The sequence below is a fragment of the Paraflavitalea sp. genome, from assembly GCF_059502485.1.
Genome location: NZ_JCACET010000008.1, coordinates 1153431 through 2076176, shown reverse-complemented (window position 1 = coordinate 2076176; position 922746 = coordinate 1153431). Strand labels below are relative to the sequence as shown.

The 922746-nt window shown below is 46.7% G+C and carries 685 protein-coding genes, 5 tRNA genes, 1 pseudogene and 2 riboswitches (2 of these 693 running past the window's edge); of the genes and pseudogenes, 289 read left to right on the top strand and 402 right to left on the bottom strand.

The window, feature by feature from the left end; all coding sequences use genetic code 11:
• Nucleotides 1–165 carry the end of a LacI family DNA-binding transcriptional regulator gene (locus tag AC5JBY_RS10995; protein WP_495904633.1) on the top strand. It extends 873 nt beyond the left edge of the window, so 165 of the gene's 1038 nt are visible here — the last part of the coding sequence; the start codon falls outside the window, past its left edge; its stop codon occupies nt 163–165.
• A 27-nt stretch (nt 166–192) separates the two neighbouring features.
• Here AC5JBY_RS10995 and AC5JBY_RS10990 read toward each other — a convergent pair whose 3' ends face one another.
• The 3 genes from AC5JBY_RS10990 to AC5JBY_RS10980 form a co-directional block, all read right to left on the bottom strand.
• Nucleotides 193–939, bottom strand: a complete 747-nt coding sequence (locus AC5JBY_RS10990) for a LytR/AlgR family response regulator transcription factor (protein ID WP_495904632.1) — start codon at nt 937–939, stop codon at nt 193–195.
• Complete coding sequence (locus AC5JBY_RS10985) at nt 936–2924, bottom strand: tetratricopeptide repeat-containing sensor histidine kinase (RefSeq protein ID WP_495904631.1); 1989 nt, start codon at nt 2922–2924, stop codon at nt 936–938. The genes AC5JBY_RS10990 and AC5JBY_RS10985 overlap by 4 nt, the downstream gene beginning before the upstream one ends.
• A 140-nt stretch (nt 2925–3064) precedes the next feature.
• Nucleotides 3065–3256, bottom strand: coding sequence for a hypothetical protein (locus AC5JBY_RS10980; protein WP_495904630.1), 192 nt, complete (start codon nt 3254–3256; stop codon nt 3065–3067).
• A 504-nt stretch (nt 3257–3760) separates the two neighbouring features.
• On the opposite strand from AC5JBY_RS10980, the gene AC5JBY_RS10975 reads away from it, so the two are divergent.
• The 3 genes from AC5JBY_RS10975 (at nt 3761) to AC5JBY_RS10965 (ending at nt 6800) form a co-directional block, all read left to right on the top strand.
• On the top strand, nt 3761–4177 hold the full coding sequence (locus tag AC5JBY_RS10975) for a hypothetical protein (protein ID WP_495904629.1): 417 nt from the start codon (nt 3761–3763) through the stop codon (nt 4175–4177).
• 1 nt (nt 4178) lies between these two features.
• A complete protein-coding gene (locus AC5JBY_RS10970; protein WP_495904628.1) occupies nt 4179–4508 on the top strand; it encodes a hypothetical protein in 330 nt (109 codons plus the stop codon).
• Nucleotides 4509–4571: 63 nt separating this feature from the next.
• The gene (locus AC5JBY_RS10965) at nt 4572–6800 is read left to right on the top strand and encodes a hypothetical protein (protein WP_495904627.1); all 2229 of its coding nucleotides are present in this window, start codon (nt 4572–4574) and stop codon (nt 6798–6800) included.
• Nucleotides 6801–6825: 25 nt separating this feature from the next.
• Here the strand turns inward: AC5JBY_RS10965 and AC5JBY_RS10960 are convergent, their stop codons facing one another.
• The 8 genes from AC5JBY_RS10960 to AC5JBY_RS10925 form a co-directional block, all read right to left on the bottom strand.
• The gene (locus tag AC5JBY_RS10960; protein WP_495904626.1) at nt 6826–7857 is read right to left on the bottom strand and encodes a DUF4407 domain-containing protein; all 1032 of its coding nucleotides are present in this window, start codon (nt 7855–7857) and stop codon (nt 6826–6828) included.
• A gap of 27 nt (nt 7858–7884) precedes the next feature.
• On the bottom strand, nt 7885–9444 hold the full coding sequence (locus tag AC5JBY_RS10955; protein ID WP_495904625.1) for a protein kinase domain-containing protein: 1560 nt from the start codon (nt 9442–9444) through the stop codon (nt 7885–7887).
• Nucleotides 9419–10315, bottom strand: a complete 897-nt coding sequence (locus AC5JBY_RS10950) for a PP2C family serine/threonine-protein phosphatase (RefSeq protein ID WP_495904624.1) — start codon at nt 10313–10315, stop codon at nt 9419–9421. The genes AC5JBY_RS10955 and AC5JBY_RS10950 overlap by 26 nt, the downstream gene beginning before the upstream one ends.
• Before the next feature lie 7 nt (nt 10316–10322).
• Nucleotides 10323–11009, bottom strand: a complete 687-nt coding sequence (locus AC5JBY_RS10945; protein ID WP_495904623.1) for a vWA domain-containing protein — start codon at nt 11007–11009, stop codon at nt 10323–10325.
• 168 nt (nt 11010–11177) lie between these two features.
• On the bottom strand, nt 11178–12341 hold the full coding sequence (uxuA, locus tag AC5JBY_RS10940) for a mannonate dehydratase (RefSeq protein ID WP_495904622.1): 1164 nt from the start codon (nt 12339–12341) through the stop codon (nt 11178–11180).
• Nucleotides 12342–12431: 90 nt separating this feature from the next.
• A complete protein-coding gene (locus AC5JBY_RS10935; RefSeq protein WP_495904621.1) occupies nt 12432–14501 on the bottom strand; it encodes an alpha-glucuronidase in 2070 nt (689 codons plus the stop codon).
• A gap of 148 nt (nt 14502–14649) precedes the next feature.
• Complete coding sequence (locus tag AC5JBY_RS10930; protein ID WP_495904620.1) at nt 14650–16632, bottom strand: RagB/SusD family nutrient uptake outer membrane protein; 1983 nt, start codon at nt 16630–16632, stop codon at nt 14650–14652.
• 11 nt (nt 16633–16643) lie between these two features.
• Entirely contained in the window at nt 16644–19751 is a 3108-nt protein-coding gene (locus tag AC5JBY_RS10925) for a SusC/RagA family TonB-linked outer membrane protein (protein ID WP_495904619.1), read from the bottom strand.
• A 416-nt stretch (nt 19752–20167) separates the two neighbouring features.
• On the opposite strand from AC5JBY_RS10925, the gene AC5JBY_RS10920 reads away from it, so the two are divergent.
• The 6 genes from AC5JBY_RS10920 (at nt 20168) to AC5JBY_RS10895 (ending at nt 30760) form a co-directional block, all read left to right on the top strand.
• Complete coding sequence (locus AC5JBY_RS10920) at nt 20168–21202, top strand: LacI family DNA-binding transcriptional regulator (RefSeq protein ID WP_495904618.1); 1035 nt, start codon at nt 20168–20170, stop codon at nt 21200–21202.
• Between the two features lie 60 nt (nt 21203–21262).
• Entirely contained in the window at nt 21263–22012 is a 750-nt protein-coding gene (locus AC5JBY_RS10915) for an SDR family NAD(P)-dependent oxidoreductase (protein WP_495904617.1), read from the top strand.
• A 108-nt stretch (nt 22013–22120) separates the two neighbouring features.
• Nucleotides 22121–24691, top strand: a complete 2571-nt coding sequence (locus tag AC5JBY_RS10910; protein ID WP_495904616.1) for a glycosyl hydrolase 115 family protein — start codon at nt 22121–22123, stop codon at nt 24689–24691.
• A gap of 4 nt (nt 24692–24695) precedes the next feature.
• A complete protein-coding gene (locus AC5JBY_RS10905; RefSeq protein ID WP_495904615.1) occupies nt 24696–26630 on the top strand; it encodes a sialate O-acetylesterase in 1935 nt (644 codons plus the stop codon).
• Between the two features lie 102 nt (nt 26631–26732).
• A complete protein-coding gene (locus tag AC5JBY_RS10900; protein ID WP_495904614.1) occupies nt 26733–28100 on the top strand; it encodes an alpha/beta hydrolase family protein in 1368 nt (455 codons plus the stop codon).
• Nucleotides 28101–28141: 41 nt separating this feature from the next.
• A complete protein-coding gene (locus tag AC5JBY_RS10895; protein ID WP_495904613.1) occupies nt 28142–30760 on the top strand; it encodes a glycoside hydrolase family 3 C-terminal domain-containing protein in 2619 nt (872 codons plus the stop codon).
• Between the two features lie 622 nt (nt 30761–31382).
• Here AC5JBY_RS10895 and AC5JBY_RS10890 read toward each other — a convergent pair.
• The 11 genes from AC5JBY_RS10890 to AC5JBY_RS10840 all read right to left on the bottom strand — a co-directional run bounded on the left by AC5JBY_RS10890 (nt 31383) and on the right by AC5JBY_RS10840 (nt 50160).
• On the bottom strand, nt 31383–33308 hold the full coding sequence (locus AC5JBY_RS10890; protein WP_495904612.1) for a glycoside hydrolase family 97 protein: 1926 nt from the start codon (nt 33306–33308) through the stop codon (nt 31383–31385).
• 236 nt (nt 33309–33544) lie between these two features.
• The gene (locus tag AC5JBY_RS10885) at nt 33545–34165 is read right to left on the bottom strand and encodes a class I SAM-dependent methyltransferase (protein WP_495904611.1); all 621 of its coding nucleotides are present in this window, start codon (nt 34163–34165) and stop codon (nt 33545–33547) included.
• Nucleotides 34166–34374: 209 nt separating this feature from the next.
• Nucleotides 34375–37569, bottom strand: coding sequence for an efflux RND transporter permease subunit (locus tag AC5JBY_RS10880; RefSeq protein ID WP_495904610.1), 3195 nt, complete (start codon nt 37567–37569; stop codon nt 34375–34377).
• 51 nt (nt 37570–37620) lie between these two features.
• Complete coding sequence (locus AC5JBY_RS10875; protein WP_495904609.1) at nt 37621–38778, bottom strand: efflux RND transporter periplasmic adaptor subunit; 1158 nt, start codon at nt 38776–38778, stop codon at nt 37621–37623.
• A gap of 18 nt (nt 38779–38796) precedes the next feature.
• A complete protein-coding gene (locus AC5JBY_RS10870; RefSeq protein WP_495904608.1) occupies nt 38797–40152 on the bottom strand; it encodes a TolC family protein in 1356 nt (451 codons plus the stop codon).
• Between the two features lie 347 nt (nt 40153–40499).
• Nucleotides 40500–42161, bottom strand: a complete 1662-nt coding sequence (locus tag AC5JBY_RS10865; RefSeq protein WP_495904607.1) for a sensor histidine kinase — start codon at nt 42159–42161, stop codon at nt 40500–40502.
• Nucleotides 42162–42294: 133 nt separating this feature from the next.
• Nucleotides 42295–43278: an aldo/keto reductase gene (locus AC5JBY_RS10860; RefSeq protein WP_495904606.1), complete on the bottom strand. Its 984-nt coding sequence runs from the start codon at nt 43276–43278 to the stop codon at nt 42295–42297.
• A gap of 21 nt (nt 43279–43299) precedes the next feature.
• A complete protein-coding gene (locus AC5JBY_RS10855; RefSeq protein WP_495904605.1) occupies nt 43300–44424 on the bottom strand; it encodes an efflux RND transporter periplasmic adaptor subunit in 1125 nt (374 codons plus the stop codon).
• Nucleotides 44425–44440: 16 nt separating this feature from the next.
• Nucleotides 44441–47668 carry an efflux RND transporter permease subunit gene (locus AC5JBY_RS10850; RefSeq protein ID WP_495904604.1) on the bottom strand — a complete coding sequence of 1076 codons (3228 nt, stop codon included), beginning with the start codon at nt 47666–47668 and terminating at the stop codon, nt 44441–44443.
• Between the two features lie 17 nt (nt 47669–47685).
• Nucleotides 47686–49089, bottom strand: coding sequence for a TolC family protein (locus AC5JBY_RS10845; protein WP_495904603.1), 1404 nt, complete (start codon nt 49087–49089; stop codon nt 47686–47688).
• A 138-nt stretch (nt 49090–49227) separates the two neighbouring features.
• Entirely contained in the window at nt 49228–50160 is a 933-nt protein-coding gene (locus AC5JBY_RS10840; RefSeq protein WP_495904602.1) for a helix-turn-helix domain-containing protein, read from the bottom strand.
• A 267-nt stretch (nt 50161–50427) separates the two neighbouring features.
• Between AC5JBY_RS10840 and AC5JBY_RS10835 the strand changes: the two genes are divergently transcribed.
• Complete coding sequence (locus tag AC5JBY_RS10835; protein WP_495904601.1) at nt 50428–50988, top strand: helix-turn-helix domain-containing protein; 561 nt, start codon at nt 50428–50430, stop codon at nt 50986–50988.
• A gap of 159 nt (nt 50989–51147) precedes the next feature.
• The gene (locus tag AC5JBY_RS10830) at nt 51148–52536 is read left to right on the top strand and encodes a hypothetical protein (protein ID WP_495904600.1); all 1389 of its coding nucleotides are present in this window, start codon (nt 51148–51150) and stop codon (nt 52534–52536) included.
• Between the two features lie 102 nt (nt 52537–52638).
• On the opposite strand, the gene AC5JBY_RS10825 is transcribed toward AC5JBY_RS10830, so the two are convergent.
• The 18 genes from AC5JBY_RS10825 to AC5JBY_RS10740 all read right to left on the bottom strand — a co-directional run bounded on the left by AC5JBY_RS10825 (nt 52639) and on the right by AC5JBY_RS10740 (nt 81238).
• Nucleotides 52639–54072, bottom strand: coding sequence for a hypothetical protein (locus AC5JBY_RS10825; protein WP_495904599.1), 1434 nt, complete (start codon nt 54070–54072; stop codon nt 52639–52641).
• Between the two features lie 83 nt (nt 54073–54155).
• Nucleotides 54156–59381 carry a T9SS type A sorting domain-containing protein gene (locus AC5JBY_RS10820; RefSeq protein WP_495904598.1) on the bottom strand — a complete coding sequence of 1742 codons (5226 nt, stop codon included), beginning with the start codon at nt 59379–59381 and terminating at the stop codon, nt 54156–54158.
• A gap of 108 nt (nt 59382–59489) precedes the next feature.
• Nucleotides 59490–62027 carry a DUF8693 domain-containing protein gene (locus tag AC5JBY_RS10815; protein WP_495904597.1) on the bottom strand — a complete coding sequence of 846 codons (2538 nt, stop codon included), beginning with the start codon at nt 62025–62027 and terminating at the stop codon, nt 59490–59492.
• Between the two features lie 347 nt (nt 62028–62374).
• Nucleotides 62375–64246, bottom strand: coding sequence for an STN and carboxypeptidase regulatory-like domain-containing protein (locus AC5JBY_RS10810; RefSeq protein WP_495904596.1), 1872 nt, complete (start codon nt 64244–64246; stop codon nt 62375–62377).
• 21 nt (nt 64247–64267) lie between these two features.
• Nucleotides 64268–65257, bottom strand: coding sequence for a FecR domain-containing protein (locus tag AC5JBY_RS10805; protein ID WP_495904595.1), 990 nt, complete (start codon nt 65255–65257; stop codon nt 64268–64270).
• 11 nt (nt 65258–65268) lie between these two features.
• Entirely contained in the window at nt 65269–65841 is a 573-nt protein-coding gene (locus tag AC5JBY_RS10800) for an RNA polymerase sigma-70 factor (RefSeq protein WP_495904594.1), read from the bottom strand.
• A gap of 121 nt (nt 65842–65962) precedes the next feature.
• Nucleotides 65963–66520 (bottom strand): RteC domain-containing protein, encoded by a 558-nt coding sequence (locus AC5JBY_RS10795; protein ID WP_495904593.1) that lies wholly within the window; start codon nt 66518–66520, stop codon nt 65963–65965.
• 413 nt (nt 66521–66933) lie between these two features.
• Nucleotides 66934–67079, bottom strand: a riboswitch (SAM riboswitch).
• A 159-nt stretch (nt 67080–67238) separates the two neighbouring features.
• A complete protein-coding gene (locus AC5JBY_RS10790; protein WP_495904592.1) occupies nt 67239–68378 on the bottom strand; it encodes a helix-turn-helix domain-containing protein in 1140 nt (379 codons plus the stop codon).
• Nucleotides 68379–68496: 118 nt separating this feature from the next.
• Nucleotides 68497–69024 (bottom strand): LytR/AlgR family response regulator transcription factor, encoded by a 528-nt coding sequence (locus tag AC5JBY_RS10785; protein ID WP_495904591.1) that lies wholly within the window; start codon nt 69022–69024, stop codon nt 68497–68499.
• A gap of 324 nt (nt 69025–69348) precedes the next feature.
• Nucleotides 69349–70863, bottom strand: a complete 1515-nt coding sequence (locus AC5JBY_RS10780; RefSeq protein WP_495904590.1) for a RagB/SusD family nutrient uptake outer membrane protein — start codon at nt 70861–70863, stop codon at nt 69349–69351.
• Between the two features lie 22 nt (nt 70864–70885).
• Entirely contained in the window at nt 70886–74002 is a 3117-nt protein-coding gene (locus AC5JBY_RS10775) for a SusC/RagA family TonB-linked outer membrane protein (protein WP_495904589.1), read from the bottom strand.
• Between the two features lie 531 nt (nt 74003–74533).
• Nucleotides 74534–75247, bottom strand: a complete 714-nt coding sequence (locus AC5JBY_RS10770) for a hypothetical protein (protein ID WP_495904588.1) — start codon at nt 75245–75247, stop codon at nt 74534–74536.
• Between the two features lie 193 nt (nt 75248–75440).
• Nucleotides 75441–77507, bottom strand: a complete 2067-nt coding sequence (locus AC5JBY_RS10765) for an alpha-ketoacid dehydrogenase subunit alpha/beta (RefSeq protein ID WP_495904587.1) — start codon at nt 77505–77507, stop codon at nt 75441–75443.
• A gap of 203 nt (nt 77508–77710) precedes the next feature.
• A complete protein-coding gene (locus tag AC5JBY_RS10760) occupies nt 77711–78322 on the bottom strand; it encodes a fumarylacetoacetate hydrolase family protein (protein WP_495904586.1) in 612 nt (203 codons plus the stop codon).
• A 146-nt stretch (nt 78323–78468) separates the two neighbouring features.
• Nucleotides 78469–79047 carry an aminoacyl-tRNA hydrolase gene (gene pth, locus AC5JBY_RS10755; RefSeq protein ID WP_495904585.1) on the bottom strand — a complete coding sequence of 193 codons (579 nt, stop codon included), beginning with the start codon at nt 79045–79047 and terminating at the stop codon, nt 78469–78471.
• Between the two features lie 126 nt (nt 79048–79173).
• A complete protein-coding gene (locus tag AC5JBY_RS10750) occupies nt 79174–79821 on the bottom strand; it encodes a 50S ribosomal protein L25 (protein ID WP_495904584.1) in 648 nt (215 codons plus the stop codon).
• 52 nt (nt 79822–79873) lie between these two features.
• Entirely contained in the window at nt 79874–80824 is a 951-nt protein-coding gene (locus tag AC5JBY_RS10745; protein WP_495904583.1) for a ribose-phosphate pyrophosphokinase, read from the bottom strand.
• 195 nt (nt 80825–81019) lie between these two features.
• Nucleotides 81020–81238, bottom strand: coding sequence for a hypothetical protein (locus AC5JBY_RS10740; RefSeq protein WP_495904582.1), 219 nt, complete (start codon nt 81236–81238; stop codon nt 81020–81022).
• Nucleotides 81239–81362: 124 nt separating this feature from the next.
• Here AC5JBY_RS10740 and radC point away from each other — a divergent pair, with 124 nt between their 5' ends.
• Nucleotides 81363–82055: a RadC family protein gene (gene radC, locus AC5JBY_RS10735; RefSeq protein WP_495904581.1), complete on the top strand. Its 693-nt coding sequence runs from the start codon at nt 81363–81365 to the stop codon at nt 82053–82055.
• A gap of 2 nt (nt 82056–82057) precedes the next feature.
• On the opposite strand, the gene AC5JBY_RS10730 is transcribed toward radC, so the two are convergent.
• From AC5JBY_RS10730 to AC5JBY_RS10680, 11 genes are all read right to left on the bottom strand, one after another.
• A complete protein-coding gene (locus AC5JBY_RS10730; RefSeq protein ID WP_495904580.1) occupies nt 82058–82372 on the bottom strand; it encodes a DUF3467 domain-containing protein in 315 nt (104 codons plus the stop codon).
• Between the two features lie 112 nt (nt 82373–82484).
• Entirely contained in the window at nt 82485–83924 is a 1440-nt protein-coding gene (locus AC5JBY_RS10725; RefSeq protein WP_495904579.1) for a SusD/RagB family nutrient-binding outer membrane lipoprotein, read from the bottom strand.
• Between the two features lie 32 nt (nt 83925–83956).
• Nucleotides 83957–87175 carry a SusC/RagA family TonB-linked outer membrane protein gene (locus AC5JBY_RS10720; protein WP_495904578.1) on the bottom strand — a complete coding sequence of 1073 codons (3219 nt, stop codon included), beginning with the start codon at nt 87173–87175 and terminating at the stop codon, nt 83957–83959.
• Between the two features lie 269 nt (nt 87176–87444).
• Nucleotides 87445–88437 (bottom strand): DUF1735 domain-containing protein, encoded by a 993-nt coding sequence (locus tag AC5JBY_RS10715; protein ID WP_495904577.1) that lies wholly within the window; start codon nt 88435–88437, stop codon nt 87445–87447.
• Nucleotides 88438–88465: 28 nt separating this feature from the next.
• A complete protein-coding gene (locus tag AC5JBY_RS10710; protein WP_495904576.1) occupies nt 88466–89914 on the bottom strand; it encodes a SusD/RagB family nutrient-binding outer membrane lipoprotein in 1449 nt (482 codons plus the stop codon).
• 27 nt (nt 89915–89941) lie between these two features.
• On the bottom strand, nt 89942–93178 hold the full coding sequence (locus tag AC5JBY_RS10705; protein WP_495904575.1) for a SusC/RagA family TonB-linked outer membrane protein: 3237 nt from the start codon (nt 93176–93178) through the stop codon (nt 89942–89944).
• Between the two features lie 328 nt (nt 93179–93506).
• Nucleotides 93507–94991, bottom strand: coding sequence for a SusD/RagB family nutrient-binding outer membrane lipoprotein (locus AC5JBY_RS10700; protein ID WP_495904574.1), 1485 nt, complete (start codon nt 94989–94991; stop codon nt 93507–93509).
• Nucleotides 94992–95009: 18 nt separating this feature from the next.
• A complete protein-coding gene (locus AC5JBY_RS10695) occupies nt 95010–98150 on the bottom strand; it encodes a SusC/RagA family TonB-linked outer membrane protein (RefSeq protein WP_495904573.1) in 3141 nt (1046 codons plus the stop codon).
• Nucleotides 98151–98641: 491 nt separating this feature from the next.
• The gene (locus AC5JBY_RS10690; protein WP_495904572.1) at nt 98642–99415 is read right to left on the bottom strand and encodes a hypothetical protein; all 774 of its coding nucleotides are present in this window, start codon (nt 99413–99415) and stop codon (nt 98642–98644) included.
• 323 nt (nt 99416–99738) lie between these two features.
• Nucleotides 99739–101793 carry a ComEA family DNA-binding protein gene (locus tag AC5JBY_RS10685; RefSeq protein ID WP_495904571.1) on the bottom strand — a complete coding sequence of 685 codons (2055 nt, stop codon included), beginning with the start codon at nt 101791–101793 and terminating at the stop codon, nt 99739–99741.
• Nucleotides 101790–102641 carry a hypothetical protein gene (locus AC5JBY_RS10680; protein ID WP_495904570.1) on the bottom strand — a complete coding sequence of 284 codons (852 nt, stop codon included), beginning with the start codon at nt 102639–102641 and terminating at the stop codon, nt 101790–101792. Before AC5JBY_RS10680 ends, AC5JBY_RS10685 begins: the two co-directional genes overlap by 4 nt.
• A gap of 65 nt (nt 102642–102706) precedes the next feature.
• On the opposite strand from AC5JBY_RS10680, the gene AC5JBY_RS10675 reads away from it, so the two are divergent.
• Nucleotides 102707–103582 carry a bifunctional 5,10-methylenetetrahydrofolate dehydrogenase/5,10-methenyltetrahydrofolate cyclohydrolase gene (locus AC5JBY_RS10675; protein ID WP_495904569.1) on the top strand — a complete coding sequence of 292 codons (876 nt, stop codon included), beginning with the start codon at nt 102707–102709 and terminating at the stop codon, nt 103580–103582.
• Between the two features lie 101 nt (nt 103583–103683).
• On the opposite strand, the gene AC5JBY_RS10670 is transcribed toward AC5JBY_RS10675, so the two are convergent.
• Nucleotides 103684–109905, bottom strand: a complete 6222-nt coding sequence (locus AC5JBY_RS10670) for a T9SS type A sorting domain-containing protein (protein WP_495904568.1) — start codon at nt 109903–109905, stop codon at nt 103684–103686.
• A gap of 299 nt (nt 109906–110204) precedes the next feature.
• Between AC5JBY_RS10670 and AC5JBY_RS10665 the strand changes: the two genes are divergently transcribed.
• The 9 genes from AC5JBY_RS10665 (at nt 110205) to AC5JBY_RS10625 (ending at nt 121831) form a co-directional block, all read left to right on the top strand.
• The gene (locus AC5JBY_RS10665) at nt 110205–110828 is read left to right on the top strand and encodes a 7-carboxy-7-deazaguanine synthase QueE (RefSeq protein ID WP_495904567.1); all 624 of its coding nucleotides are present in this window, start codon (nt 110205–110207) and stop codon (nt 110826–110828) included.
• Nucleotides 110829–110949: 121 nt separating this feature from the next.
• Nucleotides 110950–112869 (top strand): OmpA family protein, encoded by a 1920-nt coding sequence (locus tag AC5JBY_RS10660; protein WP_495904566.1) that lies wholly within the window; start codon nt 110950–110952, stop codon nt 112867–112869.
• Nucleotides 112870–112949: 80 nt separating this feature from the next.
• Nucleotides 112950–114050, top strand: coding sequence for a DNA-processing protein DprA (gene dprA / locus AC5JBY_RS10655; RefSeq protein WP_495904565.1), 1101 nt, complete (start codon nt 112950–112952; stop codon nt 114048–114050).
• Nucleotides 114051–114118: 68 nt separating this feature from the next.
• On the top strand, nt 114119–115615 hold the full coding sequence (gene guaB, locus AC5JBY_RS10650; RefSeq protein WP_495904564.1) for an IMP dehydrogenase: 1497 nt from the start codon (nt 114119–114121) through the stop codon (nt 115613–115615).
• Between the two features lie 112 nt (nt 115616–115727).
• Nucleotides 115728–116891 (top strand): Lnb N-terminal periplasmic domain-containing protein, encoded by a 1164-nt coding sequence (locus AC5JBY_RS10645; RefSeq protein ID WP_495904563.1) that lies wholly within the window; start codon nt 115728–115730, stop codon nt 116889–116891.
• Nucleotides 116892–116896: 5 nt separating this feature from the next.
• The gene (locus tag AC5JBY_RS10640; RefSeq protein WP_495904562.1) at nt 116897–117703 is read left to right on the top strand and encodes an alpha/beta fold hydrolase; all 807 of its coding nucleotides are present in this window, start codon (nt 116897–116899) and stop codon (nt 117701–117703) included.
• 38 nt (nt 117704–117741) lie between these two features.
• Nucleotides 117742–120414, top strand: coding sequence for a PKD domain-containing protein (locus AC5JBY_RS10635; RefSeq protein ID WP_495904561.1), 2673 nt, complete (start codon nt 117742–117744; stop codon nt 120412–120414).
• A 26-nt stretch (nt 120415–120440) separates the two neighbouring features.
• A complete protein-coding gene (locus AC5JBY_RS10630; RefSeq protein ID WP_495904560.1) occupies nt 120441–121196 on the top strand; it encodes an SDR family NAD(P)-dependent oxidoreductase in 756 nt (251 codons plus the stop codon).
• 125 nt (nt 121197–121321) lie between these two features.
• The gene (locus AC5JBY_RS10625) at nt 121322–121831 is read left to right on the top strand and encodes a hypothetical protein (RefSeq protein WP_495904559.1); all 510 of its coding nucleotides are present in this window, start codon (nt 121322–121324) and stop codon (nt 121829–121831) included.
• A gap of 129 nt (nt 121832–121960) precedes the next feature.
• Here AC5JBY_RS10625 and AC5JBY_RS10620 read toward each other — a convergent pair whose 3' ends face one another.
• The 3 genes from AC5JBY_RS10620 to ruvA form a co-directional block, all read right to left on the bottom strand.
• A complete protein-coding gene (locus tag AC5JBY_RS10620; protein WP_495904558.1) occupies nt 121961–122548 on the bottom strand; it encodes a porin family protein in 588 nt (195 codons plus the stop codon).
• A gap of 149 nt (nt 122549–122697) precedes the next feature.
• Entirely contained in the window at nt 122698–129822 is a 7125-nt protein-coding gene (gene sov / locus AC5JBY_RS10615) for a T9SS outer membrane translocon Sov/SprA (protein ID WP_495904557.1), read from the bottom strand.
• Nucleotides 129823–129921: 99 nt separating this feature from the next.
• A complete protein-coding gene (gene ruvA / locus AC5JBY_RS10610; protein ID WP_495904556.1) occupies nt 129922–130506 on the bottom strand; it encodes a Holliday junction branch migration protein RuvA in 585 nt (194 codons plus the stop codon).
• 214 nt (nt 130507–130720) lie between these two features.
• Here ruvA and AC5JBY_RS10605 point away from each other — a divergent pair, with 214 nt between their 5' ends.
• The 3 genes from AC5JBY_RS10605 (at nt 130721) to AC5JBY_RS10595 (ending at nt 133482) form a co-directional block, all read left to right on the top strand.
• The gene (locus AC5JBY_RS10605; RefSeq protein WP_495904555.1) at nt 130721–131713 is read left to right on the top strand and encodes a beta-ketoacyl-ACP synthase III; all 993 of its coding nucleotides are present in this window, start codon (nt 130721–130723) and stop codon (nt 131711–131713) included.
• A gap of 70 nt (nt 131714–131783) precedes the next feature.
• Nucleotides 131784–133010: a trans-sulfuration enzyme family protein gene (locus AC5JBY_RS10600; protein ID WP_495904554.1), complete on the top strand. Its 1227-nt coding sequence runs from the start codon at nt 131784–131786 to the stop codon at nt 133008–133010.
• Between the two features lie 4 nt (nt 133011–133014).
• Nucleotides 133015–133482: a GNAT family N-acetyltransferase gene (locus AC5JBY_RS10595; RefSeq protein WP_495904553.1), complete on the top strand. Its 468-nt coding sequence runs from the start codon at nt 133015–133017 to the stop codon at nt 133480–133482.
• A 56-nt stretch (nt 133483–133538) separates the two neighbouring features.
• Here AC5JBY_RS10595 and AC5JBY_RS10590 read toward each other — a convergent pair whose 3' ends face one another.
• From AC5JBY_RS10590 to AC5JBY_RS10570, 5 genes are all read right to left on the bottom strand, one after another.
• Complete coding sequence (locus AC5JBY_RS10590; protein WP_495904552.1) at nt 133539–133964, bottom strand: hypothetical protein; 426 nt, start codon at nt 133962–133964, stop codon at nt 133539–133541.
• A 98-nt stretch (nt 133965–134062) separates the two neighbouring features.
• Nucleotides 134063–134953 (bottom strand): ACP S-malonyltransferase, encoded by an 891-nt coding sequence (gene fabD, locus AC5JBY_RS10585; protein WP_495904551.1) that lies wholly within the window; start codon nt 134951–134953, stop codon nt 134063–134065.
• A gap of 182 nt (nt 134954–135135) precedes the next feature.
• On the bottom strand, nt 135136–135732 hold the full coding sequence (gene folE, locus AC5JBY_RS10580; protein WP_495904550.1) for a GTP cyclohydrolase I FolE: 597 nt from the start codon (nt 135730–135732) through the stop codon (nt 135136–135138).
• 11 nt (nt 135733–135743) lie between these two features.
• Entirely contained in the window at nt 135744–136157 is a 414-nt protein-coding gene (locus AC5JBY_RS10575; RefSeq protein ID WP_495904549.1) for a 6-pyruvoyl trahydropterin synthase family protein, read from the bottom strand.
• A gap of 123 nt (nt 136158–136280) precedes the next feature.
• Nucleotides 136281–136691 carry a 6-pyruvoyl trahydropterin synthase family protein gene (locus tag AC5JBY_RS10570; protein WP_495904548.1) on the bottom strand — a complete coding sequence of 137 codons (411 nt, stop codon included), beginning with the start codon at nt 136689–136691 and terminating at the stop codon, nt 136281–136283.
• Between AC5JBY_RS10570 and mqnB the strand changes: the two genes are divergently transcribed.
• The gene (gene mqnB, locus AC5JBY_RS10565; RefSeq protein ID WP_495904547.1) at nt 136650–137408 is read left to right on the top strand and encodes a futalosine hydrolase; all 759 of its coding nucleotides are present in this window, start codon (nt 136650–136652) and stop codon (nt 137406–137408) included. The two genes, AC5JBY_RS10570 and mqnB, sit on opposite strands and share 42 nt — an antisense overlap.
• A gap of 43 nt (nt 137409–137451) precedes the next feature.
• On the top strand, nt 137452–138285 hold the full coding sequence (locus AC5JBY_RS10560) for a 1,4-dihydroxy-6-naphtoate synthase (protein ID WP_495904546.1): 834 nt from the start codon (nt 137452–137454) through the stop codon (nt 138283–138285).
• 481 nt (nt 138286–138766) lie between these two features.
• Here the strand turns inward: AC5JBY_RS10560 and AC5JBY_RS10555 are convergent, their stop codons facing one another.
• The 3 genes from AC5JBY_RS10555 to AC5JBY_RS10545 form a co-directional block, all read right to left on the bottom strand.
• Complete coding sequence (locus AC5JBY_RS10555) at nt 138767–140071, bottom strand: cryptochrome/photolyase family protein (RefSeq protein ID WP_495904545.1); 1305 nt, start codon at nt 140069–140071, stop codon at nt 138767–138769.
• 137 nt (nt 140072–140208) lie between these two features.
• Nucleotides 140209–141048 (bottom strand): aminotransferase class IV, encoded by an 840-nt coding sequence (locus AC5JBY_RS10550; protein WP_495904544.1) that lies wholly within the window; start codon nt 141046–141048, stop codon nt 140209–140211.
• Nucleotides 141049–141098: 50 nt separating this feature from the next.
• Entirely contained in the window at nt 141099–141767 is a 669-nt protein-coding gene (locus tag AC5JBY_RS10545; protein WP_495904543.1) for a response regulator, read from the bottom strand.
• A 742-nt stretch (nt 141768–142509) separates the two neighbouring features.
• Between AC5JBY_RS10545 and AC5JBY_RS10540 the strand changes: the two genes are divergently transcribed.
• Nucleotides 142510–143337: a KilA-N domain-containing protein gene (locus AC5JBY_RS10540; protein WP_495904542.1), complete on the top strand. Its 828-nt coding sequence runs from the start codon at nt 142510–142512 to the stop codon at nt 143335–143337.
• Between the two features lie 3 nt (nt 143338–143340).
• On the opposite strand, the gene AC5JBY_RS10535 is transcribed toward AC5JBY_RS10540, so the two are convergent.
• Both AC5JBY_RS10535 and AC5JBY_RS10530 read right to left on the bottom strand, forming a co-directional pair.
• A complete protein-coding gene (locus AC5JBY_RS10535) occupies nt 143341–144363 on the bottom strand; it encodes a hypothetical protein (RefSeq protein WP_495904541.1) in 1023 nt (340 codons plus the stop codon).
• 173 nt (nt 144364–144536) lie between these two features.
• On the bottom strand, nt 144537–145826 hold the full coding sequence (locus AC5JBY_RS10530; protein ID WP_495904540.1) for a T9SS type A sorting domain-containing protein: 1290 nt from the start codon (nt 145824–145826) through the stop codon (nt 144537–144539).
• A 234-nt stretch (nt 145827–146060) separates the two neighbouring features.
• Here AC5JBY_RS10530 and AC5JBY_RS10525 point away from each other — a divergent pair, with 234 nt between their 5' ends.
• The 7 genes from AC5JBY_RS10525 to AC5JBY_RS10495 all read left to right on the top strand — a co-directional run bounded on the left by AC5JBY_RS10525 (nt 146061) and on the right by AC5JBY_RS10495 (nt 151527).
• A complete protein-coding gene (locus AC5JBY_RS10525) occupies nt 146061–146573 on the top strand; it encodes a hypothetical protein (RefSeq protein ID WP_495904539.1) in 513 nt (170 codons plus the stop codon).
• Between the two features lie 12 nt (nt 146574–146585).
• Nucleotides 146586–147089, top strand: coding sequence for a hypothetical protein (locus tag AC5JBY_RS10520; RefSeq protein WP_495904538.1), 504 nt, complete (start codon nt 146586–146588; stop codon nt 147087–147089).
• 65 nt (nt 147090–147154) lie between these two features.
• Nucleotides 147155–148000 (top strand): prolyl oligopeptidase family serine peptidase, encoded by an 846-nt coding sequence (locus tag AC5JBY_RS10515; protein WP_495904537.1) that lies wholly within the window; start codon nt 147155–147157, stop codon nt 147998–148000.
• Between the two features lie 41 nt (nt 148001–148041).
• Complete coding sequence (locus AC5JBY_RS10510; RefSeq protein WP_495904536.1) at nt 148042–149319, top strand: replication-associated recombination protein A; 1278 nt, start codon at nt 148042–148044, stop codon at nt 149317–149319.
• A 140-nt stretch (nt 149320–149459) separates the two neighbouring features.
• Nucleotides 149460–149930, top strand: coding sequence for a GNAT family N-acetyltransferase (locus tag AC5JBY_RS10505; RefSeq protein WP_495904535.1), 471 nt, complete (start codon nt 149460–149462; stop codon nt 149928–149930).
• A 151-nt stretch (nt 149931–150081) separates the two neighbouring features.
• Nucleotides 150082–151029: a hypothetical protein gene (locus AC5JBY_RS10500; protein ID WP_495904534.1), complete on the top strand. Its 948-nt coding sequence runs from the start codon at nt 150082–150084 to the stop codon at nt 151027–151029.
• 84 nt (nt 151030–151113) lie between these two features.
• Nucleotides 151114–151527 (top strand): T9SS type A sorting domain-containing protein, encoded by a 414-nt coding sequence (locus AC5JBY_RS10495; RefSeq protein ID WP_495904533.1) that lies wholly within the window; start codon nt 151114–151116, stop codon nt 151525–151527.
• A gap of 315 nt (nt 151528–151842) precedes the next feature.
• Here the strand turns inward: AC5JBY_RS10495 and AC5JBY_RS10490 are convergent, their stop codons facing one another.
• Together AC5JBY_RS10490 and uvrA (AC5JBY_RS10485) are read right to left on the bottom strand one after the other, a co-directional pair.
• The gene (locus AC5JBY_RS10490; protein WP_495904532.1) at nt 151843–152364 is read right to left on the bottom strand and encodes a 5' nucleotidase, NT5C type; all 522 of its coding nucleotides are present in this window, start codon (nt 152362–152364) and stop codon (nt 151843–151845) included.
• Nucleotides 152365–155259, bottom strand: coding sequence for an excinuclease ABC subunit UvrA (gene uvrA / locus AC5JBY_RS10485; protein ID WP_495904531.1), 2895 nt, complete (start codon nt 155257–155259; stop codon nt 152365–152367). It abuts the gene before it with no gap.
• Between the two features lie 166 nt (nt 155260–155425).
• On the opposite strand from uvrA (AC5JBY_RS10485), the gene AC5JBY_RS10480 reads away from it, so the two are divergent.
• From AC5JBY_RS10480 to AC5JBY_RS10465, 4 genes are all read left to right on the top strand, one after another.
• A complete protein-coding gene (locus AC5JBY_RS10480) occupies nt 155426–156103 on the top strand; it encodes a YiaD family glycine zipper/OmpA-like lipoprotein (RefSeq protein ID WP_495904530.1) in 678 nt (225 codons plus the stop codon).
• A 74-nt stretch (nt 156104–156177) separates the two neighbouring features.
• A complete protein-coding gene (locus AC5JBY_RS10475; RefSeq protein WP_495904529.1) occupies nt 156178–156843 on the top strand; it encodes a porin family protein in 666 nt (221 codons plus the stop codon).
• 213 nt (nt 156844–157056) lie between these two features.
• Nucleotides 157057–157168: riboswitch (SAM riboswitch) on the top strand.
• A gap of 217 nt (nt 157169–157385) precedes the next feature.
• Nucleotides 157386–158567: a cystathionine gamma-synthase gene (locus AC5JBY_RS10470; protein ID WP_495904528.1), complete on the top strand. Its 1182-nt coding sequence runs from the start codon at nt 157386–157388 to the stop codon at nt 158565–158567.
• Between the two features lie 121 nt (nt 158568–158688).
• Nucleotides 158689–159945: a homoserine dehydrogenase gene (locus tag AC5JBY_RS10465; RefSeq protein WP_495904527.1), complete on the top strand. Its 1257-nt coding sequence runs from the start codon at nt 158689–158691 to the stop codon at nt 159943–159945.
• A gap of 198 nt (nt 159946–160143) precedes the next feature.
• Here the strand turns inward: AC5JBY_RS10465 and AC5JBY_RS10460 are convergent, their stop codons facing one another.
• The 4 genes from AC5JBY_RS10460 to thrA all read right to left on the bottom strand — a co-directional run bounded on the left by AC5JBY_RS10460 (nt 160144) and on the right by thrA (nt 166217).
• The gene (locus AC5JBY_RS10460) at nt 160144–161127 is read right to left on the bottom strand and encodes a DUF2167 domain-containing protein (protein WP_495904526.1); all 984 of its coding nucleotides are present in this window, start codon (nt 161125–161127) and stop codon (nt 160144–160146) included.
• A 122-nt stretch (nt 161128–161249) separates the two neighbouring features.
• Nucleotides 161250–162551 carry a threonine synthase gene (gene thrC / locus AC5JBY_RS10455; RefSeq protein ID WP_495904525.1) on the bottom strand — a complete coding sequence of 434 codons (1302 nt, stop codon included), beginning with the start codon at nt 162549–162551 and terminating at the stop codon, nt 161250–161252.
• A gap of 200 nt (nt 162552–162751) precedes the next feature.
• Complete coding sequence (locus tag AC5JBY_RS10450) at nt 162752–163684, bottom strand: homoserine kinase (RefSeq protein WP_495904524.1); 933 nt, start codon at nt 163682–163684, stop codon at nt 162752–162754.
• Nucleotides 163685–163772: 88 nt separating this feature from the next.
• Nucleotides 163773–166217 (bottom strand): bifunctional aspartate kinase/homoserine dehydrogenase I, encoded by a 2445-nt coding sequence (gene thrA / locus AC5JBY_RS10445; protein WP_495904523.1) that lies wholly within the window; start codon nt 166215–166217, stop codon nt 163773–163775.
• A 453-nt stretch (nt 166218–166670) separates the two neighbouring features.
• Between thrA and AC5JBY_RS10440 the strand changes: the two genes are divergently transcribed.
• A complete protein-coding gene (locus AC5JBY_RS10440; RefSeq protein ID WP_495904522.1) occupies nt 166671–169247 on the top strand; it encodes a phosphoenolpyruvate carboxylase in 2577 nt (858 codons plus the stop codon).
• A 200-nt stretch (nt 169248–169447) separates the two neighbouring features.
• On the opposite strand, the gene AC5JBY_RS10435 is transcribed toward AC5JBY_RS10440, so the two are convergent.
• The 5 genes from AC5JBY_RS10435 to AC5JBY_RS10415 all read right to left on the bottom strand — a co-directional run bounded on the left by AC5JBY_RS10435 (nt 169448) and on the right by AC5JBY_RS10415 (nt 180005).
• Nucleotides 169448–170527, bottom strand: a complete 1080-nt coding sequence (locus AC5JBY_RS10435; protein ID WP_495904521.1) for an outer membrane beta-barrel protein — start codon at nt 170525–170527, stop codon at nt 169448–169450.
• An 84-nt stretch (nt 170528–170611) separates the two neighbouring features.
• Nucleotides 170612–172015, bottom strand: a complete 1404-nt coding sequence (locus AC5JBY_RS10430) for an ammonium transporter (protein ID WP_495904520.1) — start codon at nt 172013–172015, stop codon at nt 170612–170614.
• Between the two features lie 415 nt (nt 172016–172430).
• Complete coding sequence (locus AC5JBY_RS10425; RefSeq protein WP_495904519.1) at nt 172431–173936, bottom strand: glutamate synthase subunit beta; 1506 nt, start codon at nt 173934–173936, stop codon at nt 172431–172433.
• A gap of 58 nt (nt 173937–173994) precedes the next feature.
• Nucleotides 173995–178521, bottom strand: a complete 4527-nt coding sequence (gltB, locus tag AC5JBY_RS10420) for a glutamate synthase large subunit (RefSeq protein ID WP_495904518.1) — start codon at nt 178519–178521, stop codon at nt 173995–173997.
• 656 nt (nt 178522–179177) lie between these two features.
• The gene (locus AC5JBY_RS10415; protein ID WP_495904517.1) at nt 179178–180005 is read right to left on the bottom strand and encodes a hypothetical protein; all 828 of its coding nucleotides are present in this window, start codon (nt 180003–180005) and stop codon (nt 179178–179180) included.
• A gap of 247 nt (nt 180006–180252) precedes the next feature.
• On the opposite strand from AC5JBY_RS10415, the gene AC5JBY_RS10410 reads away from it, so the two are divergent.
• From AC5JBY_RS10410 to AC5JBY_RS10400, 3 genes are all read left to right on the top strand, one after another.
• Complete coding sequence (locus AC5JBY_RS10410) at nt 180253–181698, top strand: circularly permuted type 2 ATP-grasp protein (RefSeq protein ID WP_495904516.1); 1446 nt, start codon at nt 180253–180255, stop codon at nt 181696–181698.
• 90 nt (nt 181699–181788) lie between these two features.
• Nucleotides 181789–182724 carry an alpha-E domain-containing protein gene (locus tag AC5JBY_RS10405; protein WP_495904515.1) on the top strand — a complete coding sequence of 312 codons (936 nt, stop codon included), beginning with the start codon at nt 181789–181791 and terminating at the stop codon, nt 182722–182724.
• A gap of 62 nt (nt 182725–182786) precedes the next feature.
• A complete protein-coding gene (locus AC5JBY_RS10400; protein WP_495904514.1) occupies nt 182787–183755 on the top strand; it encodes a transglutaminase family protein in 969 nt (322 codons plus the stop codon).
• A gap of 83 nt (nt 183756–183838) precedes the next feature.
• Here the strand turns inward: AC5JBY_RS10400 and ilvA are convergent, their stop codons facing one another.
• From ilvA to AC5JBY_RS10360, 8 genes are all read right to left on the bottom strand, one after another.
• A complete protein-coding gene (gene ilvA / locus AC5JBY_RS10395) occupies nt 183839–185095 on the bottom strand; it encodes a threonine ammonia-lyase (RefSeq protein ID WP_495904513.1) in 1257 nt (418 codons plus the stop codon).
• A 112-nt stretch (nt 185096–185207) separates the two neighbouring features.
• Nucleotides 185208–186290: a ketol-acid reductoisomerase gene (ilvC, locus tag AC5JBY_RS10390; RefSeq protein WP_495904512.1), complete on the bottom strand. Its 1083-nt coding sequence runs from the start codon at nt 186288–186290 to the stop codon at nt 185208–185210.
• Between the two features lie 184 nt (nt 186291–186474).
• Nucleotides 186475–187065 (bottom strand): acetolactate synthase small subunit, encoded by a 591-nt coding sequence (gene ilvN / locus AC5JBY_RS10385; protein WP_495904511.1) that lies wholly within the window; start codon nt 187063–187065, stop codon nt 186475–186477.
• Between the two features lie 81 nt (nt 187066–187146).
• On the bottom strand, nt 187147–188889 hold the full coding sequence (gene ilvB, locus AC5JBY_RS10380) for a biosynthetic-type acetolactate synthase large subunit (RefSeq protein ID WP_495904510.1): 1743 nt from the start codon (nt 188887–188889) through the stop codon (nt 187147–187149).
• A 94-nt stretch (nt 188890–188983) separates the two neighbouring features.
• Nucleotides 188984–190666: a dihydroxy-acid dehydratase gene (gene ilvD, locus AC5JBY_RS10375; RefSeq protein WP_495904509.1), complete on the bottom strand. Its 1683-nt coding sequence runs from the start codon at nt 190664–190666 to the stop codon at nt 188984–188986.
• A gap of 46 nt (nt 190667–190712) precedes the next feature.
• Nucleotides 190713–191648, bottom strand: a complete 936-nt coding sequence (gene ilvE / locus AC5JBY_RS10370) for a branched-chain-amino-acid transaminase (protein ID WP_495904508.1) — start codon at nt 191646–191648, stop codon at nt 190713–190715.
• Nucleotides 191649–191976: 328 nt separating this feature from the next.
• On the bottom strand, nt 191977–193092 hold the full coding sequence (gene leuB, locus AC5JBY_RS10365) for a 3-isopropylmalate dehydrogenase (protein ID WP_495904507.1): 1116 nt from the start codon (nt 193090–193092) through the stop codon (nt 191977–191979).
• 233 nt (nt 193093–193325) lie between these two features.
• Nucleotides 193326–194495, bottom strand: coding sequence for a 2-isopropylmalate synthase (locus tag AC5JBY_RS10360; RefSeq protein WP_495904506.1), 1170 nt, complete (start codon nt 194493–194495; stop codon nt 193326–193328).
• 212 nt (nt 194496–194707) lie between these two features.
• Here AC5JBY_RS10360 and AC5JBY_RS10355 point away from each other — a divergent pair, with 212 nt between their 5' ends.
• Complete coding sequence (locus AC5JBY_RS10355) at nt 194708–196279, top strand: hypothetical protein (protein WP_495904505.1); 1572 nt, start codon at nt 194708–194710, stop codon at nt 196277–196279.
• Between the two features lie 280 nt (nt 196280–196559).
• Here AC5JBY_RS10355 and moeB read toward each other — a convergent pair whose 3' ends face one another.
• From moeB to AC5JBY_RS10335, 4 genes are all read right to left on the bottom strand, one after another.
• Nucleotides 196560–197723 (bottom strand): molybdopterin-synthase adenylyltransferase MoeB, encoded by a 1164-nt coding sequence (gene moeB / locus AC5JBY_RS10350; RefSeq protein WP_495904504.1) that lies wholly within the window; start codon nt 197721–197723, stop codon nt 196560–196562.
• 95 nt (nt 197724–197818) lie between these two features.
• The gene (locus tag AC5JBY_RS10345) at nt 197819–198097 is read right to left on the bottom strand and encodes a MoaD/ThiS family protein (RefSeq protein WP_495904503.1); all 279 of its coding nucleotides are present in this window, start codon (nt 198095–198097) and stop codon (nt 197819–197821) included.
• Between the two features lie 119 nt (nt 198098–198216).
• Nucleotides 198217–198651: a M67 family metallopeptidase gene (locus AC5JBY_RS10340; protein WP_495904502.1), complete on the bottom strand. Its 435-nt coding sequence runs from the start codon at nt 198649–198651 to the stop codon at nt 198217–198219.
• Nucleotide 198652: 1 nt separating this feature from the next.
• Entirely contained in the window at nt 198653–199591 is a 939-nt protein-coding gene (locus AC5JBY_RS10335; protein WP_495904501.1) for a PLP-dependent cysteine synthase family protein, read from the bottom strand.
• A gap of 339 nt (nt 199592–199930) precedes the next feature.
• Between AC5JBY_RS10335 and AC5JBY_RS10330 the strand changes: the two genes are divergently transcribed.
• A complete protein-coding gene (locus AC5JBY_RS10330; RefSeq protein WP_495904500.1) occupies nt 199931–200854 on the top strand; it encodes a DNA-3-methyladenine glycosylase family protein in 924 nt (307 codons plus the stop codon).
• A gap of 67 nt (nt 200855–200921) precedes the next feature.
• Here the strand turns inward: AC5JBY_RS10330 and AC5JBY_RS10325 are convergent, their stop codons facing one another.
• From AC5JBY_RS10325 to AC5JBY_RS10310, 4 genes are all read right to left on the bottom strand, one after another.
• Entirely contained in the window at nt 200922–202349 is a 1428-nt protein-coding gene (locus tag AC5JBY_RS10325; protein WP_495904499.1) for an OmpA family protein, read from the bottom strand.
• 48 nt (nt 202350–202397) lie between these two features.
• Nucleotides 202398–203366: a type IX secretion system membrane protein PorP/SprF gene (locus AC5JBY_RS10320; RefSeq protein ID WP_495904498.1), complete on the bottom strand. Its 969-nt coding sequence runs from the start codon at nt 203364–203366 to the stop codon at nt 202398–202400.
• A 24-nt stretch (nt 203367–203390) separates the two neighbouring features.
• Complete coding sequence (locus AC5JBY_RS10315; protein WP_495904497.1) at nt 203391–208190, bottom strand: Ig-like domain-containing protein; 4800 nt, start codon at nt 208188–208190, stop codon at nt 203391–203393.
• 1054 nt (nt 208191–209244) lie between these two features.
• The gene (locus tag AC5JBY_RS10310) at nt 209245–209376 is read right to left on the bottom strand and encodes a hypothetical protein (RefSeq protein WP_495904496.1); all 132 of its coding nucleotides are present in this window, start codon (nt 209374–209376) and stop codon (nt 209245–209247) included.
• A 26-nt stretch (nt 209377–209402) separates the two neighbouring features.
• Between AC5JBY_RS10310 and AC5JBY_RS10305 the strand changes: the two genes are divergently transcribed.
• Nucleotides 209403–209813: a hypothetical protein gene (locus tag AC5JBY_RS10305; RefSeq protein ID WP_495904495.1), complete on the top strand. Its 411-nt coding sequence runs from the start codon at nt 209403–209405 to the stop codon at nt 209811–209813.
• Between the two features lie 371 nt (nt 209814–210184).
• Here the strand turns inward: AC5JBY_RS10305 and AC5JBY_RS10300 are convergent, their stop codons facing one another.
• The 12 genes from AC5JBY_RS10300 to AC5JBY_RS10245 form a co-directional block, all read right to left on the bottom strand.
• Nucleotides 210185–210955, bottom strand: coding sequence for a DUF475 domain-containing protein (locus tag AC5JBY_RS10300; RefSeq protein ID WP_495904494.1), 771 nt, complete (start codon nt 210953–210955; stop codon nt 210185–210187).
• 14 nt (nt 210956–210969) lie between these two features.
• Nucleotides 210970–212466 (bottom strand): helix-hairpin-helix domain-containing protein, encoded by a 1497-nt coding sequence (locus AC5JBY_RS10295; protein WP_495904493.1) that lies wholly within the window; start codon nt 212464–212466, stop codon nt 210970–210972.
• Between the two features lie 2 nt (nt 212467–212468).
• Nucleotides 212469–213662 carry a PP2C family serine/threonine-protein phosphatase gene (locus AC5JBY_RS10290; protein ID WP_495904492.1) on the bottom strand — a complete coding sequence of 398 codons (1194 nt, stop codon included), beginning with the start codon at nt 213660–213662 and terminating at the stop codon, nt 212469–212471.
• A gap of 28 nt (nt 213663–213690) precedes the next feature.
• Entirely contained in the window at nt 213691–214743 is a 1053-nt protein-coding gene (locus tag AC5JBY_RS10285; protein WP_495904491.1) for a TerY-C metal binding domain-containing protein, read from the bottom strand.
• Nucleotides 214744–214768: 25 nt separating this feature from the next.
• Complete coding sequence (locus tag AC5JBY_RS10280) at nt 214769–215032, bottom strand: hypothetical protein (RefSeq protein WP_495904490.1); 264 nt, start codon at nt 215030–215032, stop codon at nt 214769–214771.
• A gap of 21 nt (nt 215033–215053) precedes the next feature.
• Complete coding sequence (locus AC5JBY_RS10275) at nt 215054–215689, bottom strand: vWA domain-containing protein (protein ID WP_495904489.1); 636 nt, start codon at nt 215687–215689, stop codon at nt 215054–215056.
• Nucleotides 215690–215825: 136 nt separating this feature from the next.
• Complete coding sequence (locus AC5JBY_RS10270; protein WP_495904488.1) at nt 215826–216380, bottom strand: TerD family protein; 555 nt, start codon at nt 216378–216380, stop codon at nt 215826–215828.
• Nucleotides 216320–217207, bottom strand: coding sequence for a phosphoribosyltransferase family protein (locus AC5JBY_RS10265; protein WP_495904487.1), 888 nt, complete (start codon nt 217205–217207; stop codon nt 216320–216322). Before AC5JBY_RS10265 ends, AC5JBY_RS10270 begins: the two co-directional genes overlap by 61 nt.
• On the bottom strand, nt 217182–217895 hold the full coding sequence (locus AC5JBY_RS10260) for an HAD family hydrolase (protein ID WP_495904486.1): 714 nt from the start codon (nt 217893–217895) through the stop codon (nt 217182–217184). The genes AC5JBY_RS10265 and AC5JBY_RS10260 overlap by 26 nt, the downstream gene beginning before the upstream one ends.
• Before the next feature lies 1 nt (nt 217896).
• Nucleotides 217897–218535, bottom strand: coding sequence for a vWA domain-containing protein (locus AC5JBY_RS10255; protein WP_495904485.1), 639 nt, complete (start codon nt 218533–218535; stop codon nt 217897–217899).
• Nucleotides 218536–218553: 18 nt separating this feature from the next.
• Nucleotides 218554–219195: a TerD family protein gene (locus AC5JBY_RS10250; protein WP_495904484.1), complete on the bottom strand. Its 642-nt coding sequence runs from the start codon at nt 219193–219195 to the stop codon at nt 218554–218556.
• A 97-nt stretch (nt 219196–219292) separates the two neighbouring features.
• The gene (locus tag AC5JBY_RS10245; RefSeq protein WP_495904483.1) at nt 219293–219868 is read right to left on the bottom strand and encodes a TerD family protein; all 576 of its coding nucleotides are present in this window, start codon (nt 219866–219868) and stop codon (nt 219293–219295) included.
• Between the two features lie 785 nt (nt 219869–220653).
• On the opposite strand from AC5JBY_RS10245, the gene AC5JBY_RS10240 reads away from it, so the two are divergent.
• On the top strand, nt 220654–221064 hold the full coding sequence (locus AC5JBY_RS10240; RefSeq protein ID WP_495904482.1) for a hypothetical protein: 411 nt from the start codon (nt 220654–220656) through the stop codon (nt 221062–221064).
• Between the two features lie 70 nt (nt 221065–221134).
• Here AC5JBY_RS10240 and AC5JBY_RS10235 read toward each other — a convergent pair whose 3' ends face one another.
• Together AC5JBY_RS10235 and AC5JBY_RS10230 are read right to left on the bottom strand one after the other, a co-directional pair.
• Nucleotides 221135–221980: a hypothetical protein gene (locus AC5JBY_RS10235; protein WP_495904481.1), complete on the bottom strand. Its 846-nt coding sequence runs from the start codon at nt 221978–221980 to the stop codon at nt 221135–221137.
• 435 nt (nt 221981–222415) lie between these two features.
• Nucleotides 222416–223174 (bottom strand): superoxide dismutase, encoded by a 759-nt coding sequence (locus AC5JBY_RS10230; protein ID WP_495904480.1) that lies wholly within the window; start codon nt 223172–223174, stop codon nt 222416–222418.
• Between the two features lie 711 nt (nt 223175–223885).
• Between AC5JBY_RS10230 and AC5JBY_RS10225 the strand changes: the two genes are divergently transcribed.
• The 6 genes from AC5JBY_RS10225 (at nt 223886) to AC5JBY_RS10200 (ending at nt 235460) form a co-directional block, all read left to right on the top strand.
• Complete coding sequence (locus tag AC5JBY_RS10225; RefSeq protein WP_495904479.1) at nt 223886–224614, top strand: RNA polymerase sigma factor; 729 nt, start codon at nt 223886–223888, stop codon at nt 224612–224614.
• 127 nt (nt 224615–224741) lie between these two features.
• Nucleotides 224742–225959 carry a FecR domain-containing protein gene (locus AC5JBY_RS10220; RefSeq protein WP_495904478.1) on the top strand — a complete coding sequence of 406 codons (1218 nt, stop codon included), beginning with the start codon at nt 224742–224744 and terminating at the stop codon, nt 225957–225959.
• A gap of 654 nt (nt 225960–226613) precedes the next feature.
• Nucleotides 226614–230234 (top strand): SusC/RagA family TonB-linked outer membrane protein, encoded by a 3621-nt coding sequence (locus AC5JBY_RS10215; RefSeq protein ID WP_495904477.1) that lies wholly within the window; start codon nt 226614–226616, stop codon nt 230232–230234.
• 26 nt (nt 230235–230260) lie between these two features.
• Nucleotides 230261–231679, top strand: a complete 1419-nt coding sequence (locus AC5JBY_RS10210) for a RagB/SusD family nutrient uptake outer membrane protein (protein WP_495904476.1) — start codon at nt 230261–230263, stop codon at nt 231677–231679.
• 52 nt (nt 231680–231731) lie between these two features.
• Nucleotides 231732–233081, top strand: coding sequence for a TlpA family protein disulfide reductase (locus AC5JBY_RS10205; RefSeq protein WP_495904475.1), 1350 nt, complete (start codon nt 231732–231734; stop codon nt 233079–233081).
• Nucleotides 233082–233219: 138 nt separating this feature from the next.
• The gene (locus AC5JBY_RS10200; RefSeq protein WP_495904474.1) at nt 233220–235460 is read left to right on the top strand and encodes a zinc-dependent metalloprotease; all 2241 of its coding nucleotides are present in this window, start codon (nt 233220–233222) and stop codon (nt 235458–235460) included.
• Here AC5JBY_RS10200 and AC5JBY_RS10195 read toward each other — a convergent pair.
• The 13 genes from AC5JBY_RS10195 to AC5JBY_RS10135 form a co-directional block, all read right to left on the bottom strand.
• On the bottom strand, nt 235457–235828 hold the full coding sequence (locus AC5JBY_RS10195; protein WP_495904473.1) for a hypothetical protein: 372 nt from the start codon (nt 235826–235828) through the stop codon (nt 235457–235459). The two genes, AC5JBY_RS10200 and AC5JBY_RS10195, sit on opposite strands and share 4 nt — an antisense overlap.
• 42 nt (nt 235829–235870) lie before the next feature.
• Nucleotides 235871–236251 carry a hypothetical protein gene (locus AC5JBY_RS10190; protein ID WP_495904472.1) on the bottom strand — a complete coding sequence of 127 codons (381 nt, stop codon included), beginning with the start codon at nt 236249–236251 and terminating at the stop codon, nt 235871–235873.
• Between the two features lie 71 nt (nt 236252–236322).
• Nucleotides 236323–236703, bottom strand: coding sequence for a hypothetical protein (locus AC5JBY_RS10185; protein ID WP_495904471.1), 381 nt, complete (start codon nt 236701–236703; stop codon nt 236323–236325).
• Between the two features lie 108 nt (nt 236704–236811).
• Nucleotides 236812–237885 carry a hypothetical protein gene (locus tag AC5JBY_RS10180; protein ID WP_495904470.1) on the bottom strand — a complete coding sequence of 358 codons (1074 nt, stop codon included), beginning with the start codon at nt 237883–237885 and terminating at the stop codon, nt 236812–236814.
• A 22-nt stretch (nt 237886–237907) separates the two neighbouring features.
• Nucleotides 237908–238378: a MauE/DoxX family redox-associated membrane protein gene (locus tag AC5JBY_RS10175; protein WP_495904469.1), complete on the bottom strand. Its 471-nt coding sequence runs from the start codon at nt 238376–238378 to the stop codon at nt 237908–237910.
• Between the two features lie 297 nt (nt 238379–238675).
• Nucleotides 238676–239656 carry a helix-turn-helix domain-containing protein gene (locus AC5JBY_RS10170; protein ID WP_495904468.1) on the bottom strand — a complete coding sequence of 327 codons (981 nt, stop codon included), beginning with the start codon at nt 239654–239656 and terminating at the stop codon, nt 238676–238678.
• Between the two features lie 445 nt (nt 239657–240101).
• Nucleotides 240102–241217 (bottom strand): redoxin domain-containing protein, encoded by a 1116-nt coding sequence (locus tag AC5JBY_RS10165; RefSeq protein ID WP_495904467.1) that lies wholly within the window; start codon nt 241215–241217, stop codon nt 240102–240104.
• A 35-nt stretch (nt 241218–241252) separates the two neighbouring features.
• Entirely contained in the window at nt 241253–242674 is a 1422-nt protein-coding gene (locus tag AC5JBY_RS10160; RefSeq protein ID WP_495904466.1) for a PKD-like family lipoprotein, read from the bottom strand.
• A 20-nt stretch (nt 242675–242694) separates the two neighbouring features.
• Nucleotides 242695–243501 (bottom strand): DUF4843 domain-containing protein, encoded by an 807-nt coding sequence (locus AC5JBY_RS10155; protein ID WP_495904465.1) that lies wholly within the window; start codon nt 243499–243501, stop codon nt 242695–242697.
• A gap of 15 nt (nt 243502–243516) precedes the next feature.
• Complete coding sequence (locus AC5JBY_RS10150; protein WP_495904464.1) at nt 243517–244980, bottom strand: RagB/SusD family nutrient uptake outer membrane protein; 1464 nt, start codon at nt 244978–244980, stop codon at nt 243517–243519.
• Nucleotides 244981–244991: 11 nt separating this feature from the next.
• Nucleotides 244992–248342 (bottom strand): SusC/RagA family TonB-linked outer membrane protein, encoded by a 3351-nt coding sequence (locus tag AC5JBY_RS10145; RefSeq protein WP_495904463.1) that lies wholly within the window; start codon nt 248340–248342, stop codon nt 244992–244994.
• A gap of 269 nt (nt 248343–248611) precedes the next feature.
• A complete protein-coding gene (locus AC5JBY_RS10140; protein ID WP_495904462.1) occupies nt 248612–249808 on the bottom strand; it encodes a FecR family protein in 1197 nt (398 codons plus the stop codon).
• An 84-nt stretch (nt 249809–249892) separates the two neighbouring features.
• Nucleotides 249893–250495 carry an RNA polymerase sigma-70 factor gene (locus AC5JBY_RS10135; protein ID WP_495904461.1) on the bottom strand — a complete coding sequence of 201 codons (603 nt, stop codon included), beginning with the start codon at nt 250493–250495 and terminating at the stop codon, nt 249893–249895.
• A 183-nt stretch (nt 250496–250678) separates the two neighbouring features.
• On the opposite strand from AC5JBY_RS10135, the gene AC5JBY_RS10130 reads away from it, so the two are divergent.
• From AC5JBY_RS10130 to AC5JBY_RS10115, 4 genes are all read left to right on the top strand, one after another.
• Nucleotides 250679–250767, top strand: a tRNA-Ser gene (locus tag AC5JBY_RS10130).
• 58 nt (nt 250768–250825) lie between these two features.
• Nucleotides 250826–250899, top strand: a tRNA-Pro gene (locus AC5JBY_RS10125).
• Between the two features lie 89 nt (nt 250900–250988).
• Nucleotides 250989–251516 (top strand): hypothetical protein, encoded by a 528-nt coding sequence (locus tag AC5JBY_RS10120; protein ID WP_495904460.1) that lies wholly within the window; start codon nt 250989–250991, stop codon nt 251514–251516.
• Between the two features lies 1 nt (nt 251517).
• Nucleotides 251518–251694, top strand: coding sequence for a hypothetical protein (locus tag AC5JBY_RS10115; protein WP_495904459.1), 177 nt, complete (start codon nt 251518–251520; stop codon nt 251692–251694).
• A gap of 58 nt (nt 251695–251752) precedes the next feature.
• On the opposite strand, the gene AC5JBY_RS10110 is transcribed toward AC5JBY_RS10115, so the two are convergent.
• Genes AC5JBY_RS10110 through AC5JBY_RS10090 form a run of 5 tightly spaced genes read right to left on the bottom strand, consistent with a single transcriptional unit; the run spans nt 251753 to nt 262584 of the window.
• The gene (locus AC5JBY_RS10110) at nt 251753–254887 is read right to left on the bottom strand and encodes a glycosyl hydrolase (protein WP_495904458.1); all 3135 of its coding nucleotides are present in this window, start codon (nt 254885–254887) and stop codon (nt 251753–251755) included.
• A 25-nt stretch (nt 254888–254912) separates the two neighbouring features.
• Nucleotides 254913–256355, bottom strand: coding sequence for an arabinose isomerase (locus tag AC5JBY_RS10105; protein WP_495904457.1), 1443 nt, complete (start codon nt 256353–256355; stop codon nt 254913–254915).
• Between the two features lie 57 nt (nt 256356–256412).
• A complete protein-coding gene (locus tag AC5JBY_RS10100; RefSeq protein WP_495904456.1) occupies nt 256413–257924 on the bottom strand; it encodes a family 43 glycosylhydrolase in 1512 nt (503 codons plus the stop codon).
• Nucleotides 257925–257966: 42 nt separating this feature from the next.
• The gene (locus AC5JBY_RS10095; RefSeq protein WP_495904455.1) at nt 257967–259466 is read right to left on the bottom strand and encodes a RagB/SusD family nutrient uptake outer membrane protein; all 1500 of its coding nucleotides are present in this window, start codon (nt 259464–259466) and stop codon (nt 257967–257969) included.
• Nucleotides 259467–259476: 10 nt separating this feature from the next.
• Nucleotides 259477–262584, bottom strand: coding sequence for a SusC/RagA family TonB-linked outer membrane protein (locus AC5JBY_RS10090; RefSeq protein ID WP_495904454.1), 3108 nt, complete (start codon nt 262582–262584; stop codon nt 259477–259479).
• 197 nt (nt 262585–262781) lie between these two features.
• Between AC5JBY_RS10090 and AC5JBY_RS10085 the strand changes: the two genes are divergently transcribed.
• The 3 genes from AC5JBY_RS10085 (at nt 262782) to AC5JBY_RS10075 (ending at nt 266088) form a co-directional block, all read left to right on the top strand.
• Complete coding sequence (locus AC5JBY_RS10085) at nt 262782–263705, top strand: AraC family transcriptional regulator (protein WP_495904453.1); 924 nt, start codon at nt 262782–262784, stop codon at nt 263703–263705.
• Nucleotides 263706–264786: 1081 nt separating this feature from the next.
• A complete protein-coding gene (locus tag AC5JBY_RS10080) occupies nt 264787–265611 on the top strand; it encodes an AraC family transcriptional regulator (protein WP_495904452.1) in 825 nt (274 codons plus the stop codon).
• A gap of 63 nt (nt 265612–265674) precedes the next feature.
• Nucleotides 265675–266088 carry a VOC family protein gene (locus AC5JBY_RS10075; protein ID WP_495904451.1) on the top strand — a complete coding sequence of 138 codons (414 nt, stop codon included), beginning with the start codon at nt 265675–265677 and terminating at the stop codon, nt 266086–266088.
• Here the strand turns inward: AC5JBY_RS10075 and AC5JBY_RS10070 are convergent.
• Entirely contained in the window at nt 266057–266599 is a 543-nt protein-coding gene (locus AC5JBY_RS10070; protein WP_495904450.1) for a DUF4269 domain-containing protein, read from the bottom strand. The two genes, AC5JBY_RS10075 and AC5JBY_RS10070, sit on opposite strands and share 32 nt — an antisense overlap.
• Before the next feature lie 175 nt (nt 266600–266774).
• Here AC5JBY_RS10070 and AC5JBY_RS10065 point away from each other — a divergent pair, with 175 nt between their 5' ends.
• The 4 genes from AC5JBY_RS10065 to AC5JBY_RS10050 all read left to right on the top strand — a co-directional run bounded on the left by AC5JBY_RS10065 (nt 266775) and on the right by AC5JBY_RS10050 (nt 269858).
• Nucleotides 266775–267515, top strand: a complete 741-nt coding sequence (locus AC5JBY_RS10065) for an SDR family oxidoreductase (RefSeq protein WP_495904449.1) — start codon at nt 266775–266777, stop codon at nt 267513–267515.
• Between the two features lie 127 nt (nt 267516–267642).
• Nucleotides 267643–268560, top strand: coding sequence for a helix-turn-helix domain-containing protein (locus tag AC5JBY_RS10060; protein ID WP_495904448.1), 918 nt, complete (start codon nt 267643–267645; stop codon nt 268558–268560).
• Between the two features lie 116 nt (nt 268561–268676).
• Entirely contained in the window at nt 268677–269429 is a 753-nt protein-coding gene (locus tag AC5JBY_RS10055; RefSeq protein ID WP_495904447.1) for an SDR family oxidoreductase, read from the top strand.
• Nucleotides 269430–269432: 3 nt separating this feature from the next.
• Nucleotides 269433–269858 (top strand): hypothetical protein, encoded by a 426-nt coding sequence (locus AC5JBY_RS10050; RefSeq protein WP_495904446.1) that lies wholly within the window; start codon nt 269433–269435, stop codon nt 269856–269858.
• A 145-nt stretch (nt 269859–270003) separates the two neighbouring features.
• Here the strand turns inward: AC5JBY_RS10050 and AC5JBY_RS10045 are convergent, their stop codons facing one another.
• The 4 genes from AC5JBY_RS10045 to AC5JBY_RS10030 form a co-directional block, all read right to left on the bottom strand.
• Nucleotides 270004–270414: a VOC family protein gene (locus AC5JBY_RS10045; protein ID WP_495904445.1), complete on the bottom strand. Its 411-nt coding sequence runs from the start codon at nt 270412–270414 to the stop codon at nt 270004–270006.
• Between the two features lie 89 nt (nt 270415–270503).
• Complete coding sequence (locus AC5JBY_RS10040) at nt 270504–271082, bottom strand: Crp/Fnr family transcriptional regulator (RefSeq protein ID WP_495904444.1); 579 nt, start codon at nt 271080–271082, stop codon at nt 270504–270506.
• Nucleotides 271079–271645: a hypothetical protein gene (locus AC5JBY_RS10035; RefSeq protein WP_495904443.1), complete on the bottom strand. Its 567-nt coding sequence runs from the start codon at nt 271643–271645 to the stop codon at nt 271079–271081. Before AC5JBY_RS10035 ends, AC5JBY_RS10040 begins: the two co-directional genes overlap by 4 nt.
• 38 nt (nt 271646–271683) lie before the next feature.
• Complete coding sequence (locus tag AC5JBY_RS10030; RefSeq protein WP_495904442.1) at nt 271684–272610, bottom strand: alpha/beta fold hydrolase; 927 nt, start codon at nt 272608–272610, stop codon at nt 271684–271686.
• Nucleotides 272611–272744: 134 nt separating this feature from the next.
• Here AC5JBY_RS10030 and AC5JBY_RS10025 point away from each other — a divergent pair, with 134 nt between their 5' ends.
• Nucleotides 272745–272945, top strand: coding sequence for a hypothetical protein (locus AC5JBY_RS10025; RefSeq protein WP_495904441.1), 201 nt, complete (start codon nt 272745–272747; stop codon nt 272943–272945).
• A gap of 20 nt (nt 272946–272965) precedes the next feature.
• On the opposite strand, the gene AC5JBY_RS10020 is transcribed toward AC5JBY_RS10025, so the two are convergent.
• From AC5JBY_RS10020 to dnaA, 8 genes are all read right to left on the bottom strand, one after another.
• On the bottom strand, nt 272966–273886 hold the full coding sequence (locus AC5JBY_RS10020; protein WP_495904440.1) for a helix-turn-helix domain-containing protein: 921 nt from the start codon (nt 273884–273886) through the stop codon (nt 272966–272968).
• A gap of 56 nt (nt 273887–273942) precedes the next feature.
• Nucleotides 273943–274770: an SDR family oxidoreductase gene (locus AC5JBY_RS10015; RefSeq protein ID WP_495904439.1), complete on the bottom strand. Its 828-nt coding sequence runs from the start codon at nt 274768–274770 to the stop codon at nt 273943–273945.
• A 98-nt stretch (nt 274771–274868) separates the two neighbouring features.
• A complete protein-coding gene (locus AC5JBY_RS10010) occupies nt 274869–276806 on the bottom strand; it encodes an FG-GAP repeat domain-containing protein (protein ID WP_495904438.1) in 1938 nt (645 codons plus the stop codon).
• A 1-nt stretch (nt 276807) separates the two neighbouring features.
• On the bottom strand, nt 276808–277710 hold the full coding sequence (locus AC5JBY_RS10005) for a sugar phosphate isomerase/epimerase family protein (RefSeq protein WP_495904437.1): 903 nt from the start codon (nt 277708–277710) through the stop codon (nt 276808–276810).
• A 72-nt stretch (nt 277711–277782) separates the two neighbouring features.
• Nucleotides 277783–280071 carry an outer membrane protein assembly factor BamB family protein gene (locus AC5JBY_RS10000; protein ID WP_495904436.1) on the bottom strand — a complete coding sequence of 763 codons (2289 nt, stop codon included), beginning with the start codon at nt 280069–280071 and terminating at the stop codon, nt 277783–277785.
• Between the two features lie 157 nt (nt 280072–280228).
• Nucleotides 280229–280756: a methylated-DNA--[protein]-cysteine S-methyltransferase gene (locus tag AC5JBY_RS09995; RefSeq protein ID WP_495904435.1), complete on the bottom strand. Its 528-nt coding sequence runs from the start codon at nt 280754–280756 to the stop codon at nt 280229–280231.
• 74 nt (nt 280757–280830) lie between these two features.
• Nucleotides 280831–281448, bottom strand: a complete 618-nt coding sequence (locus AC5JBY_RS09990; protein ID WP_495904434.1) for a hypothetical protein — start codon at nt 281446–281448, stop codon at nt 280831–280833.
• 59 nt (nt 281449–281507) lie between these two features.
• Nucleotides 281508–282941 carry a chromosomal replication initiator protein DnaA gene (gene dnaA, locus AC5JBY_RS09985; RefSeq protein ID WP_495904433.1) on the bottom strand — a complete coding sequence of 478 codons (1434 nt, stop codon included), beginning with the start codon at nt 282939–282941 and terminating at the stop codon, nt 281508–281510.
• A gap of 925 nt (nt 282942–283866) precedes the next feature.
• On the opposite strand from dnaA, the pseudogene AC5JBY_RS09980 reads away from it, so the two are divergent.
• From AC5JBY_RS09980 to AC5JBY_RS09955, 6 genes and pseudogenes are all read left to right on the top strand, one after another.
• Nucleotides 283867–284616, top strand: a pseudogene (locus AC5JBY_RS09980) (NAD(P)/FAD-dependent oxidoreductase); the annotation flags it as partial.
• Between the two features lie 78 nt (nt 284617–284694).
• The gene (locus AC5JBY_RS09975) at nt 284695–285462 is read left to right on the top strand and encodes an NAD(P)/FAD-dependent oxidoreductase (protein WP_495905588.1); all 768 of its coding nucleotides are present in this window, start codon (nt 284695–284697) and stop codon (nt 285460–285462) included.
• A gap of 98 nt (nt 285463–285560) precedes the next feature.
• Nucleotides 285561–286493 carry an ABC transporter ATP-binding protein gene (locus AC5JBY_RS09970; RefSeq protein ID WP_495904432.1) on the top strand — a complete coding sequence of 311 codons (933 nt, stop codon included), beginning with the start codon at nt 285561–285563 and terminating at the stop codon, nt 286491–286493.
• Nucleotides 286494–286502: 9 nt separating this feature from the next.
• The gene (locus AC5JBY_RS09965; RefSeq protein WP_495904431.1) at nt 286503–287813 is read left to right on the top strand and encodes an ABC transporter permease; all 1311 of its coding nucleotides are present in this window, start codon (nt 286503–286505) and stop codon (nt 287811–287813) included.
• Nucleotides 287814–287942: 129 nt separating this feature from the next.
• Nucleotides 287943–289292, top strand: a complete 1350-nt coding sequence (locus AC5JBY_RS09960; RefSeq protein WP_495904430.1) for a M20/M25/M40 family metallo-hydrolase — start codon at nt 287943–287945, stop codon at nt 289290–289292.
• Nucleotides 289293–289478: 186 nt separating this feature from the next.
• Complete coding sequence (locus tag AC5JBY_RS09955) at nt 289479–290390, top strand: hypothetical protein (RefSeq protein ID WP_495904429.1); 912 nt, start codon at nt 289479–289481, stop codon at nt 290388–290390.
• 312 nt (nt 290391–290702) lie between these two features.
• Here AC5JBY_RS09955 and AC5JBY_RS09950 read toward each other — a convergent pair whose 3' ends face one another.
• Together AC5JBY_RS09950 and AC5JBY_RS09945 are read right to left on the bottom strand one after the other, a co-directional pair.
• The gene (locus tag AC5JBY_RS09950; RefSeq protein ID WP_495904428.1) at nt 290703–291113 is read right to left on the bottom strand and encodes a carboxypeptidase-like regulatory domain-containing protein; all 411 of its coding nucleotides are present in this window, start codon (nt 291111–291113) and stop codon (nt 290703–290705) included.
• Nucleotides 291114–291286: 173 nt separating this feature from the next.
• Nucleotides 291287–292285 carry a sugar phosphate nucleotidyltransferase gene (locus AC5JBY_RS09945; RefSeq protein ID WP_495904427.1) on the bottom strand — a complete coding sequence of 333 codons (999 nt, stop codon included), beginning with the start codon at nt 292283–292285 and terminating at the stop codon, nt 291287–291289.
• Nucleotides 292286–292454: 169 nt separating this feature from the next.
• Here AC5JBY_RS09945 and glyA point away from each other — a divergent pair, with 169 nt between their 5' ends.
• Both glyA and AC5JBY_RS09935 read left to right on the top strand, forming a co-directional pair.
• Complete coding sequence (glyA, locus tag AC5JBY_RS09940; RefSeq protein ID WP_495904426.1) at nt 292455–293732, top strand: serine hydroxymethyltransferase; 1278 nt, start codon at nt 292455–292457, stop codon at nt 293730–293732.
• A 165-nt stretch (nt 293733–293897) separates the two neighbouring features.
• Nucleotides 293898–294089, top strand: a complete 192-nt coding sequence (locus AC5JBY_RS09935; protein WP_495904425.1) for a PLD nuclease N-terminal domain-containing protein — start codon at nt 293898–293900, stop codon at nt 294087–294089.
• 8 nt (nt 294090–294097) lie between these two features.
• Here the strand turns inward: AC5JBY_RS09935 and AC5JBY_RS09930 are convergent, their stop codons facing one another.
• Together AC5JBY_RS09930 and AC5JBY_RS09925 are read right to left on the bottom strand one after the other, a co-directional pair.
• Entirely contained in the window at nt 294098–294808 is a 711-nt protein-coding gene (locus AC5JBY_RS09930) for a LytR/AlgR family response regulator transcription factor (RefSeq protein ID WP_495904424.1), read from the bottom strand.
• Nucleotides 294780–295829 (bottom strand): sensor histidine kinase, encoded by a 1050-nt coding sequence (locus AC5JBY_RS09925; protein ID WP_495904423.1) that lies wholly within the window; start codon nt 295827–295829, stop codon nt 294780–294782. The genes AC5JBY_RS09930 and AC5JBY_RS09925 overlap by 29 nt, the downstream gene beginning before the upstream one ends.
• A gap of 228 nt (nt 295830–296057) precedes the next feature.
• Between AC5JBY_RS09925 and AC5JBY_RS09920 the strand changes: the two genes are divergently transcribed.
• Entirely contained in the window at nt 296058–296600 is a 543-nt protein-coding gene (locus tag AC5JBY_RS09920) for a hypothetical protein (RefSeq protein WP_495904422.1), read from the top strand.
• 133 nt (nt 296601–296733) lie between these two features.
• Nucleotides 296734–297159, top strand: coding sequence for a DUF4293 domain-containing protein (locus AC5JBY_RS09915; RefSeq protein ID WP_495904421.1), 426 nt, complete (start codon nt 296734–296736; stop codon nt 297157–297159).
• On the opposite strand, the gene AC5JBY_RS09910 is transcribed toward AC5JBY_RS09915, so the two are convergent.
• Both AC5JBY_RS09910 and uvrA (AC5JBY_RS09905) read right to left on the bottom strand, forming a co-directional pair.
• Nucleotides 297160–297726 carry a hypothetical protein gene (locus AC5JBY_RS09910; RefSeq protein WP_495904420.1) on the bottom strand — a complete coding sequence of 189 codons (567 nt, stop codon included), beginning with the start codon at nt 297724–297726 and terminating at the stop codon, nt 297160–297162.
• 46 nt (nt 297727–297772) lie between these two features.
• Nucleotides 297773–300574, bottom strand: coding sequence for an excinuclease ABC subunit UvrA (uvrA, locus tag AC5JBY_RS09905; RefSeq protein WP_495904419.1), 2802 nt, complete (start codon nt 300572–300574; stop codon nt 297773–297775).
• A 342-nt stretch (nt 300575–300916) separates the two neighbouring features.
• On the opposite strand from uvrA (AC5JBY_RS09905), the gene AC5JBY_RS09900 reads away from it, so the two are divergent.
• Nucleotides 300917–301498, top strand: coding sequence for an RNA polymerase sigma factor (locus AC5JBY_RS09900; RefSeq protein WP_119053595.1), 582 nt, complete (start codon nt 300917–300919; stop codon nt 301496–301498).
• A 450-nt stretch (nt 301499–301948) separates the two neighbouring features.
• On the opposite strand, the gene AC5JBY_RS09895 is transcribed toward AC5JBY_RS09900, so the two are convergent.
• From AC5JBY_RS09895 to AC5JBY_RS09875, 5 genes are all read right to left on the bottom strand, one after another.
• Complete coding sequence (locus AC5JBY_RS09895; RefSeq protein ID WP_495904418.1) at nt 301949–303970, bottom strand: protein-disulfide reductase DsbD family protein; 2022 nt, start codon at nt 303968–303970, stop codon at nt 301949–301951.
• Nucleotides 303971–304067: 97 nt separating this feature from the next.
• Nucleotides 304068–304523, bottom strand: coding sequence for a protein-disulfide reductase DsbD domain-containing protein (locus AC5JBY_RS09890; RefSeq protein WP_495904417.1), 456 nt, complete (start codon nt 304521–304523; stop codon nt 304068–304070).
• A gap of 65 nt (nt 304524–304588) precedes the next feature.
• Nucleotides 304589–305299, bottom strand: a complete 711-nt coding sequence (purQ, locus tag AC5JBY_RS09885) for a phosphoribosylformylglycinamidine synthase subunit PurQ (protein ID WP_495904416.1) — start codon at nt 305297–305299, stop codon at nt 304589–304591.
• Nucleotides 305300–305437: 138 nt separating this feature from the next.
• Nucleotides 305438–306418 (bottom strand): DUF6427 family protein, encoded by a 981-nt coding sequence (locus tag AC5JBY_RS09880; RefSeq protein ID WP_495904415.1) that lies wholly within the window; start codon nt 306416–306418, stop codon nt 305438–305440.
• Between the two features lie 20 nt (nt 306419–306438).
• Nucleotides 306439–307959 (bottom strand): hypothetical protein, encoded by a 1521-nt coding sequence (locus AC5JBY_RS09875; protein ID WP_495904414.1) that lies wholly within the window; start codon nt 307957–307959, stop codon nt 306439–306441.
• A gap of 328 nt (nt 307960–308287) precedes the next feature.
• Here AC5JBY_RS09875 and AC5JBY_RS09870 point away from each other — a divergent pair, with 328 nt between their 5' ends.
• From AC5JBY_RS09870 to AC5JBY_RS09860, 3 genes are all read left to right on the top strand, one after another.
• Nucleotides 308288–310273 carry a KUP/HAK/KT family potassium transporter gene (locus tag AC5JBY_RS09870; protein ID WP_495904413.1) on the top strand — a complete coding sequence of 662 codons (1986 nt, stop codon included), beginning with the start codon at nt 308288–308290 and terminating at the stop codon, nt 310271–310273.
• Nucleotides 310274–310304: 31 nt separating this feature from the next.
• On the top strand, nt 310305–311093 hold the full coding sequence (locus AC5JBY_RS09865) for an alpha/beta hydrolase (protein WP_495904412.1): 789 nt from the start codon (nt 310305–310307) through the stop codon (nt 311091–311093).
• Between the two features lie 64 nt (nt 311094–311157).
• Entirely contained in the window at nt 311158–311961 is an 804-nt protein-coding gene (locus AC5JBY_RS09860) for an alpha/beta hydrolase (RefSeq protein ID WP_495904411.1), read from the top strand.
• 78 nt (nt 311962–312039) lie between these two features.
• On the opposite strand, the gene AC5JBY_RS09855 is transcribed toward AC5JBY_RS09860, so the two are convergent.
• The 4 genes from AC5JBY_RS09855 to AC5JBY_RS09840 all read right to left on the bottom strand — a co-directional run bounded on the left by AC5JBY_RS09855 (nt 312040) and on the right by AC5JBY_RS09840 (nt 315441).
• Nucleotides 312040–312975 (bottom strand): hydrogen peroxide-inducible genes activator, encoded by a 936-nt coding sequence (locus tag AC5JBY_RS09855; protein ID WP_495904410.1) that lies wholly within the window; start codon nt 312973–312975, stop codon nt 312040–312042.
• 220 nt (nt 312976–313195) lie between these two features.
• Nucleotides 313196–314104 (bottom strand): S66 peptidase family protein, encoded by a 909-nt coding sequence (locus AC5JBY_RS09850; RefSeq protein WP_495904409.1) that lies wholly within the window; start codon nt 314102–314104, stop codon nt 313196–313198.
• Nucleotides 314105–314200: 96 nt separating this feature from the next.
• A complete protein-coding gene (locus tag AC5JBY_RS09845) occupies nt 314201–314395 on the bottom strand; it encodes a hypothetical protein (RefSeq protein WP_495904408.1) in 195 nt (64 codons plus the stop codon).
• A 17-nt stretch (nt 314396–314412) separates the two neighbouring features.
• Nucleotides 314413–315441 carry a S66 peptidase family protein gene (locus tag AC5JBY_RS09840; RefSeq protein WP_495904407.1) on the bottom strand — a complete coding sequence of 343 codons (1029 nt, stop codon included), beginning with the start codon at nt 315439–315441 and terminating at the stop codon, nt 314413–314415.
• Nucleotides 315442–315648: 207 nt separating this feature from the next.
• Here AC5JBY_RS09840 and AC5JBY_RS09835 point away from each other — a divergent pair, with 207 nt between their 5' ends.
• The 9 genes from AC5JBY_RS09835 (at nt 315649) to AC5JBY_RS09795 (ending at nt 327548) form a co-directional block, all read left to right on the top strand.
• A complete protein-coding gene (locus AC5JBY_RS09835; protein WP_495904406.1) occupies nt 315649–316512 on the top strand; it encodes a hypothetical protein in 864 nt (287 codons plus the stop codon).
• A gap of 163 nt (nt 316513–316675) precedes the next feature.
• Complete coding sequence (locus AC5JBY_RS09830) at nt 316676–317233, top strand: RNA polymerase sigma factor (protein WP_495904405.1); 558 nt, start codon at nt 316676–316678, stop codon at nt 317231–317233.
• Nucleotides 317223–319121: a hypothetical protein gene (locus AC5JBY_RS09825; RefSeq protein ID WP_495904404.1), complete on the top strand. Its 1899-nt coding sequence runs from the start codon at nt 317223–317225 to the stop codon at nt 319119–319121. Before AC5JBY_RS09830 ends, AC5JBY_RS09825 begins: the two co-directional genes overlap by 11 nt.
• Before the next feature lie 156 nt (nt 319122–319277).
• Nucleotides 319278–321440: a methionine--tRNA ligase gene (gene metG / locus AC5JBY_RS09820; protein ID WP_495904403.1), complete on the top strand. Its 2163-nt coding sequence runs from the start codon at nt 319278–319280 to the stop codon at nt 321438–321440.
• Nucleotides 321441–321560: 120 nt separating this feature from the next.
• Nucleotides 321561–322436, top strand: coding sequence for an NAD(P)-dependent oxidoreductase (locus tag AC5JBY_RS09815; protein ID WP_495904402.1), 876 nt, complete (start codon nt 321561–321563; stop codon nt 322434–322436).
• A 94-nt stretch (nt 322437–322530) separates the two neighbouring features.
• A complete protein-coding gene (locus AC5JBY_RS09810; RefSeq protein WP_495904401.1) occupies nt 322531–324936 on the top strand; it encodes a 3-hydroxyacyl-CoA dehydrogenase/enoyl-CoA hydratase family protein in 2406 nt (801 codons plus the stop codon).
• A 204-nt stretch (nt 324937–325140) separates the two neighbouring features.
• Nucleotides 325141–325809 (top strand): peptidase M10, encoded by a 669-nt coding sequence (locus tag AC5JBY_RS09805; RefSeq protein WP_495904400.1) that lies wholly within the window; start codon nt 325141–325143, stop codon nt 325807–325809.
• Between the two features lie 36 nt (nt 325810–325845).
• Nucleotides 325846–326742, top strand: a complete 897-nt coding sequence (locus tag AC5JBY_RS09800; protein WP_495904399.1) for an ABC transporter ATP-binding protein — start codon at nt 325846–325848, stop codon at nt 326740–326742.
• Nucleotides 326743–326744: 2 nt separating this feature from the next.
• The gene (locus AC5JBY_RS09795; RefSeq protein WP_495904398.1) at nt 326745–327548 is read left to right on the top strand and encodes an ABC transporter permease; all 804 of its coding nucleotides are present in this window, start codon (nt 326745–326747) and stop codon (nt 327546–327548) included.
• A gap of 3 nt (nt 327549–327551) precedes the next feature.
• Here AC5JBY_RS09795 and AC5JBY_RS09790 read toward each other — a convergent pair whose 3' ends face one another.
• The gene (locus AC5JBY_RS09790) at nt 327552–328481 is read right to left on the bottom strand and encodes a TIGR01777 family oxidoreductase (protein WP_495904397.1); all 930 of its coding nucleotides are present in this window, start codon (nt 328479–328481) and stop codon (nt 327552–327554) included.
• Nucleotides 328482–328629: 148 nt separating this feature from the next.
• Between AC5JBY_RS09790 and lpxD (AC5JBY_RS09785) the strand changes: the two genes are divergently transcribed.
• A complete protein-coding gene (lpxD, locus tag AC5JBY_RS09785; RefSeq protein WP_495904396.1) occupies nt 328630–329655 on the top strand; it encodes a UDP-3-O-(3-hydroxymyristoyl)glucosamine N-acyltransferase in 1026 nt (341 codons plus the stop codon).
• A 118-nt stretch (nt 329656–329773) separates the two neighbouring features.
• On the opposite strand, the gene ftsZ is transcribed toward lpxD (AC5JBY_RS09785), so the two are convergent.
• From ftsZ to mraZ, 13 genes are all read right to left on the bottom strand, one after another.
• A complete protein-coding gene (gene ftsZ, locus AC5JBY_RS09780; RefSeq protein WP_495904395.1) occupies nt 329774–331675 on the bottom strand; it encodes a cell division protein FtsZ in 1902 nt (633 codons plus the stop codon).
• 161 nt (nt 331676–331836) lie between these two features.
• On the bottom strand, nt 331837–333216 hold the full coding sequence (gene ftsA / locus AC5JBY_RS09775) for a cell division protein FtsA (protein WP_495904394.1): 1380 nt from the start codon (nt 333214–333216) through the stop codon (nt 331837–331839).
• A gap of 70 nt (nt 333217–333286) precedes the next feature.
• Nucleotides 333287–334426 carry a cell division protein FtsQ/DivIB gene (locus AC5JBY_RS09770; protein WP_495904393.1) on the bottom strand — a complete coding sequence of 380 codons (1140 nt, stop codon included), beginning with the start codon at nt 334424–334426 and terminating at the stop codon, nt 333287–333289.
• Nucleotides 334423–335841 carry a UDP-N-acetylmuramate--L-alanine ligase gene (gene murC / locus AC5JBY_RS09765; RefSeq protein WP_495904392.1) on the bottom strand — a complete coding sequence of 473 codons (1419 nt, stop codon included), beginning with the start codon at nt 335839–335841 and terminating at the stop codon, nt 334423–334425. Before murC ends, AC5JBY_RS09770 begins: the two co-directional genes overlap by 4 nt.
• A 4-nt stretch (nt 335842–335845) precedes the next feature.
• A complete protein-coding gene (murG, locus tag AC5JBY_RS09760) occupies nt 335846–336949 on the bottom strand; it encodes an undecaprenyldiphospho-muramoylpentapeptide beta-N-acetylglucosaminyltransferase (RefSeq protein WP_495904391.1) in 1104 nt (367 codons plus the stop codon).
• Entirely contained in the window at nt 336946–338217 is a 1272-nt protein-coding gene (locus tag AC5JBY_RS09755; protein ID WP_495904390.1) for an FtsW/RodA/SpoVE family cell cycle protein, read from the bottom strand. Before AC5JBY_RS09755 ends, murG begins: the two co-directional genes overlap by 4 nt.
• Before the next feature lie 73 nt (nt 338218–338290).
• Nucleotides 338291–339631, bottom strand: a complete 1341-nt coding sequence (gene murD, locus AC5JBY_RS09750; RefSeq protein ID WP_495904389.1) for a UDP-N-acetylmuramoyl-L-alanine--D-glutamate ligase — start codon at nt 339629–339631, stop codon at nt 338291–338293.
• Nucleotides 339632–339786: 155 nt separating this feature from the next.
• The gene (gene mraY, locus AC5JBY_RS09745; protein ID WP_495904388.1) at nt 339787–341064 is read right to left on the bottom strand and encodes a phospho-N-acetylmuramoyl-pentapeptide-transferase; all 1278 of its coding nucleotides are present in this window, start codon (nt 341062–341064) and stop codon (nt 339787–339789) included.
• A 175-nt stretch (nt 341065–341239) separates the two neighbouring features.
• Entirely contained in the window at nt 341240–342706 is a 1467-nt protein-coding gene (locus AC5JBY_RS09740; protein ID WP_495904387.1) for a UDP-N-acetylmuramoyl-L-alanyl-D-glutamate--2,6-diaminopimelate ligase, read from the bottom strand.
• Nucleotides 342707–342747: 41 nt separating this feature from the next.
• On the bottom strand, nt 342748–344886 hold the full coding sequence (locus tag AC5JBY_RS09735; RefSeq protein WP_495904386.1) for a penicillin-binding protein: 2139 nt from the start codon (nt 344884–344886) through the stop codon (nt 342748–342750).
• Nucleotides 344887–344918: 32 nt separating this feature from the next.
• Complete coding sequence (locus tag AC5JBY_RS09730; protein ID WP_495904385.1) at nt 344919–345287, bottom strand: FtsL-like putative cell division protein; 369 nt, start codon at nt 345285–345287, stop codon at nt 344919–344921.
• 208 nt (nt 345288–345495) lie between these two features.
• Nucleotides 345496–346446, bottom strand: a complete 951-nt coding sequence (rsmH, locus tag AC5JBY_RS09725; RefSeq protein WP_495904384.1) for a 16S rRNA (cytosine(1402)-N(4))-methyltransferase RsmH — start codon at nt 346444–346446, stop codon at nt 345496–345498.
• Nucleotides 346447–346450: 4 nt separating this feature from the next.
• Nucleotides 346451–346921, bottom strand: a complete 471-nt coding sequence (gene mraZ / locus AC5JBY_RS09720) for a division/cell wall cluster transcriptional repressor MraZ (protein WP_495904383.1) — start codon at nt 346919–346921, stop codon at nt 346451–346453.
• A gap of 616 nt (nt 346922–347537) precedes the next feature.
• On the opposite strand from mraZ, the gene AC5JBY_RS09715 reads away from it, so the two are divergent.
• Complete coding sequence (locus AC5JBY_RS09715) at nt 347538–348764, top strand: S-adenosylmethionine:tRNA ribosyltransferase-isomerase (protein ID WP_495904382.1); 1227 nt, start codon at nt 347538–347540, stop codon at nt 348762–348764.
• On the opposite strand, the gene AC5JBY_RS09710 is transcribed toward AC5JBY_RS09715, so the two are convergent.
• Nucleotides 348730–350145 (bottom strand): sensor histidine kinase, encoded by a 1416-nt coding sequence (locus tag AC5JBY_RS09710; protein ID WP_495904381.1) that lies wholly within the window; start codon nt 350143–350145, stop codon nt 348730–348732. The two genes, AC5JBY_RS09715 and AC5JBY_RS09710, sit on opposite strands and share 35 nt — an antisense overlap.
• Before the next feature lie 329 nt (nt 350146–350474).
• On the opposite strand from AC5JBY_RS09710, the gene AC5JBY_RS09705 reads away from it, so the two are divergent.
• A complete protein-coding gene (locus AC5JBY_RS09705; RefSeq protein ID WP_495904380.1) occupies nt 350475–351026 on the top strand; it encodes a YqgE/AlgH family protein in 552 nt (183 codons plus the stop codon).
• 138 nt (nt 351027–351164) lie between these two features.
• Here the strand turns inward: AC5JBY_RS09705 and AC5JBY_RS09700 are convergent, their stop codons facing one another.
• The 3 genes from AC5JBY_RS09700 to AC5JBY_RS09690 form a co-directional block, all read right to left on the bottom strand.
• Nucleotides 351165–351785, bottom strand: a complete 621-nt coding sequence (locus AC5JBY_RS09700) for an outer membrane beta-barrel protein (protein ID WP_495904379.1) — start codon at nt 351783–351785, stop codon at nt 351165–351167.
• A gap of 26 nt (nt 351786–351811) precedes the next feature.
• Complete coding sequence (locus AC5JBY_RS09695; protein ID WP_495904378.1) at nt 351812–352447, bottom strand: DUF4136 domain-containing protein; 636 nt, start codon at nt 352445–352447, stop codon at nt 351812–351814.
• Between the two features lie 171 nt (nt 352448–352618).
• A complete protein-coding gene (locus AC5JBY_RS09690; RefSeq protein WP_495904377.1) occupies nt 352619–353755 on the bottom strand; it encodes an MFS transporter in 1137 nt (378 codons plus the stop codon).
• 266 nt (nt 353756–354021) lie between these two features.
• Between AC5JBY_RS09690 and AC5JBY_RS09685 the strand changes: the two genes are divergently transcribed.
• Complete coding sequence (locus AC5JBY_RS09685) at nt 354022–355935, top strand: PKD domain-containing protein (protein WP_495904376.1); 1914 nt, start codon at nt 354022–354024, stop codon at nt 355933–355935.
• Nucleotides 355936–356066: 131 nt separating this feature from the next.
• Here the strand turns inward: AC5JBY_RS09685 and AC5JBY_RS09680 are convergent, their stop codons facing one another.
• The 4 genes from AC5JBY_RS09680 to AC5JBY_RS09665 are packed head-to-tail and all read right to left on the bottom strand — an operon-like array spanning nt 356067 to nt 359764.
• Complete coding sequence (locus tag AC5JBY_RS09680; RefSeq protein ID WP_495904375.1) at nt 356067–356660, bottom strand: HAD family hydrolase; 594 nt, start codon at nt 356658–356660, stop codon at nt 356067–356069.
• Nucleotides 356657–357388, bottom strand: coding sequence for an SDR family oxidoreductase (locus AC5JBY_RS09675; protein WP_495904374.1), 732 nt, complete (start codon nt 357386–357388; stop codon nt 356657–356659). The genes AC5JBY_RS09680 and AC5JBY_RS09675 overlap by 4 nt, the downstream gene beginning before the upstream one ends.
• A 60-nt stretch (nt 357389–357448) precedes the next feature.
• On the bottom strand, nt 357449–358846 hold the full coding sequence (locus AC5JBY_RS09670) for an FAD-binding protein (RefSeq protein ID WP_495904373.1): 1398 nt from the start codon (nt 358844–358846) through the stop codon (nt 357449–357451).
• Nucleotides 358847–358861: 15 nt separating this feature from the next.
• Nucleotides 358862–359764, bottom strand: coding sequence for a decaprenyl-phosphate phosphoribosyltransferase (locus AC5JBY_RS09665; protein ID WP_495904372.1), 903 nt, complete (start codon nt 359762–359764; stop codon nt 358862–358864).
• 299 nt (nt 359765–360063) lie between these two features.
• On the opposite strand from AC5JBY_RS09665, the gene AC5JBY_RS09660 reads away from it, so the two are divergent.
• Entirely contained in the window at nt 360064–361683 is a 1620-nt protein-coding gene (locus AC5JBY_RS09660; RefSeq protein WP_495904371.1) for a hypothetical protein, read from the top strand.
• Here AC5JBY_RS09660 and AC5JBY_RS09655 read toward each other — a convergent pair whose 3' ends face one another.
• Complete coding sequence (locus tag AC5JBY_RS09655) at nt 361684–362541, bottom strand: ROK family protein (protein WP_495904370.1); 858 nt, start codon at nt 362539–362541, stop codon at nt 361684–361686.
• 5 nt (nt 362542–362546) lie between these two features.
• Nucleotides 362547–365417, bottom strand: coding sequence for a glycoside hydrolase family 38 C-terminal domain-containing protein (locus AC5JBY_RS09650; RefSeq protein WP_495904369.1), 2871 nt, complete (start codon nt 365415–365417; stop codon nt 362547–362549).
• A 496-nt stretch (nt 365418–365913) separates the two neighbouring features.
• Here AC5JBY_RS09650 and recG point away from each other — a divergent pair, with 496 nt between their 5' ends.
• From recG to AC5JBY_RS09625, 5 genes are all read left to right on the top strand, one after another.
• Nucleotides 365914–368046, top strand: coding sequence for an ATP-dependent DNA helicase RecG (recG, locus tag AC5JBY_RS09645; RefSeq protein WP_495904368.1), 2133 nt, complete (start codon nt 365914–365916; stop codon nt 368044–368046).
• Nucleotides 368047–368238: 192 nt separating this feature from the next.
• Nucleotides 368239–371910 carry a DUF7948 domain-containing protein gene (locus AC5JBY_RS09640; RefSeq protein WP_495904367.1) on the top strand — a complete coding sequence of 1224 codons (3672 nt, stop codon included), beginning with the start codon at nt 368239–368241 and terminating at the stop codon, nt 371908–371910.
• A gap of 105 nt (nt 371911–372015) precedes the next feature.
• Entirely contained in the window at nt 372016–373068 is a 1053-nt protein-coding gene (locus tag AC5JBY_RS09635) for a PorP/SprF family type IX secretion system membrane protein (RefSeq protein ID WP_495904366.1), read from the top strand.
• Between the two features lie 63 nt (nt 373069–373131).
• Nucleotides 373132–376782 carry a DUF7948 domain-containing protein gene (locus AC5JBY_RS09630; RefSeq protein WP_495904365.1) on the top strand — a complete coding sequence of 1217 codons (3651 nt, stop codon included), beginning with the start codon at nt 373132–373134 and terminating at the stop codon, nt 376780–376782.
• Nucleotides 376783–376849: 67 nt separating this feature from the next.
• Complete coding sequence (locus tag AC5JBY_RS09625) at nt 376850–378214, top strand: amidohydrolase family protein (RefSeq protein WP_495904364.1); 1365 nt, start codon at nt 376850–376852, stop codon at nt 378212–378214.
• Nucleotide 378215: 1 nt separating this feature from the next.
• Here AC5JBY_RS09625 and AC5JBY_RS09620 read toward each other — a convergent pair whose 3' ends face one another.
• On the bottom strand, nt 378216–379112 hold the full coding sequence (locus AC5JBY_RS09620; protein ID WP_495904363.1) for an aldo/keto reductase: 897 nt from the start codon (nt 379110–379112) through the stop codon (nt 378216–378218).
• A gap of 125 nt (nt 379113–379237) precedes the next feature.
• Between AC5JBY_RS09620 and AC5JBY_RS09615 the strand changes: the two genes are divergently transcribed.
• The 3 genes from AC5JBY_RS09615 to AC5JBY_RS09605 all read left to right on the top strand — a co-directional run bounded on the left by AC5JBY_RS09615 (nt 379238) and on the right by AC5JBY_RS09605 (nt 380902).
• Complete coding sequence (locus tag AC5JBY_RS09615) at nt 379238–379417, top strand: hypothetical protein (RefSeq protein WP_495904362.1); 180 nt, start codon at nt 379238–379240, stop codon at nt 379415–379417.
• Nucleotides 379418–379583: 166 nt separating this feature from the next.
• The gene (locus tag AC5JBY_RS09610; protein ID WP_495904361.1) at nt 379584–380042 is read left to right on the top strand and encodes a VOC family protein; all 459 of its coding nucleotides are present in this window, start codon (nt 379584–379586) and stop codon (nt 380040–380042) included.
• A gap of 182 nt (nt 380043–380224) precedes the next feature.
• A complete protein-coding gene (locus AC5JBY_RS09605; protein WP_495904360.1) occupies nt 380225–380902 on the top strand; it encodes an NUMOD4 domain-containing protein in 678 nt (225 codons plus the stop codon).
• A 3-nt stretch (nt 380903–380905) separates the two neighbouring features.
• On the opposite strand, the gene AC5JBY_RS09600 is transcribed toward AC5JBY_RS09605, so the two are convergent.
• The 4 genes from AC5JBY_RS09600 to AC5JBY_RS09585 all read right to left on the bottom strand — a co-directional run bounded on the left by AC5JBY_RS09600 (nt 380906) and on the right by AC5JBY_RS09585 (nt 387728).
• Nucleotides 380906–381964, bottom strand: a complete 1059-nt coding sequence (locus tag AC5JBY_RS09600; RefSeq protein WP_495904359.1) for a phytase — start codon at nt 381962–381964, stop codon at nt 380906–380908.
• Between the two features lie 23 nt (nt 381965–381987).
• Nucleotides 381988–383022 (bottom strand): hypothetical protein, encoded by a 1035-nt coding sequence (locus tag AC5JBY_RS09595; RefSeq protein WP_495904358.1) that lies wholly within the window; start codon nt 383020–383022, stop codon nt 381988–381990.
• 42 nt (nt 383023–383064) lie between these two features.
• Complete coding sequence (locus AC5JBY_RS09590) at nt 383065–385773, bottom strand: TonB-dependent receptor (protein WP_495904357.1); 2709 nt, start codon at nt 385771–385773, stop codon at nt 383065–383067.
• 293 nt (nt 385774–386066) lie between these two features.
• A complete protein-coding gene (locus AC5JBY_RS09585) occupies nt 386067–387728 on the bottom strand; it encodes a tetratricopeptide repeat protein (RefSeq protein WP_495904356.1) in 1662 nt (553 codons plus the stop codon).
• Between the two features lie 146 nt (nt 387729–387874).
• Here AC5JBY_RS09585 and AC5JBY_RS09580 point away from each other — a divergent pair, with 146 nt between their 5' ends.
• Nucleotides 387875–388582 (top strand): hypothetical protein, encoded by a 708-nt coding sequence (locus tag AC5JBY_RS09580; protein ID WP_495904355.1) that lies wholly within the window; start codon nt 387875–387877, stop codon nt 388580–388582.
• 149 nt (nt 388583–388731) lie between these two features.
• Here AC5JBY_RS09580 and AC5JBY_RS09575 read toward each other — a convergent pair whose 3' ends face one another.
• Nucleotides 388732–389253 carry a class I SAM-dependent methyltransferase gene (locus AC5JBY_RS09575; protein ID WP_495904354.1) on the bottom strand — a complete coding sequence of 174 codons (522 nt, stop codon included), beginning with the start codon at nt 389251–389253 and terminating at the stop codon, nt 388732–388734.
• A gap of 281 nt (nt 389254–389534) precedes the next feature.
• On the opposite strand from AC5JBY_RS09575, the gene AC5JBY_RS09570 reads away from it, so the two are divergent.
• Together AC5JBY_RS09570 and AC5JBY_RS09565 are read left to right on the top strand one after the other, a co-directional pair.
• On the top strand, nt 389535–392723 hold the full coding sequence (locus AC5JBY_RS09570) for a TonB-dependent receptor (RefSeq protein ID WP_495904353.1): 3189 nt from the start codon (nt 389535–389537) through the stop codon (nt 392721–392723).
• A 115-nt stretch (nt 392724–392838) separates the two neighbouring features.
• Nucleotides 392839–393459, top strand: coding sequence for a Crp/Fnr family transcriptional regulator (locus AC5JBY_RS09565; RefSeq protein WP_495904352.1), 621 nt, complete (start codon nt 392839–392841; stop codon nt 393457–393459).
• 3 nt (nt 393460–393462) lie between these two features.
• Here AC5JBY_RS09565 and AC5JBY_RS09560 read toward each other — a convergent pair whose 3' ends face one another.
• The gene (locus AC5JBY_RS09560) at nt 393463–394920 is read right to left on the bottom strand and encodes an MFS transporter (protein ID WP_495904351.1); all 1458 of its coding nucleotides are present in this window, start codon (nt 394918–394920) and stop codon (nt 393463–393465) included.
• Between the two features lie 301 nt (nt 394921–395221).
• On the opposite strand from AC5JBY_RS09560, the gene AC5JBY_RS09555 reads away from it, so the two are divergent.
• From AC5JBY_RS09555 to AC5JBY_RS09525, 7 genes are all read left to right on the top strand, one after another.
• Complete coding sequence (locus tag AC5JBY_RS09555; RefSeq protein WP_495904350.1) at nt 395222–395815, top strand: RNA polymerase sigma factor; 594 nt, start codon at nt 395222–395224, stop codon at nt 395813–395815.
• Between the two features lie 136 nt (nt 395816–395951).
• A complete protein-coding gene (locus AC5JBY_RS09550; RefSeq protein WP_495904349.1) occupies nt 395952–397010 on the top strand; it encodes a FecR family protein in 1059 nt (352 codons plus the stop codon).
• Nucleotides 397011–397246: 236 nt separating this feature from the next.
• On the top strand, nt 397247–400753 hold the full coding sequence (locus AC5JBY_RS09545; RefSeq protein ID WP_495904348.1) for a TonB-dependent receptor: 3507 nt from the start codon (nt 397247–397249) through the stop codon (nt 400751–400753).
• A gap of 12 nt (nt 400754–400765) precedes the next feature.
• Complete coding sequence (locus tag AC5JBY_RS09540) at nt 400766–402661, top strand: RagB/SusD family nutrient uptake outer membrane protein (RefSeq protein WP_495904347.1); 1896 nt, start codon at nt 400766–400768, stop codon at nt 402659–402661.
• 190 nt (nt 402662–402851) lie between these two features.
• Nucleotides 402852–406247 carry a VCBS repeat-containing protein gene (locus AC5JBY_RS09535; RefSeq protein ID WP_495904346.1) on the top strand — a complete coding sequence of 1132 codons (3396 nt, stop codon included), beginning with the start codon at nt 402852–402854 and terminating at the stop codon, nt 406245–406247.
• Nucleotide 406248: 1 nt separating this feature from the next.
• Nucleotides 406249–407568 (top strand): vanadium-dependent haloperoxidase, encoded by a 1320-nt coding sequence (locus AC5JBY_RS09530; RefSeq protein ID WP_495904345.1) that lies wholly within the window; start codon nt 406249–406251, stop codon nt 407566–407568.
• Between the two features lie 88 nt (nt 407569–407656).
• Nucleotides 407657–409840 (top strand): hypothetical protein, encoded by a 2184-nt coding sequence (locus AC5JBY_RS09525; protein WP_495904344.1) that lies wholly within the window; start codon nt 407657–407659, stop codon nt 409838–409840.
• A gap of 122 nt (nt 409841–409962) precedes the next feature.
• On the opposite strand, the gene AC5JBY_RS09520 is transcribed toward AC5JBY_RS09525, so the two are convergent.
• From AC5JBY_RS09520 to AC5JBY_RS09495, 6 genes are all read right to left on the bottom strand, one after another.
• Nucleotides 409963–414048 (bottom strand): carbohydrate-binding protein, encoded by a 4086-nt coding sequence (locus tag AC5JBY_RS09520; protein ID WP_495904343.1) that lies wholly within the window; start codon nt 414046–414048, stop codon nt 409963–409965.
• Nucleotides 414049–414062: 14 nt separating this feature from the next.
• Nucleotides 414063–416039 (bottom strand): FAD-dependent oxidoreductase, encoded by a 1977-nt coding sequence (locus AC5JBY_RS09515; protein ID WP_495904342.1) that lies wholly within the window; start codon nt 416037–416039, stop codon nt 414063–414065.
• An 18-nt stretch (nt 416040–416057) separates the two neighbouring features.
• Entirely contained in the window at nt 416058–417512 is a 1455-nt protein-coding gene (locus AC5JBY_RS09510) for a RagB/SusD family nutrient uptake outer membrane protein (RefSeq protein ID WP_495904341.1), read from the bottom strand.
• A gap of 32 nt (nt 417513–417544) precedes the next feature.
• Nucleotides 417545–420850, bottom strand: a complete 3306-nt coding sequence (locus AC5JBY_RS09505) for a TonB-dependent receptor (RefSeq protein ID WP_495904340.1) — start codon at nt 420848–420850, stop codon at nt 417545–417547.
• Nucleotides 420851–421019: 169 nt separating this feature from the next.
• A complete protein-coding gene (locus tag AC5JBY_RS09500) occupies nt 421020–422042 on the bottom strand; it encodes a FecR family protein (protein ID WP_495904339.1) in 1023 nt (340 codons plus the stop codon).
• Nucleotides 422043–422177: 135 nt separating this feature from the next.
• Nucleotides 422178–422759 (bottom strand): RNA polymerase sigma factor, encoded by a 582-nt coding sequence (locus AC5JBY_RS09495; RefSeq protein WP_495904338.1) that lies wholly within the window; start codon nt 422757–422759, stop codon nt 422178–422180.
• 761 nt (nt 422760–423520) lie between these two features.
• Here AC5JBY_RS09495 and AC5JBY_RS09490 point away from each other — a divergent pair.
• From AC5JBY_RS09490 to AC5JBY_RS09480, 3 genes are all read left to right on the top strand, one after another.
• Nucleotides 423521–423597: transfer RNA gene (locus AC5JBY_RS09490), tRNA-Ala, on the top strand.
• Nucleotides 423598–423815: 218 nt separating this feature from the next.
• Nucleotides 423816–424697 (top strand): hypothetical protein, encoded by an 882-nt coding sequence (locus AC5JBY_RS09485; protein ID WP_495904337.1) that lies wholly within the window; start codon nt 423816–423818, stop codon nt 424695–424697.
• 20 nt (nt 424698–424717) lie between these two features.
• Nucleotides 424718–425320, top strand: a complete 603-nt coding sequence (locus tag AC5JBY_RS09480; RefSeq protein WP_495904336.1) for an RICIN domain-containing protein — start codon at nt 424718–424720, stop codon at nt 425318–425320.
• A gap of 29 nt (nt 425321–425349) precedes the next feature.
• On the opposite strand, the gene AC5JBY_RS09475 is transcribed toward AC5JBY_RS09480, so the two are convergent.
• Complete coding sequence (locus tag AC5JBY_RS09475) at nt 425350–425979, bottom strand: hypothetical protein (protein WP_495904335.1); 630 nt, start codon at nt 425977–425979, stop codon at nt 425350–425352.
• 165 nt (nt 425980–426144) lie between these two features.
• On the opposite strand from AC5JBY_RS09475, the gene AC5JBY_RS09470 reads away from it, so the two are divergent.
• The 3 genes from AC5JBY_RS09470 to AC5JBY_RS09460 all read left to right on the top strand — a co-directional run bounded on the left by AC5JBY_RS09470 (nt 426145) and on the right by AC5JBY_RS09460 (nt 430663).
• Entirely contained in the window at nt 426145–426906 is a 762-nt protein-coding gene (locus tag AC5JBY_RS09470) for an oxygenase MpaB family protein (RefSeq protein ID WP_495904334.1), read from the top strand.
• A gap of 145 nt (nt 426907–427051) precedes the next feature.
• Nucleotides 427052–428059, top strand: coding sequence for a bestrophin family protein (locus AC5JBY_RS09465; RefSeq protein ID WP_495904333.1), 1008 nt, complete (start codon nt 427052–427054; stop codon nt 428057–428059).
• A 216-nt stretch (nt 428060–428275) separates the two neighbouring features.
• Nucleotides 428276–430663 (top strand): TonB-dependent siderophore receptor, encoded by a 2388-nt coding sequence (locus AC5JBY_RS09460; RefSeq protein WP_495904332.1) that lies wholly within the window; start codon nt 428276–428278, stop codon nt 430661–430663.
• A gap of 88 nt (nt 430664–430751) precedes the next feature.
• Here the strand turns inward: AC5JBY_RS09460 and AC5JBY_RS09455 are convergent, their stop codons facing one another.
• A complete protein-coding gene (locus AC5JBY_RS09455; protein WP_495904331.1) occupies nt 430752–431474 on the bottom strand; it encodes a LytR/AlgR family response regulator transcription factor in 723 nt (240 codons plus the stop codon).
• Nucleotides 431471–432517: a sensor histidine kinase gene (locus AC5JBY_RS09450; RefSeq protein ID WP_495904330.1), complete on the bottom strand. Its 1047-nt coding sequence runs from the start codon at nt 432515–432517 to the stop codon at nt 431471–431473. Before AC5JBY_RS09450 ends, AC5JBY_RS09455 begins: the two co-directional genes overlap by 4 nt.
• A gap of 106 nt (nt 432518–432623) precedes the next feature.
• Here AC5JBY_RS09450 and AC5JBY_RS09445 point away from each other — a divergent pair, with 106 nt between their 5' ends.
• Entirely contained in the window at nt 432624–433535 is a 912-nt protein-coding gene (locus AC5JBY_RS09445; RefSeq protein ID WP_495904329.1) for a transglutaminase domain-containing protein, read from the top strand.
• 217 nt (nt 433536–433752) lie between these two features.
• On the opposite strand, the gene AC5JBY_RS09440 is transcribed toward AC5JBY_RS09445, so the two are convergent.
• Both AC5JBY_RS09440 and AC5JBY_RS09435 read right to left on the bottom strand, forming a co-directional pair.
• Nucleotides 433753–434610: an SDR family oxidoreductase gene (locus AC5JBY_RS09440; protein ID WP_495904328.1), complete on the bottom strand. Its 858-nt coding sequence runs from the start codon at nt 434608–434610 to the stop codon at nt 433753–433755.
• A 125-nt stretch (nt 434611–434735) separates the two neighbouring features.
• Nucleotides 434736–435314, bottom strand: coding sequence for a Crp/Fnr family transcriptional regulator (locus AC5JBY_RS09435; RefSeq protein ID WP_495904327.1), 579 nt, complete (start codon nt 435312–435314; stop codon nt 434736–434738).
• Between the two features lie 147 nt (nt 435315–435461).
• On the opposite strand from AC5JBY_RS09435, the gene AC5JBY_RS09430 reads away from it, so the two are divergent.
• Together AC5JBY_RS09430 and AC5JBY_RS09425 are read left to right on the top strand one after the other, a co-directional pair.
• Complete coding sequence (locus AC5JBY_RS09430) at nt 435462–437414, top strand: pyrroloquinoline quinone-dependent dehydrogenase (RefSeq protein ID WP_495904326.1); 1953 nt, start codon at nt 435462–435464, stop codon at nt 437412–437414.
• Nucleotides 437415–437503: 89 nt separating this feature from the next.
• Nucleotides 437504–438592 carry an adenylate/guanylate cyclase domain-containing protein gene (locus AC5JBY_RS09425; RefSeq protein ID WP_495904325.1) on the top strand — a complete coding sequence of 363 codons (1089 nt, stop codon included), beginning with the start codon at nt 437504–437506 and terminating at the stop codon, nt 438590–438592.
• A 71-nt stretch (nt 438593–438663) separates the two neighbouring features.
• Here AC5JBY_RS09425 and AC5JBY_RS09420 read toward each other — a convergent pair whose 3' ends face one another.
• Complete coding sequence (locus AC5JBY_RS09420; protein WP_495904324.1) at nt 438664–439647, bottom strand: GlxA family transcriptional regulator; 984 nt, start codon at nt 439645–439647, stop codon at nt 438664–438666.
• Nucleotides 439648–440086: 439 nt separating this feature from the next.
• Between AC5JBY_RS09420 and AC5JBY_RS09415 the strand changes: the two genes are divergently transcribed.
• The 6 genes from AC5JBY_RS09415 (at nt 440087) to AC5JBY_RS09390 (ending at nt 451644) form a co-directional block, all read left to right on the top strand.
• Nucleotides 440087–440761 (top strand): dihydrofolate reductase family protein, encoded by a 675-nt coding sequence (locus tag AC5JBY_RS09415; RefSeq protein ID WP_495904323.1) that lies wholly within the window; start codon nt 440087–440089, stop codon nt 440759–440761.
• 33 nt (nt 440762–440794) lie between these two features.
• Nucleotides 440795–442597, top strand: coding sequence for an exodeoxyribonuclease V subunit alpha (gene recD, locus AC5JBY_RS09410; protein ID WP_495904322.1), 1803 nt, complete (start codon nt 440795–440797; stop codon nt 442595–442597).
• Nucleotides 442598–442618: 21 nt separating this feature from the next.
• Nucleotides 442619–445792 carry an exodeoxyribonuclease V subunit gamma gene (gene recC / locus AC5JBY_RS09405; protein ID WP_495904321.1) on the top strand — a complete coding sequence of 1058 codons (3174 nt, stop codon included), beginning with the start codon at nt 442619–442621 and terminating at the stop codon, nt 445790–445792.
• A gap of 12 nt (nt 445793–445804) precedes the next feature.
• The gene (recB, locus tag AC5JBY_RS09400) at nt 445805–449215 is read left to right on the top strand and encodes an exodeoxyribonuclease V subunit beta (protein WP_495904320.1); all 3411 of its coding nucleotides are present in this window, start codon (nt 445805–445807) and stop codon (nt 449213–449215) included.
• Nucleotides 449216–449304: 89 nt separating this feature from the next.
• On the top strand, nt 449305–451026 hold the full coding sequence (locus AC5JBY_RS09395) for a tetratricopeptide repeat protein (protein WP_495904319.1): 1722 nt from the start codon (nt 449305–449307) through the stop codon (nt 451024–451026).
• 93 nt (nt 451027–451119) lie between these two features.
• Nucleotides 451120–451644, top strand: a complete 525-nt coding sequence (locus tag AC5JBY_RS09390; RefSeq protein ID WP_495904318.1) for a LytR/AlgR family response regulator transcription factor — start codon at nt 451120–451122, stop codon at nt 451642–451644.
• Between the two features lie 167 nt (nt 451645–451811).
• Here the strand turns inward: AC5JBY_RS09390 and AC5JBY_RS09385 are convergent, their stop codons facing one another.
• The gene (locus AC5JBY_RS09385; protein WP_495904317.1) at nt 451812–453137 is read right to left on the bottom strand and encodes a citrate (Si)-synthase, eukaryotic; all 1326 of its coding nucleotides are present in this window, start codon (nt 453135–453137) and stop codon (nt 451812–451814) included.
• A gap of 226 nt (nt 453138–453363) precedes the next feature.
• Nucleotides 453364–454464 (bottom strand): LptF/LptG family permease, encoded by a 1101-nt coding sequence (locus AC5JBY_RS09380; protein WP_495904316.1) that lies wholly within the window; start codon nt 454462–454464, stop codon nt 453364–453366.
• 155 nt (nt 454465–454619) lie between these two features.
• Between AC5JBY_RS09380 and AC5JBY_RS09375 the strand changes: the two genes are divergently transcribed.
• Nucleotides 454620–455378 carry a carboxylesterase family protein gene (locus AC5JBY_RS09375; RefSeq protein WP_495904315.1) on the top strand — a complete coding sequence of 253 codons (759 nt, stop codon included), beginning with the start codon at nt 454620–454622 and terminating at the stop codon, nt 455376–455378.
• Nucleotides 455379–455420: 42 nt separating this feature from the next.
• Here AC5JBY_RS09375 and tgt read toward each other — a convergent pair whose 3' ends face one another.
• Nucleotides 455421–456560, bottom strand: coding sequence for a tRNA guanosine(34) transglycosylase Tgt (gene tgt / locus AC5JBY_RS09370; protein ID WP_495904314.1), 1140 nt, complete (start codon nt 456558–456560; stop codon nt 455421–455423).
• A gap of 312 nt (nt 456561–456872) precedes the next feature.
• Here tgt and AC5JBY_RS09365 point away from each other — a divergent pair, with 312 nt between their 5' ends.
• The 3 genes from AC5JBY_RS09365 (at nt 456873) to AC5JBY_RS09355 (ending at nt 459424) form a co-directional block, all read left to right on the top strand.
• The gene (locus AC5JBY_RS09365) at nt 456873–458003 is read left to right on the top strand and encodes a glycosyltransferase (protein ID WP_495904313.1); all 1131 of its coding nucleotides are present in this window, start codon (nt 456873–456875) and stop codon (nt 458001–458003) included.
• On the top strand, nt 457973–458623 hold the full coding sequence (rsmG, locus tag AC5JBY_RS09360) for a 16S rRNA (guanine(527)-N(7))-methyltransferase RsmG (protein ID WP_495904312.1): 651 nt from the start codon (nt 457973–457975) through the stop codon (nt 458621–458623). The genes AC5JBY_RS09365 and rsmG overlap by 31 nt, the downstream gene beginning before the upstream one ends.
• A gap of 150 nt (nt 458624–458773) precedes the next feature.
• A complete protein-coding gene (locus AC5JBY_RS09355; protein ID WP_495904311.1) occupies nt 458774–459424 on the top strand; it encodes a response regulator in 651 nt (216 codons plus the stop codon).
• A gap of 361 nt (nt 459425–459785) precedes the next feature.
• Here AC5JBY_RS09355 and AC5JBY_RS09350 read toward each other — a convergent pair whose 3' ends face one another.
• The 7 genes from AC5JBY_RS09350 to AC5JBY_RS09320 all read right to left on the bottom strand — a co-directional run bounded on the left by AC5JBY_RS09350 (nt 459786) and on the right by AC5JBY_RS09320 (nt 466163).
• The gene (locus tag AC5JBY_RS09350; protein WP_495904310.1) at nt 459786–460214 is read right to left on the bottom strand and encodes a DUF1801 domain-containing protein; all 429 of its coding nucleotides are present in this window, start codon (nt 460212–460214) and stop codon (nt 459786–459788) included.
• Nucleotides 460215–460323: 109 nt separating this feature from the next.
• Nucleotides 460324–462339, bottom strand: a complete 2016-nt coding sequence (locus tag AC5JBY_RS09345) for a M1 family metallopeptidase (protein ID WP_495904309.1) — start codon at nt 462337–462339, stop codon at nt 460324–460326.
• Between the two features lie 222 nt (nt 462340–462561).
• On the bottom strand, nt 462562–463011 hold the full coding sequence (locus AC5JBY_RS09340) for a PepSY-like domain-containing protein (RefSeq protein WP_495904308.1): 450 nt from the start codon (nt 463009–463011) through the stop codon (nt 462562–462564).
• Nucleotides 463012–463149: 138 nt separating this feature from the next.
• Complete coding sequence (gene rsmI / locus AC5JBY_RS09335) at nt 463150–463857, bottom strand: 16S rRNA (cytidine(1402)-2'-O)-methyltransferase (protein WP_495904307.1); 708 nt, start codon at nt 463855–463857, stop codon at nt 463150–463152.
• 3 nt (nt 463858–463860) lie between these two features.
• A complete protein-coding gene (purS, locus tag AC5JBY_RS09330) occupies nt 463861–464106 on the bottom strand; it encodes a phosphoribosylformylglycinamidine synthase subunit PurS (RefSeq protein ID WP_495904306.1) in 246 nt (81 codons plus the stop codon).
• Nucleotides 464103–464867 (bottom strand): CDP-alcohol phosphatidyltransferase family protein, encoded by a 765-nt coding sequence (locus AC5JBY_RS09325; RefSeq protein WP_495904305.1) that lies wholly within the window; start codon nt 464865–464867, stop codon nt 464103–464105. The genes purS and AC5JBY_RS09325 overlap by 4 nt, the downstream gene beginning before the upstream one ends.
• A 3-nt stretch (nt 464868–464870) precedes the next feature.
• Entirely contained in the window at nt 464871–466163 is a 1293-nt protein-coding gene (locus tag AC5JBY_RS09320) for an aminopeptidase P N-terminal domain-containing protein (RefSeq protein ID WP_495904304.1), read from the bottom strand.
• 356 nt (nt 466164–466519) lie between these two features.
• Here AC5JBY_RS09320 and pckA point away from each other — a divergent pair, with 356 nt between their 5' ends.
• A complete protein-coding gene (gene pckA / locus AC5JBY_RS09315) occupies nt 466520–468124 on the top strand; it encodes a phosphoenolpyruvate carboxykinase (ATP) (protein WP_495904303.1) in 1605 nt (534 codons plus the stop codon).
• Between the two features lie 177 nt (nt 468125–468301).
• Nucleotides 468302–468838, top strand: a complete 537-nt coding sequence (locus AC5JBY_RS09310) for a DUF922 domain-containing protein (protein WP_495904302.1) — start codon at nt 468302–468304, stop codon at nt 468836–468838.
• A 1-nt stretch (nt 468839) separates the two neighbouring features.
• Here AC5JBY_RS09310 and AC5JBY_RS09305 read toward each other — a convergent pair whose 3' ends face one another.
• The 3 genes from AC5JBY_RS09305 to trpS all read right to left on the bottom strand — a co-directional run bounded on the left by AC5JBY_RS09305 (nt 468840) and on the right by trpS (nt 471097).
• Complete coding sequence (locus tag AC5JBY_RS09305) at nt 468840–469271, bottom strand: energy transducer TonB (RefSeq protein ID WP_495904301.1); 432 nt, start codon at nt 469269–469271, stop codon at nt 468840–468842.
• A gap of 65 nt (nt 469272–469336) precedes the next feature.
• Nucleotides 469337–469972 carry a deoxynucleoside kinase gene (locus tag AC5JBY_RS09300; protein ID WP_495904300.1) on the bottom strand — a complete coding sequence of 212 codons (636 nt, stop codon included), beginning with the start codon at nt 469970–469972 and terminating at the stop codon, nt 469337–469339.
• Nucleotides 469973–470086: 114 nt separating this feature from the next.
• Nucleotides 470087–471097, bottom strand: a complete 1011-nt coding sequence (gene trpS / locus AC5JBY_RS09295; RefSeq protein ID WP_495904299.1) for a tryptophan--tRNA ligase — start codon at nt 471095–471097, stop codon at nt 470087–470089.
• A 58-nt stretch (nt 471098–471155) separates the two neighbouring features.
• Here trpS and gatC point away from each other — a divergent pair, with 58 nt between their 5' ends.
• The 3 genes from gatC to AC5JBY_RS09280 are packed head-to-tail and all read left to right on the top strand — an operon-like array spanning nt 471156 to nt 472763.
• A complete protein-coding gene (gene gatC, locus AC5JBY_RS09290; RefSeq protein WP_495904298.1) occupies nt 471156–471455 on the top strand; it encodes an Asp-tRNA(Asn)/Glu-tRNA(Gln) amidotransferase subunit GatC in 300 nt (99 codons plus the stop codon).
• Nucleotides 471456–471488: 33 nt separating this feature from the next.
• Nucleotides 471489–472193: an ABC transporter ATP-binding protein gene (locus AC5JBY_RS09285; RefSeq protein ID WP_495904297.1), complete on the top strand. Its 705-nt coding sequence runs from the start codon at nt 471489–471491 to the stop codon at nt 472191–472193.
• 9 nt (nt 472194–472202) lie between these two features.
• Nucleotides 472203–472763 (top strand): cob(I)yrinic acid a,c-diamide adenosyltransferase, encoded by a 561-nt coding sequence (locus AC5JBY_RS09280; protein WP_495904296.1) that lies wholly within the window; start codon nt 472203–472205, stop codon nt 472761–472763.
• Here AC5JBY_RS09280 and AC5JBY_RS09275 read toward each other — a convergent pair.
• Nucleotides 472760–473410: an ABC transporter ATP-binding protein gene (locus AC5JBY_RS09275; protein WP_495904295.1), complete on the bottom strand. Its 651-nt coding sequence runs from the start codon at nt 473408–473410 to the stop codon at nt 472760–472762. The genes AC5JBY_RS09280 and AC5JBY_RS09275 overlap by 4 nt on opposite strands.
• Nucleotides 473411–473699: 289 nt before the next feature.
• On the opposite strand from AC5JBY_RS09275, the gene AC5JBY_RS09270 reads away from it, so the two are divergent.
• Complete coding sequence (locus AC5JBY_RS09270) at nt 473700–473921, top strand: DUF2795 domain-containing protein (RefSeq protein WP_014221625.1); 222 nt, start codon at nt 473700–473702, stop codon at nt 473919–473921.
• A gap of 102 nt (nt 473922–474023) precedes the next feature.
• Here AC5JBY_RS09270 and AC5JBY_RS09265 read toward each other — a convergent pair whose 3' ends face one another.
• The 6 genes from AC5JBY_RS09265 to AC5JBY_RS09240 all read right to left on the bottom strand — a co-directional run bounded on the left by AC5JBY_RS09265 (nt 474024) and on the right by AC5JBY_RS09240 (nt 480537).
• Complete coding sequence (locus tag AC5JBY_RS09265; protein WP_495904294.1) at nt 474024–474836, bottom strand: enoyl-ACP reductase FabI; 813 nt, start codon at nt 474834–474836, stop codon at nt 474024–474026.
• Nucleotides 474837–474922: 86 nt separating this feature from the next.
• Nucleotides 474923–475135 (bottom strand): hypothetical protein, encoded by a 213-nt coding sequence (locus tag AC5JBY_RS09260; RefSeq protein ID WP_495904293.1) that lies wholly within the window; start codon nt 475133–475135, stop codon nt 474923–474925.
• 241 nt (nt 475136–475376) lie between these two features.
• Nucleotides 475377–477035: a DNA repair protein RecN gene (gene recN, locus AC5JBY_RS09255; protein ID WP_495904292.1), complete on the bottom strand. Its 1659-nt coding sequence runs from the start codon at nt 477033–477035 to the stop codon at nt 475377–475379.
• 61 nt (nt 477036–477096) lie between these two features.
• Nucleotides 477097–478584, bottom strand: coding sequence for a tetratricopeptide repeat protein (locus AC5JBY_RS09250; protein WP_495904291.1), 1488 nt, complete (start codon nt 478582–478584; stop codon nt 477097–477099).
• A 75-nt stretch (nt 478585–478659) separates the two neighbouring features.
• A complete protein-coding gene (locus tag AC5JBY_RS09245; RefSeq protein WP_495904290.1) occupies nt 478660–479415 on the bottom strand; it encodes a zinc ribbon domain-containing protein in 756 nt (251 codons plus the stop codon).
• 24 nt (nt 479416–479439) lie between these two features.
• Nucleotides 479440–480537: a Nif3-like dinuclear metal center hexameric protein gene (locus AC5JBY_RS09240; protein ID WP_495904289.1), complete on the bottom strand. Its 1098-nt coding sequence runs from the start codon at nt 480535–480537 to the stop codon at nt 479440–479442.
• Between the two features lie 500 nt (nt 480538–481037).
• Between AC5JBY_RS09240 and AC5JBY_RS09235 the strand changes: the two genes are divergently transcribed.
• From AC5JBY_RS09235 to AC5JBY_RS09225, 3 genes are all read left to right on the top strand, one after another.
• Nucleotides 481038–482198: an HlyD family secretion protein gene (locus AC5JBY_RS09235; RefSeq protein WP_495904288.1), complete on the top strand. Its 1161-nt coding sequence runs from the start codon at nt 481038–481040 to the stop codon at nt 482196–482198.
• Nucleotides 482199–482236: 38 nt separating this feature from the next.
• Nucleotides 482237–484399 carry a peptidase domain-containing ABC transporter gene (locus AC5JBY_RS09230; RefSeq protein ID WP_495904287.1) on the top strand — a complete coding sequence of 721 codons (2163 nt, stop codon included), beginning with the start codon at nt 482237–482239 and terminating at the stop codon, nt 484397–484399.
• Between the two features lie 73 nt (nt 484400–484472).
• Nucleotides 484473–484799, top strand: coding sequence for a helix-turn-helix domain-containing protein (locus AC5JBY_RS09225; RefSeq protein WP_495904286.1), 327 nt, complete (start codon nt 484473–484475; stop codon nt 484797–484799).
• Nucleotides 484800–485180: 381 nt separating this feature from the next.
• Here the strand turns inward: AC5JBY_RS09225 and AC5JBY_RS09220 are convergent, their stop codons facing one another.
• Both AC5JBY_RS09220 and AC5JBY_RS09215 read right to left on the bottom strand, forming a co-directional pair.
• Nucleotides 485181–485462 (bottom strand): hypothetical protein, encoded by a 282-nt coding sequence (locus AC5JBY_RS09220; RefSeq protein WP_495904285.1) that lies wholly within the window; start codon nt 485460–485462, stop codon nt 485181–485183.
• Nucleotides 485463–485649: 187 nt separating this feature from the next.
• Complete coding sequence (locus AC5JBY_RS09215) at nt 485650–485817, bottom strand: bacteriocin (RefSeq protein WP_495904284.1); 168 nt, start codon at nt 485815–485817, stop codon at nt 485650–485652.
• A 164-nt stretch (nt 485818–485981) separates the two neighbouring features.
• Between AC5JBY_RS09215 and AC5JBY_RS09210 the strand changes: the two genes are divergently transcribed.
• Nucleotides 485982–486566, top strand: a complete 585-nt coding sequence (locus AC5JBY_RS09210) for a hypothetical protein (protein ID WP_495904283.1) — start codon at nt 485982–485984, stop codon at nt 486564–486566.
• A 60-nt stretch (nt 486567–486626) separates the two neighbouring features.
• Here the strand turns inward: AC5JBY_RS09210 and AC5JBY_RS09205 are convergent, their stop codons facing one another.
• Complete coding sequence (locus AC5JBY_RS09205) at nt 486627–489053, bottom strand: hypothetical protein (RefSeq protein WP_495904282.1); 2427 nt, start codon at nt 489051–489053, stop codon at nt 486627–486629.
• Nucleotides 489054–489221: 168 nt separating this feature from the next.
• Between AC5JBY_RS09205 and AC5JBY_RS09200 the strand changes: the two genes are divergently transcribed.
• The 7 genes from AC5JBY_RS09200 (at nt 489222) to AC5JBY_RS09170 (ending at nt 502899) form a co-directional block, all read left to right on the top strand.
• A complete protein-coding gene (locus AC5JBY_RS09200; protein WP_495904281.1) occupies nt 489222–490730 on the top strand; it encodes a carboxypeptidase M32 in 1509 nt (502 codons plus the stop codon).
• Nucleotides 490731–490780: 50 nt separating this feature from the next.
• Nucleotides 490781–491203 (top strand): hypothetical protein, encoded by a 423-nt coding sequence (locus AC5JBY_RS09195; RefSeq protein WP_495904280.1) that lies wholly within the window; start codon nt 490781–490783, stop codon nt 491201–491203.
• Nucleotides 491204–491497: 294 nt separating this feature from the next.
• Nucleotides 491498–496309: a PKD domain-containing protein gene (locus tag AC5JBY_RS09190; RefSeq protein ID WP_495904279.1), complete on the top strand. Its 4812-nt coding sequence runs from the start codon at nt 491498–491500 to the stop codon at nt 496307–496309.
• Nucleotides 496310–496379: 70 nt separating this feature from the next.
• A complete protein-coding gene (locus AC5JBY_RS09185) occupies nt 496380–500738 on the top strand; it encodes a PKD domain-containing protein (protein WP_495904278.1) in 4359 nt (1452 codons plus the stop codon).
• 39 nt (nt 500739–500777) lie between these two features.
• Nucleotides 500778–501818 carry a PorP/SprF family type IX secretion system membrane protein gene (locus AC5JBY_RS09180; RefSeq protein WP_495904277.1) on the top strand — a complete coding sequence of 347 codons (1041 nt, stop codon included), beginning with the start codon at nt 500778–500780 and terminating at the stop codon, nt 501816–501818.
• A gap of 120 nt (nt 501819–501938) precedes the next feature.
• Nucleotides 501939–502412, top strand: coding sequence for a redoxin domain-containing protein (locus AC5JBY_RS09175; protein WP_495904276.1), 474 nt, complete (start codon nt 501939–501941; stop codon nt 502410–502412).
• A gap of 142 nt (nt 502413–502554) precedes the next feature.
• On the top strand, nt 502555–502899 hold the full coding sequence (locus AC5JBY_RS09170; RefSeq protein WP_495904275.1) for a T9SS type A sorting domain-containing protein: 345 nt from the start codon (nt 502555–502557) through the stop codon (nt 502897–502899).
• Here AC5JBY_RS09170 and AC5JBY_RS09165 read toward each other — a convergent pair whose 3' ends face one another.
• Nucleotides 502900–504072, bottom strand: coding sequence for a class I SAM-dependent rRNA methyltransferase (locus AC5JBY_RS09165; protein ID WP_495904274.1), 1173 nt, complete (start codon nt 504070–504072; stop codon nt 502900–502902).
• Between the two features lie 258 nt (nt 504073–504330).
• Between AC5JBY_RS09165 and AC5JBY_RS09160 the strand changes: the two genes are divergently transcribed.
• Both AC5JBY_RS09160 and dnaJ read left to right on the top strand, forming a co-directional pair.
• Entirely contained in the window at nt 504331–504888 is a 558-nt protein-coding gene (locus AC5JBY_RS09160) for a nucleotide exchange factor GrpE (protein WP_495904273.1), read from the top strand.
• Between the two features lie 14 nt (nt 504889–504902).
• A complete protein-coding gene (dnaJ, locus tag AC5JBY_RS09155; RefSeq protein WP_495904272.1) occupies nt 504903–506060 on the top strand; it encodes a molecular chaperone DnaJ in 1158 nt (385 codons plus the stop codon).
• 65 nt (nt 506061–506125) lie between these two features.
• On the opposite strand, the gene AC5JBY_RS09150 is transcribed toward dnaJ, so the two are convergent.
• The 6 genes from AC5JBY_RS09150 to AC5JBY_RS09125 form a co-directional block, all read right to left on the bottom strand.
• Nucleotides 506126–507883 carry a vWA domain-containing protein gene (locus tag AC5JBY_RS09150; protein ID WP_495904271.1) on the bottom strand — a complete coding sequence of 586 codons (1758 nt, stop codon included), beginning with the start codon at nt 507881–507883 and terminating at the stop codon, nt 506126–506128.
• Between the two features lie 63 nt (nt 507884–507946).
• Nucleotides 507947–508483 carry a hypoxanthine phosphoribosyltransferase gene (hpt, locus tag AC5JBY_RS09145; protein ID WP_495904270.1) on the bottom strand — a complete coding sequence of 179 codons (537 nt, stop codon included), beginning with the start codon at nt 508481–508483 and terminating at the stop codon, nt 507947–507949.
• 3 nt (nt 508484–508486) lie between these two features.
• Entirely contained in the window at nt 508487–509722 is a 1236-nt protein-coding gene (locus AC5JBY_RS09140; RefSeq protein WP_495904269.1) for a glucosaminidase domain-containing protein, read from the bottom strand.
• A 5-nt stretch (nt 509723–509727) separates the two neighbouring features.
• The gene (locus AC5JBY_RS09135; RefSeq protein ID WP_495904268.1) at nt 509728–510366 is read right to left on the bottom strand and encodes an O-methyltransferase; all 639 of its coding nucleotides are present in this window, start codon (nt 510364–510366) and stop codon (nt 509728–509730) included.
• A 21-nt stretch (nt 510367–510387) separates the two neighbouring features.
• The gene (locus tag AC5JBY_RS09130; protein WP_495904267.1) at nt 510388–511086 is read right to left on the bottom strand and encodes an LOG family protein; all 699 of its coding nucleotides are present in this window, start codon (nt 511084–511086) and stop codon (nt 510388–510390) included.
• Between the two features lie 241 nt (nt 511087–511327).
• On the bottom strand, nt 511328–512785 hold the full coding sequence (locus AC5JBY_RS09125; RefSeq protein WP_495904266.1) for a sodium:solute symporter: 1458 nt from the start codon (nt 512783–512785) through the stop codon (nt 511328–511330).
• Nucleotides 512786–512967: 182 nt separating this feature from the next.
• Between AC5JBY_RS09125 and AC5JBY_RS09120 the strand changes: the two genes are divergently transcribed.
• Nucleotides 512968–513507 (top strand): LOG family protein, encoded by a 540-nt coding sequence (locus AC5JBY_RS09120; protein WP_495904265.1) that lies wholly within the window; start codon nt 512968–512970, stop codon nt 513505–513507.
• Here AC5JBY_RS09120 and AC5JBY_RS09115 read toward each other — a convergent pair whose 3' ends face one another.
• The 12 genes from AC5JBY_RS09115 to AC5JBY_RS09060 form a co-directional block, all read right to left on the bottom strand.
• Complete coding sequence (locus tag AC5JBY_RS09115; protein WP_495904264.1) at nt 513508–514077, bottom strand: hypothetical protein; 570 nt, start codon at nt 514075–514077, stop codon at nt 513508–513510.
• A gap of 81 nt (nt 514078–514158) precedes the next feature.
• Entirely contained in the window at nt 514159–514956 is a 798-nt protein-coding gene (locus tag AC5JBY_RS09110) for an FkbM family methyltransferase (RefSeq protein ID WP_495904263.1), read from the bottom strand.
• A gap of 212 nt (nt 514957–515168) precedes the next feature.
• Nucleotides 515169–516584: an FAD-binding oxidoreductase gene (locus AC5JBY_RS09105; RefSeq protein ID WP_495904262.1), complete on the bottom strand. Its 1416-nt coding sequence runs from the start codon at nt 516582–516584 to the stop codon at nt 515169–515171.
• Nucleotides 516585–516754: 170 nt separating this feature from the next.
• Nucleotides 516755–517261 carry a hypothetical protein gene (locus AC5JBY_RS09100; RefSeq protein WP_495904261.1) on the bottom strand — a complete coding sequence of 169 codons (507 nt, stop codon included), beginning with the start codon at nt 517259–517261 and terminating at the stop codon, nt 516755–516757.
• 1105 nt (nt 517262–518366) lie between these two features.
• Nucleotides 518367–518915 carry an RNA polymerase sigma factor gene (locus AC5JBY_RS09095; RefSeq protein ID WP_495904260.1) on the bottom strand — a complete coding sequence of 183 codons (549 nt, stop codon included), beginning with the start codon at nt 518913–518915 and terminating at the stop codon, nt 518367–518369.
• Between the two features lie 159 nt (nt 518916–519074).
• Nucleotides 519075–520676: a hypothetical protein gene (locus AC5JBY_RS09090; protein ID WP_495904259.1), complete on the bottom strand. Its 1602-nt coding sequence runs from the start codon at nt 520674–520676 to the stop codon at nt 519075–519077.
• A gap of 88 nt (nt 520677–520764) precedes the next feature.
• Nucleotides 520765–521961, bottom strand: coding sequence for an acyltransferase family protein (locus AC5JBY_RS09085; RefSeq protein WP_495904258.1), 1197 nt, complete (start codon nt 521959–521961; stop codon nt 520765–520767).
• 49 nt (nt 521962–522010) lie between these two features.
• Nucleotides 522011–522739 (bottom strand): TolC family protein, encoded by a 729-nt coding sequence (locus AC5JBY_RS09080; RefSeq protein WP_495904257.1) that lies wholly within the window; start codon nt 522737–522739, stop codon nt 522011–522013.
• Between the two features lie 16 nt (nt 522740–522755).
• On the bottom strand, nt 522756–524258 hold the full coding sequence (locus AC5JBY_RS09075; protein ID WP_495904256.1) for an O-antigen ligase family protein: 1503 nt from the start codon (nt 524256–524258) through the stop codon (nt 522756–522758).
• A 124-nt stretch (nt 524259–524382) separates the two neighbouring features.
• Nucleotides 524383–525531, bottom strand: coding sequence for an acyltransferase family protein (locus AC5JBY_RS09070; protein WP_495904255.1), 1149 nt, complete (start codon nt 525529–525531; stop codon nt 524383–524385).
• 28 nt (nt 525532–525559) lie between these two features.
• A complete protein-coding gene (locus AC5JBY_RS09065; RefSeq protein WP_495904254.1) occupies nt 525560–527788 on the bottom strand; it encodes an exopolysaccharide transport family protein in 2229 nt (742 codons plus the stop codon).
• A 218-nt stretch (nt 527789–528006) separates the two neighbouring features.
• Nucleotides 528007–535179, bottom strand: a complete 7173-nt coding sequence (locus AC5JBY_RS09060) for a fibronectin type III domain-containing protein (protein WP_495904253.1) — start codon at nt 535177–535179, stop codon at nt 528007–528009.
• A gap of 499 nt (nt 535180–535678) precedes the next feature.
• Here AC5JBY_RS09060 and AC5JBY_RS09055 point away from each other — a divergent pair, with 499 nt between their 5' ends.
• The 7 genes from AC5JBY_RS09055 (at nt 535679) to AC5JBY_RS09025 (ending at nt 550972) form a co-directional block, all read left to right on the top strand.
• Nucleotides 535679–536875 carry a glycosyltransferase family 2 protein gene (locus AC5JBY_RS09055; protein WP_495904252.1) on the top strand — a complete coding sequence of 399 codons (1197 nt, stop codon included), beginning with the start codon at nt 535679–535681 and terminating at the stop codon, nt 536873–536875.
• Nucleotides 536876–537305: 430 nt separating this feature from the next.
• Nucleotides 537306–537710 carry a response regulator gene (locus tag AC5JBY_RS09050; protein ID WP_495904251.1) on the top strand — a complete coding sequence of 135 codons (405 nt, stop codon included), beginning with the start codon at nt 537306–537308 and terminating at the stop codon, nt 537708–537710.
• Between the two features lie 46 nt (nt 537711–537756).
• Entirely contained in the window at nt 537757–538932 is a 1176-nt protein-coding gene (locus tag AC5JBY_RS09045; RefSeq protein WP_495904250.1) for a sugar transferase, read from the top strand.
• 145 nt (nt 538933–539077) lie between these two features.
• Nucleotides 539078–539983, top strand: a complete 906-nt coding sequence (locus tag AC5JBY_RS09040) for a glycosyltransferase family 2 protein (RefSeq protein WP_495904249.1) — start codon at nt 539078–539080, stop codon at nt 539981–539983.
• Between the two features lie 96 nt (nt 539984–540079).
• Nucleotides 540080–541279, top strand: coding sequence for a glycosyltransferase family 2 protein (locus tag AC5JBY_RS09035; RefSeq protein ID WP_495904248.1), 1200 nt, complete (start codon nt 540080–540082; stop codon nt 541277–541279).
• Between the two features lie 531 nt (nt 541280–541810).
• The gene (locus tag AC5JBY_RS09030; protein ID WP_495904247.1) at nt 541811–547234 is read left to right on the top strand and encodes a PKD domain-containing protein; all 5424 of its coding nucleotides are present in this window, start codon (nt 541811–541813) and stop codon (nt 547232–547234) included.
• 534 nt (nt 547235–547768) lie between these two features.
• Nucleotides 547769–550972 carry a PKD domain-containing protein gene (locus AC5JBY_RS09025; RefSeq protein WP_495904246.1) on the top strand — a complete coding sequence of 1068 codons (3204 nt, stop codon included), beginning with the start codon at nt 547769–547771 and terminating at the stop codon, nt 550970–550972.
• Between the two features lie 72 nt (nt 550973–551044).
• Here AC5JBY_RS09025 and AC5JBY_RS09020 read toward each other — a convergent pair whose 3' ends face one another.
• The 3 genes from AC5JBY_RS09020 to atpD form a co-directional block, all read right to left on the bottom strand.
• Entirely contained in the window at nt 551045–552415 is a 1371-nt protein-coding gene (locus AC5JBY_RS09020) for a Fic family protein (protein ID WP_495904245.1), read from the bottom strand.
• Nucleotides 552416–553216: 801 nt separating this feature from the next.
• Nucleotides 553217–553477, bottom strand: a complete 261-nt coding sequence (gene atpC, locus AC5JBY_RS09015; protein ID WP_495904244.1) for an ATP synthase F1 subunit epsilon — start codon at nt 553475–553477, stop codon at nt 553217–553219.
• A gap of 14 nt (nt 553478–553491) precedes the next feature.
• Nucleotides 553492–554991 carry a F0F1 ATP synthase subunit beta gene (gene atpD / locus AC5JBY_RS09010; protein ID WP_495904243.1) on the bottom strand — a complete coding sequence of 500 codons (1500 nt, stop codon included), beginning with the start codon at nt 554989–554991 and terminating at the stop codon, nt 553492–553494.
• A gap of 310 nt (nt 554992–555301) precedes the next feature.
• On the opposite strand from atpD, the gene AC5JBY_RS09005 reads away from it, so the two are divergent.
• The 3 genes from AC5JBY_RS09005 to AC5JBY_RS08995 all read left to right on the top strand — a co-directional run bounded on the left by AC5JBY_RS09005 (nt 555302) and on the right by AC5JBY_RS08995 (nt 562243).
• The gene (locus tag AC5JBY_RS09005) at nt 555302–558565 is read left to right on the top strand and encodes a DUF2135 domain-containing protein (RefSeq protein ID WP_495904242.1); all 3264 of its coding nucleotides are present in this window, start codon (nt 555302–555304) and stop codon (nt 558563–558565) included.
• A gap of 162 nt (nt 558566–558727) precedes the next feature.
• A complete protein-coding gene (locus tag AC5JBY_RS09000; protein ID WP_495904241.1) occupies nt 558728–560647 on the top strand; it encodes a S9 family peptidase in 1920 nt (639 codons plus the stop codon).
• A gap of 174 nt (nt 560648–560821) precedes the next feature.
• The gene (locus AC5JBY_RS08995; protein ID WP_495904240.1) at nt 560822–562243 is read left to right on the top strand and encodes an AAA family ATPase; all 1422 of its coding nucleotides are present in this window, start codon (nt 560822–560824) and stop codon (nt 562241–562243) included.
• A gap of 200 nt (nt 562244–562443) precedes the next feature.
• On the opposite strand, the gene AC5JBY_RS08990 is transcribed toward AC5JBY_RS08995, so the two are convergent.
• The 4 genes from AC5JBY_RS08990 to AC5JBY_RS08975 all read right to left on the bottom strand — a co-directional run bounded on the left by AC5JBY_RS08990 (nt 562444) and on the right by AC5JBY_RS08975 (nt 568664).
• Nucleotides 562444–565515, bottom strand: coding sequence for an efflux RND transporter permease subunit (locus AC5JBY_RS08990; protein ID WP_495904239.1), 3072 nt, complete (start codon nt 565513–565515; stop codon nt 562444–562446).
• Nucleotides 565516–565540: 25 nt separating this feature from the next.
• Nucleotides 565541–566605, bottom strand: a complete 1065-nt coding sequence (locus AC5JBY_RS08985) for an efflux RND transporter periplasmic adaptor subunit (protein WP_495904238.1) — start codon at nt 566603–566605, stop codon at nt 565541–565543.
• 11 nt (nt 566606–566616) lie between these two features.
• Nucleotides 566617–567972, bottom strand: a complete 1356-nt coding sequence (locus AC5JBY_RS08980; RefSeq protein ID WP_495904237.1) for a TolC family protein — start codon at nt 567970–567972, stop codon at nt 566617–566619.
• A gap of 62 nt (nt 567973–568034) precedes the next feature.
• Nucleotides 568035–568664, bottom strand: a complete 630-nt coding sequence (locus AC5JBY_RS08975; RefSeq protein WP_495904236.1) for a TetR/AcrR family transcriptional regulator — start codon at nt 568662–568664, stop codon at nt 568035–568037.
• Nucleotides 568665–568787: 123 nt separating this feature from the next.
• On the opposite strand from AC5JBY_RS08975, the gene AC5JBY_RS08970 reads away from it, so the two are divergent.
• Nucleotides 568788–570680 (top strand): DNA polymerase III subunit gamma/tau, encoded by a 1893-nt coding sequence (locus AC5JBY_RS08970; protein ID WP_495904235.1) that lies wholly within the window; start codon nt 568788–568790, stop codon nt 570678–570680.
• Nucleotides 570681–570858: 178 nt separating this feature from the next.
• Complete coding sequence (locus tag AC5JBY_RS08965) at nt 570859–572529, top strand: pyruvate dehydrogenase complex dihydrolipoamide acetyltransferase (protein WP_495904234.1); 1671 nt, start codon at nt 570859–570861, stop codon at nt 572527–572529.
• A gap of 112 nt (nt 572530–572641) precedes the next feature.
• On the opposite strand, the gene AC5JBY_RS08960 is transcribed toward AC5JBY_RS08965, so the two are convergent.
• Nucleotides 572642–574492: an outer membrane protein assembly factor BamB family protein gene (locus AC5JBY_RS08960; protein ID WP_495904233.1), complete on the bottom strand. Its 1851-nt coding sequence runs from the start codon at nt 574490–574492 to the stop codon at nt 572642–572644.
• 181 nt (nt 574493–574673) lie between these two features.
• Here AC5JBY_RS08960 and yihA point away from each other — a divergent pair, with 181 nt between their 5' ends.
• Nucleotides 574674–575327 carry a ribosome biogenesis GTP-binding protein YihA/YsxC gene (gene yihA, locus AC5JBY_RS08955; protein ID WP_495904232.1) on the top strand — a complete coding sequence of 218 codons (654 nt, stop codon included), beginning with the start codon at nt 574674–574676 and terminating at the stop codon, nt 575325–575327.
• 69 nt (nt 575328–575396) lie between these two features.
• On the opposite strand, the gene AC5JBY_RS08950 is transcribed toward yihA, so the two are convergent.
• On the bottom strand, nt 575397–575870 hold the full coding sequence (locus AC5JBY_RS08950; protein ID WP_495904231.1) for a ribonuclease H-like YkuK family protein: 474 nt from the start codon (nt 575868–575870) through the stop codon (nt 575397–575399).
• 623 nt (nt 575871–576493) lie between these two features.
• On the opposite strand from AC5JBY_RS08950, the gene AC5JBY_RS08945 reads away from it, so the two are divergent.
• Nucleotides 576494–578878 (top strand): ABC transporter permease, encoded by a 2385-nt coding sequence (locus tag AC5JBY_RS08945; protein WP_495904230.1) that lies wholly within the window; start codon nt 576494–576496, stop codon nt 578876–578878.
• Between the two features lie 8 nt (nt 578879–578886).
• Here the strand turns inward: AC5JBY_RS08945 and AC5JBY_RS08940 are convergent, their stop codons facing one another.
• From AC5JBY_RS08940 to AC5JBY_RS08885, 12 genes are all read right to left on the bottom strand, one after another.
• Nucleotides 578887–579255 (bottom strand): CoA-binding protein, encoded by a 369-nt coding sequence (locus AC5JBY_RS08940; RefSeq protein WP_495904229.1) that lies wholly within the window; start codon nt 579253–579255, stop codon nt 578887–578889.
• Nucleotides 579256–579304: 49 nt separating this feature from the next.
• On the bottom strand, nt 579305–580408 hold the full coding sequence (locus AC5JBY_RS08935; RefSeq protein WP_495904228.1) for an epimerase: 1104 nt from the start codon (nt 580406–580408) through the stop codon (nt 579305–579307).
• A gap of 68 nt (nt 580409–580476) precedes the next feature.
• Nucleotides 580477–580869, bottom strand: coding sequence for a hypothetical protein (locus tag AC5JBY_RS08930; RefSeq protein ID WP_495904227.1), 393 nt, complete (start codon nt 580867–580869; stop codon nt 580477–580479).
• An 8-nt stretch (nt 580870–580877) separates the two neighbouring features.
• Nucleotides 580878–581384, bottom strand: a complete 507-nt coding sequence (locus AC5JBY_RS08925) for a GbsR/MarR family transcriptional regulator (RefSeq protein ID WP_495904226.1) — start codon at nt 581382–581384, stop codon at nt 580878–580880.
• Between the two features lie 73 nt (nt 581385–581457).
• On the bottom strand, nt 581458–582159 hold the full coding sequence (locus AC5JBY_RS08920) for an energy transducer TonB (RefSeq protein WP_495904225.1): 702 nt from the start codon (nt 582157–582159) through the stop codon (nt 581458–581460).
• A gap of 102 nt (nt 582160–582261) precedes the next feature.
• On the bottom strand, nt 582262–583002 hold the full coding sequence (locus AC5JBY_RS08915) for an energy transducer TonB (protein WP_495904224.1): 741 nt from the start codon (nt 583000–583002) through the stop codon (nt 582262–582264).
• Nucleotides 583003–583024: 22 nt separating this feature from the next.
• Nucleotides 583025–583771, bottom strand: coding sequence for a TonB family protein (locus tag AC5JBY_RS08910; protein WP_495904223.1), 747 nt, complete (start codon nt 583769–583771; stop codon nt 583025–583027).
• A 71-nt stretch (nt 583772–583842) separates the two neighbouring features.
• Nucleotides 583843–585288, bottom strand: a complete 1446-nt coding sequence (locus tag AC5JBY_RS08905) for a hypothetical protein (protein WP_495904222.1) — start codon at nt 585286–585288, stop codon at nt 583843–583845.
• A 4-nt stretch (nt 585289–585292) separates the two neighbouring features.
• Nucleotides 585293–586432: an NAD(P)/FAD-dependent oxidoreductase gene (locus AC5JBY_RS08900; protein ID WP_495904221.1), complete on the bottom strand. Its 1140-nt coding sequence runs from the start codon at nt 586430–586432 to the stop codon at nt 585293–585295.
• A gap of 28 nt (nt 586433–586460) precedes the next feature.
• A complete protein-coding gene (locus AC5JBY_RS08895; RefSeq protein WP_495904220.1) occupies nt 586461–587153 on the bottom strand; it encodes a methyltransferase domain-containing protein in 693 nt (230 codons plus the stop codon).
• 2 nt (nt 587154–587155) lie between these two features.
• Nucleotides 587156–588253 carry a type III polyketide synthase gene (locus tag AC5JBY_RS08890; protein WP_495904219.1) on the bottom strand — a complete coding sequence of 366 codons (1098 nt, stop codon included), beginning with the start codon at nt 588251–588253 and terminating at the stop codon, nt 587156–587158.
• The gene (locus AC5JBY_RS08885; protein WP_495904218.1) at nt 588246–589109 is read right to left on the bottom strand and encodes a UbiA family prenyltransferase; all 864 of its coding nucleotides are present in this window, start codon (nt 589107–589109) and stop codon (nt 588246–588248) included. Before AC5JBY_RS08885 ends, AC5JBY_RS08890 begins: the two co-directional genes overlap by 8 nt.
• A 94-nt stretch (nt 589110–589203) precedes the next feature.
• Between AC5JBY_RS08885 and ubiE the strand changes: the two genes are divergently transcribed.
• From ubiE to AC5JBY_RS08860, 5 genes are all read left to right on the top strand, one after another.
• Entirely contained in the window at nt 589204–589956 is a 753-nt protein-coding gene (gene ubiE / locus AC5JBY_RS08880; RefSeq protein ID WP_495904217.1) for a bifunctional demethylmenaquinone methyltransferase/2-methoxy-6-polyprenyl-1,4-benzoquinol methylase UbiE, read from the top strand.
• Nucleotides 589953–590666, top strand: coding sequence for a type IX secretion/gliding motility protein PorT/SprT (gene porT, locus AC5JBY_RS08875; RefSeq protein ID WP_495904216.1), 714 nt, complete (start codon nt 589953–589955; stop codon nt 590664–590666). Before ubiE ends, porT begins: the two co-directional genes overlap by 4 nt.
• A gap of 149 nt (nt 590667–590815) precedes the next feature.
• On the top strand, nt 590816–592471 hold the full coding sequence (locus AC5JBY_RS08870; RefSeq protein ID WP_495904215.1) for a c-type cytochrome: 1656 nt from the start codon (nt 590816–590818) through the stop codon (nt 592469–592471).
• Between the two features lie 256 nt (nt 592472–592727).
• On the top strand, nt 592728–594527 hold the full coding sequence (locus AC5JBY_RS08865; protein ID WP_495904214.1) for a tetratricopeptide repeat-containing sensor histidine kinase: 1800 nt from the start codon (nt 592728–592730) through the stop codon (nt 594525–594527).
• Between the two features lie 30 nt (nt 594528–594557).
• On the top strand, nt 594558–595349 hold the full coding sequence (locus tag AC5JBY_RS08860; protein ID WP_495904213.1) for a LytR/AlgR family response regulator transcription factor: 792 nt from the start codon (nt 594558–594560) through the stop codon (nt 595347–595349).
• Between the two features lie 217 nt (nt 595350–595566).
• Here the strand turns inward: AC5JBY_RS08860 and AC5JBY_RS08855 are convergent, their stop codons facing one another.
• A complete protein-coding gene (locus tag AC5JBY_RS08855) occupies nt 595567–597255 on the bottom strand; it encodes a hypothetical protein (RefSeq protein WP_495904212.1) in 1689 nt (562 codons plus the stop codon).
• A 113-nt stretch (nt 597256–597368) separates the two neighbouring features.
• Here AC5JBY_RS08855 and AC5JBY_RS08850 point away from each other — a divergent pair, with 113 nt between their 5' ends.
• The 4 genes from AC5JBY_RS08850 to AC5JBY_RS08835 all read left to right on the top strand — a co-directional run bounded on the left by AC5JBY_RS08850 (nt 597369) and on the right by AC5JBY_RS08835 (nt 603423).
• The gene (locus tag AC5JBY_RS08850; protein ID WP_495904211.1) at nt 597369–598751 is read left to right on the top strand and encodes a dihydroorotase; all 1383 of its coding nucleotides are present in this window, start codon (nt 597369–597371) and stop codon (nt 598749–598751) included.
• A gap of 24 nt (nt 598752–598775) precedes the next feature.
• The gene (locus AC5JBY_RS08845) at nt 598776–600089 is read left to right on the top strand and encodes a MutS-related protein (protein ID WP_495904210.1); all 1314 of its coding nucleotides are present in this window, start codon (nt 598776–598778) and stop codon (nt 600087–600089) included.
• A gap of 99 nt (nt 600090–600188) precedes the next feature.
• On the top strand, nt 600189–601781 hold the full coding sequence (locus tag AC5JBY_RS08840; protein ID WP_495904209.1) for a M1 family metallopeptidase: 1593 nt from the start codon (nt 600189–600191) through the stop codon (nt 601779–601781).
• A 100-nt stretch (nt 601782–601881) separates the two neighbouring features.
• Complete coding sequence (locus AC5JBY_RS08835; RefSeq protein WP_495904208.1) at nt 601882–603423, top strand: YifB family Mg chelatase-like AAA ATPase; 1542 nt, start codon at nt 601882–601884, stop codon at nt 603421–603423.
• Nucleotides 603424–603466: 43 nt separating this feature from the next.
• Here AC5JBY_RS08835 and AC5JBY_RS08830 read toward each other — a convergent pair whose 3' ends face one another.
• Complete coding sequence (locus tag AC5JBY_RS08830; protein WP_495904207.1) at nt 603467–604231, bottom strand: sugar transferase; 765 nt, start codon at nt 604229–604231, stop codon at nt 603467–603469.
• A gap of 378 nt (nt 604232–604609) precedes the next feature.
• Between AC5JBY_RS08830 and AC5JBY_RS08825 the strand changes: the two genes are divergently transcribed.
• The 10 genes from AC5JBY_RS08825 to AC5JBY_RS08780 all read left to right on the top strand — a co-directional run bounded on the left by AC5JBY_RS08825 (nt 604610) and on the right by AC5JBY_RS08780 (nt 615559).
• Nucleotides 604610–605512, top strand: a complete 903-nt coding sequence (locus AC5JBY_RS08825) for a hypothetical protein (protein WP_495904206.1) — start codon at nt 604610–604612, stop codon at nt 605510–605512.
• Nucleotides 605513–605606: 94 nt separating this feature from the next.
• Complete coding sequence (locus tag AC5JBY_RS08820) at nt 605607–606782, top strand: glycosyltransferase family 9 protein (RefSeq protein WP_495904205.1); 1176 nt, start codon at nt 605607–605609, stop codon at nt 606780–606782.
• 2 nt (nt 606783–606784) lie between these two features.
• Nucleotides 606785–607855, top strand: coding sequence for a hypothetical protein (locus tag AC5JBY_RS08815; RefSeq protein WP_495904204.1), 1071 nt, complete (start codon nt 606785–606787; stop codon nt 607853–607855).
• 33 nt (nt 607856–607888) lie between these two features.
• Nucleotides 607889–608785 (top strand): FkbM family methyltransferase, encoded by an 897-nt coding sequence (locus tag AC5JBY_RS08810; protein WP_495904203.1) that lies wholly within the window; start codon nt 607889–607891, stop codon nt 608783–608785.
• A gap of 24 nt (nt 608786–608809) precedes the next feature.
• Nucleotides 608810–610132 (top strand): lipopolysaccharide biosynthesis protein, encoded by a 1323-nt coding sequence (locus AC5JBY_RS08805; protein WP_495904202.1) that lies wholly within the window; start codon nt 608810–608812, stop codon nt 610130–610132.
• 19 nt (nt 610133–610151) lie between these two features.
• Nucleotides 610152–610850 carry an acyltransferase gene (locus AC5JBY_RS08800; RefSeq protein WP_495904201.1) on the top strand — a complete coding sequence of 233 codons (699 nt, stop codon included), beginning with the start codon at nt 610152–610154 and terminating at the stop codon, nt 610848–610850.
• A 25-nt stretch (nt 610851–610875) separates the two neighbouring features.
• The gene (locus AC5JBY_RS08795; protein ID WP_495904200.1) at nt 610876–612096 is read left to right on the top strand and encodes a hypothetical protein; all 1221 of its coding nucleotides are present in this window, start codon (nt 610876–610878) and stop codon (nt 612094–612096) included.
• Nucleotides 612097–612099: 3 nt separating this feature from the next.
• Nucleotides 612100–613173 carry a glycosyltransferase family 4 protein gene (locus AC5JBY_RS08790; protein WP_495904199.1) on the top strand — a complete coding sequence of 358 codons (1074 nt, stop codon included), beginning with the start codon at nt 612100–612102 and terminating at the stop codon, nt 613171–613173.
• Nucleotides 613174–613185: 12 nt separating this feature from the next.
• Nucleotides 613186–614286, top strand: coding sequence for a DUF1972 domain-containing protein (locus tag AC5JBY_RS08785; protein ID WP_495904198.1), 1101 nt, complete (start codon nt 613186–613188; stop codon nt 614284–614286).
• The gene (locus tag AC5JBY_RS08780) at nt 614261–615559 is read left to right on the top strand and encodes an O-antigen ligase family protein (protein WP_495904197.1); all 1299 of its coding nucleotides are present in this window, start codon (nt 614261–614263) and stop codon (nt 615557–615559) included. Before AC5JBY_RS08785 ends, AC5JBY_RS08780 begins: the two co-directional genes overlap by 26 nt.
• Here AC5JBY_RS08780 and AC5JBY_RS08775 read toward each other — a convergent pair.
• Nucleotides 615540–616340 carry a glycosyltransferase family 2 protein gene (locus AC5JBY_RS08775; RefSeq protein WP_495904196.1) on the bottom strand — a complete coding sequence of 267 codons (801 nt, stop codon included), beginning with the start codon at nt 616338–616340 and terminating at the stop codon, nt 615540–615542. The genes AC5JBY_RS08780 and AC5JBY_RS08775 overlap by 20 nt on opposite strands.
• 332 nt (nt 616341–616672) lie before the next feature.
• Here AC5JBY_RS08775 and AC5JBY_RS08770 point away from each other — a divergent pair, with 332 nt between their 5' ends.
• From AC5JBY_RS08770 to AC5JBY_RS08760, 3 genes are all read left to right on the top strand, one after another.
• On the top strand, nt 616673–617443 hold the full coding sequence (locus tag AC5JBY_RS08770; protein ID WP_495904195.1) for a class I SAM-dependent methyltransferase: 771 nt from the start codon (nt 616673–616675) through the stop codon (nt 617441–617443).
• Between the two features lie 144 nt (nt 617444–617587).
• On the top strand, nt 617588–619378 hold the full coding sequence (locus tag AC5JBY_RS08765) for an ABC transporter ATP-binding protein (protein WP_495904194.1): 1791 nt from the start codon (nt 617588–617590) through the stop codon (nt 619376–619378).
• 106 nt (nt 619379–619484) lie between these two features.
• Nucleotides 619485–619829, top strand: coding sequence for a DUF983 domain-containing protein (locus AC5JBY_RS08760; RefSeq protein ID WP_495904193.1), 345 nt, complete (start codon nt 619485–619487; stop codon nt 619827–619829).
• A gap of 30 nt (nt 619830–619859) precedes the next feature.
• Here the strand turns inward: AC5JBY_RS08760 and AC5JBY_RS08755 are convergent, their stop codons facing one another.
• Complete coding sequence (locus AC5JBY_RS08755; RefSeq protein ID WP_495904192.1) at nt 619860–620315, bottom strand: DUF2721 domain-containing protein; 456 nt, start codon at nt 620313–620315, stop codon at nt 619860–619862.
• A 58-nt stretch (nt 620316–620373) separates the two neighbouring features.
• On the opposite strand from AC5JBY_RS08755, the gene AC5JBY_RS08750 reads away from it, so the two are divergent.
• The gene (locus tag AC5JBY_RS08750; protein ID WP_495904191.1) at nt 620374–621708 is read left to right on the top strand and encodes a hypothetical protein; all 1335 of its coding nucleotides are present in this window, start codon (nt 620374–620376) and stop codon (nt 621706–621708) included.
• A gap of 104 nt (nt 621709–621812) precedes the next feature.
• Here the strand turns inward: AC5JBY_RS08750 and AC5JBY_RS08745 are convergent, their stop codons facing one another.
• The 7 genes from AC5JBY_RS08745 to AC5JBY_RS08715 form a co-directional block, all read right to left on the bottom strand.
• Nucleotides 621813–624248 (bottom strand): TonB-dependent receptor, encoded by a 2436-nt coding sequence (locus AC5JBY_RS08745; RefSeq protein WP_495904190.1) that lies wholly within the window; start codon nt 624246–624248, stop codon nt 621813–621815.
• 91 nt (nt 624249–624339) lie between these two features.
• Nucleotides 624340–624681 carry a hypothetical protein gene (locus AC5JBY_RS08740; RefSeq protein ID WP_495904189.1) on the bottom strand — a complete coding sequence of 114 codons (342 nt, stop codon included), beginning with the start codon at nt 624679–624681 and terminating at the stop codon, nt 624340–624342.
• 122 nt (nt 624682–624803) lie between these two features.
• Nucleotides 624804–626639, bottom strand: coding sequence for a tetratricopeptide repeat-containing sensor histidine kinase (locus tag AC5JBY_RS08735; protein WP_495904188.1), 1836 nt, complete (start codon nt 626637–626639; stop codon nt 624804–624806).
• 72 nt (nt 626640–626711) lie between these two features.
• Nucleotides 626712–627356, bottom strand: a complete 645-nt coding sequence (locus AC5JBY_RS08730) for a response regulator (RefSeq protein WP_495904187.1) — start codon at nt 627354–627356, stop codon at nt 626712–626714.
• Between the two features lie 177 nt (nt 627357–627533).
• Nucleotides 627534–629126 (bottom strand): DUF1501 domain-containing protein, encoded by a 1593-nt coding sequence (locus AC5JBY_RS08725; protein ID WP_495904186.1) that lies wholly within the window; start codon nt 629124–629126, stop codon nt 627534–627536.
• 20 nt (nt 629127–629146) lie between these two features.
• Nucleotides 629147–630823 carry a DUF1800 domain-containing protein gene (locus AC5JBY_RS08720; protein ID WP_495904185.1) on the bottom strand — a complete coding sequence of 559 codons (1677 nt, stop codon included), beginning with the start codon at nt 630821–630823 and terminating at the stop codon, nt 629147–629149.
• A gap of 271 nt (nt 630824–631094) precedes the next feature.
• Complete coding sequence (locus tag AC5JBY_RS08715) at nt 631095–632273, bottom strand: thiolase family protein (protein ID WP_495904184.1); 1179 nt, start codon at nt 632271–632273, stop codon at nt 631095–631097.
• A 107-nt stretch (nt 632274–632380) separates the two neighbouring features.
• Here AC5JBY_RS08715 and AC5JBY_RS08710 point away from each other — a divergent pair, with 107 nt between their 5' ends.
• Together AC5JBY_RS08710 and AC5JBY_RS08705 are read left to right on the top strand one after the other, a co-directional pair.
• On the top strand, nt 632381–633451 hold the full coding sequence (locus AC5JBY_RS08710; protein WP_495904183.1) for a quinone-dependent dihydroorotate dehydrogenase: 1071 nt from the start codon (nt 632381–632383) through the stop codon (nt 633449–633451).
• A 59-nt stretch (nt 633452–633510) separates the two neighbouring features.
• Nucleotides 633511–634320, top strand: a complete 810-nt coding sequence (locus AC5JBY_RS08705; protein WP_495904182.1) for a TerC family protein — start codon at nt 633511–633513, stop codon at nt 634318–634320.
• Between the two features lie 33 nt (nt 634321–634353).
• Here AC5JBY_RS08705 and AC5JBY_RS08700 read toward each other — a convergent pair whose 3' ends face one another.
• The 6 genes from AC5JBY_RS08700 to AC5JBY_RS08675 are packed head-to-tail and all read right to left on the bottom strand — an operon-like array spanning nt 634354 to nt 644079.
• Nucleotides 634354–636147, bottom strand: coding sequence for a hypothetical protein (locus tag AC5JBY_RS08700; RefSeq protein ID WP_495904181.1), 1794 nt, complete (start codon nt 636145–636147; stop codon nt 634354–634356).
• A gap of 12 nt (nt 636148–636159) precedes the next feature.
• Nucleotides 636160–637635, bottom strand: a complete 1476-nt coding sequence (locus tag AC5JBY_RS08695) for a hypothetical protein (protein ID WP_495904180.1) — start codon at nt 637633–637635, stop codon at nt 636160–636162.
• Between the two features lie 18 nt (nt 637636–637653).
• Complete coding sequence (locus AC5JBY_RS08690; protein ID WP_495904179.1) at nt 637654–639480, bottom strand: hypothetical protein; 1827 nt, start codon at nt 639478–639480, stop codon at nt 637654–637656.
• A 9-nt stretch (nt 639481–639489) separates the two neighbouring features.
• Nucleotides 639490–641082: a hypothetical protein gene (locus AC5JBY_RS08685; RefSeq protein ID WP_495904178.1), complete on the bottom strand. Its 1593-nt coding sequence runs from the start codon at nt 641080–641082 to the stop codon at nt 639490–639492.
• A 22-nt stretch (nt 641083–641104) separates the two neighbouring features.
• Nucleotides 641105–642817 carry a lipase family protein gene (locus AC5JBY_RS08680; RefSeq protein WP_495904177.1) on the bottom strand — a complete coding sequence of 571 codons (1713 nt, stop codon included), beginning with the start codon at nt 642815–642817 and terminating at the stop codon, nt 641105–641107.
• A gap of 32 nt (nt 642818–642849) precedes the next feature.
• On the bottom strand, nt 642850–644079 hold the full coding sequence (locus tag AC5JBY_RS08675) for a hypothetical protein (RefSeq protein ID WP_495904176.1): 1230 nt from the start codon (nt 644077–644079) through the stop codon (nt 642850–642852).
• Nucleotides 644080–644211: 132 nt separating this feature from the next.
• Between AC5JBY_RS08675 and AC5JBY_RS08670 the strand changes: the two genes are divergently transcribed.
• Both AC5JBY_RS08670 and AC5JBY_RS08665 read left to right on the top strand, forming a co-directional pair.
• Nucleotides 644212–646227, top strand: coding sequence for a tetratricopeptide repeat-containing sensor histidine kinase (locus AC5JBY_RS08670; protein ID WP_495904175.1), 2016 nt, complete (start codon nt 644212–644214; stop codon nt 646225–646227).
• A gap of 9 nt (nt 646228–646236) precedes the next feature.
• Nucleotides 646237–646872: a response regulator gene (locus tag AC5JBY_RS08665; protein WP_495904174.1), complete on the top strand. Its 636-nt coding sequence runs from the start codon at nt 646237–646239 to the stop codon at nt 646870–646872.
• Here AC5JBY_RS08665 and AC5JBY_RS08660 read toward each other — a convergent pair whose 3' ends face one another.
• Both AC5JBY_RS08660 and dnaB read right to left on the bottom strand, forming a co-directional pair.
• A complete protein-coding gene (locus AC5JBY_RS08660) occupies nt 646873–647589 on the bottom strand; it encodes an RsmE family RNA methyltransferase (protein ID WP_495904173.1) in 717 nt (238 codons plus the stop codon).
• Between the two features lie 84 nt (nt 647590–647673).
• A complete protein-coding gene (gene dnaB, locus AC5JBY_RS08655) occupies nt 647674–649254 on the bottom strand; it encodes a replicative DNA helicase (protein WP_495904172.1) in 1581 nt (526 codons plus the stop codon).
• A gap of 608 nt (nt 649255–649862) precedes the next feature.
• Here dnaB and AC5JBY_RS08650 point away from each other — a divergent pair.
• From AC5JBY_RS08650 to AC5JBY_RS08635, 4 genes are all read left to right on the top strand, one after another.
• The gene (locus tag AC5JBY_RS08650) at nt 649863–650108 is read left to right on the top strand and encodes a hypothetical protein (RefSeq protein ID WP_495904171.1); all 246 of its coding nucleotides are present in this window, start codon (nt 649863–649865) and stop codon (nt 650106–650108) included.
• Between the two features lie 305 nt (nt 650109–650413).
• Nucleotides 650414–651427, top strand: coding sequence for an IPT/TIG domain-containing protein (locus tag AC5JBY_RS08645; protein ID WP_495904170.1), 1014 nt, complete (start codon nt 650414–650416; stop codon nt 651425–651427).
• 126 nt (nt 651428–651553) lie between these two features.
• Nucleotides 651554–653983 carry a phenylalanine--tRNA ligase subunit beta gene (pheT, locus tag AC5JBY_RS08640; protein ID WP_495904169.1) on the top strand — a complete coding sequence of 810 codons (2430 nt, stop codon included), beginning with the start codon at nt 651554–651556 and terminating at the stop codon, nt 653981–653983.
• A 66-nt stretch (nt 653984–654049) separates the two neighbouring features.
• Complete coding sequence (locus AC5JBY_RS08635; RefSeq protein WP_495904168.1) at nt 654050–654337, top strand: hypothetical protein; 288 nt, start codon at nt 654050–654052, stop codon at nt 654335–654337.
• Between the two features lie 7 nt (nt 654338–654344).
• On the opposite strand, the gene AC5JBY_RS08630 is transcribed toward AC5JBY_RS08635, so the two are convergent.
• Nucleotides 654345–654599, bottom strand: a complete 255-nt coding sequence (locus AC5JBY_RS08630) for a hypothetical protein (protein WP_275825072.1) — start codon at nt 654597–654599, stop codon at nt 654345–654347.
• A 152-nt stretch (nt 654600–654751) separates the two neighbouring features.
• Between AC5JBY_RS08630 and AC5JBY_RS08625 the strand changes: the two genes are divergently transcribed.
• Nucleotides 654752–655042: a cell division protein ZapA gene (locus tag AC5JBY_RS08625; RefSeq protein ID WP_495904167.1), complete on the top strand. Its 291-nt coding sequence runs from the start codon at nt 654752–654754 to the stop codon at nt 655040–655042.
• A 2-nt stretch (nt 655043–655044) separates the two neighbouring features.
• Here the strand turns inward: AC5JBY_RS08625 and AC5JBY_RS08620 are convergent, their stop codons facing one another.
• Nucleotides 655045–655902: a DUF6263 family protein gene (locus tag AC5JBY_RS08620; protein ID WP_495904166.1), complete on the bottom strand. Its 858-nt coding sequence runs from the start codon at nt 655900–655902 to the stop codon at nt 655045–655047.
• A gap of 9 nt (nt 655903–655911) precedes the next feature.
• Nucleotides 655912–657051, bottom strand: coding sequence for a redoxin domain-containing protein (locus AC5JBY_RS08615; protein WP_495904165.1), 1140 nt, complete (start codon nt 657049–657051; stop codon nt 655912–655914).
• A 274-nt stretch (nt 657052–657325) separates the two neighbouring features.
• On the opposite strand from AC5JBY_RS08615, the gene rny reads away from it, so the two are divergent.
• The 5 genes from rny (at nt 657326) to AC5JBY_RS08590 (ending at nt 662572) form a co-directional block, all read left to right on the top strand.
• Nucleotides 657326–658891: a ribonuclease Y gene (gene rny / locus AC5JBY_RS08610; RefSeq protein ID WP_495904164.1), complete on the top strand. Its 1566-nt coding sequence runs from the start codon at nt 657326–657328 to the stop codon at nt 658889–658891.
• Nucleotides 658892–659006: 115 nt separating this feature from the next.
• The gene (gene rplS / locus AC5JBY_RS08605) at nt 659007–659375 is read left to right on the top strand and encodes a 50S ribosomal protein L19 (RefSeq protein WP_495904163.1); all 369 of its coding nucleotides are present in this window, start codon (nt 659007–659009) and stop codon (nt 659373–659375) included.
• A 198-nt stretch (nt 659376–659573) separates the two neighbouring features.
• Nucleotides 659574–659804 (top strand): Sec-independent protein translocase subunit TatA/TatB, encoded by a 231-nt coding sequence (locus AC5JBY_RS08600; RefSeq protein WP_495904162.1) that lies wholly within the window; start codon nt 659574–659576, stop codon nt 659802–659804.
• A 63-nt stretch (nt 659805–659867) separates the two neighbouring features.
• Nucleotides 659868–661319, top strand: a complete 1452-nt coding sequence (gene gatA / locus AC5JBY_RS08595) for an Asp-tRNA(Asn)/Glu-tRNA(Gln) amidotransferase subunit GatA (RefSeq protein ID WP_495904161.1) — start codon at nt 659868–659870, stop codon at nt 661317–661319.
• 152 nt (nt 661320–661471) lie between these two features.
• The gene (locus AC5JBY_RS08590; RefSeq protein ID WP_495904160.1) at nt 661472–662572 is read left to right on the top strand and encodes a lytic transglycosylase domain-containing protein; all 1101 of its coding nucleotides are present in this window, start codon (nt 661472–661474) and stop codon (nt 662570–662572) included.
• 108 nt (nt 662573–662680) lie between these two features.
• On the opposite strand, the gene AC5JBY_RS08585 is transcribed toward AC5JBY_RS08590, so the two are convergent.
• The 6 genes from AC5JBY_RS08585 to AC5JBY_RS08560 form a co-directional block, all read right to left on the bottom strand.
• Complete coding sequence (locus AC5JBY_RS08585) at nt 662681–663919, bottom strand: anthranilate synthase component I family protein (protein WP_495904159.1); 1239 nt, start codon at nt 663917–663919, stop codon at nt 662681–662683.
• Between the two features lie 87 nt (nt 663920–664006).
• Nucleotides 664007–664480: a hypothetical protein gene (locus tag AC5JBY_RS08580; RefSeq protein ID WP_495904158.1), complete on the bottom strand. Its 474-nt coding sequence runs from the start codon at nt 664478–664480 to the stop codon at nt 664007–664009.
• A 220-nt stretch (nt 664481–664700) separates the two neighbouring features.
• A complete protein-coding gene (locus AC5JBY_RS08575; protein WP_495904157.1) occupies nt 664701–665963 on the bottom strand; it encodes an adenylosuccinate synthase in 1263 nt (420 codons plus the stop codon).
• A gap of 198 nt (nt 665964–666161) precedes the next feature.
• Nucleotides 666162–667466 carry a RagB/SusD family nutrient uptake outer membrane protein gene (locus tag AC5JBY_RS08570; protein ID WP_495904156.1) on the bottom strand — a complete coding sequence of 435 codons (1305 nt, stop codon included), beginning with the start codon at nt 667464–667466 and terminating at the stop codon, nt 666162–666164.
• 18 nt (nt 667467–667484) lie between these two features.
• The gene (locus AC5JBY_RS08565; RefSeq protein ID WP_495904155.1) at nt 667485–670433 is read right to left on the bottom strand and encodes a SusC/RagA family TonB-linked outer membrane protein; all 2949 of its coding nucleotides are present in this window, start codon (nt 670431–670433) and stop codon (nt 667485–667487) included.
• 362 nt (nt 670434–670795) lie between these two features.
• Complete coding sequence (locus AC5JBY_RS08560) at nt 670796–673024, bottom strand: RelA/SpoT family protein (RefSeq protein WP_495904154.1); 2229 nt, start codon at nt 673022–673024, stop codon at nt 670796–670798.
• A gap of 167 nt (nt 673025–673191) precedes the next feature.
• Here AC5JBY_RS08560 and AC5JBY_RS08555 point away from each other — a divergent pair.
• The 4 genes from AC5JBY_RS08555 to AC5JBY_RS08540 all read left to right on the top strand — a co-directional run bounded on the left by AC5JBY_RS08555 (nt 673192) and on the right by AC5JBY_RS08540 (nt 675919).
• A tRNA-Leu gene (locus AC5JBY_RS08555) sits at nt 673192–673273 on the top strand.
• Nucleotides 673274–673552: 279 nt separating this feature from the next.
• Nucleotides 673553–674050, top strand: a complete 498-nt coding sequence (locus AC5JBY_RS08550) for a hypothetical protein (RefSeq protein ID WP_495904153.1) — start codon at nt 673553–673555, stop codon at nt 674048–674050.
• Between the two features lie 70 nt (nt 674051–674120).
• A complete protein-coding gene (locus tag AC5JBY_RS08545; protein ID WP_495904152.1) occupies nt 674121–675203 on the top strand; it encodes a sensor histidine kinase in 1083 nt (360 codons plus the stop codon).
• Nucleotides 675200–675919, top strand: a complete 720-nt coding sequence (locus AC5JBY_RS08540; RefSeq protein ID WP_495904151.1) for a LytR/AlgR family response regulator transcription factor — start codon at nt 675200–675202, stop codon at nt 675917–675919. Before AC5JBY_RS08545 ends, AC5JBY_RS08540 begins: the two co-directional genes overlap by 4 nt.
• A 421-nt stretch (nt 675920–676340) precedes the next feature.
• Here the strand turns inward: AC5JBY_RS08540 and AC5JBY_RS08535 are convergent, their stop codons facing one another.
• Nucleotides 676341–676550, bottom strand: a complete 210-nt coding sequence (locus tag AC5JBY_RS08535; protein ID WP_495904150.1) for a hypothetical protein — start codon at nt 676548–676550, stop codon at nt 676341–676343.
• A gap of 119 nt (nt 676551–676669) precedes the next feature.
• Between AC5JBY_RS08535 and AC5JBY_RS08530 the strand changes: the two genes are divergently transcribed.
• From AC5JBY_RS08530 to AC5JBY_RS08495, 8 genes are all read left to right on the top strand, one after another.
• On the top strand, nt 676670–677404 hold the full coding sequence (locus tag AC5JBY_RS08530) for a helix-turn-helix domain-containing protein (protein WP_495904149.1): 735 nt from the start codon (nt 676670–676672) through the stop codon (nt 677402–677404).
• A gap of 70 nt (nt 677405–677474) precedes the next feature.
• Nucleotides 677475–678290 carry a universal stress protein gene (locus AC5JBY_RS08525; protein WP_495904148.1) on the top strand — a complete coding sequence of 272 codons (816 nt, stop codon included), beginning with the start codon at nt 677475–677477 and terminating at the stop codon, nt 678288–678290.
• 194 nt (nt 678291–678484) lie between these two features.
• Nucleotides 678485–679864 (top strand): trigger factor, encoded by a 1380-nt coding sequence (tig, locus tag AC5JBY_RS08520; protein ID WP_495904147.1) that lies wholly within the window; start codon nt 678485–678487, stop codon nt 679862–679864.
• Nucleotides 679865–680041: 177 nt separating this feature from the next.
• The gene (locus tag AC5JBY_RS08515) at nt 680042–680290 is read left to right on the top strand and encodes a hypothetical protein (RefSeq protein WP_495904146.1); all 249 of its coding nucleotides are present in this window, start codon (nt 680042–680044) and stop codon (nt 680288–680290) included.
• A gap of 344 nt (nt 680291–680634) precedes the next feature.
• The gene (locus AC5JBY_RS08510; RefSeq protein ID WP_495904145.1) at nt 680635–681330 is read left to right on the top strand and encodes a ClpP family protease; all 696 of its coding nucleotides are present in this window, start codon (nt 680635–680637) and stop codon (nt 681328–681330) included.
• 18 nt (nt 681331–681348) lie between these two features.
• Entirely contained in the window at nt 681349–681981 is a 633-nt protein-coding gene (locus tag AC5JBY_RS08505; RefSeq protein ID WP_495904144.1) for a ClpP family protease, read from the top strand.
• A gap of 125 nt (nt 681982–682106) precedes the next feature.
• Nucleotides 682107–683345, top strand: coding sequence for an ATP-dependent Clp protease ATP-binding subunit ClpX (gene clpX, locus AC5JBY_RS08500; protein ID WP_495904143.1), 1239 nt, complete (start codon nt 682107–682109; stop codon nt 683343–683345).
• 85 nt (nt 683346–683430) lie between these two features.
• Nucleotides 683431–683604, top strand: a complete 174-nt coding sequence (locus AC5JBY_RS08495) for a hypothetical protein (protein ID WP_495904142.1) — start codon at nt 683431–683433, stop codon at nt 683602–683604.
• Nucleotides 683605–683617: 13 nt separating this feature from the next.
• Here AC5JBY_RS08495 and AC5JBY_RS08490 read toward each other — a convergent pair whose 3' ends face one another.
• From AC5JBY_RS08490 to porX, 6 genes are all read right to left on the bottom strand, one after another.
• A complete protein-coding gene (locus AC5JBY_RS08490) occupies nt 683618–684070 on the bottom strand; it encodes a c-type cytochrome (protein WP_495904141.1) in 453 nt (150 codons plus the stop codon).
• Between the two features lie 119 nt (nt 684071–684189).
• Nucleotides 684190–685332 (bottom strand): acyl-CoA dehydrogenase, encoded by a 1143-nt coding sequence (locus AC5JBY_RS08485; protein ID WP_495904140.1) that lies wholly within the window; start codon nt 685330–685332, stop codon nt 684190–684192.
• 108 nt (nt 685333–685440) lie between these two features.
• Nucleotides 685441–686388: a ComEA family DNA-binding protein gene (locus AC5JBY_RS08480; protein WP_495904139.1), complete on the bottom strand. Its 948-nt coding sequence runs from the start codon at nt 686386–686388 to the stop codon at nt 685441–685443.
• A 61-nt stretch (nt 686389–686449) separates the two neighbouring features.
• The gene (locus AC5JBY_RS08475; RefSeq protein ID WP_495904138.1) at nt 686450–687226 is read right to left on the bottom strand and encodes an MBL fold metallo-hydrolase; all 777 of its coding nucleotides are present in this window, start codon (nt 687224–687226) and stop codon (nt 686450–686452) included.
• Between the two features lie 18 nt (nt 687227–687244).
• The gene (locus tag AC5JBY_RS08470; protein ID WP_495904137.1) at nt 687245–687520 is read right to left on the bottom strand and encodes a hypothetical protein; all 276 of its coding nucleotides are present in this window, start codon (nt 687518–687520) and stop codon (nt 687245–687247) included.
• A gap of 207 nt (nt 687521–687727) precedes the next feature.
• Nucleotides 687728–689284, bottom strand: coding sequence for a T9SS response regulator signal transducer PorX (porX, locus tag AC5JBY_RS08465; RefSeq protein WP_495904136.1), 1557 nt, complete (start codon nt 689282–689284; stop codon nt 687728–687730).
• Nucleotides 689285–689395: 111 nt separating this feature from the next.
• Between porX and AC5JBY_RS08460 the strand changes: the two genes are divergently transcribed.
• From AC5JBY_RS08460 to AC5JBY_RS08440, 5 genes are all read left to right on the top strand, one after another.
• Nucleotides 689396–690613, top strand: a complete 1218-nt coding sequence (locus AC5JBY_RS08460) for an HD domain-containing protein (RefSeq protein ID WP_495904135.1) — start codon at nt 689396–689398, stop codon at nt 690611–690613.
• A gap of 25 nt (nt 690614–690638) precedes the next feature.
• Nucleotides 690639–691691 carry a UDP-3-O-(3-hydroxymyristoyl)glucosamine N-acyltransferase gene (gene lpxD, locus AC5JBY_RS08455; protein WP_495904134.1) on the top strand — a complete coding sequence of 351 codons (1053 nt, stop codon included), beginning with the start codon at nt 690639–690641 and terminating at the stop codon, nt 691689–691691.
• Nucleotides 691692–691975: 284 nt separating this feature from the next.
• Complete coding sequence (locus AC5JBY_RS08450; protein WP_495904133.1) at nt 691976–693382, top strand: bifunctional UDP-3-O-[3-hydroxymyristoyl] N-acetylglucosamine deacetylase/3-hydroxyacyl-ACP dehydratase; 1407 nt, start codon at nt 691976–691978, stop codon at nt 693380–693382.
• Between the two features lie 222 nt (nt 693383–693604).
• Nucleotides 693605–694411: an acyl-ACP--UDP-N-acetylglucosamine O-acyltransferase gene (lpxA, locus tag AC5JBY_RS08445; protein ID WP_495904132.1), complete on the top strand. Its 807-nt coding sequence runs from the start codon at nt 693605–693607 to the stop codon at nt 694409–694411.
• The gene (locus AC5JBY_RS08440; RefSeq protein ID WP_495904131.1) at nt 694392–695054 is read left to right on the top strand and encodes an ABC transporter ATP-binding protein; all 663 of its coding nucleotides are present in this window, start codon (nt 694392–694394) and stop codon (nt 695052–695054) included. Before lpxA ends, AC5JBY_RS08440 begins: the two co-directional genes overlap by 20 nt.
• Nucleotides 695055–695057: 3 nt before the next feature.
• Here the strand turns inward: AC5JBY_RS08440 and AC5JBY_RS08435 are convergent, their stop codons facing one another.
• From AC5JBY_RS08435 to tsaE, 3 genes are all read right to left on the bottom strand, one after another.
• Entirely contained in the window at nt 695058–696284 is a 1227-nt protein-coding gene (locus tag AC5JBY_RS08435) for a hypothetical protein (protein ID WP_495904130.1), read from the bottom strand.
• A gap of 75 nt (nt 696285–696359) precedes the next feature.
• The gene (locus tag AC5JBY_RS08430; protein ID WP_495904129.1) at nt 696360–697574 is read right to left on the bottom strand and encodes an alanine dehydrogenase; all 1215 of its coding nucleotides are present in this window, start codon (nt 697572–697574) and stop codon (nt 696360–696362) included.
• Between the two features lie 59 nt (nt 697575–697633).
• A complete protein-coding gene (tsaE, locus tag AC5JBY_RS08425; RefSeq protein ID WP_495904128.1) occupies nt 697634–698194 on the bottom strand; it encodes a tRNA (adenosine(37)-N6)-threonylcarbamoyltransferase complex ATPase subunit type 1 TsaE in 561 nt (186 codons plus the stop codon).
• Nucleotides 698195–698302: 108 nt separating this feature from the next.
• On the opposite strand from tsaE, the gene AC5JBY_RS08420 reads away from it, so the two are divergent.
• From AC5JBY_RS08420 to AC5JBY_RS08410, 3 genes are all read left to right on the top strand, one after another.
• Nucleotides 698303–700432, top strand: coding sequence for a heavy metal translocating P-type ATPase (locus AC5JBY_RS08420; protein ID WP_495904127.1), 2130 nt, complete (start codon nt 698303–698305; stop codon nt 700430–700432).
• A gap of 117 nt (nt 700433–700549) precedes the next feature.
• Entirely contained in the window at nt 700550–700906 is a 357-nt protein-coding gene (locus AC5JBY_RS08415) for a four helix bundle protein (protein ID WP_495904126.1), read from the top strand.
• 42 nt (nt 700907–700948) lie between these two features.
• Nucleotides 700949–702853: a RecQ family ATP-dependent DNA helicase gene (locus AC5JBY_RS08410; protein ID WP_495904125.1), complete on the top strand. Its 1905-nt coding sequence runs from the start codon at nt 700949–700951 to the stop codon at nt 702851–702853.
• Here the strand turns inward: AC5JBY_RS08410 and AC5JBY_RS08405 are convergent, their stop codons facing one another.
• Nucleotides 702854–704440, bottom strand: coding sequence for a helicase HerA-like domain-containing protein (locus AC5JBY_RS08405; protein WP_495904124.1), 1587 nt, complete (start codon nt 704438–704440; stop codon nt 702854–702856).
• An 80-nt stretch (nt 704441–704520) separates the two neighbouring features.
• A complete protein-coding gene (locus AC5JBY_RS08400; protein ID WP_495904123.1) occupies nt 704521–704892 on the bottom strand; it encodes a co-chaperone GroES in 372 nt (123 codons plus the stop codon).
• A 134-nt stretch (nt 704893–705026) separates the two neighbouring features.
• On the opposite strand from AC5JBY_RS08400, the gene AC5JBY_RS08395 reads away from it, so the two are divergent.
• A complete protein-coding gene (locus AC5JBY_RS08395) occupies nt 705027–705728 on the top strand; it encodes a response regulator transcription factor (RefSeq protein WP_495904122.1) in 702 nt (233 codons plus the stop codon).
• 88 nt (nt 705729–705816) lie between these two features.
• Here the strand turns inward: AC5JBY_RS08395 and AC5JBY_RS08390 are convergent, their stop codons facing one another.
• Entirely contained in the window at nt 705817–706752 is a 936-nt protein-coding gene (locus AC5JBY_RS08390; RefSeq protein ID WP_495904121.1) for a hypothetical protein, read from the bottom strand.
• Between the two features lie 92 nt (nt 706753–706844).
• Nucleotides 706845–707873, bottom strand: a complete 1029-nt coding sequence (gene ruvB / locus AC5JBY_RS08385) for a Holliday junction branch migration DNA helicase RuvB (RefSeq protein ID WP_495904120.1) — start codon at nt 707871–707873, stop codon at nt 706845–706847.
• 420 nt (nt 707874–708293) lie between these two features.
• Here ruvB and AC5JBY_RS08380 point away from each other — a divergent pair, with 420 nt between their 5' ends.
• The 3 genes from AC5JBY_RS08380 (at nt 708294) to AC5JBY_RS08370 (ending at nt 709986) form a co-directional block, all read left to right on the top strand.
• Complete coding sequence (locus AC5JBY_RS08380) at nt 708294–708722, top strand: MarR family winged helix-turn-helix transcriptional regulator (RefSeq protein WP_495904119.1); 429 nt, start codon at nt 708294–708296, stop codon at nt 708720–708722.
• A gap of 71 nt (nt 708723–708793) precedes the next feature.
• Complete coding sequence (locus AC5JBY_RS08375; RefSeq protein ID WP_495904118.1) at nt 708794–709684, top strand: NAD(P)H-binding protein; 891 nt, start codon at nt 708794–708796, stop codon at nt 709682–709684.
• 17 nt (nt 709685–709701) lie between these two features.
• Nucleotides 709702–709986 carry a hypothetical protein gene (locus AC5JBY_RS08370; RefSeq protein WP_495904117.1) on the top strand — a complete coding sequence of 95 codons (285 nt, stop codon included), beginning with the start codon at nt 709702–709704 and terminating at the stop codon, nt 709984–709986.
• 122 nt (nt 709987–710108) lie between these two features.
• On the opposite strand, the gene AC5JBY_RS08365 is transcribed toward AC5JBY_RS08370, so the two are convergent.
• Nucleotides 710109–710819: a peptidoglycan DD-metalloendopeptidase family protein gene (locus AC5JBY_RS08365; RefSeq protein ID WP_495904116.1), complete on the bottom strand. Its 711-nt coding sequence runs from the start codon at nt 710817–710819 to the stop codon at nt 710109–710111.
• 125 nt (nt 710820–710944) lie between these two features.
• Between AC5JBY_RS08365 and AC5JBY_RS08360 the strand changes: the two genes are divergently transcribed.
• The gene (locus AC5JBY_RS08360; protein WP_495904115.1) at nt 710945–714199 is read left to right on the top strand and encodes a S41 family peptidase; all 3255 of its coding nucleotides are present in this window, start codon (nt 710945–710947) and stop codon (nt 714197–714199) included.
• A 163-nt stretch (nt 714200–714362) separates the two neighbouring features.
• Here the strand turns inward: AC5JBY_RS08360 and AC5JBY_RS08355 are convergent, their stop codons facing one another.
• On the bottom strand, nt 714363–715571 hold the full coding sequence (locus tag AC5JBY_RS08355) for a redoxin domain-containing protein (protein WP_495904114.1): 1209 nt from the start codon (nt 715569–715571) through the stop codon (nt 714363–714365).
• 70 nt (nt 715572–715641) lie between these two features.
• Entirely contained in the window at nt 715642–716115 is a 474-nt protein-coding gene (locus AC5JBY_RS08350; protein ID WP_495904113.1) for a hypothetical protein, read from the bottom strand.
• A gap of 143 nt (nt 716116–716258) precedes the next feature.
• Between AC5JBY_RS08350 and AC5JBY_RS08345 the strand changes: the two genes are divergently transcribed.
• Nucleotides 716259–717314, top strand: coding sequence for a hypothetical protein (locus AC5JBY_RS08345; RefSeq protein WP_495904112.1), 1056 nt, complete (start codon nt 716259–716261; stop codon nt 717312–717314).
• A gap of 105 nt (nt 717315–717419) precedes the next feature.
• Here the strand turns inward: AC5JBY_RS08345 and AC5JBY_RS08340 are convergent, their stop codons facing one another.
• On the bottom strand, nt 717420–720326 hold the full coding sequence (locus AC5JBY_RS08340; RefSeq protein ID WP_495904111.1) for a leucine--tRNA ligase: 2907 nt from the start codon (nt 720324–720326) through the stop codon (nt 717420–717422).
• 244 nt (nt 720327–720570) lie between these two features.
• Between AC5JBY_RS08340 and AC5JBY_RS08335 the strand changes: the two genes are divergently transcribed.
• The 5 genes from AC5JBY_RS08335 (at nt 720571) to AC5JBY_RS08315 (ending at nt 724890) form a co-directional block, all read left to right on the top strand.
• Nucleotides 720571–721446 (top strand): cell division protein FtsX, encoded by an 876-nt coding sequence (locus AC5JBY_RS08335; RefSeq protein ID WP_495904110.1) that lies wholly within the window; start codon nt 720571–720573, stop codon nt 721444–721446.
• Nucleotides 721447–721504: 58 nt separating this feature from the next.
• On the top strand, nt 721505–721759 hold the full coding sequence (locus AC5JBY_RS08330) for a DUF3098 domain-containing protein (RefSeq protein ID WP_495904109.1): 255 nt from the start codon (nt 721505–721507) through the stop codon (nt 721757–721759).
• A gap of 101 nt (nt 721760–721860) precedes the next feature.
• Entirely contained in the window at nt 721861–722694 is an 834-nt protein-coding gene (locus AC5JBY_RS08325; protein WP_495904108.1) for an undecaprenyl-diphosphate phosphatase, read from the top strand.
• Between the two features lie 52 nt (nt 722695–722746).
• Nucleotides 722747–724051 (top strand): MFS transporter, encoded by a 1305-nt coding sequence (locus tag AC5JBY_RS08320; protein WP_495904107.1) that lies wholly within the window; start codon nt 722747–722749, stop codon nt 724049–724051.
• Nucleotides 724051–724890 (top strand): MBL fold metallo-hydrolase, encoded by an 840-nt coding sequence (locus AC5JBY_RS08315; protein ID WP_495904106.1) that lies wholly within the window; start codon nt 724051–724053, stop codon nt 724888–724890. The genes AC5JBY_RS08320 and AC5JBY_RS08315 overlap by 1 nt, the downstream gene beginning before the upstream one ends.
• 66 nt (nt 724891–724956) lie before the next feature.
• On the opposite strand, the gene AC5JBY_RS08310 is transcribed toward AC5JBY_RS08315, so the two are convergent.
• On the bottom strand, nt 724957–725823 hold the full coding sequence (locus AC5JBY_RS08310) for a DUF3108 domain-containing protein (protein WP_495904105.1): 867 nt from the start codon (nt 725821–725823) through the stop codon (nt 724957–724959).
• Between the two features lie 55 nt (nt 725824–725878).
• Entirely contained in the window at nt 725879–726835 is a 957-nt protein-coding gene (locus AC5JBY_RS08305; RefSeq protein WP_495904104.1) for a lysylphosphatidylglycerol synthase domain-containing protein, read from the bottom strand.
• A gap of 68 nt (nt 726836–726903) precedes the next feature.
• Between AC5JBY_RS08305 and ruvC the strand changes: the two genes are divergently transcribed.
• Complete coding sequence (ruvC, locus tag AC5JBY_RS08300; protein ID WP_495904103.1) at nt 726904–727482, top strand: crossover junction endodeoxyribonuclease RuvC; 579 nt, start codon at nt 726904–726906, stop codon at nt 727480–727482.
• 39 nt (nt 727483–727521) lie between these two features.
• Here the strand turns inward: ruvC and AC5JBY_RS08295 are convergent, their stop codons facing one another.
• The 4 genes from AC5JBY_RS08295 to AC5JBY_RS08280 all read right to left on the bottom strand — a co-directional run bounded on the left by AC5JBY_RS08295 (nt 727522) and on the right by AC5JBY_RS08280 (nt 732511).
• Nucleotides 727522–727980 (bottom strand): HIT family protein, encoded by a 459-nt coding sequence (locus tag AC5JBY_RS08295; RefSeq protein ID WP_495904102.1) that lies wholly within the window; start codon nt 727978–727980, stop codon nt 727522–727524.
• Nucleotides 727981–728045: 65 nt separating this feature from the next.
• The gene (gene greA, locus AC5JBY_RS08290; RefSeq protein WP_495904101.1) at nt 728046–728519 is read right to left on the bottom strand and encodes a transcription elongation factor GreA; all 474 of its coding nucleotides are present in this window, start codon (nt 728517–728519) and stop codon (nt 728046–728048) included.
• 257 nt (nt 728520–728776) lie between these two features.
• A complete protein-coding gene (locus tag AC5JBY_RS08285) occupies nt 728777–729700 on the bottom strand; it encodes an NAD(P)-dependent oxidoreductase (RefSeq protein WP_495904100.1) in 924 nt (307 codons plus the stop codon).
• Between the two features lie 15 nt (nt 729701–729715).
• Complete coding sequence (locus AC5JBY_RS08280) at nt 729716–732511, bottom strand: alpha/beta hydrolase family protein (protein ID WP_495904099.1); 2796 nt, start codon at nt 732509–732511, stop codon at nt 729716–729718.
• A 238-nt stretch (nt 732512–732749) separates the two neighbouring features.
• On the opposite strand from AC5JBY_RS08280, the gene AC5JBY_RS08275 reads away from it, so the two are divergent.
• Nucleotides 732750–733226, top strand: a complete 477-nt coding sequence (locus AC5JBY_RS08275; protein ID WP_495904098.1) for a hypothetical protein — start codon at nt 732750–732752, stop codon at nt 733224–733226.
• Nucleotides 733227–733354: 128 nt separating this feature from the next.
• On the opposite strand, the gene AC5JBY_RS08270 is transcribed toward AC5JBY_RS08275, so the two are convergent.
• The 4 genes from AC5JBY_RS08270 to proA form a co-directional block, all read right to left on the bottom strand.
• Nucleotides 733355–735496 (bottom strand): DUF2231 domain-containing protein, encoded by a 2142-nt coding sequence (locus AC5JBY_RS08270; RefSeq protein ID WP_495904097.1) that lies wholly within the window; start codon nt 735494–735496, stop codon nt 733355–733357.
• On the bottom strand, nt 735493–736938 hold the full coding sequence (locus AC5JBY_RS08265) for a DUF1501 domain-containing protein (protein WP_495904096.1): 1446 nt from the start codon (nt 736936–736938) through the stop codon (nt 735493–735495). Before AC5JBY_RS08265 ends, AC5JBY_RS08270 begins: the two co-directional genes overlap by 4 nt.
• A gap of 59 nt (nt 736939–736997) precedes the next feature.
• A complete protein-coding gene (locus AC5JBY_RS08260) occupies nt 736998–739337 on the bottom strand; it encodes a PSD1 and planctomycete cytochrome C domain-containing protein (protein ID WP_495904095.1) in 2340 nt (779 codons plus the stop codon).
• A 180-nt stretch (nt 739338–739517) separates the two neighbouring features.
• On the bottom strand, nt 739518–744344 hold the full coding sequence (proA, locus tag AC5JBY_RS08255; protein WP_495905587.1) for an anti-phage protein ProA: 4827 nt from the start codon (nt 744342–744344) through the stop codon (nt 739518–739520).
• A gap of 388 nt (nt 744345–744732) precedes the next feature.
• Here proA and AC5JBY_RS08250 point away from each other — a divergent pair, with 388 nt between their 5' ends.
• The 3 genes from AC5JBY_RS08250 (at nt 744733) to AC5JBY_RS08240 (ending at nt 746839) form a co-directional block, all read left to right on the top strand.
• Entirely contained in the window at nt 744733–745362 is a 630-nt protein-coding gene (locus AC5JBY_RS08250; protein WP_495904094.1) for a hypothetical protein, read from the top strand.
• Between the two features lie 86 nt (nt 745363–745448).
• The gene (locus AC5JBY_RS08245; protein WP_495904093.1) at nt 745449–746051 is read left to right on the top strand and encodes a DUF5034 domain-containing protein; all 603 of its coding nucleotides are present in this window, start codon (nt 745449–745451) and stop codon (nt 746049–746051) included.
• The gene (locus tag AC5JBY_RS08240; protein WP_495904092.1) at nt 746051–746839 is read left to right on the top strand and encodes a hypothetical protein; all 789 of its coding nucleotides are present in this window, start codon (nt 746051–746053) and stop codon (nt 746837–746839) included. Before AC5JBY_RS08245 ends, AC5JBY_RS08240 begins: the two co-directional genes overlap by 1 nt.
• Nucleotides 746840–746941: 102 nt before the next feature.
• Here AC5JBY_RS08240 and AC5JBY_RS08235 read toward each other — a convergent pair whose 3' ends face one another.
• A complete protein-coding gene (locus AC5JBY_RS08235; protein ID WP_495904091.1) occupies nt 746942–749329 on the bottom strand; it encodes an ABC transporter permease in 2388 nt (795 codons plus the stop codon).
• 224 nt (nt 749330–749553) lie between these two features.
• Here AC5JBY_RS08235 and AC5JBY_RS08230 point away from each other — a divergent pair, with 224 nt between their 5' ends.
• Nucleotides 749554–750972 carry a hypothetical protein gene (locus tag AC5JBY_RS08230; protein ID WP_495904090.1) on the top strand — a complete coding sequence of 473 codons (1419 nt, stop codon included), beginning with the start codon at nt 749554–749556 and terminating at the stop codon, nt 750970–750972.
• Between the two features lie 51 nt (nt 750973–751023).
• Here the strand turns inward: AC5JBY_RS08230 and AC5JBY_RS08225 are convergent, their stop codons facing one another.
• The 4 genes from AC5JBY_RS08225 to AC5JBY_RS08210 form a co-directional block, all read right to left on the bottom strand.
• Entirely contained in the window at nt 751024–753696 is a 2673-nt protein-coding gene (locus tag AC5JBY_RS08225) for a glycoside hydrolase family 2 TIM barrel-domain containing protein (RefSeq protein ID WP_495904089.1), read from the bottom strand.
• 29 nt (nt 753697–753725) lie between these two features.
• The gene (locus AC5JBY_RS08220) at nt 753726–755459 is read right to left on the bottom strand and encodes a cellulase family glycosylhydrolase (RefSeq protein ID WP_495904088.1); all 1734 of its coding nucleotides are present in this window, start codon (nt 755457–755459) and stop codon (nt 753726–753728) included.
• Nucleotides 755460–755652: 193 nt separating this feature from the next.
• Nucleotides 755653–757050: a glycoside hydrolase family 30 protein gene (locus AC5JBY_RS08215; protein ID WP_495904087.1), complete on the bottom strand. Its 1398-nt coding sequence runs from the start codon at nt 757048–757050 to the stop codon at nt 755653–755655.
• 24 nt (nt 757051–757074) lie between these two features.
• Nucleotides 757075–758493: a glycoside hydrolase family 30 protein gene (locus AC5JBY_RS08210; protein ID WP_495904086.1), complete on the bottom strand. Its 1419-nt coding sequence runs from the start codon at nt 758491–758493 to the stop codon at nt 757075–757077.
• Between the two features lie 319 nt (nt 758494–758812).
• Here AC5JBY_RS08210 and AC5JBY_RS08205 point away from each other — a divergent pair, with 319 nt between their 5' ends.
• Nucleotides 758813–759586 carry a ThuA domain-containing protein gene (locus AC5JBY_RS08205; protein WP_495904085.1) on the top strand — a complete coding sequence of 258 codons (774 nt, stop codon included), beginning with the start codon at nt 758813–758815 and terminating at the stop codon, nt 759584–759586.
• A 41-nt stretch (nt 759587–759627) separates the two neighbouring features.
• Entirely contained in the window at nt 759628–760737 is a 1110-nt protein-coding gene (locus AC5JBY_RS08200) for a glycoside hydrolase family 18 protein (protein ID WP_495904084.1), read from the top strand.
• Between the two features lie 300 nt (nt 760738–761037).
• On the opposite strand, the gene AC5JBY_RS08195 is transcribed toward AC5JBY_RS08200, so the two are convergent.
• The 7 genes from AC5JBY_RS08195 to AC5JBY_RS08165 form a co-directional block, all read right to left on the bottom strand.
• Nucleotides 761038–763950 carry a triple tyrosine motif-containing protein gene (locus AC5JBY_RS08195; RefSeq protein ID WP_495904083.1) on the bottom strand — a complete coding sequence of 971 codons (2913 nt, stop codon included), beginning with the start codon at nt 763948–763950 and terminating at the stop codon, nt 761038–761040.
• Between the two features lie 44 nt (nt 763951–763994).
• Complete coding sequence (locus AC5JBY_RS08190) at nt 763995–764612, bottom strand: alpha/beta hydrolase (RefSeq protein ID WP_495904082.1); 618 nt, start codon at nt 764610–764612, stop codon at nt 763995–763997.
• A gap of 7 nt (nt 764613–764619) precedes the next feature.
• The gene (locus AC5JBY_RS08185) at nt 764620–765573 is read right to left on the bottom strand and encodes a VOC family protein (protein WP_495904081.1); all 954 of its coding nucleotides are present in this window, start codon (nt 765571–765573) and stop codon (nt 764620–764622) included.
• Nucleotides 765574–765636: 63 nt separating this feature from the next.
• Nucleotides 765637–766572: a ring-cleaving dioxygenase gene (locus AC5JBY_RS08180; RefSeq protein ID WP_495904080.1), complete on the bottom strand. Its 936-nt coding sequence runs from the start codon at nt 766570–766572 to the stop codon at nt 765637–765639.
• A gap of 30 nt (nt 766573–766602) precedes the next feature.
• Nucleotides 766603–767136 (bottom strand): YceI family protein, encoded by a 534-nt coding sequence (locus tag AC5JBY_RS08175; RefSeq protein WP_495904079.1) that lies wholly within the window; start codon nt 767134–767136, stop codon nt 766603–766605.
• 280 nt (nt 767137–767416) lie between these two features.
• Entirely contained in the window at nt 767417–767959 is a 543-nt protein-coding gene (locus AC5JBY_RS08170) for a YceI family protein (RefSeq protein WP_495904078.1), read from the bottom strand.
• 239 nt (nt 767960–768198) lie between these two features.
• Nucleotides 768199–769053: a pirin family protein gene (locus tag AC5JBY_RS08165; protein WP_495904077.1), complete on the bottom strand. Its 855-nt coding sequence runs from the start codon at nt 769051–769053 to the stop codon at nt 768199–768201.
• Nucleotides 769054–769361: 308 nt separating this feature from the next.
• On the opposite strand from AC5JBY_RS08165, the gene AC5JBY_RS08160 reads away from it, so the two are divergent.
• A complete protein-coding gene (locus AC5JBY_RS08160) occupies nt 769362–770141 on the top strand; it encodes an alpha/beta hydrolase (protein WP_495904076.1) in 780 nt (259 codons plus the stop codon).
• A gap of 117 nt (nt 770142–770258) precedes the next feature.
• Here AC5JBY_RS08160 and AC5JBY_RS08155 read toward each other — a convergent pair whose 3' ends face one another.
• Complete coding sequence (locus tag AC5JBY_RS08155) at nt 770259–771176, bottom strand: helix-turn-helix domain-containing protein (protein ID WP_495904075.1); 918 nt, start codon at nt 771174–771176, stop codon at nt 770259–770261.
• Between the two features lie 277 nt (nt 771177–771453).
• Entirely contained in the window at nt 771454–772602 is a 1149-nt protein-coding gene (locus AC5JBY_RS08150) for an acetyltransferase domain-containing protein (protein ID WP_495904074.1), read from the bottom strand.
• A 147-nt stretch (nt 772603–772749) separates the two neighbouring features.
• Between AC5JBY_RS08150 and AC5JBY_RS08145 the strand changes: the two genes are divergently transcribed.
• Both AC5JBY_RS08145 and AC5JBY_RS08140 read left to right on the top strand, forming a co-directional pair.
• The gene (locus tag AC5JBY_RS08145) at nt 772750–773775 is read left to right on the top strand and encodes a sensor histidine kinase (RefSeq protein ID WP_495904073.1); all 1026 of its coding nucleotides are present in this window, start codon (nt 772750–772752) and stop codon (nt 773773–773775) included.
• Between the two features lie 4 nt (nt 773776–773779).
• Entirely contained in the window at nt 773780–774550 is a 771-nt protein-coding gene (locus tag AC5JBY_RS08140) for a LytR/AlgR family response regulator transcription factor (RefSeq protein WP_495904072.1), read from the top strand.
• Here the strand turns inward: AC5JBY_RS08140 and AC5JBY_RS08135 are convergent, their stop codons facing one another.
• From AC5JBY_RS08135 to AC5JBY_RS08115, 5 genes are all read right to left on the bottom strand, one after another.
• On the bottom strand, nt 774551–776527 hold the full coding sequence (locus tag AC5JBY_RS08135) for a sigma 54-interacting transcriptional regulator (protein WP_495904071.1): 1977 nt from the start codon (nt 776525–776527) through the stop codon (nt 774551–774553).
• Nucleotides 776528–776538: 11 nt separating this feature from the next.
• Entirely contained in the window at nt 776539–778500 is a 1962-nt protein-coding gene (locus AC5JBY_RS08130; protein ID WP_495904070.1) for a tetratricopeptide repeat-containing sensor histidine kinase, read from the bottom strand.
• 23 nt (nt 778501–778523) lie between these two features.
• Nucleotides 778524–782147, bottom strand: coding sequence for a BamA/TamA family outer membrane protein (locus tag AC5JBY_RS08125; RefSeq protein ID WP_495904069.1), 3624 nt, complete (start codon nt 782145–782147; stop codon nt 778524–778526).
• A 122-nt stretch (nt 782148–782269) separates the two neighbouring features.
• Nucleotides 782270–784318 (bottom strand): polyphosphate kinase 1, encoded by a 2049-nt coding sequence (gene ppk1 / locus AC5JBY_RS08120; protein ID WP_495904068.1) that lies wholly within the window; start codon nt 784316–784318, stop codon nt 782270–782272.
• A gap of 170 nt (nt 784319–784488) precedes the next feature.
• The gene (locus AC5JBY_RS08115; RefSeq protein ID WP_495904067.1) at nt 784489–785358 is read right to left on the bottom strand and encodes a helix-turn-helix transcriptional regulator; all 870 of its coding nucleotides are present in this window, start codon (nt 785356–785358) and stop codon (nt 784489–784491) included.
• Nucleotides 785359–785497: 139 nt separating this feature from the next.
• Between AC5JBY_RS08115 and AC5JBY_RS08110 the strand changes: the two genes are divergently transcribed.
• A complete protein-coding gene (locus tag AC5JBY_RS08110; RefSeq protein WP_495904066.1) occupies nt 785498–786292 on the top strand; it encodes a HipA family kinase in 795 nt (264 codons plus the stop codon).
• Nucleotides 786270–786653 (top strand): DUF3037 domain-containing protein, encoded by a 384-nt coding sequence (locus AC5JBY_RS08105; RefSeq protein ID WP_495904065.1) that lies wholly within the window; start codon nt 786270–786272, stop codon nt 786651–786653. Before AC5JBY_RS08110 ends, AC5JBY_RS08105 begins: the two co-directional genes overlap by 23 nt.
• Before the next feature lie 414 nt (nt 786654–787067).
• On the opposite strand, the gene AC5JBY_RS08100 is transcribed toward AC5JBY_RS08105, so the two are convergent.
• From AC5JBY_RS08100 to AC5JBY_RS08080, 5 genes are all read right to left on the bottom strand, one after another.
• Nucleotides 787068–787949: an FHA domain-containing protein gene (locus AC5JBY_RS08100; RefSeq protein ID WP_495904064.1), complete on the bottom strand. Its 882-nt coding sequence runs from the start codon at nt 787947–787949 to the stop codon at nt 787068–787070.
• 45 nt (nt 787950–787994) lie between these two features.
• Nucleotides 787995–792068, bottom strand: a complete 4074-nt coding sequence (locus AC5JBY_RS08095) for an FtsW/RodA/SpoVE family cell cycle protein (protein ID WP_495904063.1) — start codon at nt 792066–792068, stop codon at nt 787995–787997.
• Between the two features lie 15 nt (nt 792069–792083).
• On the bottom strand, nt 792084–793847 hold the full coding sequence (locus tag AC5JBY_RS08090; RefSeq protein WP_495904062.1) for a serine/threonine protein kinase: 1764 nt from the start codon (nt 793845–793847) through the stop codon (nt 792084–792086).
• Nucleotides 793848–793849: 2 nt separating this feature from the next.
• A complete protein-coding gene (locus AC5JBY_RS08085; protein ID WP_495904061.1) occupies nt 793850–795313 on the bottom strand; it encodes a PP2C family protein-serine/threonine phosphatase in 1464 nt (487 codons plus the stop codon).
• 86 nt (nt 795314–795399) lie between these two features.
• Nucleotides 795400–796365, bottom strand: coding sequence for an FHA domain-containing protein (locus AC5JBY_RS08080; RefSeq protein ID WP_495904060.1), 966 nt, complete (start codon nt 796363–796365; stop codon nt 795400–795402).
• Nucleotides 796366–796863: 498 nt separating this feature from the next.
• Between AC5JBY_RS08080 and AC5JBY_RS08075 the strand changes: the two genes are divergently transcribed.
• Nucleotides 796864–797583: a DUF92 domain-containing protein gene (locus tag AC5JBY_RS08075; protein ID WP_495904059.1), complete on the top strand. Its 720-nt coding sequence runs from the start codon at nt 796864–796866 to the stop codon at nt 797581–797583.
• Between the two features lie 3 nt (nt 797584–797586).
• Here AC5JBY_RS08075 and AC5JBY_RS08070 read toward each other — a convergent pair whose 3' ends face one another.
• A complete protein-coding gene (locus AC5JBY_RS08070) occupies nt 797587–798264 on the bottom strand; it encodes an START domain-containing protein (protein ID WP_495904058.1) in 678 nt (225 codons plus the stop codon).
• Nucleotides 798265–798384: 120 nt separating this feature from the next.
• Between AC5JBY_RS08070 and AC5JBY_RS08065 the strand changes: the two genes are divergently transcribed.
• From AC5JBY_RS08065 to AC5JBY_RS08055, 3 genes are all read left to right on the top strand, one after another.
• Entirely contained in the window at nt 798385–799587 is a 1203-nt protein-coding gene (locus AC5JBY_RS08065) for a multiheme c-type cytochrome (protein WP_495904057.1), read from the top strand.
• Between the two features lie 78 nt (nt 799588–799665).
• A complete protein-coding gene (locus AC5JBY_RS08060; protein ID WP_495904056.1) occupies nt 799666–800571 on the top strand; it encodes a class I SAM-dependent methyltransferase in 906 nt (301 codons plus the stop codon).
• A gap of 47 nt (nt 800572–800618) precedes the next feature.
• On the top strand, nt 800619–801764 hold the full coding sequence (locus AC5JBY_RS08055) for an FAD-dependent oxidoreductase (RefSeq protein WP_495904055.1): 1146 nt from the start codon (nt 800619–800621) through the stop codon (nt 801762–801764).
• Here the strand turns inward: AC5JBY_RS08055 and AC5JBY_RS08050 are convergent.
• The 3 genes from AC5JBY_RS08050 to AC5JBY_RS08040 all read right to left on the bottom strand — a co-directional run bounded on the left by AC5JBY_RS08050 (nt 801718) and on the right by AC5JBY_RS08040 (nt 805215).
• Nucleotides 801718–802479 (bottom strand): carbon-nitrogen hydrolase family protein, encoded by a 762-nt coding sequence (locus tag AC5JBY_RS08050; protein WP_495904054.1) that lies wholly within the window; start codon nt 802477–802479, stop codon nt 801718–801720. The genes AC5JBY_RS08055 and AC5JBY_RS08050 overlap by 47 nt on opposite strands.
• A 71-nt stretch (nt 802480–802550) precedes the next feature.
• Nucleotides 802551–803891, bottom strand: a complete 1341-nt coding sequence (locus AC5JBY_RS08045) for a GntP family permease (RefSeq protein ID WP_495904053.1) — start codon at nt 803889–803891, stop codon at nt 802551–802553.
• Between the two features lie 10 nt (nt 803892–803901).
• Entirely contained in the window at nt 803902–805215 is a 1314-nt protein-coding gene (locus tag AC5JBY_RS08040; protein ID WP_495904052.1) for a glycerate kinase type-2 family protein, read from the bottom strand.
• A 165-nt stretch (nt 805216–805380) separates the two neighbouring features.
• Here AC5JBY_RS08040 and AC5JBY_RS08035 point away from each other — a divergent pair, with 165 nt between their 5' ends.
• Both AC5JBY_RS08035 and AC5JBY_RS08030 read left to right on the top strand, forming a co-directional pair.
• Nucleotides 805381–806736, top strand: a complete 1356-nt coding sequence (locus AC5JBY_RS08035) for a vanadium-dependent haloperoxidase (RefSeq protein ID WP_495904051.1) — start codon at nt 805381–805383, stop codon at nt 806734–806736.
• Between the two features lie 138 nt (nt 806737–806874).
• Nucleotides 806875–807738, top strand: coding sequence for a helix-turn-helix domain-containing protein (locus AC5JBY_RS08030; protein WP_495904050.1), 864 nt, complete (start codon nt 806875–806877; stop codon nt 807736–807738).
• 7 nt (nt 807739–807745) lie between these two features.
• Here AC5JBY_RS08030 and AC5JBY_RS08025 read toward each other — a convergent pair whose 3' ends face one another.
• The 6 genes from AC5JBY_RS08025 to AC5JBY_RS08000 all read right to left on the bottom strand — a co-directional run bounded on the left by AC5JBY_RS08025 (nt 807746) and on the right by AC5JBY_RS08000 (nt 812500).
• Nucleotides 807746–808591, bottom strand: coding sequence for a class I SAM-dependent methyltransferase (locus tag AC5JBY_RS08025; RefSeq protein ID WP_495904049.1), 846 nt, complete (start codon nt 808589–808591; stop codon nt 807746–807748).
• A 417-nt stretch (nt 808592–809008) separates the two neighbouring features.
• On the bottom strand, nt 809009–809287 hold the full coding sequence (locus tag AC5JBY_RS08020; RefSeq protein WP_495904048.1) for a GIY-YIG nuclease family protein: 279 nt from the start codon (nt 809285–809287) through the stop codon (nt 809009–809011).
• 17 nt (nt 809288–809304) lie between these two features.
• A tRNA-Ser gene (locus AC5JBY_RS08015) sits at nt 809305–809391 on the bottom strand.
• A 316-nt stretch (nt 809392–809707) separates the two neighbouring features.
• Nucleotides 809708–810472 carry a TatD family hydrolase gene (locus AC5JBY_RS08010; RefSeq protein ID WP_495904047.1) on the bottom strand — a complete coding sequence of 255 codons (765 nt, stop codon included), beginning with the start codon at nt 810470–810472 and terminating at the stop codon, nt 809708–809710.
• A gap of 410 nt (nt 810473–810882) precedes the next feature.
• The gene (locus tag AC5JBY_RS08005) at nt 810883–811527 is read right to left on the bottom strand and encodes a polysaccharide deacetylase family protein (RefSeq protein WP_495904046.1); all 645 of its coding nucleotides are present in this window, start codon (nt 811525–811527) and stop codon (nt 810883–810885) included.
• Nucleotides 811528–811549: 22 nt separating this feature from the next.
• The gene (locus AC5JBY_RS08000) at nt 811550–812500 is read right to left on the bottom strand and encodes an ARPP-1 family domain-containing protein (protein ID WP_495904045.1); all 951 of its coding nucleotides are present in this window, start codon (nt 812498–812500) and stop codon (nt 811550–811552) included.
• Nucleotides 812501–812590: 90 nt separating this feature from the next.
• Between AC5JBY_RS08000 and gltX the strand changes: the two genes are divergently transcribed.
• Together gltX and AC5JBY_RS07990 are read left to right on the top strand one after the other, a co-directional pair.
• Nucleotides 812591–814117, top strand: coding sequence for a glutamate--tRNA ligase (gltX, locus tag AC5JBY_RS07995; RefSeq protein ID WP_495904044.1), 1527 nt, complete (start codon nt 812591–812593; stop codon nt 814115–814117).
• Between the two features lie 83 nt (nt 814118–814200).
• On the top strand, nt 814201–814620 hold the full coding sequence (locus tag AC5JBY_RS07990) for a cobalamin B12-binding domain-containing protein (protein ID WP_495904043.1): 420 nt from the start codon (nt 814201–814203) through the stop codon (nt 814618–814620).
• 36 nt (nt 814621–814656) lie between these two features.
• On the opposite strand, the gene AC5JBY_RS07985 is transcribed toward AC5JBY_RS07990, so the two are convergent.
• Nucleotides 814657–814968, bottom strand: a complete 312-nt coding sequence (locus AC5JBY_RS07985; protein ID WP_495904042.1) for a hypothetical protein — start codon at nt 814966–814968, stop codon at nt 814657–814659.
• 34 nt (nt 814969–815002) lie between these two features.
• A complete protein-coding gene (locus tag AC5JBY_RS07980; RefSeq protein ID WP_495904041.1) occupies nt 815003–815779 on the bottom strand; it encodes a hypothetical protein in 777 nt (258 codons plus the stop codon).
• A 354-nt stretch (nt 815780–816133) separates the two neighbouring features.
• Between AC5JBY_RS07980 and AC5JBY_RS07975 the strand changes: the two genes are divergently transcribed.
• Together AC5JBY_RS07975 and AC5JBY_RS07970 are read left to right on the top strand one after the other, a co-directional pair.
• Entirely contained in the window at nt 816134–816628 is a 495-nt protein-coding gene (locus AC5JBY_RS07975) for a hypothetical protein (RefSeq protein ID WP_495904040.1), read from the top strand.
• 18 nt (nt 816629–816646) lie between these two features.
• On the top strand, nt 816647–817420 hold the full coding sequence (locus tag AC5JBY_RS07970; RefSeq protein WP_495904039.1) for an enoyl-CoA hydratase/isomerase family protein: 774 nt from the start codon (nt 816647–816649) through the stop codon (nt 817418–817420).
• Nucleotides 817421–817476: 56 nt separating this feature from the next.
• On the opposite strand, the gene AC5JBY_RS07965 is transcribed toward AC5JBY_RS07970, so the two are convergent.
• From AC5JBY_RS07965 to AC5JBY_RS07950, 4 genes are all read right to left on the bottom strand, one after another.
• Nucleotides 817477–818883, bottom strand: a complete 1407-nt coding sequence (locus AC5JBY_RS07965) for a c-type cytochrome domain-containing protein (RefSeq protein ID WP_495904038.1) — start codon at nt 818881–818883, stop codon at nt 817477–817479.
• Nucleotides 818884–818901: 18 nt separating this feature from the next.
• Entirely contained in the window at nt 818902–819834 is a 933-nt protein-coding gene (locus AC5JBY_RS07960) for a sugar phosphate isomerase/epimerase family protein (RefSeq protein WP_495904037.1), read from the bottom strand.
• Between the two features lie 99 nt (nt 819835–819933).
• Nucleotides 819934–821445: a DUF1501 domain-containing protein gene (locus AC5JBY_RS07955; protein WP_495904036.1), complete on the bottom strand. Its 1512-nt coding sequence runs from the start codon at nt 821443–821445 to the stop codon at nt 819934–819936.
• A 2-nt stretch (nt 821446–821447) separates the two neighbouring features.
• Entirely contained in the window at nt 821448–824177 is a 2730-nt protein-coding gene (locus AC5JBY_RS07950; protein ID WP_495904035.1) for a DUF1553 domain-containing protein, read from the bottom strand.
• A 121-nt stretch (nt 824178–824298) separates the two neighbouring features.
• Here AC5JBY_RS07950 and AC5JBY_RS07945 point away from each other — a divergent pair, with 121 nt between their 5' ends.
• The gene (locus AC5JBY_RS07945) at nt 824299–825312 is read left to right on the top strand and encodes a LacI family DNA-binding transcriptional regulator (RefSeq protein WP_495904034.1); all 1014 of its coding nucleotides are present in this window, start codon (nt 824299–824301) and stop codon (nt 825310–825312) included.
• A 39-nt stretch (nt 825313–825351) separates the two neighbouring features.
• Nucleotides 825352–826749 carry a class II fumarate hydratase gene (gene fumC, locus AC5JBY_RS07940; RefSeq protein WP_495904033.1) on the top strand — a complete coding sequence of 466 codons (1398 nt, stop codon included), beginning with the start codon at nt 825352–825354 and terminating at the stop codon, nt 826747–826749.
• Between the two features lie 88 nt (nt 826750–826837).
• Here the strand turns inward: fumC and AC5JBY_RS07935 are convergent, their stop codons facing one another.
• Both AC5JBY_RS07935 and AC5JBY_RS07930 read right to left on the bottom strand, forming a co-directional pair.
• The gene (locus AC5JBY_RS07935) at nt 826838–829261 is read right to left on the bottom strand and encodes a TonB-dependent siderophore receptor (protein WP_495904032.1); all 2424 of its coding nucleotides are present in this window, start codon (nt 829259–829261) and stop codon (nt 826838–826840) included.
• A 242-nt stretch (nt 829262–829503) separates the two neighbouring features.
• Complete coding sequence (locus AC5JBY_RS07930; protein ID WP_495904031.1) at nt 829504–831261, bottom strand: PQQ-dependent sugar dehydrogenase; 1758 nt, start codon at nt 831259–831261, stop codon at nt 829504–829506.
• 183 nt (nt 831262–831444) lie between these two features.
• Here AC5JBY_RS07930 and AC5JBY_RS07925 point away from each other — a divergent pair, with 183 nt between their 5' ends.
• Together AC5JBY_RS07925 and AC5JBY_RS07920 are read left to right on the top strand one after the other, a co-directional pair.
• Nucleotides 831445–833736 (top strand): T9SS type A sorting domain-containing protein, encoded by a 2292-nt coding sequence (locus AC5JBY_RS07925; protein ID WP_495904030.1) that lies wholly within the window; start codon nt 831445–831447, stop codon nt 833734–833736.
• A gap of 24 nt (nt 833737–833760) precedes the next feature.
• A complete protein-coding gene (locus AC5JBY_RS07920) occupies nt 833761–836067 on the top strand; it encodes a T9SS type A sorting domain-containing protein (protein ID WP_495904029.1) in 2307 nt (768 codons plus the stop codon).
• A gap of 96 nt (nt 836068–836163) precedes the next feature.
• On the opposite strand, the gene AC5JBY_RS07915 is transcribed toward AC5JBY_RS07920, so the two are convergent.
• From AC5JBY_RS07915 to gldF, 6 genes are all read right to left on the bottom strand, one after another.
• Nucleotides 836164–837672: a hypothetical protein gene (locus AC5JBY_RS07915; RefSeq protein WP_495904028.1), complete on the bottom strand. Its 1509-nt coding sequence runs from the start codon at nt 837670–837672 to the stop codon at nt 836164–836166.
• Nucleotides 837673–837728: 56 nt separating this feature from the next.
• On the bottom strand, nt 837729–838406 hold the full coding sequence (locus tag AC5JBY_RS07910; protein ID WP_495904027.1) for a lipoprotein signal peptidase: 678 nt from the start codon (nt 838404–838406) through the stop codon (nt 837729–837731).
• 70 nt (nt 838407–838476) lie between these two features.
• Nucleotides 838477–840975: a bifunctional UDP-N-acetylmuramoyl-tripeptide:D-alanyl-D-alanine ligase/alanine racemase gene (locus tag AC5JBY_RS07905; protein WP_495904026.1), complete on the bottom strand. Its 2499-nt coding sequence runs from the start codon at nt 840973–840975 to the stop codon at nt 838477–838479.
• 9 nt (nt 840976–840984) lie between these two features.
• A complete protein-coding gene (locus AC5JBY_RS07900; protein ID WP_495904025.1) occupies nt 840985–841944 on the bottom strand; it encodes a TerC/Alx family metal homeostasis membrane protein in 960 nt (319 codons plus the stop codon).
• A 43-nt stretch (nt 841945–841987) separates the two neighbouring features.
• Nucleotides 841988–843700, bottom strand: coding sequence for a gliding motility-associated ABC transporter substrate-binding protein GldG (gldG, locus tag AC5JBY_RS07895; protein WP_495904024.1), 1713 nt, complete (start codon nt 843698–843700; stop codon nt 841988–841990).
• A gap of 48 nt (nt 843701–843748) precedes the next feature.
• Nucleotides 843749–844471, bottom strand: coding sequence for a gliding motility-associated ABC transporter permease subunit GldF (gene gldF / locus AC5JBY_RS07890; protein WP_495904023.1), 723 nt, complete (start codon nt 844469–844471; stop codon nt 843749–843751).
• Nucleotides 844472–845094: 623 nt separating this feature from the next.
• On the opposite strand from gldF, the gene AC5JBY_RS07885 reads away from it, so the two are divergent.
• Together AC5JBY_RS07885 and AC5JBY_RS07880 are read left to right on the top strand one after the other, a co-directional pair.
• Nucleotides 845095–845454, top strand: coding sequence for a BlaI/MecI/CopY family transcriptional regulator (locus tag AC5JBY_RS07885; RefSeq protein WP_495904022.1), 360 nt, complete (start codon nt 845095–845097; stop codon nt 845452–845454).
• Between the two features lie 11 nt (nt 845455–845465).
• On the top strand, nt 845466–847013 hold the full coding sequence (locus AC5JBY_RS07880) for a c-type cytochrome (protein ID WP_495904021.1): 1548 nt from the start codon (nt 845466–845468) through the stop codon (nt 847011–847013).
• Between the two features lie 14 nt (nt 847014–847027).
• On the opposite strand, the gene AC5JBY_RS07875 is transcribed toward AC5JBY_RS07880, so the two are convergent.
• On the bottom strand, nt 847028–848191 hold the full coding sequence (locus AC5JBY_RS07875; protein ID WP_495904020.1) for an IscS subfamily cysteine desulfurase: 1164 nt from the start codon (nt 848189–848191) through the stop codon (nt 847028–847030).
• Nucleotides 848192–848261: 70 nt separating this feature from the next.
• On the opposite strand from AC5JBY_RS07875, the gene mce reads away from it, so the two are divergent.
• Nucleotides 848262–848663 carry a methylmalonyl-CoA epimerase gene (mce, locus tag AC5JBY_RS07870; RefSeq protein WP_495904019.1) on the top strand — a complete coding sequence of 134 codons (402 nt, stop codon included), beginning with the start codon at nt 848262–848264 and terminating at the stop codon, nt 848661–848663.
• 1 nt (nt 848664) lies between these two features.
• On the opposite strand, the gene AC5JBY_RS07865 is transcribed toward mce, so the two are convergent.
• The 3 genes from AC5JBY_RS07865 to arfB are packed head-to-tail and all read right to left on the bottom strand — an operon-like array spanning nt 848665 to nt 850950.
• Nucleotides 848665–849708, bottom strand: a complete 1044-nt coding sequence (locus AC5JBY_RS07865; RefSeq protein WP_495904018.1) for a cytochrome-c peroxidase — start codon at nt 849706–849708, stop codon at nt 848665–848667.
• A 2-nt stretch (nt 849709–849710) separates the two neighbouring features.
• Entirely contained in the window at nt 849711–850490 is a 780-nt protein-coding gene (locus AC5JBY_RS07860) for an MbnP family protein (protein WP_495904017.1), read from the bottom strand.
• A gap of 46 nt (nt 850491–850536) precedes the next feature.
• Nucleotides 850537–850950, bottom strand: a complete 414-nt coding sequence (gene arfB / locus AC5JBY_RS07855) for an alternative ribosome rescue aminoacyl-tRNA hydrolase ArfB (RefSeq protein WP_495904016.1) — start codon at nt 850948–850950, stop codon at nt 850537–850539.
• A 60-nt stretch (nt 850951–851010) separates the two neighbouring features.
• Here arfB and dtd point away from each other — a divergent pair, with 60 nt between their 5' ends.
• The 3 genes from dtd to AC5JBY_RS07840 are packed head-to-tail and all read left to right on the top strand — an operon-like array spanning nt 851011 to nt 852800.
• Entirely contained in the window at nt 851011–851463 is a 453-nt protein-coding gene (gene dtd / locus AC5JBY_RS07850; RefSeq protein WP_495904015.1) for a D-aminoacyl-tRNA deacylase, read from the top strand.
• An 11-nt stretch (nt 851464–851474) separates the two neighbouring features.
• Nucleotides 851475–851807 (top strand): nucleotide pyrophosphohydrolase, encoded by a 333-nt coding sequence (locus AC5JBY_RS07845; protein ID WP_495904014.1) that lies wholly within the window; start codon nt 851475–851477, stop codon nt 851805–851807.
• Between the two features lie 12 nt (nt 851808–851819).
• Nucleotides 851820–852800, top strand: coding sequence for a hypothetical protein (locus AC5JBY_RS07840; protein ID WP_495904013.1), 981 nt, complete (start codon nt 851820–851822; stop codon nt 852798–852800).
• Here AC5JBY_RS07840 and AC5JBY_RS07835 read toward each other — a convergent pair.
• The gene (locus tag AC5JBY_RS07835; protein WP_495904012.1) at nt 852797–853129 is read right to left on the bottom strand and encodes a hypothetical protein; all 333 of its coding nucleotides are present in this window, start codon (nt 853127–853129) and stop codon (nt 852797–852799) included. The genes AC5JBY_RS07840 and AC5JBY_RS07835 overlap by 4 nt on opposite strands.
• A 198-nt stretch (nt 853130–853327) precedes the next feature.
• Between AC5JBY_RS07835 and AC5JBY_RS07830 the strand changes: the two genes are divergently transcribed.
• Both AC5JBY_RS07830 and AC5JBY_RS07825 read left to right on the top strand, forming a co-directional pair.
• A complete protein-coding gene (locus tag AC5JBY_RS07830; RefSeq protein ID WP_495904011.1) occupies nt 853328–854767 on the top strand; it encodes a glycine--tRNA ligase in 1440 nt (479 codons plus the stop codon).
• Between the two features lie 274 nt (nt 854768–855041).
• Complete coding sequence (locus AC5JBY_RS07825; protein WP_495904010.1) at nt 855042–855362, top strand: hypothetical protein; 321 nt, start codon at nt 855042–855044, stop codon at nt 855360–855362.
• Nucleotides 855363–855366: 4 nt separating this feature from the next.
• On the opposite strand, the gene AC5JBY_RS07820 is transcribed toward AC5JBY_RS07825, so the two are convergent.
• Nucleotides 855367–856125, bottom strand: a complete 759-nt coding sequence (locus AC5JBY_RS07820; RefSeq protein WP_495904009.1) for a ferredoxin--NADP reductase — start codon at nt 856123–856125, stop codon at nt 855367–855369.
• 442 nt (nt 856126–856567) lie between these two features.
• On the opposite strand from AC5JBY_RS07820, the gene mfd reads away from it, so the two are divergent.
• Entirely contained in the window at nt 856568–860059 is a 3492-nt protein-coding gene (gene mfd / locus AC5JBY_RS07815; RefSeq protein WP_495904008.1) for a transcription-repair coupling factor, read from the top strand.
• Here the strand turns inward: mfd and AC5JBY_RS07810 are convergent, their stop codons facing one another.
• The 11 genes from AC5JBY_RS07810 to AC5JBY_RS07760 all read right to left on the bottom strand — a co-directional run bounded on the left by AC5JBY_RS07810 (nt 860060) and on the right by AC5JBY_RS07760 (nt 871842).
• The gene (locus AC5JBY_RS07810) at nt 860060–860998 is read right to left on the bottom strand and encodes a tetratricopeptide repeat protein (RefSeq protein ID WP_495904007.1); all 939 of its coding nucleotides are present in this window, start codon (nt 860996–860998) and stop codon (nt 860060–860062) included. It abuts the gene before it with no gap.
• A gap of 533 nt (nt 860999–861531) precedes the next feature.
• Nucleotides 861532–862194: a T9SS type A sorting domain-containing protein gene (locus AC5JBY_RS07805; protein ID WP_495904006.1), complete on the bottom strand. Its 663-nt coding sequence runs from the start codon at nt 862192–862194 to the stop codon at nt 861532–861534.
• Between the two features lie 371 nt (nt 862195–862565).
• Nucleotides 862566–864143: a F0F1 ATP synthase subunit alpha gene (gene atpA, locus AC5JBY_RS07800; protein WP_495904005.1), complete on the bottom strand. Its 1578-nt coding sequence runs from the start codon at nt 864141–864143 to the stop codon at nt 862566–862568.
• 35 nt (nt 864144–864178) lie between these two features.
• Entirely contained in the window at nt 864179–864742 is a 564-nt protein-coding gene (gene atpH, locus AC5JBY_RS07795) for an ATP synthase F1 subunit delta (protein WP_495904004.1), read from the bottom strand.
• An 81-nt stretch (nt 864743–864823) separates the two neighbouring features.
• Nucleotides 864824–865318, bottom strand: coding sequence for a F0F1 ATP synthase subunit B (atpF, locus tag AC5JBY_RS07790; protein WP_495904003.1), 495 nt, complete (start codon nt 865316–865318; stop codon nt 864824–864826).
• A gap of 94 nt (nt 865319–865412) precedes the next feature.
• Complete coding sequence (gene atpE / locus AC5JBY_RS07785; protein WP_495904002.1) at nt 865413–865664, bottom strand: ATP synthase F0 subunit C; 252 nt, start codon at nt 865662–865664, stop codon at nt 865413–865415.
• Between the two features lie 39 nt (nt 865665–865703).
• Entirely contained in the window at nt 865704–866795 is a 1092-nt protein-coding gene (gene atpB, locus AC5JBY_RS07780; RefSeq protein ID WP_495904001.1) for a F0F1 ATP synthase subunit A, read from the bottom strand.
• Between the two features lie 101 nt (nt 866796–866896).
• Complete coding sequence (locus AC5JBY_RS07775) at nt 866897–867382, bottom strand: hypothetical protein (protein ID WP_495904000.1); 486 nt, start codon at nt 867380–867382, stop codon at nt 866897–866899.
• 14 nt (nt 867383–867396) lie between these two features.
• Complete coding sequence (locus AC5JBY_RS07770) at nt 867397–867600, bottom strand: hypothetical protein (protein ID WP_495903999.1); 204 nt, start codon at nt 867598–867600, stop codon at nt 867397–867399.
• A gap of 58 nt (nt 867601–867658) precedes the next feature.
• Nucleotides 867659–869485, bottom strand: coding sequence for an ABC transporter ATP-binding protein (locus tag AC5JBY_RS07765; RefSeq protein WP_495903998.1), 1827 nt, complete (start codon nt 869483–869485; stop codon nt 867659–867661).
• Nucleotides 869486–869619: 134 nt separating this feature from the next.
• Entirely contained in the window at nt 869620–871842 is a 2223-nt protein-coding gene (locus AC5JBY_RS07760; protein WP_495903997.1) for a hypothetical protein, read from the bottom strand.
• 167 nt (nt 871843–872009) lie between these two features.
• Between AC5JBY_RS07760 and AC5JBY_RS07755 the strand changes: the two genes are divergently transcribed.
• Together AC5JBY_RS07755 and AC5JBY_RS07750 are read left to right on the top strand one after the other, a co-directional pair.
• Nucleotides 872010–872696: a response regulator gene (locus tag AC5JBY_RS07755; RefSeq protein WP_495903996.1), complete on the top strand. Its 687-nt coding sequence runs from the start codon at nt 872010–872012 to the stop codon at nt 872694–872696.
• Between the two features lie 51 nt (nt 872697–872747).
• Entirely contained in the window at nt 872748–873803 is a 1056-nt protein-coding gene (locus AC5JBY_RS07750) for a sensor histidine kinase (protein WP_495903995.1), read from the top strand.
• Here the strand turns inward: AC5JBY_RS07750 and AC5JBY_RS07745 are convergent.
• From AC5JBY_RS07745 to AC5JBY_RS07695, 11 genes are all read right to left on the bottom strand, one after another.
• Complete coding sequence (locus AC5JBY_RS07745; RefSeq protein WP_495903994.1) at nt 873800–874600, bottom strand: mechanosensitive ion channel family protein; 801 nt, start codon at nt 874598–874600, stop codon at nt 873800–873802. The two genes, AC5JBY_RS07750 and AC5JBY_RS07745, sit on opposite strands and share 4 nt — an antisense overlap.
• 18 nt (nt 874601–874618) lie before the next feature.
• Entirely contained in the window at nt 874619–876178 is a 1560-nt protein-coding gene (locus AC5JBY_RS07740) for an ArnT family glycosyltransferase (protein ID WP_495903993.1), read from the bottom strand.
• Nucleotides 876179–876189: 11 nt separating this feature from the next.
• Nucleotides 876190–876864: a phosphatase PAP2 family protein gene (locus AC5JBY_RS07735; RefSeq protein WP_495903992.1), complete on the bottom strand. Its 675-nt coding sequence runs from the start codon at nt 876862–876864 to the stop codon at nt 876190–876192.
• A gap of 118 nt (nt 876865–876982) precedes the next feature.
• Nucleotides 876983–878107: a TIGR03364 family FAD-dependent oxidoreductase gene (locus tag AC5JBY_RS07730; protein WP_495903991.1), complete on the bottom strand. Its 1125-nt coding sequence runs from the start codon at nt 878105–878107 to the stop codon at nt 876983–876985.
• Complete coding sequence (locus tag AC5JBY_RS07725; RefSeq protein ID WP_495903990.1) at nt 878104–879390, bottom strand: DUF5690 family protein; 1287 nt, start codon at nt 879388–879390, stop codon at nt 878104–878106. Before AC5JBY_RS07725 ends, AC5JBY_RS07730 begins: the two co-directional genes overlap by 4 nt.
• A 4-nt stretch (nt 879391–879394) precedes the next feature.
• Nucleotides 879395–880078, bottom strand: a complete 684-nt coding sequence (locus AC5JBY_RS07720) for an HAD-IA family hydrolase (RefSeq protein ID WP_495903989.1) — start codon at nt 880076–880078, stop codon at nt 879395–879397.
• Between the two features lie 18 nt (nt 880079–880096).
• A complete protein-coding gene (locus tag AC5JBY_RS07715) occupies nt 880097–880666 on the bottom strand; it encodes an HD domain-containing protein (RefSeq protein ID WP_495903988.1) in 570 nt (189 codons plus the stop codon).
• Nucleotides 880667–880676: 10 nt separating this feature from the next.
• Nucleotides 880677–881750, bottom strand: coding sequence for a hypothetical protein (locus AC5JBY_RS07710; protein ID WP_495903987.1), 1074 nt, complete (start codon nt 881748–881750; stop codon nt 880677–880679).
• 236 nt (nt 881751–881986) lie between these two features.
• Nucleotides 881987–883516 (bottom strand): SusD/RagB family nutrient-binding outer membrane lipoprotein, encoded by a 1530-nt coding sequence (locus tag AC5JBY_RS07705; RefSeq protein WP_495903986.1) that lies wholly within the window; start codon nt 883514–883516, stop codon nt 881987–881989.
• Between the two features lie 49 nt (nt 883517–883565).
• Nucleotides 883566–886847, bottom strand: a complete 3282-nt coding sequence (locus tag AC5JBY_RS07700; RefSeq protein ID WP_495903985.1) for a SusC/RagA family TonB-linked outer membrane protein — start codon at nt 886845–886847, stop codon at nt 883566–883568.
• A gap of 179 nt (nt 886848–887026) precedes the next feature.
• Entirely contained in the window at nt 887027–887596 is a 570-nt protein-coding gene (locus AC5JBY_RS07695; RefSeq protein WP_495903984.1) for a helix-turn-helix domain-containing protein, read from the bottom strand.
• Between the two features lie 197 nt (nt 887597–887793).
• On the opposite strand from AC5JBY_RS07695, the gene AC5JBY_RS07690 reads away from it, so the two are divergent.
• Together AC5JBY_RS07690 and AC5JBY_RS07685 are read left to right on the top strand one after the other, a co-directional pair.
• On the top strand, nt 887794–888627 hold the full coding sequence (locus AC5JBY_RS07690; RefSeq protein WP_495903983.1) for a UDP-2,3-diacylglucosamine diphosphatase: 834 nt from the start codon (nt 887794–887796) through the stop codon (nt 888625–888627).
• 26 nt (nt 888628–888653) lie between these two features.
• Entirely contained in the window at nt 888654–889688 is a 1035-nt protein-coding gene (locus AC5JBY_RS07685) for a glycosyltransferase family protein (RefSeq protein WP_495903982.1), read from the top strand.
• Between the two features lie 90 nt (nt 889689–889778).
• Here the strand turns inward: AC5JBY_RS07685 and AC5JBY_RS07680 are convergent, their stop codons facing one another.
• Together AC5JBY_RS07680 and AC5JBY_RS07675 are read right to left on the bottom strand one after the other, a co-directional pair.
• On the bottom strand, nt 889779–889955 hold the full coding sequence (locus tag AC5JBY_RS07680) for a hypothetical protein (RefSeq protein ID WP_495903981.1): 177 nt from the start codon (nt 889953–889955) through the stop codon (nt 889779–889781).
• 600 nt (nt 889956–890555) lie between these two features.
• A complete protein-coding gene (locus AC5JBY_RS07675; RefSeq protein ID WP_495903980.1) occupies nt 890556–891254 on the bottom strand; it encodes a hypothetical protein in 699 nt (232 codons plus the stop codon).
• Between the two features lie 581 nt (nt 891255–891835).
• Here AC5JBY_RS07675 and AC5JBY_RS07670 point away from each other — a divergent pair.
• Nucleotides 891836–893056 carry a hypothetical protein gene (locus AC5JBY_RS07670; protein WP_495903979.1) on the top strand — a complete coding sequence of 407 codons (1221 nt, stop codon included), beginning with the start codon at nt 891836–891838 and terminating at the stop codon, nt 893054–893056.
• A 221-nt stretch (nt 893057–893277) separates the two neighbouring features.
• On the opposite strand, the gene AC5JBY_RS07665 is transcribed toward AC5JBY_RS07670, so the two are convergent.
• From AC5JBY_RS07665 to AC5JBY_RS07655, 3 genes are all read right to left on the bottom strand, one after another.
• On the bottom strand, nt 893278–894741 hold the full coding sequence (locus AC5JBY_RS07665) for a beta-helix domain-containing protein (RefSeq protein WP_495903978.1): 1464 nt from the start codon (nt 894739–894741) through the stop codon (nt 893278–893280).
• Nucleotides 894742–894766: 25 nt separating this feature from the next.
• Nucleotides 894767–897568, bottom strand: coding sequence for a TonB-dependent receptor (locus tag AC5JBY_RS07660; RefSeq protein WP_495903977.1), 2802 nt, complete (start codon nt 897566–897568; stop codon nt 894767–894769).
• A gap of 219 nt (nt 897569–897787) precedes the next feature.
• Nucleotides 897788–899098, bottom strand: coding sequence for a porin (locus AC5JBY_RS07655; protein ID WP_495903976.1), 1311 nt, complete (start codon nt 899096–899098; stop codon nt 897788–897790).
• Between the two features lie 127 nt (nt 899099–899225).
• On the opposite strand from AC5JBY_RS07655, the gene AC5JBY_RS07650 reads away from it, so the two are divergent.
• From AC5JBY_RS07650 to AC5JBY_RS07625, 6 genes are all read left to right on the top strand, one after another.
• Nucleotides 899226–899873, top strand: a complete 648-nt coding sequence (locus AC5JBY_RS07650; protein ID WP_495903975.1) for a DUF47 domain-containing protein — start codon at nt 899226–899228, stop codon at nt 899871–899873.
• A gap of 9 nt (nt 899874–899882) precedes the next feature.
• Nucleotides 899883–900899, top strand: coding sequence for an inorganic phosphate transporter (locus AC5JBY_RS07645; protein WP_495903974.1), 1017 nt, complete (start codon nt 899883–899885; stop codon nt 900897–900899).
• 145 nt (nt 900900–901044) lie between these two features.
• Nucleotides 901045–901905 carry a glucose-1-phosphate thymidylyltransferase RfbA gene (gene rfbA / locus AC5JBY_RS07640; RefSeq protein ID WP_495903973.1) on the top strand — a complete coding sequence of 287 codons (861 nt, stop codon included), beginning with the start codon at nt 901045–901047 and terminating at the stop codon, nt 901903–901905.
• A gap of 86 nt (nt 901906–901991) precedes the next feature.
• Nucleotides 901992–903047, top strand: coding sequence for a UDP-glucose 4-epimerase GalE (gene galE / locus AC5JBY_RS07635; RefSeq protein ID WP_495903972.1), 1056 nt, complete (start codon nt 901992–901994; stop codon nt 903045–903047).
• Nucleotides 903048–903086: 39 nt separating this feature from the next.
• Nucleotides 903087–904040, top strand: a complete 954-nt coding sequence (locus AC5JBY_RS07630; RefSeq protein ID WP_495903971.1) for a transketolase family protein — start codon at nt 903087–903089, stop codon at nt 904038–904040.
• A gap of 109 nt (nt 904041–904149) precedes the next feature.
• Nucleotides 904150–904986 carry an alpha/beta fold hydrolase gene (locus tag AC5JBY_RS07625; protein WP_495903970.1) on the top strand — a complete coding sequence of 279 codons (837 nt, stop codon included), beginning with the start codon at nt 904150–904152 and terminating at the stop codon, nt 904984–904986.
• On the opposite strand, the gene AC5JBY_RS07620 is transcribed toward AC5JBY_RS07625, so the two are convergent.
• A complete protein-coding gene (locus tag AC5JBY_RS07620) occupies nt 904983–905984 on the bottom strand; it encodes a tryptophan 2,3-dioxygenase family protein (RefSeq protein ID WP_495903969.1) in 1002 nt (333 codons plus the stop codon). The genes AC5JBY_RS07625 and AC5JBY_RS07620 overlap by 4 nt on opposite strands.
• A 19-nt stretch (nt 905985–906003) precedes the next feature.
• Nucleotides 906004–907284, bottom strand: coding sequence for a phosphoribosylamine--glycine ligase (gene purD, locus AC5JBY_RS07615; protein WP_495903968.1), 1281 nt, complete (start codon nt 907282–907284; stop codon nt 906004–906006).
• A gap of 123 nt (nt 907285–907407) precedes the next feature.
• Between purD and AC5JBY_RS07610 the strand changes: the two genes are divergently transcribed.
• Entirely contained in the window at nt 907408–908961 is a 1554-nt protein-coding gene (locus AC5JBY_RS07610) for a peptide MFS transporter (RefSeq protein WP_495903967.1), read from the top strand.
• 61 nt (nt 908962–909022) lie between these two features.
• Nucleotides 909023–911068, top strand: a complete 2046-nt coding sequence (locus tag AC5JBY_RS07605) for an OPT family oligopeptide transporter (RefSeq protein WP_495903966.1) — start codon at nt 909023–909025, stop codon at nt 911066–911068.
• A gap of 70 nt (nt 911069–911138) precedes the next feature.
• Here the strand turns inward: AC5JBY_RS07605 and apaG are convergent, their stop codons facing one another.
• Nucleotides 911139–911525 (bottom strand): Co2+/Mg2+ efflux facilitator ApaG/CorD, encoded by a 387-nt coding sequence (gene apaG / locus AC5JBY_RS07600; protein WP_495903965.1) that lies wholly within the window; start codon nt 911523–911525, stop codon nt 911139–911141.
• Nucleotides 911526–911682: 157 nt separating this feature from the next.
• Here apaG and AC5JBY_RS07595 point away from each other — a divergent pair, with 157 nt between their 5' ends.
• Both AC5JBY_RS07595 and AC5JBY_RS07590 read left to right on the top strand, forming a co-directional pair.
• On the top strand, nt 911683–913134 hold the full coding sequence (locus AC5JBY_RS07595; protein WP_495903964.1) for an NADP-dependent isocitrate dehydrogenase: 1452 nt from the start codon (nt 911683–911685) through the stop codon (nt 913132–913134).
• A gap of 114 nt (nt 913135–913248) precedes the next feature.
• The gene (locus AC5JBY_RS07590; protein WP_495903963.1) at nt 913249–913689 is read left to right on the top strand and encodes a (4Fe-4S)-binding protein; all 441 of its coding nucleotides are present in this window, start codon (nt 913249–913251) and stop codon (nt 913687–913689) included.
• On the opposite strand, the gene AC5JBY_RS07585 is transcribed toward AC5JBY_RS07590, so the two are convergent.
• The 3 genes from AC5JBY_RS07585 to AC5JBY_RS07575 all read right to left on the bottom strand — a co-directional run bounded on the left by AC5JBY_RS07585 (nt 913690) and on the right by AC5JBY_RS07575 (nt 915407).
• Complete coding sequence (locus tag AC5JBY_RS07585) at nt 913690–914034, bottom strand: translation initiation factor (RefSeq protein ID WP_495903962.1); 345 nt, start codon at nt 914032–914034, stop codon at nt 913690–913692.
• A 49-nt stretch (nt 914035–914083) separates the two neighbouring features.
• The gene (gene nadC, locus AC5JBY_RS07580) at nt 914084–914938 is read right to left on the bottom strand and encodes a carboxylating nicotinate-nucleotide diphosphorylase (protein ID WP_495903961.1); all 855 of its coding nucleotides are present in this window, start codon (nt 914936–914938) and stop codon (nt 914084–914086) included.
• Nucleotides 914939–915011: 73 nt separating this feature from the next.
• Nucleotides 915012–915407: a DUF4783 domain-containing protein gene (locus AC5JBY_RS07575; protein ID WP_495903960.1), complete on the bottom strand. Its 396-nt coding sequence runs from the start codon at nt 915405–915407 to the stop codon at nt 915012–915014.
• Nucleotides 915408–915542: 135 nt separating this feature from the next.
• Between AC5JBY_RS07575 and gpmI the strand changes: the two genes are divergently transcribed.
• The 5 genes from gpmI to uvrC all read left to right on the top strand — a co-directional run bounded on the left by gpmI (nt 915543) and on the right by uvrC (nt 922164).
• Complete coding sequence (gene gpmI / locus AC5JBY_RS07570) at nt 915543–917069, top strand: 2,3-bisphosphoglycerate-independent phosphoglycerate mutase (RefSeq protein WP_495903959.1); 1527 nt, start codon at nt 915543–915545, stop codon at nt 917067–917069.
• A 347-nt stretch (nt 917070–917416) separates the two neighbouring features.
• Nucleotides 917417–917998, top strand: a complete 582-nt coding sequence (locus AC5JBY_RS07565; RefSeq protein ID WP_495903958.1) for an RNA polymerase sigma factor — start codon at nt 917417–917419, stop codon at nt 917996–917998.
• Nucleotides 917999–918079: 81 nt separating this feature from the next.
• The gene (locus AC5JBY_RS07560; RefSeq protein WP_495903957.1) at nt 918080–919570 is read left to right on the top strand and encodes a hypothetical protein; all 1491 of its coding nucleotides are present in this window, start codon (nt 918080–918082) and stop codon (nt 919568–919570) included.
• Between the two features lie 78 nt (nt 919571–919648).
• Nucleotides 919649–920260 carry a hypothetical protein gene (locus tag AC5JBY_RS07555; RefSeq protein ID WP_495903956.1) on the top strand — a complete coding sequence of 204 codons (612 nt, stop codon included), beginning with the start codon at nt 919649–919651 and terminating at the stop codon, nt 920258–920260.
• Between the two features lie 77 nt (nt 920261–920337).
• A complete protein-coding gene (gene uvrC, locus AC5JBY_RS07550; protein WP_495903955.1) occupies nt 920338–922164 on the top strand; it encodes an excinuclease ABC subunit UvrC in 1827 nt (608 codons plus the stop codon).
• A gap of 153 nt (nt 922165–922317) precedes the next feature.
• On the opposite strand, the gene AC5JBY_RS07545 is transcribed toward uvrC, so the two are convergent.
• Nucleotides 922318–922746 carry the 3' portion of a hypothetical protein gene (locus AC5JBY_RS07545; protein WP_495903954.1) on the bottom strand. 3 nt of this gene lie beyond the right edge of the window, so only the last 429 of its 432 coding nucleotides appear in the window; its start codon lies beyond the right edge, outside the window — the gene reads right to left on this strand; the stop codon is at nt 922318–922320.

Here is a 922746-nt window from a genome sequence, read left to right as displayed (position 1 = left end):
CCTAACCTTACTACTGTGGATTATTCAGGAGACACTATGGGCAATGCCGCTGTTACCAATCTCATCAACCACCTCAAAGGGATCAGTAATCTTTATAGCACCAACTCTATTACGCTTCGTGCTGATCTTATTATCAGAGCGTCTTCATTGAAGAAGAAAGGATAAAATAGTGGTTATAGAACCTTTAAAAATTTATATTAACCTGAATTTCTTAAGGAAGTCATCTTTATAGCTATCGCCTATCGGTAGTTCCTCTTCAACAATAAAAACACAGTTACCGACGAAACTTGTAATTTTTTCGGTATTAATGATATAAGATTTATGAATACGTTCAAGCTGTTGAAATGGAATCTTTTTTTCAAGCTTGGCAAGATTTTGACTTAAAAGAAAAGTCTTACCTGAGGTGTGGATTTCCGAATAGCTTCCTTTTGCCTTAATGTATAAAATATCGGCTGGTAAGATTCTTATATATCTATCTCCATCACGTGCATAGATACGATCATTTATCGTAAAGACAGGTTTACCATCGTCCGATAGTTCACTGGCATCACTGCTATTATCGGCTGTTTCTTCAGCAGCCTTCTTCAGAGCAATCCGAAAGGCAATGTCTACTTCTGCCGCATTAAATGGTTTAATAAGGTAGGCAGCTGCATTGGCTGTTATTGCCTCAGACTTACCCTGGGGGGAAATATTCGACAGAAAAATTACCGGAATAAGTTTATGATCACGGATCTTTTGTGCCGTTTGAATACCATTCAGTTTCCCTTTTAATTTGACGTCCATCAATATAATATCGACCTCTACAGTTGGAACAAATCGAATGGCGTCTTCACCGGCCCTGAATTTGCCGACCACTTCATAGCCAGCATCTCGTAGCGCATACTCCATTTCATCTGCCAGCAGCACTTCGTCTTCAACAATCACTACTTTTATTTTCATGTTGGGATTTTTATGGTGAAAACGGCTCCTTGTTCGTAACTATACTGTACTTCTCCTTCCAGTTCCTCCCTGACAAGTTTGTACAGTAGATTCATTCCATAGGATTCTTCCTGCCGGGGATTGGCTTCTCTTTGGATCCCCGGTCCATTATCCTTCACTTTTAGCTCTATATAACCTGGATGCTGCTTCAAAAGCACCTCGAGAAAGGGATCGGGATGCTGGCCCAATCCATGCTTTATGGAATTCGTAACCAACTCATTTATTATTAATCCCATGTAAAGCGTTTTATCTGCACCCAACTGCACATCGCCAATAGAAATGCGACATTTACTCTTTGAGTAATTGGATGTAAAAAGAAGATCATCAATGAGTCCTTCAAAGTAAATTTTAGCCGATAGGTTATTATTAGGCTCCCTTGACAGGCGATCATGAAGATGGCGTATGGTTTTGATGCGGCTTTCGTTCTGTTTCAGGATTGACTTCAATTCTTCATTACTGGTCATACGGGATTGACCGCTAAATATAGCCATCAGGATGTTGAGATTATTTTTGACCCGGTGGAAGATCTCTTCATTCTTCAAGGCAAGAAGCTCATTGTATTTTTTCCGTTGTACGCTTACCCGGCGGGCCATCAGCACTAAGATAAACATCATAAAAGCACCTATACCCATACCCCAGTTAACAGCATGTTGAAACTTTAATCGCTGCCGCTGGTTCTCTGCATGCAGGTTGAGTACTTCAATTTCTTTTTCAAGGGGACGCAAATAAGCTACTTCTTCTTCCAGGTTATTGGTACGATACTTAACTTCTGCTTCGGAAAATGCTTTCAGTTTTAATTCACTGAGCAACGAATCCTTAAGTCCCAAATAGAGCTGATAATATCTTGTTGCTTCTTTAAACTTCTCATTGGCGGTTAGTAAATAAGCATACATTCCGTAGTACTTAACAAGCAGTTTAGCAGCTTTAATATCTTTAGCAATAGCCAATCCTTCCATCACCAGGCTCTCTGCTTCACTATTTTTCTTCTGTAAAAGAGAAACCCGGGCAAGGTTATGTGTTGTATGTGCAATACCATACTGGTCTTTCAGTTCTCTTTTTAACTTCAGGGATTCAAAAAAAAGTGCTTTGCAGGTATCTATCTTCCCACGATCCAGAAATATCTCACCAATATTGTTAAGCAGGGCAGAACGCAGCCTGTTATTACCATGCCGAATGGCAATTTCCAATGCTTGCCGGAATAAACTCAAAGCAGAGTCTGTACCAATTACACTTTTTACCGTATTAGCGAGGTTGTTGAGTGACTGGGCTACAGCTACCTCATCGTTCAAGCTCTTTCTGAGTTCCAACCCTTTGTTATGGTAGTGCAATGAAAGAGAGTCATAGCCTGACTCATTATACATGTTGCCAAGAATATTATAGATAGATGCTACTTCTGGTGTATCATTCTGCTTTTCAAATAATTCTGCGGACTCAAAAAGTGAAGCCGCAGCCTTTTCCACATCCCCTTTCATCTGATAAACCAAGCCAATGTTTTTGATAAACTGTGGTATTCCTTCATTGCCTGTAGAACGATAAATTGACAGCGCCTTGTGGTAATAAAAGAGGCAACTGTCCAGCTGTGACAAATAATGTTTAGCGAATCCAACATTGTTATAGGCTTTGGCAATCCGGGTGGAGTCTTTGTAAGCCAACTCCAATACGAGGACCGTTCGGTAGTAATTCTCGGCTTGTTGATAGTCTTCACGGCCAGCAAAACACAGCGCTATTCTGCTTAGTGCATTCATCAATAGAAGTGTGTCTTTTTGCTGAACGGCAATCGACTCAGCGCGTTTAAATGCATTTATCGCGGCTGTGTAGTCTTTTTTCTGATAAAAGGATTTACCCTGATCGTACCAATTTTGCTGCTCAGTCAGTATCGTTTTGGTTTGGCCTTTTCCGGGTAGTCCATAAACTAAAAGTAATAGAAACAAAATACCCTTACCCATAGCTGAAGTTGAAGATCTTTGTACAATGTAGTAAAATAAAATAACTTTCGATAAGTCGCCAATAAAATAGGGCGGGATTCTTCCCGCCCTATACGACTCTTGATCATGATCATTGTCTCCAGAAAAATGAGCTAAAACTTCTATGGCTTTCCCTTACCATCATCCGGTGGTGTGGGAGAAGGATCTCCCTGATTTTCACCTCCACCACTGCCACCACTTCCCCCGCTACCAGTACCACCACCGCTACCTGTGCCACCTTCATCGTCAAATGCTGCAACGGGGGTTTCCTGGGGAAACAATTTTCTTAATAAGTCGCTAAGTGAATCTTGCATATCCTTAGCCATTTTACTATTGAAGGATATATTTATATGCAGGTCCCTTCTCTTCCTGCTAATTTTAGCACGAAACATAATTTTAAAATTTAAGTTGTTAATGATTCTCTGATAGCGGTACCAGCTATCACAAGCCGGGTAAAAGAAGATGATCTATTCTTACTGTTCTCCCTGAAGCAGGAAATACATTTACCTGGAAAACTTTTAAAACTCAGGCATTAAGCCTTATGGCCATTTTTCTCCAAGCGCCTGTATTGTGCGCACTTCCTGCATTCGAAGACCAGTATTTCAAAGACCACTCTATCTTTTCCGTTTGTCTGAATCAAAATTCAGAATATTAGCGACGATTGCTTTGAGTTGGTGTTCATTGTATTTACATAGTTATTCCGGAATAATTCCAGAGTATTTCGTGAAGCCTGTTGACCTGTTCAAAAAGGAATTAGACATGTTGGTAAAACAGGTTTTGGCATATGTAGGAATGGCTTTTCTTTTATCTGAAAAAATATGCAATACCCACCTGAAGTACTTCTACGTCTCTTTGATGACGCTGCAAAAAAAGCCAACTTAAGCTATGAGCACTCAGATTCAGAGACACTCGCTTTAGAGATCAATGAACAAGACCCTTCGCATGATATTCAATTTAAAGGGAGGTATCTTTACGATACTTATAGGGCGATCAAAATAGCCATCGGACAGCAGTTATCTTCTGTGGAGTTCAGCCCTCCTCACATTAATCGAATAGCCCAATATATTGGGCTAAGGGATTATCATGCATACAAAAAGAGTATCAAAGAAGAAAAAAAAGGCGAATCCTCGAAGTCTGAAAACAACGAAATCCCCCAAAATGACAACAAGAGTATTGGACCTAAAAATGTCACCAATATTGGACGTGATTTCAATGGCACTTTAAATAATCATTGATATGAGTACATCAAATACCAGCATCCAGATCGGAAAGAACATTATTGGTATTGGCCGGGACTTTAAGGGTAATATTATCAATAATAACCCGCAAGAGCTTTTCCCCAAGATCAATGTCAGTGGCTTCAAAAAAAGTTATTTGCCCCCGACCATAGCTTCCCAAATGATCCAGCATGTAAGAACGAACAGGCTGATTGTTGTAGGGGGTGATTATGGTTTTGACAAGGGTAGCTTACTCCGCTACCTTGCCGAAGAACTGACGGTTGTTTCCAAGCTGGATGTTTTCGATTGGATAGGTGTTACCGAACGTCAAAGCCTGTTTTCTGCCTAGGGCAGCTGCCAGCCGGGAGTATTCATTTTACAGAAGTTGCAGCCTCACCATATTAATTATGATTTGCAGGAATTGGAAAAGATCGCGCAGCAGCAGAAGCTTTACTTTTTGATCAGCACAGATACGCCGCAAAAAGCCTGGCAACTTACACCGTCCTTGCAACAGCAATACTGGATAAATCTCGATGACAAGAATATCAATTATGATCCGGCACTGATCGTGCAGGAATTGGTCAACGCCATCAATAAAGAGATCGGGAACATATCATTCAGTAATGGCCTGAGGTCCGTCACTACCAGCTCGGACCTCCCGGGTGGAAGCATATCGCAATTGGCAAAGAATTTCTCCACACCCGAACAGGTGCATTTTTTTGTGCGGCAGCTATCGACCCAAAAGGGTACTGTTGATCTCACGATCATTCAGGACTGCCTCAAGCACTCTCTTAATAAGCAGGATACGCTGCTGCACAAATGGTTTCATGCGCTCAACCCACTAGAGCAATATATTGGCCTTAGCATGGTTTTGTTCAGTGACCTATTCGATGACCAATATTTTGGCGTAGCAAAGATCCTGGCAGAATCTGCCTGGCAATACAGCCACGACGGCTTAAAGGCGCTGGATTATAAAGACATTGAAAAGTTGTTCAACTTTTTCAAGTACGACACGGTGAACCGCGAACAACGTTATATCCGAAACAAATATCCCAACCAGCGTATCGAGTTGATACAAAGTTCCTGGTATAGTCATCGCAGACATATCAAAATGGCTGTGGAAGTGGGTGTTAGTTTGGCGATAGAAGCCTCCAAGAACAGTCACCGCAACTCGGAACTATATGGTAGCAGGCAAAAGAGAAATACTTTGAGGATGATGGTCAGCAATCTGTTAAGTGACCTGGGTAGGGTATCGAGAAGCCTGATCGAGGAACCACTGCTGATACTCGCTTCGCAGGATGCACTGGAATTGCAGAACATAGCAGCCGGAGCGATTGCCAACTGGCGTGAAATACCCGGCGGCGACAAACAGTTATTTGAAGTACTGAACGATTGGCAAAAGAGTTCGCAATTTACCCTGGCTATGAGCGAACTGATCAAAGGACGGGAAAATGCAGCTACGCCGGTTGCTTATATGCGGTCTGCCATCATTTTAACCATTGGTAAAGCAGCTAATTACGACACTCCCAATCATTTATCGAAAGAGTTGATCGAGTTGTTGTTTTCATTCTTACATGACACGCACCGGCTGGTCAGAAGCAGGTTTATTCAAATCATCCCGGATATCATACGTCACCATGCTTTACAATTCAGTGGATCCATGCAGGTAAACGGAGAGAAAATTGTTCCATTGGAACGCCTGTTAAAAGACAATGACCTGATCTACCCGGTAGCCATCGGCCTGGCATTGGCTTTCCTCGATGATGAGCATAGGATAAGCAAGGTCATTAGTTCCTGTATAAAGTATTGTGAGGGCAACGCTTCCGCCAGCAACCCAAGAGAGCTGAATGACCGGGACAAATTGCAGGCAGCGATGATACTGGCTATTGGGAAAATTATAGAACTGGAAGATGAGCACGAACTGATCAGCGGGAAAACAGCTTATCAACTATTGTATTCCATCAGGGAAAAAGAAAACAATCATGTACTGAAGAACCTGTTGCTGCTGAACATCATAGACCAGATAGGCATCAGTAATAATAAGCGGGACCTGATCGACATCCTATTGCCGAAGCTATCGGCCGATGAGCGTGATCAGCTTGTTTACGGATTCGGCCAATGGTACCTTGAACAACGAAAAGAGCTGGAAGGAGGGGAGAGATCCATCAAGATCAACAATGTAGATTACGATATCTGGATCCACAAAACACGTCCTTTTGTTGAGATAGAAAAACTGATGTTCGACTGGCTTAAGGATGACAATGTACAACTGCAACAATTGGCTACGCTAACGTTTATAGAATTTTCATATGTACTTGAACATGAGGAAGAAAAAGCGCGCCAGCAGGTTATCGACAACGAAAACAGGGCAGCTATTGTCACTCAATCCAATGGAAAACCAGAGCCGTTTAAGTCTGCCCTGGTCAAGAGTCGTTTTTCTTTGATCAACGGTGTTCATAAAACGCTTATCAACACGACTATTTCAAAAGAAGCGGCCAAGATCGTAAATGCTGCTCATCCGGTCATCTCAAGCATGGATGGGCTTAACAAAGAGGATTACAAAAGACTGGTCCTTGAAAAATGGAAAAAGATGCAGGGCAACATCAAAGAAGCCGCTGAATCTTTAGCAAAGTTAAAATAAGCAACCTGGTTGAGGAATCTTACCGCTAAACCTCCATCTGCGCCTGGATTGAATCAATGGCATCAGGTTTTATAAAAGCGCCTGGGTTATTTACTATGTAGTCCAGACGCTGATTGGTTTTAATAGTAATAATCCCCTTATTCAATTCTGTTTGTGCCGCCACCAAATCATCGTAATCTGTATTTTCCTTGAAAAGTTTCATGAGCGCAGGGAATAACTCAATGAAAATGATCAAAATCGCCAAACCCAACGACATATACTTCGTGGCTTTGGCTTCTTCGGCTTTATGTACATCGCCAGGCGTATCGTTTTTCTTAAGCCGTTGGAGCGCGATATAGCGAGATAGCAGATCTTTTGATTTCATAGGAATATCCTGCTTGTAAAGCGCTGTAGCATCTTGCAACAGCTTGGGTTTATTGTTCATAAATTGATCAAGGTCGCTTCTTGCTTTATCCCTAGCTATTTTCTCTTCCTCCCAATGTTGTTTGGCATTTTCATACACGGGACCGGGACCCGCTTGTTGTGTTCTTCCTTCTATCGCTCTTCCGGCAAGCTCCTGATCCATAATTTCTGCCCAATACTGCACCTGCTGTTCATGATGATTGAAGCTATTTTTCAGTTCCTTCTCTGTATCATTCAACCGCTGTGTTTCTTTTTCTCTTTTTTCCACGTTAGGCGCATTCTTTTTGCCCAGTTCATCGGCCAGTTGTTCATTGATCCTTCCTTCCAGGACTTTCAGTTCCAATGGTACAGACAATACGATGCCGATAATAATGGCCAATGGGATACGGACAAGGATAGCCTTTTTATCTTTGGCGGCTACAATTTCCCGATCAAAGGCCATAATGATGAGACCATAAAGCAGCCCGCCCAATGCAAACCTGACGTCATTGGTACCCCAGGCCATCTTTAGGGCATAAGCTCCAGATGCAAATGCCATGATCCCAGTAAAAAATACGAATATGCCAAAGGCAGCCTGGGTGTTTTTGGCTTTGGCACTGCAGCCCTTTATTAACCTCGGGTCTGTTTTGGAGAGATAATAAAAAAACTTGTTCATAACCAGTGATTGTTTTGTGTGGAGAGTTTACTTTTTCTTGTTCCATGGCCGGTTTTCTGTATCCAATTTGAAATCCCGGCCGATAGATTTATGTTGTATGCTTTTCAAGGTTGGTGCGGTATTAAGTTTAGGAATGATCACAACGCTAACCGTTTTTGATGATACGATCCCTAATGGACTGACAGCTGTGACGGTAAAAACGGTATCTTTTTCGATCGTTAGCTGCATGTTTCCGGTTTTGGCTACTTTGCCAATGCCTTGATCTATTTGCACTTCTTCTGCATGCTCCGTATGCCATTTCAACTTGACGATCCTCTTTTCCGAACTGGCAGGTAACCGCTGGCAATCGAGTTGTATAACAGGCGCGCGGCGATCGACTTTTATAAGCAGCTGCGCTTTCACGGATTTAGAGCCGCTGACGGCTTCTAATGTATAGGTAGTGTCATAGTCTGGCGTTACGTCCATCCAAGAAAGACCCGTCACTGTCTTACCATCCAACAACAGTTTATCGGCGCCATCAACCTGCCAGGAGATGCGAACGGGGTTCCTGTTTTCGCGCACCGACACACTTGACTTGAACCAGTGTATCTTCGCCGGCCTGTTCAAGATATCAATGATCGCCGCAGACCATTCCTGCATGGAGGGTCTCTTAGCAGGATCGGTATATCCGTCTTCGAAGCACTTCAGGAATAAAGTCTGGATCTCGAGAGGGAGGGTAGTAAACGCCATATGAGGCTGCGGTATTTTGAAGCATTCACTTTTCCTCCTTCCATTGGGGAATAAGCCTTCCCTGATAAAATCGCTGGTAGCATGAAACTTCGCATGTGAAGCCGTGAAAGGATGTATGCCTAACAGCAATTGATACGCTAATACAGCATAACTAAACCTGTCCCAGGATTCGTCCTTTGGCGACTTGGTTATGGCCGCATGGTTTTTCTGCCACTCCGGCGGAACATACTCTTCCGTAAACACTTCCGCTGGAAAAAGCAGCTGGTTATTGCGGGATATCTGTATGCTATCCATGTCGATAATCGACATCCAGCCGTTGGAATTGATCAGGATGTTATCAGGCTTCAGATCTACCAATACATAGTTCTTTGCATCGTGCACGGCCTGAATGGTCCGGGCAATGTTATAACAAAGGTTGAGGCGGGTCTTCATTGCCTTGGGCTGTGTGCGCTTGAACTTATCCCACTGGGGTAAGTTCTTTATTAACCGGCTCAGGTCCGGCTTACAAAGAAAAGTCAGTTTTACCGGTCTTTCCTTTGATTGCGGATCTCCTGCTACGGGCATAATAAAACCGACAAAATGCCCATCCCGGTATAGCATTTCCCGCGGCCACACCAATGTATTCTGAATGGTTTGCGAACTCCCTTTTACCGGAGAGTTTTTGATCATAAAGTCTATGCGCGCCTCGAGCTTTTTGGCCCTCGCGAGCTTTTCAGGACTTTCATGGTAAAAGATCTTTGCTATCAGATTCGATTGTCCGCCAATGATGTGGTGCACACCACCCTGCCCGCCCGAACTGAATGCCTCCTCCTCAACCTGTATTGTTTTTCCATTATTCGTAGTCAGCTTGATCGCCATAAGCAGTTGATATTTTGGGTTGATTTTCTTCTCCAACGAATACGCCGAGGATCATGGTCTTGTCATCTGTTTCCTTACGTAGCACGTCGTTGCCATTCTGCAGGAAGGCAGCCCATTTCTCTTCCACTTCCTGATTGCTCAATTCACTGATATACATGGAACGCAATGCTTTTACGTTATGATCAAAGAAATCCTGGTCCGGGCTATTGGGATCATAGTAGCGCTCCTCATCCGGGTATTTGTCATAGCATTTCCAGCAAGCCAGTTCACAGCCATCTGACATGAGTGTAAACGCGCTGACGGAATCATTGATCACTTTTGCTTCAACAACCTGATCCCAAGCATCCTGCAACCACTCGGTGGTAAGAAAAACCGTTTGCCCTACCTGTTCTCCCTTGAAGGGCATCATCAGGCTTTTCCATTCTCCTTCATGATTTGCATAGCCTGCGCGGCCATCTCCTATATGCGCCACCAGTATTCGATGTGGTGAAAAGACCAACAGGATCAGGGTACAACTCAAGGATTTAAAATCTACTGCCTCTTCCTGTGCAAACTGCCTGAGATCTTCCTGCAACTCCTTGAACAGTGTGGTTACCCCGGCTGACCAATCCTTTTCATCTACAACCTGTTCCAGATCGAGCCAAGGATTCTCATCTAACAATCCTTTCACTTTCTCTGTGGCTCTTTGAACTACGAAGCCAGATCCGAGGTGTGAATATTCACAAGATCCGGCGCCATCACTTACTACAGCAATGCCACTCGTATCTCCATACAGTTCTATATGATGTGCATCCTGACAGGGCGTTTTATTTTCGATATGCGCTTTACCTGTGAGGGAAGTGCCTACAACTTTCCAACTAATCGGTTGCATAGGCTGGTTAGTCTATTTTGATTTGAAAAGGGTTTGTTTCTTCCGATTTAGGGCTGATGTCGACACTTTCGCCCGGGCGGGATGAAGCAATAGAGGACATGCTGGCACTTAACCATTGGAAGAATTTAATAAAATCCAGCCCTTTTAGTTTCATCGGCTTGAATTGTGGATGGGATATGTTCTCCAGCATTTTCATGTCCGCTCCCTCCACGCCAAAGGCCCAGAAGTTGAATTTTTTATTATCCACGCCTAAACGGATCTCAGCGGAGAGACCGTTTACGTCCTGTCCACCATCAGGATTGCCGTCTGTCATCAGCACGACATAGGGGCGGTAGTAGGTTTGGCCGGTATCTTTATACCATTTTTTCCTCGACTCTACTAACCGTATGCCTTCCCGTACACCGTCTACCAGACGGGTACTACCGTTAATGAGCAGCTGAGGCATGTTAAAGTGTTCCAATAAAGAAAAAGATTGTACTTCGTTTATCTCGCTTCCAAAGGTTACGATAGATATCTCCAACCTGCTGGTGGCCGTTTCGTCGTTAAGAATCTCTTTTTGGAATTCCTTGAGGCCTTCATTCAGTTGCTTAATAGGTTCCCCGCTCATCGAACCGGATACATCCAGTACCAATACGCAAGGACATTTTTGTTCGTGATTTACCGGGGCAGTGCCTGCAAAATCATTGTGCGCCATAGATTGATAATTTAGTTTACAGGCAAAGAAATCTATGGCTACCGGGATAGAAAAACCTGATTTATGAAACAGCTCCTACGCTTTACGAACCAACGGATTCGTATTAACAAAGTTTAAGGCACAGGAATAAAAGTGCAGTAAGTAGAAGGGAAAATTGATAATTGCCTATCAGTCAATCATTGACCTAGAAATACCTATTTGCAATCCGCGCAGCTCGGCCAGTCCTTTCAGGCGACCGATGGCTGAATAACCGGGATAGGTCGTCTTATGCAGGTCATCCAACATCTGGTGTCCATGATCGGGCCTGACGGGCAAAGAAACATTGCGTTGCCTCATCAGTGTTATTAGTTCCCGTACGATGGTATACATGTCGGCATCACCGCCCAGGTGGTCGGCTTCAAAGAAGTTGCCGCTGGCATCGCGTTTGGTATTGCGCAAGTGAAGGAAGTGAATATGTTGTCCCAACCTTTTAATGATGCCTACGAGGTCATTATCGGCTCTTACGCCCAGTGAGCCCGTGCAATAACACAGCCCGTTGGCCGGAGAAGGCACAGCTTGAATAATGTCGGTAATGTCTTGCTCTGAGCTTACCACACGTGGCAGGCCCAGCACAGCATATGGCGGATCATCTGGGTGGATGGCCATACTGAGGCCCAGCCTTTCTGCCACCGGTACTACCTCGCGCAGGAAATAAATGAGATTCTCTTTTAGTTTGGCAGTGCTGATCCCTTTGTAAGAATCCAATGCTGCCAATACTTCCTCCGGCGTAAAACGACCCATGCTGCCTGGCAGACCAAGGAGGGAATTATTAAATACTTGCTCTTTTTCTTCATCACTGTGTGCTCCCATCCAATCAATGGCTGCAGCGATCTCAGGCAGTTCATAATCTTTTTCGGCACCCGGTCTTTTCAACATGTACAGGTCGAACGCTACAAAGGCCAGCCGCTCGAAATAAAGGGCTTTAGCACCATTGGGGAGCGTGTAGCTGATGTTGGTGCGCAACCAATCCAGCACCGGCATAAAGTTGTACGTGATCACTTTGATGCCACAGGCTGCCAAGTTTTCAAGACTTATCTTATAGTTTTCAATGTGCTGCAGGTAATTGCCCCTGCCCTTCTTGATGTCGTCACTTACCGGCAGGCTCTCTACTACCGTCCAGGTCATGCCTTCTGCTTCGATCATCGATTGACGGAGTTGTATTTCTTCTACCGTCCACACATCGCCTACGGGAATATGGTGCAGTGCTGTAACTACACCTGCACATCCTGATTGACGAATATCTCTTAAGCTAACTATATCATGCGGCCCAAACCACCGCATTGTCTCGTGCATTAACATAAGCTTGTGTTCTTTTTACTAACTAAAGGTGAGCCGCTCCGCCGTGCTGCCGAAGCCGCGCAGCAGAGCGACCCACCTTTAGCTTTATGGTATTCTTTTAATAAATTCATTGGCCCTGATCTCGTCGAGGTTATTCAACGGCCGTTCAAGGTCATAAGGTATGGGCATGCGGCTGAATTGTTGAAAATACAGCAGGCAGGCATCTTTCCATAATACAGCATCACTGCTTTGTGTTCGCAACTTACGTTGTATTGCTTTAAAGCGGAAGCTGTCTACGTAAGGTTGCGCCCTGTCCCATATCTTTTGAAACTCACGCACCTGGCGAATGCCTTTATCGTAATGTACACAGATCTCATCCCACAAAGTACGGCCGCTTTTCATTTTATAATCCCACGGCAAATGGTGGAACCAGAGTAAGAACATATCCGGACAGGTTGCCGGATCATTCAACTGAGAGGCCAACGGTTCACGATACTGGCTAACAGCATCGCTTCCTTTCTTAGTACGGTCGAAGCCCACGCCATTCGTGCTGGCCTGGTGGTAGTAAGGCGGTGTCCAGTCGGGTCGCATTTTTTCGGGCGCCCACCAGGGACCGGGACCATAGTGACCATTGGCCGACATGATGTGGTGAAAGCCAAGTGGCGTCATGTAGTTTACTACTGCTTCCCTGCTCTCCAGCATCATTCTTTTTACAGGCACCAGGAAGTTCTCTCGCCAGTCGGTTGAGTATAATGATGAGCCTGTATTGGAAGATGCGATGGGATGAAAGGTCAGCCTGATCCATTCATCTGCGATCTGATCGCTTTTGAGGTTATTGTTCCAGGCAAGGCGTCCGAATGCATACCAGTTGGCCTGGGCAAAATCGTGGCCACACCAATTAGTATCCAAACCCACATTGGATACCCCTGCTATAGCGGTAAGTTTTTGGGGATAGATACTGCCATCTGTACAACGCGCCACCGTGCTGCCGGCTCCTTCCTGGTAAGTATCGCTCTTAAGACATTCTTCCCACATCGTTGATAGAAAAGCGAGGTGCATAGAATGTCCGAGGTATTCCTGCGTTACCTGCATTTCGGCCATCACCGGTGTTTTCTTCATGGCGCCAAACAATGGGCTGAAGGGTTCACGTGGCTGAAAATCTATCGGCCCATTCTTTACCTGTATGATCACATTGTCTCTGAATTGTCCATCCAGAGGTACAAATTCATTGTAGGCTTGTTTTGCGCGGTCTTTATCATTAGGGCTGTATACAAAGGCGCGCCACATTACGATGCCGCCGTACGGTTTCAGTGCATCGGCCAGCATGTTGGCACCATCAGCGTGGGTGCGGCCAAAATCCTGTGGGCCGGGTTGTCCTTCACTGTTGGCTTTTACGAGGAAGCCACCGAAATCCGGTATCAGTGCGTATACTTCTTTCACTTTATCCTTCCACCATTTTACCACCGCAGGGTCCAACGGATCGGAAGTGCTGATGCCACCAATTACTTTGGGAGAAGAGAAGTTAACTGATAAATATGTTTTGATGCCATAAGGCCGTAATACGGCTGCAACGGCTTTTGCGCGGTTGAGGTAATCAGGTGTCAATATGGATGGGGAAGCATTCACGTTGTTGATCGATGTGCCATTGATGCCAATGGATGCATTGGCGCGGGCATATTCCTGCCAACGTGTTTTATCTTTCTCCGTCACGGTAAACGGATCATCCTTACGCCAGAAAATGGACATACCAGCATAACCACGCTCCACAGTTCCATTCAGGTTGTCCCAATGGTTCAATATCCTGATGTCGTAAGAAGGATTGCAAATTTCATCCTGCACAGCTTCGCCAGTTTGCTGACGACGTAACAGTTCATACACGCCATACAAGATACCAAGATCCGTATTGGCTTCTACTGCGTTTGGTGTAAGGCGGAAGCCATCTGCTTTAAGCTTGTTGTTTTTTGTGATCGTGAGGGTAACGGTGGCGTTTGCCTTTCCCTGCCATCCCTGTTGCAGTTCCTGCTTTGCGATCGTGAGCGCCGGTGTGGTTTTCGCAGAAACGATGTTGACTGGTACAGCTGCTTTCTCGTTGCGCAACCAGAGTTCATGTCCATCCTGCGCTTTCATCGTGAAAATGCTGCCAATCAGTAACAGGCTAAGGAAGATTGTTTTCATATGAGATGCTTGTTTATTCGTTGAACGTACCCTTCGACAGGCTCAGGGTGACAGACTCGACAGGGGTGACACCCAAGGATGATGTTAAATATAAAAAAGATTGGTTGCCCGGCGGGCAGCCAATCTTTTTTATTGGAGTTGCTATGATCTATTGATAGCCGGGGTTTTGATATGCCACTTTCTCTTCGGCTGTCATATCCATGCCATCCAACTGGCTTTGTGGAACGGGCCTCAGATAGTATTTAGGCTCGATGGTACGTGTTACAGTTTGTGGAGTATGGTTGCCATACGCTGCGCCACCGATCTGGTAAGAACCAGCCAGCTCAGCCCACTTTTGGGTACGCACCAGATCAAACCAACGATGTCCTTCACCGAAGTATTCGCGGGAACGTTCGGCCAGGATATAGTTAATATCGATCGTAGCAGGGGTGGCTGCCGTCATGGCCGCACTGTTGTCTGCTACAAATGCTGCATTGTTCTTGTTGGAGAAACGCCATTTGCCTGCACGGGCGCGGATCACATTGATGAGATCACGGGCGGTTTTACCAGTAACGGTAGTAGCGCCTTTCACGGCTGCTTCAGCAGCTATGAAATACAGTTCTGAGAATTTGCCAATCTTGAATGGACGGGTGCTGGTAGCATTGGGTTGACCCAATCCTGTACCGTTATCGGTACGGTATACACCCATCTTCCATAAGCCGGGGAATACAATTCTGCTGATACCGTTGGGAGAGATCACGAAATCGGATCTTCCGGGAATTGTGCCGGCGCCTATGCTATTGCTGGATAGTTTTCCGGGAAAATTAGCTCCGGTGGGATAAGTAATGGCGCCAGCCAGTGTTTCATCTTCCAGGAAAGTTAGGATAGGCTGGCCGGGTGTCACCGGCAGGTCATTCGCATTGTATAATGTCGCGTTGGTAGTTCCTCCTTTGGGCCAGTTGCCTCTGTACACTGTGCTGAAGGTGCCATCATAACGAGAATCCAATGTTTTATCGGCAAATGTGTTCTTAATAGCGCCAATTGTTGGAGACATACGAATGTAAGGACGTCCTAAAGGTTGCGCAGCTTCGCGCTGAACAGAACTTACAGCAGCACCTGTGCCATCGGCATTTGGCGCACTTCTAACCACTGTGTAGTTGAAGGTGACCATCCAAACAGCAGAGTTCCTTCCATTACCGCTTTCGCTATCAAAGCAGGCTATACAAGCGCCGTTGTAAAACTCACTTTCCTGCGTGTGGTCGGCATACAGGATCATTTCCTTGTTGCGGTCGTTACCGCCCAGGTGCAGATCATAGAACGTGCTTTCCAGGCCAAAAGGACCAGGATTGTCGATGCCCTGTGCTGCGATGTCGTATGCTTTTTGGAAATACCATTGTGCATCATGGTTATCTGGATCGGTTCTTCCTGTTGCCGGATAGGTAGGAATATTGCCTGGATTTTGCAACCACCAGCCGTATGTGAGGTACGCTTTCGCAAGGTAAAGACGTGCTGCTGTTTTAGTAACACCGCCGGTTACCCTTGGCACATCCGGCAGATCAGTAATAGCCTGCACCAGATCGGGGAAGATGGCTTTGGTGTATACCTGTGGCACTGTATTACGTATTGATTTGCGGGAAGGTGTTGTATTGAACTTCAGCTCACCTGCACCCAGATCGAGGGGCACGCCGCCAAATGTTTGCACCAGCAGAAAATAATCGAAGGCCCTGAAGAACCGCGCCTCAGCTACCAGCGCATTCGAGATGGAGCCTACCGCTGCTGCATTCTCAATAATGCCGCTGGCGGTATTGATGTTGGAAAACGCTGTTCCCCATAAAGCATCCGAGCGGCTGCTGAGGGGTGTTATCTGTCCTACACCACTCAGGTCCATATCCCTAAAGTTGGCATCAGCGCCCTGGCCGTAGGTATATTCGTCGGTACCCGTTTCCAGGGTGTTGTAATAATAGGGCTGACCATATAAAAAGCGCAGGTGGGCATACTGTGATGTGATACCGCCCAACACACCTTTTTCGGTTTTAAAAAACCCTGGTTCGTAAAAACTACGGGGTTGCTCTTCCAGCACTTTGCTACACCTTGTAAACAGCAGCATTGTGCATACTGATACTATTAGTGATTTTATAAGCAGATGTTTCATATACTAATGTTTTAAAAAGTCAGGTTAACGCCAACAATGTAGTTACGGGTTGCAGGAGTGTTGTATCCTACAGTGAGGATACGCCTCAGGTTTGCATTGAGGTTCACTGATGCATTCTCATTACCGAATGAGTTCGTCTCAGGGTCCATGCCTGATTCTTTATGGAATGGCGAGAACAGCACAAATGGATTTTGAGCGGTAACATACATGCGCAGTTTAGCACCGGATTTCTTGAGCAGGCTGTGGCTGAAATCGTATCCCAATGTGATGGTACGTACCTTCAGGAAGGAACCGTCGAAGTAGCTGAGGGTGCTGCCATATTTGGGGTTATCGCTGCTTACAATACCACCGGGTTTAGGATACTTTGCATTGGTATTGCTTTCTGTCCAGTAATCCACATTGATGTTGTTGCGGCGTCCGCTCAACAGGTTCAGGTAACCGTTAGAACCATGAATGGTGCTGAACAGGATACCACCACTTCTGAAGAAGCCAACGACACCCAGGTCAAATCCTTTGTAGGATACACGGGTATTGAAACCGCCTTGGAAATCGGGGTCTACATCCATGATCTGCCTGTCGGCCTGACCGATTGCGCGTTCTGGTGTACCATCGGGTTTGAAGCCACCGGTATATTTCACCTTGATCATACCGATGTTGCCGCCTGGCTCCAGGGTACTCAGGTATTGATCATCTTTTTGCCACAAACCTATACGCTCGAAATCGTAGATTGAATTGATGTTATGGCCTACAAACCACCAGTTGCCTTCATCACGTGTTTGACCGGAAGCGAGCGATGTGAGTTTATTCTTGTTTACATAGAAGTTAACACCCAGGTCCCAGGTCCAACCGTTGTGGTTGTCGAGGATGGTACCGTTCAATGCCAGCTCGAAACCTTTGTTCTCTGTCGATCCGATGTTGGCAGTATAGCCAGTCACACCAGAGGTGGGTGGCAGACCAAGGCCCAACAGGATGTCTTCGGTTTTTGTGATATAATATTCGATGGTACCTGACAAACGATTTTTGAGTATTGCGAAATCAAGACCAACGTTCCAGGTCTTGGAGAATTCCCATCCAAGATCCTGGTTGGGGAGCTGCGATACATAGAAGCCTGTGGAATAACTGCTGGGGCCGAAGTTGTAAGGTCTTGTATCCAAACGTCCCAATGTGGCATATGGTGCGATGGCCTGGTTAGAGGTTTCTCCATAGCCGGCACGCAGTTTCAGGTTGTTGATCAAAGAAACGTTCCGCATAAATGATTCGTTGGAAATATTCCAGCCTACGGACACGGCAGGATAGGTATGCCATTTGTGTCCTGGCGCCAGACGGGAAGAGCCATCGGAACGCACGGTGGCAGAGATCATGTAGCGGTTATCGTAAGAATACATTACACGTCCCATTGCTGACAGGAGGCCCCACAACTGATAGTCCTGGTTGGCAGGGTCGATCGTCAATTGACCGGCAGCCTGACCGAGGTTGTAGTATTGAAGGGCATCGGCAGGCACATCGCGCGCCGCCATGTTGGACCTGTTGTATTTGCTTTGTTCTACTGAATACAAGGCTACTGCATTGATGGTATGTTTATCACCAAAAGTGCGGTCGTAGCTAAGGATGTTTTCCAATGTATAGTGAACGGTATTTCTGTTGTCTATAGAAGCAGAAGAGGCAGTATTGGGGTTGAGCGCATCGCCCACACCAGCACCGGTATAAGCACCATTATTTGTTTGAATGTAATCAAGACCAAGGTTCACACGGTATTTCAATCCATCAACCCAGGGGGCTTTCACTTCCGCATAGATAGCGTTGTAGGTAGCAAAGCCACGTGTTTCGTTCACCCACTGGTCGTTGTCTGTTAATTTTTCCACCACATCTCTGGTATATACATATTGGTTGTCGGCCGCCATGCGTATACCTCTTTTCAATGAACCATCTGCATTGAAGGGCGTGGAGATCGGCGTCATACTTAATGTATTGTATAAGCCTACCTGGTTGCCCTGGCTTTGGTTGAAGTTGGAGTTGGAGGTAAAGCCAACACGGAAGTACTTACCTACCTGTTGATCGATCGAACCTCTCAGCGAATAGCGTTTGTATTGCTGTGTGGGTATCACACCCTGGTTGAGGTAATATCCTCCGCCAAAGTTGTAACTGCCCGACTCGGTGCCGCCAGACAGGCTAATGTTTTGATCTGTAACGATGCCGGTGCGATAAAACAGGTCCTGCCAGTCGGTGTTGAGGCTATCTGCTTCATCCTGACCGTTAGGATATTGATTGGCTGCTTTGCGGAGTGCTACAAACTGGGGTCCGTTCATCATCGGGTATTTCGCGAACACTTTCAGCGCGCCTACATAGCCACTGTAATTGATGCGTGGCTTCCTGTTCTTGTTGCCTTTTTCTGTTGTAACCAATATTACACCGTTGGCGCCGCGTGAACCGTAGATAGCGGTTGCCGAGGCATCTTTCAGTACGTCGAGGCTTTTGATGTCATTGGGGTTGATATCGGCCAGTGACCCGATAAAGGGAATACCATCTAATACGATCAGCGGGTTGTTGTCGGCGCTCAGTGAGCGTGTACCGCGGATACGTATTTGCATGGTAGCACCCGGGCGGGTGGAGGTTTGTGCAATGTCCACACCAGCCAGACGTCCCTGCAGCGCCTGAGAGATGTTTGGAGAAGGCACATCGCGTAATTTTTCACCGCCAATAGAAGCTACGGAACCCGTTACCGCTTCTTTGCGTTGTGTACCATAACCTACCACAATTACCTGATCAAGATCGCCGGCAACTGCGGATAGTTCTATATTAATTGTATTGTTATCTCCCACCTTCACTTCTTTGGTAGCGTAGTTGACGCTCGACACCACCAGCGTGGTGCCTTTTGCCGCTGTGATGGTATAGGTACCATCATCAGCCGTGTTGGTACCATTCGCTGTTCCTTTCACCACTACAGAAGCATTAGCCACCGGCTCTCCTGAACCGGTAGTTACTTTACCTTTCACGGTATTTTGAGCAAAAGCAGCTGTTCCTGCGAAACAGGTTAACAGCACCAGCAAGAACCTGGCAGTTATTTTTTCCTGCATCAGCCTTAGCAGGACAAACCTTTCTCGGTTTTGAGTTTTTTTCATATCCATCGTTTTGGTTGACAGTTTTAAATGTGATTGTTAGCAACGCGGGTCATTTGCAGACAGACCGCAGGTGTGGGCGGGGAAGTCCCATGACGGGAGAGTACGACATAAATGCAAGGAAAAACGGAGGCGCGTGAGAGACGAATAGTCTTTTCCATACGGCAATTTTTAAGTAGCGTTCCAATCGTTTAGGCAGACAATGGGTTTATCTGCGGAAACGAATATAGGCAAAAAACACAAAATAGCAACCGATTGCATTTTTTTATTGAAATTTCTTGCCTTATCGCATATGACCAGGACAAGATGAAGCTGCTGATTGCTGCTGCATATATAATATATACAGGGTTTCTGGCCCTGTAAAAACAATTTGGGGCTGTTTGATATTTTTTTGCGATCTTCAGCAACCGATTGCAAACATGAAACAGAAGAAAGAGGTTACGATCCACGATATTGCCAAAAAACTTGCACTCTCCTCTGCTACGGTAAGCAGGGCTTTGCAGGATAATCCCGCCATCACCAAGAAGACCCGGACAAGGGTTCAGGAAGCGGCCCGCCTGCTGGGTTACCGCCATAATATCTTCGCCAGCAGTTTGCGGAAACAACAGACGAATACAATAGGTGTGATCGTTCATGAGTTGAAGAGTAATTTCATCACTTCGGTACTGGCCGGCATTGAAAGGATCACTTCCGATGCAGGTTATGATCTTATTATTGCGCATTCTTCCGAGAGTTATAAAAAGGAAGCTGCCAACGCAGCCAACCTGTTCCATAAGAGAGTAGACGGCCTTATTGCCTCCCTCGCCTTCGACACCATTGGGCTCGATCACTATGCACAGTTCCAGGACAGGGGCATACCGGTGATCTTCTTCGACCGGGTGGAAGAGCGTTCGGAAAGCACCAAGGTGATCATCGATAATTATCAATGTGGTTACCAGGCTACCAAACATCTGATAGAACAGGGTTGCAAGCGGATCATCATGGTGACCGGCAGCCTGGAGCGCAACGTTTATGCACAGCGCTTCAAGGGTTATAAAGCAGCGCTGGCTGAGCGTGGTTTACCTTTTGACGACCAGTACCTGCTGCTCAAAGACCTGAGTGAAAGATGTGGGGTGGAAGCGGCCCAACAGATATTACAGATGGAACCACGTCCAGACGGGGCTTTCATTACGAATGATTTCTCCGCAGCGGTGTGTATGCAACATTTGAAGGAGCAGGGTGTTCGTATTCCTGAGGATATTGCTGTGGTAGGCTTCAACAATGACACCATCGGCAGGATCGTGGAGCCTTCTCTCACCACCATCGATTACCGGGGGCAGGATATGGGTGAGATCGCCGCCAGGAGCCTTGTAAATCACTTGCAAGGCATTTCCAATATCAGCCATACCAATACTATCGTGATGCGTTCGGACCTGATCATCCGTAAGTCATCATTGAGAAATCGCACAACCTGAGATATTTTTGCAAAGCCAAACAGTTAAGTATTTAAGCATAAGATCATAAACCAACAAACAATGACAGCAATTCGCCGAAAAACAGCTATAGTGACCGGAGGCGGCTCTGGCCTTGGATTTGCCATTGCCTCGACGTTTGTGCAACACGGCATCCAAACCATCATTGCAGGCAGGAATAAGGAAAAATTAGCGGCTGCTCAACAACAATTGGGTGAGCTATGTCATGCGATAGCCTGTGACGTATCTGACCTTGCTTCCGTACCGGGTTTTGTGCAACAGATAATTGCCCAATTTGGCCAGATCGATATTCTCGTGAATAATGCCGGCATCAATATGAAGAAGGAATTCACCGAGGTAACGGATGAAGAGTTCCAACAGGTGCTCCTCACTAACGTGACTTCGGTATTTGCGCTCAGCCGTGAAGTGGTAAAGCATATGTTGCCCAAACAATCGGGCAGCATCATCAACATCAGCTCGATGGCTGCGCAGTATGGTCTTCCGAAAGTAATTGCTTATTCGGCCAGTAAAACAGCTATCGATGGCATGACGCGGGCCATGGCTGTGGAGCTTTCACCCAAAGGTATTCGTGTGAATGCCATTGCACCTGGTTTCATCTATTCGGAAATGACGGCGAAGGCATTGGATAGTGACCCTGAAAGGAAGGCTAAGGTGTTTGGCCGTACGCCTATGGGCATCATGGGTCAGCCTACTGATATTGGCGAGGCTGCTTATTTCCTGGCGAGTGATGCTGCGCAGTTCATTACGGGAGTTGTGTTGCCGGTGGACGGAGGGAACAGCATTGGTTTTTGATCTATGAAGCAAGCCAGAGGCTTGCCAATAACGTCACCAGCGAGACGCTGGCGACTGAAGAAGCGACCCACCTTTTTGTTATAACTTGTATTTGCCTATATGAATCGTATGAAACAAAAAACCGGTATGGTGGTATTGTTTTCATTGCTCGCCCTGTGCAGCTTTGCACAGACCGTAAGCAATACCGCTACACAAGGCTCTTTTCCTATTGTTGATAAATCAACCTCTACCGCTATTTATGTAGACCCTGCTGATCATGCTGTAGTACAAAAAGCCGCTGCACTGTTACAGGAAGATATTGAAAGGGTAACTGGTAAAAAGCCGGCTTTACTGACTGCATTACCTGCTTCTGCCGGTCGCCTCATTATCGTTGGTTCACTGGACCGGCCAGGCGTCATTGGTCGACTTGCCACTGCTAAAAAACTCAACACAACCTCGCTAAAGAATAAATGGGAAGCTTTTCAATGGCAAACGCTCCAGGCCCCTCTGCCTGGTATTGGCAAAGCGCTGGTGATTGCCGGCAGCGACCGCCGGGGCACCGCTTTTGGTATTCTTCAATTGTCCAAACAGCTGGGCGTGTCTCCCTGGTATTGGTGGGCCGATGTACCAGTGCAACAAAAGGAGGAACTTTACCTTACGCAAACAAGTCTCGCTGTACAAGCTCCTGCGGTAAAATATCGTGGCATCTTCATCAATGATGAGGCGCCTGCGTTGTCGGGCTGGAGCAAGGAAAAGTTTGGCGGCTTTAATCATCGCTTCTATGAAAAAGTATTTGAGCTCATGCTTCGGCTAAGGTCGAATTATATCTGGCCGGCCATGTGGGGCAATGCTTTTTATGATGATGATTCGCTGAATATAAAGATGGCTGATCAATATGCTATCGTGATCGGCACTTCGCATCATGAACCGCTGATGCGGGCGCATGATGAGTGGCGCCGCTATGGCAAAAACGGCAAATGGAATTACGACAGTAATGCCGTGAACCTACAAAACTTCTGGCGTGGCGGCATGCAGCGCGCCACCAATGAGAAGATCGTGAGTGTAGGTATGCGTGGTGATGGCGATGAACCTATGAGCCGGGAAACCGCCACTGCGCTGCTGGAAAGGATCGTGAAAGACCAGCGACAGATCATATCTGAAGTAACCGGTAAACCTGCCGCTGCTACGCCGCAGTTGTGGGCATTGTACAAAGAAGTGCAGGACTATTATGATAAAGGCATGCGTGTGCCTGATGATGTAACGTTGCTACTGTGTGATGATAACTGGGGGAATATCCGCAAGTTGCCGAAAGCAGATGAAAAGCCAAGAAAGGGTGGCTATGGTATCTATTACCATTTTGATTATGTGGGCGGTCCCCGCAACTACAAATGGCTGAATACAAATCCGCTTCCGCGCATCTGGGAACAGATGCACCTGGCCTGGGAATACAAAGCGCGTGAAATATGGATCGTGAATGTGGGTGATATCAAACCCATGGAGCTGCCCATCTCCTTCTTCTTAGACTATGCCTGGAACCCGGAAAAGATCGGTCCGGATGCATTGCAGGCATACACAGAAAACTGGGCCGCCGGCCAGTTTGGTAAAGAACATGCGGTTGCTATTGCAGACATTCTTGCCAAATATGCAAAGTATAACAGCCGGCGTAAGCCAGAGTTACTGGATGCCAATACGTATAGTCTTGCTACTTATGAATGGAGAAATGTAGTTGATGATTATAATGAATTGCTGGAAAAGGCCGTAGCTATTGGAAATGCACTGCCGGCCGCTGCTCAGGATGCATATTTCCAACTGGTACTGCATCCGGTGAAAGCCTGCGCCAATCTGTATGAAATGTATTACAATGTTGCGCTGAATAAAGCAGCCAATGCAAACGGCTTGCGCGGCGCCAATGTATATGCAGATAAGGTGAAGCAACTGTATGCCAACGACTCTATCATCACTGCGCAATACCATAGCCTCAATAATGGCAAGTGGAATCATATGATGAGTCAAACGCATATTGGGTATACGAACTGGCAACAACCAGCCCGTCAATCTATGCCCGAAGTTAAGTATATGACTGGCGACAATGCTTCACAATTACCCGTCGATGGCATGAAGGATGTAGCAAACGCTTTGATACCCGAAGGTGTAACAGGTAATGTATTCTATCAACAAGAACAATCAGGTGTTTCCATAGGAGCCGATCACTATACAAGGGTGATCAATGCACCTGGCATCAAATGGCAGGTACTGCCTGATCATGGACGTACGGGTAACGCCATCACTCCTTTCCCTGTTACAGCGAAACAGCAAACACCGGGCGGCAATGCTCCGCGTCTGGAGTATGATTTTTATACTTACAAAGATGGTGAGCTTTCTCTCAATGCTTACTTCTCTCCTACCCTGAACTTTCACAATACAGCTGACGGTCTGCAATATGCCGTTTCTATAGATGATGAAGCTCCTCAGATCATCAGCATCAACAAGGAGGACAAGAACTCCATCAGTGGCGTCTGGAACAAGTGGGTTTCGGAAAATATCATTATCAAAACTACCAAGCATCGCATCAGCGGAAAGGGTAAGCACACGGTAAAATTCTGGATGGTAAACCCGGGTGTAGTGTTGCAAAAGCTGGTGGTTGACCTTGGCGATACGCAAAAGAGTTATCTCGGACCTAATGAAACTTTAAGCAAATAAGCGCATGAAACGAATTATTGCCATTGGATGTACTGCATTGATATGTTTGTTTCAACAAGTTAATGCCGAAGTAAAACTGCCACGGCTTGTACGTGACAGCATGGTATTGCAGCGGGATGCGAAGATCAGGATATGGGGTTGGGCTGCGCCCGGTGAAAAACTCAGCATCAAATTCAACAGCAAGCAATACAAAGCCACTGCGGGCAAGGATGGCAAGTGGGCCGTCTTCCTCGCTCCTATGAAAGCTGGTGGCCCTTACCAGATGAACATCGATGCGAGCAATCATATTGTACTGAAAGATATTCTCGTTGGTGATGTATGGATCTGCTCCGGCCAATCGAACATGGTGCATCAAATGATCCTGCACCGGGAGCGGTACGAAAAGGATATTGCTACTGCCGACTATCCTGCTATCAGGCATTTCTGGATACCTACGATGACGGACATGCAGGGGCCGCATGATGACCTGCCAACGGGTTATTGGAAAGCAGCCAACCCGCAGGATGTGTTACAATTCTCTGCCGTAGCTTACTTTTTTGCGCGCAAAATATATGAGCAATACAAAGTACCTATTGGGTTGATCAATGCCAGCGTGGGTGGTACGCCTTCGCAGGCATGGACCAGTGAAGAGGGCTTACAGGAATTCCCTGCAATTGTCAGCACTATCACACGTAATAAAGACACTGCCTGGTTCAACGACAACAACCGGAAAGCGATTGCCAACCAGCCGCCGCGCTCACAGGGAATGGATAAAGGCCTTGCTGCCAACAATCCCTGGTATGCCGTGAATTACAAGCCTGTGAACTGGCGCCCTATCAATATTCCTGGTTATTGGGAAGATCAGGGTATTCGTGATCTCGATGGTGTGGTGTGGTATCGCAAAGAAATTGAAGTACCTGCGGCTATGGCCAATCAGCCTGCGAAGATTGCCTTAGGCAGGATCATCGATGCCGACGTGCTGTACGTGAATGGAAAGCAGGTGGGCAATACTACTTATCAATATCCGCAACGCAGGTACCAATTGCCAGCCGGCACTTTGCAAGCAGGTAAAAATGTATTGGTGATACGTGTGACCAATAATTCCGGCAAGGGTGGTTTTGTTCCCGACAAACCTTATTACCTCGCCGCCGAGAAAGACACTATCGACCTCAAAGGCACCTGGTTGTATAAAGTGGGAGAAGTGTATGCTCCTGTAAGGCCCGGTGGTGGCGGTGTTATTTCAGCACAGAATAGTCCTACGGCACTGTACAATGCCATGCTGGCTCCAACAACTAATTATACTATTAAAGGTTTCTTGTGGTACCAGGGTGAAGCCAACACTTTCAACGCCAAGGAATATGCTTCACTGATGCCTGCCTTGATCAAAGACTGGAGAAACAAATGGCAACAGGGTGAGCTTCCTTTCCTATTTGTGCAACTGCCCGGCTTTATGGATGTGCAATACCTGCCATCGGAAAGTCAGTGGGCTGCTACGCGCGAAGCGCAATTGAAAACGCTTGCTGTAGCTAACACCGGGATGGCTGTAGCTATCGACCTTGGTGAATGGAATGATATTCACCCCGATAATAAAAAGGATGTGGGTGAGCGCCTGGCTTTATGGGCACGCCACCTATCGTATGGTGACAGCAGTTCGGTTTTCTCGGGGCCGCTTTACCAGTCGCAGCAAGTCGATGGCAACAAGATCATCATCAATTTCACCAATACCGGCAGTGGGTTGATCACGAAGGATGGTGAAGCGCCCGGCGAGTTTGCTATTGCAGGGGCTGACAAGAAGTTTGTGTGGGCCAAGGCTACCATCAGTGGCAACCAGGTAGTAGTATGGAATGATGGAGTGACTAATCCTGTTTACGTACGTTATGCGTGGGCTGATAACCCTGATAATCCGAACCTGTATAACAAAGAGGGTTTGCCTGCTTCGCCGTTTAGGACGGACAACTGACAACGTATTCGCCCAAGAGGTGACACCTTTTGAAAAGGTATCACCTCTTGGGCCGTCGAAGGGTGACAGTTCTACTTAATATAGTTTTCAAAAATAACAACCATGAAACGACTTGCCCTTACTCCTTTTTTGGTGTTGCTGTTAGCAGCTGGCGCCGATGCGCAACCGCGCAGGCTTTCCCGCGCTGATAGTTTACGCATCGACAGCATCAATAAGTTGACGCAACAGGATTACAAACAAATGTTGCAACAGCTGAACATCACTTCTACGAGGCCAGGCCCATCGGGCAATCCGCAAGCGCCCAATGCTGCCAACTCCGATGAATCGAAAGCTTCTCCTTATACTACCCTACCCGATCCACTGTTACTGAACAACGGACAAAAAGTAACCGACGCTAAAACCTGGTGGAATAAGCGTCGGCCTGAGCTGGTGGAATTATTCGATAGAGAGGTCTATGGCCGCGCACCTAAGAAAACACCCAAGGTAACCTGGGAAGTGGTTTCTACTACGCAAGAGATGAATGGCAACATTCCCGTGACCGTAAAAAAATTGGTGGGGCATGTAGATAACTCATCGTATCCTTCTATTAAAGTAGATATACAACTGACACTTGGCACACCTGCCAATGCCAAAGGTCCCGTGCCGGTGATCATGGAGTTTGGTTTTGTGTTTCCTCCCGGCTTCAATCCTCCACGTGATACTTCGCGTAATGCGCCGCCTTCCTGGCAGCAACAATTGCTGGCTAAGGGTTGGGGTTATGCAGTCATTGTTCCTACCAGCTTTCAGGCTGACAATGGTGCCGGCTTAACGCAAGGCATCATTGGCCTCGTGAATAAAGGGCAACCACGCAAGCCTGATGACTGGGGCACGCTGAAAGCCTGGGCATGGGGCGCCAGCCGTGCATTGGATTATTTCGAAACCGATAAAGCGATTGATGCGAAGCGTGTAGGCATTGAAGGGTTATCGAGGTATGGCAAGGCAGCGCTGGTAGCGATGGCTTATGAGCCAAGGTTTGCTATTGGCTTTATCGGTTCGTCTGGTGCAGGTGGCGCTAAGATATTACGCCGTGTATTTGGGGAGCAGGTGGAGAATCTTGCTGCTTCAGGAGAGTATCATTGGTTTGCCGGCAACTTTATCAAGTATGCAGGTCCGCTTACGCCCAATGATCTACCAGTGGATGCGCATGAATTGGTTGCGCTGTGTGCACCGCGTCCTGTGTTCATCAGTTCTGGTTCGCTCTCTGTAGAGGGCACCTGGATCGATGCAAAAGGGATGTTCGTGGCTGGTGTTCATGCTGGTCCCGTTTATACTTTGCTTGGAAAAAAAGACCTTGGCAGTACTGAGATGCCTCAGCAGGAAACAGGATTGCTCAATGGTGAAATTGCTTACCGGCAACATGCGGGCGGGCACACTACCGGTCCAAACTGGTCTTTTTTTATCGAATATGCCAGCCGGTATTTGCAACCTTAATTTAGCTTACATTTCCTACTCAATTTTCAACTTTTTATAGCATGCGCAGGAACCATTTCATAAAGGGTAGCGCTCTTGCATTGGGATTGCTTGCTACTACCTTCGGCTTCGGTCAAACACAATACACGTTTCAAAATCCCTCTCTCCCTATGGAAGAAAGGGTAAATGATCTCGTATCACGGCTTACACTGGAAGAGAAAGTATCACAAATGCTGAATTCCACTCCGGCCATTCCGCGGTTGAATATTCCGGCTTATGACTGGTGGAATGAAGTGCTGCATGGTGTGGCCAGAACGCCTTACCGCTCCACCGTGTTTCCACAAGCCATTGCCATGGCTGCCACTTTCGATACGAACTCACTGAAACTAATGGCCGATTATTCGGCGCTTGAAGGAAGGGCTATCTATAATAAAGCGATCCAGGATGGCAGGGCAGGTCAGCGTTATGTGGGCCTTACGTATTGGACTCCCAACATCAATATCTTCCGCGACCCACGCTGGGGCCGCGGTCAGGAAACATATGGTGAAGATCCTTTCCTTACAGCTATGCTGGGCAGGGCCTTCGTGCGCGGGCTGCAGGGAGATGATCCCAAGTATCTAAAGGCAGCTGCCTGCGCCAAGCACTATGCTGTGCACAGCGGTCCCGAACCTTCGCGCCACGTGTTCAATGTGAGTCCTGATGGTTATGATCTCTGGAACACTTACCTGCCTGCTTTTAAAGAACTGGTGGATGCACAAGTGGCTGGTGTGATGTGTGCTTATAATGCTTTCAAAGGACAACCTTGTTGCGGCAGTGATCAACTCATGGTGGATATCCTGCGTAATCAATGGAAGTTTACCGGTTATGTTACTTCCGACTGCTGGGCAATAGACGATTTTTTTAAGAATCATAAAACGCATCCTGATGCAGCCAGCGCTGCCGCCGATGCCGTATTGCACGGCACGGATATAGACTGTGGCACGGATGCTTACAAAGCGTTGGTGGTTGCCGTAAAGCAAGGTAAGATCACTGAAAAGCAAATCGATGTTTCGCTGAAGCGTTTATTCACTATTCGTTTTCGCCTTGGGTTATTTGATCCCGTTTCTATGGTGAAGTGGGCACAAACGCCTGCCACCGTATTGGAAAGCCCTGCTCACAAGGCGCATGCGCTGAAGATGGCGTGTCAATCTATCGTGTTGCTGAAGAATGAAAAGAATACTTTGCCGCTGAGCAAAGGCATTAAGAGAATTGCTGTAGTAGGCCCCAATGCCGACAACGCCATTGCTGTGCTCGGTAACTACAACGGTATTCCTTCCAACATCGTTACTGCTTTACAAGGGATCAAAAACAAGCTGGGCAGTAGCGCAGAAGTGATCTATGAAAAAGGTGTGAATTTTACCAATGATACTTTGCTTCAATACATGGAGATCGGTAATCAGTATTCCTGGAATGGACAAACTGGTTTCCAGGCTGAGTATTTCAACAACCGTGATCTGAAGGGTGAGCCTATTTTTAAACGGGTGGAAGCTGCTGTCGATAATATCTGGCAGGAAGGTCAGCTGATCGTTGACACGCTGAAGGGTTATAATTTTTCTATCCGGTATTCCACTGATTTTAAACCTACCACCACCGGCGATATTACTTTTGAACTGGATGCCGATGATGGCTATCGCTTTTTGGTGGATGGAAAAGAAATGATCAATGCGTGGACAAGGAATCGCTGGGGCGCACGTACGTATAAATTGAAAGCAGAGCAAGGAAAAACATATAGGCTGGTGGTAGAATATTACCAGGGTGAAGGGAAGGCGAACGTAAAGCTGAGGGCTGGCAAGTTTGTAAAGTCAGATATGCAGGCATTGGCAAGTCGTTTGAAGAATGTGGATGCCATTGTATTTGTAGGTGGTATCTCTCCTCAACTGGAAGGTGAAGAAATGCGTGTGGATTATCCTGGCTTTAATGGTGGTGACAGAACTACTATTGCGTTGCCCACTGTTCAAACGGAATTGCTGAAGGCATTAAAAGCGACCGGTAAGCCGGTGGTGTTTGTGATGATGACAGGCAGTGCTATTGCTATTCCCTGGGAAGCCGCCAATGTTCCTGCTATTGTGAATGCCTGGTATGCCGGTCAGGATGCCGGGACGGCTATTGCCGACGTATTATTTGGCGACTATAATCCTGCCGGAAGACTACCGGTTACTTTTTATAAGAGTGATAGCGACCTGCCGGGTTTTGAGGATTACTCCATGCAAGGCCGCACTTACCGCTACTTCAAAGGTCAACCGTTGTATGGTTTCGGGTATGGGTTGAGCTATACCAGTTTTCGGTATAGTGGTCTACAAATTGGGGCAGCCGATGGGGCTGACAAGTCTGTAGCCGTAAGCGTGCAAGTGACCAACACAGGTAAGACTGACGGTGAGGAGGTGGTTCAACTGTACATTTCCGGCCAGGGCAATAGTGGTCGCGGACCTATTTCCAGCCTCAAGGGCTTCCAGCGGGTATTTATTAAGAAGGGTGAAACGCAGACAGTGCGGTTCCGGCTTACCCCGGGCGATCTGGTTACCCTCAATGAGTATGGCCAGCCGCTACCTGCAGCCGGCAAAATGGTGGTTTCCGTTGGCGGCGCACAACCTGATGCTCAACGTCTTAAAAGTCAACAAGCAGTACAGGCGAGCCTGCCTTAATAGTTCTATAAAAGACTACTACAGCCTCTTATTCCGGCAAGCGCCGTGGGTAAGAGGCTGTTTTTTGTTAACTGCCGAATACCGGAGGAAGTGAAGGAAGATGAATGTGGAAGGTGTTTGGGATAGGACTGACCCGGGTTTGGTATAGGATTGCTATAGGAGTGGGTCTCGATAAAGTCCCGACAAGGTCTCGATAATGTCTCGACAAGGTCTGGATAAGGTCCGGATAAGGGTGTCAGCCGAGTGGGGCCGACCAATGGCAGGAGTTGGCAGGAAGAAAAGCCCTTATTTGCATAACTGTTAGATTTTCAATCCTTTTTCAGTCTGGCCGCCTTGAGCGGCCTGACCGGAGGTCTTAATTGAATTTACGAAATCCCCGGGCTGGGTCCATCATTGCCGGGGAGAGATTTTTCTGCAACAGGGGATCAAATTTAATAGAGTCCAAAAATGGACCCCGACAGCTCTCGGGGGAAAACCTGGAAGAAAGACAAGTTTTTTGACCAGAGTGAGGCGCTCTGGCCGGGCGGGACAAACTCTTCGAGGGTGAGCCGCCCTTGGAGGGCGACCCACCCTTTGAAAGTCCTTCGACAACGCTTCGACAAGCTCAGCGTGACATTATCTTCTATTCCAGTACAATTACGAATCCGCCGTTGGGCTGCAGGTCGATGGTCGTTTTTTTGCCGCCGGCTATTGGTAGATTTTGTTGCTCGAAAGAGAGGGGTTCTTTGCCATCGGTGATCATCGTGGCTTTTTTGGTGCGGAAGGATGACAGGTCTACCTGAACTGTTTTGGCCACTGCTTCACCATTCAGTCCGGCGATGTACCACTTCTTACCTGCCTGGCGGGCTACCACATAGAGCTTGCCGGGGAAGCCATCAATAAAACGTACATCATCCCAATGGTTGGGCAGGTTGCGCAGGAAATCTTTTACGTAATCCGGCACATGGGTCATGCCTTCGGGTGTTTCAGCAAAGTGTTGTATGCCCGACAGGAAAGCCACCGACAGACCCAGCTCGAAAGCGCTGGTCGTCTTTCTTTGGATGCGCGGAATTTTATATAGGCTCATGGGCGTAAAGTCCATGGGGTCGAAAGCGTTGCGGGTAAAGGGCAGCATTGTGCAATGGTTCGGTGCCGCATCCGCATCAGACTGGTTGAAGGAGATCATCTCAAATCCTTTCACGCCTTCTGCGCTCATCAGGTGTGGATAGGTGCGAGCCCAACCTCTCGGCAAAGTAGCGCCGTGAAAGTTTACGAGTAGTTTGTATTTGGCAGCATCGTGCAAGATATCGAGGTAGTATTGCATCATGGAGCGGCCATCGCCATTGAAGAAATCGATCTTAACGCCTTTGATGCCCATGCCCTGCAAGCGGCTGAATACTTGCTCCCGCTGTTCACGGGTAAGCAAGGCGCTCTTGGGATGGTATTTCGTTGTGTTCCAGTCGCCGGAAGAGTTGAACCAGAGGATCAGTCCTACTTTTTTAGTAGCGGCATAGTCGGCCAGCTCTTTCATCTTGTCATAACCGATGCGTGTATCCCAATCTACATCTACGAGGCAATACTGCCATTTCATATCGGCGGCATAGTCGATAAAACGCTTCTGCACATCGTATACAATGGAGTTGTCTTTCAACAAAGCCCAGCTCCAGGAGGCTTTGCCTGGTTTAATAAAGGATGGATCTATTTTGATGGCGGGCCTTGCGAGGTCGGTACCTAATGTAGATTCAGCCACGGTTTTCAAGCTACCCATGGTGATGATGCGCCAAGGTGAATACCCAGGCAAGGCAAATTCAGGTAAATAACCTTTGCCGGTAAACACTTCGCGCTGATCGGGGAAACCTAATTTGTATTCTCCATCCGGAGCGGTGGATTGTAATCTGCTGGCACACCACGTGCTGTCTATTGCTGCTTCGGTGAGCAATATCCAGGTATCCTGTTTTTTGAAGAGGGCAGGATATACCCAACCAGCGCCTGTAGGTGAAGGGGTGGCCGGTGAAATGCCTTGCATATAGTGTTCTTCATAGCAGGGGAATACATGTTCCCAACCTTTCTGTGCTTCCTGCATAGGTTGCAGCCAGGCCAGTACATCATTGCCAAAGTGCCAGGAGGTATGTTCCTCGAGGACTATTTTGCGATTGGAAGCGGCGTTGGGCAAGTGATAACGAAAGGCTACGCCATCGTTTGACACCTGGAAAATGATGTTCAGCTTTCTGCCAGCTTCATTCGTCAAATGCAAAATTCTTCTGTTGGCCCTGTATTGTATGTTGCTTTTCTTGGCATTGAGGATCGTGTAATCGTCTTTCACGTTTTCAACAGCCGAGATGCTTTTGAATACCAATCCCTGTGAAAATTGTTCATCCGTCAGCTCGAGGCCCAGCTTCGAAGTTTGCAGAACTTCTTTGTTCTGGTATTTTACGCTGTACCAGGCACGGCCATCCGTGACTCCTGTAGTAACAACAATCTTTTTATCGGGGCTTATTATTTGTTGGGTCTTTTGCGCGCTGGCAAACAGGGACAGCAAAGCAGGTAGTAACCAAAGCATTTTTTTCATAATAGCGATAGCATTGAGGTAGGAAGATAGGTATTTATTGTCATTTGTACACTAAAAAACAGAGAGGCACACCTTTCGAATAATGCATTGGGCTAAAGCCCAAGGTTGGTTGGCGTTTATGATCCCGGCCCTGAAGGGCCGGGCAATTTGCGTTTACTTCGAGCCACCTTGCCGGCCTGAGGCCTCAGACAAGACCTTACTGGTTCTGCTAAACACACAACTACAGTACGAGCCTGTCAGGGTTTAGTGCATTTAATTAAAAAGAAGGGATAGTTCTCGGTTATTTCTGTGATCTCATATAGCCCTGCGTTGCCAAACTCTGCCCGGATCGATTCTTTGTCGTAAAAGAACATTTTTACGCCGCCGAACATTTCATATCGGTCCTTGCTTATCAAGGTGCCTTTTCCGTATGTATGTGCTTCTTTCGAGATCACGGTAAATACCATGTAGCCATTTGCTGACAGCTGATTGTAGCAATCACGGATCAGTTTCTCTCTTTCGCTGCTGCTTAGTAAATGGATGAGTGCATAGCAAAAGATGCCATCGTACTGCTGATCATCGAATGGCATATCTGTTACGGAACCATGGTGAATGATCATGTCTGTGCCGTAATGCTTTTTTGCCATTTCAATAGCAGTCTTTGATATTTCGATCCCTGTTACAGTGATGCCATTGTCCCTGAAAATTTGGGCATTGCGGCCATAGCCTATTCCTGGGATGAGGATAGTCTTCACTCCTTTTGCGATGAAAAGGTCTTTTGTTATTATGGCAGACTGCGCTGGTTCAAAGCCCCACATTTCCTGCTTGTCTGTAAAGGCTGCTTCCCAAAATTCCGGCTGCTCGTTTTCATGCTGCATATGTTAATGAAGTTACATATTTTATTCGCTCACGATGATACCTTTTGGCGAAGGCGTCGCAAGCGGATTTCTCACTTCGCTATCGCTTCGTTCGAAATGACAGAAGAGGGAATGGTATAAAAGCAAAAACAGGAAAGGAGTAAATCCTTCCCTGTTTTTTTGTTGAATCCTACTGAGGGGATGAGTTTAGACCTGACAGGTCTTTATTTTTAGCTTTCGCTGGTAGTGATGTTCTTGTCGATTTGGTCTTGTTGTTTTTGGCTTTCCTGCAGCTTTCTCAATTTGCGGCCGTAGGACATTTTCGTGATCAGTACAAACAATACCGGTACTACGAAGATAGCCAGCGTGGTAGCTGCGATCATGCCACCAAATACCGTCCAGCCAATGGTTTGACGGGAAACGGCTGCGGCACCTTCTGCAAAGGCCAGCGGCAGTACACCCAATATGAAGGCCAGTGAGGTCATCACGATCGGACGTAAACGCAGCTGGACTGCCTGTAAGGTAGCGTGTACCACATCGACTCCTTTATCTACCCGCTCTTTGGCAAACTCCACGATCAGGATCGCGTTCTTGGCTGCCAGACCGATCAGGGTTACCATCCCGATCTGTGCATAGATGTTGTTGCTGAGGTTGGGCAGCAGCAGGAGTGTAAGGATAGAACCAAACAACCCGATAGGCACCGCAAATAATACCGAGAATGGTACTGACCAGCTTTCGTACAGGGCTGCGAGGAAGAGGAACACGAACACAATGGAGATGGCAAACACCGTAGTAGTACTATCTCCTGCTTTGATCTCCTCGCGGCTCATGCCTGAGAACTCGTAGCTATAACCTGCGGGCAATACCTGTGCAGCTACTTCGCGGAGAGCCTGAATGGCTTGTCCACTACTGAAGCCCGGCTTCGGCGATCCATTGATCTCAATTGCCCGGTAGATATTATAGTGTGATATTACCGCGGGGTTTTCCACCAGCTTGGTAGTAACCAATGAGCTCAATGGGATCATGCTACCCTGTGAATTGCGCACGTAGAAATTACGGAAATCATCCAATGAAGAACGGAAGCTGCTGTCTGCCATGGCCATTACGCGGAAGTTCCGTCCATAGATATTGAAGTCGTTCACGTAGCTACTACCCAACAGGGTGGACATGGTGGCATATACATCATTGATCTGCACACCCAGCTTCTTCGCCTGCTCCCTGTTCACATTCACCTGGTAGCTTGGTGTTTTGGTAGAGAAGAAGGTATAGGCCAGTCCGATCTCGGGACGCTGGTAAAGTGCGCCAAGAAATTTCTGGGCTACTTTTTCAAACTCCTGCACGTTGTCGGTGCTGGTGGTTTGCTGGAGCTCGAATGTGAAACCTGCTGTTTGCCCCAGACCCGGAATGGCCGGCGGCGCAATGGCCAGGATACGTGCTTCCTTGATATCGCGTGTACGTTTTTGTATTTCTGCAATTACCGCCTGCACATGGTTTTCCTCTCCTTTCCGTTGGTCCCAGGGTTTCAGGCTCACGAACATCGTACCTGAGTTGGACTTGAACGAGAAGTTGATGATGTTCAAACCAGCAAGACCACCTACTACATTCACCTGTGGCATGGATTGCACGCGCTCCATTACATCTTTGAGCATGGCCACGCTGCGGGTAGTTGAAGTACCTTCCGGCATTTCGTAAGTAACGAATAAACGGCCTTCATCTTCTAATGGAATAAAGCCAGTGGGTTTAGACTTGAACATGAAGAACAGGCCCACGAAGAGGCATATCATCATTATGATCACATAGGGTGCTCCCTTGATCCACTTGCTCACGCCTCTTGTATAGGAATTTGTAAGTCGTCCAAATACCCTGTTGAACCAATCGAAGAATTTCTCCAGTATATTCTTGCGGGCACCTTCTTCTTTGGAAGGTTTCAACATGATGGAGCACAGGGCCGGCGTTAGTGACAGGGCCACGAACGCCGATATAATGACCGAGACGGCAATGGTGATGGCGAACTGTTGGTAGAGACGCCCTACGATACCGGGGATGAAGCCCACCGGTACAAACACCGCTGCGAGGATCAACGCGATCGCGATTACCGGACCGGAGATATCACCCATCGCTTTTTGGGTGGCTTCTTTCGGTGATAGCTTCTCATGGTCAATATAATGTTGTACTGCTTCTACCACCACAATGGCGTCATCCACCACGATACCGATGGCCAGTACGAAGGCAAACAGGGTCAGTGTGTTGATCGTAAATCCAAATGGTATGAAGAAGATGAACGTACCAATCAGTGATACAGGAATCGCCAGTACGGGGATCAAGGTAGCGCGCCAGTTCTGCAGAAACAGGAACACTACCAATACCACGAGTATCAGTGCTTCTACCAGTGTGTGCAGTACTTCCTCGATGGATACTTTTACTACTGTCACTGTTTCAAGCGGAACTGCAATGTCTACATCTTTGGGGAATGCTTTTTTCAGCTCACCCAAAGCTGTCTGTAAACCATTCCAGGTGTCGAGGGCATTGGCGCCAGGGGCCTGATAGATCAGGATGAAGGCGGCAGGCTTTGCTTTCACCAATGCATTTACACCATAGTCGAATTTACCCAACTCCACGCGGGCCACATCACGGAGGTAAACGATGTTACCATCTGCCGGGCGCGTGCGCACGATAATATTTTCAAACTGGTCTTTGGTATTGAGGCGGCTGTTGGTGAGCACGCTGTACTCAAATGCCTGTGCATTGGGCTGGAGGTTACCACCGATGGTACCGGCCGCTACCTGCAGGTTCTGTTCTGACAGTGATGCCAGTACTTCTGCTGTGGTGAGGTTCAGGGCTGCCAGCTTTTGCGGGTCGAGCCAGATACGCATACCAAAGTCATCTGCACGGGTCACGATATCACCTACGCCTTTCACACGCAGCAAGGCATCTTTGATATAGATGTTGGAATAGTTACCCAGGAAGGTGGCGTCTTTTGTTCCGTTTGGCGAATAAAGCGCCAGGGCCACCATGATGCTGGGGTTACGTTTACGTACTGTCAAGCCTAACCTTTTTACCGCATCGGGCAAGGTAGGTTCGGCCACACTCACCCGGTTTTGTACATCGAGCGTGGCGATATTGATATCAGTACCGATTTCAAAGTTTACGGTCACACTGCTCTGACCACTACCGGTACTGTTGCTGGTCATGTAGGTCATGCCGGGTGTACCATTGATCTGTGTTTCGATGGCCGTGGTAGTGGTTTGCTCCACCGTTTGTGCATCGGCACCTGTGAAGTTGCCCGCTACCGAAACGGTAGGCGGTGTAATGTCCGGGTATTGCGCAATAGGCAGGCTACTCAGTGATATAAGGCCTACCAGCACGATCACGATCGATATAACGATGGCCGTTACCGGGCGTTTTATAAAAGTATCTGCTATCATTAGTTATCTTCTTTAAAGTCCTCTGTTCAAATAATAACGTGCAATCATCTCTTACTTTTTAGCGGGCGCTGCACCTGGTGCACCGGGTTGTTGCGGGGGTGCATCTGTGATCTTTGCCCCTTCGCGCAGGTTCTGTACGCCTTGCACCACGATCGTTTCACCGGCTTTAACACCTTCTTTCACGATCACATTGGCACCGATCTGTGTGCCCAGGGCTACCGGACGTTGGGTAACGGTGCTGCTATCGGTAACAGCATAAACGAAGAAAGTACCCAGCTGTTCCACCACTGCTTTGTAAGGAATCATTACTGCAGCAGTAGATGCAGTGTTCTTCACGCGTACGTTGGTCGTCATACCAGCTCTCAACATGTTCTTAGGATTGGGGAACACCAATCTTGTTTTGATGTTGCCGGTTTGCACATCCACCGCACGGTCGATGAGGCTGATGGAACCCGGCACAGGGTATACATCATTACCAAAGGCAATGGTGAAGACCGAATCTTTCGGCTTAGTACCCTGTTGTTGCAACTGGGTAAACCTGTAGAGTTCCTGCTGGTTGATCGCAAAGTCAACTGCCATCGGATTGTCGGAAGAAACTGTATTCATGATCGTTTGTCCTGCGTAGATAGGGCCACCTACTTTTACCTGTGATATTCCAATGGTACCATCAAACGGGGCATAGATGGTGGAGTATTTCACATTGGTTTGTACAGCGCGGATGTTGGCTTTTGCCGCCTCTACCTGCTTTTTTGCCGCTTCGAGGGTTGCATCGGCATTGTCTACCTGCTGTTTGGCAATGGCGTCCTGTTTATCCAGCTCGTGGTAGCGGTCGGCATCTTTTTGCGCACGCACCAGGTTGGCTTCCTGTACAGCCAGGTTGGCCTGTGCCTGTTGGTAGTTGGCTTCATATGCCTGCTGATCGATCGTGTACAGGCGCTGGCCTTTTTTAACGCGGGCGCCATCCTGGAAGTAGATGCCCGTGATGTATCCGTTTACCTGTGCACGCAGCTCCACCTGGTTGAGGGCGGTAACGGTGCCGGGGTATTCATCATAATAAACCGCATCGGTAGTAGTTACTTTGGTTGTAGTTACAGGAATTGCCGGGGCAGGTCCCTGTGCGGCAGGTGCTTGCTGTTTTTTATCGCCACAGGAAACGATGGCCAGCATGCAACCCACAGTTGTGAAATATCCTATCCTTTTGAACAACATATACTGAGATGTTTGATATTAATAATTGATTTGTCCCAATGCTTTTTGTACATCTATTTTTCCGGCTAACACCATGTACAGGGCATTGTAGTAATTGATCCGTGCTGTGCGCAGGTCCGACTCGGCTGTAATGACTTCGAGGTATGTTTTTACGCCCGAACGGTATTGCAGGTTGATCACATCGTATACTTCCTGTGCCAGTTCCATATTTTCTTTCAATGCGAGGTAGCTTGCCAGACTGCTTTTGTAACCAGCCAGTGCCTGTGCATATTCTGAATTGATACTATTCTTCAGGCCGGTCTCCTGCCAATCTATCGACTTCAATTGCCATTCGGCATTCTGTATATTGTACTTCCTTTTTCCTCCCTGGAAAATGGGCACGGAAACGGTAAGGCCGGCAAAGGAATAAGGATAGTCCTTGTTGTATACTTTGGAAAATTCATCGTTCTGAAAGTTCAGGATATAGGATCCGTTGGCAGCCACAGTAGGCAGGTAACTCCATTTGTTGTACTTCACGTTGGCTTGCTGCAACCTGCGTTGTGTTTGCAAGGTCTGAAACTCGATACGGGTGCTAAAGTTCACCGTTTGCAATGTATCCAGCGCTACTTCTTTTTCCATCTGCAGACTATCGTACACAATGTTGAGCGGCTGGCTGGCGGGGTATCCCATCAAGGCTTTCAGCAGCTCTATTTTTGCGCGCAGCAACTCTTCGTTGCTTTTGAGCTGGGCCCTGGTATTGTTGAGGGCAATGGATGCTCTTTTGTAATCTGTTTTATCGGTTACGCCGGCATTGTACTGGGCCTGTGCATCTTTGAGGCTGCGCTCCAGACGGGTGATGTCCTGCCGGGTCACCTTGATCTGTTGTTCTGTAGCCAGCACATCATAGAACCCTTTGGATACGTTTACTGCCACATCGATCTTCGTGCTGCTGGTGTTCTGCCGGGCCAGCTGACGCACATCGCGCGCAGTGCGGCTCGCCAACAGTACATCGCGGTTGAAGATGTTTTGCGTGGCCGTAAACTGTACTGCGGAGGTGTTTCTTAAACCCACATTACGTACTTCGCCTGCCACCACAAATGTGTTTAGCTGGAAAATGTGGTTGAAATTGTACCCAAAGTTTACCTGTGGATACCAATCGGCCAGTTTTGATTTAATAGTGGTCTCTGTAATCTCCTGGTCAATCAGCGACTGCTGTATCAACGGTTGTCGTTTTACAGCATACTGAATAACATTCTCGATGGTAGCCTGCTGCAACACGCTGTCGGTGGTTGATGATTGCTGTGCAGGCAACAACAAGGGCATGGCTATGGCCAATAGGCATGCCAGGAGGATCTTCTTCTTTACAGAAAGCCTTTCTTTATTTAGGTTGCTCATAATACACTTTTAAATACTACTGTACCGGAATATGCAATTGTTAGCATAGGTAACCATGCTGCTTTCTTGCAAAAGCAGGGATGACATGGGGGCGTCAATCCTGGGATAATACCTGCCTGAGAGTTGCAGGGTCTTGTCCTGAGATGGCGCAAAATTATTAAAGTGTCCCGGAACAATGGAATTAATTTTTACCCTTTCAGCTTTAATCTGTTATACGACAATATTTTACCGACGGCTGAACCAACCGTCGTGATTGTTTGTATCAGGTCTTTTTTTCAGGGCAAGCAAAATTCCGGTGTACAGGAACACCAGACAATGGCCACATTCAGGGATATGGCGGTAAGTGTTTAGAGGTTGATGGCCTGTCGGGCGCCATTGAGGTGTGTGTCTTCGGTATGGGCCGGGTGCTCTGCGATGGTAAAGTAGAAAGTGCTGCCTTTACCGGCTGCCGATTCTACCCATATCTCTCCACCATGCAGTTCAACGATCTTCTTGCAATGGGCGAGGCCAATACCCGATCCTTCATAATCGGAGCGGTTGTGCAGGCGCTGGAAGATGATGAAGATCCTGTCCTGGTGGCTGGGGTCGATGCCAATGCCATTATCACGAACAGCGAATTTCCAGTAGCCGTTCTCCTTCTCTGCGTGAATATCAATGGCCGGTGGCATACCGGGCTTTCTGAACTTAATGGAATTACTGATCAGGTTTTGGAAGAGTAGTTTCAATTCGGTGGGAAAGGCATTGACTACCGGTAGTCCACCTGATACCACCACAGCGCCGCTTTCATGGATGACTGTTTGCAGGTCGGTGAGCACTTCGTTCAGCATCGCGTTGCAATCTACCGGCACAAACTGCTTCTCCCGCCCTATCCGGGAATAATCGAGCAGGTCTTTGATCAGCGTCTTCATGCGGTCGGATGACTGTGCGATGTAATCGAGGTACCTGTCGGCATGAACGTCTAACATTCCTCTGTATTGTTTGCGCAATGCTTCCACGAATCCAGTAGTGGTCCTTAAGGGTTCCTGCAGATCATGGGAAGCTACGTAGGCAAATTGTTCCAGCTCTTTATTCTTGCGTTCCAGTTCGCCCGTACGTTGCAATACTTTCCTTTCGAGGGTGACGTTGGTTTCCTGGATCACATCTGTCATTCGCTCCAGTTCGGCAGCCATCTTATTGAAGTCATTAGCTAATATGCCGATCTCGTCTTTGGAGAATGCTTTTGCGCGACTGCTTAGATCGCCCTGGGCCACTGATTGTGCAGAGTGTAATATTTCATTCAATCCTTTCTGGATACTGCGGCTTACAACGATGGCAAGTATCAACCCGGTCAATTCTACTGTAAGGGCAATGATGAACAGTATCTGTAATATCAGGCTTTCCAACCAGCGGGAACCTTCGCCCATGGTAAAGGAGAACTTGTCTTCGAAGGGTGTGATCTTTTCATTGAGTGGATCGATCTCTTCGAGAATAGCGTTGATCCGTTCGGCAGATACGTTGGCCGAGTTGATCTCGGTGTGTAGCTTTTCGCCAATGACGTAAAAGCCTGGCACCAGCCTGTCGGCATTCGACCAGGCTTCAATGGCCCGGCTGATATAATCGTTTGTGGCAAATCTTCTAAACAGTTTTATCATGCCGTCCACATCGTCTTCGTGGTTACGGCCTTCTATCAACCCCTGCCGGGTTATAGCTAAATCCGGTTCGGGCTTGCTCAGTTCTACCAGCGCTTTGTGGTCGCCCATCGGCACTTTCATGAAATCTTTAAACTTCTGGTAATCGGCCTCATTCCTGCTACGTCCATACTTCAGTAATTGGTACATAGCGTCTTTCTGGGCTTTAGACCAAAGTCCTTCTCCATTTACGTAGGCTCTTACTGAGGAAAGTGTGTTGATGGAAAAAGTGAGTGCCGCCAGCTCTATAGCAATCAGCAGGGCCATAATGCCCACTGTGAAGTACAGTTTCTTAGCGATCGAGACGTCTCTGAACCACCGGGTAATGGAGATTCCTTTCATGTTGTGTGATTTAGCGAGAGCCCTGGTCTTTTACAGGCATGGATTCAACGTAAGAAAAGTACGAAGAATTGCGCTAAATCACACATTTTGGAAGAGGAAAACACGCAAGTGGTAAATGACGAGTGGCCGCCGCTTAGTTATTTACCAGCTTCATCGCTCCTTCTCTGTAACGATCTCCGGCGGTGGGATACTTTTGCAACAAGGCTTCGATCTCCTGTACGTCCGCAGGTGTCAATTTCACGCTTATTGTGCCCACGTTTTCTTCGAGGTATTTCCGCCGCTTGGTTCCGGGAATGGGAATTATATCATCCCCCTGTGCCAGCACCCATCCTAAGGCCAGTTGTGCAGGTGTCATATTTTTGGTGTTGGCCAGTTCGGCAAAGGCAGCCACCATCCGCTGATTGCTGTCCCAATTCTCTTCATCGAAGCGGGGCAATGTTCTGCGAAAGTCGTCGGCCGGCAGTTGATCTCTACTTTGTACTGTAGCAGTAATCAGTCCCCTGGCCAATGGGCTATAGGGCACCAATGAAATGCTCAGTTCCCTGAGCAGGGGCAATATCTCTGCTTCTACGCCACGCGTCAATAATGAATATTCACTTTGCAGGGCAGCGATGGGATGTACTGCATAGGCTTTCCTGATGGATGCTGCCGATGCTTCGGACAGTCCGAGGTAGCGCACTTTCCCTTCTTTCACCAGTTGAGCCATGGCTCCTACCATTTCTTCCACCGGCACATTGGGATCGATGCGGTGGGCATAGTATAAGTCGATGGTATCAATTTTCAAACGTTTCAAACTACCTTCTACCGACTGCTTAAGGTGGGTTACAGAGCCGTCGAAGTAAGTGGTACCATCTTCACGCCAGCGGAACCCGAACTTGGTAGCAATGAAAATCTTATCGCGGTTGGGCACCAATACTTTGGAGACCAGTTCTTCATTCTTTCCCTTTGCATACATGTCTGCAGTGTCCCAGAAGTTGATACCGAGGTCGAGCGCACGATGCAATGTGGCAATGGATTCTGTTTCATCAAACTCTCCATAGCCATGGTTCATGCCCATGCAACCTAATCCGATGGCCGACAATTGCTCTCCCGTCTTTCCAAGTGTTCTGTATTGCATACGTTTCGATTTAGATAGTATTTAAAATGCTGCTACAGCCTTTACATTCTTAACGTCTGATCCGTCCCTGACCTCTTCGCTTGCTTTCTTCACCAGTTGATCGCCGGGTTGCAGGGTACCGCCATACACTTCTATTTTACCACCTGACTCGCGGCCTTTTTTCACATCCACCCACTCTGCTTTGTTGTTGGCGATACGTATTACAAATGTGCGCTCCGTGGAATTGACCAGTGCTGATTTGGGAACAATCAGGGTGCTGTCCTTCGCAGGGAAAGGAATGTTTACTTCCGCGATCATGCCGGGCAGTAATCGCTTGTTGTTATTGTCTACATCGATCTCGATACGTTCTGAACGCAGCCTTGCATCCAATGCTCCGGACAAACGGTTGATCTGTCCTTTGAAGGTTTGGTTGGGCATCGCCTTCACCGTGAATGATACGGCGGTTTTGCTATCCAGGTATCCGGTGTATGCTTCCGGCACCGACACCACCAGCCTCAGCTTCCGTTGCTCCTGCAACGTAAACATGGGAAACTCCGATCCTTTACCGGAAGGGCCGACGTAAGCGCCGGGGTTGGCATTACGTGCACTGATGACACCATTGAAGGGTGCTCTTATTTCGAGATAGCCTTGGGTAATCATCACTTCTTTGTGTGCTGCTTTGGCTGCTTCCCATTGTGCCAGGTCGGAGTTCTTACGTGCAGCAGCCTGGTCCAAATCGTTCTGTGAAATGGTTCCGGGTGTTTTGCTGGTCTCGTATAAGCGGTCGTATTGGGACTTGCTGGCTGTATAGATCGCTTCCTGCGATTTCAATCTCGATTCAGCAGCTGCCAGGCGAGAATTGAGTTCGGGTGCTTCGAGGGAAACAAGCAGTTGTCCCGCCTTTACTTCCGATCCCACATCTACATATAGTTTGCGCACAAAGCTGTTCTCTTTTGCATAGAGGTCTACCTGCTGCCAGGCGATCAGTTCTGCCGGTGTTTGAAAGGCAGTAGATAATTTATCTTTCTGCAGGGGGAACACATCAAGGGCGGCCGGCGCTGCCGCCACCGCACTCTCTGCTTTTTTCTCTCCGTGTGAAGAGTTGCAGGCTGTGTAGCCGATGCTTAGGGTAACCAATGTGAGGGATACAATATGTTTAGGTGTCATAATTCGATGTTTATAGTTATTCTTCGCCTACATAAAACTTGCTCTCTTTGTCTTCCGGATCGAGTGATACGGAAGCGGTAGATGTTTTGCCCTGTACCCAGGCAAATACGAGGGGCAGCAGCAACAGGGTAGCAAATGTAGAAGCTACCAGTCCACCGATCACCGCTCTCGCCAGCGGAGAAACCTGGTCGCCTGCTTCTCCCAATCCTGCCGCCATCGGCACCATGCCTACCACCATCGCCACGCTCGTCATGAGGATGGGTCGCAAACGGAGTGCCGCTGCTTCGCGGGCGCTTTGCAAGGCATTGCCATTGTGCTTGCGCAACTGCTCCGCATTGGTGATCAACAGCACTGCATTCGCAATGGATACGCCCACCGACATGATGATACCCATGTATGATTGCAGGTTGAGCGTAGAGCCTGTAGCCAGTAGCATCAGCAATGCTCCCAGCAACACTGCCGGAACCGTAGTCAAAACTACCAAGGATACTTTGAATGACTGGAAATTAGCTGCCAGCATCAGGAAGATCACCACGATAGCCACGATCAACCCCGATTGGAGACTGTCCAGCGTTTCCGTCAATACCGTTCCCAATCCAATCGGTTCAATGGTGAGGCCGCGGGGCAATTCACCCAGTGAGGCGATGGCAGCTTTCACATCATCAGTAGCTGTTCCGAGGTCCGTATTCACCAGGTTGGCTGTAACCGATATGATGGGCATGGCACCCAGGTTATCGTTTTCGCCATAAGTAGTATCTGCTTCAATCGTAGCTACATCGCTCAACACCGGTCGCGGCATGTTTCTCAATACCGGTATTTCGCCGATGCTGTGCACGCTGGCCATTTTAACTTCCGGCACCTGCACCTGTACGGCATAGCTCAAGCCAGCCTTTTCATCCAGCCACACGTTCTTTTCGGTATAGCGAGAAGAGGAGGTAGAAGCAACCAGCGAGCGTGAGATATCAGATATATCAACTCCCAGCTGTGCTGCCTTCACCCTGTCTATGTTGATATTGAGCGATGGATATTTGAGTGGCTGTGCAATCTGAATATCACGCAGGTAGCTGATCTGCGCCAGCTTGTCCATTATCTTGTAGGCATACTCTTCATTCAGTTTTTTATTACGGCCTGCGATGCGTACTTCCACCGGGGTTGGTGATCCCTGACTCAATATTTTATCAGTAAGTTCGATGGGCTCGAAAGACAATTTAACATCCGGCAGAGCCTTCGTTATTTCTTTCCGGAGGTTTTCTTTCAACTCATCCATATTCACTTTATATCCTTCATGCAGACTCACCTGCAGCACGGCTTCATGTGGACCACCGGTAAACAGGTAGATGGGACTGGTGGAAAACTGTCCGGGGTGTTGACCAATGAAAGCAGAAGTGATCCCTATATTTTCTTTCCCCACCATCTGCTCGAGGATGTTCAATACTTTGATTGTTTTTTCTTCCGTACGTTCTATCCGCATACCCTGCGGGGCCCTGATACGCAACTGGAATTGTTCGCCATTTACTCTTGGCAATACATCGCGTCCAATACTGGACAGCAACAGCACCACTGATGCGATGGCTGCTATTAATGTAAGTGCTGCTATCGGCTTCCGGAATTTTAACAGGCGATCGAGGAATCGCATGTAACGGGCACGGAATTTTTCAAAGCGTGTGAGCTTGCCATTGTTGTCCGTATCTGTTCTTTCTGCCATAGCCGCTTTCAACTCCCAGTCGTCATGATGCCCGGCTGGCATTACGGGCGGATGCTTTCCCTTGTGTGATTTCATGATCCAGTTGGCCATGATGGGGACAAATGTTTGTGAAAGGAGATAAGACACGATCATGGAGAATCCGATCGCTAAAGACAGTGGCAGGAACAATGATCCCGGAATGCCCTGCATGGTAAAGGCCGGCGCAAACACCGCAAGGATACAGAATAGGATGAGTAATTTGGGAAACGCTATTTCTTTACAGGCATCCCAAATGGCTTTGGCCTTGGGCTTGCCCATGTCAAGGTGCTGGTGAATGTTTTCTATCGTTACCGTCGATTCATCGACGAGGATACCAATGGCCAGTGACAGACCGCTCAACGTCATAATGTTGATGGTTTGTCCAAACAGTTGCAGGAACAATACGCCTGCGATAATAGAGGTGGGGATCGTAAGGATCACGATCAATGCGCCGCGGGCATCTCCGAGGAACATCAGTACCATCAATCCAGTAAGAATGGCGCCAATGGCTCCTTCACTCAGCAGGCTTTTTACCGCATTGATCACATATACCGACTGATCAAATTCATACGACAGCTTCACATCTTCAGGAAGCTGTGCCTGGAATTTGGGCAGGGCAGCTTTCAATTTCTGCACGACTTCCCAGGTGGAAGCGTCGGCCGATTTGGCGATACTTAAATACACGGAACGTTTGCTGTTTACCAGGGCATAACCCATCGTAATATCGGCGCCGTCCTCTACAGTAGCTACATCCCGCAGGTAGAGGTTTTGCACACCACCTTTGTACAATGGCATGTTCTCAAAGTCCTTTACTGTTTTGATAATTGTGTTGGCAGGTGTGATATAGTTGTAATCACCAATGCGCACGTTACCTCCGGGCGATATCTGGTTATTGACACGCAAGGCTTCCACCAACTGATCGGGTGTAAGCTGGTGTGAGCGCAACAATTCAGGATCGGCTTTGATAACAATGGTACGTATGTTACCGCCGAAGGGTGGCGAGCTCACAATACCTGGTATGGCCGTGAAGGCAGATCGCACGTACACGTTGGCCATATCCATCAATTCATTGTTGGTGCGGGTAGGACTGCTCAATACCAGCTGACCCACCGGCAACGTGGAGGCATCGAAACGTATAATGAATGGTGGCTGCGATCCAGCCGGGAAGATGGCCTGCGCCCGGTTACAGAAAGCGCTCAACTCCGCAGCGGCCTGCGCCATATTGGTGCTGGGGTAAAAGGTAACTTTCATCAGTGTAAGCCCCTGAGTGTTCTTCGTCTCAATCGTTTTGATACCGTTCACAAACAACAGGAGGTTTACATATTGCTTTCCAAAGAAAGCTTCCATTTGTGAGGGGGAGTAACCACCAAAGGGATGCGATATATAAATTACCGGCAGGTTCATCTGCGGGAAGATGTCTATCTTGATGGTACGCACAGCGGCAATGCCAAAAAATAATAACCCGGCCACCAGTACCAATATGGAGATAGGTTTTCGAAGTGCTGTTCTGATCAGTCCCATAACTACGATTCGTTCAGTTAAAATTCATTAAAGAATAAAGCGAAATCACCCGTGGCGGCAGCTTTCAGCAAGAGAGCCTGCCATACATTATTATAGGTAATGGCGCGATCGGTCTCTGCGCGATTCACTGCATAGAGGGCCTGTGTAACATCCACCATGTTGGTAAGGCCATTGTTGTATAATACCGATTTCTGTAAAAAGGCATCGGATGCAGCTTTTACCTGTACCGGCACTTCTTTGTAACTGTCCAGTGCATTTTTGATCTTGTTATCTGCCAGTACTATCTGTGCTTTCAACCGCTGATCGGTAAGATCATATTCATCTTTCAAAGCTTGCGAAATAAATTTCTGTGATGCTACCTGGTGTTGTATTCTCAAAGGCGTGGTAAGGTTCCACACCATGCCTACTCCCAACAGGTAGTTGGCGCGCACGGGGTTGATGCCTTTTCCGTAGCTGTGTGAGTATTTATCAAATCCCTGAATGCCATAATCCCACTCAAAACCGGAGGCTCTGCCCTGGAATGCGCCAAACAACGTGAAGGTGGGATAATTAAAGGTCTTGAAATATTTCGCCTGTTCATTGCTGAGGTCGATACGACGCTGGAAGAAAGTAAGCAAGGGGTGTTGCGGGTGGCTGGCAGCCGAATCATAGAAAGCGGCTGGTATACGTGCAACAAACTGCGTGTCCAGTTTAAACTCCTGTGCCGGCACTCCCATCAATATAGCCAGTTGATTGGCTTGCTCCTGTTCATAATCTCTGGCGCGTATCAACACTATTTTTGCGTTGGCCACTTCAGCATTGGCCAGTGATGAATCCACGCCAGCATTCAGGCCATTCTTTACCCGCGTAGTTACAATGCCTTGCAAGGTCGCAGCTCTGTCGAAGTTGTTTTGCCAGGACTGGGTGAGCCGCTGCGCAGCCAGCAGGTTCATATAAGCGGCTGATACGCGTATTTCGTGCTGGAACTGTTCCTGCTGAAGATCGCTCTCATCGCGTGCTACTACTGCCTGCGCTGTTTTGATCTTTTCTTTGGCGCGGCCAAAGGCAAAGAAGTCCCAGTTTACATTTGTGAGGTACAATGCGCCGAAAGCTGAGTGCCAGTTCTGTTCGGCCATGGGCTGTCCGGAAGAGGAGGCAGAACTAATTCCGCGCAACGCGTACAACGGACCTGTTTGTCCATTCACTGTTCCATAATCATGTTGAAAGGAAACACTGAGGTCGGGCAGGTACTCCCGCGTGCTTTGTTTCACGGTAGCTTTGGAGGCATTGACGTAATTGGCTTTTGCTTTAATGGCGCTATAATTCTGCAGGGCTGTTTGTACAGCCTCTTTGAGGGTGAGTACCTGTTGCGCTTCCGCTGCGTGGAAACAACAAATGAATCCCATCAGCCCTATCAGGCTAACCAGTTGATTTCTTGACATGCTTGTGAATTACAATCTGAGTGTGATACCAGAGAATGGCAGGCGATCGCTTGTAAGGTTTTACTTTCTTTGAGTATGTAAAGGTACCTTTAGCAATCATCCCAGCCGTTATACATTTCAAACAAATAATTATAAAAATCAAACAACCGCAGCACGGAAGGTCCGGGGTGTCTGGAGTGTTTGTTTTTTAAAGAAGTTATTAAAGTAGGCAGGGTATTCAAAACCCAGGCTGTACCCGATCTCCGACACATTCCAGTTCGTGTGTAATAGCAATGCTTTCGCTTCTTTCACAATACGATCGGCAATATGCTCTGTCGTTGTTTTGCCGGTGATCTCCTTCACCACCCTATTGAGGTGATTGGCATGAACAGATAAGTGCAGTGCATAGTCTCCGGCTGTCTTCAGTCGCAACACATGTTCGGGTGAATCGATCGGGAACTGTCTCTCCAATAACTCTATGAATAAGGCTACTATTCTTGATGATGCATTGGTATGCTGAAAATAGCTATCAGCAGGTTTCGACTTCAATGCTTCATGGATAATAAGGTTTACATAATTGCGCAGCAGGTCGTACTTATGAATATATTCCGAGGCAATCTCCGCCTGCATTTTAGCAAATATATCGCAGAGAAAATCAACCTGTTGTGGTGTCACAAAATAAATAGGATCGCCGCCTATTTTAAACAGGGGCGATTCCATGATGCTTTCATTGCGCTGGGTGCGGTCGGCAAACTCATGATCAAAAAGGCAAAAGTACCCTTCCTGCTGTGATGAGCTGGCTTCCCAGGCGTAAGGTATTGTAGGATTGGAAAACAGCAGGGCAGGTTTATCTATTTTAATTCCTTTGTCGGCATAATACAACATGCCCTCTCCGATGATGAGGGATATTTTGTAGAAGTCGCGCCGGTTGTAAGGTGAATATGTTTTACAGTAGAAATCACTACGCTTGTACACGTTCAGGTGTCCCCCGTCCTGCCGCTGGTCTCTTTTATCGTAAATCACCCGTCCGGCTTCGGCTGCAGGGGTGCCGATACGTTTGTAAAAATCACTGATGGATTCCGCCTTGCCCATATATCGAAATTATGAAATTCAAACAATGACGTTATTAAAATGTTTTTAAAATTAGACGGATTGGCGGCCCGGTAAGATGGACGGGCATTCCTTTTCGACGGGTTTGGCAAAAAATGGGTTACAGGTTTCAGGTTACGGGTTTCAAGGGCTCATACAGGAAAGACATCATTACTATTAATCAGCCAGTTGCAAGGAAGCCCCTGTAACTTGCATCTTGAAACTTGTAACTCTTTATTCACCATTCACAACTTATTACATTTGTGTTCTATGGAGTTCTACATCAAAAATATGGTCTGCAACCGCTGTATCATGGTGGTAAAGCAGGTATTTGAAAAGGAAGGCCTGCACCCGCTGCATGTGAAGCTGGGTGAAGTGGAACTGGACAAAGTGCCTGACAGTAAACTATTGGGCAATATCAGGACCAACCTGGAGGCGCTTGGTTTTGAGGTACTGGACGACCAGAAGAGCAAGACCATCGAACAGATACGTACTACTATTATTAAACTCATTCATGCGGGTGAATTGGACGACAACCATAAGTTCTCCGTACTACTGTCCGAGGCTCTGAACAAAGATTACTCTTACCTCAGCAAGTTGTTCTCGGAAGTAGAAGGTGTGACCATCGAGAAGTATGTCATCCTTCAAAGAATAGAACGTGTAAAAGAACTGCTGGCTTATGGTGAACTCAGCCTCAGTGAGATCACGTTTCAACTTGGGTACAGCAGCGTGGCCCACCTCTCGGCGCAATTCAAAAAGGTAACCGGATTCACGCCTTCCGAGTTCAGGAAGCTGAAGGATCATAACCGCAAGCCGCTGGACAACGTTTAAGACTTCGACAGGCTCAGTCTGACAGTTAAGCTGTGCAATTAGACTTTCTTTAACAGACTTCGCTGAATTATATAAACAATACCCGGAATGGTATAACAGCTACCCCCTACCCTGGTAATAGTTTTGTGTCATCATTAGTCACCGCTTAAAACAAGCTATATGCACAAATCATTACCAGCGCTGCTCATCGCTACTCTTGCTTTCACAGCTACTTATGCGCAGCATGAACATCATCAGCAGGACACTTTGAAGCCTGCGCAAAAGCCTGCTTCCTCTAATGAACATGCAGGACATGTGATGCCTGACAAGCATGCAGGTCACGACAGTACCATGCCCATGGGCGCGCCCATGAGTCATGCGTTTTCTTTGAACGCGCCTATGAACCGTAATGGTTCGGGTACCGGCTGGCTGCCCGATGCTTCGCCTATGTATGGTATCATGTTGCATTCAAAGAAATGGATGTACATGATCCATGGAAGTGTATTTCTCCGCTACAACAGGCAGGACATCGGAAACAAAGGAGTGAGAGGTGGCGAGAAATGGGATGCCCCCAACTGGTTTATGGCGATGGGGCAACGCAGGGTTGGTGAAAGAGGATTGTTTCGCTTCAGCGCGATGATGTCGCTCGATGCCCCCATTGCAGGTGGTTCTGGTTATCCTCTGTTGTTTCAATCGGGAGAATCCTGGAAAGGTAAACCATTGGTTGATCGTCAACACCCGCATGACCTGTTCTCTGAATTATCAGTTGGTTACACGCATGCTATTTCAAAGAAGGTAGATGTGTTTGGTTACTTTGGTTATCCCGGTGAGCCGGCGCTGGGCTCTGTAGCTTTCATGCACCGCCCTTCAGCACTGCCCAATCCCGATGCACCACTCAGTCACCACTGGAATGATGGCACGCATATCACTTTCGGTGTAGCTACGTTGGGGGTTCGGTTGGATAAGTTCAAGTTAGAGGCTTCATCTTTTACTGGTCGTGAGCCTGATGAAGATCGCTACAATTTTGACAAGATGCGTTTCGATTCCTGGAGTGGACGTGTATCTTATAACCCTACTGCCAATTGGGCTTTCCAGGTGTCGCATGGTTTTGTAAAGAGTCCCGAAGCACTGCATGGAGAAGAAGATGTAAATCGTACTACTGCTTCTGCTGTGTATAGTTTACCAATGAAAAATGATCAATCACTCAATGTTACTGCCTTGTGGGGCATGAATAAAACAGCTGGTCATGATGGCGAGCATGCGGCCTTGCTGGAAGGCTCGTGGACTGTAAAGAAATGGGCTTTCTATAGCCGGTATGAGTTTGTACAGAAATCGACTGAAGAGCTTGACCTCGATGAACATGAATATGGCCATGATGCCATCTATGGTGTACATGCACTTACTGCCGGTTTGAACTACAATGTATTGAAACTTGGCCCTGCAAGGCTGGCCGTAGGTGGCCACCTCTCTATCTACAATGCCGATCAAAAGCTGGATAAACTGTATGGGAAGAATCCTGTTAGCGGTCAGTTGTACATCAGGTTGTATCCGAATTTGATGAGGATGTAAGGGCGAGGCTTCGACAGGCTCAGCCTGACAAGAAGTGCAGCCTGACAAAAAAGATCCCCGGCGTAGGCCGGGGATGCGCTAATCAGAGACGCTTACCACCTTTTAGTTAAAGCGTACGGCAGCAAGGGCTTGGCGACCTTGTCTCTTTGGTTGATCAGTAACGGTTATACGGCGCTGACATTCACTAAGATCTTGTTTTACGGTTATTGTGTCGGTCGTTACACAACCATTCAACAGGTTGGTAACTGTCAATGTATAATTACCGGGCACGCTCACAAACTCTTCGGGAGAGGAGGATGAAAAGTCTTCGGGACCTGTCCACGTGAAATCTACATCGGGTGTAGAAGAACTTCCTGTTAAAGTAACCAGGGTTTCGGTGCAGGTAAGTATACCTGAAGCGACAGCCGCCACATCCGCAGGAGCTACTTTGTTTTCTGTCACAGTAAGTGTTATTGTACGAAAGCAACCATTAGCCGGGTTGGTGACCTTCAAAGTATATAAACCTCCTACTGCTACTGACGCACTGGCTGTAGAAGCCGTGAACCCTCCCGGTCCTGTCCAGCTATAACTGACACCTGGCGTAGAGGAATTACCATTGATATTTACTGAAGAAATAAAACAGGTGAGCTGGTCGTTGACGAAAGCAGTAAGACCCGTAGGGAATGATTTGTTTTCCGGCACCGTAACGACATCTGTTGCTGTTGCACCACCGGGGCCAGTAACTGTCAATGTATAGTCACCCGCCACACTTACATTGGCTTGTTGATCACCGGAAGTGAAGCCTTCCGGGCCTGTCCAGCTATAGCTAACGCCGGTACCAGAAGAGCTGCCGGAAATCTGTACCGTATTATTAATACAGGAAAGCGTACCGCTCACAGTAGCCAATGCATCCACCGCAGCCGGGTTGACGCCCGTAACGATCACGTTATCGAAAAAATAAAACTCATCGGTAGCAGTTGCCCTTGCTCTTACAATTACCTGCAGCGTCGTTCCGCTCAGGGAATCCTTTGTAATGGTGCCGTAGAGATTGCTGTTGTTATTGATAGCGCCGCGCTTTTGCCAGATCAACTGTTCAGCACCGCCATCAATTTTATACAGTACGCTGATGTAGTCATAATGTTCGCTGTTGTCATCATCCAGTGAGCCGTTTCCCGTAATGCCGCTGCGTACATCGATGCTTATCTGCACGTCGGTTTTACCGGCAATATCGATGATGCCCGATCTCCAGGTGCCTGTACCGTTTACGGTAATATTGTTTACCCGAAATTCATTACCATAGGTAGCAAATCGTTGTGAAGCCTGCCCCGGGCCGGTATACTGTGTAGTCCAGGGTATAGTACCTGAACCTGCAACGGCGCCATTGAGCAGTGTAAAATTTTCAACCCAGAGGTTTACAGGATTTGTTTTAATAACCACCGGTCGCAGCTTTGCGCCTACTTCCGGTTTAGGGGACTCTGCGAGAGCGTGGTCAAGACTACCTATCAACAGGGATAATGTCAACAGGTATTTGCAGTTGTTAAGTAATGGTTTATTCATGTTCCATTGGATTTAGGCAAGTAAAAAAGCCGGGCAATCGGCATGAATGCTTCATGCCCGGCAGTTGACCCTTTACAAAAAACTTATTTCTTAATCGCTATCAGCTTAATTGTATAGACTTTTTCATTGATCCTCACTACACAGTAATACATGCCCGGTGGCAGCACAGTGGCATCATATGGCAGTTTGTACAACTGACCTGCCTGTGCTTTACCATTGAACAATACTTTATTGCATGTACCTACCGCGCTATAAATCCCTACGTTGACCTGGGCATTTTGTGGCGTTTTGAATTCCACGTTGAGCCTGTTGGTAAACGGATTGGGGTAAGCCCTGTATTCAACCTGTGTCGCCGTACTCATTTTACCCGCAGCTGTTTCAGATTGCGTGGCTGCTGATCTTGCTGCAGTGCCTGCCCGCTGACAACCTGTAAGGTCCTGCAAGACCGTTGTGGTATCGATGGACGAACAGCCATTGTTCAGGTCGAGTACCGTGAGTATGTAATCGCCCGGCGTGTATACAAATTCAACCGGCGAGTTCGATGCAAATCCTTCAGGGCCTGTCCAGCTATAATCGACATCCGCCGTGGTAGATGAACCTTGTATCTCCACTTCGAATATGTCGCAGGTAAGCGGTCCGGTATTGGACACACTGATATCCGGTTTTGTAATGTTCTGCATTACGTTGGCCACCGCATTACCAAAGCAACCATTGGCTGGGTTGGTAACCTTCAACTGGTAAGGACCAGCCACTGATACTGGTGCTATCCGTGTGTTGGCTGTAAATCCGCCCGGACCAGTCCAGCTATAGGTTACGCCCGGTGTTCCGGAGTTACCTGTGATGTTAACTGTTTCCCTAAAGCAGGTCAACAAGTCGGCACTGAAGGCTGTTACACCTGCAGGCGGTGTCTTATCGCTGGTCACTGTTATATTGGCGGTTGTTGTACAACCATTGGCTGGATCAGTGACTGTGAGCACATAAGCACCTGCTGTATTTACAGCAGGATTGGCAATATTCGATGTAAAGGAAGGCCCGGTCCAGCTATAGGTTACGCCAGGCGTAGCAGAATTACCGGTAAGGGTTACATTTTCGAATGTACAGGTTATCTGTGCATTGGCAGGAACAGGTGTGATACTCACACTGGCCGGTGCTGCCATATTCCGCACAATCGTACGTTTCACACTGGCAGTACATCCGCTGGCAGTGCCTGTAGCTGTCATAGTATATTCTCCTTCTACCGTAGCATTGATGACAGAAGTGGTGGCGTGGAAGCCTCCGGGACCTGTCCAGCTGTAATTGACGTTGCCTGAAGCGGCGTTACCGGTAAGTGTTACCTGACTATTCGTACAGGTAATGGCATCAGCATTTGATGGTGCTGTGATCGTAAGACCGGAAGGTGTCGTTCTTCCTTCAACCATAGTGGCTGTTGTGGAAGTAGTACAACCATTCACCGTATCTGTTACCAGCAGGAAATAGTTACCCGCCGCAGTAGCCGTTACGGTAGGGCCAGTGGCAGTAAGACCGCCAGGTCCTGTCCAGCTATACTTTACAGTTGTAGCAGTAGAACCTGCTGTTATTACAATACTTGGATTGGTACAGCTAAGCAATGCAGTAATCGGGTTTGTGGATGCTCCCGGGAATGTTCTGTTCACATGAACAACATAGGAAGCTGTATCTCTACAACCGCTTACCGGATGTTGGGCCACTACTGTGTATTCGCCCGGATTGAATATCGTGATGCCAGGACCATTGGCAATATAACCATTGGGGCCTGTCCAGGTATATTGTGTACCTGCGGTTGAAGAGCTGGCAAAAATAATTACATGGTTTACATTACAAGTCAGGGTATCTGTACTGGTTGAACGTGTAATTGTGAGGTTAGCTGGTGGCAGGTACTCGCGCACTACGTTAACAGTGGCTGTACCTGTACAACTTCCACTGGCCACCGTAAGGGTATACGCACCAGGTTCTGTTACATTGGCATTTTGTGTAGATGCCGTGAATCCGCCTGGGCCTGTCCAGCTATACGTTACGCCCGGAGCAGTTGAACTACCCAACAAGGTAACGGAAGTAGTGGTACAGGTCAATGTATCACTTACTGTGGCGCTGGCATTGAGGCCACTGCCTGATTCGCCGGTCACCAGCATGTTATCGAAGTAGTAGAACTCATCATTACCGGTGGCTCTTGCACGCACAACGATGCGGAGGTTGTTTCCGCTCAATGCGCTGATGCTAACCGGCGTCAGTGTTGAACTATGACTGTTCACAGCCGCTTTCTTCTCATAGAACAGTACCTCAGCTCCATTATTGAGCTTATAGTATAAACGAATGTAGTCTGCATATTCACCCGTTTCATTCATCACAGCGCTTCCAGTGATAGAACTTCTCACGCCGGCAGAGATGGTGACATTGGTTTTGCCTGCAATGTTGATGCTGCCGGATGTCCATACCGCTTCTCCTGTAGTACCGGTATTGCTAACGCGGAACTGATTGCCGTTGGTAGCGGCAACAGCACCCGACGGCGCTTGCACCGACCATGGCGTTGCATCTGTATCAACGTTGATGCCATTTACCGGGAATGCTTCCTGCCAGATGTTACCGGCCACCAGGCTTGTGCTTACCAATGCTGTATCTGTGGCCGTACAATTGGTTGAAGGATCAGTTACTGTCAATTGGTAAATGCCCGCCACTGAAACTGATGGGCTTTGCAGTGTGGACGCAAATCCACCCGGACCTGACCAATTATAATTCAGGCCGGCGGTTGCCGAAGTACCTGTCAGGGTTACTGCGGGGTTACTACAATTAATAGTACCGTTCGCTGCAGCTATTACCGACAGCGTGTTTTGATCGGAACCGGACACTGTTACATTATCAAAATGATAGAACTCATCATTGCCAGTGGCCCTGGCGCGCACAATGATGCGCAAGCTGCTGCCACTCAATGAGCCTACCGATAAATTCGTCAATGTGGTACTATGGCTATTGATCACGCCACGTCTTTCACTAAACTGCACAATAGCACCGTTATCCAATTGATAATAGAAACGTATGTAATCTGCAAATTCACCGGTCTCGTTCATGACCGCACTGCCAGTAATAGAACTTCTTACACCGGCTGTAATGCTCACGTTTGCTTTACCGGCAATATTAATATTGCCGGATGTCCACACGGCCTCATTAGTGGTACCAACATTGCTAAATCTGAGCTGATTGCTATTTACAGCAGCCGTAGCTCCGGATGGTATCTGCACTGTCCAGGCAGTAGTTCCATTGTCTGAAGTAGTGCCGTTGGAAAGGGTGAAATCTTCTACCCACAAATTACCAGCAACGCCATAAGCAGGTGTTACCTGCACCGACTGCGTGGATGTACATCCATTGGCCGGGTTGGTAGCTGTAACCGTATAGGTGCCCGCAGCAGTAACTGAAGGGTTTCTCACTGTACTGGCAAAGCTGTTGGGACCAGTCCAGCTATAAGTGGCCGTAGTCAATGCCGAGTTGGCATTGATAACAATACTACTAAAGCAGGCAAGGCTGCCGCCGCTGGCTGTAACACCAGGCGCAGTTTTGTTTTCCGTAACTGTTACAGGCAAAGTAGCCGAACAGCCATCGGTGAAATTGGCTGTTACAATGTATTGACCTCCCACACTTACCGAAGGATTTTGTGCAGAAGACGTAAAACTGTTTGGCCCTGTCCACGACCAGGAAGAAACTGCACTGGTGGCAGTGGCCTGCAACTGGGCATTGGACGTACAGGTTGCTACTCCATTTACTGAAACAGCCAGCGGTGCCGTGCCCGTATTGTATCCGGTGAGTTTTACATTATCGAGATAGTATCGCTCGGTACTGTTGGAATTTCTCAACCGCACAATGATCTGCAGGCTGGAACCATTCAATACCGACGAAGTCACTGTATCATAAGCAGTACCGGTGGTGGTACCTTTCAATCCATTGATATCACTGAAGAGCAAAGTTTCTGCTCCGCCATTCAGCTTATAGTAAACCCTGATGTAATCATCGTCTTCAAATGCATCGCTCGATCCAGCCGTGCCGCTGCGCAGGTTCAATGAAAACACCACATTGCTTTTGGAGGAAATATTGATAACATCCGATTTCCATACGCCTTCATTGGCAGCATTAAAGGAAGCCATCAGCTCATTATTCTGCACAGAGAATGTTCCGGCTGCTGTATTTTCCAGCGTCCAGGCTGTTGTACCTGCATCTGAAGTAGTACCGTTGGCAAATGTAAAGTCTTCGAGCCAGAATGTGCCGGGGGCAACACTGCCACCAGCCGTTACCTGCACCTGACGTGATGCAGTGCAACCATTCGCCGGATTGGTAACGACGACCGTGTATGTTCCTGCCGTGGTGACCACCGGATTTTGCTGGGTGCTGGAGAAGCCTGGACCTGTCCACGCATATTGCGCATTGGCTACCGGTGAGGTAGCGTTGATCGTAACGCTGCTGGCGCATCCAAGTGAAGCGCCTGTAGCCGTAACATCGGGTTGCGTTTTATTTGAGGTAATGGTAATGCTGGCTGAGCCTGAACCCGTGCTACTGGTGGCTACTACATTGTAAGTACCTGCCACTGTAATCACCGGATTCTGAGAGGTAGAAGTAAAACTACTGGGGCCTGTCCAGCTATATGTAACGCCTGAAGCAGATGAACTGGCGCTCAGTGTCAATGAAGCATTGGCACAGGTAAGCACGCCATTATTACCTGCTGAGACCGATACCGGTATACCGCCTGCACAAGGACCATGCTCTTTAAACACCCGATAATCTTCGATATAATACTTGGAGGTTTGTGAGCCTCCGTTGTTGTAGTTGTAAATCCTGACAACAAATTGTACGTTGTTGCCATTGAGTAAAGGGGAGACAAAATCAATGGTGCCGAAATTGCCCGTACGCTGATCGAGCAATATTTCAGCACCTCCGTTGATCTTATAATAGACTTTCACATACTCTGAACTATTCATATCTCCTTCCGAAGTGATCTTGGTGGCGATCTGGAAATCGGTATAGCCTGCCACTGAAAATACTTTGGAATACCACACGCCCTCTCCTCCCAGTTCCTGTGCATGAAATCGATTGGACTTCACCCAGAATATTGCTCCGGAAGCTACGTTGGCTGAGTTGATGAACCAGCCGGTAGTACCGTTGTTGACGGTAGTACCATCAGACAAGCCCGAGAAATTGGCTGCCACGATGGGACAATCCGGCGAAAATGCCGACAATCGATTACCAAATAAACAAAACAGGAGCAGTAAGGGTATAACTCGCTTATACCATTTGAGGAGAGGTACTTTCATACGGTGTTATTTTAGGTGGTAAGGAATACCAGGAGCAATGATGCTCCTGGTATTCTTATTGGGTCATAGTGCTATTTTGCTGGCAACAGATGTGTGTTCCTCCCTGACTTATTGTTTTATCAGGTGCAGGGATTGATTAATAGTGCTGAAGTCTGTAACACGAACGTAGTAGAGGCCTTTGGCCAAATGGCCAACCGGCAGCACCAGGTTGTGCCCGCCTTTGTCCAGCTGCGCGGCTTTGTGGTATTGCACGCGACCCATCAAATCGATGATGGTAATGGACAGGCGGTTTTTGGAGGTAAGATTAATGTAGAGATTGGCCTGTTCCTTACTGGTAACTGATGGCCTCAACGCTATATGGAGATTGGTTAACGGGTTATTTGGCTGTACCGGCCTGCCCGTGATGGGCAGTATCGAAGAATGGCTGGCCACACTGAATTGTGTAAGTACACTAAATGCATTGGCGCCTCTCGTATATGGACCGGAACCGCTGGCAGCCGCTGTGCTGCTGGCCTGCACGATATTGGATCCATCTGAACGTATCACTTCTGTTATCGTACGATCGAACTGCGACAGTTCTTCAGGACCGGCCCACCTCAGCTCCAAAGCAATATTGCTTCCACCAGGTGTAGCTTCCGACACCTGCCAGGTTCGATCGATGCTTGATTGGAAAGCAACGCCGGGAATGACCTGATCGTTTACTGCAATGGTGAAATGATCAGCAGTCCCTGTGTTGGTAAGCAGCAACGGATTGTAAGCTGCCGGTGTAGCACCTACAGGATATAACACGCTTCCGTCGGCACCATCTACCTGCTCGATGCGTAAGCCTCCAAGACCTGTATTACCTGTTCCACTATTGCCATTACCGGTAACGATCCAACTCGTGACTGCACCGTTGAAGGTTGCACCACTTATCGGATTGCTGCCGGTTTTCATGGTGAGGATGTTATTGTCTGTTACCAGTTTGGCTGTGCCACCCAGTACCAGGTTATGACTGATGTCGATATTGCTTGTCATGTACTTGTTACCACTACCATTGATCTCCAGCGAGCCATGGGCAGCAGGTAGTATTGGTTGATCACCAGCAGCTGTGTATGCCACTGTGCCTTCTATATTAAAAGGACCACTCATGGAGGTTGTACCGCCACTGATGGTAAGTTTGGCATTGTTTTCAATATGCAGCGCACGGGAGTAACCTATATTACCACTGATGGTAGGCATACGCGGCGCCCAGTTGGGGATCAACACATCGGTAGTGCTGGTAGGTATACCTCCACACCAGTTGGTGGCCGTATGCCAGTCGGTATTGGTGGTTCCTCTCCAGGTGCCATCGGCCAGTACCCGCAGGATCGCTTCGTTGGAATAGATTGTTCCACAGGTGCCTGTTATAGATAAACGGAAGCGGTGTCCATTCATAGACAGGAGGACATTGCTGGTAAAACTCAACAGGCTGGTCGTACTGGTGGTGGCTGTAGACGAACCAAACGGTAACCAGTTCACTCCATTGGAGCCATTGTCCGTTTCCCATTGATAGGTCACCGGCTGGCTACCACCTGACATCGTAACCCTGAATGCATTATTGATCATTGTATTGGCGCACGCAAACGTATCACGCGGATGTGTATTGATCGCAAGCGAATTGTATACGTTTAATGTAACGAGTGATGAATTAGTAGCGCATCCAAACGCATCGGTAGCTGTTACTATGAATCTATGATTGTTCATAGTTGTTGTGGTACCCGTAACTGTTAAACTATTGGTAGATGTACCGCTATAGGTAGCATTATCGGTCAAAGTCGTTGACGGGCTGGGAGACTGTCGCGTCCACTGATAGGTAAGTGCAAGCGGACTGGACACCACCGAGGTAAAGGTAGCGTTGCTGCCTGTACAGACAGCAAGGGGCGTTGTAGGCTGTGTACTGAACACTGGTTGAAATACATGCAACGTATCGAGCCCACTGGTAGCCTGGCAATTGGTAACTGTATTGGTAGCGACATAACGATACAGGTTTCTATCGAAAGAAAGACCAGGAGTAGTGATGGTCAACATACTTGTTGTCGCACCGCCATAGGGAGCTCCATCAACAATGTTGCTCCAGTTGCTTCCGTGATCGGTACTCACCTGCCACTGATAGTCAAGCCCTGAAAAGAACTGTGCAGATATACTACCTCCACCGTTGGCACAGATGGATACCGACGTGTTGCCGGTTTTGACCGTCGGCGCCGCCGTTGCACTTACTGTCAGCAAGGCCGCATTGGACGGAGTAGTACCTGAGTTATCTGTTACCTCGCAACGATACTGATAGTTGTTCATAGCGGGGGTGGCCACGAGTACTGATAAGCTGGCTGTATTTACGTTGGAATAAGTACTTCCACTGGCTACCGGATTCCAGGCTCCCCCACCATTCGTACTTACATACCATTGGTAGGTTAACGTGCCTGTACCATTGGCTACCACTGAAAAGGTGGCAGTACCGTTTGCACAAGCGGTGCGCGGCAAAGGATGTTGTGAAAAAGAGACTACAGGCGTAGCAGCAGCACCAAGTGCCGTAGTCAATAATATGGAAATGAGAAGAACCGTGTGGGTGATTGTCTGTGGCGTGCGGTTATAGCACACCTGTTGAATGGAATGGGTAAAGTTTTTCATACGATCCGGGATAATTTTATTGGATAGTAACCGTGATACTGATTACACAGGAGATTGACTAATGAGGATAGGACTTGAACAATTGACTTAACACAAACCTAAATAAAGTTACTGCTTGCTTCAAGCGAATCCAGATATATATAATATCTCCATCCACACAAAGCACACAATGTGTGGTATATGTCTTTTTAGACAGTTATCATTTTCGCATATGTGTAAATGGGGTGTCAGCAAGCTAAAATGCTTTACTGCAAATCATTACAGCGAAATTGTAAGGGTTACTATTTACGTAACACTGTGAGTAATTATTCGACCCTGAATGAACATTGTTAGCGTATGAATGCCTGTTAGAAGATATCTAATCCAACGGTGAAGCCTGACCAAACTTCGAAGTCATCATCCTTCATGGAACGTATATTGCTTTTGTAGCCGTCGAATTTGGTTTTCTGCTCTGAGTAATAAACAGACATCGATGGTCCGGCATATAGGGAGAAGTGCTTGCTTAGCTTATAATGTAAATGTACTTCGGCCCGGTTGAGGGAATTGTAATACTCCCAGGAACCAAGGTAAACCTGCTGTGTAGTGATCTCTGCATTTACTCTCCACTTATTATTTATGTAATATTCTTTTCCCAGACCATATCCGAATGTGTATGCTTTCTTGTCTTTGGTAGGCTCTACGCCAGCCATCAGGATACTATATAATTTTGAATTGCCCGTTTTGAAGGCTGCGTTAAAAGGGAATACTTCGTTGCCATAGAAGGCCAGTTTATGGTAGCCTTTAAAAATGATATTGATCAGGCCAATGCTGTAGCCATCGGAGGTATCGGCAATGTTGATCAATCCAATCTGCACGCCCTTGAGTTTTTTAGTATAGTTAATAATCCCCGCGATCTGCGCTCCGTTCGTTTCCTGGAAGTTTACGTTGAGTATACCTGCAATCTGCGCTCCGTTAAGATCGCGGCGGTTTACGTTGAGTATACCGGCTATCTGCGCGCCTTTGGTGTTGCTGTTGCCGAAGTTGCCTATGCCAGCGGCCTGCAATCCATTCATGCTACCTCCCACATGGTTATAGATACCACTCACCTGGGCACCAATAAACTGACGGTTCACAAAGTTGGAGATACCCGCTGCCTGAAATCCGGTCACACTATCAACCACTGTATTATGTATACCTGCCAGTTGCACGCCGTCTACCTGTCCTCCCACTATGTTGACCAGGCCAGCCGCCTGTACCCATCGCACATCTTTGTTGTCTATGTTGAACCAGCCAGCCAGCTCAACGCCATTAACCCCACCAGAATAACCGCCCCATACGTTCAACGACACGTTATTGATGACCTGGCTGTTGAGGCGTCCGTTGGTACTTAAGCCAGGTAATAATGAAAGCTGATAGGGTCGCGCCGTAAGGAACTTCTGCAAGTTAATGGCCTGCACTTTTTGCCAGGTCGTCAGCAACCATTTACCTACAGCTGTTTTTCCTACCATGGCAGAGTCGGCTTTTTGATAGGTATATATCCAGTGTGTGCTGTCTGCTTTGCGCACGGCTATAACTATGGAATCGGGCGCATTGAATGTATAGGGTGTGATCGTAATCGTCTTATCGGAATTTTGGACCGGTATAATGGCGATGGAAACGCGCTGGTTGTATTTAGGTTCTATTACAATGGTCGTGTCCTCATACAATGATTTACTTACTGTGAGTGCTGCTTTGCTGTAGCGGCTTTTCAGCTTTAGCCTGAAAAACCCCTGCCCATCGGAAATGGCAGAGGCTAATTGATTCTTCTCGTAAATACTGGCATTGCTGACTGTTTCGCCCGTCTGATCATCCAATATATAGCCGGTTACATAATATACCTTCTCCTCACTGGCCGTTCGTTCCGTGACCATCGAGATCCTGATAGGCGTTCTGCGCAGGATAATGTAGTTGCCGCTTTCCTTGAACTCATACCCTTCAGGAAATAAAGCTTCCATTACCTGCTTTACCGTTTTATTGTAAACATTCAACGTAACCAGACTATCCCTTTTAATGATATTACTGTTGTAAGAGAAGTAGAAGTTGCCCTTGTTGCTCAATATCTCCAACACCTGGTCCAGTTGCTGGCGGTTTACCTGAAAGCTCACTGTTCTGTTCAGAACATTTTGTGCCAACGCTCCTGAAGAAATCAATAAAATAACTGCCAGTAAGGTGGCCCTTACCAATCCTGCTTCGTGTTTCATAGCTAATGTCTGTGAGTATATCTATTTCAATATGATTCGGGAATTATTGGGGGTAACGGTAAGCTCAAGTGTTTGAGCAACAAGTTCCAGTACTTTATCAAGCGATTCGTTATTATAGGTAGCGGTGAGGGGTAGATTCCGCTTCTCTTTCGATTCGATAACGATATGAGCATCGTATGCTTCATTGAGCACTTCTACCAGTTTCCATAAAGGTGTATTGTCACATACAAATACTTTATCGCGGTAGTAGCTGTAGAGTTGATCGGTTACTCCTTCTTTGGTCAGTGAATCAGCGCTACCGCCTGTCACTACTTTTTGCTTAGGCGTCAATGCAATTGTTTGCCGGCCATTGCTCACCTGTACTGATCCCGTCTCTACGATCACTTCTGTTTTACCATTGATCGTTTTAATATTGAAAGAAGTTCCTGTAACAGTCACGGTAAGGCCATTCACATGCACTACAAATGGTTTGTTCTTGTTGTGTGCTACTTTGAAGAATGCTTCACCATCCAGCTCAACTGCTCTTTCTTTTTTATTGTAAGCTTTTTCGTAGCTAATCGATGAGTGCTTATTGAGGGTGATCACGGAACCATCGGGCAGCGTATCTGCCACACTGGTATTCGTAGTAGCCAGTATGATGGCTTTAGCATCCTTGTCTTTCACAGACAGGAAATAGATCATGGCCAGGATACCCGCTGTAGCCACCAGCGTTGCAGCCACGCGCCAGGCACTTATGCGTTGGCCCATGGAACGCACCCTGCCTGTTTCACTGGTATTGCCTGTCTTCACCCTGTTCTGGAAACGCTGCCAGGCATCTTCTTCGCTGACAGTACTTTGTGCGGCCAGTTCCCGGCTGCTGTCCCAGATCAGTTTGAAGTGATCGAAGTACCGCTGGTTGCCGGGCGTTTCCGCTATCCAGGCTTCCACCTGCCTGTCCTCCCCGGGTGTTGTTTCCCGGAGCAGGTATTTCACCAGCAGGTCATCACTCATATGGTATATATGGTCTCTCAAACTTTTCTGGTTTACAGGTTTAATAGGGATAGGATCACAAAGGGTAAAAAGTCTATCAGTTTCAGGCGCATCAGCTTTAAGGCTTTGCCCATCTGGTTCTCTACTGTTTTGATGGAAAGGCCGAGGCGGTCGGCTATTTCCTGGTACTTCAGTTCCTCAAACCGGCTCATCTGAAAGATGGTACGGCATTGCTCCGGCAGCTCTTGCAGGGCTGTCCGCAGGCGACCTTCCAGTTCGCCCAGCAATATTTTCTTTTCTGCATTATCTGTTTGTTCATTCATGCGCGCTGTAGCATAGGACTGGTAGGCGGTTTTCACCTTCTGGTGCTTGATGTAATTCAGGCTTTCATGGTATACAGCGCGATAGAGGTAGGCAGTGAGGGAAGTTTGGATGGAGAGATGGGATTTACGTTCCCATATTTTATAAAATACGTTTTGTACCATTTCTTCGGCCATCACATCATCTTTCACAATGGTACAGGCATAGGCGTGCAGGCTCTTAAAGTGTGATTTAAAAACATCCTCAAAAACAGTGGCGCCGCTTTCAGTTCGTGACTGAATGCTGCCCGTATCATTAACTCCCATTCGAACGGTTTGATATCTGCCTCCAAATATAGCTGCTGCTTCTGTCAATTGCGCTTTATTATATGACAACCGGCAGGTGGTTTACCCCTACGGCGACCTATAAATATTCAAAGTGCAGACATTAATGACTGATCTGCTGCATCTGGAGATTCACGTATTCCAAGTAGCGTTCGCGGGCAATAATGGAGGCAACAAGATGATCATGGGAGGTAGTTGCCTCAGGTGCAATGTCATATGCTTTTGCAGTAAGTGTTATGGTAGGATCGTTGTTGGCGCGCACGAAATAGATGGTATCCATTTCGGTCATGCCCGTTTTGTAGTACTTATAGAAGGACTCATGTTCTGAGAAGAATCGTGTAGCCAGGTGTAGTTCGTTTTGCCAGAACTTGTAAATGTCATGTTGATCGTCGTCATCAGGAATGAACAGGGCTGCTTTGTAGACGAGGGCATAGTACTCTATGAGGCCGGTAAATTGGGGTTTGACTGTTTTAAAGAACCATGCTTCTTCTGATTCGCTGGTAAACTTGTAGTTGTGGAGGATGGTTTGCAGTTTTTTCCAGTTCATCTCACAGGTCCTGAAGGCGCATTCGATCTGTTCTTTTTCAATGGGATGTTGCTGTTTGCAATACTCCATTTCAAGCAACATCTGCTCATACAGGCGTTTGCATTGCTCTCTCATAGAATGTCCGGGTTTAAGGGTATAACGAGGGGTTTAAAAAAAAGCAGGGAAAGTAAAAACAATCCCTGGTTAACCAAAAGGTCACATGAGAAAATCTACTATTTGAAACAAAGTTTACTGTCAGTTCTTTATGTTCTTCTCCCCCGGTTTGCCCGTGTCCCATCCCGGTGCGACCGGGATAAGGACAAAGCGGACATTGACATATAAGAAGAAACAAAACCCACTTGGAAATTCCTGCGATTGTTGTTTACTCATGAAGGAGCACTTCAGTAGGATACAAGCCAATCGAGGAAGTCTTTTACTGGTTACTGAACACAGGTGGAGGCAAAAAAAAGCTCACCTGCTGATAAGCCAGGTGAGCCATGAAAATATTTTACAATTGCGGATAGCAATGTTTTTCAAAGCTGTACACAGACTTATCTACCTCCGCTTTTTCGAGCGGAGCAGGAATTGGCACCTTCATCTCCGCATCATGCACAATTTCTGTACAGCATGAAACAAAAGAAGGGTTGCCAAGGCGTCATCGGGCCCGTTTTCCCTCAGCCTTTCTTGATAAGCAACACATAAAAGAACGAGGCAAATATATACAATCCATCCGTGTATTCAGAAAGTAGTAGTCAATTATTTTGCTAACGGGTGTGGAAAAGCCAAATTATGCGAAAATCTACGCCACAAAATTGTCATAATTGCCATATGTCAAATGCGTAGCTCTTACATGTTACGTGTGTGGAAGACCGGCATCGAGGTTATCAGCGCTCTGCGACTGCATTTTGAACTGCGAAGGGGTGAGTCCTGTAAACTTCTTGAAGGCTTTATTGAATGACACTTTGTTGTTGAAACCAGTATCGAGGGCAATTGATTCGATCTTGCTGTCATCACCGGAAGCCAGCAGGCGTTGTGCTTCTTCTATCCGTAGTTTATTGACGAAATCGGGGAAACTAATACCCATGCGTTCATTGAGCACTTGTGATAAGTGATGAACAGAAGTGCTAAGCTTGTCTGCCACCTCTTTCTGCTTCAGATCACGCTGCAGGTAAAACTTTTCTGTTTCTACCAGTTGCTGTAATTGTCTACTGATTTGCTTGGCAGTTTCTTCATCAAGGCTGGAGAACTTATACTTTTCGGCAGGTTCGACCGGCATGGCCATAAACACGGGCGCCACCTGGTGGGCGTATTGAACATTGAGGTAGGCAATGGTATAAATGCCGATGGTGGTAAGTAGCTTCACCAATACCGATACATACAGGGATACCACAAAGGGAATAAAATAGTAAAGAGCAAAGCCAGCTATTTGCACCACCGAGTAAGCAGCAAAGAACAGGAGAAGGTACCGTAGATACCGTTTCGTTTTCTGGCTTCGCTGGCCAACGGTTCCCATAGAAGCGTACAAGCGGTATTTATAATAACACAACACTGTGATGGCCACCATATAGCCAAGTCCCAGCCATCCAATGTTGCTATAGGTTTCGCCTGTTCGTCTGTCGGCGATATAATATAAACCGATCAGCACCACAAAAAATGCAGCAGGTATCCAATAGAACCAAAATCCCGGAGGGCGTGGCGGCAACCCAAAGCAGGCGCGCAGGTACATCAACAGGCAATTGGCGCCTACCGTACCTAATAGCCAGCCTGCTACTACGCCGGGATATAAAGGATGAAAATAAATGGCCTTAGTATAGGTAGCGATATAATAGAACAGGCTCAATGAAAACATTATCACCAACCACGCCAGCAGATTGTTCTGAATGCGATTGCTCTTGTGCCGCCACAAAACAATCGACAGTATTACGCCCTGCGCGCCTGCCATCAGGAAAAGCAATTTGAGAAAGTCTGGCAAAATAAACATCGAGTCGGTCATACCCCTGATTCTAATACTACCTTGTAATATTTTACCCGGCAATATTAGAAAGAATGACCTGAATGTGCTGTTGCTACAAAGTTATTTTTAACCGGTCCTGTAAAAGGTACCCGGGCTGCTATTCACCCAGCCAGGTTTTAAAACTATTCACCCGCTCCCGGCTGATCACGATGCTTTCTGTGGCGCCCGGTTCTATTTCCACTTTCAGCTTGCCATTGAACCACACCAATATTTTGGTGATGGCCGCATGGCTCACCATGTATTTCCTGCTTGCGCGGAAAAACAAAGCTGGCGAAATCATCTCCTCGATCTCCGTAATGGTAAAGGATAACATATACTCCTTATTATCATGGGTCCGGGCAAAGCAGAGCTTGTCTTTTGAATAGAAGTACCGGATATCGCTCACTGGCACGGGGATGAACTGGTGTCCTCTTCTTACGAGGAAACGGTTGCGATATTCCGGCTCTTGCTTCTTTTCTGTTCCCAGCAATTGCAACAGCTCCTGCAATTGAGTGGTCAGGTTCATGGAGGTTAAAGAGGGTTCTTTACGGGAAGCAAAGGCTTGTGTAGTTGATCCTTCAGTATGCCGGAATGACATTTTCCGCATGGCTTGCTCACTTGCTCTTGTTGTTATCACGTTGCTCATGGCTTGATTTTTTGACCCTTCAAAGTTCTTTCATCGCGCCATCAATCGCTTTTTTGCCCGCGTAAAAGGTGTAAACCATTATAATCATTCACGCGAAAGATGCCTTTCGGGCCGGCATTTCTTCAATACGTCCGAAATTCTAATGGTAATTGGGTAGTACCCGAGAGTGACAAAATGGCTCTGATATCCACCTAAAAAAAGAGCAGGTGGTAGAAACCACCTGCGAGTCACATGAGAAAAATTCTGTTACCGCAACTTTGTAGACACTCCGGGAATAAGTTGCGATAGCCAAACCAAACTCTGCTAACATTCCCGGAGAAGTAGTTACCCGTTCTGGTCGGTGCCCGGGTTTAATGTCTTATTAGAATCGAATTCTTTTTGGGGAATCTTCAGGATAAATCGATTGTCATTGGCCGGGATGTTGAACCGGTAGGCAGCCGGGTGGTTACCGGTTCTGATGAGTGGCAACTGCCGGCGCTTGGCATCGAGATAGTCAAAGCCCAGCTCTCCATAAAACTCTTTCCTTCTCTCCAGGAGTATCTCGGTGACCAATGTCGCTCCTGTATTCCCTGAAGCCGCTGCCGCAGGGTCACGGTTCTTTTGGACAGTCAGTAATATAGTGCCGGCATCGGCTTCCGCCAGCTCGGCTTTTGCTTCTGCTTCGATCAGGTACATTTCTGCCACCCGCATCATGGGCAAGGCTTCGTTGAACCAGGTTTCTTTCAAAGGCACGACATCGCCATTGATCAGTTGTATTTCATCGGCCGAAGGGCTGCCAAACTTGTTGGTAGAAAACCTTTGTGCACTGGTAGGGTTACTACTGGTGAGGTAGAATGTGTTGCGCACATCTGTATTGGAAAAAGCAGCTACCAATGTGGAGTTCACAAACAGGTTATCATATCCATTCCCTGTCTTTTCAAAAAATGAGCTGGGGGTACCATAGTACAGTGATTGTCCGCCAATGTCGGAAGCCTGCGGAAAACCCCAGATCACTTCTGATGATGCAAGATCACCAAAGCCATTGCTGTAGGAAGGAGCATCGAGCGTATACCCTACCCTTGCTTTCTGCGCAGCATTCTTCGCATCGGCCCAGCGTCTTTGCTCCAGGTATATCCGGGCAGCCATGCCCCAGGCTACATTGATATTGACATCGCTCTTAAGCAGTCTGCCGGTGCCCAGATTCAAGGTAGCAAATTCTATATCTGCATTAATCTGGTCATACACCTGCTTGATCGTACCGCGTGGCTTTCCTTCATTCTCAATACTCGTAGGTTCTGTGTATAAAGGTACGCCCGGTGCATTGGGATCCCTGGCAATGGTGTGCTGGAACTCACGGATGATCTCGAAATACAACCAGGCACGCAAAGCCCTTGCTTCTGCTTCCAGTACTTTTTTATCTGCTGCCGAAATGCTGGTACTCAGGGTCACTCCTTCTATAAGCGTGTTAACCTGGTTCACATGTTCGTAAAAAAATCCCCACGTGAAAATGGTGCGGCGATAAGCCGGTTCACGGTTCTCGTGACGGTAATCGAATTGATAATTTCCACCAGGATTCACTATATCAGTTCCTTTGTTGATGCGAGCCAGGTTAACGGAATTATATCCCCATGTATCAGTAAGCCCGCCCGCTGTATTGTCAAGGTTGGACCACTGCCTGCGCATGTTGCGGTAAATACCAGTGAAATAGGAACGTACGCCATTGACTGATTTAAAAACGTCGACATCAGAGACAGCATCGGTAGGTTTGGGATCGGTAATGAAATCTTTTTTACAACCCACACCGGCTATACTTACGATCGCCAGTAGTATAAAGAGTTGTTGTATATTATATCGTTTCATGATCATTGTGTTTAAGCGTTCTTTAGAAATTAAGTTCCAATCCTGCTGAAATGATCTTGAATACAGATGATTGCGGCCGCGATGTTCCGTCTACATCTGTTTCGGGATCGGCACCTTTCTTTAGTCTGCTCCAGGTACCGATGTTGTCGGCCTGTACATAGAACCGTGCATTCTTTATGACCTTACGGTTCTTGTCGGGATTGAAGGTGAAGCCAAGTGTGATGTTGCGCAGGCGTACATAGTCGCCATCATATAGGAATCGGGTTGAACGCTGGTTGATATCGGTGTTGTTTACATCGAGACGAGGTACATTGGTGATATCTCCTGCTTTTTGCCACCGGTTGAGAACATCTGTATGCAGCTGATCTCCAAAGCTGGCGGTGAAGCCATGCATTAAACCTCCATATTCGGCATCATATGTCTTTCCACCAAAAGCGAAGTTGAGCAACACGCTAAGGTCAAAATGTTTGTAGTTAAAAGTGTTGGTCCAGCCGCCTGTTACCTTGGGTAAAGCGCTTCCTACATAATACCGCGTCGCATCTGCATAGGTATTGACGGTTATTTTTTTACCGGTGGGGTTACCAGAACCATCCTTTTCGTCGGCATACCATAGCGGGTCTCCTGTTGCGGGGTCTACACCAGCCCATTCAGGCATAAAGAAGTCGAAGAATGACCTGCCCACCTCACGCTGGTAAGCACCGGCCAGCAATTTTTCCTGTGGCAGCTTGGTAATCTTGTTCTTTACAAAGGAAGCATTGATGATAGAGTTCCACTCGAAGTTCTTCTTGCTGATGGCGCGCGCATTGATGCTGAACTCTACACCTGAGTTGATAACCGTGCCTATATTATCATCCACTGATGGGATGCCACCGGAAAATACCAGTGGTCTGTTGAACAGCAGGTCGATGGACTCCTTCCTGAAATAATCCACGCTACCCGTGATCCTGTTCTTCCAGATGGCGAAATCTACTCCAATGTCCAGGTTTCCTTGTTTTTCCCAGCGGATAGCAGGATTGCCCAACTGGTCGAGATAGATACCGGGGTTGTTCAGGTTGTCATAACCACCGCTGAACGTGCTGAGGTAAGGGAAATAACTGGTCAACCGGTTGTTGCCCACTTCTCCATAAGATGCACGGAACTTCAGGAAGTTGACGAAGGTTACCTGCTTCATGAATTCTTCGTCACTCAGCAACCAGGACACACCTATCGCCGGGAAGAAGCCCCATTGGTTGCCTTCTGCAAAACGGGATGATCCATCCCAACGTACGGTCACTTCTGCAAAATACTTTCCTTTGTAATCATACTTCAGACGACCGAGATAACTGTTGATGGTTTCAGTGGTAGTACCGCTGGATAATGCTTCTGTAGTGGCAGCAACTCCCAATTCTGTAAGGCCGGAGAATGGGAAAGCCACCTTCTGGCCAGAGAGTGTTTTAAACTCATATTTATACGCTTCAGTGCTGGCCATCACATCGATGTTGTGATCGCCAAAAGCGTGTGTATAGTTCAGCATGTTGTTCCAGGTCCAGGATGTAGTGATATCATTCTGGCGCTGCGAGCGGCCACCTACGTTCTGGCCGTTACCGAAGTCGGGGGTTTCATAGCTCAACGTTTCGAAGAAGTATTTATCGATACCAAAGCTGCTCCTGAACTTAAATCCTTTGGCCAGCTTGATATCTGCATACGTATTCAGGTTGGTGAGGTAGCGTTTGCGTGATTCTGTGTTCACCAAAGTGGTAGCTACCAGGTTGGAAGGCTGCAGCGAATTTCTGTTTACATTCACTGTCCTTGTAGCATCCGGGTTGCCGAAATCATAGATCGGGTTGCCGTCTGCATCCAGCAATTCTTCGCCATTCTCTCCGCGCTTGTACACAGGATAGATGGACGACATGGTTCGAATGTATTGTATGGTGTTCTCGAAGTTGGTGCCTGCCTGATCAGGATAATTCTGACTGGAGAATACAAAGGAAGTACGTGCGCCTAACTCCAGCCAGTCATTCAGGTTGCTGGTATAGTTGAAACGTGCGTTGATACGATCGAACTTGGAAGTCTTTACATATCCTTCCTGTGAAAGATAGCCGGTTGAAAAGAAGTAGCGCGACTGATCGCCTCCACCGGAAACGGAAAGGTTCACATCACGGCGCAGGGCATTGGTGCGGGTGAGCTCTTTGGTCCAGTCGGTATTCCACAACAGGTTGGTGCCGGGTACCAGCTTCCCATCTGTACCTACCGGCTTGGTAATGCCAAATGGATTGTACTTGATCTCCGATACAAGATCATCGGTAGCTACCTGTGTAGGATTGGCTATACCTGCATCGATATTCAGGTTGCGCAACGCTTCCCAGCCCAGCTCAAACATTTGCTGTGAGTTTACAAAGCTGTACTCAGGCAGTGCGCGGGAGGCTAATCCAAATGTAGAACTGAGTGTGATAGAAGGTGCTGCTCCTTTCTTACCGCGTTTTGTATTGATGAGGATAACGCCTGCGGCTGCGCGGCTGCCATACAGGGCGGTGGCTGTACCATCTTTTAGTACCGAGAAGTTTTCAATGTCGTTGGGGTTGATCATGTTCAGGTTGCCATCGAAGGGAATACCGTCCAATACCAATAATGGTTCGGCACTGGCATTCAGCGAGGCGATACCGCGAATGCGTATCTGCGGATTGTCACCGGGCTGACCGGAATTGTTGACAACCATCACACCAGCGGCGGTTCCCTGTAAGGCCTGGCCTACAGATGTTACCTGTTGTCTTTTAATAGCGCGTTCGTCTACTACAGCTACCGAGCCGGTAACTTCTCTTTTTCGTTGGGTGCCGTAGGCCACCACCACTACTTCATCAAGTTTTTTCTCTTCTGTGGTGAGGCTTACATTCATAGTGTTGCTTCTGCCAATAGATACTTCCTGTACTGCATACCCAACATACGTGAAGACCAATGTCCGGGCTGTACCGGGCACGCTAAGCGAAAAGTCGCCATTGTCATTTGTTTGGGTGCCTGTGGAAGATCCTTTGATCGTAATTGAAACGCCCGAGAGGGCCATATCATTTTTGTCAGTGACTTTGCCGGTTACCGTTCTGGTTTGTGCCCACGCACTGCCAGTTATTAGTAACAACCATATGGCAATAAGAAAAGATTGTCTCATACAGTTAGCTTTTGTTTCAAAGCTATCCTGTTGAAGGCAAGAGCTGAAGAGCTATTACATACTCTACTAACGGGCTTGATAAGATGATAACGATCAATGTAAACCGCTGATGTATAAAACTGCCTGCCTGTTGATGATGATGCGAATGATGAATGGTAATTATTGAATACTTGTTGTCACAATATCTATTATAAATAAAGCAGCAGACAATTATAGTGCCTGCGTTTACTCGACAACTTGATGTGCTGACATTATCATGAACATAAATATAAGCTGGTTAATTACTTAGACAGTGACACTATTATCTTAATTATCTTGTATACATTTTTTGTACTATATAAATGGAAAATAGTGTTGACTACCGGTAAAGCAGCCTTCAAAGTGCATCCTATTCTTGCAACAGATACAAAAAAAGAGCGGGTGGTAGAAACCACCCGCGAGTCACATGAGAAAAATTCTATTACCGCAACTGTTTTGTAGTGATCCAGGGATGAGTTGCGATAGGCATATACCGAAATCCCCGGAGTTCGTTTACGTGTCGGCCTTTTGACGGACGACTTTCGAATGATGTAATGGTTGTTTGTGCAAAATATCCAGCAACATTTCAAACAGGTCTGCATCACGGTAATTGTACCGGAACTCTGTTTCTTTTACATGGAGGTACAAGGTGTTGCCATTAAGCCCCCTGAATTTTACCAACCGGGCTTTCAGCATTCCCCAGAACAGATCGATCTCATCAATGTGTGAACGGCCTTTGGCTGTTCCGTTCATGCCACCATTGAGGCGCAACAAACGTACATTGTTGAAGTCTGCAATTCCATTGTAAACATGTAAATGGTGCTTCTGTAAAAGCGCATCATCAGCTTCGACTCTTCCCTTAACCCAGTCGTACAACCAACTGGAGTCAACGCAGGACATCTTGTCTGTGTAAATACGCTCATCCCTTTTAAAAAGGCCGTAGAAGGCTTTTTTTCCTGCATGTCCATTTGTTTCCACAGCATGGTCGAGACCATTTTCCATGGGAAGGAATGCAATGTTACCGTTCTGGTAACGGAGGGGATTTTTCTCTTCGCAAAACCTGGCTATGTGTGTGCGAATGAGCTTAAAATAGGCATTCACCGTGATCCGGCTTATTCCGGAGATGTTAGCTATTTGCGTAGCGGTGAGGTCTTCGCAAAATAGTTTCAATAGCTCCCGCACTTTCCGCTCGGAAAGGTGGGCGCCTTTAAGGTATTTGTTTTTCATGGCGCTAGCTGGGTGTTAAGTACGATACTCTACGTAAATAAGACAATTTTTATTATAACCAGTTTGTTAAAATATTACAAGCGGTATATGGTGGGGATGTATGCATTAATTGGCTCATTTACTTATCATGAATAACCAACTGAATGGGTAGAATAAGGTTTTGATAAGAGCAGCAAAATAGGACTAAAACGTGCTAAAACAACAGCAGCCTGCTTATGGCAGCTTTTACTTTTTCAGGATTAGGCAGTGCAGCTTGTTCGAGCTGCTGGTTCATAGGTATGGCCGGGATATATATTGTACCCAATATTTCTACAGGTGCATCAAGGCTGCGAAAGCAGTGGCGGGATATACGCCCAGCCAGTGCTTCAGCGAATGAGTTGTATTGTTGTTCTTCCGTCAACACAAGGCATTTGCCGTGTTTTTCAACGGTGCTGTACACGAGCTCTTCATCCAATGGGTATAAAGTACGCAAATCAACGATCTCCACTTGTCCGGGAAAATGTGTTGCTGCAGCCTTTGCCCAATACACGCCCATTCCATAAGTAATGACGCAACAGGATTCTCCTTGTTTCACGGATCGATCGTCTGCGTACAACACGACATTCCCTTTTCCCAAAGGCAATACGTAATCACGGGAGGGCTCGGTTGTTTTGGCGTCATCGGTGCCAGGCACTTTGCTCCAGTAAAGTCCTTTGTGCTCCAGCATTACCACCGGATTGGGGTCCAGGAAGGCTGCCTTCATTAGCCCTTTCATATCGGCTGCGCTGGAAGGATAGGCTACTTTGAGGCCTTTTATGGACAATAGTGTAGTCTCTACACTACCGCTATGATAAGGACCACCACCACCATAAGCACCGATCGGTACCCGGATAACGGTTTGCACCGGATATTTTCCGCAACTTAAGTAGCAGGATTTGGATATCTCTGTTACCAGTTGATTAAATCCCGGGTATATATAGTCAGCAAACTGTACTTCGACAATGGGTTTGAGCCCCACGGCGCTCATACCCACAGTAGAACCTATGATGTAAGCTTCCTGGATGGCGGTATTGAATACGCGGTGGTCGCCAAACTGCTCGGCCAGGGTAGCCGCCTCCCGGAATACGCCACCGAGGCGCCGGCCTACGTCCTGCCCGTATAAGATAGCTTCGGGATGGTCTTCCATGATCTCGCGAATAGCGAACAGGGCCGCATCTACCATTACGATCTTGTTGGAAGTCGTTCCGCTCCTGTTGCCCTTTTCCGCGGTAACCGGCGTGGGCACAAACACAAAATCTCCTACGGTAGCTGTATCTGGCTCCGGAGCCTGCGCCGCCTGCTGAAACTGTTCGGCCACGGCAGCAGCAGCCTCCTGTTCTATTTGAAGGAGTTGTGCTTCTGTTATACCTTTTTCTTTAAGGTGTTGCCTGAGTTTGGGAACCGGATCGTTGGCGAGGTGCTTTTCCCAATCTTCCGCCGTGCGGTAAAACTCTTTGCGCACGCCGCTGGTATGATGCCCCAGCAGTGGCACTTTTGCCTGTACGAGGTAGGGGGTACGATGCTGCCGTACATATTGCACCACACGGCGCATGGTATCATAGCTCTCTTCGAAATTACTGCCATCGATACGCACTCTTTCCATGCCGGGGAATCCCGCTGCATAATCATAAGCGTCCATCATACGGGCTTCTTCGGCGCTCACACTGATACCCCAGCTGTTGTCCTGAACCAGGTAAATGACAGGCAGTTTTTTCAATATCGCAAACTGGAAAGCCTCGCTCACCTCCCCTTCTGTTACGCTGGCATCGCCCAACGAACAGATGACCGCCGGCAGTTCTCCGCTAGGTCCTTTTTTCAGATTCGGCGACTGGGTGGCTTCCAGGTATTGTATTCCCTGTGCGATACCTGTGGTCGGGATCACCTGCATGCCTGTGGCGCTGCTCTGGTGAATGATACCCGGTTTATCGGCCCCGCGGTAATTGGGGTGTGAATAATACTCTCGCCCCCCTGTAAAGGGGTCGCCAGCTTTGGCCAGCAGCTGCAACATCAGTTGATAAGGGGTAAAACCCAAGCCAAGCAAAATGCTTTCATCACGGTAGTAAGGACTTACAAAGTCGCAGGGTAATAATTGAAAAGCGGCGGCCAGCTGGATGGCCTCATGACCACGGGAAGTGGAATGCACATATTTACAAACTGTCCGGTTGGCCTCGTAGGTCTGCGCCATTTGGCCGGCAGTACACATCAATCGATAAGCCTTCAGCAAGATATCTGGATGGATCATAACAAGCAACTGTATTATAAATAGCCAATAAACTGCGCAAAAATATAAAAGTTGAACAACTGTTAGTAAGTATTTCAGGGACTTACCCAGACTCTTTGGGTCTCACTCATTAAAAAATGTGTTGCTTTTTGCTGTGACAGCTGGCTATACACGAAAAAAGCCGTCCCAAAAATGGAACGGCTTTCTGTATGAAGTATGTTACTTTATTTAATCTCTACGCTCAGCAGGCTATCATCTTCGATAAACCCTTCCAGTTCGTCGCCTACTACACACTCGCCTACGCCGGCAGGTGTTCCGGTGAACACGAGGTCTCCGATATTTACAGAGAAGTAGTTGGATATATAAGCCACTACCTTATCGAAGTTGTTGATCATCAGGTTAGAATTACCCTGTTGCACCAATTCTTTGTTTTTATATAAACAGAAATTGATGTCTTTTTTATTCTTCACGTTTTGCAGGGGAATCCATTTACCGATCACAGCTGAGTTATCCCAGGCTTTGGCTTTTTCCCAGGGAAGGCCTTTTTCTTTCAGTTCATTTTGGATATCACGCGCTGTGAAGTCGATGCCGACAGTTACGGCATCATAGTATTTACTGGCAAAGCGGTCTTGTATGTATTTACCATTTTTGGAAATACGCAACACCAATTCGCATTCGTAATGCAATTCGTTTGTAAACTCGGGATAATAAAATGGCGTATGTGCCTGTAGTAAAGCACTCTTGGGTTTCATAAAAATGACAGGTTCGTCAGGAACCTCGTTACCCAATTCTTTTGCGTGAGCCACATAATTACGGCCTACACAGAAAATTTTCATACTCAACAAAGGGTTTAACTGAGATAATTGTTTTCAAGTTTCATAGCCTGGAAAGGCAGGGGGTACAGGTTCACAGGAATATTAGATGCTGAAATATAATACCCGGATGGATACTATTGGCGAAAATAAAGATTGAAATTAACAAATCATAGTGGAAACTCCAATTTATTCGCCTCATTCATAGTCCTTTCGATACCAATAGTGACGAAGCTTTCAATGATTCCGACACATTTCTCCACCTTTTGTTGAACTATTGGTAATTCTATATTATCCCATCGTCCCAAAACAAAATCCACTTGTCTTCCTTTGGGAAAATTATTCCCAATTCCGAAACGTAAGCGTGGATATTTGTCTGTCAAGAGGGTCTCGCGAATACTTGTGAGACCATTATGACCAGCATCACTACCCGAAGGACGTAGACGTATCTTAGATAAAGTCAATGCCAGGTCATCAAGCACTACCAGTACATTCTCCAACTGGATCTTCTCTTTATCCATCCAATATTTCACTGCTTTACCACTAAGGTTCATATAGGTGGTCGGCTTGACAATTATCAATTGTTTGCCTTTCCACTTCACCTCAGCTATCTCTGCCAGCCTATCTACTCTAAAAAAGGTGCCATGTTTCCTGGCCAACGCATCGGCAACATCGAACCCGATATTATGACGGGTACCGGCGTAATCAGGTCCTATATTTCCCAGACCAACGATCAGGAACTTTGACATGGAAAAAGTAGTTAAAAAAAGGTGTACGACCTATACTCACAAAGTAGTATTCATACAATATCGGAAGGATAAAAAAAGCCCGGAAGGGATACCGGGCTTTGCTAATATAGATAATAAATCTAATTATTATTTCTTTGCAGCCGGTTTCGCAGCAGCAGCGGCGGCAGGTTTTGCAGCGGCAGCAGCAGCTGGTTTAGCAGCAGCAGGTGCAGCAGCTTCTTCCTGTTTCAGCTGACGTGTCATCACGATAGAAGCGATAGGAATACGAGGTGAGTTGAGGATCTCGTAGTTGTCCGCTACCACATCTTCTACACGGATGTTTGCGTTCAGCTCCAGGTTAGTAAGGTCTACTTCGATATTCTCCTTCAGGAACTTAGGAAGGGTCTTGATCTTCAGGGACTTGATCTTGGTGATCAGCTTACCACCAGCTTTTACACCGGCAGCAGAACCTGTGAACTTCAGCGGAATAGTAGCAACAACAGGTCTGTCTTCTACCAGTTCCAGGAAGTCGATGTGTGCCAAGGCATCAGTAACAGTGTCAAACTGAAGATCTTTCAGGATGCACTGGTAGCTTTTACCATCCACCTTAATGTCCGCCAATAAGAATTCTGGCGTATACACGAGCGATTTAAAAGCCAACACAGGAGCAGCAAAGTTGATCTCCTGTGAACCGCCGTAGATTACACCGGGTACCAGACCCTGAGAGCGGAGTTGGCGGGCGGCTTGTTTCCCGGTTCCGGTCCTCAGTTGGCCTTCGATTGTAATTGATTTCATTGTATTTGTATTAAAATTTTCTCTTGCTTAAACTTGTTCGATACTTAACAGCTTACAAACTTCTTCGCTGGCTGTGTATGAACAATCCTGTGATACTCCTGTTCTCGTAAGCATTGCGGATAGCTACTGCAAACAGCTCTGCTACACTTAACACTTTGAGCTTCGAGATCTTTTGTTTTAGTGGTATTGTATCACAAACCACCAGCTCTTCCAACACACTGTTCTCTATATTCGAATAGGCGTTGCCGCTTAATACCGGATGTGTACACAAGGCTCTTACGCTACGGGCTCCTTTGTCTTTCAACAACCCTGCTGATTTGGCGAGGGTGCCTCCTGTATCACAAATGTCATCGATCAGTACAACATCCCGGTCGGTAACATCCCCTATCACCACCATGCTCGCAATTTCGTTGGCCCGTTTACGGTGCTTATCGCAGATCACCATTTCGGCATTGAAATAACTGGCAATCTCCCGTATCCTATTGGCACTTCCCACGTCGGGGGCCGCAAAGGTAAGGTTTTCCAGTTGAAGTTGTTGTATGTAAGGAATAAATATGGCCGAGCTATCCAGGTGATCCACAGGGATGTCGAAGTACCCTTGTATCTGGGGTGCGTGTAAGTCCATGGTAATCACCCTGTCGGCGCCTGCTGCCACCAGCATATTGGCGATCATTTTGGAGCCGATAGCTACCCGGGGCTTGTCCTTCCGGTCCTGCCGAGCGTATCCATAATAAGGAATAACCGCTACCACTTTATAGGCAGAAGCACGGCGGGCCGCGTCGATCATCAGCAGCAGCTCCAGCAGGTTTTCGGCTGGCGCAAAGGTGCTTTGGATCAAGAAGACCATGTCTCCACGGATACTTTCCTGAAAAACAGGTTGTATTTCCCCGTCACTAAATTTTGAAATTGTAATTTTTCCTAATGTAATCCCGTATTTTCGGGCGATTTTTTCGGCCAGGTATTGTGATCCTGTACCGGAGAAGACCTTGACATTCGTTTGCATACCGCTTAAATGTGCGGCGAAGATATAACGAAGAACAGGGATTTAAGAACCCATAAAGAGGAAATATTTTCCCCGCCAATATGCTCAAAACCATATTCTGATGTAGCCAGACAAAATGTCGTCGGCCACATCAGAATATAGCGGTGAACAAGCCGGGGATACCAGGCCTGTCAGTCAAATTATAGGCGCCAGGAATTATTTGGTCACTGTCAACAAAACCTGCTTTCCTTTGGCCGGGGCCATTTTTTCGGTAGGTGCATCATTCTTACGCACGATCGAGGTTTTGGGATTGAAGACGTGGAAGATGGCCGAGCATATAAATATGGAGAAGAAAAGAGCCACGAAATACATGCCGACACAGAACAAGAACGGCTGATAGCCGCCGATTGCTAAAAAGGTTGTTTTCCGTTTCATGGGGATTCTGGATTAAAAGGTCTGTAAAGGATTGGATTTTCTTTAACAATAACGACAAACTGGTAATGCTTATTACACGTTGCCGGTACTATTCAACGCGAAAATTAACAGTTACCATTAATACATGCAAGCGAAAAATTACCCTATCAAAGACTGGGCAAAAGATGACCGGCCCCGTGAAAAACTACTTAGCAAAAACACGATGCACCTGAGCAATTCAGAACTGCTGGCCATTCTCCTGCACCACGGCGTCAAGGGAAAGTCGGCTATAGAGCTTGGCCAGGATATCATGAATTATGGAGGCAATAACCTGAACAGTCTTTTCAAGCTGACTATCAACGATTTGAAGTCAATCAAGGGAGTCGGTGATGCCAAAGCTGCTACTATCATGGCGGCCCTGGAGCTGGGGCGACGACGCAATGCAACGGAGTCGTTCGATAAGTCGATCGTAAACAATAGCCGGGAAGTGGCCGCTTATCTACGCACTTTACTGCGCGATCAGCCGGCCGAAGTTTTTGCCGTGCTGTACCTGAGCCAGTCCAACCGGATCAGGCACTTTCATATACTTAGTGAAGGTGGCATTACTGGCACCGTTGCCGATCCCCGGCTGATCGTCAAAAAGGCACTGGAGGTAAATGCGCTAAACCTTATTCTTTGCCATAACCATCCATCGGGCAATTTACAGCCCAGCCAGGCCGACCAGCTGCTCACGCATAAGATCAAAGATGCAGCCCGCCTATTCGACATAAGCGTGCTGGACCACATCATCGTAAGCGAGGAAGGGTACTACAGCTTTGCTGATGAAGGAAATTTGTGAGATTAAGCCTGTGCGGTAGGGCCACCGAAATTCATCGGCAGTTGCACTTCTTCCAGGTCCTGTATTTTACCATTGAGGGATTCGAAACGGGTCACGTTTTCTGTGAGCGCCTTCATGAAACGCTTGGCGTGCTGAGGTGTAAGGATAATGCGTGATTTCACTTTGCTCTTAGGTGTACCAGGCATTACGTTCACAAAATCTATTACAAACTCCGCGTGTGAATGTGTAATGATAGCGAGGTTGGCATACATACCTTCGGCTATTTCTTCACTGATCTCTATATTAAGCTGGTTCGGTTGCTGATTTCCATTATCCATTACCAATGTATTAGGCTGTAAAAGTAGGATAGTTTATTGGAAATCGACAACGGACAAAACAAATGCCCGGATGATGTCAACCGGGCATTTGTAGTATAACTTCTTATAGATATTAATCTTTATCCCACCATATTTTGCCATAGTTATCATCCGTTCCACCCAGCCGTTGTACGGCATCTTTGTAATTCACGCCATTGATAGAGCTTTCCTGTGTAGGATAACCCTGGCGGGTAGGTATACCGCGGGGATCGATGGCATCCACAGCAGCAACGAGCGTTGGGAAACCAGTTCTTCTCCAATCGGCCCATGATTCATAACCATTGAGGTACAGGTGAACCCATTTTTCTGTCATGATGGATTTGTAACCGTTAGCGGTTGTATAGGTTACGCCAGCCTGCCCCTTGTACGTATCGAAAGCAGCCTGGTTAAACACACCATAGAATCTCCAGGAAGCTTCGATGGCATTGTAGTAATGAGTTTCTGCCACTGCATCACCACCGGTAAGGTAACCTACCTTAGCACCTTCGGCCATGGCAAACAATACCTGCGCATAAGAGTAAATGGTAGCAGGTGATCCCTGAGCTCTGAAATAATCGCCAATGCGGCTATAAACAGCAGGAATGTTAATCGCCACGTTCTTGCCATAAGGCAATCCTACTATCGCACCTGCGGCTAACGATTCCGCATATACTTTTAACCGTGGATCGCTCTTAGGCGCCATGTAATCTGTCATCGTAGTGCTGATAGCAAAGTCATTACGGTTACTGACAGAATAGTTGTTGTACCAGGGATTATAGTTGTTAGGATCGCCGGCAATATATTTATACTTGATGTCTTCACCATTGGCGATAACTCCATCAGTAAGAGCCGCTTCAAATTCTGTTTTGCCTTTGGCGAAATCAATCTTGGTGAGGCGTAGCGCCATCATCAGGCGCGTGGTAGCTGCAAACTTTTTCCACATAGCCATATTGCCATTGAGCAGGATATCTCCTACTACCCCTTTCTCAGCTGGTTTGATCAACGCTGCTGCATCCTTCAACTCTTTGAACAGCGCTGTGTAAATATCCTGTTGCTTATCATAAGCAGGTGCGAAAGAGCCGGCGCCTTTCAGGGCCTCAGAAAAAGGAATATCACCCCATCGATCGGTCAACCACCAGAAGAAATATGCTTTCAGGATACGTGCTACTGCCAGTTGGTTGTCAGTGGCTCCGTTGATGTTTGGTGCAGCGAAAGTTCCCTTGGTGGCTTCGTCTGTATTGTATTCAACGATCTTTTGCAGATCGAAAAGAGGTCCGGTATAAAATGAAGCAAAATCGAAGTTACGTGCATTATAGAGTGAACCACCGGGATATGGCCCTTCGGACAAGTATTGTACGTAGAAGTTGCCGGTATTGTTACCAAAAGCAGTACCCGGAAGGTTTTGCAGCACGTTGGTCAACAATCCCCTTGTTGATGGTTGAGACAATACGGTGGGGGAAACGTTTGTGTCTTTGAACTTGTTGCAACCAGCCAATGCAGCTACTGTAACAAGTAATACAAATATTCTTTTCATACACTTTTCAATTAGTTGTTAGTAATCAGAGATTAGAAGCCTACACGCAGGTTTACACCAATCTGGCGGGTTTGGGAAAGCTGTCCACCTTCTCTCCAGAATACTTCCAGCTCAGAAGGATCGATACCGAATTCTTTAGCGTTGGCCCATATCAGCCAGGCGTTGCTCAGGATAACACCGAAATTGGCATTCTTAACAACTTTGAGGTGTTCGAGTACTTTTTTAGGTATGGAATAACCCAACCTTACTTCACGCAGTTTTACATAAGAAGCATCCAACACATAGAAATCTCCGGCTCCGCGAGACATCGCTGTGTAGAAGTAACCTCTTGCGCTGATGTACCGGTTATTGGGCTTTCCGTCGGCAAATACACCCGGGATGCGGATACCACCATTTCCGGTGTTACCGCCTGCCAGAGTGTAAGCGCCTGGAAAATCTCTCCAGTCATATCCTTTATCGTTCTTACCAACTGTTTCTTCCGACATACCGGTGCCGGTATTGAAGTTCCTTGTTTCAGAATAGAATAATCCGCCTTTCTGGAAATCTATCGAGAATGTAAGATCGAAGTTTTGGTAACGCAGAGCATTGAACATACCACCTGTCCATTTAGGCAATACCTGGCCGAGGTCCTGGTTGATCAGGTAATCAGGTTGTCCGGTGGAAAGGATGATAGGGTTACCCGAACCATCTGTTTTCCATTTACGGCCTACCATCATACCCCACTCTGCACCTACGCGGTGTTCGAGGCGGGTATCGTAACGGGCTGTACCATATACGTAAGTTTTACTTTCCTGGTAAAGTTGTTCCACTTTGTTGCTGGCCTTCGCCCAGTTGAGGCTCACTTCCCAGGAGAAGTCCTTGGTAGATACGGGTGAACCGGTGATGGACACTTCGATACCCTTGCTCACGATGCTACCCGCATTAACCTGTGCGGTAGAGAAACCGCTGGCAGTAGACACATCGAGGTTGATGATCTGATTGGTATTGTTGTTCCTGTAATAACCAACGTCAAGACCTAAGCGGTTATTGAGGAATTTAAGTTCGGCGCCCACTTCCCATGATTTGGTCAATGCTGGCTTTACATTACCAGAGCGGTACTGGTTGCCGATTGACATGGAAGGATTGCTTCCATACAAAGAGCCATTATTGATAGCCAATAATACCTGGTTGAATCCGAGGTCAGATCCTACCTGTGCCCAGGAAGCCCTAACCTTACCAAATGACAGTACATTGGTAATAGAAGAGTTCTTCATTATTTCTGTAAACACGAAGCTGGTGCTCACAGAAGGATAGAGATAGCTGTTGTTTACTTCCGGCAATGCAGAAGACCAGTCATTACGTAAAGTCGCATCCAGGAACAGGAAACCCTGATAACCGAGAGAAGCTTTTCCATAAACGCTGTTCACTCGTTTTTTTCTGTAATCGCGGGTCACTGTAGGACGGGCGATAGAAGCGCTGATATCGAAATAATTGGGGGCAGACAAACCACCTTCAGTAGACATATTCAGCTGGCTGAAATATTCGTTACGAACGTTGCCACCCACAAAGCCATCCAATGTAAAGTCATTGAAACGGAAGCGATAGTTCAGGTTCGTTTCGTAGTTCATTTCACGGAAGATACGCTGGTCGGTTTTGTAGTAGTCGAGCTGCAAACCACCTGTAGCCATACGCTGATCATTTTCCTGGTTGTTGTAGCTCATGCGCACGTATGATTGCAGGTTGAAATGACTACCGAGTTTTACGTTTAAGCCTACGTTACCTACCAGCCTGTTGATCAAACCGGTAGCAAAATTCTCGTTTACAACAAACCAGGGGTTATCCCAGTATTGTGGTTTACCATAAACAGCGAGATCAGAACTACCGTTAGGATCACCAATATTCCAGGAGTTGAGGCTTCCATCGGGTTGGCGATACTGTTTCATTTTATCCATATCCAACTGGCGCTGGAACCACTGGTTGAAGTTTTGGGTAATGTTCAAGCCTGTGAGATCGTACCCTTCAGCCGGTTTACCTTTTGTTCTTGAAGTGGTATAGATGATATCGGTTGAAATAGTAAGGGCTTTACCGATATCGAAGGCGCCGTTTACACCGAGCTGATGCTGGTCTCTTTTTGCATTGGGAAGCACCAGTGAACGGTTTTGGTTGCCATAGGTGAATTTGAAATTATAGTTATCTGCTCCGCTGGTAAAAGCTACCGAGTTGTTGTAATTAAATCCTGTGCGGAAGAAATCTTTAACGTTGTTGGGCTGAGGCGTTAACGCTGACAGTTTTCCGAATTCATCTCCGGGATACCAGCTATAATAAGGACGATACATACGTCCATCCATTTTAGGTCCCCAGCTTTCATCGGCGCCATACTCGATGATGGTTTGTCCATTGAAAGCAGCCCAGGAGGCGGGGTGTCTTGAAGCATTATATTTGAACAGATAGTTACCGGCAGCATCGTACGTAGTTCCGGGTGTAGCAGCATTGGAAGTATAACCACCTGCGTATTCATTCTGATAAGGAGGCAGCAGAGAAATAGTTTCTGCTGTTACGCCAAGGTTCACATCTACCCCACTTGTTTTTCTGCGCGAGCCTTTTTTAGAAGTGATCAGTACTACCCCATTGGCAGCACGCTGACCATAAATTGCTGTGGCCGATGGTCCCTTCAATACGGACACATTCTCTACGTTATCCATGATGATGCTTTCCTGGTCGGTGATGGTACCATCCAATACAAAGATGGGAGCAACAGGACCGAGGCCCGTAACACCGCGGATCAAAACGCTGGCATTATCGAAGGTAGAGCTGGGTGAACCCACTAACGTTACACCTGCTACTTTACCTGCCAGTGCAGAACTAAGGTCAACAGATTTAGCTACTGTAAGGTTCTCACCCTTTACTTCCTGCACGGAATAGCCAAGGGCTTTCTTTTCTTTCCTTACACCAAAGGCAGCTACTACTACTTCTTCGAGCACACCTGTCTTTTCTACTTTAATGGCCAGTACATTTCCTCCACCTACAGTGTACTCCAACGACTTTACGCCAACAGCACTAACAACCAATACATCGCCTGCGGCTGCATTGATCTTGAAGTTGCCGTTCTCGTCGGAAGTAACACCTACTTTGGAAGATTTGACTACGATCGATGCGAATGGAATGGGAGCTCCTGAAGCATCTGTGACCTGGCCGGAGAGGGCCTTCGTTTGCGACAATACGGGTATGGTGAAACATACCAGCACTGCGAGCAGTGATAGAATTTTTCTCATGTGACTTGTTAGTTTATAGTTTGAACAATTTAAAAGTAGGGAAATTTTGTTCCTTTTAAAAAAAATTTAACATTTATTATTTGCACATATGTATGAACTGTACGAAACGCTGTGTCTTCTGCATACACCAATATTTTTTCCGGATCAATTGCTACATATCCCTGCAAAAAACAGCAACTACATAATGGTTTTCACGCCGATAAGGTGAAAGCAAAACGCTCCAGCCAGGGGGCCGGAGCGTTTGTTATTAAGTATATATTGATCGTTTACTAACGGGCTCTAACGAACTTCCATTCTTCATCGACCTTTGTTCGTATATGCGGCGGATCAACAATTGTGTTAGGCTGCTTCATAAAATATTTGATCTTCACTGTTTTGGTGGCCTCATCATAAGCATTGACTCCTGACGGATCGAGCTCAGCCGACCTTGTATTACCAGCTGGCTGTCCATAGTAGTTAACCACCTTAGTAATCTTATCGGTAGCAGGATCGAAGGTCACCACCAGGCCAAAGCTGCCGTAAATTGACCAGCCGGTACCGGTCCAAATCGGGATAGCAACGTCACCTGAATAGGTATAATCCACCACCACGCATTCTGTAGCGCTCATCGTTTCCAGCCCATACTCCACCTCTACACCATATCCTCCGGGATCATCATAAATGCCAACGAGAGCAGGGTTTGCCGCATCTGACAGCGTACCGTGTGCTACGTATACGCCATCCCATTTGTTTTTGATACTGATCAATACGATAATATCTTTCTTATCAGTTAAAACCGGTTTGCCCCCTGCGTCGGTGATCGTAAAGCCCAATGCATACTTTTTAGACAAGTTCCATTTGGAGCCATTCAGCTTAATAGTGAACTCTTTTGCAAACTGACTGGCTGTCATATTCATCTCGTAAATGCTGCCCACTTTAGGATTTCCCGGATCGAGTGTATATAAGCTATCCGGCAGCACTTCAAAGTCTGAACCGTTCTGAGCATTGTAATTGGCGATAAGTGTTGTATTGGGTTGCAGTTTTACCGCCAATGGTTTGTTGAGTTCTGCATCTGAATTGGCATCCTTACGCAAGCTAAAAAGGTGCAATGTTCTTACTTCCGTAAATGGTTCAAAGAAGAATTTAGCTTCAGGCGCCTCCAGCAACTTCACATAGGTATTACCTTGTGTGGTGGTGTCGGTTACCTCATCTTTTACGCACGCCGTAAAAAGCATCAAGGCCACCCCTGCCATTAATGTATATTTTATTATTGTAGATCTCATATAAATCAGTTTTAAGGTTGTTAGCCGGTTATTGGTCCCACCATACTTTTGAATCCTGTGTATCTCCTCCCTGCAATCTTGCCACTGCTGCTTCTACTGCTGCTTTGTTGGTTCCATATTCAGCAGGTGGATATACATATCGCGTAACTATCTGCTTGGAAGTATTGGTAGCATCGGGAGCAGGCGTCAATACAGGGAATCCTGTTCTTCTCCACTCGGACCAACCTTGTATACCATCGGGATAGGTGGCGAGGTACCGTTGTGTAGCTATCTGTTTTAAGTTGCCACCTGTTCCTGGTGCAGCTGTGAATGCTACGTTGGTTTGCGTGAAATAGCTGGCGGCTGGCGCGCTAAGGCCCCATTGTTCAAAAGATGCTTTAATACCATCCTGGAACAAGGTCGTTGCATTCTCGGTTGTCCATCCGCGATCTGCTGCTTCAGCACGGGCCAACAATACTTGTGCTGCATTCACCATTACTGCGTCATCATCTTCCTGCCTGAGATCTCCACGCAATACCCGCGCCCAGGTCGGGTTAGCACCAGTGAATGCTTCAGCACTGGCTCTCTTCAAACCATAGGGCACGCCTGTTACAGACGGCTGATTCCAATCGGGATTGCTGGTACTCAGGTCTTCGGTTTTACCACCAAATGCGTTGGCGCGGTTATCGCCCAGTGAGCCTAACAGATCGGTCATTGTTTTACTTTCGGCAAAATCTTTCCGGCCATCATACAATCCCCACCAGGGACTTTTGAAGTTTCCGCCGGGATAGTTCACCACCCAGTTGTCTGCATTGGTACTAATGATACCACCAGCCGCACCCAGCGCTGCTTTAAACTCCGTAGCAGCCAATCCACTGGCAGCCGGATATTTGTTCGACATCCGCAAAGCGATCAACAGGCGTAGCGTATTAGCTACCTGTTTCCACTTGTTGACGTTACCGCCATTGATGATATCGCCGGTAATACCTCCACTGTTGTTGAGTTGAGCAGCGGCTTCGGCCAGCTCTTTCAATACACCTTTGTAGATATCTTCCTGTGTATCGTATTTAGGCGTTGGATTTCCCTGCAGCGCTTCTGAATAAGGCACATCACCCCAGCGGTCGGTAATGGTCCAGAATATATAAGCTTTCAATATCCGGGATATCGCTGTCATGTTGCCGTTCACTTTCAGCTTGATCAGGTTTTCCAGATCATAAAGGGCGCCGGAATATTCGCCCGTAAATGCCAACTGCGGCAAGCTATACAGCGAAACATCTGTATACTGCGTTTCTGAAAAATACTGGCAGTACAATCCGCCACGGGTTTGAGTGGCATAGCCGGCCAGGCCAGCTTGCACATTGGTCAATAACGCTCCGGGGATGGGATCATTAGTGGCCCCGGGGTTTACATTGGCATCTCCAAAGTCTTCCAGCTTATTACAGCTTGTTGCTACAAGCAGCGATAAGCATACTATGGCTGTATATATTTTCTTGTTCATGTTTGTTCATTTGTTGTGGTTATCCAATTAGAATCCTATGCGCAAATTGAACCCGAAGCTTCTTGATCCGGGCAGGTTGCCTGATTCTCCAGAGAGATCACTGATCTCTGACGGATCGAAGTCACTGGTATTTGCATAGATCAGAACCGGGTTTCTTGCCACGAGCGAGAAAGTGGCCCTGTTCATAAATTTGTCCCATCCCAACTTTTTCAGCGGGAGGTTGTACCCGATCGATAACTCACGAAGTTTTACAAAGGTGAGATCATAGATAAATTCATCCATGGTCTTGTTATTGAACAGGCCATGATAATATTCCTGGGCATCTACATATTTTACAATGTCTTTTCCATCAGCATCTACTCCATCTACGCGCACGCCACCACCAAGCGCTACTGCATCACGCACCGGAAACCCTTTGTCGTTCACAGCAGCAGTACGGGCTGTCAGACCAGAGTAAGAACCCCACATGTCGGACAAAGAGAAGAACTTACCGCCTGATTGGTAATCGATATTGATGTTGACATTGAAGTTTTTGAAGATGATGAAGTTGTTCTGTATACCGCCGGTGTATTTGGGCAACACGCTTCCGAAGTGAACGTTTGGATCGTTTACATAAAAGCCCTCTGCGGTAAGAACAGGCTTTCCATTAATTCTTTTGATACCGTTTCCAAACAGTTGACCCCATTGCAATCCTTCTTCATGTACCAGTACGGGAGCTGTAGTGTTCCACAATCCTTCCAGTGGTGGAAGCCGTGTAAGCCCATCGGCGATCTTCACGACTTTGTTTTCGATCAGATAAGCATAAGTAGCATTGATCTCCCATTGGAGGTTTTCCCACCATATCGGGCGGGCATTGAATTGGAGATCAAGCCCTTTCTTGGTAATCTTACCCGTATTGATCAGCTTGGAAGTAAATCCACTGGCGCCGTTGATGCTAACAGCCAGGGGCATATCTTTTTCGGTACCATCCCAGTAAGTGGCAGAGATACCGATCCTGTTGTTCAGGAAGCGCAGATCGAGGCCGATCTCCCGTTGTGTTTTAACAGCACCATGAATAGCCGAATCAACCAACTGATCGGGTGTACCCATCAGGAAGTTGCCATTCCATTGATACTGACCTACGCCATAAGCAAATCCGGGATACAGGTAGGCGCCAAATGAGGTAGAGGAGGTTCCCAACGCTTTGGGTATCTCTCCCCAGGAGGCGCGCACTTTACCATAGCTTAACCAAGGGAGTTTAACCAGATCACTAAATACAAGGGCAGCTCCAAATGATTTTGACAACACATTATTGTCAGCTACTGGTAGTGTGGAGAACCAGTCGTTGCGCAGCGTGAAATCGAAAAACACGAAATTCTTGTACCCAACATCGCCCTTAGCCAACAGTGCACGGTATTTTTCCAAGGTGCGGCCATTACCTATGGTAGGCTGATCTTTGGAATTGGAGATTGCATAATAGTTAGGTACGTTCAGGCCATTGACAGTAGCGGCGGAGTTACTTTTCAACAATGACTTAAACAAGTCAGCTCCAGCATTCAGGTTGAATGCAAAGTCCCTGATTTTCTTAGAGTAGGAAGCCAGGAATTCGATGTTCTGCCTGTTGGAATAACTTTCTCCGGTACCATAGTATCCTTTACACTGCGCACAGTTACCAGTTGTTTGTGTACCACTGGTTACCAGGTCGGAAGAGAATTTATCTTCATTCCAGATCGTATTTTGTTGTTTGCGATAGGTAGCCTTTATACGCAGGTCGTTATTGATCCTGTAAGTCAATGATACATCACCGAACAAACGATCCCTGTTTTCGATTGGCTTTACCAGGTCGAACCAGGTATAGAAGTTGTACCAATAGTTACCTGCATAAAAAGCATTGGGCTTTGCAGGATCGAAAGAGCTGGGGTCCTGGTGGTTCCAGCTTGCAAAAACCCCATCGGCAGCTTTGAGTCCTCTTAATTCCTTCATGATACCCATATCCAGGTTTCTGTGAAACCACTGGTTGAAAGAACCGGTTGTTTGATTGGAGTAATCATCATTGAACTCACCATTCCTGGTCTGGCTAAAATAGTTGATGTTGGCGCCTAAAGTAAGGTGAGAGTTCAGGTCAATGGTACCACTCACGTTCAACGTATGTTTTTTAAGTGAGGTGGTAGGCAGCAGACCTTTCACATCTACGTTACCATAAGATACCCTAAGATTCATATTATCAGTGGCCTTGCTGAAGGAGATAGAATTATTTAGAACGTGACCTGTGTTGAAAAAGTCTTTTGCATTATCAGGCTGCGGTGTGAGCCTCGCAGTTTTATAAGCATACTTGGAGTCGCCATACCAGGCATACCAGGGAATATATTCCTGGCCTACCATACGTGGGCCCCAGCTGGCATCGTCGGAATAGTTGTGATAATACTTTCCGTCGAGTGCTTTCCATGCTTCGGGATGACCGGCTTCCCAGGTATACAACTTCAGATCAGATGTATTACCACCTGCATAAGTGTTCTGATAATTAGGCAGGTTATACACTTTTTCGATCTGTCCACCGAGGTTTACATCAACCCCGATGCCGCGCGCATTTTTTCTTCCCTTCTTGAGGGTAATTACAATGGCGCCGTTATGTCCCTGAGGACCAAACTGTGCTGCAGCTGCAGGGCCTTGCAGCACGTCAACACTTTCAACATCATCCATGTTGATGTCGTTGATACTCGGCAGGATGGTACCATCTACGATGTAGATAATTCCTTCATCTCCACCGAGTCCTGAAGCACCCCTTAAACGAATGCTACCAGGATCGCCCAGCTTACCGGCCGATTGGCCGCGGAATTGTATGCCCGATACTTTTCCGGCGAGGGCACTGTTCAGGTTTGTCTGGCGAATGGTGTTCAGCTGTTCGCTGGTGACTACCTGCGCGTTGTAGGAGGTACTTCGCGCTGTTCTTTTTGTGTTGTAAGCACCTGTAACAACCACCTCTGCCAGTGCGTTGTTCCCTTTTGCCAGCGTGATGTTCACCACATTGCTGGTGCCTACTGTAACTTCTTTGGTAGTAAGACTTTGTGCAGAGATTACTAAAACGTCTCCAGGTTTGACTTTTGCTGTGAAGGTGCCGCTGGCATCGGAGACGAAGGCGACCTTTGTGTCCTTAATTAGAATAGTAGCAAATGGGATTGGTTCTCCCGCTTCATCGGTTACCTTACCGGTAACAGTTTTGGTTTGCGCATATGCCAATACCGATAGCAGTACCAGCACTGCGAGCAGTGATAGAAATTTTCTCATGTGACTGTAATTTAGATGTGACCTAACGTAAATATATGAACTTTCTAATAGCCCAAAAAAATGTTAAAATAGGATCGGAAGGAATATTGGTAGACAAACGGAAAATTTAAAGTGCTGCAATGTTTTTCACGAAAACTTTATCGTATTGATTCTCACTGTTTACTACCGTTATGAACAACTGTTTTACGTATATGGTCTACCGTTTCCAAATCCTGTACAACATATTTTATATTAAATAGCTGGTGTTATGCATGAAAAAAAGCCGGCTGTAGAGAACTACACCGGCTATTACAGTCACAAGAAATAAAAAAAATCGTTGCGATCGGGGTTATTGATCAACCCAGGTCTTGGTAGTCAACTCGTCAGCACCCTGACGGCCGATTACGACGTTATAATTTTCTGAATTGAGATCTCTTTCAGTAGTTGGATATGCTTGTCTACGAGGGATTTGTCCACCGGAAACAGGTGCAGCGCCTGGTGCTGGAGTCAGGACAGGGAAACCTGTTCTTCTCCATTCTGCCCATGATTCGTATCCGTTGCCCAGGTAGCTGGCGATCCATTTTTGTGTTTGGATAAGCTCCACTGCATTGGCTGCATTATATGCTACTGCTGGTTGAGCCACATAAGCAGCGTAACCAGCACCTACGCCAAATTGTTCCAATGATGCTTTGATACCTGCGAGGTAGTAAGTAGCAGCTGCTGCTTCACCACCCGCAATCCATCCAAGGTGTGCACCTTCTGCCAGTGAAAACTGTATTTGTGCAAAAGTAGTTACACCAGCTGAACTGTTTTGCTGACGAAAAGCTGAACCAATGAGAGAGATGTTGCCAGGATTGCCGATAGTACCAGCTGAATATCCTACAGGAGAAGTAAGACCGTAAGGCATACCTACATAAGTTCCTGCAGCAGTTTTATCAGCAAATACGGGCAGGCGTGGATCGCTCACTGCAGCGAGTTTATCAACCAGTGTTTTACTGATAGCATAATCGTACCGCTTAGCCACTGCATAGTTGTTGTACCAGGGGTTCTGGTTGTTGGCATCGCTCAGGTAATTATACTTGATGGTGTGCGCATTGTCTTCCAGCACGCCATCGTTGAATGCTGCGGCAAACTCTGTTTTACCGGTAGCAGCATCTGCTTTAGATAAACGCAGCGCAATGGTCAGGCGTATGGAAGCAGCCCATTGTTTCCACCAGTCCATATCTCCGCCGAGGAGGATGTCGCCGGCAGGACCAGCGCCGCCATCGATACCTGATGCTGCTTGTTTCAGTTCTGTAAACAACGCTTTGTATACATCCTGCTGTTTGTCGAATGCAGGCGTGATGTCTTCCAGTTTTTTCAGCGCTGCTGAATAAGGAATATCACCCCAACGGTCGGCCATTTGCATGAATATGAATGCTTTCAGAATTCTTGCAGCGGCTATCTGGTTGGCATTGGAACCACCAGCTACTACATACGGTTTGCTTTTGGTCTCGGCATTGGTATTCAGATCGATGATGGTTTGCAGGTCATTCAGCGGACCATTGTATAAAGCATTGTAATCAAAGATCCGGCTGGAGTAGCGGGATGCATTGGTATAGAATACTTCAGACAGTTGCTGTACGTACAACAGAGGATCAGCAGCCGTCACTGCCCCAATGCCTGAACTCAATCCAGAACGCATCGCATTGGTGAGCAATAAGGTAGTATTAGGATCCGATGGATTGTTCGGGTCCACGTTCAGATCGCCAAAATCGCTTGGCTTCGAGCAGGATACCACTACTGTGGCAGCCAGCAAACCGGTGGTTATATATTTAACAATGTTTCGTTTCATGATTCTCTTTTTTAATGGTTAGAACTGCAGCTTCAGGTTAAATCCAATTGAACGAGTACCAGGCAACTGTCCGCCTTCATACCAGGGAGTTTGCAGTTGAGAAGGATCGAGCCCTTTCACGCTGCTGTAGATCAACCATGGGTTTTGTGCGATCACAGAGAATGAAGCGTTTTGAATAGGCAGTTTTTGGTACCAGCGCTTGGGCAGGTTGTAACCAAGTTTTACTTCACGGAGTTTAATGAAGGTAGCATCATACACCCACTGCTCCCATACGGAGAACAATACTGATTCGTAGTACTCTTTCGCGTCGAGGTAAACATCGTTGGCTTTACCGTCTGACTCACGTACACCATCTACGCGTACACCACCACCATTGGCTACAGGGTCACGCTTTGGATTGCCTTTATCGTTGTTACCCACTGTTTCCTGTGACAGACCAGAGCCTGCATTGAACATGCGGGTAATTGACATCAGCTTACCACCTTTCTGGAAGTCGATAGCCACTCCGAGGGTAAATCCTTTGTAGGTAAACTCGTTGAATACACCACCGGTATAATCAGGCAGGATAGAACCCAGTTCTTTGTTCTGCTCGATCACAGGATAGCCGTCGTCGTCAACCAGGATCTTTCCTTCAGCGTTGCGTTTGTAACCATCGCCGATCAGGATACCATAAGATTCTCCCACACGGGCATTAACTGAAATAGAAGGAGAACCTACGAATCCGAAAGAAGCACCAAGACCGGAAGGGTTAACCACCAGGTTCTTACTGTCTTCGTACAGCTTCTTCACCTCGTTGCGGTTAACACCAAGGTTGATGTCGATATCCCAGGTGAAGTCTTTCGTCTTCACTGGTGTACCACCCAGGTTGATCTCAAAGCCATGGTTGGCAATGTTACCAGCGTTTACCAACGCCGCACTGTAACCAGTTGTGCTGGGGATCGTGAGGCTGATAATTTGGTCTTTAGATTCGCGGGTGTAGTAGTTGAAGTCCAACCTGATCCTGTTGCGGAGGAAACGCAGCTCAGTACCTACTTCATAAGAAGTAGAAAGTGTTGGTTTCAACACGCTGTTGGGATAAGTGTTAGGAACAGTCAATGTGGGGTACGTGCTGTAAGGAGTTCCTACTGTATAAGTCTGGTAAATATTGTAGGGATCGATGTCGGAACCTACGCGGGCAACAGAAGCCCTGATCTTACCAAAGCTCAGGATATCATTCTGCGGGATCACTTCTGTGAATACGAATGAAGAAGACACACCACCATACAGGTAAGAGTTATTGCCTTTGGGCAATGCTGAAGACCAGTCGTTACGTACGTTCAGATCCAGGAACAACATGTTCTTCCAGCCGAGTGAAGTATAGCCGTATAAGCTTCTTACTTCTTTACGTGTTTCTGTACTGTTGGTAGTAGGCCTGTCTTTTGAAGCAGCAATGTTGTAGTAACCAGGAATGGTCAATCCACCAGCTGTTGCTTCGTTTACGTAGTTGCTGTAGTTGGTTCTTTTCTCAGCGTAAGCACCTGCACGGAATGACAGATCGCCAAACTCATTATCATACTCTACGCTTCCTACGAAGTTCAACTCACGCGTGTTGTTGGTGTAAGTTCTGTAAGCGTCGAGGTTGAGGGTACCTGATGCAACTTTGCTGTTGAAATTCTGGTTGTATACGTCGGCCCTTGCCAATACACCAGCTTTCAGGTGGGAATTGAATTGATAAGTACCACCGATCGTTCCATATACACGCTGACGCTTATTGTTCGAAGTATTCTCATATACTTCCGTATATGGGTTGTCCCAGTATTTGGGGCTCACGTCACGAGGTCCGTTGATATTCCATGAAGTGTAAGTACCATCTGACCTTTTGTATCTTTTCAGTTTGTCGATCTCGAGGTCGCGGTGCCACCACTGGTTGAATGAACCGGAAGTTTGTGTTCCATAACCTTCTGTTGGTACATTGTACAGGTATTCGTACACATAGTTCAGGTTGGTGTTGAGGCTGAACTGCTTGGTGAGGTTGATGGTATTGTTGATAGACAGCCAATTCTTGGTTTGGCGGCTGTTGGGGCTGATACCTGATCTTACGAGGTTGGTATAAGAAACCCTTGTATTAGAATTGTCGGTAACTTTTGAGAAAGCTACGTTGGTATTGTACGCTACACCTGTATTGTAGAAGTCACGCACGTTGTTGGGCTGAGCTACAAATGGTTTTTGTTTAGCGTAGTCAGGATCTTCCGGATCCCAGGCATACCATGGTGCATAAAGTGAACCATCCATGCGAGGGCCCCAGCTTTCATCACCGAAATAATCATAGTACTTAGCGCCGTCCATAGCAGCCAATGCAGGAGCATCTGTTGCGGGGTTGTACTTGAAAGTGTACCAGTCCTGTGTATATCCGCCACCGTATTCGTTTTGATATTCAGGCAGGGTAGCTACTCTTTCGAAAGTAGTGCTCTGGTTAAACTCCAGCCCTATTCCAGATCCGCGCTTTGCTTTTTTGGTAGTGATCACGATCACACCTTCAGAACCACGCTGACCGTACAACGCCGTAGCAGCAGGTCCTTTGAGTACTGATACTGATTCTACATCATCCATGTTTACATCACGTCCATCGGTAGGAATGCCGTTCACTACATACAGCGGGTTACCTGTTCCGAGTGTGTTTACGCCACGGATACGAACAGTTGATGTACCAAACTTGGCGCCGGAGCCACCCAGCACCTGTACACCTGCCACCCTACCCGCGAGTGCGGTATTAAGGTCGGTTTGTTTGGTTTGCATCAGTTTGTCGCCCTGAATTTCCTGAACGGCAACGCCTACCGCTCTCTTTGATTTGGAAACGCCGAGGGCCGTAACCACTACTTCCTGCATGGCCGTATTGGCCTGTAATTCAACATTCACTGTGCCTCCTGAACTAACAGTTGACTCGGTAGTTGAATAGCCGGTAGCACTGATCACTAATACGGCTCCCTGTTGGGCGGTGATTGAAAAGTTTCCGTTAGCATCGGCAGCAGATCCAGTATTGGTGCCTTTGATTTTGATAGTAGCGAAAGGAATGGGGTCTCCCTTGCTATCTTTTACCTGGCCGGTCACTGTGCGGGATTGACCATAGGCCATAACAGCGCATGTTACCAGCGCCGCTAGCAGCGATAGAATCTTTCTCATGTGTACTTTTAAATGATAAATAAATGTGACTACGAACCCAGAAGGAGTAATTAATGTGACTGTTACGGTGTCAGGCAAACTAAGTACCCTCCGAATTTTCGATACATAAGGCAATGCAATTAAACCAAACGCTGGTTATTTAAGAGTTCCTTAACGGTGTTTTAACGAGTTTTTAATTTATGTTAATCGCTCGTTAACAACAATAACATCTTGCAACGATGCCTTGAAACGCAGTACTGGCAAGGCTTTCAAAAGACTCAAAAAATAACAGTTGTCTTTTTCAAGTTTTCTGTTGTCTTTTTCAATCACACTAACCGTTTAGAATAGACTATTTAATGTGTCTGTTTTAATGTCTCTTTAATCCAATACGGTTAACGAGTCATTAACATGGGTTGACAGGTGATTATTGTAGATACCTGTAAGCAGAAATTTTCAACTCCTTATTTGATAAGGGTTTTTCGTGGGACTATAAAAAGTATGCCAAGTGGAGGTTATAGTGTAATGGTATGCGGAAGAAGCATTTTCTGTCGCTGCAGTCTTCGCTCATAATGATTAACAATTTGAGGGCTTATTACGCTGTAGAGATTACCAGCAGGTGTTATATACATGAGGCCGGATAGCCTGGTGATTGTTTCTTGCTGTGCTTGCCGATATTTATCCATTAAGCGAGTATATGCTTCATTCCTTGCTTTGATCAGGCGGATTCGTTTCTTGTCTTCGCATTCTTTGGCCCAGGCTTCTTTTGCTTCGCAGGCTATGCGTTGTTTATCTGCTTTTACCAGATCGGGGTATTTGTAGCGTCCGTATTTGTCTTTTCTATACATGAGGCGCTTCAATGATTCTTCACTGTATTTTCTTCTCTTCCTGATCTTTTTCGGTTTGGGTTGCCAAATGGGGTTATCCAGCTCAATGGCTTTGCGCTGCTCCCAGTATTCGACATAGCATTTCCAGAGGAGGTCTTTTACCTCCTCGTCTGTATAAGGATTCTTTTTTAACAGGGTGAACGCTTCGCCGGTGAAGCCCCGGTACATCCAAAACTGTCGCCAGCCGGGTGGCAGGGCTTTATAAATCAGTGAACCGATCCTGGAGGCCCGCGCCAGCAGATTTGCACAGACCATGGTCAATTTAAACTCGGGACTAGTTTTGACGCGCTTTGCAGTGAGCCGGCTTTTGACACGGACATAATACTGTCCGTCCATCTTATAGAAGGTAAGTTGGTCGAAGGTGCCTTCGAGGCGGCAGAGTCCGGCGATTTGTTTTGCCATGAGATATTGGTTGCATATCTAATTTAGTTTATATTTAGGAGACAGACAAATAAAGGTTTATAACGGTTGTTTGCTACCGCAAGTACTTCTGTAGAGATTTTAGCAACTAAGGGGTTTAGGTTGCCAGGGGATGTAAGGATTGGGTTTACGACGGGCATGGATGGTAATGATAAGTGGTTGAGAATAATTGTGTTGATGTGTTTCTGATGGTTGCCTGCACAAAGGCATGGGTTGGGTACGTTTTAGTAAAGTGCGCCTTTAATAGGGAGTATCTATGGAGTATCTACGGAGCATCTATGGAGTATCCCGGGAGTATCCTAAAACTACCGGGTAGAGATCATCAATTGTACCCTGAACTCCGTCTTCTGTTTACTATTCAGTTCATCTAACCCACTGCCGGTGAGCATCTTTGAAGGGAATAGGAATTGGGCGAAGCGCAGCCACAGGTGGCAGTTCACCTTTCCGGTACGTTTGGGTAATAATATGGCTGCCAGGTTTTGTTTACAATTTATATAATACCGCAGCCCTTTGCCGCTGAAAGGGGGAATGGAAAAGGAATATTGCACATCCTGCTCATAAGCGTAAATACGGGTGTTATAACTATCCGTTTCGAAGAAATGCAATCGCATATTGGCTGTAAAAGATCGCTTTGGTGTATAGAAGACTTCTGTGAAAGCAGAAAAGCCTTTCTCTGTGTGAGCAACTTCACCAGCCTGGTACCAAACCAGTTCTACCCTGCTTTTCAAAGTTATTGCCGGGGTTGTTTGAAAGATTACCTGGGTGCGCCAGTTTTGCCGTACTATTCTTTCTATTGGTTTTACAATTGCTTCGTCGTCTATACTATTAGCAGGTTTATGTTCATGCCGATAACGGCTGGTTACTTCTACTGTTTTGTTGGGCTTGTACATTACTTGTAACATGTAGTCGCCACCATTACCTGGCGCATTGATCCGGTACTTCAACCAGGGGAAGCGAAAAAAATCGCCATAGGCATCTATCTGCCACACAGGAGCAGGTCGCAGGGTGAGGCCTGCATACAATCCCTGTTCGTTGCCTGGTAAATAACTTTCGGTGAAAGCGTTCCCCTGCAAGGCCTGGTACTCCTTATCGATAAGCCGGTACACAAGCGACAGGTCTGCTTTGGGATCGAGGCTCACCAGCAGACCGTGGAGCAATGCCTTATTGAATTGCTGATCGATAGCTGCTTCTCCATAAACATGCAGGTTACGATGCGTAAATGCATAATCCATGCTATGGTTACTCCAACGTTTTCCGGTTACCGCAAACAGGTCATAAGGATCGGCCGATCTTTTTAAGGGATGGGAAAACTGGTAATGTACTGTGTTCACACCCACATGCCACCCGGGACGGCTATACCTGATATTGCCTCCTGCTGTAAATCTGTCGAGGTTATAGCGTTCGTTTATTTCAGCTTGCGTGCGATGATATCCTGTTGTCAAAATGCTGGTCACACTATCACCCGACAGGTTAGCATCCAACTTTCTAAAAGAAGCAAACAGAGTTGCTTCCCAACTCTTTTGTTGTAGCGTAATACCTGCACCGCGATGAAAATAATATTCACCTGCTGCGCTGTATGGTTTCAATACCGGCCCTTGTCGTTTTACCTGCATCACAGCAGAGCTCTTCTTAAAAGCGAGGCTTTGCCAATGTATCAGCCCCTGCCCCATATTCACGGTGTAATCACCCAGCGCCAGCGCTTTTATCGTTCCCAGTTTGCGGACAAATAGATGATACGAATAAAAATCAAATCCTTTTTGCTGGTGGCCTTTGAATGTTTCACCCGCATCTTTATCGGCAGTTATTCCATATTGTAACAGGTCATTGGCGGCATACTTGTATCGTGTGAACACCCGCACCGGGCTTCCCTGGTAGTGAGCTTTATCAGGAGATTCGGGGGATTGAAACCCCTTCACCTTTTCTAATGTTTGTGCAGCCCTCAGCAATATTGAATGCTCACCACTACGAAACCGCTGTGCTACAGTAGTGTAAGCACTTGATCCTGTGCCCAGTTTCACAAATGGCAATAGTTGCCGGATGGTGTGTGCATCCCATGCGGGAATGGCTTGCAGTTCGTGCAGGTTGAGCAACTTGCCCATCAGGCTGCGGTAGCGCATAAAACTGGCTACCTGTAATGCATTGAGCATAGGTAGCCCTTCCAGATCGGTGATGGTGGCTGCATTTAAATCCAGTGGATGGCGGCGCAATGTTTCCAGTTGTTGCCAGCTGTTATCATCTTCCATGTCCATGTCCGACACCTCGGCCTGATTTTCCAGTTGTTGTTCAGCTATCGTTTCACGCTCCTGTGCTCTGGCCATGCAGGCAGCCAGTAACACTATTAATGTAAAGGATGTTTTCAATGGGAAGGTTTTGTTTGTTTGGCACTGAATAGTAGCAAGAGGCCGGGCGTGATACCTAATTGAGGATGGTACCTGCCGGTAATATCGACACGAACATTTTTCCAGGTCCAGCCCGCGCCGAGCCAGGGGGTAGTGGCAGCTGTGGCAATACCTGCCCGCAACATGAACCGGTTGTGCAGGGAATATTGCATGCTCACCTGCAGGTTCACCGCTTTGTCTTCCTGCTTAATGATGTCTGCACTTACCAATACATTTTCGGATACTTCATACCCTCCCCCTACCTTGTATTGCCAGGCCATTTTTTCCGTTGCCTGTTTTCCATATTTCCCGCCCGATGGATTATATATATGTATGCCGGCATGTGCTTTTTCGGTGATATGCCAGATCGTCCCCACCTCCACGATCACCGTGCCGTCGCTGCCATAACCCGCGGCCTGCATCATGGCATAATTGATCTGCACGCCCAGGTCCACCCGCCCCAGCTTCTTTCCATAGGCAATGCCCACCTGCGATTCATTGTATTCCGATGTGCCAAAGTAATGGGCGCTGACGCCCCACCCTCCCATGCCGGTAGGCAGGGCAACGACCGCACTGTAGCTATTTAGTTTTTCCTGCAGGAACCTCTTTTCGGCATATACGCCTCCTTCCGCAGCAGGCAGCCGGGCCAGCGCGGCCTGGTTGGCCATGGTGGAAAATGCATCTACAAATTGGTAACTATAAGCCCCCAGCCCGGTGTAGGGCGCTCCCTGGGGATAGCGGAGGGATTGGGCGGCGGCAGGCCAGGAAAGCAGGCAAAAAGCGGGCAACAGCCCTATTTTCAGGATTTGCAGTAAGTAATGGTTTTTCAATCGATTAGTATTGGACTGGAAAAACTAACGTAATTTTTTACCAAACAGATTTTTACCTTTGCGCCATGCAAATTTTAGACGGACAGCTTGTATCTCAGGCTACAAAGGATGAATTGAAACTGAATGTAGGCCAGTTAAGGACCGAAGGCAAGAAAATCCCCCACCTCGCCGCCGTGCTGGTAGGTAATAATGGCGCCAGCGAAACGTATGTAGGCTCTAAAGTAAGGACTTGTGAAGAAATTGGGTTTAAGTCTACCCTCGTGCGCCTCGATGAAGATATCAGTGAATATAAATTATTGGAGGAAATCGAGCGACTGAACAGTGACCCCGATATCGACGGCATCCTGGTGCAGCTTCCTCTGCCCAAGCATATTTCTGATGAAGCAGTGATCAATACCATCAATCCTTCCAAGGACGTAGATGGTTTTCATCCCATCAGTGTAGGTAAGTTAGTACAGGGCTTGCCAACTTTTGTGGCAGCTACCCCGCATGGTATTATGCTGATCCTGGAACATTATAAGATCGATACCAAAGGCAAACATGCTGTTGTGATAGGTCGCAGTAATATTGTAGGCCGTCCCATGAGCATTTTGCTAAGCGCCAACACCAACCCCGGCAACTGTACGGTGACGCTATGCCACTCGCAAACCAAGAACCTGAAGGAGCTTTGTTTGCAAGCAGACATTATTGTTGCCGCTTTGGGTAAGCCTGAATTCTTAACTGCCGACATGGTGAAGGAAGGTGCTATCGTGATCGATGTGGGTATTACCCGTGTTGCTGATGCTTCTAAAAAACGTGGTTATGCCATCAAAGGCGATGTAGACTTTGCGAACGTATCGCCCAAATGTAGTTATATCACGCCTGTGCCTGGTGGCGTAGGTCCCATGACCATAGCTGCGCTGATGAAGAACACGTATGCAGCGTGTCTGGCAAAGAACTAAATGCTCATCTTATTGCTATAAAACAAAACCCACCGTATGGTGGGTTTTGTAGTTAACAGGTGCACGGATTAAGGTGTGCTAAGGATTTAGGGGGTCGGCCGTTATTTGTTAATTATAATCTGTTGCATTTTCTGCGTGCCATCATCGGCTATAAACTTCAGCAAATACATACCATTTCTGAGTGAAGTCTCTAACCTTGCCAGACCATTGTTTACTGGTACGGTTTGATTCATCACCAGTTTTCCTGCTGCATCATACCAGCCAAATGTCATGTTGGGCTTCGATGTATTGATGCCGCTCACATACAAGGTTCCGGTAGAAGGGTTCGGATATGCTGCAAACTGCTTTGGTTGTTTTACCAGAGAGACGATGACTGCCTTTGAATAACGATCGCTACCATTTATATCCGTTTGTTTAAGACGGTAGTAGCTGTATCCACTATAAGGCGCCAGGTCAGTGGCTGTATAGGTTAGCTTATTGCTGCTGTTGCCACCCACTGCTTTGGTATTCACTCTTTGCACTTCTGTGAAGTTTACTCCATCACGGCTTTTCTCTACTGTGAAGTGACTGTTGTTCACCTCCATCGATGTAGCCCACTCGAGGTCAACCTGCGATTGATGAGCCTTTGCATCAAAGTTCAGGAGACCTACCGGTAGCAGGTTCATACCTGCAGAAATGTTGGCGAGGGCAAATGTGGAGAACGAATTAAAGACACTGGGCGCCGATGTGGAAGTAATGCTGCCAACGAGCGTATGAGTACCATTATAGAGTGGTCCTCCTGTTCCTCCGATATCTCTCCAGGCTGTAGGCGTCACATTGGTATTCTTTACAATGGTAAGCTGCGCACCATCGGTAACAAAATCATTCGCTCCAAAAAATATCTGTATAGTCTGGTTACCGCTCAAACCAGAAGTTGGTTGATTTACAGAAGAAGCATCGGTACGGCCGATCGTATAATAATGCACCCTGGATACCCGGTCTACTGAGGGGGGCAATGTATATCCAAGTCCTGAAGCACTTGCATTAAACAGCTCCGCCTGATAAGTATACAAGTTGCCATTACTATGATTAAGGGTCAACACCACAGGGCGGCAATCAGCATCCTTTCCGATAGGGAAATTGAGTGTTGTTGTGCCCGAGCTTTGTTTCTGATAGCGCATGGGGCCATTCACATAGCTGGTAGATGTTGCATCTCCTGCAGCCGTGGTTGAATTATTCATCATCGTAAGGATGTTGGTTGTCGTGGTATTCAACAATCCTGACGTGAGTGTAAGAGTCCTGCTTATGCTAATGGGTGTATTGGGTGTAACGCCTCCCCCGGTATTGGCTATTACCAGGCGGGTAAACGATGGCGACGGCGTTCCAGCAGTAATGTCGATCGTTTGTACGCCGCTGCCCGTCATGGTAGCTGTACCATTTCCTACTCCAAACACAATGCCTGATGTCGATGGCGCTGTTACGAGGATATTACCTGCATAAGTGCTGTTATTGTTATAGTTAGGGTACATTCTTCCGGTGCTGGTTTGCACAAATGCTACGTTGCCGTTGTAGGCGTCTGGATTGTTATTCGTCATCATCATGTAGCCCGCTCCGGTAACGGTAAATGTCGCTGCAGCATTGAACGTATTGTTGCCTGAGCTTTGATCATTCACGGATCCGTTTTTGGTACTGTTCACAACGCCGTTGAAAACGGAACTATGAAACAGCAGACCGGGGCTGGTACTTGTAATGTCACCACCGAAATTAGAAGCTGGTCCGAATTGTAATGTACTGCTTCCTGTCAATGTCAGGTTTTGTGCAGTTGCTCCAGTTTGGGTAAACTGACGCAGGTATAATTGTCCGGCTGAAAAGCCTGCCCCACCCACACTGATCGTATACGTAGCTGCCAGAGTCGAGGAAGCTGTCGATGAATTATTAAAGATAACGCCCTGTCCATTGGTGGACGTAACAACAATATTGTTGTTGAATTGAGTGCCGGGCGAGTTCTGGTTTACAAATATGCCCGAATTATTAGATGGGGCATTATTGAACGTTGTAACACCGCCAAATATATTCCCGGTACTGTTGTGCGCTACATAGATATGCGATGTACCGGTATTGTTGAACGTGGCTGTTGTATTGAACCTATCGCCGTTGCCGTTGCCAAACATTAGATAGCCTGATCCAATATTGGTCATAGTAGCTACGCCCCGGAAGGTATTGTTGCCACTGCTGGCATCACTGGTGTTACCTGTTTTGGTAGCCGTGACTGTAGCATTGAACACGCAACCATTGTAGAACAAGGTCGGGCTGGTGGATGTTACGTCTGCCTGGAAGGTAGAGGATGGTCCAAATACCAGCGCACCTGTTCCTGTGAGGTTAAAGTTATGTGGTACTGTTCCCAGCTGGATAAAGTTTCTCAGCAACAGGGTACCTGCCGAAAAGCCGCCTGCGCCCACGCTGATCGTACGTCCGGTAGCCAATACAGCAGATGCTGTTGCACTGTTACAAAACTGAACGCCCTGCCCGTTGGTAGACGTTACGATCACATCGTTGTCGAACCGGGTACCGGATGAGTTCTGGCTTACGTAAATAGCCGTATTCGCTGTAGGTGTATTATTAAAAGTTGTAACCCCTAAAAATACATTGCTGGTACTGCTGTGTGCTACATATATGCTTGCAGAACCGGTGTTATTGAAAGTAGCGGTTGTATTGAACCGGTCCAGACTACCGTTGCCCAACAGAAGCGATCCGCTTCCGGAGTTGGTGATCGTCGTTACTCCGTTAAAAGTATTATTGCCGCTGCTGTAATCGCTGTTCGCACCTGTTTTGGCTGAAGTTACTGTGCCACTAAAGGTACAACCATTGAAATATAATCCCGGGCTCGATGAAGTGACATCTCCACCGAATGAGGATGCCGGACCGTACTGTATATAGGTAGCCGTGCCACCCATGGTCAGGTTGACAGGTGCATTTCCCAATTGGGTAAATTGTTGCAGGATCAGGTTGCCCGCATACAGCCCTCCTATCCCAGCTTGTATTGTTTTACCGGCTGCGAGCGTAGCTGTAGCAGAGCTACTACCACCGCAAAAGCGTATGCCGGTAGCGCTTCCTGAACTGTTGACATATATATTTCCATTAAACTGGTTGCCTGCAGTTGCCCAGCAAGGCAGTATCCGTTCTGAACCGTGGTTGTTGAATGTTACATCATCATTCCAGATATCCGGACTATTATTTCCCAACAAAAAGAAGCTGCTGCCGGTATTGGTGAAAGTGCTGACACCAACAAATGTGTTTCCTCCTGCGCTATAATCGCCGGTAGTTCCCGTTTTGGTAAATGCAGAGGTACCGTTATATATTGCTCCCTGCAAGTATATGGAGGGACTGGACCCAATAAAGTTGCCGCCGAATGAAGAGGATGGTCCCAGTATCAATGAAGATGTACCGGTAAGGGGCAGGTAGACAAGAACGTTTCCATTTTGTGTAAAGCGTCTTACGCTTAATGTACCCGATGTAAACCCTGCAGCTCCTACCCTAATGGTACTGCCAGCTGCCATGGTTGCAGCGGATCCACCATTATTGCCGAAATAAATTCCCGTCGATGAGCCCGTGCTCGTCACGGTGATATTACCATTGAATATATGTCCGGTATTATTCCACGCAGCTCCTATGTATGAGCTACCGCTGCTGTTGAACTGTACGGCACTATAGAAAGTATCTGCTTCATTTTGGCCTAATTGAATATAGCCAGTACCTGTATTATTGAGCGTGAGACTGTCTTCAAAGTTGTTTGCCCCCCTGCTTCCATCATTGGTTGTCCCGGTTTTAGTGATGTTCACTTTTCCTTTGAACCTGGTATTGCCAAAATAGAGAGCTGGCGTGCTTGCTGTGACGTTTCCTCCAATAAGAGAAGTATCGGAAAACGAGAGCATGGTATTGGTACCTGTGAAGTTCAGGTTTATGGGAGCATTGCCCAATTGTGTGAAGGTCCTTATATTCAGTGAACCTGCAGAGAATCCATCTGTTCCCACGCGTATCGTTTTTCCGGCAGCTAATACCGGCGAACTATTACCATTGGGCCTTCCCAAATAGATACCGGATGTTCCTGTAGATGTAACTATAATGTCATCGTTAAACAACTCATTAGAGTTATATCCCAGCATGAATGTTCCGGTACTGCTCTGCTGATTGATGGTGACTGTGCCGTGGAAAATATTCTGACGCTGATTGTTGTTGTTTGCAGTACCACCTGTTTTCGTGAACACAACGGGAGCATAATATACAGATCCCTGTGGTGTGATATCAGGCGCAATTACTGTCACAGGTGCATTGAACTCACTTGAGGGACCGAGAATGACGGATGAGGTCCCTGTTCCTGTTATGTTGAGGGGTACAGTACCTAACTGAGTGAATTGTTTGAGGTACAGGTATCCTGCCGTTAGCCCGGTAGTGCCGGGTAATATTGTTTTACCTGCAGCCAGGATAGCGGTAGCTGTTGAATTACCGCCGCAAAACTGAATACCTGCAGCCGTATCGGAACTATTGATATAGATGTCGCCATTGAACTGGTTGCCGACTGTGGCCCAGCTCATTAGTAGCCGCTCTGATCCTTTATTGGTAAGTATCACATCATTGTTCCATATATCGGGCCTGTTGTCTCCCAACAGCCAGAAGTTGGTACCACCTTTGGTGAGGCGGCATACGCCATTGAATATATTACCGCCCTGATTGTAATCGCCGGTAGTACCTGTCTTTGTAATATCTGTAGCCCCATTGAACGTACATCCATTCAAAAATATGGAAGGGCTGGATGTTGTTACATCTCCATCGAATTTAGAGGTAGGTCCGAATGTAAGTCTCGATGTACCAGTCAGCAATAAACTCTGTGAGGTAGCGCCGATCTGTGTAAACTGCCTGAACAACAAGGTACCTGATGAAAACCCGGCAGGACCAATGTTGACAGTATTGCCGGCTGTGAGCCAGGCTGTAGCAGTATTAACACCATTGCAAAAATGTACTCCATTTCCGCTCACAGAGGTAACTGTAATACTACTGTTGAAAGTAGTTGTATCAGCATAATGGCTCACCATAATTGAATGGTTCGTGGCAGGCGCATTATTGAATGTTACAGGTCCATTGAACCTATGCCCGGTGCTGTTGTGCGCTATATACATGTGGTTGCTACCAATATTGTTGAAGGTCGCCTCCAGATTAAATGTATCCGGATTGTTGTTTCCCATCATGAGGTAGCCTGCTCCTGTATTGTTTACCGTCAACACGCCATTGAATATATTACCGCCGGTTCCATTATTATCATTAGGTCCCGTTTTGGTAAAGTTGGCTGAATCACTAAACACTGTTCCATTCAGATATAATGAAGGACTGAACGTCACCAATTTTCCACCGAATGCTGCTGCCGGACCAAATTGTAATACCCCCGTTCCTGTCAATGTAATGCTTTGTGGAGTAGCCCCGGTCTGAATGAACTGCTTCAACAATAGTGTTCCGGCTGTAAAGCCTGCCGGACCTATATTGATCGTACGGCCCGTTGCCAGCGTAGCATTGGCTGTACTGTTGTTGTTACAGAACATGATCCCCAGTCCGTTAGTGCTGGTTACAGTTACGTTGTTATTAAAGATCGTACCTGCCGAATAAGAGCTAACATATATCCCGTTGTTGGAAGTAGGTGAATTATTAAATTCAACGGGACCATTGAAGATATTATTCGTGCTGTTGTAAGCTACATATATATTATTGGCGCTGGTATTGTTGAATGTTGCAGCGGCATTGAACACATCGGGATTTCCGTTGCCTAAGAGGAAGTATCCTGTACCCGTATTATTTAGCGTCAACACACCGTTGAAGGTATTGCCACCGGAACTCCAGTCATTGCTGGTGCCTGTTTTGGTAATGGTTGTTACTCCCTGGAAGGTAGCATTCCTTATTGTGATGGTCGCAGCGTCCATATTGACCGCACAATTAAGGGTGGTTGGTCCTGCGCCAAAGGAAACAGTACCAACGCCTGTAACAGTCAATGTACCGTTTTGCACACTACCCGCATTGAAGGTAGCTGAAGGGCCAGTCACGGTCAGGGTATTTCCATTGAGGTTCAGTTGTCCGCTGTTAAGCGTAATGTTCCTTACTGTAGTATTGCCCGCAAGCATGCAGGTATTACTACCAGTTACAATGGTAATGTTGTCCGTGGAAGTTGGTACGCCGGCCGGGGTCCAATTGGCCGGGGTAGTAAAGGCTGTGGAGCTGGAGCCATTCCAGGTGTAGTTGATTTGGGCATAACCGGTCTGTATACCGATTAGCCAACAAACAGTCAGCAATAGGTTCCTCATAAGGTGAATTTTTCACTTAGAATAGTGGATTTTGAAGGCTATGCCTTTTGGCACGGCTGCACTGATAGAACATTTTTTATTCCAAATAATAATTTCCTGTTTATCAACACGTTGAAGAATATGACCCGATTCGGGCATTCCCAATTTTGGCCAAATTTTCCCAAAATAGGTTTATACCATTAATCTTTAATAGGTGGATTTGTGAATTGCTAATATGTATTATGTAGGGTTTTAAGTTGCCCCCTGGAAGGGTAAGCTGTCCTTCGGCAAGGCGTGATTATTTCGTAATTTTGCCCGCTATGGAAGTTAGTGTTGCTCCGGCTGTGCTCAGTTTACCTGTGATGGAATCTTTCTATACCATCCAAGGGGAAGGTTATTACCAAGGTAAGGCTGCCTATTTCATCCGTCTCGGCGGGTGTGATGTGGGCTGTGTGTGGTGTGATGTGAAAGATAGCTGGGATGCTTCCAAACATCCTTTACAAAGTATCGATGAAATGGTATCGACAGCGGCTGCGTACCCTGGCCGGATGGCGGTGATCACTGGCGGAGAGCCGCTGATGCACAACCTCGATGGGCTTACTACCGCTCTCCATGAAGCTGGTTTTCAAACCAATATTGAAACATCCGGCTCTTCGCCCCTCAGTGGTGAATGGGACTGGATATGCCTGTCGCCCAAAAAATTCAAATTCCCTTTACCGGAAATCCTGCCGCTGGCCAACGAACTGAAGGTGGTAGTATTTAATAAGAGCGACTTTGACTGGGCTGAAAAATACGCTGCCCTGGTTTCCCCTTCATGCAAACTATACTTGCAGCCTGAGTGGGATAAATCGAATGAAATGACGCCCCTTATCGTTGAATATATCAAGGAGAACCCTCGATGGGAGTTTTCGCTGCAGATCCACAAATACATGAATGTTCCTTAACTCCTTCGTGGTCAATCTGAAATAATCTTTTGCCGCTTACGTTTTAACATTTGGGTACTATCTTTCAGGTGGTTTTCGTCGTCTAAGAGAAAGTACTATCTGAATCAACAAAATCGCAAGCATGGGCATCTTACGCTTCTGTACCATTTTCTTGTTCCTGATCTCCCCTATTTTGATCGAGGCGCAGCAATATGATCCTGTCAAAGTGAATAAAAAAGCTGCTGCGCTGTATGAAAAAGCCATCGCCAGAGCCCAGGAGGATGATTTCAAAGGTGGTATCGTTATCCTGAAGGAGGCCGTTAAAATTGACCCACGTTTTCTCGATGCTTATCTTTCCATTGCTGGCATGTATGGTGAAATGAAAGATTATGATGGCGCGATCGAGAACTATATCAAAGCTAAAAGTATCGATGCTGAATATTTCAAAGACTACAATCTTCCTTTTTCTATCAACCTGGCCGGCAAAGGTGAGTTTGCCAAAGCGCTGGAATCGGTGAATGAATTTCTCACCATTCCCAATTTGAACAGCCAGAGCCGACTTGCCGGCGAGTTTCGCCAGAAAAGTTACCAGTTTGCGATTGAATACAGCAAGCAAAAGCCGCTACTTGATTATAAGTTTGAACCGCAAAATATGGGCGATAGCGTGAACTCGGTTGTATCGGAATATTTCCCTACCCTTACGATCGATGGTAATGAACTCATCATCACCCGACGGGTTAAGAATTATAATGAAGACTTCTTTGGCTCTGTGCGCGTTGATGGTAAATGGTCGAAGGCCCAGCCACTTGAAGGTGATATCAATACGGATGCCAATGAAGGGGCGCAGACTATTTCCCAAGATGGGCAATGGCTCATTTTTACGGGCTGTAATTTTCGCAATGGTTTTGGAAGTTGCGATCTATATATTTCTTACCTCACGAATGATGGCTGGAGCGCCCCCGTGAATCTTGGTCCTAAAGTCAACAGTGATCAATGGGATACTGCTCCTACTTTATCTCCTGACAAACGTGATCTCTATTTTGCCAGTTCACGTTATGGTGGTTATGGAGGCAGTGATATTTATGTGTGCCACTACCTTTCCAACGGGCGATGGAGTGATGCGGAAAATCTCGGTCCCGAAGTAAATACTGCCGGCAATGAGAGCTGCCCTTTCATTCATGCTGATAATCAAACTTTGTATTTCACTTCCAATGGTCACCTGGGCTATGGTGGTGATGATCTCTTTGTAAGCAAAAAAGGCCCTAAGAACACCTGGGGCAAGGCTATGAACCTGGGTTATCCTATCAATACTATCGAGAACGAGGGTAGCCTCATCGTAGCCGCTGATGCCAAGACTGCTTACTATGCCAGCGACCGCAGCGACAGCAGGGGCGGTCTCGATATCTACACATTTGAATTACGCGATGATATTCGTCCGGCCAAGACACTGTGGGTAAAGGGTAAGGTGTTTGATAAGAAGACCAGCAAAGGCCTGCCTTCTGCGATCGAACTTACCGACCTTGCTTCACAAGAAGTATTGAGTAAAGTGCAGACCGATGAAACGGGTAACTACCTCGTTACGTTACCTATTGGTAAAGACTACGCATTCAATGTAAACCGTAAAGGTTATTTATTCTTCTCCGACAACTTTTCTCTGAGCCAAAGGGCTCCTGACTCTACTTATCATATCGATATTCCTCTGCAGCCGCTGGAGGCCAACGCTTCTATTGTGCTAAAGAATATTTTCTTCGGCAGCAAGGAGTTTAGCCTGAAGCCGGAATCTACTTCCGAGCTCGATAAGCTGTTTGTGTTGTTGCGTGACAATCCTACGATACGTATCCAGATCAGCGGTCACACCGACAATGTTGGTAAGCCGCAAGACAACCTCACTTTATCCAACAACCGGGCACAGGCTGTTGTAAAATACCTTGTCAGCAAGGGTATCGATCAACAGCGCCTATCGTTTAAAGGTTTTGGTGAAACCGTTCCTGTAGCAGACAACGCCACCGAAGAAGGCCGGGCACAGAACAGAAGGACTGAGATGAAGGTGTTGAGCCATTAGAAAGCTGTGAGCCTCGAGCTACAAGCTTCAAGCAAATACGTTACATAATAAAAAAATACATATTTTCATGGCTCCATGCTATGAAAAACGATTTGTTATATCAACTTGCCCTGACGAGGGTGCCGCTTATTGGTTTGATCCACGCCAAGTTATTGGTAGAACATTTTGGAACAGCCGCCGCTATCTTTAAGGCCTCTCCTACACAATTGGGAAAGATTGAGGGTATTGGCCCTGCAAAGGCTAAAGCTATTCGTCAGTTTACCAGCTTTGATGAAGTGGAAGACGAGATCACCTTTATTGAAAAATATAAGATCCGGCCACTATTCCTTACAGATACCGACTACCCACAACGCCTGTTGCATTGTTGCGACGCTCCTACGCTATTATTCTACCGGGGCGAAGCTAATCTCAACGCCTCTCGCATCATTGCCATCATTGGCACACGCAGTAGCTCTGAATATGGCAAGCTTATTACCGAAAAGCTGGTGAAAGAGCTTGCAGGCATGGGTGTGCTGATCGTCAGCGGGCTGGCTTTTGGTATCGATGCGCTGGCGCACCATGCTGCCATCAAATATGACTTGCCCACTGTTGGCGTATTGGGCCATGGCCTGGATAGTATCTATCCTTCACAACATGCTTCGCTGGCTAAGGAGATGATCAAACAGGGCGGAGGCCTGTTGACTGAATTTACCAGTAACACTAAACCTGACAAGCATAACTTCCCGGCGCGCAACCGTATTGTAGCTGGTATGTGCGATGCCGTTATTGTTGTTGAGACGGGTTTGAAAGGTGGCAGCATGATCACTGCAGAGCTGGCCAACAGTTATAACAAAGATGTTTTTGCTTATCCAGGTAAAGTCACGGACAGCAAGAGTGCCGGCTGCAATTATCTTATCAAAAGCAATAAGGCCATGCTGCTCACCGATACTCAACAGCTCATAGATATGATGGGTTGGGATAATAAGCGTAAGCCTGTTGTTCAACAACAGGACTTGTTTGTAAATCTGAATGAGCATGAACTGAAAGTAGCATCTATTTTAGGACAAAAAGAATCTGTACACATTGATGAACTTAATATGCAGAGCGGTCTTAGCAGCAGTAGTATCGCGGCTGCCGTTTTGAATATGGAATTGCAGGGTGTGATCCAATGTTTGCCGGGAAAGCGGTATAAGTTAATGTAAGAGAAGGAGTTTCGACCTGCTTTTAAAAATCTTTTGGAGCATATTGTGCTGTTACGCTACCTTTGCACATGGCAACAAGAAATTCTTCTCTCCGGACAAATTCCCCCAGTTCAAGTAAGTTTTTTGGCGATGGTTTAACGTTCGATGACGTTTTACTGGTTCCTGCTTATTCGCAAGTATTGCCCCGCGAAGTAGACATCCGCACCAAACTTACCAAAGATATTACACTGAATACTCCCATGCTTTCTTCTGCAATGGACACTGTTACTGAAGCCAACCTGGCTATTGCGCTCGCACGCGAAGGTGGTCTCGGTATCCTGCACAAGAATATGAGCATCGAGCGTCAGGCTGAACAAGTGCGCAAGGTAAAACGTAGTGAAAGTGGGCTGATCCTGGACCCCATTACTTTACATGAGGACGCAACTATTGGTGATGCGCTTCGCCTCATGAAGGAGAATAAGATCGGTGGTATTCCCATTGTTAACACCAATCAAAAGCTGGTAGGCATTCTCACCAATCGTGATCTGCGTTTTGAAACTGCCAGTGGCCGCAAGGTGAGTGAAGTGATGACGAAAGAGTTGATCACTGCTCCTGAAGGAACCGACATGAAGAAAGCAGGTCAGATCCTGCGTCAACATAAGATTGAAAAGCTTCCTGTTATCAGGAAAGATGGTACACTGATCGGCCTGATCACTTACCGCGATATTTTACAACTACAAAGTTATCCCAACGCAGTAAAAGATTCTTACGGCCGTCTGCTCACCGGCGCTGCACTGGGCATTACCCGCGACCTGCTCGACAGGGCTGCTGCACTGCAGCAGATCGGGGTGGATATTGTTTGCCTCGACAGTGCGCACGGTCATAGCAAAGGCGTTATCGAAGCATTGAAAGCGGTAAAGAAGAACTTCAAAAAGCTACAGGTAATAGCAGGTAATATCGGTACTGCTGCAGGCGCCAAGGCATTGGCTGAAGCAGGTGCCGATGCTGTGAAGGTAGGTATCGGACCGGGCTCTATTTGCACCACGCGTATCGTTGCCGGTGCAGGTGTTCCGCAGATCACTGCCATCATGGAAGCTGCTTCTGTTCTGCATAAAAAAGGGATTCCGCTTATTGCCGATGGTGGTATCCGTTATACCGGTGATATGGTGAAGGCTTTAGCTGCCGGCGCCAACATCGTGATGATGGGTAGTGTTTTTGCCGGTACGGAAGAAAGCCCCGGTGAAACGATCATCTATGAAGGACGGAAATTCAAACAATACCGTGGTATGGGTTCCATTGGCGCTATGAGCCAGGGCAGCGGCGACCGCTACTTCCAGGATGTAGAGGATGATGTAAAGAAATTTGTACCAGAAGGTATTGAAGGCCGGGTAGCTTTCAAAGGCAACCTGAGCGAGATCGTTTATCAATATGTTGGTGGCCTTCGTTCAGGTATGGGTTATTGCGGAGCCAAAGACATTAAAGCGTTACAGCAGGCTCAATTTGTACGCATCACCAATGCAGGTATGAAAGAGAGCCACGCGCACGATATCGAGATTACGAGAGAAGCCCCCAATTATAGCAGATAGGGGTTGACAAGTTAACAGGTTGATAGGTTGACAGGGCGCCCCTGTATCTTATCAACTTGTTAACCTTTGAACTTTGCAACTTGTTTTCCTATCTTTCGGGAAATTACCGTCCATGCAACGAGCCCGGGTAGTATTATTGCTTCTGCTCTGCTTTTCTGTTTCACGCTATACTTATTCTCAGTCAGATTCCTGCGGACTCCGCATCAGCCTGCTCACCTGTAGCCCGGGTGAAGAGTTGTACTCTGCGTTTGGCCATACAGCCGTGCGTGTATCGAGCAGCGCCACCGGCATGGACATCGTTTTCAACTATGGTACTTTCGATGACTCGGACCCTACCAAGTTCTATTGGGACTTTACGCGGGGCCTTATGTACTATTCCCTCTCCGCTTATTCATTTAGAGACTTTGTAGAGGAGTATCGATCGCAGCAGCGTGGTGTTATCGAGCAGGAGATTCAATTGTCCTGTGCCGAAAAAAACAAGATATTCAATGCGCTCCGGGATAACGCTCAGGAACAAAACCGCAATTACTATTATTACTTTCACTTAGATAACTGCACTACCCGCGCGGGTGATATGATCATTAAAAACACCGACAGCCCGGTGGTGTTCAAAAACATTTTGCCTACTGAAACTCCCAGCTATCGTAACCTCTTGCATGTGTACCTCGATAAGGGACATCAACCCTGGAGTAAATTCGGGATTGACATTCTACTGGGCAGTAACCTCGATAAAAAGGTCAGCAACCGGGAAGCTATGTTCCTCCCCGACTACCTCTTGAAGGGTTTTGACAATGCCAGTTCCGGCGCCCAACCGCTGGTGCAGAAAACGGAGCCTGTTGTTATCGTCTCCACTACTGCTGTAGAGACCGGCAGCCGGTTCACTCCATTTGTGTTGTTTACCGGTTTGTTGATTTTTATTACCATTCTGTCGATTCTTAAGGGCAGCCGGTCGTCAGCCTTTTTGCGTGGTTTCGATATTTTCTTTTTTTTGCTGCTGGGCTTATTGGGTGTTTTGCTGGCTACGCTCTGGCTGATCAGGGTGGACGATGTTTGCCGCAATAATTTCAATCTGCTGTGGGCTTTGCCTACGCATTTTGTGGTGGTATTTGTGATGAACCGGCAGAAGCAATGGGTGAAATCTTATTTCAAGGTGGTTTGTATTATCACTTTATTGCTGGGCGCCACGTGGTTTATTTTGCCACAGGCACTAAACCCAGCCATTGCTCCCATCCTTGGCCTGATACTTGTCCGGAGCTGGTATCGCAGTAAAATGTAATTATCATGGCAGCAACTGAAAAATTCATCGATATTGACGGACGGGCCCTATTCTATCGTGTTATTGGCACAGGCGCGCCTGTAGTTCTTCTGCATGGTTTTGCAGAGGATGGCACTGTATGGCAGCACCAGATTGAGGCATTGGAGGCAAAATACCGGCTCATTGTACCCGACCTGCCGGGCAGTGGCCGTTCGGGTATGAGCGAGGATATGAGCATGGAAGGATTGGCAGCGGCCGTGAAGGAGATCGTAACTGACGAGGTGCCCGGCGATGAGCCATTCGTGATGATCGGGCATAGCATGGGTGGGTATGTGATGCTTGCTTTTGCGGAGTTGCACCCCGATCGGCTCAAAGGGATCGGTCTTTTTCACTCTACGGCTTATGCCGATTCGGAGGAAAAGAAGGCTACCCGGCAAAAGGGGATCGAGTTCATATTGCAGCATGGCGCTGCGCTGTTTATCCAGCAAACTACTCCCAACCTCTTTTCGCCTGCTTTTAAGCAGGAAAATGCCGCTGTTGTTCAGGAATTTATTGAGCGTTATTCCAACTTTTCAGCTGAATCGCTCGTACAATATTACAAGTCAATGATGGCCCGTCCGGACCGGACGGCAGTCCTTGAAAAATCCACGTATCCTGTGTTATTCATTGCAGGTGAATATGATACAGCAGTACCACCCGACCATGCGATGCAACAGTGCCACCTGCCTTTGCTGTCATATATCCACCTGCTCAAGCATTCGGCTCATATGGGTATGCTGGAGGAACAGGGGCTTAGCAACAAGTTCCTGGCCGATTTTCTGGCAAATGCCTGAATTGTTTAACCAAACTGCTATGAGGAGCAGGTGATTACATGAAGAAAGTCCTACTCATATTTCTTTTATTGTCCTGCCTTATCCCGACGGTTTTTGCCGCCCACATCAGGGGTGGTGAAATGTATTACCGCTACGACAGTGTGAACTCCACTGCTACGATGTCGAGGTATATTGTCACATTAAAGCTTTATGTAGATTGTAATGCGGGGCAAGGCCAATTGGAGGATACCCAGCCTTTCACCATTTTCGATAAAACGAATAATTCCCAGTTCAGGAACATCAAGGTGGACCTTACCCGGGAAGAATGGATCCGGTATGATCCGAACAGTAATCCCTGTATCAGCAACCCGCCTACCGATGTTTGCTACCGCCTTCGCTACTTTGAAGCGACCATCGACCTGCCTGTCAATGCGGCCGGTTATGTAATCGCTTTCCAACGTTGCTGCCGCATCCAGGGTATTCAGAATATGCCTAACCGCAGTAACGATTATGGAGCTACTTATACGTGCGAAATCCCCGGTATTGTTACCGGTGTCATTTCCCGCCCTGCATATAAAAACTCAAGCCCTGTTTTCAATCCGCATGATGCCGTAGCTATTTGCTTCGGTTCTACTTTTACTTTTGATTTTTCAGCTGTTGACGCCGATGCTGATTCTGTAGTTTATCAACTGTGCAATGCTTATAACGGTGGTGGTCCTGGTATGAGTGGTGGTAATAATTGTTTAACCTGTGCTCAACCTGACCCTGCTGCTCCCCCACCTTATAACTCTATTCCTTACCGGGCGCCCTACGACGGTTCGTCGCCGATGGGCCTGAGTGTATCGCTTAATCGTTTTACCGGACTTTTGTCGGGTGTGGCGCCCAGTGTTGAGGGACAATATGTGGTGACTGCCTGTGCGTATGAATATCGTGATGGCCAGCTCATCAATATTCACCGGAAGGATATTCATATACGCGTAGCGGATTGTATTCCGTTGAAGGCTTTGCTGAAACCTGATTATTCTTATTGTGATGACTTCCTCGTTACGTTCAGGAACGAACAGGTTAACCCGGCCAACTCGGTGTACATCTGGCAATATGGAGATGGTTCAAAGCCTGATACGACTACTGATGTGGAAGGAAGAATGCAACACCTGTTTGCCGATACCGGCACTTACACCATCAAGCTGAAAGTTATTCTGGCCGGCCAGTGTGTTGACTCTACTACCACGCTCGCCAAAGTGTATCCCGGCTTCTTTCCCAATTTCAGGATCACCGGTACTTGTTTGTTAAAGCCCATCCAGTTCACAGACCTTACTACTGCGCGTTATGGTGCTGTCAGTAAATGGCGCTGGAACTTTGGTGATGAAACCACGCAAGCTGATACTTCGCATCTCAATCCTTCTTCCTGGCAATACAACACCATCGGTATGAAGGATGTTCAGCTGATCGTTGAGAGCAATAAGGGCTGCGTAGATACCATTACATTACAGGCTGATGTGCGTGATAAGCCTCCGATCACACTCGCGTTCAAGGATACGCTTATTTGCAGTAATGCATTTGTCCAGGACACGTTGCAACTTCATGCCTCGGGGAATGGCGTTTTCAGCTGGTCGCCGCTGGTGGAGATATTACGAACGAATACACCAGACCCGCTGGTATTCCCTAAAACTACGACCACTTATACCGTGCAACTGGATGAGAATGGATGTGTGAGTGAAGATACTGTGCGCGTACGTGTAGTACCTGTAGTAACGCTTAATGCAGGACCGGATGATATTATTTGTCTTACTGATACTATTCAGTTAAGGCCTTCTACAGATGGTTTGAAGTTTACCTGGACTACTAATCCATCTCCCAGTCCTATCAGTGATATTCATGCCAGGAATCCGCTGATTTCACCTACTGATGAGTTCACCACTTATTCTGTGTTGGCGGAGATTGGTAAATGTTCTTCCCGCGACGAACTTCAAATTAAAGCTGTACCTTATCCAACTTCCAGGGCCGGCGCTGATACAATTATTTGTTATGATGATACAGCCAACTTAAATGCTTCTATTATTGGCAACCGGTTTGATTGGTCGCCTATCAATACTTTAAGTGACCCAACGATTTTAAATCCGCTGGCATGGCCCCGCAGAACTACTGATTATGTTCTAAGTGTATATGATAGCCGAGGTTGTGACAAACCTAAACGGGATACGATAACGGTTACTGTGCGCAGGCAGCTGTTTGCTTTTGCCGGGAATGATACTTCTGTTGTGATTGGTCAACCGTTGCAACTGACTGGCAGGGGCGCCGACTTCTATGAATGGCAACCGCCTAATTATCTCAACAGGAATGATGTTAAAGACCCTATTGCTAACCTGAGCAATAGTTTCAGTTATCAACTGAAGGTGTATACTGCTGAAGGCTGCTTTGACCTCGATACTATCAACATCAAAGTATTCCGCACCAATCCTCAGATATTTGTACCCAATGCTTTCAGACCTGATGGCGGTCAGAACAACCGTTTACGTCCCATCCCCGTTGGTATTACACAACTGGAATACTTCCGGGTGTTCAACCGGTGGGGACAGCTCGTTTTCCAGACTACGCAACATGGTATGGGCTGGGATGGTAAGTTGGGCGGCAAGCCTCAGGACTCTGGGATGTATGTATGGGAAGTGAAGGGTAAAGACTTCACTGGTAAGACCGTAGTGCAGAAAGGGATTGCTATGTTGATAAGATAGTATCTTGCGGCATAAAATAATTCTGCATGTCTATAGCACTGATTACGGGCGCCACTTCGGGTTTTGGAAAAGCAATCGCCGTCAAGTTTGCCGCTAACAATTATAACCTCATTATTACTGGCCGCCGTGCTGAACGGCTGCAGGAATTAAAAGACTCTCTTACTTCCTCGTATGGTATTGAAGTAATTGCGCTGTGCTTCGACATTCGCAGCAGGAAAGCCTGTTTTGAAGCTATCGAACAATTGCCAGCTTCGTGGAAAGCTATAGACGTACTGGTTAACAATGCCGGGCTGGCTTTGGGAAGGGATTATTTTGATGATGCTTCTCTGGAAGATTGGGACACCATGATCGACACCAACGTAAAGGGTTTGTTATACGTGTCCAAAGCTGTGATCCCCAGCATGGTAGAACGTAAAAAGGGTCATATTATCAATATTGGTTCTACTGCCGGCAAGGAGGTGTATGAAAAAGGGAACACTTATTGCGCTACAAAGCATGCGGTCAATGCTATTTCCCAAGGCATGCGGATCGATCTGCTGCGCCACCACATAAAGGTGACCGCTGTTCATCCGGGTGCTGCGGACACGGAGTTTTCCAATGTTCGTTTCAAAGGGGATGAGGACCAGGCGCGTAAGGTATATGAAGGGTATGATCCTTTAACGGCTGAGAATGTAGCTGATGTGGTATACTATACAACGACGCTCCCACCCCATGTTTGTATCAATGACCTGGTAATGACCTGTACTGCGCAGGCTAACTCCATGTACCTTTATAAGGGATAATAACTAATTGACATACAGCCAATTAGTAGTAGCCGGGAAAATAAACCAGGGGGGATTGCGATTTCTATCTGTTTTGATTATTTTGGGATAGAATCATAATCCACATCCCTACAAAAACCCTTTTTATGGTTAAGTTCCTATGTAAGGCTATTCCCGTCTTATTTCTTTTTTTCACCAATTCTTTATTGGCGCAAGATGCCATCAAGCAGCAAGGTTGTGAAGGTGGCAATCCTTATCAGCAAACGGTAGACAGTTTGAAACAGATCTATTCTGCCCAGGGCTTTACCGTGATGCGCGAGGCTTCCATGATCATGGAAAGCGAGTATGAAATGCCCATTGTAATGCCAATGAATCAAGGAACCGGTTACCAATTCATCTTTATTGGCGATCCTACTTCGCGGTTGTATGAAGTACGCATGTACGATTGGAATGAACGTGAGGTAGTGTACAAAAAGAACATATGGGGCACGGTTGATGGTAATATCATCAGCTATAGTTATGTTCCTCAGTTTACCGAGTACCACATGATCAAACCCGTGCAGGTTAACAAGAAGAAGAAAAAACTATGCGGCTATGTTATGTTGCTGAAGAAGAACGGTCCCGGTGATCAGGCGCAAGGAAGAAGCACCAAGTAAATTATCTCATCCATTCAAGCTGAAGCTTATTGAATATATCTACTTAATTATCTTATTAGTTTTGAACAATAAAAGGGTGAGCTGCTCATGTAGAGCGTCTCACCCTTTAATTTTTTTGAATCCACTCTCCTATTTCTTATTGTTGTTGAACAGCGTAAAGAACAGGCTAACCTGTATTACTCCATTCTTAAAATCTGGATCGATGTTACCTGTGTCGAAATCTCCTACTTTGGAAAGTCCGGCTGTATAACGAGCGCCTATACCCAGGCCGCTGGAGCTATGAAAGCCCAGGCCTCCTGCTACTGAAAGGTCGGTGCTCTTTGCAAAGTCGTCTATCTGCATGTCATCTGTCTTTTCGTTTACCTTGAATCCGATCTGTGGGCCTGCTTCGAGGTAAAAGCCTCCGTTGAAGCGGTATTTCAGCATTACGGGTACATTGATGTAAGACACTTTCAGGTTCTGTTTCTGACCTGCACTCTCCAGTTTGGCACCTTGTGAGGAGAACAGTACTTCGGGCTGTATCGCAAAGTTGTCGCCCAAAAAGAAACTGACGAAGCCGCCTGCATGGAATCCTACAAGCGATTTTTTATCAATGTTCTCAAAGTTTCCGCCGGTAAAGTTGCTGACGTTAACGCCGCCTTTTATACCCAGTTGAAATGTTTGCGCAAAGCTTGTGGCACTCATCAGTAAGCACGCTGCAACGATTAGTCGTTTCATAAATTCATTTTTTGTGATTTGAATAGGTATTTAATTATCATGACTACTGCCTGTAACAGGTCAGAAAATCTCCTATGCAAATCTCATGCGCGGGGGAAGCATACTGTGGTTGGGAAAAAAGTGAGCCGTCCTTGAGGACGGCCCGCTCTTTACTGTGCTAATGATATTCTTATCTGTACTCCTGCCCTTGTGTTGGTGATGGGCGGAGAGGTTGATATTTTGGGTATTGTACGCCGTTGGTCGAAATAGAGTTTAATGTTAACCCGGTTGCTGATCACATAGTCGATCGAAGGGTTAATAAAGATCACTTTCTGACCGGCTGTTGGTAATACCTGGTCCTGGTCTAACCGGCTGTTGGCGGTGATGTCATCACGGATACTGAAGTCGAGTCGGAAGCTGGCATCATTGTCCAGTGGCTTTCCTTTCCATTTAATGAATGAGAAAAGTCCACGCTTACGGAAACCCGCACCCAGCTCGAACTCTGTTGAGCGCATCTCACTGAGCTGGAAGTCGATCAGGCTTAAGCTCAATTGTCTTGATTTCTTAAATCCGAACCGTGCTGTTACCTGGTTGGTGAATTGCATATCGAAATCGATCAACGGCTCGAAGCGTTCTTCTATAGATATGTTAGGTACCAGGAAGTATGGTACGAAGTTGCCGGATGTAGAATCATAAAAGCCCGGATAGCTCACAAATCGAGGATCTTCATACAGCAATGCAGAGTTGAAGCTATTCATGCTCAACCTGCTGTTGTAGCGGTGTGATAGGGTGAAGCTGGTGAAGATCTTATCCAGCCCTGGTATACGTGTCAAGCCTGTATAGGTAAGTCCCCAGTTGGGCTTGGGCAGTATGCCTGAGAATGGGTTGGAACGTATGTTCGGATTGCTTTGTTTGATCAGCGTGATGGATTGGGGATCTTTTCCTGAATAGGCAGCGATGAACGCAGGGATCAACACGTCTTGTGCATAACGGTTGTAACCTGTATAGAATCCATCTGACTGGAACTTTTGGTTAGCAGGCAGGTCTTGCCAATACGGGTTTTGTTCTGCCAACCGCTTCGACATGATGATGCGATAGCTTTCGAACTTCTGGAATATCTCGGATACCTCGTTTGGATTGGCAGGGGTGAACAGTGTTTTGAATGTAATCCAGCTCACGCTGAAGCTACCTGCAGTATAAGGAGCGAGGCGGGCAAAGCTATTGCCGGTACCAGTAGTATCCTTGTACAATTCACGGTAGTTCTTACCAAAGCTCTTCTCCAGGGTAAGGTCGATATTCAGATCACGGATTGGCTGCAACGTTGCATTAATGGTCAACTTCTGTGTATAATCCTGCACATTCTGGAAGTTGAACAATGAGTCGGACGTCAACCAACCTTTCCTTGCGATGGTATTGACAAAGTTTGTATCGGGCTGGCCACCGAAGATGAAGCCCAGGCCCGGCGCCATGGATCTAAAGTTCATTCCCAATATGCGTGTGCTATCTGTGTAGCCGTAGATAGTAGCGCTGGCATTTTCCTGGTATTGTACGTTCATCCGCTTCAGCATGGTGAGGAAGCGACCGGCAAATTTTACCCCTCCGCTTAATTCCAGTGGCTGGCTACGGTCTCTCTTTTGCTTCTTCTTGCCAGTAGTATCCTTTTGTGCAGGAGGCACTGGTGGTGCGCCTGGCGTTGGAGCAGCACCTTCTTCTTCGAACGCTCTAAGCAATCTTGACTTGCTATACAGTTTTGTAAAGTCAAACTCGGCTGTTACTCCTTTCTGTTGTGTATTGGAGATGGTATTTCCGAGGTTGCGGGCTATTAATGATGCTCCTACCCAATTGAATGAAGCTATATAGTTGGCCCGAATGGTTGCAAAGTCGAGTACCGGTATTTTGGCTGTTGGCAGCGTGTAGGAGAAGTTGGCTGTTTGCATATAGGATATGGTACGGCCTCCTTTCCAGAACCTGCTCCACATACTGCTACGATCCTGCTTATCCAGGCGTCCGCTGTCTTCATCGATCCACGCTTTATTGGTAGCAGTGAAGTCGACGTTGAATGACCTTGTAAGGTCCCAACGCAGGTTATATATACGATCGAACGTAAAATACTTGTCGTATGTTTCCGGTAATGTTCCCTTGGCTTCGCCCACATTACGTGGTCTATAGGCACCAAACTGCCGGTTCACATCTGCCCTGAAACCCAGTAACGATGGTAATGGGTTGATGTTAAAATCCCTGATGATCGACAGCCAGGGCGACTTCGATTTAAAGAGTCTCTTTGCAGGTTCCCAATATACAGGGGATGATGAATAGTTGTATCCCAAGCCCGCACGATGGCGTACCAACTCATTGTTTTCTATCAATGGGCTGTGCTGTTCTTCTTTATAATAGGAGTAGCTGACATCGATGTTCTCTATACTCCATATTTGTTGTTTTTTGCCACTGGTGTTGTTCTTCTTCACGTTGGTAAAGCTCACTGACTTGATCGTCTTTACATCTACTGCATCTTCGCGAATAGAATCTTTCTGGTTGGCGGGCGCGCCTTTTAGTTTATCCTTCAGCTTTATATCCAGGTCATATGGATCGTATTGTGGCGAGCTGACAGTTTTGGAAATGCTGGCATAGAAGGGGATCGATATGCCTGCTTTTTGTGGCAACAGTTTACCCAGTTCCAACTGTGTAGCAGCGTCAAACTGTGTAAAGTCTTCCCGTGCACGTTCATTAACCCGTTGTTCGATGGAACCGAAACCTATGCCGCGGTAGCTTCCTGAAAGGTACAGGGTACCCAGGTCGGCCAATTTGAAGTCAATGCGGCCTAATGCGGCCCATGCACCTTTTTCGTTCAGTTCACTGAGTCGAAGCTCATTGATCCAGACTTCGGTACAGGCCAGTTCTCTATTGCGGTTCTCTACGCCCACAAACATTACGCGTACTTCTCCCAGGTTGGGATTTCCGAGGATGGCGTATTCTTTACCATCGGCGTCTGTTTGTTTAAAGTAGGTAGCATTGTTGCTCTGGTTATTGCGTGTCACTTTCAACTGGATGAGTTTATCCAATTGAAGGTCCATTTCATTCTGTGAAGGCCAAATAAGGTCATCTGCATTGGTATACCACGGTGTTATCTTTAACGGTATCCTTACCTCATAATAGTTATTGATAAGGTCGTTACCCAACCTGACCACTCCATATAGTTCATTATCCTTGATGTCTGTGCTGGAGTTCACCGACTCCGCATGGATGTACATCTGTAATCGTCCATACTGTCGCAGGTCGAGGTTCATGGTTTTGAATACGCCGCGTACTTCTTTTTTGGGCAATGCACATACCTGCATGCTCAGCGATTGTTCGTTGAGCAATATGTTTACGTTGTTATTGCTCAATTGTTGCTGACGAACAACACCGGGCGGTGTTCTGTAAGGAACAGGCTTACGGGAGCTGTTCTCTTCAATATTAACTGCCAGTTGCTTGAAGGTAGTTCCTGAGTTGGTAGGGATCAATACATACTGGCCGGTAGTATCCAATTCGTAATTGAAACGTCTCCACTGGTTGCGCACCAATTCCAACTTGGCAAAACGCAGTACTACAGAATCGGTAAACCCTGTCAGGTACATCCGGATGAAACGGATGGATTTAAAGTCGGGAATGTTACCAATCTTATTCTGGTATCCGGCAATTGGAATGCGGAACAGGTACCAGGTCTCGTGCATACCGCCGCTGGGTGTAAATCCAATACTGTCGGTAATAAAGTTTTGGCCTACGATGAACTGATTTCTCTTGAGTTCTACTTTGTACTCAAAATATTCTTCCAGTTCGTTGAGTGTATTATCACGGTTGAACTCTTCCTGATCGGGATAGAGGGTGAAGGCGCTCACGAAGTCTGACCCTGTGCTTGCTACTGGTGAGTTGCCTTGCGGGCTATTGATCTGCTTGTAACGTCCCAGGATACCTGTGCGGGTGTTGTCGTATGCAGCATCGCGATAATTGGTAAAATTATCTCCTGCAGGATCCTGCAAGGCACGCTGATATACGTCTGAGTTGACACCAAAGTTGGCTGCCAGTTGGTTCAGGTAGTTCTGGAACTTCCTACGCTCAGCCTCATCGTCCAGGCCATCGAAGCCGGCATCCTGCAAAGGACGGTCGGCAGGATCGTTACTGAATGCCTGTGTAACCTGGATGGGGTTGGCTGGAACTTTACCCCAACGGGTGGCTGAATCTTCCAACGCTTTGGTCACTGCTCCACTGATACCATTTTCAAAGAAGCGTTTACCATCTTTCAGTACATCTTCTGATATATTTCCAAGGTTGAAGTACAGTTGTCCTCCGTTGCTACCAGGATTCTTCAGATAAGGGTCCTGCAACCAGAACTCGATGAACTCTACGTTGCCGGTTTCAAAATCTACCTGGTCGATGCCACGCATAATACCACCCCATCTTTTTTCTGGGTTCAACAGTTTTCCATCTGCTTGTATATTGGTAGCATCAAAGTTGTAAGGCCCTCTGTTTTGTGGGTAGTAGGCCATATCGAATGTCACCAACTGTGCCTGTCCGAAATCGGGTGTACGGTTGGGATAGATCTGTGTTACGTTTACCGGACGGATGCGCGGGTCTGTAAAATCCTCATATCCCTTGATGGGGTTATTGGCAGCGCGCTTGTCCTGCAATACTGGTTCTATGTTATACCAGGCGATCCTGGCCCTGTTGAATCCATAAGGTAATGAGTCGCGGTAGTCTGCTTCGGGGAAGAGGCCATTGCCAGCCGGCGTAGAGGCGAGGCCCCAGTTTACCAGCGGGAAGCGAAGGTCGATAGCATTGCGCGCTCCTTCGAAGTCATCTATAAAGATCAACCCGCTACGTCCTTCACCAATTTGTTTGGGGTGACCGGGTTTGAGGTAGGCTGCTTCTCCATAGGCGGTGATGGTACTCATCTCCGTTGTATTGTAGAAAGGCAGTTTATCTAACCAGCGGGTCAGGCGTGGTGCTTCTGTGCGGTAATTGAAGTCCACCCCATACATTGTGTTGCGGATAGGATCTTCATTGTATCCCGTCTTGGTATAGAAGGGTCTTTCTGCCAGACGCACCATCGTACCGCCAATCTGTAAGGATTCGCGGGCCGTGTTTTTGGCCATATAGTCGAGCCGTAGCCCCAGGAAGTTTCGTTGCTGTATCCCAAAGCCTGCATTGTTCTCAAACTGTACGTTGACCGGCAGTCCTGCATTGAGGATCGCCTGGTTGATGATCTTTACAGTACCAAGGTTGTAATCCACTACATAGTCTACGTTCTCGCGTAATACCTGTCCGCCTGCTGTTACGCTGACCGATCCCTGTGGTACGTTGAAGGCTCCCAGTGATATTTCTGTACTGGAGTTGCCTTTTGCTGAGCCCGTGATAATGTAGCGGTCGAGGTTGGCGTAGGTCTTGGCTATTTCTTTGATCGTATCGTAGAGTGGTGTAAACAAATATTTCTGTCGTATTTCCGGTGTACTGCCCGCAAAGGCCTGGGTACCCAGGTCGGCGCCGAACGGTTCAAGGAATGGGAAGATGATGCGTGCCTGCTGGGAAATAACGGTAAAGCCTTCTATATAGTCGAACACCCCATCGGGTAATGGGTCGTTCCGGGCATTGAGCCGGTCCAGGTTCAAGAGGGTAATGAGCGGCACGCCCGTTTTATCTCCCTCCGGTAAGAAACGTTTTTTACCCAGGCTGGGCTCTTCATATAATACGTTCAATTTGAAATCGCCGGGTTGGATGCTTGACAGGTAGCTCCCATCGGGTGACTTCAGGGAATATACGTTCTTCATCATCAGGTCCCACAGTGGCAGGTTGGTACGCTGAGAAGTTGCTTTCAGCAATTTAAGGAACAGTACTTTTTGGGTCCCTGATACTGCAGCGGTGGTATCGGGTGGCACATCTTGTGAAAACTCTCCTACCTGGTAGATCTGGCCATTGTATTGGTACTGGTAAGCAACACCGAGCACCTCATCCGGTTGCAAGGGTTGGCTTAACGACAAAAACCCCACCTGGGGGTTGAAATAAAAATCTGATGGGTTAAGCTTGCGGGCGAATGTTTTTTCGAAATCCTGCACGGCCCGTAATCCTAACGAGGCCAATTTACCTGTTACGGTAGACGAACGGCGGCTGGCATCGTCGGTGGCAAGTGCCCGATACAATCCATTTACCCGGTTATCGGGCATACCGTTGGGGGGAACCAATGTGCCGGGGGGTTGAGGACTGTATGGATTAGGTTCCCCCAAATCCATCAAACCAACGATGTCTCTTGTTTCTGTCGTTGAGCCGTTGCGGTTGGTAACCCACACTTCCACCCGCAAGATCTGAATCTGCGAGTTGACCACCGGCAGGTTGGACATGGCTTTATTAAAGTTGTTCCGGAAATACTGGGCTAACAGGAAGTGGCGGTTCTCTTCGTAGTCATTGGCTTTGAATTCAAATGACATGCTGGAAGATCCACCTTGCAAGCCGAGGGACTGTCTTTGGGAACGTTGGTTGGCCAACACACCCGTCACGAACAGCTTTCCGAACTGTAGCTGGGTTTTGATACCAAATAGGCCCTGGGCACCTTGTATGAGGGAACCTTTGGTAGAAAAAGCGACGTTACCCGCTTCGATACGTTTGATGATCTCATCCTCGGTACCGGTATAATCCAGTTTCAGCTGGTTGTCGAAATCGAAGTTGGCTTGTGTATTATAATTAATAGGCAGTTTCAGCTTGTCACCGATGTTGCCGATCACGCTCAGGTTGGCGTTCATGTCGAAGTCGAGACCACCGTTGCGGCGAGCTCTTTCGGGCAGGGCCGGGTTCTTGATATTCTGTCCCTGGTAGCCAGCTATGATATTTACCTCGCCCTGGGGCCTGATCTCTACTTTTCCGTTGCCGAAGATGCGGTTGAACAGGTTGTCGGTAACCGACATTTTGGGCTGCAACAGTTTCTTATTCAGACCGCTGAGGATGTTGGAACGTTTTTTAAAGTATTCCATTTCCATCTTGCGGGACTGGAGCTGCATAAACTCATCGAAGGTGAGGTAGGTCGGCTTGCGGTAATAGAAGCTGCCGATCTTTTCGATGATGTAGTATTGCTTTGTTTTGGGATCGTAGATGACTGAGTCTGTAATGTTTACAGGGTCTTTGAGGTCAAGCGAAGACCTGGTCGGATTGGAGTATCTATCTCCCCGACGGTCATGTATAGGATATTTGAGTGTATCTGCAGGGGGGCGTTGAGGATTTCCCTGGGCTGGTGCCTGGAAAGCCGACGCTGTTGTACTGCATATAACCCACAATACAGCGCTACATAAGGCTGACAGTCTAATGTGTTTGAATGTGCGGACCAATCTTTTTTCTCCAAGAATTAGTAAGGTAGAATTCCGTTTGCGATAGGCTTAGAGTGTTTTTAACGCTTTCTTGATAATATCTTCTACTACGGCGAGGTCCGGCTGAGCTTTTATTACTTTTTGAACAGCTTGTTCACCAGCGGCGCGGGGGATACCCAGTGCCATCAGAGCATTTAACGCATCCTGTTCCAACGTATTGTTTTTCAATGGGGAAATATTTACTTCCCAGTTGGTCTTGCTGATTTTATCTCTCAATTCCAGCACAATACGTTCGGCAGATTTTCTTCCTATGCCTTTGATGCTTTCCAGTTGTTTGGTGTTGCCATTGGCAATGGCGCGCACTATTTCATCTGGTTTCAACGAAGACAACATCATCCGGGCGGTAGCTGCTCCTACTCCTGATACACTGATGAGCATCAGGAAGAGGTCTTTTTCGGCTACTTCAGAAAACCCGTATAGGATGTGCGCGTCTTCCCGGATATGCAGGTAGGTGTACAACAAACCTTTTTCGAGTTCCTGTATGGCGGAGTATGTGTGCAAGCTAATGTGCAACTCATACCCCACTCCATTGGCTTCCAGATGCACTAAGGTGGGTGTTTTGTACACGAAGTTGCCCCGTATAAACGCGATCATGGGTGCGAAAATAGGGAAATTATAGGTTTGGGCTAATGGTTTACCTTTTTTAGTTATCGGTGCGTTAAAAAGTAATTTTTAAGTAACGTAATCGTTCATTTGCGGTAACATAGCAAACAGGGTGTAGTAGTTCCGGCCCCGGACTTCTTACTTTTCCCTAATTTTGCCCACTCTTGAATGTTCTTATTCAATACCTAAAGCGATATATAGAAGCATGAGTCAAAAAATCACGGCTGCCATCACTGCGGTGGGTGGCTATGTTCCCGAAGACAGGCTTACGAATTTCGACCTGGAAAAGATGGTAGATACGAATGATGAATGGATCCGTACCCGTACCGGTATCAGTGAAAGAAGAATTCTCAGGGGTGAAGGTTTGGCAACGTCCGACATGGTGGTGCCTGCTGTAAAGGAGTTGTGCGCCAAGCGCGGTATCGACCCTTCTGAGATCGATGCATTGATCGTTGGTACTGTTACGCCCGATATGATGTTTCCTTCCACAGCCAATGTGGCTTGTCATAAGCTGGGCGCCACGAATGCCTGGGGCTTCGACCTGCTGGCTGCCTGTTCCGGCTTCCTGTACTCTCTTACTACCGGCGCTTCTTTAATTGAAAGTGGCCGTTACAAGAAGGTGGTGGTTGTGGGCGCCGATAAGATGAGTTCTATCATTAATTATAATGATCGCGCTACCTGTATCATTTTTGGTGATGGTGCGGGCGCTGTGTTGCTGGAACCCAGTACTGAGGGTTATGGTGTTCAGGATAGCATCCTGAGAAGTGATGGCTCTGGTGGCAACTACCTGCACATGAAGGCTGGTGGCTCTCTCCGTCCTGCTTCAAATGAAACAGTGGCCAACAATGAGCACTATGCTTACCAGGAGGGTCAGGCTGTATTCAAGTTTGCCGTAAAGGGCATGGCTGATGTAAGTGCTGAACTGCTGGAGCGTAACAAGCTGACTGGTGATGATATCGCCTGGCTGGTTCCTCACCAGGCCAACAAACGTATTATTGACGCCACTGCGGACCGCATGGGTCTTTCGCATGATAAAGTAATGTTGAATATTCAACGTTATGGTAACACTACTGCCGGTACAATTCCGCTTTGTTTGTGGGATTGGGAAAAGCAGCTTAAGAAGGGTGACAATATTGTACTGGCTGCTTTTGGCGGCGGATTTACCTGGGGCGCTACGCTCGTTAAATGGGGTTATTAATTTTTAGCCAGGAAGGTGGTAAGTAAATGTTTTTTTACTTACCGGCGTCAAACCTTCAATAAATTATATAATGGCAGATCAAAACTTTCCGCTGACGGGATTCAGCTCGCTCGCTATTCATGGTGGTCATGCACAAGACCCACGGTATGCGCATCTTACTCCTATTTATGCTTCTTCTACTTTTGTTTATGATTCTGCTGAACAGGGCATGCGCCGTTTCAGTGGTCAGGAAGATGGTTATATATACACGCGCTGGGGCAACCCTACCATGGATGAAGCTGCTGACAAGATCGCTGCCATGGAAAGTTTTGGTATCACCGATGGTGGTGGCAGCCCATTAATTGTAAAGGGTTATCTGCAAGCTTCGGGCATGGCCGCTATCAGTGCACTTTTCATGAGCACATTGAAAACCGGCGACAAGATCCTTTCTCATTATTCATTGTATGGCGGCTCTCAGGAGTTCATGGACAGGTTGTTGCCTGAATTCGGCATCAGTGCTGTGATCGCCGACCTGCGTGACCTGAATAAAGCGGAGGAAGCATTGAAGGCTGATCCTGCTATCAAGATGATCTATATTGAAACGCCTGCGAATCCTACGTTGCAGTGTGTAGATATTGAAGCGTTGACCAAGCTGGGTAAGCAATATGGCAAGCTGGTGGCGTGTGATAACACTTTCGCTACCCCTTATTTGCAACAGCCTTTCCGCTTCGGTGTGGATTTTATCATTCATTCTACTACTAAATTCCTCAATGGTCACGGTACTTCTATCGGTGGCGTGTTCCTTGGGCGTGATCTCGAATTCATGAATGCCTGGGGCAAGAAGGTGCACCGGATGCTTGGTGGCAATAGTAATCCTTTCGATGCTTTTTTACTGGTAAATGGGATGAAGACACTGGAGGTGCGTATGGACCGTCACTGTCACAATGCGATGGAAGTTGCCGGTTTCCTGGATGGTCATGCAGCTGTTGCGAAGGTGAATTATACCGGCTTACCTGATCATCCTGATCATTATGTTTCTGCGAAACAAATGCGCCACCCCGGTGCTATGTTGAGTGTTGAGCTGAAGGGTGGTTTGCAGGCTGGCATCAATATGATGGACAAGTTGAAGATGTGCACGCGGACTGTTTCGCTGGGCACCTGCGATACGCTGATGTGTCACCCAGCGTCGATGACGCACTATAGTGTTCCCAAAGAGAAGCGTGAGCAATATGGCATTACTGATGGATTGATCCGTATCAGTGTGGGTATGGAGAATATCCAGGATATTATTGCGGATATGGATCAAGCTTTGAAATAATTATATGAATATTAATATAAGAAGGGCGGTGAAGGAAGATTGTCCACGTTTGATGGAGTTGATCCATGAGCTGGCTGTTTTTGAGAAGGCGCCGGATGAGGTAACGGTTCCGATGGAACATTTTGTGGAGAGTGGTTTTGGCGCCAATCCTGTGTGGTGGGCCTTTGTGGCGGAAACGTCGGCTACCGCCGATAGTCCGGCAACTGTTTATGGCTTCGCCTTATATTATGTTCGTTATTCTACCTGGAAAGGGCAACGACTGTATCTGGAAGACCTGCTGGTGAGCGAGGCCATGCGTGGCCAGGGGCTCGGCAAATTGTTGTTTGAAAGGGTACTGGAAGAAGCCAAAGAAAAGAAATATAGCGGCATGGTGTGGCAGGTGCTCGACTGGAATGAGCCTGCTATCAACTTCTACAAAAAATACAATGCTGTGATCTCCGACGAATGGATGAACTGTACGATTAATTTGTGAGTTGTCAGTGGTGAGTTGTGAGTAGGAAAGGCAAACCCACCTGGTAATCACTCTTGTTATTTCAATGGAATAAACTCTATTTCGGAGGGTAATGATTTTCGATCGTAAAACTTCTTTACGATAAAGCTTTTCCTGCCGGTAGTCCACCTAAAACTATATTTATTGTAAGCCAGCGAGGAGCTAAAGAAGGATCTCAGGTAAATGTAATTCTGTTCAAAATAGTAACCGTACATACTGCTGTATATGCGTGGGTAAACTGTACTGACTGATGGATCCATGAAAGGTTTTGCCTGGAGGTAGAGCACTTTGTTATTACCCATTGTACCCGGATATCCTGGCTCGAAGTCGATCGTATCAAGCCGCTGGGTTTTCTCTATCCATTTACCGCTGACTTCGCTTGATGGCTCGGGGGTATCTTTATTGTCCTTGCTGCAGGAGATGATAATCAGGGAGAGGGTTATGAGGAGTAGAAGCGATCTCATGTGCTGTTAGGTTTTTATGCCTGACCTGCTTCACGATAATTTCGTTGCAGGCTGTCCTATTTTTTGACAAAAACCGCCTCTACTCCACTAATCAATTGTTAATCAACGTTATTGGTCTCTACTTTCTTGTCGATCTTGTTGATGAGCCCTTGTAATACTTTTCCGGGGCCTACTTCCGTGAAGCGGTAAGCGCCATCAGCGATCATGGCCTGCACGCTTTGGGTCCAGCGTACGGCTCCTGTGAGCTGGTCGATCAGGTTCTTTTTGATCTCTTCTTTATTGATCACTGCTTTGGCTACTACGTTCTGGTAGATGGGGCAGGTTGGGTTGTAGAAGGTGATGGTTTCTATGGCTGCTTTCAATTCTTCGCGCGCGGGCTCCATCAGGGGTGAGTGGAATGCTCCGCTTACCGGCAACACCAGGGCTCTTTTTGCGCCGGCTGCTTTCATGCGCTCTACAGCTATTTCAATACCTTTTACAGAACCGCTGATCACCAATTGTCCGGGACAATTGTAATTGGCGGGTACTACTATTTCTCCTGTTTCGGTTTGTATGGCTGCGCAGATCTCTTCTACTTTTGCATCATCGAGGGCCAATACTGCGGCCATTGTAGAGGGAGTAAGTTCACATGCCTTTTGCATGGCTTGTGCGCGCACGCTTACCAGTTTCAATCCATCTTCAAAGCTCAATGCTCCGCTGGCCACCAGGGCTGAGAATTCTCCCAGTGAATGGCCTGCCATCATATCGGGCCTGCCGGCATCTATTCCTTTAAAGGCTATGACTGAGTGAAGGAATACTGCTGGCTGGGTTACTTTTGTTTGTTTGAGTTGTTCATCTGTTCCTTCGAACATTACATCGGAAATGCGAAAGCCCAATATTTCATTGGCTTGTTCAAATAACTTTTTTGCAAATACACTAAGGCGGTACAGGTCTTTTCCCATTCCCGGAAACTGAGATCCCTGGCCAGGAAATACGTAAGCATGCATCATATATAGCTATAGAGGTTTAGTCGAACAAAAATGCCACAAAGACTTTAACTAACCAAAACCTGTATTGTTTTATTGTGCGAACGTTGATTATTGAAATAATATTAACGCTGCGCAATTTTGAAAGAGTTATCACTGATCGAGGTGACACCTTTCGAAAAGGTGTCACCTCGATCAGAAACGGATTAATGTAGGTCTGAGGAAATGAGTTTCATGAACTCGCTACGGGTTTCATTTTTTTCAAACTCCCCCCAGAATGCGGAGGTTGTCGTAACTGAATTTTGTTTTTGTACACCGCGCATCATCATGCAAAGGTGTGATGCTTCTATCACGACTGCTACGCCCAACGGTTGTAAAGTTTCTTTAATAGCATCGCGTATCTGGGTGGTTAGGCGTTCCTGTACCTGCAGGCGGCGGGCATATACATCTACTACGCGGGCGATCTTGCTGAGCCCGGTAATATATCCATTGGGAATATAGGCTACGTGTGCCTTTCCGTAAAATGGCAGCATATGGTGTTCGCACATGCTGTATAGTTCGATGTCTTTTACGAGTATCATTTCGCTCACTGCCTCATGGAATTTGGCCGAGTTGAGGATGGCATGTGCATCCTGGTCATAGCCCTGTGTCAGGAACTGCATGGCTTTCGCCATCCGCTCTGGTGTTTTGATCAATCCTTCGCGTTCCGGATCTTCTCCCAGCAGGTTCAAGGCGCTGCGATAGCTTTCTATCAGGCCTGATGTTACTTTCTCATCATACTCTTCTGTTTTTCTATATGCCATACTTTCTATATTTAAACAGGGTATTCTACAAAATTCCTTTCTGTTTCATACAAGCGTACCTGCAGATCGAACTTAGGATCGATCTTCGGCCGCAGTTGTTCATAGATCACCACGCAGATATTCTCAGCGGTGGGATTAACGGTTTTGAAAAAGGGGGTATCGAGGTTCAGGTTCTTGTGATCGAGTTTTTCCAGCACTTCTTCTTTTATCAGATCGCTGAGTAATTTCAGGTCCATCACATAACCGGTTACCGGATCGGGCTCTCCCACCAGTTTTACCACTACTTCATAGTTGTGTCCATGAAAGTTGGGGTTGTTGCATTTTCCAAATACTTCATCATTCTTTGCCATGTCCCATGCCGGATTGTACAGGCGATGGGCTGCATTGAAATGTTCTTTCCGGTATACTGCTACTCGCTTATTCATGTTTCTATATGCTAATATAACGATACAGGTAAACGGGCTTAACAGGTTGTCCTGTTTTTTGTTCATGGATCTCATCAGAAAGCAGCAATGACCAGCTGAATGACGAAAATGCCTGGTTATGTGTTACTCTCCAAAGTATTCTACAAAGATCCTTGGTGTTTCATAGAGCTTGATGCAATGGAGTGTTACCTCTGCCGGCAGGTGGGGCTGCAATTGTTGCCATATTGCCACGGCCAGGTTTTCTGTGGAACACATCTGTCCACGCATGAAATCCACGTCCAGGTTCAGGTTCTTGTGGTCCAGCTTGTCGAGTATATACTTTTCTATGAGCTTGCTCAGTTGCTTCACATCAAATAAAAAGCCTGTATCGGGGTTGGGCTTGCCTTTGATCGTTACCAGAAGCTCATAGTTATGTCCGTGCCAGTGTTCGTTGGCGCATTTGCCAAATACTGTTTCGTTCTGTTCTTTGCTCCAGGCAGGGTTGTACAGCTTATGGGCGGCATTAAAATGTTCTACTCGGGTGAGGTACACCATATTCACAAAATAGGGCGCAAAGGTAATATATGGTGGGGATTTCAGGATATTTGCAAGATGCATATCTTGTTAACAGCCGCCACAATGTTTGAAATTCAGCGAGTTATAGGTTTCGTGGAGGACTCTGATTTTTCTGTTGGCGGTCATTCTATGGGGGTGATCATCACAGGGGTTGGTCTATTGCATACTTCGTATGCGCTGGCTGCTTCGCTGCAGGAAATCCGTCCCGACCTTTTATTGCAGGCCGGTATCGGGGGTAGCTTCTCTCCCAGTCTTTCGCCCGGCCAGGTCGTAATGGTAGACCAGGAAATCGTTGGGGACCTCGGTGTTGAAGAGGATGGTGTTTTCAAGGATGTTACTGATATGGGGTTTCTTGGGGGCAATGATTTTCCTTATTCTAATAAGTGGCTGGTGAACGACCGGATTGCTCAGTGGGAACATACGGGTTTGCCTGTAGTAAAGGGTCTCTCCGTTAATGAGATCACCACCCGGCCGGAAAGGATCGCGCTGTTGCAACAAAAGTATGGGGCATCTGTTGAATCTATGGAGGGGGCCGCGCTTCATTATGTGGCTTTGCAAGCGGGTATTCCTTTTCTGCAGTTAAGGGCCATCTCCAATTTTGTGGGGGAAAGGGATAAGACTAAGTGGCGCATAAAAGAGGCGATTACGGCCCTGAATGATGAATTGATCAAAGTTTTAAAAGGTATTAGCCGTTAGGTGTTAGCTGTTAGCAACAGCCGGAGTATTAATTGAATGATTTATGAAACTTACGCTGGGTTTTTCTCCCTGTCCAAATGATACGTTCATTTTCGACGCGCTGGTGAATAAGAAGATCGATACGGGTGGTATCGATGTAGATGTTGTGCTGGAAGATGTGCAAACACTTAATGAGTGGGCCTTGCAAGGCAAGCTCGATATTACCAAGCTTAGTTATGGTGTGTTGCCGCTCGTGCTGGAGCCTTATGTGGTGCTGCCTGCCGGCGGTGCTTTGGGCAAAGGGGTAGGTCCGCTTTTAATATCTACTACTAATGGTATTGCTGCGAGCCAGGTCGATGAGCATGTTATTGCCATTCCTGGTGAGCATACTACTGCGCATATGCTGTTCTCGCTGGCTTTTCCTGCATCGAAGCGTAAGGAATTCTTAGTGTTCTCCCAGATCGAAGATGCTGTGTTACAAAAAAGGGTGGGTGCCGGTGTGATCATTCATGAGAACCGCTTTACTTACCAGGATAAGGGCCTTGTTAAATTAATGGACCTCGGCGAATATTGGGAAGCAGAGACGGGCAGTCCTATTCCATTGGGTGGCATCGTAATGAAAAGAAGTTTTGGCATGGAACTTCAGCAAAAGATCAATGGGCTGATCCGCGCCAGTGTGGAATATGCTTTTTCTAATTACCCGCTGATCACCGATTATGTGAAGCAGCACTCGCAGGAAATGAGCGAGCAGGTGATGCGCCAGCATATCGACCTGTATGTAAATAATTATTCTATCGACCTGGGGGTTGAAGGCAAAGCTGCCGTGCGGCAGTTCCTGGAGATCTATAACCGGGTGCATGGACGGGACTTGCCTGCAAAGGATGTGTTTCTTGGTTGATAGAAATTGTTCACGTAGGGCACAAGTACGCTCACGCACAGCGCCGGGCGGCATACTTGCGCCAGTACCGAGCCAAGTCTTTCCGTATGGGTAATAGCATGGAGGCTGTTTTGTGGCTAAAACTGCTGATTTTCTTTGCACTGCTATTTTGATACTCTATGTATACACTATCTATACAGTATCTATACACCATCCTTACTCTATCTACACTTTGTTGCTCCCCTACTCCTATTCGATACCCACTGTATTCACTTCCTGTTTATCTGCTTCTCCTGCTTACTCCTCCACATTGGTGTAAAAGCTTTTTATCCTTTTCTGCACTGCTGTCATCGATAGCGACAAGACAAACGTACGGGATACACTAAGTCTTTCCAAAGGAGCCTGCCCGTTATTAGCACTGATGCTCCATTTGCTCCTTATTATCGTGAGACGGGTTATAGCGGGTCTTGCAACACCGCAGCGGGAGCACGATGCCGCCGTATCACTTTTTAAGTGCTTTGCTGTATACCTCCAGGCAGCGCTTGCGGGCTACATCGTGTTCGATGATGGGCAGGGGGTAATTTAGCTCCTCCAGCTCCGGCACCCACTGGCGTATGTATTTAAGGTCGGGATCGAACTTTTGTGTTTGGAGATGGGGGTTAAACACCCGGAAATAAGGCGCCGCATCGCACCCGCTGCCGGCCGCCCACTGCCAGCCACCATTATTGGCGGCCAGATCGAAATCCAGGAGTTTTTGAGCAAAGTAAGCTTCGCCCCAACGCCAGTCGATCAATAGGTGTTTTGATAAAAAGGAGGCTACAATCATCCTTACGCGGTTGTGCATAAAGCCTGTCTCATTCAATTCCCGCATGCCTGCATCTACTATCGGATAGCCTGTCTGGCCCTGGCACCAGCGATCGAATTCCTTTTCATTATTACGCCAGCGGATGTTTTCGTATTCGGGCCTGAATGTTTTTCCTTTTCCTACGTGGGGAAAGTGCCACAATATCATGTGGTAGAAATCGCGCCAGATGAGTTCGTTCAGAAAGGTTTCATTGAGGTCTGATGCTTTGGTTGCCAATTTGCGGATACTGAGGGTTCCAAACCGCAGGTGCACGCCCAGCCGTGATGTGCCTTGTATGGAGGGAATATCGCGTTGCTCTTTATACTTCTTAATAAGCTCTTCCCGCATCCGGTTGGCGGGATAGGGTTTGTCCACTTCCTTAAACCCCATCGACTTCAATGTAGGTATATCTCTGGGTGACTGTTTGTGAAAGTGTTTGTGGTATTTTTTAGTGGGATAGCTTTTAAAATAGAAATCTTTGAGGGTAGCTTTCCAGCGTTTGCTATAGGGTGTAAATACCGTATAGGGTTTGCCATCATCTTTCACTACTTCATCTTTTTCAAAGATCACCTGATCTTTATAAGTATGAAACGGCACTTGTGTTTCATATAGTTGGCGACGGATGTCCTCATCTCTTTCCCGGGCATAGGGTTCATAATCGTGGTTGGTGAACACTTGTTGTACATCGTATTTCTTTATGAGGTGCTTGAACACCTGCTCCGGGTATCCATAGTAGACTTCGAGTGTTGAGCCCAGCTTTAGCAGTTGTTCCTGCATATCGAGCAGGGCCATCCTTATAAATTCTACCCTGCGGTCAGCTTTTTCGTCCAGCTGATCGAGGATGTTACGGTCGAAGATGAATACCGGCACCACGGGTATTCCTTGTTTGAGTGCGTGATAGAGTCCGGCGTTGTCATCGAGACGGAGGTCACGGCGAAACCAGAATATGTTCGTCTGAACCAAGATTTTATGATTTTTTGGATTATATGGATACGCTCGTATACTGGCATGCAAGCCTACCAGCCAAGATAGTTACCGTGGTATTATTGTATTCAATTGTGAAAATGATTTTGGGAGAATGCTGCTGAGCGTTAAACAATTTATTCCCAGAGCTTCTTTATATACTCGTTATAGAGCCGGGTGGCTAATTGGTTGCTGTATTGTTTATCCTTAAACCGGGCTACCCATTTAATGCCGGAGATGGCATTGGTGAGGAATACTTCATCGGCTTGCTCTAACATTTCCGGGGTGAGGGGCTCTTCGCGGATGGCTTGCTGCTTGTTTATGTTTTCTACCAGGTAGCGGCGCATCACCCCTCCTACTCCGCCTTCTGACAGTGGGGGCGTAAACAGGTGTCCGTCTTTTACCCAAAATATATTGGCGATGGTGGAGTCGCAGATGCGGCCTTCTGTATTCAGCAGGAGGCAATCGTTGAGCTGGTTGTTTTTGGCGTGCAGGGCTGCCAGTACGTATGGCAGGTAATTATTGGATTTGATATTGGCCAGGACATCGAAGTGTTTCCGGGCCAAGGTATATATATCTATGACCAGTCCGTTTTCCTGGATGCCGGCGGGCACTTCCAGTGGCCAGGCTTCGATGATAACGTTGGGGTGCAGGTTGTCGGGATCGTAGAGGCCGCCATTACCCCGGACGATGTTCAGCCGTACGCGGGCGCCTTTTTCGATCTTCATTTTACGGCAGAGGGCCAGCACGACTTCTGCCAGATGGGCGGGGGTAAAGTGGGGAGAGCATTGGAACTGAAGTACGGAAAGCCCGTTGAACAGTCTTTCGAAATGCAGGTCATGTAATGCTATCCGGCCATTGACGACGCGCATGGTCTCAAAAAGGCCGTCTCCATAACGGAGTCCACGGTTTCCGGCTGTGACCAGTGGATCGTCTGCCGGAAGTATTTTGCCATTAAAGTGTATAAACGTGCTCATGAAGGATGGCCTATGCCCCTTCGACAAGCTCAGGGTGACAGGTTAGTTTATTATTGTGGTTGGTCTATGATGCCATTCTTCACGGCGTACATTACCAGGCCGGCCATAGACTTGGCGCCGGTCTTGGTTTTCAGCTTATCGCGGATGGCTTCTACCGTACGGGGACTGATCTCCACGATATCGGCAATTTCTTTGGTCGTCTTTTCTTCGCACATCAGCTTCAGTACGCGTGTTTCTTTATCGGACAGGTTTACTTCCTGTGGGCTTGCCAGGTCGGTACGTTTGGTACGCAGGCCGGTAAGGAGGGCCTTATTGGTAAGCTCGTTGAAGAAGAATTCCTGCTCATAGCAGGTTTTGATGGCCTGGTAGATGGTTTCTGAATCGGAGTTCTTGGTAAGATAAGAGTTGGCGCCTATTTCCATGAGCTTGCTGATCATGGAGTGGTCATTGTGCATGGAAAGGATGATGACTTTGGCTTCGGGGCGCACTTTCCTGATCTCGGGCAGTGTTTGGATGCCATCCATGATGGGCATCTGGATATCGAGTAAAATAACGTCGGGTTCTATGTGTTTGAGGAGATTCAGCAGCTGCATACCGTTATCTGCCTCGGCGATCAATTCCACGTCTCTTTTGGAAGACAGGGAGGTTTTGACTCCTGCCCGGAACAGGGCATGGTCATCAGCAATAGCTACTTTGATCACCTTGTCAATGTTTTTCATTCGGAGTTGTATTTATTAAAAGGGGTACGGTTCAATTCAGCGAACAAAATGCGAATTTTTCGTGAGAAATACTATAGGATATTTACGAAATTATACTAATTACTAATATTGTTGAAACTATTTATTATTTCGGATAATTACGATATGAAATGCGGTGTTTTTACATAAAGCAGTAGGTTACTTACGATGGCATTAGTAAAAACTGAAATGTTAAAATGAAGCAAATATGCTCTTGTCCACATAGTTATCCACATATATTTTTGTTTCAGAAGTTGATTGACGAGGAATAGCACCTCAGACCGTCCAATGTCCTTAAAATAACCGTCCAGAAAGAATTCTAATATTCTATGAAACCAGCTAAAATCCAATGTCAGTCAACTTTCTTTTCTCTGTGCCTGATGAATTAGTAACCCATACCTAACCCAATAAGTGGCGATCACACCTTTTGAAAACTAAGTTCTTTTGCATCTTATATCCTGAAAAAACCAAGTTAACACCCTTAACCATTCTGTGAAAAAGTACTTATCGAAAATCCAATCATCCAAGAGAAACCAGAAAGGTTAACGAGCCCCTGAGATTAAATTTTTTTGCGTGAAAAAGGCGATGCCGAGAAGGTGTCGCCTTTTTGTTTTTACCCCAACGTGTTTCTTTAATACCGTCATCAAATAATTCATTTTAATAATCTGTCTGCAGGTTAATTGCGTATATCCACAACACAATACGTAACCAAAACTTACCTGCTATGTCAAAAAGCAAGACTATTCTTGTAAAAGAAAGCCTCATTACTATTATTGAGGTGAACAGCCAGGATTATATTTCGCTGACAGATATGGTAAAACCTTTTGGGGATGAAACAATCATCTATAACTGGCTTCGAAACCGAAATACATTAGAATTTATGGGCATTTGGGAACAACTTTATAACCCACATTTTAAACCCCTCGAATTCGAGGGGTTTAAAATGGAAGCCGGTTTAAATAGTTTCCATCTTTCGCCAAAAAAATGGGCTGAAGTAACAAATGCGATTGGTATTGTTTCCAAATCTGGCCGCTATGGGGGTGGCACTTATGCGCACAAGGATATCGCTTTTGAGTTTGGAAGCTGGCTAAGTGCAGAATTTAAGCTGTATCTCATTAAAGAGTTCCAACGGTTGAAAGACGAGGAAAGCCGGCTACTGCAGGCAGACTGGGATTTACAACGTACCCTTGCCAAGATCAATTACCGTATACACACTGATGCCGTTAAGGACACCCTAATACCTCCGCAGGTTACTAGGCAACAAAGTGGCGTTATCTACGCCAGTGAAGCTGATCTACTCAATGTCGCCCTGTTTGGAAAAACAGCGTCAGAATGGAGAAAGGAGCACCCGGGCAAGCAAGGCAACATACGTGATGAGGCTACATTGGAACAATTAGTGGTACTGACCAACCTTGAAAGTATCAATGCAGTATTTATCAGACAATCTTTATCGCAAGAAGAGAGACTAACAAAGTTGAATGAAATTGCTATTACCCAAATGAAATCGTTGCTCGATAACAATCATGTAAAGAAGTTAAAGTCAGTTTCCTAAATGCTATTGTACCAGCAGCCGCTTCTGGTATACTACGGCGCCTTGTTGGTTTGTTACTATTAATATATAGATGCCTGTGGGTGTGTTGCCGGGCAATTGGAGCTGTACCCGGTTGGCGCCCGGGCGGGCGGCATGGGATTGGCGGGCAAGTTCGTATCCCTGTGCCTGGTATATTGAGAACCGGTAGGTGTCGGCAACTGGTGTATTCAGGGTCACGGGCACTGTTCGGCCAACGCTGCCCGGCGTGGTGACGACCAACTGCCTGTCGTTGCGGGGTGTATTTGTTCTTTCCTGCTCTTGTAGCATTACCAGTCCGTTTTGGAAAAAGGGTTTAAAATAGATACAGGTGTGCCGCACATCCGTGGTTGTTTTGGTTGATATGGAGCCGTTGCGGTAGCGTATCGTGCTTACGTATTTGAAGTTCATCTGGAACATGTACTTCTTTGCGGCTGTATCAATGTTGGCCACGGTAGCTACTCCACCGATGGCCACGGAATTGACACCATCAAAGCTTACCTGCAGGGAGGTATTGGGATCTACCGCATACGCGCCCGGGGTTGAGGCTTTGATAAATTCTTTCAGCCTGCTCCCGTCGCCGTCGATATCTACTGCCGTAATGGACAGACAGGTCAACATGGTATCCTGGAGTGTGCCTGCTTTCTTAAAGGTAATCTTCCAGTCGAGGTATGAGGTGTCGTTGGCGCCTGCGGTGACGTAGGGCTGCCAGGCATTGAAATATCCTTGTGTGGTGTTGTCCATCTGGTTGAGACCCGCGCCTCCTACCAGGTCGATGATCTCAATGGTGGCATCTACTCCTACTGCTACGTTGCTGAACTTATAGATAGCTCCTATTCTTCCGCTTCGTCCGCCGATGAGTGTTGGATCGGCAAAGATCATGGATGGCGAGATGCATTGTGCGGATGCTGTAAATGCCCAAATTATGAAGGCAAACAATGCCGCATAACGCCGGAGGTGTTGATAGCAACAACGAACTTTGTTGCCCAAGGGGGTACAATTGGGATCCATAGGGTTGAATTTTTTTGACGGATTGTTCTACAACATTAGAATAATCGCTCATGTCAAAAAAATGAACCCTCACTAAACAGTGGTATAGTATTACTCCTGTTACAGGAAAATACTTATCGAGCCAGGCTCTGTAGGGCCTTTGTGGCTTACAGTTTATTCGAATGTGTGCCTTCCTATTGCAACACTATTCGTTTACGAGTAACAATGGCTCCCTGCGCGTTACGCACGGCTACAACATATGTTCCAACTGCACTGGATGCGGGTAAATCCAATTGTAATGAATTGGGGCCAGCCTGTGCCTGATAATTACGTTGGTTGATCAGGCTACCCATGCTGTTGTATATTGCAAAGTTGTATGTTTCAGCAGCGGGAGACTCCAAGTTGACTGGTATCAGTTTGGTAACTATGGTAGGCATTGTTACTTCTACTGTTGTACTTGCGCCATAGTTCACGCTGAGCATACGCGACAGTGATGTTCTATTGTTAACATCTGTTTGCTGCAGCCTGTAATATACCCTGCTGCCTCCAGCCGATCTATCGGTAAAGTTATAGTTCTGCACGCCGTCCTGGATATCCAGTTTTCCTATATTACTCCACGAAACGCCATCTGTACTTTTTTGTACTGTATGGTTTTGTATGTCTTTCATTTCGTTTATATTCCACTGTAACAGGGTCCCTTCTTTTATTATTTTGGCCGTGAAGGCAGTTAACCTGATGGGCAACGTGATCAAGTCTTCAAAAAAGAAGGGTTTGAAGTATATACAGGTATGGCGTACATCGAATGACGCTTTGGTAGAAATGGATCCGTTGCGGTAATAGATGGTACCAACATTGGAAAAGTTCATCTGGAACATGTACCTCCTTTCTGACGTATCAATGTTGGGTACTGTCAATACTGTTCCTACTGCGGTGGAGTTGACGCCATCGAAAGAAACATTCAGGTATGTGTTGGGATCCACTGCATAGGCTCCAGGTGTAGAGGCCACAATAAACTCTTTCAGCCTGCTTCCGTCTCCATCAATGTCTACTGCCGTAATCGCCAGACAGGGTAACAGGGTGTCTATGTTTGTGCCCCCTTTCTTGAAGACAATCTTCCAGTCGAGGTATGAGGTGCCATTGCCCCCTGCTGTAACGTAGGGCTGCCAGGCATTGAAATACCCCTGGGAGGTATTGTCCATCTGGTTGAGACCAGCTCCACCTACCAAGGCCATCACCTGTATCGTAGCGTCTACGCCAGGTGTAACATTGGCAAACTTATAAACAGCGCCAACGCTTCCGTCGACACCACTTATGAGTGTAGGTGTTTTAAAAACCATGGATGGTGCAATACACTGCGATGCAGCAGGTAATGATATCAGGAGGAGGAATGCCCAAGACACTCCATATAAATATGTAAGGTGCCTTATGCGGGCACGCGTAGTTGCAATTAGGGCATTGAATGCATAGGTACAGTTAGGGTACATAGGGTTGAATTTTTACACGGATTCAAGGACAAGGATAGAAAAAAACCTTTATTAAAAGAAGTAAAAACACAATAATGTTGGCAAGTGTTTCTATTTCGTTTGCATTGTCGTTATATAAGAATATCAGGTTTCATATCTAACTTCATTATTTACAGGTGTTATTATAAAATTTTATACCTGATAGAAATATTATTAAAAAATCACTTTCCTTTTGTTTTTTCTATATTGTGTGTTATGAACGGACTTTCTCTGCGTTGGAAATTATTCAGGATCATGTGTATCCTTCAATTGATCGTGGTTTTGTTTTGCCTTGTTTCGGATGTTGTCCGTTTATTTCAAGGTGGCAATACCTGGAGTGAATTGATTGGTGTGATCAGTTATGGTTTTGTTTTTCTATTTGTTTGTCAGGGCCTTGCTATTCTGAACGATAATTATCCCGATACGCCTTTGTCGCAATCTCAAAAGCGGCGTTTCAATTTGTTGTTCCTGGTAAACTTTATTTTAATTGCTTTCCTGTTTTCCAAGGTAGTAGTGGTATGGCAGATCCTTCCTTTTCTCAGCCTGGTGAATATTACGAAAAGTTACATTCTCTATAATTTTACTTTTCTGCTCTTGCGGACTGTGTTCGTTTTTATTTTTCACTTGTTGTTTTTATTTGGGATGTACCGGTTGCGGCAGGTTATTTATAAGAATACCGTTAACAGCTGGGTTGAACAATTTGACCAACAAGAACCCCATCAATCTTAAATCTATTTTGTTATGCTGCCTATCAAGTGGAAAGCATTCCGTATGGTGATTTATTTGCATCTGGCTTCTACTACTATTTTAGGCGCGTATACGCTTTTACGCACTTTTGAATCTATATCATCCTATACCAGATCCGAAGATATCTGGGGGATAATTATAGTTATTGTTTGTACTTCCATTCTGTTGGGCAACAGTAGTGTCAGTCTTTATTTGCTGGAAAAGTATTATCCGACACAATTGCCGGGAAACGGTCTCTACCGCGCCTCGCGTACATTGGGCTTTTTTGCCTGGATAGTTGCTCTTTTGTATGCAGTTGGTTCAGGGTATGGCTTTTATCAATTGACTAAATATGATTTTTGGCAGAATAATATGCAGGGAGTCCTTGTTTTCTTTGCCATGGGCGTCATCAGCCTTTCGGGCTTTTATCTTCTCTGGAACCAGGTGTCGCTGCGTAAGATCATTCGTCGTAATCATGAAGCTTCTATTAACAGTTTCCTGGAAGAGGATCAACCTTAGCTTTATTTGTATTTCATTCACTAAATTGTTGTAGGGCCAACCGTTTGCAGGTTGTAAATTTGGCTATGCGAAAACTCCTGCTCCTTTTAACCATTACCGTTTATCTTGCCGCCTGTAAGAAAGAAAAGGATCAAACTCCTGTTTATGATAAGAAGGCCAATGTTGCTTATGGTACCGATGCTCTACAGGTGATGGATCTTTACCTGCCTGCTGATGGCAATGCCAGTTCTACCAAACTTATGGTTCTGATCCACGGGGGCGCCTGGGCCGATGGTGACAAAGCTGATTTTGATATTTACATCGATCAACTGAAGCGCCGGTTACCGGATTATGCTTTTGCCAATATCAATTACCGGCTTTTTACACTGAGTGGGCAAAACAAGTTTCCTGCGCAAGAGCAGGATGTAAAGGCTGCCGTAACTTTTCTCCTGAATAAATCTACCGAGTATAAGTTCTCTAAAACTTTTGTATTGCTGGGCGCCAGCGCTGGCGGTCACCTTGCGCTGTTGCAGGGTTATAAGTATGCGCAGGATGCTGCTCCTAAAGCGATCGTTTCTTTATTTGGCCCTACTGATCTTACTCATTTGTACAACAATCCTCCGCAACCCACCTTGCCCGGTCTGCTGGCGGTAATAGTAGGCGGCACTCCTGCTCAAAATGCCGCATTGTATGAGGCATCAAGCCCTATCAGTTTTGTGAATTCGCAATCGGCGCACACGTTGTTGTTGCATGGTGGCAAGGATAATCTTGTGCCTCCTGCTCAAGCTACGCGGCTGATCGACAAGCTGAAGGCTGCTGGTGTTTACAACGAGTATGTTTTTTATCCTGATGAGGGGCATAGCTGGACAGGTCCCAACCTGGAAGACTCTTTCAATAAGATAGAAAAGTTCATCCGTCAGCACGTACCGTAATTGTCTATTGTCCGGGTCTCGTTTTTGCTTACCTTACCGGCATGAAAAACACATTGCCGCCGTTGGCTGAGAGAATGCGTCCGGAAACGCTGGACGACCTGGTGGGTCAGGAGCATCTTGCCGGCAAGGGAAGTATCTTACGCACTGCTATTGAACAGGGCAAAGTGCCTTCTATGATCTTATGGGGCCCTCCCGGTACCGGAAAGACTACTATTGCCAATATTATTGCTCATACTTTACAAGCTCCTTTTTTTACGCTTAGCGCCATCAGCTCGGGTGTAAAGGATGTGCGTGAGGCTATCGATACTGCCAGGCAGCTTCAGAAGGGTATTCTTTTTATCGATGAGATACACCGCTTCAATAAAGGACAACAGGATGCATTGCTGGGCGCCGTAGAAAAGGGGATCGTGACGCTTATTGGCGCTACTACCGAGAATCCTTCTTTTGAAGTGAATAGTGCATTGCTGAGCCGTTGCCAGGTATATGTGTTGAAGTCGCTGGAGGAAAAAGACCTTGTGAAGCTGCTGCAACTGGCTATGGAAAAGGATGAGGTGTTATCGGAAAAGAAGATCGAGCTAAAGGAGACTGCAGCGCTGATCAATATTTCCGGCGGCGATGCCCGGAAACTGCTTAATCTTTTTGAGCTTGTGATCGATACGCTTAGTTCTACTTCGAATAAGACGATTGCTATTACCGATGAACAGGTGATGAGTATTGCGCAACAGCGGATTGCGATGTATGATAAAAGTGGCGAGCAGCATTATGATATCATATCTGCTTTCATCAAATCTATCCGCGGCAGCGACCCTAACGGTGCTGTGTATTGGCTTGCCAGAATGATCGAAGGTGGTGAAGATGTAAAGTTCATTGCACGCCGCATGGTGATCCTGGCAAGTGAAGACATCGGCAATGCGAATCCTACTGCTTTGGTAATGGCCAATACTACTTTTGATGCCGTAAATAAAATCGGTTATCCGGAGGCAAGGATCATCTTATCTCAATGCGCTGTTTACCTGGCTGCTTCTGCCAAGAGTAATGCTTCGTATATGGCTATCGACGCTGCGCTGGCTGCTGTTCGTCAACATGGCGATCTGCCTGTGCCGCTGCACATCCGTAATGCGCCGACCAAGTTGATGAAAAATATGGGGTACGGTAAGAATTATCAGTACTCGCACAGTTATGAGAACAACTTCTCTGCTCAAGAATATTTGCCTGCTGATCTTGCTGGTTCGGCATTTTATGAGCCGGGGAAAAACGCCCGGGAAGAGGAGTTGCGTCGTTATTTGAAGAATCTGTGGGGCGATAAGTATGGGTATTAGCTTTTAGGAGTTAGCTGTTAGCCTTTAGCTTTGGGGGTAGGTTGTTCGTTACTCAATTAACCGGGGATTTATAATCTCATACCGTCCAAAGGCTCATTCACACTTTTTATCACGTTTGTCTATATTACCTTTGTTATCACATGAGTACTACTATTACTGCGATCTCCTGGATCTGCAAGCGTTTCGATGATCTTTCTCCCCGTGAGTTGTATGCTTTATTGCAATTGCGCAGTGAAGTGTTTGTGGTGGAGCAAAATTGTGTGTTTCAGGATGTTGATGATAAAGATCAAGCTTCGTGGCACTTAATGGGCTGGCATGATGGTTTCCTGGCCGCCTACACCCGTCTCGTTCCTGCCGGTATTTCTTTTGAAGAAGTGTCTATTGGTCGTGTTGTGACTTCTCCCAAAATGAGAAAATCGGGTGCAGGACGGATATTGATGGAAAAATCTATTGAAACCAGTTATTCTATTTTTGGGAAGACTCCTATCCGCATCGGCGCTCAGCTATATCTTAAAAGGTTTTATGAATCCTTTGGTTTTCAACAATCCAGCGACATGTATCTTGAAGATGGTATCGAGCATATCGAAATGTTACTACCAGTAGTTTCCTGATACCTGTTATAGTAAAACACCTATCTTATATTTATTTTTTTCCTACCGCACACATAAAATAAATATTTCCGCGTTTCCTTGTAGGTGAATTCAGCGGCTATTATTTTAGTCGCCGGATCCCAGACCATCTGAAAACTAAATCTGATATTCAATGAAACAGTTTCTACACGCTTCTGTGCGGAAGTGTTGTGCACTAACGCTTATTGTCCTTTCCGCCAACGTAACTTCATTTGGCCAGGTAGGTGGTTCTACCGCAACCTGGGAAATAGGTGCAACATTAGGCCCCAGCAACTTCCTGGGTGATCTTGGTGGAACGCAAGGTAAAGGGACAACTTTCCTGAAAGATAACAACTTCGCGATGACCAAACTGGCGTTTGGCCTTTATGCAGCTTACTCTCCCAGACCGTTGCTCAACTTCCGACTGGCGTTGAATTTCGGTACTTTGGAAGGTGATGATGCCATCATTAAAGGTAAAGGTGGTTTGGAAGAAGCTCGTAAGATCCGTAACTCGAATTTCCGTTCTAAACTGACGGAGTTGATGTTGCTGGCTGAAGTATATCCCACTGTTTTTATTGAGAACGAACCTGATGATGTGTGGTTGAAGCTGCGTCCTTACGGTATGATCGGTGTAGGCGCCTTCAAATTTAATCCTCAAGGTCAACATCCTACCACTAAAGAATGGGTAGACCTGAAACCTTTGCGCACTGAAGGTCAAGGTCTCGTTCCTGGCAGAGAAGAATATAAGCTTACTCAATTGAATATTCCGATGGGTGTTGGTGTTAAGTATTTCCTGTCTGAAACATTCCATGTAAGTCTTGAAGTATTGCACCGCAAAACTTTCACGGATTATATCGATGACGTAAGTACTACTTATGTTGACGATGCTGTTTTCTATGCTAACATGCCTGGTCCACAAGCTTCGTTGGCTGCTACAATGGCGAATAAGAGTGGTGCTAACACGCCTACCCGTTTCAATCCGGGAGACAAGCGTGGTACGCCTACTAATAATGACGCCTATTATTCTTTTAATATCAAGGTAGGTTTCCGGTTTGTATCTGATCGTTATGGCAACTCAACGCGTTGTCCTATCATTTTCTAACTGGTCCTGATCTGTTATAAAGTTTTTTTTCTTAATCCGTACCCTTTTCAAAACTAAGCTGCCTTTTTAACGAAAGGTCAATCTATGCTAATATCTATACCTAAGAGAAAACTACAAGGCCATGCCATGTCCTTACTGGCCAGCGGCATCCTTACTTTGTGTGTCTCTTCCTCTTATGCCTCGCGGGTTCATCCCGCTGCGCTTAAAGGGCAGCAGCCTTCTGACACCATCCTGGTACAGAAGCTTGTCAATACGAAAAAATATAAGATCAAGTTGTATCCCAATGCCAATCATCAGGTGTTGTTTTTCAATGTGAATGGTGATGATGGTAAGGTTTATCAGTTGTTCCTGTTCAATGTGGAAGGTAAGCTGGTGAAGCAAGTGAACATTCGTAATAAAGAAACTACTGTACTGAACAATATAGGAAAGGGAAATTACCTCTACGAGGTATTCAGTGAAGATGAACGTCTGGAAAACGGCCAGGTCATCATCCGATGACGCGGTGGCCTTCAATGTTGCTTACTATACTTCAAGTAATAACCAATAAGCAGCAGGGAAATTAGTAAAATCCAGATATCCGGTTGAGTCAAAAAACCGATCCGTTCCCTATTAGTTCCAAGTACCCTGATAAAGAGATTTTATTGATCATTCCCTGCACCTGCTTGTTGGATGCATTTTAACTAATTCTGGTCAACCCCAGTATCCTCCGGTAGCCGGCTATGAATAATGGCCGGCTATCTGTTTTTAGGAAACGGCAATGTCGGCAGTATCGGCAATCGGCAATATAGCAGCGCGAGAAGGTAAGTTGCTAGCTTACAAGAATAGTTTTGCGGCTTCTTCCCAGCTGCCGAGACGCTGGTATTCGGTTTCGGTAAGGTTGTGTGGCGCTGAATAGAGCAGTTTTTTGCCCGGAAAATGTACCAGGTTGCGTGCATGATCATCGATCATGTAATCGCCGTAAACAAGCTTCTTATCGCCGCAGAGGGTTACCTGCCGCCAGCTAAAGAACGGGAAATGTTCCTGCAGCCAATCGTATTTATCTTTCAATGAGTTGGGGAACTCCATGGCTGCAGACACTATGAATATCTCATATTTGTCATTCATTTCGCGCAATACTTCCACGCTGTCTTTCATCACTGTCAAATTACGGAAGAAGCCGGGTGACCTCAGGCGGTCCCAGATCAACGTGTGGTGTTCTTCGGGGAACCCTTTCACCCAGGAGCCTGTCATCTTGTTGTAGTCTACTTTGTTGCCGTATTGTTTTTCATACCATGTGATCATATCTCCCATCGGGTCGGCGATCACTTCGTCCATGTCGATGATTACTCTCTGCATTTATTTCAATTCTTCTTTTAAAAATTTACCGGTGTGGCTTTCTTTTACTTTCAGGAGGTCTTCGGGTGTGCCTTCGAATAGTATTCTGCCGCCTCCATCTCCTCCTTCGGGGCCAATATCAATTACATGATCGGCCACCTTGATCACATCCATGTTGTGTTCGATCACCAATACCGTATTGCCTCTGTCGACCAGTTTGTACAATACATCCAACAGGTGCTGGATATCTTCAAAATGCAACCCGGTGGTTGGCTCATCGAGGATGTAAAAGGTTTTGCCGGTATCTTTCTTGGATAGCTCTGTAGCCAGTTTAACGCGCTGTGCTTCGCCCCCGCTCAGGGTTACGGCGCTTTGACCGAGGGTAATGTATCCTAATCCTACTTCTCCCAGCACTTTTATCTTACGATATATGTAGGGTACATTCTGGAAGAACTCCACCGCATCTTCTACGGTCATATCCAATACATCACTGATGGATTTTCCTTTATAGCGTATTTCCAGTGTTTCGCGGTTGTACCGTTTGCCCTGGCATTTTTCGCAAGGAACATATACATCAGGCAGGAAGTTCATTTCTATGACGCGCATGCCTCCGCCTTCACAGACCTCGCAGCGACCGCTTTTGACGTTGAAGGAAAAGCGTCCTGCGTTGTAGCCTCTGATCTTTGCTTCGGGCACTGATGCGAACAGGGTCCGTATGTCGGTAAAGAAACCACAATAGGTAGCCGGGTTACTACGTGGTGTGCGACCAATAGGGCTTTGGTCTATCTCTATCACTTTATCTACATGTTCCAGCCCTTTCACGCTCTTGTATTCCAAGGGCGTCATTTTGGAGTTGTAGGCGTGTTTGCTCAATATCGGGTACAGGGTTTCATTGATCAGTGTAGATTTTCCGCTGCCACTAACTCCTGTAACTACAATCAGTTTTCCGAGGGGAAATTTCGCGTCTACATTTTTCAGGTTGTTTCCCTTTGCTCCTTTTATTTCGAGGAATTTACCGTTGCCTTTGCGCCGCTCTTTTGGCACTGCAATGGCGCGGTGTCCATTGATATAGGATGACGTGAGTGTATCCAGTTTCAGGAGTGCTGCCGGATCTCCCTGGGCCACTACCCTACCACCATGAAATCCTGCTTTGGGTCCTATATCTACCAGGTGATCGGCGGCCAGCATGATGTCTTTGTCATGTTCTACTACCAACACGCTGTTGCCAATGTTGCGCAGGTTTTTCAATGCATCTATCAGCCGCATGTTGTCGCGCTGGTGCAAGCCGATGCTGGGCTCATCTAATATATAGGTGATGCCCTGCAACTGTGAGCCGATCTGTGTAGCCAGCCTGATGCGTTGTGATTCTCCTCCGCTCAGGGTGCGGGATGCGCGGTTCAAGGTGAGGTATGTCAAACCCACATCCAACAGGAATTGCAAACGCTCGCGTATTTCTTTGAGTACGTCTTTGGCTATTGCGTTTTGTTTATTGCTCAGGCGGCTTTCTATTCCTGTAAACCATTTCATTAGTTTATCGAGGTTCAACTCACTGAGCTCAGAAATATTTTTCTCGTCTACTTTAAACCAAAGGCTTTCTTTCTTCAGGCGTGCTCCATTGCACGAGGAGCATACTCTCAGTTCCATGAACTGTTCTACCCAATCGCGCAGGGCGTCTGTGTTGCCGCCGGCAAACCAACGTTTCAACTGTGGTATTACGCCTTCGTATTCTGTTTGGTATAAGGGGCCGCCGGTAGCCGTTTCGTCAAAATCAAATTGTTCTTCTTCCTCGGGTGGAGTCTCGTTGCCATATAGCACCAGGTTCAATGCTTTTTTGGGTAGGTCTTTCACCGGTACATCGAGGCTAAACTTGTTTTTCTTGCCTAATTGCTGTACTTGTTTAAACACATGTGCATCTCGCTCTGCGCCAAGGGGCACGATGGCTCCTTCATTGATCGTGAGGTTCTTATCGGGGATGATGGCCTCCATGCTGATCTGGTAGACATTGCCCAATCCTTTACACACCGGACAGGCGCCATAGGGACTGTTGAATGAAAAGCTATTGGGTGATGGTTCTTCATAGCTGATGCCGCTGTCTTCGCACATCAGCAATTTGGAGTACTGTATGACAGCATTGTCTTTCAATCCTTCGACGTGCAGGAACATTAAATCTTTACCTACCTGTAATGCTTTTTGCACGCTCTGACTTAGACGAACGCGCATATCATCCGTAACGGGAAGACGATCGATCACTACTTCGATATCGTGTATCTTATACCGGTCTACCTGCATCTTGGGTACGAGGTCTTTTATCTCGCCATCAATGCGGGCTTTCAGGTATCCTTTTTTGCGAATGTCTTCAAAGAGTTCGCGGTAATGTCCTTTGCGTCCACGAATCAACGGCGCCAGTACTGTTATTTTTTTACCCTTGAACTTCTTGAATACATTGTCAACGATCTCTTCTTCACTGAACTTGACCATTTTCTTGCCCGTGTTGTAGCTATAGGCCTCTCCTACGCGAGCATATAATAGCCGCATGAAGTCGTACACTTCTGTGATGGTGCCTACTGTTGAACGGGGGTTTTTATTGGTCGTCTTTTGTTCAATGGAGATAACCGGTGAAAGGCCTGTAATCTTATCTACTTCCGGGCGTTCCATATCGCCAATGAACTGGCGGGCATAGGCGCCGAAGCTTTCCATATACCTGCGTTGTCCCTCGGCATAGATGGTATCGAATGCCAGTGATGATTTACCACTGCCACTAATACCCGTAATTACAACCAGTTTATTTTTTGGTATACTAATGTCAATGTTCTTGAGATTATGTACCCGCGCTCCAAACACTTCAATTGCATCGTGGGATGCTTTGCTGCCGGTTTGTCCGTTTTCTGCCGGCGCTGCCTTTTTAACTTTCGCCATATTATTTTTTGGGAAGGGTCAAAGATAAGAACAAATGCCAGACTGAATGGTTGACGGGGTGTATGAGGATTTTCTTTCTCATTTTCAGGCAGATATGGCAGTTTTTTGTATTGTGGTATAAGTTTTGAAAGGGGTGTTGCCGGATTATCTAAATAAAATTAATGTCATGAAACCACTTCAAAACACCCTCACAGCAATCTTAGCAACTGCCATATTATTAGGCGGTTGTAAAAGCATGAACAAGACTCAGAAAGGCGCCGTAATAGGTACAGCAGGCGGTGCAGCAGCCGGTGCAATTATTGGTAAAGCAGCTGGTAATACTGCCCTGGGCGCCATTATTGGTGCTACTGTTGGCGGCGTAGGCGGCGCTTTAATAGGTAAGAAAATGGACAAACAAGCGAAGGAAATCGAGAATAGGGTTCCGGGCGCGAAAGTTGAACGTGTAGGCGAAGGTATCGTAGTAGAGTTCAGTGAGAAGATATTGTTTGGGTTTGATAAATCCGATCTGTCTGCTTCAGCTGAAGGCAACCTGGACAAGTTGGTTACTATCCTGAAAGAATATCCTGATACTGATATTGAAGTGCAGGGGCATACCGACAGCAAGGGCTCTGATTCTTATAACCAGGGATTGTCGGACAGAAGGGCGAGCGCCGTATCTACTTATTTGCGCAACCGCGGTATCAGTGGTGGCCGTATTACCACGAAGGGTTATGGGGAAAGTGCTCCTGTAGCTTCTAATGATTCTGAAGACGGCCGTGCGCAAAACCGTCGTGTGAACTTCCTGATCACTGCGAATGACAAGATGAAGCGCGACGCTAATAAGGAAGCTCAGAGCGGTAAGTAATATAATCAATTAATCACTGTACCCCATACGCTAAACCACGTAGAAAAGTCTCTTTTAATCAAAATCAATAGCAAATGAAAACGAAAGTAATTGCTCTTATCTCTGCGTGTGTTTTAGGTTCTTTTATTTCTCAGGCTCAAAGTTCTTCTGCTGGTTCAGGAGGTACTACGTTTGGCATTCGTGCCGGTGTGAACTTTCAAAATCTGAATGGCAAGTACGCTGGCTTTGATATGGAAAACAAGTTAAAGCCAGGTTTCAATGTTGGTGTGAACGCTGAAATACCGCTGGCTGATGAGTTTTATATTCAGCCTGGTTTGTTGTTTACCACCAAAGGCGCCAAAGCAGAAGATGACGCAGATAATGGAAAGATCAACATCAATTATCTTGAATTGCCGGTAAACTTTCTGTATAAACCTGTATTGGGCACCGGCAAATTGTTGCTTGGCTTTGGCCCTTATGCTGGTTATGCTATAGGCGGCAAGATCAAATCTGATGATGGCGATATGGATCTTGAGTTTGAAAAAAATGTCAGCACTCCTTTGCAGGCAATATATACGTTCCGCCGTTTCGATTTTGGTGCTAACGTTCTGGCAGGTTATGAGTTCAGCAATAAGTTGTCTTTTCAGCTGAATGCTCAACTGGGCCTTGCTAACATCAGTCCTGAAATTACCGGCACGGATGCTGATGACTACAAAACGAAGAACACTGGTTTCGGTGTATCTCTGGGTTATCGCTTCTAAGTGAATAACAATATAGCCGGAAAGGCGGTAAGGCGGAATATCAGATTCCGTTTTACCGCTTTTTTTGTAAAATCTATGAAGTGGCTGTATTCATTCAAACCCGCTCCTATTCAGTCATTTCCGCCTTCCAGCCTTCCCGGCCCTGTCGCTTTTTTGAAAGAAAATTTGGAAATTTATTTCCGCGTTATATCTTTGCACCAGTTCTTTTTACATCTCTTATCAAGAAAGGCTGAGGGAAATGGCCCGATGAAGCCTTGACAACCTGTCACGCTACCAAGCGCGATAAGGTGCCACGTCCAGCCCATGCAAATGGGACAGATAAGTCAGATCAATAGCTTCTACAATACTGTAACAACATATTCGAAAAGCTCTTCTGACTCATCGGAAGAGCTTTTTTGTTGCCCTCCCCTGAAGGATAAGCTGCAGAAATATCTTCCGAAGAACATCTCTTGATAAGTGCTGTCGCAGAACACTGTCTAATCACAACATTTAACATCGTTCACGATCCCCTGTAGTGGATCAGAACAAAAAACTGTTTAATCATGCAAGCGACAACACAACTCATTCACAGCATTCCTGTAGATCCTTTAACCGGCGCTGTATCTGTGCCTATTTATCAAACGTCTACTTTTGTACAGGATGCGCCTGGTGTAAACAAGGGTTATGATTATGCCCGCAGTGGCAACCCTACGCGTGCCACGCTCGAAAGTCTGTTGGCTAAACTGGAAGGTGGCGAAGTGGGTCTTGCTTTCAGCAGTGGCCTGGCTGCTATCGATGCTATTGCGAAACTCCTGAAGGCCGGTGATGAAATCGTGGCGGTGGATGATATCTATGGTGGTGCTTATCGCTTGTTTACGCAAGTGTATGAGCAATTTGGCATCACTATCAATTTCGTAGATACTTCGGATCCTGAGAAAGTTTTCAACGCCATCACGCCTAAAACGAAGTTGATCTGGCTGGAAACGCCTACCAATCCTACGTTGAAGATCTCCGATATAGAGGCTATTGCCAAAATAGCCAAGGCGAACAACTGTTTACTTTGCGTGGATAATACTTTTGCTTCACCCGCGTTACAAAAGCCTCTTTCGCTGGGAGCTGATATTGTAGTGCATTCTGCTACGAAGTACCTGGGTGGCCACAGTGACCTGATCGCTGGTGCGGTGATAACTAAAGACAAGGCACTGGGTGACAGGATCAAGTTTATCCAGAATGCCTGTGGCGCTATCCTCGCTCCTTTCGATAGCTGGCTGGTGATCCGTGGTATCGAGACGCTGCACCTGCGTGTGCGCCAACATTGCGCTACTGCGCAAGAAGTAGCTGAATTCTTAGAAAAACATCCTGCGGTAGATAAAGTGTTTTACCCCGGTTTGAAATCTCACCCTAACCACGAGATCGCAAAAAAGCAATCGAAAGGTTTTGGCGGTATCGTATCGTTCAGCCTGAAACTGGATACGTTGGAAGCAGCTACTGCTTTTGCAACTTCCACTGAACTATTCAAACTGGCTGAAAGTCTGGGTGGTATCAAGAGCCTGGTAAGTCACCCTGCGACTATGACGCATAAATCCATCCCAGCCGAAAAGCGCAGAAGCGCCGGTGTGTCTGACAGTCTTATCCGGTTGAGTATTGGCCTTGAAGAGGCGGAGGACCTGATCCAGGATTTACAGGTAGCGTTGGATGGCATCAATGAATTTGCAGCAAGGGCTTTGCAACAAGAAGTGGCGTAGCTAAACATTAGGTGATGGTAATTTGTTAGAGGAACATATAATAAAATTATACGGCGATTGCCGGTGCAATAAGAAACAACAACAATTAACAGTTCAGGAACAAAAAAATCGCATTAAGTACATGGAAGCTCACAAACAGTTAACGATCGGTCTATTCGGTTTTGGTGTAGTAGGTGAAGGTTTATATAAGGTGCTGCAACAAACTCCTTCGCTGAAAGCCTCTATCAAGAAGGTTTGTATCAAGAACCCCGGCAAGAAGAGGGAAGCGCCGGCGGATTTATTTACTACTGATAAGGATGTTTTGCTCAATGACCCCGAGATCAATGTAATCGTTGAGGTGATCAATGAATCGGAACCGGCATTTGAGATCGTGTCGACAGCGCTGAAAGGCGGCAAGGATGTGGTAAGTGCCAGCAAAAAGATGATCGCAGAGCACTTGCCTGAGTTACTGGGTCTGCAACAAAAGACTGGCCGCTCTTTCCTGTATGAAGCGGCTGCCTGTGCTTCGATCCCCGTGATCCGCAACCTGGAAGAATATTATGATAATGATCTGCTGCATTCTATCAAGGCTATTGTGAATGGTTCTACCAACTTCATCCTCACTAAAATGTTCGAGGATAAACTGGGTTACCAGGAGGCTGTTCTCCTCGCTCAACAACTGGGCTTTGCAGAAACTGACCCTTCGCTCGATGTGGAAGGTTACGACGCCGTAAACAAATGGGCTTTCCTGCTCACGCACGCTTACGGCATTGTTGAACCTATCGACAGCATCGTTTTCAACGGTATCCAGAATATCCAGGGCAGCGACGCTACTGTAGCTGCTGAAAAGCATTTCGACATTAAGCTTGTAGCGCAAGCCAAGAAATTACAGAATGGTAAGGTGGCTGCTTTCGTACTGCCTCAGTTCATCAAGCAGGATGATCACCTGGCTTTTGTAAAGAATGAATATAATGGCGTGGTGATCGAGAGTGGCTTTGCTGACAAGCAATTCTTCTATGGCAAGGGTGCGGGTAGTTTCCCCACTGCTTCTGCTGTGTTGAGTGACCTTTCGGCACTGCGTTATCAATATAAATACGAATATAAAAAGCTTTATCACCATACACCGCAGGAGCTCAACACCGATTTTTATATCCGTGTGTATGTGAGTTTCGATGACTGGAAGTTTATTCCTAAGGACAAATTCGAGTGGATCGAAGAATGGCATGCTGAAACTGACCGTAAGTACCTGGTTGGCGTGTTGCCATTTAAGGAGTTGCGTGATAACAGCTGGTGGAAGGAGAATAATACTTCTCTGATCCTTTCTCCTGAAGCTATTATCGAAGATGTGGAGATCCGTAAACTGAAGAAGAAGAGCCTGGAATTGGCTGGAATAATATAATTGTTCATAGCCTACGGCTTTCGAAATCCTTTTGAGGGGTTTCGGGCCAGAGGCCCGACAATACACTCACTCGCCAGAGGCGAGCGAGTGATTAAAATGAGTTTTTTGTTCGTCTGTTTTTTGTTGTTGTATTAGCATGAAAAATGAAAGCCCTCCCTTTTTTTCGGGAGGGCTTCTTTATTTTACAGCGATTGCTGGTTATGCGTTGGTATTGTTGTCTTCAGGCTTTTCTATGTTTGCCACCGGTATTGGTTCGGGTTGTGGCTCTGGTTCAGCTTCTGTCGCTTTTTTACGCTTAAAGAATTTAGAGATAAATCCTCCGACGGCTACAAGGCCTATCAAAATAAACTTCCAGCTGGCAACCAGGAATTTACCAATTATAGCCCACAAGCCTACTTTAGCCAGCACTTTTCCTGCTACGAGGCCACCGATGGTCCATGCCGCTACCTGGTCAACCTTAGGGTCGAAGTCTTTGTAGGTATTGCCTTCTGTGAAGGAGGCCATGTGCATTACTTTATCGATGTCTTTCTTGACTAATGATAGTTCTGTCATGGTACCTACGGCATTCATCGAGAGGATGCCTTTACGTCCCAGGATGCGGATATCATAGTTCAAGGTATTCACTTCTCCAGCGGCATCGCCAAACTGGAGTTCTTTGGCCCAGTGGAGTACTTTGTTCTGCTTATCGTAGAAGGGTTTTTGAGCCCATCCCACCATGTGTATGGAAGGGTATCCTTCTTTTGCTCTTTCTTTGTTCTCCGCTGGCTCTGCGGCCTTTATGTCTTTGAGCATATCATCGTAGTTGATATCGTCGGCATCTTCATCTTTTACAAAGCCTGCTGCATCGTAGCTGATGATGAATGCATAACTGCTGTCGCTGAAGGGTGTTCCATTCTCCGGGAAGATCATTCCTTCGATGTCTGTCCTTGGTGGATTGCCCCAGAGATCGCTGATCACAAACTTACTTTGTTCAGCATTGAGGTATTTGAAGCCTGCAGGGATGTTCAGTTTGGCAATTCCATTGGGTAATGTAACTGTACCGGTTTCGAACTTCAATATTTTGTTTACAGAGTCGGCAAACTGCAGATACTTCTCGCGCATCAATTTCAAGGAATCATCATCGCCGGCATAGAGTGCGCCACCTATAAGCACGGCAAAAAGGAAAGAAAGAATCTTTTTCATGTTTAGGGGAGTTGTTATCGTACAAATAACAACTTTCCCCTGGAATTATGAAATTTTAATATGCTTTTTTAAATTAATTTTCGGTTATATGGCGGGTTGACTGTTAGACCTGTGTATTTCCCTCAGAATGAACGCTCCAGGTAAGCTTTCAGGGCCTCGTATTCAGGCTCTATCAACTCGCTTTTCTTATTCAGGACCATCATACTTTGTACCACCTGCGGTAATGGTATAGCCTTGCCTATCACCGGCTCCACCACATCGTAAAACTTAACGGGGTGGGCTGTTTCGAGGAACATGCCTTTTTCTCCGGGGTGTTGGGCCAGGTAGCGCTGTAGCGCGAGGTAACCCACCGCTCCATGTGGATCGGGCAGGTAGTTGTATTTTTCAAATACTGCTTTGATCGTGGCTTTTGTTTCTTCGTCGGTGATGCTGTAGCTGCTTAATACATTCTTCAAAGCGCCGAACTCCTGGTGGAACAATTCCAGTACCCGTACAAAGTTGCTCGGGTTGCCTACATCCATAGCGTTGGACAGGGTGGGTACTGCTTTCTTAGGTTCGTATTTTCCTTCTTCGAGGTAATGTGTTACTACATCGTTGGCATTGCAGGCTGCAATGAAATGTTTTACCGGCAATCCTGACCGGTGTGCCAACAGGCCCGCACAGATGTTGCCAAAGTTGCCGCTGGGCACACAGATCACAGGAGGGTTGTTCTTATCGGCCCATTGTTTATAAGCTAAAGCATAATAGAATTGCTGGGGCAGCCAACGGGCCACGTTGATCGAGTTGGCAGAGGTGAGGAATAGTTTGCTGGTGAGCGAAGTATCTACAAAGGCTTGTTTTACCAGTTGCTGGCAATCATCAAAGCTGCCTTTTACTTCCAGTGCATGTATGTTCTTGCCGAGTGTGGTCAGCTGTTTTTCCTGCACGCTGCTTACCTTGCCCGAAGGGTATAAAATGACTACTTCTACGCCGGGCACATCGTAGAACCCATGTGCCACTGCTCCACCTGTGTCTCCGGAGGTAGCTACCAACACCACTACTTTTTCTTTGCGTTCGCGGGCAAAGTATCCCAGGCAGCGGCTCATAAAGCGTGCTCCTACATCTTTGAAGGCCAATGTGGGGCCATGAAATAACTCGAGTGAGTAGATATCTTCCTGCACTTTTACCAATGGTATCGGGAAGTTAATCGTCTCTCCTACTATACGTTGCAACTCGCTGTCGGGCATGGTGCCAGCCACGTATGGCTTAATGAGCTGGTAGGCGATCTCTTCGTTGGAATATTCGGTAATGTTGTCAATGAGTGATTGATCCAATGCCGGAATGGTTTCCGGGAAATAGAGTCCTTTATCGGGCGCCTGCCCCCTGATGGTTGCTTCTTTGAAGTCTACATCGGGGGATTGTTTGTTTAGGCTGTAATATTTCATCTTTGATCTTTAATTTTTGTGTTGCCCCTACAGGGCAAAAACCTTTTGTTGGTTGATTGCTACAAAGCTGTAGCCCCTACGGGGCATTGCGTTTGAGTCGTTCGCTTGAGTTCGCTTTAGAAGTGACACCTTCTTTTGCGTCGCAAGCGAAAGGTGTCACCTCTAAAGCAAGACGGGGCATTGCTTTGAGTAAAACATTCTCATAGGTTTTCAGTGTCCACCACTTGTACGCCTTCGTAGCTGATGGTGGTTACGTAGGTTTTGAAATCGATGCCGAGTTTTACGTATACTTCGGTCATTACGTATTCTACCTGGCGGGCGGTGCTTTCTTCTTTGCTGAGCATGAAGATGGACGGGCCAGACCCTGATATACCGCCTCCCAATGCGCCGGCTTCTTTGCTGTGCTTTTTTACTTCATCGAAGCCTGGTATCAATATGCTGCGCACCGGCTCGATGATCACATCTTCCAGTGAGCGACCGATGAGCCCGTAATCATTCTTCATAAACCCTGCTACCAATCCGGCGATATTGCCCCATTGTTTGATCGCATTTTTCAGCTGTACTTCTTTTCTTAGTATCTGCCGGGCATCTGCTGTTCTTACCTCTATCTGAGGGTGTACGACAGTGACGTATAATGGTGGCGCTGTCAGCTGTATGATATCTAATGGAAAGATGGACCGTATGAGGGTTATTCCGCCGTAGATGGCTGGTGCGATGTTATCGGCATGTTTTACGCCGCTCGCTACCTTCTCGCCGTTCATGGCAAAGCGTACCAAGTCTTCTTTGGAAAAGGGATTGCCGAGCAGATGATTGGCCGCTACTACTATGCCTGCTGAACTGGCGGCACTGGAGCCCAGGCCACTGCCGGGTTTTATGCGCTTATCGATGGTGATATCAAATCCAACCGGTTCTTTTACTTCTTCCAGCAGGGCCAGCAAGGCAGCTCCTGCCACGTTCTTTTCCGGTTCTACCGGCAGTTGGTATCCATCGGTGTGTTGTATTACTATGCCTGGCTCATCGCGCAGGCTTACTGTCATGAGGTCTTGTGGACGATGGAGGGCCATTCCCAGTACATCGAATCCGCATACGAGGTTGGCTACGGTGGCCGGTGCAAATACTTTTACTTTCTTCATAAATCAATGTGTTGATCGTGTCAGGGTGAGTCACCCTTAGAGGCTTCGACAGGCTCAGCCTGACATTAGTTTGCCTGACATTCGTTTGTTAATGTGCCGCTCTGATGATATCTGCAAATACTCCTGATGCCGTTACTTCGGCACCGGCACCGGCTCCTTTTATCACTAATGGTTGTTCTACATAGCGATTGGTGTAGAACAGTACCACGTTGTCTTTTCCGTACAGATGGTAGAGGTCGTGCTGGGGATCGATGTGTTGTAATCCCACTGCTGCTTTGCCGTTCTCGTAGCTTGCCACAAACTTCAGTTTCTTTCCTGCTTTCACTGCCTGTTCGTAAATCTCTTTAAAGTGGGCTTCCTGTTTTTCCATTTCTGCGTAGAAATCGGTTACGCTGCCTTTCATGCAGGAGGCGGGCATAAAGGTGTTGTTGGTGATGTCGTCCATCTCCAGTCTTTCGCCGCTCTCACGGGCAAGGATCATGATCTTGCGCATTACATCGGTGCCGCTGAGGTCGAGACGAGGGTCGGGCTCTGTATAGCCTTCATCCTGCGCCTGTTTTACTATTGTTGCAAAGCTTTTTTCGCCATTGTAATTGTTGAATACAAAGTTGAGTGTTCCGCTCAATACTGCCTGTATACGGTTCACAGAGTCACCGCTACGCAACAGGTCGTTGAGGGTGCCGATCACCGGCAGGCCTGCACCTACGTTTGTTTCGAACAGGAAATAGGCATTGTATTCGCGGGCCAGGTCTTTCAGTCTTCTGTAATAGGCGTAGGCTGATGAGCAGGCTACTTTGTTGCAAGCCACTACTGAAATGCTTTTTTCCAGCAGGCGCTCATAAATCTGTGCTACCCGGTCATTGGCTGTAACATCCACAAATACGGAGTTGCGCAGGTTAAAGGAACGGGCAACGTTTATGAACTCATCTAATTCCATCGGATGTCCTGCTTCCAGTTCTTCTTTCCATTTGCCGAGGTTGATGCCTTCTTCTTTGAAGATCATCTTGCGGCTGTTAGCTATGCCGATTACCCTTACCTGCAAGCGTAATTGCTCCTGCAGCCAACTTTGTTGCTGTAGTAATTGTGACAGCAATTTGCTACCTACATTACCTGCACCGGCAATAAAGAGGTTGACTTGTTTGTAGGTTGTTTCAAAGAATTCTTCGTGCAATACGTTAATGGCTTTCTTTACATCGCGGGCTGCTATTACGGCCGAGATGTTCTTTTCTGATGAGCCTTGTGCGATGGCGCGTATGTTGACGCCATTGCGTCCGATAGCACCAAACATTTTTCCGCTTACGCCGGGGTGGCTCTTCATGTTATCGCCTACCAGGGCTACGATCGACAATCCTACTTCTACTACCAACGGGTCTACTTTTCCGGTCTCAATTTCGTAAGCGAAGGCTTTGTTAACTACCGCTTCTGCTTCTGCCACGTGGGCTATATCGATGCCTACGCAGATTGAATGTTCGGATGAGCCTTGTGTGATGAGTATCACATTGATCTCTTCGCTGGCTAATGCTTCAAACAGTCTTTTTGAGAAGCCGGGTATGCCTACCATGCCGGGGCCTTCCAAGCTCAAGAGGGCTATGTCGTTGATGCTGGTGATGCCACGGATATTGTTGCCGTTTCTTTTTGACACTTCGCTTTCAATGACGGTGCCGTGTGCATCGGGCTCGAAGGTGTTCTTGATCCATACGGGTATGTTCTTTTTCATGACCGGCTGTATGGTGGGCGGGTATATTACTTTGGCCCCAAAGTGTGATAGTTCCATCGCTTCCTGGTAAGAGATATGGGGAAGGGCTTTTGCGTTGGGCACTACTCTTGGGTCGGCTGTCATCATGCCGCTTACGTCTGTCCATATTTCCAACACTTTAGCGTCCAGTGCGCTGGCGTAGATAGCGGCGGTATAGTCTGACCCTCCACGGCCCAGGGTAGTGGTAAGCCCTGCCGGGTTGGAGGCCACAAACCCTGGCACAACAAATAGTGCTTCTGATGCTGCTGCAAAATAATTGCGTATGTTATTATCAGTTACTGCAAAATCAACGGCGGCAAAGCTGTGGTTGGAGTCGGTAATGATCAATTCTCTTGAATCCTTCCAGGCTGCTTCTGCTCCTACTGCTTTCAGACGGGCAGTTACTATCTGTGAGGAGATCAATTCTCCATAGCTTACAATGCGATCGCGTGTACGATCGGACAGTTCACCGAGGAGGAACACACCGTTGCAGATATCTTCTATTTCATTGCATCGTTGTTTTACCCAGCTCAGGATGCTGCTTTGTTTTGCTATTGGCACCAATGCTTTCACTGCTTCGATATGCCGGTGTTCTATTTCGATCAGGGTATCTTTGTAGGACTCAAAGGCGCCTGAAGCCAGCGCGCCTGCGGCTAATAGCTTATCTGTTACGCCGCCAAAGGCCGATACTACCACAATTGTTTTATCGCGCTGTATTGCTTTTTGTACAATGGCTACTACTTTGTTGATGTTGTCGGCATTGGCTACTGAGGTACCGCCGAACTTTAAGACCTGCATATCGTGTATGATTAGTTGATGAAGATTTGATGTAAAAAGATATACCTTTTCCCGGTATGATCAGCTCTGGAGCCCAAATGGTAATATGGAATTGTACAACCCTTAGCGGGTTGTTGTAATAGTGGACGTTGTTGTAGCTGTGGTAGCTACTGTAGATGTAGAAGAAATGATATGGTATTGCTGCTGTGCCACTATTGATGGATGATCAAATATACACTTTTATCCGATAACAAGTGTTAGTTTCGGAAAAATGTCTATTAATTGGATAGAGTAAAGGAAAGCCAAGGCTTTAGCTTTTAGGTGTTAGCTGTTAGCTAAAGGCTAAATCCTAATAGCTAATGCCTGGCTACTCATGTTTTTGTCTTGTTAATTTTTCATCGTACTTTCATCCCCCAATTTGTGTTGCTGCTTGCTTATATGTATCAATTGATTATTGCTTAAATTATTTCCCATATGGACCATCAGTCGACAAGAGGACTGCAGCAATTCAAGAATTTTGTTGGTATCAAATTCCAGCTCTACAACAGTCTTTTTACTTCTCTCCCTTTTCATCGTATCGAGAAAACAGGTATCCTGTTATCCTTATTATTAAATAATTGCGAAGAGGGTTACAAGCATAAGTTAAGTCCTACGCAGATCATCGAGGAGTTTTTTGAAAAGCATACTATTTATCAGAAAGACCAGGACCGGTGTGATCTGCTGTTCCGGTTTATCCAGTACGTTGAAAGGCAGGTGGTATTATTTGATGCGCTGGAGGATGCTTCTTTCCGCGAGGTGCAGGATATGAATGGTATCGGTACGCTTAAGTACCTGGAATCGGAAGTTATCCAGGAAGGTGCGCAGGATAAGCTGGCTGAAAGGCTCCGGAAGTTTTCCATCCGAATGGTGCTTACTGCCCACCCTACTCAATTTTATCCCGGCTCCGTGTTGGGCATTATCAATGATCTATCGAAAGCGCTGGCAGATAATAATACCAGCCAGATCAATATGTACCTGCAACAGCTGGGTAAAACGCCTTTCTTCAAGAAGCAGAAGCCGACGCCTTATGACGAGGCCATCAGCCTTGTATGGTATCTGGAGAATGTATTTTATCCTGCTGCCGGCCGCATTGTGAGTTTCCTGAAGAATCAGTTTCCGCAAGCAGTGCCTGATAATAACCCGATCATTACCATGGGCTTCTGGCCTGGTGGCGACCGTGATGGTAATCCTTTCGTGACTGCCGATACTACTATGAAGGTGGCCGATCTGCTGCGTGGCAGTATTATCAAATGTTATTACCTGGACGTACGCAGGTTGAAGCGCCGCCTCACTTTCAAGGGCATCGATACCATCCTGGCGGAACTGGAAAAGCAACTGTATGATAACATCTTCATTCCAGGCCAACGTACTGCGCTTACGAAGCAGGGCATCCTGGATGAATTGTACAAGATCAGGGAGATTCTCACTTATCAGCATAATGGACTGTTCCAACACCTGGTAGAAAGCCTGATCAATAAGATCCAGGTTTTTGGTTTGCACTTCGCATCGCTGGACGTAAGGCAAGAGAGTACCGTACACAATACTGTACTGGAAGCGATAGCGTCTAAAGAAAAGCTGCTACCCGGTAATTACGCTTCTTTATCAGCTGCTGAAAAGATCAAGCTGCTGACTAATATCAGTGGTTCTGCAAATGCAGAGCTTTATGAGGGTGTGATTAAGGATACGTTGCAGAGTATTACTGCGATCAGGAATATTCAGGAGTATAATGGTCCGGAGGGATCTAATCGTTATATCATCAGTCAGTGTAACAGTGCACTGAACCTGATGGAAGTGTTTGGCTTGTTCTTATTGAGTGGCTGGAGCAAGGATACGCTGGACATCGATATCGTTCCGCTTTTTGAGACTATCGATGACCTGCAAGGTGCGGCTGAAATTATGGAGTCACTGTACAAGAATGATGTTTACAGTCAACATCTGAAGCGCCGTAACAAGCGCCAAACGATCATGCTTGGCTTTTCTGATGGCACGAAGGATGGTGGCTACCTGATGGCCAACTGGAGTATTTATAAGGCGAAAGAGGAGCTGACCAGCGTGTCGAGGAACTATGGTATCGATGTGGTGTTCTTTGATGGCCGTGGTGGTCCCCCCGCCCGTGGCGGTGGTAAAACGCATAAGTTCTATGCGTCTATGGGTAATAATATTTCGAATGAGGAAATCCAGCTAACCATTCAGGGTCAGACTGTAAGTTCCAATTTCGGTACCGTCGATTCGGCTCAGTTCAACATCGAGCAGTTGTTGAATGCCGGCATCTCTAATCATCTTTTCTCTGCGCGTGAGAAGACGTTGCAGCAGGAGGACGAGGTATTGTTGAAGGAACTGGCTGATGAAAGTCTCAAGGCTTATATCCAGCTTAAAAACCATCCAGACTTCCTTAATTATTTATCGCATATTAGTCCGCTGAAGTTTTACAGCGAAACGAATATCGGCAGCCGTCCCGCCAAACGGGGCAGTTCTTCCAAGCTTGCCTTGAAGGACCTGCGCGCCATTCCTTTCGTGGGCGCCTGGAGCCAACTGAAGCAAAACGTGACGGGTTATTATGGCGTAGGCATGGCTTTGCAGACTTTGGACAAGAGCGGCAAGCTACCTGCCATTAAACAGCTTTATAAGAACTCCCAGTTCTTCAAAACGCTCATCGACAACTGTGAGATGGCTATGAAGAAGTGCTTTTTCCCACTGACGGAATACCTGTCTAATGACGCCCGTTACGGGGAGATCTGGAATATGATCTTCCACGAATATGAGCTGACGAAGAAGTATATATTCCAGCTTTCAGGTAAAAGTGAGTTGATGTTTGACTATCCTGTCGAGCAACTGTCTATTCAAACACGGGAAAGGATCGTTTTACCGCTTACTACTATTCAGCAGTATGCTATGACACGCATCCGCCAACTCGAGGAACAGCAGGCTCCTGCCGGTCATAAGGAAATATTCGAAAAGCTCGTCATCCGTTGCTCGTTCGGGATTATCAATGCGGGCCGGAATTCGGCGTAGGAGGAGTTCAGATTCGAGCGTTTGGAGCTAAGATCAGCCTATCAGCAATATTTATATAAATAAAAGAAGGCGCAAAGGATTTCCCTTTGCGCCTTTTTGTATTAAGTAAGTGTCGTTTTTAAAAGTGAGACACCGGTCGCCCGGTGCCTCTCATTCTTAACAAAACAACACTAAACTCCTATGTGACTGAGAATGAGATATTAGAAGTGATATGTAGCTGCCAGGATGAAGCTACCAGTTGACTTAGTAGCTGACAGATCGTGCTTCAGGAACATGTTGTCGCTGGCATTATCAAATCTGAATTCAGGTATGATAGTCAGGTTGTCGATCTTGAAGTTGGCTGATAATGTGGGGGTAAAGATGGTTGTATTGAAACCCAGCACATTTTTATCATCGTTAAGGTACTCTCCACGGAATGTGAGACCAAACCAGCTAACGGGATCGAGGTTTGCATATAATGCAGCTCCGTACCAGCTTTCTGAGTCGCCCCATTTGCCCGTATTGTCTTTAGAGCTTCTGGACTGCCAGGTAGCGTTGAGGCCCAGGCTGAATTTAGAAGAAATACCGAAGGTACCTACTGCATCGAACTGTGTAAGACGGTCATTGTCGGTGTATTTACCGCCCTGGAAGTTCAGGAAGCCTTTAACGGAACCATCTTTGGAACCGGTAGAGAACTGTCCGATGACCATTTTAGGCTCGGCGCTGGCGCTCTTGAAGTCTGTAGGGTTGGTAACACCCACCATGAAAGCAGAAGTTCCGCCGAGGCTGATATCAGCCTTTAAACCCGTGTGGAAGAAGGGTCCGTAGGAGAACATGTAGCTCATGCTGTAGTTCCTGTTCAGGTAGGCATCTACCAGCTCGTATCCTACGTGGGTGCCGAAGCTACCGAGGGTGAACTTGATCTTATCGGAAGGTGCGAAGGTTACGTATAACTGTTTTACAGCCAGTTGGGTGTTTGCGTCATTGTAGGAGAACTCTTCTGCCCTTTTGCCAAATCCCAAATCAGCGACCATACCTACTTTTCCGATGGAATGCTCCACTTTAAGGGAGGCCATACCTAAGGCAAAAGTGTTATGTGTGTTGGTGAAGCTGGTCGCATTATTAAAATTATTAAATAGTGGATCTGTGTCGTCTTTTATCGTTGGATTGGCAAAATTGTAGCGATAATACACATCTGCGGAGCCTGAGATTACGAAATTGGATTTTTTTGTTGAGTCTTGCGAGAAAGCACACGTTGAGCAGGCCACTGCTATGGCCAATACAGAGAATTTTCTTAACATTGTTAAAGATTTTAAGTGTTAAAAGGAAAGGGTACGGCGGAATGAGCTTGTGTCAGAAGCTTGTTTATTAGCTGTACCTTTTTCTTAATGTCCGCTCTCCACTAATTTATCTTCCATTTTACCATTGTCGTGCACGAGTAATGTGCCTTGCAGGTATTTTTCGTTGTGCTGTGTCGCGTCCAGACCCAGTTCTTCTTCCTCAGAAGTTACGCGCAGCGGAAGTATGAAGTTGATGAATTTGAAGATCAGCCAGGATACTGCGAAGCTGTATGCTACTACGATGGCCATTGCTTTCAGTTGTGTCAGGAAGAAAGCAGGGTTACCGTAGAACAAGCCTTGAGGGCCACCTTTGATACCGTGGGCCAGCTCGTTTGCGAATATACCAGTCATCAGCATACCTACCATACCACCAATACCGTGGCAGGGGAATACGTCGAGGGTGTCATCGAGGGTTGATTTTTGCTTGATGCCTACTGCGATGTTAGAGATCAATGCGCCTACTACACCGATGATCACGCTTTGGGGGATTCCCACAAAACCTGCGGCCGGCGTAATGGCAACCAGACCAACTACTGCACCGATACAGAAGCCAAGTACAGAGGGCTTTTTACCTTTCAATACATCGAAGAACATCCAGGCCAGACCTGCAGCTGCAGCGGCTGTGTTGGTAGTACCCAGTGCGTTCACTGCGAGGGGTGTAGATCCAACGGCAGAACCTGCGTTGAAACCGAACCAACCGAACCAGAGTAAACCAGTGCCAATCAATACGTATGGTACGTTTGCTGGTGGAATTTCCCTGGCTTCCTGGTGTACTTTACGGCGTTTCAGCACCAGTGCGCCTGCGAGGGCTGCGCAACCAGCAGTGATGTGTACAACTGTACCACCGGCAAAATCCCATGCGCCCATTTTGGCGAGGAATCCTTCCGGATGCCAGGACCAGTGTGCAACGGGTGCATACACGAGTAAGCTGAAGAGCACGATGAACAATATATAAGATGTGAAGCGAATACGTTCTGCTACTGCACCTACCACGAGGCCAGGGGTGATGATAGCGAACATAAGCTGGAACAAGGCAAACAATGATAGAGGAATGGTGGCTGCTGCGGGCCAGGCCGGACCAGATTTGACCCCTTTAAAGAACAGATAGGTGGAGGGGTTTCCGATGATCCCGTTAATGGATTCACCGAAGCTAAGGCTGAAACCAACTGCGATCCACAATACGCCTACCACACCAGCGGCTACCACGCTCTTGATCATGGTAGAGATCACGTTCTTGCGGTGTACCATGCCACCATAAAAGAACGCGAGACCGGGTGTCATCAGGAATACTAAAGCTGCTGCTGTAATAACCCAGGCAATGTCTGCTGCACTGTATTGGGTATCTTTTTCGCCGGGAACATAATCGGCTTCAGGAGTGACGAACATGGCTGCGAGGGCCACGACGAGAAGGACAAGAAACGGAGCGACCGTCTTAAGGCTCAATTTCATACCAGTTGATTTTAGTTGTTAAATTAAGAATGAGTACTATGTGTTATTCTGAATCTAAATTAGCATTTTTTTGCCTGTTTTTGATCAACCGATATATATGCAATTATTTATAATGTTACTATTTTAATAAGTTTTTAGTCATTGAAACAATTATCCCACCTCATTTATAGAGAATATCAAATACCGAAATAGAAAAAGGAGTCGTTTTTCGAAGTATTCTAAAAAAATATTTTTTCCACTTGGTAAAATAATTGGCTAAATCATATAAACGCTGATTTAGCTGGTGGTTATCTATAGAAAAATCACGGTATAAATAGTACTGTGCGGGTTTGTGCGGCCTAACGTGTACATATAACACAAAAGCCACCCACCTTTCGGTGAATGGCTTGTTTCAGCACTCTATTGTGTTGTTTTGCTAAACTGCCATGATGATGTTCTGGTCTTTGCTTTCGAGGAGGGATACGCCGCCGCTGAGGAACTCGTCTACTTTACGGGCGCATTCACGTCCTTCGCTGATGGCCCAAACTACCAGACTTTGTCCGCGGCGTACGTCACCGGCTGCAAAGATCTTCTGGATGTTGGTTTGGTAGGCTTTTTCGGTTGCGCGCACATTTCCTCGCTCGTCCAGTTCCACCCCCAGCTCGGAGATGAGACCAGCATGTTGTGGGTGAACGAAGCCCATCGCCAGCAATGCCAGTTCGCAAGGGAGCTCGCGTTCGCTACCTTCAACTTCTACAAATTTGGCGGGACGGCCATCTTCTGTGATCTTCCATTCGAGGTCGACTACTTTCAAGGCTTTCAGGTTGCCTTTTTCATCGCCTACAAATGATTTGGTAGCTATGGCCCAGTGACGTTGTGCTCCTTCTTCGTGGGAAGAGGATACTTTCAATGTCATGGGATAGGTTGGCCAGGGCATGAAGGTTGTCCTTCCTTCCGGTGGCTTGGGCAACAGTTCAAACTGTGTTACTGACAGTGCGCCGTGGCGGTTGGATGTTCCCACGCAGTCACTGCCCGTATCACCACCACCAATTACTACTACATTCTTACCTGTTGCGAAAATATCTTCTGTGAATATGTTGCTTTCGATCTCAGGGTTGGCCAAGGGATCTTTTCCTGCTACGCGCTTGTTTTGTTGTTTCAGGAAGGTCATGGCATAATGAACGCCTTTCAATTCTCTGCCTGGCACCGGCAGGTCTCTTGGTACTGTTGAACCGCCGGACAGTACAATTGCATTGTATTCGCGCAGGAGGTCATTGATCTTGACATTCACGCCTACGTTGGCATTGTATTTAAAGGTAATGCCTTCTTCTTCCATCAATGCGATGCGGCGATCGATCACCCATTTTTCGAGTTTGAAATCGGGGATACCGTAACGGAGCAAACCGCCCGCTGCGTCATCACGTTCAAACACTGTTACTGTGTGACCGGCGTAGTTAAGTTGTGCTGCTGCAGCCAGGCCCGCGGGTCCTGATCCGACTACCGCTACTTTTTTACCACTGCGCACATTCGGCTTGCGGGGTTTTACAAATCCTTTATCGAATGCTATTTCTATGATGTGTTTCTCGATCTCTTCGATGGCAACCGGTGGTTGGTTGATGCCCAACACGCAGGCGCTTTCGCAAGGAGCCGGACAAATGCGGCCAGTGAACTCGGGAAAGTTATTGGTTGATGTAAGTATGTCGTATGCCTCTTCCCAGCTCTTACGGTATATCGCGTCGTTGAACTCGGGGATCACATTTCCTAAAGGGCATCCGCTGTGGCAGAATGGTACTCCACAGTTCATGCAGCGGGCGCTCTGCTGGTTCAGCTTCTCTTCACTGAATCGCTCTACAAACTCGTTGTAGTTCTTCACCCTATCCTGCACCGGCAATTTACCGGGCAGCTCTCTCGTAAACTCTAAAAAACCTGATGGCTTGCCCATTGTGTTTTATAGTTTATTGTTGTTAGTCTTAGTTGTTAACGTTTATTGATCACTGTTTTTACTTCTTCACCTGTACCGGTACTTTCTTTGCCTGGAGTACTTTTTTGTAATCAGCCGGGAAGACTTTCACAAAGTTCTTCAGCTGGTTTTCGAAATCGTCCAGTACAAATTTGGCTACTGTACTGCCTGTGTAGGCGTAGTGGTGTGTGATCATATCGTGCAGGACTTTGGCATCGTCTGCATCTACGGGATCGAGGTCTACCATTTCTTTGTTGCAACGATCAGCGAATTGTGCTTTTACGTCATATACGTAAGCGATACCGCCGCTCATACCTGCTGCAAAGTTGCGACCTGTTTCTCCGAGAATAACAACTGTACCTCCGGTCATGTATTCACATCCGTGATCGCCTGTTCCTTCTGTTACCACGCGTGCACCGGAGTTACGTACGCAGAAGCGCTCTCCAGCTTTACCGCGGATGTATGCTTCACCGGATGTGGCGCCGTAGAAGGCAGTGTTACCAATGATGATATTATCTTCCGGCACGTAGGAGGCTTGCTTGGGCGGATATACGATCAGTTTGGCGCCGCTCAATCCTTTTCCGAAGTAGTCGTTGGCATCACCTTCGAGTTCCAGCGTTACTCCTTTGGTGTTGAAGGCTCCAAAGCTTTGACCCGCTGTTCCTGTGAGGTTGAAGTGGATCGTGTCATCCGGTAAACCGGCTGCTTTGTATTTTTTGGTGATCTCGTTGGAGAGAATTGTTCCCAGTGTTCTATCGGTATTCTTCATTGCAAATGAAGCTGCCACGCGCTCTTGTTTTTCGATGGCTGGTTTAGCTGCTTCGAGCAACTGCCAGTCGAGCACAGACTCTAAACCGTGGTCTTGCTCTTCCTGTTTGTACAGACCAGTGTAGAGACCTGCTGGTTCTTTATATAATACAGGAGAAAGATCGAGCTTGCTGTATTTCCAGTGTTTAATGTCGTCGCGCATTTCGAGGGTATCTACCTGACCGATCATTTCGTTTACGGTGCGGTAGCCCAATTCTGCCATGATCTCGCGAAGTTCCTGGGTAATGTACTTGAAGAAGTTTACCACGTGGTCTGCATTTCCTGAGAAGCGGCTGCGCAATTCAGGATCTTGTGTTGCAACGCCTACGGGACAAGTATTCAGGTGACATTTGCGCATCATGATGCATCCTTCTACCACCAGTGCAGCAGTGGCTACACCCCACTCTTCTGCTCCGAGCAATGCAGCGATGGCAATATCTTTACCTGTCTTCATCTGACCATCTGCCTGTAACACGATGCGGCTACGCAGTTTATTTTTTACCAGTGTCTGGTGTGCTTCTGCGAGGCCCAGTTCCCAAGGTAATCCTGCGTGCTTGATAGAGCTGATGGGTGATGCACCCGTTCCGCCGTCGAACCCCGAAATGAGCACTACGTCGGCTTTGGCCTTGGCCACACCGGCTGCAATGGTACCTACACCGGCTTTCGATACAAGTTTTACGTTGATGCGGGCTGCGCGGTTAGCATTTTTAAGGTCGAAGATCAATTGTGCCAGATCTTCGATTGAATATATATCGTGGTGCGGGGGTGGTGATATCAATCCCACGCCTGGTGTAGAGTGTCTTGTTTTACCAATCCAGTCGTCTACTTTATGGCCGGGGAGCTGTCCACCTTCTCCGGGTTTTGCACCCTGTGCCATTTTGATCTGGAGCTCGTCTGCTTCTGTGAGGTAATGGCTGGTGACTCCAAAGCGTGCTGATGCTACTTGTTTGATAGCGCTGCGCATGGAATCTCCGTTCTCCATCAGCTCATATCTTCTTTCATCTTCTCCGCCTTCACCTGTATTGCTTTTGCCACCGAGGCGGTTCATCGCAATAGCAAGTGTAGTGTGTGCTTCCCAGGAGATCGATCCGAAGGACATGGCTCCTGTAGCAAAACGTTTATAAATATTCTCTGCTGGTTCAACTTCATCAATAGAGATAGCCGTTCTGTTGCGTTTGAAGCGGAACAGGCTACGGAGTGTAGCTGCTTTTTCTCCCTGCTCGTCTACCAGCTTCGTGTACTTCTTGAATGTATTGTAATCGCCCATCCGTGTTGAGTATTGCAACAGGTGGATGGTTTGTGGATTGAACAGATGGAACTCGCCTTTACGCTTCCATTGGTAAACACCGCCTACTGATAGGCGATTTACCGGAACGTCTTTGCGTGCAAAGGCAAAGGTGTGTTTGGCCAATGTTTCTTTGGCGATCTCATCCAGGCCCATTCCTTCGATGCGGGATGTGGCACCGGTGAAGTATTTATCTACTACTGATCTGTTCAGACCAATGATCTCCAATATCTGAGCGCCCTGGTATGATTGGAGTGTAGAGATACCCATTTTAGAGAATACTTTCAGCAGGCCGTCGTTTACAGCTTTGATGTAGTTTTTCTTCAGATAATCTACTTCCAATGTTGTTTCCAGTTTGCCGGTCAACTTCATATCGCGGATAGAGGACAGTGCGAGGTATGGGTTGATGGCTGTGGCGCCGAAGGCCAACAGGCAAGCGAAGTGGTGTACTTCCCAAACATCGCCCGCTTCTACTACGATGCCTACCTGACCGCGCAGTCCTTTGCGGATAAGGTGGTGGTGTACGGCAGCTGTGGCCAGGAGTGAAGGGATCGGTGCGTGGTCAGAGTCGATGGCTCTATCCTGCAGGATCAATACTTCGAATCCATCTTGTGCTGCGTCTACCGCATAGCGGCAGATGCGGTCCAGTGCGGCTTTCATGGAACCTGGTTTGCCATCGGCCCTGAAGTAGCACTGCAGGGTTTTGGCCTGGAAGATGCCCGTGTCGATACTGCGGATGCTTTCCAACTCATGGTTGGTCAATACCGGATGTTTCAATGCCACCGTGTGGCAGCTGAGGGGATCTTCTTCGAGCAGGTTTCCATTGTTACCCACGAAAGTAGCGAGCGACATCACCATGCGTTCGCGGATGGGGTCGATCGGTGGGTTGGTTACTTGTGCAAACAGTTGTTTGAAATAACTGCTGAGGTGCTGTGGCTGATCGCTCAGTACAGCGAGTGGCGTGTCGGTGCCCATCGAACCGATAGGCTCCTTACCGTCCAGCGCCATTGGGGCAATAATCGTATCGAGGTCTTCTGTTGAATAGCCGAATGCTTTTTGGTATTTGAATACCTGGTCATGCTCGAGGTGGGTAAACAATACTCTTGGCTCAGGTAGTTCGTTCAACCTGATCTTGTATTTGTTCAACCACTCTGCATATGGTTTTTGTGAGCAGATGGTGCGTTTCAATTCACCATCGCTGATGATGCGTCCCTGCTCCATATCCACCACAAACATTTTACCTGGCTGCAGGCGTCCTTTTTCTTTGATGAGTGTGGGGTGAATGGGCAATACGCCTGTTTCGGAAGCCATAATCACGCGGTCATCCGTTGTAACGCAATAACGGGAAGGACGTAAGCCGTTCCTATCGAGCGTAGCGCCGATGATCTTACCATCAGTGAAGGAGATAGATGCCGGACCATCCCAGGGCTCCATGAGGGATGCGTGGAATTCGTAGAATGATTTCTTCACGGGGTCCATATCATCATTGCCATCCCATGCTTCGGGGATGAGCATCATCATTACATGTGGCAATGAACGGCCCGTGAGGGAAAGTAGTTCTATTACGTTGTCAAGGCAGGCGGAGTCTGACTGTCCTTCTGTAACGATAGGCAGCAGCATTTCCATTTCTTCCTTGGTGAAGTAGGGTGATGCAAAGCCAGGCTCACTGGTCTTTAACCAGTTGAGGTTGCCCTGGAGTGTATTGATTTCTCCGTTGTGTGCGATGAAGCGGAAGGGCTGTGCCAGCTTCCAGGAAGGGAATGTATTGGTAGCAAAACGAGAGTGAACAAGGCCAAAGGCGCTCACTACGCGCTTGTTGCTGAGGTCGGGGAAATAGGGACGCACCTGCATGCTGGTGAGCTGTCCTTTATATACGACCGTTTTATATGACATGGATGCGATGTAGAATCCGATCGCGTCCTTCTTTACTGTATTATTTATGGTGTGGCTGGCATAGTTGCGCAACAAGAATAGCTTACGCTCAAAATCTTCGGGATTGGTGATATGATCGGGGCAAGCGATGAACACTTGTTCCATCTCCGGCTCCACGCTTAATGCGGTAGCTCCAATGCCATCGGGATTTACCGGCACTTTACGGTAGGCGAGTATTTCGAGGCCCAGCTTTTCGGCTGTGCGGTTGAATATATCGCGGCATTCTTCACGTAAACGTATTTCGCGGGGGAAGAAGATAACTCCTACACCATAGCGCCCAAATGGCGGCAAGGGCACGCCCAACTTAATGCACTCATCGAAGAAGAATTCGTGTGGCGTCTGGATCATGATACCGGCTCCATCACCTGTATTGCTTTCGCAACCGCAGGCTCCACGGTGTTCCATGTTTTCCAGGACAGTAAGTGCGTCGGAAATGTGTTGATGTGATTTGTGGCCTTTGATATTCGCTACGAATCCTATACCACATGCATCGCGTTCAAATGAGGGATGATAAAGCCCCTGATTACCCTGATTGCTTGCCATGAAAAGAAGCTTTGTTTTGAAAATTTTCAATAAAACCCACGATTCTCATAGGAATTTTCAATATGGCAGCAAGCAACGCTTTAAAAATACAATAAAAAGGGGGAAAAACCGTAGATATATACAGTTATTTTCCACACTAACACGCGTGAGTTCATTAATAAAATGTTACCTAAATCTTAAATATTTGTGTTTTGGGGTGGAAAGGGGGTCAAAAATTAGATATACTGGTTCATAATATGACTTTTCATAGTAACATAAACCAATAACGCTACTAAAATCCAATGTTTATGAAACATATCAATTATTCTATATTTTACTATTTCCGGTTGGTTTTCCTCAATTTTTAATCGGCCTCTTATCGTTTCGCCGGTTTTTGCCTGTCTTTTTTAGTTTCCCGACACAAAAAAGCCCCGACCTTGCAGGGTTGGGGACATTTGAGTTGGGAAAATATGTTGGGCTAAAGCCCGAAATGGGTGTCATTTATTCAACCCCGGCCCTGAAGGACCGGGCAATTCCGTTTGCTTCGATATGCCTTTTACTCTGCTACCTTTACTTCGCTATTCCTTTACTTCGCAAGCAGATTTCTCACTGCGCCGCTACATCTCACATTTTATAGTCCCGGATGGCTCCGTTCGAAATGACAGGGAATGGGGCTATTATTTATTATAGACATGGGAGAACTGGACGGCGGGGCCGTCGTTATCGGCTATTACAACGATTATAAGGCCGTTATTCCAGGGTTTGTTGCCTACTTCCTGGGTGAAGGGTATAAAGGCTGTATTGTTGTTAATAAACTTGTCGGATGTGTAGCAGTTATTTTCGCAAAGCCAGATCTGCTCGGCCACCTTCGCATTAGCTCCTCCCTCCAGCCTGTTGCTGGCGTATCTTTCTATATAGTATCTGTCCCACTTTGTATCCTTGACTTCGATATCAAAATGCGGGTTGGTAGCATCGAGGGCCACGGCTACGCTGACTCCTTGCCCTGCATGCCGGAAAAAGGCGTAAGGTTTCCAAATGTCGGTAATGGTACCTGTAGGTGCGGCGAGGGTAATGTTTTGTTTGGCTCCGCCGGTGGGTATCGTAAATCCCTGTGCATGGTCGTAGCGGCGACCGGCTGACTCATTGAAGCGGGCGAAGATGTACAGCTCGGCGGTCCAGTTGCCGGCGGTCAGGTCTTCGATGGAAAAGCTTAGAGCGTTTGCCTTCTTTTCAAAGCGTTTGAAGATCTGGTTGGCTGAACCGGCTTTCTTCAGTACTACGAATCCAGAGTCGACCAGGTTGAAGACGACGGATGGAGTGCTAAAGTTTATCTGAAATGTTTTTTCGGTAGGTGGCGGCGCCGGGTTGTCTTTATCTTTTTTGCAGGCGATGAAGAGGACCGTGGCCGTGCAGATCATCAAAAGGCGTGTTGCTATCTTACTTGTCAATACTGATGTGCTCCTGATCGCATTGTTTGATGCGGAGCCTGTGTTTCTTGCTTTCATGGCTATATTTTATTGTGGCTATCTGACAGCGAAGTAAGGCGGATCGTTGTTAAAGGAATGTCACAACGGGCCTAATTCACATCAATATGTGATGTGATCGGCCTTGCAGCATGCATGTATCCGGATTCCATTTTTTGATCTGGCATAATCCCGCAGCTTGTTCTTTCTCACTTTGTTTTCCTTATATTTGGATTAGTCAACGTTATCACAACGATTTCTTGCCATTCTTAACCAAAGCCCCCCTGCTATGCTTAACGAGCTGTTGAATGGCTATTGCCCTGATAAGAATACCTGGGATGAAATGCATGACTCTGCCGCTGTACGACAACAATACAGTGGTGTCGTCGACTTCCTCCAACACCTGAGTATAGAAGAGCTGAGTAAAAAGGAAGAGCAGGCTAAAAGGCTTTTCATGACCCAAGGGATCACTTTCACTGTATATAATAGTGGTGAAGGCATCGAGAAAATCTTTCCATTTGATATTATTCCCCGCATCATTACTGCTTCTGAATGGAACTACATCGAGAAGGGTATTCAGCAACGGCTGAAAGCACTCAATCTTTTCCTAAAGGATGTATATAATGAGCAATTCATTATTAAAGATGGGCTCGTGCCTTTGTCTATTATATATAGTTGTCCGCACTTTTTGCGGGAGATGGTGCGCTTCCCTGTTCCTTATGATATTTATGTTCATATTGCCGGCATCGATCTGATCCGGGATAATGATGGCACTTTTTATGTGCTGGAGGATAATCTCCGCACGCCGAGTGGTGTAAGCTATATGCTGGAGAACCGGGAGATCACAAAACGGATCTTCCCGGATCTGCTGCCACTGATCAACGTACGCAGCGTGATGGAGTATCCCAATATCCTGCATAAGAATCTCGTATCGCTGGCTCCCCGCCAGATCAGCAATCCTACTGTTGTGCTTCTTTCTCCTGGCATTTATAACTCTGCATATTTTGAACATACTACGCTGGCGCGCATGATGGGCATCGAGCTGGTGGAAGGCAGAGACCTCGTGGTGGATAATCACCGGGTATATATGAAAACAACTGCCGGGCTTCAGCAGGTTGATGTGATCTACCGTCGGGTGGATGATGACTTCCTCGACCCGCTTGTGTTCAATGCTTCCAGTGCGCTGGGCGTATCCGGCATCATGAGTGCTTACCGCAAAGGCAATGTGGCTATCGTGAATGCCGTGGGTAATGGCGTGGCTGATGACAAGGCTATTTATTCATACGTGCCTGCCATGATCCGTTACTATCTGAATGAAGAGCCCATTCTTAAAAATGTTCCTACTTATCAACTGGGCAATGTGGAAGAGCGGGAGTATGTGTTCAAGAACATGAACAAGATGGTGATCAAGAAAACCAATGAGAGTGGTGGTTATGGTATGTTGATGGGTCACACTGCTTCTGACAAAGAGATCAGTGATTTCCAAACGGCCATCTTAAAAGACCCACGACAGTTTATCGCTCAGCCTACCATCAGTTTGTCTTCTGCGCCTTGTTATATGAATGGAAAGCTGCAGCCGCGCCGGGTGGACCTTCGGCCTTATGCGCTGTGTGGTCCTAATGGTATTCGTATTGTGCCGGGTGGGTTAACGCGGGTAGCGTTGCGCGAAGGATCGCTTGTGGTGAATTCATCGCAAGGTGGCGGTAGTAAGGACACGTGGGTGCTGACGGTGTAACCGGCAGTCGGCAATCGGCAATCGTGAATGCGTTTGCTTTGATAGCATACATTTCAACTAAAAACCAGCAATAACAAATCATAAACTAACATGCTTAGTAGAGTAGCCGATAGCTTATTCTGGATGAACCGGTATATGGAACGTACCGATGGTATTTTGCGGATGCTGAAAACGAATTATGCGCTTTCGCAGGATGACCTGCAATATTTTTCCTGGCTTCCGGTTTTGAAGATATTCACTTACTTATCTGAGGAGGAAGCTACCAAAATCGCCGCGCAGGGTAGAACGGTGCTGCAATACATGGTTTCGGATAAGGAGAACCCCAACTCCGTATTGAACATTGTGACGCAGGCGCGTGAGAACGCGCGCAGTGTGCAGGATCACATTACTAAAGAGTTGTGGCAATGCCTTAATGACTTTTATCATACCGTGCGCGACGAGCAGTTGCTGGAGTTCTTATATAAAGAAGATCCTATTACTGCGCTCGATATACTGATCAAGCAGGGGCTGTTGTTTTATGGTACGTCGGATATTACCATGGCAAGAGGTGAGGGTTATTCGTTCATGAATATTGGCCGCTTCCTTGAAAGGGCTATTCAAAGCGCCGACATCCTCGATGTGAAGTTCAGTGACAGCAAATTTGATTTTTCCAATGTTACGGATACTTCCTACTGGCGTTACCTACTGTTGTCTATTTCCGGTTATGAGCTATATCTCAGAAATTACTCTGGTGGCTTTGAAGCGCGCCGGGTGGTGGAGCAGATCGTATTGAATAACCAGTTTCCCCGCTCTGTGATGTACTCTATCGATCAGATGAGCCGGTATTTTGAGCGGCTGAAGAGCGAGCAAACCACTTCTGCTTATAACAGTATCGACTTCATGATCGGTAAGGTAAAAAGCCGGGTACGGTATTCTACTCCTGAGAGTATCATGCAGCAGGGACTGCATGAGTTTCTTACCGGTGTACGTAATGAGCTGCATGCTGTAGGTACTTCATTGGGCCAGCACTATTTTGGCTATTCCTGACAACGGGAATACCGAATAGCATTATTTTTGACTTTATATCAACCAGAAACTGATTGTAATTCATGCCACGATTTAAAATTCACCACATTACCAGGTATTGCTACGAGGTGCCTGTTGTGGATAGTGCCAACCAGATCATGTTGTTTCCGCTGGAGGATGAATTCCAGGATGTGTTGAAGCACGACCTTATGATCACCGGGGAACCGGCTGTGGATATGTACCTGGATTATTATGGTAATAAGGTGGGTTCGTTCATGTATACGGCTTCGCATAAAGAGCTCACGATCGATGCACGGATCGAAGTGGTAACCCGCGAAAGGGAATTGCCAGCAGATACGACTCCTAAGGAGGAGCAATGGAATAATCTTCTCTCGCTTACTTATGTCATTCCTTATATCGATTTCTTAAAGCAGGAAAAGTTCAATGCACTGGCAGCTGTACAGGATATTGCGCATGTGGAGCAAAGCAGGCAGGTGACTGTGTTGGAAGCTGCCAAGAAGTTGACTGAGTATGTGTACAAGAATTTCCAATATATCAAGGGTGTAACTACTGTTGAGACTACGCTCGACGAGATATGGGAGCTGAAGGCTGGCGTTTGCCAGGATTTTGCTCATATATTACTGGCGATGTTGCGCATGATCGACATTCCTGCCCGCTATGTAAGTGGTTATGTTTGTCCCAACCGGAGTGGTATGCGGGGTGAAGGCGCAACGCATGCCTGGGTGGAGGCTTATATTCCTTTTTATGGTTGGCTGGGTTTTGACCCTACCAATAATTGCATCGCCAATGAGCTTCACGTTCGACTGGCTGTTGGCAGAAGTTTTATGGATTGCTCACCTGTGAAGGGTACTTATAAGGGTATTGCCAAGCACCAGCTGGATGTAGGTGTATCTGTTGCCTATGAAGATGGGGTTACTCAAAGCGAGGAGGCTACCGTGCTTACTACTCAGCCTGTGGCTCCCACTAATGGTGAGGTGAAGAACTCCTGGCGCCAGCATATGGAGATGATGCAGATGCAGCAACAGCAGTAGATCACTTTAGGTGTTAGGGGTTAGCTTTTAGCCTTTAGATAAATACATTAGATAGTCTGGCCGCCGGGAGCGGCCTGACTGCGTTATACGAGGTACCCAAAGAGGTTGTCGTTCTTGTTGAGTTCGGTGTAGTTGATGTTGTACTTGTTCATGTTGGTGAGGAGTACGTTGTAATCTTCGCGGGATTGGAGCTCAATGCCTACGAGAGCAGGTCCGGATTCTTTGTTGTGTTTTTGCATGTACTCAAAACGGGTAATATCGTCGTTGGGTCCGAGTACATGGTTTACAAATTCTTTCAGTGCTCCCGGGCGTTGGGCAAAGCGCACCAGGAAGTAGTGTTTCAATCCTTCGTATTGGAGGCTGCGTTCTTTGATCTCCTGCATGCGGTCGATGTCATTGTTGCTGCCGCTCACAATGCATACGATGTTCTTTCCTTTGATGGCTTCGGCATAATCATCCAGTGCTGCAATAGATAATGCTCCGGCTGGTTCTACCACAATCGCGTCTTCATTGTACAGTTTCAGGATGGTAGAGCATATTTTTCCTTCGGGCACCAGGTGCATATCGTCCAGCACTTCTTTGCAGATGGAAAAGGTAAGGTCCCCCACTCTCTTTACGGCTGCGCCGTCTACAAAGCGTTCTATGTTTTCCAGTGTAACCGGATGACCGGCTTCCAATGCTTTTTTCATGGAAGGGGCGCCTTCGGGTTCCAGTCCAATGATCTTTGTGCGGGGTGAATAGGTTTTGAAGAAGGTACCTACTCCTGCACTAAGGCCACCTCCTCCCACGGGGATAAATACATAATCGATGTCTGCCTGTTCTTCCAATATTTCTACCGCCACCGTGCCTTGTCCTTCTATGATGCGCGCATCATCAAATGGTGGGATGAAGGTCATACCGTTCTTTTCCGTGTATTCTTTAGCTGCAATGGCACAGTCATCGAAGGTATCTCCTACCAATACTACTTCTATGTAGTCTTCTCCAAACATGCGGGTTTGTTTCACCTTCTGGTTGGGGGTAATGATAGGCATGAATACTACTCCTTTTGCGCCTAATTTCTTACAGGAGAATGCAAATCCCTGTGCATGGTTGCCTGCACTGGCGCATACTACGCCTTTCTGTAATTGCTCTGCCGGGAGGCTGCTCATCATGTTGTAAGCGCCACGCAGTTTGTAGGAGCGTACTACCTGCAAGTCTTCGCGCTTGAGGTATACGTTGCATCCGTATTTACGGGAAAGATTGGGATTGAATGATAATGGTGTTTTCGTAACTACTTTCTTCAACCGGAGGGCGGCTTTGTGAAAGTCGAGTGCGGCGGTATGGGGTGCAGATAAGCTCATGTGTTTCTTCCTTGTTGGCTTCAAGGCTACAATCGCGGAGAACGGTTTTAGCAGAGACACCAAGGCGCAAAGGGAACAGATGAACTTTGCGCCTTTAGTGTCTTGCAGTATATTAATTAGCTACTTCAGCTGCTTTCTTGGCAGGTGCCGCCTGGTTTTCAGGACGCAGGCTTCTTACTGTTTTACCAGCTTGCCACATTTCGCTGTCGCGCAGTTCTTTCAGTTCTACTTCCAGCTTCTCGCGATAGTCGGGCTGGCTGTTGGAATCGATAGAGCGTTGGCTTTCTTTACCAGCTGCTACGCTTTCGTACAGTTCAGTGAACACTGGTAATGTAGCGTCACGGAACTTCTTCCACCAATCGAGTGCACCACGTTGTGCAGTGGTAGAGCAGTTAGCATACATCCAGTCCATACCGTTCTCTGCTACCAGTGGCATCAGGGATTGTGTGAGCTCTTCAACTGTTTCGTTGAACGCTTCAGAAGGAGTATGTCCTTTTTTGCGGAGTACTTCGTACTGAGCAGCGAAGATACCCTGGATAGCGCCCATCAGGGTACCACGCTCACCTGTGAGGTCAGAATATACTTCTTTCTTGAAATCAGTTTCGAACAGGTAACCGCTTCCTACTGCAATGCCGAGGGCTACTACTCTTTCTTTTGCTTTGCCTGTAGCATCCTGGAAGATGGCGTAGCTGCTGTTCAGACCACGACCTTGCAGGAACATACGGCGGAGTGAAGTACCAGAGCCTTTAGGAGCTACCAGGAACACGTCTACATCCTTGGGAGGAACGATGCCTGTTTGCTCATTGAAGGTGATACCAAAGCCGTGTGAGAAGTACAGGGCTTTACCTGGTGTCAAATATTTTTGTACTGTTGGCCACAGTTGGATCTGGGCAGCATCGCTCAACAGGTAGCAGATGATGGTGCCACGTTGGAGGGCTTCTTCAATTTCGAACAATGTTTCACCGGGTACAAATCCATCACGAACGGCTTTATCCCATGTTTTAGAGTTCTTACGCTGGCCAACGATCACGTTGATACCATTGTCTTTCTGGTTCAGCGCCTGGCCGGGGCCTTGTACGCCATAGCCAATTACTGCTACTGTTTCGTTTTTCAATACAGCTTGCGCTTTGGCCAGTGGGAACTCTTCACGGGTTACTACGTTTTCTTCCACACCGCCGAAATTTAACTTTGCCATCTTTAAATGTTTATGGTTTTTAGTTTTTTGTTTCAAGGTTTCCCGATGATGATCGGGAGAACAGTTAAACGCTCTATATAATGTTCTAAGTTACTTACGATTACGAACGGGTTTCACACCGAAAGTGGTGACCCTTTTTACGCTTCGCCAGCCCTTCGACAAGCTCAGGGTGACAAGCAAGTGTTTACATCGTGAATACTTCATCCTGCTTGTTCAGGAATTCGTTTTCTATTACTTCTTCGCCGGGTTCTGTTTGCTCGAACTCTTTCAGTTTTTCGTGGAATCCGCTGCTGGCTTTGATGATGGCCACGCGTGCGCTACGCACAAACTCAATGAGCCCATAGGGTTCCAGTACAGCAATGAGCTTGTCTGTTTCTTCACGCTGACCAGTGGTCTCGAACACCGTATAGTCCTTGCGGATCACTACTGCACGGGCGCCATACTCACGCAATAACCTTTCTACTTTTACCTTCTCGGCGATCTCGTCTGTAGGCACTTTGTACATGGCCAGTTCCTGCCATACGATCTCTTCGTTGGTGTTGTAGTATGCTTTCAATACTTCTACCTGTTTTTCGATCTGGCGGGCCAGCTTTCTTACTACTTCTTCTGTTTCGTTGATGACGATGGTGAAGCGGTGTATGCCTTCTACTTCGCTGGGGGAAGTGTTGAGGCTTTCGATATTGATCTTACGGCGCGAGAAGATAATCGCGATCCGGTTCAGCAAACCGATCTGGTTTTCTGTATATACTGTTACTGTGAATTCTTGTTTTAACATTTTACTTCTTTTTTGTTGTCGCTCAAGCCAGAGGCTTGAAAATACCCTCACTCGCCAGAGGCGAGCGAGTGGAAACATCCTCTATTTGAGTCTGATCTCTGCAACGCTGCAGCCTTGTGGCACCATGGGGAATACGTTGTTTTCTTTTCCTACCATTACTTCGAGCAGGTAAGCGCCGTTGTGGTCCAGCATGGTTTTCAATGCCGTCTTCAGGTTCTTTCTCTCGGAGATGCTGTTACCCTCAATTCTGTATCCTTTGGCTACCTGTACAAAGTCGGGGCTGGCAATGTCCACGAATGAATAGCGCTTGTCGTGGAAGAGTTGCTGCCACTGGCGTACCATGCCCAGGAACTGGTTGTTCAGGATCAGTATTTTTACATTTACCTCGCTTTGCATGATGGTGCCCAACTCCTGCAGTGTCATCTGGAAACCTCCGTCGCCAATGATGGCTACTACTGTTCTTTCGGGTGCACCGAACTTAGCGCCGATGGCTGCCGGCAAAGCAAAGCCCATCGTACCGAGACCACCAGAGGTTACGTTGCTCTTGGATTGATTAAACTTAGCGTAACGGCAAGCTACCATCTGGTGCTGACCTACGTCTGTAACAATCACCGCATCTCCCCCTGTGAGCTCATTCAACACTTTGATCACCTCTCCCATCGTCAGTTGTTCTGTAGTGGGGTTCAGCTCCGGATTGATACATTGTTCTTCTTCCTGTTGTTGGAACTCACGGAATTTTTGGAGCCACTTAGGATATACTTTCGGAGCTATCAGTTCTGTGAGCAAAGGCAATGTTTCTTTGCAATCGCCCCAAACCGGCACTGTAGATTTTACGTTCTTATCGATCTCTGCCGGATCGATATCGAGGTGTATTACTTTGGCTTGCTTGGCGTATTTGTCAAGGCGTCCTGTAACACGGTCATCGAAACGCATACCGATGGCGATCAACACATCGCATTCGTTTGTCAGTACGTTAGGGCCATAGTTACCATGCATGCCCAACATGCCTACTGCCAACGGGTGATCGGTAGGGATAGCGCTTTCGCCCATGATCGTCCAGGCGGAGGGTATACCAGCCTTTTCGATGAACTTCATGAACTCAGCTTCTGCCTTCCCTAATATTACGCCCTGACCAAAGATCACGAAGGGCTTTTCTGCTTCATCGATCAGCTTTGCAGCCTGCTCTACATATTCTTTGCGCACGATGGGCTTGGGACGGTAGCTGCGCACGTGTGTGCACTTTTCGTATCCTGCATAGTCAAACTTCTGCAGTTGTGCATTCTTTGTAATATCGATCAATACCGGGCCGGGCCTACCACTGTTGGCAATGTAAAAGGCTTTGGCCAGTACTGCAGGTATCTCTGTAGCATCGGTCACCTGGTAGTTCCATTTGGTAACTGGTGTGGTGATGTTGATCACGTCTGTTTCCTGGAATGCATCTGTACCAAGCAGGTGTGCAAATACCTGTCCGGTGATACAAACGAGTGGGGTACTATCGATCATGGCATCTGCCAATCCTGTGACCAGGTTGGTGGCGCCGGGGCCGCTGGTAGCGAAGACAACGCCTGTGCGGCCAGAGGTGCGGGCAAATCCCTGCGCAGCATGGATGCCGCCTTGCTCATGGCGCACCAGTATATGTTTTAGTTTTTCCTGGTAATCATACAGGGCATCATAGATAGGCATGATAGCGCCGCCGGGATAACCAAAGATGGTGTCAACTCCTTCCGCAAGAAAGGCTTCCAGCACTGCCTCGGAGCCACTGATATTGGTGGCTTTGGTTTGTGCCGGGATCTTCTTTGGCGCCATTTCGATTGTACTGCTCATATTCTTCTTTTTTGGGCTAAAGCCCGGTTTAATTTTTTAGTTCTTTTATTTCCCCGGGATAAATCCCGGGGCAATTCCCGATTCTTGGCAAGCCTTAGCTTTCATCGGTTACGCAACCTTCGGATGCATCTTTTACGCTCTTTGCGTATTTGAAGAGGAGTCCTTTGGTTGCTTTGAGGGCTGGTTGTTTCCATTTGGCTCTGCGCTCAGCGATAATGTTATCGGCTACTTTCAACACGATCAGGTTTTTGGTAGCGTCCAGTTCGATAACGTCTCCATCTTGTACCAATGCTATCAATCCTCCTTCGTAGGCTTCGGGTGTAACGTGGCCTACCACGAATCCGTGGGTGCCACCGCTAAAGCGACCATCTGTGATCAGGGCAATGCTTTTACCTAAACCAGCACCAATGATCGCGGAGGTAGGCTTCAGCATTTCGGGCATACCAGGAGCTCCTTTGGGACCAACGTTGCGGATCACCACTACGTCTCCAGCTTTGATCTTGCCGGTGTTGATGCCATTGATCAGTTCAAATTCTCCATCGAATACGCGGGCAGGGCCTTCAAAGCGTTCACCTTCTTTACCGCTGATCTTTGCTACGCTGCCTTTCTCAGCGAGGTTACCGTACAGAATCTGCAGGTGACCTGTTGCTTTGATCGGCTTTTCCAGCGGCATGATGATCTTTTGCTGATCGAAGTCGAGATCTGGTGCATCGGCCAGGTTCTCTGCCAATGTTTTACCAGTTACAGTGAGGCAGTCGCCGTGCAGCAATCCTTTCTTCAACAAATATTTCATTACAGCAGGTACGCCACCGTATTGGTGTAAATCCTGCATGAGGTATTTTCCACTTGGTTTGAAATCGGCCAGTACCGGTATCTTATTGCTAATAGCCTGGAAGTCGTCTTGTGTGAGGGGAATGTCTACGCTTCTTGCCATTGCGATCAGGTGGAGTACAGCGTTGGTGCTGCCTCCCAATATCATAATGGTTGTGATCGCATTTTCAAATGCCTTGCGCGTCATGATGTCGCTGGGCTTGATGTCTTTTTCGAGCAGTACGCGGATGGCTTTGCCTGCTTCCAGACATTCTTTTTGTTTGTCTTCGCTTAGAGCAGGATTGGAAGACGAGTAAGGGAGGCTCATACCCAACGCTTCGATAGCTGAAGCCATCGTGTTGGCTGTATACATACCACCGCAAGCGCCAGCGCCGGGGCAGGAGTTGCGTACAATGCCTTTGAAGTCTTCATCGGAAAGATTACCGGCAATCTTCTGGCCCAATGCTTCGAAAGAGGAAACGATATTCAGGTCCTGTCCTTTGTAGTGACCGGGGGCAATTGTGCCACCGTAGACCATGATCGCAGGACGGTTCAAACGGCCCATCGCAATGAGTGATCCGGGCATGTTCTTGTCGCAACCGGGCAGTGCAATGAGGCCATCGTAATATTGAGCGCCGCAAACGGCTTCGATCGAATCGGCAATGATATCGCGGCTTACCAATGAATAGCGCATGCCATCTGTTCCATTGCTCATGCCATCGCTTACGCCAATCGTATTAAAGATCAGTCCTACCAGGTCATTATCCCATACTCCTTGCTTCACCACTTTGGCCAGATCGTTGAGGTGCATATTGCAGGTATTGCCATCGTATCCCATACTGGCGATGCCCACTTGTGCTTTCTTCAGGTCTTCATCTGTCAATCCAATTCCGTACAACATGGCTTGCGCAGCTGGTTGTGTCACATCCTGTGTAAGGGTCTTTGAATACTTGTTTATCTCTTTCATACTGATCCTTGAATGAACTATGTTTTATTGTTTGTGCTTATGATCTTTATGCCATGGCTTCTCTGCTCTTCAGTCCTTTCGCTCCGTCCAGGCGCTCTGATGCCAGGGGTCGTTCGGTGACGCGGTCTTTATAGGCTTGTTGTAATACTTTGCCGAGGCTGTTGTTCCAATCGAGCGGGAACTTTGTTTCGTCGATCGACTCCCATCCGATGACTTCTGCAGCAGTGCCACAGAAAAAGGCTGTATCCGCTTCTTTCAATTGTTCAATAGTGAACTGTCCTTCTGCTACACTGATGTTCAACTCTGCGCAGAGCTCCAATACTGTTGCTCTCGTAATGCCTGGCAGGATGTTACCCAACGAAGGTGTGTAGAGTACGCCGTCTTTTTCGAAGAACATATTGGCGCCCGGACCTTCTGCAATGAAGCCGTTCATATCAGTGAGCAGGGCTTCATCGTATCCTTTGGCTTTGGCATCCTGGCTGGCCAGAATAGAATTAACGTAGTGGCCGCAGGCTTTAGCAGCTATTTTAAATCCAGCGGGGTTGGGACGCTGGAACGGTGAGCTCATCACGCGTAACAGTTTATCGCCTAAGAACTTTCCCATCTCCCACACTTCGATGACGATGTTGGATTCGGTATTGAGATTGAAGCTCATATTCGCCGGTCCGTATACCAGCGGGCGGATATAAGCATCCTGCAGGTTGTTTTGTCGCAGTACTTCGTAGGTGGCGTCAATCAGATCAATGGTATGCCACTCGTAGGGCATGTTCATTGCTTCGGCTGAGAATTTCAGGCGATCGTAGTGCTCTACTGCTTTGAAGATCTTGGTGTTGCCGTCTACTGTTCTGTAGGAACGGATACCTTCAAACACGCCAAGGCCATAGTGCATGGTTTGTCCATACAGATCTATTTTAGCCTCGGTGGCTTTTACATACTTTCCATTGTGGTATACAATGGTGTGCTCGTTGTAATAGGTTGCCATAGTTTAATAGTTTGTGCCTGCGGTGCAGGTGGTTATTACATCAGCCAAAAAAAGAAACCCGCCTCTTTGGGAGGCGGGTCGCTTAGTATTTTTAACTGTTGTAGTTTATACGTTAAACACCACCTCCGTTTGAGCAGGAATAATAATGACCACCACGACCGCAATAATTATTGCAGTAATCACAGTAAGGACATTATTTGTTCTGCTTTTAAACATAGAAGGAATGATGCACTGCGAATATACACCCCCTGTCTCAAAAAAAGAACTACAGCAAGCAACTTTATTTGCACCCTGCCCCTAAAGTGGGGAAAGGTGCTTTATTGGTACACTATATAATAGTGGACTTTCTCAGCTCAATATTTGCCTTGTTCACGCCATCCGGTATGCGATTGGCCACATAATCACAAATCAACTCTCCGATGGTGGACGTGAAATAGAAATTAATGGAATCGATGTCTTTGGTTACAAAGCCGTTCTGCAAGGTCCAGCTCACTGCTTCGCGCACCAAATCGGCTTCTTTGGAAAGCCCGAGGTGATCGAGCAGCATGGCTGCTGACAGAATAGATCCCAGCGGGTTGGCAATGTCTTTACCGGCTGCCTGCGGGTATGATCCGTGGATCGGCTCGAACAGGGCAGCGCCTTTACCTACTGATGCAGATGGTAACAGGCCGAGTGATCCGCTGATCACGCTGGCTTCATCGCTGATGATATCGCCAAACATATTCTCGGTGAGTATCACGTCGAACTGTTTGGGATTCTGGATGATCTGCATGGCTGCATTGTCAACAAAGAGGAAATCAACGGTTACGTCTTTGTACTGGCCGGCGATCTCCTGCACTACTTTGCGCCAGAGGCGTGATGTTTCCAACACATTGGCCTTGTCTACCAGCGTCAGCTTCTTGCGACGTTGCTGCGCATAGCGGAAGGCAAGGTGTGACACCCGCTCGATCTCTTCGCAGGTGTACACACAATCGTCAGAGGCCCGGGTCTTCTCCTCGTTAATCTCTTTTTTACCGAAGTAAATTCCTCCCGTGAGTTCACGGAAGATCACAAAATCAACCCCTTCAATGTTCTTTGTTTTCAATGGGGAAAGATGGTGCAGTGACGGATACGTGGTTACGGGACGTATATTGGCAAACAACTGTAATGATTTCCTCAGCTTGAGCAGGCCTTGTTCGGGGCGTACTTTTGCATCGGGATCATTATCGTATTTAGGATGGCCAATAGCCCCAAACAGGATTGCATCGCTGTTCAGACAGGCCTCTATAGTTTCGTCGGGTAATGGGTTGCCGGTTTTGTCGATGGCATCGGCACCCATCAGGCAATATTTGTAATGAAATGTGTGTTCAAACTGTTCTGCGATGGCGTTGAGCACCTTTATCGACTGCCGGGTTACTTCCGGGCCGATGCCGTCGCCTTCGATTACAACAATATTTTTTTCCATGTAGTTGTTTGTTTTGTCTTCTCTCGCCAGTCCTGCCCCCAACCCCTGAAGGGAGTAAGGAAGTAACAGAAGTGAGAGAACTGGTTTTAAGGGTTAGGATCGTTATTTGATGAGTTGGTATACCTGGTTATTTGCTCATTTTCTTTTTGTGTTCTTGTTTCCCGGAATGAAAGCGTGGCGCAGAAGCGCCACGCGTAAACAAAAACTACATGATTATGAGAAAATACTGCTCACTATGCTACTACGGCTTTTGCCTGGTATTGACCGGCAAGGCCTTTTAAGTCCTCATCTTCCACTTCTTTTTTCCTGTCTGCCACTTTCAGGAACTGTTCGTACAGTACATCGATGTCGTTGCGTGTGTACATGAAGCCCAGTTTCTGGAATCGATGAGCGAGGGCGCTGCGACCGCTGCGAGCCGTCAATACGATCTTGCTGCCGTCGGCGCCTACTTCTTCGGGGTTAATGATCTCGTAGGTTTGTGCATCTTTCAGGAACCCATCCTGGTGTATGCCTGATGAGTGTGAGAATGCATTAGCGCCTACAATTGCTTTATTGGGTTGTACCGGCATGCGCATGGTATCGGATACCAGGCGGCTAAGCGGGTTGAGTTGTTTTGCGTTGATATTGGTGTAGAATCCCAGTGTGCTGTGTTGTTTGATCACCATCACCACTTCTTCGAGAGAGGTGTTACCCGCTCTTTCACCCAAACCGTTGATGGTACACTCGATCTGACGGGCACCGCTGATCACGCCGGCGATGGAGTTGGCAGTGGCCAATCCCAGGTCGTTGTGACAATGGCAGGACAACACCGCTTTGTCGATATTGGGTACGTTGTTGATCAGGTAGGCGATCTTTTCTCCATACTGGTGAGGCAGGCAATAGCCTGTGGTGTCTGGGATATTTACGGTTGTAGCTCCGGCAGCGATCACCGCTTCTACCACACGGGCCAGGTACTCGTTTTCTGTACGGCCGGCATCTTCTGCATAGAACTCCACATCGTCGGTGAAGTTGCGCGCCCATTTTACACACTGGGCTGCTCTTTGCAGGATGTCTTCGCGGGTAGAATTAAACTTTGACTTAATATGAAAATCTGAGGTGCCGATGCCTGTGTGGATGCGCTTTCTTTTGGCGCTTTGCAGGGCTTCGGCGGCTACTTCGATGTCTTTTTGTACTGCACGGCTAAGGCCGCAGATGACTGCATTCTTCACTACTTTACCGATCTCATTAACGCTTTGAAAATCGCCAGGTGATGAGATGGGGAAACCAGCTTCGATGATGTCTACGCCCAGTGCTTCGAGGGCGAGTGCTATTTCAATCTTTTCTGTTGTGTTGAGCTTACATCCGGGTACTTGTTCTCCATCGCGTAATGTGGTATCAAAAATATAGACCTGTTGTCCTGGCATAATAATTTTTAATGAGGGTAATAAGATAAAGGAGCAGGCTGTTTATTTTTGTGTTGCTTGCTGAGAAACCAGTTAAACAACCTGCTTTACCGAAATTATCTCTGTTAAATGAGTAAGTGAAATCAAAATTGTGAGTAATTTACACTTCTTAACCCCCTGCCGACTATACATAATTACTTGAAAATCAACAGTTATAACGTTTATTAAATACGATGCCCAATCGCTCTACCGATGCTCTTTTTCAGTTGATCCATTCCCTGGAAAAGTCAGAAAAACGGAATTTTAAGCTGTATGTTCAGCGCAACTCGTCCAGCGAGGAGCTGAAAGTGGTACAGCTGTTCGATGCATTGGATAAGATGGATGAATATGACGAGGCGTTGTTGTTGAGGAAGAATGAGAGTATCAAGAAGCAGCAGCTTTCGAATATCAAGGCTCACTTATATAAGCAAATATTATCCAGTCTTCGCCTGATCAAAGACGACTCGAATATCGATATCCAACTGCACGAGCAGATGGACCATGCCCGAATCTTATATAACAAGGGGCTTTATCACCAAAGCCTGAAGGTGCTGGATAAGATGAAGGAAGCGGCCCGGGCGCACAACCAGGTTACTTATTTGCTGCAGGCGCTGTTCTTTGAAAAGAAGATCGAAGCGCTGCACATCACACGCAGTATGCAGGACCGCGCCGAGCGGCTGACCAATGAAGTGGATGAGGTGAATGCCAAACTGGTGAATACGGGCAAACTTTCGAACCTCTCTCTCCTGCTTTATAGCTGGTACATCAAGCATGGGCATGCCCGCAATGAGAAGGATGAGGCTGATCTGCGCCATTTCTTCGAGCAGCATTTTCCGGCTGGAGGTGAAGAGGTGAAGGGTTTTTATGAAAGGCTGTACCTGTACCAGAGTTATTGCTGGTATGCTTTTATACGCCAGGACCTCTTGCAGTATTACCGCTACACGCAAAAGTGGGTGGAGCTGTTTGAGAAGGAGCCTTTTATGATGGAGGTAGAGACTGCTCACTACATCAAAGGGATGCATAACCTGCTGAGTGCCCATTTCGACTTGCAGAATTACCAGAAGTTCAACGAGGCGCTGGCGAAGTTCGAGGCGTTTGGGCAATCGGAGATTGCCAGTGCGAATGATAATAACCGTATTCAGACGTTTGTGTACCTGCAGATCGCGAAGATGAACAAGCACTTCATGGAGGGCACTTTCAGTGAAGGGTTATCGCTCGTACCGGAAACAGAAGAGAAGTTAAAGGAATATTATCTATATCTCGACCGGCACCGTGTGCTGGTATTCTACTATAAGATTGCCTCGCTTTATTTTGGTAGTGGTCATTATGAGCAGGCTATCGACTATCTGAATAAGATCATCAATTGGAAGGTTGACCTGCGCACTGACCTGCAGTGTTATTCGCGCCTGCTTCACCTCATTGCGCATTATGAGCTTGGCAACTTCGACCTGCTGGAATACCTGTTCAAATCGGTGTATCGCTTTATGGCCAAGATGGAGAATCTCAGTGTGGTGGAGGAAGAGATCTTCCGCTTCTTAAGGCGTTCGTTCCATGTGTCACCCAAGGAGCTGAAGGGAGAGTTTGAAAAGCTGTTGAACAAGCTGAAGCAGCATGAACGTAACCGATTTGAGACGCGTGCTTTTATGTACCTCGATATCATTTCCTGGCTGGAAAGCAAGATGAATAATACGCCGGTGCAGAATGTCATCCGCCAGAAGTTCCTTGCTGCCGTGAAGCATAAGGCTGCGGAATTAGGAGGTCAATAAGCCGAAGGATTCTCGCTTGTACCAATTGGGCTAAAGCCCAAGGGAGGGTCAGACTTTAATACCCGGCCCTAAAGGACCGGGCAATTCCTTTAACGATGGAAAAGGTGGCACTCTTTAGCAGAAGAGGTGACACCTTCGTTTGCATCGCCAAGGAAAGGTGTCACCTCTTCTGCCTAAGTTTTCATAGCTTCTTATTGTCATAGCTTCTTATAAAGAATATAAAAAGGCCGGCGATGTAATGTATACACCGCCGGCCTTCTTCATCATTACCAATTCAACTTTAGTATTTTGTCAGCTCGGGTTGTACTTCATCAATGTAACCGAGAATGCCACCTTTCAGGTTGTAGAGGTTGGTGAAACCAAACTTCTCTTCCAGTTCACGGATGGCTTTAGCGCTGCGGCCGCCCATCTTACAATGCACGACTACTTTGGTATCGCGACTGAATTTATCGGCATTAGCGGCTACTGTGGCCAGCGGTATCAACTCGGCGCCAATGTTTACGATATCGTACTCATGTGGCTCACGCACATCAATGAGTTGGAAGGCTTCTCCTTTTACCTGCCAATCGTAGAGTTCTTTGGCAGTAATTTCTTTAATGGGTTTCTCCACAGCTTTCACGCCGCAGAATTGTTCGTAATCGATCAACGCGGTGATGGTTGGGTTTTCTCCATTGAGCGGATTATCGTTACGCCTTGATATGTTGAATGTGCGGCTTTCAAAGTTGAGGGCATCGAATATGTAGAAGCGTCCAACCAGTGGCTCTCCTACTCCTGTGACCACTTTGATCACTTCGAGGGCTTGCAGGCTACCGATGATGCCGGGCAATACGCCTAATACGCCACCTTCAGCGCAGCTTGGTACCAGGCCGGGAGGTGGAGGTGTTGGATACAGGTCGCGGTAGTTGGGGCCCAACACGCCTTCTTTGTTACGGTAGTTGAATACGGATACTTGTCCTTCGAACTGGAATATGGAGGCGTATACATTGGGCTTGCCCAATAATACGGCGGCATCATTCACGAGGTAACGGGTTGGGAAATTATCGGTACCATCGGCAACGACGTCATAATCTTTGATAATGTCCAACGCGTTCTGTGAAGTGAGCTGCGTATTGTACAGAATAATATTGATGTGGGGGTTCAATGCTTCCAGTCTTGCTTTAGCAGCATCTACCTTGTGCTTGCCAATTGATTCTACTCCAAACAAAACCTGTCGCTGGAGGTTGCTGTCGTCTACTACGTCAAAATCCACGATACCAATGGTACCAACACCGGCAGCAGCCAGGTATAATAATACAGGGCTACCCAAGCCACCTGAACCAACTACCAATACTTTGGCAGCTTTCAGTTTTTGCTGGGCTTCCAGACCAAATTCGGGTATAATGATATGCCTGTTATAACGGGCTAATTCTTCTTTGGAAAAGGTTATGTTCGTATGAGTGCTCATTGTTGCATGATTGAATTGTTGATGAATGCATGTTGGCAGTCACAGGGCTAAAGATCAAGGTTGCAGGTTGCAAGTTTCTGGTTACAGGGTCGCGGCTATTCTTTTCCGCCTGCGATGGCTGGTACTATGCTGATAACGGTATCTGCTTTTACTTCCGTTTTTTCCTGTTGCAGGTTGCGGATATCGTCGTTGCCTACAAAGATATTAACAAAGGAACGGATCTGTCCTTTCTCATCCAGCAGGTGTTTTTTCAGTTCGGGGAAGTTGAGTGTCAGTTCGCTAACTGTTTTCTCAATGGTATCGGCCTGTATATTCAGCCGGGCCGTGTTGTTGGTGAATTTTCGTAATGGTGTTGGAATAATGACTGTTGCCATGGTCGTTGTTGTTATTTGTTGTTTATAATGAGAACACTAATTTTTACTAATTACACGAATTGGATTCTACGGTCGATCTCCCTTTACCGTCTGGCCGTTTAGAGCGGCCTGACGGGTTTTTAGTTCACAATTTGCTCTGTGGTTTGTACGGTTTCTTCTTCGAATTGCACTTCGTCGTTCAATCTCCAGGAACGCACGGGTCCGATCTTTCCTTCGAGTACTGATATGATCACGTAAGAGAAATAAGGCTGTGCTGCCACACGATCATGCTCGGAAGGGATGGCCGGGTGGTTGGGATGTGAATGGTACACACCCAACAGCAGCAGGTTGTTTTCTTCTGCATATTGTTCTGCCCGCATGTAGTCCAAGGGGGCTATCACAAACCGCCTGCGCTTGTCGCCTTCTTTTGCATTGTTTACTATCTGTATATCTGTGATGGAGCGATTGCCTTCACTGTCTTCTTCTCCAAACAGGAATCCGCAACACTCATCTGGAAAGGCCTGTATCCCATCTTTCAACATTAAATCCTTTGCTACCGGTTGTATGGTGATCATCTCAAATAAGTTTTTTAATTACTTCGCTGTATTTATCGGCATTATCGGGAAATACTGTTACTACATTGCCAGCCTCGAGTTTCTCCGCGACTTTGATAGCGCCTGCGAGGTTGGCTGCTGCAGAGGGGCTCAGCAACAGGTTCTCATATTTCCAGGCGGCCTTGATCATTTCGTATGCTTCTTCGGTTCCTACTTCTGCATTTGCATCAGCCACTGTGGTATCATAAATAGTTGGTACTACCGCTGTTTCCATATGTTTCCATCCTTCCATGCCATGTAATGGATTGTCTGGCTGCAAGGAGGTGAGGTGTATAGCTGGCGTCAATTCTTTGAGGCGGCGACCTGTGCCAACAAAAGTGCCGCTGGTGCCCAGGCCTGCTACAAAATGTGTAATGTCCGGCAGGTCTTTTACGATCTCTAATGCCGTAGTATGGTAATGGGCTTTCCAGTTATTGTCGTTCTTATATTGATCGGCGTAGAAGTATTTATCTGGATGTGCCAGGGCCAGTTCTTTAGCGGCAGCCTGTGCACCATCTGTTCCTTCGAATCGTGATGTGTAGATTATGTTAGCCCCCAGTGATTGCAGTATTTCCTTACGTTCGCGCGAAGCGTTCTCGGGCAGGCAGAGTGTTACGGGTACTTGCAAGCTATGGCCTACAGCCGCATAGGCTATACCTGTATTGCCACTGGTAGCATCTAACAATATTTTTCCGCGGTTAAGTTGTCCTTTCTCGATCGCTGATTTGAAGATGTTGTACCCGGCACGGGCTTTTACGCTACCTGAAAGCTGTTTCCATTCCTGCTTGGCATAGATCGTAACGTTTGGCTTTGTAAAGAGTTTGGTGATGCGGTATAATGGTGTGTGCCCGATCTGGCTGCTAAGCCGGCGGACACTTTCCAGTAAACCTTCATCAATGTGTTCTGTCGTAAGGAATGGCATCGGTTCTGTATTGTTGTTAGTGTTCGGTTGTTTTGAACGGTATAGAAAATAAAAAAGCTCCACACGATGGTGGAGCTTCTAATATGTTGAATATTAACTATTCAGTATCTACCAATGGCTATCGCCCACCCCAATAACCCTGGCATGTTGACAACAACAGCAACAACAATTTTTGTATGGGTTATTCAATGTCATTTGTGGGAGAACGATTTACTGTTACAAATATAAAGGGTTTTATTTGATAATTCCTATAGGCAATGTAGACTAATTGTTAAAATAGCTTCGGCGGGCGAGCAAGAATCGGGTTGAGGTGGTTTGTGGGATGCTTACATTTGGCGGATGAAGACGTTGTTGATTGCCAAGCCGGCGCTGTTCAGCTTTGATGAGTGTTTGTGGTTCCTGAACCGGAATTATGACGACTGTTTGCATCATATTGAGCCGGGAAGTTTATCTAAGGCCATCTGTATCAATGGTGAGAATATTGCTTTTTCTCTCCGCGACCAAGGCCAGCATCTTGCTCTCGATCTGACTCATGGTGGCCAGGACCCCGCCCAGCAGGCCGCATTGGTACAATATATAATTGAATGGTTTGACCTCGAACGGGACATTGCTCCTTTTTACCAGCTGTTGCAAAAGAATAAGACGCTGGGTTATATGGCTACTGATTATGCCGGTTTCCGGCTTATCGGTATTCACGATCTCTATGAGGCGCTGTGCTGGAGCATCATTGGCCAGCAGATCAACCTAACTTTTGCTTATACACTGAAACGCAGGCTGGTAGAGCATTATGGCGACAACCTATCTGTGGGCGGTTTATCGCTGCATATCTTCCCTCGTCCTGAAGTATTGCAGCATGTATCTATAGCGGAGCTGCGCGCGCTTCAATTCTCCGAACGCAAGGCTGAATATCTGCTGCTTGTATCACAGCTGTTTGCAGCTGGCACGATCAGCAAGCAGCATTTACTGGAATGTGCTTCGTATGAAGAACAGGTGGCACTGCTTACCGCCATCAGGGGCATTGGTATATGGACTGCCAATTATGCCCTGATGAAGACTTTGAAGCAATTGCAGGCTATTCCTTATGGGGATGTGGGGTTACTGAATGCATTATTGAATCATGAACTGATCAAGGATAAAAAGGATAATGCCGGTATTGATAAGTTGTTTAAACGCTTTAAGGGTTGGGAGAGTTACCTCGTTTTTTATTTGTGGAGGAGCCTGAGCACGGGCCGGCAATCGGCAGTCGTGAATCGGCAGTCGTGAAAGATAATAAAGAGAGGGGCCTTTGCAGGCCCCTCCTTTGTGTACATTTTATTCAAACAACCTAAACTTACTCTTTGTCGTGGACTATGATCTCTACACGTCGGTTTAGCCATGCGTTGGCCGCGGTGTTCTCGGCTACAGGGTATTCTTTACCATAGTAGCTTACGATCATCCTATCCGGCGGTACGCCTCTGCTGTTCATGTAGTCAAAGGCCATCTGAGCTCTGCGCATCGACAGGTAGTTGTTGTACTCTGTAGATCCCACATTATCGGTGTATCCCTTGATCTCCACTACTTTCTTCGGATCGCGTCTTAATTGTGCTATCACCTTGTCTACTGTAGCGAATGATCTTGACGTAAGTGCATAGTCTTTATAGTAGAAGTAGATGATAAACTTGAGTGCCGGCTTACCATTGATGGTATCTACCTGGTAGTCTATCAAGTCGAAGCCGTTCTTTCCTGTGCGGCCACCTGCAACGGAGTCTCCAAAGTCGGCCTGGCCATTCTCACGTCCCTGCCAATCGTTGGGATTACCGTTCGGGTTTCCGTTATTGGGCCAGCCATTCTGGTTACCGTTCGGGTTATTCGGGTTATTGCCGTTGGTTCCATTATTGTTGCCCATGCGGTTGGCCAGCAGGGAATCTACATTGACGTTGATCACAATGTTGTTCACTACTTGTCCATTTTTACCGGTGGTATCGGTCTTCTTCGCCAATTCTTCCTGTGCTTTCTTCGCAGAGTCGGCAGCAGCAGCGGCAGCGGCTTTGTCTTTCTCGGCTTTCTTTCTCTTCTTATTATTGATACCGAGGTAAAGGCCTAATGAATAGTTGAGTGAGTTGGCTGTTGTTTTGCTGATGGAGTATCCATAAGCGGCCTGTGCCATGATCATGATCTTCTTTGAATTGAACTTCAATCCAAGGCCCATTGGCGCACTGGTATAGGAAGAGTCATTGATCAGGTTGGTGACACCCGCAGAGATAAAGGGCTGCAGGCGGTATCGATGGCTCAACAGGTGATAATATAAAGTTGCATTGAGCAGGTTGAAGGTTTGTTTCTCCGTGGTGCTGACCAGTCTTTCTTTACTGGTAACGTGGCCATAGGCAAGCCCAATATCCACGCTGAATGACAAACGTCCTACGATGTTCTTATAAGCAGATACGGCAACGGCGCCATTGGCTTTATCCATAATGGACAGCTCATTGGCGTTGCTAATGTATCCGTATTTGTTTTTTTCCAGCATACCAAATTCCTGGGCGTGGAATTTGAGGAGTGGCGAAATGAACCATCTGTTGTCCCACTCGCGTTCGGGACGCTCTGGCTCCTGGCGCTCAGGCTCTTTTTTCACAGGTTCCTGGCGTGCGGGCTCTTTCTTCGCAGTTTCCTGGTTCACTGCGCTGTCTCCCCGCTGCGCCTCTTCCTGTGTTTTTGTCTGCGCCAGTAGGGCCTGGGCAGTCAGTACCAGGCATGCCGCCAAACAGATTAATACCTTTTTCATTGGTTATTGATTTTCTGAGGTTATAACATAGGGATATCGGTAAGATTTTTAAAAGTCGAGCCTTATTGCCATTTCCAGTCCATTTCGTCTTATTCCTGATGCGCTGATACCGGATACATTCACATCGTAGGCTATGCCCAGTATCAGTTTCATGTATCTCAACTCAACGTTCGGCACCAGGGCGTCTTCGTAGCGGTAGCCTAACCCCAACCCTACTGCCGAACCCGGCAATTGTTTGATAGGTGTGGACCAGGTACCGTTGTAGAAATGTTTATAGGCTTTGCCCTGCCAGTTCATGGAAGCGTAGAAGCCAATTTCATCATCATCGAGTCCGGTAGCGAATTTGTATCCGCCCTGTATTCCTATGGCCTGTCTTAGCTGAAACTCCTTGGTTTTATTTTGATCGGTATAAGGTTTATTGATGTGCATTACGGATGCACCGATGTACCACTTATTAAACGCAGAATTGTTGAAAACTGAGATACCAGCGTTCATATTAAAATATCCGTAAGACCATCCGGCCCTAAACCGGTCGCTACTGGCCATGCCATCTACCGGCCCGTACTTGTCGTACTGGTCGCCAAAGAATGAGCCCCCATTGATGTTAAGGCTGCTCTGGTAGTAAACGCCCTGGAAGCCAGCTGCTATGTAGGTCTCATTTTTACCGATGGGTACTGCATAGGAAAGTCCCAGCACACCCATGGTGTTGTTCAAAATACCCTGGTTCGATTTATCTGATGCCGCTCCGGCACTGGCGCTGAAATAGCCTACATTGTCCGCTTCTTTTTTGGACTTTGACAGTAATGGCATGTCTGCCATTACGCTGATGCTGTTGTAGGCGATGAGTCCGCCGTACTGTACGTTGCGGTAGTTCAGTTTTACGCTGTTTTGTTTGTCGGTTTTAAGGGACTGGTTGTACCAGATAGCCATATCCTGTACTCTGGAGAAGTTAATCTCCTGTGCCAGGGTAGCCCCTGCCAATAAAACTCCGATCAGTGATAACCAAATCGTTTTCATTTGGCAATAGTTTTAAGTTGTAGGTTACCTCACCAACGAGATCATGCCTCGCCGTGTAATTTTCTTTTTGTCTTTGTCGAGTCCTTCTGCGATCCACAGGTAGGTTTCCACCGGCTGTAATACGCCTTTGAATCTTCCATCCCATCCGACATTGGGGTCTTTGGTCGTGAATACCAGATTACCCCAGCGGTTGTAGATATTGAAGTAATGGAAGGTGGTGAGTCCTACTACAATGGGCTTCGCGACATCGTTCTGTCCATCGTTGTTGGGGGTAAATACCTTCGGTACATATATATCTATGGGTACAAAGCGCAGTTTAGCCGGGCTGCCATGGACGATTGGTTTATCGCCTACTTTAGCCGTTACGGTTACAGAACCAGCTGTCTTACTCGCCAGCAGGATGGTGGCATCGCCATTGACATCGGTAAGTACAGGTTGTACGGTCAATACGGTAGCATCGCCAGATTCTATTTTAAAGAATACTTCTTTCAGATGGAGCGGTGTGCCGGTAGCATCTACCACGTGTGCTTTCACACTGTTGGTTTCTACTCCATCGGCTATCGCATCATTGGCTACCACAATCAACCTGGTATCAGGATGGGTAATATCCGGATCGGTCGTGAAGGTGACTGTAGCCGGGCTACCATTCACAATCGGGCTTGTGTTCACCGTTGCTGTAATATCTACTGTACCGCCTACCGTGCTTGTGAGGGTGATGATGGCATCGCCATTGGCATCGGTAATGATCGGGTTAGTTTCTATGATGGTAGCTGTACCATTGGCGATCGTGAATTCAACGGTAGCACCAGGAACAGGGTTTCCGTAGGTATCTACGATGTGTGCTTTCACACTGTTGGTGGCTACGCCGTTGGCTGTTGCTCTGTCTACTACCACAATCAATGCTGTGGCTGTATGAGCAGGATCAGGGTTGCCGGCTGTGAAGCGTACTTTAGCCGGGCTGCCGTTTACAATGGCTACTCCATTGATGGTAGCTGTGATGCTCACTTCTCCTGCAACAGTGCTGTGGAGTGTGATGACCGCATCGCCATTGGAATTGGTGGCTACAGTAGTTCCTTCCACAATGGTGGCGGTACCTGCTGCTATGGTAAATTCTACGTTGACGTTTGGCACTATATGTCCGTTGGCATCTACTACGTGTGCCTGAACACTGGTAACTGCTGTTCCATCAGCCAGTGCCGTCGGTATTACTACAATGAGGGCTGTAGCAGGATGGCCTACTGCAGGATCTCCGGCCACAAAGCGCACTTTAGCAGGGCTTCCATTGGTGATGGTTGATCCATTTACATCGGCAACCACTTCTACTTCTCCTATTACCGTGCTCACCAGTGTGATGATGGCATCGCCATTGGCATCGGTAACGATCGGGTTGCTTTCTACGATGGTAGCTGTTCCGTTGGCTATGGCGAAATTTACTGACGCTCCTTTTACAGGGTTGCCATTCACATCTACGATGTGTGCTTTTACGCTGGTGGTCGCTGTTCCGTTGGCTGCTGCTTCAGGGACTACCACAATCAGGGCTGTTAATGCATGGCCAGTATTTGGCGCATCTGCCACAAACTCTACTGTAGCGGGGCTACCATTCACGATCGGCGTGCCATTTACTGTTGCTATAATATCTACCAATCCTGCCACCGTGCTCTTCAGAGAAATGATCACTTCTCCGTTTGCATCGGTCGTCAGTCCGGTGTTCGGTCCATCGAAGGTGGCTATGCCGGCGCCGGATATTGCAAAGTCGATAGTGGCTCCGGCAACAGGGTTGCCATTCGCATCTACTATGCGTGCTTTTACTTTGTTGAGGTCTGTGCCATTGGCGATTGCTCCGGTTACTTCCACACTAAGGGTAGTAGCAGGATTAGAGGTTGATGGTGCATCTGCCACAAAGGTTACGGTAGCAGGTATATCTCCATTCAATACCGGTGAACCGTTTACTGTAGCTGTGATACTTACTGTACCTACGGCGCTGCTCCTGATCGGCATGATCGCATCACCGTTGACATCTGTTAATAATGGTCCGGTGAGGTCGAATGTGGCACTGGCCATTGCCGTACCACCGGTCATGGTGAAGTTCACCGATGCTCCCTGTACCGGGTTACCATTGGCATCCACTACGTGTACTACTACTGTATTTTTCGCGGTGTTGTCGGCTACACGCATGTTGTCGCCTACTGTGATGGTTGTAGCAGGGTTGGAGGTTGAAGGTGCATCAGCTATAAATCTTACTTTGGCTGGAGCTCCATTCGTTATGGTTTGGCCATTTACTGTGGCGTTAACGTCATTCAATCCTGCCACGAGGCTGGTGAGCAACAGGGTAATCTTTCCATTTGCATCTGTCAATCCTGCCGGTACGCTGGCAAAGTCTGCAGCTCCAGCGAGGGTGAATACTACAAATGCATCCTGTACAGGGTTGCCGTTGGCATCCACTACCCAGGCTGTCACAATATTTTGATCTGTGCCATTGGCGATGGCATCATTTTGATCGATAACGAGTCTTGTACCGGGGTTGGTAACTGATGGTGCATCGACTGTGAAGGTTATAGTAACCGGGCTTCCGAATGTAATGGGTTGTCCATTTATCGTTGCTGTCACGGTTACAGTTCCTATTTTATTGCTCTTGATCGGCAGTACTGCTATACCGCCTGCAATGGTTGTTACTCTGCCATCGTTGCCCACATCATCAAAGGAAGCTCCGGACAGGGCTGTTCCTCCGCTAAGGGTGAATTGTACTTCTTTTCCTACGACGGGGTTACCATTTGCGTCTACTATGTATGCTATTACAGTGTTCTGTGCTACATTATTAGCTACTCTAAAATCATCGCCTTTCTCCAATCTGGTATTAGGATTGGTAGTGGACGGATCATCGGCTATAAATATTACTTCTACGGGATTACCGATCGTAATCTCAATTCCATTAACCTTAGCTTTGATCTGTACGGGACCAGCGACAGGGCTTTTGAGTGTAATGCTTGCACGACCGTCGGGACCGGTAGTTTTAATTGCCGGGCTTGTAAAGGTGGCTGTACCGCTTACGATGATAAATTCGATGGTCGCTCCTTCCACCGGATTGCCCCAGGCATCATATACCTGTGCTCTTACTCCGTTGAGGGCTGCGTTATTGGCTTTGGCATTATTAACTACTACTGCGAGGAATGTATTCGGATTGGTTACAGAGGGTACATCCGCCACAAACGTCACAGTTACAGGGCTACCGTTGGTAATCGGCTGGCCGTTTACTGTTGCGGTTACGATCACCGTACCTACTTTGCTGCTTTTGATTGGCAACACTGCAATACCACCAGCAACGGTATTGACTCTGCCATCGTTACCGAGATCATCAAAGGTAGCGCCGGACATGGCTGTTCCTCCTGTGATCGTAAATTGTACTTCTTTTCCTACAACTACATTACCATTGGCATCGACCAGGTAGGCTAAGACTGTATTTTGGGCTGTATTATTGGCTATTCTTAAGTCATCTCCTTTTTCCAACCTGGTGCCAGGATTGGTGGTGGAAGGATCATCGGCCACGAACCATACTTTCACCGGGTTACCGATGGTAATATCCACGCCGTTTACTTTGGCTCTTATTCTTACTGTATCGGCTACCGGGCTTCTGAGTGTAATGCTTGCTCTTCCATCGGGGCCGGTGGTTTTAGTTGCCGGGGTTGTAAAGGTGGCTATACCGCTTACGATAATGAATTCTATGCTAGCTCCTTCTACGGGGTTGCCCCAGGCATCATATACCTGTACACGTACACCGTCGACCGCCGAGTTATTTGCTTTAGCACCATTGATTACTACGGTGAGGAATGTGTTTGGGTTAGAGGTAGAGGGAACATCGGCCACGAACTTGACGGTAACGGGGCTATTGGTTGTGATTGCGTTACCATTTACGGTAGCTGTCACTATCACCGTTCCTATTTTGCTACTTCTGATGGGCATTGTTGCTTTACCGTCGGGGCCGGTAGTGATCTCGCCATCAGCATCAACGAATGAACCACCGGGAACTGCCGTACCTCCGGTGATGGTGAATTTTACAATGGCTCCTTCAACGGGGTTGCCATTGGCGTCTACTATTGTAGCAATGACTGTATTTTGGGCTGTATTATTTGCTATTGAATTGTCAACTCCTACATCCAACCTGGTCAATGGGTTGCTGGTGGATGGAACATCGGCTACAAATCGTACTATTCTTATATCGGGCAGGTAATTCCCCCGCACTTTGGCTCTCACTGTGACATTGCCTGCTACTAAACTTCGTAATACAAAATCGGCAGTACCTCCTGCGCTTGTGGCTATTGTAAAAATGCCTCCTGCAGGGGTAGCTGTACCGGAAACTATTTCAAATTCGACATTCTCGTTTACGAGAGGGTGTCCGTATGCATCTGTTATATAGGCGCGTACAATGTTGGCTGACGAATTGTTGGCCTTAGCATTGTTGGCTGTGATGGTTAATGTAGAGAGTGTTAAATCTGGCGGGCCGGGATCGAAGAAGGTTTCGGTGGGCAAATCTCCATGTATAAGTGGCTGGCCGCTCACTTTGACTACTACGGTGATCTTACCTACCTGATCGCTGGTAAAATAAACGAAAGCATCTCCACTGGCATTGGTGGTTGATACCGGGCTGGCACCTCCACCACTTGCGTTCTTCAGTGTGAAAGTAACTATGACATTATTAACCGGATTACCATCGGAGTCTACAATGTGTGCTTTAACGATATTCTGATCCATATCGTTGGCGACAGATCGTTGTTTTACTATTTCTACCCTTGTATTGGGGTGTGTAAGATCCGGTACACCTGGTGGCATATGTTTGCCGGGTGCAAACGCCAAAACGCCTGTGTGTAAGCCAAGCGTGCACACAAGCATACAGACCAACATCGTCAATAATTTCTTACAACGAGTTTCCCTTGATAAAAATGAAGGGTAGTTAATTGAAGATTCTGTAGCCATACGGTATAGAGTTTAGTCAATATCGAAATCTATTACTATGCTTTGCCGCCGAAGCTGCAGAGCCACGTGATCGTTACCGGTAGTACCGGTAAGTAACGATTAGGTTATTGATTACGGGATTAGGGGTGTTTTGGTCAGTTATTGTCCCGTAAGGAATGAGCCAGCCTTGCACAGCTTAGGGGTATGCCTGCTGCTATGCGTGCTTGCCTGAGGACAGTTAAATAACACCCGGTAAAAAGGAGGCTGTAATTGCCTGGATAGTGTAGGGGTTAGCGTCATGATATTGGTTTTAAAGTCAATTATTACGGTTTTTCGGATTGGTATTGGATTTTATAGGTTAATGCTTTGCGCATAAAAATATATCTCTTTCTGTACACTGGAAATACCTCACGATACATACATATTTCCCCTATATATAATCTAATAACTGGTATTGGGACGATAAATTGTATCGTTTTGGGAATTTATTTATAAGTCGCGTGTATCTACGTATGAGTCAAGCAAAAACAAGGTTGAATTGTTGAGATATATCAACAGGAGCTCTATGGCTTAACGGTTTTTGGGTAGGTTATAAATTAAAATGAATTGTTAGTTGAAAGCAAGGCAACGAGGCATAAAAGCATTGAGGCAACAAGTAGTTCCTGACTTGCTATGAAGCACACAGGGCAAATAATTAGCATACTTACATAATGGCCAAGAGGGGCTGTAAAAAGCCTTGTTTTATGACGGAATTGTTAACAAAACTGAAAAAAGGGGCTTATTTCTGATTATTTTTTACGTTAAATCAAGGTTGGACATCATGGTGATTTTTTCCTGAAACCCGCGCCTGTAGGGGTTTTCATTTCTGCCGTTTCACGTTTAGCATCCTGAAACGAGCCTTTTTATGGTTTTGGGACTGGTTTATCCCGTACTATGTTTGCATCATGAAATAAAGAAAACACCTTCCCTGGTGTTGCGAAAAGGGAGATACACTCTCCAACTTCATTTCTTCTACATTGCCCCTGCCTACCTCGATTGTCCATCCATACGAAGCTTTCAACATTGTTTAAAAACTTTAAATTATACGTTATGAAAACGATTATGAGGAATTACGGTATCATGGCAATCGCCTTAGTTGCTTTCACTTTAGCCTTTTCTACTACTACTTTGGCTAACAACGAAAAAGAAAAAGTTGCTTCTGCTATAGAATTGAAATTCATCGGTCACTACGAGAACCAACCGGTTTTCCAACTGAACCTGAACAACAAGGAAGAAGATGAATTCACCATCACTTTCCGTGATGACTATGGCAATGTTCTGTACGCTGGTAAAGTAAAGGGCAGCAACATCTCCAAGAAGTTCATGTTGAACACTGAAGAGATCGGTGAGAACATCCTGAGTGTAGAGGTTAAATCAAAGAAGAAGAATCAATCTGAAGTTTATCAGATCAACAGGAACCGCAGCTATGTTGAAGAGACTGTTGTGAGCAAGGTTAAGTAATTGGTTGATAAGTTTAAAAGTTAACAAGTTTATAAGGCGTAACATCTGAGATGTTACGCTTTTTTTATTGCGTTTACTTCGTAAGCTCTCTTTTTTACCCATGCGGGATAGTGCAAGCCTCTCGCTTGCTTCCGTTCTTTTGCCTTGATGCAAAAGAACCAAAAAATCAAGCCAGGCCCGATCGCTCCGCGCGGCCTGGCGGGCTCACGCCTCCCCAGATGTTACTTCGATTACTTTTCTTTTTTGGCAACCTTAGGTTGGGATGAGTAACTGTTGGGAGCTTTGATTATTTGCTTCTGGTAGTCTAAACTAAAACAGGTGACACCTTTGGAAAGGTGTCACCTGTTTTAGTTATGTGGAAGTGAGAAGTTTTAAACGTCGGCTTCTTGTTTCTTTTTGCCGAAGAGCCAGGTGTACAGGATCGGCAGAACAAATATGCTGATGGTCAATATGGATACGCCCCAATCGGCAGCATGGCTTCCGAGGAACTTGCTGAAGGCTGTTTCCGGTTGGAAATGTTCATACAAGGAAAGCATCAGCTTGATACCGAGGATGGCAATTACTATAAATGCCGCCGCTTCGAGGAAGGTGTATTTCTCCATCAACTTCACAAAGCCTTGTGCCACGAACCGCATCGCCAGGATACCAATGAATACTCCTATCCAAATCAGGATGATGTTATCGGAGAAGGCTACTGCCGCAAATACGTTGTCGATCGAGAATGCCAGGTCCATGATCTCCACGAGGGCCACGGTAGCCCAGAAGTTGCCTAACGCTCCTACTGTCATTTTGTATAGCCAGTTGCTGCCTTTATCTAATGTGTCATCTTCTTTCTCTGGTGTTTGTTTTCCTTTCCACCAATCCCATACAAGGTATAGCAGGTAGAGACCTCCCAATGGTTTCAGCCACCATATTTTGATGATGTAGGCGGCCAGCAACAGACAGATACCACGAAACACATACGCCCCAATAATTCCATACTTCAAGGCCCTGCTCCGTTGCTCTTTTGGCAGGTCCATCACCATCGTGGCCAGCACAGCGGCATTGTCCACTGACAGCAAGCTCTCGATAACAATAAGGTTCCCAACCACCGCCAACGCTGCGAGGGGGTTGTTTAGGATATCCTGGATCATTTCATTCATGATGTATTCTTGTTTTAATTATTTACCATTTGTACTATGAGTAATCGCCCGCCGTCTTCTTTGGACAGCAATATTTTTTGCGCGTCTTTTATTTCCAGCATTTGTCCTACCGGCACTTCCTGTTCTGTGTCCATGTCCTTCAAATCGGGTATGGCCTGGTTTACCAGCACCCATTTACCGTTGTGGAATACAAAGTATCCTACCGGCTTTTTCTGATCGGCTGTCAACCGCTCATTGGGTGATATGTTCTTATTGAGATGCCACTGGTAAATATACTGATTGCTATAAACCATTAGTCTATGATTCTCAAAGCTAAACATCCCTTTGGGATTTTTAGAATATAGATTCAATACTGGCAGCTGTCCACGGTATGGTGTGCCGCAGAAAGGGCATTTGGGCGCCGTGGTATTGTCGAATACGTACCACTTCATTTCGCAAGTCTTGTTCTGGCAAGGTTGCATCAGGTCGACCGTTTTAACGAGGGCATTCTCCCATTCATCGGCCGTGGGGCGCATGGACGGGTTGTGCAAGCCATCGATAAATGCTCTGTCGAATAGCTGTTTAAGGTATGGGCCTGTGATGGTGTAGGGCAACTTATCTGTATCAGCCCAAGGCAGGTAACTCGGTTTTACCTGACTCAGTTTCTGTCTGTTGGTCTTATCTGTAGGGTGTTCGATGAACAGGGCTTTGGTGCCCATCGAGAGTTCTTCATCTTTCTGCGCATCCACATCATGGACTTTGCCGCCGCGCAACGGGTGGCGGCGTAATAAGTACATGTAGATCATGACTGCCAGTGCGTGTCTATCGGTTTGGATGCTGGGAAACTTCCTGCTTTTGTCCTCCTTTGGGAGGTGGCGCGTGGCCAGTACTTCCGGGGCAATGAAGTCGGGTGTTCCCAATACATCGGGCGGGAACTTGCCGGGGACTACCAGACCGTCGATATCAATGATGGCTGCACGGCCGCTTACCGGATCTATCAATACGTTCTTGTAGGAAAGATCGGAATGGGCCAGGCCCGCAGCATGCATACGTTTTACACCACGACTGATGGTGATGCAGACGAGAAAGTATTTGTACCAATCGCCTTTTTCTGAAGGGTCGAGGTTCTTATTCTGGTGAAAGGCGCTCGCAAACCATTTGCCTTCTTTTTCTTTTCCTTTGATCTGGAGAAAGTCGTTGTTTCGTGAGCCTGTCTGGAAAAAGAAATGTTTTTGGTAGGTGGGTGCCACAATGCCGAGGCGTCCGTTCCATTCTACTACTTTGGTGGGCCAGCAATACAGGTCTTTCCAATAATCGCCGCCGGCCTGTTTGAAGATACGGTCATAAAAAGTGCCGGTTATGGTGAGTAACCGATCTTTGGCTAACGCATCCTGCTTATCGCGGAAGAAGGCTACCACATAGGTTTTATCAGGACTGAAATAAACGTCTTTCATGCCTCCCTGGCCGATCATGTCGTTTACAAACTCTATGTCTGTGCCGTCTACAGCTTTTATTTTAATGGTATTTGCCATATCTAAAAGAGTATTGCTATTGTTCGATCATCGTATTCTCCTTTGACCCAGAAGTCGAGCCATTGCAATAACTGGTGGTGGGCTTCTTTATTGTCTTTTGTCAAGGTGACTTCTTTGCCTATTTCCTGGAAGAGTTCGTCCCACTTCTCTGCTTTGAAAAGGTTGGCATCGGTATGGAACCAGGCATCGGTGATGCCATCTGTCATCAGTACTAATGCATCGAAATCGTCTACCAACTCAAAGCGTATGCGTTTATAAAAGGACGTTGGTTCGAATATCTCCCGCATCGTCAGGAAGCGTGTTTGTCCGGAGTATTCGCCGCTATCGGTTTCGCCGAGTATTTTGGGGGCTTCTCCTTTTTTATAAATGCCCACTCCCCCATCGCCTACCCAAAAAGCTCCGATGAACCATTTATCGCCGTATTGGCGGCACACGGAGACCAGCAAGGTAGTAGCGTAGTCTTTCACTACATTTTGTTTATCCCCGGCTTCTTTCTCAATGTTTTTATAGGCCTGAAAAACCGCCTTTCCTACCGTGTTGTATAAAGTATCCCCGATGGCTTTACGGGTAATGTCATCGGGGTTGGCCTGGAACTGCGTTATCTGCGCTTCCAGGTCATTCAGATCGCCACTGGTAGCAGCGAGTGATAAATGTTCTATTACGGTATTGGTGGCAATGCGTGATCCTTCGCGGGAGAATTTGGCGGAACCTGCTCCATCTGCGACGGTTATCACGTACCAGCCGGTATCTGACCGATAGGCTGCTTCGAAATCATCGTCTCTAAACTTGGCTTCTTTGGCATGTGAGCGGCCGCGCTTGCTGGCAGCAACAATGGTTTTAGCGCCACTGTCATCCAATTTCTCTTCTGTATGGGGCTTATAATAGGGTGCATCGGCTGGAGGCTCGTGCTCTGTCCACAAACTGCGGGGATCGAAGTTCACAAAGAGGTGAATGGTTTTTGTGATCAGCTGCTCTGTATCGCCTTCCGAAGGTTTATAGCATAGTGTAATGTCTGCATCGCCAGGCTTTGTAGGAACACCCTGCACTGCGCCAGTGGCAGGATCATAGCTGAGGCCAATGGCTTCCAGTCCTTCGAAGTAATGTTCGCCTATGTTGGACAAGGCAAACTTCCCCCATTCAACTATGTATGTGTAGGCTTCTTTTTCTTTGGCGTTGGGAAATACAATTCTATCCACAGAATATTTTGGGTTGTTTGTGCTGTTGTTATCCTCTTGAGCGGTTGATGTCCTGGTGTCCTGATGCGAATCCGAATTTGGCTTGTGTATTGCACCAGGGGCAGGTACTTACTTCCTCATCGCCGGTACACATGATACCTCCACACGCGCAAGTGCTAAAGCCATATTGGTTGCCGCAACAGGGGCAGTGTGGGAATCCCACCAGTTCGCCAGAGCTAATCTTTTGATTGGTAGGCCGGCTATCGCTCAACTGGAAGTAGCTATCATCTACCGGGAAACTGCCCTGTAGCTTGAAGAACTGTGTTTCCAGGGAAAGGCCTTCTATTTTCGAGGGAGCAATGTTGCGTTTGTATTTGATAAGGTAGGGCTTCTTAGTGGCCTGGCATTTGGACAGGAATACTGCAAAGTTGTTGTCGATGACCTGGGGTGTGGAATCGGCTGTTGGCTCTACTTTAGTGAGTACTGCATCATCCAACTTGGCCAGTTGTGGATTATCGAGGTTGTTCTCGGCAATGCTCATGCTGGTCGTCTTGATGGAGGCTGTTACCCATTTAAAGAATGCTTTGTATGACTCCGGCGCCAGGTTCTTCACCAATAATACATCGTTGGTGAGCCTGCCCAGCAGCGCGGTATCTGTATTATCGCCCAATGAAATGGCTACGATAGAGGCTTTCTTTTTGTATTGGTTGATCCATTTGGTAACAGCTGCTTCTGGGTTATCGGTGGGCGCTCCGTCGGTAAAGAGGAAGATGATCGGCTTCCAGTCGCCTTTGGTATCTGCCGTGCTTTTTACCACATTGGTATCGATGTCCTGCATGAGGAATTCAAGTGCTTCACCGAATGAGGTGCCTCCACCGATGGGCATGCGTGGCGGGTAGAATGATGTAAGCTCAGTGAGGGGCACAATGCGTTTGGTCTTTCCGGCAAACACTATGATGGATATCCAGGCTGTTTCCAGCGCGTAGGGATCGGAACGGAGATCCTTGATGATGGAGGCGAGTCCTTCTTCTACGTAGGGCATCTGATCGCCCACCATGGATTCTGATACATCGATTAAAAAGTATACCGGTAGTCTGCGCATAATGGTGTTTTTTTATAGGTTTAGTTTAGAACCGGCGAATGCCCAACAGTATCAACAGCACAATGAGTAATACAATTTGTGACATGTCTACTGAAAGGCCACTACCCACTTGTGCCGGCTTGAAGACGCCTCTCAGAAAGTTCAGTATCGGGTTAAAGATCTTGCTAAAGAAATCGAATGTGCTCTTGTATCGCTGATCCAGCCTGTCTTTGTAGGGCAGGAGCTTTGAATACAGAAAGAGTCCTACGATGAGCACATTGACGAATATCCATATGATGGTATAGATCATAGTTTGTTAGTCAGGGGATATTTAAATAACCATATTTACTTGTGGTGGCGGAGGTGGTAGTACCACATCGCCGCCGGCGCCCATACTTCTGTTGCCTGTGCTCACGGAGGCTGATACCCATTTAAAGAATGACTTGATGGTAGAGCTGTCTGCCGTATCGAGGTGCACCACGATATGGGTGAGCTCCTTCAACAACTGATCATCTACTTTGGGTCCTGCGGCGCAAGCCACTATTTCTCCAAAATGCCGGCTTTTTACTTCTGGTATCATCTCCCGGTATTTCTGCAGGTCGCTGGGCTTGCCATCTGTCATGATGAACAGCAAGGGCATCCAGTCGCCTTTCTGATCAGGCGTGCTTTTCAGCACTTCCTTGTCCACCAGTTCGCACAGCAGCTCCAGCGCCTGGCCGAGATGTGTAGGCCCTGAATCAGGGGTTACAATCTCTGGCAGAATGAGGCTTTCCAGGTCTTTGAGGGGAAGGATGTTGTGGACTTCCCTATCAAAGGTGATGATGGAAAGGTGTACTGACTCCAATGCAAAGGGGTCTTGCCGCAGAAAGCCAACGAGCGACTCAAGGCCGTTCTTTACAGCTTCTATGGGTTCTCCTTTCATGGAGCCGGATGTATCTAGTAATAAATAAACTGGCAGTCTCCTCATGTTTGATGCTATTTGTGACTTGGACCACTCTTGGACACCCTTCGACAGGCTCAGGGTGACAGCGTAATATTGCTCAGGATGAACAGTCCTTTGACGAATTGAAGGCTTCGACAAGCTCAGCCTGACAAATGAGTGCTTAGTTATATTTACCCAAAAATTGTTCGAGGCCGCCGCTGTGGCCAATGCCTACTGCTTCGAACTTCCAGTTCTCGTCTTTCTTGTATATGCGGCCAAATTCTACGGCTGTTTCGATAGAGAAATCTTCCCCTAACTCATATTTCATGATCTCTTCATTGGTGTCCGAGTTAAATACACGGATGAAGGAGTTGCGTACCTGGCCGAAGTTCTGTTTGCGGGCCTGTGCATCGTGGATGGTAACTACTACACAGATCTCTTTTGCACCGGGGTTGATATTTGACAGGTCAATTTGTATTGTTTCGTCATCACCATCGCCGGCACCCGTAGTGTTATCGCCAGAGTGTGTTACTGAACCATCGGGAGACTTGAGGTTGTTGTAAAAAACAAAATACTCGTCGGCCAGCAGCTTCCTGTTCTCTCCAAGGATGAATATGGAAGCGTCGAGGTCGAAGCCGGAGCCTGTCTGAGCATCGTTGGTATCCCAGCCGAGGCCTATGGTAAATTTGGGGAGGTCAAGGTTTGCGCGTTGTCCTTTTTGTAGGTTGATAGCCATATTTCAGGTTTTTGTTGTGTGATGGATAATAGGTGAAAGAAGTTCTTTTTGTATTCTTCCATTTCATGGTAGCCATTGCTGATCGCAAGATCTGCGAGTTGTTCTCTGAATGGGATGTTTTGCTGCTTAATGAATGTGTCAAAAGCTGCAGCATCTGCATTCAGGATATATTTTACGATGCGGGTATTGACTTTAAAGTTGCCGCAATCGATGATATTGCCGAGTTGATGTATTGACTTTACGTAGCTGTAATTGAGATCGTTCTCAATCCGGGGATGTATATGCATCCCGTTGAGCTGGGCAAAATACAGGTACCAGGCGGCTTCATCCTGGAGTGAAAACTGTTGTAGCAGGTTGCGGATAACGAGTTCATGGCTGCCCGTGATCTTTATATCGTCTATAAAGATGAGCAGTTTTCCTTTGAGGAATTCGTTGTCGAGGTGGTACTTATCGTTGAGGATAAGGTTCAACCTGCTATCGGCATCCAACTCGCCATAATCCAGGCTATAGGTTTTATAGCGGTGTATTTTGGCGTCTTGTGCAACGGGCAAACGGTTGGCCGCCAGGAAACGGTTGATGTGTTTCTTGAAGGCTGCTGCCATGGCATAGGAAGCGGTAGGGATGGCAAAGTAAGGACTGGGCAGTATGACTGCCTGCTTACCGCTCATGAGTGCTTCGGCATGCTGAAACAGGAATCCTTTGGCCAGTGCCTGGCCGTATGACTCTGCAATATGGCCATCTCCGAACTTGAAGCGGCTATATTCTGCAGGGTTGAAGGTGTAATTATCCTCCTCCGAGATTTTATGCAATGAATACACTGAGCTCATCCTCTATATTTTTTAAGGTCATGCTTTGTTCATTGATCAGGAAAGCATTGATCCCAAAACTTTTTGCTCCTCCTACATCGGTAAGTATATTATCGCCTATGTGTACTATGTTCTGTTTGGATAAACTGCCTGCATATATGTCCTGTGCCTGCCTGTACATCTGTTCAAATATGGCGGATGACGGCTTGGATGCGTAGACTTCGTCGGAATATACCTGGAAGTCCATATACTGTGCAATGCCGTTGTATTCCATGAGCCTGCGCAACAGCCGGCCTTTGATGTATCCTGTGTTGCTGAGGATGTTGAGGGTATACCCCCTACTCTTCAGTGTTTTCAGCAACGTGAGTATTTCATCGTTCAGCAACCGTGGCGGATACCGGAAAAACAACTGCTCGGTGTGCCGGTAAAACTCCTCCAGTGTTTCGGGCCGGAGGGTGCTCATGTCGGCGCCAAGCTTATGGAGCACCAGCATGTACATCTCAAACGAGTCGACATTCTTGCCCACTGTTTCATTGATGCGGTTGCACAGCAGGTCTACTTCTCTGAATGTTTTCTCTACTTCAGCTGCATCTGCCTGTACCTGAAAAAATGAACAGAATTGTTTCGCTTTCTCTTTCTTGAAATCTTTACCGGACCTGATCAATGTAAGCCACAGATCAAAGGAAATATGCTTTGTTTCCTGTATCATTCTACACTACTACGTTTACTTCGGGTGGTGGTGGTGGCAGTTCATTGAGTCCTGTCACTTCCTGTCCGCCGCTTTCTACTTTTTGGCTGCCTGTGCTGATGGACGCAGACACCCATTTGAAAAATGATTTGATGGTGGATGAATCGGCTGTGTCCAGCTGTACCACGGTGTCGGTAACCTGCTTGAGGACGTTGGTATTGGCGCCCTGGCCTGCGGCGCAGGCGATCACCATTCCAAACTTGCGTTTGCGGTATTCGTCGAGGCCACGTTGCCAATCGTCGGTAGGTTCTCCATCGGTCATAATAAATACCAATGGCTTCCAGTCTCCTTTTTGTTCGGAGGTAGTGCGGGCTACTTCCGTGTCTACTTTCTGTGCCAATAGGTTCAGGGCTTCTCCTAAAGAGGTAGTGCCCGCTGCCTGAAGATCCGGCATCTGGAACGTTGACAATTCAGTTAATGGTACAAGTTGTTGTGCCGCGGTACTGAAGGTGATCACGCTTAGCCAAGCTGTTTCCAGGGCATAAGGGTCCTGGCGCAGGGATGAAATAAGCACCTGAACGCCATTCTTCAGGGATTCGATCGGCTCTCCTGTCATTGAACCGGATGTGTCAAGTACCAGATACACGGGTAATCTTCTCATATTGAAATGTGTTGTTTGTTATACGTTCACGTATTGTTTGAGTATCTCCACGAAAGAGTCGGCCTGGTGGGGTGTTCCGAGGGCACGGAATTTCCAGCTGCCGTCTTTGCGGTATACTTCGGCAAATACCATGGAGCACATGCCGTTGAAGCTGGCATCGCCTGAAAGGTTGAAGCGGGCAATTTCTTTTCCGCGTGTGTCGATAGCGCGAATAAAAGCGTTTTCTACCAGACCAAAGTGTTGGTTCTTTTGGCGACCCTGGTAAATGGATACCACGAAGACGATCTTATCGAAACGGGCATCGAGTGAATTGAGCTTGAATACGAGTTGCTCATCATCGCCATCTCCTGCGCCCGTTCTGTTATCACCTGTAGACCAGGCATTGCCAGAGGGGTGTTTAGGGCTGTTGTAGAAGATCACGTCTCCTCCAATCAGTTTATCGCCCAGATTGGCCACTTTGCCGTTGGCATCGAGTAAGAATGCTACTGCATCGAGGTCAAAATCTTCCTGTTTGCCACCGAGCAGTTTTCCGAGGAAACCGCTTTTTTGCTGGCGGATGTCCCATCCTAATCCTATCGTCACTGATCCAAGATCAAATTCGGCACCGCCATCGTTCTTTCTAAGGTCAATTGTTTGTCCTTTTACAAGGTTGATTGCCATAAATAAGGTCTTTTTAAATTGTTTATTTATAAGGGTTGAATCGCTACTAAACGTATAACGTCGATATTTATGCGGCTTCGATAAGCTCAGCCTGACATTATTTAATGATCTGTCCTTTATAGTATTTACCCAGGAAATAGCCCAGGTCTTCTTTATATCCAATGCCTGAGGCTTCGAATTTCCATTTTCCGTCTCTCTTGTAGAGGCGGCCAAATTCTACGCCAGTTTCTATGGAGAAATCTTCTCCCAGTTCATACTTGGCAATCTCACTGCCGTTGGCATTGTCGACCAACCGGATGTAAGAATCTCTTACCTGCCCGAAGTTTTGCCTGCGGGCGGCTGCATCGTGTATGGTTACAACAAACAGGATCTCCGCAACGGCTGCATCTATTTTGGTAAGGTCTACCACGAGGCTTTCGTCATCGCCTCCGGCAGAATTACCGCCCGTGGGATCATCGCCGGTGTGGTGTACCGCAGCATCGGGAGAATCTGTATTTCCGTAGAATACAAAGTATCCTTCCGAGGGAATGAGCCTGGAGCCATCGAGCATGAATGCGGAAGCGTCAAGGTCAAAGGCAGAGCCGGTTCCTTCATTTGGGTTCCAGCCAAGTCCTACACTAATGTTGGAAAGGCCTATGTCTATCTTCTGGCCTTTCTGTAAGTTGATTGCCATTGGGTAAAATATTAGTTAAGGTGTCAGGGAAATTGTTACGGTTTTATCAAGGAAAATATGGGCACTGTATTCTCACCACGTTTTCGTGTACAAATTATGTCATTCTGTTTTCAGGAAATTAAACCGGTAATCGATAGCAGGAATGAGCTATTACGCATGGCATTGGTCAGCAAAGCACGTACTGGCATAATTTTAAAGGGTTTGTTAGTGGATCAACGGTAGACAAAATAGAAAAAAATTGTTACTCCCAAGCATTAATATATGAAGAATTCGTGCAGATATCAAAGTTATTTAATGTATACCACGAAGTGGTAATGAGCAAAGGAAGCGAGGCAGTAAGGCATAAAGGCAACGAGATAGGAAAAGAGACAAAGATTTTGAGCTGAAGGTGGAACGTTGAAACAAACTGAAGTTGAAAAAATATGCTTTTGAACGCTTATGGGTATCAAAAAAGGATCGGGACATCAAAAAATGGGAAAATAAAGAGCCTATCGTATGGCCATGATTTTCAGGGCATCAGCTTTTACAGCCATCTTATTACCTAAAATAAATATATAACATAAAAAAGGCTTGGGCATCATTCCCGCTTTTCTTCTAAAGCCACGCCAGTCAAGGGCTTTAACATTTTTATGACTGGTTTAGCATCCTGAAATGGAGCTTTTGTTGTGTTGTTGAGGGGTATTTCGCGCTGTAAGTTTGCATCATCAAAGAACGAATAACGACAGAAAGATAGATTGCCACGCTGTATGATTCAACAACGTTAAATAATAATAAACATAAGAATCATGAACAACAAATTGAGGAATTTCGGAATGATGATGATGGCAGTAATCGCTTTTACTTTTGCCTTTTCCACAACCACTTTAGCCAACGGCGAAAAGAATCCTAAGAGCTCTTCTATAGAACTGAAATTTATCGGCCACTACGAGAACCAACCTGTTTTCCAACTGAGCCTGAACAATACTGAAGAAGATGAATTCTCTATCACTTTCCGTGACGACTACGGTAATGTGCTGTACTCTGGTAAAGTGAAGGGTAGCAACATCTCTAAGAAATTTATGCTGAATATCGAAGAAATCGGAGACAACGTGCTGAGTGTTGAAGTGAAGGGTAAGAAGAGTGATAAATCTGAGGTTTATCAAATCAACAGAAACCGCAGCTACGTGGAAGAGACTGTAGTGAACAAGGTTAAATAATTTCAGCTATAGTTTTCGTTTATGTGTTTGAGTACACCGGTCTGCACCCGGTGTATTTTTTTGCCCCTACTTAACGCCTGACAGCTACCAAGGGCTGCTGTTTGTAGACTACATTAGGCACTTCTTTCATGGTGTAATTGTCGGCCCATGTTTTAAACTGGTTTTCGAGCTGGGGATAGGCCATTAACAGGGTGGCCTTGGAGGAATTGATGTTTACCCTGATGAGACCATGGTCCCGGTATGTCTTTTCTCCTTCTTTTGATTGCAGGTTGGCAACCCATTGCGGGGTTATATCTTCCATCGAGCGGGCGACTGTATTTGACTTCAGGCCTGTTATGGATGCCGGATCATAGGCGTATTGTGCTTTATAGGCATCGGTTTCGTCGTGTAAATCCTGCAGGTATGATTTCTCCAGGAGGGCATCGAATATAATCTCTCCTGTTTCGTATTGGCCTCCGTGGGTTATTTCGTGTATGAAATTGGCCGTGGAGCCTACAGTCAATACGACGCATTTTCTTTTGGTATCCCAGGAAGTAGATCCTTCTGGCTTATCGGAGGTTTTCAGGATGTATTGTTCATCGCTTTTTTCCAATGAATTGATCAGTTCGATCACATTGTCGAGCCACGTGACACGGGCTTTGAGGTTGTTGATCTCCTGTTGCGCTTTTTCCTTATTGCGGCAAGATCTGTTTTCCTTTTCGGTGATGGCTTGCTGCAAGCTGTCGCGCTTATCAATGATCAATTCCTTATGTCTTGACCATTCGTCGTAACATAAGGAATTGATGCCTTTAAGTGCAGGTGGTGCCATCATTGCGGCATCGGGTTTATCGATTGTACTTTCTGTAAACAGGGGATAATTGGCCACTGAGGCGAAGCCGATAAGGTTTATCAGCAAAAAGGATAATTGCCTGGACATTTGATCAAGGTTTAATGGACTGCAATAAATATCTGGCCGTGTATTACACACGGAATGGTTCTTAACGCTGAATGGAGCTGCTTAACTGGTGTGTTTTCAATCGTACAGAAACTTGCTACTTAGGGTTGCCTGGGGGGTTGTAAGCTCTAAAGGGTTAGTTCAACTAATGGGTTAGCGGGCTACTATGGTATAAAAGCAATGCAACGTTAGTAAGTTTCTGAGCTACTATCAAAATTTTTGCATTAAAAGTAGTGTTAATTTGATCTTAATTAAGCGGCCCCGAAAGGACTAAGTGTAAACATAGGGGTAATGCTAACGCTCAAGTATAAAGTTGTAAAAAACGCAGGGAGATCGTACGAACAAAAATAAAAACAGGACAGCGCTTGCTGTCCTGTTCTGTATAATGGGCGGATATAACCGCAGTATACCGTATGCTTATCCGATGATGCCGGCGGCACGTTTCTGTACAAAATCCCAGTTGATGGCATTCCACCAAGCTGTTATATAATCAGGGCGCTTATTTTGGTATTTGAGGTAGTAGGCATGTTCCCATACGTCGAGACCCAGCACGGGGAATCCTTTTACTTCGGCAATGTCCATGAGGGGATTGTCCTGGTTGGGTGTGGAAACGATTGCCAGTTTTTTATCGTTGCCCACGATCAACCAAGCCCAACCGCTTCCAAAACGGTTTTTAGCGGCATCCGCAAACTGGGTTTTAAATGCGTCGAAAGAGTTGAAATCCTTTTCGATAGCTGCCAATAGCTTACCTGCAGGTTTAGCCCCCTCTACCGGTGCTTTGAGTGTTTGCCAGAACAACTCGTGGTTGTAGTGACCACCTGCATTGTTGCGCATTTTGGGTGAATATTTCGAAATGCCCGACAGGAGTGTTTCCAGTGAGGTGCTGTTCTTATCTACCTTTTCGGCTGTTATTGCGTCGGCCAGGTTTTTGGCGTAAGTAGCGGCATGTTTTGTATAGTGGATCTCCATGGTAGCCGCGTCGATAGCGGGTTCCAGGGCATTGTAGGCATAGGGCAGTGGTTGTTGCTCGTAGGGGGTAGCAGCGCCTGTTTTTACTGTGGGTGCCTGGTTGCATCCAGTGGCCAGGGTATCAAGGACAGGTAAGGCGAGTGCGGCTGCCAAACCAGCTTTGCCGGTGTTTTTAAGGAATTCCCGGCGATTGGTATTGTGTGACATAGTATTAGATGGGTTTTTATGTATGAAGGAACAATATTACAATGATTGTGGATTGGGACAGACAATAAATGTAAGGGTCTAATGCAATTTTAATACCTGATTATCAAAGGTCTGACATAATCCTGACAAATGGCGCCTGTTAACATCTGTTTAATGGAAGCGGTATTGGCCGGTTGGGGCTGGCCCCTTCCCCATGCCCGGACCAAGTATAGGCCGGACCATAGGCAGGTATGGGCTAAAGTCTCTATAAGGTCTCTATAAACTCTCTGTAATGTCTCTAAAAGGTCTCTGTAAGGGGGTGGGGTTTAAAAAATGGCATAACAATTAACGGTTATACATTAGTGTTTTATTTTCTTCTCTGAAGGCTGGTAGTTTGCAAACTTGTGGGACACACTAAAACTGGTGTTGTTGAAGGCTGATTGTCTTATGAACGTTTATGGCCATGTTATCTGACCGTCTGCCAAATTCTTATTGACAAATGTTATGAATTTGACTTTTTAGCGTTATTTTGTGTACCAATCGTGCCTCCCACATATCCACCTTATCGATGAATCTTTCCCGTTTACCTGATATCCTTTTTGCAGTCATATACTAAAGTCGTTTGTACAAAGCTTGATAACAACCGAAACGTATTAGGTTTTATTGAGACTTGATGTTTATATAGTTATACTTATATTTGGAGCGTTCAAAAAATAGATCATCTGCAGTAGTATGGCACATGAGCCTGGTTATAGCTTTGATTCCGTCCACGCGCTAACGCCCGTTAGCGGGGGAACGAATTTGCCGGTGTTAGATACACCGTTCAAATCTTCGTTGCCACGCTTCCAACATCTGTTGCGGATTGTTTCCAAAGATGGTGAATCTATAGAGCAGCCAGCGGTCGTTGATGACCATCTTTTATTCCAGGAAGTTTTTGATGAGCATTATCGCGCGCTCCTCTACTACGCTAAATGTTTTGTATCGGATGTCGATACTGCGCGAGATGTAGTGCAGGAGGTATTCAGTAATTTCTGGTTGAAGCGAGAAAGCATACGTGAGAAGAAAGCTATTAAATCTTTTCTTTACGTATCTACCCGGAACAAATGCATCGACTTCTTAAGGCATGCAAAACTGAAGCACGAAAATGAACAGCGGCTTAGCTACTTTCTCGATACAGAAAAGAAGACTGAGCACTTAAGTGACCTGGAAGTTGAGGTAACTGCTGCTTCTACTCTTACACTTATTCATAAAGCCATCGAGGAGCTGCCTGATAAATATAAGGATGTTGTCCGGCTCAGTTTTTATGAAAACTTAAGTCTTGAAGAGATCGCATCCCGGCTTCAACTTCCATACAAAACCGTCTACACACAAAAGAACCGTGCCATTGAACGACTCAAAGAAACGTTCGTTAGGCATAGCCTTCTGCTTCTTTTCATTATTGTTTATCAAGTGCTTAAATAGCGCTTCAACACTCTGATTTACGTCTCCTTTCTTTTTATTTGTTACCTGAATATTATCTTCTCAAAATTTTCTTATTAAGTTTTGAAGAAAACAAGACATCTCTGCGTCTTATAGCAAATTCAGCAATGTGGCATCAGTGAATAACAGGCCAGATGTATTGTTAGCGAAATACCTGACGAAAACTTTAACGGAGGAAGAAAAGAAACTTTTTGATGACTGGGTGAATAGTGATCCCGGTCATAAGGCTTTGGTTGAAGCGCTCGAACGTAACAATATGCTGGGGCAGCAACTGGAGGACATTGCATCCGTAACAGATGACTCTATTGAGGAAGACAAAAGGCGTCTTTCATTGAGGCTCCTGGGTGAAGTGGCTGCCACGCCCGCGGTTGTTCGTCCTGCACGTACCCGTCGTATTTGGTGGCAAGTGGCTGCAGCTGCGAGTATCGTTGCTCTTTCGTTTGTGGTTTATAAGCAGTTTGACCGACCTGCTGCACAACCTACCAATATTGCATCTACCCAGGCCCCAATGCCTGAACCCGGCACAGATAAAGCCGTGTTGTTACTGGCCGATGGAAGAAAAATAACGCTGGACTCTGTATCCAATACTTCGCTTACCCTGGGACAAAGTGTGGCGTCAGTAGATCCTGCGAAGGGCGTGCTCACCTACCAAGGGGGTAAAAGTAATTCTGAACTTACTGTTGATCAACATACGCTGCAAACACCTACCGGCGGCCAATACAAAGTACAATTAAGTGATGGTACTATTGTGTGGCTGAATGCAGCATCGTCTATCACCTACCCTACTCTTTTCACCGGCAATACGCGTGAGATAAGTATTACCGGAGAGGTTTACTTAGAGGTATCTAAAAACAAGCACAAACCTTTTTTAGTGCATGTAGGCAAAGATCAAACCATAGAAGTTCTTGGGACCAGGTTTGCCATCAATGCTTACCCTGATGAGCCGATGATCAAAACTACTCTGGTAGAAGGGAGTGTAAAAGTAACCGAGGGACATGGCAACTCATCAGTAAAGTTGAAGCCTGGTCAACAATCACAGCTTAGCCATGAAAATATCAATGTTATAAATGATGTTGATTTGGAAGAGGCAACTGCCTTTGTTAATGGTCACTTCTACTTCAACAACGCCGATGTGCCTACCGTGATGCGGCAATTGGCTAAGTGGTATGGATTAAAAGTTTCTTATAAAGGTGCTATTAAAACCAGTGGGTTTCGAGGAAAAATTCAGCGCAGTTTCAGTTTAGATGAAGCATTGACAATTCTGAAGCGTTACGGCGTTGACTTTGAAGTGAAGGGGAATGAAGTTGTTGTTCAGCAATCAAAATAGTTTTTTTCTATTAATCATATTTGTTTTAAAGAGAAAAACGATCCCGTTTAAAAACAGCAGGTGTCTACCTGGTGTTTTTTTCAGCAATCCCTAACCAAACATATAGAATACCAGCCCTTGAAAAACCGGCCCTAACCGTGGCTATACAAAATTCAGCCTATCATCCATTTCACCTTATCCTCCGACTGGCAGCATAAATATCTGTAACCAGATTTTAAGATACCCGTTAGTGCTTACCTGTCAAAACGCATTATTTTATTTCGGGTGACTGCAGTAGTGCAGTAAACGCAATGATGAAATAATGTACACTAAGAAAGACATCTTTCCTTAGTGAAGAACTATAAGGGCCTGCATTTTCGCCTTTGCCAGGAACCTTATAGTTTCTTTTGGATACAAGAGCTTTTTGCCTAAAAGTAAAAGCTTAAAAATATAATGAGTTTGTCTCATTTCTTGCGATTGCTCAATTGTCATCTTCCATTAAACCGCAACTTTTTATCCTACAAAAAAGGATCCGGTAGAGCAATGAAATAACCATATAGGTGCCTTCGCAAAAAAAGAACCACACCAAGTTGGAGCCTTGATGTGGTTTAGTTGTGGAGGGTCAAAAGAACATTCAGGAAAACGCTTTTTTAACCAACAACACACACCAAAACTATGCAACATTTTGCGTCTGGCAAAAGGTATGCAGCCGGCTTTCCGGCATGTAGCCGCAGGAAGAAATCACAAGAATCTGCGGCCGTACCCAATGAATCATTTAGTATGTCGGCCTATGTAGGAATAGCCGGCGCGTTTAAAAGAAGAACAGTCAGAATTATGAAATTAACCGCTGTATTGCTTACACTGGCCTTTTTACAGGTGCAGGCCAATGGTCTGGGCCAGGAAGTGACGCTTGATGTAAAGGGCGAAAAACTGGAAAAAGTGCTCTCGCTCATCGAGAAACAGACCGGCTACGTGTTCTTTACGACCGCCGACCTGCTCAAAAAGGCCCGTCCTGTGACCCTCCAGGTACGCAACGAAGCGCTTTCCCGGGCTCTGGACCTGTGCTTTAAAGGTCAAGTGCTGGATTATGTGATCGATGGGAAGACGATATCGGTGGTGGAGCGGAAAATTAATAATACTCCCACTCAAAATATACCTACGCCGGCAGAAGAAGTAAAAGTAGATGTAACGGGGCGAGTAGTCAATGAAAATGGCGAATCAGTTCCAGGAGCTACCGTGATGGTGAAGGGCAGCACCCAGGCTACCGCTACTAATGAGAAAGGTGAGTTTAGGCTCGAAAATGTAGATGATAAATCGGTGCTCGTAATCAGTGGTATCAACATAGAAACCTATGAGGTCAGGGTTCGCGGCCGAGAAAACCTGGCGATAAAGGTGCAAACACGGGTTTCTATGAGTGAGGCCGTGACAATTACAATGAATACAGGATACCAAGAAATTCCTAAAGAGCGGGCAACCGGTTCTTTCGCGACAGTCAACAAAGAGCTGCTGGATCAGCGCGTTGCACCAGATATTATCAGTAAACTGGAAGGAATAACAAGTGGACTGGTCTTCAATAAAGATGCAGGCACCGGTGAAAATAAACTTAGGATCAGGGGAGAAAGTACAATTTTTGGAAAATCCGACCCTCTGATAGTTCTAAATGGTTTTCCGTATGAGGGTGATCTAAGCAATATTAATCCCAACGATATTGAAAGTGTAAACGTTTTAAAGGATGCCGCCGCGGCATCAATATGGGGTGTTCAAGCAGGAAACGGGGTTATTGTGCTTACTACGAAGAAAGGGAAATATAACCAACGCTTGAAGGTGGGCTTTAACAGCAACGTCTCTATTGCCGAGAAACCCGACCTTTTTTACACACCACAAATTTCTCCGTCTGACTATATAGATTTCGAAAAAGTCCTTTTTCAAAATGGTTATTATGATGGTACTGGCGTTTTTGTTGATCCCACAATGCCTGCAATATCACCCGTTGTTGAAATACTGGACAAACAGAGAAATGGAGAAATATCTGCTGGAGAAGCTGAAGCCCAGATCAATAAATTAAGGAATTATGATCTACGCAACGATTTATTAAGCAATTTATATCGTCGATCTATTCAACAACAATATGCTATAAACATAAGTGGCGGAAGCAGTAAGGCCAGTTATTATTTCTCCGGTGGTTATGATGAGAATAAAGCGAATGTGATTGGGAATAGTGATAACCGAATTACTCTTAACACCCTGTTTACGTTTGCTCCGATTAATGGTCTTGAAATAAAGAGTGGACTTATATATACTGAGGCGTTACGAAAAACAAATGGCATCAGTATGGTTCCCAAAGCTTTACCCTATACCCGATTGGTTGATGATAACGGATTTCCGCTTTCAGTTGCTCAAAGGCGTTCGACTTTTGAAGATACCATTGCTAATCATGGTTTCGTGGATTGGAAGTATCGGCCTGTTGAAGAACGAAACTATACTGACAAGAAGAGTAGAACGGTTGACACCAGGTTATTTGCAAGTATTAAATATTCAATTACCAAGGACTTAAATGTTGACTTTAACTACCAATATACGCGCTCAATATTAACTGACCGTTTTTTAATAAATAAGAACTCTTATTTCATCCGTGATAACCTAAACAAATTTGCTCAAATTACCAATGGCAATTATACCGGTAGTAATTTCCCAGATGGTGGTATTTTAGATTTAACCACAGCCAGTATTGCAGGACATAATGGCCGCATAAATGTAAATTACAATCATACCTGGGACGATCACTCTATTTCTTCTTTAGTAGGGTTTGAGGCAAGAGAGGTACAAAGAGAATCCAACTCATCCCGCTTATATGGTTATGATGATGAAAATGGCAGTTTCATTAATCCGAATCTTTTTCAACTCTATGATGTATTTCCTTTTGGGGGAACTAATGTTTTAGGTGGCAATGGTTCAGCTTACTCAGGAAATATCGACAGATTCAGGTCGTATTATGGCAACCTGGCTTATACCTTTTTGCAGCGCTACACAGTATCAGCCAGTGCACGCCTGGATGGTTCAAATTATTTTGGTGTTAAAGCTAATCAAAAATCAGTTCCTCTGTGGTCAACGGGTATAAAATGGGATATCGATAAGGAAAGATTTTTTAAAAGCCGCCAAATAGACGCCTTGAGTTTACGCCTGACTTATGGCTACAATGGTAACCTGGATAAAAACACTGCAGCTATTATCACTTTCCAATATTTAAGTAATAATGCTATTACTGGTTTTCCTTTTGCCCGTATCAATAATATCCCTAACAAAGAATTGGGATGGGAGCGTTTATCTCACTTAAACCTGGGTATCGATTTTGGTTTACGAAATAACTGGTTGTCTGGTAGCTTAGAAGCCTTTTTAAAGAGGGGGACTGATTTAATTGGAGACGCATTACTTGATCCAACTACAGGCGTAATACAGTTGCGTGGCAACTATTCTGCCATGCAAACAAAAGGAATAGACATACAGCTTAATGCAAAGTTGTTGGACCGGTCCATAAAATGGACTTCAAATTTTCTTTTTACTTATGCTGCTGATAAAGTTACCCGATACGATGTTCCTACTGAAGCTGGTAAATATATTAATGCTTACTCGCAAATAGTACCCATCGTTGATAAGCCTTTGTATAGTTTATCAAGTTTACGGTGGGGAGGTTTAGATCCGCTTACCGGCGCTCCCAAGGGTTATCTTCAAGATACATTATCGATGGATTATGATGCAATTTTGAATAAAACACCGATTGAAGGTCTTGTATATCATGGAAGGTATAACCCTCCTATTTATGGGTCCTTGACTAATACTGTGTCCTGGAAAAATTTAAGTTTCACCTTTAATATCACTTACAAATTAGGTTACTATTTCAGGCGGAGCTCTCTTGACTATGGCAATTTGATCAACAACTGGCAAAATGGTCATTCCGATTACGCCAAGCGTTGGCAGAAACCTGGTGACGAAAACACTACAACAGTTCCCTCTTTTATTTACCCCCTTGTATCCGGAAGTGATAACTTTTATACGAATTCATCTATTTTAGTTGAAAGAGGGGATCATATAAGGTTACAATATGCAACATTGAATTACTCCTTAGATAAGGCCTTGATTAAAAACCTGCCAGTTCAGAATATTAGTGTTTATCTGTATGCCAATAATCTTAACGTGATGCTCTGGCGTGCAAATGATAAGGGCATAGATCCTGATTATCCATACATTAATTATCCTCCTGCAAGAAGTTGGTCAGCAGGAATCAGGGCAACATTTTAATAAACAACAAAGATCAAATATATTATATGAAGCTATTTGAATTTGGAAAGTATATTCTACACTTGCTGCTTTTATTATTCATCTTCGGTGCAAGTATTTCCTGTAAAAAGGACTGGCTTGAAGCTAAGCCTAATAAATCACTGGTTGTTCCCAAAACCATTAAAGATTATCAAGCTTTATTAGACAATGCCAACAGCATAGTTAATGGAGCTGTACCTTTCAATTCACAACAAATTTTTCTTGGAGAAATTGGAACGGATGATTATTATATTAAAGATGCCCCCTGGAAATCTTTAACACTTCCATTTGAACGAAATTTATCGATATGGGCTTCGGGCGTATATGAAGGTTTTCAAACTATCGATGATTGGAATCAACCGTATAAAAGAGTCTTTTATACAAATGTTGTTCTTGAAAACATTGAAACCATTGTTCCCACCTCTTCGTCTGAGTTAAATGACTGGAAAAATGTTAAAGGGACGGCACTTTTTCTTAGGGCATACAATTACTATGATCTGGCACAAGTATTTTGCAAACCTTATACGGAAAGCTCTGCAGCAACTGATCTGGGTTTACCTCTAAGGGTTGTATCCGATATCAATGAGGTTTCTGCCCGTTCTACCGTAAAGCAAACGTATGATCAAATCATTTCTGATCTAAAACAAGCGGAAGCGCTTCTACCTACCATAGAACCCACTACAACTATTTATAAATTCCGTCCAACCAAAGTTGCCGTTGATGCTATGTTATCAAGGGTCTATCTTTCGATGGAAAATTATGATAGCGCGCATGTTTATGCAGACAAATCTCTTACCCTGTATAGTACGTTGCTGAACTATGGGGATATTACTAACACTTCATCGAGCACACCATTTGCCCGTTACAACGCAGAAGTAATCTGGCATAATACTTTTACAGTTTATTCGATAGCCAATGCCGGTATTGTGGATTCTCTACTACTCAAGTCTTACGTAGGGGATGACCTAAGAAAACCACTGTTTTTTAGATTAGTAAGCAATGAATGGAAATTGAAAGGTGGCTATTCGCAGAACTTAGCCACGAGGTTTAGCGGCCTTGCCAATGATGAGCTTTACTTAACCAGAGCTGAATGTAAAGTCAGGAAAGGTAACACGTCAGGAGGTATGGACGACCTGAATTATTTACTTACCAGGCGATGGAAGAAAAATATGTTTGTACCTTATACAGCCTCGACGCCAGAAGAAGCGTTAACAAAAATACTTGCAGAAAGAAGAAAGGAACTATGTTTCAGAGGAACAAGATGGAATGACCTGCGTCGACTAAACAAAGACACTCGTTTTGCGGTTTCATTAACCAGAATGGTCAATAGCCAACTGAATAGTTTGCCACCAAACGATAAAAAATACGTACTCCCTATTCCAGATATCGTTATCAGATTAAGTCAAATAGAACAAAATCCACGTTAGTCATAGGTCTTCAATAACAATGACTCATAACCAAGTACCAAAATACTTTCAGATGAAAACAAAATCGTTATTAGCTTTACTCACATATATCTTACTCGGATTCAACTCTTTCGCTCAACCTCCAAAAAAGATAGGTGTTGGAGACAAAATGCCTAACGTAGAAATTAAAAAGCTTGTCAACTATTCCAGCTCTGCGGCAAAGTTATCAGATTTTACAGGCAAACTAATCATTCTTGACTTTTGGGCTACCTGGTGTAGTCCTTGTGTCGCAGCGTTTCCGAAGTTAAATGATCTTCAAGCCAAGTATGCCAGCCAGGTAGAAATACTACCCGTAACCAGAGAAGATGAGACAAAAGTAAAAATGTTATTTACCAAGTTGAGTAATTTAAAGGGTAAAACATTTCACAGCGTTGTTGAAGACAAAGCTTTCTCTGAGCTTTTTGATTACGTGGAATTACCTCACTATGTCTGGATTGATAAAACAGGAAAGGTGGTTGCTATTACAGATGGTTTGCAGGTAACAGAGGAAAATATAAACAAAGTAATTTCCGGGCAAAGCATTTCACTCCCCATAAAAAAAGAGACTGCAGCAAGGGTCATTACAAAATTTGGCAAAGAGCCAGTATTTTCTCCCAGCAGTCTTGTTAAATTGGATAGTGTAACAAAAGTTGTGCAAGTACCAAAGTCTTCAGTACTGATTAACTCGGTTTTGACCCAATATGTGGACGGCCTTGTATCTGCCTCGTCTGTTTCTGAAGATTCTACACTTATCACTATCACTAATAACACCATAGAGAAACTTTACAGGAAAGCTTTATGGCAACATGGGTTGGAAGTGGTTAATTCTTCAAAAACTCTTGTTGAAGTGGCAGACTCTGCTTTGTATAAAATCATCACAGGCACACATATCAAAACATCGCAGGAATGGAAAATCTGGCAGCTGGATAATGTTTACTGTTATGAATTGAAAATTCCACCAGCTCTCGCAAAAAACCGGTTTGACATCATGGTGGCAGATCTAAACAAGTATTTTGGCAGTCTTTATGGAATTGAAGGCCTTATGGAAAAAAGAAACCAAAAATATCTTGCCTTAGTCAGGATTAATAAGAAAGAGAACCAATTTGCAACAAAGGGTGGACAAGAAGTCTTGCAACAGAATAAAGTTTGGCTAAAGGCTGTTAATGTTCCTATGACATGGTTTTTAACCCAATTGCGTCAACCTTTGCAATTTTATCCTTATATTGAAAATGAAACTGGTTACGAAGGAAATATTGATATAGAGATCAACTGTAGCCTCGGAGATCTAAGTGCTTTAAATAAAGAGTTGGAGAAAGCAGGGTTAAAATTTATTGAAAGGGAAAAGAAAGCCGACATTGCGGTTATAAGGATGAAAAAGCAATAAAAAAACATGCGTTCGTTTAAGCTGTTAACAACCTATGTCCTACTATCTTGTTTGTGTCTCCTATGTGCACTTAATACCACCAATGCCCAACATACTAAAGTCACAGATAAATTAGATTTCTCCTTGAATCAAAGGCTTATGAATCAAAAAGGATTCATAAGCCTTTATAAACAATCCAATACATATTACATCGAAATTCCAGATTCGATTTTAGGAAAAGACATCTTACTCTTTAGCAGAACCATAAAACCTACTTTACATCCTGCCAACTCCGATTTGGAAGGTGGTGGATATCCTGGATCAAAAACAGTTGAAGAAGTTATTCGCTTTTATAAGCAGGCTGATAGGATTACCGTCCGGATTGCCCCTTATCAAAGAAACTCTACGGCCGCCCTGCGTACCGATAAAGATTTAGAAAATATACAGTTATATGATACATTTAGTCTTGCCATAAAGTCAACTCTCCATGGCGGCAAATCCAATTTGGTAGATATTGAGTCTTTTCTATTCTCCGGAAATGACTTATTCTTTTTTAATGATTATAGCAAAAGAGGGTTAGCTATTAACAAACTGGTCCCTGATTCCTCCTCTATTATTTTTCTCAATTTCAATCCATCTTCCGCCGACCTTATTACCCAAAGAAGCTATGAAGGCCAGAAAGAAATAATGTTAAACACCTCTATGGTGCTTCTTCCTTCTGATCCCATGAAGCCCAGACCTACAACCCCCTCTATTGGTTATTATCAACAAAGTATACCTATTCCTTCTTCGCCAACTTCCAACGCTATCATTACACGTTGGAAGTTAGAACCCAAGGCTGAAGATCTTTTGAACTACCAGCGTGGTAAACTTGTTGAACCGAAACAGCCTATAGTCTTTTATATAGATTCCACGACTCCGTCTAAATGGATCCCTTATTTTATAAAAGGTGTAGAGATGTGGCAGGGCTCCTTTGAAAAGATTGGGTTTAAAAACGCCATCCAGGCTCGCCTCCTGAAAGAAGCCTCCCCTTTCGCTGCCTACGGCTCGGCTTATTCTACTATTCATTATTTGGCTTCAACCGTAAAAGATGCTACCTATTCAAGTATTGTGGATCCAAGATCGGGAGAAATTATTCAAAGTCATATATTATTCAGCTCCGGAGTCATCGAAAAGCTTCAAGATGAATATTTTATTTCGGCTTCGCCAAGTGATCGTAGAATTCAGCAGCCGTATATAAATGATTCAATAACGGGAACTTTAATTGTTGGACTTGTTGCACATGAAATTGGCCATGCCTTAGGGTTTGCTCATAATATGGCAGCCAGCGCCTGTACTCCTGTTAAAAAGTTAAAAGACCCACGGTGGCTTCAATTACATGGAGGCCACACCGCTTCCATGATGGATTATGCCTGGTATAATTATGTGGCAGAACCTCAAGACAGTATCAAGGAACAGTGGCTACTACCTCATGTTGGCCTGTATGACCACATTGCTGTAAAATACGGCTATCAATACTTTCCTCACGCAAATGATTTGACAGAGGAAAAGCACAAAAAAAAGATTATTAGTGAACTCCGAAAAAACAACCTCATTTATATAGACGAGCATAATGAGGATCCTCTTTTTGTTGGGTTTGTACTGGGTGATGACTTGATAGCATCAGGAATGGCTGGAATCAACAACTTAAAATATATACTGTCCCATTTGTTGGAATGGAATGGAGGAACAAAGGCTGATACTATAGAGGTCAAAAAGAAATATAATTTACTTATCAGGCAATTTACTTTATACCTAGGTTATGTCTTTAATAATATAGGGGGAAAGCATGAATTACTAACAAAAGATGGGAGTAAAACAGTTAAACCTGTTTCATTCAATGTTCAGGAAAAATCTTTTACATTCATCGATGATCAGTTGTTTAACGATCCTCAATGGTTACTGGATAAAAAAATAATTGCTTTTACAGGACTAAAAGAGATTGACATTATTACAAGACTAAACAGGTCAATGTTGGCCAAATTTATGTCGGGTAGGTTTCTTAGCTACTTAACTACCGACAGTCTATCAAGCACAGAATATAAAAACACACTGCTATTATTTAAACAACTTCATACAGCCATATGGCATGAGTTAAATAGCGGTGCAGTTATTTCAGATTATCGAAAAAATCTTCAACAAAATTATGTAACCAACCTGGTGGAATTTATAAAACCAAGAATTATAATAAGAATTCCCGGAGACAGTTCTAATCCGTCTAAACGGTTAAGCTTTGCAAAAAATGAGTTAAATATTATAAATGCCAATATAATCAAAACCCTTTCTTCTTTTTCCGACCCAGAAACAATTATGCATCTACAATTATTAAAAAGCAAGATAGAAGCTGTACTATTGAATTAATATGGCATGTAAGTGCCATCTATGATAAGCACAGTCATTGGGAAAGAATATCCAGCAAATTTCACCAGCATCAAACAAATAGGCGTAGAAGGCGCCGTACATACAGCAGGGACATAATTATCATAAAATTCAGCAGGCTGAAACTCCTGACCACCTTGTATAAATGAAGAAACAGGCGTACCATCGGCACCCTGGGCTTCGATCAAAGGAATTCCATTCAGTACGATTTGGGGAGCTGTCGGCCTTCCTATATCGTCATTAATAAACCAATAATATGTGTAATATGTCTTCGTTTTTATTGCATTACCTGACAATGCAATAACGGAAGAAATAATAATTGGTAGTAAACGAAAAAGAATTAGTCTCACTTGCGGGTTAATTTGGGGTATTGATTTCTGCAATTCATACAATTATAAATGAGTATACGTTCCATCTATAACAATTAAAATAGTCGGATTTGTACCATCAAAACGCCTAATTAATATCAAGCAGATCGGAGTTGTTGGAATTAGGCATACTGCAGGTACATATTGATCTTCAAATTCAGCAGGTTGGAATGTCTGCCCGCCTTCTGTGAAGCTAGACACAGGTAGCCCACTTCCATCAATAGCCTGAACGAGTTGGATTCCATTTGAAACAATATCACCGGCACCTGGACGACCTCCATCATCATTCTTATACCAATGATATGTGAATGAACCCAGATTATCTTCCGATTTCACTGTAAATGCACTGCTTATAGCCAATACAATTGAAAGCATTGAGAGCAAGCCGACTGATAACTTTTTCATGCTTCCTATTTTTAAAAGGCCTGCTAAAGCTGCATGATACAGTTTTAGCAGGCCGATTCTTAAGCTTACTATTAAAGAGCGGTATAAGTTCCGTCTATGATAAGGCTGGCAACTGGGCTGGTGCCATCAGTACGTCTAACTAACATCAAGCAGATTGGAGTAGTTGGAGTTTGGCAAACTGCAGGTACATACTCGCTTTCAAATTCAGAAGGTTGGAATGTTTGCTCGCCTTCTGTGAAATTAGAAACAGGCAGACCATTTTGATCAACAGCCTGAACGAGTTGTATACCATTTGAAACGATTTGAGCAGCAGTTGGACGACCACCGTCATCATTCTTATACCAATGATATGTGAATGAACCCAGCACTTTTTCTGATTTTGTTGTAAATGCACTGCTAACAGCCAATACAATTGCAAGCATTGAGAACAAGCCGATAGATAACTTTTTCATACTTTAGGTTTTTGTTATGATGATAATGCCTACTCTTTTACAGGTTTTCGGTATCCCCTGTACCTGGCTGCAGCCAGATATGTATATGCGCGCAAAAAACTTAATTAATTATTCTATTGCAGGAAGTTTATAGGTTACTATGTAGCTTTTATAGGTAGCAATTACTAAATCATTACTAACTCTAAAATGATTCATTTTTTCACCCTGGTATTGAGGTATATAAATGCTTCCTTTGTAGCTTCCATCGTTTAGTTTGTATATATCGATTGCTGAATTGGCTAAAAACTTATCGTTATTTTCGTTATCTGCATTCAATAAAGAATTATTAAAAAGCAGCCCTTTATATGTACAATTCACCCAATTGACAAACCTTTTCGGTGTAGAGTTGGAGTAAGAAGAGACACCCCCTTTTGATGAACTTCCCATTTCAGTTGCACTATGAAAGGTTGTATCGATTGTCCTACCTGATCGAACTATATTCAGGTTAGTATCCATTACAATGATGTTATTGTTATAGAACTGTATATATGAAATGAGATTGGTAGAATTATCATAGCTTAACATTCCGTCACTTGGAATACCAGTATCATCTTCGCCAGAAAGCGCATCATTTGTATTGATAACCTTACCGCTGTATGGGTCTCCTTTAATAAACGTCTGAAATAACGAGTTTTTAGTTGAATTGAACGTTCTAAATACAAAAGTTGATGGTGATATCATTATGCCTTTTGTAAATAAAGTAGATGGAAAATTGAGGGTACTTATCGTTTTACCAGAGTTCATGTCACCGACAATTACGCCTGGAATATTGCTCGCCAAAATATATACAAATGGTGAATCTATTATAGGATTGAACGAGTATTCTATTTTTTTTGTTGATATAAAATCCAAGTTTACATATCCACTTTCCTTCAGGTCATTGCTGGCCCTAAATATTTTTCTTGGGTCTTTTGTCTTAAAGTATATGTACCCTGATGAAGAACCTACGACACTCACAATATCCGGCTTCTTTTCACAAACATTTTCAATCTTTAGCTCTTCCATTACGACCTTTCTATTGAAGCCATTCTTTTGACTAACTTTGTTGCTGGATGACCAAGCGAGTAAAATAACAACTCCTATAGCAACAAACATTACGACCGGTATGTAAATCAATTTCTTTTTCTTGCTTAATAGTTTCATAGTCGAGTATTTAATCGCTTCTTTAGGCCTTATTCTTTATTACCGGATTAATTATTATCCCAACAATAGAGGCAACAACGAAAAGTATATTAAACCAGAAATGTTCATTCCAACTCATTTTTGACAAAACGCCCCCACAACTACAGGGAATATCGTAGCTATAATTCAGCATTACCCAGATATAAGCCGTAAACATCGTCATCAAAAACAGCGAAGCATATAGACCTAATAAACGGGTTTTCTTAAAACTCAACGCCAACCCCACAAGAATTTCCCCCACCGGCAAGGCCCAGGCAGTAACACCGGCAAACTGAGTAATAAATGGAGATTTACTTAATTGTAATTTGAAAGTTTCGTAATCAAGCAGTTTGCTGACTGCCGCATACATAAATAAGAGAATCAAGAGGGATGATATGATCTCGACAACAAGAGTACGTTTGATGGCAAATCTTTTCGCCTTTTTGGGCAAAGCGACGGCAGTAGTTGCTTCCATTGGACTGATAAGGTTTAATAGTTACTACTTCGTTTGTTGAACACAGGATATAAGTCTCACGTCTGGTGCTAATTATCGGCAATTACTTACCTGTTAGCGACCAAGTCATATAATTTTGGTTGTTGGAAAGGGGATAGTTTGTTGTTTGGGTCAGCGGAACAACATGTTTTTAGAACTGTTTATTAAGAATGTTTCTGAATGTTGACGGAGTGTTGCGACGTAATTGCAGATCAAAGATACACTCACCAACAAGGGTTCCATCATCCAAATTGCATTATCTCTTATCCAAATTGACGGTTAAACCATCTTTTTTATGTTCTTTCGGTAAAGTGTAGGGGTTTCCCCGAAATAGCTGGTGAAGGTTTTGGAGAAAGATGCTTCACCAAATCCCAGGGCAGCTGCAATCTCTTTTACACTCTTATCAGTATGTACCAACTGATATCGGGCATAATCCATTTTTACACTCTTGAGGTAATCTGCAATGGTAACTCCATAGAAGCGATAAAAATACTCTTTCAGTGTACGCGTCTTCAATCCTGCTTCTTTAGCCACTTCATCGATATCTATCTTTTGCCCAAGGCGTTGTATCAAATAATCCCTCGCAGCATATACGCGCGGTATGTCCTTTTCCTTGATTGCCAAACCCTGGTGATGTCCATTGATCCGCTTCCTGAATATATGGTCTACAAGGTCGTATATAGACATATCTGACTGATCCTGCATACTCGCCGTCGCCAGCCCATATAATATATCATACAACCTGCGCATAATGCCCAGATCGCTCATGGGGTGCTCATGAAACAAGGTGTGGGGCTTATTCTGGTGATAATGTTTGACAAACAGCTCGAAGGCACTATGAAGAGAAAGGCGCTCTTTTACTTCATCAGGCGGTATATATATAGTAATAAAGGCATTGACTCGCCCTGGTGTAAAATAATAAGTCTTTACAGCTCCCCGCACATATACCAGGTTATATCTATGCTCGTAAAAGGTAAGCCGTTCAAGTCCCTCCACATCATACTGTAAGGTATTTTCTAAAGCCACTTGCAGATAAGGAACATTAAGGTTGTCGGGGCTGATCAATTTGTCGGGTCGGGAAACGCGGCAAACGCAATATTGTAGTGTAAAACGTGCTCCCTTTATTTCCTGCTGCAGCCAATCGCCACAGGCATAAGAAACTCCCTGACAGGGTACTGAAGGAAGTACATAATCTTGCAAGGAAGCAGGTACCATATTGTCGGTTAAAGACAATAGGCCTGCGTACTCTGATAGTAGCATCAGAATAAAGTTTAATGGATAAATGGTTACCGAATCCTAAAGTGCCTTACCGATAAAACAATAACTATACCGCTATGCGCAGTACATCTGTCCACTTCTAAGACGGTTCGCCTCCGGTTAGAAATGGGCATGCTGAGTGTACAATAAAAGGGGATTAGAATAGTAGTTCTATAAATTTAGAACATTCTTACCGAACACAGCACTAAAAAAACTTTAAAGAAACTACCGATTAAGGGTATTCTATTAACCTTGCATCAGCCGTATAACTTATGCTGTTAACATTACAGAATTAATTATCATGCATTTATACCGAAGACTAACGTGTGAATTGCTCCAATAAAAAAGCAGCCTCAAACCTAATTGAGACTGCTTTTTGTCTTCTGCAGCAACGGGAAGCTGCCAGGGGGGATTGTTGTAAGGGTTAAAGGAATATGGATTTTAGGGTTTAGGGTTGGAATAACTCTTTTAGTTTTTTATTGAGGGCTTCTCCACGCAGGTCCTGTGCAATGATCTTTCCAGAAGGATCAATCAGGAAATTGGCCGGTACGGCCTTGATGCCATACATAACAGCTACGGCGTTGTTCCAGCCTTGCAGATCGGATACCTGTGTCCAGGTGAGGCCGTCTTTTTCAATGGCTTTTACCCAAGGATCTTTTGCTTTATCAAGTGATACGCCAAGTATATTGAAGCCTTTATTGCCAAACAGCTCTTTTTGTTTCAGTAAGTTGGGGTTCTCAGCCCGACAAGGTCCGCACCAGCTTGCCCAGAATTCCAGCAGTACATATTTGCCTTTGTAAGACTCCAGCGTAATGGCTTTGCCATCTACATCGTTTTGGCTAAAGGCCAGTGCAGGCCTACCTACTTCTACCGTGTTCAGGATTGCAAGGCGCTCTGCAGCTTCCTTACCTTGCTCAGATGCTTTGATCTTCGGATCAAGGGCTTCATAGTATTTTGTGCACTCTGCCAGCGTTTTGCTATTGGTATACATTACCAGTTCACGAGCGCTGATGGGGCTAGCCGGGTGTTCTTTAATATAGTTTTTACGGATCTCGTATTCGTACGCATACCATTTGTTGCCATCTGCTTCCAGTTTCTTAGCTGTTGCTGAGTCTCCGGCCTGTTTTGACTCCCAGGCTTTTTGAAACAGGTCATTCACACGCTTCCTATTGCTCATGATCTGTTTGTTGAATACTTCGTACTCATTTACGACTGCTGGTCCGGCCACTTTGATATCATCCAACTGGTTGATGTTGCCGTTGATGGTGATCGAGCCTTTGTCGATAAACAGGTCGAGGCGGAGTCTGTAATTACGGGAGAACAGCATGCCCAAGAGGGGCTCTCCTACTTTGCCCTTGAATACGAAACGGCCATCTTTCACCACTGCGCTGTCGATCTTTGTATTGTTGAATGTGCCATGGGTAAGGAAAACGATATCGTCGGTAAATCCTTCTACATGGCCTGTAACGGTGAACTCATCTGTTTTGTAAAATGACTGCCAGCTAATAGAAAGGATGGCTGCAATTGCCAGGATAAGGATGCCTGGCTTACGAAACTTCATCATGGGTATTTGTTTATTAAAGTGTTTAATGACTTTGTTTACTTCCTGATCGTGGCATCTACCGGCGCTCCGGGGATACCATCTATTTTTTTGAGTACTTCACCCAGTTTTCCGGTACTGATATCCAGATGGTACAGGGTTCCCTCTGTTCCTGCAAGTAATACCGTTCCGTTTTCGATCACTTTGATCATGCTTACATTTTTACCGCCAAAGTTTGTCACCAGTGCTTTTATCTCCTGGTTCAGGGGATTGTAGCGGTAAACGGTTGCTCCTGAAGTGAAGTAGAATATTTCAGATGGCGTAGCTGCCCATTTGGTGGTGGCTGTAATCAGCGAGGGCTGGCTGAATGGTCGTTTGTATTCAGGTGATAAATTGACGAATCCCATGAAGGCGGCGCCAAACTTCAGTTCCTGCAATACACCGTTAGCATCTTTACCCATCGCAAAGCAATTGCTATTGTTGACCTGGGTGAAATATACCAAATCCAGTCCTGCGCTCTTAGGATCGAATGCAGCAGTGCTCGTTACCTGGTAGGTATCGCCAATGTAGGCCGCGCTGCCAAAGTTGGTGAATCCCACAAACTGTTTTCTGTTTACATCGTACCCCAGGAAATAAGGGGCTACGCTATTGAATGCAGCCTGCGGGAACAGGCTGTAATTGCCTTCTGCCGGCAGGCCAAACATACCATATACCGGGCTTTGGTTCCATGTTTGTGAAGTTCCCACATATAGTTTTCCGTTCACCACACCTTGCAAGGTTCCGAAGTTTGAGCATTCAAATTGTCCGGGTATTGCGGTAGCCGGCTGATCGAAGAAGTTTGCCTTAAGGTATTTAATACGCTTAAACGTATTGGCGTCTATTTGTACGCCCGCATTTTCTCCATTCTTGCCAAATATCCAATAGCTGCTTACTCCTACTGGTGTTATATATTGGTGTACCATGCTGATTACCTGTTGAGGGTCACCGGCCAGCTCTTCTCCATTGTGCAGGGCGCTATAGATTCGGGGCTGTACTGATCCATCCGGCTTGATGAAGGAGAGTTGTGTTGTATTTCCTTCCTTGCTCAGGACAGTAGTTCCTTTATAGAAATCTGTTTTTCCCTGGACCATGAATTCATAGAAGTACTTCATGCCGTTTGAGCTGTCGATGATCGTGAACCGGCCTCTGTATCTTGAAGAGCTGAGGCCAAACACGGTACGCAATGCAGGTCCTTTGAAAGCCAACTCAGTCAGCTGCTCTGGCACTACGATCTTCCACTCATAGTGCAGACTGGACTTATTGCTCATGTTGATATCCGGCTTAATGATCAGGCTATCTCCTACAAATACATCGTATACCGTATCAAGGTTGGTCACCTTTGGCTCCTCCGGTACATTATATGTGTAGTTGCCTTTGTCTTTATAGCAGCCTGCCACGATCAACAGTCCTGCTACTATTATTCCTGTAAATATTTTTCGCATGTTTTTTTGGTTGGTAGTGTTTAAATGATCTCTGCTCCATTCTCATCTATAAAAAAGAACCTACCGGCTGATGCGTTCTTTCGCAGCAGTATCTTTTTAGCCGGGTTGTCTGTGCTGTAGAAATCATAATTGCCATCGCTGCGTTGTGTAAGTATATATCCTTTGGCGGGGTTATTGTTCACCCAGGTAAAGGGATCGGTAAGCAGGGCATTGAGCTTACCAATGTAATACAGGCTTTGTGGCGCATCGGTGCCTACAGTTGTGAGTTCTCTCACACCTGTGGAAATCAACCACAGCTGGTGTTTTATTTGGGAATAGCTGCCCAGCGGCCAGAATGACCACCAAGATGGTTTTTCCAGTTTATTACTGAAAACAATCTTTGCGTTGATGATCGTGTTGTTCGTTGTATCCAAGTCGACTGAAGGAGTTAGCTTCAGGTTGAGTGTTACCGATTTTTCGGAGAGGGCTGCATCTGTGTTATACAGTATCACCGGCAGCAGGAAGGTGCCAGAATCTGCTGGCATGGTGTACTCGCTTTTAAATGGCTGATAGTGTGTATTGGCTACGGCGGTAGTGCCTTTGCTTACTACCATAATACCAAACTTTCTTGCTTGTTTAACCCGGATGCCAGAAATGCGGACCGGCAGGAAAACGGTGTCCTGGCTAAGGTCGGGTGTATAGGCAAATGTGTAAATGAGGCTATCTCTATCGACTGCTGTTTCAAAATCGAAGTACACATTGTCGTGCGAATGGTAATATACTTCCTGTGTTTTTTTACAGGAGCTTATTGTTGCTATTAAGATGGTTGCTATGATGGCGTATTTCATAAGTGACTGCTTTGGTTATCTTTGACCGTATTCAATTTCATCATTGGGAAGGGGCAGTACAAAAATGGACTTGCTGGCCGGGATGGTCAGACCCGAAGGTCCGGCTATGCCCATGTTCAGTCTTTTGTACATGTAAAAGAGTTGTCCTTCTCCATAGAACTCTTTGCGCGCTTCTTTGACCAACTCCAGGAGGAATTGCTGTTTCGACACCACACTTAATGATGTGCCGATACCCCTGTTGAAACGAACGGTATTGAAGTATTCAAGCGCCTTGGCCTGGTCTGCATCCCAGGCACATTCAGCGGCTATATAATACAGCTCGCTCAGGCGCAAAACCGGCGCCATGAAGGGATGAAGGTTCTCATCTCCGTCACGCAAGTACTTTTGCAGATCAAGACGGTTGCCCGACACATCGTTCACCAATTTGAACCACTGTTTGAAACGTAAGTCTTCGGCCCCTACCCCTCCCGACTCGTAGATATTATTGCCTTCATTGGGAGTAATGTACAGTGAAACAGCGCCTGCATTGAACCGGCTATCGTATAAGATCTCAAACGGCTGATTATAAAAGCCAAATATCAGCTCAGGATATAATATCCTATCTTTCTTTTTGGCATCGGCATTTATAAAGTCGGCAGTCTTAGTCCAGGGAAATTTATTGGCATTGATCACTTCCAGTGCGTTCGCCAATGCGAGGTCTTTTTTATTCATGGCGAGGTATACTCTTGCCAGTGTGCCGCATACAGCATAATAGTTCATGCGATGGCGCCTATTTTGCAGGAAAAGGGACGGTGATGCCAACTCGCGGGTAGCTGTATCACCCGGGTATCCTACTTTATAGGCTGCACTAATAATAGGATCTACTGTCTTCAATAGCTCTTTGGCACTGTTGAGGTCTGCTGCCATGCTGTTGAGTGCTTCTGTAACTGTAGACAAGCTGGTTGCTTTATTCGAATACTTAGTTACATAGGGTATTGCTTTGGCAGCGGGATCGGTTGCGAAAGAGGGGCCAAACAAACGCAAAACGTCGAAATGCAGGTAAGCACGCATTGCCAGCGCCTCACCCTTAATGAGTGTATAGCTTTGAGCAGCGAGTACCGATTTGTTCTTGTCTGCTTTTTCCAACAGCAAATTACAATTGGCAATAGCGTTATATAACCCTTTCCAGGCCGCATCTTTTATACCAATAAAAAACGGGTCTTTATAATTATACAGGCTCGCCTGGCGATAATTCCACTTATTGTCCTGGGCAATGGTATAATCCTGTGCCAGTACTTCCGGAAATCCGGAGGTCAATTCGTATCCGTAGAGATCACCATCCGAACAGCGGCTATAAATTCCATTCAGGCTTTCCTGAAAGCCTGCTTCTGTTTTAAACAGTTCTTCATCGGCTACCTGAGAGTCTGGTATTACATCCAGCCACTTCTTGCACGATGTCATCATCAACAACAGCACTACTACTGATAAATATTTTTGCATAATCCGTAGTTTTAAAAACTTGTTTGAAGTGAAAATGTAAATAAACGGGCAAATGGATAATCCAGGCCTCTTTCTATTTTCATAGATGACCAACGTAATGCATCATTTACCGTGAGTGATACCCGCAGGCTCTTCATCGCCAGTTTACTACAAAAGGATTTATTAAAATCGTAGGAGGCATACACTGAACTAAGCTCCAGTACATTGTCGTTTTGTACAAAGCGGTCGGATAAGAAGGAGGTACCGAGGTCGGCAATGTCTTTATACAGCGCCTTGTCTCCCGGTTTCTTCCATCTTTGTTCCAGCACCCGCTTGTCTACATTGAATCGAGGGTCAGCGTTTTCTACCCGGTCGATGAGTGTTTGGTTATATTCTTTTCCACCAAAGCGTGTATACATCTGTACCTGCATCAGGAATCCTTTGTAGCCAACGCTTGCACCAAAGAAACCATCAGCTATGGGCGTATTATCTGCTACAGGAACGATGTCTTTTACATCCCACTCGTAGGTATGACTGCCGTCTTTCTTAACAAATATTTCTCTTCCGTTTTCGGGGTCGATGCCTAATGAGCGGACTGCATAAATCGTATTCAATGACTCTCCTTCCTGATATCGTACCAAGGGTTCTCCTTTGTAGTCATCTGATTGTTGTTGTTCGTCTGCTTTATCATTGTAGGCTTTAAGGGCATTGGATATTTTTACGATCGTATTCTTATTTCTTGCCATTGCAAGATTCAGGTTCAATGTCCAATTGTTGGTTTTGATCACGTTGGCTTTCAGGTTCAATTCAAAGCCTTCGTTCTTCATGTCGCCCAGGTTCTCTTTATAAAATGAAAATCCGGTAGAGGGTGGCAGGGTAATATCTGCCAGCAGACCCGAAGTGAGTTTATAATAATACCGGGGAGAGATCAGTATCCTGTCTTTGAACAGGCCGAGGTCGATACCCGCATCATAGCTTTGGGTACGCTGCCATTGGAGGTTGGTGTTACCATAATTGCTAACGATCGCGCCAATACCGGTTGAGTACCAATCTCTGTAATAGCTAAAGGATGTCCGGGACATATAGGGTTCGAAATTCACCGATCCTGTAATGCCTGTGCTGGCCCTCAGTTTCAACTGGCTGATGGTACGGGAATTGAAATTTGCTTCTTTGTGTACATTCCAACCAATACCTACCGACCAGAATGACGCCACTTTGTTGTCGGTACCAAACTTAGAAGAGCCGTCGGCACGGACAGACAGGTCCATCAGGTATTTATTTTTATAGGCATAGTTACCGCTGAGGAAAGCCCCAATCAAGCGTTCTTTGACAGAATAGCCTGAGGGTGAAGCTCCTTCAGCGTATCCCTGTGCGAAGCCTACATTCGTAAACCGATCATTTGGAAATCCTATAGCCGTAAAACCTGCATATTCATCAGCATTGGTTCTGATGTTTGCGCCGAGTGTGGTATTGAAGAAGTGATCTCCCAACTGTCGATTGTAGGACAGGGTCATATTTCCATCGAATGCCAACTCTTCGCGTCCCTGATAGGTGAATGAGCCGCGCTCATCCAGATCATCAGTGCTGTAAAAATAAAACTGGTTTGCCAGCGGAGATACAAAGCTCTCGTATGTGTACTTGCGTTTTGTTATACTCATCAAGCCGCGCAGCCTGAGCCCGTAAGCAATATTCCATTCGCCGGTAAATGCGTCAATCAGTTCTATGTAATTGTTTTTATCAAATGACCGGAGGGTGCTATTATACATAGGGTTCAGCACTGTATTGGTCTGGAATTGGGCAGCGCCTGATTGATGTGTATCTATCAGCCAGCTATCCACCGACTGGATGATACGTCCCAGGCTATCTGTTTTGGGATAGTAGGGGTTCATACGCACATAGTCGAAGAAGCTTCCGTAAGGTGACTCTTTCGAGTTTACCTGTACCACAGTGAGTGTGTTCTTAAACAAGAACTTGCTGCTCGGGTTATATGCGAGGTCCATTCCAATGCTGTAGCGATCTCTCGTTGAACCTTTCATCACTCCCGGCTGTGTCTGATACCGGAGGTCGATGCCATAGCGTATATCTTTAGTACCTCCTTCCAGGTAGAGTGAATGTTTCTGTCCAAGGGCAGTGCGTAGTGGTTGCGATAACCAATAGGTATTGACTCCGCTTACCACATTCTTCTTTTTCTGGTAGTACAATACGTCCTGTTCGTCTTTTGAAAGGCTTCCAACGGATTCGTATAATCCTGCCAAGCGTTCATACTCAAGCTTCTCTTCAGCGTTCAGCAGGTTGTAATCGGTAAGATCGGGACCTGACAAGGTAAAATCGGCATTATAAAACACCTGTAACTTACCGGGCTTTGGCATCCGCGTTGTAATTACTACCACACCATTGGCTGCCCGTGATCCATAGATGGCTGTGGCTGCTGCATCTTTGAGTAACGTAATGCTTTGGATGCGTGAATTGTCCAGGTCATATACTTTTTGAAGACTTACTTCATATCCATCGAGGATGAAGGTGGGCAGGTTGACATTTCCCTGCAGGTTGGCCCTGCTTACGACTTCTCCGGTACCACTGGGCAATGCAGTAGAGCCACGGAGGTTGATCATTGGCAACCTGTTGGGATTGGAACCAAGGATATTATTTTCTGCGATACGGAATGAAGGATCGAATGCCTGTATACTTTGTATGATATTTACGGGATTTACTTTCCTCAACTCTTCACCTGATACTACTATTGCATTTCCCGTATAGTTGTCTTTGTTCAGCATCTGGTAACCTGTGACCACTACCTTGTCCATCGGGTCTTTGTTGGCATTTAGCTTAAAGCGTATCCTGAGGAGGGTTTCATCTCTTACTATTATATTTTGTGTTTCGTATCCTACGTAGCTTATTATCAGCATATCGCCGCGCTTGGCGGGTATGGTAAAACCACCCTGTCTATCACTGGTAACACCTCCTTTTACTCCTTTGATAACAATGTTAGCTCCGGCAATGGGCTGGTTGGTAGAATCATCCATGATGTTGCCCATGATGGTCAGCGCCCGCGGAACAGTATCTAACGTCATCGCAGGAGATACCGCCTGTGGCTTCAAGCTCACTACAATGGTCTTATTTACAATTCTGTAAGTGAGGGGCTGATCCTTGAAACATTGATCCAACACTTCCTGCATTTCCATATTACGTGCAGTAAGGGTTACCGGCTTTGCATTTTCCAGGATGCGTGCATTGTAAAAAAACACGTAGCCGGTTTGTTTCTTGATCTGTGCAAACACTTTTTTGAGTGTTGCATTTTCCTGTGTGATGCTCACTTTCTGGGCAATGCCTGCAGCAGTTACGTGCAAACAGCCCAGTAGTAGCAAGGTAGCAGTCAATTTCATCACCAGAAGGGTTTTGGACTTTGCCGGCCGTCGCTTGCGCGCGGCTTTGCAAAGAATGATAAAAGTCATACTTTTAAGTAGTTGGGTTAAACAATAACAGTCGTCAAGCTTGTTACATAGTTTGCCCACTCCGGCCGTCAACGTTGCACCGTTGGCGGCCTTTTGTATGGGGAAACCGTTGTTTTTATTATTTCGTGAACTATTGCATCAATGGCTCAACTTTCAGGAGGATACAGGTTCGTTTTGGTTTACATGGCGTGGCAGCAATCTTATGGCATTACAATCACCTTCCGGCCTTCAGTCTTAAAGTGTACCGAACTCAGCTCAAGTATTTTGAATACATCTGTTAATGAACTATTGCGTGGGATTTCTCCTTCGAATTTTTCTTTTGACAGCGGGCCTTCATATTCTACTTCTACATTGTACCAACGGGCAATCTGCCGCATTACGGTTTTGATGTCGGCCTGATTGAACTGGAACTTGCCATTCTTCCAGGCGATCACTTCTTCGGTATCTATATCACTGGTTACACGAATGGATGATGAGTTGTCACTTAATTGTGCCTGTTGGCCAGGGGAGAGAAGCTTTGAGCTTTGAGCTGCGAGCAGCGAGCTTATTACCGGTGTCACGCGTACACTTCCTTCTAATAACGTGGTCTTTATACTTGCTTCATCTTCGTAGGCATTGATGTTGAAGTGTGTGCCGAGTACTTCTACTACGCCATCTTTTCCTGCTGATGATGTAGTGAAATGTACTTTGAAGGGTTTGGTGGCGTCTTTAGCTACTTCGAAATATGCTTCGCCGGTAAGTTCTACATTTCGTTCATTACCGGTAAAGGTGGTAGCAAATCTCAATGATGATGCGGCATTCAGCCATACATGACTTCCATCCGGCAGTATCACTTCATACTGACCACCTTTTGGTGTAGCTATCTTATTATATAATACAGTGGTGTTGGTATTATTGGCAGTAGTATTATACGCCAATTGACCATTGTTCAATTTGATCACTTTTGTATTTCCCTGTTGGGCAAGGGTGGTATTACCGGCGCTGTCCAATACAATGCTACTACCATCACTCAATGTCAATACTGCTTTATCGCCACCGGGAACAATTTGCACCGGTGTTGTCGTTGTTTTGCTAATAACAGGATTAGTATTGGAAGATTGCTTAAACCATAACCAGGAGCCTGCACTGATGAGTATCAATATGGCTGCTGCTATTTGCCACCGGGTTTGACGATAAAAGGGAATGGAACGAACGTTGGCAGCGGGATGGATGGCGGCCTGTAGGTTGCTCAACAGCCGGGCTTTTAAGGTAGCCGCTTCTGCTTCATCGGCTACGGGCCATTGTACCTCCTGCTCGTTAGCGGCCTGGTACCAGGCAGTAAGCTCCTGCTCTTCTTCGGGAGTAGCAGTATCGCTCAAATACTTATTAATTAAAATAGTGAGCCGTTCTGAAGTCATACGTCAGTTGAATTGGTTACAGTGGCCATTGCACAGGCCGTTACTATTATGTACCCATGAGTGAAGTGATACCCTGAGTGTATGTTATATTTTTTTTAAGAAAATATAACAGGTAGCAGTGAATTGGAGTAAGAAACTGAAAAAGCGGTAGTTGCCCAGGTAGTATCGAATGGTTTTGAGGGCTTTGGTGAGGTGTGACTCCACCGTTTTGTGTGAAAGCTGGAGGGTGTCGGCAATTTCTTTGGTGGATAGCTGGTGCTCGCGACTGTAGGTAAATACAAGGCGGCATTTTTCGGGCAGAGCGGCCACTACATCGTCGAGGTATTCTTTGAGGAACTTGGCTTCAATGATGGCTTCATCGGGTGAAGCTGGTATTTCGAGGGGCTGGCCTTCGAGGAGTGCTTTGCGCCTGCTTTCGCGTGCAAGGGTTTTGAAGACCGTAAACTTAACTGCGGTGGCCAGCCAAGGGGCCAGCCGATCGATCTCTATTGACTGCCGCCGACTCCACAGGCTCATGAATACATCGTGCACAATTTCTTCAGCCACTTCCTTGTTGTGGGAGTGATTAAAGCCTATTGCCAATAGTTTGTCCCAATAACGATTATAGATTTCGACAAAAGCCTCATCATCATCATTACGCAACATTACTAACAGCTGTTCGTCGCTATGTGAGCTGTACAGAGCCATGTTTGGAGAGCGCGTGCTACGGGCTGAAGATAGGTAAAAAATGTATTATAACAGTCCCGGGGCTGAGTGGGGCGGCAGTAGCTGTATAAGGCATTCCAAAGCAATGGATTATTATTTCTTTCAGGAATGGTATTTGAATTTGCTATTTGAGATTTTCCCCTTATTTTTGCCCTCCCGAAAAAAGGAGAGGTGCCTGAGTGGCCGAAAGGAACGGTTTGCTAAATCGTCGTACGGGTTAAACTGTACCGTGGGTTCGAATCCCACCCTCTCCGCTGAAAAAACTGGCCGTTTTCAGTACGGTGGTTTATCTTTCCGGTAGATTTCAAAGTTCGGGAAGTAGCGCAGGCCGGTAGCGCACCTGGTTTGGGACCAGGGGGTCGCAGGTTCGAATCCTGTCTTCCCGACGAAAAAAGGAACACATTTGTGTTCCTTTTTGCTTTTTAAGCATTCCCAAGATTTCTCCTGACGCTGTAAATTTCGTAAATTCGACTTGGTGAAAAATAGTAAATATCATATTGACATTGAAATAGATAGGCTTACCAATAGTATTACAAATACCATCTCCGGCGACAGCTTCCCAATTGAAATTTTACCCATAACTAAAGCTGACGTAAAAAGCATTAATAAGAAAAGTGGATGGAAATTTAATTGGAAGGCGGAAGTTGTCCTTGATGATAGAGAAGTGTATAAATTGACTATTGAGGGTAATCCTCATATTGTACAGGGCTTGATTAGCCTGACCGATATGAAAGACCATATCTATTTATGGCTTATCGAAAGTGCACCATTTAACTTTGGAAAACCTAAGCTTTATGAAGGAGTACCTGGAAATCTGGTTGCATTTGCTTGCAAGGAATCAAAAGAAAAAGGTTACGATGGATGTATTTCTTTCACTTCTAAAACCAAGCTGATTGAACATTATGAAAAAGCACTTGGCGCTGTACATATTGGCAATCACCGCATGATTATTTACCCGAATGCAGCTGAAAAATTAATAACACGATACTTTAAAACGAAATAATATGGGATACATTAAAGAACCCAAAGGAGTAGACTTTGTAGTCGAACCCGTTCCTTTGACTTCAGAAGATCAAAAGATGATCAGTAATGCTATTGCCTTGTATAAGGCCACAGGTAAGATAACGAGGGCACCGAGAGCAAAAAAAAAGAGCAATACTGGTAAAAAAGTAAAACGCTGATCATTGATTGCTCCAATAATCGCTTTTTTATTATTCTACTTAGGTTTTTATTTACACGTCAATATGTTTCCAGTTGAACAGGGCCGAGCAGGCCTGAGGGGCTATAAGGCTGTTCTTTTGTAACAGGATTTACTGCTGTCCATGTTTTTCGATTTTGGGTTGGGAGTTTATTGTCGCCGATTAAGCGGTTTACCCAGGTGTTTACAACAATTATCTCCAGCTCGTTTGTGCCACTTTTTAACGCTGCACTTGCGTCCACTTTATAAGGATAGGTCCATACTGTTCCGAGTTCTTTCTTATTCAACATAACGGTTGCCATTACGTTTACCTGGTTCAGGTTGATAAAGGTTTTGCCTACGGGTAACTTCTCTACTTCAAACTGTGTTTTGTAAACAGCTGCTCCAGAATAGTTTTTAATGCTATCGTTCGCATGGTCCCGCCAGTCGATTAACTGGCTAAACACGACTGGATAACGGGAACCCTGCATTGTACTATCAAAATGCACCATCCAGGGCTTTTTTAATTCTATTGTGCTTGCCGGCTCAGGGAAGTTGTTTTTATCCGACGGCACTGCATGTTCTGCTTTATCAAATATTATAAAGCAGCTTTCGTTTTTCTCCAACTTCAACGGGATGGTTGTTCCGTCTGAATTTATTGCATAGCCTTCCAACCGTCTTCTTTTGCCAGTTGTAGCGTCGAACCAATATGGTTGGCCTTTACCGTCCCTGAATGATGGGATAAAATGTATGACTGTATCCGATTGATTAGTGACGAAATAGATTTCGTACCGGTTAGTTGTTCTGTGGGTAAACAGTACTTCAGCAGCAGTATTTCGTAGAAAGTCGGGCTTAACGTTTAACAGGGAAAACGCCTCTTCCATGCTCAGTCCAGCCATCACTCTTCCTTTTCCGAAAGATCGGGACTTTTTGTTGTTTCCATCAACGTCACCCCAAAGTGTAGCGGCCAACTCCTTTACTTCCTTATCAGCAGCAGGAAAATTCTGCAGACCTGGTGATCTTTCGGGTGGAGTGCCCAGGATCACAGCGCCTTCTTTTACCAGCTGGCTAATTTTTGCAAGGAGTTCGGGTCGCATGGTTGTAAGCTGGGGCAATACCAGCATTCGATAGCTCATACCATCTGGCAATGTCAAGCGTCCGTTTTTTACAGACAAGCGATTCAAGATCACCTCCGCGTTTATGTAATCAAACTGGTATCCCTTCGGCAATGGAGGGTTTACAACTCCTGTCATTTTAGGAACATCTTCTCCGATAAAATAAGCGACATCATTGACCGGCAATCCCTGTTGTAATAAATAGTTGCATCGCTTCAAGTAATCCATGTATGTCTTACTGTGTTTAAACCAGGTATTGTGTCGATTGAATTCTGTACCAAACCAGGCATTCATTCCCGGCATGCGTTCATCGGGTTGATGAATATAAACGTGGAGCAATGTATTGTTGATGCCTTCCGTAAATGACCAATCTCCACGCTTCTTTAGCAGGGCGGGGTATCTTTGAAAGAGGTTTCCCGCAGCCGTAAAGGACTCTGCAGAAACTTTCGTTTTACCGTAAATATGTGCTGCCGAAGACGCTGCTCTGCACTCAATAGATCCGAGTGTTCCTTCGTTCCAGAACTCTCCTCCCAACTCATCGCTTTGTCCACCGTACTTCAAGAACTCTGCCGGGAACCCCCAATGGCCATAGTTTTCCAGCCAGGTGGTAAGTCCATGTTTATGGCTTTCTTCCCGTAATGTTCCAACATAATCGTAGGCAACCCGGTGGGCTATCAACTGCCGCAAATCCCATAGAAACCGATCGGATATATCGGGGCTACCTACTACCGTGCCCTGCAGTACCGGTAAAAAAGGAATGGGGTTGTATTTGAACATTTGCTGAAACCGGTCTACCATGTCATCTGTCCAGTTTTGTCCTCCTGTTTCATAGCTATCTGCCACTACCACCTTAAATGTTTTTCTGTCTTCTGCCGGCACTCTGCGCAATATTTCTCCAATGAATGCATCGAAGTGAAACTTAACGTGGTCTTTGTTCATTTTATCGACTTCCAGCCCCGTTCCCTCCGGTGTTGCCGGACCATTCGTGACACCCGTGCTACGCATTATCATTCGTTGTATTTTCCAATTGCCTGCCGGAATATTCCATTCTAATATGCCGTCTTTATATTTCGATGTGATATCTACTACTTTGTCAACCGGAACAACAAGGTTATTGTCCTGTATTTCGGGTTGCTGTCTCCAGAGGTAGGTATCCCAAAGTGGCAGCGGGGTCTGAAACATTTTAGCTAATGTCTTCTCGGGGTATCTTTCTACTTTGGGTTGGGCTGAAATTGTGACCTGTATTTTGGCCTCGCCTGGTTCTGTAAATTCAAGGCGGTAGCTGGTTGTGTTTACTGCCGGGATCGATATTACAACTGGCGCCAGCGTATCAAAGCCGACGTTCAACTGCATATTACTTCTATCTATGTCAATGTCTGAAAGTAGCAGGTACTCTTTTTCTTTCTTATAATACAGCTTCGCCCTGGTCCTTATTCTTTTGTCTGGCTGTAGGACCAGGCTGCTCATGGGTGTTCCGCCGGGAATATCCATATCCAAAAGGGCTTTTGCTTTCTCCAACTTTGTCACCTGCCAGGTGTGGGTTTGGAAATGCTGCGCCCTTATTGGATATGCTATTACTTTCAAATCCTGTGCGCCATTATCAATCTTTGGAAGTGTAGACTTATACAATACCGGACCATTAACGATCGTGTCAATCGATGATAAATAGCGCATGCTTTGTTGCTTCTTAATCCAGGGTCCGCCTGACTGACTCCATCCGGGGCTATTGAACATTCCGATCTCAATATTGAGCTCGCCTGCTTTCTTCAAGGCCGCATGCAAAATGCTCCACCATTCGGGAGTGAAAATCCTAACTTTTCCAACAGGGCCTTGCACATCAATATTCCCAATGAAAGCGCGTGAAATCCCCACCTGCTTCATTGCCAGTAAGTCTTTCTCCACTCCTTCTTTCGAGATGTTATCAGATAACCAATACCAGTACACCGATAATTGTACATTGTCCGGTGTTTCAAAGTTGCTCAATAGTGCAGTGTTATTAGTTTCCGTCTTTGGAGGAATAATCCTGGAGCTACAAGCTGGAAGGATAAACAGGCTAATTGCGGCGGCCAACAATCTTTTCATACAGCGTAGTTCATATTATATTCTTCTAACAAACCTGAACGACATCCATGTTGAGCAACTGACCCAACTTCTTAATTTTAGATGCGATGTGTCCGATACCTACTGCACAATGGTGTGCCGGCCCTTCATTGTTCCAATTCTCCACAAACTTCTTTGCGCCTATTGAAAATTTGTACCGGCTATTGGTATTGCCGATCTCCAAAATTGGCCCTGGCACGGATTCTCCTTCTGCGCAAAGAAGCATCAGGGTGCCATTGCTTCTTTCTACTACAGATAGCAGGGTTACCGGGCCATTTTTTACGGACATTTCCACAGAGAGTCCTTTGCCTACTTTTCCGTGGTAAACATACAGAGGACGTACCTTGGTTTTGCCCTGTGCAATCTTTATGTGCCCCGGACCATCGTGGCCCATCAACACGACATCGTCGTGGTAGTCCATGGCATAATATTCCGTAAATGAGCCTCCCGTACCAAAGGAGTCCATTATCTTCATTGCCTGCGCGTTTTTTACTTCATACTCGCCTGCCACCGGAATGCCTCTTGCTGTCAACAGGGAATTACCCAATATAACAGAGCTCATTGTATCCTCGTTGCTATCACTACCTGTTCCTTTGTAATAATAGGCCATCGATCCAAGTTTGTGCCTCGCCACCAATGCATCTAATGCAACAGACGTTTTAGCGGCTCTTTTCAACTCTTCCACACTGCAATCCTGCTGTATTTCAAATGCTTCCTGAAATTCCTCTACGCGCGCTTCTATTTGCCCGTTTTTTATTTCATTTCTTATTGCAGTGAGTTCGTCTACTTCAATTATTTCGATATGCCCACCAAAGCTGGCGCAATGCAAGGTGAGGTTGGAATAAATGTCCAGCATCCCGCCGTAGTAGTTTCCCATCAATCCCAGCCTGTTATAATACATGGCGAAAGCCACTTTTGCCGCATCGATCCAATCTCCCACTTCTTTCCATACCTCCGGATCATCGTGTAATACGCCTGTGACCTGGTAAAAGGGAATATTGGCGCGCTTGAACACGCTGGCGATCTCGGGCACCGGGCAGGCCGAACAATAGGCCAACCACTCTCCCGTCATTTTAATCCTGTCTTTCATTTGATTGAAATCCCGGTAATTGATACTTGCTTCGGGAGAAAGGTTCAATACTATGACAGGCACCTTAGCCCGCTGCACAACAGGCAGCACGGTTGATGAAAGGGCATAGGTAGTAACGTACAGGAAAATAATATCTACATCGTTCTGCCGGAAAATGCGACCTGCTTCAAATGCTTTTTCAGGCGAGTCGATGAGTCCAGGGTTAATGACCTCTACTCCATTTGTTTTGATCTTGCTTTCTACAATTCTCAGGTATCCTTCGAGTCTATCTTTGAGGCCATCAAACTGGCTCCAGTATGCTTCGAGTCCTATTCCGAATAACCCAACTTTCAGGCTGCTTCCATCATTTCTTTGCATCATGTAACTGTTTTTATCCGAATCTCTAAGTTAGCTTATCGGCGCTTTCTACTACTATTTTCAGGGGGTCACAAAGGTTTGAAATTTTATAGTTACACCCGGCAGCAAGGTAAATGCTTCCTGATCACTTGTACGGGTTGCCATTTTACCTTCAGATTTTATGTCTGCTTCTCTAAGTACATAGCCATAATTTCCAGTAGTTGCCGTTGTGCGCAATACGATTACATATTTCTCCCCCTTTTTAACTCGCAGCCCGGGGCTAACGTTTACATTCCTCGGAGACCAGCCCAGTTTTTCCTGGCTCAGGTTTTCCTGAAAAACAGGTGTTCCCTCCGGCAGGTCATTGGGGCCTGCTTTGTATAATTCGATGACCAGGCCAGCGTCGGGGTATTTATTTTTGAACAACGTTACTGCAATCTTACTGAGTTGTCCTGACCGCTTTACCATGAATGACTGAGCGTATTGACGCGCACCAGTAATATCTCCTTTAATGCTAAAACTGTCTATACCTGTTCCCGCATCAGGCAAGGGCTTAGCACCTGGTTTGCCTGCTTTTATAAATTTATAGTTCTCAGCGCAGGCTAATGGTTTGATGGCGCCTGTTTCTGTAAAGCTCAAGGGGGCCCAATAATAATTGGCCAACGCTTCATTCTTTGCCGCATTGTTCCAGAGATCACTTCCATAGAGATATATTGTTTCTGTATTGATTTTCAAGACGGAAACAAAAGATGGTTGACCTCCGCAGGAATTATCGCTGATCTTAACCGGAGCAGACCATGGGCCTAATGGAGAGGGAGCTGTTTTATAGGAGCTGCCAGTGCCTGAACAATATCCGCAGTTTGGATCGGAATAGATCACATAGTAAATACCGTTGCGCTTAAAAAGACAAGGGGCTTCCGTTTTTTCGGCTGTAACGGAAAGTACATGTTTGCCTGTTCCTGTTAAATAATCATCGCTTAATTGTTCAATTACAATAGCTCCTTTTGCCCGCCAATCGGTATAGGCCAGGTATGCTGTTCCATCATCATCTATAAATGTGTCATGGTCTCCGTTGTTTAGTCCTGCAACGGGCATGTCTGCATTTACTGCCAGTGTAGTTTCAGCTACTTCTTTAAAAGGTCCCGCGGGGGTCTTTGCAGTAAATACGCGATATCCTACGCGGTTATCGTAGACATTGATCCAAAGAACATATAAACCGGTCTTAGTGTTGTAAATAATATGGGGCCTGTAGCAACCATAGGTTTTGCCGTTGCATCTTGTTTGCCATACGGGCGTGGTTGCATCGAACAGAAAACCTTTGTCTTCCCAGTTTTTCAGGTCTTTTGATGCATATACTTTAAACCCACAAAAGGGTGCTTCTTTGTTGCCCCATTCATAACCGCAGTCATAGCTTGTTCCATACAGGTAATAAACGCCGTCGAACTGGGCAATTTCTCCATCGTGGGCATCTACAGCATCGCCCAAAACATCAAACCTCACCAGCTGTTTGCCGTTCTTATCAAAGTTCACGATCTGGGATGATGCAAGAAAGGGGATTGATAATATTCCCAGCAGTATTAAAATGTTCTTCACTGATATTATTTTCTTTTAAAAAAATCGGTTCAACTATCAAGATCAATATCCCGTGTTCTGCGTGAGGGTTTTGTTCACCAGTATTTCATCAGCAGGTATTGGATATAAGGCTTCATTTGCTACGAAGATGTAATCTGTGGCTGAAAATGGTATGCCCTGCCTGCTAATTGTTGGATCTGCTTTTTCTTTTGCGCCATGGTTATTCAGAAAAACCGTCAACTCTGCCGGTGTTTTTGTTCGCTTCAGGTCGAACCAACGCCAGTTCTCGAAGGCCAGCTCGACGCGTCTTTCCTTTAATACGGCCTCTCTAAAGGTTATCTTATCCAAGCTGTTGAGCGCAGTAAGCCCTGCCCGCTGCCTGACCTGGTTGAGGTAACCGTACGCCTCCGTGGTTGGCCCGCTTTCTTCATTTATTGCTTCAGCCAGCATCAACAATGCATCTGCATAGCGAAGTACCGGCCAGTTATCGTTTGTGCGACCGTACACAGCGTGCGGATTTGCATATTTCTTAATATAGGGTACCACCTGGTTTGTACTGGGTCTTGTATAGTTCAGGCCAATCGAAGCTGCCTTGCGCAGATCATTTGCCTCATAAGCTGCAATTATATCTTTCGTCGGTATGTTCCAGCCGGCAGGGTTGCTCTGCTGAAAGCCTGTTACAGCTCCTCTTGATTCTCTTGGTGCAAACGTATAAATAAAGCTGCTCCATTCGCCCAGGGTGCTGGCTCCATCGTACTGTACTTCAAAGATCGATTCAGGGCCGTTCTTTTTTGCCGGGTTGAAATTGTCCGCATAGTTCGCATTCAGGGAATATCCCAAGCCTAACACCTGGTTCAGGGTCGTTTTTGCTTCGGTGTATTTCTTCTGTGTAAGATACACTTTACCCAGCAGGGTAAGAGCAGCTCCTTTCGTAATTCTGCCAATATTTGCCGAATTGTATGTTGCCGGAAGCAGCTTTGCAGCTTCTGAAAGATCGGACTCGATCTGTGTATACACGGTTGCCGCAGACACGCGTTTATATTCATAGGCTTTGGCCGGATCGGTAAAGGGTTCAAATATCAGGATCACTTCGCCGTAGTACTGGGTCAACTGGAAATAGTAATAGGCCCTTAAAAATCTAAACTGGCCTTCAAATGGTTGTTTATCTGCATCTGGTATGGCTGTTGCGCCTTTCAATTTCATCAACCCGGTATTGATATTGTACAGGGCATTGTAGTGACGATTATACATATCTGTATTGATCACATTATTGGATGTTATCGTCCAATATTCGAAGGCTTCATGCCTATAAGCAAATCCCCGATCGCCTGTGTTAAAATCAACAGTTGTATTGTCTGTTATCAATTCATTCAAAAGCCACTGATCGTTTACGATACCTTGCAACTGACTGTAGGCACCTATCAGGGCCTGGTTCATCTCACTTGCGTTTTTATAAAAGACATCCGACGAGATACGGGTAGGGTCGTTTTTATACAGAAAATCCTTGCTGCAGGAGGTCATTAACGATCCTGCGATCATCGCTATATATAGTGTTTGTTTCATTGTACTTTTTTTAGAAGGTGATGTTTGCTCCAATTGTAAATGTTCTTGCAACGGGGTATGCTTCATCGTCCTGGCCGGGATTGATACCGCCCCTGTTGTTCACTTCAGGATTATTACCCGGATAGTTGGTAATAAGAAGCAGGTTATCAGAGCTGAGGAATAGTCGTAAAGACATTTTTTTAAGTACAGCTGGCGGGACGGCATAGCCAACGGTAATATTTTTTACCCATGCATGGCTACCGCTGTATACGTATCTTGAATTTGTTTCTCTTGCCCACTTCCAGGTATTTGTAGTCACCAATCTGCCATTACCGGGTTGTTTTTCGGACCTCCAACGTTGTTTGCTTTCTTCCAGCACATTGAATATGCCATCCATGTTCATGGTAGATGATTCTATATTTCTATAGATCTCGTATCCATGGGCACCTGTCAACAGAATGCTTACATCAAAGTTCCTGTAGCTGCCGCCGGTAGTAAGTCCCCATATCACTTTGGGCGTCGGGTTGCCGATCTCCACCATATCTTTCGTGTCGTAGGTAATTTCATTGTCGCCGCTTGCATCCCAATACTGGTATACACCGGGGATGGCACCATCCTGTTTAGGGGCAGCGTCGATCTCTGCCTGGTTATTAAATACCCGCAGTACCTTAAAGCCATACAGCATTCCAATAGGCCTTCCTACTCTTGATATATTAAAGCCGCTATAATATTCCCCATTCAACAGTTGATCATTCTCTCCGCGTATCTCGAGTACCTTATTCTGATTGAAGGAGATGTTTCCGTTGGCAAACACATTAATATCGCGGGTAACGTTTGTTTTGTATCCAATTGCAAACTCAAGTCCTGTATTTTGTACTTTGCCAATATTGGTCAGTGTAGTTGTGAAACCGGCTATAGCAGGCAGCTGTACCGGCAGCAGCATATCGGTTGTTATGCGTTTATAATAGTCAACCGAAAAGTTGAGCTTGCCGTTTATTGCAAGCAGGTCAAGTCCTACATCTGTTTGGTTTGACTTTTCCCATTTCAGCCTGGAGTTGGCAAATGAGCTTATCACCTGACCGCTTACAAAACTGCTGCCTAATGTGTAACCGCTTGCATTCATATAGGCACTGCTGGGATAGGTGCCGATATTACTATTACCTGTAATGCCCCAACTACCTCTTAGTTTCAGGTCGTTGATCCAAGAGATGCCGGACATGAATTTCTCCTGTGAGATACGCCATCCTGCGGACACTGCCGGGAAGTTGCCGTACTTGTTATCGGCACCGAATCTTGAGTTTCCTTCTCTTCTGAAAGTACCGGTTAGCAGGTACTTTTCTTTGTAGGAGTAAGCCAGCCGGCCAAACCATGCTACTGAACTCCAACTGCTTTCTGACGAGCCAACATCTCTAACAGCAGCAGCTCCGAAATAGGGTATCTGGTCGGAGGAAAAAGTATTGCCAGATCCGGATAGTCCTTTTACGGTTTCTTCCTGGGCGTTGTAACCAGCCATCACTGTGAGGCTGTGGTCTTCGATGATCTTACTGTATGTGAGTAACTGGTCTGTAGAATAGTTCAATGAATTGTTGGCATACTCACTCAGGGAAGCGTTTTGTGGCGCGGGTGCATTCATACCGGAAATACCGGAGGGTACGAATCGTTTGTAGGTTTGATAGTCCAGTTTTACATTGGCTGCAGTTCTGAATTTCAATCCTTCGAGGATCGTAAATTCAAGAAATCCATTCGACAACAGGCTACTGGTACCCAGTGTTGTTTTAATTTCATTCAGGCCCTGCACAGGATTGCCCCATCCAAAGGTGCCATCGCCTTTAATGTAATTGTTATAGCTGCCATCTTCTTTGTAGATAGGCTGGCGTGGGTCCATCAATAACGTGGAGCCGAGCAAACTGCCTCTGCCTTCCGTACCCGGGGCTAATCTTTGCTGAGCATAGGAGCCGTTTAGGTTAATGCCCATCTCCAGGAAATTATTGATCTTACCGCCTATATTAGCACGTGCCGAGTAGTTCTTAAACCCTGTCTTGATCAAAACGCCTTCCTGATCGCGATAGCCAAGGGAGACCAGCGTGCGAATGTTTCCATTGCCTTGCGAGAGTTGAATAGTATGGTTTTGAAAGGCTGCATTTTTGTTCAGGATAGCGTCATACCAGTCTGTAGAATATTTTGTTTGCTCCGGGTACCTATAATCCAACGGTACTTCACTGATATTAGGTTCTCTGTTTTCAAAATACCTGATCTTGTCCATGAACATGTCTTTCCTGAACTGTGCGAAGTCCTGTCCATTCAACACTTTTACTTTCCTGGAGGAGGGTATGTTCTGGATGCCATAGTTGGTATTGAAACTGAGGTTTACTTTACCAGCTTTTGCAGATTTAGTAGTTATCAGTACTACTCCATTTGAAGCGCGGGCTCCATATATAGCTGTGGAAACTGCGTCTTTTAAAATGGTGATCGATTGTATGTCTGCCGGGTTGAGGTTTTGTCCTACAGCAGACCCGATGGGGAATCCATCTACTACATACAAAGGATTGCTTCCCGCTCCTAATGAGCCAATGCCTCTTATGGTGACGCTCAATTCATCGCCTGGCCGTCCTGTGCTTTGTCTTACCTGCACACCTGGCGCCTGTCCAACAAGCAACCGGCTTACGTTGGCAATGGGTATATCTTTTTGCTTTGAAATATCCACTACTGAAACTGCTCCTGTTACATCCTTTTTCTTAGCTGTTCCATAGCCGATGACGACTACATCGCTCAGTTCCGCATTTTTTGGTTCAAGTCTTATCTCATATCTCGTTTCTCGCGTAACAACAAATGTTCTTTCCAGAAAACTGACGATGGAAATGTTGATGGAATCACCTTCAGCGGCCTGAATGGTAAATCTGCCTTCTTTGTCGGTAGAAGTGCCCATATTGCTTCGCGCAACCCGAATGGATGCACCTTGCAAAGGTTTACCTTCCTGATCATACACTACTCCACTGATCGCATTTGCTTGAGCATGTACAATAGCCGGAGTGATCGTGAACAATAGACTGATAAGAAAGAAAAGTTGCAGCATTTGAATAGTACCTGCTTTCTTCCGAAAGCGTTCCGCAAGGTGCGGGGTGCAGTTTGTTTTTAGCATAATGGCAAGTTTTGGAATACGTTTAAATAAATGACATCCCTGTTCCGTAAGGGCTTACAGAGCATAAAAATTAAATCTCAGTTGTCAGGATATTTAGTTGGTATTGGTAATGATGAACCTAATGTTTAACAAGATTACCCTTAATTTTGGTTTAGCGATTGCGAATTATGATTCAGTAGTTTAACTTTTTGACACAAATGAAAATGAAGAAAAGTGAACAGTTGAAGTACCTGGTAGCAAGTGATATCGACCAGTTGTGGGGATTGTTTGTAACTACGGTAGGGTTTCAAAGCATAGCCTCCAATTCAGTTTATCCCCCGAAGGGTCATCCTTCTTCTTACTGGTTCAATCCTGAAAAGGGGAGGATACTGCATGAATACCAAATTATTTATGTTGTTAAAGGTGAAGGTATTTTTCAATCATCACATATCAAGTCTTCTACTGTTTCTGCAGGTTCTCTCCTTTTTATCTTTCCTGAAGAATGGCACACGTTCAAGCCTGCAAAGAAAACAGGATGGCAAGTATACTGGCTGGGTTTTAACGGGACACATGCAACCGCATTTTTGCAGCATGCTTTTTTTACAAAACAAAACGCCGTCTTAGAGATAGGATTCAATGAGCAGATGGTGGCTCTTTTTGAACAGGGCATCAAGATTGCCAGCTTGCAGCAAACTGGTTGTCAGCAAATGCTGGCAGGTATTACGCATCATTTGTTAAGTTTTATATTTTATTCAAAAAAGAACGACTCGTTCCGAGACAAGGAGATTGCGCAACAAATCAGTAAGGCCAGGATGATCATGAATGCCAACGCATATGAAGATAAGCAGCCTGAAGAAATTGCCAGAGAATTAAACCTCAGCTATTCCTGGTTCAGGAGGGTATTTAAACAATATACCGGTTTTTCACCAGCTCAATATCAACTGGAAATAAAACTGCAAAAAGCAAAGGAGTTGCTTACAAGAACAAATATGCCGATCAAAGAGATTGCGTACGAACTGAACTTCGAATCAAACAGCTATTTTGTAACGTTCTTCAAAACCAAAGTGGGTATGTCACCTGGTGTGTATCGAAAAAAAGTACACGCTCACAGTGTTATCAAAGATACTTCCGACAAAAGCTAAAGCCCTGACAATTGCCAGGGCTTTACTTTTTGCAACTTTGCAAGTAACTGCTTGAATGGAAAAACGACGGAACTTGTGCGACTCAACAAGATTACCCTTAATTCCGGTCTTCCTGTTTCGAATTATGATCTATTGATTTACTTTTTTGACACAAATAAATTAAGGGGTACGAACTGCCCTGCCCTTTTTTGCAAATTGCACCTGTTTTACCCTTTTGTGCTATTAGTACGTACTATCTACGGCTGATCTACGTACTATCTATGGCGCATCCTCTTCTCACTTTCTGTTCCGGGTACTCGTTTTTTCCCTTTCCCGGAATCTTCCCATTTCTATTCTACTGTTTGTCTCTAATAGCAAGCGTCGAATATACAATCCCGGTAATGCGGTTTCCAAATTTATTTTAGTATCGTATGGGATGAAATGGGATGGTTTCGGAAGGAATAGGATAAAATAGGAATCAATTTATCCTATTCCTTCCGGTTTCATCCGAAACCTGGTAAAATAAATTTGGAAACGGGTATCGCGATGTTGTACGTTTGTTTGAACAGTTAGTCATGACTCGCTTTCTTTAAAAATGTTCATTCATGCTGATGTTGCAATTCATAAACTGGTAACTGATCAATACCGGTTGGGGATTCGGCAAAAAAGCACGATGAACGATGTGCGGCGCTTATCTTCAGTTGCTTCGGCTGGCCACGGTCAACTCAATGTATCGTTACACATATGATGATTCAATAGCAGCACCGGCAACGGCAGTACACTGCTACCTCGCCCTTACCCTGGCAATCGTTGTTCTGTAGTTGTTTACAAGCAAGCCCCTATGCGGGTATCAGACTTTTAACAGCCTTCCGAACAACAGCCAACCGAGATGCATCCTGCAATCTCTGGTGGTTTTGCCGGGGCCTCGTTTCAGCAGGAACTCCGTTGCCGGGTTTAGACTGCGCCGGGAAGACGGGAAGTAAGGAAGGATAAAATCAAGGTTTTATTTTTTCTGCTTTCCGGCGTCCTGGTTACTTAACTTTTTTATTTTCACTATGTGCGACCACTCTCGTAACTTTTGGTACATCCCAATTTCAAGGTAATGATGAACTTCCGCGTAATTGTCCCAATCGCCCCCTTAAAGGGTTATATCGGAAAGATCTGGGTGCTGGAGAGTGATGTTCCCATACCTGACGACGATATGAAACTGGTAGTGCCTGATGGCCGCCTCCTGATGGTGATACCTTTTCGTAATGGGATTATCGGCCATATGGGTAATAAAGACTACCTCGCTCCTCAACATTCGATGGCTATCGTGGGCGCTTCGGACCTACCATCTATTGTAAACGCACAAACGGATGGTCCAATCGGGACTATAGGTGTGGAAGTGAGTCCAATGGGCGCCTACCGGTTCCTGCACTTACGTATGCATGATATCAAAAAGCAGTTAAACTTCTTGCCGGATATCTTAGGCAAAACAGCTCGTGTTATAGAACAGCAGATTGCTTCCTCAACAAGTATTGATGACAAAGTGTGGGTATTGCAGCAATTTCTGTTGACCCTTTTTGCCGACAGTGAAAAAGACCTCTTGTTTGAGTACTGTATACAACAAATAGAAGCATCCAAAGGGGGTATCAAAATAGCAACGCTTGAACGTCAGACCGGCTATTCCAGCCGCTGGCTCAATATGAAGTTTGAAGAGCGGCTCGGCATGAGCCCCAAGAGCTTCAGTTCCGTTATCCGGTTTCAGCAATACTATCGTGCACTGCTGGCCAACTCCACCGACTTTTTCAAACAAAAGCAGTTCTTCGATCACTACCACGACGAATCTCACTTTATCAAAGATTTCAAGCGGTTTACCGGCTTACCTCCCTCCAAACTGATACGTGCCAAGAATGAATTCGGGAATACCTTCGTCCGGGATTGACACTTCCGATTTTTACAACGCCGGGCAGCGTACATGCGTTTACTTTGTACAAAACAAGAAGCCATGATAGTTTCATACTTAACCTTCAACGGCAATGCCAGTGAAGCTTTTGATTTTTACAAATCTGTTCTCGGCGGAGACTACGCCAGCCTTCAGCGTTTTAGTGATACGCCGCAGGGCGCCCATATGCCTGAGGCTGACAGAAGCAAGATCATGCACGCACATCTGGAGACTCCGATCGGCGCGCTGATGGGTAATGACTTTTTTGATTTTACCGGCGAGGCGTTTAATCCCGGCAATAATATTGCTCTGTCCCTGCACCCTAAAAGCATAGACCAAGCCAATGAATTATTTAATGGACTTTCTGCCGGCGGCAATATCATTCTGCCATTGGCTAAAGCTCCCTGGGGTGATTACTTTGGCATGTTCAATGACAAGTTCGGTATCAAATGGATGGTGAATTGTCAGGAAGGTTAAGCAGTGCCATGTAGGGGTCACCAGTAATGCCCAATGCTATTGCAAAAGCAGGTTCAGTTTTATGGCCCTGCTTTTTTAGTTCTATGATACGCTGCCTGAAGGTTTCTCCTTTCTCTTGCAAGAGTTTATGTTCTATTAACATATGGCGCCAGGCGTATTGCTCTTTCGAGGGTATGTTCTGCCCAAAAATCTCGAAGGGAAGTCCTTCAATATTAAAAGCTGCCACTATAGCCGGCAGTGAAGTATCGTATGTTTCACGGACGCTAAAAGAATCAAATGCACCAAACTCACTCATGAGCAGTTGCCTGAATGATCCTGCGTCTTTTACATGGCAAATGATATCTACATCGCTGCGTTCTATATCAATATCAATCGGGATAGTGCCAACTACCAGTGGATCAAAAGGCTGTAGTTTATCCAGGATGGTATACCGTGTTAACAATTGCCAGGTGAACCGTTGGCGGTCATTGCCTCTTTCCAAATAAGTTATATCTTCAAAATGGCTACTCATTATTATGGCAAGTTAAAGGTTTGACGTTCTCAGTCAAACATCCGCCCTACAACACCCCTAACTTCCTATCCTTAGAATTTTGCAACTCTTGCTATAATCCTTGTACGTTCCGGGGCCTGTTTATAAGCCAACTTTGTGTTATCAAATTAAACGAACACAAATAAAACACAAAATTATGAACACGTTAATCAACAAAGTGATACTGGTAACCGGCGCTTCCCGTGGTATAGGTGCTGCCGTAGCAAAAAAGTTAGCCAGTGAGGGGGCCAAAGTGATCATTAACTATGCCGGTGGCCGAGAAGCAGCCGAGCAAACCGTGCAGTCAATCAAAGACAATGGTGGTGATGCTATCGCCCTGCAAGCAGATGTGAGTAAAGCTGCTGAAGTAGCTTCCTTATTCGATGCCGCCATTGCTCATTATGGTAAAATCGATGTGCTGGTCAACAATGCCGGTATCATGATCACGAAGTTGCTGAAAGACACTACTGACGAAGACTTTACGCGTCAATTTGAAATAAATGTGCGTGGCACTTTCAATACGCTGCGCGAAGCTGCTACCAAACTGGCTAATGGAGGCAGTGTCATTAATTTCTCTTCTACCACTACCCGTGTTATGATGCCTACTTACAGCACTTACGTGGCTACCAAGGGGGCTGTTGAGCAACTTACCCGCGTGTTTGCCAAAGAGGTTGGCGCCCGGGGCATCAATGTAAATGCCATACTGCCCGGACCTACGAATACAGAGCTTTTTACCAAGGGTAAATCACAAGAATTGATTGATCGTCTGGCTTCTCTCAACGCATTTAATCGCATTGGAGAACCGGAGGATATCGCCAGGGTTGTAACCTTCCTTGCCAGTGATGAGGCCAAATGGATCAGTGGACAGACTATCGGCGTAAATGGTGCGATGGCGTAGGTCTTAGTATAGAGTTCAGAGTCGAGAGTTCAGAGTCAAGCGTTCAGCGTAGAACCCGGGGAGCAGATAAATAACTACAGAAGGGGTGGTTCACTCTTTCTGTAGTTTTTATTGCTATATTAGGGCCATGTCCGACAAAACCAAAGTGGTAAAAACGCTGAACGAACTGTATGATACTATGGGGCTGTCTCATCATCTTGATTCCAGCTCCGGTTTTACTATTCTCTTTCTCCAGGATGTTATGAAAGAACTTCCTATTGCCTCCATCCCCTTCCGGCCCAATTTCTTCAGCTTTCTTTTTATCAAAGATGCTTTCGGAAACTATACCATCGATGATCTTCATTTTCCCATGACTCCCCGAACGGTTTATTTTACCAACCCGGGTAACTACCGGAAGTTTGAATGGAATAGTATTACGGATACCTGCCTGCTTGTGTTCAATGAGTCTTTCCTCAAAGAGCAGGTACATCCAGATGTATACCGCGACTTTTCTTTTCTCCTGACTGAAACTGTAGAGCCAAGGGTGTTAAAGCCTGAACAGTTCCTGATCATCGAAGAGTTGTACCGGATCATTTACCGTGAGCATCATGATCATTCTCCTTATAAAAACAAGATCATCGGCAGCACACTGGTAACGTTACTGCTAAAGATCAAAGAATACTTCTTCCAAGATTATAACCCTATTTACGAGGGCAACAGAAGCTCTCAGATTGTAAAGACTTTCAAACAAAACCTGGAGCAACATTTCCGGGATCTAGCCAGCGGCAAAACCGATACGCAACTGCGTGTACAGGATTATGCCGATAAGCAATTTCTGCATATCAATTATCTTTCCAGTGTCATCAGTAGTAAGACAGGCAAATCCATCACTGCCTGGATAGCGGACAAGACCATTGCCGAGGCTAAAGTAATGCTGCATGACAAGGACATGAACATCAAAGAAATTGCAGGCCGGCTCGGTTTCCTCGAAGCTTCTCACTTCAGCAACTACTTTAAAAAGCATACTTCGCAAAGCCCCGCAGAGTACCGCAAGCAGCACGCCTGATCGGCAATCTTAGAAATTTGCAAGTCTTGCTATAAACCTCGTACGTCCGAAGGGGTGTTCATGAGCCAACTTTGTGTTATCAATTAAACGATAATCAAAGTCTAAAATTTACTACCATGAACACTTTAAAAAACAAAACAGCTTTAATTACTGGATCAGCCAGAGGATTGGGTAAAGCCATTGCAGAACGTTATGCCGCACTGGGCGCCAACATTGTGCTCAACTATTCACGCGACAAAGTATCTGCTGAAGAAGTGGAAAGCAATATCAAAGCGATGGGCGCCAATGTAATCTCCGTGCAGGCAGACGTAAGTAAAGTAGCCGACATCAAGCGGTTATTTGAAGAAGCTAAAAAGGCATTCGGAAAGATCGACATCGTGGTTGCCAATGCCGGTATTGAAATGGTGGAAACGCCCGTAACTCAGTTTACCGAAGAACAGTTCGACAGACTGTTTTCTATCAACACCAAGGGGGCTTACTTTACCATGCAACAGGCTGCGCTGAATGTTGAAAATAATGGCCGTATCATCTATGTTGCTTCCAGCACCACTGCTTTTCCGGTGAAAGGAATGGCCGTTTACGGTGGCAGTAAAACCACTCCCCGCTACATGGTTGATGTGTTGTCTAAAGAGATCGGGCATCGCGGCGTAACCGTCAACTCCATCATTCCTTTCGCCGTAGATCATTCCGGTATCTTTGCAGAGCCCGGCAGCTATCCTGAACTGCGGAAATCATTGCTCGACAGTTGTCCGATGGGCCGGCTGGCTGAAGTAGAAGACGTGGCTAATATTGCCGAGTTCTTTGCCAGCGATCTCTCTTCTTTTGTAAATGGTCAACACTTACTCGTAAATGGAGGCGCTAATCAATAACCTATGAACAAGCTATTTACCATCATTACCTCTCTTATTTTCACAGGCAGCTTTGCCGCCTGTGGTCAAGGACAGGGAAACAATAAAGACATTAAAACACAGGTTATGGATACCAGCAAACTTACCAACAGTACTGTTAAAGCAGCTTTCCAGGCATGGCAACAGGGGGATTCGAAATTGTGGTTGTCTTTCTTTACCGATAAAGCTCAGCTCCTCGATGATGGACATACCCGTAACTTTCAAAAGTTCTCCACTGAGGCGATCGGTCACGAGCGGTTCACCAGCATTGATAAGGTAGAAGATAATGGCCTTTCGATTTATGGCCAATTCCACAGTGATACCTGGGGCAACTTCAAGACTTACTTTAAGTTCCATATCGACAGTAATAGAAAAATAGACAAACTTGAAATTGGACAGGCTGATTATTAAAGAACAGGAAGGGCACAAGCACCCAACGCTCCATGCTATGCTGCATGCTTGCGCCAGTGACTTACAAGCAACGACAAATCCCGGATAGGCAGCTATCCGGGATTATATTTTCTTCATGGCTATGCTCCTTGTAATGAAATACACATTATTCCTGACCGGGCAATTGCGACATGTCCATATAAGCCAGTTCCCATTGGTGGCCATCAAGGTCGGCAAAGCTGTGCTGGTACATCCAGCCATGATCCTGGGCTTCTGCATAGATAGTAGCGCCCAAGGTTTTGGCTTTGTTCACCAGTTCTTTTACTTCATCTCTTGAATTGGCATCCAGTGCAATCAATACTTCAGTGGCTTTCGTAGCATCGCTTACTGTTTTGCGGGTAAATGTCTGGAAATAGCTTTCAATGAGCAGCATTACAAAAATGCTGTCACTAACTACCATACAGGCAGCTTTATCATCTGTAAACTGTGGGTTAAAACTAAAGCCAAGGTTTTTGAAGAAATCCATTGACTTGTCGAGGTTCTTTACGGGCAGGTTGATAAAAACTTTTGTTGCCATTGTTTAACTGTTTTAATTGTTATTGATGACACAAAGTTGGGGCACTGCCGCCGCCAAAACCTTTACATATGTTGAGAAAGGGAAAAAACTTATTTATTGGCAAAAAATATCCGGCTCATCTGGGTAGGTGTAATGCCCAGGTAGGCGGCAATATGATGTTTCTTGAGTCGCTTTACCAGCTCAGGGTATTTATCCAAAAACTCATCATATCGTACTTTGGCTGAGTCGTTGCGGAGGGAAACCTCGTAGGGCTCTTTATCGATGATCCAATGTTGCTCCATGTAGCGGATGTAGAATGCAGCTATATCTTTGTGAGTGGCTACCAGTTTTTTAAACTCCTGAAAGTCGTATTCGAGTACCGTAGTATCTTCCAATGCAGTGATGGTAAACAGGCTTTCAGACCTGGTAAGTGTGGCAGGAATGGAGCCGGCAATCCTGCCTTCCGGGAAAAAGTATTTGATCACCGTATCGCCTTCATGGGTGATATAATACTGAGAGAATAATCCTTTGACAATAAAGGCCACCTTTCTGGGTACTTGTCCTGTCCGGATAAAGTCTTCGCCCTTAGTGTACGTTTTTTCCTTCAGTAAAGTACTCCATGCGGTAATTGCTTCGCTGCCAAGCGGAACATAAGTATTTATCTTTTGGAAAAACTTGTCGATTTTCATACAACGGCGTTTTTATAATACTCAATCATCGCAGAGAGCTTAACGTCTGATATACCAAACTTATACAGGTTAAGTTTCTCCATTGTTTTGTCCTTTTTAAAAAGGATTAAATAAAAGTTGGTTGTACGACCTTCCTGCACATTCATTATGCAGGTTTCCACTATTTCACTCCATTTAATAGGCCGGTGATCGACACTGATGGAGTCTTTGTTGAGGATTAGGGTGTAAATGTATTTCTTGTTGAAGAAGGAATTATAGATCACTATGCAGATAATAAATGTGATAAAGAGCAGCGGGAGAAAGAAACTAAAAAACAATGTTGTATTCCCCAATAGCAATTTCAGAAACCCTAGCCAAAACAAGCTTAAAAATAGGATAATGACGGCTGCAATGGTTTTATCTGTAAGAGATGGCCTTATTACTGTTGCCTCTTTATATTTTCCGGATTTTGTGGATCGGGCAATAAGTTTTGTCGTTTCGACCTTCGGATAATTTTGCACCAACCTATCAAACCAGGTCATTTTCTGTTCTTCAGCTTTGATAAAGTCATCTACAATGGGCATACAGTCAGGAAATTACTATAAAATACGCAGAATGGAGGTTATTCAAGCCTGCTTTTGGTGCTTATCGCGTTTACTACCTGCTGTATGCTTTGGGCAACGATTTCCGGATTATCGTTTTGTACATAATGGCCACTCTTAGGATCGAGGATGAATTTCGAATTACCGGATAGCGAAGTAAGTTCTTCGATCTGGGTGTCGCGTTCAGCCCTTAATTGTTTCCATTGGTCATCGGGTGTTCCAGGTGGCTGTTTTCTTATTCCTGCTCCTATAATGATCGTTGGCCTGTTTTTAAGTTGTTGTTTGTTCTTCAGGCTTGCTGCATACATCTGCTGAAATTCTTCTGCCATGTAATCGGCTGTGGAATCGTATTGGTTGCTTACTTTATTTTCCAACTGGGGTTTGGGTATTGGTTTACCGGTGGCTTTCTCCCGTAACCGGGTCCACCCACCGTATCGAATACTCCCCAGCATGCTACTCTCATGTGTAGGATCTACCAGTACCAGTCCTTTGATGTTCTTGCCGTAACGTTCTGTGTACATTCTAACGAGCAGGCCACCGATCGATTGGCCTACCAGTATAACCGGTCCTTTTATCTTAGCTTTTTCCAGCAGTTTATGCAGCTCAAAAACTTCCTGCTCCATAGTCCGTGGAAGTGGTCCGGGTTCACTTTTTCCTGTGCCTGCCCTGTCATAGGCAAGGGTATGGTAGTCTGGCGGAAGGGTGGCGATCACCTTCGTCCAATCCCGCGCGCCGCCACCGGCCCCGGATTCGAAAACAATCGTGAAGGGCGCATCCCGATTGCCCTTTTCGCTGATAAACAATTTATGGAAGCCAATATCGATCATTCTCTCTCCAGCCGTGTCGGGTACCGATCCTACTTGTGCATTCACCTGGATTGAAAAAATGGCTACGAAACCGGCCAGTAAAATGGCTGCTTTGTTATGGAATATGGCATTGAGTGGCATATAGAAAATACACGATTTTCAGCGACATGTTGCATGGAGGCACACTAACCTATATTGCTCATAAACAGCCTGATATGGCATCGTTTCCGCTGGCACAGTTTTGTTATGTACTCTCCTGAACCAAAATTTGCCCCATGACACAGAAGAATGATCTTAAAAATGATCCTAAGAATGACAAGGACGAATCTCCATTAGCGCCCGATCCTGAGACGCTTCACAAAACTGACCCGCAAGAAAATATGGAGGGCCCTATTTCTTCTCTTGTACAGAAAGGAAAGGAAACCATGGAGAAAAAAGGTGGTGAGATACCCGATGATGATGACGAGGCTAAATAGTCTTGTTTGCAGGTACACTATCAGTTGAACGATTGTCTGAATTCGCCAGGTGAAACATTCGTCTTGCGCTTGAATATCTTATTAAAGGACTGGGGGTGTTCAAACCCTAGTATATAAGCTATCTCCGACACGCTCAGGCTCGTAGTGCTCAGTATTTCTTTTGCTTTATCGATCAGCTTTTGCTGGATATGCTGTTGCGTATTTAAGCCGGTAAGCTGGCGAAGCATATCGCTCAGGTACCTGGGTGACACCTGCAGTTTATCAGTGATGTATTGCACAGAGGGCGGGCCTTTCATCAAGGCTTCGTTGTTATTGAAATAATCATTTAGTAATTGCTCCATTTGCGCCAGCAGATCGTTGTGTACTGCTTTGCGTGTAATGAACTGGCGGTTGTAAAAACGATTGCTGTAGTTCAGCAGCAGTTCTATTTGCGATACTAATACATCCTGGCTGAAATTGTCTATGGGCAGGGATAACTCTTGTCCGATATTCTCAAACACCGTATCGATCACTGTCTTTTCTTTGTCGGACAGGTAGAGTGCTTCAGCAACGGAATAAGAAAAGAAGCCATATGTTTTGATCATCTTTGCCAACGGGTAGTTCCTTATAAAGTCAGGGTGAAATAATAGGGTGTGCCCTGCATAATTCTGTTCTCCTTCACCCGCTGAGATCAACTGGTTGGGTGATACGAATGACAAGCCGCCTTCATCAAAATCATAATACCCCTGGCCATATCTTATTTTTCCTTTCAGGTGGTGCTTGAATGATATCTTGTAGAAATTAAGCATTAGCCCTTTCTCCATTTGCTGCGTATCGGCTTTGATATCCTTGTAATCTACCAGGGCAATAAGGGGGTGAAGGGGCTTAGGTAAGCCCAACGCACGCGTCAGTGTAGTAATTGAATCAAATACAAAGGGTGTTGCTTTTTCCTCTTTTTTCATGATGCTTCTTTTAAAGCATGAAAACCTGTTAGCAGGTCTTCATACAAAATTAGTCATTATAACGCTGCCTTACTGTAAGGGCTTTTCAGGTGCAGGTATTTGCCTATGGCAATCCTGTGGTCTTCCGGTCCTTCTTTCAATCGCCGGGCATACGTGCTCACCGCATCATCGCCTGCCATGTAGCGAAGCTGATCTTTGCCATCTGTGGCGGCTTCATATACAACAGCAGCAATAGCATCCGCTTCTGTAAACTTCATCAAAGTGCCGTCTGTAAACCCTTCCACCATGCGGGCATTTAAGGCTTCATAGCCTTTACTGTCTACTACATCCATTACCTGCGTAAAGTTGCTTTTGATGCCACCCGGTGCTACTGTTTTAATGCCAATATTGAACGCAGCGAGGTCGTACCACATGCCTTCGCTCCAGCCTTCCAACGCCCACTTGCTGGCGCTGTATACTGAAGAAAGTGGTGTGGAAGCCACCCCACAAATAGACGTGGTGGTAATAAAGAGGCCTTTGCGCCTTTCTTTAAACCAGGGAATGAATGCTTTTGCTACTCTGAATGTTCCAAACACGTTGGTATCAAACTGGTTGATGATCTGGGCTTCTGTATAGCTTTCTATAGGCCCTATCAGTCCATATCCGGCGTTATTGAATACCACATCAACAGGTCCTTGTTCGATCACCTGCTGCACGGTGGCGTTTACCTGTGCTTCGCTGGTAACATCCAATGGTAACAGGGTCACATTTTCCAGTTGTGATAATTCTGTTTCTTTTGATGGATTGCGCATAGTGGCAATCACTTTCCAGCCTTTTGATTGAAATAATTTGGCAGTGGCTTTGCCCAGGCCCGCAGAAGCGCCTGTAATAAAGATCGTTTTCATTGTTTAACTTTTGTCGTTTGTATTACGACACAAAGTTGGGCTGCCGCACAGAGATGTTTGTAGCCAGGTTGGTATATGTTGTAGCCGGATTGGTAATTCTATTTCTTCTTTCCTTTTTGATTCCAGAAAATAAAAGTGCCTCTGTCTGTAGGAGAAACAATATCGATAGCTCCATCACGATTAAGGTCAGCAGCCAATATATCTGAACCGCCTCCCGAACGATTATGCACCAGCTCGGGAATAAATTCAGCGCCTCCCGGTGCTTTGGCATTGCGCACCGTACGATACACGTAGATCACTGGCGCGCCATAGGGATCAGGGTCAAAGTAATTGTCGAGGTGGGAATAATAACGTTTACCGGCAATGAAGTCTGTTATTCCATCGCCGTCAATATCGGCAAAAGCTGTTCCATGTATTTGTGAGAAAGTGACATTACCGGCGTTTTTTGCAGCATAGTCATCGCTGATGATGTGTTGCACAAAGCTGCTATTCCCGGCGGCATCGCGCTTTTGTTCGTACCAGCCCAATCCAAAGCCATGGGCGTTGAGCGAAGTGACCACATCGTTCAGCTTGTCGCCATTTACGTCGTATACTCCTATTACAGCACCACCCGCGCCCGTGCTGCGGTGGCCGTAGCGGGCAAATGCCTGCGGATGATATGTCCACAAGCCTGTAGTGGCAGTAGCCGGTTGCTCCCACCAGCCATTGGGATTGAGGATGTCCATGCGTCCATCGCCATTGATATCTCCTACTCCAATGCCGTGCGCCATAGCATACCCTTTTTCCGAGATCACCTGTACTTTCCATGGTTTGGTGGCATCTGATTCATCTGGTTTGGCATAGCACATAGCTCCGCCCGTACCAAATACCAACTCGGGGTTATTGTCTCCATCGATGTCTTTAAACACCGTGATCTCCGATTGCACAGCTGGTATGACCTCATACTTATCCCACCGGCGGGAGTTATTGCCGGGATTGATGTACACCGTAGCAACGGGTGGACCACTCAATATATCCGGCCAACCATCGGCATTGAAATCAAATACGTATTGACAGTTGACAGCCGTAAAATCTTTAGAGGGATTGAGTGGTACAGCAATAAATATTTCACGGTAACGTGTGTAGTCAGGCCCGAAGTAGATATAAGGCCCAGAAACAATATCTGTAATGCCATCTTTGTTGAAGTCTCCTGCAGCAGCTCCCCAAGAATAATACATATCGTTGATGCGTTGTACTTTGAAGCGGGGGGAAGATTGCTCAGCAGGCATGGTCCTCCTACCAATGTCTTTCAGAAAGAGCTGCTTAAAAGACACTTCTCCGCTGCCGCCTACATACAATGCCACCTGTCCGAAGCCTGCTGCTTTATCGTCTGTAGCTGCGGCCGACTCGCGACCGTCATTGAAGAAAGCACGAATGATGTCAGCATCCATGAAGAGTTCTACAAGTTTCCATTCACCAGGACGTACTGTAGTCACCGGCCGTTCCAATGGCAATGATGGGCGGGGTGCTGCAGACTGATTACCGCGCTGGTTGTTTCGAGCTGCTACATTGCGCGCGGCCTGTGATGTATCGGGTGGTGGCGCCAGCCGGATAATGCTACCGGTAGTACGCAAGGGTTCTTTTTGTATGATAGCACCGGTAGCATCGATGATCACTTTATAGTGGCCTGTTTGTTCTCCGGTAATAGACACCAGTATACCCTGCCATCCGTCGTTGCGCTTTTCCAGCCGCACCAGGAAGCCGGCCTCTGCACCGGCTCCTGCTTTGAACATAGCATGCAGCGCTACATCCTGGTAAGATTGGCTGAAGAGCAGTGTGCCGCCTTTGGCGCCGGAAGGCACAGTAGCTATGACCTCTCCGTTTTGCGCCTGCCAACGTGCACCGCCTTGTGGTATCCATTGACTGCTCAATGTTCCTTTAAAAATATAATCGGGGACAAAGCTGAGTCCGCCACCGGTAGCCAGCTTGCTCAGATCGTCCTGGGCAAAAGATAAGGTTAAGGATACAGCAAGCAGTAACGTTAGTAGCGTTCTCATCTTATTTGATATTATTTTTCACATGGGTAACCAGCCAGTCGGCTACTTTCTCAAAATCTACATCGAGGTAGTCCGGGCTCCATTGTTCTACGGAATAGATGCCTTTGAACCCAAGACGCTCTGCCATTTGCACACAGGCATCGAAATCATATGACAGGTGTTCTATCTGTCCGTTGAAATTCATCGCCTTGGCTGAAATAAAATAAGCATAGGGCATGATCTTTTCCAGTGAAGCCATCGCTGTAGCACGTGGATAATTGCCGAAGTCGGGCAAGGTGTAAATATTGGGGCCTGCTTCTTTGATGATCTTTATGTGCAGGTCGGTATTCATTTCAATGCCGAAATGGTTTTCGGTGAGGAGTACCAGCTTTTTACTTTTTGCATATTGCGCCAGCTCTTTCATGGAGCGGATACTTTGATCGATGGAGCCTTTGGCCCGTCCGGGATTTACCCGCACACAGGTGGAGCCCAGGTACGCAACGGCATCCATCCATTGCTTTACATGCGTCACGCTCTTTTGCCGCTCTTCTTCATTGGCCGCTGCTACGTCATAATCACTGTCTACCTGCACATTGACCAGTTTGGAACCGGATGCTTTGAGCTTTTCTTTGAGCTGTGTGAGGTATGGTTGTTCGAGTGATTCGAAGTGATTGCTCCAGAACTCCACTTGCCGCATACCGAATCGTTGCTTGTAGTATGCAGGTACCTCCAGCAGTGTTAATTCATTCGTAATGGTGCTGATCTCTTTAGGCTTGGTTTGTTTAAAACGGTAACGAAACAGCACCGTCCCCATGGCAATGCGTTCGTTTTTATCGGCCGGCATCCAGTCGCGTGCAAAGGAAGGCAATACCCAGATGGATAGGGCCAGTTTGGATGAACCTTCAATGAAGTCTCTTCTGTTCATAAAAAAAGTTTACTGTTTTATGTAGCCAGAGGCTACGGAATAGGCTCACTCGCCAGAGGCGAGCGAGTGAAATCATTTCGGAAGTGCGTATACTACATAGCTGGCAGGTAATATGCCTGGCAGTTTCGACCTGTCTTCGCTTTCATCTGTAAAGGGTGCTGTAGCGCTTACTACAATGTATTGACGTCCTTTCACTTCATACATGGCCGGAAGTCCCTGCGTTTCGCGTGGCAATGCGGCCGTCCAAAGTATTTTACCGTTCTCTGTATCGATGGCGTACAGCATACCTCCCTTGGAAGTAGCGAAAAGAATACCGGTGGATGTTACAATCATGCCTTTTCGTTGTGTGCCGATCGGTACACCGGTATTGGCGCCGCCTTTCTTAGCAATGCGTATATCCTGCCCGATGGGTATTCTCCATTTGATGGCGCCCTTGTTGAGGTCATACGCTACAATGGAAGACCATACCGGGCTCATGAGGTTGGAATATTGTAAACCGTAATCGGTTGTGTACCGGTTTGCGGGAACGTTCAATCCCGCCGGATAATCGCGCATGCCATTCTGCGGCCGGCCACGTACAGGGTTGAAAGAACTGTCGAGCGTTACGCCACCGGAATCAACTACCGGTCCTTCAGGTAATGTACGCTTTATTGTCTGCTGTCCGCCACCACGCGGCTGTGCACCTCTGTTGCCAGCCATGAATGCATAAAGGCCCGCCATCGTTTTATCGTCTATGTGCTGGAAGCCGGGCATGGGTCCTTTCCCTACAATCACTACTTCTTTGAATTTATCGAAAGGAATGCGGTCGCCAATATCACGGAGGGCCGGGCCTGCTGCACCCTGTCTTTCAGCGCCATGACAAGCCTGGCAGAATTGCTGGTAGACAGTCTCAATCTTTTTGGTTTCTGCTTCGGAAGTAAGTACCGGTCTTTCCTGTACTTTCTCCAATTTGAAAACAGAGGGATAATCCTGCGTGGCTACATATACGATACCCGTGTAAGGATTGGCTGCTGTGTTGCCAAGGTTGGCACCTCCTACTGCGCCGGGAATGATGATGGTTTCGTATTTATCGGAAGGTGGTGTATAAAATCCTGTACGCCCACTGTCGATCCTGCGTTTCCATTTTGCTTTTTCTTCGGATGTGAAGTATGGGTTGATGTCATCCGCTTTTACCACCTGCCGGGTGAAAGGTGGTAATACCGTAGGGAATGGCTGTGTAGGCCATGTCTTTTCGCCCGGCATTTCACTGGCAGGCACCGGCCTTTCTTCAACCGGCCAAAGTGGTTTGCCGGTAACACGATCGAAAGCAAACATGAATCCCTGCTTGGTAGCTTGTGCCACTGCCGCAATCTTTTTTCCTTTGTGCTCTGCTGTTATCAGTTGCGGTGCAGCAGTAAGATCATAATCCCAGAGGTCATGGTGCGTGAGCTGAAAATGCCAAAGTCTTTTGCCCGTGCGTGCATCCAGCGCCAGCAGGCAATCGCTAAAGAGGTTGCTACCCTCACGGTCGGCGCCATAATAATCATAGGTAGGAGAACCCACCGGGAAATAAGCAATGCCACGCTCTTCATCTACCGATATCTCGCCCCAGGTATTCGCGGCGCCCACATACTTGTAAGCGTCCTTTGGCCAGGTCTCGTATCCATATTCACCGGGATGCGGAATAGTGCGGAAGGTCCAGACCAGTTTACCGGTAACTACATTGTAAGCGCGAAGATGACCGGGTGGTGAGAAGTAGTTTTCTCCGGGTGAGGAACCCAGCAGGATAAGGTCTTTAAAAATAACGCCGGGCGTATTCGATTGTACCCGACCCACAGTAGCAGGATCGCGATCGAGCCCTTCCTTGAGGTTCACATAACCATTGGTGCCAAAGTTTTGAATGGATTTACCCGTAGCGGCATCGATGGCCTGCAGCGTATTGCGCATAGTGAAGAGGATACGCCTGTCCTTTTTGTCTTTGCTCTCCCAATAGTTGATGCCCCGCCAGGCAATACCCTCGAGATTGGCATGTATCCACAATTCTTTACCGGTAACTGCATGCAGGGCTACGAGGGAATTGTTTTTGGCCAACACGTACATGACCGTGTCCACAATGATGGGACTGAAGAGGTATTGATTGTTGTCGCTGGTGGGATAATGCCAGGCTACCTGTAGCTGGTTTACGTTGTCTTTGGTGATCTGGGTAAGGTCTACGTATTTGGACTGATCGGCCCCACCTCCATAATTTTCCCAGGTGCGGTATTGGGGTTTGGGCTCCGGCGGTGTACTCATCATACAACCGGCAATAATGATCAGCAGTACGGCCCCTGTCGCAAGGATGGTTCTTTTGCGTTGGCGCGGCAATCGTTGGCAAACATTCATACGGGATATTCTTCGTTTTGGCTATTCCGGAATGTTGTGTAAGTAAGGATTACAGCATTAAAATTTTACTAACCAGTGTATTAATCGGGAGGAATTAATCAAAAAAACATCCATATTAAGAATAAAACTATCGCCGCGAAGACGGTAAGGCGTCAAATTATATCAGTGTCATTGCCAGTTGAGCTGCTGTGTTCGTTGTGGGTGGGGTAAAGCCCTCCAATGATAACAGGTATGCTTTTGCTTCCAGTCCGCCGGCAAAACCGGTGAGGCTGCCGTTGGCGCCAATAACCCGGTGACAGGGCACAATGATCGAAACGGGGTTTCTGCCATTGGCTGCTCCTACTGCGCGTACTGCTTTCGGATTCCCAAGCTGATTGGCTATCTGCTGGTAATTGCGTGTTTCACCGTGGGGAATGGTGGTGAGTGCTTCCCACACCTGCTGCTGAAAGGGTGTTCCGATCATGTCGAGCGGTAATGAAAAGGTATTGCGGTTGCCTGCAAAGTATTCCTGCAATTGCCGTTCTGCTTCCAGTAATACGGGGTGTTGTTCATTTGCTTCTTCCGCTTTGGCGTGTACACGGTTGGGCTTGTCGTTTTCCCACAACACGGCAGCCAATCCTTTGCTGCTGGCGATCAGCGTGAGCCTGCCGACAGGTGAAGGCATGTATTTAAAAGCGTAGTTCATAATTGTAATTTTAAAATGATACCACAAATTTACTGCTTGCTATAGGGGTTTAACAACCTGCTTCTTGCGGTACTTTAAAGGGCCATCTGCGGCTTGTAGCCCGCCCTGAATGCTTCTACTGCCGAGCGTGGGGTTAACACAGTTAGTGTTACTGCCGGTAATGCCATGTGCTGTTCATACCCTGCAGGTGTCCATAAAAATAGCTGTTGCTCTTTCAGCAGATAAGGCTTCTTATCAACCATTACAAAGATACCATCCGGAAGGTTGGCTGCGTTCGATCCAAAGGTGCGTTTTTCTCCGTGGTCATCTCTACGTTCTTTATACAGTACCTTATCGATTTCACCAATAGGTGTTTTCATATTGAACTCATATTGCGGATTGCCTTTTATCCAGCAGGCTTTAAAATGGGTAGCCGCTTCTCTCCGGCATTCAAAGCATGGCCGATGGCCCGCAGCAAAAGCAGTGGCTTCATCCAGAAAGAAAAGTTCCGTCCAGTGATTGGGTCGCATGATCGGTCTTTTCCTGTCTTTGAATTCCAGTTTGCAAATGATCCAGGCCTGCAGTTTAAATGGGCGAACGATTTCCTGCTGCTCATTGTGCAGCACTCCTCTATTACCCATCCACGCACCTCTTGCAGGTGTCCTGATCAGGTTACCTAATGGATCAACCCTGTTTTGTAACATAGCTTTCATAAAGAAAGATCCCGCTCCGTTTCCGGAAGCGGGATCTTTATAAGCAATTAATGTTGTTATTACATGGCAGCAAGTTGCACTTTCTGTTGTAGTTCCATAACGCTTTCGCGGAAAGTGCTATCCGTATCCATCAAATCTTTTACAGTCTGGCAGGAGTGAATAACCGTAGTGTGGTCACGGCCGCCAAAATGCTCACCGATGGTTTTTAATGAATTCTTGGTAAAGGCTTTGGCAAGGTACATAGTGATCTGCCTTGCCTGCACGATCTCCCGTTTCCGGGTCTTTTGCAGCAATTTGTCGTAGGATACATCGAAGTACTCACAGACCATTTTCTGTATGGTTTCGATGGTAATTTCTTTGCTACTTGTTTTCACAAAATTACGGAGTACGCGTTTAGCTAAATCGAGGTCAATTTCACGCTTATTTAGCGAAGATTGTGCCAATAATGAGATCAGTGCACCCTCCAGCTCCCGTACGTTGCTATTGATATTATAAGCGAGGTATTTCACTACTTCACGGGGCATTTCCAGGCCGTCGTTCTTCATCTTCCTATCAAGTATCTCGATACGGGTTTCATAATCAGGCACCTGCAGGTCGGCGCTCAATCCCCAACGGAAACGGCTTAACAAGCGCTCCTGAACACCTTCGAGGTCCTTGGGAGGTTTATCGGAAGTAAGGATCAGCTGTTTACCGCTCTGGTGGAGGTGGTTGAAGATGGCGAAGAAGGCATCCTGTGACTTCTCGGCTCTGTTAAAGAACTGTACATCATCGATGATGAGCACGTCTACCAGCTGGTAGAAGTGGATGAAGTCGTTGATGGCATTATTGCGGCTATGGTCCTGAAACTGGTTGATGAATTTTTCTGAGCTTACATATAATACCACTTTGTTGGCATGCATGCGTTTTACATCATTACCAATGGCCTGGGCCAGGTGGGTTTTACCCAAACCTACGCCTCCATATATAACCAGTGGATTGAATGAGCTGGCACCGGGTTTTTCTCCTACCGTTTTACCGGCACGGCGTGCTACGCGGTTGCTATCGCCTTCTACAAAGTTCTCGAAGGTATATATAGGATTCAGCTGCGGATCGATCTGCATCTTCTTCAAGCCCGGTATTACGAACGGGTTCTTGACGGGATTGTGTATGATCAGCGGGAAATCCATTTCATTGCTGGAATATGTTTTGTAGCCATGCGTAGGGATATCCATCGTTAACGGCTTGTTATTATGATTGCCGCTGTCTACCATGATGCGATATTCCAGTTGTGCTTCTTTACCTAATACTCTACGCAAAGTCTTGGCCAATAAATTTACATAATGCTCTTCGAGGTACTCATAAAAGAACTGGCTGGGAACCTGTATCACCAACACATTACCTTTTATCTCCACGGGTTTAATCGGCTCGAACCATGTTTTGAAATGTTGCCACTCAACGATGTCCTTTATTATCTCCAAACAATTTATCCAAACTTTATCAAAAGACTTTGTCATTATGCTGAAAGCAGTTTATTATGTTGAGTTAAGATTATTAACTGACACTAATCACGGGGCCTTGAAAACCGTGTTTTTCTATGGATGTTGGATAATGCTATACTTCCAAAAAAAGTTTTGCAGGGGTGCGAATATCAAAATTTTAAATTGAATAAAAAATTTTTTATTCCCTTGTTTTTTCGACTTCATGCACAGATACTAACTCTACAAATTTGCTGCCCGATTTTTTAAAAAAGAATATGTTTGTTGGCAATGATCTGTGGTTACTTACAACATCCCTGTATCACAATCAGTTCTTAAGGTTTTAATCATCTTTTACTGCAAATAGAATTGCAACAAACTACGTGAATTGATAAAACAAGTAAGCGGTGCCAACTTATTTTATCTTATAACTGCCATCAAAGCTTTTGCTGCTAAGTATACAAGGTTTTAATAACCGGCTACTGTCACCGGCTACTGGTTGAGTTGTCCATTGAATAAGCTCTCTACACTGTGCTACTAAAAATGTCCGGGTGGTTTTGCAGGAATTCCTTATGAAGAAAGAAAAGGATGCGATATTGTACAAGAATGCTTTCTTCATATAATAAGCTGTGATGCTATTGAAGATACAAATTATTTAATACGGACCGCATATTGTTCAAACTTTTTTTGGGTGTCCTATTTAAAATAAATATTTGGTCGCTTCATCTGCAAAACCAGGAAAAAAAGTTAACTTATATATTACCCATTTCCGGGTATAAATACTCACCATCTTCAGGGTAAACCACAACAGATAGTCTTATAGTCTTGCTTATCAACTGACTTAAATCATATGCAATCAGCAGTAGTGTTGTTTCTATATATTAGCTATTTTTGCACTTCAGCAAGATTGACATTATTGTCAGTTATTTCATCAAACCGATTTTTAGGTTAACTGCCTAACATCATGCAACAACAATGTACACTGAAACTGCTGCCAGCCGAAGCAGCATCTGCCTCGATAGTGCAGCAATATGCGGCCTCCCATTTCAGCGTTCCCGTTTCGTCTATCAGCGGCTATCATATTCTTAAACAATCGATCGATGCCAGGAGCAGGCAACCCTGGATACTGCTCACTATCCGCGTTTTCATCAATGAACCATTCGTGGAACGTTCACATCTTGAGCTTGCTTTGCAAGATGTATCGAAAGCTCCCCAGAAAGTAATAGTTGTTGGAGCGGGGCCAGCTGGCTTGTTTGCTGCTCTCAAACTCATCGAGGCAGGCATACAACCCATATTGCTGGAGCGTGGTAAAGATGTACGTTCCCGTCGCAGGGACCTTGCGCAGTTGAATAAAGAAGGCATCATCAATCCCGAAAGCAACTATTGTTTTGGAGAAGGAGGCGCCGGCACGTATAGTGATGGAAAGCTTTATACCCGCAGCACCAAACGGGGTGATGTGAACCGTATCCTCAACATCCTGGTACAATTTGGCGCAGAGGACAAGATATTGTATGATGCTCATCCGCATGTAGGCACCAATAAGCTGCCCCAGATCATTACTGCCATGCGTGAAAAAATAGTGGACTGTGGCGGTGTCTTTCTCTTTGAAAAAAAGGTTACCGACTTTATACTTCATGACAATAGCATAACAGCTGTAAAAACAGCCGATGGTGATACATTCGAAGGAGCAGCTGTCATATTGGCTACTGGTCACTCGGCCAGGGATATATTTATACTGTTACATGAGAAGAACATATTGATCGAAGCCAAACCATTTGCGTTGGGTGTACGCATTGAACATCCGCAACAACTCATCGACAGTATTCAATATCATTGTACCACCCGCGATGCTTTGTTGCCTCCTGCGTCCTACAGTCTTGTTCAGCAAGTGAATGAGCGGGGTGTATTCTCTTTCTGCATGTGCCCGGGTGGTATTATTGCGCCTGCTGCTACCAGTGCCGGAGAATTGGTGGTGAATGGCTGGTCGCCTTCCAAACGGAATAATCCTTTTGCCAACTCGGGCATGGTAGTGTCTGTGGAGTTGCAGGATATTGCAGCAGCTGGCAGCAAAAAGGGAGCCGTTCCCAAAAATGGATTGCAAAATCCCTTATCGGCGATGTACTTTCAACAAGCCGTAGAGAAAAAGGCTTTTGACTATGGAGGCGGCCAATTTGTGGCGCCTGCCCAGCGTATGGCTGACTTTGTGGATCAAAAGGTATCTGCCAGCCTACCCGACAACTCTTACTTACCCGGCCTTAACGCCGCACCGCTTAATGAAGTATTGCCCGGCTTTGTGCATTATGCGCTTAAAAACGCTTTCCGGGAGTTTGGCAAAAAAATGAAGGGCTACTTTACTAATGAGGCCGTAGTAGTGGCTACCGAATCGAGAACCTCCTCGCCAGTACGTATTCCCCGCGACCCTGAAACGCTGCAACACCCGCAGGTGAGCGGCTTATATCCCTGTGCCGAAGGCGCTGGATATGCCGGCGGCATTGTGAGCGCCGCCATGGATGGAGAGCGGGTGGTGGATGAGATTGTTAAGGTTCTTAACAAAAATTAAGCTTATCCTGTAATAAAACGCGCTTTCCGGCTACTAAATAGCGGTTTCTGTATCTTTCCGGCCACTCACTGGCCTGTTCCAACTTAAAACCGTAATACATGAATATACTGGAGGTAAACAACCTTAAGAAGTATTATGCTACGCAAAAAGCCGTAGATGATATCAGCTTTACGCTTGCCCCTGGCAGCATCTTTGGCCTGCTGGGACCGAATGGCGCTGGTAAAACCACCCTTATCCGGATGCTTACTGGTATCACTTATCCTGATGAAGGGCAGATCATTTTCAATGGCCGTCCTTTCGACCCGGTCAATGATATTCTGAAAATTGGTTATATGCCCGAAGAAAGAGGGCTGTATAAGAAAATGAAGATCGGTGAACAGGCTTTGTATCTGGCCCGTTTGAAGGGCCTTGGCAAACTGGAAGCCATGGAAAACATCAGGGGATGGTTCACGCGCTTCGAAATGCAGAGCTGGTGGAACAAGAAAGTGGAAGACCTCAGTAAGGGTATGAGCCAGAAACTCCAGTTTGTAACTACTGTATTGCATGACCCCAAGCTGATCATACTGGATGAGCCCTTCAGTGGCCTCGACCCCGTCAATGCCAATATGATCAAAGAAGAGATCTTCCGTCTGGCGAAGAATGGCGCCAGCATCATCTTCAGTACTCACCGGATGAAAGAAGTGGAAGAGATCTGCGATCACATCATTCTTGTCAATAAAGGCCGCAAAATATTGGATGGCACTGTAAGGCAGGTAAAACAACAGTTCAAGGAAAACCTGTTCACCATCAGCCTCGATACGATACCACCAACCATCAACACTTCAGCATTTGATGTGCAGGAGCGCAAAGACGATACACTGGTAGTAAAAATAAAAGATGGTCACAAGCCCAATGAAGTGCTACAGCACTTCCTGGCAGAAGGGGTAAACATCACTGCCTTCTCCGAGGTGTTGCCTTCTCTCAATGACATCTTCATTAAGCTTGTAGGTGATACTCCTACGACCAGACAATTTGAAAAAGTAACTGCCTAAACTTATTATATGAATAAAACCTGGATTGTTGCACAACGGGAATTCAATAGCAGGGTAAAGAAGAAAACTTTCCTGCTTAGTACCATCTTGTTTCCGGTACTTCTTTTCGGTTTCTACGCCTTAATGATCTATTTCTCTGTAAAGGGAAATGACGACCTGAAGATTGCCGTAGCCGATAAAGCCAATGTATTCAACGGAAAACTGGAAAGTGATGACGATGTACAGTTCGTCCTCATGCATGATTCCACCAAAGCTATCCTCGAAAAGAAGGTAGCCAATAAAGAAGTGAGTGGTTATATATATGTTCCGGAAGACTTCAATGTGTCTTCTGACAACCTGAACATCTATTATGGTAAAACCATTGGTATGATCAGCCAGGAGCGCATCACACGCCGCCTCAACAAACTGCTGGAGCAAAAGCGGTTGTTATCGCTCAATATTACACAGGCACAACTGGATAGTGCCCGCAAAAGTTCAGCCATAGAGTTCAAACCTGCTTCCGGCGAGAAAGAACCCAGCAAATCAAAAGTTGGAATAGCCTATGCTGTAGGGTACACATCCGGATTTCTTATTTATATTATCCTGTTCATCTATGGCACCATGGTAATGCGTGGTGTAATGGAAGAAAAAACAAACCGTATTGCCGAGGTGATCGTGAGCAGTGTAAAACCCTTCCAACTGATGATGGGAAAGATAATAGGTATTGGCGCCGTTGGCCTGCTACAATTCATTATCTGGATAACCCTGGGCATAGTAGCCACCGCCCTGATACCGCTATTGACAAACGGTGGCGATACCAGTGCTGTGCAGGGTGTACCTGGTGCCAATGCTATGGTGCAGGCATCACAAAACAATCCGCTTACTGCTATCATGGGCAGTATCAACTTTTCGCTTCTGCTCCCGTGCTTCCTGTTCTACTTCCTGGGCGGCTACCTATTGTATTCATCGCTGTTTGCAGCAGTAGGCAGTTCGGTAAATGAAGACCCACAGGATGCTCAAAGCCTGCTGCTGCCGGTGATGATGCCGATCTTCTTTGCCATTGTGATCATGACCAAGGCTGTGAATGCCCCCACCAGTGGCCTCTCCGTATTTGGCAGCTTGTTCCCGCTCACTTCGCCCGTGGTAATGATGGCGCGGATAGCGCATGGTGTACCTGATGGTGTAACTGTGTGGGAGCTTATCTTAAGTATGGTATTCCTCATCATAGGATTTATGGGCACCACCTGGATAGCGGGTAAAATATACCGTACCGGCATCCTGATGTATGGTAAAAAACCTACCTGGAAAGAGATGTGGAAGTGGGCTTTTAGGAAAGCATAATTCAAGGCAACGAGGCATAAAGGCATTGAGGCAACGAGGGAAACTTCGTTGCCTTTTTATTTCTTTATACAAGACATGACGCTGAATAGCGTCTAAAATAACTTTATTGCTCACCACAATACCTAACTCATGAGAAAATGGTCGCTTCTATTGCTATTGACAGCCTCCTCCTATACCCTTTTTGCGCAAACCATCGTACAACGTGATCCCGTTATTGAAAAGATGGTATCGGAAGTCAACGCGGACAGTCTCAAAAGCTATATCACCCAAATGGTAGCCTTCGGCACCCGCAATACGCTCAGCATCCAAACCGATCCCAAGCGAGGAATCGGTGCAGCCCGGCTATGGGTGTTGAGCAAGTTCAATGAATTTGCCAAAAAATCAGGTGGTAAACTTACCGCCCTCATCGATACCACTACCCTGCAGCCCGATGGCCGCCGTGTGGATGCCCCCCTGTTGCTGGGCAACGTAGTAGCCACGCTCAAAGGCAGCGACCCCAACGATGACCGTATCTTTCTCATCAGTGGCCACCTCGATAATATGCGTACCAGCGTAATGGACCGTACCGGCGATGCGCCCGGCGCTAACGATGATGCCAGTGGTGTGGCGGCAGTAATAGAATGCGCACGTATCATGAGCCAGCGCAGCTTTCCAGCTACTATCATCTTCATCGCTGTAAGTGGTGAAGAGCAGGGATTGCTGGGCGCCAGGTTCATGGCGGACAAAAGCAAGAAGGACAATAAGAATATAGAGGCTGTGCTGAACAACGATATCATGGGCAGCAACAACAGCAGCGAGACCAACATCATCAACAATACCAAAATACGCGTGTTCAGCGAAGGCCTGCCCGCTTATAGACTGGACAGTGTGGCTAATAATATCCGCAATCTTGGCCTGGAGAATGACGGAAAGGCACGCCAGCTGGCCCGCTATGTAAAAGAAACCGGTGAGCGCTATGTAGATAATCTTGAAGTAGTGCTTATCTATCGCAACGACCGTTTTCTGCGTGGTGGAGATCACACTCCTTATGTGCAGAATGGTTATGCTGCTGTACGCATTACGGAAATGAATGAGAACTATTATCACCAGCACCAGGATGTAAGAAAGGAAAATGGCATCCAGTATGGCGATCTCATCGAGTTCATGGACTTTGAATACCTGCGCAAGAATACAGCCATGAACCTGAGCAGCCTGGCCAACCTGGCCAAATCGCCCGGTATGCCGCAGGAGGTGAAAATAGAGGTACGTCGCCTCACCAATTATTCTATCCTCAGCTGGAAAGCGCCTAAATACGGTAAGCCCAAAGGATATTATATACTGATGCGCGAAACCAACTGGCCTTTCTGGCAGAAAAAGACTTTTACCACCCAGACGGAGTTCCAGCTCCCTTATTCCAAAGACAATTACTTCTTTGCTGTTCAATCAGTAGCAGAAGACGGGAATGAGAGCCTGCCGGTAGTTCCGGGTGTAGGACGATAGACATATTAAGGAAAACCCAGCATGGGGTGGTAAGTGGCTGACTTACCGCCCCTTTTTTTGCCCCATTCCCACTCTTTTTAAAAAAATCTTCCACCACCTATCCCGCTCCGTGCAACATTTTACGAAACGAATCGTACTTTAATACGAAACACATCGTATTCATAAACCTGAACAAATCATTTGCACATGAAAATCAATAGCACGTATGTTCGTTGGGGTATCCCCACACTTGGCGTAGCAGCCGCTTTAGCGCTTGTAGCCTGGGCAGGAGGCCCTCAACAACCCACCACCGGAAAGCAACTGGCTCAGGATACGGTGCCTGCCAAAAGGGGTAAGGCAATCCGTGAGGCCAACGAAAAGGACCTCGATAAAGAAATACGTCAACTTGAACAGGCTAAAGAAAATCTAAAAGACGTAGATTGGGATAAGATCCAGCAAAGCGTAGATGATGCCGTCAAGAACATTGATTTCAGCAAGATCCAGGAGCAGATCGACGAGGCCATGAAGCACGTAGACATGGAAAAGATCAACCGCCAGGTAGAAGCTTCCCTGAAAAGCATCGACTTTGAGAAAATACAGGAACAGGTCAATGAGTCGCTGAAAAACGTTGATACCTATATCGACAAGGAGGAGATCAAAAAGGAGCTGGACGAAGCCAGGAAGGAAGTAGAAAAGGAACTGAAAAATAGCAAGGAGTGGAAAAAAGATTGGGAAGCCACTAAAAAAGCCAACAAAGAAGAGATACAAAGTGCGCTGGAAAAATCCAGGAAAGAAGTGGCCAAAGCCATGGAAAAACTGGACAAAGAAAAACTGAACTGGAAAGACAAGATGAAAGATGCCTGGGAAGGCATCGACAAAGCCACAGAAGAATTTAAAGGCTACCAGGAAATGATCTACAGCATGGAGAAAGAGGGCTTACTCAGCACCAAAAGTGATTATACAATCAAGTACAAGGATGGAGAACTGACTGTTAACGGCAAGAAACAATCAGACGAAGTAGTGAGCAAGTACAAGAAGTATTTCAAACATGATAAAGTAACCATTCGCAAAGAAGACGGCGATATGGACATCGATACTGATCACAAAGATTTCGATTAACTCTTTTTTCTCGTGAGTTTAATTTACACGGGGCTGTTCTCAGCCTCGTTTTTTTTGCCCCTGATCGAAGCATATGCTACCAGGCTGATTACATTATATACCCAATAAAGGTCAATTGATTCTCCGTTGATCTTCCACTATCTAACGGAAGATGAACGGAGGATCAATGGAGGATGAATGGAGAATGAACGGAAAAACAATATAGGTTGAATGACCTTACATGGGTAGTATTAGCCTGCTTGACCCTAATAAAAAAGCGGTCCCGCCGAATGGCGGGACCGCTTTAAAGCTTTTATGTACGACCCGGAAGAGTTATTCGCTATCCATCATGCGCAACGGATGAAATACATCGCTTTCATCGTCTCCTCCTTCATTGGTGATGTCGAAATTCAATTTAAGGGGAACACCTTCTTTGAGTGTAACGCCTTCTTTGCGGAAGGTCTTATAACCTTTCTTTTCGAGTATGATGATCAATTCGCCGGCAGGCATTTGTGGCACTTTGAAATTGCCGGCAGCATCGGTAACAAACTCTTTCTTATCCTGACCTTTTCCAGCGGAGATAGAAACTGTAACTCCCTGTACCGGCTTTTTGGATCCTGATTCGGATACCATTCCTGAAATAGCAGGTTCGGGTTTGCCGCGATCATTGCCGTTGTTAGCTTTGGTTAGCAAGGCAAGAGGAAGCATTGCTGCGAGCAATAGTAGATGTTTCTTTCCTCTCATACAATTAGCGTTTAAAAGGTTGGGAAGTAATGTTGCTGCCGCTCATCACTGTTATCTTATGCTCATCCTTGATACAGACACGTAGCCATTAAGAATGTTGCATATTTGATCAGAAAGTTACTTATTCTTCCCCACTTCCCGACGCCGGTCATGGAAATTATTTACCGAACTTATCAAGATTCTCCGAGGTCGATTTCCGTGTTGTCGCCAATGTTCAGGCTGCGGCTTTCGCCCTTTACTTCGGTATCGCTGCCGATGAGGGAGGTGGTGAGCACAATATCATACAGGTCGGCAAAGGAGCCGATGATTGAGTCCTTGATAATGGAGTAATTGATGGTGGTTTTTTCCCCGATGGTCACGTTGGGGCCTATGATGGAGTTTTTGATATTACACCCTTTGGCAATACTTACCGGAGGGATTATGATGGTGTTATCGAGGCTATGTTCCGGGGCTATTACGCCGCCAAACTTCTTGAGCAGGGTAGCATTGGATTCCAGCAAGGTTTCTTTCTTTCCGCAATCGAACCAGTTTTGCACCTTAAAGGGCTGAAACTTAGCTCCTTGCTGTATCATGCACTCCAGCGCGTCGGTGATGCTGAATTCTCCGCGGCTCATTACCTGGTTGCGGATATTGTTTTCCAGGCAGTTGAACAGCAGGTTCGTCTCTTTGATGCGGTAGATACCTACCAGCGCCATGTTCGATTTGGGGATCTGTGGTTTTTCTACCACCCGGCTGATGAAACCGTCTTCGCCCATTTCGGCCACGCCGAAATTGCGCGGGTCATCCACTCTTTTAACGCCCAATACGGAACCCGGCATGTCCAGCACCTGCTTTACGTCGTACTCACAAATGGTATCACCCAACACGATGAAGACCTCATCATCGGCCACCAGGTTGCGCGTAAGCTGAATAGCATGACCAATGCCATGCCGCTCGCTCTGGTACACGAAATGGGCCTGCAGATCGGGATATTTTTCTTTTACGTAATCCTGGATCTTCTCACCCAGATAACCGACAATAAAGATGAACTCATTGATGCCGGCATCCTTCAACTGATCAACGATAATGCTAAGAATGGTCTTTCCAGCAAGCGGTATCAGTGCCTTGGGTTGTGTATATGTATGAGGACGTAACTTGGTGCCCGCACCAGCTACGGGAATGATCGCTTTCATTTGAAAAACAAGTAGTTTGTTTTTTCGAAGCCGTGAAAATAAAGAAAATTATCCGTACAGCTATTTTTGAGTAAATGAATGAGACTATTGGCAATTTATTCCTGTTTTCTGTCAATTTTTATATAAGAATCTCTTTACCTGTTTCTTTCAATTGAAGTACTTTTGCGCCATGCAAAAAGATACCTTGGTTTTTGACCTTATTAATCAGGAACTTGAACGCCAACGTCATGGCATAGAACTCATCGCCTCGGAAAACTTTACTTCCTTGCAGGTAATGCAGGCCATGGGCACAGTACTAACCAACAAATATGCAGAAGGCTATCCCAGCAAGCGCTATTATGGTGGTTGTGAAATCGTAGACCAGGTAGAACAGCTGGCTATCGACCGGTTAAAACAAATATTCAAATTAAGCTGGGCCAACGTACAACCTCATAGCGGCGCACAAGCCAATATGGCTGTATTCCAGGCCTGCCTGAAGCCCGGCGATAAGATCCTGGGCCTCGACCTGAGCATGGGTGGTCACCTTACCCATGGCAGCCCGGCCAACGTGAGCGGCAAGATTTATACAGCCCTCCACTACGGCGTGAAAAAAGAGACCGGCCTCGTAGATTACGAGCAGCTGGAATCTGTGGCCCGCGCAGAAAAGCCTAAAATGATCATCTGTGGCGCTTCTGCTTATAGCCGCGATTGGGATTATGCCCGCATCCGCGCTGTAGCCGACGAAATTGGCGCCTTGGTGCTGGCTGATATCGCCCACCCTGCTGGCCTTATCGCCAAAGGATTGCTCAACGATCCATTTGATCATTGTCATATCGTTACTTCCACCACCCATAAAACCCTTCGTGGTCCCCGCGGTGGTATCATCATGGTTCGCCATGACTTCGAGAACCCCTTCGGTCTCAAGGACCCCAAAGGCAATACACGTACCATCACTGCCCTGCTCGATCTCGCCGTATTCCCCGGCATTCAGGGTGGTCCGCTGGAACACGTGATCGCTGCCAAGGCCATTTCTTTCGGCGAGATACTGACCGATGAATTCCTTGCTTATGGCAAGCAAATCCTGGCCAACGCACAGGCTATGGCCAAGTCATTTGTAAACCGTGGTTATGACCTCATCAGCCAGGGTACGGATAACCACCTGATGCTGATCGACCTGCGCAACAAAAACCTTACTGGTAAAAAAGCACAGGAAACGCTGGACAAAGCACACATCACTCTGAATAAGAACGCTGTTCCTTTCGATGACAAGAGCCCATTCGTAACCAGCGGTATCCGTGTAGGTGTTCCGGCCATCACTACCCGAGGTATGAAAGAAAGCGATATGGAAACAGTTGCTGCCTTTATCGACAAGGTGTTGATGAATGCAGATGACGAGAGCGTGATCAAAGCGGTGAAAGGAGATGTGCAAGCGTTCATGAAGCAGTTCCCGCTGTATCCTGAGCTTTAGGCATAAATTGGTTCGAATTGCTCAAATTGAGACGCTAAGACCATTGCGGCTTACAACATAGTGGAGGTGAGTTATCTATCGATAACTCACCTTTTTATTTATAGTTTGTGAAGTACCTTGTAATAAATAGTAGCGAACTGCGACTAATGATTAAACTTTATAGCCATGTTCACTTTAGGTTTTTTCGGATTGTTCGGCCTGTTATGTCTCGCCTTATGGATCTGGGCCATCGTAGATATTATCAATAGCCGTTTCCGTGAGGATTCTACCAAGATCATCTGGATATTGCTGGTCATCTTCCTGCCTTTCTTAGGCACGCTGCTGTACTTTGTTATCGGAAGAGAGCAAAGGCTGTAGGTATAGTCTTATACATCTACCACTTTTAAAAATCCCTGCTTATAACTTCTGCCCAGCGGCAGTTCAAAGCCATCTACGTTGATGAGGTCGTTATTGTAGCCTGATATTCTATCGATGGCAATGATATACGATTTGTGAATGCGCAGGAACTTGTTTTCCGGCAGCTTTTCTTCCATATAGCCCAGGCGCTGGTAAGTGATCAGTGGCTTATCGGTAGTCACGATCTTTACATAGTCCTTGATGCTTTCAATGTAGATGATATCTTTCAGGAAGACTTTCTTCACCTGCTTGTTTACCTTGAAATACATGTAGGCTTTTTCAAAAGCGTCAGGAGCCTGTTCAGGCGTTTCCGTCTGGCGCAGTAAAGTGTATTGGTTGTATTTGGCGATAGCCTTCAGGAAACGCTCAAACGAAACGGGCTTTACAATGTAATCCAATACATCCAGGTCGAAACCATCGGCAGCAAACTCGCGGTAGGCGGTGATCACAATGATCTTGGGCCGGTCGTGCAGCGCCCTGATGAGGTCGAGCCCCGTCATCTTCGGCATTTGTATGTCGAGCAACAACAAGTCAACCTTCGTCTTTTGTAAAAAACCAAAAGCCTCGATGGCATTGTTGCACTTGCCTACAATTTCAAGATCACCTACCCGCTCGATATACGTCGTGATCAGGTCCACCGCCGGTGGTTCATCATCCACCAACAAGCACTTTATTTTCATAGCCCATCGTTTTTATTTTAAGTACTGCCAGGAAGGTCTGGTCTTCATTGATGCATTTAAACTCATGGCGCTCGGGATATAATATTTCCAGCCGCCGCTTCACATTCTCCAGGCCGATGCCATTACGCTCACCATTGCATTTGCCATTGGACGGTTTACTATTCTCCACCTTGATGATGAGCCAACCATCATTACTTAAGATGTCCATCCGTATCCAGCAGGTATCGATCTCATTGCTTACCCCATGCTTAAAACAGTTCTCGATCAATGGCAGCAACAGGAAAGGAGAAATGGCAATATGTTTGGTATCGTTCAATACATTCACGGCAATATCCAGCCGATCACCATATCGTATTTTCTCCAGCTCGATATAATTGCTGATGTATTCAACTTCCTGCTCCAGTGGAATGAGTGTTCTGCGGCTGTCGTACAAGGTATAACTTAATAGCGATGATAATCGGTAAATAAGATTAGACGTATTAGGATTATTCTGGGTGGACAGTGAATAAATATTGTTCAACGTATTAAAAATAAAGTGGGGCTGTATCTGCGACTTCAACAGTTCAAGCTGCGCTTCTGCCTTATCTTTTTGCAAGGCTTGCGTAATACGCTGCTGCTCGTACCAGGCTTGCATAAAATAGAACATCACATTCAGCGCTACAATGAGGTAAGTACCTACAATTTCGAAGATGATCTTGGGTACAAAGAATAAAGGCTGCGCATCCCGCCAGGTTTGCGGATAAATAAAGTAATAATTCATGGTCCGCCGGGCAAACCCAAATATCAGCATGCTAATGATAAGTCCTATCCAGAAACTTCGTCTCTTTCCTGCGAGGTAATATTTCTTGATAAGTACATATGTGGTAAACATCGTGGCTACAAACAGCAACGGCGTGTATAAGGAGGAAATAATCAGGTGCTGCAGGTATTCACCATCATAGGCCGCATTGGCCAGCCATTCATACAGGAAGTAGCAGGTCCAGAAAATGACGTTTGTTCGGAATATCTTGTTCTTGAACATATAGATTATTACTATACTAAAGTTACCAAATTGTCAAGGTCAGCATTTATTTTATTCGACAAACGGCGTACATCGAAAATCTCTGCAAGCAGCGGTAGTATTGACTCTTAATCACGTTATACATCTAATACCCTACTAAAGCAACAGAATATTAATATTACTTTATGGTGTGTTCATGCAACATCAACCAACAATATGCGTCACATTAACAATAATAAAACTTAAGCCATGAAACACATCACCCTCACCGGCATCCTGTTGCCGGCTATTCTTATCTTGCTGCAAGCCTGTGCAGGTGGCAAGCTCAACAACAGCGGTCATCATGCACAAGCTTCGGCAGGACCACCAGACAATCCTGCGCCTGCTGCTAAAAAAGGCAACCAGGTTTACCGCAATGAAATACATATTAAAGCGGTAAGACATTTCAAGGAAACATTTCCCGGCACAGAAGACGAACGTTGGTACGTGATCGAAAACGGATTTATGGCAAAACACAAGGTTGGAGACGTTAACATCAGGCTGGACTATGATCGTCACGGCAACTGGTTATACACCATCCGTTACATCAATGAAAAAAAGCTACCCAAAGAAGTAAGGGCACAAGTAAGAAGTACCTGGTATGACCATGCGATAGCGAGTGTAGAAGAGATCAAATATGGCACCCTGCCGCTCATTTACATCGTGCATATCCATGAAGGCGACGACTGGAAAATAATACGTGTATGTGAAGGTGAAATGAGTGAGATCATTCCCCCTGGTAAGGCGGGATAGCAATCCAGGCTCTTTAGTTAGGAGTATAAAATGGCGAACAAAAGTGGCGGGTGTAGCTTCCTGCCACTTGCCATTTATAGCCGTTCCTTTCCCTCAGATTACTTATTTTTGAGATAATAATAATTATTCCAAAATGATCCAACGTATACAATCTGTTTGGTTATTGCTGGCCGCAGCGGCATCATTCCTTACCCTCAAATTCTCTTTTTACAGTGGTAATATCATTAAGGAAGGCCAACCGAAAGCCTTTTCCAGCCTGATAGCTACCAACGATATATTGCTTACTATTACCACTGTGGCCACCGGCCTGCTGGCCCTGGTTGCCATCTTCCTTTATAAGAACAGGAAATTGCAGACACGTCTGTGCCTGATCGCCCTGCTGCTGTCCGGCCTCAACTTAGTTTTATTCTATATACAAGTGAAGAAATTCGTTCCCCAGGAAGGTAACTATGATCTCACAGCTTCTATCGCTATTGTGATCCCTGTGCTGATCATCCTGGCCATACGGGGTATTTACCGCGATCAGAAGCTGGTAAAAAGCCTCGACCGCCTGCGCTAACTATTTGCCCAGTTCCAGTTCATACGCTACAAACGTGCGCTTGTCTTTGACGGTGGTGATGACCTTTACACGTATCTCCTGGCTCCCGTTATTGTAGATACTGTGTTTGGCTTCGTCGAAGTCGAACTCATTTGTCTTTTGGTAGTTATTGGCCAGGAGGTAGGAAGATATATCGCGAAACTCATCTTTGTCGTAAGTACGGTACGAGATCATCCGGCCTTTGATGTCTCTAACTGTGGCATCCATAAAGGAAAGAGAGCGTACGGTGGTGGGTGCATCCGTTTCCCGGCTGAGGTGTGAGTATTGGAACAGGCCACTGGTAGAATCCACATCTTTCTGCATGAGCAGGTAGCCTTTTTTCTTCAGGGTAGTATCGATCTGCTTCTCCGTCCAGTCCAGCATTTTGATCAGCTCCGGTACGGTTACCCGGGGAAATTTTACTTTCTCCGATATTGTCTTGGGAGCCAAATGCGCGGGCTTTGGTTTTTGACCAAAAGGCACCCTTACTTGGGCTGTCAACTGACTACCCAGCACCAACACAATAACCAGTAAAAGTATGGAACGCATAACCGGTAAACTTTGCTGCAAAGAAAGGCTTTGAAATGTTAAGGGTCTACAAAAACCTTCCGGTATAGCTTTCTTTCACTTTCTTCAACCCCGCCGGTACGCCGGTATACACGAGGTTACCCCCGCCATCACCAGCTTCGGGCCCCAGGTCGATAATCCAGTCCGCACTCTTGATCACGTCTATATTATGCTCAATTACAATAATTGAGTGTCCCTGCTCTATCAGGGCATTGAACGAAGCCAACAGCTTCTTGATATCGTGGAAATGCAAACCTGTAGTAGGCTCATCGAAAATGAACAGGATATGCCCTTGCGCCTTGCCTTTACCCAGGAAAGAGGCCAGCTTTACCCGCTGCGCTTCCCCACCCGATAAGGTGTCTGACGACTGGCCCAGCTTCACATAACCAAGCCCCACATCACTCAACGGCTTTACCTTCTGAACAATGTCCTTTTCGGCTTTGAAGAACTCCAGCGACTCATCCACACTCATCTCCAGCACATCGTAGATGCTCTTACCATTGTATGTTACTTCCAGCACCTCTTCTTTGAACTTTTTACCACCACACACTTCACAGGTAAGGTGTACGTCGGCCAGGAACTGCATTTCTACCACTTGTTCGCCTTCACCTTTACAGGTATCGCAACGGCCCCCATCTACGTTGAACGAGAAATGCTTTGGCTGGAAGCCACGCGTTTTGCTCAACGGCTGCTTTGCATACAAGTCCCTGATCTCATCATAGGCCTTGATATACGTGACCGGGTTACTGCGTGATGATTTACCAATGGGGTTCTGGTCCACCATTTCGATCTGCGACAGGTATTCAATATCACCTGTAATTGCTTTATGCAAACCCACTTTATCCGCAAACTCTCCCTTGATCTTTTGCAGACCCGGATATAATATTTGCTTTACTAATGTGGTCTTACCACTACCACTCACTCCACTTACCACGCACAATGTATTCAGCGGGAACTCTACTGTAAGGTCTTGTAAGTTATTCTGCCGCGCACCTTCTACTTTCAACGAGCGATTCCAGTTGCGTAACTTCTTAGGCACTTCTATTTGCAAATCGCCTTTCAGGTATTGACCGGTAAGGCTCTTGGGGTTACTGATCAGTTCATCATAATTTCCACTGGCTACTACTTCACCACCCAAGTGCGAAGCCAACGGCCCCATATCTATAATATGATCCGCTTCCCGCATCATCATTTCATCATGCTCTACGACCACAACCGTATTACCCAGATCGCGTAATTCTTTCAATACACGGATCAATCGTTCGGTGTCCCTCGAATGCAAACCAATAGAAGGCTCATCGAGAATATACAGCGAGTCGGTAAGGTTGCTGCCCAATGAACGGGTAAGTTGTATACGCTGACTCTCGCCACCACTCAATGAGTTGGCGAGGCGGTTCATCGTTAAATAACCAAGGCCCACATCCATGAGCGTCTTCAACCGGTGATTGATCTCAATTAATACCCGCTTAGCTACCTGTTGATCATATTCGCTCAGCTTCAACGCATCGAACCACTGTACCAAGTCTTTCGTTGGCATCTCACACAGCTCACCGATGTGTTTGCCGCCTACCTGCACATACAGCGCTTCTTTGCGCAGGCGGTAACCTTTGCAATCAGGGCATAACGTGCGGCCACGATAGCGGCTCAACAGTACACGGTATTGTACTTTATATAAGTTCTGCTCTACCTCTTTAAAAAAGTCATTGATGCCAAATACGCCGCCGCTACCTTCCCACAACATTTTGTATTGTGCTTTCGTGAGGTCGATGATCGGCTTGTGAATGGGGAAATCGATCTTCTTGGCGCCCTTGATAAACTGCTCTTTCCACCAGCCCAGCTTTTCTCCTTTCCAGGGAGCTACAGCTCCTTCATAAACACTCAATCGCTTATCGGGGATCACCAGGTCGCTATCGATACCCAGCACCTGGCTAAAACCTTCGCAGGTTGGGCAGGCGCCGAAAGGATTATTAAAAGAGAATAAGTTAGGCACCGGCTCTTCAAACTGGATACCATCCAGTTCAAACTTATTGGAGAAAGATAATTTCTTGCCGCCATTCACTTCCAGCTGCAATGCACCTTCGCCTTCATAGAAAGCAGTGCCTACAGAATCTGCCATACGATGCTGATCATCTTCATCGAAATCTTTTACCACCAACCTATCGATCAACACATACATCTCTTTAGAAGATTTCCACTTAGGATCTTCCAACAGTTCTTCGATACGATAGATCGTTCCATCATACAAGCGTGAGAAACCTTTTTGCATCAGGATATTTAACTCTTCCTGTGCATTGCGGTGCGTATGCTGCTTGAAGGGAATTAATATCAGCACCTTGTCGCCGGTATTGAGCTTCGACATGGCATCCACCACATCCTTCACGTCATCTTTCTTCACTTCGCGACCAGAGACAGGAGAAATCGTTTTACCTGCACGGGCGTATAACAAGCGCAGGTAATCATACACCTCTGTCATGCTGCCTACTGTAGAACGTGGCGTGCGCGTAATTACTTTTTGCTCGATGGCAATAGCAGGACATAAACCTTTGATATAATCCACATCGGGCTTTACCATGCGCGCCATGAACTGCCGTGCGTAGGCACTGAGGCTCTCCGCATAGCGTCGCTGGCCTTCGGCAAACAGGGTATCGATGGTCAAAGAAGATTTTCCGGAACCGGAAACTCCCGTAACCACCACTAATTTATTGCGTGGAATCTCTACAGAAACGTTTTTCAGGTTATGAACCCGGGCTCCTTTGATAAAAATATTATCAAAACTTTTTACTGGCTGTACGGTACCTGCGGTACTACTTTTTTTTATTGTGTCAGGCATAAAGAAAGGATCACAAAAATACTGCAAAAGGGAGAATACTATTTCAGATATACTTTAACAATTATATTACTTTATGATAATATATAGAATTACTAATGAATGTTGTTGAGAATTGTCAATAGGTATAAGTATTTACCACTTAGTGAGTAAAAAGTTTAAAAATTCTCTTAAAGTTTTGTTTTTTGAAAAAAGTCTATATCTTTAGTTGGTAATTTGTACAATAAATCAGAAAACTAAAATTTTACTGCCTATCGACTTGTCACTTCTACACAGAAAAGCCGCTCAAAAATAAAATCCATTCATTTTTTAAATATCCTATCACCTTCAAAACCGTAGAAGTTTATGAATTTACTACGCAAAAAGACCGACCATGAACTCATCCAGGATTTCCAGGATGGAGACCTGTATGCACTCGAGACGCTTGTGCTTCGTCACAAGGACAAAATGTACACTTCAATTCTTTTCCTGGTTAAAGACAAATATCTAGCCGAAGATATTTTCCAGGACGTGCTCATCAAGATCATCGACACAATTCGTGGAGGCCGTTACACAGAAGAAGGTAAGTTTTTACCCTGGGCAATGCGTATTGCTCACAACCTGTGCGTAGACCATTTCCGTAAGGTGAAACGTACCCCTTCTATTCGTACGAGCGACGACCGCGACATCTTCGAAGTGATCAACTTCACAGAAGAAGGTGCAGACATGAAGATGATGAAGAAGCAAAGCCACGACCGTGTGCGCCAAATGCTCGACTTGTTGCCCGAAGATCAGCGCGAAGTAATTATTCTCCGTCATTACGCAGATCTGAGCTTTAAGGAAATTGCATCGCTTACCAATTGCAGCATTAATACTGCATTAGGAAGAATGCGTTACGGGCTTATCAATCTGCGCAAAATGATGATGCAGAAAAAGATCGCCTTATAATATTCTTCATGTCTCTTGACAAAAGTTTAACGGTGACCGTAAAAATGGGAACGGATAACTAATTAGCTTTGTTAACCAAAATAGAGACTGAAAAAATATTGTCATTCTGGCTCTCCATCCGACCTTTTGATTGATGACATTGCTTGCTAGCCGGAAGGCTGAAACAGAATGACGCCTAATTAAGATCCCCGCCTAAACAGTGGGGATCTTTCTTTTTTCTACCCACTCCTACACTTCAAAAGATACGCTCAGGGTACGCTCATGATACGCTTCAGGTGCGCTCCTACTACGCTACTACCCTTAAGCTACCCTTAGTTTGCTATGGGACTGAGATGAGGTGAATATGGGAATGATCTTACGAGCTTGCTCCATAAACGATAAAGGGCTCCGCAGAGCCCTTTATCGTTTATATAACCCTGGTTTGTATCTCCACAAACCGATATAGTCTTATTATTTTGCTGCAGTCTCCTTACCACCTTTCTTAAACGCATCCAACCCACATTCCAGCCACTCCTTGTATTCTTTCTCATTAGGCGTATAACCTACCGGCCTTGTCAACAGCTTCTCATCAGGAGTTATCAGCACATACAATGGCTGCGACACACTGGTAAAGTTCTGGCTCTGTAGGGTAGCATATACATCCCCTACTGTCTTAATCTCTTTCTTAGAACCATCGGGCATTGTGTATATGAATGCTTTATCAGCCGGTAGCTTAGCGCGGTCGTCTACATATAGAGAAACCAGCACATAATCCTTCTCGATGATCTCTTTTATCTCAGGAACAGGCCACACGTTTTCTTCCATCTTACGACAGTTCACACAAGCCCAACCGGTAAAGTCAATCAGCAATGGTTTGCCCTGTGCTTTTGCCAGTTGCAGGCCTTTCTCATAATCATTCATCACTTGTGCTTCCACACCTTTAAAGGCATCCTTGCCATAAATGCTATAAGTAAGTGGTGGCGGGAACCCGCTGATCAAAGCACGGTTGGCATACTTGGTTTTCGTTAAACCCGGAACCAAGTAGACAGTAAAGGCCAGGAATATTACAGCTAAAGCGACGCGCGCTTTGGTCAGCTTAACCGGCCCTTCGTGTTTGAAACGCAGGATACCGAACAGATACAGCACCAGCAAAACGCCAATGATAATCCAGATACCGAAGAATACCTCTCTCTTTAAAATACCCCAGTGTTCTACCAGGTCTGCGTTGGACAGGAATTTCACAGCCAGCGCCAATTCGAGGAAGCCTAATACGATCTTAACAGAAGTAAGCCAGCCGCCTGATTTTGGCAACGATTGCAATAAGCTGGGGAACAAAGCAAACAAAGTAAAAGGCAACGCAAGCGCCAAACCAAAACCTGCCATACCCATGGTCAATTGCATAGCTCCTCCATTGGTAGACAATGACCCGGCCAATAAAGAACCGAGGATAGGGCCAGTACAGGAGAAAGACACAAGTGCCAGCGTAAGGGCCATAAAGAAAATACCACCCAAACCGGTACCAGATTTTGAACCTGTCTTATTGGCCAGTGCATTCGGCATGGTGATCTCGAACAGTCCAAAGAACGACAACGCGAATACCACAAATATCACGAAGAAGAAGATATTCAACCATACGTTGGTAGAAATAGTATTCAATATCTCAGGGTTACTGCTATCCAGGAAGTGAAAAGGAATACTCAGGATCACATAGATCAGTAAAATGAACGCACCATACATCACAGCATTAAATATCCCTTTCTTTCTGGTAGGTGATTGCTTGGTAAAGAAGGACACCGTAAGCGGGATCATGGGGAACACACAAGGCGTAAGCAGACCGATCAACCCGCCTAAGAAACCCAGGATAAAAATACCCATCAGGCTCTTGGAGCGATCATCTTCAATGCCAGTACCCCCGCAATTATTTACAGGATTCTTGAGATCAATGGCCGTCCGCTTTAAGGCCTGCGATCCTTCGGCAGACTCCTGCAGGCCACCAGTTCCGGCACTGATGTTACCAGCCGCATCTACTACAAACAGGAACGGCGCTTCTACAGGACCGGGAAATTGATCTCCCTTCATGGTCATGTAAGTAACGGCTCCACGTATCTTGTTGAACCCTTCTTTTACAGTAACAGTGGCCTGCAATTCCACCTCCTGTTCAAAAAACTTAATTTCCAGATTATCCAGTATTGGTTCTTTCAACTGCTGCAGCTTTCCATTTTCGGTAATGCCATTAAGCGTAACATTAGCAGCCGTAGCACTATCGAAAACAATACGCGTATTCAGTTCATCATCCTTTGCTGTGGTGGAAAAAAGCCGCCATCCGGGGCTTACAGCAGCCTTAAAGGACAACACATATTCATTAGCCGACTTTTTAGAAGCGTTGAACTGCCATTGAACGTTGGAAGAAGAAGTTGTTGAATCCTGGGCTACAAGGTTCAGGGAGATAAAAGAGAAAAAGGCCGCGAGCACACAAGTAAAAAATTGCTTCATGGCAATTGGAATTTCTTATAGGTAAAAAAACAAACGAGCTCCCTTGGCAGGAACCCGTTTGACTTGATTAATTATGTTTAGATTGTCATATCAGATACTATCCGCCGATGGCAACACTGAATTCAACTTCAACAGGAGGTAAGCATTTCTCATCATTACATACCATGAACTCTACTTTGCCAGTCACATTGGTCTTGGCAGCGCCTTTCACCTTCACGGTCTGAACAAAGTTCACCGTCTTTTCATAGTAATTCACCACACCGTCCCATGCTTCTTCTTTCTTCTTGATCAGTTTACCCTGCTCTTTAGGCGTACCATCGAGGGTCACTAAAGGGTTTTTGACAAAAGTAAAAGAAGTGGGTAATGGACCATCTACCCCCACGTTCTGAGAGTAAATATGCCAGTTACCGGTAATATTAGCGGTAATATGTACTTCGTAGGTCTTGTCTGCGGTCTTCTTGGCAGTAAAACTCCAATTCACTGGCTTTTCCTGCGCCCACGCGCCAGCGGTCAAACCAATAATAGCCAAAGTGAGTAAAAAGTATTTCTTCATAATGCGTGTTTCTATTAGAACACAAAATACGTAAGAAAGTACTAAAGGTATCTGCTAATAATTATTTAAAAATTAGCAACAGCTGCAGCAGGCTTCGCAGCACCGGCCTTGGAATGTATTAATAATGAATTCATTATAATACGACCGTCAATATTGCCTAAAGCTTCGCTGGTAGCCCTTTCCGGGTGGGGCATCATGCCGAAAACATTCCGGCTTGCATTACAAATACCTGCTATATTTCTGATGGCGCCATTGGGGTTGGCGGAGGGGATAACAGCCCCTGTTGCATCGCAATATTTATAGATCACCTGGTTGTTGGCTTCCAGTTGGTCCAATACACTGGCTTCGGCATAATAGCGGCCTTCACCGTGAGCGATGGGGATCTTGAGGGCTTTATCGGGAGAACCTACGCCCTTGATATAAATATTCTTACTGATAAACTGTTGATTAGCATTCCTCAACAACACGCCGGGCAGCAAATGGGCCTCACACAGCACCTGGAAGCCATTACAAACCCCCAGTACTTTACCTCCTTTATTGGCAAAATCGATCACACTCTGCATCATAGGGCTAAAACGCGCGATGGCGCCACAACGCAGGTAATCCCCGTAAGAAAAACCGCCGGGCAACACGATACAGTCATCAGTAGAAAACATACTGAGGTCCTTATCTTTGTGCCACAACATTATAACTTCCTGATTAAGATCATTTTGTAATGCATCCTGCATATCACGATCACAATTCGAACCGGGAAAAACAACGACTCCAAACTTCATTATAGGTATAAATTTGAGGAGCCACAAAGATATGAAAGAGTTCCGAGTCGCGAAGTTCAGAGTTCGGAGTTCTTTACGCACAGCAGGTTGTTGCTTGCCGGGGCATTGTAGAGGGGCGGCAGTCCGAAAACGGGCATCTTATTGCGTCCAATACCCAATATAGATCGCCCAGCCAAAAATGATCCAGTGAAGGACGAGCGGAAAAATACGACCGGAAGGATAGAAATAAGCTGCGGCATGGAAAGCTGTCAGGGGTACTGCACACAGCAGCCAGTTCACATAATTATTACCGCCATTGGCCATGATGATGAGCATGGACACGATCAAGAAAACCAGCAGCAGGCTCCAGCTTTTGCGCACCTGGATCAGCATCTTCGTCAGGTTATTCTGCACAAAAAAGCCACCAATAATAAAAGGAAGGATCAATAAAGTAATACTTATCGTAACCGTGATGGAAGATGGCATCACCGGCAGGTTGAAAGAAATATTAGGCTGCAGTTTCTTCCACTCCCACTGACCAGAGAGGTAAAGCACGATAGCCATGAAATAATAAGGTGTGGTAATACCAAGGATGCCGATCAGCCATTCCCGCACCCGCAGCGGGCGCATAATGAACAGCGACACCAGTAGGAAAATAGAGAACACGATGGCCGGCTGGTACATCAATGTCACGATACCCATGATCAACCCTACATTGAAAATAGCCGCGCCGGGCTTATTGGAATTATACAAAATGCTCACGCGGTGAAAGATCCAGATCAGCAGTGAGTTGATCAGCAGAGGAGCCGAAAAGTGGTTCCACTCGATAAACAACGTAGTGATGAGCATGTATGCCATCCCGGCCAGGTAGTTCGTCTTCGCCATCATCTTCTGGTCATTGCAGATGCGGTTGAACATAACGGCCTGGCTATACAGCAGTAAAAAAGCGATCAATGTATAAATAATGGAAGGCAGGTGCAAAGGCGCCAGGAAATCAAGAAGCCATATATACAGGAAATGATCATCGGGCTGCCGCAAAGGCGCCATGGGATGCAACAACATCCCGAATTTGAGCACCAGTCCGTAGATCAGCAACACCAGAATGTTGCCGGAGTTTTTTTGCTTAAAGAGGCCTGTCACTGGATATGGATAACAAGGGTTTAGAAATCAACTTTGGCAAACGTAAGATAATTACTCCTTTGACATGGAATAATGATCGAACGTGCGCTGATCTGCTTACCATAACGCGGCATGAACTCGATCTTCGTATCGAGCCCTTTCAGCGTTGGCCGGCGGGTGATCTGACCGTCCGGAGCAATGCTCTGATCATTCAACAACAACGTCCTGCGCTCATACAGGTTGAACAGGAAATGCAACTCTCCGCCGGTATTCATTACCTGGTGCGATACCAGCCCTTCACTCTCATCATCAAACTGGCTCTTGGGGATCACATTGTTCCAATCCATATTGCCATCCTTATCAAATGAAAGGATCATGATATTCTCAGCATGGTACCGCGTAGCCTGGTTATTGCCCCAACGGTTCCAGGGCGAACCCCAGGAATTATAATACGGTGAGTAATAGTTATAATTCATCGGTGAAGCCCACGGGTTATTCCACGATAAATAATCCCAGCGATTAAACGCACCACCCCTCGATGTAGTATACATCGACTCGGCCACCATGATATATCCCCCATCCCGCTTGATAATCATATTCTTGATGAAATAATCATTGAAAGCCAGGCGCAGGTTGGCATCAGGCCCCTTGGCCGACCGCCGCAGGTCATCGGAAAACGTCAACATCGACTCCCGCATGATATTATCCGAACCCTTATCGAATATCAGGGTATACAAACCCTCCACATTTCCCCTTCGCTGCTTATAATACAATGCCGTAAATAAATAACGCCGGTTGGTGTTATCTATTTTGATCTTTACCTCATCCAGCATCTTTTCCCCGGTTTTCAGGTCGGTAATAATGAACCGTTCCTCATCCGACTTCTTCCGGATAAGCCGGACGTCGGAAATATTATCGCTGCCACCCCTTCGGACAAACTTGCCAAAGACCATATCCCCCTCATTATCTACCAGGAAGTCTGTGAAATAATCATTCCGCTCTTCCATAGCCAGATTCATACGGTGCTTTTGTTGCAGTTGCAGATCGCTATTGAACAGCAAGGTCGTAAACACGAAATTGTTGGGGTCGCGGCTGTTGATCTTGAAGACCATGATCTTCTGCTTGTCGTCGCTGAAAACCGTGGTATATATCTTATTGCTGGCCGCCCAGCCAATACGGGTAGTATCCAGTTCGATAGGGTCGGTAAGGCGCTTGGCTTCCTGGTTCAGCTTTACCCCCATACAATAAACGATGCCCCTGCGCTGAAACTGATAGATCATCCACACGTGCTCGGCATACGGTACAAAGTCCACATTGATCCAGCGGTCGTCCATATAATCCAGCTTCACCCGCTCGATCAGTTTCATCTCGTTGTCATATACACTAATGGCATTATCAGAACGGTTATTCTTAAACACCAGAATATTCGCGCCCACCTTGCCAATGATCTCGAAATTGGTGCGGCGACTGTCATCGCGCTCCGATTCGGAATAGAAGATCCGCTGTGCCGAAGACACCAGCGGAAACGATATGATCATCAGAACGATGGCGAGCAATCTCATTCTTATTGGATTCTTAATCATGGTGATGCAATGCATTATAACATTCTTATAAGCCAAATTAAGCATTGTAAAACGCCCCCCCAAACTTTCCATATAATTTTAGGTATTTGATTAATAGACGAGTTGCCAGCCGGAAAGGCTGCCAGCCCACCCCTGATATATGCCAAATGATGAATGCAACACGAAGAATACATAACGTACACACAATAAAACATTAGCACAATTAGTTTTTTTCCGTATACCTTTGTTACTGCCGGGTACCAGACCCGGCATTTAATATTGGTTGATATATTGTTAAACCCTTTGAAACGGGATAAGCTACACTACTGTGAGCAAACAGATTAACAAAGTTACTACAGCGGGATTAGTTGTTGCGTTAGGCATCATTTACGGCGACATCGGCACATCCCCCCTCTACGTTTTCAACGCAATTATCAGTGACCGGGTGATCAGTGAAGAGCTCATTATTGGGGCGCTTTCCTGTATCATATGGACGATCACGCTGCAAACAACATTCAAGTACGTTCTGTTGGTATTGCAGGCAGACAACCGGGGGGAAGGAGGCACCTTTGCACTCTATGCCCTGGTACGACGACAGAAAAAGTGGCTTGTCATACCGGCCATGATCGGGGGCGCCGCCCTGCTGGCCGATGGCATCATCACCCCTCCCATCTCCATCACTTCGGCCGTTGAAGGCCTTACGAAGATCCCAGCGCTTGAAGGCAAAATAGAGCAATACATTATCTACATCGTCATAGCCATCCTGGCGCTCTTCTTCTTCCTCCAGCAATTTGGTACTGCCTCCATCGGTAAACTGTTCGGCCCCATCATGCTTGTTTGGTTTAGCATGCTGGCCATTTTGGGCGTCTGGCACCTCTTCGACGACATCACCATCCTGCGGGCCTTCAGCCCCTGGTACGGCATAAAATTCCTAAACACGTATCCCAACGCCTTATGGTTGCTGGGTGCTGTATTTCTTTGTACAACTGGTGCCGAAGCACTCTATAGCGATTTAGGGCATTGCGGCAAAGGCAATATCCGTATCTCCTGGATCTTTGTAAAAACCACCCTGCTGCTCAACTACCTCGGCCAGGGAGCTTCCCTGCTGAAACACCATACCGGCCTGGAGATCACCGCCGCCGTAAAAACAGAATTAGGCATCAACGCCTTTTATGATCTCATGCCCCAATGGTTTGTCATTGTAGGCGTGGTCATCGCCACCACGGCAGCTATCATCGCCAGCCAGGCCATGGTATCAGGGTCCTTTACCCTCATCAGTGAAGCCATGCGCCTCAACCTCTGGCCCAAGTTCAAGATCCGCTACCCCTCCGAAGAAAAAGGACAACTCTTTATACCCAGTCTCAACTTCATGATGTTTCTGGGATGTATCGGCATGGTATTGTATTTCCAAACCTCCTCACGCATGGAAGCGGCTTATGGCCTTGCCATCATCCTCACCATGCTCACCACCACCATTCTTTTTGCCAACTACCTGGTGGCGAAAAGAGTGAAACCATTGTGGATCTACATCTACCTGGGTGGGTACATTGCCATAGAAATTACCTATCTGCTGGCATTATTACAGAAGTTTACCCACGGAGGCTATATCACCCTCATCGTGGGAGGCATCATGTTTGCCGTGATGTACATCTGGTACCGCAGCCGCAAGATCAAGAACCGCTACGTGGAGTTTGTACGCCTCGAACACTATATCCCACAGATACAGGAACTGAGCAACGACAAGACCGTTCCCAAGTATGCTACGCACCTGGTATACCTTACCAGCGCCAACAACCCCAAGGAAATAGAACATAAGATCATCTATTCCATCCTGAACAAAAAACCCAAGCGGGCCGACATATACTGGTTTGTACACGTAGATACATTGGACGATCCCTATACCTGCGAGTACAAAGTAGATCACATTATTCCCAACGATATCATCCGCGTGGAATTCAGGCTTGGATTCCGCATGGAGCCACGCATCAACCTCATGTTCCGCAAAGTAGTGGCCGACCTGGTAGCCAACAAAGAGGTGAACATCACCAGCCGCTACGAAAGTCTGGAAAGGAACAACGTGGTAGGTGACTTCCAGTTTATCGTCATGGAAAAATACCTGAGCCAGGACAATGAACTGCCGTTCACAGAACGGTTGGTCATGAAGCTGCACTTCACCCTGAAAGACTGGAGTCTATCGGAAGAGCGGGGCTTTGGACTGGATACCGCCAACGTAACAGTGGAGAAATTCCCACTGATCGTAGCGCCGGTAAACAATCCCAACCTCAAAAGAATATACGACCCCGAAGAGTTGTAAATCGTATCTTCAGGCAACAACCATCATACAATTGCCTGCTTTCATCTGGTATACACTCATTGGAATAGCTGTGCTTACCATAGCAGCCTGGTTATTGCAGGATAAATTCATCTTTAAACCCGAACGCCTCCCCGCGGATTTCAAGTTCAAGTACGACGTTCCTTTCCACGAGCTGTTCTTCGACGTAGAGCCCGGCGTACGCATTAACGGACTGCACTTCTACCGCAAAGAGCCTAAGGGCCTCATCCTGTATCTCCATGGCAATACCCGCAGCATTAAGGGCTGGGCCAAATATGCCCGCGACTTCTACCGTTATGATTACGATGTGGTGATGGTCGACTACCGTGGCTTTGGCAAAAGCACCGGCAAACGCAGTGAGAAAGAAATGATGGCAGACATGCAGTTCGTGTATGAAGCTCTCCTGAAAGATTACCCCGAGCACCACATCATCGTATATGGCCGCAGCATTGGCAGCGGCTTTGCCAGCAAAATAGCCGCCGATAATAAACCCCGCTACCTGATACTCGATTCACCTTATTACAATTTCCGAAAAGTAGTCACCCGTATCCTGCCCTTTCTCCCGGTGAAATATGTGCTCCGTTATCACCTCCGTACCGATAAATGGATACGCTACGTAAATTGCCACACCTACATCATACACGGCACTAAAGACCGGCTGATCCCCATCCGCCACAGCGAAAACCTGCAGGCTATCAATCCTTCCAAGATCACACTGATACGCATACATGGAGGAAGACATAATAACTTACCTTCGTTCCCCGAATACCATAATTTCATCCGGGATATTTTGAAATATTAGGCATTAGCCGTTAGGTATTAGCTCTTAGCTAAAAGCCAACAGCTAAAGGCTAACACCTGATTACATGAAAAAGAAAATTATACGCTGGATAAGTGTCATCATCATGATCTACAGCCTCATCGGCATAGCTCTCTATTACTTGCAGGATAAGATGATGTTTCACCCGGCGCCACTGGAAGCCAGCTACAATTACAATTTTCACACGCCCTACAAAGAAGTCAACCTTCCCTACTCCAGCGGCGTAAACATCAACATCATACAATTCACTACTGCCGATTCCACACCGCGTGGAGTAGTCCTTTACTTTCATGGCAATAAGCAGAACATTGGCCGGTATGCACAATGTGCACCGGCATTCACAAAACACGGCTATGAAGTATGGATGATAGATTATCCCGGCTATGGGAAAAGTACCGGCACCTTTACTGAGCAACGTCTCTATGATTGGTCGCTCATTTTTTACAAACTGGCCCGGGCGCGCTTTAAGCCCGACAGCATCATACTATACGGCAAGTCACTGGGTTCGGGGCTTGCTACCCAATTAGCCTCTATCCGCGATTGCAAATACCTGCTGCTGGAAACACCTTATTATAGTTTTCCCTCTGTGGCAGGAGTTTACTTTCCCATTTATCCGGTAGAAAGAATTATACGCTTTAAAATACCTACCTGGCAATACATGCAGCAGGTAACTGCTCCCGTCACTATATTCCATGGCACAGACGATGGCGTTATCAGGTACAGCAACGGACAGCGCCTGATTCCTTACCTCAAACCTGCCGACCAGTTCGTTACCATCGAAGGAGGAAGCCACAACAACTTAAGTGAGTATCCTCTTTACCAACAGAAACTCGACTCTTTATTTAAATAGAAGAATCCAGCATTCAGCATCCAGCATTCAGAATAATACAGTAAAGGCTTCTGGATACTGGATGCTGGCTTCTGTATTCTATATTGGTACCACATTCGAACTCTTATTCTTTCTCACCTTCTCAGGAATGGCATTCACGATCTCTTCCTTCAACACTTCAATCAACCGCTTCTTCACAAAATCGCGGTGCACCACAATGCTCACTTCCCGCATGGGCGCCGGCTTTTGAAAATGCCGTATCAGTTGCAAACGCTTATTGTCCATATCCAGTGTAGTAAGTTCAGGTAAGATCGTAATACCATCATTTAGCTCTACCATGCGGCGCAGCGCCTCGATGCTTCCTGCTTCATATTCAAAATGCGCACTCATTTCACTGGACTTACGCAGTTCGCACAGGTTTACGATCTGCGAGCGAAAACAATGCCCTTCTTCCATTAGCCACAACTTCTCCGGGTCGATGTCTTTCGCCAGCACATAGGTCTTCTTATACGCTACATTCTTTTTGGCCACATAGGCCAGCAACTCCTCATAAAAAAGCACATGCTCCTTGATGCCTTTTTCCTGCAAGGGAGTAACCACAATACCCACATCGATACGTCCTTCGCGCAAACGGCTGATCACATATTCTGTCATCATTTCCTGCACGATCAATTTTACCTGGGGATACTTCTTATTGAAGCTCTGCACAAACAAGGGTAACAGGTAAGGCGCCAGTGTGGGGATGATGCCGATCCGCAACTCGCCCGTCAGTACCCCTTTCTTGTTTTGAACTATCTCCTGGATCACATTCTTTTCAGCCAGGATCTTACGCGCCTGCTCGATGATCTCCGCGCCGGCTTCGGTAGGTACAACAGGCTGCTTGCTGCGGTCGAATATCTTAACCCCCAGCTCTTCTTCCAGCTTTTGGATCTGCATGCTCAAAGTAGGCTGCGTAACAAAACAGCGATTGGCTGCCATGGCAAAATGCCGGCACACATCCACCGCCACCACATATTCCAGTTGAACGAATGTCATAATAGATTGTATCTATGAGCAAATATTATTAATCAATTTGATTTATCGGCAAAATAAGTGAAGTTTTGCATTAGAAAGGATGACAAACATCAGATAGGCATTAAAGAGTAGAAAGGATCTCACAGACAGGCCGGGCGGTAAAACACAAAACAGATCAGTTTAAACGTTCGGCTATACGGGTTAACCAAAAGGAGATGCCGGCTTTGAGCCGGCATCTTTTTTATTCTTCGAGTATTACTTTATTCTTCCCTACGATCAGCTTATACCCGGCCCCCACCTTCAAGGCGTAATTTTCCTTTTCATGACTCACCGGGAAATCAAAACAGATAGGATAATTATATTCCTTCACCACATCATGGATGATCTCATAAACAGACTTGCCAAAAGGCCGCTCCGTATCCTTATTATCCGTAAACCCGCCAATGATCAGTCCGGCCAGCCTATTTAGCTTGCCCGCCCGTTTCAACTGGTACAACATACGGTCTACATTATAAAGATACTCCCCCACATCCTCCAGGAACAAGATCCTACCCTTGGTCTTGATGTCGGAAGGGGTACCTACGAGGTGCGCCAGCAGGCTTAGGTTGCCACCAACGAGCTCTCCCACCGCCTCGCCGGGATGATTCAGCTCATGCACATCACATTGGTACCGGGCAATCTTGCCCTCCAGTGCATTCTTCAGCGATTGTACATATTCATTATTGAAACCATCATCATTGAAAGCTGCCGCCATGGGCGCATGCAAAGAAGAAATCTTATAGTTGGAATACAGGTGCGCATGCAACACGGTAATATCACTGAAGCCTACGATCCATTTAGGCCGTCTCTTAAAAGCCCTGAAGTTGATCCGGTCGATGATCCGGCCCATGCCATAACCACCACGGCCACACAAGATAGCTTTAACTGAATCATCATTCAGCATTTCCTGAAAGTCATCCAAACGCTCATTGTCGGTGCCGGAAAAATAAGTAGCGGAGTCGCTCCCCAGTGTCTTGCCTACCTTTACCTGGTAGCCCCATTCCTTCAACGTATCGATACAGGTTTGCGCCTTCTCCGCAGCCATATAGCCAGCAGGGCAGGTAATGCCAATCGTATCGCCAGGTTTTAAATAAGCAGGATATTTGACCATTAATTATCAGATTTCGGCCACGAAGTTACTTGTTGCCTCTATAACTCGTAAAAACAAATAAAGCGATGATCAATATCACAACGCTTAAAGAGGCCACTACCTTATCCTCGATGTTAAAAAAAGAAGTACAGCAGAAACGACTCCCACAAAGATGGCTGCATAACGAAATCGCTTATCGGCAACATCTATTTTAAGCAGCACGCCCAGCTTCGCGACTCCTATGATCAGCAGGAAGATGAACATGCCAACCATTAATAATGGTAAGAAGAAAAGTGCTACGTCGAGATCCATAACAATAAAACTACATTTTATACCTCGGTCAGGCTAACCGTTTCCGGAGACACCGTTAGCTTATGTATAACGCCACACTTCAACGCAAAATTATTCTTCTGGTGACCTACCGGGAAATCAAAACATACCGGGTAGTTAAAGTCCTTCACCTTCTCCAATACGATATCCTGTAACGTTCTGCCAAACTCATCTCCGGGATCATCGGGCTTTACCTTAAAGCCACCCACTACCAATCCCTTCAGATCTTCCAGCTTACCGGTTCGCAGCAGGTTCCAGAACATACGGTCGATACTATAGAGATATTCGCCGGTATCTTCTACAAATAATATCTTGCCCGCCGTATGCAGGTCGGACTTACTGCCGGCCAACGTTTCGATGGTCTTCAGGTTACCGCCTACCAGTACGCCGGTAGCGGTACCCACCTTATTAAATGCAGAAGGCGTCGTTGTGTAATTCATGGTTTCACCTGTTAGCGCCCGCTTGATAGAAAGGATCGTGTCCGCCTGGAGCGGATCAGCCTTGCTCCAGTCGTCCGGGAAACTATTGCACATCTTGGAATGAATGGAAGCGATACCATAATTGCGGTTGAGATGGCCATGCAGCACGGTAATATCACTGAACCCGATGATCCACTTGGGCTTCGACACCAGCCGGGAAAAATCCAGCCGGTCTACAATACGCACAAACCCATATCCGCCACGGGCACACATAATAGCCTGAACACCGGGGTCGTCGATCATCCTTTGAAAGTCGGCGGCCCTGTCGGCATCACTGCCCCCGAAAGTAAAATCACGCTTACCCACCGTGTCCCCCACCTTGATATTGAACCCCCAACTCTTCATTAGTTGGATGGATGGCTCAATGTCCTTTTGCAGAATATAGCCCGCCGGACAGGTAATCCCAATTGTATCTCCCTGCTTCAGGTAGGGAGGAATGACGGGCTTCTTACCCCCATCAGCAAAATCAATAATATGTCCCATACCGGGTACGGCAGGCAATACAGCGCCAGCTGCCATTAAAGAAGAAAGAAAGTTTTTACGATTCATAACAAACAGGAAAACCACAATTTACAGACAGATAAAACATTTTTTTTAACAATTTGGCCGGATCGTTGTTATCCACTGCTGACTGGCTTTGAAACACTGTCAATAGACATACATACAAGTTTTTTGCTATTGACATGTTAACACATATAATAAATAACTGATTCCGCTTAGTTTTGCGGCGCTAAACACCTGGAAAGGCATTAGTCTATGGCAAGGAAATTTTGTATCGCATTTATCTGCGTATTATCGTTCATCAACCAAACTGCACACGCCCAACAGAAAGGCAATTGGTCATTTGTAAAGAACGGGAGCCTCTATTTTAGCTGGGGCTACAACACCGAATGGTATACCCGCTCTACGGTACACGTAAAACAACCCTCTCTGGGCAACAATTACAAATTAGTGCGGGTACGCGCCCACGACCACCCAGGCTGGGACGAGGGTCTCTTCTCTATACCTCTGACCATCCCCCAGTACAACTACCGCATTGGCTATTTCTTCAATGAAAAGCAGGATCTGGCTATCGAGATCAACTTCGACCACACCAAGTATATTATTGCTGATGAACAGGATGTGCACATCGAAGGGCAGTTCGATGGTCAGAAAGTCAACACTACCCGCCGTTTCTCAGAAAAAGATAGCTCCTACTATTACCTGAACAATGGCGCCAACTTCCTCCTGTTCAACCTGGTAAAGCGGTTCAGGCTGGTAAAACCCGGACCGAATAATAACCTGAAACTCGACTTGCTGGCCAAAGCAGGTATAGGACCAGTGATCCCCCACGTAGAGAACAGCTTCTTCGGCAAGGCCAATGAACCAGGCTTCCAGCTTGGTGGATGGAATACAGGCATAGAAACCGCCTTCCGGCTTACCGCTTTTAAATACGCTTACCTGGAGTTTGCCCAGAAGTTCGACTACGCCCGGTATAGCCACCTGAAAGTATATGAAGGCCGCGCCCGCCAAAGCTTTGGCACCTACGAACTGATCCTGAGCCTTGGCTTTACCCTGCCCACCGGCAAAAACAATAAGGAGTTTGCAAAACACCTCCCCACAGTAAGCGCCACCAACTGATCACTCGATCCATTCATTATATATAACAAAGGGACCATCCTTCCGGGACGGTCCCTTTTTCATTTCTACCCCAACCTTTCCCCATCCTACCTTCGTCAATAATACAGCGCTCCGGACAGTGCAGCCAGCATAACCCGATCTGTCACCATCATCAACATAACCCGTGCTAACAAACCAGGATGACATCATAAAAGGTTGTAAACAACAAAATCCAAAAAGCCAGGAAGCCCTGTACCGTGCCTGCTACCCAGGCATGCTGAAAGTTTGCGCCCGCTATGCACGGGATGCCGATGAAGCGGCATCACTCTACAACGAGGGTATGTTGAAAGTCTTCAATACCATACACCAATACGAAGGCAGGGGCGATTTAATGGGATGGGTAAGACGCGTGATGGTCAACACCTGTATAGACCATTGCCGGCGGCAGGCAAAATTCAATCACCAGCCACTCGAAATAGTAACAGACAACAACTCGATAGACCCGGATATATACAACCGACTTTCTGCCAACGACGTAATGCGGCTGCTGCAGGAGCTGCCCCGTAATACGGCACTCGTCTTTAACCTTTTTGTACTGGAAGGTTTTAAACACGAAGAGATCGGACAAATACTGAACATAGCGATCGGAACATCCAAATGGCACCTCAATGAAGCGAGGCGCCTTCTTAAACATAAACTGGATAAATTATTGAACAAAGAAATCTACTCTAATGCAATCTGAACAACAACATATTGATGACTTCTTCCGTAAAAAGGACGAAGAATACCAGGCGGACGCCGGCCTTGCCGATGCCAACTGGGAACAAATGCGCGGGTTGCTGACACCCGGTCCCGGGCCGGCGCCTAAAGGATTCCGCTGGCATGCCACCCGCCGCATCATCAAATACATGGGGGGCTTTACCGTGGTTACCGTCATCACCCTGGTGACGCTCACTACCATCAAGTCGAAAAAGAAGGAGGCTGCACCTAAAATGCTGGCGCAAAAAACAGCGATTGCCCCGGAGAAAAAGCAACCAGCGGCACAACCACTGGCAGCTACTACAAAAGCTCCGGCACAGCCTGTTAAAAAAACTGTCACTACTACAGCAGCAACGCCCAAGGTGAAGCGTACGCCGACCAACATTACAACAATACAGCCTCCGCCAAAGACTGTCGTAATTACAAAAAGCAATACCACCATCGGTGGAACGCCTGCTGAAAACAAGTCACCACTCAAAACGCAGCCCCCTCCCCTCACCGTTGATGGTTCATCTATCGCCGTTGGTAGTTCACCGTTTACCTTACCAGACGTAAAGCCTGTAGAAGTAAGTGCAGGTAGCGTATCCATTATCAACAGCAAAGACGCATCGGCAAAGATCAATGAGTTCTACAGCGAGCTCGATAAACAAGCCAATGTATACGTAGTAGATGCGAGCCAGGAAAGCTTTGTAACCGGAAAAGAAGGCACCCGCCTCACGATCCCACCATTTGCCTTTGCCGGCAAAAAAGGATTGATCAAAGAAGGGCTGGTGACGATCGTTTTTAAAGAATACTATACCTACGAAGATATACTGGCTGCCAAGCTCACCACGACTTCCGGAGAAGACCAACTCATCTCCGATGGTATGGTGCACATTACAGCCCACCTCAATGGTATGCCGGTAGACCTGGCAGCAGGCAAAAGCATCAGGCTGGAAATGCCTACCAGGAACTTCGACGAACAAATGCAACTATACCGCGGCACCAGGAGCAGCATGAAAAATGCCTTTGTAGCCAAATTCATGGATAACCGGATGATCGACACCGTGCGGTTTATGAAGCGGGAAGCCGATGAAAACGGAGACATCGACTGGGTGGCCCAGGGCCAGCAACAAAAACGTCTCGATCCCCTCACCAGAAGGATCAGGGTAATGAACCCATACGCGGATCCTTACAAAGTGGAGCATGGCCGAAAAAAAACAGCCTGGTACTACGTAGCCAAAAGCTGCCCTCTTACCAACGAAGAAATGGAGATCAAGCTAAGGCAACATACCAACAACTACTTCGATGTAATCAAACTAAAGCGCGTCGAGGTAAAGCCAGTAGCCAACTACCAGTTTCAGCAGGAAAAACTGATGAACATAGCAGGCGATTCGATAGATATGACCTTTTACCAGGCACTATACAGACAACTATTAACACCCGAAGACAGTGCCCGCGCCATGGAAAAGATCCTGCAGGCAGACGCCAGGTACGAACAACGGCAAGAGCTCATGGGCAGGTACAGCTTTTCCATCACCGGCCTTGGCTGGTACAACTGCGATAAGCTAAACAACCGTGGCCCAAGGACATTGTTCGCTTTTAAGCCCGGAGAAGGATTTGAACCGTCCACGATGGTATCCCACTTGGTATTCACCAAAGTGAAAACAGTATTAAAGGGCAGCTATAAAGACAATAAGATCACCTTCGGCAGGGTAACGAAAGATGAACCGGTCAAGATCGTGTGTATCGGAATCAAAGACGGGAAAGTAATGTCCTGCATTCAGGAGCTTACCACCGACAGAGAAGAGATCGGCGATCTCGTCTTTACAGAGACAACACCCGAACAATTCAGAAAGAAATTACAATCACTTAACCTCATCCTTCCATAAAACCCTGATACATATGAAAAAATAAAAGACCTGGTCGCCTTTCTATTGCATGAGCCGCCTCCACTTCAACCGGGGCGGCTCATCCTTTTTTATCCCCCTCCAATTAGCTATTTTTGCAATCCTTCGATAGACGCAAAAAAGCTATTAAGACGAGAAATGACAGACTTTAAACGATACCTGGTAACCGCAGCGCTGCCCTACGCCAATGGACCTATCCACATTGGCCACATTGCAGGCTGTTACCTTCCGGCCGACATCTACGTACGCTACCAGCGTGCCCGCAAAAGAGACATTAAATTTATCTGTGGCAGTGATGAACATGGCGTTCCCATTCAAATACGCGCCATGAAAGAAGGCACTACCCCACAGGCAGTCGTTGATAAATACCATAAGATCATGGGAGATACCTTTCAGCAGATGGGCATCTCCTTCGATATCTATTCCCGTACCTCCAACAAGATCCACCACGAAACAGCGGCGGCCTTCTTCAAAAAGATGTACGATGATGGACTCTTTGAAGAAAAAGAAACAGAACAATACTTTGATGAGAAAGCCAATACCTTTTTGGCCGATCGTTATATTGTAGGAACCTGCCCTGTGTGCGGCAATGAAAACGCCTATGGTGATCAGTGCGAGCGTTGTGGCTCTTCCCTGAGCCCCGATCAGCTCATCAACCCACGCAGCACCCTCAGCGATGCTACGCCCATCAAAAAGGCAACCAAACACTGGTACCTTCCCCTCCAGAACTATGAGCCCTGGCTCAGAGAGTGGTTACTCGAAGGACATAAAGAGTGGAAGAATAACGTATACGGCCAATGCAAAAGCTGGCTGGAAAACGGACTACAACCACGCGCCATGACGCGCGATTCCAGCTGGGGTGTAAAAGTGCCTCTGCCCAATACAGAAGGCAAAGTACTCTACGTGTGGTTCGACGCACCAATTGGTTATATCAGTGCCACAAAAGAATTGACAGACCAATGGGCCGACTATTGGCAAAAGGATGATACGAAGCTGGTACACTTTATTGGCAAGGACAATATCGTGTTCCATTGCATTATTTTTCCTGCGATGCTGAAAGCGCATGGCAATTTTGTATTGCCCGACAACGTACCTGCTAATGAGTTCCTGAATATAGAAGGCGAAAAAGTATCCACCAGTCGCAACTGGGCTGTATGGGTTGATCAGTACCTGCTTGATTTTCCTGAGCAACAAGATATCCTACGATATGTACTCTGCTCCAATGCGCCGGAAACAAAAGACAATGACTTTACCTGGAAAGATTTCCAGGATAAGAACAACAGCGAGCTGGTATCCATCTTCGGCAACTTTGTGAACCGCACCTTTGTGCTCATGCACAAGCTTTGCGGCGGCAAAGTACCCAACCTCCACACCGATGTTGCCGACAAGGCCGATGAAGATATGATCGCAGAATTTGAGGCTACCAAAACAAGGGTAGAGAACCTGCTGGAACAATATAAATTCCGCGAAGCCATCTTTGAGGTGATCGACCTTTCCCGCAAAGGCAATAAATACATGCAGGAAAAAGAACCCTGGATCGTTGCCAAGTCATTAGAAACAAACCCCGAGAAGCAGAAGATCATTGACAACTGCCTGCACATCTGTCTGCAGTTGACAGCCAACCTTGCCGTGCTCATCAACCCATTCCTCCCCTTCACTGCAAAGAAAATGTTGCATATGATGAAGGTGGTAGATAAGATGCTCGATTGGGAAAATGCGGGCAAAGCCAAACTACTCAGCGTTGGATACAGCCTGCGTGAACCACAATTACTCTTCCGCAAAATCGAAAAAGAAGAAATAGAAGCACAGATCGAAAAGCTGCATGCCAACATGGTGAAGCCAGCCACAACCAGCGATCCTGCAGCCAAGAAAGCAGCGAAGGATGCCAAGGCCGCGGCAGCCAAAGCAGCCGATACAAAAGCAACCACAGCTACGGAAGCAACTGACACTGCTTCGCCAGCTTCCAACACAAAAGCTGAGATCGTTTACGACGACTTCGCTAAGATCGATCTCAAAGTAGGCACCATCCTTTCAGCAGAGAAAGTGGCGAAGGCCGACAAACTGTTGAAGCTGGAAGTAGACCTCGGCTTTGAAAAACGTACGATCGTATCAGGCATAGCTCTTCACTTCAGTCCTGAAGAAATAGTTGGCAAGCAGGTAGTAGTTGTTGTCAACCTGGCGCCGCGCAAAATGAAAGGAATAGAAAGCAACGGCATGATCCTGATGGCAGAAGACAAGGCAGGCAAACTGCACTTCGTCAATCCCGATACCAAAGTCGACGAAGGCTCCGGCGTTAGTTAATAACATAACACACATTATACAGCCCCGGCACAACCACGCCGGGGCTTTTTTGTTATTGGTAGTCCGTGAGGCGACAACAAAACAACCGCACTCACCATTCACCACTCACAATTCACAATTATGAAATACGGATTCATTGGCCTCGGAAGCCTCGGTACCCCCATCGCTATCAACCTGCTCGACAGTGGACACCAACTCTACGTATACAACCGCACCATCGCCAAAGCTCAGCCACTCGAAGCCAAAGGCGCCATCGTGTGCGATACAGTAGCAACACTCGCCAAAGAATGCGATATCATATTCACCATGGTAGCCGACGACGCAGCATTAAAAGACATTACTACCGGGCCAGAAGGATTATTACAACACCTGAAACCCGGCAGTCAGCACATCTCCATGAGCACTATCCTCGCGCAAACAGCAGGAGAACTGGCAGCTCTGCACCAGGAGAAAGGACAACATTACCTGTCATCACCGGTATTCGGCCGGCCCGAAGCCGCCGCAGCGCGGAAACTGAACTTCGTAGTATCCGGCCCGAAAGAACTACGCGAAAAAGCAACACCTCTCTTACAGCAAGCAGGAGGTGCAGGCGTTTGGGATTTCGGAGATGATATCCTCGCCGCCAATACCATTAAACTCTGTGGCAACTTCCTTATTGCTACGGCCCTCGAAGCCATTGGCGAAAGCGCCATGCTGGCAAAACAAAGCGGCGTAGATGCACACAAAATGTGGGACTTCTTCTCCCAGACCATTTTTAACGCCCCCATCTACCAGAACTACAGCAAGATCATCCTGAACCAACAGTTTGAACCGGCAGCCTTTACCGCCAAACTCGGCCTCAAAGACCTCAACCTGGTACTGGCACAGGGAGCAGCCGCCAAACAGCCCATGCCCATGGCAGAACTACTTCAAGGGCATCTTATCAGCCTGGTAAACAGTGGGAAAGGGGCCATAGACTGGAGCGCCGTATCGCTGGGTGTAAAAAATGACGGTTAAAGACAACCACAATACTTAATACCCAATACCCTTTTTTATTCCGGCTTTTTTATTACCTTCGGGTCAAATAGTTGTTTAACTAACTAATTATTCTATGTCAAAACGGCTCATCAGAAAGGTTGCAGTGCTGGGAAGTGGAGTCATGGGATCGCGCATCGCTTGTCATTTCGCAGGAGTAGGTTTACAGGTCTTATTGCTGGACATAGCCCCGAAGGAGCTGACCGAAGCAGAGAAAGCCAAAGGCTTGTCTACCGATCACCCTGCTGTAAAAAACCGCATCGTTAACGAAGCATTGGCCGCAGCCATCAAGTCCAATCCTTCGCCCGTATATACAAAAGACGTCGTAAAGAAAATAAAGACCGGCAACTTCACCGACAACATGAAGGACATTGCCGACTACGACTGGATCATAGAAGTAGTGGTAGAAAGGCTTGATATCAAACAGCAGGTATTTACCGAAGTAGAAAAATACCGCAAGCCCGGAACCCTCATCACCTCCAACACCTCTGGCATCCCCATCCACCTGATGGCCGAAGGCAGGAGTGAAGACTTCAAAAAACATTTCTGCGGAACACACTTCTTCAATCCGCCGCGTTACTTACGATTACTGGAAATAATTCCAACACCCTATACTGATCCCGCTGTAACAGAATTCCTGTTGCACTACGGTGATCTCTACCTCGGCAAAACAACGGTGTTGTGTAAAGACACACCCGCCTTCATTGCCAACCGTATCGGCGTATACGGCATCATGGCCATCTTTGGCCTGGTAGAAAAAATGGGACTTACCATCGATGAGATAGATGCCCTCACAGGCCCTATCATCGGCAGGCCCAAATCAGCTACTTTCCGCACAGCCGATGTGGTAGGTATCGACACCCTGGTTAAAGTAGCCAAGGGCGTACACGACAACTGCCCCAACGACGAAGCTAAAAATACCTTCACCATCCCTGCCTGGCTCGACAAAATGGTAGAGAACAAATGGCTGGGCGATAAGACCGGTCAGGGCTTCTTTAAAAAGACCAAAGGCGGCGGTGGAGAGAAAGAGATACTGGTGCTCAACCTGAAAACACTGGAATATGAGCCCCGTAAAAAACCGAAGTTCGCTACTGTAGAAGCTGCCAAGCCCATCGACGATCTCAAAACAAGGCTGAAAGCCCTGTGCACAGGCATGGACAAAGCAGGCGACTTCTACCGTCATTTTCATTACGGATTATTCTCCTATATATCCCACCGTATACCAGAGATCAGCGATGAGATCTACCGCGTAGATGACGCCATGATGGCCGGCTTCGGATGGGAAATAGGCGCCTTCGAAAGCTGGGATGTGCTCGGCGTGGAAGGCTCTGTCAAAAAAATGAAAGACGCCGGCTATGCAGTAGCCCCCTGGGTGGAAGAGATGCTGGCAGCCGGCATTAAAACATTCTACAAAGTAGACAACGGCAAAAGGTTATACTACGACATCGCATCCAAAGACTATAAGACCTTCCCGGGTGGCGAAGCCTTCATAGTCATGAAGAACTTCGAAAACCAAACGGTATGGAAAAACAGTTCGGCCCGTGCCTACCACCTCGGCGATGATGTGATCGGCCTGGAATGGTATACCAAAATGGGCAGCATCGGCGGAGAAGTACTCGAAGGGATACAAAAATCAATTACACTCGTCGAAAATAAGTACAAGGGTTTGGTGATTGCGAATGAAGGTGCTAACTTCAGCGCCGGCGCAAACGTAGGCATGATCTTCATGCTGGCGATAGAGCAGGAATACGATGAGCTGGACATGGCCATCCGCCTTTTCCAGAACACCATGATGCGGGCCCGGTATTCTTCCGCACCAGTAGTAGTAGCGCCACATGCATTATCGTTGGGAGGAGCTTGCGAGCTTAGCCTCCATGCCGATAAAGTATGTCCTGCAGCCGAAACCTACATCGGCCTTGTAGAACTCGGGGTTGGCCTCATCCCCGGCGGCGGCGGCACCAAAGAGTTTGTATTACGGGCTGCCGATGAAATGCATGAAGATGAGCCAGAGACCATCACCTTGAAAAACCGCTTTCTCACGATTGCTACAGCCAAAGTAGCCACTTCTGCTGCCGAAGCCTTTGAACTCGGCATCCTGCGTAAAGGCCATGATGAAGTAATACTCAACCAGGGTCGCCGAATAGCAGAAGCTAAAAAAAGCGTATTAGAAATATATGATAGTGGCTATGTAACGCCTGTACAGCGTACTGATGTAAAAGTATTGGGACGTTCAGCCCTCGGTGCTTTATACGCCGGCATCAACGGAATGTGGCGCGCGGGATATGCTACCGATCACGATGTAGTGGTAGCTAAAAAACTGGCCTATGTAATGTGTGGTGGCGATCTCAGCGAGCAATCCTCCGTTACAGAACAGTACCTCCTCGACCTCGAAAGAGAAGCATTCCTCAGCCTGTGCGGGGAAAAGAAAACACTCGAAAGAATACAAAGCGTACTTAAAAGCGGAAAGCCGGTACGCAACTAAACACAAGTCTGTTACACGTTCAATATAGAAAAGGGTCACATGAGAAAGCCCAGGGCGCAACCTCCAATGGTTGCGCCTTTTTATTTGCCAATTAATCAATATCTTGAACAAGTAACATGTCACCCTGAGCTTGTCGAAGGGCCGTCGAAGCCTAACTGAAACAAACAACCTTAACCCGACCAAACCACAAACCATAAGCCTATTATGGGAGAAGCCGAACTCAATAAAGCTACCCGGCAGTTGATCGTACATTCCGTATTCTATATATACGGCGATGCAGCCACACCCGAACTGACCACCAGGATCGCCCACGATATAGCCACCTGCTGGAACGAACCCCAGGCCACTATCACCATTAAAAACGAGCCATACGCCCTTCACTTCAACATTGAAGGCATCTATGCTCCGGAACTATCACCCGACAAAGTCTGGTACAACGACCAGCCGCGGCTCAACTACTTCCGCATTGAAGAATATGTAACCGGTAACATCTCCTTTGTAGATGAGATAGGATGCAACACAGGTTATTTTAAACTGGCCAACCTGCTGCAAACACCTACTACCGCCGCCCATGAATATGGCCACACCCTCGGACTGGTACACCCTAAAAACCTCGATATCCGCGGAGGAGGCTTACCCGGCATCATGTACCCCCGCGGCACGATCTGCGATCCGCAATACCAGTACTCTCCCACTGCTGTGCCGGGAAAGGACGGAGGCACCCTCGACCCACAATACCGGAAAGTACTCCCTTCCGATATTGCCTTGTTGAAACTCCACAAACTGCATTTCAACCAGCAGGGTCTGGCTACCGTAGGCGAGTTTTCCAGCATGTATCATGAAAAACATATACCGGAAGACTTTCAACAGTAAAAAGAAAACACCATCTTTATAGATAAATGCCCATACATGGCCATCCTCACAGTTGAAAACCTACATAAGAACTACGGATACATACAGGCACTCAAAAACGTTTCCTTTACTGTTCCCAAAGGATCGGTATTTGGAATACTGGGGCCAAACGGAAGCGGCAAAACAACTTTGCTTGGCATCATCGTAGACATCCTGAAAGCCACCTCCGGCACCGTGAAACTCTTCGATGAAACGCCTACCCGCGAACACCGCAAGCAGATCGGCACCTTCCTCGAAACGCCCAACTTCTACCATTACCTCAATGCTGTACAGAACCTCGAAATAGCCGCCGCCATCAAAGGCCACGGCAAAGAAGATATAGATTATGTGCTTAAGGCAGTGAGCCTCGACCAGCGCAAGACCTCCAAGTTCAGCACCTATTCGCTGGGCATGAAACAAAGGCTGGCCCTTGCATCCTGCATGCTCGGCAACCCTGAAGTGATGATCTTCGACGAACCCACCAACGGCCTCGATCCGGTAGGCATAGCCGAAACAAGAGAGCTGATCAAAAAGCTCAACAGGGAAGGCAAGACGATCATCATGGCCAGCCACCTGCTCGATGAAGTAGAAAAGGTATGTACGCATATGGCCATCCTGCAAAAAGGAACACTCATCGCTCACGGCCATGTAGATGAAATACTGGTACAGGAAGACATCGTGGAAGTAAGTGCGGCCAACACTCAATCACTGATGTCGACGCTGCAGTCTTATCCTGGCGTGGGTAAGATAAGCATGAATGAACAGCATGTAGAGGCATTCTTCCCTACCGGCACCGCCAACCTCGAAGCAGTCAACCAATACTGTTTCGACAGAGGGATCATCCTCAACCACCTCCGGTTGCGCAAAAAGAGCCTTGAAGCCAAATTCTTTGAACTCACCCAAAACAACAAATGATCATGCTGAAACTACTAACTATAGAATGGCTGAAGCTAAAGAACTACCGTACGTTTTGGATATTATCTGGCTTATACTTACTCAGCATTGTCGGGCTCAACTTTATAGTGTTCCGTATACAACAGGCCATTTATGAGGCCAAAGAAGCAAAAGGCATGGCTGAAATGGTATTGGGAGCAACCCCCTATTCATTTCCCATTACCTGGCAAATGACACCCTATGTATCCAGCTTCCTGCTGTTCATACCCGGCCTCGTGATGATCATCAGCGTTACCAACGAATACAGCTACCGCACCCACCGGCAGAACATTATAGATGGGTGGACGCGTCGGGAATTCATCCTGGTAAAAATAATGGTAGCACTGATACTGGCACTTGCTTCTACCATTATGGTCGTCATCTCAGCTGCCATCTTTGGCTTTGCAGATGGCAACAGATCCTTCAGCCTCGATAACCTTGAATATATAGCCTTCTTTTTCCTACAAGCCATCAGCTATATTATGGTAGCCTTACTCGCCGCCGTATTGTTCAAACGAGGCGGTTTGGCCATCGGTATTTACTTTCTCTATTCACTCATCATTGAGAACGTACTCAAGGGACTGCTCAACTTCAAAGCAGGAACAACTGCCGGCAGGTACCTGCCGCTCCAGTCAACCGATGAGCTGATTCCTCTTCCTATTTTGCAGAAAGTACAGAACCAACTCGTAGCACCACCCAATCAAACAGTGATGCTGGTGGTAGCGCTGGTATATCTCTCGGCCTACATATTCTTTACCATTCGTAAATTCGAAACAGACGATCTGTAAACATTAATGCTTCGTGAGGTCACCTAATGCTGCCTCCACAGTGGGATACAGGAATTGAAAACCAGCCTGACTGATCTTACTGTTGCTGACTGTGGCACTCTTGAGCACTTCCACACTCATGCCACCCAGCATTAACTTTAATACGAAAGAAGGAACATAGAAAGGAATATAAAAACGGCCTTTGATCTTTTCGGCCAGCTTAAGCATAAAATTCCTGTTGGTAACCGGCTGAGAAGCTACGGCATTGTATACGCCATGCAGTTCCTCATGCTCTATGGCATATACTATTAGTCGGGTGAGATCGTCGACATGGATCCAACTGATCACCTGCTTGCCACTACCCAGAATGGCAGCCACACCAAAACGTACAGGCATCTTAAACTCTTTCAGCGCACCCCCCTCATTACTCAGCACAATCCCAATACGGAATTTGATCAGGCGCTTGCCGAGCTCCTGCACGGGATCTATACTGGCCTCCCACAACCGGCAGGTTTCACCAAGGTATTCAGTATCTACAGGATCATCTTCGGTAAAAGCATTACGGCCAGGCTTTCTTTTAACATCATCACCATACCAGCCAATGCCCGAAGCGCTGATCACGGCCTTTACCTTATTGGCATTTTCTTTCAGCGCCTTTACCAGCAACTCGCCACCCTGCACACGGCTGTCGATGATCTCCTGTTTTCGTTTTGCAGTCCAGCGCTTATCGGCCACGCCGGCTCCTGCCAGATTGATAATATAATCAGCTTTTTGAATAGCTGCTACATCGATCTCCTGCTTTGCAGGGTCCCAATGCGCAACAGTAGATTTAGGATTACCGGAAGCAGATTGCCCCCGGGAAAGAATAATAATGGAATGTCCTTTATCGATCAATAATTTACTTACTGCCCGTCCGATCAAGCCCGTGCCTCCTGTAATGAGAATAGTAGCCATAACCTGGAAGTTTTAGAGTACAGTTTGCGCTTCAAGTTACAGCAGATAACTGATAAAAAATCTGCAAACCTGTAAGGACCATTTAATTCTATTATCTTTAACGGGACACCCCTTTTATGCTACTCTTTAACAACACTAAACACACCACATGAAATTTACAGCCCGGCAAATAGCCGACCTTCTGCAAGGACAAATAGAAGGCGACGAGAACGTTCTGATCAGCAAATTATCCAAGATCGAAGAAGGTGAACCTGGTTCCATCTCCTTCCTGGCCAATCCGCTGTACACGCCCCATCTTTACAAAACCAATGCTTCGCTGGTGATCGTAAGCAAGGATTTTGTGGCAACAGCACCCATTACCGCCACCCTGGTAAGAGTAGCCGACCCAGGTGCTGCCTTCACCAAACTGCTGGAGATGTACAACCAGGTAAAATTGAATAAGAAAGGCATTTCCAAAATGGCTTTTATCGCAGAAAGCGCTACCGTGGGAAAAGACATTTATGCCGGTGAGTTTTCCTTTGTGGGCGAGCATGCAAAAATAGGCAACAATGTAAAGATATACCCACAGGTATATATAGGTGACAATGCCGTGATCGGAGATAATACTACTTTGTTTGCAGGTGTGAAGATCTATTCAGAGACCGTTGTTGGCAAAAACTGTATCATTCACTCCGGCACCGTGATCGGAAGTGATGGCTTCCGCTTCAATCCACAGAACGACCACCAGAAAGTGCCGCAGATCGGCAACGTGATCATTGAAGACGATGTGGAGATCGGCGCCAACTGCGCTATCGATCGTGCTACCCTGGGCTCTACGATCCTACGCAAGGGAGTGAAGTTTGATAACCTTATCCATATTGCGCACAATGTGGAAGTGGGAGAGAACACTTACTTCGCAGCACATGGTGTTGTTGCCGGTTCTACCAAGATCGGTAAGAACTGTATGTTCAGCGGACAAGTGGGCATCGTAGGTCACCTGCAAGTAGCCGACAATACCATCATCACGGCCCAATCCGGTATTTCCAAAAGCATTACCAAAGCAGGCGAAACCTATATGGGCTCACCGGCCTTCGACGCCAACAAGTACCGAAAGGCCTTTATCCACTTCCGCAACCTGGATGCCCTGGTACAACGGGTGAACCAACTGGAAAAACAACTGAACCAGCCTGCATAAACAGGCCTTTTATAAAAAAATCCCTCCTGAGGAATCAGGAGGGAAACAACTAAAAACAACAATCGCTGCATGTTTAAATAGACTTCATTTTTTGCAGGGACTTGAGGTACAGAACAAGTTAATCGGGCTTCTTGCCATCAAGGAATGTGTTGATGGTAGATATCTGCCCGTTATTATTTTCATCAGCCTTGACTTCGACGTTACTGTAGAAACTCTCTACGTTGGTGATGGTGTTGTACAATTCCAAATTGCGGCGGATGTAAGCCGGCACAGTTTCAAACTCATTGTTAGGATCGGCACCATTGATGTTGAATGACAGATTACGTAATTTCTGTATTCTCTCAGCTGCCCGGCGTTTTTGTTCCTCTGCTTCGTCTTGCGGAGCAAGATCCTCAACAGGGGTATTCGCCATAACAATTGGGTGAGGTTGGTAGGCCCCAGGCTCCTCCGCCGCTGGAATGTCATCTTTGAATACAAGTTGCATGTCGTTGGAAGGGTCATCTTCCTGGGTTGTGTTTGCAACCGGATTCAAGACAGGTTCCTTCACAGGAGAATAATCAGGGATGGATTCCTCTGCTTTCGGTTCTGCATAAATATTGGTAGGCCTGGCCAGGTATCCTCCGGACGCTGCAGACGCCGAAGAATTATTTTTACTGCTATGTGTTGTATTGTTATTAGAAGACGCCTGGTTAGATACGTTCGTGGCGGGAATTTCGACAGGGTTGGATGGCTGCGAAAGTACCCATTCAATCTTTTCCTCGGGCTTTTCTTCAGAGGTCTTTTTGTCCACAGTATTTTTACTATCCTCATTCGTAAAAAGCTCAAGTGGTTTAAACTTAGGAGTAGGCTCTGCCTCCACCAGTTTAGGCGCAAGCTCTTCTTTTATAGTCGGTTCTACCACAGCCGGCTTCTCCTTTTTAGGCTCGATAACAGCCACTTTAGGAGCTTCCTTCGCCATCGTTGGCTTAGGTTCAGGTTGGGTATTTAATGACAATACGATCTTTTCTTCTTTTTTGGGAGCCGCTTTCTTCTCCTCCTTTTTGGTAAAAGGGTCCTTGTATTCAAAACCGGTAGCGATCAGCGTAATGCCGATCTGGTCACCCAGCGAACTGTCATAACCCATACCGAGGATCACGTCAGTACCCTCACCGGCATGGGACAATAAATAATTTTGAATAATATCTACCTCATCCATGGTGAACTCATGTTCGCCTTCGGCAGAGTTGATATTGATCAGTATCCATTTAGCACCGCTGATCTCATTATCATTCAGCAGCGGAGAATTCATAGCCTCTTCGATAGCACGTTGAGCCCTGCCTTCACCACCGGCAGCCGAATTACCCAGGATGGCCACACCACCATTACGCATAACGGTGCATACATCGGCAAAGTCCACGTTGATCTGACCTGTACTGTTAATCACATCGGTAATACACTTGGCTGCAGTAGCCAGTACGTTATCAGCTTTTGCAAAAGCCTCTTTCATCTTCAGGTTACCAAACTGATGACGCAGCTTATCGTTGCTGATCACCAGCAGCGTATCTACATACTGCTTCATCACACGGATACCTTCTTCAGCTTGCAGCTGACGCTTCTTACCCTCGTAAGAGAAAGGCGTAGTTACAATACCTACAGTGAGGATACCCAGGTCACGACATATCTTGGAAATGATGGGTGCGCCACCGGTACCAGTGCCACCACCCATACCGGCAGTGATAAACGCCATCTTGGTATTTACTTCCAGGATACGCCTGATCTCTTCCAGACTCTCTTCAGTAGCCTGACGGCCAATATCGGGGTTGGCGCCTGCACCGAGCCCTTGCGTAAGGTGCGGTCCCAATTGAACCTTGTTAGGTACGTTACTGGTGGCAATCGCTTGCGCATCCGTATTACAGATAATGAAGTTCACACCTTCGATCTGCTGACCGAACATGTGATTAACAGCATTACTGCCTCCACCACCTACACCAATGACCTTGATGATAGATGATTTTTCCTTCGGAAGATCAAAATGAATCATAGCTTTCTTTTTTTGTCTCACCAGGCCTTACTCTCCACGAAAGCCCGTCCGGAGACCATTAAAAATTAACAGGTTAGTAGTAAATGAAAAGTACCAATCAGTGACCTTTCATAGGGAAACGGTGTAGTGCATGCTATATGCACTACTCAAGATTCATGCCTTTATAAAGCGTGATCCTCTTCTTCTTTGAACAAATCAATAATACCGTCCTTGAACTTGCCCCAGAAATCCTTAATGCCCTTTCTATTTTTTATCCTTTCAGTCTGTGTTTCTTCTTCAGTAGTAACTACAGGCTCTTCTACTTCTATTGTTTTCTTCAACGTCTCCGGAACTTCTACCTTCCTGAAACGGTTTTCAAACAGCTTGCGGTTATGCTCATAATCACTGTAGCCTTTTAAAATAAGACCGATACAAGTAGCGTAAGTAGGCTTGGCCAGCTCTTCAATATGACCAGCAGCCAGGTGCTCCGTAGGGAAACCGATACGTGCATTCAGGCCGGTCACATATTCAGTAAGCTGGATCAGGTGCCTCAGCTGAGAACCACCACCCGTCAATACCACACCACCATTCAGCGTACGATTATCCAATCCCACTTGCTTCAGGTGGTATGTCACAAAGTCCATGATCTCACTCATACGCGCCTGGATGATATTGGCCAGGTTTTTCACGCTGATCTCCTTGGCTGGCATACCGCGCAAACCAGGGATAGTGATAAAGGCGTTGCCCCTTGCTTCGTTGGCCAGCGCACTACCAAACTGCACCTTCATCTGCTCGGCTTGTGTTTTCAATACACCCAAACCGGTCTTGATATCATTGGTAATATTCTCTCCACCAAAAGGAATAACGGCTGTGTGCTTCAGGATACCTTCATAGAACACAGCGAGGTCGGTAGTACCACCACCGATATCGACGATAGCTACACCAGCCTCCAGGTCTTCCTGTCCCATTACGGCAGCAGCAGAAGCCAGCGGTTGCAACACCAGGTCCTTCGTGATCAAACCACTCTTCTCAACAGAGCGGCTGATATTACGGATAGCATTCTTATCACCCGTAATGATATGGAAGTTGGCGCCCACCTTCACACCGCCATACCCGATGGGGTTAGGGATGTTCTGGAAATTATCTACAGTAAACTCCTGCGGGATCACATCGATGATCTGGTCACCGGCAGGGATGTACGTTTTATACTGGTCAGCAATCAGCTGATCGATCTCGCGCTGGGTAATTTCTTCTTCATTCTGGTGGCGAACAATATCACCACGCGTTTGAAGGCTCTTGATATGATGACCTGCAATACCTACATACACCTCGCTGATCTCCAGGTTGGGGTTGGAAGTATAGCAATTCTCCAAAGCCATTTGGATGGCCTTGATGGTTTCATCGATATTCAATACTTGTCCATGCTTCACACCATTGGAGTTGGCGCGGCCAAAGCCAATGATCTCCAGTTTGCCGAATTCATTCTTCCGGCCGGCAATCGCTGCGATCTTCGTCGTGCCAATATCCAATCCGACGATGATGGGTTGTTGCTCGTTGTTCATGCTATCCTGTTTTTAGTTGTTGGTATGATTGATTAGTCGCTTGTTTTCATAGAAGGTTAACACTTCATTCCTAACTCTTCTTGGGCATCACCGCCTTGGGCTGTCCCTTCTTTGCTGGCGGCGGCTTCGAACTTGTCGGCTTCGAAGCCGGTTTCTTCTTTACGGCTTTGGTCGAGGTTTCATAGGATGGGTCTTTCGTAGGAGAATTTTTACGGTTTGAATCATTCGTTCGCTTCAGGGCAGTCGTCACAGGTATGGGTGGTTTTTCAGTGATTGTGGGTTTAGCCGGTGAATTGTTTACCGACGATAACACTTCCTGAGACCTTCTTTGATCCTGACTGTTGGCAGAATCGATCAACGCTGTTTGAGCCGAAGCGATCAGGCTTTGAACACTCCGTGCCGCCTGCACAGAGTCGGTCCGGCTTACATAACCGCCTTTTTTGACGCCGATGACCTGCCTGTCGTATTGTACATTTATCCGTTCGTATACATCCATGCCCGTTTTACTCAGCACCATCTTGTAGAATTGCAGCAATCGTCCGAACTTCTTATCAAAGTCTGTACCATCGCCAAACTCGATGATGTGGTTACCAACCATCGGGATCATTTCAAACCTTCTGTCGGGCAGAATATCCGTTTGTGCTATCTGCGCCATCCAGAAAGGATCATGCTGAATGAAAAGACTTACCTGTTTTATATGCTGCAACAAAAGACTATCAGCCTTACCCACCCGCTCTTTATCTGTCAGGAAACCGGTGAACACCGGCAGCCTTGCAGAAGTCTTATCCGATAAAGGAAGTCTTTCGCAGCTGCTGTCGATATAAAAACTATTCCCGGTCACCGTAAAGATGCGCGCAATAGGTTCGCGCTCCACGATCTTTACCTGCAGCACCTCGTTATTATCAAAGAACAATTCCGCATCTTTGATCCACACATTCTTTTGCAGGCGCTCTTCCATGCTGCGCAGGTCAAAGCGCTTCAGCGATCTGCCTTTCAGCACCGTTGCGCCATTGCCTGTAAGAATGTCCACCACCTCTTTCTTATTCATGAACCATTGCCCATCGGCGCCGGCCATCGATATCTCATAACCTGAACAGGTTTTATCCTTCCTGTTCCTGATAGCCGCCACCAGCAATACAACCACACCAGCCCCGATGATACACCAGAGGCCGAACACCAACATCTTCCTGATATGCCGCTTCACTTTCATTTATCAACTTCGATGATCTTCTTTATAGGTTGTACCAGCGTATCGATATCGCCCGCACCTGCTGTTATCAGCAACCACCCACCGTGGTTAGCGTCCTCACGAACCGCTTTTATCTTTCCTTCCACCCACTTCAATAACTCCTCTTTATTTAATAACTGTTTGCTCTTATTCTTCATCCGGCTCAGCAGCATCTGGCTGGTCACTCCTTCCATCGGCAACTCACGCGCCGGATAGATCGGCAACAAAGTCACCTCATCGGCCATGTCCAGCGTAGCGGCGAACTCGTCTGCAAAGTCGCGGGTCCTGCTAAACAGGTGGGGCTGGAATATAACCGTACAAAGCATGTCCGGAAATAAATTCCTGGCGCCTGTTATCAATGCCCTCAACTCTTCGGGGTGATGCGCATAATCATCCACAAACACCACCGCGTTCTTCTTTTCTGCAGCAACGGGCAACTCCTTCACGATGTACTCAAACCTGCGTTTCACACCCCGGAAACTGGCCACCGCCGCTTTTATCTTATCATCAGCGATACCCAATCGATGTGCTACTGTTATCGCTACTGTCACATTCTCGATATTGTGCAGGCCGCCCATGTTCAACACTACGTTCTCCAGCTTCCAGTCTTTCATCACTACGTCGAACGTGTAACTCCCCTGCTGCCTGCGAATATTGGTAGCATGTACATCTGCCCGCTCATCCTGTAAACTATAAGTAAGGTGGTTGGCGGTCTTTAACTCACCCGACCGCTTCAAACCATACTTGCTCAACAACAACCCACCAGGCTTCACCTTACCGGAAAACTCGATGAATGCTTCTTCCATCGCTTCCGGCGTACCATAGATGTCCAGGTGATCGGCATCCATCGAAGTGATCACTGCAACATCAGGGCTCAGGCGTAAAAAGCTCCGGTCATACTCATCGGCTTCTACCACGCACACGTTCCGCTCATTACTCCAGTAGTTACTGTTGTAATTAACAGCAATACCACCGAGGAAAGCATTGCAGCCATAACCACTGTCCTGCAACAGGTGGGCAGTCATGGTGCTCACGGTGGTCTTACCGTGGGTACCTGCCACACAGATATTAAAAGAACTATTCGTAATCAACCCCAATACCTCGCTACGCTTCATCAGGGTGTAATTGTTCTGCTGATAATACACCAACTCTTTGTGCGCCTTGGGAACAGCCGGCGTAAACACGATCAACTGAGCATCCTGCGGCGCCAGAGACAGGTCTTCTTCATAATGAACCGGAATCCCTTCTTCCACCAGCTTCTTCGTGAGCGGCGTTTCCGTTTTATCATACCCACTCACCTGGCGGCCATGAAACTTGAAATACCGCGCCAGCGCACTCATCCCGATCCCACCTATTCCTATAAAGTAAACCTTCTGTATATCTTTCAATTCGATCATAACGTCACTGTGAAAATGAATTGACAACCTTCAGAATCTCCCTTCCAATCACTTCATCTGCATTCGTAACGGCCAGCTTCCCGATGTTCTCCTTCAGCGTAGCCTGTTGCTGTTCATTCTTAGCCAGCTCGATCGCCGTGTTCACTAACTTGTCTTTTGCTTCGCTGTCCTTCACCATGATGGCCGCTTGCTTATTCACCAGGTGTTGTGCATTCACCGTTTGGTGATCTTCCGCGGCAAAGGGAAAAGGCACCAGCACAGCCGGCTTCTTCACCACACACAGCTCGGCAATCGCCATCGCTCCTGAACGGGAGATCACTACATCAGCCGCCGCATAAGCATATTCCATCTGCGTAATAAAACTGTTCACCCAGATATTCTTATTCTCTACAGCCCGTTCAGCAGCTTTCTCTGCATAGGGCTTACCCGTTTGCCAGATCAATTGAATATTGTTCTTTGCAAACAGGTCTATCTGTCCGTCCAGCGCTTCGTTGATCCCTTTGGCGCCAAGACTACCGCCGGTGGCTAATACTGTTTTCTTAGCCGGGTCCAATCCAAAGAACTCCATACCCTGTTCACGACTGATGGTATTGCTTACGATCGTGCTGCGTACCGGGTTACCGGTAATCATCAGCTTATCAGCCGGAAAGAATTTATCCATGCCATCACTCGCCACAAAAACCCGGGTAGCTTTCTTACCCAGCATCATATTCGATTTACCGGCAAAAGAGTTGCTTTCATGAATGAAAGTAGGGATACCCTTTGCCTGTGCATATCGCAATACCGGGAAGCTGGAATAACCACCCACTCCTACCACTGCATCCGGCATAAAATCAGTTACGATCTTCCTTACCTGGAAAAAGCTCTTGATCAGTTTAAAAGGCAGACCGATGTTTTTGATCAGTGAACTTCTGTTGAAGCCCGCAATATCCAGTCCCTCGATGGGGTAACCAGCCTGCGGCACTTTTTCCATTTCCATCTTCCCCTTCGCACCAACAAACAAAATATCTATAGACGGTTCTATTTTCTTCAGTGCATTGGCAATGGCAATGGCCGGGAAAATATGCCCGCCGGTACCACCACCTGCTATGATGACTTTTTTGTTCAAGCTGCTTCAGTTTTTTCGGGTACTGCCTTGCCTTCCGATTGTTCTACATTCCTCGCCACGCTAAGAATAATACCAATGGACAGACAGGTAAACAGGAACGAGCTACCACCCATACTCACCAACGGCAGGGTTACCCCCGTTACCGGGAACAGGTTCACATTTACCGCCATGTTGATCAGCGCCTGTATCACCAGTGTGAAGCTCAACCCCAACGCCAGGAAAGCGCCGAATGCATAAGGACACTTTTTAAATACCCGTATGCTCCTCAAGAGGAACAACAGATAGATCAAAATGATAAAAGCGCCACCCACAATACCATACTCCTCTATAATAATGGCAAAGATGAAATCGGAATAAGGGTGCGGCAGGAAATTCCTCGTCTCACTGTTGCCTGGTCCTAAGCCCAGCATACCACCTTTGGCAATCGCTATCTTGGCCTGATCCGACTGGTAGTTTGCATCTTTATTATCAGCATCCTTATTATCGTACACGAAATTCTGCACCCGCTTGATCCACGTTGGTAGACGGGCAACTTCAAAAACAGCAGGCAGCTCTTTCGACTTCCCCTCTGCTTTATCATAATAAGCAACAGCTATCGACACCAGGATGACTACCGGAATGGCCACGATACCAATGGTCATCAGCAAATGCTTTGTATTTACCCGGCCAATAAACATCAGCATCATGCTGGTGGCGCCTACCAGCAAAGCGGTAGAAAGGTTGGCCGGAGCGATCAGCACACAAATGACAACGACCGGCAACATCACCGGCAGAAATCCTTGTTTAAAATCTTTTATCTTATCCTGCTTCTTACTCAGCAGCCGGCTCAGGTACATGAACAGGGCCAGCTTGGCAAGATCGGAGGTTTGGAAAGTAAGGTTGATGATCGGCAGCCTGATCCAGCGGCTACCTTCATTGAGGCTTACGCCAAAAAACAATGTATAGATCAACAGCGGGATGGATATCAAAAACAATATCCTCGCCACCCTTGAATACAAGGTATAGTTGACCCGATGCGAAAAATAGATCACGGCCATTCCTACAATGATGAACATGATCTGTTTGAACAGGTAGATCTCCGTGTTGCCACGGTTATATTTATAAGCCAGCAAGCCGGTAGAGCTATACACTACCAGCATGGATATCAACGCCAACACAAGCACGATCGCCCATATAGCCTTATCCCCCTTCGTCTTGCTCAAAAGGCTACCGGGGCTTCTGCCAATAGAAGCCATTTCTTCAAACCGTATATCTTTTGAGTTACTCATTACATTTTCATCCCTTCCCATCACCATTCACTTTTGTCTTCCTCTCACACCTCACGTTTCACTTCTCACGCTCTTACAACTCTCTCACCGCCGCCTTGAACTGCTCTCCCCTGTCCTCATAGTTCTTGAAGAGGTCGAAGCTGGCGCAGGCAGGGCTCAGCAATACTATATCACCTTTATTAGCCAGGTGAAAGGCAGCTTGTACCGCTTCCCGGGCACTACCCGTATTCACCATTACCTCTACATCATTCTGAAAAGCCTCATGTATCTTCCGGTTGTCAACGCCCATGCAAACAATGGCCTTTACCTTTTCCTTCACCAGGTCAGTCAGCAGCGAATAATCGTTGCCTTTGTCAACCCCGCCCAGGATCAGGATCGTGGGCTTTTCCATGCTTTCCAATGCATACCAGGTGCTATTCACATTGGTAGCTTTGCTATCGTTGATAAACTGTACGCCGCGCACGGTGGATACGGTCTCCATCCGGTGTTCAAGGCTCTCGAACGTCTGTACAGCATCACGGATCTTCTCCTTACGGATACCGATCATAGAGCCGGCAATACCTGCAGCCATGGTGTTATATTGATTGTGTTTCCCTTTGAGGGCAAAATCATAAATACTCATCTGAACCTTCTCGTCGCTGGCAGCGATCGTCATTTTCCCATTTTGAATAAAAGCGCCGCGGTTAATTTCTCTGCTCATAGTGAATGGTAGTAAGTTAGATTTGATTGCAAAGCCTCCCAGGTACTGCATCGTCACAGGGTCATCCTCACAATAAATAAATACATCTTTTTCTGTTTGATTCTCGACGATCCGGAACTTACTGTTGATGTAATTCCGGAACTGGTAATCATAGCGATCCAAATGATCCTCCGTGATATTGGTCAATATGGCGATGTCCGGTCTGAAAGTCTGAATATCGTCCAGCTGAAAACTACTGATCTCTGCTACGTATACCGGCTTTGGAGCAACTGCCACCTGTTTGGCAAATGAGATCCCGATATTGCCTACAAGCGCCGCATCCAATCCACCCACTTTACAGATGTGGTACACAAGTGAAGTGGTGGTGGTCTTTCCATTACTACCTGTAATACCTATGATCTTGCTGTCACCCTTATACCGGTAAGCCAGTTCTATTTCGCTGATCACCGGTATACCCTGCTTCCTGATCTTCTTCACCAGTTCATTCTTCTCAGGAATGCCCGGGCTTTTCATTACCTCGTCGGCGTTTAAGATGTCGGATTCTGTATGCTTGCCAGCTTCATACGCAATACCGTAAGATTCCAGCTCTGCGCGGTAATGGTCTTTAATAGCCTGGCCATCGGATACAAAAACATCATAACCTTGTTGCTTGCCCAATATGGCTGCACCCACGCCGCTTTCACCAGCTCCAAGTATTACCAAACGTTTGCTCATAAGTACAAAATGGTACTATCCACGAATCGGATTAAAGGGGGTTTTTCGGTAGTTTGAACTTTATCCAACTACTCTACTATGTTGGTTTTTCGTAAGAGGAACTTGTGATACTTACTGATCAGAGGCAAAAACCTATACTACTATATATAAACTACTTACCTGATCTTCAATGTTACGATCGCGAACACGATACACAGTATGGTCACAATCCAGAACCTCGTCACAATCTTCGCTTCATGGTATCCCAGCTTCTGGTAGTGGTGGTGCAGGGGACTCATCAGGAATATCCGTCGCCCCTCCCCATACTTCTTCTTCGTGTATTTGAAATAACTTACCTGCAAAGTCACACTCAATATCTCTACGAGGAATACGCCGCAGAAAATCGGGATCAACAACTCCTTCCGCACGATAATGGCCAGCGCCGCAATGATACCTCCCAACGTTAAGCTGCCCGTATCACCCATGAACACCTGCGCCGGGTAGGCATTGTACCAGAGGAATCCCACACAGGCTCCTATCAGGGCACCGATGAAGATGGACAACTCACCCAGGTTGGGGATGTACATGATGTTGAGGTATTCCGCAAACCGCAGGTTACCACTGGCGTAGGCAAAAATGCCCAGACATGCCCCGATAATCGCACTCACTCCCGCAGCCAATCCGTCTATACCATCCGTTATATTGGCGCCATTCGAAACAGCCGTTATGATAAAGATCACCACGATCACATACAGTATCCAGGTCAGTCCCCTTACCGCTTCCGGCAACAACTTCGCATAGTTGAACTCGTGCGACTTCACAAAGGGGATCGTCGTGATCGGTTCATTCGCTTCAACAAAATATTTCGTCTTACCGTCGAACGTTCTTTTGATGATGGTGCTGTCGTTTGCCTTTACATCGCCAGTATACTCTCTCCACACTTTGGTATTCTCGTTGAACATCAACACCAATCCTACTACGATACCCAGTACCACCTGTCCTAATATCTTGAACCATCCGGCCAAGCCGTCTTTGTCACCTTTCTTATAAGGAATACCCTGTGCCTGTGCAATCCTTTTTGCCCGCAACTTGAGGTAGTCATCGATAAAACCAACTATACCCAGCCAGATCGTGGTAAAGATCATTACGCGGATATAGGCTTTGTGCAAGTCGGCCAGCAATAAAGTAGGCACCAGGATCGCCATGATGATGATCAAACCACCCATGGTTGGTGTACCTTTCTTCTGTTGCTCACCTGCCAGGCCCAGGTCACGAACCGTTTCACCCACCTGCCTTTTACGCAGGTAATTGATCAGCTTTTTACCAAACACAGCCGAGATCACCAGCGATAAGATCACCGCTATCAACACCCGGGAGGTAATGAACTGGAACAGTGCACTACCCGGGAACTTTACACCACTTTCTTTGAACCACTCAAATAATGAATACAGCATGTTGGTTGGTTTGACCAAGAGTTAAAGAGCAGAAAGAAAAAGGAAGAGGTAAGCAGCTTTCTTCAGGGTTTCTCAGATCATTCTTAGCGTTCAATTACTTCTTCTTCATGGTAGTCTCTCCCTCGCTCTACTGCTCTTTTTTACTCTTAGTTTATAGTGAACCGTCCGTGAAATTTTATTTTTCGTACAGTTTGTACATCTCGGCCAGTACCTGCTTGTCGTCAAAAGGATGTTTCACGCCTTTGATCTCCTGGTACTTCTCATGGCCTTTGCCTGCAATCAGCACAATGTCATCCGGCTTCGCCAGGCTTACCGCGGTCTTGATCGCTTCCTTCCTGTCTACAATGGCGATATATTTTCTTTTCGCCGCCGTGTTCAGGCCCGTCTCCATATCGCGAAGGATCTGCTCGGGGTCTTCACTGCGCGGGTTGTCGGAAGTAAAGATCACGCGGTCGCTATGCTCACAGGCTACTTCACCCATCACCGGCCGCTTGGTCTTGTCGCGGTCGCCGCCGCATCCTACTACCGTAATGATCTGCTCATGTCCTTTCCGCAATCCTTTGATGGTGGCCAGCACATTCAGCAAAGCATCGGGTGTGTGCGCATAATCCACAATACCGATCACCCTTTCATTCGCCGAAATGATATAGTCGAACCGTCCTTCAGCACCACTCAGCTCACTCAGTACACGGAGCACTTCAAACTTGTCTTCGCCCAGGCAGATGGCTGCGCCATATACTGCCAGCAGGTTATAGGCATTGAACTCACCGATGAGGCGGAAATGCACTTCCTGGTCGTTGATGGTCATCACCAGGCCCGTCAGTCCATTCTCCAGAATCTTTCCTTTGAACTCCGCCATCGTACGCAGGCTATAGAAATACTTGTGGGCCTGTGTATTCTGCAGCATCACCGCTCCTCTTTTGTCATCGGCATTGGAGATCGCAAAGGCCTCCGATGGCAGTGAATCAAAAAAAGCTTTCTTTACACGTATATATTCGTCAAAGGTTTTGTGATAATCGAGGTGATCATGGGTAATGTTGCTGAACAGGCCACCTGCATATTTCAACCCAGCAATCCGTTGCTGGTGAATGGCATGAGAGCTGGTTTCCATGAACACATGTGAGCAACCGGCATCTACCATTTGTTTCATCAATGCATTCAAGCTGATCGCATCGGGTGTGGTGTGGGTGGCAGGTACGATCTCATCACCGATATGGTTTTGTACTGTACTCAATAAACCGCATTTATAACCCAGACCTGAAAACAACTTGAACAATATGGTAGCGATGGTCGTCTTACCGTTGGTACCGGTCACTCCCACCAGCTTTACGCGCTCAGATGGCTGGCCATAAAAGTTATGAGCCATATAACCGGCAGCCGCGCCACTGTTCTCTACTTCCACATAAGTAACCCCGTCTTTCAAAGCCGATGGCATCACTTCACATACAACCGCTACTGCTCCTTTCTCTATCACACTGTCGATGTACTGGTGCCCGTCTGCCGCTACACCCTTGATGGCAATAAACACATCACCTTTCTCTACTTTACGGGAATCCATATGAAGGGCCTTCGCTTCCACGGCCAGATTACCGTGCACAGAGCGGATCCTTACCTTATATAATATGTCCTGTAAAACTGCCATATATGTTATCGTCCCAGGGACGCTGTCAACGCGATTGTTAATTAATTCAGTTCAATGATCACCGGCTGGTTCTTCGTGAAGACCGCTCCCGGCGTCACACTTTGTGTCTTCACTTTACCCCTGCCCCGCACAATTACTTTGGCCTGCATATTCTCCAACAGGAACAAGGCATCTTTCAAACCCATGCCCCGTACATCGGGCATATTCTTTTTCGATACAGGCTGTCCGTTCAGCACCGGCTCATAATTAGCGGCATATAGCCTTGTCCATTCATGAGCGCCTACGGAATCCCTGTACTTCCATTGCAGGGTGCTCATCACCTGTTGCATATCTTCGGCAGCGCCTGCATATAAATAATAAGAACTATCTTTTTTAACCGGGATGGACTGTGGTGCTTTCCTGTCTTTATCAGCATTCAACGCATACAGCTTATCCGCCAACTCTTTGAATACCGGTCCCGCGACCTTTCCCCCATAATACACCGGCGCAAATGGTTTATTCTTCACTACCACAATGCAGCTGTACTGTGGATTATCAGCCGGAAAGTAACCCGCAAAGGATGACTGGTAAATATGATCGGCATAACCACGGTTGCCATTTGCCATCAGCGAGGTTCCCGTTTTACCAGCTACCGAATAAGGCGCTCCTTTGAACAAGCTGAACGCTGTACCATGCGGCTCGTTGCACACTGCTTTCAGACACTCCTGCAACAACCTCAACGTTTGCTCGCTGCACACTGCCTGCTCCAGCACTTCGGGTTGATTTTCTTTTACTACCAACCCGTTTTCTTTTATCGAATTCACCAGGTAAGGCTTCATCATCTTACCATCATTGGCGATTGCGTTATAGAGCATCAGGGTTTGCAAAGGACTTACCAGCACTTCATAACCAAAACTCATCCAAGGCAGTGAAGTAGCGCTCCATGTTTTCGACTTCGGTGTTTTAACGATCGGTGTCGTTTCACCCAGCAGGTCGATCCCGGAATATTCATTGAAGCGCATCTTCCTGAGGTGATCTACAAACTGTGTTGGCTTTTTTGAATAGTATGCCATCACCAGCTTGGCCATCCCCACATTGGAACTCATTTGAAAAGCCTCTTTTATCGAAACATCGTATCCGTGGTTCTCACTATCGTATACTGTTCTGCCATTTACCTGCCACACACCGCCTTCCAGATTTACCCGGTGGTTGAGCGCGATGTACTTGTCTTCCAACAGGGCCAGCATGGTTGCCAGCTTGAAAGTAGATCCCGGCTCAGAAGCGCGGATGGCATAGTTCATGTCTTCGTAGTAGGTGCCATCGCTTCTCTTACCCAGGTTGGCAATCGCCTTGATCTTTCCCGTCTTCACTTCCATCACCAGGCAGGTGCCATATTCACAGTCGTTGGTCGTGAGCGTCTTCATTAAAGCCGTCTCGGCAATGTCCTGTATGTTTACATCGAGCGTGGTGATGATGTCTTTTCCATTCTGTGGTTCGATCTCGGAACCATCCACCGGTACAAACACACCTGCTGCCACTTTACGCATCAATCGCTTGCCTATCTCTCCTTTCAACACTGTATCGTACGTTTTCTCCAGCCCTACATTCGTGTTCTTCATCTTACCCTCGCTATCGATATACTCTCTCGACAGGCCGATCGTTCTGTTGGCCAGCAGGCCAAATGGGTTCAGGCGTTTATCCTTTACTTCAGGAATAAAACCGCTCTTATCCCTACCCTGCCTGATCAATGGCATGGTGCGTAACTCTTTATATTGCTGAAATGAAAGGTTCTTCTTAAAAAGGAAATACCGATCTTTCTTACGATATCCCTGCTGCAACAACTGCTTGTACTCGCTACTGCTGCGATCTTTAAAATAATCTGCCAGGCTGGTGGATAACGAATCGACATTATCCCTGAAGCGCTTGCCATTCTTCTCGCGCAGGCCCTCGGCCATGAAATCGATATATATATTAAAGAACGGGATCGATGTACTGAGCATGCTTCCATCTTCACTGTAGATCGTTCCGCGCTCAGCATCTATTTCTACAAATTTTTGCTGGTCTTTTTTAGCTTCGTTGATCCAGTGAGTACCCTGGATCTGCTGGATATACACTGCCCGCATCAATATGATCACACTGAACACCACTATGCCGATAAAGCATAGGTACACTCTCCATAATATATCGCGTTTGACTTCCAAGGGACAGGCCTGTATATATAATTACCGATTGTTTAATTGCTGCTCTCTTTTGCAATACTCATTGAGTCTGTCAATACGACCGGGGGAGTTATCAACTCTTTCAACCCCAATCCCAACCGCTCTACTTCCTTTGCAACCTCGCTCTGCTTACTCCGGAACATCACATCGCTCCTCAGCGTCTTGTATTCGTATTGTAATTCCTTCAACTCCTTGCTCACCTTGTTGATGTTGCGGATGGTCTTGTCCGCATAGTGCCCGTTATATATATATACAACCGCGAGCGCCGACAGAAACAGGAAGAACGGAATGTTTTTGACTATCCAGCGATAGCTGAACAGCCGTCTCCGCTCTTTCTTGCGTGCGGTTTCCTTTACTTCTTCTTGATCTTTTTCTTCGCTCATGATTTTTAAGATTAGCGGCTGAACAGTTACTCACCGTCCAACCGCTAATAAAATTGCTGAATGTTCTACCTGGCTCTCATTCAGACATTGGATTTGTACCCTTTATTTTGATGATAAGAACTCGCTTAGTGAATCGGCAGTCGGCAGTCGTGAATCGGCAATCAGCTCTCTAACTTTTTAACTTGTTAACGTGTCACCTTGTCAACACCTATAACCTTTCGGCAATACGCAGCTTGGCACTCCGCGAACGCGGGTTGCGCTTAATCTCTTCCTGCGTAGCAGTGATTGGCTTTTTGGTAATTATTTTCAGCGGCGACTCAGCAACATCCCGTCCAAACGGATCAATCTGCTCTGATTCCTCTGTATCACCTTTACGGAAATAGTTTTTCACTATCCTGTCTTCCAGCGAATGAAAGGTGATGATGGCCACCCGGCCACCTGGCTTTAGTAGTGAAGGAGTTTGTTGCAGCATCTCTTTCAAGGCCCCCAATTCATCATTCACTTCAATGCGCAATGCCTGAAATACCTGGGCAAAGTACTTGTTGGGATTCCCTTTCACCACCGACTGAACGGCTTGTTTAAAATTGGCAATTGTTTTCAACGATACGGTTTGCCGGACCTGCACAATCGTGCGCGCCAGGGTTTTGGAGTTGGTCACTTCGCCGTATTGCTCAAACAATTTGTGCAATCGCGGCTCGTCGTAAGTACTCACCACTTCGTAGGCGGTTAATTCCTGCCGCATGTCCATTCGCATATCCATATCACCTTCAAAACGAATAGAAAAACCGCGGTCCGCCTCATCAAACTGGTGACTGCTTACACCGAGATCGGCCATAATGCCATCCACCTGTGCCACCTTGTGCAGTCGCAAAAACCGTTGCAGGTGCCGGAAGTTGTGCGGCACAAAAATGATCCGTGGATCATCCGGCACATTCTGTTTAGCATCTGCATCCTGGTCAAACACCAGTAATTGTCCATTTTTACCAAGCCGCTTTAGTATTTCGCCGGAATGACCGCCACCACCAAATGTGCAATCCACATATATGCCATCTGGTTGTATGTTGAGCCCGTCTACCGTTTCCTGCAGCAATACCGGAATATGATAATCCGCATTGCCCGGGGAAAAAGATGCAGCGTTATGGTTGTCCTTATCGCTCATCTGCTTAATGTTGACTTCCCGATAGACTGGCCGCTGTCATTACCTGTTGCGCCAATTGACTAAAGGCTTCGGGTGAAAAAGATTCAAAGAGCTGTTGGTACTTATCCTTATCCCAGATTTCAATTTTGTTCATGGCCGCTACCAGCACGATATCCTTCTCCAGCCCGGCGTGATCCTTTAAGTTGGAGGGAACCAGCAACCTACCCGCACTATCCAGCTCCAGCACCGTTGCCCCATTCAGAAAGTATCTTCTGAATTCCCGAACTTTGGGATCAAAATCATTCAACTTGCCCAATTCAGCGAATATGGGATCCCAGCTTTTCATGGGATACAGCGTAAGGCACTTTTCAAAGCCTCTGTTAACAACAAACTGGCTCCCGGCCTCTTCCGGCAACTGCTTTTTAAAGCCAGCCGGCAAGAGGAAGCGACCTTTTGTGTCCAAAGTTGCTTCGTATTCGCCTATGAAACCATTCATTCTTAATCACTTAACCCCTTATCGCTTTTAATTACCACAAAATAACACTTTTTCCCACTCTCTAACGAGGATTTGGAATTTTTATTTTTTCCACAAGTCTTGATTTGTATACAAGTAACGTCCCTGCTTCATTCCAGGCCATTTTGCCCGGTGGGAGCCAATATTGCCGTGCATTCACTGTGAATAGCGGGGCAAATCCTGTGGATAAGCCTCTTTTGCCTGTGCATTACCTGTGATCCTTCTTTAATCTGTAGGGTATCTTTAGGTTACAGTAGGGTTATGGTAGGCTTTATACCCAAAGAAACCCGGAAGAAAACCCCAGGAAAACCCTAGGATGACCCTAAGATGGCAGGTTTCATAAAGAGAGAATAGTACCTCATGAGCAATTGAGACCAACTGGGTCGTACATTTGCAAACGGCCAAGTGAGGCCGTCCCACTTAAATCCGGATATGGCAGCAACAAGCCAATCCTCCCAAGCCCCCGCTGAAAAACCGAACAACGGTACATCGAAGAAACCTATCCGTTATAACCTGTGAACGATCGTTGAGCGACCTGGTTATTAGTAGCACTTACAGCAAAACGATAAAAAAGGCGGCGATAAGCCGTACCCCATTTATGCATCCGAAGAGTATAGCCATTAAGGATTTCACTTATCAGTTACCGGAAGAGCGGATCGCCCGGTACCCGCTGCCTGAAAGGGACAGCTCCAAACTGCTGATATACAAAGACAAAAAGCTCCAGGAAGATACTTACCGCCACATCGATCAATACCTGCCGGCGGATTCATTACTCATATTTAATAATACAAAGGTGGTGGAGGCGCGGCTGCTGTTTCAAAAGCCCACCGGCGCTTCCATCGAGGTCTTTTGCCTTGAACCTCATGCTGATTATCCCGATATTACCACGGCCATGTCGCAAAAAGCGCGGGTAACCTGGATGTGCCTGATCGGTGGCGCTTCCAAATGGAAAAGCGGCCAGGTATTGGAAAAACGCATTGCTCATGGCAGTGAGATCATTCTCTTACAGGCGAAATACCTCGAAAAGGTAAAGGACAGCTTTGCCATCGAATTGTCGTGGACGCCTGATGCTTTGAGTTTTGCAGAAGTACTACACCTGGCGGGCATCATTCCACTGCCTCCTTATATTAAAAGGGCCGCTGAAATAACGGATGCTACCCGTTATCAAACGATCTATGCGCATGCGGACGGTTCTGTTGCGGCACCTACTGCCGGACTGCACTTCACCGAATCATTGTTCGGACAATTACAAGCGCGGAATATCCAACGGAGTTATGTAACGCTGCATGTGGGGGCGGGCACTTTTCAACCAGTGAAAAGCGACGTGATGGATGGCCATGAAATGCATGTGGAATTTATAGACGTACCGGCCACGCTTATACAACAGCTTATAGATTATAGTGATAAGCATATCACCGTAGTGGGCACTACTTCGCTGCGCACAGTGGAAAGCCTGTACTGGCTGGGGATTAAAACCATTCTTCACCCCGACCTTATTCCCGGCGAACTCGTTATTCGCCAATGGGATGCTTACGAATTGGATGCCACTCATATAACGGCAGCTGAAGCGCTCAACTCCCTGTTGCAGTACATGCGAAAGCATCAATGGGAAAGGCTGATCACGAAAACACAATTGCTGATAACGCCCGGTTATACTATCCGCATACCGCGGGCGCTGGTCACTAATTTTCACCAGCCTCAATCTACTTTGTTATTGCTGGTAGCGGCATTTGCAGGCAACGAATGGAGAAGCCTGTACGAGTATGCGCTGGAACATGAATTCCGTTTTCTCAGTTATGGTGATGGATGTCTGCTGTTTCGGTAACAGCTTTCTTCTTCAGTAATGGAAGCTCCAATGTAAAGGCAGACCCTCTGCCCAATACGCTTTCTACCTTGATCTTTCCCTGGTGTGCGTCAACAATGGTCTTTACATAGCTGAGGCCGAGACCGAATCCTTTTACGTTGTGAAGGTTGCCGGTATGTGCGCGGTAGAACTTTTCAAAAATGCGGCGCACCGTCTCTTTGCTCATGCCGATGCCATTATCTTCCACCCTGATCACAAGGTTCTTACTGGTACTGTGGGTAGTTATTTTTAGTACAAGATTTTCTTTGGAATACTTCACCGCATTGTCGATGAGGTTGGAGATCAGGTTGCGGAAATGCACCGGATCGGCTTCTATATAATCCTGGCGGGCGCTCAGGTTCAGATCGGCCTGGCCTTGCTTTTCGTCCAGCTGCAAGGTGTAGTTGTCCATGATCTCATGGATCAGGTCGTGCACATGAATGGGTTGTTTATTCAGTTGCAACTCCTGCCTGTCCATCACAGCAGCTTGCAAGATCGTTTCCACATGTTTGTTCATGCGCTTGTTCTCTTCCTTGATGATGCTGCTGAAGTAATCCATCTTGGTGCGGTCCTGTAACACTTTATCATTTCTCAAAGCATCCACAGCCAGTGATATAGTAGCCAGTGGTGTTTTGAACTCATGGGTCATGTTGTTGATAAAATCGTTCTTGATCTCACTCAGCTTCTTCTGGCGCAACAAGGCAGTTACCGTTACATAGAAGGCTGCTATGATCATGATCGTAAAGAACACGGCTCCCACAATCATCCACTTCATCTGCTGGAGGATGATCTTTTTTACATTCGGCACTATCACCGACATGATCTCTTCGGGCACCAGGTTTTCGAGATCACTACCACTGGGTGGCTGGAACACGTAGATGAAATGGAAATAATCTGCTGCCAATGAATCGCCACCTTCTGCGAGGTTCAATTCTTCTTCGGCTTTCAGGTAACCTCTTGACTTCAGTTCGTAGGAAAGGAGGCTAACATTGGAGGTGATGGCAAATTCAAACTTCAGGTTTTGGAGGCCCTGGTTCTCGAACGACTTGCGCAGCTTTTCATCTACTTCAAATTCGGTGAACTTCTGTGCTATGGTCGGCGGCTTCATCAGCTCCATCTGGAACTGTTCGGAAGGCCAGTTGAAATTAGGTTTAGTGCGGAAGTTCTTGAGGGAAGGAAGTGTGCCTTTCTGGTCCATGAGCATCTTGCCCACATCGTGTATACCACGCTCCATCTTGTACTTGAACTCTTCCTGCTTATCGACGAGCATCGTTTGCAGCCAGTTGTACTGCACGTAAATGGTGCCTATCAGCGACAGGCTGATCAAGACAATAATGATGGGAAATATTTTCCGTAATTGCAACTGATATGATTTTAACGCCACGTCCATTTACCTGCCTGTTTCTCAATATCTCAGCGTACAGAGAGTTCCCGGTCACGTCAATTTTCTCCTGCAGGTAATTTTCAATCGGCAAATTTAATAAACAGGTTACAGAACCGCTAAGGAGCAGGACGGGGATGGTTTGATTTAACTAAGTTTTACCACGGAAAAGGCAAGTTAACCCCGGAGGCCCCTGCCAGCACCGCTTCTCCCCTTGTGCGCCAGAGTGCTAACTTAGTAAGTTTTGTGCAACGAATCCCATTTTTTAAACAATCATTTTGTCAGCAGCAAGAAAGTCTTAATTTAGGAATATGATAAAACCGGGACCTGGAACGTTGTTGATAGCCGAGCCTTTTTTGAAAGACCCCAATTTTATGCGCACGGTTGTGTTTCTCTGCGATCACCAGGAAGAAGGGAGTTTCGGTTTTGTCCTGAACAAAGCTTATGAGCACACACTGAATGAGTTGATGAATGATCTCGATGAGTTGAAATTACCTGTTTTTTATGGCGGACCGGTACAGATGGACACTATCCATTTTCTGCACCAGTACCCTACCCTGATCCCCGGCAGCTTCCAGGTGCTGGATGGGATCTATTGGGGAGGTGATTTCGAAACGGCCATCACTTTGATTCGTGATGGATCTATCGACATCAACAAGATCCGGTTCTTCATCGGTTATTCCGGTTGGGGGAGTGGACAACTGAACGATGAACTGAAGGAGAACTCTTGGCTTACTGCAGAAGCAACCAAGAAGCTGGTTTTCCACCGCAATACGAATGAAATATGGAAGGAAGCACTGAAGCACCTGGGTGGTGATTATGAAATGATGGCGAACTTTCCTATCGATCCGCAGTTGAATTAATTAGCTTTTAGCTCTTGGCAATTAGCTGTTAGCAGTTGAATTGAGACGTGAGAATTGATCTTACTCTATCATAAAAAACGAGGCCCCGCAAAAATGCGGGGCCTTTCTTTATCAAACTTTCAGCACCTAATATTTACTTTATTGTAAGGGGAACTTCACGCCGATGCCCGCACCCCAGTTGCTCATTCCATCGAGGTCGTTGTACTTAACCGGCATGTAGTTATAATCGGCCCGCAGGGTAATACCGGAAGGACCGCCCTTGCGGAAAGGCACGAAGACTCCTGCTTCGGGCCTTGCCGCAAAGCCAAATTTACTTTTACTATTTTCAAACTCTCCCACATATTGACGGTACAGCACCAGGTTGCCACCTACACCTACTCCAACGTATGGTTGTATAGCTGACTGCGGGGTGAAATTATATTGTACCTGTGCCAATATAGGAATGGCTTGTATAGAATTCGTTAATACTGCTGATATATCGCTACCATCGTCCAGCTTGTATACCTGGCGCGGGTACTTCTGGTAGAAGTCCTGAAAGCCGGTACCCAAACCTATCGACAGCTTATCATTGATGCCATATAGCAGACTCGCTGCCCAGCTGCGATAAGATGTTTTATCGATCACATCTTTAAAATTGCCGGTAGGTGTATTGATGGAGTAATTGATGTTGAGGTTCAATCGCCCTTCCTGGGCCTGTGTTACTCCGGCTGTAAATAAGCCAGCTATGAACACTGCAATTATTTTATAGGAAGTTTTCATTGTCGTAATCTTTTTTGTTCAGGGAATTATTGTCCTGACTTAAAGTAAGTCGATTGATCGAACAGGTTCTTGACATGGTTCACCGCATTCTGTGTGCGGAATACACCTGATCCACGCACGAGTCCCATCCATACGCCTTTGATCTGTTTATCGGCTCCTGCATCTTTCAGGTCCAGCGCATCAATGGAGAGGGCGCCTTCTGTGATCTGATAAGATCCATACCAGGTTGGAAATCCATAACCGTAGCCCGGATATCCCCAATAGAAAGGATCCCAGTAACCGTAATAACTGCCCCAGTAATCAGGATAGCTTACAATGCCCGAGTAGGTATTGTAAATACGACTTACGTTGATTCCAATGTCAGGGCTTTGGGTTTTATTGACCAGTGTGTAGCCTTGTTGTTGCAAGCGTGCTTTCAATGCATCGATCACTGCTGCATCATAGGCCGTGATGTCTTTACCTTCCAGCCGGTTGTTGCTGATGACCGATACGGAATCTACAATGCTGAATGTGGTGTAGGAACTGAAGTTGGCGCTGCTATCGCGATTGGTGATATAAATGCGGCTCTCGTCTTCTGTGAGGTTATTGAGTGGTTCTTTGGTGCAACTCCCCAACAAACCCATCACTGCCGCTGCGCTAATCGTTAAGAGTATGCTTTTCATTACGTTGTTTTTTACGTCTTATAGACGAAAAAACATGTGCCACGGTTTGAATGATGTGGATACTTAACAGTGCTATAACAGTTATTAAAACAAGGTTAAAATATTGAGGTATTAGCTGTTAGCTTTTAGGCGTTAGTGCTTTTGTTTCGCTAAAGGCTAATAGCTAATTACTCAAGCCTTTACTTTTCTGCATAGCCATAATATGATCAGCCCCAATAATGATAACAGCATTAAAGCATAACGCAATCCTGTTTGATGGGCAATGAAACCAATCATGGGTGGCCCAACGAGAAAGCCTGAGAAGCCTACGGTGCTGACAGCAGCCAGTGCGGCGCTGGTACTCATTGTTGTGGTTTTGGCGCTAAGGCTGTACACAATGGGGATTACTGTGGCCACTCCAAATCCGATCAATCCAAATCCGATGAGCACAGCAACGGGATGTGCTACTGATGTAGCCAACAACAATCCTATTGTTACGAGTGCTCCGTCGAGCATCAGCGCTTTCTTATAACTCAGTTTACCAATCACGCCATCACCAACCAGCCGTCCTAATGCCATCATACAGGCAAAGACCATGTAGCCGCTCGTGCTCACCCGTTGCAGATCGTTCAGCACTTGTTTGTAGTACAACGAACTCCAGTCGGCCATGGCGCCTTCGCAGATGGCGCAACAAAAACAAATAGCGCCTAACAGCCATAATGTTTTATCGGGCCATGCAAATATCTTTTGCTCACCAGCAGGTTTCGTTTTCCTGATCAGGTAAAAAACCATGGTAGAGGAGATCACCGTCACGATCACTGCTACTGTTATAAAATGTTGCGTGGTAGTAGCACCGATCTTCATGGTATAACCACCCAGGCCCGCACCTGTCATCGCTCCAATACTCCACAGGCCATGAAATGATGAGAGTAATGATTTATCGTACATCTCTTCCTGTACCAGGAGTGCCTGTGTATTCATCGCGATGTTGAGCACATTGCCGCAAAAGCCAAACAGGAATAATGCAACGGATAGCATGAACACTGTGCTGCTGTAACCAATGAACAGTAATACGAGTGCATAAGCAATGGCCGATGCAAAGTTCATAAGCCTGCTGCCCAACACGGATACTGCCCAACCAGCAAATGGTAGTGCGACCAAAGCACCCAGCGGCAGCATGAACAATACGGCGCCGAGCTCAGCTTCATTCAACCCGAATTGCTCTTTGACGGCAGGTATGCGGGAGGCCCATGTAGCAAACACAAAGCCGCAAACAAAAAAGAAACAGGAAGCAGCAATGCGGTGTATGATGGGTTTGTGGAGGGCCATATCGTGGCAAAGATAGCCTGCATACGCTGTCTGGATGTGATTTTTCCGGATAAGGATTTTACCAGCAATTTGATGTGGGTTTTACTATGGGCCTGCAAAACCCCTCGATTTTGCGTTGTTTGGCGAATAGTAACACGCCAAAACCCCGTATGGTACAGTAATTGCCAGTTTTAGGTGTACATCATTAATCCGTATCGGGGCGCTGTATAATGGTCGGCATTATATAGCATATCAGGCCCTTCGTTTTGACCCAAAATCGAACCACTATGAAAACCACTCTACTCGTGGCAGGCATCCTATTGTCTGTACTTGCTTCCGGTCAACAGGTAGCAAAAGGTCTAACCGCTTCTAATGGCACTTTCATTGGCTTCTATCAGTACACTCCCGTCGATTACAATGCTACTGGCGAAAAGTATCCGCTTATCATCTTTCTGCATGGTATCGGGGAGCGGGGTAATGGTACTACCGATTTGCCAAGTGTAGCCAACAATGGGGTTCCCAAGTACATTAAGAACGGCCACAAAATGCGCTTCTTCTGGAATGGCAAATGGCAAACATTTCTCGTACTGTCACCACAACTTAGTCCTAATTATGGCTGGTGGTACAATTTCTATGTGGAAGAAATGATCAAGTATGCCAAGGCCAACCTGAACGTTGACACCAATCGTATCTCGCTCGCAGGTCTTAGTCTTGGCGGCGGCGGTGTATGGTCTTATCCCAAAGAGTCGCTGGCCAAGGCCAAACAGCTCAACGCTATTGCCCCATGCTGCCCTACGTGTGAAACTATTGACAACTGTAATATCACACAGGCTAATTTACCGCTTTGGGCTTTCCATGCTCAGAATGATGGCACTACGCCGGCCAACTGTACTTCGGCCTCCATCGACAGGTTGAATACCACTTGTGGCGCTGCTGTACAGGCTTATAAAACCATCTGGCCTGATGGCGGCCACGGTGTATGGGACCGCGCATTTGATACCGTATACAGGTGGCAAAACCCCAATGTATATGAGTGGATGTTGGGACAGGATAAAAGCAAGCCTGTGAACGTTCGTCCGCAAGCAAGAGCCGGTTCTAACCTGACGATCTCTACGACCACCGGTTATGCTTATCTGAGTGGCGCCAGCTCTACCGATGCTGATGGCACGCTGGAGCGTTTCGTGTGGAAGCAGGTATCAGGCCCTTCCAATAGCAGTATTGTAACGTCTGTATCTACTAATGGTATTACGCGTGTGAACGGCCTTACGTCTGCCGGCACTTATGTATTTGAATTGACCGTAGTAGACGATCGTGCCGACTTTGTTAAAACAACGATGTCTGTAACTGTAGTGAGCGGAGCTACTTCCAATATCCCGCCCGTTACAGAAGCAGGTGCCAATATCAGTACTGCCGTTTCAGCAGTCACCTTGCATGGCAGCGATTCTTATGATCCTGATGGGGCTACCTTGACATATAAATGGACACGGGTATCTGGTCCTGCTGTATATAGTCTTTCCAATGATGCTGTGGCCAACCCTGACTTATCTAACTTGTTGGTTGGCACGTATCAATTCCAGCTGGAAACTACCGATGCGCAAGGCGCCAGAACAACGGATGTAGTATCTGTGAGCTCTTCTTCTTCAGCGCTGCCTACTACGCTGGCTTACTTCAAAGGCAATGCTGCTACGGGAGTAGCTAAACTGACCTGGGCTACAGCTCAGGAAGAAAACAATAACCGCTTCGAGGTGGAGCGTAGTAGTGACGGAAAAAGCTTCGCTGTTGTTGGTGTTGTACAATCGGCGGGCAATAGTTCGATGCAGCAAACGTATACTTATACCGACCCGCAAGAGGTCCGTGGCACGCTGTACTACAGGTTGCGGCTCGTAAACATCGATGGCAAGACCATTATGTACTCACTGGTAGTGCCTGTAACCAGCAACCGCGCCAAGGTAAGGCTGGAATACTTCCCCAACCCGGTGAAAGAGAGCATCACCGTATTGGTAAGTGATAGCCAACGCGGCATGCTACAAATACGCCTGATCGGCATGGATGGCAAAATGATACAGCAGAAGCAGTGGATGAAGAAAGAGGAAAGTATTACTGCGATCATGGATGCAGCGCGATTACTGCCGGGAATCTATCTGATGGAAGTTACCGTTGGTGATCAGTTGCGTGAGATCAGGAAGATTGTTAAAGAGTAACACGAATTATAGCGACATACACGCATTGCGATATAAGGGCTTTTTGGATTGCATACAACCATGAATGATGATTAACGCCTGGCCGCTTTGTGCGGCCTGGCTTTTTTATATGCCAGTCTATCCGGCAATGATCATCTAAAGGGTTGATAGAAGGAATGTGTAGCCAAGGCTAACATCGGCTTGTCTCCGCTGGTATCACCATAGCAGTAAATGCTATTGTATTGGGATAGATCGTATGCTTCGCGGATGCGGCGTACTTTTTCTTCTCCGTGGCAGTTGTTGCCTTTGATCTTACCGGTGATCTTTTCTTTGTTCACTTCCAGGCGGGTGGCCAGTAAGGGCAGGTTGAGCGAAGCGCACCAGGGGCGCAGCCAGTTTTCGGGCGAAGCGGAAACGATCACCACTTCAGCGCCAGCCCGCTTTAGCTTGTCTATTTCTTTGAGGGCTTTCTCGCGTATCAGTGAAGGAATTGCTTCTGCCGCAAACTGCTCACAGAAGGTATTGAAGTCTGCTTCTTTCATACCGCCAAAGAAGAATTGTAATGTTCTTTCCTTGGCCAGCTGGTTGGAGATAACCCCGGCTTTATACGCTACCAGGAAAGGGCTGTTGAGCAGGAAGCCAAAGTAGAACTTGGCTTTGCCATGCCTGTATTTGAATATTTCCAGCAGGGTATCTTTGGTGGTAATGGTACCATCGAAATCGAAGAATGCAATTGACCGGCTCACATTTTCAGTTTTTTGAAGATAAATTCAGGTACACTCTTAATGATCAGCATGATCCAGCGCCAGAACCATTTCACGTATACTACGTTCTTTTTCTTTGCTACTGCTTTGTAAACGGTATTGGCCACTTGTTCTGGCATTGCCGTCAACAAAGGAGGCAACGTAAGATTGGCAGTCATGGCTGTGTATACAAAGCCCGGCTGTACGCTCACTACGTGTACGCCTTCATGGAACATGCGGTTGCGCAGGCCCGATAAATAGGCCGTGAAACCTGCCTTGGCACTGCCATAGATGTAATTGCTTTGTCTGCCACGCTCACCTGCCACGGAACTGATGCCGGCAATCACGCCTTTCTTCTGTGCTGCGTAGTAATTGCTCACTACGTTGAGAATAGAAACGGCTCCTGTATAATTGGTGTGAATGATCTTTTCGCTTTCGGCCCAGTTGGCTCTCGCTGTTTCATTCTCTCCAAGGTAGCCAAATACGCAAATGGTGATATCGGGCTTTATCGGTAGCTGATCGAAGAATGCCTGGTGTGATGTAAAATTGAGGGCATCGAATTCGTGTGACGTACAGGTCACATTGTGGCGGATGGAAATATCCGACTGCAGGGCTTTCAGCCTTTGTGCATTGCGGGCTGCCAGTTGTATTGCATGGCCTTCTGCCGCATATTTGTTAGCAATGGCCATCGCCATATCGGAGGCGGCGCCAAGTATAAGAATGGTAGACATCGATTGGGGTAATTTTTTGTTACAGGTTACTTGTTACAGGGGCGTTGTTCGTTGATTCAATCAAACCTGCGCCTTGATTTGTTCTTTTGTCCCTGTAACCTGAATCCTGGAACCTGAATTCGCTATCCCCGGTGTCAGCAACAAGCGGTCTGATTGTACTGAACGGAACTTACCGTCGGGATTGTATTTTTTTACAATGGCTTTAAATTCGTCGAGCCTGGGGTAGCCTGCTTCCAGCACTTCGGGTTTCATACGGGCATCTTTGCTCATGTAGAGGCGACCACCGTATTTCAGTACGATCTGGTCCAGCTCGTCCAGGATCTCAAAGAGACCTTTACGCACAGGAATGTCCAGCGCCAGTGTATATCCTTCTTCGGGGAAAGAGATAAGGCTTTCCTGCTTGCCGAATACTTTCAATACTGCGAGGAAAGAGCCAAGGCCTTTATCGCTGATGCGTTGTAATATTTCGATCAACCCCTGCTTGGCGTGCATGGGTATTACAAACTGGTATTGTACAAATCCCGGTTTGCCATAGCCTCTGTTCCAGTGGAGGATAGCATCGAGGGGATAATAGAAGGGTTCGTAGCCTACTACGTTGTTGATCTCTTTCTTGAAGTTCTTGCCGTAGTAGAGGAAGTTGAAGGCTTTCACGGTGAAGGCGTTCAATACCCAGGAAGGGAGGTTGAACGGGAACGTGATCTGCTTCTTTTTGGGCAGCTTCAGGGGTTCCTTGCGTTGTTTCTCATTCAGGTCGTTCACCGTAGCATGTTCTCCCAATATCAGAATGCTGCGGCCAAAGCCTTTGCCTTTTTTCAGGCAGTCGATCCAGGCTACTGAATAGGTGTAATGCTGGTATTCTTCGAACAGCTGTATGATGTGTTCAAGGTTATCGGCCTTGATCTGTTTTTGCTTGATGTAGGAGGTCTCGATCTTTTTGAGGCGGAACTTCACCCGGCTGATCATGCCTGTAAGGCCCATGCCTCCGCAGGTAGCTTCAAACAGGTCTACGTGCTCGGTAGGTGAACAGGTGATCACTTCTCCATTGCCCATGATCACGTCCATGTCCACTATGTGGTTGGAAAAGGAACCGTCTACGTGGTGGTTCTTTCCGTGTACATCACTGCCTACAGCACCGCCCACGGTGATGAATTTGGTGCCTGGCGTTACGGGCAGGAACCAGCCCTTGGGCACGATCACTTCCAGTATTTTATCCAGCACCAGTCCGCTCTGGCATTCGAAAACACCTGTAGCGGTATCAAAAGAGAGTATCTTATCGTATTTGAGGGTGGAAATGGTTTGGGGCGCCAGGGAGGCGTCGCCATAGCAACGTCCATTGCCACGGGGAATGAAGTGTGTGGTTTTCTTTACCAGCTGCACAAGCTGGTCGTCAAAGCTGAACTGCTGTTCATCACTTTCCATCACGGGGTAGTTACCCCAGTTGGCAATTGATTTCTTCATGCGAATAGTCGTTTTTTATTTGAACACGGTAATATCCTTTATGTAAAGGATAAGATAAAAACTGGCTATCCATAGAACGAGGGTAAGCTGAATGAAACGGTCTTTATAAAGGATTTCGGTAGGTGACCCTGCCTTGTTCAACACAAAGGCGATCTGCAAGTAGCGCATGATACCGGCGATCACGAACAGGGACGTATAGTATAAACGGTGCCCAAACTCTTTGTACAATGCACCGGATACGGTATAGTTAATGTAAGATACGATCAATATGGCGCAAATAAGCCCCAACATGATGTTCAGGAACTCGAGGCTGTATCCTTTGATCGATTTCCGCATATCGGCACCGGTAGCTACTTTCAGCATCACATCATCCCGGCGCTTGGCAATGGCCATGAACAGGGCCAGCAGGAAAGTCATGATGATAAGCCATTCGGTGGTATCGATCGCCCCCAGTGACGCTCCTCCTTTTACCCGCAGCACAAAACCGGCCGATACGATCAGGATATCTACAATGGATATATTCTTTAGCCCAAAGCAATACCCGAGGTTCAATACGTAATATATACCCGTAATAAACAAGAACTTATACGTAGGATCGATCATATAACTAATACCCAGGCCGGCAACTGCCAGCAGGATACAGATGGCCAATCCTACTCCTTTCTTTACTTTGCCCGAGGCTAATGGCCGCTTGCTCTTTTTAGGATGCTTACGGTCGTCCTCTATGTCCCTGTAATCGTTAATGATGTAGATACTACTGGCAAGGAAGCTAAATGCAATAAAGCCGCCGATCAGCAACAAGAATTGCTCTTTAAACTCCGAAGGGTTAAATAGTTTGCCTGCAAAGAATGAGGGGATGAACAGGAAACCATTTTTTGCCCAGTCTTTGGGTCTTAATAATTTGATATAATCCCGCATTGAACGTCTATTCCGGGCACAAGATACAGCACAAAATGCTCTGATGCAAGCCCCTGCGGCAGAGACTGTATGAACCAGCCGTTAATTCTTTTGAACCGCGGCCGAATTTACCCAAACCCCACAGCAGGCATCAAGGCATATAGGCATTAAGGCAACGAGAAAGATAGGATTAAAATTGGTCTTTGGAGGGGAAGTATTTGATAAACAGGGGGCAATAACTTGCAATTTATTTATGCATAGGCTACTTTCGCATAACCTTAAACCGCCATTCGGTATCCCTACATTATATTTCAACCTACATGAAACGAATATTATCCGCCGCAGAGATACTGGTCATAGTTATTATCGCCATCGTACCTGTATTTGCCAGTTTCCCCTACCGTATTAATATCTTTTTATCCTGGGAAGGGGCTTACCGCATGTCTCAGGGTCAGGTACCGTACCAGGATTTCGGTATGCCGGTTGGATATATGTATTGGGTGATACCCGCTATGTTCTTTAAGATATTCGGCGCCCAGTTGATCACGCTGATCAAAGCGCAGGCTTTTATCAACCTGCTGGCGGGGCTCGCCTTCCGCTCTATCTTTAAAAGCATCGGCGTACAGCCGGGCATCCGCTTCGCATCGGTGCTGGTATTCTGTCTTTCTTATACTTTCTTCAATTACTGGCCCTGGTATAATCATACGGTTATCGTGTATGAGCTGATCGGTTTGGCCTTCCTGATGAAATTCCTGTTTGCTGCAGAGAGCCGCTGGAAGTATGCCTGGCTGGTAGCTTCGGGCTTCTTTATATTCTGTTCTTTCTTTACCAAGCAGGATGGCGGCGCCCTGGGCATGCTGATCTGCCTGGCTTTGCTGGGATATACAGCGCTTACTGAAAAGAAATGGCTGCCACTGGTGGTGTTTGTTGCCACCGTGTTCGTGACCGGCCTTGCCATGATACTGCCTGTTACCGGTACTTTCGGTTACTGGTTCAACCACGGTCAGCCTCCGCACAGCTCGCGCATGTCGATCAGTGATATCCTGCGTGATTTCCTGGCGGGATCGCAGTGGCTGAAATTCTACCTGGTGATCATCGTATTGTTGCTGATGGTGGCGATCAAGAACTGGAAAGAGTATTGGCTGAATAAGCAGCAGATGATCTTTACGTTGCTTACGCTGGGCATCCTGGCGGAGGCAGCCATCTTCCAGGTGACCAGCTATGTACCGGTAGACAATAATATCTTCTTCCACAGTTTTGCTTTCGTATTTATCATATCGCTGTTCTCGTTGTTATTGCCTATCAAGTTCGATACCTGGAAGCCGGCCATTGTTTTGGCTGCTGGCGTATTGCTGTGGTGGAGCCAGGCTTACTGGAAGTACATCGACCGTTTTGTGTTGAAGAGCAGTGGTGAATCTTATACCACCATGACGCATGGCGGGCATACTTACGCCAACGTGGTTAACCGCAATACCTATATCATCGATCTGGATACCACCGATATTCCGCTGGACCAATGGCGCACGCCCAAGTTGAAGTCGTTTGAAAAGGTGCTGCTGCCCAACCCCACTGTTGATGGCATCGAGCGCCTGATGAATATGGACCTGGTGAAGAACGGCAAGAACCTGAAGGTGCTGAACATGTCGGAGCTGACGCCGCTGGCTGCAGAAATTCCTTTTGAGCTGGAGCGTGGGTCCGAATATCCTTTGTGGTTTCACAAGGGTGTGGGGATGTTTGATAAGGAGACCAACATGTTTATCGACCGTATTAAAAACAAGCACTACGATCTTGTATTGTTCGAATACATTCCCTACCTCAACAACTTTTATCCCTTCTCTGTGCGGGAGGCCCTGCAAGCCAATTACAAGAAAGTCGATGTGTTTGTAGCTCCCCGCAAGCCCAGCTCTGATGCCTGGGTGGAGGTGTATGTGAAGCCGTAATTATTGTTTCCATAAAGCGGCTGCGCCCAGCATGGGCGCTTGTTCTCCTTTCTGCGCAGGTAAGACCTGCATGGTAGAGCCATTGCTTTCCAACACAGCTTGCATGGGTGGAATGAATAAATCCCAGGCGCGGGCAATATTGCCGCCGATGATGAGGGCATCCTGGCTGCCGGGTGGGAATTGTTTTAAGAGTATGTGGGCGAGGTTTTTACCAAAGGTGGTGAACAGGTTGCGGACTTCGGATTCTGTGGTATACTTGTCTGCCAGTTCACGGACACCACTCACCTGACCGCTGTATTGCTGCAGGAACCACCTTGTAGAGATGTAATCTTCGGCCATGCCATCGAGGTAAGGCAGTTTGTATAATCCGCCGGCGTATGTAACTCCGTTGTGGTACCAGGCTGAGCCAAGGCCAGTGCCGAGGGTAATGCCTACTACACGTTGGCGGCATAAGTCTTCCCGGTCACAGATCTCACCCAGCAGGTATGCCGTAGCATCGTTCATCATTCTGATGTGTGCAGGGACGATGTGCAGCCGCTCTGCCAGCATTGTCTTTATGTTCAAGCCATACAACTGCTCGTACTTGCCGAGGCCCTGTATGTAACTAATGCCTTGTTCGTAATCAAAGGGGCCGGGCATAGCCACTCCCAGGTGTAATGCTGCTGAGCGTGGCTGTGCGAGGCTTTCGATCATCGTTGTTGCAAGTACGTCCAATATCTTCTCCGGCGATGCGGCCGGGTCTATTATATGGCGGCGCGTACTGCCAGGAATGATCTTCATGGTGTGCAGATCGACAGCGCAGGCTGTGACATGAGAACCGCCTACATCCATACCTACTACGGTCTTAACAGTAGTCATTTTCTCTACTGCAATTTTATGGTCATGATGCCTTTGGCTGGTAGCACAAATCCGTTTTGCAAAGCGGTAATATCTTCTTCCAACAGGTTGCTTTGTGTGATGGTTACCGGTTGTTTTCTTTTGATCGTAACAGTGCTTTCTTTATCTCCACTGTTGACAAGGTGAACCAGCATGCCTTTGCCATCGTAGCAGGGCTTAACGCCTTCCACATATACATTGGCACCCTCTACCTCGAACAAGGAAGTATTGGAAGCATTACCCTGCGCAGGCGCTGCTACAAACGGACGATGGTTTTCCATGCCGGTTCGGTTGGCCTGATGGGTATTGAACTGTTCATGTATCGTGATGTAATAACGGAAGGTAACGGGTCCTTCCTGATCGGCGCGAAAGTTGGTATGCCACAGGTTGTTCATGACCCATGAATAAAGGTGTGATGACTGATTGGTATATCTCATCCACAAGGGGGAGAGTCTAAGACCTCCCAACAATCCACCTGTAGTTATATTGCCGATCTGAAACAGCGGCGCATCGAGGCTGGACAAGGTAACACCATAATCGGCATTGGAGATATCTACCCAACGTTGCATGGTGTACCAGTTGCGATTGGAATGGGTAAGCTGGTCTGCTTCTGCTTCTATGCTGCCCCAGGGAATGTTGTAGCGAACTTGTGGTTTATCAACTGTAAAGGGGAACGCAAAATGAACGGCTTCTTTGGAACGGATCGCCTGCTTGTCGACCATGTTGATGACTTCAACACGATCTATGCCATTGATCAATCTTATTTCTGTTTCCAGTTTATTAGCGCCCGGCGCATCGGCTGTTATCTGTAAACTCATCAATACCGGTCCGATCTCTTTCACGGTGATCTTCGCGTTGCGGGCTGTTACCATTTTACTTACTGAATCGCCGGGGAGGTACATGTATTTATTGAAACCTGTACCGTCGACCAACTTTCTGTTGCTGCCTTTTTTCTCGATGCCTTCGATGGTGCCTGTGGCTTTGTCAATATTTATTTTGTATAGGTCGTTTTCAATGGCGGCGGCAGACGCAGGAGCGCTTACTATTGCCGCTTTCCCTTTTTGAATGGTGAACCTGCTTTTGCCCAATGCCGGAATATTCTCAGCAACGAATACCAATTCTCCTGTGGACAGTCTTTGTGCAGCTATCTTCTCTCCTTTTTCGTTGACAACGATGTCACCAGCTTTGCTCATAGCAGCAGAAACGGTTACAAGATCAGTGCGTGGCCATGACAGGGTATTGAATACGTCGATGTTATTGCCGGAAGTTTTGCCCATGTCCAATGCTTTGCGCATCAGCTCATCTGTTTGTTTTTGTGCGTCGAGTGCAAAGGACTGTTTGATCTTCCATTGTTCTTTTACTTTGGGATCGTCGGGCTCTCCTACACTGTTGTGCGCTCCCCAGGTGTGCTCACTAAACAGGAGCAGGTTTTTCCAGGCTGTGCGGAAATCATTGCCCGGGTAGGCTGCTTTATTCTTAATGGCCCAGATAGCATCGGCTTGTTGCAGCTTATCGGAGGTTACGCGGTTGATGCCGGTTTCACGGGCGGCAGAGCCCAGTCCATCGGTCCAGTATTCTGTGTAATCGCCGGAGAGTTCGGGTATACTGCCCTGGTACTTCTGCTCAAAGGCATCGAAGAACTGCTGGGTGGTGGTGATCACCAGTTTGGGTGAAGCATATTTTTCATTCCATGCTTTTACGGCATCGGGCAATTCCGGATCGATGGGCGCATTATCACTCATCGCCCACGTAAGAATCGTCATATCATATGGAAAGGCCTTTTGTTCCAGGCCTGACAGGTAGCCAAATAAGTACGGATTAAGAAAGTTCTCGGAGGGTTTGCCGGTGTAGAAGGGTTTGGGGTCTTCAACTGTAAAGAAGTTCGGGATCTTGCTTCCTTTCAATGCGTAGCCTATCGAGTAGGGCTGGCATTGCCAGAACAGCATTTTATTTTTGCCGGAAGGTGCTATAAGGTAGAAGGGTTTATCCTGCCATTGGGCCAGGTGGCCAATACGATCGGATGCGTTGGGGCCAGACAGGAAGTATTTGATGCCTGTTTGCTCGGCTTGTGTGGCCAATCCCCAGGAAGAGCCGGGTACATCGCCCTGGAACAATGTCTTGATCGTGACTCCCTGCAGTTTTGCTTCTTTCGTGGCGTCATAAAACATCTGCATCAATTGGCGTGAATCGGTAACGCTCGTATTGATGTTGCCGTAAGCGCCATCAACCCCAATCCATCCTTTGCGCACGGCATCCCAGAATGTTTTTTTCTTTGCTTCATCTGCCTGCTTCAGATAGTTGTCTACTACCCACATGGCTTCGGTATTCCATTTAAAGCGTGCTTCTGCCGGGTAGCTCTGTGTTTTAGCAGCTAATGCAATGGACTCGTCAATATTATCCATGTGCAGCTTCAACACTTTAGGTTGCACATTGGTGTAGCCTACATCCACGTGTGAATGCGGCAGCACATACACTGTCCATTTGCGGGAAGGAGGCACCATGCAACGGGCATGTAATGTTTGCCGGCCAGCCTGTACCGCAACGGTTGCCTGTACATCTTTGGTAACGGGTGCGCCGGGCAAGGGCAGCTCAAATGATTCCAACCCTTCCTGTGAAGCTGGAATGGTAACTTGTTGGGTAAGGCCGTTGAAAGAAACTGTGACTACGGTTTCGGCAAAGCATTTACCGCCTTTAAAGGATAACCGGGCCATGCGGCATTCTTTGCCGTTGTATTTCAGGTAGGCTGTTGCCGGTTGCAGTTCAACAGCTGTGAAAGTACCGCCCGAGGTAGCCTGGCGGGCAAAAGTGGTTACGGAAACCAGGGCAAGGATCAATATTAAACAGGGTTTACCTTTCATGGGGCTGCTTTTATCGTTGATGTTTAATTAGTTAGTTATTTTAAAAGATATATGTTTGTACATATTCAATATGTACAAACATACAAGATTCGGGATTCATATCAATAATTTGTTTTCAAGTACTTAATCCCGCCCTGTTTGGTGTACTTTTTTTGGATCTTATACTGCATTTTTAGTATATTACAGGTAGAAGGGTGATCGACGTTGCAACGGCAACCTTTTAGGAAACGCTATTTTGATCAAACCCGCCAGGGGACTGGATTTGCCAATCCAGTATAATATATTTCCGCGTCCAGCCTGCATTTGAGCCCTGTTGTCTTACTATTCCCTTACTACTGTCTTACTATTGCCTTACTATTACCTTACTATTGCTATGGAGTATCTATAGAGCTGCTATGGGAGAACTATGGAGGAGCTATAGGAAGACTGTGACAGGGGTATGGAATATCCTTAAATTACCCCACCAACTGCCAAATCATGGCCTGGACGCTTACATTTGCGCAAAGAATTCACTATCAGCAGCAGGGGAACAAATATTCTGGCCAGTCCGATCGAATACCTGAAGGGGGTTGGCCCTCAACGGGCGGAGCTTTTGCAGAAAGAGCTGGGAATCTTTACGTTCAAAGACCTGCTGGAGCATTTCCCTTATCGCCACATCGACCGGACCAAGGTAAGCCTGATCCGGGAAATCAACCCGGGAACGGACTTTATCCAGATCGCCGGCCGGATTACCAGCGTGGGCATTATGGGTGAAAAACGGGCTAAAAGGCTGGTCGCTGAAATACGGGATGCTTCCGGGACGCTGGAACTCATCTGGTTCCAGGGCATCAACTGGATCGAGAAGATGCTGACTATCGGGAGCACTTACCGGGTGTTTGGGAAAGTAAGCTTTTTCCAGGCTTCGGCGCAGATGACGCACCCTGAGATTGAAGCTGTAACGGAGGAGGCCAATACCGGGCGTAATTTCCTGGAACCCGTCTATTCCACTACCGAAAAGCTGAAGGCCCGCGGGCTGGGGGCCCGGCAGATCGCCAAGCTCACGCAGTCGCTGTTCATGCACCTGAGTGAGAAGGAGCTTCCGGAAAACCTGCCTGATTATGTAATTCAGCCGCTTCAATTGGTGCCGCGCTACCGGGCGCTCTCGCATATTCACTTTCCTCCTTCTACAGAGGCGTGGGAGCAGGCCATGAACAGGCTGAAATTCGAAGAGTTTTTTATCGCTCAGTTACGTATGCACCTGGTAAAAGCCAAACGGCACCGCTATTCGCGTGGTGTGGTTTTTGGCCAGGTGGGTGACATTTTTAATACTTTTTACGAAAAATACCTGCCTTTTGAACTGACCGGGGCGCAGAAAAGGGTGATCAAGGAGATCAGGAAGGATACGGGCAGTGGCAAGCAGATGAACCGCCTGCTACAGGGTGATGTGGGAAGCGGGAAAACTATTGTGGCACTGCTGGTGATGTTGCTGGCGGCTGATAATGGCTACCAGAGCTGTCTGATGGCGCCTACTGAAATACTGGCACGTCAGCACTTTGCCGGGCTTACCCGGCTGCTGAAAGACCTTCCGGTGAACATCCGTATTCTTACCGGCACTACCAAGGCTGCCGAACGGCGGGCCATCTTGAAAGGGCTTGAACAGGGCGAGGTCCAGTTGCTGGTAGGTACGCATGCCGTGATAGAGGATACTGTTCAATTCAAAAACCTTGGTATTGCCATCGTGGATGAGCAGCATCGGTTTGGCGTGGCTCAGCGGGCCAAATTGTGGGCCAAGGCGGCGATCCCTCCGCACATGCTGGTAATGACCGCCACTCCTATTCCGCGTACGCTGGCGATGACAGCTTATGGCGACCTGGATTACAGCGTCATGGACGAGCTGCCCCCCAACCGGAAACCTATTTTAACCGTACATCGTTATGAGACGGCGCGCAGCCAGGTGATGGGTTTTATCAAGGCTGAGATTGAAAAGGGCCGGCAGGCTTATATCGTTTTTCCGCTTATTGAAGAATCTGAAAAGCTGGATTACGAGAACCTGATGAAGGGGTATGAAAATGTGCAGGCTTATTTTCCCGAACCCAAGTATTGGATGAGCATGGTGCATGGACGGCAAACGGCTGATATACGGGAAACCAACATGCAACGTTTCAAGAACCACGACACTCACATAATGGTTGCCACTACCGTGATTGAAGTTGGTGTGGATGTGCCCAATGCCAGCGTAATGGTGATAGAGAATGCAGAGAAATTTGGTTTATCGCAATTGCATCAGTTGCGCGGGCGTGTGGGACGGGGAGCCGAGAAGAGTTTTTGCATTTTATTAACAAGCTCTAAACTCAACAATGATGCCACTGAACGGTTAAAGACGATGTGTGAGACCACTGATGGTTTTAAGGTTGCGGAAAAGGATCTTGAACTGCGTGGTCCAGGTGATATTGAAGGTACTCGTCAAAGTGGTGTATTGAATTTCAAACTGGCTAACATTCTGGAGGACAGGCAATGGCTTGAGGCGGCCCGGGAAGTGGCAGAAAAGATCGCAGAAACAGATCCAGACCTTAGTTCGGCAGAAAATTTGCGGCTAAAGGAATATCTGCAATCCTTACAGGGAAAAACCGCCTGGAGTAAAATTTCGTAGATTATAAGCTCATATTCTGTATTCGATCATACATATATCCAATTCTATTGAAAAAAAGCTACTCTTTTATAGCTTAACAGCCCCAATAATCAACTGTTTATACTGGTTTAAAATTGTATTAAAAACCCTTCATTCTCAATAAGAACGAGGGAGTTCTGACGTTTTTATTAAGTAATTTGTAAAAAATACATCTTGGGCAGGAAAAGTTTGATAGTTACTGTGCTCCTCGTTGCCGCCACTCTACAGATCGCTGCGCAAAGTGGTAATTCATCGTTTGAATTCACGGAGAATAAGGGTCAGTGGAACAAGCAGGTAAGGTTTAAGGGGGAGGTTTCTGCCGGTGCTTTTTACCTGCAGAAGAATGGTTTTACTGTTGTTCAACATAATGGCGATGACCTCAATAGTTTTTTTCACCGTCACCATGAAGCTGATGAGAATCCCGGTGGCATCAACCGCCCTGACCGGGGGCCTAACAAGGGTAAGCCGGGCACAGGACAACCCGCTCCTATCCCACCCGTGATCCGCTCGCATGCTTATCGTGTACAGTTTGTAGGTGCTGATGAGAATAGTATTGTTGTACCAGATAAACAGGTTCAAACGAATACCAGTTATTTTATTGGCAATGATCCTTCGAAATGGGCTGCGAATGTGCCCGTTTATCAAGCTATCGTTTACAAGAATATTTATCCCAATATCGATGTGCGTTATTACTCTGAGTATGGCCGGCTGAAGTATGATATCATTGTTCATCCGGGTGGCGATGTCAGTAAGATCGCCATGAAGTATGAAGGGGCTGATAAATTATCTGTCAAGAAGAATGAGCTGATCATTAAAACTTCTGTAGGTGAATTGAAGGAGTTGTATCCTTACACTTACCAGTTTGACATGACCAATGGTAAAAAGGAAGTGGGTTGTTATTATGAACTGATCGATGGTAATACCATCAAGTTCCGTGTAGACAATTATTCCAAAACCAGCACGCTTGTTATCGACCCTACGCTTGTGTTTTGTTCTTTTACCGGTAGCCCGGCCAATCAATATGGCTATACAGCTACGCCCGGCCCAGACGGTTCTCTTTATTCAGGTGGTATTGTTTTCGGTGCCGGCTTCCCTACAACTCCCGGTGCTTATCAAACCGGTTATGTTGGTGGTGATGATGTGGAAGGATTGGGAGGTATCGATATGGGTATCTTCAAATTTACGCCTGATGGACGTCGCTCTTACGCCACTTACCTCGGAGGCAACAGGAACGATTATCCGCATAGTCTTATTTGTGATAACCAAGGCAACCTGGTCGTGATGGGTAAAACTTATTCTACCAACTGGCCGGGCACTTTAAGGGGCTCCGGTGGTGGATCGGATATTGCCGTAGCTAAATTGAATGCCAATGGTACTGGTCTTATCGGCGGATTACGGATTGGCGGTGGCGGGGATGATGGTGTAAATATCTCCAACCAGATCGAGAGTGGTGGTTCTCAAAAATCAACTGTACGTTTTTATGGTGATGACTCCCGAAGTGAAGTGATACTGGATAATGCCGGTAATATTTACATTGCCGCGCAAACGCAATCAACCGGTACCAGCAATCCTTTTCCTGCCTCTGCTACTTCTTTCCAACCTGGCCCTGGCGGCAACCAGGATGGTGTGGTGATCAAGATCAATCCGACTTGTACTGATATGATATGGGCCAGTTTTCTCGGTGGCTCCAAGGATGATGGCGCCTTTGTATTGGCGATCAATCCTGCCGACAATGACATTTATGTTGGTGGTGCTACTACCAGTGATAATTTTCCGCCGGCCAGTAAGCCGGGTGTTTACCAAGGTACTTACCAGGGAGGTGTTGCGGATGGTTTCGTGGCACGCATTTCTAATGATGGGACTACTTTGCGCAACAGCACTTATTTAGGAACCGGATCATTTGATGCGGTATATGGCCTCAAGTTCGACAGGAATAATATTCCTTATGTGATGGGTGTTACAGAAGGCGCCTGGCCGGTAGTAAACGCCACTTATAGTGTTGCCAATTCAAAACAATTTGTGGCCAAGCTACAGCCTAATCTGTCGGGCTTTATTTATTCTACTGTATTTGGTAATGGTTCTGCACGGCCTAATATTTCTCCTGTGGCTTTCCTCGTAGACCGTTGTGAGAATGTCTATATATCCGGCTGGGGTGGATGGCTGGAACCCACCAACCGCGATCCTTACAATATGGACGGCATTGCTAATATGCCTCTGACGCCCGATGCCATCAAGCCCACTACTGATAACCGTGATTTTTATTTCATTGTGATCAAACGTGATGCTACTCAATTGTTGTATGGTACTTATTTTGGTCAAACCGGTGGTGAAGGGGAGCACGTGGATGGCGGTACCAGCCGGTACGACTCGGAGGGTGTTATTTACCAGGCTATCTGCGCCAACTGTTTTGGTTCTGCTGAATATCCCATTACGCAGTCTTTCCCTACTACGCCGGGCGTGTGGGCTGAAAGGAATGGCAGTCCTCAATGTAACCTTGCGGCTGTAAAGATCGCTTTCAACTTTGCGGGGGTAGGCTCTGGCCCCAAGGCTTATTTCAACAACCTGCCTGATACTGTTGGTTGTGTGCCTTTCACGCTCAATTTCCGTGATACCGTGCGGAATGCTCAAAGTTATGAGTGGGATTTCGATGGTGATGGGGTGAATGATCTTGTTACACCTACTTACAACGCAACGTATACTTTCAATGCGGTTGGCGCTTACCGGGTAAGGCTTATCGCTGTTGATCCAAATAGTTGTAACCAACGTGATACAGCTTATGTAACCATCCGGGTAAAGAATGATCCGGCTGATCTTAAGTTCCATGCTGTGAAGGATGGCCCTTGTGAATCTTTGGGCTTCAACTTTATCAATGAGTCTGTTGCTCCTCCGGGCAAACCGTTTGGCCCTAACAGCTTTGCGTGGGATTTTGGTGATGGTACGCCCATTGTGCCTACCAATCAGGACCCTGTAAAACACTATTTCACAGCAGCGGGCACCTACCCGATCCGGCTGATATTGCTGGATACCAGTTATTGTAATGGTGGCGACTGGCTGCCTTTGAATCTTGGTGTTGTAGATAATGTAGATGCACGGGTCAATACGCCTTCAATGGGCTGTGCTCCTTATAATGCTTTCTTCGACAACGTTTCTTTGGGTGGTCATGATTATTTCTGGGATTTTGGCGACGGCACTACCTCCACTGAAATGAGCCCCACGCATCTTTATAACAATATTGGTAAGTATACTATCAAGTTGATGGTGCTGGACAGCAATACCTGTAACAAGAAGGATTCACTGACCTTTGAGATCACGGTGAATACGAAGCCTACTGCGGCATTCAGTGTAACGCCTATCCCACCTCAGATCAATAAGCCCACGACATTCCTGAATCAATCGATCGGTGGGACCGAATATCGCTGGTTCTTTGGAGATGAGGATTCGCTTGTTACCAAGACTATGGAAAACGTAATCCATCAATATAATACAGCGGGCAAGTTCATGGCTAAGCTTGTGACCTATAATGAGTTTGGCTGTTCGGATATCGATACGCTAACGATAGAATCGTTGATCGATCCTTTGCTGGACGTTCCTAATGCCTTTACACCAGGCAGGGGCAACAGGGCCAGCGTGGTGAAAGTGGCCGGTTTTGGCATCATCAATATGAGCTGGCGCATTTATAACCGGTGGGGCCAAAAGGTATTTGAAACCAACAACCGGAATACCGGATGGGATGGTACTTTCCAGGGCAAATTGCAGCCGATGGATGTTTATACCTACACGCTGGACGTGGTGTTTAGTGATGGGAGGACACAGCGAAAAACGGGCGATATAACATTGATACGATAGGGAATTAATGATTGGTTAAAGCCAACCACTTGAGCGGGTATAACCGTATATTTAATAACGCAAGGTCGAAGGGGTTCCGGGAGCCTTAACATTAAAAAATTGACTATGTGTGAGCAAAGGGGGTACTTTAAGACATTTTTTGTTTTATTGCTGGGCGGATTGCTGATGAATCAGCGATCGGACGCGCAGGACCTGCACTTTTCTCAATGGTTCAACTCCCCGCTGACTACCAACCCGGCGAATACTGGTTTTATTCCTGATGCCGATTACCGAATCGGCGCCAATTACCGCAACCAATGGTCGAACGTAATGGCGGTTCCTTACAAAACTTTCAGTGTATGGGGCGATGCCCAGGTGCTTCGCGACCGGATTGAAAGTGGCTGGTTGGGATTGGGTGGCGTGATCCTGCGTGATGTGGCCGGCTCCAGTCAACTGACGTCTACCAAAGTATACGCTTCTGCGGCCTACCACCAGATGCTGGGCATAGCACACCTGCTGTCTGCCGGTTTCAATGTGGGCTGGTCGAACAAACGCATCAATACTGCCGCGCTGAAATTTCCTGATCAGTTTGATGGTAAATTCTTTGATTCCAATTTCCCTTCGGATGGGATACCAGATGCCACCAACGTCAATTATTTCGATGTACAGTTTGGTGTGAACTATGCTTTTTTCCCTACTGATAAGATCTATGTCAATGGGGGTGTGAGTGCCTGGCATATCAACCGCCCCCGGGAGTCATTCTTCAATAGTGACCCTATAGGATATGATTCACGGATATCACCTCGCTACAATGGGTTTATAAATGCCAGCCTGAAAGTGACTGATGATGTGATCATCAATCCGATGGCATACTATAGCATGCAGGCAAAATCCAATGAACTGGTTGCCGGTGGTTATGCTCAATATGATCTGTCGGGTGATGGCGAGATGCAATTACTGGGTGGTGTATATTACCGCCCTGGTGATGCTTTTGTGCCTATGCTCGGCTTTGAATATAAAAATATTCGTCTTACCTTCTCTTACGACGCTACAACATCCTCCCTGAAACAATATAACAATAGCCGGGGCGCTTATGAGTTTTCATTGATGCACCGTGGCTTTTATGATGAATACAATGGCGACAAGAGACAGTCGCTTTGTCCTACATTCAAATATTAAGTTTTCAGGGATTGTGTAGCAGCAAAGCCTGCTGGACTTTTATGTAATTATAAAAGCGATCCCTTGAACAGGAAATACCTGATAGTTATCCCTATTCTGCTTGCCGCCTTGCAGCTGACTGCACAGAGTGGTGCTTCTTCATTTGATTTCATCGAGAATAAAGGGCAGTGGGAAAAACAGGTACGGTTCAAGAGTAGTTTATCGACCGGCGCTTTCTTTCTTCAACAGAATGGTTTTACGGTAGTACAACACAATGGCGATGACCTCAATAGTTTCTTCGACCGTAATCATGAAGATGAGGTATCCCGGCTTAGCCGCCCCGACAGGGGTCCCGGAAAGCCTTCCGGCCCTCCTCCTGCGCCACTGGTGGTTCGCTCTCATGCTTACCGGGTACAGTTTGCCGGTGCCAATGAGAAGAGTGTAGCCGTGCCGGAGAAACCCGTACCTACCCATACCAGCTATTTCATGGGGAATGATCCTTCACAATGGGCCACTGATGTGCCCGTGTATCAGGCTATCGTATATAAAGACATTTATCCCAATATCGATATCCGCTATTATTCTGAATATGGGCGTTTGAAGTATGATCTTATCATTCGTCCCGGCGGCGATGTCAGTAAGATTGCCATGCAATATGAGGGTGCAGATAAGCTACAGGTGAAGAATAATGAGCTGATCATTAAAACATCGGTGGGCGACCTGAAGGAATTGTATCCTTACACGTATCAGTTTGATATGGCAACGGGCAAGAAAGAAGTGGCCTGCCGTTATGAACTGGTGAATGGTAATACGGTCAGGTTCCGCGTAGATAATTATTCGAAAGCCAGTACGCTGGTGATCGACCCCACGCTGGTATTTTGTTCTTTCACTGGTAGTACGGCCGACCAGTATGGCTACACAGCCACGCCCGGCCCTGATGGCTCCCTGTATTCCGGCGGCATTGTATTCGACAGGGGCTTCCCTACAACTACCGGTGCTTATCAGGTAGACTTTCAGGGCGGCACCAGCACAGCCGGTGGCAAGGGTATCGACATGGGCATCTTTAAATTTACTCCTGATGGTCAGCGCTCTTATGCTACTTATCTCGGTGGCAATGGCAACGACTATCCTCATAGTCTTATATGTGACGCGCAGGGTAACCTCGTGATCATGGGGAAAACCACTTCAACCAACTACCCGGGTATATTGAAGGGTAAGGGTGGTGGCAGTGATATTGTGGTTACCAAGCTCAATGCAGGAGGAACTGCTATTATTGGTTCTCTACGTATCGGCGGCACTGCGAATGATGGTGTAAATATCAAAGACCAGGTGGGCGCCAGCATGGCCCCTAATAGCACTTTCCGTTTTTATGGTGATGATTCGCGGAGTGAGGTAATACTGGATGGAAATAACAACATTTATGTAGCTGCTCAAACGCAATCATCCGGTGCCACTGATGGTATGCCTGTAACGACCGGTGTATTTCAGGGCGGCTTCGGTGGTGGGCAGCAGGATGGAACTGTGATGAAGATCAATGCTGCCTGTAATGATATTATCTGGTGTAGTTATATTGGCGGCACCGGTACCGATGGTGCTTTTGTGTTGTCGCTTAATCCTACCAATAATGAGTTGTATGTAGCAGGAACTACTACCAGCACTGACCTGCCGCCGGCCAGCAAGCCAGGGGTTTATCAACCAACTTATACAGGCGGCTTAACAGATGGTTTTATTGCCCGTATATCCAATGACGGCACCACTCTCATCAATACTACCTACGTGGGCACTACCTCTTTTGATGCGGTGTATGGCCTTAAGTTCGACAGGAGCGGTATTCCTTACATTATGGGGGTTACGGAAGGGAACTGGCCCGTGCAAAATGCCGCGTATAGTGTTGCCAATTCAAAGCAGTTTATTGCCAAGGTAAAGCCTGATCTATCGGGGTTCATTTATTCCACCGTTTTTGGCAATGGCTCAGCAAAGCCTAATATATCGCCCGTGGCCTTCCTCGTAGACCGTTGTGAAAACGTGTATATCTCCGGCTGGGGTGGCTGGCTGGTGCCCAATACCAACAATGCGAATATGGATGGGATCGGGAATATGCCGCTTACGCCGGACGCTCTAAAATCTACAACTGATAACCGGGATTTTTATTTCATCGTGATCAAGCGTGATGCTACCGGTTTGTTGTATGGTACCTATTTCGGTCAGACAGGTGGTTTTGGTGAGCACGTGGATGGTGGCACCAGTCGCTATGATGAGCAGGGTGTTATTTACCAGGCTGTTTGCGCCAATTGTGGTCAAGACAGGGACTATCCTATTACGCAGCGTTTTCCTACTACGCCGGGCGTGTGGGCGCCTACCAGTGGCAGCAGGGAGTGTAACCTGGCAGCCATCAAGATCGCATTCAACTTTGCCGGTGTGGCTTCCGGCCCCAAGTCTTATTTCAATAACCTGCCGGACACTGTTGGCTGTGTACCTTTCACCATCAGTTTCCGCGACACTGTTCGCAATGCCAAAAGTTATGAATGGGACTTTAATGGTGATGGCGTGACTGATCTTACCACGGCCGACTTTAATGCTACTTATACTTTCAATGCCATTGGTACTTACCGGGTAAGGCTGATCGCTGTGGACCCTACCAGTTGTAATCAACGGGATACTGCTTACGTCAACATACGGGTGAGGGATGATCCGGCTGACCTCAACTTCAGGGCTGATAAGGATGGACCTTGTGAATCGCTCGGGTTCAAGTTCACCAACCTGTCTGTGCCACCAGCGAGCAAGCCATTCGGTCCAAACACTTTTGCCTGGGATTTTGGTGATGGCACTCCCATTACGCCCACTGGCGCTGCGCCCGTTACGCATGTGTATACAGCGGCCGGTTCTTATGCCGTACGTCTGATATTGCTCGACACCAATTACTGTAATTCGGGTGACTGGAAGCCGTTAAAGCTGGGCGTGGTAGCCAATGTAGATGCACGGGTAAAAACGCCATCTATGGGTTGTGCCCCTTATAATGCGTTCTTCGACAACACCTCACTGGGTGGTCATGATTATTTCTGGGATTTTGGCGATGGGACTACTTCTACTGAGATGAGCCCTACTCACCTCTACAATAATATCGGTACGTATACTATCAAGATGATGGTGGTGGACAGCAACACCTGTAACAAAAAGGATTCGCTGACCTTTACGCTTACCGTGAACACGAAACCAACTGCTGCTTTCAGCATCACTCCTACTACGCCGCAGGTGAACAAGCCTACGACGTTCCTCAATCAATCGATCGGCGGCGTGCGGTATAAATGGTTGTTTGGTGATGAGGATAGCACCATTACTAATGACATGCGTAATGTAATTCATCAGTATAATGCAACCGGCAATTATACTGCCGTGCTGATCACTTATAATGAATTTGGCTGTACTGATGAGGACACGCTTACTGTGCCAGCATTGATCGATCCGCTGCTGGATGTGCCCAATGCTTTTACTCCGGGCAGGGGCAACAGGGCCAGTGTGGTAAAAGTAGCGGGATTTGGCATCGGCAGAATGAGCTGGCGTATTTATAACCGCTGGGGGCAAAAGGTGTTTGAGACCAGTGACCGCAATGCCGGCTGGGATGGCACCTTCCAGGGCAAGCTGCAGCCTATGGATGTATATACTTACACGCTGGACGTGATGTTTACCGATGGAAGGACTCAACGTAAGACGGGGGATATCACCCTTATAAGATAAATGGTATTTGACTAATGGTAGTCATCCCAGGCACTATTTTGGTTATTTTGTAGTAAATAACCATCTCATGAAAATCTTATTGCCTTTCCTCCTGCTCGCCTGCACTATTTCTTTAGTGGCTCAGGATTTACCGGACTCCCGGAAACAGGAGATCGTTTTCCGCAACGTGAATGTGATCCCCATGGATAAGGAGCAGGTGCTGCCTAACCAGGTAGTGATCGTGAAGGATGGCAAAATATCTCTTATAGGTGATGCGCGTACGGTAAAGTATGGCGCCAATGCGCTGGTGATCGATGGCACGGGCAAATACCTGATGCCCGGTCTTGCGGAAATGCATGCGCATGTGCCGCCTAATGATAATGTAGCCGCTAATAAAGAGGTGGTATTGTTGTTTGCCCTGAAAGGTGTTACTACCATTCGCGGCATGCTTGGTCATCCGTATCACCTGGAGCTGCGTAATAAATTGCAAACTGGTGAGATCATCGGCCCTCGTCTCTATACTTCCGGTCCTTCTATCAATGGACAAACTGCCAGTACTGCCGCTGCCGCTGAAAAGCTCGTGCGTGATCAGAAAGCGGCTGGTTATGATTTCCTGAAGCTGCACCCCGGTCTTACCGTAGACAATTTCAATGTGATTGTGAAGACTGCTAAAGAAGTGGGTATTCCTTTTGCCGGCCACGTATCTTATGCGGTAGGCGTTTGGCGGGCGATCGATGCCGGTTATGCTTCGATCGATCATATGGATGGCTTTGTAGAAAGTCTCGTACCTGGCATTGAGAATATAGCAGAACAACAGACGGGTCTTTTTGCCACGTTCATAGGCCACCAGGCTGATGAATCGCGCATTCCGAAACTCATGAAGGGCTTGCACGATCATAATATCTGGGTGGTGCCTACTCAGGCGCTGGCAGAAAGGTGGATCTCTCCCGACAAATCTCCGGAAGCCTTGGGCCAGGAGGCTGAGATGGTGTATATGTCTCCCAACACTGTCAATAGCTGGGTAAATACCAAAAAGAACCTGATCAGTAATCCTAATTATAAGCCTGCTGATGTGCGGAAGTTTATCGAAGTGCGCAGGAAACTAATCAAGGCCTGCCAGCAAAATGGTGTAGGAATATTATTGGGTTCTGATGCGCCGCAAGTGTTTGACGTGCCTGGTTTTTCGCTGCACCATGAATTGCAGTATATGGTGGATGCAGGTCTTACGCCTTATGAGGCACTGCGCACCGGCACTGTTAATCCTGCCGTGTACCTGAAGCGTAGTGATGCAGGTGTGATCAAGACCGGTGCTGTGGCTGATCTCTTATTGCTTAACAGCAATCCGCTGAAAGATATCAAGGCTACTCAACAGATAGAAGGTGTGTGCCTTGCCGGGCGGTGGCTTGACAAGGGTTACATCGATGCAACACTGAAGACGTTGGAGAAAAAATAATTTATCGATGCTGGTTATAAAAATTGGGCGGGATCGATTGGCGTAACAGCTCCAGTTCTTCATCGGATAATATAGGTGACTCTATAGCCTTCACTGCTTCTTCCAATTGTTGTGGAGTGCGTATGCCTACTACTGCTGATGTAATACCGTGTTGCTGCAATACATAACGTAAGGCTACTTGTGTGGCGCCGCGCAGTGGTGTGGTCAGCGATTGAATGACAGCGGCTGCACGGGCCACTTCCTCTTCTGTGTGATCGAGGTAAGCGGCGGCTGGTTTATCGATCAGTAATCCTTTTGCGACACTTCCCCGCGTCACTACTCCGATGTTATTTTCCTTAAGCATATGCAGACAACTTTCCTCCGGGCGCCTGTCGAGCAGGCTGTACTGCATCATGACGCTGGCTATTTTTGATCGTTGTATATATTCCCGTATTACATTGGGCCTGATGGATGATATTCCATAATAACGGATCTTTCCCTGCTGTTGTAATAGCTCAAATGCTTCAATGGTTTCATCGATCGGATCTTCGATGGTGCCACCATGCAGTTGGTAGAGATCGATAAAATCGGTTTGTAATCTTCTCAGGCTTTCTTCTACCGATGCAATGATATATTCTTTGTGTGGATTCCAATCCCATCCTTTGCCATCGGCCCGCGGTTGATTACCAACTTTGGTAGCGATCAATACTTCCTGCCTTCTATCGGCTACGGCCTTGCCTAATATCGTTTCATTACGTCCCTGCTGGTATATATCTGCCGTATCGAAGTAGTTGATGCCGGCCTCTATGGCCTGATGAATGAGCTGTGTATTGACTGCGTCATCCTCTCCCAATGACATGCAACCAAATCCTATCGCGCTGACTTCCAGGGTGGATTGTCCTAATATGTGGTAGTTCATACGTGGTAATTAAGGCTTTAACTGTTCTATAACATGGTACATTATGATTTCTTTAATAAACCTGTGCTGTTTTTCCAGTCTATGTATTAAAGCAACTCATTAACGAAATCATTAAAAATAAAGTTATGAAAACGATCTTATCAATCCTGATGCCGCTTATCGCTATCGTTACCGGTATCGCCAGCTATAATCTTTTTACAGAAGCTAATTATTATTTGTCTGCCATATTTACTGTAGTCTCCTGGTTATCTGCCAGTGTATGGGTATACCTGGTGATTCCCAAAAAGAAAGTGGCTTTACATTAATCGTATTGTTTCTACAGGGTTTTTAACAGGGTTTTTAACAGGGTTTATTTTCAGGTGTTTCATCGGGGTGCAGTAATGTATCCCGATGTTTTTTAGTGGATACTCAATAAAAGCATGCCAGGGTGCCTCAGCGCCTTACTCCCTGATAATTTTGTATATTGGCATTATGAAAAAGATCATTATTAACAGCGTTCTTGCCTGCCTTATTGGAACAATTATTTCTGTGAGCAGTTTTGCTCAAGCTAAAAAGCCGATTCTCAATCATATTGCTTTATCGGTATCCAATCTCGCCAAAAGCACTGCTTTCTATAGCAAGATCATACAACTCGATACTATTCCAGAACCATTTCATGATGGCAAGCATACGTGGTTCAGTATTGCTGAACGCAGTCATCTTCATCTTATAGAATATAGTGACCCCATTATTGTGCCCAAGAAAGGCACTCACTTATGCTTCAGTGTTGCTTCTATTGAAGAAGTCATCCAACGATTGGAAAAGAATAATATCCCCTATTCCAACTGGCAGGGTGATAACAAATCGGTGACCACTCGGGTAGATGGTGTAAAACAGCTTTACCTGCAGGACCCTGACGGGTATTGGATCGAGATCAATAATGATAAGTAAAAACCTCTATACGAAGGTGGTTGTAACGGCAACAAACAGGGGGAAATTCTTGATCTAAGACAAAAAATGAAGCGTCCGAAAGAGGCTGCTCTAAAAAACCGTAATACTACGGAGTGTTGCGCGGTATGATGCCGGTAAATTGGATTACGATTATGTTTAAGTAACCCAAGCTTTACTGACCTATGACCGCCAAACTTTATCCTTTCGAGAACAAATCCATCAAAGACATCCGGAATGAGGTATGGAAAGACATTCCCGGCTTTGAAGGTATTTACCAGGCCTCCAGTTACGGCCGTATCAAATCATTGGACCGCACTATTATTCATGCCCGCCTCGGACAGCAATTTGTTGCCGGACGCATCCTTAGCCAGTCCATAGCTGAAAACAACAATATAAAAACCGGTGAGCCTATGATCGATCTGCGGGTTTCACTGAGTATGGATGGTGTTCAGCATTACTTCAATACGCGCCGCCTGATCTACATGACATTTGTCAATAAAAAGATCAACTATCAGAAGGACGGCCTGTATGTGATCAATAAGGATGGGAACGGGTATAATAATAAGGTGGCCAACCTTCAACTGGCTACCAAAAGTGAAAAGCAAAAGCGGGTTTTTACGCGCAACCGCCAGGACAGCTATCTCAAAATAGCCGACCGCTCCAAATGGCCCAAGACTTATGGCGGCTATACCCGGCGCAAACCTATCAAGCAGTACCACCGGGGCAAACTCGTTGCCAAGTATGAAAGTGTAAGTGAAGCCTCCCGCCAAACCGGTATCGGAGAAAAGGAGATCATACAGGTGGCGAAAGGCATCTACTCACAATGGAATGGGTACAAGTGGAAATATGTAAATCCTTAGTTATTACTTCATCAGGTCTTCCCAGCGATAATAATGGAATGTTTTGTCAGTGCTCATGGCTACAAACAGTCCTTTGGGGAATGTAGCATTCAGGGGCGTGGCCACTACGTCTGATCCATCGCTTTCAAGCGTGGACAGGTGTACCGACTTTAACAATACGTGATCGTGGGGATTGCCTTTGCTGCCTTCGCGTGAAAAGATATGGAAGTAGTTGGTTTGCTGGTCTGACACCAGTATGTAACCTGTACTATCTGTGACCGGGTAAATGGAAATACCTTCATGGTCTTGCCGGAATCCTTTTCTTCCAAAAACGCCTAGTTCTTCATTTCCCTTTTCCGGACTTGCATAATACTTCCGCACGCCATAGGCTTCATCGGAATAGTATACATATCCCAATGCATCATCTACTGCAATGGCTTCGATCTCTTTCTTACCGCTGAACTTACCAAACTTGCGCACCAATGTTCCTTTCACAATGCCTTGGCCATTGTCTTCCAACAGGTATTGCCACAGGTATTCACCATGTTTAGGGCCAGTCTTCCTCCCTACTATTGCATACATTTTACCAGCGGGATCTTTATACAAAGCTATTCCCATTAAATCTCTGTACTCTGTGCCCGTTTCTCCTACAAACACCTCGATGCCACCTCCATCAACGGGTTTCATATCGGGCAGTGAAAAGATGCGCAGTTTGTGTGTGAAGCGTTCTGTTACCACTGCAATATCTGTTGGCTTTCCTTGCAGGCTGAGGCCGTATTCAATGTCGACATTGTTGGGCCGTTGCAGGTTGCGCACGACTTTGTCCTGCACTATTTTTCCCTGCAGATCGAATACGTAGAGGGCGCCGTCCTGGTCTTTGTCTGTGCCCAACACAAGGCTGGCAGCAGGATTGGCCCGGTTGACCCAAATGGCAGGATCATCGGTATCATGACGCACCGTATCGGTGATGATGACCGGCTTGATAATATCAGCGGTGTTTTTTCCATTGAGGGCCGCCGTTGGCCGGCAAGCCGCATACACTATAAACAGTACTATAACTATTATCGCAGTAGCATTTCGCATGTGTGTAATTAATTGCTTTAGTATTATTTTTCAAGGGTAAGTGTGATGGCGTCGGTTTCGTCATCATCAAATTCGCCTTCCAGTTCGATCGTGAGTTTACCGCCAACGATCTTGAAAGAACCGGCATATACAAATTCCCTGAAGGAGCCATTGTCAATTTCCAGCGTTTCACCAAATTCAATGTCGCCTTCCAACTCATCGTCTGTGAGGTCTTCAATCTCTGCTTCTATCTCTATTACCTTGTTTTCTGTTTTGGGAGTGCCGCAATCATCGATCACCTCTGTTTCTTTCAGCACTACAATTGCTTTTACTTCCTCGAATTCAAATTCCAAAATGATCTCTTTCACATCGGCTGCTTTCAGGTCTTTGATATCTTCATTTATAAGACCGAAGAGCTGTTTGAAGCGAGCAAACTCGGTGGGGTTTGCCACATCCAGTTCCCATTCGCCGTAGATGCCTTCATCGTCCTGCACCTGGTAAGTAAACTCAGCTGTTTTATTTACCTGCACATTGCTGTTGTTGGCGCTGATGCCTGTAAGCTGGATGGTGAGCTCTCTTTTATCTGTATTGAATACATTGTCATCGAACAGGTCTTCATCTACTTCGAATTCGATTTCCACTTCTTCCACACCAGCAGGGAACGTAACAGTACCAGTGGCTGTATTTACGTCAAAGGTCATAGGTACGTCAATCCCTTCATCTGCAGAGGTAGTACAGTCGTCTATTTCATAGAAGGCTTCGGCATCTTTAATATAGTCAGACAGCTTTGAGAAGCCTTCAAAGTCTGTTACTTTGAAATTAACCGTCACCGCTGTTTTGAGGGGTTCTACTTTGCCTCCCAGTTCTTTACCGGAGGAGTCGACCCTATCGGCCAGGGTGATCTTAAAGCTAAATGCATCTTCATCTTCCAGGCCACCATCGCCTTCATCAGACAGTACTACTACCTGGGGGAATTGACTTGCTGACAAGGGTGTCAGCAGGTCGTCGTTTTCTTTATCGCAGGCTATTGTACTCAACAGGGCAGCCAGTACAGATAATTTTATCCATGACTTGTTCATAATGAGTTAAAAAGTTGAAAGGTTAATAAGTTGAAAAGGAGTTTACCAATCGAATTTTACACCGAAGCGGCCCCATTGCTGGTAGTATTCGCGCTGGATCAGTTGATCTTTTGTGGCCATGTATCTTTCGAATGGCTGGTTGGTAATGTTGAGGACCTCGGCAAACAGGCGCCAATGCCTGTTGAAGGCGTAGCCTGCACTGAAGTCAACCTGTACCCTGTCCTTTACGAAGATGTCTTCTTCTTTGGTGCCGCCAACTTCGCTGAGGTACTCACCATTGAAGTTGAAGGAAACGCGAGCGTTGAACTTCTTGCGCTCGAAGGCGAGTGACAGGTTGCCTACGTGCGTAGCTTGTCCGGGCAGGCGCAGCTTTTCCGTTGCGTTGGGATCTGCCGCATCTGCTGTACGGCTTTGGAGGGTAGCTGCCGAGTGTGCGTATGTGTAATTGAGGTATAAGCTAAAGTATTTCAGCGCACCGGGCAGGAAGCTGAGGTTGTTCTGGAAGGCTACTTCAAAGCCCGTTACATTGGCGGTGTTGCCATTCTGTGCCTGGATCACATCGATGCTGTTGATGTAAGGTGTTCCAGTCAAGGGATAGGGGCTGTTGAACAATACGCGGCGATAGATGAAGTCATTCAACCGTTTGTAGAAGAAGCCGCCAGACAATACGCCTACGTTGCCAAAGTAATGTTCACCCAACAGGTCGAGGTTGAAAGCGCTCACTGGCTTCAGGGCTGCGTTGCCCGCTGTAGCTACTTCATCTTCGCGGTTGATCTCCTGTGCAGGAATGATCTCGCTGAAGTTGGGCCTTGCATATGAGAAGGTAGCAGCTGCACGCAGGTTGGTAAAGCGGCTCAACTGGTAGCGCACGTTGGCCTGTGGTAGCAGGTAGTCGTAATTGCTGCTGCCAGATACCGGCACGATCTCCTGCAGGTCTCCTGCGCCGTCGATCACCACATCTTTGGAATTGTAACTAACTTTTGTTCTCTCATAACGTAAACCTGCCACTACAGTCAGTTTTTTAAATTGCTGCTTTGCCATCAGGTATGCGGCGATCACATCTTCTTTGGCATCGTAGGCTTCGAGCGCTTCGTCGATCGCTTTGTCTTCGAGTGATGCTTCAAATTCTGAAGGGTTTGCATTGAAGTAGCGGATGAAAGAGGTTACGTTCAGGGGCCTTCCCAGTGTATAGTTACCATCGAGGAATTTCTTCTTTATATTGTCTTCATCAAACTCATCGAGGGTGGGCACATCAGCAATGGCGCCATAGTAATCCTGGGTAATGGCATAGCTCTTATCCTTGCTGCGGAACTTGGCTCCTACTTTAATAAGGCCGTTGTTGTTGTTGAGTTTGTAGGGAATGCCCAGGTCGAACTTTGCTGTCAGGTTGCGGTCTTTGGCAAGTGTGTGTCCAAATCCTGCTTCGTCAAATTCGTAAGCGGCATTGTCTGTGTAACCATCAGCAATGATGGAGGGATATTTTGGATTGCCGTATGTGAGGGTGGAAGGAATACCGCCAATAAAAACTACTTCATTGTCGTAGGGTGTATTCTGACGGCCCATGGAATATTGTGCTTCATAGTTCAGGAAGAACTTGCTGAAGGTGTGTTTGGCGCCCAGGTTGATCGTGGTGATCGATTGGGCTTCAAAGCGGTCTTTGGTAGCTTTTTCAATCTCGTCATCTTCCGGAACGAACTTGGTAGCTCTTCTCCATTCGCGGTCGGTAAAGCGGCTGTACAAAGCACGTAAATAAACTTCATGGCGTGGGTTGAACTTGTAATCGAACGTTCCGCTCAATCCGAGGCGTGTGCGGGTAAGTTCATAATCGCGCAGCTCCACTTCATTGTCCTGTGGTGACCTTTCTACGTTGTCGGAGCCGAGATCGTTGTGGTAATAGCTGCTGTTGAGCATCACGCCGAACTTTTCCTGCTTACCCAAACGCTGTGCATATTGTAGTTGGCCTTGAATATTGCCACGACGCATCAGCTGGTTGTAACCTCCGGCTACGGAGGCGTTGATGCGTGGTACTTTGGATTGTGCCGTACGGGTGATCAGGTTTACTGAGCCGCCTACTGCATCACCATCCATATCGGGCGTCAGTGATTTACTTACTTCGATAGAAGCGAGCTGATCTGAAGGGATGGCGTCGAGCGCTACATAACGTACATCGGCTTCGGGGGAGGGTATCTGTTCGCCATTCACGCTCACGTTGGTGAACTGGGGCGCGAGGCCACGTACAAACACATAGCGGCCTTCGCCCTGGTCGCGCTCAATGTTTACGCCGGGCACACGCTGTAATGCCTCAGCCGCATTGGGATCGGGAAAACGGCCTATCTGGTCGGCCGCTACCACGTTCTTAATGTTATCGGCATTCTTTTGCTGGTTGAGTGCTTTGGCCTGGCCTTGCAGCAAGCCCATCACGACGACACTGCTTAAGCGGGAGTAAGTACTCGACAAGCCAATGTTCAGGGAACGGGTCTCACTACTCTTTATGTTTAAAGCGATCGTCGTATCGCGGTAGCCAAGGTAGCGGACAACCAACTGGCGGTCGCCGGGCCGGGCATACAGGAGGAACTCTCCGTTGACATCCGTAACGGTGGTATTATTAGCGCCCGACAAAGTGATGGTTGCCCCGGTGAGGACTTCCTTATTCACCGCGTCGGTGATCTTTCCTTTAATAATTGCCTGCTGTGCCCATGCTCCCATACTGAGGGTAAGGAGCATACAGCAGGTGATCCATTTAGTTAGCATAATTTGGTTTTTGTTCATGGCGCAAATTTGATCGCTGCACCTCGTGAACAGTAAAAACCGGCGTGAACAAAAGGGCTACAGGCATTTCTACAGCGTGAACAAAGGGGCAACAAAGCCGTTACAAAATGCAGTAAGCAATTTGTGTTCAATTAGTTGAGTAGCACAAAAACAGCCATTAAGTAATTGTTACGGGAATATTAAGGCAATGTTTTGTGGTTGTTTGTTACACCTCTTTGAGAACGACCTACTCTTCGACAGCGTAGTCTGGCCGCTTGAGCGGCCTGACTGGGTTGTTATAGTCCCTGAATAAATGCGGTGAGGGATTCGCCTTCGGCGAGGTTGAGTTTTTTGCGGAGTCGGTAGCGGGCGACGCGCAGGCTATCCTGGGAGATGCCGAGCAGGGTAGCCATGTCGCCTGAACTCAGGTTCATGCGCAGCAGGGCAACAAGGCGCAGTTCGGCAGGTGTAAGGTTGTCGGCGTGCTGTTTCAAGTTGGTGAAAAAGGTTTGGTGTACCTGGTCGAAGATGGCTCTGAAGTCGTCCCAGTAATTATCCTGGCTAAAGCTGAGACTGATCTTTTGTACCAGCTGGCGTAGTTGCTTTTTCTGGTCGCGCTTGTCATCTTCGGCAATCTCATGGAGTTTGCTGCGCAATTCTTCCAGCAGTTGGTTCTTTTGGATCAGGTGGAGGGTATGGGCTGATAGTTCTTTGCTGCGCACCTCCAGCTCTGTTTTCAGCTTTTCTTCTTCGAGGTGTTTGTTCCTGATCTCCGCCTGCATCAGGTCTTTGCCTTTTTCATAGATATCCTTGTTCTGCTCATTGAGTGCTTTTTCATTTCTGATCCTGAGGCGCTGACGACTGATGACCACGCTGCCCAGCACGATCAACAGCCCCACCACCAACGCAATGGCCACTATAATGATAATGTTTTGCCTTCGCTGAATCGTGAGCCGGGCCAGTTCGTTATTTTTCTTTTCCACTTCATATACCGTTTCCAGGAAAGCGATCTGCTGGTTGTTGGTGGCCGCATAGATGGTCTCTACCAGGCTCCGGGATAATTCATTGTACTGGTAGGCGCTGTCATATTTTTTCATCAGCTCAAAGCCTCTTGCCATATCGCGGTAGGCGCTGGCCAGCTGGTATTGGGTTTGGGTGTTGCGGGCCAATTGCAAAGCCTGCCGGGTGTATACCAGTCCTTCTTCGTAATGTCCCGTTTTGCGGTACACATCTCCGAGGTTGTTCAATATCTCTATCTGGGCAATGGCGTCATTGTTCTGCCGGTTGATGGCCAAGGCTTTCTCAAAGCAAAGGCGGGCAGAATCGAAGCGGGAATAGTCTTCAAGGATGCTGCCCATGTTCTCGAATATTTTGGCCATGCCCACACTGTCGCGCAGCTCATGGTAGAGGGCCAGGGCTTTTTGCTGGTATTGATAGGCCGTGTCGTACATCAACTTCTTTTCATACCAGTGTCCCATGTTGCCATAGGTAAGCGCCTGTCCTTTTTTGTCTCTACGGTCAATATTGATCTGCAGGGCTGCCGCAAACTGGTGGCCTGCCAGGTCAATCTGCTTGTTGGAATGATACACTGTACCCAGGTAGTTGAGGGTGGCGGCCAGCCTATCGGATTCATTCAGTGACCGGAAAAGTTTTTCCGCTTGCAGGAGGTGGTCGATGGATTGGGTGAAGTTGCTGTAATTATAGAATACGTGACCTATTTGTTGCAGGCAGATGGCTTCTACCAGCAGGTCGTTCTTTTCCCTGGCGGTGGACATCAGTTCTTTCAATATAATATAGGCTGAGTCGGGCTGACGCTTGGCCAGTAGTTCCGTTTGTTCTAAAGTGAACAGCCATTGTTTTTGTTGTGCCGTGGAAGTGCCGGTTAATAGTAGCAATAGTATACACAACAGCAGGGAGGGTGCACGCAGGGGAAGTATTGTAAACCGGTCATCAAACATAAGCCTCGAAAATTCGGCTGCTAAAGTAAGCTGCTACCGGGGTGTTTATAATTCCTTAACGCAAACTTAATAAAGGGCTCAAATCCGCTTGCATGAAGGATTAAAATATACGTGGACAAGGCCGGGGATTTTCGGTATATTAGGTCATGAGAAAATTCTACCAACACTGCACACTGCTGCTGTTATTCATGCTATTGTATCACCTGCCCGGTATTTCCCAAAATCAAATGACCTTAGCAGACCGCGAAGGCTCCAATCTTTCTCAATTTGAAAGGACGATCAGTGGCCGCCCGGTAATGGAGTTTGGCGCAGACATCAAGGGTACTGCATTTTACAGCAATGACTGGACTCCCGGCATCGTGCTGTTCCAGCAAGGTCAGGTCGCCAATGGTTTACCGCTGCGCTTCAATGTGTATAATAATAGGGTTTACTTCCAGCGGGAAGGGGCTCAACTGGAATTTACTGCCCCGGTGAAAGCTTTCTGGCTTGGTACAGATACCAACACGGCTGTTTTGTTCCGCAGCGGGTATACTCCCATCGATAAAAATACTACCGAGACATTTTATGAAGTGCTGGCTAAAGGTCCTGTGCAGCTACTGAAGCTAAGGCAAAAGGAGGTACGCGAGTTCTCTCCACTGAATGCACCTAAAGAAAAGCAGTTTGAAGATATAGAAACGTTGTATGTGTTTCTTCCTAATTACCGGATTGAAAGGATCAAGAAGAATAAGAATGATATTTTGAAGGCGCTGCCGGAACATGCTGAGGCTATTAATAAAATACTGGACTCCAGGAAACTCAATCTGAAGAATGAGGAGGGGTTGGTTGGGTTGTTTAATGAGTTGAATAAACTTTGAATGTGGGGTGCGGGCCAAAGGCCCGGGAATAGAGCTGCGAGGCTACAAGCCTCGCAGAGCACCTTTAATACGCTGTAGCCGGAGGCTACGGAATACCCTCACTCGCCAGAGGCGAGCGAGTGCGTTATTCGACCTACCCTGACGTTACGCTATTGTATCCAGGCGGCGTAGATGTTATTATTGTTGTAGCGGGATGGGGTTTCTCCGATCTTTTCGATTGTCGTGAATTTAAGTTCGTGGAATAGTTGTTTCAATTTTATAAAGCTCAATGGATAAGGTACCCATTGATTGGCTCTGTCTGTATCGTATTCTACAATGAGGAAAGCACCTCCTTCTTTCATTGTGTGCTTCATCTTATCAAGAAAGTTATGCTGGTCTTTTACGTAGTGTAAAGAATTGGCCATCAGTATGCCGTTCAGCGCCGGGAGTTGTAGCTCATCTTTTATAAAATCAGCTTTTATTGTTTTAAGGGATACCTCTGCTGCTGTTTTGATCTGTTGCAGATCGGATCTGCTTTTGTCGACTGCGTAGATCGTGCTTTGCTTTCCGATGAGGGTTGATAGTGCAGTGGTAAAAAGGCCTGTACCTGCGCCGAGATCGGCCCAGGATTGTGGTGTAGTGGCATCGAGGGATGGCGTACTGATGAGCTGGATTGCGTGATTAAGTTCCATACCACAAAGAAAACATATTCTGTTGTAAGTGCTTCCAGTACATTGACACAAGCGCCATTGCTTCGATAGCAGATTTCTCGCCCTGTAAGTTTCTGAAAGGGCAAAGATGTATGGCAGGGCTCGAAATGACAGAAGGGAGAGACGCGTTCGAAATGACAAAAAAGGGGCAAGGTGCGTTATTGTGTCATGGGGTGTTAACTTATCATTAAGCCGGGAATCCATGTTAGAATCTAACGTAAGCCGCTTTTAGACTGGAATACTTTTGAGCAAAATTCAACAGTATGATAGCTTCTAACCGGCTCAAACAGGGCTACAGGCTTCTATTTGCCCTATTTGTTTCCGCTTTTCTTTTCCGCCCTCTTTATTCGACCGCGCAGGGAACTGATGCCGCAGTACGTGGTATCGTTACTGCCGCTAACAAAAAACCAGTAGAAGGCGCTACTGTAATTCTTAAGAACTCTTCTACCGGTTTTCAGGCAACGACCGTTACTACCAAGGATGGTAAGTATTTTTTCCGGCAGCTGCCGCTTGGCTCTCCCTACTCCATCGAGGTATCGTATGTAGGGTATGCCAAAGAAATCAAAGAGAACTTTGCGCTGAACCTTGGCGATCAACTGATCGTCGACTTTGAACTGAAGGACAAAGCTACTTCCTTACAGGAAGTAGTGGTAAGGGGTAATACAGTGACCAGCCGTATCGACCGATATGGCGCCTCTACTGCTATCTCTGCCCGCATGATCCAACAGTTGCCTACGCAGAACAGGAACTTCAATAACCTGTCGGCGCTGGCTCCTACTACCAATGGTGGCAGTGTGAGTGGTCAGCTTCCTTCTTCTACCAACTATCAGATCGATGGTGTGAGTGCGCGTAACAACCTCACCAGTGGTGCTGTGGGTAGTGGCCCTTACTCTTTGTCTATGGAATCCATCCGTGAGTTTGAAGTGGTTACGAACGTATATGATGTTACCCAGGGCCGTTCCGGTGGTGGCACCATCAGTGCTGTAACTAAGTCAGGCACCAATACATTCTCCGGTAGTGTGTTTGATTATTTCCGTGCTGATTTCCTGGCCAGCCCGTATGATATCCGTGGCAACAAGAGAACGCAAGACTTTACTACGAACCAATATGGCTTCAGCCTCGGTGGTCCTATCATCAAGGACAAGCTGCATTTCTTTACAGCATTCGACAGACAAGATGAATCTCAACCTTTCTTTATTGCCGATATTCAGGATGATGACGACGCTAACTCTCTGCGCATCAGCAAAGCTGCATTGGATAACGTGATCGATATTGCACGTCGTAAATATGGCTTATCAAATAACAAGCAGGTTGGTGAGTTTGGCAGAAAGACTGTTGCCAATACTTTCTTCGGTCGTCTTGACTGGCAGCTTAGCAAAAGACATCGACTTACCTTACGTAATAACTACAGTGATTGGAAGAACCCTGTGAGCAACAGCGACAACAGTAATATCAACTTGTATGAAGTGTATGGTGATTTCAAGTCAAGGGAGAACAGCTTGTTGCTGTCACTGCGCAGCCAGTTCAACCGCGATGTGCTTAACGAATTGAAAGTACAGTATCAGGTAACTACGCGTAACTATGTACCTAATAGTGAACTCCCCGCTGCCAATATTCCCCGCGCCATTGTAACTGTACGTTCTCAATTGCCTAACGGAACAATGGGTAATACTACTGTTCAGTTGGGTGGTCAGCGCTTCAACCCAGAGGACAACCTGGAGAAGCAAATACAGTTGGTAAACACTACTTATATATCTAAGGGTAAATATAACTTCACTTTCGGAACGGATAATACGCTCACTTATCTGGATACTTATATTTCCAATGAACAGAATGGCCGTTTCATTTTTAACAGCGTTGAGGAATTCGACAACCTGAATCCTTCGCGCTATGCCCGTGAAGTGCCTATCAACGGAAAGCCTTCTGTGCAGCAGTGGGTATTGAACGCTGCTTTGTTTGGCCAGGTGCAGTTTGAGTTGCTGAAGGATGTAGATGCGGTGTTTGGCGTTCGCTACGATGTGACCAGCTACCTTACTAAAGGTGATTACAACGCTGTAGTAGATCAAGCGCTGGGATTACGCACTGACAACAATGCCAGCGACTGGAACAATATCCAACCTCGTATGCAACTGACCTGGGATGTGAATGGTAACAAGAAAGATATCATCCGTTTCGGCGCCGGTATCTTCTCTGCCAACCCCATCACTTACGCTCAGGTAAATAATATCCAAAACAGCGGTACCAAGGTAGCCGCCATCGACGTAACGCGTCCTTCTACCGGCACGAACCTGGTTCCTGTACCAAACTTCCCCGCTTACCGGAGAGACCCATCTACCGCCCCCGGTGTGATTGCCGGTGCTCCCACCGTATCCACGATCAACCTGAACGACAAAGACCTGGAAGTGCCCAGCATTTTCAAAGCGAATATCAGCTACAACAAGATATTCGGCAATCGTTTCCGCCTTGGTTTCAATGTGCAGTATAGCTACACCTGGGACAACTATGTGTATCTCGACCGCAACCTGGTTGACCAGCCTTACTTCACGCTGGCGAATGAAAATGGTCGTGGCGTATTTGTTCCTGCCAACACGATCACTACTGCAGGTATCACCGACAACGTGAAAGGCAGAAAGACCCAACTGGTAGGCCGCACACTGGAATTTACCAATGGCGCCAAGATCAGACAGCTGGCTGCTTTCATCGATGGTGAATATCGCTACTGGCGCGATGGTTATATCAACTTCAGCTATACGCACAATGTTACCAAGGACAACACTTCTTATAATGGTAACGTGGCCAACACTTCTACTTTCCGCCCTGTAAAGAGTGATCCGCGGAGCCTGAGCGAGATGGACTTCTCTGATAATCAGTTCCGTCATAAGGTTGTTATTTACGGTGCTACGCCTACTTTCAAAGGTTTCTCTCTGAGTGGCCGTTTCACCGGTATTGCTGGCACGCGTTATTCTTTAACTGTGGATGCTGACATCAACGGTGACTTTGTGGGTGGCCCCGGTAACGACAATGACCTGGCTTTTGTATTCAATCCTAACGACGCCAAAACTGCCCAGGCAATCCGCGAGTCGATGCTGAAGGTGCTGGCTAACCCCAACAACCGTGCAAAGAAGCATATCGAGGAATCGCTTGGCACTATTGCTGCCAGAAATGGCGGAGAGAATCCTTTCTCCGGAACTATCGATGTACGGTTGTCTAAAGATTTCAAACTGTACAAAACGCATAAGTTGAGCTTAAGTGTGGACGTATTCAACTTTGCCAACCTGCTGAACAAGGGTTGGGGTGGAAACTATAATCTTGGCGCTCAAACCCTGCTGACAGTAAGTGGTTTCAACCAAACTACGAAAGAGTATCAGTATCGTGTGAATGAGAATGTGGGTACTACTACCAGAAGCGGAACGCCTTACCAGGTGCAGCTTGGAGCGCGGTATAGCTTTTAAGAGGGTTGTTAAATACATAAATGGTATAATGTGTAAAAGTGCTCCTGCGTGCAGGGGCACTTTTCATATTCCGGTAACATTGCCGGCGTATTTTCGTTAATGAATTGTTACCTGCATGATACATCCCCGCGATAATGGTTTGTATGCTTATTTGCTCGCAAAGCATGACAGCCGCATCAAGCAGCATATTCTTGTCAAGAAGTATAAGAAGGGACAATATATCTACGCTCCTCCTACCCGCATGAATTATATCTGTGAAGTTGTTTCCGGCGCCGTAAAGCTGGGGTGTTTCTCCGACAAAGAGGATGTGATCCATGAGATCATGGTACCTGGTGAATTCTTTGGCAACTTCCGGTACCTGCCCGGCAAATTGTTTGCAGAGCACAGCCGGGCTATGGTGACCAGTGAAATCCGGTTGTATGAGATCGACTTTTTCAAAGATGTGGTAAACAGGGACCCTGTTACTTCCGACTGGTTTATGGCCCAGCTCACCTCGCGGTGGTGGAAAACAGAGAACCGGCTATTGGAGATCACTTCTTATGAGCCCCGCCTCCGCATACGCCGGCTGCATGAACAATTGTCCAGAACAGTCGTAGATGCTCATCAACATGCTTATTGTCTTAATGAATTGGTGACGTTCAAAGAAATGGCCGATCTCACCGGCACTACCCGCCAACTCGTAGCCCAGGAGTTAAAAACGCATGTGCTGCCTGAGAAAATAAGTAATGCGGTATAATGTTTAGTGTATCTTCTTTTTGAATAAGCCCCACAGTTGGTCGTGCCAGGAGATCAGGTTACCAATCAGGAAAGATTCTTTCAGGTTATTTTTTATACTGCTGCGCATAATGCGCACTACTACATCTTTTTCCACCTCCCCTACTTCTTTAACGCGGATCAGAAATTCCAGGGAAATAAATGCCAAGCCCGCTCCTATCAGGAAAAGAAAGTTCATATCGTGCAGGGATACGAGGTGTAGGACTTTATTCACCTTCGGTCCTGCGTAAGCTGCATTGATGGATAATGAACGATTTGCAAAATAGTCGGCCAGTATACCTCCAATCAATGGCGCTACGGAAGAAAAGATAGCTGTTATTATATTCTTGGTGGACAGGTAAACGATAGCATGTTCATTAGGCGCCAGCTTCAATCCAATGTTGGTAAGGGAGAGGTTGATGCCTGCTGTAGCAATGCCTGTGAAGATGTGAATGAATACCAATAGCGCAATATTGGTAGAGAAGCGGGAGTACATGCCTACGAAGCACCAGGCAATAATGCACAGGATATATACCGGTGCAGCAATGGCCAGGATCGTCTTATTGCTATATCTGTCAGAAAAGCGCCCCCACATGCGGATGGTGAAAATGCTACATAGCTGGCTTACCACCGTAAGTCCTATAACATAGGTCATGGACAGTCCGAGGTTTTTGAGCATGTATACCGTAAAGAATGGAATGGCAATGTTCAACGCAAATACCCATGATGAGTTGAATACGAGCAGGCGTCTGAAGTTGCTGTCTTTTAATGGTCGCTTAAAGAGTTGGAAAATATTTTCTCTTGCCAGGAATGATTGGGGTTCGGGCACCTTTGAGAGTATGCAAGCTCCTATAACTCCAATCGTACCTGCTACCATAAACATGACAGCGTAGGTGTTAAGCTCGTAAGCCGGGTAATGGTCTTTAACGTAATCGATGAGGAAGGCGAGGCAAAGGCTGAGCACGACATTGAGTGTTTGCATAAAACTGCTGCGTCGGGAAAAATAAGTACCCAACTGATTACCCGGCACGAGGTCTTTCATCCATGCATTCCAGCTTAGCCCTGCAATGGAAGCAAAGACGTTGTAGAAGAAAACAAAAAAGATCAGCAATTGAATGGAGCCTGATGAAAAGAATGATAATATTCCTACTCCTATGAGTGGTATGCGTGCTGTGAGGGCGCAAACTACACTGATAGCTCTTCTGTTATTATAACGTCGCACGAGCCAGATCGACAACAACTGAAAAATGTTGGTGAAAGTAGGCAGGGCTGCGAGTATACCGATCTGCAGGTTGGATGCGCCCAGCAGTAATGCCATGGCTACCAGAAAAGCGCCTGTAGTGAGCGTAGTCATTGCCTCCGTTGTCAATCCCTCGGTAACGACCAACCTCAGGCCGGTCTGCACTTCCTGCTCCGAAAGTGTTTTTTTCGGTCTTAAGTCCATAAGTTAAATTCCATTCAGCTTTGACTAAATTTCGACTACGACAATTATCGTTCTTCTTCAACTGTACATGATCGTACGAACTCAGTAACAATGTTCTGCGTCCTATCCGCCCTTTCATTGCAAATCGAATGCCTGCTTTTCACTGATGAGAACGGACAGGGGTTTCAACAAATTTATGCAATCGTATGTCTAAGGTGATTGTGTGTTGCTTGTTTTATTTACGCAGTAAGCTTTTTGTGTTATTCTATTTTTTGTTTTAATTTGTCTTAAGGATTCCAACTTCATTGCATTGCCCAACCATATGGATTACAAAGTATTTGACGACGAGATACTGCTTAAGCTGCTGAAATCGGGTGACGGAGCTGCCCTGGAGGAGATCTATAAGCGGTATAGTGAGACAGTTTTCCTGGCTGCCTTCCGGAAAGTGCGTTCCAAAGAAGTAGCGGAAGAGCTTGTGCAGAACTTATTTATCAGCCTGTGGGCCAAAAGGGAGCAGGCTCAGATAGAAAAACTGGATGCCTACCTGCATACGGCTGTTCGTTATCAAGTGATAGACTACATCAGGTCGAAAATTCTCCGCGAACGTTATAATCAGTTTGCCCGCGAACAGGTTAATGTCGACGAAAATGCTTCTGAATCAAAGCTTTTACTACAGGAGTTGAGTATTGCGATTGACAATACCATCAAAAAACTTCCCCAAAAAACGCAGGAAATATTCCGCCTTAGCCGTTATGAACACCGGTCTGTAAAGGAGATCGCCCAATACATGAATCTCTCTGAGAAAGCTGTTCAATATCATGTTACTCAATCACTTAAATTTATGCGCCTTCATCTCCGGGATTTTATTCTCCTGAATTGCCTGGTTGGCGCCTTTGTACGATCGCTGATGGAATAGCTTTTAGCGCTTTTGCTTCGCTAATAGCTAACCCCTAAGACCTAAAAGCTTTTTTACTTCCCTTTAGGGTACTGCCCTACTTAACCGACAGATAGTTAAGTCCTTTTTACCTGAAGGACGGATTTAACTATCACCCATGAACCGAAGCGCTTTTTATCATTTACTGCAGCGGTACGCTGATGGCACCTGCACCGACGAGGAAAAGAAGTTGGTAGAGCAGTGGTATGAATTATTGGATGACGACCATGAGCCTGCCGTTAGTAGTGAGGAAATCAAAACGACGGTTGAGAGGTTATGGCCCGTTATCAGGGAAAAAACTTTACCTGATACGGCTACTGAATCGCCTAAACGCCCCGTTAGAAGAATACCGGTGTATGTGCGCTGGGCAAGTGTTGCTGCGGTTGTGGCAGCCATAGCCCTGGGTACTTATTGGTTTACCCAAAACCCGGGTTACTTTCAGTCGCATAAAGGGGATGCTATTGCAAAAGACCTGAATAGTATCGTGAATCAGGAGGCCGTTGCCGACACAGTCTATCTTCCTGATAAGAGTATGGTGATCCTGGAGCCGCATGCCATCCTGCACTATCCTGACAGCTTTGCACGCTCGAAAAGGGAAGTATACCTGGAGGGGAATGCTTTTTTTAAAGTGACCAAAAACCCGAAGTCGCCTTTTTACGTGTATAGCAACAACATCGTTACGCAGGTATTGGGCACCAGCTTTTTTGTAAAGACCGACAAGGTTACCAATGATATTGAAGTTTCTGTGCGCACCGGCAAAGTGGCCGTGTATGAAAACGTGGCACAAGCGAAAAGCCGTAAGCGTACAGAGGAATCTACCGGTGTGATCCTGAAGCCTAATCAAAAGGTGATCTATAACCGGCTCGATGGGCACTTCAGGACCACCCTGGTGGATGCACCGTTGCCGCTTATTCCGGATAACCAGCAGGAAGAAACGGTAACTGCACTAAATTTTGTGTTTGAGGAAACGCCGCTTTCCAAAGTATTGTCTCTTTTAGAAAAGGCTTATCATATAGAGATCATCATGGAGCATGAGAGCCTTGCCAAACTTCTTTTCTCGGGTGATATAAAAGGGCAGAACCTGTATGATCAGCTGGAAATCATCTGTCAATCGGTACAAGCCACTTATGAAATTCGTGGCACGCGGATATTAATCAAGGGAGACGTGGACAATTAACGACCAAAACAAACTATCGATAACCAAAACAAATGCTAATATGAAAAAACTCCAAATCTACATTACCTAAGCCAGCTCTACCTAAAAACAAAAGCTGACAATGCTACCAACATTGCCAGCCGGACATCCACCTCTTTGCGGGGGGCGGACCATTATTGTCGTGTCTTGAAATTCAGCGAACAATAACAATCAAATTTATGAAAAAACAACGACTTGTTGCTTTAACTGCCTTTGCAATGAGAATAGCGTTAATACAGTTTTTCCTCGTCCTTTTCCTAAGCTCCATGGCGTATGATCACCATGCGGATGCGCAGGGTATATTGGATAAAGTAGTGACTCTCTCTGTAGAGAAAGGACAATTAAAGGAAGTATTCTTCTCCCTTCAAAATCAGACAGGGGCCCGGATTGTGTTCAGTTCCAAAACGATAGAAGCAAGCCGTAAGGTGACTATCAATGCCAGAGAAAAAAAGCTCAGTAAAGTGCTGGAAGAGCTTCTGGCGCCTTTCGGTATCAATTACAAGATCATCAAAGACCGTATTGTTTTGTATAAGCCCCGGTCTACCAGTTTTAATTATGATAGCGGCATTCCTGATCAGGAGATCTTTGTAAGTATCGATGCCGTTGTCGATAAAGAGATCAAAGGAATCGTTACCGATGATAAGGGTGCTCCTCTGGCAGGTGTGAGCGTAGTGGTAAAGGGTACCAGTAAAGGGGTGAATACCGATGCTGCAGGATCGTTTACCATTACTGTTCCTGATGACCAGAATACACTCGTGCTTTCTTCAGTCGGCTTTCTGCAACAGGAAGTAGATATCAGCGGCAAGGCCACCGTGTCCATCACCATGGCTCCACTCGCCGGTCAGCTCAGTGATGTGGTGGTGGTAGGTTATGGCACTCAAAAGAAGGTGACCGTGACTGGTGCAGTAGCTCAGATAAAGGGTAGCGAGTTGGCGAAGTCGCCTACTGTTAACCTTTCAAATGCACTGGCAGGGCGACTGCCGGGCGTGACTACCATACAGGCTACGGGTGAGCCGGGGTATGACGGATCGACGATCCGGATCAGGGGCTCCAACACGCCGAACAATAGTGGCGCGCTTATAGTAATCGATGGAGTTCCTGACCGCGCCGGCGGTCTCGAGCGTTTAAACCCATCCGATATTGAAAGTATGTCGGTGCTGAAAGATGCCGCAGCTGCCATCTATGGTGCGCGTGCCGCCAATGGTGTTATCCTCATTACTACCAAAAGGGGTAAATCGGGCAAGCCTATCCTCTCCTACGATTTCAACCAGGGCTGGGCACAGCCTACGCGCATTCCTGAAATGGCCAATGCGGTGGAATATGCTACTCTGGTTAATGAGCTGACCTTGTTCGATGCGCAGCTTCCTTCTAACCAGTGGACTGCAGCGTGGAAAGCGCTCAAGGAAACCGGTACTTATACAAGGCCTGATAACGGCGCTAAAATCACCGCGCCTTTTTCTCCTGATGTGATCAAGAAGCATGGGGATGGTTCTGATATCTGGCGGTATCCCAATACTGATTGGTTTGATATTGCTTTGAAGAACTGGTCGCCTCAATCCCGGCACAATGTTCAATTATCAGGAGGTTCTGAAACTGTAAAATATCTCGCATCCATCGGCTATAGTAACCAGGACGGTTATTACAAAAACTCCGCTACCGGTTACAAGCAATATGATATGCGCTTCAATATGGATGCCAAGATCAATAAATATCTCAGCACCAACCTTGGCGTAACAGCGCGTGAAGAATCGCGTTTCTTCCCTACCAGGGGCGCGCAACCTATCTTCAGGATGCTGATGCGTGGTAAACCTACCGAGCAGGAAGTGTGGCCTAATGGATTACCCGGTCCTGATATCGAGAATGGTGAGAACCCGATCGTGATCACCACCAATGCTACCGGGTATGACAGGGACAAACGTGATTACTTTCAAACTAATGGACGGGTAGAATTGCAAATTCCCGGTGTAACCGGTCTTAAACTAAGTGGCTTTGCTTCTCTGGATAAATACATTCGCCGTACCAAGAAGTGGGAAACTCCCTGGTCGCTGTACTTCTGGGATTTCAAGACTTATGAGGCTGATGGCGTGACGCCGGTGCTGACCAAATCTGTCCGCTCTACTTTTACTGATCCACGCCTGACAGAGTCGCAAGAAGACCAGTTAAACATTAACCTCAGCGCTTTCGCGAACTATGACCACACTTTCGGTGCTCACACTGTGAACCTGCTGGCTGCCGTGACGCGTGAAACGATCGAGAATAACAATTTCAATGCTTTCCGCAGGAATTATATATCACCTTCGATCGATCAGCTGTTTGCAGGTGGCGACCTGCAGAAAGACAACAATGGCGGAGCCTTCAAGCGTGCCCGTCTCAGCTACTTTGGCCGCGTGAATTATAACTATGATGAAAAGTATCTCGCTGAGTTCCTGTGGCGTTATGACGGTTCCTATATATTCCCAGAGAGTGACCGTTATGGTTTCTTCCCCGGCGTACTCGTGGGCTGGCGCTTATCGGAAGAGAAGTTCATGAAGACTTTCACTTTTATCGATAACCTGAAACTTCGGGCTTCCTGGGGCCAGATGGGTAATGACAACATTATCTTCAATGGCGTGTTGCAGGAATACCGGTATCTCTCTACTTATGGCTTCAACACTTACATCATTGGTAACAATGTAGTGAAAATGCTAACAGAGAGTGGCGTACCTAATCCTGGTTATACCTGGGAAGTGGCCAACAACTCCAACGTGGGTCTTGAAGGTTCCGTATTGCAAAACAGGTTGTCTTTTGAACTGGATTATTTCTACAACATACGGAGTAAGATCCTGATGGCGAATGAAGCTGTAGTACCCGCTTCTGCCGGTATGACACTGCCTCCTGAAAACCTCGGTAAGGTAAAGAACAAGGGTTGGGAATTCTCCATCACTTATAGCGATAAGATCGGTAAAGATTTCAAGTACAGCATCAATGTGAATGGTGGATATGCCAAGAATGAAGTTGTAAAGCTGCCTGAAAGTCCGGGTCTGAAACCTCACCAGTTTTCCAAAGGGCATACTTTCGGCACCAATGGCGCTGCCTTCCTTGTATATGAATATGCTGGTGTGTTCCTGAATCAGGATGAGATCGATAAAAATACTATCGACTACAGCGCAGCTACCAATACGCTGCGTCCCGGCGATATGAAGATCAGGGATGTGGATGGTAACGGCAAGATCGATGGTGATGACCGCGTACGTCTCGACAAGAACCGTGACCCGCTGTTTACCGGCGGCTTAAACATCAACCTTCAATACAAGGGTTTTGATTGTACCATCCTGTTCCAGGGCGCTACCGGTGGTTTGCTATTCTTCGGCACCGAGTCGGGCACCATTGGTAACTACCTGAAATACTCTTACGATCATCGCTGGACAGTAGAGAACCCCAGCAGTACAGATCCACGCGTGGCCAACAGGGGTAACACTTATTATTCAAGTGGCAACTTCGGCACGAATACTTACTGGCTGCGGAGCAGCAATTACCTGCGGTTGAAAAACTTTGAAGTGGGTTATAATTTCTCCAGCAATATTTGTCAGAAAGTGGGCATGGGTACTGCGCGTATCTATGCTAATGGCATCAACCTCTTTACTATCGACAAGATGAAGATCTGGGACCCGGAATCTACCAGCGGCAATGGCCAGTATTATCCGCAGTCGAGAATATTGAATGTTGGCGTAAGAGTAACATTTTAAAACCTGAACATCATGAAGAAATTATTCTTATACATAACAATCCTGCTGTTCATCGTAACCGTGATCACTGCCTGCAAGCGCGACTTCCTGAATACGAAACCGCTCGACAGGGTTTCTTCAGCCGATGCCTGGAAGGACGGACCGCTGGCAGAAGCGTTTGTAACGGGTATCTATTCCGGCCTTGGGCAGGGAGGTTTCGATGAGCAAATGCTGGCTTCTTTAACTGATGAAGCTGTATTTACGCACCCTGGCCGCAGCATCAATGTGATCACAGAGGGAACGCTGAATCCTTCGAATGTCGGTTGGGTAAATGTGAATTATCGCTGGGGCAAGGATGCCGGCAATAATGATATGTATTCCAAGATCAGGGCTACCAACCTGGCTATTGAAAATCTTCGCACCGCCACTTTTGAAAACGTAGATGGCCTGAAGGATCGCCTAAAGGGTGAAGCGCATTTTCTACGTGCGTTCTTTTATCACCAACTGGTACGTTACTATGGCGCTGTGCCCATCGTGAGCAGGTCTTATGGATTGGGCGAAGATTATTCCATTGCCCGCAATACCTGGGACGAGTGTGTAACTTTTATTCTCAAGGATTGCGATACGGCTGTGAACTTACTGAAGGGCAAGGATGGCAAACTGCCAGCGGGCAGGGCCAATGAACTGGCTGCGCTTTCGCTCAAATCGCGTATGCTGTTGTATGCAGCCAGTGACCTGCACGATATCCCCACGGCTAAAACAAAATCTACTGTAATCAACGCTTACGCCAAACCTGAATTGATCGGGTATGTAAGTGGCGATCGTATTGCGCGGTGGACTGCTGCGAAGAATGCTGCCAAGGAGATACTCGATAAAGCAGCAAGCCGTGGTTATAAGATGAATCTTGCTGCGCCTGTTTCTGCAGCAGACGGTAAGAAGAACTATGTTTCGCTCTCTATGGGCGGCGGCAGTAAAAGCTCGGAAGCCGACAAGACTGCTGAAACTGAAATCTTCTTTGGCCGTTACTGGACGCTTGCCAAGGAAGAGGGTGGTATGCAGGTTGGCTTGTATAATGGCCCTAATGGTTATCACAACTGGGCCGGCAACTCCCCTATTCAACAACTGGTGGATGATTATGAGATGATGGATGGCAGCAAGTTCGACTGGAACAATCCAACGCATAAGGCTTCTCCTTATATCAACCGCGACCCCCGTCTTTATGCTTCTATCTTATTTGATGGGGCTGACTGGAAACCGCGCAGCATCGTATCGGGCAATGTGGACCCAGCCAACCAGATACAAACCGGCCGGTATGATATGGGTGGTACTACTTTAACTTCCGGACTGGATACCAGGGCCAGCAGTATCGAAAACTGGAATGGCAGCTGGACTGGTTATTATATGCGCAAATTCATTGACCCCGATCCGGCTGTTGCGGATAACTATGTGCGTCAAACTATTCCCTGGCCATTCTTCCGCTACACAGAAGCAGCCTTCAATTATATAGAGGCTTGTATAGAACTCGGAGAAGATATTGAAGCACGGAACTGGCTGAATAAAATTCGCTTCCGTGCAGGCATGCCTGCAGTTACGGAAAGTGGTGCGGCGCTGAAGGCCCGTTATCAGAATGAACGGCGCGTGGAGCTGGCTTATGAGGATCATCGCTACCACGATGCCCGCCGCTGGATGATAGCGCCTGCCACGCTCGGCAGAAAACTGGTGTACATGGATATAGTGGCTACGCTGAAGCCGGGTGCTACCGCTCCTTCGCCGTACAGACGTGATGACACAAAGTATAATTATACCTATACGCCTACGGAAGTGAATTCGCTGGAAAACAGGAAATGGGATGATAAGATGTACTTCAGGCCAATACCATTGGATGAGATGAACACGAATCTTAAACTGGTTCAGAATCCGGGGTATTAAGGAAAGAGGTTTTAGCTTTTAGGTATTAGCTTTTTAACATTGAACTTATTAGCAGTTAGCCGTTAACAAACCTTAGCCTATCGTAGCAGTTATTTTTCGTTTGGTGTTTAGTTTTCGTTTGTAAAGTCAGGTCGCTCCGGAGCGACCTGACTTATTTTTAGTAAATTGTTGTACGCTAAATTTTAACGCCTTGTACTTAACCAACACTAACAGGGCTTGCCTGCTTGCCGCCCTGCTGACCGTAGTAACCATTAGTTGCCGCGAAAAAGCAGCTTCTACAGATAATGCTGCAAAAACAGCTCCTCCCCTATTTACCTTGTTAACACCTGAGCAAACGCATGTGGACTTCAGTAATACTCTTACTGAAGGGCTCAACACGAACATACTGCTGTATGAATATTTTTATAATGGGGCTGGTGTAGCAGCTGGTGACCTGAATGGCGATGGACTGACTGATCTTTATTTCACCGGCAATATGACCAACAACAGGCTGTACCTGAACAAGGGCAAGCTACAGTTTGAAGATATTACCACTGGCGCCGGTGTAGCCGGCCGGCCGGGTCCGTGGAAAACCGGTGTCACTACTGCCGATGTGAATGGTGATGGCAAGCTGGATATTTATGTGTGCTACTCCGGCAAGCTACGCAGTGAGAGCAGGAGGAATGAGCTGTACATCAATGAAGGTAACGATGCGCAGGGCAATCCACGCTTCAGTGAGCAGGCTCAACAGTATGGCCTTGCCGATACAGCCTATAGTACGCAGGGTTACTTCTTCGATTATGACCGGGATGGTGACCTCGACATGTTCCTGCTGAACCATAATCCAGACAACCTGCCCGTGCTGGATGAAGTGCGCACAAGGGCCATATTGCAGCAGGAGAATGCCGCTGACGGTGTGCGTCTCTATCAAAATGACAAGAATCATTTCAAGGATGTTACCCGCCAAGCTGGTCTCAGCAGTTCTCCCTTAACGTATGGTCTTGGCGCCGGCATTGCCGATATCAATGGAGATGGCTGGGAAGATATTTATGTATCTAATGATTATGCCGTGCCTGACTATCTGTATATCAATAATGGTAATGGAACTTTTACCGACAGACTGGCCAGCAGCGTGGGCCACAATAGTCATTTCTCCATGGGCAATGATGTAGCGGATGTGAATAATGATGGACTGCCGGATATTTATACGCTCGATATGTTGCCGGAGGATAACCGGCGGCAGAAGTTATTATTCGCGCCGGACAATTATGAGAAGTTTGATCTGAATGTGAAGTCGGGGTTTCATTATCAGTATATGCGGAATATGTTGCAGCTGAATAATGGTAAACGGTCAGCACTTCAGTCTGGCCGCCTGGAGCGGCCTGACCGCGTTGCTACAGATGTGTCTTTTAGTGAGGTGGGGCAATTGGCGGGGGTGTCGAATACTGATTGGAGCTGGGCACCGTTGCTGGCGGATTATGACAATGATGGATGGAAGGATTTGTTTGTAACCAATGGTTACACGCGGGACTTTACGAACATGGATTTCATCAAGTACATGAATGATTATGTTCAAAGTAAGGGAAGGCTGCAACGGGAGGACGTACTTAATCTTGTGCAGCAGATGCCGGCTTCTAATATTATGAGTTATCTGTTTGCCAATAATGGCGATGGTACTTTTAGTAACAAATCACAGGCATGGGGCATCACTAAAACATCCAACAGTAATGGCGCTGTATATGCTGATCTCGATAATGATGGCGACCTCGATCTTGTAACCAACAACATCAATCAGTCTACCTTTATTTACCGCAATGAGAGTAATAACCAGACTCAACATCACTACCTGCAGATAAAGCTACAGGGGGCCGGAGGAAATACCCAGGGGATTGGCGCTAAAGTGATGCTTTATTATAATGGCCAACAGCAATACCTTGAGCAAATGCCTTCGCGTGGTTATCTTTCTACTGTTTCTTCGATACTGCATGCAGGATTGGGCAAGGTAAGCAGTGTCGACTCTTTGCGCATCGTGTGGCTCAGTGGCAAGGAACAGGTGCTCAATAATGTGAAGGCTAACCAGGTATTAACGGTGGCAGAGAAAGATGCTACCGGTACTTACCATCGTTCTTCTGCTCCTACGCCTTTGTTTACAGAAGGCCCCTCGCCTATCAAATACGCCAATGCTGCTAACAGTGTCAATGATTTCAAGCGGCAGCCTTTGTTGTTGAACCCTCTATCATTCAGTGGTCCCTGCCTCGTGAAGGGTGATGTGAATGGCGATGGGCTGGAAGATGTTTATGCCGGTGGCGGCAGCGGCCGGGCTGCTGCTTTATTCCTGCAGCAACGTGACGGTCGTTTTACAGCAAGTCCGCAGCCTGCTTTTGAAGCTGATAAGGCATGCGAGGATGCAGATGCTGTTTTCTTCGATGCCAATGGCGATGGGGCGATGGATATTTATGTAGTGAGTGGTGGTTATCATAATTATATGCCGGATGATGTGTTGCTGCAGGACAGGCTGTATCTCAATAATGGGAAAGGAGGTTTTACCAGAAGTGCAGATGCTTTGCCTGTGATGCGGGTCAGCAAAAGCTGCGTGCGGGTAAATGATGTGAACGGAGATGGCAAGCCCGATCTGTTTGTAGGGGGTCGTGTGATTCCCGGCCGTTACCCGGAGATACCTGCCAGCTATTTATTGATCAATGATGGAAAGGGACATTTCACCGACCAGGCTGCTGCGCTTGCTCCTGAGTTGCAACATGCAGGGATGGTAACTGATGCCGCGTGGGTGGACCTGAACGGGGATGAAAAGAATGAGCTGATCGTAACCGGCGAGTGGATGCCTGTGCAGGTGTTTACGCTGGACAATGGTAAGTTGAAATTGTCAACTGCTCAGTTCTTTGAAAAGGGGTATAGTGGCTGGTGGAACAGGCTTACTGTTGGCGACTTCAACAATGATGGCAAGCCTGATCTGGTGGTTGGCAACAATGGCCTCAATACGCAATGCAAGGCCAGCGATAAGGAGCCTGCTACTCTTTATTATAAGGACTTTGACGACAATGGCGCTATCGACCCTATTTTCTGTTTTTACATCCAGGGAAAGAATTATCCTTATATAACACGGGATGAACTGCTGGACCAGCTGAGTATTATGCGTACCCGGTTTACCGATTATAAGGGTTATGCGGATGCCACCATGGAAACTATCTTTACGAAGGAAGAACTGGCAGGCGTAAAAAGCTTACAGGTTAATCATCTTGCCACGTCTTATTTTGAAAGTGGGACAGATGGAAAGCTCCATTTGCGCGGGCTTCCCTTGCAGGCTCAGCTATCTCCTGTGTTTACGATTACGCCACTGGATTATAATAAGGATGGTGCTACAGACCTTTTGTTATGTGGCAATATCGATCGTGCGCGCCTGCGCTTTGGTAAATACGATGCCAATTATGGGGTACTGCTGCGGGGTGATGGGAAGGGACAGTTCACTTATGTGCCGCAGCAGGCATCGGGATTTCATATTACCGGCGATGTGCGCGCTGTGCTTCCGATAGGAAAGCAGCTTTTATTCGGTATCAATCAACAACCTATTAAAGCCTACACAACCAGATAACATGCGCACTCTCATAATACTTACCATTATTGCTGCTCTGTTTTGTACTTCCTGCAAAGAGAAGCCTGTACCGGCGTCGGTATTCAAGACGGAAGATATCAGCCATGTGATCACCCAGATGACGGAGGTGATGATCCATGATATTACGAATCCGCCACTGGCGGCGCGTTTCTTCTCTTATGCCTGCCTGTCGGGTTATGAAGTGATCGCAGAGAACGATCCTGCTTTTAAAAGCATGTACGGGATCGTGAATAGCTATCCACGCTTACAAAAACCAGATTCACTAAAGGACTATCATGTGCAATTGAGTGCTTTGCTGGCGATGATGGAAACAGCGAAGAAGATGCAACCTTCCGGAAAGATGATAGATGCTTACGAAAAACGTTTCCTCGATTCCTGTAAGCAGCTTGGCTTCTCTGAAGAGACACTGCAAAGTTCGTTGAGCTATGCTACCTGGGTGAGCAAGCAAATTCTGCCTTATGCAAAGGCCGACCGCTATAACCGTATCAGTAATTTTCCGCGTTATACGCCTATTAATAAAGCCGGTTACTGGTATCCTACGGCACCCGCTTATATGCCAGCCGTCGAACCTTACTTCAACACCGTGCGGCCTTTTACGCTCGACTCTGCTGCGCAGTTTGTGCCACCTCCTCCGATAACTTATACTACCAACAAAGGTTCTGCCTTTTATAATCTCATGCTGCGGAATTATACCGTAACGCAGAACATGCCGATGGAATACCGGGTTATTGCAGCGTTCTGGGATTGTAATCCTTTTGCTGTGCAGGATAAGGGCCATCTTACTTTGGGATTGAAGAAGATATCTCCCGGTGCGCACTGGCTGGGCATTACCGGTATTGCCTGCAAGCAGGGGAATAAGGGGTTTGCCGAAAGCATGCAAATTCACACCATGGTGTCTATGGGTCTGATGGATGCCTTCATGGCCTGCTGGGATGAGAAGTTTCGCAGTAACCGTGTGCGCCCTGAAACAGCCATCCGGCAGCTGATCGATCCCAACTGGCAGCCATTGTTGCAAACGCCGCCATTTCCTGAATACCTCAGCGGGCATTCTGTGATCTCTTCTGCTTCGGCCACTATCCTGTCGCATTACTTCGGAGATCATTTTGCGTATACTGATAGTGTCGAGGTTTCGTATGGCTTACCAGCGCGCAGCTTTACTTCTTTTAAACAAGCTGCTGAAGAGGCTGCTATCAGCCGTTTTTATGGTGGTATTCATTTTATGGATGCGATCGAGAACGGGGTTAATCAAGGTGAAAAAGTGGGTGAAAATCTGTTAAGAAGGATGGCTAATAAAAAGTGAAGTATATTGGCGGATGAAGTGGCCGTTCCCTTTTGTTATTATCCTTTTTCTTTGTCTCCATTCCTTTTCTCAACAGGATCGTGTATTAATGGATAGCCTGCACAGGCTATTAACGCGTAATGCGCCTCAGCAAGAGACTACCTCCATCTACCTGCGCTCTAACAAAGAGGTGTATGTTGCGGGGGAAGACCTTTGGTTCAATGCTTTTGTTCTTCACTCACAGGTAGCTGAATTATCGGGCATCGATGGTATCCTCTATCTACAGCTGGTGCAACAGCAAGGTGACAGTGTGGTGTGGAATGAAATGTACTCTATATCCAAGGGGATTGCTGCAGGCCATGTGTATCTTCCTCAAACATTACAAGAAGGAACCTACCAGTTAAAAGCCTATACGGCTCATTCTTTCTTTTCCGGTCAGCGTTCCTTTTTTGCCACTGCACCTATCCAGGTTGTTAAAGATCCACGGTCTATAAAAAACTATGGGCAGTTGGGTTCCTCTATTTCTTTTCGCAAAGGCATGCCTATTCAATTCAATATTGTACCGGAAGGTGGCAAGCTGGTTGCCGGGGTGAACAATGCAGTAGCATTCAAAGCGCTGAGTGCACAGGAGAAATTTCCAGTAGCTATTCAAGGGACATTATTGAAAAACGGACAACCCTTGCTTGCTATCAAGACTTCTCATGCCGGCATGGGCCGATTTATCTTCACACCGGAGGCAGGCGCGGCGTATACCATACAACTTGCGGATGCTCCTGACAGTATATTTAAACTGCCGACCATTCTACAGGAAGGTGTAGTGCTTCAACTTGAAAAGAATGAAAGGGATAGTATTTATGTTAAAGTGCTCGCCAGCCGTCTACCCTCTCAGACAGTATTGCTGAGCATACAAGTGCATGGTATGCTGCAGGCTATTGCCACCGGGAAATTAAAAGACAGCTTATTGATTAAGATACCGGCGGCAGCTATTCAGCCAGGGGTAGCAGTAATAACGGTGTATAATGAACAATTGAAACCGTTAGCGGAGAGGCTGGCTTTTATTCACCAGGAGAAAAAGTTGAACATACAATTTAGTGAGGTAAAGGATGCCTATGCTCCAAAGGAACAAGTGACTGTAAAAATTAAAACGACAGATACAGATGGGAAACCTGTTCCGGCGGTATTAAGTCTCCGGGTATATGACCAGTTTTTTGCTAACCGGAAAAACGTCAGGGATATTCTCAATTATTACGAACTGTCGACGCAGTTCAATGCCAACCTGTATGATCCGGCCTGGTATTTCGACAGTAGCAGCGTTGATCGTAAGCAGGCGCTGGATTTATTGTTGCAGACAGAAGGGCTACAAAATTATAATCTTCTTACAGCAGACAGAAAACCGGTATTATCCGACAGCTTACAGGGGTTAGCGTTACCGGCCAACAAACAGAGCAAACAGAACGGGCCGGTGTCGTTAATGGTATTCAACTATAACAAAAGTAATTCGCAGGTTGCTATTGCAGACAACAACGGAGTCTTTTATCTTACGCCCAATCATCTTGCTACTGGTCGCCGGTTCTTTATTAAATACTTTTCGGAGAAAGAGCATACTATTCAAGTAACAGATCCTTTTGACATCATCAGGAAAACAGAGCGAGCGGAACGCCCTGCTACCTACACAGCAGAAAAGCATGTTATCATATCTGATAAGACTATTAATGACACCAACCCATTTCAATATGGGAATATGCTGGAGGAGGTGGTAGTGAAAGCAAAGGGCAGGGGTTTCGGGGATCGCTATCTCGGCATACTCGACAGCATAGCGAGATTCGAGGGCAATACTGATTTCGTGGGTCAATGTGGCTGGTTGAACTGTCCGGCGTGTGGAAGCGGTAAAAAGCCAGTAGAGGGTGTTTCTTACTCTGAGCTAACTGACGCCAAGAAGAGCCAGGTATCCAGTCACCCTTTTTCTTTTGGCGCCACTGATATGCGCAAGGTGCCGTATCATTATCCCACTTATACAGAGGAGGAATTGTTGAAAAAGTTCAAGATGATCATCACTAAAGGGTTTTATCAAACCAAGGAGTACTATCATCCCGACTACGAAAAAGAGGACAAGCGCATTTCAGATACCCGTAATTCGCTGTATTGGTCGCCCCTGATCGTTACTGATGAACATGGAGAGGCTACTATCCGTTTTTATTGTTCTGATGTTATCAGCAGGTTTATCGGCATTGCCGAAGGTGTTAGCGGAAACGGAGAGCTTGGCTCGGGCAGATTCAATTTCCCTGTCAAATAAAAAGAGGTTGCCTCAAAAGCAACTCCGCACATTTTGCCGGTAAGACGGTAAGGCGTCCTTTTCGTCTTTCTGGTAAAAATCACTTTTGAGGCAACCTCTTGTTGATAAAACTCACCTACAGATTATTGCTTTATCAGACGGAGGATTTCAGATTTGTGGGTTCCTTCCAGCTGCAGCAGGTATACACCGTTTTGCAGGAAGTGCAGATCCTTGCTGATGCGTGTATCACCGGGTCGGATGTTCCACTGTTGTATCAACCGGCCATTGATGTCCAGCAGTTTCAGTAAGCGCCAGTCGTCGCGGGAAAGATTGATCACCAGCGGACCGCTCGTTGGATTGGGATACAGGATCGTTTTCGCTGGCAATTTCTCATCGTTTCCGATAGCGGCTGTTAAAGGCGTTGTACCAGTAGCCCCACCTTCCAACATCTTCACACAATCATCGATGCTGAACCAGTTGAATTTGAAGGTCCCTGCTTTTACGTGAATACCGGTATAGGTTAAAGCCGGGAGCGTCATCGTATCACTGATTGTTTGCCAGGCACCGCCTGTGTTGGGAATATCGATCAGGCCAAAGATCACACCGCTATGCCCTACTCCAGCCTGTGCCGGGGCCGTGGTGGAAACCCGGAGGCTTACGGTGTATACTCCAGCCGTGGGCACACTCAGTGTGTTGTAGGCAAAGAAGTTGTTGAGCGCGAGCCCTGCAAAGTTTTGCCCGCCGCCAATATCTGTACAGGCCTGGAGGTAAGGCCCAGGCGAACGATTGGAAGCCGTTTCTGCTTCGTATTTATTATTCACCGCACAGGTAAGGTTATACACAGTAACCTGTGCAGTGGCTGTGATGGTGTCGGCATTTACTGTAACTGTATAGGTACCTGGTGTTGTACCAGCCGTGAGTAATCCTGTAGAGCTAATCGTATTGCCAGCGCCGCTCACTGACCAGTTAAGATTGCTTACCGACATGACGTTATTATTCGCATCATAACCCGTGGCTATAAACTGTTGCGCCTGGCCGCCTTGCAATTGTATTGTATCCGGCAACAGTTCAATACGCGTTAGTACAGGGGGAGGTTCGGCACAGTTGTCAATGCTGAACCAGTTGAATTTGAAAGTACCTGATACCACGTGGATGCCTGTGTAGGTTAATGCAGGGAGTGTGATGACACTTTTAATCGTTTGCCAGGCGCCTCCTGTATTGGGCAGGTCGATGATGCCGAAGGTAAGCCCGCTGTGACCTACTTTCAATTGGGCCGGTGCTGTAGTGGATATGCGCACGCTGACAGTATATTTTCCAGCAACAGGCACACTGAGGGTGTTGTAGGCAAAATAATGGCCAACAGCCAGGCCTGCGAAGTTTTGCCCACCTCCAATATCAGTGCAAGGTTGCAGGTAAGGGCCCGATGCATAATTGGAACTGGTTTCAGCTTCATACTTACCATTGACGGTACAACCATATTCTACTTTCACGCTGGCTGTTTTGCTGATGGCACCAGCAGTGACGGTGAGCAAATAACTGCCGGGTGTGCTACCAGCAGTTACGATGCCGTTGGTATCTACCGTGTTGCCTGCACCGGTAACTGCCCATACTGTACGGAATGTCATTATGCTATCAAACTGATCATAGCCTTTAACTGTGAATTGATGTGAGGCGCCGGGTGGCAATGTTGCGGAATCGGGCGTGATGGCGATACGGGTCAATACCGGTACAGGAACAATTTTCACGACTGCTTTTCCGACAGCTTGTGGCATGATGGCGCGTACGGTATAGTTGCCGGTAGTAGTACCTGCAGTCAACAAGCCGTCTGCATTGATCTTGTTGCCGCTGCCGGTGACATGCCAGAGGGGGCCAATGAGCAGGTTCATGTAATTGTTGTCCTGATCGTAAGCGGCGGCGGTGAATTGTTTTGTTTGTCCTGCCATCAACGTACTGCTGTCGGGCGTGACGATGATCTTAGTAAGGTTTACTGTGGTGGCAGGAACGAACTTTAGCCAATTGAAGTTCCAGCCGGAAGCATTGGATTGTATGCGGATGGTTTTCTGTCCGGGCGGTAACAAGAAGGGCGCCGAGTTAACGGTTATCCAATTCTGCCATCCACCACTGGAAGGTAACTGAACTGTGCTGAGGGTGTTGGTATCTAATAACACTTTCAGGCTGGTGGCATAGCTCATGGCTGCGCGGAATTGTATTCTGTAAAGTCCCCAAGAAGGCACCTGTACATCATACTCGAACCATGTATTGGCACCGATATAGCTTACGTTGCGAACGCCACTGGTATCAGCCGTGGGCTCTGTGCAGCAAGCGTTCGAGTTGTCGAAATTCTCTGCTTCTATGCGGGCCGGTATAGGTTTGTAATTCGTGGGGCGCACGTTGACGTTGACTTGTCCGCTCACTGTAACTGTATCAACAGTGGCGGTAGCTGTAACTACTCCTGATGATTGAACAGTGGCTAATCCGCCAGGAGTAATTGTATTACCGGTGCCGGTGATACTCCACGCTGGTGTAATATTCATGTCGTGGCCATTCTGATCGAAGGCCTTCGCCGTGTATTGCTGTGTTTTGCCCGCCAGGATCAACATGTCGGCAGGTGTTACCACCACAGAGTCCAGCACAGGTGTGCCTAATCCTTTCTGATATACGCGGACATAATCCACCAGCATGCTATCGGGCCAGTCGGCTTCTATGATGTTGCCGCCCATGCCGCCTCCAATGGCTACGTTGAGAATGATGTGGAACTTCTGATCGAAGGGCCAGTCTTTCCAGTCAGTATGCGGGTTAACATATGTGTAGCAGTGTGTGCTATCGTAAACAAACCGTAAAGAATCTGGCGACCATTCCAGCTGGTATACATGCCAGGCAGTATCTGCATCGGGAATAGAACGTGAGGCGGAGAGATGGCCACCATTCATCCAGTTGTTGTTTTGCGTGTGCACGGTTGAGAGCACCGTACCGAAGTTGTTGCCAACATGTTCCATGATGTCTATTTCTCCACTTCTGGGCCAGGCGCCATACGCGCTGGTGGTTGGCATCAGCCAGATGGCAGGCCAAGAACCGCGGGCGCGGGCCAGCTTTGCCCGCACGGCTACTTTGCCATACTGGAAATCCATTTTACCCTGCGAGATGACGCGGGCTGATGACCATGGTTCTGTCGTATTTCCATTGGGGAAGTCTTTCTTACCTGTAATAACCAGACGACCATTTTTGATACGGGCATTGTCGTGGGTGCTGTCGGTGTATACCTGTTGCTCGCCGTTGATCCATCCTTTGGGTTGAGGATCGACCTTCCATTTTGTTTTGTCAGGAACACCATCAATATTGAACTCATCGTTGTAGATCATTGTCCAGTTGGGATTGCCTTCAAATACCACTGTTCCTTTAGCCGTGTAAGTGCTGGTATTAGGGTTTTGTAGTTCCGATGCTGCGATGAACAATTTCAATGTGGTGCGTGAATAGTTGGCGGGGGAATTACCGCTTAGGGTAATGTTGGCGACTGTATCGTTGATGCGTTGCACGCTGCCAATGGTAACGCCGGGTGGCAGATTAGGTGAAGTCCAGTTAGCAGCTGATAAAGATGTGCTGAACAGATCGCCGTAGAGCTTTGTCTGGAGTACCACACCGTTCTCCTGCCCCATATGGACCGTTGTATTGGTCAGTGTGATGCTCTTTGGATTGGGGGCCTGCACCAGATCGAAGTAGAGGATGCCATTGGCTTTTTTACCATCGATGTAGTGTACTTCGATACGATTGAAATCTGTGCGTGTGAGTACGGATTGAAAGTTGAAGGTTGCTTCTTCCCAACGGTTCACCTGGCCCACCTTGTAAGTAAAGTACACTGCTTTGGTGTAATCTGTGCCGGGCTGCAGCTTGAACATGATCGGTTCGGTGGTGGTGCTGTACACCATCATTTTAAAAACGCTGTTGGAAAGCAGATCGAAAGGCGTGGTCATGTTGACACCGGCGCTCATGTACTCGAAGCAGGTAGTGTCTTTGGTGAATTTGGCTACCAGCGGGCTTGGGTTTAGTGTTGAAGGCGCCGGGTTGGGCACACCAAATTCTACTTTGCCCGTAGCGCCGGGGCCGGCGTAATAAGTCCAACGACCGGAGCAAGGACCATTGCCCTCCATGTCGTCCAATAGGATAAACTGTGCGTTCACGCTACTGCATAGGAGTAGCAGGAACAACACGAGGAGTGTTGAGCTCTTTTTCATATGACAAGTTTTGGTTAACGCGGGATGAACAGGACGGCGTCGGCGATAACTACTCCATCGGCGCCATCTGCGATGATCTCTACTGTTGATTTTTTACCGGCAGGTAGTTGGTAAGCGCCAATGCTTACCCATTCGCCGGAGGTTTGCCCTGCTACCTGTACAGTGGCAGGATGAATGGTGGCTAGTGTTTTCTTTTTGCCGTCGAATACCTGCATGGTTATTTCTTTGGCCATCTTATCTGTCTTAGGCAGGTAGACGTATACTTCATATTTGCCGCTTTTGGTAACGGCAGGCGTGAAAGTGATTGTTCTCTTCTCTTTGTTGGCCGGGTCTGCAACGAGGTAAGAAGGTCCGTAACCGCCTTTCCTGGGAGACCACTGACCGGTAGTGCTTACTTTGTCTTTGTCATCATTGTCGACTACAATCTCCGGTGTTGATCCATTGGCCAAGGGATTGGCTTTTAAAGCGGCTTGCAGTTTGGCAATGTTCACATCCTGCACTGCCTGCTTGTTGTCGATCGCCATTGCTGCTGCTATCGCTGCAGACTGGCCCAACACCATGAATACCGGTTCCATCCGGATGGAGCCATAGGCAATATGTGTAGCAGAAAGGCAAACTGGCACAAAGAGGTTTTTGCAGTCGCTAGTCTTGGGAATGATACTGCGGTAGGCAATAGGGTACGGACCAAAACCGCCGATCTGCACGTCGCCTTCATTCTTTACCATGCCATTTACCACCAGTCGCTGGCAATTGTGGGAGTCCATCGTATAGGCCGCCATCCCCACTCCATCCTGCACCACTTCTTTGCCTTCGCAGTTGGCTTGCGTCATCACGTATTGTCCTACCATGCGGCGTGCTTCGCGCACATACATTTGTGGCGACCAGTGATCGCTCTTTGTGTATTCGTCTTTAGGATAGCCCCATTTCAGCATCTGGTTGCGCAGGTGTTCGGGCATGCGAGGATCGTGACCAATGAAGTACAGCAGTCCTTTGATGTAATCGGTATGTTCGTCGGTGATCTTTTTGCGGGTAGCATAATCTGCTTCTGCGAAATCGTAGTTCATGCCGATCATATCGGTAGAGAAAGGACCGTTGTTGTTGATGTCGGTCTTGTTATTGGGCATGAGGTCGAACTTGAGAAAGCCCCAGAGGTCCCCCGGGACTTTCTTTCCGAGGTAACGGATCAGAAGTTCATATTTGGTTGGATCGTAGTTAGCCGGCTGTGTGATAGGAATCATGTTGTCTGGCTGATTACTCAGGCAGATACGAAAGTTGTAAGCCTGTACTTTCTTATCGCCCTGTCCTTGCGGATCGAGGGGTGCGGGGCTGACGCCCCATACCAAGCCGCTTTCGGGCTTGCCGGGTATTTTGTAAGGATCGATGCCATCGGGGAACTGGTGTTTCTCCCGCAGTTGCACACCGTTGTAGGTTTCGTTGTACTGGCTGTTGGCTTCGCGGCCTACTGTGTAGCTAACGCCGGCTTTCGCCATCAGGTCACCTTCATAGGTGCAATCCATGAACACCTTTGCCTGTATCTTTTTGGCCTTCTGTGGCGTTGGTGCATATGGATCATTGACTTCTATTTCCTTTATGTATCCTTGTTCTTTCTTTACGTTGTACAGGGCTGCGTTGTATATCACTTCTACTTTGGCTGCCTGTATGTATTGCAAGAATGTTTGCTCTGCAATGCCGGGTTCGAATATCCAGGATTCGAATTTGCCATAGTGCTTACCCAGCCTGCGGTAGAAGTCGAGGGCAAGACCCGTTACGGCATATTTGTTACCAATGTCTGTGTAACCCAAACCGCCGGAGCTCAATCCACCCAGCCGCTGGCCGGGTTCGATGAGGATAACGCTTTTACCGGCTTGTTTGGCGGTATAAGCTGCGATGACACCGGCAGAGGAACCGCCGTAGATGCAGATATCGACTTTGGTTTGCGCCATTGCATTGGCGCTTATAAGGAGGGCGACTGTCCAACTTAAGAATTTCATAGTGCGTTTATCGTTTGTTTAGTAACCAGGATTTTGATCTTTGATTGGATCAATGGCTTTGTTATAGTTTGTTTCGATGACAGGTATAGGCCACAGCAGGTGTTTGTCTGTTACTGTTTTTCCTTTGGAAGCCAATACTGTTTGTTTTACAATGCCGAGGCGTTTCAGATCGAGCCAGCGTTTTCCTTCGTAGCAGGTTTCGTACATGCGTTCGCGGGTCACCAGGTCGAGGAAGGTTTGCATGGTATTGTAATCTGCCAGTTTAAAGTCGATGGCTGCATTGGCAACCGCTGGATTGACACCATAAGCACGGCGGCGGATCATGTTCAGTTTTTCCATTGCATCGGCAGTAGGCCCGTTGCTTGCTCTGTTCTCTGCTTCTGCATAAATAAGCAGCAGGTCTGCATAGCGATACATTGGATAGTCATTGCCTGCATTGCCCTGGGCAGCCGCTTTGGTATCTCTAAACTTGCGGTTCAGGACAGTGGTGGCGCCCAGGCCAAATGTCTGGGGATACCAGTTGTAAATATAACGAAGGTCATTGCGATCCCAGTTTTTCATAATGGGTATCACCTGCGCATCGCTGTAGTTGGTATAGAAGCCGCCGGGCGGGAAATATCCTGAGCCGGGATAGTGGGCATACATTACGTACTGGAATCCCTGGTTGCTGCCCTGGCGTGAAAACTTCAGGTAGAATATTTCTTCGGGGGTATTGGCTACTTCGGCACCGTAGAGTTTTTCAAAGTCATCGGCTACTGTTACGTTCACCAATGAGTATTTGCCTGATTGTATTACTTCTTTGGCTTTATCGCGTGCTTCTGTCCACTTGCCGAGGTTGAGGTATACATCTGCCAGCAAGGTTTTGGCAGACCATTTGGAGGGTGTACCTATCAGTCTTGGCGCATCGGGCAGGTTGGTTTCTGCATAGAGCAGGTCTTCCAATATCAATGCATATACTTCTTCTGCCGTATTGCGTTTTACATCTACTGCATCCATGTTGTTTTCTGTGCGCAGAGGTACGCCAGCCCAGTTGCGCACCATATGGAAGTAATCGAGGGCGCGCATGAACTTTGCTTCTCCTACAAATTTTGCAATGTCCAGCTGGGTTATTTTGGTGCCTTGTGGCGCACGTTTGATGATGATATTGGCATTACGGATAGACTCGTAAAAAGTGCGCCACATGTCTCCGATACGCGTAACGTTGGTATTATCAAGACCTGCATAATCATTCAGCGGGGCATGGCTTCCGCGTCCATACATATAATCGGCATAGCATTCCAGCTGTACCGTGTAGAGGGCTCCTATGCTGCTTACTCCGCGCAAGGGCGTATAGATCGCATTGGCGCCTGTTGCCACTTCAGCGGGTGTATTGTAGAATGTTTCTTCTGCTATAGAGTATGGATCTTCCTGTAATGTTTTCGAGCAAGAGCCCATCAGGAGGGATAATGCTATAAGTTGAAAAAAGCGTTTCATATAATGAGTTATAATCGTTAATAAGAAGGTGATCAGAATCCACAACGAATGCCAAATGTGATCGACTTAGCGGTGGGGTATGAGAAATAATCTATGCCCTGGTTGATGGAATTGCCGCCGCCGTACACATTCATTTCAGGATCGATCCAGGAATAATTGGTGATGGTGATCATGTTCTGGGCGCTAACATATACTTGTGCGTTCCTCAACCATTTTGCCCTGATGGCCGTGCCGGGCAGGTTGTATGCCAGTTGTATGTTCTTGAACCGCAGGTATGATCCATCTTCCACGAACCTGCTCGACATGTTGCCTGGCAGGGTGCGTGTGAGCTTGGGATACTTTGCATTTGTATTGGTGGGCGTCCAGTGGTCGGTCCATACTTCGGCGGGCATATTGAGGCCCATGCCCTGATCGAGGGTAACTGCTTTGTTGAGGTTGAAGATATCGTTGCCTTGTGAGCCCTGGATGAACAGGGAGAACTCGAATCCTTTCCAACCAAGGGTGGAGTTGAATCCATAGAGGAAATCCGGATTGGGGTTTCCGATGTATGTTTTATCTATCGCACTGATCGAGTTGCTCTTGTCTCTGTCTTCAAAAACAGGTATACCCTTATCGTTGTAGCCTATTTCTTTGTATCCAAAGAAGATGCCCATGGGCTGTCCTTCTCTCAGCAGGTTGACAATGTCGTTGAGGTTACCGGTGTACAAGCTCGAACCGAGAATGTCCTGTCCTCCGTATAGTTTCAACACTTTATTTCTGCTGCGGGTTATATTGGCTGAAACGCTCCATTGTACAGGCCCATTCAATATGTTGGCATCAACGCCTATTTCAAAGCCTTTGTTTTCGACCTTACCTACGTTGCGCAGCACTTCACGGTATCCCATGGATGCAGGCAGCTGTACTTTATTGAGGAGGTCGCTGGTTTCTTTGCGGTAGTAGTCGAAGGTGACCCTGATGCGGTTATCGAGCAGGGCGGCGTCGAAGCCTACATCGACCTGGCTGGTGGTTTCCCATTTTAGTTTGCCGGGCAAGGTAGCGCCGGGGGCCAGGGCATTGTATAGGGCATCACCAAAAACTGTTTTAGATCCTGATAACTGGTTCAGCGTAGCATATGGATTGATAGACGGGTTGCCTACTGCACCGTAGCTTGCACGCAGTTTGAGGTCGGAAATGAACTTTACTGATTCAAAGAATTTCTCATCGGAAATACGCCATGCGAATGCTGCCGATGGGAAGTATCCCCACTTATCTGTAAATCTTGACGAGCCATCTGCACGGAAGCTGACAGTAAACAGGTATTTATCGAGCAGGCTGTAGTTGACGCGGCCGAGGTAAGAAAGCATGCTCCACTTTTCATAGTAAGAGCCGGGGATGCCGGGTGTTTCTGCCAGACCGAGGTTATAGGATTCTGTTACATCACTGATGAAACCAGTGCCTTCTCCGTTCAGGGTAGTAAATACATTATCCTGATAGGTGAAACCTGCAGTAGCAGTGATGCCATGAATACCAAACTTACCTGTCCAGGTTGCAACGTTCTCACTGAGGTAGCTCGTACGTTGGTTGGAAGTAGCACGCGCATAACCTGTATAGCTTGTGGTTGTATCTATGCGTGCATAAAAATCTTCTCTGTCGGTAGAGCGCTCTACGCCTCCAGATATTTTTATAGAGAGTCCTTTAAAGGGTTTGATGGTGAAACCAACATTACCCAGGATACGGTCTGCATCGATCTTATCGGTCACGTTATCGATCGTCGTGAGCGGATTGTTGATGGCATTGGAGATAAACGGATAGGCTGTATTCAACCGGCGGTAAGCGCCTGTTTGGGTATAGGGAGATAAAGTGGGTGGCGCACCGAGCATCGCAGAGATGAGGTCATTACCACGGTTACCTCTGCCAGAGTTTTGGCGATTGCTTTTAATCTTTACCAGTGACAGGTTGGAGGATACGCTGAATATTTTGCTGATCTCATGGCTGAGGTTGGTGCGTACGGAATAGCGATCGAAGTCGCTGTTGCGCACGATGCCATCCTGCAGGAATGCACCGGTGGAGAAAGAGAACTGTGTCTTTTCATTGCCGCCGCTCACATTCAGGTTCGTTGAATAGATAGGTGCGTTGCGCAATACCAGGTCCTGCCAGTCGGTACCGGGATTCTTGCCAAACTCTTCTATTTGCTGCTGGGTGAAATAGGGTGCCTGGTTGTCGTTGGTCATCTGCTCATTGTAGAAAAGTGCATATTGCTGTGCATTCATGAGCTTCAGTTTTTTGGTAGGCGTTTGCACCGTGTAGCCTGTTTCAAAGTCTACATAGGTCCTGCCGCCTTTCTTACCGCTTTTGGTAGTGATCATCACTACTCCGTTAGCGCCTCTTGCGCCATAGATGGCAATGGAAGAAGCATCTTTGAGGATGTCGATGGATTCGATATCGGCGTTTTGTAAAAAGGTGGGGTTGCCTGAAACCGGGAAACCATCAACTACATATAATGGTTCGTTGCCTCCATAAATGGAGTTGGTGCCCCTGATGCGCACGCTGATGCTACCACCGGGGGAACCTGTATTCTGTAATACCTGCACACCAGGCGCCCGGCCCTGCATGGCCTGGATCACGTTGGTGGTAGGGAACGTATTTACTTCTTTGCCGCTCACCTGCGCTACTGATCCAGTGAGGTCTCTTTTTCTAACAGTACCATAACCTACCACTACTACTTCATTGAGGTTGCGCACTTCTTCCTGCAACTGTATGGTAATAGTGGTTCTGTTGTTAACCGGCTCTTCGTATACTTTGTATCCTACGTAGCTAAATACCAGCGTAGCGTCTTCCGGTACACGAATGCTGAAGGAGCCATCGGCACCGGAGGTAACACCTTTATCAGTGCCTTTCTCTGTGATGCTAACGCCGGCCAGTGGTTGCTTTTTGCTATCTGTTACAATGCCGTTGACTTTGATCTCGGCATTGCGCACAGGGGGCTCTGCCTGCCAGTTGAAGGACATATGCAGGCCGTCTGCAGTGGTGTCGCCGGTTACTTTTTCGACCACAACGATGGTATTGTTCCTGACGGAATATTCGAGCAGGGTATTGTCGAATAGTATTTCCAGCGTGGTGAGCAGGGAACGGCTGCGCAGTGGAAGTGTTATTTTTTTATAGGGGTTGATCTGCGATTCCACATATGCAAAGCGGAAGCTTGTTTGCTTCTCTATTTGCGCAAAGGCGTTTTTGAGTGATTCATCGCGAAGGCCGACGGTGACCTTTGTTTCTTTGAGTATCTGAGCATTCCCCGGGCTGGCTACCAACAGGTTGGCAGTGCAGAGTAAGGATGCAATGATGAGGCAGTTTAGTTTCATAATGAATAGCCATTTTTGTGAAACTGTCGTTGTGTAATGGACACAAAAATTCCCATTCCTGGCAAGAAATCTCATACCTTTAATAAGTTTTAAATGTTTACGCGATATTTAAGACCCGGCTATCCAAACTTCCACTTTGGATAGCCATTTTTATCAATAGACGAACTATTTACTGGTTTTTACATCCTTCTCCTTTTACCAATATGGTTGTATCGTTTTCTCTATTCCATGTTGAGCGGGTAAGATCGCCCAGAATGTCGAGGATCTCCTCTAATGACTTGCCCGACAGATCAACAGTGAAGCGGCAATTGTGCAAAGCTTCATTGCTAAACTTCAGCTCTACATTGTAGCGGCCGCCAATCAGCAAAGCTGCTTCTTCAAACCGGATATCTTCGAACTGCAAGTCATCATCTTTCCATTGTATTATTTTCTTAGTATCTACTTTGGCCAGGTGTGGTGTGGCTGTTTGTTTCTCAATGACCAACTGATCTCCGGCCTGTAGAATGCTCAGAGCTTTTTTACTGTTTTGCCGCTGCACCTGCACTTTTCCGCGCTCTACTGTAACTGCCAGCAAGCTGTCTTTGGTATATGCGCGAATGTTGAATGCAGTGCCTAATACGCGGGTAACGAATGCGCCGGTATGCACCATAAATGGCTTGCCGGGATTATGTTTTACATCGAAGAAGGCTTCGCCGGTGAGGGTTACTTCGCGGGTGGAATCGCTGAAGGCAGCGGGATAATCGAGGTGGCTGTCTTTGTTGAGGGTAACTGTTGTGCCATCCGGCAGGGTAATGACCCGCACGGATATTTCTTTTGCCAATGCGGCCGGTGTTACTTTTTCTGAGGGTGTTCGTGTGAAAAGCCACCAGCCCAATGCTACACATAGCAACAGGGATGCGGCTACCATGATATAGCTGTTCCTGTTGCCGATGGTGCGCACCTTGCGGTTGTAACCTGTTTCGTATTTATCGATCTTTTGTTGTACGCGGTTGAAGACTCTATCCAGCTCGTCGTGGCTGGTGGGATGGGTATCTTCTTCTTTTTGCCATTGCTCCTGTAGCTCCTGCAGCACGAAGTCATTTTCGGAGAGCTCCGACATCAGTTGCCAAAACTCCTCCAGTTCCTGCCGGGAGATGGTATTGTCCAGGTATTTCTTAAAGAGGTATTTTAACCGGATGGGGTTTGAAGACATATGGCATCGTTGTTAACCTTATAAGACGACGGCCGAAAGGGGGGAGTACTATTGACATTGAAAATATTTTTCGGCAATCGGCAGTCGACAATCGGCAATGCGTTTGAGACGATAATGGCAGACGGTGGAAATTCTCTAATTATTCATCAGGATGCCGAGGATGATGGCGCCGGAAACGTCGTGGTTGTGGAGGAACTGGCGGATGGACTTGAGGGATTCGGCAATGGTATTGCGGACCGTATTGCGGGAGAGCTGGAGGCGGTTGGCTATTTCATCATGGGTAAGTCCTTCTACTCTGCTCATGGTGAAGACCATTTTGCGCTGTGGGGAGAGTTGGTCGATGGCCTGGGTGACCAGGTGCTGGTACTCATTATCGAGCAGCCTATGATCGGCTTCCTGCTCGCGGGTGGCTTCCATTTCCTTACGGATGAGTTTATGAAGGCGGGCATTGCGGGCAGCCATTTTAAAGAAGTCGAGCGCTTTGTTGTGGGCTACTTTCTGGAGGAAGGCGTCAAGGTGTCGGATATCCTGGATGAACTCCCGGCCAACCCATAGCTTGACGAAGATGTCGATGGTTATTTCTTCTGCAATCTCTCTTGACTTGGTAACGCGCAGGAGATAGTTGTAGAATTTGCTGTAATGCAATTCGAAAAGCTGCTTGAATGCCTTTTCGTTGCCAGCCGAAACCTCCTGCAGTAAGTTTGTTTCCTCCATCATGTGTTGCAATCGTTGGGGTGGTAGCTCTAATCAGGTGTTGAAATTAGGAAAGTTTTTCGATGTGCGCCAAATTGCCGATCGGGGTAACAGTGTAACCTGGGCAGGGGGCATGGCGGTCATGATGACAGGGGCGGACCAGTAGGAGGTCAGGATGGGATATGGGTGAGGTATTGAGGAGATGAGGAGCAGGGTCCGGGAAAAGTCCGGATAAGGTCCGGATAACCTCCGGAAAAGGTCCGGATAAGGGTACCTGGATCACCGGGCGGTTTGGGCTGGAGTCAAGGCGGGAGAAGAGAGACTTAAGGCAGATGACTGATTGATAATCATATTTTTATTACAAATCATCGTGTTTTTGTTTTGATTCGGGTCGGCGTTCGATTCAATGTTGCCACATTTAAGTCTGATCTTCGGGCCTTGGCTTGGTAATCTGATGTCTTGCCAAGTTGGCAGGCCGGGAAGCTTTTGGCTTTAGTCCCGGGTCGCCGTCCTTTTGCTTCGTTAGCAGATTTCTCACTACGCCGCTACCTCCTTCATTTTAAGCTCCCGAATGGCTTCGTTCGAAATGACGACACCCGATAGACTGCTCCGTTTGAAATGGCAACATTCCCTACCTGCTGCTCTCCTATCTATTTGTAATATAAGACAAAAAGAGGGTTTTGGATTCCAGGTTTTCGATTTTTATTTGGAAGCGAATAGGTGGGCTGTTATCTTTGCCGTCCGAAAATTTCAACCGCTTTGGTTAAAGCTTCAGTGGTTAAAATGGGGGATTAGCTCAGTTGGCTAGAGCGCTAGCATGGCATGTTAGAGGTCATCGGTTCGACCCCGATATCCTCCACCAAAGCGGGGACATTACTATTTTTAGTTTTGTCCCCGTTTTTTTTGCTCTCCCTGGCAACCGTCAATTTTCGGCGTAATTCAAGGTCGGTCATGCCCTGCATGGATTAGCATATCCAACCTTACAAGAAATAGTTGTTCCTCGATTTTATTGGTTGTTCCTCGATTGTGCTTTTACCAGGCTATCGCTCTATTTTAGGTTTGAGGCACAAACTAAAAATCATGAAAAATAGCCTCCTACTATTTACAGCTATTCTTTTTTTGATCATGTTTTTGGCCTGCAAAAAAGATTCAGATACGGCACAGTCAAATGGGCAGCAATTTGCCAACTCGCCTACCTGTGCTTATTATAGCTATGAGGCTACAGGCGCCGGGCAATATGGGCAGTTTATCACCTTTTTTGATTTAAGAAGCACTACCACTGCGGAGAAAAAATTCTTTAAAGTGCAATTAAAGTTCCAGGGAGTCAGGGATTCTTTTGAAGTGACTACTGCACCACAAAGCATCAACAGTATTGCCCCAGGCTTTCCATCAGAGATTACTGCCTACCCGGGGTATGGATGGGTAAACCAATGGACCAATCCGCAATACCGGTTATTGTCAACTGGCGGAGGCAGTTATTATAAGGATACTATACCAAGAAATCCACAAAGCAATATTTATTACCTGTATCAAAATTTTTTAGGGGGTGCATTAAAAGGTGAGTGGCCGCAAAGCAACTTTGATAATTATTCCGTTCCTACCGGTGTCAACGGACAAAATACATTCTATAGCCGTACTATTTTTTATTTCAAGAAGGGTTTGTGTTTAAAATCTGATGTGTCGTCACAACCTGAACTTATTACTTCATTTTATACTGGAGCACCTACTGTTTACGATTGGTCAAATATCGATGCTGCTATACAAATACAGCAACCAGCTACTGTACCTGGTGTTGCAGCATACAATTTTTACTTCTTCGATTTTAAAAACTGGCGGTATTTCATCTGGAAACAATTTGGCAATCCAATATTCAACAACACAGTTCAATTAGCTACCACTTTTGAAGGCTACCAAAGTTTAAATAATTTTTGTAAATGGCCTGCTGACTGGGGCAAACGATAATTACTTAAAAAGAAAGAAATATGAAAATAATAGCTTTTTTATTGGCAATAATTGTTGCCTCACAAGTTACAACTGCTCAAACCACTGAACATACTCCACCTAAAGATGGTGTTTGGTATAAAATAAGGGTGGTGCAAACGGGAAAATACCTTTCTGTTGAAAACGCCAGTAAAGACAATGGCGCCAGAATAGTGCAGTTGGATCATACTGGCAGAGCGAATCAAAAATTCCAGGCAAAAAAACATACTGATGGAACGTACTCGTTTTTTGCCGGCCATAGCAGTAAATCCATCTGTGCCGACAAAGGAGATGGCAGGGAAGGCGATTTGATCATTCAAAACACCTTATCGGAGTATTTTGGTAAGTGGTACTTAACCAAACTTACCAACTGCGGTCTTGGGTGGAAGGTGCAATACAAAACAAGTTCAGGCAAACCTCTGCAGGTAAGCAGTGTAAATAATGGAGCGCATTGCCAGCTGATAGAACCAATATATCAGGATGGAGATGTTGATTGCCCTTACAATTACATCTTTGAAATAACAGATGCACCGGCACCGGAAATTCAAAAAGGAAAAACAGTGATGCCTGTTAAAAGCGGGGCGATCATAAAGAAGCAGGGGTAGTGTAAGAAGAATCCCGCTGGTATTTATTGCTATTCGTCGCTTAATTTGAATGTCAGTTTCCAGTACTTACCTGTGTTGTCTTTTGTCAATAGTGTATTCCTGCTGATACAGGTAATGTTCTCAAGGAAGACGTTTGCTTTGGCATTCAGAAACACTCTTGTCTTAACCAGGCCGTTATTGATCTCTCCTATTTGCACCTGTTGTGTTTCGTCGGTGCCGGGGTTATTGATGCAGGCAAAGTCTTTCTTATTCTGCGCAAAAACAGGCGGCCCGATCAGCGTATCGATGGTACCGGTTAAACGATTAACTAAGTAATACTCTTCGTCATTATAACCTATTCGCTTTACGAGGGAAAGCTTTGTGTCCTTAATATCTCCTATATATTCGTATACCTCGTGGTTCTCATTTGAGGTATTGTCTTTAAAAACCTTTGGCGCTTTCCCCGCTATAGGTATTATCAGTTTGCCTGATTGTTTTTTTATCTGTGCATTCTGTGAAAGATACCCGACGTCTTTGCACAGACCATATTGTTCTTTTCTGATCTCAGCGTAGTTATGAGTGACCCGTCTTTGAGCTACCACAGAAAAAGGCAGCATAAACAGGGCAGTTATTACAAGCAAACGACTGGTATAATTGGACATAGCAACAATATAGATCATTAACGCTGGCATTTACAATAGCCGGAGGTTACAGGTTCAGTTTCAGTGCTTTCTACATAATAACACTATAATATTGCTAATATGAGATAAGTTTATTTACTTTGTATTACAAAGTGCTTTTATAATACTTATAAACAGCCCTCTACTTTTAAATAACTAATGGTGATGAAGACTTTTGTAGCGGATACTTCTATTGTAAAGAAAATCTGGAGCACGACTGATATTACGCTTTTCATATTTGCCGGCGCTTCCGCAGAGTTTGCCTTAAACAAAGAGGTGGACTGGCTGTATTTTACCGGCAAAATTCCGGGTGACCCGATAGGCCGTTTATTCTCCACTGTCAAGTATGCACAGTACATTATCTTCAGAGAGGAAAAGGCGGCTATTTCATCGATCGATAAAATAAACGCTATACATAGCCATGTCGAGTCTGCCCGTGGAGCAAAGATTTCCAATGAAGGCTACCAGGATGTTTTGTATATGTTGATCTATTATTCGATCTCTTCTTTTGAATTACTGGAAAGGAAGTTAACTGATGAAGAGAAGGATGAAGTTGTAAGTACCTTTGCCCGGATCGGTCATCAAATGCACATCCGGGATATTCCTACTACGTACGCTGCGTGGAAAGTGGTTTATGAATCTCAACTCACCCGCAACCTTCAGAAGAGTTCTTTTACTGAAGATCTCTTCAAGCAATACAAAAAGCATTTGGGCGCATTTCGTTATTTCTTACTGCTGAATGTTCAAAAGCTGCTTGTATCGAAACATGTGAACAAACTACTTGGATTAGGACGTGCCGGGTTTATTCGCTTATTCGTTCCTTTCTACCGGCAGTTCCGTAAGTTCAGCTTGCATAAGCAACTTATTTATATAATGGTGCCGCCAAAATTTATCAACCAGGTAAAATCTATGGGCCACCCTGCGTAAGGGTTCACGAAATGCAGTGAGTTTAATCATGGATCAACGAAATAAAGTGGCATTCAAAAAAGCCTGCATACTTCAAATTATTCATTAGCAGCTCATTGTTGACATGGCATACTGGTTGTATTACTGTTGATAACTCAACAGTACCATGCATACCGGAAAATCATACTCGCTTTCTGAATTCCTGTTTTGGACCCGCAAGAGTATCTTATGGCTTTTGTTATTGGGCACTCTTCCGACAGTTTTATATGAGGTGTTTGACCTCAAATGGTTGTCGCTTCCCTGGCCGGTTGTGGCACTGATCGGTACTGCTACCGCTTTTATTGTGGGGTTTAAGAACGTGCAGACTTATAACCGTACCTGGGAGGCGCGGACTGTTTGGGGTGCAGCCATGGGCGCCAGCCGGGCATGGGCAACCATGTGCAGGGACTTTTTTGATAACCCTCAAAAGTCGAAGGAGCTGATCTATCGTCACCTCGCATGGCTCACGGCATTGCGTTATCAATTGAGAACGCCCAGAGCATGGGAAACTATCATCAAGGGGCATAATGCCGAGTACATGGCCTCCTACTCTATTCCCGAAGCAGAAACACCGCTGGAAGTAGAATTAGCAAAATATATTCCGGCAGATGAAGTGCAGTATGTTTTATCGTCCAAAAATGTGTCGGGGCAATTGCTTAACCTGCAAAGCAAAACACTCAAGGAACTATACGAAACCGGGTTGGTTGATAATTACCGGTTTATGGATATGCATGGTGCTATGCGCGAGTTTTTCTCTCACCAGGGCAAGAGTGAACGGATCAAGAACTTTCCTTATCCCAGACAATATGCCACCATCAATAAATTTTTCGTGAACCTGTTTTGCTTTCTGTTGCCTTTTGCCATGTTGGGTGAATTTGAAAAGTTCAATGAAGATATTACCGGGTTTCTGAAGGGGAATGCTGTTTGGCTTGTTATTCCTTTTAGTGTTTTAATCTCCTGGGTTTACATTTCCCTGGAGCAGGTTGGTGAGAGTACAGAGAATCCTTTCGAAGGGAATGCCAATGATGTGCCTATCTCACAGATGAGCCGGGCCGTGGAAATCGATCTCCGGGAAATGCTTGGTGAAAAAGATCTACCTACGGCGCTACAGCCGAAAAATAATATCATTTTGTAGAAATGATAGCTACGCCTGAGACGGGTCCGCATTCTTGTGGACCCTTTTTCAGTTAGTTGGAAAGGTAACAAGTTGATAGGTTGACATGGGCCTGCATTGTCATGTATTTGCAACGCACTTGATAAGTTTCTTTTCGCGTAAGTGCTTTTTCCCGATTGGGATAGGGTTTGGCGTGTCGATCAGACAATTTTGCGGGCATCAAAATTACTGCATCCCATGAGCAAGCACTTTCCCCTCAAGCCGCTGGCTTGTATTTGTATTGTATTATCCATCCTAACTATACCCATAAGCGCTCACAGCCAAACTACCGGTACTGTTAAAGGTACTGCTACCACTTCGGATGGTAAACCAGCACCTTATGTAACCATCGAGCTTTCCGGAAAATACAAACCGGTACTGACCAACGACAAGGGTGGATTTGTTCTATCCAATATCGCTCCAGGTAATTATACCATTACTGCTTCGCTGGTAGGCCATCAGCCATTGCAGCAAGCTGTAACAGTGGAGGCAGACAAAACAGCTACTGTAGCATTTCAACTGAAGACCTCCGAGCAACAATTGTCGGAGGTGATCGTGAGCGCCAACACTAAATCTTACATTGCCGCCAAGGCTTCTACCTCGCTGCGACTGAATGCTGAGCTGATAGAAATACCGCAAAACATTACGGTTGCCACCAAGCAGACGCTCACCGATATGGGCTTGCTTACCAAAAGTGAGATCTTCCGTATTTCCAGTGCCATCACTAAAAGTTATGGCTCTGAACTCGATCTGACTTTCCAGATCCGTGGCATGGATGCTACTTATGGTACTTACCGCAATGGCGTGGGTGGCCCTATCTGGTGGAATGCGCAGGAGGATGCGGCGATGATCGAGCGCATGGAATTTGTGAAAGGGCCAGCAGGTTTTATGCTGTCCAATGCAGAGCCCGGTGGTCTTGTGAATGTAGTTACCAAACAACCAACACATCAACGTGTTACAGAGATAGGTTTTGGTGTTGGCAGCTGGAATATGATGCGTACTTATGCCGACCTCGGTGGAGAGTTTGTAAAGGATGGCAAACTGACTTATCGCCTAAATATAGGTGGCGAAAAGAAAAACGAGTATTACCAGTTTGGTGATTTTTACCGCTACTGGATCTGTCCGGTGATCAAATATGACTTTGATGAGAATACCAGTGTTACGCTGGAGCATAACTATGTGAAAGCTGCCACGCTGGCCAACTCCCAATACTCCGCGACAGTCAATGAAGATTTTACTGCGCTCCCGATCGATCTGGCTATTGTAGATCCCAACCTCAATAAGTTTTGGGGCGCCGATGTGTACACCCGTGTGCATCTAAAGCATAAGTTAAATAACAAATGGACCATCAATGCACAGGCTGCTCATATGACTACAGACTGGGATGGTACTACTATGTATCCTGAAGGAATAAGCCCCACAAAGGATACAATCTACCGTTATGTATCTTCCAGCGACTGGTGGGGTAAGCTTACCAACATTCAACTTTTTGCAGATGGCAAGTTTTACACCGGCAGGCATATCGAGCACAAAGTGCTTATCGGTATAGATTATGGCAATGGCGGCGAAGGAAGTACTTCGAATGGCAACTGGGGAGAAAATAAATATCCGCTTGCTATCAACAATCCGACTTATTATTTGCCTAAAGCGGATTTTGAGTTAACCCCAGACAATATATACACCTGGCAGGCAACCAATAAATGGCAGGCGTTGTATGTGCAAGATCACATTAAACTGTATGACAAGCTTATCGTAACGCTTGCGGGTAGGTTTACACAATTGAAGACCGGTCAGGATTATAACTCTCCTGATGATCCTGCTTATGAAGTGACTGACAATAAGTTTACGCCGCGTCTTGGTCTTACTTATATGTTTACGCCCAACTTATCAGTATATGCCATGCACGATGAAAGTTTCCTCTCTCAGCGTGGGGCCATCTTTGGCGGCGGCAGGCTTCCTGCACTCGTTGGAAGTAATAATGAGATTGGCATTAAGGCGCTGTTGTTCAACAAGCAGCTATCTATTACGGCTTCTGTTTATGACATGCGCAAGAATGACGTAGGCACTTCTGATTTTGATCATCCGGGCTTCTATCTTAAGACGGGGCAGATACGCAGTACAGGTCTGGACCTGGACATAGCGGGTAAGATAAATGCCAATGTTTACGTGAATATCAACTATGCTTATGTAAACCCACGTATTACGAAAGATGCAGAGCCGACTTATGTTGGGCTGCAAAACTCCGGCACCTGTAAGAACCTCGCCAATTTCTGGCTGAAGTATCAGGTGAATAGCGGTATCCTCAGAGGTTTTGGTGTTGGCGCCGGCGTACAGTACACCGATAAACGGAGTGCCGTATCTCCCGGTTGGAATCACGAAAAGGGTAACAAATATCTTCCTGACTATACTTTGTTTGATGCTGCGCTGAGTTATACCAATGGCAAGTTTGGCATCAACTTAAATGCTTATAATCTTTCGGGTAAAAGGTATGCTACCGGTGGCTGGTGGTATCCTGAATTCAATGAGTATATGTTTTATCAGGGTACGCCCAGGAACTTCAGGTTGCAAACCACTTTCAGGTTATAATTTTTTGGGCCCAAGGCCCAGGAATAGGGCTGCGAGGCTACAAGCCTCGCAGAGCTGAGAAAGGTTCACAGGTTGCTGTGGACCTTTTTTATTGTATGCCACCCAATCGTTGCAATACTTCTTTTTGGTAGGATATACCAATGGGGATCATGTGTCCGTGAATATCGATTTCGCTGGCTGCATAGGAATCGATATGGCTTGTTGAGATGATATATGATCTGTGTATACGGATAAATTTATCTGCGGGCAGGTTTTCTTCAAAATGCATCAGGGTTTGATAGGTCATTATCGTCTTTTTTGTAGTATGGATCTTTACATAATCTTTCAGTCCTTCTATGTACAGGATGTCCTGGAGCAACACCCTGACCATTTTTTTATCGACTTTAACGTATATGAATGCTTCTTCGTTTTGCTGTTTCTCTCCTACCGCCTGAAATTCTTTGCCTGCTTTTTGGGTAAGCTCTTCAAACTTATTTACTGCTTTTAAGAACCGCTCGAATGAAACTGGCTTGAGGAGGTAGTCTATAGCATTTAATTCATAACCTTCCAATGCAAACTCTCTATGTGCGGTGGTAAATATTACGACCGGAGGGTCTTGCAGTGTGCGTAATAAAGCGATGCCACTCAACCGAGGCATGTTGATGTCCAAAAACAATAGATCGACCTTGTTGGCACGTATTACATTGTATGCTTCAGTACCATCGGCACAAGCGGCTACCAGATGCAGGTGATCCAACTGTGTTATATAGTTTTCCAATATTTCCCGGGCAAGGGTTTCATCATCGGCTATGACGCAACTGATCTTCTTCATATATCTATCTTTAGGTAAGCCTTAAATGTTTCTTTTTGTTCGGTGATTTCCAACGTGTATCGCCGGGGATAGGCCAGTTCAAGCCGCTTTCTCAGGTTAGCCAATCCAAAGCCATTAGCTGTGGGTCTATCCCCCGCCCGATAACTGTTCTCAACATTCAGGGTTAGCGTTCCTGCTGTCATATTCAGATGTATGCTGATCCATCCAGCTCCTCCGCTAATTCCGTGCTTGAAGGCATTTTCAACCAGGGGCAACAGCAGCAATGGCGTAACCAAGGCATCGGGGTTGTCGCACTTCGACTGAAAGGTAAGTTCAAGGCGATCGGCAAACCGCATTTGCTCTATGCCTATATAGTTTTGAATGTGTTTTATTTCTTTGCCGATGGTTACTTTTTCGTTGCTGGCCTCGTAAAGCATGTATTGCATCAGATCGGATAGCCGCAGGATCGCTTCCGGCGCCTGCTTCGCTCCTTTTAACGAGAGTGCATATATGCTGTTCAGTGTGTTAAAGAAGAAGTGTGGGTTTATCTGCGCTTTCAGCAGGTTCATTTCCACGTTGAACTTTTCTTTTTCGATCGTTCGTAATAGCTTTTCGCGTCGCCAGGCAGTTTGCATGAGTTGCAACACCATTGCCAAGGCCAATACTGGTATCAGTTGTAGTGACAATCTTACTATTCGTACCGGTATCCAAAGATGTTTTGTCTCGAGCTGGTATCTCTCCGGATCATATACCTGCTCCCAGGGCAATACAAAATAGTGTGTAAGTACTCTCTTGAGCACCCCTCCTAAAAATACCAGTACAATTACAGCTATTGCATAGCGTATATATTTCCCATGCTTGTACCAGGTGGGCATCAGCAGGTATAAATTGATATAGGTAACTGCCATTGTAACTGGCAGGCTTGCCACGGTTTGGGGAACCAGCCTGAAGGTGAGCTTATCCGTATCTTCCCAGTCATAGCTCATAGCAGCATAGATCAAATAGCCCAACCAAAATAAAGCATGTTGGCCGATGGTCGCATATCTGTTTGTCCTGAAAACCATATTCGAAGTCCTGATTCTTATATTAACGCCCTGCAAATGCCAATTGGTCGAAAAAGCTCCCTATCGCTATAAGGAAAGTATTTTTTTGCGGCCTCAAATTACTGATATGAAATCTTGTGTAATTCATTCGCTGATCATTTTAACATTTACCTCGTTTTCTCTACAGGCTCAGCAAAGCCAGGATACTGTTCACTTGGCTAATCTTAGAAAATCCGGTCTCTATGATGCTAAGCAGGGTAAGAACTTCCCGGACTTTACTTATCAATTCAGCTCAGAACCCAACCTTGTGAAATTACGCAGAAAATATAACCTGGACTCTGTTGCCGGCAAGGGCACTGATGTTCAAAAGGCGATCCGCCTGCTTGAATGGTTCCACAACCAGGTGCCGCATGAGGATACGCTGAATATCCGGCCTTTGAATGCAGAGAATATCATAACACATTACCGTACAACCGGAAGAGGGCAAGGTTGTTATCCGCTTGCCATTGGCATGAATGAGGTATTATTGAGCATGGGCTTTCAGTCGAGGGTCGTTATCTGTTTCTCAAACAAATATCCCAGGCCAGACGGCGGGCATGTGATCAATGCGGTGTACATTCCTTCGCTTACGAAGTGGATCTATATGGACCCGCAGGATAATGCGTATATAAAAGATGAACTGAATAATTTTCTCAGTATTGAAGAGGTGCGGCAACGGCTGATTGACAACAAGCCGCTTATCATTAATGAAACGGCTAATTATCACCAGGTGCCTACCAACGCAGCCGAATACCTGTATCAATTTATGGCCGAGCACCTGTATCGTGTTATTTGTCCGCTGAATAGTCAATACAATGGGCAGACACAGGAGAAAGGTAAAACGATCTATTATGTTGAACTGTTACCTACAGGCAGCGTTGACCCAGCAATCGATATGTTTGAAACGGGATTTTATAGCAACTCCAAGGTGATTACGGTACATACTAATAATAATGTGCTGTTTTGGGAAAGGCCAAGACAAACAGAACTGCAAAACTAATTGGGCTAAAGCCCATAGAGGGTTTTATTTTTTGTCCCGGCCCTAAAGGACCGGGCAATTTGGACGTTTACTTCGATAGGGCCAGAGGCCCTGAAATAGAACTGCGAGGCTACAAGCCTCGCAGAGCTGCAACAACTTTTGATGTATTGTAGCCAGAGGCTACGGAATACACTCACTCGCCAGAGGCGAGCGAGTGAAAACAAACTTTAGTAGTTGCTTATGCTGTATAAGCTGCTACCCACTTGTTTTTGATATCTCTTCTTGCGTTGATGAATTCGAGGTCGGTGCCTTGTGCGATGGGGTCGATTGGGTAACGCAGAGGGCGGGTGCCTTTTTCCATGTTGATCAGGTTCAGTATTCCGTCGGCTATTTGCTGGGGGTCCATATCGAACTGGGCCATTTTGCCGAACAGGGCTGTTCCGATCGCATTGAACTTGTTTGCTGCCGCTTCGCCGTAGGCTGTTGTGATCTCGGCTTTGTCTGACTGAACGCCTGCCTTGACGCCGTTGTTCATTTCTGTAGGGAATACGCCCGGCTGTATGCTCACGTTTTCTATTCCGTATTCGCTCAGTTCATCCTGTAACCCTTCTGTAATGCTTTCCACGCCGAATTTTGAAGCGAGGTAGGGCACCATGAATGGCAATGTGTGGCCGCTGGCACCTGAGGTAAGGTTGATGATCAAACCATTTTTAGCTGCGCGCATGGCTGGCAATACTGCCTGATAGGTCCTTACAACGCCATAGAAGTTTACTTCAAACATCTTCCTGATCTGATCTATTGAAAACGCTTCCAGCAATCCAAATCCTGCAACGCCTGCATTGTTGACCAGTACATCGATCTTTCCGTGTTTCTTCAGTGTTGTTTCAAAGGCTGTTTTTACTGATGTATCGCTGGTAACATCTATTTCCACGACATCGATGTTGGGAAGTGCTGCCAACTCTTTGGCCACTGCTTCGTTTTTACCTTTTATGTCGCGCATGCCTGCGATTACTGTGTGGCCTGCTTTGGCAAGGGTGATGGCTGTCAGCTTTCCAAAGCCTGTGCTTGTTCCGGTGATGAATATTATCTTTTTCATTTTCTGTTTTTTTATTTGTTATCGATGGTACAAAGTTGGCCTTGCAGACACCCCTGTTCCATTGATAAATAATAAAAAAGCTCTTGACATACATCAAGAGCTTTCTCGTCATAAATCCCAGTCTATTACTTTTTGGCGTTGTTTTTCCTTATCCTGCTCAGGGTTTCCGGTGTGATGCCCAGGTAGGAGGCGATCATGTGTTGCGGTACCCGGAGGGCCAGTTGGGGATACCTGTTGAGAAAGTACTGGTACTTTTCTACGGCGTCGCCGCTTATGTTGACATTGATCCTTTGCTGGCTTGCTGCAAAGCTTCTTTCAACGACTGCCGTAACCAACTCATTGAGTGGCTGAATGTTTTTTGTCAACTCTGTAAACTTCTCCCTGGGTATCAGCAATATCACCGAATCTTCAATAGCATCTATATTGTACCTGGAGGGTTTTCCTGTCAGGAGGCTTTCACGATCGCCTGTCCACCAGTTTTCCATGGCAAAGCTGATGATGTGCTCATTTCCTTTATCGTCTATCGTATAGGTTCTTACAACTCCCTGGGCAACAAAGGCGTTGTAGCGCCAGACATCGCCTTCCTGGAGCAGGTACTGGTTCTTTCTCAACTTCTTTACGGTGGTGGCTTCCTCTATCAATGCCAATTCTTCGTCACTTAATGTGATCTGTTTAAGCAGGTATTGCCGGAGTACCTCGAACATCTGTTTTAGTTTATACTGTGTGCTATTGATTTCAATAGCTGAAAGCTAAGTTCCTGCTTTTTCCATTCCCCTCCATATTCTGTCTACTGGTCAAAGAAATTTTACCTTCGCCCTACTCTGCTGTAGGTTTGAACAAATATTTATCACATGAGAATATTCACCTTCTTACTGTTTTCTATACTGCTGGCAGGCACTGCTATTGTCTGCGCCCAAACGCCAGCCCCGTCAACCAGGATAGCCGCTACCACTGAGTGGCCGGCCTATGGCAATGATGCCGGTGGTTCCCGTTTTTCGCCCTTAAAGCAGGTAAACAGTCAAAACGTAAACAAGCTGAAAGTGGCCTGGACATTCCAAACCGGTGAGTTGAAACTGTATGAAGGTACGAATGTGATGAAGCAGGCGGCTTTTGAGGCTACGCCTGTGATGGTGGGTGGTATTCTTTATTTCAGCACGCCTTCCAATCGCGTGTTTGCCATCGATGCAGCTACTGGTAAGGAGCATTGGGTATTCGATCCCCGGGTCGATCTTCGTACTGGCTATTCGGAAGTAACATCCAGGGGTGTTTCTATATGGCCGGGGAATGGCCAGCATGATCAGCGCATTTTTATTGCCACCATCGATGGCCGCCTGATTGCGCTGGATGCCTTAACAGGTAGGCCTGTTGTTTCGTTTGGCACTGGTGGCACCGTAGACCTGAGTGAAGGTATCGGTAGTAAGATCAGCGTTACTTCTGCTCCGGCTATTATTGGCAACACGATCGTTGTTGGCTCGGCCATGGGTGATAACCAGCGCTTCGATTACCCACGAGGCACTGTGCGTGCTTACGATGTCATCACCGGCGCTTTGAAATGGGGTTGGGACCCTATTCCCCGCGACTCTACCGATGCAGCCTGGAGCACCTGGAAAGGGCCTAAGGCGCATCAAGCCGGTGCAGCCAATGCGTGGGCAACTATTTCTGTAGACGCGGCGCGTGATCTTGTTTTTGTTCCTACCAGTAGTCCCAGTCCTGATTATTATGGCGGCGAACGATTGGGTCAAAACTTATATGGCAATTCGATTGTAGCGTTGCGTGCTTCCACCGGTAAACTGGTATGGTATTACCAGGTTGTTCATCATGATCTGTGGGATTATGATATTGCCGCGCAACCGATACTGACTGACATTATTAAGAATGGTCAGCAAGTTCCCGCCGTCATAGTAGGTACCAAGATAGGGCATGTTTTTGTGTTGCACCGCGAAACGGGCAAGCCTTTATTTCCTGTAGAAGAAAGGCCCGTGGCGGCTTCTGATGTGCCTGGTGAAACAGCCTGGCCCACTCAACCGTTTCCCGTGTTGCCTGCTCCGCTCGGTATTCAAAGTGTTGGTGTAAAAGATGCCTGGGGCCCTACTCCACAAGCGAAAGAAGAAGCACAAAAACGAATAGCGCAGTATACCAACAAAGGCACATTCACTCCTCCTTCTTATAAAGGCTCTCTGATAACACCCGGCAATGTTGGTGGTATCCACTGGGGTGGTATGTGTGTGGACCCGCAACAGCGATTGTTGATCACCAATATCAACTTATTGCCTGCTATCATCCGCATGGTGCCGCGTGATCAGTTGCATGAGTTTGAAGATAAAGAGACTAAGGTTGTGCGTGGTGAGAATGGCCTGCAACGGGGCACTCCTTATGTGATGAACCGCGACTACCTTTTTAAGGGAGATGAGAAGGGTATCATGATGCAAACTACTCCTCCCTGGGGCACACTCGTTGCCATCGATCTCAATAGCGGGCATAAAAAATGGGAAGTGCCATTGGGTTATCAGCTTGATCCGCAACAGTATCCCGGCGCAGAAAAGTGGGGTTCGCTGAACCTTGGCGGCGCCATTGTTACTGCTGGTAACCTGATCTTTGTTGCTGCTACGCGAGATGGTCACTTCCGCGCTTTCAACAGCAGGACCGGTGCTGAGTTATGGAAATATCTTTTGCCTGCCGGTGGCCAGGCTACTCCTATGACTTACTCAGTGAATGGTAAACAATATATTGTCATCGCTGCCGGTGGTCACGGGAAGTTTTCTACCAAGATGGGAGATTATGTGGTTGCGTTTGCACTGGAATAAGAAGTCGCAACACGCCCCTGGCATAGTCCTTTTTATATAGGTAATAGTCGTACTTTCCCCCTGTATTTTTGTACCATAAATGTTTACGTGTGAATAGGGGAACCAAACTAAAGTTCAAGCAGCTTGGGGTGATCATCATCGCCTGGATGATCATGGGTTTGCTGATGACTGTTTATGATCTGCTCGTGTTGCTGACCGATAATACACTCGGGCTTTCAGACAATTATTCTTTTCTCATCTCTGCTGCGCGCAATGTAGGCGCGGGTCTTGTGGGTGCTTTACTTGGCGGCAGCCTGCTCGTATTTTATGTGAATGTAAAGTACCAGGATAAGCCTTATGGTTATACTGTTTTCCTCGTGTGTTTCTTTTTGTTGCTGATCGTGGCGCTCATTTCTGTGATCATGGGTGTTATTTTGATACCCTCCCGAACAGGCAAGGCATTGACAGATCCCGAGTCGTGGGCAGCCTTTAAACAATTCCTGAAAGACAGTTCTCATATTAAAGCAGCTATCTTCTGGGGCTTTGTGGTGGGCGTGACGCAATTATTCCTGCAGATCAACAGTAAGTTTGGCCAGGGTGATTTCTGGAATATCATCCGCGGCAGGTATAATACGCCCAAGGAAGAGAAGCGGATCTTTATGTTCCTCGACCTGAATGCTTCTACTACGATAGCGGAGAAGCTTGGCGATGAGCAGTATCATGCTTTGCTGAAAGATTTCTTTGCTGACATTACCGTGCCTATTCTTGAAAACAAAGGGAATATTTACCAGTATGTGGGTGACGAGGTAGTGATTGCCTGGAACTATGAGGATGGGAAAGAGAACATGCAATGTATCCGGTGCTTCTTCGATATGAAACTGCATATTCAAAAGCTGAAAGATAAATACATGCAGCGTTATGGACTTGTGCCTTCTTTCAAGGCGGGTGTTCATTGTGGGCGGGTGATTGCGGGTGAAGTAGGCATCATCAAACGTGACATCACGTATTCCGGAGATGTACTGAACACTACTTCCAGGATACTTGATAAATGTGGGGAACTGAACGAAGAGGTGATCGCTTCGTCGGACCTGTTGTCGGAATTGTATTCTGTCAGGAATTATATTACGCGATCGTTGGGCGCTATCAAACTTAAAGGCAAAGAAAAAGAAGTGATGCTGGTGGCTTTGACGCCTCTTTGAAGGCAACGAGGGTTAAATTCTTTTGTCGCAGGGTGAGCCGCCCTTGGAGGGCGACCCACCCTGCGACAAACTTATACCATTACGGCTGCTTCTTTATTGTATTTGTTCTTGTAGTCGATAGGTGACAATCCGGTGATCTTTTTGAATACTGTACGGAATGCCTTGGTATCTGAGTATCCTACTTCGTACATGATCTCGTTCACATTCTTGCGGCTGTTTTCCAGGTATTTCTTGGCGGCTTCGATTTTTACTCTTTGTATATATTCTACCGGTGTGTTGTTGGTAGCTTTCTTAAAGCGTCTTTCGAAGTGACGGCGGCCAATGGCAAATCTTACAGCCAGCTCTTCCACCGATATGCGCTCTGTCACATTCTTTTCAATAAAATCCTGCGCTTGTTTGATAGATTCATCTTCATGTTTTTTCTGTCCGCTGAACATGACGAAGGGTGATTGGCTCTTGCGGTCTATTTCAATGGCGAAGAATTTAGCGATCAGGATTGCCATTTCTCTACCGGTATATTTTTCTATCAGGTATACCAGCAGGTTGAAATAGGAAGTAGCGCCTCCACTTGAATAGAGTCCATCTTCTTCTGTGATGATCCTGTCATCTACCAATGTGACCTCCGGGAACATTTCCCTGAACTCATTGGCATATATCCAATGGGTGGAGCATTTTTTACCGTTGAGCAAACCAGTGGAAGCCAACAGGAATGCGCCAATACACAGGCTGGCCACTTCTGCGCCCAATGCATGTTGTTTTACGATCCAGGGAACGAATGCTTCGTTCTTTTTCAAAGCTGCAGGCAGGTCGCCGCTAAGGGCCGGAACAAAGATCAGATCTGTTTTTTTAACGTCTTTAAGGAGTACATCTGCATGTACAGAAAAACTGCCCTGATTCAACAATACTTCTTTGGTAAGTCCTACCAACTCCACCTTGAACATGGGTGGCTTGCCTGCTTTTTTCAAGAAATCATTTACCGCTGTAAACATGTAGCGGGGATCGGTGATGGCAGCTAAAACGGCCTCTTCGGGCACAAGAATAGATACGTGTTTCATCCGTTCTTATTAATTTTTTGTTGGCCGGATATGTTTAGTATATCCGAATGAATGTTGGCCAATACGCTGGCATTGGTAGTTTGTTTCCAGTATGAATTTCGAAGGGGAGTAAATCTGTCTGTTCTGAGGAATCAAATTTATGACAAATTGCTTACTCTTTCAAACGCTTTTTTAATATGTTTTATAAGGAGTTAAGTACAGGTTATCACCATACGGAATGCAGGTTTCGTTGTACGAAAGTCAATCGATTGAGTTGCTGAATTTGGGGTTGATCGTTCAGTATTCAGTTCAACGTTTAAACATTTGAGTATAGATTCCTGGTTCTGCACGCTCGTTTGCTGACACTTTTTCCGTGTCGCAAAGCACCTGCTATTAGTCGCAAGCACACGCCGTGATCGCAAAGGGGGCCTCGTAAATTTGTATATGCAAAGCTATCCTAATGCGAAAAATTATAGTTTCTATTAACGTAACCCTTGACGGTTTTATGGCTGGCCCCCGTGGCGAACTGGATTGGCATTTCCCCCACTGGAATGAAGAGATGGCCAATTTTGCTTACGAGCAGCTGTGTTTGATGGACAGCATTTTACTGGGCCGTGTCACTTACCAGGCCATGGCTAGCTACTGGCCTTATGAAGCCAACAATACTACCTGTGGCCGCCAGGAGCAGGATTACGCCTACATGATGAATAATTACGAGAAGGTCGTGTTCTCTAAAACATTGCGCACCGTGGAGTGGAGGAACAGCCGGTTGGTGAAAAACAATATTGCCAAAGAGGTTGCTTCGCTGAAAGAGCAGCCGGGCCTGGATATGATCGTATATGGCAGCGGCAGTATCGTATCGCGGTTGATGCAACTGGACCTTGTAGATGAGTATGTGGTATGGCTGCACCCTGTTGTATTGGGGCGGGGTATTCCTTTGTTCAGGGATGTGCAAGGCAAGTATCCATTAAAGTTGTTGAGAACGAAAGCGTTTAGTTCGGGTGTGGTGGTGCTGTATTATGAGAAGGTGAAGTTGAAAGGTTTACCGGCTGGTAAGTTGAAAGGTTCACAAGTTGAAAAGTTGAAAGGAAAAGACGTTGACTCTGACTCCCTTATCAACTTTTCAACTTGTTAACTCTCCAACTCGAATTTCGGTTAACTTGCGTCAATGCATACTTTCAATGACGTTCACCAACAGTTTGCCGAATATTTTGGGATACCGGCATTGAAACCATACGCTTATCTTTTATCCAAGAAACTCAGTGAAGGGCATATTTGCCTCGACCTGGAGAAACCTCCTGCCGGCACAGAAGAGCTACCTGCCTTTTATGCCCTCCCACCTGCCGGCAGTCAGCCGCTTGCCTCCATTGCCCTCGTAGGCAAAAATGGCGATGACAGTCATCCTTTTGTATTGTATCAAAACAGGCTTTACCTGCAGCGGTACTTCCGGTATGAAACGGGCTTTCTCAACCGCATCAGACAGTTTCTTGCTGAAGAAAAAGAGCAACTACCGCAACGGCTGGCATTGTTGCAAGAGCATCGTGATTTCATCAGTCAATTGTTTGCGAACACTAATAGCAGCGCCCCTACTCAGGACGAGCAGGCCGACTGGCCGCTGGCGGCTGCCATCACCGGCATCCTGCAAAACTTTACTATCATCACCGGCGGTCCGGGAACCGGCAAGACTACTACGGTTGCCAAAATCCTTGCGATCTTATACGCTACCAATCCGGCGCTAAAGGTGGCGCTGGCAGCTCCTACCGGCAAGGCGGCTGCCCGCATGGCGGAAAGCCTTCGACAAACAAAGATCGCGCTGGAGCCTGCTATTCTGGAAAAGTTCCAGGCGCTGCATCCTTCTACCATACATCGTTTGCTGAAACCTATTGCCGGCTCACCTGCCTTCCGCCACAACCGGCAGCAACCATTGGGTTATGATGTGGTGATCGTGGATGAATGTTCCATGATCGACGTGGCTTTGTTTGCCAAACTCCTGGATGCCATTGCATCTGGTACCCGCCTGATCATGCTGGGCGATAAGGACCAGCTAGCGTCGGTGGAGGCTGGCAGTTTATTTGGCGACTTATGCCTGGCGCAGGAAAGGCTTAACGTGTTTTCAGCAGAACGGGTGCCACTGATCAATTCTTTTATTACTGATCCGCAAGCGCATATATCAGACAGCCATATCAGTGATGACCAGCGTCATCCTTTGTTCGAACACCTGGTTGAGCTACGGCGCAGTCATCGTTTCACCGGCCATACCGGTATAGGTTCTTTCAGTAAGGCCGTTATTCAAAATAATGTAAAGGCCCTGCATCAATTTTTGCCGCCTGCTACAGATGAACAGGTGATCATCGATCCTGTTTACTCTAATGCACTGTTTGAACAATTCATTGCCGGTTATGCCTCTTTTATTCATGAAAAGGAAATACCTGCGGCCTTAAAGAAGATGAATGCATTGCGGGTATTGTGTGCTGTAAGGGATGGTGATCAGGGGCTGCATGTGTTGAATACCAGGATTGAAAAATACCTTGACAGTAAAAAGTTGATTCAACTCAGTGCTCCTTTTTATGCCAACCGGCCCATCATTCTTACACGGAACTATTATGAGCATGGGCTTTTCAATGGCGATACTGGCATCATACGCCCTGATGAAGACGGTACGCTGATGGCCTGGTTTGAGGACAGCAGCGGAACACTCAGGTCTATCATGCCCGGCTATCTCAGTGAAGCAGAAACTGCATTTGCCATGACTATTCATAAAAGCCAGGGGTCTGAATTTGATGAGGTACTGGTGGTGTTACCTCCGCATGTCGACACGCCATTATTGACCAGCGAGCTGTTGTATACCGCCGTAACGCGGGCCAGGAAAAAGGCATACATACAAGGCTCACCGGAAACAATACTGGCTGCTGCTAAACGAGTGGTGGAAAGGGCTTCGGGTATTGCGGCGCGCTTTAATAATACGAATTAGAACGAATTACACTATACGATCATGGCATTGTACCTGAAGGTTTCAAACTCCCTGGAAAAACTGGCAGACAGCTTGTCTGAAGATCTGCGAGCAGCAGGCGACGGTGTTTTTGATCCTTATTATATCGTTACGCAGACGGATGGTATGAACAACTGGCTGAAGCTGCAACTGGCCGATCACCTCGGTATTGCGGCCAACTGCCGTTTTCAGAAACCTAATGAACTGATCCACCTGCTTTATTATCTGCTTGGAGGTTCTTATACTGCCATGTTGAGCGCCACCAACCTAAGCTGGCTGCTGTTTAAGCTACTGGGTGAAAAGGAGTTCATCAGCAAGTTTCCTTATATCGCTGATTATTTCCGGAACGCCGGCCCGGAAGCAGATACGCGCCGCATGGCGCTGGCCGAAAGGGTTGCTGATTTATTTGACCAATACCAGGTTTACCGGCCAGAGTTGATCAGGCAATGGAATGAAGGCATTACTTCCGGAGATCCTGACCACTCGTGGCAACAGTATTTGTGGACAAAGGCTAAAAAAGAGGCGCGTGATTCTTTGCCTGATAAGACATTGATTGGCTCCCTCATCCTTGACAAGCTGAAGCAACCGGCCAGTAAGGCGAGCTTGAAAACCCGGCTACCGCGTGTTCAGTTATTTGGCTTGTCTATCATCACGGCCTATCACGTTCAGATATTGTATGAGCTATCTTCCGTTATCGATGTTCATTTTTATTTTATCAATCCGGCGCCACTGGTTTATTGGTTCGACGACCGTAATGAAAAGCAACTGGCCACGTGGCGGCAAAAGGGCTATAAACTGGCGGAAGGAAATATTACCGGCAATACATTGCTGACCAGTTGGGGGCGTGTTATCCAGGATTCTTTTGGGTTGTTCTTCCGGCACGATGAGTTTTTAAATGCGCATGAAGTGATCGACACTGTGCCTCCGGAGCCCAACAGCCTGCTGCAGAAGATACAGGATGATATTTTTAATGCTGCTACAGCTGATCGTAACGAGCTTTCGCGTGCTGACATCAGTGATGGATCGATCGTGATCAATGCCTGCTATACGGTGGCGCGTGAAGTAGAGGTTTTGTACAACTATCTTGTTCACCTCATCGATCAGCGAAAAGAATTGTTGTCACCCCGCGACATCGTGGTGATGGTGAGTAATATCGATACTTACGCCCCTTATATCAAGGCGATCTTCGGCAATGCGCCTCATCAGTTCCGGTATATCATTGCCGATGAGAGTTATAATGAGAGTGATAATATTTTTACGGCCTTGCATGCCATTCTATCGCTACATGAGGAAAACTTTAAGGCCGAGGCCGTGCTTCAATTGCTCGACTCTTCACTCATACGCCGGCGCTTTGGCCTTTCGGATGTAACCTGCATCCGTGGGGTGGTAGACGCTGCCAATATCCGGTTTGGGCTGGAAGGACGGCAGGATGATGAAACGCATTTGGTGAGCTGGGTGTATGGTATTAAGCGCATTTTGTTTGGCGTTTGCATGAGTGGCGAGATGGTGTATGATGATGGTGCAGACCGCTTTTATCCACTCGACCTGGTGGAAGGTAGTGATGCGCTGGAGGTCATCCGGTTTTGTCACTTTGCCGAAGTGCTGATGGACAGTATCCGGGAGCGATCTGCTTCCCGCGATATTGCCGGCTGGGTGAAATATGTAGAGGATGTGTTGCACAATTTGATCCTTGAACCGGAAGAGGACACTGATGATGACTATCATGCGCTCATGAAGCACCTGGCTGAATACAACCTGCTGCATGAATACATGACCGAGTCTGTATCATTCGATGTGTTTACGCACAACTTCCTGCAATTGCTTGCCGGCACCACGCGAACAGGACTATTTGCGAATGGAGGCATTACTTTTTGTTCGCTGATCCCCATGCGCAGTATTCCTTTTAAAGTAGTGGCGCTGATGGGTCTTGATTATGATAAGTTTCCTCGCAAGGAGCAGCCTGCCAGCTTCAACCTGATGACCAGGCAGCGGCAAAAGGGTGATAGGAATGTGAAGGAAAATGACAAGCACCTGTTCCTGGAAACGATCCTTTCGGCCAGGCAATACCTGTACATCAGTTACCTCGGTCAACATGCGAAGGATAACAGCGTGTTGCCTCCTTCGGCCCTGATCGATGAGTTACTCGATTATATCGAAGCTGGTGCGGAAGCTCCTGACGAGGTACGTGATCAATTGATCACGCTTCAACCGTTGCAAGGCTTCAGTCATCAATATGCTACCGGGAATAAACGGTTATATAGTTATCTGAATACGGCAACACCAGAGAAGCCAGTGTTGCTTCCGGAGAAGCCTGCCGACAAGCTGGACTTCAGTGAAGTGGCATTGGATGATCTTGTTCGCTTCTTTAAGAATCCTTTCAAGGTTTATTATAATAAGGTGTTGGATGTTTATTATGATGATAAACAGGTATTGCTGAGTGATACGGAGTTATTTGGCCTGGATCATTTACAGCAGTGGGCACTCAAGAACCAACTGCTTACAGAAGCGGAGCCGGAAGTTTTGCAGCAGAAGCTGGTGATGATGGGTGAGCTGCCTTTGAAGAATATGGCAACAGTAGCCATAAAACACGTAGAAGAAGTAGTTACTCCGGTTCGTACGTTGTATGATGCTACTACCGGCCAGACAGCAGCTACTACTGTACAGGTTTCTATTCCTATCGACAACAGTGTGTTGAAGGGTGCTATCCAGGGAGTCTTCAATAAAAAGCTGGTGCTGGTATCGTGGTCGAAAAACGAAACGAAGTATTTGATAGAAGCTTATATCCGCTACCTGGCGGGCGTGGCTGTGGGCGAGGTTACCAACGCCTCTTTCATATCAGGTGCCAGGCAGCAAGCAGTTTTCAATGCTGCTCCCATCAAAAAGGGAGATGCCATTGAAAGGCTTACCAAACTCGTGATTATTTATAAAGCTGGTCTTGAAAAGCTGGCTCCTTTCTACCCTGATTTCGATATCAAGCCCAGCCAAGTGGCTGATATGGATCTTGAGAAGTTCAGCAAGGTTGTGGAGAGGCGGCTGGACACGTCGGAAGACCCTTATATTTTACCAGAGTATCATAAAGGTTTTTATGACCGAGAGGAGGTGCTGGAGCAGTATAAGGCTATTGCGATGCATATTCTGGCACCGCTGGATGATGCATTTCCCGGTTATTATGATTAATTGAATACAAGCATGAGTGCACCTAAACAATATATCGATTTCAATGCTTCTACGGCGCCGCTGCGGGATAGCAACCTGATAGAAGCAAGTGCCGGTACCGGTAAAACCTATTCTATTGCCATTCTTGTTTTAAGGCTGGTATTGGAGGAGGTAGTGCCGGTGAAGGAAATTCTCATGGTTACTTTTACCAAGGCTGCCGTGGCAGAACTGGAGGAAAGAGTACGGTTGTTTATACGCAGTGCGCATAAGTATGCCAGCGGCCATGTTATCGACGATAAGAATATCAGCGCTCTCGTACAGCGGGCTATCGATACGCGCGGAAAGGAGGCCATCCAACAGCAGCTTAAAGACTCCGTATTGTTTCTCGATGAAACGTCGGTGCTTACTATTCATAGTTTTTGTCAGCAGACGCTTAATGAATTTGCTTTTGAAACTTTCCAGTTGTTTGGCGCTGAGATGCAACCTGATCTTACGCCTGTGATTGAAGAGGAATTGAATAAGTTCTGGCGCAAGCATGTTACTACTTTGTTGCCACGTTTATTGCAGCAGGTGTGGCATGAAGAACTACGAAGCAATATCCTCGAAGTGTTGAAGAATCAGTTGAGTGGTAAGAAGTATCCCGGATTTCAGGCGCATACGCCCTACTCCATTACACGGGCTCAACAGGATGCGTGGGACCAGCAGCTTGCCGCGCTGCAGGAGAAAAAGGGGGCATTGGAGCAGGAGCTTCTTGCTTATGTGAAGGCCAACACAGCCAAATTGCAAGCGATCTGCGAGGATGACCGCAACGCTAAAAAAACGTTCCTGCCTTGTGTTGCTTCGCCGAAAGATTTTATTAGCCTTGTTCGGGAGAAACGGAATAAAGCGGCCTATGTAACCAAGCTGTTCCCAGAGATCATTCAGCGTATCGATGCTATCGATGCTGTTGAGGCAAATGTTGCTCCTATTGTCCAGGCTGTTTATCAGCAACTTTGCTATGTGGCTATCCAGGAGGCAGGTGAGGGCATTGCTTTATTTAAAGAGCGTAATAATGTTTTGGGTTATGATGATCTGATCAGTAACCTGCATCAGGCGCTTACCGGCAGGAATAGTGCTCAGCTCGTGAAGCTGTTGCGCAAGAAGTACCGGGCTGTTTTCATCGACGAGTTCCAGGATACTGACCGGCAACAGTTTGAGATATTTAATACGGCCTTTGGCGAGGATACTACCCTCTTTTATATTGGCGATCCCAAGCAGAGTATTTATGCCTGGCGAAAAGCGGACATTTTCACCTATTTCAAGGCAAAGGATGCGGTAAAGCACCTGTATAGTATGAATCATAATTACCGCTCTTCCGAGCGGATGATCCATGCCATGAATACATTCTTCCTGCCTGAACCAGGGTTTGATACTTTCTATTTTAAAGAGGCGGACAATGCTATTCTTTATATGCCGGTGGAAAGCCCGGCGCCTAATGCCAAGGGTGAACTGTTGCAAGGGAATTCGGCTGTACCTGCTTTCACTATATACTCTGTTCCCAATAGTAAAACGTTGTTGGAGGGTGTGGCAGCGCAGGTAGCTAATTTGCTGCAGGATGAATCTTATCTTATTCATAAGAAGGATCAGCAACGTCGTATTCTTCCTTCAGACATTGGCATCCTCGTGCGCACCGGTAAGCAAGGAAAGGACGTAAAGGCTCAATTGGCCCGGCTGGGCATCCCTTCGGTAACGATCGATGATGCCAGGGTTTTACAATCTGAAGAAGCTCGTTATTTGTTGTACCTGCTGGATGCCATTGCCCGGCCCGACCGCGCGTCCATTAACCGCGCGCTGCTTTCTCCTTTTACCGGCTTCGATTCTGATCATATCCCTTCGCTCAATGACGCTGCCGTACTGGAATTATTCACCAGTTATAAGAAACGCTGGCAGGATGATGGTGTGTATACAGCGCTGATGGACTTTGTGGCTGATTTCAACGTGAAGCAGGTATTGCTTTCTCCGCAATCTGTAAACGGGGAGCGTATTATCACCAACTTGTTTCAGTTGGTGGAGCTGGTGCACCAGGCCGAAAACAGGAAGGGCCTTTCCATGCAGGAATTATTATCATGGTTGCAACGGGGCATCGATGGCATGTCGGCGGAAGGGGATGAATACACGCAACGGATGGAAAGTGATGATGATGCCGTAAAGATCGTAACCATTCACAAGAGCAAAGGACTTGAGTACAATATCGTGTTGGCTCCTTTCCTTGATTTTGTAGATAATAAGGACAGGAACTTTGTGAGTTTTCGTGATCCTGTTTCCGGTGATTATGTGGGTGCTGAAAGCAGCCAGCTGTCTCCTGAACAGCTTGGCTGGTATGCCGAACAGGCCGAGCAGGAAAACCGCCGCTTGTTGTACGTGGCCATCACCCGGGCGGTGTACGCTTGTTATGTTTATAGGAATACTTACTCTTATTATAAGGCATCTACGCTTGCCATGTTTGTCAATGCATTGAAGGATACGGATGACTCGCTGATCACGCTACAATCTGAAGTTCCCACAGCTCCGGTCACATGCTATAAACAGGTAAGTCATTTGCAAACGCTTGCTCCCGCTGCTTCCATCCACTTTACACTAAAGGAGGAGAACTGGCGTAAGATGAGTTATAGTATGCTGGCGGCCAAGCCCGATCAACAGGTTCCGCCCCGCTCCTTCCCGTTGTCGCAAGAATATGACAATTTTATATTCCACCTTTTGCGGCGCGGCGCCAAGACAGGTAATTTCCTGCACTTCATTTTTGAGAACATCCATTTTTCGGATAACAGCCGATGGGATAAATGGCTGGGTGAAGCGATACGCCGGTTTGTGCCCGGTCAGGAAGAATTATACCTTCCTTTATTGCGTGAGATGCTGAACCAGGTATTGTTTACGAATATAGGTGGCGAGGATGAACCGTTTACACTTTCCGATGTGAATTGGAACAAACGAATGACGGAACTGGAGTTCGATTTCCCTGTTCCTACTTTTCCACTCAATGACCTGCATCGGCTTTCCGATGACCAGGTGAGCATTTTGATCCGGAACTTCCAGGGACTGCCTGAGAATAAACTGGAAGGTATTATGAATGGTAAGATCGATTTGTTCTTTGAGCATGCCGGACGGTATTATGTGCTCGACTGGAAGTCGAATTACCTGGGCAACGACTTACAGGATTATGCACCGGTTGCACTGGCCAGGGCCATGAATGAGAACAACTATCATTTGCAGTACCTCATTTATACAGTGGCTGTCAAAAAATACCTGGAGAGCCGTCTTCCACGATTCGATTATGCTACGCAGTTTGGCGGGGTAATCTATGTTTTTGTGCGGGGCGTGCGGGCTGGAAAAGATTCGGGCATTTTTACGCATAAACCCTCTTTGGAGAAGATACAGGCGCTGGAAGAGATCATTACACGGTTTTAAAGGCAGCAAGGCATAGAGGCAATAAGGCAACGAGCAGCGTAAGATTTTACTGTATTTTCGTAGGGTTAACTAAAACTCCCACCTAAACCTTGACGGCAAAGCCTTTTTTCCTGTGGTTATTGTTGTTAACTGGTCCTGCGCTATATGCACAGCCGGACATATCTTCTTCGCTTTCGCAGGACGAGCAGGTTGAACGCCTGTACAAGTGGTATAAGCTTACGGTTCTTGCACTGCAGGATTCTACCAAAGGTCTCAACGCGCTAAAGGCTGCAGAAGCCAAGTACCAGGATAACGCATTCCTGGCACAACAAAGCTGGTTGTTACATCGCGTCTACGTGGCAACCGTTCTCCGGGCCGGGCAAAGGAGTATAGATGAAATGTTGCAAACAGAAAAGGAAGCAAAAGACCGGGGATGGCCCATCATACAAGCCGAATGCTGGTTTCACATAGGTAATTTTTATTTTTTGCTGAATAAGTTTGGGCCTGCCTTTGAATACATGCAAAGGGGAAGGTACTTTTTAGAGAAAAAGGGCGTCGGGAATTACCCCTACCTTAAACGCTATGCCGGAGGGTTGGCTGAATGTTACTTCCGGTTTGGGGAATATGATCAGGCCATCAAGTATTATAAAGAAACCAGGGACCTCCCGGACTATTGGAATGGGGTTATCTATTTTGCCAGCCTGGAGAACAGTATAGCCTTGTGCTACCAGCAAACCAAACAATACGACTCGGCTATCTATTTCTTCAGGCAGTCTCACACTTCTGCAGCAGCAGCGAATGACTCCTTTTATATGACGCTTGCTTATGGCAACATGGGGTATACTTATCACCTGATGGGCCAGGACTCGCTGGCTTTGCCATTGCTTCATCAGGATTATGCCGGTAGCCTCAAAGCACGTGAATGGGGCAGCGCTGCCAACGCCGCCATGATCCTTATATCCATTTATATCAGCCAACGGAATACTACCATGGCCGAGCAATATTTAGCGCTTGCACGCTCTCACGTATATTCTTTAAATGGTGTGGGCCTGTACAGAAGCTGGTACGACAACCTGTACAAGTATTATTTATTGAAAGGCAATCATACGCTGGCTTTACAATATGCCGACTCCCTGTTGTTTTATAAAGACAGTCTGGCTGCTATACGCAGTACCCGCACGTTGAACCAGGCCAAGCTAAAGGTGGAAACAGAAAGGTATATGAATACTGTTCATGAGCTGGAAGCCCAGCGCCGGCAGCAGGTATTCATCCGCAATGGTATTTTGGTAGCCGTGTTGTTGGCCGGTATTATTGGTTTGTTGTGGGTGAACCGTCAGCGCCTGAAAAGAAACAAGGAGTTGCAGCTGGCAGCCCTGGCCCGCGAGAAGGCACAACAGGAACTGTTGTTTGCCCGGCAGGAACTGATTGGCTATACCGACAAACTAAAAGAGAAGAATGATCTCATCGAACAATTCCGGCAGGAGCTGGAGCAACTGCAACAGAACGATGTGCAGGAAAATAAGGAACGAACTGACAATATTAACCGCCTCCTCAATGCTACTATCCTTACCGAGGACGACTGGCGTACTTTCCGTGATCTGTTTGAAAAAGTGTACCCGGGGTTCTTTGTACGTCTCCGGGACAAGATGCCCGATCTCAGTGCGGCCGACACGCGCCTTATAGCACTTACCAAATTGCAATTGCCGCCAAAGGATATGGCCGCCATGCTGGGCGTGAGTTATGATGCCATCAAGAAGGCAAGGCAGCGGCTGCGCAAAAAAATCAACTTGCCAGAGGAGGGTTCGCTGGATGAACTCGCTGAAATGATCTGATGTCCCCCAAATGTCCCCCTGCATGTCCCTTTGTTTTACCCGCTTGTTATTGTATTAATAGCAGACGTCTTTCGATATTGCATTAAAAGGCGGATGTCAACCCCCAAACCCTGGCTACCCCGCAATTACCTGTTGGTGATCCTGATCTGTCTGCTATTGGCAGCTTTGATCTGGTGGATCTTTCACCAGCGTATCCGGCGTATTGAAAACGAGTTGCAGAAAAACCAACAACAAACAACCTTATTATATATGCCAGAAAAAACAATTCCCGGCAGGATGATCCTGTTGCCGGACAATGCCGGAATAGCTGTTGTAGATACTGCTTCTATCATTCGCATTCAGGCTATCAGCAATTACAGCAAACTGTTTTTTGCTAATGGAAAAAAGCTGGTGGTAGCCAAAGTGCTCAAACGTTTTGAGCAGGAACTGTCGTCTAATGGTTTTATACGTCCACACCGTACCCACCTGGTAAATAAAAAGTTCATTGTACGCTATATCGATGGTGAAGCCGGAAAGATCGAGTTAAGTACCGGTGAGCTCATCGATGTGTCGAAACGCAGAAAACCGGGCTTTCTGAATGTTTGGCGTATGTATGCAGGTTCGCTTTCCCCGCTTTAAATATATCCCTTGCACAAAACTGATGCGGCATTTAACTATGATTAACCCATTACATGCAGCCACCTCAACGTTTAGTGAGGTGGTTTTTCTTTTGCCCTCAAAGTGAACGGCATAAAAAAAGCTGGTCCTTTTCGGGACCAGCCTATTACTTAGTTGATAACATGCTCTTAATCTCCCCAGATCTCATCTTCGCCATTCAGCCATTTCTTTACGAGGGCTGTGGTTACTGATTTGGGCCTTTCGATGGGGAATGCCAGGGCGCGAGACCATATCAGGCTGGCCAGTACGCCCAATGCACGGCTTACACCAAAGAGTACTGTATAAAACTCATACTCCTTCATGCCATAATGTACCAGCAGGGCGCCGCTATGAGCATCTACGTTGGGCCATGGGTTTTTGATCTTGCCTAATGACTGGAGGATGGGTGGCACTTCTTCATAGATGTTCCATACGGTTTGCACCAAGGGATCATCGGCCATGTGCTTTTTGCCAAACTCCATCTGCGCGGTGAAGCGGGGATCGGTCTTACGCAATACAGCGTGTCCGTATCCTGGTACCACTTTTCCTTCGCCGAGGGTCTTTTTTACATACTCTCCTATCTGTTCGCGGGAAGGTGTTTCTGTTTTCAGTTGCTCCCGCATTTCGAATATCCATTTAACCACTTCCTGGTTGGCCAATCCGTGCAGGGGACCTGCAAGACCGTTCATACCAGCCGCGAGGCTGAGGTAAGGATCGCTGAGGGCTGATCCTACGAGGTGGGTTGTGTGGGCCGATACGTTGCCGCCTTCATGGTCGGCATGGATGGTCATGTACAAACGCATCAGTTCCTTGAAGCTCTCGTCTTCAAATCCCAGCATATGGGCCAGGTTACCTGCCCAGTCGAGCAATCCGTTGGGATGGATGTGCTGGTTGTTCTTGTATTTGCGACGATAGATATAGGCTGCTACACGGGGCAGGCGGGCGATGAGGTCCATAGCGTCATCGAACACTGGTTCCCAGTAATCTTTTTTATTGATGCCTTCAGCATAGCGCTTGGCAAAATTGCTTTCTGTCTGGAGGGCCATGATACCTGTTACAAACATCGTCATGGGATGCGCTGTTACGGGCAGGGCATCGATGGCATCGAACACATGGTTGGGTACATGGGAGCGGCGTTGCCAGATAGAAGAGATATGAGCCACATCTTCTTCGGTTGGCAATTCACCAATGAGCATCAGGTAGAAAAGGCCTTCAGGCAAAGGCTCGCTGCCACCTTTGGCTTTCGGAAGTTTTTGCTGCAGTTCGGGGATAGAATAGCCACGGAAACGGATGCCTTCCTGTGAATCCAGTAAAGATGTTTCGCTTACCAGGCCAGTGATCCCACGCATTCCCTGGTATACCTGCGACAATTGCACTTCACCGATCTTTTTGGTGCCATGTTCTTTCAGCAGGTCCTTGATTTCCACTGCTGCGCTTTCTGCTTTTGCTTTAAACCTTTCTTTGAGAATGCCCATATGCAAGATTATATATAAAAAAACGAAGTATTTACAGGGGTTGATTCCTTGGCCGCTAAAGTTAAATCAAACTCGTTCAATAGAACAAAATTTATTCACTGCAGTTGACAGGAAACTTGTTAATATAGGTAAATTAATAGGCTTTTAATAGACCCGCGCAATAACTTATTTTGTTCTAATCTGAGTCTAATAACTTGCTAATTCAGCCTTGTTGACAGTATGGGGTTTATTTGGGTGCTTTGCGATAAAGCCAGATGGCAACGATGCCAAAGATGATGTTGGGCATCCAGGCAGCCAGCAAGGGAGGGAAGTTGCCTTTGGTGGAGAAAGTGAGGGAGAACTTATCCATGACCACAAACAGGGCGGCGGTCACAATTCCGATAGCCAGGTTGAGCCCGCTACCTCCGCGTGTTTTACGGGATGCCACGCTGACTCCTATCAGGGTAAGTATCACTACGGACAACGGGGTGGCATCACGGCGGTAGCGCGATACTTTAAAATCGTTCAACCCTTCGGTACCTCTCGCCTCTTCTGCTTTTATAAAGTGGTTGAGCTGAGGGGTAGTCATTTTATCTTTCAGGTATTTATCGGGCTTGATCTCATTGGGGTTCACGTTCAGCTTGATGTTCATAGACGGGATCTGGGTCACCGTTTCTTTCAACCCGTCAATTTTTCGCTCTACAGCATTTTCCAGTTTCCAGGTCTTTTTGGCTGTATCCCAACGAACGGTCTCTGCACGGAGGTTGTATACTACCAGTGTTCCTTTCATGCGTTCCATGAAGAAGCCGTTGGTAGCTGTTTTGGAGGTTGTATCATAATTGCGCAGGCCGGCAAAGGTGTTGGTATCGATACGGATATAATAGTTCCTCGTGCGCTTGCTGTACTCGCCTTGTTCGTAAGAGCTTTTGCTATCGATGTAGGTAGCCTGAAAGTTACCATAGATCACGTTGGCCTTCGGGATGAGGTAATGGGAAGCATACCAGAAAAAGCCACCCAGCAGCAAAGCGCCTATCATATAGGGACGCAGCATCCGGTTGAAACGAACGCCACCGGCCAGGATCGCCACGATCTCGGCACGACTCGCCATTTTGGAGGTGAAGAAGATGACCCCGATGAATACCATGAGGGGGAAGATCATGGAGAGGATGAAGGGAACGAACCCTATGTAATACTGCATGATGATCTGGTACGTGGAAAGTCCCGTCTTTACGAAATCATCCGCTTTTTCACTGGTATCGATCACTACCGAAATAAGGGTAAAGATCAATGCAATGAATATTGTAGTGCTAAGGAATTTCTTTAATATGTACCAGTCGAGTATTTTCATAAATCCTTGGGACGCCGGCAAATGTAGCTCAAAAATTTGCAGCTCTCCTGCCCTACCGCCTAAAAAGCAGAATCTTATAACTTAATTAAGATTATTCCGGCCAGGGGTGAAAGTTGTACCTTAGTTGCATGCTAAAATCAGCCTTAACCTTGCTTTTGCTGTATGTTTCCGTGCTTTCTTTTGCCCAGAACAACAGCCTGTATGAAAAAAAGGAATTTATCCGGGGTAATGATACTTTACGCTACCGGATCCTTTATCCCCAAGATTACAATCCTGCTAAAAAATACCCGCTTATCCTGGTCCTGCACGGGGCTGGTGAAAGGGGCAATGATAATGAAGCGCAATTGGTACATGGCTCTTCTTTATTTACCGATCCGGCCAACCGGCAACAGTATCCTGCCATTGTAATTTTCCCGCAATGCCCGAGAAATGATTTTTGGGCAAGGATCGATCGCGACCCCAATCGCAAGGATTCGCTGAATGGTCTGTATTTCCCCTCTGAGCGGCCCATTGGTACTGCCCTTGGGCTGGTGAGCCAATTAATGGACTCGATGGCAGCAACTAAACAGGTAAATACCAAAAAGATCTATGTAGGCGGCCTTTCGATGGGCGGCATGGGCACTTTTGAATTGCTGTGGCGCAAGGCTGGCTTCTTTGCTGCCGCCTTCCCTATTTGTGGTGGTGGCGACCCTGCCAAAGTGAAAGAGTATGCCCGGAAGTTCCCCATCTGGGTATTTCATGGCGACAAGGACAATACCGTGCTGCCTTCTCACTCCCGTTTGATGGTCAACGCGCTTAAAGCTGCGCGCGCCAAAGTAAAGTATTCTGAATATCCCGGTGTAGGTCACAACAGTTGGGACAATGCTTTTAAGGAGCCTGATCTGTTAGGATGGCTGTTGAAGCAGAAGAGGTGAGTGGTCAGTGGTGAATAGGCGTTACTTCGACTGCAAACCCACTTACAATCTTTGTTGCAATATCTGCACTTGCTCATTCTTCCAGCTGAGGAAGTCACCTGCCTGGATATGTTTCCGCGCTTCTTTTACCAGCCATAGGTAAAAGGCCAGGTTGTGTACGCTGGCAATGGTAAGGCCCAATATTTCTTTGGCTTTCATCAGGTGACGCAGGTAAGCTTTGGAGTAATGGTTGCTTACATGGCAATCGATACCATCATCCAATGGGGTATAATCTTTCTCCCATTTTTTATTGTCGATGTTGATCACGCCTTTCGATGTAAACAACATGGCGTTGCGTCCATTGCGCGTAGGCATTACGCAGTCAAACATATCTACACCCAGCGCTATACACTCCAATATATTCCAGGGTGTGCCCACGCCCATGAGGTAACGGGGCTTATGTACCGGTAACAGGTCGCAACACAATTCAGTATACTCATACATCATATTGTCCGGTTCACCCACACTCAATCCGCCAATGGCATTGCCCGCTGCATTTTTGGAAGCGATGTATTCGCTGGATGCTTTGCGCAGATCGGCAAAGGTGCTGCCCTGTATGATGGGAAACAGGTTTTGCGTGTAGCCGTATTTGTCAGGCGTATTGTCGAACTGTTTGAAGCAGCGATCGAGCCATCGATGGGTAAGTTCCATCGACTTCTTTGCATAAGCATATTCGCTGGGGTAAGGCGGGCATTCATCGAAGGCCATGATGATATCGGCACCGATCGTACGTTGTATGTCCATCACGCTTTCGGGTGTGAACAGGTGACGGGAACCATCTATGTGCGATTGAAAAACGACGCCTTCTTCGGTTATCTTACGGCTGGCAGCCAGTGAAAAGACCTGGTAGCCACCGCTATCTGTGAGTATGGGCCTGTCCCAGCCATTGAACTTGTGTAGCCCTCCTGCCTGCTCCAGCACTTCCAGTCCGGGCCGCAGGTACAAGTGGTAGGTATTGCCCAGAATGATCTGAGCCTGAACGTCTTCTTTTAATTGTTGCTGTGATACCGCTTTCACACTACCGGCCGTACCTACGGGCATAAATATGGGGGTCGCTATCTGCCCATGATCGGTTGTGATAGTGCCTGCCCGGGCTTTGGACCGCTGATCGGTTACCTCCAGTTCGAATTGTAAAACAGCCATAATGGGGCGCAAGATAAGAAAGAAAGGCAACGAGGCATTAAGAAGGCAACAAGACATCGAGGCTTTGAGCTACGGGTCTTTGGGCTAAAGCCCGGTAGTGCGTAGAATCTTACCCCCGGCCCTAAAGGGCCGGGCAATGCTGAAACCATCAACATAAGTTATGCGTAAAATGGTTAACTAAAGGGCTGGAAGCGAGGCTACAAGGGAGGTTTAGGGGGTTGTTTTCCCCAGCCGTTGAAATGTTTCTCGGGCTCACTAACGGTCTGTCGCGTATTTTTGTATTTTGTTCGCTATTGACCCTAAATTGTATGTATGGCCTTTTTGTCATTGATTAACTGGTGGCAAGTATTGTTTTATGTGTTTTGTGTCGTTGCTTTTATTCAATTGCTTTATTACTGGATCTTATTTCAGCGGCTGGCCTGGTATAAGCCTTCCGGGAAGATACAATCTCAACAACATCCTGTAAGTGTTATCATTTGCGCCCGTGATGAGGCGGCCAACCTGGCTAAGAACCTGCCGGGTGTGCTGGTGCAGACTTACCCTACCACGCATGAAGTCATTGTGGTGAATCACAATAGCCAGGATGAAACGCGCTACCTGCTGGAGGAGTTTAAGAAAACGTTTAAGAGCCTTCATATCGTGAACCTGGAGCAGGAAGCCAAAGGCATCCCCGGCAAGAAATATCCTTTATCTATTGGTATCAAAGAAGCCCGTCATGAAATTTTATTGCTGACGGATGCCGACTGTGTACCTGCTTCAGAGAACTGGATGCAGAAAATGCAGGACGCTTATAGCAACGGCACTGAAGTGGTGTTGGGCTATGGTGCTTATCATAAGCTGCCGGGCATGCTCAATAAGCTCATCCGCTTCGAGACGTTTCATGCGGCTTTACAATATCTTTCTTTTGCGCTGGCCGGCATGCCTTATATGGGTGTGGGCCGCAATCTCTCGTATAAAAAAGGCCTGTTCTTTGCCAATAAAGGTTTCTCCTCCATCAACCACGTAAAGAGTGGTGATGATGACTTGTTTATCAACCGGGTGGCTACCAAGAGCAATACTGCCATCATGATCGATCAGGAGGCTATTACACTTTCCTCGCCCAAGAAGAACTTTGGCGACTGGTGGAGGCAAAAGAACCGTCACTTTACTACCGGCAAATTTTATAAGCCAGCCCACCGTTTCCTGCTGGGGCTGTATTCTTTTACACACTTTCTTTTTTACCCACTGCTCATCCTCAGCGCTATCTTTTTTGACTGGCGTATCAGCCTGGGCATCTTTTTGGTGCGCAGCATTACCCAGGCTATTATTTACCACAAGGCTATGTCCAAGCTCAATGAAAAGGATCTTTTTGCCTGGTGGTGGCTGCTGGATATCTGGATGTTCATTTATTATTGCATCTTTGCGCCGGCATTATGGAAAAAGCCCAAGAAAAACTGGAACTGATCACGAAGTATTTTGGTGATTTCTCTCCTGCTCAACTGGAGCAGCTGGGGGCGTTGGATGCTTTATATGCAGACTGGAACAGCAAGATCAATGTGATCTCCCGCAAGGATATGGAAAGCCTGTATGAAAAGCATGTGCTGCATTCACTCAGTATTGCTGCCGCTTTTGAATGGGCGCCTGGCCTTGAGGTGGTAGACCTTGGCACAGGCGGAGGTTTTCCAGGTATTCCCCTGGCCATCTTTTATCCGGAGGTGCGCTTTCACCTGGTAGATAGTATTGGTAAAAAGATCAAGGTGGTGCAAGCAGTAAGTGAAGCGCTGGGATTAAAAAATGTAACTGCTCAACATAGCCGCGTTGAGGAGATCAAGAACCGTAAATTCGACTATGTGGTATCGCGCGCTGTGGCACCGCTGAAAGATCTATGGCACTGGTCTAAACCGTTGCTGAAAAAGCCTTCTTCCACCCAGCACCGCAATCCCGGTTTGATATGCCTGAAAGGTGGCGACCTCACCACTGAGATAGCCGAAAGCAGTTGCAAACCAACTGTTTTAGAGATGTATGAAATATTTCCTGAAGATTATTTCAAAGAAAAATACCTGCTGTTTGTCCCTTACCAATAAGTGCACAAGTTGTTGAGTAATTAGTTGTGCAAGCTATTACCCATTTAGTATATTTATAAACATCTTTCTTAATTTATTCCATGTAAGTGGGTATTTAAAATTACCACAAAGTGGTATTCCCTGTTCCACCAAAACCCGGAACTTTGTGCCATGGATATTAGCATTTGCATAGTAGACGATAATAAGGATATTCGGTCAGCACTGGAACAGATCGTTCTCATGTCTGATGGATACCAGTTATTGGGTAGTGTTGGTTCTGCGGAAGAGGCCATGCAACAGATCCCTTTGCTGAAACCCGATATTGTTTTGATGGACATAAACCTGGGTGAAGGAGAGAGTGGTATTGATTGTGTGCGGCACCTGAAAGCCGAGTACCCGGAAATCCTTTTCATGATGTGTACGGTGTATGAGGATGATGAGAAGATATTCGAGGCGCTTACAGCCGGTGCCAGTGGATACATTCTGAAGAAAACAGCTCCCCATAAACTGCTGGAAGCCATCAGAGAACTACAAGAAGGTGGCGCTCCCATGACCAGCCAGATAGCCCGTAAGGTGGTTAGTGCTTTCATGCACAATAAACAGCCTGTAGAAAAAGCGGGACCAGACGCCTCCTCGCTGAGTGTACTCTCCAACCGGGAAAAAGAAATTCTGGAACTGCTGGCTAAAGGCATGCTGTACAAAGAGATAGCTGCCAGCTTATTCATCAGCCAGGAAACTGTTCGCAAGCACGTGTATCACATCTACGAGAAGCTGCACGTGAACAACCGGGTAGAAGCAATCAACAAATTCTTTGGACGTTAACCGATAGATTTAGACGGCTTTGGCAGTCATGAATTAGTATAGCCATGATTACCAGGGCCGTTCTTTTTATCTCCCGCATCATCGCGGTACCCTGCAACCCCAACGATCACCGTTAGTATTGTAAGTAGTACTAACCAATGTCAGCACTCACCTATTCTGTGGATTAAAAACTACCATAAAGTGGTATTGCCCCGGATGCCCTATGCGTCTACCTTTGCTCCGGGTCGCACTCGTCTGATACGTTAGCCATTATACCTTATCCAAACTTATTTTTTCTGTCTCTCCGCTTAGCTGATCAACAGACATTAACCGACCTTATCTATTTAGGAAAAAGCCGTCTCATTGGTATTGGGACGGTTTTTTACTTTGATGGGTATTGTTTTTTGATATGGGCCACTGAATTGGTGATGAGCTTCTTCAATATGGGCAATTTAATATCGTCCAGCTTTTTTACATACAAGCACCCTGCTCCTATTTTGTATTTACCCAATTGTGCTAACAACTCTTCTTTTTTATTGAACTCTGTAGCAAGGTATATAGCGAAGGCATCTTTCCTCGGTGAGAAACCCGTCAACGGCGCATCTCCCTCGCGCCCGCTCTCATACTTGTAATGATAATTACCAAAACCTACAATGGTAGGTCCATACATGACGGGCTCAAAGCCTGTCAGCTCTTTGAATATTTCAATAAGCTGACGACTTTCATCCCGTTTCGTTTCATTTTCTACTTTATCGATGAAGCCTTTTACGCTCTGTGTAGTATGAGTGGTTTTGTTAGTGGATTTCGCCATTGCCTGTCAGTTTGGGTTTACTAATTTATAAGTATAAGCTACTGGATTTTCTGCTGCCAAACAAAAAAGGCTGCCTTTGCGGCAGCCTTTTGATATAATGTTTTTTGTACTATGGTATCTCCAGTTTATTATTGGTTCGCTCTACGTCGGCCATCCGCTGTGAGGGATCAATTTCCAACAGCTTCAGGTCAGCGAGCTTATGGTTCACTTCGAATACAAAGGTAGGATGTGTCCATTTCCAGGGCTCGGTAGTCGTAGTGGGAATGGAAGCATCTTCCGGTTTCTTGGCGCCGAACATGAGGTACATTGGAATGTTCACCATTTCGCGCGTGCCGTCTTTATATACCAGCAGCACATCCAAAGGCATAGGCATTTTACCTACACGCTTTACGCGTATTTTGGTTTTGCCACCTTCTTCCCAAAGACTGTCTACACCATAGTCGATAGTCTTGGTGGTATTCACGAAATACTCGCGGTACCAATCCAGTTTCATACCGCTCACCTTTTCTGCTATACGGATCAGGTCGTTTACATTGGGATGTTTAAACCTCCACTGACGATAATACTCCAGTAGTATCTTATCGCGTACGTCAGCACCTACAATGTATCCTAACTGCTCCATAAATACTTCCCCTTTTGAGTAAGAAGCAATGCTATAGGCAAAGTTGGTTTCAAAATGATCGGCATGGGTGGTAAGTGGTTCTTCCAGTCCACTTTTCGACAACGCGATGTATCCCTGATATGCGCCGCTGTGAGGGTTCGCTTTTCCAATGAAGCTATTGCTTTTGGTCAGGGAGTCTACCAGTTGCGGCTTGCGGGGGCCTGTACCTACATCAGATTGTGTCACCTGGTTTTTAGTTACTGCCTGGTAATATTCTGTCACCAGTGTTTCGGCATAGCTGGTAAACCCTTCATCCATCCAGGCGTATTCAGATTCGTTGGTGCCCAACAGCATCTGGTACCAGGTGTGCATCCATTCGTGGAAGGCTGTGCCTAAGCTGGCGCTTACGATCAACGTTCCCATGGGATATTCCATACCGCCATCACCACCATGTATGAAGGTGTATTGCTTATAAGGGTAGGCACCAAACTTCTTCTCAATGAATGGCAACACAGTCACTGCTGCATCAGCTATACGCTCCCACTGCGCATCGTAGCTGGACATGTATTTCGTTACATCATTGTCATACCGGCGCTTATTCGTTTCATTCATTGCCTCGAACTGCTTCTTCAGCATCGCTTCGTCGCGGTTGTAGATCACATGGATCACGGGACCGTTGGCAACAGTACGTGTAACGTGTGCGTATTCCGGATCTGCTGCCCACATGAAGTCGTGCACGTTGGGCGCTACAAAATGCCAGGTCAATGTATTCCCGGCGGGCGCCATTATTTTTACGTTGGGTGCCTGGTAACCATGTCCTATCTGGTTGGGATTTTGCAGGTAACCGGTGCCACCGATCAGGTAATTCTTATCGATGGTGATCTTTACTTCGAAATCGCCCCACACGCCATAAAACTCACGGGCAACATAAGGTGTAGGATGCCAGCCTTCGTAATCATACTCACATAATTTGGGGTACCACTGACTCATGGAGTAACGCACACCTGTTTGCGGGTTATCTCTTCCACTGCGACGTATCTGTAAAGGCACCTGTGCCTCAAAATCCATATCGAACGTAACGGTCGTTTTGGGCAGGATGGGCTTGCTCAATATCACTTCCAGGACGGTTTCCTGTACATTATATTTCTGAGCCACGCCGTTCATCTTGAGCGACTGTATTTTCTGGTAGCCGATCTCATCAGGCTTCAGGTTGGCAATACGGTCGCGCACGCGGCCATCCCAATCGGGGCGGCCACTTACCTTGATCTTACCCAGTTCCTGGCTGCGTGCATCCATCATGCTGTTGGGTTGAAACGCATTCCAGTACAAATGATAGAATACTTTGGTAAGTGTATCCGGGGAATTGTTGGTGTATTCCAGTTTTTGTTTGCCGGAGAACCGGTTGGTGTTCACATCCATGTTGATGTCCATGGTGTACTTCACCCGTTGTTGCCAGCGATCGGGTTGTGCCATTGCTGCTGTAACAGCAAAACAGCCAACCAATAAAAGCGTGTGTTTTCTCATTTAGATTTCCTTGGGTTTTGTTCTAAAATTCTAAGCCGGAAGGTAGGGAAAAGAAAGGAAGTCGGGAAGTCGGAAAAGTCCGGAAGTCAGAAAGAAGGGAAGAGCGGGGTTACAAGTCACAGGTTACAGGTTTCTGGTTGCAGGGACATAAAATACAAAGTCCGGAAGAATAGTGTCACTATTGCTTCCGGACTTTGCAGACTTTCGGTCTTTCCGACTGTCTTATAAAGTAATATTATCTTTCAGCAGACGGCCTTCGCTGTTGAACAGGAGGTTCTTTTTCTGCAAGTCGCTTTTTACTACCAGCACGCGGTACTGCACCTTATCGCCGGGCAATTCGATCTTCGTTACGCTTTCTATTTTCCATTCAGCCCATTTGCTTTTGGCGTAACCATCTTTTACAGCTGCAGGCATACCGGGCTCTCCTACTTTTTCTTCTGTATACTGCCATACTGCTTTATTGTTAAAACGGGCTTCGTAGTGACCGCCGTTGTTATCAAATGTTGCGTTAAAGCCCGACAGCTTGTCCTTCCATTCTACATTGGAGGCACTGGGGTATTTGCTTTTAAAAGCTTCTGTTACTGTTGCCGGAACGCTGCGTACTTGTGCTAATGCATTATTGGTCAATGCGAAAGTCAATACAAAGATTAGTGAGGTGATAATGCTTTTCATTACTACTGTTTTAATTATTCATCTATTGTATGCAAATATTAAACCCGGCTGTGATAAGGAAAACTTAAAATGAGTCGGCAATCGGCAGGCGACAATCGGCAATCAACTTTCTTGAGTAGAGTGTACAATATCCTGCGTTCAATCATCATCTTCTTGAGTCTCTGCCCGTTTTCCGGCTTTCTCTTCTTTTCCTGCAATTACCATTACGATCTCTCCTTTAACCTCTTTCTTCTTAAAATGTTCGCAAACTTCCTGTAAAGTTCCGCGCGCATTCTCTTCATACATTTTGGTGAGCTCGCGGCTTACGCTGCATTGACGATCGGCACCGAAGTACTGTATCATGTCCTGCAGTGTTTTCACCAGGCGGTGGGGCGACTCATAAAAGATCATGGTGCGTTCTTCTTCGGCCAGCTTTTTAAAGATGGTTTGCCGGCCTTTCTTTTGGGGCAGGAAGCCTTCAAACGCGAAGCGGTTGGCGGGTAGACCGCTATTGACCAGGGCTGGTACAAATGCTGTTGAGCCCGGGAGGCATTCCACTTTCACACCTACTTTAATGCATTCTCGTACGAGCAGGAAGCCAGGGTCTGAAATACCCGGCGTACCGGCATCCGATACAAGCGCCATGTCCTTGCCCTCCATCAATTGGTTGACGAGGTGCTGCAATACCTGGTGCTCGTTGTGCTGGTGAAAGGGCGACAGTGGCCGTATCACCTGGTAATGATTGAGTAGTTTAATTGTAGTGCGTGTGTCCTCTGCCAGTATCAGGTCAACCTTTTTCAACACTTCCAGTGCACGCAGGGTAATATCCTGCAGGTTGCCGATGGGTGTGGGAACGATATAGAGCATTACCTAATTAACTGATACTTCAAAGTATTCCATTACGGGGTTGGCCAGTAATTTTTTGGAGGCTTCTTCAGCAATCTTTTTGGCTTCTTCGGGGTTGTTGGCCTCTACCTGCAAAGTGATGTTCTTGCCTACACGTACATCCTGCACTGTATTCAATCCCAGGTTTTGTAATCCGCCCATCACGGCTTTGCCTTGTGGATCCAGTAATTCTTTCAGCGGCATTACAGTAACCTGAACATTATACGTCATGTGGTTTTATTTTTGAACGCCAAAGATACAATGATATAGAGAATAAACACGACCGGAACTGCCAGCCACTTCAATAAAACCGCTCCCAACACGGCTGCCAGCAGCAAAATAATTTTGGGCAGATTGCCTTTGAGGGAGAAATCTTTGAATTTAAGGGCCAGTAGCGGAATGTTGCTGACCATCAGGTAAGTAACTATGGCAATAATCCCATATAAAGCCCATTTATTGGCCAATACCTGGTTAACAGTTGATTGGTTTCCATAGAAATAAATGAGGGGCAAAGAGGCGATCAACAGGCCGGCTGCCGGCGTAGGCATGCCTTTAAAGCCATATTGTTGGCTGGCATCGATGTTGAACTTGGCCAGGCGCCAGGCGGCCGCACAGGGAATAATGAATGCAGGCAGCAACCAGCCAATGCTGGCATCGAGCCCGTCTTCCTGTTGGGCCAGACTCAAGCGGAGAAATTGATATATAATAAGTCCGGGCGCTACACCAAAGCTCACCACATCGGCCAAAGAATCCAATTGTTTGCCCATTTCGGAAGTGGCTTTGAACATACGGGCCACAAAGCCATCGAGGAAATCCACTACGGCACTAATACCAATGAACAGGGAAGCGAGGGCCAGTTGTTCCGGAAACCGCACAAAGTATTCTCCCTCTCCATCAAACGCATGATCGATTCCATTCTGCAGGGTAAACACGATAGCACAGCAACCAAAGAATAAGTTGAGTAATGTAAATAAGTTAGGGATCGTCTTCATTATTTATTTTTTCTTCATGTAAGATTCTATCTCTTCTACGGTGATGGGTATTTTAGCCATCAGGTCTTTATTACCGGTTTTTGTAAGCCATACGTTGTTCTCGATCCGGATACCCATCTGCTCTTCTTCGATGTATATGCCGGGCTCAATGGTAAACACCATACCAGCTGTTATTGGTTCGGTACGGCTGCCCAGGTCATGCACGTCGATGCCGAGGTGGTGTGAAATACCATGATATAAGTACTTGCGATAAGCCATGTTGTCTTTGTCTTCATTTTTCAGGTCCTGCTTATTTAACAAGCCCAGCTTCACAAATACTTTATTGGCCTCTGCTCCTACTTTATCTGTGTAAGCCGCGATGGTGATTCCCGGCTTCAGGATACTTTTGGCATAATTGTGCAGGTGCAGGCACCCGTTATACACGTCTTTCTGCCGCTTGGTGAACTTGCCGTTGACAGGTATGGTGCGGGTGAGGTCGGCGCAATAGCCGCCATACTCAGCGCCAAAATCCATCAGTATCAACTCTCCATCCTTGCACTCCTGGTTATTTTCAATGTAGTGCAGGGTGCGCGCCCGGTCGCCACTGGCCACTATGCTGTTGTACGCCTGCCCGGTAGCTCTTTGCGACAGGAAACTGTGCATGATCTCTGCCTCGATCTCATATTCCATCACGCCCGGCTTCACGAATTTTAATAAACGTAAAAATGTGTTGTGTGTTATGTCGATGGCCTGTTGCATCACCACTACTTCCTGTGGTGTTTTCACGGCCCGCAGTTCTTTCATGATACGGGCGCTGCGTTTGTACTGGTGCAGGGGATAGCGTTGCCGCATGGTTTCGGCATAACGGTAATCGCGCACCGGCACCAGATTGGCCTTCCGATCATTCTCGTTGGTATTGAGATAAATGGTATCTGCGAGGTGTATCCAGGGTTGGAGTATGCCTTCAAGGCTATCGAGCCAAAGAACCGTATCAATTCCAGCTATTTCGCGCCCTTCCGCTGCTCTCAACCGCTTACCGTCCCATTTTTCCTTCAACTCATTGGGACGTACCAATACCAACACTTCTCTGAATTTGGGATCAGGATTGTCGGGAAACAGGATCATCATGGTGTCCTCTTGGTCGATACCGCAAAGCCAGTACAGGTCGGAGTTTTGCTTGAATTTGTGGGTAGCGTCGCCATTGGTAGGCAGTTCGTCATTGCTGTTGAAGATGGCAATGCTGTTCTTTTCCATCCGGCTTATGAAGCGTTTCCGGTTTTGCACAAAGATGTTTGGATCGAGCGGAAGGTATTTCATGTGGTAAAGATAATGACACGAATCTGAACGAATTACAGGAAGGTTGAAAGGTTGGAAAGTTGAGAGGTTGACAGGGAAAGAGGCTACTTCTTAAAGGGTCTAAAATGAAAATCGCGATAAAATCAGTCAATGGTTGGTCAATGGATGCTTTTAACTAAAAAATCTATTTTTTAGGAATGGTTTAGTGAAAGGTGCTTATTGTTGAAAGCTTACGAAAAACTAACATTTGTTAGGCGTATAATTAGCCTAAAATCACGCCTTTGATTGAATAATATTCAATTTTTGACGGTTTTGGCGCTTTGCATTAGATTTTTTTAAATTCTACCTTTACAGCCTAACTTATAAAGTGCTTGTTTATGTCAGTATCAACCATCGCGATCTCCATTGATCAATTAACCCGCCTCGGGTTTCGACAAAACCACACGCTTCACTACCAGCTTACGCCCGAAGAACTGGTGCAGGACGTACTGCGTTTGAATGAAGGCGTTTTGAACGACACAGGCGCTCTCGTGATCCGTACCGGTGAGTTTACCGGCCGCAGCCCCAAAGACAAGTTCACGGTGAAGGACGAGATCACCGCCAACTCCGTACACTGGAACGAATTCAACTTACCCCTGGAAGAAAAGTACTTCCACATCATCCAAAAAAGGATTGTTGATCACCTGAACAGTAAAAACGAATTGTGGGTACGCGATGCTTATGCCTGCGCCGATCCACGTTATCGCACAAACATCCGTGTAGTGAATGAAAAGCCCGCGATCAACCTCTTTTCTTATAATATGTTCCTCCGCCCTACGGATGAACAGTTGGAAAACTTTACGCCCGACTGGCATATCCTGTCGGCGCCTGAACTGAAGCTCGATCCCACTGAATGTGGCGTTCGCCAGCACAATGCCGCGGTAATCAGTTTTAAGCACCGCACCATCCTGATCGCAGGTACCGGCTATACCGGCGAAACCAAGAAAGGCATCTTTACTGTACTTAATTATATACTGCCCCAGGAAAAGGGTGTGCTGAGCATGCACTGCTCGGCCAACATGGGCAAGAAGGGCGATACGGCCCTGTTCTTTGGCCTCAGCGGTACTGGTAAAACAACACTTAGCGCCGACCCACAGCGTAAGCTGATCGGTGATGACGAGCATGGCTGGACCAACAACGGCGTTTTCAACTTCGAAGGCGGCTGTTATGCCAAGTGTATCGACCTGAGCGAAGAGAAAGAACCTGAAATATTCCATGCCATCCGCCCCGGCGCACTGGTAGAGAATATTGGTTTCCACCCCGGTAACAACAAGATCAACTTTGCCGATAAATCCATTACTGAGAATACCCGGGTATCTTACCCGCTGGATTTCATCAGCAATGCACAGGAGCCTTCGGTAGGCAATCTACCTACCAATATCTTTTTCCTTACCTGCGATGCCTATGGTGTATTGCCCCCTATATCACGGCTTACGCCTGCCCAGGCTATGTACCAGTTCATTTCGGGTTACACGGCCAAGGTAGCGGGAACCGAAGCAGGGGTTACAGAACCTAAGTCTACCTTCAGCGCTTGCTTTGGCGCTCCTTTCCTACCCCTTCATCCGGGCAGGTATGCCGCCATGTTGGGCGAAAAGCTGCGTAAACACGATGTAAAGGTGTGGATGATCAACACTGGCTGGACCGGTGGCGGTTATGGCACCGGCAGCCGCATGAAGCTGGCCTACACACGTGCCATGATCACCGCAGCCCTCGAAGGCAAGCTGGACAATGTGGAATTTGTCAATCACCCCGTATTTGGTATGGCTGTTCCGCAAAGCTGCCCCAATGTACCGGCTGAGTTGCTGAACCCACGGAATACCTGGGCCGATAAAGGCGCTTATGATGCCGCAGCCCGTAACCTGGCACAGCAATTTGTCAAGAACTTTGAAAAATATGCTGCCGGCGTACAAGAAGAAGTTTTAGAAGCAGCACCTGTTATTTAAAAGCTGTCTTACTATATCTCATTTGCTAAACCCCTGTGGATTTAGCACGGCCTCAAACGATTACTGCTATAGGAACTCTATCCCATTAAATGGATAGAGTTTTTTTTATGCCTGCAAACCTGCCGGTGATTACCTTCGTCTTGATTATTTTTGGGAGAAAGATTTTTAGCTAAAGACATGCTCACATCTATTTTTACCTTCCTGCTGGCAGCGCTCACCAGTGTAGAACAGGCCAACGCCAACCTGATCGAGTGGACAGCCACCAGGAAACTTACCTGGGACGACTTTAAAGCCCCGGCCGACCCTGCCTCCACCAATGCAGCGCTTACCAGCAGCTCCATCAACGTAGAATTTGGCTACGATGACCAGGAATTGCAATTCAGCATCAAATGCCGGTTCGACAAGAACAAGTCGTGGGTACGTGTTCGCAACATCCCCATCCTGCAGCATGAACAAGGGCATTTCGATATTGCCGAACTCCACGCTCGTAAGCTCTACCAGGCTCTGAAAGGTTACCACTTCAACGCCAAAACAGTCAGCGACGATGTGAACAAGATCTACGACAGCGTGATGGTGCTACACCATGCTGCCCAGAATGAGTACGATAAGGAAACCGATTTTTCCCGCAACAAGGAAAAGCAGGCTGTGTGGCTCAAGAAAATAACTGATGACCTGGTGTCGCTGAAGCAATACGCTGCCTACAATCATAAATAGCCTACTCTGCCGGCACCACAAATATTACCGGCATCTTCTTATAGCTTTTTACTGAACGGCCACATTGGTTGGCGGGCTGCCACAGCCCCTTGTAGCCTTTAAATATTTTCAACGCTCTTTCTGCCAGGTCGTAGCCGGGATCATTATCTGCTTTTATATCAGACAGTTTACCGTGTATATCAAGGATGAAGCTGATCTGTACTTTATAGGTGCCGGGAGGAATGGCCTTTCTCAGCGCTTCCGGTAACACCGTACTCTTTTTCATATAATTGGTCCACTCCTGTATGTTGGTGCCTCCGTCAATTTCTACTTTGGTAAATATCTTATCTACCTCTTCTTCTGTGGATGCTTTCTTTGTATTCTTTTGCGCAGCAGCACTGGTTACCATACAGCAAATAATGCATGGTACCAGGAAATACCTGGCGATATTCATACAAATAAGTTTTGGGTTGCTGGTAAGATGCATTACACCAGCAATTCCACAAATCTGTTACTACATTAAAACAAGCCGTACAATTGGGAATCTATGCGGCGGATGATGTCTCCGAGGTGTTCTTCGTTTTCGGGGAATTTGTTCTTGTCGATATCGATTACGAGTAGTGGACCTTCTTTATAACCATCGATCCATTTATTGTAGAAGTCGTTGAGGCGCTTCAGGTAGTCGAGGCGTATATTCTCTTCATATTCCCTTCCCCGCTTTTGTATCTGGGCTACCAGGGTAGGTACCGATGCTTTGAGGTAAATGAGCAGATCGGGTGGCTGCACCATGGATTTCAATGTTTCAAAAAACAGGAAGTAGTTATCGAAATCCCTTTTGCTCATCAGACCCATCTCATGGAGGTTGGGCGCAAAGATGTGCGCATCTTCATAGATCGTTCTGTCCTGTACTACAGTTTCGGTGCCGCGGTGAATATCCAGCAACTGGTTCAGGCGGCTATTGAGAAAGTATATCTGAAGGTTAAAGCTCCAACGGGGCATGTCCTCATAAAAATCAAACAGGTAAGGATTGTGGTCCACATCTTCAAACTGAGGTATCCAGCGGTAATGTTTACTCAGCAGTTCTGTAAGGGTAGTCTTTCCAGCACCAATATTTCCTGCTACAGCTATATGCTTCGGTTTTTTGCTTTTTGCCATCGTAATTAGTTCATAGAATCAGATCCTGTTTCCCTGGCAATGAGCCTGGGAAGAATGGACCAAAAATTTAAGGTATTACTTCTTTTTGGTTTTTGGTGGACGGACCTGGAGTTTTTAATAATAATTCAGCCCCATTGCTGTACGTACCAGCTGCATGGTTGCCTTCGCACTGGCAGTGGCTTTTGCAGCGCCTTTCTCCATCACCTCTTTGAGGTATTGCTCATCATTACGGATGGCTTCTGCCTTTTCCCGTATAGGGGCAATGAAACGAACCATATCCTCTCCCAGTTGCTTTTTCAGATCACCATAGCGGATAGTGCAACTGTTATAATCGGCTTCAAATTTCTTAACCACTTCTTCGCTACTTACCAGTTGCAGCAGGAGGAAGATGTTTTCAATGTAGTCGGGCTTTGGAGAATTGGGTACAGTAGGCCCACTGTCGGTTTGGGCCTTCTTTACTTTATCGATGATCTGTTTATCGGTATCCGACAGGTAGAGTGTAGCATTCTGGTTCTCGCTCTTGCTCATCTTGCCGGCGCCATCGAGGCTGGGCACTTTCACGAGCTGTGAGCCATAGTTGAAAGCGAAAGGCTCGGGGAACACCTCACCATAGCGGTGATTGAAACGGTTTGCATAAGTGCGCGCCATCTCCAGGTGTTGCTCCTGGTCTTTGCCCACCGGTACCAGTTCGGCCCGGTGCAGCATGATGTCTGCCGCCTGCAATACTGGATAAGTAAGCAATCCGGCATTGATATTATCGGGTTGCAATTTGGCTTTGTCCTTAAACGTAGTAGTTCTTTCCAACTCACCCATATAAGCCAGCATATTCAGGAAAAGATACAGTTCAGATGTTTCGTATACGTGGCTTTGGCAATACAAAGCCGCTTTATCGGGATCGAGGCCGCAGGCAATATGCTCAGCCAGTACACGGTGAATATTGGTCTTTAGCTCCTTGGTATCAGGATGGGTGGTCAGCGCGTGAAGGTCGGCCACCATGAAAAAGCAGGGATATTCCTCCTGCATACGCACAAAATTCCGCAGCGCCCCAAAATAGTTCCCGAGGTGTAAAAAGCCGGTGGGACGAATGCCACTCATAACGATCTGTTGCTGAACACGCTTTTCCATAAGAGCGCGAAGATAGGAATTTTGGTCTACGACCTGCTTTTAGCTATTTTTGTTTGGTATGGAAGTCAATGACGCATTAGTGGAAAACCTCGCCAACCTGGCTCGTTTGCAGTTCAATGAGGGAGAAAAAGAAATAATCAAGAACGACCTGCAACGAATGATCCATTTTGTCGACAAACTGAATGAACTGGACACCACGGGTGTAGCCCCCCTGTTACACATGACGGATAATGAGAATATCTTGCGGGAAGACGTGTTACAGGGCTCTATATCAAGGGAGGAAGCTGTAAAGAATGCCCCCGATACTGATGGCGTATTCTTTAAAGTGCCCAAAGTGATCAGGAAGTCTGAAGTCTGAAACCTCGGCAATAAAAGCAACTACAAGTAAATTATGCACGCAATCATCCACCTGGAAGAGATCCGTAAGAGCTATTTCATGGGCAAACAGGAAATCCGTGTACTGAAAGGTATCAACCTGGATATCCTTAAAAATGAATATGTGGCGCTGATGGGCCCTTCCGGTTCGGGAAAGAGTACGCTCATGAATATATTGGGCTGCCTGGATACCCCCACTGCCGGTAAGTATGTACTGAACGGACAGGATGTGAGCAAGATGCTGGATGATTCGCTGGCCGAAGTACGCAATAATGAGATCGGTTTCGTATTCCAGCAGTTCAACCTGCTACCCCGCCTTACCGCTCTTGAAAACGTGGCACTACCACTGGTGTATGCCGGCATACCCAAAAAGCAGCGGATCGAGATGGCGATGGATGTGATCAAGAAGGTAGGACTGGAAGAAAGAAGCCACCACAAACCCAATGAACTTTCGGGTGGTCAGAACCAGCGGGTAGCTATTGCCCGGGCACTGGTGAACAGCCCCTCTCTTATATTGGCCGATGAGCCTACCGGTAACCTCGATACCAAAACCTCCATAGAGATCATGGACATCTTTGGCCAGATACAGGCCAGCGGCAATACCGTAGTACTGGTAACCCACGAAGAAGACATTGCCAACCATGCCCACCGCATCGTACGTTTACGGGACGGCGTTATCGAAAAAGATGAACGCAAGGCGGGCCACGCAGTACATGCTTAATTAACAATTATGGCTTTCAAGATATACACCAAGACCGGTGACAAGGGGAACACCTCCCTGATCGGTGGTACCAAAGTGCCCAAATCGCACCTGCGGATTGAAGCCTATGGCACTGTAGATGAGCTGAACTCGTATATCGGCCTGTGCCGCGACCTGCTCACTGATGAGACAAGCAGGGCCACTTTACAGGAAACACAGGACCGCCTGTTTACTGTTGGCGCGGCGCTGGCCTGTGATCCTGCCAAGGACACTAAAATGCACATTCCCGATCTGAAGGATACAGACATTCAATTCCTGGAAAAGGAAATAGACCGTATGACGGATGTTCTGCCCCCCATGAAGAACTTCATTCTGCCGGGTGGCCATGCAACTGTATCACAATTGCACATTGCCCGCTGCGTATGCCGCCGGGCCGAACGCTGCTGCGTAAGGCTGGAACTGGAAGGAGAGCAAGTGGAAGGCATTATTATACAGTACATCAACCGCCTCAGCGATTACCTGTTCACCCTAGCACGCTTTGCCGGCCAGCAATTACAAGCCCCTGAAATACCCTGGAAACCGCGGGTTTAAACGATCTTCCCGTCTTTCATGTGCAGGATCCTGTCGCTCATCTGCGCCAACTCCTCGTTGTGCGTCACGATCAGGAAAGTTTGATTGAATTGCTTACGTAAGTCGAAGAAAAGCTGGTGCAGTTCCCTTGCATTGGCCGAGTCGAGGTTGCCCGTAGGTTCATCGGCAAAGATGATCTTGGGATTATTGATCAGCGCGCGCGCTACCGCCACCCGCTGCTGCTCACCGCCCGAGAGGGCATTCGGCTTATTGTCCACCCTGTTCCCCAATCCCAATGTTTCCAGGAGGTGTACCGCCCGCTCCGCCACGTCTTTTTTGCGGCGGCCAGCCATCCAGCCGGGTATGCAGACATTCTCCACCGCTGTAAACTCAGGCAGTAAATGATGGAATTGGAATACAAACCCAATGTGTTGATTGCGGAAATTCGCCACCTGCTTATCATTGAGGAAATTGATCCGCTCGCCATTGATCCTGATCTCCCCCTGGCTGGGGTGGTCCAGCGTACCCAAAATATGGAGTAAAGTACTTTTTCCGGAGCCGGAAGGCCCTACAATGCTGGCTATTTCCCCTTGCTGTATGGTCAAATCTACCCCTTTTAACACCCAAAGCTGATCGTAATATTTATGTATGTTGGTGGCCGTTAACATGAATTGCGCGTTGTAAAGAAAGCGTCAAGATACTACAAACCATCGGCTTCAGGCCCGGTAAACAGGCATGGCAAATTTTTTAAGAAAATGTTGTTCCCACTTTTCAAAGATTGATTTGGTTTTTTCGCCAAGAAAGTTACTTTTGCGAAAAATTACCGGGTACCGTTTTTGCCTGCCGGAATGAAATCCGGAACCATGCAACACTTCCCGGGAAACAATTGTTAGGGTTTTGCTGACCTGTTGTAAGCGATACAGGTAGAAACCCGGATAAAAATTAAAACGGCCACTCATGTTTTGGACACTTGAATTAGCATCATATCTTGAAGACGCACCCTGGCCTGCTACCAAGGACGAGTTGATCGACTACGCTATCCGTAGTGGCGCCCCCATCGAAGTAGTGGAAAACCTCCAGGAGTTGGAAGACGAAGGAGAGATTTACGAGGGTATTGAAGACATCTGGCCCGACTATCCGAGCCAGGACGACTTCTTCTTTAACGAGGATGAATACTAAAACGTACTGACAACTTATTAAAAAAGCGGACTATTGAAGTCCGCTTTTTTTATTCTTTTCTAAACCGGTCTGGCCGCTTCGAGCGGCCTGACCGATTGAAGTTTATTTCTCCATTTGCTCGATCACGGCCTGTGTAACGCCGGTGAAAGAGAATCCACCATCGTGAAACAGGTTCTGCATCGTTACCATTTTGGTAAGATCGCTGAACAGGGTTACGCAGTAATCGGCACAATGATCAGCATCGGCATTACCCAGGGGGCTCATTTTCTCTGCATAGCTGATAAATCCATCGAAACCTTTCACACCACTACCGGCTGTTGTTCTTACCGGTGACTGGGACACAGTATTTACCCTTACTTTTTTACGAACGCCATAGTGATAACCAAAGTTGCGGGTCACTGCTTCCAGCAGGGCCTTGGCATCAGCCATTTCGTTATAGTCGGGGAACACACGCTGTGCAGCGATATAGGTGAGCGCAACCACGCTGGCATGCTCATTCAGCGCATCCATATCCCAGGCTGTACGCAATACGCGGTGCAGGGACATAGAAGATATATCGAGTGTTTTCTGGTTCCAGGCATAATCGATCTCTGTATAATGTTTACCCTTGCGTACGTTCATACCCATTGCTACAGAGTGGAGTATAAAATCAATACCGCCGCCAAAGTGCTTCATGGCTTCTTCAAACAGCTTCTTCAGATCATCCATATTGGTTACATCTGCAGGGATCACCGGAGCATTGGTAGTTTGGGCCAGTTTATTGATCTCTCCCATACGCATGGCTACCGGAGCATTGGTCAACACCAGTTGTGCGCCTTCTTCATGGCAACGTAATGCAGTTCTCCAGGCGATGGATTTTTCATCCAGCGCACCGAATACGATCCCTTTTTTTCCTTTGAGCAGGTTGTACGACATAGCGGGTCTATAGTTTATTGTTTTTGTTGATGGTTCCCGGATATTGTTTAAGCGGCGTAAAAATAGGAATATTTGACTATTAAACATCAGCGGAGCAGCCTATACGCCTCCAGCAGCCCCCATAAGCCGCCCAGGATTATACATATATTGATGGTGATGAGTGAGCAGGAATAGAACAGCAATTGCCAGATGTTTTCACTACCCTTGATCTTTTCATTAAAATACCGGTAAGCCACAAAACCTATTAGTAATGCGATACTACCCAGCAAAGGAAACAGCAGTATTTTGAGGATAAGCATGGTAAAGATGACTATGGGAGCTTAAAATAAAACTTAGTCAGTATAACGATCGCGATACACGTATAAAATAATGTGAAAGCTGCCAGAATAACGAGGTAAGCCAAAAACCTAACGACCGATTCCTTGGGACGCGTAAGCTTTAAAAGATATTTGTTAACGAAATACCCGGGCAGCACGCCAAATACAGCCAGGGTAATTAACAGGAAGGGATTATCGAATATAGAAGGGAGAAAAGGTATCATTAGTTCATCACCATTTCACGGGCGTTTTCCAATGCTGCTGCTGTAGGCTTTTCACCACTGAGCATTTTGGCAATAGCAGTGATCCGCTCCTCCTGCGTAAGTTGTTTAATGTTCGTTTTGATGGTATCCCCCTTGATCTGCTTGTAAACAAAGTAGTGAGCATCGGCCTTGCCAGCTATCTGCGGCTGGTGGGTAATGCTGATCAATTGCCGCTTCTTAGCCAGGTCTTTCATGATCACACCAACCTGCTTGGCGGCCTCACCCGATATACCGGTATCGATCTCATCAAAGATGAGCGTACCGAGATCAAGCGATTGCGCCACCAGCGATTTGATGCACAGCATCAACCGGCTCAACTCACCACCGGAAGCCACCTTACGGATAGGCTCGAAGCGGTTGCTCTTGTTGGCATCGAACAGGAACTCGATCGTATCGAGGCCATGCGTTTGCAAATTATCCGTTTGTTGCGCGTCTACCTGCAAGCGGGCATTGGGCATACCTACCTGCGCCAGCAGTTTATTTACTTTATCCTGCAAAGGCTTGATCTGCTTAACGCGGTTGGCAGAAATATTTTTAGCCACTGCCAGGGCTTCCTGCTGAAGCTGCTGCACCGCTTTTTCTTTCTCCTGGATAGCTTCGTCGATGTTCAACACCGCCTGCAGCTTTTCTTCGAGCGATCCTTTAATAGCCAGCAACTCTGCAGTTGTTTTTACGCCATGCTTTTTCAACAGCTTGTAACCAACCGTCATGCGGTCATTCAATTGCTCGATCTTTTGCGGATCATATTGCACATGATCATTGATGCGCTCTACCTCATCCGCTATATCCTGCAGTTCAATTTGTGCCGACAACAGCCGTTGCAACAATGCAGGCAGATCGGCATGGTAACCGGTAAAGCCTTGTAGCTGGTTGCACAATGACTTAAGCTGCTGCACCATTGGCTGCTCACCTTCGTTCAGTTCATACGACACTTTGGTAAGGGCGCCTTTTATACCTTCTGAATTGCTCAGTAGCTTTAAAGTAGCATCCGTTTCTTCCAACTCATTTTCTTTCAGGCCCGCTTCTTCCAGCTCATCGAATTGGAACTTATTATAATCGTATTCTTTTGTGAATTGATCTTTCTGCTGTTGCAGTTCATTCAACGCCTGACGGCTATGTTGCCATTGCGTATACAGTGTGCGGTACTGTTGCACTAATGTGGCATGACCGGCCAAAGCATCGAGCACATCTCTTTGGAAATCGGAAGCACCGAGATCGAGCGTATCGAACTGGCGATGCAGGTCTACCAGCAGCGAACTAAGCTGGCGCAACTGCTCCAGGTTCACCGGTGTATCGTTTACAAATGCCCTTGATTTGCCATTAGCAGCTATCTCGCGGCGGATGACCAGTTCTTCTTCTGTGTCCAGGTCGTTTTCTTTAAGAAAAGCCTTTATCTCTTTCCGCCCGTTGGTATCAAATGTACCTTCTGCTACACTTTTCTTGGTGCGGTCCAGCAGCACGGAGGAGTCTGCCCGGTCGCCCAGGATGAGCGACAAAGCTCCCATCAGGATAGACTTACCCGCACCGGTTTCACCAGTAATAATATTTAGTCTAGCCGAGAAGTCAATTTCTATCTCGTCAATAATGGCGTAATTCTGAATAAAAAGTTTCTTAAGCATAGGAAAAACAACGATGGGGCAAATTAGCTAATCCGGAAGTATTTCTGCAAAGATGTTATCCTCATTCCTTGCATCGGGCGATGCCGGACTTGGCCCGCTGGTCGAGGGAGTTTTTGAAGTCATGGTCTTTCATGCTAATACATCTTTCAAACCAGGAGATGGCGGTCTTTTTGTCGTTCCGTGCTTCATAAATAAAACCAATATGAAGGGCTGCCCGGGCAGCAAAATACTCTTTACGGGTTTCGCCAATGGCAATAGCCTCTTTATAAAAAAGGATGGCATCGTCATCTACACCGAGGTCATCGTACAGGCGGCCTACCCGATAGGCAAACTCCAGCTTTTCTTCCGTCTGGGCAAAGTCCGCCGTTGTTTTACCATGTAGCATACGCAGGGCCTCCCGGTGATAACCGCCATCGTTCAGTAGCCGCGCCTGTAGCAACAAGCGGTTAGGCCAGCGGGTGGCTTTGGCTTCTTTTTGCGCCAGTTTGTCGGCATCCGTTTCGGCATTGCCTTTGTTCAATATCTCTTTACGGTACCAGTCTGCTTTTGCTTGATCGTTTTGCAGGTAGTAATGCCAGCTCAACTTCAGCAACACATCCTTCACATAGAACTTCCCTTTGAAGTTGCGGATAAAGTTCTCGAAATAAATATGAGCATCCGGCTCCAGGTGATGCAGCTTGGCATAGCCCATTTCGAGGTCCCATATTGCCGTAGGCATATAGCCCGCAGCCCTGCTTCTTGCTTCCAACACTTGCTTTGCTTTGTCTGCCTGCTGGTTGTTGAGGCTGAGATTGGCGGCGAGATAGGTAAACAGGTGATTGTTGACTATATCCAGCTGTTGCTGACCGATAAATTCAGCTACACCTTTTTTATCGTTGTTGAGGTAGAACTGCAGGTAGCAATAATAGAAGATGGCTTCTTCATGAAAGAGCTGTGCCCATTCATCTTTGCCGTTGAGGAATTGCTTTACGCGGTCCATCCCTGCCTTCATATCACCCTTCATACCCAGCAGGTTGCTAAACCATTTATAACCATCGGGAATAGTGGCGGTCACCATCTGCATGGCGCCATAATACAACAGGTTGGGGGAAAAAGAAGGCCAGTTCTTCAGGTTGTCTTTCGCCTGCAGAAATGACCGGCGAAATTCCCACCCTGCATCCCAACGTTCGCCAAACTTGACGCGGATGGCTGCCCACTGAAAATGCAATATCGACTTGGTATATAAGTACAGCGGTGAATCTTCCGGCCCTTCATTCATCAGGTCCAGCCGGTCGTCGAGGTGATCGATACGCTTTTTATATTCAGCCTGGTCTTCGTTGAAAAAGAGGGTGAAGAAATCAATGTAGTTTTCTAAGAAGTAAGGTATGAGGTTATTGGGATGCTGTGCCTTTTCTGCATTCAACAACTGTTGACCGCTTTCTAATTTTAGCTGAATGATCTCTTTATAAGCCTGTCGACAGGTAGCATTGAAGTCGAAGGTTTTCTGCGCCAGCGCAGGGAGGGATAGCAGGCATAACAGGAAGATATGACAGCATAACCGGTAATTCATAGCAATGCAATATAGTACAAATAAAAAGGCGTTCATTGCTGAACGCCCTTTATAGTATTTAAGGCACAAATGATCTTATTTAACCTCAACACTGTCAAACAGGTCGCGGTCTACCAGGATACGACCACAGTTTTCGCAAACGATGATCTTCTTGCGCTGGCGGATCTCGCTCTGGCGTTGAGGAGGAATAGCGTTGAAGCAACCGCCGCAGGCATCGCGCTCAACAGGTACTACAGACAGACCGTTGCGGTAGTTCTTGCGGATACGGTCGTAAGAGTTCAACAAACGCTCTTCTACCTTTTCACGGGCATCAGAAGACAGTTTATTGAAGTGTGTTTCTTCTTTTTCAGTAGAAGCGATGATCTTTTCCAGTTCACCTTTCTTGGTGCCGAGTACGCCTTCTTTATTACCAATGTTCTTTTTGGCTTTGTCGAGGACTACTACTTTCTCAGCAATCTCTTCGTTGGCATCGCGGATGTGTTTTTCAGCCAGCTTCATTTCCAGTTGCTGCATTTCGATCTCTTTGTTGATCGCTTCAAACTCGCGGCTGTTCTTTACGTTCTCGCTTTGCTTCTCGTATTTCTTGATCAGAGCTTCAGCTTCTTTGATCAGATTCTTTTTGTTGGAGATGAACTCCTGAATACCGTTGATCTCTTCTTCGATCTTTGTCTGACGTGAGTGCAGACCTGCGATCTCATCTTCCAGGTCACTTACTTCCATCGGCAACTCACCTTTCAATACCTGGATCTCATCTATTTTGGATTCAATCTTTTGGAGGGAAACCAGTGAGGATAATTTTTCCTCAACAGAATACTCTTTTACGTTAGCCATATATGCTGTATGGTTTTTTTATTTTCAGACGAAGTAACGTACCGGATTGGTTTTCACTTCGCTTTTAAGGACGGCAAAGGTAGTGAATTTTTCCTGCAAAACAGTAATTAGGAGGTCGGTGGTAAACTGCTCGCTCTCATAGTGGCCAATGTCGGCGATCACCATCCGGTCGTTGGCGTCGAAAAACTCATGGTATTTCATGTCGCCGGTGATGAAAAAATCGGCCCCGGCCGCTAAAGCCCTGGAAACCAGGAAACTGCCAGCCCCGCCGCACAATGCCACCTTCCTTACCGGTTTATCGAGCAGGGGCGTATGCCGGATGACGGTAAGTCCGAACTGCTTCTTAATCAACGCTAAAAAGTCTTTTTCATCCTGGAGGTCAGGTAGCTCCCCGATCAACCCTGCCCCGATACCCGGGTGGGTATTGGCCAGGTCCACCACATCGTAGGCCACCTCCTCATAGGGATGGGCAGCAATCATGGCCTTGACCATGGTGCTTTGCAGCCAGGCCGGGAAAATAACCTCAAGCTTTACTTCTCTTTCCTCATGCCGCTCACCGGGTTGCCCCACAAAGGGATTGGAGCCTTCCCCACCCTTGAAGGTGCCGGCGCCTTCCACGTTAAAGCTGCACTCGCTGTAATTGCCAATATGCCCACCGCCGGCGGCAAAGAGGGCGGCTCTTACCTGCTCGGCCTGGGCCAGCGGTACAAAAGTGAATAGTTTTTTGAGGGTAGCTGCCCTGGACTGCAGGGCGGTTCTTTTTACCAGTCCCAACTTATCGGCCATCATACCATTGACCCCGGTGATCACATGGTCCAGGTTGGTATGAATGGCGTAGATCGCGATATCGTGCTTAATGGCGGCAATCACTGCCTTTTCCACGTAGTTCTTGCCGTTGATCTTTTTCAGCCCGCCAAAGATGATGGGGTGATGGGCCACTACCAGGTTGCACTTGCGGGCTGCCGCTTCAAGGATCACGGCTTCCGTGGCATCGAGGGTACAGAGCACCCCGGTACACTCCCAGCCGGCATCGCCGGTAAGCAGACCGGCGTTATCATAACTTTCCTGCAGGGAAGGAGGGGCAATCGACTCCAGGTAGGCGGTGATGGCTGCAATGTGCATAGGTTGAAAATTATAGCCAAAGATAACAAGCTGAGGCACTTAGCGCACCGTATAGATGGGTTCGTCACAACTACTTAACATAATTAAACTACAACTCATTGACAATCTGCATTGTATCTCCTATCCATGTGTCAACCATGTGTCAGAGATGTGTCTGTCATTGGTAAACACCCCCTTTTGACACATGGGTGAGGCCAGGTTTGCACAGCTATAGACAAAGGTTCTAAAGTATCAATCGCAGTTTTAAAATAGAGAGGCCCGGATTAATTTAAAACCTACGCGGATAAATTATACACACCAGATTTAAAATAAGGTCGTTTCATCCTGTTATATTATTTTTGAATTATATGCAATCCGTGTTAAACACTGTTGCAAGTACGCAAAGCGCCTGACCTATCTCTGATGTAGCAGACCTCACTCCTTTTTTCGGATCATTCTGTGTTTGATACCTGTTTGTTATTGACCTGCCTGAACTGTTTGTAAAACCAAACCGACGTTTCATGCCCAGAATTTTCCCGGCAGCAATGATGCAGGATTCTGCCTACTCCTGGTTGCCCAAAGTGCAACCTAAGAGCCAAATAATCTATACCCTTGTATTGGGTGCCGTAGTGGCTACCCTGCTGGCTGCTATTTTTATTAAAGTAGATGTCTCCGTCAATGTGCCCGGTATCATCCGGCCTTTCTCCGAAAAGTCTGAACTGCGCAGTCTTGCCAGCGCCAACATTGCCGCCGTAATGGTGAAAGAGGGTGACCATGTGCAGGAAGGTCAATTACTGCTGCGCCTGCAGCAGGATGTAACCAACGACAAACTCGACCAGACAGGCTTTGAGTTATCTCAGCGCGAAACACACATGCACGACCTGAGCCTGCTGGCCAAAGGTGCTGGGCCTGCCAAACTCTATTCCAACCTCTACAAACAGCAATACTTCGGCTTCCAGGCCAACATGGCCGAAAAGCGTTCCGTAGCGGAAAAGCTGAAGTCGGATTACCAGATGTACAGCAAACTGTATGATGAAAAGGTGATCGCTAAAAAAGAATACCTCGAAAAGAAATATGCTTATGAACAGGCAAAGGCGATATACGATGCAGCCATAGCTTCCCAAAAAAGTCAGTGGCAGCAGGAACTGGAACGCCTGCGCCTCGAAAGCCGCCAGCTACAGGCCGGTAAAAAGCAACTACAAAAAGAAAAAGACCAGCTGGAGATCAGGGCCCCGGTAAGTGGCACCGTTCAACAGTTTGCTGGCCGCTATACAGGAGGTCCCGTACAGGCCGGCGAAATGCTGGGCTACATCTCTCCCGATTCGGGCATGATGGCAGAAGTATATGTATCACCACAGGACATTGGCTACATCTATGCTGGTATGACGATCAAATGCCAGGTGGATGCCTTTAATTACAATTCCTGGGGCATACTGCCCGGTAAAGTACAATCGGTAGACAACGACTTCACGATCGTCAACAATACACCGGTATTCAAAGTAAAATGCCTCCTCGATAAAAACAGTCTGCAGTTATCCAATGGCGTTAAAGGGAACCTTAAAAAAGGGATGACCCTCCAATGCCGCTTTATCCTCGCCCGCCGGGGAATCATGCAGCTATTATATGAAAGAGCCGATAGCTGGCTGAACCCCCATTCGGCCAATACAGACAATAAACAATAATCTTCTTATTTACCCGAACCAACACTTTATCCAATACCATGAAAAAAGCGATCAAAGTAAAACAGCATGACATTACTGACTGCGGAGCAGCCTGCCTGCAATCTGTAGCAGCCTACTATAACCTGCAATTGCCGATTGCCACCATCCGTCAATATGCAGGCACCGATACCAAGGGCACCAATGTACTGGGCCTTATTGAAGCAGCCCAAAAGATCGGCTTCGATGCCAAAGGTGTAAAAGGGCCTTTCGATGCTCTCTTCAATATGCCCGTGCCAGCTATTGCGCACGTGGTGCTCAACAAGCGCCTCAGCCATTATGTAGTGATCTATAAAGTAACCAAAGACTACGTGCAGGTGATGGACCCTGCCGACGGTGAACTGCACCCTTATCCACATGAAGCATTCAAAGAAATATGGACTGGCGTGATCATATTGCTGATGCCAGCACAAACCTTTCAGGAAGGCAATGAAAAGATCTCGCACCTGCGGCGCTTCTGGCTGCTGCTTCGGCCACACAAGGAAGTTACCGGACAGATCATCTTTGGCTCTGCCGTATACACCATATTGGGTTTATCCACCTCACTATATGTTCAAAACATTGTAGACCATGTATTGATTGGCGGCAACACCCGCCTGCTGAACCTCATGGGCATTGTGATGTTGCTCATACTGTTGCTACAGTTATTTATCGGCGGTTTCAAAAGCATTTTTGCGATGAAAACAGGGCAACAAATCGACGCACGACTGATACTGGGTTATTATAAACACCTGCTGAAACTGCCCCAACAGTTCTTCGATACCATGCGGGTGGGTGAGATCACATCACGCATTACCGACGCAGTCAAGATCAGGGCATTCATCAATGAAACGGCAACCGGACTGGTGGTCAATATTTTCATTGTGGTCTTTTCTTTCCTCGTGATGTTCTTTTACCAATGGAAACTGGCGCTGCTGGTGCTTACCATTATTCCCATATATGTGTTGTTGTACATGGCGAGCGACCGCTTCAACAAGAAGTGGCAACGCAAGCTGATGGAGCATAACGCCGAACTGGGCAGCCAGTTGGTGGAATCACTGAATACCATCAGCACCATCAAGCGTTTTGGACTGGAAGAGCATGCAAACATGAAAACAGAATCGAGGTTCATACGGCTACTGCAAACGATTTACCGGTCCGGCATCTTTAATATTTATTCGGGCAGCGTTGCGAGCTTTGCCACCAGCCTGCTGGTAATAGTACTCTTGTGGACAGGGGCTTATATGGTAGTGAATCGTAGCCTGAGCGCCGGCGAGCTGCTTTCTTTCTATGCGCTCATTGGTTATTTTACCGGGCCTGCCATGAGTATTATAGGCGCCAACAAAAGCATGCAGGACGCTTTGATAGCCGCCGATCGTCTCTTTGAGATCATGGACCTGGAGCAGGAGGATAGTACCAATAAGATCAAACTGGCGCCGGGGGTAACAGGAGATATCTCGTTTCATGATGTGGGATTCCGCTATGGCACCCGTGCAGAAGTCTTCAAACAATTCAACCTCATTATACCGGCGGGCCGCATTACTGCTATTGTAGGTGAAAGCGGCAGTGGCAAGTCGACCCTGATGTCGTTATTACAAAATATCTATCCGGTGCGCAGTGGTCATATCAGTATTGGTGGCAAAGACATCAAGTACCTCGATATGGAAAGCCTGCGGCAGCGGGTGAGTGTAGTACCACAACAGGTTGATCTGTTTGCCGGTACCGTATTGGAAAATATTGCAGTAGGCGACATTGAACCGGATATGCAACGTGTACTGAACATTGCCACCGAGCTGGGCATTGTTGAGTTCATCGAGCAATTGCCCAGCGGTTTCAATACCTGGCTGGGCGAACATGGCGCTACCTTATCAGGCGGACAGCGCCAAAGGCTGGCCATAGCCCGTGCCCTCTACCGGCAGCCGGACATCCTGATCATGGATGAAGCTACCTCTTCCCTCGACCCTATTGCCGACCAACTGGTGCAAAGCACCATGCAGCGATGGAGAAAAGCAGGAAAGACCATTATCATCATCGCTCACCGGTTGAGCACGATCATCAAAGCCGATAAAATTGTAGTACTCAAGAACGGACTATTGCATGAGGAAGGTTCGCATGAAGAGCTGTTGGCCAACAAAGCGATGTATGCACAGCTATGGGAACAACATCAGGGCGTAGTCACTGTTTGAAGGGGCTATCAGCACACAGCCACGAACCGTTGATCGATCTGTGTTAGCGCCATTATCCAAATATATTCTTTACATGAAAAACAAAGCCCGCCGGCAACGCCAGAAAGGGCCTGTGAAAAAACCAAGTGAAACTATGTTACAGCAAACGATATCACCTACCGAGTTAATTGCCACGCAGATCAGGACGTTGCGCCGAAACCGGGAATACTCGCAGGAATATATGGCGCTGATGTTGCACATATCGCAGAACGCTTACAGCCGGTTGGAAAACGGCAAAACACCTATTACACTCGACAGGTATTATGAATTGTGTCAGATACTCCAGATCAAACCTTCTGAATTGATGGACATGGTAGAGCTACCGAAGCCCAATACCGTGTGGCGCAGAAGCAGCTATTAATATTATTTCTTTTAAAACCTTTACAGCGCATCATATACAAGGTTGTTTGGCTTACTAACGATGAGACGCTTTTCGTTTGCGATGCAAGCGAAAAGAGTCTCATCGTTTTAAGTTATAGCTAACCTCTTTTAGTAACCTGCATTATTTATCCCTTTCAATCGCACAGGCTCCCCTGCAACAGGTAGGGACATAAAAAAGGCCGGCGCAAAAGCCGACCTTTATAGGCTACAGAATAAAATAAATTCTGGTTGCCCGTCACCGTCCAAGTGAATACGTTAATATCACCAGCTCCTAACCGGGCACTGAAGCCCTTTCAGTATAACTGATGTCCGGGAATACGGGTCCCCTGGGGGTGAATGATGTACTAATAGCAAGAAGCGATTAGATAGTAGGCAGGTTGATGCCATTGAGCAGACCAGCCAGACCAGTCAGCAAGGTGTTAACACCCAGACCAGCTTGATTCAGTGTGCTACCAGCACCAGCACCAGCGAGTGTAAGCGCGTTGCCTAAACCGGTAGTAACACCACCTACACCAGTAAGTGCATTACCAAGGCCAGTCAGCAGGTTGTTAACGCCAGTCAGCGCGCCATCCAGAGGACCACCGCCATTGATAGCTACTACTTCTGTTTCAGACAGAGCTGAGAATTGTGCAAAGTTTGTCATAAAAAAATTGGTTAAAAATGAAAGGAATCTTTTACGCGATAAAATTCCCTTTAATCCATCTATTAACCTAACCACTATATGTTTAAATTATAGCCGTAGGTTGTAACATCGGCAGCAGCATTCAGTAATTGAAATAAAAAAAGGCCGGTTGTGCACCCGGCCTTCCTGACTAATATTCCCGACATCCTTATACAGGCAAATTAATTGGCAGGCCCAGAGAAGCCAGCAGTTGTTGAAGGAGCGTCAAGATGGGCGAAAGCAATGGTCCCAGGATAGGAAGTCCATCCAGTAAGCCACCACCGTTTACTTCCATCATCTCTTTCTCTGTCATAGGAGAGAACTGATTGTTTTTCATAATCGTACTGTGTTTAAGTGGATAATGATGTTTGGTCCCTTAAAGTTGACATAAGTGTACGGAGTAACCTAACCGTAGCATGGATAAATTAAACCTTCTGGTTTTAAAAGAGGCAGGCACATAAATTGTATAGATTTGTGCTATCCAACCATAAAACAACCAAGATGCGCACGACCTTGCTGATCTTATTGATAATGGTATTGGCCGGAGCTGGTATGTATTACTTTGCTACTCAGAAGAAAACGCTTGCTCCCTACGATACGATTGCCTTGCATGATACACCCGATTCTATCCGCCAAAAGCTGCGGATCTTTGCCGCTTACAACCCTACAGAGGTCACCTACCGCGATAGCGGCTGGTACCAGCAGGATTCCATCCCATTGAAAGAGATATCACTGGACAGCGCCGTCAATGCTTTTGATAAAAACTATAAGTCGGTTACCTTTTACCTGGACTATGCCCATGCCTGGTTTTATGATGTAGAAGTCAATAAGTCGCAGGACATTCCTTACAAGATCAGTTTTGCTGTCAACAGCCTGCGGGATACGCTGCAAGCCAGCGGCATCATCGATGATCAGCAAAGTAAACAACTGCGGCTTAACGGGCCTATGATGAAGATGTACAATGCTTTTTTACTTACTTATAATAGCAAGTTGCCACCATCACCGCCCGATTCCACCCAGGATTCGAGTCAGCAGGCACCACCCGCTACCCCGGCCACCAAAACCATTACAGTGATCAGGAAATAAATAAAAAAGCCCGTTACAACTATTTGCTGCAACGGGCTACTCATTTATTATTAACAACTCTTACTCAATCAACTTCTCCACCCGCGTAAGGCGGCCCTCTTCGTTCATGCCTTCGAGGATCACTTTGATACGCTTGGTAACATCATTGTTGTAGAAAGTGATGGTAACACGACGGGCTGATTTATCAGTAAGGATGTAGGGAGACCAGTATAAAGTAGTACGCACGTCGGCTACTTCAAACAGGTCATTCTCTTTGGAATAATCAGGAGAATAAAACTCTTTTAAAGAAGCATATCCAGCCAACAGGTTCTTTTCCATGCCACCTGGTATAGCTGCATTGTTTGTCTTTTGATCATTGCCCTTGCGGGTATAGATCGCGATAGCGCCACCTGCACCACCACCGGAAGCGCCAAAGAAAGGCGGACGGAAAGCTTTCACATACGCAATATCCGTTACAGGGATGTTCTGGATCGTCTGGGCATCCACTGGCATTTCATCGAGGAATATGGAAGTGTTGGACTGGCGCCAGGTCAACGTAGGACCATTAGGACCACTCATGTTGATCTGCAAACCAGCCACCCTGCCCTGCAGGTACTGGAATATATTCTGGGCCGATTGGGCAAATGGATCATTGACCATATCGAATGAAGTAGCATCACCACCGGCAAATAGACCACGGGCGTATTTCTCGTCCATCAGGTCTTTGGTAGATTTCTGTTTGGCCTTTACCGTTACTGCTTCGAGGGTCTTTATACGCTTATCGATCTCGGGCCGTATACGTTCTGCTTCGGCAGCAATAAACTTACTGCGGTTCAGGGCACTGGTATCGAGCGGCACCGGTATGCGCCAGGTTGAATCCAGTGGCAGCGTACCCGGGTTTCTTAAAGTACCATTGTTGAAGTTGACCACAGCCCTTTCCGTAAGTCTTTTATCCTTGTTGAACTGATAATACAACTTCACCGTATCAAAGAATATCAATCCATCTTCCTTGAACTGCGCACGCGCATCCAACGGTAAAGAGAACAATTGACGGGAAGAGTCTTTGGCTTCCATGAACATATTGAGGGTGGAGCCTGGCGGTACCTGGCTGTTTGCAACACCCAACACCTCACCACGTAGCGACAGGAAATTATCACGTTGATATTTAAGCACCGGCAGTTTACCAGCGGCAAGGTCTTGCCACTTGAAGCGGCGCCAGCCATTGGTAAGCATCACCAGGTCGAGGTAATAACGGGTGGAGTCGTCTACCACATTAAAGTAGTAAGAAGGTTCATACACGCGCCCTTTAAGATCACCGGTAAGTAAGAGGCGTGAAATGATATTGTCTTCCCCTTTATCGGCCATAGCCGCATCGGTGATGGAAATAGATAAGTTCGACCGAAGGGTATCCGGCACTTCAATGGTGATCGTGTTTTTGCCGCGCTTATTGGTGTTCTTCACAGCAGGGCTAATGGTAGCATCGAATACATAATCTTCTTTATTGAGAAATACAATGCGCTCGGCAAGTGGCTGCCAGTTGGCATCGAACAAAGTCATTTCAAGGATACCACTGGGCAACTCCGAAATCGGAATGGTGCCACTGGTCATGAAGTTGTTGGTAAGGTTGATGGTAGCTTTGTACACCACCTGCTGATACATATTACCAACGAGGTAGAGCTTCTTCAGCTCAGGTCCGGCATTGGCAGAACGCTTGATGATAAACGACTGCAGCTTTTCGGAACCGATCATTTGCAGCAAAGCGCCATTGGGCCTGGATGCCGGCAGATCAGTCTTATACGATTTGCCCTTCTCGTCTTTCCACTCTGCATAATAGGTGGTATTGGGAGCTGGCTCCAGCTCAAACTTGCCCATGCCATCATGTAAGCTGGTAAAGGAAGCTACTTCCTTCCCTTTAGCATCTTTTACGACACCTTTCACGCCAACCGGAGCACCGAACTTATCGGTAGCCTTAAATGCTACCGGATTGGACAGCTCGGCGATCATGTCGCCTCCTTCAGGAAAGAAAGTGATAGAAGTCTTGTTGTCGGCAGGCGTTTTATCAGCCACTGCGTTTTTGCCAACGATGCGGATATTCTTACTGTACACGAATGCTGTATCAAAGTTCAGCATCCAGGTAGTATAGGCTTTAAAAATGAGCGAGGTGTTGGTAGTGGTAACCGGCAGGTCGAATGAACCAGCGGTACTGGCCTCGAAGATGGGTGTGATCTTTCTTTGCAGCACTTTACCCGTGGCCGGGTCTATCAGCTCCGTATAAAAGTTATGGCTAAGGCCCGAAGGCAGCAGGCCGGAAAACAAATAGGCTTTGAACCAGATCGTCTCGCCGGGGTTATACAGCGCCTTATCGAAATGGATATGTACTTTTTCCTGCGGAAAACGTTCGCCATACACATTGATCATGGAATCTATTTTTTGTGCATGAACGAACCGGGGTGTAACGGATAAAACGAACAAAGCCAATAAGGTATAAAAGACGGATGCGTATTTCATGTAAAGTTCTTCTTGTTAACAAATTAATAGCTTTATTGCCTTAAAACCGATTAAATTTTGTCTATGGATTGTTAAAGCTTTTCACATTTCAGCTACATGACAATAAAATAGGCTACGTATCAAACATTTTCGGACTTTAGCGGCCGGTTTATTATAAAAAGACGATCTATGACGCAAACTCCTTCGGACAAACTCTACCAGCAATACATCGACACGATGCGCAAGATAGCCGACATCCGTTATGCTTCGGCTTTATTACAGTGGGACCAGGAAACCTACCTGCCGCCGAAAGGCGCCGCCATCCGCGGGCAGCAGATAGCCACCTTGTCGGAAATAGCCCACCAACATTTTACCGATGATACATTGGGCGGATTGTTGCAGGAGCTGAACGGCCGGAATGACCTGTCGGTAGCGGAAAAAAAGAATGTATCACTTACCTGGGAGGATTACTCCAAACAAAAGAAGTTCAGTCCCGCCTTTGTAAGGGAGCTGACAGAGACCATCAATAAGAGTTTTCACAGCTGGCTGGAAGCCAGGAAGGCCAATGACTTTGGGTTGTTTGCCGGTGACCTTTCAAAGCTGATCGTGCTGAAGAAGCAGGAAGCACAGCTGCTCGGTTATGAGCGCCATCCCTACGACGCTTTATTGAATGATTACGATAAAGGCTCCAATGTGCAACTCCTGGATGGTGTGTTCAACACCATCAGACAGCCATTAAAGGATATCCTAAACCAAATACAATCGCGCCCGCAGGTAAGCAATGAGTTCTTACATCGCCACTATCCCAAAGACAAGCAATGGGCTTTTGGTATGCAGGTACTCAAAGACCTGGGCTATGACCTCGAGGCCGGACGGCAGGATGTTTCGGAGCACCCTTTTACCATCAACTTCAACAGCCGGGATGTGCGCGTCACTACCCGCATCGATGAGAATGACCTGGGCAATATGGTATGGAGCTGCATCCATGAAACGGGACATGCACTGTATGAGCAGGGATTGCCCGATGAAGCCTATGGCCTGCCACTGGGCGAAGCGGCCTCATTGACGATTCACGAATCGCAATCGAGGCTGTGGGAAAATCATGTGGGCCGCAGCAAGGCATTCTGCGAACACTACTTCCCTATATTACAACAATACTTCCCGGAACAATTGAAAGATGTAACGGTGGAAACATTCTACCACGGCATCAACCAGGTAGCGCCTTCGCTGATCCGCACAGAGGCCGATGAAGTGACTTATCATTTTCACGTGATGATCCGTTACGAACTGGAAAAACAACTGTTGGGAAATACATTGTCGACTAATGATATCCCTGCCTGGTGGAATGAACATTACCATCAGTACCTCGGCGTACAGGTGCCTGATGCCAAACGGGGCTGCCTGCAGGACGTACACTGGAGCCATGGCAGTTTTGGCTATTTCCCTACCTACAGTTTGGGCAGTTTTTATGCCGCTCAGTTCTATGCCAAGGCATCAGCAACCATCGATGGTCTTGAAAATCAAATACAAAGGGGTGAAACAGGGCCTTTACTGCAGTGGCTGCGCACTGGCGTACACCAGCATGGCAGGATGTATACCAGCGAACAACTGAGTGAACAGGTTAGCGGGGAAGTACTCGATATTCAGCACTTTTTAGGGTATTTGCTTGACAAATACAGAGATATTTACAAATTTTAAGGTATGAGCGGGTAGCTCACGCTGCCCGCTTCCTTACAATATCCGTAAATATGAAAACACCTGTACCCGTAATCCTGGTATTATCATTATTGATAATTACCCTTCCCTCCTGTCAAAAGTTTATTGACAAACAAAAGGAGAAGATGGCCATGAACATCATCACCAATGGCCAATGGTATGTAGAGCAATACTTCGAAGACGCTAACAATGTTACCAGCGATTTCCTGAATTATGAATTTCAGTTCAAAGAGGACCGTACTGTAACAGGCACCAGGGGTGCAGAATCACACGCAGGCACCTGGACTGAAGATGTTGCCACCCTTTCTATTACTTCTCAATTCCCTACTGCCCCTGCCCCACTCACGAGATTGAATGGTATTTGGAAATTTAAGGACAGTACCCCGGAATATGTAAAAGCTGAAATGACTACTGCTACGGGTAAAAACGTGCTGCACTTGCGTAAGAAACCATAAAGAGATTAAAATTTGCCCGCAGCGACCATTTGACATATATCAACAAGTCTTTACCTCAGCCCCCACAGATACAATTTATCTGAAATATACAACTACATGATTACGTTACCTGTGAACGTATACGGGTAATTGATTTTACTTAGTCAGCTGAAAGATAGCACATACCTGCCCCAATTAAACTGTTTCCCCGACAGTTCATATTAAGTTTTTTAATTTCTTTGCCCGCGTAAAGTCGTTAAATTGGTTTAAGCTTTACCCAACCACATTAAGTCATTTAAAATCCCCAATATTCCTATGAGGACTATGCATAGCCTCATATACCATACGGTATTTGCCGGCTGCCTACTATTATGTAGCAACCTCCTGCATGCGCAGGTTAAAGCGGGGTTTTCTGCTACCCCCGTTGCTGGTTGCTCCCCCTTAATTGTAAAGTATACAGACGAATCTACTGGCAACCCCACTTCCTGGCGCTGGGACCTTGGCAATGGAACTATTTCCTTTTTGCAAAACCCTGCTGCTACTTATTTCAATCCGGGCACCTATACGGTGAAGCTGGTAGTGCGCAACGGCGCACAGGCTGACTCCATCGTAAAAGTGAGTTATGTGACGGTGTATGCTTCGCCTGTAGTCAACTTCGCAGCTTCAGATACCACCGGTTGTTTTCCCTTAAATGTTCAGTTTACAGATCTCAGTACCGCTGGCGATGGCAATATCGTATCCAGGGAATGGGATTTTGGCGATGGTACTGTTTCCACCGACGTCAATCCTGAGCACCGCTATACAGCGGCTGGCAAATACACCGTATCACTGCGTGTACGCAACAGCTATGGTTGTACCCAAACGTTTACCCGCACACAACATATTCAACTGACCAATGGCGTAAAGGCCGACTTTGGCTTCATAGTGCCCAATAGCTGTAAGCCGCCTACCGCTGTACGCTTTACCAACAAAAGCACAGGCACCGGAACGCTTAACTATGTATGGGATTTTGGCGATGGTGTGACTTCAATCGATCTTAACCCTACGCATACTTATACTGTGGCGGGCACTTACTCGGTGAAGCTGCTGGTTCGCAACAACACGGGTTGTTCCGACTCTGTTGTTAAAGTAAATGCCATTAATATCGGCACGGTGAAAGCTGGCTTCTCTGTGCCGGCACTCATTTGCAGCAATACTTATTTCTCCCTTATCAATAATACTACGCCTGCGCCCGTAGGTGCTTTGTGGTCCTTCGGTGATGGTACTACCTCCACAGATTTGAACCCAATAAAGACTTACGCACAGGCAGGCACTTACACCATTAAACTGGTGAGTGATTTTGGCGCGTGTAAGGATTCTGTTACACAGACGGTAAGCGTAGTGGCTAAAACAAAAGCAGCTTTCGCAGCTGATGATAGCACAGCTTGTAAAGCCCCGTTTGCTGTACACTTCACTGCTGCTGCAGGAGCAGCAGGTTACCAATGGTTGTTTGGTGATGGTGGCCGTGATACAGGTCTGCAGGTTTCACACACTTACCAGGCAAATGGAGAATACGATGTTACGCTCATTGTTACCAATGCAGCGGGTTGTACAGACACGCTCGTGAAAAAGCAATACATACAGATCAAGGTGCCCCAGGTATCGCTGACAAGCTTGCCGCAGGAAGGTTGTTTGCCGTTTAACTGGCAACCAACATTTACAGTCAGTTCAGTAGACCCGCTGGTGAATTACGTGTGGCATTTTGGTGATGGCACTATTGCTACCGGCAATAACCCTGCTCATACTTACACACAACCAGGCACCTACACTGTGAAGCTGGTATATACTACTGCCGGTGGATGTACCGATTCTGTATCGGTAACTGATGGTATCCGCGTAGGCACGCAACCCATAGTAGCATTTACAGCTACACCGCGTGATGTGTGCGCCTTCCAGTCTGTTCAGTTTACCGATGGCAGCACAGGTGGCAAGACCGACCGCTGGCTCTGGTTCTTTGGCGATGGCAGTACTTCCACAGCACAACATCCTTCTCATATTTACCAGGATACTGGCTACTTCAACGTAAAGCTTATTGTTTGGAGTAATGGTTGCCAGGACTCATTGACTGTTCCCCGCTACATTCATATCAAGCCCCCTATAGCGCGTTTCATTACTGCACCTGTTGATTGTAGTATCAAATTCACGCGCCGCTTCACGGATCAATCTATTGGCGCTACTTCCTGGTTCTGGAATTTTGGTGATGGCAACACTTCTACTGAACGTCACCCTGTACATACTTATAACAACCCGGGCAGTTATATTGCCACGCTTACTGTAAAGAATGAAGGCTGCGAGCATACGACTTCAAGGCAGGTGGTGATCATCTCAGAAAAGGCCGACTTCATAGCAAACACTACAGAGGTTTGTAAGAATGTGCCTATCACATTGAACGCTGTAAACAGCCAGGCACAAAACATCTCCAGTTATGCATGGACTATTACAAAAGGCAACACCACTTATGGCACACCCACCGGCCGTACTATACAATTTGCTTTCCCTGCTGCAGGGCTTTACACCATACGCCTGATCATCAAAGACCTGTATGGTTGTGCCGACACGCTCAACAAACCTCAATACATTAAGGTAAATGGTCCTACTTCCGACTTCTCGGTGATCAATCCGGAAGTATGTACAAATACCACGATCCTGTTTGCCGACTCGTCCAAATCTGATGGCGAACATCCGATACAACAATGGAGGTGGAATTATGGTGATGGGGCTACTGAAACATTGACGGCCGGTCCTTTTCAACATACATATGTTAAGAGCGGGGTCTATCCTGTTCAGTTGACAGTGACAGATAACCTTGGTTGTACCGACACGCGCACCATTCAACATGCAGTTACTATTTCAAGACCAGTTGTGCAGTTTGAATCGCCCGACACATTATCCTGTACTGGTAAACCCGTGCGATTCATCAACCAAACCAGCGGCAACAGTCCTGTGTATACCTGGTACTTTGGCGACGGACAAACAACTGCCGCCACACAACCGGCTCATACTTATTTGCAGGAAGGAGACTACACCATCAAGCTGGTGGCCGATGATCGTTTTGGTTGTGCCGATTCACTGACCAAGCCACAATACATTCGTATCAGGGACCCGCGTGCTCATTTTGCGATGAGTGATTCGTTTGCTACCTGTCCGCCACTACGGGTAAACTTCACCAATCAGTCGCAGCACTTCAACAGCATCGAGTGGGATTTTGGTGATGGCAACAAATCGACGCTGGCCGATCCTTCGCATTTTTATACTTATCCCGGCGTTTATCGCGCCAAGCTCACCATTACGAGCCCCGGGGGTTGCGTGGACTCTTTGATAAAAATCATTACCGTGAAAGGACCGCAGGGAACATTCACGTACGACAAGACCAAAGGATGTGTGCCGACCGCCGTCGGATTCACCGCAAAGACCAACCAGGATGTTAGCCTTGTTTGGGATTATAATGATGGTACGGTCGAAGAAACCGACAACACAGTCATTACCCATACTTTCACTACAATGGGAGAATATCTCCCCAAACTGATTTTGATCGATGCACAGGGTTGTCGTGTTCCGGTTTTGGGAAAAGATACTATCCGCATTTATGGTGTGAATGCTGATTTCACCAACAGCAAAGATTTGTTGTGTGATTCAGGCCAGGTACAATTCACAAATAATACGGTTTCCAACGACCTGATCACCCGCTACAGCTGGTTGTTTGGTGATGGCGGCACCTCCACTGAAAAGAATCCTGTTCATAGCTATAAGCAATCCGGACAGTATACTCCGCAACTGGTAGTGACCACGCAAAATGGCTGTACCGGCACTGCCCGCAAGCCGCTGCCGCTGAAGATCGTACAAAGCCCGCTGGCCGCCATTCTGGGAGATTCAGGCGCCTGTACGCCGGCCCTTTTGCAACTCCGGGGAAGTCTGTTGCGGACCGATACCTCACAGGTGCAATGGCAGTGGGATTTTGGCAATGGGGTTACTGCACAAGTTCAAAACCCGGCCGCCGTAACGTATACAGCAACAGGGGCTTATACGTCCCGGCTTATCGTAACCAATAGTTCCGGCTGTGCCGATACCGTTCTCAAAACCGTGAACGCCTGGCCCATTCCTCCTGTCAATGCTGGAGCCGATCAGGCCATTTGCCGCAACAATTCAATTACACTTACCGGCTCCGGAGCCAGTCAATACACCTGGTTCCCGGCCACCGCATTGAGCTGCACCAATTGCCCTGCTCCGCTGGCATCACCTTTGGAAGACATTACTTACACCGTAACAGGTAAAAATAATTTTGGATGTGTTGCCACCGATTCTATACGGATACAGGTGAAACAACCGTTTACTATAGAGGTGGGCAAAGGCGATACGTTGTGTAAAGGAGAGTCATTCCGGCTCGTGGCTTCCGGTGCAGAAGAGTACTCCTGGAGTCCTTCTTTATGGATGGACAACAGCACCAGCAGCAACCCGCTGGTAAAACCAGATACTTCTGTTGTTTACCGGGTTATAGGGAGGGATAACCAACATTGTTTTGCCGATACAGGTTATATACCCATGGTGGTGTACCCTTATCCGGCCATCGAAGCAGGTCCGGATCAAACAATTCCGGTGGGCAACCAGGTGACTTTGAACCCGGTAATATCAAAAGATGTTACTGCACTGAAGTGGCGTCCATCGACAGGGTTGAACTGTGTTACATGTCCTACTCCGGTGGCGGCTCCAAAGCAAACTACAGCTTATACTTTGGAGGCCATCAATGCCGGAGGATGTATCAGCCGGGACAATTTGACGCTCTTTGTTTTCTGTAATAACGCCAATGTATTTGTTCCAAATACTTTCTCGCCCAACGGCGATGGCAATAACGACGTATTTTATCCAAGGGGGAAAGGAATCTTCAGCATTCACTCCTTCAAGGTGTTCAACCGCTGGGGCGACCTGGTGTTTGAACAGGTGAATATCCAGCCGAACGAAGTCGGCAAAGGCTGGACTGGCCTGCACAAAGGGCAACCAGCGCCGCAGGATGTTTATGTGTATGTAATGGATGTAGTGTGTGAGAATAATGTAACACTGAATTACAAAGGAAATGTGGCATTGATCCGATAACATGGTATCATTATTGTTTACGAGACGCGTACCCGTTGAAAATTGTCTGTAAACCACCAAACATCGCAACTTGACCAGAAAGCTGCTATTAATACTGTTATTATTTACGGGTATCCTATCGGCGCGTGCACAAGCGCCTGTAGCAGAATTCACCGCTGACAATATTTCGGGTTGTGCACCCTTGTCTGTCACTTTCAGGGATCAATCGACTGGCAGTCCTACTTTCTGGAACTGGGATTTTGGCGGAGGTAATCTTTCCAACCTGCAAAACCCGACTATCACCTTCGGTGCACCTGGTGTTTATTCTGTTACGCTGGTCGTACGCAATGGCAACGGCACGAATGGCATTACCAAGACAAGCTATATCACTGTCAATCCTTCTCCGCAGGCCGCTTTCGTAACTAATACTACTATTGGTTGCGCGCCCTCTTCCATTCAGTTTACCGACCAAAGCAACCCGGTGGCTGGTAGCATTGTATCCTGGCAATGGAATTTCGGCGATGGCAATTCTTCTACGCAACAAAGTCCTTCTCACCAATATACAGCTCCTGACTTTTATACGGTATCGCTAAAAGTTGTGAGCAGCACAGGCTGTTCGTCCGTCGTATCGGCCGGCCGGTATATCCGTATCGTACCTGGCATCATACCTGAATTCAGTTTCAATACGCCACCCACCTGCCGCGCCCCTTTCGCTGTCAACTTTACGAATCTTACCAGCGGACCTGGCACCATGAGTTACCAGTGGGATTTCGGTAACAGCTCTGGCGCTACCGGAGAAAGCCCTACGGGTACTTATACTGCTGCCGGCACTTATACGGTTACTTTAAATGCAACCAGTGAATATGGCTGTACGAACAGCATTCAGAAACAGGTGGACGTCAGCGGCACCGGCACCTCGTTTAATAGCCCTGATACTGTGTGTCTGAACAGTACCGTGAACTTTCAGAATGCTTCTTCCTCCCCACCTGTAAGTACTACCTGGGATTTTGGCAATGGTGATCAGGCTGCCACTACCAACGGTAGTAGCACTTACAATGCGCCTGGCATTTATACCGTGAAGCTGAAGAATGTATACACCAATTGCGTCGACTCTTTTTCCAAGCCATTGGTGGTGCTGGATAGGCCGATGGTTAATTTTACAGCCCCTGTTACTACTGCCTGCAAAGGGCCTTTAACGGTGAATTTTCAGGATGCATCGCCTGATGCGGTATCCTGGCAGTGGGATTTTGGCGATGGCAATACTTCTACTGCACAAAACCCATCGCATACTTACACAGCAGAAGGATCTTATAATGTTACGCTCAGCATTACAACCCGGCTGGGGTGTACCAATACGCTTACCCAACCTGCCTTTGTACGTATTATTAAACCTACAGTAGCTTTTGGCAATGCACCCAATGGTGGGTGTATTCCTTTCGACTTTACACCAACTGCCAATGTTATCACTGTTGATAATGTAGTTTCTTATTTCTGGGAATATGGCGATGGCTTTACTGCTACTACTACTGTTCCAACAGGTCCGCTGCATACTTATACTATTGCGGGCAACTATACTATCAAGGTGACTATTACCACTTCCGGGGGCTGTACTGAATCAGTAGAGCTTGTCAATGGCATACGCACCGGCACACCGCCTGCTTCCAATTTCACGGTTACCCCTATCGATGCGTGCGCATCGGACGTTATTAATTTTACTTTTGTGCCATCAGGTCTTACACCTGTGGATGAATATTTATGGAACTTTGGTGATGGTAACACTTCCGCACTGCAAAATCCTACATATACTTATACTGACAGTGGCTACTTCTCTGTTACAGTAACTGCCTATAACAATAAATGCCCCACAGCATCAGCAGCACAGGTAGTACACATCAAGCCACCCATTGCTCACTTTAGCTATTCAGTAACTTGTCCCAATGTAACGCAGGTAAATTTTGCCGACGAGTCTAAGGTGAATACAGCAGTGTATGGGCCGGTTACTTATTCATGGGACTTCGGAGATGGCACACCTGTCAATACAACTGTAGGTGCAGTGTCACACACTTACGCTGGCATTGGGACTTATAATGTATCACTGACTGTAACTTCCACCAATACAGGTTGCTCGCATACTTATTCACAATCAGTAGAACTCGTCAGTGAAAGTGCCGATTTCACGATCAGCAAGGCCACTCCGTGTAAGAACGAATTCATTACGCTTACTGCTATCAACAGTAATGCCTCCAACATAACACAATATACCTGGTCGGTAAATGGTCTGGCTGGTCCTTTTAACATAGGCGCCAGAACTGTCGACATCAACTTTCCCACTACCGGCACTTATTCTATCGGGCTGCGTATCACAGATGTCAACGGCTGCGAAAATACCAAGGTTATCACTGATGCAGTTACGGTATCCGGACCTACGGCCAATTTCACCGCGGCCACCCCAGGTAAGTGTACCAATGAAAGCGTCACCTTCAACGACCTGTCTACCACCACAGTTGGTATAAAAAGCTGGACCTTTGACTTTGGCGACGGCAATTCACAAACGTTTACAGCCGCTCCTTTCAGTCATACATATGCCGATACCGGCAGCTTTATCGTGAAGATGACTGTAACAGATATCAACAACTGTTCCGATACTTATACATTAACCGATACAGTTTTCATCACCAAACCTATAGCTGGCTTTACCAGTGATTATACTACCATTTGTCCGGATACCGACCTGCCTTTTAAAGATACTTCAATAGGCAAGGGATTAACCTGGCGGTGGGATTTTGGTGATGGTAATGTTTCAACTGTCCAGTCACCTATGCACCGTTATACTGCTACCAGCGGCACCTACTCTGTAAAACTGGTAGTGACCGACGCTTATGGTTGCAAAGATTCTGTGACCAAGGCAAATTATGTTACAGTGAAGAAACCTATACCTGCTTTCACTGTAAGAGATACCAGTTCCATTTGTCCGTTGCTGGAAAGCAAATTCACTTTCCAGGGTGCCGACTATGCATCTTTTTATTGGGACTTTGGCGACGGCAGCACCTCTACCCTCACCAATCCGAATCACTTCTATAACACGTATGGCGCGTATGAAGCCAAGTTGTATGTTGTAGGTTATGGCGGCTGTATCGACTCCGTGAGTGACACGATCAATGTATACAATCCGTTTACGGCGAGCGATATGAGTTATAGCCCGATTTCCAACTGTAATTCGCTGCTGGTTGATTTTTCACTCATCACACCTCCTTCTACCCGCTTTACTTTTTTCTATGGTGATGGTGGATTCGATGCTTCGCAAAGTAAAGCCTTCCAGTATTTTTACAGGGAGCCTGGCTTTTATGCACCCCGGATGGTGCTGCAAGATAGTATTGGCTGTGAGGTGGCATTGGGTGGGCCTAATACCATCCGGGTAATTGGTGCATTACCTTTGTTTGGTGTAGATAAGAAAAACTTCTGCGATGAGGGTACTGTTAATTTTGCCAATTTCACGATTGGCAATGACCCGGTAATAAGCCGCATCTGGGATTTTGATGATGGCACCACCACTACAGATCCTGATCCTGTACATACTTTCACCCGTCCCGGCACTTTCGTGGTTAAACACACGGTGACTACGCAAACTGGTTGTACCAATACCATAACAGATACCATCCGCATATATGGTACACCACAACCATTGATCGTGAGTGATACCGTAGTTTGTATCAATGATGTGTTGCCCCTGCAGGCATCGCTTATCGTTCCTGACACTGCCATTAGCTGGAAGTGGAATCTTGGCAGCAATGGTCAATCGACCAATCAAAATGTGTCTGTTAAATACTCGCAATCAGGAAACTATACCGTATCGCTTGAAGCGACCAATAAGCTGGGTTGTAAGGCCGACACATCAAAGAACATTTTTGTGCCGCCTACACCTGTAGTGACTGTAAGCGGCAACGTTACCCTGCCCGTAGGAACTGGTGTTACCTTGCCTGTCACTTACAGCCCCAATGTTGTTGGATATACCTGGACACCGGCCAATGGCCTAAGCTGTACGGATTGCCCCACACCGGTTGCCAATCCAAAGTCCACCACCCAGTACACCGTACGGGCTGAAGATATCTATGGCTGTTCGGCTACACAGAATGTTACAGTGACCGTTGTTTGTAATGAGAAGAACTACTTTGTCCCTAATACCTTCTCTCCCAATAATGATGGTAAGAATGATGTGTTCATGCCCAGGGGCAGCAGCATTGCCCGGGTAAACCGGATGCAGGTGTTTAACCGCTGGGGTGAAATTGTATTTGAGAAAAGGAACTTCATGACCAATGATGCATCGGCAGGCTGGAATGGAACCTATAAGGGAAAACCCGCAAATGCAGATGTGTATATTTACGTAATAGAATTTGTTTGTGAAAATTCAGCAGTTGTACCGTTCCGGGGTAACGTAACTTTGATCCGATAACCTATGAATCCAATATTATACCATACAAAACCGGGTATTATGAAAAACCTCAGAAGATGGAAACAGTATGCCTTTACGGGTATATTGCTGGGCGCCTTCTCTTTCACTTACGCCCAGGACATTCATTTCTCCCAGTTTTTTGAAGCGCCCTTACTACGAAACCCATCGCTGGCGGGTATTTATACCGGTGATATCAGGATCCAGGGTGTTTACCGCGATCAGTGGAACAGTTTTACCAATGCTTATCGTACAGGCTCATTGAATGCAGAATACAAAATGCCTGTAGGAAGAGGTGATGATTTTATGACCGTAGGCGGCCAGGCCCTTTTCGACAAGGCTGGTACAGTTGGCTTAAGTACGATACATCTACTTCCTGCATTGAACTACCACAAATCTTTGAGCAACGAGAAGACGATGTACCTAAGCCTTGGCTTCATGGGCGGCATCGTGCGCAAGAGTATCGATGTATCCAAGATGACCACTGACAATCAGTATGGCGGTGGAGGCTTCGATCCTTCGGCGCCTACCGGAGAAAATTTCACGGCGCCTAATTTCAATACCTGGGATGCCAGTGTTGGCATGAGCTTCAATACTACTTTTGGCGAAGACCAGAAGAACAGTATGTTTCTGGGCGCAGCCTACCATCACCTCAACAGACCTAAAAACTCATTCTACCGCAATGCTACTATTGAATTGCAGCCTAAATATGTGTTCTCAGCTGGCGTTACATTTGGCGTAGACGAGTACTCTTATTTTATCATCCAGGCAGACCACTCTACACAAGGCTCATTCAATGAAACCATTGGCGGCGCCCTTTATTCTTATAAACTTGGCGGCGATCCGGATAATGCCCTTTATACAGTTCATGCCGGCGCCTTTCTGCGTTGGAAAGACGCCCTGATACCCGTCATAAAACTTGACCGCCATCCGATTTCCATAGCGCTGAGCTACGATGTGAATGTTTCGCAATTAAAAACAGCCAGCCAGGGGCGTGGGGGCATTGAATTATCACTTTCCTGGATCAGCTTCCTGGATAGGCCTAACTCCAGCGAAGACAAGGTATTGTGTCCAAGATTTTAAGTGGCCCTTCTTTCATTTTTCCCGCTTCATTGATTAAAAATGTAGTTTCAGCGATTGCCTGTACCAAATAACCGGCTGGCACGTTATTTTTGTCTGACCTAAAAGCCTAAATGCAACAATATGAAAATTGAAGTCGGACAAAATGCCCCTGATTTTTCGCTGTACGATTCCGATAAAAACAAGGTGACTCTTTCCGAGTACAAGGGTAAGCAGGTATTATTGTTGTTCTACCCGCAGGCCTTTACCGGCGTTTGTACCAAAGAGCTGTGCACCGTGCGGGACAATATTGCGCAGTACGAACATGTAAATGCCCAGGTTTTTGGCATCAGTGTAGATTCGGTTTTTACGCTGGGTAAATTCAAGGCAGAGCAGACGCTGAACTTCCCCTTGTTAAGCGATTTCAATAAAGTAGTATCTGAGGCTTATGGCGCGCTGTATGAGAACTGGATCTTCGATATGAAGGGTGTATCTAAACGATCAGCTTTCGTAATCGATGAAGAGGGTGTGGTTCAATACGCGGAAGTGCTGGAAAATGCCGGTGATCTGCCCAATTTTGAGGCTATTGAGGCGGCATTGGCAGTAAAATTGACATAAATCAAGTGTTGGAGTTAACATAATTTTAAAACTTCCGGGGGAATGGGGAGAATCTCCCATTCCCTGGAATTTTTCAGCAAATGAGTTGTAACTTTAGTCAAAAGGAAATATCTTGGATATCAACCGTAAAATATTATCCTGCATGAGGATTATTTACACATTGTCCATTATCCTTTTATTGTCTAACGAGGTAAAAAGCCAGGAGCGCACTACGTCTCTCCCGGGCGGTGATCCTATTACCAAGATCATCCGTTTTTATCCCAACCCCGCCACTTCTTTCATAACCTTTGATTTTCAGAAGAGTTATGACAAATCTTATACGCTTCAGATATTCAATTTACCCGGTAAGAAAGTGCATGAAGTAACAGAGGTTACACCCAAAACGGTGGTCAACCTTAATGATTTCTTCCGCGGCATCTACATTTTCCAATTGCGCGACAAGGCCGGCAGGCTCGTAGAAGCCGGTAAATTCCAGGTTTCCAAGTAATTACATTACCTGTACTATCAGGAACTTTAGGTAGTGGGTGTTTTCCCATCCCCATACGATCGGGTGATCAGCTGACTGCGTTTGGAAGGTTACCTGCCTTAATTTCCGGCGGGCATCTTTGGCGGCCATTTGTATGATTTCCGTGAACATAGCCTGCGGTACCAGGTTGGTGCAGCTTGAGGTGACCAGGAATCCGCCGGGTTTCACCAGCTTCATCCCACGAAGGTTGATCTCCTTATAACCAGTAATGGCTTTCTGTATATTGTCTCTTGTCTTTGTAAACGACGGAGGATCAAGCATTACTACATCATAGCGCTTGTCTTCCTTACCCCAGGCTTTGAGCACATCGAAGGCATTGACACACTCAAATTTGCAGATCTTACCATAGCCGTTCAGCTCGGCATTGCGGTTGGCCTGGGCTACTGCATTGGCAGAAATGTCCAGCCCCAGTACCGATTTGGCACCATAGTGGGCGGCATGGATCTCGAAGGTGCCGGTATAGGTAAATGCCCCCAATACGTCGGCGCCTTTTACAATATGCTGGATAGCACGGCGGTTATCCTGCTGGTCGAGGAAGTACCCTGTCTTTTGCCCGTTTTCAATATCTACATGGAATTTCAACCCATTTTCTTCGATAACGATCTGGGTATCAAAGGGTGCTGACAGGAAGCCTTTTTGCTGGGCCAGCCCTTCCAGTTCCCTTACGGGTACATCATTGCGCTCATAAATACCCTTGGGTTTAAATATCTTTTCCAGCGCCTTCACGATGGCGGGTTTCCACACATCGATTCCGAGGGCAAGGGTCTGAATTACAAAGTAGTCGTTGAATTTGTCGATGATCAGCTGTGGCAGGCTATCGGCCTCACCAAAGATCAGCCGGCAGTTCTCTACATAGCCAAGTTGCTGCCGGTATTCCCAGGCTTGCTTGAGCTTTTGGTAGAAAAAGTCTTCATTCACCACTTCCTGCTTCTCGCGGGTAAGAATGCGCACAGGTATTTGTGACTGGGGGTTCAGGTATCCTTTGCCTACGAACTTTTTATCATGCGTAAACACTTCTACCACATCACCTGCTTTGGCATCTCCATCTATCAGGTTCACTTCATTTCCGAAAATCCAGGGATGGCCATTTACTACACGGGGACTGATCTTCTTTTTAAGAACAACACTTGTCATAGGGCGCAAATGTAAGCAGAAGTCGGAAGTCTGAGGTAGGAAGTATGCGGTAAGAGGCCAGAACTTCGAAATCTGGCGCCTTACTTCTGACATATTACTTTGGTTCTCTCTGCCTTTTTGACCTTAAAGGCTTAATGGCAAAATAATTGCCCAACATGGCTTTGCTAAGCAAAACTTGTATTTTTACAGTTTGGCATCCCGGCATTGGGAAAAGCAGCCATTTTTGCAGTAATAAACGAGAAAAATATAGATACACCTATGACAGAAAAAGAGCCTTTGAACCAGGGTAATGGTGAAACCATGGATATCAATACCGACGATAGCGTAAGTGGGTCTACCCACCTGAATGAGCCTGTGGCCAATGAAGATGAAATAGAAAAGCTCAAGGCCGAGGTACAAGAACTGAAGGAAAAGTACCTGCGCCAGGTAGCCGAGTTCGACAACTTCAGGAAAAGAACAGCGAAGGAAAGGCTGGAATTGATACAAACCGCTGGTAAAGACGTGATTGTTTCCCTGCTGGAGGTGCTGGACGACTCAGATCGCGCCGAAAAACAATTGCAAACCAGTAATGATGCAGCTGTTATCAAAGAGGGTGTGAAACTGGTATTCACCAAGATGAAGAATACCCTGCAGGCCAAAGGACTGAAACCCATGCAAACCATCGGTACCGAGTTTAACCCCGATCACCATGAGGCGATCACTGAAATACCCGCCGCTACGGAGGAAATGAAAGGCAAGGTAGTAGACGAAGTAGAAAAGGGCTATTACCTGAATGATAAGATCATCCGATTTGCCAAAGTAGTAGTAGGTAAATAATTCAAAAACCCATCATGTCGAAAAGAGATTATTACGAAATACTGGGCGTAGCCAAAGGCGCTTCAGCGGATGAGATTAAAAAGGCCTACCGCAAGGTGGCTATGCAATTCCACCCCGACCGTAACCCCGGCGATAAGGCTGCCGAGGAAAAGTTCAAGGAAGCAGCAGAAGCTTATGAAGTGTTGAGCGATGCAGATAAGCGGGCACAATATGACCGTTTTGGTCATGCCGGATTAAGTGGTAATGGCCGTGGCTATGGTGGCGGACAGAGCGCGGAAGATATCTTCAGCCAGTTTGGAGATATTTTCGGCGATGACATTTTTGGTAACTTCTTTGGTGGTGGCGGCGGCAGAAGAGGCGGTGGCCAACGTACCCGCGGCGTGCGGGGCAGCAACCTGCGCATCAAGCTCAAGCTCAACTACGAAGAAATAGCCAAGGGTTGTACCAAACAGATCAAGGTAAAAAAATATGTGCCCTGTACTACCTGTAGTGGCAGTGGCGCTAAAGATAAGAACAGTGTACAGACCTGTAATACCTGCGGCGGCAGCGGACAGGTGCGCAAAGTGACCAATACCTTCCTGGGACAAATGCAAACGGTGACTACCTGCCCTACCTGTAATGGTGAAGGCTCTACGGTTACCGCTAAATGTACTGCCTGTAAGGGTGAAGGAAGGGTATACAGTGAAGAAACTGTAACTATCGACATTCCGGCCGGCGTACAGGAAGGTATGCAACTTAACGTTGCCGGCAGGGGTAATGCTGGTGAACGCGGTGGCGCTCCCGGCGACCTGATCATCCTTATCGAGGAAGAACAACACAAGGAGTTGCACCGTGACGGATTGAATGTAGCTTATGAGCTGCACCTCTCCTTCCCCGATGCTGCCTTCGGCACCAACGTGGAGGTACCCACCATCGATGGACGCGCCAAGATCAAGATACCTGCAGGCACACAAAGTGGTAAAATATTCCGGCTGAAAGGAAAGGGTTTCCCCGCTGTAAATTCTTATGAAAAGGGAGATCAGCTTATCTATATCAATGTATGGACGCCGCAGAATATGACTGCAGAAGAAAGGGCCATGCTGGAAAAGCTGAACAATTCACCCAACTTCAAACCACAACCGGATAAATCGGATAAGAACTTCTTTGATAAAGTGCGGGAGATGTTCTCGTAGAGATTGTAAACGTATTTTTTAGACCTGATAGGCAAGCCTGTCAGGTCTTTTTATTTTATACAGCTTTATTCTTTCAGCTTCTTCTTTTTTCTATTGCCGTATATCTTTTTGGCCTTAGCGATCATGGTGATGAACTCTTTCTGTATCGCATCCTGTGGGTTGTGTGCTTCAGTGGCAATGAGCGCTGCATCATTCCAGTTCACCATGCGCATATAAGGAGAACTCTTCAGCATGCCAGCGAACATGGTAACTGCTGTAGCAAACTGATAGCAATCCGGCAGTTCAGTAAATGCTGTCAAAGAAACAGGCACTGTATAGCCTGTAGTTCGAGCTATGGAATCACCAGGAATTTTATAGTTCAACGTTGCTTTTGCCAAGCCATCTTTAGCATGCCCCCAATCGTAAGATTGACTGAGTGGCACCAGTTCAAACATCGCCAACAAGGAGTGACCTGATCCGACTTCACCACCCTCTACTTCGCTTAATGAGTCGGCCAGTGCATTTACTTTGTTGTCAAAACCTATGAGCCGGTAATCTTTGATTACTGAAGGGTTGAACCACACGTTCAGGAAGGCATCATCGGCTACTGTATAAAGGGTTTGTGTAAGTTCTTTTACCAATACCTTCTCTGCTTCTTGTTCATTGTCGAGGTAGGCGAAGTTACCGTTGCCTTTCTTGGCCAGTATCTCCAGTTTGGAATCTTTATAATTGCCCATACCAACGCCCAGGCAGGTAAGGTAGATGCCCGACTGTTGGTGCTGGGTGATCATCTTCTCCAGTTCATCTTCCGATGTCTGGCCCACATTGAAATCACCGTCAGTTGCCAGGATCACCCTGTTGTTACCGCCGGGGATAAACTGGCTTTTTGCCAACCGGTAGGCCGTACGTATACCCGACTCACCGGGTGTAGAACCACCAGGATATAACTCTTCAATGGAGCGCCTGATCTTGTCCTTCTCTATACCCGAGGTAGGTGTAAGCCACACGCCCACGGTGCTACCGTATACAACGATGGACACTGTATCTTTTTCCCGGAGGTTATCGACCAGCAGTTTGAATGCCGACTTCAGTAAAGGCAACCGGTTGGGCATATCCATCGAACCTGATACATCGATCAGGAACACCAGGTTGGTGGGCGGTATTTTTTCCGGGTCGATCTTCCGGGCACTGGCATGCAGGAATAATAACCTGCTTTGCTCATTCCACGGGCAATCGGACAGGTAAGACTTGAAACCGAAAATACTGTCACGAGCAGGCGCAGTATAATCGAAACTGAAATAGTTGAGGAGTTCTTCTATGCGCACGGCATCCGGGGGCACTTGTGTATTCATGCCCAGGAAACGCCGGATATTGCTGTACGAGGCTTTATCCGTGTGGATAGCGCATCCGGTTTCAGGATATTTCCGGGCCGGCATAAATTCATTTTCCACCAGGGAGCTATATGTTTCCCCGGTAATGGTGCGTTTATGGAGGTCTGCCTGGTCGAGGTTGCGGGTAAAAGAAACCAGTCTGTTCCGCTGTACGTTGGCAGAGGAATAAAGCATTTTAAGGATGATCGTTTGGTATTTGGCTGCTTCCAGCTTAACGCAAACGGGTTGATAGCCTTCGAGGGAAATGGTAATAGAGTCTGCCTGCCGTGTAGACAGGATACCAAAGGAGCCACTGCTGCCAGAGTAGTAAAGATACCGGGTGGAATGCAGGAGTATTTTGGCGTTGGATAATGCGTTCTGTTTTTCATCCCGAACCTCTCCGCGCAGGTAATATTGCGAAAAAGCAGGAGAAATGGTTATCAATAACAAGGATATGGCGACAGCAATTTTCAAACACGGGGTTGTTTAGAACGTAAACCGGCCCAATAACAGGCCTTTCTGCAATCATTAACGGTTCTATTCCACCAGTTTGTATATTTCCCGGATATTTCTTCCTAATCCATCATAATCCAGTCCGTACCCAACGACGAACTTGTTGGGTATTGAAAAGCCAAGGTAGTCAATAGGGATGGGAAAAACGGTTGCTTCAGGCTTGTGCAACAAAGCTACGATTTTCATGGAGGCAGGCTGCTGATGTTTCAGCTGGGGCAGGAATTCGCTCAGGGTTTTGCCTGTATCAACAATATCTTCTACTATAACTACTTCTCTTCCAAAGAGATCTGTATCGAGACCAATAGCAGTGATCACCTGTCCGCTGGATTTGGTGCCTTTATATGAAGCCAGCTTGATAAAACAGATCTCGGCATCTATAGCCAGTTCCTTGAACAGGTCGGCGGCAAATATGAAAGAGCCGTTGAGGATGGCAATGAACAAGGGGCGCTTACCGGCATAATCTTTATCCAATTGCCCGGCCAGGGCTTTGATGCGGGCAGCAATCTCGTTAGCAGTCAGGTATGGTTCAAACTCCTTATCGTGTACACGAATAATGCTCATAGGTTAGTTTTTGTAAATAATCAGCTCCTGTCCGATCTTCAGTTCATAACCTGTCATTTTATTCCAATCTTTCAGTTGTTCTACGGTAATGCTGTATTTCCGGGCTATGCTATACAGGGTTTCTTTGGTTTGGACCGTATGGGTAACGTAACTGGCTGCAGGCGCTTCTGTGCGCGGCCGCTGAGTAGTAACCTGTGCTACCACTGGCGCTACTTCGCTGGCCAGCCTGGGCCTTGCGGGCGCTTTGAATTGCAGGTACAGTGCTTCACCGGGCGCTACCACATCCTGCCCCTGCAGGTGGTTGTGGTCCAGCAAAGATTCGAACCGGATACCTTCCGTCTGGCAAATATCATACAGCGTCTCGCCTTGCTGCACAATGTGCTTTTCACTGGCGCCTACTTTTCTTTTGCGCTGGAGGAATAGCAATTGACCATCAACGAGTATATCTTCTTTGTTGAGGTCGTTGAAATCCATCAGACGCCTTAACGATACATCATATTGTTGGGCTATGGCCAGCAAAGCAGTGCCTGACTTAGCATAGATTACTTTAGTATTGTTGATCGTGAACTCCCCCTCGGGCCAATTGACTTTAGGTATTTCTTTCACCTCTTCCTCTACCGCATTAAACGGAGCGATCACTGCAGGACCACCAGCCAGGGTGCCGTCTGCTTCTGTGGGCTTCTTGGGATTGCCTGCCAATATCTCATCCTGCGGAGCAATCTTGCCCAGCGCAATTAAAGAATATTGCTGCAGGTTATAGTCTTCTATAAGCTTGATGATGATCTGTGAGTACTTGATGTTGGTAGCGTATCCTGCTTTCTTCAGGCCATAAGCCCAGCCTTTGTAATCGGTGGGGTCCAACTGGAACAGGAATGCATAGCGGGTACTATTCTTCAGGAAGTTGGAATGGTCCATGTAAGAGTCGTTGGAGGAAGCATAACTGCGGAAGCACTCACCGCGGGCATCGTCGTCGTGATACACTTTATCGCCCACCCAGGTGGCTTTGCACTTGATACCGAAATGATTATTGGACTTCAGCACCAGGTCCGACTTGCCTGCCATGGTTTCATGGATGCCCTGGGCCAGTTTGATGGAAGCCGGCACGCCTGTGCGCACCATTTCCTGCATTGCCAGTTCTTTGTAAAGATTGATATACCCGTAAATATCATCGCTTTTCTGAGCCTTCGTCCACAGAGATGCCAATAATAGTACTACAATCAATAAGCGTTTTAACGGCATGGATCTTATTTTTTGCGGATCAACAGTAAACCATCGCGGATGGTAAGTAACACATTTTCTACGCGTTCGTCCTGTTGTACCCGTTCATTAAATGCCTGAATGGCTTTTGCACTTTTACCGGTAATGGGCTGTTCGAGTACCTGACCATGGAATAGAACATTATCTGCCAATATCACTCCTCCTTGTTTCACAGCCGGCAATACCAACTCGTAATAGTCGGTGTACCCCACCTTATCGGCATCGATGAATACCAGGTCCCAGGTTTCTTTAAGGGTGGGAATGATCTCTAACGCATTCCCCGTGTGCAAAATTATCCTTTCAGGGGCATTTGACCTATCGAAATTTGCCCTGGCGACTGCAGCGTCGTCTGGGCGTAGCTCGATGGTATGCAAGAGGCCATCTTTTGACAAACCTTTAACAAGACAGAGGGCACTATAGCCGGTAAAGGTGCCAATCTCCAGGATGCGGCGTGGCTGTAGCAAGGCGCTGATCATTTCGAGGAATTTGCCCTGTACCTGGCCACTGAGCATGTGGGCATGCGGGTGGGAGGCCTGGGTTTGGGCAGCAACCTCCTTCAGCAACTCATCTTCGGGGGAAGAAAAGCGGTCAGCATAGGACTGTACCAACGGGGAAAGGATATCCATCCCCGCAAAAATAGGGCTTTATTAGAAGTTGGGTTGTAAGGGGTGCTTGGTGTAGAACTGCAATACATGTTCAACTACTTCTTCCGGCGTATCGGCGATCTTCAGCAGGTCCAGGTCGCCGGCGGAGATATTATTGGCTTTTTGGAGCATGGTTTCTTTCATCCACTCCATCAATCCTCCCCAATACTGTGATCCGAAAAGAATGAGGGGTACGGGTGACATCTTGCCGGTTTGGATGAGGGTGGCTACTTCAAAAAATTCGTCCATCGTACCAAAGCCTCCCGGCATCATTACAAAGCCCTGAGAGTATTTGGTAAACATGACCTTGCGGACAAAGAAATAATCGAAGTTCAGGTTGGCATCGCGGTCGATAAAGGGGTTCGAATGTTGCTCGAATGGCAACTCGATGTTGAGTCCTACCGATTTACCGCTGCCTAATTGGGCGCCTTTGTTGGCTGCTTCCATGATACCCGGGCCGCCGCCTGAAATGATACCAAAGCCTTCTTCGGCCAGTTTGCGGGCAACATCTACCGTGAGTTCATAATAAGCATGTCCCGGCTGGGTACGGGCTGAGCCAAAAATGGATATACAGGGACCGAGTTTAGCTAATGTTTCGAAGCCGTCTACGAATTCGGCCATTATTTTGAATATCTGCCAGCTTGAGTGTGCTTTTGATTCGGACCAGCGCCGTTGTTTAGAGATCTTGATCGTTCCATTCATACACTAAATGTTTAGAGGTTTTAAGTCCAGCTAATTGGGCTAAAGCCCGGTAAAAACGCTGAGACTTGTGTCCCCGGCCCTAAAGGGACCGGGCAATTCTTTCTCGCCCAAGAGGAGGCATCTCTGTTGTGTGGAGGAAGGTGCGACCGCTGGCAAGCGTAGACTACAATGCCATCCGCTGAGTGGATGGCATTGTGTGGTTAACCACTTGTATGATTAACGAATGAATGAAATAATTAGTTTATGCAGTAGCTGTTTTTTTTGAAATCATTAAGAGTCCGATGAAGGTAAGCAGGCCGTTGATGATGAGCAGCTCCAGGCCGATCTCGAAAGAACCGAATATCTGCTTCTGGTATTTATCCAGGATAAAGCAAACAACCGGCGCCGCAATACATATGATGGGTACAGTTTCATCGCGGACTACTCTTTTAGTGAGAATGCCGAAACTGAAGAGTCCCAATAATGGTCCATAGGTATAGGCGGCCACTTTCAGGATTACACCGATCATACTGGGATTATCGACCCATCTGAAGATCATTACAAACAACAGGAAGATAACGGCAAAGGTGAGGTGTACACGCTGGCGTACTTTCTTCTTGTGTGCATCTGACCAGTTTGTGTTGCGTTGCATGCCGATGATATCGATACAGAATGATGAGGTAAGGGCAGTAATAGCTCCATCAGCACTGGGGAATAATGCCGAAATAAGGGCAATGATGAAGATGGCTGAAATAACGGGGGGCATGTGTTGCAGTGCAACGGTGGGGAACAGCTTGTCGCCGGTAGCCGTAAGGCCTTGTTGTGCTGCAAACAGTTGCAACAAACCGCCCAACACCAGGAACAGCAATATTACTCCCAACATGATCAGCGACAAAGTCACTACATTCTTCTGTGCATCCTTCAGGGTCTTCACTGATATATTCTTTTGCATCATTTCCTGGTCCATGCCGGTCATCGTGATGGTAATAAAGGCGCCTGCCGCTATCTGCTTGAGGAAGAAGAACCGGCTGCTGGGATCAGTAAAGAATATTTTAGAATACCCCTTATCACTCATGGCTTCGAGGCTTTGCCCCAGGCCCATGTCCATCGTCTTTAGAATATACACTACACATATTACCAATCCTGCCAGCATACAGGTTGTTTGCAGGGTATCGGTGTATACAATGGTTTTAACGCCGCCTTCATAGGTATACAACAATATCATCACTAAGATGATGAGTGTGGTAAGCCAGAAAGGAATATTAAAGGGTGCATTGCCAAGGATAGCATCCTGTAAGATTTTTACTACAAGGTATAAGCGGGCCGTAGCTCCCAACGTTCTTGACAGGATAAAGAAAGAAGCACCGGTTTTATAAGAAGCAAAGCCCAAACGTGTGCTCAGGTAGTTATAAATAGATGTAAGGTTCAGCCGGTAATACAAGGGCAGTAATACATAAGCGATCACCAGGTAGCCGATGAGGTAACCCAGCGTGATCTGAAAGTAAGCAAACGATTCTTTTCCTACAGCGCCCGGTACACTCACGAATGTAACTCCACTCAACGAGGTGCCGATCATACCAAATGCCACGAGCATCCAGTTGGAATTGCGGTTACCAATGAAGAATGAATCGTTATTGGAATTGCGGGAAGTAAAGTAAGCCACTACCAGCAGTAACACGAAATAACCAATAACAAAGGAGAACAGCAATGTAGGGGACATAGATGAATATTAGTTAACAAACATACAGCAGAAACGGGTCTGAAGATAATAAAATTGTTATCAATTGAACGCATTCCTCTTATCTTAGCTGCCCTGAAGTGCACCACTGTGGCCTGTTTCATTGTATTAACCCCATGAATCAGGCTGTTTGGAGCAGGGATTAAAATATTCAATATAGCTATATGAAGATAGAAGCGGTAGCGGTTTTCTGCGGATCAAAGACAGGCAAAAACCCTGTATTCGATCAGCATGCGGCAGAACTTGGCAAATACATTTCCATGCTGAACATGAAGCTGGTATATGGTGGCGGAAAGAAAGGCCTGATGGGCACTGTAGCAGATGCCGTGCTGGCACAGGGAGGTAAAGTGATGGGCGTTATTCCCAAGTTATTGATCGAATGGGAGCATCAGCATGAAGGATTAACGGAGCTGGCCATTGTACCAGATATGCATACACGTAAGCGAATGATGTATGAGATGTGCGATGCTGCCATCGTATTGCCTGGTGGATTTGGCACGCTGGATGAGTTGTTCGAGATGATCACCTGGAATCAACTGAAGATCCACGATAAAAAGATATACATCCTCAACTCAGCTGGTTTTTATAATCACCTCATCAATCACCTGAAGCAAATGCAGAAGGAAGAGTTTCTGTATGAAACGGTATCGGAGCGCATCATTGTATGTGAAACGCCGGTAGAGATATTCAACATCATCAGCTAATCAGAATCCGATATTGTAACCAAAGTTGTAGAAGGCGCGGTTACCATAAGGTGAGCGGTCTTCCTGCAACAGGTCGTACTGCACCATGATGATGAAAGCACCACGGCCTGCAGGGATAGCTGCGCCTGCGCCTCCCAATAAAGAAGGAACTATCTTACCGTCCAGTTTCTGATCTGGCGTGCCATCATAAAATTTGAACTTACCCCAGTTATAGTTTGCTTCCGGCTGGATTTGCAGGAAGAGGTATTCTATGGGGTATACACGTCCAAACACATTGAGACCAGCCACGCCATAGTTTTCCTTATACTCCGGCGTATAGAAGCGGTAGCGATAGCTGGAATAGATGAAGTTAAGACCTACGCCTGCCGCCAGGTAGGGGTTGAAACGATAGCCTATTTGCGGTGATACATTGATCAGGGTGCTGTTACTGCCGAATCCCAATCCGAAGTTGCCACCAAAGAAGAGCTTGCTCTTGTCGAAACCTCCCTGCCGTTCTTCGTCCTGGGCGAGGGTAGTAAAATGCAAGGTGGTAAGAAGGGTTACAGCGAGCAGCAACGATTTCCTGTTCATATGGATTGAATTTAGACGTAAATAGAAATGCCCCTGCAAATATACAGGGGCAATACAATAGACTGCAAAGGGAAGCGAGTTTTAGGCTTTTTTTATGGCGATCCGGTTTGCCTCATCCATGGTGGCAAAGTCGAAATCGGCCACTGCCAACAGCGCTTTATCGTTGCGGAAATTATCTTCTTCGAAGTGTTCGTAAATAACCCTGAGGTCTTTGCGGGAGCGGATAAACTCAACAGCCCCAGCGATCGCTTCGGCTTCCATGCCTTCCACGTCGAGCTTCAGGATAACCCGGTCTTCGGGTTTAAGGCCAAACTGGGTTGAGAGGTCATCGATCCTTTCAATGTCCACGTTTGGTTCTTTATCGGACTCACGCTCGTAGTGGCTGGAGCTGATGAGGTGGTCCATGATCTCGAAATAAACCCGATCTTTCTTAGCTCCTACCCCACAGGCAAAAACCTTGATCTTATCCTGCAGGTTGTTCATTTCGATGTTAGTCCTGAGGCTTTTGAAGCTCACAGGCTCTACGGCTATGCAACGCTTGCCATGGCGGGCCAGCCAGATATCGTACTCACCGATACAGGCGCCTACGTCGATGAATACATCAAATGTATCCATGTTTTTTACGAAATAGTCTTTAATACTTTTTTCGTAAGCGTAGTTGATAAACTGGAAATCGTTGGAACCTTTACGTATAAGGTATTTTCCCATACCACTGCTGGTTACGTAGTCGGCCTTGGGAAACTTGTGGGCAAAGATGTAGTTCAATGAATGCTTCAATGACTTGAAGTCGCCATACTTTACGTATTCAGCAAAATAATTGAAGTACTTACCATATTTGCGTGGATCCTTCCACCCTGGTTTGTAATCGAATCCGCTCATATTTTTATATATGTTTTATTTAGCTTGAAAACTTACGGTCGATATTGGAGAGGATAGTGGCAGAAGTGACTAAGGTATTGCAAAAATCCGGTTTAAGCAAGTATACACGAAAAATGGCGGTAATTGGGGAGCTGTCCCAACTTGCACTAAATGTGGAAGTTATAACATATGAAGCGTGGATTAAAATTAACCCACGCTTCATGTTGAAATGACTAATCGAATATTTTTCCTGCGTTGAGGATGTTGTTGGGATCAAAAGCGCGCTTAATTCCACGCATCAATTGCAGTTGGGTTTCGTTGAAGACGATATCCATATAATTCTTCTGGAGCAGGCCAATGCCATGCTCACCACTGATGGTGCCTCCCAGCTCATGTACCAGCTTGAACAAGGCGCGTATGCCTTTTATCACTTCCGGATCATCGTTGCTGTTGGCAATGCCTTCTTTTTTGATGCGGATGTGCAGGTTGCCGTCACCAGCATGTCCATAACAAACTGCCTTGAAGTTGTATTTGATGCCCAACTCCTTTACGCCACGGATCAAGGCAGGCAATTCTGCGCGGGGCACCACTGTATCTTCTTCGATGGTGTAACCGTCTATTTTTACCGCTTCTGCCACGCGGCGGCGCAGCTTCCACAGTTCGGCCTTTTGCTGGGCGTCGTCGGCAAAGAAGGGCTCACCGGCATCGTAATTGGTCAGCAGGGTGCCGATGGTCTCCATTTCAATCATCAGGGTATCCAAGTGATTACCATCTACCTCAATGATCAGGTGGGCCGCGGTACCTTCTGTAACCGGTACTGCGGAGCTATCTACAAATTTGCTTACGATATTGAGTGCATCGATCTCTACCAGTTCCAGGGCGCTGGGCGTAAAGCCTGCCCGGAAGATAGCGCTTACTGCTTCGCCTGCTTTTTCCAGCGACTGGAAGGGTACCAGCATCAGGAGGTCATACTTAGGCAAGGGGATCAGCTTCAACACGATCTTTGTAACGATACCCAGGGTGCCTTCGCTACCAACTGCCAGTTGGGTAAGGTTATATCCGGTAGAGTTCTTCAATACGTTGGCACCTGTCCAGATCACTTCGCCGGAGGGTAGTACCAATTCCAGGTTGAGCACATAGTCTTTTACCACACCGTACTTTACCGCTTTGGGGCCGCCACTGTTCTCGGCTATATTGCCGCCGATGAAACAGGAGCCGCGGCTGCTGGGATCAGGAGGATAGAAGAGTCCTTTTTCTTTCACTGCATTCTGCAATACTTCCGTGATCACACCAGGCTCAGTGATCACCTGCAGATTCCGCTCGTCGATGTTTATAATGGAATTCATGCGATCTGTAGAGATCAATACGCCACCGAGGTGGGGTAAAGCACCGCCACTTAAACCAGTACCAGCGCCGCGGGGCGTGACTGGTATTTTGTGTTGGTTACAGATCTTCATAATGGCACTTATCTCTTCGGTAGTGCGCGGGCGGATCACTACTTCCGGGGGAAATAATAAATGCTCTGTTTCATCATGACCGTAATTGTTAAGGGATTCTTCATCAAGGAGGACAAAATCAGCGCCTGTAATCTGCCTGAACTGCTCAATGAGTGCTGTTGTCAACTTTCCCTGGATAGCCACTGTTTCCATATTATTGTGTTGAAAAGGGCCTCAAAAGTCGGATAAATGCGGCAGATGAAAAAGCTTCGGTAAGAAAATATCAGTAATCTGTTGATTTTGTGGACTAAAGTAGCGTTTCTTTTGTATCAGCCTGCGTTTCTTTGCGTTGTAGCGGCTTTCAGCGCGAGCAGCAAGCGGGGTTATCCTGCATATTCATACAGCGTAAGTTGTACCTGGCCCTGTACTACTGATTTATTAAAACCGGCCTTTTCGGCCAGGTCCATGTATAGTTTATCCAGGTGATTGATCTCCCACAGTATCTTTTTTGCGCCCAGCTTTTTGATCAAATAATCTATATACTGTTTCAGCAGTTTGAAGCGGACGGACTTATTATAGATCAAAGGATTCAGTTGTAGTTGTTGAATGCTATACTCGCCCGGTTGCAGGGTATAGGCTGTTCTTAACCTGGTGAACACTGCCGAATAGGCGGTAAGCAGGCTCACGCGTTCATGTTGGTTTATAACTCCTGTTATGATGATTATTTCGGAACTGCTTTTAGTAGTTTGCAGTAGCAGGGACAAACTGGCGTTGTTCTCTTTGGTCATCCACAATAGCAACCATGGGAAGTCTTCTTCACACAAAGGGTGTAAAGACAGCTGGTCATCGCCTGCCTGGCCATCTTGCTGATCGTTGATTTCCTGGCTCATAATTCATAGAAAAGGGCAAATAGGGCGAAGTTCGTTTAGCGGGTCATTCGAAGGATGTAGTATTTCAAATATACCAATCAATCTACGAAAAACCGTCCTTCCGTAAGCTCTTTTCACCAGATGGCATAAAAAAAGTATCGTATCATCTGTAAAAAACAATGTGATTGGCAGGAATTATTGATGCTGCTCAATTAAGGGACCGGGTTAGGGTTACCGGTTAGCGGTCTCTGGTTACAGGTTGCAAGTTACAGGTTACACAGGGGCGTGATACCAGGGCACGTTCTGCCCTGCCCTTTTTTGCAAATTGCACCTGTTTTGGGGTTTCGTGCTATTAGTATGTACCATCTACGGCTGATCTACGTACTATCTACGTACCATCCACGTACTATCTATCTTGTATCCTCTTCTTATTTTCCGTCTCGGCTACTTCTTTCTTCCCTTTTCCGGAATCTTTCCCATTCCTATTCTATTGTTCTTCTTTAATAGCAAGCGTCGAATATACTATCCCGGTAATGCGGTTTCCAAATTTGTTTTTGTACTGTATGGGATGGAATGGGAGAGTTTCGGAAGGAATGGGATAAAATAGGAATCAATTTATCCCATTCCTTCCGGTTTCATCCGAAACCAGGTTAACTAAATTTGGAAACGGGTATGCGGATGTTGTACGTTTGTCTGGAGCAGTTTGTCATGACTTACTTTCTTCAAAAGGTTCATTCATGTTGAAGTTGCATTCACAAGCTGGTAACTGATCAATGCCGGTTTGGGACTTAGCAAAAGCGCGATGAACAATGTGCGGCGCTTATCTTCTGTTGTTTCCTCTGGCCACGGCCAACTTAATGTACCGCTACACATGATGATCTCAAAGCAGCACCGGCAACGGCAGTACACTGCTACCTCGCCCATACTCCGGCAATAGTTGTTATAACACAACAGCCAGCCAAGATGCTTCCTGCAATCTTTGGTGGTTTTGCCGGGGTCCTCGTTTCAGCAGGAACTCCGTTGCCGGGTATAGACTGTGCCGGGAAGACGGGAAGTAAGGAAGGATGAAACTTAGGTTTTATTGTTCCTGCTTTCCGGCGTCCTGGTTGTATTTGATGTATTGTAATTACACCTTTTCCAGTAAGGGTTGTAGCTGTTTGATAGCCTGAGATCGATGTTCCTGCACGGCTTCTAATGGAATGCCTAATTGTTCAGCAACATCTTTTGTGGTCATCTTATTATAAAAAAGGAGCTGGAATACTTCGCTGCGCTGACCGGTCAATTTGTAAATACCGTTGTATAACGCGATCAATGTTTCGATAGTGACGGAACCCGGATTTCCTGCTTTATCTGTTTGTAACAGATCAGTGAGGTAAAGCATTTCTTTCCTGGATGGCTTATCCATATCGACGCATCTGAGGAAATCATAGCAACTATTCCGTATCGTTACCAGCAGAAATGTTTTTACGTCTTCAGCGGTTTTGAAATGCTGGCGCATGGTGATCAGCTTTATGATGGTGTTGACCACCATTTCTGTGGCTTCTTCCTGATCATTAATAAGCTGATTGGCATAGCTGACCATAGAAGTATAATGTTCCTGAAGCAGGACACGCAGGGCCGATGGTTCATTACGGTGGAAGGCAGGGATCAAATCATTGTCGAAGCTTACAGCCATTGTACAGGAATTTAAACTGGTATATAATACCATGCACACTAACAGCCGGGAACGCCAGCTATTTACAATCGCATCAAATAATCAGGATAAAGCCTGGTTTTGGCAGGAAAATGGTTGGATGGATGACAATGGGTAATCGTTACCGCAAAAATACGTACATTATTCTATTACCAGAATATTGGCTGTAGAATCTGGAAGCACTTTTTTACGTGGCTCATACACCTTCAACAGGGAGTCAATATACCGGGTGCCCTGTGGCTGGTAGTGGGTGGCTTCTGTGTAAATGTATAACCGGCCTCCCTGCTCAAGACAATCTGCTACCGCTTTATCAACTATGGGTCGAAGGGAATCGACAGCTGGCGCCTCATGCACTTTGGCCTTGGTGAAATAGGTGAAGAAGTCTTTCAACTGCCAGGCATCCTGGAGTAATATTACATCCTTGTCGCGCACCTGTTCTTTTACCTGCTTCATTTTGGCGTAGTACTGGTCGTTTTCCAGGTCGAGCATCCAACGGACACTACCGAAGAAGTTGATGATGAACAGCATAATGCTAATGGCAGCTACCAACATCACTGGCTTGATACGCCCCCACCCTTTAAAGGCAGGCACTCCTTTACCTCCATACTGCAGGGTGCCTAACAGCAATAACCACAGCAGAATGACCTGGAAGATCCAGAATTCCAATATTTCCGGCATCCAGAAGGTGAAGAAGAGCGAGTAAACTATACCAACGATCATCAGCGGGGTAACTACACTGCCTGCCGCAGCACTGATCGTCTTATACCTACGGAAAAAACGAACAATAAGCCACAGCATAGCGATTCCTAATATCACGCTCAATACCGTCAGGAATACTGCCGTGCCATGGGAAATATGACGGGCCAGGTACATTTCATCACCCAGGGAGTGGGTGTGGAGTGATTCGCTTAAAGCTCTTTCTACATTCGGGAGACGCAGTATAAAATGTCCGCCTACAAATGCATGGGAATATCCAATGGCTACCAACAGTGGTAGTTTAGCATCGAGGGGTTTCCAATATACACCGTCCTGGGTATAGCCTCTTAGCCAGCCTACCCATTTATCTATACCGCTCTGCCCTTCTACTACCCAGCCTACAATAAAGTAGGCTCCACCAACCAGTACAACACCCATACAAACATATTGAGCAAGAGCCGGCATCAATCGGATATTACTCCGCTGCTGCCAAATTTTATAGAGTATTACCACCGTAAACAATACATGCACCTGGTGGAATAGGATGGCCATTATATGAAGCAAGGCCACTTTCCAAACATCACCTTGTTCCAACCGCTCTTTGGTAAGAATATACAGGGCGGCCAGCAAAAAGAGCATGGGTGGCGCGTATACTTCAATGTTTACACTATAAAACCAGGGGCCAAAAGAGAAGGCTATAACAGTAAGGCTTATGAGTGATTGGATCACCGACAGCTTGAACCGGTTACGGAAGAAACAATATACTACTGTCATTGTTCCGCTACCCCACAGTGCTGTAAATGCTTCTACCAGGTAATAATCTTTAACACCTGGCAACAGGGCTTTACTGAATACAAGCCAGTAATGCGTAACAAAATGATATATGAGGTGGTGTGGGTGAAACAAATGATTGCCAGTAACTATACCGTTGAGATATCCGATAGAGTCATGCGGCCCGGAGAAATTAGCCGCCAGGGTGCAAAGAAAGAAAATAAATGCTCCGGTAAAAACAAGTAGTCGCTCCGGAACTGATGAACGCCGGTCCATTAAATCGGTTTAAGTTAAGCTATTAGCAGTTAGGCTTAGCTGTTAACTGGCAGGCAATCGTGACCTGGTTAACACAAGATACAGACCATTACTTAGTAATGAAAGCGAATTTGTCTTTCCATTTTAAAAACCATTTTTCATATAAATGGTAGGAAGCCAAACTGATGGCAATGGAAAGCAGCAAGCCAATAATGGCCGATGCTCCAGCCACCCACAACTTATCTTCGTGCCACCCCAATTTCACTACTATTCTTACGGTTGCGTACATACCCAGGAGGTGAAGACAGTATAACCCGTATGTATATATACCCAGTTTACTCATGAGCTTCGAATGGCTCATTTTAAACAGGGAGTTCTTTGCAAAATTTTGTTCGGCAATGATCAACGCGAAGAATATACCTATCACCAGTCGCTCAAAAATGATTGGCGCCCCATATGGGAATATATATCCTTTACCCAGCGTTACACACAGGGTGCCGATATAGATCAATGCAATGGCAGGCTTGCTGAGATTGGTAATAAAGTCCCTGAACTTGCCCGGGAAGGATAGCAGCCACGCTACCATGCCACCCAAGGCCATATCGCCAATCAGGGAAAGTGTGTGGAAATATCGTACTGCATGATCGGCTTCGGTGTTATCGGTATAGAAGGAACGGAACACCAGCGAAAGGAGCATGATGCCTGCGAATACGTACTTATAAGACTTTACGGGTATAAACTTGAGGATAACCGGCCAGGCCAGGTAGAACTGTTCTTCCACGCATACTGACCACAATACGGATAAAAGGATGGCATCGGGTTTTACCGGCCAGGTATTCATGTAGTCGAAATTGCCCACCAGGAAAATATAATACCAGGGGTTTGCGCTCTCATGAGGGGCTTCTCCGCCCATTTTCTTGAGTATAGCAAAGAGCACAAATCCTATAAAGAGGCAGAGGAAATATAAAGGCCAGATGCGCAGTATGCGCCGGATGTAAAAGTTACCTACGTGGATGGTGCCTGTCACTTCTTTTTCTCTGATAAGGAGGTAGGTAATCAAGAAACCACTGAGCACAAAGAAAAAGTTAACTCCTAATGTACCATACTGAAATAAGAACGACTGTATTTTAAATGCGGTAGGTGATGAGGTTTGTAAGTAGCTGAAAAACGACAGGTAGCAATGGTGCAGGAATACCACGAGGAAGGATATAAACCGCAACCCATCGAGGTTGGGGAAGAACACCTTCGTTTTGGCGGCAGGGGCTACCTGAGGTTGAGCGTCTTTTGTGGTTTGGGTAAAGGTCATATCATGATAGTGAAATCCCGACAAGCCGGGACAAGCTGTGAAAAGTTTTTTACTTCTTGCCTAATACATCGTCTATGCCAACGCCGATCATTTGCTCCAGTTCCAGTTTGGCGACGCTAAAATTCCGCTGCATTTCCAACTTACGCATTTGCATTTCGTAGTAAGAGACTTCAGATTTTTTGACCTCCTCGGGCGTGGTATTTCCGTCAGCAAAATCTTTTTCAGCCAGTTTGTAATCGGTATAGCTTGATTGGGCCATGCGGGTGACCAGTTCAAGTTTTTCCTTATGCATGAGGTAGTCTTCATATTTGGATAGTACGGCTTTGCGGATATCTCTGTACTGGTCATTTTTTTGTGCATTGGCGATATACAGGTTTTCCCGGGCAATCTTTACCTCATTGGCTCTGGAGGTAAAATAGTCCAGTGGCAGGTTAAGGCTAAAGTTATAACGGGGGAAAAGTGTAGCCTGGTTAACCCCACCAGTGCTGCCGCTATTTTGTTTAAGGGAAAGTTCATTGAGGTTGCCAGTGGCCGACAGGGCTCCCAACCATCCGCCTTTGGCCTTACGAAGTGTATAGTTGGCCACATTCACATTGCGATCGGCTACTTCAAACTTCGGGTTCTGCAGGGCCAGTTGCACCAGTCTTTCCCGAATATCAGTGATCTTCGACGTATCGTTGGCATGATAGGTTGATACGTTGCGGCCCGTAGGTTGTTGGGCTTTTACAGTAGCAGCAGTCAGCATCAGTAAACAGATGCCGGCAATTATTCTATTCATGGTTACAAGGTTCATTTTAAATTTTTGCTTCAGCTTTTGGTGAATCGTAAAGGTGTAGTTTCAGGAATATAGCCAATGCGCCGTAAAAGTACAACACACTGGGGTATTGGCCGATGGCCATCTGCGAATACTGGGCCATCATTAAACTGAATATGGAGGCCAGGTTCGCTGCGTAACAAGTCCTGATATCAGGGTCCCGTGTCCGGTAAAAATACCGGATACCTGTACGGAGGATCACAAAATAAAAGATCATCATCAGTGCAAGTCCTATAGGCCCTTGCTCCATCATGGTTTGCATATAGGCACTATCCGGTGGAATGAACGACAGGTAGTGACCGGGATTATACATCTTGCCCACCAATCCGGCCGTATTAACTCCTCCTCCGATGGGATGGCTCCACACATACGGCTGAGCAATCTCGCGGTTAATGTCGCGCACCATATTTGAAGGATCTTTGGATCCTTCGAAAGTGGAACGGAGGCGGTTAATAACGGGGTTATTATAAATGGGAGCCACGAGCAGCCCAATGATACTGAAAATGAAAACACCTGAAAAGATCAGGGTACGTTTTTCGTATAGGGTGAGTACACAGTAAAATGCCACTCCGGCCATTACCATCACCGTGGCCGTGCGGGTGCCAGTGTAGCTGGTAGCCAGGAAGTGGATAAGTGCCATGACATAATACCACAGTCTTTTACGTACATTTTTTTCCTGCAGGGCCATTACGAGCACCAGCACCGTGGAAGAAGCATACAGAATACCTGCCGCAGCCGGGTCGGACAGGAGCCCAAAACGGCGTACCATACCCGCGTTGATGAATAGGCCTACCCGCTCGGGGTCGGCCATGAGCCAGGTATGCTCCCATCCAAACAGCCCGAACCATTGTTGCTTGACCGCATACGCCGACTCAAAAAGGCTGAGGTAGACCCAGAATTTCATAAAGAATTCAATAGCCTTGCGGGTATTGAGGAAGCAATAGCTCATGTAAAAGAAGGCGGCAAAGCTCACTTGCTTGCGGAAGAAATTGAACCAGCCCAGCTTGCTATTCATGGCAGGGTTTACTACCTGCAACAGGAAATAGAACAGTGAAACCATGATCCATATCGTGATGGTGTGGCTCCAGAATTTGCTGGTGATCTCTTTTTGGTATTCCTGCCGGGTAATTACTCCCAGCAAAGTAAGGTATGACAGGTATTCGGGAATAAGTCCAGTAGGTATCTGGGTAGCCGAGTTGGTTAACCTTCCCGGCATCATCATGAATAGCGTGGTAATGAAGGTGAGGTAATAACCTACCTTGGGATAAACGATGCACAGCAGGAAGATCAGGATGCCTGCCACTCCTGCCACTATACCGATGGCAAGTTTAGCATTACCCAGTACGGTAAGGTAGGACATGCCAACGGCAATAAACCCCAGCAGGGCGATGCCCAGCGAGGTGGTCATCTTCCTGTCCAGAAAGTGGTAATGCAGCCATGTGGTGATGGATGCAGAGGTTTTATTTAGCACATTTCTTGCCATAGGTCCTAAAAGAACAAGAACTTGACGAACATGCCTGCACAGAATGCGATAGCAAACAGTGTGCTGATGATCTCGAAGGTCTTGTATTTATGTGGTTCGTTCTCCATTGTGATCAACTATCTGTTTAACTGCCTACGGCAACCCTTTTATGGGGTTGCTGCGGGTTATTGGATGACTGCCCGCCTCCCGTTCCTGTAGCAGGCTTTTTCAGGGTAAATAGCCACCAGGCGCCCATGCGCTCTGCGATATTATAGAATACCATGGGTAAAATGACCCCAACGGTGATACTAACGACCATTATTACCGGTATATTCTGTACGTGGAACAATTTCAACATCACCGAGCGGGTGCCTGCCGTGATCATCAGGTGCATTACATAGATGTACAGTGAGTGGTATCCTATTACGCGTAAAAAGCGCAGGATATTCAGCTCCTGCAACAGGAATGAGAGCTGGATCACGAAAGCGCCTCCTACCAGGGCTATCAGGGCAAAAACAGCGGGTAGCTTGTATTGCACATAATAATCGTCCTGGTGTTCGAGGTTCATGGTCGTAAACAAGTGCTGTACGAGCACAAATACCGGCAAGGCGATCAGGGTAGTTTTCCAGGAAGATAGCAGTTTATAGTTCTTCGTATTCAGCACCATATCCGAAAACACATGCCCAACAGCGAAGAACAGGTAAAAGAATAATACATCTATCAAAAAGCCGATCTTAATGCCCTGTACGTGGCAATAACCTCCTATCGCATAAAATATTACACCCAATACCAATTGCTGCCATGGCTTTGCTTTTCCATACCAATGTACCAGTGCATATAGTACACTGACAAAGAACAAAGCGTTCAAATACCAGAACTGCTCGAGTTTACGAGGCTCTATGATCAGGTTCAAATAATCCATTGGTTCCCGGTTGGCATTGGCATAACCGGCAAAAGCCAATTGCAGCGTGATCTGGATGCTGCCCCATAGCATCAATGGATAGAAGATGGTCTGGAACCGGTTGGTGACATAATCGCCAATGCCTTTACGCGCCAAACTGGCTCCCACAAAGATGCCCGAAACTATAAAGAACAGGGGCATTCGGAAGCTGAAGAAGAAGATGTTGAAGTACTTCAGGCCAGAATAGCTGACCGATCCTTCTCCCACGTTGCCCAATCCTTCAAAGACATGGCGGTACACCACCAGCAGAATGGTGATGCCCCGTGCGTAGTCTATCCAGGGATAGCGGCTCCTGCTTAATATCTTCTTTGTATTGAATAAATAATTGAACATGATAACGGCATAAGGTTTATCAGGGCCATTACAGCTCCATATTATAGGCTTCCACGTTATTCAATACAGTGCCTACGAACTTATCGCCGGTACTGTTCAGGTACTGGACCGCATCTTTATCAGCCTGTCCAAAAGAAGACTTGGCCGAAAACACCACGATGATACCATCTACCCAGGCAGCCAGCTCTTTACTGTCTGCATGATTGTTGAGGGCTGCACCTTCTACGAATACGAAATCATAGCTTTCGGCAATCTTTGGCAGGTGCTCAAACAGGTTGTTCTTGGGTAATACTTCGGAAGGGGTATAATTGCCACCACTGCATCCCACCAGATCGGTATTGGGAATGGTGGTCATGCTCGTGATACCCCAGAACTTATCGATCACATTGCCCTGGCCTGCAAAGCTGAACTGCTCCAGCGTAGGCTTGGCTTCAAATTTCTGGGTCAATGTGTTATTGGAGAAATTAGCATCTACCAGCAATACTCTTTTCTTGGTAAGGCTAAGGCTGTTGGCCAGCGCTTCAATCACCGTGCTTTTTCCTTCTTTAGTTCTTGTGCTCGTAACCAGGAATATCTTTTTACCGGAGTTGGCCAGTTCAAACCGCAGCTTACGCAGATTTTCCATAAACAGACCGAATTCTGTGCCGCTGGCATCCGCATCTTTAGTCTCTTTGAAATGCTCACTCAATGTTTTTTTCTTCAGGTTGAGCTTGTTGAGGGCACTTAACATCTTCAATTTCGTATTGCGCTGGAAGATGGTAGGTGTTTTGAAAGAGGAATCAAAGAATTCCAGTGCTATAATGATGAAGGATGACAGGAACAGCATCAGCATACCGCAAAGGCCCAATACCATGGAGCGGCGGGAAGGTTCTGCCATGTAAGCAGGCTGGGCTACCAGGATCTGCTTAAAGTTATTTTGGGGGTTGATATCGAGGTCGAGCGTGGATTGCAAACTTTTCTTTAGCTGTTCATATTCCTGTGAAGCAATGCGGAGGTCGCGCTCCTGGGCATCGAGGATTACCTGGTCTCCACCACCTGTTTTAGTGATCTCGTCATAATAGTTTTTCTGGTCACCAAACAGCCTAACGTTGTTTTCAGCAGCCAGTATCTGCTGTTCAAGGTCGCTTTTACGGGCTACGAGGTCCTCCTGGCGGGTTTGGGTCCTGTTCTGCCTCAGCTGACGGTCGGCAGTGGAACTACCGGAGCTCTTGTATTGGGCAATTTTTTTGATATTTCCCTCTATCTGGTCGTCGAGTTTTTTGATCTCTTCGTCGGACTTGCCGTTCTTTTGGATCTCCAGGTTCTGGTTTTCGATTTCCAGGGCCCGGATGGCGGCATTATTATTCACTACTCCCCCATTGCCGGTTGAAAGGCTTTGATTACCAATATCTCTTAATTGGCTTTCTACGGACCTAAGTTCGCCTCTTAAGTTATTGAGCTTGGCTTGTTCCTGCTGATAGTTGCTGGTTACGCTCTGTACTACGGTCATTGCCGCAGAGGCCCTGTCGGCCACGTTGGGGGTACCTATCTTGATCCTGAAAGCCTTGAGTGTTTCGGTAAGACTGTCTACTGTTCTTTTCTTGGAGCTGGCCAGGCTATCGAGCTTAGCGGCAGACTCCTGGCTACGCAGGCCATAGATGCTGTTGAAAAAGCGGATAAACTGCTGGCCAATGGTATTGGCAACAAAAGCCGATAATTCGGGATGTTCTGAGCGGCAAAGAATAACCAGGTAATCGGTCCGGTCGGCCCGGAAAATGGTAATCTTACCCTGCAGGTATTCCGGGGCATAGCCATAGAGGTACATCAGGTCAAATACCTTCTTTTCCTCGGGATCAAAAGGGTTAAGGAGGTCCATGGTAGTGATCTTGCGACGCAGGATCTGCTTGGCTTGCTCTACATTAACCAGTTTATATTCGTTGGTGTTCTTTTTTTCTTCGTTGAGTGTGCGGAAGGGTTTCAGGTCTTCCAGGTCATGTAACAGCACTTTGTAGGAGAGCATGTTCATTACCTTGGGGGATTTGAACGTCTCGATGGCGTTGCTAAACTGAAGGTCGATCTCGTAGATGTTGATACCGGCATTATCCTTAATACTTACCTCTTTTTCCATGGTAAAGCCGGTGGAGTATTGAGCGACGGACCCGTACGTTTTTTCTTTGAACAGGGTGAATACAAAACCCGCTATCAGCCCAATTACCGTGCAGCCAATAATGATCCATTTCCTGCGCAGAAGCGAGTACAATAAATACAAGAGGTCCATAAGGTTTCTTTTTTGTGCGTTTCGAGGTGAAAAAGTACCAAAAAAAACCGGGAGACCATAATGGTTTCCCGGATTTTATGTAAGGTTAAGCTTTTTATCCAGGAGATGACAGCTTTTCGATAAGCTTAGAGTGACATTGCAAGCTGACTATCCTGACCGATCTTTATGAAGATGAGCCCATCCTTTTTAGGGGTGGGCTCATCGTTTTATACGTTTGGCTATTGGTTAGCCTTGATCATTTTACTTACTTGTACGGGCTTACCGTTTACATTCAAAGTAACCATGTAGATACCTGTGTTCAGAGAAGTTCCGGTGTTAACGCGCAGGGTGTTGTAACCAGCGGTCAACTTGCCAAATGCTTTCCTGAATACCAACTTACCGCTGAGGTCGTAAACATCTACGCTTACGTTGTTATCAGCTGCTGTGTTGTTGAAATCAAGGTTAATCTGATCGAGGAACGGATTCGGATATGTCCTTCCTTCAGTTATTTCCTTAGTTGTAGCCTGTGTTGCAGCGCGAACCGCATCATCGGCACCAACTGTAGCTGTTTCTGCACCAGCGATCACTTCAACACCATTCAGTACAGAACCACCACCAGGAACATCGTCGTAAGACTGTATAATCATTGCGGCGTTGAAACCGTAGTTAGCCTGCTCAGTAGTAGAGAAGTTGATCAACAACTCACCATTAGAATCAGACTGTACATCGCCGATGTAAACAATCTTAGTTGAGTTCATCCAGGAGTTCAGGTATACTGTGCGACCGTTGATGGTATAAGTACAAGTGTAATCACCTGCGAACCATCCGTTGGTGCTCATGCTACCCAGGAATCCGATCCTGTAACGCTTAGCCTGGTTCAGACCAGTCAGCTTCATTTGAGCTTGTTGTGTTCTGTCGATCCAGAAATTAGACTGCATTACTACATCCGGAGCAATACCTGAATTATTACCAGTGATCACACCAAAGTTATTGTCACCGTTCATCACCTTGGTGATGGTGAGTGTCATACCAGTTGGGTTATTAGACTGATTCCTCAGACCTGAGAATGAATAGAAGTCTGTAGGCATTGCGGCCAGGTTGTACCATGGAGCCGGTGCATTGAACTCTGTAGCGAAGTTGAAGTTCACGTAAGAGATCGCGTTCGGAGTGATCGTCTTACCTACGTTGCTCCAATCTGTGAACACACCACCCACTTTCGCACGTACACGGTACCAGTATTTGGTGTTTGGTGTAAGACCAGCGCTGGTATAAGTGGTTGTATTAGCTGGCAGGTCAATGTTTGTTACGCTGCTGAAGGCTGCATCGGTAGAACGTTGCAATTGGAAGCCACCTGCTGCATCTTCATTATTAGTTCTGTCAGACCAGCTTACGAGGATTGCGTTCCTGTCTTTAGGTTCAACGTACAGGTTAACCGGGTTCAGGTTAAGGCCTGGTGTGAACTCTTCCAGTTGAACTGCAGTCATGAACTGGTAAGTAGCGCTTGCCAGTTTGGTCATGTCTACAGTGATCACGCCACCGCTCGGAGTCAGGTTGTTGATGTTGGCAGTCTGGTTGGTATTGTAACGGGCGTTCAGCGTATCGCTTGAAGCACCAGATACATAACGAACAGATGCGTCCAGACCTTCGTTTTGTGTACCTACCACGATCACATTGTAACGTTTGCTGTTGTCCAGACCAGTGAAACGTATTTGTCTTGCAGCAGCATTGTTATCTACCAGACCGTTGGCGAGTACCACGTCAGGATATACACCTGTGTTGTTACCAGTCTTATGACCAGTCAGAGAGATACTTGCCCATCCGTTCACCAGTTGGAATCCGAACGGAGTGGTTGCGTTGTTCTCATCTTTCAGGTTGCTCATTGTAGAACCTGCGTTACCGTAACCAGTGAAGGTGTTCCAGTTGGCAGGAGATACTTCGTTATAGTTAGCGAAGTTGATGTATACAGAACGGGTGTTCTTATCGGTTACTGCAACAGCGATGTTGGTAGTAACTTCTGCACCCTTATCATCTACTGCTTTCACAGTAAAGTTTGCTGAACCCAGGTCGCTGGCTGTAGGCGCAACTACCAGTCTGTAGCTATTGCCACCCAGTGATTGCAGGCTTACATAAGCCGGGTTGTTTACGAGAGATACAGTTACCACATCACCAGGAGAATCAGTTACTGTGAAGTCATCCTGATTGTTAGCATCAGTCTTCAGGTTGAAGCTGGTGAGCAATCCGGCGATTACTGGCTTATTGTTAGCAGAAGTAACAGATACTGTATCGCTGGTTGTGCTACCGTAGACATTCGTACCTACGAGATAGTAGTAGTATGTCGTGAACGGAGATACTGCTTCGTCTGTGTAAGTAGCTGTATTAGGCTCTAAAGTAGCGATCAGTGAGTAAGGACCAACCTGGCTACCTGAACGGTATACTTTATAAGAAGCCTCATTGTAAGCTTTATCAGACCATGCGAGGTTAATACCTACACCGGCTTGTGCTACAGCAGTAAGATCAGTTGCTTTCAGCGGAGCGGTACCATCATCGTACACAGCGTCGATCACCATCGCGTTGAGTGTACCACCTACACCACCTGCAGCATCGCCTACCATTGTGATAATCACTTCACCGTTAGCAGCAGGCTGCACCTGGTAAATGGTATCTGTTACGTTGGCGTTATTGTAGTACTTGATAGAAACTGCTTCGTTACCGATCTTATATGTAGTGATCGTGTTTTCGTTAAGACCGCAGAACGTACAGTTGTTGCTACCCATGAACACGAAGTTGTACTTCTTGGCAACATCCAGACCATACACACGCAGGCGTAAAGTATCATCACCACCTATCCAGTAGAAGCCCCAGTAGATACCATCTTTCATTACGTTGGCAGGGAACACTGTGCTGCTTTGTACGCCTGCATCAGCAGTAGCGTATACACCACTTTGCAGTGCTACACCAACAGTTGTAGTCTGGCCCTTGGTATTTACCATGCTGCCTTTATTGAATGGAGCGCCAGATGCTGTTTCGATATCGTTCCAGCCTGGACCACCATTCGTATAATACTTCATGCTCACCTGGATCTTCTCGTTCGGATCGTTCTCGCTAACAGCGATGGTGAAGGTCTTGGTAGTAAATCCACCGTTACCATCATCAGCCTTAACGGTCACAGAGTAGCTACCGCTTGCTGCGAGGTTTGGCGCCAGGGTGATAGAAGCACGTCCGTTACCACTGTCAACCAGTGTAGCGAAGGAAGGCTTCTCGATAGCAGACCATACGATCGTGCCATTGCCATCTGCATCATTTGCTACGAGAGCAATTTTGCGCTCTTCACCTTCTTTCATGGTCACATTAGCAATCGTATTGATGTTGGGCAGGTTGTTGCTGTTCACCACCATATTGTATACGATGGTATCTTTTCCGCCAAAGGCATCAGTAGCATACACTGTGATAGCGTAAGTACCCTGATCAGCGATGGTTGGGAAAGAAACGATGTCTATCGTACCATTACCCGCATTCTGAGCTACCGCGAAATACGGTACGTTCTCAGTAGTCAGGGTCACGGCGTCACCATCAGGATCGTTGGCAACTACAGTCATTGTATGCTGCGTACCGTAACGGATGGTGAAGTCGGGAATAGCAACGAATGCAGGAACTGTATTAGGCGTAGGCACAGACACTTCATTGCTGAAGGCTGATGGAGACGCAACACCAGTACCGCGCACTTTATAGAAATAAGTAACGTTTGCGAAGAGTGAAGTATCAGCGAATGCGGCCTGAGCACCTGCGTTTGCAGGGATGGTAGCTACTACGCGATAGTTTGCATTATTGGTAGTAGATCTCCATATCTCATAACCTGTTTCATTTGCTGCGTTATCATTCCAGGTCAGGTTTACAACAGGACCAGTTGCAGGTGTTGCTACCAGAGAAGTAGGCGTAGCAGGTGCTGCTGGTGTTGCTGCTGTTGTAGCAATTGACTGAGCATAAGTGGAATTGATCAGACGAGCGATCTCATTGGCAGCCATAGCGCCATTGATCACATAAATATCGTCCATCAAACCGCCGAAGTAGTCGCTGCTACCTGAAGCTGAGTTCAAGGCATTGTCGGAACCGTTGCCACCGGAATAACCAAAGCGGGAGTTGTTAGAAGCTGCTGCAGCTACACTGGTAATGCCCAGGTTATTGTTAGAAGCTACTTCAACACCGTTCAGGAATATCTTCAGTGAATTCACGTTGTATACAACTGCTACGTGGTTCCAGTTATTGGTACCCAACCAGTTGGGGTTGGAGCTAAGGGCAGAAGAAGAGATACTAACTCTTGTACCTGCACTTGCAATACCAGCCTGCAGATTACCACTGTTGAAGCGGAGTGCCAGACCGTTGGTGCTGTTACCAAAGTCGAAGATCACTTTGCTGTTGCTGGTTGATGTAGGTCTGATCCACAGGGCTACAGTACGTTGGTTATAACCACCGTCGCTTGGGAACGCACCACCGCTGCTGCTGTTAACAGTTGCGTATTGGTTTGTACCATTCAGGCTCAGTGAATGAGTGCCTTCTTTAACATTGGAAGTAGTATATGTTGCACCGGTCAGAGCCAGTGTACGGCTACCACTGCCATTGTCATCATTGCCATTGTTATTTACTTTCCAGTTTGCTTCAGTATAGTTGCTGGTATATACAGACTCACCTGTAAGGCCTACCGCGCGTACTTCATAGAAGTATTTGGTGTTGGCCAGCAAGCCAGAGTCAGTATAAGAAGTACCAGCTACTGTAGCTACCTGCGTGAAGGTGCCAGTAGCGCTGGTTGAACGCATGATCTCGAAACCATACTCGTTTGCACTGTTGTCAGTCCATGTGAGGTCGATCTTGTTATGAGATACAGGCGTAGCTACCAGGTTGGTTGGTGCAGTCAAAGACGGCGGAACAATGCTCGCTGCGAACAGTACCGAGTTAGGTATTGCCGTTTTAGACACACCTGAACGTTGCCAGCTCCAGGTCATCGCATCGCCACCTGTTGCATCGAAATATGCAAGGGCAATCGGGTGAAGACCTACAGAGAGAGCAATGTTGGCTGTTTTACATGTAGTACCATGTGCACCGTCATTATTGATCAGCGGTGTAGCGGTAAAGCTGTATGGCTGATCGATAAAGAGCTTGCTACCGTCATCAGAACAAATTTCGAAAGTATAAGTAGCAGCCGTAGTGATATTAATATAACCTTCCCAAAGGAAACCGAAATTGTCACCCTGGTTTCTCAAAGTGGTATACGTACCAACGTTGGTTGTATTACCAGATTTGATAACTGGTGTGTTGCTGAAATCGGGCAGGTTGGACCATGAACCTTGATAATACTTGTAAGCAAGGCCATTGGTAGAAAGTCCGGTAGAAATGGTTACCTGGTTGCTCGGTGCAGAGTAGTTGCCTACAGCATCACGTGCTTTTACATATATAGTATATACTTTACCGCTATCCAGGTTAGCAACATCAAATGTTGTTTCTGTAGTGGTGTAAGTCTTGGCACCATTTACGAAGATGTCATATTTGTCTACGCCTACGTCATCTGTAGAAGGATTCCAGTTTACAGTAGCGTAGCTGGTATACGTAGACAATACCCTGAAGTTGGAAGGAGCTGTAGGTCCTGTAGCATCCACTTCAGTTTTAGCACCTGCTTCATTACTTGCTACAGCACCGCCGGAAGCACCTACAGCACGTACAATAAAGTAGTACTGTGTATTAGCGGTCAATCCAGTGTTGGTGTAAGTGATGGTATTAGCAGGAACGATAGTAACTAATGTATAAGGACCACCTGCAGTAGTGCTGCGGTAGATCTCAAAACCGGTTTCATTTTCAGCTGCATTGGGATTATCGCTCCAATCCAGTTGAATGCTTGTGAGTGAAACAGGAGCAGCAGAAAGGTTCTTTGCCTGCTCAGGTTTCGGATTGCCATTGGCATTGATAACCGTGAATGGGTTTGAAGGCAATGCACCGCAACCGAATTGCTCTACGACTTTAGCTGTGTAAGTACCAGGTCCGGCAGTATAAGTAGCCTGGTTGCCTACAACCGTAGCACCCTGGAACCATTGGTAAGAAACATAGCCTGCAGGTAATGAAAGTTGTACAGTTGAGCTGCCATCAGGAGCAGGTAATACTTTACTCTTCACACCGGTTACTACAGGCGTAGGTGTTTGTGTAACAGGTTTGGGGCTGATCACAGCAGGACGTGGAGACCATGCAGACCAGGGGCCGCTGGCAGTTCTTTTGAAACGAACTTTATAAACACCAAATGACCTAACAGTGATCTCACCACCAGTGTAGCTGATAACTACTGAGTTATTGCTAATGGTGTGTGAATTGGTATTAGTAGTAGAAGCGATCGGTTGATCATCTTTTGTCCACTCGTAAGCATAGAATCCTCTGGAGATACCAATCTTCACATTGATAGGGGAATCCGGACAGAATTGTTCACGATCAAAGAAAACGTGTGGGTTTGCTTTGTGTGCAGCATTCATAAAGTCTACGAAGCCGGGCTCCATCCAGTGTGTAGTCCACACACCGTGACCGAGATCAGGATACAAAGTGAACCTGATATCGGCGCCTATATTTTTTAAGTTATTGTAAACGCTTTCTGAAAAAGCCTGGTTGGGGTTGGTGTCTAAAGCACCGCTGGCAAACCAGATGGGAATAGCAGCAAAATCAGCGAAGTTGGTAGAACCGGTAGCGGCTGCAGAAGGAGCAGCAGCAGCTACTGAACGGGGATACTCAGCGGTCATTGACCAGGCAGTAGCACCACCGTTTGACAGACCGTCTACAAATACACGGTCAATGTCCATGCGCGCGTATTTAGCAAGCGAATCCAAAGACCTCAAAACGAGGTTGTAGTAGGGTGAAAATGGCGCTGTGCCCCATGAGCTGGAGCAGGAAGAACCCGAGTTCACCTGTGGATAGAACAGGAATCCGTCGAAGCTACCGTTGTCTACTCTATCACGGAAAAGTTTACCACCGTGCGTCAATTGACGTTCGTTGTTGTAAACACCTCCATTAGAGTTACAACCTGGTTCGCCGGCGCCATGATAAAATACCATGATGGGGTATTTTTTTCCGGCACTGTCGGGGTTGGAGTAGCTTTTTGGGAATTTTAAACGGAAGCACATTTGCGCGCCGCCGATGTTGATGAAGTAGGCTTTGTATGATGTAACATCATAGCTGCCACTTCCTGTGCTGATCCCGTTGGACGCAACACTCACCCACTTTTGCAGTTGATTCTGAATTGTAGGGTTAGGGTTGGTTGCTGTACCCAGGGTGGCGGCAGAGTTGTACCGCACGATGGGATCGGCAGGATCAAAAACGTTTTGTGCTTGCAGCATGGCTACACAAAACAACATACTTGTTGTGGTAAGAAGTAGTATTCGCTTCATATTACGCTATAGTTAAAAACGTTAATTCAAGTTTTTCTAAAACCTAATAAACGGCTTTAAATGAGGATATGATTCCGACTTGTTACAGTAAAGGCGGCATATTGGAAGATGACTTCAAGGATGGTTTTGTCTAAGAATAATTGAGGTAAACAGCACAGGTTGTTCCTAAGGGATAATTGGAGAGAGGAAAATTGGAGGATTACTCGCAAAAGTAGTAATCTTTTCTAAAAAGCGAAATTATTTAAGTATTATCTTACGAACAATAACCACTTCCGGGTATTTTTGACACTTGTCAAATGATTCAGTTTGAGTAAGGAAAAGGGCCAATTCAACAAATATATACACAGAACAAGGGGCATACAATATATATTATGTCTGTTAACCGCAGCGTAACACCCCATTAACCACCTGCCCCTTATCATTTAGTTGATCAGAATTAAGTATGAATTGAAAAAAACGGGATAATATTGCGGCCTGATCCTATATGATCTTCTTAAGCGTGGCAAATACAATCAACATCATTTTCTGGGCAAGCCTTTTCCTGATCTTCTATAGCTATGTTGGCTATGGGATGCTGGTTTGGGTCATTGTGAAGCTCAAGTCGGCAATCGGCAATCGGCAATCGACAGTACAACGGGCAGAAGATTCCCAACTTCCAGCCGTGGCGCTGGTTGTTGCGGCGTATAATGAGGAAGATTTTATACGGGAGAAAATTTATAATACGTTGGCGCTGGATTACCCGAAAGACAAGCTGGAGCTGATTTTCATCACAGACGGGTCTAACGATAATACACCAGCTATCATCAGCGAGCACCCTGGCATATTATTATTACATCAACCAGAGCGCAAAGGAAAAGTGGCAGCCATGAACCGGGCCATACAGCATGTCAGATCGTCCCTCGTTATTTTCTGTGATGCCAATACGCTACTGAACACGGCTTGTGTACGTGAAATAGTAAAGCATTATGAAGATGCTAAAGTAGGTGGCGTAGCGGGCGAGAAAAAGATTCTACAACGCGGTAAAGATGCAGCGGCAGCAGCCGGCGAAGGATTGTACTGGAAATATGAGTCGTTCCTGAAAAAGCTCGACTCGGACCTGTACACCACCGTTGGAGCAGCCGGCGAATTATTCTCCGTTCGTAAATCGTTGTTCGAACAAGCTCCGGAAGGAACCATCATCGAAGATTTTGTCCAATCGCTGAAGCTGGTGATCAATGGGTACGTAGTTCGCTACGAGCCTAATGCTTATGCAGCAGAAGCGCCTTCGGCCAGTATCAAAGATGAAATGAAACGTAAAGTGCGGATCTGTGCGGGCGCCTTCCAGGCCATGATACTCCTGAAGGAACTTTTTAATGTGTTCAGGTTTCCGGTGGCTTCGTTTCAGTTCGTTTCGCATCGCATTCTCCGGTGGACGGCATGCCCGGTGGCCCTGATCCTACTACTGATCAGTAACATACTGATCGTAGCCATGGGTGGCGGGGTTTTCTACCAGGTAGTGCTGGTGCTGCAGGCTTTGTTTTATATAATGGGAATCACGGGCTGGATCTATGCAAGCCGGGACATTAAGTTGAAAGCTGTATATATTCCGTTCTATTTCCTGTTTATGAACCTGTCGGTATTCATGGGCTTTAGCCGTTTCCTGCGCAACAAGCAAACGGTATTATGGGAGAAGGCAGCCCGGCAAAAGATAGCGTAATAATACGCTTTGTAGCGGCTTTATAGTAAAATACCACATTATGGGTATTTGAAATTCGAAGGTAAAAGGGGATTTTTGCTATATAATAAAAAGATAATAAGCTCAGAAATTTGGTTTATTAATTTTTGTTACTACTTTTACCGGCGAAAGTAAACCACTCCCTCTTATTCAACTATCCTTGGAAACGGCGCAAGCCAGATGAAGATGATAGCAGCTTATTCTCGATCCCACAAATCCTTGAAATTCCTCTGTAACCAGATCTCACCAGTCTGATAATCCACATACCATCCTGTAAGACCCGTTACGATTATTGCGTACGGATTGCCTTGTTATTTTGAATATTGTTCAATTCCTCTGGATAAGCCATGTTAGTCCAAAGACATGCCTGTTGAAAAATTGCGATTTTTCTAAAGCTTAACTTATTCCCTAAATGAAAAAGCAAATACTCGCAATTGATGACAGTAAGGCAATACGTTTCTTATTGCAAACTGTACTCGGCAAAGATTACACGGTGGTAACGGCTCCTGATGGATGTTCAGCTATGTACTGGCTGTCCAAAAGAAATCTGCCTGATCTGATCATTACAGATGCTCAGCTTCCTGATATGCAGGACTGGGAATTGATTGAACAACTTACAACCAGTGGTATATATCGCGATATTCCTGTAATGGTAATATCGTCGCTCGATAAAGCAGAAGTTGATGTAAAGTGCAAAGAGTTTGGTGTGGCTGAAAACTTTACTAAGCCTTTTAATCCTGTTGACCTCATTAATGCGGTTCAGCGGGTTGTGAACGATACAAAAGTGGCAACAGCGTATGTGGCGCATGCCAGTTAATTCGTAGAATCCTGGTTATTTAAAAATAATCTCTCAACCTTACTTTATGGAACTAACATTTTTACACGGCGAAAAGACAGCGAAGCGGGTTTACAAGCATTTTACCATCAATTCTCAACCTACAACTGGTAGTGCTACAGAACAGCAAAAGCTGGAGTTCTTTTACATTGGAAAGCAAGCTGAGAATATCGGCAACCTGATCAATGCTTTTGAGAGCGGTTATGCCGCCGAGTCGGTAAGCAATGCCAAGTCCATGCTGAGGCGCTTGCTGAATAATTCCAAGCACATCAACATTCCTGATATTATCATCGTAGAAGCTCCGGTAACTGTTGAGCAACTGCGCGACCTGCACCTGTTTCTGCTGATGCACAAGCCGCTGACGGCTGTGCCTGTAGTAGTGGAAGGTACACATGCGGCTGTTGCCGATATCGAACGCTTCAAGAACTATAGCTTTGTGGATGATATCATCTTTTTACAGGATTACAACCGTCAACGCCTCCTGCGTAAGGTAAGTTTCCTGAAGAGATTAAAGCATAAGCTGGTGGACGACATGAACACCAGGTCTATTGAAAGTGCGCTGAAGGTAACCACTCCTCCCAGCCCTGTATTCAAAAGAGCATTCGACATTCTCGTTGCCGGCACCCTGTTGCTGATACTGAGCCCAATCTTGTTGCTGATAGCCCTGGCGATCAGGATCGAGTCTAAAGGTTCTATCTTCTATGTAGCTAAACGTGCAGGACGCGGTTATAAAATATTCAACTTTTACAAGTTCAGGACGATGTCTGTAGGTGCCGACAAACAGGTTACCCAACTGGCCCACCTGAACCAATATAGTGGCACTGATGCTGCCGCTGGTGCGGTGTTCTTTAAGATCAACAATGATCCCCGCATTACTAAAGTAGGTGCTTTCCTGCGCAATACGAGCCTGGATGAGCTGCCTCAGTTGTTAAACGTGCTGCTCGGTGACATGTCGCTGGTAGGCAACCGCCCTTTACCATTGTATGAAGCGGCTTCACTCACTACCGACGAATGGGCTAAACGTTTTATGGCGCCCGCCGGTATGACTGGTCTGTGGCAGATCAAGAAAAGAGGAAAAGAGGACATGTCTATCGAAGAGCGCCTGAATCTTGATATTGACTATGCTGACAGGTTTAGCTTTATGTATGACCTGTGGATCATGGCCAATACGCCTTCTGCTCTGATCCAACGCACCAATGCGTAAGAAGAGCCAATGTGCCTGATGTGATATATTTATAGTTCAAGGAACCCAGCCGGGAAGACGATAAGGCGCGAACGGTATAACCAAGCTTTCGGCCTTCCAGCCTCCCCGGCTTTTTTAGTAGCTTACCACAAAAAGAAACCCAACCATGCGAAAGGATCAACCTTTCATATCGATTATTACCCTTAACTACAACCAAACCGACGTTACCCTCGACTTCCTGGCTTCGACCCGCAACCTGAAGTACCGGAATTTCGAAATACTGGTTTGCGATATGGCTTCTGCCGTAGACCCCAGCGAAAAGATCCTGGGGGGTAATTATCCCAACACTCGTTTATTGCTTAGTAAAGATAATCTCGGCTTTGCCGGTGGTAATAACTGGGGCATGCGCCAGGCTAAAGGTGATTTCATGTTTATCGTGAATAACGATACTATCGTGACGGATACCTTGCTGGATGATCTGCTGAAGCCGTTTTATGAAGATGAGTCCATCGGCGTAACCTGCCCCAAGATCAAATACTTCGACCAACCTAATACTATTCAATATGCCGGTTTCAGCCCCATGAACAATTTTACCGGGCGCACTTCGGGTATTGGCTATCATGAAGAGGATAAAGGGCAGCACGACACTTCGGGCGTTACCTTTGGGGCTCACGGCTGTGCCATGCTGGTGAAGAAGGAAGTGATCGACAAGGTGGGCATGTTTCCGGAGAAGTTCTTCCTGTATTATGAAGAGTGGGATTGGTCGGCAAGGATACTTAAAGCAGGGTTCAAGATCTGGTATACCGCCCCTGCAGTTATTTATCATAAAGAGTCGGTGAGTGTAGGAAAGGCTAACCCCATGAAGACCTACTATCATACGCGCAATCGCATATTATATATACGTCGTAATGCCGGCTTTTTCGCATTACTGGTTTTTACACTATATTTCAGCTTGTTTGCTTTGCCTAAGAATACGATGAGCTATCTGTTGAAGCGGCAGTTTACCCACCTGAAGTATTTCTGGAAGGGTGCTACGTGGAATCTGTATTCATCGAGTTATTCGCCTGTTTGAGCGTAGTGCACCGATGGCGCACAAAACCTTTAAACACGTTTTTTTACAAAGCTGTAGCCCCTAACGGGGCTTTGAGCAACAAACACTGAACTTATTATGATCATATTACACATACTATTTTTCTTATTATTTATTTACCTGGCGGCCTACACGGTGTACTTTTTCTTTGTGGCCATCGCTGGTAAGTTGTACCGGCCCAAGGTATACACACCCAATGCTGCTAAAAAGCAGATTGCTGTGCTGATCCCGTCTTATAAAGAGGACCATATTATTATTAATACAGCGCGCAAGGCGGCGGCGCACGACTACCCTGCTGATAAATTCACGGTATATATTGCTGCCGACCGGTTGCAGCCGGAAACAGTGGCGGAGTTAAGGACCATTCCAAATGTGGAGGTACTGGAAGTGAAGTTCGAGATTGGATCAAAGGCCCGCTCGCTCAACAAGCTTTTCAACTGGATACCCGAGGGGGCTTATGACGTAGCTATTATCCTCGATGCTGATAATATTATGATGCCCGGCTGCCTGGAGAAGGTGAATGATGCATTCCAAAAGGGCTTCCGCGCCGTTCAAAGTCACCGCATCGCCAAGAACCTCAATACACCTGTAGCTGTGCTGGATGCTATCAGTGAAGAAACGAATAATCACCTGTTCCGCCGCGGACAGCGTGCGCTGGGCTTTTCTTCTACCACCATCGGCTCGGGCATGGCATTCCTGTTCTACAAGATCAAAGAGATCTATGACCGGGAAGATATTCTTGGCAATCCTGCCTGTGACCGCGTGGTCGACTTCGAGATCATGAAGGCCGACATGTGTATCGAGTTCATTGAAGATGCGTATGTGCTGGACGAAAAGGTAGGCAACAAGAACGTATTTGAAAACCAGCGCACCCGGTGGCTGGAGTCGCAGATCATTCACCTGCGCCTGTTTTTCGATAAGAAAAGGGGGCATATTCCGAAGACGAAAGACTACTGGAATAAGCTGTTCTGTAATATCGCAGCTCCTCGTATCATCTTCTTAATCAGCTATTTCCTGGTATTTTCCATCATGGTGCTGGAGTACTTTACCGGTTTTTCGATCCTGGCTCCTACTTATATATGGTGGCTGGGGCTGATGGGCCTGTATGTGCTCACTTTTGTGATCGCTATTCCGGGCAACTTCTATTCAATGCAGACCGTCAAAGCTATAGCGCATATTCCGCTGCTGGTATTATCTATTATACGGGCGCTGTTCAAGATGAATGTAGACCGTAAGGAGTTTGTGCATACGCCGAAGGCGTTTACCCAAGATAATTAGTTGGAAGGTTGACAAGTTGATAGGGTGAAAAGGTATGAGATACCGCCACTACTTGTTTTTCTTTTAAGTTAATAGGTTTAAAGGTTGATAAGGGAGGGCTTCCCTTATCAACCTTTAAACTTTTAAACCTGTCAACTTCCCCTCCTCGATTTGACATAAATCAAAGAACCCTTACCGTTTTTCTGTTTGAGGTATATCAAAATCTGTGGGAGGTATTAGATTTTAATATCATCATATCCGCAGGCGACATTTCATGCTCCTTTTTCCACATTTTATACATTTTAGATGCCGGAATAGGCGTTTGGCCTTTATTTTGCGTGAGTTCCGAGCTTACTTCCCACCCTGATTCCGCCCCTATCAAACCGCCTCCTCTGAACGATTGGTTAAAATCGACTCTTTAAAAACAGGGTTTACTATGCTTTTAATGTTCCCCCGGGGTTGCATCCTGGTAAGATTATTGTATATTGTTATTCGTATTAATCCGAGACTTTCGGTAAGTCCATTGTATCCTAAATCCGAAAAATCAACCTAATGAAAAACTGTACACCCTACTGGAGGAAGTGGCATGTTCAGGCCACGCTATTACTTCTCCTCTTTTCCTTTTTATCATTTACGGGTTCAGCTCAACTGGTAGCCAAAGGTCTTACGGCTTCCAATGGAACGTTTATTGGCTTTTACCAATACACGCCGTATGACTACAATCCTAACCAGAGCCCCAAGTATCCGGTCATCATCTTCCTGCATGGAATTGGTGAGCGCGGAAACGGTACTACTGACCTGAAGAACGTATTGAACAATGGTACGCCCAGGAACATTAATGAGGGGCATACCATGCGTTTCTTCTGGAATGGTAAATGGGAAACCTTCCTGGTGCTCATCCCCCAGCTGTCTAATAACTACGGCTGGTGGCAGGACTTCTATGTAGATGAGATGATCAAGTATGCAAAGGCCAATCTGAACATTGACCCTGACCGTATTACGCTCACCGGCTTAAGCCTTGGTGGGGGTGGTACCTGGAGCTGGTCAAGTGCCTCTGCGAACAATGCAAAGACTTTGAACTGTATTGGTGTTTGTTGTGGTACCTGTCCGAACACGGGCCTGTTCCCCAACTTAGTGAACGCCAACCTGCCTATCTGGGCCTTCCACGCGTCGAACGACGGGATGGTGGGTGCTGGTTGTACTACCGGAGCGATCTCAGCGCTCAACAACCTGAACCCGGCTGTGAAGCCTTATATGACCATCTGGCCCGACGGCGACCACTTTATCTGGGGCCGTGTTTATGACACGGAGTATAACTGGCAAAACCCCAATATATATGAGTGGTTCCTGGGGCAAAACAGGACATTCCCTGTCAACAAGCGCCCTAATGCCAATGCAGGGGCGCCACAAACCATTACAACAGGATTAGGAACAGTAACACTGGATGCCTCCGGTTCTACGGACGAGGATGGCACTATTGTAAGATACATTTGGACAAAACTCTCGGGACCTAATTACGGCAGCATTGCTACTTCAGTATCTACTAATGGTAAGGCTACCGTAACCGGATTGATCTCTGCCGGTACTTATGAGTACCAGGTGAAAGTGGTGGATAACAGGGCAGAATGGACTTTTGCCACTGTTAAGATCACCGTTAATCCCGGCGCAGGCCCCAACCAGGCGCCTACTGCCAACGCTGGTGCTGATATCACCATCAACCAGCCTGCTTCTACCGCTACTTTAAATGGTACAGGATCATTTGACCCTGAGGCCAAAATGGCTTCTTATACCTGGACCAAAGTTTCAGGTCCTACCGGTGGTAGTATTACTAATGCCAACGCAGCCACTGCTACAGCTACTGGTCTGACGCTTGGTACTTATGTTTTCCGTCTTGAAGTAAAAGACCAGGAAGGTCTTAGCGGCAGCGATGAAGTGAAGGTGACAGTAAACGGTCCTAACATGCCTGCTGTTGTTGCAGCCGGTGCTGATATTGTGATCGCACTGCCTACTACCAACACTACACTCGATGGTTCTGCGTCTAATGATCCTGACGGTCCTATCAGTAAATATGAATGGACGAAGGTAACCGGTCCTCCCAACTTTACCATTGCCAGCCCCAACAGTGCTACTACTGCATTGACCGGTCTGGTACAGGGTACTTATACCTTCAAGCTGACTATCTGGGATAATCTTTGGATACCGGTTAGTGATATCGTACAGGTAACGGTGAATCCCGCTGCTACCAATCAGCCTCCTGCAGTGAATGCAGGTACTGATATTACGATCACGCTGCCTACTAATAATACCACACTGACTGGTTCGGCTACCGATCCTAATGGCAACAATACCATTTCTACTTACAAGTGGACAAGGACTGGCGGCCCTACGCAGTTTACACTGGCTAATAGTGATGCCGCCTCAACAGGGCTGAGCAACCTGGTAGCTGGTACTTATACATTTACACTTACTGTTACTGATAATGGCGGTCTTTCCGGTACTGCTACTGTGAAGGTGATCGTGAATGCGCCACCTAATCAGAAGCCTGTGGCCAATGCTGGTTCGGACCTGACCATTACATTGCCAGCGAACAGTGTTACGCTCGATGCAAGTGGCTCTTCTGACGCCGATGGCTTTATCAACGGTTATGCGTGGAGCCGCATCAGTGGTCCTACTCAATTTACGCTGGCGAATGCTGCTGCTGCCTCTACAGGGTTGAGCAATCTTGTGGAAGGTACTTACGCATTTAAGCTGGTGGTTACTGATAATGGCGGTCTTACCGCTAATGATACCATCTTAGTGACTGTGAAACCTGCTCCTGTAAATCAGGCGCCGGTTGCCAAAGCTGGTACAGATATTAATATTACCCTGCCTACCAACAATACAACGTTGGACGCGAGCGCCTCTACTGATCCTGATGGTTCAATAGTGGGTTATTCGTGGGCATGGATCGCTGGTCCTGCTCAATACACATTGGGTAATTCAGGTGCAGCGTCTACCAGCCTGAGCAACCTGGTAGCCGGAACGTATGCGTTCCAGCTTACCGTGACTGATAATGGTGGACAAACCGGTAAGGATACTATCAGAATCACTGTTAATCCTGCTCCGGCCGTGAACCAACCACCGGTAGCTAATGCAGGCACAGATATTTCCCTGAATCTGCCTACCAACAACACCACGTTGAATGGTTCGGCTTCTTCTGACGCTGATGGCAACATCAACGGTTGGTCATGGGCTAAGATCGATGGCCCTGCAGCGTTTACGCTGAGTGCAACGAATGTTGCTTCGCCTTCATTGAGTGGCCTCGTATTGGGCACTTACAAGTTTGAATTGACGGTGACTGATGATGATGGCGCTACAGACAAGGATACTGTAACTGTAACGGTAAATCCTGAGCCGCCAAGTAATAACCAGCGTGCTGTAGCTGTTGCAGGTGTTGACGTAACACTCACGCTGCCTAACAACAGTACAACCCTGGATGGTTCTGCTTCTTATGATCCTGATGGCACTATCAGTGCTTATCAGTGGTTCCAGATAACTGGTCCTTCTCAGTATACTATCGCGAATGACCGTGCCGCTACTACTGTGTTGAGCAACCTCGTAGAGGGTACTTACCAGTTCAAGCTGCGGGTATGGGATGGCGCGTGGGTACCGAGCGATGACACGATCAAGATCATTGTTAATCCTGAGCCAAACCGTGCACCGGTGGCCAATGCAGGTACTGATATTACTATTACCCTGCCGGTTAACAATACCACGTTGAATGGTTCTGCTTCTACTGATCCGAATGGTGATAACACTATTGCTTCTTATGCATGGGCAAGGATCAGCGGACCTACCCAATTCACGCTGGCGAATGCCAATGCAGCTTCTACTGCTTTGAGCAATCTGGTACAGGGTACGTATGTTTTCGAGCTGACTGTTACTGATAATGGCGGCCTGAGTCATACAGACCAGGTACAGGTAGTTGTAAACCCCATTCCTAACAGGGCGCCTGTGGCCAATGCTGGTAGTGATATTACCATTACCCTGCCGGCCAACAGCACCACGTTGAATGGTACTGCTTCTGCCGATCCTGAAGGTAATGGCACTATTGCTTCTTATAGCTGGGTTAAGCTGACTGGTCCTACGCAATACAATATTGCCAATGCCGGCGCAGCTTCTACTGCCCTGAATAACCTGGTAGAGGGTACGTATACCTTCGAACTGACCATCACTGATAATGGTGGTTTGAGCGATAAGGATACGGTATCTGTAAGGGTGAACCCGATACCGAACCGTGCACCGGTTGCCAATGCGGGTGCAGACGTGAATATTCCGCTGCCCAACAACAGCACCACGCTAGATGGTACGGCTTCTACCGACCCTGATGGTAACAACACGATCGTTTCTTATGCCTGGACGCTGGTGAATGGCCCTGCGCAATACACGCTGGCGAACGCAAACGCGGCTACCACGGCTCTGAGCAACCTCGTACAGGGTACTTATACGTTCCAGCTGACAGTGACCGATAATGGCGGCCTGACGGCTACCGACCAGGTGGTGATCGTGGTAAGTCCGATCCCCAACCGTGCGCCGAATGCCGATGCCGGCGCCGACAAGATCATTGCCCTGCCTACCAATAGCGTAACGCTGGATGGTACAGGCTCTACAGATCCTGAAGGCAACAATACCATTGTTTCTTACAACTGGACAAAGGTTAGTGGCCCTGCTCAATTCACGCTGAGCAATCCGAATTCAGCTACTACTACGTTAAGCAACCTGGCAGAAGGTACTTATACTTTTGAACTGACCGTGACTGATAACGGTGGTCTGAGTGATGGAGACATCGTATTAATTACCGTGAGCCCGAATCCTAACAGGGCGCCGGTAGCCAATGCGGGTGCCGACATTACGCTGACGCTGCCCAACAACAGCACTACGCTGGATGGTTCTGCTTCTTCTGATCCTGATGGTAATAGCACTATTACTTACTCATGGTCGAAGACTGACGGCCCCGGCCAGTTCAACATTGCCAATGCTTTTGCGGCTTCTACCGCACTGAGCAACCTGGCTGAAGGTGTGTATACGTTCGTATTAACCGTTACAGATAATTATAATGTGATCGACAGGGATACTGTGAAAGTGACGGTGATAGCGCCTCCTAACGTGTTGCCGATCGCCAATGCAGGTGCTGACATCAGTGCCAACCTGCCTGATCCGGTGATCCAACTGGATGGTAGCGCTTCTACCGATCCTGATGGTACGATTGTATCGTATGCATGGACCAAGGTAGGCGGTCCCGGCGCTTTGACAATTATCAATTCCACTTCCGCAAGACCTACTATCGTAGGTGTAGAAGCTGGTGTATATGAGTTTGAGCTGACCGTGACGGACAACAGGGGCGGTACTGCGAAAGCCCGGGTAAAAGTTACTGTAGTGGCTAAGGGAAATAATAAGCCTGTAGCCAATGCCGGTAAGGACATCCAGATAGCTGTGCCCGCTACCACTGCCACGCTGAACGGCCAGTTGTCGTATGACGCAGATGGTCCTCTTGCCAGCTATGTGTGGAAACAAGTGAAGGGTCCTGCTGCTGCAACGATCGGCGGTAATACGATGATCACTACGGCCAGCAACCTGCAGCCTGGTGATTATGTATTCGAGCTGACCGTTACAGACGCCAATGGCGCCACTGCAGCCGACAGCGTAACTGTATCTGTTGTGAACAATCTGCGCTACAACGATGAGATTACGGTGTATCCGAACCCATCGCGTGGTTCTTCACAGATCACGATTCGTTGTATCACCGATACGCTGGGTGCAGCCACACTGACGATCATGGATCAGTTTGGCCGTCCTGTGGAAGTTCACAGACGCCTGAAGACACAGTCTTACCAGGAGTTTCCGCTCAGGATCAGCCATCTCAGAAATGGTAATTACTATATCGAAGTACAGATAGAGCGTAAGAAGAGAATGGTTGTTAAGTTTATTAAGCGTTAAGCGATAAACATAAACACTTAAACGCTATTTCTTTTTAAGCGGGACGACCGAAAAGTCGTCCCGCTTTTGTTTTTTTGCACATCGAAATCCAAATTATCTGGCTAAAACAGATGCGCTGAAACCCGCTACGGGCAAGCGTTTCATCAAACTGTCAAAAAAACAATTATTATATGAAGAACATCTTTGTAGAAGGACTTACACACGCACTTGAGCTGCGTAAAGAAAATTAGAATTACATTAAAATAACAAGGCAATTTGTCGAGATTGGTATAGTAATTGCGACTTTTTTTGCCGTTCAATCTTTCCCTATTTAAGCTCGGTAAGTCCAATAATAAGGCTCACTAATTTTCACACGATCTTTCCCACGGCGTGAAGATGGAGTAATTATAGCTAACCGGCCGCCATTTTTCCTTATTGCTACGGGGTTTTCCATTGCGATGATGCGTGTCATCGAGGTGATTAATTGGTTTCCGTGCCAATTGATCAAGAAGGGATTTTATTTCATAACCAATGTGCTAAAAGTTAGAATTCTCTATGAAAAAACTACTCCTGTGCCTGAGTGTGCTCGTAACGCTAACTGTATCCGCTCAGCAAGTACCCAAAAGCCTGACCGCTGCTAACGGTCAATTCATTGGCTTCTATCAGTACACTCCTACTGATTACACAACAAGCAAAAAGTATCCGGTCATTATCTCACTCCACGGTGTCGGTGAAAAAGGGAATGGAACCACCGAACTCAATCGTCTGCTTGGTATTGGTGTGGCTGGTGCCATCAATGGCGGTCACAACATGACCTTTACCTGGAATGGTAAAACAGAAACCTTCCTGGTATTGTCGCCCCAACTTGATGGCAAGTATGGCAGCTGGCAGAATTTCTACGTGGAAGAAATGATCAACTACGCAAAGAGGAACCTTTCCATCGATGAGAACCGCATCTTCCTCACCGGCTTAAGCCTTGGTGGTGGTGGTACGTGGTCTTATGCAGGCGCATCACTCGACAACGCGAAGAAACTCGCGGCTATCGGCGTTTGTTGCGGTACCTGTCCTGGTATCAACTTCTCCAACCTCACCAATGCCAACCTGCCTGTATGGGCATTCCATGCGCAGGATGATGCAACGGTGGGTGCAGGTTGTACTACAGGCTCTATCTATAAGATGAATGAGCTGAACCCTGCAGTGAAGCCCTACATGACTTTGTGGCCCGACGGTCAACACTGGATCTGGGGACGCGTGTATAGCACGGATAACTCCTGGCAAAATCCAAACCTGTATGAATGGTTCCTCGGACAAGACAAAAGCAAACCTGTTAACAAACGTCCGGTAGCCAATGCAGGCAACCCATTATCTATACTTACCGGCCTTGGCATCGTTACACTTAGTGGTGCGGGCTCAACCGACGAAGATGGCAAAATTGTACGCTATATATGGAGAAAGCTCTCCGGCCCTGCTTATGGTACTATCAATGCCTCCATTTCTCTGGATGGCAGAACTACTGTTACCGGCCTGAACTGGCCCGGTACTTATGTATATGAACTGACAGTAGTAGATGACCGTGCAGACTGGTCAACTTCTACCGTAACTGTAACTGTAGGTTCTGGTGGTCCTTCCAATCAGGCTCCTGTGGTTAATGCAGGTTCTGATCAAACCATCACCCTGCCTGCTTCTTCTGTAACTCTGAATGGCTCCGCTACAGACGCTGATGGTTCTATCAGCAAATATGCCTGGACTAAAGTAAGTGGTGGCAATGCTACTTTCGGCAACGCTGGTGCTGCTTCTACTACCGTTTCCGGTTTGACAGAAGGTACTTACTCTTTCAGGCTCACTGCTACTGATAATGTTGGTGCTACCGGTAGCAACGATGTTACAGTAACTGTGAAAGCAGCTTCTATCCCCAGCAATCCAGGAGCAAAAATTGCCAATGCAGGTCCTGACAAGTCTGTGACTACCGCCAGCACTACATTGGATGGTTCCGGCTCTGTTAACCCCGATGGTCCGATCTATGCTTACACATGGGCTCAGATCAGCGGACCTTCTACTGCTTCACTGGCCGATCCAAAAGCAAAATCAACCACCGCTTCTAACCTGAAATCAGGTAAATATAGTTTCAGCCTTACTATCTGGGACCACAACTGGAGGCCACAGGCTGATACGATGGTATTGACAGTTTCTACCGACGCTTCTCAACCGCCGCCCAGCAAACCAGCTGATAAGATCGCTGATGCAGGCGCGGACAAAACCATCACGCTGCCTACCAGCAGCCTGACATTGGATGGCTCTGGCTCAGTAAATCCTGATGGTCCGATCTATGCCTGGACATGGGCGCAGATCAGCGGTCCTTCTACTGCAACCATTGCCAACCCCAAAGCACAGTCCACCACTGCTTCTAACCTGAAAGCCGGTACTTACCGCTTCAGCCTCACTATCTGGGATCATAACTGGAGGCCACAGGCTGATACCATGCAGGTAGTAGTGAACAATGGTACAACACCTCCTCCACCTACGTCTGGCAAGATCGCTGACGCAGGCGATGACAAAACCATTACTTTGCCTGTCAGCAGCCTTACACTGGATGGCTCTGGCTCTGTAAACCCCAATGGCCCGATCTATGCCTGGACATGGAAGCAGATCAGCGGTCCTGTTACTGCTACACTGGCCAACGCCAAAGCTCAATCAACTACGGCTTCCGGCCTGACCAAAGCAGGTACTTACCGCTTCAGCCTTACAACCTGGGATCATAACTGGAGACCAGAAGCTGATACCATGCAGGTAATCGTTAAAGCAGCCAGCAGCTCTCCAAGCCAAACGCTGGGCAGGATTGCCAATGCTGGTGATGACCTGGATATAACACTGCCTGATAATAGTATCGTATTAGATGGCTCCAACTCAGTAAATCCTGATGGTCCGATCTATGCTTACACCTGGAACCAGATCAGCGGACCTACCAGCCCAACCATCAACAATGCCAAAGAGGCTATTGCTAATGTTACCGGTCTGGTAGAAGGTACATATGTGTTCCGTTTCACTATCTGGGATCATACCTGGAGGCCTCAAGCCGACACTATGGAAGTAGTGGTAAATGGAGCTGGTACGTTCAGCGCCAGATCTGCCAGTGGCGCAGCTGGTAATGGAACGATTTCCAATGCAGGTGCCGACATCACCGTAGTACTGCCTTCCAACAGCACAACCCTGAATGGTGGCGCTTCTGCCGATCCTAAGGGTGTGATCAGAGCATGGCAGTGGGTGAAGGTGAGCGGTCCTGAGCAACACAACATCGCGAATGCTTCACAGTCTGTGACAACCCTGAGCAACCTGGTAGAAGGTACTTACCGGTTCAGCCTCACCGTATGGGGTAATGACTGGACGCCATTTGCCGATACTGTTGAGATCACCGTAGTTCAGGCTTCAGCGCTGACTGGTGGCAGCAACATCTCTGGCATCACCACTGCTCAAGCTGTAGAAGCTACCTCGAAAGCAACTGTTGCAGCAGACAAACTGCTGGTGTATCCCAATCCAGCTCAAGCACAGATCAATGTGCAAACCAACAGTGTTGTAACCGGTGCTTCTTTTGTAAACATCTATGATATGGCTGGCAAGCTGGTCCTGAAAACAGGTTTCCAGAAAGCGCAGCCGCTGCATCAGCAGATCATCAACGTCTCCAAACTACTGCCCGGTGTTTATCACCTCGAAGTAGTGATCGATAATCAAAAACGCTTGAACAGCAAGTTCATCAAGCAATAGGCTTACTTCTGATATCCTGAGAAAAGGCATGGGCCGTCACGATTAAATTGTGGCGGCCCTTTTTTTATTTTTTTACCATACGGCTTTCCACCGAGCAAACTGAGAAGGGCTTATATAATATCTCGCAAAGTTTCCCTCATGTAAGGACAATAGTTCGGTCTCGACAGCTTCAATAAATTTAGGTTGATCTACTTCAGCAATTTGTGTCGCCCTTTTCTTTATGATAATGGATGCTTCTGTTTGTGTCAATGCCTGGGAGACAATTTCTGAAATAATCTTGCGCATCGCATCACGATACTTCAGGCGGAATGGGTCAGGCTCACCAAGGGTTTGCCGAACTACAGCATAACGTGCCGCTGATCGCTCATAAGCCCAGAGAAATACGTCTTTCAGAAGGGCAAACTTATTTAGCTCATAAACACCAAGCAATCCCTTTATATAGGGTTCGCCCGGAACATCAATAAATGATAACGGAGCAAGATTGTGTTTGATTAAGGGAATATTTGCGGCAAGGCGAGATACACGTTTGTTGACATCATCGAATGGCTGCAAGTAAGGCAAGTGCACCATAATAAAAAATGCCTGTTCAAAAGGATTTTGGATTTGATCAGCCTTTTTAAGCATAAGGTCAAACATTTCCTCAATCAATTGAGGTATGGCAGGCGGCGTATATGTAGATTGATTAATGCCCACTGCAATACTTCGCAACCTTCCGGAAGCTGCGGAATTTGGCAGCAAGTTGTTCGACAACAGGGCATGCAGGTTTAATATCGTGTAACGATTAAACCCTATGCCATCGGCGGCCTGAACAATAAACTCAATCGCATCCTTGTGATTGAGGATCATTTGTGCCTCTAATGCTGATTTATCATCAGCCGTTTCCCCAAGTGAAATCAATCGTTCGGTATCAAGCAGTGAATAAGTGTTGCCTTCAAGACGGCTGGAGTTCCAGGACAGATCTATCAATAGGCGGTGAAGAATTTCTTTGGCATAGGTACCTGCGGGCTGATCTGGCATGGATGTTTTACCAATAAGCGCTAATTTCTCTTTTTCGCCATCGGACAAATAGAAATCATTATTCGGTTTATATATTTCTAAAAAATGACGTTGATATCCTATGAAGTCACGCTGCCGTAGTGGAAGTGAAACCTGATCTAAAACGTTTCGCCCTGCATCTGATAACGGTATAATGTCCTTTCTGTCCGATGCTATTTGATTCTCTTCCTTTTGCACAAGGTAATATCTTGCAGAAGTAGATCTGCCCGAAAGAGTAACAAAACCTTGCTCTTGCAATCTCTTTAAACGTCTTTGCAGTGTGCGTAATTCTATGTCCAGGCCAGATGCATATTTTATCTCCTCGATAGAGGCCCCATCCTTGAACTGCCGAAATGCAGCCAATATGATATTAATTTCTTGTTTTATATTTAACCCTCTATTTTCCATTTACGACACAGTTGCGACAAAGTAACGACAAAGTAACGACAATAATGCTTATATTTTGTCGTAAGTCAAGTAAAGACAATACTCACGTCACAGTTGCGACAATACTATGTCGTAACCTGCCCTTCGTCGCAATAGAAGGCCGACATTATTATCCCATCCCGATAGACATAAAATCTCCGGTTTTTAACCTTTGCATTGATGATTAGTATAGCCGAGGCAATATAATAGAAGCAGTTTTGGGGTCAAAACTGCTGATTTTCTCTTCAATACTATTTTCATACTCTATCTATACAGCATCTATACACTATCCATACTCTATCTATACCCCACCGCTACCTTTCTCCTCTTCATCCTTTACTTACCTGTTACTCACCGTTTACTCCCCACTTGCTGTATTTCTCTCTTGCTTACTCCGCTCTTTCATTGTTCTTCTATTTGCCGACTACCTTTTTTCTATCTCAGCACTATCCCTCCGCCACCTTCCTACTCCCCTTCGTTTATCGCCGGCTACTTTTCTTTTATCTTCCTCTCCTCTTTCTCTTACCTGTTGCTGTCAATTGGTGTATCAATCTTTATCCGCTCGCTGTACTGCTGTCAATCACAGTAACAAGTCAAACGTACGGTATACGGTAGGGACCACCAAGGGGGCATGACCGTTATTAGCGCTCATGCTCCTTTTACTCCTTTTTATCGTATCGCTTTGGGGGAACGGAGGCCTATCGTGTATCCATTACACCCATAAAAAAATCCTCCCCCGCAATGCGGGGGAGGATCAAGACTATAGTTCGTATGAACGTTTATTTATTCACCTACCTGGGTAGCACCTTCTACCAACACGGTTACTTTGTTGTCCAGCACTTCTACGAAACCGCTTTGGATATCATAGAAGAGTGAATCATTGGCTTTGTCCTTCAGCACTTTTAACCGGCCGGCTTTCAGGGCGCTCACGAGCGGTGCGTGCCTGTTGAGCACTTCAAACAGACCGGTGATACCTGGCAACTGAACGCCATAGACATCGCCGCTGAAGAGTTTACGTTCGGGAGTTAATATTTCTAAATTCATTGTTTATTGTTTGATTATCCCTGAGCCTGAGCCAACAGTTTCTTACCTTTTTCGATCGCGTCGTCGATAGTACCTACGAGGTTGAAAGCTGCTTCAGGATATTCGTCTACTTCACCGTCCATGATCATGTTAAAACCACGGATGGTTTCTTCGATCGGAACGAGTACACCTTTCAGACCAGTGAACTGCTCGGCCACGTGGAAGGGCTGAGACAGGAAGCGCTGTACTTTACGTGCACGGGCAACTGTCAGTTTATCTTCGTCGCTCAACTCATCCAGACCGAGGATGGCGATGATATCCTGCAATTCTTTATAACGCTGGAGGATCAATTTAACACGGTCGGCAGTTTTGTAGTGTGCTTCGCCTACGATGGCTGGTGTCAAGATACGGCTGGTAGAATCCAGCGGGTCAACCGCAGGATAGATACCTAAGTCGGCAATCTTACGGCTCAATACGGTAGTAGCATCCAGGTGGGCGAAGGTAGTAGCCGGAGCGGGGTCAGTCAAGTCATCCGCAGGTACGTAAACCGCTTGTACTGAAGTGATTGAACCGTTCTTGGTAGAAGTGATTCGTTCCTGCATCACACCCATCTCAGTGGCGAGGGTGGGCTGGTAACCTACCGCAGAAGGCATACGACCGAGGAGGGCCGATACTTCGGAACCCGCCTGTGTGAAACGGAAGATATTGTCTACGAAGAACAGGATATCACGTCCTTTACCTTGTCCATCTCCATCACGGTAGTATTCAGCGATGGTAAGACCAGAGAGGGCCACACGGGCGCGGGCGCCTGGGGGCTCGTTCATTTGTCCGAATACGAAGGTTGCTTTGGAATCTTTCAGCTCGTTCATGTCAACTTTGCTGAGGTCCCATCCGCCTTCTTCCATGCTGTGCTTGAAAGCGTCGCCATATTTCATGATGCCTGCTTCGATCATCTCACGCATCAGGTCATTTCCTTCACGTGTTCTTTCACCTACACCGGCAAATACTGATACACCGCTATATGCTTTGGCAATGTTGTTGATCAATTCCTGGATCAATACGGTTTTACCTACACCGGCACCACCGAACAGACCGATCTTACCACCTTTTGCGTAGGGCTCGATCAGGTCAATTACTTTAATACCGGTAAACAGTACTTCTGTAGAAGTGCTGAGGTTTTCGAAAGCAGGGGGCTTGCTGTGGATAGGACGGCCACCTTGCTTGGGAACCGCTGGCAAACCATCGATGGGATCGCCGGTTACATTGAACAGACGGCCTTTGATAGCATCACCTGTAGGCATGGCAATGGCAGCGCCGGTGTCTTTTACTTCCAGACCACGAACGAGGCCTTCAGTACCATCCATGGCAATACAGCGTACGCTGTCTTCGCCCAGGTGCTGTTGTGTTTCCAGTACCAGGGTATCGCCATTAGGTCTTTTCAGTTCCAATGCATTATAAATTTCCGGGAGCTTTCCTTCAAACTGCACATCCACTACCGCGCCGATGATCTGTTTGATCTTGCCAACGTTTGCCATATGTTTTAAGAATGTATTGTTTTATTAACCACCTTTTAACAGGGGTATTTTCAGGCCGCAAAGGTAAGGGAGGAAAAGAGAATTCGGACATAGAAAACAAGAAATATAAAGGGGCGTGGATAACCCGTGGAGGAAACGGCCTCGTACGGCCTATTTGACGTTGAAAATGAACATATTAGCCTTATAACCAAAGGGATGCTATTCTTCCCGGGTGATTTACTAAAAACGGAAAAAAGAGGGCGCGGGTCTCTTTTGCCTGCCACATTATGCAAACTTCCGCCTCGCTGCATCCAAATGGAAATGCTCCTTTATGAAGACAAAGACACGCTACGGCGTGGTCATGCTACTCATTTGCATAGCCTGCCACTCCCTTACCCAAGCTCAGCTACCTCAATTAAAGATCAATGATAAAACCGACCCCAATGTTTACCTCAGCAAACTGACGGTAGATGTAAAGATAGCCGGCACCATCGCGATTACGACCATGGAAATGACGTTTCGTAACAACAACAGCCGCGTGCTGGAAGGCGAACTCATCTTTCCCCTGCCTGAAGGGGTATCTATCAGCCGCTATGCGCTTGACATCAACGGCCGTATGCGTGAAGCGGTACCAGTAGAGAAGGAGAAAGCCGTTCAGGTATTTGAAGAGATCGAACGGCGGCAGGTGGACCCCGGTTTGCTGGAAAAGGTAGAAGGCAACAACTTCCGCACGCGCATCTACCCTATGCCTGCGAATGGCGTTCGCACCGTTATTATTGCTTACGAAGAGGAGTTATCTTTTAATAACAAGCAGTTGTTGCGTTACCATCTGCCGCTGGACCACAAGAAGCCGGTGGACAATTTCAAGCTGGATGTATCTGTGTTGCAATCGGCCATACAACCTCAACTGGAAGAAGGACCTGATGATGAACTGCAGTTCAAGGCATGGAATAATAATTATACAGCCTCCATCAGCAAACAGCATTTTATACCGGAGCATTCGCTTACGATTACCCTACCCAAAGCGCCCGACAATGCTGAGGTGATGATGCAGCAAACGGGTGGTAATTATTACTTTCTCGTCAATAGCTTTCCGCAGAAAGGCAGCAGGGCCAAAGTGATGCCGCGTGAAATTACCGTGTTGTGGGATGCTTCCCTGAGTGGCTTGAACCGGGATCGCGCTAAAGAACTGGCTTTATTGGATGAATACCTGAAGACTGCCAACAATGTATTGGTGCACCTGGCAGTGATCAATAATACGTTTCGTGAAGCAGGGCGGTACCGGGTGCAAAATGGCAACTGGCATGAATTAAAGACGGCCATAGAAGGATTGATCTACGATGGCGGCACCAACTACAGCCGCATTCAATTCCCTACCAGCGAAGAATACATTTTCTTTACTGATGGGATGTCGTCGTTGAGTGCACAGGACATACCGCTGCCCAACAAGCCTGTGTATACTATCAGCTCGGCAGCGCGTTCAGATTTTTCTTACCTCCAATACATCGCTCAAAAAACGGGCGGCGCTTTCATCAACCTCAATGCATTAAAAACAAATGAGGCTGTGCCATTGCTAACGCAGCAGCCGCTGCAATTCATCGGTATTAAACGCAATAGGGTGATAAGCGAGACTTATCCTTCCATGCCTGAGCCGGTAGTGAACAACTTTTCTGTAGCTGGCATCGTTACCGAGCCGAACGCTACTATCACATTGCAATTCGGTTATGGCACTACAGTAACTACAGAAAAGACCATCACGCTCGACTTCAGCAAGCAGGGAACTAATGTGGTGAACCTGGGCAAAGTGTGGGCACAAAAGAAGATCGGCGAACTGGACATTCAGTATGAGCAAAATAAAGAACTGATCACTTTCCTCGGCAAGCGATTCTCCATCGTTACCCGCAATACCTCTCTCATTGTTTTGGAAACAGTCCACGATTATGTGCGTTATGAAATAGAGCCCCCTGCTGAATTAAGGGGTCAGTATGATCAAATGATCAAACAGCAATTGGTACAACGGGAAAGCAGACTGCAGCTGACGCTGGCCAATGCCTTACAACAGCTGGATGTATTGGTGAATTGGTGGAACAGAAGCTTCACTGCCAAGGCTGCACCTAAACCTATTAAAGGAAAGAAAGATGTTCTTACACGCGACAACAGTCTTGCCAATAATATTATACAAGGGACGATCGTGGACCAGGCAGGCTTACCAATGTCTGGCGTAACCATATCCTTGCAGGGAGGATCACAGGCAATGACTATAACTGATGAGCAAGGGCGTTTCCGCATCACCAAACCGGCCGGCAGCCAAACCTTGCAGGCAACTGCTATTGGTTACAATCAAAAGCAAGTAGCACTCCAAAACAACAACCGGGTGACGCTAAGAATGCAACCATCCTCTAATAGCCTGGATGAAGTGGTGGTAGTGGGAATGGGTACTCAGCGCAGGCGGGAAATGACTGGAAGTGTACGAAATGAAGAAGTTCAAGCAGATGCCGCTCCTGCCGCCGTCACTGATTTGTTCAAAAAGTTGCCCGGCTTACAGGTTGACAAAGATGGGGTTGTAGACCGTGCTCCGCTTGCGTACAAACACATGACAGAAGAAGAAAAGCGAACTGCGGGCAGCTACAACGATCAACCCGTGACGACCATCAACATCAAGCAATGGACACCTGAGCGGCCCTATCTGCAAGTACTCGCCAAAGAGAAGACAGGTAATCGGTACAATGCCTACCTCACTTTGCGCAAGGACAACCTGTATAGCCCCACTTTCTATTATGACGTTGCCAACTTCTTCCTGCGGGAAAGGGATACGCTTACCGGTTTACAGATACTGACCAATATGGCGGAGATCGATCTCGAGAATCATGAGTTGTATAAGTTGCTTGGTTATAAATTGCGGGAAGCGGGCGCTTATGAAGAGGCTCTTATCGTATTCAAAAAGGTATTGCAATGGCGCCCGCAGGAGCCGCACAGCTACCGTGATTATGGACTGGCCCTGGCCGACGCCGGATTGTATCAACAGGCATTGGATACGTTGTACACTGCCCTGAAGAAGAACTATAGCGAAAGCATGAATGGCATGTACCGTGGTATCGAAGAGATCATTGTTACAGAGATCAATCAGCTCATTAGTCTTCACAAGGAAAAGCTGGACCTTTCCAACATCGATAGCAAGCTTGTTCATGCCATGCCTACCGACGTGCGGGTGGTGTTGAACTGGAATAAGAATGATACAGACATGGACCTTTGGGTTACCGACCCCAATGAGGAAACCTGTTATTACAGTCACAAGGAGACCCTGATCGGCGGCCGGATATCTACCGACTTTACCCGTGGTTATGGCCCTGAGCAATTCCTGCTCAAGAAGGCTGTGAATGGTAAATACCAGGTGAAGGTGAACTATTATGGAGATCAGCAGTTCAAGCTTAGCGGCCCTACCACCGTGATGGCTGAAATATTTACGCATTATGCCGATGGCCGTCAGGAGCGTAAACTGATCACGCTGCAGATGGATAAAGGCGGCAAACAGGAAGGTGTGCTGGTTGGCGAGTTTGAGTTTAGTCAAAAGGACCAGGTCGCTAAGAATAAGTAAAGCATACAAGCGAGGGACCAAACGCAAAGAGGTGACACCTTTTGAAAAGGTGTCACCTCTTTGCGTCTTTCCATTCACAACTCACTACTCACCATTGACCATTTATACCCACTTACCGCAATCCTTAATTCGGTACCTTCTGTGTTCAAAACCTTTACACACATGAAAAAGAACCCTTGGCTGATCGTAATTGCAGGCTCACTGCTGGCCTGTAATGAACAACCAACAGAAAAAGAACCTGAAGCACGGCAGGTAGCTCAATACAGCATCGAACAGTTTTATAAAAGCACCAATGTAGGCGGTGGCGCCATCTCTTCCGATGATGGCAAACTGCTTGTGAACAGTAATGAGAGTGGTATTTACAATGTCTATGAGATCGATATCGCCAGCGGGCAAAAGAAAGCGCTGACCACCTCGGCCAAGGAATCCATATTTGGTAATGATTATGTACCCGGTTCTACCAACTTCATCTATAGCTCCGACAAAGGGGGTAACGAAAACGATCACCTGTTTCTGCAAAAGGGTGACGGCAGTGTAAAAGACCTTACGCCCGGCGCTAAGGAAAAAGCCGGTTTCTATGGCTGGAGCCGGGACAATAAAGCTATCTATTATACCAGCAACAAACGTGATCCCCGCTTCTTTGACCTCTACAAAATGGATACAGGCAGCTGGAAACCCAACATGATCTATAAGAATGATAACGGGTACGATTTTATAGCGATTTCAGACAACGAACGTTATCTCGCTCTTATGGAAACCATTACCACCACTTCCACCAACATGTACATCGCCGATCAGCAATCAAAACAGATCAAAAAGCTGAATGGCACGTTGGAGAGTACCAATATCCCGTTGCAGTTTTCCATGGATAATAATACGATGTACTATGTGACCGATAGCGCCAGTGAATATCAGTATGTAATGAAATACGATATCGCCAGCGGCAAAAGCGAAAAGCTGTACAGCACCAACTGGGACGTGATGTACATGTATCTTTCGTATAATGAAAAGTACCGCGTGATTGGCGTGAATGAAGACGGCAAGAATAAGATCTACATTTTCGATCATAAAACTGGTCAGGCTGTCGACTTCCCCAAGATCGACGATGGCGATGTGCAAAGTGTTTCTATATCCCGCAGTGAAAACAAAATGCGCCTTACCGTCGGCAATTCCAAATCGCCCAACAACCTGTATGTTTACGACTTCGGCACGAAAGAGCTGAAGAAGCTTACCAATACGCTTGCGCCAGACATCAAAGAAGCAGACCTCGTTTCCGCAGAGGTGGTACGTTATAAATCGTTTGACGGGTTAGAGATACCTGCTATTTATTACAAACCTCAGCAGGCCAGCAGCACCAACAAAGTGCCTGCGCTGGTGTGGGTGCATGGTGGTCCCGGTGGTCAATCGAGGACCGGTTATTTTTCTCTGATCCAATACCTGGTGAATCATGGCTATGCTATTCTCGCTGTCAACAACCGGGGTAGCAGTGGTTATGGCAAAACGTTCTTTAAAATGGATAACCGCAACCACGGGGAGAAAGACCTGCAGGATTGTGTATGGGGCAAGAAGTATCTCGCTTCCCTACCCTATATCGATTCTTCGAAGATCGGCATCATCGGCGGCTCTTATGGTGGTTATATGACGCTGGCGGCCATGTGTTTCCAGCCTGATGAGTTTAAGGTAGGTGTTGATCTGTTTGGTGTGGCCAACTGGTTGCGTACTTTGAAAGAAGTGCCCCCTTATTGGGAGTCTTTCAAGAAAGCCTTGTATGAAGAGATCGGTGATCCCAATACAGCTGACACTGTTCGTCTGAAACAATTCTCACCCCTGCTGCATGCCGGCAATATCAAAAAGCCTTTGATGGTATTACAGGGCGCCAATGATCCACGTGTACTAAAGATCGAAAGTGATGAGGTGGTGGAAGCTGTGAAGAAAAATGGTGTGCCGGTAGATTATGTTGTGTTCCCTGATGAAGGGCATGGTTTCATCAAGAAAGAAAATGAGATCAAGGGGTATGGACAGATACTGCAGTTCTTAGATAAACATTTGAAGGGTGATACGACTAAAGTGAAGCTGAATTAATCTTGACAGGATTAAAATTATTAACCTCTTACTACATATTTTCATTTTATACAATATGGTGACCCCGTGAAATACATTTGGCTATAACTACCTCTTGTTAATGACTTTTAGCCAAATCTATCTTTATATTTGGCTAAAAGTTATATATTTGAATAGCTTTTAGCCAAATCGGAGATGGAAATATTTATTGGTCGACAAAACGAGTTAGTCAAATTGAAGAAGCTTGCTGAAGAAACAGGCTCTTCATTCGTTGCCGTATATGGGAGAAGAAGAGTGGGAAAAACATTCCTGATCAGAAATGCCTTTTCCTCATTCGATTTCCAGGTCACCGGTATGGCCAATACAAACACAGCCACCCAATTAGCAAACTTTCACCTTGCATTAAACAAATACACCCCCTTGCATATAGACCAGCCGGCGCCCAAAAACTGGCTGGAAGCATTCACTCAACTTTCTACTTTATTAGAATCGAAGAAAAGTGAAAAAAAAATAGTGTTCCTGGATGAACTGCCATGGCTCGATACTGCAGGTTCGGGGTTTCTTGCGGCGTTGGAACATTTCTGGAATTCCTGGGCCAGCGCAAGAACAGATATACTTCTGATCGTATGTGGATCAGCGGCAAGCTGGATCATTAATAAAATACTTAACAGCAGAGGAGGATTACATAACCGTGTAACAGACAGAATACAATTACAGCCCTTTTCGCTAAAAGAGTGTGAGCAATTTTTCAATAGCCAGGGCGCCATTTTTGACAGATATCAGATTGTCCAGTTATATATGGTAATGGGAGGCATACCTTTTTATTTGTCACGAATAGACCCAAAACTAAGTGCGGCTCAGAATATTGACGCGCTCTGTTTTACAGAATCAGGGATTTTACGGACAGAGTTCGACAACCTCTACCACTCGTTATTCCAGAAAGCAGAAGGTCATATTCAGATCGTTGAAGCACTGAGTAAAAAAGCAAAGGGGCTTTCCAGGGAAGAATTAATTAAAGCATCTAAAATGCCTAACGGCGGAGGAACAACCCGAATTTTACGCGAACTGGAAGAAAGTCATTTTATCCGCAAATACAGGGCCTTCGGGAAAAAGGAAAAGAACAGCATCTACCAGCTGACAGATTTTTTCTCTCTTTTTTATTTTCGATGGATAAAAGGATTTGAACCATCGGATGAGGCTTATTGGATCAGTCAACTGGATACACCGAACCAGAATACATGGGCGGGCTATGCATTTGAGCAGGTTTGCCTCGAACATATCTCCAAAATCAAACTTGGATTAAGTATTGGCGGAATAAGAACAGAAACTTCGGCATGGTCTGGCTCTACAGAAACATCAGGCGCTCAGATAGATCTGTTGATCGATCGCGCAGATAGAGTAATTAATATCTGTGAGATGAAATTCTCAATCGACACTTTTGTTATCAGCAAAAGTTACGCAGAAGAGCTCAAAAGAAAGATCAGTGTTTTTAAAGAAGTTACTCAGACAAGAAAGGCAGTACACCTGGTTCTTGTTACAACCTGGGGGCTTACCAGAAACAATTATTCCGACACACTTGTACAGCACGAATTAAAGATGGACGCTTTGTTCGGCTAAGAGATCTGCCCGATTTGTGGGGCAACCTGCGGTAACAACGAAAGCTGTCACAAGCTATTCACTAACACCTAATAAATCTGTCATTACCTGGTTCAATATTTCTCCCGTTCCGGGTACAAAAGAGGGCGTCTCAAAAGTATTTGAGACGCTCTCTTTTTTTTAAGCCTATCTGTTGATTCTTAGTTCCTCTTATTGTTCTTCTATTTTTGACTTTGAACTGCAAGCTCTTGTGTTTCTACTTCCACTTTAGGCGCCAGCAGTTTGTATAATACTGGTGTTACTACGCGTGTGAGCAGTGTAGAGCTAATCAGGCCTCCGATGATCACAAGCGCCAGTGGTGTATACAGCGGATTGTTTTCTATCACCAAGGGAATCAAACCACCAATAGCGGTGAGGGTGGTGAGGATGATGGGTACAAACCTTGTTTCTCCTGCTTCCTGGATCGCATCTTCCAGCCCCATTCCTTGCTTCCGTAGCTGGTCGGTATAATCGACGAGCAGAATGGAGTTCTTCACTTCGATACCGATCAACGCAATCAAACCAATCACGGCCACGAAAGAAAAAGTGTTACCGGTAGCCAGCAGCATCAACACTGCACCAATAATTCCCAATGGCACTACCGACAGTACGATCAATGTGCCGCGGAAGGTCTTGAATTCCAATACCAGGATTCCGAGGATACCAAAGATGGTAATGAGCACAATGGTTCCCAGCCCGCCAAAACTATCCTGCTTGCTTTCTACTTCACCAGCTGCCTTATAATGGGTGCCGGCCGGGAACTGCATTGTGTCCAGGTTTTTCAATAATCCTTCTGTTACTTTCGTCGTATTAAAGCCGCTCTGAACAAAAGCCGTGATTACTGTATATCGATCTTTGTCGTAGTGTTTGATACTAGTGGGTGATGTTTGAAACTGAATATCGGCCAGCTGACTCAAAGGCACCGGCGTGTTGCCTGCTGTACTCACATATACTTTTTGCAATGCATCGAGTGTTTGGTGATCGCCTCTTGGCAGTGCTACGTTGATGTTGTATTCATCGCCATTCTCTTTGCGGAATGTGCCGATATTAAGTCCTGCGATGGCCATCCGGATCGACCGGTCAATTTCATTGACGGGTACGCCCAACATACCAGCCTTTTCCTTGTTCACTTTGATCTTTACATCCGTTTTAAGTGTGGTCAGTTCATTCTTCACGTACATGGTGCCCGGTGTTCTTTTCAGCATATCCTCCACCCGGAAGGATAAAGCACGCAGGGTATCGAGGTCTTCACTAAACAGGCGGATGGCGATAGGCGCTTCGACCGGTGGCCCCTGTTCAAAGTCTTTCACTTCGATCCTGGCATTGGGATAATCTTTAAACCGTGCACGCAGCTCGTCGATCAGTTTTAGCTTTTTGGCTGGCGGGGTTTCTTTCAATTGTATGAACAACTGGGCATAGTTACTTGCTTCATTCTGTGGGATCACGTTGTAATAAATGCGGGGGTTGCCATGGCCTACGTTGGTAGCATAGTTCTTCAGGTCGGGCACTTTCCTGATCTCCTGCTCCACGTAGCGGGCCACTTTATCTGTAGTGGATAAACTGGTGCCCAATGGTGTTTCAATGTTTACCAGGAACATCGGCTTCTCTGAAGCGGGAAACACGCTGAAGCCAACTACCGGCACCAATGCCAGGCTACCTACAAAGATCACCAGGGCCACCAGCAACGTAATCACCGGATGAGCAATAGCACTGTGGAGCAGACGACGATAAGAGCCACCAATGAATCTCTTCAAACCGCGCAGGAACCAGTTGCCTTCCGGATTGTGGTGTGGGCTTAAAATACGGCTCGACAGGAACGGCACGATGGTCAGTGATACAAACAGCGAGGCCAGTACTGTAGTCACTACAGCAGCAGGGAGACTACGAATAAAGTCACCAGCGCCTTCGGGCAGGAACATCAGCGGCAGGAATGCAAAGATGAGCGTAGCCGTACAGCCCAACACTGCCAGGCCAATTTGTTTAGTCGCTTTCATGGCTGCCTCTTTCTTATTATACCCTTGCCGCAAATAGCGTTCAATATTTTCCACGACCACAATGCTATCATCCACCAATAAGCCCAAGGCAACTATTAATCCCACAATGCTCAGTTGGTTGATGGTGATACCAAACATGTCCAGCAGGAACAAGCCAATGGCCAGCGATAAAGGAATAGAGATCATCACCACCAACGAGGCGCGGAAGCCCAGGGGCAGCAGGGTCAGCAATACCAGGAAGATGGCAATGGCAAAATCGCCACTGAATCCGCTCAGGCGCTTACGTACACTTTCGGCATTGTCAAAGCTCTGTTCGTAGGCAATGCTCTTCGGCAATTCTTTTTGAAACTGTTCCAGCACCGGCCGCACCTGCTCTTCTACTGAAAAAATATTGGTGCCTGCTTTGCGGCTGGCCACTACAAACACGCCACGCTTGCCATTGAGCCGGCCAATATAGCCTTGCTCTTCGTAATCAAAACTCACTTCAGCGATGTCTTTGATGTAGACCAGCTTACCGTTGGCGCTGCTGACAATCGTATTCTTTATTTCATCTACTGATTTATAGTTACCGCTCGTCTTTACGTTGAATTTCTTGGTCCCCATCTCGATGCTACCGCCGGGAATGTTTACGTTCTCGCTTTGGATAGCACCCAGTACTTTATTGAGTGGTATCTTGTTTTGCGCCAGTTTTTCGAGATGCAATGATACCCTTACCTGTTGTTGTGGAAAGGCCCAGTTCTCTACATTCTTGAGTGACTTAACCTTTTCCAATCTTTCCTTTAATTCCTTGCTCCATTCTTCGAGGTCTTTATACGGCGCTGTTTCACTCATCAGGGCGATCTGTATAATGTTCACATCAGAGGGGGTGAACTTCTGCACTTCCATGCTTACAATATCCTGGGGCAATTTGGCGCGTAAGCCATCTATCTCCCGCACTACGTCCTGGTATTTTCTTTCCGGGTCGCTTTCGTATTTGAACTCGATGGTTGTTACAGCGAGGCCATCATCGATGCGTGTGATCAGTTTCTTTACATCATCCAGCTCATTAAATTTCTTTTCGATGGGGTCAACGACCAGCTCTTCCATATCCTGGGGGCTCGTGCCAGGATAGATAGTTATCACCGAGAAGTTCGGTGCTTCTATGTCCGGGTCTTCTCCGCGCGGCATGTTGAACAGGGAATTGAGCCCGATGGCTATCAGCATCACGAAGACGATGAGGGTGAACTGATAGTTCTTGACTGAGAAGTCAGTTATTTTCATGATTCGTTTTTTAGAGATTGATTGCTTACTTCACCACTTTTACTGTAGCTGTCTCCGTCAGGTATCCTACTCCCTCTGTAATTACTTGTTGTACATTATCGAGGCCACTTACAATAGCAGCCCTGTCTTTTTCGAGGAAAGCGATGGTTACAGGATGGCGTTGCACCGTCTTTTGATCCTGGTTCACGGTATATACAAAACCTTTCTTGCCATCTGCTTCTGCCAGGGCTTCAATAGGCACCAGCACGACGCGTTGTTGTGCGGCAGGCTGTAATTGAACCGTGCCAAACAGACCGCTGGCAAAGCGTGCTCCATCAGGGCTCACCTTTACTTCCACTTCGTAGGTACCATTGGCCCTGTCGGCGCCTTCAGCAATCTCTGTGATGAGTCCATTGAAAGTTTTTTGTGGATAGGCATCCAGTGATACGGCGCCTTTATTGCCCTTCCTCAACACTGCCCAGTCTTTATCGGACACACCAAAGCGTATTACCCAGTCATTGCCTGCTGTGCCGCTGAAGTAAAATACCGGAGCGCCAGAACCAGCTGTTTCTCCTTCATTCATCACCTTCTTCAGGATCGTACCGCTCTCCGTAGCTCTTATTTGAGCATATTGTTGATTGAAGCGGGCTATACGCAAGCCTTCGGAAGTAACCTGTTGTTGTGTAGTAGCATTCTGCAATTGCTCTAACGTAGCCACGGTGTCATTGTATAGATTCCTCACCCTGTTCACATCACGCTGTGCTTTTTCTGCATTTTGTGAGGCCTGTTGCACCTGTGCGTTGATCTCCGTAAGATCAAGCACTGCCAACAACTGACCTTTTGTTACATGATCACCTTCCTTGACATATATCTTTGAAATGACGCCACCTGTTTTGAAGGACAGGGTGGCTTCGGTAGTAGAAGCAATGGAGCCTGAATACCTCAATACCGGTGCATAGACCGTATCGGTTACTGGTTGAGTTCGCACAGCGATAGCATTTTCTGTAACAGTCGTTGTTGCCCTGGCTTCTGCTTTTTCATTACAGCGTGCTACCGCCAATGCGGCGATCACAACGATCAGAAAGCGGGAGGAGTACCATATTTTTTTCATGACGATTATTTTTAAAAAGTATAGGATGCAGTGGCACGCTCTACTTCAGCGGCCCTGGTTAATACAGCCAGTTGAGCAAGTGAATACCTGATCTGGGCATTGGTGAGTTGTGTGCGTATATCTACCAGCTCCAGTTGCAGGGCCTGCCCTTCGCGATAACGCCTTTCTGTGAAGCGATAGGTTTCCTGAGCGCTCTGCACTTCATCGCGCAGGGCCTGTAAACTTTGCAGGGAAGAATAATAGTTGTTGTAAGCGGTGCGTACCTGCAAGCTCAGTTGCTGCTCGGTTTCTTTGTACCGGTTTTCCAGCGCATCCATATCGAGTTGTGATTGCTGGATCTTATACTTGTTGTCATTGGCCCGGAAGAGATTCCACCTGAACTGCAGGCCACCCAACTGGTAAAACTGGTCGCCATTGAATTTCAACTGGAAGCCCTGGAAGCCGATATTGTAAAATGCATTGAGTTTGGGAACGAGGTACGACTTATTGAGTTTGAGATTTGTGCCCAGTACTTTTTGTGAGCTCTTCAACTGTGCCAGCTCTTCACGGCCTGCGGGCACTTCCAATGCCAGCGATGGCACGGGAGCAAACTGTTCTGTAACGGCACTGTCTATGGCCACTTCTGTTTCCAATGGCTGGTTGAGCAGGAAGTTGAAATAAGCAATAGCGTTTTTCCTGTTGTTGGTAGCATCTATCAGTGATGCCTGTACCTGGCTCACCTGGGACTTTGCACGCAGCACTGTTTCTTTGAGCGCCGTTCCATTGTTGACCATTTTTTCACTGACGCGCAGGTTTTCCTGCACCAGCGACAGCGCATTGGTATAAATATCCACTGAGCGGCCCGCCTGCAGGTATTGGTAATAGGCTTGTTTGATGTTCTTCACCAGTTCCCGCTTGTAAACAGCGATGGCTGCACGGTGGGTATTGATCTGCTCCTCCCTGATCTGGCGGTTATAGCGGATATCCATATTGACTACCGGAACAGTCACCTCCAACCGCGTATCATGGAAGTCGTTGGGCAGGAAAGCAATGTTCTGGTTTTGCACCTGCGGGAATTTTTGAGAGGAAGTAAGCTCATTCAATGTGGAGTACACATTATTGAGCAGGTCGCCAATGGGAATATCCTGCGTACGCCCTCCATTGGCCAGGGTATATTGGGAAGCAAAATCGACCTGGGGATAGAACAGCGTGCGGGCACGCTTGAGGTCGAGCTGGGCTTTTTGAAGGTCAAAGCTTTGCTGGCGCAGCGCCAGGTTGCTGTCGAGCCCCGTTTTAATATAGCCCTCCAGGATGTTCTGGGCTACGGCGGCCTGGGCAAAAAGCATCCCCGCCACCAGCACATACGTGCGGATGAATGTCCATAACATGGCTTACGATTTATATTGTAAAGATTATTTACAGTGTTAAGTAACCGGGCAAAAAAAATGACCTATTCTTTCATGGTCAGGTCGATGGTTTCCAGCAGCCAGTTGAGGGCCTGCGACATCATAGGGATTGTCATCTGGGGGTCCATCATTTTGTCGAAACGGTTACGGATAGAAAGTGACACCAACCCATGTACCATACTCCAGATAGCCATCGATACAGCATCCACATTTCCTTTGACGATCAACCCTTTATCCATTGCTTCCTGGATGGTCTCTTTTAGTCTTCCCAAGGCTACATCGCCACTCTTCCACTCACAATCCACCGTTTGCTCGATCGCTTCCATAGGCGCCCGCTGAATGAACATTAAATCATAGCATTCGGGATTGGTAAGCCCAAACTTGATGTAGTTCTCTCCCATTTTGTGGAGGCGCAGCAGGGGGTTTTTGATATCCCACAGTCCTTCATTGAACTCGGCCATCTTCTGAAAGCCCATCTCGTGCAGGTTGAACAGGATCTCATTCTTATCCTTAAAATAGAGATAAACGGTTGTGGGACTGTATTCTATAATATCGGCTATTTTACGGATCGATACATTTTCAAAGCCCTGCTCCACGAACAGCTTCATGGAGGCATCCAGGATCATTTTTCTGATCTCCGTCTTTTGCTTTTCCTTTCTTTCCGAAATACCCATAATAATATCAATTAACAGCACAAATATACTTAACACTGTTAAGTAACCAAATAATTCCCACACTTTTTTTACCCGGTTCCGATGCCCTGTTATTTACTTACATTTGCCGGAAGAGGGATACCCATGGATAAGTTTATCGTTTCAGCCAGAAAATACAGGCCACAAACTTTCGATACTGTTGTAGGTCAGGGACATATCACTACCACCCTGAAGAATGCTATCAAGAACCAGCAGTTGGCGCATGCCTTCCTGTTCTGTGGTCCGCGGGGCGTAGGCAAAACCACCTGTGCCCGTATCCTGGCGAAAACGATCAACTGCGAAAATGTAGGGGCCGATGGCGAAGCCTGCAACGTGTGTAACTCGTGCGTATCCTTCAATGACGGTATTTCCATGAATATCCATGAGCTGGATGCTGCCAGCAACAACTCGGTGGATGATATCCGTTCACTGGTAGAGCAGGTACGGTTTGCCCCTTCCGGCGGCGCCCGCTACAAGGTGTATATCATCGATGAGGTGCACATGCTCAGCTCTTCGGCTTTCAACGCCTTCCTGAAAACATTGGAAGAGCCGCCACCCTACGCCATCTTTATTCTGGCTACTACCGAAAAGCATAAGATCCTTCCTACCATCCTCAGCCGTTGCCAGATATTCGACTTCAAACGTATCACCACGAATGATACTGTAGAGCACTTACAGGATATCTGCAAGAAAGAGGACATCAACGCTGAGAAATCGGCCCTGCACCTCATCTCACAGAAGAGTGAGGGTTGTATGCGTGATGCGCTTAGTATCATGGATAAGATCGTGAGCTTTACCAATAGTGTGGTGAGCTATCAGAATACGCTTGAACACCTGAACATACTAGATGCCGACTACTATTTCAAGTTGCTGCAGTGCATGCAGCAGCAGGACCTTGGCGGCGCCATGTTGTTGTATGACGATATAGACCGCAAAGGTTTTGAAGGTGATATGGTACTGAATGGTTATGCTGAATTCATCCGCAACCTGCTGGTATGTAAAGACGAAAAGGTAGCCAACCTGCTGCAGGTAGTGGAAAGCTTTAAAGACCGCTATATAGCTGCTGCGAAGCAAGTGTCTGTAGCCTACCTCATCAGTGCTTTGAACATCCTGAACGAAACAGAGATCAATTATAAAGGGGCCCGCAATAAACGACTGCACGTAGAGCTGGCGCTCATCAAACTCACTTACCTGCAACAAGCAGTTGACCTGGCCTCCGGAAGCGAAGGTCTCAGTAAAAAAAAACTGATTGATGAAGCAAAACCCGTTGCTTTCAGGGCTTTGGGGGCGGTGAAGCAGCCTACAGGAGGTCAGAAGTCGGAGGCAGGGGGTCAGAAGACAGAAGCGAAGTTGATCATAGATACCGGCAATCGGCAATCGACAGTCGGCAATGATGGATCAACATCCGGCAATCAACCTGCTCTTCCCAAACAGCCAGCGACCACTACACCCGTGGCGCCTAAACAACCCGTATCGAGTAACCAACCCGCTCTTCCTAAACAACCTGCTACCGGCACATCGAACACGAAACCCGAAACCGCCTCTGGCAAACTGGGCTCGCTGAATTCCTTAAGGCAACAGTTTATTGGCAAGCCAATAGAAGATGCCGGTCAGCCGATACCGCTGAGCCAAGATAAACTGCAGGAATACTGGCAACAGTTCAGCCAGCAATTGAAGGAGGCCAAGAACCCGGCCAACCAATCTTTCAATATGGCCACGCTGGTAATCCAGGACCACCAGACTTTCGAGGTGCAAACGAATAACAACCTGGAGCAGAAGTTCATTGAAGGCGAGCGCCGCGTATTGTCGGAGTACCTGCAGCAGTTGTTCAACAACCGGCAGTTGCTGTTCACCATCGTTGTTAATGAAAACACCAATATGACCCAGGAGCCGGTGGAAAAGCCCCTGTCTCTCAGGGACAAATACCAACAAATTGTGGAGCAGTACCCGCTGGTAAAGGAGCTCCGCGACCGGCTGAAACTGGAGGTAGACAACTAAGCGCCAAAAGACCAGAATACAGAAAATACGGAGCTGTTTGAGGCGAAACATATGCCTGTCGGGCATTTGCGTCTTTAGGACACCCAGACTTTTCTCACTTCTGACTTTCAGACTTTTGCCGTAATTTCGGCCCTCAATTAGCAACCTGACGTATTAAATATCAAATTATTAATAGACTATGGCTGAAGTGATCTTAATGCCCCGCCTGAGTGACACCATGACTGAAGGCGTGATTGCGGCCTGGCATAAAAAAGTAGGGGATTCCGTAAAGAAAGGCGACCTGTTAGCGGAAGTTGAGACAGACAAAGCTACCATGGAACTGGAAAGTTATAAAGATGGCACCCTTTTACATATTGGAACTGATAAAGGTGGCAAACTGCAGGTAAATGACCTGCTGGCCATTATCGGCGCTCCCGGTGAAGATATCAGCTCCCTCCTTTCCGGTGGTGGCGCTGCTGCTCCCAAGGCAGAAGCTAAAGCGGAAGCTCCTAAACAGGAAGCAAAACCTGCTGCCGACAGCAAGCCAGCTCCTGCCCCTGCTGCCGCTGGCGAATCGCTCGACCTCGCCAACATGCAGGAAGTGATCCTGATGCCCCGCCTGAGCGATACCATGACTGAAGGTGTGATCGCCGGCTGGCACAAGAAAGTGGGTGACGACGTGAAGAAGGGCGACCTGCTGGCTGACGTGGAGACCGACAAGGCCACCATGGAACTGGAAAGCTACAAACAAGGAAAATTATTATACATCGGCGCCCAGAAGGGTGATAAAGTTCCCGTGAATGCGCTGTTGTGCATCATCGGTGAAGAAGGTAAAGTAGATGTAGACAAGATCGTTGCTGCTGCCAAAGGTGGTGGTACCGCTTCTACACAAAGCAGCCAGCCTGCCCAGCAAGCTGCTGCTGCACAACCTGCCGCCAAAGCTGAAGCAGCACCTGCACAAGCAGCCGCTTCTTCTTCTACCGAAAATGGTCGCGTGAAGGCTTCTCCTCTCGCTAAAAAACTGGCCAGTGAAAAAGGCATCGACCTTGCACAGGTTACCGGTAGCGGTGATGGTGGCCGTATCGTGAAACAAGATGTAGACAACTTCAAGCCATCTGCTGCTCCTGCTGCCGCCACTGGCAAACAAGGCGCTTCCGCTCCTGCTGCACAGCCTGGAGTAGTTGGTCAGGTTAGCTTCGAAGATGTACCGGTATCGCAAATGCGTAAAGTGATTGCACGCCGCCTCGCTGAAGTGAAATTCTCTGCTCCTGAGTTCTACCTCACCATGGAGATCAACATGGATAAGGCAGTAGCCAGCAGGGCCAAACTGAACGACATTTCTCCCAATAAGATATCTTTCAACGACATGGTGCTGAAAGCAAGTGCCATTGCCTTGAAGAAACACCCTGCTATCAACAGCAGCTGGACAGGTGATGCTATCCGCGTTAACCACCACGTGAGCATCGGCGTAGCCGTAGCGGTAGAAGATGGATTGCTGGTACCAGTAGTTCGCTTTGCCGATCTGAAGTCGCTGTCGCAGATTGCGGGAGAAGTGAAAGATTTTGCACAAAGAGCCAAGAGTAAAAAGCTGCAACCAGCTGAGTGGGAAGGCAACACCTTCACCATCTCCAACCTGGGTATGTTTGGCATTGAAGAGTTCACTGCCATCATCAATCCGCCGGCTTCCTGTATCCTCGCTGTAGGTGCTATCAACCAGGTGCCTAAAGTGAAGGATGGCAATATTGTGATCGCCAACATCATGAAGGTGACCCTCACTTGCGACCACCGCGTAGTAGACGGCGCCACTGGTGCAGCCTTCCTGCAAACCCTGCAAGGTTACCTGGAAGAGCCACTGACCATGCTGGTATAATTTGTAAAGTTTGTTGTATCTATAAAAGAGAATCCCGCTGATCGATCAGCGGGATTCTCTTTTATAGATTGTTTGTCTTTCCGACTTTCAGTCTTCCTGTCTTTCTGACTTCTTACTTCACTTCCAGCAAGGCCACTTTGCCATCCATTGTAGAAGCGACGATGTGCTTGCCATCCAGGACTCGTACAGTATTGACCATGGAATTATCGATCTTATGTGCCCACAGTACTTTTTGCTGCTTTGGATCGATCGCATAGACCACACCGCTACGTGTGCCAAAGAAAACCTGTCCATCCTTTTCAATCAGCATAGAAGGCACATGCTCATAACCAAACCCGGCGTTCATGATCCAGGCCGGACGTTGGGCTTCCCGACTCGTGGCATAAGCCGCCACCGTATCCTGCATCGTTTTACCATACACCCATTTACCGTCATTGGAAATGCCTATAGATTCGCGCACGCGCGTTTCTGTGCTCTTCCACAGGGTAACGCCCGTTTGCGTGTCAATGGCCGTTAAAGTGCGGTTAGGCGTCACTACATACACCACGCCGTCCACCGCTACCGGAATGCAGGAGGCAGGAGAGAAATTGATGACCTGGGAGCCGGGATTCCATTTCCACAGGAACTTGCCATCCTTCCGATCTACTGCATACAGGTAAGTATCCCAGGCGCCAAAGATCACCTTGTTCTCGTACAATAATGGAGTACTTACCACAGGCCCGTTGAGGCTGTCGAACTTCCAATGGAGCTTGCCATCCTGCAAGCCCAATGCTACAAATGAATGATCGCTGCCGCCAATGAACACCGTATCGCCGGAAATGGCCGGACATCCCAACACAGATGCTCCGGCAGTATAAGACCATACCTGTTTGCCACTCTTCGCGTCAAGGCAATACACTTTTCCATCGCCAGAGCCCAACACCACTTTATCATCCTTCGCGGCCGGAGAAGAGAAAATAGATCCTTTGGTAGGGAAAGACCACTGGCGTTTTCCATTCTGCAGGGAAAGGGATACCACTTCCCCACTCTGGTTGCCAAAGATCACCCGGTCCTTGTATACCGCAGGTGTAGAGATCACATTTGCATTGGAAGCGATGGTCCATTTGGCTTTTACCTGCGCATACTGTTTATTGACTGCATAATCCGGTCTGTCGAACTTTTTGGAAGGCACGGCATAGTTGTGCGTTTTCACAGCCACCCTTGTCCAGGGCTGCAGCGTTTCCACACCGGGCCTGCGTTCGGTATAGATCACCGAATCGGGCCGCACGTCTACGAGGTTATAACCTCCCACTGCTGCTTTGGCGCGCAGGTTGGAACGTCCCATCACCCCCGGAATATCTTCGAAGTTCATTGCATGGTTGTTATGGCCGTGACCACAAATAGCGAGGATTGTATTGTATTGCTTCAGGCGATCGATCACTTCATACCAGTTGTCAAGACCATTGTCCAGTGGGTAGTGATTGCAAAAGATCACCGGTTGCTTCTTATCTGTCTTCTTCAATTGTTCATCCAGCCATATCGTCGCATCGCGGGGAATATGGCCATCGCTCATGCGCACATAAGGGCCCGAGGCGCAGCCAATAAAACGAACGCCATTGTAATCAAAGATGAACTTATCATATCCGAAGATGGTAGTAAAACTTACACCGCCACTTTCGCTCCAGCCACTGTCATGGTTACCCGGAATGATGTAATATTTCACCCGCAGGCTATCGAATAATTGTTTGGCTACGCGAAGCTGCCTGTCTGTACCCAACTCTGTAATATCACCTGTAATGATCACAAAAGCTACATCGGTCATGGCATTGATGTCCTGTACCGTACGACGCAGGTCTTCTTCCGCACTACCATTAGGAGAACCAATATGTGTATCACTGATATGCACAAATCGAAATGGCTTGATCTGTGCCGGCAACATAGCTACCACACACAACAGGCAACAAAGCAGGAGGGTCTTTTTCATGCAGGCAATATAATATATTTCAAAGGCCATCAACGGCTTGCGCAAAGCAAATAAGCAGTGCTTAACAATTAAATTTCATTAATTGCCGGATTGTGCCTGCCCTTTGTTTCTTTAGCATAACAGCCCGATTAAAGCATGCAAAAACCTGTTGCCCGGGTATTCCGTATCTTGCAGCCCTGTTATGATCATAAAATCAGCACAATACCTCGTTAGCAGTCCGGATTACAAACAATGTCCCAAGCCAGACAGGCCGGAATATGCCTTCATTGGCCGCAGTAATGTAGGCAAGTCATCGCTCATCAATATGTTGACCGATAACCAGAAACTGGCTAAAACGTCCGCATCACCTGGTAAGACGCAACTCATCAATCACTTCAGTATTGAAACTTTGCCCGACAAGTACACGCCCGGCAAAACACCTGCTACTCCCTGGTACCTGGTCGACCTTCCGGGATATGGATTTGCCAAAGTATCTCAAAGCCAGCGTAAGCAATGGGAAACCATGATTGAAGATTATCTGCGCAAGCGTGAAAACCTCGTCAACATATTTATACTGATCGATAGCCGGCATTCTCCTCAAAAAGTAGATATCGACTTTGTAAATCAACTTGGCGAATGGGAGCTGCCCTTCTGCATCGTATTCACCAAGGCCGATAAAGAGTCACAGCGGGAAGTGAGCAAGAATGTAAAAGCGTTCCTCGATGCCATGCGCAAAACCTGGCAGTTCCTGCCTCAGAGCTTTGTAACCAGTGCCATAAAGAAAATGGGAAGGGATAAGATATTGCTGTTCATAGAACAGTGCAATAAGACGGTGAAGGAGGAAGAACAGGGGTGACAAAGCCTTTAGCTGTGAGTATATCACAACTGTACAATAAAAAACCCTCGGCGTCAGCGGCGAGGGTTTTTAGTTTACTACCTTGTTGGCGCAGCTACTGCTGGCAAAGGCTTCCGGTTTGGCTTTGAAGGCAAAGCCCATACCCAGTATATAGCCCATCGCTTCTTTCAACGCGTCGTTACTCTTAAAGTGCGGATTGGTATTAATATCAGCATGGACTTCCATATCCACATTATACAGCGTAAAGAGATTGCATAGCTCATAGGCTATCTCAATACTCTTGGCTACTTCTACCAGCATGCGTTCCTTAATAGAATACTGCTGCCTTGTTTTCTCATTGTGGATGAACATGAAACCTCCATGTCCTTCACGCAGGAAAACAATAACCGTTGCAAATTCAGTTTCGGAACCTTTTACCTGGGAGTCGGTACCAATGCATACCTTGAGGTGATAGCCTTTGTCGCTTTCGCGTTTGATGGCTGCTTCAACAGCATCAATAATGGGTAGATCGATCTGATCGCCATTAAACTTTCTCCAAATCATAGTGTAATGGGTTTTTCGAATTTACCGAAAAAAACACTCTTTGCCAAAAGACAACTGTTAACTAATTAAAAAGGGATGGGTTATACCGACGTGCGGGACAACCCACCCTGCAGGGTAGGGATTCCGTATTATAACCAAGAAAACGACTGCCTTGCCTATTCGGGTCAGGGATAATGCATAACAGGACAACCGCTTCGAGGCTGGGTATATGCTAAGGGGCAGTAAGTAAAACAGAATAATGAAAGGATGAGAAACTTGTGGTGTACAGGTTTTTCATACAGTTGTTATTTAACGATCAGGTATTGGATAGAAGGGTACGATCAAAAAACTTAGGGACTATGTAAGTAGGGGGTCGTATTATAAACGGCAGAGCAAAAAGGATATTTTATCAGCCTGTTAATTTTTGTGCGCAGCCGCGCCCCGCGCGGCTTTGTCGCCTGCCCGCCAGTGAACAGCGGGTGTATTGAAACCGGACAGTTTTATGCATCTTATCAAGTACAATAAACTGATCTTTAAGGGGTAAGAACATGGCACCATACTGGTTACCTAAAACCAGTTACTGTACGCCTTACTCTTTAATCCGGCCCCTTTTTACCATTACCAAAAACTGTAAAACATAGCCCATGTTCACCAACTACTTTAAAACGGCCTGGCGCAACATCATCAAGAACAAGTTCTCATCGATCATCAACATAGGTGGTCTGGCCGTTGGTATCGGCGTGAGCATGGTCATAGGTCTTTGGATATGGGATGAACTGAGCTTCGACAAATACCACAAACAGTATGACCGTATAGCGCAGGTGATGCAGCACGTTACCAACAACGGAGAAGTGCAAACCGTGCCGGTAGTTCCTTATCCGCTGGCCAACGAGCTGCGCAAGAACTATGGCAGCGACTTTACAAAGGTGATACTGGGTGGCGGCGGTGGCGATCACCTGCTTACCGTTGGCGACAAGAAATTAAAGCAGCCTGGCAGCTACTTTGAACCGGGCATCACAGAACTGCTGAACCTTAAAATGCTCAAAGGGTCAAAGGATGCTTTGAAAGATCCTTCTTCCATCATCCTGTCGCAATCGGCAGCCATCGCCTTTTTTGGTGATAAAGACCCAATAGACCAGCACATCAAAATCGATAACGACATTCAGGCAAAAGTAGCTGGTGTGTATGAAGACCTTCCTGACAACTCCACCTTTGCGGCTTTACAGTTTATGGGGCCCTGGGACCTGTATTTCAATAATACCAATTGGATAAGCACGATACAAGATCCGTGGAGGCCTAATGCTTTTCAATTGTATGTACAGCTGGCAGAAAACGCCAACCTCGACTATGTATCTGGTAAGATCAAAGATGAAAAGCTGAAGAACGTAAATGCACAACTGGCCAAGAAGAAGCCAGCGCTCTTCCTCCACCCGATGAACAAATGGCATTTGAATTCCGAGTTTAAAGACGGATTGAATACCGGAGGACGGATAAAGTATGTATGGCTGTTTGGCATCATTGGCGCATTCGTATTGCTGCTGGCCTGCATCAACTTCATGAACCTGAGCACCGCCCGTTCTGAAAAGCGTGCCAAAGAAGTAGGCATCCGTAAGGCTATTGGGTCCCTGCGTATACAATTGATCGGTCAGTTCTTCAGCGAATCTATCCTGGTAGTGGTTATTTCTTTTATACTCTCGCTGGTATTTGTAATGGCGCTACTACCCTTCTTTAATGAAGTGGCTGGCAAGAAGATCGTTATTCCCTGGAGCAATCCTTTATTCTGGGGGTTGGGCCTGGTGTTCAGCGTCATTACCGGCCTCCTCGCCGGCAGCTATCCTGCCTTTTACTTTTCTTCTTTCAAGCCTGTCAAAATATTAAAAGGTGTGTTCAAGGCTGGCAAGTGGTCGGCCATGCCACGCAAAACGCTGGTAGTACTGCAATTCACTACTTCCGTCGTTATGATCATTGGCACCATCATCGTATTCCGGCAGATACAATTTGCCAAGAACCGGCCTATCGGTTATGAGACCAACGGATTGATAGCCGTGCATATGGTGACCAGCAAGATCCATGATCATTTTGACGCGGTAGCCGCAGCATTAAAGCAAACAGGCACAGTACTATCTATGACTGAAACCGACAACCCGGTAACAGAAACATGGTCTACCAGCAGTGGTTTCGAATGGAAAGGGAAAGACCCCAATTTATCCATTGACTTTCCTGTTGTGAATATTGCTTACGACTATGGCAAGACCATTGGCTGGGAAGTAGCTGCAGGCCGGGATTTTTCAAAAGATTTCGCTTCCGATTCAACAGCATTTATATTGAATGAAGCAGCCGTCAAGTTCATGGGTTTCAAGGAACCGATCGGAGAATCGATCATACGTTTTGGTGAGTCTTTTAAAGTAGTAGGCGTGGTGAAGGACCTCATCATGCAATCGCCCTATGAGCAGGTACGTCCAACCGTATTCCGGCTGGTTCCCTGGGCACAGAGCTTTGTAATACTTAAGCTCAACCCTTCAGTAAGCGCCAGCGATGCCCTCAGTAAGATTGAACCCATCTTCAAGCAACACAATCCAGAACAGCCTTTTGGGTACAGCTTTGTAGATACAGACTATAACAAGAAGTTTGGTGATGAAGAACGCATCGGCAAGCTGGCCGGGTTCTTTGCCCTGCTGGCCATTTTCATTAGTTGCCTCGGTTTGTTTGGCATGGCCTCTTTTATGGCCGAGCAGCGTACCAAAGAGATCGGCATCCGTAAAGTATTGGGCGCTTCCGTATTGAATGTATGGCGGTTGCTATCGAAAGAATTTATAGTGCTGGTGGTGATTGCATTACTCATTGCCATGCCAATAGCATATTATTTCATGCACGACTGGTTACAAAGCTATCAGTACAGAACAGCTATTTCCTGGTGGATATTTGCAGCAGCCGGCGCCGGAGCATTGTTGATCACCTTGCTCACTGTTAGCTTCCAGGCCATCAAAGCTGCCCTGGCCAATCCCACAAAAAGTTTAAAGACTGAATAAACATTAAGTTAATACTGTCCTGTGCTCAACAACACCAGCGTACAAGCCTCCATGGGCTGTATGCCTTTTTCCTGGGCCAGCGTAGCCAGTTCATCGTTCTCAGCGCCGGGATTGAAGATGATGCGTTTAGGATGCAGGGAGAGGATATAATCGTAGTACTGCTGCTGATTTTTAGCACTCAGGTATAAAGTAACTGTATCTACATCGTTGATCGGCAGGCGCTCTGTGTCTACCGGCACATCGGCCACTTTTGTCTTTTTGAGACCGATAGCAGCAACAGGGTGACCGAAGGACCGTAGCTTATTAATAGCCAGGTAACTATAGCGTGCCGGATTATCGGACGCTCCCAATACGACTGTCTTTTTAGCTGTGCCCATGCTGAACGGTTTATATAATAACGAATAAAGCGGTTGTTTGGTTTGCGGTTTAGAACAGGTGGTATTTGCGGCGTGGCGTGTTTTTAACAATGTCTTGCAACGCATCTTCTGCCAGCACATACCTGAACCGGAAGCCACTTTTTAACAACCTGCCGGGCATTACCCAACGACTTTTCAATACCAGTTCCGATTCCGTTTTAATGACCCGCGCGCCCAGTTCCAGCATCCAGGTAAAGGCAGGCAAACCAACTTTGTGCCCCGTGATCTTGCGCAAGGTGCGCATAAAATCACTATTGGTAACCGGATTGGGAGCGGAACAATTAAACACGCCTTCCGCTTCCGGATGATCATAACACCATTCTACAATGCGGCACAGGTCATCTTCATGGATCCAACTGTACATCTGTTGACCACTACCCTGGTAGCCGCCCAACCCTGCTTTGAGCAGGTTGAAATAGGGCACCATAACACCGCCGGCGCCCAGCGTAACAGCGGCCCGCAAGGCTACCTTACGCACACCCGTTGTGGAAGCCTCAAAGAAAGCCTGTTCCCATTGCTTACAAATACCTACCGAAAAGTCTTTATCCAATGAAAGGTATTGCTCCGACTGTTTACCATACAATAATCCTGCCCTCCACTTTTTACAGCGGAAACGCAGTCTATCCAGGAACGAATAGGGCATGTTATCATTCTTCAGGTCACTGATCTCCCCATTTTCTTCTTCCTGCGGCCTATCCATAGCATGGCGGTAAATAGTAGCCGAAGAGGCATTGATCCACAATGCAGGCTTCTTACTAACCTGGCTTATGGCTTCACCAATGGTGCGGGTAGCATCCACGCGGCTATCGAGCACTTCCTTTTTGTTTCGTTCATTATACCGGCAGTTTACCGATTTACCCGCCAGGTTGATCACGATGTCAGCATCCTCGATGTCCTTCAGCCAGTGGCGCTCTACATGCTTGCCATCCCAGCGCCAGTAAGTGATGTTATAACCGTCTGACGCATTGACCAGGTGAGAGCCGTAATTATTATTTTGCGTATGCACCGATTGACGGCTCAGGATCACCACATGGTTGTCTTTTCCGAAATACCGCGCCATTGCCTGGCCAATAAAGCCGGTGCCGCCCGCAATGACTATTTTCTTGTTTTTCATAATTTCAGAAATAACTGAAAGAATATAGCTTAAAAAAACCGGTTGCCCGGTTATTCGTTTATCCTTTATTATACACCTGCTTCTTCGCCCCTGGCTGGTTGCAGCATCAGCGACAATTTGTTGGTTTCCTTAATACAAGCTGCCAGGTAGAAGACAGCCATGAAAGGGCTTACTACCAACAGTGCGAAAAGCCCCGAAATAATGGCATCGCTGGGTAAACACAACAGCAGTACAACGATCACCAGCAACAGTGCAACAAGGTATATCTTGCGCATCTTCGTTTCGTAAGGCGCTTTGTAAAAAAAATGAACAATTACGCTCAGCAGCTGCCATCCACCCACTAAAAAATAGGCTCCCATGAAACCTTCACTAAGCATATCCGGTGCCGTCAGGGCCATAACCAGGCCTGCTAAAATGGTGATCCCCTGAACGACGCAATCGACGCGTTTGAATGCCAGCATAATTGTCGCTATTTGAAAAATTTCATCAACGTTCCTACAAACCAACTTTCCTCAGCCTTCACCAACACATCCAGCATCTTATCAGCCTGATTGCCGAAACGTTTGATGCCATTCATCGTTTCTATAAACTGTTTTACTTCTTTGTCCTTCTTATCTCCTTCCACAGCAGCCAACTGATCCATTAGCTTCAGCATAGGATCGAGCTCGCGGCGCTTGCGCTCTTTAATGATGGTGGTGGCTACTTTCCAGATGTCTTTTTCGGCAATAAAGAACTCCTTGCGTTCACCGGGAATACTGGTCCGCTCTACCAGTCCCCAATCGATCAGTTCCCTGATGTTCATGTTCACGTTCCCCCGGCTTACGCTCAGTTGCTCCATAATGTCATCCTGGCTCATCGGGTCGGGGCTGATCAACAGCAGGGCATGTATCTGGGCCATGGTGCGATTGATGCCCCAATGCGTTCCAAAGGAACCCCAGGAATCTATAAACTTCAGTTTTGCATCGCTCAATTTCATGGTACTACTGTTTCAGGTATAAAAATACACCCGATTTCTGAATTTTCAAATAATATTGAAAGTAGGAATAGTGTTAGCGTGTGCGGAAGCTGATCGCCTGTACTTTATAGCTTTTTACGCGCTCGCCACCTTTAGTGGCAGGCTCCCAGCGTGGCGATTTAACGATCAGTCGTAATGCCTCTTCATCTATAGAATAGCAGACCGATTTAAAAACCCAGGGATCACTAATCTCACCTTGTTTGTCAACAGCAAAAGCGATCCTTACTGTTCCCTGCATGCCTGCCTTGATGGCATCGATGGGATAACGCAGGTTGCGGGTAAGGTAATATTGCCAGCCGTTTGCCCCTCCTTCAAACTCCGACTCCACATACCTTTCTTCAGGCTTAACTGGATTCGAGCTGGAATCTTTTTTAAGTTGAGATTCTTCCGGATACGCCTTTTCTCTTGTCAGCACACCGGCTGCATACTCTTTTTTGTGAACTACCCGGAATTTGTCATTGTAATACAGCCACAACCCATCCCGCTGTCCATCGATGTACAGGCCAGATGAATCAACAATGCCATATTCATCATACCATGCAAAGCGGCCATGGGCAATTGTTTTCTTCTTATCCTTATAAGATTCCATTTTGGCAAGCGGCCCTGAACGAACATAGAAGTATACACGCCAGCCGGTGTCACTTTGTTTGAAAGTATAGTCCTTCAGGCGGTCCTGGCTATGCAGGTTGCCGGCCACTGCCAGCAGGCTTATTATTATTAAAAGAGCACGTATCATATGGATTGCAGGTTTTAAGGATTTGCAGACAAGATGCAGTAATTCCCGGTTTTCCACAATCGCACAGCAGACAACAAACCAGCCACTTATTAACGCTGCAGTTTATTGAAGACGATAGAAAAAGGGCTGAATTTTGTAGGTCTTTACTTTCTTGCCCGCTTGCATGCCGGGCTGCCATTTTGGGGAAACGATGATCAGGCGCATGCTTTCATCATCCAATGATAATTCAACTGATTTTTCTATCCAGGGATCATACACTGTGCCGTCCATATCTACTATGAATCTAACCCGCACAACACCTTGAATTTCCCGGTCAACTGCTTCTTTAGGATACCGGAGGTTTTTGTTCAAATACCGTTGCCAGCCGGGAATGCCTCCTTTGAACATAGATTCGGCCTCCCCTTCCTTTAATGGTTCATCTTTACGAGGCGGCAGCTTGGTATAGTCCTTTTCAAATACGAGTTGTCCGCCTACATACCGCTTCAGGATCGTGACACTGCCGGTATCATCATAGTAGTACCAATCACCATTTCTGATACCATTGGTGTAATGACCCAGCGAATCGATGTAGCCTTTTGCATCATACCAGGAGCTGGGGCCGTGCGCTGTGCCATCATTTTTATTGGTCTCTATCCGAATCAAAGGACCGTGCAAACGATAGACATCCCACTGATCGGCAGAATCGCCAGCAGGCTTCACCCGGGCAAAGTATTTGGCCTCGGCCACCACCGTTGTGCCTTTCCAGGCCGAATCGAATAAATAATAACTTTCACTGTCTTTTTGACCATACACCTGTAAGACAAGCATAGTGAGTACAAATGCGGTAAAGCGTTTAAAGGGCATAGGGAGTTATTAGTAAAGATATTTAATCAATTAAAAAGAAAATAGGCTGTACTTTATAGGTCTTTATTTTCTTTCCGTCCTGCGTACCAGGCACCCACTTAGGGGACTTTTGGATAAGGCGCATGCTTTCATCATCCAGCGATAATTCTACTGATTTTATTATCCAGGGATCAGTCACTGTTCCGTCTACATCTACTGTGAATCTTATCCGCACATCTCCTATAATTCCCCGGTCCATCGCCTCTTTAGGGTACTTAAAATTTTTATCCAAATACCATCGCCAACCGTTCTTGCCACCTTTGAACTTAGAGTCTTCCTCCCCGTCTTCCAACGGCTCGTCTTCACTTAACGAGTCCTTTGTATAATCTTCTTCAACTATGAGCAGACCTCTTAAATACTTTTTCATGTGCGTGATCTTACCCTTAACATTATAATAATGCCAAACACCATCCCTGATGCCATTGGTAAAAGGCCCCAGCGAATCAATAAAACCTCTTTCATTGTACCAGGCGTACCAGCCATGCGCATCACCTTCTTCACCTTTTTTATTGGTCTCTATCCTTATCAAAGGGCCATGTAAATTATAAATTTCCCACTGATCGGTGGAATCAGTAACTGGTCTTATGCGGGCAAAATACGTCGCTTCAGCTACCACCGTGGTACCCTTCCAGGTCGAGTCGAATAAATAATAATTTTCATTTTTTTTCTGACCATAGACATGTAAGGTCAGCAGCGTGAGTACAAATGTGATTAAGCGCTTAAAGGGCATAAGGGGTTATACTTGGCTGCAAGATGCAAAAAATCTGCATATATACAAATGTGCCGTTAAACAGGAGAGGCTTACAATGGAGGGCAATCCAGCTTCCTGTCTCTTTTGGCCTGGCTATTCCTGCCTGCCCGGACGATGAACGCCAGATAGCCGCCGCCATTCTGCATGCGGTCTTTGGCAAACAGCGTGGCCCAGTTGTGGATACCAAACAACACGGGACCCAGTTTCACAGCACCGCCTATCCTTAACTGTTGTTCTGTATTGTACAGTATGGGCATGTAAAAACCCAGGCGCCGGGTTTCCCAGCGGGGCGTTACCGCAATCATGTTGGTTTCGCGTACATATAGCCGCTCGTCGCCCGCCAGCGGGGAAAGATTGATGGAAATATCGGCATTGACGTAAAAAGCATCAAATAAATACCGGTCGACATTGATGATCAACCGGGCAGGGTTGATGACGTTGAAGTTGCCGGTAAGCGTAGCCATATTGTCTACAATTGTGGCAAGGCTATCATTGAATCCCCTGACGCCGTCCAGGTTTTTAAACTTCGTATCGAGATCAATATCACGCACATCACCCCGGAAGCCACTTGCCCGGCGACTGTTGAGACTATGCTTGTATTGATTGAATCCCACATCCATTAATGATAAGCCTATCTTCCATTTATAATCATAATAGCGATCTTCATTATCATTGAAATCAGCATGCACATATTCTTTTACCAGGAATTCCACGCCCAGATCGAAAGAGGCGCCACCTTCAGCATTGCTAATAAAGTCACGCACGTTCTGACCTGCCCCCTTCGCCTTCTTCCAGTTATCGAAGTTGGCCGAATAGCCGTACCGGGCAGCGGCGTCTTTCAGTATATAAGACACCTGCCCATTCTCGATAACGCTTTCCACTTTTCCGCTCGATAGTTTTGCATGCGCGCCTGACAAGCCCCGCGATACCCGTACCGTGGCGCCCGCATTCAACCGGTTTTGATCATTGTCCCAGATGGTTTGTGCGTAAGTACCGAATAATTCGATCCAACCACTGGTGGTCATGTCAACACTATAATCTGTGTTACCATTATTCATCAGGAAAAAAGACCGGGCACTTTTCATCGTATCCATAAAATTGTAGGGACTGGAAGTAAGGCTGGTATAATTCCGGATGTTGATACCGGCTGCGATGGCCGCACGACGCCCTAACGCAATGCGCGTATTGAGCAGGTTTACATTCGCATTGGCCTGGGCAAAACGACTGTAATAGCCTCCATCGAATTTATACTCGGACTTTGCCGGTGAGGAAAGAAAAGAATAATTATGAACTGTTACGGTGTTGGTAGCCGGCTTTGCCTGCACCGAAAAGATATCGATGTCCCAGGCAAAGGGTGTATTGACAATAGAAGCAGGATTGTTGCCCACCCCCAAACTGCCTGCATAGGAAGAACCGTTCACAGCATGATAATTCTGCGCAACAACGACAGCGTGGGCCAACAATAACCCCGTTATAAAAAGCAAATTCCTGAACATGTAACTAAAAAGGTTTACCGTGGGTTTGACCTATTAAAAAGGTAATGAACTTCGGAAAAGGTTTTACGGCGGTTATCAGAAAATTGGATAGAGAAGCGCTGCCAAAAAAGTGCTGTATCAAACGGCCAACCTGCAATCGCCGGCCAAAATGCTTCTCCCATTGCTGGGTATACTGAAGTTCCATTTCGTACCGCGTAATATGGCCATTCATAAACTGATCGATCTCTTCAAAAGCCAGCTTGCTGCCATGCAAGGCCATGCTCATTCCATTGCCACACAGCGGCGTGATCATACCAGCCGCATCACCGATCATCAGCACGTGATTCTCAACCTGGTTTTTCCGATTAAAGGATATACGGGAAATTGTAAGTGGTTCAGCATAGAGAAACCGGGCATTGGAAAAGATATTTTCCAGGAAAGGATTTTTTTGAAGGATATTTTTCTCCATCGCCTGGATATCGTTGTGGCTTTTACGCAGATTCCTGGCAGTGGTAAGGTAACAGAGACAGTACTTATTGTTCTCGATCCGTGATATGCCGCAATAGCCGTTATCAAAATTATGCAATGCGATCAGATCTTCCGGAAAAACAGTCTCGATATGATACTTAACGCCTACAAAATGATTCAGCTTGTTGGGCTTCAACTGGGTGAAGGCTCTTTTCCACTTGGCATCAAGATTACTTCGCTTGCCATAAGTACCTGCAGCAATAGTCACCTCCGTCTCACCCCGGGAAGAAAAGACCACAAAAGCGTTGTTGCGGTACACCACATTCACCACCTTCGTTTCTTCCATGAGCACCACTCCTTCTTTACGTGCAATATCAGCCAATAGTTGGTCGAGCGTGTACCGGCTGATACCAAATCCACCCAGGGGCAGCGGACTTTCAATGAACTTACCGTTGGGCGCACTTACCTGCAACCTGTTGATGACAGGCAGTTGCATATCGCTCAGCGGAACGCCCAGCTCTTCCAGGAAGTTCCAGCTTTCCAGACTGATGTATTCACCGCATACTTTATGAAAAGGATATTTTTCCCGTTCAAAAACAACGGTGCGGTAGCCCGCACGCACACATTGAATAGACAGTGCAAGTCCCGCCAGCCCACCACCAATGATGGCAATATCGTATTTGGGATCGAGACTCAACCAGCAATATTAATGAAGTGTCATTATTTTAGTGTGAACTATCTACAACCACCAACCATCTGAACGCCCATTTCCATTGAACGGAAAAGGTAGTGATTCCTGCGCTATCAAAAAGAAGTTGCCAATCTTTTTTAACAAATCCTCTGGCAACTGATAAAGGAGCATCGTTCTTGACGAGGTAGCTTTTGGAAAATAAGCGCGTCAACCACTGGATGGAATAGTAGGCCATGGGATGCCGGTGGAGGTCATTGATAAAAAAACCACGATGCGCATGCTTGTACATCCATCTCATTTGCGGTATTAATTCCCGTTCCGGGAAATGATGGCAGAATAAAGAAGAAAAGATAATGTCTGGCTTGCGATCAAATACAACATCTTTATAATCGGACGCTATCCAGGTACTGTTGGGTAAGTTTCTTTCCATAGCTACAGCAATGCAGTCGGGGTTCTTATCGATGCCGGTGAAAGAAGCAAAGATCTTATGCTTTTCGCACCACCGGGCAATCGCCGCCAGGTTATCGCCACCGCCGCAGCCAATCTCACATACTGAAATACTCAGTTGGTTGCGCGACAAGCGGCGGAATCCCTCCAACGTAATGGCATGACCACCCAGCCAGGTATTGATAAAATCAAGTTCCTGCATATTCCGTTTGATATCGGCAAACGGAATATCATCCCTGTCCAGTAATTCCTGCTGGTATGAACGCGTGTGAAAATTCATGTTTACATCGACGCTACAAATGTTTCCATGGTTAAGCCCGGCCCAAAGGCCGCTGCAAACACCTTTTCTTTTGATTCTTTTTGTGTAGTGGTAATACTGTGCATTATCTTCTTTAATGCAAACAATATGGTGGGGGAAGACATATTGCCATAATTTCTCAACACATCTGCACAGGCGCTTAGTGCAGTTTTGTCCAGTTGTAAGCTTTCAGTTACCGCTTCCAGGATCTTCTTACCGCCGGGATGCACACACCAACGTGTTACCTGCTCCTGCGTAATGCCTGCCTGCTGCAGGGCCCTGCCGGTCAATGCGCCAAAATCCTTCTCTACCAGTTCGGGTACATAACTGCTCAACGTCATCAGGAAACCGGAAGAAGACAGCTCCCAGGACATATCCTTTTTGCCGCCCGGAATGATCTCGCCATAAAAACTATCGAGCTGCAAACCTTTATGCGCATCATCATCGTGCGTCACTAAAGCGGCGGCACTGCCATCACCAAACAGTAAGCTGGAAGCAATATTATCAACCGAAGCATCACGCTGAAAGTGCAGCGTGCACAATTCGGTACATACGATCAATACTTTGGCCTGACGATCGGCCCTGCAAAGTGCATCGGCTATTTTCAAGGCATGAACGGCTGCGTAACAGCCCATGAAGTTGACCGAACTACGCCAGGTATTTTTGGGCAGCTCCAGCAATTCCACCAACTGCAGATCGAGGCCCGGTGCACTCATACCTGTGCAGCTTACAGAGATCAGGTGGGTAATAGACTCCTGCTTTATTTTCCCGTCGATACAGTCGCGAATAGCCTGTAGCGACAAAGGAGCGGCATACTGGTGGTACCAGGTCATCCTTTGCTCGAGCGAAGGAAACGGCTCCAGGTTTTCAGTAGCGGGATAAAACTTCCACTCGGCGGCAGTGCGGCTATAATCGGGAATTACAGAGTAGCGGGTGTCGATATCACTGAGGTGATACAGGAACCGGATCTTACGCTTATCAGCCTCAGCAGGTGCATACACCGCTTGCATGAACTGCATAATATCCTGCTGGCGGTGTTTGAACGCCGGGACTGCTGTGCCAATAGAAATGATCTTACTCAAATAGATTCCAGATTAATAAACTAAGGAAAGCAATATTGGTGCAAACCGATGCCAGCATATTCATGCGCATGGTATGGGTAAAATCGGCTACGTTTTCATCTTTCCAGACACCAGCGGCCCATTTGAAAAAATATACGAGAATGGGAAGCATACAAGTTGCCAAAACAACAAATTTTACAACTTCTCCTTTACTAAAGAACAATTGAGCCAGCAAACCCATAGCGACACTGTACACAAGAGCGGTAAAAATAAAAGTGCCCCGGTATCCCAATGCAGCGCTGATGGTGCGTACCCCATCCTTCCTGTCGGCCTCATGCTGGTAGATCTGCGTGAGCGGATAGAATCCGCCGATCAGCAAGCTGGCGGCTATCATACCCGTTAACGGCACATCCAGACTTTTGTTCGCGCTACAACCGTGGTAGGTCATGAAAAAAGTAACCGCTCCCTGGAAAACGATCACTGTGAGATAACCGACGAGCGGGTATCGCTTCAGCCGGATGCCCCGGTAGCTATAAGCACGCGAAGCGAGGATATAAGCCACAATGCATACGGCAAAGAGGTAGCTTACCAACAGGCTCAACAGCACAGCGGCCATATCCATACCCACACTTACCCGGAACAGCTGCCGGGTTGGCTTCATGGGTTTTTCGATGCCTCCGATGCTCCCTTCGTCGCGATCCATGTAAGAATTGTAGCCATTACTGGAGGGGTAAACCAGCAGGTGCAGGATAAAAAAGATTAGCAAGGCATGCGTCCATTGAACCTCAGGCACCTGCCCCAGGGCAAACAGGAATACCGGCAGCAAAAAGAAAGAAAAATGGAAGCGAAGTAATTGTATTGTAGAGCGTTGGAGCAAGCCGGTGTATTATTTATCTTATAAATATACCGATTAGGCTGCTCGAAAACCCAGATTACTGGAAACCAGCCGCTTTACCCTAACTTTGCGCTCCATGTCCAGGCATTCACACGATACGATCGTTCCCTTTCAGGGATCAGAACAGAGCAAGAAAGAGCAGGTGGCCAGTATGTTTGACCAGATTGCCTTCCGGTACGATTTCATGAACCGCGTACTGTCCGGCGGTATCGATATTTACTGGCGCAAGCGGGCAATCAAAGAGTTACGCGAACTGAAGCCACAACGGGTACTGGATGTGGCCACCGGTACGGCCGACCTGGCCATTACCACCTGGAAATACCTGCAGCCCAACCAAATAATTGGCATAGATATTTCAGAAGGGATGCTCCAGCTGGGCCGGCAAAAGATTGCCAAGCTCTTGTTAAATAATCATATAGAATTGCAGCAGGGCGATAGCGAGGCAATAAACTTCCCCGACAATTCGTTTGATGCGATTACGGCTGGTTTTGGGGTAAGAAATTTCCAGCACCTGGAGAAAGGATTGAGTGAGATGTTCCGGGTACTTAAACCGGGCGGAAAAATGGTGATACTGGAGTTCTCAAAGCCCCGGAAGATCTGGTTCAAAGGACTTTATAACCTGTATATGAAGGTGGTGGCCCCGCAAGCGGGCCGTTGGCTGACAAACAATAAAGACGCGTATCAATATTTAAATAACTCTGTTAAAGCATTTCCCGAAGGCGAAACATTTCTACATATTTTACAACAAGTTGGGTTTTCGGATACCTCACTAAAAAGGCTGAGTTTAGGAATATGTACAATTTATTGCGGCAGCAAAAGGGCCAAATGATACGATTGGCATTCGTGCTTACTTTATTGGTAGCCTGCTCACGTAGCTGGGCACAGCAGGTAGAATTGAATCTTCCCAATCACGACGATAAGAAGTACTTTTTGGGTATTGGTCTTATTTACAATACCTCCCGTTTTAGCGTAAGCCATCATCCCCTTTTTCTCCAACAAGACAGTATACAGTCCATCGAATCACAGGGTGCGGGCGGTTTCGGGCTGGCAGGCATGCATACCTATCGCCTTTCTCCCCGTTTTGAGGTAAGAGCCATCTTCCCGCAATTACTGTTCTCTTATAAGAACCTCACTTATACACTCAAAAATCCTGACCTGTCCAAAGAAGAAGCGAAGGTGATGACCAAAAGGGTGGAGTCCATCCTCGTGGGTCTTCCCGTGCACCTCAAGTTCAGGTCGGACAGGATTGGCAATTTCCGGGTATATATGTTTGGAGGCGCCAAGTTTGAATATGACCTCGCTTCCAACTCTACTGCCCGCCGGGCAGAGGGCCTTGTAAAACTTTCCAAATATGATTTTGGTGTGGAAGCCGGCATCGGTTTCAGCTTCTATTTCCCGGTATTCATCCTTTCACCGGAGATCAAATTCAGCAACGGGTTGATGAATACGCATTCCCGTGATGCCAACCTGAAATTCTCCAACACCATCGACAAGCTCAATTCAAGAATGGTATTGTTCTCATTAATTTTCGAGGGATAAGAACAATAATCTATCACTGACCGTTATGCATGCAAGCGATTCACGGGTTGCTTCGTGATGGTAAGGTCTTGATGCAACGGCCATAAGCAGGGGGATGTCACTTATGCAATCCTTATAACGCTGCATCTATTAAACTATATACCCTGTTTATGAAAAAGACCCTCACCGTAGCGGCCTTGCTGATAGCTATTATTGTCAGCTGCCGGCAAATTGACCGTCATCGCACACTCTCTTCTCTGCTCAAAACTTCCAGCTTCGCTGCCCAGTTATTTACAGTTGACATCACCAAAGACACGGTTCTCGTAACCCGGAAAGGAGCTATCATCCGGCTACCTAAAGGAACATTGGAAACCAGTGGTAACAGCCTCGTGCAACTGGAAGTGAAGGAAGCCTACACCATGCAGGATATTATAGCGGCCGGACTCACCACCAGCAGCAATGGACAACCGCTGAGCAGTGGCGGTATGATCTACCTGAATGCCACCGGTGAAAACACGGTGCACATTGCCAAGGCAATTACCGTATCTACCCCTACTCCATTTATCGATCCTAATATGCAATTATTCAAAGGGGAGGTGCAACCTGATAGCACGATCAACTGGACCGATCCGGCTCCCCTGCCTCCTAACCCACAACAAGCCGGACTCGAAATGGGTAAGCAATTATTTGTGAATAACTGCGCCACCTGCCATAAGATCGATAAAGACCTCACAGGTCCCAAACTGGCACACGTAGTAAAGCGGCTTGATAAATACCGGGGAGAAGAAGGAAGGCCGTACATAGATCTGTACGGATTTACAAGAAACAACCAGGCAGCAATAGCTCGTAGTCCATACTTCTGCGCACTGTATGAAAAATGGCACAAGACTCCTATGACCAGTTTTCCTTCACTCACGGATGAGGAGCTGGATGTCCTTTACGCATATATTGAAAACGAGTCAGATCGGTTACAACTACCCATACCCGATAATGGAATTCTCCAGTGCCTTGACAGCTGCTATGCATACATGGAAGTAGCAGGCCGGCTCGAACAACTGAAGCGAAAACTGGAACAGGACAGTAGCGACATGGTTGAAGTAGACAGAAGAAAAGATACAATCATTATGCCCCCTGGAAATGCCGATACCATTGTTCTACCCATTGAAGTGCCGGACAACCTGGTCGACCCCAAATCTGAAAAATCCTTGTATTACCAGTTTACCATTGAAGCATTTGGCTGGTACAACGTTGACATCTTATTAAAAAAGATGGAGGGCACGGTAGAAAGTACGTTGATAGTGCGCATGCAGGGTACCTACCGGAAGCATTTTGAACTCTACCTTGTCATTCCTGACTTGAAAGTACTTACTCAAGCAGGACTATTAAAAGACAAGGAAGATAGTTATGGCTTTGCCAATGATGATGGCAAAATAAACCTGCCACAAGGCAGTAAGGCCTGGGTGTTTGCAGTGGGAGAACAGGACGATCAACTACTCTTTGCCATCACCCCTTTTACAACGTCCACGCAGCAGGAACTGAACCTCGAACTTGCCATCACCACACAGGAAGCCTTCCAAAAGGCCACCAAAGAGATGGGTATTCCCGATCTTAAAATACAAGCTGCTACAACGCAAACAGGCATTGAATTACGCAAGGTGATCAGGGAACTCAAAAGTGCAGAACAGTTAAAACCAAAGAATTGCAATTGTAATTGTGTTGAGCCGCAAGCCGCGCCTGCAACAATTAGCTACAATCTGGGAGCTGTAGAAACCCCGATCATAACCACTGCAGACGAGGCGCCGCATCAAAAACGCATCCGTGAATAAATGTTAAAATAAGCACATATTGTGCACAGGCACCAATTATAACTAAAATTTTATATACATTTGAATCATCATAGGATAAGGTTTAATGGTTAATGTATTTTGATTAGTGCAAACCTCCCACGAAAATGGGAGGTTTTTATTTATCCCGCTTACTAAAGTGATTATGCGATAGTCACTTTCTCTATTACCTTCGTAGCAGGAAACCATCGATCCCCTGCCTAAAAAAACACCATACACCCCGGGCATCATCACATTGATGTTTGTCTTTGTCTGCCTGTCTGCATCGGCACAAAAGCCTACCCGCTACCAGGATAGTCTGCAACAGGTAATTGCCACCATGGCTGCCGATACCAACAAGGTCAACCTCCTCAATAAGCTATCTCACACCTACCTGGACACGAATGCAGATAGTGTGATCAATATAGCCAACCAGGCCATCGCACTGGCAACACAATTGAAATTCGACAGGGGCATCGCCAAGGGCACCCTGCGTATCGCTGTTGCCAACCGCAACAAAGGAGACTATGCCACTTCGCTCGACCAGTTCTTCAAGGTGATCAACCTTTACGAGAAAATGAAGAATACCATTCTGCTGGGAGATACTTACCTGCACATAGCGATGGTGTACAAAGACATGTCGAGCCACAACCTTACAGAAGAATACCTGAACAAGAGCATACAATATAACCGGCAGGGCTATACCCTGTTTGAATCAGTAGCCGACACGATAGGATTGGTCGACGCCTTGAACAACCTTGGCATTACCTACCGCGACAAAGCAAGGATGCATGCCAGCAAGCTGCATTATTATGATACCGCTTTTGCACACTACACCTTAGCCTTACAATTGATCACGCTTTCGGGCAAAGGGGCCAGTACCAGCAAACTGTACAACAACATCAGCCAGGTATACCTCGAATACAAGAAAGATTACCACAAAGCATTGGACTACCTGTTTAAAGCTGTTGAATTCAATAAGAAGAATTATCCGCCCGGGCTGTCGTTCAACTATGGTAATATTTCCAGTGCCTACATGAAGCTCAACGATTATCCGCAGGCCCTGTTGTATGCCCATAAAATGGAAGAATCGGCCCGGGGGCTGAACTGGCCCGAGCGCCTGGTGAATGCCTATCGCCAGCTGCACACCACATTCAAAGCAACAGGCCGTACCGATTCGGCTCTGCATTACTATGTATTGGCCGATAAACTGGATGACTCGCTGAATAATGTGGCCAAGAATACAGAAGTAGTGGCCCTGCAAACGAAATATGAAACAGCTAAAAAGGAAGCTCAAATAGAGCAGCTGAAAACAGCCAGCAGCGCCCAAAGCAAACGCATTATGTACCTGGCGATAGGACTCATACTCCTTGCAGGATTAACCGGCTGTATGATATGGCTGTATCGCCGGGTAACCAAACAACGACGACAGATAGCTGCCCAATCGAAGAACCTGGAAATGATGATGAAGGAGTTGCACCACCGGGTGAAGAACAACCTCCAGATCGTAAGCAGCCTGCTAAGCCTGCAAACCTACAAGGTGCAGGATGAAGGAACGGTATCCGTATTGCGTGAAAGCCAGCAACGTGTACAGGCCATGAGCTTTATTCACCAACGACTCTACAAGAAAGAAGAGTTGACGGCTGTGAACATGAAAGAATACCTGACCGATCTGGCAGAGTCTTTATTATCCTCCTATGGCTTCGACCGCAATAGCTTTGACCTGCAGATCAGGATCGATCATGAAATGATGGATATAGACAAAGCCCTGCCCATCGGCCTTATCATCAATGAAATGATCACCAACTCGCTCAAGTATGCTTACCGCGACATCGGGCACCCTTCCTTATTGATCAGCCTTACAGAAGATGCCAACAACCTCACTTTTGTGATCAAAGACAATGGCATTGGCATTAATGAGGAAGCCTGGAAGCAAAAGAGCAACTCATTCGGCAAACAGCTGATCGGCGCTTTGTGCAAGCAAATGCGGGCCAAACAAACACTGGTGGTCAATGAGGGAACCGAGTTTACCATCATGATCCCGCGGCAAGCTGCGTAACTATTAGAAAGACGATTATAAAAAGTGACTATGTCTGGCGAAAAAATAACTGTACTTATCGTAGAAGATGAATCCATCGTAGCACTGGACCTTGCTACCGGGTTGGAGCGCGATGGGTACCATGTGGCAGGTATCGCCGACAATGCAGCAGAGGCCAAAGAACTATTCAACAGTAACCACATCGATATCCTGTTAATGGATATCAATATTATTGGCGATAAAGATGGCATCGACACAGCCACCGAGCTGTTGCAAATCAGAACGGTGCCCGTTATCTTTCTGACAGCCTTCACTGATCCGGTAACAGTAAGCCGGGTAAAACATATCCAGGCTGCGGCCTTTCTTACCAAACCTTATAATGTTACCAACGTACGCATAGCCATCGAGCTGGCCATTAACAACTTTGCCACAGCACGCAGCCAGGAGTCTACCGGCAAAGTGATACCCATCGAAAAGAATGCCGGCAAACCAGTGCCCGATACGGCCGACAAGGAAACCGTATTACAAATGAACGATTACATTTTTGTGAAGAACAATTATGTATTTGTGAAGATCAAGCTCCCCGAACTGTTATACATCGAAGCGGATAACAACTACGTCAACGTACTCACCATAGATAAAAAATTTGTACTGCGTCTGTCTCTGAGCCAGCTGCTGGAAAAGATCAACTACAAACCCCTGGTGCGCATTCACCGGTCATATGCCGTAAACATCAATGCCATTCAATCATTCAATGATCAGGAAGTGCAGATCAATAAGGCCGAACTGCCCATTGGCCGGAATTATAAAGAAGAGTTTTTGAGAAACTTCGATTTCAGGTAATCCCTTCACCCCCAACCTCCCCACATTCACATACAAAATCCTGTCGTTCACATACAGACCGGGCACTTGCAGCCCCCTGTCCTGTACTTTAGTGCTTCAGGATTTAGTCAGTCCTTTAACAGTGGTGGTTTCCTACAGGTATTACCCTTAGACCTATGGTCGGGGCAATATCGGTTACATTTAAGCAGGATGGCAGCAATGCCCCTGCTTTTTTGCATTAATAATCATACTCCCGGCGGAACATATTTATGCGCACACCCAATGTAAAAACAGATGTATTACGGTTGGGCGTCACGGCCGACGTCAGGCGGCGGATGAGGACAGCACCATCTATGAAGATATTTTCTTTCAGCTCGTAAGATGCCAGCAACTGGGCATTCACCCCATTTGACCGGGGACCACTGGGCAAATTGAATCCATAATCGGAAGCACGGGTAGTACTGGACATAAAGATATTGGTGCCCACATTACTATTGGCGGTATCAGTGCCCTGCTTCCACAAGATGAGGCGGGCAGAAGTAGTCCATTTAGGATGCGGCTGGTAACGCACGATACCAATAGCCTCTATGAAATTAGCGCCCAGCGGATGAGCCAGGGGCTGGTTATAGTGTGTGTAATTCGCTAATGAATCATAGTGCGAATAACTAAAAGGACGCACAAGATTTATTTCGCCCTGCAGGTCAAGGTTCTTCACACCAAGAGCATCGATGTATTTGCCGCCGGCCTGGATGCCAAACTTATTGGCCCACCAACCATTGCCGCCCCTGATCTCTTTCAACACAAACTCATCCAGCATCAGCTGACCATAGAACTGGAAACGCTTAGCCACATTGGCCTTCACGTCGAGCCCGATAATAGCATTATCGGCACTACCCGCCTGCTGTTCGGAAGCCCGCAGGAAAATGATTGGATTCAGGTACAGGAAATCGAAATGGTTTCTACGACCAAAAGTTACCGCCTCGAAGATGCCCACATTCAACCACCGCGTCATTTGCATGCTCAGGTGGTGAATGGCTGTATATTTCCGGTCGAGCAGCTTATCACCCGAACTGATGGCCAGCGTTTGGGGCACCAGCTCCATGAACAGGTTCATGTAATTCAACTTCCAGATGCGGGTATTGATCTTCAGGAACAGGTAACTATTGCCAAAATCACTCAGAAACAAACTGCGGTAACCATTACCGATAAAATTCTTATCATAACCAAACTGAAATTCGAGGTACTTGGCAGCTGTAAAGTTGATAGAACCACGGGCATCGATATAATCGGTAGCAGTAGTTTTAAAGTCCTTATAAAACCCTACGCCCGGCACAGCATCATTAGCTATGATACGCTGCTGCACAAATAAAGGCGCCCGCTCCTGGTTATCCGTAAAATAGCCGGAAAAGCCCAGCCGCTTGGCGAGCAATCCGCGAAAGGCAACCCCTTTCGAGTTGAGGAAGATGCGCTCATCGTTATTATTACTTTCAATAGACTGCTGTTGTTGTATCACCGGATTTACTGCCAGGAAGAAGTCCTTCTCATTTACCTCCAGGAAGTTGGCCCTGGTTTTATAGAAGGTGTTCCAGATAGGCTTTTTACTGGTAAAGCCAGTCGTATCGCCCTGTACCCATTCCGAATTGTTCATCAACAGGCTTCGCAGGTTATATTGGTCTACCGGTGAAAGCAGGGTGCCATCCGCTTTTTGTAAAGAATCGGCATACTCCCCAGCCCGCGCCACCATGCGGCGGCTCAGCGGCTTCAGGGTACTAACATTCAGGTCGGTATAGTTTTGCAGCCTGATCTCAAGCCGGTCGAGCAAGGGCTGGTGTTTATTCCCTTGTGGCAGGTAAGTAGACTGGGCCAATGAAACGACAGGAAACAATAAAACGGAGAGCCGGAGAATGGATTTTGCGATAAATTGCATGTTCGATTGTTTAAATAGGTGCTTTCAGGGTCAAAGGGCGCTTTTGGGGCCGTGCCCAAAGAACCTCACAGGACTATAAATTAGCAAAAAACATACTATTCAGAATTCAAGATATGCAAAATTACCTGATTAAGAATATTACGGTGGTCAACGAAGGCAAGTCTGCAGTGAACGATGTACTGATTAAAAATGGCAGAATTGAAAAGATCGGCCCTTCCATTCAACCCGGTATAGCTGTTACCGAAATTAACGGCGAAGGCAAGCATTTATTACCCGGCGCCATCGACGACCAGGTACACTTTCGTGAACCCGGCCTTACCCATAAAGCCAATATATATACAGAATCCAAAGCGGCAGTGGCCGGCGGCGTTACCTCTTTTATGGAAATGCCCAATACCATGCCCCCGGTATTTACCCAGCAATTGCTGGAAGACAAGTACAACATTGGTGCCAACACAGCACTGGCTAATTACTCCTTTTTCATGGGCACCAGTAATGACAATACCGATGAGGTGTTGCGGACCAATGACCGTAAAAAAGATATATGCGGCGTCAAAATATTCATGGGCTCATCAACCGGCGGGTTGTTAGTCGACAACTACCTCACGCTCGACAAGATATTTGGCGGCAGTGAAGTGTTGATCGCTACCCACTGCGAAGATGAAAAGATCATCAAAGCCAATCTCGAGCGCATCAAAAAGGAAAAAAGTGTTCTCGAAGCAGCTGACCACCCACTCATCCGTGATGAGAACGGATGCTTTGAATCTTCCCTTACTGCTATCCAGTTTGCTAAAAAACACAATAGCCGGCTCCATATCCTGCACATCAGTACGGAAAAAGAATTACAGCTCTTCACCAACATGGTGCCCCTGAGCCAGAAAAATATTACCTGTGAAGTATGCGTGCACCATCTCCACTTTACCAGTGAAGACTATGCTACCCTTGGCAATCGCATCAAATGTAATCCTGCCATCAAAGCACCGAATAACCGGGAAGCTTTATGGAAAGCATTACTCGATGACCGGCTCGATGTGATCGCTACCGATCATGCTCCGCATACATTGGAAGAAAAAGGATATGTACGTACATCCGATGGCACCTTACAATTGATACCCGGTGGTGGATATGAAAAGTCACACGCCGGTCTGCCCCTGGTACAACATTCCCTGCTGCTGATGCTGCACTATGTGCAACAGGGGGCTATTACGATCGAAAAAGTAGTAGAAAAAATGAGCCATGCGGTGGCCACCTGCTTCCAGATTGCCGACAGAGGCTTCATCAGAGAAGGATACAAGGCTGATCTCGTAATAGTAGACTTGCAAAAGCCCTACACGATTACCCCCGATAATATATTGTACAAATGCGGCTGGAGCCCATTGGAAGGATTTACATTTCCCGCTTCAGTTACCAACACTTTTGTAAATGGGCATATGGTTTATGGAAATGGGGTATGGGATGAATCTCAGAAAGGACAACGATTGGCTTTCGACCGGTAATATTTACTAACTTGTCCCAACACTATGGAATTAGATAACACCACCTACAACGACCTATCCATATTTCAGGCTGAAGAAGAATTTTCAATTTTTCATAAGCTGAACTTCACCCGTACGGTGGAAGGCCGGGAGTGGCTGTTAAAATTTTTCCGTAACCCCTTTAGTGAGCTGCGGCAGATACAGGAAACCCAGCATATCATCCGCACTATTTACAACAACCTCAATGACTGGCCACTTACCATCACCAATGGTACCGTGATGGTGATCGAGCGTTTTTACGATAGTAATATTGATGCGATGCCCGGGGCCAATATTCTCAATGCCCTTACCTATAAAGTATTCCACGCAGCAGATTTCTCGCTCGTAAGATATTCATTGACTCACTTTGCAGATTTCGTGAGGGGTATGCACCAGTTGATCGACTTGTTCGAGAATAATAATGCGCCGGTATTGATCCGCTCCTACCTGCACCGTGCCAAAGACCTGATGAATAAAAAGGAGATCCAGGAACTGCGCCAACTGCCGGCAGGCACCAAGTTCAACCTGACCCAGACTATTTATTTCGGTGCTTTTGTAAGAGATCATTTCAAGTCTCCGGTATTTGAGCTGATCAACATATACGGCCGCTTCGATGCCTGGTATTCCATGGCCCTTTCTACACAACGTTTCAACCTGAGCTTTCCGGAGTTTGTAGTGCAGGATCAACCCTTGATAGACGCCAAACAACTGTACCATATCCTGCTGCCTACGCCTGTGCCCTACGATGTACAGATGAGCAAAGAAAGCAACTTCGTATTCCTGACAGGCGCCAACATGGCGGGCAAAAGTACCTTCATCAAGGCAGTGGGTAGTGCTATATTCCTTGCCCAGTTGGGTATGGGCGTACCGGCCACCAACATGCGGTTAACCATTTTTGATGGACTGTTGAGCAATATTAACGTAGTTGACAATATCATAAAAGGCGAAAGCTACTTCTTCAACGAAGTACAGCGCATACGCAACACGATCATGAAGATCAATGATGGCCGCAAATGGCTGGTGTTGATCGATGAGTTGTTCAAAGGCACCAATGTACAGGACGCTATGAAATGCTCTTTCACCGTGATCCAGGGATTGATCAAAATAAAAAGCGCCCTGTTTATTCTCTCGACTCACTTGTATGAGATCGGAGAAGAGCTCAAACAGTATCCCAATATTTCCTTCCGCTTTTTCGAGACCACCGTCAATGGAGATCAACTGCATTTCAGCTATCAGCTGAAAGAAGGCATCAGCAATGACAGATTGGGTTACCTCATCCTGAAGCGGGAGAAGGTAGTGGAGTTATTGGAAAGGCTATAATACGCGATCTATTCCGGTAAAAAGTCACTCCTGCCGCTCCTCATTCTGCATTCCATATTTTAGGCATTTCCTATATCTTCATAGAAATTCATCGTTGCTATGAAGCTACTTATACCCTTGTTATTATTGTTGATGGTAAATCATACAATGGCACAAAAGCCCGGCGCACCCATTGATGTACAGCATTATACATTTGCGCTCACACTCAATGATGAAAACAATAACATTCAGGGAAAAGCAGCCATTGAGGTATTGTTTTTAAAAAATGTAAGTAACCTCACGTTTGAGCTCGTCTCCAAACGGGCTGATGGCAAGGGAATGGCCGTACAGAAAGTGGCGGAGAATAATCAGATATTGACGTATAAGCAATCCACAGATTCCATCCATATTGAACTTAGCGCAAAAGCCGGCGAGAAAAAGACCATCGAGATCACTTATGAAGGCATACCCGCTGATGGGCTTGTGATCGCTAATAATAAATATAAGCACCGCGGTTTCTTTGCCGATAACTGGCCCAACCGCGCCCGCAACTGGTTGCCCTGCGTGGATCATCCTGCCGACAAAGCGCCTGTAGACTTCATCGTTACAGCCCCCAACCACTACCAGGTAGTGGCCAACGGTATTCAAATAGAAGAAACCTCACTCGAAAACAACCTCAAGCTCACCCATTATAAAGAGACCGCGCCCCTCCCTATGAAAGTAATGGTGATAGGCGTAGCAGATTTTGCCGTACAATATGCCGGCGATGTGCAAGGCATACCGGTTTACAGCTGGGTATATCCCGAAAACAAAGACAAAGGTTTTTATGATTATGCGCAGGCAACCGAGATACTACCCTGGTTCATTAAAAATGTAGGCCCATACGGTTATAAGAAGCTGGCCAATGTTCAGTCCAAGACTATGTTTGGCGGACTGGAAAATGCTGGCGCCATCTTTTATTCGGAAGGTTCGGTAACTGGTACCCGCAAATCGGAATCACTGCTCACCCATGAAATAGCTCACCAGTGGTTTGGCGATATGGCCACAGAAACAGAATGGGCACACATCTGGCTCAGTGAAGGCTTTGCAACTTATATGACCATCTTGTATTTTGAAAATAAATACGGACAAGACACAGCCCGCAAAATGTTGCTGGAAGACCGGGGCCAGGTGATCGCTTACACTAAGAAAACGCAGAAACCCATCGTCGATTCATCCGTTAAAGATTATATGGCGTTGCTCAATCCCAACTCTTACCAGAAAGGCGGCTGGGTGTTGCACATGCTGCGCAACCAGGTTGGCGACTCTGCTTTCTGGAAAGGCATCCGTGCCTATTATGCAAAGTTCAGCGGCAAAAACGCTTCCACCGACGACCTGCGTAAGAGTATGGAAGCAGTTTCGGGCCAAGATCTAAAACAGTTCTTCCAGCAGTGGCTATATACGCCCGGTCATCCCGTACTGGATATTACCTGGCAATATGACAAAACTAAAAAAGCAGTGACCCTCACCGTAAACCAAAAGCAGGATACGCCCTTCCGGTTCCCGCTGGAATTATCTTTTTACGGAACAGACCGCAAACACCTGTTCAATAAAACCATCACGGTAAAGGATAAAGAGTCTACTATCACCATACCTGTCGATGGTCCTATAGAACGTATCTCTCCCGATCCATCTACCAAACTATTGTTTGAAGGATCAGTGAAACCATTATAAGCCGGCAGGCCGATATATATAATATCCTTAAGCGCTGCTGCTATATTATATATTTTATTTATCTTTCTGCCCCAACCAGTAAGATAAATAGCCAATATCCATGCTTGTAAAAACCTTTGGAAGCGCCGTATATGGCGTTGAAGCCATTACGATTACGGTTGAAGTAAACGAATTAAGCGGTGCTGATTATTATATAGTAGGCCTTCCCGATAGTGCCGTCAAAGAAAGTCTCCAACGTGTAGAAAGCGCCCTCAAGTCCAATGGCTATTTTATGCCACGCCGCAAACTGGTGATCAACCTGGCCCCTGCTGGTATTAAAAAGACAGGCCCTGCCTTCGATCTTCCCATAGCAATAGGTACGCTGGCAGCCTCAGAACAATTACTCAATCCCGAAAAGCTGAAAGATTATGTGATCATGGGCGAGCTAAACCTGGATGGCAGCATTCAACCCATCAAAGGCGCTTTACCCATCGCCATTACAGCGCGCAAAGAAGGGTTCAAGGGCTTGATCATTCCCCGGCAAAACGCCCGCGAAGCAGCCATTGTCAATAACCTCGAAGTATATGGCGTTAGTCATATCAATGAAGTGATCCAACTATTAAGAGAGGAACAATCAGCAACACCCGTCACATTTAATACCCATGATGAGTTTTTTACTACTCAATCCACTTTTGATTTTGACTTTGCCGATGTAAAGGGACAAGAGAACATCAAACGCGCATTGGAAATTGCTGCTGCCGGCGGTCACAATGCTATTCTGATAGGGCCGCCCGGCGCTGGCAAAACAATGTTGGCCAAGCGCTTACCAACTATATTACCACCATTATCTCTGCAAGAAGCACTGGAAACAACCAAGATCCATTCGGTTGCAGGCAAACTACCCGACAATGCCATGTTGATGGTCAAACGCCCATTCCGGGCGCCTCACCACACAGTTAGTGATATAGCCCTCGTGGGCGGCGGTAGCGTACCACAGCCTGGTGAGATATCGTTGGCTCATAATGGAGTATTATTCCTGGATGAACTGCCGGAATTCAAAAGATCGGTGTTGGAAGTAATGCGGCAACCCATAGAAGAAAGACGGGTAACTATCTCAAGAGCCAAAATGGCCATCGATTTTCCAGCCAGTTTTATATTGATAGCAGCTATGAACCCCTGCCGATGCGGGTTCTATAATCATCCGACAAAAGAATGCTCTTGTCCACCCGGCAATATTCAAAAGTATCTAAGCAAGATATCGGGGCCATTGTTGGATAGAATTGATCTGCATGTAGAAGTTACGCCCGTATCTTTTTCTGAACTGAGTGTTCAATCAGGAGGAGAAACGTCAGCCGTTATCCGGGAGCGGGTTATTAAAGCCAGGGAGGTGCAGGCCAACCGTTATAAAGAACATGCTGACATTTATTGTAATGCACAAATGACCAGCAAGCAGCTCAAGCAAATATGTACTATAAACACAGTTGGTCAGCAGTTACTAAAAACAGCCATGGATAAGCTCAATCTATCCGCAAGAGCTTACGACCGGATACTCAAAGTAAGCCGGACCATAGCCGATCTTTCTGATAGCCAGGAGATCAAACCCGAACATTTAGCAGAAGCGATCCAATACAGAAGCCTTGACAGAGAAGGATGGGGCAAGTGAACGCTCATATAATGCTAACATACCAAGCGTATGTAGAAGGTAATTAGTTCAAACTTCTGAAAGAAGCAGTCCAGCTACGGGTAGTTTCAACTTTCTCCCCGTTTAAATCAGCAGGGAAGAACTTAGCAAACACCATCTTAAAGGTCTGAGCTGCTGTTTTGCGAACAATGCGCATATCCAGCCAGAAGTTAGCATTGCGGATATAAAAAGCATCGAATTGATAACGATGGAAGATGCTTTCAAAGTTCTTGGTAGGACCGCGATAGCCTTTTACCTGAGCCAGTCCGGTAATACCAGGTTTAACTGTGTTTCTAAACTTATAATTCTGAACAACAGAAGAAAAGGTATTGCAATCAGAATGCATGTGAGGTCTGGGACCCACAATACTCATATCACCCAACAGTACATTGAAGAATTGAGGAAACTCATCGAGGTTCGATTTCCGCAGGAAATTACCTACACGTGTGATACGTTTATCGTTCTCCGTAGCTTGCTTTACATTAGCCTGATCATTCACTACCATTGTCCTGAATTTCAAGCACTTAAAGCTACGTCCCCAGCGACCTACCCTCCGTTGAACGAAGAAAACAGGCCCGGAAGAATCGAGTTTTATCAGTAAAGCAATGATGGGAAAAAGCCAGCTTAAAAGGAAAATGATAACCAGGGATGAAAGGAAAATATCGAATACACGCTTGAAAAAGAAGTAATTACGCTTATCAATAAGATAAGTTCTTAAGGCGGTCGTGTCAACAGGTATGCCAGTCTTCTTTTCAAAGGACTGGATTTTGGAAAAGGTCGTTATCATCATCTTTAATAATGCTTTTCCTCCCCTAAGGGAAGGCCATTCAATAATAATTTGTTTCTACTTACGCCTTTCTACGTGCAAAGAAAGCAAATTTTACCAATATTCATGTATCGCGTAAAGGCAAAAATGTTAAAATATTCACTATAGCCTTCGGTCAATCATACATGTTCCTTCGTTGACACCCGAGGCACAGTAAACGTTGCTTTACATAGATTATTTTTAAAGGATACAATTTTATATCATTATTAACCTTGCTAAAGATTACTTTAAATAACCATGCCACATATCCCATTCGATGGCATCCGGCCTTTGAAACTAATTTATCATTAGTTTTACGCCCTGTTAACAACCTCACTAATACCGTTTTAAAGGAACCCATTTATGACTGACAAAAATGTACATCCCGAAGATCAAATCAATCTGGCAGGTTTTAAAGATGTCGTTCGTTCATCCCTCAAGCTCTTCTTTAGGTTTTGCACTTTTTTGCAGGTAGTCATAGAAAAAGGCAGGTTCATTATGCTTGGGCTGGGATTAGTGGGAGGTCTGTTGGGAGCAGGCTACTACTACAGCTATAAGAAGTCCTACAGGGCGTCCATGGTTTTGACCTATAATAAGCTATCCAAGAAAACATTCGCAGAGATCCTGACGCAGCTGGACCTGCTCACAGGTGGTAACGGCTACAACAAACTTGCGAGCGAATTAAATATTTCCATCAACTGTGCCAACAACATCGAAGCTATAAATGCTAAAAATATCTTTGATCTGCCCCTCATATCAGACACTTCTTCAAAACTGAATCAACCCTTCAAGTTAGACGTTAGTTTTAAAAACACAGATTCAATAGAGATCATACAAAATGCGCTGCTGAACTACTTAAACAACCGTCCTTATCTGAAAAGAATAAGAGAGGAAGAAAGAAAGATCTATTCAGAAAAACTGCTGGCCATTGAGCTGGAATTACAACGTCTCGATTCATTAAAAAATGAATTCACTCAATTTCTTTCATCTACAAAGGTGTCCTCGACATTCTATAACAACGCAATCAACCCCGCAGAGATCTACGTCCAGTCAAATCACCTGATAGATCAAAAAGAGTCAATACAACGATCACTGCATATTGACGAAAATACAGTGTCGCTAATAGACGGATTCAAACCTTCGGCTTTATCAAGACCGCTTTCTTTAGTACAGGTGTTACTTATCTCTACAACCCTTGGTTTTATTGCAGGCTTTATTCTCTCCTTTCTGATCGAAACGAGAAAAAAGGTAGACAGCTATAATTAATAAATCAGTGATCGGCTAACTTGTACAGAGGCAGGAAGAACGCGTAAACAGGCAGACCTATAAATAAGTTTGTACTGCTAAAAAAGAAAATACATTGAAAGATATTGTAGCATTGGTTTTGTATCGTCTGATTTATAATCTGGTAAAACTTGTACCTGCAACGGCCAAACCCCAAAACCTTCTGATCATAAAAACAGATGAAATTGGAGATTATATTCTGGCCAGAAATGTATTGCCTTATTTTAAAAAACCGGCAGCATTTAAAGATTATCAGGTTACGTTCATAGGTAATTCCATTTTCAAACAGCTCTACGAGAAATACGATGCATCAATAGCTGACAATATCATTTGGCTAAATAAAAAAAAGTTCAGGACAAATTTCAGTTACCGGTTCAGGATGCTTAAACAACTTAGACAGGCAGGTTACTCGGAGGTAGTCAATCTCGTATACTCAAGAAGTTTCAGGGTTGACGATGTCATGGCTGCCGTTACTACAGCTTCAGAAAAAGCTACAATGTCACAAAAGCCAGTCTACTGGTCAAAAGTTGAAAAAGCACTGACCCCTGCCTATAGCTATACCAGGGTGATAGATCAAAATAATGACATGCTTTTTGATGCCATTCGTAATGCCACTTTCGTTGAACAGCTAACACAAAAGCCTGTACCGGTAGATATAAAAATCAAGCCTACAGAAAACATCGATCGATTTTCATTACCCGGATCCTACTTTATCATCTTTCCCGGCTCTGGCTTAAAAACCAAAAAATGGCCCCCACAGCATTTTTCAGCAGTGGCAAAGCATATTAAACTAAGATATAATCTTGAACCTGTGGTTTGTGGTGGTCCGGCCGATCAATTGGACAACCAGGAGTTCATCCAACAGTATGGCAATGATATTATTGACCTGACAGGTAAAACAACCTTACCAGAATTCCTGGCGGTTTTAAAAAAAGCGACCTGCCTGGTCAGCGTAGATACCGGGGCTGTACATTTAGCAGCTGCTGTAGGCTGCCCGGTCTTTGCATTGTTCAGTGGGCTACATTATGGAAGATTTTCTCCATACCCCACAGACATTGCCCCTCATTTTTACCCGGTTTATCCCGACACGGTAGATGAGCTCATCAATGATCGCTCATTTACAGCTTTACAAAACATTCCTCCAGACCTATTGCGAACGATTCAGCCAGATAAATTGATAAAAACGATTGACCAACAGCTGCCAAAGATCATCAATATAGAATCAGTAGAAAACACAGGTTTAAACTTTTAATAATGTTCTACACTGCTGCGTGGTGCATAGATAATGAAGAGAATTTCAGAAAGAAAATACCTCTTGAACTTTTAGGCGAAAGCCTGAAAAGGCACAAGAGCAGTATCGAATTCCGCGTTGTAATACTGGAAGGAATAGAGCTCCTTTCGCAACAATACTTATCCCTGCTACAAGAATATGGCTTTACTATAATCGATTACTCCAGGCAATTCAGGGAGATCATTGCCGCTTATGAAACGATCGATGCCGGATATAGCCAGTATGAAAGAAACTGCCTGCTCCGCTGGATCGCATTCAAACAAATTCATATTACATCTACCGGCTCCTACCGGCAATTTTGGCACCTGGATAGCGATGTAGTTATGCATACTTCGCTTGACCATCTTGCCAGCGACACCGCAGGCAAAACCTTCATGTTGCAAGGCTGCCCTGTTCTTGTATCCGTATCAGACCCGGCCTGGTTCGACATGTATGAGCAAAACCTGAAGAGCCTGAATAAGGATATCACCGGTTATTCAGCCCAGGCATGGAAAGAAAAAAGCCAATGCAGGGAAAATGATGCCCATTTGGTGAACCTCTCCTTTTATAGAAATCCGATAGGCAGCGATCAGGATCTGCTTGAATACCTAGTATCATCCAAAAAGATCATCCAGCACGACAGGACCATAGTATATAACTCGGACTTCTACTTCGTACAGAATGCTTTAGCCATTAAATACTGGCATGAAGAACAAGGTGTGGGCAACGACCTGTTCCGCTTCAAAGAAAATGACCAGATTGCCATTGCCGGAAAGTCCGTCCCTTTTGTACACTATCAAAATACATTCACAGGATTCGCCCAGCTATACCTGTTACTAAACTATTTTCGCTTTCCTAAGTGGATGATAAAAAAGATATTAGCCTACCAGATCGAAGATGACAAGTTCTATACGACCTTTTTATTCAAGGCAATCGCTAAAATAGACCGCAAGCTGAACCCACGTGCCGATAGAAAATTTGTGATCCGGAAACTGATGCAAAGAAACCCGAAAATCAATATCGCAGAACTATTAAACTTTTTAGTTCAATTTTAAACCCGACAATTCTCATATCTTATAATAAGACTTATGCTGGAAATACTAAAAAACAAGTTCATCAAATTTATTACACTGTTCTACAATCCACTGGTACTTGTCCAGGTAGGAAATCAGAAAATCAAAGCACCACTATCCCACCCTTTAAAGAATATCCTTAAAAAGCTGCCCCAGTTTGGATTCAATGTAACAAGACTGGTTCAGTACACACATCAATACTATCCGGATACAAAAGCCATCGATATCGGAGCCAACATAGGCGATACCGCAGCATTGATAAACAACTATAAGAATTTGCCCATACTATGCATCGACGGAGATCCCCAATACTTTAAACTGCTGGAACTGAATACCACACAATATAGCCAGGTGCAGCGTTGCCTCACCCTGATCGGTGAGAATGACGAACAAAGCACTAAAACGCTGGTAAGAGACAAAGGCACAGCATCGCTGGAAGAAACCGGCAAAGCAGTAACATTCAGATCACTGGAAAATATCCTGGCAGAATTTTCAACATTTCAGACTTCGAAGTTCCTGAAAATAGATACCGATGGATATGACACCATCATCCTTAAAGGCGCTAAAAAGTTCCTTGCCGCTCAGCAACCCGTTATTTTCTTTGAATATGACCCTTTCTTTATTTTAAAACAACGGGAAGACCCTTTCCAGGTTTTTGAATTATTAAAAGAGTGTGGTTACGAATACCTGTTGATCTATCAAAACATTGGAGACTACCTGGTTTCGATAGATCTGTCAACAGATACAACGAAAATTGTCGACCTGGTCAACTATTATTCAGGAAGAGAAGGATTTCTCTATGCTGATGTATGTGCTTTTGCAAAAAAGGACAAGGCGCTATTCGAAACGGCAAGAAAGAACGAGATCGATTATTTCACTAAGCTCAGGAACTTTAGCCTGACATACGCTTAATACAGCTATTGCTATTCTTTAGAAATGTCAAACAAAAAGACTTTCACTGCTAAACTCAAAGCTTTAAAGGAAAACGTCCTTTTAAAGCGTCTATTAGCTGTACTCTCACTTGACATCCTGGTTAAGGCCTCAGCATTTATTCTGCTGCCATTGTACCTGCGCTTGATGACCCAGGACGAATATGGCGTATTCAATTACCTGCTATCCATCGCCTATTCCTTTGCCACCATCCTTAACTTAGGACTGTTTATATCTCAAAGCAAACTTTACCACGATTTCACAGATATTGAAGAGAAGAAAAAATTGCTCTTCAATATAAACGTGCTGCTGCTGGCAGGTCTATCTGTTATTATCCTGCCCATCTATGCTTTTAGGCTGGATTATGCAGCCATAGGCTTTCTGTTCAAGAATCCAATAGATTACGACCGTTACCGGTTATGGATACTGCTGGTTACGGTTACTTCCCTGTTCTCCTACATGCTCACGAATTTCCTGTATACGGCAGAAAAAATTCGTACCATCAGCACGTACAACCTACTCAGGGTTATCTGTGTCAACGGCATCAGCATTCTTATCTTAGTCCTCACAAAAGAATTCGATTCCGTTACTGTACGTTTTGCTGCAACTGCTTGCGTTGAGCTGGTTCTTCTCTTTATATTCTATGGAGTATACATCAGGCATATGATCCCGGCCATTAATTTCCAACTAATGATCAGATCATTGAAGCTGGGCCTCCCCATAATGCTAGCCAGCCTGTTTAGCATTATCATCAATTTCGGCGACAAGTTCTTCCTGGAGAAAAAAGTGGAATACCAAAAACTGTCGGTTTATTACCTCGCATTTGCGTGTGCCAGCGTCATTTCTATCATTTCCAATTCTTTGCAAAACGTATGGCTGCCCTTATTCCTTAAAGAAAAAGACCTGCTTGCCAATATAAAAAAGACCAACAAAATGGTCATGCAACTCATACTTGTCCTCATTGCTTTATCGATAGCCATTATGTTGACGATCTATTGCTGCCTTAAACTGTCTATTATTCCCAACAGCTATGATGAAGTGATCTATGTGTTGCCCTTAATGCTGGCAGGCCAGATTGTTATCTGCCTTGCATTGCTCTATAGCAATTACCTCACCTATTTCGAAAGAACATCGGTGGTTCTGTGGGCGGGATTGTTCGTATCAGCCGGCAGCATAGGGCTCAATATGCTGCTGATACCTGTTTGGAAAATATACGGAGCGGCCATCACGATCTTGTTTTCCAACACCTGTTACCTGGCAATTTATTACCTTATCATAAGATTTTACCAAAAAAAACACCTTGTTACCATAGCAAAAACAGAAAGCTAATACCCTCGATACCATTACCATGCTAAGAAAACTGATCAATACATACATTTCAAAGATCAAAAAGGAGCCTTATAATATAGACGCCTCCATACCCACTTCCTACCTTTATAGGCTGGTCTTCTTCAGGGTGATCATGCTCCTGAGAGGCAAGATTAGGTTTATAGGGCGCAAGCACACACCCTTTGTAGGATCCTCCGTCACCCTTAAAGCCAAATCCCTGTTTAAAATGGGCCATGGCGTTACGATTGGAAATGACTGCTATATAGATGCATTATCAGTGGAAGGCATTACACTGGGAAATAATGTTTCAATAGGTCCGCGCACAAAAATAGAATGCACAGGCAGCATCAGAACCCTCGGAAAGGGTCTTACAGTAGAAGATAACGTTGGGCTTGGATCAGATAACTTTTATGGGTGCGCTGGTGGAATTTCGATTGGCCAGGACACCATCGTTGGAAACTTTGTAAGCTTCCATGCAGAAAATCACCGATTTTCCGACAGGAATATCCCCATACGGTTGCAGGGAGTGACCCACGAGGGAATCAAAATTGGCCAAAACTGTTGGATTGGTGCAAAAGTTACAATCCTGGATGGAGCAATCATTGAAGATGGGTGTATTATTGCAGCCGGTGCATTAGTAAAAGCCGGGGTATATAAAAAAGAAGGGATTTACGGGGGCGTTCCCGCAAAGTTGATAAAACACAGGTTTAGTGAATAGTCAATCAATAACCATAAATAAGTATTTGCCGATTGTCATTCTATACTTTTTTCTGAATGGCTTTCTGCTTCCCATTGGGTTGTTGTACACAACTTTGCTGACCCCTCTCCTGATCCTTTGGCTGGCGAAGTATCCAATCATTAAATATGTACCCCTCTTCTTTCTATTTATACTTCCATTTTCAATCGTACACTTTATAAATGGGGTGGAGTACTTCTATTACTTCAAGTCGTTACTGTTGTTATTTTCGGTGTACATTTTTGGTCTCGCATTCTACCAGTTTTTAGAAGTTTGCCAGTCATTGAGGATCATCTATAAAGACCTTGTTGTGATCAATGGAGTTATGGTATTGGTATCCATAGCATTCCTCTTTATCCCAAGCCTTGAACTGGTTTTCTGGAACGACAACCAGATGTCGCTGGGCAATGTATCTGTGAGGCGCTTGAAAATGCTCACTTATGAGCCCTCGTATTATTCAACCATGTTTGTACCATTTGCGGCCTATTTTCTGCTTAAGATATTTCGCAAAGAAGTGACTAACCGTGTTTTGTACGGCGCTCTGGTTATCATACCGTTAATCCTTTCTCTGTCTTTCGGTATCATATTCGGGCTTATTATAGCCTTTATCCTTGTTGGTATTTTACACATCAGGAAGATATTGTCCACCGGCAACAACCTTTTGTATCTGTTGTCTGGCATAGGTGTCCTGGTCATTGCGCTTATAGTCATGCTGATCTTCTGGCCCGACAATGTTTTCTTCCTGAGGGTCACCAATACACTTTCCGGAGGCGACCAGTCATTCAATGGCAGAACACTCGACTCATTTATTCTTGGCACCCAGATAGCCGAAGTAAAAAGCCTGACCTGGGGAGTCGGACTTGGTCAGGTGAAACTCATAGGCGTTGACTTCTTTGCAGCCTATTACCATTATGATCGCTTTACGCCCGCAGACATAGGCATTCCCAACAACCTGGGCGATATATTGGCAACATTTGGGATTATTGGTGTAATCATTAAGCTTGTCCTGGTGACTTTTCTTTACTTTAAAACAAAGGTCTACAGTAATTACTACAGACTTACCCTGTTCCTTTTCATATTCATCTATCAATTTACCGGCAGCTACCTGATGAACATAGCAGAGTATGCCATCTGGATACTGGCTTTTAAGCAAAACATTTTCCCTGAATTCAACAAGCCAGTAGTTAAACGTCGCTATCTTTTAAAACCAGCAGCACAAAACCAATAACCTTTGAAAGTATTATTCATAACAAGAGCCACTCTTTATAAAGACAAAGGAGGAGATACTGTACAGGTACTTAAAACTGCTGAGTATTTAAGAAAAGAGCAAGTTTCAGTAGACATCAAGCTAACCAATGAGCAGATCAATTACGCAGAATACGACCTGCTGCATTTTTTCAATATTATCCGGCCTGCAGACATTTTGGTCCATATTCAGCGGTCCGGAAAACCCTATGTAGTATCGACCATATTTGTAGAATATACGGAGTACGAAAAGAACGCCCGTTCCGGCATGGCCGGCATGCTATTCAGAACGTTATCCCCTGATCTGATTGAGTACATAAAAGTAGTGGCCCGCTTTATCGTCAATGGCGAAAAGATATTAAGTCCGCAATACCTGCTGCTGGGCCAAAGAAGATCGATCAGAAAGATCATTCAAAAAGCAGCCCTGTTGCTGCCCAACTCCAACAGTGAATATAGAAGACTGGAACGGCACTATGGCATTAGCCATGCCTACAAAGCGATTCCCAATGCCATCGAACCTGCCTTGTTTAGCCAGCAGGAGCACTTCGATAAGGACCCCAATCTGGTGATATGTGTTGGCCGCATAGAAGGTAGAAAGAGCCAGCTGAACCTGATCAGGGCGCTGAACGGAACAAAATACAAGCTCTGTATAATAGGAAGCGCTTCAACCAATCAGGCCAAATACTTCGAAAGCTGCAAACAGGAAGCCGGACCTAACGTGACTTTTATCGACAACATACCACAACAGGAGTTGATCGCTTACTATGGTAAAGCAAAAGTCCATGTATTGGCCAGCTGGTTTGAGACAACCGGCCTTAGTTCCCTCGAAGCTGCCGCAATGGGATGTAATATTGTTATTACGGATAAAGGAGATACGAAGGAATACTTTGAAGATTATGCCTGGTATTGCGATCCTTCCAGTCCGTCATCCATTCTGTCGGCAATAGAGGAGGCAGCCAAAGCACCTCCCAGTCAACCTTTACGATCTAAAATTTACACCCATTATACCTGGCAAAATACGGCCATCAAAACACTGGAAGCATACCAGGAAATAATTTAAGGAAAGCAGCACATGAAAATAGCAATCTTAGGCACCCGGGGAATTCCTAACTTGTATGGAGGCTTTGAACAGTTTGCAGAATACATAGCGCCCGCACTTGTACAGCGTGGACATGAGGTATTTGTTTATTGCTCCTCTCTGCACCCGTATGAGCAGCCCACCTGGAAAGGAGTCCAACTGATCAAAAAGAAGGATCCGGAAAACAAAATAGGCACATTTGGACAGTTCATCTATGACCTGAATTGCATTCTTGACAGCAGAATGAGGCAATTTGATGTCATCCTTCAATTGGGTTATACCAGCAGCAGCGTTTGGTCATTTCTATTTCCTAAAAAGTCGGTCATCGTTACCAATATGGATGGACTGGAATGGAAAAGAACCAAGTACAGTAAACCGGTACAATCTTTTTTAAAGCGGGCAGAAAAATGGGCAGCATTTAAAAGTAATTACTTAATTTCCGATTCCAAAGGCATTCAGACCTATTTGTTGGAGAAATACAATAAGCCATCAACATTCATTGCCTACGGAGCTGCACTTTTCGATCAACCAGATAATTCCTACCTTAATTCTTTCAACCTGGCGCCTTATTCCTACAACATGATCATTGCCAGGATGGAGCCAGAAAATAACGTTGAAACGATCCTGCAAGGTCATCAGGAAGCACAAATAGATCAAAAGCTAATCGTAATAGGAAACTACAAGAATAAATTCGGCACGTACCTTAAAGAAAAGTATACCAACAGCCGCATAGAATTTATAGGTCCGGTTTATGATATTACTATTCTAAACAACCTGCGGCATTTTTCACATTTGTATTTTCATGGCCACTCCGTAGGAGGAACCAACCCATCATTACTGGAAGCAATGGCGTCTCAGGCATTAGTGGTGGCGCATGATAACATATTCAATAAAAGCGTGCTGGAGCAAGATGCATTCTACTTTTCTACGCCGGCAGACATAAAAGCGTTACTGGAAAAAGGGATAGAAAAGTCACAATATGGATCCTATATAACCCATAACAATCAAAAGATCACAAACCTCTATTCCTGGACACATATCACAGACCTCGTAGAAAAATGTTTAACCGATGCAATACACAGCCAAGCTAAATAAGTTGACCTTCTTCAGTAATGCCAAACTTATATTGCTAAGTGCTGCATTAGTTACCATTGTATTTTCCAAACTCAACCTCAATAGCCTGTGCATCATCCTGCTTTCTGCAGCCTGGCTTTTTGAAGGCGATCTCCGGAACAAAATAAACAGGCTTCGGAATAATACTTTTTTCCTGGCCAACAGCCTCTATTTCATCGTCCAGGTACTGGGCATGTTTGTGGGTACAGACAGGCAGGCAGGGTGGAAACACATTGAAAGCCAGGTAGGCTTTTTCGTGATCCCGTTAATACTTTGCTCATCCCCGGTAACAATCGGGATGCGCAAAAAAATAATGATGCTGTTCACCCTTTCAGTTACAATAGCATCCCTGTTCTGCATAGTAGCTTTAACATGGACCAACATCAATCACCTGACCCTGGATATCTTTTTCTACCACTCCCTGGTTAGCCCGATAGAACACCATGCCATCTACTTCTCAGTATATGTATTTATGTGCCTGCTTTTCCTTATTTATGAAAAAATACCGGGATCAGTATACAGGCACAAGGTCTTGTACATAATATGGGCAGCTTACCTGGCAGTACTGATCATTTTACTATCATCGAAACTGGTATTATCCATCCTGCTGCTTTTCTATGTCTTCTATGCCCTTTGGTTTTATTCCCGGAAAAAACGCTTGTGGCCTGTCCTTGCCTTAAGTGCATTTGCAACAATATCCATTGCCGTAGTAATGACCACCAATAATCCTGTGAAAGAAAGATTTGCAAACATGTTACAGGGTAATATGGATATGGTGAAACAGGAAAAATTCACGCCCGTTACACCATTTACAGGGCTCAGCCTTCGGCTCGTTTTCTGGAGGTTTACCTATGAAATACTTGATGAAAATGATGCGCATATCTTCGGAGTAGGTCCCGCCAATGTCCAAACCTACCTCAATAAAAAGTACATCAGCATGAACATGTACATGGGCAATGGCCACGGAGATGTAGGATACATCGGCTATAACTGTCACAATCAATTCCTCCAATCTGGCCTTGGTTCAGGACTTATTGGAGTAGCAGTACTTATATTTTGGTGCATCGCATTGTTCAGGAATGCTTATAAAGCCAAAAGCCCCATCCTATGGGGCTTAACATTGACAATCTTATGTTTTCTTTTTGTAGAATCCGTATTCAACAGACAATATGGAGTGATTCTTTGTACCCTGCTACCCTTGTTGTATACTAAAACATCCGACAATAACCCGCCGGTTATTCATACACCTTCTTGACCCGGGAAAACTTCGACCGGTAAAGCTTGATCACACCATCCAGTTTTAATTTCTTAAAGACCCTGGGCAGGAAATTGGCCAGTACATGCTTATAAAAATAAAGCTGGTTTTTAACTTTCTGATGCGGTAGGTATTTGTTCTTGATGAGCAAAGTTTCCTTACATCCAAGCAGCCATTTTTTATCACTAAGCCCATCCCATCGCATATTAGACAATACGGCCGGGATGTAGTTGAACCGGCAATTATTCTTCATGAACCTCAACAGGAGGTCATAGTCCATAGCACACCTAAAGTCATTATCGAAAAGCCCAAATTGATCATAACACCTTTTCCTTACAAATACGGTAGGGTGATTAATGGTCATTTCATTGGGCAGGTAATGATGGTCTCCTTTTAGCACAAAATCAACCTTGCCATCCTTTAATAAGCGCAGGTCGCCATATACAATATCGAAACCATCGATCGCTTTCACGGCTTTTTCAACCGCATCGGGCTCATACCAGTCATCTGCATTAATAATTCCTATAATATCTCCTTTTGCCAGCCGAAGACCTTTATTAAAAGCATCACTAATGCCCTTATCCTTTTCGCTTATAAACGTTGCAATATGCTGTTCGTATCTTTTAATGATCGACAATGTGTTATCAGTAGACCCTCCATCAACAATAATATATTCTATATTTTTATAACTCTGATTAGCAACACTTTGTATTGTATGTTCAATATACTTCTCTCCATTGAATACGATCGTGACAATAGATACTAAGGGTAAATGATCCATGCCGCAAATTTACTACAATTAAAGATGTGGGTTTGCATTGATAATCAGTTGATAGTTATATCATTTGAAATTCCGGTTTTTCACACATTCCTCCTATTTTTGGAATCTCTTACTCAGACCCACATATGAAGAAAATTTTAAAGCATCCTATTCTACAGAGAACAAGTGATATCTTATTAAGTCCCCTAACCCTTGTAAGTTCGGTTTGGTTTAAATATGTCAGAAGTGCCACCTCGAAGCAAATGCCGGTCAGTGAGAATATATTTATGAAAGTGGGCGTCTTGCCTGTCAACGATCATTATTACCAGCCCTTGATAAACCCGGTTAAACATTTGGGAAAAGCCCTGAGCGAGAAAAGATCACTCCCGGGAATCGACTGGAATGTAGAAGAACAACTTGCTTTACTGAACAAGTTCGACTACAATAACGAATTGAAGGCGATCCCCCACGAAAAGAAAACTGCCAACCCCCTTCAATATTATTTTAATAACCCCTCCTACCGTGCAGGCGACGGAGAATTTCTGTACAATATCGTTCGTCACTTTAAGCCCAAAAGAGTTATAGAAATAGGTTGCGGTTATTCTACCATGATGTCCATACAGGCAGAAACAAAGAATGCAACCGAAAATGCAGCCAATGCCTGTAAGCACATTTGTATTGAACCCTACGAAATGCCCTGGCTTGAGCAGCTAAACGTTGAAGTGATCAGGAAAAAGGTAGAAGACATCGATACAACATTTTTTACCCAGCTGGAAGCTAATGACATACTCTTTATTGATTCGTCACACATGATACGTCCACAGGGAGATGTTTTATTTGAATTCTTTGAGATCCTGCCTGTACTCAAAAAAGGCGTTATAGTACATGTACATGACGTTTTTACACCACATGACTACCCCGCTGAATGGATATATGAGAAACACTGCATGTGGAATGAGCAATACCTGTTGGAAGCATTCTTAATGTTCAATACACAATTCAGGATCATAGGCGCGCTCAACTTCCTGAAACATAAGTACACAGACGAATTTGCAGCAAAATGCCCCAATTCAGGCGCCCAGCCCAACGATGAGCCCGGCGCATTCTGGATGATCCGGTCCTGATAAAATACCGGTCCACACAAGCGTAGCAAGACTAATAAGGAGCGGTATGACCGCCATCTTGGCAATTTTTCCGAAATTGTATGGAATTTGAACATTCCTTAGCCTTTTCCGGTTAATTCCTAATTCCCACTATTTTAGTTAGCTATGAAAATATTAATAAATTATCTCAAGCCATATAAATGGCTGGTATTCCTTGTTTTACTTCTCGCCGCCATCAATATAGGTTTTTCCCTGATGGATCCTGTCATCTTCGGCAAACTGGTCAACTTTGCATTCTATTATAGAGATACAACCAAAGCAGGTGGAGAATTCAGCTGGGATAAATTTCTCTTTAGTAAAAGCCCCTGGGGCGTAGTTTACTTATTGCTGGCTTCCATTTCAGTAGCTATGGTAAGCCGTATCGCCAAGAACTTCCAGGATTACTTCATGACTGTGGTAGTACAAAAGTTTGGCGCCAAGGTATTTACAGATGGTTTGAGACAAGCCATGCGGCTGCCTTACCAGGAGTTTGAAGACCAGCGCAGTGGTGAGACCCTTTCTGTACTCACCAAAGTAAGAGCCGATACGGAAAAATTCATTGGCTACTTCGTCAATGTATTGTTTACCGTAGTCGTCGGAATAGTCGTCGTATCGGTATTCGCAGCCAAAATACACTGGTCACTTCCCCTTGTATATTTTGGCGGCATTGGCGTACTCATGTACATTTCCAATGTACTAAGCAGGAAAGTAAAGACCATACAAAAAAGTATAGTAAAAGAAACCACCGCACTGGCAGGCGCCACTACCGAATCACTCAGGAACATTGAGCTGGTAAAAAGCCTTGGCCTCACCGATCAGGAAGTAAGTCGCCTCAACAAGAACACCTATAAGATATTAGGACTCGAAGTAAAAAAGGTAAAGCGTGTCCGCAGCGTGTCCTTCGTGCAAGGCACATTTGTCAACACATTACGCCAGGTGATACTCTTCCTCATGATGTGGCTGGTATACGGAAAAGAAATGGACGCAGGCCAGTTGGTAACCATGCAGATATTCTCTTTCTTCATCTTTGGACCTTTACAGGAAATTGCAGCTATTATACTCTCGTACCGGGAAGCAGAAGTATCGCTTAATAACTTTGAGAACCTGATGAAGAAACAGCCAGAACTGGAGCCTGTTGAACCTAAACATCTCGGTCATATCCAGAACCTTGAATTTCAATTTGTGGGATTCAAGCATCAGACAGCACAGCAAAAAGCGATCGATAACATCAACTTTTCCGCAAAAACCGGCGAGACCATTGCCTTTGTCGGCCCTTCCGGTTCAGGAAAAAGTACCTTGATGAAATTACTGGTAGGCCTGTATCGTCCACAGGAAGGAAAGATACTATACAATGGAATTGACGAAACAGCCATCAGATATGATGATCTGCGCAGCCAGATAGGATTTGTGACACAAGACACACAATTATTTGCCGGCACCATCAAAGAAAACCTGTTGTTTGTAAACCCTTCGGCCACCGATGAAGACCTGATGGATGCCTTGAAAAAGGCAGCCTGCATCAACCTGCTGGCCCGTGCAGAAAAAGGCATAGATACCATGATCGGAGAAGGAGGTTTGAAATTATCCGGTGGTGAAAAACAACGCCTGTCCATAGCCAGGGCGCTGCTCCGTAAACCACATTTGCTCATCTTCGATGAAGCCACCTCTTCGCTGGACTCCATCACAGAAGAAGAGATCACCAATACGATTAAAGAAATATCATTACAACGCAACCAGATCACGGTGTTGATCGCACACCGCCTTTCCACCATCATGCATGCCGATCGCATTTACGTATTGGAAAAAGGTGATGTAGTAGAAACAGGCACTCACGAAGAACTATTGGAAGAAAAAGGCCTTTACTACGCCATGTGGCGCCAGCAGATCGGGGAAAGGAAGAAAACACTGGCCGCATAACAAGCAAGGATAAAACTTATCTTTGCGGCCTATGCCTAAAGCAACCAAGCCAAATTACTTTTGGAGCATACTCACCATGAAATGCCCTCGTTGTCGAAGAGGGCCTATGTTTACGAACAACAACCCCTGGAGACTCAAAAAAGTATTTGACATGCCCGAAACCTGTCCGGAATGTGGACAGCCTTACGAACTGGAGCCGGGCTTTTGGTATGGAACAGGCTATGTGTCATATGCACTTTCGGTAGCCTTTTCAGTTACTTCATTTGTAGCCTGGTTTGTACTCATTGGCATGTCTACGCGGGACAATCGCTTCTTCATTTGGCTGGGCACCAACATTTTTCTACTTGTCTTCCTGCAGCCCTGGCTAATGCGCCTCAGCCGGGTAATCTATTTATACTTCTTTGTGAAATACGATCCGGATCACAAGAACAGAAATATAAAAGAAGCTTAAGAATAATATAACACTCCCACGACACAAACATTATTGATGCAGGTCCCGGTTATCCCGTACCCCCAGGAAATCGGTAAAGAAATTACTCTTTGTTTCCTTCTCCAGGTCACTCAATTCCAGCTCCAGCGCCTTGGTGCTAAGTGAAATTTCAAATAATGATATCAATAGCGAAGCCATAAAAGCAACAATACTGATAGCGAAGATCACATAACTTGCCTCAGTCCAGTTCCTGAAAATACAATACATACACACCACACAGAAAAGGAAGCTCAGTACCCCCAGCGCCTGCATGGAACGAATCAGCCTGATCCTCGTACGCAGGTTGCGTATTTGCTCAACGATATGCTTCTGATTAGGATCTTTCTTGTACTTATCGTGCAGATTACGGATCAGGCTGGCCAACGCCAGGAACCGGTTGGTATAAGCCAACATCAACAGCGAGATAGCAGGAAATAATAACGCCGGGGTTGTGATAGAAAGCTCCATGTCCATAATTTGCTTCTAAAATACAATCTTCCTTAATTTACACACGAATTAATCATCATTGAACCGGTATATATTCATAATCGCACTCGGAGGATTCATCATTGACCTGCTGGCCTGCTGGCCAGGTTTCATGTACATCGACTCAGTCGACCAATATACCCAGGCCATCACCTTTACATTTTCAGACTGGCATCCGCCGATCATGGCTGGTCTCTGGAGTCAGTTAAACTACATACACAAAGGCCCCCAGGTGATGCTGATCTTCCAGCTACTCCTGCTATGGACCAGCTTTTACCTGATTGCTACTACCTGGTGCAGACATACTCTTTCCTTCATCAGCCTGGTTTTACTGTTCATTGCCGCCCCTTACGTACAGAACTTTGCAGGCCTTATAGTAAAAGACAGCCAGATGGCATTGTGCTGGCTGCTGGCAGTAGTCATCATGCTCAGGGCCATCTATTACAACCGGAAGATGAGACCCTGGGAAGCGGTAGTTACATTTCTGCTCATCACCTATGGCACTATGGTACGCATTAATGCGTTACCCGGCGCCATACCACTCTATTACCTGTGGGTGGAAGACATCTATTCAGGCACCATCACCAAAAAAGCAGGTTTGTTGGCGCTGGTTTTAACAGGCTTATTGATCTCCAATCTCTCTATCAATAAGTTTATACTGAAGCCCCATAAACTATACCCGGAATATAAACTGATGGCCCATGACCTGGCAGGCATATATGTAGCTACCGGCAAATCCTATTTCCCGGCATTCATGACAACACATCCCGGGTTCGACAGCAACTACATCAGGCAGCACTTTACAACAGCAACACTCGATAATATCTGGTGGAACAAAGATCAAAAGAACATTTTCGCTCCGCTTGATGAACAAACACGGCAAGAGCTGATCAAAGCCTGGAAAAAAAGCATTCGCGAAAACACCTTCACCTACCTCGAAAACCGCTTCGATGGATTCCTGTATTACCTGCAGCTGAAACAAAGACCAGATACCACGTTTTACTATTACTACCCATACATCTACACCAACGATTACGGATTTGCCATAAAGAAGAATTGGGTGTTTACGGGTGTTACAGGTCTTATAACGGCCAACAAGAACATGCCATATATGAAACCCTGGTTCTGGCTATTGCTGCCGGTTATACAGTTGATCATCACCTTCCGGTTACCATCCAGCATCTTCAAAAAAGCAGGACTTAGCCTGGCCACCTCATCATTACTTTACCTGCTACCACAGTTCTTCATCTACCAGGCCGATACGGAATTCAGGTACTTCTATTGGTGCTGCATAGCCACGGCCCTGCATACAGTGCTGTTAATCACATACTATCTGCACCGGAAGCAGGTAACAGCTACTGGCAACCGGGCATAAAAAAGCCCCTCGCAGAGCGAAGGGCTAAAAAAATCCTATGAAAACGGGTTAGTAAATCCTATTAATAACGCATCTAACCCAATATTATTATGTACCCGGGATTGTTACATGTTAAAGGATAAAGGCACATTCAACTTAACACTGAAGTTCCGGCCCATATTATACACCCCCATCCGGCCGGTAACATTGTTTACAGCAGTATACTTCAACCGGCTCAGGTGATTTTGATAAGCCACATCACCGATATTATTAGCCGCAAAATACAAGCTGAATAAAGTTTTGCCTTTACTTACGATATCCCCGCCCAGTCCGGCATTCAACAAACTGTATCCGGAAGTCTTGGTCTCCGTATTATAACCGGTAAAAGGATCGTTCTGAGCAAAAGTATTATCCAGCTCGGCCTTCACATATACATGACGGAATACTTTTCCTTTGGAAGCAAACTCAGCCTTCACGTCATTGATCAACCGGGCTGCAGGAATAAAAGGAAGGTTTTTGCTACCATCCTGGTCTTCACTCAACGTACCACGCGTATAAGAGAAAGTATTTTCGATATGCAGCCAATCCAGCGGATGCGGGTGGATATCGAGGTTCACTTCTGCACCATACAAACGGGCATTGTGCTGATCGAAACGGAAAGCAAAAAGTTCATCCGAACCATCTACCAGGATAGAGTCGCCACCATTTACCGATGCCAGCTTGCGGTAGTAGATGAAATTGCTGACAGCATTATAAAACACGTTAGCCGCCAGCGAAATATGCTCCGTATTCACTTCTACCCCACCATCGATCTGGAAGCTCGTTTCAGACTTCAGGTCCTGCTCACCATATTCATAACGGTTGGTGCCCTCATGAGCACCATTGCTGGCCAGCTCGGGAATACTGGGCGCCCGGAAACCACGCGCTACATTGAATTTAAAAGTAACCGCCTTGCTGGCTTCATAGCTCAGGCCCACACTGCCCGATACATTCGAGAAACTCTTGGTAAAGCCAGCAAACTTCACATCTCCCCCATCTTCCATTTCTTTGGAATCGATAGAACGGTTATCGAAACGCAGGCCGCCACTCAACGTGAGTTTATTGATCCGCTTTTGCGTATACACGAAGCCACCTATATCAAACAAAGAATACTCCGGGATCAATGCTTCTTCCCCTTTATTCTTATTACTTTGCTGCATACCATTCACGCCAACAGACGTTTTCCAGTTATTCTTCTCCGCAAAGTGGTATTGCACATTATAATTCACCGTATTCAGGTCGAAATACAACTCCTTTTCTCCGGGGTCCAGCACATTGCCAAACTCCTGGCGTTGGTTACGCTGATAACCAACCAACACAGTAAGACGGTCATTACCTACATTAAAGCTATTATCACTCACTAATTTGAAATGCTGGATCCGCTGGCGGGGCACAAAAGGATCGGTAGAAGTAAAATCTTTTCCGGCAGCGATGGCTTCCTCTTCGGAACCGCCATTATCTACCAGCTTCAGGAATTGACCTGTGGCATCATCCCGGTCGCCTTCCACTAAACCCACATGCTGGTCAAAATTGGTAAGATACAGGTGACTAAAACCCCACTGCTTGTTCAAACCGATGTACCCACCAAAGTTCTTCTCATTAAACTTGGAGTTGAACACATATCCATCATACTTATTCTTGTAATCAGCTGCCGCTTTATAAGAACCATAAGCCCCCCAAATAAAACCATTGTGGTTGCCACCGATGTCAGCATGCATACCACGCTGCCGGTTATTAGTTTGATAAGTGCCAAACACATTACCCTTGATGGAACCCGCAGGCGCCGGTAAAATAGAGATGATATTCACCACCCCGGCCAATGCATCACTGCCATACATCAGAGAGGCAGGCCCTTTCAGAATTTCAGCTTTCGTTACATTATACTCATCGATCTCTATACCATGCTCATCACCCCATTGTTGTCCTTCCTGCCTGATACCGTCATTTACTACTACAACCCTGTTATAGCCCAGGCCCCGGATAGAAGGCTTTGAAATAGCTGGCCCGGTAGAGATTTGGGTCACACCTGGCGTATGGCTCAACGCATCGATCAGATTGGTAGAAACCCCTCGAAGCAACTCTTCCTTTTTCAGGATATTTACCGGCACAGGTGTTCTTTTTACCGAAGTGGCCGATGATACACCCGTAATGGTTACCGCTTCATTTTCGGCATAAGACCGTGAAAGCGTAAAGTCCTTTTCCGTATTTCCATTCAACTCGATGGATTCAACAATAGAAGCATAACCAGTAAAACTTACCTCTACCAGGTATTTACCCGAAGGGATATTTTGTAGCTTGTATATACCCTCCCGGTTGGTAGTGCCGCCTACCTTAAGATCAGGAAAAAGAACAGAAGCACCAGACAACACCTCACCCGTTTTAGCATCAGTTACCTTACCGGTGAAAGACACATTCACCACAATATTTTTTTCAGAAGTCGCAGAGGTCAACGCAGAAGATTGGGCACGGGCACCCAGGCAGCCAAATACGGCCAGGACTATATAGATAGAAAGCTGTTTCATAAATTAATTTATCAGTCAATATGGAGAACGTCAATACCGTTGCCGGTAAAATAGAGAATGCTTCACCTGTGGTGAAGAAGAACAATAAATACTAACTGATAGCAGGAGGACCCCGTAAAGAATAGAAGAATAAGGAAGAAGCAACTACCTGGGAGGAAAAAGAACCAGGCATCGCATGATGAACCAGCGGAAGAGCAAAGTCGATGGATTGACCATCGGCAGTGAATGGCGACTCAGCCACCAGGTTTTGAATAGCACAATTAAAACCCGCCTTGCCTACCTGGGCAGTCTCAGACTTTGTAACAGCAGTAACACCATCAGTATGACTTACGATCCAGTCATGCAGCACCTTCTTGGGCATAATACTGAATGCAAAAAGCACCAGTAAAACACCCGCCAATGAACGCCGCAATATGGATGGATAGACCTTCAAGGTTATTGCTACTGCGTTGCAAATTAAGGGAATTACAACAAAACGACCGACACTATTTTACTAATGAGTAGTTATTATCGGGATAAGCGGCTACCATACAAGCCATTACAGGCGGGGAAAGATTATTTTTTCAATACCACGGTAAACAGCGATCCCTTGCCGGGCTCACTCTCACAAAAGATCTTACCATTGATCTCCTGCACGATCCGTTTTACTATCGAAAGCCCCAGGCCGGTAGAAGCTTCTCCATCGGTAGGCTGCGAAGATATTTTACTGTATTTGGAAAATAGGTAAGGCAATTCATCCTTTTCAATGCCCACACCTTCATCACGCACTTTAATACTGATGGCGTCCTGCTCATCACTGACGCTGACCCATACATTTTTACCACGTGGCGTATACTTGATGGCATTCGACAACAGGTTTTCACAGATCCTCGATACCAGTTGCCTGTCGCTAAGCAGAAAAAGATTCTTACCAGGCATCTCGGCATGCAGGTGAATATCCTTCCGCGCAGCCATCGGCCTGAAACTATCGATAACCTCTTCGGTAAAAATGGTGAGGTCGAAGTTCTCCAATTGCATCCTGTGTTGACCAATATCCTTCCGCTCAACATCCAACACGCGGCGGATCATTTCTTCACCATTGGTGCTGGCCTGCATGATCTTACTCAACGCCTTTTGCTGATCTTCAGTCAATGGGCCAGGTTCAGATTGCAATACATTCCCCCAAACCTGTATCGTGGTAAAAGGAGTACTTAGGTCATGCGATACGATGCTGATCAATGAGTTCTTCTCGTAATTCAATTCCTCCAGCTTCTCATTTTGCTGAACGATCAGGTCATTAATACTTTTAAGACGGCGGTTCGCATTACGCTTGGTAACAAATGCAATAGCGATGAGAATACCGATCACGGCCATGGCAAGCGCCACGATCGTTACGATCCTGGTACGCAACACTTCCTTCTCTACCTTTTCAGTCAGCAGCTTATTTTCTACTTCCCGTTCCTTGGCGTGAAAACGTTCCTGCAATTCAGCAACCGTTTTATAAGTATCCCCATTAATGATCGCAGTGTCCAGCGTATACCATTTCTTTAGGTTATCGTAAGCAGCATGGTAATCCCCCTTATACTCCGCCAGCTTGGCCAGCACGCTCCAGGTGTCAGACAGTTTGCCGGCCGATTCTAGTTCCTGCGCCAGCTTGATCGCCAGCTGGCCATATTTGGCAGCGGAATCAAACTGCTTCTTTTCTGTATAGGCATCAGCCATGTTTACCAGCGCTACCCAATGATCATCAACATTATCACCATTACGATGCTTATCATAATTACGCCGGAAATAGATCAGCGCATCATCATACTTTTTCTCCTTGAAATACAGGTTACCGAGGTTGTTGTAAGAACTGGAAAGATCAAGTTCCGGCTCAAACGGTTTCCCAAAACGTATCGCATCGTTCAGCAATATCCGCGCACTGTCAAACTGCTGCAGCTGCGTGTAAATAACAGCCAGGTTATTATACGTATTCACCAGGTCATAGATCTCCCCGGCGCCTTTTGAAATTTGAGCAGCTTCCAGGTAAAACTCTTTGGCCTTATTAGGCTCTTTGATATTGGCATACGCAATAGCCAGATCACTTAACGCGGCTTTTTCATAAGCCACTTCCGACAATTTGCGCGAAGCATCCAGCGATTGCAGGTAAAACTCAATAGCAGAAGGGTAGTTGCTGCTCATCTCTTCATAAATGCCTTTGAGCCGGAGCGACAATACATCCCCCTTATTAAACTTTAACCGGTCAGATTCTGTCTTGATGAAATTAGCGTAGTGCAGGAGCGAGTCCGCCTTGTCTTCCGAGAAATCGAGACAGCGGTCATAGAGCCTCTTCAGGTAAGTGGTATCCACCTGGGCGGGGGCGTCGTAGCAGAAATACAGTAAGAAAAGGATGAATAGCCAGTACTTCACTGATTAGCAGATTACTGCGGCAATATAATGAATTATGGCAATTGGGTAGTTTTGAAATACGTAAACCCGTCATTAATCGATCAATCTGTTCTTCAGGGCAAACTTCACCAGCCCTACCGTATTATTGACCCCCAGCTTGGCGATCAGGTTTTTGCGATGGGTTTCTACAGTGCTAACGCTGAGAAACAGCTTCTCCGCGATCTCCGAATTACTATATTCTTTGCAGATGAGCGTAAGGATCTCAATCTCACGCCTGGAGAGAATTTCATCCACCTTTTTGTCTTCGATGGTAATCGTATGCCGGAAGTCCTGCTCAGTATCCAGGATATTGATCTCCTTGCTGAAATACTTCTGTCCGCCCGCAATAGCATGCAAAGCAGTTTTCAGCTCATCGATACTGGCATTCTTCAACAAATACCCCTGAATATCATACTTTACCAGCTTATGGATATAGCGGGTGCCGCGCATGATAGTGAGATAAAGGATCTTCAACTGAGGCTTTACCGACCGGATCTTCTTCAACAACTCCTCCTCTTCAATGTCGGGCAGGTGTACATCCAGTAACAAAACATCTATATCCAGCTCGGGCAGCTTTTGCAACAGGCCTTCCCCCGTTAATGCCGACCCAATCACCCGGATACCATCCTGCTTATTTAGTAATAATGTCAGACCTTCCAGGTATAACTCGTGATCGTCGGTAATAAACAATTTCAGCATAGTAGGTTTCGAATCGGTTCCTTTAGTATAGTAAAGCTATAGAATTGTAAGGATTTCCAATCAACAGCAATTTAAAACTATTTGCTATATGAAAACAAAAAAGCCCTTTCAAGGGCTTAAATTTCAATTAAGATATGGAATTCCGGTTGCTTTAGGTGTGGAACCAACAATTAAAATTTACCGGACCTTCAACATAGACCGAACCTGCTGCAGAGCGCCATTTTGGAAACGGGCATAATAAACACCGCCAGGCAAACCATAACTGTCGAAGCTCACCGTGTAAGCGCCGGGCGTATACACCTTATCGGCAAGCGTTTTCACTACCCTGCCCAGGCTATCCATCACCTGCACCAGCGTGTGCCCCCCTTTACTACGGAACGTAATAGAAGTAGTCTGCACAAAAGGATTAGGATAATTAATAATAAGTTCTTCACCCGATCCGCGGATGATATCATCCAGTCCGGTAGTGTTACAGGCAGCATTCACAGCAAGAGGAATTTGCTGGAAGTTGCGCAGCATGATTGTTTCCAGGTCGGTAGCATTTACGCAAAACCATTGTTGCAGAATAGAAGCATAAATACTGCGGAAGTCATACTGGAAAGGGATATTATCGTTTACCGATGCATTATTGGGAATAAAAGGATTGTTCCCAACAACACCCGGGCGCACGTTCTTACCAAATACGAACATAGGCGCTGCCGAACCGTGGTCGGTCCCCATACTGCCATTCGATTTGATACGACGGCCAAACTCCGAGAACGTCAACCCGATCACCCTGTCTGCTACACCCATCGACTCCATGTCATCCATAAAGGATTTGATGGCATTCGATAGATCCGATAACAACTTATTATGCGTACCAGTAGTTGTATCCAAAGAATTCACCTGGGCCGAGTGCGTATCGAAGCCTCCAGTGGTCACCATGTACACACGCGTTTTTAGCCCACCCTTTACCAATCTTGCTACGATTTTCAACTGCTGGGCCAGGTAATTATCGCCAGGATAGCTACCCTGCGAGGTCACTTTAGCGGCAGCAGCCCGGATCACGTTGGAGTATTGCTCGGTTTGACCCGCGATCAGGCGGATATATTTCAACTCTTTGCCCCAAGGCGTCTCAGGCACTACTTCCGGAATACCATCCAGAAAATCATAAAAACTGTTGGGGTCAAAAATATTCATGGCCATATTCATCACAGGACCTTGCAATGCCAGCGAAGGGATTGCGCCGATCTGTATAGCCAAAGGATCAGGCACCTGCGTATTGGGATAACCAACAGGATAATTCGGGTATTCATTGCCAAGATAACGACCCACCCAACCGGTATTAAGCACCTCGTCGGGATTGGAAGCACTCATCCAGATATCCGTAGCACGGAAATGTGAAAAGCTTGGCGTAGGGATACCTACAGATTGAATAATAGACAACTTGCCTTCATTAAATAAAGTCTGCATACCCACCATACCAGGGTGAAGCCCGGTCTTATTGGTAGTATTCAGCGTGAGCACTTTATTCAGTGGGATGGCAATATTTTTACGGGCATTATAATAACCGGAATAAAACTCAATAGGGATCACCATGTTCAAACCATCATTACCACCATTGAGCTGAACCAGCACCAACACCTTGTCGGTTTCGGTGGGAGGAGCATTCAACAAAGCCTGCACCAGCGGAGAAGCGCCGGTATAAGCCTTTACAGAAAAGCCGTTGATCAGCGCAGGCAAAGTGATAGATGCCGGCAAGGTATGTTTGACAAAATCTCTGCGTTTCATAGCTATTGGGTTGGGTGCTGTTAGGATAATTGGTATTCGGCCAGGTTCATGAAATATTTATACAACGACTGCAGGCGCATACGCACCACCTGGTAATCGGCGTCGTTGCTGGGATTATTGATATGCCGGGTCCAGGCGCTGGTCCAGTAAGTATCATCATCCTGGTTGGTAAGCAGTATCTGCTTTTTGATCGTTTGCCTGGCAGCTGCAGACAAAGGAACCCTGTACATGATGATCAGCGCATCGTTGATCAGCGCATTCGGATCACCGGGGTTGGGCAAGATCTTGGTAAAAGCTACAGGGTCGATCTGCAGCATTACATTATCGCGCATATAACCCATGGTGACCAATAGATCACTAAAAAGATTTCGCTTGGGCAACGTATACGAGTTCACCCACATCTCATGGAACTGTGGCAACTGATAATAAGCAGGCCAGCCCGATACGCCGGGCGGGTCGCCAATATCCTGTTGCATAGCCGCAGCCTGTTGCTGCACAAAGCCCCACATATTATAGGCATTGACATAATCCGTAGCAGCCGGAAACTGAACATTGAACTCACGGCAAAGGCCCACAGTCAGGTCTACCGGGCCTTTGATCAGGCATCCCTGGTTCAGCGGATCAAAGAAATGTTCGCTTTTGAATAAAGTAGACAACACAGGCTTTATCTCCCAGTTGCCATCACGGAAAAGTTGCGCCAGCGGCTTGATCACATTCCTTTCCGTATCGGCATCGATGGTATAATAACAAAACCAGCGATACAGTTTGCGGATAATAAATTCAGAAACTTCTACCTTCTTATTGAAGATCATCGTCAACAGGTCATCCAGCTCTGTATCACCGGCAGTAGCATCACTACGTCCGGTAATGGTAGTACCATAAAAAGAAGAAAAAGTCTTGCTGTTCGCATCATGCTTGGCGGGATCAAACTTCACGGTCTCTGTCGTCTTATCGATCGTCCAGCCCGTCAATACCCGGGCAGCCGCAATAACATCCTCTTCAGTATAATTGGGATTGTTCTCTTTACCAAGTGTAAACAACTCCTGCAACTCACGCGCATAGTTTTCATCCGGCGCATCCTTTATATTCAGGAAGCCATTCAGATAACGCAGCATGGCGAGGTCGAGCGTCACTCCACGCACCAGCTGCTTAAAATTGCCCAGCGCCATCCCGTGCAACAAAACATAATGCTGGTAAGCAGCGATGCCATTCATATACATATTCGTTTCCGTAGCAAAGTGGTGGTGCCAGAAGAGCACCAGCTTTTCAGTAATGCTACGGTCCTGGTTCACCATCAAGCTCAGCCACCATGCCTTCCACGAAGCGATCCGTTTTTCATTGGCTTCACCATCTTCGGAAGGCGTATTCACCCAGGTAGCTCCCTCTGCAATAGCGAGATCAGGGTCACCACCGATGATACCGGTGTTGTCATAATTCTTTATAGGAGGAGGAGGCGCCGGAGAAATATTCAATAAAGCATCTACAGCCTGCGACACCGACATCGATCTGAAGTAATCGATATCCGCTTTCTTCGCGCCAAACATCGTACGCTTTAAAAGATGCGATACTTCGGCACCTGTCCAGGCACCTGCATAAGGAGATAATCCGGAGGAAATACGCCGCAAACCAGCATAAGATGATTCAGCAGCAGGTACATTGGCCTTTCTTTTCAGCAGCAGGAAGTCTCTTCTGTCCATAGGTTTGATTTTGGGGTGTCCTTTCTAACAGGCAAGGAATATCCCGTTAAAACGACTACATATACCGGCATAGTATAAACAAAAATGTTGCCATTTGAGTATAAAAAACCCCAAAGAGTATATTTCCAGCTCTTTTTCGTAAGAACACGAACAGAAAAGAGCTAAAACGACAAGTCCGGAAGTCAGAAAACATCTTACAGCTAACTGCACGATGCCCTGTCTTCCGGACTTTCTCCCGATAGCTATCGGGAACCGACTTTCGAACTTATAACTAATTAATATTTTCTATAATACCAGCTATCCCCTGTCCCCCACCAACACAGGCAGTCACGATACCATACTTTTTATTCAAACGCTTCATATCATTGGTGATCTGGATGGTAAGTTTGGTACCGGTACAACCCAGCGGATGCCCCAGCGCGATAGCGCCACCATTGATATTCACAATATCAGGATTGATCTCCAGCTTACGGATAACAGCCAAAGCCTGAGAAGCAAAAGCTTCGTTCAATTCCACCAGGTCTATCTGGCCCAGGCTCATATTAGCCTGCTTTAAAACTTTAGGTACAGCTTCTACGGGACCGATACCCATAATGCGCGGATGAACACCAGCCGAAGCACAATTCACCAATCGGGCAATAGGCTTCAAGCCCAGCTCATTCACCATCCTTTCACTCATCACAATCACAAAAGCAGCACCGTCGGAAGTCTGAGAAGAGTTACCGGCAGTTACAGAACCATTTACCGCAAACACAGGCTTCAACTTTGCCAAAGCCTCCTTACTGGTATCCTGGCGTGGACCTTCATCAGTATCCACTACATAACTCTTGGTTTTCTTCTTGCCTTTTTCATCCACATATACCTGCTCCACAGTGATCGGAAGAATACCACTTTTGAAATAACCATTCTGAATGGCATTGATAGCCTTCTGGTGAGAGTTATAAGAAAAAATATCCTGGTCTTCACGGTTCACGTCATATTCCTTCGCCACCGCTTCCGCAGTAAGCCCCATGCTCAGGTAATAATCCGGTTCATCTTTGGCAATACTATAAGCAGGAACTGTTTTCCATCCTGCCGTAGGTACGAGGCTCATGCTCTCCGTGCCACCAGCCACAATACATTCAGCCTGTCCCGTGCGTATCTTGGCAGTTGCAATAGCGATGGTCTCAAGCCCGGAAGCACAATAGCGATTCACCGTCATGCCCGGAACATCAAAACCCAAAGCCCTGGCGGCAATGATACGCCCTACCTGTAAACCCTGTTCAGCTTCCGGCACAGCATTACCCACAATCACGTCATCCACCCGCTTAGGGTCCAGTTGCGGAACAGAAGCCAGCAACCCTTTGATCACATCGATTGCCAGATCATCAGGCCGGTAAAAACGGAATACACCCTTCTTCGATTTGCCGACAGCAGTACGAAAACCTGCTACGATGTACGCCTCTTGCATATATAGGATTTTATAGTTTCAGAATAAGAAAGTTGTTTATGCAACTTTGTATATCAAAGGTAACAAGAAGAGGGAAGTTTTCAAAATACCTATCTTCGCACCCGTCTATGTATACGTTCATCCGACAACTACTATTTCTCTTCCCGACCGAAGGAGTGCACTATTTTTCCATGAATACCCTGAAACTGGCCTGCAAGGTTGGTTTTATCAAACGCATTATCAGTAAAAGCAATACGCCCGGCAATAAAAAGCTGCAGTACGACCAATTCGGACTGCACTTCAAAAATCCTGTCGGACTGGCTGCCGGATTCGATAAGAACGCCCTTTACCTCAACGAGTTGGAAGCCCTGGGCTTCGGCTATGTGGAGATCGGCACCGTTACCCCCAAGCCACAGGCAGGCAATGACCAGCCCCGCCTGTTCCGCCTCCCCAAAGACAAAGCCCTTATTAACCGCATGGGTTTCAACAACGAGGGAGTGAAAGTAGTAGCAAAACGCTTGAAAGACTGGCAGGAAAAACAGTCGAAAATACAGCGTTCTGCGTCCGCCCCCCGCTTGATCATAGGAGGAAATATTGGCAAAAACAAAGTAACACCCAACGAAGACGCCTGGAAAGATTACGAAATATGCTTCCGTGAACTCTTCAACTACGTAGACTACTTTGTGGTCAACGTAAGCTCACCCAATACACCCGGCTTGCGCGAACTGCAGGAAAAAGATGCCCTCCGTAAAATATTATCGCACCTGCAAACCATCAACCAAACATTGGCAGGCACCAGCGAAGAACCCAAACCATTGTTACTGAAAATAGCGCCCGACCTCACCCAGGAGCAAATAGACGATGTAATAGACCTGGCGCTTGAGATCCAACTCGATGGATTGGTAGCCACCAATACAACCATCGATCGCTCCGGCTTACAATCATCCGAACAGGAACTCACAGCCATAGGAGCCGGAGGATTGAGTGGCAAACCACTCACGCAAAAGTCCACTGCCATAGTGAAATACATTGCACAAAAAACCAATGGCCAGATACCCATCATAGCTTCAGGTGGCATCTTCACCGGTGCCGACGCTAAAGAAAAACTGGACGCAGGCGCTGCGCTCGTACAAGTGTGGACAGGCTTTATCTATGAAGGCCCGGGAATTGTACAACAGATATGCAAAGAGTTGGTGTAACATTAATTTAATATTGCACAACCTGTAATAAATAACTGCTTATTCAACTTATATAACAAATGGGACATCTTTTAACGACGGATAGCATCATCAGCTTTGTAATACTGGTTATCCTCGAAATCGTACTCGGCATAGACAATGTGATCTTTGTAAGCATTATCATGAATCGCCTGCACACCGAAAAAGAAATAAAGCGGGCAAGGCGTTTCTGGATGATCAGCGGCATCATTATGCGCAGCCTTTTATTGATGGGGCTGGGCTGGTTGCTCGATCAAAAAGGCAAATTCATCATTCCTGAAAGCTGGTTTGGTAAGGGATTCGACCTGGCAAGCCTCGTAATGCTGGGTGGCGGTTTATTCCTCATCTATAAAACAGTAATGGAAATACACCATAAACTGGAAGGTGAAGATCCCAATGCCAGCACAAAAAATAAAGTACCGCTGAAGTTGGGACAAGCCCTGGGTCAGATCGTGCTTATAGATGCCGTATTCTCTTTCGATAGCATCATCACCGCAGGCGGTACAGCCAAACACGTGGAGATCATGATCGCAGCGGTGATCATCGCCATGATCGTCATGTTCCTGTTCAGCCCGAAGATATCGGCCTTTGTACACCAACACCCTACCGTGAAAATGTTGGCCCTTTCCTTCCTGGTGATGATTGGCTTAAGCCTGGTGATCGAAGGCTGGAATGCAGAAAAAGCGCACGAGCTACACCTGAAGAACTATATCTACTTCGGTATGGCCTTCTCATTCGGAGTAGAGCTGTTGAATATGACCATGCGCAAGCGGCAGGCGAAACGGGTAGTACGTCTTAACGAACCAACCCTCGATGCGCAGCCAGAGAATCGTGACGATGTCGCACATTAAAACCAGGGATTCACATCTCACGTTTCATCAACCTCATTCATCGGCCCTCGCAAGAAATTGCAGGGCCGTTTTTCTTACAGCAGGATTAGAATTGCCGGTTGCAATTACCCGGATGGCTGATAAAAGAGTTGGCTGCCGGTAAGACCATTCAAACAACACACGCAACGCTTCCAACCGGGTACTTTCAACCGGATGTATTTCAATCAGATGGTGCAACGATGAAGAAAGCAGCGGATGATAGGCACGCAGAAAAAGCGCATTAAAAATATTGGTGAGCACTTCAGACGCTTGTCCCTGCTGCAATGCCCGCTCGTAAAGCGAATCGACGACAGGTTGCTGAATGAACCGCAAAGCATAATAAGCATATCCCCGGGTAACATCACCAACATCAGCAAGCAGTGGCCTGATATAAGGCAAAACGACAGATGCACCGCTATTACCCAGCACACTCAACAAAAGCATGTCATCACCCTTCGGCTGTAAAAACCTGGCCAGTGCAAGTGTTAGTATATCAGCACGCACAGAATCAGCCTGCCGCAGGTTTCCGGCCATGTTGCCAAGCGCCAGCAACGCGGCAGAGCGGATAGTTTCTGCAACAGCCGTATCGAAAGCTACCCTTTCAAGCATATCCTGCAACATGGGCAAAGGGGTACTTACCAAACCCGCAGAAGGAATGATCTTTCCTGATCTCAACGGGTCATCCTTATAAAGCAATATATAATCCCGAATCATTTCCTGTGCATAAGGAGTAGCAGCTGTAACAATGCCCGTACGCAACGTCTTAAAAGTAAGACCCGTCACAGGCGACGCCATGAATAACGCACGCAATAAATGAAGTGAATCTTTATGAGTAAGAAAGGAGACTTTAACATCAGTTGCCAGTTTATCCTGCACGTATTCATCCCTCGTGATTTCATTTTGCTGTAGTTGCATTATGATACCAGCTACACTGATCTTTTTACTTCTGGCAATATTGACCGCCTGTAACTGCTGTAATCCCTTTTCAGGATAGAACAAAGGCCGGCCCTGGAAATGAGCCGGAGGCTTGCCGGGCACTTGTGTTGGAGGCGCTTGTTTTATTTTTCCCTGCAAGACGAATTGAAAACTATTGGTAAGTGTAGTAATGGTTTTATGATTCACCTTCGCTTTGCGCACCACCTGCCCCACTACCTGCTCCAGCCCCTTGCTGCCGAAAGCATAACGAACATCCGCATTATATTGATGAGTACGGGCAATCATGTTTACCGGACTACTTTGCTGTTGCGGTTCAAGCCCTGTAAGCCGGATAGTACGCAATCGTCCGCCTGCCTGCTCTCTTTGATAAGTAGCCCACACGGGACCCTCCGTCAACAACATAGACTGCCGCGAGACGCTATCTTGCATAGCAGGAAGATAACATTGATAATGCTCCAGCAGTTGCAGAATAATATGCTCGGTTGCCGCAGTAATGGTATCCGGCAGCCAGATGCTATCGATTACGCCATTGATATGCTGGGAAAAATAAAACCCATCGCGAAGACTTTGCGCAATAGATGCCTGTTCAGTAGCGGGCAACGGAAACCGGCAACGCTCGATCAGCGGAAAAGATACATGAAAGTACCATTTATCAGCAGCCTTGTCTATACAAGTTTGCTGCATGTTTCCTTGAAGCATACCCGCAAGGCTGGTATCCATTCCCTGACTCCCGATGGCCGAAAAATTCGTTTTAACGGCAGTAGTGAATGTTAATTGATATACAGCCATTTCCTGCACCGTCCATTCAACAGGCTGGGCAATCGAGATTCCCTTGCTTAGTAAAAAAATTACTACCAGTGTCCAATACCTCATTGCGCCTCCCTGTTACCAGCTTAATATCTTAGAATTATCCTCTTCCAGCAACGTACCCCGCAACTTCAAAGCACTCGGTGTTTTAAAAATGGGGTACCTGTCCGTTCTGATACAGGGAAAACGACAACTCCAATCTTTGAAATCAGGATAACGTACAAAAAAGTTTACCTCACCCTTCAATACCTCCAGCGAACTTTCGATATAAGCCTTGTTGATCAGCTTCCACTTATTATCTACATAATCCAGGCCGGCATTGCCGCCAAAACCCAGCCCACCCGTCAATAAAGTAACAATCCCCTCTATACCCCCTTCCAGCATATCATCCATACCAAAAGAAGCTTCCACCCGCAAACGCGTACCATAAGTAGGACCTATATAAGCATCCACATTAGTCCTTGCCATATCAACCTTATACATACAGCCCACAGAGCCTGAAGTATAAATATTAGTATTGAATCCAACAGAAGGGATCCAATCGAGAAAACTGGCCGCCCCCATAGCAGGAGCACCGATCAGTTCAGCTATATCCATCTCTTCATGCAAGTCTTCATAAAGCGACTCATCATTTACCGCAGCAGTACGGTTGAAAAGAGATCTGCCCATCAGGTTTACAACTACCTTGCGCGAAAGGCTTTTAGAAGATTTTGCAGGAGCGATGAATTCACCATTCATGGTAGCCAAAGGAATATTGATACTGATAGGTAACCCAACAGACACATCCATAGAAGCACCAAACGTTACCGCTACCTTGTATTCCGATTCAGTACCATTGAAAATATTCGCATTGACAGCCGTAATCGCTGCCGGCGGGTCTACAAAGCTGCGTACCTTCAGCGAAGCATTGTCGAGCTTTAGACTCGCATCATCATTATCCATCTCCTGGGCAATTTTATCCACCAGAGGCAGCAGGTAAGACTTGATATCATACACCTTATCAATAGTCTCAGCCTTGTGCTTTCCCACAGCAACCAGGTCCCGTATTTTTTGAAGAGCGGCCGTGTTACCAACAGCTATTACGGACCCTCGTTGCGAGGCCAGCGCAGTATTCTTATGAATAAATATCTTTTGATTATTAGTGGGCAGATTACTCAAAGGCTTTACACCCCTGTTCATTTCCAGGTTGATAGAATTGAGCTTACCTTCCTCGATCACAGCAGGCCGGCGTAGCAGATTTGCAGGAGAAGATTTAAAACTACGCAACGTATATCCCTTCTGTGCCATCCCTTCCTCCACCTTGTTAAGACGACGCAGGTATTCCTCCAGCGTAATAGTTTTACCGGAAACAGTTTGTACAGGATCAGTTAACTTCAGCGGCTTGCCACTGGCTGCCACAGCTTCCTCCAGCGTAAATGGTTTTACACTCAATGTTTTTTTAGGAGCTATCGCAACAGGCTTTTTTGGTATTACCCGTACATCCTTTTTAAGCTGCGCCTGCAAAGCAGTTGTTGCCAGGCAGGTTACAGCCAGCCCCATTATGATTTTCTTCATACAGATTAATTACAATGATTAATTAGTTTGATTACTCAACAAAGTGTTGATCTCTTTTTTCAAAACGGCATTGGCCGTTTGACCGGCTAATCTGGAAAGCAAAGGAATGACTGCCGGAAAGCCTTTTTTATTTTCATACAATAGCCGGGCGCCACTAATCGACAACGATTCATCCGTTGTATCAGCCAGCATAACAGCTACCATGTCTATTACCTGAAGCGAGATGGGACGATAACGTAATACAGTAAGCACTGCCATCCTCGACAATCCATTAGTGTCACTTTGAAATTGTTGTAGCAACAGAGAGTCAACAGCGGCTGTATCCATCAGGCGCAACGCTAACAGCGCCTGAGCGTGAATATCTTCATCCCCGTTGCCCAGATAACTTCGCACCATCGGGAAAGTAACATTTGTCCCGGCATTGCCGGCGATGCCTAATAGTTCGAGGGCTTTATCTTTGGCAGGTTTATGACTCTCCCGGTTGATAGCCGATAAAGTATTACTAACAGTAGCAATTCCTAAAACAGCATTATACCTCCTCAAAGAATAACTGAAACTGCCCAACAGGTAGCGCAAAGCCCGTGGCACGGGTGCATCAAATCCTTGCCTTTCATAAGCAATACGCTGTACCGAAACAATCAAAGCAGCATCCGGTTCTTCGAGGAACAATAAAGTATTTGTAAAAAAGTCAACGGCATCCGGGTTATTGCGGTGACGGTACAACAACAAACCGATCTTTTCCTGCGCAGCTGGTGTACCAGCATGAGCCAGCCCTTTAATGATAACCTGGAAAGCAGGATCAGCAGGATCAGCAGTTGCAATACGTTGCATAAAACTATCCAGCAGCTGCGGATACAAATACACCAGCGCCGCCACTTTCCTGTTGAGCCTCGCATCATCAACCCTTACTTTCTCTGCAGTCAATGTATCGATAGCCGATAATACGTCCTGGATGGTTTGCAGACCAAGCGTTTGCCGGTACATGCCAACCTTAAGCTCCCGGCGCGTTACAAAATTGCTGAGCGTAACAGCCGCAGAAGCAGGTTTGATAGCAGACACCTTTCGCAATAAGGCAGAAGTTTCGACAGAAGTTAGAGATACAATATCCGCCACCTTCTGCAGTTGGAAGACACTGGAAGTGGTAGCCCTGACATCCTCTTTCACTTTCACCTCAAGCAATTCTTTGAGTGTAACAGTCGACAGCCGTTCACCATCCAACAGATATTCAGCATCCAGTTGTTGCGCATAATCGAGCAGGCCCTGACTGGCAAACGAAGCATAACCACTACCCTGCTTCCTGAAACGGCTACCACGCGCTTGTTCACGGGCTACCATTTCATAACTGGCCACAAAAAAACCTACACGATCCTCTTCCTTTACCTGCCAGGAGGCAGTAGTCTGCTGTTTACCCCCTGGTGTTATAAACTGCATGTAGGCGATCAACTGATTCCAAAGCTGCCGGTAAGTAGGAGAAACAGTCGTATCGAAATAAACCTGTCCCACCCGGCCGGAGTCATTGACCTCCACATATACGGGCAAACCCAATAAGCGGACAGCAAGAGCAGTATCAGGGTCTTGAAGCAATCCTTCATCACTCACCTGGAGCAATTGAGGCGTCATGACCAATTGAAGGTATGAGCGGGAAGACGATTCCTGTACAGCCTGTACCTGTAAAGAAGCATCCAGTACCATGCGGCTTTTGTAGCGCAGCGTGTCAGCCTTCAATATCGCTGGCGCATAAGAACTGTTACTGATAAAGTGGATGGTATAGGTTTGCGCCTCCACGGTAAACCCGGCCAACACCAATAAAAACAAACTATACAACAACATTATCTTCCGGCTCATACAATCATATTATCTCCAGTCATCAAAGAATAATTCCGTAGGGTCCGAGTCAATAAAAGTTTTGTTAGCCCGCACAAGGCCATCACCACTATCCCACAAAGTGACCCGGAAATCCAGTTGCCGCCACACAGTGCCACAAGGCATACTTACACCAGCCCCAACAGCACACCACTTTATATCAGGATAACCCACCCTTACACCAGCATGCAAAAAACCCTTAAGCATTTCTATAGTACCCGTGCTCGATACATCATTATACAACTGCCAGGTATTAGCCCAGTTGAGGGAAGACTCCGCATAATTGTCCAGCTCGATAGTTACCAGTCGTAATTCAGGACGTATATAAGCAGCAATAAAATCGAAATCGCCAAAACCAATACCCGCTTTCGCTTCACCATACACATCGAGGCGCGCTGAAGGCTTTATCTGCAACCCAGCCAGTCCACGGTGCATTTCACCATTCACATCCAGGCTTACACCACCCGAAATACCCCACTCACATTGTACCCGGCCAATACCTACCGGCACAGTAAGAATAGCCAGCGGTATATCTACCGTTTTTTCAAACCGGTCAGTCACCACCTGATCGTCACTACTAAAATTTTCACGCGAGTTGGCACTCATCAATTGCTGCCCGCCAAGCAACAACCCTACCTTTTTATAATGTTGCTCATTGCGGTTAGCCATAGCGCCATATTCAAGCGAAAGGTTAATAATGGGGATCGTCCTTTCCTCGATCCTTGCCGAAGCCTCGATGCCACCCTTCACGGTATTGGAAGACCGCGTATCCTTCAGGTCATCCAGCGTTACTTCATCGATGGGCTTATTGATGGGATAGGCAGTAGCAGAAGATTCGAGGTAACCACTGGCATTTACAGAAAACAATACTTCATTATTACCTTCCTGCTCAAACAAAGGCAGGTCTTCCCGGCGGCGGGAGGTTTTAGGCGTAGTAGCAGGTAAAACCATACTCCCTGGCTTCATGGGAATAGTTTTAATGAGTGTATAGGTGTTGCCACTCTTTGTCACCTTGCCAGGATTTGTTTTTTTGAACTCACTGATCGTTGTCCGGTTTAGCTTATAAGCCGGGATCATTTTCACATCCAGCCCCGGCAACTTCCTGTTCTTAAAAGCCAGTTGATTCAACTGAAGCGCTGTTTTTTTAGTCGGTAGCTTGCTTGTAGTACCACTAAAGCTTCCCTTGATAGCAGGCGTGAAATCGATGCGCTTTACCGGCTTGTATAAGTTCAGTGGCGTCTGGATAGTTTGCAGTTCGGTGAGCGTAAACCCTTCCTGGTTCATCAGCTGCTCTATCTTCCGCATCCGGGCAGTATACTGCGCTACAGTCATAACCTTGTCCACACTGCCAGGTACCGACCGGTCAGCTTTGATCACGAGCTTCATGGTATCGGGAGCAGGGTCTGCATTAGCAGCTTTGGGCTGATAAGGCGTGCGGTTGATGATGGGTACACGTGACGGATTCACTTTTACCGTTGGAATATCTATACGTTGAATAGTTTGTGCCGCAGCAGGCACACCGGCAACCAACATGCCTCCCAACAACATGCTTATAAATGAGCTTGAATGATATATCCTTTTCATTGAAAATAATTAAAGTTGAATATTATTTGGTCCAGGTACTGGTTGTTCCAGCCACTTGCGGATAAGGACCCGCCACCTTGATGATATTATCCAGCACGTATTGCCCTACCGCCTGGTCCTGTGCAATAGTTCCATGATTGTGTTGCTCAAAAGGACCATTGTAAATACGGTAGAAGCTACCACCCCGCGTATGATCGAAGTATTCGTTTTCACTTTTGCCCATCTTAAAGCCTACTGCCGAAGCATAATCCACAAAACCATCAGTATCCACTTCACCATCAGTACCATCGAGACAGTAGATCATAGGCATCACAGCAGCAGGACCATTCACAAAAGTGTAAGGCTGAAAAACACCGGCAGGAGTCTTACCGCCCCATTTCACTCTATCGAACTTGGCGGCCTGACCGGCAGGCGTAGCACCCCAGTTGAGCGGGTCATTACCAGGCGCATCGATAGCATGCAATACATAATGCGCAGCAGGCACACCCAGAATATACATCACCTGCATTTTGTCCAACAATTCAATGGTGCTTCCCCGACGCACAAAATATTGAGGGATATTACCAAAAGCATCCTGAGATATAGAAGTATAATAAGGCCCTGTAGGTCTCCTGCCGCCAAAACAATAAACCGGGATCTTAGAACCGTCACCCCTCAATGCATATTGCGGATCACCTTCTCCATTATTGAAATCGAGAATGAATTCCCGGGCCATATTATCACGCGAAGCACGTATCTCGAAATTGGGAATACCCGTAACGAAATCAACAAAATTGAAATCCCTTACTAAACCCGGGAAAGTAAAACCAGGCACCAGGTCGAAAAAAGGAATACAACGCAACAGCCGCGCCTTGGCGCTATCGGCCGTGCGCGCGTCGTTCTTGATAGAGATGATCTTACTCGGCAAAGGAGAACCCTCATGAGGTGTACTCATAGTAGTAACACACACGGTCCTGTTACGAACAAAAGCAGCCTTCTCTTCATCCAGCGAACTACCATCAAAACGAATATTAGGTTTCATCAGCATCCTCGACACGATACCGCCGCCACTGTGGCAAACCAGGTAAAGCTGGATCTTCGAAGTACCCAATACCCTTTCCATTTCCTTATAATAATCATATATCTTTTTAGCAGCATCATCTGCCTGCGCCATCATCCTGATAGTACCGTTACGTGGCACCAGCATCACATAGAGCTTTTCCCGGCTATTACTGCTGGTAAGCCGGTAAATATGATCACCCACTACACCATCACTGTTGGCCTGCTGATAAAATTCACCAGGGTTTCTCATGGTCTTGCCCGACAGACTCTCTATCGTAGGATGATTGGAACTGTTCCTGGCCAGCTCAGGATTAGCAGATACCGATCCATTGTACCCCATCATTTTCACAATGAAGTGATAGCCGAAATAAGCCTTCACATGCTTGATCGTATTAGTGGAACATTTAGCAGTGTAATAACCAGTGGTAGGAGGATCAGTATCGATCTCGTCGCCGGTAATGCCATGCATTAATACCACCACCTTCACAGCATCATCCTCAAACTGATAGTTAACTAATAACTTACTCAGCTTGGAGTCGACGATTTTAGCATCTATAAGCTTGGGATCGATCCTCTTATCAGGCTGATTGATCAACCTGACCGAATCCCTGAGCTGAACCTGCTGCTTAACCTGTGCAGCAGCCGCCAGGCAAAAACATGACAGGCTTGTCGCCAATACAATTTTAGTGAACATGATTGTTGATTATTTTTTATTAATAGGAGCGTTTAGCGCATCATACAGGAAATAGACACCACAGGAGTAAAAGTTTGCATCTTCCAGTTCTTATCGAAGAGACAACGCATGCCATAATTAAGAATAAGGTTACGGCTCACACGCCAGTCGCCACCAAAGTTGATCGTATAAGGATGCACCGTTGTCCATTGCACAGACGACTCCACGATCTCCACATCATCATTGGGGACCTTGAAACTTTCATTGAGCGCCTGCAACGCCGATTTCAAACCCTTACGCTCGTAGAAGAATTCAGCGAAGAAAGAATATAAAGAACCACCATAACGAAGATTAAAACCCATCGACCATAATTGATTGTCGGCAATAGCCTGCTGCGTGGTCACTTCATCCGTATCGATATCACGCAATAAAAAGTCTACCTGCTCCTCATATACGCTGGTACGTATTAGAGCAGATGCCAGCATATTTTTACCAATGCCCATACCGCCATTAAGCCAGAACCCCCAGGCCGTATTCCTGTTGAGACGAAGCTTTGAAAGACTACCCGCACTATCAGTAGCATAAGTATTTACCTTGCCAACAGCCACATCCAGCCAGGAAGCATTCCAGTTCTCCTGCACAAAAATTTTAGCCCGGGCATTGATCTCTGCATTGCGGCGCGAACCTATAGAAAGCAACTGCTCTTCAGTAGAAGCGATGCTACTGCGGAGAGCAGGCTTATCCAATATATTCTGCGTAGTATCCAGCTGCTGCTCCAATTGCTTGAGTTGCGCTTCCAGCTCCTTTTTCTCAGCCTCGTATTTCTCAGGAATACCGGTGTACAGGTCTTTAGCCAGCAAAGGATCACCCTTTTTGATCAGGTTGAACTTAACCGCCGCACCAATGCGCCGGTCACTCTCTTCATTCTGAACCGTACCGATAGAAAGATCCAGTGAGGCCAGCCGGCGCATAAAGCCCGAAGCACGTTGATACTTCTCCAGGCTTTTGCGGTTATAAAACAATTCCCAGAAAGGCTGCGACTGAATAGCGAGGTTGGGGTTGAGCCGCCAGGACTTGAAAGACCAGTCAACCTTAAAGTCTTTTATATCCGAAGTACGCGTCACCTGCGAAGGCGTTACCCCCATCAGGTCAAAAACCGGAGAGGCTGGTATGTTCAACTCTTTGGGCGTTACACGCGAACTATTCCCTTCGTTTTGGCTGTAAACACAGGCACAGGCCAGCAGCAGGCAAACAAGTAATGCAGTTTTGTGGAGCGTTATCATAACCCAAAACTATCTCCACCTACCCCCCTTTTCAATACCTGACCATAGTGAATTCAAAGCGGGAAAAATACCTGATTGCAGGTAGTGCAGGGGTAGGGCAATTCGATATATTGTGCTTTAATCCGAGGCAGCATGAAGAAGATACACACCTTAATATGGCTATTGGCAGTCGGCATATTCCCGCTCATTGCCCAAAGTCAAACCGATGCATACAAGGATAGCCTGTTGCGTGTGGCAGCACTCAACAAGCAAGACACCAATACATACAAAGCCATCAATTTTCTATATAGATTATACTTCAATGAAGGAGACTTCAGGAATTCATTACAATATTGCCGTAAAGCCCTTGAGCTCTCCGATCAGCTGGGATTAAAAGAAAAACAGTCACGGATCGCCTATGCCATGGGACTGAATTACACCAACCTCAACATATACGACAGCGCGCAATACTACCTTGATAAATGCCTGCAATTACCCGGCGCATTAAAAGACACCCACTTATTAGTACAATACAACAACACCTATTCCATTCTATACAATTATCAGTCAGACCATAGTACAGCCATCAGCTATCTGATGAAAGCAGTGGAACTGCTGGAAGCAGTCAAATCGCCGGAGATTAAAGCCATCATGCCCCAAACCTACATGAACCTTTGCAATAACCTGCTGGCCGAAAACCAACTTGAAAAAGGCATCGAATACGGTAAAAAAGCATTGCAGTTTACAGGCTATCCCGATGAAGAACGACACCGTATATTGGTGCACCTCGATCTTATGGACACCTATATCAAACTGAACAAAGCGGCAGATGCCGGACATCACCTCGATACAGCCGTACAGATCAATAAGCAACTTAACAATGTGGTCATGGCCAACCTGGTCCACAACAACCAGGGCATATACTACGAATACATCCATGACCTGCCCGCCGCATTGATCGCATATAAGGCCGCTTACCACCTGGCCGATAGCCTGGATCAAAAACTCGTGCAGGGTAATCCCGCCAACAACATTGCCCGGATACAATACAAATTAGGCAACTATAAAGAAGCAGAACAATACGCACACATAGCCATAGGCATTGGCAACACCACCCGGCAAATGACAGTGCTATCCGACGCCTATAGCTTGTTGACCAGCGTAGCAAAAACAAAAGGCGATTATAAAAAAGCATTGGAGTTTGCAACACTCAATAAAAAATACGCCGACAGTTCAACCAACAGTGCAACCCAGAAAGTAACCCTGTCCCTCGAATCGAAATACCAGCACCAGAAAAAGGAAAAAGAGATAGCAGAACTCAAAGCAGACTCAGCCGAAAAAGAACTCCTGATCGTAAAAAGAAACCGCGTGCTAATGATCGGCGGGCTGTCTGCAGCCGTATTATTGTTGAGCATCGTATGGCTATACAGAAGCAGCAAACAGAAACAAACCATCGCCGAAAAAGAACAACACCTGCAGCAGGAACAAATTAAATTCCTCGAAAGACAACAACAGGTAGTATCCCTGCAAAGCATGCTCAATGGCCAGGAAACAGAACGCACCCGCATAGCCAAAGACCTCCATGATGGATTAGGAGGTTTATTTTCTACCGTAAAAATGAACTTCAGCGTATTACAACACGAACATCCGGACTTGAAAGAAAGCCCCCTGTTCCAAAAAAGCTATGAGTTGGTAGATACCGCCTCCGGAGAACTGCGCCGCATTGCCCACAACATGATGCCCGAAGTATTGATGAAACTGGGACTCATACAAGCAGTACAGGACATGTGCGCCGCCATCAGTAGCGGCAAATTGTTACACGTCACCCTGCAGGCATATGGGATCAACAAGCGACTCAATGCCTCCAGCGAGATCATGCTCTACCGTATTATGCAGGAACTCCTCAACAACATCATCAAACATGCACAGGCTACCGAAGCCATCATCCAGTTCAATAAAAATGGCAACCGCCTTACCGTCACAGTAGAAGATAACGGCAAAGGCTTCAACACACAGGATATAGACACCGCCCGCCACAGCGGTATGGAAAGCGTTAAAAACCGGGTACACTACCTCAATGGGAACATCAACATCGATTCACAAAAAGGAGTAGGCACTACAGTACTCATGGAATTCCTGATCAACGAAGAAGAATTATCTTTATCCTGACACAGCACTATGATCACCATCCTCATCATCGACGACCACCCCCTTGTTACCGACGGCATCAAAACAATGCTGCAGTCCGAGAATTATCTGCAGGTAACTGGTACGGCCAAAACAGGCAGGGAAGCACTCACATTCCTGGAAAAACAATCTGTCGATGTGATCCTGCTCGACATCAGCCTGCCCGATATGGATGGGCTTGTACTCTGTGAATTGATACGTACAAAGAATAAAACCACAAAGATCATTGGCGTCACCTCAGCCAACGATGCCGGCATCATTACACAACTCCTGCACCGCGGGGGAAACGGGTACCTGTTGAAAAATATGGAGCGTGATGAACTCATCCATGCCATTCACCGCGTATTGGATGGACATGTATACCTGAGCAGAGAAGCCAATGAAAAAGTACTGCAACAATACCAAAGCCTCAACACAGCCCTAAACCAGATGCCGGTACTCACGAGGCGGGAAAAAGAAATACTGGCATTATTAAGTGAAGGACTTACCGGACCGCAAATCGCCGATAAATTACACCTTAGCACCTATACAGTAGAAACACACCGCAAGAATATGCTGCAGAAATTCAACGTCAACAGCACGATGCTGTTGATCAAAGTGGCGCGGGAATACAAGCTACTCAACTGATCAGATTAACCTCAATAAAGTAGCAGCCACCACACCGGCAGTTTCCGTACGCAAACGATTATCACCAAGCGTTACAGGAACAAACTGATGTTGCAGCGCAAGCGATACTTCCCCGGGAGTAAAATCACCCTCCGGACCGATGAGCATAAGCTGGGAAGGCTGAGAAGAATCAGCTTCCTCGCGTAGATCCTTCCGTGCATCCTCCATACAATGAGCAATGAACTTCTGGGCCGTTCCAATCACTTCTTCCTGACGGAACAACTGTTCGTAACTGATTGGTTCATGCAACACAGGCAGCCAGCTTTGCTGGCTTTGCAACATGGCACTTATGAGTATACTCTTCATCCGGTCATGCCGGAAATGCTCCCGCTCCGTTCTTTCACACAATAAAGGAATGATCGTTTGCACCCCTATCTCCGTGGCTTTCTCCAGGAACCACTCAAAGCGACTGGTATTCTTCAGTAAAGAAATAGCAATCGCTATCTGCCGGCCGGGAGCCGGTGTATGCTGCGCCTGCGTAATGCGTACGCCACATTTCTTCTTATGGTCATTGATGATCTCAGCCGTCAGCAAATTACCTACACCATCAGTAAGCAATACCTGCTCACCAATCTCTTTGCGCAGCACCTGTATGATATGCTTCGACGCTTCTTCCGGCAAAGTCATTATATCATTGACAGCCGCAGCCGATTCAATATAGAAAATAGGCAAACTCATAATGCAAGATAAGAGAAAACAAAAAGCCCTCCCCGATGCATAATTGGGAGGGCTTGGATAACAACCTCAGAAGTTTATAATATTTTAAAAAGGTGCGTCATCATCGTCACCAAAAGGCATGTCATTCATCTTACTACCAGCCTGGATAAACAGCTTGGCGCCATCACCACCAGCACCACCCTCAGTAGGCACAGGCTTCCAGTTGCCGCCACCACCGCCACCGCCAATACCACCAAAGTCATCATTGTCCATCTCTTCAAACTTCTGAATGTGCAGCAATGCACGCAGCTTGATCGTTTCGAGAGAACCGTTACGGTGTTTGGCTATACGGATATGCGTTTCACCCTTATTACTTTCCCCCATTTCATTGGAGGTGATATCATAATACTCAGGACGGTAAATGAACATTACCATGTCCGCATCCTGTTCGATGGCGCCCGATTCACGAAGGTCACTCAACTGAGGCATCTTATTACCCTCCTTACGCGTTTCAACCGCCCGGCTCAACTGGGACAGCGCGATAATAGGCACCATCAACTCCTTGGCCAGTGTCTTCAGGTTACGTGAGATGGTACTGATCTCCTGCTCACGGTTTTGGTTTTTACCACCACCGCCACTCATCAGCTGAAGGTAGTCAATGATGATTAAGCCAATGTTATGCTTATTCTTCAAACGGCGCGCCTTGGCACGCAATTCAAATACGTTCAAAGCAGCCGTATCATCGATATAGATGGGCGCCTGCGCCAGCTTTTGAATACCCTTGGCATACAGTTGCTTCATCTCATGCTCTTCCATCTTACCACGGGAGATCTTTTCCAGCCATATTTCACTTTCTGCCGAGAGGATACGTTGTACCAGCTGGGCAGAGCTCATTTCAAGACTGAAGAAAGCCACCGGCGTGGGCTTCCGTGCATCTAAAGCTGCATTCCGCACAAGGTTGAGGGCGAAAGCCGTTTTACCTACCGCAGGACGAGCCGCCAGGATCACCAGATCAGAAGGCTGCCAGCCGTAAGTAACCTTGTCCAGAGAAGAGAACCCACTGGGCACCCCGGTAATATCTTCTGTCCGGTTACGCATATCTTCGATACGCTGAACCGTTTTTACCAACACACTATCGATACTGTCGAAATTCTTACGAAGGTGATTATTGGTGATCTCGAACAACTTGCTTTCCGCTTCATCCAGCAGGTCAAACACGTCAGTGCTGTCTTCGTAAGATTCACTGATGATCTCACCGCTGATACGGATCAGCTCACGCTGGATAAACTTTTGCAGAATGATACGGGAGTGAGCGTCGATATTAGCCGAAGAAACCACGGCATTCGTAAGCCGCGTTACATAGTAAGGGCCGCCTACCATTTCCAGTTCGTCCTTCGACCTCAGTTCCTCTACAACGGTCAAAATATCGATAGGCTGGTTCTTCTGCTGCAAGCTGAGCATCGACCGGTAAATACGCTGATTCGCATCCACATAGAAGCACTCAGGCTTCAATATTTCTATCACCGTATCGAAAGCGCTCTTTTCCAACATAATAGCACCCAACACAGCCTCCTCAAGGTCCTTTGCCTGCGGGGGTACTTTACCATACACCATCGTACTCAGGTCGATCGACCCTTTCCGGCGCGCTTTACTGCTGCGGTCTTTATTGAAATTCGTTAGCTCCATTGAGTTCAATTGGTCAGTAAGTAAGAAAAAACGTTGACAAAACAATCCACTGAACGATGCTCGTTGGTTTAGGGAGACGGATTTCCTGGTCATTCAGTCGGATATTATCCAACCAACGACTTGCGGAGTTAGTTCCAGACTTGTGTTACGAAATTGTTAATCCAGAGTTACCCGAATGTTACCGCTTGAGTCAGGACGGCGAATATATAACCGCTCACCTTCCCGAAAAAAAATTTCTGGAACCTATATTTAATCACCCGCAATTCACGAGCCGATTCACATCATTCATAGGGTTATCCACATAGATGTGCAGGATATTCCCAATTTACAAAAGTTTGGCACCCCTTCCTAAAGGAAATTCACACACACTTGTGCGAAGAAATTATGTACCAAAAATTTGGTGAAGAGGCCATTCCGGTGAGATATAGCAGGGTTAAGGGTTTACCTATTTCAGGTATAAGAAAACACTTAAACGGCGCGAGTTTTAATGCCTTCACCATGCTAAAACTGGCATAAAATCACTACTTTTAAACGGACAATATGAACAAAGCTTTACTGGCATTGTTTTTATGAGCAATAATGGAAAGAAGTATCAATTTTAAAGCATCATGCGGGTATATCAACTAAGGCATTATGAGGTATTGCTGAACGACCAGCAGGGCGAAGAACTGGAACTGCTTATTCAATACGAAAAGTTATGCAGCCGGTTACTCACCACGAAAGCACTTGCTTTTTCCAACACTCTTGAAGTAGCCCGGATACGCAATTACCGCATGGAGCGTCGCGCCACCCGCATCCACCGCCTCCTGGCAGATACCATCCCCCCATTCAGTTTCCTCATCAACAAAAATTAACGCTTCAGGTACCCTTATCGAGACCTTTTCGAGACGTTACCGAGACCTTATCGAGACTTTATCGAGACCCAGTTCCTGGGCAATCCTTCACCAATCCCCTGTCAGACCCATAGCAATCCCCCATCAGACTCTCCCTCAATTACCCACTTAATGGTATTGATAATCACAGATATTATCACCAGCTTTGCCACATTCTCCCCAACCTATAGTCTTAATCCGCCAGAACAGGTGAATACACCCTGTTACCCACCCTATAACCACCTTACCTTCAAACACAGGATTGCTCACTCATAATAATAACCTTCATGGCAGACAACAACAATGCAGACATCCAGATTACCAAAGCTGGAAGGGTTACCGCCGGAATACTCCTGGTAGCGTTCACCCTTTTCTCCATCATCATTATTATGGCCTTCTGGCCCGATAAACTCCCCAAAGCCGGTTCCGATTGTACCCTGTACAAATACGATTGGTTCGATATGACATTGGATACCTGCGCTTGCAAACAAACATGTCTGGACACTTCATGGGTCGAAGCCACATCCCAGGATACTACCCTGCCACTGGATACTACAACGACAGCGTCCGATACCAACAAAGCCTCCCAGATTAAAAAAAATCCGCTGCCTCAGAAAACTGCCAAGAAACCCGCCACCGAAGCCCCCACTAAAGGGCATATCAACCTCAACATTATACTACTTATGCTCGTGGCCGCCGGCGGCTTCCTCGGCAATATGATCCACATAGCCACCTCCTTCACCACCTTTGTAGGAGCCGGGAAATTCCAGCGCAGCTGGGTTCTTTGGTATTGGGTACGTCCCTTTACCGCATCCGCACTGGCACTGGCATTATACTTCGCCTTCGGCGCTACCAGCGACCCCGCCAATGTAGACCTCGATCGCATACTTACCCTGGCCATCCTTTCAGGCCTCTTTACCGACATTGCCACCCAAAAACTCAAAGAAGTTTTCGACGTTCTCTTCAGCCCCAAAGACAACAGGCCCAACAAGCTCACCGACCCGGTAGCCAAAATAGCCACCATCACACCGGAAGAACTGGCCAAAGAAGGAGAGAACACGATCGTGCTTAAAGGTACCAACCTGAAGAGCCAAAAACTGACGATCAAGATCGATGGCAAGGCCATTACAGAAACCAAAATAGCCGACAAAGAGATCAGCTTCAAATACACCATACCAGCTGAAGCAAAAAGTAAAACAGAGCTGGTGCTCGAGATAACCGATCCTGAAGGCAACACGGTTTCGAAGAAAACACTACCCGTAAAAGACAAACCAGCACCACCACCTGAAGAAGGAACGTAAAACACCTTCCGGCCTAATCCTTATCTTTGCCCCTCGCCTGTACCATTGGTAAGCCGGTATATGCAGGGCTGATAGTACCGATGCAGGCCAGGCAAGTAAATCAACACTAAAAGATCAAACTAAGTAATGACCATTTCATATAATTGGTTACACGAATATTTACCCGTAACCATTGAGCCGGAGCGACTGAGCAAAATATTGACAGCAGTAGGACTGGAAGTAGAAAGCCTCGAAAAATACGAAAGCCTCAAAGGAGGATTGCAGGGATTGGTAATAGGCGAAGTGCTCACACGGGAAAAACATCCCAATGCCGATAAACTGTCTGTCACCACAGTCAGCGTTGGCAGCGGCGAACCATTACAGATCGTATGTGGCGCCCCCAACGTGGCAGCCGGACAAAAAGTGATCGTAGCCACCGTAGGCACTACGATCTATCCAAAGAACGGCGAGCCCCTCACCATGAAAGTGGCCAAAATACGTGGCGTGGAAAGCTACGGAATGATCTGTGCCGAAGATGAGATCGGACTCAGCGACAACCATGCAGGAATACTGGTGCTGCCTGCCGAAGTAAAAGTAGGAACACCTGCCGCCACTTACTTCAAACCATACAATGATTGGGTTTTCGAAATAGGGCTTACCCCCAACCGGATGGACGCAATGAGCCACCTGGGCGTAGCCAGAGACGTTACTGCCTACCTGGTACACCACGATAAAAAAGATTATCGTGTAAAATCACCTTTCAACAACAGCTTCAAGACCGATAATACGAGCCTGCCGATCGCAGTGGAAATTGAGAACGCCAACGCCTGTCAGCGTTACTCCGGCGTTAGCATTACCAACGTACAGGTAAAAGAAAGCCCCCAATGGCTGCAGGATAAACTCCGCTCGATAGGCTTGCGTCCTATCAACAACATAGTAGACATTACCAACTTTATACTGCACGAAACAGGCCAGCCCCTGCACGCATTCAATGCAGACGCTATCAAAGGCCGCAAAGTGCTGGTAAAAAATCTTCCCGAAGGAACAGCCTTCGTGTCACTGGATGAAAAGACAAGGAAGCTGAGCGCCGAAGACCTGATCATCTGCAACGGTGATAGCGAGCCCATGTGCATAGCGGGCGTATTCGGCGGCCTGCACAGCGGCGTAAAAGCAGATACTACCAACATCTTCCTCGAAAGCGCCTGGTTCAACCCCATCGACATCCGCAAGACCTCCTTCCGTCATGGCCTGCGCACAGATGCAGCCACCCGCTTTGAAAAGAACGTCGATATCAGTAATACGGTCAATGTATTGAAACGGGCCGCCATGATGATCAAGGAATTGGCTGGAGGTGAGATCGCTTCCGACGTGATAGATGTATATCCCGATCCCAGAGAGCGGTCATCAGTAGTACTCAAATACCACTACCTGCGCAAGCTGAGCGGTAAGAACTATCACCCCGACACCGTTAAAAAGATACTTACCAGCCTTGGCTTCGAAGTCATCAAAGAAGGCATGGACAATATCTGGGTCAATGCCCCCTATAGCAAGCCCGACATTAGCCTGCCTGCCGATGTGGTGGAAGAGATCATGCGCATAGATGGATTGGACAATGTAGAGATCCCCACCTCTATCATGATATCTCCGTCTATCGAGACCGATAGCTATAAACACACCTACAAAGAGAAAACAGCCAACTACCTCGTAGGACTTGGCTTCAATGAAATATTCACCAACTCGATCACCAATGCCGCTTACTTCGATGAAGCGGAGCTGGGCTCAGCCGTGAAGCTGCTCAACAACCTGAGCGCAGAACACAATATCATGCGCCCATCTATGTTGGAAACCGGACTGGAAGCCATCGGCCACAACCTCAACAGGAAAAACCACAACCTGCAGTTCTTCGAGTTTGGCAAAACATACCATATGAGCGCCCCCGGTAATTACCAGGAGAACGAACATGTATGCCTTTACATCACCGGTCAGGTAAAAGAAGATTCCTGGAAAACTAAAGGATATACCGTTGATCTTTATTACCTTAAAGGAATCGTGGCAAGGATATTGCAGCTCACCGGCATTACTAAAACAAGTTGGCAGGCCATCACCACTCAAAAACTGGCCGACAGCCTGGAAGTAAGGATCAACAACGAAGTCATTGCCACATTAGGAGCCGTAGCCCCGCACGAACTCAAGCGATTCGATATCAAACAACCCGTATTCTTTGCTGACATCGATTGGGAATTATTACTGAAGAAAGTGGCTAAAGGCGAATTGAAAGTAACCGAGTTACCCAAACAATTGCCCGTACACCGCGATCTTGCTATGATAGTGCCCAAGGCCCTCCCATACGCCGACGTAGAGTCGACCGTCAAGAAGGTCCGGATCGAAAAACTGCAGACAGTGCAGCTCTTCGACATCTTTGAAAGCGGGAAAATAGGCGCTGATAAAAAATCACTCGCCATCAGCTTCACGTTCCTCGACGAAGAGAAAACGCTTACTGATAAAGAGATCGATGCAATGATGAACAAGATCATGACAGCCTTGGAAAAAGACCTCCAGGCAGAAATAAGGAAGTAACCGGAAACAGGGGACTTCCTTGCCGCAGCAGGAAAACCTAAACCCGGAATCCTAAATTCGAAATCAATGTCAGACACTCAGCAACCATGGAAACGCGTCAATGATAAACTGCAGCAAGTACTGCAGCAATACCAGGTGTTGCAAAAAGACAATGACCGGCTGACAAAAGAGTTGAAGGAACTAAAAGCGAAGGATGCATTGCAGGCCCGAAAGATCGAGGAACTGGAAATAAAAATAGCAGCACTGAAAACAGCTACCGGCCAACTGGACGAAGCTGATAAAAAAGAATTGGACAAACGCCTGCATCAGTACATCCGGGAAATAGACCGGTGTATTGCCATGCTGAGCCAGTAAAAAATAGTTATACGCGTTTCACTAAACGCATTTTCATTTCATCTTCTCCCTGTGAAAGCTCTAAAGTGTAGATACCATACGGCAGATCGTTGAGGCCTTTCCAGGTAACCGTATTGTCTCCTTTGGGAACGGAGGCTTCCATACGTTGGCATTCTTCCCCTTTTTCGTCGCGTAAAATGGCTTTGAGACTGGAGCGGATAGGTGCTACTAATTCGAGTGTCAGGACATCGATGAAGATGGACGACTTTACTTTTGCAAACATAGTTCGCTTGGTTTTGGTGACGTAATCATAGAATACGGGTTCATAGTTTCCTTACCATCCAAAACGATCCATTAGAGTCCAAAGTGTATCAGATATCCAGTTGTTAATTCTGTGTGGATAAATATAGAATAGACTTTTCAAATTTGCAAGTAATGGAAGAATTAATTCCGATAAATGTAGTAATTGGCGACAGAACCTACCGGATTCGCATTGCTCCGGCCGACGAAGAGGTCGTTCGCAAGACCATTAAGCTCATTAATGATAAGATCATCGAGTTTAAAACCCAGTTCGCCGGCAAAGACATGCAGGACTATGTGGCCATGGTTGTTCTCTGGTATGCCACCCAACAAAAAGCGGCCGGAAACCAGCCGCTTATGACAAGTGAAGCAGATAAACAGTTACAATCCATGGAAAAGCTCCTCGACCGGATTCTCCAGCCCTGAGCCTATTTCTTTACCACACCCTCATCCATGATCAGTTTCATGGTAAAAGGAACCGACTGACCGGCTACTTCCATAATGCCGGTAGCATCCATCGTGGCATTCCTTTTCTTGATAATACCAGTAGCCACCTCCATAACATATTGCCCCTTGGAGGTACCGGCAATATGCATATTAATAGTCATACCATTGTTCTCCATTTCGCCCGATTGCGTAATGGTGCCATCCATACTTACGATTGCCTCATCACCCTTTACCTCGAGCACCTTATAATTGGTCACCGCTTTACCTTGAGCCGATACAGTAGAATCGATCCAGCTATCACCAGCTTTCACAGCCTTATCAGGCAGGTTAGCGACCAGGTCATAAGAAGTGCCGGGCTTGGTAGCAGCATTGGTCAGGCCACCCGTCATGCTCATAAAACCACCGGCTTTATCAGCGAGGTCACTCCCTGTTGAGTCATCACTGGAAAGGATAATCCCCTTCGGGTCGATGGTCATATTCTTCGTCTTACCTACCATCTCGCCCATTTTCTGGCCTATCTCATTAGAGTTGCCATCCTTCTTATCCGAATCATAATTCATTTCCTGGCCCATACCATTCATACTGCTCACCACCCGCTTTACCGTAGTGGCCAGCGCATAATCCTTGGCAGTGGCGCTTTTAACCTCGACCAGCGAAGTAATGGTATTCACATTCTTCATATCGATAGTCTGGCCCATCATTTCCATACCAAAACTCAAATTAACAGAGGCCACACGCTCCAATTGCTGGCCTTTGGAAAACACAGCCTTCCGGCTCAGTGACTGGCCGTTAACAACTACTACAGCAAGGGCTAAAGGGACAAATAACAGCTTTTTCATATTTCTATATTAATTAAATAACTCTGCCAGTTTCTTTTGCAAGTCTTCGCCACGCAGGTTCTTGGCAATGATCTTACCCTGCGGATCGATCAGCAGGTTCTGAGGGATAGCCTGGATACCATATTGAACAGCCACCGCATTCTTCCAGTATTGAAGGTCCGAAACATGCGTCCAGGTCAGCTTATCATCATGGATCGCCTTGATCCATTTTTCCTTGGCATTAGGTTGATCAAGCGATATACCCAGCACATGGAAACCCTTCTCCTTATATTTATTATAAGCTACCACAACATTGGGATTCTCAACACGGCAGGGACCACACCAGCTTGCCCAGAAATCAACCAGCAGGTATTTGCCTTTGAAAGAAGACAATTTCACCGGGTTGCCCAATGTGTCATTCTGCGTAAAGTCCATGGCAAAACTACCTACACCGGTTTTCTTGGCTATTTCTATCCGCTCCTTCCACTCTTTACCCGACTTTGATTCACGGATCGCTTTAGGCAATTGATTGAACACCGGCTCCACCTTCGCAGGCTTGATATCATAACCGGCAAATTGCTGGAAGGCGAAGAACGCCACCGGAGATTGCGGATTAGCCTTTACATAACTGCCATACACCTTCTCATTCATTTCTTCATATAAAGCATCCATCTGGGCATCCAGCTTAGCGGCCTCTTCTTTCTTACCGGCTTTATTAGCCTCAGTATAGGCAGCATAAAGTTCCCGGCGACGGTCGCCAAAAGACTTGGCTTGCTCATTCAGCTTTGCATACTCATCATGCGCCTTGGAACCCTTTACAGTTACATTGCTGAAAGAATCCACACTGATCACAGATATATCACCAGGATATAAAAAAACAGTAGCAAAATCACGCTGCATCAGCCTCCTTTTGGAAGACTCCGAACCTGACGGGTATTTTGCGCGCAGGCTCGACATGGCAGCCCCTTCAGACAACTGGCCCGAAAAATTGTATTGACCGTCCTTTACCAACACACTGTCCATTTTACGCTCCCCGTTAAGCGCATACGTCAGGTACACCCACTCAATGGGTTCGCCTGCCTTGGATACATCGCCTTTGATGGTAAATTGTTGAGCATTGGATTGCGTGGCCAGCAACAGTCCGGCCCCGATAAATAGTAGATGCTTCATAGTAAGATGCTTTTTGAATGGTGAACGCTACAATATTAAAGAATAAATACCTTTTCCAGCCGCCACCTATCAAGCAAAACAACAAACCCTCAGTTTTTTATATACTTTCCATGCAATTGGCGTTCTAAACAGAAATTATGCAAATAGGTTTGCTGGTCAAACAATGCTTGCTTAATTTCCGTACTTTCGCACATTAGCCTCTCACGCATGAACAATGAACTATACATAGAGAGGATACATAATATGGTAGAACAATCAAAACATTTAAAACACAATGGATCCGAACGCATTAACCTATATAATTGGAGGAGTGGCACTGGTGGCGGGCATCATAGCCGGAAAGTTCATCTTTGCTAAAAACACGCAAAAGCAGATAGATGAGGCTGACCAACAAGCCAAAAAATTACTCTCCGACGCCCAGACACAGGCTGAAACAGTTAAGCAACAAAGACAGCTCGAAGCCAAAGAAAAATTCCTGCAACTAAAAGCCGAGCACGAAAAAGAGGTAAATGAGCGTAACCGCAAATTGAGTGAAGTAGAGAACAGAGCAAGGCAGAAAGAACAGGCCATCAACCAAAAGACAGACCAACTGGACAAACAGGTAAGAGAGAATGAAGCCATCAAGGACAACCTGAACCGCCAGATCGAAGTAGTAAACCTCAAGCGCACTGAGCTCGAAAAACACCAGGAAGAGCACATCCGCCGCCTGGAAAAAATAGCCGGCCTCACAGCCGACGAAGCTAAAAAGCAACTGGTAGAAAGCCTTAAACACGAAGCAACTACCCAGGCGCTGGCCATGCAGCAGGAGATCATCGACGATGCCAAGCAAAAGGCCAACAAAGAAGCCCGCAAGATCATTATCCAGTCTATACAACGTACAGCAGCCGAACAGGCGATCGAAAACTCCATCACGGTATTCAACCTCGAAAGCGATGAGATCAAAGGACAGATCATCGGTCGTGAAGGCCGTAACATCCGTGCCATTGAAGCCGCTACCGGCGTTGACCTGATCGTGGATGACACCCCCGAGGCGATCATCCTCTCTTCATTCGACCCCCTGCGTCGTGAAATTGCGCGCTTAAGCCTTCAGCGCCTCGTAACCGACGGTCGTATCCACCCGGCCCGTATCGAGGAGATCGTAGAAAAGACCCGCAAGCAGATCGAAGAGCAGGTAATGGAGATCGGTGAGCGTACTGTGATCGAACTGGGTATCCACGGCCTGCACAAAGAACTGATCCGCGTGGTAGGAAAAATGCGTTTCCGCTCCTCTTATGGACAGAACCTCTTGATGCACAGCCGCGAAGTAGCCAACCTTTGCGGTATTATGGCAGCCGAACTGGGCCTCAACCCCAAATTGGCCAAACGTGCCGGCCTCCTGCACGACATTGGTAAAGTGCCCGATGAAGAATCTGAACTGAGCCACGCCCTCCTTGGAGCCAAGCTGGCTGAGAAATACGGGGAAAACCCCGCCGTAGTGAACGCCATAGGCGCCCACCACGATGAAATGGAAATGCAATACGTGATCTCCCCCATCGTACAGGCTTGTGACGCCATCAGCGGCGCCCGCCCAGGTGCCCGTCGTGAGATCATGCAACAATACCTCCAGCGCATTAAAGACCTGGAAAACCTCGCCCTGGCCTACAATGGAGTAGAAAAAGCCTACGCTATACAAGCCGGCCGCGAATTACGCGTTATTGTTGAGGCAGAAAAAGTAACTGACTCCGATTCCGATAAGCTGTCATTTGAAATAGCCCAGAAGATCCAGACCGAAATGACATTCCCCGGCCAGATCAAAGTGACTGTGATCCGCGAAAAGCGGTCTGTGAATGTGGCCAGGTAATAATATTATTAAACAGGAAATCAGTGCAAAGCCACGTGTAGTTTAAAAAAATCCGGATTTTAATCCGAAATCCGAAATAAACTACTACCTTTGCCCTCCTTAAAATTTGAAGATCATGAACGCAGCAGTTCAATTCGTACACGAACAATTGACCGGTAAAAAAGAACTCCCCAGCTTTAAAGCAGGTGATAACGTTACCGTTAACTATAAGATCATTGAAGGTGGTAAAGAGCGTATCCAGGGTTTCCGTGGCGACGTGATCAAACGTCAGGGAACTGGCGGTACTGCTACTTTCACTGTTCGTAAAATCTCTGACGGTGTAGGTGTGGAAAGAACTTTCCCCATCAACTCCCCCAACATCGAGTCTATCGAACTGAACAAAACTGGTCGTGTACGTCGCGCCAAGCTGTTCTTCCAACGTAACCGTAGCGGTAAAAGCGCACGTATCAAGGAAAAACGTATGGCTGTCGCTTCTCAAGCTTAATAACCAGCTCGTTATAACTTATACAGAGCGGAAACCAAACCGGTTTCCGCTTTTTTTACGTATATATTATACCCCTTTGTTAATCGTAAGTAAAATCCCTTGTTTCACTCATTTACAGAGCTAATTTGTGTAAGTGAATATGCGTTTTACTTATGAAAAGCTGTAATTTCGTATTTCAATCAAAATAAAAAGAGTACCATGCTTGTAGCTAATAATTTCCTGATGATCTCGATGCCAGGTGGTATGGAGTGGGTGTTGATCATTTTAGCTGTACTGATCCTGTTCGGTGGTCGTAAGATCCCTGAATTCATGAGAGGTATTGGTAAAGGTATCCGTGAATTTAACGATGCCAAGAACAACGTGAAGAAAGAGATTGAAGATGGCATGAACGAAAAGGATAAAAAAGCTCCTTCTTCTCCTGCTCAATAACACGCTCTTCCTTTTTAACGGGGATTCCAAACCGATTTGTTTTCTCAAAGCCGGCTACAGGATTTGTTTACCTACGAATCAATAACCAACTACCATGCTGATCTGTTGAACGGCACTACCACTTGCGTAGCTGCAGTACAGCATTATTTGCACAACATCGGGCAGAAACGGCACCTCAATGCCTTCCTCCAGGTTTATACCGAAGAAGCATTACAACAGGCAGCCGCACTCGATGCAAAACGTGCTGCCGGTCAGCCAATGGGCAAGCTCCATGGAGTAGTCATCGCCCTGAAAGATGTGATCTGTTATAAAGACCACCCCGTTTCAGCAGCTTCAAAGATCCTGCAAAACTTCACCTCCGTTTATAATGCAACAGCCGTAGAGCGGCTCCTCGCCGAAGAGGCTATTATTATAGGTAATACCAACTGCGACGAGTTCGCGATGGGTTCCACCAACGAGAACTCCGCCCACGGCAAGGTCCTCAACGCCTTGGATGAAACCCGGGTACCCGGCGGATCCTCTGGCGGGTCGGCAGTAGCCGTCCAGGCCTCCTTATGCATGGTAAGCTTGGGAAGCGATACAGGCGGCTCAGTAAGGCAGCCAGCCGATTTCTGCGGCATCGTAGGCCTGAAGCCTACCTATGGCCGTATCTCGCGCTATGGCCTTATAGCCTATGCCTCCTCCTTCGACCAGATCGGCATCTTCGCCAATAACGTCCCCGACGTATCCCTTCTATTAGAAGTGATGGCCGGCGCCGACGAGTACGACAGCACGGTATCACCCGCTGAAGTACCCTCTTATTCAACCGCAACCAATTCATTACCAGCCACTTTAAAGATTGCCTATTTCAAGGAGGCACTGGAAAGCCCCGCGCTGGACAATGAAATAAGGAACAATATCCTGGGCCTCATCGACAAGCTCAGGGCCGATGGACACACCGTAGAAGCAGTCGATTTCGAGTACCTCGACTACATCGTACCCACCTATTACGTACTCACCACAGCCGAAGCATCCTCCAATCTTTCCCGCTTCGACGGGGTCAAATACGGCTACCGGACCCAAAATGTGGATAAAAACCTGCCCTTAACAGAATTTTATAAGACCAGCCGATCTGACGGTTTTGGCTGGGAGGTCAAACGTCGTATAATGCTCGGCACCTTCGTTTTGAGCGCGGGTTATTACGATGCCTATTTTACGAAGGCCCAGCAGGTAAGACAACTACTGGTCGAAAAGACCAATTTGGTATTCAATAACTTCGACGCGATCATTCTACCCACCGCTCCTTCCCCCGCTTTTAAGCTCGGCGAAAAGATGGACGACCCCATCGCCATGTATTTAGCTGACATTTTTACAGTTTTTTCCAACCTAACCGGCATTCCCGGCATCTCAATCCCGCTTTTTTGGCACAGTAATGGCATGCCTTATGGGCTGCAGATTATGACAAACCGATTTCGCGAATTATCTTTGCTCCAGCTATCCCAACAGTGGATGCAGCAGTATAGGTTCGCCGGTTAACATGAAAGGCCCTAATTAATCGACTCCCGGCGTCATAATTTGTACTGCACCCTTTTCCTTCTATCCTATCAAAGACAATCCCGTTCCTATTTAAAACATCATCCGTTTAATCCATACCTGAGAGTCGGCATTGTTGTGCTAAAAAAACGATGATGAAAAGAAAGCTAGTTTATGCCAGCATTTTTAGTCTGGTGTGGTTACTAATGGCATTTGATACAGGTGGTAAGAAAAAGACTACCTCCAACCAAAAGTCAGCAGCCAAATCAACACAGGCCAGAAAAGTAAAGGCCAGAATTGTACTTGTTGACACCATTCAGTCGCCTGCAAAGGCAGATTCTATGGCCGATCCGGGTTTCAAATCCCTGTTCGAAACAAATTCGAGCGTGCGGTTGAACCCCCGGGCCATCACCTTTGTGCAGGACTATATGGAAAAGAATACAGAAGACCTCCTCGAAATTAAAGAATGGGGACTCCCTTACTTTAATATGATGGAAAGTATTCTGAGCAAGTATGGTTTACCTACGGAATTGAAATACCTCGCCGTTATCGAGTCCAGGCTGAAGCGTTCAGCAGTGTCCTGGGCAGGTGCAGTAGGTCCCTGGCAGCTGATGCCCGCCACTGCCCGCATCCTTGGGTTGAAAGTAACCCGTGGTAAAGATGAGCGTACAGACTATTATAAGAGTACACACGCTGCTGCCAAATACCTGAAAGATCTGTATACAGAGTTTGGCGACTGGTTGCTGGTAATCGCAGCCTATAACGGTGGTCCCGGTAATGTATACAGCGCTATCCGTAAAAGCGGTAGCCGTAACTTCTGGAACCTGCAGTATTACCTGCCGGCCGAATCACGGACACACGTTAAGAAGTTTATCGGTACACACTATATATTTGAAGGTCAGGGTAGTGTAACTACTTTAACCAAGGCCGAAGCTACCGAGCAAATGGGTGTAACAGCCACTTACCTGCTGCGCAGGGACATTTCGACCCAAGAGCTGAGCCAGGCAAAAAGCGTAACAGTTTCCGGTAAATACCATTCATCTGTTATCGCCCGTCACATCGCTATGGACCAGGCCACTTTTGCCAAGTGGAACCCTGATTTCGATAAGAAAATGGCCAGTGCAGACAACGCTTACGAACTGAAACTGCCTGCCGACAAGATGGAACTGTTCCAGGCTAATAAATATGCTATCCTGAACGAGTCAGTACAAATGATGCTCAGCGGAGCAACCGTAGCTACCAAAGAAACCAAATAGATAATAATACTTACACAAAAGGGTGAATCGCCAAAAGCGGTTCACCCTTTTTCTATGATAGCCAGCCGCGAACTGCTAGCCTTATCAACCTATTAACTTTTCAACCTGTCACCCTTCCCCCAGCACACGCTTGATCGCCGCCGCCTTCCACAGACACTCTTCATACTCCCCTTCCGGGTCGCTGTAAAAAGTGATACCCGAACCAGCCTGGAAAGAAAGATAGCGGTCGGCAGCATTATACAACACACTCCTTATCACCACATTAAAGTCGAAGTCGCCACCGGGCGTTATATACCCCACCGAGCCGGAAAACACCCCTCGCTTTGTTTGCTCATACTGCTCGATCAGTTCCATCACCCGCCGCTTGGGCGCCCCGGTCATAGATCCCATGGGGAAAGTATTGCTGATAGCATCAATAAAATGAACATCCTTCCGCAACTGGCCACTAACCGTAGAGATCATCTGATGCACCTGCGGAAAACTATAAACACCAAACAACTCATCCACCTGCACACTGCCCTCTTCACACACCTTCGAAAGATCATTCCTCACCAGGTCTACCACCATCACATTCTCCGAACGGTCTTTGGCACTATTATATAACTGCTCTTTGTTTTGTTGATCAGCTCGCCGATTATGAAGGTCTCTCTGCAAGGTACCCTTCATGGGTTGTGAGAACAGACGATTACCCTCCTTTTTGAGGTAACGCTCAGGACTGGCACAGACCAGATAGCGGTCTTCCACCTTATAAAAAGCGGCGAATGGATTGGGCGAAGCGTTGCCCAATGATAAGTATACAGAAAGAGGATCTACTATTGCATCAGTAGCATAAAACTCCTGGCAGAAGTTGATTTCGTAACAGTCCCCTCGTAAGATATGTTGCTGTAAAGCACGGATCACCTCCAGGTATTCATTCCGCTCAATCCGTGGACGAATAACCAAAGCTGGCCCGGCAGATTGCGGAGCTGGCAAAGAGGCAGTAATGATTTGCTGGTAAATAGCAGCCTGGTCTTCATGAAATGAACCAATGCTGATGGCGTCCTCATTCAACTGAATGACAACCTCCGGCACAAAGAAAAACAAGTCAGGAAAACCGATTCGATCGGGGTGTTGACTGGTCAGCGGCTCCAGTTCATTCTTTAGGTCATATCCGAGGTGACCAAACACCCAATCAGTGTGCTTTTCGTAAAAGGCTTTTAGCTGTGTAAAGGCATCGTTGCCGGCATTCACCGTTAGAGAGTGAGCAGCGCCAGCGCCAAGCAAACATTCAAAACGATGGAGTGAAGAAGGATATAACTGGTTGTCCAGCAAACAACAAATGTTGAACCGGTTGCACCAGTTCAACATTTGCAATTTCGTTTGCTGAAAATCTTTTATTGGGAAAGAAGTGAAACGTCTGTTCACACTTGCGGTAGCGCTCAGGTACGCTGTTAATTAAAAATCATCTTCTTCGTCATCGAAGCCACCACGATCATTGAAAAGATCCATGTCCTTGAACTCATCATCGAGGCCAAGATCATCATCATCTTTTCCTTTTTTGCCTGCGCCCGCACCACTGCCACCGCCGGAGCCAGCCTTCTTGGTCTTCGACTTGGGTAAGTCAAACTCTTCGAAGTCAGGATCCCACTCCTCTTCCTCTTCAGGCTTATCCCAATCATCTACTTCATCCTCATCGGCGTCATCATCGTCATCATCATCGTCACCATCTTCATCTTTGCTCTTTTTAGCAGATGCTTTAGTAGCGCCCTTCTTGGCTTTGGGGGTAGTTTCCTCATCATCCTCAAGGTCTTCATCATCCTCATCTTCCTCTTTCTTAGGTTTTGAAGAGGCTTTCTTAGGAGTTTCCTTAGAAGACTTTGGTGCAGGGCTGCCGCCGGTCTTTTTTTCTTTGTCAGATTTTGCTGCCATTGTCTGGTAAGATTATGCTGTAAATTTCAGCGAAGTTTTCAATTCGCCAAACTTTTTTATTAAAAAATTTTACTTGTAAAACGATACCTGAAAGTACTTATAATAAAACCATAATTTCCCTGATCCCCTCAATGATCTTCATCAACAACCAGACCGGGTTTTATTACACAATAGTAAGATACATAGCCTTCACCAAGAAACAAATATTTCAAGAGAAATACTATATTTCTATCAACTGATCCCTGCCTGGCCCATTGGAAACATAAGCCACTTTTACACCCAGGTATTCGTCAATGAAATCTACATATTGCTTCATTACTTCGGGCAGCTGGGAAGCCTTCTTCAGACTGGTAACATCCTGCTTCCAGCCCTTGAATGATTTCAGTTCAGGCTCGATAGCAACCTTAGTCATCTGGAAAGGAACCTGGTTGGTCTTCTCACCATTAACTACGTAGGAAGTACACACTTTCAGCTCGTCAAACGCGTCCAGTACGTCAGCCTTTGTCATGACCAGCTTGGTTACACCATTTACCATACAGGCAAAGTTGAGGGCCACCAGGTCGATCCAGCCACAACGGCGGGGACGTCCGGTAGTAGCACCAAATTCATTGCCAATACGGCGAAGCTCTTCACCCATATCATCGTGCAGCTCGGTAGGGAAAGGACCACTGCCCACTCGGGTACAATAAGCTTTGGTAACACCAATAACATCCTTGATCTTTTGCGGAGCTATACCCAATCCGGTACATACGCCGGCAGAGATCGTATTGGAAGAAGTAACGAAAGGGAATGTACCGAAGTCCACATCCAGCATACTGCCTTGTGCACCTTCAGCCAGCACCTTCTTACCCTGACGGATTTTGTCATTAATGAAATACTCACCATTCACGATCTTGAACTGACGCATAAATTCGATGGCGTCAAAGAACTCCTCTTCCCAGGCAGAGATATCCTCATGGAAGTTCATGCTGTCCAGCAGCTTTTGGTGCTTCAGGCGCAGCTTGATGTATTGAGTAGTGAAGCTCTTGTCGAGCAGATCACCCACCCGCAGGCCATTACGGCCGGTCTTATCCATATAGGCTGGTCCGATACCTTTCAAGGTAGAACCGATCTTCTCATTGCCTTTCTGTAACTCTGAAGCCTTATCCAGCGCCCGGTGAGTAGGCAGGATCAAGTGTGTTCTTTCAGAGATATATAAGTTTTTACGATAATCAACACCAAACGCTTTTACCTTATCGCACTCATTGCGCAGCGTCACGGCATCCAATACCACACCATTACCGATCAGGTTGGTAGTATTTTCATGAAAAATGCCCGAAGGGATCTGGTGCAATACAACTTTCTTATCATTTACATACAGGGTATGACCTGCATTGGGACCTCCCTGAAAACGAGCAATAACATCGTAGGAAGGAGCAAAGTAATCCACAATTTTCCCTTTGCCTTCATCGCCCCACTGAAGACCTAATAAAACATCAACCATCTATCTGAGTATTTGTATGATTTGCTGAACCCGTTAAGCAACGGGAGGGCAAAAATAGGCGAATGTGGCAAAAGCCGGAAATAAAATAAGCAGGCCTTTTGAACACAAAAAAATGCCGGGAAGACAACAAGGCAGAAAGCAATACCACTCAATTACTTCCCACCTTGCCATCTTCCCGGCAGGCTAATTATCAACTATTTAGTTCTCTGTAAAAGGCAGTGGGAACTTATCCCACACATCATCTCCCACCCTATCGAGTGGCAATTGATTCAGACGATTATACCGGCGCATGTCTACCCACCGGTGGCCCTCAAAAAATAAAGAATATCTGCGTTGGAACAACATTTCCGTAGTAAAGGCAACTTGTGAAATAACACCCGCATAAGGTGTCAGATTATGACCTGTCCTGATTCTGTCCAGGGCAACTTTCGCATCAGGCAGTTGATTCAATCCAATTTTGGCCTCTGCATAGATCAGTATCAACTCCTCATTCCGGATGATCGGCATAGGCGCTGTACTGGAAGTATACACCCACACATCACGATTACTGGTCAGGTTATCCAGCGAAGCTGCTGAGGTCCTCAACGTTGCTTTGGCAATCCTGTCATCCCCCGGAATAAGATCAGTAGCAAAAGAAGGATGTGCCAACCGCACCTCGCCATTACTATTCTGTGGAAAGAAAGTAAGGTTCAATTGATCATTTGGACCGGTAGAATAAACATGAAACACACCCTTACTAAATGCGCCATTCAGATCGAAGAAAGATTCATTCAAAGCAGTCAAAGCAGCAGCCCACTGCTGACGGTACACAGCTACCCGCGCAGCCAGCGCACGGTTGAACTGCAGAAGACCAGCTGCAGTCTTAAATCCTTCAAACCCTGCAGAAAGCGTATAAGCAATGGTAGAACCTGTAAGGTCAGTTTTGGCTTCATCCAGCATATTAGCAATAGCCGTGAGCGATTCAGGATGCCCCACTACAGGCCCCAGATTGTCAGGATCACTTACCTCTATGCGAACACCATTGGTATAAGCCAGATTCAGGTTCAGCAACAACTGATAAGCCTTGATGGTCTTGGCAAAACCGAGGTACCCCTTTCTTTCCTCTGCTGTGATCAGAGAAGAATTGGTGGCAGCCTGGATCAGGATATTACAATTCTTCACTACGCGGTAACGTCCATTCCAGGGATTGGTTAAATAAAAAGTATTGTTATCCAGTACAGCAGTACCACCACCTAACAAGTCAGTAGTATAACGTGGCTCTGAGCCTGCAAAACGATACATCTCACGACCGATCATACCTACATCATCCAGGTAAAAATCCATCAAATTACGCATACCTGATTCTGTTCCGGTAACTACGTTATTCAGCTGAGGTTTAGAGGCATTGGCCAACAAATCCTCAATCGTAGATCCGTTCAAACTTCCGATCTCCTTCTTGCACGAGAACAGCAACACCACTCCGGCAAGCAGGCAATATATATGAACAATGAATTGCTTCTTCATGATAGATAATTTTTGTTGTTAGAAATCAACCAGCACGTGAAAAGTAGCCCGCTTGGAAGCTGGGAAAGGCATTACATCCACACCAGTAGAAAAGCCGGTACCGAAGTTGGACACTTCAGGATCATAATTCACATACTTGGTGCTGGTGAAATAATTGTTGGCCGAAACACCTACCCGAAGGCTCTTCACGAAGTTCACCGGCAGCTTACCAACAGTGTAATACAGCGCCACTTCACGCAAACGCAGATAACCGGCATCCTGCACAAAGTGACGGGCCGATGTGCCCACCTGTCCTATACGGGCAGGTCCTTTGGCATTGCCATCCTTGTCCAGGTCATCATAGTCAGGCGTCGTACTGCCAAGGTCAGTCAACAACTGGCTCAGGTTGATCACATCACCCTTATGTTTCCAATGAAATAACCAACGCAGACTGAAGTTTTTCAGGAAGGTCACTTCGTTAAACCAGTTCATCTGGAACCTTGGTTCAGAATCACCCAGCTTTACCACACCATTGGCTCCATCGATACCTACGATCTGCGTAGCCGTCTTGCCCTCTTCAATCATGAATGTGCTCAACGTATTACCAAATGCACCCAACACTACAGGATCTATATCAAGTCTGGTCACCCTCGAACGGTTCAACCAGAAGTTGACAGTCGTATTCCAGCGAATGTCCTTGTTGGATACAGGCTGCGCGTTAACACTGATCTCTAAACCCCTGTTGCGGATATTACCTGCATTCACCCATTCATTGGAGAAACCGGTAGAACCAGGCGTAGGACGTTGCAACAGGAAATCCTTGATCCGCTTCTCATACACACTGATCTCGAAATTGAGGCGGCTGTTCAACACACTGAAGTCAATACCTGCTTCCAGCTCAGAAGTACGCTCTGGCGCAATATTGGGCGAACCACGCAGCGTGCTCACCAACAGACCGATAGTACCATCGATATTGAAGATATTCATAGTGGTGAACTTGCTGCCAAAGGCAGGGAAGTTACCCGCCTGACCATAAGCGGCCCGTATCTTAAGGTTATTGAAAAGATCGCCCTTCCAGAAATCCATATTGGTCAGGTTCCAGGACAAACCGGCTTTTGGATAAGCGTAATATTTATTGGGATCACCATTATTGGTAGATTTATCAAAACGAACGCCCGCAGTAAGTGTAATGGCATCAATAAGCCCTACTTCTTCCTGAACGAAAATACCATTGTCCTGATACTTGTTGCGAAGCTGAGTAGATGTCAAAGCACTGGCCTGATCTACGCTCGTTTGATTAGCCACCGTTTTAGTAGCCACATTCAGCAGGTTGTTATAATCACCCTGTTCCTGCGTAATACCAGCCGAAGTAGTAAAACTGATATCTTCAGAAGGTGCAAAATTATTCACCAGCGAAAGAATATAATTCGCATTCAGGCTCCTGGTAAAACCTTGCACATTGGTACCCTGCACCACTTGTTGAAACTGCAGCGAGTTGGGAAATAGCGCAGTTGTTTTAAGACTATAAAAATCGATACCGCCACGGCCAATAAACCGGGTGGTAGACTTGCCTGACTTTTGGAAGATGGCGTCCACATTGATACCAGTTACAAAACGGTCTACCGCTTCATTATTGGTTACCAAATCCCTTGTTTCAATGGGATTCGAGGCACTGAAAGCATTTCGGGGATAATTACCCAGCGCATCGGGATGCAGCTCTGTAAAATTAGGAGTAGAAGAAAGCGCAACACCCAGCGTCACAGAGTTATTATCATTATTGGTCAGCGACCGGTCGGCAGAAGAATTAATGTAATTGGCGCTTATACCAATCTTTATATTATCACTCAACCGGTGATCTAAATTCAACCGCAAACTGCTGTTCCTGTAGCCGGTTCTTTTAACGATACCCTCTTCGTCCTTCTGGGAAGCAGAAAAATAAAAAGAAGTTTTTTCACCACCACCACTTACACTCAATGAACTGTTGCGGGTGAAACCAGTTTCACCATACAATTCTTTTTCATAGTCATAGATCTTGCCTGCAGCCTGAGCATTCAGAAACTCCTGCCTTATTGCAGCACGACGCGCAGCATTACTGCCACCCAGCGCCTCAGCCCTGTCAGCCGTCCAGGTCCTTGACCCCAATAGCTTTCGCACCTTCACAAAGCCAAGGTCCTGCGCAAAGCTCACCTTCGTTTGTCCTGCTTTACCACGCTTGGTAGTGATCAGCACCACGCCGGCGGCAGCTTTGGAACCATAGATGGCAGCAGCAGAAGCACCTTTCAGAATTTCGATATTCTCGATATCCTCTGGCCGAAGATCCGCAATACGGCTGGAGGGGTTATCCTGGTTAGAAGCGTTACCACCTCTGGCAGCTGCTGTTACTGTATTCAGGCCTGCAGGCGTAGCTGTATTATCTACAAATACGCCATCCACTACAAACAAAGGCTGCGTATTACCAAATACAGAAGTCACACCTCGCAGTTTGATGGATATACCACCACCAGGCGCACCCGAATTGGCATTTATATAGGCGCCAGTTACTTTACCATTCATGGCAGCATCCAATGTTTGAGCAGGTGCCCCACCTGTCAACTCTTTATTGGATATGGTAGCCACCGCGTTGGCCAAGTTTCTTCTTTTTACACTGGTGGCAAGACCAGTTACGATCACCTCATCCAACCTGCCCACGTCTTCCGACATTTTAATGGACAACGTAGCATTGGAAGAACTTACTTGTATGGACTGTGATTTAAAACTGATAGCAGAGATCTCTAAAGTACCCCCACTACCGGGAACAGTCAGGCTAAATTTTCCAGTTACATCTGAAGAAGTGCCAAGATTAGAGTTTCTAAGCTTGATGGAAGCGCCAGGGATGGCGTTACCGGAAGCGTCGGTGATAGTGCCTGTCACCGGGACCTGCGCCCATAGTATAGTAGGGAGCGCAACGGTCATGAACACAAGCAATGCTTGCTTCAAAATTTGTCTCATGCTGGTGAAGCTTTTTGGTTTTAGAATATGTGTTTATAAAGGAACAGTTCGGGCAATAGAATACTTACCCGGTACCTGTTTCAGGTACGGACACGGCACGGCTTAGGTTATGAGGGGAGGGTGAATGTAGGTTGGAGAGATGTCACGTCTGGGAAGAAATTACGAATCCGGTCTGTTATTCGGAGCTGGTCTCATGTTGTTTTGGTTTGGTTTCAAAATGTATTTTCTCTAAAAGGACCAATGCTTATGACAAATGGAATTTGTTATAAGCTGCATAGGTTATACAGATTGGAGAGGGTGTAAAGGTGTGCTTGTATAACTATAACCAGAATACTAAGATAGGGAAATATTTTACTTGATAATTAGTTCTCGGTATCGTATCGATCAACTGTTTCAATACCAGGCAATCGTTTAAGACGTTCTACCAGTTCATCCAGCTCATCCTTATCATGAACGTACACTTTTACGTTGCCATAGAACAGGCCATCCCTGGCTTCGATCGTCATCGCATTGATGTTGATCTTCATTTCGCCCGAGATTAGGTTGGTGATTTTATGAATTACACCCACATCATCGATACCTACGATCTTAAGACCAGTCAGGAAGGAGATTTCCTTATTGCGCGCCCACTTGGTTTTTACCACCCGGTGGCCATAATTCGACAATAGCTTGGTGGCATTGGGGCAATTAGTGCGGTGAATAGTAAGTCCTTTACCAGTAGTAACAAAGCCAAATACGTCATCGCCCGGAATAGGCTTACAACAATTGGCCAGTGTATATACGATCTTATCGCTGCTTTCGCCGAATATGATCAATTCAGCATCCTTTTTAGGCAGCGTAGTTTGCTCAGGCTTGTGCTCTATTACCGGCCTCACAGGCTTGGGAGGCTCCAGCTTATCGCCAAGAACCTGAAAATCTTTCAGTTCCTTAAGATCAATAGCCTTGATGGAGATCTGATAATAAAGATCCAGGGGAGATTGCAGCTTATAAAAAACAGTCAGCACATCGATATTGTGCTGATTAAAGGCAGCACCCATCCCCTCCACCTTGCGTTGCAAGGTATACTTACCCTCATCGGCTACCTTACGCTTCTCTTCTTTCAGCGCATCCTTGATCTTGGTTTTGGCTTTAGCCGTCACCACGATATTGATCCAGTCTTCCGAAGGCTTTTGCTTGGCAGAAGTAATGATCTCCACCTGGTCGCCACTACGCAGCTTATGACTGATCGGCACCAGCTTATGATTGACCTTAGCGCCAATACATTGCGACCCCACCGCACTGTGAATAGAGAAAGCAAAATCAAGCGCCGTAGAACCCACAGGCAGCATCTTCACATCACCCTTCGGAGTATATACATAGATCTCTTCTGCCAGGAAACTTGTCTTGAAGTCTTGCAGGAAATCGATAGAATCATTATCGGGGTTGTTCAACACTTCCCGTATTTGCTGGAACCATTTGTCGAAACGGCTCTCATCATTAGTACCCTCTTTGTACTTCCAGTGCGCAGCCAGACCCTTTTCGGCAATCTCATTCATACGCTTCGTACGAACCTGCACTTCCACCCATTTACCCTGGGGTCCCATCACCGTGGTGTGCAGCGCTTCGTAACCATTCGACTTGGGATTACTAAGCCAGTCGCGTAAACGTTCCGGCGAAGGCGTATATTCATCAGTAATAATAGAATACACCTTCCAGCAAGCTTCTTTTTCTTTCTCAGGAGTTGTATTGAGAATGACGCGGATAGCAAAGAGATCATACACCTCTTCAAAAGCCACCCCTTTCTTCTTCATCTTGTTCCAGATAGAGTGAATACTCTTAGGACGGCCATATATTTCGAAATCAAGATTGATCTTCTCCAGCTTCTCCTTGATAGGACGAATAAACTCATTAATGTACCGCGACCTTTCCCTTTTCGTCTCAGCCAGCTTACGGGCTATCTCACGATAAGCTTCCGGCTCCAGATACTTCATGGAAAGGTCTTCCATCTCCGTCTTGATATTGTACAGACCCATGCGGTGTGCCAGCGGGCCATACACATATACAGTTTCGGAAGCGATCTTCAATTGCTTTTCCCGCTTCATACTATCCAGCGTGCGCATATTGTGCAGCCGGTCACTCAGCTTGATAAGAATAACACGGGGATCATCCGTTAGCGTAAGCAATATCTTCTTGAAGTTCTCGGCCTGTTGGGAGGCGTTTACATCGATCACATTAGATATCTTGGTCAACCCGTCTACGATCCGGGCGATCTCAGACCCAAACTCACGTTCAATATCTTCGAGCGTAATATCAGTGTCTTCTACAGTATCATGCAGCAGGGCGCAAATAGTAGAACGTATACCCAGACCAATCTCTTCCACGCCAATACGGGCCACAGCCAGCGGGTGAAGAATATAAGGCTCCCCACTCTTACGACGCATGGTTTTATGTGCATCCGCGGCCATCTCGAAGGCACGGCGCAACAATTCCTTATCGCCCGGCTTCAGTTTGGACTTCAACGAACGTAACAAAGCACGGTATTCACGGAGTATCAGCTTCTTTTCCTGCTCCTCATTCAAATTATATTTCGGTATCGCGGCTACAGTATCCATATTCCTATTCAAACGAATTTACATTAAAAGAAAGTGTTTTCCTGTTTTCTCTTAAAACTCCTACTTTTGCACTCCCTTGCAACATTTCAGGATTCTCCCGACTTAATCGGCTCAAATATGCAGCAATATAAGTCATTGATAAGAAGAATCTTACATCTTGCAAAAAGGCGGATGTGGCGAAACTGGCAGACGCACTAGACTTAGGATCTAGCGGGGTGACCCATGTAGGTTCGATTCCTATCATCCGCACAGTTTAAAAAAGAACAGGTGACTCCGGTCACCTGTTTTTTTATTCCCGGAATCCTCCTTTTACTGATCAAAAAGTATGCTTATCCTGTCAACACCGCTTTTTGTCTGCAGGAATGTCATTTCCTCTCCTTTCCCAACACTAAAACATACCACAAACGCCGGCTTTGTACCGGTCAAACCCCTATTGGTGTAACGTTTTTCAGCCTGCCCGCTGCCTGTTATAAGTTTGGTTTCAGAACAGCAAACAACCTGATTCTATCACCAAAAAAAACAAACACCATGTCCAGATTAATGCTCCCCTTCGTCTTATTGATCAGCCACCTTTTACTGATCAACCAAACTACTGCCGCCCGCAACACCGACGGCCATACATACAGCAAGCCCGCATTGCTCAGTATTAACACAATTGCCCGTACCTCGAGCGATTCCAGTCCAGTTAGGTTTGATACCCCCGACGGTCACCACACCGTACAAATGATCATCCCCACCAAAACAGTCTGTCGCCAAAGGATCAACACCTTCTTCATTGTTGCCATACCCGACACCCTGCTTGATCAACCCATAACTAAACCAGCAATATCCGTTACGCCTAAACTCACCGGCGCAACCAATGTTCAGGTAAATAATATCAATATCGGTGGAGGAGCTGATGAACTGGAATTATTACTCAAAACACCCGGTCGCGTTACAAACAATCCCGGTCTCAATGGCCTTGTGAGTATCGCCACTGTTACGGCATATCTTTCCCGATGGGCGACATCCTTCCTCGGTCGCTAACAGCACCATCGACAAAACCAGGAAATAAACAAATATCTTAGAGCCACAGACACTATTCAATATAACATCAGTGATCAAACTACTTCGATATAAAAAAAGATTCTCTTTCTGGAAAGTAGGCGGGGTGGTCCTTGCGCTCAATGGAGGGTTAGCCATCATCAGCCTCCTTTCCATGCTACTGGCGCCCGAATTATTCAGGCACGATATGTACACTCAGTCCTGGTTCTGGCAAAACCAGGCATTGATGGTGATCTATTATAGTTTGTACTATTACTTTTCACTTAACCACTATTACAAACTGATCATTGAAAGAAGAAAATTCTCTGATTATTTGATCGCATCTCTCGTAGCCTCTGTACCCTGCATTGCCTACATGGCCCTGGACGATTACCTGTTTCCTTCTCCCATAACCGGGAAGTTCTCCAATACTAAACCAGGCACTATAGCTTTTAACTACTTCATCAGCCTGTTATTTTACATAGGCTTTAGCCTGCTCATCGCCTATCTGGTTAGCTTGCGCGATGAAAGGAAACAGCGAAAAGTATTGGAAGAACAAAAAAGACAATTGGAAACAGAAAAGACCTATGCCAACCTGAACTTCCTGAAAGCACAGATCAATCCACACTTCCTGCACAACACCCTCAACTTTCTGTATGCCAAATCACTACCCTATTCATCTGAACTATCAGAAGGCATACTTACATTGAGCGATATTATGCGCTATGCACTAAGCGACAATACCAAAGATGGGAAAGCAGCCTTGAAAGACGAAATAGAACATGTACGCAATGTGATCAGGATTCACCAGCTTCGTTTTGACAATAACCTGCACGTCAATTTTGAGGTCAACGGAGTAGTAAATGGAACCACAATTATCCCCTTTGTACTCATCACAATTGTAGAAAACGCCTTTAAGCACGGCGATCTGAAAAGCACCGAATACCCAATCGACATGAAGCTGTACGTAGAAGGTAGCCGCCTACAATTCTATTGCCGTAATAAAAAGAAAAATGGTCCCAAAGAACTATCAACAGGCATCGGCCTGGACAATATCAAAAAACGCCTCGACCTTGCTTATAACAACCAATATTCTCTGGATATAAAAGACGAACACGAACTCTACACCACCCAATTAACCATCCATTCACTATGATACGTTGCCTTATTGTTGACGACGAACAACACGCATTAGATATACTGCTGCATTATATTCAACAAACGCCATTGCTTCAACTGGTTGCCTCCACCACCAACCCGATAGAAGCCCTGCAGGTAGTAGCTACCCAAAAGGTGGACCTGATCTTTCTGGATATACAAATGCCGGAACTATCAGGCATCGACTTCATCCGCTCAATCAATGGTAAATGCAAAGTAATCCTGACCACCGCCTATCCAGAGTTTGCTCTTGAAGGATACGACCTCGATGTAGTGGATTATTTGCTAAAGCCCATTCGTCTGCCGCGCTTCCTGACTGCCGTACAGAAAGCCGCGACAGCATTGAACAACACAAACACAGAATCAGTAAAAGAACAACCGGCAGATGATTACATATTTGTAAAAACCGAGTCAAAAGGCAAGCTCCTGAAGATCGAGCTCGCCGATATAGACTACATCGAAGGCATGAAAAACTATATCGCCATCTACACAGGAGGCAAAAAGACATTAGTATACACCAGCATGAAAGAAATGGAAGAACGCCTCCCCTCCCGGCGATTTATGCGGGTTCACAAATCATTCATCATAGCCATCGATAGGATAACAGGCATAGAAGGCAACCGGGTGCTACTAAAAGGCATTACTGCCGAAATCGTAGCAGGCGAAAGCTACAAAGCCGAACTGATGAAGATTGTAAAAGACAAAATAATATAAGTCATCTATTGCCTCAATGGACTAAAGCACACGTTCCTTAAGCATTCTCGCCACGTTTTTTGGCATAAAACAATAAAAGTCAAATTTGACCTAAAAAATATGCCTGAATTTTGTGCTTCAATTACGACATTTTATATCTTCGCTTTACCAAACTATTTAGAGTTTAATCGTTTCGTTTGATAAAAGAAAAACTTCCACCCGGATGAATGCAGACATTCGGATGCTAAAGACATGTAATTAGACAGCCAATTTTGCCTATAAGCGAAATAGTATTTTAAAGGCAATCCTTACAAGCCGTTCTAAAAGCACAAAATTGAGTCTTGGCAAAGAGATGAAAAAGATAAGTCCTGGAGTTCGCTACTTGAGGATAAGTGAAGTGCTTTGCTCAACTCATTGCAGCACCCATGAATGAATTTGTAGATCATGCAACCAGGATGTCATCAGTATTGAAACCAGTGTGCTCCTTTATGATATCCATGTGAAGTACCGCTGCAGCTGTAAGATGTTTAATACTCTTTTTTCTGATCCATCTCTCGATGGTTTGCACTGTACATCCGTGAGCGATGGCTACTAACCCTTTCAATTTGTAGTTACGCTTCAATGCATCGATTGCTTTTGGGGAGATAATCATACTGTAATTATGTTTTTATTTTATACCTGATAATAAAACACGAACAATTATACACAAACATAGGTCAAATATGACTCATTCACGAACTTTTTGTTCGCCTTTTTTATAAGCCTTCAGAAATGAGTGAATTAAACGCAGTTGCTCTCATTAAGAAAGCAAGAAAAGACAAAGGATGGACACAGGAGAAGGTGGCTGCCATGCTCAACAAGCGATTCAGCCATTACTCAACCAGGCAATATCAAAAACTGGAAGCAGGTGAGTTCCCCGTATATAAAGAACAAGTCATTACAGCACTTGAAGAAATACTCGACATACAAATCAGTGAACTTATTTATGGTCACAAAGTCCAGGAAAGCGACACTCCTTATAATTATACTGATCACCCGCAAGAAATTTCACCATACCGGCCTGGCGAAATTGCCTATGTCTCTGTCATAGCACAAAAAGCATATCCATCCCGCTTTCAAGACCCCACTTTTATCAACAACCTGCCACAAGTACGTTTACCAGATGTTACTGATCAGGGTGAACAATACCGGGTTTTTGAAGTAAAAAAGGATTCCATGGTGCGACAGATCGTAGGTGATTTTCTTATATGCAACAAAATAGAACTTTACCCGCCTTTACATATAATTAACTATGGATTATATACAGTCGTTCACCAATCAAAAGTTGTTATGGGATGGTTGGCAATTAAGGATGCGGGTGATGGACTATTTGTACTGCAAAACCTCGATAGGCGTTCCAATAAACAAATCCTCTTAACCTTAGAAGATATAAAAGAGCTTTGGCTCGCCGAACGCATTATTCATATTATATCACCTGTCACAAGAAGCTTTAATATAGAAATATAAGGTATCTGCTGGCATTGTTTTTATGCATTTTACCAATCAACCTTTGGTAACTTTATACAAACCTGTCAATATGCAAGCGATACTCGTTCCAATAGACTTTTCGCCGGTTTCCCGTAACGCCGCCGTATATGCTGCAGAGTTGGCCCGGCTCTTCAATGCGCGCCTGCTGTTGTTCCACGCCTACATGCTACCCACGCCAGTAAGCGAGGTGCCGTACGTCATGGTCACTGCAGACGAAGTACAACAGGAAAACGAAGCATTCCTGCAAAAGGAAGCAGATCATTTACAGAGTACCTATGGAATACAGGTCGACACCCTGGTAAGGATTGGTATCGCTTCAGATGAGATCAGAGAGATCACTAAAGACCAACCCATCGACCTGATCGTAATGGGCATGAAAGGCGCCGGCGGGCTCGACAAGATCGTTGGCAGTACCACTACCAATGTGATCCGGAAAGTCAGAACACCTGTGCTGATCATCCCGCACGATGCAGGCTACAAACCGGTACAGCATATTACCTATGCCAGCGACTTCAGCTACAAAACCAGCAGCAGCCTTTTCGGTCCACTATTGGAAATAGCCAAAACACTGGGTGCCAAAGTACATATACTACATGTACAGAGAGAGGTGGTAAAAATGGACGAATTGGTGGGCCGCAAAAGCACAGAACGCGCCTTCAGCAACCAGGACCATGAATTTGTGAACGTCACCGACCAGTCCGTTACCCACGGCATTAACGACTACCTGCAGCACCACACCAGCGAACTATTAGTAATGGTAGCCCATACCCATACCTTTTTTGAGCGCATTTTCTCCAAAAGCCGTACTACCGCCATGGCCTATGAAACCAAAATCCCCCTCCTGGTATTGCAGGATAAAGAGTAAACAATAGCTATCACACTGATAATGAACCTATAAAGCCGACGCCACTACGTTGACACGTGACCCTTTTCGGGTTTTCCGCCCCAGCTCCAGGCTCTCTACCCCTGCACTCCGCTCCTAAGACTCCCTGACTTTCTGACTTCAAACTCCGGACTTCAGATTTTTCCGTACTTTTGCACCCCAATAAAAAAAGCACTATGGCAACAGTTACCAGAGAGAATATAGGCCTGCTGAATGACAGGATCACTGTTAAAGTGGCCAAAGAAGACTACCTGCCTTCTTTCGAAAAAGCCCTGAAGAATTATAGCAAAACTGCCAATATACCCGGATTCCGGAAAGGAATGGTGCCTACCGGCATGATCAAAAAAATGCACGGACAGGCCGTTTTCACCGATGAGGTCCTGCGAACAGTAGAAAAACAACTGACTGATTATATGCAGAACGAAAAGCTGGAGATCTTCGCCCAGCCCCTGCCTATGATGGAGAACAACCCCAATCAGTTGAATGTAAATGAACCTTCCGAATACGCTTTTGCTTTTGAAGTAGGTCTGAAGCCTGACTTCCAGGTTGCTAACCTGGGCGCTGAAAAAGCTACTTTTTATAAAGTATCTATTAATGACGAAATGATCAATGAAGAAGTTGATCGCTTGCGTCTGCGTCACGGTAAAATGACCGATCCCGAAACTGTAACCGGCGACGACAACGTACTGAACGTAACCTTCACAGAAACTGACGAAGAAGGCAATGTAGTAGAAGGTGGTATAACCAAAGACAACTCCCTGCTGGTAAAATACTTTGCAGAAGATTTCCGTAAAACACTCCTCGGCAGAAAGAAAGACGACGCCGTTCAAGTACAACTGAGCAAAGCGTTTGACGAAAAAGAAAGAGAGTGGGTATTGGGCGACCTCGGCCTTGATAAGCACGATACAGCCGCTGCCAGCAAGTTCTTCAACATGCTCATCACAAAAGTAGGATTAGTAGAAAAAGCTGAACTCAACGAAGAATTCTTCGAAGCAGCTTTACCCGGCAAAGGCGTTAAAACAGAAGCTGAATTCCGCGATGCGGTAAAAGCAGATATCCAATCATACTGGGACAAACAAAGCAGCAACCACCTGCAACATGAGTTGTACCACGTACTGCTGGATCATACTAAGATCGAGTTCCCCGAAACATTCTTGAAACGTTGGATACAACAAGGTGGAGAAAAGCCAAAGTCTGTTGAAGAAGCAGAACATGAGTTCCCCACATTTGCCAACCAACTTAAGTGGACGCTGATCATCGACAAGCTCGTTCGCGACAACAATATCGATGTAGCTCCCGAAGATCTGCAAGCTTTCGCTAAAAATCAGCTGTTCAGCTACATGGGCATGCCTGGTGGCGGTGAAGAACAACCTTGGGTTGCCGACTATATCAACCGTATGATGCAGGACAGGAAGTTCGTTGAAGATGCATACCACCGCATCCAGACAGAGAAGGTGTTCAACTGGGCTGAAACACAGATCAACGCTACTGAAAAACCAGTAACTGTTGATGAGTTTACCAAAGAGCTGGAAAAGCATCAACATCACCACCATTAATAGGTAAAGTCCTCACAATATACCAAGCCGTCCGTTTACCGGGTGGCTTTTTTGTTTCGTCGATTGCTTAAACATTACCTGCAGGAATACCCGATTGTATATATATTTGAAATCCCTCCAACAAGCTCCATGCAGATCAAAGCTTAACTACCAATATTCACACAGTAGTTACAGCGAATGGAATTACAATACGAAAGAGTTTATGAATCCATATCCGGCGGCTGGGTCGACCTGCATCCATTGCATGGAGCAGATGAATTGCCAGAAAATCTGGAAGTATGCAAAGTGATAGCAGACCATGGAATTAGCGTTGAACTATTACCCTGTCTGCCAGCAAACGAATTTGAACTGAGACAACAATTTCTGCCAGATGTCTTTGGCAATAAAAACCCAGATGTAAGAATTAATGGATTTCTGATTTACTAAAAGCAAAAACTTATTTAAGGTAAGCCGGGAAACTATTTTCAATGATGCTCTATACGAAGAGCTACATTATTTATAAAACAGGGCGGGCGATTACCCTTAAAAGAGTAACCGCCCGTCTGCGTTGGCTTCGGGCCGCAGCCCAATGCAATACAAATATATAAATTAAACATCAACCAACAAAACCGCCTTTTACAACAAATACCTCGCTGCCACCCTTTCCAATTATGTCCGATATCCTCCTCGGCTCTCTCCTGTTTTATGTCGAAATGTCCGATTTTTTATATAGCACGGTAATTGATTTGCCAAATGACTTAAATTGCTCACTAAATCAATAGGAAAAGTCTATGAACCTCAGCAAAGAATTTGAAAAATATGCGGTGAAGCACAGGGGTATCTCCAGCAATACGTTGAATGATTACCAAAAGTACCAGGTAACCAATCTTACGCCCAATATTATTGAAGAACGCCCGATGAACGTAGCCGTAATGGACGTGTACAGCCGCCTAATGATGGACCGGATCATCTTCCTTGGCTACCCCATCAACGACGAAGTAGCCAACATCGTAACCGCCCAGTTATTGTTCCTCGAAAGTACCGACCGTACCCGCGATATCCAGATGTACATCAACTCGCCCGGCGGTAGCGTATACTCAGGCCTCGGCATCTACGATACTATGCAATACATTACTCCCGACGTATCCACCATCTGTATCGGAATGGCGGCCTCTATGGCAGCCGTACTCCTTTGCGCTGGTACCAAGGGTAAGCGTACTGCCCTGAAGCACAGCCGCGTGATGCTGCACCAGCCCAGTGGCGCTATCGGCGGACAAGCAAGCGATATCGAGATTACAGTAAACGAGATCAGGAAGATCAAAAAGAACCTGTACGATATCATCTCCAACCATACCGGAAAAACGCCTAAGCAGGTAGAAAAAGATTGCGAACGCGATTACTGGCTCACCTCTTTGGAAGCCAAAGATTACGGTCTGGTAGACGAAGTGTTGCTCATCAACCCACGTAAAGAGAAAAAAGAAGACTAACCACAAATAGCTTAAAATATGAACTATTCAAAATATTCAGTGATGCCCTTTCGCATGGACGATGAAGAAGAAGAAAAGGAAGAGCAGCCCAAGTCCGACCTCATGATGTTCAGCAAAAAGCTGGAACAATATTTCTTCGACACCCGCAGCGTTTACCTTTGGGGAGTTGTAGATGACAAATCAGCCCGCGATGTAACAGCCAAATTGTTACTCCTGGATGCCGATAAGCCCGGAACAGAGATCAAATTCTATATCAATAGCCCCGGTGGCATTGTTACCAGCGGCATGGTGATTTATGATACCATGAAAATGATCAAAAGTCCCGTAAGCACCATTTGTATGGGCCTGGCAGCCTCTATGGGCTCCATCCTCCTCAGCGGTGGCGCAAAAGGCAGCCGCTATATTTACCCCCATGGAGAAGTAATGATCCACCAGCCCAGCCTGGGAGGTCATATCCAGGGCGTTAGTGCCGATCTGGAAATACAGGCTAAACAAACCAAGCGCGTAAAAGAGATTAGCGCCCGTATACTGGCCGAAAATTGCGGCAAAAAGTTCGAACAGGTCATGAAAGACTTCGACCGCGACTACTGGATGGATGCCAAAGAAGCCATCGAATACGGTATCGTGGACAAGGTCATCGATAAAATATAACTTACTAAGGATCAATGCTAATAAGCATTATCCCTTATTAACGTATCAATAATTCCGGCTACAGGGTATTTAATTGGATTTAGCAAAGCCTTTGAATACCTTTGTAGCCGGAGATTTATAAAATAATGGCAAAGACAACCTTACATTGTTCTTTTTGTGGACGTAGCCGGGATGAGGTGAAGATCCTTATTGCCGGTCAGGAAGGACATATTTGCGAGAACTGTGTAGAACATGCTCGTGAGATCATCGAGCAGGAACTCATGATCCGCAGTGAAACACCTGCAGCCTCCCCTTCATTCAAGCTGAACGTAAAGAAACCCGTAGAAGTAAAACGCTTCCTGGATGAATACGTAATTGGCCAGGATGAAGCCAAAAAAGTAATGGCAGTAGCCGTTTACAACCACTATAAAAGACTTCAGCAAAAAGGCGCCGAAGGCGATGTAGATATCGAAAAGAGCAACATCGTCATGGTAGGGGAAACCGGTACTGGTAAAACCCTCCTGGCCAAAACCATTGCCAAGCTCCTCAACGTACCCTTTGCTATTGTAGACGCCACCGTATTTACAGAAGCCGGCTACGTGGGAGAAGACGTGGAAAGCATACTCACCCGCCTGTTACAGGTATGTAACTATGATGTACCTGCTGCAGAACGTGGCATCGTATACATAGATGAGATCGATAAAATTGCCCGCAAAGGCGATAACCCCTCCATCACCCGTGATGTGAGCGGCGAAGGTGTGCAGCAAGGTCTGTTGAAACTGTTGGAAGGTACTGACGTATTAGTACCGCCACAAGGCGGCCGTAAACACCCCGAACAAAAGCTTATCAAGATCAATACCCAGAATATCCTCTTTATTTGCGGAGGCGCATTTGATGGTATCGACAGGGTAATTGCCCGCCGGGTGAATACCAACGCTATCGGCTTCAATGTAAACAAGGACCTGCAGGAGCACATGAAAAAGAACCTGCTGCAGTACATCAATGCCACCGACCTCAAATCGTTTGGTTTGATCCCTGAGTTACTAGGCCGTTTACCGGTAGTTACACACCTCAATCCGCTGGATAAGCCCACCCTGCGTTCTATTCTTACCGAACCCAAGAACGCGTTGATCAAACAGTACAAGAGACTGTTTGAACTGGAAAATATCCAACTGAATGTTGACGAAGATGTGCTGGACTTCATGGTGGACAAAGCACTGGAGTACAAACTTGGAGCAAGAGGATTGCGTAGCATTTGTGAAAGCATCCTGACCGACGCCATGTTTGAAATGCCATCTTCCAAGCAGCAGGTTTTCCACCTTACATTGGAATATGCCCAGAAGAAGTTCGACAAGAGCAAAATGAGCATGCTCAAAGTAGCATAAGCTTTACAAATCATATTACATCCATACTCAGAGACACATACCTTGTGTCTCTGTTTTTTAGTACTCACCTTAAATTCTACAGACTATGGACGAGCTGATCAAAAAACTTATGGCCGAAGGATTAACAGAACAACAGGCTTACAAAACCGTTGAGATCATAAAGAACTTTGCCAAAGAAAAATTCCCCATCTTCGGTGGCGCCATCGATAAAGTGTTCGACAAATATGCGAAGAAAAGCGATGATGATTTCATGCCGTAGGTAAGCAAAGTCATTACTTACGGTGCCGCCAGATGTATTCAAGGATCTCATCGATATCCCCATCACTCAATTGCGGGAAAGTAGGCATTGGTGTCTTATTCCACTTTTCGTACAGATCGTTGAAATACCGGTTACCGGTTTTTAATACAGAATCACTATTCCTGATCCAACCACGTAAAAGGGGTTTATCCTTTATTTTGTCTTCGATGTACGGTAACCCAACCTCATCATCAGTTTCGCCAAGCTTATGGCAAGTTCCACAGTTTTGATCAAACAGCCATTTACCCTTGGCATTGTAAACACGCGGTTCTCCAGCATTATCGGCATTTGTAATAAAAACCCGGGGAAGTTCTTCAACCTGTTGATGACGCTCGGAGGAAGTTAATAACTGAACAAAACCAAGGCCAGCCAGTATTACCAGCAGCAGTAAGAAGCCACGGAGTATATAGCCGACTTCTTTGTTCATGTGGTAAAGTTAAAGCACAAATACTACCACTGCAAGAGATTGCCCTATACATAAATCAAATAAAAAAGGCCCCGCAACCAACGGGACCTTTGACGTGACAAGCAACCTTTCGAAAATTGTCAGGGCTTTAAAACCTCTCTTGAAATAACCAGTTTTTGGATTTCAGAGGTGCCTTCACCGATAGTACATAGTTTACTATCGCGATAAAATTTTTCAACCGGGAAGTCTTTGGTATAACCATACCCCCCGAATATTTGTACTGCATCGTTAGATACTTTCACAGCCACTTCACTGGCATAATACTTAGCCATCGCCGCTTCTTTGGTCATCTGTTGCCCCCTGATCTTCAGGTCACAGGCTTGCAGGGTTAGTAATTCAGCCGCCATAATCTCCGTGGCCATATCAGCCAGCTTGAAAGAAATGCCCTGAAAATTAGAGATCGGCTGGTCAAACTGGTGACGTTCTTTGGAGTATTTCACAGACGCTTCATAAGCGCCTTTCGCAATACCCAGCGACAGAGCAGCTATCGAAATACGCCCACCGTCCAGCACCTTCAGGGATTGTTTAAAACCCGCTCCTACTTCACCAAGACGGTTAGTATCCGGTATCCTGCAATTATCAAAGATCATTTCTGCGGTTTCACTGGCCCGCATACCCAGTTTATTTTCTTTCTTACCTCCCGAAAAGCCCGGTGTCCCACGCTCTACTATGAAAGCAGTAGCGTTGTCTTTAGACCTTGGCTCACCAGTACGGGCAATCACTACAGCCACATCCCCACTTTTACCATGGGTAATCCAACATTTGGTGCCATTCAGCACCCAGTGATCACCATCACGCACGGCGGTGGTCTTCATGTTACCAGCATCACTACCGGTATTAGGCTCAGTCAACCCCCAGGCGCCCAGCCATTCGGCCGTAGACAGCTTGGGAAGGTATTTCTGCTTTTGCTCCTCATTCCCAAAAGCCAGGATATGGCCCGTACAAAGAGAATTATGAGCAGCCACGCTTAACCCAATAGAACCACACACCTTACTGATTTCCTGTAAGATGGCCACATACTCCAAATAGCTAAGACCAGCACCATTATACTTTTCAGGCACCAGTACACCCATCAAACCAAGTTTTCCCATTTCGCGGAACACCTGGAGCGGAAACTCCTGAGTTTCATCCCATTCCATTACATATGGCTTAATGTGCTGCTGTGCAAAATCCCGGGCTGTCTGCGCTACCTGTTGTGTTAATTCAGAAGTTTCGAAATTCATAAGATAAAAATCATTGGCAAGAATCACTTAGAGGCTCAATGCTAAGATAGTACTATTTCTAATAAACTAACAATTGTTAGCCCTAAATAATTACAAATATTTTGTCTCCTATTTAACGGCCAGATATGGCTTTATCTTGTCCAGGAGCACAGGAGATATAATATTGATTTGCAATAATTGGTCCAGCGATGCATAAGCCCCATGCTGTAGCCTGTATTGCACAATAGCATTGGCCTCAGGCCAGGAAATATAAGGATGCTGTTGTAGCAGGTCTGCATCAGCAGTATTGACATTAATGGTACGCAGGTTAGGGGCAGCACACAACAACCATTTCCTGACCTGCTGAAAGGTAGAATCCGGTAGCCCATAAGTTTCCCCAACCTGCTCCACCGAATGAAAACCACCCAGCTTTTCCCGGAAATGAATGATTCGTTTCGCCAATTTGCTGCCGATGCCCCGCAAAGCAATGAAAGCCGTTGTATCGGCCAAATTAATGTCGATAACAACCAGTTTGTTGATATTGTCCCGCTTGTATTTCCATGCCGGCGGAGAATCAGCGTCAAACTCAGCTGGGGGAGAATTCCTCCTTGCTTCCTGAATTCCTGCAATGCGCACATAAGGCACCAGCCTGTCGGCCTCGTCTTTCCGTAAGCCATATATCTTATGCAGGTCACCAGGCCGACGAAACCTCCCGCCTTTCGCCAGATACCGCTGGATAGTCAGTGCCGTGCGATCCCTGATGCCCAGCCGTGCCCACCCCTCGGACGATAACGTATTGGGGTCAAACTCAAACAAGACGCCCTGTCCTGGTTCGCTTTCGTCCACCTCCTTTTTATACCGGGAATGATACCCTATACCACCAGCAGAATCTACTGTGGTGGCCGATTGCGATAATTGACGCCTTAACCTTTCAAGAGAAGTCTTATCAGCCTGAACAGGAGGGTCAGGTAGAAAATAGGGCAGTGCTATCGTGGCAAGTATCAGCAAAAGCAACATGATGATACCAGTGCGCTCTTTCTTGGAAAAAGAGAAATATTCCTTCAGGAAGCTTTTCATAGTATATAAGAAGCCGGTAGCGTTAACAAAACCGGTCACCTATACATACGTGATAAATAATTTATAGATTTATCACCAGGCCATCATAACTAATTTGAATACCTGCAGGCAGCTCCTTTTCTACATCGGCATGCTTGCCCATCTGATGACTAAGGTGGGTAAAATAAGTTTGTGGGATCTGTAGCTCCTGGGACACTGCAATACCCTCAGACAGGCTGTAATGCGAGATATGCTGTTCTTTGCGAAGTGTATTTAATACCAATACCTCGCTACCCCGTATCTTTTCCATCTCTGCCGGTTCAATTTTGTTGGCATCGGTGATGTAGGTAAACTTACCAAACCTAAAGCCCAATACCGGCATTTTTAAATGCCATACCTGTACAGGCGTTATCTGAATATCCCCAACAGTAAAAGGGCTGAGATCGATGGTATTAAGATGTATTTCCGGCAAACCGGGATACCTTGTTTCATAAAAGGCATAAGGGAATTCACGGATGATCACCTCCTGCGTCATCTCGTTGGCAAATATCTTCATGGGCTGCTGAGAGAAGAAATTGAAAGCCCTTACATCATCGAGTCCGGCAATATGGTCTTTGTGGGGATGGGTAAAAACGATCGCGTCGAGGTGCTTTACATTAGCCCGTAACATCTGGTAGCGGAAATCCGGTCCTGCATCTACCGCTACGGTGGTAGTGGCCGATTGGACCAGGATGCTTGACCGTAACCTTTTGTCTTTTTTGTCAGGAGACTGACATACCGGGCATTCGCAGGCTATCATGGGTACACCACTACTGGTGCCGGTGCCTAAAAAAGTGATTTTTAAAGAAGGATAACTCACGCGATAAAAATACGACTTCTATCTTTCTGCTGCTGCATGCCTGGCCAGCACATCTTCATAAGTCTTCCGTACGTCAGAAGAAAGAATTTCCGGGTCGATATTCAGTTGGGGAATAAGATCAATGAGCGTATTGATACGTCCCTCCATTTGCAGGAACTTATTCAGTACAACGACCCGCTTTGATTCAAGGATACAATAACCACTCTGGAAATTGCCCCGCTCATAGCGCACCACATATTCCACTTCATCAAGTATCCGTTCAATCTTATCTAATGTGTTCTGGGTATATTTCATAGACGTATCTCCGGGTTCACTAACAAAATTAGCCAAATGTCTGCTCTACGCAGATTATGGGCTATTAATGTTTTCCACACTCAGTGGACAGAAAATCAGCCACTTTTATACAATAATTGCCAAAAAAGCCATCTATTCCATACTACTCAAACAAGAACCAGACCAACAATCGCCCCCTTTCAACTTATCAACTTTTCAACCTGTCAACTACTTATTCGTCATCTTGATCACCGGTATGATCATCTCTTCCAGGCTCACGCCACCATGCTGGAACGTATTCCGGTAATAATTCACGTAATAATTATAATTGTTCGGATAACAGAGGAACAAGTCCTCCTTGGCGAAGATAAACGAGGAATTCACAGTCGGCACCGGCAAACCCGCCTCTTTAGGGTCACGGAAAGCCAATACCTCCTTCGGCTCATAATTCAGGTTCCGGCCATGCTTATAACGCAGGTTGGTAGTCGTTTGCTTATCGCCGATCACTTTGGCCGGTGTCTTTACCCGCACACTGCCATGGTCTGTAGCCAGCACAATATTGATCTTCTTGTCAGCGATCTTCTTTAAAGCCTGGTGCAAGGGAGAATGTTCAAACCAACTCTTGGTTACAGAGCGGTAACTGGTTTCATCACCCGCCAGTTCCTTCAGCACTTCCATTTCCGTACGGGCATGGCTCAACATGTCCACGAAATTGTACACGATAATGTTCAGATCGTTCGTCAGCAGGTTATGAATATTATTTACCAGGTCCTGACCAGCCTGGTTATTCAATATCTTGGTATAAGAAAAGCGCACATCATCACGCTTCATGCGCTTCAGCTGCCCGCGGAAAAATTCTTCCTCAAATAAGTTTTTACCCCCTTCCTCATCATCATTCTTCCATTGTTGCGGATAAGCCTTTTCAATATCCATCGGCAACAAGCCACTGAAAATAGCATTGCGCGCATACTGTGTAGCAGTAGGCAGAATGCTGTAAAAACTTTCCTCTTCCAGTATCCGGAAACTCTCCGCAAAAATGGGTTGAATCGCTTTCCATTGGTCAAAACGCAGGTTATCGATCAACAGGAAAAAAGTAGGCACTCCTTTCTCTACATGCGGCATCACCTTAAACTTAAACAGGTTATGCGACATTACCGGTCCTTCGGTAGATTTAGGGCTTACCCATTTTGCATAGTTCTTCGACACGAACTTGAAAAATTCATTGTTGGCCTCGCTCTTTTGCGATTGGAATATCTCCTGCATTTCCGGACTATCACTCTTCTCCATCTCCAGCTCCCAATACACCAGCTTTTTGTAAAGCTCCATCCACTCATTATAATCCGGGCTGCTGTTGAGCGCCATGAATAAATTGCGAAACTGCTGCTGATAAGCGGTAGTAGTCTTTTCAGCTACCAGCCTTTTATTATCGATGATCTTCTTCAAGCTTAGCAATACCTGGTTGGGGTTTACCGGCTTGATAAGGTAATCTGCAATCTGACTACCGATAGCCTCGTCCATCAGGTTTTCCGTCTCATTTTTAGTGATCATCACAATAGGCACCCCCTGGTTGATCTCTTTGATCTTGGCTATTGTCTCCAGCCCGGTAATACCAGGCATGGACTCGTCCAGCAAAATGACATCCACGATATTATCGCGCACGAAATCCACTGCATCGAACCCGTTGGTCAATGCGCTAACTTCATAACCCTTGTTCTGTAAAAAAAGGATCTGCGATTGTAAACTTTCTATTTCATCATCTACCCAGAGTATCTTTCCTAATGCCATGTAAAATTTTTAAATAGTCCCTCAAAATACATTATTCCCGGTGCAATCAGTTAATATGTACTTTTGTCCGCTCCATTTAGCAATAATTTTAACAAAACAGCAAGCAGCGAAATGACATCCGGCGCCAGAAAGATCATAAACGACCCAGTTTACGGCTTCATCACCCTCGATCATCCCCTTATCTTTAAGGTGATAGCCCATCCCTGGTACCAGCGCCTCCGCCGTATCCACCAGATGGCCTTTGCCCAGTTGGTATACCCCGGCGCTGTGCATACCCGCCTGCACCACTCTCTCGGCGCTTACCACCTCATGAGCAACGCCCTCTATGAATTGAAGAACAAAGGCGTCAACATTACCCCCGAAGAAGAAGTGGCGGCTAAAATTGCCATTTTGTTGCACGACATAGGACATGGACCTTACTCCCATGCCCTCGAAAACAAGCTGCTCAAAGGAGTGCACCACGAAACCATCTCCATCCGGATCATGGAGATACTCAACAATGAACTGGAAGGCGCGCTCAGTCTTGCCATCGATATATTTACGAATAAATACCACAAACCGTTTCTTCACCAACTTATCTCCGGACAATTGGATGTAGACCGTATGGACTACCTCACCCGCGACAGTTTCTTTACCGGTGTATCTGAAGGCGTGATCGGGTACGACCGTATCCTGAAAATGCTCACTGTACGCGACAATGAATTGCTGGTAGAAGAAAAAGCAGTTTATTCCATCGAGAAATTCCTGGTATCACGCCGCCTGATGTACTGGCAGGTATACCTGCACAAGACTGTACTGTGTGCCGAAAAAATGCTGGTGAAGATCGTTGAGAGAGCGCAGGAGCTGATCACAAGGGGGGTAACGGTTAGCTGTACCTCACCCGTGTTCGATTTCTTTCTGCAAAACCACAACACCGTTACCTCTATAGATTCACACCTCGAACAGTTTTGTCTGCTGGACGACTACGATGTACTCGCCACCATCAAAAACTGGGTGTTCCATCCCGATAAAGTATTGTCCAAGTTGTGCCACTGCCTCGTCACCCGGCGTTTATTAAAAGTTAAATTAACGGCCACCCCTACCGATCAAGACTGGCTGGAGAAACAACGGAACAAGATTTGCCACGAAATGCAGATCGATCCACAGGATTGTCATTACTTCCTCTTTGGCGGCGTAGCCGAAAACACCACCTACGACCCCCGCGTGGAAAGTATCAATATCCTGTTTAAAGATGGAACAGTAAAAGACATTTCAAAAGTCGATAATGCATTGATCCATCAGGCCCTCTCCAGCCCTGTGAAAAAGTATTACATTTGCTACTTGAACTAAGCCTCGGGCTCAAAACAATATATACATGCAATTCACGGCAGCACAAATAGCCATGCTCATAAACGGAACCATCGAAGGCGATGCAAACGCCGCAGTTGGTTCTTTCGGAAAAATTGAAGAAGCCCAAACAGGACAACTTGCCTTCCTGGCCAACCCTAAATACGAAGATTTCCTCTACAGTACCGGAGCATCCATCGTTATCATCAATGCCTCCCAGGAACTGAAGCAGCCCGTGAAAGCAACCCTTCTCCGTGTGCCCGATGCCTATACCGCCTTTGCCACCCTCCTGTCCAAATACCAGGAAATGGTAACCCAGCAAATGGCCGGCATCCAGGAACCCAGCTATATTTCCAAAACCGCCAAACTGGGCGAAAACATATTTATCGGCGCCTTCACCTATATCGGAGAAAAAGTAACGTTGGGCAACAACGTAAAAATTTTCCCCAACACCTTTATCGGAGATAATGTGACAATCGGCGACAACACGATCATACATCCCGGTGTAAAAGTTTACCACGACTGCGTGGTGGGTAAAAACGTTACCATCCATGCCGGAACAGTAGTAGGCAGCGACGGCTTCGGCTTTGCGCCCCAGGCAGACGGTAGCTTTAAAAAGGTGCCCCAGATCGGCAACGTAATAGTAGAAGACTTTGTGGAAATAGGCGCCAACGCTACCATCGACCGGGCTACCATGGGCTCCACCCTCATCAAGTCAGGCGCCAAGCTCGACAACCTCATCCAGATAGCACATAACGTAGAAGTAGGCAATAATACCGTGATCGCCGCCCAGGCAGGTGTAAGCGGCAGTACCAAATTGGGAAAGAATGTCTTGATCGGTGGACAGGCCGGCATTGTAGGCCACCTTACCATCGCCGATGGGGCCCGCATCAATGCCCAGAGCGGTGTAAGCAAATCCATCAAAACGCCCAACACAGCCGTAACAGGCTCACCAGCATTTGATTATACCAGCACCCTCCGCAGCCAGGCCCTCAGCCGCAACCTGCCCGATATGGAAAAACGTATCAAGGAACTGGAAAAACTGGTGCAACAACTGCTGGCAGAAAAGGTCAATCTCTGATACCTTATCCGGACCTTTTCCGGAGGTTACCCGGACCTTATCCGGACTTTGTCCGGACCCAGCTCCACGGAGCACCCTCACCACACCCATATACCATCCTGTCTCCATAGGTACGCCACCCTACCTGGCCACGGCTTCCACCTGGTGCCGCCTCACTGTACCCCACAACGTGCACGATACAATCTGAGTCTCTCATTAACAATGGTTTAGGATAATCAATGCCATAAACTGAGCTCCGCAAGCTAACTTTCTGTTATCTTTGCGCCATCCTTTAAAAAACAAGAATGAACGCTACCTTTAATCCTGATAAACAACATACTCTACAATCAGCAGTTAGCATCTCCGGTACCGGCCTACATACAGGCATCAACGTGGACATGACCCTGAAACCCGCCAATGCCGGTTTCGGTTATCAGTTCCAACGTATCGATCTGCCCGGCCAACCAGTCATTAAGGCTGATTGTGAGCTGGTTACGGATACATCACGTGGCACCACCCTCGAAGACAATGGCGCTAAAGTGAGCACGGTAGAACACATTCTCGCCGCCCTCGTAGGCATGGGAGTAGACAACTGCCTGATCGAACTGAACGGTCCGGAAATCCCTATCATGGACGGCAGCTCTTCTCCCTTTGTAGAGATCATTGAAGAAGTGGGGGTTATGGAACAGGAAGCCACCAAGGTTTGGTATACCATCGATACCAACATTTCTCATTACGACGAAAAAAAGAGGGTAGAAATGACTGCCCTTCCTGCAACGGAATATAAGATCACCACACTCATAGACTTCAACAGCCCCGTTCTGGGAACCCAGCACGCCGGCCTGAAATCTATGCAGGAGTTTAAAAGCGAAATATCTTCATCCCGCACCTTCGTATTCCTCCATGAGCTGGAAATGTTGTTGGAGCACAACCTGATCAAGGGAGGCGACATCAACAATGCGATCGTAGTGGTTGACAAGCCGGTTACTGATACAGAAATGGAGCGTCTCGCGAAAGCCTTTGGTCGTAAGAAGATCGAAGTAAAAAGCGAAGGTTACCTCAACAACCTGGAGCTTCGCTTTTCCAATGAGCCTGCCCGCCACAAACTGTTGGACGTAGTAGGCGATCTGGCCCTTATCGGTTACCCTATCAAGGCACATATCATTGCCAACCGTCCCGGACATAGTACCAATGTGGACTTTGCCCGCAAGATCAAGCAGTACATCAAGAAGAACAAACACGTAAAAGACATCCCGGTATACGATCCCAACCAACCCCCGGTCTATACATTACAGCAGATAGAAAAAACCTTGCCCCATCGCTATCCGTTCCTGCTGGTCGATAAGATCATAGAACTGAGCGATCGTCATATAGTGGGTATCAAGAATGTTACTTTCGATGAGCCTTTTTTTCAGGGACACTTTCCTGGCAACCCGGTAATGCCCGGCGTGCTCCAGGTAGAAGCCCTCGCACAAACTGGCGGCATCCTTTGTATCAATGCCATGCCTCCCGGAGAATATGACACCTATTTTCTCAAGATCGATAATGTTAAGTTCAAGCAAAAAGTGGTACCCGGTGATACTATGATTTTGAAAATGGAGTTGTTAGCTCCAATACGTCGTGGTATCTGTGAAATGCGCGGAAAAGTGTACATCGGCAACAAGATAGCTACCGAAGGAGACCTAATGGCGCAGCTGGTAAAACGTGGCTAACGAAGAGGTTAGAGGTAGTAAAATCCCCCTGGCAGAATAAATTATATTTGATTATAGGGGTGAATTGCATGACTTTTGTCTATTTTAGTACAATCATTTAATATCAAACATCAACCGATCCATAAGTATAAGCCAGGCGAACATCAGCCGGATTCCCAGCGGGAACCAATGTCCGTCACTCCCAAAAGCCAGTTCCCGGCTACACTTAAGAATGTAAATACAATGATCCATCCTCACACGTATATCCATCCTAACGCCAGATTGGCCACCAACGTTAAGATCGACCCTTTCACAGTTATACACCAAAATGTAGAGATCGGTGAAGGCACCTGGATCGGTAGTAACGTAACCATCATGGAAGGCGCCCGCATCGGTAAGAACTGCCGCATATTTCCCGGAGCAGTTATTGCCGCCGTTCCGCAGGACCTTAAGTTTGAAGGAGAAGAAACACTTGTTGAGATTGGAGATAATACCACCATCCGTGAATTTGTAACCATCAACCGTGGCACCAAAGATCGCTGGAAAACAAAAGTAGGCAACAATAGCCTCATCATGGCCTACAGCCATCTGGCACACGATTGTCAGGTAGGTAGCTACTGTGTTCTAAGCAACAATACCCAACTGGCCGGCCACGTAGAAGTGGGCGACTGGGCTATCCTTGGCGGTATGTGCGCCGTACACCAATTCGTGAAGATCGGACAACATGCCTTCGTAAGCGGTGGCTCACTGGTAGGTAAAGACGTTCCTCCTTATATCAAAGCAGGTCGTCAACCCCTCAGCTATTCCGGCGCCAACTCAGTAGGCCTCAAACGCAGAGGATTCACCATCGATAAGATCAACCACATACTCGATATCTACCGCATCATCTACAACAAAGGAATGAACACCAGCCAGGCCCTCGAATTCCTGGAAGAAGAGTTCCCCGCCACCGATGAGCGCGATGAAATTGTAACCTTTATCCGCGAAAGCGGCCGTGGTATCATTAAACGCTATTCAAAAGGTAGTGTAGATGAAGATATCGCTGACTAAAGCAGGTAAACGATTCAACCGCGACTGGATATTCCGTAACGTTAATTACGAGTTTACAACAGGCACCGCCTATGCCATCACCGGGCCCAACGGTTCCGGCAAGTCAACCCTATTGCAGGTTATTGGCGGCGCTCTCATGATGAGCGAAGGCGAATACAGCTATGAAGTGCCAGCCATCGGTAATCGTCCGGCAGCTACGGGACATAGCAAACAACCGGGAGAAAGTCTCTACCAACACATTTCCATTGCAGCGCCTTACCTTGAAGCCATCGAGGAAATGAGCGTTACAGAGTTTCTGACTTTTCACACTCAATTCAAGCCACTCCTGCCCGGCATCACCATTCCCCAGGCCATCAGCATTGTGGGACTGGAAAAATCAGCCCATAAACAGATCCGTTATTATAGCAGTGGCATGAAACAGCGGGTAAAACTGGCGCAGGCCATCTTCAGCGATGTACCCTGCGTACTACTCGATGAGCCTTGCACCAACCTCGATGCAGAAGGCATTGCCCTTTACCAAAAACTCATCGCCGACTATTGCAGCGATCGCCTCGTGATCGTGAGCAGTAATGATATACAGGAATATGGTTTCTGCCAGCAGCAACTCAGCATACTGGATTATAAAACCAATAAGACAGCATAGCAATTATTTCTTCGGTACATAAGCACTGGTGCCGATACCCATTGCATCTTTGGAATCAGGATAGAAGTAAAAAGACTGTCGCTTTACCTGCCCATTATTGAAACGCAGCTCCAGCGAATAGCCATTCAGTATATACGTGCCCGCACCATCTTTATGAGCATAGGCAGAAGATGAAACCCCAAAGTCACCGCTATTACTGCCACCGGAAGTACTGACCATTGTAAACTGACCATTCTTATTGAAAGTAATATTGCTGGCAGATACGATCATCACATTCCCGCCAAAAGCAGTGTTGCCACCACCGGAAATAGTTTTATAAGAACCCTGTATCTTCTCCCCATTGGCAGCGGGCTTAGCCCAGAACCAATTCTTCTCCCAGGTGTCAGTTTTATCTCTTTCCTTTTCCTTATTAGGCCAGTTGACCACGATCGTTTTGCCCACCGCTTTCCAGGTGCCCCATTTCCTTGGTTCCAGTTGTTTCGACTTGGCTACATCAAACTTATACGGACTCACCGACGGCCCATCATAAATACTGCCATCTGTCAACATCAGGTAAGGCTCATAACTGGGATAAATACCACCGCCTACACCGGCAATATATTCCATGTGAATGACTATACCCTTCACCTCTCCCGGCTTTAGTCCATTTTCAGTGATCAGGTCATCCGGCTTTACCCTTGTGGAAGTAGTCGTGGGTTTCTTTTCTTCTGTCTTGGCGGTTGAACCAGTTCCCGTGCCCTCCAACTTAACACCATCCTGCTTGGCCAGCTTACCAAAATGAACAATAGCAGGTTGAATATTTGCTTTGAAATAGTTAGCATCGGGAGAGCTCACCATGCGGGCCAGCCTGTATTCATCTTTCAACTGATAGCCCATATAAGCAATGAGCCATTTCCTGCCACTTTTATCGCTCACCTGCGTAGTATACGTGTAAAAGCCACTTTGAACAACCACCTGAACATTATCACTGGCTGGGATGGTATATCCAGACTGTTGCGCATCATTGCTTAAAATCCCTTTGAACCAGCTGTTGCCGGATTCACCATTACTGTTTTTCATGGGCATCACTTCATATACAAACTGTTGTCCGCCACCACTGGAAGCAGGCATAAAAAGATAACGGCCGCTCTGCTCCTGCATCTTCCAGCCGGAAATGGGAGACATAGAAGACTGAGCATAACCTGCTCCAACAATGTAAAGAGAAAGAAATAAGGTAGTAATTGCTTTCATAAGCCTTGGTTTAATGGGCTATGAAAAACAACTATCGCGCCAGAGGGAAAGGCGCGGACAACAGTTTTGATTTTCTTAACGCTGACTCGCGATCAGCAGGTTCAGGTCGGTATACTTAAGATCAAAGCGTTGGCTAAGGTGGAAGTTGGTCAACGCACCTTTAAAAATATAGATACCGCTGCGCAGGTGCACTTTGTGCCACACCAGGCTCTCGAAGCCGCCTTCGTCACCGGCTTCCAGGAGCAAAGGCATCAGTACGTTGCTGATGGCTTGCGAAGCCGTTCGGGCAAAACCAGAAGGAATATTAGGTACACAGTAATGAATAACCCCATACTTCATGAAGATGGGCTGTTCATGACTGGTAATCTCAGAAGTTTCAAAACAGCCCCCGCGGTCAATGCTCACATCAATGATAACACTGCCGGGACGCATATTGCTTACCATCTCCTCCGACACCACCACCGGTGTGCGGCCACTTTGAGAGGCCAAGGCACCCACTGCCACCTCACAGGTCTTCAACTGCTTGGCCAGGATACGAGGCTCCATGACAGAAGTCCACATGCGCTGACCGATATTATTCTGCAATCGCTTCAGGCGGTACACACTGTTATCAAATACTTTCACAGAAGCACCCAGCGCCAGGGCGGCACGGGCAGCAAACTCACCCACGATACCAGCCCCCAGAATGATGACCTTGGTAGGCGGAATACCGGAAATACCACCCAGCAACACACCCTTGCCGTGGTTAGCTGAGCTCAAATATTGTGCTGCGATCAGCATTACCGCACTACCTGCAATCTCACTCATGCTGCGCACGATGGGTAAGCTGTCGCTGTCGTCCTTTAAATTTTCAAAAGAAATAGCGGTGATCCGCTTATCCATCATCTTCTGCAACAGTTCAGCCTTCATGGCCGAAAGATGGATGGGCGAAATGATCACCTGATTGAGTTGCAGGTAAGGAAGGTCTTCCTCCACCACCGGGGCGCTCTTCACCAGGATCGGCGATTTGAACACCTCCGCTTTTTCATACACGATCCGGGCACCGGCCTCACTATAATCGCGATCACGGTAGTGGGCGGCTTCGCCGGCATTGTGCTCGATCACCACATCGTGGCCATTGCTGATCAACACGCCTACAGCTTCCGGCGTCAGGGCAATACGATTCTCCTGAAAAGCAGTTTCCCGGGGAATACCAATATGCAATTGGGCCCCCTTGGGTTTTATATCAAGTTTTTCTGCAAGAGTTTCGTAACTGAAAGAAGTGCTGATGATCGGTTTTTGCTGAGACATGAAGCGGTTTTCAGTTTATCTGGTTGCTATTGAAATGCTAAGAAAGCCCTCAAATATACTTATTTATCTCCGATCCTTACGAGACGGGTTTGAGGATCAAGGGCGTTGACGAAAACAGGCACGGTACCATCTGGGAAAATACCTTCCGCTCTTTCAGGCCATTCCACCAGGCAGATATTGCCGGAATACAGGCAATCCTCCACCCCAGCCTGCATGGCTTCTTCCTCGCCTTTCAACCGGTACAGGTCGATGTGGAACATTTTACCGCCCGGCCAGGCATATTCATTAATGATGGAAAAAGTAGGGCTGCCCACCGTGCTGCTCACCCCTTTCACATCACACAGGGCATGGATAAAAGTAGTTTTGCCCGCGCCCATAGCGCCATGGAAGGCAAACACCTTTGCCCCGTTCCCCGCCTGCCAGAACTCCCTGGCAGCCTCCTGAATAGTATCCAGCGTAAACCGTAATTCCATAGGCTGCAAAGATACGTCCGGCAACAGGAGTTTTTGGGCCGGCCCGGCAGGAAATTGCAACCCGGTAAAGATATTATCCGTAGATTCATACCGTGCGCCCGGCATTACATGGTAAATTTGCAGCAACCCTGGTACACAACCCTCCATAGAATTCTATGAATTGCCTGCCAGCTTATTATGATACCAATTACTATGAAACTGCACGATTGGGATGATCGCGCAGTAATATCATAGAGAGATCAAAACCCCGCAAGAATGAAGACAGTCAATTGGAAAGTTGAAGGGATGACCTGCTCCAACTGCGCGCTTACTATTCACAAATACCTTGAAAAAGAAGGTATGAAAGACGTAAAAGTAAGTCTGGCCAGTGGAGATGTCAGCTTTGGCATCAATGGCGGCAACAGCCCCAGTCAAAAGATCGCCAAAGGCATAGAATCCCTCGGCTACACCGTTCACGAAGAAGAACATGGAGATGCATCCCCCGCCAGAAAGAAGAAATTCCTGTCCAACCATAAACAACGCTTTCTTTTCTGCCTGATCTTTACGGCACCCCTCATGCTGCACATGCTGGACAAATGGGTCCACATCCACTGGCTCATGGATCCCTGGGTACAGCTATCGCTCTGCATGCCTGTTTTCCTCGTAGGTATGGACTTCTTCGGACGCAGCGCCCTCAAAAGCATCCGCAATGGCATGCCCAACATGAACGTGCTGGTAGCCATCGGCGCCACTGCAGCTTTTGTTTATAGCTTTATCGGCACCCTCTTCAACCTGGGCGAAGGCTTCCTGTTTTACGAAACAGCCGCCTCCGTCATTACCCTCGTATTCCTGGGCAATTACCTGGAAGATGCCTCCATACAATCTACCCAGCGCGCCCTCAACAAACTGGCCAAATCGCAAAAAGTGATGGCCAATATGATCGCCTACCACGAAGGACAGGAAAACGTGTTCCCCGTAGAAAATACGTCCCTCCGTTCCGGCGACCTCATCCTGATCAAGAACGGCGAGCAGGTGCCTGCCGACTGCAAAATATTATCCGGCGATGCCACGGTAAATGAAGCCATCCTTACCGGAGAGAGCATGCCCCAGCATAAAAAGTCAAAAGATTTTCTCATGGGCGGCAGCCTCATCATCGATGGCACCATCCGCGCGCAGGTCACTGCTGAATCTAAAGATTCGGTACTGGCCAACATCGTCAACCTCGTCAGGAGAGCGCAAGGTGAAAAGCCACCTGTGCAGCAAATGGCCGATAAGATCAGCGCCATCTTTGTACCAGTGGTGCTGGGCATAGCCGCCGTTACCTTCATCCTCAACTTTATTATACTGCAAAACTTTACCGCATCCCTCATGCGCAGCATTGCAGTATTGGTCATCGCCTGTCCCTGCGCCATGGGCTTGGCCACACCGGCCGCCATTGCAGTAGGCCTGGGAAGGGCTGCCCGCAATGGCATCCTCTTCCGCAACTCCAAAAGCCTCGAATTGTTCAAGAGCATCCGGCAGGTGGTGTTCGACAAAACCGGCACCCTCACCACCGGCAAGTTTGCAGTGGCCGATTATAAACTGATCGCAGAGAACATCAGCACTGAAGAGTTTAAGAAAATCACCGCTTCGCTGGAGAAATATTCTAACCACCCCATAGCCCAAAGCATTGCCCTTGCCTGGAAACAGCCGGAGACGATCTACTGGCAAAAAATAGAAGAAGTGAAAGGACAGGGTATGAAGGCCACTTCCAAAGAAGGCGATGTATACCAGGCAGGCTCTTACAGGATTGCCATGGCACACACCCGCGAAGACAGCCACAATGTTTACATCATGAAGAATGATGAGCTGCTGGGCTGGATCGATGTGAAAGATGAAATACGTCCCGAGGCTATACAAGTGGTCCAATACCTGCGTCACCGCAACATACGCACCATCCTGCTCAGTGGAGATCGCTATGGCAAATGCCAGCAGCTGGCCACCTTCCTGGGTATCGATGAGGTCATTGCAGAAAAAACACCGGAAGAAAAACTGACTGTGGTGGAAGACCTCACCCTGCAAGGTCCCACGGCGATGGTTGGCGATGGCATCAACGATGCCCCGGCACTGGCCAAAGCCACCATTGGCATCTCACTCAGTGAAGCAGCTCAGGTAGCCGTACAAACAGCCGATGTAGTGCTCATGAACCAGGGCATCAAAAACCTTCCCTTAGCATTGGGATTGGGCCGCCATACCTTTATTACCATCAAGCAAAATCTTTTCTGGGCGTTCTTCTACAACATCATCGCCATACCAGTTGCAGCCTTTGGTTTACTCACACCCACCTTCGGCGCCTTGGTGATGGGCCTGAGTGATGTGGTGCTGGCGCTTAACTCTGTGAAGTTGTTCGTTAAAAAAGTTACTTGATATCGGCAATCGACAGCCGGCAATCGGCAGTGAAGCTTACTGACTAAAGGCAACACTAAATTGTCTTAAAGTTATATATGTTGTTTTTAGAAGTAGATTGTGGGAAATTCAATTTCCATGTATTTACAGCTTGCCCATAAAGAAATGGACATCTACAAACTTGCCAAAACCGTTGTTATTTCCTGCTATCAACTCACTAAATCATTTCCTCCTGAAGAGAAGTTTAATATGGTACAGCAAGTCAGGAGAGCAGCTTTGTCAGTACAACTGAATATTGCAGAGGGTGCGGCCAGAAAATCAGCCATTGAAAGAAGGAGATTTTACGAGATTGCCAGAAGTTCTCTTGTTGAAATTGATGCAGCATTGGATATTGCAGTCACATTAAATTACTTTGCAAAAACCGAAACACAGGAATTAGGAAACAATATGATCAGGTGTTTCCAGATGCTTACAAAAATGGTGGCGTGCCAGTAATCAGCAACCCACATTGCTGATTGCCGACTGCCGATTGCCGACATGCGTAACATTCATACCATATTAAAAGAATATTGGGGGTACGATAACTTCCGGCCGTTCCAGGAAGATATCATCAACTCCATACTGCGTGGACAGGATACCCTGGCACTGCTGCCCACAGGAGGTGGTAAATCCATCTGCTTCCAGGTACCTGCCATGGCGCAGGAAGGATTATGCCTTGTAGTAAGCCCACTCATCGCACTGATGAAAGACCAGGTGGAGAACCTACGCCGTAAGGGCATTACCGCCTATGCCCTTTATTCGGGCATGAGCCGGAAAGAAGTGATCAACGCACTTAAGGTTGCTACCGACAGTAATTGTAAATTCCTATACGTATCACCCGAACGGCTGGAAACCTCGCTCTTTAAAGAATACCTGCCCGCGCTCGACATTAACCTGGTGGCAGTAGATGAGGCGCATTGCATTTCTCAATGGGGATATGATTTCCGACCGCCTTACCAGCGCATCGCTGCCCTGCGCGCTGAGCTACCGGGCGTTCCCATACTGGCCCTCACGGCATCGGCCACGCCCATCGTGCAGCAGGATATTTGCGATAAGCTCGAATTCGTAAAGCCGCAGATATTCCGGCAATCCTTTGAGCGACCCAACCTGTCGTACAGTCTTTTTGAAGAAGAAGCGAAGATCAACAAGCTCGCCGATATACTGCAGAAAGTACCCGGCAGCAGTATCGTTTATTGCAAGAGCCGCAAGCGCACCAAAAACGTCAGCGACCAGCTCAACATGCAGGGCATCAAAGCCGACTACTACCATGCTGGCCTTACACAGGAAGAGCGTACTAAAAAACAGGACGACTGGATAAAAGACCGCACGCGCGTGATCGTTTGTACCAACGCCTTCGGCATGGGGATCGACAAGCCCGACGTGCGCACCGTCATCCACATGGACGTGCCCGACTGTATCGAAAACTATTACCAGGAAGCAGGCCGCGCAGGCAGAGACGGCAAGAAGGCTTATGCTATCCTGTTGCATGACAAAAAAGAACCGGAAGAGTTGGAAGCATTGCCCGATATCCGTTTCCCCACACTACAGGATATCCGCGTCGTGTACCAGGGCATCGTCAATTACCTGCAGGTGCCAACCGGCTCTGGGGAAGGCGTGTACTATGACTTCGACATCACTGATTTTGGCAGCAAATTCAAGCTGGATGCCTGGCTTACTACCTATGCTATTAAAGCATTGGAGCAGGATGCATGGCTTAGTTTCAATGAGCAGGTACTCATTCCTTCCAAAGTACAGTTTGTGACCAATAAAGAGTGGCTGTATGAGTTTGAGAAAAGCAGCCCCGTACTGGAACCGCTCATGACTACGCTGCTGAGAACTTACGAAGGCATCTTTGATGTTCCTGTAAGCATCCATGAAAAAACACTGGCCTTTTTGCTGAGAATAGAACAGGATGAAGTCGTGAAGCAATTGAAAATACTGGATGCCAATGCCATCATCGACTACATGCCGCAGAAGGACAAGCCACAGCTTTACTTCCTGCGCCGTCGCGTAAAAGCAGAGGACTTGTTTATCAACATGGCTGATTATGAAAAGCGTAAGCAGCAATTCAAAGAGCGGATCGCTGCAATGATCAGCTACGTGCGTGAAAAGAAACAATGCCGCAGCCAATACATTGCGTCCTACTTTGGCGATGATACTGCAAAGGATTGTGGCATCTGCGACAACTGTCGCAACAGGAACCAACAGCCACTAACAACAGAAGAGTTTAAGCAGATACACCAGCGCATCGTCACTGTCATTGGTACCGGCAGTATGAGCGCGGAAGAATTATTGCACCACCTGAATGGTATCAAAAAAGAAAAAGCCTGGCAGGTTATTAACTTCCTCCAGGCTGAACAAAAAATATCGGTGAACGAAAAAGGGTTAATCAAGTTGTCATAATCAGAACCAGCTACTACTGCTCTTCTTCTTGGTACTCTTTCCTCCCAATCCCAATGCGCCCAGCAAACTGCGGGTGATCACATTGGCAGCAGTGCGGCCTATCTGGCGGGTCACTGAATTATCCAGTACCTTCTCGATAGTAGACTTTTCTTTCTTAGAACTTCCGCCACCAGCCTTCTTTTCTTCTTTCGCAGCTTCCTTCTCTGCTTTCTCTTCAGCAGTACGTTTGGCAGCCTCTTCCAGTTTATCGTTCAATATTTCGTAAGCACTTTCGCTATCGGCTACTTCAGCATACTTCTTCACCAGCTTTGAGCTATTCACCAGCGTATCCAGCTCTCCATCACTCAATACGTCCATTCTCGACCGGGGCGACACCAGCATGGTATGCACCAATGGCGTGGGAATGCCCTTCTCATTCAGCATGGTCACCAGCGCTTCGCCGATACCCAGTTGGGTCAGCAACTCTTCTGTTTTATAAAACTCTGTCTCGGGATAGTTCTCTGCAGCCTGCTTGATCGTCTTGCGATCGGCGGCCGTAAAGGCACGCAGGGCATGTTGCACTTTCAAACCCAACTGGCTCAATACGCCGGCAGGCACATCCTGCGGGTTTTGCGTACAAAAGAAGATGCCTACTCCTTTGGAGCGGATGAGCTTGATCACTGTTTCAATCTGCTGCATCAAAGCATCGGTGGCTTCCTGGAATACCAGGTGCGCTTCATCGATGAACATTACCAGCTTGGGCTTGTCGAGGTCACCGGCTTCGGGCAACGTAGCATACAACTCAGCCAGCAGTTGCAACATGAAAGTAGAGAACAGCTTGGGCCTGTTTTGCATGTCAGTTACGCGCAGCACATTGATCATGCCACGGCCATCATCTCCAATACGCATCAGGTCGTCTACTTCGAAAGAAGGTTCTCCAAAGAACACATCAGCACCTTGCTGCTGTAGTTCTATCACTTTACGCAGAATGGTACCAGTACTGGTTGAAGCGATCTTACCGTATGCTTTTTCAATCTCTGCTTTTCCTTCATTGCTCACAAACTGCAACACCTTGATAAAGTCCTTCAGGTCGAGCAAAGGCAGTTTGTTGTCATCACAATACTTGAAGATCATGGCTACCAGCCCTTGCTGGGTATCATTCAGGTCTAATATCTTGGACAGGAGGATAGGACCAAATTCACTTACTGTAGCCCGTAACCGTACGCCCTTCTCATTACTCAGGCTCATCAGTTCTACTGGGAAAGCAGTGGGCTTATAAGTACCTCCGATAATAGCTATCCTTTCTTTGATCTTTTCATTTTCCGTACCGGCAGCGGCAATACCACTGAGGTCGCCTTTGATGTCCATCAACAGTACAGGCACACTGGCATCACTCAATGCTTCAGCGATCACCTGCAAAGTTTTTGTTTTACCGGTACCGGTAGCGCCGGCAATGAGGCCGTGCCGGTTCATGGTTTTAAGCGGCAGTTTTACCAGGGCGCCGGGCACGGCAGCTTTATCCAGCATACCCACACCCAATACAGCAGATTCACCTTTAAAAGTATAACCATCCTGCACAGCTTTCAGGAATGTTTCATTGTTCGCCATAAAGCAGATTTATGAAGGGAAGATACAGGATTGCCCGAAAAACAATCAGAAAAAAATTGTTATCTGTATGTAATGGGAGATCACATCTCCTCTTCCCTTTCCAGCATCAGGATAGCGCTCTGCGGCACGATATAATATCGCTCGTTCTCGTACATTACTTCCGTAGCGCCACTCAGCAGGAATACGGCCAGGTCGCCTTCTTTGGCTTGCAGGGGAATATATTTCACCTGTTCATCATGCCCTTTCCAGGACTCATCTTCCACGGGCATGGGGATCGCATAACCAGGTCCCGTCTTAATTACATAGCCTTGCTGCACCTTTTCTTTTTCCCCTACCCCGGGTGGCAGGTACAAACCGCTTTCCGTACGTTCATTGCCTTTTGAGGGCCTTATCAACACGCGGTCGCCAATCACAATGAGCTTCTTAAAGGTATTATCGTTCGTCAGTCGCATATGAATAATCTTAAATCGCAAAAGTACGTAAAAGCCCCTCCTACCCCATTTATTAACAAAATATTACACGCCACTTGTCGGATATGGCAAATGAATTAATTTTATTTACACTATCGAACTAAATATACCTAACAATGGACGGAAAGAAACCTAAAATCTTATTGTGTGAAGACGATCAGAACCTGGGCAGTGTACTAAAGAATTATCTGGAGTTAAATGATTTCGATGTGACACTGGAACGTGATGGCCGTCTCGGACTGGCCGCTTTCCAGCGTGAGAAATTCGAGCTTTGCCTGCTTGACATTATGATGCCTCACATGGACGGATTTACCCTTGCGGAAGAGATCCGCGATATAGATCCGGATATTCCCTTATTCTTCCTCAGCGCCAAAACCATGAAGGAAGATATCATCCAGGGTTATAAATTGGGTGCCGACGATTACATCACCAAGCCCTTCGACAGCGAAGTGCTGCTCATGAAGATAAAGGCCATCCTGAAGCGGAATGAAGAAGTAACCCGCGAGGCGGAGAACAAAGAGTTCGACCTCGGCAGCTACCACTTCAACCCCAAGCTTCGTGAACTGAGCCACAATGGCAAAACACAAACCTTGTCGCCCAAGGAAAATGAGTTGCTCAAAATGCTCTCCGAGCACATGAACGACCTGCTTCCCCGCGAACAGGCACTGAAGAAGATATGGGGCAGCGACACTTATTTCAACGGACGTAGCATGGACGTATACATCGCCAAGCTGCGCAAGTACCTGAAAGAAGACGAGAAGATCGAGATTGTGAACATTCACGGCAACGGCTTCAGACTGGTAGCTCCTGTTGCATAAGATATCGCTGATCTAATAAATTTGTTTTTTATTAAAGCTGTAGCATACCTTGCTGCAGCTTTATTTTTTTATAGCCAGCCCACAAACGTTACCGTTGCATGTTTTCTCTTCTCATTCGGCCAATATGCACACCCAATTTAACCTGAACAGTAAAATAAGCATCGTTGCGTGCAGAGTTGCCTCTCTTTTCTCCTGCACGGGTAAGAGCGGGAGGATGGAGCTCCTGCCTCCTGTCAGCTAATTGAGCTGCCAACTCTGCTGATGGAACGGCGGGGCTACTGGCAAACAAAGCAGGATCGATATACTCCCGGCTTACATCATCGAGATAATCGGTATTCAATATCCGGTGCATTATTTCCAGCCTGGTATTCAACAGCGCCGACACTTCATAGCGTACACCAACGCCCAATGGAAAGTTAACCTGTGTAAGCCCGTAAGGTTTCCGATCGGGATACTGAGCAAAGCCCTGCCCTTCTGTACGCATAGGTTGTAATGCCACCCACTCCTGTCCTGTAAATGCTTCGGGATTGAAACGAAACACACCAACGCCACCAATCATGTAGGGAGAAAAATAAGAAGATCGCTCGCCTGACGATTGAAGAAAAGTAAGCGGATGAAGCTCTGCCAATAATGCCAGTTCGAATATCCTGCTTCGAAAATGCAGGTTACGCTGATACCGCGCCCTGGCTGCGCTTCTATCGCCTTCCAGTACTTTATCAGAAGCGCTCACCTTTCCAAAAGTAGCTTCCAGCCTGCCGCCGATGGCCTGTTGATACAATGCGCCGATATAAAAGCCACCAGCAAAATTATAATGCTGCCTGTTCAGGTCTTTCACGAACCCCTTACCGACGCCTTTCCGGCCACCCAGATCGGTAAAACAATTCATGACACCAACAGAACCGCCGGCTTCCCATAACAGAGCAGCCTCCAGGCGTTCATCATCGTAGAAGTAATACTGTGCAGTTGCGTTATGGGCGCATAAAGCCATCACCCATAGGCATACAATGGACTTGAATTGACTCATAGCAGTTAAATGATTTAGCTGCTACTACCAGACAGGGGTAACTGAAAAGAATACCATTTACGGAAATCCCGGCTGGTTGGATTGTTTAGGTATCAGAATAAAAGATTGGGATTGTTGCTGCCCGGCGTGCGCCCAAGGTGTTCATACGCTTTAGGTGTTACTTCACGGCCACGGGGCGTACGTTTGATGAAACCTTCCTGGATCAAAAAGGGTTCATACACTTCTTCCAGTGTTCCTGTTTCTTCACCTACGGCAGTGGCAATGGTAGTAATGCCTACCGGCCCGCCTTTGAACTTATCGATGATGGTAAGGAGAATGCGGTTATCCATTTCATCCAGTCCATACTCATCTACATTCAATGCCCGCAAGGCATGTTGTGTGATGGCAAGATCGATCACGCCATTGCTCAGCACCTGCGCAAAATCGCGTACGCGGCGTAGCAGGCCGTTACCGATACGGGGCGTTCCCCGGCTGCGGCGTGCAATTTCATGGGCCGCATCGGAAGTGATCTTGGTATTGAGAATACTTGCCGCGCGGTTGATGATCCGCTGCAATACTTCGGCATTGTAATATTCCAGCCTGGCTTTGATGGCAAAACGCGATAACAGGGGTGCTGTCAGCAACCCGCTGCGCGTGGTAGCACCTACCAGTGTGAAAGGATTTAAATTGATCTGGATACTTCGGGCATTGGGGCCGCTGTCGATCATGATGTCCAGCCGGTAATCTTCCATGGCTGCGTAGAGGTATTCTTCTACCACGGTGCTCAACCGGTGGATCTCATCGATAAACAACACGTCGTGGGGCTCCAGGTTAGTGAGCAGCCCGGCCAGGTCTCCTGGCTTTTCGATGACCGGCCCGGAGGTTTCTTTAATGCTAACGCCCATTTCATTGGCCACGATACGGCTCAGGGTTGTTTTGCCCAGTCCGGGAGGGCCATGAAACAGCACATGGTCCAACGCCTCTCCGCGCAGCTTGGCAGCCTTGATAAATATCTTCAGGTTTTCAATGATCTGTCCCTGACCGGCAAAGTCTTCGATCTCTTTGGGGCGGATATTGTTCTCAAATTCTTTATCTGCAGCGGATAAGGACCCTTTTTCTGTATGTAAGTTTGGATTGGCCATGCTTTTCGATCGACTTAATAAAACTACACAAATGTAAGTGTTGGTTATCAATCTGCCCTTTCCAGGTCAGGGCACCAGCTACCCTGCCGTTTTTAATGAAAATGGCTGTTTTTGACTTGTTGTGCTATTAATACGGGATTAGTACGGCTTTACTACGGCTTAAGTACGGCTTATCCCCGGATTAACCCCGGCTCCTCTGCTGCTTCATTAACCAGTACGGGCTTCTTTAATTCATTCTATCCCGATGCGCTCTTTACAAACTTACCATAGAAGTGACCTGCCTGCAAAAACGATGACCGAAATGTCCTCAAATGGCCGCTAATGACCGGTCATTTCGGTCATCTAATTGTGGAACATTAAGATTTCTTTCCAAATTATATTTGCATATACAAATAAAAAGCCTTTATCTTTGTCCTGTCAATGAAACCTTCAGAAAGCAAATACCGCCATTGCATGTACTTCGTAGCCAACGCCCTTGGCCGGAGGATCGAAAAACTGGCTATGGAGACCTGGAAGCGGGTCGACCTCTCGCCCAGTCATGCTTATTTGCTGATGTTGGTGATCGAAGAGCCGGGCATACAGCCCACGGCTTTGAGCGAGCAACTGATCCTGACACCTTCGACCATTACCCGGCTGATCGAAAAGCTGGAAGGGAAAGAACTGGTAACGCGTACATCTGAAGGCAAGATGACAAAAGTGTTCCCAACGGCTCAGGGTAAAGAGCTGTACCCCAAACTGCAGGAATGCCTTGGGCACTTCATTGAAAACTACACCCACATCCTTGGTAAAGAGGAGAGTATGCGCATGGTGAAGAACATGGCCTGCATTGCCGACAAGCTACCCGACTAATATTTTTTTTGCCCCAATACTTGTATATACAAATAAATAAAACACAATCACCCAATCAAATTATTTAAAACATGCATTACGTAATCACAGGTGGCGCTGGCCACATTTCGAAACCGCTGACAGAAGCATTACTGGCCGCCGGCCATAAGGTGACAGTGATTGGCCGCAATGCCGCCAACCTGCAGGAATTGGTTAACAAAGGAGCGAAAGCTGCCATTGGCTCAGTAGATGATGTGGTCTTTCTAACCGCCACTTTCGCCGGTGCAGATGCCGTATACCTGATGTCGCCTCCCAACTATGCTGCAACTAATGTGAAGCAGGCCATTGAGCAGGTAGGAAAAAATTACCTGGCAGCGCTTACTGCCAGCCCGGTTAAGTATGTTGTTCACCTCAGCAGCATTGGCGCTCACCTGGAAGGTGGTACCGGCCCTATTGCCGGCCTGCACCGCACAGAAAAGAACCTGAATACCCTGAGCAATATCAATATCCTCCACCTCAGGCCATCTTATTTCTACTATAACCTGTTTGCCAACCTTGGCTTGATCAAACAAGCCGGCATTGCAGGTGGGAACTTTACTGTACCGGCTCAACGCTTTCCTCTTACTGATACCAGTGATATTGCAGCAGTAGCAGCAGAAGAACTATTGCAGTTGAAATTCAAAGGGCATGGTGTGCGCTATATTGTCAGTGATGAAGTTGGCACAAACGACATTGCCACCGCACTGGGCAAGGCAGTAGGCAAGCCTGAAATTCCCTGGGTAAAGTTCCCCGACGACCAGGCCAAAGCTGGCATGTTGCAGGGTGGTTTAGGTGAAGACCTTGCTGACAACTATGTTGAAATGGGTCGTACGATCGATTCAGGCATCCTGTTCGAAGATTACTGGAAGCACAAGCAGGCACTGGGAAAAGTAAAGCTGAATGATTTTGCGCAGGTGTTTGCAGCAGCGTATAATGCGGGATAAGTTATCTTTGGTTCACTATGAACTACGATCAATTCTACGCCAGTATTACAAAGGCTACGCCACCAAATGGAATTAGTGTGTACCTGCGTGCGTTGTGGCTGGATGCCAAAGGCGATTGGGATGCTTCGCATGAAGCCATTCAGGACGTGCCTGATCAAAAGGCTTCCTGGATACATGCGTATCTGCACCGCAAAGAGGGTGATGCATTCAATGCCAACTACTGGTACAATAAAGCGAATAAGCGCATGCCCGGTTATTCGCTGGAGCAGGAATGGGAAGAGATTGTAAAAGCATTCTTATAAATAAAAGGTGAGCCGTCCTGTCGTGCTGCAAATGCTGCACTGCAGGGCGGCTCACCTTTTTCTATTTGGCCTTCAACGCTTCGACAGGCTTCCCGTAAAACGGGATGACAGATTGTACTAGCTTACTCACTTTTCGCGTATTGCATTAACTGAAGTATAAGATCGGGATCGGGACAATTGGCCAGGTATTTCTCCCGCTCTGAATATTTGCATACACCGGGGTAATCACCTTCTTTCAATTCCATATCCAGTATTACCTGGAAGTGGAGGTGTGGTGGCCAGTGTCCATTCTCTGCCGGTTCGCCAAAGTGTGCGATCTCCTGACCGATGGAAATGTATTGTCCGCTGGAAAGCTTTTGTATGTCACGCAAACTAACATGGCCGTATAAGGTATAAAAGGGTAATCCATCCAGTTGGTGCAGCAGGATGAGGGTGGCACCATAATCTCCGTAGTGATCATTGAATGCAAAACTATGCACCATACCTCCCATGAAAGCATATACCGGCGTGCCTGCCTGTCCCCATATATCTACGCCAAGGTGCAGCCTGCGTGGCTCTTCACCGGGCTGCAACGAATCAAACAGTTTACTGCGGTTGTATACGGTGCGGTTTTCATCATAACCTCCAATACCCAGCCGGGCATTGGCTGCTTGCAGTTTGTGATCAAGATAAGAAGTGAAGCGCTGTGTGTCTTCGATGATATTACTGGTCAGTTCTTTATTCTTCTCTGTAAAATCGAGCAGCAGGAGCTTTTCCGTGGCATGATCAACTTTCACCACCGGATGAAAGGTGGATTGGTACTTTCGTATCGTATTTTCGAACACAGAGGGCATATGCAGGTTTTAAGGATTATAACTGCCGCTTGTAAGCAATTTGATGCTTTTATGCATTCCTATCTGTCGCAAATATCCCGGTTTGTTACCTTTAAATCAATTCCATTTCCAAAAACATCTACTATATGAGCAAATACCTCTTTCTGGGAGTCCTGCTGGTCATGGTCAAGATTGCAGCAGCCCAACAAAGCCCCTTATGGCTGAGATATCCCGCTATTTCTCCCGACGGTAAAACGATTGTTTTCAGCTTCAAAGGTGATCTGTATAAGGTGCCGGCCAGTGGTGGCGACGCCATTCCTTTGACGCTGCATGAAGCGCATGACTTCATGCCTGTGTGGAGCCGCGATGGCAAGTACATCGCTTTTGCCAGCGACCGCTATGGCAACTTCGATGTGTATGTAATGCCATCTGCCGGTGGTGAAGCTACCCGCCTCACTTATCATTCTGCCCCCGATTATCCTTATGATTTTACGCCTGATGGCAAAAAGGTGATCTTCGGCACCAACCGCAATGATGTGTATACCAGCGTACGCTTTCCGCAGCGTGGCCTGTTCCAAAAGTTGTATGAAGTGCCGGTTACCGGCGGCCGTTCAGTCATGTTCCTGTCGGCCGGTTCTGAATTTGCGCACTTCAGCAGCAAGGGTGATCAGTTGATCTTCCAGGACCGCAAGGGTTATGAGGATGCCTGGCGCAAGCACCATACCTCGGCTGTAACGCGCGACATCTGGGTGTATGATGTGAAGAAGGATGATTATCAGCAGGTGTCTGGTTTTGCCGGTGAAGACCGCGAGCCGATTTTCTCTGCCGATGATCAGTATTTCTATTATCTCAGTGAAAAGAATGGCAACAGCCAGAATATTTATAAAGCGCCGGTAAAAACAAAGATCGCTGAGCAGCAGCTTACCTCTTTTAAGGATCACCCCGTGCGTCACCTCTCCCGCTCCGGTGATAACACGCTTTGCTTCACGTATGACGGCGAGATCTATACTTTGAAAGAAGGAGAGCAACCCAAGAAGGTTGCTGTCCGCATCAATACCGATGGACGTACGAATACGGAGAAGATCATTCCCATCAATACCGGCGTGACGCAAACGGCTTTATCGCCCAATGGAAAAGAGATGGCTTTTATTGTGCGTGGTGAAGTGTTTGTAACTTCTATTGAAGGGGGCATTACCAAGCGCATTACCAATACGCCGCAGCAGGAACGCACGTTGCAATTTACACCTGATGGCCGTTCATTGATCTATGCAGCTGAAAGGGGCAATAGCTGGGATATTTACCGCACTTCTATTGAAAGAAAAGAGGAGCCTTATTTCTATGCTTCTACTGTATTGAAAGAAGAGCCACTGATCGCTACAGAAGCGGAAGAGTTTCAGCCGGTGATCTCTCCTGATGGAAAAGAGGTAGCTTATCTCGAAGAAAGGAATGTTGTTAAGGTATATAATATTGCTTCTAAAAAGAGCCGCACCATCGTACCTAAGGGTGTTAACTTCTCTTATGCTGATGGTGATCAGTATTTCACCTGGTCGCCTGATGGCAAATGGATTGCCTTTAATTCTGCTGAAGGCCGCTGGGGTTCTTCTGAAGTAGCTCTGATGAAGGCTGATGGTACCGGTGAAAGAAGGAACGTTAGTGAAAGTGGATTCGCTGACGGGGGCGCCAAATGGGCTTATAATGGTAAGGCTTTGCTGTGGCTCACCGATCGTGATGGCAAAAAACCATTGGCCTTCCAGGGCGCCCGCGAAGTAGATATCTATGCCATGTTCTTCGACCAGGACCTGTATGACCGTTTCAAACTGAGCAAGGATGATTATGCGCTGTTGAAAGAAAAAGAGGAGAATGATAAAAAAGAAAAGAAGGATACTGCATTGCAAGCTGCTATCGCTAAAAAAGAAAAGGACTGGCAGCCGTTGTTTGAAAACATCGACAACCGCAAGACAAGGCTTACCATCAACTCGGGCAATATCTCCGATTTCACGTTGTCATCTGATGGTGAGAAACTGTATTACCTCGCCCGCGTAGAAAAGGGTTATGACCTGTGGCTGACCAATACGCGCACGCGGGAGACCAAGATCCTGACGAAACTGGATGGTGGTCCTGCCGGTATGGATGTAACCAAGGATGGCAAGAGCATTTTTGTGGTGAGTGATGGCCGCATTATGAAAGTAGATGCAGAAGCTGGCCGTATCTCTCCTGTTACTGTTAATGGTGAAATGAACCTGAACGCTGCTGCTGAAAGGGAATACATTTTTGAACATGCCTGGCGCCAGGTAGTGAAGAAGTTCTACGACCCCAAATTGCAAGGCACTAACTGGAACCTGTACAAAACCACGTACGCGAAGTTCCTGCCTTATATCAACAACAACTATGACTACCAGGAGTTGCTGAGTGAGCTGTTGGGTGAGCTGAATGCTTCTCACACCGGTGGCCGCTATTCTCCGCAACAGCCCAATACGGATGCTACTGCCAGCCTCGGCTTGTTGTATGATGAGGCTTATGACGGTGCAGGTGTAAAGGTGATGGAAGTGATTGAGGGCGGTCCGCTGCTGAATGCGAAAACGAAGATCGCAGCCGGCACCGTGATCGAGAAGATAGATGGTGAGGCTATTGCAGAGAACATGGACTGGAATAAACTGCTGAACCGCAAGGCCACCAAGAATGTATTGTTGAGCTTGTATAACCCCACTACCAAGGAGCGCTGGGAAGAAACGCTGAAGCCTATCTCTCAGGGTGAAGAGCAAGGGTTATTGTATAATCGCTGGGTAAAGACCATGCGCAAGAAAGTGGATGAAATATCCGGCGGCAAGGTTGGTTATGTACACGTGCAGGGCATGAATGATGGCAGCTACCGTACTGTATATGAAGAGGTGTTGGGCAAGAATGCCGGTAAAGAGGCATTGATCGTAGACACGCGTTTTAATGGTGGTGGCTGGCTGCATGATGACCTCGTTACTTTCCTGGGTGGTAAAAAGTACTTAGACTTTTCTCCGCAAGGTGTAACACCTACATCTGGCGAGCCTCGCAACAAGTGGAGCAATCCTTCCTGTGTGTTGATGAGTGAGAGCAACTACTCCGACGCCTTCCTATTCCCTTATGCTTACAAGAGCCTGGAACTGGGTAAGCTGATCGGCATGCCGGTACCGGGTACTGGTACAGCCGTATGGTGGGAAACTCAAATAGATCCTACACTCGTGTTCGGTATTCCGATGGTAGCTACCATTGGCAAGGAAAAGCGCCCTACTGAAAACCTGCAACTGGAGCCGGATATTAAACTGACCAACGACTTCAAGATGATCCTAAAAGGCCAGGACCAACAGCTGGAAAGGGCCATCCGGGAAATGCTGGAAGAAATCAAGAAGGCGCCGAAGAAAGGATTTTAGGGAAGGCACCGAGGCGACAAGGCATTGAGGCAACGAGAAAGAAAAATATAAGTTTAACAAGTAACGTTGTATTATAAGACAAAAGGCCACCCAAATGGGTGGCTCTTTTGTTTCCTATACGCAATCTTAATTCAGCACTTATTTTAATAGCCTTCTTAATGTGTTAAGGTATTAATTCGGCCAGTTTCTTTGTCAATGCTTCTCCTCTTATGCCCCGGGCAATGATCTTTCCATCCGGATCGATGAGGTAGGTAGTGGGAACGCCTTTGATATCATACCGCGCTTCTATTTCTTTGTCCCAGCCTTTGAGGCAACGTACCTGTGTCCAGGGCAGATTGTCTTCTTCCAATGCTTTTCTCCATTTAGCATCTTTATCGTCCAGCGATACCTGCAGGATCGTAAAGTTCTTATCCTTATACTGGGTGTACAATTGTTTCATATTGTAATGTTCCGCGCGGCAGGGGCCGCACCAGGAAGTCCAGAAATCGAGCAGCAGGTATTTGCCGCGGAAGTCTTTTATGGATACAGGCGCCGCACCTTCTGCCGTGAAGGTATGGTCCGGGATAATGGTACCGTTGGCCAACTTACCTGCATAGCCACTGTTATTGTTAGCAGCTGTAATCAACTTCGCGATGGCAGGTTTTTCTTTTACTTCAGCAGGGAGTGATGCCATACAAGCTTTCAGGTCTTCCCGGAAAGCATCGAAAGAGCGCTCACTCATTAGTACAAAGACCTTCAGGTATTGATAGGACAAGGGGGAAGACGGATATGTTTTAATGAAGTTGAAATAGGCTTCATTCTTTCTGTCTTCACTGGCCCGGAGCCCTTTGTAATAATCAGCTTTCAATTTCACCATGGCTTCTTTATCTCCTTTGATAGCTGCTTCCTGCTCATTCCACCAGGCTTTGAGTTTATCAAAGTCTTCTATCTCCATCTGCCGGATACGTTGCAGTTCGTTTTGCTGCTCATTCATTACATCGCCCTGTACGGTGGCGAGGTCGGGTGTAGAAGCAATCTGTATCGTTACCTCTTTTTCGAGGGCTACTTTCCGGAATTTGAACTTCAATCCCTGTTGGTATAAATCGAGGTATTCTTTTTTTGTGAGGCCTGGTTTGGTATGAAAGAATAGCACGCCCATTGCCATGCCTAATGAATCGGGCTGCGTGATGCCGGAAAATGTAAAGCGGCCATTCACTATGGGTGTGCTCAGTAATTGAGAAGGGTACTTTTTGCCCGCGCTGTGAATGTAGAGATAAGCGATCTTGTTCTTTTCGGGGGAGGTAACAGCTCCTTTGATATTATACGGGATGGCCGTATTGGCTTTGAGTCCCAGAGCAACGAATAAGAAAGACAGGAAAAAAAGGATGCGCATCGTTAATAGGTTTTGATAAATGATGGTTTATTAATGAAAGGCATCTATACGCAAGCGGACTATTATTACTTTAAGCCATCACGGGTGTTTCTTCGAACAGCTGCTCCAGGGGAACTTCGATGCTACCGGCCAGTTTATCTTCCAGCAAGGTGGCCATGGTCTCAAAATACAGGATCACATCTTCCCGCACATTTCTTTTGAGCCAACGGAAACCGCCCGGCAATTGTTTCAACACTTCCCTGTCTTCGAGGTACTCGACATTATGGATATCGGTAGGTGTGAGTCCTAACTGCTCCAACCTGGTGAGCAACAGGGATATGGGTGCGCCGGTTACGGAACAGGCTTCCTGTGCGATCTCTGTCCATTCGCCCGGTCCGGTATGGGCATAGGCCCGTATCTCTTCTTTGCTCAACTGTGTGGTGGCCTGCAGCAGGTGTCCACAATTACAAGCTCCGTGATGCCCCCAGGCATAATAGGCTCCCGCACGTAAGGTTGCTGCCGCTTTGCGCAGCCCTTCTATCAATTCTATGGTAGGATGCAACATGGTGCTAATTTCATATAAAACAATGTGACAATTGTATTTGTTTGTACGCTGCACGGCTCCTTCCGGCAATCGTTAAAAGAAACTTAAGGTAAAATAATCATGTGTGGGAGGCGTTTTTAGGAGTATCATCCAACAATAACCATTTGAAAACGATCACACTATCTTTCTGCTGCCTGATGGCTATTTTGGTACTGACGCGGCAACCTGTTCTGGCACAAACCATTACGGGCGCCTGGAAGGGGAAGACCGGCAATGTGCGTACGGAGCTGAAGCTGGTAAAGAAGGGCGACAGCGTGTTGGGCACCGCTTATTACTACACTTCGAAGAATCATTACCGGCGCTATGCCGTGCGCGGATATTTTGACAGCCAAACGAATGATGTGGTGTGGTGGGATGAGCAACTGCTGGAAGACAGGGTATCCGGTAACCTTTTTGGCTCATCACGTGAGCCTGTACTTTCTGTAGCCGATTTCAACTGTCCCGGTGAAGATAAAATGCTGCTGGATGGCAAGAGTACGGAACGTGATCACAAGGATGTCCCCAAAGGTCCGGTAGCGTTGGAGAAGATCAGCAACCCTATGTTCACTGATGAATGGGACTTTGTGATCGAGAATTATACCGTGGGGGCCAATCATCCTGATATCATCGACAGTATTGCGCGGTTGTCGTTTACGCCTCCGCCTTCTGAGCTGGAAATACCCGTGCGAGAAATACCTTCTTCTACCGTGGCTGCTGCGACTCCTGTAACGGTAGCTACTCCCAAAGTAAGCGCACCTGCTCCGGCACCGCCGCCTGCAGAAAAGAAGATAGCAGGCAAACCTGTTACACCGGAAGATAAATTCACCGCCCGTACGAACAAGCTGCAAACGGTGATCCCTATCGGTAACGATAAAAGGATCGAACTGCGGTTTTATGATAATGCCCAGGTGGATGGGGACTCTATTGCGCTGTTCCTGAACAAGAAGCTCATCTTTAAGAATATCCGCCTCACGGACCAGCCTTATACGATTTTCCTGGATGCGAATGAATTGTCGGACGATAATGAACTGGTGATGGTGGCGGAGAATCTTGGTTCTATCCCTCCGAATACTTCCTTCATGGTCGCCATTGTGGGTAAGAAGCGCTATGAAGCGAGGCTGCATGCTGATGAGAACAGCAGTGCTTTAATAAGACTGATTAAACAGGACGCTGATCAATAAAAAAAGAGAACAACTATTGGGTTAAAGCCCAGGTTGTTCTCTTTGTATTTTACCCCGGCCCTAAAGGGACCGGGCAATTCCGTTTGATATACTTACGACTCACTTCTACACTACCACATTCACCATTCTGCCCTTCACATACACTACTTTCTTGTGGGGCTTGCCTTCCATCCACTTTTGGATGACATCGTTGGACAATACGATCTTCTCTACATCGTCCTGTGCGGCGTCCATTGCGATGTTGATGGTGGTGCGTACTTTACCGTTTACTGAAACCGGGTATTCTTTGTTGCTTTCTACCAGGTATTTGGGTTCGAACTTTGGATATTCGGCATCCAGGATAGAGGTAGTGTTGCCCAACAAATGCCACAGTTCCTCGCTCACGTGTGGCGCATAGGGCGTAAGTAATACAAGTAATGGCTGGAGGATCTCTTTCTTGTTACATTTCAGATCGGCCAGGTCATTAACGGCGATCATAAATGAGCTCACTGCTGTATTGAAAGAGAATCTTTCGGTATCTTCTTCGATGCGCTTGATGGCTTTGTGTAATACTTTCCAATCTGCGTCTGTAGGTGCTTCTGTATTCCAAATCTGCCCCTTCATTTCATCATAGAACAAGCGCCACAGTTTCTTCAGGAAGCGGTGCACGCCTTCAATGCCTTTGGTATCCCAAGGCTTGCTCATCTCTACAGGGCCGAGGAACATTTCGTACATACGGAAAGTGTCGGCGCCGTATTTATCCACCAGTATATCGGGGTTGACAGTGTTAAACTTGCTCTTACTCATTTTCTCTACTTCCGATCCACAGATATACTTCCCGTCTTCGAGTATGAATTCGGCGTTGGCATATTCGTGCCGCCATTTCTTAAATGATTCGGTATCCAGCTCAACTCCATCTACAATGTTTACATCCACATGTAATGGTGCTACTTCAACACCGATCCCAATGAAGGAAACTTCACCTAATCCCAGTTCTTTGATGCGACCGGTCACCGTATCCTTGACTTGCAGGATCGCGTCTTCATCTCCACTTTGTATCCGGTCAACCAATCCTTTCGAAATGAAGAAGGAAGGGAATTTAGATGCATCAGTGGTCTCTGTCAATATGGTCTGCCACACAAACCTGTACACAAATCTTGAGCTTCCTTGTATCATGCCCTGGTTTACCAGTTTCTTGTAGGGCTCATCATGGCCTATATAACCAAGATCGTACAGGGCTTTTGTCCACATGCGGCTGTAGAGCAAGTGACCTACGGCGTGTTCTGTTCCACCAATGTACAGGTCAACCTGTCCCCAGTAGTCACTCACTTTGCGGTCGCAGAAGGTAGTGTCGTTGTTGGGGTCCATGTAGCGGAGGAAGTACCAACTGCTGCCGGCATAGCCGGGCATGGTAGAGCTTTCACGCTCGCCGCCGATAGGGGATGATTTTATCCACTCCGGCAGGTTGCTCAATGGCCCCTCTCCTTCTGCACCTGGCTTTATCTTATCGATATGCGGCAATAGTACCGGCAATTCGCTTTCGGACAAAGGATAGGCAACGCCTTCTTTCCAGGCAATGGGGAACGGCTCGCCCCAATAGCGCTGGCGGCTGAAAGCTGCATCCCGCATCTTGTAGTTTACCTTACGTGTTCCAATGCCTATCTCTTCTATTTTCTTAAGGGCTGCTTCTATTGCGTCGCGCATCATCAATCCGTTCAGGAAGCCGGAGTTCTCCAGGATGGCATCCTTGGTGGGGTTGGCTTCTTCGCCATTGTAATGGCTACCGATGATGTTGGTGATGGGAATATTGAAGTATCTGGCAAACTTAAAGTCGCGCTCGTCGCCACAGGGCACAGCCATGATAGCGCCGGTACCATATCCTGCTAATACGTATTCAGAGATCCATACGGGTATTTCGCGACCGTCGAATGGATTGAGCACATAAGCGCCGGTGAACACACCGGATATTTTCTTCTCGGCCATGCGCTCGCGCTCGCTACGGCTCTTTACATAAGCGATATAATCTTCTACTGCCTGCTTTTGCTCAGGGGTAGTGATCTGATCGATCAAGTCATGCTCGGGTGCAATGACCATGAAGTCTACGCCGAAGATGGTATCGGGTCTTGTTGTATAAACAGTAAGCTGCGAAGCTGAGCCTTTGAAGGCAAAGCTGATCTCAGCACCGTAGCTCTTACCTATCCAGTTGCTTTGCATTTCTTTCATGGCGTCGCTGAACTCGATGCGCTCCAGACCCTCTAATAAACGGTCAGCATATTCTGTGATGCGCAGGTACCACTGGCGCAGTTTCTTCTTTACCACCGGAAAGCCACCGCGTTCGCTCACGCCGTTCACTACTTCATCATTGGCCAATACTGTACCTAATGCCTCGCACCAGTTCACTTCGCCATACCCACAAAAGGACAGGCGGTAGTCCATCAATATCTCCATCTGCTGGTGCTCGTCGAAGCCGACCCAGGTTTGCTCGTTGAAGCGGATGGATGAATTGCCAGGACAAGGATGGCTGGCATTGCCTTCTTTTTCAAACAGCTTCACCAGCTCAGCAATCGGTTCTGCTTTCTGGGTCTTGCGGTTGAACCAGCTATGAAAAAGCTGGAGGAATATCCATTGGGTCCATTTATAGTAGGAAGCGTCGGAAGTGTTTATTTCACGGTCCCAATCGTAACAGAAGCCGATATTATCGAGCTGGCGACGGAAGGTCTTGATGTTATCTGCTGTAGATACTGCAGGGTGGATGCCATGGTCGATGGCGTATTGTTCGGCTGGCAATCCGAAGGCGTCGCATCCCATTGGGTGGAGCACGTTGAATCCTTTGAGTCTTTTGTACCGGGCAAATATATCGCTGGCGATGTAGCCGAGTGGGTGCCCCACATGCAGGCCGACACCACTTGGGTAAGGGAACATATCCAGCACATAATATTTAGGCCGGTCGCTTGTATTGCTTACTTTGTATGCGTTGGTCTCTTTCCAGGTCTTTTGCCATTTCTTCTCGATATGGCTGAATTTGTATTCCATATATCTCCTTACGATTCAGATTTTTTAATGGTATTATTCTTGCATCCGGGTTCAGGCTGAAAAGGTTATGTACGAGTCGAATGTTTTCGTTGAGGAAACGTTAAAAGGCGTTGCCCCGAAAAATTTTTCCGGCTCCACAACCGTTAGTAGGGCGTCAAAAATACGGATTATCCGGCTTAAGCAGGATAAAACCGCTATTTTTGCCGTTATCTGTTTATTACTAACCCATCAAAATCATTGTTTCATGGCGCAATTAGGAAAAGGGTCGGCCAGGCGTTCTAAACCATCTTATTTCATGGCTATTTTGGGGGTAACCATCGTGCTTTTCTTTGTAGGCATCTTTGGTTGGCTGTTGCTTAATGCCCGCCAATATACGGAAGAGATGAAGGAGGACGTGAAGGTGCAGATATTCCTGCGGAAGAACATCACCCCACAGGATGTGGAGACCCTGAAAGCCTATATCGCCGCCCAGCCATATACCAAATCATACGAATATATCGATAAGGAGACGGCCAAACAACGGTGGCTGAAGAGCGGGGAAAACGACTTCAAGGAGTTGCTGGACGAGAATCCCCTGCCTGCTTCTTTCGACCTGAACCTGAAGGGTAATTATGTTCAGAAGGATAGTGTAACATCTATCAAAACCGACCTGGAAAAGCAGTCTATGGTGGTGGAGAGTGTCCAATATCCCACTTTCGTGGTGGAAAAAATGGGCTCTTCGGTGCGGGTGGGTCTGATCGTATTCGCCATCCTGGCGGGTTTATTCTGTATTTTCTCCATCGTGCTCATCGATAATACCATCCGGCTGGCGATGTACAGCAACCGGTTCATCATCAAAACGATGCAAATGGTGGGGGCTACCCGCGGTTTTATAGCCCGTCCCATGACCGTCCGGGCCATCATCAATGGTACTATTTCGGCCGTAATCGCTATCGCGATCATCTACGTGGTGATGATGTTGAGCGAGTATTTCCTGCCTTATCTGCGTGATCTGCGCGACAATGGCAAGCTGGTCCTGCTGTTCGCTTTTCTGGTACTGCTGGGCATCAGTATCTCACTTTTCAGCACCTACCGCAGCGTAGTGAAGTACCTGAAAATGAAGCTGGACGACCTATATTAATGGTAAACTTGTGGCTTGTAGCTAATTTCCTATATTGCAGCCCTAATTTTATTGGATAATGGCTGAAAAGATATCAACCGAAAAGAAAACGCTCAATACGCTGTTTGGTAAAGAAAACTACCTCTGGATCCTGGCCGGACTGGTAGTGATGTTGCTGGGCCTTCTGCTGATGGCAGGTGGTAACAGCAAAGACCCAAATGTTTTCAGCGATAATGATGTGTACAGCACCCGCCGCATTACTGTGGCTCCTATCCTCATCCTGCTTGGATTGGGCATCGAAGTTTTTGCTATTTTCCGCAAACCGAAAGCGTAGTTGATAAGTTCACAGGTTAACAAGTTGAAAGGGCACTTGATGTACCCTCCCTATTAACTTTTCAACTTATTAACTTTCCAACCTTCCAACTCTTACCCAATATGAATCTGATCCAGGCCATTATCATTGCAATTGTAGAGGGCATTACTGAATACTTACCTATTTCTTCCACCGGGCACATGATCATTGCCTCCAGCCTGATGGATATTCACAAGCAAGAGTTTACCAAGTTGTTTGAGGTGGCCGTTCAACTGGGCGCTATCCTGGCTGTAGTGGTACTGTACTGGCGGAAGTTCTTCGACTTCAAGCGCTGGCAATTTTATGTGAAACTGATCATTGCTGTGATCCCTGCCATTGCACTGGGCGCTTTGTTCTCCGATAAGATCGACGCTTTACTGGAAAGTCCTACTACGGTAGCTATTACTTTGCTGCTGGGTGGCGTTGTGCTGTTGTTTATCGATAAGATCTTCAACCAGCAGACCGGTAATAAGATAGAGACTGAAGAAAATATCAGCAATACCAAGGCTTTCTTTATCGGTATCTGGCAGTGCGTGGCCATGATCCCGGGTGTTAGCCGCAGTGCTGCCACCATTATTGGCGGTATGCAGCAGAAGCTGACCAGGAAGCTGGCGGCTGAGTTCTCCTTTTTCCTGGCCGTGCCTACCATGTGTGCAGCCACCGGCTATTCGCTGTTTGTAAAAGACTGGGGCACTGCCGGAGCCGAGCAAAAGGGGTATGAACTGATCTTAAGTTCTTCCGACAACCTGTATGCTTTTATCGTAGGCAATATCGTAGCTTTTGTAGTAGCCTTACTGGCTATCCGTTTTTTCATCGGCTTTTTACAGAAGCGTGGTTTCCGTTTATTTGGCTGGTACCGCATTATTGCGGGCATCATCCTGCTGATCCTGATCTATACCCGCGTGATTACCGAGTAGCGTGCAAGCCTCTGTGGCGTAGTGACTGTTTTATGTTATAAACCCTTCTGCCATGCAAACAGCTTCCAAAAAAGTAATCAATGGGTGGGCCATGTACGACTGGGCCAACTCGGTGTATAACCTGGTTATTACCACTACCTTTTTCCCGATCTATTTCAACGCGGCTACCAAGGATCATTTCAAGAGTGACGAGATATCCTTCCTGGGCAGAAGTTTTATCAACTCTGCGCTGTATAATTATGCTGTAGCCGCCGCCTACCTGATCATTGCTTTGTTGTATCCGGTTCTCACTTCTATTGCCGATACCAAAGGGAATAAGAAAGGGTTTATGCAATTCTTTTGTTACATGGGGGCCATCGGGTGCAGTGCACTGTACTTTTTCAAGGGGGCCAATGTAGAGTTTGGAGTATTCTTTTTCATGTTGGCTGCCATTGGTTATTGCGGCAGTCTTGTGTTTTATAATTCTTATCTGCCTGAGATTGCCGCCGAAGCCGACAGGGACCGTATCAGTGCACGTGGCTATTCTTTTGGTTATATAGGGAGTGTCATTCTGCAAATTATCGGCTTTGTGCTGGTGCTCGTGTTGCCCAGCGCCGGGCTTGCCTCCCGCCTTACTTTCCTGCTTACCGGTATTTGGTGGCTGGGGTTTGCCCAGATCACTTTCCGGGTGTTGCCTGCCTCTATTCCTTCTATTCAAAAGCAGGGTGGCGGCATTCTGAAAGATAGCTTTACCGAGATCAAAAAGGTTTATGGACAGGTAAAACTGATGCCTGTATTGAAGCGTTTCCTCCGTGGCTTTTTCTTCTACAGTATGGGTGTACAAACGGTGATGTTGGCAGCTACTATGTTTGGGAGCAAGCTGCTGGGCCTGAACGAGACGAAGCTGATCATTACTGTAGTGATCATCCAGCTTGTGGCTATTATCGGCGCCTGGGGCATGTCGAGGTTGTCGGCCATTTATGGTAACCTTAAGGTGTTGATGGGGGTGGTGATTTTGTGGATATTCATCTGCGTAGCTGCTTATTATACGGCTGTTCTCAAAGAGCAGGGCACAGATCCCGAATACTTTTTTTATGGCCTCGCGGTAGCAGTAGGCCTGGTGATGGGTGGTATTCAATCTCTGAGCCGGTCGACTTATTCCAAGCTAATGCCTGAGACAAAGGATACTGCCTCTTTCTTCAGTTATTATGATCTGACGGAAAAGATCGCCATCGTGATCGGCATGTTCAGTTTTGGGTATATTGAAGAATTAACGGGCAGTATGAAACAATCGGTACTGTCTTTGATTGCATTCTTTGCTATTGGGCTGATCTGGTTATATTCGGCACTGTATAAGCAACGACAAAAAGCTTCCTAATGAAACTACATTCTGTTCATACCGGCAATTTCAAGCTGGATGGTGGCGCCATGTTTGGCGTAGTTCCCAAATCTATCTGGAATAAACTGAATCCTGCAGATGATAACAATCTTTGCAGTTGGGCCATGCGTTGCCTGCTGATCGAAGAGGGCAACCGGCTTATCCTGGTGGATAACGGCATCGGCAATAAGCAGGATGCCAAGTTCATGGGGCATTACTACCTGCATGGGGATGATTCGCTGGATAGCTCCTTGCATAAGCTCGGCGTTAGCCGGGATGATATCACGGATGTGTTTCTTACGCACCTGCATTTTGATCATTGTGGCGGCAGTATTGTGCGGGAGGGCGACAAGCTGGTGCCTGCTTTCAGGAAGGCTACTTACTGGAGCAACCTACGTCATTGGGAATGGGCCACGCAGCCGAATGAGCGGGAAAAGGCTTCTTTCCTGAAGGATAATATTTTACCTATCGAGCAGAGTGGCCAGCTGAAGTTTATTGAACCGACCGACGGTATCATTTTCTCTACGCATATTTCTATCCGCTTCGTCAACGGTCATACCGACGCGATGATGTTGCCTCAGATCAGGTACAAGGACCGTACGATCGTTTTTATGGCCGATCTGCTGCCTTCTACCGGACATATCCCACTGCCGTATGTAATGGCTTATGATATGTTTCCGCTGACTACTTTACAGGAGAAGAAATCTTTCCTGACGGAAGCGGTGGAGAATGATTATATCCTCTTCTTTGAGCACGATCCTGTGCATGAATGTTGTACGCTGCAGATGACTGAAAAGGGCATCCGGTATAAGGACACTTTCAGGCTGGCTGATTTGTAACACGGTCTGGCCGCTGTGCAGGTTGTTGAGCCAGGTGCGTGTTAGCGGCCTGACCGGTGAATTGTATTAGCGCAGATCAATCAGTGAAGTAAGTTGGTGGCGCAGGTTGCGGTAGCTGATCATATCTACTTTTACGCTGCCTACGGAAATGGGACTTTCCACGCGCAGGGGCACATGGTTCTTGTCATCGCTTACCCATACTGTCATTTTCTCACCGCCTTCGAAGATCGTGCCTTTAATGAGCAGGGGCTTGAACTTAATGGCTTTGAATTTTCCGTATTTCGTCTTCACTGTTTCTTTGCCCAGGTAACGGATATACATTTCAAATACTTCTTTGTCGAGGAACAGGGAGAAGTTGATCTTGTCGTTGGGTTTGTATTTATCGAAGTCGATATTGCGTGCGTAGTAAATGGCGCTCACGACATCCTGTATACAGGCTGGCACTTTGAATACGCCATCATTGGTAACGGCTGCATTGGTTGTTTTGTTGAAGGTCACATTCTCGTACTTCTTGTAGCTGCCCTCGTTTACGTTGCGCACAAAACGGTATGGCTGGAAGGTAGCGGTATCGAGGTAGGTTTCATACTTATCGCGCACTTTGAAGATACCATCGTAAAAAGGATAGGTCTTGCCCTCTCCTATGATATGGTATACCGGCCTGTTATTGAAGTTTTCAATATTGGTCCTGAATGTTGCTTCTCCTGCACCAAAGTAGGCTCCTACTACTGTGTAGAACACTTTGTAGGTTAGTAGTTCGCTGGCCTGGAAAGCAGTATTGCGGACATCGCAAAAGCCGTCAACTTTATCGCTCTTCTCTGTCTGCGGGTCTTTACCTTCCTGTGGAACATTACCAGCCTGCGAACCAATACCTGCCTGTATGGGGAAGGTGCTGATGGTGAGCAGGAAGAAAGCCAAAATTCGATAGATTTTCATGCAACAATCTTATTCTTATAATAATATCTGACCAATATTGCCTGGAGAGCATGCCTTATTTGTTTTTGAAGATACGGATTCCTAAAATTAGCAAACTACCAATCAAGGCAGGTATTACCAAATTGATAATCCATACAGACAACGAAGTAGCCAGTACCCCCCATGTGTTGGTACTAAAAAATTGTACCAACTCGATGCTGGCTTTCCAGCGCACACCCAACTCTGTGATGACTGCAATGGTAGGGACAACTGCCAATACCAGGAAAACCACCCCAATGGAGGCAAATACCTGTATGGGAGTCAAAGTGACATCAAAAACAGCAAAGAGCAAATAATATTGCCCGATAAAGACCAGATAGCGGGCTACTGATAAAGACAAAATGCGGAGCAGGATAGTTGCGTTAAAGGAATCTAAAACACGGATATAGCGTACAAACCGCTCAATCTTTGGTATTTTTTCGACCCATTTTACGAGCCATGCCAGCCGGAAATAAAATAATGTTAAAATAAGGGTGCCGAGTGCCGTGACCGACAGGAGGGTATTGATCCAGAATAGCAGGGAGGTGTCAACCGGCTGCCGGGCAGCGATGACATTTTTCATGTAGAGAAGACCACCAAGTCCTGCTATGAGTGTAACGAGCAACTGGGCTATGCTGCACACGATGGTGAGGGAGATGGCCTGGATACGATTATTCTCGTTTATATACAGTATGCGCCCTACGTATTCGCCAATGCGATTGGGGGTAAAAAAGGCCATCGTAGTGCCTGTGAAGATGGCTTTCAATGACTGGAAGAAGGAGATTGGCTGCACGCGCAGGATGACGACCTGCCACTTACGGGCCTCGATGCCCCAGTTGACCAGCATGAGCAAGATGGCCAGCCATAATTTCCAGATGCCTTCACCTGCTAATGCATGCCGGATATGCTGAAATGATTCTTTCCAATTGGGCTGTCGCTGTAACTGAAGGTAAATGGACCATGCCAGCAGGCAGAACACCAACGGGCCGATCACATAGTTGAGGATTATTTTGATATTTTTGTTCAGTGGCTATAACTAAATGAGGTACAAAATAAACTGAATTGACCCACTCCTTGCAAAACTCGCCCAAAATAATTCTTGGCATCGACCCCGGTACGCTGATGATGGGGTATAGTATTATTGCCGCATCGGCCCGCCAAATCACGGTTCTTGAGATGAATGTATTGCGCTTGAGCGGCAAGAAGGACCACTATGAGCGGCTGCAGCTTATTCATCAAAAGATCACTGATCTTATCGTTTCTTTCAAACCTCAATATTTTGCCATCGAGGCTCCTTTCTTCGGTAAGAACGTTCAAAGTATGCTCAAGCTGGGCAGGGCGCAGGGTGTAGCTATTGCCGCTGCCATGGGCGCCGGCCTGACCGTTCACGAGTATTCACCTAAAAAGGTAAAGCAATCCATCACCGGCAATGGTAATGCGGATAAGGAACAGGTATGGAAAATGCTGCAAACGATCCTTACATTACAGGATACCGTTATTTCGCACCATGATATTTCCGACTCACTGGCCGTAGCTGTTTGTCACCACTACCAGGAGCGCATTGTAAAGCCTGCAGCCGGAAAAGCAAAGGGCTGGGAGGATTTTATCAAGGCGAATCCGGGGAGAGTGCGGGCGAAGTAGAATACAGTATACAGAATTCAGAAGCCTTTGATATGCACTTTACAGCTTCGACACGATCTTCTCTTGAATTGCCTTCAATTCTTCGGGCGACAGCTTCAGTTTACCGCGGGTGAAGTTGAGGTCGTCGGCACTGTTGATAGGCATCAGGTGCAGGTGGGCATGGGGCACTTCCAATCCTACTACCGACATACCGCAACGATTGCAGGGGAACGACTGTTCGAGGGCCCGTGCAATGGGTTGTGAGAATGTAAGTATAGCCGCCAGGTAGTCTTTGGGCATATCAAAAAACTTATCTACTTCTATTTTGGGAACTACCAATACGTGTCCTTCTACCAACGGAAAGATATCGAGGAAGGCAAAGAATTGATCGTTCTCTGCTATTTTATACGAGGGTATTTCCCCGGCTATGATCTTTGAAAAAATAGTCATACCACCAGTCATTTTAGCTATCAGGTTAATGAATGCAGATTTAAGTCGTATGAAAGAGAAGTCTTTCATGATAACAAAGCTAATAAAAAACCCCGCCGGTGGGCGGGGTCAATTATATGATCGTATGAATCTTATTATACGGTGATGTTTTCAATCTTGAACTTGATCACGCCTGCAGGTACCGTCACCTCAGCTACTTCTCCTACTGTTTTTCCCAACAATCCTTTTCCGATGGGAGAAGTGATAGATATCTTACCCAATTTAAGATCGGCTTCTTTTTCAGAAACGATCTGATAAGTGAGTTCTTTTTTAGTAGTCAGGTTCTTTAATGTGACTTTGGTGAGGATAGATACTTTGCTTGTATCAACATTATCGGCTTCCAGTATACGAGCGCTGGCCAGATCGCCTTCCAGCTTTTTAATTTTTGCTTCCAGGATGCCCTGGGCTTCTTTGGCAGCATCATACTCTGCATTTTCCTTCAGGTCTCCTTTTTCACGTGCTTCAGCAATTGCACGGGCAGCACCGGGTCTGTCTACCGTACGCATACGCAGCAATTCTTCTTTCATTTGCTCAAGTGTTTCTTTACTTACATATAAAACACTGCTCATATAAACCTCCTTATTTTTAGGCCGGGCGCCTATCCGGCTTCCGGTAACAGAAAAAAAGAACAACGCCTCAGGTATCCCGCTGAAGCGTTGCATGATTTGTAACTAAACAAAAATAGAACTTAATTTCGACATAATACTCCGTTAACATGGAATATTGTTCCAGCCGGGGCCTGTTTTTTGTGCTTGCCCCACCACCCCCTACCGTTATAAAGCATTATGATCCAATCGCATTTTGCGTAGAGCATACACAATGCTTATCAAATACCCAGCTTGTCCAGTACTACTTTGGCCATCTTGTAGAAGGCCTCGTGGCTGTAGCCGGCGATGTGGGGGGTGATCAACACATTGGGCTGCGCCAACAGCCAGTCGAGTTGTTGTTTTTCTTCTTCTGTATAGGTGGGTAATTTTTCGTTTTCCAACACGTCCAGTGCTGCGCCGGCAATCTTGCCGCTCTTCAATGCCCGTATGAGAGCAGCCGTATGGTGCACTTTGCCACGGGAGGTATTGATGAACCAGGGTGATCGTTCGAGCGCATTAAAGAAATCATCATTCGCATAATGAAACGTTTCTTCTGTCAACGGCAGGTGCATACTAATTACATCGGCATAACGCGCTACCTGTTCGGCGTTGGCTTCTTTCACCAATCCTTTGGCAAAGTCGAACTTGTATTTATCGTGTGCCAGGATAGTAACATCGAATGACGCCAGCACTTTTGCAAATGCGCCTCCGGTGTTTCCAAAGCCGATGATGCCCACTGTTTTACCGGTGAGCTCGGTGCCCCGGTTGAGGTCGCGCACCCACTTGCCTTCGCGTATTTCCTGCATGCTGCTGTTGAGCTTGTTCATCAGGTTGAGTAACATGCCCAATGCCTGCTCGCCTACTGCATTGCGGTTGCCTTCCGGACTGCTCACGCAGGTAATGCCTTTGCTTTGTGCGTAGGGTACATCGATCAACTCCATACCACTGCCCAGCCTGCCAATCCATTGCAATCTGCCTGCATTATCAAGCATGGGCTTGTCGATCTTCAAACGGGTAGTGACGATCAGTCCTGTAGCTTCTCCTATCTGTTGCAACAATTCTTCATAGGTGATCTGCGGCTGGTAATCTACTGTGTATCCTTTGAGCTGCAGTTGTTCCACGAGGTAATTGTGCACTTTTGCCGTAACGATAACTTTCTTCATTAGTTCTGAACGATCTTATTGTGATGATTTATTCTCTTTTTCCTGTGCTTTCATTTTCTCCAGGTAGCTGGTGCCTTCTTTGATCCAGGATGGTGCTGGCTTGCCCAAGAGGAAGTGATCGAACCATTCTTTCTGACGTTTCTGGTAATCGATCTGGTTTTCTTTTTTGGCCAGTCCATGGTTCTCATCTGCATATACCAGCATCACGTGTTCTTTTTGCATGCGGCGCATGGTACCATACATTTCAATGCCCTGGTGCCAGTCTACTGCACCGTCTTTATCGCCAAATGCCACCAGTAATGGTGTCTTGATCTTATCTGCATTGAACATAGGAGAGTTGCGGATGTGTGCCTCCATGCGCTCGTACCAGGGGCCGTCGAACCTTCCCTGGCTGGTCTCGAATATCTTCTGGTCGGGAATGCCGGAGTTCCAGTAGATAGACATGGACATGCTGATCAGGTCGGTGAGCGGCGCACCTGCGCAGGCAGCTTTGAAGAGGTTTGTTTGCGTGATGATGAAGGATGTTTGATAAGCGCCCCAACTATGGCCCATCAATCCGATCTTGTCTTTATCGATCATGCCTGTTTTCAACACTTGTTCTACTGCAGGCACCACACAATCTACTGCGCTTGTGCCGGGCTCATTGGTATCGTATACGATATCGGGCCTGAATACAAAGTACCCGTTCGTGGTAAAGTTTGTGGTGTTATAAGCGCTGCGAACTGATGGCGATGTATACATGTGTACCGTGTTGGACAGTATCTCGTAGATGTATACGATCATCGGATATTTTTTGCCGGGCTCATAGTTGGCAGGATAGAACAGGGCTCCCTGCATTTGCTTACCTTTTTTATTGGTAAAGCTTACCAGTTCGCTTTTGCCCCAATAATATTTTTCCTGTTGGGGATTGGTGGTTACTACTTTTTTATCGTCGCTGAATGTTTCTGTTACATAGAGCTCGGGCGATACATTGTAATCTTGTTTTGAATAGGTAAACACGTTGGCATCTTTTGCCTTCGTGAGCCTGCTGAGGTAGGCATCTTCAAACAGGAGTTTGGTGAGTTTGTTCTTTTCCAGTTTGAAGAAACCAAACTTCTTGCTTTTATCGCCATAAGCCGACATAAAGATGGGCTTAGTATCATCGATGAACGGATCTTCGAAGTCAAGCCTGTATACGCGGTACTGCACTTCTTCCTGTTCGCCATTGGTCAACTTGCGCGCTCCTTTACCGTCGGGGTTGACTGCCCAGATATTGTATTCATCGTAGATCAACAATTCTTTGTCGCCTTTGATCCATCCACCCAGGCCATAAGGAGGCTTGGTAGCAGGATGATCGTCGCGTACGTTCCAGAAGGTTCCACCTGTTTTTTCGGTGAGGTTGATGGCTTGTCCTGTAGCAACATTATAGCTCCACCAATGTTTGTCTTTGAAGTATGTGAGGTATTTCCCTTCTGGTGAAGGCTGAGGGCCGGTATAAAATCCTGCCAGCATTTTTTCGTACAACGGTTTCCGCTCGCCTGTCCGTGCATTTACGAGGTAGTAGTCTGCATAGTCTTCTTTGAAAGCGGGTTTGTATTTATCACTGTTGTAGACCACTGCCACTTTCCTGTTGTCGCTAAAAGTAGCATAGGGTATTTCTTTCTCTGCCAGCTGGAAGAATGTATTGTTATCGATGTTCCATACTGATTGGTAGCTCAGTTCTTTATCCTGCGTGTAGGTGAGTTTCTGGCGGGGCTGAATGTCTGTGTCTTTCCAATGCCAGATGTCTACGGCAGCCAGCTTGTCTTCTTTCTTCGCAGGTGCTGCTGCTACATTCTTTGTTGAATCGGATTTCTTATTAGTAGTATCTGTTTTTGTTTTGCTGGAGTCGGTCGCTTTTTTCTCGTCTTTCTTTGGCTTGGCTGTCCAGCTTTTGATACCGAAGTAGGCTGCATTCATATCATCGCTCAACACCAGGTTGGAGGTGTTGTTGATGCGCATGGTGTCGGGGAATCCTTTCTGGGTAGTGCTGTTGAATATCTTCAGTACCGGTGCTTTGTAGATGTTTACATAAGCATATACCATGGCGTTCTCTTCTTCGTATCCTTCTTTTTTAAAGGTCTTGTAGAATGCCAAGCCTTCGCCTTCCTTCTGCCAGGTGAGTTTGGAGAATTTGCAGGTATCGCTGGCGATTATTTTGAGGGAGTAGTTGTCGAGGTTGAACAGCTCAACGGAGTTGCCCGCCATGTTGGCCGACTCTACGATGTAGGCGAGGTAATCGCTCTTTTTGTTGAAAGCGTACGCGGTCACGTTGCCAATGGTGCGGGTGCTGCTATCGGCCAGCTTTTTGAGTAACAGTACTGCTCCTTTGTCTTTGTTTTCTTTGGGTGGCTCCAGGCTTATGGCGAGGAGTTTACCGCTGCGGGAAAAACGGAAGGCGCTCACGTCCTGAATGATCTCTTTCTTACCGGTGGCCAGGTTGAGCAGGCCCATTTTGTAGCGAATGGGTTGTTTCTGATCACGCAATCTTTCGGCTTCTTTAAAGGATACGCCGATCTGCCAGGCAATGTATTGGTTGTCTTTTGATAATTCGAAGTTGGTAGCAAACTCCAGTTTGTACAACTTGTTGGTTATCCGGTTTTTTACGTAGAGGGTATCGTTTTCTTCCTGGGATGCTACAATGTAGGCGATCCACTCGCCATTGGGTGATATATCGGCAAAGCTGAGGGTTTGCCATTTACCATAGTCATCCGGGGTCAGTTGTTTTTTCTGGGCATTAGTGACTGTTGCCAGGAAAAGGAAAAGGGTTAACAAGGAACCAACAAGTTTCATATTTTGACTGGGTTTAAGGGGCTAAAATACGGAATTGTAGGGGAAGGGGCCGGCAGTCGGCAATGGGGGATGAGTGTAGGATTGACAGTCCTGGACCGGCAGGTTGCTTACGCCGGGAAGCGGCAGTTTCTGCAAATCGTCAAGGTTACGGTTTCGTTCGTCAAAGTAATTATTTATGGGGCCATTTCTGCTACACATTTGTGGTGTACTATAATTATTCACCTCAAATGTATAGTTTATGAAATGCTTCAACAGTAATCGCATAGCAGCTAAAACCCTGGCGCTGCTTGCCGTATGTGCTACTTTATTTTCTTTCTCTTCGTATCGTGGTGGCGACAGCTTCAGTATTTTCCTGAACAACAAGCTGGTGTTTGAACAGCATGTACACATGAAGGAAGGGGTTAAAAGTTTTGAACTGGGCAAGGCTAATGCTAATGACCAGCTGAGTGTTTATTACAGTCATTGTGGTCAACCGGGTAAAGGGAGAAGTATAGCCATCAAGGATGAAAACAACAAGACGTTGAAGGAATGGCATTTTGGTGATGGCAACAGTGCCAAATCGAGCATGACTTGCAAAGTGGGTGACATCCTGAGTTTGCAAAAGAACAAGGCAGGAAAGTTGCAATTGTATTATTCTTCGAAAGAGTTGCCTAATGGTCATTTGCTGGCAGCTATCGTTGTAGGAGAGAAGAGTGGGAAGACGGCTTCCAAATAGCTACAAGCTTTGAGCTGCGAGCTACGAGCCGTTTGCTTCGATAGCAGATTTCTCACTCCGCTATCGCTCCGTTCGAAATGACAGCGTAATAAGCCCTGACTGATTTCAGTATCAGTCAGGGCTTTATATTAATTGAAGAATACTTCGTCGAGGAAGAGCCAGCTTCGGGCGCCTTTGTCTTTGAGCCAGGGCTTAACGTTGGGGATGGGTTGCAATACAATTTTTATGCAACTCAATTCACGGGTCGCAAAGCGGCTATCGAACATAATGCTTTTCCTGTCTCTATCGTCTTTAGCGGGTGGGTCTGGCCGCAAGGTTTGCAGGAGGGCCAAATGATCTTTGTCTTTGCCACCCCATACTTGTATGGATGCCGGTGGAAAGATGTGCTCATTTACCGATTTGATCATGCTGATGGTGATGGCACTTACATTAGCTGGTTTATTGAACAGCATGGTGGCTGTTATTGTTTGTCCGTGGTATGCGATCCACTTTCCATTTCTGAAATTGAGGTCGCTTTTTTCAAGATTTATGAGGGTATTGCCGCCTTTGCCTTTGTAGCCGGGGTCGGGATCGGTAGCAAGGATAGCGGTATCGGCTTTAAAGGTGGTTTTGTAGAAGTATTGTTGCACCACTTCGCTGCCTATCCAGCCTGGTTTGAAGGCTCTTGCTTTTACCAACCCTGTTTCCTGCAGCTTCAGGCTGGTATCATAAATTGGCGAGGTAATGCTATCAGGGTCTTTTCCATCTAATGTGTATCTTATTACAGCGCCTTTGATGTAATGTTTCAGTTTCAAAGGTGTGGGTTTGGTCATCACGAACTCTTCGTTTTCAATAATGGGTGGCGTGATCTTCAACGTAACTGTATCTTTAAATCCTGTGTGGTAGTATGTAATTGGATGCGACTGCCGCAACTGGCTGGCCTGTTGATCTGTAATGCCTGTATTCCATAGGTACACTGTTTTCAATTGCGCCAGTGTCTGCAGCGCTTTCAACTGTTCAGCTTTCACTTGTGTACCTGTTAATGACAGGCTTCTCAAATGCTGCAGCTTGTTCAACTCTTCCAATGTGCTGCCAGTGATGCTGGTGGCATTGAGTGTGAGCTTCCTGATATTTTTAAACCGGGCGATAACAACAAGGTCTTCATCTTTCACCGGCATGTTGTCGAGGTTGAGGGATACGATCTGTGTTTCGAGTGGCTGCAATGCTTCGAGTTCTTTCCTGCTGTAGAAGGCGCGGTTGTAAAAGCTTACCGCCAATGCGGGTGACTCCATCGCCAGTGGTGTGATGACGCGGTTGTTGTTGCTTAGCTGTTGTACTTTTCTTTCATCGGGCGCTTCAAAGTCATAGGTTTCGTTTGCGGATGTTTTGAGGACGCTGGCGGCTATCATTTTCAGGGTATCTCCATCCGGCAATTCTATTACTCTTTTATCCATGATCGCTCCTCCCCTGATCCATGCGTTCAACAGGTTTATTTCAACTGGTGAGAGTTGTGGTTTACCAATGGGGGGCATATGTTTTTTAGCTTCAAGGGGCAGGTGCAGTCGCTGTAGTAACAGGCCGCCATCTTCCAATGTCGTATCCCATAGCTTGCCGCTCTTCCCTCCTTTCAGCAGTTCTTCTTTGGTGGTCATGATGAGCTCTCCTTTGGACTTGTTGCTGTTGTGGCAACTCATGCATTTGGTTTCGAGGAGTGGTTCTACGAGGTGTGCATATATCTCTGCTTCTTCGAGTGGTGGCAGTTCTTTTTGTTTTTCTTTTGTGACAGGGGCCAGTACAAAGTTCTCTCCGTGGGTGATGTTTCCTCCGAGGTGTGCGCCCAGGAGTAAGACGATTGTAGTTATTAGTACTGAGGTGCTTAATAACGCAGGGGTCTTTATCTTTTCACGCAGTGTCCAGGCAACAAACAGGAGGAATGATAGTATTGCGCCGAGCCACTTGTGCCAGTTTACTGTTGTTTCTTCATAGCCTTGTTCTTTAGACAGGAGAAAACCAGTAAGGGCAGTCAGTACTGTTGTGAAGGCTGCAGCAAGTAGCAATGTTTCTGCAATGTCTGCATACCAGGCATTCTTTTTAACATCGCGGGGTGTTATTAATATCCAGGCGGTATATAAGAGTATGAGCACGATGGGAAAGTGCAGGAGCAACGGATGCAGTCTGCCTGATACCTGCAGCCAGGCAGGCACCACGATCTTACTACTGAAGCAGAGAAAGAACAGCAACAGTATGTTGAGGGGTAACAGGGTTACGGCAATCGCGCTTTTTAGTTTCATGCAATAAGATCTTTCACGATGTTGCCGGCCACATCGGTTAAGCGATAACGGCGGCCGAGGTGTTTGAATATAAGTTGCTCATGATCGAGGCCCATGAGGTTCAGCATGGTGGCATGAAAGTCGTGCACATGCACGGGGTTGTTGGCAATGTTGTACCCAAAGTCATCTGTTTCACCATATACGCCGGGTTTTACGCCTCCGCCTGCCATCCATACTGTGAAGCAGCGTGGATGATGGTCTCTGCCGTAATTGTCTTTGGTGAGTGTACCCTGGCAATAGTTGGTACGTCCAAACTCTCCTCCCCAGATGACCAATGTTTCATCTAACAAGCCACGTTGTTTAAGGTCGGTGATCAATGCTGCGCTGGCCTGGTCCACATCTTTGCACTGGCCAATGATCTGTCCAGGGAGGTTATCGTGTGCATCCCATCCCTGGTGGTATAGTTGTACAAAGCGAACACCGCCTTCGCTGAGCTTACGCGCCAACAGGCAGTTGGCAGCATAGGTTCCAGGCACCAGGCAATCGGGTCCGTACAATTTGATGATGGATTCCGGCTCCTTGCTCATATCCGTGATCTCCGGCACAGCTGTCTGCATCCGGTAGGCCATTTCGTATTGCTGTATTTTTGTCTTTATCTCCGGATCGCCAAATTCTTCGTAGGAGGTTTCGTTGAGTTCTGCCAATTTATCCAGCATCCTGCGGCGATCGGTCTTATCGATCGCATCCGGGTTGTTGAGGTACAATACCGGGTTCTCACCGCTGCTGAATTGTACTCCCTGGTGCACAGAATCAAGGAATCCATTGGTCCATAGTTTCCCATATACGCCCTGGCCATTGCCTTTGCCTTTTGACAGCAACACGCAGAATGCAGGCAGATTCTTGTTCTCACTGCCTAATCCATAGCTCAGCCAGGCGCCCATGCTTGGCCTGTTACCTACCTGTGCGCCTGTTTGGAAAAAGGTAAGTGCCGGGTCGTGGTTAATGGCTTCGGTGTGTAATGTTTTGATGATACAGAGGTCATCTACTACGCCTGCTGTGTAAGGCAACAGTTCACTGATCTGTGCTCTTGCCTGTCCATATTCTCCAAATTTGAAACGGGTGCCGGCCAGCGGAAACTTGTCCTGCCCACTGGTCATACCTGTGAGTCGCTGCCCCATGCGTATGCTGGCTGGCAGGTCTTCGCCGTGCATTTTTTGTAGCAGGGGTTTATAATCGAATAGGTCTAATTGTGATGGTGCGCCATTCTGAAAAAGATAGATGACCCGTTTTGCTTTGGGTGCAAAACGAGGCAGACTGGCCATTATGGCTTCTTCCGGGTCTTTACTGAACAGGTCTGGTATCAGTAATGATCCTAATGCCACGCTGCCGAGCCCCAGGCTCAGTTTCGAGAGAAACTTGCGGCGGTTGTAGCCCAGTCCGTGTTCCAGTATTTCTTTTTTCATACAAGTGGCTTTATTGTTTTGACGACCCTTCGACAGGCTCAGGGTGACAATGTGTGACGCTATGTTTTAGAAATTGCTTCTTCCATGTTGTAAATGGTGTTCACTGTTTTCATGAGTGCGGCCCATGTATCGATGTTCAGTTTATCATTGCCGGGGTACTCTCCTACTTTTATTGTTTTGGCTGCATCCAATTGCTTTCCGGTGAATAGTTTTATCTGTTCGTCGTAATAGGATTGCAGTACCTGCAATTCTTTGTCGGTGGCCTTTCTGCATATAATGCGGCGGAAGGCGGTGGCAATCTTCTCTTTTACTGTTCCGTTTTGTGCTTCGAGTTCCTGTGCCAGTACCCGGGAGGCTTCGAGGGTAGTGGGATCGTTGAGCATGATGAGTGCCTGCAACGGTGTATTTGTCTTTAGCCTTTTTACTTCGCATTGATCGCGGTTGCTGGCATCGAACATCAGCATGGAGGGTGGCGGTACCGTTAGTTTGATAAACGTGTACATGCCGCGGCGGTAAAGTTGTTCGCCGTGATCCTGCTGGTAGGTGGCCAAGACGCCACGGCCGGAAGTTGCAGCCTCCCATAATCCTTTGGGCTGATAGGGCTTTACGCTGGGGCCGCCAATGGTCTTAACCAACAGGCCACTGCTGGCTAATACCATGTCTCTTACAAATTCTGCGGGCAGCCTGTTGCGCGGCCCGCGGGAATAGAAAATGTTTTCCGGATCTATGTTGAGTTTTTCTTTTGTGACTTTGGTGGACTGCCGATAGGTAGCGCTCATCACCATTTGTTTTACCAGCCGCTTGATGTCCCAGTTGTGTTCCATGAAATCGACAGCCAGCCAATCGAGTAATTCCGGATGGGAAGGCAGCTCTCCCTGCATACCAAAATCGCCGGAGGTCTTCACGATGCCTTTTCCGAAAAACTCCTGCCATAGCTGGTTGACAAATACGCGGGCTGTGAGTGGATTGTTCTTGTTGACCGTCCAGGCAGCCAGGCCCAGCCTGTTGCGTTTGTATTGCAGGGTGTCATACCGCATCACTGCATTTACTGCCGTGGCCTGTACTTCGGTGGATGGTGCATCGTAGGCACCGCGTTTCAAGATGTATGTTTTGCGCAGGGTATCTAACTCCCCCAATACCGATACGGAGAGGTTGCCGGTATCTTTGGTGTTGATGAAGTTGAGGAGTTGTGTTCTTTCTTCTCTCGATATCTGGAGTGATGGTTGTTTGGCTGGCTTCGATTGTGTTACATCTCCTTCGTATCCTACTTCTTTGGTTGTGTTGAAGAAGGCAAAGAGCTGGTAATAATCTTTCTGGCTGAAGGGATCGTATTTGTGATCGTGGCACTGGGCACATTCAATCGTGATGCCCATGATGCCTTTGCCGTAGGTCTTCGTTTTGTCGAGTATGTATTCTATGCGGTACTCTTCCGGGATCACTCCTCCTTCTTCTGTGTATTTGTGGTTGCGGAAAAAGCCCGTGGCCAGTATCTGTTCTTTGGTGGCGTTGGGTAGCATATCGCCGGCGATCTGCCAGGTGAGGAACTGATCGTAGGGCAAGTTTTTATTGTAAGCGTGTATCACCCAATCGCGCCAGGCCCATTGTGTGCGGATGTTGTCGTCCTGGTATCCGTAGGAGTCTGCATAGCGGGCTACATCCAGCCAATGGACTGCCATCTTCTCGCCGTAGGCCGGACTGGCCAGCAGGCGGTCGACCATCTTTTCATAAGCGTTGGCGCCTGCATCCTGTACATAGTCATCCATCATTTGCATGGTGGGTGGCAGGCCCGTGAGGTCGAAGGCCACGCGTTTCAGTAATCGTTCTTTGTCGCCTTCTTCATTGGGGCTTAATCCTTTTTCTTCCATCGCTGCCAGGGTGAAATTGTCCAGCTCATTCTTCACCCATGCTTTGTTGTTTACTTCCGGCAGGGCAGCTTTTTGGGGCACGATGAAGGCCCAGTGTTTTTCATATTTGGCGCCTTGTTGTATCCATTTTTTGATGAGGCTGATCTCGTGTTCGTTGAGGAGGCCGAGGTGTGATTCCGGGGCCGGCATCTGGTATTCGGGATCGGTGGAGATGATGCGTTTGTATACTTCGCTTTCGTCCGGCTTGCCAGGCACAATGGCGAAGGCTCCTTTGGTTTCTTTTAATGGCGCGTAGGCTGATTCCGGATTATCCAACCGGAGATGGGCAGCGCGCTTGTTGGCGTCGGGGCCATGGCATACGAAGCATTTGTCGGAAAGTATGGGACGGATGTGGAAGTTGTAGCTGATGGCTCCTTTTGCATTGCCAACAGCAGACCGGCTGTTGCAGGCGATGGCTGCAATAGCAATGGCTGTGCATAGTGCGCTAACTACCCAAAGCCATTTGAACCGGCGGAAGCAATCGTTTAGGATCATACAGGAATGGTTGAGGTCAGGCGTTAGCCTTTAGCTGTTAGGTTTTAGCTATCAGTTCAGGGTGAGCCGCCCTGAAGGCAAATTACCCTTCATCGTAAGTTAACTAAAAAAACGCGGAATTGCTACTCTATATCGAATTAGCAGTGCTGAAATTCTATTGCAAACGTTTGATTAAATTATTCAGTTGGCGACTTTTAAAAGTCCGCCTTCCTGGTAGATGTTTTTTTGTTGGAGGCTTCTGCCGATCATGCCTAATATTTCTGCTTTCATCTCTTCTGTGACGCGTGCAAAGCCAAATATGCGTGCTACGATAGGCACTACTGCCTCCGGCTGTATGGCGATGGCTCCGCGTACTACTTTTTCAATAGCGAGGACCATTTCTTCGGGGGCAATGTACTTCAGCTTTTTAACTGCCGGCGGCAGGCTGCTGCGATCGCGAAGGCGGGGTTCTTTCATTTCCCGATGCCAGAGGAAGTCTTCGCTCACCTTGATCCACTTGTTGGCCTCTGCATATTTTACAGCCTGTAGCAGGGAATCGCGGATGCGGGAACCTACGCGGGTAATGCCTGCGGCCTCGATCATGCGTCTTGCCACTTCATCGAAATGCACCGGGCTTTCGACTTTTACTATCTCTTCTATCCAGATGGACAGTTTGCCCATGGAGTGCTGGTGTATTTCGAGGTTGGCGATATCGGCGGGAACTGTAGCAAATTCATAGTCTGGTATTTCCATTTGCTGCTCCCTCGTGGCTTCCCGCTCGATCGGTATAATAGCTACCGGCTCTTCTTCCTCATATATGTCATCATCTACCTGTTGCAATGTTTTTGCTTTTTCAATGGCTTCGATGAGACGTTTCAATTCACGGTCGGGATTCCTGAACCAATCGGTGCTCCAGACGCGGTAGATGCGCCAGCCAATGGCTTCGAGCACCTGTTGACGCAGCCTGTCCCTGTCGCGTGCAGAGCGGGCTGCATGGTACGCAGCGCCGTCGCATTCTATGCCGAGTATGTACCTGCCGGGATTCGTTTCATCTACAATTGCGAGGTCGAGGTAATAGCCTTGTGAGCCTACCTGTCTTCTGATCGTGTATCCGTGTGCTGCTAATTTCTCTGCTACTATTTCTTCAAAGGGGCTTTCTGCCGGCAGTCCGCTTATATTTTCCGGCATGTACAGTTTTCCATGCTGTGCGAAGTAGAGGAAACTTTTCAATGCCTGTATACTGTATCGTTGTGTGCGGGTAAGATCGATATCATCGGCTGTGATGTTGGTGAATACTTCGCAGCGTAATTTGGCGCGGGTGATCAATACGTTCAACCGGCGTTCGCCTCCTTCATTGTTGAGTGGACCGAAGGACATGCTCACGCTGCCATCGGCCGCACGGCCATACCCTATGCTGATAAAAATGACGTCGCGCTCATCGCCTTGCACGTTCTCCAGATTCTTTACAAAGAAGGGTTCGTCGCTATGGCCCGTGAAGAAGGGTTCCAGCTCGGGATGTTTTCTTCTGCGTACTTCGAGTGCATCCTGTATCGCCTGTCGCTGTGCGGTGCTGAAGGCTGCTACACCAAGACTTAGTTTGGGAGACTTACGTGCATGTTCCAATACCGCTTCTGCTACTGCCTCTGCTTCCTTGGGATTCGTTCTTGTTTTACCTCTGTCGTATACTGTATCCTGCAGATGATGGAACACCAGGCCCATGCGGTGTTTGGAACCAGGACTGGGGAATATGACGAGTTTGTTTTCGTAGAACTCATGGTTGGAGAGCATGATCAACGATTCATGACGGCTACGGTAGTGCCACCGCAACATGCGTTGTGGTGCGCCCTGCGCGTCGCACATACCGAGTATGCTTTGCAAGTCGGCTGTTACGTTGTCTTCATCGTCTACTTCACTGGTGAGGGAATCGAAGAAGCTGGTAGGCGGCAGCTGTTTGGTGTCTCCCACTACCACCAACTGTTTGCCACGCAGGATGGCGCCCAATGCTTCTACCGGCCGCACCTGGCTGGCCTCATCGAATATTACAATATCAAACTCCACGGAACCCGGTGGCAGGAAGTTGGCAATGGACAAGGGGCTCATCATGAATACCGGCTTAATGGCTTGTATGGCCAGTCCGGCTTCTTCCATCAATTTACGAATGGGCTTATGGCGGGATTTTTTGTTGAACTCTGTACGCAAGGTATTGACCTGACCACCTGCTTCAAGACCTGGGAGGTTTTCCCAATGTTCTGCTGCTGCGCGGGCGCGGTTGTACTGCAGGTTTAGTTTGTCGGTTTGTTTGAATTGCTGTACGACTTCTTCATGGCTGGCACGTTCAAACTTTCTCAGAGATGGGTTTCCCAACATCACTTGTTCCAACAGGTATTCGTACCAGGCTTTCTGTACCCCTGTAGTGAGGAGATCTTTCGCCTGCGGCCAATGGGTAGCGGTATTAACAAGTGGCTGCAACTCTTCTGTCTCTCCTGTTTCGGCCAAGCTATTCCACTGGATAGCCTGGTGTATCTGCACGATGCCTTTTTGCCAATCCTGCATTAAGGAAAACTGTTGTGCAAATGGTTGTTCGAGCAATGTTTTGTTGTTGAAGCGGAGGGCTTCATCGAGGTCCAGCTTTTTGACAACTTCGTGTATGGCGTTCTTATGTTGCGCCAGCTGGTCGGAGAGCTGATCGTGGTGTTGTTTGGCAATGGCAGGATCTTCATGTTTCTCCAGATAGTCCAATACTATTTTGGGACATATGCCTGCTGCTACCTGCTTGTGCACGATGAGTAAGTACCGATTGGCTGCTTCGAGGGCTGCCCAATCGCTTCTTAATTTTTGCCAACGCCGGCCAAATAGTTCTGCGGCTAATGTATCGTGTTCCTGCAGGGTTGTTTCCAGTCGACGGCTTTCGAGTATGGCATCGATGTACACTAACTTGCTGTCATTGTCTTTCGGTAAAGCCGTCTTACACAGGGCAGCCAGTTGACGGTTGCTGTTGTTGTAAACGCCTATCAGGAACTTGTACCACTTATGGCCGTGGGCCAGGAGGTTTTGCCTGATGGGCATTACGTCCTGCTGCCAGGCTTCGGGTATGAAGGTGTCTTTGTATTGCTCTCTCAAACTGGCCAGGCGTTTGCCTGTTTCCAGCAATTCTTCTATATCCGCCTGATTGAGTAACCATCCTTCGCTTTTTACTGCCAGGGCTTCCAATGCCGGCTTCAGTGATAGCAGTTTGTAAATGGAGGCCAGCGTAACTGCCGCATCATGATTGGCAGGAATGGTAACGCTTATATAGTTTGCTGAATGGGCGCCCGCTTCTTCCAACGTTTTGGTAGCGGCTTCGGCTTGCCGGAATGTTTGCACCAGTGTTTCCTGCTCATGTGGCAGCAGTACCAACAACCGGCTTCCCCAGAAGAGCAGTTTTTCCGGTACGCCTATTTCTTTCAACCGTGCCTGCACGCGGGCGGCAAATGCTTCGGCTCCCGACATGCGGGCGGCATCCCAACGTTCTATTGCAGGCAGGGGTATTTTCTCTATTGTTTCGTTCTTTGTAGCGTCGTATATCTTCAACAGGTAGCCTATGACCTGATGGGCCGTGAGGCCACTGCTGCCAATGGGTGTGTTGATGGCGTAGCAATAGGCGTTGAGTTCCTGTTTGTGTTTTTCGAGCAGGGTAACGTGTTGTTGTAATTGTTGCAGGGTTGGGCGTCCCAACTCCAACACGCGACGCAGTTCCTGATGTAATTCTTTTTTATTGGCTTTGTGGCTATGGAGCTCAAGGCATGCTTCGCCCAGGTGGATATTGTCGAGACGGCGTTTTACGACTTCCAGCGCGGCCATTTTCTCTGCTACGAACAGGATCTTCTTTCCTTGTCCAATAGCATTGGCAATGATGTTGGTAATGGTTTGTGATTTGCCTGTGCCGGGCGGACCTTGTATCAACAGGTTCTTTCCTTCATGTACTGCCAGCATGGCCAGTAGCTGAGAGCTGTCGGCATCCACTACCTGGAAGAGTTCGTTGGCTTTGGTCTCTTCATCAATGTGTGCGTTTTCCGGTATGCCGATGCCTTCGTGCCCAAACCCTTTCTCGAAGAGGTTGATGACATTGGGATGCAATACGGGCTTTTTATCTGCAGGCCATTTATTATTATCGAGGTCGTTATAGATCATGAATTTGCCGAAGGAGAAAAAGCCCAGTTCTATTTCATTGGGCTCAACTTTCCAACGCGGCATTTTATCGATGGCCTTATTGATCGATTCTACGTAGTTGTTGTAATCGAAGTCTTCCGGCTCCGGCATATCGGGTATGATGATGCCGAACTCTATTTTCATCTTTGCCTGCAGGGAGATGTTAGCTCCCATTTCCTCCAGGGTATACCGCAAGCGGAATCGTTCGCGGGCACTGGAGCGATCAAGGTTAACCGGGATGAGCACTAATGGTGCTTTGCGTAACTCCTCACTGCTGTCTGCCTCATACCAATATAACATACCCAGCGCCAGGTAAAGAATATTGACTCCCTGCTCTTCAATGCTCGTGCGCGCATCATAATAGGTATTCAGCAGTCTTTTCTGCAGTTGGGTATCTATCTCGTTGGTCTGGAGTTTTGTATCTGCCAGTGTTTCTTCTGTTATAGCGGGAAGGCTATTTTCCTCTTCCGGAATTGCCGCAGTGGCTTCTTCGATTGCCGGTGCTTCGCTGTCGATTGGTTCCTGTGCAGGCACCACTTCTACGGCTGCCTTTCCATTTGCCTTTGCCGGCTTATTGTTTTCCTTCGCTGACCTGGGCAGGAAGGTCATGGACTTTTGCTGACGCACCAGCAGGTCATACACACTGGATGATCTTTCCTGTACGATCTGCAAGCCGCGGGAGGCAGGTACTCTATAGTTCAATAGCGGGTTGCGCAGCCCGAGGTCGAGCAATTCTTTGCGGGATGCTTCCAGCTTATTCAGTATGGTTTCACTCATATGTCGCGATGAATGTACAGATAAAACGGATTCCCGGACGGGTGTATTTACCTCCGGTGTAATATGTTAGTAATTAAGCGAATGTAGAAGTTTGTCGGAATGAGTGGATTAAGGAATCTGATAATGAGAATCTCTCTTGTTTCGTGATGTGAAGATAGCCTTGTTGGGGAAGAAAAGCAAGCTTGGGGAGTTCAGAGTCGATAGTTCAGAGTCGGGCAGCAGGGAGGGGGAGCCCAGGTAGGGGCGGTATCAGGGGCAGGTATAGGGGAGGTACGAGCTAAAGTCTCTATAAGGTCTCTATAAACTCTCTGTAATGTCTCTAAAAGGTCTCTGTAAAGGTAAAATTTTGATAAATTTTTAGCACTGTCTCTTTTTCTAAAACGATGGCTGCTGACAGGAGGATTTTTATAGCTTTAGAGAAGAAAGAGCAGATTGATTAAATAGGTAATTTATGGGTATCATTGACAAACTGGCTTCTTCTCTTGGACGGAGGGATGAAGTTCCCAACCAGGAACTGGCCAATCTTATTGTGAGCAAAAAAGACAAGGCCGGCATTCAGGAGCTGGTTGACAACCTTGCCAATAAAAGCAAGGATATTCAACATGATTGTATCAAGGTGCTGTATGAAGTGGGAGAACAAGCTCCTACCCTGATTGCGGGTCATGTTACAACTTTTGTTGACTTACTGAACAGCAAGAACAACCGGCTGCAGTGGGGCGCCATGACAGCGCTTTACACCATCACTTCCGAGAAGCCAGCTGTGATCTATGCAGCACTTCCCAACATCATCGCTTCGGCTGACAAGGGTTCTGTGATCACCCGCGACTATGCTGTCAATATCCTGATCAAATTGTGCGCCGAAAAGCAATATGCAGGAGACGCATTTTCGTTGTTAATCGAGCAGTTACTTAACAGTCCGGCCAACCAGTTGCCTATGTATGCTGAAAATGCAGTACCCATCATCCATGTTAAAAACAAAGCGCTGTTCGTCAAAACGCTTACCAGCCGGCTGGATGATATTGAAAAGGGCTCCAAGCGGAAACGGGTTGAGAAGGTGATCAAAAGGGTAAGTGGCAAATAAAACAACTGTCTGGCAGGGTATTACGAAAAGGGAAAATTGTTGCATGGCAAAGCAACAGCAGGCAGGAAATGGCGGTCAATGGGAGTATGAAAAAAGTCATCTTTCTCCTGGTATTTCCCCTGATAGCAGAAGTAATGATCTCGTGCTGCGATTGCATTGACACTGTCGTTCAGAGTTATACGAATAAAAGTATTTCCGTCAGTAATCTTGATAACAGTGGCAAAGAACCTATCGCAGCTACTGCCAATTCCATTAATAAAAATGCTTATGGATTCCGGCTCCAGTTAACCAGGGAAAAGCTTGCCTGCCTGGAAAAGCGGTACTCGTTTTTTATTCAATCGACCTACGCTATGAGTTGTGGCTGTCCGCCGCCCAACCAGTTCAACGCCAAAGACAGCATTACTGCTATCAAAGTAATCACCTTGCGCAACTTTGACGGGACTCACGCTGCTGGTTCCGAGGTATCCGACTATTTCAAGATTTACAATCTATATAGCTTTACTTCTATCAGTGATTACCTAAAATCCTCTTCTGCGACTTTGTTCAAAGAAGCGGAACTGAAACCTCAAATTGATTTTCTGTTAATGACAGCTCCAACCGTCACTGGTGAACATCAGTTCAGGATCCAACTGATCTTATCGGACGGGCGCACCTTAGAAACCGAAACCTCCACCATAGACCTCATTTAATGTTTAGAAAATTTACACTTGTATCTCTTTTATTTATCCAGGCTCAATGCCTGTTCAGTCAGCAGGCTAAACCAAGTCTCAGGCTGGAGTTTCAGGTAAAGCCCTCGTTTGGCTTTAATCTTCCTACGTCCAAACTACTCAAAGGCGATGCAACTGATCACCTGATCTCGTATGACGATCAATCGTACTACCTGCAGTTTATAGGCCTGGCGCTGTTCTTCGACAAGCATTGGGGTGTTGAATTTAATTTCCAGGGGAACAGCTCTGGCAGGAAATCCAACAGGGATCAACAATTTCTCCAGGCTATGCAAACGGAATACGAAAGTAATTTCTATGTGACTCCTTCCACTGGCGCCAGTAATAAGGGAAGTAATTTTTTTAGTGGCGATATTGAACGTGGCTTTCTGGGTGTGATCTATCGACTCGAATCTAACCGGTTTTTCTTTTATCCCAAGGCTGCCATTGGTATCACTTCTTTTTATGCCGATTGGGGAAGCGCTTACCTGAAGGAAAAGAATGCGAACAATGTTGTTTTGGTTGATTACCGGGCCGACAAGATCCCGCAGGATCATTTTATTGTAGCGGGTTCGGCATCGTTTGGGTATAAGTTCACAAAACATCTTTACCTGAATGTAGATGCCATTTTTTCTTATTATAAGGTTAATGTATCGTATACCAAGACGATTACAAACCTGAATTCAAAGCTAAGCACTGTAGAAAATATCAATTATAAAAAAGGTATGCCTGGCGTGAGTGTAGGCGCCGGGTTTATTGTTTCGTTGAAATAGAGGAGCCTCACCTACGGCGCGGCTTTCAACAATGTAATTTTGTTTCTACAAAGCTGTTGCACCTAACGGTGCAAAAACACCCTTCGATAATGAATTTAGGCTCTATTCTGTTCTAAGGCTTTTGACCGGGTTGGCGAGGGCAGCTTTGATGGCCTGGAAGCTAACTGTGAGCAGGGTAATGATGACAGCGCCTGCACCTACAGCAATAAATATCCACCACGCCATGGGTGCGCGGTATTGGTAGCCTTGTAACCACTGGTGCATGAAGTAGTAAGCTACAGGGATCGCAATACACAATGCAATGCCGACCAGCCACACGAATTCTTTGGACAGTAATCGCCATACGCTGAATACGGAAGCGCCCAATACTTTACGCACTCCTATTTCTTTGGTACGCTGTTCTGCAATAAAGGAAGCCAATCCAAACAATCCAAGGCAGGAAATCAATATGGCCAGCACTGCAAAGAATCCTGCCAGCTTGCCCACCCGCTCTTCTGCTCCAAACTTGCGGTTGTATTCTTCGTCTACAAACTTATACTCGAATGGCGCTGCCGGATTGTATTTACGGAATACTGCTTCCATAGACTGTAATGCTACGCTGGCACTTATCACCGGGTTGATCTTCGCGAATACATAGTTGGGAGCGCCGTTGTTTCGCCAGAACAGTGATGGCCGAACCGGCTCATAGGGTGATTCTGTAATTACATTTTTCACAACGCCTATTACTTTGCATGGCCTGGTCCTCCAGGTAATGATTGCTCCTATAGGATCCTGCAGTTTCATGAATTGTACGGCTGCTTCGTTGATGATGAAGGATGCCGTATCGGCTGTAAAGTCGCGGGAGAAATCGCGTCCTGCTATTACCTGCCAACCTACTGTTTTTCCATAATCCACAGACACGCCCGTAACAGGGAAGTCGACTGTTGTTTGTGGGTCTTTGCCAATCCAGCTCAATTCTCCATCGGAGCCCCAGGTATCGGTGGCGGGTGCTTCGGAACCGGCCAGTGCTGTAATTATATTCTGCTGTTGCAACTCATTTCCGATCAGTTCGAATGAAGCGGCTGTGCTTCTAACCGGATTGGGCATGGTAAGCAATCCATTGCGGCTATATCCTACCGGCCGGTCTTTTGCAAATTCTATTTGCCTGATCACAATGATGGTACAGATGATCAATGCTACGGAAACAGTAAACTGAACAACTACTGATGTCTTGCGGGGAATGGACGCCCATTGTCCTACACGGAAAGTGCCTTTCAATACTTTGACAGGCCTGAACGATGAAAGGTATAGTGCGGGATAACTGCCTGCCAGTATGCCCGTGATACCGCTGAAAGCAATACCAGCCAGCCAAAAATATGACTGCGTCCAGGGAATGGTTATTTTTTTACCAGCCACTTCATTGAAGAAGGGCAGCAGGAATTGTGCTATTACCAATGCTACCATAAAGGCCAAGGCTGTTACAAACAATGATTCGAAATAGAACTGGCCGATGATCTGTGCACGCATAGACCCGATGGCTTTGCGCACGCCTACTTCTTTTGCTCTTTTTTCTGAACGGGCTGTGCTGAGGTTCATGAAATTGATGCAGGCAAGCAGCAATACAAACACGCCGATGATACCAAACATCCAGACGTATTTGATGCGCCCTCCGGCATTGATCCCATTTTCATATTCTTCGTAGAGATGCCATTTGCTCATGGGCTCCAGGAATAGGGCTGGCTTGTACCTGGCTTCTTCGCTATTTACTTTCTGTAGTTTTAAATCTTTGATCAGTGCCGATGTTTGGTCCATGCCTGCTTCGTCTGTCAACTGTACGTACATCTGTACGAAGTTTTTACTCCAATCGTGGCTTGTGTTTTGTATCCACGGTGAATTGCGCTCGAAGAGGCTGAATGATGCGATGAACTTTACATTGGTGAGAGTAGTGTTGGCCGGCAGGTCTTCATATACGCCTGTTACTTTTACTTCGTCTTTGTTGTCCATTTGTATCACCTGATTAATTGGATCGGCGTCTCCGAAAAAAGCTTTGGCGGTTGACTGAGACAACAGAATTGATGAAGGGTCCTGCAATCCATCGCGTGTTCCTTTGAGCATGTTCAGTGTGAACATGTGGGGTGCTTCGGGCGTGAGGTAAACGCCGTGATTGGTCAGTTTCTTATCGCCCACCGACAGGATATGTCCTGCGCGGTGGGAAGACATGACAATGTATTTGAAGTACCTGCCATACTGTGTACGCAGCTCGTTTGACAAGGGATAGGGTACGGCTTTATCTGTTTTGACCTCTCCGTTTACGCTCATGTTGAGGCGTACTTTGGCGATTTGGTCGCGACTGTTGTGTACGGTATCGAAGGACAGCTCATCATAAATCCATAATCCGATCAGGATAGCAACGGCCATGCCAGTGGACAGGCCAACGATGTTGATGAATGTGTGTGCTTTGTTCCTGATGAGGTTGCGAACAGCTATTTTGAGATGGCTTTTGATAATCATAGTGCTCTCTTTTACTAAAAAGGTGCCGGGTTGCTACGTTATTGAGGATCAAACAAATGTACTCTTTTCTATTTCATTTGGTGTCCGGTTTCGATACGCTGGTTGTTCTTTGGCAGCACAAGTGCGTTCCGGGTAAGTTGAAAGCGCTTACTAAATAGATAATGCCGGTCGGGGAATTATGTCTAATTTTTCTTGTGTTATTATAATCAATAAACCCATCCATTATGAAAAGTTATCTCCTCACAGCTTTGCTGTTGGCAGCTGTTGTATTTGCCTGCAATCAGCTTGATTCACCTGATGAAGTAGCCGACCCGCCTATCGCTATCCACTTCTGTGCCGACACTACGCATGATGATCTTTGTCCGCAATTGCCTTATGAAGTAGATTTTCCCTTTCAGCAGGGTTATACTGCTTTTCTTGACCCAACTATTCAGCCTGCGTTCGATATTTTCAGCTGGCAAAGTTTTGTAGGATTGAACTGGCCAGCCGACTCTGCCGGCAAGCCTATCGGCAACAGCATCAGTGACTACCCCAACGTACCGCGTGTATGGGAGCATTATCCGGATATTGCCGAGATATTTAATACTGGTACGCCATTGCTTCTGAAGGTGAAAGACGCGAAGATCAATCAGCAGAAGTTTTTTTATATGTTAAGCAAGATGCCACAGCAAAGGGACTCATTAAGTGATGTACTGAATCCGGATGCAAAACCACTGATAGATCGCAACCTGAACTTTGCCGTATTCGCGGTAAACGTGAATCCTATCGAGGCTTCTTTTATCGACAGTAATAATCTTACAACAAAGCAAGGGATCGATGCTTTTTATAGAACGCATAAAGACGATTTTCATTTACCACCCAGTGTATTGCCTGCTAAAAATAAAATAGCTTCAGAGGGCTCCATGGAGATCAAAACTTCCTGGCGCATATTGGATACCACCAAAGGTGATGTTCTATCGAGGTATTATACGCGGGAAGCATTGATCTTTGTAGATGCCGGCAACAGTGTTAGTAATAAGGCGTTTACCATCAAAGCAACTGTAGGTCTCACCGGTATGCACATTGTGCGAAAAACAGCCCGTTTCACTACCTGGGTATGGAGCACGTTTGAACACATCGATAATACACCGGACAATATTCAGGAGGCTCAAATGAAGCAAGACTTAGGCGCTCACGCTCATTGGTCTTATTACAATGCTCACACGCTGGGTGTGACTCCCAATCAGCCGACTGTTCATCATGCAAGCGATAGCGGCCGTTATAAATTCGATACGGTAGCGCCTTATGCCAAACGCTACGCAACTGGTGTGGCCGGGGAATCTGACGGCAAAAAAATCTATGGTACGCAGGCTCAACGTCTATATCCCATTTATTACAGAACGCAGCAGGTAAATAAGGCCTGGCAGAAAAAGTTGCAAGGCACTGTATGGGCTAATTACAAATTGATTGGTAGTCAGTGGACGGCTGCTGACGCACGTCCCGGAGGTCCTAATGTACCATCTTTGCTGGGCAACAGTAGTATGGAAACTTTCCAGCTTATCAATGCCAGCTGTATTACTTGTCACTCTGAAGCTTCTATCCAATACGGCAAGGACACTATTAAAACAGATTTCAGTTGGATGATTGCGTTACATGTGCGTTGATAAAGGTTGACACGTTGATAGGTTGAGAAGTTGATAAGGCTCTTGTGAGGTTTATAGTTTTTTGACCTGTAAGGCGTTTAGGATGGGTTCGCCGGTAATGGATTTGAAGGTGATGGTAATGCCTTGCTGGCTGATGGCGGTAGCCTTTACCTTTTTGGCAATGGCTTTCGCTATACCGTACTGACGACCGATGTTGAAGTTCTCCAGCACTGGTGTATTGTTGACCAATACATCGAAGCTGCGTTGTACTTCTTCCTCTTTGCGTGTGTCGCCCGACAGGTTGTAGGGTAATCCTTTTACTGTACCGCCTAACAGTTCGGCAAAATGAAGGGTTATCTCATAATCGCCGGGTGGCACGTCGAGGCGATATTGTTCGATACCTGTTTGTTGTGTCTGGTAAATGGGATCGTCGTCGGTACCCACAATGTTTTTATCAGTTCCATAAGGAAGACGGCCATTGCCTGCTACCTTAAATGGTTTACCTCCGATGTGTCCCCAGCTCCCGGATCGGTATGGCTGATCGGGCAACCATATCTGTTGTCTTTGCTGGTCGATATAATACCGGTCGGCACCGAGTAAGATATTGAGTGTGTTGAAGGGTAGCTGCTTATCATTTAGCTGATAGGGCTGGAGTTGAAAATCAACCGTCAGCTGATCGGTATATTTCTTTCCTTCTTTAGTGCTTTCTACTACCAGGTTGTTGATGCCATTTACAAAGGGTATATTCCAGGTAGCAAGTCCATTCTCTGTTTTCTTTACTCCTGCACTTGCACCATTGATGAAAAGCTCTGCGGCATCGAGGTTGGTGGCTACCTGTACTGGTTGATAGCAAACGCGTGCATTGCTATCGGCTATGCCGCTTCTGATCTTCCAGTAACCGGAAGTTATTTTCACAAAGGGGTCTTTGCGCAGGATTGCCTGATAATAATAGTAGGGATCTTTGGGTGTCCTGTCCCACATGAGCAATCCTTTGTTGTTGATATGGGGCATTGTCTCTTCACGTGTTTCGGAATTGAAGTCGGCAAGATTCCACAGCATGGCCCCTGCTACGAAGGGGCGCTTCAACATTTCTGTAAGGTAGTACTGGTGAAAGGCTGTAGTGTATTCAACGCTTTTATCAAACTTAACCGGGTGCATACTCCTGATTCGCGGATCGGCATCAGCTCCGTATTCTGTTACGAGGAGCGGCTTAGTGGGCAGTTCTTTGTGGTGGCGTTCGAGGAAGGCTGGAAAGTCGGTCAATGAACCGCCATACCAACCGGAATATAAATTCCAACCCACCAGCATTGGAATATCTGTTAAGCCTACAGTTTTGTAGCGGTTGAAATCGCCGTGATTTACCAGCATCGTGTAGCGGGAAGGATCTTCGGCACGCGTGATGCTGTCCAGTGTTTTGGCCAGTTTGGCTACATTCTTAAAATAAATCTCCTGTCGTGGTTTATCGTTGTTGAAATGTGGCCGTAGCAATACTTCGTTCATGTAGCACCAGATGATGATGCTGGGGTGGTTGAAGTTTTGTCGTATCATTTCTTTCTGCATGTACACGCAGTTACGATAGAAGGTATCTGACTCAGTGATCTCATTGACTACCGGTATTTCTACCGAGGTGAGGATACCCAGTTTATCGCAGGTTTGCAGAATGGTAGGGTCTTGCGGGTAATGGGCTATGCGCAGGAAGTTGCCGCCCATTTGTTTTAGTAGTTGTACATCGTGCGCCGCCAGCTCATCGGGCACTGCATTGCCACGATGAGCATAGTCCTGGTGGCGGCTGGAGCCAACCAGTTTATAGGATTGGCCATTTAGGAAAAATCCTTTGTCTGCATCGAAGGAAAACCAGCGGAAGCCAAGTGGTTGTGTCAGCTGATCGGTTGCAATGCCTGTCTTTGTATCGGTAATTATTGTTGTAACTGTGTACAGATAGGGTTGTTCAGGACTCCATAGTTGTGGACGGGAAACGTTTTTAATTTCCTGTTTGAATGGTGCTTCGCTGTTCTTTTTAACGGCAACCGTGGTGCTTACTTCACTGATGTTTTTTCCTTCTTTATCTTTTATGGTGGTAGTTACCTGCAGCTTTCTGTCTGTCGCAGCTTCATTCGTTATAGATCCACTAATATTTACTGCTGTTTTTTCTGCCGATACCTGCGGGGTTGTGATGTAGATGCCGGACGCGCCATGGTCATTAAGGGTGATGTGCGCATCGTCGACCGCTACCAGCCAACAATCACGGTAGACGCCTCCGTAGAAGGTGAAGTCGGCTGTGAGTGGTGGTATGTTCTCGTTGTGCCTGTTGTTGACGCGTATCTCTATTTCATTCAGGTTGTCTTTGCCATCGTATTGCAATAGCCCGCTGACAGGAATGTAGAAAGCCGTATATCCTCCTATGTGTTCGCCCGCCCTTTTGCCATTGATCTTCACTTCTGTTTCCTGGTTGGCTCCTTCAAAGTACAGGTATACTTTTTTTGACTTCCAGGAGCTGTTGATGGCCAATGTTTTTTTGTACCATCCATTGCTTCTGTAGTATCCCGGTTCATCGTCCATCACATCTGCCGCATTCCATGTATGTGGAAAGCTAACTGGCTGCCAGTTGGGCTTTTCACCGGTTGTAGCTTTGCTGAAGTTCCAACCTTCATTGATGCCGACTGTAATGCGGCCAGACTGGTTACCGGTTTGTGCCTGCAGTGAGGCAACGATCAACAGGCAATATGCAAGCAAGGTGTGTTTCAAGTGGCGAGGGTTTACGGAGGTATACTGTGTTATTTTCTACGGGTTAATTTTATGTTACTGAGGTTGAAGCCTCCTTTTTTGAACAGGATGCGGAGTGGCAACCCGTTTCCTTTGAGGTAAAGGTATTTGGGTCCTGTGTATTGCCAGTTCTTTTCTCCGCCTGTATTGGGCACTTCAATTTCTTCAATGGCTGTGGCTCCTCCGATCTTCACTGCTATTCGGCCGGTATCGCTGGTTGATGATACATTGAATGCGATATCGTATTTGCCTGCTTTGGGCGCATCGATCGTGTATTGGAGCCACTCTTCGTCTTCTATGGAATGTATCCACGCGCTATTGCTGTCGGCCTGGATGTCTACTCCATCGTTGCGGTATGCTCCTCCTCTATTGCCACGGGTGTTGACGCCCGGCGTGTATTGGTAGCTGGCCGTGTCTTTATCGTAATAGGCGTAGCGCTGACGACCCATATCGAAATCTGCTGCCTGTATGGTCGTGCTGTTAGCAATGGTGTATTTCTTAAATGGTATGGTGGCTGTGGTTTGCACCTGCCTGAACATGGCATCCATTACATCATAGTGTGGGATGTTGTTTTTGATCTTCAAATTTTCAAGCAACTGCTGTAAGGTTTTCCAGGCATCTGCTTCTGAAGGTTTTGGTCCTTTGCCTGCCCAATAGTCGAGTAATTGCTGGTAGCCTTGCGGCACTTTTATCTCCAGCGGGTTGCGCAGTCCCATTTTTTTGTTCTGCCACCAAGCCCAGCCTATATCGTTGCTTTCGGCCAATGCAATAGCTTCTGTGAACCAGGTGTTGGAATTCTCTCCTGACTCGCCCAACCAGATGGGCACGTTGTGCTGCTCACGCAGGTTGAGGAAGCCGCGGATGGCATCGGTAGTATTGTAGTTGCCGTATTTGTGAAAGCTCAATACCATGTTGTTGTCCCACACGGGCAATACGCCACGGTAGTTGTTACCAAATCCATTGCCTTCGATGATAACGATGTGTTTGGTATCTACTTCACGGATGGCTTTTGTAATATCCATCATGTGCTTGCGCAGGGGCTCGTTCTTGTTTTCTGCTGTGCCACGAAAGTCTTTGGGGTCTTCAAATCCCCAGTTGGGTTCATTGATGATGTCGTATCCTCCTATCCATGGTTCGTTGGCATAGCGTTCGGCCAGCTTACGCCACAGGGCTACTGTTTTTTGCCTGTTGGCTTCACTTTCCCACAGTGATGGCTTGGCGGGATCCCTATCTGAGATCGGCAGGTCGTTGCCCTGTCCGCCTGGCGCCGCATGGAGATCAAGGATCAGGTATATCTTGTTTGCCTTGCACCATTGCAGTAACTCATCAGTCATGGCAAAGCCTTTCTCGATCCAGGTGTTTTGTCCTGGTGTGGGCTCTTCCTCTACCGGCAGGGTGTATAAATTATAGTGCATCGGCAGGCGCATGGAGTTGAAGCCCCAGGCTGCCATGGAGTCAATGTCTGCTTTCGTAGTGTGGTTGGCCAGCCAGGCTTCGTAGAATTGTTTTGTTTTTTCTGCTCCTACTACTTCCTGTATTTTGGCTTTGATGCGGTATTGTTGTCCGAGGTTGCTGAGGCGGAACATGTATCCTTCCTGCAGCATCCAGCCCCCGAGGCCCATACCACGCAGGATCACTTTTTCACCTTTGTCGTTAACGATGAGCTTGCCTTGTGCTTTTAATAATTGAGCATTTGATTGCAGGGTTAACAGGGTTATGGCGAGAACCGGGATTATTTTGAACATAAGAAGGGTTGCGTTTTGTTGTTGGTTGAAAAAGTGTTGCCCCTACAGGGCAAAAAACACGTTCTAAATAAATTGCTACAAAGCTATAGCCCCTAAAGGGCAGAAAACACTTTTGGTACAAGTTAAAACAAAGCCAGAGGCTTTGAAATAGGCGTCATCCCGCTTGAGGCGGGACGACTGAAGACGATTGACTTTACCATACGTATGTTGCCATGGCGCCAGCGTTGAGGGTGGCGGAGAATGTTTTCTTTTTGTATTGTACGTCAAAGGTGGCGGGCTCTTTGCCATCATTGAGTGCTATGAGCACTATTTTTCCTTGTTGCGTTCTGAAAGCTACGTTGTGTACGTTGCTTGCTATGTTGGAAGCAATACGCACGGAACCAGGACGTACAAACTTGCCAGCATGGGCAATGCTGTAATATGCCGGGTTACGCTTCACGTTGTCTTTGTCGATCGTAATGGCGCCGAGGCAGCGATCGCATCCTCCCCTGTCGGTATGGGGCTTCAGTTCGGGATTGGATGACAGGTTCCACTCTATTACGGTGCGGCTCCAGTTGCGTGACGCGCCAATAATGAGGTTGCGTACGTGTTCCTGTATATCGCGTTTCATGTTGCCGGGTGCACCTACCCACTGTTCTGTGAAGTATAGGTTCTTATCGGGGTGTGCATCATGGACTTTTGACATCGCTTCTATCTTTCCTCCGTACAGGTGAAAGGCTGAGCCATCAATGTATTGTTTTGCCTGCGGATCGTCGAGTATGGAGATCGGATATTCCGGCTTATCGCAGTTGTGATCGTAGATGATGATCTTTGTTTTGATGCCTGCTTTTTTAAAGGCCGGGCCGAGATGGTCTTTAACAAAGATGGCCTGATCGGGCGCCAGCATCAACAGGCTGGGTGTGTTGCCCGGGTGCAAAGGTTCGTTCTGCACCGTGATAGCATCTATATTGATGCCTTCAGCTTTCATGGCCTGGATATATTTCACAAAGTATTTAGCGTAGGCTGCATAGTATTCAGGTTTAAGACTTCCGCCCCGCGTATCACCGTTGGTCTTCATCCATACCGGTGGCGACCAGGGTGACCCCATGATCTTTATCTTCGGAAACAGTGTCAGTATTTCTTTAACCGTAGGTATTACAGCAACGCGATCGTGACCAAGGTCGAAGTGCTCCATGGCTGTATCGGTTTGTCCTGCCGGCATATCATTGTAGGAGAACACTTTTTCGTCGAGGTCGGATGCGCCAATGCTGAGGCGTATGTAGCTGCCGCCAATGTTGTTGGCGTCGGCCGTGAACAGTTCTTTTAACAGGGCAGTACGTGCTGCCGGTGTCATTTGTTGCAGATGGCCGGCGCTACCTCCTGTCAAGGCCCAGCCGAAGCCATCTATTGCCTGAAACTTCTGTACATCGTCTATGGTAATGGTTGTTGTGCCTGCTTCTTTCTTCTTAGCAAAAGCTGTTTGCTGTGTTTGTTGTTGAAAGAATACGTTGGCGGCGGGATCGGTGAGCCAGGTTTGTACTTTCTGTGCGTGTGTATCGATTGCTGCTGCCAGCAACAGGCCGAATCCAATGGCTTTTTTCACTGTCATCATCTTCTTAAGGATTGGATGTGGTAATTATTTTATAACGAGTGTGCTGATGGAATGGGGTAAACTTTCTGTTTCGGCTCCTTTGCCATCTATCCACAGGTGGTAAGGAAACTTCTGATCGGTAGTATTCATCACTATTACCACCATGCTACCATCGGTGTTGCGGAAAGCGGTGGTTTGCAGTTGCGCCCTGCTGGAAGAGGAAGCAATGCGTTTGGCACCTGGGCGGATGAATTTGGAAAAGTGTCCTATATAATAATAGGCGTTGGTATAGATCAGTTTTCCGTTTTTGGTATCTGCATGTATGGGTGCAAAGCAAAAGTTGCCTACGTGGTTGGGGCCGCCTTTTTCATCGAGCAGGATGTTCCAGTCTGTCCAGGCTACCGTGCCATTGTTGAAATCGTTGATCATGGAGTAGCCATATCTTTCACCGAGTGACCAGTTGTTAACGCTGTCGATGTGAAACTTCTCTTTACAGCCTTCTGTGAAGATGAGGTTCTTGCCGGGGAAAGCCTGGTTTACGAGACGCAGGTTATCAAATTGCATCGGGCCGCCTGTCCAGGTCTCGTACCAATGGAATCCAATGCCCCATACGTATTTAGCCGCTTCTTTATCGTTGAGGATCGTGCTGGCACGTTGGAAAAGGAGATCACGGTTGTGGTCCCAGGCAATGAGTTTCTTATCTGCCAATCCTTGCTTCTGCAAGGTGGGGCCGAGGTATTGCTTGATGAAGTCGCGTTCGCCTTCGGCGGTAAAGATGCAAGACTCCCACCTTTGTTTTGCCATCGGTTCGTTCTGCACCGACAATCCCCAGATGGGTATGCCTTTGGCTTCGTAGGTCTTGATGAACTTGACGTAGTAGTTGGCCCATTGTTGTCTTGACTCTGCTTTGAGCTTGCCGCCCTGCAGCATGCTGTTGTTGTCTTTCATCCAGGCTGGCGGACTCCAGGGGCTTACGTACATGGTCAATTTTCCGCCGGCTGCCGCTATGGCTTGTTTAATAAATGGAATGCGGTATTGTTCGTCGTGGGCTACACTGAAGGTTTTGAGTTCGGTATCGTTATCGCTTACATAGGTGTAGCTACCGCTGGAAAAGTCGCAACTGTGGATGGTGGTGCGACCCAGGGTATAGCCAATGCCTTTTTCTTTATTGAAGTATGCATTGAGGAATTCCTGTTGTTCGGCCTTCGGCAACTTGGCGAATGTCTCTGCGGACGCATCGGTAAGCGCCCCACCAATTCCTACAAAGGACTGAAAGGTGTTTTTGGGATCGATAAACACGCATGGTTGTGTTTCGAGGGGCTGCTTAAAATCTTTAAATGTGAGTTCTGCGTTTTGGGAGATGCGGAGGTCCGTTTGGCTGGCAGTGGTGTATACCGTCACTTTCTTCTGGGCCTGTACGGACATGCAGACAGGCACGATCAATATGGCAACTAATCTTTTCATCAGTAACTTATTGTTTATTTCAATGAAGGTCCAAAAGTGCTGATTTCCAAGGGTTGGCTCAAATTTACCACTACGCCAAAAACACTACAAAGTAAAAATTAAATATTGACTATCAGAGGGTTAATAGTACGCAAGTTACATTCATTTCTTCGAATCGGGATGAAATGGGTTGAGAGGAATTAACTTGTGATGCGGAAGTTACGAGCTGCGGGTTTGTGCAGTCTGGCCGCTTGAGCGGCCTGACTATACGGCACTCATTACAAATTGTGTCTTTGGGGCACATGTCTGTGTGGTATTAAAAATTATTAAACTTTAGTTCATGGGGCAAGGTGTCAGGTTTGTACTGGCAATAACGATTAGCTGCCTATTAAGTGTAAGTGGCTGGGGACAGGCAAAGAACCCTCGTTTCCGGGCGCTGGTGTTGTATGAAAATGGCGGGCACCATATTCAGTATTCAAAGGTGGCGCGGCCATGGCTTGATAAGTTGGCAGCTGATAGCAACTTTGCCGTAGACTATATTAATAATACAAACCCAATCAACGAGGAATACCTCGCTCAATACCAGCTGTTCATTCAACTCGACTATCCGCCCTATAGCTGGCCTGCCAAAGCTGTCGAAGCTTTTCAGCGATATATCGAGGAGGGTAAAGGTGGCTGGATCGGTTTCCACCATGCCACGCTGCTGGGTGAGTTTGACAACTATGGCATCTGGCCCTGGTTCTCACGCTTCATGGGTGATATCCGTTTTAAGAATTACATCCCCGATTTTGCTTCCGGCGAAGTGAATGTTGAAGACTCGACTCATCCGATATTGAAAGGCGTGCCCCGGAAGTTCACTATCCAAAAGGAAGAATGGTATACATGGAATAAGAGCCCGCGTCCCCATGTGAAGGTGCTGGCCAGTGTGGATGAACGTTCTTACCACCCCGCTTCCACTACGACTATGGGTGATCACCCTGTGATATGGAGCAACCCGAACGTACGCGCGAGGAACGTATACATTTTTATGGGGCATGGGCCAGACTTGTTTGAGAATACGGCTTATACTACCATTTTCCGGAATGCTGTAGGATGGGCGAGTGGCAAGTGGTAAGTGGCGAGTGGGTGAATACTAACGATAATAATTAACATGCTATGATAAAGACCTTTGCTTTGCTTTTTGTTTTTTTGATGGTTTCTTCTTTTGTGCACAGTCAGAATGATTATTCCAAACCCGTGGTGATCGGTTATGTTGGTGGCTATAACGGACGCGTAACAGCAGGCAATATCGATGCTACCAAGCTCACGCATATCAATTATGCTTTTGTGGACGTGAAGGACAACCGTGCCTGGCTCCATAATGAAAAGACCGACACTGTTAATTTCCGGCTCCTGAATACGCTGAAGGAAAAAAATCCTGCACTGAAAATATTGATCTCGATCGGTGGCTGGTCCTGGAGCAAGAACTTCTCCGATGCCGTATTGACTGATACCAGCCGCAGGGCTTTTGCAGTAACTTCTGTTGATATTGTCAGAAAGTACAAGCTGGATGGTGTAGACATTGATTGGGAGTATCCGGGGATGTCGGGCGATGGTAATAAGTTCCGTCCCGAGGATAAACAGAATTATACGCTGATGTTCCAGGCTATCCGCGAGGAGCTCACCAAACTGCAACAGGAAACTGGCCGCTATTACCTGCTGACTACTGCCACCGGTGGTTTTCCTGCCTTCCTCGATCATTCAGAAATGGGCAAGGCGCAGGAGTACCTCGATTATGTAAACCTGATGACTTACGATTATAGTTATGGCCAGGCTGGCCACCATACCAACTTGTACCCTTCAAAAGATTATAACAAGGAGAACTCTGCTCATAAGGCTGTGACTACTTATATGGCTGCCGGGGTTCCGGCGCATAAGCTGGTGGTAGGTCTCGCGTTTTATGGGAAGGGTGGCGTTGTGGGAACCACTGACAACAAAGGTTTTCAACAGAAGTATGCTTCCAACTTTCGTGTAGGAGGTTATTCATATATCAAGGATTCATTATCGCACAAAGAAGGCTTCAAAACTTACTGGGACAAGAAGGCTAAAGCGCCTTATATCTTCAATGCCGCTGAAAAGAAGTTTGCCACTTATGACAATGAGCGGTCTGTGAAGTACAAATGCAAGTATGTGAAGAAGCATAAGTTAGGTGGCGTCATGTTTTGGGAGTACTCTTCTGATCCGAAGCTGTATTTGCTGAATGCTGTTTGGAAGTATTTGTATTAGGGTTGGGCTAAAGCCCAGGAAGAGAGACCGATTTTTAACCCCCGGCCCTAAAGGGCCGGGCAATTCGGGCGCGGCAGTCCTTTTGCTTCGATAGCAGATTTCTCACTCCGCTATCGCTCCGTTCGAAATGACAAAAAAAGGAGAGCTGTATTCGAAATGACAAGGAAGGGGAGCTGCGCTTGAGAATAACAGCGTTACATAAATGAGGGGCGCGATTCACTAAGCAGAATAGCCAGAGGCTATTAAATAGGCGTCACCAGCCAGAGGCTGGCGACTGATAAACATAAATGAGTTTAACGTTTATGAAGTAATGCTGATGAGGTAATCGAATAGGTTTACTTCGTTGGAGATGCCGAGTTTTTTGCGGAGGCGGTAGCGGCTGGTCTCGACGCCGCGGATGGAGATGTTCATTAGCTGGGCAATCTCCTTGGAGGAAAGGCTTAGGCGCAGGTAGGCCGCCAGCTTCAACTCCGAGGCTGTGATCTCCGGGCATAGCTCTTTCAGTTTGCGCAGGTAGTTGGTGTGCACGGTATCGAAGTGGTTGGCAAACTGCTCCCACTCCACGTCGTGGTCGAGCTCTTTATCGAGCATGCGCATGATCTTCTGGAATTCTTTGCTGCCTTTATCGGTGCCTGCACTGTTCTTGTATTGTACCAGGTCTTCTTTGAGGCGTGAGAGTATTTCCATTTTCTGCACGAGACTCATGGCTGATGATGCCAGCTCTGCATTCTTGTGCCCTATTTCTGCTTCGAGCTTTTCATTGTTGAGCCGCATGATCTCTTTCTCGCTTTTACCCATCTCCAGCTCATGCTGTACCTGTAACTGTTTTTGTTCTTCATCGTACTTGCGCTGCTGCTCCTGGAGTTTCAATTGCTGCAAGCGCTGGTATTTTTCCTGCTGGCGTTTGTAAAAGATGTACAACACACCAAATGAGAACACCGCATATAGCAGGAATGCCCACCAGGTCCGATACCATGGCGGCAACACTTTGAATGACCAAGCTGCAGCGGCGGATTCGTTGTCTGTGGCGTTGCGGCATTTTACTTTGAAAGTGTATTCTCCTTCGGGCAGGTTGGTGTAATCTCTTTCTGTTTTCTTTGTCCAGGATGACCAGTCTTTATCAAAGCCTTCGAGGTAGTAGCTGTATTCTGTATTGTACTCCTGTCCGTAGATATTGGATGCGCTTTCAAAATGGAGTGAATTGTCGCCATATTTAATAGCAGGCAATTCCTTATTATCTGTTCCACCAGCATATCCTCCAAATACCGTTCCGTCCTTTTGTGCCGCAGACCTCACCATCCTGATACGTACCTGTAATGGGTGTTTGCTTCTTTTGTACTCTGCATAATTTACATGGAAGAAGCCTTTTTCGGCTGCTATGAAAACATTGTTGCTGTCTACCACATTGATGTGCTCAAAACCACTGGCCATTACTTTATCGTCGATCTCTGAAATGTAAACCAGCTTTGGCTCTTTGGATGACTTATCAACAATGCCCACGCGCTTGTCGCGGCAAAACCACAGGTTACCAAACTGGTCTTCTTTCAGGTAGCTTGGCGGGGTTGGGCCAAATATTTTCTCCAGGTAGCTGGAACGAATGAAGTCTTTTTGTGTATTATCGTATTCGAAAATGCCGTTATCGGAAGTTAGCACCATCTTCCCCAATAATTTATAGAGGTGGTTGCGATTGGCTGACAAAATGCCCCGCGTATCCTTGTAGGTTAATGCATATGGTTCGCCTTTGGCATTGAAGGTTACTTTGTATAATCCTTTGTAGGGGTGAGCGATCCAGATGGTGTCTTTGTTGATGGCAATGTACCGGGCTGATTCGAACAGGGCGTGTATGACGGGGTTGGTAATAACGCCGTTGTTGTAATGGTAAAAGTTCACTCCATTATAGGTGCCCGCAATGATCACCGATGATGGCCGAGCATCGTTTAAGGGCTGAAAGTTCCAAAACCCTGTTTTATCGTCAATGGCTCTCATGGTGTTTCCTTCTACCTGGTATGCGCCTCTGTTGTGGCCTATCAGTAGCAGGTCGTTGACAATTGACATTCCCCAAACTTGTCCTTCTGTTTTGGGCACAAATTCAATATTGGCATTGGTATAGCTGAAGTCTTTATATCCTCCCTGCAGATCTACTTTATACAGACCCGTGGACAGGCCAAAATACAGTTGTCCTTTGTGGAATATCGATGTGTAGCCTGAGTTACGGTCTTCTCCATCGGGGAAGATGTTTTTGATGGCATTGCTGTAGGTAACGAGATCGATGCCATTGTCGAGACCGAGCCAAAGGTTTTTATCCCGATCCATTTTTATGCTCAGGATGTTGTTGCTCTGTATGCCTTCTGTTTTGGAGAAGCGCTGGACAAACTCTCCGCGCTTGTTGATGATAATACAACCCACCATATTAGTGACCAGCGCTATCCTATCGGGTGATAGCAGGGTGGCGTTGTAGATATTTTTTCCCCTGATGTTTTTTATGCCTGGCGCATCGAACACTGTTACTGTATCATTTTTCAGGATGTACAGCCCGTGGTTGAGGGTACAAAGCAGGATGCTGTCTTTTCCTATGGGAAGGGTTGTCGTTAAGCGTACATCGGGAGGCAAGCTTCCTGTTTTGATGACGGGCAGCCATTCTCCTCTGTTGTAAGTAACCAGCTTCTTTACATAATCCCAGGCGATGGGGCCGGCAGGCGTAACGCTCATGAAAGCCCAATCGACACTCTTATGTGCCGTGATGGTGTTTCTTTCCAGTTCAAATATTCTTTTATTGGACCGAAAGAATACACGCTGCTGCCAAATGCAGATGTTCCATACATCTGCAAAATCATTATCTCCTGGTGGTACCAGTGACCTTAATGAGGTATAATATAATTCTCCATTCTTTGCAGGGGAGAAATAGCCAAAGTCGCCCTGTCCGCCTACATATATTTTATTGCTATCGCCGATTGCCAGTGAGCGCACAATGGTGCCTCCGGGCAACGGGTAGGTTCTCCAGCTGGTTCCGTCAAACACCAACAGGCCTTTGTTGTTGGCAAAATACATGATCCCACTGCTATCCTGTGCGATATTCCAGTTCTGATTGCCAGCATTGTATGTCTGCCGGGAATAATTAATAATGGGAGGAATGCCAATGGTGTTTTGGGCAATGGCAGTAGAAGAAATAAATAGAATAGTAACGAATAATATGGCAGTTCTCATCAGCAGCATAGCGGCGTGAAGTTAAGGCCAGCGGCTGATTTTTCTACAACTATTTATTTAAATATCTGTGTGTTGGCAAGGTGAATTTCATCCTGTGTGATGGTGTGTCCCATATTAGGATAAATCTTCTCTGTTACATCGGCGTTCATCTCTTTCAGGATATTGGTAGTAGCGTATACTCTTTCAACGGGTACGTGCATATCGGGATCGCTGGTACCAATAAAAACGGGTGTGCCGCCAAAATCACCGGAGTAGTGTTCGCGGTATATCTTGTCACCGATCAATCCTCCGGTAAATGCTACCACGCCTCCATAACGGGTGGCATTACGGGTCACAAATTCCAACGTAAGACATGCTCCTTGTGAGAACCCGAGGAAGTATATCTGTTTCTCTGTGAACCCCTGGGCAATATACCCATTTACCACGTCGCTCAATACTGAGAGGGCCGATGTGAGCCAAGGTTCATTTTGTTGTATGGGTGCGATAAAGGAATATGGATACCAGGTATTGTTGGTAGCCTGTGGCGCCACCAGTGCATAATCTTTTACATCGAGGTGCTCTGCAAGAGATAATATGTTCTCCGCCGTGCCTCCCCGGCCATGTACCATGATCAATATCTTCTTCGCTTCTGTTATTTTCTTTCCTGCCGTGATGATCTCTTTCGTGTGCATATCTTAATTATTTATAGCTGTCCAAGTTGATGGATACAGCAGGGAGCAATTGTTCCAGGCGTGCACGTTCTTTCTCGAACTGTGCAGGCAACTTCAGTGCTTCGCCAAGGTGTTCAACGCTCTCATCGACTGTAAATCCCGGTACTGCTGTTGCTACTTCAAAGAGTACTCCGCCGGGTTCACGGAAATAAATGGAGGTGAAATAATTCCTGTCTAATACCGGTGTTGGGTTCAACATGCGTTTTACGATCCTGTCCCTCACCTCCAGTTGTTCCGTTTTTCCAGGTGTACTGAATGCAATGTGGTGTACTGTGCCGCTACCGCCTAATCCGCGCAAACTATCCGGCGTGCATATGATGTCTACATAATTGCCGGGTGAGTCATTGGCTGCAAAGCGGAAGCGGTTGCTTTTTTCTGCTATCAATGTGTGTTCTAATTGTTCTGTCAGTAATCCTGCCGTGCGTTCGTATCCTTCTTCCCACACTTCCACATTGTAAAATCCCCTGATCGTATGTTCTGCCGGCACTGGCCCACCACTGTAAGCCGGCCTTGTATCTTTATCATTGAACACCAGCTCTAATCCCAATCCATCCGTATCTTCAAAATAAACTACTACTTCTCCTTCAAATCTTTCCTGGGGTTCTTTGTATGCGATACCATATTTCTTCAGGCGGTTCAACCAATAATCGAGTGACGTTAACGGTACTGAGAAAGTGGTGGTATTCAACATGCCTTTGCCATGCCGCCCTTTAACCAGTCCCTGGTATGGAAAGAAGGTCAGTATACTTCCCGGGGTTCCAGTTTCATCACCATAATAAAAGTGATATACTTCAGGACCATCGAAGTTGACTGTTTTCTTTACCATTCTTATTCCGAGGATACCGGCGTAAAACTCAAGGTTCTTCTGTGCGTCGCCGGCGATGGCTGTGACGTGGTGAATACCTGTTATTATCTTTCCCATTGCGTTAGGTGTTTGGTTAGTAGCCTGAGCCTTCGACAGGCTCAGGCTGACATTTCCAATTTATTAATGCAGTACCGGTAATTGTTGTTCTATGTCTTTCCGGATGGATTCGTATTGAGCTGGCAGTTTGAGGTTGGTGCCTAATTCTGCTACTGGCTCATCGGTAGCAAAGCCGGGATTATCGGTTGCTATCTCGAACAATACGCCTCCGGGTTCGCGGAAGTACAATGAATAGAAATAGTTACGGTCTATCTTCGGTGTAATATTAAATCCACGCTTTGCCACTTTCTCTCTCAACTCCATCAACACTGCTTCATTTGCTACGCGGAATGCTACGTGGTGGTTGGTACCACCTGCTACCTGTCCTATACGTCCTTCGGGATCTTCGATGATGTCTACTATTGCGGCATTCTCTATAGCATCTGTTACAAAGCGGTAGCGATTGCCTTCCTGCTCCAACAGTTTATAACCGAATACATCCGTCAATACGCTTACTGTGCCCTTGATGCTTTTCAGGGTAAGTGTAATGCTGTGGAAGCCTTTTGTAGCTGCCTGTTCTGTGACATCATTTGTTGTCCAGGGCTTCCTGTTGTCTCCAGCTTTCGGTACTGTGAGGGCGAGGTTCAATCCATCAGGGTCCTGGAATGGCAAATACAATTCACCAAACCGTTCGCCGGTGTTTCCCTGTTTCACTTTGTACTGGTCAAATCTTTCTTTCCAGAAGTCGAGGCTACCGGCTGGCACTGCATATCCGATCTCAGTGGCCATGCCTGTTCCGGCATATCCGGGCGCGACGCCCTCCCAGGGGAAGAAGGTGAGGATGGTTCCGGGTGTACCCTCCTCGTTTCCGTAATAGAAGTGGTATGTTCCCGGGTCATCGAAGTTGACTGTTTTCTTTACCAATCTTAATCCAAGCACCCTGGTATAGAAATCAAAGTTACGTTGGGCATTTCCTGCGATGGCAGTGATGTGGTGCAATCCCAATATCCTGTTGTTCATATAAAACTCCTTTCGAGCTTTGTGCTCTTTTTATGCTTGTTTGATTAACTGGAACTCTCCGGCGAATTTCACTTCATCGCTTACTACGATGCTACCGGCTTCTGTTACGGCTCCCCAGTTAAGGCCGAACTCTTTACGATTTAATTTACCTGTGATGGTGAAACCTGCTTTTGTTTGACCGTATGGGTCAACTGTGATACCTCCGAATTCTACGTTGGCGGTTACATTACCGGCAACACCTCTCAACGTGAGTGTACCTTGCAGTTTACCTTCTTCTTTTGTACCGGTGTATTTGATACCTACGAACTTGATCTCCTGGTGCTCGGCTGCGTTGAAGAAGTCGGCTGAACGGAGGTGGTTGTCTCGTTGTTCGTTGTTGGTGTCTATCGAGTTTACATCGGCTGTAAATTCGATATTAGATGCGTTGGTAAAGTCGTCGCCTTCTGTTTCTGCCGTCAGGTTGAACTTTTTAAAGTAGCCTGTCACGGTGGTGATCATCAGGTGTTTTACTTTAAACTGGATTTCGCTGTGTGAGGGGTCGAGTACCCATTTTGTCTTTGCCATGTTGTGTAATTTATTGATTATCAATTTATTTATTTGTCATATTGACTATACAAAGTTGCAACATTAATTAGTATTAGAGAATAGCTATACGACGGAAAGAGTTGTACATATTACGGAAAGGGATAAAAATCAGTTGCAGGAGACAAGGTTCAGGTTTCAAGGGGAGGGGAATGGGATACAGGTTCCAAGTTTCAGGATGCAGGGTTGAAAAATGAGTTTCTCCTGTTCGCTGCAAAAAGGTGGCCCGCGTTAGTGTTGGTTGGTTGTGGGATTGTGGGGATCAGGGCAGCTTCAATAGCTGCACATCGCAGTGGAGCACTACTTCATCGGAGAGTAATAATCCATGTTTGTCGATGTACTGGTTCCAGGTGATGTTGAAGTCTTTGCGGTTCAGGGTGGTTTCGAGGGTAAAGCCAGCTTTAATATTGCCCATCGGATCGGGTGTTGTGCCTACGTGGGTAGCCTGCAGGGTGATGTCCTGCCCGATGCCTTTGATGGTTAACGGTCCGGTTGCCTGTATGTCGTTTCCCTGCACAGTGACAGTATCCGATTTCCAGGTGATGATGGGAAACTTTGCGGCATCAAAGAAATCGGCCGACCTGAGGTGGGCGTCTCTTTCTTCATTGCCTGTGTATACTGAATTTGTATAGATGGTGAGTTGTGCACGGCTGTTGTTGAAGCTGCCATTGGTAGTTACCACTGCTCCTTCGAACTGGGTAAACCAGCCGGATACGGGCGTAAGTAGTAAATATTTGGTATCGAACCGTATTCTTGTGTGTACCGGATCTATCACCCAAACTTCTTCCTTGTTTGCATCTTCCATACCTGAGACCTTTATTGCTTAGGACTTCTTACTTTGTTGTCCTATTGATTTGTGAATATAATGTTGTGGCACACTGCGGCCAAATCTTTATGTGGCAAGCTTCTTCACCTCTTACTGCAAAGCTATGCCTCACTGTGAGGTTAGTCAATTGACATATGGAGGCAGTGGTTGTACGATTTATCGGCAGCCGGTCCCGACACTTGTCGGGAGCAATCGGCAGTACCCTTGCTTCGATGGCTTTAGTAATCGAGTTCTCCGAAGCGGCCGTTTTTGGAATCGTCGATGGCCTGGTCAACTTCTTCGGGGGTGTTCATGACAAAGTTGTCTTTGGCGGCTACAGGTTCGTCAATGGGTTCAGCAGACAGGAAGAGTATCTGTGCATCTTCTGTCGCTTTCACGGTGAACTCATGCCCTTCTTTGCTGAACACTACGAGGTTGTGTAAAGGCACTTCTTCGCTATCGTTTACCAGGACTGTTCCTTTGATCACATATAACAATGCCCAGTAACCGGGCGTGGCAGGAAACAATACCTGCCGTCCCGCATTGATCTCTCCCACTATCGATATAATGGGTGTGAAGTTTTGTATCGGTCCTGTCTGACCATCGTATTCTCCGCTTGCCAGCCGGAGGTGTACGCCTTCCTGCTGCAGTACTTGTGGTAACTGTTCTTTGGATGCAGCCTGGTAAAATGGCTTGTCCCACTTATTGGCTTTGGGTGCATTGATCCATAGCTGTACCAATTCCTGCACACCTCCTTTCTCCTGCATTTCGGGTGTTGGCCCTTCGCTGTGGAGGATGCCTTTACCGGCAAACATCCATTGCACATCTCCCGCTTTTATGACTTCGTCATTACCTGCATTGTCGCGGTGAAATCCTTCTCCCTGCAACATGAATGTATAGGGGGAAAAACCACGGTGCGGATGTGGATGTACTCTCGTTTTTTGTCCGGCTGCTATGGTAACCGGTCCTGCATGGTGCAGTACTATGAAGGGATTGGCAAACCTGAAATCCTTGTGGGGCAATGCCTGCCTGACCGTCTCATCTTCGGTTATCTTCTTCTCACGCCCATATAATATGTGTTCGATCTTCTTCATAATGTCTACTTTCTTAACAAGTTGAACAGGTTCGGGTCTACAAGCCGGAGGCTTGTAAATACCCTCACTCGCCAGAGGCGAGCGAGTGAACTGATTAATCCTGCAAATTTACGTCAAGGCTGGTGTGGAGTGATGCCTAAATAAAGGCGGGAGTTGTACATATTATCGGGAGAAGCTGCGAGTCGTTTGCTTTGAAGATGCTTTACGACAGTATCATCCGCCAATTGTACAAGAAATGCGCGTATGTGTCTATTGACATAGGGGTATCGTGCGGGTGATATTTGCAGTACATTAAAAAAACATCAATCATGAAACTGAGTTTATCCTTAAGAAGTATCGCTGGTTATTTGCTGGCCGCTTTGCTTTTGTTGTTGTCTGCGGGTAGTCAGGCGCAAAGTTCAACGCCCGTTAAAAATATATTGTTGGTTCACGGCGCTTTTGCCGATGGGTCGGGATGGGAAGACATATATAAGATATTAAGTAGCCGCGGTTATAATGTAGTGATTGTTCAAAATCCTTTGCTGTCGCTGGAAGAGGATGTGATTGCAGTGAATCGTGCGCTGGACAGGGTGGAAGGTCCCACGCTGCTCGTAGGTCACTCATGGGGTGGCGCTGTGATCACGCAAGCTGGTGTTTCTCCTAAAGTAGTCGGCCTGGTATATGTGGCTGCTTTCGTTCCTGATGCCGGTGAAACTGTGATCGGGTTGGTGACTTCTGTTCCGCCTGCTCCTGAAAATGGTATTCAGCCTCCCGATGCCAAGGGTTTCATTTATTTTGATCTTTCCAAGTATCATGCTGGCTTCGCTGCAGACCTCAGCAAGGATAAGGCTTCTTTCATGGCTGCTTCGCAAGGCGCGTGGTCTGCCAAAGGCCCCACTACTCCACTTACGCAAACTGCCTGGAAGAGCAAACCTTCCTGGGCTGTTCTCGCTTCTGAAGATAAAGCTATTGTACCTGAACTTCAACGTACCATGTACAAGCGTGCAGGGTCTACCGTAACTGAAATAAAGGGAAGTCACGTGGTGTTTATGTCTAAGCCTAAAGCGGTGGCTGATGTGATCGAGGCGGCGGCGAAGGGAGTGAAGTAAGTTCAAAAATAAGCACAGGGGATAGGGTATAAACAAGGACCCGGCTTCGTCGGGCAAAAGAAAATGCCACTGTTAATTCAGTGGCATTTTCTTTTGTATAAAGTGAAGTGTGACGCTCTATGCTTGTAGTGCTGATCTTCCGAACTGGTATGCGACCTGTTTTTTGAAATCGGTGAAGCTCTGGCCAGATACGTTCTTAAAGAATTTACTGAAGTGGGCGATGTCATCGAAACCTAAATGGTAAGCGATCTCTTTCATGCTGGAATTGGAATAGGTGGCATGTCGCTTTGCTTCCAACACTATGCGTTGCTGGATATGGTAGCTGGCGGAAAATCCGGATACCTTTTTCACAATCTCATTCAGGTAGTTCGGCGTTACAGCGAGGTGTTCCGCATACTCGGTTACTTTCTTATGGGTAATGAATTTCTTCTCCATTGCTGTAAAGAACTTTTTAACCAGGTCTGCACTTCTTGTTTGTGGCGCTGCCTGTCCCACCTCTTCTGACTGCCGCGCCATGTAGATGAGGAATATCTTAAAGAAGCCCATGAGTATTTCTGTACGGAGCAGGAAGAAGTTGTCGAACTCTCTGATCATTTGTTGCATCAGGTGCTCCATTTCCATGCTCGTGTCTGCGCTCAGCCTGATCATACTACCTTGTGACAGGACTGTATCTTTTGGACTTGATGCTGCGCCCGATTGGTTCTGCGCCAGTAAGAGTATATCGCTGTTGAAGGATATGACATATCCTTTTGTACGTTCTCTGATCTTTAACTGGTGTACCTGACCAGGCGAAGCGCAGCAGATACCACTGCCGGCGATCTCGAATTTTTCGAGGTCTACAAAGTATATTCCTTCTCCCTCCGTGATCCAGGTTATTTCGTAATAGCTGTGACGGTGGGGTGCCTGGTTCTGTTGGCGGTTCTTTTCCATCCAATCGATGGTGCGTATCTCAAATGGCAGGTTGTTCTGCTCAAAAGGGATCCGTTCTTTCACCTGTGTGACAGGTTTTACCGGGCGTTCTTTTTCTTGCAACATACTGGTCAATTTTGGCTGATGGCTGAATGGTTATTTGGTTAATGCTCTCTGCCTGTAATGTTTCAATTAGCAAGCCATAATTGTTTCAGTTTATCGTGTGGAGGTTGCCCTGGCCTCAGACCTATGACTGGCAAGCTATTAGGCTTTAATTATTTATTTTTTGGGTCTTATGCCAATTAAAACAGCCTCCATTTTTTTCGGAGTTTGTTTTCGTGAACTCCGAAAAAAATGGAGGCTGTCTCGTATGTGTCACCAACTGGCGTGTATCAGATATATTTTAGCCACCATTGTTGTGGGTGGCTTTGTAGTGGGCATACCAGGCGCAAGGCTTATAAAGCAAGGCTACAACGGTGATCCAAAGGAGGTAAACCTGCCAAAGGGAGAGCCCTGTCTTTACATTCCGGGGCCGACCAAACGTGCCCGTGGTAAACTCCATTTGCTGCCAGCCAATGCCCTGTGCCCATAATACTATTATGAGGATGATGTGTATGAGGTAGAAGTGCAGGATATAATAGAACAGTGGTACTTTTCCATACGTCGTTATGACACCTACAATATTACTTTCCGCATTTTCAGCAACAGACAAGATCAAAAACATGATTCCCAACATAGTCAGGGTAAACTGCAATGAGGGTGGATATTTCGTGAGGTTGATGAACGAGAGGATGGTGTAGATTGTATTTTTTTGTGGCTGCCATTGTACCGGATCGCCATAGATATTAATAAAACGAAGTAGTATGAATAGGAATAATGCGGCGCCTCCTATTTTCATGAAAAGCTGTTTGCGTCTGGTGGCTTCCCATTCAAAGGTTTTTCCGGTTGCATATCCCACCAGCATGATGCCCAGCCAGGGTATGGGTGGATAGGCCATCAATAGTGTTCGGCCTCCCACGGAAACAGCACCGGGGCCAAAGAAAGGGTTGATAACCGCTGCTACTATAGAGTCTTTACCGAATGGCACGGCCGCCAGCAGGTTGTGTAAAAAGATAATGCCCAACCCGATGATGGCAATGGTCTTTACTGTCCATTTACTCATAAAGCTGAGCATGATAAAGCCAAACCCTATTGTGGCTATCACCGCAAAGATAATGGTGTGAAATCCGAGGTCGAAGAAGAGGGCAAAGTTCATCAGGGTCAGTTCCAACAGGATCAACCACAGGCCCCGCTTCTGCAGGAAGCGCCTGCTCCCCTTCAGATCGGCGCTTCGCTGCAGGGTGAGGTAGACCGATGTGCCCGAAAGGAATACAAATACAGGCGCACAAAGGTGGGTGACCCAACGCGTCATGAATAACGCGGGCGTGGTGGTGTCGAGACTGGTGGGTGATTGCGTGATCGCATTCACGTGCAACAGGTCGCGCACGTGGTCAAGGGCCATGATGATCATGACGATGCCGCGTGTGAGATCGATGCTGTGTATCCTTTTCATGGCTATAGTTTGGGTAGTTCAAAATTGCGGGGTTTTGTTGTGTTACTTCCTGTTTACAAGTGGCTTTTCGGTAAGTTGGCGGGGAGAATTGCCCGTTTGAAGGTGGGATGGCAATTTTGGGTAATTTGAGTGTTTATTATTGCAGGGATGTATAAGCTGGTAACGAGATACCGTTTGAAGGAGGGCGTATTTGTGTCGCTGTTTTTCCCGGCTGCGTTTGCACTGTCGGACAGCAGCCGTACAACAACGTTGCTTCATTTTGCGTCTTCCTTCCTGATCATTTTTGCTCAATGGTGTATGAATTTCGCCCTGGTTAGTTTCCGAACTCCCAAGGTGGGTGTACCAACACGGGGCATACCGGTTCTCTATCGACGGATATTTCTGTCTTATATATTCTCTGTTTTGATCTATCTCTGTATTGGATTATTGCTGAATGTTATTGCCGGCAATTTACTTTCTACCACCCGGGGTAACTGGGGTCATTCGTTCAGTTCGTGGTTCTTCATCTGTTTGCAATTGTTTTTGTTCAATACGCTGATCCTGCTGATCAAGCATGCTTATGATAGTAATGCGGAGAAGCGGGATATTGCGCTGGAGATTGAGCGGCTGAAGCGGGAGAACCTACATGCTACGCATGAGGCACTGAAGCAGCAGATCAATCCTCACTTTTTGTTCAACTCTCTGACAACGTTGAAGTCACTAACAAAGCATGATCCGCCGCAGGCAGTTGATTTTATCAGTGAACTGGCCTCTGTGTACCGGTATATGCTGCAGCACCAGGACAAGAACATGGTGTCTGTGGGTGAGGAGCTGGATTTTGTGCGTTCTTATCTTTACCTGTTGAGGATCCGGTTTGGCGACGCCATCTTTACCGATATCCGGGTACCTGAATCGGTATTGAATCATACTATGCCTCCCAACACCTTGCAGCTGCTGGTAGAGAATGCCGTAAAGCATAACCGGCTTTCGCAGAAAAAGCCTTTGTATATATCTATCTACATCGACGGTGATTTTCTTGCTGTGAAGAATAACCTGCAGCCCAAGCCTGCCGAATCTGATTCTTCGGGGCTTGGGTTGCATAATATCAGCAGCCGCTATGTTTTGTTGAAGGGCCGGGATATTGTGGTGCAGGTGGATGATCGTGATTTTTGGGTTTTATTACCGTTATCTTAGTTGTATGAATGTTTTGATCATCGAGGATGAAGTTGCTACTGCACGGGACTTGCAAGCGTCTATTAAAGCGTTGCGTCCCGCTTGTCGCATTGTTGGCATCGTTGACAGTGTGGAGGCCGGGCTTGAGTGGTTTGAACTGCATACCATGCCTGACCTTATCTTCTCGGATATTCAACTAGGCGACGGGCTCGTGTTTGATATTTTCCGACAGGTAAACGTGCAATGTCCGGTGGTGTTTTGTACTGCTTATGATCAATATGCTATCGAAGCTTTTCGTAATAATGGCATCGACTATTTGTTGAAGCCTTTAGAGGAGGACTTACTGAAGCAATGCCTGGATAAGATAGACCTCTTGCTTAAACGAGCCCCTTCAGAAAGTGAAAGGGCTGACCTCTCTACTTTTTTATTGTCCATGCATGGAACGCCCAAGAGTTATAAATCTACGTTTCTCGTTAGCTACCGGGAAAAGTTGGTACCTGTGAACATTCATGAGGTGTTGTTTTTCCGAATCGCGGGTGAAGCTGTAGAGCTTCATACCAAGACACATCAGCAGTTCCGTTTACCTGACTCACTGGATCGTATTGAATCGCTTGTGGACCCTTCGCTTTTTTACCGGGCCAACCGGCAGTTCCTTGTGGCGTTTGCTTCGATCAAGGAAGTGGAACTATATTTTGAACGAAAGTTGCTGGTGCATCTTGTGCAGGAAACGCCTGAGCCTATCATTATCAGTAAGGCGAAGGCAACGGATTTTATTGCCTGGATGGAGAGTCATTAGTTATAGATTCTCTTTTTTGATGCCGAGCTTGAGCATTTTGGATTCGAGGGTGGTGGGCTTCAGGTTGAGTAATTGGGCAGCGCCGCCTTCTCCTCTGATGCGTCCGTTGGTTTTGCGGAGGATGGTTATAATGTATTCGCGTTCTGTTTCATCCTGTATTTTCCTGACATCGGTCAATGATCTTGCTGTGGTTACTCCGGGCTGCTGCTGTGCCGGTATTGGTTCGGTTAAGGGATTACCTGCCAGTGGTCGTTTTAGCTCAAGGGGTGAGTTGCCATCATTGAGTATGACCGATTGTTCTATTACGTTTTCCAGTTCTCTGATGTTGCCGGGCCAATGCCAGACTTCCAGCTCTGCCATCATTTTAGGGGTTATTCCCTGGAAGGTTTTGTTGTTTCGACTGGCGGCCATTCGTGCAAAATGATAGGCTAACTGTGGTATGTCTTCTTTGCGCTCTCTCAGTGGTGGCAGCATTACCGGGAATACGTTGAGGCGGTAATAGAGATCGAGCCGGAACCTTCCTTCTGCCACTTCTTTTTCCAGTTGACGGTTGGTAGCTGCTACTACACGCACATTGATCTTAAAGGGGGCTTTGCCTCCAATGCGTTCTATCTCTTTTTCCTGCAATACGCGTAATAGTTTAACCTGTAGCTCGGCCGGCATTTCTCCTATTTCATCCAGGAAGATCGTGCCTTCATGTGCCTGTTCAAATTTTCCAATCCTCTTATCGATAGCACCGGTAAAGGCTCCTTTTTCATGGCCAAACAGTTCCGACTCTATCAATGCCGGTGGCAGTGCTGCGCAGTTGATTTTTATGAATGGCTTGTTCTTGCGTGGTGAGTTGTGGTGCAGGCAATGGGCTATACGTTCTTTTCCCGTGCCGCTTTCCCCTAATATCAATACCGATGTCTCGAAGGGGGCTACCTGTGCGATGTAATCCAGCACAGACAGTAACTGATGACTGCTTCCGATGACACCTTCGAACCCAGATTTGGTTTTTGCTTCTTTCTGTACAACTGGTTGCTGTACGGACTGTTTTTCAACAAGGGCAGTTGTTTCAGCCGATGTCTTCCTGTTAATGATAGCAGCCAACGGGTGTTGTAATCTTTCCAGCAGTCCGAGGTGGCCTGCATGCCAGGCATCCGGCTTCCGGCTGTAGAACGATAAGGTGCATGCTATTGTATTCCTGCTACTGATGGGCAGCTCCAGCAACGCGTTCATGTTGAAGGTCTGTGCTATCAGTTGTTTTACTGAATCTTCTTTGCAAGCTTTGGGGAATGTATCTGCGTTGTACCAAACGGCTCCTTTTTGTGCGGCTGCATTTTTATGGCATGTGCTCCATTCGTTCTTTGCAAGGCCTGTGATGGTTAATAATTCATTGACGCCTATCTGTTGGTATTCTTCGAATCCTATGCGCAAAAATCCCTGCCATTCGTCTTGTGCATTTGTTGCAGTGGTATTGCAGATCGTTATCAGGTCAAATGGTATAAATGGTTGCAGGGTAGTGACGGCTGTGAGCATTTTATGCTCGCTGGTAGTAGCCTGTACTGCTATGGCTGTCAATTTATCCTGCAACACTGCTTCCTGCCGCAATCCCGCTTCAAGGCTGTGTTTGTGACGGTAGCGTGCAATATCAAGGGTGATGAGCACATCTTTCGTGCGGAATGGTTTTACCAGAAACCCATAAGGCTCCGTCGCTTTTGCTGCTTCCAGTACACGCTGGTTGGAGTTTGCAGACAGGTATACAAAGGCAATGTGCCGCTCTCTCAAATAATAGGCAAGGTCTATGCCTGTTGATTTTCCTTTGAGGTGTATATCCAGTAATACCACATCGGGTTGTTCTGTTTGTATGATCTGTTTTGCCTCTTCCACAGATGCTGCTATGCCAATGACCCGGTAGCCTGCTTTTTCCAGGATCAACCTGAGGTCGTTGGCCACAATAAATTCGTCCTCTACTATCAATATCTTTTCGGTCATAGTTTTTCTTTTCAGAATGTAACCGTGATCGTTACACCTTCGTCGCTTTTCATTTCAAAGTTACCATTCAGCTGTTTGGTAAGTCCCTGGATAAGGCTCATTCCCAAGGAGCGGCTACCAGCCACATCGAATGCCGGTGGCAATCCTCTTCCATTGTCTGCAATAGTGAGACGAATATGTTCTTCTGTCTCTCGCTGCATGGAAATGGTGACGCATCCCCGTTTATTTTCAGGGAATGCATATTTGATCGCATTGGTAATAGCTTCATTCAAGATCAGGCCAAGGGGCACTGCCTGTGCTACGTCCAATTCAAACGGTGCTATATCCAAATCAAATTTAATCCTGTTGTTTACATTGAAGTTTTCATCGAGATAGCTGGTAAGCTCCTGTATGTATACCTGCATATCGATGGTGGCCATTTTATCGGACTGATATAGCTTCTGGTGAATGAGGGACATTGCCCGCATCCGGTGCTGGCTATCACGGATGGCCATGATGGCTGAATCGCTATCGAGGTAGGCTGACTGTGAATTAAGCAAGCTCATCACAATCTGCAGGTTGTTGTTCACCCGGTGGTGTATTTCCTTAATCAACCATTCTTTTTCTGTGAGGAGGTTCTCTTTTTCGTTCAGCAGCTTTTGCAGGGATACGTTTTTGTGGTTGATCTCTATTTGCTGACTTTCCAGTTGTGTATTGTTTTGTTGCCTGATCCTATAGCGGTTGTACAGTAATGCTATTATTATCAGCAGCAGGATGATGACAGCAATGGTTATATTTCTGCTTAGGGCAGCCTGTTTCAGTTCGGTCTGTTGCAACTGGCTTTCTTTGCGTAGTATTTGTATATCCTGTTCTTTTTTATCTGTCTCAAATTTCGCCTGCATTTCTTCTATCTGCCAATTCCTGGTGATATCGTATAGGGTGTCGCTGATGGATTTGTATTTCTGGTAGTGTTCGATGGCCGCTATGTATTTTCCTGCGGCTGAATCGGCACGGAACAGCAGGAGTTGTACATTACGTTGGGTAGCGTGGTTAACAAACCCTTTGGTAGCAGCGGCCTGCAATAGGTAATAGCGGGACTGTTCGTATTTATGCTGGTCGTTGTAAAACTTGCCGACATTGTAATAGATATTAAAATGCATGCTGTAACCATGTGGGTTCTTCTCTTCGAGGGTTACAGATTCGACAAAATATTTTTCAGCCAGTTTATATTGCTTCAGTTCGTTGTAGCATTCTCCCAACATAGATGCCCGGACTACTTTTTCTGCTGATGTCACTGCCGGATATTTTGCTGTAACCTCCAGCACCAGATCGAGGGCTTCTTTCGCACGTGCCAGTGGCAACAGATCGTGTACAATACTCCACGTCATATTGTATACTACAAATGCATTTTTCTGACGACTCTTATACTGCCACTCAAGTGCTTTCCGGTGCCAGACCAATGCCTTGTCAAACTGGTTCAGATCTTTGTACACGGCTCCCAGCCTTCCGTAAAAGCGGGCAAACATGGCTGTATCGTTTACTGCTTCTGCATTTTCAATGGCTTGTACCGCATAATAAAATGCCTGGCTGAGGGCTCCTTTGGAACGGCATATGGTTGTCAGCAGGTCGTAGGTGTTTGCTATTTCCTTGCTGCCGTTCGACTGCTGCCGGTGTAATAATGTCTGTACTTCCTGTTCTGCGAGTTGCCATTTATCCTGCCGGATGTGGAGTACTGCGATCTGATCGAGCAATTCTTCCCAAGCTGTATCTATCCGCAATGTGTCATACAATGCCAGTGCTTTTTGCAGGGTGGCCACTTTTCCTGTGGCTGAAGTGTCGCTCTCGGGTAAACTATCTCCCAGTTTCCGAAATCTTTCTGCCTGTGCGATCAGGCTATCGCGCAGTGGTGGTATTTTTTGTGCAGCAGGCTGCTGTGCCGTAGCATGTAGTACGGCAGCTCCTATGCAATAAATTATAAGCAGCCATTTAGGCATATTGTGTTACGGAATGCAAAATGCTAAAATCTCATTCCTACTACTATAAATGGTAACCAGCCTTCGCTTGACCAACCTGCCAATCCACGTATTACGATCATTTGTGCAGGGGCAAAGAATAATCCTCCTCCTACCCCATTGTGCCATTTACCGGAGCTCTCGCCTTTTTGCCATACACGACCTATGTCATAGAAACCAATCAATCCCATCACGCCGGGCAATACGTATCCTCCAATCTCTGCCAGTTTAATGCGCATTTCGAGGTTGTTGTATATGCTGTGCTCGCCGGCAAAGCGGTATTGCCTATAGCCCAACAGGTTTTCGTGGCCACCCAGGAATACTGATTGATAGAATGCTGCCTTACCTACTGTAACAGCTCCTCCTATTCTATTGGCCAATACTATAGTGTTGCGTGCGTTGAGAGGTTTATAGATGGATACTTCGGGGATCAGTTGGGCAAATGATTTTGAATAGTCATTCATGCCGGCAAATCCCTGGAGGCGAATGTTGATGTAGGAACCCCAGGTTGTGAGCACCGGATTGTTCCTTTTATCCCTGATATAGTTTACGATGAGCCCGCCGTGTGCTTTGTCCTTATCGAGGGTAGCGCTGTCGTATGACCCAATGAGGGATGTATTTTCAATAAACCTTCCTTTGTTGCCTTCGTCATCGAAGCGATAGAACTGTACAGCAGGGCCTACGCTGATGCTGCTGCCTTTCATATTGCCCCAACGCAAGGCTACGTGTGCGTTGTAGGTATTGAATCTTGTACGGTAAAACCTTTTGAAGTTGTCTATCTTATTGAACTGTGTTTCGTTGCCACGTCCAAAGAAGTTGATCGTATTGTTGGGGGCCCTGATCAGTGCCTGAGCAATGAAGTCGGCTTTTCCTATGGCATGTATCCACTCTCCTCTGTAATCGATCTTAAAGGCTTCGGTAGAGAAGGAGTGTGACACCAGCAATTGCTGAAGGCCTGAGTATTTAGATATTTTGGTATAGGGTTTTGTACGGAAGCCTTGACGGCGTATGTGTTTGAAGCCGGCACCAAGGAGGAAGCCGTCGTCTGCGTTGAGGCCGATAGAAGCGAGTGGCTGTGTGATGTTGTACAGATCTACCTGGTTGAATGCTGTGTGGGCACTGTCGTTGGCCAGGCGCTTGCGTAGTCTGCCTGCGTCGCCGTTGAAGGTGGCGTTGTTTTCCTGCTCATATAGTTTTATATGGCCTTTGCCATCAACCACGTCATAGCTTTTGCTGCCTTCGCCGCCAATTATACGCAGCTTCACGCCATTGGTGGTATTGTTGATGCGCACGCTGTCATCGCCTTTCGATAGGTACAGGCGTACTTCTTTGGTGATGTCTGGTGAGAAGGTCCTTTTAAACATCAGGTCTTCTGCCTTCCTGTTTTTGGAAAGTTTGCGCATTTCTATTGTGATACCATTATCGGGCGCATCGGTGATCTCAACCAGCTCATGTTTGTCGGTTGCTTTCACGTCCACAATCTTGTTGAGGAAGTTGTAGTACCTCTTCATGGCTTTGGGCAGGTTATCCCTCCTGCTCTTCAGTGTTTTCAGGAATTGATCGTGGCGGAGATTATATGCAGCTGCAGGCAATTGTTTCAAACCTTGCTCCAATACGTCGTCTGTTACCTGGGCAACAAATTCATTGGTGATACGCATCCAATCATCGTAGCTGAATTGTACGAGGAACCTGCCATTTACAGCGCGGCTTTCCCACATTTCTCCTTCTATGTTGCGGTAGTCTTCGTTGAAGCCCTGGAGGAAGGGCAGCAACCAACGCCACCTGGCCGCATGGGGTATCACACCCTGATTGACGTAGAACACCTGGTCGCGGTCGCGAGGGATGGCTTTGTATCTTTTTCCTTTGCCGTCTTTTTCTGGCAGCCAGCGCCATTGGTCTTCGTGGCGATCCCAGTCGCCAATGACCAGATCGAGTAAGCGGGCGCGGAGGTATGCGGTGCTATCGAAGCTGTTGTCATTGTCCTCATCCATTTTGCGACGCATCTTGGGTGTATTGTCCGATTCGCCCAGCGGTTCACGTTCTTCGAGCAGGCAAAGTGTGTTGGCAAATGTGTTGCCGTAAATACCAAAGGCCGTATCGGGCGCTATCCAACCTATGATGGGGTTGGAATGTGGGATACCTAACTTCTTTGCGATGGGGGGAACGATCAATGCGCCATAGGGATAGTTGGATGACATGTTATCGGAGAGCAGGTCTTTCACAAAAGTCTCGCGGAGGGCTTCGGGCAACAGTACATCCGGATATTTTTCTACGCTTCTCAGAGCCCATTCTTTTCCGTCTTTATCCAACAGGCGGAGTGATTTGGATTGGTGTCCGCCACCAAGGCGACTGGGTTTCAATCCTCCTTTTATTTCTGATATATGGATAACCGGGAAGGTGGTTGGTGTAGCGTAATCTTTGCGGTAGTTTTCTCCAAAGAGCCAACGGTGGAAGCGGCTAACACTGTCGAAGCGGGGAAGCGGTACGATGGTGATGCTGTCCTGCTCCAACGCTTTGATGGCAAGGCGCTCCTGCTCTGCTACTTTTACGTAGGGTTGTGCATAGCTGAAGGAAGATTTTATGCCATCTTTGGTTTCTGTGTAGTAGGTGATGCGCAGGCTGTGATCGCGCAGCAAGTCGACAGTAACAAAGCCTGACCGGCTGGTGGCAAACTGTGAGTTCTTTCCTTCTCTTGCGTAGTTTCTTTTGGCGCCTGCACCGCTTACTACTTGTATCTGATCGCTTTTGATGAATTGTAGTCCGTGTTCGTGTCCCGCCACGTGTATGAGGTTGGGTGAACGGCCTGCTACTTCATCTATCTTTTTGATCATGTTCTTGTAAAGCGGGTGGCCCATGTCTTCAGGGCTTACGATCGTTTTCCTGAGTATGGGATACAGGGAGCCAACTACCGGCATCGGTATGTAGAGGTTTTTATTGACGGCCGTGAAGGGGAAGATGTGGTCTTTGAGGGAGTAGTATCCGCCATGATGACCGTATGACTGGAAGGGGTGGTGCGAGGCGAGGAGGATCGTTTTGTAGCGGTTTTTATAGAATAGCTCTGTCATTTTCGCCGTTACATCGTCGCTGGTACTGCAGTCGCAATCTGCCTCTTTGTTTTCTTTGTTATAGGGGAACACCCACCACTCACTATCGAAGGCGATGATAGTGAGGCTATCGCCTACATTGATCTCTACCGGATCGGGGCACCCATTAGCTGGCACCATTTTCAATAATGGATCTTTCTGCTGTTCGAGAAAGCTCCACTGGTTTTTGATCTTGGCCAGTCCATCGGTCCCCATCCTGTCCCAGTCATGGTTACCGGGCACAAAATATACGGCGGCTCCATTGCTACGCATAGGTGAAAACTGCGACCTCAGGATATCGCCGGTGGCTTGTTCATTTTTAGAGCCGGGCAATGCCATGCCTGTGGGGTAGATGTTATCGCCGAGGTAGAGCACGGTTGTTTTATCTTTTATTACCATGCCTGCCGCGAGGGGTATAATGTGTTGCTGGAATTTGCTGATCTCGCCGGCATCTCCAATGAGGATGACCCGACGCACGATGCTGTCCTGTGCATTTACTCCAAAAGCAATCATCAATCCTAGGAGGGTGTGTATGTATCTTTTCATGTCAGTTAGTTTAGTCGGCAATCGGCAGTCGTGAATCGGCAATGGAGCAACGATCTAAGACGAGCCGTGAGCCTTTTGCTACGAGTCATTTGTTTCGTCAGTTGCCTTCCGGTGTTTTAAAGTTACGCCAGATTGGCTGCTTTCTGTTTAATATATTGGTAGATGGCTTCCTGGGAACGGATGCTTTGTTCTGTGTTTTCTATCGGGTGGTTTTGCAAGCGGCTGTCCAGTTGTACTGCCTGGACTGTATCGCGGAGCTGCAGGTCTATGAGGTCTTTGATTTCCTGCTGTACGGTTTTATCGTATATGGGAAAGCAAACTTCTATGCGCCGATATATGTTGCGGTCCATCCAGTCGGCTGAACCAAGGTATATTTCTTCGTCGCCGCCATTGTGGAAGATGAACACGCGTCCATGTTCCAGGTAGCGGTCTACAATACGCCTCACGGTAATGTTCTCGCTCATTCCTACCACGCCGGGCACCAGGCAACATATGCTTCTTACCAACAACTGGATCTGCACACCTGCCTGGGATGCTTCATACAACTTGCTGATGAGTTTTTTCTCTTCGAGGTTGTTGAGCTTGATAATGATCTTTGTCGGCCTGCCCTGACGTGCCCACGCTATTTCCCGGTCGATCTTATCCATAAATGCCTGCTGCAGGTTGAACTGTGCTACAAACAGGTGGTTGAATTTCATGTTGGTATTGCCTGTCTTCTTACGCTGGCTGAGGTGCACGAACAGTTGTTCCATTTCATTCAGCATGGCATAGTCGGCAGTAAGCAATATATGGTCTGTGTAAAAGCGGGCCGTGCTTTCATTGAGGTTGCCTGTAGCCAACAGTCCTGCATAGTATGTGCCAATTTTATCTTTTCGCTTCACCAGGGCTATTTTGGCATGTACTTTCAATGCGGGGTCTGAATAAATGATCTTTACGCCTGCTTCTTTCATCTTACGCGCCCAGCGGATGTTGTTGGCTTCATCGAACCGGGCTTTCAATTCTACCAGCACCGTTACCTGCTTGCCATTGCGGGCAGCACTGATAAGGGCTTGCACAATCTTTGAATCATCCGCCACCCGGTATAGGGTTACATATATTTCCGACACAGCCGGGTCGATGGCGGCTTCGTTGAAGTACCGGAGTACGGTGTTGTATGACTGGTAGGGCGGATGGATGATTATATCTTTCGCCGCTATTGCTTCAAAGAGGGAGCGGGTTTTGCCCGTGGCTTCCTGGATGCTTGCCGGCCAGGATTCGTATTGTGGCACTTTATTGTTGAGGGGCAACGATGCCAGGTCTTTGAGGTTGTGGTATGCGCCTCCTACCACGATGCCCGCTTTGGCCAAGCCAAACTTATCGATGATCATTTCCAAGCCAGTTGGCGGTATGCCCGGCTGGTACAAGAAGCGGGTGGCAAAACCGTAATCGCGTTTCATGATCTGCTTCTCTATCTTCTCGGCCATATCTTCTGCAAAGTCATCTTCGAGGCTCAACTCTGCATCGCGGGTGATCTTAAAGTTCCACGCGCCTGCCACCATGGCCTGGCGGAACATGTAGGGCAGGTGTTGTTTGATAATATCTTCGAGGAAAGTTATGTACGTTGTATCGTTTACGGTACTGGACTTAAACCGTGGCAAGGCATCGGATGGGATGTTAATGATCACATACCCTGACTCTTTTCCGGCGTATTGCAACTGTACGACCATGTACAATTTATTGTTGCCGGGGAAGAAGTCGGGCCGGATGCTGGCCAGGTTGACGGGCTGTAAAAATGCCAGCACCTGTGTAAAGAAGTATTCGGTAAGTCCCGGCATGATCTCCTCCGGGATGGGCTGGTTGTACAACAGCCTGATTCCCTTCTGTTCCAGCAAAGGGGTAATGCCGGCAATGGTTTTGCCAAACAGTTCCTGCTGGCGGTGTATGATGGCTTTTGCCTCTTCCAACGCGCCAGTATAGATTGTATCTTTCCCGGTTTTGGTCTTGTTGATCTTTTGTAATGCCATCAGGGCCGGCATCCGGACGCGGTAAAACTCATCGAGGTTGGAGGAATAGATGGAAAGGAATTTGATCCTTTCGCCTAATGGCACTGTGTCTCTTCCCGCCTCCATTAATACCCGTTCATTGAAAGAAAGCCAACTGATATCTCTGCTAAAGAAATCCGGTGTCTGCATAGCCTTACAAGTTACCTATTTACTTACAAAGCTATAGTACTAACCGGTAACTACCATTGACAAACAGAGGCAAGTTTTGTATATTTTACGGGAGAGGTGAGTGAGAACAATTGGGCTAAAGCCCAGAGAAGAGACTGTACTGTAGCCCCGGCCCTAAAGGACCGGGCAATTCACCGGGAAGTGAGCTCTTTGCGAAAGTCGGAGAAGCTGGTGCCGGAAACGTTCTTGAAGAATTTACTGAAATGGGCCACGTCATCGAAGCCGAGGTGCCAGGCTATTTCTTTCATGCTGATGTCGGAATAAGCGGCCTGCCGCTTCGCTTCCAATACGATGCGCTGCTGTATGTGATGACTGGCAGGGAATCCCGATACTTTCTTAACTACTTCATTGAGGTAATTGGGCGTAACGGCCAACTGGTCGGCATAGTCGGCCACCATTTTTTTGGTGGTAAACTGTTGCTCGAGCAGGGTCAGGAATTTCCGGGCCAGCTCGATGTTCCTGGGTTGTTGTGCATGTGGGTCGGCTCCTTCAAACTGACGGGTAAGGTAGATCAGGAATATTTTAAGGAAGCCTCTCAATATTTCGGACCTCAGCAGGAAGAAGTTGGCGTATTCTTTCATCATCTTCTCTACTACGCCGCCCATATCGTCGGCCATCTCTGCCGACACTTTGATGACCGGTGAATGGGAAAAGGTATAAAAGAGGCCTGTATTGAACAGGAGGTTGAAGTTGTCTTCTCCCAAGTTGAGGAACTCGGCGGTAAAGGATATTACATATCCTTCGGGGATACCTTCTGGCTTGAGCAGGTGGATTTGTCCGGGTGTGAGGCAGTAGACCGTATCATCTTCAAGATCGTATTTGTCTACGTCTATGAAATGAACGCCGGAGCCTTTTTTGATCCATATGATCACGAAATAGCTATGGCGGTGGGGTGTTTCATTCTGGTGAAACCTGTTTTGTGCTATCCATTCCATGGTATGGATCTCAAATGGAACATTCGCCACCCCTTTCCCTATTTCCAATAACGGTGTTACCGCCATGAACGCCGATTTAGGGGTTGAAATTAGGAAGAAGCATACAGAATTCAGCATACAGTATTCAGAATACAGAATTTGGAGTTAATTTGAGGCGTTGTTTTGAACTGTAAATTGTTGTTTCGTAAACAGTGGTCTATTCTTTATGGTCAATATTCCGGTTCTCAGAACGGTTCAGGTGATACGGTATGTCACTCCCTTGCGGGAAGGTGGTTCTTTGCCGGCTATCGCGGAGGCTGATGATGAGTTTTTGTATGTGCTCAAATTCCGTGGGGCAGGTCAAGGGGTCAAGGCATTGATCGCAGAACTGATCGGCGGTGAAATTGCGCGGCTGCTGGGCTTAAAGATCCCTGAGATTGTTTTTGCCCAGCTCGACTCTGCCTTTGGCCGTACAGAGCCCGATGAAGAAATTCAAGACTTGCTGAAAGCCAGTGTAGGCCTCAACCTCGGGCTTCATTATTTGTCGGGCTCTATTACTTATGACCCCGCTGTTATGAAATTGCCTTCGAGGCTGGCCTCGCAGATCGTTTGGCTCGATTGTCTGCTAACGAATGTTGACCGCACTGCCCGCAATACCAATATGCTGGTGTGGAATAAAGAGTTGTGGCTGATCGATCATGGTGCTTCGCTGTATTTTCATCATTCCTGGTCCAACTGGGAAGAGCAGGCTAAACGTCCTTTTACACCTATCAAGGATCATGTGTTGTTGCCACAGGCCAGTGAGCTGGAAGCTGTTGATGCAGCTTATGCGCCACTGCTGACGGAAGAACGTATCCGGCACATCGTTGGTCTGGTGCCTGATGAATGGCTTATCTATAACGTTACTGATGAGTCTGCCGCTGACCGCCGGGAAGTGTATGTGAACTTTTTATTAACCCGTATTGCGTCCTCTCAAACTTTTGTAAAAGAAGCTCAACATGCAAGATCATCTCTTATTTGAGTATGCGGTGATCCGCGTGGTGCCCCGGGTTGAACGGGAGGAGTTCCTCAATGTGGGGGTTGTGCTCTTTTGCAAGCGTCCTCCTTTTCTGCAAATGCGTTATGCTTTGGACATCGGTCGTTTACAGGCTTTTTGTCCCAAGCTGGATGTGGAAGAGGTCAAAGCTTATCTATGCGCTTTCGATCATATCTGCCAAGGGCTTGCTGAAGGCGGCCCTATTGCCAAACTGGATGTGCCCTCGCGCTTTCGCTGGCTAACTGCTACGCGCAGTACTATTGTGCAATGTTCGAAAGTGCATCCGGGATTTTGTACTGATCCGGTGGCAACGCTGGAGAAGCTACACGAAAGATTGGTGTTGTAGGAATTGGGCTAAAGCCCAAGAGAGAGCGATTTCTGATCCCGGCCCTAAAGGGCCGGGCAATACGAATACAGCAGCGTATTGATTTCACAAACAGTTTGAGGCAATATAATGGAGGCTGTTTTTGGTGAAAACTGCTCGTTTTTTTCAAGTACGCTATTTATATGCACTATCCCAGGAGTATCTATGGAGTATCTACGGAGCATCCATGCTCTATCCTGCCTCTATCTCGCTATTACCTGGTCTGCTTTAGTTGCCATTCTGTCAAGTCCGGTACAATCTATGCTTGATAGATATCTGTTTCACGCCCTTCTGTCAGATCAGGACAAACGTAATTAATAAAAGTGGTGTAATAAAATGCGGGTGTCCGGTTTTGGACGTTTTGGCCAAACTGGCCGAATTGTCCGTTTTGTCCTTTTAATTTTTCTTGAATCGCAGGATTGCTTCTCCGCCCAGCTCTATCTGGTCGCCTTCCTGGAGTTGGTGGGCAATGCCGTACATGTTGAGGGTTTTTATTTTATCATCGACCGTATGTACTTTGATCTTGTTGCCACTGTCGGGCAGGCCTCCTTTGTCGGGATAGAGTAAGAATTTATCGGTTTTGGGATCGTAGACGATGTAGGCATGGTTGCGGCTCACGTGGAGGTTGGCACGGCCGGCCACTTCATCAAATCCTGGCTCCCCTACTGCGAGGAATACTATATCATTCAATTGCACCTTACCGGTTGACAATTGTGGTGTTTTGCTTCTGCCGATATTGAACCTCAGTTGTGTATGTGGATCGAGGATGTATTCGAATTGCTCTGCCTGTCCTACCAATACCTGCAGGCAGGCTGTTGAAAATTTCTCTACTACCCGGTCTCCTGCCCTGATCACTTTCAAACCAAAGTTTCCCTGCTGTATGCATCCTTCGGGCAATTCGTCTTTCAGCAACTGGTATTCAAAGAACCAATCGGGTTCCAATTGTATAAAATGGTTGAGGAGTTTTCTTTCCAACTGTTCTGTTTTGAACATGCCAGGCTTATCGGTATACAGTGCAATGCGTGCGGCTTCTTCCTGTTCCTGATCGGCACAAACCATGTAGAAGCGCAGGCCAGCTACCGACATGCTTTTTTCATCCACATAAGGATTCAACGCCTGTATAATGAACTTAATGATGGCATCTCGCTTCATGGGTGTAGCCGGCACGAATGAAATGGGCTTCTCCTCACGTACAGTTGTGGATTGCTCGACTGTTGTTGTTTCTTCTTCGTCTACGAGCCCAAAGCTTTTCTTCAGTTTGTTGATCAAGTTTTTCATTGTTCAATTTTTTGGTCCAACTGTATTTTGTTTATCACGGCTTTGTTAATAGGAGCTTATGTAAGCTCTTCGTTGTAATATTTTGGCTATCGTGTTTCCTAATAGTACCGCGTTGGCAGAGCTTTGCCCGCTTTCGATACGTATGCATGTGACGGTGGTGGATGTGCCGTCGGCTCTGGGCGCAAAGAATACGTACCAGCCATCCTGTGCCAGTTCTCCTTTCACGATGCGTTCGGGTGTACCTGTTTTACCTGCTACGCGTGTGTCTTTGATCTTCAGTTTTCCTGGTGTGCTGGACTGGTCGATCATGTATCGTTTGAGCAATCCAGCGTACGCTGTGTCTTTGGCTATTTTAACTCCTTCCTTCGATGGTTCTTTTTGTCCGGCCTCCTGTAATACATAGCGTGATGGCTGCATGATGCCGTTGTTGGCAATGCCGCCAGCCATCCTCGCCATGGATGCAGGCGTGGCCGTCAATACGCTTTGTCCCCAGGCTATGCCTGAGAAATCGCTGCGGTACCGTTTGGTGGTGCCTGTGTATTTAGGATTGTTGTATTGCTTGTGGTCGTTGTTGAGCACTGTATTTCTCCAGGCTGCGAGGTTGCCGGACCGCTTCAGCTGATCGTTGCCATATATATAGTTGTAGCCGCCCCGTTGTTCAAGGTTCATACCTGTAGCGAGGTATAGGTTCGCCATTTCTTCTTCGAGGTAATTTTCGTTGGCCATGCGGATGAAGTAGATGTTGCTGGAGTTTACGATGGCTTCGTGCATATCTACAAATGGCACTTTGGGTATGAATGGTTCTTGTTCTTTTTTATTGTCGCGGAATATTTCCGGGCGGTATATGTCGGTATATTTTACTTCTGTTGCCGCCATGCCCATTTTGTTTAACGCGGCCATAGCCGTCAATATCTTGGCTGTAGAGCCGGGGGCTGTGGCATAGGTCATGCCCAGGTCTCTTTCAGTAACGGGCATTTCGAGCCGGTTGCGTTCTCTATCGGGGAGTTCCATGAGTTCGGGTGACTGCAAATTGGCTAAGGGATATAGTGCCGAAGCCAACACATCGCCGGAAGAAGCATCGAGCACCACTACAGAGATGCGTTTATTGTTAAAGAGGCTATGGCTCAGTGAATCTTGTATTTCTACCTGCAGGGCTGCATCAAGGGTCAGGTGTATATTTCGGTCTTTGTCTGTTATCTTCCGAATGGCAGTAGAATTACTATCGATGCCCTCTTTGAGGCCATCTACAAGCGCAGTATAGTCATAGCGCGACATCGCCACTGTTTTGTAGAATGGCTTGGTGAAGCGATCGGGTTGGTAAAGTGTATATACTGAATCCTGCAGCTCACGGGTGACACCAAATCCACGCAGGGCTGTGAGGTGTTTCGATTCTGCAAAATATCCGTTGGCTTGTCCCCAGAACAGACGGGTGTTGTAATCGCCCGTCCAGAAAAAAAGTTGTTCTTCGAAGGGGTAGTATCTTCTTACGCGTTTGTGCATCAGTTCCCGCAGCTCTGCACCGGTGAGCCCCGCCTTTTGGAGTGAATCAATATTCTGCTGTATGTCGATGGCATCACTGGTTGCCACTACAAGTCCATTGCGGTCGTACACGTTTCCGGCTGCTAACAGGCGCATCAGTTTATCGATGCGTGGGTTGTAGCTGTATATTGGCACGCCGTTGCGCATCACCACCCGTGCCTGTTTTACGATGTACTCATCCCGATCGACGACCTGCACAAAGAATAGTTTCGTTGCCAATACTATAATACCTACCAGGAAGAAGGCTATGCCGGTTGTCAATACCGGATCGTAACTCTTTTGTACTTTTTCTCGCTGCACTTCCTGTCCTTCGCGGGCTGAGATGCCCGCTACGATACCCAGGGCAGCCAGGTTGATGATGAGTGATATTTTTCCGTAACTGAGGAATGGTACTGCCACACCAGTAAGTGGCAGCAAGCCGATAGAACCACCCGCTATGATCAGTAATTGTATGCCGATAGTGATGGCAATACCTGCACAGAGGTAAAAGGTAAAGGGTTGTCCTGAACGACGGGCATGCAGGAAGGTGCGATGAATGAGTATGCCGAATAACAACAGCACGGCCACAAGGCCCAACCATCCCATTTCTTCACCAATGCTCGGTAGAATCATATCCGTGTGTGCTGCCGGCATCGTATTGGGGAATCCGCGGCCAATGCCTTGTCCGGACAATCCGCCTGAAGATAGTGTCCAATAGCTGTGGGCCAGGTGATCGCCTCCAAACACATCGTTATTCCACTGGCTTAGCCACATAGCTTTGCGATCGGCTAAGCGCTCTCCAATGCCGGGTACCTGATCGCCAAATGCAAAGGCAGCGATAACCATAATCACGATGACCGGTGCATCGGCAATGGCTGCGAAAGCGCCATACCATTTGCTGCTGCGCAGGTGTCCCTGTACCAATGATGCAATCAATACCAATAGTAATGCTGCTACAGTAGCCATCCAACCCGGCAACTGCCATAGCAGTATGGCGTAGGTCAATGCCGACAGCACCGTGAACAGCAGGTTGCCGCGGGCAATGCTGTAAAAGAACAGGAAGGTGAAGCATACTACTAATGCCGGCCCCATATCACCCATGAACAGATAAAGAGCCAAGATGGCGCCTATGCCGAGGAACACGCCCCAGTTGATGTAAAAACGCGAACGTATGTCGGTGAAGTTTCGAATGTGTTCTTCGTTGGCAGCGAAAAATGCTGCAAGAAAAAACAGCAGCAGGTATTTAGTGATCTCGCTTGGCTGGAAGGTCAATCCTCCCAGCTGTAGGTTCACTTTTACGCCGCTGCCTTCAGGCCCTGTTCCTATCAATACAGTGGCCACTGCCAGCAACAAAGCCATCGTCAGCCAGGTCCATCCTTTTTGCTGGTATGTGTTCCTATTCTTAAAGTTGAACAGGCCATCGAACCACCAGCGTGTATAGAGTTTTCCTATGTTAATGCTGCTTAGTATCGTATATGCTGCTAATCCAGCTACTATGCCCTGGAGTGTTTGGAAGGCATGCAGGGAATCTGTAAGCGGGTTTTGAATGCTGAAGAGTGTGATCACCGATATGCCGCTTAATAGCAGGAGCACCGGCAGCAGAAAAACGTCGGGGCGTTTTTTTCGAACTGATGTGATGAGGTGGGCTATGAAGAAGGCTAATATGAGGCCGCCTGCTATAATCTGGAAGCTCGTTTTAAAATCTTCCGGTGTCCGCACGATCAACACGCCATCTTCTTTCAGCTGCCCATACACAAGAGAACCGATGAGCCTTATTTTATGGGGCTTTGCTGCGAAGGTGTATGTTGTTTTTTGGGTTAATCTGCTAATGCCTTTACGGCTGCCGAATTCGTATCCCGGTTTCATGGGCAGTACGCTGTAGCCAGAATCTCGTATCAATCCCTTGAAGGTAAATTCGCCTTTTGCATTGGTACGTGTGTATCCCATTACCGGTGCAAGTGAATCTTCTTCGAGGGAAGGGATGTGTTGTCTCAATTGTACCAGCACTCCTTCCATGGGCTGATCTTTGTACAGGACCCGCCCCGTCATTTCCTGATCTCCCGTGGCGGCTCGTTGTCCTTCGACGTGCGGTGCACCGTACACCTGCTCACCTGTAGACGACGAACCTCCAAACAACCCACTGCTGACGGGGCTGGTGAGTTCCTGTACGTATAAAGCAGAATCGAACCCAAGTCTTTGTCGTGACGCTCTTAGTCTGTCGCGAAATTCCACTCCTCCCATATGCGGCTCCCATGCCAGCGGAGCGGTAATGGCGTAAGCGCTTTTGTTGAGTGCGCCGAGGTTATCGGGCTCACCAATGGTCATCAATTTAGCTGCCAGTGAATCGGCCAGCAGGTTTACATCGCGCTGGTCGGTATAATAGTTTCCATCGGCTATTACTTTTTTCAGTACGTCTTTATTGATCAGCTGTTCCAGTTTCAGGGCGCGGCCTTCGCGCAGGGCTGCCGCTGTTTTTTCCAGTTGGGGCGTAAGTGCTCTGTACAGGTTGAAAAAGAGAAACAGCAGGATCAATGCCGAGCCTGTGAGGAGGAGCCAACCTTCTTTTGCTGAATTACCTGTATTTTTTTCGCGTTGGGGCATGTGTTCCTGGTTCTTTTATTGGTTGCCTTTTACAATGAACTGGTCGAAGGATACGGTTTGGGCGCCATCGACGCGCAATCCGAAATAGTTGCCGTATCCTCCGGGGAAGCCCATTATCTTTTCCAACTGATCGTTGATGTAGAAGCGTAGTAATCCGCCTTGCTTTTCAACGGTCAGCATGTTCATTCCTGCATCCGGGTGGATATTGGCTGATGGTGTCCAATCGACTAATACTTTCCATTCATCCTGTATCAGTGTTCCTATTGAAAAGTACCCGTTGGAGGTGATGTAAAAAACGAAGTAGGAATCCTGTTCCTGATCGCCACAAAAGTTGATACCAAACGGATCGCCGCCGCCCTTGCCCCAGTGTGTAGCATTGGCGGATATGGCGAAGTCTTTTTCTATATCCAGGTTGAACTTTATAGCGCTGGAATAGCTAAGGCTATCTGCTAATCCTTTCATCACATACTTACCGTCTTTGTAATTAAACTCGCTTGTTTCATCGCGGCCTATATCCCATACCGTATCGCGTTCATCGCTAAAATCATTGTAGTAGTATCCATTGTTCAGGTCTACTGTTGTTGCTTTGGGCTGTATTCTTTCCGGTACTTCTGTTTCAGTGGATGTTATTGTGAGCTCTGATGATTGTATAGGGGTAATGGGGTACTTCCTGGTTTTTGATGGCAACTGGTATTTTACTTCCCGTACATGGGAAGGATTCAGATCCGGCGACTTTATTTCTGCCGCTTCTGCTTTAGACTTCATGAGCGTGGTCCAGGAGAAGAATATTGCTACTCCGATCAGGAGGAATACAAACGCAAAGAATGTGATACCACTTTTTTTACGGGGTGCTTGTTGGGGTGTTGTTACTGTCGCCTCATACTTCATTGTTCTGCCCTGTGTAGCAGGTGGCGCGATGCTTGTTCCTCGCAAATCTTCGATGGCTGCCATCTTCAGCAGGTGACGTACACGTACCGGATCGGACAAGCGATGTGTGCCCTGCTTTGTCAGTAATTCTTCCAGCAGCATCATGAGGCTGGGTGGCAACGTGCGGTGGGCAGGCAGGCGCGGGGCAGGTACCGGTGATGCAATGACCCGATTGATGTGCATCAGGAGGTCATTCTGCTCATATTCAAATGGCACAAAGCCTGTGAGGCATTCGTATAAAACTACGCCCAATGAGTAAAAATCTGTAGGTGTCGATACGTTTTTAGACTGGTTAAATTGTTCGGGGGAAGCATAATCATAGGTGAGCATGGATGCTCCCGTTACCGTAATTGTTTCGGACTGCTCTCTCAGTTTAGCGATGCCAAAATCTGTGAGCAAGAATTGTATCTCTCCCGAAGGCAACTTGCGGTACATAATATTTTCCGGCTTCACATCGCGGTGCACCACTGCTTTTGCATGGATGGCATCGAGCGCTTCGGTCATGTGGTGCGCCAACCTGATGACGGTTGGGATATCGAGTGTTTGATGTATCCTCAACAGGCTGCGCAGGTCGCCGCCTTCTACCAGTTGCATTACAATGTATGGCAACTCTGCATCGAGGTGTACCTCCTGTATCTTTACTATGTAATCATGCTGGATAGACTTCATGATCTCCGACTCACGCTGGAAGCGGCGCAGGGTGTCGGGGTCGGTATTGAATGCAAAGTGTTTGATGGCGACCAGCTCTCCTGTGTGGATGCTTCTTCCTTTCAATACCCGTGCATTGCCCCGGCCCAGCTCTCCCAGGATCTCGTATCCTTTGAAATACTCTCTAAAAATCGAAGTGGCCATGGTTATCGCTTGACGTTGTTCATAATCAATAGGGAGGTATGGCTGCTGTCGGTTTTCACAAGATTGTTGAATGGATATTTGATGTTGTCGAACACAAGGTTCTCTGTTTTGAGTAGTACGGGTACTTGTACTTTGATGCCGGTCTCAAAATCTTTTATGCGGAGGTCTTTTATGAGCAGGGTGTCTCCAGGCTCGGCTGAATGTTTGTCGATGCTGATGGCGGCAAATTTTGTGTTATTCTTTTTCGCCGGCATGATAACTACTGTTTTGCCTACACTGTCAGCGTATTGTTTTAGTCGCTCCCAGCTTTGGGTAGTGGTAATGCGTAAGGTGTCTGTCTTTTCCACTACAACAGGCCCGGGCACAGCGGGATGGCTTACTCTTGACGAAGCAGGTGTAGCCCGAACGCTGTCGACCTTAATTACGGCTGATGGCAGTATCGCGATCTTGCCGGGTGGTGAAAAATACCAGCCTGCGGCAGCCACCAGGAGTATAACGAGTATAATCCATAGGATCTTTGGTGGAGCATAGGAAGTGCGAGAAGAATCGGCAGTCGGCAGTCGTGAATCGGCAGTGGATGACTCAGGGTTAGCAGTTGAATGTTCTGTGTTCTGCATCGTGAGCTGAGCATCTGATTCTACTTTTGCTACGGGTAATGGTGTACCGTTTTGCGGAATAACTGGTGTGGCAGGGTTTGACTTCTTCTTTGTAGTCGTCTGTTTGTTTTTCAGCAAGACCACGGTGATGTTGTCGTTGCCGCCCATTTCGTTGGCGAGGGCGATAAGGCTATTGACTTTGCTGGTCAATGGTTGCCCCGTCGACAACAGGGTGGTCATTTGTTGCATGGTGATCATGTCGGTTAGGCCATCACTGCATAATAGCAACTGGTCGTCCGGCAGCAGGTCATCGCTGCCATAGTCCATAAAGTCCTCATCATCGAGCCGATGTGTAGCTGATCCTACCTCCCGCAATATCTGGTTGCGGTGGGGATGGTGCATGGCTTCCAGCTCTGTCATTTCTCCGGCATCTTCGCGAATGCCAACGAAGGAATGGTCTCTCGTCAATTTCTGCAACCTGCCTTCCCTGAAACGATACAAACGCGTATCGCCAACGTGGGCAAAGTAAATGGTTTGTGCCGCTGCATCGGCCACCACTGCTGTGAGCACGCAACACATTTCGCTGATGTGCTGGTCTTTTTTTCTTTCTTCTACTATACGGTTGTTGGCAAAAATTACCGCCTCGCGCAGCATCGTAAGAGTATCGCCCTTAGGCTCCTGCATGTATTGTTCTATACTGTCGCGGGCAATGGCCGCAGCCCTATCGCCTCCCATGTATCCTCCTACTCCATCTATCACGGCCAGCAAGGCTTTATCGGCAGTCCATAGCTGCCGGGCTATCCAAGCGTCTTCGTTTTCTTTTCGACGCCTGCCTGGATCGGTATTGCCGCTGATTATCAGATTCTTCATTTATCGGGGCAGGTTTTTAAAGTGCCGCGTTAATAAAATAATTACAAACAACAGTAGTACCGTGGTAGTGATTACGGTTGTCATATTTATTGTTGCTGTTTAAATTCAAGGGTAACTATTCCGTTCAACATGATCTGGCTCTGGGGCTCAAGGTCGAACCAGCGTGGGCTGGAGGCATCGCTCCTCGCGATGACTGCTTCGTTGACCCTGGTTTCATTGGAACTGAATGCCGCTATCTGAAATTTCCCGGTGGTCTCATTCAACCGGATGCGGGCGTGGGGGTTGGATACGTAGCTGGACTCTATCAGCAGGTAGTTGCTGTAGCCCTGGTTCTCGGGTTCTTTACGGGCTATCACTATTTCCGTATCTCTCATAATGTAGTGATCGCCTTTGTTCTTATCGCCCATGAAATATTCTATTCTGGCGTAGCCATTGTCCATGTTACGCGCCTGCTTCAACGTTACGCCTCCTCCCAACGTGAGATCGTTGGTGAACTTGACCGTAAAGCTGCCGCTCTCCGCAAAGTGGATATGTCGCAATACTTCCAGGTTGATGTCCATTTTATCGAATACGTTGGTGGCTTTCGATTTCATAGTCACTTTGGCCGTATGACGCCGTTCGCCTCCCATGCTGCCGGTCTTGATGCCGGTGAGCATGCCAATCACTTTCATATCGTAGGGACCAAGGCGCTCATTGTTGAAATCGGATGCAGGTCCAAACCTGAACTGCCAATGTGAGGATACCGGAGAGAGGTCTTCGTAGTTCTTCTTGTATTGCTGGAGTTTTTTGTAAAACATCTTCACTGCTTCTTTTACTACTACCGGAAAGGAGGGCAGTCTTTGTTCGTACACATCGGGGTGTAGTATCACCAGGTAGTGCATGTTGAACACCAGGCTTGCGCCTACTGATTCGGTCCTGCACGAATCGTCGAAGCAGTCGAGTAGTTCCTTCAGGATGTCATTGTTGGTGACGGGCACTGGTTCATCCTTCGTGCTTTCGGGGATCAACCAATTTTTCACGGCACCGAAAAAATTGCCTGGTCTCTTATTCATATTAAGCCGGTTGTGCATTCAAAAAATACAGGAAGGGTTGTTCTTAATAAATGTAGAAGATTTTGTTGCTGCTGAATGATAAAGAAAACCTAAAGCAGCTATCTGGTGCAGCTTTTATGAATTCATTAAGAGAAGGTTACAAAAAATGGTGCATTACTTTTTGCGGTCGCAAAAACGAGGGGTGGCCGGAATTTATTGCCCATAGGAAATGTTAAAATGAGAAGTTGACAAGTTGATAGGTTGAAAAGGGATGGCGGTGAGTGTGTTTCCTGACGAGATTTACGCGGCTCCTAAAGGCTGAACTGTTCAGGCGTATCCCAAGCTCATCTATTTCAACAAATCCGATAGGGGTGGTCACTTTGCTGCATGGGAGTAATCTCAGGCTTTTACCTCGGAAATACACGCAGCTTTCAAAGCTCTTCGTTGATTTCATATATCTATCTTTTCTTTTTGGGGACGTGACATAGGTTACGTCCTCTTTTTATTTAGTTTCGTCCGGTGGATATTTTATTGCTAACCCCGATCGATTTTGTTGTTACCGGTATTGTGTTAACCGGTATGATCCTGAGCGTAAAGGCCGGCAAGCTAACCGTTCCGGCTGCGCTGACGGGTGGCTTGACCGGCTTTGCCGTTTATGCCGGTGGTGACCTTATAGGATTCCTGTCGCTGGTTGCTTTTTTTGTTTTGGGTGTTCTCGCTACTTCGCACAAGAAATCTATCAAGGCCAGCATTCGTGCTGCCGGTCCACATTCGGAAAAAAGGAATACCGGTCAGGTGCTCGCCAATGGTGGCGTTGCTGCCTTGTGTGGCATCCTGGCCGTAACAGATGAAGCGAATGAGCAACTATATGTTTTGATGCTTGCTGCCAGTCTTGCTTCTGCCACTGCCGATACGCTTTCTTCGGAACTGGGAATGGTGTACGGTCGTAAGTTTTACAATGTGCTCTCGTTCAAGAAGGATCAACAGGGAATGGATGGTGTGGTGAGTATCGAAGGCACGCTGCTTGGCATAGCAGGCGCCGCCTTCATCGCCGTGATCTACTCTTTGTTCGCCGGTTTTGGTTATTACTTTTGGTTGATCATTCTTGCCAGCACTGTCGGTAATCTCGCAGATTCTGTTTTGGGTGCTGCGCTGGAGCGCAGACGTTTTATTGGTAATGACTTCGTTAACTTTCTCAATACGCTTTGTGCTGCTTTGCTGGCACTGTTACTCTATTAACGCTCATTGTTTTTCCAGGATATCTCTGAAGGTCGTCATTGTGGAAACAAGGTTGTTTCTTACTATTGGGTCTGCTATCCAGCGGGGCACTTTTTTGTTGCGGCTGGTCGATACGATGTACGTAATTCTAATAGTACCATTCTGCGCGTCTTCCAACTGCCATCTTCCTTTAGTGCCGGCGATGCGGGTAACTGACGACGTAACCGGGAACTGGTTGCTGATGGTGCTTTCAAAACTTATGGTACCAGCCCGCGGATTACAGGCGTCCTTACTTACCCGGTATGACAGGCAGCAATCCTGATCGCCCATGGGCCATGGTATATTATACCGGATATAAGTGATCCAATTAGTACGGACGCCTGTCGTTATCACGTTGTAGTCGCGGGCATTGGTATTCCATTGTTTTCCTTTTGTCTGATCTGTCAACAGGTTAACTACTGATTCCACATCTGTACGGGCTGTGAACACGGCTTTCACTTCTCTTATCTTTTCGCCTTCCGACCCTGTGATCCATCGTTCGTACAGGGTTACTCCATTTTCCTGTTTTACCTGTTTAAAGTCTCCCTCTCCGCTTATCCCTGCTATTGTTGTCTGCATCAGCATCACCAGCAGGCATCCAATGATCTGTATCTTTTTCATGGTATACTTTTTCTGTATGGCTGTTGTTGCTTGCTGTTTCACGATGCAAATGTGTATTTTGTATTTCGCCTGAGCGACCTTTTTCTGCCGACCTGTAGATTAAGTCCGCTGAGTTGTCGAAAAGGACATGGAATCAGTATATTTAAATTTCATCTCCTCATTATGAACAAACGGCTGCTGTATGTATTCTGCTTTATTGTAGTGTGTATTATTTTCTTTTCGCAGTGCGTTAATAATCAGCAGCCAGCATCGGATATCAGGGGTAACCAGTTTGCAGGGCCTACCTCTTGCGCCAGTTGCCACAAGGCTGTTTACGACTCATACATTTCTACCGCTCATTTCAACACTTCTCATCCGGGCAACGCTCAATCGGTGAAAGGAGGTTTTGCCGCACCTGGTAATGTATTCACTTATAGTTCAGCTCATAAGGTTGTTATGGAAGACCGTTCCGACGGGCTTTTTCAATCGAGCTATGCAAATGGTGAACTGCGTGAGAGTCATCCTTTCGATATTGTCATTGGATCGGGGCGTAAGGCTCAAACTTATTTGTACTGGAAGCAAGGGCAGTATTTTCAATTGCCTGTTTCTTATTTTGTGCCCGCCCATGGCTGGGCCAATAGTCCTGGCTTTCCTGCTACGCATCCCAAGTTCGACCGCGTAATTCCCAGTACTTGTTTTGGTTGTCATAGTTCTATGGTAGGAGTGAAAGCGCTACAAACACAAGGTGTAACTGCTACCGAGGTATTTGAACAAAACAAGGTCGTGTATGGCATCGACTGTGAACGCTGTCATGGTCCTGCAGCTCAACATGTAACTTTTCATACGGAGCATCCTCAGGAAAAGAAGGCCATGTATATTACCAAGATCGATTCGCTGGGCAACGAGGCAAAGCTGGACATGTGTGCTATTTGTCACTCGGGATTAAAGGCTCCTCAGCAACCGGCTTTTGGTTTTAAACCGGGTGACAAGCTTACTGATTACTATTATCCCGATTTTACCAGGAGCACCAAAGCGAGTGAGATAGACGTGCATGGCAATCAATATCAATTGTTCACTGCCAGTGCCTGTTTCCGGAAAAGCAAGGGCATGAACTGTTCTTCCTGTCACAATCCGCATATTACGGAAAGGGATAATTTACAGGTGCTGTCTCAACGCTGTATGAACTGTCATACTGAAGCTGGTCATAATTTTTGTAAGCTGACTTCCTTACCTGTTGCCACGCTCTCTCAAAATTGTATCGACTGCCATATGCCAGCTCTTCCTTCCAATAAGATCGCCTTACTGACCAATGGTCAGAGTAGCCCTACGCCTGATTCTATACGTACGCATTTGATCATGGTGTATCCGGAGAAATCCATTAAGTAGATCCCTCCATCCGTTAAGTGGCGGTATAAATGGCAGTAGCGGCAGGCGATCTTTACGGCTCATTAAAATGTTTGCCGTATGCTTACCGCTAATGTTCAATTATCTCAGCCTATTACTTTTCTGCAAAGGATCATTCGTCAAGGTGGACCTGAAACGAATGAATATGATCAACTTGCGCAAATTGCCGACGAATTACATACCGCACATAAGGCAGGTCATTTCAGTGATATCGACCTACAGATCTTACTGCAAAGTTTTAGCCAGGAATGCCTCGATACAACCTTGCATGGTCATTCGATCAGCAGACCTTATGGTTATGCCGGTGACTTTATGATCATCGATAAGATTTATCGGGAGTATGTTACTCCAGATGAGCGTTTTGCCAAATGGGACCTTTTGTGGCATAGCCAGGCTGCCTGCCAGGCTGTACGTAACCGTAAATTTTATTTTAAGGAGTTAATGCTCGATCGCCTTGCCGGTAAACCCACCTTTAGCTTACTAAATGTTGCCAGCGGCCCAGCCCGTGACCTGGCTGAGTTGTATCCGTTGATCGAACCCGGCATTCTCGACACTACCTGTATTGAAGCTGATGACCGGGCCATCTGTTATGCCAAAGAGTTGAATAAAGCAAACCTCGACAGTATCCGGTTCATTCAAAAGAATATATTCCGGTATGAAGCCGCTGCTCAATATGATATGGTGTGGAGTGCGGGGCTGTTTGACTATTTTACCGACCCTGTTTTTGTGAAAATACTGCGCCGGTTCATCAACTGGACCTTGCCTGGTGGCGAGATCATTATCGGTAATTTCAATTCCGAAAATCCCAGCCGTTCTTTCATGGAGCTTTTCGGCGATTGGTATCTGCATCATCGTTCTGCCGACCAGCTAACGGAACTGGCACTGGAAGCGGGTATTCCTAAAAGAAATATCAGCGTGGAGCAGGAATCTGCGGGCGTCAATTTATTTTTGCATGTAAGGGTGTAGCCTGGCGTTTGCCGGCTTACCCTGCTACCCGGAGGAGGGAATTTTACATGCCTGCATCTTTTACGATCATCGGCGGTGGTATTGCCGGTCTTTCTACCGCTATTGCTTTACAACGCGCCGGTATTGAATCGACCATTTTTGAAGCTGCTCCTGCTATCCATGCTATCGGCGCCGGCCTGGCGCTTAGCGCCAATGCACTGAAGGCTTTCAAACGCCTGGATATGATGGAGGCGGTGACTGAGCAGGGTCGTCTACTGGATCTCTTTACTGTTTATGATCAGCATGGAAAACCCATTACCCGGGTGGACAGTAAAGTGCTTGGTGAAAAGTATGGCATTGGTAATTTAACGATCCATCGGGCTGCTTTGCATGCGCTTTTGCAGTCGGAGATTGACCCGTCTTTTATTCATCTCAATAAGCGTTTAACTTCTCTCGATCAACAAACTGACCAGGTTGTGCTTTCTTTCGATGATGGCTCCACCCATGCGACTAATTTCCTTATAGCCGCTGATGGTGTGCATTCTGCTGTACGCAGTTCTTTGCTACCGGACGCTCAACCACGGTATGCCGGTTATACCTGTTGGCGGGCCGTGATCGATAACTCTGGTCTTCAGCTTAGTGAAACTTCTGAAACCTGGGGCCAACAGGGCCGCTTCGGTATCACTCCGCTGGCCGACAATAAAATTTACTGGTATGCCTGCATCAATGGCCCGCAAAATGATCCGCGCTTCAGGCAATACAAGGTAGCAGATCTGTTAAAGCACTTTGGCGGGTTTCATGCGCCTATTCCTGTCATTCTTCAACAAACGAAAGACGAAGACCTCATTTGGAATGATATCATTGACCTGAAACCGTTGCGGCATTTTGCCTATGGTAATATTGTGCTGACAGGGGATGCTGCTCACGCCACTACACCAAATATGGGACAGGGGGGCTGTCAGGCTATTGAAGATGCCGTAGTACTGGCCGATGAGTTGCGTGGCGCCACTGATATACCCGCTGCTTTCAGGCGTTTTGAACAAAGGCGGCTTAAGCGAACGCATGCTATTGTAAATACTTCCCGGATCGTTGGCAGGGTTGCTCAATGGGAAAACAAATGGCTGATAGGGATACGCGACTTTATGTTCAGGCGAATACCGCGCAGTGTCAATGAACGGCAGATGAAGTCTTTGTTTGAGGTGGATTTTGAATAGCAATTACTTCCTGTGTCTCTGTATCAATGATCAATATGCCTTCGTGGGTATCGTCCAGTTGTGCTAATAATTCTCCGTTGCTATTCCAGATAGCAGATTTACCGGCGCCTATAAAGTTATCGCTTGGCCCCAGGCTATTGGCTATTAACACTGTCATTGCGTATTTACGGGCAGTATCTGCCAATATCTTATTGGCCTTTTCCATTCCACTGTCTGTTTTGGCTACACTGGCAATGTATATGTTGGCGCCGTGCTTATAGGCATATTCCGGATGTTCGGGTACTGACAGTTCATAACAAATAGCGGGTGCAATGGTATTGCTATGCGCATTAAGGAATACCTGCCCCTGTCCATTTACAAAATAGGGGAACTCATCTTCGTGCAAGTGTTGCTTGGAATAGGTTTGCCGGGGCTGGTGAGGCTGGAAGATGATCATACTGATCGTTATTCCTGCAGTCTGTTTCAAAGGCATCCCTACTCCAATGATAATATTGTTGTTATCACTTAGTTGTTGAAAATCTTGCAGTCGGTTGTCGTCCTGGTTTGTTGCGAGGTTTTTTGCCAGTTCTGGCTCGTAGCCCGTAACAGATAATTCAGGAAAGACGATCATGTCTGCACTATTGTCAATGGCCAACGCGATCAACCTTTTGTGTACTTCAACATTTTGGAGAATATCGCCTTTTACTGGTTTTGTTTGTGCTACGCAGATTTTCATTATTACAATTTAGCACGTTTCCGCGATTTTTCATGTACATAAAAATCATATCCCGTAACAACGTAGTCTGATTATCCTAATAACATAAAGAGCACCCAAATGAACAGTTGTACTGTCAGTCCCATCAACAAGGTGGCGACGCTGTATACTTTGAGCGTAGCGGCTGTTTCGAGGTTGGAGAAGCGGCTGATGACCCAGAAGTAGGCATCGTTGGCATGGCTTACTACCATGCTGCCGGCGCCCATACTTAATATGGTTAATGTCAATGCCGTGGGCGACTGCAATCCCAGGTTGGCCAATAGTGGCGTGATCAACGATGCCGCCGTGATCACTGCTACGGTAGAGGAGCCCTGGGCCGTTTTGAGGATAGCAGCCATCAGGAAGGGAAAGAAGATGCCGAGTGATAATCCTCCAAGTAGGTCGCCTAAATTTTTTCCCATGCCTGTAGCCTGCAGCATTTCGCCAAACATGCCTCCTGCTGCAATGATGGCGAGTATCATGCCTGCTTTCTCCACACCTGCGGTGAGCCAGTGGGACCATTCTTTCCTGTCTTCTTTTTGTATAAGGGTAAGCGACACCACAATACCGATCGCCAGGGCTATTACCGGGTCTCCGGCAAACGCCAGTATCTGCAAAGCGATGTTACGTGTTGCTTCCTGTGTTGATATAAAAAGTAGCAATATTGATTTGGCTGCAATCAAAGCAATAGGCAGTATAACCGGCAAAAAGGAACGACCTGCCGGTGGTATCTTCTTTGCGATCGTTTCATTTGTTGCCGACTCTATGTAATCGTGGTCCACCTTTTTGCCACGCCACACGCTCCATATATATCCTACCAGCGTGGCGGGGATAGACAAGGCTATTCCCCACAGCATTACCATTCCCAGATCGCCTCCTGCCGTGCCCACTGCTGCCGTGATGCCGGGATGGGGCGGCACCAGGCAATGAACGGCATATAATGAGGTAGCCAATACCGCCGCCATTACCGGCATACGGTAATGTGTTTTCTTCACCAGTGAGTGGTTCAATCCACTCAAGATGATGAAGCCGCTGTCACAGAATATGGGCAGCCCGATAATAAATCCTGTTATAGCTATCGCTGCCGGTGCATTGCTTTCTTTTACGATCCTCAATATGGCATTGGCCATGCTGATGGTAGCTCCTGTCTTTTCCAGTATGACGCCAAGCGTGGTCCCAAACAAAATGAGCAGTCCGATCTTCTCCATTGTGTGACCGAATCCTGCTTTGAGTATAGTGGCTATATTTCCCAAAGGCATGCCGCTTAAGAGTCCTACTCCCAATGCAGCCAACAACAAGGCAAAGAATGCGTTGACCTTCTTGTGCGCCGTGATCCAGATAATGAATATTATACTGGCAACAAGTAATAGCAGCAGATACCAGGTTGTTGTCATCTATGCAATTTTATGGTACAATAGCCATCATCAGGTCCATTACATTGGTTTGTGTGGGACCGGTTATTATCAGACTGTTTGTACGTTGAAAAAAATAATAAGCATCCTGATCATTAAAATATGTTTCCATATCCAGTCCCTGATTTTCGGCTTCCACCCAGGTATTACGATCGATCACTGCGCCTGTAGCATCTGTAGGACCGTCTGTGCCGTCTGTGCCGCCACTCAGGATACAAATTTTATCCAACTTATCTTTTTTATACAATTCGACAAGGGCCGCCAGTACAAAATGCTGGTTTCGTCCTCCCTTCCCTTTGCCGGTTACTTTTACTGTTGTTTCTCCGCCTTGTATGATGCAGACAGGTTTAGACTCCTCATAATTCAAAGCCAATGCCACTAACTTTTTTGCTTCGTCTGCTGCATTGCTTGTAATCAATTGGCGGATGATGTAGACATGATAGCCCATGTTTGTCGCTTGTTGAGCAGCAGCCTCCACCGCTATGCGGTTATTACCAATGATCTTATTGACGGTATTATTAAAAAGTGGATCACCGGGCTTGGGCGTTTCTGCAATTGCTCCTTGCTTACCTTTTTCTATATGCTCCCGCACGCTTTTTGGCAACACTGGCAACAGATCATAGCGAGAGAGAATTGCATAGGCATCCTGAAAGGTGGATGGGTCTGCGACTGTGGGACCGCTGGCTATTGCTTCGAGGTCATCGCCAGGTACATCACTAATGACCAATGAAAATATCCTGGCTCCATTGGCATGCCGCACCAACTGCCCACCTTTGATCCCTGACAAATGTTTGCGCACCGTATTGACTTCATGAATATCTGCGCCTGATCTTATCAACTGATCAAATGTGGCCTGTACTTCAGACAAGGTAATATCTGGCGGCACATCGCACCACAGCGCTGAAGCGCCACCGCTGATGAGGCAGATGACTACATCGTTGGCTGTTGCTTTTTCCAACAAGTGTAATGTTTGTTTCACAGCTTCTACACCCTGCTCATCCGGAACAGGATGTGCTGCCTCCATCACTTTTATCTTTTTAGTTGGCAGGGCATGTCCATTCTTTGTAGTAACAATGCCCTCACTAATATGGTGACCTACTATCTTTTCTGCTTCTACCGCCATGGCTGCAGCGGCTTTACCTGCGCCTATTATATACAGTTTGTTGAATGATGAACGTGAGATGGCATGACCAGCGATCATAAGCACATCGTTGTTAACAGCCAGGTTAGCTTGCATTAGTTGGGCTGGCTGCACGGCTACCACCGCCGACCGGAATATCTGTTCTGCTTTCTCTCTATCTGTCATAGTGTTATCTAATATAACTGATTTTGGAACTTTACAGTCAATTTTCTGAACTCCAGGGGCAACGCTGGTTTCGCAAATCTTCCCAAATTGCAGTCCTGAATTATTCCTTGAAGGTCTGCCATCCAATCAATAGACCCTTTTTTTAACAATCAAACACGTTTTTTTATGTGCTCATCTTTTTACACGATGAACAGGCAGCGCCTTGTCTCTGCATTATCTATTGCTTTCTTCTTATTACTTTTTACTTCTTGCCGTAAAAATGATCCCTGGGACCCTCGCCCAGGCAAGGATGACCCGGCTGATTACCCAGCTGATGTGGTCGAAAAATGGATGGCTTTGCAGCTCAGGTTGATGAAGAATACGACTGGTGTTCCCAACCATGGTTTTACGCGTCATTATGCTTACTCAGGTATTGCTGCCTGGGAGTCCATCACACCGGGTATTCCCAGCAACTCCTGGAAGCGCCCTTGGAATGGGCTTACCGGTCTTCCTCAAACTACGCATGCCAAGAAATTTTACTGGCCTGCCAATGTCAATGCTTCACTGGCAGCAATTAACCGGTCTTTCTTTCCCAATGCCGGTGCTGCTGATAAAGCCGCTATCGATTCGCTGGAGACTGCGCTAAATGAAAGTTTTCTTTCAAAGGCTAACCAGGAGCGTTTAACTGCTTCTGCGCAATATGGCAAAGCTGTTGCTGCCGCTGTATTCAATTGGGCAGAAACGGATGGTTATAAAAATGCCAACGATCCTTATACACCTCCTGTTGGTGAAGGTTTATGGAAGCCTACTCCTCCGGCCAATGCTGCACCAGCTACGCCTTATTGGGGCAAAAACAGGCCTATCGTGGCAGGAAGTCTCGTGAATACGAATCCCGGTCCTCCGCCTGCTTATTCAACTGATCCGAATTCTCATTTTTATAAAATGGTTAAGCAGGTATATGATGTTTCGCTGACGCTGACTACCGATCAAAACAATATGTCGCTTTTCTGGCGTGATATTCCCGGTGTGTCTTCTCCCGGTCACTGGCTGAGTATATTGTTGCAAACCGTGCAGCAAACGGATGCTTCGCTGGCCAAAGCCGCTATGGCTTATGCGCTTACCGGCGCGGCAGGCAATGATGCGCTGATCGGTTGCTTCCAGGTTAAGTACACCTACAACCTCGTGCGCCCCATCACGTACATCCGTGAAAAAATGGGTTATACCAGCTGGAATTCTTTCATAGCTACTCCTGCGCATCCCGAGTATCCTTCTGCGCACTCAGCGCTTTCAGCAGGCGCTGCGGTTATCTTCGAAGAACTCTTCGGCAACGTTAAAAATTTCACTGATCACACGTATGATTATATGGGCTTTCCTCCACGCTCTTACACTTCTTTTATGGCCATAGCCAAGGAAGCAGGACAATCAAGATTATATGGCGGCATTCATTACCAACCTTCTATCGATGCAGGTTTACAACAGGGCACCAAGGCTGGCGCTAATGTGCTGGGTCAAAGTCTGTCGTCCAATTTTTCTCTGAAATGATCTGACGGTCCATTCCTACTCAAGAACCTGCCCTCCTATGAGGTGTCAGGTTCTTTTTTTAGGTACCCGCTACCCCCATTTCTGGGGAGTAGCCTCCGATGCCTCCAATAGTACTTTTGTACTATTAATTCAAAGGGGATGTACAATATATACGAGAAAATAGCGGCTAATGCCAGCTACTATCGCCAGTTTACCTGCCGGGAATCGCTTATCACTTCTATCAGTTGCTCGTACAAGGTCAAGTACGAAGATTTCTGGAGTCATTATAACTATATTGTTTACGTCATGGAAGGCCGACGTATCTGGCACACAGGCCAAGGTTCATATGAGTTGAAGAAAGGCAGTTGTGTGCTGGTGAAGAAAGGCGCCTGTATTGTGGAGCATTTTGTAGATTCTACTTTTTGCGTGGAAGTATTCTTTATTCCTGACGAATTTATTCAAGAAGTATTGAAGTCAAAGTCGGTACCTCTTCATAAAGCTACAGATTGCCACGATCCGGTGATCCCTATTGAAAGTAGTGAGCCGGTACAATCTTTTTTCCAGTCGATGCTTTCTCACTTCGATTCGGCCCGGGAACCAGACCCCGCCTTACTGGAGCTTAAGTTTCGGGAGCTGATTCTCACCATTGCCGACAACCCATCCAACACGGAACTATTATCTTATTTCTGCTCTCTACTAAAGGGATCACAAAGTGTATCGCTGCAACGGGTGATGGAAGATAATTTTCGTTTTAATCTTGGACTGGAAGAATTTGCCCGGTTGAGTGCCCGTAGTTTATCTGCTTTCAAACGTGACTTTTTACGATTCTATCAAACAACGCCCGGCAAGTGGCTGATTGAAAAGAGACTCAACCATGCGCTTCACCTGCTTACCAACCTGGACAAGCCGGTAGCAGATGCCGCTTTTGAAAGTGGTTTTGAAAGCGCGGCTCATTTCAGCCGCGCTTTCCGACAACGTTTTGGACAGTCACCGCTGGCGATGAAGCAGGGGGTAGCGGTATAGCTTATAGTTAACGACTCACCGTCACACGCATAAATGTAGCAGGAATGGCTGTTTTATTAGGATCATCACTTTTATTCAGGCTGTTGAACAAGGTTTCCAGCTCATGTTGTAACTCCGCAGTCTTCCCATTTTTCTGTGCCGCTTCAAATGCATTCATGGTTGGGCCATAATAGTTCTTAAATCTTTCGACAAATGCGGAAGGCGGGAATGGAGCTATGAAGGGATAAGTATCTCTTTCAAAAGAAATGTTTTCTGCAGGAATGCCGGCCTTGCCAAACCGCTCGGTCACATGGCTTTCAACACCCCATAGCATCGGGCTTACAAAACCTTCTGGCGGTGGTGGGGTGTAGGCTGAACTGATCTTAAGTATCTGCGCCACCAGGGTAGGGTCATTCGGTATCCAATTGCCCATTATAATTCTTCCTCCGGGGCGAGTGACCCGCACCATTTCCTTTGCTACGTCGAATGGCTTAGGGGCGAACATAGCACCGAAGATGCTTACCACCAGATCGAAAGAGCCATCTTCCAATCCTTCGAGGTTGGTGGCATCGCCTTCCCGGATAGCGATATTGGTTAGCCCTTCTTCGCGGATGCGCTTGTTGCCAGCCTCCACAAGGTTCCTCGCAATATCCACGCCTAATACATTAGCACCAAGCCGGGCAGCGGGAAGCGCTGTGGTACCGTCACCACAACCGAGATCCAATACATTCATGCCGGGCATGACGCCCAGTTTACTTACAAGTGCCGTTCCGCTCTCACGCATGCACTCCGCCATTTTAGTAAAATCGCCTTTTTCCCATAACGCTTTGTTGGGGTTGGTGACAGCTGGCTGTACACCTGTTGATTCGCTCATTAGGTTTGTTTTAAGAGATTAACAATAAGTAGTCTTCAAAATGGGAGTCAACGAGAGGGATTAATAAGGCGGAGATAACTGAAGATACGGAATTATAGTGGTTGAAAACGGCAGGTACAAGCCAATCACTCAAAATGGTGATGGCGGCTATATTCTGGCAGGTGTAACCGCTTTTCCGACGGGAATGTATCAGGCAAGTCTATTGATTATAGTGGCAGGTTCCTGAAAAACGAATAATGTGCCGGAGCAAACTTTGTAATACTCAACAATAGAAATGCCCGACCTGAGAGGCCGGGCATTTTTGTTTGGCGGAGACGGCGAGATTCGAACTCGCGATACCCTTTCGAGTATACACACTTTCTCCCGACAGCCGTCGGGACTCCTTCAAACACTCGGACATATCAGGTTGTCAGGGCTTTAGCTTGCGATTTCCTCAAACCTGCCGCTGATCAGCCATTCAATATATTTCCGGGATTTCTTTTTCTTGATAGCATTTTCTCTTTTGATCGCTTTTGACCGACTATCGTAGCACTCAAAATAACGTAACCGCCAAGGGCCTTTTCCGGAGGTATATTGGCTCAGACCATCAAAATGCTTGCTCATGCGACGATCAAGGTCATCACATTGACCTATATAAAAAGAAAAGTCCTTCAAGGACTGAAGGACATAAACGTAGAACTTTTCATTGTGTTCCATACACAACTGAAATATTGCGGAGACGGCGAGATTCGAACTCGCGATACCCTTTCGAGTATACACACTTTCCAGGCGTGCTCCTTCAACCACTCGGACACGTCTCCAATATTTTGATAACACTTACTTCTTAGAACTTTGAACTTGTCCGAACTCGCGACACCCTTTCGAGTTTCACACTTTCTCCCGATTTTCATCGGGACTCCTTCAACCACTCGGACACGTCTTCAATATTTAAAATAACACTTACTTCTTAGAACTTTGAACTTGTCCGAACTCACGATACCCTTTCGAGTTTCACACTTTCTCCCGATTTTCATCGGGACTCCTTCAACCACTCGGACACGTCTCCAGTTGAAGTCTAAAACCATTTTATGGATCGCTCCCTAAAAATGGGTGGCAAAAATACAGTTTCGCGTCCTATCAACCGAATATTTTTTGGGCATTGGCCGTAGTAATTTTTGCAACCTCCTCTTGGGGCATTTCTTTTACTTCGGCAAGCTTTTCCAACACGTACTTTAAATAACTGCTTTCATTGCGTTTGCCCCGGAAGGGTACCGGCGGCAGGTAGGGCGCATCCGTTTCCAATACCACGTGTTCCAACGGGATATTCTTCAGTACTTCGGGCAGGGTCGTCTTTTTATAGGTAAGCACCCCGCCAATGCCCAGGTAGAAACCGGCGTCGATGATCTGCCGGGCCTGCTCCTCTGTGCCGGTAAAGCAATGGAAGATTCCGCCCAGCGCTCCTTTTTGGTGTTCCTGTACGATGCGAATACAATCGTTCATCGACTCCCGGGAATGGATCACGATGGGTAGTTTGTACTGCAAAGCCCATTCTATTTGCTGGTGAAAGGCAGCTATCTGCTGTTGATCGAAACTGCGGTCCCAGTAGTAATCGAGGCCTATCTCTCCCACCGCTGCAAACTTTCTTTTGCTCAGCCATTCGGCCACCAGGTTCAGTTCTTCCTGGTAATCTTCTTTCACCGATACCGGGTGCAGCCCCATCATGGCAATGCACTTGCCGGGAAAACGGGCTTCCAGGTCGAGCATAGTGGGATGGCTTTCGCTGTCGATGGCTGGCAGGTAAAACCGGTTTACCCCCTCTGCTTCAGCGCGACTGATCACCGCCTCAATATCGCTCAGGAAGGAGTTGCTGTATAAATGAGTATGGGTATCAATGATTTGCATAATATAACACTATTCAAAAGAGGGCAAAATTATTTACATTTTGCCATCATAAAGCCAATTTATAAGGCTAAATCGCTATAAATCGTAACGGACCATCGTTTTTTCCTGATGACAGCTCCTGCCAACCGTCAATTGAAGGCGGCACCGATCGTACCTAAATAAGGTATTGAGCTACCTGATTTGGACACCGAACCGACAATGTGACTGACTACCCAATCGCCATTACCAGAAAGTGGTATTCGAAATATCTTTGGTCGAATCAAAAAAAATTATACCTTTAAATCAGTTTTCATAGGGTACGGATTAAAAACGGGCCAGGGTGTCTACCCAGGCCCAAATTATTTTAGGACGTTTCTCCAATTTTGGGAATCCGATTCACGACAAATTTTCAGTCTTACAGTAGTATTTTTTTACAATTGAATTGCCTCAAAACGGTACCCCTTACCACTAAAATATTTGAGCATTGCCGGTAACGCTTCCTTCATTCTTGGAAATGCTTTTTCACTATCATGAAAAACAACAATACTTCCCTGCTTTGACTTATTAATAACATTTAATGTGCAGCTTTCCGGAGAAAGATCGCGGTCAAAATCACCACTTAGCACATCCCACATGATAATTCTAAAGTTTCGGTCGGAACCTTTATACGCAGCTATATCAGAGAGGATTTTCACCTGGAATTTGGTGATCCGTCCGTATGGTGGACGGAATAGGTTGGAGTCTATATGCTGTGACGCCTCCACGATGTTGTTGATATACTGATCGTTTTTTACTTTCCACCCATTGAGGTGATTGTGGGTGTGGTTGCCCGTACGGTGGCCTTCGTCCAGTATTCGCCGGTAGATAGCGGGGTGTTCTACTACATTTTTTCCTATACAAAAGAAGGTAGCTTTTGCCTGGTATTGCTGTAACACATCTAATGCGTAAGGGGTGGCTGTTGGGTGGGGGCCATCATCGAAAGTGAGGTAAATGATCTTTTCTGTAGCGGGCATATCCCAGGTACAACCGGGATACATTTTCTTAAGGAGCCATGGTGTTTTGAAGAAGTAAAACATGGTACTACAAAAGTAGCCGAAATTACTCTTTGTAGCCTGTTATATGATATACCTTCTCTTCATAGCGGAATATCTTACCATTTTTCTTCAGGTATTCCTGTTGTCCGCGTTCGCTGGAGAGGACCTTATCGAGGTATTTCTTTACGGTGTCGTCTTTTGCTGTAACGGGGCTGCCGCGCACAATTGCATCCTCGATGTAACCACGCAATAAAGGCTCCAGCTCTTCCCGGAATAAGTTGCCACCGGCAAATGCATCCATGCCGATCACTTTATCGCCACTTACACATACAAATCCCACTACACCGCTATCCTTGAATATTTTATCATAAAAGAAACGGAAATATTCATCTTCCTGCAATACATATTTCTTGTCCTGTTTCCGCGCCGTATAGGCCAGTGTAGGCGCTTTAACGCCGCTGCCATCCAACTGACCGAAGATTTCCTTCCACACCAACACCTGGTTCTTAGATTGGTCTACCACCTTGCGCAAGCCCGGGTTGGCATAACCGAAATAGCTAAACTTTTTTTCTTTGTCGCTCCAGCGTCCTTCTTCCACACACATTACATCTATGTACTGATCTTTGCCGTTGGGCTTTAATATGGTATCTCTCGTCACCATGCGGTCTTGCCGGCCACCCGCGATGATCTCACCCGAGGCGATAAATATAGCCGTATCGGACCGGTTGTTGATGCGCAGGTAATGTACATTTTCTGTAGAAGCGCTGCCGCGTTCGCTCACTTTCACATAGCCCAGTTTCAATGCCTGGCTGAGTGAGATGATGGGTTTGCCATTGTGTTGGGGAATGCCGAGGGGGTTGCCATTACCGCCTCCCTTGGGGCGGAGGGGAATTATCTTGAGGTTCTTGTATTCCCAGGTGCTGTCGTAATCCACTTCGAGGTTTTGGTACGTAAGCTGCGCCTGTGTACACTTTACCACCAACATCAGCACCAGTATGAATAGGCCTTTCGACATAGAATATTAACGTTGGACGCTCTAAAATAGTACTTTCCCGCTGGACCCCGCTTTCTGCCTTGTACCTCCTACTCCTTATCTTTGCCGCCTATGGCAAAAAAAGTACGCGTTCGATTTGCACCCAGCCCGACAGGCGGCTTACACCTGGGGGGCGTGCGCACGGTTTTATACAATTACCTGTTTGCCCGCCAGCACGGGGGCGATTTTGTGTTGCGGATTGAAGATACCGACCAAACCCGCTATGTGCCGGGTGCTGAAGAATATATTATCAACTGTCTTAAATGGTGTGGGCTGGAGCCCGTGGAAGGCCCACACGTGGGTGGCCCTTATGCCCCTTACCGCCAAAGTGAGCGCAAATCCATCTACCGCCAGTATGCCGAACACCTGGTGCAAACCGGGCATGCTTATTATGCTTTCGACAGACCGGAAGAACTGGAGTCTATGCGCCAACGCCTCAAGACTCCAGAGAATCCCTCTCCGCAATATGATCATACCACCCGTCTGGAGATGCGCAATTCCTGTTCCCTGACGCTGGAAGAAACAGAAACGTTACTCGAAGATGGCGTACCGTATGTGATCCGCATCCGCATGCCTGAAAATGAAACGGTGACTTTTACCGATATGATCCGTGGTGAAGTGAGCTTCCATACAGGGCTGGTGGATGATAAAGTATTGCTCAAAGCTGATGGTATGCCTACTTATCACCTTGCTGTGGTGGTAGATGACTACCTGATGAAGATAACGCATGCTTTCCGTGGCGAGGAATGGCTGCCCAGCGCACCGGTACACGTCCTGCTGTGGAAATACCTGGGTTGGGAACAAGACATGCCTCAGTGGGCCCACCTGCCATTGATACTGAAACCAGACGGTAATGGTAAATTAAGTAAGCGTGATGGCGACCGTCTCGGCTTCCCGGTATTTGCTATGAACTGGGCCGATCCCAAAACCAATGAGTTCACCAAAGGCTTTCGTGAACTGGGCTTTTTACCCGAAGCTTTCATCAACCTGCTGGCAATGCTGGGCTGGAATGATGGCACCGAGCAAGAGCTGTTTACATTGGATGAACTGATACAAAAATTCTCTCTGGATCGTGTACATAAAGGCGGCGCCAAGTTCGACTTTGAAAAGGCCAAGTGGTTCAATCATGAGTGGATCAAGAAATTACCGGCTGATCGTTTGCTGCAGGCCGTTAAACCTTTCCTTGCAGAGAAAGGTATCACTGCATCGAGTGACGAATATTTACAAAAGGTTGTTGACCTGGTAAAAGACCGCTGCACTTTGCTGGCTGATTTTTATGACCAATCGAAATTCCTTTTCGAAACACCTACAGAACTCGATCTCGCTGCGGTGAAGCCCAAATGGAATGAAGAAAAGAAAGCGTTCTTTGAAGCTGCGAGCGAAGAACTGCGGGCTGCGGGCAGTTGGAAGGCTGCAGACCTCGAAGCATCGTTTAAAGCGCTGGCTGCTCAAAAGAATATCAAGCCTGGTGATGTGCTGCTTCCTTTGCGCATCATGCTGGTAGGTGGTAAATTCGGCCCGGGTGTATTTGATATTGCAGAACTGATTGGCAGAGATGAAACACTGAAACGCATCAGTAACACATTAGCACAATTGTAAAATACAAGCTGCGGGCCGATACTGCTAACGATTGCCCAACATACTGCTTCGGCCCGCAGCACACTGCTATATAAACAAGCTATATGAATGAGAAATTAAACAGACCTGTTCGGGTATTGGTGGCAAAGGTGGGATTGGACGGCCACGATCGTGGCGCGAAAGTGATTGCCACTGCTTTGCGCGATGCCGGCATGGAAGTGATTTATACCGGACTACGCCAAACTCCTGAAATGGTAGTGAATGCTGCCTTGCAGGAGGATGTGGATGCTATCGGCATCAGCATTCTCTCCGGCGCACACATGACCGTGTTCCCCAAAGTGATCCAACTGATGAAGGAAAAAGGTATGGACGATGTATTGCTCACCGGCGGCGGCATCATTCCCGAAGATGATATGCAACAGCTGAACGCACTGGGTGTAGGCCGGCTGTTTGCGCCCGGCACCTCTACGCATGATATTGCCGGCTATATTACCGACTGGGTGAAGGAACACCGGAGCTTTTAAAGTACAGCCCTTCGACAGGCTCAGGGTGACACCCTATTACGACATTATCATTATTGAAGAAGTATCATCTGGCATTACCAGAACAGGAACTACTGCGCCGGGCGCCGGTACTTTTTCTGCCAGTATCATGGTATGTATGAGCTGATACAGCAGCTTCTCCTGCAGCCTGATCACCACCCAGGCCTTCAACTCTACATAGCCTTTCAACAATTCCTGTACAGCTTCGATTTCGATGATACGGGCGTGGGCAGCTACGCCTTCCTGCAATATGATCCGTTGTTGCTGCAGCTGTCCGTATACCAGCTTACGGCTCTTTTTTCGCTTTCTTATGTTCCACCATGCAATCACACGCTTTCATTTTATAGTTTACAAAGGGTCGGTATTACAGTTTAGCTGCATAATAGTAAGTAGTAACCGCACTGACTTTCTTTCCGCGTTTAGCGATCAATTTAACTGGCATGCCATCCTCGTCTGTCTCATACTCGTACGTGAAAGAGTAATTCCGTTTGCCATTGCCGGCTGTCGAAGTGATTTGTTTTACCAGGTGCCTGCTGCTGTTGCCCGTCAGGCTATTGATATTTCTTCTGAACTTAAAATCCTCCAGTCCTGTAAGGTTATTTTTCTCCTTGTAATACGCCAGCTCTTTGGTATTATTCAGTTCATTATTGAGCCAGGTAGATATCTTTATTACATCGCTGCCCTCATACTCATAAGCAATGGTGTAAGTACCTGTTTTACCATAATCCCGATATTCTTTCACCAGGTAACTGCCGGCATTGTATTCAAAAAGGTGTTGTACGGTATCAGGTGCGTAAACATCATACGTAGCTATGGCTTTACCACTGATCAACTTACCAGCCGTATCGAGCCGGCCTTTGAAAGTATATACAATCCTGTCTTCTGTTTTGGAATATTCACTAATCAACACGCTGTCTGCCCAAAAGCGAAAGCTATTTACCTCCACATTATTCTCCACGCTGGTAATGCGTCCGATACTATCTTTCATCAACCGGGTGGAGGAAGCACTATCGCCGGTGCTTTGCCATTGCACGAGGCTTTTTGTTATTACAACTTTCTGCGGCGGCACTTTCATGTATACAAACGCCACATACCCAACAAGACACAGCACGGCCACGCCGGCTATTGAAAGCCATTTCATGATTAATAGTTTAATGATTAATGGATACCTGATCTGTTATTGACCGCGCAAAGTTGATGTAATAAAGCGCTCCTGTAAAATGATGTCCTTTGAAGTGAGGTTTTCCTTTACTGAAATGCACTAAACTCAATACAGCACGTAATCAGGATGCAAATGTACAGGCACCTGACGCGCCGGATAAGCACTAATGGGTGGTTAGCGATTTTAATACCATAACAGGTATAATTTCTGATTGGCCGGCATTTCATACAGCGGTATGCCCGCTTTACTAAGTTTTAAGTACCAGCCGCCTGTTTTTGCTTTCGTCGCCCAGCTGCAAGCCTCAACTTTGGCTTCTATTTAAACCTTAAAACGATGATTACAAAAAAGTTGATGATCGCTGTGCTCGTATTGATTGGCCTCATTTCCTGCAAAGGAGGATTCCGCACAGGCATTAAAAAAGACCTGGGCAATGGCATTACCACTACCTGGACGAATATAGAGCCGCAGGAAGTGCTGCGGGTAATGAATAATGAAGTGGTATCACACAACCAGGTAGTGCTTGGTGAAAGCTTTGCCGTCATCAACCGGGGCGTGGAAGGGCTGGTAACCAAAGACGGAAAAGTGTCTGTAGGTTGTTCGCTGGTGATCACCGACAGCAGCGGCAAAACGATGCTGTCTGAACCGGACCTGTTCAAAGGAAATGATGTGTGGGACGAGGAAAAAGCCAGGGAATTGAAGTGTACGATCAACACCGGGAAGCCTATGGATTGGGAGCAGGAATACAAGATTGTAGTAACCTTTTGGGACAAATATGGCAAGGGTAAATTAGAGAACAGGTTAACAACCCATATACAAGACATTCCTTAGATTTGGAAAAAACTTGCCATGTACGAGACATTACTGGTTGAAATCGAACAACATATCTGTACCATCACTATTAACCGGCCCGACAAACTGAACGCTATCAACAAGACGGTAATGGACGAGCTCGGTAAGGCAATCGATGAGGTGTACAGCAATCCCGACATCAAATCGGCCATCATCACCGGTGCAGGCATCAAAGCTTTTGTAGCCGGTGCCGACATCAGCGAGTTCCAGGGGCTCAGTAAAGAGCAGGGTATGGCCATCGCCAAAAAAGGCCACGATATCTTCTTTAAAATAGAGCGGTCGCCCAAGCCCATCGTAGCAGCCGTCAATGGCTTTGCTTTAGGTGGCGGCTGTGAGCTGGCCCTCTCCTGCCACTTCATTATTGCTGCCGACACCGCCAGGTTTGGGCAGCCTGAAGTGAACCTCGGCCTTATACCCGGCTATGGCGGAACCCAGCGGCTGGTACAGTTGGTAGGCAAAGGTCGCGCCATGCAATTGTTAATGAGCGGCGACATGATCTCTGCAAGCGAAGCACAATCGTATGGTATCGTGAATAAGGTAACACCTCCACGGGAGCTGCTGGACAGAACAAAAGAGATATTGCAAAACATACAATCCAAGGCCCCCATTGCCCTGGCCAGCATCATTAATTGCGTCAACAATTTTGACCACACCCAGAAAGGTTACGATCTCGAAATACAAAAGTTTGGAGAATGCTTTGCTACTGAAGATATGCAGGAAGGCGCCTCCGCGTTTTTGGAGAAGCGGAAACCAGTATTTCAAGGAAAGTAATTAGCGTAATAAGAAGCGATAGGTGACACCTTTTGAAAAGGTGTCACCTATCGCTTTTACTTTTTCACTGAGGGTTTTACTTCTGTAGTATCTGTTTCCAACAGCGGCACTTTGTAACCACCGGTATCGATCTGTACGCCGGGAAAGGCTTTTTGTAATTTTGTATAATCTGCCGCACGTACCGCAGTCTGGTAACAATAAATAGATTGCAGTTTATCCAATCCTTTCAATTGCAATAATCCTTCAGCACTCACCTTTGTACCTACCAGGTTCAGGTATCGCAACTCTTTAAGTGTATTGAGTTGTGATAGTCCTGCATCGGTAATGCTGGTATGATTCAATTGAAGACGTGTAAGGTGATCGCATTGCGCAATAATGTTCAGTGCAGAATCATTCATAGCAGGCAAGCCCAGCTTTAGCCATACGAGTTGTTGTTTCACCGGCAGCAACAGGGACAAATCTTTATTCCCGGCTTTTGTTGCTGTAATAAAGTTGGCCGAAAGGTAATGGCTATTTTGCGACACCGGTAAAATGACCACACCCAGCTCCCTGATCTTTTTGAGGGCGTTTTCATCAGCGCGATCAACCGGCTCTGTAGGAATAGCAGCCGGGCTCGGTTTTGTTGCTGCGCCAGAGCTGTTTTGCAAGGCCAGTAAGACAGGTTTAACAGCAGCTGGCTGTTCCAGCTCTTTTACTTTTTTATCGAAAGAAGCACCCTTCTCTATCCACCAACGTACCAGCAGGGCTTCGCTTTCTGTTAACTGAGGTTTTTCTTTGGGCGGCATGTGGTCTTCATCTTCCCGCGGCAGCAATATCCTTTTCAGCATATCGCTTTCATCGGGTTTGCCGGGCATCAACACAACTCCATTCTTTCCTCCTTTCAACAACAATGCCTGCTCGTCCATGCGCAAGCCACCCTTTTGCTTATTCTTATTGTGACAGCTGTAACATTTGGTTTCCAATAAAGGCTGGATGACCTGCTGGTACACAGCCGCTTCCTGTACATCCGTGATAACGACCCGCTGCACCGTATCAGCACCATTGCCCAGATTGGTAAACGGGCGGGTAAGGTAATCGGAGCCATGCGTAAGCGAGCCACCAATATGCCCTGTGATACTTACCAACACGATCAACACAATCATCAATGGCCAGTGCCAGCGTTTGGCAGTATCCTTCTTGCGCAGGAAGTACAACACGATGGCCACCACTGCCACACCGATACCCATCCACTGGTGCTGGCTGACCAATTCTTGATCATAATCATCACTGCGGGATAGGAAGTAACCAGTAATGCAGGAAATAATAGCGCTGATCATGCCGATGAGCAACGCGATCGTGATTGCGTGATGCAACCCCGGCGACGGCTTCCGTCTTTCAACCAGCTGGAAAATACAGGCCAGTACAAGAATGCCGATGGGCAGGTGAACAAATACTGGATGGAAGTGACCGATTAAAGGAAACACTATAGTCTACGGATGAATTTAAGAATATCGTTTTCTAAGCATCTGCATCATATGCACATTGATGGCCCACTGATCAGACAGTGGCTGACGTGTATAGGGCAATGTTGGCATATAATCGGGTGGACCAAACTCTGTAAGGATCGTCATCACTTCACCGGCTTTCTTCTTGCGCTCTATCACTTTATCCCACCAGCCAACATGTGCTTTCACAGCCGGGTCCCACTCAGGTGCACGCGGATCGCTTACCTGCGGACCTTCCGGATGGCCAATGCGCGCATGAATATGCTCTACGCGCTCCAGCGCCATGGCTACATTTTCGGGTTGATCGCCCAGCAGGCTTTCATGCACATTGCACCAGTGCGATACATCGAACGTGAGGCGCAGATCGGGCAGTTTCTCTATAAAATGACGTGCTACAGACGCCGCAAACAGTATCCGCGACCGGTGTGTTTCATGGCATATTTTGATACCGGTTTGTTTCGCTAACTGCGTAGTATGATCAATGAATGTCTGGTTTTGCTCGAAGGAGAAGTAATCACGGCCAGCATGGCAGTTGATGTACAAAGGCCGTTGTACTTTATTATTGGCCGCCGCATCTATTGCTTTTTTGAACTCGGCTAAATGCTCCTGCGCGTTACTGGAGGAACCTCCACACAAGAAACCAATATCCAGGCTATGTTTCTTTAAAGCATCGAACAGCTCTTTGCGTCCCTGCTCATCGCCGGGCCACCACATCTCGATGCCATCATAGCCTTCCTTTTTTGCTTTAGCACAAAACTCATCTACAGTGCCCCTGAATCCCCAATTGGTAGCCAACACTTTTAAAGAAAAAGCAGGATTGACAGTAAAGGCAGGCTTATCATCAGCCATCGCATCGAAGGCCGACAATAGCATAGCACCGGCAGAGACAGAAGTACCCAATTCAAAAAACTTTCGGCGGCTCAAAGTCATTTGGTTATGTTTATTAGTTAAAGGTTAATGTAAGAGCTGTTAGCTTTTAGCCTTTAAGGGTTAGCTAAAAGCTAATACCCAAAAGCTAACCCCTATTCTCTAAGCAATGATCTCTTCTATCACCCGGCCATGCACATCCGTTAATCGGAAGGGACGGCCCTGGAACTGGTAGGTGAATTTCTCATGATCAAAGCCCAGTTGATTCAGGATCGTAGCCTGAATATCGAATACAGTGGTCTTGCCACTGATGGCGGCATAACCTATCTCATCTGTTTCGCCAAAGCTGGTGCCTCTCTTAATGCCACCACCCGCCATCCAGATGGTAAATGCTTCTACGTGGTGATCCCTTCCTTTGAAAGGATTTTGTTTACCATCGCGGTTTTCCATCATGGGCGTTCTGCCAAACTCACCACCCCATACTACGAGTGTATCTTCCAGCAAGCCACGTTGCTTGAGATCGAGCAGCAGCGCAGTAGTAGCTTTATCTACCTGCCGGCATTTATTGATAAAGCCTACATCGATAGCAAGGTTGCTATCGGTACCATGACTATCCCATCCCCAATCAAACAGCTGCACAAAGCGCACGCCTTTTTCTACCAGCTTGCGCGCCAGCAGCACGTTGTTTGCATAACAGGATTTGCCTGGTTGTGTACCATACATCTCGTGGATATAAGCAGGCTCGTCATTGATGTTCATCACTTCCGGCACAGATATCTGCATCCGGTAAGCCATCTCATATTGAGCAATGCGTGAAAGCGTTTCTGGGTCGTTGAACTCTGCATGCTGTTGCCTGTTCACTTCATTGATAGCGTCGATCGAAGCTTTGCGCAGGTCACGGTCTATGCCATCGGGATCTTTGATGAACAATACAGGATCGCCTTCACTACGGCATTGAACACCCTGGTAAACGCTTGGCAGAAAACCGCTACCCCACACGCTTTTACCAGCGTCGGGAAACTTGCCACCAGAGGTCAGCACTACAAAGCCAGGCAGGTTCTGGTTCTCCGTACCCAGGCCATAAGTAGCCCAGGAGCCCATGCTGGGCCTGCCCAGGCGTGGGCTGCCCGTATGCACCATCAATTGTGCAGGACCATGATTGAACTGATCGGTAGTTACCGCTTTTAAAAAACTCACCTCATCGGCTACACTCGCCAGGTGCGGCATGTGTTCAGATACCCATGCGCCGCTTTGTCCCCGTTGTTTGAATGCTGCTTGTGGCCCCATCATCTTGGGTACACCACGAATGAAAGCAAAACGTTTTCCTTCCAATAAAGAAGGGGGACAGTCTTGCCCATCCAGTTTCATCAGTGCAGGTTTATAATCGAATAACTCCAGTTGAGAGGGGGCGCCTGCCATGTGCAGATAGATAACCGATTTGGCTTTGCCAGGAAATAAAGGCAGCTTAGGCGCCAATGGATTGGCCGCATCAAACGCAGTAGGCGTAACTATTTCACCACTACCGGAACCGCAACCACCCAGCAAAGCGCCCAACGCCAACCCACCAAGGCCCATCGCACTTTCCTTCAGAAAGTTTCTGCGGGTGATGTATTGCAGCGCCCTTGCATTGGCTTCATTCAGGAGGCGTTGATTATGTAATTCCTTTTGTGTCATCGTTAATTTTTAGTGATCAACTCATCCAGGTTCAGCATTGCATTGGCAGTAACCACCAGTGCTGCCGTTTCAGGATTATTGTGTTCATTCATTACTCCGATCACAGCACAGGTTTTATCTTTATCGCGCTGGTAGGTTTGCAATGCTTCACTATATAACTTATTCAGTACAGCCAGTTTTTCTGAAGAGATGGGTTTGTACATCGCCAGCTCGTATCCTTTTCGGATCTGTTGCTGCACATCTTTACCAGCCAGGCGTTTCATGCGGTACGCAAGGTTGCGTGCCATATCGAGGTACGCTTCATCATTAAGCGTTACCAACGCCTGTAAAGGAGTATTGGTGCGAATACGCCGGGAGGTGCACACTTCCCGCAGGGCGCCATCAAAAGTGATCATAGAAGGATAAGGAGCTGTGCGTTTCCAGTAAGTATAGATAGCCCGCCGGTGCGCATTTTCGCCTTCGGCATTTTTCCATTGTGCACCATTCCAGGGCGATAACCAAATGCCATCCGGCTGATAAGGAAACACAGATGGGCCATACATGCCCGAACTCATCAGTCCGCTGATACACAATCCCTGATCCCTGACCTGTTCGGCTGACAATCTTACCCGTGCTCCTCTTGCATATAATTTATTGAAAGGATCTTTTTCCAGTAGTTCAGGGCTCACTTTTGAATCCTGCCGGTAGGTGGCCGACAACACGATTTCCCGCATCAATCTTTTAAGACTCCATTTATAATCATGCATGAAATTATAAGAGAGGTGATCCAATAATTCACGGTGAGTAGGAGGAATACCTTGTGTGCCGAGGTCTTCCAGCGTCTCTGCAAGGCCACTGCCAAAGAACTGTTCCCATACCCTGTTCACCATCGTGCGTGCGGTAAGTGGGTTATCGGGTTGTGTGATCCACATAGCCAGTCCCAGCCGGTTGCGTGGCGCCTTCACCGGAAAAGGATTCAACGCATGCGGTACATCGGGCGCCACTGTTTTGCCTTTTACCAACCAGTTGCCACGTTCAAACACCTGTGTAGGGCGATGCATGTCGGCAGGATTATCCAGCATGATCGGCGTAGTAGGAACGCCTTTGTTCAACAAGCCCCAGTACCTTGCTTCCATTGCTGCATAACCAGGCTGTCCCTGGCCGGGGAATGATTCGGAAAAATGAAACCAGTCGAAAGTGATGCCCACCATATCAGGATTGGTAAGGCTCTTGCTGTTGTACGTTAAATAAATATTGTGCATGCCTGAAACAGCAGGCAGTTCAAATCGTACAGTTTCCCTTCCCTTGGTAGCGGGCAGCTTGATTACTTTCACCAGTTGACCATTCAGACTGTCGAGCCTGATGTTCATGACTCCATCCTTCAGGCCTGAAGAATAACGGATCAACAATTGCGTCTTATTATCGAAGTTCACCTGTTGCAGGCGGGCGCTGCCATTCATGCGAAAGGTCAGCCACTTGGTATCAGCCAGTGCAGCATTCACCAGTTCATCAGCTGTAAGAGAGTGAATAGAAGGTTCCCAGGTTTTTACAAACCGCTCCCATTCCCGGGCTTTATCCTTTGAAGCATATTTTGTTACCCAATCTGTCAATGTTACGAGTTCCCGTTTCATGGAATCGGTAAAGTGCCGCAGCAATGGGTAGTCTTCAAATGAATCGTCATCACGCGTATCATTAAAGAACGCCATGAACTTGTAGAACTCGTCATGCGTAAAAGGGTCATAAGGGTGGCTATGACATTGCACGCAGGCAAACGTAGTGCCCATCACCCCTTCCCACGTGGTGCTTACACGGTCCAGCACAGCCGCCGTGCGAAACTCTTCATTGTCCGTACCACCTTCATCATTCGTCATGGTATTGCGGTGGAATGCAGTAGCGATGTATTGCTCATCGGTGGGATCAGTCAGGAGGTCGCCGGCTATTTGTTCGGTAAGAAAAACATTGTAAGGCTTATCGGCATTGAAGGCATCGATCAGCCAATCGCGGTAGCGCCAGATATTACGCCCTCCATCACGCTCATACCCTTTGGTATCGGAATAGCGAGCAAGGTCGAGCCAGAGCGCTGCCCACTTCTCTCCGAAGTGGGGTGATGCCAGCAGCGAATCTACCAGCAGTTCATATGCACGGGGATCATTGCGCTGCAAATAAGTTTTTGCCAACGCATCAGGCGCCTGCATACCAATGAGGTCAAGACTTACGCGCCGCAATAAAGTAGCTTTATCTGCTTCGGGCGAGGGCTTCAGCTCAGCAGCTTTCAGCTTCTCATAAATAAAATGATCGATGTTGTTGTTGGCGCCAGCAAGATCTGTAGCAGGAACAGGCGTTTCCTTTACCGGTACATAAGCCCAGTGATCACCCCAGTTGGCGCCTTGTTTGATCCAGTTGCTCAATGTTTTGATCTCTTCGTCTGTGAGCGGCTCTTCATGATAAGGCATGCGTTCTTCATGATCCTTAAGCGTGAGGCGACGGATCATTTCACTTTTACCGGGTTGGCCGGGAATGATGGCCGGCTTACCTGATTCTGTATTCGCCAACGCCTCTGAACGGAACAGGAGACTAAACCCACCCTGACGTTTAACGCCGCCATGGCAGGAGATACATTTCTTATTAATGATGGGCTTAACTTCGGTGTTGAAATCAACCGTGTGGCTTCGGGTGCTGAATGTAAATACCAGTACTGCAACGAGCAATACAGCAACGACCAGCAGCGTCTTTTTTACAGCAGGAGCAATCATAATGTACTTAACCGTTTGGCTGACGTTTAAAGTTAACGATAATCCTGTTCATTGCATCCTGCGGCAACCTGCGCAATCGTTTGTCTTTTTTTTAATATATTACCTGTTTATATTCGTTCATATGGAGAAAAAACTTCCTACCATCAAAGAAATAGCGCAGCGGCTCAATATTTCCATTTCTACCGTATCCCGGGCACTCCATGACCATCCCAGCATTGGTCTCCGTACCAGGATGGCGGTGAAAAAAATGGCTGCAGAGTTGAACTATGAGCCCAACCAAACCGCTATCTTCTTTAAACAGCGCAAAACCTTCACCATTGGGGTGATATTGCCCAACCTGCGCGAAGAGTTTTTCTCCTCTGCCATCAACGGTATCGAATCGGTTGCCCTGCCCAACAATTACATTGTGCTCATCGGACAATCGCACGACGATATAGAAAATGAAAAGCGGATACTGGAAACGATGAAAAAACACCGGGTGGATGGCATACTTGCTTCCATTTCGAAGAACACTACACAGATAGACCATTTTGAACAGATGAAGAGTTACGATATTCCGGTTGTCTTCTTCGATCGCGTGCCCGATGTACCCGATGTTCACTCCGTTAGCTGCAACCTGTATCACAGTTCGGTGGAAGCTGTCGAATTTCTCATTGCCAAAGGCCATAAGACGATTGGTTATATGCAAGGACCTCCTACTCTTGGTATTAAAAATGAACGGCTGGCCGGTTACTATGAGGCGCTTAAAAAGCATAAAATACCTATAGACGAATCGCTCATCGTAAGCACCGACCTATCTACTGAAAGCACAGAGAAAGCACTGGAAGAACTGCTCAGCAGGAAGAAAAGGCCTACGGCCGTACTGGTGTTTCACGACTACGTGGCGCTGGATGCCATACATTATGCCCGGCAAAAGAAGCTGCGCATCGACAAAGACATCAGCTTTGTAAGCTATGCCAATGTATCTGTTACGCGCTATCTCGACAACCCACCTATCGCCTCCGTAGAACAGTTTCCGTACGACCAGGGCGCCCGGGCTACGGAATTGCTTTTCAAGCTATTGGACAGCAAAACCAACCGGCAGGATATACCCTGGGAAAACGTGGTATTAAAAAGCGAATTAATCGTGCACTAAAGCGTAATCCGCCTACCTTTGCCCACAAATTTTTTTGTTATGGATTACCGTATTGAAAAAGATACCATGGGCGAAGTGCAGGTGCCTGCCGATGCCTTATATGGCGCTCAGACCCAGCGCAGCATCGAGAACTTCAAGATTGCTCAGGACATCAACAGAATGCCCAAAGAGATCATCCGTGCCTTTGCTTACCTTAAAAAAGCGGCTGCCATCACCAACTTCGAAGCAGGCGTGCTCCCCAAAGAGAAATCCGACCTCATTGGCCAGGTATGCGACGAAATACTGGCCGGCAAACTGGATGCTTACTTCCCCCTCGTAGTATGGCAAACCGGTTCCGGTACTCAATCCAACATGAACGTAAATGAAGTGGTTGCCTATCGCGGACACGTGGTAAAAGGCGGCCAGCTCACCGATAAAGAAAAGTTCCTCCATCCCAACGATGACGTAAACAAATCACAGTCATCCAACGATACCTTCCCCACCGCTATGCACATCGCGGCTTATAAGATGCTGATCGAGGTAACCATCCCCGGCATTGAAAAGCTGCGCGATACCCTGGTTGCCAAGAGCAAGGAATACATGAAAGTGGTGAAGATTGGTCGTACGCACTTTATGGACGCTACTCCATTAACAGTAGGACAGGAGTTCAGCGGCTATGTATCTCAACTGAACCACGGATTAAAAGCTATCAAGAATACACTCGCCCACCTGAGCGAACTGGCATTGGGTGGCACTGCAGTAGGAACTGGTATCAACACACCTCCCGACTATGCAGCGAATGTAGCTAAGCATATTGCGGCCCTCACAGGCCTGCCTTTCGTAACGGCTGAGAACAAATTCGAAGCGCTGGCAGCACATGACGCTATCGTGGAAGCACATGGCGCCCTGAAAACAGTAGCTGTTAGCCTGATGAAGATCGCCAACGATATCCGTATGCTCAGCTCCGGCCCCCGCAGCGGCATCGGCGAGCTGTTCATTCCCGATAACGAGCCCGGCTCTTCTATCATGCCTGGTAAAGTGAACCCCACACAATGTGAAGCGCTCACCATGATCGCCGCACAGGTACTGGGCAACGATGTGACCATCAACATTGGCGGTGCTACCGGCCACTTTGAACTGAACGTATTCAAGCCGGTAATGATCTACAACTTCCTGCACAGCGCCCGCCTCATCGGTGATGGCTGTGTTAGCTTCAACGACAAGTGTGCCGAAGGCATCAAGCCCATTGAAGAGAATATCAAGAAGCACGTAGACAATTCACTGATGCTGGTAACCTCCCTCAACACAAAGATTGGTTATTACAAAGCAGCAGAGATTGCCCAGAAAGCGCACAAAGAAGGAACTACCCTCAAGGAAATGGCCGTGAAGTTGGGTTATGTGACACCCGAGCAGTTTGATGAATGGGTGATACCAGCCGACATGGTAGGGAAAATCTAATACACGAATTGTAGCGAATTACACGAAATAAACAGGGTGTGCCGAAACCGGCACACCCTTCTTTTTTACACAGATAACCAGAGAAAGATTACAGCTTCACAGCCACACCAGCCAGCACAGCAGCAGGCGTTTGCGGGCTGATCACACCCTGACCCACGAAATATTGTTCATCAGTAATGTTGTCGAACTTGATACTGAGACGGAACCTTCTTGTTTCGTAAAACACCGTTGCATTCAACAGCGTGTAAGAAGGGAAAGTGAACACGCCGGTAGCAACAGAGTTAGCAGTCAAATGCTCTCCAATATAATTACCACCCACGCCAACACCAAACCCTTTCAATTTGCCACTTAGGAGTGAATAGCTCATCCACAGGTTGGCCAGGTCAGCAGGACCAGCAGCAGCGGGCCTTCTGCCTTCTAAAGCCGTTGTTGATTTAGTGAGCTTACTATCATTATGTGCATAACCAGCGTTGATGTTCAAGCCACTCACCGGATTGGCATTCAGTTCAAACTCGATACCCTTGCTGGTTTGCGTACCATTCTGCACGGTAATATTGTAATCCACGCCGTTCGACTTGTATACTTCAGGACGTGTAACGTTATCCACTTTAATATCATAATAGCTGGCTGTAAAGTTCAACGCGTTGTTAAACAGCTCCAGTTTCACGCCACCTTCAAACTGGTTGGCCTGTTGCGGTTTGAACGTGCCGGAAATCTCAGGCAGTGGCTGCGTAACAGGCGCTACGTTGGCAAAGCCATTCATATAGTTGGCAAACAACGATACCTGGTTCTTCACCACCTGATACACCAACCCAAACTTGGGAGAGAAGGCTGTTTGTGCATACTTGCTGTTCGCCACCAGCGCATTGGTAGCATGGTTGATGGTACCCTTGCTATCGAACCGGTCTACACGCAAACTGAGCATCGCTATCAACTGATCCGTAATATTGATCACATCCGACGCATAGGCGCTGTATATATAGGTAGACCCATGATTCCTCGTCGGTGCAGCCGTGCTGGCAGCGATCTTTTGATCTACACCATACTTAGAGATCTTTACATAGTTGTTATCATTGTTCAGCGTGCCATTCACGAAATCATAAACGATGTAAGGAGAGTTATCATTGTTCACCTTCAGGCGAACGTAATCGATACCCACCAACAGCCTGTTGCGGAAACCGGCGATCTTGAAATCGCCCACGAAGTTCTGCTGAATATTCAGCGTGGTGTTGATGGTATTTTGCAGGGAGATATTACGCTCCAGTGAGTCATCAGTAGCCTTGCGGATGAACTGGTACTGATAATAACCATCCGTGCGGCGGGTATTGCTGGAGATGATCGTTTGAGAAGTCCATTCGTCAGACAATTTATAGGAGCCTACCGCACGCACATTCACCGTAGGCGTTTTGATCGTGAGGTCGTTGCTGGTATAAGAACGCTTCCAATCGAAATGCAATTCTTCAGGTGTATGCGCAATGAATTGACGCGTGCGGTTGAGGAATACTACCGAAGGGCTGGTAGCTTCTGCGCTATAGAAATCTGCATTCAGGTTGATGCGCAATTTTTCAGAGGCACGCAGCTCCAGTGAAGGCGCCAGGAAGAATGTTTTCCTGAAACCGGCATCCTGCCAGCTAAGCTGGTGATGGTAAGCGGCATTCAAGCGGAACAACACTGTTTTTTCTTCGTTCAGAGAGCCATACACATCTGCATTCACGCGGTTGAGGTTAAAACTGCCGGTAGTATAAGAAACTTCACCACCCAACGTATCCAATGGCTTCTTGGTAATAATATTTACGAGACCGCCAAAAGAAGTAAGTGCACCACCAAACAATGTAGCTGAAGGCCCTTTAACCACTTCGATGCGCTCAACAGACGCAGGATCGTAATCGCCATTGGTTTGCGAAGGAACACCGTCTACCATCGTAGCTTCGGTACGGAAGCCACGGAGTGAATAAAAAGAAGCACCATCGGAGTTGATGCCCCGGCTACCCTGTATCTTATATAAGCCCGGCGTATTCCTGAGCGCATTGCCAAAATCAATCACCATCTGCTCACGCAGCAAGTTCTTAGGGATGGAAGTATACACCTGTGCATTCTCCAGGCGTGCAAGCGGCATTTTGGCCACTGATTGACTTTCTTTGGAGTAAAACTTATTCTTCCTGCCCGCAACAACGATCTCTTCGAGGAAGGCGTGGTTTTCCGTAAGCCTGAAATCATAGGAGGCTGACTCACCAGGCTGTATAGTAATATTTTTTTCTACCGGTTTCAGTTCAACGGAAGAAGCCCTGAGTACATAGCTGCCCGGTTGGATGCCGGTAAGCTTGTATTCACCGAGGCTATTGGTAGTAGTAGCGTGTTTTTTACCCACCAATACCACCGACACACCCTCTGCAGGCTGGCCATCAGAAGAAAAAACTTTCCCCTGCAGCGTGCCGCCACTTTGAGCAAACGATGAGAAACCAGAAAATATGCACACAAAGAATAAAACAGTAAAGAGAAACTTGAATTTCATGTTGGTCATTTATAAATAACTTAAGATCGAGGTGACTGAAGTAAACAGGAAGTGCTATACACTTCGATAAGGAGAAGGAATTTTTTCGGCTGCAAAGGACGGCAGTATAAAGAGGGGCCACTTACGCAATTGGGAAAAACAGCTTACGATATAGGTAACAATTAAAAAAGCACGGATACAAAATCCGTGCTTTCTGCATTATTCACAATTTGTGTAATTCGTTATAATTCGTGCTATTCGTTTTATTGTAAAATAATCTTATCCATCCTGATCTCTGCACCCATTCCATTATACAATTTCAGGATATAAACACCTCTTTTAAATCGATCGACCGGGATATTGAAATTGTTACGGCCTGTTTGCTCATCCAGCACCAGCTTGCCGGTAATATCTACCAATCTGTAGCGGATAGGACGTTGCACGGCAGGTTCTGTTTCTACCTGGATATAACTGGTGGCAGGGTTAGGGAATACACTGGTTACATATCTCGGTACATTACCTCCACCGGGTTGTTCATGGATTGGCAGAATGAGTCCCTGGTACTGAAACACAAGGATAGCGCCTTTGTTGGTCATATTCGTTTGGCTGCCCCCGCTGGGACCTGAAGTAGAGCCAATACTATCAGTGATGATATATATTTTCCCGTCTGGGCTTATGGCAATATCACGGTACCGGTTTACAGACTTGAAATATTGGATAGAATCTCCAATGATCATATCCTTTGTAGCGTTGAGCCGGTATCGGAAAAGGGTGCCCGTACGCAATGTAGGCACCAGCAATGAAGGGTACCAATTGGGAATACCCCGGCCACTGTTGAGGTGATAAAATTCAATACTGGAAGGAGCGATGGTGGGGAACTTAAGCCACCCGCCATTGGCAATCTCACACACGGTGGTAGTCAGCGACCCACAGTCCGTGTAGGCTCTTACCAATGGCTTCCTGAAATTACTTTTTACACTGGCTGGCGCACTTTTTTCCTGCATTACATCAGCGCCTGCAGGAATAAAAAAAGGACTTTCTACGAAATTCTGGTTGCAGTCATTCGCGGTTGACCAGTTTATGTATTGAAAGTTCACTTCATCCGTATCACCTGCTATATAGGGCCATCCATAATTACGGCCGCTTTCAATGACATTTACCTCGTCATCGGTATTGGGGCCATGCTCTGAACTAAACAACTTGCCACCTGCCATAAGTGTAGGGAAAGAAGCTCCATTCGAAGGATTCTTTTCCCACACCAACCCTTGCGGATTCCGGTGGCCAACAGTATAAACATGGCTGCGCACCCCATTCCACAAAGGATTATCTGTAGGAATTGAGCCATCAAAATTGAGGCGCAATATTTTACCGGAATAATTGACATAGTTCGCGCCATTAACTTCCCCCAGCGAAGGCAGCATTTGTGAGCGGATCTCCTGGCAACGGTTGCCAAACTGATTGCGCCCGAGGTCGCCACAGGAATAATATAACTTGTTATCTGCACCAACGATAAGGCGGCCGGTACTATGATCGCCCCCGGCCGGAATCCCCTGGATCAGGGTAATGGGGTTGGTCAGTGAAGGTGTAGCGCCTCCATTGAACTTATATTTCACAATTCTTATATTACTGCCATTGTAGCTATAAGCAACGAAAATCGTGTCTTGTCCGCTCCCAAATCCAGGGTGCAGGGCAAGGCCCAACATGCCATTTTGGCCAATCCCGGTAGCGGCAAAAGGTGCCGAACCGTTCCTGGTGATATTAAGCGTCACCTGACCCCGAATGTCGAGAATGATCTGTCTCGCACCTGTGCCTGTATCTACCCGCACGATGCGGCCTATCTTTTCTGTAATATATAAGAAGTTGTCGGGGCCGTATACAATGTCGAAAGGATGCGCCAGGCGATAGCCTCCGGCAGTTGGTTTTTCATTCAAAACAGTCTTTGTAAACGGCTCATTTTGAGCATAGGAGTGAAAAGAAAATAATATAAGAAAGAACAGCAGTAGTAGGATAACGTTTTTCATATTCAATAGGATTAGGATATAACGGTCTATTGATCTTGGCATTACGAAAATGTAAAATTTTTAGCCATAAAACAATAGCTGAAACCCGCTCTGGGCTTAGTATATATACGATTGTAGCACTGGCATATCTATTATATATTTACGTTTAACCATGGTACCTTTTTGGTACTCAATCCAAACCTCATGAAAACATATTTACCAGTAAAACCATTACTGCTCTGCGTATGTTCATTAGTGATACTTTGTAAGGCGCATGCCCAAACAGCCCGTGTTCAAACCGGTAAGAGTTATGTCAACATTACCAAAGGGCTGAACGGAGGCACTATTGAACCAGGAGATACTTTAGAAATCCGCGCTACCATCGCTGTCGGAAACTGGGACAACAGGAGCGTGACCAATGCACATTACGTGGATACCATACCCGCCAATACCACCTATATCCCGGGCAGCCTGAAAATGCTGACCAACGAGGGCTTGCCCTTTAAGTCATACAGTGACAATGCGGGTGATGATCCAGCTTATTACAACCCTGCAGGTTACCTGCGCATCAACCTCGGCAGTACCAACAATGCCGGTGCCTACCTCGGTGGCGCCTGCAACAATACAACACCCTGGTCTACGCCAACCGGAGGATTGCTCCATGCAGCTGGCCGCCCTTCATTTTATGGAGGCGTTGTCATTATATCGGCATCCTACCGCATTCGTGTAAATCCGGCGATGGCCTATGGCAGCTTCATCAATATGTATGGTGGAGCATTCTATTTTCGCAACAACGGCACCAACATCACCAATCCTTGTAACGCCTATCGCATCGCACTGAAAGAAAATACAGGGCTTTGCGCCAATTCAGTAGGCGCCAATGCCGTGATCGATAATGGCGGTACGTTTGGTGCCAGCAATACACAAAACCGTTCCAACTCGGCCATTGTGCCGGGCTTCACCTTTGTGAACGTTGCCGGTGGAGAGCCCCAGGATGGTAACTACTCCATCGTCAACAACATGAGCCCTTCCGGTAATACCAATCCCAATTCAGCGATACCCAATACAAACAACCGGGTACACGCCCGTTGGGATATCATGGGCGATCATACCGGCGCTGCCAATCCGCTGGCGGGTAATGCACCAACAGCACCAGGTGCTAATGGAGGATATTTTGTAGCGGTGAATGCGGCCTATGCCAATAGTAATGCCATTCAACAAACCATTGGAGGTTTGTGTCCCAATACTTATTACGAGTTTTCTGCCTGGTTTAAGAACATTTGCCGCTATTGCGCTTGTGATTCTACCGGCGATAACCCGTATGGCCAGTCAGGGTCTACTTTCTTCCCGAATCCTAACTTTAATGGTCCGGATTCCTCTGGTGTGAACCCCAACCTCACCTTTACGATCGATGGAGTTGACTACTATACCAGTGGCAACCTTAAATATACCGGTCAATGGGTGAAGAAAGGATTTGTGTACCTCACTGGTCCTTCACAAACATCTTTCACCATCACCATCCGCAACAATGCTGCCGGTGGTGGCGGCAACGACTGGGCCATCGATGACGTAACACTTGCCACCTGTGCGCCCAATCTCGACCTGCGACCTTCACCATCTTTACAGGCGTGTGTAGGACAGTCGATCGATATGTATGCCGATATTCGTTGCTACTTCCCCAACTACATCCACTGGCGCTGGGAAAGAAGCACTGATGGCGGCACTACCTGGACCAATACCGGCGTAAGCGGAACAGGCAGTCCCGTACTGGACGGAGGAGAATATGAATACCGCGCAAACTATCCTACTTTCCCTGCTACAGCTGGGCTTAACAATACCAGGTATCGCATACGGATTGCCTCTACGGCTGCCAACCTCAACAACAACAGTTGTGCATTTTCAGCCACCACATTGATTACTGTCAATACACTGAACTGTACCATACTGCTGCAAACAGAAATACAATCATTCACGGGCCGTATTGTAGACGATCTCGCACAGCTGCAGTGGGCAACGATCAACGAAGAGGCAGGCACCAGCTATGAAATAGAAAGCAGTACAGACAGGATATACTTTACGAAGATCGGCACTGTCAATAGCACGGCTACAGGCGCCAACACTTATCAGTTTACTGATCCACGACCATTGAGCACCGGACGTTTTTACCGTATCCGGCTTACCGATGGAAAAACAGGTAAATACAGCAGGATCATACAACTGGTGGGTGAAGTGCAGGACTTTGCGATCAAGTCGGTAGTCAATCCTTTCCGCGACAAGATCAATATCGAACTGATGTCTCCAGCCAATACCTCCATCACCATAACCCTGATGGATACGTATGGCAGACAGATCAAAAAAGCAACGACAACAGTATATAAAGGCTATAATACATTGACGATGGACAACCTGGAGAATCTATTGCCCGGCACTTATATTATACAAATAAAGAAACCAGATAAAATAATTACGACAAGGCTAATAAAGCCAACCCTATAAAAACCCCTATAACCCGTATATCGTATGAACCTAAACCAAAGCTCTTTACAGCCCAGGGTAATCCTTATCCTGTTGATCCTGCTGAGCCAAACAACTGTGCTTGAAGCACAGCTACAGTTTGGTAACAGCTATGTCAACGTTTCGAAGAAAAAAGCCGGCGGCACCGTGCAGCCAGGCGACACCCTGGAGATCCGCACCAACTATTATTTCCCTACGGGACTTAATAGTAATAATATTTATGCCCTGCGGTATCTCGATAATGTACCGACGAATACAGTTTACGTGGCCGATTCCATGAAGCTGATCACCAATGAAGGTTTGTTGTATAAAAGATGGACCGACGCATCAGGCGATGACCCCGGTACTTACCTGGCTTCGCCTCCGACAGGTCAATACAACATCCGTATCAATGTAGGCAACAACGCAACTGCGCCTGCCAACAATGGTACCACCAACATTACGGGAGCGAGCACCTGGATCACCGGTCCGGCCAACTCGACCACTAAACCACGTATTGGTGGAGGCTCACTGCTTACCACCTCCTTCCTGGTTCGTGTGACCGGCAATGTAGGTGATACCATCACACTCGGTGCCGGACGGCTGATGTATAGAAATTCAAGCGGTGGTTCAGATGTAACGGTCGCCACTACGCAGTACAAGATCCTGATCTCGAACAACGACCCGATCTGCGCCGATGCCGTAGGCCGGAACTTCGTAGCCGAAGCAGGTGGTACTTTCGATAGCGGCACCGTACAAAACCGCAGCTATGGCCCTGCTTACTTCATCTCTGGCTACCAATATAAACCACTGGCTTATCCCGGCGCCGATCAAACCGGCGACGGTACTTATACTATTGTGAACAACCTGAGCCCTTCCGGCAGTACGTATCAGAATGCGCTGAAGCAACCCAATTGCGGCACAGCAGTTTCACCACCCCTTCCGATCGGCGCCTGCGAAAACAGGATGTTCCGTGGTCACTGGGATATCATAGGTGACCACACCGGAAGTACCACACCAGCTGGTAACCCACCGGCAGCACCCGGCACACGTGGCGGATACATGCTGGTGGTGAATGCGGCCTACTATACCAGTGAGGCCTACCGTCAGTTTATATCAGGTCTATGTCCTAACACCTCGTATGAGTTCTCCTTGTGGGTACGCAACGTGTGTACCAATTGCGGCGTCGATTCAAACCGCACACAAACCTGGGCACCCGGCGTAAGGCCCAACCTTACCTTTGCGGTCAATGGACTCGACAGGTATTCATCCGGAGAGATAGACACCGTAGGATGGATCAAAAAAGGATTTACATTTAAAACGGCCTCCAATCAAACAAGTATCCTCATCTCCATCCGTAACAACGCATCAGGCGGCGGTGGTAATGACTGGGCCATCGATGATATCGCACTGGTTACCTGTAACCCTAACCTTACCATGAATCCGGGCCCTACATCATCAGCCTGTATAGGACAACAGGTAAACGTATCGGCTATCGTTCGTTCCTACTTCAACAACTATGTCAACTACGAATGGGAACGCAGTAACGATGGCGGCAACACCTGGAATACTACAGGCGTAACAGGCACAGGAACTCCAGTACTCACCAATGGATTGTACCAATATGAAGCGCCTTTTCCATCTTTCCTCGGTGATAGCGCCAGCCATGGAAGACGATACCGCATAAAAGTAGCGTCCTCTACCACCAACCTTACCGACGTCAATTGCTCGTTCAATGCCAATACCACGGTGGTCGTGTTGATCAACAACTGTCAATGGATATTAAGCACCAAGCTGCTTACCTTTACAGGGCAGTTGCAGAATAACTATACGACCTTACGATGGACCACTGAAAATGAGGATGCCAGTACCACCTTCGAGATCGAGCGCAGTAACGATGGTACACATTTTACTAAAATAGGTACCCTCAATAGCAGAGCAGCGGGCTCGGGCGCAGCCTATAGCTTCAACGACCCCACTGCTGTGACAGGAACTGCCTACTACCGGCTTAAAACGTACGAGAATGGCAATTACAGCTACAGCCGGATAGTGATGGTGAGCAACAAACTGGAGTTCAACATCCATTCACTGGCCAATCCATTCACCAGTCAAATAGAGTTCAACGTAGTGAGCCCAGAGAAAGGAATTGCTTACATTACCATCACCGATTCTTATGGCAGGATCGTAAAACAAAGCAGGGAGAATATGACTACCGGACTGAATAACGTGAAGCTGAGCGGAATGGAGATATTAAGTCAGGGAGCTTATACCCTGCGCGTACAAATGAAAGATAAGATCATCAATAAGCAGGTAATAAAAATGAAGAGACAGTAATAATCGTAAAGACCATACATTAGAAAGTCCGGAAGAAAACGCTTACTAAGCACATTCTTCCGGACTTTTTCGTCTTACAGACTTTCGGACGTTATTTTAAAAGCATCTATAAGAAAGTACATGTTTGATATCTGCACCATACACTGAACCATCGCCGGTGATCTCAAAACTCTTCACATATCCGTTGGTATCGTACACATAATTCTTGAAATCTGATACGTAGGGCGCACCATCCGGGCTACCATTGGCAAGGAAATCCTGCCAGGTCGACTTGGTAGGAACATTGGTCGAGTTCAACCCAAAATTGACGGCGTTTTGGAATATCGTCAACTCGGTATTGCTATGGAAGGCAAGAAATCCTTTGGCTGATTTGGTAGCATCATACTGGTAATCGATCACTGTTTTTTCGCCGGAGGCAAAAGCCATGGTCACCTTGGTAAGGTTGTTGGCAGTCCATGTATACGTATACACCAACACAGGATTGTTCGGAGCGATGGCCAACGACAGGAAGGCCTCTTTCATGTAGCCGGTTGGATAATAGGTATAGGAAATGATGACTTCAAAGCTTGTATTGTCTGATGGGTCCACATAACCGTGAAACTCCTGTATCCTGCCATTGGCATCCAGCACGAAATACTGGTTGGTGCCTACATTCACCCTTGAAGTAACACGATTGATGTTAAACTCATTATCGATCGTGCCGCCGGTTTGGGACGAGCTGTCGATCAATTGCGTCTTGATTACCTGGTTCTGTGCATTGAACGTACTGGTGATGGCGCTGATCTTTGCACCACCCAGCTCATAGCTGGCCAGGTTGCTGAGTATGCAGGTAGAAGGCGGAGGAGTTCCATTCAGCACCACTTCCCGTGCAGTGCAACTGCCATCAGTTATTGTGACACTACCGGAAACAGTATCGGTAGCGCCTTCACAAACCGCCTTCCAGGTATAGTTACCGGGCGCCAGCGTAAACAGCGCGGTACCGGCAGTGCCGCAGGAAGGAGCAGCTGTCTGGAAGCTGGTAATGGTATCCTTTTGGCCATTTACAAAAGTCAGCAGGTTATTCCCACATCCCTGTTTTGCCCATAGCATCAGCTGGCCGGTGCCGGGCGGAGGAGGAGGTGTGGTAACAAACTTTCCGGTGAACTTACCGGAAATGGTCTTCACATTACCCGCAGCGTCCACCACTTCACCACTGAAAGTGCCGGTTACCCCTTCACCATCGATCTTGCTGATGGTTACAGAAAACTTATTGATGGCCAGCGGGTCATTGCTGTAGATAGCGCTGCCGCCGGAGATGTACTCGAAATAAACCGCGGGCGTAGCGTAAGTGCCTGCAGTGATCGTGGTGCCGTAGACCTCAAGGTAAAAGTCATCCTGGAAGTTGGTAGAGGTTCCTTCCAGCACAAGGGCCGAAACACCACCAATGGTGCTGTAGTAGGCCGTATCCATCGGCCCCTTGAATTCGGTACTGCCCTCTTTAAATTCCCAGGCAGCAGCTCCTAAGGGTACACCGCCGGTTTCCAGGCTTTTTTCTTTCTGGCACGAGGAGACAATTACCCCGGCCATCACAGCCAGCAGCAGTAAATAGTTTTGTATTCGTTTCATATCCACGGGTTTAATAAATAAAATAAAGCCCGCAGCTCAAAGCTCGCAGCTATATTCTATAATACTTGTACGGTATCATTCACCGGAGAGTTGGTTTCCACCGAGGTACGTGGTTCTTCGTGGGGATGTTTTTTAAAAAAGCGACGTTGAAACAAAAGTATGACAATCACACCCACCGAAATGGATGCATCGGCAATATTAAATATGGGAGAGAAGAAGGTGAACCTTTCACCGCCCCAGAAAGGGATCCAGGAAGGCAGCGTCTTATTTTCAATAAGCGGCACGTAGATCATGTCTACCACCTTACCATGTAAAAAGCTGGCATAGCCACCGCCCGGAGGAAACAGTACCGCCTTGGGCAGGTTATCGTCGCTGGGAGAAAAGATCATACCGTAGAACATACTGTCGATCAGGTTGCCCAAAGCACCGGCAAAGATCATAGCCACACAAACAATAAAACCACGGTGATATTTCTTCTTTACAATACTGCGGATATAGAATACCCCAAAGATCACAGCCACCAGTCTGAACAGGGTCAGCGCTATCTTGCCCCATTCGCCACCAAACTTCCAACCCCAGGCCATCCCTTCATTCTCGATGAAGAAAAGACGGAACCATCTACCGAGCAATGGGATCTGCTCACCATAATTCATCGAGGTCTTAACCCAGAACTTCAATATCTGGTCTATGGCTATAATACCTATTATAATTAAAGCGACGGTTCTGATCTTCACCGGACAAAAAATTTTAGTTTTCAAAGATAAGGCTTTCGTTGGGGAGTTCCGTAGGTAAAACCTGTTGTTTTTACTCCTCAAAATATACCCTTTTCACCCGTTGAGAAATACCTGTAAGCATCTCATAAGGAATAGTTTGAGCCCAATGAGCAACCTGGCTCACAGGCAGCTCGCGACCAAACAATACGACCTCATCACCCTCCTGCACATGCGGAATATCCGTAATATCGATCATCACCATATCCATACATACCGTCCCCATCACCGGCGCCAGCATTCCTTTCACCCACATCTTGCCCACCCCATTGCTCAGGTTGCGCGGATAGCCATCAGCATAACCAATGCGCACGGTGGCAATTGTACTATTCCGGCCTACTACCCCCCTGCGCCCGTAACTCACCGTTTCACCCTCTTTTAAATGCTTGATCTGTGCGATGGTGGCTACCAACGTAGATACCTCTTTCAGTTCCAGCTTATGCGAATTGGCGCTGTCGATGCCATACAAGCCAATACCCAGGCGCACCATGTCGAGTTGCAGATCCGGGTGCCGTGCAATGCCGGCCGTATTAGCAATATGACGCAGGAAAGGATACGTTACAATTTGCTGTAATTCGCCTACCATCGAATGAAAGATAGCTGCCTGCTCCTTCGTAAACGCATCATGTTGAGCATCCTCACTGGCAGCAAGATGACTGAATACACTTTTCACCGTAAACGTATCACCCTTCAATACATCCAACAACCCAGGCAGTTCAGCAGGAGCAAAACCTAAACGGTTCATGCCTGTCTCCAGCTCGATGTGTACCGGGAATTGCCGGATGCCTTCTTTTTTCAGAAAAGCCTCGAACGACAATAACAGTCCCGGAGAATACAGGTCAGGTTCCAGGTTATATTGTACCAGTATATCAAAGGTCGATTCATCGGCATTCATCACCATGATCGGTAAATTGATGCCTCCCCTGCGTAGCTCCACCCCTTCATCGGCATAAGCCACTGCCAGGTAATCTACCTTGTGAAACTGCAATGCATTGGCGATCTCATAACTACCGCTGCCATAAGAGAACGCTTTCACCATCGCCATCAGCCTGGTAGAAGGCTGCAACAGCTGTTGATATTGTTTCAGGTTATGTGCCAGCGCATTCAGGTCGATCTCCAGCACCGTTTGATGTACCTTCTGCTCGAGCAGACGGTCTATCTGTTCAAATTCAAACACACGCGCGCCTTTCAGCAATATCGCCTCATCCCGGAAATTGAGCTGATGAAACTCTAACTTGAACGCCTCTACCGAAGGATAAAAAAGCAATTCAGGAATAGAGGCCAGCCTGAAAATGCCCTGGTGCAGCACCATCTTATCCCCAATGCCGATCAACCGGCTTACACCGCGTTGCGATAAAGCCTGCGCCACCTCCTTATACAACTCCTTTTCATTCCTTCCGCTCTGCAGGATGTCCGACAGGATCACCGTCCTCCTTGCATGCTGCCTTTGTTGCGACAGAAAATCCAATGCTATATTAAACGAACTGAGGTCAGCGCTATAACTATCATTGATAATGGAACAATTGTTTACTCCCTTCTTCATTTCCAACCGCATGGCTACCGGCCCCAGCTGCAACATTCTTTCAGCAATCACTGCAGGTTGCAAGCCCAGGTGCAGTAACACGCACCAGCAGTGGATAGCATTCTCTACCGAAGCATCATCCGTAAAAGGGATCGTAATGGCGATCGTTTGTTCCTTGTACAAAGCAGTGATCAGCGTAGTGCCATTATCCTTGAAGATGGTGAGTACCTGCAACGTTGCTTCCGTTACCGTGCTCCAGTTGAATATCTCAAAACTACCTTTGCCGCCTTTATTGAATTGCTGCCACAAAGCCGCTACGCCTTCATTGATCTCAGGCGCATCCTTGCAATACACAAGCGCTTTTACATGGGTAAAAAGCCGCAGCTTTTCATTCACCTTTTGCCGTGAGTTCAGAAAGCCTTCACTATGTGCCTCACCGATATTGGTAAAGATGCCAATAGTAGGCAGGATGATCTTTTGCAGCTTATCCATTTCACCCGATTGGGAAATACCCGCTTCGAAAATGCCCAGCTCATGCGATTCATTCATGGGCCACACGCTTAGCGGCACACCGATCTGAGAGTTATAACTGCGTGGGCTGCGGATGATCGAATACCGGTCGTCGAGCAATTGATTCAACCATTCCTTTACGATCGTTTTACCATTACTGCCGGTAATGCCGATCACCGGAATGGAAAACAACTTGCGGTGATGCGTTGCCAGCAATTGCAAAGCCTGCAACACATCTTTTACTTCGATCACATTGGCTTCCGGGATATGCGCAACATCTACCGGATCGCTCACTATAAAATTCCGTACACCCTTTTCATACAAAGGCACGATAAAACTGTGTCCATCCCGGCGAGGTCCCTTAATAGCAAAAAACAAAGAAGAAGCAGGAAAGATCAGCTTCCGGCTATCGATCAGCAACTGCTCGATCGAAGCATTGGCAAACTGCTGCTGAAACTTCCCCTTTACAATAGAAACAATATCTTCAATATGATACTTCATGAATATTAATTAGTGAAGGTCCCTATCATGCCCTGCATCATGGGCATTCTTTTCCCTGTTGGCCACGGCCACCGAGTATACCATGGAGGCAGCGATGCTTACCGCGATCACCAACAACGAGGCCCATACCGGCACCTTTATATGGAAGTATTCTATCAGCATCTTAACACCGATAAAAATGAGCACAAAAGAAATACCCTGTTGCAGGTGACTGAATTTATCAACCGCCCCCTTCAATAAAAAGAAAAGCGAACGTAAACCGAGAATGGCAAAAATATTACTGGTATAGATCACCAGGATGTGCCTGGAGATACCCATCACGGCAGGAATAGAGTCCACCGCAAAAACAATATCGGTAGTAGCCAGCATGACTACCACTACAAACAACGATGTATATACCCGCTTACCATCTACCTTCACAATGTAGCGGCCACCAAAATCTTCCATGGTGATAGGCAGGAACTTTCTCAGCCATTTATACACTGGGCTGTCTGCCGGATTGTAATCCGCCTTATTATCATGCGTAAACATTTTATAGCCCGTCCAGATCAGGAAAGCCCCGAAAATATACAACACCCAATGGAACTGGTTTACCAGCTCAACACCTACTGTGATGAACAGTACCCTGAACACGATAGCCATCAGGATGCCGATCAGCAGCACCCGGGCATAGAAATCCTCCTTGACATAGAAAAAGTTGAACAGCAGGATGAACACGAAGATGTTGTCGATACTCAGGCTTTTTTCCATCAGGTAGGCACTCACATATTCGAGCGCCATATCCTTGCCCAGCTCAAACCAGATAAAAATGCCAAAACTGAGGCCAAGGGCCACCCAGAATACACTTACCCAAAAAGCTTTCTTGAGCGATACATGCGTAGAACGTTTACTGAAAAGGCCGAGGTCGATAATGATAGCCAATACCAGAACAATCCCAAAAACCAGGTAGGTAATTTGATCCCGTGTCATGCTGATTTACTTGATGGCAGCAAAGATAGGGGACTCCAACTCTCTACTGGTATTTCCGCTTCCTTACTGTTTGATAAATAAAACCAAAAAGTACTACCAGCAAAACAGGTACCCCGATATTGATCAACTGCCATTGGGATTTCTCATTTTCCACCTTTTCAGGGTCAAGCAGACGGAGTGTATAATCCTTGGACCTTGTTTCAAGGATGCCGGAGGGATTCACGAGATATTCGATACAATTGAGGATGAAATCCCTGTTTGCGTATTGATAATTGGTAAATTGGTTGAAACCCATGGGAAGTGGTCCCTGCTGCTGCGAAAACACATTCGTAGCTATATCCGCATCCGAGATCACGATCATCTTATTCTCGTCATCCGAAGTTGCCCGGAAAGGCTGCTTGTAAATACCTGCCAGCGTATCCATTTTAGCCTGCGACAACCGGTTGGTAAACAGGGAAGAAAAGCGGCCTTCCAGCAGCATGGCCACCGGAATATTCGCTTTATTGAAAGTCTTCAGGTCTTCTTCCGTTTTCACGCTGTTGAGCGATACTATGGCCGGCGTACTGAGCGTACGGGCGTTGGACGAAGTAGCCAGCAACACCGTTTTACGCACCCCTGTAGCTTTTACCGTATCGATCGAATTGGGGAACATAGACAGCACCAGGTCCATATTCTTGGAAATAGGATGTCCTGTATAAGAAGATAACAGCGGAAAGTAAGGCCAATCCTGCAATTCCATCTGTGGCTTATCACCCATATTACCTACCACCAGCGGGAGGCGGTCGCACTGCAGATCCTGCACCAGGTCGGGGTTTATACGAACGCCATAGCGGAACAACTGATCGTCCAGGTTCAGCCCAAAATCAAAAGCCACAAAATCACTTTGCTTGCGCATCAGGCTGTCGAGACTGGCGTCCAGCTTATCGAGCAGCCAGATCACCTTGCCCCCATGCATAATGTATTGATCGATCTTCAGCTTCTGCTCATCGGTAAACTTCACAGTAGGCTTCATGATCACGATGGCATTGAAGTAGGCGGGGATCACCGGCACACTGTCGATGGGCACGAAGCCAAAACCATAATTATCCATCAGGGTTCCCTGAATGAGATCATATACATTGTAAGTCCTCGGTTCGCCATTATTCAGCAGATAGCCCACGGCAGGCACCTTATCGGCTGATATCTTTTGAATGGCATGTGCCAGTTTATATTCCAACAACGCTTCTGCATTGTTAAGCGTGCTGAAAGGATCGCCATCCGACACTTTAGAGCTTTGTAAAAAATCAACCGGGATGATCTTGTTCCCGATCGTTACCAGCGCACCGGGAAAAAGATAACGCTGCTCTTCGCCCTCTCCTTCTTTCACTTTTACCCGCACGTTGGTAGGCTTAAGGCCCATGCGCATCAGCGAGTCCATGGAAAAAGCGCCGGTAGTATCGCCCTGGTCCATGCTGGGCTTTTGAAACTTGTATTGAATATTGGCCTTACCGGTTTCTTTGAATTCCTGCAACAACTCCCGGGCACTGTTCGACAGCCTCCTGAAGCCCGCCGGCATGTTGTCGCCTTCCAGCAACACCGTCACCGTTACCGGCTCTTTCAGTTCGCGCAATAATTTTTTAGTAGGAGCAGAAAGTGTATACCGCTTTTCCTGGGTAAGGTCCAGCCGGAAATGAACCAACGTAGCGAGATAATTAATACCCACCAGCACGATCAACAAGGATAGCCACCAATATTTCGAGGCAAGAAGTTTTTTCATATTCAAGAAAAGCCCCAAAGGCTTTATTGATATTGATTATGGATTCGTTTATCGTTTCAACAGATTCCTTCCCGTAAACACCAGGAAAAAGCCGATCACGCTCAGGAAATAGATAATATCGCGGCTATCCACCACTCCGCGGCTCACGCTGCGGTAATGAAAATCGATGCCGGCCATCTCCACATAGTAGTCTGCACCCGCTTCCAGCGCCGGAATGCGGCTGATAGCATTGAAACCACTATATAGTATAAAACACACAAAAGCACTGACAATAAAAGCCACCACCGCATTATTGGTAAAGCTGCTGCAGCAGATGCCAATGGCTACGAAAGCCCCTACCAGGAAAACAAGCCCGATATAGGAACCAAGGATGGCGCCGGTATCGATGCTGCCTGTTTCGGACAGGCGCAGGATGGTGAAAATATAAACGAGCGTGGGCAGCAGGGCGATCAGCACCACCAGCAGGGAGCCAAAATACTTGCCCCCTACCACCTGCCAACGGCTGAGCGGTTTGGTTTGTAAGATCTCGAACGTGCCTCCTTTAAACTCATCGGCAAAGCTGCGCATGGTAATGGCAGGGATGAGCAGTAATAGTATCCAGGGAGCTAATTCAAAAAATTTATCAAGTGTAGCGTATCCAAAATCAAGGATATTGGTATCAGGAAATACGAAAAGGAACAACCCATTCAAAAGAAGGAACACCACGATGGCGATATACCCGGTAAGGCTACTGAAGAACTGACGAAACTCTTTTTTACAAACAGGCCACATGCGTACGAAAATAAGAGATTATACCTATAAAAAAAGAAATGCTTAACGGAGTGATCTACGAAAGAAGGATTTCCCTAAATTCGCTTTCTCCCTACACAAAAAATCCATTCCCTACTGTTAACTGATTGTGATTATTAACGCTTTAGCCATACATATATTTTACACAGATAACCATAACCTACTGCAACAAAAACTCTCCGCCGGGAGAGTTTTTGCGTTTTAGCCCTTTCCGCAAGCTTTTCCCTCAAGGTTCACTATGTACGCCATGTCGTTGAATTAAGCTGCCACTGCGATTACCTTGAAGCCTGGTTTCAAAGTCTCATAAACCTTCCATCCTGGGGTCATCTTAGGGTCATCCTAGGGTTTTCTTAGGGTTTTTGTAGGCTTTTTATCTTAGCATAACCCTAAGATAACCCTACCATAGCCGCAAAAAAACCTCTAAAACAAGCCATTCATTGCCTTTGAATCAAGCTGTAATGCTCTCCTCCGGATAAGCTTTACTACCCCTTCCTGGCGCTATTGCAAACCCCTTGAGAAAATAAATTAGCCACCATCTACTGGTTTTTCAGTAGATTAACTTATTTTTACGTTACACAACTAATAAATACGTTAAACACCTCATCATGGAAGAACTCACCAAAACAGAAGAGCGCATCATGCAGATCATCTGGCAATTGGAGAAATGCTTTGTGAAGGACATAATAGATAAGCTGGATGACGAGCCAAAGCCCCCCTACACCACCATCTCCTCGGTAGTGCGCATCCTGGAGACCAAGGGATTCGTGGGACATAAAGCCTACGGCAAGACCCATGAATACTTCCCCCTCATTACCCGGGAGGAATTTGGCAAAAGCAGCTTCCGCCGCATGTTCAAAGAGTACTTTGAAGGCAAACCCGAAAAGGTGCTCTCCTTTATGATGGAAGACGAAAAGCTGAGCCCCGACGAAATAGAACAACTGAAAAAATTCATCGACCAACAATAAACCCTATCAATATGAACAGCCTGTTGCAATACCTGCTGAACATATCCTTCAGCATCCTGCCGTTTTACCTGCTCTACCTGCTATGCTTTCGCCGGCTCACCTTTTTCAACTGGAACCGCTGGTACATCCTGGCCTCATTGATCATCAGCGCGCTTATCCCTTTGATCAGTTTCCCTGCAGGCGAAAATCAATACCTGCCGGTACAAAACCTGCCCTTCCTGCACCAGCCTGCTGCTGCTGCGCCCGTAGCCCCGCAATTGCCGGCAACAACAGTCGCTCCACTCGACTGGTCGCAACTAATATTGATTATCTATATAGGAGGTGTACTTGTCACCGCCACCAGCCTGTTGGCCAGCCTCGCCCGCATCGCAAAGATGATCCGCGATAACGCCGGCGAACGTACTCATGGGTACCGCATCATCAAAAGTGAACATGTGCGGGTAAATGCCTCCTTCTTTGGCTACATCTTCCTGCAGCCATCCCTCAACACCGAAGAAGCTTTTACCGTCATCATGCATGAAGATGCACATGCCCGCCGCCGCCATACCCTTGATATACTGCTGCTGGAAATGTTCAAAATATTCCTGTGGTTTCACCCTGCCCTGTATCACTATAAAAAATTATTGCAGGAAGCGCATGAGTTTGAAGTAGACCGGGAAACAGCGCTCGTCACCAATAAAAAGGACTATGCCCACCTGCTTTTAAAACTGCAGAGCGGCCACACTCCTTCCCTCGTCAACAGCTACAACTCAACGGGCATCACCCAAAGAATAAAAATGCTCTTTGCAGAAAGGACCAAAGGCTCCCGGAAAATGGCCTACCTGCTGGTATTGCCCTGCCTCGCCATCATAACCATGTATTGCAGCAAAAAAACCACCGATCTGCAGGCAAGCGTGATAGAAGTGACCCATGGAGAATATGGCATCTTCGAAGAGAGCCCACAAGAATTGCGGTACATCCTGAACCCACAAAAGATCAAAAGGATGGAAGATTACCATGCTTTTCTGTATGGTGAAGAACTGAAAAAGATAGGCCAGCGTTTTGGTCAATACAATGTAAACGTGCGTGCTTTTACCTATTCAAAAACTACAGGACCAACAGAAGAATGTGGAATGATACTATATGGCAAGAGAGAGATCATGGCCGGATTTAAAATGGAAGAACTGCTCAAGCAAAATCTGTCGATCGAGTTATCGGTGAATAAAAGTACCGGTGAAGCACAAGTCCATTCTGTAACACAACAGGCGCCCGCAGAGCGTGACAGCGATAAATACAAAGCTGTCATTGAGAATGGGCAGCAATTATTTGCAGCCAATTGCGCAGCCTGCCACAAAGTAGATAAAGACATGACAGGCCCGGCCCTCTCCGGTATCGAAAACCGCAGAACAAAAGAGTGGCTCTATCAATACATTCGCAACAGTAATGACCTGCTACGCATAGGAGACTCTACAGCGCTGCAACTGTACAGCGACTGGGACAAAACGCCTATGACCGTTTTCCCGCATCTGAAAAACCAGGATATCGATGCCATGCTGGCCTATATCCGTGCAGCAGAATAATAAAAAGTTGAAGATCACTGAATACTTAGTGAACGTAAGGTTTTGACAGTTTGAGAAACCTGTTCAATAACATAATCAATCTCGTCCTCTGTCGTAAAACGACCAACACTAAAGCGCAGGGAGCTGCGGGCCAGTTCGTCCTCCAGCCCCAGCGCTTTTAACACGAAACTGGGCTCCATAGAAGCAGAAGTACAGGCAGAGCCGGTGGCCACCGCAATATTTTTATTGAAGCCCAACATCAGGGCATTACCATCTACATATTTGAAAGCGAGGTTGGAAACATGCGGCAGGCGATGCGCTGCATCACCATTTACAGACACCCCTTCCAGTTGCAGTAAAGCACTTTCCAGTTTGTCGCGCAGCTTGCGTAGCTGTTGGCCTTCTGTGGCCAGTTGCTCACGGCACAACTCGGCAGCTTTACCCAAGCCAACAATGCCCGGAACATTCAGCGTACCGCTGCGCAAACCACGCTCATGGCCGCCGCCATCTATCTGGGCAGTAAGCCGCACACGCGGATTCTTACGACGCACATACAAGCCACCCACGCCTTTGGGGCCATACATTTTATGTGCTGAAAAACTCATGATGTCGATACCATCATTGATCACATGCACCGGCACTTTACCAACAGCCTGCGTAGCATCACTGAAAAACAATACCCCATGTTGCTTTGCAATACGGCTAATGGCCTGCACGGGCTGAATGACCCCTGTTTCATTATTGGCATACATGATGGCAATAAGGATGGTAGCAGGCGTAATAGCCGCTTCCAATTGTTCCAGGCTGATCAATCCTTTATTATCCACCGGCAGGTAAGTGACCTGCACACCTTGCTTTTCCAGGTGCTTGCAGGCATCCAGCACAGCTTTGTGTTCAGTAACGCAGGTAATGAGGTGATTGCCTTTGCCGGCATACATTTCCACCACACCCTTCAACGCCAGGTTATTACTTTCCGTGGCGCCGGAGGTAAAAACGACCTCCGTGGCATCGGCCCCTATTAAAGCCGCTACCTGTTTGCGCGCATAGTCTACTGCCTCTTCAGCCTGCCAGCCCAGCGCATGCTGCCGGCTGGCCGCATTGCCAAACTGTGTGGTGAAAAAAGGCAACATGGCCTCCACCACCGCCGGGTCGCAGGGCGTGGTAGCATTATAATCAAGATATACAGGCAGATTCAGCATACAATAAACCTAACACAAAATTACCGCAATTGGTTGGATTGCTATCTTTGAACAACTACAATAACTACCTATGCAGAAAGTAGAACATATTGGAATTGCCGTGAAAGACCTCGCCCAATCTATCCCCCTCTTTGAAAAGCTGCTCAACACTACCTGCTACAAAACCGAAGTAGTGGCCAGCGAACAGGTAACTACTGCCTTCTTCCGGCAGGGAGAAACCAAGATCGAACTACTGGAAAGCGTGGACCCGCAGGGCGTCATTGCCCGCTACATAGAAAAGAAAGGAGAGGGCATCCACCACATTGCCTTTGCGGTAGACGATATAGAAGCCGAAATGAAAAGGCTGCAGGCCGAAGGCTTTACCCTACTCAATGAAACGCCCAAGCCCGGCGCCGACAATAAGCTCGTTTGCTTTCTACATCCTAAAGGAACCAATGGAGTATTAGTAGAACTGTGCATGGAAAAAAAGTAAGCTATTCCGGTGGTCCAAACCTTTTATCCTTAATAAACGTGGAGTCGGTAAGGGTGCGCAGAAAAGCCTGCAGATAGATCTTGTCATTTGCGGTCAGGGCGATACCATTCCTCACCAGTGGGTCAACAGTAGTGCTCACCTGCACACCGCTGTTGTAATGCTCCAGCGCCTGATTTACCGAAAGGAAACGTCCATCATGTGCGTAGGGGAAAGTGAGGTACAGGTTGCGCAGACTGGGCACTTTGAACTTGAGTGAGTCGGCCTTATTGTTGGTAATACGCATCCGGCCAAAATCATTGATCGTTGGATCAACCGGTATACCCGTATTGCGGAAACTATTGTCAGTAAACAATGGTTCGGCATGACAGCTGGCGCATTTGGCTTTGAATATCGTATAGCCTGTTTGTTCCACCTGATCGAAAGTAGCAGCGCCCTTCTTCATCCGGTCATATTTGGAATCAGCCGATACCAGCGATCCCATAAACTGCGTCAGCGAAAACAGCATCCGTTGACTATTGATCGTTTCATCACCAAAAGCCGCTTTGAACATGGCTTTATAAGTAGCGTCCTGATTCAACTTATTGATCACGTTATTGATATCCTCCGCCATTTCATTGGGCGCAGTGATCGGCGCCAGCGGTTGCACTTCGAGATTATTGATACCACCATCCCAATGCGTTTCCTTTTGCCATACCAGGTTGAACATGCCCGGCGCATTACGCAGGGTGAATTGATTATTGAACCCGTGGCTCAGGTTATGATCGAACGTAGCAAAAGCAGCAAACTGCTGGTGGCAGGAAGCACAGGGGAAATTTCCATCTTTGGAAAGACGACCATCATAAAACAACTTGCGGCCCAGCTCAAATCCTTCTTCCGTTAAAGGATTGGTAGCAAAAGTATATTGAGGAGCAGGGAATCCTGGTGGGATCGTAAAGTTGAGCGGCGTAGGTCCGCTGCTACCAACATTAGACTTCTTACATGCCTGTATCCATACTGCACCCAGTATCAGAAAAAGAGAAATGCGTATAGTCCATCGTATGGTCACAGTTAGTCATTAGTGATACTCACTACCGTAAACATTTTTGAGTAGTTGTCTGCGATCTGCTGAGCCAGCGGGCCTGCAGTCATCACAGCCGGGTTGGCGCTGATGCGGATATCATGCGGGCTATTGAACCAGTCATATGCATCGGCAACAATATTCATCTCCGTGGTCTTCTTTGGCTGCATATCCACATTCTCGCCAAACGGATACAATAAAGTTACCTTTTTTATCACGCTTTCAGCCTTCTTAAACCCACCAATATGGTATTCAAACATCTTTCCGGGAGCGGTGGAAGAAGGAGAAGTACCCTCCAGCTTGGCCATGATGTAGCCGGTATTCCAGGCCCAGAACATGCCCTTGGCGGGATCGAGGGCGCCTGTTTGCGCACCACTTACATTCAGCGCACTATCGACACCTATCGTAAAAGCAATGCGGTTGTACTTATACGGCTTTACAGACAGCTTCAATGTGGATGAGTTGGTGTCGGCAAAATCGATCAGGAAATATCTCTGATCACCAACATGGTATATCATGCCGGAATCGGTATTGATGAGCTCGATGGCGTGGATATAAAACTTAAAGGCTTTTACCGTAAAAGACTCTTTGAAGAAATTCTGGTAAGTAACCGTGTCAAACTTCATCTCTACCGAATCATATTGCACCACCGGTTTAAAACGGAGCACAATATTGTGATCGGGCTCTGTCACTACAACACCGTGAAGTTCCTTCTGACAGGAAATAACAGATACAGCAAGGATAAAGACAATAAAAGTTCTGGTAAGCATGGTTGGGTATTGAAGGTGTCGAACTTGCATGAGCACGGGTTAAAGGTTAATGATCAATAGGACGGATCTTCTGCCGGTTTTGTTTTTGTCCGGACTGTTTCTTTTTGGAATCCAATCGCTTTTCTTTGGAACCTTTTGAAGGTTTGGTAGCTATACGCTTTTTTTCCTTTTTTAGTGCCTGTTCGATCAAAACATGCATCTTTTTTACTACCTCCTGCTTGTTTTCCAACTGCGAGCGATGGACCTGGCTCTTTACTTGCAAAAACCCTTCCGAATTTATCTTCGACACCAACTTTTTACGCAATACTTCCTTCTGCTGATCACTCAATATCAATGAATTATCAATATCAAAATAACCCTCTACCATCGTCTCCACCTTATTTACGTTCTGCCCCCCTTTACCGCCGCTCCGGGCGGTTTTAAAAACAATTTCTTTCGATACATCAATCAAATTCGCCATATACAGTCATTTTGCCGGTTGCACAATCTTCCTATAAATTTACACACTAACCAATTAAATATGCGGGCAGTAATACAGCGCGTAAGCCAGGCCAGTGTGACCATCAATAATACAATACGCTCCAGCATCGGAAATGGTTTGTTGGTACTCGTAGGAATTGAGGATGCCGATACCCCCGAAGACATTACGTGGCTGAGCAACAAGATCGTCAACCTCCGCATCTTCAATGATGAGAACGGGGTAATGAATGTGTCCGCAAAAGAGAACGGCGGCGACATTATCCTGGTAAGCCAGTTTACCCTGCATGCCGCTACCAAAAAAGGTAACCGTCCCTCCTATATCCGCGCCAGTAAACCGGATATTGCCGTTCCACTCTACGAAAAGATGATTGCCCAGTTAGAAGCAGACCTCGGCAAACCCATCGGCACCGGAGAGTTTGGCGCCGACATGAAAGTGAGCCTCCTCAACGATGGTCCAGTGACCATCATTATAGACACCAAGAATAAAGAATAAAAAACCACAATATGGAACTTACACTCAATGATGCCCAGCAGCAGGTAGACCAATGGATCAAGACCGTAGGCGTTCGTTACTTCAATGAACTCACCAACCTTGGCATCCTGGTGGAAGAAGTAGGAGAGCTGTCCCGCCTGATGGTACGCATCTATGGTGAGCAATCATTTAAAGAAAGCGACAAGAATAAAAACCTGGCCGATGAAATGGCTGATGTATTATGGGTGCTCATTTGCCTGGCCAATCAAACCGGCGTCAACCTGACCGAAGCGCTGCAAAAGAACTTCGAGAAGAAAAATATCCGCGATGCCAACCGGCATATCAACAATGAGAAATTAAAGTAAGCTGCCCCTTGCATGAGTTATGAAAACCTGTCCGTAGAAGAAAGAATAGACCGTGCGGCTGAATACGCTTTATTGCTCGTAGCAGATGATAAAGACGTAGACACCATCGTTAAGGAGCTAAAGGAGATGTTTTACCTCACTGAGGAGCAGTCGATGCAGGCCTATGAAAAGATGCGTACCGATCATAAAAGCACCTACCATACAACTGTCAAACGAAACAATAACAAACTCCTGACCATAGCGGTATTTGGTTTACTCGCGGCAGCGGGCTATTTTATTCTCGGAGAAACAATAGGTGACAGCGGAATGGGATATGGGGCCATTGCATTTGCTGTGCTCTTTGTGCTTAGTGCAGTAGCTGCCATATTGATGCTTATTGGTAACATCGGTGAAAAATATAGAAAGCCAGCACAGACAGAAAATAATAAAACCATGCAACTTTCCCGTGAATTGCGAGCTGTATTGGGCATAATGCTGGTAACATCTCTTATGTACTTCTTTGGCTCCCAGGAGAATGTGATAGTAGAAAAAGAACTGATCACCATACCTTCACTGGTATTGTATAAAGAACCTGAGTTGATCAGATTATCGCGGAAACCCCATAAGCATGCCTTTCATTTCCGCTTTTTTGAAACACCGCACGTTTACCAGTTCAATGATAAGTATTATGACTACCGAGGAGGCGAATATTTTATAAAAGACCTCCATGCAGGAGATACGATCGCGATTCAATTGGAGCAAGATCAGGCAGACCGGTCGCAGGAGCGCTATGAGCCATATACCATCAAAATTGTCAACATCATCAAGCATGACACTCCCTATACCAATCACGTATACCGCAATAAGCAGGTAATCAAGAATAATGAAACCGGCAGGTGGATAGGGCTATGCGTGCTTGCTGCCGCACTGATCATCTTCGCCGGCGCGGTATTGTATAAAAAGCGGCAGCAAAACAGGTCTACTGCCGCTTCGGGAACCCGGAATAGTATTTAGCGCCGCGATATATCTACTAATTTAAAGATAAGTCCGCCTATGCCGGCAATAAGCATAACGATACCAAAGATGTATCCTGTGCTTCCGGAAGGGTACTTGCTCATCTTCATGATGCCGCTAAAAATAAAATAGATAGAGATCAGCACAGAGACAATGCCTACACCGGAAGAGGATTTGGCCCTGCCGGCAGCATTCGTCTGTCGCAAAGCTGCATTTACATCATCAGGAGTGTGCTGTTGCGAAAGGAGGTTTTTTCTGATCTCATCGATCGTAAAACCGGCTGCAATTTGCTTGTCGATCTCAAGGCGGATAGCTTCAACGTTTGTCATGGGAGTGGATTTTTAATCGTGTATAAATATAATAGCCAGCCGTAGTTTGCGCAAGGCAGGGGGCGATAATTAACAATCTGTCTTTTAAAACCACCCTTTTGACCGCATACGGCTATCTCAAAAGGTAAAAAATTATATGCGTACTATTTTTTGAATCACTGGGACAGATAATATTACGCATCCTTATCTTTGCCCGCTATGGCTTCAGATTCCAATAAGTTCCAGGCGATCATTTCGCATTGTAAGGAGTACGGATTTATTTTTCCGTCCAGTGAGATCTATGATGGGTTGAGTGCCGTATATGATTATGGCCAGTGGGGCAGCGAACTGAAGAAGAACATTCGCGACTACTGGTGGAAGAGCATGACCCAGATGCATGAAAACATTGTAGGGATCGACGCAGCCATCTTCATGCACCCTACAACCTGGAAAGCCAGCGGCCACGTCGATAATTTTAGTGACCCCATGATCGACAATAAGGACAGCAAAAAGCGCTACCGTGTCGATCACCTCATAGAAGCCCACGCCGAAGAACTGGAAAAAGCAGGCAAAAAAGCCGAAGCAGACGCCCTGATAGCTTCCATGGAAAGCCTGTTGGGCAAAGACGATATGGCTGGCTTAAAACAACTGATCGAAGACAACAAGATAAAGTGCAGCGTCAGCGGTACCTCCAACTGGACCGATGTGCGCCAGTTTAACCTCATGTTCTCTACCCAGCTGGGTAGTGTGGCCGAAGACGCCAATGAGATCTACCTCCGACCCGAAACCGCCCAGGGCATTTTCGTTAACTTCCTGAACGTACAGAAAACCGGCCGGATGAAGATCCCCTTTGGCATTGCCCAGGTGGGAAAAGCCTTCCGAAATGAGATCGTAGCCCGTCAGTTCGTATTCCGTATGCGTGAATTTGAGCAGATGGAAATGCAGTTTTTCATCCGTCCTGGCACAGAAGGCGAATGGTATGAGTACTGGAAAGCTGAGCGCCTGAAATGGCACCTAAGCCTGGGCATATCGCCCGAAAAGTACCGCTACCATGACCACGTAAAGCTGGCCCACTACGCCAAAGCTGCCTGTGATATCGAATATGAGTTCCCGATCGGCTTTAAAGAAGTAGAAGGCATCCATTCACGTGGCGATTTTGACCTAAGCCAGCACCAGCTGTACAGCAAAAAGAAGATACAATACTTTGATAATGAGATTAATCAGAACTACGTACCGTATGTAATCGAAACCTCCATCGGTCTCGATAGAACGATACTGCTGATCCTCAGTGAAGCCTATACCGAAGAAGACCTGAGCACGCCGGAAAAGCAGGACAGCCGGGTGGTATTGAAATTCCCTCCCAAGCTGGCGCCCATTAAACTGGCCGTGTTGCCGCTCACCAAAAAAGATGGCTTGCCCGAAATAGCAAGGCAAATCATGGATGAGTGCAAATCACATTTCTACTGCTTTTATGAGGAAAAGGACACCATTGGTAAGCGTTATCGCCGGATGGATGCCTTGGGCACTCCTTTCTGCATAACGGTTGACCATCAAACTAAGGAAGACAATACAGTGACTATCCGTTACCGGGATAATATGCAACAGGAGCGCATTCCGTTAAATAAAATCCTGGAGATTGTACAGAAACAAATTAATTAATTCTATATTTGAATTAAGCATCGATTAGTAAAAAGCGTAATATCTGAAAGACCTACTCCTCTTTTTTAAATGAACATGTGTCCTGTGAAAAACAACCACCCACGTTAGGCTCGTGTGTTTAGTAGTAAATGAAATAATTTAACTGGCCATCCGTTATAAGGAGACCGCCCTTTTGTCATGGGATGACTACCCTATACAAATTGGTAACCAAGTCCTTGTAACAGGATAGCTGGCATTTAAAAAACCAGAGGTTCTTTACCCTAAAAAGCTGTCTATGCTTGCAATCATTATTCCTGTGAACGCTTACCTGTTAGGGGGCATTATCCTATTTTCTTTTCTGACGGGCTTCTTGCTTAGGAAAGGTCAGATCAAATCGCTCAATAAGAAAGTATTGGAGTTAGAAAATGAAATGTTGAGCAACCATGCCGACATTTTGGAGCTCCAGAAAGAAAAAGCCGGTCTTGAACAAAGGTTAAAGGAACTCCATATTCCGGTTATTCCTATTACAGCCAAGGATGATAGCGCTAATGCGAAGCTGTCGGATATTTCCAAAAGGAAAATGTCGCAGCAAACCGGTAGCAGCGGCAAGAACTAATAAGCTATCCGTACAGTTCCTGGTGAATGGACTTTTTATCATAGCCCAGACCCTGTATGCGTTGCTTGGCCTCATCGATCATATCTTTCCAGCCACATAAAAAGAAATAAGCCGGCTTGGGTACCAGCAGTTCAGGATTGTCTGGAGAAGGGAACTTATTCTCTTTACAGATGTTTTCATACACCCCATGAACATAACCGGTACAGTAATCGCCCGGCGTTTCCCGCGAAAAAGTAGGTATATAGCGAAAGCTCGACACTTTAGTTTCCAGATCCTTCAGCTCATTAGCATACAAGGCATCGCCAAACCTGCGGCAGCCAAATACGAGGTAAATGGTTTGGTGAGGAACCTGGTTGTTGAGGATATGATAACTCATAGACCGGAAAGGCGCCACGCCGGTACCAGTACAAATAAAGAACAGATCGCGGTCTACCGGCTCTGGTAATACAAATACTCCCTGTGGGCCACGCAAGATGAGCTCAGAACCTTCCCGCACTTCATTGAAGAGATAATGCGTTCCCGCACCACCTTCCAGCAACACGATCACCAGCTCAAAAACATTGGAACCATCAGGCCAGGAAGCAATAGAGTAACTGCGCCAACGCTTGTTGGGCTTCTCATGAATAGGCAGGTCAAGCGTTACAAACTGGCCAGGTGTAAAATCGAAGGACTCCAGTTCAGGCACCTGTATCCAGAAACGTTTAGTAGTGGAAGTTTCATCTGTAATGCGTATAACCTTACCTGTGCGCCAGGGTTGTACCATAAGATGAGTTTACTTAAATATACGAAAAAGCGCACGCATTAGCAGGAATGATCCCGGGCGAAGACCCGGCGCGGACAGGGCACAAAAAAAGGAGCAACTAATAGCTGCTCCAGCAAGTGCCTTAATGGCAAGCAATCGAGTCGGGTGCTAATGTAGAGCATTTTTTTATTCTACTACGGCGGAAAGATTACTTTATTTCCACTTTACGTGCATTAATATTTTTCGTTTTTTCAGTGCTTTGTAGTAAACACTAACTACCTTGATTTCAATCAATTGCTATAACAATTTAGCATCGCCAACCCACGCCAAAGTTATCTGCTGACATCGATGCAAACGCCCTCACAACTGACAACTCACGACTCACCTTTTCACCTTATCAACCTGTTAACTTATCAACGACCTCAACCTCTCCCCGCTTTTTCGTATCTTTGCGCCCGTTGTTATGAATTTGCAGTCGTTGCTGGATAGTTATAAAAATAACCCCCGCCTTTTTCAACTGGCGGACAGGATTTCATTTGCCCAGCCACAACACATCTACTGCAGCCACCTCCACGGAAGCTCGCCAGCCTTTGTTATCGGCACCATCTTTCAAAACGCATCCAACAGTCAGCAGAACCACATCGTCATTTGTGAAGATTCAGAAGCAGCAGCCTATCTGCACAACTCGCTCGAGAACCTTACCAATGCACTGAACATATACTTCTTCCCCTCTTCATTCAAGAACAGGAAGAACTTCCGTCTGTTGAACTCGTCGCACGTAATGCTGCGCACAGAAGCCCTTACCCGCTTTGCAGCACATGCTGCCGGAAAAGGCAATCGTGCCGGCATGCTGATCACTTACCCCGAAGCATTGTTTGAGAAAGTAGTATTGCCCGATTCATTATCCGGCAATATCATCTACCTCAAATCAGGCGACACGATCAATGTAGATGGATTGATGGAGCAACTGGTAGGCTACGGCTTTCAACGTACCGACTTTGTTTATGAGCCCGGGCAGTTTGCACTACGCGGCGGTATCCTCGATATCTATTCCTTTGGCAACGAAAAGCCTTACCGCGTTGAGCTGTTTGGCAATGATGTAGACTCCATCCGCATCTTCGATCCGGAATCGCAGCTGAGCGAACGCAAGCTGCTGCAAGTGACCATCATTCCCAACGTGGAGACACAGTTCGACAGCGAAGAGAAAACCTCCCTGTTCGACTTCCTGCCGGAAAATACCGTGGTATGGATACAGGATTGGGCGCTCACCAAAGAGAAGCTGCTTACGCAGGAAGAAGACCTGGACCTGTTCATGAACATGCAGCGGGAAGCTGCTGCCGCAGCCAGCGCAGCGCCAGCCCCAAAAGGGAAAGAGGCCAGAAATAAAGCGCAGGAAGAGGATGAAGAAGTAAGACTCATAAAAGCCAACATCAAAACCGACGACTTTGTACCAGCCGATATGCTGGAACAACAACTACAAAATCGCCACATCATAGAGTATGGTTATACCTCCAGCTTCAACGAAGCAAAAGGCAATGACTACTCACCGTTTACCATTCTGTTCAACACCAAAGATCAGCCAGCCTTCAACCGCCAGTTCGATATGCTGATCAAGGACCTGAAGCAGTGGTCTGCCAAAGGATTTGCACTCTACCTCTTTGCAGAGAACCCACGGCAGCTGGAAAGGCTCAATAGTATCTTTGAAGACCTGAAAGCGGAGATACAGTTTACACCTGTCCCAACCTCCATACACCAGGGCTTCATTGAAGAAGACCTCAAAGTAGTTTGCTATACCGATCACCAGATATTCCAGCGGTACCACAAGTACAAGGTAAAGCAGGCTTATAATAAAAATAAAGCCCTTACCCTGCGCACCCTGCGGGAGCTGCAGCCGGGCGATTATGTAACCCACATCGACCACGGTGTAGGTACTTATAGTGGCTTACAGAAGATAGAGGTGAATGGTAAAATGCAGGAAGCCGTGCGCATCCTGTATAAGGACAGTGATATTTTGTACGTGAACATCAATTCATTGCACAAAATATCCAAATACACCGGCAAGGAAGGCACCGTACCCAAGGTCAATAAACTGGGTAGCGATGCCTGGGCCAAACTGAAAGAGAAGACAAAGGTCAAGGTCAAGGAAATTGCCTTCGACCTTATCAAGCTATACGCGCAGCGCAAGGCGCAGCAGGGATTCCAGCACTCGCCCGACAACTATATGCAAACCGAGCTGGAAGCCTCTTTCATTTATGAGGATACGCCTGATCAAAGCAAGGCTTCAGCCGATGTGAAGAAGGACATGGAGCTGCCTTCCCCTATGGACAGGCTGGTTTGCGGTGACGTAGGATTTGGTAAAACAGAAGTTGCTGTGCGCGCTGCATTCAAAACATGTTGCGATGGCAAGCAGGCTGCAGTATTGGTACCTACTACCATCCTCGCCTTCCAGCATTACAAAACATTTAAAGAGCGTTTAAAAGACTTCCCGGTAACTGTTGATTATATCAATCGCTTCAAATCAGCAAAGGAAAAGAAAGAGACCCTGAAGCGACTGGAAGAAGGTAAGATCGACATTATCATAGGTACTCATGGTATATTGGGCAAGGAGGTCAAGTTTAAAGACCTTGGCTTACTGGTCATTGACGAAGAACAGAAGTTTGGCGTAGCACACAAGGAAAAGATCAAGACCCTGCGCACCAACGTAGATTGTCTTACACTTACTGCTACACCGATACCGCGTACTTTACAGTTTAGTCTCATGGGTGCCCGTGACCTGAGCATCATCAATACACCACCTCCTAACCGTCAACCCATACAAACGGAAGTAATAGTATTCAATGAAGATGCTATCCGCGATGCCATCTACTTTGAAACAGAGCGTGGCGGACAGGTATTCTTTATCCATAACCGGGTACTCGGCCTCAGCGAGATGGCAGGCCTTATACAGGGTTTATGTCCCGACCTCAGTATTGGCACAGCCCATGGACAAATGGAAGGACACGACCTGGAAGAGCGCATCATGGATTTCATTGATAAGAAATACGATGTGCTCGTGTGTACCAATATCGTGGAGAGCGGCGTGGACATTGCCAATGTAAATACCATTATTATCAATAATGCTCATCAGTTTGGCCTTAGTGACCTGCACCAGTTGCGTGGACGTGTAGGCAGGAGTAATAAGAAAGCCTTCTGTTACCTGATGGCCCCCCCGATGAGCACCCTGCCCGATGATTCCAGGAAACGTTTACAAACCCTGGAACAACACAGTGAACTGGGCAGCGGCTTCCAGATTGCCATGCGCGACCTCGATATACGCGGCGCCGGAAACATGCTGGGAGGTGAACAGAGTGGCTTCATGGCCGAGATTGGTTTTGAGATGTACCAGAAGATCCTCGACGAAGCCATCAAGGAACTTAAGCGCACAGAGTTCCGCGCACTCTTCAAAGAAGAAATATCCAAGCAGGAAGATTACGTACAGGATTGTACCATCGATACCGACCTGGAAATACTGATACCGGACAGTTATGTAGAAAGTATTACAGAAAGACTGTCATTATATACCCGTCTCGACAACTGTGAAGACGAAGCAGCCTTGCAGGAGTTTGCACAGGAACTGCAGGATCGCTTTGGCCCTATTCCCAAGCAGGTAGAAGACTTGTTTGACACCGTGCGCAGCCGAAAGTTGGCTGTAGAGCTGGGCTTTGAGAAGATGTTGTTGAGGGATGAAACACTGAAGTGCTTCTTCATCAATAAAGCAGATTCTCCTTACTTTGAATCTGATACATTCCGCGAGATACTTACCTATATTCAGAAGTACACCAACAACGCGAAGCTGAAGCAAACAGGCAAATTATTCCTGTTGATAGCAGACAATATCAAAGACATGCAGCAGCTTACACAATTCCTGAGCCGCATGAGGAACTTCGTGAAATCGGAAACAGTAGCGGTGAGTTAATTATTGCTGAGCCTTCTTATTTCTGCGCATGGTCTTTATCCAGGCAAAGAAGATCATGAAAAAAGCGATTAAAGGGAGCGCCCATACTACACTGGCCCAACGGAAGTTCTTCACGATCTCCTTCTTTTCAGACTTCAGCACTGCCTTACGATCCTCGACTACCTTCTGCAGGGAGGCACTATAATGCCCTGCATATTCATAAAAAGGAATAGCAGCATCATACGATTCACTTTTAGCAACAATATCAGCGAAGTCCAATACCAATTGCCCTACAATATCATCAGGAGGAGCTATAAAACCTATACGTTCGTGCAACTGATAAGCAATCTGTATTTGAAGAGAGTTTGGCTTTTGAGGAAACTCATAACTTTTATCGATGATCCAGTCTGAAAAGTCTTTAATGCCCAGATTGATGATCTTATCATATTGTTTGGCGCCTGTTTTCTGTTCCAATATATTGACATGGATCCACTCAGAGCTATAATGAGATTGAGGGTTGATAGCTACTGCCTTTTTCAACAACTCCAATGCTTTGCTATCATTATCAATTAACTCATATCCAGTACCCAGGTTGGCCACAATATTATATTCATTCGGATATTGCGTATACAGTTTCTCCAGCATTTCAACTGCCTTGTTTTTGTCGCCAATCCTTAGCTCAATCGCTGCATAGTCTGACAGGCCTTTATAATCCAGCTTACTCAATCCTATTTTCTGTAAAGAATCCTTTCTCTTTTCGAATGGATTATCTACGATCATATCGCTCTTAAATCCATGCATCCAGTAGGGGCGTACATCTTTTTTACTATATAACAAGAGAGACAGGTCCAACTTGCCACCAGCCAAAGGAAGCTCAGCACGATAATATTCATTTAAACAGGCAAGCAAAGCGCCCGGCAATAAGAGGGCTATTATAAGGAGGAGTTTGATACGGCTCATAGTACTGCAAACATAGCCGTTATCCTGCATTAAAAAAATAAGGCCTGACTTAGAAAAGCCTGGCCGTTTGTTGATCGTACCCTTTAAAAAAGGTTAAATATTTTTATAAGCAGTTGGCTCGGGTAGATGACTGCAGGGTATCTGTTGCAGTTTTTAAAAGAGCCATCCCGAGGAATCGGGACGGCATTTGTTGATCGTACCCTTTAAAAAAGCTAAATATTTTTTATAAGCAGTTGGCTCGGGTAGATGACTGCAGGGTATCCGTTGCAGTTTTAAAAGAGCCATCCCGAAGAATCGGGACGGCGTTTGTTGATCGTACCCTTTAAAATAAACTCTTATATAGATAACTTAAAATCAAGTTGGTAACACACAAACCTTTCTTTCACTAAATCCTCTTTACTACTATGACAAGCGACACTTTAATAAACCCTATCGGAGGTACGGGAAAAACTTGTTAAAGTTTAAGAAAAGCCATCCCGAGGAATCGGGTCGGCGTTTGTTGATCGTACCCTTTAAATAAATCGTTGAATATCTTATTTAGACTTAATGATCCGTTGAATTACTGTTTCACTGCCATTCGACACACGAAGCACATAGATGCCATCGGTCAGGTCTGCTACAGAGATCGTTTCAGTTAAAGCAGTCTGTTGGTTCAGGGAATGCTTCACCACCTGGCCATTGTTGTTCAACAACTCAATGGACACATATTTATCTTTCCATGACAAAGGCAGGTTGATGCGAAGATCACTCGTTACCGGGTTAGGAGAAACTTTTACTACCGGCGTAGGCTGATGATCTAACGTGTATACTGTATGATTAACCGATTTCTGAACCTTTCCTTTCATATCTACCATATTGATACGGTAGTAAATAAATCCCTTGCGTACGTTCTTAACATCATCTGAAAAAACATAGCTTACATTTTCTCCTACCTTTGCGTCGTCGCTGGTAAACAATAAACCTACTTCCGAAAAGTCGGCATTGTTCAAACTACGTTCAATTACAAAGTGACTATAGCTGGCAGATACAGGCGTGCTCCAATTCAATACTACATTCTTGCCAGTGCTCGTTTTAGTTTTCTGAGAGAAACTGGTCAATGACCAGGTTAGTAACAACAGGGGCAATAATAACCACCTGAAAATATGTTGTAGAATAATGGGTGTAGCATGTAAATTTTGGTACAGGTACGTTTTCATAACTTATATTTTAGGGACGGAAAAGCGATGCTTAGGCCCCACAGGAGTTGGAAACGACCGGTTTATTTCGTAGAATGTAGGATAGAATAATAGATAAACTAATAACTGTGAAAACGGAATTGGATGGGAGGAACTGGGTACGGTTTTAACAGGGAGATTGGTACTGTTTGGAGAGAGGCGATCGTGATGCGTTATCGTTGATCGTGGGTCAAAGATTGAAACAATATTTGACTAATGCAATAGCCCCAGCCAACTTTTTTTTGACTTATGTCGTGACTGTTTCGGTTATACATTGATTTACAATAAACAAAAATCCCCTTCGTAAATTAACGAAGGGGATTTTGCTATACGTAAAAGCGTTTAATTGCTAATTACTTGTACTGAGGCATTAAAGTTTTGGCCAATGTAACCATCTTCTTGATGCCATCTTCAGGCAGATTTCCTTTCTTGAACTGCGCCAATACATCAGGCAATTTGTTGTCCATTTCCATCAGGAAGTGTTCTTCAAATTCTCTTACACGTTTAACTGCTACTTCACGCAGCAAGCCTTGTGTACCGAGGTAGATAATAGCTACTTGCTTTTCTACAGCAAACGGTGTGTATTGAGGTTGCTTCAGGATCTCTACGTTACGGGCACCTTTATCGAGTACCAGCTTGGTAGCAGCATCGAGGTCACCACCGAACTTAGAGAACGCTTCCATCTCACGATACAGCGCCTGGTCAAGCTTCAGGGTACCAGCTACTTTCTTCATCGACTTGATCTGAGCGTTACCACCTACACGGCTAACGGAGATACCTACGTTGATCGCAGGACGGATACCACTGTTGAACAGGTTACCTTCGAGGAAGATCTGTCCGTCGGTGATAGAGATTACGTTAGTGGGGATATAAGCAGATACGTCACCAGCTTGTGTTTCGATGATTGGCAGAGCCGTCAAAGAACCACCACCTTTTACCAGGTGTCTGATAGACTCCGGGAGGTCGTTCATGTTCTTGGCAACACTGTCGTCATTGATAACCTTGGCAGCGCGCTCGAGCAAACGGCTGTGCAGGTAGAATACGTCACCAGGATAAGCCTCACGGCCTGGGGGACGACGCAGCAGCAGAGAAACCTCACGGTAAGCTACCGCCTGCTTGGAGAGATCATCGTAAATGATCAGGGCAGGACGTCCGGTATCACGGAAGAACTCACCGATGGCAGCACCCGCGAAAGGAGCGTAGAACTGCAAAGGAGCAGGATCAGAAGCAGAAGCTGCTACGATCGTAGTGAAAGGCATAGCGCCAGCATCTTCCAGTGTTTTCATCACACCAGCGATGGTAGAGGCTTTCTGCCCGATAGCTACATATATACAATAAACCGGTTTGCCGGCTTCAAAAAACTCTTTTTGATTGATAATGGTATCGATCGCGATAGCTGTTTTACCAGTCTGACGGTCACCGATGATCAGCTCACGCTGTCCACGACCAACAGGAATCATGGCGTCGATGGCTTTCAAACCAGTCTGGAGAGGTTCTTTTACAGGCTCACGGAAGATAACACCGGGGGCTTTACGCTCCAGGGGCATTTCGTAACGCTCACCAGCGATGGGACCTTTACCATCGATCGGTTGACCTAATGTATTTACCACGCGACCCAGCATACCTTCACCAACATTGATAGAAGCGATCTTACCGGTACGACGCACTTTAGCGCCTTCCTTGATATCACCGCTTTCACCCATCAATACCACACCCACGTTGTCTTCTTCCAGGTTCAGGGCTATCGCACGTACTCCGTTCTCAAATTCAACCAGTTCCCCGGAACTTACATTGTTCAACCCGTAAACACGGGCAATACCGTCGCCCACCTGCAGTACGGTACCAACCTCTTCCAGGTCGGCAGCCGCGTTGAAGTTGCTCAGCTGCTGGCGTAATATCGCTGATATTTCATCAGGCTTAATGTCTACCATATCTAACTGTTTATAGTTTGTTATTTGTTATTATCTTATCTAATCTTATAGATAAAGTCATTATTCATGAACTGGGCCTTGATCTTGTTCAGATCGTAAGCAATGCTACCATCAACCAGTGTGTCGCCCAGCTCCAGTACAAAACCACCAATCAGTTCATCTTTCACGGCAGTTTCCAGGTCTACATTCTGCATAGCAGTTTGCTGTTGGATCTTGGCAATGATCTGTTGTTTCAGCTCATCGCTTACCGGTACGGCAGTGGTCAGCTTCACGGTGTAGATACCTTTCTTCTTCTTGTATTGCTCGATAAAAGCAGTGATGATCTCTGGCAAGCCAGCCTCACGGCCTTTCTTCACCAGTAATTTATTAAAGGCTGCGGTGATCTCGCTTACTTTACCACCTGTAACAGCTTGTAAAATAGCATCTTTCTTGTCGGCAGAAATTACAGGGCTCTTTAACAGCGTTACGAATTCACGGCTCTTCTTACATACAGATTGTAAAAAAAGCATGTCATTATAAACCGTTTCCAGTTGATTGCGCTCGATAGCCAGATCAACCAAACTCTTCGCGTACCTGCCTGCTAACCGGGGATTAAGCATTTATATAGCGTTTAGCTTTTAGGAATTAGCTTTTAGCTAAGGCTGTTTGACTAACAGCTTATAGCTAAGGGCTAATAGCTATTAATTTAATTTTACTTCGTTCGTCAGTTGTTTAATGAAAGTCTCCTGATCAGCTTTGCCAGACAGCTCACGGCGCAATACCTTCTCAGCTACTTCGATCACAAGCGTACCCACCTGGTTCTTCACCTCAGTGATAGCAGCCATCTTCTGGTTTTGGATAGCAGCCTGTGCTTCAGCAATGATCTTGTTGGCTTCCACTTTAGCTTGTTCTTTAGCTTCGTTGATGATCTTGTCTTTAGTGTCACGGGCTTCTTTCAGCAGTTGTGCTCTTTCTTCACGCGCCTTAGCCAGCAGGGCTTCGTTCTCGCTCTTCAACTGGGCCATTTCAGCCTTTACTTTCTCTGCAGAAGCAAGTGATTCAGCAATACCGGTTTCCCTGTCCTTCAGAGACTTCAGGATAGGCTTCCAGGCAAACTTCTTCAGTAATAAGAAAACAATAATAAAAGCGATCAAAGTCCAGACGAAAAAACCAAGATGGGGAGTTAACAAACTCATATAAATAGTATTATAAAGCTTAAATTCTTTGTTTTAGAAGTAACTGCACCCTCCGCCCTGTGCTTCAGGTGCAGTACTAAGTTGGGAAGTATGATTATTTCAGTACCGCCAGCAGACCAGCGATTACTGCGAACAGCGCAACACCTTCTACGAAGGCAGCTGTCAGGATCATACCACCACGGATGTCGTTTGCAGCTTCCGGCTGACGTGCAATAGCTTCAGTAGCACCTTTACCGATCTGACCGATACCGATACCTGCGCCAATAGCAGCAAGACCAGCACCTACAGCACCACCAAAGTGTGACCAGCTACCGGAAACTTCCAACATGATGTTCATTAAATCCATGATTCTGATTTTTATAATTAAAAAGAAACTTAATTCGGTTTAGTGATGAGGATCTTCTTCAAAATGATGATCCCCGATGGCCTGGCTGATGAATACCGCAGTCAGGTTGGTAAAGATGTATGCCTGGATGAATGCTACCAAGATCTCGATCATATAAATGAAAACGGCAAAAGCGATAGATACCGGCGTAAACGCGATACCCGCGGTCTTTGTCATTTCAGTAAAGATGAAGATCAGGCTCACGAAGCTCAGGATGATGATGTGACCCGCTGTCATGTTGGCGAACAAACGCACGATGAGGGCGAAAGGCTTGGTGAATACACCCATCAACTCTACAGGCAGCATCAGGATCTTTACCGGAACAGGCACACCTGGAAACCAGAAGATATGACCCCAGAAATGTGAGTTGGTGCTGAACAGGATAACGATCAGGGAGATGATACCCAAAACAGCTGTAAAAGCAATATTACCAGTTACGTTGGCGCTACCGGGCAGCAAACCAAACAAGTTATTGATCAGGATGAAGAAGAACAACGTGAGCAGGTAGGGCATGTATCTATCTGCTTTGTGGTGCAGGTTGGGCTTGGCCACATCATCACGCACAAACAGGATCACCGGCTCTACAGCGTTTTGCAAGCCTTTAGGGGCAGAAGTAAGACCCTGGCCAGACTTGTATTTCTTAGCCATCCGGGTCATTATCAGTACCAGTATAAGCAATGCCAGGAGCATTTGTACCACGTTCTTAGTGAGGGAGAAATCGTACACTTTTACGCTCTCGTCTACAGAACCATCTTCTTTAACGGGTATTATGTCATGCTCTACCAGCTTGTAGCCTTCGTGTGCCTCTGTTCCGTGGTGGAATTTAGAAGACATGAATACGCTTAAGCCTCTTTGGGGAGAATACAAGATGACAGGGAGAGGGAGGGTAGCATGGAAATCATGACCACCTTCGTGTTTTATGGTAAAAAAGTGAAATTCGTGTGCGTCTGCAATGTGATCCAGCATTTCCTTACCTGGGTCAAACTTGCCCTCAGTACCTCCTCCATCGTTGGCCATGGCCGAACCGGATAAAAGCACTAAAAACAGGCTGAAAACCGCTACTGATAAGGATTTGAAACGTTTGAAAGCCATACTGTTCCTGAAATTTGGCGCAAAGATAAGGACGGGGTACCAAAAATGAGCGTTGGAATGAAGTATTTATGAACAATTGCCGGAAATGGTAAATGGGTCCGCTATTGACCTGATTTCTTCCTGAGTTGTTGGATTTTCTCTAATTGTATTACATCAAGCTGGTCTTTAGGGCGATTTACAGCTTTTTTATTGTCTATCAGGTGGTTAATATGGAGAAAAGGCACCTCTATACCATTCAAGTCTGCAAAAGAAGCTTTTGAAAGGCATTCTTTAAAAGAAAAACCCTCTAATCCTTTCATTTCGGTCATGATATCCAACTCAATGCCACCCCCAATATAGAAGTTGGTCCACCCAGGGACAAACTGCATCATTTCCAGCGATGAAAAGTCGCCATAACCTAAATCCTTAAAGGATTTACGCAGGTTTCTCCTGTTTTCAACGGTATCATCCAACCACATATCAAGGTCGTCAGTTGTACGGTCAAAGCCATGAAATCTTGTAGCAAAGCCACCTACCATTATGTATCTTACATGATTGGTATTCAGCACTTTCCAGAACTGAAGCAATTCTTCATCCAAAACATCCATAGTGAAAGAGAATATTAATCTTTGTGGGTGACCTTGGCTTTCTTGTACATAGCGTTTCTACGCAGCATCTGGGTGAAACTTTTGAGCTTTTCTATATCAGACATGTTCATTATCCGTAATAAACGGGCCTCTTCCTGCTCGTCAGCATTGCCGTACGGAACAGGATCCTCCCGGAGGACATTCTTCTGTTCTTCATTATCCGACTGATACTGTTTCATAGCCCTAAATTACTAAATAAATTATCGTTTCTTTCAAATTTCAGCGGGGTAATCGAGCCTACATAATCCCTTGTTTTTCAAACTGCATCTGGTGGAGTTTGAAGTAGAAGCCCTGGTTACGCATGAGCTCTTCGTGGTTGCCAATCTCTTTGATCTCGCCTTTGTCGAGCACGATGATCTTGCTGGCCTTGCGGATGGTGGACAGGCGGTGGGCAATGACAATGGAGGTACGGCCGGCAATGAGCTTATCGATGGCTTTTTGAATAAGTATTTCGCTTTCGGTGTCCACAGAAGAGGTGGCCTCATCGAGGATGAGGATGGAAGGATTGTACAAAAGCGCCCGGATGAAGGACAACAGCTGCCGCTGCCCCAGGGAAAGGCTACTCCCCCGCTCCATCACATTGTAATCGTAGCCGCCGGGCAACTGCATAATGAAATCATGCATGTCGATCATTTTGGCAGCAGCAATAACCTGCTCACGGCTGATGGCTGGGTTACGCAGGGTAATGTTGTCCAGCACAGAACCGGAGAACAGGAACACATCCTGCAGCACGACGCCGATGTTCTTACGCAACGCGTCCAGCTTGTAATCTTCGATCTTTACATCATCGATGCTGAGGGTGCCTTGCTGAATATGATAAAGCCGGTTCAGCAAACTGATGATAGATGTTTTACCACTGCCCGTATGTCCCACGATGGCGATCGTCTCACCGGGTAAAGCAGTAAAGGAAATATCTTTCAGCACGTAGCGATCTTCCACATAGGCAAAAGACACATGATCGAATACGATCTTGCCTTTTACATGATCCGGCGCATAGGTGCCTTCTGTTTTAATGTAATCGTCATTATCCAACACTTTGAACACGCGCTCGCTGGCCACCATGCCCATCTGTAATACGTTGAACTTATCAGCTATCACCCGCAGCGGGCGGAACAGCAGGTTTAAGCAGAGGTAAAAAGAGATCATCTTACCAATCAGGCTCTGCGCATCTTCAGCCCTCAGCATCTCTTTTAAAGCCAGTGATTGGTTGGCTGCCCACCATACCATCAAACCGATACTAACTGCCAACACGATCTCTACCAGTGGGAAAAACACAGAGTACGCGAAGATGGCGTTGGTGTTGGCATTGCGGTGCTCGCGGTTGATCTTTTTAAACTTGTTGAGCTGTCTTTCTTCGGAAGCAAAAGCCTGAACGATACCCATACCAGTAATGTGCTCCTGTACAAAAGCATTCAAAGCCGACACGGCATTCCGCACACGGATAAATGATTTGTTGACGCTTTCTTTGAAATAGTATGTGGCAATGATCAGGAAGGGGAAAGGCGCCAGGCTGATCAACGTGAGCCGCCAATCTACCCAGAACATAAACACCAGGATAGCGATGATAGAAAGCAGGTCAGCAATGATGGGGATCAGTCCCTCTGCAAAAACATCGTTGATAGCCTCAATATCATTGATGGTACGGGTAGTGAGGGTGCCGATGGGTGTGGTATCGAACTGCGAAAGATTCAGGCCCAACACTTTCCTGTACACTTTTACCCGCAGGTCTTTTACTACTGTTTGCCCCAGCCAGGCTGTAATGAACGAGAAATAAAAGCGGAATAACACTTCCACCACCAATAAGCCAACCTGAATAAGGGTAATCCAGATCACGACATCTACTATAGATGCTTTAGTGATCTTATCCAGTGCGTTGGCGCCTTTTGGCACCCAGTCGTTGATGGTAATTTGTATCAGCCAGGGACGTATGGGAGAAAGTATAGCCAGCAGGATAGCCAATCCCAAAGAAATGTAGAACTTCTTTTTATAGGGCGCTGCAAACCGGAATACCCGGCGAAGCAAACTAAAATCAAATATCCTCTTGGCTGAACCTTTTTCTGACATAATGGAAGCGGGCAAAGATAACAACAGATTCGGGTTTACGGTTTACCGTTTCTTGTTCTGCGGCCCAAACCGCTGATCAATGCCCCGATAACTACATGATGTAACAGTTTCTTAACAGAAAACGTTGCGTGGCCTTACTCGCCCATGGCTTTGAAGTAGGCTTTGATGAAGATAGCGCCCAGGTTTTTATATGGCGGAATATAGTCGTCGAACTTCTCTTTGGCAGGACCGGTCTTAAAGCGACCACCCAGTTCTTTCCACATGTTGATCCAGTCGATATTCTTGCCGGCTACCAGGTTGGCGTTAATCGCCTCCAGGATAGGCTCATTTACCGTTTTGGTACCTACCTGTTTGGAAGAGATAATGTGCGCATCGCGGCAAATGGTCAACACCTCATTCAGGTTGTTGTATCCTCCGCAGGAACCCAACACCACGATACGGGCGTATGGCGACAATTTCTTAAGTGTATAGGGCAGGTGATAGCTATGGCCTCTATGCACTACTACTGTAGGCTTCAGGTTATTTTTCTCGAGGTGCTCGATCAACTTCATTTGCGCCTTCTCATCGAGGTCTTCTTCCACATTGGGCTTGTACAATGGCTTATTGGCGTAAATATATACGGGCTTTCCTTTGGCCGACCGGATGGAGGTCCAGTCAGGATTGCGCTCATCTACTTTCCAATCGGGCTTGTTACGGAACATACCCATGAAGTTGATGTAGGAGTTTTGGCCGTCTTTATCTTCATCACCGTAGAAGAACACTTGCTGGATCACCCTGCCACTGTCGTCAGCAAGGGGGCCATAATCCTGGCCGTAAATGGAAGGAATACCCAACATGGCCGACAGGTCCATCTTGCGGGATGTATCAGCCGATTCAAATAATATCTTCAGCAACTTATAGATCACGATACCGCGCTTGTTATTATCCTGCACGTTCTTGTCGTAATTCCATTTCACTTCGTTGAGGATAAAACTGGCCAGCTCTTTATTTTTATCCATGATACTACTGTAGGAGTCGGCCACATCCACCGCATCTTCGAGGTCATCAGCACGATCATTCTTATTTCTTTCCAGGCCGATCACGAATGCTTTCATCAAGGTTTCGGCTTCTTCCTTACCCATGGTGCCCAGAAAGTCATTGAGGGTATTGTAGCCCGCTGCCATCTTGATGAATTTGCGGAAATAATCACCGTTCACGCTCATCAGCAGGCTATCGCCACGAGGGTTGGGCATACGCTGGAAAATACGTGGGTATACACCGCTTACATAGCTGGAAGTATATATTTCGTCTTCACTCAGTACGGCTACATAGTACAGTTCCTGCGGTGTGAGATTTTGCAGGCTCCTGAATCGCACATTTGGGTCATTCACATCATGCAGGCCATTGATCTCACGCACGAACAACTGATGGGCCTTGCTGCGCAACATCGTAGTCAGTGCTTTAAGTTCGGTTGGCGTGTCACGCACAGGGGGTAGCAAGCGACCTGCATATTCAATGCGGGTCTTTACCAGCAGCCTGAAATAATTGAAATCATTATCCTTTACACTGTCTATTTGCTGGAGGGTGATCTTACCCCGGAGCAGGTTATCGAGAAAGGGGAAATAGATCTGTCCATTACGGCTGCCTGCCATACGGCCAATCATACGCACGAGGGTATCCGGGTGGCTGTTGATGCGGCTGGTAAGCGGCCCCTTAGCCTGGGCATAATCGTAAAACTTGCCAATATTACGGTGCGCAGATATTTTAAGCAGACTGTCCGCAAAAGGAACGTATGGGTTCTTGCGCAGTTCCTGCAATATTTCGTCGGGATGCAGGCCACAATACTTGCGGATCAGGATATTTTTAGCTGGGCGTAAACCCGGATTCTCAGGATTGGAAAAAGGCGCCAGGCCATCTACCAGCATTTTGGCGACCCCATAATCACTGGCTTCTACCACCGGCTCCACGCTTTCGCCTTTTCTGTCCAGCATAATGGATTCGGTAAGGCCTTTTATAAGTGCAGGAGCGGCGGCAGCCGGAAAGTCTTTTTTGCCTTTATTGTTGTCGAATTGTTGTAGCGTGGATTCTACAGTTCTTAAGTACTTGATCTTGCCCTGGCTGCTGAGCGTTGAATCGGTTTCCAGCTGTTCCTGGAGCTGGTCCACCTCCCGGCCAAGGGCATCGGTGATCTGCAGGGCTACCGACTCGTCGGGGGCTACCCTGGAGATGCTGGAAATTAACCTTACTTGTTGTTTATCAATGTTTTCATGCCAAAGCACGCGTTGCATGGCGATCTTGTAAGGAGAAGAACTTGTTTGGCCGTGACCAACACTTCCTATCAGCAATAAAACAGCACTAACAAGTATAGATGGTTTCATACGATAATTAAGCTATCTGCATCAGTTACAAGAGCAAAAATACTACCAATTGGTTGTATAGAACGGAAAATCAATGCTTGCCGTATATATCTGTTAACAATTTCATAATTGGTGCACCCCTTGTCGCATGCAGTTGAAAATTAACTTTGCGTAAATTTATTGTTAACATGGATTCTAAAGGTAAGAAGATCCTGATCGCTGATGACGAACCCGATATCCTGGAGATCATACAATATAACCTGCAGAAAGAAGGCTATGATGTAGTGACGGCTAAAGACGGAGATGAAGCCTTGACCAAAGCCCGTTCTAATCAACCCGACCTGATTGTGCTGGATATTATGATGCCGAAGAAAAACGGGGTGGAAGTTTGTGAGATCCTGCGTGGACAACCCTCTTTCAAAGATACCCTGATCCTTTTCCTGACTGCCCTAAGTGACGAAGGCTCACATGTAAAGGGATTGGAAACCGGAGCCGATGACTACATCAGCAAACCGGTAAGTCCTAAAATACTGGTTAGCCGGGTAAACGCTCTTTTTCGCCGCACAGCAGCCAAAGAACCGGAAGGAGAAAAAGTGATCCGCATCGATAACCTGGAGATCGACCCCGTAAAGTTTGAAGCAAAAGTGGATGGCAAAGCGGTGGTGTTGGCAAAGAAGGAGTTTGAACTCCTCTATCTGCTGGCTTCCAAGCCGGGCCGTGTATTCCTCCGCAACGAGATATTGAACCAGGTTTGGGGTAATGATGTGATCGTAGGCGACCGTACTATCGACGTGCATATCCGTAAAGTGCGTCAAAAGCTGGGCATCGATTGCATTACTACTGTTAAAGGTGTAGGCTATAAGTTTGATGTCTAATCAGCTTGCGTTAATTTCGTACCACATCAAAACGTAGTCAAGTAAAGGGGCATGTTCTCCACTAAAAATCTTTCCCCGCGGCAATTGGCCGCTTTTACAGCTGGTATCATATCGGTACCTATTGCTATCGGCATCTTTTTGTTCACCTTCGACTGGCGCGTAGGCATAGGCTCCCTTGCCATTGTATTTGCCGGCAGTTATGGCCTGATCATCTTTACGCTGGAAAAGTTCATCTACCGGAAGATCAAGCTCATCTACAAACTCATCTACCAAACCAAGGCTACTAAAAAAGAAGAGGTTTATTTCAAATACATTCTTCCTCAAAAGAGTATCGATGAGGTGCGTGAAGACGTGGAGGCCTGGGGTGAAAGACGGATGAAAGAGATCGAGCTGCTGCAGAAGAATGAGGCCTACCGCAAAGAGTTCCTGCAAAACCTCGCCCACGAGATCAAGACGCCCATCTTTGCTATTCAGGGCTATGTAGATACACTGCTGGGAGGCGCCATGGAAGAGGAGAAGATACGCAAGAAGTTTCTGGAGAATACTTCCAAGAACGTAGACAGGCTCGTGAATCTTGTCAATGACCTCGACGCCATCTCAAGGCTGGAAAGCGGGGAACAACTGTTGTACAAACAGAACTTCATTATCCAGGACCTGATCCGCGAGATATACGATTCTCTCTCCATCAAGATCCAGGAGAAGGGTGTGAAAACCACCATTAAGAAAGGATGCGAAGCTCCTGTTACAGTCTTTGCCGATAAAGAAAAGATCAAACAGGTGTTGATCAACCTGGTGGAGAATGCTACCAAGTATGGCAAGCCCAATGGTACTATCGTGGCCAGTGTCTATAAGACAGATGATCAGCACGTATTGATTGAAATAGGTGACGATGGCATTGGTATAGAAGAGGAACACCTGCACCGCATCTTTGAACGCTTCTACCGTACCGATACAGCCCGCAGCCGCGATAAGGGTGGCACTGGTCTGGGATTGGCTATCTGCAAACACATCATCGAAGCGCACGGGCAGAGCATCCACGTACGTAGTACGCCCGACGTAGGAACAACCATTGGTTTCTCTCTCGAAGCCAAAAGAGACAATGCTTAAGCCATGCCCGGCAGTTTGATTCCCGCACCTTTGATCTTTTGAATGATCTTTTCCTGCAGGTCCAGCTTTTCATCCTGAAAGCCCTGTGGCTCCACCCACGCATTTACCATCACTTTATAGCCATCCGGGTCAAGCACTGAAATACCTACGCGGGGCGCCGGATTATCCAGTATATCTTTATCCTGGTGTACTACTTCTTCAATGATCTTTTTCACCTGCCCGATCTCTATACCGTAATTCAACTTAAACTCAATATCCATTCTTCGTTTGCCTTCGCGGCTGGTGTTGATAATGATCTCGTTGGATAATTTACTATTGGGCACGATCACCGTCTTATTATCGAAAGTGATGATCGTGGTATAGAACACCTGGATGGAAGTAACCGTTCCCTCCTGCCCTTGTGTGATGATGATGTCACCTATACGAAAAGGCTTTATCAGGAGGATCAAAATGCCGCTGGCAAAGTTTTGCAGCGTGCCTGATAATGCCAGGCCGGCCGCCACACCAAGGCCACCAACAATAGCCGCAAACAGCGTCATCTGAATGCCCAGTATCTGCATCAGCAGCAACACCAGCAAGATATATAAAATGGTAATGAGCAGGCTTTGGAGAAAAGGCGCCAGTGTGGAAGATACCGCCCGTTTTTCCATGCGGTGGCGTGCCTGTCGCTTCACAAACCGGATAAACCAGATGCCTATAAATAGCACAATGATAGCCACAATAATGCGTGGGCCTACTGTAAGGATCCAATCCATGGCCTTGTCATAAAACTTGTCGAGGTTCATGCCTGTAGCCACCTAAAAAAATATGCCACCTCATTCCACGATGCCGTTGCGGGGAATGCCACCCTGGTAGCCTTTGAGCCTGTAAATGAAGAAGTGGCGCACTACTTTTCCCTGCCTTGTTTGATTGATCACTACCGGCGGATCGGCTTGCCGGAAAGCATGGGCCAATGAAGGGGGTAATGGATCGAAGTAATTGGAGACAGCAATATAGTAAGCATCCTGCCCGGGCTCTAAAGCAGGGCGGTAAGTATTGAGCCAGGCATAATGGTGGATACCACTATAGGAACCAACAGCTGTAAAGTTGATATTCGAAGGATGTGCTACATAATAATCGAGGTGAGCAGCGGGAAACCAATAATCTGCGATTATAAAAGCACCGGATGTCATTTTACTACTGGCTGCGTCTTCTTTGTAAAGGCGGTTAAAGTCCTGCCCAAATTGTTTCCAGCCACTCATGTCCAGCAAAATATCTCCTGACCCTAAACGCTGATCTTCTTTACTCCCCAGCCCTGCCGGCATCCAACGGATGCCTACGATCAGCAAAAGCAGCAACAGAGCAGGCAAAGCCAGTGCTCCTTTAACAACCCTGGGAAAGGACATTGCCAACTGCTTACTTTGCAAACGCCGTGCGACATATGCTGCTGCTATTGGCAACAAGCTGGTATAAGCAGGCCCCGTCCAGTGGGGCAGGGTATCTTTAAATAAGGACATGAACCACACCACTACGATCAAAGGCACGCTTATGCACAACAGTATCCGCTGCTGAGCAGCATCATTGAGCAATTTGTTTCTACGTATGGATAATAAGCCCACTATAATGAGCACTACATTGACCGGGTTATTGTATAATACTTCTCCAATGATCTGCCTGAAAAAAGTATCCCATTGGATCTTACTAAAAAAGCCTACCCGGTTGCCATGATAATTCAAGGTGATAAACTCATTGTTCAGGTTCCACAAAAAGATGGGTGATATAATGATCGCAGTAAGCAACCCGGCGAGGTAGAGAAAAGGATTTTTGAGCAAGGGGCGGTTGTACAAAACGATGTATAAAAAAACACCTGCCCATATGAATACGCCATGCACTTTGCTCATGATGCAAAGACCCGCCACTATGCCCAACAACAACAGCCGCCTGTTGCGGTTGCGGCTACTGCCGCCATGCTTAAAAATATTCATGATCAGCAGCAATGCCCATAACCAACATACCATTTGTGGCGCATCAGGCAATATCATCATCCCCGCCAGTAGGCCTGCATATACAGAGGCCGTGAATAAACAGGCTGCCAGCCAACCCGTATATTCATCTTTTACACGACACCCCAGCAAGTATATCAACCATGTATTGACTGCGCCACACGCAACAGCGCCCAGCCTTACAAAAAGTTCTTGCTGCAACCACAGATTGCCGGTAAAAAAACGAATGAGGAGTGCAATGGCAGGAGGATGATCAAAATAATTCCATTGAAGGTATTGGGCATATGTCCAATAATACACTTCATCATTAGACAGTTCGGTACTGCCCGCTACGAACATACGTACCATGGAAGCGATAAGGATAAGCAGTATGACCGACTTGCGATAGTCCAAGTAACAGCAAATTAATTATTAAAGATGGCTGCCAGCGAAGGCGTCGGACGCTTTTTCTCCAGCCTGCGGCCAAAGAACCGCAACTCCGGAATAGCTACATATACCCAGGCAGCAAAAACAACTCCGATGATAGACCCTGCCAACACATCTTCCGGGAAATGTGAACCAAGATAGATACGGGAGTACCCTACCCCAATGGCCAACAACAGATAAACCAGCGATGCCCACTTGTTGGAACAGTAAAGCGCCAGGATGGTTGCTACAGCAAAGGCAGTAGCTGTGTGCCCCGAAGGAAAGCTGGACCAACCATCACGCGTTACTCCTTCAATGAACTGGTTGTACTGATCGGGATGCAGGAACACTTTGGGGCGGGGCATGTGTGTAAACTGTTTGATAAGCTGCGCTACGATACCTGAAGCTAAAAAAGCAGCCAGCATGTGAACGCCCTGCAGGTACTGACGGCGTAACAGGAATACCGCAAACAGTATCAGCGCTACAACTCCATCGCCGAGCATGGTGTACCAGGTGAAAAAAGTGTTCAGCGACGGGGTGTGCGTCCCGTTCAGTTCAAGAAAACAGGTTGTTTTCGAATTCAGGCTGCAATAAATAAAGGCAAAAAGCAAATAGAGGGTGAAGGCAATAATATATTGCCGTCTCCCCTGGAGGGTGCGAATAAATGGGTTCATGTTGTTTTAAAGGTTATACAAACCTATACAACAGATATCACCGCATTATTATGGCAACATTAATGAACTGTGAAGCAGTGAGTGGTGAGTAGTCAGTTGTGAGCCAATACCCGCTTTACTATAAAAATGCTGTCATTTCTTCTGCAAGGCCGAAAGAAAGTGTCATGCCTGCACCGCTAAGCGCATTCAGCACATACACCGCAGGTTCGGGTGAGAAGAACAGATCGGTTTCGCCATTGGTGAGCTTGGGATAAATACCATTCCAGGTCTCTACGATCCTGGCATCTTTGAAGCGTGCAAACGTATTAAGATAATTTACGATCATGGTATTGATAAACTCTTTATCAAATGGATCGTGTGTAGGTCCATATTCGTGTGAGTCGCCTACCGTCAATTCACCGCGACCATTTTGTGATACCATCACATGGATACCCCAGTCGAGGTAATTGCTCATCTCCTGTTCATACCGCTGTTTCAAAGCTGCCAGGGAAGTAGCGGCAGCAAAGCTTTTGTAATGGATCAGGGACAAGCCACCGCACAAGGCCGGGCCAATGCGCCAGTCATCGGGCTGCGCTGTAAAGCGCATCATCTGCAGCTTGCATTTGGTGAGGGGGTGGGTAGCGAATGCTTCGGGATATAATGTTTCAAAATCGGCGCCGCTGCAAATGAAGACTACATCGAATTCGTACTCTTCTTCGTTGCCGATGTAGATAGTATTGTCTGAAATATAGCTTACGCATTTGCCCCAGAAAAACTGTACGCCATGTTTCTCTTCCAGATAAGCAGGAACAGCTGCAATCGCTTCACGGGGATCGACGATCAATTCATCTGCGCTGTACAGACCACCCAGTAAATGTTGCTGAACAGCCGCTCCGGAACGGTCGGCCACTTCCTGTGCCGATAATAGCTCTACCGGTCTTTCCTGCCGGAACAATTCATATAGCTCCTGCAATACCTGCCATTCGTCCTGGTGATAGGCGAGGTGCAAACTGCCGGGGGTATCATACCAGAATGCGCCAGCGTCGCCCATCTCTTTCCATATTTCGCGGCTGCGCAGGGCACGATCATAGAGCATACCAGGCTGACCGATGGGCCACACCATACCGAAATTGCGTACGGAAGCGCCTACGGCTTTGTGCGTGCGCTCAAATACTTTCACTGCATATCCTTTAACAGCGAGTGCACGGGCCGTGGCCAATCCCACGATGCCGGCTCCTATCACGATGGCAGAAGGCTGTTTCATTGAACAGGTTTTAATGATTCATATTTCCGGTTGAAATAGAGCAGGGAATAAATGCATCCTGCAATACCTATAACCGAAAATATTACTACACCGGCAGGATAGAACTGCGTCCACGTTAAGTTTATTTGAAATATTTCTTTGGAAAGCATCACCAGCATACTGCCCATATACCCGTATGCATCTACGAGATAGATCAGAAAACCTACATTGCCAGCGATCTTGAATGCTGCGATCAGGCGCTCGAAGAAAATACAGTTGAAAGGAATATAGCCCATATAGAGGCCAAGCCCTACCAATTGCATCCACATCGCCCCTCCCATGATGCCTGCCAGAAACAATGCAGAAGAAATGCCCGCCAACACAAAACCCACCAGCACCATGATGTGCGCCAGCCGGAAAGCCCGGATATTTTTTCGAATGCCTACCAGCAGGCTGATCATTGCCAGTATTATAATAGAAGTGATGGTTTCTGTTTTGGTGAAAATGGATGGTTTCTGTCCATAGCCTAATTCATTCCACAGGTTGGCCATAAAATTATCGCGTATGTCGCGCATGATCGTCAGGAACACGTAGGTAATAATGATCATGATGGTGCCTGCGCCAAACATGCGCAGGAAGCGCAGACGCTGCTCCTTCGTCATGGGCAGGCGCACCGTTCTTTCTGCCACATCATCTGCGTCAGGAGCGGGAACACGTTCCAGTAAGTATATAAAGAAGATAAGGGGTGCTGCGAATACCAGTCCTGTGGTAAAGGCCAGCCATTGTTCCGGCACCTGCCAGCTATCCCGCAGCCATAAGGCCACGGAGCGCGTGAAGCCTCCGGCAAATATGAAGCTTACTGCCATAGCAGCGCCTATGAAATCAGTCGCTCTTCGTCCTTCCACATAACTGAATACGATGCCCCACATGAAGCCCAGCATAAACCCATTTACGAACATGCATAGCATGCCCCAGGGGGCCGGCAACAGGGCAAAGATCAACAGGCTCAACCAGGACACGCCCACCAGGATGCCACTCGTTTTCCAACGGCCTGCCCGCTTCAGTTCCGCAATAAACTTGATACCATAGAACTTACTGGACATATAGCCCAGGCCCTGACAAATGATCAGCAGTACCTGGTATTTAATGCCCCAAAAGCTGATACCTTCAAAAGTGGCTACCGTAAAAGGTTTGCGGTAAGCGTATACTGAAGCATAGGTAAGAAAAGCAACAACAGCAGCATAAATGGCTGTAAGTACTTGTTTTCTCGAAAGCGTAGCAGGATTGGCAGTAACAGTTGACAAACTTTTATTGAATTAAAGGTGGAAGTTCAGCAAGACTATCGATGATGTTATCAGGGCTATATTGTTCCAGTTCGTTGCGGGTGTAAGCTCCGGTGGTCACACTCACTACCAGTCCACAACCGGCATTCCTGCCTTCGGCCACATCTACTTCCGTATCTCCTACTTTCACTACCTGCTCCGGATCGCTCACCTGCAATTGCTTCATGATGGCTTCGATCATGTAGGGATGGGGTCTTCCTTCCGGCACTTCATCGCTGGCGATCACCATATCAATGATTCCATTGTTGTCCCAACGCAGACGATGCAGGATGGCATCGGTGATGGGTCTTGTAAAGCCCGTGTTGAGTGCGATTTTGATACCCCGCTCCTTCAGCCAGGCAAACGTTTCTTCTGCATGGGGCAGCGGCGCCAGCTCTTCGTCCTGCTCATAAAAACTCACCATGTTGCGCGTGAACGTGTCGTGGATATTTTCAATGAGCCCATCCAGATCTTCTACTGGTTCAAGATAAAACTTATCGAGCAATATGCGGATGGCTTCTTTTTTCCGGAATCCCATTACTTTGTTTACTTCCTCTCTCGGCACTTGTACTCCATACGCTCCGGCTGCTTCCATGAAAGCATCTGCCACACTTCCTTTATCGCGCACGGTAGTACCCGCCATATCAAACACAACCAACTGTACTGACATATGTAAATATTTTACTTGTTATCGTTGCAAATGACGTACGATCATTCCATGGTATTTCTCCAGGTTGGGCACCGGCATTCCTTCGATCTTTGCTTCTTCATCCCATAGCCGCATTTTGATGATGAGGTCGAACAGGGGGTATTGTTCAAAAGCAAGTGCTTCGTCATCCTCCATGCGGCCACCCTGGAACTCCAGTGTGCGCTTGCTTGCTTCGGATAACTGCTCATAATAAGCAGGGGATTTCCAGGTGAGGTAGCGCTTGGCTTCTACGTGAGCCTCTACCAACCGGATCAACCGCTTTGAGAATCCTTTTTCTAACAGGAAGGCGCCGCCTACTTCTTCATGGTCTTTTATGCCAAAGCCATCCATCTCATTATCGCCTTCGGCAGATACGCAGATGTGACCTATATCATGCAGGAAGGCTGCCAGGATCACTTCTTCATCATGTCCCTGCTGCTCTGCCAATTGAGCCGCCTGTACCATGTGCTCCAGTTGGGTTACTTTTTCACCGGCGTATTCTTCACCGCCGTGGTGCTGATATAGGCTGATGATCTCTGTAGCAATGGCCTGGGCCTGTACATTATTCATAAAAGCTAATTTAATAGGCTGTAGTAATAGGATCTGCCACAGGATGATTGGCCGTGAAATTCATTCCCAGCAACCGGGCAATGGTAGCAGCGATCTGCTTTTGGTACAACTGCACAGGTGTCTTTACTTCTCCTACAGGTTTTGTATCCGGTCCCATTACTGCCAGCCATATTTCATGCGCATCTTCAATCTTAGCGCCGTGGTGCTTCCAGTTCGACTTTACCTTGTCACCGCGTCCGTGATCTACCGTAACCAGCAAAGTGGTCTTGCCTTTGTATTCCGGCATCGACTGTACTGTATTCCAGATATCACGGATCATAGCGTCTTCAGCATAGGCGCTGCCCAGGTATTGGTCATACATCCCCGCGTGGGCAAAGTCGTCTGTTTCGTCAAAAGCAATATACAGCACTTTTGGCTTGTATACTTTGAGATATTCACGCGCCGCCATGTAGGTAATGATGTCGGGACGCACACCAATGGGTTTTGTCGTCAGGAACTGCATATCGTTCAGGAGCTGCAGGCCGGGTGCTTTAAAGGCAAGGGTATCTATATCTGCATTTACATACACACCGCTGCGGGGTTCATGCAGGATGTACGGGAAAACATCCCAGGTAGAAAAGGCCGCTACTTTGCCTTTGTACTTTGCCTGCTTATTGATATACTCCAATACATTCTCGTGCTTGTTCCATATTTTATCGTTGGAGTTGACGGCTGTATCGGGGTAACCTGTGAATATTTCATTATAACCGGGGTAAGAGAACCAATGGGGATTGGCATTGTCAATTTTATTATCGAATGCCCGGTTGCCGTACAGTTGTCCCTGCTGTGCTATGGTTGACCAGAAGAAGGGAAACAGTTTTTGTCTTCTCGCCGCTTCATCTTCTGCCCAGAAACGTTGTTTAATACCTTCTTTATCGTGGTTGAACGTGCTGTCGTTCATCAACACAGGGTCAACGCCTTTGAACACCTCTTGCCAGCGCATGCCATCGAGCGTTACGATAATGAGGTTTTCGGTTTTACGTTGTTGCGCCATTGCTGTTGCAACAATCACGGTTGCTATGATTGAAAGGAGATATTGTTTCATGGAGAATGGTGTAAGTAGGTGAATAAAAAAAGGGCGAAACTTAGAAAAGCTTCGCCGTCAACATTAAGAAACTGCTACGATTGCTTATAATTTGTAGAATACTTCTTTTAGCAAGGTTGTTATTCTCATTTACGCCCGGGGGTGGCGATTATTTTATTCATACACACAAATCTCAAACCGGGCTCGAAGCTAACAAAGAACTTTAATCGCAATGGAATATCAGGATTAAGGAATTATTATTTAATCGACCACATCCTGGTATTCAGATCATCCGCACCTTGTCTGTCTACTGCCGTCTTACGATTTACCCCATTCAGCGATTGTTCTGACAGTGGATAAATATAGCGTACCGGTACTTTATTGTTATTGAGGTTATCGGGACCTGGCACTACAGCGGGCATGCCGGTACGTCTCCAATCGAACCAGGCTTCCAGTCCGTTAAAGAACAGGGCCACCCATTTTTGCAAGGCAATCTTGCCCAGCTTCTCTGCCTGTGTACCCGTATAAGCTACACCGGTTTGGGTGTAATAGCTGGCGGGAGGCGTCACATTAATATTATATTGAACGGGTACAATACGCTTGTAGTAGTTGAAGTTGGCTGCAATACCTGCGAGATAATAACCCTCAGCTGTACCTGTAGTGATCAAACCTTTTTCTCTTGCTTCGGCCAGGATAAACTGCAACTCGGCATAAGACATCAACATGCTTTGTGCAACATTGGCTACTGGTGCAGGCCCTGCATCGTTACAAACCAGGCAGGCATAGCTCAACCCTACCCGTGATACACCTTGTGGACCGCCATTGTAGTTCAGGGCAGCCACATCACCAAGACCGTTGGGAATACCCTCAATCTTTGGCGTACCGGCAGCTACCGATTTTTCAGAAGGACGGCCAAAAACCGGGAGACGTGGATCGCTCAACGCGGTCAGACGGTCACTCATGGATTTACTAACTCTGAACTCGTCGAAAGAACCTACGCGTGATCCGTACATGGGCCACTGGTTGGGGGCCGCTTCGAAATATTTCAGGGCCGCGTTGTCATCGTTGCTTTCGAAAATGGGGGTTTGTGCAGGGTTGCTTATGATTGCCTGCATATCGGCTCCTACATTCTTTTTGGCAGAAATACGCATCATGTAGCGCAGGCGAAGTGAGTTGGCCAGCTTGCGCCACTTGATAATGGAGCCGGCTCCACCACCAAACAGGATATCGCCGCTGATCGTTTCATTGCTGGTACCCAGCAGTTCATTGGCTTTCTTGAGATCGGCAAGGATACCGGTGTAAACTGCTTCCTGGGCATCATACTCAGGGGTATAAACACCAGCTGCTTTTCCTTGTGTAGCCTTGCTGTAAGGAATATCTCCGTAGGCATCTGTTGCCAGTGAGAACATCCATGATTTCATTACCAGCGCTACACCGAGGTAGTTATTCTGAACAGGCTTCGCATTGGTAGCGATGTCGATGATGTTCTGCACGTTCCGCATATTGCTATATACACTATTCCAAACGCTGTTCTTTTCTCCCCACAGATAGCGGTCTTCGTTTACGAACTGGATCTTAGCTGTATGTTGTACCACAATGTTGCCGATACCCCAGGCTTCGCCTACCTGATCATTCAGGGTATTGCGGATCACTCCCGACAAAAGGAGGTCAGGGTTTACGGCAATAGGTACGTTTTTATTGGTATTGATATCTTCGAAGTTCTTCGTGCAGGACGATACGCCTAACGAGAGGCAAAGGACCGCTGCTAAATATTTTGTTTGTTTCATTGCTTTAATTTGGTTCGTTTTTAACAATTGCACTTTTCTGCTGCCGGTATTAGAACTTGAAGCTCAGGTTCACGCCATAGCTTCTTGTAGAAGGGATAGACATGTACTCGATACCTGGCAATGCTGTGCCTCCGCTGTAAGACATTGTCTCCGGATCGATATGGGGCACATCTGACCACAGGGCAAGGTTTCTTCCTACCAGGCTTACTGTGCAGCTTCTGAAAGGCAGCTTACCAAACCATTTGTCGGGGATCATGTAACCGATCTGCACTTCGCGGAGTTTTACAAATGAAGCGTCATACATTACGCCTTCAGCGATGCTTCTGCCGCCAGTCCAGGCGCTATGCCATTCGCGTGCTGTTCTTTTAACATCGTTGGGTTTGAAGGTTCCGTCGGGATTCTGGATCACCCCTGCTCCGATAACACCATTACCGGGCTTGCTCAGGTCGTAACCATCGGCGCGTCCTTCGAGGGTCTCTATAATGATACCACCTTCGCGGCCTACGGTTTGTGTTTCGGAATACAACTCACCGCCCTGACGGATATCGAACAGGAAGCCGAGTTTCACGCCTTTGTAGTTAAGTGTATTGTAAATACCAGCCAGCCAATCAGGATTGTAGTTACCCAACTTCATCAATGTTGTAGTTGGTACCGGGCGACCATTTGAGAACACCATTTGTCCTACATTCTTGCCGGAAGCATCGTAGTAAGGTTTGCTGGCATCCGTGTTTTGTACACGGGCAAAACCGATACCATACATATCACCCATGCGCTCACCCACGCGAGCTTCGATGCTTACGCGCCTGCTGGCCATTACAAAGTTTTTAAGATTGTCGGACAGCTCAACCACTTTGCTGCGGTTTGTAGAGAAATTGAGGTCTATATTCCAGGTCAGGTCTTTTGTTTTTACAGGCACCAGGTTCAATACTGCTTCAAAACCCCAGTTCTTGATCTTTCCTGCATTGATAGAGCGGGAAGAATAACCGCTGGTGAGTGATAAAGGAATATTGAGGATCTGGTTGCGGGTATTGCTTTGGTAGAAAGTGAGGTCAATACCAATCCGGCTGTTCAGGAAACGGGCATCCAGACCTACTTCATAGGCTGTGCTGATCTCGGGTTTCAGGCTCAGGTTGGCCAACCTGTCTGTTTCGCCATATACCTGCGCGCCACCATAAGGTGTGCTGGGGTTATAGGCTTGTGTAAAAGTAAATGGATCGGTATCGTTACCTACCTGAGCAAAGCTACCACGCAGTTTTGCATAGGTAACAAACTCCGGCAGGGTGAACATATCGCTGATCATCGCGCTCAATGCTACTGAAGGATAGAAATAAGCATTTTGCTCATTACCGAATGTCTTCAGGCTCTCGGGCAATGTCAATGAGCTTGACCAGTCGTTACGGGCAGTGATATCGAGGAACAGGTAGTTACGGAAAGCGATCTGTGCGGAACCGTATAAGCTATTCACTCTCTTTTCTACTACTGATTGAGAAACTTCCAATGGAATGCGTGAGTTCGTCAGGTTGTAAATACCAGGGATATTCAACTGACCGGCATTCGTTTCGTCGAAATCTGATTTCTGCCTCATCTGGTTGCCTCCGAATGAACCTGAGATAGAGAAATCGTTGTTGATCTTTTTATTGGCAGTAAACAGGAAGTCGGAGTTACGTTCTTCTGTTATGATGTTCGTTTCGCGGTACTGACCAAAGGGGAAACGTTGTGTGCTGAATCCACGCTGATACTGCCTTTTTTCATTACCATAATCGGTTGCTGTTCTCAATTGCAGGCTCAACCAGTTGGTGAAGTCATATTTCAACACGACGTTACCAATAACACGGTTCACATCCTGCCCGTTTGTATTTTCCATCACGGTCAGGTAAGGATTGTCATGGTAGTTGTAGTTCCAGCTGTATTGCTTCAGTCCTGTAAGGCCATTTTGCCAAAGCCTTTGCATGTCGCTCACTTTTACAGAGCGGGGCAGCCAGCAGTTGAACAAGTACATGATGCTTTCTGTACCGTAGCTGATGGAAGGCCTGTTACCGCTTTCGCTCTTTATATAAGATACAAAGGCGCGGGCTGAGAATTTAGAATTGAAATTGTACCCACCGCTCAAAGAAACCGTATTGCGTTTCAGGTCGGTGTTGGGCACGATACCTGTTTGATCAAGGTTTGTATAAGATAAACGGAAATCACCAAAATCGTTCTTACCTGTCAGGGCGACATTATTGGTTAATGTGCGGCCTGTTTTGAAGAAGTCTTTTACACCATCTACATCTGCCAGCCAGGGAGTAGGCGTGATCACGCTACCTGCCGGGGCATTCAGGTCACCACCTGTGTAAGGGATTGCCTGTCCATTCAGTGTGCGGGGTGAATTGAACTGGGGATATAATTGTCCATTGAAAGCTGGCCCCCAGCCTTCGTCGGTTCCATCTGTAAGACCAGCACCACCTCCATTCACAAACGCAAAGGCTCCTCCGTTACCATTACCTTGTCCATATACATTTTGGTACTCAGGCAATTTCAACGCCGACTCCATGGTCAGGTTGCTGTTCACTTCTACACCGATACCTTTATTACCTCTGCCTGATTTTGTTTTAATAAGTATAACGCCGTTGGCAGCTCTTGAGCCATAAAGGGCTGAAGCTGCAGGCCCTTTCAATACCGTCATCGACTCCACATCATCCGGATTGATAAAGCTGGCGCCATTACCGAAGTCTACTTCGAGGTTATTACGACCAGAGCCACCTGTCAGTGAGTTGCTGATGGGCACACCGTCCACTACATATAAAGGCTGGTTCTTATTGAGGTCTACAGAGCGCTCGCCACGGATACTTACGCGGGCAGAACCACCAATACCGGAAGGGCTTCCAATAACCGTTACACCAGCTACCTTCCCGGCCAACTGGTTTACCAGGTTGCTTTCGCGTGCCACTGTGAGGTCTTCGCCTTTTACTTCCTGAAGGGCGTATCCCAATCTTTTCTTCTCTTTCTTGATACCCAACGCCGTTACTACTACTTCATTCAAAGACTTGCTATCCTGCTCAAGCGCCACTTCGATATTGCTTCCACTCACCACTACTTCTTTAGATAACATACCCACTCCACTAAACACCAGCACATCTCCTTTTTTGGCTTCAATGGAGAAAGCACCATCTGTTTTGGTGGAAGTTCCTGCTGAACTGCCTTTTACCATAACAGTTACACCTGCTACAGGTGATTGATCTTTGGTGGAAATAACTTTTCCGGAAACCGTTTCTTGTGCGAGAGAGAGCAATGGTAACATCAACAATAGACATGCCGTTACCACCCTTGTAATAAGGTAGCATTTACTCATAAACAGATTTTTTTAAATAGAGGGAGTGATAATAAAATTGCAGCCCGAAAATAGACGGGCTGTGTAAAGAGAAGGTTACGGGGGTTTTAACAAAGCATTAATTGTTTATAAACACTAAACCCAAGTTTAGTATATATAAATATGCTTTATCAACAATAGAGCCGATGAAAATCATTGCATTAAAACAAATAGGCTATCAGGATAGAGGCTTCGGTGTTGCCGATGTTGCGCAAACGGTGTTTAGCCCGCCCGTCGAAGAATAATGTATCTCCTGCATGGAGTTCAAACTTTTCCTTTTCGATCTGGTACTCGATGCTTCCTTTCAGGATATGTTTACACTCGAAAGCATCTGTTTGTATCATCTGCTTGCGGGAGGCTCCTTTTTTCAGGTCCAGCACCGCAATATCGATGGCCTGCGCTACAATGCTTTTGGTGAGGATACGCTTGTAAGAGAATCCTTTAACCGGCTCTTTTTCGAAAGGCTTTTCTTCGCCTTTGCGAACAATTAATACGTGGCCATTGGTAAAATGCTCGTGCATGTCTTCGAAGAAGCTCTTCAGGTCTTCGCCCAGCGAATGGATCAGGTTGAATAATACGGGGAGGGAGGGTACTGTGCGGTTGTTCTCTACCTGCGAGATAAGTCCCTTCGTGACGCCGGCCCTGTTGGCCAGTTCTTCGAGGGTAATATTCTTCTGTGTGCGCTTCGATTTAAGCTTTTCACCTATTAATAAGATCAGATCTTCCTGCATGATAATAAGGGATACGTTAAGGGAATACAATATTAAATAAAAAAAAGGCGGGTGGCCGAATGATGTAGATTCCAATTAAACTATAGTTAAAATAATGTAATCTGTTAATAGTCTGTTCATATTTACAAAACAATTACTTAACGTCTGCTTAAAACTGGGGTAATACGATCTGGGGAAATTTGCAAAACCCAAACTCCATGGAAAAACGTCCTGTAGACGTAGTGGTTCTCTCCGATGTTCACCTGGGCACGTACGGTTGTCATGCGCGGGAACTGGTTGCTTACTTAAAAAGTATAGCGCCCAACATTCTTATCCTCAATGGTGACATCATCGACGGTTGGCAATTCTCCAAGCGGTACTTTCCAGCTTCACACATGGCGGTGATCAAGGAGGTGCTTAACCTCATGACCAAAGGCACCAGGGTATTTTATATCACCGGCAACCACGACGAGCTACTCCGCAAGTATACCGACTTCCAGCTCAGCAATTTTACCCTCACGGACAAACTGGTACTGGAGATCGATAACAAGATGACCTGGATATTCCATGGGGACGTATTTGACAACACTACCAAAGGTGGAGCTAAGTTCCTGGCCAAGCTGGGCAGCAGTGGTTATGGCATGCTGATCCTCTTCAACCGGTTTATCAACTCTACCCTGAAACTTTTTGGACGGGAGAAGCTCTCCATCTCCAAGAAAGTAATGGCAGGGGTAAACAAGATGGCGAACATCGATAAGTTTGAAATGATCGCAGCCGAACTGGCTATAGAGAAGAAATATGATTATGTGATCTGTGGCCACATTCACCAGCCACAGAAGAGAATAGTAGAGAATGAAAACGGAAAGGTGACTTACCTCAACTCCGGCGACTGGGTAGAGCATCTCACCGCCCTGGAGTATAGCCAGAACGAATGGAAAATATTTGAATACAACGAAAAGGATTTCCAACATATTCCTGCTACCGACATGAGCAGAAAGATCAATGTAGTCACAGACGAGATCAACTTTTATATAAACTCACTGGCCATTTAACTAACCCAAGAACATTAAGAACGCACATGAAAATTCTTTATGCTTTACAGGCTACTGGTAACGGACATATCAGCAGGGCTATGGAATTGTTGCCCTTCCTGCAAAAGTTTGGTACTGTAGACCTTTTTCTCAGTGGCGCCAACAGTACGTTGCCGCTCGACGCGCCTGTCAAGTACCGCAGCAACGGGCTTAGCCTGTTTTATACCTGCAAGGGCTCGCTGGATTACTGGAAACTTACGCGCAGCATTTCTCCGCTCCGCATCATGAAGGAGGCAAGGGACCTGCCCGTAGAGAAATATGACCTTGTGTTGAATGACTTTGAGGTAATCACTTCCATTGCCTGCGCGCGTAAAAAAGTACCTTCTGTAAACTTTGGTCACCAGGCCAGCTTCATGTCTGATAAAACGCCCCGCCCTGAAAAAGTAAATAAGGTGGGTGAGTGGATTCTCCAGAATTATGCGAAGGCTTCTCAATATATAGGATTGCATTTTGAATCTTATGATGACTTTATCTTTTCGCCCGTTATCAAAACTGAAATACTGCAGGCAGAGGCCAGGAACGACGGACATGTGACTGTGTACCTGCCTTCTTATTGCGACAATGAGCTGATGGCTTTGCTGGCTCCTTTCAAGGACCATCGCTTTGAAGTGTTCTCCCGCCAGACTAAGGAAAGAAAGACTATTGGCAACATCACGCTGATACCTGTAAGCAAACATGACTTTAATGAAAGTCTTATCAGCTGCCATGGTATTGTTTGCGGAGCAGGTTTTGAAACACCCGCTGAAGCTTTACACCTGAAAAAGAAAATGATTGCCATTCCTATCAAGGGTCAGTATGAGCAAATGTGCAACGCTGCCGCCTTGAAGAAAATAGGTGTTAAAACGTTGGATAAGCTGGATGACGATTTTCCGGACATCTTCGACAACTGGGTAAATGATCCTGTTACGCCTACTATCTCTTATAAATATTCAACGGAGGCCATCATCAATATCCTTATGTTCCGTTGCTCAGATCTCAAAGACAAATTAGAGATACCTTACCCTGAGCTGGTGTTCAATTAACCCTTTCCCATTCTCACCTGATATATAAAAAAAGTCGTACAACGTTTTCATTGTACGACTTTTTTTCCTTTTGATCTCATGACACCGTTTTTAATGATGGTACTGTACGTATGAAGTATCCTTCTTTGTTGTGTCTTTTTTCTTTTTACCACCGGTGTCCTGATAGTTTACATTGTCTCCTGGTGCTGGCGCCTTCAATTGTGTTGTCGAGGCGGTGATGGTGGCTGTTACAAACAGCGCTGCTACTGCTACTAATAGTGTTTTCATAGATCAACAATTAAAAGTGTTAGAAAATTAAGTGTTGACTAAGAATAACAAGCACCGTACCAAAATATATTAAAGTGCTTTAATAATCGGTTGTACATAACTGATACCCATACCCAAATTGAGGAACATTTACCCAAATGCCAGCGCTATTAAAAATGATGCCAGGAGGTAATGACATAAAAAAAGCCGTCACGATAGAAATCGAACGGCGTCAGTCACATGAGAGAATTCCTCTCACTTATAAAGAGTTGTAGAAATCAATTGGAGACCAAAGTTAAGTAGACGCTGTGTTAAGAATGCAGAATCAACAAATTAATTTCATTCTCATGATAAATATGTTGTCGACAAAATATATGACCGGTAGTATTTGGCTTTGACCGGTGGTCTTTTTTCATAATACCTCAACGAGCATTAGTAGAATTACGAAACAATATATACTTCAACTTTAATATTCTACTTGTATGCTGGGGTAATTGGGTAGTGGAGAGTTAAGAAAGGAATAAGAGTTAGTTGACAGGTTAACAAGTTGAAAGTTGGTAAGGAGTAAACACGAATTCCTATCGAATTACACGAATTGAATGACGAACGACCTATAGCGTTTTATGCGACGCGTTGGTTGGGTGGTTTTAGTTGGATGGCTTGTCGTTGTTGTTCGCGCCTTCTTTTCTTCTTTCGCAAGACGCCGGATGCTATGATCTCCTGCATCCATCTTTCTTTCAGGCGTTGCTCTTCTAACCATTGAAGCTTCTTTTCGCGGGCTATGCGCTTGCGCTCACGTTCTATCAATTCGGCAGTATTATCGTAATTGCTTTTCCAGTGGTTGCGGCCAATGAGCTTGAGATAGCGACGGCACTTCGGGTTTTCGGTGCGGTGTTTCAGGCGTGTCTTGTAAGTTTTCTTTGGTCTGACGGGTTGTTGCCTGCGGCCTGTTTTGAGTTTGATGCCAGTGGCTTGCTGGTAGAGTACCCAATATTCTACATAGGTCTTCCAAAGGTAGTCGTAGGCTTCCTGTGCAGTGGCGCCATTGTCGATCATGATCATCGCTTCGCCGGTGAAGTCGCGGTACATCCAGAACTGGCGCCAATCCATAGGCAAATCGCTATAGATGGAGGAGGCGATCTTTGAAGCGGTTACCAGTCTGCCGGCAGCAAGGCGGGTTTTGTGGAAGGCCGGGTGTGTGAGGACTTTCTCCCGGGTGAGCCTGCTTTTCATGCGTACGAGGTGCTGGCCCTCCCATTTGTAAAAGGTGAGGTTGTCCCAGGTGCATTCAAGAAATATGGGTCCACATTGTTGGGCCATCGGTAAGCGTTAATTATATGCATGAAATTAATAATGTTATTTGTGCTTTGGAAGGGGATGACCGAAATTATTTTGGGATTGACTAAGGGTTCGCGATGGTACCTCATTGATTTCTTGAGCCCCGGATAGGTCTAATCGATTGACTGACATGCAATTATTAAGCATTCAGCTTCACGGAGTAGTTCAATGTTTATGAAAATGCGCCTTTAGTGCGGATCATGTACGGCTCAACCCCGGCTCAAGTACGGCTTATCCCGTTTAGGGGTGCGGGTAAACTGTTATTTAAATATGAGCAGGGGAATAAAAAAGCCGTCACGATGGAAATCGAACGGCTGCAGTCACATGAGAAAATTCTACGCTTTAAAAAGAGGTTCTTATATCAATTCACATAAATTCTATTGGCACTGCAAGGTAGGCTGCGGTTGTTACGTATACCTTACCGCAGGTTTATGCTACCGTTAAGAATTGATGAAAAGCTGGTTAAAAAACACGTCCGCTAAATAATTACAAAACAACGAGTTATAAATATTCAATAGTATATCCAATAATTATTTGTAAATTATAGTACACAAGGTTTGCCGGTGAAAAGATGGGTTATCATATTATCCCTGTTCCTGGCAGCGTCCGTTGTCCCCGCTGCTGCCCAACCACAACAAGCATCAACTATCCAGTTTGATTTTTGCGGCACCCCTATTCTATTCAATTTTGATAAGGTTAACCTTGAGCCTATACAGTCCACTCCACTAACGCAGGCGTCCGTTGAGTCATTTTACAACAACGTCAATAATGAGCATTACCAATCCATCATTAAAGCGCTGACAGCTTATAAGAAGCAATACCAGCCTGATGACTGGTTATTCTACCAGCTTGTTCGCAAAACTGCTCAGTATATAAGTCCCAAGGCTGACGACTACCTGCGTTATACTTTTTACAAATGGTATTTGCTCAATAAAACCGGTTATGATGCCATGCTGGCGGTAGCAGGCGACCGGGTTCTGTTTTATATCTATTGCGCCGAAAACATTTACAACATACCTACACGGGTGTATGATGGCAAACAATATGTATGTCTCAACTATCATGATTATGGCACTATAGATTTTTTGAAAAACCGGTTCACGCCGGTTAATATACCGGGCACCGCGGAGGGAAATACCTTTTCTTACCGGATCAATAAGCTGCCTGCATTCAGTCCAGGCGACTACCAGGAAAAGGAGTTACGCTTTAATTATTACGATAATGATTATCATTTCAAGGTAAAGCTGAATCCCCAGATCAAAGCGTTATTCACCAACTACCCTACGGTAGATTACGAAGCGCAGTTAAATATTCCGCTTAGCCGGGAAACTTATCAATCGCTCATTCCCCTGCTAAAAAAGAATGTGAAGCGGATGAATATCAAAAACGGTGTGGATTACCTCATGCGTTTTACCCGTTATGCATTTCTGTTCGAGACTGATTCAAGGACGTTTGGCAGCGAGAAAAGGTTATCGCCCGAACAAACGCTACTTTATGAACAGAGTGATTGTGAAGACAGGGTGGCGTTGTTCTTTTATCTTGTAAAAGAGATCTATAACCTGCCGATGATCGTGCTTTCTTATCCGCAGCATGTTACTATTGCTGTGCAGTTCGATAAGCCGTTGGGCCATCCAATTATTTATAATGGCAACAAATACACTGTTTGTGAGCCCACTCCTCAACAAGAAGACTTGCCTATCGGCCAGTTACAGGCCAGTTTACGCAGCTCATCGTACGAAGTAGTTTATCATTACGCTCCTCCAGGTATCACTCAGCCAAAGTAATAACCATATAATTCAACCATCCCACCACCTCCTTCAAATGTTCACATTTTTAGGCTGTTCATTATTAGTGAACATGAAATAAAAATGAACACACATAATAACAAATTGAATATCAATATTACATAAACAACTCACTTATGGTTAGCGAATCAAGATGTCTGCCCAAAATGAAAAAGGGCGCCTCAATGAGACGCCCCTCGTATTATAGTCAGGTTAATCTATTAATACCTTGTCCATCCTTTGTGCCAGTTGGCATAAGCGCCAGAGGGAGCGATCGCACCGATGAAATCAACTTTCTCGATGAATGGCTGACGGGCAGTCAGGATCGGATCATCAAAGTAAGTGTTAGAGGCAGTAGGGATAACCAGTGGTGAGTTACCGAAAGGTACGAAGTCGGGGTTAACGTAGTCGAAAGGACGTGTGTAACGGATCTCGTCAACGGTAAGTATCCTGTTCTTTTTAGCTGCGAGGTTAAACTCAGCAGTCAGAGAAGCTTCTGTTGTAGTACCGGCAGAACCTGAACCTGATACGAAGTTGATTGGCTTTCTGCAACCGGCAATGAATATACCGCTCAGTTGCAAAGTTTTTGCTGTCAGGAAATTTTCAGAAGAACCTGCAGGACCATCTTTATCGTTGATCTCGAGACCTGAACCCCAACCTACCAATGCAGTATTGAAGATAGAGATAGAAGAATACCTTCTGATCTGAGCGGCAGAGCCGAGGTAGTTGGTGCTACCAATGTTGTTCAAAGTAGCTAAAGGTCCGAAAGCAGAAACGTTACAGAAAACTGCTTTTGTTTGTGGGAGTACAACTGTACCACCGCTATTGTTATCGCTTTCGAATGCTTCTGATTTAGATACATCGGCAATGAGTGAATCGCGGATGATCAGACCAAACTGGATAGTACCGCTGAAGCCGTTGTCGGTATCGAAGTCATCGTCCTGTGTTTTGTAAGCGATCAGGTATTTAGCGTTTACAGTACCACCAAACCACTCGAATGCGTCATCTTTTGCATAAGAAACCTGTACGTGGTCGATTACCGTCTTTCTACCTACAGCAGCCATGGTAAGGCTGTTTACTTCTTTGTCGGGTTGGAAAGCGTAACCAGCATATTCGATACGTACATATTTCAGTACGCCAGAGCTATCGTTGTCATCGGGCGTAGTGCCACCACCAGCAATGGCATCGCCGTTGCCGTTGTTGATACCGCCTTCTACTTCCAGTGTGCCAGGACCACCGCCAGTGCCAGTGAAAGTAGTGTTGATGTTTGCTTTACCGCAAATTACAATACCGCCCCAGTCGCCTGATTTAGGAGTAGGAGAGTTGGAAGTAAATACAATGGGAGCATCAACGGTTCCGTTGGCCACGATCTTTGAACCACGGCTGATTACCAGTACGGCAACGTCAGAACCTGAATAAGCACCCTTGATAGTTGTACCAGCCTCGATGGTCATCGTATGATTACCCACCAGGTATACTTTATCTTTCAGAATATAAGTATTCTCTTTACGAAGCATAGTGTCAGCATTGATACGACCTTGCAAAGTAATCGTTACACCGCCACCGCCACCGTTGCCACCACCGGGCACGATAATCACTTCTTTTTCTCCGTCCGTTTCTATTTTACGGCAGCCTGCAATAAGAAGTGCCGAAAATGCGGCGAGGAAAAAAATCTTCTTTTTCATATTCTTTGATTTGTATTTAAAGAGATTAGAGTATAGAGTAGTTAAATGTTACACCGATGGTTGTACCAAACCTTCTGGTGAAGCGATAAGGGTCTTTGCTCTTCTGGAAAGAGTCCTTGCTGCCATCAGGGTTCTGGTAGAAATATTGAGTGCGATTCAGGATATCCGATACGTTTACACGGATCTCACCTTTGCTTTTGAATACTTTTTTAGCCATTTGAAAGTCGAGCACAGGGCGTGGAGCTTCGTAAACATCCGGTGTGCTGGCGCCGGCGCTGATATCACCCACCAGGTAGATCCTTTCACCGATCTGGTTGAACAATAAAGTGGCATTGAATCCTTGCTTGGGTACATCATAGTTCAGACCCAGGTTGAGCAGGTAGGGAGACTGTCCTTGCATTGGGCGATCGATCTCAACTCCGAGGATATTAGCTTGTACGCGGCTCTTGATATAAGCGGCATTGGCTGACAAAGTGAAGTTCTTCAGCGCAGGTGCGAAATCAAGCTTTTTGCGGATCTCCAATTCAACACCGTAAGAAGTAGCCTTATCAGTATTCTGGTAGTTGAAAGTACTTGCACCACCGCTGCCTTCATTATATATCTGCTCGATGGCATTGTCGAAATACTTATAGAACACACCCAGCGAGAATACTTCACCAGCTTTGGGGTACAGTTCGTAACGCAGGTCAGCATTGGTAGCCTTAGTCCTTTTCAGGTTGGGGTTACCTTGTACAGAGGCATTCAATTCAAAGTCGTACAGGTTCAGGAAAGAAAGCTCGCGCAGTTCGGGCCTGATCACGGTTTGTGAACCAGACAAGCGGATATTTGTCTTGGCATTCAGCTTATAGGTAGCATTCAACCCAGGTAACCAGTCGAGCACTTCGCTATGTGTATGGCGGGGATCATATTTCTTAACACTACCTACCAGTTGATCATAATTCTCAACACGCACACCCCACACAACACGCAGGTCATCGAAGAATGAGTTGTCGAACTGGATATAACCAGCATTCATGATCGTATTGGCCAGGTAACGGAAAGCATTTCCTTTGATCGCGTCGAAACCAAACTGCGTGCTGGAAGCAGCGCCATTGCCAAAGTTTTCTGGTGCAAAAACCTTGTCAGCAGGCAGCTGCCTTAAAGATGGATTATCGAGGGGCAGGTAGTTGGCAAACAATTTTGCATCATACAGGCGGTCTTTGATCTGCAACATATAACCACCTTTCACGGTTTGGCGATCGCCAAACATGTTGAAATTGTAAGTCAGGTCGCCACCAGCTGTATATATATAATCGCTCAGGTTCTGGAAGATGCGGCTACCGCTTTCCTGAGAAAGGGAGTTTGCGATCAGGAGGTTGTAAGGATCCTGTGTGCCGGTAGAGCGTGTATATACTATACGACGTTGATCGGGGCTATAACCATCTAGGATGTTGAAGGAGCCATACCACTTCAGGCGCAGGGGAGTTGCCAGCGTATGTTCACCGATTACCTGGGTAGTGAAGAAAGTATTTTGCTTGAAAGTAATTTCAGAAGCTCTTACATCGTTGCTGCGATCGAAGTCGAGGCCACTACGGTTGGTGAAATAGTTGGTGGTGTTAACGTTCAGGATCGACTTAACCGAGATCTTGTGTTTAGGGCTCAGTTGAACGCTAAGTCCTGCCAGGGCGCCAGCCAGGATATCCTGTGCATAGCGGTCATCATTATAAGCGTAGTTCCTGCTGACTGTGTTGCCAGTGATGTTGTTCCGCTGGTTCAACATGTCGATGAAACGGTTGCTCTTATTATATGTAACACCGAAAGTTCCACCTACTGTTTTGTCGAATATTTTGGTAACAAATCCGCCATTGGCCTGGAAAGAAGTATTCAAAGGAGCAGAGCCTGCAGTGGCAGTCCAATTATTAGGCATTGTCTTTCCTAATGCAGTCTTTTCTGCAGGGGTCATGATATCGAAGTTCGACTTAGTGGTATAGCCTTTGGGCAATCCTCTTGTACCATCATCGATACCGAGCCAATCCCAGCTACCGCCTTTTGCTTTGTAAAAGTCTTTACCGATGGTTTGAGTATTGAAACCGGTACCTACCTGTACATTCAAAAAGGGCTGTGTAGGGATATCTTTTGTATTTACCTGGATGAGACCACCTGCCCACTCGCCGGGATATTCCGGAACGAATGCTTTATTGATAACGATGTTATCGATCATGTTGGCAGGGATCAGGTCGAAAGAGAAAGTCTTACGGTCGGGCTCTGTGCTGGTCAGCAGGATACCGTTCAGCATGGCCTGGTTGTAACGATCGGCCAAACCGCGTACCACCAGGAACTTACCATCCTGCAAGCTCGCGCCGGGGGTTCTCTTCAATACCTCACCCGTGTTACGGTCGGGAGAGCGGCGAATGGTTTCAGCAGAAACAACAGATGCTACCGTATTCGTGTTCTTCTGGAAAGCGATCACTGAGTTAACTGATTCCAGGCGGGCGGGTGTGCGGCGGCTGGTTACTGTTACTGTGCTCAGTTCGGCTCCGCCTTTTTCCATAACAACAGAAAGGTCGTTTACCTGGCCGGCAGTGATCTCTACATCACTTACCACCTTGGCGGCATAACCTACTGTAGTAAAAGTCAATTCGTATTTCTGGCCAGAAGCGAGTGTAAGCGTGAAGCGTCCTTCGACATCAGTAGTAGTACCTCCGGGTGCGCCGGTGATCTTGATGGATACACCTTGCAGGGGTTCATTCTTACTGTTCAGGACTTTACCGGATATTTTTCCGGTTTGGGCAAAAGAAACAAGTGTCACTAATACAAAGACAAATAACAGGGAGTACTTTTTGCTCACAACAGTCTATTTAATGTGCGGGCAAAAGTATCAGCAGGATGTTACCGTCATATTACTGCAATGTTAAGGAATCATTAACAGCACCTATGAACAGTTCTAATGTTATGGGAATATTACGCTAATGTTACGGGAACATTTATTTAATGTTATCAATTGCCTGAAATGGCCGTTTTTTATCGATTGTAACATAAAAACCCTTAAATGTCCCGGTGCTGCGCGTTAAAATCTGTATTGTAGCCGGCAGGTCAGCACGTTTGACTTTAAGTTGGTTGCATAATCCGGCAAAGCGGTGGCTTCATTGTTTACAACATCATACCAGAGCATGAGTTTGAAGTGATCGTTCATATAGTAGTTATAACCAAAGCTCCAGGTATCATATCGTATGTTGGCGGCTGTAATATTAGTGCTGCTTGCGCCAATCTCTTTTCCTTTTACTTCCGTGTTGGGGTCGTACCAATCATATTTTACTCCCAACTGATGTTTCTTATTAATAATGTTTTGCAGGAAATAAAAGAAGGCGCCGTTAAATTTTCTTACATAATAAGGAGAACTGAGCAACAACCCGGGTGTCTCTGTATCATTGGCAGTAGCGGTTTGCGTGCCCCACCAATATTCGCCACGCAATTCTGTGGCGCCCCAGGCATGTTTCAACTTCCATTGCATGTCTACGCCTCTGTAATCGCGCGGTGCTTCATCATATAAATTATCATCGGAAGAATCTACTACAAATAATTTGCGCCCATTCGTGTTACGGGTAGCATACACATATTTCGTATTCTGAATGAACCCGCCCTGCAGTAACGACAAGCCGGCTGATGCCGTCAGCTTATCCGCAACGGGATAAGGCTTCAATGATAACCGACCGATCAGGTCTTTATAGCTATCGTATTCATTAGGTCCTGTGAGTCCCTGTCCATTGAACAAGCCTATATCGAATTTAAAATAACGCAAGGGATGATCGGGCTTTCGTGGAGCAAAACTTATCATTGCACCCAAATCACGCTCCGTTTTCATCAGTATCTGCGACATGCGGCCGCGCTCAGGTGATTCCCGGTCGACTGATGAAACGTTTACTTCAAATCCAAAGGGGCGTGGAAACATCCCAACGGTGAAAGCAAAGAGTTCCCATTTATTTTCAAATACGCGGCCCCAGAAATCCCTGATCACAACGCCTCGTTCTGTGCCCTCAAACTGGAAGACGAATTGTACACCGGGCTGGTCTTTATCGGTAAACCGGGTATAATCGAAGCGTATCCGGCCACGACGCAGCATAAAGCGATTGTTGGATTGTGGGGCAAAATTCCCCCCGTTAAAGGTTTCTACCCCTTTCCGGTCGGCCACCTGGAACTGGGGCTGCATATAGCCGCTGATGTTTACCCGGTCGAATTTCTTGTATATGTACAGTAGCCCCTTCCCTACCTCTGTAGTGGTGTCAATCATATCCATTAAGAATTGACTATGAACCACTTGCGTAACAATCAGCAGACCCGCCAGCAACCCTGCCCGCTTAGGGCTTAACAATAACTTCATACTTTCATAATATTGGAGCAAAGGTAGTTTGGTAGAAAAGAGCTATTGTTAAGAAATTATTACCAATTCACCCTATCTATAACATCGGTCTATTAGTTCTATTTTTGCCCCCAAATAATATAGGTGTATGGGTTTGAACTCTATCATGAAGATTTTCATGCCGAAGGACAAGATCTTCTACTCTCTTTTCGAACAGGTTGCGGTAACAGTGGCTGAGATGGGCAAGTTGATGAAGGACGTGGTAACAGAGCCCGATTTCGACAAACGTGCCGCTATCATTGCCCAGATCGAAGACATGGAGCATGTGAATGACGATTTCACCCATAAAATATTTACCGAGCTCGGCCGCAACTTCATCACTCCTTTCGACCGGGAGGATATTCACTACCTGGCCACCGCCCTGGATGACATTTGTGACTACATCTTTGCTTCCGCTAAAAAGATCAACTTTTATAAAGTAAATCCCAATGATCAGGGTATCCAGAAAATGGCCGACCTGATCGAGCAGGGTTCCGAGCAGATCAAAGTTGCGGTATTTGAACTGCGCAATATGCGCAACATGCGTAACATAACAGATGCGCTGGTAAAGGTGAACAGCATCGAAAACCAGGCTGATGATATTTTCGATATGAGCATCGACCGTCTGTTTGAAACAGAGCCGGATGCCAAAGAGGTGATCAAGAAACGGGAAATCTACCAGGTGATGGAGATTGTAACCGACAAATGTGAAGATGCCGGAAACGTGATCGAGTCCATCATCATTAAATACGCGTAATAACCGTTTATGACATTCCTGGTTATCATTATTATACTGGCATTGGCTTTCGACTATATCAACGGATTTCACGACGCAGCCAACTCAATCGCCACCATCGTTTCGACCAAGGTTCTCACTCCGTTTCAGGCTGTGATCTGGGCAGCAGTGTTCAACTTTGCCGCGTTCTTCATTGCTAAATACTGGATTGGTGAGTTTAAGATCGGTATGTCTTTTGCCAAGTCCATCAACTCACATTTCATTACGCTGCCGGTGATCTTTTCGGCACTGGTAGCTGCCATTGCCTGGAACCTGCTTACCTGGTGGTTTGGCATCCCTTCTTCCTCTTCCCACACTTTGCTGGGAGGCTTTATGGGTGCTGCGCTGGCACACGTAGGGGGCCTGTCTGAAGGGGGATTCACTGTAATCAACTACAGTGTGGTACTACCTATCTTCCTGTTCATATTCGGCGCACCGCTTATTGGTATGGTGGTGGCGCTCATTATAACGCTTATTATCGTGAACCTATGCCGCAGGGCCAATCCTTACAAGGCAGAAAGCTGGTTTCGCCGGCTGCAGCTTGTATCCTCGGCCTTGTTTAGCCTCGGACATGGTAGTAATGACGCCCAAAAAGTACTGGGTCTTATCGCTGCTGCGATGGTAGCGCAGGGAGAGTTGGATAGTGTGAAGAATGTGCCCGACTGGGTACCGCTCGCCTGCTTCAGTGCCATCGCGCTGGGTACGATGAGTGGCGGCTGGAAGATCGTAAAGACCATGGGCTCCAGGATCACCAAGGTAACGCCGCTGGAAGGTGTTGCTGCGGAAACTGCCGGTGCTGCTACACTCTTTTTGACTGAACACCTCGCTATCCCGGTAAGTACCACGCATACCATTGCCGGTGCTATCATGGGTGTAGGTGCTACCAAACGTTTATCGGCAGTACGCTGGGGTGTAACGATCAACCTGCTCTGGGCATGGATACTTACCATCCCCATCAGCGCTATCCTGGCAGCGATCGTATATTATATCGTGAAGCTATTTATATAAAATTTGTCAGCTACTAACTTCTTTTCCAACAACACGGGCCCCGCATCTTGCGGGGTTTTGTTTGTGGGGCAAGTTCCAAATCATTGGAAATTTTACTATTTTGGCGAATAATCAATGAGTTTTACGCACCAATAACAATATATAAATGAAAGGAATTATACTGGCTGGCGGTTCCGGAACCCGTTTACATCCGATTACTTACGGTATCAGCAAGCAGATCATGCCTATCTACGATAAGCCTATGATCTATTATCCTTTATCTACGCTGATGCTGGCCGGCATCCGTGAAATCCTGATCATCTCTACTCCGCACGACCTGCCTCAATTCAGCAGGCTGCTGGGCGATGGCTCCAAACTGGGGCTCAAATTCTCTTATGCCGAGCAAGCGGTGCCTAATGGACTGGCGCAGGCTTTCGTGATCGGCGCCGATTTCATTGGAAATGACTCTGTAGCTCTTGTATTAGGCGACAATATATTTTATGGCGCCGGCCTGGGTGAGCAGCTTGAAAAGAATAATAATCCCGATGGCGGCATTGTATATGCTTATCATGTAAGTGATCCTGAGCGCTATGGCGTGGTGGAATTCGATGACAACAAACAGGCGCTTTCTATTGAAGAGAAACCTGCCAAGCCAAAGAGCAACTATGCGGTACCTGGCTTATATTTCTATGATAATGAAGTGGTGAAAATAGCCAGGGATCTGCAGCCAAGCCCCCGGGGCGAATATGAGATCACCGATGTAAATAAAGAATACCTGCGCCGCAAGAAATTAAAGGTTTCCATCCTCGACCGTGGTACAGCCTGGCTCGATACCGGCACCTTCGATTCGCTCATGCAGGCTTCTCAATTTGTGCAGGTTATCGAACAAAGGCAGGGTATTAAAATAGCCTGTATCGAAGAAATAGCCTGGCGCAAAGGGTTTATTTCCCGGGAACAACTGGAGGTTATGGCTCAGCCATTGCTCAAAAGTGGCTATGGCCAATACCTGATGAACTTAATAAAATAGAAAACTGAACAATACCGTACCCCGTACAGGAGTTTAATATAACTTTAGCAAAATTTTCAAAGACCCAACTCACCATTATCCATAAGATGAGCAAAATCCTTGTAACAGGCGGTTGTGGCTATATCGGTTCGCATACCATCGTAGACCTTGTAGAGAACGGATTTGAAGTTATTTCTGTTGACAATAACTCACGTTCTACCCCCCGTATATTTGAAGGCATTGAAAAGATCACCGGCAAAAAGATCAAGAATTATAAGGTAGATCTTTGCAACTTCGACGACACTTTCGCGATTTTCCAGGAGAATGAAGATATCACCGGCATCATCCACTTTGCTGCTTTCAAAGCGGTAGGTGAATCTGTGGAGCAGCCGCTGATGTATTTCGAGAACAACCTGGTATCGCTAATCAACCTGCTGAAATGTGTGCAGGAGTTCAACATACCGCATTTCGTGTTCTCTTCTTCCTGTACTGTATATGGCAATCCTGATAAGATACCGGTAACGGAAACCACGCCTCCCAAACCTGCGGAGTCTCCTTATGGATACACCAAGCAAATGGGTGAGCAGATCATCAACGAGTTTTCGAAGGCCAGCAGTGCTCAATGTGTATTGCTGCGTTACTTCAACCCGGTAGGCGCCCACCCTTCCATCCTGATCGGTGAATTGCCCATCGGCAAGCCCGCCAACCTGGTACCTGCCATTACGCAAACTGCTATTGGCAAATTGCCGCTGATGCAGGTGTATGGTGATGATTATGATACAAGGGACGGCTCCTGTGTACGCGACTTCATCCATGTAAGTGATATTGCCCACGCGCATACGCTCGCTATACAATTTCTCGAACAAGGCAAGAGTACCAAACGTTGTGAGGTGTTCAATCTCGGCAGCGGCAATGGTTTCACCGTGCTCGAAGCCATCAAGACTTTTGAGAAAGTAACAGGTGTGCACCTCAACTATGTAATAGGCCCCCGCCGCCCCGGCGATGTGATAGCCATTTATGCCAATAATGACTTTGCTGTAAAAACGCTGGGCTGGAAACTGAAATATTCACTGGAAGACATGTTGCTTACTGCCTGGAAGTGGGAGCAGCGTCTCAAAACAGATGAAAAATTCTACCAGAGCAAACCGGCAGACCTGAATTAGTCCGGAAGGCCATATATTTGCAGCATCAAATCAAGGACCATGCTGAAAGAGATACAGCCCACCGGGCAAAAAGATACAAGGAGCGGCTTTGGCGATGGAATAGCAGAAGCTGCCCGTAAAAACTCTAACGTTGTTGCTTTAACAGCCGACCTGGCTGGTTCTTTAAAGCTCAACCAGTTCATCAAAGAATTTCCTGAGCGTTACGTACAGTGTGGTATTGCAGAAGCCAACATGATCGGCATTGCAGCTGGTATGACCATTGGCGGAAAAATACCTTACACTACTACATTCGCCAACTTCTCTACTGGCCGCGTATATGATCAGATCCGCCAGTCGGTAGCTTACTCAGGCAAGAACGTAAAGATATGCGCCTCTCACGCCGGTTTAACGCTGGGCGAAGACGGTGCTACTCACCAGATACTGGAAGATATCGGTATGATGAAAATGTTGCCTGGCATGACCGTGATCGTGCCTTGCGACTACAACCAAACCAAGGCCGCTACGCTGGCTATCGCCGACTACGTTGGTCCTGTTTACCTGCGTTTCGGTCGTCCCGTTTGGCCCATCTTCACCAAAGTAGAAGATTTTGTAATTGGTAAGGCTCAGGTATTCTCTGAAGGTACTGATGTATCGATCTTTGCCTGTGGCCACATGGTATGGAAAGCCATCGAAGCTGGTGTTATCCTCCAGGAAAAAGGCGTGAGCGTGGAAGTGATCAACATCCACACCATCAAGCCACTGGATACTGAAGCGGTGCTTAAATCCATCACCAAGACCAAATGTGCCGTAACTGTAGAAGAGCACAATATCATTGGTGGCCTGGGTGATTCTATTGCACAGGTAGCTGCGCGCCACCTGCCTATCCCCATCGAGTACGTTGGCACCAACGATACCTTTGGCGAAAGCGGTACGCCTACGCAACTGCTGAAAAAGTATGGTTTGGATACTCCCAACATCCTGACAGCAGTAGAAAAAGTAATGAAGAGAAAATAAACGTCTTCGATAGATACTGAAAGGCCCAACCCCGTGTTGGGCCTTTTTATTTCCAATTATTTGTAACTTTTACTGGTATATTTTACTCTAATCGATAAACGTATCACACATGAGACAAACTTTATCCTTCCTGCTTTGCTTCATTATTGCCCTGACTGGCATAGGCCAGGAGAAAACGCCTTATGGCAACAACCCGGCAGCCGGTAAATTCTATGATATACGTGGTTTTAAAATGTATTGTGAGACGTATGGCGAAGGCCAGCCGTTGCTGATCATTCATGGCTGTGGCGGCTCTATAGCAGATTGGACCAACCAGCTGCCCTACTTCGAAAAAAAATACAAGATCATTATTGCAGATAGCCGTGCGCAGGGAAAAAGTGCAGACAAGGGTGATTCGCTTTCTTATGAAATGATGGCTGATGACTATGCTGCGCTGTTGGATGTGATGAAGATAGATTCGGCCTACGTAATTGGCTGGAGTGACGGGGGCATCAACGGTTTATTGCTTTCTATCCGCCATCCGAAGAAGGTAAAGAAGCTCGCTATAACAGGCGCGAATCTATCACCCGATACAACTGCCGTTTACCCCGAGGTCATCGGCCTCGTGAGGCCGCAGTATGATATGCTCAAGAACAAAAAGGACAGGAATGAGATGGAAAAGACCGGCTGGAAGCTCGTTCAGCTATTGCTCGATAACCCACACATTCCGCTTACTGACGTCAACAAGATCAAGTGTCCTACACTCGTTATCGGGGGCGACCATGATGTGATCAAGGAAGAGCACACCATGCTCATCTATAAGAACATTCCCAACGCTTATCTGTGGATATTACCCAACTCAGGCCACAGTACGCCACTGGTGTACAAAGACGAATTCAATAAAGTGGTGGATGATTTCTTATCCAAGCCTTTCAAACGTTTCAACGCGCAGGGAAGGTTCAACTAAGCCTGCACAAAGCCCAACCGGCGCTCCATTTCTGCAGGCAACGTAGGCAGCTTTCTGCGCTCGATCAGGAAGCTGGTAAGCTTTGCGATGTCGGCAAAGATGTAGTGTTTGTCCAACGCTCCTTTGAGGTAGTCGCGGCCAGTGCTACCGCCTGTACCGATGCGGGTGCCGATCATGCGGTGGACCATGTTCATGTGGCGATAGCGCCAGGTGCTCAGTTGTTCATCGATCTCCAGCAGGTTATTCAGCAACTGGAAAGGGAGTTGGAGGATAGGATAGCCGCGATAGAGCATGATGAATAAGGCAGAGCGGCAAGCTTTGGGGCTTAATCTGCGCTCGCCTTCAGCAGCAGTGTCGGCAAAAACGTTGTCGAAGAAAGCACGGTTCTCCTGTTCGGCAGAGGCCAGGCTATTGATATAGGTGTTACGATAGTCGTTCCAAAATTCTTTCACTTCATCCACAAAGGGCATTCTCTCCAACCAATCGTTCAGCAGTTCGATGAATGAACGCTCCTGCTCTACTGAGCGGATAAGTTCTACTTGCTGCGGACGCAGTTGAGAGACATAGTACTCCTGTCCGAAACGGTGCTGGTATTTGAGGCCCAGCTTTGCTTCCAGTATTTTGAATTGCCAGCTTTGAAACCCGGAGGCAGGGCGCAGCATATCGCGGAAGTCGAGGAAATCCATGGGTGTCATGGTTTCCATGATATCGATCTGCTGTACCAACACTTTCAGGATAGACACCATGCGCGACAGGCGATGTACTACTGTTTGCAATTCCGGCGAATTATCATTCACGGAGGGCTTCTTCATGATCCCGCTCACAGAATCTACTTCATAGAGTAGTTGTTTGAACCATAGTTCATATGCCTGGTGGATGATGATGAACAACATTTCATCGTGTGCCGGTTGTCCGAGCTTATCGCTTTCGGGCAACTGTGCGTTCAGAATATTGTCCAACTGCAAGTAATCGCTATAGTGTACTCCCTGTTGAGTCATGTGTAGTTTCTAATGCTTGTTATGCAAACTCGTATCCGATGTCTTTCCTGTAATACATATCCTCGAAGCTGATCTGGCGTAATACTTCTTTTGATTTGCTTACGGCGCCGCTGATGGTATCGCCATAAGAAGTAACGCACAGTACACGTCCACCGCTGGTAACTACTTCTTCTTCCAGGGGAGTGGTTCCTGCGTGGAATACTATACTATCAGCGGAAAATGACTGATCTAATCCTTTAATGGCATAGCCTTTTTCATAATTGCCGGGATAGCCACCACTCACCGCCATCACTGTGCAAGCGGCTCTATTATCCTGTTCTACTTTCACTTTATCGAGCGTGCCATCGGCTGCGGCTGTCAACAAATCTACCAGGTCCGTCTTCAGGCGCGGCATCACCACTTCTGTTTCAGGATCGCCCATGCGGCAATTGTATTCGATCACCATCGGCTCTTCGCCTACCTTGATAAGTCCTACGAATACAAATCCTTTATAATCGATGCCTTCGCTGGCAATACCTTTCACCGTGGGCTCCACTATCTTTTCTACTACTTTCTTCATGAAGGCATCGTTGGCAAAAGGAACCGGACTTACGGCACCCATGCCACCGGTGTTCAGGCCAGTATCTCCTTCTCCAATGCGTTTGTAATCTTTCGCTTCGGGCAGCAGTACGTAGTTCTTACCATCGGTCAATACAAACACACTCAGCTCGATGCCATCGAGGAACTCTTCTACTACTACTTTTTTACCTGCTTCACCAAACTTGCTTTGTTGCAGCATTAGCTCAAACTCGGCCATGGCTTCTACGTGCGATTGACAGATCAATACGCCTTTACCGGCAGCCAGGCCATCAGCTTTCAGCACGATGGGTAAACTATGTTGTTGTAAATAGGGGATACCATCTGCATAATTGGTAGCATCGAACTCACGATAGCGGGCAGTGGGGATATTGTGGCGCATCATGAACTTCTTGGCAAAGGCCTTGCTGCCTTCCAACTGCGCGCCATATTGTGAAGGGCCGATAATGGCCACCTGCTGCAGGGCTTTGTCTTTCCTGAACAGGTCAACAATTCCTTTTACTAACGGCTCTTCGGGACCAACGATCACCATATTAATGTGTTTATCCAACACGAATTGCTTAATGGCATCAAAATCCGTAACGGACATGTTAATATTCGTACCGCACAATGCAGTGCCTGCATTGCCTGGGGCTATATATAATTGTTGACACTTTGGACTTTGTGATAGTTTCCAGGCCAGTGCGTGTTCACGGCCTCCAGAGCCAAGGAGTAGAATATTCATGAGTACAAACGTAATTAAGAATGCCAAAATAACCGCTAAAATAGAACACTCCTGTATATATTTGGCAAATACGTAGTATTTTCCGCGCTTAAAGCAAGCTTTTAAACTGAAAACCAACCCTGGATGGAATACAAACAGCATCAACTCGCCGGACACCCTTTGGGACTTTTCGTATTGTTTTTTACTGAAATGTGGGAACGGTTTTCCTACTATGGCATGCGGGCCTTGTTTGTATTATACCTCACCAGCCAGATAGCAGAGGGAGGCCCGGGATGGGACAGATCTTCGGCCAGTTTATTATATGCTTTCTATACAGGCTTAGTTTATTTAACACCTATTCTTGGTGGATTTATAGCAGATAAATATTGGGGCTTTAAAAAATCTGTGGTCATAGGTGGACTCATCATGACGCTTGGCCACGGCGTACTGGCATTTGATCCTATCGTAGCTTTTTACGCCGGCTGTATTCTCATCGTAATCGGCAATGGCTTATTCAAGCCCAATATTTCCTCTATGGTAGGAGAGTTGTATCCTGAAGGAGCAGCTTCAGCTGGCTTAAAAGATGCAGGATATACCATCTTCTACATGGGTATCAACACTGGTTCATTCATAGGTACTTTACTTTGTGGCTACATTGGTGAAAAAGTGGGCTGGCATTATGGATTTGGGCTTGCAGGTATCTTTATGCTCATTGGCACTTTACAGTTTCATTACATTCGCAAGTTCTTTGGTCATATAGGCGAACCACCTGCAACGGCAGCAGTTACAACCACCCAGACACCAGCAGAGGCAAAGGCTCCACTCACCAAAATAGAAAAAGACCGGCTCATTGTAATAGGCATCCTGTCTTTCTTTACCGTGTTCTTTTGGTTTGCCTTTGAGCAGGCAGGTTCTTCCATGAATCTCTTTGCGCGGGATTATACAGAGCGCAATCTTTCCAGCCCGGTTGCTGCCAATGCCTTTAAATTTATCAATGCCATTATATCGTTGTTGCCGGCCTGCATCATTGCCTGGCTCTTGTACAATTTGATCAAGAAAATAGGTAAGCAATACCCTATCAGCATAGCTATTATTACTATTGGTATTCTTGCCATATGGGCGCTCGTCATATGGATGCTGTTCAAGGAATTCACCGCCGAAAAAACCGAAGTAACGGCATCGTGGTTCCAGACGCTGAACGCGCTGTTCATAGTAATGTTTGCACCGCTGTTCTCCTGGTTATGGAAAAAACTCTCTACTTCTGCCAGGTACAATCCATCGCCAGCCATGAAATTTGCGGCTTCTTTCATATTCGTAGGTATAGGTTTTCTGGCTCTTGTTATCGGCTCTTCCCAGATACCCCAGGGAGCCATGTCTGCCAATGTAAACATGATCTGGCTGGTACTTGCCTTCCTGTTTCATACGCTTGGTGAACTAAGTATTTCGCCTGTGGGTCTTTCTTATGTAAGTAAACTGGCGCCCAAAAGACTGGCCGGTCTTATGTTTGGCCTTTGGTTCTTCTGTACCTTCCTGGGTAACTTCCTGGCAGGTTTTACCGCCAGCTTCATGGATAAGATATCCGCATCTACTTCGATGTCAGGGTTCTTCACCATTTTCGTTGTCATACCATTGGTAGTAGCTATCATCATCATGGTCCTCAACAAATACATGAACAAAAAAATGCATGGGATAAAATAAGGGCTGTTCTGTCTGCCCTTTTTTCCTTTATCTTTCCGCCTAAAACTTAAACTGATTGCTTATGGCGGAAAAGAAGTTTCAGCCGTTCATTTTACCCGACGTAAAAATGGCCGAGTTCACCCTGAAGTCGATACTCACCGGGTCGATCTTCGGGATCATCTTTGGTGCCTCCACGGTTTACCTGGCATTAAAAGCAGGTCTTACCGTATCTGCTTCCATTCCTATCGCAGTAATAGCTATCACACTGAGCCGTTTATTCCTGCGCACCACCATCCTGGAGAACAACATTATCCAGACAACCGGTAGTGCCGGCGAAAGTATTGCGGCAGGTGTGGTATTCACTTTGCCTGGCTTTTTATTCCTGAGTGAACCGGGCAGTGCCGACTTCTTCAACTATTTCACGATCCTTATTCTTGCCATCTTCGGAGGTATTCTCGGTACGCTCATGATGATACCGTTGAGAAAACCGTTGATCGTAAAGGAGCATGACACGCTTCCTTATCCGGAAGGAACGGCCTGCGCCTCCGTGCTTAAAGCCGGGGAAAAAGGCGGTGACTTTGCCAAAACGGCTTTCTATGGATTGGGGGTTGCGTTTGCTTATGCCTTTCTGCAAAAGATCTTACACCTGATCGCAGAGACGCCTACCTATATCACTAAACAAACACATAAATTCTTTCCGTCTGCCCGAACCAGCGCAGAGATCACGCCTGAGTATTTGGGTGTGGGATATATCGTTGGCCCCAAGATCGGCGGTGTACTGGTAGCTGGTAGCGTATTGTGCTGGTATGTATTCATTCCGTTCCTTGCCACGCTGGTGCCCGGGGATGTAGTAGCTGCCCAGTTGGTGAAACTGGGTTATCTCGCCGACATCACTAAGGCAGGTGGTCCGGGCGGCTGGAATCCTGAGACGCATCTCTTCAACGACCTGCCCACCGCCTTATACCGCGCGTATGTGCGCCAGGTAGGTGCAGGCGCTGTAGCAGCCGGCGGCTTCATCACGCTTATCAAAACCATCCCTACCATCATCTCTTCTTTCAAAGGAAGTCTGGGTTCGCTTAAAGGTGGTGCCGGTACAGAAAATGTACAACGCACCGACCGTGACCTCTCTATGAAGGTAGTTGGCATCGGCAGTCTCGGCATGGTGATCCTTATTTCCGTTTTACCACAATTGCCTGGTACCGGCATCGGCAGTAAACTGCTCATCGGCATACTGGTTGTAATATTCGGCGCCTTCTTCGTTACGGTATCATCCCGCATTGTGGGTCTCATTGGTTCTTCCAATAACCCCATCAGTGGTATGACCATCGCTACACTGATGGGCACTTGTCTTGTGTTTATAGCAGTGGGCTGGACCGGTAAAGTGTACGAGCCCATGGCACTGGTAGTAGGTGGTCTTATCTGTATTGCCGCCGCCAACGCGGGCGCCACTTCTCAAGACCTTAAGACCGGCTACATCGTAGGTGCTACGCCAAGGAACCAACAGATTGCCTTATTCATTGGGGCTATTGTTTCTTCTATAGCTATTGGCCTTACCGTAAAAGTGCTGGATACTCCCACGCAGGAAATGGTTAAACAGGGCATTACGCATGCTATTGGTACTGATAAATATCCTGCACCGCAAGGCACCTTGATGGCAACGCTGATCAAGGGTATCCTGTCGTTCAACCTCGACTGGCAGTTTGTGCTTGTAGGTGTGGCGATTGCTATTATGATGGAGCTGTGTGGTATCAAAGCTTTGTCTTTTGCGATCGGTATCTACCTGCCACTGGCAACTACATTGCCCATCTTCATCGGTGGCGCTATCCGTGGTATCGTAGATTGGAAGCACAAGAAGAAGGGTGATAATGTAGCTAACGAAGAGGAAGACCTGCGCAAGGGTAACTTGTTTGCTACCGGCCTCGTGGCAGGTGGTGCGTTGGCAGGTGTGATCGTAGCGTTCCTGTCGGCCAGCGAGAGCGTGAATGCTGGTTTACAAAAGATGAGTGTGGAGCATGGATTGAAGGAAAGCTTCGGAGAATATGGTTACTTCTTCCTGGGCGTTGTATTCTTCGCCCTTATGGGATTCATTCTATACAGGGTGGGTTTACAGAAGAACAAACTGGAGTAATAAGATTCCGATAAGAATAACTTTTCAGCCACGAATCATCAAAGGTTCGTGGCTTTTTATTAGTCACGTACTAATTCATTTTGAAGGGAACGATCATCTCAAACACGGGGATGTTCACATTGAAGGTGGCCTTGTTGTGCAGGTTTTCCATCAGGTAAATGCCATACATTTTACCCATTTCGCTGCGGAGGTTGCAGCCGCTGACGTACTGGTAGCGTTCGCCCGGCTGGAGGGAAGGCTGAACGCCTACTACCCCTTCTCCTTCGACTTCGCGGTTACTGCCATTGCTATCGACAATAAACCAGTGGCGGCGGTGAAGTTTGACGGGGAAATTGTTATGATTTTCAATGGTAATGCGATAGGCAAACATGTATTCTCCCGACACCGGATTGGAGTAATCCGGCTGGTAGAACGTCTCTACACTAATCTCAATGCCTTCGGAGATCTTAGATACCATAATAGCTGTTTGCCCGTTTAAAGGTAAACAAAAATAAAAGCTGGCTGTAGTTATTAGACAAGATTTAATGGCAATTATTGCCTGCAGATGCTAATTTTGCCCCGCTTTTACGCGGTTTTCTTCATAAACTACCCAGTTACATTACAATAATTCAATTATGAAAATATCAGTTGCGAAAGGAGATGGTATAGGCCCCGAAATCATGGAAGCAGTTCTCAAGATCTTTGAAGCCAACAAGGTTCCCCTGGAGTACGAAGTGGTTGAAATGGGTAAGTGGGTATTTGATAAAGGTTTTTCCAATGGTATGACACCTGAGGCTCAGCAGACTATTGAAAGTCTGGGTATGCTTTTCAAAGGGCCTATGGAAACTCCCAAAGGCAAAGGTGTAAAGAGTATCAACGTTACCGCCCGTAAAACCTGGAACACCTACGCCAACAAGCGGGTATTCCAAAGCCTGCACGGTGTAGACACTGTATTTTCCAAAGCAGGTATTCCCATCGACATTACTGTTGTTCGCGAGAACATCGAAGATACTTATGGTGGCATCGAGCACATGCTCACCCACGACGTAGCACTCAGCCGCCGTTTCATCACACGCCCCGGGTCCTTACAGGTGATCCGTTATGCGTTTGAAATGGCCAAACAGAAAAAAGCAAAACGTATTACCTGCGGCCACAAGGCCAATATCATGAAGCTCACCGACGGTCTCTTCCTGGAGTGCTTCTACGAGGTGGCAAAAGAGTATCCTGAGCTGAAAGCTGATGACATCATTGTGGATGACCTCTGTATGAAACTGGTGAGCCGTCCTGACACCTTCGATGTAGTGGTGCTTACCAACCTGCAGGGTGATATCGTTTCTGATCTTTGCGCCGGTCTGGTAGGTGGATTGGGGTTTGCACCATCGGCCAACGTAGGTGATCACATCTCCATCTTCGAAGCGGTACATGGTACAGCGCCCGATATTGCCGGCAAGAACATCGCCAACCCAACAGCGCTGTTGTTGAGTGGTATCTCTATGCTGCGCCACCTTGGTCTTACCGAGAATGCGGCCATCATCGAGAATGCGTTGTTGTATACGCTCGAAAGTGGTGTACACACAGGTGACTTCGGTGACAAGTCAATAACATCTTCCAATACCACGCAGTTTGCCGATGCCATCATCAGCAACTTTGGCAAGCAGCCGGCGCACAATCCGAAGGAGGTGATACCGAACCAACCTGGCACTCCTACACCGTTCAAGCTGCGCGAGAACGCGATGATGGAGTCCAAAGAAAGTGTTCAGGAGAACATTGTTGGTGTAGATATGTTCATTGAAAGCAACATGCAGCCACAGGCAATTGCTACCAAATGCCAGCGTCATGCCGGCGTGAAGTTCAAACTCGTCAACATCAGCAACCGTGGTACGCAGGTGTGGCCTACTGGTTCTGTGTATACCAACCTGGTGAACGTGTACAACGTGCGTTTCGAATCACTGGATGGCGAACCGCTTAGCCAGCAGGATATTCTCGGTCTTTATGTGAGCCTTAGCGGCAACTTCAAGATCGCTTCGTCTGAGCTGCTGAACATGTGGGGCGATAAAAAAGCCTACAGTCAGGCTGCAGGGCAATAAATAATCATAGCTTTTTACAACAGAAGCTGTAAAATAGACAAGTCCGCAACGGTGCCGTTGCGGACTTTGTTTTTTGAATTGTTGTAACTTACAAGTTGTAAACAAACAGGAATAGTGGAAAAGAAATACACCAATAACGAAGTGACAGTAGTGTGGAAGCCTGATATGTGCATCCATTCAAAGGTTTGCTGGAAGAACCTGAAGGAAGTTTTTGACCCCACCAAGCGCCCCTGGATAAACATTCAGGGAGCAGATACGCAGCGGATCATTGACCAGGTGCGTCATTGTCCCAGCGGTGCACTGAGTTATTTTATGAATAATGCGGAAACGACTGAACCATCCACCTTCCCAAAGCCTGTAGCAGAGGCTGCGCACATAACAACTGTAGAAGTAAGCTCCAAAGGACCCTATATTATCAACACCGAGTGTGTCATTAAATATCCTGACGGAAGGGAAGAAACAAAAAGCGGCACTGTTGCGCTATGCCGTTGCGGCGCTTCCAACAACAAGCCTTATTGTGACGGAAGGCATAGGGAAGTCAACTTCGAGGGATAGTTATATCTTCTTAGCCTTGGTATATCCATTCTTCTGCATCCACTGCATGATCTTATCGCGCTGATCGCCCTGAATGATGGCTTCTCCATCTTTCACAGCGCCGCCGGTACCGCAGAAGTTCTTTAGCTTCTTACCGAAGTCTTCGAGGTCTTCATCCGTACCTACAAAACCTTGCACCAGTGTTACGGCTTTGCCGCCACGGTTCTTTGTGTCCAGCCGCACTTTCAGCAACTGCTGTGCAGGAGGCAGCGTAGCGGCCTGCTCCCGCTCTTCTTCTTCAAACCGGAAATTAGGGTCCGTGCTATAAACAAACCCTTTGTTATCGGGCTTATTCTTCTTACTCATCGTATATCAGTTTTCAAATCGTTACTAATATAAAGCGCTTTCTCCTCATTTACAACGTCGCTGCCTTCAAACTCAAATCCAAGCTCTTTGCCTGGTGTATCAGGGCGCCCACGCTTACATAATCTACGCCTGTCTTTGCGTAGGCTTCAATATTGTCGAAGTTGATGCCACCACTGGCTTCCGTTTCCATCTTGCCTTTGATGATAATTAATGCTTCTGCCAACTGCTCAGGTGTGAAGTTATCCAGCATGATACGGTCTACTTTTCCGAATGCCACTACCCGCTGTACCTCATCGAGGTTGCGGGTCTCTACTTCAATCTTCAAACCCGTGTTGGTTTGTTGCACATATTGCCAGGCGCGGTCGATCGCTTTTTCGAGACCTCCGCAGTAATCGATATGATTGTCCTTGAGCATGATCATATCATACAATCCCATGCGGTGGTTATGGCCGCCGCCAATGCGCACGGCTTCTTTCTCCAGCAGGCGGAAGTTAGGCGTAGTCTTACGGGTATCGAGTACTTTGGTACGATAGCCTTTGATGATCGAACTGTAGGCATGCGTTAACGTAGCAATACCGCTCATGCGTTGCATGCAATTCAACACCAGCCGTTCGCATTGCAAAATGGTATGTACAGAGGCTTCTACTTCAAAAGCGATCTCGCCGAATTTCATAGCGTCGCCATCTTTCTTAAGGGGCGTAAAAACAGCTGAAGGTTCTTTGAAGCGGAAGACGGCAGCCGCCACTTCCATGCCTGCCAGGATACCATCCTGTTTGATCTTTAAAACAGCTTTGCCTCGTGCGTCGGCGGGGATACAACTCAATGTGGAATGATCTCCATCTCCAATATCTTCTGTCAATGCCGACTTGATCAATACATCTAATTGTTCATCAAAGGTTAACATGCAACAAAGATAAACGAAAAAGACCCATAGCATTGCTGCCATGGGTCTTTCGTGTTTTCAGGGATAAATGAATTTATTCCATTAATTCGAAGCCCATTTCCTGTACCACTTGTTGCTCTCCTTTCTGCTTCATAAAGAATTTTGTGCGGTAATTGCCATTAGAGGTTTGCAAGGTTCCTACACAGAACAGGGAACCATCTTTGTTTTCTCCCCGGTGCTTGATCTGGAAGTTCTTCACTTTGTTGCTGGTGAAGAAGTCTTTGAGGATCATTTCAGCCTGGCTTTTGCTGTAATTGTCACTTTTTCCGGGCATGGAGATGTCTACGCGACTGTCGAAGTACCTTGATAGTTGGTTTGCGTTTCCGCTACGCATTGCGGTTACAACGTCATCAATCGAATAGAAGTACGAAGTGAATGAGACCAGGAATAGCGAAATGGCTATTGTCGCCAGCCTCAGCTGTTTTATCATAAGTGCATTTTTACTGCTTCAAAAATTGCCAAAAACATGCCAAAGTAAGAGTACGTTGAAAAAATACTAATCCCTGTGTATTACTTACCTTTGCGGCCGGATATATTCACAAATCTAACATAATCATATCGTTATATGTCAGCAAGCAAAGCAATCCTCGTCATCATGGATGGTTGGGGGCTCGGCAAGGTGAAAACCTCCGATGCTATCCAGAACGCCCATGTTCCTTTTGTAAGTTCCCTCTATTCAAAATACCCAAACACCACGCTGGTGACCTGCGGTGAAGCGGTAGGCTTACCCGATGGCCAGATGGGTAATAGTGAGGTTGGACACCTTAACCTTGGCGCCGGACGTATCGTGTACCAGGAGCTCCAGCGCATCAATGTTGCAGTTCGCGATGGCTCTTTTGATAAGAATCCTGTTCTGCTCGATTCCATACAATATGCACTCGATAATAAGAAGCCACTCCACCTGCTGGGCCTGGTGAGTGATGGTGGTGTACACTCGCATACGCTTCATCTCAAAGCTATTGTTTCTTTGTGTGCCAAAAAGGGCTTAAAGGATGTATATATCCACGCTTTTACCGACGGTCGCGATACTGACCCTAAGAGCGGTCTTGGCTACCTGAAAGACCTGCAGGAGCACCTCAACAAAACTACCGGCAAGATTGCTACTGTAAGCGGCCGCTACTATGCTATGGACCGCGACAAGCGCTGGGAGCGCGTGAAGCTGGCGTATGATGCGCTGGTGAATGGCGTAGGAGAAAAAGCAACAGACGGTATTGCTGCCATCGAACAATCGTATGCGCACAACATCACTGATGAGTTTATAAAGCCTACTGTTGTTGTGGGCGCCGATCAGCAACCGCTGGCAACTATCAAAGAGGGTGATGCAGCTATCTGTTTCAACTTCCGCACTGACCGTTGCCGCGAGATCTCGCAGGTGCTTACACAAACCGATATGCCCGATCATGATATGAAGAAGCTGTCGCTGCACTACACGACCATGACCGACTATGACAAAACATTCAAGAACGTAAGTGTTGTATTCGAGAATGACAATCTCAACAATACACTTGGTGAAATACTCGCCAAGGATGGCAAGACGCAAATCCGCATTGCTGAAACAGAGAAGTACCCACACGTATCTTTCTTCTTCAGCGGTGGCCGTGAAGTGCCTTTCGATGGTGAGCGCCGCATCATGATCCCTTCGCCCAAGGTGGCTACTTACGACCTGCAGCCTGAAATGAGTGCTATCGAGCTGACTGACGCCATTGTGCCGGAAATAGAAAACGAAAGTGTTGATTTCATTTGTCTCAACTACGCCAATGCCGACATGGTGGGTCATACCGGCGTGTTTGAAGCTGCCGTGAAAGCCGTGCAAACGGTAGACAAATGCGTGGAGCGGGTAGTGACTGCTGCGCTGGCGCATGGCTACACTGTTTTCCTGACTGCAGACCACGGCAATGCCGATTTCATGATCAATGAGGACGGTACGCCCAATACGGCCCACACGCTGAACTTGGTGCCCCTGTTTGTGATCGACAAGGACTGGAAAGGCACCCTGAAACCCGGCAAGCTGGGCGATATAGCGCCTACTATTCTCACCAAGATGGGCCTGGCTATTCCGGCTGAGATGACGGGGGAAGTTCTTATTGGTTGATAAGTTGAAAGGGTTGATAGGTTGAAAAGGATAATCTGAAAACGTAATAATCAATCTATTACAATAATATCGAGGCTGTCGGATACATGTCCGGCAGCCTTCCTTTTTTACTATATAGGGTTATAAAGCCGGGTAAGAGCTCTCCTTGCGAACTCAATTTCTCCACCCTTTCAACTTGTCAACCTATCAACATTCCAACCTCGTCTTTTCAACCTGTCAACTTCGCCCTCCTCACCAATCGCCCGCCCCATCAACCTTTCGCCCCACTTGATCAGCATTATTTTTCCACGGTACGCAGCTTTTACTGCAGGAAATTGTCTAAATTACAGGGCAACCAAACGGTTTATATGACCGAAGACGCCATTTTACAAGGCTGTTTACAAAACAATACAACTGCCCAGCGGGAATTATACCAACGGTATAGCCCGAAGATGTTGTCTGTTTGTTACAGGTTTGCCCACAACAGGGAAGATGCAGAGGACATGCTGCAGGAAGGTTTTATCAAGGTATTTTCACAAATACACACCTTCCAAAACAAAGGCGCTTTTGAAGGCTGGATACGCCGCATCATCGTTCACACCTGCATCAATCACCTGAAGAAAAATAAGAAGTTTAATGAAAGCGTGGATATCATTCACGCAACTACTATACAGGTACGGGAAGAATCCGTTCCCTCTATAGTACAGGCGAAGCAGGTGGTTGAATGCATACGCCTGTTGCCTATCGGATACCGGACTGTGTTGAACCTGTACGCTGTGGAAGGGTATTCGCATAAAGAGATCGCAGACATGTTAGATATAGAAGAAAGCACCAGCCGCTCCCAGTACACCCGGGCACGGCAAATGTTGGAAGATATACTGGTCAAGAAGAAAATTATCCAGAAGCCAAAAGAGAAGATCAGCTGGCTGGGCATGACCGCGGGACAGTAATTATGCATATACGAGAACCCCAGATTGTTGCTATGAATACTAATCCTTTGAAAAAGCACACCCGTACAAACACCAACGATTATGGAGCGCGGTTTTTACAATGATGAACTTGAAGACCTGCTTAGAGAGAAAGCTGATCAATACAAAATGTATCCATCCGACCAGGTATGGAAGGGGATAAACCGCTCATTGCACACCCGCAGAAAATGGTATTGGCTTAGTTTCGTTCTCTTTATTGCCGGCCTCACTTATTATGCCATCGTTCAACTCCTGTCGCCTTCTACCGGCAACAGGAAGATCGTTGCTCAGCTGAACCCTGCCCCCCGTATTGCCTCCACCGACGACAACGCCAATAATAAGCCTGCTGTAGTAATTCCTTTCTCTACACAGATCACGCAAAAAGGTGCGCGCAACGGCCCGGCTACCACACCACGCTCGTTCGTTACGAATCCCGATAGATATGCCGATGAAGCAACCAACAGCATTGCCCCCACTGTTGTGACTGTTAACAGCATCGCCGCCACTGCCGAAACGGCTCATGAAACTGCCGGCACAGAAGAGCCAGCCAGCCGCCAGAGCAAGGCCACATCCAACAACACTTTGCTGGCCGATAAGCTAACTGCTGCCACTGCCCGTAATAATAAGAACAGCACATCATCTATAGAATACAAGCCGCTGATCATCGTTACCGAACAGTATCCGGCAGCGCCACCTGAAGAGGAACAAAAACCGGCAACGCCTGCAAAAGAAACTGTTCTCAGCCCGGAAAAGGAAGACGAGGAAAGGATCAACTGGCTGCAGCAATATGCTGTTTACAACCTTGCGGTACCTAAAATGAAACGCCTCAGCTGGCAGTTGTCATTTGCCCCCACTATGAACTATCGCAAACTGCAGGGAAGTGATGCTTCGATCCCATCTGATATCAAGAATGTACCGATTGCCCAGAATGTAGCGGGCGATCCCAATAAACTGGTAAATCATAAACCAGCCCTGGGTTTTGAGTTGGGTTCCCATTTCCTGTATGCTGTGAACAAGGACCTGCAGATCAAGGCCGGCGCCCAGTTCAACTATTCGCGTTATGCTATCGAGGCTTATGGCTCTTATTCAACCGACGTAGCGACTATTGCGCTCAACAGCAGCACCCCCGGCCACACCGATTCACTTATCAACTACACCCGCATCCGGAATTTCGGCGGCGATATGTCGGAAAGCCTGCAAAATCAATATTTCCAGTTGTCTGTACCAGTGGGCCTTCAGCTGCGCCTGATCGGCAATGGCAAACTACAGATAGGCGCCGCGGCTACGATACAGCCTACTTACATGATCAACAGGCAAACGTACCTGATCACTACCGACTATAAGAATTACACCAAAGAACCATCTCTCGTAAGAAGGTGGAACCTCAATACCGGCGGGGAAATATTCCTTGCTTATAAATCGGGCGACCTGAAATGGCAGGTTGGTCCGCAATTCCGATACCAACTGCTGTCCAGTTACGTGAAAGAGTATCCTATCCGTGAATACCTGATGGAATATGGTATCAAGATAGGCGTAACCAAAACTATCCGCTAAGGCATATACACAATTAGCAACAAAAGCTGCCGTTATTACCAACAGCAGCTTTTTTTATTTTTCACCTATTTTCGATCCATGAAGTTTTTCCCGGTATTACTGGCTATCATTATCCTCGCATCCTGTAAGAACCAAGGCAGCCAACCGCCTGCCGCCACTACCAGCACAGGTGTAGACACCGCTCAACATGCCCCGGACACTGCTTCTTTCCTGCCGATAACCAGCCTCCTGCGCGAGGACCTGCTCCGCGTAGACTCTTTTGGTGGGGGTATCCTGAAGAAAACCACCGTTAACGGCAAAAAAGATTCCCTCTTTATCAAACTTCCGGCGTTTAAACAGGCTGCCAACGTATTCTTCATGCCCGAACTGGAAACCAGCGCCTTCCGCCAGTCGTTTACCGAAACCTCTCTCCTGGACGCCACCACCGAGATGGTCCAGTTTATGTATGCACCCAAAGACCCTTCCAATACTCTTCGCAATGTAGTAGTGTACATCAATCCTGTCAACTCCCAGGTGAACAGGTTTTACTTCGAAAAAGAGTGGGCAGCAGGCGACACTGTTGTGCAGCAAAAGCTAACCTGGAAAGCCCGGCAGTATTTTTATATCATTACTATGCGCCAGCCAAAGCAGGGAACGCCTACTACCAGCATCGAAAAGCTGATCTGGGCCCCGGAATATTATGGCGAGTAGCAGCGGCCGGCCACACTCTTGGGAATTCGCGTCCATTCGCTAATTTGCACCCTGCCCTACTGCGTGGCAGATAAGATATGACGGCACAGGAGTTTCAAAACATAGCGCATACCATCCCGGTCAATCCAGGCATTTATAAGTATTACGATGCACAGAACACCCTCTTATACGTAGGCAAAGCCAAAAGCCTGCGTAAAAGGGTAAGTTCCTATTTTGTAAAGACTTTTACCTCCTACAAAACGCATGAGCTGGTTCAGCGTATCCACCACATCGAGTTTACCATTGTAGACTCGGAGCAGGATGCTTTTTTGCTGGAAAACTCCCTTATCAAGCAGTTCCAGCCCCGTTTTAACATCAACCTGAAGGATGATAAGACCTATCCTTACATCGTTATTAAAAAAGAACCTTTCCCGCGTATTTTCCTTACCCGTACCGTGATTGCCGACGGTTCGGAATACCTGGGGCCTTTTACCTCGGTAGGCCGGGTGCGGGAGTTGATCGCTTTTATTCGCAACAACATACCGCTGCGTACCTGCAAGCTCAACCTTACCGATAATAACATTCAAAAGAAGAAGTTCAAGGTCTGCCTCGAATACCACCTGGGCAACTGCAAAGGCCCCTGTGAAGGGTTACAAAGTGCAGAAGATTATCGTGATGGCCTGCAGCAGATACGCAATGTCCTGAAAGGAAACCTGAGCCCGGTCATTCAGCACTTCAAGGAGGAAATGAAAGCGGCGGCAGCGGAACTGGCTTTTGAAAAGGCCGAGATCATCCGCAAAAAGCTCGACCACCTCGAGCAATACCAGGCTAAATCTATTATTACTACTAACCGCCTTACCAACGTGGACGTGTTCTCTCTGCTGCGCGACGGCGATCAGGCATACGTGAACTACCTGATGGTGCAAAACGGCACCATCGTACAAACGCATACATCACAACTGGAAACCCACCTCGACGAGCCGGATGAGGAGGTGCTGTCTTTTGCCATAGGTCAATTGCGCACTACCTTCAACAGCCTCTCGTCGGAGATCATCGTTCCTTTCGAGGTAGACTACACGGAATCCAACGTAATACTCACCATACCTAAAGGGGGCGATAAAAAGAAGCTGCTGGAGCTGTCTGAAAAGAACGTGAACTACTTCCAGGAAGAGCTGAAGAGGAAGAAGATATTGAAGCTGGAAGGTAAGGACGATTGGGAGCGCAAAGAAGTGTTGTACCAGTTGCAGGAAGACCTTCAGCTGCCTTTAGCACCTGTTCATATAGAATGCTTTGATAACTCCAACTTCCAGGGTAGCTATCCTGTTTCGGCCATGGTGTGCTTTAAAGACGGCATACCCAGTAAAAAGGACTACCGGCATTATAACGTAAAAACGGTGCAAGGTATCAATGACTTTGCCACCATGAAGGAAGTGGTATACCGCCGCTATAAAAGGCTACAGGACGAGCAGCAGCCTTTTCCTCAACTGGTGATCATCGATGGTGGCAAGGGGCAGTTGGGCGCCGCGCTGGAAAGTATCGAGGAGTTGGGATTACAAGGCACTATGACCGTTGTGGGGTTGGCAAAAAACGAAGAAGAGATCTTCTTTCCCGGCGACCAGGAATCTGTCAAGCTGCCTTATAACAGCGAAAGCCTTAAGCTCATTCGACGCATCCGTGACGAAGTGCACCGTTTCGGCATCACCTTCCACCGGCATAAACGCAGTAAAGGCACTTTTAAGAATGAGCTGGAACAAATCAAAGGCATCGGCAAGAATACGGCCGATCAGTTGTTGAAGGAATTCAAGTCTGTAAAACGTATCAGGGAATTATCAGAAGAGGACCTGACCAAGGCTGTAGGGGCTTCCAAAGCGAAGCTTATTCGTGCACATTTTACACAACCTGGCGAGCCCACTGATAATGCTTAAGCCATTAGCTTTTAGGTATTAGCTTTTAGGTATTAGCTTTTAGCGAAGAAAGGGGCTAACTCCTAACAGCTAAAAGCTAACCGCTAAAAAGGCCCGCCCTCAACAGAGCCGGCCGTGCTAACCTATGAAAAAACACCTAAGTGAGATAAACTATTATCTGTTGTTTAGCCGCTTCCGGTTTTCCAGCCGCTGCTGCCGGCGCTCCAACAATTCTTTTTGAAGTACTGTACCGAATTCCTTTTCTGCCTTGAAGAAGGCATTTACTTTCTCGGCCGACAGGGCTTTACTGAACTCGCTGTTATACTTTTTGCGGATAGCCAGCAGTTTCTCCTCGATATCGATCTCCTTCTCATTATTCAACTTGCCATCAACGCGTACTTTACGGATCTCAGCGGCATATTTGTTATAAACAGGCCAGAACTTCTGGGCTTCTTCCGGTGAAAGGTTCAGCTTCTGGGTCAGGTAAGCGATCTTCAGCGCTTCTACTCTGCCCCCCGGGGTCTTTTTATCACCATCGTCATCCTGTGCAAGCACAGCCATGCCGGTAGTGAGGAAAAGGGTTAATATCAATAAAAGCTTCTT

What these genes read in the sequence shown, in the direction of transcription:
- AC5JBY_RS08590 (WP_495904160.1), top strand. Translation starts at nt 661,472, where the DNA reads ATGAAAAGAAAGCTAGTTTATGCCAGCATTTTTAGTCTGGTGTGGTTA.
- AC5JBY_RS07875 (WP_495904020.1), bottom strand. Translation starts at nt 848,191, where the DNA reads ATGCTGAATCTGCCTGTATATCTTGATTATAATGCTACCACGCCCTGC.
- AC5JBY_RS10715 (WP_495904577.1), bottom strand. Translation starts at nt 88,437, where the DNA reads ATGAGATCTACAATAATAAAATATACATTAATGGCAGGGGTGGCCTTG.
- AC5JBY_RS09580 (WP_495904355.1), top strand. Translation starts at nt 387,875, where the DNA reads ATGAGAAAATTCTACCAACACTGCACACTGCTGCTGTTATTCATGCTA.
- AC5JBY_RS09530 (WP_495904345.1), top strand. Translation starts at nt 406,249, where the DNA reads ATGCGCACTCTCATAATACTTACCATTATTGCTGCTCTGTTTTGTACT.
- AC5JBY_RS08130 (WP_495904070.1), bottom strand. Translation starts at nt 778,500, where the DNA reads ATGCCTAAATGGCTGCTTATAATTTATTGCATAGGAGCTGCCGTACTA.
- AC5JBY_RS10170 (WP_495904468.1), bottom strand. Translation starts at nt 239,656, where the DNA reads ATGCTACTATCAGAGTACGCAGGCCTATTGTCTTTAACCGACAATATG.
- AC5JBY_RS07945 (WP_495904034.1), top strand. Translation starts at nt 824,299, where the DNA reads ATGGAGAAAAAACTTCCTACCATCAAAGAAATAGCGCAGCGGCTCAAT.
- AC5JBY_RS09845 (WP_495904408.1), bottom strand. Translation starts at nt 314,395, where the DNA reads ATGGATCTCGACGTAGCACTTTTCTTCTTACCATTATTAATGGTTGGC.
- AC5JBY_RS09500 (WP_495904339.1), bottom strand. Translation starts at nt 422,042, where the DNA reads ATGTCTTCAAACCCCATCCGGTTAAAATACCTCTTTAAGAAATACCTG.
- AC5JBY_RS10550 (WP_495904544.1), bottom strand. Translation starts at nt 141,048, where the DNA reads ATGAGCACGTTTATACACTTTAATGGCAAAATACTTCCGGCAGACGAT.
- AC5JBY_RS08365 (WP_495904116.1), bottom strand. Translation starts at nt 710,819, where the DNA reads ATGCCCTCTGTGTTCGAAAATACGATACGAAAGTACCAATCCACCTTT.
- uvrC (WP_495903955.1), top strand. Translation starts at nt 920,338, where the DNA reads ATGACGGCACAGGAGTTTCAAAACATAGCGCATACCATCCCGGTCAAT.
- AC5JBY_RS08375 (WP_495904118.1), top strand. Translation starts at nt 708,794, where the DNA reads ATGCATTACGTAATCACAGGTGGCGCTGGCCACATTTCGAAACCGCTG.
- AC5JBY_RS09020 (WP_495904245.1), bottom strand. Translation starts at nt 552,415, where the DNA reads ATGGAAAATAGAGGGTTAAATATAAAACAAGAAATTAATATCATATTG.
- ruvA (WP_495904556.1), bottom strand. Translation starts at nt 130,506, where the DNA reads ATGATCGCGTTTATACGGGGCAACTTCGTGTACAAAACACCCACCTTA.
- AC5JBY_RS09920 (WP_495904422.1), top strand. Translation starts at nt 296,058, where the DNA reads ATGAAACACATCACCCTCACCGGCATCCTGTTGCCGGCTATTCTTATC.
- atpE (WP_495904002.1), bottom strand. Translation starts at nt 865,664, where the DNA reads ATGGATTTAATGAACATCATGTTGGAAGTTTCCGGTAGCTGGTCACAC.
- pckA (WP_495904303.1), top strand. Translation starts at nt 466,520, where the DNA reads ATGTCAGTATCAACCATCGCGATCTCCATTGATCAATTAACCCGCCTC.
- AC5JBY_RS08410 (WP_495904125.1), top strand. Translation starts at nt 700,949, where the DNA reads ATGCGTAACATTCATACCATATTAAAAGAATATTGGGGGTACGATAAC.
- AC5JBY_RS10975 (WP_495904629.1), top strand. Translation starts at nt 3,761, where the DNA reads ATGCAATACCCACCTGAAGTACTTCTACGTCTCTTTGATGACGCTGCA.
- AC5JBY_RS10330 (WP_495904500.1), top strand. Translation starts at nt 199,931, where the DNA reads ATGAAGACGTTGTTGATTGCCAAGCCGGCGCTGTTCAGCTTTGATGAG.
- AC5JBY_RS10515 (WP_495904537.1), top strand. Translation starts at nt 147,155, where the DNA reads ATGCGAAAACTCCTGCTCCTTTTAACCATTACCGTTTATCTTGCCGCC.
- AC5JBY_RS09520 (WP_495904343.1), bottom strand. Translation starts at nt 414,048, where the DNA reads ATGAAAAAGAGCTCAACACTCCTCGTGTTGTTCCTGCTACTCCTATGC.
- AC5JBY_RS09620 (WP_495904363.1), bottom strand. Translation starts at nt 379,112, where the DNA reads ATGAACTACCACATATTAGGACAATCCACCCTGGAAGTCAGCGCGATA.
- AC5JBY_RS07755 (WP_495903996.1), top strand. Translation starts at nt 872,010, where the DNA reads ATGGATTCTAAAGGTAAGAAGATCCTGATCGCTGATGACGAACCCGAT.
- AC5JBY_RS08895 (WP_495904220.1), bottom strand. Translation starts at nt 587,153, where the DNA reads ATGAATTTTCACACGCGTTCATACCAGCAGGAATTACTGGACAGGGAT.
- AC5JBY_RS08145 (WP_495904073.1), top strand. Translation starts at nt 772,750, where the DNA reads ATGTATAAGCTGGTAACGAGATACCGTTTGAAGGAGGGCGTATTTGTG.
- AC5JBY_RS10335 (WP_495904501.1), bottom strand. Translation starts at nt 199,591, where the DNA reads ATGCCATTCCTTACGACAGAACACATTGATGAAGGTTTACTGGAAAGT.
- dtd (WP_495904015.1), top strand. Translation starts at nt 851,011, where the DNA reads ATGCGGGCAGTAATACAGCGCGTAAGCCAGGCCAGTGTGACCATCAAT.
- AC5JBY_RS09925 (WP_495904423.1), bottom strand. Translation starts at nt 295,829, where the DNA reads ATGTTCAAGAACAAGATATTCCGAACAAACGTCATTTTCTGGACCTGC.
- AC5JBY_RS07585 (WP_495903962.1), bottom strand. Translation starts at nt 914,034, where the DNA reads ATGAGTAAGAAGAATAAGCCCGATAACAAAGGGTTTGTTTATAGCACG.
- AC5JBY_RS10415 (WP_495904517.1), bottom strand. Translation starts at nt 180,005, where the DNA reads ATGAAAGCAAGAAACACAGGCTCCGCATCAAACAATGCGATCAGGAGC.
- lpxD (WP_495904396.1), top strand. Translation starts at nt 328,630, where the DNA reads ATGAAATTTACAGCCCGGCAAATAGCCGACCTTCTGCAAGGACAAATA.
- AC5JBY_RS09545 (WP_495904348.1), top strand. Translation starts at nt 397,247, where the DNA reads ATGAGAATAGCGTTAATACAGTTTTTCCTCGTCCTTTTCCTAAGCTCC.
- greA (WP_495904101.1), bottom strand. Translation starts at nt 728,519, where the DNA reads ATGAGCAGTGTTTTATATGTAAGTAAAGAAACACTTGAGCAAATGAAA.
- AC5JBY_RS09525 (WP_495904344.1), top strand. Translation starts at nt 407,657, where the DNA reads ATGGATAGCCTGCACAGGCTATTAACGCGTAATGCGCCTCAGCAAGAG.
- AC5JBY_RS09605 (WP_495904360.1), top strand. Translation starts at nt 380,225, where the DNA reads ATGACCGCCAAACTTTATCCTTTCGAGAACAAATCCATCAAAGACATC.
- AC5JBY_RS10425 (WP_495904519.1), bottom strand. Translation starts at nt 173,936, where the DNA reads ATGGGCAAGCCATCAGGTTTTTTAGAGTTTACGAGAGAGCTGCCCGGT.
- AC5JBY_RS08995 (WP_495904240.1), top strand. Translation starts at nt 560,822, where the DNA reads ATGGAAATATTTATTGGTCGACAAAACGAGTTAGTCAAATTGAAGAAG.
- AC5JBY_RS09160 (WP_495904273.1), top strand. Translation starts at nt 504,331, where the DNA reads ATGACAGAAAAAGAGCCTTTGAACCAGGGTAATGGTGAAACCATGGAT.
- AC5JBY_RS10400 (WP_495904514.1), top strand. Translation starts at nt 182,787, where the DNA reads ATGCCACGATTTAAAATTCACCACATTACCAGGTATTGCTACGAGGTG.
- AC5JBY_RS08230 (WP_495904090.1), top strand. Translation starts at nt 749,554, where the DNA reads ATGAAAAGTTATCTCCTCACAGCTTTGCTGTTGGCAGCTGTTGTATTT.
- AC5JBY_RS09840 (WP_495904407.1), bottom strand. Translation starts at nt 315,441, where the DNA reads ATGAATCGTAAAAACTTTCTTTCTTCTTTAATGGCAGCTGGCGCTGTA.
- AC5JBY_RS09275 (WP_495904295.1), bottom strand. Translation starts at nt 473,410, where the DNA reads ATGTTAACGGCCACCAACATACATAAATATTACGATCAGCTTTGGGTG.
- AC5JBY_RS10825 (WP_495904599.1), bottom strand. Translation starts at nt 54,072, where the DNA reads ATGAATAAACCATTACTTAACAACTGCAAATACCTGTTGACATTATCC.
- AC5JBY_RS08315 (WP_495904106.1), top strand. Translation starts at nt 724,051, where the DNA reads ATGAAACTACATTCTGTTCATACCGGCAATTTCAAGCTGGATGGTGGC.
- AC5JBY_RS09560 (WP_495904351.1), bottom strand. Translation starts at nt 394,920, where the DNA reads ATGGACTTAAGACCGAAAAAAACACTTTCGGAGCAGGAAGTGCAGACC.
- AC5JBY_RS07695 (WP_495903984.1), bottom strand. Translation starts at nt 887,596, where the DNA reads ATGCAGGAAGATCTGATCTTATTAATAGGTGAAAAGCTTAAATCGAAG.
- AC5JBY_RS09120 (WP_495904265.1), top strand. Translation starts at nt 512,968, where the DNA reads ATGAAGATAGAAGCGGTAGCGGTTTTCTGCGGATCAAAGACAGGCAAA.
- AC5JBY_RS07560 (WP_495903957.1), top strand. Translation starts at nt 918,080, where the DNA reads ATGGAGCGCGGTTTTTACAATGATGAACTTGAAGACCTGCTTAGAGAG.
- AC5JBY_RS08325 (WP_495904108.1), top strand. Translation starts at nt 721,861, where the DNA reads ATGAATCTGATCCAGGCCATTATCATTGCAATTGTAGAGGGCATTACT.
- AC5JBY_RS09675 (WP_495904374.1), bottom strand. Translation starts at nt 357,388, where the DNA reads ATGTCTACCATTCTTATACTTGGCGCCGCCTCCGATATGGCGATGGCC.
- AC5JBY_RS10640 (WP_495904562.1), top strand. Translation starts at nt 116,897, where the DNA reads ATGGCAGCAACTGAAAAATTCATCGATATTGACGGACGGGCCCTATTC.
- AC5JBY_RS08100 (WP_495904064.1), bottom strand. Translation starts at nt 787,949, where the DNA reads ATGAAAAACTTGATCAACAAACTGAAGAAAAGCTTTGGGCTCGTAGAC.
- AC5JBY_RS09040 (WP_495904249.1), top strand. Translation starts at nt 539,078, where the DNA reads ATGCGAAAGGATCAACCTTTCATATCGATTATTACCCTTAACTACAAC.
- AC5JBY_RS09455 (WP_495904331.1), bottom strand. Translation starts at nt 431,474, where the DNA reads ATGAAGAAGATCAGTTGCGTCATAGCCGATGATGAAACCCTTGCCCGG.
- AC5JBY_RS10520 (WP_495904538.1), top strand. Translation starts at nt 146,586, where the DNA reads ATGCTGCCTATCAAGTGGAAAGCATTCCGTATGGTGATTTATTTGCAT.
- galE (WP_495903972.1), top strand. Translation starts at nt 901,992, where the DNA reads ATGAGCAAAATCCTTGTAACAGGCGGTTGTGGCTATATCGGTTCGCAT.
- atpD (WP_495904243.1), bottom strand. Translation starts at nt 554,991, where the DNA reads ATGGCAAACGTTGGCAAGATCAAACAGATCATCGGCGCGGTAGTGGAT.
- AC5JBY_RS10750 (WP_495904584.1), bottom strand. Translation starts at nt 79,821, where the DNA reads ATGAAATCAATTACAATCGAAGGCCAACTGAGGACCGGAACCGGGAAA.
- AC5JBY_RS07835 (WP_495904012.1), bottom strand. Translation starts at nt 853,129, where the DNA reads ATGACAAACGTTGAAGCTATCCGCCTTGAGATCGACAAGCAAATTGCA.
- AC5JBY_RS10105 (WP_495904457.1), bottom strand. Translation starts at nt 256,355, where the DNA reads ATGATGCAAAGAAATGATGGAAGCAGCCTGAAAGTTGGGTTATTCGGA.
- AC5JBY_RS09065 (WP_495904254.1), bottom strand. Translation starts at nt 527,788, where the DNA reads ATGGACCTCTTGTATTTATTGTACTCGCTTCTGCGCAGGAAATGGATC.
- AC5JBY_RS10240 (WP_495904482.1), top strand. Translation starts at nt 220,654, where the DNA reads ATGAACAACAAATTGAGGAATTTCGGAATGATGATGATGGCAGTAATC.
- AC5JBY_RS10095 (WP_495904455.1), bottom strand. Translation starts at nt 259,466, where the DNA reads ATGAAACAAACACTATATATAGCGATGATCGCAGGATCGTTAATGACC.
- AC5JBY_RS08490 (WP_495904141.1), bottom strand. Translation starts at nt 684,070, where the DNA reads ATGAACAAAGAAGTCGGCTATATACTCCGTGGCTTCTTACTGCTGCTG.
- AC5JBY_RS08575 (WP_495904157.1), bottom strand. Translation starts at nt 665,963, where the DNA reads ATGGTTGATGTTTTATTAGGTCTTCAGTGGGGCGATGAAGGCAAAGGG.
- AC5JBY_RS08155 (WP_495904075.1), bottom strand. Translation starts at nt 771,176, where the DNA reads ATGTTGCAAGAAAAAGAACGCCCGGTAAAACCTGTCACACAGGTGAAA.
- AC5JBY_RS08195 (WP_495904083.1), bottom strand. Translation starts at nt 763,950, where the DNA reads ATGCTGCTGATGAGAACTGCCATATTATTCGTTACTATTCTATTTATT.
- AC5JBY_RS08715 (WP_495904184.1), bottom strand. Translation starts at nt 632,273, where the DNA reads ATGCAAGAGGCGTACATCGTAGCAGGTTTTCGTACTGCTGTCGGCAAA.
- AC5JBY_RS10740 (WP_495904582.1), bottom strand. Translation starts at nt 81,238, where the DNA reads ATGAAACGGAAAACAACCTTTTTAGCAATCGGCGGCTATCAGCCGTTC.
- AC5JBY_RS09910 (WP_495904420.1), bottom strand. Translation starts at nt 297,726, where the DNA reads ATGCGTTCCATACTTTTACTGGTTATTGTGTTGGTGCTGGGTAGTCAG.
- AC5JBY_RS10800 (WP_495904594.1), bottom strand. Translation starts at nt 65,841, where the DNA reads ATGGGAGTTAATGATACGGGCAGCATTCAGTCACGAACTGAAAGCGGC.
- AC5JBY_RS08080 (WP_495904060.1), bottom strand. Translation starts at nt 796,365, where the DNA reads ATGAATAAGAGACCAGGCAATTTTTTCGGTGCCGTGAAAAATTGGTTG.
- AC5JBY_RS09035 (WP_495904248.1), top strand. Translation starts at nt 540,080, where the DNA reads ATGATCATATTACACATACTATTTTTCTTATTATTTATTTACCTGGCG.
- AC5JBY_RS08550 (WP_495904153.1), top strand. Translation starts at nt 673,553, where the DNA reads ATGTCCAGATTAATGCTCCCCTTCGTCTTATTGATCAGCCACCTTTTA.
- AC5JBY_RS08765 (WP_495904194.1), top strand. Translation starts at nt 617,588, where the DNA reads ATGAAAATATTAATAAATTATCTCAAGCCATATAAATGGCTGGTATTC.
- apaG (WP_495903965.1), bottom strand. Translation starts at nt 911,525, where the DNA reads ATGGTATCTAAGATCTCCGAAGGCATTGAGATTAGTGTAGAGACGTTC.
- AC5JBY_RS09590 (WP_495904357.1), bottom strand. Translation starts at nt 385,773, where the DNA reads ATGCTAACTAAATGGATCACCTGCTGTATGCTCCTTACCCTCAGTATG.
- AC5JBY_RS10060 (WP_495904448.1), top strand. Translation starts at nt 267,643, where the DNA reads ATGTCCGACAAAACCAAAGTGGTAAAAACGCTGAACGAACTGTATGAT.
- AC5JBY_RS09105 (WP_495904262.1), bottom strand. Translation starts at nt 516,584, where the DNA reads ATGGAAACAGTGGCTATCCAGGGAAAGTTGACAACAGCACTCATTGAG.
- AC5JBY_RS10720 (WP_495904578.1), bottom strand. Translation starts at nt 87,175, where the DNA reads ATGAGAAAAATTCTATCACTGCTCGCAGTGCTGGTATGTTTCACCATA.
- AC5JBY_RS10875 (WP_495904609.1), bottom strand. Translation starts at nt 38,778, where the DNA reads ATGTTGTTCAAAAGGATAGGATATTTCACAACTGTGGGTTGCATGCTG.
- AC5JBY_RS10920 (WP_495904618.1), top strand. Translation starts at nt 20,168, where the DNA reads ATGAAACAGAAGAAAGAGGTTACGATCCACGATATTGCCAAAAAACTT.
- AC5JBY_RS09080 (WP_495904257.1), bottom strand. Translation starts at nt 522,739, where the DNA reads ATGAATAGAATAATTGCCGGCATCTGTTTACTGATGCTGACTGCTGCT.
- AC5JBY_RS09415 (WP_495904323.1), top strand. Translation starts at nt 440,087, where the DNA reads ATGCGAAAAATTATAGTTTCTATTAACGTAACCCTTGACGGTTTTATG.
- AC5JBY_RS09835 (WP_495904406.1), top strand. Translation starts at nt 315,649, where the DNA reads ATGGCAAGGAAATTTTGTATCGCATTTATCTGCGTATTATCGTTCATC.
- AC5JBY_RS08360 (WP_495904115.1), top strand. Translation starts at nt 710,945, where the DNA reads ATGAGCAAATACCTCTTTCTGGGAGTCCTGCTGGTCATGGTCAAGATT.
- AC5JBY_RS09950 (WP_495904428.1), bottom strand. Translation starts at nt 291,113, where the DNA reads ATGAGAGGAAAGAAACATCTACTATTGCTCGCAGCAATGCTTCCTCTT.
- AC5JBY_RS08045 (WP_495904053.1), bottom strand. Translation starts at nt 803,891, where the DNA reads ATGACAACAACCTGGTATCTGCTGCTATTACTTGTTGCCAGTATAATA.
- AC5JBY_RS08510 (WP_495904145.1), top strand. Translation starts at nt 680,635, where the DNA reads ATGAACCTCAGCAAAGAATTTGAAAAATATGCGGTGAAGCACAGGGGT.
- AC5JBY_RS10990 (WP_495904632.1), bottom strand. Translation starts at nt 939, where the DNA reads ATGAAAATAAAAGTAGTGATTGTTGAAGACGAAGTGCTGCTGGCAGAT.
- AC5JBY_RS10665 (WP_495904567.1), top strand. Translation starts at nt 110,205, where the DNA reads ATGGAAGTTAGTGTTGCTCCGGCTGTGCTCAGTTTACCTGTGATGGAA.
- AC5JBY_RS08670 (WP_495904175.1), top strand. Translation starts at nt 644,212, where the DNA reads ATGAAGAAGATACACACCTTAATATGGCTATTGGCAGTCGGCATATTC.
- AC5JBY_RS10645 (WP_495904563.1), top strand. Translation starts at nt 115,728, where the DNA reads ATGCAACGAGCCCGGGTAGTATTATTGCTTCTGCTCTGCTTTTCTGTT.
- AC5JBY_RS07975 (WP_495904040.1), top strand. Translation starts at nt 816,134, where the DNA reads ATGATTACAAAAAAGTTGATGATCGCTGTGCTCGTATTGATTGGCCTC.
- mraZ (WP_495904383.1), bottom strand. Translation starts at nt 346,921, where the DNA reads ATGAATGGTTTCATAGGCGAATACGAAGCAACTTTGGACACAAAAGGT.
- AC5JBY_RS08280 (WP_495904099.1), bottom strand. Translation starts at nt 732,511, where the DNA reads ATGAAACTTGTTGGTTCCTTGTTAACCCTTTTCCTTTTCCTGGCAACA.
- AC5JBY_RS08775 (WP_495904196.1), bottom strand. Translation starts at nt 616,340, where the DNA reads ATGGATCATTTACCCTTAGTATCTATTGTCACGATCGTATTCAATGGA.
- AC5JBY_RS09570 (WP_495904353.1), top strand. Translation starts at nt 389,535, where the DNA reads ATGATAGCTTCTAACCGGCTCAAACAGGGCTACAGGCTTCTATTTGCC.
- AC5JBY_RS07920 (WP_495904029.1), top strand. Translation starts at nt 833,761, where the DNA reads ATGAACCTAAACCAAAGCTCTTTACAGCCCAGGGTAATCCTTATCCTG.
- dnaB (WP_495904172.1), bottom strand. Translation starts at nt 649,254, where the DNA reads ATGGAGCTAACGAATTTCAATAAAGACCGCAGCAGTAAAGCGCGCCGG.
- AC5JBY_RS09815 (WP_495904402.1), top strand. Translation starts at nt 321,561, where the DNA reads ATGAAATACGGATTCATTGGCCTCGGAAGCCTCGGTACCCCCATCGCT.
- AC5JBY_RS10285 (WP_495904491.1), bottom strand. Translation starts at nt 214,743, where the DNA reads ATGCGCAGACTACCGGTATACTTTTTAATCGATGTATCAGAATCCATG.
- AC5JBY_RS09220 (WP_495904285.1), bottom strand. Translation starts at nt 485,462, where the DNA reads ATGACAAACTTTGCACAATTCTCAGCTCTGTCTGAAACAGAAGTAGTA.
- AC5JBY_RS08135 (WP_495904071.1), bottom strand. Translation starts at nt 776,527, where the DNA reads ATGACCGAAAAGATATTGATAGTAGAGGACGAATTTATTGTGGCCAAC.
- AC5JBY_RS08945 (WP_495904230.1), top strand. Translation starts at nt 576,494, where the DNA reads ATGTTCACCAACTACTTTAAAACGGCCTGGCGCAACATCATCAAGAAC.
- AC5JBY_RS09070 (WP_495904255.1), bottom strand. Translation starts at nt 525,531, where the DNA reads ATGTTCAATTATTTATTCAATACAAAGAAGATATTAAGCAGGAGCCGC.
- AC5JBY_RS07730 (WP_495903991.1), bottom strand. Translation starts at nt 878,107, where the DNA reads ATGAAACAGCCTTCTGCCATCGTGATAGGAGCCGGCATCGTGGGATTG.
- AC5JBY_RS10525 (WP_495904539.1), top strand. Translation starts at nt 146,061, where the DNA reads ATGAACGGACTTTCTCTGCGTTGGAAATTATTCAGGATCATGTGTATC.
- AC5JBY_RS10005 (WP_495904437.1), bottom strand. Translation starts at nt 277,710, where the DNA reads ATGAACAGAAGAGACTTCATTGAAGGTTCATCCAAACTGGCCCTATCC.
- ftsA (WP_495904394.1), bottom strand. Translation starts at nt 333,216, where the DNA reads ATGAACAACGAGCAACAACCCATCATCGTCGGATTGGATATTGGCACG.
- AC5JBY_RS08095 (WP_495904063.1), bottom strand. Translation starts at nt 792,068, where the DNA reads ATGCCCCAACGCGAAAAAAATACAGGTAATTCAGCAAAAGAAGGTTGG.
- AC5JBY_RS07690 (WP_495903983.1), top strand. Translation starts at nt 887,794, where the DNA reads ATGGAAAAACGTCCTGTAGACGTAGTGGTTCTCTCCGATGTTCACCTG.
- AC5JBY_RS07925 (WP_495904030.1), top strand. Translation starts at nt 831,445, where the DNA reads ATGAAAACATATTTACCAGTAAAACCATTACTGCTCTGCGTATGTTCA.
- AC5JBY_RS07765 (WP_495903998.1), bottom strand. Translation starts at nt 869,485, where the DNA reads ATGTCAGAAAAAGGTTCAGCCAAGAGGATATTTGATTTTAGTTTGCTT.
- AC5JBY_RS08675 (WP_495904176.1), bottom strand. Translation starts at nt 644,079, where the DNA reads ATGATAACGCTCCACAAAACTGCATTACTTGTTTGCCTGCTGCTGGCC.
- AC5JBY_RS10605 (WP_495904555.1), top strand. Translation starts at nt 130,721, where the DNA reads ATGAGTCAAAAAATCACGGCTGCCATCACTGCGGTGGGTGGCTATGTT.
- mraY (WP_495904388.1), bottom strand. Translation starts at nt 341,064, where the DNA reads ATGCTGTATTCATTATTTGAGTGGTTCAAAGAAAGTGGTGTAAAGTTC.
- AC5JBY_RS08140 (WP_495904072.1), top strand. Translation starts at nt 773,780, where the DNA reads ATGAATGTTTTGATCATCGAGGATGAAGTTGCTACTGCACGGGACTTG.
- AC5JBY_RS09995 (WP_495904435.1), bottom strand. Translation starts at nt 280,756, where the DNA reads ATGAACTACGCTTTTAAATACATGCCTTCACCTGTCGGCAGGCTCACG.
- AC5JBY_RS08980 (WP_495904237.1), bottom strand. Translation starts at nt 567,972, where the DNA reads ATGTTATGGACATTCATCCGCACGTATGTGCTGGTGGCGGGGATGCTT.
- AC5JBY_RS10570 (WP_495904548.1), bottom strand. Translation starts at nt 136,691, where the DNA reads ATGGTGTACCTCACCCGAGTAGAACATTTTAATGCCGCCCATAAGCTG.
- AC5JBY_RS10600 (WP_495904554.1), top strand. Translation starts at nt 131,784, where the DNA reads ATGGCAGATCAAAACTTTCCGCTGACGGGATTCAGCTCGCTCGCTATT.
- AC5JBY_RS08250 (WP_495904094.1), top strand. Translation starts at nt 744,733, where the DNA reads ATGGGTATCATTGACAAACTGGCTTCTTCTCTTGGACGGAGGGATGAA.
- AC5JBY_RS07735 (WP_495903992.1), bottom strand. Translation starts at nt 876,864, where the DNA reads ATGAACCCATTTATTCGCACCCTCCAGGGGAGACGGCAATATATTATT.
- AC5JBY_RS10305 (WP_495904495.1), top strand. Translation starts at nt 209,403, where the DNA reads ATGAAAACGATTATGAGGAATTACGGTATCATGGCAATCGCCTTAGTT.
- AC5JBY_RS09260 (WP_495904293.1), bottom strand. Translation starts at nt 475,135, where the DNA reads ATGCTTATCCTCAAAATACTGCTGTTTCCTTTGCTGGGTAGTATCGCA.
- AC5JBY_RS10085 (WP_495904453.1), top strand. Translation starts at nt 262,782, where the DNA reads ATGAAAATGAAGAAAAGTGAACAGTTGAAGTACCTGGTAGCAAGTGAT.
- AC5JBY_RS07750 (WP_495903995.1), top strand. Translation starts at nt 872,748, where the DNA reads ATGTTCTCCACTAAAAATCTTTCCCCGCGGCAATTGGCCGCTTTTACA.
- lpxD (WP_495904134.1), top strand. Translation starts at nt 690,639, where the DNA reads ATGCAATTCACGGCAGCACAAATAGCCATGCTCATAAACGGAACCATC.
- AC5JBY_RS10110 (WP_495904458.1), bottom strand. Translation starts at nt 254,887, where the DNA reads ATGAAAAGATTGTTGGCCGCCGCAATTAGCCTGTTTATCCTTCCAGCT.
- rsmG (WP_495904312.1), top strand. Translation starts at nt 457,973, where the DNA reads ATGGAAAAAGCCCAAGAAAAACTGGAACTGATCACGAAGTATTTTGGT.
- AC5JBY_RS08110 (WP_495904066.1), top strand. Translation starts at nt 785,498, where the DNA reads ATGGTCAATATTCCGGTTCTCAGAACGGTTCAGGTGATACGGTATGTC.
- AC5JBY_RS10235 (WP_495904481.1), bottom strand. Translation starts at nt 221,980, where the DNA reads ATGTCCAGGCAATTATCCTTTTTGCTGATAAACCTTATCGGCTTCGCC.
- AC5JBY_RS10165 (WP_495904467.1), bottom strand. Translation starts at nt 241,217, where the DNA reads ATGATGAAGTTTCGTAAGCCAGGCATCCTTATCCTGGCAATTGCAGCC.
- AC5JBY_RS10250 (WP_495904484.1), bottom strand. Translation starts at nt 219,195, where the DNA reads ATGGCAATCAACCTTGTAAAAGGACAAACAATTGACCTTAGAAAGAAC.
- AC5JBY_RS09320 (WP_495904304.1), bottom strand. Translation starts at nt 466,163, where the DNA reads ATGAAATACCTTCCGCTCGATCCAAACATCTTTGTGCAAAACCGGAAA.
- AC5JBY_RS09550 (WP_495904349.1), top strand. Translation starts at nt 395,952, where the DNA reads ATGAACCGAAGCGCTTTTTATCATTTACTGCAGCGGTACGCTGATGGC.
- nadC (WP_495903961.1), bottom strand. Translation starts at nt 914,938, where the DNA reads ATGTTAACCTTTGATGAACAATTAGATGTATTGATCAAGTCGGCATTG.
- murD (WP_495904389.1), bottom strand. Translation starts at nt 339,631, where the DNA reads ATGAGCAAACGTTTGGTAATACTTGGAGCTGGTGAAAGCGGCGTGGGT.
- AC5JBY_RS07990 (WP_495904043.1), top strand. Translation starts at nt 814,201, where the DNA reads ATGAATGAGAAATTAAACAGACCTGTTCGGGTATTGGTGGCAAAGGTG.
- AC5JBY_RS09300 (WP_495904300.1), bottom strand. Translation starts at nt 469,972, where the DNA reads ATGGCAAAAAGCAAAAAACCGAAGCATATAGCTGTAGCAGGAAATATT.
- AC5JBY_RS09380 (WP_495904316.1), bottom strand. Translation starts at nt 454,464, where the DNA reads ATGAAAATACTCGACTGGTACATATTAAAGAAATTCCTTAGCACTACA.
- AC5JBY_RS10780 (WP_495904590.1), bottom strand. Translation starts at nt 70,863, where the DNA reads ATGAAACGATATAATATACAACAACTCTTTATACTACTGGCGATCGTA.
- AC5JBY_RS08925 (WP_495904226.1), bottom strand. Translation starts at nt 581,384, where the DNA reads ATGAAATTGAGCGATGCAAAACTGAAGTTTATAGATTCCTGGGGTTCC.
- AC5JBY_RS09960 (WP_495904430.1), top strand. Translation starts at nt 287,943, where the DNA reads ATGAGAAAATGGTCGCTTCTATTGCTATTGACAGCCTCCTCCTATACC.
- atpA (WP_495904005.1), bottom strand. Translation starts at nt 864,143, where the DNA reads ATGGTAGACATTAAGCCTGATGAAATATCAGCGATATTACGCCAGCAG.
- AC5JBY_RS08580 (WP_495904158.1), bottom strand. Translation starts at nt 664,480, where the DNA reads ATGGCAGCAAAATCTGACAAAGAAAAAAAGACCGGCGGCAGCCCTGCA.
- AC5JBY_RS07625 (WP_495903970.1), top strand. Translation starts at nt 904,150, where the DNA reads ATGAGACAAACTTTATCCTTCCTGCTTTGCTTCATTATTGCCCTGACT.
- AC5JBY_RS09690 (WP_495904377.1), bottom strand. Translation starts at nt 353,755, where the DNA reads ATGGCCCTCCACAAACCCATCATACACCGCATTGCTGCTTCCTGTTTC.
- AC5JBY_RS10355 (WP_495904505.1), top strand. Translation starts at nt 194,708, where the DNA reads ATGCCCAATCGCTCTACCGATGCTCTTTTTCAGTTGATCCATTCCCTG.
- AC5JBY_RS07960 (WP_495904037.1), bottom strand. Translation starts at nt 819,834, where the DNA reads ATGACTTTGAGCCGCCGAAAGTTTTTTGAATTGGGTACTTCTGTCTCT.
- AC5JBY_RS08010 (WP_495904047.1), bottom strand. Translation starts at nt 810,472, where the DNA reads ATGCAAATCATTGATACCCATACTCATTTATACAGCAACTCCTTCCTG.
- AC5JBY_RS09485 (WP_495904337.1), top strand. Translation starts at nt 423,816, where the DNA reads ATGAAAAATAGCCTCCTACTATTTACAGCTATTCTTTTTTTGATCATG.
- AC5JBY_RS07620 (WP_495903969.1), bottom strand. Translation starts at nt 905,984, where the DNA reads ATGACTCAACAGGGAGTACACTATAGCGATTACTTGCAGTTGGACAAT.
- AC5JBY_RS10010 (WP_495904438.1), bottom strand. Translation starts at nt 276,806, where the DNA reads ATGAGAACGCTACTAACGTTACTGCTTGCTGTATCCTTAACCTTATCT.
- AC5JBY_RS09610 (WP_495904361.1), top strand. Translation starts at nt 379,584, where the DNA reads ATGAAAAAGATCATTATTAACAGCGTTCTTGCCTGCCTTATTGGAACA.
- AC5JBY_RS09235 (WP_495904288.1), top strand. Translation starts at nt 481,038, where the DNA reads ATGCCCAGAATTTTCCCGGCAGCAATGATGCAGGATTCTGCCTACTCC.
- AC5JBY_RS08200 (WP_495904084.1), top strand. Translation starts at nt 759,628, where the DNA reads ATGATAAAGACCTTTGCTTTGCTTTTTGTTTTTTTGATGGTTTCTTCT.
- AC5JBY_RS09140 (WP_495904269.1), bottom strand. Translation starts at nt 509,722, where the DNA reads ATGCCGTTAAAACGCTTATTGATTGTAGTACTATTATTGGCATCTCTG.
- AC5JBY_RS08665 (WP_495904174.1), top strand. Translation starts at nt 646,237, where the DNA reads ATGATCACCATCCTCATCATCGACGACCACCCCCTTGTTACCGACGGC.
- AC5JBY_RS07860 (WP_495904017.1), bottom strand. Translation starts at nt 850,490, where the DNA reads ATGCTTACCAGAACTTTTATTGTCTTTATCCTTGCTGTATCTGTTATT.
- AC5JBY_RS09795 (WP_495904398.1), top strand. Translation starts at nt 326,745, where the DNA reads ATGCTGAAACTACTAACTATAGAATGGCTGAAGCTAAAGAACTACCGT.
- AC5JBY_RS08420 (WP_495904127.1), top strand. Translation starts at nt 698,303, where the DNA reads ATGAAGACAGTCAATTGGAAAGTTGAAGGGATGACCTGCTCCAACTGC.
- AC5JBY_RS10080 (WP_495904452.1), top strand. Translation starts at nt 264,787, where the DNA reads ATGATGAACTTCCGCGTAATTGTCCCAATCGCCCCCTTAAAGGGTTAT.
- AC5JBY_RS08815 (WP_495904204.1), top strand. Translation starts at nt 606,785, where the DNA reads ATGTTCTACACTGCTGCGTGGTGCATAGATAATGAAGAGAATTTCAGA.
- AC5JBY_RS08860 (WP_495904213.1), top strand. Translation starts at nt 594,558, where the DNA reads ATGTCTGGCGAAAAAATAACTGTACTTATCGTAGAAGATGAATCCATC.
- ftsZ (WP_495904395.1), bottom strand. Translation starts at nt 331,675, where the DNA reads ATGATTCATTTTGATCTTCCGAAGGAAAAATCATCTATCATCAAGGTC.
- AC5JBY_RS08260 (WP_495904095.1), bottom strand. Translation starts at nt 739,337, where the DNA reads ATGATCCTAAACGATTGCTTCCGCCGGTTCAAATGGCTTTGGGTAGTT.
- AC5JBY_RS07840 (WP_495904013.1), top strand. Translation starts at nt 851,820, where the DNA reads ATGAGTTATGAAAACCTGTCCGTAGAAGAAAGAATAGACCGTGCGGCT.
- AC5JBY_RS08850 (WP_495904211.1), top strand. Translation starts at nt 597,369, where the DNA reads ATGCAAAATTACCTGATTAAGAATATTACGGTGGTCAACGAAGGCAAG.
- AC5JBY_RS07825 (WP_495904010.1), top strand. Translation starts at nt 855,042, where the DNA reads ATGCTTGCAATCATTATTCCTGTGAACGCTTACCTGTTAGGGGGCATT.
- AC5JBY_RS10730 (WP_495904580.1), bottom strand. Translation starts at nt 82,372, where the DNA reads ATGGATAATGGAAATCAGCAACCGAACCAGCTTAATATAGAGATCAGT.
- AC5JBY_RS10725 (WP_495904579.1), bottom strand. Translation starts at nt 83,924, where the DNA reads ATGAAAAGAATATTTGTATTACTTGTTACAGTAGCTGCATTGGCTGGT.
- AC5JBY_RS07705 (WP_495903986.1), bottom strand. Translation starts at nt 883,516, where the DNA reads ATGAAACAAACAAAATATTTAGCAGCGGTCCTTTGCCTCTCGTTAGGC.
- AC5JBY_RS09350 (WP_495904310.1), bottom strand. Translation starts at nt 460,214, where the DNA reads ATGGCGAAATCCACTAACAAAACCACTCATACTACACAGAGCGTAAAA.
- AC5JBY_RS10690 (WP_495904572.1), bottom strand. Translation starts at nt 99,415, where the DNA reads ATGGCAAAACAAATCGCCGGACTCTGCCGCCTCGAAGGCACCTTCGAC.
- AC5JBY_RS09050 (WP_495904251.1), top strand. Translation starts at nt 537,306, where the DNA reads ATGAAAAAGCAAATACTCGCAATTGATGACAGTAAGGCAATACGTTTC.
- ruvB (WP_495904120.1), bottom strand. Translation starts at nt 707,873, where the DNA reads ATGGCCAATCCAAACTTACATACAGAAAAAGGGTCCTTATCCGCTGCA.
- AC5JBY_RS07605 (WP_495903966.1), top strand. Translation starts at nt 909,023, where the DNA reads ATGGCGGAAAAGAAGTTTCAGCCGTTCATTTTACCCGACGTAAAAATG.
- AC5JBY_RS10905 (WP_495904615.1), top strand. Translation starts at nt 24,696, where the DNA reads ATGAAACGAATTATTGCCATTGGATGTACTGCATTGATATGTTTGTTT.
- AC5JBY_RS10275 (WP_495904489.1), bottom strand. Translation starts at nt 215,689, where the DNA reads ATGAGGAGACTGCCAGTTTATTTATTACTAGATACATCCGGCTCCATG.
- AC5JBY_RS07770 (WP_495903999.1), bottom strand. Translation starts at nt 867,600, where the DNA reads ATGAAACAGTATCAGTCGGATAATGAAGAACAGAAGAATGTCCTCCGG.
- AC5JBY_RS10190 (WP_495904472.1), bottom strand. Translation starts at nt 236,251, where the DNA reads ATGAAAAAGTTATCAGTCGGCTTGCTCTCAATGCTTTCAATTGTATTG.
- AC5JBY_RS08065 (WP_495904057.1), top strand. Translation starts at nt 798,385, where the DNA reads ATGAACAAACGGCTGCTGTATGTATTCTGCTTTATTGTAGTGTGTATT.
- AC5JBY_RS08050 (WP_495904054.1), bottom strand. Translation starts at nt 802,479, where the DNA reads ATGAAAATCTGCGTAGCACAAACAAAACCAGTAAAAGGCGATATTCTC.
- AC5JBY_RS09390 (WP_495904318.1), top strand. Translation starts at nt 451,120, where the DNA reads ATGTCAACCCCCAAACCCTGGCTACCCCGCAATTACCTGTTGGTGATC.
- AC5JBY_RS09100 (WP_495904261.1), bottom strand. Translation starts at nt 517,261, where the DNA reads ATGAGCCAGGAAATCAACGATCAGCAAGATGGCCAGGCAGGCGATGAC.
- ilvA (WP_495904513.1), bottom strand. Translation starts at nt 185,095, where the DNA reads ATGAGCTTATCTGCACCCCATACCGCCGCACTCGACTTTCACAAAGCC.
- AC5JBY_RS09575 (WP_495904354.1), bottom strand. Translation starts at nt 389,253, where the DNA reads ATGGAACTTAATCACGCAATCCAGCTCATCAGTACGCCATCCCTCGAT.
- ilvE (WP_495904508.1), bottom strand. Translation starts at nt 191,648, where the DNA reads ATGGCAACCTATTACAACGAGCACACCATTGTATACCACAATGGAAAG.
- lpxA (WP_495904132.1), top strand. Translation starts at nt 693,605, where the DNA reads ATGATCCATCCTCACACGTATATCCATCCTAACGCCAGATTGGCCACC.
- AC5JBY_RS10030 (WP_495904442.1), bottom strand. Translation starts at nt 272,610, where the DNA reads ATGCCACTCAATGCCATATTCCATAACAAAGCAGCCATTTTACTGGCC.
- AC5JBY_RS09505 (WP_495904340.1), bottom strand. Translation starts at nt 420,850, where the DNA reads ATGAAACTAAACTGCCTCATCATTGCATCCTTACTCTGCACTGCCAAC.
- AC5JBY_RS08205 (WP_495904085.1), top strand. Translation starts at nt 758,813, where the DNA reads ATGGGGCAAGGTGTCAGGTTTGTACTGGCAATAACGATTAGCTGCCTA.
- AC5JBY_RS10865 (WP_495904607.1), bottom strand. Translation starts at nt 42,161, where the DNA reads ATGAAAGGAATCTCCATTACCCGGTGGTTCAGAGACGTCTCGATCGCT.
- AC5JBY_RS10930 (WP_495904620.1), bottom strand. Translation starts at nt 16,632, where the DNA reads ATGAAACATCTGCTTATAAAATCACTAATAGTATCAGTATGCACAATG.
- AC5JBY_RS09510 (WP_495904341.1), bottom strand. Translation starts at nt 417,512, where the DNA reads ATGAAACGCTTTTTTCAACTTATAGCATTATCCCTCCTGATGGGCTCT.
- AC5JBY_RS08600 (WP_495904162.1), top strand. Translation starts at nt 659,574, where the DNA reads ATGCTTGTAGCTAATAATTTCCTGATGATCTCGATGCCAGGTGGTATG.
- rplS (WP_495904163.1), top strand. Translation starts at nt 659,007, where the DNA reads ATGAACGCAGCAGTTCAATTCGTACACGAACAATTGACCGGTAAAAAA.
- AC5JBY_RS08905 (WP_495904222.1), bottom strand. Translation starts at nt 585,288, where the DNA reads ATGTTCAGGAATTTGCTTTTTATAACGGGGTTATTGTTGGCCCACGCT.
- AC5JBY_RS07900 (WP_495904025.1), bottom strand. Translation starts at nt 841,944, where the DNA reads ATGACACGGGATCAAATTACCTACCTGGTTTTTGGGATTGTTCTGGTA.
- AC5JBY_RS10490 (WP_495904532.1), bottom strand. Translation starts at nt 152,364, where the DNA reads ATGCAGAGAGTAATCATCGACATGGACGAAGTGATCGCCGACCCGATG.
- porX (WP_495904136.1), bottom strand. Translation starts at nt 689,284, where the DNA reads ATGGCATTAGGAAAGATACTCTGGGTAGATGATGAAATAGAAAGTTTA.
- AC5JBY_RS09650 (WP_495904369.1), bottom strand. Translation starts at nt 365,417, where the DNA reads ATGAAAGGTAAACCCTGTTTAATATTGATCCTTGCCCTGGTTTCCGTA.
- AC5JBY_RS10675 (WP_495904569.1), top strand. Translation starts at nt 102,707, where the DNA reads ATGCAAATTTTAGACGGACAGCTTGTATCTCAGGCTACAAAGGATGAA.
- AC5JBY_RS10970 (WP_495904628.1), top strand. Translation starts at nt 4,179, where the DNA reads ATGAGTACATCAAATACCAGCATCCAGATCGGAAAGAACATTATTGGT.
- AC5JBY_RS08630 (WP_275825072.1), bottom strand. Translation starts at nt 654,599, where the DNA reads ATGTTTGCAAAAGTAAAGTCGTCCATCTTCATCGATGTCCTGACACTC.
- AC5JBY_RS10760 (WP_495904586.1), bottom strand. Translation starts at nt 78,322, where the DNA reads ATGAAAATTTTCTGTGTAGGCCGTAATTATGTGGCTCACGCAAAAGAA.
- AC5JBY_RS09060 (WP_495904253.1), bottom strand. Translation starts at nt 535,179, where the DNA reads ATGAAGCGAATACTACTTCTTACCACAACAAGTATGTTGTTTTGTGTA.
- AC5JBY_RS10265 (WP_495904487.1), bottom strand. Translation starts at nt 217,207, where the DNA reads ATGAGCTCAGTGTATTCATTGCATAAAATCTCGGAGGAGGATAATTAC.
- AC5JBY_RS10530 (WP_495904540.1), bottom strand. Translation starts at nt 145,826, where the DNA reads ATGTACCCTAACTGTACCTATGCATTCAATGCCCTAATTGCAACTACG.
- AC5JBY_RS09715 (WP_495904382.1), top strand. Translation starts at nt 347,538, where the DNA reads ATGCATCCGAAGAGTATAGCCATTAAGGATTTCACTTATCAGTTACCG.
- AC5JBY_RS08485 (WP_495904140.1), bottom strand. Translation starts at nt 685,332, where the DNA reads ATGAATTTCGAAACTTCTGAATTAACACAACAGGTAGCGCAGACAGCC.
- AC5JBY_RS10225 (WP_495904479.1), top strand. Translation starts at nt 223,886, where the DNA reads ATGGCACATGAGCCTGGTTATAGCTTTGATTCCGTCCACGCGCTAACG.
- AC5JBY_RS07930 (WP_495904031.1), bottom strand. Translation starts at nt 831,261, where the DNA reads ATGAAAAACGTTATCCTACTACTGCTGTTCTTTCTTATATTATTTTCT.
- AC5JBY_RS10745 (WP_495904583.1), bottom strand. Translation starts at nt 80,824, where the DNA reads ATGCAAACGAATGTCAAGGTCTTCTCCGGTACAGGATCACAATACCTG.
- AC5JBY_RS08830 (WP_495904207.1), bottom strand. Translation starts at nt 604,231, where the DNA reads ATGATGATAACGACCTTTTCCAAAATCCAGTCCTTTGAAAAGAAGACT.
- AC5JBY_RS09890 (WP_495904417.1), bottom strand. Translation starts at nt 304,523, where the DNA reads ATGAAGAAATACTTTTTACTCACTTTGGCTATTATTGGTTTGACCGCT.
- AC5JBY_RS08990 (WP_495904239.1), bottom strand. Translation starts at nt 565,515, where the DNA reads ATGAAAATAACTGACTTCTCAGTCAAGAACTATCAGTTCACCCTCATC.
- AC5JBY_RS10815 (WP_495904597.1), bottom strand. Translation starts at nt 62,027, where the DNA reads ATGAAAAACTTTACCCATTCCATTCAACAGGTGTGCTATAACCGCACG.
- AC5JBY_RS09990 (WP_495904434.1), bottom strand. Translation starts at nt 281,448, where the DNA reads ATGAAAGCTATGTTACAAAACAGGGTTGATCCATTAGGTAACCTGATC.
- AC5JBY_RS08035 (WP_495904051.1), top strand. Translation starts at nt 805,381, where the DNA reads ATGTGCTCATCTTTTTACACGATGAACAGGCAGCGCCTTGTCTCTGCA.
- AC5JBY_RS10770 (WP_495904588.1), bottom strand. Translation starts at nt 75,247, where the DNA reads ATGAAAAACAAATACCTTAAAGGCGCCCACCTTTCCGAGCGGAAAGTG.
- atpF (WP_495904003.1), bottom strand. Translation starts at nt 865,318, where the DNA reads ATGAGTTTGTTAACTCCCCATCTTGGTTTTTTCGTCTGGACTTTGATC.
- AC5JBY_RS10340 (WP_495904502.1), bottom strand. Translation starts at nt 198,651, where the DNA reads ATGATCACCATACAACCGGTAGCAAAGGATTTAATGTTGAAAGATGGG.
- atpC (WP_495904244.1), bottom strand. Translation starts at nt 553,477, where the DNA reads ATGAATTTAGAAATATTAACTCCCGAACGTAAACTCTTCAGCGGCGAT.
- AC5JBY_RS09685 (WP_495904376.1), top strand. Translation starts at nt 354,022, where the DNA reads ATGAAAACCACTCTACTCGTGGCAGGCATCCTATTGTCTGTACTTGCT.
- AC5JBY_RS10700 (WP_495904574.1), bottom strand. Translation starts at nt 94,991, where the DNA reads ATGAAACGAAACATTGTTAAATATATAACCACCGGTTTGCTGGCTGCC.
- AC5JBY_RS10985 (WP_495904631.1), bottom strand. Translation starts at nt 2,924, where the DNA reads ATGGGTAAGGGTATTTTGTTTCTATTACTTTTAGTTTATGGACTACCC.
- AC5JBY_RS10955 (WP_495904625.1), bottom strand. Translation starts at nt 9,444, where the DNA reads ATGGCGATCAAGCTGACTACGAATAATGGAAAAACAATACAGGTTGAG.
- porT (WP_495904216.1), top strand. Translation starts at nt 589,953, where the DNA reads ATGATACGATTGGCATTCGTGCTTACTTTATTGGTAGCCTGCTCACGT.
- AC5JBY_RS10015 (WP_495904439.1), bottom strand. Translation starts at nt 274,770, where the DNA reads ATGAAAACGATCTTTATTACAGGCGCTTCTGCGGGCCTGGGCAAAGCC.
- recC (WP_495904321.1), top strand. Translation starts at nt 442,619, where the DNA reads ATGGCATTGTACCTGAAGGTTTCAAACTCCCTGGAAAAACTGGCAGAC.
- AC5JBY_RS09670 (WP_495904373.1), bottom strand. Translation starts at nt 358,846, where the DNA reads ATGAAGAAATCAATTGCCAACTGGGGTAACTACCCCGTGATGGAAAGT.
- AC5JBY_RS10845 (WP_495904603.1), bottom strand. Translation starts at nt 49,089, where the DNA reads ATGTCAAGAAATCAACTGGTTAGCCTGATAGGGCTGATGGGATTCATT.
- AC5JBY_RS09210 (WP_495904283.1), top strand. Translation starts at nt 485,982, where the DNA reads ATGCGCACGACCTTGCTGATCTTATTGATAATGGTATTGGCCGGAGCT.
- AC5JBY_RS10980 (WP_495904630.1), bottom strand. Translation starts at nt 3,256, where the DNA reads ATGCAAGATTCACTTAGCGACTTATTAAGAAAATTGTTTCCCCAGGAA.
- AC5JBY_RS10890 (WP_495904612.1), bottom strand. Translation starts at nt 33,308, where the DNA reads ATGAAAAAAATGCTTTGGTTACTACCTGCTTTGCTGTCCCTGTTTGCC.
- AC5JBY_RS07700 (WP_495903985.1), bottom strand. Translation starts at nt 886,847, where the DNA reads ATGAGTAAATGCTACCTTATTACAAGGGTGGTAACGGCATGTCTATTG.
- AC5JBY_RS10960 (WP_495904626.1), bottom strand. Translation starts at nt 7,857, where the DNA reads ATGAACAAGTTTTTTTATTATCTCTCCAAAACAGACCCGAGGTTAATA.
- AC5JBY_RS08495 (WP_495904142.1), top strand. Translation starts at nt 683,431, where the DNA reads ATGGACGAGCTGATCAAAAAACTTATGGCCGAAGGATTAACAGAACAA.
- AC5JBY_RS09250 (WP_495904291.1), bottom strand. Translation starts at nt 478,584, where the DNA reads ATGAATTACCGGTTATGCTGTCATATCTTCCTGTTATGCCTGCTATCC.
- AC5JBY_RS08085 (WP_495904061.1), bottom strand. Translation starts at nt 795,313, where the DNA reads ATGAAGAATCTGATAATCAGCGGCAATACCGATCCAGGCAGGCGTCGA.
- AC5JBY_RS08800 (WP_495904201.1), top strand. Translation starts at nt 610,152, where the DNA reads ATGCTAAGAAAACTGATCAATACATACATTTCAAAGATCAAAAAGGAG.
- AC5JBY_RS09695 (WP_495904378.1), bottom strand. Translation starts at nt 352,447, where the DNA reads ATGAAAAGCATACTCTTAACGATTAGCGCAGCGGCAGTGATGGGTTTG.
- AC5JBY_RS10945 (WP_495904623.1), bottom strand. Translation starts at nt 11,009, where the DNA reads ATGGCGCACAATGATTTTGCAGGCACTGCCCCGGTAAATCACGAACAA.
- AC5JBY_RS10185 (WP_495904471.1), bottom strand. Translation starts at nt 236,703, where the DNA reads ATGAAAAAGTTATCTATCGGCTTGTTCTCAATGCTTGCAATTGTATTG.
- AC5JBY_RS08215 (WP_495904087.1), bottom strand. Translation starts at nt 757,050, where the DNA reads ATGATGACAGTGAAAAAAGCCATTGGATTCGGCCTGTTGCTGGCAGCA.
- purS (WP_495904306.1), bottom strand. Translation starts at nt 464,106, where the DNA reads ATGACGTATAATGTTCAGGTTACTGTAATGCCGCTGAAAGAATTACTG.
- AC5JBY_RS09730 (WP_495904385.1), bottom strand. Translation starts at nt 345,287, where the DNA reads ATGAGCGAAGAAAAAGATCAAGAAGAAGTAAAGGAAACCGCACGCAAG.
- fabD (WP_495904551.1), bottom strand. Translation starts at nt 134,953, where the DNA reads ATGATGCATGCTTACGTATTTCCTGGCCAGGGATCTCAGTTTCCGGGA.
- AC5JBY_RS08525 (WP_495904148.1), top strand. Translation starts at nt 677,475, where the DNA reads ATGCAAGCGATACTCGTTCCAATAGACTTTTCGCCGGTTTCCCGTAAC.
- AC5JBY_RS08760 (WP_495904193.1), top strand. Translation starts at nt 619,485, where the DNA reads ATGTTTACGAACAACAACCCCTGGAGACTCAAAAAAGTATTTGACATG.
- AC5JBY_RS10500 (WP_495904534.1), top strand. Translation starts at nt 150,082, where the DNA reads ATGAAACAGTTTCTACACGCTTCTGTGCGGAAGTGTTGTGCACTAACG.
- AC5JBY_RS09515 (WP_495904342.1), bottom strand. Translation starts at nt 416,039, where the DNA reads ATGAAATTCTTAAGTTGGACAGTCGCCCTCCTTATAAGCGCCAATGCA.
- AC5JBY_RS07820 (WP_495904009.1), bottom strand. Translation starts at nt 856,125, where the DNA reads ATGGTACAACCCTGGCGCACAGGTAAGGTTATACGCATTACAGATGAA.
- AC5JBY_RS08235 (WP_495904091.1), bottom strand. Translation starts at nt 749,329, where the DNA reads ATGATTATCAAAAGCCATCTCAAAATAGCTGTTCGCAACCTCATCAGG.
- AC5JBY_RS08150 (WP_495904074.1), bottom strand. Translation starts at nt 772,602, where the DNA reads ATGAAAAGGATACACAGCATCGATCTCACACGCGGCATCGTCATGATC.
- AC5JBY_RS08645 (WP_495904170.1), top strand. Translation starts at nt 650,414, where the DNA reads ATGGCAGACAACAACAATGCAGACATCCAGATTACCAAAGCTGGAAGG.
- AC5JBY_RS09470 (WP_495904334.1), top strand. Translation starts at nt 426,145, where the DNA reads ATGAAGACTTTTGTAGCGGATACTTCTATTGTAAAGAAAATCTGGAGC.
- AC5JBY_RS10810 (WP_495904596.1), bottom strand. Translation starts at nt 64,246, where the DNA reads ATGAAACACGAAGCAGGATTGGTAAGGGCCACCTTACTGGCAGTTATT.
- AC5JBY_RS08030 (WP_495904050.1), top strand. Translation starts at nt 806,875, where the DNA reads ATGTACAATATATACGAGAAAATAGCGGCTAATGCCAGCTACTATCGC.
- AC5JBY_RS08725 (WP_495904186.1), bottom strand. Translation starts at nt 629,126, where the DNA reads ATGAAACGCAGAGATTTTGTCAAACATACCTTGCCGGCATCTATCACT.
- AC5JBY_RS08685 (WP_495904178.1), bottom strand. Translation starts at nt 641,082, where the DNA reads ATGAAAAGGATATATCATTCAAGCTCATTTATAAGCATGTTGTTGGGA.
- AC5JBY_RS10575 (WP_495904549.1), bottom strand. Translation starts at nt 136,157, where the DNA reads ATGAATAAGCGAGTAGCAGTATACCGGAAAGAACATTTCAATGCAGCC.
- AC5JBY_RS08515 (WP_495904146.1), top strand. Translation starts at nt 680,042, where the DNA reads ATGGAATTACAATACGAAAGAGTTTATGAATCCATATCCGGCGGCTGG.
- ilvD (WP_495904509.1), bottom strand. Translation starts at nt 190,666, where the DNA reads ATGAAAGAGATAAACAAGTATTCAAAGACCCTTACACAGGATGTGACA.
- AC5JBY_RS10880 (WP_495904610.1), bottom strand. Translation starts at nt 37,569, where the DNA reads ATGATAGCAGATACTTTTATAAAACGCCCGGTAACGGCCATCGTTATA.
- glyA (WP_495904426.1), top strand. Translation starts at nt 292,455, where the DNA reads ATGCAAAAAGATACCTTGGTTTTTGACCTTATTAATCAGGAACTTGAA.
- rsmH (WP_495904384.1), bottom strand. Translation starts at nt 346,446, where the DNA reads ATGAGCGATAAGGACAACCATAACGCTGCATCTTTTTCCCCGGGCAAT.
- AC5JBY_RS09195 (WP_495904280.1), top strand. Translation starts at nt 490,781, where the DNA reads ATGAAAACACCTGTACCCGTAATCCTGGTATTATCATTATTGATAATT.
- AC5JBY_RS10855 (WP_495904605.1), bottom strand. Translation starts at nt 44,424, where the DNA reads ATGACACCTAAACATATTGTATCCCTCACATTGGTTACCCTAAGCATC.
- AC5JBY_RS09025 (WP_495904246.1), top strand. Translation starts at nt 547,769, where the DNA reads ATGAAAAAACTACTCCTGTGCCTGAGTGTGCTCGTAACGCTAACTGTA.
- AC5JBY_RS08435 (WP_495904130.1), bottom strand. Translation starts at nt 696,284, where the DNA reads ATGAAAGCAATTACTACCTTATTTCTTTCTCTTTACATTGTTGGAGCA.
- AC5JBY_RS07880 (WP_495904021.1), top strand. Translation starts at nt 845,466, where the DNA reads ATGAACAGCCTGTTGCAATACCTGCTGAACATATCCTTCAGCATCCTG.
- AC5JBY_RS10660 (WP_495904566.1), top strand. Translation starts at nt 110,950, where the DNA reads ATGGGCATCTTACGCTTCTGTACCATTTTCTTGTTCCTGATCTCCCCT.
- AC5JBY_RS07555 (WP_495903956.1), top strand. Translation starts at nt 919,649, where the DNA reads ATGAAGTTTTTCCCGGTATTACTGGCTATCATTATCCTCGCATCCTGT.
- AC5JBY_RS10915 (WP_495904617.1), top strand. Translation starts at nt 21,263, where the DNA reads ATGACAGCAATTCGCCGAAAAACAGCTATAGTGACCGGAGGCGGCTCT.
- AC5JBY_RS08505 (WP_495904144.1), top strand. Translation starts at nt 681,349, where the DNA reads ATGAACTATTCAAAATATTCAGTGATGCCCTTTCGCATGGACGATGAA.
- AC5JBY_RS08625 (WP_495904167.1), top strand. Translation starts at nt 654,752, where the DNA reads ATGGAAGAATTAATTCCGATAAATGTAGTAATTGGCGACAGAACCTAC.
- AC5JBY_RS09285 (WP_495904297.1), top strand. Translation starts at nt 471,489, where the DNA reads ATGCACGCAATCATCCACCTGGAAGAGATCCGTAAGAGCTATTTCATG.
- rny (WP_495904164.1), top strand. Translation starts at nt 657,326, where the DNA reads ATGGATCCGAACGCATTAACCTATATAATTGGAGGAGTGGCACTGGTG.
- AC5JBY_RS08660 (WP_495904173.1), bottom strand. Translation starts at nt 647,589, where the DNA reads ATGAGTTTGCCTATTTTCTATATTGAATCGGCTGCGGCTGTCAATGAT.
- AC5JBY_RS10470 (WP_495904528.1), top strand. Translation starts at nt 157,386, where the DNA reads ATGCAAGCGACAACACAACTCATTCACAGCATTCCTGTAGATCCTTTA.
- AC5JBY_RS07565 (WP_495903958.1), top strand. Translation starts at nt 917,417, where the DNA reads ATGACCGAAGACGCCATTTTACAAGGCTGTTTACAAAACAATACAACT.
- AC5JBY_RS08810 (WP_495904203.1), top strand. Translation starts at nt 607,889, where the DNA reads ATGCTGGAAATACTAAAAAACAAGTTCATCAAATTTATTACACTGTTC.
- AC5JBY_RS09460 (WP_495904332.1), top strand. Translation starts at nt 428,276, where the DNA reads ATGAGCAAGCACTTTCCCCTCAAGCCGCTGGCTTGTATTTGTATTGTA.
- AC5JBY_RS08870 (WP_495904215.1), top strand. Translation starts at nt 590,816, where the DNA reads ATGAAAAAGACCCTCACCGTAGCGGCCTTGCTGATAGCTATTATTGTC.
- thrA (WP_495904523.1), bottom strand. Translation starts at nt 166,217, where the DNA reads ATGCAGGTCTTAAAGTTCGGCGGTACCTCAGTAGCCAATGCCGACAAC.
- ilvN (WP_495904511.1), bottom strand. Translation starts at nt 187,065, where the DNA reads ATGTTAAAACAAGAATTCACAGTAACAGTATATACAGAAAACCAGATC.
- AC5JBY_RS09310 (WP_495904302.1), top strand. Translation starts at nt 468,302, where the DNA reads ATGCTCACATCTATTTTTACCTTCCTGCTGGCAGCGCTCACCAGTGTA.
- AC5JBY_RS08695 (WP_495904180.1), bottom strand. Translation starts at nt 637,635, where the DNA reads ATGAAGAAAATCATAATGGGGCTGGCTGTAACCTGCCTGGCAACAACT.
- AC5JBY_RS08480 (WP_495904139.1), bottom strand. Translation starts at nt 686,388, where the DNA reads ATGAAAAGCTTCCTGAAGGAATATTTCTCTTTTTCCAAGAAAGAGCGC.
- AC5JBY_RS10910 (WP_495904616.1), top strand. Translation starts at nt 22,121, where the DNA reads ATGAAACAAAAAACCGGTATGGTGGTATTGTTTTCATTGCTCGCCCTG.
- AC5JBY_RS10315 (WP_495904497.1), bottom strand. Translation starts at nt 208,190, where the DNA reads ATGCCACCAGGTGTACCGGATCTTACACACCCCAATACAAGGGTAGAA.
- AC5JBY_RS09445 (WP_495904329.1), top strand. Translation starts at nt 432,624, where the DNA reads ATGAAATCTTGTGTAATTCATTCGCTGATCATTTTAACATTTACCTCG.
- AC5JBY_RS10465 (WP_495904527.1), top strand. Translation starts at nt 158,689, where the DNA reads ATGGAAGCTCACAAACAGTTAACGATCGGTCTATTCGGTTTTGGTGTA.
- moeB (WP_495904504.1), bottom strand. Translation starts at nt 197,723, where the DNA reads ATGAGCACTCATACGAACATAACCTTTTCCAAAGAAGAATTAGCCCGT.
- AC5JBY_RS10040 (WP_495904444.1), bottom strand. Translation starts at nt 271,082, where the DNA reads ATGAAAATCGACAAGTTTTTCCAAAAGATAAATACTTATGTTCCGCTT.
- AC5JBY_RS07845 (WP_495904014.1), top strand. Translation starts at nt 851,475, where the DNA reads ATGGAACTTACACTCAATGATGCCCAGCAGCAGGTAGACCAATGGATC.
- ilvB (WP_495904510.1), bottom strand. Translation starts at nt 188,889, where the DNA reads ATGAGCAGTACAATCGAAATGGCGCCAAAGAAGATCCCGGCACAAACC.
- AC5JBY_RS10710 (WP_495904576.1), bottom strand. Translation starts at nt 89,914, where the DNA reads ATGAACAAGAAAATATATACAGCCATAGTATGCTTATCGCTGCTTGTA.
- AC5JBY_RS10860 (WP_495904606.1), bottom strand. Translation starts at nt 43,278, where the DNA reads ATGCAATACAGAACACTTGGAAAGACGGGAGAGCAATTGTCGGCCATC.
- AC5JBY_RS09480 (WP_495904336.1), top strand. Translation starts at nt 424,718, where the DNA reads ATGAAAATAATAGCTTTTTTATTGGCAATAATTGTTGCCTCACAAGTT.
- gpmI (WP_495903959.1), top strand. Translation starts at nt 915,543, where the DNA reads ATGTCAGCAAGCAAAGCAATCCTCGTCATCATGGATGGTTGGGGGCTC.
- AC5JBY_RS08125 (WP_495904069.1), bottom strand. Translation starts at nt 782,147, where the DNA reads ATGAAAAGATACATACACACCCTCCTAGGATTGATGATTGCTTTTGGA.
- hpt (WP_495904270.1), bottom strand. Translation starts at nt 508,483, where the DNA reads ATGAGCATTATTCGTGTACACGATAAGGAGTTTGAACCATACCTGACT.
- AC5JBY_RS07955 (WP_495904036.1), bottom strand. Translation starts at nt 821,445, where the DNA reads ATGACACAAAAGGAATTACATAATCAACGCCTCCTGAATGAAGCCAAT.
- AC5JBY_RS08415 (WP_495904126.1), top strand. Translation starts at nt 700,550, where the DNA reads ATGTATTTACAGCTTGCCCATAAAGAAATGGACATCTACAAACTTGCC.
- AC5JBY_RS10440 (WP_495904522.1), top strand. Translation starts at nt 166,671, where the DNA reads ATGGACCATCAGTCGACAAGAGGACTGCAGCAATTCAAGAATTTTGTT.
- AC5JBY_RS08265 (WP_495904096.1), bottom strand. Translation starts at nt 736,938, where the DNA reads ATGAAAAAAGAAATACTGGAACACGGACTGGGCTACAACCGCCGCAAG.
- AC5JBY_RS10055 (WP_495904447.1), top strand. Translation starts at nt 268,677, where the DNA reads ATGAACACTTTAAAAAACAAAACAGCTTTAATTACTGGATCAGCCAGA.
- AC5JBY_RS08935 (WP_495904228.1), bottom strand. Translation starts at nt 580,408, where the DNA reads ATGAAAAACAAGAAAATAGTCATTGCGGGCGGCACCGGCTTTATTGGC.
- AC5JBY_RS10360 (WP_495904506.1), bottom strand. Translation starts at nt 194,495, where the DNA reads ATGCCAGGACAACAGGTCTATATTTTTGATACCACATTACGCGATGGA.
- AC5JBY_RS09900 (WP_119053595.1), top strand. Translation starts at nt 300,917, where the DNA reads ATGAATTTACTACGCAAAAAGACCGACCATGAACTCATCCAGGATTTC.
- AC5JBY_RS08560 (WP_495904154.1), bottom strand. Translation starts at nt 673,024, where the DNA reads ATGGATACTGTAGCCGCGATACCGAAATATAATTTGAATGAGGAGCAG.
- AC5JBY_RS10705 (WP_495904575.1), bottom strand. Translation starts at nt 93,178, where the DNA reads ATGAGAAAATTTCTATCACTGCTCGCAGTGCTGGTACTGCTATCGGTA.
- AC5JBY_RS10840 (WP_495904602.1), bottom strand. Translation starts at nt 50,160, where the DNA reads ATGGGCAAGGCGGAATCCATCAGTGATTTTTACAAACGTATCGGCACC.
- AC5JBY_RS07980 (WP_495904041.1), bottom strand. Translation starts at nt 815,779, where the DNA reads ATGAAATGGCTTTCAATAGCCGGCGTGGCCGTGCTGTGTCTTGTTGGG.
- AC5JBY_RS08090 (WP_495904062.1), bottom strand. Translation starts at nt 793,847, where the DNA reads ATGGCCACTTCGATTTTTAGAGAGTATTTCAAAGGATACGAGATCCTG.
- AC5JBY_RS08690 (WP_495904179.1), bottom strand. Translation starts at nt 639,480, where the DNA reads ATGAGCCGGAAGATAATGTTGTTGTATAGTTTGTTTTTATTGGTGTTG.
- AC5JBY_RS10245 (WP_495904483.1), bottom strand. Translation starts at nt 219,868, where the DNA reads ATGGCAATCAACTTACAGAAAGGCCAGAAGATAGACATAGGCCTTTCC.
- AC5JBY_RS07830 (WP_495904011.1), top strand. Translation starts at nt 853,328, where the DNA reads ATGGCTTCAGATTCCAATAAGTTCCAGGCGATCATTTCGCATTGTAAG.
- AC5JBY_RS07935 (WP_495904032.1), bottom strand. Translation starts at nt 829,261, where the DNA reads ATGAAATTCAAGTTTCTCTTTACTGTTTTATTCTTTGTGTGCATATTT.
- AC5JBY_RS08270 (WP_495904097.1), bottom strand. Translation starts at nt 735,496, where the DNA reads ATGAAACTAAAAAGCGCGATTGCCGTAACCCTGTTACCCCTCAACATA.
- AC5JBY_RS08055 (WP_495904055.1), top strand. Translation starts at nt 800,619, where the DNA reads ATGCCTGCATCTTTTACGATCATCGGCGGTGGTATTGCCGGTCTTTCT.
- AC5JBY_RS08175 (WP_495904079.1), bottom strand. Translation starts at nt 767,136, where the DNA reads ATGGCAAAGACAAAATGGGTACTCGACCCCTCACACAGCGAAATCCAG.
- AC5JBY_RS10480 (WP_495904530.1), top strand. Translation starts at nt 155,426, where the DNA reads ATGAAACCACTTCAAAACACCCTCACAGCAATCTTAGCAACTGCCATA.
- AC5JBY_RS09240 (WP_495904289.1), bottom strand. Translation starts at nt 480,537, where the DNA reads ATGCACATTGCAGCCATCACCGCCTACCTGGAGTCGATTGCCCCTCCT.
- murC (WP_495904392.1), bottom strand. Translation starts at nt 335,841, where the DNA reads ATGATCGAATTGAAAGATATACAGAAGGTTTACTTTATAGGAATAGGT.
- AC5JBY_RS10460 (WP_495904526.1), bottom strand. Translation starts at nt 161,127, where the DNA reads ATGAAAAAGATTCTTTCTTTCCTTTTTGCCGTGCTTATAGGTGGCGCA.
- gltB (WP_495904518.1), bottom strand. Translation starts at nt 178,521, where the DNA reads ATGGCAAGCAATCAGGGTAATCAGGGGCTTTATCATCCCTCATTTGAA.
- AC5JBY_RS07970 (WP_495904039.1), top strand. Translation starts at nt 816,647, where the DNA reads ATGTACGAGACATTACTGGTTGAAATCGAACAACATATCTGTACCATC.
- AC5JBY_RS10090 (WP_495904454.1), bottom strand. Translation starts at nt 262,584, where the DNA reads ATGCTAAAAACAAACTGCACCCCGCACCTTGCGGAACGCTTTCGGAAG.
- AC5JBY_RS09895 (WP_495904418.1), bottom strand. Translation starts at nt 303,970, where the DNA reads ATGAAGCAATTTTTTACTTGTGTGCTCGCGGCCTTTTTCTCTTTTATC.
- AC5JBY_RS08910 (WP_495904223.1), bottom strand. Translation starts at nt 583,771, where the DNA reads ATGCCCTTTAAGCGCTTAATCACATTTGTACTCACGCTGCTGACCTTA.
- AC5JBY_RS10115 (WP_495904459.1), top strand. Translation starts at nt 251,518, where the DNA reads ATGGGATACATTAAAGAACCCAAAGGAGTAGACTTTGTAGTCGAACCC.
- AC5JBY_RS07710 (WP_495903987.1), bottom strand. Translation starts at nt 881,750, where the DNA reads ATGAAACAATATCTCCTTTCAATCATAGCAACCGTGATTGTTGCAACA.
- AC5JBY_RS09265 (WP_495904294.1), bottom strand. Translation starts at nt 474,836, where the DNA reads ATGTCGTACAACCTGCTCAAAGGAAAAAAAGGGATCGTATTCGGTGCG.
- AC5JBY_RS09700 (WP_495904379.1), bottom strand. Translation starts at nt 351,785, where the DNA reads ATGAAAACTTCCTATAAAATAATTGCAGTGTTCATAGCTGGCTTATTT.
- AC5JBY_RS09825 (WP_495904404.1), top strand. Translation starts at nt 317,223, where the DNA reads ATGCAATCTGAACAACAACATATTGATGACTTCTTCCGTAAAAAGGAC.
- AC5JBY_RS09420 (WP_495904324.1), bottom strand. Translation starts at nt 439,647, where the DNA reads ATGAAACACGTATCTATTCTTGTGCCCGAAGAGGCCGTTTTAGCTGCC.
- AC5JBY_RS07675 (WP_495903980.1), bottom strand. Translation starts at nt 891,254, where the DNA reads ATGGCCCAACAATGTGGACCCATATTTCTTGAATGCACCTGGGACAAC.
- AC5JBY_RS09190 (WP_495904279.1), top strand. Translation starts at nt 491,498, where the DNA reads ATGAGGACTATGCATAGCCTCATATACCATACGGTATTTGCCGGCTGC.
- AC5JBY_RS08320 (WP_495904107.1), top strand. Translation starts at nt 722,747, where the DNA reads ATGCAAACAGCTTCCAAAAAAGTAATCAATGGGTGGGCCATGTACGAC.
- AC5JBY_RS08705 (WP_495904182.1), top strand. Translation starts at nt 633,511, where the DNA reads ATGGGACATCTTTTAACGACGGATAGCATCATCAGCTTTGTAATACTG.
- pth (WP_495904585.1), bottom strand. Translation starts at nt 79,047, where the DNA reads ATGTCAAAGTTCCTGATCGTTGGTCTGGGAAATATAGGACCTGATTAC.
- AC5JBY_RS08405 (WP_495904124.1), bottom strand. Translation starts at nt 704,440, where the DNA reads ATGGCGAACAATGAAACATTCCTGAAAGCTGTGCAGGATGGTTATACT.
- AC5JBY_RS10765 (WP_495904587.1), bottom strand. Translation starts at nt 77,507, where the DNA reads ATGATCCATCCAGATATCTTGCTGAAGGCTTATCGATTGATGTGTACT.
- AC5JBY_RS08165 (WP_495904077.1), bottom strand. Translation starts at nt 769,053, where the DNA reads ATGAAGAAGATCGAACACATATTATATGGGCGTGAGAAGAAGATAACC.
- AC5JBY_RS09355 (WP_495904311.1), top strand. Translation starts at nt 458,774, where the DNA reads ATGGATATTAGCATTTGCATAGTAGACGATAATAAGGATATTCGGTCA.
- AC5JBY_RS08845 (WP_495904210.1), top strand. Translation starts at nt 598,776, where the DNA reads ATGGAATTAGATAACACCACCTACAACGACCTATCCATATTTCAGGCT.
- purQ (WP_495904416.1), bottom strand. Translation starts at nt 305,299, where the DNA reads ATGAAGTTTGGAGTCGTTGTTTTTCCCGGTTCGAATTGTGATCGTGAT.
- pheT (WP_495904169.1), top strand. Translation starts at nt 651,554, where the DNA reads ATGACCATTTCATATAATTGGTTACACGAATATTTACCCGTAACCATT.
- gltX (WP_495904044.1), top strand. Translation starts at nt 812,591, where the DNA reads ATGGCAAAAAAAGTACGCGTTCGATTTGCACCCAGCCCGACAGGCGGC.
- tgt (WP_495904314.1), bottom strand. Translation starts at nt 456,560, where the DNA reads ATGGCTGTTTTACAATTCGAACTGGAGGTAACCGATCAGCGGTCCAAA.
- AC5JBY_RS08700 (WP_495904181.1), bottom strand. Translation starts at nt 636,147, where the DNA reads ATGAGGTATTGGACACTGGTAGTAATTTTTTTACTAAGCAAGGGAATC.
- AC5JBY_RS07720 (WP_495903989.1), bottom strand. Translation starts at nt 880,078, where the DNA reads ATGTCAGTACAGTTGGTTGTGTTTGATATGGCGGGTACTACCGTGCGC.
- AC5JBY_RS07595 (WP_495903964.1), top strand. Translation starts at nt 911,683, where the DNA reads ATGAAAATATCAGTTGCGAAAGGAGATGGTATAGGCCCCGAAATCATG.
- guaB (WP_495904564.1), top strand. Translation starts at nt 114,119, where the DNA reads ATGGCAACAAGAAATTCTTCTCTCCGGACAAATTCCCCCAGTTCAAGT.
- AC5JBY_RS10505 (WP_495904535.1), top strand. Translation starts at nt 149,460, where the DNA reads ATGAGTACTACTATTACTGCGATCTCCTGGATCTGCAAGCGTTTCGAT.
- AC5JBY_RS08585 (WP_495904159.1), bottom strand. Translation starts at nt 663,919, where the DNA reads ATGTTGAACTGGTGCAACCGGTTCAACATTTGTTGTTTGCTGGACAAC.
- AC5JBY_RS08160 (WP_495904076.1), top strand. Translation starts at nt 769,362, where the DNA reads ATGAAACTGAGTTTATCCTTAAGAAGTATCGCTGGTTATTTGCTGGCC.
- AC5JBY_RS09850 (WP_495904409.1), bottom strand. Translation starts at nt 314,104, where the DNA reads ATGGTCAAATATCCTGCTTATTTAAAACCTGGCGATACGATTGGCATT.
- AC5JBY_RS09855 (WP_495904410.1), bottom strand. Translation starts at nt 312,975, where the DNA reads ATGACATTCGTTCAACTGGAATATGTGGTGGCGGTGGATGTGTGCCGG.
- AC5JBY_RS08355 (WP_495904114.1), bottom strand. Translation starts at nt 715,571, where the DNA reads ATGCGCATCCTTTTTTTCCTGTCTTTCTTATTCGTTGCTCTGGGACTC.
- AC5JBY_RS09170 (WP_495904275.1), top strand. Translation starts at nt 502,555, where the DNA reads ATGAGGATTATTTACACATTGTCCATTATCCTTTTATTGTCTAACGAG.
- AC5JBY_RS08615 (WP_495904165.1), bottom strand. Translation starts at nt 657,051, where the DNA reads ATGAAGCATCTACTATTTATCGGGGCCGGACTGTTGCTGGCCACGCAA.
- AC5JBY_RS10310 (WP_495904496.1), bottom strand. Translation starts at nt 209,376, where the DNA reads ATGTTGAAAGCTTCGTATGGATGGACAATCGAGGTAGGCAGGGGCAAT.
- AC5JBY_RS09125 (WP_495904266.1), bottom strand. Translation starts at nt 512,785, where the DNA reads ATGTCCCCTACATTGCTGTTCTCCTTTGTTATTGGTTATTTCGTGTTA.
- AC5JBY_RS09180 (WP_495904277.1), top strand. Translation starts at nt 500,778, where the DNA reads ATGAAAAACCTCAGAAGATGGAAACAGTATGCCTTTACGGGTATATTG.
- AC5JBY_RS09655 (WP_495904370.1), bottom strand. Translation starts at nt 362,541, where the DNA reads ATGACTACTGTTAAGACCGTAGTAGGTATGGATGTAGGCGGTTCTCAT.
- arfB (WP_495904016.1), bottom strand. Translation starts at nt 850,950, where the DNA reads ATGGCGAATTTGATTGATGTATCGAAAGAAATTGTTTTTAAAACCGCC.
- AC5JBY_RS10020 (WP_495904440.1), bottom strand. Translation starts at nt 273,886, where the DNA reads ATGAAAAAAGAGGAAAAAGCAACACCCTTTGTATTTGATTCAATTACT.
- AC5JBY_RS08430 (WP_495904129.1), bottom strand. Translation starts at nt 697,574, where the DNA reads ATGTCTCAGCAAAAACCGATCATCAGCACTTCTTTCAGTTACGAAACT.
- gatC (WP_495904298.1), top strand. Translation starts at nt 471,156, where the DNA reads ATGGAAGTCAATGACGCATTAGTGGAAAACCTCGCCAACCTGGCTCGT.
- tig (WP_495904147.1), top strand. Translation starts at nt 678,485, where the DNA reads ATGGCAACAGTTACCAGAGAGAATATAGGCCTGCTGAATGACAGGATC.
- AC5JBY_RS08730 (WP_495904187.1), bottom strand. Translation starts at nt 627,356, where the DNA reads ATGCTGAAATTGTTTATTACCGACGATCACGAGTTATACCTGGAAGGT.
- AC5JBY_RS10405 (WP_495904515.1), top strand. Translation starts at nt 181,789, where the DNA reads ATGCTTAGTAGAGTAGCCGATAGCTTATTCTGGATGAACCGGTATATG.
- AC5JBY_RS09770 (WP_495904393.1), bottom strand. Translation starts at nt 334,426, where the DNA reads ATGAAAGTGAAGCGGCATATCAGGAAGATGTTGGTGTTCGGCCTCTGG.
- AC5JBY_RS08295 (WP_495904102.1), bottom strand. Translation starts at nt 727,980, where the DNA reads ATGAAAGACTTCTCTTTCATACGACTTAAATCTGCATTCATTAACCTG.
- AC5JBY_RS10435 (WP_495904521.1), bottom strand. Translation starts at nt 170,527, where the DNA reads ATGTTAAGAAAATTCTCTGTATTGGCCATAGCAGTGGCCTGCTCAACG.
- AC5JBY_RS08720 (WP_495904185.1), bottom strand. Translation starts at nt 630,823, where the DNA reads ATGGACAGAAGAGACTTCCTGCTGCTGAAAAGAAAGGCCAATGTACCT.
- AC5JBY_RS08960 (WP_495904233.1), bottom strand. Translation starts at nt 574,492, where the DNA reads ATGAAAAAGACCCTCCTGCTTTGTTGCCTGTTGTGTGTGGTAGCTATG.
- mce (WP_495904019.1), top strand. Translation starts at nt 848,262, where the DNA reads ATGCAGAAAGTAGAACATATTGGAATTGCCGTGAAAGACCTCGCCCAA.
- AC5JBY_RS07915 (WP_495904028.1), bottom strand. Translation starts at nt 837,672, where the DNA reads ATGAAACGAATACAAAACTATTTACTGCTGCTGGCTGTGATGGCCGGG.
- AC5JBY_RS07805 (WP_495904006.1), bottom strand. Translation starts at nt 862,194, where the DNA reads ATGAAAACGTACCTGTACCAAAATTTACATGCTACACCCATTATTCTA.
- AC5JBY_RS09270 (WP_014221625.1), top strand. Translation starts at nt 473,700, where the DNA reads ATGTTTTGGACACTTGAATTAGCATCATATCTTGAAGACGCACCCTGG.
- AC5JBY_RS09280 (WP_495904296.1), top strand. Translation starts at nt 472,203, where the DNA reads ATGGCTTTCAAGATATACACCAAGACCGGTGACAAGGGGAACACCTCC.
- dprA (WP_495904565.1), top strand. Translation starts at nt 112,950, where the DNA reads ATGAAAAACGATTTGTTATATCAACTTGCCCTGACGAGGGTGCCGCTT.
- AC5JBY_RS08040 (WP_495904052.1), bottom strand. Translation starts at nt 805,215, where the DNA reads ATGACAGATAGAGAGAAAGCAGAACAGATATTCCGGTCGGCGGTGGTA.
- AC5JBY_RS10200 (WP_495904474.1), top strand. Translation starts at nt 233,220, where the DNA reads ATGAATCAAAAAGGATTCATAAGCCTTTATAAACAATCCAATACATAT.
- AC5JBY_RS08105 (WP_495904065.1), top strand. Translation starts at nt 786,270, where the DNA reads ATGCAAGATCATCTCTTATTTGAGTATGCGGTGATCCGCGTGGTGCCC.
- AC5JBY_RS10495 (WP_495904533.1), top strand. Translation starts at nt 151,114, where the DNA reads ATGCTAATATCTATACCTAAGAGAAAACTACAAGGCCATGCCATGTCC.
- folE (WP_495904550.1), bottom strand. Translation starts at nt 135,732, where the DNA reads ATGGCATATAGAAAAACAGAAGAGTATGATGAGAAAGTAACATCAGGC.
- AC5JBY_RS08240 (WP_495904092.1), top strand. Translation starts at nt 746,051, where the DNA reads ATGTTTAGAAAATTTACACTTGTATCTCTTTTATTTATCCAGGCTCAA.
- AC5JBY_RS09625 (WP_495904364.1), top strand. Translation starts at nt 376,850, where the DNA reads ATGAAAATCTTATTGCCTTTCCTCCTGCTCGCCTGCACTATTTCTTTA.
- AC5JBY_RS09935 (WP_495904425.1), top strand. Translation starts at nt 293,898, where the DNA reads ATGTTCACTTTAGGTTTTTTCGGATTGTTCGGCCTGTTATGTCTCGCC.
- AC5JBY_RS08190 (WP_495904082.1), bottom strand. Translation starts at nt 764,612, where the DNA reads ATGCACACGAAAGAGATCATCACGGCAGGAAAGAAAATAACAGAAGCG.
- AC5JBY_RS09615 (WP_495904362.1), top strand. Translation starts at nt 379,238, where the DNA reads ATGAAAACGATCTTATCAATCCTGATGCCGCTTATCGCTATCGTTACC.
- AC5JBY_RS09115 (WP_495904264.1), bottom strand. Translation starts at nt 514,077, where the DNA reads ATGAACAGGAAATCGTTGCTGCTCGCTGTAACCCTTCTTACCACCTTG.
- thrC (WP_495904525.1), bottom strand. Translation starts at nt 162,551, where the DNA reads ATGAAATATTACAGCCTAAACAAACAATCCCCCGATGTAGACTTCAAA.
- AC5JBY_RS08840 (WP_495904209.1), top strand. Translation starts at nt 600,189, where the DNA reads ATGAAGCTACTTATACCCTTGTTATTATTGTTGATGGTAAATCATACA.
- AC5JBY_RS08965 (WP_495904234.1), top strand. Translation starts at nt 570,859, where the DNA reads ATGGCTGAAGTGATCTTAATGCCCCGCCTGAGTGACACCATGACTGAA.
- AC5JBY_RS09475 (WP_495904335.1), bottom strand. Translation starts at nt 425,979, where the DNA reads ATGATCTATATTGTTGCTATGTCCAATTATACCAGTCGTTTGCTTGTA.
- AC5JBY_RS09365 (WP_495904313.1), top strand. Translation starts at nt 456,873, where the DNA reads ATGGCCTTTTTGTCATTGATTAACTGGTGGCAAGTATTGTTTTATGTG.
- AC5JBY_RS08620 (WP_495904166.1), bottom strand. Translation starts at nt 655,902, where the DNA reads ATGAAAAAGCTGTTATTTGTCCCTTTAGCCCTTGCTGTAGTAGTTGTT.
- AC5JBY_RS09755 (WP_495904390.1), bottom strand. Translation starts at nt 338,217, where the DNA reads ATGAGTAACTCAAAAGATATACGGTTTGAAGAAATGGCTTCTATTGGC.
- AC5JBY_RS08060 (WP_495904056.1), top strand. Translation starts at nt 799,666, where the DNA reads ATGCTTACCGCTAATGTTCAATTATCTCAGCCTATTACTTTTCTGCAA.
- AC5JBY_RS09660 (WP_495904371.1), top strand. Translation starts at nt 360,064, where the DNA reads ATGAAACGAATATTATCCGCCGCAGAGATACTGGTCATAGTTATTATC.
- AC5JBY_RS08170 (WP_495904078.1), bottom strand. Translation starts at nt 767,959, where the DNA reads ATGGAAGATGCAAACAAGGAAGAAGTTTGGGTGATAGATCCGGTACAC.
- AC5JBY_RS07645 (WP_495903974.1), top strand. Translation starts at nt 899,883, where the DNA reads ATGACATTCCTGGTTATCATTATTATACTGGCATTGGCTTTCGACTAT.
- AC5JBY_RS09800 (WP_495904399.1), top strand. Translation starts at nt 325,846, where the DNA reads ATGGCCATCCTCACAGTTGAAAACCTACATAAGAACTACGGATACATA.
- AC5JBY_RS10215 (WP_495904477.1), top strand. Translation starts at nt 226,614, where the DNA reads ATGCAACATTTTGCGTCTGGCAAAAGGTATGCAGCCGGCTTTCCGGCA.
- AC5JBY_RS10560 (WP_495904546.1), top strand. Translation starts at nt 137,452, where the DNA reads ATGAAACTTACGCTGGGTTTTTCTCCCTGTCCAAATGATACGTTCATT.
- AC5JBY_RS09600 (WP_495904359.1), bottom strand. Translation starts at nt 381,964, where the DNA reads ATGCGAAATGCTACTGCGATAATAGTTATAGTACTGTTTATAGTGTAT.
- uxuA (WP_495904622.1), bottom strand. Translation starts at nt 12,341, where the DNA reads ATGCACGAGACAATGCGGTGGTTTGGGCCGCATGATATAGTTAGCTTA.
- AC5JBY_RS09495 (WP_495904338.1), bottom strand. Translation starts at nt 422,759, where the DNA reads ATGATGGAGGAAACAAACTTACTGCAGGAGGTTTCGGCTGGCAACGAA.
- AC5JBY_RS09215 (WP_495904284.1), bottom strand. Translation starts at nt 485,817, where the DNA reads ATGAAAAACAATCAGTTCTCTCCTATGACAGAGAAAGAGATGATGGAA.
- AC5JBY_RS08535 (WP_495904150.1), bottom strand. Translation starts at nt 676,550, where the DNA reads ATGATTATCTCCCCAAAAGCAATCGATGCATTGAAGCGTAACTACAAA.
- AC5JBY_RS08940 (WP_495904229.1), bottom strand. Translation starts at nt 579,255, where the DNA reads ATGGGCACAGCTAAAAAGACAGTCGTATTGGGAGCGTCCGATAATCCG.
- AC5JBY_RS08785 (WP_495904198.1), top strand. Translation starts at nt 613,186, where the DNA reads ATGAAAATAGCAATCTTAGGCACCCGGGGAATTCCTAACTTGTATGGA.
- AC5JBY_RS10155 (WP_495904465.1), bottom strand. Translation starts at nt 243,501, where the DNA reads ATGAAATACGCCATCATAGCAACCATCTTAATAGCAACAATAAGCTCC.
- AC5JBY_RS08635 (WP_495904168.1), top strand. Translation starts at nt 654,050, where the DNA reads ATGTCAGACACTCAGCAACCATGGAAACGCGTCAATGATAAACTGCAG.
- AC5JBY_RS10205 (WP_495904475.1), top strand. Translation starts at nt 231,732, where the DNA reads ATGAAAACAAAATCGTTATTAGCTTTACTCACATATATCTTACTCGGA.
- AC5JBY_RS10260 (WP_495904486.1), bottom strand. Translation starts at nt 217,895, where the DNA reads ATGATACAGGAAACAAAGCATATTTCCTTTGATCTGTGGCTTACATTG.
- AC5JBY_RS08920 (WP_495904225.1), bottom strand. Translation starts at nt 582,159, where the DNA reads ATGATACGTGCTCTTTTAATAATAATAAGCCTGCTGGCAGTGGCCGGC.
- AC5JBY_RS09205 (WP_495904282.1), bottom strand. Translation starts at nt 489,053, where the DNA reads ATGAAATACGCATCCGTCTTTTATACCTTATTGGCTTTGTTCGTTTTA.
- AC5JBY_RS08985 (WP_495904238.1), bottom strand. Translation starts at nt 566,605, where the DNA reads ATGAAAAAAATATGGTACTCCTCCCGCTTTCTGATCGTTGTGATCGCC.
- AC5JBY_RS08380 (WP_495904119.1), top strand. Translation starts at nt 708,294, where the DNA reads ATGAAACCTTCAGAAAGCAAATACCGCCATTGCATGTACTTCGTAGCC.
- AC5JBY_RS08825 (WP_495904206.1), top strand. Translation starts at nt 604,610, where the DNA reads ATGACTGACAAAAATGTACATCCCGAAGATCAAATCAATCTGGCAGGT.
- AC5JBY_RS09565 (WP_495904352.1), top strand. Translation starts at nt 392,839, where the DNA reads ATGATACATCCCCGCGATAATGGTTTGTATGCTTATTTGCTCGCAAAG.
- AC5JBY_RS10695 (WP_495904573.1), bottom strand. Translation starts at nt 98,150, where the DNA reads ATGAGAAAGATTCTATCGCTGCTAGCGGCGCTGGTAACATGCGCTGTT.
- AC5JBY_RS10830 (WP_495904600.1), top strand. Translation starts at nt 51,148, where the DNA reads ATGCACAAATCATTACCAGCGCTGCTCATCGCTACTCTTGCTTTCACA.
- AC5JBY_RS07680 (WP_495903981.1), bottom strand. Translation starts at nt 889,955, where the DNA reads ATGAAAACACTATTAGTAGCAGTAGCAGCGCTGTTTGTAACAGCCACC.
- AC5JBY_RS10210 (WP_495904476.1), top strand. Translation starts at nt 230,261, where the DNA reads ATGAAGCTATTTGAATTTGGAAAGTATATTCTACACTTGCTGCTTTTA.
- AC5JBY_RS10635 (WP_495904561.1), top strand. Translation starts at nt 117,742, where the DNA reads ATGAAGAAAGTCCTACTCATATTTCTTTTATTGTCCTGCCTTATCCCG.
- dnaA (WP_495904433.1), bottom strand. Translation starts at nt 282,941, where the DNA reads ATGACAAAGTCTTTTGATAAAGTTTGGATAAATTGTTTGGAGATAATA.
- AC5JBY_RS10835 (WP_495904601.1), top strand. Translation starts at nt 50,428, where the DNA reads ATGGAGTTCTACATCAAAAATATGGTCTGCAACCGCTGTATCATGGTG.
- AC5JBY_RS09030 (WP_495904247.1), top strand. Translation starts at nt 541,811, where the DNA reads ATGAAAAACTGTACACCCTACTGGAGGAAGTGGCATGTTCAGGCCACG.
- AC5JBY_RS09635 (WP_495904366.1), top strand. Translation starts at nt 372,016, where the DNA reads ATGTGTGAGCAAAGGGGGTACTTTAAGACATTTTTTGTTTTATTGCTG.
- AC5JBY_RS10540 (WP_495904542.1), top strand. Translation starts at nt 142,510, where the DNA reads ATGTCAAAAAGCAAGACTATTCTTGTAAAAGAAAGCCTCATTACTATT.
- AC5JBY_RS09945 (WP_495904427.1), bottom strand. Translation starts at nt 292,285, where the DNA reads ATGAAAGCGATCATTCCCGTAGCTGGTGCGGGCACCAAGTTACGTCCT.
- AC5JBY_RS08330 (WP_495904109.1), top strand. Translation starts at nt 721,505, where the DNA reads ATGGCTGAAAAGATATCAACCGAAAAGAAAACGCTCAATACGCTGTTT.
- rsmI (WP_495904307.1), bottom strand. Translation starts at nt 463,857, where the DNA reads ATGCTCTATATCGTTCCCACACCCATCGGCAACCTGCAGGATATTACC.
- AC5JBY_RS10950 (WP_495904624.1), bottom strand. Translation starts at nt 10,315, where the DNA reads ATGCAACCGATTAGTTGGAAAGTTGTAGGCACTTCCCTCACAGGTAAA.
- AC5JBY_RS10820 (WP_495904598.1), bottom strand. Translation starts at nt 59,381, where the DNA reads ATGAAAGTACCTCTCCTCAAATGGTATAAGCGAGTTATACCCTTACTG.
- AC5JBY_RS09005 (WP_495904242.1), top strand. Translation starts at nt 555,302, where the DNA reads ATGAAGACAAAGACACGCTACGGCGTGGTCATGCTACTCATTTGCATA.
- AC5JBY_RS08930 (WP_495904227.1), bottom strand. Translation starts at nt 580,869, where the DNA reads ATGCTGGCATTCAAACGCGTCGATTGCGTCGTTCAGGGGATCACCATT.
- AC5JBY_RS10545 (WP_495904543.1), bottom strand. Translation starts at nt 141,767, where the DNA reads ATGAAAAACATTGACAAGGTGATCAAAGTAGCTATTGCTGATGACCAT.
- AC5JBY_RS09305 (WP_495904301.1), bottom strand. Translation starts at nt 469,271, where the DNA reads ATGAATATCGCCAGGTATTTCCTGGTACCATGCATTATTTGCTGTATG.
- AC5JBY_RS10255 (WP_495904485.1), bottom strand. Translation starts at nt 218,535, where the DNA reads ATGAGAAGATTACCCGTGTATCTGGTACTTGACACATCCGGTTCAATG.
- AC5JBY_RS08755 (WP_495904192.1), bottom strand. Translation starts at nt 620,315, where the DNA reads ATGGAGCTTTCTATCACAACCCCGGCGTTATTATTTCCTGCTATCTCG.
- AC5JBY_RS10630 (WP_495904560.1), top strand. Translation starts at nt 120,441, where the DNA reads ATGTCTATAGCACTGATTACGGGCGCCACTTCGGGTTTTGGAAAAGCA.
- AC5JBY_RS10150 (WP_495904464.1), bottom strand. Translation starts at nt 244,980, where the DNA reads ATGCAAAAATATTTATCAGTAGTAGTGCTGTTGTTGATGATGACATCG.
- AC5JBY_RS08020 (WP_495904048.1), bottom strand. Translation starts at nt 809,287, where the DNA reads ATGGAACACAATGAAAAGTTCTACGTTTATGTCCTTCAGTCCTTGAAG.
- AC5JBY_RS09790 (WP_495904397.1), bottom strand. Translation starts at nt 328,481, where the DNA reads ATGGCTACTATTCTCATTACAGGAGGCACGGGCTTGATCGGACGGGCA.
- AC5JBY_RS08005 (WP_495904046.1), bottom strand. Translation starts at nt 811,527, where the DNA reads ATGTTTTACTTCTTCAAAACACCATGGCTCCTTAAGAAAATGTATCCC.
- AC5JBY_RS08460 (WP_495904135.1), top strand. Translation starts at nt 689,396, where the DNA reads ATGACATCCGGCGCCAGAAAGATCATAAACGACCCAGTTTACGGCTTC.
- AC5JBY_RS08440 (WP_495904131.1), top strand. Translation starts at nt 694,392, where the DNA reads ATGAAGATATCGCTGACTAAAGCAGGTAAACGATTCAACCGCGACTGG.
- AC5JBY_RS10175 (WP_495904469.1), bottom strand. Translation starts at nt 238,378, where the DNA reads ATGGAAGCAACTACTGCCGTCGCTTTGCCCAAAAAGGCGAAAAGATTT.
- AC5JBY_RS09805 (WP_495904400.1), top strand. Translation starts at nt 325,141, where the DNA reads ATGGGAGAAGCCGAACTCAATAAAGCTACCCGGCAGTTGATCGTACAT.
- AC5JBY_RS10795 (WP_495904593.1), bottom strand. Translation starts at nt 66,520, where the DNA reads ATGAGAGAGCAATGCAAACGCCTGTATGAGCAGATGTTGCTTGAAATG.
- AC5JBY_RS10475 (WP_495904529.1), top strand. Translation starts at nt 156,178, where the DNA reads ATGAAAACGAAAGTAATTGCTCTTATCTCTGCGTGTGTTTTAGGTTCT.
- recD (WP_495904322.1), top strand. Translation starts at nt 440,795, where the DNA reads ATGCATACTTTCAATGACGTTCACCAACAGTTTGCCGAATATTTTGGG.
- leuB (WP_495904507.1), bottom strand. Translation starts at nt 193,092, where the DNA reads ATGGAAAAAAATATTGTTGTAATCGAAGGCGACGGCATCGGCCCGGAA.
- purD (WP_495903968.1), bottom strand. Translation starts at nt 907,284, where the DNA reads ATGAATATTCTACTCCTTGGCTCTGGAGGCCGTGAACACGCACTGGCC.
- AC5JBY_RS09135 (WP_495904268.1), bottom strand. Translation starts at nt 510,366, where the DNA reads ATGGATATCCTTTCCCCGTTGGTACAGTCCTATGCTGACCGCTTTTCT.
- AC5JBY_RS08970 (WP_495904235.1), top strand. Translation starts at nt 568,788, where the DNA reads ATGGATAAGTTTATCGTTTCAGCCAGAAAATACAGGCCACAAACTTTC.
- AC5JBY_RS08340 (WP_495904111.1), bottom strand. Translation starts at nt 720,326, where the DNA reads ATGGAATACAAATTCAGCCATATCGAGAAGAAATGGCAAAAGACCTGG.
- AC5JBY_RS08350 (WP_495904113.1), bottom strand. Translation starts at nt 716,115, where the DNA reads ATGTTGCATCCTACCATAGAATTGATAGAAGGGCTGCGCAAAGCGGCA.
- AC5JBY_RS09665 (WP_495904372.1), bottom strand. Translation starts at nt 359,764, where the DNA reads ATGCGGGATTATATCAAATTATTAAGACCCAAAGACTGGGCAAAAAAT.
- AC5JBY_RS08835 (WP_495904208.1), top strand. Translation starts at nt 601,882, where the DNA reads ATGCTTGTAAAAACCTTTGGAAGCGCCGTATATGGCGTTGAAGCCATT.
- AC5JBY_RS08115 (WP_495904067.1), bottom strand. Translation starts at nt 785,358, where the DNA reads ATGGCGGTAACACCGTTATTGGAAATAGGGAAAGGGGTGGCGAATGTT.
- AC5JBY_RS10935 (WP_495904621.1), bottom strand. Translation starts at nt 14,501, where the DNA reads ATGAAAACAATCTTCCTTAGCCTGTTACTGATTGGCAGCATTTTCACG.
- AC5JBY_RS10280 (WP_495904490.1), bottom strand. Translation starts at nt 215,032, where the DNA reads ATGATCTATACCATCATATGGATATTCGTCAATGTGCTCATCGTAGGA.
- AC5JBY_RS10450 (WP_495904524.1), bottom strand. Translation starts at nt 163,684, where the DNA reads ATGAAGAAAGTAAAAGTATTTGCACCGGCCACCGTAGCCAACCTCGTA.
- tsaE (WP_495904128.1), bottom strand. Translation starts at nt 698,194, where the DNA reads ATGGAGGGTTGTGTACCAGGGTTGCTGCAAATTTACCATGTAATGCCG.
- AC5JBY_RS09810 (WP_495904401.1), top strand. Translation starts at nt 322,531, where the DNA reads ATGTCAAAACGGCTCATCAGAAAGGTTGCAGTGCTGGGAAGTGGAGTC.
- AC5JBY_RS10230 (WP_495904480.1), bottom strand. Translation starts at nt 223,174, where the DNA reads ATGTCACACAATACCAATCGCCGGGAATTCCTTAAAAACACCGGCAAA.
- AC5JBY_RS07665 (WP_495903978.1), bottom strand. Translation starts at nt 894,741, where the DNA reads ATGAAAAAGAAGATTTTTTTCCTCGCCGCATTTTCGGCACTTCTTATT.
- AC5JBY_RS09540 (WP_495904347.1), top strand. Translation starts at nt 400,766, where the DNA reads ATGAAGAAATTATTCTTATACATAACAATCCTGCTGTTCATCGTAACC.
- AC5JBY_RS10790 (WP_495904592.1), bottom strand. Translation starts at nt 68,378, where the DNA reads ATGACCGACTCGATGTTTATTTTGCCAGACTTTCTCAAATTGCTTTTC.
- AC5JBY_RS09595 (WP_495904358.1), bottom strand. Translation starts at nt 383,022, where the DNA reads ATGAACAAGTCATGGATAAAATTATCTGTACTGGCTGCCCTGTTGAGT.
- AC5JBY_RS07630 (WP_495903971.1), top strand. Translation starts at nt 903,087, where the DNA reads ATGCTGAAAGAGATACAGCCCACCGGGCAAAAAGATACAAGGAGCGGC.
- AC5JBY_RS09965 (WP_495904431.1), top strand. Translation starts at nt 286,503, where the DNA reads ATGAATAAAACCTGGATTGTTGCACAACGGGAATTCAATAGCAGGGTA.
- AC5JBY_RS08745 (WP_495904190.1), bottom strand. Translation starts at nt 624,248, where the DNA reads ATGAAACAGCTTTCTATCTATATAGTCCTGGCCGTATTTGGCTGCCTG.
- AC5JBY_RS09090 (WP_495904259.1), bottom strand. Translation starts at nt 520,676, where the DNA reads ATGGACCGGCGTTCATCAGTTCCGGAGCGACTACTTGTTTTTACCGGA.
- AC5JBY_RS09705 (WP_495904380.1), top strand. Translation starts at nt 350,475, where the DNA reads ATGATAAAACCGGGACCTGGAACGTTGTTGATAGCCGAGCCTTTTTTG.
- AC5JBY_RS09230 (WP_495904287.1), top strand. Translation starts at nt 482,237, where the DNA reads ATGAAAAAAGCGATCAAAGTAAAACAGCATGACATTACTGACTGCGGA.
- AC5JBY_RS07810 (WP_495904007.1), bottom strand. Translation starts at nt 860,998, where the DNA reads ATGAGCCGTATCAAACTCCTCCTTATAATAGCCCTCTTATTGCCGGGC.
- dnaJ (WP_495904272.1), top strand. Translation starts at nt 504,903, where the DNA reads ATGTCGAAAAGAGATTATTACGAAATACTGGGCGTAGCCAAAGGCGCT.
- metG (WP_495904403.1), top strand. Translation starts at nt 319,278, where the DNA reads ATGACAGACTTTAAACGATACCTGGTAACCGCAGCGCTGCCCTACGCC.
- AC5JBY_RS10300 (WP_495904494.1), bottom strand. Translation starts at nt 210,955, where the DNA reads ATGAATGAAATGATCCAGGATATCCTAAACAACCCCCTCGCAGCGTTG.
- AC5JBY_RS08650 (WP_495904171.1), top strand. Translation starts at nt 649,863, where the DNA reads ATGCGGGTATATCAACTAAGGCATTATGAGGTATTGCTGAACGACCAG.
- AC5JBY_RS07575 (WP_495903960.1), bottom strand. Translation starts at nt 915,407, where the DNA reads ATGATAAAACAGCTGAGGCTGGCGACAATAGCCATTTCGCTATTCCTG.
- AC5JBY_RS10850 (WP_495904604.1), bottom strand. Translation starts at nt 47,668, where the DNA reads ATGGGACTGATCAGAACAGCACTTCGAAAACCTATCTCCATATTGGTA.
- AC5JBY_RS09860 (WP_495904411.1), top strand. Translation starts at nt 311,158, where the DNA reads ATGAAAAAGAAAATTATACGCTGGATAAGTGTCATCATCATGATCTAC.
- AC5JBY_RS10325 (WP_495904499.1), bottom strand. Translation starts at nt 202,349, where the DNA reads ATGAAAAAGGTATTAATCTGTTTGGCGGCATGCCTGGTACTGACTGCC.
- AC5JBY_RS09200 (WP_495904281.1), top strand. Translation starts at nt 489,222, where the DNA reads ATGACGCAAACTCCTTCGGACAAACTCTACCAGCAATACATCGACACG.
- AC5JBY_RS10160 (WP_495904466.1), bottom strand. Translation starts at nt 242,674, where the DNA reads ATGCGAAAAATATTTACAGGAATAATAGTAGCAGGACTGTTGATCGTG.
- AC5JBY_RS09095 (WP_495904260.1), bottom strand. Translation starts at nt 518,915, where the DNA reads ATGGCTGTAAGCTTCGACAATGATTTGATCCCTGCCTTCCACCGTAAT.
- gldG (WP_495904024.1), bottom strand. Translation starts at nt 843,700, where the DNA reads ATGAAAAAACTTCTTGCCTCGAAATATTGGTGGCTATCCTTGTTGATC.
- uvrA (WP_495904419.1), bottom strand. Translation starts at nt 300,574, where the DNA reads ATGCCTGACACAATAAAAAAAAGTAGTACCGCAGGTACCGTACAGCCA.
- AC5JBY_RS10870 (WP_495904608.1), bottom strand. Translation starts at nt 40,152, where the DNA reads ATGAGCAACCTAAATAAAGAAAGGCTTTCTGTAAAGAAGAAGATCCTC.
- AC5JBY_RS10925 (WP_495904619.1), bottom strand. Translation starts at nt 19,751, where the DNA reads ATGAAAAAAACTCAAAACCGAGAAAGGTTTGTCCTGCTAAGGCTGATG.
- AC5JBY_RS08950 (WP_495904231.1), bottom strand. Translation starts at nt 575,870, where the DNA reads ATGATTTGGAGAAAGTTTAATGGCGATCAGATCGATCTACCCATTATT.
- AC5JBY_RS10625 (WP_495904559.1), top strand. Translation starts at nt 121,322, where the DNA reads ATGGTTAAGTTCCTATGTAAGGCTATTCCCGTCTTATTTCTTTTTTTC.
- AC5JBY_RS09930 (WP_495904424.1), bottom strand. Translation starts at nt 294,808, where the DNA reads ATGAAAATAAAGTGCTTGTTGGTGGATGATGAACCACCGGCGGTGGAC.
- AC5JBY_RS10345 (WP_495904503.1), bottom strand. Translation starts at nt 198,097, where the DNA reads ATGGCAACAGTCATTATTCCAACACCATTACGAAAATTCACCAACAAC.
- AC5JBY_RS07905 (WP_495904026.1), bottom strand. Translation starts at nt 840,975, where the DNA reads ATGAAGTATCATATTGAAGATATTGTTTCTATTGTAAAGGGGAAGTTT.
- AC5JBY_RS10070 (WP_495904450.1), bottom strand. Translation starts at nt 266,599, where the DNA reads ATGAGTAGCCATTTTGAAGATATAACTTATTTGGAAAGAGGCAATGAC.
- AC5JBY_RS10320 (WP_495904498.1), bottom strand. Translation starts at nt 203,366, where the DNA reads ATGAAAACGATTTGGTTATCACTGATCGGAGTTTTATTGGCAGGGGCT.
- AC5JBY_RS08680 (WP_495904177.1), bottom strand. Translation starts at nt 642,817, where the DNA reads ATGTTCACTAAAATTGTATTGGCGACAAGCCTGTCATGTTTTTGCCTG.
- AC5JBY_RS09045 (WP_495904250.1), top strand. Translation starts at nt 537,757, where the DNA reads ATGGAACTAACATTTTTACACGGCGAAAAGACAGCGAAGCGGGTTTAC.
- AC5JBY_RS07760 (WP_495903997.1), bottom strand. Translation starts at nt 871,842, where the DNA reads ATGAAACCATCTATACTTGTTAGTGCTGTTTTATTGCTGATAGGAAGT.
- rfbA (WP_495903973.1), top strand. Translation starts at nt 901,045, where the DNA reads ATGAAAGGAATTATACTGGCTGGCGGTTCCGGAACCCGTTTACATCCG.
- AC5JBY_RS09430 (WP_495904326.1), top strand. Translation starts at nt 435,462, where the DNA reads ATGAGAATATTCACCTTCTTACTGTTTTCTATACTGCTGGCAGGCACT.
- AC5JBY_RS08565 (WP_495904155.1), bottom strand. Translation starts at nt 670,433, where the DNA reads ATGAGACAAATTTTGAAGCAAGCATTGCTTGTGTTCATGACCGTTGCG.
- yihA (WP_495904232.1), top strand. Translation starts at nt 574,674, where the DNA reads ATGATCATAAAATCAGCACAATACCTCGTTAGCAGTCCGGATTACAAA.
- AC5JBY_RS10430 (WP_495904520.1), bottom strand. Translation starts at nt 172,015, where the DNA reads ATGAAATTGAGCCTTAAGACGGTCGCTCCGTTTCTTGTCCTTCTCGTC.
- AC5JBY_RS07775 (WP_495904000.1), bottom strand. Translation starts at nt 867,382, where the DNA reads ATGGATGTTTTGGATGAAGAATTGCTTCAGTTCTGGAAAGTGCTGAAT.
- AC5JBY_RS08710 (WP_495904183.1), top strand. Translation starts at nt 632,381, where the DNA reads ATGTATACGTTCATCCGACAACTACTATTTCTCTTCCCGACCGAAGGA.
- AC5JBY_RS08025 (WP_495904049.1), bottom strand. Translation starts at nt 808,591, where the DNA reads ATGAGCGAATCAACAGGTGTACAGCCAGCTGTCACCAACCCCAACAAA.
- AC5JBY_RS10140 (WP_495904462.1), bottom strand. Translation starts at nt 249,808, where the DNA reads ATGACTTCAGAACGGCTCACTATTTTAATTAATAAGTATTTGAGCGAT.
- AC5JBY_RS08335 (WP_495904110.1), top strand. Translation starts at nt 720,571, where the DNA reads ATGGCGCAATTAGGAAAAGGGTCGGCCAGGCGTTCTAAACCATCTTAT.
- AC5JBY_RS09075 (WP_495904256.1), bottom strand. Translation starts at nt 524,258, where the DNA reads ATGGCAAGAAATGTGCTAAATAAAACCTCTGCATCCATCACCACATGG.
- AC5JBY_RS08000 (WP_495904045.1), bottom strand. Translation starts at nt 812,500, where the DNA reads ATGTCGAAAGGCCTATTCATACTGGTGCTGATGTTGGTGGTAAAGTGT.
- AC5JBY_RS09245 (WP_495904290.1), bottom strand. Translation starts at nt 479,415, where the DNA reads ATGGCTAACGTAAAAGAGTATTCTGTTGAGGAAAAATTATCCTCACTG.
- AC5JBY_RS08220 (WP_495904088.1), bottom strand. Translation starts at nt 755,459, where the DNA reads ATGTTCAAAATAATCCCGGTTCTCGCCATAACCCTGTTAACCCTGCAA.
- AC5JBY_RS08210 (WP_495904086.1), bottom strand. Translation starts at nt 758,493, where the DNA reads ATGAAAAGATTAGTTGCCATATTGATCGTGCCTGTCTGCATGTCCGTA.
- AC5JBY_RS07885 (WP_495904022.1), top strand. Translation starts at nt 845,095, where the DNA reads ATGGAAGAACTCACCAAAACAGAAGAGCGCATCATGCAGATCATCTGG.
- AC5JBY_RS10075 (WP_495904451.1), top strand. Translation starts at nt 265,675, where the DNA reads ATGATAGTTTCATACTTAACCTTCAACGGCAATGCCAGTGAAGCTTTT.
- AC5JBY_RS07610 (WP_495903967.1), top strand. Translation starts at nt 907,408, where the DNA reads ATGGAATACAAACAGCATCAACTCGCCGGACACCCTTTGGGACTTTTC.
- AC5JBY_RS08275 (WP_495904098.1), top strand. Translation starts at nt 732,750, where the DNA reads ATGAAATGCTTCAACAGTAATCGCATAGCAGCTAAAACCCTGGCGCTG.
- AC5JBY_RS10065 (WP_495904449.1), top strand. Translation starts at nt 266,775, where the DNA reads ATGAACACGTTAATCAACAAAGTGATACTGGTAACCGGCGCTTCCCGT.
- AC5JBY_RS10295 (WP_495904493.1), bottom strand. Translation starts at nt 212,466, where the DNA reads ATGGCAAATACCATTAAAATAAAAGCTGTAGACGGCACAGACATAGAG.
- AC5JBY_RS08180 (WP_495904080.1), bottom strand. Translation starts at nt 766,572, where the DNA reads ATGAACAACAGGATATTGGGATTGCACCACATCACTGCCATCGCAGGA.
- AC5JBY_RS08470 (WP_495904137.1), bottom strand. Translation starts at nt 687,520, where the DNA reads ATGAAATATACCCAGAACACATTAGATAAGATTGAACGGATACTTGAT.
- mqnB (WP_495904547.1), top strand. Translation starts at nt 136,650, where the DNA reads ATGGGCGGCATTAAAATGTTCTACTCGGGTGAGGTACACCATATTCAC.
- AC5JBY_RS10595 (WP_495904553.1), top strand. Translation starts at nt 133,015, where the DNA reads ATGAATATTAATATAAGAAGGGCGGTGAAGGAAGATTGTCCACGTTTG.
- AC5JBY_RS08975 (WP_495904236.1), bottom strand. Translation starts at nt 568,664, where the DNA reads ATGGGTATTTCGGAAAGAAAGGAAAAGCAAAAGACGGAGATCAGAAAA.
- AC5JBY_RS09225 (WP_495904286.1), top strand. Translation starts at nt 484,473, where the DNA reads ATGAAAAACAAAGCCCGCCGGCAACGCCAGAAAGGGCCTGTGAAAAAA.
- mfd (WP_495904008.1), top strand. Translation starts at nt 856,568, where the DNA reads ATGAATTTGCAGTCGTTGCTGGATAGTTATAAAAATAACCCCCGCCTT.
- uvrA (WP_495904531.1), bottom strand. Translation starts at nt 155,259, where the DNA reads ATGGCGAAAGTTAAAAAGGCAGCGCCGGCAGAAAACGGACAAACCGGC.
- radC (WP_495904581.1), top strand. Translation starts at nt 81,363, where the DNA reads ATGCAAGCGAAAAATTACCCTATCAAAGACTGGGCAAAAGATGACCGG.
- AC5JBY_RS10180 (WP_495904470.1), bottom strand. Translation starts at nt 237,885, where the DNA reads ATGAAACTATTAAGCAAGAAAAAGAAATTGATTTACATACCGGTCGTA.
- AC5JBY_RS10900 (WP_495904614.1), top strand. Translation starts at nt 26,733, where the DNA reads ATGAAACGACTTGCCCTTACTCCTTTTTTGGTGTTGCTGTTAGCAGCT.
- AC5JBY_RS09325 (WP_495904305.1), bottom strand. Translation starts at nt 464,867, where the DNA reads ATGAAGACGATCCCTAACTTATTTACATTACTCAACTTATTCTTTGGT.
- atpH (WP_495904004.1), bottom strand. Translation starts at nt 864,742, where the DNA reads ATGCTTAATCCCCGGTTAGCAGGCAGGTACGCGAAGAGTTTGGTTGAT.
- AC5JBY_RS08285 (WP_495904100.1), bottom strand. Translation starts at nt 729,700, where the DNA reads ATGAAGAAAGTTATCGTTACGGCAAAAGTGCACAATTACCTCGTGGAA.
- AC5JBY_RS10145 (WP_495904463.1), bottom strand. Translation starts at nt 248,342, where the DNA reads ATGAAATTGACTGCTACCTTGCTACTACTGGGCTGTTTGCACGTAACT.
- AC5JBY_RS08370 (WP_495904117.1), top strand. Translation starts at nt 709,702, where the DNA reads ATGAACTACGATCAATTCTACGCCAGTATTACAAAGGCTACGCCACCA.
- AC5JBY_RS10135 (WP_495904461.1), bottom strand. Translation starts at nt 250,495, where the DNA reads ATGGCTCTGTACAGCTCACATAGCGACGAACAGCTGTTAGTAATGTTG.
- AC5JBY_RS09465 (WP_495904333.1), top strand. Translation starts at nt 427,052, where the DNA reads ATGCATACCGGAAAATCATACTCGCTTTCTGAATTCCTGTTTTGGACC.
- AC5JBY_RS10785 (WP_495904591.1), bottom strand. Translation starts at nt 69,024, where the DNA reads ATGAGCAACGTGATAACAACAAGAGCAAGTGAGCAAGCCATGCGGAAA.
- AC5JBY_RS08780 (WP_495904197.1), top strand. Translation starts at nt 614,261, where the DNA reads ATGCAATACACAGCCAAGCTAAATAAGTTGACCTTCTTCAGTAATGCC.
- AC5JBY_RS08310 (WP_495904105.1), bottom strand. Translation starts at nt 725,823, where the DNA reads ATGAAAATCTATCGAATTTTGGCTTTCTTCCTGCTCACCATCAGCACC.
- AC5JBY_RS08395 (WP_495904122.1), top strand. Translation starts at nt 705,027, where the DNA reads ATGGACGGAAAGAAACCTAAAATCTTATTGTGTGAAGACGATCAGAAC.
- AC5JBY_RS10510 (WP_495904536.1), top strand. Translation starts at nt 148,042, where the DNA reads ATGAAAAACACATTGCCGCCGTTGGCTGAGAGAATGCGTCCGGAAACG.
- AC5JBY_RS09915 (WP_495904421.1), top strand. Translation starts at nt 296,734, where the DNA reads ATGATCCAACGTATACAATCTGTTTGGTTATTGCTGGCCGCAGCGGCA.
- AC5JBY_RS08400 (WP_495904123.1), bottom strand. Translation starts at nt 704,892, where the DNA reads ATGCGACTGACGAACGATAATACCTTTAAGAAGCTCATTGTGATTGGC.
- AC5JBY_RS09385 (WP_495904317.1), bottom strand. Translation starts at nt 453,137, where the DNA reads ATGGGCATTCTCAAAGAAAGGTTTAAAGCAAAAGCAGAAAGCGCAGCA.
- AC5JBY_RS08805 (WP_495904202.1), top strand. Translation starts at nt 608,810, where the DNA reads ATGTCAAACAAAAAGACTTTCACTGCTAAACTCAAAGCTTTAAAGGAA.
- AC5JBY_RS10535 (WP_495904541.1), bottom strand. Translation starts at nt 144,363, where the DNA reads ATGGATCCCAATTGTACCCCCTTGGGCAACAAAGTTCGTTGTTGCTAT.
- AC5JBY_RS10025 (WP_495904441.1), top strand. Translation starts at nt 272,745, where the DNA reads ATGACACAGAAGAATGATCTTAAAAATGATCCTAAGAATGACAAGGAC.
- recB (WP_495904320.1), top strand. Translation starts at nt 445,805, where the DNA reads ATGAGTGCACCTAAACAATATATCGATTTCAATGCTTCTACGGCGCCG.
- AC5JBY_RS09450 (WP_495904330.1), bottom strand. Translation starts at nt 432,517, where the DNA reads ATGGTTTTCAGGACAAACAGATATGCGACCATCGGCCAACATGCTTTA.
- AC5JBY_RS07650 (WP_495903975.1), top strand. Translation starts at nt 899,226, where the DNA reads ATGGGTTTGAACTCTATCATGAAGATTTTCATGCCGAAGGACAAGATC.
- AC5JBY_RS10775 (WP_495904589.1), bottom strand. Translation starts at nt 74,002, where the DNA reads ATGAGACAATCTTTTCTTATTGCCATATGGTTGTTACTAATAACTGGC.
- AC5JBY_RS10885 (WP_495904611.1), bottom strand. Translation starts at nt 34,165, where the DNA reads ATGCAGCATGAAAACGAGCAGCCGGAATTTTGGGAAGCAGCCTTTACA.
- AC5JBY_RS09955 (WP_495904429.1), top strand. Translation starts at nt 289,479, where the DNA reads ATGAAAATCAATAGCACGTATGTTCGTTGGGGTATCCCCACACTTGGC.
- AC5JBY_RS09130 (WP_495904267.1), bottom strand. Translation starts at nt 511,086, where the DNA reads ATGAATGGAACGATCAAGATCTCTAAACAACGGCGCTGGTCCGAATCA.
- AC5JBY_RS09110 (WP_495904263.1), bottom strand. Translation starts at nt 514,956, where the DNA reads ATGAGCGGATTCGATTACAAACCAGGGTGGAAGGATCCACGCAAATAT.
- AC5JBY_RS08855 (WP_495904212.1), bottom strand. Translation starts at nt 597,255, where the DNA reads ATGCAATTTATCGCAAAATCCATTCTCCGGCTCTCCGTTTTATTGTTT.
- AC5JBY_RS09340 (WP_495904308.1), bottom strand. Translation starts at nt 463,011, where the DNA reads ATGAAAAGCATTATCACCTCACTAATCTTTGTATTGACTTTCGCATTG.
- AC5JBY_RS09875 (WP_495904414.1), bottom strand. Translation starts at nt 307,959, where the DNA reads ATGAGATTGCTCGCCATCGTTCTGATGATCATATCGTTTCCGCTGGTG.
- atpB (WP_495904001.1), bottom strand. Translation starts at nt 866,795, where the DNA reads ATGGCTTTCAAACGTTTCAAATCCTTATCAGTAGCGGTTTTCAGCCTG.
- AC5JBY_RS08185 (WP_495904081.1), bottom strand. Translation starts at nt 765,573, where the DNA reads ATGGGAAAGATAATAACAGGTATTCACCACGTCACAGCCATCGCCGGC.
- gldF (WP_495904023.1), bottom strand. Translation starts at nt 844,471, where the DNA reads ATGTGGCCTGTTTGTAAAAAAGAGTTTCGTCAGTTCTTCAGTAGCCTT.
- AC5JBY_RS10670 (WP_495904568.1), bottom strand. Translation starts at nt 109,905, where the DNA reads ATGAGGAACCTATTGCTGACTGTTTGTTGGCTAATCGGTATACAGACC.
- clpX (WP_495904143.1), top strand. Translation starts at nt 682,107, where the DNA reads ATGGCAAAGACAACCTTACATTGTTCTTTTTGTGGACGTAGCCGGGAT.
- AC5JBY_RS10590 (WP_495904552.1), bottom strand. Translation starts at nt 133,964, where the DNA reads ATGAGATCGCTTCTACTCCTCATAACCCTCTCCCTGATTATCATCTCC.
- AC5JBY_RS10000 (WP_495904436.1), bottom strand. Translation starts at nt 280,071, where the DNA reads ATGAATGTTTGCCAACGATTGCCGCGCCAACGCAAAAGAACCATCCTT.
- AC5JBY_RS10270 (WP_495904488.1), bottom strand. Translation starts at nt 216,380, where the DNA reads ATGGCTATCAACCTACAAAAAGGACAACGCGCAAACCTTGACCTCCCC.
- AC5JBY_RS07950 (WP_495904035.1), bottom strand. Translation starts at nt 824,177, where the DNA reads ATGATTGCTCCTGCTGTAAAAAAGACGCTGCTGGTCGTTGCTGTATTG.
- AC5JBY_RS07685 (WP_495903982.1), top strand. Translation starts at nt 888,654, where the DNA reads ATGAAAATTCTTTATGCTTTACAGGCTACTGGTAACGGACATATCAGC.
- AC5JBY_RS09585 (WP_495904356.1), bottom strand. Translation starts at nt 387,728, where the DNA reads ATGTTTGATGACCGGTTTACAATACTTCCCCTGCGTGCACCCTCCCTG.
- AC5JBY_RS09555 (WP_495904350.1), top strand. Translation starts at nt 395,222, where the DNA reads ATGGATTACAAAGTATTTGACGACGAGATACTGCTTAAGCTGCTGAAA.
- trpS (WP_495904299.1), bottom strand. Translation starts at nt 471,097, where the DNA reads ATGGAAAAGCGTGTTCAGCAACAGATCGTTATGAGTGGCATTCGTCCC.
- AC5JBY_RS08540 (WP_495904151.1), top strand. Translation starts at nt 675,200, where the DNA reads ATGATACGTTGCCTTATTGTTGACGACGAACAACACGCATTAGATATA.
- AC5JBY_RS09740 (WP_495904387.1), bottom strand. Translation starts at nt 342,706, where the DNA reads ATGGCAGTTTTACAGGACATATTATATAAGGTAAGGATCCGCTCTGTG.
- AC5JBY_RS08530 (WP_495904149.1), top strand. Translation starts at nt 676,670, where the DNA reads ATGAGTGAATTAAACGCAGTTGCTCTCATTAAGAAAGCAAGAAAAGAC.
- AC5JBY_RS10410 (WP_495904516.1), top strand. Translation starts at nt 180,253, where the DNA reads ATGCTTAACGAGCTGTTGAATGGCTATTGCCCTGATAAGAATACCTGG.
- AC5JBY_RS09435 (WP_495904327.1), bottom strand. Translation starts at nt 435,314, where the DNA reads ATGTTCGAGGTACTCCGGCAATACCTGCTTAAACAGATCACATTAAGT.
- AC5JBY_RS09345 (WP_495904309.1), bottom strand. Translation starts at nt 462,339, where the DNA reads ATGAGAAAACACACGCTTTTATTGGTTGGCTGTTTTGCTGTTACAGCA.
- AC5JBY_RS10620 (WP_495904558.1), bottom strand. Translation starts at nt 122,548, where the DNA reads ATGAAACGACTAATCGTTGCAGCGTGCTTACTGATGAGTGCCACAAGC.
- AC5JBY_RS07715 (WP_495903988.1), bottom strand. Translation starts at nt 880,666, where the DNA reads ATGAATAATGTACAGGCCCAGGCCATTGCTACAGAGATCATCAGCCTA.
- AC5JBY_RS07655 (WP_495903976.1), bottom strand. Translation starts at nt 899,098, where the DNA reads ATGAAGTTATTGTTAAGCCCTAAGCGGGCAGGGTTGCTGGCGGGTCTG.
- AC5JBY_RS10035 (WP_495904443.1), bottom strand. Translation starts at nt 271,645, where the DNA reads ATGCCCATTGTAGATGACTTTATCAAAGCTGAAGAACAGAAAATGACC.
- AC5JBY_RS10895 (WP_495904613.1), top strand. Translation starts at nt 28,142, where the DNA reads ATGCGCAGGAACCATTTCATAAAGGGTAGCGCTCTTGCATTGGGATTG.
- recN (WP_495904292.1), bottom strand. Translation starts at nt 477,035, where the DNA reads ATGCTTAAGAAACTTTTTATTCAGAATTACGCCATTATTGACGAGATA.
- AC5JBY_RS08450 (WP_495904133.1), top strand. Translation starts at nt 691,976, where the DNA reads ATGAACGCTACCTTTAATCCTGATAAACAACATACTCTACAATCAGCA.
- AC5JBY_RS10045 (WP_495904445.1), bottom strand. Translation starts at nt 270,414, where the DNA reads ATGGCAACAAAAGTTTTTATCAACCTGCCCGTAAAGAACCTCGACAAG.
- AC5JBY_RS09970 (WP_495904432.1), top strand. Translation starts at nt 285,561, where the DNA reads ATGAATATACTGGAGGTAAACAACCTTAAGAAGTATTATGCTACGCAA.
- AC5JBY_RS09175 (WP_495904276.1), top strand. Translation starts at nt 501,939, where the DNA reads ATGAAAATTGAAGTCGGACAAAATGCCCCTGATTTTTCGCTGTACGAT.
- ppk1 (WP_495904068.1), bottom strand. Translation starts at nt 784,318, where the DNA reads ATGCAGACACCGGATTTCTTTAGCAGAGATATCAGTTGGCTTTCTTTC.
- AC5JBY_RS08865 (WP_495904214.1), top strand. Translation starts at nt 592,728, where the DNA reads ATGTTTGTCTTTGTCTGCCTGTCTGCATCGGCACAAAAGCCTACCCGC.
- ilvC (WP_495904512.1), bottom strand. Translation starts at nt 186,290, where the DNA reads ATGGCAAAGTTAAATTTCGGCGGTGTGGAAGAAAACGTAGTAACCCGT.
- fumC (WP_495904033.1), top strand. Translation starts at nt 825,352, where the DNA reads ATGGATTACCGTATTGAAAAAGATACCATGGGCGAAGTGCAGGTGCCT.
- AC5JBY_RS10050 (WP_495904446.1), top strand. Translation starts at nt 269,433, where the DNA reads ATGAACAAGCTATTTACCATCATTACCTCTCTTATTTTCACAGGCAGC.
- ubiE (WP_495904217.1), top strand. Translation starts at nt 589,204, where the DNA reads ATGTCCAGGCATTCACACGATACGATCGTTCCCTTTCAGGGATCAGAA.
- AC5JBY_RS08245 (WP_495904093.1), top strand. Translation starts at nt 745,449, where the DNA reads ATGAAAAAAGTCATCTTTCTCCTGGTATTTCCCCTGATAGCAGAAGTA.
- AC5JBY_RS09000 (WP_495904241.1), top strand. Translation starts at nt 558,728, where the DNA reads ATGAAAAAGAACCCTTGGCTGATCGTAATTGCAGGCTCACTGCTGGCC.
- AC5JBY_RS08570 (WP_495904156.1), bottom strand. Translation starts at nt 667,466, where the DNA reads ATGAAGAAGCAATTCATTGTTCATATATATTGCCTGCTTGCCGGAGTG.
- AC5JBY_RS09440 (WP_495904328.1), bottom strand. Translation starts at nt 434,610, where the DNA reads ATGAAAAAGATAATATTCATCACCGGAACAAGCACAGGCTTTGGAAAG.
- AC5JBY_RS08390 (WP_495904121.1), bottom strand. Translation starts at nt 706,752, where the DNA reads ATGAGTCAATTCAAGTCCATTGTATGCCTATGGGTGATGGCTTTATGC.
- AC5JBY_RS08915 (WP_495904224.1), bottom strand. Translation starts at nt 583,002, where the DNA reads ATGCCCTTTAAACGCTTTACCGCATTTGTACTCACTATGCTTGTCTTA.
- AC5JBY_RS09165 (WP_495904274.1), bottom strand. Translation starts at nt 504,072, where the DNA reads ATGACAAGTGTTGTTCTTAAAAAGAAGATCAGTCCCCGTGTAGTAAAT.
- AC5JBY_RS09085 (WP_495904258.1), bottom strand. Translation starts at nt 521,961, where the DNA reads ATGACCTTTACCCAAACCACAAAAGACGCTCAACCTCAGGTAGCCCCT.